Genomic DNA, 894,886 nt, shown 5'->3' with positions numbered 1-894,886 from the left:
CGCATCGCCATGCGTGCCGCGATCTCGAACGCCAGCACGCTGGAGTCCACGTCGTGGAACGCGCCGTCGATCAGCGCCACCTTGAAGTCGATCACCGGGAAGCCGGCGAGCGGGCCGCTGTCCATCACGGACTCGATGCCCTTCTCGACGCCGGGGATGTATTCCTTCGGAACGGCACCGCCGACGATCTTCGACTCGAAGGAGTAGCCTTCGCCCGGCTCGGTCGGCGTGATGACGAGCTTCACGCGGCCGAACTGACCCGAACCACCCGACTGCTTCTTGTGAGTGTAGTCGATCTCGGCCTCGTGGGAGATCGTCTCCCGATAGGCCACCTGCGGCGCACCGATATTCGCCTCGACCTTGAACTCCCGCTTGAGGCGGTCGACGAGGATGTCGAGGTGAAGTTCGCCCATGCCCTTCATGATGGTCTGACCGGACTCAAGGTCGGTCTCCACGCGGAAGGACGGGTCTTCGGCGGCAAGCCGCGCGAGGCCCTGGGACATCTTCTCCTGGTCGCCCTTCGTCTTGGGCTCGACCGCGATCTCGATCACCGGATCGGGGAAGGACATTGTCTCGAGCACGACCGGCGCATTGACGGCGCAGAGCGTGTCGCCCGTGGTGGTGTCCTTCAGACCGGCGAGCGCGATGATGTCGCCCGCGAAGGCCTCCGTGATCTCGTCCTGCTTGTTGGAGTGCATCATGACCATGCGGCCGACGCGCTCCTTCTTGCCCTTGGTCGAGTTCAGGATCGAGCCGCCCTTCTCCAGCGTGCCGGAGTAGATGCGGGTGAAGGTCAGCGTGCCCATGAACGGATCGTTCATGATCTTGAACGCCAGACCTGCGAACGGCTGCTCGTCATCCGCGGATCGCGGGATGTCGCGCGTCTCGGTCTCGTCGCCCGGCTTGAAGCCCATGTAGGCAGGCACGTCGAGCGGACCCGGCAGGTAGTCGATTACGGCGTTCAGGAGGGGCTGGACGCCCTTGTTCTTGAACGCGGAACCGGCGAGCACCGGAACGAAGGACATGGCGAGCGTGCCCTTGCGGATGAGCTTGCGCAGAGTGGCGATGTCGGGCTCGTTGCCCTCCAGATACGCCTCCATCGCGTCGTCATCCATCTCGACGGCCATCTCGACCATCTCGGCGCGCAGCTCTTCGGCACGGTCCTTCAGCTCGTCGCGGACCGGCTGGCGGGTCCAGGACGCACCGAGGTCCTCGCCCTTCCAGGTCCACTCTTCCATGGTGACCAGGTCGACGATGCCTTCCAGCTCGTTTTCCGCACCGATCGGAATCTGGATCGGCATCGCGCGCGCGCCGGTCCGGTCCTTGATCATCTCGACGCAGTTGAAAAAGTCGGCGCCGATCTTGTCCATCTTGTTGACGAACACGATCCGCGGAACCTTGTAGCGGTCGGCCTGGCGCCACACCGTCTCGGTCTGCGGCTCGACACCGGCGTTCGCGTCGAGCACGGCAACCGCGCCGTCGAGAACGGCGAGCGAGCGCTCGACCTCGATGGTGAAGTCCACGTGGCCGGGCGTGTCGATGATGTTGAAGCGGTGCTTTTCGGTCTGGGCTTCCTGACCGTCCTCGGTCCGCTCCCAGAACGTGGTGGTCGCAGCAGAGGTGATCGTGATGCCACGCTCCTGCTCCTGCTCCATCCAGTCCATGGTTGCAGCGCCGTCGTGCACTTCGCCGATCTTGTGCGACTTGCCGGTGTAGAACAGGATCCGCTCGGTGCAGGTGGTCTTGCCTGCATCGATATGCGCCATGATCCCGAAGTTCCGGTAGCGCTCGAGGGGATATTCGCGTGCCATCTGGGTGGTTCCTCTAGGCTCGAATTACCAGCGGTAGTGGGAGAAGGCCTTGTTGGCCTCAGCCATCTTGTGCGTGTCTTCGCGCTTCTTCACCGCGGTCCCGCGGGAGTTCACGGCGTCGACGAGCTCGCCTGCAAGACGCTCTTCCATGGTGTTCTCGTTGCGCGCGCGACTGGCGGTGATCAGCCAGCGGATCGCCAGCGCCTCACGACGCTCGGGGCGCACCTCGACGGGGACCTGGTAGGTCGCACCACCAACCCGGCGGGAGCGAACCTCGACCGACGGCTTGATGTTGTCGAGCGCCTCGTGGAAGACCTCCACGGGCACGCGCTTCAGGCGCTCCTCGACGCGGGTGAGCGCGCCGTAGACGATGCTTTCGGCGGCGGATTTCTTGCCGTCGTACATCAGGTTGTTCATGAACTTGGTCAGCACGCGGTCGCCGTACTTTGCGTCCGGCAGGACTTCGCGTTTCTCGGCGCGATGGCGTCGGGACATCTCGCTCTCTCCTCTTACTTCGGACGCTTGGCGCCGTATTTCGACCGGCGCTGGCGGCGATCCTTGACGCCCTGCGTGTCGAGCACGCCGCGCAGGATGTGGTAGCGCACGCCCGGAAGGTCTTTCACCCGGCCGCCCCGGATCAGGACAACGGAGTGTTCCTGAAGGTTGTGGCTCTCACCGGGAATGTAGGAAATCACCTCGTAGCCGTTGGTCAGCCGCACCTTGGCGACCTTCCGCATTGCGGAGTTCGGCTTCTTCGGGGTCGTCGTGTAGACGCGCGTGCAGACGCCGCGCTTCTGGGGGCAACCCTCCAGATGCAGCGACTTCGAGCGCTTGACTTTCGGCTGCCGCGGCTTGCGGATCAGCTGTTGGATCGTCGGCATTCCATCTCGCCCTATCGTTCGTTCAACGCCCAAATGCGCGCCCCATGGCACGCACGAGCCACCGCGAACCGTTCGCTTGGTTCGCAATGGCGGAAAATCAGAGGATCGGGGCGTTGTCGGCCCGGATCATGGCTCGCCAGTATCAGGCTATGTCATCTGCCAAGCAGGTTTACCTGCCCGGAAAGTGCGCGGAACCTACGCGCGAGTCGTCCGAGTGTCAACCGCAGGTTTGGGCCTGCACGCGGTGGCGTCCGGCGACTGTTCAGACATGGTGAAACCGGGCCGCCCGCGCAACCGCGCGCGACCGGATTCTTAGATGTCCTCGGCTCGAAGAGCGGTGCCCAGCAGGGTGCCGAAGCGGCGGATCTCGCCCACGATCTCGACCTCCAGCGCGCGGTTCACCGCGGCGTAAAGCTTTCGCCCCGCATCGGTTTCCAGCAGGGCGGCATAGCGCGCGACCTCGTCATCGCTGAGATCCTGGTAGACGAAGGCGTAGCGATAGATGCTCTCCCGCTCCAGCTCCGACACCAGGTCGTCGTGGTCGCGCATGACGAAGGAGAGGAGATCCCCCTCCGGCATCGCGCCCTGCCCCTCGGCGGCGAGGCTCGACAGGAGCGCATAGCGGATATTCAGCATCACGGCCGCATTCGCCTCTTCGGAGCCGAAGGCGCTGCCGAGCCGCTCCAGCACTTCGCGCCGTGCCTCAGCGTTCTCCATCTCCTCAAGGAGCCGCTCACCGAGGGCAACCTTGTCGACCTCCTCCATCTCGGGTGCCTGGCTCGCCACCTCGAGCTCGGTCACCCGCGCGCCCAGCTCGGTGGAGAAGAAATCGGCGAGCATCTGCAACTCGTCCGCGCTCGCCGTCTCCGCCAGATGCTCCACGGCGGAATCGAACAGCGGCTCCGGCGCGAAGAAGCGCGGGCCGATCCGCGCCCAGGCCGCCGCCATCTCCGGGTTCTCGCGCCGCAACTGGTCGGAGGGATTCTGCAGCCCCCGCGACACATCCTCGGTCAGCGTGTCGAAGCCGTTGAGCAGCAGCATCTCCCGCGCCAGCGCCTCACGCTCGCTCTCCTGCGCGAAGAGCGACGTGGCCGCGATCAGGAAAACGGCGAGAAAGGAAGCGAACGGGCGCATGGCAAGAACTCCGACGTGATGTTTGCCAGAGCCTAATCACCACCGCGGCGCCGTCAAAGGGGACCGGCGGTCACATCCGGGCGATGTCGTTCCCGCGCCACGCCCTTTCCACCTTGTTCAAATATCCCCCCGCCGGAGGCGTCGTCCGCAGGACGAAAAAGGGCCCCGGTGCGCACCGGGGCCCTTCCTCAACTCTCATGTGGCGCCGATCACTCCTCGGCGGCAGCCGCCTCGGCCGGTTCGCCGGCAGCTTCGAGTGCGGCCTGCGCCTCCTCCTGCCGCTGGGCAATGACCTTGTTGTCGCGCTCCTGCGCCACGCGCTTGATCTTGTGGGTAGCACCACCGGTGCCCGCCGGGATCAGGCGGCCGACGATGACGTTCTCCTTCAGACCGACCAGACGGTCGCGCTTGCCCTGGGTCGATGCCTCGGTCAGCACGCGCGTGGTCTCCTGGAACGAGGCCGCGGAGATGAACGAGCGTGTCTGCAGCGACGCCTTGGTGATCCCCAAGAGGATCGGCGCGCCCTTCGCCGGCTCGCGGCCCTCGGCCACGGCCTTCTCGTTCGCCTCGTCGAACTCGATCTTGTCGACCTGCTCGCCCTTCAGGAGCGTCGTGCCACCGGACTCGGAGATCTCCCACTTCTGCAGCATCTGGCGAACGATCACCTCGATGTGCTTGTCGTTGATCTTCACGCCCTGCAGTCGGTAGACGTCCTGCACCTCGTTGATGAGGTAGTCGGCCAGCGCCTCGATCCCCATGATGGCGAGGATGTCATGCGGCGCCGGGTTGCCGTCCATGATGTACTCGCCCTTCTGAATGAAGTCGCCCTCATTCACCGGGATGTGCTTGCCCTTGGGCACGAGGTACTCGACCGGCTCCATCGACTCGTCGGCGGGTTCCAGCGTGATCCGGCGCTTGTTCTTGTAGTCCTTGCCGAACCGCACGTAGCCGTCGATTTCCGCGATGATGGCGTGGTCCTTGGGACGGCGTGCCTCGAAGAGTTCGGCCACACGCGGCAGACCGCCGGTGATGTCCTTCGTCTTCGCACCTTCCCGCGGAATACGCGCCAGCACGTCGCCCGCCTTCATCTCCTGCCCGTCCTCGACCGAGAGGATCGCGTCCACCGACATGGTGTAGGTGGCCGGGTTCCCGTTATCGAGGCGCACCGGATCGCCGTTGCCGTCGGCCAGGATGATCTCCGGCTTCAGCTCGTTGCCCTTCGGCGCTGCACGCCAGTCGGACACGATCTTCTGGGAGATGCCGGTGGCGTCGTCGGTTTCCTCGCGCACGGAGATCCCCGCCGTGAGGTCCACGAACTTCGCCGTGCCGTCCTTCTCCGCGATGATCGGCAGGGTGTAGGGATCCCACTCGGCGAGCTTGTCACCGCGCGCGATCTCCTGCCCTTCCGTCACCAGAAGCGTCGAGCCGTAGGCCAGCTTGTACTCGGCCCGCGCCACGCCGTTCTCGTCCATGATCGCGACGACCATGTTCCGGCCCAGCACGATGACATCACCGGAGGAGTTGGTGATGACGTTCGAGTTGCGCAGCTCCACCTTGCCCGGCTGCGTCGCCTCCAGGAAGGATTGCGAGCCACCCTGCGCGATGCCGCCGATGTGGAAGGTCCGCATCGTCAGCTGCGTGCCCGGCTCCCCGATCGACTGCGCGGCGATGATGCCGACAGCCTCGCCCGGGTTCACCTTGGTCCCGCGCGCCAGGTCGCGACCGTAGCACTGGGCGCAGATCCCGTCCTCGGCCTCGCAGGTCAGCGGCGAGCGGATCTTCATCGACTGCACCGCGGCACCTTCGATGATGTCCGCCATGCGCTCGTCGATGAGCTCGCCGCGCTTGCACAGCACCTTGGAGTCGTCCGCCGGATCCAGCACGTCCTCCGCCGCGACGCGGCCGAGGATACGCTCGCCGAGGCTCGCCACCACGTCACCGTCGGTGATGACCGCCGATGCGGTGATCGCGAGGTCGGTGCCGCAATCGTCGATCTTGACGATGCAGTCCTGTGCGACGTCCACCAGACGGCGGGTCAGGTAGCCAGAGTTCGCCGTCTTCAGCGCGGTGTCGGCCAGACCCTTCCGGGCGCCGTGGGTCGAGTTGAAGTACTCGGCCACGGTCAGGCCTTCCTTGAAGTTCGACACGATCGGCGTCTCGATGATCGAGCCGTCGGGCTTGGCCATCAGGCCGCGCATCCCGCCGAGCTGCTTCATCTGCGCAGGCGAGCCCCGCGCACCGGAGTGCGACATCATGTAGACCGAGTTCGGCTCCATCTCCGCCCCGGCATCGTCGCGCCGCATGGCCGAGATCTCGCCCATCATCGCGTCGGCCACCGTGTCGGAGCACTGGGACCAGGCGTCGACCACCTTGTTGTACTTCTCGCCCTGAGTGATCAGGCCGTCCATGTACTGGCGCTCGAACTCCTTCACCTGGTCGCGCACGCCTTCCACGATCTCCCACTTGTTGTCGGGGATGACCATGTCGTCCTTGCCGAACGAGATGCCGGCGCGGAACGCCTCGGTGAAGCCGAGGGTCATGATCTGATCGCAGAAGATGACCGACTCCTTCTGGCCGCAGTGGCGGTAGACGGTGTCGATGACCTCGCCGACCTCCTTCTTGCGGAGGAGGCGGTTGACGATGTCGAACGGGGCCTTCGCGTTCTTCGGCAGGAGCGCACCAAGCCGCACGCGGCCCGGCGTCGTCTCGTAGCGCTTGTGGACCGTGTTGCCGTCCTCGTCGATCTGCTCGATCCGGGCGACGATCTTGGAGTGCAGGTGCACGAGACCGGCGTTCAGCGCGTGCTCCACCTCCTCGATCGAGCCGAAGACCATGCCCTCGCCCTTCTGCCCGTCACGCTCCAGCGTGATGTAGTAGAGGCCGAGGATCATGTCCTGCGACGGCACGATGATCGGCTTGCCGTTGGCCGGCGACAGCACGTTGTTCGTGGACATCATCAGGACGCGCGCTTCGAGCTGCGCTTCCAGCGACAGCGGCACGTGGACCGCCATCTGGTCGCCGTCGAAATCCGCGTTGAACGCCGAGCAGACCAGCGGATGCAGCTGGATCGCCTTGCCTTCGATCAGCACCGGCTCGAACGCCTGAATGCCGAGGCGGTGCAGCGTCGGGGCGCGGTTCAGCAGCACCGGGTGCTCGCGGATCACCTCTTCGAGGATGTCCCAGACCTCCGGCCGCTCCTTTTCCACCAGCTTCTTCGCCTGCTTGACGGTCGAGCTCAGGCCCTTCGCGTCGAGGCGGCTGTAGATGAACGGCTTGAAGAGCTCGAGCGCCATCTTCTTCGGCAAGCCGCACTGGTGCAGCTTCAGTTCGGGACCGGTCACGATCACCGAGCGGCCGGAGAAGTCGACGCGCTTGCCCAGAAGGTTCTGGCGGAAGCGGCCCTGCTTACCCTTCAGCATGTCCGATAGCGACTTCAGCGGGCGCTTGTTAGCCCCCGTGATGACGCGGCCGCGGCGGCCGTTGTCGAACAGCGCATCGACGGATTCCTGTAGCATCCGCTTCTCGTTGCGGATGATAATGTCCGGCGCGCGCAGCTCGATGAGCCGCTTGAGGCGGTTGTTCCGGTTGATAACCCGGCGGTAGAGATCGTTGAGGTCCGAGGTCGCGAAGCGACCCCCGTCCAGCGGCACCAGCGGGCGCAGCTCGGGCGGGATCACCGGGATCACGGTCAGGACCATCCACTCCGGACGGTTGCCGCTGTCGAGGAAGTTCTCGACCAGCTTCAGCCGCTTGATGATCTTCTTCGGCTTCAGTTCACCGGTCGCCTCTGCGAGGTCGGCGCGCAGTTGCTCGGCCTCGGCCTCGAGGTCGATATCGGCGAGCATCTCGCGGATCGCTTCGGCACCGATACCTGCGCGGAACGCATCCGCACCGTACTGGTCCTCGGCGTCGAGGAACTCCTCCTCGGTCAGAAGCTGGCCCTTGGTCAGCTCCGTGAGGCCCGGCTCGATCACCACGTACTGCTCGAAGTAGAGGATCCGCTCCAGATCGCGCAGCGTCATGTCCAGCATCAGACCGATGCGGGAGGGCAGCGACTTCAGGAACCAGATGTGGGCGACCGGGGCGGCGAGCTCGATATGACCCATCCGCTCGCGACGGACCTTCTGCAGCGTGACCTCCACGCCGCATTTCTCGCAGGTCACACCGCGATACTTCATGCGCTTGTACTTGCCGCACAGGCACTCGTAGTCCTTGATCGGGCCGAAGATCCGGGCACAGAACAGGCCGTCGCGCTCCGGCTTGAAGGTCCGGTAGTTGATCGTCTCGGGCTTCTTGATCTCACCGAACGACCAGCTCAGGATCCGCTCCGGCGACGCGAGCGAGATCTTGATCTCGTCGAACGTCTTGAGCGGCTGAACCGGGTTGAACGGGTTGTTGATGATCTCTTGGTTCATCTCGTGATCCTATAACTCGTGGGCATTGCGCGGCCGGGTGAGGGCCGCGGTCGGGGGCGGCGATCCGCCCCCGGCCTTGCGATCACTCCGTTTCAGAATCCAGCAGCTCGACGTTGAGGCCGAGCGAGCGGATTTCCTTGACCAGAACGTTGAACGATTCCGGCACGCCGGCCTCGAAGTCGTTCTCGCCCTTGACGATGGCCTCGTAGACCTTGGTCCGGCCCGCAACGTCGTCCGACTTCACCGTCAGCATCTCCTGCAGGGTGTAGGCGGCGCCGTAGGCTTCGAGCGCCCAGACCTCCATCTCCCCGAAGCGCTGGCCGCCGAACTGCGCCTTGCCGCCCAGCGGCTGCTGGGTGACGAGCGAGTACGGGCCGGTCGAACGCGCGTGGATCTTGTCGTCCACAAGGTGGTGCAGCTTCAGCAGGTACTTCACACCCACCGTCACCGGGCGCGCGAACTGCTCACCCGTGCGGCCGTCATAGACGACCGACTGACCGCTCTCGTCGAGACCCGCGCGCTTGAGCGCGTCGTTCACGTCGGGCTCCTTCGCGCCGTCGAAGACCGGCGTCGCGATGGGAACACCGGCGGTCACGTTGCCCGCGGCCTCCAGGAACTCCTCGTCCGTCATGTCGGCGGTCGCGTCCGCATAGATGTCGTCGCCATAGGCGAGCTTCATCGCGTCCTTGACCGGCGTCATGTCGCCCGAGCGGCGATACTCGTCCAGCGCCTCGCCGACCATCTGGCCGAGGCCGCGCGCGGCCCAGCCCATGTGCGTCTCGAGGATCTGGCCCACGTTCATGCGCGAGGGCACGCCGAGCGGGTTCAGCACGAAGTCCACCTGCGTCCCGTCGGCGAGGAACGGCATGTCCTCCTCCGGCACCACGCGGGAGATGACGCCCTTGTTGCCGTGACGGCCGGCCATCTTGTCGCCCGGCTGCAGCTTGCGCTTCACCGCGATGAAGACCTTGACCATCTTCATCACGCCCGGCGGCAGGTCGTCGCCGCGGCGGACCTTGTCGACCTTGTCGTCGAACCGGCGGTCGAGGGTGCGCTTCTGGGCCTCGAACTGCGCCTGCAGCGCCTCCACGGCCTTCGCGTCCTCCTCGTCCTCCAGCGCGAGCTGCCACCAGAGGCCCTTGGTCAGGGTATCGTCCAGCATCTCGTCGTCGATGGTCGAGCCGGCCTTCACGCCCTTCGGACCCTTCACCGCCTTCTTGCCGGTGATGAGGTCCCGCAGGCGGGCGTAAATGTTGCGCTCGAGGATGGCGAGCTCGTCATCCTTGTCCCGCTGCAGGCGCTCGACTTCCTCGCGCTCGATCTGCAGCGCACGCTCGTCCTTGTCGACGCCGTGGCGGTTGAAGACGCGGACCTCGACTACGGTACCGTAGTCGCCCGGCGGCAGACGCAGGGAGGTGTCGCGCACATCCGAGGCCTTCTCACCGAAGATGGCGCGGAGCAGTTTCTCCTCCGGCGTCATCGGGCTCTCGCCCTTCGGGGTGATCTTGCCCACGAGGATGTCGCCCGGCCCAACTTCGGCGCCGATATAGACGATGCCCGCCTCGTCGAGGTTGCGCAGCGCCTCCTCGCCGACGTTCGGGATGTCCCGCGTGATCTCCTCCGGCCCGAGCTTGGTGTCGCGCGCGGCGACCTCGAACTCCTCCAGGTGGATCGAGGTGAATACGTCGTCCTTCACGATCCGCTCGGAGATGAGGATGGAGTCCTCGTAGTTGTAGCCGTTCCACGGCATGAACGCGACGAGCACGTTCTTGCCGAGCGCCAGTTCGCCCAGATCGGTGGACGGACCATCGGCCACGACCTCACCCTGACGGACGCGATCGCCCACCTTCACCAGCGGGCGCTGGTTGATACAGGTGTTCTGGTTGGAGCGCTGGAACTTCCGCAGGCGGTAGATGTCCACGCCCGGGTCGCCCGGCAGCAGGTCGCCGGTGGCCCGGATCACGATCCGCATCGCGTCCACCTGGTCGACGATGCCTTCACGCTTCGCGGTGATCGCCGCACCGGAATCCCGGGCCACGACCTCCTCGATGCCCGTGCCGACGAACGGCGCTTCGGCCTTCACCAGCGGCACCGCCTGCCGTTGCATGTTCGAGCCCATCAGCGCGCGGTTCGCGTCGTCGTTCTCCAGGAACGGGATCAGCGAGGCCGCGACGGACACGAGCTGCTTGGGGCTCACGTCGATCAGGTTGATGTTCTCGGGCGGGTTCAGCTCAAATTCACCGGCCTTCCGGGTGGAGACCAGCTCGTTCTCGAACGTGCCGTCGGCGGAGAGCTTGGCGTTCGCCTGGGCGACCGTGTAGCGCATCTCCTCCGTCGCGGACATGTACTGGACCTCGTCCGTGACCTTGCCGTCCTCGACCTTGCGATACGGGGTCTCGATGAAGCCGTACTTGTTCACGCGCGCGAACGAGGCCAGCGAGTTGATCAGGCCGATATTCGGGCCTTCCGGCGTCTCAATCGGGCACATGCGGCCGTAATGCGTCGGGTGCACGTCGCGCACCTCGAAGCCCGCACGCTCGCGGGTCAGACCGCCCGGGCCGAGGGCCGAGAGGCGCCGCTTGTGCGTCACTTCGCTGAGCGGGTTGGTCTGGTCCATGAACTGGCTGAGCTGGGACGAGCCGAAGAACTCGCGCACCGCCGCCGCCGCCGGCTTCGCGTTGATCAGGTCCTGCGGCATCACCGTGTCGATCTCGACGGAGGACATCCGCTCCTTGATCGCACGCTCCATGCGCAGGAGACCCACGCGGTACTGGTTCTCCATCAGCTCGCCGACCGAGCGCACACGACGGTTGCCGAGGTGGTCGATATCGTCGATCTCGCCCTGGCCGTCACGTAGCTCCACCAGCGCCTTGACGACGGCGATGATGTCCTCCTTGCGCAGGGTGCGCATGGTGTCCGGCGCATCGAGGTCGAGGCGCATGTTCATCTTCACCCGGCCCACCGCAGAGAGGTCGTAGCGCTCGCTGTCGAAGAACATGGAGTCGAACATGGTCGAGGCCGCTTCCACGGTCGGCGGCTCGCCCGGGCGCATGACCCGGTAGATGTCGAGCAGCGCGGTGTCGCGGTTCATGTTCTTGTCCGCGGCCATCGTGTTGCGGATGTACGGACCGACATTCACGTGGTCGATGTCGAGGGTCGGGATCTCCTCGTAACCGGCCTCGTGCAGTTCGGAGAGCAGCTCCTCGGTAATCTCGTCGCCGGCCTCGGCATAGATGTGACCGGTCTTCGGGTTCACCATGTCGGAGGCGACGAAGCGGCCGAAGATGCTGTCATAGGGAACCAGGATCTCCTTCACGGAGCCCTCGTCGAGCAGCTTCTTGACCGTGCGCGGCGTCACCTTCTTGCCCGCCTCGGCGATCAGCTCGCCATCGGCGGCGTTCACGATGTCATAGGTCGGCTTGGTGCCGCGGATCCGCTCGGGGAAGAACGGGGTCGCCCAACCCTTGTCCTTCACGGAACGGTACGTGACCGTGTCGTAATACGCGTCCATGATCCCGTCCTGATCGAGGCCGAGCGCATAGAGCAGCGTGGTCACCGGCAACTTCCGGCGACGGTCGATCCGCGCGTGCACGATATCCTTCGCGTCGAACTCGAAATCGAGCCACGAGCCGCGATAGGGAATGATGCGGGAGGCGAAGAGCAGCTTGCCCGAGGCATGGGTCTTGCCCCGGTCATGGTCGAAGAAGACACCGGGGGAGCGGTGCATCTGCGACACGATGACGCGCTCGGTGCCGTTCACGATGAACGTGCCGTTTTCCGTCATCAGCGGCAGGTCGCCCATGTAGACGTCCTGCTCCTTGATGTCCTTGACCGAGCGGGCACCCGTGTCCTCGTCCACCTCGAACACGATCAGGCGCAGGGTGACCTTCAGCGGGGCGGCATAGGTCATGTCGCGCTGCTGGCACTCCTCGACGTCGTATTTCGGGTCCTCCAGCTCGTATTTCACGAATTCCAGGATCGACGTCTCGTTGAAGTCCTTGATCGGAAAGACGGACTGGAACACGCCCATGAGGCCCTCGCCGTCCATCGGCTCGGGACCATCGCCGCTATCCAGGAAGAGATCGTAGGAGGATTTCTGAACCTCGATGAGGTTCGGCATTTTCGCGACTTCACGGATCTTGCCATAAAAGCGCCGGACCCGCTTGTGACCGGAAAACGTCTGTACCATGCGTATAGTGCCTCGTGCTGTCCTCACCGCGCGACCGTCGGGCACCGGTAGCGGTGAAAGCCCGTATCAGGGGGACATCCCATTCCGTCAGTGCGCTCCCACACGCACTGCACCCGGATGTCACGCACCTTCTGCGACCCTCCATCGTGGTGAACTCGGAAGGGTCGGAGAAGAAGCGGTTGAGGCTGGACACGCTCATATGCGCGTCCAGCCCCGAATTTTCAACCCCCGCAGGCGCGGGAGCCTCGCAGTCGAGATTACTTGAGCTCGACTTCGGCGCCAGCTGCTTCCAGCTTGCCCTTGATGTCTTCGGCTTCTTCCTTGGAGACCTGCTCCTTGACAGCCTTGCCGCCCGCCTCGACGAGCTCCTTGGCTTCCTTGAGGCCGAGGCCGGTGATGGCGCGGACTTCCTTGATCACGTTGATCTTCTTGTCGCCAGCGGACTTGAGGATCACGTCGAACTCGGTCTGCTCTTCAGCAGCCGCGCCGGCGTCACCGCCTGCGGGGCCTGCCATCATGACGGCGCCGCCAGCGGCGGGCTCGATGCCGTACTCGTCCTTCAGGATGTTCTTCAGTTCAGCCGCTTCGAGGAGGGTCAGGCCCACGATCTCTTCTGCGAGTTTCTTGAGGTCAGCCATGTGTCTGTTCCTATCAGTTCAGTTCTGTTGGGTCCGGGCGATGCGCTCAGGCGCTGCACCGTCCCCCCGTTTGCCTTTGACTTATGCCGCTTCGCGCTCTTCCAGCGTCGACAGGATCGACGCGATGTTGGAAGCCGGTGCGCCGATGGCGCCCGCGATGTTGCTGGCCGGTGCACCCAGGCACGCCACGACGGAAGCGATGAGCTCCTCGCGGGACGGCATGGCTGCGACGGCTTTCACACCGGCCGGGTCGAGGACCTGATCGCCCATTGCACCGCCAATGACTTCGAGCTTGTCGTTGTCTTTGGCGAAATCCTGAACCGCCTTGGCCGCAGCCACGGGGTCTTCGGAATAGGCGAGGACCGTCATCCCGGTCAGAAGGTCGCCCATGCCGGCGGCAGGGGTCCCTTCCAGGGCGATCTTGGCGAGCCTGTTCTTGGCGACGCGCACTGCACCGCCGGCCTCGCGGACGGCAGTACGGAACGCAGTCATTTCGGCAACCGAGAGGCCGGCGTAGTGCGAGACCACGACGACACCAGAGTCCGAGAAGATCTGGTTGAGCTCTGCCACAACCGCTTCTTTTTGGGCTCTATCCACAGTGTTGCTCCAATTTGTGGCGAGGTTTCCCCCGCCGGCTCATGTTGACGGGCGCGAACGCCCGCCCCTTGGGTTCCCGTCCGGGGTCCCGCCAAGACCTGCACCCGAAGGGCAGAACCTGAACATGTCCCCCGTCTATGGCAGGACTTGCGATCTTGCGATCTGCCCACCGTCTCGGACGGATGGGGCGACGATGCGCCCCGGAACATCCCCGCCTCGCGACGGGGAATCTCATGTTTACTCGGCGACCGCGTCGGCCACATCCACGCGCACGCCCGGACCCATGGTCGAGGTGAGCGAGATGGACTTCAGGTATGTGCCCTTGGCACCCGACGGCTTCGCCTTGTTCACAGCGCCGATGAACGCCTTCACGTTCTCGACCAGCTTCGCCTCGTCGAAGGACGCCTTGCCGACACCTGCGTGCACGACACCGGCCTTCTCCGCCTTGAACTGGACCTCACCGCCCTTGGCCGCTTCCACGGCCTGCTTGACGTCCATGGTCACCGTGCCGACCCGCGGGTTCGGCATCAGGTTGCGCGGGCCGAGGATCTTACCCAGGCGACCCACGATCGGCATCATGTCCGGGGTCGCGATGCAACGATCGAACTCGATCGTGCCGCCCTGGATCGTCTCCATCAGGTCCTCGGCACCGACGATGTCGGCCCCGGCGGCCTGCGCCTCCTCGGCCTTCGGGCCGCGGGCGAAGACGGCGACGCGCACGGTCTTGCCCGTGCCGTTCGGCAGGGAGACGACGCCGCGGACCATCTGGTCGGCGTGGCGCGGATCGACGCCGAGGTTCATCGCGATCTCGACCGTCTCGTCGAACTTCGCCGACGCGTTCGCCTTGATCAGGCTCACGGCCTCGGCCACGGTCACGTTGGTCTTGCCTTCGACGGCCTCGCGGGCCGCGCGGGTGCGCTTTCCAAGCTTTGCCATCACTTCACCTCGATGCCCATCGACCGGGCGGAGCCCAGGATGATCTGCATTGCGCCTTCGACATCGTTGGCGTTGAGATCGGCCATCTTCGCCTCGGCGATCTCGCGGACCTGCTTGACGGTCACGGTGCCGGCGGTCTCCTTGCCGGGGTTGTTCGCGCCACCCTTCAGCTTCGCCGCCTTCTTGAGGTAGTACGACGCCGGCGGGGTCTTGATGTCCATCGTGAACGACTTGTCCACGTAGTAGGTGATCACGGTCGGGCACGGCGCACCGGGCTCCATCTCCTGCGTCTTGGCGTTGAACGCCTTGCAGAATTCCATGATGTTGATGCCGCGCTGGCCGAGCGCCGGACCCACGGGCGGGGACGGGTTCGCCTTGCCGGCAGGGACCTGCAGCTTCAGCTGCCCTGCAACCTTCTTGGCCATGATGGCCTCCTCTTCTCACACCCTCGGGTCGCGACCGTCGGGCTCTCGGTGATGTGGTCCGGCGCCCGGCACGCGTGCCGTCAGCCTCCCACAGAGCGGCGGTCCATCCGGACCGTCCGCATTCGTCACTCAGGCGCCCTTGCGCACCTGGGTGTATTCCAGCTCGACCGGGGTCGCCCGGCCGAAGATCGAGACCGTCACCTTCAGGCGCTGGTTCTCGTCGTCCACTTCCTCGACCATGCCGGCGAAGCTCTCGAACGGTCCGTCGGTGACCGTGATCTGCTCGCCCACGTCGAAGGTGATGAGGGTCCGCGGCTTCTCCACGCCCTCCTGCACCGTCTGCGTCAGGTGATCGACCTCGGACTGGCGCAGCGGCGTCGGCTTGCCCTGCGGCCCGAGGAACCCGGTCACCCGGTTCGTATCGTTGACGAGGTGATAGGCCCGGTCCGTCATCTCCATCTTCACGAGCACGTAGCCCGGCATGAAGCGCTTCTCGGTCTCGACCTTCTTGCCGCGACGGACCTCGACCACCTGCTCGGTCGGGACCAGCACCTCGCCGATCTCATCCTCGAGACCCTGCTGGCCGACCTGCTCCATGATCGACTCGGCCACCTTCTTCTCGAAGTTCGAGAGAACGTGCACCGTGTACCACCGCATCGCCATGTCGCGTCTTCACCTTCGTCAGTCGGGCCGCAAACGGCCCGGAATTCGCCGTTCCCGAAACAAAATCGGGCGCGCCGTCCGAATCGAGCGCGCCGTGCTGTCAGGAAGTTCGCAAGGCTCTAGCGACCTTGCCGGGAGAGATCAACCGCCGAGCTGAAGAATCTGCTCGAGGCCCAGCCGGATCAGCTGGTCGATCAGGAAGAAGAAGATCGCCGCGATCGTCGCCATCACGAAGACCATCGCCGTGGTCAGCGCCACTTCGCGCCGCGTCGGCCAGACGACCTTGGAGGTCTCGCTGCGCACTTCCTGCACGAACTGTGCCGGGTTGCTCTTCGCCATGATCCCACTCCTTCATCCGGTCGGTGTGGCAGGGGCAGCAGGACTCGAACCCGCGACCCTCGGTTTTGGAGACCGATGCTCTACCAACTGAGCTATACCCCTATCGGCCTCACCGACATCTGGCAGATACGGGGTTTGCCCAAGGGGTGCAAGAGCCTGCCGGAGAGCAAGCGGGAATTGCAGCAAACTTGCTTCATTCCGCCGCCCGTCTCGCACCTGCTTCGCGTTAGGGTTGCATTAAGTCCTGTCGTTTAAACCAAGCCCCCAGAAACCGACGCCGCTGCCGTGCGTTGGACCCACCTTGGGGGAGGATCAGACGTCATGGTGCATTCGGCCGACGAGTTCAGATTGACAGTGTCCGTGGTGGCGATCTTCAGCGCCTTTGCGCCGCTGCTCGACTGGCGGGAGGAGCCGCCGGAGGTCGTCGTCGCCGTCCCGCAGCCCGCCCTGCCCGAGGAGCCGCGGCTCACCCACGAACTGCGCGCCGCCGTCGCCCTGATCGACCGGCAGGCGACCAGCTTCGCCCAGGATCGCGACGCGGAAACGGGCGACATCCTGCCCGTCCCGCTCCCCGACTAGAGCCAACGCATCCGCCGCAGCAGCACCAGCAATGCGGCGGCACCCACGGCCAGCGCACCGGTCATCCACCAGAACGCACCCGGCGTCTCCGTCCCCGGCACGCCCGCGACATTCACGCCGAGCAACCCGGTCACGAAACCCAGCGGTAGGAACACCGCCGACAGCACCGCCAGCACGTAGAGGTTCCGGTTCAGCCGGTCGGCGAGCGCATTGGCGAGCTCGTCCTTCACCACCTGCGCCCGCTCCCGCAGCATGTCGAGATCCTCGACATGGCGCTGCATCCGGTCGCCGGTCTCGATCAACAGCCGCCGCTCGTCGGCCCCCAGCGCCTCGAGATCCGCATCGAGCAGCGCCCGCACCGCCTCCCGCTGGGGCGCGATGTAGCGCCGCAGGATGATCGCCCGCCGCCGGGTCTGCGCGATGTCGCGGCGCAGGGCCGGATCGGGCTGCTCGATCACCGCCTCCTCCTGCGCGGCGACCCGGTCGTCCAGCAGATCCAGCACCGGCTCCATCCGCTCCGCCAGCCGCTGGGCGAGGCGCGCGAGCACGCCACCCGGCGCCTGCGGTCCCTTGCCCGAGACCACGGTGGCCCGCACATCATCGGTCGCCCGCAGGTCCCGCTTCCTGAGCGTCACCAGCCGCTCCCCGTCGAGCCAGGCGCGGAGCGAGATCATGTCCTCCGGCACCGCGCCCTCATTGAGATTCACGCCGCGCAGGATCACCATCGCCCCTGCGCCCGCCGGCACCACCCGCGGCCGGGTATCCTCGTCGAGCAGCGCGGTCCGGATCGCGGGCGGCACGTCGCCCAGCAGATCGGCGAGCACCGCGGGCGTCTCCGCATGATCGGCATTCATGTGGATCCAGCGCGCGTCCTGCGCCCCCAGCTCCTGCGTCCACAACACCGCGCCGTCCATCCCGGTCTCCCTCTGCGATCCGGCACACCCTAACGGCCGGGCCGCGGCGCGCCAGCCCGGACTTCTCGGAAGGCAGGCGGCGTGCTACCCGATCGGGCATGAAACCGACGGCGCTCCTGAAAGAGGCTCCCTGGGCGGACCTGCCACCGCGTCGCACCGGTCGGGCGCGCGCCGTGCCCACCATGCTGAGCCTTGATGAGCGGCGCGCATATCTCTGGCTCGCGGAGCACTGGGCGACGGGCGAGGGCGCGATGGTGGATCTCGGCTGCTTCGCCGGCGGCTCCACCGCGCATCTGGCTGAGGGCCAGCGCCGCGCCGGGCGCAGTGGTGCCATCCACGCCTATGACCGCTTCACCATCAGCGAGGCGTTGAAGGAAAAGCACCTCTACCCCGCCGGCATCGCGCCCTACGAGGGCGAGGACCTGCTCGGCCCCGCCCGCCAGCTTCTTGCACCCTGGACGGACAGCATCGCCCTTCACCCCGGCGCGATCGAGGAGCAGGTGTGGGACAGCACCCCCATCGAACTCCTCGTCATGGATGCGTCGAAAACCGCGCGGACCATGGACGCGATGGCGAAGACCTTCTTTCCCGCGCTCATCCCCGGCGGCAGCCTGATCGTGCAGCAGGACCTGCTGCACCTGAAAACGCCGTGGGTCGCCGTGCAGATGGCGCGGATGCGCAAGTGGGTCCGGCCAGTCGGCCACGCGCCGCGCGACACGGTGATCTTCGAGGTGACGCGCCCCCTCGACGAGGTCGCGATCACCGCGGGACGCTGCCGCGACCTGTCGGATCGCGAGATGATCGCGGCGCTGGAGATCATGGCCGACCAGCTCGCGCCCCTCAGCCTGTCGGAGCACGCGGCGGCCCTGATCGCGTCCGTGCGCGCCAATCCCGGGGTGCGCCTCGCGTGGCAAATGCAGCCAGTGTCCCCGAACGCAGAACGGGGCCCCGAAGGGCCCCGCCTGAACAAAGCGCTGACGCTGCTGCGCCGTCTTACTCGATGATGCTCGAGACGACGCCTGCGACGCCCAAGCTTTCCAGCATCATTCGATGATGCTCGAGACGACGCCGGCACCGACGGTGCGGCCGCCTTCGCGGATGGCGAAGCGGAGCTTCTCTTCCATCGCGATCGGGGCGATCAGCTCGACCTCGAACTTCAGGTTGTCGCCCGGCATCACCATCTCGGTGCCCTCGGGCAGCTTCACCGTGCCCGTCACGTCCGTCGTGCGGAAGTAGAACTGCGGGCGGTAGTTCGCGAAGAACGGCGTGTGGCGCCCACCCTCTTCCTTGGTCAGGATGTAGGCCTCGGCCGTGAACTTCGTGTGCGGCTTCACCGAGCCCGGCTTGCAGAGCACCTGGCCCCGCTCCACACCCTCACGGTCGATGCCGCGCAGAAGCGCGCCGATGTTGTCGCCCGCCTCGCCGCGGTCGAGCAGCTTGCGGAACATCTCGACGCCGGTGCAGGTCGTCTTCTGCGTGTCGCGGATGCCGACGATCTCGATCTCGTCGCCCACGTTGATCACGCCGCGCTCCACGCGACCGGTCACGACCGTGCCGCGGCCGGAGATCGAGAACACGTCCTCGATCGGCATCAGGAACGGCTGGTCGACCGGACGGTCGGGCTGCGGGATGTACTCGTCCACGGCCGCCATCAGCTCGGCGATCTTCTCCTTGCCGATGTTGTCGTCGCGGTCTTCCAGAGCCGCCAGCGCGGAGCCCGCGATGATCGGGATGTCGTCGCCCGGGAAGTCGTAGGAGGAGAGCAGCTCGCGCACCTCCATCTCGACGAGCTCCAGCAGCTCCTCGTCATCGACCTGGTCAACCTTGTTGAGGAAGACCACGAGGGCCGGCACGCCGACCTGGCGCGCGAGCAGGATGTGCTCGCGGGTCTGCGGCATCGGGCCGTCGGCCGCGTTCACCACCAGGATCGCACCGTCCATCTGGGCGGCACCGGTGATCATGTTCTTCACGTAGTCCGCGTGGCCCGGGCAGTCGACGTGGGCGTAGTGACGGGCTTCCGTCTCGTACTCCACGTGTGCGGTCGAGATCGTGATGCCGCGCGCCTTCTCCTCGGGCGCACCGTCGATCTCGTCATAGGCCTTGAACTCGCCGAACTGCTTCGTGATCGCCGCCGTCAGCGTCGTCTTCCCATGGTCAACGTGACCAATCGTGCCGATGTTGCAGTGCGGCTTGTTCCGCTCAAACTTTTCCTTCGCCATCGTCATTCCCGTTTGCTGAGGGCCTGAAGTTCTCGGGGCTACTAATGCATTCGCCCGCGCAGGGGCAAGGGGGATTCGTCAACCGCCCAGATAGGTGCGCCGGACCTGCTCCATGAAGTTCCGGCTCAGGCCCCTAAGCTCCAGCTCCCGCTCCTGAATCATCGCAGCACCTAGCAGCCCGCCGAGCTCGTAGCCGCCGCCGTACACCTCGATCGGAAGCCAGTCGGTGAGCGGCTGGCCGGTCGCGGCATCGAGCATCCGGGTGCGCCCCTTCATAAAGCTCGCACCTCCCACCATGATCGCCTGCCCGGCGGAGAGCAGATCCACACGCTCCATCTCGACGACCACAACGCCAGCGCGGCTGCCGACGGTCCAGTGCAAGCTGCGCGCCGCTTCCTCCTCGAGGATGCGGGCCAGCATGTCCTGAGGGACATCGCGGCCCGCGGCCGAGCTCTTCACCCCGCTCACATCGACGTCGGCCCCGACGAAGCGCAGCGCCAGCCGCTCCTGCGGGGAGAAGGGCGAAGTGGTGGAGATCGCACCCCGTGGCTGGGTGCAGGCGGCAAGCATCGCGAGCGCCGCGACGGCAATGAGGATGCGCATGGGGGGAGGATGGCCTGTGGTCGTGTTTTCGTTGGAGCGGGTGATGGGAATCGAACCCACGTCTTCAGCTTGGAAGGCTGCGGCTCTACCATTGAGCTACACCCGCTTCGCGCTCCTCTTACCCGCGCCGCCGGGGCGGAGCAAGCGTCAGGTCATCGGCGGCTGGCCGTTCGAGGCGCCTAATCCACCGTCGACCGGCAGCATCGCGCCGGAGATGAAGCGCGCGTCGTCGCTGGCAAGGAACGCGATCGCCGCCGCCACCTCCTCGGGCTGCGCGGCACGGCCCAGCGGGATGCGCGCCACGAACCGGCCGAGCTTGTCTTCATCGGCGAACACTCCGGAGGCCATCTCGGTCTGCGTCAGCGTCGGGCAGACCGCGTTCGCCCGCACGCCCCGCGGCCCGAGGTCGAGCGCCAGCGCACGGGTGTAGTTCGTCACCGCGCCCTTCGCCGCGTTGTATGCCGACATCGCGTGATCGCCGCCGACGCCGGAGGTCGAGGAGACGTTGACGATCGCGCCGCCCGCGGCTTCCAGATGCGGGATCGCGGCCCGGCAGCAGTGGAACGTCCCGTCGAGGTTGATGCCGAGGATCCGCCGCCACGTCGCGTCGTCGATCTCCTCCGGCGCGCCCATCGCGGCCGCACCCGCATTGTTGACCAGTACGTCGAGGCGACCCATGCGCTCCACCGCTTCGGCCACCATGGCGTTGACGGCATCCGCGTCGCTGACATCCGCCCGGATCGCGATGGCGCCGTCGAGGGTTGCGGCCACCTTCTCGGAGCTCTCGGATGTCGAGTTCACCACGACCCGAGCGCCCTCCGCCGCGAACCGCTCCGCCGTGGCCCGGCCGATGCCGGAGCCGCCGCCTGTCACCAGAACCACTTTGCCGTCGAACCGCGCCATCGCCGCCTCCTCTTTGCGAGGCGAGCTAGGTGGCGGAGGCGGTCAGTCCACCCGAACGACCTGCCGCTGACGGCCGAGGCCCGCGACCTCCAGCTCCATCACGTCGCCATCGCGCAGGAAGCGTTGCGGCGACGCACCCATGCCCACCCCCTCCGGCGTGCCGGTGGCAATGACATCGCCGGGCAGCAGCACCGCATGGCGGCTGAGATGCGCGATGATCTCGGCAACGGTGAAGATCATGTCGGAGGTGTTGGAGGACTGCCGAACCTCCCCGTTCAGGCGCAGCGTGAGATCGAGCTCCTGCGGATCGGCGACCTCATCGACCACCAGCCAGGGCCCGATCGGGCCGAAGCCCGGTCCCGACTTCCCCTTGATCCACTGGCCCGTGCCCTCGATCTGCCAGGCCCGTTCGGAGATGTCGTTGATCGTGCAATACCCGGCCACGTGGTCGAGCGCCTCGGCCTCGTTCACCTGCCAGGTCCGCCGCCCGATGACGACGCCAAGCTCGACCTCCCAATCCGCCTTCTGCGCCGAGGCGGGCAGGACCAGCTCATCTTCAGGCCCCGCCAGCGCCGAGGCCGCCTTGGAAAACACGATGGGCTCCGCAGGCGGCGTCGCGCCGGACTCCGCCGCATGGGCCGCGTAGTTCAGCCCGATGCACCAGAAGGTCGGCACGCCCAGCACGCACGGCCCGACCCGCTCGCCCTCCACCAGCGGCAGGCTCTCCACATCGACACCGCGCACCGCATCCAGGCCCCCGGCCAGAAACGCCGCATCGACCCGCTCCACGATCCCCGACAGGTCGCGCACCCGGCCTGCACTATCCAGTACTGCCGCCCGCTCCGCACCCGGCGCCCCGACATTCATCAGCTTCATGGATGTTCCACCTTGTCGAAATATCCCCGCCGGAGGCCGGCCGGACGCCTGCGATCAGTAGCTGTACTCGGCATAGATGCGCGACAGATCCCCCTGCCACTCGCCGCCATAGCGCGCAATCAGCTCGTCCGCCGGCGTCTCGCCGCGGGCGACGATGTCGTGCAGCGCGTCGAGGAAATGGGTCTCGTCCGGGATCAGCCCGCCCGCCCCCTGCCGCGCGCGCGCGATCAGGCCGGCCCGCGCGATCTCCAGCACCTGCAACGCCAGGTCGCGCACCGTCCCGCCGCGGAAGGCGCCCTTCAGCCCCTCCTGCGCCGCGGCGAGCCGCAGGCCCTCGCGCTCCTCCTCCGTCCAGTCGCGGCAGAGGTCCCACGCGGCGTCGAGCGCCGTCCGGTCGTAGAGCAGCCCGACCCACAGCGCCGGCAGCGCGCAGAGCCGCCGCCAGGAGCCGCCATCGGCGCCCCGCATCTCCATGAACCTTTTGATCCGCGCCTCGGGAAAGATCGTGGTGAGGTGATCGGCCCAGTCGCTGAGCGTCGGCACCTCGCCTGGCAGGCCCGGCAGCTTCCCGTCGAGGAAATCGCGAAAGCTCTGGCCCAGCGCGTCCACGTACTGCCCGTCGCGGTAGACGAAATACATCGGCACATCGAGCGCGTAGTCCACATACCGCTCGAACCCCATCCCGTCCTCGAAGACGAAGGGCAGCCCGCCGGTCCGCGTCGCATCGAGATCCTGCCAGATTCGCTGCCGCCAGCTCTGCCAGCCGTTGAGCTCGCCCTCCCAGAACGGCGAGTTCGCGAACAGTGCCGTCGCGATCGGCTGCAGCGCGATCGCGACGCGGAACTTCTGCACCATGTCGGCTTCGGAGGCGAAGTCGAGGTTCACCTGCACCGTGCAGGTCCGCCGCATCATCCACGTCCCCGTGGTGCCGACCTTGCCCATGTAGCGGTCCATCAGCGCGTACCGCCCCTTGGGCATCAGCGGCATGTCGTCGTGGGTCCAGTCCGGTGCCGCGCCCAGCCCGATGAAGCCCACGCCGATCTCGTCGGCGATGGCCTTCACCTGGGCGAGATGGGTGTTCACCTCATCGCAGGTCTGGTGGATCGTCTCCAGCGGCGCGCCAGAGAGTTCGAGTTGCCCGCCCGGCTCCAAGGAGATGTTGGCCCCGTTCTTCTGCAACCCGATGAGCTTGCCGCCCTCGCGCACCGGCGCCCAGTCGAAGCGGGAGCACAGGCCCGACAGCATCGCGTGGATCGAGCGGTCACCCTCGTAGGGCAGCGGCTTGTGCGTCTCCAGGCAGTATCCGAACTTCTCGTGCTCGGTGCCGATGCGCCAGTCCTCGGCCGGCTTGCAGCCCGCCTCCAGGTAACCGGCGAGCTGGTCGCGATGCTCGATCGGGCCACCGCCCGACTGGGGGATCGACATGGGCGCGGGCTCCTTCGACATCGCATCCGGCCTTCCCGACTAGCGGGCCGTTTCCGGCTTGGCAACAAGAGGTGCTGAAACTGAGCGTTTCTGCCCGTTTGTCCAATGGCGCGTCAGCGGCGCGATTGCTGACGTGGCGGCAGCGCGGATCCGGCGCGCGGCGGACGCCCGTCCGATTCGGGCCAGAGCACATGCGTCCCGCTCGGCGCCTCACCCTCCAGAAGGCGCGTGGCCCGCGCCATGGGAAAGCCCGGAAGGCTCGCGAACACGTCGAAGAGCTGGTCCGCCCCTTCGGCCGCCGCGGGCACGATCAGCTCCTGCCCGCCGCCACGCAGGGTCCAGTGCGCACCGGTGGGGTAGGTCATCAGCTCCACCAGCTCCAGCTCCCCCAGCTCGAAGAAGCCGCCGGTTTCCGGTCCGAAATAGCCGACCCTCCGCTCGTCGAGCAGCACGACGCCGCTGCGATGCGACTGGCGGACGAAGCGCATCCGCAGCATCGCGCCGCGCAGCAGCAGGGCCGCCACGATCATCACGATCCCGCCGAACACGGCCAGCAGCCATCCACCCTGAAGGGAGGTCCAAAGTCCGAACAGGAAGACGCCCAGCATGACAAGCGCTTCGCCGTTGCGGATGATCCAGTCTTTTCCCGACATGTCCTAAGCCCCCGAAGACACGCAGCGGCGCCATAGTCGCCCCCCCGCGGCGCTATCGCAAGTCCCCACCATGTCGTGATCCTGCGTGATGCCGCCCGCTGGTAGCCTGCGCTGCGTCAAATCCCGGTCCGCGGAGGCTTCCCCGATGCTGCGCACGCTCCTCACCATCCTCGCCCTGCTGCCCGGTCTCGCGACCGCACAGGCCCTGACAGAGCGTCCGGGCTGGGCCGTCCACCCGACCGACAAGCCCTACGAGCAGCTCGTCGAAGATACGCGCGCCGCCGTCACCGCGAACGGCTTCGGCGTCGTCACGCAGGCCGGCCCGACCGGAGCGGCCGCGGCCCGCGGCATCACGATCCCCGGCAACCGGGTGATCGGCGTCTTCAACAACGACTACGCGGTCCGCATCCTCGCCCTCTCCACCGCCGCGATGATCGAGGCGCCGATCCGCCTCTACGTGACCGAGAACGCGGACGGCACCGCGACGCTCAGCTACAAGACGCCGAGCCTCGTCTTCGCCCCGTACATGGAGGAGGCGGGCGAAGAGCTCGAAGCCATCGCCGCCGATCTCGACACCCGCTTCGCCACCATCGCCGAGGCTGCGGTCAGTCGCTGACCCGCGCGGCCGCCACGGCGAAGGTGTTCTCATAGAACTGCCCGCCCGCGATGCGCCCGTCCCGCATGTCGAACCGCGCCATCCAGTCGCTGTCCGCGACGTAGCCGGTCTCCCGATGCTTGAACCGAAAGTGCCCCTCCACGAGCACCCGGTCGCCCGCGTCGTGGAACCAGTCGGGGCGGAAGTCGATCACCTCGAACTCGCCGAAAAGCTGACCCGTGAGCTCCATGTACCCCGCCTTCCCGTCGTGCCGATGCCCGGCCCAGGGAATGCCGGTGCGCAGCTCGTCATTGTCGCGCGAGCCCACGACCCAGGTGAAATCCTCCGTCGCGAGCTCGCGAAAGGCGGTGTCGAAATCGCCCGCATATTGCAGCTCGAAGAACCGGGCGACGGTCTCGGTGGGGGAGAGGTCGGGCATGGCGCGCTCCTGTGATTGCTGTCCCATCAGATCGGCACGCCACAGCCTTGCGGCAAGTCAGCGCCAGTCGCCGAGCGCCGCCTGCCAGAGCGTGAGCGCCGCCACCGCCGCCGTATCCGCCCGCAGGATCCGCGGCCCGAGCGTCACGCTCACCGCCTGCGGCATCGCCCGGATCCGCTCCGCCTCCTCCGGCGCGAAGCCGCCCTCCGGCCCGATCAGGATCGCCCAGGGCCCCTGGCCGGCATCGCGCAACGCGGCGAGCCCGGTCTCCGCCACCATGGTCTCGTCACAGAACATCAGCCGCCGGTCCTCGGGCCAGTCGCCCAGCACCCGGTCGAGCGGCGCGGCCGCGTCGAGCTCCGGCACAAAGGTCCCACCGCACTGCTCGGCGGCCTCGATGCAATGGGCGCGCAGCTTGTCGGGCCGCACGCGCTCGGAATTCGTGTAGCGGGTGAAGACCGGCCGGATGCGCCGCACCCCCATCTCCGTCGCCTTCTCCACGATGAAATCGGTGCGGGCCTTCTTGATCGGCGCGAACAGCAGCCAGACATCGGGCGGCATCGCCTGCACCCGCTCCTGCGCCACCACATCCAGCAGCACGGCCCGCTTGCCCGCCTCCACGATCTCCGCCCGCCAGCCGCCGGAGGCTCCGTCGAATAGCTCCACCGCCTCGCCGGCCCCCAGCCGCAGCACGTTGACGAGGTAGTGCGCCTGCGCCCCCTCGATCCGCACCGACTGCCCGGCGGCCAGCGGCCCGTCAACGAAGAGCCTCGTCCGAATGTCGCCCATGCGCACCTCCTGCCCGCCCGTCCTAGAGCGCGGGCCGCACAGCGTCAAAACGCCATCCCTTCCAGCTTTTCCAAATATCCCCGCCGGAGGCATCCGCCGGTGCAAAGTGCGGCCCGATCTGCCATATCAGACGCATGACCGATCCGACGCTCCACACCGACGGCCGCGTGGCCGACGCCACCGACGCCAACTGGGTGGACCGCTACGCCCCGGCGGCGACCCGGCCCTACCTGCGCCTGTCCCGCGCCGACCGCCCGGCGGGCACGTGGCTCCTCCTGCTGCCCTGCTGGTGGGGCCTCGCGCTCGCGGTGGCGACGACCGGCGGCTGGACGCCCTACACGGTCTGGCTCGCCATCGCCTGTGCGCTTGGCGCCTTCCTGATGCGCGGCGCAGGCTGCACGTGGAACGACCTCACCGATCAGGACTTCGACGCGCAGGTCGCGCGCACCCGCTCGCGCCCGCTGCCCTCGGGCCAGGTCACGGCAGGGCAGGCGCGGGCCTGGATGATCGTGCAGGCGCTCGCCGCCTTCGCCATCCTGCTCACATTCCCGCACGCGGCGATCCTGCTCGGCGTGCTCTCGCTCGCCCTCGTCGCGGTCTACCCCTTCGCCAAGCGCTTCACCTGGTGGCCGCAGGTCTTCCTCGGCCTCGCCTTCAACTGGGGGGCGCTGCTCCTCTGGGTCGCCGTGACCGGGTCGCTGAGCCCCGCGCCCATCGCGCTCTACGCCGCTGGGATCGCGTGGACGCTCTTCTACGACACGATCTACGCGCACCAGGACAAGGAGGACGACGCGCTGATCGGCGTCCGCTCCACCGCGCGCCTCTTTGGCGAGCGCACGCCGCGCTGGCTACTCCTGTTTCTCGTCAGCACCGTCACGCTCGCTGCCCTCGCGGTGATCCTCGCGCTGATCTCAGGCCCGCAGGTCCCGCTGCTGGTGGCCCTCGCGGGGGTCTGGGGCATGGGGCTGCACCTCAACTGGCAGATGCGGCGGCTCGACATCGACGATCCGCTCGTGTGCATGCATCTCTTCCGCTCGAACCGCGACGCGGGCCTAATCCTTTCGGTGATGCTGGCCCTCGCGGCCTGGCTGGCGGCCGCATGATCCTAGGTTGGGTTGCAGCCGGAAGGCGTGCCCCATAGACAGGATGCAACCGACCCGACGGAGACCGTCCGCGTGCGCATCGTCGCCTACCTCTTCCTTGCCATCGCCATCGGCCTGAGCGCCTTCGCCGCCTTCAAGACCGCCGGGGTCCTCGCCGATCGGATCGAGGAGCGCAATGCCCGCATCGCCACCGCGGCCCTCGTCGCCGCCGGGCAGAACTGGGCCGAGATCGAGGCCGACGGCACTCGCATCTCGCTCAGCGGCACCGCGCCCGGTGAGGGCGCCCGTTTCCGCGCTATCGACGTCGTGCGCAGCATCTATGACGAAGACAATGTCGAGGAGAGCATCGTCCTCGCCGATGCCGAGGACCTGCCGCCCGAGCCGGTGCGCATCGAGCTCCTGCTCACGCCCGACCAGGTCACCGCCCTCGGCACGCGGCCCGTGATGCTGGAGGGCCGTCTCTCCGAACAGCTCGCCACGCTCGCCCGCCCGACCATGGACCTGACCCGCCCGGTCGACACGGTGGTGGACGTGGACTGGGACAGCGCGCTGCCCTTCCTCGCCACCCTCTCCGACCAGATCACGACAGGCCGCGTGACGCTCGAGGACGGCACCGTGCATGTCGAGGCGGCGCTGCCGGACGACGCGAGCCGCGCCGACCTGCGCAGCTTTGCCCGGAGCGAGGTGCCGCCGGGCCTGGGCCTCGACCTCTCGCTCACCTCGCCCCGCACGATCCTGTCGCCCTATCCCTTCGTGGTGGAGACGGACGCGGAGGGCGGCGTGCTGCGGGATTGCGCCGCCGCCACCGCCGACGATGCCGCGCAGATCGAACGGGCGCTGGCAGAGGTCGGCGTCGCCGATCCCGACTGCGCCATCGCCCTCGGCGCTCCGGATGCCGCCTGGCCCGACGCGGTGCTCGCGGCCCTCGCCACGGCGCTCACCCTGCCCGAGGCCGAGCTCACCGTGCACGACTGGACCGTCGAGCTCCTCGTCAGTGCCAGCCTGCCGGTGGAGGATCGCCTGAACCTCGCCGAGGACCTCGCCGCCGCCTTGCCTGAGGGCTACGAGGCGCGCGTCGTCCAGCCCGCCACGCTCGGCTCCCAGATCACCCCGCGCGCGGCCGTTCCGCCCAGCCCGCTCGTGCTGACGCTGACCACCGAGACGCTCGACCTCTCCGGTGCGGTGGCAAGCACCGGCGGGCCGGAGGCGGTGACCGCCTATGCGCGCACCGCCTTTTCCGACCGTGACCTCACAAGCAATCTGGAATCGGAGCGCATCGGGCAGAGCACCCCGGTCGCCACTGCGATTGCGGCACTCGACTCGCTCTCCCTGCTCAACACCGGCGACGCCCGGATCGTCGGCGACCGCCTGCAGCTCAGCGGCACCGGCCTCGGCGAGGATCTGCCCGAGCGGATCGAGGCGCTGTTGGAGGGGCTGCTCCCCGACATGCTGCTCGACCTTGAGATCGAAGGCCTGCCGATCCCCGAAACCCCGGTTGTGGAGGGCGACACCACCCTTGATGCCGAGACCTGCTTCGACCGCCTGGCCGAGGCCCAGGAGGAGGCGCCCATCGGCTTCTCTCCCGCCAGCGCGACCCTGACCCTCGCCAGTGCGGCGACGATCGACACGATCGCCGGGATCCTGCGCGAATGCCCCGATGTGCGGTTCGAGATCGGCGGCCACACCGACAACCAGGGCGGGGAGGAGCTGAACCGCCAGATATCCGAGGCGCGCGCCAACTCAGTGCTCGACGCCCTGCTCGCCCGCGGCGTCTTCCTCGACCGGATGACCGCCATCGGCTACGGCGAGTCGCTGCCCGTCGCCAGCAACGAGACGGAGGAGGGCCGCGCCCGCAACCGCCGCATCGAGTTCACCGTGCTGGAAATCGCCGATGCCGAAGGGGAGGACGGCACCGACCCCGATGACGTGGCCGAGGGCGAGGCGAACAGCGAAGCCACCGAAGACGAGCCCGCTGCGGAAGCCGAAGGCACTCCGGACGCCGACGTGCAATCCGCCGGAACCCCGACGGAAGACACCGCCGACACCCCGCGCACCGACGAGGCGATCATAGCCGAGGATGCGCAGGCCGAAGGGCCCTTCGTCGCCCCCGACGACGCCTCGCGCCCCCGCAGCCGCCCCGTGATCGAGGCCGCGGCGGAGGAAGAGACGGAAGCGGAGGCCGAAACCGCTCCCGCCGAGGAAGCCGAGCCCGAACCGGCCGACGATACCGAGACGGCGCCGAGCGACACCGCGCCCGAAGACGAGGCCGCGGATGCCCCGGCCGACGATGCTGAAACAGAAGACGCGGCAGCGGACGACGCCGATACCACCCCCGCCGCCGATGACCAGCAGGAGACCTCCCAGTGACCCGAGCCGAACTCGTGACCGTCATCACCCTCGCCCTGCTGGTGGCCGTGCTACTCGGCTGGATCCTCCGCTGGGCCTTCGGCAGCATCCGCCGGGTGCGCGGCGGCGGCGTCGAAACGGTGGAGGAGATGGCCGCCCGCCTCAACGCGGCAGAGGAAGCGCAGGCGACCCTCGCCGCCCAGCTCGCGGCAACCGACCAGTCGCTGCGCAGCCAGCTCCGCGGCAAGGAGGCCGAGCTCGAAGCCGCCATGGACGGCCTGCGCCAGGCACGGCAGCACTCCGCCGAATGGCAGGCCGCCTACGAAGCATTGAAGGAAGGGGAAGCGCGGTAGATCGGCGAAACGGCCCCGCCCGAAGGCAGGGCCGCCCGTTTCAGATCTTTTCCTTGAGCACGCGCACCATCGGGCGCGGCAGGACCGTGTGACCGATGCGCGCGAGGCGGGCGCGCAGCGGCAGAATCTTCAGGGAGGACCGCGTGAAGACGAGCGAGCGGTAGCACTCCAGGATGTCGTCCTGCGGCACGTCGGAGAACTTCGCCGGGTTCTTCTGCCCGATCCAGGTGTTTCCGAAATAGGTCTGTCCCTCGGTGAGCAGGCCGTGCCGTTCGAACAGCTTGTGGAGGTGGTGCGCGATCAGGTGCTTCTGGTCGATGCGCACGTCATGCGCCAGCACACCGCGCCGGCGGATCTTGGCCCGCGTCTCGGCCTTGACGTCATCCAGGATGACGCCGCCACCGTCGACGAGCCGGTCGTAGAAGAGCTTGAAGTCCCGGTCGAGGCGACCGTCCGCATCCAGCAGCATCACGCCGAAACGGATGTCCGCGGGGATCTTTTCGGCGGCCGAAACGGCGTCGCCGACGATAAACTCGACATAATCTTCGAGCCCGAAATGCGCGATGTTGCGCCGGATGATGGTTTCGTTCTGCTCAAGCCCGCCGAAGCGGTCGCGCGAGCCGCCCATGATCCGGTCGATCGTGTAGACCTTGCCGACACGGCCGCTGTCGCGCAGACCCATGGCGAGGCTGATCGCGCCCGCGCCGTGGCCCGTTCCGACCTCTACCATGTGTGGAAGCGGAGAGTCACGTCCGACCCGGTAGATCTCCTCATAGACCTCCGGCTCCATCATTCCGTTGCACAGCCGCTTGACCGTCTTGCCGTCGAAAACCGTAGCCAACACTGCTCTACGTGCCCCCTATTCCAGCTCACCTCACCCCGACGCTTGAATCGGGTATGGAAAGTCATTCAGAAACAGCGGCTTGCGGCCACGCTGGCTCAATCCGCCTTTGCAGTATACTAAAATTTGGCTGGATGGTGGAAACTTTTACGCGCTTTTTTGCACGTGCACACACGCCAAGGTTGAACAATTAGCGAGTGTACCAGCGGGTTTCCGCCTGTTTGTCCGCTTCGCGCGCATCGACCCACTTCGCGCCTGCGGGACCGACCTCGCGCTTCCAGAAGGGGGCGCGGGTCTTGAGGTAGTCCATGATGAACTCCGCCGCCTCGAAGGCCGCGGCCCGGTGGGGCGAGGCGGTGAGCACCAGCACGATCCGCGCGCCGGGTGCCAGCGGCCCGTAGCGATGGATGATCGTCACACCCTGCAGCGGCCAGCGCCCGCGTGCCTCCGCCTCGATCGCCTCCAGCGCCTGCTCGGTGACGCCGGGCCAGTGCTCCAGCTCCATCTCCGTAATCTCGCCGGCGCCGGAGCGGACAAGGCCGGTGAAGCTCGCCACCGCGCCGATATCCGGGTTGCCCGCGGTCAGCGCGTCCATCTCGGCCCCAATGTCGAAATCGGGCTCCTGCACGCGCACCGCCATCTCAGCCCCCCGTCATCGGCGGGAAGAAGGCAACCTCGCGCACGCCCGCCAGCGGCGCATCGAGCGTCGTCATCTCCTGATCGACAGCGACCCGTACCGCGGCGAGGTCGGAGAAGGCGAGCGCATAGCGATCCTCCCGCCCGCGCAGTTCCTCCACCAGTTCGGCGACGGTGGCGGCGGAGGTCTCGACCTCCTCGCGCGGCACGCCGATCCGCTCGCGCAGCCAGGCGAAATAGAGAACCCTCATGCCCGTTCCTCCAGATACGGCATCGCCTTGCGGAAATAGTCCCAGCCGGACAATACAGTGAGCGCCGCCGCGATCCAGAGGAGCAGCAGGCCGAGTGCAAGGGCGGCGTTCTGCAGCACGAAGGCCCGCGCGACACCCACCGTATCCGCCGCATCGCCCCGCAGGATCGCGTCATGCTCCGCCGGGTCGAGCGTGAAGCGCAGCGCCTCGTATTGCGCGGTCAACGCACCGGCCGCCAGCAGCACTGCGACCGCCACCATCTGCACCGTCGTCTTCCACTTCGCGATGCGGGTGACGTCGAGCTTCACGGCGCCGAGATATTCCCGCAGGCCCGACACCAGCACCTCCCGCAACAGGATGAACGCCGCCGGGATCACGAAGAGCACGTTGAGCCCCATCAGCGCGAAGAGCACGCCGAGCGCGATCACTACCATCGCCTTGTCCGCGATCGGGTCGAGCATCTTGCCGAAGGGCGAACCCTGATCGAATTTCCGCGCGATCCACCCGTCGATGAAGTCGGTGAGCGCCGCGCCCACGAACAGCGCCAGCGCCACCCAGTCGGCCAGCGGCCGCGGCAGGATCAGGAAGACGATGGCGATCATCGGGGCCGCGAGAACCCGCAGAACGGTCAGGATGTTGGGGATGGTCCAGCGCATGCCCCTGATCTAACGCGCACACCCGCGGAGCGATAGGGGGCGGAGGAAAAAGCGGTGGATGACACCGTCCCGGCCGAAGAGCCGGGACCGTTAAGTGATGGCGCATGACGTGGCCAAAGACCCCGGATCAAGCCCGGGGTGGTATCGCCTCGATAGAACCTCCCGCCCGGCTGACAAGCCGGGCCGCGCCCGACCTCCCCCCGGAGGGCGCGTTGGTGATGTCTCATGTCAAACGAGCAACATGGATGCTTGAGAGCGCGGGCCTATCAATCCTGCTCCGCGAGCGCCTTCCAGGTCGGGCGCGGCCCTCAGCGCTTCGTATCCCCGTCATGGTCCGGCTCGACCGGACCATCTCGTCGAAGCTAGAGATCCTCGGGTCAAGCCCGAGGATGACGCTCATCAAAGGGCCGTCCAACACGCCCGCTCACCCGGGGCTCCGCCCGTTCGGCGCTGAAAACGCTCCACTGGAGCGTTTTCCGTGCGCGCCTCACCCATCCACATTGAAATAACCGTAGATCTGCTCAGCGAGGCTGTCGGAGATGCCCTCGACCGCCTTGAGGTCCTCCACCCCGGCGCGCGTCACCGCCTTGGCCGAGCCAAAGTGGGCCAGCAGCGCCCGTTTCCGCGACGCGCCCACGCCCGGCACCTCGTCGAGCGGCGTGGCCGTCGTCGCCTTCGCCCGCTTCGCTCGGTGCGTGCCGATTGCAAACCGGTGCGCCTCATCGCGCAGGCGTTGGGTGAAGTAGAGGACCGGATCGCGGAAGGGCAGGGCCTTGGGCGGCATCCCGTCGCGATAGAACACCTCCTTGCCCGCGTCGCGCTCCGTCCCCTTGGCCACGCCGATGATCGTCACGTCCTCCACGCCGAGCTCGGCCAGCGCGCCCTCCGCAGCACTCACCTGACCCGGTCCGCCGTCGATCAGCACGAGGTCCGGCCATTGGTCCGACTGCCGGTCCGGATCCTCCTTCATCAGGCGGGAGAAGCGGCGGTCCAGCACCTCCTTCATCATCCCGAAATCGTCGCCCGGCGTGATCTTGTCGCCCTTGATGTTGAACTTGCGGTAGCTCGACTTCAGCCAGCCCTCCGGCCCCGCCACGATCATCGCGCCGACCGCATGGGCGCCCTGGATATGCGAGTTGTCGTAGACCTCGATCCGCTGCGGCGGCCCGTCGAGGTCGAAGGCATCGGCCAGCCCGTCGAGCAGCTTTGCCTGCGTCGCCGTCTCGCTCATCCGGCGGCCGAGGCTCTCGCGCGCGTTCTTCATCGCCTGATCGACCAGCATCCGCTTCTCGCCCCGCTGCGGCACGCCGATCACCACCTTGCGGCCGAGCTTCGTGCTGAGCGCCTCGCGCATCAGGTCGGCATTCTCGATCTCATGGCTCATCAGGATGAGGCGCGCCGGCTCCTTGTTGCCATAGAACTGGCCCATGAAGCTTTCGAGGATCTCCGCCGCACTCTCCGCCCCACCGGTGCGGGGGAAGTAGGCGCGGTTGCCCCAGTTCTGGTGCGCGCGGAAGAAGAAGACCTGCACGCAGGCCTGCCCGTCCTGCTCATGCAGCGCGATCACGTCGGCCTCGGCCACGGTCTCGGGGTTGATGCCCTGCACCGACTGCACGTTGGTCATGGCGCGGATACGATCGCGCAGCGCCGCGGCCCGCTCGAACTCCATGTTGGCGGACGCCTCGGCCATTTCCTTTGCCAGTTGCCCCTGCACCTTGGTGGAGCGGCCCTGCAGGTACTTCACCGCATCCTCGACCAGCTCCTTGTAGCCCTCCTCACTGATCTTCCCGACGCAGGGCGCGGAGCACCGCTTGATCTGGTAGAGCAGGCAGGGCCGCGTCCGGCTGTCGAACATCGAATCCGAGCAGTTGCGCAGCAGGAAGGCCTTCTGAAGCGTGTTGAGCGTCCGGTTCACCGAGCCGGCACTCGCGAACGGCCCGAAATACCGTCCCTCCCGGTTCTTCGCGCCGCGGTGCTTGGCGATCTGCGGGAAGGCGTGGTCGTCCGTCACCAGGATGTTGGGGAAGCTCTTGTCGTCGCGCAGCAGCACGTTGTAGCGCGGCTTGAGCTGCTTGATGAGGTTCTGCTCCAAGAGCAGCGCCTCGGTCTCCGTCTCCGTCCGCAGGAACATCATCGAGGCGGTGGCGGAGATCATGCGCCCGATCCGCGCCGACTGTCCGCTCAGCTTCGTGTAGTTCGCCACGCGCTTGCGCAGGGAGCGGGCCTTGCCGACGTAGAGCACCTCGCCCTTCGCATCGAGCATGCGGTAGACGCCGGGCGCGTCGGGCAGGGTCTTCACATGGTTGCGGATGACTTCCGCGCCGGTCTGCAGCCGGTCGCGCTCCGCGTCCGCGCGGCCTTCCTCGTCGAAGCTGTGTTGGTTGTTGTGCGCCATGCTCTCGATTCTCGCGATTCCCCCGCTGGCTGCAATGCGGCCCCCTCCCGTTCAACCCAAAACCTGTCCACCATTTCTGTGGATAAGTCTGAGGGAAAGTTTCAGGCGCCCGCGTCGGCCCCTTCTATACAAGGCCTGTGTTCGGTTTGCCTATTTTTTAGGCAATATGTCAACCATTTGATATTGCAAGGAATTTTTCTTCACGTTTATTAATTTGTTGGAATCCCAACGAGATTCTTAACAGAGCCGTGACGGATTCGTGTCGCGTGGACAATTCGCGCTGTGCGAATCGCAACGACCCTATTCCACGCCCAGAACATCGGGCGTTTCCCAGGCGAGATGCTGCCCGCCATCCATACACATGAGTTGCCCCGTAAAACCATCGATCGACAGGATGAAGCGCAGCGCCGCGACGATCTCGCCGGGGTCGGAGCCGCGTTCAAGGATCGTCGCCGCGCGCTGCGCGGACCAGTGCGCGTCGCTCTGCCGCGCGCCCTGCATCGTCGGCCCGGGACCGATCCCGTTCACCCGGATATGCGGCGCGAGACCCTGCGCCGCGGTCTGGGTCAGCGTCCACAGCGCCGACTTCGCCAGCGTGTAGGTCATGAACTGCGGCGTCAGCTTGCGCACCCGCATGTCCACCATGTTGACCACGGCGGCCTGCGCCACCGGCTCGCCTTTCCCGTCGCGCTTCGCCCGCGGCGCCTGTGCGGCGAAAGCCTGGATCAGTTGGAAGGGCGCGCGCAGGTTGGAACCGACATGCCGGTCCCAGCTCTCCATCGTAGCGCTCTCGATCGTGTCGTGCTCGAAGATCGAGGCGTTGTTGATCAGCAGCGTCAGCGGCCCGCCCAGCGCCTCTGCCGCCCGGTCGACGAGCCCCCCCGTCGCCTCCCGCGACAGCAGGTCCGCGCCGACCGCCACGCCGCCGACCTTCTCAGCCAGTTCGTCGGCCGCATCGGCGCTGGAGTTGTAGTGGACCGCGACCTGCCAGCCATCCTCAGCCAGCGCCTCGACCATGGCGCGGCCCAGCCGCTGCGCCCCGCCGGTGACCAGAGCCCGTCCCGCCTCCATCTCACATCCCTCCGTTCGTCACGAGGTGGTAGATATAGCCCACGTAGAGGAAGACGAAGAACACGCCCCAGGCCCGCGTCACGTTGAGCCAGCGCAGCACGAAGGGCAGCAGGATCAGCGCCGTGGCCAGCATCACCCACAGGTCGTAGGTCAGGAACCCCTCGGGCACCGGCAGCGGGCCGAAGAAGCTCGCCACGCCCATGATGGCCAGCAGGTTGAAGAGGTTGGAGCCGATCACGTTGCCCAGCACCACGTCCGCCTGCCGCCGCAGCGTCGCCATGATCGTGGTCGCAAGCTCCGGCAGCGAGGTGCCCACGGCGACAAGCGTCAGGCCGATCACCGCATCCGACACGCCGAGCGTCACGGCGATGTTGCGCGCGCCCTCGATCAGCAGGTTCGCGCCCAGCGGAAGACCGGCGAGGCCGATCAGCAGGAACACCGTCACCTTCAGCCCCGGCATGTCGGGATCGGCATCCTCGAGCTCGGCGAGCTCGTCCTCCGGCTCCACCCCCGCCACACGCGCGGCCTGGGCGGAGCGGTAGGCGTCGATCAGCACACCGGCCAGCAGCGCCAGCATGATCAGCCCGTCGATCGGCCCCAGCGGCCCCATGGCGCACAGCGCGATGAAGACCAGGGAGGCCACGATCATCTGCGTGAAGCTGCGCCGCGTATCGCAGCTCTTGGTGTGGATCGTCGCCAGCAGCGCCGGCACCCCGATCACCAGGAGCACGTTCGCGATGTTGGAGCCGACGACATTGCCGTAGGCGATGCCCGGCGCGTTGTCCAAGGCCGCCTTGATCGCGATCAGCAGTTCCGGCGCCGAGGTGCCGAAGGCGACGATAGTCAGGCTCACCACCAGCGCGGGCACGCCGATCTTCAGCGACAGCGCCACGGCACCGCGCACCAGAAGGTCACCGGCGATGACCAGCAACACGAGCCCACCGGCCGCCATGAGAAGGTTCATGCGGTTTCCTCTGCCCAGCGCGGCCTCGCGCGGTTGCTCGGATATAGGGTGCGGGGGAGGGGCAGCAAAGTGGCGCTCATCGCGTCACTCCGCACGGGCAGCTTCCGCCGATCACGTGGCCGCCGCACTTGCGGCATCGCCGCTTGCGGCCGCCTGCGCGCAGCTTGCCGAACATGCCCATCACCGCCATGAAGACGAGGAAGAGAAAGATGATCTTGAGGATCATTCAGAGCCCCCACCGGGCCCAGAGCGCACGCTCCTCCAGCGCCGCCGCGATGTCGCCGACACCGGGCGCGCCGAGGCGGGCGAGCAGCGGGCGGCGCGGGGCCGCGACGCGGAACCGGACCTTGTCGCCGAAGATCTCCTTCATCTTCGGCACCAGGTGGCCGATGCCGTCGATCAGCCCGACCTCCTGCGCCCGGCGGCCGACCCAGATCTCCCCGGTGAACAGGTCCTTGTCCGCGAGCTTCGCACCGCGGCGGCTCGTCACCTGCTCCTTGAAGTTCTCGTGGATGTCCGATTGCAGCGCCTTGAGGCGAACGACGTCCTCCTCCCGCTCCGGCCGGAAGGGGTCGAGCATCGACTTGTCCTCGCCCGCCGTGTGCACCCGCCGCTCCACGCCGTAGCGGGATAGCAGCTCGTGAAAGCCGAAGCTGGCGGAGATCACCCCGATCGAGCCAAGGATGGAGTTCGCATCGGCGAAGATCTCGTCGCCCGCGGTGGCCAGCCAGTAGCCGCCCGACGCCGCCACGTCCTCGCAAAAGGCGTAGACCGGCACCTCCTTCTCCTCCGCCAGCCGTCGGATGCGCGCGGCGATCAGCGCGGACTGCGCGGGCGAGCCGCCCGGCGAGTTGATGGAGAGGGCGACCGCCGCCAACCCCTTGGTGGCGAAGGCCCGTTCGATCAGCGGCGCCGTCGCGCTGTCCGACAGCGCGGAGCGGCCCAACCCGCCGGAGGCCGCGATGACCCCATGCAGGCGGATGACGGCGACAACGGGTTTCCGGCTGCGGCCGGGCAGGAGGCGCGAAATATCCATGCGCCCGCATCTAGGCGTCGCCGCGCGGAAGGGCAACCGGCGGAAGATGAGGGCTATTTCCCCCGTGCCAATTTTGCAAAGATGTCGCACAGGAGGGCCGGACATGGACGACATCGGCAAGCTCGACCATACCGAAGTGCTCCGGGTGAAGCTCGAGGGCCTGATGCGCGAGCACCGCGATCTGGACGAGGCGATCACGGCGCTGGACGAGAAGGGCCGCGCCGACGTTCTGACGATCCGGCGGCTGAAAAAGCAGAAACTGGCGCTCAAGGACCAGATCGCGCGGATCGAGGACGAGCTCTACCCCGACATCATCGCTTGAGTTCGCCGCCGCCCTGACTAGGGTGCGGCCTCAACTTGAGCGGAGGGTCGCATGGCGCCACGGGTCGGGATCATCATGGGCAGCCAGTCCGACTGGCCGACGATGAAACATGCGGCGGACGTCCTGGACGAGCTCGACGTGGCCTACGAGGCGAAGATCGTCTCCGCCCACCGCACGCCGGACCGGCTCTGGGACTACGGGCGCACCGCGTTGGAGCGCGGCCTGCACGTCATCATCGCGGGCGCCGGCGGGGCCGCGCATCTGCCCGGCATGATGGCCTCCAAGACCCGCGTGCCGGTGATCGGCGTCCCGGTGCAGACCAAGGCGCTGAGCGGCGTCGACAGCCTCTATTCCATCGTGCAGATGCCCAGGGGCTTCCCGGTCGCGACCATGGCGATCGGCGCGGCGGGTGCCGCGAATGCCGGGCTGATGGCCGCCGGGATTTTGGCCGTGTCGGACGAGGTGCTCGGCGCGCGCCTTGACGCCTGGCGCGCGGCGCTTTCCGCCTCCATCCCCGACGAGCCCTCCGATGCCTGAGCCCCTCGCGCCGGGCGCGGTGATCGGCATCCTCGGCGGTGGACAGCTCGGCCGGATGCTGGCCCTCGCGGCTGCGCCGCTCGGGTACCGAGTACACGTCTACGAACCGGGGGCCGAATGCCCCGCCAGGGAGGTCGCGGCGCGCTGCTGGACCGCCCCCTATGATGACGAGGACATGTTACAGGAATTCGCACGGAGCTGCGATGTTGTAACATATGAATTCGAGAACGTGCCGACCGCCGCCCTCGACCTGATCGAGGCGATCGTCCCGATCCGCCCGGGCCGCCGCGCCCTCGCCGTGAGCCAGGACCGTCTCGAAGAGAAACGCTTTCTCGAAGGGCTCGGACTGCGCGTCGCCCCCTTTGCCGAGGTGAATGACGCCGCCGATCTGGAGGTCGCCGTCGCCCGCCTCGGCACCCCCTCGATCCTGAAGACCCGCCGCTTCGGCTATGACGGCAAGGGGCAGGTGCGCATCACAGGCGACCTGCCGCCCGTCGAGGCGCCGAGCGTGCTGGAGGGCTTCGTCGAGTTCTCCGCCGAGGTCTCGGTGATCGGCGCGCGCGGGCTCGACAGCCAGGTGGTCTGCTTCGATCCGGGCGAGAACGTGCACGAGGGCGGGATCCTCGCGACGACCACCGTCCCTGCCCGACTGCCGCGCAGCCTGCAGACCGACGCGGTGCTGATCGCGGGCAAGATCCTGAACGCGCTCGATTATGTCGGCGTGATGGGGGTCGAGCTCTTCGTCACGCGCGACGGGCTGGTGGTCAACGAGGTCGCGCCGCGGGTCCATAATTCCGGCCACTGGACGCAGGATGCCTGCCTCACCGACCAGTTCGCGCAGCATATCCGGGCGGTGGCGGGCCTGCCGCTCGGCGACGGGCAGCGGCACTCGGATGCGGTGATGGAGAACCTGATCGGCACCATCGGCGAACCGCGGGCGGTGCTCGCCGAGCCCAACGCGGCGTTGCACCTCTACGGCAAGGCCGAGGCGCGACCGGGTCGGAAGATGGGGCACATCAACCGGATCAGGCAACGCGGATGAGCGGCCCGCGCCTCGCGGTGCGCGCGGTGATCGTGCGCGAGGGGCGGCTGCTCCTGGTCAACGCCTATCCCGGCAACCGCTCCCGCCTGTGTTGCGCCCCCGGCGGCGGCGTCGAGAAGCATCAGAGCGTGCACGACAATCTCATCCGCGAGGTGCGTGAGGAGACGGGGCTGGAGATCGTGCCGGGGCGGTTGCTGGCGGTCTCCGAATTCCACGATCCGCCCCGCGGGTTCCACCAGGTCGAGCTGTTCTACCGGGCCGAGGCGGTCGGCGAGGTGACGCTCGACGATCCGGAGGGCGTGGTGAACCGGCATGTCTGGGCGACGGAGGCGGAGATGGCCGGGCTCCACGTGAAGCCCGATGTGCTGCGCCGGATCGCGTTTGCGGAGGGCGAGGTGCTGCACGACCCGTTGGAGACGATCGTGGAGTGATGCGGTCGACTTGAGGTGCGAACGGGTGGTGCGCCTTGTGGGCTTACTGGCGGGCGGCCCGCAAATGGCGTCATCCCCGGGCTTGACCCGAGGATCTCCGGTTTCGAGGAGATGGTCCGGTCGAGCCGGACCATGACGCTCTTCGAATTGACGAGGGCCGCGACCGGTCTGGAGGGCGCTTGCGAGGGGGTTTTGATGGGTCCAAGCCCTCAATCATCTAGCTCGGCCATTCGATGAGCGACATCGCCAACGCGTCCTACGGGGGGGAGGGTGAACGCCGTCTCGGAAACACTCCAGCGGAGCGTTTGAGGCGTGAACGGGCGGAGCCCGGGGCGGGCGCGGCCCGGCTTATCAGCCGTGCAGAGGGGCGTCTTCGGAGCGCTGTTGTTCCTGGTCTCAGGTGGAATAGCAGACCGGACGGCCCCGGCTCGGGGGCCGGGGCGGTAGCACGAGGCGGGGTCGTCCCGGGTGTGATCTAGGACCGTTCGCCTTGAAACGCAAAGGGGCCCGACGCTTCGGCCGGGCCCCTCAATAACGAACCGGGTGGGTCAGGCGAAAACGCCTTCCTTCCCGAGTTGCTTGGTGATGATGTAGTAGAGCACCGCGCGGTACTTGTTGCGGTTGGAGCGGCCGTAGGTCTCGATGGCCTTCTGCACGGCGCCCATGGCGCTGTCCGCGTCGGTCACGCCGAGTTTCTTCATCACGAAGTTCTTCTGCACCGTCTCCAGCTCACCGGTGGAGGAGGCGGAGACCGTGCTGGCATCCGCGTCGTAGATCGACGGGCCGCAGGCGATCGTCACGGCCTTCAGCAGATCCATGTCGGCGGTCATGCCGGCCTTCTCCTTGAGGTCGGCGGCGTATTTCTCGATCAGGTCGTCGCGCTTGGACATCGGCTTACTCCTTGTAACCCTGGCGGGCGGCGTTTTCCTTGGCATAGGCGGCGGAGGAATAGCCCTCGGTCGAGGCGCCCACGACGTTGCCGTTGCTCGCCGTGCGGCGCCAGCGATGCTCGCCCGCCTTGTCGGTGTAGAATTCCCACTTGTCGGTCGCGACGTAGCCGCGGTGCATGTTCTCTTCGCAGGCCTTCTTCGAAGAATATCCCTCGCTCGACGCGCCGACGATGTTGCCGTTGCTCGCCGTACGGCGCCAGCGATACTCGCCCTTCTTGTCCTGATACACTTCGAACGTGTCGTTCTCGCCTGCCATTTGGCCACCTCCCTTTGGTTTTGTTGGGCGCAAGCCTGCCAGCGAAGGTCTGGCCGAGCAACGGTTTTTCACCGGCGGATGAGGCCGAGCCCGACGCCGCCGAGGATCAGGAAGGCGGCGAGTGCGAAGCGCCAGGTCGCGGGCTCGGCGAGAAAGAGCATCCCGCCGCCCAGCGCGATCAGCGGCACGGTGAGCTGGGCGAGCCCCGCGACGGCAGCGTCGAGCCGGGGCAGGATCGCGTACCAGAGCGCGTAGCCCAGCGCCGAGGTGATCCCGCCGGAGACGAGCGCGAGCACCACGCCCTGCCAAGCGGGCCAGTCGCCGGGGGCCACGATCCAGGTGAGCAGGCCCAGCGGCGCGGCAAGCACGAAGTTGCCAGCGGTGGCCACCGTCGGATCGCCACCACGCGCGCCGATCAGGGAGTAGAGACCCCACGCGACGCCGGAGATCCCCATGACGAGAGCGGCCCACGGCACCGGTGCATCCGCCCCCGGCGCGCCCAGCACCGCGAGGCCAGCGAGCGCGAGGGCGGAGCCGATCCAGCGCAGCGGGCTCATCGCCTGCCCGCGGACGAGGCCACCGATGATCATGGTGACCTGTACCGCGCCGAACAGGATGAGCGCGCCGAGCCCGGTCGGGATCGCGATGTAGGAGAAGGAGAGGGCGACGGCGTAGACGTAGAGCGTCAACGCGCCCGAGAGGCTGCCTCCGACCCAGGGTAGCACCCCGCGGCGCGCCATCAGGAGCGCCAGCACCGCGGCGCCCGAGATCAGGCGGATCGCGGTGAACGCCCCCGGCCCGATGCCGCCCGCCACCAGCCCGGCGCGGGTGAGGACCGAGTTCGAGGCAAAGGCGATGAGGACGAGGAGGGTCAAGAGGACGAGGCGCATGGCGCTTGGTGGCACGTCGCGCGGGCCCTGTCACGCGGCAGGAGCCTCGCGGGTGTTCAGAAAACCTTGTGCTGGCGCATCACCTTGATCATCGCGTTGGAATCCGCCTGGTCGCGGATCTTCTCCTTGGCGGGCTCGATCTTGCGGATCTTCTTGTAGGCGATGCGGATCAGGATCTTGTCCTGGGCGAGGCAGGCTTGCGCGAATTCGGTGACGGCCTCCTGCAGCTTCGTATCGGCCGCCTTCTCGAACCCGCATTTGCGCAGCTTCGGCGCCGTGACCTCGACCTTGTCGGGGGCGAGACCGTCGGCGGGGATCTTGCCACGGCGCAGGGCGGCGAGCAGCTTCTTGCGGTCGATGTTCAGCCGCTCCGACTGGATGAGCTTGCGGGCGAGCTGGTCCGCCTCCCGATCACGGCCGAGATTGACGGCGATCATCAGCTCCTCGACCGCCGCGGTGCTGCGGACGCCGAGCGTATCGGCGACCTTCCGCGGGGCGAGCGTGGTCTTCTTCGCCTTGGCGCGGGCCTTGCCGTTATGGTGGTCGAGGAAGCGCCGGCTCTTGAAGAAGGCGGGGATGTGCGTGTCGTCGAACGCCCGCTCGACCTGGGTGGTGACGGTGCGCAGGAGGCTAACCCACTGGCCCGGCTCGCCCCCCTCCGCCAGATCTCGGACCTGCGTCGCGATGGAGCGGCTGAGGTCGATCCGGTGGCTCGCGTTGGGGCCGAGGTAGAGATCATAGGCGTCGCCCGGTTTCGGCGGGCTGGTGAGGAAGCGGAGCATGTTGGCGACACCGCGCGTGTCCTTCGTCTCGGCCTTCAGCAGGTCGAGCAGGACGCGATCGTCGAGGATGTCGGCGATCCGGTCGGGATAGGTGATGCCTTCGATCCTGTAGGCCATGCGCCTCTCTCCGCCTCCGATGCTCCGCACTGGTTTCGTTTGTGAGTGCCCGCGGAGGCGGTTTCGGTTCATCGGGGGCGGTTGTTCCGGGCGTTTGCCTCGCCACATCTGCGGGGGGCATCGGGCGGGGAGCGGGCCATGATCATTCGGGACTACACGCCGGCGGATCGGGAGGCAGTGATCGCGCTACACGAAGAGCTGCAATCCTATGAGCGGGACATCCGCCCGACCCGTGCTGCGGGGCGGCAGATCAGCGTGCAGCAGGTCGACGAGTACGAGGCGACGATGGCCGATGTCGAGGACGCGCGGCTGCTGATCGCCGAGCGGGAGGGCGTGCCAGTCGGCTTTACCTTCTTCCTCGCCGAGGCGGAGATGCTGGAGGATCCGCAGGCGCAGATCTACGTGCAGGACTTCATGGTCACCGCCTCGGCGCGGCGCAGCGGGATCGGCCGGGCGCTGATGGTCGAGATCCGGCGCTTCATGGCGGAGCGGGGCATCGGGCTGATCGACCTGCAGGTGCTCACCGGGAACAACGCGGCGCTGGCCTTCTACCGCGCCGAGGGGTTCGACGTGGCTTACATGGGCCTGCAGGCGACGACGCGCCAGCCCGACTGACCCGTCGCGCAAAAAGTGCACGCTCCCGCGAACCTTTACCTACCCGTCCGGCACTCACCATCGAGCAGGCAGGGCGGCGTGACGTCGTGCAGCCTCGTCAACAACGATGGACCGCGCGGCACCGCACGCGCTCAGGAAGGGACCCGGCACCGTGAGCATGATCAACAACAAGGAGGGTTATGGCGCCCTCACCAAGCTGTTCCACTGGCTGATCGTGATCCTCTTCGCGCTTCAGTATATCGGCGCGAACATCATGACCCGCATCGAGTGGGAGGACACGTTCGCGGGGCTCTCGCAGGCGTTCTACTACAACTGGCACAAGTCGCTGGGGCTGGTGGCGCTGGGGATCGCGGTGTTCCGGCTGGCCAACCGCTACATGGGTCGCCTGCCCGACTGGGCCCCGACGCTGACGAACGGCGAGCAGCGGTTCATCCACCGCTCGGAGCAGGTGCTCTACTTCGCGATGTTCTTCATGCCGATCACCGGCTACCTCTACGTGATGTCGGGCGGCTACGGCGTGATGCTGTTCGGGATCTGGCAGCTCGACAACCCGATCGGCAAATGGCCGGAGATGGAGTTCGTCACCAAGTGGATGCACATCGTCTGCGCCTGGGTCCTGCTGGCGGGCATCCTCGGCCACCTCGGCGTGGTCCTGCGCCACCAGTTCATCGTGAAGGACGGCCTGATCAAGCGCATGCTGCCGGGTCGGGGATGAGGTTCGGTCTGGGGGAGGCGGCGTTCAGGGAATAGACGCTTTCCCTTTCTTCACGGAGCACATTCGGGCCAAGCGTAGCCCTTGCGCTACGTCGCCCGTAGCATTGCTGCGCCACGTTAACACTTTATTGACGTGAGCCCGAGACAACATGGACAAGAGTCACATCTCGGCTACTATCGCTAGAAAAAACGGAGGTGCCAAAGTGGCCGAGAGCATACAGGCGGAAGAGCCAATATTCACAATAGGTTACGAGAAGTCCACCATTGACGATTTCGTTAACCGCTTGGCAGATGCAGAAATCGAGGTGCTGGTAGATGTTCGGGAATTGCCCCTGTCGCGCAAAAAAGGCTTCTCAAAGAATGGCCTTAATGCCGCCGTCAGAGAGGCGGGCATAGAATACCTGCACGTTAAGGCACTTGGTGACCCGAAGCCGGGCAGAGAAGCTGCACGTGCTGGCAACCATGACCTTTTTGTAGAGATTTTCACGAAACACTTGGAAGGCGAAGACGCACAGACAGCGCTTACCGAACTTGCCAATAGCGTGAAGGGCAAACGGGTCTGCCTCACGTGCTTTGAACGCCACCATGAAGGCTGTCACCGCAAGATCGTGGCAGAGCGCCTGTCAGCCCTTGTTGGCGCGCGTATTGAACATATCGCAGTGAACTAGTCTTTGAGCGACTGGCAAGACCCGGTTGAAGTCTGCGTAGTCGTGAAGGCTGCCCCGGAAACCGGGCAGACCCACGGTGAAACCGTCTGCGTTGCAGGTATCGACATTTACGGGAATTGGCACCGGCTCTACCCTATGCCGTTCAAGCTTCTGAACAATGCACAGCGCTTCAGCCGCTGGGATATCATTAGCACCAGATGGCGCAGTGCAAAGCCCAAGGATCTGCGCCCCGAGAGCAAGCGCGTAGATCACGAGTCCCTCGTGAAAGTCCGCGAGGTCAAGAAATCGGAACGGCATGAGTTCGCACGGCGCGCTATCGTGGAAAGCCTGACTGAGGAAAAAGAGAAGGGCCGCTCCTTTGCGCTAATACGCCCTGAAAATCCGGAATTCATCATTCGCCCGCTCAGCGATGCCGCGAAGACGAAGCACCAAAGACGCCGAGATACGCTTCTGAGCCAAACAGATATGTTCTCAGGCGATAGCACGGTTCTGACACCGGACGTTGCCCCGTATTCATTCCACTATCGCTTTGAGCATGAAGGCAAGACCCTGACACATACCTGTATCGACTGGGAAACTGAGCGCACATTCTTCAAGTGGCGTGAGCAGTATGGCGAGGAAGCCACCCTACGCGCGATGCGCAAAAAGTGGGGGCAGGACATGCCCGAACGTGGTGTCGCCTTCGCTATGGGCACGCACCGCGTGACCAAGTTCAACAAGTGGCTTCTGTCTGGCGTGATCCGGGTAGACCGTTCAGCGCAGGCCAGCCTGATCTGATGCCGTTTCGGAAATTTGGATGGTCGCGGTCTCTTCTGTCGTGTGCGGGCTGCGCTCCAAAGAACGTACGTTGGTCTACAGCGCAGCACCGGTCGCTTTGAGCTCAGAGCCGCCATCCGAGCTCCCCACTAAAAACAAAAAAGGGCCGTCCCTAAGGACGGCCCCTGTCTGCCGAAGGGCAGGCGGTGATTACATCATGCCGCCCATGCCGCCCATGTCGGGCATGCCTGCGCCGGCGCCGCCTGCGCCCGGCTTCTCGGGCTTGTCGGCCACCATGGCTTCGGTGGTGATCAGCAGGCCCGCGACGGAGGCTGCGTCCTCCAGAGCGGTCCGCACCACCTTGGCCGGGTCGATCACGCCGAAGGAGAACAGGTCGCCGTACTCCTCGGTCTGCGCGTTGAAGCCGAACGCGGTGTCCGAGCTCTCGCGCACCTTGCCGGCCACGACGGCGCCGTCGACGCCTGCGTTCTCGGCGATCTGGCGCAGCGGAGCCTCGAGCGCGCGGCGCACGATGGCGATGCCGGCGTTCTGGTCGGCGTTCACACCGGTCAGACCTTCGAGCGACTTGCCCGCCTGGACCAGAGCCACGCCGCCACCGACGACCACGCCTTCCTGCACGGCCGCGCGGGTCGCGTTGAGCGCGTCATCGACGCGGTCCTTGCGCTCCTTCACCTCGACCTCGGTCGCGCCGCCGACGCGGATCACCGCGACGCCGCCTGCGAGCTTGGCCAGACGCTCCTGCAGCTTCTCGCGATCGTAGTCGGAGGAGGTCTCCTCGATCTGCTGCTTGATCTGGGCGACGCGCGCCTCGATCTCGGCCTTCTCACCGGCGCCGTCGACGATGGTGGTCTCGTCCTTGGTGATGGAGACGCGCTTGGCGGTGCCCAGCATGTCCATCGTGACGTTCTCGAGCTTCATGCCGAGATCCTCGGAGATCACCTGGCCGCCGGTCAGGACGGCGATGTCCTGCAGCATGGCCTTGCGGCGGTCGCCGAAGCCCGGTGCCTTGACGGCTGCGATCTTCAGGCCGCCGCGCAGCTTGTTGACCACGAGGGTCGCCAGAGCCTCACCGTCCACGTCCTCGGCGATGATGAGGAGCGGCTTGCCGGACTGGATCACGGACTCAAGGAGCGGAACCATCGGCTGCAGCGAGGAGAGCTTCTTCTCGTGCAGGAGGATGATCGCGTCCTCGAGCTCGGTCACCATCTTGTCGGGGTTGGTGATGAAGTAGGGGGAGAGGTAGCCGCGGTCGAACTGCATGCCCTCGACGACCTCGGTCTCGGTCTCCAGGCCCTTGTTCTCCTCGACGGTGATGACACCCTCGTTGCCGACCTTCTGCATCGCGTCGGCGATCTGGCGGCCGATCTCGGCCTCGCCGTTGGCGGAGATTGTGCCGACCTGCGCGACCTCGTCGGAGTCGGTCACGTCACGCGCCATGGCACGGATCTGCTCGACGACCTTGGCGGTGGCCAGATCGATGCCGCGCTTGAGGTCCATCGGGTTCATGCCGGCGGCGACGGACTTGGCGCCTTCCTTGACGATGGCCTGGGCCAGGACGGTCGCGGTGGTGGTGCCGTCGCCCGCCTCGTCGTTGGTGCGGGAGGCGACCTCCTTGACCATCTGCGCGCCCATGTTCTCGAACTTGTCCTCAAGCTCGATTTCCTTGGCGACGGAGACACCGTCCTTCGTGATGCGCGGCGCGCCGAAGGACTTGTCGAGGACCACGTTGCGGCCTTTCGGGCCGAGGGTCACCTTCACGGCGTCTGCCAGGGTGTTCACACCCTTGAGCATGCGGTTGCGGGCGTCGGTATCGAACTTGACGTCTTTAGCAGCCATTTCGCTATTCCTTTGGTGAGAAGTTCAGGAGAGAGGGATCGCTCAGGCGAGGATGCCGAGGATGTCGCTCTCCTTCATGATCAGCAGCTCTTCGCCGTCGATCTTGATCTCGGTGCCGGACCACTTGCCGAACAGGATCTTGTCGCCGGCTTTCACGTCCATCGCGATGCGGTCGCCGTCATCGTCCTTGGCACCTGCGCCGACTGCGATGACCTCGCCCTCGGCGGGCTTTTCCTTGGCGCTGTCGGGGATGATGAGGCCGCCTGCGGTCTTCTCGTCGCTCTCAAGGCGACGTACCAGGACACGGTCGTGCAGCGGGGTGAAGTTCATGAGTCTCTCCTACAAAAGGCTCAATTGCGTTTTGGGCGGTCGGGCTTTGGCACTCACCGCCGGGGAGTGCTAACGGCGATCTAGAGAGAGGCCCCGACTGTGTCAACAGGCCCACAGGAGCGGAGCCCATGAATTTTTTATGCTGGCCAGGATGGGGGTGACGGGGTCAGGCTCGTCCGAGCCATGATCCAGATTTCGAACTCTTGCCGGCGCCTTGCGGCGGGCGCTGCCGCTATACTTGTGCTTGCCGCGGCCGGTCCGGGCCTTGCCTCCTGCGGGGGCGAGAACCTGATGGAGACGCTGCCCGAGCCGGTGCGCGCCGAGCTGGGCGCGCGGGCCGACGACACGCCCTTCGGCGACGGGATCGCGTGGGAGGTGGCGGGGCCGGAGGGCGCGAGCTCGCTGATCTTCGGCACGCTGCACCTGCCGGGCCTCGACGTGCCGGAGCCGGTGGCCGAGCGGATCGCCGAGGCGCGCCATGTCTTCGTCGAGATCACGGGGGAGGAGCGGGCGCGGATGCAGGCCGCTCTGAGCGCCGACCCGCACCTGCTGATCGGCCCGGCGGGGGAGAACCTGGGCTCGACGCTGGAGGGGCCGGAGCTCGCCCACATGGTCAGCCTGATCGTGCCGCGGGGGATCGCGCCGCAGGTCGTCCCGCATCTGCGGCCGTGGTTCGCGGCTATGCTGCTGGGCCTGCCGGCCTGCGCGCAGGCCCTGCCCGGGCCGACGCTCGACACGGCGCTGGAGACGCTGGCGCGCGGCAATGGTGTCGCCGTCGCGGGCCTCGAAGGGTGGGAGGCGGCGCTGAGTGCGCTTGCGGAAACGCCGCTCGACATGCAGGTGCGCAGCCTGCGGACCAGCCTGCGGCTGCAGCCGCTGACGGTGGATGTCGCGACCACGATGCAGGCGCTCTATGCCGAGGAGGAGGTCGCCTCGATCGCGGTGCTGTCCGATGCTTTGGGCGGCGCCTTCGCCGAGGGCGGCCCGCCGGATCGGGAGGCGCTGCTGGACGCGCGCACCGCCGCCTGGCTGCCGCGGATCGAGGCGGAGCTGGCGCAAGGTGACGCCGTGATCGCGGTGGGCGCGCTGCACCTGATCGGCGAGGCGGGGCTCTTGTATGCTCTGCACGAGAGCGGCTACGCCGTGCGCAGGGTGCCGCTGGGCGAGGCCGAGCTGCACCTCGCCGCCGACTGATCCCCCCTTGTCGGCGCCCTGTCCTCGTCCGGGCCGGGCGCTACCTGCCGATCACCAATAACCCTCGAAGAGGCCCCCATGCTCCGCCATCTGACGTCCCTTGCCCTGATCCTGGGGCTCGCCCCCGCCGTGGCGGAGGCCCGCTGCACCGGGCCCGGCCTGCTCGAGCAGCTTCCCGCCGGGACCGAGGCCGAGTTGACGGAGCGCGCGGCCGAGATGCCCTTCGGCACCGGCCGGGTCTGGCGCGTCTCGGGCGCGGGCGGGGACAGCCTGCTTTACGGCACGATCCACAGCGCCGATCCGGAGATCCGCATTCCCGCCGAGGTGCGCGCGGCGGTGGCCGGGGCGACCACCGTGCTCGTCGAGGTCACGACCGAGGAGCAGGCGCGCGCCGAGGCGCTGATGCAGACCGATCCGACGGCGATCATGGACATGACCGGCCCCGGCCTGCAGTCGCGTCTGTCGACCAAGGAGTGGGAGGCGTTTACCCGCAACCTGCAACCCTTCGGCATCCCGCCGCAGATCGCCGACCGGCTGAAGCCGTGGTTCGCGATGACGCTGGTCGCGCTGCCGCCTTGTGAACTGGCCATGGCCGCGGGTGGGGCGCCTGCGATCGACCTGCGGGTGGAGGACCTCGCCCTCGACAACGGCGTCGCCGTGAAGGGGCTGGAGGAAGCGGCGGAGGTGATCGGCATCCTCGACGGCCTGCCGCCGGAAGATACGCTCGACATGCTGCGCCTCGCGCTGGTGACGGTGGACCTCGCCGATCCGACCTTCATCACGCTGGTGGAGTTCTACGAGGAGGGCCGCATCGCGGAGATCTGGGCGATGTCGCAGTGGATGGCCGAGCGGGAGGTCGGTGTCGCCGACGCCCGGCGCATGGCCGACATCACCGAGGAGGCGCTGCTGGTCCGCCGCAACCGCAACTGGATGCCCGCCATCGAGGCGGCGGTCGACGCGGGCAATGCGGTGGTGGCCGTCGGCGCGCTGCACCTCGGCGGCGAAGAGGGGCTGTTGCAGCTCCTGACCGAGGCGGGCTACAGCGTTGAGCGTCTGCCCGTCGACGGAGAAGCCCGCCCATGACCCCTCGCATCATCGAGAGCCTGACCGAGATCTCGGGCACCTACGATGCCGTGTTCTGCGACCTCTGGGGCTGCCTGCATAACGGCGTGACGGCCTTCCCGGAAGCGGTCGCGGCGATGGAGGCGTTCCGCGATACGGGCGGGACGGTGGTGCTGGTGACGAACTCGCCCCGCCCCTCCCCGGCCGTGGTCACGCAGCTCGACGGGCTGAACGTGCCGCGGGAGATCTACCACGCCGTCGCCTCCTCCGGCGATGCGGCGGTGGACGCGCTCGCCTCCGGCATGTTCGGCAAGCGGATCTACCATATCGGGCCGCAGCGCGATGAGAGCTTCTTCCAGGCGGTCTCGACCGAGGATTTCTACCGCGGCACCGATATCGAGCGCGTGCCGCTGGAGGAGGCGGAGGGGATCGTGTGCACCGGTCTCTTCGACGACGAAACGGAGACGCCCGACGATTACCGCGCGACGATCCTCTGCGGCGTGAACAAGGGGCTGAAGATGCTGTGCGCGAACCCCGACATCTTCGTCGACCGCGGCGACAAGCGGATCTGGTGCGCGGGCGGGATCGCACAGGCCTACGAGGCGGCGGGCGGCGACGCGCGCTCCTTCGGCAAGCCGCACGCTCCGATCTACCAGCTCGCCCGGCGGCGGATGGAGGAGGCGCGGGGCGAGAGCGTGGCGGACGACAGGATCCTGTGCATCGGCGACGGGATCGCGACGGACATCGCGGGCGGCATGGGCGAGGGGCTCGACACGCTCTTCATCACCGGCGGTCTCGCGGCGGAGGAGACGGGGACGGACCGCCAGCCGGATCCGGAGAAGCTGGCGGCGTTTCTCAACCGCCATGACCTGACCCCGACGGCGAGCATGGGCTTTCTGCGCTAGCCGCTCCCGCCCGTCGTCGGCCCTTCGGGACCTCCTCCCGTTGGGCCGGGCGCGGGCTGGCGCCCGCGATGCCTCCGGCGGGGATACTTCCGGACAGATGAAGTCGGGCCTGCGCTTTCATCTTTCCCCAAATACGCGAATCCGACCGTGCGGCGGGCGCGCCGCTCTGGACGGCGGCGCGGGCCTGGCCGATGCTGCGCCGAAGCAGTGAAGGAGGCCCCCATGTTCCCCACCTGGCAGGATGTCGCCGCAGAGCTCGTCGCCGTGGCGGCGGGCCGTGCGCCCGCTGACCTGGTGATCCGCAAGGGGACCTGGGTGAACGTGCATACGCGGGAGCTGTTGGAGAACCACGACCTCGCGATCAAGGCCGGGCGCTTCGCCTATTGCGGGCCGGATGCGTCGCACTGCATCGGCGAGGGCACCGAGGTGATCGAGGCGGACGGGCGGTTCATGCTGCCGGGGCTCTGCGACGGGCACATGCATGTGGAGAGCGGGATGCTCACCGTCAGCGAGTTCGCCCGCGCGGTGATCCCGCACGGGACGACCTCGATGTTCATTGATCCGCACGAGGTGGCGAACGTGCTGGGCCTGCCCGGCGTGCGGCTGATGCATGACGAGGCGCTGGCGCAGCCGGTCAACGTGTTCACGCAGATGCCCTCCTGTGCGCCGTCCGCGCCGGGGCTGGAGACGACGGGGGCGGAGCTCGGCCCCGCGGAGGTCGAGGAGGCGATGGCGTGGCCCGGGATCATCGGGCTGGGCGAGATGATGAACTTCCCCGGCGTGATCGGCGGCTCCCAGGCGATGCTGGGCGAGATCGCGGCGACGCAGGCGGCGGGCAAGACGGTGGGCGGGCATTATGCCTCGCCCGACCTCGGGCCGGCCTTTCACGCCTACGCTGCGGGCGGACCGGCGGACGATCACGAGGGCACGTCGGAGGCCGACGCCATCGCGCGGGTGCGGCAGGGCATGCGGGCGATGATGCGCCTCGGCTCCGCCTGGTACGACGTGGAGGCGCAGGTGACGGCGGTGACGGAGAAGGGGCTCGATCCGCGCAATTTCATCCTGTGCACGGACGATTGCCACTCCGGCACGCTGGTCAATGACGGGCACATGAACCGGGTGGTGCGGCATGCGATCGCCTGCGGGCTCGACCCGGTCATGGCGCTGCAGATGGCGACGATCAACACGGCGACGCATTTCGGGCTGGAGCGGGAGTTGGGGAGTATTGCGCCGGGGCGGCGGGCCGACGTGATCCTGAGCTCGGACCTGCGGGCCCTGCCGATCGAGATGGTGATCGGGCGCGGCGTCGTGCTGGCGGAGGAGGGGCGGTTGCTCGCGCCGCAGGTCGACTTCCGCTGGCCCGACAGCGCGCGGGCGACGGTCAACATGAAGCGGGACCTGGAGGCGTCGGATTTCGATATCCCCGCGGAGGGTGAGAGGGTGCGTGCGCGGGTGATCGGCGTCGTGGAGAACCAGGCGCCGACGCGGGCGCTGGAGGCAGAGCTTCCCGTGGCCGATGGGCTGGTGCAGATGGATCGGGCGGGCGACATCTGCCAGATCGCGCTGGTGGAGCGGCACCGGGCGACGGGGGGTGTGACGAACGGGCTCGTGTCAGGCTTCGGCTATGACGTGGACTGCGCCATGGCCTCCACGGTTGCCCATGACAGCCACCACATGATTGTCGTGGGCACCTCGAAGGCGGACATGGCGCTGGCCGCCAATCGGCTGCGGGAGGTTGGCGGCGGGATCTGCGTCTTCAAGGACGGTGTGGAAATCGCGATGGTGGAGCTGCCGATCGCGGGGCTCATGTCAGACCGGCCGGCGGAGGACGTCGCGGCGGCGGCGGATCAGATGATGGCGGCGATGCGGGCCTGCGGGTGCGGGCTGAACAACGCCTACATGCAGCACTCCCTGCTGGCGCTGGTGGTGATCCCGGAGCTGCGGATCTCGGATATCGGGCTGGTGGATGTGACGGCGTTCCGGAAGACGGAGCTGCTGGTGGAGTGATGCGGGGAGGACCGATCACGGGCGGAGCCCTAGCCCGGCGGGGCTGCCGGGCGGGAGGGTGCTTCTCCTTGATACCACCCCGGACGTGATCCGGGGTCTTTGGCCTAGGTGCGCCTCGTTGGATGACGGTCCCGGCTCTGCGGCCGGGACGGTTGGCTGGGCTGTCGGCGGTCCCGGCGCTGCGGCCGGGATGGTGGTGCATTGCACCCAAACCGCGCTTTCCCCTGCGTCTCTTGGATGATAAGGCACAACCGTATCCCGGGCGGCCTGTCGTCAGGCCGTCACGACAATCGTCCATGTCGGCGCCAAGACCGACCTACCGGAGATACATGATGCGCGTACCCGACGCCCCTGCCGAGCTTCCCGTCCTGACCCCTGCGCCGCGCGGCGCCAAGATCTGTTCCGATGCAGGCGAGGCGGTGGAGCACATCATGGCGCTCTACGACGAGGCGACGACCTTCCTGCGCGAGCGGTTCAAGGCGATCATGGGCGGGGCGGAGCCCGAGGGGCGTTACCGCGCCTACTACCCGCGGCTGGAGATGACGACGACCTCGTTCGCATGGGTCGACAGCCGGTTGAGCTTCGGCCATGTCTCAGAGCCCGGCACCTATGCGGCAACGCTGACGCGGCCCGATCTCTTTCGGCATTACCTCATCCAGCAGATCGGCCTCCTGATGAGAAACCACAACGTGCCGGTGCAGGTGAGCGTCAGCGAGACGCCGATCCCGCTGCACTTCGCCCTGCCCGAGGGCGCGCATGTGGAGGGCTCGATCGAGGATCGGCTCGGCCGGCCCCTGCGCGATCATTTCGACGTGCCGGATCTGGAGACCACGAACGATGACATCGTCAACGGAACCGCCGGTAAGGACGAGTTCGGCCACCGGGCGCTCGCGGCCTTCACCGCGCAGCGGGTGGACTACTCGCTGGCGCGCCTCGCCCACTACACGGCGACGAGCCCGAAGCATTTCCAGAACCACGTGCTCTTTACCAACTACCAGTTCTACATGGACGAGTTCGTGACCTGGGCGCAGGGGCAACTGAAGGAGGACAACGACTACGTCGCCTTCATCGAGCCCGGCGGGCGGATGACGACGCGGGAGGGCACGACGGGCGAGCTGGTGAAGAAGCTGCCGCAGATGCCGACCTATCACCTGACGCGGGCCGATGGGAACGGGATCACGATGGTCAATATCGGGGTCGGTCCCTCGAATGCGAAGACCATCACCGACCACATTGCCGTTTTGCGACCGCATGCGTGGCTTATGCTGGGTCACTGCGCGGGTCTTCGCCATTCGCAAAGCCTCGGCGATTACGTGCTCGCCCACGCCTATGTGCGGGAGGACCACGTCCTCGACGACGATCTGCCGGTCTGGGTGCCGATCCCGGCGCTGGCCGAAATCCAGGTGGCACTGGAACAGGCCGTGGAAAAGGTCACGGGGCTGGGGGGTTACGAGCTCAAGCGGATCATGCGCACGGGCACCGTGGTCACGATCGACAATCGCAACTGGGAGTTGCGCGATCAGTCCGGTCCGGTGCAGCGGCTGAGCCAGTCGCGGGCCATCGCGCTCGACATGGAAAGTGCGACGATCGCAGCGAATGGATTCCGCTTTCGTGTCCCATATGGCACACTGCTGTGTGTTTCGGACAAGCCTTTGCACGGAGAACTCAAACTTCCGGGCATGGCGACCGAGTTCTATAAGCGACAAGTCGCTCAACACCTTGAAATCGGTATAAATGCGATGGAGGCACTTCGCGAAATGCCGCTCGAACGGTTACACTCGCGGAAGTTGCGAAGCTTCGATGAAACGGCCTTCCTCTGACCCTTCGGACCGAAGCGTTTTCGTCACAGCGGCCTTAGAAATAAGCAGAAATGCGTTGCGGCTCACGGGTCTTTGAGGTCAAGTGTGGCGGAGCTCGGGCAGACCCCGGCAAACCTTTGAGAAGAAACTTCAGGGATTAAAATGGCACAAAAACCGATGACGAAGACGCAGCTCGTGGCTGCCCTCGCCGAGCAGACCGGCAGCGACAAGAAGTCGGCTACCGAGTTCCTGGACGCCCTGTCCGACGTCGTGACCAAGGAAGTCGCCGCGGGCGGCGCTGTGACGATCCCGAACATCGGCAAGGTGTTCTGCCGCGACCGGCCCGAGCGCATGGTCCGCAACCCCGCCACGGGCGAGCAGATGAAGAAGGAAGCCGATCGCGCCGTGAAGGTCACGATCGCCAAGGCATTGAAGGATCAGGTGAACGCCTGATCCGACACACCGTTTCGGACGGTTCGGGGCCGCTTCGCAAATCGCGAGGCGGCCTCATTCATTCTGATGAGACGAAGATCGCTATCGCCATGTGCAACGGTTTGGTGCATCCTTTCGTGACGTTACGTCGCGCACGGAGGCTCACCCCATGCCGTCCGCAGATTTGCATGAATTCATAGGCCGCGTTCAGATGATCGAACGGATCGCGGACCTCTGGCAGATCACTCTCGATTTCCTGCATAGCTGCGGCATCGCACGCGTCAGCTATCACCATTTCGAGGCGAACGAGGCGCTGGACGTTACGATCAGCGCCGATGGCTTTCCTGATGACTGGGTCTGTCACTACATCGAGGACGAGCTCTACAAGGTCGATCCGATCCCGGCCTTCACCCGGCGCGTGGCACGCCCCTTCATGTGGACGGACACGCCGCAGCTCGCCGAGCTGACCGAGCAGCAGGAGGGCTACCTCAAGGAGCTCAGCAACTGGGGCATCGGCAACGGGCTCGCCATGCGGGTCTACGGCCCGGGGATGCGCGACGGGTATGTGGGCCTCGGCTTCGCCTCCGACGCGCCGATCCCGACGGCGGAGCAGGTGGTGGAGCTGCAGATGGCCTGCCAGCTCTCCCACCAGCGATTCTGCGAAATCACCGAACAGAGGCGACTCGAACCCTTCGATCTGTCGCCGAGAGAGCGTGAAGTGCTGACCTGGGTGGCGCGCGGCAAGAGCAATTCGGTGATCTCACAGATCCTGAACATCTCCAGACACACGGTCGACACGCATTTACGTCACGTCTTTAGTAAACTTGATGTAACTGACCGTACGTCAGCGGCCATTATTGGGGTTGGCAGCAGCCTTATACAGCGAGAAGCGCGACTCATCACGTAAGTGCGCGATGGCTCGAAGCGGTTTGGCTGCGTATCTACCTCGGCACGAAACGACAGAGACTTCTGCAATCAGGGCGAAACGGGATGCCGGCAGCGACCGACATCTATGACACGCTTCGGGAGCACCACCCCGAAGAGGCCGAGCTGCGTGCCTTGCAGCTCGCGTCGGAGCTCGTCGAACGCGCCGCCTACGCGCTGGCACGCTCGTCCGATGCAAACGGCGTCACCAGCCTGATGCTGATCGCAGCCGAGCTCGACCGTTTCGCTTCGCAGAGACTCGCGGCCGAACGCTGAGCCGCGAAACGACGTCGCCGTGATGCGCATCGGGCCGTTCGAGGGGGCCGCCCGGTCGCGCCGGTGGCGGGGGGCCCGTGTCGTCGCATGCTGGGGGGCACTGGCGGCGACACGGGTCCCCACCCCTAGCCGTTCAGGCCGGCAAAGGGGCGTGCGGCCGATCCCAGATCTGACAGGAGCGGGGACACCTGCCAGCTTCCGGGATCGGCCGCCGCTATGCCTTGCATGGTGGCGAGGACCCGGTCGGTGCCGCGGGCGTCGGCCTCCTGCATCGGGCCGCCGCGCCAGCGCGGATAGCCGTAGCCCATCATCTTGACCACATCGATGTCGAGCGGACGCTCCGCGATCTTCTCCGCCAGGATCTTGCAGGCCTCGTTGACCTGCACGGCGTGGAGGGTCGCGACGATCTCCTCATCCGTGAAGCTGCGGGGGGTCATGCCGAGATGCGCGCGCTCCGTGGCGATCAGGGCGTCGGTTTCGGGGGATGGGAGGGCCGCGCGGCTCCCCTCCTCGTAGCGGTAATAGCCCTGGCGGGTCTTCTGTCCGGTCCAGCCCTGCTCCACGATCAGATCGGGGATGCGGGAGTAGCGCTGGTCGGCGGGCCGGGTCGCGGCCTCCCGCTTGCGGTTGGCATAGCCGATCTGGAGGCCCGCCATATCGAACATCTCGAACGGGCCCATGGGCATGCCGAACGCCTTCATCGCGCCGTCGATCTGCTGGGCGGAGGCGCCATCCTCCAGGAGGTAGCCCGCCATCCGGCCATAGGCGCCGAGGATGCGGTTCCCGATGAAGCCGTCGCAGATGCCGGAGAGGACGGCGACCTTGCGCATCTTCTTGGCCATGGCAAAGCCGGTGGCGAGCACGTCCGGATGGGTCGCGGGCGTCTTCACCACCTCGACCAGCCGCATGATGTGCGCGGGGGAGAAGAAGTGGAGGCCCATGATCCGCTCGGGGTTCGGGACTTGCGCGGTGAACTTCGTGGGGTCGATATAGGAGGTGTTGGTGGCGAGGATCGCATCGCGCGGGGCGGCGGCGGCAAGGCGGTCGAAGACGCTGCGCTTCACCTCCGTCTCCTCGAACACCGCTTCGATCACGAGGTCGGCGTCGGAGACGGGGCCGAAATCCGCGGCGGTGGTGAGGCGCGCGAGGGTCGCATCGCGCACCGCCTCGCTGAGCTTGCCGCGCTTGACGGCGGAGGCGAGGTTGCCCGCCACCCGGTCTTGGGCGGCGGTGGCGGCATCGGCGCTCTGCTCCACGATGGCGACGTCGTAGCCTGCGTTGAGCGCGGCCGTGGCGATGCCGGAGCCCATGAGGCCGCCGCCGATGACCGCGATCTTGTCGAGGTCGCGCGGCGTGGCGCCCTTCAGTGCGGCGGGCTTCGCCACCGCGCGCTCGGCGAAGAAGGCGTGGCGGAGGGCCTTCGACTGATCGGTCTCCTTGAGCTCGAGGAAGGTAGCGCGTTCCAATTTCATGCCCTCGTCCAGCGGCAGCTCGAAGGCGGCGCGCACGGCGTCGAAGGCGCGGACGGGTGAGATCTGGCCGCGGGCCTTCTTCTCCACTTCAGTGCGCAGCTCGTCCCAGTCGGCAGGCGTGAGATCGGTCTGGGCGGGGGCCGGATCGAGGCGGGGCACATCGCGGCCCGCCACGTCACGGGCGAAGGCCAGCGCCTCGGCGGCGAGGTCTTCGGCGAGGCGATCGACGAGGCCGATCTTCTCCGCCTCCTGCGCCCCAATCGGCGCGCCGGTCGTCACGAGCTTTACGGCGGCCGCCGCCCCGGTGATCCGCGGCGTGCGCTGCGTGCCGCCCGCGCCGGGCAGGATGCCGAGGGAGACCTCGGGCAGGCCGATCTTGGTCGCGGGATGCGCGATGCGGTAGTGGCAGCCCAGCGCCGTCTCCAGCCCGCCGCCGAGCACGGTGCCGAAGAGGGCCGCGATCCAGGGTTTCTTCGCGGCATGGATACGCTCGACGAGATCGGGCAGCCAGGGCTCCATCGCGCCGCCGTCGAACTCGCGGATGTCGGCACCCGCGATGAAGGTGCGGCCGGCGCAGGCGAGGATGACCGCCTCGACGCCGTCATCCCCGTCGAGCTCCGGCACCGCGTCCCACAGGCCCTGCCGCACCGCCTGCCCGACAGCGTTCACCGGCGGATTGTCGACGGTGACGATGGCGACATTGCCCTCGCGGGTGATGGTGACGACGTCGGACATGGCTTCCCTCCCGTTTTGCCCGCGACGGTGACGGGGGCGGTGGAGAGGGTCAAGGCCTTCGAGTTCGCTCAAATACTCCGGCGGGCCGCGGGCTTGCAGGCGGAGCGTTCGCGTATTTGGGGAAAGATGAAGGTCAGGGCGCCCAGTGGATCCGGGCGCCCGCGTCGAGGGCTATGCGGACCGGAGCCTCGACCGGCGAGGCCGCGGCGCGGGCCTGGTCCAGCGCCTCCGCCTTCTCGTCGCCCTGGATGAGGATGTGGAGATGGCGTGCGGTGGCGAGGACCGGAGCGGTCAGCGTAAGCCGCGGCTCCGGCGCGCCCGGGGCCCGCATGGGCACGAGCGGCGGGGCATCTTCGGCCAGTGCGTCCTGCAGCCGGTCGGCGCCAGGGAAGATCGAGGCGGTGTGCATGTCCGCCCCCATGCCGAGGACGCAGACGTCGAGCGGCAGCGCCTCTGTGATGACCTCCGACAGCGCGCCCAGCACGTCCTCGGGCGCGTCGGCCTCCTTGTAGAAGGGCACGAGGGTGGCCTTGGCCGCGCGTCCGACCAGCAGCGTCTTGCGCAGCAGTCGGGTGTTGGAGCGGTCGGAGCTTTCGGGGACGAAGCGCTCGTCGGTCAGCATCACGCGGATGCGGGCCCAGTCGAGGGGGGCCTCGGACAGGGCCTGCAGGAACGGGCCGGGCGTGGTGCCGCCGGGCACGGCGAGGGTCGCGTGGGGTTTCTGGTCGAGGACCGCGGTCAGCTCGCCCATCACCTGCGCGGCGAGACCGGTCATCAGGTCCTTGCGTGTCTCGTAACGGATCATGCCTCGATCTCCCGCCAGCGGCGTCCGTCGCGGTGCATCAGCTCCAGCGCGTTTTCGGGGCCGGAGCCGCCCGCGTCATAGGGTTTGGGCTTGTCGCGGCTTTCGGACCATTCGGCGAGGATCCTGTCGGTCCACTCCCACGCCGCCTCGACCTCGTCCCCGCGCATGAAGAGGGTCTGGTCGCCGCGCATCACGTCCATGATGAGGCGTTCGTAGGCGTCAGGCATGGATTCCGCGCTCGGGCCCAGCGCCTCGGCAAAGCTCATGTCGAGGGGCACGTCGGCGAGGCGCATGCCGCCCGGTCCCGGCTCCTTGATCGTCATGCGCAGGGTGATCCCCTCGTCGGGCTGCAGCCGGATGATCAGGGCGTTGGTCTGGTGCGCGGGCAGCTTGGGGAAGATCGAGTGGGGCGGCTCCTTGAAGACCACGGCGATCTCGCTGAGGCGGGCGCGCAGGCGCTTGCCGGTGCGCAGGTAGAAGGGCGTGCCCTGCCAGCGCCAGTTGGCGATGTTCACCTTGAGCGCGACGTAGCTTTCGGTAGTGCTGTCGGGGTTCTCCGCATGCTCGGCATAGCTCGGCTCGCCATTGCCCGCGCGGTACTGGCCGCGGACGGTATCCTCGGGTGTGACGGGTTCGAGGGAGCGGATGACCTTGAGCTTCTCGTCGCGGACGCGATCCGCCTCGAACTGGGCGGGGGGCTCCATGGCGGTGAGGCAGAGGAGCTGCATCAGGTGGTTCTGGACCATGTCGCGCATGGCGCCGGACTTGTCATAGTAGCCGCCGCGGCCGCCGACGCCGATGTTCTCGGCCACCGTGATCTGGACGTGGTCGATGAAGCGGGCGTTCCAGAGCGGCTCGAACAGGGCGTTGGCGAAGCGGACGGCCATCAGGTTCTGGACCGTTTCCTTCCCCAGATAGTGGTCGATCCGGTAGATCTGGCTCTCATCGAAGCTCTCGGCGAGCTGGGCGTTGAGCGCCTGGGCAGAGCCGAGATCGTGGCCGAGCGGCTTTTCCACCACGATGCGGCTGGTCTCGGTCGCGATGCCGGAATGGTGGAGGCGTGCTGCGATCGGGCCGAAGAGGCTGGGGCCGACGGAGAGGTAGAAGCCGCGGACGGGGCGTGGATCCTGGCCAAGGATCGCGCCGAGCTCCTTCCAGCCGCCCTCGCCGCCCGCATCGACGGCGACGTAGTGGAGGGCGGCGAGGAAGGTCTTCACGGTGCCCGCGTCCAGCCTCTCCTTGCCGATGAAGGTCTCCAGCGCCTCCTCCACCATCTCGCGGAACGCCTTGGCGGTGAGCTTGGAGCGGGCCGCGCCGATGATGCGCGCCTCGGTCGGCATCTGGCCTGCGAGCATGCGGCGGTAGAGGCCCGGCAGGATCTTGCGGCGGGCGAGATCGCCGGTCGCGCCGAAGATCACGAGGTCGAAGGGCTGAACCGGGATGACGCGGGAGACCATGGGGTGTTTACCCTTCTTGAAGTTCCGGGAGCCGGGGCAGGTCCGCCCCTTGCCGTGTGCAGGTGAGGGCCGCGGCGCGGGCGCAGAATTGCAGCATCGCCTGCAGCGAGGCAACGTCCATCTTCGCAATTGCAGCATGGATGTCATCATGGCGACCCAACTGCATCAGGAGGGCGGCCATGAAGGTGTCGCCAGCCCCGACCGTGTCGACGACGTGCACCTTTGGCGGGGTGGCGGTCGCCTCAATGCCCGCGGCGGTCCAGCCCATCGCGGTTTCGCCTCCGTCGGTGACGACGACGAGCTGCACGCCGGCCCCGAGCATCTTCGTCGCGAAGGCGGGGGCGGCGAGGCCCGGGTAGAGGTGTTCGAGGTCCTCGGTCGAGATCTTGAGGACGTCGACATGGGGCAGCAGCGCCTCGACCCGCGCGCGCCAGATCGTCATGTCGGGCTCGACGGTTGGGCGGATGTTGGGGTCGAGGGAGACGAGGCGCCCTTCCTTGCGGCTCGCCAGTGTCAGCGCGGCGTCGGCGACCGGGGCGACGGCGATGGAGTAGGAGCCGAGGTGGAGGCCACGGACCTCCGCGCCCAGCTCCGGCAGGTCAGCCTCGGTGATGCCGGTATCGGCGGCGTTGTCGCCGTAGAAGGTGTAGGCGGGCACGCCCTCGGGATCCAGGGCCACGACGCTCAACGTGGTCTTGCGGTCTGTGTCGAGGAGGTAGCGGGTGGACACCCCCTCCCCCTCCAGCACGGTGCGGAGCTGGCGGCCCAGCGCGTCGGTGGAGAGCGCGGTGAAGAGGCCCGCGGTCCCCTCGAGCCGCTCGATCCCGATAGCGACGTTGAAGGGCGAGCCGCCCGCGCGGGCATCGAAGCGGGCGGCCGTCGGGTCGTCGCCCGGCGCCATGAAGAGATCGAACAGGGCCTCGCCGCAGATCAGGAACATCGCCCGGCCTCCAAACCGTTCGTGGACAAAGTGAGGGCGCGTGTCTGGCCCACACGCGCCCTTGCGTCAACGGGGTGAGGCCCGCGCCGACGTATGCCGATCACTTGTGAAAGAAGCTGTGCCCGTCCGCGTCGAAGAGGTGCATCTTGGACGGGTCCACGGTGAGCGCGAGCTTGTCGCCCTTGGACACGTCGGCGATGCCGGGGATCTTGGCGATGGCCGCGGCCTCGCCCTCGCGCGCGGCGAAGTAGACGACGGTCACCTCGCCCAGCTTCTCGGTATACTCGGCGGTGCCTTCGTAGACGACGGTGTCGCCGGGGCCCGCGACCACGAAATCCTCGGGCCGCACGCCGAACTGGACCTGGGTGCCGCCGGACATGCCGGCCGAGCCGACCGGCACGGTGCCGGAGCCGCCCGCGGTGATGGTGATGCCGGTGCTCGCGTCACCCGGCTCGCTGATCGTGGCGGGGAAGAGGTTCATCTTGGGCGAGCCGATGAACTGCGCGACGAAGGTGTTTTCGGGCCGCTCGTAGAGCTCCAGCGGGGTTCCGAACTGGGCCACCGTGTGGGTCTTGTTGTTGAGGACCACGATGCGGGTGGCGAGCGTCATCGCCTCCACCTGGTCGTGGGTCACGTAGATCATCGTCGAGTCAGGCATGTTCTCCTTGAGCTGCGCGATCTCGATCCGGGTGTCGACGCGCAAGGCGGCGTCGAGGTTCGAGAGCGGCTCGTCGAAGAGGTAGACGTCCGGATCGCGCACGATGGAGCGGCCGATGGCCACCCGCTGCCGCTGGCCGCCGGACAGCGCCTTCGGCAGACGGTCGAGATACTGGTCGAGCTGCAGAATGCGGCCCGCATTGCGCACCCGCTTGTCGATCTCGCCCTTGTCCATCTTCGCGACCTTCAGTGCGAAGGCCATGTTGTCGTAGACCGTCATGTGCGGGTAGAGCGCGTAGGACTGGAAGACCATGGCGATGCCGCGCTTGGAGGGCGGCACGTCGTTCATCCGCTTTTCGTTGATGAAGAGATCGCCGCCGGTGATCGTCTCGAGCCCCGCGATCATGCGCAGGAGCGTGGACTTGCCGCACCCGGACGGGCCGACGAAGACGATGAGCTCGCCCCTCTCGATGTCGAGGTTGATGTCCTTGAGGACCTCAACGGTCCCGTAGGACTTCTTCACATCCTTCAGCAGCAGCGACGACATCTAGTTCTCCCCGTGTTGTGCGACGCCCGGCCTTATCGGTCTTCTTGGGCGAAGTAAGCTTGGTAGGGCGGCAGCGTGACGCCCTTGTCGTTGACCACCGCCTGGAAGGGCGCGGCCATGTCCTGCCGCCACGCGCCATCGGGCACACGGATCGGCTGGGCGGTGTTGGACAGGTTGAAGGCGCAGAAGACGCGCTCCCCATCCTGTTCGGTGCGGATGAAGGAGACGATGTCGGCCTCGGCCTGCACCATCTCGAACGTGCCTTTCACGAGCGCAGGATGCGCTTTGCGGAAGGCGATCATCTCGCGATAGAAGGCGAGCATCGAGCGGTCGTCGCAGTCCTGGATCGAGACGGCGTTGCCCAGATGCTCCATGGCGACGGGCAGCCAGGGCTTGCCGTCGGTGAAGCCGCCATTGGGCCCGTCGGGCGACCACGGGATCGGCGTGCGGCAGCCGTCGCGGCCCTTGAACTTCGGCCAGAAGCGGATGCCGTAGGGGTCCTGAAGCTCCTCGTAGCTCACATAGGCTTCGGTGAGGCCCAGCTCCTCGCCCTGGTAGAGGCAGACGGAGCCGCGGAGCGACAGGAGGAGGCCCGCATAGACCCGCTGCGCCGCCTCACCCAGATTCCAGCGGCTGGAATGGCGGACGACGTCGTGGTTGGAGAAGGCCCAGCAGGCCCAGCCCTCGCTCACGACCTCGGAGAACTTCTTGAGCACGGCGGAGACCCGGTTGCCCGAGGGCTGATCGGGGGCCAGGAACTCGAAGGCGTAGCACATGTGGACCTTGTCACCGCCCGAGGTGTACTCGGCCTGGATCTGCATCCCGATCTGCGCGTCGCCGACCTCACCGACGGAGGTGATCGCCGGATACTCCTCCATCAGCGCGCGGAAGCGCTTGAGAAACTCCAGGTTCTCCGGCTGGTTCTTGTCGTAGAGGTGTTCCTGCCAGTTGTAGGGGTTCACCGCGGGCGCGATGGAGTCGTTGCGCAGCTCGGGGGCGAGCGGTGGGTTGTCCCGCAGCTCCTTGTCCGCGAAGTAGAAGTTGATCGTGTCGAGGCGGAAGCCGTCGACGCCGCGGTCGAGCCAGAAGCGTGCTACGTCCAGAAGCGCGTCCTGCACATCCATGTTGTGCAGGTTGAGGTCCGGCTGCTCCTTGAGGAAGTTGTGCAGGAAGTACTGCTGCCGCTCCCCGTCCCACTCCCACGCGGAGCCGCCGAAGATCGACAGCCAGTTGTTGGGCGGTGTCCCGTCGGGCTTCGCATCGGCCCAGACGTACCAGTCGGATTTGGGATTGTCGCGGGACGACCGGCTCTCCTGAAACCAGACGTGCTGGTCGGAGGTGTGGGAGAGGACGAGGTCAATCATGACCTTCAGCCCCAGGTCGTGGGCACGCGAGATCAGCGCATCGAAGTCCCCCAGCGTGCCGAAGAGCGGATCGATGTCGCGGTAATCTGAGACGTCGTAGCCGAAATCGAGCATAGGCGAGCGGAAGAAGGGCGAGATCCAGATCGCGTCCACGCCGAGGCTCGCGATATGCGGCAGGCGGTGGATGATCCCCGAAAGGTCCCCCACCCCGTCGCCGTTCGAATCCTGGTAGGAGCGCGGATAGATCTGATAGATCACCGCGCCGCGCCACCAGTCCTTGTCCACTTCCTGCTGTCCCGCAGGTTTCACGGACATCGCCATGTTCATGTCTCAGCCACCCTTGACCGATCCGGCGAGGAGCCCTCGCACGAGATACCGTTGCATCGAAAAGAACACGATCAGCGGAATGATGATCGTGATGAAGGCGGAGGTCGTCAGGATCTCCCAATCGCCACCGCGCGAGCCCAGAAGCTCCACGAGGCGGCCCGTCAGCACCATCTGGTTGTCCGACGAGGTGAGGAAGACCTTGGCGACCAACAGGTCGTTCCAGGTCCACAGGAACTGGAAGATCGCGAAGCTCGCCAGAGCCGGGAAGCTCAGCGGCAGGATGATCTTCATGAAGATCTCGAAATCCGAGGCGCCGTCGACCTTGGCACTCTCGATCACCTCGCGCGGCAAGCCGACCATGTAGTTGCGCAAGAGGTAGATCGCGAGCGGCAGGCCGAAGCCCGTATGGGCGAGCCAGATCCCGGCATAGGTCTTGGCCGGCACGCCGAAGATCTGCCCGACGCCATTGTAGATCTCCAGAAGCGGTATCAGCGACATCTGTAGTGGCACGACGAGCAGGCCGACGACGGCCGCGATCAGGAGCGGCCTTCCCGGAAACTGCATCCAGGCGAGCGCGTAAGCCGCATACGCCGCGATCAGGATCGGGATGACGGTCGCCGGGATCGACACGGTGAGCGAGTTGAGGAAGCTCTGCGCCACGCCTTCGGACGTCATCACCCGATCGTAGTTCTCGGTCGAGAAGCTGGGCGGCACCGCGGAGGTGTAGAAGATCCGGTCGCCGCGACGGCCCTCCGGCTCCTCGGCATAGGTGATGGAGTAGGCGCCGTCGGCCTCGACCTGCATGACGCCGCCGCTGCGCAGCTCCGTCGTCTCGCCTGGTGTGAAGGCGGTGGGCTCCTGCGCGCGGACGCCCCAGGCGTTGAGCGAGCCCTCGGCGTCGCCGAAGACGTTGCCCTCGATCACCCACTGGCCGCCGCGCTGCTCCGCATCGTCCGGGGCCGCGGCGCGGGCGACGAGCGACTGCTCGGACGCGCTCAGCGCCGTCCACCAGCCGGAGGTCGAGATCGCGTCGCGATCGCGGAAGGAGGAGACGAGGATGCCGAAGGTCGGGATCGTCCAGAGCACCACCAGCAGGATGGCGGAGAGGTTGACGACCCAGACCAGGGCCGGGTTCTTGCCGACGCCACCCATCACGTATTCTCCTTCATCGCGTTGCGGATGTTCCACCACATGATCGGGACCACGAGGATCATGATGACGATCGCAATGGCGGAGCCGCGGCCGAAGTCGAGCTGGATGAAGGACTGGCGGTACATGTAGTTGGCCAGCACCTGCGTGCCCCACTCGCCGTTGGTCATAGCGAAGACGATGTCGAAGACCTTGAGCACGAGGATGGTGATCGTGGTCCAGACCACCGCGATGGTGCCCGCGATCTGCGGGATCTTGATCTTGAAGAAGATCTGCAGCGGCGAGGCGCCGTCGAGCACCGCAGCCTCCACCGTCTCCTCCGGAATGCCGCGCAGGGCGGCGGAGAGGATGACCATGGCAAAGCCGGTCTGGATCCAGATAAGGATGATCATCAGGAAGATGTCGTTCCAGAACGGGATGGTGATCCAGGCCTGCGGCGTGCCGCCGAGGCTGGTGACCATGGCGTTGAGGAGCCCGATCTGGTCGTCGCCCTCGCCCGAGTAGTCGTAGATGAAGCGCCAGATGACCGAGGCGCCGACGAAGCTGATCGCCATCGGCATGAAGATCAGCGATTTCGCGATGTTGCCCCACCAGATCCGGTCGGTGAGCCCGGCCGCGATCAGCCCGAAGAAGGTCGCTGCGGCAGGCACGATGATCAGCCACATCGCGTTGTTGAACAGGCTCTCGAGAAACTTCTCGTCCCCGATCATCCAGATGTAGTTGTCGAGGCCGACCCAGTTCTCGCCCCGCTCGTCGTAGAAGGAGAGGATCAGCGAGTTGAAGAGCGGATAGACGAGATAAAGGCCCAGGATCAGCATCGCGGGTGCGAGGAAGAGCCACGGGCGGATCGCGTTGGCCTTGCTGATGTTGCTCGCCGCATTCTCACCGCTGTCGGGGTAGATGCGGTCCAAGAGGGCGTTCGTGCCGTAGAAGTAGCCGGCGCAGGCCGCCACCCCGATCACCATCGTGACGATGGCGTAGACGATGACATCCATCGCGCGTCTTCCTCCCCAAACCGTGTTACGCAATGGCGCGTCTTGCGCGCGCCTTGGTCGGTGGAGCGGGCGCTAGGGCGCGCCCGGTCCGTTGTTGCAACTGTAACAGGTTACAGAACCTATTGCAGCGACTCCCAGGTTTCCTGGATCGAGCCCGCGACGCCTTCGGCATCCGCACCGCCCGCATAGTCGACCATGCCGGTCCAGAACGCGCCCGCGCCGATCGCGCCCGGCATCAGGTCGGAGCCGTCGAAGCGGAAGGTGGTCGCATCCTGGATGATCTGACCCTGCGCGCGCAGCGCGTCGGTGGCGTAGGCCTCCGGGTTGACGCCGGCATGGGCGGTCAGGAACGCGCCTTGCGCCATCCAGACCTCGTGCGCGATCGGCTGCTTGAGGAAGTCGACCAGCGCGCGGGTGCCGTCGCTGTCATTGGTGATGCCGACGACCGTGCCTGCACCCAGGACCGGTGCGCCCAGATCCTCGCTCTCATAGGCCGGGAAGTAGAAGAAGTCGGCGTCGAGGCCGAGCTCCGTCCCTTCCGGGAAGAAGGCGGGGATGAAGGACGCCTGGCGGTGCATGTAGCAGTCCGGCGGGAAGGAGAAGAGGCCCTGCGGGCTGTCGCGGAAGTCGGTCGTGGCGACTGCGCCCGCGCCACCGGCGACATAGTCGTCGTTGCGGGCGAAGTAGCCGAACTCCTCGATCGCGCGGATCACCTGCGGATCGTCGAACGGGATTTCGTTGGCCACCCACTGGTCGTAGACCGAGGGCTCCGCCGTGCGCAGCATCATGTCCTCGACCCAGTCGGTCGCGGGCCAGCCGGTCGCACCACCCGAACCGAGGCCGATGCACCACGGGGTGCCGCCATCCTCGACGATCTGGTCGGTGAGCGCCTTGAGCTCCTCCATCGTGGTGGGGATCTCGTAGCCCGCATCCTCGAAGTTCTCGGGCACGTACCAGACCAGCGACTTCAGATCGACGCGGAAGAAGATGCCGTAGAGGTCCTCGGTCCCGCCCACGTCGAAGGTGGCGAGATCGACCCAGGACTGGCCCGCGGCGTAGTTCTCGGCGATCCAGTCGCGGGTCTCGTCCTCCAGCGGCTCGACGAGGCCGCGCTCGGCCATGACGCGCAGGAGGCCCGGCTGCGGGAAGACGGCGAGGTTGGGGGCGGAGCCCGCCTCGGCGTCGATCACGATCTGCTGCTCGAAGCTGTCGGAGCCGGAATAGTCCACGACGGCGCCGGTGGCGGCCTCGAAATAGTCGAACACGGCGACGACGCTGTCACGCTCCGAGCTCAGCCACGGCCCGGCCACGGTGATCGTCTGGCCGGTGAGGTCGGGGGCGTTCGCCACATACTCCTCATAGGCGTCCCAGCTGAACCGGTCATCCTCGCCCGGCTCGAAGACGAGGTCCTGGGCCTGGGCCGCCGAGGCCGCGAGGGCGAAGAGTGCGACGCCTGCAAGCAGGTTGCGCTTCATGAAGTCTCTCCCGTGTTCTGCCGCACTGCAGGCGGCATTCCTGATATTCTCCGGCTCCGAAAGGCGGCCGCGTTGCTCGCGAAAACCAAACCGCTTTGAAGCCCCGGCACGATGCGAGGCCGCCCGAGCCCTGTCAAGCCTTGCCATCCTGCGCGCTTCCACGTTGCCTTGCCAGAGAGAATTTCGATACTGCAGGGATCAAATCGCTTTGATGAGGACCCCCGGAATGACCCTGAAAGAGCTGGCGGAAATGTTGAGCCTGTCGCCCACGACGGTGTCCCGCGCGCTCAATGGCTATCCGGAAGTGAATGCCGAGACCCGCGCCCGGATCGAGGCCGCGGCGCGCGAGCACGGCTACCAGCCCAACACGATGGCCCGGAAGCTCGCGACCGGGAAGGCGATGGCCGTTGGCCACGTGATTCCGCTGGGCGAACACCAGATGATCAACCCGATCTTCGCGGAGTTCATGACCGGCGCGTCGGAGGTCTACAGCAAGGTCGGTTATGAGACGATCCTGACCGTCGTGCCCGAAAAGGGGGAGGAGGACGCCTATCGCGACCTCGCCCGCCGGCATTCGGTGGACGGGGTGATCGTCCATGCGCCGCGCACCGGCGATCCGCGGATCAAGCTGCTGACGGAGCTCGGCCTGCCCTTCGTCCTGCACGGGCGGCCGGTGGGCGATGACGGGCCGAGCGTCTGCCTCGACATCAAGAACGCCCGCGCCTTCCGGCAGGCGACGCAGTTCCTCATCGATCTGGGCCACCGGCGCATCGCGCTGTTGAACGGGCTGGAGCAGATCAGCTTCGCGCTGCGCCGCCGCGCGGGCTACGAGCAGGCGATGGAGCGGGGGGGGATCGCCACCGACCCCTCCCTCAGCGCCCATCAGGAGATGACGGAGACCAACGGCTACAACACCACGATGGCGTGGATGCAGCGGGCGGAGCGGCCGACGGCGATCCTCACCTCCTCGATCATCTCGGCCATCGGGGTGAGCCGGGCGGTGCGCGATGCGGGGCTGGAGCTCGGCCACGACGTGTCGCTGATCACCCATGACGACGACCTCTCGTTCCTGCGCAACGAGGGCGATCCGCCGCGCTTTACCACCACCTTCTCCTCGATCTCTGCCGCCGGGCATCGCTGTGCGGAGATGGTGCTCGACCTGATCGCCGGCAAGCCGGTGGAGAGCGAGGTGTGGGACTGCCAGCTCGTAGAGGGCCGCTCCACCGGGCCGGCCCCGGCATGAGCGGGCTGGGTTTCGCGCGGGGCGATTTCCCCGAGGGCTTCGTCTTCGGCACCGCGACGTCGGCCTACCAGATCGAGGGCTCGTCCTTCGGTGGCTGTGGTCCGTCGCATTGGGACACCTTCGCCGCGACCGCCGGCAACGTGGTGCGGGCCGAGGACGGCGCCGTCGCCTGCGACCACTACCACCGGTGGGAGGCGGATCTCGACCTGATCCGCGATGCGGGCCTCGACGCCTACCGCTTCTCGATGAACTGGGCGCGGGTGATGCCGGACGGGGTGACGCCGAACGCGGAGGGGCTCGACTTCTACGACCGGCTGGTCGACGGGATGGTGGCGCGCGGCATCCGCCCCTTCGCCACGCTCTACCATTGGGACCTGCCTGCCGCGCTGGCGGACAAGGGCGGGTGGACGAACCGCGACGTGGCCGGGTGGTTCGCGGATTACACCGAGACGATCATGGGTCGGATCGGCGACCGGGTGGAGGCGACGGCGACGATCAACGAGCCGTGGTGCGTCGCCTGGCTCTCCCACTTCTGGGGGGCGCACGCGCCGGGCCTGCGGGACATCCGAGCGGCGGCCCGCGCGATGCACCACGTGCTGCTGGCCCATGGCCGGGCGGTGGAGGCGATGCGGGCGATGGGGCTCGGCAATCTGGGGATCGTCACCAATCTCGAAGGCTCCGACCCTGCCGATGACCGGCCGGAGACGCTGGCCGCCCACGCCTGCAACCACGCGATCTACAACGAGTGGTTCCTGTCCGGCGTCTTCCGCGGCGAATACCCGGCGGCGGCACTTGAGGGGCTGGAGCGGCATCTGCCGGAGGGCTGGCAGGACGATTTCCCGACAATCCAGGCCCCCGTCGAATGGCTCGGCATCAACTACTACACGCGCAAGCGGGTGGTGAATGTCGGCGGGCCGTGGCCGCAGATCGGCTATGTCGAGGGGCCGCTGGAAAAGACCGCCTTCGATTGGGAGATCGACCCGGACCGCCTGCGCCACTTCATCACCTGGGCAGCACGGGAGTTCTCCGGCGATCTGCCAATCCACGTGACCGAGAACGGCATGGCAGGCCACGACTACCTGCTCGACGGCGCCTGCCCCGACCCGCAGCGGGTGAAGTACCTGCGCGACCACTTCGCCGCCGCCAGACAGGCGATTGCCGAGGGCGCGCCGCTGGCCGGCTATTTCATCTGGTCGCTGATGGACAACTACGAGTGGGCCGCGGGCTACGAGAAGCGCTTCGGCATCGTCCACGTCGATTTCGAGACGCTGGAGCGGACGCCCAAGGCGAGCTGGCACGCGCTGAAGAACGCGCTGAGCTAGAAACTCCCGCCCGCTCACCGCACCGCGTTTCGCCGGTTAGGCCGGGCGCGCAGGTTGACGCCCCGTACGACGCCTCCCCGCATCACTCTCGTCCAATACGCCCGCCGGAGGCGGACGCGACGGCTATCGCAGGATCGGCGGCTTCGACGGGTCGCTGCCGGGGGCGGAGATCTCTCGGATCTCCACCGCAGGCTGCGGGATCTCGAAGCCGAGGCCGTGGCGGCGGATCGTCTCCGCCACCTTCGCGCCACGGTCGAAGAAGGCGATGTCGAGCGCGCCCGCGTCGAGCCCCGACAGCCGCAGCGCCTCGGCCATGGCGGTCGCGATCGCCTCCTGCGCCGGGGGCAGCGCGTCGAGCACCGCGAGCAGGTGGCCCTGCTGCCCGTCGCGATAGCTGACGCCGACGAGCCAGGCTTCAGCAGCCAGCCCCTCGAGGCCCGGCAGTTTCTCGTGGATCGCGGTCAGCAGCGCCTCGGGCAGACCCGCGGGCTTGCGGATGTCGCGGAGGGCGCTTTCGCGGACCTCGGTGAGGTCGGCGAGCTGGTCGGCGGCCCAGCGCAGCGCGTCGACCGGCAGGATCGTCTCGGACCCATGGCCTCCGAGATTGAGGGCAAGCCCCACGCCCTGCCCCGCCAGCAGGCCGACCAAACGGCGGCCGGAGAGGGCGGCGAAGGGCGTCATACCTTCCATGAAATCCGCCATCCGACCCTCGCGATCGAAGGCGAGCGCGACGCGGCCGTCCGACGTCTCCAGGATCACGGGGCGCACCGTGGCGCCCTTCGGCTCCTCCTCCAGCACGAGGAACAGCTCGGCATCGAGCAGCCGGTCCCAGAAGCGGGAGCGCAGGCTCTCGTCGGCGTCGGCGGCGAGGTGGGCGCGGTCGAGCGGGGTCTCTTCGGTCATGCCCGCGACATGTCAGCCGCGGGAGCCGAGCGCAAGGGACACCGCGTCGCGCAGGCGGGGCACGACCTCGGCCTCGAACCACGGGTTTCGCTTCAACCAGCCCGTGTTGCGCCACGAGGGATGCGGCAGCGCGAAGGTGCCGTCGGGGTGATCGCGCCAGGCGGCCACGATGTCGGTGACCTTGGCCTTGGTATCGAGGTGCCATTTCTGGGCGTAGCCGCCGATCAGCACGCGGACGCGGACCTGCGGCATCGCCTCCATCGCGTCGCCACGCCACGTCTTGGCGCAGACCGGCGGCGGCGGCAGGTCGGAGCCCTTGGCGTCGTAACCCGGAAAGCAGAAGGCCATGGGTGCGATGGCGAACTTCTCCCGGTCGTAGAACGCCTCCCGATCTACGCCGAGCCAGTCGCGCAGCCGGTCGCCGGACGGATCGTCGAAGGGCAGGCCGGAGGCGTGGACTCGCGCGCCGGGTGCCTGCCCCGCGATGAGCACCGGGGCGGTGTTGGAGAGCCAGACGACCGGTCTGGGTGCATGAGCCGTGTGGGTCGCGGCGAACCGGTCGGCGCAGATGCGGCAGGCGCGGATGCGGGTGATGAGGTCATCCATGCGTCCGGTGTGCGCGTCGGGCGGCGCGGGATCAAGTCCGGGGCGGTCACGGCTTCGCGCGGTATGGGTGGGGCTGGGGCGGTGGTAAGTAGGTGGAACCGTCCCGGACCTGATCCGGGACCGCTTTGTTTTGAGAGTGCCGCGCTGGGAAACTCTCCGACAGCGTCGAAAAGGATGGAGGCGCGGCCTGGGAACAGCCCCGAACACCATGCGGGGTAGAGACGTCGGTTGCACATTCGGTGTGAGCGGCCCCGGCTCGGGGGCCGGGGCGGTGGTGAACAGGCTCTCTAGTCCGCCAGCACCTCGGCGACGCGCTGGCGGAGGGCGGGGAGGAGCTCGGCGTCGAACCACGGGTTGCGCTTCAGCCAGGGGGTGTTGCGCCAGCTCGGATGCGGCAAGGGGACGACACCCGGCGCGTGGTCGCGCCAGTTGCGGACCGTTTCCGTCATCGGGCCGCGCCGCCCGAGGCGCTGGCGCTGGGCGACGGCGCCGATCACCAGCGTCAGGCGGACAGCAGGGAGGGCGGCGAGCACGCGCTCCTGCCACATCTCGGCGCAGATCGCGGGCGGGCGCAGGTCGTTGCCCTCCGCATCCTGCCCGGGAAAGCAGAAGCCCATGGGCACCACCGCCACGACGCCGGGCGCGAAGAACGTCTGCTGATCGAGGCCCATCCAGTCGCGCAGCCGCACGCCGGAGGGATCGCGGAAGGGCACGCCGCTCGCGTGGGCGCGGGCCCCCGGCGCCTGGCTCGCGATGACGATGCGGGCGGCGTGATGCAGGTGGACGATAGGGCGCGGTGCGTGACCTGTTGCCGTCTTGGCAAAGTGTGGCGCGCAATGACGGCACTCGACCAAAGCACTCTCGACGGGACGCAGATCAGATGGCATCAGTTGTAACATAGCGACCGGCTCGCCGATTGCGCCGATTGCGACGAGGGGACGCAGTTGCTAGAGCGTCCAGCCAACCGATCTGCGCAAAGGCCTCTCTATGTATCGCGTCTGGAACTATCTTCAGCAATATTCGTTGCTTCTCATCTTCGGTGCGATCACGGCGCTGATCTGGGCCAATCTCGACTACGAGAGTTACCATCACTTCGTTGAGTTTCCGCTGTGGGACCACGCGCCCATCGGCCACCTGCATGACGGGCACCGGACGCTGACGCTCCACTACCTGGTCAACGATGTGCTGATGGCGCTGTTCTTCGCCATCGCGGGCAAGGAGGTGTGGGAGGCCGTTGCGCTGAAGGACGGGTCCCTACGCGGGAAGAAGGCGCTGACGCCGCTCATCGCCACCTCGGGCGGCATGTTCGGGCCGATCGCGGTCTATCTGGGCCTCGCCCTGCTGATCGGATCGGATACCTTCGATAGCGTGGCGAACGGCTGGGCGATCCCCACGGCGACGGATATCGCGTTTTCCTACCTCGTCGGCCGCCTGATCTTCGGCGCGGGGCACCCGGCGGTGGGCTTCCTGCTGCTGCTCGCCATCGCGGACGATGCGGCGGGGCTGATCATCCTCGCGATCTTCTACCCTTCGGGCGACCTGGCGCCGGAATGGCTGCTGGTGTCCTTCGGTGCGGCAGCCACGGTGTTCCTGCTGTTCAACCACCTGCCGCGGCGGCTGGACCGGCACAAGCAGGACCGGCCGAACTCCACCATGGTGCGTAAGGCGCTGGGCGGCCTGCCCTACATCATCGCGGGCTGCATCTCCTGGTACGGGTTCATGCGGGCGGGGATCCACCCCGCGCTCGGCCTGCTGCCGATCGTGCCGACGATTCCGCATGCGGACCGGGCCTTCGGCATCTTCGCCGCGGCGGAAGCGCATCTGCATGATCTGCTGAACACGCTGGAGCATGCGCTGAAGGCGCCGGTGGAGATCATCCTGTTCTTCTTCGGCCTCGCGAATGCGGGCGTGCTCTTCAACGCGGTGGGCGACGCGACGTGGCTGGTGCTCGCCGGTCTGCTGGTCGGCAAGCCCTTCGGCATCTGGCTGATGGGCTACCTCGCGGCGCGGCCGATGAAGCTGGGCCTGCCGGAGGGCATGAAGACGTCCGACCTGTTCGTGCTGGGCTGCGTGGCGGCGATCGGGTTCACCGTCTCGCTCTTCATCGCGTCGGTGGCCTTCACGCCCGGTCAGGTGCAGGACGCGGCCAAGATGGGCGCGCTCCTCAGCTTCGGCGCAGTCATCATGGCCTTCGTCGCCGCCCGCGTCTTCCGGACGGAGAAGCAGCCGGGCTGAGTTAACGCGGTCTTAGCCTGCCGGTGCTAGCGCTCCGGCAGGGGGCCGCGTAGATAGCGACGGATGATCGAGTTTCGCAATGTCAGCAAGTCCTACTGGACGGGGGTGCGCCGCAAGGTGATCCTCGACCGGGCGACGTTCCGCGTCGACCTCGGGCAGTCGCTGGGGATCCTTGCGCCCAACGGGACAGGCAAGACGACGCTCATCAACATGATGGCGGGGCTCACCCGGCCCGACGAGGGGATCATCCGGCGCGAGAGCCGGATCTCCTTTCCCATGGGCTTCATGGGCGTCGTGGATGCGAAGCTCTCGGGGGCGGAGAACGCACGCTTCGCCGGGCACTTCTACGGCGTCGATCCCGACTATGTGGAGGCGTTCTGCCGCTGGATGTGCGACCTGGAGGAGTATTTCGAGCAGCCGGTCAGCACCTATTCCTCCGGCATGAAGGGGCGGCTGTCGCTCGCCCTCCTCCTGAGCCTCGATTTCGACATATACTTGGTGGATGAAGGCATGCCGACGATGGCGGATGCCGAGTTCGTGCGGAAGGCGGGGGAGGTGTTCCGGGAACGGCTGAAGCACGCGACGCTGGTCATGGTGTCTCACATGCCGCGGCAGCTTGAGGCCTATGCCGAGCGCGCCGCGGTCTTGCAGGATGGAAGGTTGCACTTCTTCGACACGCTCGAAGACGCTAAGCAGATGTATGACTACACCAGACGATAAGGCGGCGAACGACGCGCCCGGCAGCGTCGTCGATCAGGAGGAGGCGGAGCGCAAGGCGCGGCGAGCCCGACGGCGCGCGAAGCGCCTGCTCAACGAGGCCGAGACGTGGGAGGAGCACTCCGCCACCGACGGCCGCGTGCCGCCGCCCGACGGGCTGCGCCCCAAGCAACGCAAGGACGTCATGGCCGTGGTCAACCAGCAGGTCCGGCAGGAGGCCAGGCAGGGCGCGGCCGAAGCCAAGGACACCACCAACCTGCCCGCCGAGCGGGAGCAGCAGGGCGTCGCCCGGGTCGAGCCTGGCGGCCGCACCGGCGGGCGCGGCGGTGGCGGGCGGGGCGGCGACGACGATGGCGGCAAGACGCTCGACCCCCGCGATGCCGAGATCGAGGCGATCCAGCGCGAGCTGGTCCAGCGCCGGCGGCGCCGCTTCGTCCTGCTGTGGCTGCGCCTCGCCTTCTTCGTCGTGCTGCCGACCTTCCTGGTCGGCAACTACTACTACAACCACGCGACGCCCTTCTATTCGAGCGAGGCGGTCTTCCAGATCAAGCCGGCCAATGCCTCGATGATGGAGGCGTCGGGGGGCGGGCTGTTGTCCTCCTCCCCGCTCGGGCTGATCTCCGACAGCATCGCTGTGCAGGACTTCCTGACCTCGCGTGAGGCGATGCGGGTGCTGGATGCGGAGCTCGACCTGCTCGCCCACTACTCCGACCCGGACATCGACCCGATCCAGCGGCTGCCCGCGGATGCGAGCGAGAACGACGCCTTCGCGCTCTACAAGGATCGCGTGCTGGTCGGGTTCGACACGACCGAGGGCGTGATGCGGATGGAGGTGATCACCGCCGACCCGGCCATGTCCGCCTCCGTCGCCCGGCGTCTGATCGAGCTCGCCGAGGAGCGGGTCGACGAGATGTCGGACCGGAACGAGGGCGATGCGGTGGACTCCGCGCAGGAGGTGCTCACGGATGCGGAAGCGCAGCTCGACGAGGCCTATGACCGCGTGCTGGAGCTGCAGGAGCGGCGCGGCATCTTCTCCGCCGATGTGGAGGTGGGGCTCGTCCAGGGCCAGATCGCGGCGCTGACCAGCGCGCTGGAGGAACGGCGGCTGAGCCTTGCGGCGCTGCTCGACAACGCGCGCCCCAATCAGGCACAGGTCCGCGTCCTGAACGCGGAGATTGCGCGGCTGGAGCAGGCGATCGAGGAGCAGCGCGCCCTCGTCGTCAACAGCCAGCCCGACGCGCGCTCCCTCGCCCGGATCTCCGCCGAGCTGGAGCGGGCGCAGCAGGAGCTGGAGATCCGGCAGGTGATGGTGACGACCGCGGTCGAGAGCCTTGAGATTGCGCGGCGCGCGACGGCACAGCAGAACGCGTTCCTCGAGCGGGCGGTGAACCCGGTGCAACCGGTCGTGCCGAGCTACCCGCGCGCGTTCGAATACACGGTGCTCGCCTTCGTGATCTTCTTTGCCACCTACATGATGGTGAGCCTGACGATCTCGATCCTGCGCGAGCAGATGAGCTACGGAGAAGGACGTACATGAAAACCGTCGAGATCGGCGCCCTGAAGGTTGGCAACGACCAGCCGCTGACCCTGCTGTCCGGGCCCTGCCAGCTCGAAAGCCGAGACCACGCGCTGATGCTGGCCGAGCATCTGGCGAAGGTCTGTGCCGATGCCGGCGCGCAATACGTCTTCAAGGCGAGCTACGACAAGGCCAACCGCACCTCGCTGACCGGCAAACGCGGGCTGGGGATCGAGGAAGGGCTGCGCGTGCTGCAAGACGTGCGGTCCGAGATCGGGTGCCCCGTGATTACCGACGTGCATACCGAGGAGCAGTGCGCGGTGGCGGGCGAGGTCGTGGACATCCTGCAGATCCCCGCCTTCCTGTCGCGGCAGACGGACCTCTTGCTGGCCGCGGGGAAGACCGGCCGCGCGATCAACGTGAAGAAGGGGCAGTTCCTCGCACCGTGGGACATGCCGAACGTCGCCGCGAAGATCGCGAGCACGGGCAACGAGCGCATCCTGCTCTGCGAGCGCGGCACCTCCTTCGGCTACAACACGCTGGTGGCGGACATGCGAGGGCTGCCGCAGATGGCGCGCACGGGCTATCCGGTAGTGATGGACGCGACCCATTCGGTGCAGCAGCCGGGCGGGCAGGGCGGCTCCTCGGGCGGCCAGCGGGAGTTCGCACCGGTCATGGCGCGGTGCGCCGTGTCGCTGGGCGTCGCGGCGGTGTTCATCGAGAGCCACGAGGATCCGGACAAGGCGCCTTCGGACGGGCCGAACATGATCCCGCTCGATCGGATGGGAGCGTTGATGACCTCCCTCATGGCCTTCGACCGGCTGGCCAAGGAAGACCCGCTGCACGTCTGAAGCAGGCCCCTCCCGCCCGTCTCACCCGCCTTTGCAATGTAAAGCCCGGCTCGCCCGTTGGGCCCGGCGCCGCGCTTCCGCGCTGCGGGGCGCTTGAGTTTTGAATCGGGCGCGCCGTCTATGTGCTGTAGAAACGCACCGCATGTTGGGTGATCCAGACTGTCTAGCGAGCAATCTAGCTGCGGTTCGATCTGTCGGCCGGTTCGCTCTACGTGCGGTCTGCGCATTGCCACGGCGAGGCAGATCCGGAACGCGCATCCACTGAGAGTTGGACCCTCACACTGAACCGGGAGGACAATGGCCATCCTAACTTGGTGCGGGCCGCTCCGCATACTTGAGGGGTTCAAGCTCTGGGTTTTCGAGACCAGGCGCACTGCCTCCGCTCTTTTCCAACGGCACCTCCTAGTGCACCCACGTCGCCGCGCATCGGTGCGGCGCCCGGCCCAACAGGAGGAGATGCCGAAGGCGTCGACGACGGGCGGGAGGGGCTCGGTCAGATTGCCTGCGCGGCGGCCCAGCCGGAGGACCAGGCCCATTGGAAGTTGTAGCCGCCGAGCCAGCCGGTCACGTCCACGACCTCGCCGATGAAGTAGAGGCCCGGCACGGCCTTCACCGCCATCGTCCGACTGTCGAGCGCATCGGTGTCCACGCCGCCGAGGGTCACCTCCGCCGTGCGGTAGCCCTCGCTGCCCGCGGGGCGCAGGCGCCAATTTGAGAGCTGTTCGGCCAGCGGGCGCAGGGCCGCGTCGGACATGTCGGCGAGGTTGCCGCCGTAGCCCTCCCCCAACTGCTCGCCGAGGCGGCGGGGCAGAACCTGCGCCAGCGCCCCGCGCACGGACTGGCGGCCGGCCGATTGGCGCAAGTCGCGCAGGCGGGCGAAGGCATCCTCGCCGGGCATCAGGTCCACCGCGATCTCCTCCCCCTCGCGCCAGTAGGACGAGATCTGGAGGATCGAGGGGCCGGAGAGGCCGCGATGGGTGAAGAGCATGCCTTCGCGAAACTGCGTGTCGTTGCAGGAGACCTGCGCATCGACCGAGAGGCCCGAGAGCGCACCGATCCACGCCTTCTCCGCATCGGTGAAGGTGAGCGGGACGAGCGCGGGCCGGATCTCGGTCACCGGCACGCCGTATTGGCGCGCGACGTCGTAGCCGAAGCCCGTCGCGCCCATCTTCGGGATCGACTTGCCGCCGGTGGCGATCACCAGCGCGTCGGATGTCACCGACCGATCCTCGAAGCGGATGTCGAAAGGACCGTCGCCTGCAATCTCCCGCACCGGGGCGGACAGGGCGAGCTCAGCGCCGGCCTCGGTCGCTCCGCGCACCAGCATGTCAACGATCTGGGTGGAGCGGCCGTCGCAGAAGAGCTGGCCGAGGGTCTTTTCATGCCACGCGATGCCCTCGGCCTCGACCATCTCCAGGAAGTCGTACTGGGTGTAGCGGGCGAGGGCCGAGACGGCAAAGCGCGGGTTGGCGGAGAGGAAGTTCTCCGGGCTCGCATGGAGGTTGGTGAAGTTGCAGCGCCCGCCGCCGGAGATCCGGATCTTCTCCCCCGGGGCGCGGGCATGGTCCGCGATCAGGACCCTCCGACCGCGCCGGGCGGCGTTCAACGCGCAGAAGAGGCCGGCGGCGCCGGCCCCCAGGATGACGGCATCGTAGTGCAAGGCGGGCGCGGCGGATCCGGTCAGGCGGGCACGGCCCGGGCGGAGAAGAAGAGCGCGTGGCTGATCGTCGCGCGGATCTGCTCCTCGGTGAACGGCTTGGTGATCAGGAAGGCGGGCTCGGCCCGCTGGCCCGTCAGCAGCCGCTCAGGATAGGCGGTGATGAAGATGATCGGCTGGTCCGGGATGTCCGTCAGGATGTCCGCCGCCGCATCGGCGCCGCTGGAGCCGTCGGCGAGGTGCACGTCCATGAGCACGAGCTCGGGCTTCTCGCTCGCATACATGCTCACGGCCTCGGCACGGGTGCGCGGATTACCGATCACGGTATGGCCTAGGTCGCTGACGATCGCCTCGAGATCCATCGCGATCAGCGGCTCGTCCTCGACGATCATGACGCGGGAGGACATGCCGCCCTCGATCTCCTGCGCGCCGATGCGCACGAGTTCGGACGCCTCGTCCTCCGCGATGCCCATGATGTTGGCGACGCCGCCCATCGGGAACTGCTCCATCACGCGGAGGAGCAGTGCCTCGCGGGCGCGGGGCGTGAGCTTCGCAAGGCGGGCCTGCGCGATGCGCTCCCCCTCGCCGAGGGGGGCCGGGGTCTCACCCGGCTCGCCTTCGGCCGCGATCCAGATGCCGTGGAAGACCTTGAAGAGGCGTTCGGCGGCGGGCGCCTCCCCCTCCATCAACGAGAGGTCGCCGATGATGTTCTGGAGGGTGCGGGCCGCGAAATCGTCACCACGCTCCTGGGATCCGGTGAGCGCGCGGGCGTAGCGCCGCAGGTAGGGCAGGTGCATCTCGATCTCGCTGACGAGGGCGGCGCGATCCGGTGCTGTTCCCATTGGGTCCTCCTCGAAATTCCGTCCCGTATCGGACGGAACTTTCGCTGTCTGTGAACGCTTATGTATTCAGGTTTAGGAGCTTGACCATGGTTGGCGTGCAAACTTTGTCCAGAAAATCCGACGCGTTGGAAGACGCGCTAGGCGGCAAGATGCGCGTGGCCTTCGACACGTCGAAGAGCGATGAGAAGTTCTCCGACCTGCTTGCTCAACTTCGGGATGTAGCGAAGAAACCTGTCTCGCCCGAGACATCTTCGGAAAGCTGATCGAGAGTTTTTCTTTGCAGGCCGGGAACCTGTGGGGCGCGGGCGCGTTTCCGTGACTCGACCGGCGTGAGTCGGGCAGTGCCGCTGCCCGTCTCGGCCGCCACTTGAAAAGACGTACCGGGACCGCAGAGCTTCACCCGAGTGCGCGACGGCAGGCGAAGTGGCAACGACGGATGATCGGAAGATTTGCAGATCGTTTGAGAAACCTGTCGCTCGCCTGGCAGATCGTTCTTCTACTGTCCCTCGCACTGTTGCCCATCGGCGGCTTCGCGGTGTTCGAGGCGGTGCGTACCAGCGGGCGGAACGAGACGTTGCTGGCTGCGGAGCTGTTGCGCGTCGCAAACCGCGCGGCGGAGGTCGAGCGGCTGGAGATCGCCGAAGGGTTCGGGTCGGCCAAGGCGCTGGCCCGCAGTGCGGCGGTCGCGTCCGGCGACCGGGCGCAGTGCTCGGCGGAGCTGACGGACTTCATCAACGCATCCACCCGCTATGTCTTCGCCGGCTTTATCGAGGCAGACGGTTTCCTGCGCTGCTCCTCGGTCGGCGATGTCATTCGGGATTTCCGCGAGGACGAAGGTTTTCGCCTGCAGATCGAGAACCCCACCCGCACCGTGACGGTCGTTGAATCCGGTGCGGTCAGCCGGCAGGCGGTACTGATCGTCTCCCACCCCGTGATCGTCGACGGGGCGTGGCGCGGGACGCTCAGCCTCTCGGTCCCGCGCGACGTGGTCCGGCTGTTCGATGCGGTGGATGACAGCGTCGGCGAGCTTCAGGTCGCGCTGGTTGACGATAGCGGGCAGTTCCTCGCCCGCTCCGACTATGCGATCGAACAGTCGTGGTGGCTGCCCGTCGGTCTCGCCGACCGCGCGACGGAGCCCGAGACAGGTCCATATGTATTCCGGGAGAATGACACCCGCGGAACCTCCCGGCTCTATGCCTATGTGCCGATCGTGGAGGGGGAGCTGGCCGGCATCTTTTCCCTGCCCAACACGCCCGGCAATGCAACGGGGCTGGCGACTGTGGCGACGGCGATCGCGCTGCCGGTCTCGATCTGGATCCTGTGCATCATGCTCGCCTATTTCGCGATGCGGCGCCTCGTGGTGGACCCGGTGCGACGGATCAACCGCTCGATCCTTGCGTTCAAGGGCGGCAACCGGGGCTTTGCCATCCGCCCGCTGCCGCCGGCGCCGGGCGAGCTTGGTGACTTGGGCGAGAGCTTCACCGAGATGGCGCGCACCGTGAACGAAGGCGAGCGCGAGTTGTCGAACCTGGTGGAGGAGAAAACGGTTCTGCTGCTCGAGGTTTATCACCGGGTGAAGAACAACCTGCAGCTCATCATCTCGATCATGAATATCCAGCTCCGCTCCACGACGTCGGAGCGGGAGCGGGCGACGATCCTGCGGCTACGCGAGCGGATCATGGGCCTCGCGCTCGTGCATCAGCGGCTCTACGAGACGCCGAGCCTGACGGCGGTTCCGGCCGACGGTCTGGTGTCGGAGATCATCCAGAACCTCACCGAGGGGGGCGATGATGAGACCGGCCAAGCGGCGATCCTGACGGAGCTCGACAGCTTCCCGATGAACCCGGATCAGGCGGTGCCGTTCTCGCTGCTGGTGACGGAGGCGCTGCTGAACGCGCTGAAATACACCTGCCATCAGAAGGACGACGCGCGGATCACCGTGCAGCTTCGGCTGGAGGATGGAACGGTGCATCTGTTGGTGGAGAACACCATCGATCCCGACGTGATCGACAGCGACAGCCTGTCGAGCTCCGGGATCGGGCACCGTCTGATCGGAGCCTTCGTGCTGCAACTCGCCGGGCGGATCGAGCGGGAGCGGACGGAGAGCCTCTACCGCCTCGACCTGCGCTTCGATCACGTAACGCCCAGCGACGCGCCGGAGCGGATCGGCGCGCCGGGGCGTCAGGGATTGCGGCGGGTCAGTTGACCAGAAGCCGGGTGAGGGCGAGGCCCGCGACGGCGGAGCCAGCGGTCAGCACACCGCCCCACGCGGTATCCATCGACACCATCGTCCAGTCCCAGCCCTTCATCACCGACATGTTGGTGAACTCGTAGGTGCCGTAGGCGAGCAGGCCGATGATCGCCGCCTGCAGCGCCACCGATCCCATGGAGACGTCTGCCGCCATCGCCGGGCCGCTCACCAGGTAGACGATGCCCGCAACATAGGCCGCGTAGAACGCCGCCGCGACGCCCAGCAGGGGCTGGTCGCGCATCATGCCACCGATCCGCGCCTCGAACACATCGAGGACGACCAGCTTGAGCCACACGACGTCGACAATGAGAAACACCGCCAGCGTCAGGGCATAGAGGATCAGGTAATCGGTCACGGTCGGCTCCTTCGGTCGTCTCCCACGAATGCACGACCGGAGAGCTCCGCCGTGCGGTCAGGCCAGAACCGTGCGTTCGATGAACCACCACAGACCAACCAGTCCTATTACGACGGAGGCCGGGATGACGATCACCTGCCGGTACCAGGTCCTGTTCCGGAACCAGATCCCGACGGCGAGAAAGCAGATGGTGATGACGGCGAGCTGACCGAGCTCGACGCCCACATTGAAAGCGATGAGCGAGGCGACGAAGTGCTGCGTCGAAAGGCCGACCTCGCCCAGCACACCCGCAAAACCGAGGCCGTGCAGCAGTCCGAAGAGGAAGACCACGACCGGCCGCCAGGGCGTCATCCGGTTGGTCAGGACGTTCTCCACGCAGACATAGGTGATGGAGAGCGCGATCAGCGGCTCCACGATCGCGGCGGGTAGGGAGATCACGTCGAGCGTCGCAAGCGCGAGCGTCACAGTGTGCGCGAGGGTGAAGGCAGTAATCTGCCAGATCAGCGGCCCGGCGCGCGCCGCCAGCAGGAACAGCCCGACGACGAAGAGGATGTGGTCCCAGCCCTTCGGGATGATGTGCTCGAACCCGATGACGATGTAGCTGGACACGACGGAGGCGAGGCTCTGCGGCGCGGCGCCGGCGAGGTCGAACGGCTGGCTCGCGCTCATCGAGAGGAGAAATTCCTGGTGGATCGCCTCACCTGCCGCGTCGTCGATCCGAATGATGACCTCAACCTGCCCGTTCCAGATGAGCCGCCCCGTCTCTCCATCGGGCAGGACCCCGCTGAGGCTGACGACGCTCTGCCGCGGCAGCTCGAGGTTGTCCTCCCGCGGCACCGTGATGTTGTCGACCTCGAAGGACGCCACCACGCCGTCGACCTCCACCTGCGCGAGTTCGGTGAGGTCGAACCCGCTCTGGCGCACCAGCTGGACGAGCTGATCCGGCGGCATCGCGCGGTAGCCGTCGTAGATCGCGGCCTCCGGCGCCGTATCGGTATCGTCGTGATTGCCCCCGATCCCGGCGAGCTCCGCCTCGAGATTGACGTCGACGAAGAGCTGCGCACCGTCGCCGAGGGAGAGCGTGACGATCGCGGGGCGCAATTCGTGCCCCATCGCCGCCGCCGGAAGAAGAAACAGAACGAGGGCGAGCAACAGGCGCATGCGGTCGTCTCCAGTCAGGTGCGGGCGACGCTAGAGAAAACCGCGACGAGATTGAATTGAATTATCGATGACGACCCCGGATCGGTAACCAAGCGGTAAGGCGTAGCTGTCATGTCTCCCCTCTGAACGCCCTTGAGGAGGATCCACATGTCCGCACCCCACGAGTTCGTCATGCCCGGCCGCTCCGACGCCACGGCGGCCTTCGAACTGCTGGAAAAGCTGCGGGCGGACGCCGTCCGCTCGATCAATGCCTCAGGGGTGGAGGAGATGAGCACGCCGATGATCTCGGTCATCGTCGCGGGCGGCGAGGCGCTGCGCAAGAAGGGCGAGCAACTGCTGATCAAGAGCCCCTCGGACGGCTTCGTGAACGCCTTTTCCGACCTCGGTCTCTTCTCCGAAATGATGAAGCTGGAGTTCACGAAATGAAGCGCATTCTCGCCGTGGACGACACCCGCGCCATGCTCGGCATGCTCGTCGATTGTCTCGAGGATGCGGGCCACACGGTCTATGTCGCGAAGGACGGGGTCGAGGCGATGGAACAGCTCGACCGCCACCAGCCCGACATGGTCATCACCGATCTCAACATGCCGCGCATGAACGGGCTGGAGCTGATCGCCGCCGCGCGGGAGACGCCGCAGGGCCGGACGCTGCCGATGCTGCTGCTGACCACCGAAACCGCGCAAGAGCTGAAGGACGAGGCGCGCCGCATCCGCGCCACCGGCTGGCTCTGCAAACCCTTCGACCCCGACCAGATCCTCGGCCTGGTCGATCAGTTGGCATAGGCGCGCCATGGCGGGCGATGACGAGAAATACCGGGACCTGTTCTTTGCGGAGGCGGACGAGCTCGTCTCCGAACTGCAGGAGATGCTCGCGAAACTGCGGGGCGGCGCGCGGGACGACGAGGTGGTGCACGCGGCCTTCCGCGCCGTCCACTCGGTGAAAGGCGGGGCCGCGGCCTTCGGCCTCCACGAGTTGATCGAGTTCGCCCATCTCTTCGAAAGCGTGATGGATGCGTGTCGCAAGGATGCCGCGGCCTTGCAGGACAGGACGATCGACGTGCTGATCCGCGCGACGGACGTGATGCAGGACCTGCTCGAATGCGCGCAGAGCGGGCGTGCGCCCGCCGCCGAAGCCCGCCAAAGGGTCGAGGAGGATCTGCGCGCCTGCATCGATGCTCCGGCTCCGAAATCCGAACCAGCGCAGCCCGCACCAGAAGTGCAGGCAACCGATGCCACCGGCAAAGCCACGGAAATGGCGATAACATTCGCGCCTGCCGACGACTTCATCCTGTGCGGCCACGACCCGCTGCGCGTCGTCCGCGCGGCACGCAATATCGGGCTCAGTGATGTCAGCGTCGAGGGGACGGTCGCGTCCCTCGACGAGCTGGACCCGATGGTCTGCCCTTTCCGCTGGACGCTCACCTTCAAGGGCGCCGATCCGGCGACGCTGCGCGACTTCTTCGCGGTCTACGACCTCTCGGCCAAGGTGGACGGCCTGCCGCCGCCCCAGGTCGACCCCACGCCAAAGCCGAAGCTGCGCCCGTCCGATGGTGATGGGGAGCCGGCGGGCATGGGCCGCGGCACCGGCTTCGCCAAGTCCCTCCGCGTGGAACTGCCCCGCATCGACCGGCTGGTGAACCTCGTCGGAGAGGTCGTTATTCTGCAGGCAGCCCTTGCCCAGGACCTGCGCGGGATCGACGCGCAGGGCGGCACTACCGAAAGCCGAATCTCCCGCTCGCTGGAAACGCTCTCCCGTCAGGTGCGGGAGATGCAGGACAGCGTGATGGCGATCCGCGCGCAGCCCATCAAGTCGGTGTTCAGCCGGATGCCCCGCGTCGTCCGCGACCTCGCCGACATGCTGGGCCGAGAGGTGCGCCTCGACGTCTCAGGCGAGCAGACCGAGGTCGACACGACGGTGATCGAAGAGCTGGTCGAGCCGCTGACCCACATGCTGCGCAACGCCATGGACCACGGCATCGAAACGCCTGAGGATAGGGAGGCCGCGGGCAAGTCGCGCCAGGGCCACATCCACCTCGCCGCCGAACATCGAGGGGAGCGTGTCGTGATAACGGTCTCCGACGATGGCCGCGGCATCGACCGCTCCCGCGTTGCCGCGATTGCGCTCGAGCGAGGACTGATCGGTTCCACCGAGGGGCTGTCTCCGGACGACATCGACAACCTGATCTTCCTCCCCGGCTTCTCGACAGCCTCCAAGGTCTCCGAGGTGTCGGGCCGCGGCGTCGGGATGGACGTGGTGAAGCGCAAGATCCAGGCGTTGGGCGGCCGATGCAGCCTGCGCTCGACCCCCGGCCAGGGCACGGAAATCCAGATCACCCTGCCCCTGACCCTCGCCGTGCTCGACGGCATGGTTGTCGAGACGAGCGGCGAACAGTACGTGCTCCCCCTCTCCGTCGTGGTCGAAACTGTCCGCTTGTCGGAGCTCAAGGTCGAGGAACTGCCCGGCGGCGCACAGGTTATCGGACGCCGCGGCGAATACCTCGCACGCCACGACCTCTCGCACCTGCTGGGCCTGCCGCGGAGTGCGGAGCCCGACATGATCCTGATCATCGAGGCCGAGGACGAAGGTCGCATCGGGCTCGCCGTCGATGGCGTGATCGGCCAGCGGCAGGTGGTCCTCAAGAGCCTTGAGGCGAACTACCGCAGCATCGAGGGCGTCTCCGGCGCGACCATCCTCGGCGACGGCCGCGTCGCGCTGATCATCGACCCGACTGCGCTGCTGGCCCTCGAACGACGATCCGGAGCCGCCATCGCCAACACCGCCATGCCCGCTGCTCGACAGGAGACGATACATTGACCGTCGAACTGACCACCGCCCCGACGCCCAAGACACGCGCCGCCCCCGCGGATGAAGCGCACCGCCAGTTCGTCACGTTCGAGGTCGACGGCCGGTCCTACGGCGTCGATATCAGGCAGGTGCGCGAGATCCGGCAGTGGACCCGCACAACGCTTTTGCCGAACCAGCCGGCGCATACCCGCGGCGTGCTCAATCTGCGCGGCACCATCATTCCGGTGTTCGACCTTCGGGTGCGGCTCGGCGGCCCGGCGCTCGATCCCACGCCGACCAACGTCATCGTCATCGTGCAGCTCAACGACCAGATGATCGGGGTGGTCGTCGATGCGGTCTCCGACATCCTGCGCGTGGCCGATGACGAAGTGCTGGACATCCCGGGCGGCGCGGAAAGTGCAGCGTCCGAGGCGCTTCAGGGTCTGGTAACAGTGAAGGACGAACTGATCGGACTGCTCGACCTGTCCCTGATCTTCGGGCACGAGAGCGCGGAAAGCGTCGCAGGCTGACCGGGTTGGAAGGGGCGCGTGCACAACGGGAACCATCAAGCGGCGAACTGGCCCGCCTGACGGAACGCGTGTCTCATGAGCTTGGCATCGTATTGCGGCCCCACAAGCAGGCGACGGTTGCAGCGCGGCTGATGCGGCGAGGGGAGCTCCTCGGTCTCACGACGCTCAACGACTATCTGGAGCATCTGGAAAGTCCGGCGGGATCCGGCGAGCGCGGCAAGTTCATCGAGACCGTCACGACGAACATGACGTCGTTCTACCGCGAGCCGCACCATTTCGACCTCCTCGCGGACCATCTCCGGCAAGACCGCCTGCGCGACACCCCGCTCCGCCTCTGGTCGGCCGGGTCGGCCAATGGTGCGGAGGCCTGGAGCATGGGGCTGACCGCGCTCGATACCCTGCCGACGATCCGATCGACAGCGATGCGGCTCCTCGCGACGGACGTGGATCGCGCGCAAGTCGCGATGGTGGCTCGACCGAGCTATCCGCTCGGCCAGATCGGGCAGATCCCCGCCCACCTCCACCGGCATCTCGAACGGGATCACGCGATGTTCCGGCCCGGCGCGGCGTTGCGCGCCCTCGTCCGGCCGCGCTGTCTCAACCTCATGGATCCGTTCCCGTTCAAGGGCCCGTTCCAGGTGATCTTTTGCCGAAACACGCTGATGTATTTCTCACCCGCCACCAAGGAGGGCGTGCTCCACCGATTGATCGAGGTTCTGGACGACGGTGGCCTGCTGTGCCTCGGCCATTCGGAAGCGCTGATGACCGTCCCGCGCGCGCTCAAGGCCATCGGCACCACCGCATATCGGAAACGCGGATGAGCCTCGTCGATCCGGATCAGCTGTCCTCGGGGCCGCTTGCGGTTACCGATGTCGGACCGGGCGATGTCGCGGTGAACGGCGGGGCCGACACCGTTCTGACCACGCTGCTCGGATCCTGCGTCTCCGTCTGTCTGCTGGATCGCCCCCGTCGCATCGGCGGCCTCAACCACTTCCTGCTGCCGCGTCGCCATGATCCCTCCGACCACTCGGCACGGTATGGCGATACGGCGATGGCGCGCCTGATGGCGGAGATGACCCGCGCCGGAGCCGAAGAGAGCGACCTGATCGCCAAGATCTTCGGGGGCGCCGATATCCTCAAGCCGCCGCGGTCGGGCTCCATCGGTCAGGCCAACATCGCCTTTGCGCGGCAGATCCTGAACGAGTGGAACATCCCGATCCATGCGGAGGATACGGGGGGCACCCGCGCGCGGCGGATCTTCCTGGTGCCGCGGACCGGATCCGTCTCCGTCCATCTCATCCGGACGACTACCGACCCTCATGCCTCGGTACGGGGCGCTGCTGTAAGAGAGCGCCCGTCATGAACATAAAGCCGATCCGCATCGCCGTCGTAGATGACAGCCGCTTCATGCGCACGCTGATCACGGAAACACTGTCCACCCTGCCCGAGGTCGAGATCGTGGCTACCGCCGGAACCGCCGCGGAGGCGCGAGAGGTGATCCGAACTCACGCGCCCGACGTGATCACGCTCGATGTCGAGTTGCCGGACATGAACGGCATCGCATTGCTCGAGCGAATCATGGCCTTGCGGCCCACCGCGACCGTGATGGTGTCCGCCTTCACCGCGGCGGGCACGGATGCCACGCTCGCGGCCCTCGAACTCGGCGCGGTCGACGTGGTGGCGAAGCCGGACGGATCGTTCGGCCTCATGGGCTTCCGCGCGAAGTTGCGGGAGAAGGTGCTGGCGGCGGCAGCGGCACATGTGGGCTATCAACCGGTCCCTCGCGCGCACGCAACACACTACGGCTCGACAACTGGAACCCGCCCCGAGCTGATCGGCATCGCGTCATCGACTGGTGGTGTGGCGGCACTGAGCCGGATCCTCGAAGGGCTTGCCGAGGACACGCCGCCGATCGTGATCAGCCAGCACATGCCGGCGAACTTCGTGCTGCGCTTCGCCGAACGGATGCAGACCCGCTGTCGCCCCGATGTTGCCGTCGCGACCGACGGGGAACAGTTGGACGTCGGCATGATCCGGCTTGCCCCGGGCGACCTGCATGTCGTGCCAAAGATGAGACCGCACGGTCTGGTCAGCACCCTCAGCAACGCGCCGCCGCCCTGCGGACACCGGCCCTCCGGCGATGTCATGTTCGATGCGATGGCGGAACTGGATATGGTCCGGTGCGGCGTGATCCTCACCGGCATGGGCCGCGACGGCGCCAATGGTCTGTTGGCACTGCGGCGCTCTGGCGGTCTTTGCATCGCGCAAGACGAGGCTTCGGCCGTCGTGTTCGGAATGCCGCGTGTGGCCTGCGAAATCAACGCGGTTGACGAAGTGCTGTCGCTCGACGCCATCGCTGCACGCTTGTCCACCTTTTCTCAACCTTCTGGGCGCAAAGTCCGCATATCGAACTGAGGAGAATCCCATGCCGTCGCCTCGATCCCTGAAGATCCTGGTCGTGGACGATCAACAGTCCATGCGCGGTCTCGCGCGCCAATGTCTAGCACGCCTTGGCGTGCAGGAGGTCGCGCTGGCCGCGACCGGGGAGGCGGCGCTCGACATGATGGCGGAGACGCGCTTCGACATCGTCATTTCCGACCTCAACATGCCCGGGCTCAGCGGCGTGGACCTCGCCCGCCGGATCAAGGAGCATCCGGTCTTCGCCCGCATTCCGGTTTTTCTCGCCACGTCGGATGCCTACCGCGAGCAGGCGGAGGACGAGACGGTCGACCACTTCGTCGCGAAGCCGTTCTCGGTCGCCGACATGCGCGGCGCGCTGGAGGCGCATCTGGGCCCACTTGAATGAGGCATGATTTTACCAATTGATAAAAAAATGGCCGGTTGTAAGCTTTCCCTCAACAGGGAAGGAGCACAGCCATGCCGAACGGACCGCAGGTCTCCGGAATAGCCGCGAACCGCCTGAGCGCGGCGGAGTACGAACGCAACTTCGCGGACCTCTATCCGCCTCTCGACCGACACGAGGCACAGGTTGCGGCCGATCGCTGCTACTTCTGTCATGATGCGCCCTGCATCACGGCCTGTCCGACCGACATAGACATCCCGCTCTTCATCCGCCAGATCGCGACCGATACGCCGGAGGCCGCAGCCAAGACGATCTTCGAGCAGAACATCCTCGGCGGGATGTGCGCGCGGGTCTGCCCGACCGAGCAGCTTTGCGAGGAAGCCTGCGTGCGCGAGGCCGCCGAGGGCAAGCCGGTGCAGATCGGCCGGCTGCAACGCTTCGCCACCGACACGCTGATGGAGCGCGACGTTCACCCGTTCGAGCGGGCAGCGAAGACCGGCAAGCGCGTTGCAGTGGTTGGCGCCGGTCCGGCGGGGCTTTCCTGCGCTCACCGGCTGGCGCTGCACGGACACGACGTCACCATCTACGATGCGAAGCCGAAGCCCGGCGGTCTCAACGAATACGGCATCGCCGCCTACAAGACGCCCGACAGCTTCGCGCAGCGCGAGGTCGAATGGCTGATGAAGATCGGCGGGATCACGCTGGAGGCCGGGAAGGCTCTGGGCCGCGACATTGACCTCGACGGCCTCGCCACCGAGTACGACGCGGTGTTTTTGGGCATGGGTCTCTCGGGCGTCAATGCGTTGGGCACGGACGGAGCCGACAAGCAGAACGTGACCGACGCGGTGCGCTTCATCGACTACCTGCGGCAGACCGAGGACAAGTCGTCGGTTCCGGTCGGGCGCCGCGTCGTCGTGATCGGCGGCGGCATGACGGCGGTCGACGCCGCGGTCCAGTCCCGCCTGCTGGGTGCCGAGGACGTCACGATCGTCTACCGCCGCGGCCAGGATCGCATGAGCGCCAGCGGCAAAGAGCAGGATCATGCGACGCATGAGGGCGTCCGCATCATCTGCAACGCGCAACCCGTCGCGGTGCATGGGAACGGCGCGGCTCGCGAGGTCGAGTTCGAGTACACCACCGACAGTGGCGGGGGGCTCACCGGCACGGGCGAAACCTTCCGCCTCGCCGCGGATCAGGTGCTGGTGGCGATCGGGCAGGCGCTCGGCGACGTGCCGCTGGACCTTGATGGGCGTAAGATCGCGGTTAACGGAGCCGGTCGCACCTCGCGGGCCGGCGTCTGGGCCGGTGGTGACTGCGCGGCGGGCGGCGACGACCTGACCGTCACCGCAGTGGCCGAGGGTCGCGACGCGGCGGAAGACATCCACGCAGAACTGATGAAGGGAGCCTGATCATGGCCGATCTGTCGATCGATTTCGTGGGCATCAAGAGCCCGAATCCGTTCTGGCTGGCCTCCGCCCCGCCGACGGACAAGGAATACAACGTCCGCCGCGCCTTCGAGGCGGGATGGGGCGGTGTGGTCTGGAAGACGCTGGGCCTCGATCCGCACGTGGTGAACGTGAACGGGCCGCGCTACGGCGCGATCTGGGGCGCGGACCGGCGGCTGCTGGGCCTCAACAACATCGAGCTGATCACCGACCGGCCGCTCGAGGTGAACCTGCGCGAGATCAAGCAGGTCAAGCGCGACTACCCGGACCGCGCGATGGTCGTATCGCTCATGGTGCCGTGCGATGAGGAGAGCTGGAAAACGATACTGCCGCTGGTCGAGGAGACCGGCGCGGACGGGGTCGAGCTCAACTTCGGTTGCCCGCACGGGATGAGCGAGCGGGGCATGGGCTCCGCCGTCGGGCAGGTTCCGGAATACATCGAGATGGTCACCCGCTGGGTGAAGCAGAACACGCGCATGCCCTGCATCGTGAAGCTGACGCCGAACATCACCGACGTGCGCCGCCCGGCGGAGGCGGCGCATCGTGGCGGTGCGGATGCGGTGAGCCTGATCAACACGATCAACTCGATCACGTCGGTCGATCTGGACCTCTTCGCGCCGGAGCCGACGATCGACGGCAAGGGCGCACATGGCGGCTATTGCGGGCCGGCGGTGAAACCCATCGCGCTCAACATGGTGGCCGAGATCGCCCGCAATCCGGAGACGGCGGACCTGCCGATCTCGGGCATCGGCGGGATCACGACCTGGCGCGATGCGGCGGAGTTCATCGCGCTCGGCGCCGGTTCGGTACAGGTCTGCACGGCGGCCATGACCTATGGCTTCAAGATCGTGCAGGAGATGATCTCAGGCCTCGAGCAGTGGATGGACGAGAAGGGTCACGAGAGTATCGCAGCGGTGACCGGGCGCGCCGTGCCGAACTGCAGTGACTGGCAGAACCTCAACCTGAATTACGTTGCGAAAGCTCGGATCAACCAGGACTTGTGCATCAAGTGCGGGCGCTGCTACGCGGCCTGCGAAGACACCTCGCACCAGGCGATCTCGATGAGTGCGGATCGGACGTTCGAGGTGATCGATGCGGAATGCGTCGCCTGCAATCTGTGCGTGAATGTCTGCCCGGTCGAGCAGTGCATCACGATGGAGCCGATGGCCGCGGGCACGGTCGATCCGCGGACCGGGCGCACGGTCGAGGCCGAGCCTGCCGATTGGACGACGCATCCCAACAATCCGGCGCGGGTCGCGGCGGAGTAGAATAGGGCCACCGGAGGGGGGTCCTATGGCACGTCGCCCGGTCGGGGGGCCGGGCGGCGTGTTCCACTTGCCGCGTGGCCGACGTCAGCTTTCACCCACGTCGATCCGACCGCTGGACGTCGAGGTCAGGGTATCCCCCTCACCGGAGAGTCGTTCGGCCAGCGCCTCCCGCTCCGCCGCAACGGTCGGCGGGATCAGGAGCGACAGCGCTCCGGCCTCGGGCGCTTCGCTGATCCGCTCGATCATCGCGTTCAGGCTCCTCTCCCGTGCGACCTGTTCGGCCAGGCGCACGGCATCGCTTTCCGACAGCTCGGCCAGAGATTCGAGCAGCGAGCGCGCGGCCGCCTCGGTCAGCGGCGGACGCAGGGGCGCCGATTGAACGGCCGGCGTCTGGGAGGGCTGGCTAACCGGCGTGGCCGTCGTGCTGCCGCCCCCTTCTGCAGGAGCGGTTCCGCCGCCGCCCGTCGTACCGCCGGTCGAGCCCGTGCCGCCGGTGGATCCGGTGCCGCCCGTGCTGCCGTCATCGGGGGGAGTTGTGGTCCCGTCGCCATCCCCCGCAGGGGGCGAGCCCGAGCCGGACCCGTTGCCCAGGACATTGATCGGTAGCAGTGCCATTGACGCCTCCTCACTTGAAAGAGGGGCCTTCTGCCACCTGTTGAGTCGCTGTTCTCGCCGATTCCCCTGAACGAGGTGTTAACGCGGCAGCAGCCCGCGGAAGAACAGCATCTCGATCGCCGCGGCGGCATCGTGGAACCGCGCCTCGTCGTCGGAGCCGAGTACCGCGCGCACCTGCACGTCGAAATCGGCGTAGTGCTGCGTGATCGCCCAGATCGCGAAGATCAGGTGGTGCGGGTCCATCCGCGCCAGCCGCCCCTGGGCCATCCAGCGCCGCAGGATCGCGGATTTCTCATCCACCAGCTCGCGCAGCGGCCCCTGCAGCTCGTCGGCGATGCGGGGCGCGCCCTGAATGATCTCGTTGGCGAAGAGGCGGCTTTCGCGGGGATAGTCGCGCGCCGCCTCCAGCTTCCGCTGGATGTAGCCGCGGATCTCTCGGACCGGATCGCCGCCGCCGTCAAGCTCCCGCAACGGATCGAGCCAGGTGTCGAGCAGCCGCTCCAGCAGGTCACGGTGGATCGCATCCTTGCTCTCGAAATAGTAGAGCAGGTTGGGCTTGGAGAGCCCCGCCGCCTCCGCGATCTGGTCGAGGGTCGAGCCCCGAAAGCCGTGGCGGGAGAAAACGTCGAGCGCCGCCTCCCGGATCAGCTCACGCTTCTCGGCCTGGATGCGCGTCTCCTTGCGCGGAGCTCCATCTGCCATCTTCCCTCCCGACGCGGCGCTTGACTGGGTTAGGCGCTCTGATAGCGTTCTGACCAATTGGTCAAAAGACCATAGCCGCACCGCCGGACGGCGCAAAGCCGAAACCGCCGGGCCTGACAGGAGGGTCCCGATGTCCGACCGGACGACCGCCGTTCCGAACGATCTCAACGCGTTCTGGATGCCCTTCACCGCGAACCGCCAGTTCAAGAAGAACCCGCGCATGTTCGTCGCAGCGAAGGACATGCACTACACCACCGCCAACGGGCGGCAGGTGCTCGACGGCACCGCGGGGCTGTGGTGCTGCAACGCGGGCCACGCGCGGCCGAAGATCACGGAGGCTGTGTCGAAGCAGGTCGGCGAGCTCGACTACGCGCCCGCCTTCCAGATGGGCCACCCGAAGGCCTTCGAGCTCGCCAACCGCCTGATCGACATCGCGCCGGAGGGGATGGAGCACGTCTTCTACACCAATTCCGGGTCGGAGAGCGTGGAGACGGCGCTGAAGCTCGCGCTCGCCTATCACCGCGCACGGGGCGAGGGCTCGCGCACCCGGCTCATCGGGCGCGAGCGGGGCTATCACGGGGTGAACTTCGGCGGCATCTCGGTCGGCGGGATCGTGAAGAACCGCATGCATTTCGGCAGCCTGCTGACCGGCGTCGATCACCTGCCCCACACCCACGACCTGGAGCACAACGCCTTCACCCGCGGGCGGCCCACCTATGGCGCGCATCTGGCGGATGAGCTGGAGCGGATCTGCGCGCTGCACGATCCCTCCACCATCGCCGCGGTGATCGTGGAGCCGCTGGCGGGCTCCACCGGCGTGCTGATCCCGCCGATCGACTACCTCGCCCGGCTGCGCAAGATCTGCGACAAGCACGGGATCCTGCTGATTTTCGACGAGGTCATCACCGGCTTCGGCCGGCTCGGCAAACCCTTCGCCGCCCAGCGCTTCGACGTTCTGCCGGACATGATCACCACGGCCAAGGGCCTGACGAACGGCGTGATCCCGATGGGTGCGGTGCTGACCACCGGCGCGATCCATGACGCGTTCATGGACGGGCCGGAGAACATGATCGAGCTCTTCCACGGTTACACCTACTCAGGCAACCCGGTGGCGAGCGCCGCGGGCCTCGCCACGCTGGAGACCTACCGCGAGGAGGGCCTGCTGGAGCGCGCGGCCGAGATGGCGAGCTATTGGGAGGATGCGGCGCATTCGCTCAAGGGCCTGCCCCACGTCATCGACATCCGGAACCTCGGCCTGATCGCCGGCATCGAGCTGGAGCCGATCGAGGGCCACCCGACCAAGCGCGCGTTCGAGGCGTTCCTGCGCTGCTATGACAAGGGCGTCCTGATCCGCACCACGGGCGACATCATCGCCCTCTCCCCGCCGCTGATCATCGAGAAGCACCATATCGACGAGCTCTTCGGCACCCTCGCCGACGTGCTGAAGGACCTGCCATGACCGAGGCCCTCCCGCCCGTCGTCGACGCTACCGCGCCTTCGGCGCGACACCCCGCCTTCCACCTTGTCGAAATATCCCCGCCGGAGGCGCGCGCCGCCTCCCCGCGATCCCGCTGCGGAGCCAAGCCATGACCTACACCATCCGCAACGCGCTGAACGGCCAGCTTGTCGAGAGCGCGTCCGACCGCTCCCAGCCCGTCTTCAACCCCGCGACCGGGGAGGCGATCGGCACTCTCCCCCTTTCCACCACCGATGAGGTGGATGCCGCCGTCGCCTCGGCCAAGGCCGCCTTCCCAGCGTGGTCCCGCACGCCGCCGCTAAAGCGGGCCCGCGTGATGTTCCGTTTCCTCGAACTGCTCAACGCCAACACAGACAAGCTGGCGAAGGAGCTCTCCCGCGAGCACGGCAAGACCCATGACGACGCGCTCGGCGAGGTCGCCCGCGGCATTGAGGTGGTGGAGTTTGCCTGCGGTATCCCGCAGCTTCTCAAGGGCGAGTTCAGCCGCAACACCGGCCCCGGCATAGACAGCTACGGCGACCGACAGCCGCTGGGCGTCGTCGCGGGCATCACGCCCTTCAACTTCCCCGCCATGGTGCCGATGTGGATGTATCCCATCGCGATCGCCTGCGGGAACACCTTCGTCCTAAAGCCCTCCGAACGCGACCCGTCCGCGCCGATGTTCGCCTGGGAGTTGCTGAAGGAAGCCGGCCTGCCCGACGGCGTGATGAACATCGTGCACGGTGACAAGGGCGCCGTGGACCGGCTGCTCGACCATCCGGACGTGAAGGCGATCAGCTTCGTCGGCTCGACCCCGATCGCGGAATACGTCTATGCCCGCGGCACCGCGGCCGGCAAACGGGTGCAGGCGCTCGGCGGGGCCAAGAACCACATGATCGTCATGCCGGACGCCGACATGGACCAGGCGGCGGACGCGCTGATGGGCGCGGGCTTCGGCTCGGCCGGCGAGCGCTGCATGGCGATCTCGGTCGCCGTCCCAATCGGCGCGGAGACGGGTGAAAAGCTCGTCAGCGCCCTCAAGCCGAAGGTCGAGGCGCTGAAGGTCGGCCCTTCCACCGATCCGGATGCGGAGATGGGTCCGGTCATCACGGCGGAGGCGAAGGAGCGCATCTCCGGCCTCATCGACCGCGGGGTCGAGCAGGGTGCGGACCTGGTCGTCGATGGCCGCGGCTTCACCCTGCAGGGCTACGAGAACGGCTATTTCCTCGGCGGCACGCTCTTCGACAAGGTCGAGCCGGAGATGGACATCTACCGGACTGAGATCTTCGGCCCCGTGCTCTCCGTCCTTAGCCCGCAGACCTATGAGAGTGCGGTCGACCTCATCAACGCCCACGAATACGGCAATGGCACAGCCATATTTACCCGCGACGGGGACGCCGCGCGCGACTTCGCGGATCGGATCGAGGTCGGCATGGTCGGCGTCAACGTCCCGATCCCGGTGCCGGTCGCCTATCACTCGTTCGGCGGCTGGAAGCGCTCCGCCTTCGGCGACCACGCGATCTACGGACCCGAGGGCGTCCGCTTCTACACCCGCCTGAAGACCGTCACCACCCGCTGGCCCGACGGCATCGCCAAGGGTGCGACGTTCAGCTTCCCGAGTTGAGGACGACCGCCCCGGACCCGCTCCGGGGCCTTTTTCAGACGGTCCCGGCACTGCGGCCGGGACGGTTCCAGGAAGGAGACACGCCATGGCCGCCAACGCCCCCGGTGAAAACCTGAAGATCAACGGCGACCGGCTGTGGGACAGCCTGATGGAGATGGCAAAGATCGGCCCCGGCGTCGCGGGCGGCAACAACCGCCAGACCCTGACGGACGCCGACGGCGAGGGCCGCGCCCTCTTCCAGAAATGGTGTGAGAATGCGGGCTGCGAGATGGGGCTCGACCAGATCGGCAACATGTTCGCCCGGCGCGAGGGCACAGACCCAGATGCGCTCCCCGTCTATGTGGGCTCCCACCTGGATACGCAGCCGACCGGCGGAAAGTATGACGGCGTTCTCGGCGTCCTCGGCGGGCTGGAGATCATCCGCTCGATGAACGACCTCGGCATCAAGACCAAGCACCCTATCGTCGTCACCAACTGGACCAACGAGGAGGGCACCCGCTTCGCCCCCGCCATGCTTGCCTCCGGCGTCTTCGCGGGCATCCACACGCAGGACTGGGCGGAGGATCGGACGGATGCGGAGGGCAAGCGCTTCGGCGACGAGCTCGACCGGATCGGCTGGCGCGGTGAGGAAGAGGTCGGCGCCCGCAAGATGCACGCCTTCTTCGAACTCCATATCGAGCAAGGCCCGATCCTCGAGGCCGAGGACAAGGAGATCGGCGTCGTCACCCACGGCCAGGGGTTGAGCTGGACGCAGGTGACGGTGACGGGGAAGGACGCCCACACCGGCTCCACCCCCATGCCGATGCGCAAGAACGCGGGCCTCGGCATGGCACGCATCCTCGACCTGGTGGATGAAATCGCCTGGTCACACAAGCCGCACGCCGTGGGCGCAGCAGGCCATATCGACGTCCACCCTAACTCGCGGAACGTGATCCCGGGCAAGGTCGTCTTCACCGTCGACTTCCGCTCACCGGAGCTGAGCGTGATCGAGGATATGGAGAGCCGCCTGCGCGCCGGCGCAAAGGCGATCTGCGACGAGATGGGGCTGGAGGTCGAATTCGAGAAGGTCGGCGGCTTCGACCCCGTCGCCTTTGACGAGGGCTGCGTGGGTGCGGTGCGCGCGGCGGCTGAGCGGCTGGGCTACTCCCACCGCGACCTGATCTCGGGCGCGGGCCACGACGCCTGCTGGATCAACCGCGTGGCCCCCACGGCCATGGTCATGTGCCCCTGCGTGGACGGCCTGAGCCACAACGAAGCCGAGGAAATCTCGCCGGAGTGGGCCGAAAAGGGGGCCAACGTCCTGTTCCACGCCGTGGTGGAGACGGCGGAGGTGGTGGGGTGAAGAAAATACATGTCCGGTCTGGCACGGATGTGAAATCTAGCGATAGCTATCTCTGGATTAATAGCGATCGGATCAAAAAGCCTAAATACAACGTTGGCATTGATGCGGACGAGCTATCTCTATCTTGGAAGTACAGAAGCTCGGCTTCGGGCGGAGACTATGGCGAGTACGGCGTTACGCGTATCGGCGCCCTATCGCTACCGATCAGCGTACTAATCGAACTTTGTACTCAAGCTTTGCTCGAGAGCGGCTACAACCTCTCTGACAGCGAATTGAAACGGCTCCTACTAGCAATCTCGGAGTCCATACCGACCGAGGAGACAAACCCATGACCAAAGTCATCAAGGGCGGCACCGTCGTCACCGCGGATCGTCAGTTCACCGCAGATATCCTGATCGAGGGGGAGAAGATCGCGCAGATCGGGGAGAACCTGACCGGCGACGAGGTCATCGATGCCACGGGCGCCTATGTCATCCCCGGCGGGATCGACCCGCATACGCATCTGGAGATGCCCTTCATGGGCACCACCGCGGCCGAGACCTTCGAGAGCGGCACCTTCGCCGCCGCGGCCGGGGGCACCACGATGCTGGTGGACTTCTGCCTGCCGGGCGAGGACGGCTCGCTGCTCAACGCCATCGACGACTGGGACCGCAAGTCGAAGGACCAGATCTGCTGCGACATCTCCTATCACATGGCGATCACCGGCTGGAACGAGACCATCTTCGACGAGATGGAGGCCGTGGTGAAGGAGCGCGGCATCAACACCTTCAAGCACTTCATGGCCTACAAAGGCGCGCTGATGGTGGAGGACGACGAGATGTTCGCCTCCTTCAAGCGGTGCGCAGAACTCGGCGCCCTGCCCCTCGTCCATGCGGAGAACGGCGACATCGTGGCCGAGCTCCAGCAGAAATACCTCGCAGAAGGCATCACCGGCCCCGAGGGCCACGCCTATTCCCGCCCGCCGGAGGTCGAGGGCGAGGCCGCGAACCGCGCCATCATGATCGCGGATGCCGCGGGCACCCCGCTCTACATCGTCCATGTCTCCTGCGAGCAGGCGCACGAGGCGATCCGGCGCGCGCGGCAGAAGGGGATGCGGGTCTATGGCGAGCCACTGATCCAGCACCTGACCCTCGACGAGGGCGAGTATTTCAACAAGGACTGGCAGTACGCCGCGCGCCGGGTGATGAGCCCGCCCTTCCGCTCGAAGGACCACCAGGCCTCGCTCTGGGCCGGTCTCGCGGCGGGGTCCCTGCAGGTGGTGGCGACGGACCACGCCGCCTTCACCGACGAGCAGAAGCGGATGGGCCTCGACAACTTCACCACCATTCCCAACGGCACCGGCGGGCTGGAGGAGCGGATGGCGATGCTCTGGACCACGGGTGTCGAGACCGGGCGCCTGACGCCGGAGGAGTTCGTGGCCGTCACCTCCACCAACATCGCCAAGATCCTCAACATCTACCCGCTGAAGGGCGGGATCACGGTGGGCGGCGATGCGGACGTGGTGGTCTGGGATCCGAAGCTGAGCCGCACGGTCCACCAATCCACGCAGAAATCGATCATCGATTACAACGTGTTCGAGGGGATGGAGGTGACGGCCTCACCACGCTACACCCTGTCGCGCGGTGACGTGATCTGGGCCCACGGCCAGAACTCCCAACCGCAGCCGGGCCGCGGCAAGTTCGTCCGCCGCGCGCCCTTCGCATCCGCCAGCAAGGCCCTGTCGAAATGGAAGAGCCTCAATTCTCCGCGCAAGATCGAACGCAACCCGCTCAACATCCCGAGCGGCGTGTGAGCGGCTGAGACAGGCTTTCGACCGGCGCCGACCGCGATGATCGTGCTCCATATCGCTTTTGCGATCGGCCTCGCGCTCGCAACCTGGTTGATACGAGGACGCCGACGCGACGCTGCTCCGGCATCTGTGAACGGGCAGTTCATGGAGGTCGTGACATGGGGGCTCGTCGTCCTGCTCCTGGCCGAGCCAGCAACGAAGGCGGCACAAGTGCTCGTCACGGATGGTGGCGCGTTTGCTGCCTTCGTGGGACTGGAGTTTATGTTTGTACTCAAGCTCGCCATGCTCCTGTTCTCGCCTGTCACACTGCTGGTGTTCCTTGCGACCGGCTACGGACTTTGGCGGTTGATGGACCGTGTCATGACCGGGCAGATAACGGCAGCGCTTCGCGGAGCAGTGCCCATCGCGGCAGCATCGATCGCGATGGAGGGCGCCGGCGCCGCGCTCTCCGACAGTCGTATCCCCCTAGCACCGCCGTGGGGTATCGCGATCGCGTGTTTGGCGACCGGGATGCTTTCGCTGTACTGGTGGCGCCAGCAACGCCAGCTGGAGAATGCCGCTCCAGCGCACACCACAGAAAGGCCGCGAGAGGCCCCATGATCCAGAAAACGCCCTTCCGCGCCCCTCTCGGTACGAGAGCGTGATGCGGACCCGGATCATCGGGTTGATCTGCGGCGCTTTGCTCGCCGGCCTCGTCGCCTCCGCCTGGCTCGTCCTGAAGGACGGTGACGCCGGGGGCGCGATCGATGCGACACGTTTGCTCGGCCTCGCCGGGCTCTGGCTGACCATGAGCGGCGGGGCACTGGTCCTCGCCGTCCCCGTCGATATCCTGGCCCGCCGGGTCATCCCGGAGAGTCCGGCGCGCGCCGCGGCAACATGGGCGATCGTCGGCTTCGTCGGCGGTCTCTTCGGCGCGAGCGGAGGCCAGTTCAGCGTCGCCACCATCGCGATCGCGGTCGAGGTCTTCGCCCTGCCAGGCGGCCTGATCGGCCTCGCCGTCTGGTATATCGAGCGGTCACTCACCCGATCGCGACGGAGCGACTCCGTCTAGCCATGTCGTCGCCTGCCCCCGCTTCACCCGTCAGGATCCGGCCGCTCCGGGCCATTCTCGCCTACGTCCTGACCTGTCTGGCCGCGACGCACATCCTCACGTTCTGGATGATTGTGTTTGGTGTGGTCGACGCGCCCGATGCACCGGCGAGTTCCGTCAGACTCTTCGAAGCGCTGTTGTATTATTTAAGCTCAACCCTACTGTTCGGCCTTCTCGCCGCTATCTTCACATTCATACCCGCGCTCATCGTGCGGTTCATTCTGCTGGCGTTCGGCCTCACCAGCCGGTGGGCGGCCGCGATCGGTGGCCTTGCTGTCGGCTTTCTTGTTGCGGTCGTTGTAGGGGGCCTTGGTGCGGACAACCTGCGAGAGGTTTTCGAGGCCCTGACGGCCTCCGAGGGTCTAGTGATATCCTTCACCCTGACAGGGGTCTGCTGCGGGTTGATCTGGCATCTCGTCGAGTTCGGACGCCGCCGGAGCTGATGCGGGAGAAGCACCTGCGCCCAAGCTTTGGGCACAGCCGAGCACCATGGGCGGAAAGTGGGCGATCGGACTTGACCGAACGGTCAGGATTTGTGCCAATTCGGGTCAGACCAACGAAGGGACCTCACACGTGTCACCCACGTCCGTCGCCATGCCCGAACCGGCGCACGCAACCACCGCGCCCGATGCGGCCACCGCCCCCGCCGTGATCGAGGCGCGGGACCTGTCCCTGACTTTCGAGACCAATGACGGCCCGGTCCACGCCCTGCGCGACGTGAACCTGACGATCCGCAAGGGCGATTTCGTGAGCTTCATTGGCCCCTCGGGGTGCGGCAAGACCACCTTCCTGCGCGTCGCCGCCGACCTCGAACACCCGACCGGCGGCACCATCACCGTCAACGGCATGAGCCCCGAGGAGGCCCGCAAGTCACGCGCCTATGGCTACGTCTTCCAGGCCGCGGGCCTCTACCCCTGGCGGACCATCGGAGGCAATATCCGTCTGCCGCTGGAGATCATGGGCTACCCGAAGCCCGAACAGGCTGGGCGGGTACGCCGCACGCTGGAGCTCGTGGACCTCGCGGGCTTCGAGAACAAGTACCCCTGGCAACTCTCGGGCGGGATGCAGCAGCGCGCCTCCATCGCGCGCGCGCTCGCCTTCGATGCGGATATCCTGCTGATGGATGAGCCCTTCGGTGCGCTGGACGAGATCGTGCGGGACCATCTCAACGAACAACTCCTCGCACTATGGGCGCGCACGGAGAAGACCATCGCCTTCGTCACCCACTCGATCCCGGAGGCGGTCTACCTCTCCACCAAGATCGTGGTGATGAGCCCCCGCCCCGGCCGCGTGACCGACGTGATCGAGAGCCCGCTGCCGAAGGAGCGCCCGCTCGACATCCGCGACACCCCGGAGTTCATCGAGATCGCGCACCGCGTCCGTGAGGGGCTGCGCGCCGGGCACGTTGAGGACTAGGATGCTTTCATCTTTCCCCAAATACGCGATGGCGCTCCGCCCGCAGCCGGCGGGACGGGCGTATTTCTGGAAAGATGAAGGAGCGGGCGCGTGATGCGCAGCCTGATCCCGATCCTCACCATTCTCGCAGCGATCGTCGCGATCTGGTACGCGGGTGCGGTCGCCCTGAACGCCGACTGGGCGCGGCAGCAGGCGGAGCGGCAGGAGCGTGTGCTCACCTTCTCCGAGCTGGTCGCGGAGACCTGGAGCCAGGACCGCCCGCGCCTGCCTGCGCCGCATCAGGTGGCGGTGGAGCTGTGGGACACGACCGTGGAGCAGCGGATCACGTCGCGGCGCAGCCTGATCCATCACGGCTGGATCACCTTGTCGGTCACCTTGGCGGGCTTTGCCTTCGGTGCGGCGCTCGGCATCGCGCTGGCTATCGGCATCGTCTACAACCGAGCGATGGACATGAGCGTGATGCCGTGGGTCATCGCCTCGCAGACCATTCCGATCCTGGCGATCGCGCCGATGATCATCGTGGTGCTGAACTCCGTGGGGATGCAGGGCTTTATCCCCAAAGCGATCATCGCGACCTACCTGAGCTTCTTCCCCGTCACGGTCGGCATGGTGAAGGGGCTCAGGGCGCCGACGCAGATGCAACTCGACCAGATGAAGACGTGGAACGCGAGCGGGCTGCAGGGCTTCCTGCGGCTGCGGCTGCCGTCCTCGATGCCGTATCTCTTCACATCGCTGAAGATCGCCATCGCCGCGAGCCTCGTCGGCACCATCGTCGGTGAGCTGCCCACGGGCGCCGTGGCGGGGCTCGGCGCGCGTCTGCTTGCGGGCAGCTATTACGGGCAGACCGTGCAGATCTGGTCCGCGCTGTTCGCGGCAGCGGCGCTGGCCGCAGTCCTGATCCTGGCGGTCGGCGCGGTGGAGAAGTTCACGATGCGGCGCATGGGGTTCACGCGATGAGCGGCGGTCTCGTCCTCGCAGCACTTGTCGTCTGGGCAGGCGGCTGGTGGATGAATGCGCGGCTCGCGCGGATGCGGGCACGGCCGGGCCTCGGGCTCGCCGCACCGGTGGTCTTCGGCGTCACGGTGCTCCTGATGTGGGAGCTGGTCGTGCGCGGGCTCAACGTGCCCGGAGCGATCCTGCCACCACCCTCGGCCATCGGCAGCGCCTTCGTCGTGAATGGCGGGACGCTGTGGGAGGACTTCGTCCAGACGTTCCTGAAGGGCGCCCTGTCGGGCTATGCCATCGGTTGCGGGCTGGCGTTCCTCGTTGCATTGGCGGTGGATCGGTCGGGGTTCCTGAAGCGGGGCCTCCTGCCCATCGGCAACTTCGTGGCGGCCCTGCCGATCATCGGCATGGCGCCGATCTTCGTGATGTGGTTCGGCTTCGGCTGGCAGTCGAAGGCGGCGGTCGTCGCTGTCATGTGCTTCTTTCCCATGCTGGTGAACACGGTCCAGGGCCTCGCCGCAGCGGACCGGATGCAAGCGGACCTGATGCGGACCTACGCGGCCTCGCCGTGGCAGACGCTCGCGAAGCTCAAGCTGCCCGCCGCCGGACCCTTCATCTTCAACGGTCTGAAGATCTGCACGACGCTCGCCCTGATCGGCGCCATCGTGGCGGAGTTCTTCGGCTCGCCCACGCTCGGCATGGGCTTTCGCATCTCCACCCAGGTCGGGCGGCTCGCGCTCGATGTCGTCTGGGCGGTGATTCTGGTCGCGGCCCTCGCGGGCTCGGCCTTCTACGGGCTGGTAACGCTCCTGGAGAGAGCGGCCACCTTCTGGCACCCGTCGCAACGGGGACGTTGACGGGAAGCCTCCAACACGGAGAGAGACATGAAACTGCTGAAGACACTGGCCGCCGCGAGCTTGCTCGCCACTCCGGCGCTTGCCCAGGATGATGACGTCACGCTGCAGCTGCAATGGGTCACGCAGGCCCAGTTCGCGGGCTATTACGTGGCGCTGGAGAACGGCTACTACGAGGAAGAGGGCCTCGACGTGACCATCCAGCCCGGCGGGCCGGATATCGCGCCGCCGCAGGTGCTCGCAGGGGGCGGGGCCGACGTGATGCTCAACTGGATGCCGTCCGCACTCGCCGCGCGGGAGCGGGGCGTGCCGGTGGTCAACATCGCACAGCCCTTCAAGTCCTCGGGCCTCATGCTCACCTGCTGGGCCGACAGCGGCATCGAAAGCCCGGAGGATTTCCGCGGCAAGACGATCGGTGTCTGGTTCTTCGGAAACGAGTATCCGTTCCTGAGCTGGATGAGCCAGCTCGGCATTCCGACCGATGGCGGCGACGACGGCGTGACCGTGCTGCGCCAGGCCTTCAACGTCGACCCACTGCTGCAGCGGCAGGCCGACTGCATCTCCACCATGACCTACAACGAGTACGGTCAGGTTCTGGATGCCGGCGTGGGTGAGGACGAGCTCGTGACCTTCCTCTACGAGGAGCAGGGTGTCTCCACCCTGGAGGACGGCATCTACGTGCTGGAGGAGAACCTCGAGGATCCCGCCTTCGTCGACAAGATGGTCCGCTTCGTGCGCGCCTCGATGCGTGGCTGGAAGTGGGCGGAGGAGAACCCGACCGACGCGGCGATCATCGTGCTCGACAACGACGCGACAGGCGCGCAGACCGAGGCGCACCAGATCCGCATGATGGGCGAGATCGCGAAGCTGACCGCAGGGTCCGACGGCACGCTCGATCCGGCCGACTACCAGCGGACGGTGGACACGCTGCTCGCAGGCGGCTCAGACCCGGTCATCACGGCCGAGCCGGAGGGGGCCTGGACGCACGCGATCACCGATCTGGCGCTCCAGTAAGACAATGTGGTGCCGTCCCGCGCGGGGCGGCACCTTTCCACCTCAGTGGTGGGCGGAGACCGCGCGGGTCAGCTCCCCGGTCAACTCATGAGACACGGCGTGGCTGACATCGCCGAGGCTCAGCATCCCGACCATCCGCTTCTTGTCGTTGATGACCGGCAGCCGGCGCACACCCTTCGATTCCATCAGGTGAACCGCATCCTCGATCTGCTCCTCGGTGGTGCAGTAGACGATGCCCTCGTGCATGACGTCGCGGGCCGTCAGCTTCGCCGGATCGCGCCCGTTGCCGAACGCCTTCAGGCAGATATCGCGATCCGTCACCATGCCGACGAGGCGATCATCCTCGCCGATCGGAACGGAGCCGATATCCTCCTGCGCCATGAGCTTGCTGATTTCCGCAAGCGGCGTGTCCGGGGCGCACCACTGGACGCCCTCGTGCATCGCGTCTTTGACCTTCATCACATCCTCCCTCGGTAAGCCTACACAGGCACCCAGTATACACGAGGGCGGGCGGAGCGCGCCGTGACGGACGTCAAAACCGGGATCAGGCCGACGGCTTCACGCTCGCGGTGACATAGTTCACGCTCAGATCGGTCGAGGACAGACCCCAGTCCCATTTCACGAAGTCGAACTTGAAGCCGGTACGGTCCACCGGATCCAGCCCCGCGCCGCGAATGAGGTCGAAGAGCTCGTCGGGTGTGATGAACTTCGAATGCTCGTGGGTACCCTTGGGCAGCCAGCGCATCACGTATTCCGCGCCGATGATGGCGAAGAGGAAGCTCTTGGGGTTGCGGTTGAGCGTGGAGCAGACCATCAGCCCACCGGGTTTCAGCAGGTCCGCGCAGGACTTGAGGTAGAGCGCCGGGTCCTCCACATGCTCGACCACCTCCATGTTGAGCACGACGTCGAACTGCTCGCCATCGGCGGCAAGCGCCTCCGCGGTGGTGTGGCGGTAGTCGATGTCGAGGCCGGACTGCTCCGCGTGGATGCGCGCGACGGGGATGTTCCGCTCGGCCGCATCCGCGCCCACCACCTCGGCCCCAAGCCGCGCCATCGGCTCGCTGAGCAGCCCGCCGCCGCAGCCGATATCGAGCAGGCGCAGGCCGTCGAAGGGCTTGTCCGCCGCGAGGTCCCGCCCGAATTCCCCGGCGATCTGCCTGGTGATGTAGTCGAGCCGCGTGGGGTTCAGCATGTGGAGCGGCTTGAACTTTCCCTCCTCATCCCACCACTCCTCGGCCATCGCCTGGAACTTCGCGATTTCGCCGTCATTAACGGTGGTCTGCACGGTCATGCCGTTCTCCATGGATTCCATCTCGATTTGCATTAGGACATAGTGCCGAGATGCGCGAACACGGAAGCCGAAACGCCGCGCCCTATAGGCGCAGTTTGTACCCGCCTCGGGAACCCTCCGCACAGATGGTGTTGGAGGTACCAGGCGGTCATCGCCTTTATGTCGAGCAATCGGGCAAGAGCGACGGCATCCCGGTCGTCGTCCTGCATGGCGGGCCGGGGGGCGGATGCAGCCCGGCGATGCGGCGCTTCTTCGACCCCAACCACTATCGCGCGGTCCTGTTCGATCAGCGGGGCTGCGGCCGTTCGACACCGCATGCGAGCGTCGACAACAACACCACACATGACCTGATCGCGGATATCGAGCGCATCCGCACGCGCCTCGGCATCGACCGCTGGTATGTCTTCGGCGGTAGCTGGGGTGCCACGCTGGCGCTGCTCTACGCGCAGGCGCATCCGGAGCGGGTGCGCGGCCTCATCCTGCGCGGCGTCTTCCTGATGACCAAGGGCGAGCTCGACTGGTTCTACAATGGCGGCGCCGCCCGCTTCTGGCCCGAGGAGTGGGAGCGGTTCACCGGCCTCATCCCGCCGCGGGAGCGGGGCGACATGATCGGCGCCTACCGCAAGCGGCTCTTCGGCCCCGACAGGGCGGAGCAGGTCCGCTACGCCCGCGCCTGGGCCGCCTGGGAGTCGAACCTTGCGGCACTCGAGACGCACGGCCGGTCCTCGGGTGGCTCCGGCGAGTACGCCCGGGCCTTCAGCCGGATCGAGAACCATTATTTCAGCCACAACGGCTGGATCGACGAGGGGCAGATCCTGCGCGACGTCGCCCGCCTCACTGGCGTGCCCGGCTACATCGTGCAGGGCCGCTACGACATGATCTGTCCGCCTGCACGCGCGCACGAGCTCAACCGCGCCTGGCCCGACAGCGAGCTGCGGATGATCCGCACCGCCGGTCACGCCCTCTCCGAACCCGGCATCACCGCCGAACTCGTCGCGGTGATGGAAGAATTGAAGGATATCCAGCACACATCGGCGTGATCCCGCCCACCAACCTTTGGTATGATGAACCGAAGTTGATGTGCGTTTCCGCAGCGCTACGCCATACCCCACGGAACGGATCACTCCGTCCATGCGTTTCGGCGCGACATAGTAAACAGTTTGGGGAACCGGACATATGAAACTCAAGTCGAGCACCATCGGCGGCCTTGCGGTCGCGGCCATCCTGCTCAGTGCCTGCGCGCAGGCCCCGCTGGGCCAAGGCCCGAATGCAAACCGCAACCAGGGCGCCGTTCTCGGCGGTCTCGGCGGCGCGGCACTCGGCCAGGCCATCGGCGGCAACACCGAAGGCACGCTGATCGGTGCCGCCATCGGTGCAGGCGCGGGCGCGCTCATCGGCTCCGACCTCGACCGTCAGGAGGCCGAGCTGCGGCGCGACCTCGCAGGCTCCGGCGTCGACATCCAGAACACCGGCCAGGAACTGCTCGTCACGCTGCCCGAGAACATCACTTTCGCCACCGACAGCGCGACCGTGATGCCGTCGTTCCAGAACCAGCTCGCAGCACTTGCCAACAACCTGCGCCAGTTCCCGAACTCCCGCGTGTCGATCACGGGTCACACCGACTCGACCGGCTCGACCTCCTACAACCAGGGCCTGTCCGAGCGTCGGGCGAGCTCGGTTGCGAACGTGCTGATCCAGAACGGCGTGGCGTCCAACCGCCTGTTCGTCAGCGGCGCGGGCGAGACGCAGCCGGTGGCCTCCAACGACACCTCCTTCGGCCGTCAGCAGAACCGCCGGGTGGAGATCGTGATCACGCCGACCGGCTGATCGCGACTACGGACAACGGAAAAGGGCGCCTCGTCGGGGCGCCCTTTTTTATGAAGCGGCTGCGCGCTCCGTCTACCTTGTTCAGATATCCCGAGCGGGCAGCGCCCGGCGCTCAGACCGAGGTCTCGGCCTTGCCCCCATGCGCCGCGGACCATTCCAGCGGCGAGTTCAGGAACGCTTCGACCGCATCCAGCGTCGCGGCATCAAACGCTTCCTGCGCCCGCGCCTCGGCCAGCACGTCCCACCAGGTCGCGAGCCAGTGCAGCTCCAGCCCGTGGCCACGGAGCTTCTCCGGCGCATCTTTGAAGATGTCGTAGTAGAAGATCACCACCGCGTGGTCGCAGGACGCCCCGGCGGTGCGGATCGCATCGGCGAACTTCACCTTGGAGCCGCCGTCGGTCGTCAGATCCTCGACGAGAAGCACGCGCTGCCCCTCCTCGATCAACCCCTCGATCTGCGCGTCGCGGCCGAACCCCTTGGGCTTCTTGCGGACGTACTGCATCGGCAGACCAAGCCGCTCCGCGATCCAGGCGGAGAAGGGGATGCCCGCGGTCTCGCCACCCGCTACCGCATCGAACGCCTCGAACCCCACATCGCGGGTCAGCTTCGCACAGGCGAAGTCCATCAGCGCCGACCGCACGCGGGGAAAGGAGATCAGCCGGCGGCAGTCGATATAGACCGGTGCCGCGATGCCGGAGGTGAAGATGTAGGGTTCGTCCGCGCGGAAATTCACCGCCCCCACCTCCAGCAGCATCCGCGCGGTCAGCCGCGCCATTTCCTCGTCGGACGGGTAGGTGTTGGCGAACATCGGCATCGGCTCCCTGCGCGGTTTCGGCTCCCCTAGCATCGCAGGTGCAGCGCAGGCAACGGCGCGCCGCGATGCGTGCGCGAACACCATTCGCAGTTGCGCAATAAAAGATCTATAAACTTGTAGATCTCGCAACGTCATTTCGCTGCGCTTATTGATTGGAGCCCCCGTTCCTCTGCGTACTTTCCGGACAAAACACACCAACGGGAGGGAAACATGGGACTTTTCGACTGGTTCCGCCGGGATGCGGAGCCCGCGGTCGGCATGGCCGTCACACAGGGCTCGGGCATCGGCGCGACCGATGACATCCGGGAAGAGAGCACCGACATCTCCGGCCCGCTCGCCATCCTAAACGGCCTCACGGACTTCTCGATCGGCGCGGTGCAGGCCGCGTTCGACGCCTATTTCTGGACCCGCAACGCGACGGAGAAGACGCTCGATTTCCTCGGCATCATCGATCAGGACGAGAAATACGCCCGGTTCGAGGCCGTGGGCCAGACCCAGCAACAGGACACCATCACCCAGGACGAGTTGACCGGTGACGATATCGAGTTCCTCAAGGACAGCATCAGCGCCGCGCGCCATGGCTATCTCGACGAAAGCCAGCTCAAGCGGAAGGGTCTCGTCGACAAGGACGGTTACGTTCTCGACTCCAAGGCCATCTACCAGCTCAACCCCGGCGGCTGGGAGGACACCGAGCTCACCTGGGCCGAGCGCGAGTTCGACCTGATCCGGGTGCGGGAGAAGGAAGGCTTCGTCTTCGGTGAGGGACCCTACCAAGCCAATGTCGCACTCCTGAAGAACGTGGAGACCGGGGAGTACGCGATCAGCGTCGGCGGCACCAACAGCCTCGCGGACGTGAACACCGACATCTGGGGTCTCGTCTTCGCGGGCAACACGCTGGGGCACGGCCGCGCCGTCACCTCGATCATCGACGCGTTCTTTGCGGAGGACATTCCCGAGGGCGCCAGCGTCGACATCTTCGGCCACTCGCTGGGCGGCGGGGAGGCGCTGCTCCAATACCGCCAGACGCCCGAGCGCTTCGACGACGTGGTGGTGCTGCAGACGGTCGGCATCGGCGGGCAGGACGGGACCTACTACGACCACTTCGTCTTCGACGGGCAGGGCGACGAGAATATCATCGAGATCTTTGGCGACGACCCCGACAACGACTTCAACGACGCGGTGACCTATTGGGGCCATGTAGGCGCGGGCACCGTCTACGACCTGACGAAGGTCGGCGGTGATGGTGGGATCGAGCTGATCGACAGCCACCTGCTGGACGGCGTGTGGAACGCGCTGCCGCAGGAGGAGGACCAGATTCTGATTGCTTGAGTGGCGGGGTACGCGGCGATTGCAGCGCTCTTCGCGGAAAGGTCCCGGCTCTTCGGCCGGGACGGTTGTAAAGAGAACGACCGCCCCGGACTTGATCCGGGGCCTTTCCCAGTAGCCCCCGCCTCAGACCACCCGCCAGCGCACCTCGAAACCGGGATCGAACAGCGTCACCGGCCCAGCGCCCGTGTCGATCTTGCCCGGGAACGGCACTGTAGCGTCACCCTTTTCCAGCACGAGCTCGCCCGCGTTCAGGGATACGCCGTACCACGCGGCCCCGTTCAGCGAGACAAAGCCCTCCAGCCGGTCCAAAGCGCCCTCCTCCTCGAAGACGTGGGCGAGCAGGGGCATCGTGTTGGTGGCCGAGAACACGCCGGCGCAGCCGCACGCATTCTCCTTCGCGTCGTCGGAATGGGGAGCGCTGTCGGTGCCGAGGAACACCCGCGGATGGCCGGAGACTGCAGCGGCGCGCAGCGCCAGCCGGTGCTCCTCGCGCTTGGCCACCGGCAGGCAGTAGTAGTGCGGTCGGATGCCGCCCACCAGCATGTGGTTGCGATTGATGATCAGGTGGTGCGTCGTGATCGTGCAGGCGATCCCCTCGCCGCCCATCACGTAGTCCACCCCGTCCTTCGTCGTCACATGCTCCATCGTCACGCGCAGCTCCGGTAGGCGGCAGCGCAGCGGGTCGAGGACGGTCTCGATGAACACCGCTTCCCGGTCGAAGATGTCGACCTCGTGCGTCGTGACCTCGCCGTGCACGCAAAGCGTCAGGCCGATCTCGGCCATCCGCTCCAGCACCGGGATCACCTTGTCGAAGTCCCGCACGCCGGAGGCGGAGTTCGTGGTGGCCCCCGCCGGGTAGAGCTTCACGGCCCGGATGATGCCCGACCGGAACGCCTGCTCCACGTCGTCGGGATCCGTATCCTCGGTCAGGTAGAGCGTCATCTGCGGATCGAACGCGGCGCGCTCGGGCAACGCCGCGAGGATGCGCTCGCGATAAGCGGCCGCCTGCGCCCCCGTCACCACCGGCGGCACGAGGTTCGGCATGATAAGCGCCCGTGCGAAGTCCCGCGCGCTCTCGGGCGCCACGCCCTCCAGCATCGCGCCGTCGCGCAGGTGGAGGTGCCAGTCATCGGGGCGGCGCAGGGTCAGGCGCATGGTCGGTCTCCGCTCTCGGGGTCGCTGCGCAGTTAGCACCGCCACGCCATGCCGCGCAATCGGCCCCGGCGCTGCGACAAAAAAACAGCGGAGAAAATGAGGAACCACCGCCAGCGGCTCACGTTAGTACCCCGTTAACGCTTTGACGTATCAACTGGGAGTTCAAGATGCGCACCCTTATTGTGACTGCTGTCGCCTTTACTGCTTTCGCCGGCGCCGCTTCTGCCGAAAATCCTCAGAATGTCTACAGCTATACTGAGCGCGTGGAAAACCTCGCCCAGGCCTGCGCCGCCCTTCCGCGGGACCGCGAGCAGGAATCCTGCCTCAACAACTACAACCTCGTCGTGATCGATCCCGACATCGACAACGTGGGCCGCGATTACGGCCTGAACAACGACGTGAGCCGCCGCGCGGACTACGAAGACGACTGATCCGCGCCGCCACCGGCCTTTCGAACCGCCCGCTGCACCCCGCAGCGGGCGGTTTCGCTTGATGCAACATGACGTGCCGTGACGTCGGCCCTTTTCCGGGTGCGAGGTTGACCTTCGCGTCATATTCTCCGGCAAAACACTCCGGAGGTTGCCCATGTCGTCCTATCCGCACCTGCTCGCCCCGCTCGACCTCGGCTTCACCACGCTGAAGAACCGCGCGATCATGGGCTCGATGCATACCGGGCTGGAGGAGCTCGGCGACTACCACCGCATCGCCGCCTACTTCGCGGAGCGGGCCGAGGGCGGGGCCGCCCTGATGGTTACCGGCGGCATGGCCCCGAACGAGGAGGGCGGCGTGTTGCCGGGTGCCGCGGGCCTCTTTACCGATCAGGACATCGCCAACCACCGGATCGTGACGGACGCGGTTCATGCGAAGGACGGCAAGATCGCGATGCAGATCCTGCACGCGGGCCGCTACGCCTACTCCCCGAAATGCGTCGCACCCTCCCCCGTGAAGTCGCCGATCAGCCCGTTCCCGCCTGCCGAGCTCGACGAAGACGGGATCGAGAAGCAGATCGCCGACATCGTCACCGCCGCCGTCCGCGCGCAGGAGGCGGGCTATGACGGGGTCGAGGTCATGGGCTCCGAGGGATACTTCATCAACCAGTTCCTCGTCACCCACACCAACAAGCGCACCGACCGCTGGGGCGGCTCCTACGAGAACCGGATGCGCCTGCCGATCGAGATCGTGCGCCGCACGCGGGAGGCCGTGGGGACCGACTTCATCATCATCTACCGCCTGTCGATGATCGACCTCGTGCCGAACGGCTCGACCTGGGAGGAGGTCGTGCTCCTCGCCAAGGAGATCGAGAAGGCGGGGGCCACCATCATCAACACCGGCATCGGCTGGCACGAGGCGCGGGTGCCGACCATCGCGACCTCCGTGCCCCGCGGCGCCTTCACCTGGGTGACGAAGAAGCTGATGGGCGAGGTTTCGATCCCGCTCATCACCTCGAACCGGATCAACAATCCGCAGACCGCCGAGGACATCCTGGCCGATGGCTGCGCCGACATGGTGAGCATGGCGCGGCCCTGGCTCGCCGACGGGCATTTCATGCGGAAGACGGCCGAGGGGAAGGCCGAGCAGATCAACATCTGCATCGCGTGCAATCAGGCCTGCCTCGACCACACCTTCTCGATGAAGCTTACCTCCTGCCTCGTGAACCCGCGTGCCTGCCATGAAACGGTGCTGAACTACGAACCGGTGGCGGCCGCGAAGACCGTCGCCGTGGTCGGCGCGGGGCCTGCGGGCCTGTCCACCGCACTGGTGGCGGCGGAGCGAGGCCACAAGGTCACGCTCTTCGACAAGGACAGCGAGGTCGGCGGGCAGCTCAACATGGCAAAGAAGATCCCCGGCAAGGAGGAGTTCTGGCACATGGTCGACTACTTCCGCACCATGCTGGACGTGCATGGCGTGCAGCAGCGGCTGAACACCGAAGTCACCGCCGACATGCTGGGCGATTTCGACGAGGTGGTCATCGCCACCGGCGTGCTGCCACGGGATCCCGGGATCGCAGGGCAGGATGGCGCCAATGTGGTGAGCTATGTCGACGTGCTGCGCGGTGGCGCTGAGGTGGGCGAGAAGGTCGCCGTGATCGGCGCGGGTGGCATCGGCTTCGACATCTCCGAATATCTCGTGCACGAGGGCGAGAGCCCGACCGAGAACCTCGATGCCTGGCTCGCGGAATGGGGCGTTGGTGATCCCTCGAACGTCGCCGGTGGCCTGCGCCCCGAGGGTCCGCAGCCCGAGGCCCCGGCCCGCGCCGTCACCATGATGCAGCGCAAGGCCAAGAAGCCCGGCGCGGGCCTCGGCAAAACCACCGGCTGGATCCACCGCGCCTCCCTCAAGATGAAGGATGTGGAGATGCTGGCGGGTGTGAACTACGAACGCATCACGGACGCGGGCGTCGAGGTCTCCACCGGCGAAGCGCGGGAGAACCCCCGTCTGATCGAGGCCGACACCGTGGTCCTCTGCGCCGGTCAGGTGCCGCTGCGCGCCCTGGCCGACGACCTGGAGGCACAAGGCCGCTCGGTCCACGTCATCGGCGGCGCGGACGTCGCCGCCGAGCTCGATGCGAAGCGGGCGATCAAACAGGGGTCGGAGCTCGCTGCGCGATTATAGGGACGGGGGGCCATCTGCACCCCTTGGCCTCACGGCCAATTCCCCCCGAGGATATTTCTGGACAGATGAGGGTCAGTGCGTGACCTCCACGGCGAAGGCTCGCGCGTCAATGCCGGCGCCATAGAGGCGCAGGTCGTTGTGGTCGCCGTCTTCATAGGTGAGGAACCGCTTCGGCTGAGGCGCAGCGGCGAAAACCGCCTCGCCCATGTGGTAGGGCACCAGGCTGTCGGCCGTTCCGTGCTGGACGAGGAGCGGCATGTCGAGCGCACCGATCCGCTCGACGGTGGCGAAGCGGTTACGGGGGGCGAGCAGGCAGTAGGGCAGGCCGGGGACATGCGCCGATGGTACGTCGCAGAGCCGGGTGAAAGGTGTCTCGACGATCAGGCCCGCAGCCTCCACCTCCAGCGCCACAGCGGTCGCGATACCCGAGCCGAGGGACACGCCGTGGATCACGAGGCGCTCGGGCGGCACCGGGGCGCCCATGATTTCCTCCAGCGAGCGGGCAACGTGGAGGGCGTCGGAGATCAGCTGCTCTTCGGACGCGCTCTCCTGACGATAACGCAGGGTGACGAGGCCGAAGCCGTTCACCGTATACTCCTGCAGCAGCGGAGCCTGCCGGGCCGGGTTCCCCGTGTTGCCGATGAAGTAGAGGATCACCGGCAGGTCGCGGTCAGGCGGCCGGAACCAGACCTGCAGCCCGTCGAGGTCCCGAATGCGCACGCCCGGCCCGGCAACGCTCGCCGGGTAGTCGGCGGTGTCGAACGGGTAGAAGAGATCGCGCTGCGAGACCGTGAACCATCCGGCGGCGGCGAGCCAGATCACGGCAAGCGCGGCCAGCAGCCACTTCACCGTTTCACCGCGGTCACGAGGTACTCCACGTTGCCATCACCGCCGGTGATCGGACTTTTAGTGCGTACCTCGACCGTCCAGCCGGAGGCGGCGAGGAAGGCTTCGATGCGGGTCGCAGCGGCCTCACGGATCGCGGCGTCCTTCACGATGCCGCCTTTGCCCACATGAGCCGCGCCGACCTCAAACTGCGGTTTGATGAGCGCGATGAGGCGGGCGCGGGGCTTGGCGAGCGCAAGCGCCGGCGGCAGTGCCTTTTCCAGCGAGATGAAGCTGACATCGGTCACGATCCAGTCGAGGGGCGGGAGCAGGTCGAGGCCGAGATCCTTCGCATTCACCGCGTCCATGCGCACGACGCGCGGATCGGCCGCCACGTCCGGATGCAACTGATCACGCCCCACATCCACGGCGAAGACCCGCGCCGCGCCGCGCGCCAGCAGCACTTGCGTGAAGCCACCCGTCGAGGCGCCGAGATCGAGACAGTCACCCGCAGGCTCCAGCCCGAACGCATCCAGCGCGTGGACCAGCTTCAGCGCCGCGCGGCTGACCCAAGGGATCGGGTCCTCGGTCAGCGCAAGCGTCCCGCTCACCTTTGCTGACGCTTTGCGCACCACGACGCCGTCCACCGTCACCACGCCCGCCGCGATGAGCTGAGCCGCCCGCGCCCGGCTCGGCGCCAGCCCCTCGGCCACCAGCGCCTGGTCGAGCCTCACAGCCCCGGCTTGCCCGCCATGTGCGGGTTCGCCTCGACATAGGCCCGCTTGATGTCGTCGGAGGTGTCGCGGGAGCCGTCATGGCTCCACCCCGGCGGCTTCTGCACGTAGTTCCAGCGGTCGCGCCAGGTGATCCCGGGCTGGGTCACGTCGCGCCAGATGCCGGCATATTCGTGGAACGCCACCCGCAGCGGGTTGAAGGTGCCGAGGTTGTGCACGAGCCCGTAATCCGGTGTCTCCCCCTCCGGCACGAAGGTTCCGAACACGCGGTCCCAGATGATCAGCGTGCCCGCGTAGTTCGCATCGAGGTACTGCGCGTTCCGACCATGGTGCACCCGGTGGTGGGAGGGCGTGTTGAACACCGCCTCGAACCAGCGGGGCAGCTTGCCGATCGCCTCGGTATGGATCCAAAATTGGTAGACGAGGTTGATCCCCGCCACGAAAAACACCATCAGCGGGTGGAAGCCCAAGAGCACCAGCGGTGCCTGCAGCACCATCATCCCCGTCAGCTCCCCGGTCCAGGTCTGCCGCAGGGCGGTGGAGAGGTTGTAGTGCTGGCTCGAATGATGGTTCACGTGGCTCGCCCAGACCCATCGCGAGGTGTGCCCGATCCGGTGCACCCAGTAGTAGCGCAGGTCGTCGAGCAGGAAGCAGATCACCACGACATACCATGCGGTGCCGAGGTCGAAGAGCCGGAACTCCCACAGCCAGAAGAAGAGGTGCCAGGTGATGAAGCCCAGCAGGAGGCCCGAGGCGACGTTGCCTGCCCCCATCAGCAGGCTCGTCAGCGTGTCCCGCGTCTCGTAGCGGCCCGTGCCGCGGGCGCGGATCACCAGCACCTCGATCACCATCAGCACGATGAAGGCCGGAATGGCGAGCATGACGATGTCGGGAAAGGAGGGCGTGCTCTCCATGATCAGGCTCCTTCGGGGGCAAGCGTGTCGGGCCGAACCTCGGCGAACCGGGCGAGGCGGACGGTCCAGAGGGCAACCGAGGCGGCGTCGAGCGTGACGGTCAGGCTCGGCGTCTCGAACCGGTTCAGACGGATCGACAGGCCGCCGGGATGCAGGCGGATGTCGTGGATATCGCCCGCGGCCAGGCGGATGGAGACGGTATCGGCGCCGAAGACCCAGATCAGACCGGTCTCACCCTTCGCAAGCTCCACGATCGCCGCGCGTCCGTCCGAGGACAGGTCCACGCCACGCGGCGGGTCCTGCGGCCAGTCCTCCAGCCACGCATCGTGCACCTCGCCGCCATCGGCGAAGCTGCGCCGGGCGGAGCCGCCCGTGAAATGGACGAGCGCCACGATCCCGGCGATGCCGAGCACCACGAGCGCGATCAGAATGTCGAGGGGCATGGCGGCACCCTCCTCCCCGCTTTTTTCTCAAGTCTGCCGGGGCGGCGGCGGCTTGGGCAACCTTATCCTTACGTAAGGTCCGGTGACCCGGCGTGACGCTTGCGCGCATGCCCGGCGCCCGCCACGCTTCGCGGCAAAACGGGAGGATCGCATGAACCCTTACGAGATGATCCGCGCCCATATGGGCCAGACCATCCCCTTCGCGCGCCATACCGGCGTCGAGATCACGGAGATCGCGGACGGCACCGCCACCGCCGTTCTGCCGTCTTCGAAGGAGACGCAGAACCATATCGGAACGCCGCACGCCGGCGCCGTCTTCACCCTGGGGGAGACGGCAAGTGGGGCGGCCATGGCCGGTGCACTGGCCCCCGTGATCCTGGAGGCGCGGCCCGTCGCGGCGGATGCGAAGATCACCTACCTCGCCATCGCCAAGGGCGCGCTGACCGCGACGGCGAAGACATCGATCCCGGGCAGCGAGGCGCTTGCCACGCTCAAGGCCGAGGGCCGCGTGAAGTTCGACGTGCACGTCACCGTGACGGACGAGGACGGCACGACGGTCAACGAGATGACCGTCGCCTGGCACGTGAAGACCGGCTGAGGCTCAGCCGAACACCACCTCCTGCAGCGCGCGGGCGAGCTCATGCGCGTCATAGGGCTTCTGGATGATCGGCGCGCCCTCCACCTGCTTCACGAGGTCGGGCATGTCGCCATAGCCGGTAGCGAAGATCACCGGCGTGTTCCGTCCGCGCAGCAGGTTCGCCGTCGGCACGCTGGTCTGGTCGCCCAAGTTGAAGTCGAGCACCGCGAAATCGAAGCTCTCGGCCTTGATCATCGCAGCCGCCTCCTCGTTGGTGGCGACGATGCGCACGTCTTCGACCCCGAGTTCGTAGAGCAGCTCCTCCGCGTCGAGGGCGATGATCATGTTGTCTTCCAGCACGAGGGCCTTGCCCGACAGGCGCATCTCCCGCACCGGAGCCTGCGGCGCGACCGGCGTCGGCGCCGCCTCCTCCTCGCTCACCTCGACGGTGGCGAGGTGCCTTTCGGGCACGTGGAGCCGGACCTGCACGCCGCCCGGGTCGAAGAGCAGTTCGGCCGTGCCGCGCAACTCGTGCACCACCGCGCGTTCGATCACGGTGCTGCCGAAGCCGCGGCGCAGGGGCTCGGCCACCGCAGGGCCGCCGATTTCGACCCACTCAAGGTCGATGCCGCCCTCCTCGCCCTGCTTGATCGAGATCAGCACACGGCCGTTCCGGCTCGACAGCGCACCGTACTTCGTAGCGTTCGTGACCAGCTCATGCAGCACCAGCGCCATGGTGGAATAGGCATCGGCCTCGAGCTTTGCATCCGTGCCGCTGATGATGATCCGGTCGAACGCGTCGGTCGAGAATGCCTCGGCCTCCGCCTGCAGAAGCTTGCGCAGCGAGGCCGGCTCCCAGCTCTTGCGGTTGACCTGATCGTGGGCGCGGGCCAGCGCATGGATCCGCCCGCCGAGCACCGCGGTGAATTCAGAGACGTCGCGCTCGCCATCCGCGCTCTGCGAGACGAGGCCGCTGATGAGGTTGAGGATGTTGCGCACCCGGTGGTTGAGCTCGCCGATCAGCAGGTCCTGCCGCTCCTGCAACCGCTCCTGCACCTCGCGCGACGCGTCGGAGATCCGAAGGATCGTCTCCACGATCGTTTCGCGCAGCGTGTCGGCGATGCGCTGCTCACTCTCGGTCCAGGGAGAGCAGCGGCCGCGCACCTCCTCGGTCCAGGCGGCGAAGCTTTCCCGCGGCATCAGACGGGTGCCGTTGGGGCCGACCTCGACCGGTTTTTCGGGGTTGCCGGCCCAGCGCACGCTCTGCGCCTCCTCCTTGCGGAAGAAAACGACGTAGTCGTTGGGGCTGCGCCGCACGGGCAGGGCGATGGCGCCAGCCACGCGGTCCACATAGGCAGCACCGTCCGGATAGGCCTCCGCCAGGCTGTCCGCCACAAAGGACCTGCGCTGCGGCTGTTCGTCGAGGAAATCGGCGAGCGCATCGAACTCCTCCTGCGCCAGTCCGTTGCCATAGCTGGCAAATGTCCCGTCGATCCGGCACGCCGCCCCGTCAAAGGGCAGCAAGGTGCGAACCGCCTCCGAGATCCGCTCGAACTGCCCCGCGATGTCGGAGGCGTCCATGAACTCGCCCATGATCTGGTCATGCAGGATGCGGACGCGCGCCGCCTCGTCCCGCTCGGCCCGGCTCTCCGTCTGTTCGAGGAGCAGCGAGAAGACCTGCCCGAACATCTCGGCCGCGCTGCGCACGTCGTAGGACAGCGTCTTCGCGGTCATGTGATGGCAGGCAAACAGGCCCCAGAGCCGCCCGTTGCGCAGGATCGACACCGACATGGACGCGCCGACCCCCATGTTGCTCAGGTACTCCAGATGGATCGGCGATACCGCGCGCAGGCCCGACAGCGACATGTCGAGGGGCTCGGCCGCAGCCTCCGCCGTCGCGCGGACCGGGATCGTCTCCCCCTTCACATCCGCGATGATCCGCAGCAGCGAGCGGGTATAGAGCGCGCGCGCCTGCTTCGGGATGTCGGAGGCCGGGTAGCGGAGGCCGAGATAGGGCTCCAGATCCTGGCGGCGCGACTCGCTGATGACCTCGCCGCTGTCGTCGGCGGCGAACCGGTAGACCATGACGCGGTCAAAGCCGGTCAGCGCCCGCATCTGCCGCCCCGCCTGCTCGCAGAGCGTGTGGGTGTCCTCGCAGCGCTTCAGCCGTTCGACCATGGAGCGAACGAGCCCCGCCTGGTCGAGGTAGCGCCGCTGGTCGTGCGGCTCGAGCTCCAGAATGATGGTGCGGCCGGCCATGTGCATGCCGATGTCGAACGTCTCCCCACCCTCGGTCAACTCAACGCCGTACAGGCGCTCGGTCATGTCCGGCGTCGCGATGGTCTGCATCCGGCCGCGCAGGTCGTGGATCGCGTCGGAGCGGGCGAACTGGCGAAGCGGCCGTCCGATCAGCTCATCGACCGAGGGCAGGCCGAGCACCTCCGCCGCATTCTCGGAGACGTGGCTGACGATCCAGTCGGGGTCGAGCGCGATGAGGCAGCCGAAGGGCTGGATGCGGCCGGGGATGTGGATCTGCTCGCGGTCGCAACTGGTCAGGTCGACCTCGCCGAACGGCTCCATCTTGGGCTGAGGATCAGGCATGTTCCGGCACCTCCTCCAGCACGGCGGCCAAGGCCCGCTCATAGAGCGCGAAGGTCGCCTCGGCCCCTTCTACGATCGCGTCGGCATTTTCGGTCACGGCTTCGGACGCGGCAAGCCAGGCGCGCCATGCGTCGAGTGCGCGACGGTCCGCAAGATAGCGGGTCGCCGCGCGCACGGTCTTGTCCCCGGACTCCGCCACGCGACGCGCCAGCACCTGTGCGCCGAGCCGCGAACCGGCCACCACGTAGTAGGCCCCCATGGGATGCAGGCCCACGGGCGCATCGAGCCGTGGGGCAGGCGCCGCCCCGATCGTCGCCATGTCGAGCGTGAGAAGCGGACGCAGCCGCGAAAGCGACGGGAGCTCCGTAAGGCGCGCGCAGGTCGGCGCAATCGCGTCGAGCGCCCCCGCCTGTGCGCGCAGAAACGCGCGATATCCGCTCCGGCTCGTCAAATCGAGCGCGCTCACTGCTCCGTCCACGCGATCGTGAGTTGATGCGGTATGGTGCTTCAGCAACGTTCGGAGCGTCTGTAATATCACGAGAAAAGTCCCAATTAAAAATTCCTGAAGGTCATATGCATGGAATCAATGAACGGTAACGTAAGCTCCGGAAATGCGACATAAATTCCTTTAATTGATCCTAATTTCGGACTTCCTGATTAACCGTACGCACACTACGAAAGCATCTACTGCAACTCCGTTGACGCGGCCGCAACCATAGGTTCAGTTGCGACAACCACAGAGCGAGTTCTCATGCTGATTCCCATATTGTCCCTCGGCAACTTCGCCATCGGCATGGGCGTATTCGTCGCAATCGGCCTCATCGGACCACTTTCCGACGCTTTTTCGCTCGACGACGGGACCGCGGGACTGATCCTCACGATCTACGCGGTCAGCTACGCGATCGGCTCGCCGCTGCTCGTCGCGCTGACCGGCCACCTCGCACGCCGGACCGTGATGATAACAGGTTTGGGCATCTTTGGCGTGTCCGCCGCCGTCATCGCCATGGCTCCGTCGGCCGAGATCCTGCTGGCGGCCCGGGCGATGTCCGCCTTCGGCGCGGGCCTCTTCACCCCGATCACCGCTGGCGTCGCCGCCAGCATCAGCGCCCGCGGGAAGGAGGGGAAAGCCCTCGCCACGGTCTTTGCCGGTCTCACCTTCGCGCAGGTGCTCGGCGTGCCGGCGGGCACCTGGATCGGCTACCAGTTCGGGTGGGAGACGTCGTTCTGGGTCGTCGCGATCCTGTCGGCGATCTGCCTGCTCGGCATCATCCGCTACGTTCCGCGGGACCTGCCGTTCCAGGCGTCGAACTTCTCGACGCTGGCGGGCGTGCTGCGGGACTGGCGGGCGCTGATGGTGATCCTATTCACCGCGACGTTCCTCGCGGGCATCTACGTCGTCTACACCTATCTCGGCCTCTTGCTGGAAAGCCGGATGGGCTACAGCCGCGACGGCGTCACCAGCATCTTCGCCCTGTTCGGGGCGGGCGCGGTCGCGGGCAACTTCCTCGGCGGTTGGCTCGCGGACCGGGCGGGGCCTGTGCCGACGCTCACCATGCTTTGCATCGCGCAGGCGGTGCTGATGCCCGGCTTTGCGCTCCTGCCGATGGACGCCATGGCGCTCTTCGCACTGATGCTGCTCTGGGCGATCTTCGGCTGGTCCTTCGTGGCCGGGCAGCAGATCCGCGTCGTCCGTGCCAATCCGGAGCGGGCGACCGTAGCCCTCGCGCTCAACGCGGCGGCGATCTACATCGGCGCGGCCCTCGGCTCGACGATCGGGGGGCACATCATCACGCTGCAGGGTCTCGATGCGCTCGGCATCGGCGGTGCTCTGGTGGCGGTGCTCGCCCTCGTCCACCTCTTGGGGTCGGAGCGGCTGGCCCGTGGCTGAGAAGGCGAGGTTCCTCTCCGGGAACCTCATGCGCCATGTCTCCGTAATGAGCTTCACCGCATCGCTCGGCCTGATGGCGGTGTTCCTCGTCGACTTCATCGACATGCTCTTCATCTCGATGCTGGGCAATGCGGCACTGGCCGCGGCGATCGGCTATGCGGGCTCGATCCTGTTCTTCACAACCTCGATCTCCATCGCCTTCGCCATCGCGACCGGAGCGCTGGCGGCCCGCGCCATCGGGCGGGGAGATCTCGATCACGCGCGCTGCGTCGCCTCCCACGCCGTGACCTTCGGCGTGGTGATCTCGGCGATATTGGCCCTCATCGTGTGGTTGAACCTCGGGGCGCTCGTAGCTCTGCTCGGTGCGCAGGGCGAGGTGGCCGAGCTTGCCGTCGACTACCTCGCCATCATCGTGCCGTCGCTGCCGATCCTCGTGGTCGCCATGGCGGGCGGCGCGATCCTGCGGGCGCATGGCGCCGCACAACCGGCCATGTGGTCGACCATCGGTGGAGCCGCCGTGAACGCGGTGCTCGATCCGATCTTCATCTTTGCAATGGGAATGGAGCTGCAGGGCGCCGCCCTCGCCTCCGTCTTCGCACGGACGGCGATGGCGGCGATCGCGCTGCGCCCGATCTTCACCCAATATGGCGGGCTACCCCGGCCTGAGATCGGCCCGATGATCGCCGACTTCCGCCCCATCGCGGCCCTCGCCTTCCCGGCACTGCTCACCAACATCGCAACTCCGGTGGGCCAAGCTTGGGTCGTGCGCGAGATGGCCCGTTTCGGAGAGGATGCCGTCGCCGGCATGGCCATCGTCGGGCGGATCACGCCGCTCGCCTTCGCCGTGATCTTCGCCCTGTCCGGCGCCATCGGCCCTATCATCGGCCAGAACGCCGGGGCGGGAGATCAGCCGCGGGTGCGCCGCGCCTTCCTCGACGGCCTGATCTTCGTGGGCGTCTACGTCCTGTTTGCGGCGCTCGTGCTCTTCTTCCTGCGCGGTCTGATCGCCGCCCTCTTCGATGCGGAGGGGATTACCCGGGAGCTCATCTTTCTGTTCTGCGGGCCATTGGCGCTGGCCTGGGCCTTCAACGGCTGGATCTTCGTGGGCAATGCGAGCTTCAACAACCTCGGCCACCCGTTCTATTCCACGACGATCAACTGGGGGCGCAATACGCTCGGTACGATCCCCTTCGTGTCGCTCGGCGCGTGGTGGCTCGGCGCGCCGGGCGTGCTGATCGGGCAGGCGGCGGGCGGGGTCGCCTTCGGCCTCCTCGCTATCTGGCTCGGCCTGCGCGTGGTGGAGGAGGCCAAGCCCGGTGCCGCCCCGGCCCTGCCCCCGATGCAGACCCGCTTCCTGCAGCTCTTCGCCCGGCACCGCTGAGGGCGACACCCTTTTATCGCCTGTCGCAAGCATCCTCGGCTGACGGCGAAACCGCATCTCAGCGCGCCGACGTCCGCCGCACCTCGACCGCACCGCCCCTCAGAGCCGCCGGCATCGTCGCCGCCAGCGACTCGGCCACCGCCGGGTCCTCCGTCGCGATCACGACATAGCCTGCGAGATACAACGGCGCCCCATCGGCCGCCTCCACTCCACCGATCCGCCACGAGGCACGCGGGTCGAGCTCTGTGCTCCGCCGCAGCAGACCCAGCGTGTCGAGCATCTCCGAATAGGCCTGCCAGTGAGAGGGGGCCGCGCCCTCGGCCCGGGCGGCGAGATCCGCCTCGGTCTCGTAGCTCAGCAATGTGTATTCCTCGCCCAGCGCCGGCATGGCAAGCGCCACGCTCAGGGCCGTCAGCATCAGGTATCGCATCCGCATCGTCTCGCTCCTCATGTCAGCGACGGGGATCCCGTCTCTGCCCTCATGAGGCGCGAGCCCGCCGCCGATCGACAGCGGCCGCGAAAAAATCAGGTGTTGAAGAGGAAGTGCAGCACGTCGCCGTCGAGCACGGTGTAACCCTTGCCCTCGGCGCGCATCTTGCCCGCCTCCTTCGCCTTCAGCTCGGAGCCCGCGGCGATGAAGTCGTCATAGGCGATGGTCTCGGCCCGGATGAAGCCGCGCTCGAAATCACCATGGATTACTCCCGCGGCCTGCGGCGCCCTCGTTCCCCTGCGAATCGTCCAGGCGCGCGCCTCCTTCGGGCCAACGGTGAAGTAGGTCTGCAGGTCCAGCAGCTCGTAGCCCGCGCGGATGAGCCGGTCCAGGCCCGCTTCCTCCAGCTCCAGTTCGGAGAGGAACTCGTCACGTTCGTCATCCTCGAGCTGCGCGACCTCCTCCTCGATCGCGGCCGAGATCACGACGGAAGCCGCCCCCTGCTCCGCCGCCATCTGCGCGACGCGCTCCGAATGCGCGTTGCCCGTGGCCGCGTTCTCCTCCTCGACATTGCAGACATAGAGGACCGGCTTGGCTGAGAGGAGTTGCAGCATCTTCCATGCCTTCTCATCGTCCTCGGCCACTTCGACGGTGCGAGCGGGCTTGCCGTCCTCGATGGCTTCCTTGGCGGCGATCAGCAGTCGCTCCTGCTCTTTCGCCTCCTTGTCACCGCCGCGCACCTTGCGCTGGAGGTTCACCAGCCGCTTCTCGATGCTTTCGAGATCGGCGAGCATCAGCTCGGTCTCGATCACCTCCGCATCGGCGAGCGGGTCGACGCGGCCGTCCACATGGGTCACGTCGTCATCCTCGAAGCAGCGGAGAACGTGGGCGATCGCATCAGTCTCACGGATGTTGGCGAGAAACTGATTGCCGAGCCCCTCCCCCTTGCTCGCACCCTTCACCAGGCCTGCGATGTCGACGAAGGTCAGCCGCGCCGGGATCACTTGCTTGGATTGCGCGAGATCCGCGAGCTTCGCCAGCCGCGCATCCGGCACGCTGACCTCGCCCACATTGGGCTCGATCGTGCAGAAGGGAAAGTTCGCCGCCTGCGCAGCGGCGGTGCGCGTCAGCGCGTTGAACAGCGTGGACTTGCCCACGTTCGGCAGGCCGACGATGCCGCAACGAAATCCCATGACGCGCTCCTTCCCGGAAAAAGACCGGCTTCACTAAGGCGCAGGGCCGGACGGGGTCAAGCGCCCGCGCCGTCTTCCGTGCACCAAATATGTCCGCCGGAGGCGCGCAAGGCGGCTGACGGCTGCCTCCGGCGGGGATATTTTGGGAGAGTGGAACGGAAGGGGAGTGCCATGAGCCGCGCGACGATCCTGGTGGTGCTGCTCCTGCTGGGCGCCTGCTCCGCCTATCGCGACCGGTCGGTGGCGGTGCTCCCTGCAGAGGTCCCCGTGGCGGCGCTGGCCGGGACCTGGGTCGAGATCGCGCGCTTTCCCAACGTCTTCCAGCGCGGCTGCGGACAGTCCACCGCGACCTATGTGCCGCGACCCGATGGCGATATCTCCGTGATCAACGCCTGCATCGAGCCGGGCGGCACCGTCCGCCGGGCCGAGGGGATCGCCCGCGTCGCCGGCCCGGGGCTGCTGGAGGTGAGCTTCGCCCCCGCCCTGCCCTTCGCCTGGTCCGACTACCTGATCCTGTCGCTCGACGGCGAGGTCGCGGTGACCGCCAGCCCCGGCGGCGGCCTCGCCTGGATCCTCGCCCGCCGTATCTGCCCCACGCCGGAGGCCATCGCGGAGGCGCTCGCGCTCCTGGAGGCGAACGGCTACCGCACCGAGCGGATGGAGCGCTTCGACACCCCTTCCCTTCGCCCCTGATCCGCGCCACCTTCGCGTCGAAGGAGACGCCCATGGCCCCGAAGGACAACCACTACCCGACCGCCGAGTTGCAGGCGCTCGACGCCGCGCACCACATCCACCCGTTCTCCGACAGTGCCGCGATGCGGGCGCGCGGCGCGCGGGTGATCACGCAGGCTGACGGCGTCTGGCTGACCGACAGTGAGGGCAATCGCATCCTCGACGGGATGGCGGGCCTGTGGTGCGTCAATATCGGCTACGGGCGAGAGGAGCTGGCAGAGGCCGCCGCGCGCCAGATGCGCCAACTTCCCTTCTACAATACCTTCTTCATGACCACCCATCCGCCTGCTGTGGCGCTCTCCGCCAAGCTGGCCGAGATCGCGCCGGGGGACCTGAACCGCGTGTTCTACGCAGGCTCCGGGTCCGAGGCGAACGACACCAACATCCGCCTCGTCCGCCACTATTGGCACGCCATGGGAAAGCCCGAGAAGCGGACGATCATCGCGCGGAAGAACGCCTATCACGGCTCGACCATGGGCGGCGCGAGCCTCGGCGGGATGGGCGCGATGCACGCCCAAGGGGGCCTGCCGATCCCCGACATAGTCCATATCGATCAACCCCACTGGTGGGCGGAGGGGGACGATCTCTCGCCCGAGGAGTTCGGTCGCGCCCGCGCCCGCCAGCTCGAAGAGATGATCGACCGGTTGGGCGAGGGCACCGTCGCGGCCTTCATAGCCGAGCCGATCCAGGGCGCAGGCGGCGTCATCATCCCGCCGGAGAGCTACTGGCCAGAGATTTCCCGCATCTGCCGGGAACGCGAGATCCTGCTGATCGCCGACGAGGTGATCTGCGGTTTCGGGCGCACCGGCCACTGGTTCGGCTCGCAGCATTTCGGGATCGATCCCGACATCATGACCATCGCCAAGGGCCTTTCGTCGGGCTACCAGCCCATCGGCGGCTCGATCATCCGGGAGAGTGTGGCGGAGGTCATCGAAGCCTCCGGCGAGTTCTTCCACGGCTACACCTACTCCTCGCACCCCGTCGCCGCGGCCGTGGCGCTGGAGAACATTCGCATCCTGGGCGAGGAAGGTATCATCGACCGCGTCCGCGAGGACACCGCTCCCTACATGGCGCAGAAATGGGCGACGCTGGCCGAGCACCCGATGGTCGGCGAGGCCCGCATGGTCGGCCTCATGGGCGCGCTGGAGCTGACCCCCGACAAGGCCGCCCGCGCCGCCTTCGCCAACGAGGGCACTGTCGGCCTGATGACCCGCGAGCGCTGCTTCGCCAACGGCCTCGTCATGCGCCATGTCGGCGACAAGATGATCATCTCGCCGCCGCTCGTGATCACGCACGAGGAGATCGACCGCCTGATCGAACTCGCCTGGCAGAGCCTCGACGAGGGCATGGCGCAAGCGAAGGCGGAGGGAGCGTTCACCGCGTGAACCTGCTCTACGCCAACGACCGGCCGGGGGAGTATCCGGCGAGCTGGTATGCGGACACAGCGACGCCGCTGCCCCCCGCCCCGGCGCTCGACGGCGACATTCGGGCTGAGGTTTGCATCGTCGGGGCGGGCTATACCGGCCTTTCCGCCGCACTGCACCTCGCCCGCGCGGGTCGCAACGTGGTGCTGATCGACGCCCACCGCGCAGGCTGGGGCGCCTCTGGGCGCAACGGCGGACAGGTCGGCTCCGGTCAGCGGGTCGAGGCGCCGGAGATGGAGGAGATGTTCGGCCGCGACACCGCCCGAACCCTCTGGCAGATCGGCGAGGACGCCAAGCAGCTCGTCAAGGACCTGATCGCGGAGCTCGCCATCGAGTGTGAGCTCGCGCCCGGCATCCTCTACACCGATCACAAGCCCGCCCATACCGCCGAGATGCGCCGCCACGCCCGGCACATGAACGAGCAGTACGGCCAGCCCCTCGAGTTCCTCGACCACGACGCGCTGCGCGACCACCTCGGCACCGACGCCTATGCCAGCGGCGTGCTCGACCCGACTGCCGCACATCTGCACCCGCTGAACTACGCTCTGGGCCTCGCCCGCGCGGTCCGGGCCGCAGGCGTCCGCCTCCACGAAAACACTCCGGCGCTGGCCCGTGAGGGCACCACCATCGTCACCCGCCGAGGCCGGATCCGAGCGGACCACGTGATCCTCGCCTGCAACGGCTATCTCGGCGATCTCGACCGCGGCATCGCGCGGCGGGTCATGCCGATCAACAACTACATCCTCGCGACTGAACCGCTAGGCGAGGAGCGCGCCCGAGCCCTCATCCGCCACAACCACGCAGTCGCCGACGCGAAGTTCGTGGTGAACTACTTCCGCCTGACCCGCGATCACCGCCTGCTCTTTGGCGGGGGGGAGAGCTACTCTTACCGCTTCCCCGACGACATCGCCGCCAAGGCCCGCAAGCCGATGCTCGAGATCTTTCCACAACTCCGGGACGTGAAGATCACCCACGCTTGGGGCGGCACGCTCGGCATCACCATGAACCGCCTGCCCTACCTGACGCGTCCCGCGCCTGGCGTCCTGTCGGCCTCCGGCTACTCTGGGCACGGCGTCGCCCTCGCGACGCTCTGCGGTGCCCTCGTGGCCGAGGCGATCACCGGCGATAGCCCCCGGTTCGAGACCATGGCCCGCCTCGCCCACCGTACCTTCCCGGGCCCCTCCAGCTGGCGCACGCCGCTTCTGGCCTTCGCCATGAGCTGGTACGCCCTGCGCGACCGCCTTTGATCCCTCACCTTTCTCCAAATACGCATGGCGCGCCCTCGGCCAGCGGCGCGACGGGCGTATTTCGGGAAAGATGAAAGCCAAGCTTGACCTTGCGGCGTCGTCCAGCTTGGCTCATCCGCAAAAAAGGGAGGGCGGCCGTGGAGTTCGACCGGCGCGGCGTATTCATCGACGGAGTGTGGCAGGGCGTCAGCGCCCATCTGCCGCTCGAGGATCCGTCCACCGGACAGCAGATCGGTGAGATCGCCCGCGGTGGAGCGGCCGAGATCGACGCCGCCGTGCACGCCGCCGAGGCTGCTCTTTCCGGCGATTGGGGCCGGGCCACGGCGGCGGAGCGCGGCCGGGTGCTCGCCTGCATGGGTCGGATCGTGGCCGAACGGGTCGAGGAGCTGGCGGCACTTGAAGCGCAGGACGTCGGCAAGCCACTCACCCAGGCGCGGGCCGACGCGGTGGCGCTCGCCCGCTACCTCGAATTCTACGGCGGTGCTGCGGATAAGCTGCATGGTGCGACGATCCCGTATCTCGACGGCTACACCGTCTACACCCTGCGCGAACCGCACGGCGTCACCGGTCATATCATCCCCTGGAATTACCCGATGCAGATCATCGGACGCTCGGTCGGTGCCGCGCTGGCCACCGGCAACGCCTGCGTGCTGAAACCTGCCGAGCAGGCCTGCCTGACCGCGCTCGCCTTCGCCGCCATCGCTGCCGAGGCCGGTCTGCCCGCAGGAGCGCTCAACGTCGTGCCGGGGCTGGGGGCCGAGGCCGGCGCGGCGCTCGCCGCCCATCCCGGCATCCGGCATGTCAGCTTTACCGGCTCTGTCGGCGTCGGGCGGGCGGTGCAGTGCGCGGCGGCCGAGCACATCGTGCCCGTGACGCTGGAGCTCGGCGGTAAATCCCCCCAGGTCGTCTTTGCCGACGCCGATTTGGAGTCGGCGCTGACGTTCCTCGTCAACGCGGGCATCCAGAACGCAGGCCAGACCTGCTCGGCCTCCTCTCGCATCCTCGTGGAGCGGTCGCGCCATGACGAGGTGCTGGCGCGGATGGCAGAGCGCTACGCCGCCCTGCGTGTCGGGCGCGCGGTGGACGATCTGGAGGTGGGGCCGCTCATCTCGGCGAAACAGAAGGCGGCGGTCGAGGGCTTTCTCGCCCAAGGCGGCGAGGTCGCAGCCGAGGGGCGGATCGTTGACGATGCCCCCACCCAAGGCCACTACGTCGCACCGCGCCTGCTCACCGGGATTGGCCCGGACCACCCGCTCGCCCGCGACGAGATCTTCGGCCCCGTACAGGTCGTCCTTCCCTTCGATGACGAAGAGGAGGCCGTCGCCATCGCGAACGGCACGGACTATGGCCTCGTCGCGAGCATCTGGTCGGAGAACGGCGCGCGGCAGATGCGGCTCGCCAAGCGGCTGCGCGCCGGGCAGGTCTTCATCAACAACTACGGCGCGGGCGGGGGCGTGGAGCTGCCCTTTGGCGGCACCGGTCTCTCCGGCCATGGCCGCGAGAAGGGGTTCGAGGCGCTCTACGGCTTTACCACGCTCAAGACGGTGGCGGCGCGTCATGGATGAGATCACCTATGTGCGCTTCAATGCGGAGCGGGATTTCGGCCGGGTCCGCGACCTCTTCGATCGCGCCGGGGACTACGTGCGGCTCGAAACCGGCAAGGAGCCCGGCGACGAATATGTCCGCGAGTGCCTGAGCGGCGCCCCGCCGCAGATTGGTCCCGATGGCTACCACAACTACGGGCTGGAGCGGCCGGACGGGACGCTCGCTGGCTTCGCCGGATCGATCCAGGGCTATTACGCGCCGAAGGACTGGTACATGGGCCTGCTCGTCCTTGACCCGGCGGAGCGGGGGAAGGGCCTCGGCACCGCGGCCTTCGCCTTCATCCGGGAGCGGGCCGAGGCGTTGGGCGCGCCGGTGATCCGCATCGCGGTGCTCGACGCCAACAAGGCCGGGCGGCGGTTCTGGGAGCGGCAGGGCTTCACGCTGGAACGCACCGTGCCGGGCGATCCGGAGGGCGACGGGCACATGCGTCACGTGCGGAGACTGGAACTGGACGGAGGCGCGCCATGAGGCTCGATGGAAAGACCGCGATCGTGACCGGCGGAGCTTCCGGCTTCGGCGCGGGGATCGTGCGCAAGTTCGTGGCGGAGGGCGCGCGGGTCATCGTCGCCGATATCGATGGCGACGCCGCGCGGGCCATGGCGACCGAGGTCGGGGCCGAGGCGGTGCAGGTCGATGTGGGCGAGGGTGACAGCGTGAATCGTCTGGCGGCCGAGGCCCGCTCGATCTTCGGCGTGCCCGACATCCTCGTGAACAATGCCGGGATCACGCACCTGCCGAAACCCATGGAGGACGTGACCGAGGACGAGTTCGACCGGGTGCTGCGGGTCAACGCGAAGTCGGTCTACCTCACCGCCCGTGCCTTCGTACCGGAGATGAAGGCGCGCGGCTCCGGCTGCATCCTAAACGTCGCCTCCACCGCCGGGGTCAGCCCGCGACCGCGGCTCAACTGGTACAATGCCTCCAAGGGCTGGATGATTACGGCGACGAAGGCGATGGCGGTGGAGCTGGCGCCCGACGGCATCCGGGTGAACGCGCTCAACCCCGTGGCGGGGGAGACGCCGCTCCTCAAGAGCTTCATGGGCGAGGACACGCCGGAGATGCGAGCGAAGTTCCTCTCGACGATCCCGCTGGGCCGCTTCTCGACGCCCGCGGACATGGGCAACGCGGCCTGCTTCCTGTGCTCCGACGAGGCCGCAATGATTACCGGCGTCGCTATGGAGGTCGATGGCGGGCGCTGCATCTGAGCGCGCTTTTGCGTATTTGAAGAGAGTGATGGGCATGAAGACGATCAATCTGGCTGAGAAGCTGGCGCAGTTCGACGGGCACTGGGACCCGCATGTGGTCGCCGACTACAACGGCAATGACGTGATGGTGGTGAAGTTCGCGGGCGAGTTTCCGTTCCACGTCCACCCGGACACGGACGATTTCTTCCTGGTGCTGGATGGGGAGATCACCATGGATATCGAGGGTAGGGAGAGCCACCGGATCCGGGCAGGAGAGCTCTTCGTCGTGCCCGCCGGTGTTACGCATCGCCCGCGGGCGGAGGCCGAGGCGAAGGTGCTGCTGATCGAGCCGAAGGGCGAGCCGAACACCGGCGACCCGGCCACCGCCGCCGCAAAGCCGCGCATCTGATGGGCTTCTGCGCTCCATCCGCAACCCGCGTCCCCTCCCCCGCAGACGGGGGAGGGTCAGGGAGGGGGCGGTCGCAATGAAACCCGGACAGCGAAACCTCATCACCGACGTTTCCGGCCTGCGCGTCGGAAATGCCGAGGACCGCGCGATCAAGACCGGCTCCACGGTGCTCATCGGAGAGGAGCCCTTCACCTGCGGCGTCAGCGTCATGGGCGGCGCGCCCGGCACGCGGGAAACCGACCTGCTCGCCCCCGACAAGTCGGTGCAGCAGGTCGACGCATTGGTCCTCTCCGGCGGCTCGGCCTTCGGGCTGGATGCGGCGGCGGGCGTGATGGATGCGCTGCGAGAAGACGGGCGTGGCTTCGCGGTGGGGCCGGTGCGGGTGCCGATCGTCCCGGCGGCGATCCTGTTCGACCTGATCAATGGTGGCGATAAGGACTGGGCGCAGAACCCGTATCGTGAGCTCGGCGCAGCGGCCTATCGCACCGCCGCCGAGGACTTCGCTCTCGGTACCGCAGGCGCCGGAATGGGGGCGATTGCAGGCGGTCTCAAGGGCGGGCTCGGCTCGGCCTCTCTCGTCCTGCCCTCGGGCCATACGGTCGGGGCGCTCGTCGCCGCGAACCCGCTCGGCAATGTCTGTTACGGACGGCGGTTCTGGGCCGCGCCCTTCGAGATCGACGATGAGTTCGGTGGCCTCGGCATGCCCAGTCCAACCCTTGCCGCGACCTTCGAGACGAAGCGTGAGGCGATGGAGCGCGCCAACACCACCATCGCAATCGTCGCGACCGACGCCACGCTCGACAAGGCGGGTTGCACGCGGCTCGCCACCGCTGCGCATGACGGCATGGCGCGGGCCATCGTTCCCTCGCACACGCCGATGGACGGCGATCTGATCTTCGCCGCCGCGACCGGAGCCGCCGGCCCCGCCGATCCGCTGGCCCTTGGCCATGCCGCAGCCATCTGCCTCGCTCGCGCCATCGCCCGCGCCGTCTTCGAAGCCACACCCGCGCCGGGAGATCGCTTGCCCGCCTGGCGCGACCTGCCCCAGGACGCATAGCTGCTTGACAGATACGCCCTGTTCCGCTTCCTGAACCGAACGGTTCAATTGCGCCGCCGGGTCAGGGAGGATCACGTGGCCGCCATCGCTCCTCGGGCCGAGGCCCGGACAGGCGCCATTCTCGGCGCGCTCGCTCGCTATCTTGCGCTGTTCGGCGGGGTGATCCTCGCCGCGATCGCCGGAATGACCGTCGCCTCCATCATCGGACGGGCCATGGTGCCGCTCGGCCTTGGCCCGGTGCCCGGCGACTTCGAACTGGTGCAGGTCGGTTGCGCCATCGCCGTCTTCAGCTTCCTGCCCTGGTGTCAGCTCAACCGCGGCCACGTCACGGTCGACATCCTGGTCGAGCGCTTTCCTCGCGCCACGCAACGCGGCTTCCTGCTGCTGGGTGATATTGCGCTGACCGCCGTCGCGTTCGTAGCGATGTGGCAGCTCTATCTCGGCATGCTCGACAAGTTCTGCCCCAGCCCGACCGACCCCATCGTCGGCTGGCTGTGGACCACGCTCGGCAACGCCGATCAGTTCTGCTGGGTCGAGGCGACCTACGAGCTCAACATGCCGGTCTGGTGGGGCTACGCGCTGGGCCTCGTGGGGGCGGCCGCGTTCTTCGTCACCGGGCTCTACACCATCTGGCGCGCACTGAACGAGGTGCTGTCATGACCGGGATCGAGCTCACCGCCATCGGCTTTGCCGCCATGCTCGGCATGATCGCGATCCGCATTCCCATCGGGGCGGCCATGGCGATCACGGGCTTCGTGGGCATCTGGGTGGTGCGCGGCACGCCTGCCCCTGCGCTGGCGCAGCTCAAGGGGCTGACCTGGGACACGTTCTCCTCCTACTCGCTGTCCATCGTGCCGCTCTTCCTGCTGATGGGGCAGTTCGCGTCGAAATCGGGGATGAGCGAGCGGCTGTTCCGCGCCGCCGCCGTCTGGCTGGGGCACAAGCGTGGTGGCATCGCCATGGCCGCGGTGGGGGCCTGCGCGGGCTTCGGCGCGGTCTCGGGCTCCTCGCTCGCCACCGCCTCCACCATGGGGCAGGTCGCGCTGCCGGAGATGAAGCGCTACGGCTATTCCGATAGCCTTGCTACGGGCGTGCTGGCCGCCGGCGGCACGCTTGGCATCCTGATCCCGCCCTCGATCATCCTGGTGATCTACGCGATCCTGACCGAGCAGAACATCGAGAAGATGTTTGCCGCCGCCATCATCCCCGGCATCCTCGCCGCCCTCGGCTATGTCGCGGTGGTGCTCGGCTACGTGACGCTGAAGCCTGACGCGGCCCAGCGCACGCCGCGCAAGCCGTGGAGCGAGCGGTTCGGCACGCTCTGGCAGGTCTGGCCGGTGGTCGCCGTCTTCATCCTCGTCATTGGCGGGATCGCGGCGGACTGGAACTGGTTCCAGCCGGGTCGCCAGGCGCTCTTCACCCCGATCGAGGGTGCTGCGGTGGGCGCGGTTCTCACGGGCCTCTACGGTCTCATCACCGGCGGGCTCAACCGTGCGAGCTTCACCGACAGCGTGCTGCAGACCGCGCAGGCCACCGCGATGATCTACTTCATCCTCTTCGGAGCCGCGGTCTTCAACGCGTTCCTTGCGCTCACGCAGACGCCGCAGGCGCTGGCCGACTGGGTTGTCGCGTCCGGCTATGCGCCGATCATGGTGCTGACGCTGATGCTGATGGCCTACCTCTTGTTCGGCTGCGTGATGGACTCGCTGTCGATGATCCTGCTGACGATCCCGATCTTCTTCCCGATCATCCAGAGCCTCGATTTCGGACTGACGCCGGATGAGACGGCGATCTGGTTCGGGATCCTGGTGCTGATCGTGGTGGAGGTCGGTCTCATCACGCCACCGGTTGGCATGAACCTCTTCATCATCAACTCGATCGCCGTCGGCGTGCCGATGCGGCGGACCTATGCGGGCGTGACGCCGTTCGTTCTGTCCGACCTGATCCGGGTGGTGGTCCTGGTGTCCGCACCCTGGCTCAGTCTGGTGCTGGTGCGCGCCATGTAGGGCGCTACCGCCCATCTTCGGCCCGCCGCGGTGCGGCAGACCTCATCCCGTTGGGCCGGGCCGCGCCTGCGGCGCGGGCTCCCCTTCCCTAGCCCTCCCCCGGATCGGGGGAGGGGACATGTCCCGCTTCTTCTTTGTCCAAATACGCAAGCACCACCGGCCGGAGGCGCAACGCTCAGATCGGCTGCCCTGCCGGCGTGGTCGCGGCCAGCTCGTCCACGGCCTCGAACTGGGAGCGGCTGTCGCGGAACGCCCGCGCGGCCTCCACCAGGGCGCGGAAGATTGCCCGCTGCCGCCGCGCGTACCAGAGATGCTCCGGATGCCACTGGCAGCCGAGGAAGAAGCTGCCCTCCGCCCGCTCCACCGCCTGCACGATGCCCGACGCCTCGCAGGCCGCCACGCGCAGGCCCCGGCCGAGCCGGTCGACGGACTGGGTGTGCAGCGCGTTCACCTTCATCGGATCGGCCCCCGCGATCTCCGACAAACGGGTGCCGTCCTGCACCTCGACCCGCTTCTTCGGCAGCACCGTCCAGATCCGCTTCGCATCCTTGTAGGTTTCGTAGATGTCCTGGTGCAGCGTGCCGCCGAGCGCGATGTTCATCATCTGCGAGCCGCGGCAGATGCCAAGTGCGGGCCGCCCCGTCGCGTCCGCCTCCACCAGCAGGCGATACTCCAGCGCGTCGCGCTCCGGGTCGATCCGGGCCTCGGCCATCAGCTTGCCGCCGTAGAGATCGGCGGAGATGTCGTCGCCGCCGCCCACGATCAGCCCGTCGACCTCGTGGATGTCCGCAGGCGCGCCGACGCGCCACCAGATGGGCCGCCCGCCCGCGAGCCGCACGTTGAGCGCGATCAGCGGAAAGATGCGCCAGCCCGACCGTGCCGAGGTCGTCACGCCGATCACCGGTCGCGTCATGCCGCCATCATCTCCTTCAGCTCCGCGTAGCCGCCCTCGCGCAGGATCGCGTCGATGCGCGGCGGCCAGTCGGTGCGCAATGTGGTCCAGCGCGCGCGATGGGCCAGCCATCCCTGGGCGAGTGCGTCGATCAGCGCGGCGTCGGACGCGATGCGCTCCACGGTGGTCCAGACGTTCCACTCCACCGCCGGGGACCAGCCGGGCTCGTCGATGCGGCAGTCGGGCAGGCGGTAGTGGAAGGTCGGCCGCGTGCCCCCCTTCTCCCCGGCCGGGAGGCGCGCCTGCACGCGCTCTGCATCGATCGCGCGCAGGATCGGCAGCATGTCGAGGCCCCGGTTCCGCGTCGCGTTATGCTGTGTGTAGACGTCGATGAGATCGTCCGGGTTGTTCCGCCCCTCCCCCCGCGCCATCGCGTCGATGAAACCGCGCGGATAGGGATCGACGAAGGGCAGCATCCAACGGCCGAGGTCGATGGGGTGGCTGTCGCGGATCCCGTCCTCGATCAGCGCGAAGGCGCGGAGCACCGGGTAGATGTCGGCGATCTCGAGCGAGACGACCTCGGTGTTGATGTGCATCCCGAAGGCGTAGAGTGCTGCGCCGCTGGTCCCCTGCGCTCCGGCTGCGCGCAGAGCCTCGAGCGCCGGATCGATCTGGTCGAGCTCGTCATGGGGCAGGGGCGGCAGCACGATCTCGACCGGGACGAGCACGCCCCCGATCTCACCAACCACCCGTTGCAGGTCGGGATCCGGCCCCTCGCGCTGGACGAAGCCCATGTCGAGCAGGACCTTGATGTCGCCGATCGAGCTGTCGCGGAGATACTGGCTGTGGGGACCGCCCTCCGCCTCGCCGCCCAATGCCTCACGAAGGGCGGAGACGGTGCGGCCGACATCGGGACCGATGAATTCGAATTCGAGCCCTACGCCCCGGATGGATCCGTCCGCGGTGCGGGCGACCGGCAGCGAAGCGTAGGGCACGTGTCTTACTGGGCGGCGTCTTCGGCCGTCCCGGTGATGGCTTCGCCACCGGCTTCGATATCACGGCCGACACCGGCCACGGTGTTGCAGGCCGCGAGGAACAGACCGACGAGGGTCAGGGCCGTGACGGCACGGATCGAACGGGACATGACAGAACTCCTTTTTTGGTTTTCCCGTGACGTCAGTTGGAGTTCTCGACCATCGCGGCAAGGGTGCGGCTGTCTGTTGCGCCGACTTCGTCCTCTTTCAGACCCAGGATCTCGGTCAGGCGGGAGCGGGCGCGGTTCACCCGGCTTTTCACCGTGCCGATGGCGCATTCGCAGATGACGGAGGCTTCCTCGTAGGACATGCCGGCGGCACCCACCAGCATAAGCGCCTCGCGCTGATCGGGCGGCAGCGTGTCGAACGCGCGGCGGAAATCGCTGAGATCCATGATGCCGTCCTGCTGCGGTTTCTGCCGCAGGCCCTCGGTATAAGCACCGTCGACGTCCTCGACCTCCCACTTCTGCTTGCGCTTGGAGGAGTAGAACGTGTTGCGCAGGATGGTGAAGAGCCAGGCCCGCATGTTCGAGCCCTCCTGGAACTTGTCGCGGTTCGACAGGGCCTTCACGATCGTGTCCTGGACGAGGTCATCGGCGCGGGCGTGGTCCCGCGTCAGCGACCGGCCGAATGCGCGAAGGTCCGGGACCAGCCCGACCACCAGTTCCTCGAATGTGGGATCAGCCATCGGCCTTGGCACCCTCTTTGCGAAGTTGCGCCACGAGCTCGGCAAGCTTGTCCGACATCGGCTCCTGCATGCTCTGCTCGTAGACCTGCTTGAGGTGGCTCTCGATCCGCTTTTCGGATGTCGATGTCACCTTTTCCTTTTCGTCTTCGCTCATCGCTTATCCATGATGTGGTCCCACGTGCACGGCCAGCCGGTCCGATTGACCCGGTCCGGCCCTGCTCTAACTCAGATGCCAATGACCTAGACCGGTTTGTTTCAAAGAAAACCGGAAACAATGAACGGGACCTGAACGAATGCAAGAAAACTCCTCCGCCGCCGACCGGTTGGGAGATGTCCTCCCCGAACTTCGGCGGTTCGCTCGCGCGCTGTGCGGATCACAGGCGGCCGGCGATGCCTATGCCGCGGCAACCCTGGAGGCCATTCTCGCGGATCCCGATGAATTCGGTGCCACGCCCGATCCCAAGCGGACCCTGTTCGAGATCTTCGGCAGCATCTGGCGCTCCTCCGGCCGCTCGATCGACGGTATCGGAGAGGAGGGCTCCGCGCGCGAGGCCGTGATGCAGGAGCGTCTGTCCGCTCTCACTCCGCAGGCGCGCGAGGCCGTGATGCAGGAGCGCCTGTCCGCCCTCACCCCCCAGGCGCGCGAGGCGGTTCTGCTGCGCCTCCTGGAGGATTTCAGCTTCGGCGACATCGCCCGCATCATGAAGATCTCCACCGTCGAGGCTGAGGAACTCGTCGATATCGGCATGACCGAACTCGAGAGCGAGCAGCGCTCCCGCGTGCTGATCATCGAGGACGAGCCGCTGATCGCGCTGGACCTGTCCAATATCGTCGAGGGGCTGGGCCACGACGTGATCTCGATCGCGCGCACCCGGAACGAGGCCGTGGAAGCGGTGAAGGATCTGCGCCCCGACCTGATTCTCGCCGACGTGCGGCTGGCCGACGGCTCCTCGGGGATCGACGCGGTGGACGACATTCTCGGCGCCGCGCAGGACGACATTCCCGTCATCTTCATCACCGCTTATCCGCAGCGCCTTCTGACCGGCGAGCGGCGCGAGCCGGCCTTCGTCATTACCAAGCCCTTCGACGAGCGGAAGCTGCGGGTGCTGATCGATCAGGCGCTCTTCTTCCGCATGCTCCCGGCGCCGAGCGCCTGACGCGGTCCGATCGGCGCATTTTCGCCGATCGCACTTCACGCTTCCATGCGGGGCGCGGAAGAGTTGATGCGGCGGGTATGGTTCCGCGCTGTTCCTTCACGCTAGGGTGCGAAGCGAACACGCTGCGGCCGGCGGGCGGCAGGAGCAAAAAGGCCTGATGTGAAACTCCTTTTCCTTACGTTGTCCATCGGTGCCGGCCTCGCCCTCCTCTCCGGTTGCAACCGGGACGACGTGGGCTTTGCCGTGCCCGACGCGGCGGAGCGGGTGGAGTACGAGGTGCGCCTCACGGGCTTTCCCGACGAGGAGAGCGAGGCGCTGGCCGAGGACACGCTGGAGCTTTATCGCAGGCAGGATGATGGCGCCGCCTCCCCCGCCTTCCTGCGCCGCCGCGCCGACAACGATCTGCCGACGGTCGAGACCATCCTGCAGGCCGAGGGCTACTACACCGCCGAGGTCCGGCGCGAGGTGAGCGGCGGCAATGGCGAGCCGCTGGTCGTCGAAGTCATCGTCGAGCCCGGCGAGCCCTTCACCCTCACCGATCACACCTTCGAGCTGCGCAACCTCAGCGGCACCCCGCCCCGCCTCGATCCTGAAGAACTCGGCAGCCCCATTGGTGCGCGGTCCGAGGCCGTTCCGATCATCGAGGCAGAGGACGCCGCCATCGCCGCCCTGCGCCGCGCCGGCTACGCCTATGCCCGGTTCGAGGATCGTGAGGCCGTCGCCGACCCGCGCGACAACACGATCGAGGTGACCTCCATCATCGACGCGGGCCGCCCCTACACTTTCGGCGAGGTCACCTTCGAGGGGCTGCGCCGCGTCGATGAGGAGTACCTGCGCACCTATATCGAGTGGGAGGAGAACGAGACCTTCAACCTCGCCACCCTGCGCGATTTCCAGCAGGACCTCGTGCGCACCCGTCTCTTCGACACCGTCATCGCCGAACCGCCCGAGGAAGCGCCGGAGAACGGCAACGCCCTGCCCATCATGGTCGAGGTGACGGAGCGCAAGCGGCGCACCCTCTCCGTCGGCCTGCGCTTCGATACGGAGATCGGGCCGACCACCGAGGCCTCCATCGAGAACCGCAACCTCTTCGGCCGGAACGAGACCGTGCGCTTCGAGGTCCGCCTCGGTGCCGAGGAGCGGGCCGTGGCCCTGAACTTCCGCGTGCCGCAGGTGGGCCGCGACGGGCAGAACCTCGTCTTCGGGACCGAGTACCAGGACCGCGACGAGGAGGCGTTCGAGGGGGAGACCTTCACCGCCAATATCGGCCTCGAGCGCGAGCTCAACGACGAGTGGCGCGCGGGCCTCGGCCTCGCCTACGAGCTCTCGGACGTGACCGAGAGCGACGAGGATCAGGACATTGAGATCTACGGCATCCCTGCCTTCGTCGACTACGACAACACCGAGGACCTGCTCGACCCCCGCTCCGGCTTCCGCGCCCGGCTGGAGGCGGCCCCTTTCTACGGCACGGTGAACGGCGAGGGGACGAGCTTCCTGCGGGTGGACAGCCGCGCCTCGGCCTATTTTCCGCTGACCGAGGATCAGCGCTTCGTGCTCGCCACCCGCGCCCGCGTCGCCTCGATCGGGTCGGACGACGTGTTCGATGTGCCGGTCACCCGCCGGATCTTCGCGGGCGGCGGCGGCTCGGTCCGCGCCTTCGGCACCGATACGCTGGGGCCGGAGGACGATGACGGCGACGCGCGCGGCGGCCTCTCGGCCATCGAGCTCGGCGCGGAGGTTCGCTTCCCGATCCGCGGCAATGTCGGTGGCGTCGCGTTCATCGAGGCGGGCGAGGTCACCGACGAGGTGCTGCCCAAGCTCAGCGACGGCCTGCGCTACGGCGTGGGCACCGGCATTCGCTACTTCTCCCCCATCGGGCCTGTCCGCGCCGATATCGCCTTCCCGCTGGATCGGGAGGACAACGAGGACGCCTTCCAGTTCTACCTCGCGATCGGGCAGGCCTTCTGATGCGGATCCTCCTTGCCCTTCTCCTCTGGCTTTGCACCGCCACCGCCACGATGGCGCAGACCTCGATCTTCGACATCGACAACCGGCTGGTGCAGTTCGCCCTGCGCCAGATCTCCTCCCCCGGCTCCTTCGAGATCACGGCCGAGCTGGTGGAGGATGCCGAGGGCGCGACCCGCCTCAACGGCGTCGCGATCTCCGACGGCGTCGGTGTGTGGATGACTATCGACCAGCTCGTGGTCGACTGGAATTCCTCCCGCATCCTGCGCGGCGAGCTGGAGCTCAACAACATCATCGTGCGCGGCCTCGACATGACCCGCGCGCCCTCGCCCAATGCAGAGGCCCCGACGGTGGAGGTCGAGGCGACGCAGGGCACCCCCTCCCCCTTCGACTGGCCGCGCGCGCCGATCCCGGTGCGGGTGGAGAACATGGAGCTCACCGACATCCGCATCGGCCCTGCCGTGCTGGGGCAGGAGATCACCTTCGACGGGCAGGGCGACGCGGCGGACGAGGGCGACACGCAGCGCGTGGAGCTCACCATCACCCGCACCGACGAGGTCGACGGCCGGATCGCGCTCAGCTACCTGCGTGACTTCGCGGCCCGCACCCTCGCTCTCAACCTCGATGCGCAGGAGGATGCGGGCGGGATCGTCGCCCAGCTCGCCGGTTTCCCGGAGGACAGCGCATCCTCCCTCACCCTCTCCGGCGAGGGTCCGCGCGACGACTGGCGCCTGACCTTTGATGCGGAGACCGACGACGTGTTCGAGGCGGAGGGCCGCGCCACCGTCTCCTACGCCGAGCCGCTCGGCGTCACCGCCGATTTCAGCCTGGAGCCGGGGCCGGAGCTCGACCCGACCATCCGTGCCGTTGTGGGCGAGCGCGCAGACCTCGCCGTGCGCATCCAGCAGGGCAATGACGGCATCATCCGCGTCGACGAGCTGGAGCTCGACAGCCCCGCGCTGCAGCTTACCGGCGACGGCACCTTCGACACCGCGACACAGGCGAGCGACCTCAGCGTGGCGCTCACCGGAACCGGCCAGCTTTCGGCGCTGGTGGCCGGGATCAGTTTCGAGAGTTTCGGCTTCGAGGGCCGTGTCACCGGCCCGCCGGAGGATCTGACCGCGACCGGCGATGCGGAGCTGAACGCCTTCCGTTCCGCCGCCTTCGACGCCACGCAGCTCGCCCTCGACATAGATCTGCGCCGGATCGGGGAGCGGCTGACCCTCGATGCGGCGGGCACCGGCCGCGGCCTCAGGATCGACCAGGTGGAGGAGGATACCCTCGGCACCGCCCAGCTCGCCATTCAGATGGTGCAGGAGGGCGACCGGATCGACCTCGCCACCGCCCGCCTCGACAGCCCGCTCCTGAGCCTCGATGCCGAGGGCTTCCTCGAGACCGATTTCGAGAATGCGGACCTGCGCTTCGACGTGAACGCCCGCGATCTCTCGCAGATCGGCAATGCCTACGGGCAGGAGGTTCAGGGCGCGGTGCAGGCCTCCGGCTTCGTCCGGCGGCAGGAGGGCGTGACCGACGGCCTGATCAGCGCCGCCGTGCGGGATGTTCGCAGCGCGCCGGTGGACCTCGACGCGCTGTCGCTGACCGTGGAACTCGGCCAGCAGGGTGAGGATGTGGGTGCGACCCTCGCCGGGCAGGCGACCGGCCTGCGCCTTGACCGGCTGGGGCCGGAGATCCTCGGTCAGGCCGGGATCGGCGCCGATATCGTGATCGGGGCGGAGGAGATCACGGCCCGCGACATCCGCCTCGACAGCGACCTCCTCGATGTCCTGGCCGAGGTCGTGCAGGAACGCGCCAACGGCGGCCTGCGCTTCTCCTACGCGGTTGAGACCGCGGATGCCGGGCCGGTCGCCGCGGCCTACGGCCTTGATGCCGAGGGCCGGGTGCAGGCGTCGGGCGAGGGCTCGCTCACCGACGGCGTCATCGCCACCACCCTCGACCTCGTGGCGCAGGAGCTGCGCTATAACGATCTCGCTGCGGCGGAACGGCTGGAGCTCGCCGCGAACCTCGTCGGCGGCGATACGATCGATCTGACGGCGCGGGCGACCGCCACGGGAGTTCAGGCCGACCAGCTCGGCCCGCAGGAGCTCGGCCGCGTCACTCTCACCGCCGACGCACAGCTCGACGGGCAGACACTGGCGCTCTCCCCCCTGACGCTGGAGACCGGACTCGGCACGGTCCGGCTCAGCGGCACGGCGACGACCGATACGTCCAACGCCGACCTCTCCCTGCAACTCGACCTGCCGCAGGTCGCCCCCATCGCGGCGGCCTATGGTCAGCAGGCGCGCGGCTCCGCGGATCTCGACGGCACGCTGATCCGTACCGACGGCGACACGCTCATCACCCTCGACGGGACCGTGGCGGACGCGGCTTACGGGGAGCTTGTGGACCTCGGCCGCCTCACCCTCGATGCCGAGGTGGCGCAGGACACCGAGGAGACCCGCCTCGACCTCGACGGCCGCGCCACGGGCCTCCGCATCGACCGCCTTACGCCCGACCTGCTCGGCCCCACCACGCTGGGCGCGACCATCCGCCTCGCCGATGTCATCGAGGTTCAGCGTGCCGAGATCGACAACCGCCTGCTGACGGGGAACGCCAGCGGCACCCTCTCCGAAACCTCGTCCATCGACTACCGCCTCGCCGTCCCCACCCTCGCCCCCATCGCGGAGCTCTACGACCAGGCAGCGAGCGGCGCCCTCGTCGCAGACGGCGTGGTGACGCTCGCCGACGCACCCCAGATCCAGGGCCGCCTCTCGCTGGAGGACTTCACCTTCACCGGCCAGCGCTTCGGCGATGTGGTGCTCGGCCATGACGTGACCCTCGGCGATCCGATCACGGCGGAGGCGAACCTGCGCGCGGTCGCAGGCCCCCTCGCCGGCACCGATCTCGACCTCGTCGCCCGCTATGGTGGCGAGACGCTGAACATCAGTCGCCTGTCCGGCAGCCTCGCCGGGCAGCGCATCGACGGGCGCGCCGATGTGAACCTCGCGGCGCCCAGCGTCGATGGTCGCCTCGATATCACCGTCACCAGCCTCTCCCGGATCGAGGCGCTGGCGGGCACGAACCTCGGCCTCTCCGGCCGCGCCAATGCCCGGCTCGACCTCTCGGCCCCTGGCGAGCGGCAGGACGTGGCGCTCACCGCCAACTTCACCGGCACCGCCTCAGGGGCGGAGATCGACGGCGCGCGCCTCACGGCCAACATCCGTGATGCGCTCGGCGCCCCCCGGATCAATGCCGCCTTCGCCACCGAAGCCATCCGGCGCGACACGCTCGAGATCGGCTTCGTCGATATCCAGGCCAACGGCCCGCTCGACGGTCTCACGCTCGCCGCCGACATCTCCGGCACGCTGGGCGAGCGCATCGTCACGCTCGACACCCGCGCCCTGATCGCTGCACAGCCGGGGCGCACCCGGATCGATATCGACCAGCTCGCCGCTACCCTCGGCACCACGGCCATCGCGCTCGCGGGCCCTATGGACGTGACCATCGCGAATGGCGTGACCTCGGTCGACAACATCTCCATCCTCGTGCCCGGCGGCGGCAACCTCTCGGGCAATGTCGACCTGCGCGGCGGCGGCCTCGTTGGTCGGCTCTTCGCTGCGGATGTCGACCTAGGCGGTTTTGCGGAGCTCACCGGCGCGCCCTTCGTCGCGGGCGATCTGAATGCCGAGCTCATCTTCGACACCCGCGCGGCCAGCGCCTCCGCCAGCCTCGACGGCGCGCTCACCGACTTCATTGCCTCCGACGTGCTGGAGGAGGGGATCTCCGTCAACGCCGCGCTGGCCGCCGAGTGGGACGGCCGCATCGTGGATGCCGACATCACCGTCGTCGGCGGCTTCGGCGAGCCCTTCCTGCTCGCCGCCGACGTGCCACTGACGGCCCGCACCCCGGGGCCGATCCCGACCCTCGTGCGCGACGCGCCGCTGGAGGCGAGTATCCGCTGGGCTGGCGAGGTCCGCCCCCTGTGGGCCTTCGTCCCCCTGCGCAGCCAGGTCCTGTCGGGCCGCTCCACAATCGACCTCGACGTGACCGGCACCATCGACGAGCCCCAGATCGGTGGCGTCATCTCGCTCTCCGACGGGCGCTATGAGAACCTGCGCGCCGGCGTGATCCTGACCGAGGTCACGATCACCTCCGACATCACCGACCTCGGCAATCTGGAGGTCCTGCTCCAGGCCAGCGACGGCGGCGACGGGCGGATCTACGGGGAGATCGACCTCAACAACACCACCGGTCCATTCATCGTCGACGGCCTGATCGAGGCGGAGGAGGCCGTGATCGTCCGCCGCGATGACGTCACCGCCCAGATCACCGCGCAGATCGACATCGACGGTCCGTTCAACGACTTGCTCATCAGCGGCGAGGCCGAGGTCGACCGGGCCGAGATCCGCCTCGTCAACGCCAGCCCACCGGAGATCATCACCCTTGGCGAGGTCGAGATCATCGGCCGCCGTCCGCCGCCGGAGCGCACGCCCGCTGCGCGCAACATCGACCTCGACATCGACGTGACGGCAAACAACGGCATCTTCGTCCGCGGGCGGGGTCTCGAGTCCGAATGGCAGATGAACCTCAACGTCTTCGGCACCGCCGACCGCACCCGTGTGCGCGGCACGGTCGAGCGTCTGCGCGGCTCGTTCTCCCTCATCGGGCGGGATTTCGACCTCACGACCGGCGAGATCACCTTCAACGGCGCCCACCCGATCGATCCGCAGCTCGAGATCATCCTGACGCGCGAGGATGATGAGCTCACCGGCCAGATCCTGATCACCGGCCCCGCCTCCGACCCGCAGATCAACTTCGCCTCGGTTCCGGCTCTGCCTGAGGAGGAGGTGCTGCCGCAGCTCCTCTTCGGCCAGAGCCAGGCGAGCCTGAATGCCGGCCAGGCCCTGCAGCTCGCCTCGGGCGTCGCAACGCTCGCCTCGGGGAATGCCGGGCCGCTCGACGTGGCGCGGGGTGCGCTCGGCGTGGACGTTCTGCAGGTCGATGCGGGCGAGGGCGGCGAGGGCTCCTCACTGACCGTGGGCCGCACCGTCGGCGATGGCGTGTTCGTGGGGGCGGAGACGGCGCTCGACGGATCGGGGCAGAACAACATCGTGGTCGAGCTCGAAGTGATCCGGAACATCACTCTAGATGCGGAGGTCGCCGCGGGCGAAGGCTCCTCCTCCATCGGCATCACCTACAGCCGCGATTTCTGAGCACGCCGCCACCCCCTCCCCCCACGGGGGCGAGGGCCGGGGAGGGGGAAACTTGGGTGGACAACTGTCATACGCAAGTCATACCCACCCGATTTCCACTGGAGCCCAATCCCAAACCCTAGCCAAGCAACCGCGTCGTCTGAATCCAATATATCGGATTGACGCGCGCCCCTCCCCGCGCTCAAATCCGGCCATGACGACACCACCTCGCCTCGGCCAGATCGTCCGCGCAGCCCGGGCCGCTCAGAGCCTCACCCTCGCCCAAGTCAGCGAGCGCTCCGGCGTCTCCCGCTCCATGCTCTCGGCCATCGAGCGCGACGTGGTGAACCCCACCTTCTCCGTCGTGTGGGCGCTCTGCCAGGCGCTCGACATCGACCTCGCCTCGCTCGAGCCGCGCCCGCCCGAAGCAGGCATCACCCACCAGCGCGCGTTCGAGACGCCGGCACGCACCAGCGAGGATGGGCTCTGCGAGATCCGCATGCTCTCGCCCCGCCGCTCCACCCTCTCGGTCGAATGGCACGAGCTGCGCTTCGCACCGGGTGGAGCGCTCGTGTCGGCGGCTCACGCAGCCGGCACCGTCGAGCACCTGACCTGCCTCGACGGCACGCTATCTGTCGAGACAGCCGCCGGGGTCGCGACCGCGGGGCCGGGCGACACGCTGCGCTATGCCGCCGATACCGACCATGCGATCCGCGCCGATCACGAAGGCGCGCGCGCCCTGCTCCTGGTCATGCTTCCCGCGTGACTCTCGCGACAAGTACAATATACTGTACTTTGTTTCAGATATCGTATTGGAGCCTGCCCATGTCCACCGCCCTCGCTGAGGCCGCCCAGACCGAACTTGATGCAATTGAAGCAGAGGGTTTGACGAAATCCGAGCGTCGGATCACCTCGCCCCAGTCAGCGCACATCACCGCCAATGGCCGCCCGCTCCTCAACCTATGCGCCAACAACTATCTGGGGCTCGCCGACCATCCGAAACTGCTCGACGCGGCACGCGAAGCACTGGAAACGCACGGCTTCGGCATGGCCTCCGTCCGCTTCATCTGCGGCACGCAGGACCTTCACAAGCAATTGGAAGCGCGGCTCGCTTCGTTCCTGGGAATGGAGGACTGCATCCTCTTCCCGTCCTGCTTCGATGCCAATGGCGGCCTCTTCGAACCCCTTCTGGGCCCGGAGGACGCAATCATTTCCGACGCCCTTAATCATGCGTCAATCATTGACGGGGTACGTTTGTGCAAGGCGCAGCGGTTCCGCTACGCCAGCAACGACATGGCCGCGCTGGAGGAGCAGCTCATCGCCGCGAAGGATGCGCGGCTCAAGGTGATCGTGACGGACGGCGTGTTCTCAATGGACGGCATCATCGCGGACCTGCCGGGCATCTGCGATCTGGCGGAGAAGTACGGCGCTACGGTCGTTGTCGACGACTGCCACGCCACGGGTTTCCTGGGGCAACGTGGTGCGGGCACGCCGGAGGCGACGGGCACCGAGGGCCGCGTCCACATCCTGACCGGCACGCTCGGCAAGGCCCTCGGCGGCGCTTCGGGCGGTTACGTCGCTGGCCCGAAACCGATCGTGGAACTACTGCGCCAGCGCGCGCGGCCTTACCTCTTCTCCAATGCCGTCGCTCCGGCGATCTGTGCCGCCTCGCTCGCCGCACTCGATCTGGTGGAGAACGCCCACGACCTGCGCGCGCAACTGGAGCGCAACGCCCAACGCTTCCGCGCCGGAATGACCGATGCCGGGTTCGAGCTGATCCCCGGCCACCATCCGATCATCCCGGTCATGCTGCACGATGCGCCCCTCGCCGCCCGTTTCGCCGAGGCGCTGTTGGACGAAGGGCTCTACGTCATCGCCTTCTCCTACCCCGTCGTGCCGAAGGGGCAGGCCCGCATCCGCACGCAGATGTCCGCGGCCCACAGCGACGCCGACATCAACACCGCCATCGCTGCCTTCACCAAGGTCGGCCGTGACCTCGGTGTGATCTGATGCGCGCGCTCGTCAAGACCAACGCCGCCCCTGGCCTCACCCTGCGCGACGAGCCGCGCCCGACACCCGGACCCGGCGAGGTGCTGATCCGTCCGCACAAGGTCTCGATCTGCGGCACGGACCTCCACATTCATAACTGGGACGCCTGGGCCGCGAAGACCGTGCCGGTGCCCAACATCATCGGCCACGAATTCGTCGGCCGCGTGGAGCAGGTCGGCGAGGGCGTAACGCTCGTCAAACCCGGCGACCGCGTCTCCGGCGAGGGGCACGTGGTCTGCGGCGTCTGCCGCAACTGCCGTGCGGGGCGGGAGCATCTGTGCATTGACACCAAGGGCGTCGGCGTGAACCGAGCGGGCTGCTTTGCCGATGCGCTCGTGATCCCGGAGCACAACGTCTACCCCCTGCCCGACAACCTGCCAGACGAGATCGCGAGCATCCTCGACCCGCTCGGCAATGCGGTCCACACGGCGCTGAGCTTCGATCTGGCCGGCGAGGACGTGCTCATCACCGGTGCGGGTCCCATCGGTCTGATGTCCGCCGCCATCTGCCGCCATGTCGGCGCGCGCCACGTCGTCGTCACCGACCTCAACGAAGGCCGCCTGAAGCTGGCCGAGACGATGGGCGCGAGCCGGGGTGTCCGCGCCGACGCCGACCTGCGCGCCGTCATGGGCGAGCTCGGCATGCGCGAGGGCTTCGATGTGGGGCTCGAGATGTCGGGCGCGCCCGCGGCTCTCGACGCCATGATCGGTACCATGAACCATGGCGGGCATATCGGGCTCCTCGGCATCTTCGCGAGGGACGTGACGCTCGACCTGAACCGCGCGATCTTCAAGGGCCTGCAGATCAAGGGGATCTACGGGCGCGAGATGTTCGACACCTGGCACAAGGCGGTCGCGATGCTGCAATCGGGCCTCGACGTCTCGCCGGTGATCACCCACCGCCTGCCCTTCGAGAAGTTCCAGTCCGGCTTCGACGCGCTGAACGCCGGCGACGCCTGCAAGGTCATCCTGGAGATGTAGCGCTCGGCTGCTCGGGTAGCATCTTGCGTATTTGAAGAGAGTGATGCAGCAGGGTGCCCCCCCTCATCACTCTCGCTAAATACGCCCGCCGGAGGCGAAGACTCAGCGCGCGCGGGCGCCGCCGAAGCGGACGGGGCTGACGCGGCGCTCCCATTCCGCTTCGGCGGCGAAGCGGTATTCCGAAGCCGGGCGGCCGCCGCGGCGGGCCGTCTGGGCGCCGGTGGGCTCGATGAGGCCCGACTGCGTCATCATCCGGCGGAAGTTCTGTTTATGCAGCGTCTGGCCGGAGACCGCCTCCGCCACCGATTGCAGTTCGAAGAGGGTGAACGTCTCCCGCATCAGTTCGAAGAGCACGGGGCGGTATTTCAGTTTCGCGCGCAGCCGCCCGATGCCGGTGGCGAGGATGCGGCGGTGGTCGCGGGGCAGGGGGCGACCCGTCGCGGGCAGGTCCGGCGGGACGTCGCGGCCCCGGTCGCGGGGGTATTCGGGGACCAGCCGCGCTTCGTAGAGCAGCTCATAACGCTCCAGCACCAGTTCGTCGCGCCAGGGCTGACCGTCGAGGCCCCAGCTCAGGCGCGCGCGGTCCTGGCGGCGGGGCGTGTCGGCCCAGCTTCGCAGCGCCTCCTCAATTGGGGTCGTGACCGGGGGCGAGCCGGCGCGGCGGTCTTCCCACGGGAAGAACTGCGACCAGGGGCGCCAGTCCTGCCCCTCAAGCCGTTCTCGGCCGGGCACCAGAGCGAGATAGCCGATGGAGACGGTGTGCTCCCGCTCGCCCTCCGCATCCCGCGCACGGTCGCCGAAGGTGTAGAGCTGTTCGACATGGGCGAGCGGGTGACCGGTGTCGCTCTCCACCCAGTCGCGCAAGCTAAGCTCCAGCGTACGGTGCCGGTCCGGATCGAAGGGGCGTGACGGCAGGTCGGGACCCGGCAACGTCAAAACATGCGGCACGGCGCGGCCCTCCGCCTCGATCACGCCGACCAGCACCGCGGTCAGCTCGACGCGGATCGGGCGGGTCACAACTGCTCCATATGGGCGGCGAAGCGGGCGAGGAATTGCGCCTTGACCTCCATCGGCGGACGGGGTGCGATCTCGATCCCGGCGATACCCTTGTGGCGGGGCGCGCCGAAGAAGCGGTTGGCCTCCTCCGGCGTGAAGCCCGCGATCTGCACCGCCTCGGCCCAGGCGGAGATCCGGTCGGCGCGCTTGATCTGCTTCTTCACCGTTGCGGGCAGCTCCGGCGGCAGGCCGAAGCGGATGTGGATCGCCTCGGTCAGCCGCACGTCCATCGCCTTGTAGCCCGGCCCCACCGCCGATTTCACCGGAGAGATCATGTCGCCGATGACGTACTCCGGGGCGTCATGCAACAGGGCCGCCAAGCGCCATTTCACCGGTGCCTTCGGGCAGATCGCGGCGTGGATGTCGTCGACCAACAGCGAGTGCTCGGCCACCGAATAGGGCCATTCGCCTTGCGTCTGCCCGTTCCAGCGCGCGACGAAGGCGAGGCCATGGGCGATGTCCTCGATCTCCACGTCGAGCGGCGACGGGTCGAGCAGGTCGAGCCGCCGGCCCGAGAGCATCCTTTGCCATGCGCGTGGCGCTTGCGACATCCCGTTCTCCGCCCGTTGAAACGCGGGCGGAGGATAGGAGCAGTGCGGCGATTGTCCAGCGGCTCAGCGGTCGAAGACGAGGTCGAAATTGACTGGGACGGCCGGGGAGATCGCCTCGAGCCCCGCAATCTCCCGCAACTGCGCGACGCCGTCGCCATAGCCGAAGTCGCGCGCGTCGGTGAGCACGGGCCGCGCGGTCGACACGGCAACGCGATCCGCTCCAATGCGCGTCACGTTGACGGTCGCATCATAGGTCGCCTCGTGATCGTTCGTGGCCACGGTGATGGTGATGTCGTCCTGCGTCCGCTCGCCTTCTCCGAGGCTTTCGTAGGCAGCCAGGTCGATCTCGGCGCTCACGGTGGCTTCGGGGAAGTTCGCGACGTCGAACAGGATCTCCCGCATCCGCTCGTTCCGGATATCGATCAGCGTCTCGACGGAGGCCAGCGGGATGCTGACGGTCGCCTCGCCACCCTCCGCCACGGTGCCGGTGAGGTCGTCGAAACTGTGCGCCTCGGCAATCTCGCCCTCCTTCACCGTGACGAAACCGACGGTGGAGGCCTCCGAATCGAGGGTCCAGTCGGCGGCGGACAGGGCAAGCGGCGCGGTGGTGAGGGCCGCGGCAGTGATCAAAGCCTTGAGCATTTTATCCTCCCTAGCTGGAGCCTGATCGTATCATGACCGGGCGATGAACCGGGGCGCACAAGCGCCGCACGCGGCATGACGCCTGCGTGATGCTCCCCATGTGGTTGTGAAACAAAATCGGAACCCAAGCCATGCGGCGGTCCTGCTTTTTGCGATGCGGGCCGTAGCACCACGCGAGCAAAGGGCGGCCGTCCACGGGCGCGCCAGATACAGAGCGGCAAGATGACCGGTAAGTGACGTTGTTCGGCGCGAGACGGGGTGCTATCTGCGCTAGCGATACCGCTCAATGGGGGACCACATGGCCAAGGATTACGTCGTCAAGGACATCGAGCTTGCGGATTACGGCCGCAAGGAGCTGGACATCGCCGAGACCGAAATGCCGGGCCTGATGGCGCTGCGGGCAGAGTATGGCGAGAGCAAACCTCTCAAGGGCGCGCGCATCGTCGGATCGCTGCACATGACGATCCAGACCGCCGTGCTGATCGAGACGCTGGTGGAGCTGGGTGCGGATGTGCGCTGGGCCTCCTGCAACATCTTCTCGACCCAGGATCATGCGGCGGCGGCGATCGCGGCGGGCAACGTTCCGGTCTTTGCCGTGAAGGGCCAGTCGCTGGAGGAGCACTGGGACTACCTCGACCGCTCCTTCCAGTTCCCCGAAGGCGCAAACATGATCCTCGACGACGGGGGCGACGCGACCCTCTACGTCCTGCTCGGCGCACGGGCCGAGGCTGGTGAGGATTTGGGTATCCCGACCTCTGAGGAGGAGGAAGTGATCCACGCACAGATCAAAAAGCGGATGGAGCAGTCCCCGGGCTGGTTCACCAAAACGCGCGACGCGATCAAGGGTGTCTCGGAGGAGACCACGACCGGCGTGCACCGCCTCTATGATCTCGTGAAGAAGGGCCAGCTCCCCTTCCCGGCGATCAACGTGAACGACAGCGTCACCAAGTCGAAGTTCGACAACAAGTACGGCTGCAAGGAGTCGCTGGTCGACGGCATCCGCCGCGCGACCGACACGATGATGGCCGGCAAGGTCGCGGTCGTGATGGGCTATGGCGACGTGGGCAAAGGCTCCGCCGCCTCGCTGCGCGGCGCTGGTGCACGGGTCAAGGTGACGGAAGTCGATCCGATCTGCGCGCTTCAAGCCGCCATGGACGGCTTCGAGGTCGTTCTTCTGGAGGACGCGCTGGAGACGGCCGACATCTTCATCACCACCACCGGCAACAAGGACGTGATCCGCATCGAGCACATGCGCGCGATGAAGGACATGGCGATCGTTGGCAACATCGGCCACTTCGACAACGAGATCCAGGTCGCCGCCCTCAAGAACCACAAGTGGACCAAGATCAAGGATCAGGTGGACATGATCGAGATGCCCTCGGGCAACCGGATCATCCTGCTGTCCGAAGGCCGCCTGCTGAACCTAGGCAACGCGACCGGCCACCCGTCCTTCGTGATGTCCGCGTCCTTCACCAACCAGGTGCTGGCGCAGATCGAGCTGTGGACCAAGGGCGACGAGTACGAGAACAAGGTCTACATCCTGCCCAAGCACCTCGATGAGAAGGTGGCGCGCCTGCATCTCGACCGAATCGGGGTGAAGCTCACCCGGCTCGACAAGGAGCAGGCGGACTATATCGGCGTGACGCCGGAGGGGCCGTTCAAGCCCGAGCACTACCGCTACTAGGATGCGCTGGCTGCGCCGCATCGCGGCGCTCGGCTTGCTGGTCCTGGCAGGCTTCGGCGGGTGGACCCTTGTGGTTCATCCGCAGACGCCATTGCCACGCTGGTGGAACCCGATCGAGCCGCTGGTGCTGACCGATCCGGTCACGCCCGTCACCTCGTGGAAGATCGGGCGGGCGGTGCGCGATGGCGCGACCTGCAGGGCGACGCTGCGGCCCGGTGCGGCGTTCGAGGCGTTGTCCGACATCGAGGTCTCCGACGTCTGCCATATCCGCGACCGGGTGCGGCTCACCCGCGTGGGCGATGCGGAGCTGCGCCCGGTGGAGACGACCTGCGAGACCGCGCTGCGGCTGGCGATGTGGGAGCGGCACACGCTCCAGCCCCTCGTCGAGGCGGAGTTCGGGGAGCGGGTGACGACGATCCGCCACCAGTCGAGCTACAACTGCCGCACGATCCGCGGCAGCTCCACCCGCATGAGCACCCATGCAACGGCGGACGCGATCGACGTCGCAGGCTTCACGCTGGAGGATGGCCGCCAGATCGAGCTGATCGAGGACTGGGAGGATACGTCCTTCTGGCAGGGTCTGCGCAATGGCGGCTGCCGGTGGTTCGGAACGGTGCTCGGCCCCGATTACAACGCGCTGCATGCCGACCATTTCCACATGCAGAACCGCGGCGGATTCTGCCGCTAGGCCTCAGACCGAGGCGCCGTAGCGGTCCTTGAAGCGCCGCTTCAGCCGCCGGTGCCACGCGGGTTCGTGCTCGGGCACGAACCCTTCGGCCGCAAGTACCGCCTCGGCGAACGTGTCCGCGTAGAGCGGCTCCGGCCGGTTCAGCAGCGCGGCAGCCCCCAGTTCGTTGCAGAAGCCCCATTGCACGCAGAGCTGATCGAGGAGCACCTCGAGATCCCGTTCGAGGTCGTCGGTCACGTTCAGAACAGCTCCAGCACCGCGCCTCCGGCGGCCACGCCGATCACCGCATAGGTCCCGTCGATCAGCGTCAGCACCCAGGGGCGGCCGCTATACATGTTGTTCACCGCCATCCACGGAACCCCGAGGAACGCGCCGACGCCTGCCCCCATCATCAGGCCCTCCGCCGCACCCTGTACGTCGGCGAGGTACCAGATCCACTGCAAGAAGCCGCAAAGCAGCACAAAGCAGGCATAGCTGAGGCCGAAGACCGCGCGGCTCATGCCACTCTCTTCCGACGGCGCGATGCCGGCCGCGTCGCGCCACGGGCCGGACATCAGGCCGTACCACGCGGCCCCGATGGCCCAGATCGCGGCGGCGGCGACCAGAACGGCGACGATCTCCATGGCGGCTCCTCCGCGTTCGGGCGCGTTTGGGTGCCGCCCAGCCTGCGCCAGCCGCGTCCGCGCGGCAAGCTCAGCCGCCGACGCAGCGCACGGGGACGATCGCGTTGGCGGTGGAGGCGGTGAGGCGCGCGCCTGCCCCCTCGCCGGGTTCGGAGGGTTGGAGGTCGTAGGCGATCCGCGCGGTGTCGAGGACTGCCGCCAGTGCCCCTGCGCCGATGACCACACCGTCGCGGGCGCCGGTCCCGCTGGTGGCAAGCCCTGCGACAGCATCGCCGGCGTCGAGCGCCGGTGCGCCGTCCATGCCGGCGAAGACGGGCACGCGCACGGCAACGGTGCCGTTCTGCGGCTCCGCCCCTGCACCGCGCTCCGCCGTGCTCGCGCTCAGCCCGCCGCCATCCTGGTATCCGATGACCCGGGCGCGGTCGCCGGGATCGGGCAGCGCAGCATCGGACAGGGCGAGCCACGTCGTCGAACGCTCACCCGGCGCCGTGATGACCGCGACCTCACCCGCCCCGTCGAGATGCAGGACCTCGGCCGCGATGCCGTCCCGGATCTCCACCCGCGGGCACTGATCGACGAGCGCGAAGGCCGTCAGAATGTCGGTGTTGTTGACGTAGAAGCCGGTGCCCGCGGCCTGCTGCACACGCTCGGCCTGCACAAGCACCGGCTCGGCCTCCGCTGTGTCGCTCGCCGGAGTCCCTGTCGAGATCTCGGGGATCTGTCCGACGAAGATGCTCGCCACCGTGGCGTTGAAGAGCGGGCGCCGCTCGGTCGGGGCGAGGACACGGATGTTGATCCAGCCCTCCTCCAGCGGTTCGGAGCGGAGATAGGCGATGCGCGCATCCTCGATCTCGGCCGACGTGACCTGACGCGCGCCGGTGCGCAGCGTGTAGAGATCGCCGGTCGCCAGCGCCTCCTCGATCCGGCCATGGGCCTCCTGCATGCCCGCGGCGTCGCTGCGCCAGACCAGCGTGTCGAGGCCGGTGGGGTCGAGATAGCGGGTCGCACCACCCTCGACCGGTTCCAGCGTCACGCTCTCCCACGGCAGGCCGAGTGCGACGGCCTCGTCCTCGGACGGGCGGATGTCCCAGCCGAGTTCCGCCTGCAGCGCGGCCCAGTCGGCGAGAAGGCCGGTGGCCTGCTCCGCGCTGACCGACTCCTGATCCAGGAGTTGTGCGGCCGCGGCGGCCGTCCGCTCCCCCCAGCTTCCGTCGACCAGCCCGTCGTAGACCTCGGCATGGGCGAGCAACGTCTGGATGCCGCGGATCTGCGCTGGAACAAGCTCCTCCTGCGCCAGTGCAGGCAGGGGAAACACCGCCGCGAGAACAGCGGCGATGCGGATGAGGGCTAGCATTGGTATTCTCCCGTCCCGGATATCGGCGGGCATCATACATCAGGGAAACGCATCGGCGAAGATCAGCCTATGGTTGTATTTTTGCCGCCCACCGAGAGGCAGGCATCAGCCCTTGTAGCCCCCCATTTCACAGACGATCTTCCACTCCGCCTCGGTGACAGGCTGCACCGACAGGCGCGAGTTGTTGACAAGGATCATCTCGGCGAGCCGCGGCTCCGCCTTGCAATCATCGAGGGTCACCGGCGTCTCGAACGGACCGATGGCCTTGATGTCCACGCATTCCCAGCGCGGGTCGTCGGTCTTCGAATCGGGGTGCGCCTCGGCGATGACCTCGACCACGCCGACGATCTGCTTCTCGTTGACGGAGTGATAGAAGAAGCCGCGGTCGCCCAGCTTCATCTCCCGCATGTTGTTGCGGGCCTGGTAGTTGCGGACCCCGTCCCACTCCTCCCCCGCGTCGCCCTTTGCCACCTGATCGTCCCAGGACCAGGTGTTGGGCTCGGACTTGAACAGCCAGTAGCGCATGTCAGCCTCCGATCACGCGGTTCCAGGGGTGGATGTCGACGGTGCGAAAGAGGCTGGCCTTCGCATAGGGATCGGCGGCGGCCCGATCGGCCGTGCGCAGCCCAAGACCGGCTCTTTTTGCACATTTGGGCAGTCTTGACATTGATCCACCAGGCATAACCTCTCCAAGTTGCGGTATCGTCGTTATGTGACATCAGTGCCGGTCGTCCAACACTTCAACGGGGATCGCCTGCCACTCCGGCACCCCGAGCTTGTTGAGTGCATCAACAACAGGTTGCGTGCAGAGCACATCCCGCATGAACGCATCACGCCATATCAAGCGGCCCGCAATCTTGCTGGCGCGGACGACCCGCCGGGCGCCACGGGAGGAATACGCTCCGCGGTACTTTTCCACGACACGATCCATCGGGCCAATTTTGCTAAGTTCGAGATCGTAGCTTTCGAACATTGGCAGAAGCGTGGCAAAGAAGAACGGACCGTCCCAGGGCGGGCAGGCTCGAACCGGATCCCAGACCTTGTCATGAGGCGTGAAATCGAACGCCGTGTCGTCCAACGCAGTCATGATCTGGAAGAAGGCTTCATCCACGATCACTTCTTCGGTGACGCGCGCAATGTAGTCACCCAGAACATGACTGTTCCGGTAAGGCTTCTTGCCTCCACGGACTATCGCCCAAAGCTTTGAAAGCTGCTCCTTGCTTTCAGATTCTAGCGGCCCCTGCGCTGCCCACGTATTGCCCCCGGTGGCGTAGTGCAGATCTTCCAACGGATGCCATTGAGCACCTTCCCGACTGTACTGTGGGCCATCCCTCTCAAGGGCCCACGTCACATGGCTGGACGTCGGGCAAGCGAAGTCCCGTGCGAGTTGATAGCACTTGAGCTCATTCATTTGCAGCACCGGCAATGAGAGACCGAGACTGCCCCTCGACATGCTCTTTCTTAACAACGGGTAAGGTGAGTCCCACGATCACGATATCTCCGTTCATCCGCCGCCCGGCACCTGCCCCTACTTTCGAAACGAGCCTTTGCCGTATCGGACAAACGCGCCGGGACTGTCGTGGGCGATGATGACGTGAAGCATGGGCTCTCCTTCTCAGGCCTTGGCGCCTTTGCGCCCCGATCCGAGCATCGGGGCAGCGGTGGTGTCGAGCGGCCAGCGGGGGCGGGCCGCGAGGGTCATATCGTCAGTCTGGCCGAGACGATAGCGCTCCCACCCCGCCCAGGCGATCATCGCGCCGTTATCGGTGCAGAGCGCGAGCGGCGGGGCGGTGAAGGCGAAGCCGGCCTCAGTGGCGGCGGCCTCCAGCCCGGCGCGGAGCGTGCGGTTGGCGGCGACCCCGCCGGCGACGGCGATGGTGGTGGCGCCGTGGCTCTCGGTAAAGGCCGTCATGGCGCGGCGGGTCTTGCCGGTCAGCACGTCGGCGACCGCCGCCTGGAACGAGGCGCAGAGATCGGCGCGATCCTGCAGGGTCAGCCCGCCCTTCTCCGTGATGATCTGATCGCGGGCCCGGCGCAGCGCTGTCTTCAGCCCCGAAAAGCTCATATCGCAGCCGGGCCGGTCTATCAGCGGGCGGGGAAAGTCGAAGCGGGTGGGGTCGCCCTGCGTTGCCTCCTGCTCGACCGCCGGGCCGCCTGGCTGCGGCAGGCCAAGGAGTTTTGCCGTCTTGTCGAAGGCCTCGCCCGGCGCATCGTCGATGGTGCCGCCGAGCCGGGTGAACTCCTCCGGCCCCGCAACGGCGAGGAACTGGCAGTGCCCACCGGAGACGAGCAGCATGAGGTAGGGAAACTCCAACCCATCGGTCAGGCGGGGCGTGAGTGCATGGCCTGCAAGATGGTTCACTCCGATCAGCGGCTTGCCTGCGCCCGCCGCCAGCCCTTTGGCGAACATCACGCCGGACAGGACGCCGCCGATCAGGCCAGGCCCGGCGGTCACCGCGACGGCCTCGATCTCGGCCAGCGTCACGCCCGCCTCCGCAAGCGCCTGCTCCACCACGATGTCCAGCCGCTCCGCGTGCGCGCGCGCCGCGATCTCCGGCACCACGCCGCCGAAATCGGCATGGAGGTCAGCTTGGGAGAAGACACGTGAGGACAGGACCTCCCGCTCTGCGCTCACGACGGCGGCGGCAGTGTCGTCACAGCTCGATTCGAGGCCGAGGATGAGGGGCGCGCGGGTCATCGGCCCCGCGTACCCTTCGCCTCTCTCTTCGTCAAATATCCCCGCCGGAGGCGCCTGCCCGCACCGTCGCTTGCGTATTTGGGGAAAGATGAAGGATCAGGCGGGCTCCACCAGTCCCGCGACACCCGTCATGGCGCCCGGCTCCAGTTCGAGGGCAAGCAGGCGTTCTGGATTGGTGGGCGGCGGGTACTCGAGGCCGAGCGCGAGGTCGCGCCGGAAGCCAAAGCGGCCATAGTACGGCGCGTCACCGACGAGGATCACACGAGACCAGCCGAGGCCGGACGCCAGCTCCAGCGTATGACGGATCAGGAGCGCACCCAGCCCCTCCCCCTGCCGCACCGGGTGCACCGCGATGGGGCCGAGCAGTAGGGCCGCGGCCTCGCCAACCCTCACCGGCCAATAACGGATCGCAGCGGCCAGCACGTCGTATTCGTCGCGCACCATCCAGCTCAGACCCTCGACCGGCGGACCGCTGCGCAGGCGGTAGCTCGACAGCGCCGTGCGGCCCGGCGCGAAGGCCAGGTCGTAGAGCAGTTCCACCTCGTAGGTGTCGTCGGCGCGTTCGAGAAGCAGGCGGGTCATGGGGACTCCGAGGGCAGGGACGGGAAAGGGCTCTCTCGTCTCAGCCTCGTCGCATCATCTGGTCCCGTGCCCCTTTTCGGTTACATTCCGCCGGGCTAGCACGCCGCGATCCGCCCGCCAAGACCGAGGAGCCTCATGTTCTACCGCCCCGAAGACGGCCACGGCCTGCCGCACAACCCGTTCAACGCCGTCGTTACGCCGCGCCCCATTGGCTGGATCTCGACGAGATGCAAGGACGGGCGGGAGAATCTGGCGCCCTATTCCTTCTTCAACGCCGTCGCCTACGTGCCGCCGCAGGTGATGTTCGCGAGCACGTCGGCCAAGGACGACCGGCACATGGGCAAGGACTCGGTTGCCAATATCGACGAGACGGGCGTCTTCTGCGTCAACATCGTCAGCTACGAGATGCGCGACGTGATGAACCTGACCTCGGGCAACTACCATGGCGACGAGGACGAGTTCGCCATGGCGGGCCTCGAGCGGGCGGAGTGCGAGACCATCGCCTGCTCCCGCGTCGCGGGCGCGCCGGCGTCGCTCGAATGCAAGCTCACGCAGATCGTGAAGCTGCCGGGCGAGGCGAACTACACCGTCTTCGGCGAGGTCACGGGCGTGCATCTGCGCGACGATTGCCTGGTTGACGGCATCTTCGACGTACTCACCTTCAACCCGCTGGCCCGGATGGGCTATCGCGACTACACCGTTGTGCGGGAGAAGTTCAGCCTGAAGCGGCCAGGCGAATAGCCGCCTTCCAGCTTGTTCCAAGTATCCTCGCGCGGAAGCGCGAAACCGCGTCCTGAGGAGGCCCCGAATGACCCAGACGACCATCGGCATCATCGGCGGCTCCGGCCTCTACGCGATCGAGGGGCTGGAGAGCGCGGAGTGGGTCTCCGTCGAGACGCCGTGGGGCGCGCCGTCCGACCAGCTCTTCACCGGCATGCTCGACGGGGTGCGCATGGTCTTCCTGCCGCGGCACGGACGGGGGCATGTGCACACGCCTTCCACCGTGCCTTATCGCGCCAACATCCACGCGCTCAAGGCACTCGGGGTCACGGATGTCTTCAGCCTGTCGGCCACCGGCAGCTTCCGGGAGGAGATGGCGCCCGGCGATTTCGTCATCGTCGATCAGTTTATCGACCGGACTTTCGCGCGGGAGAAGTCGTTCTTCGGCCCCGGCCTCGTCGCACATGTCAGCCTCGCCCATCCCACTTGCCCGCGCCTGTCGGACGTGGCGGAGGAGGCGGCGAAGGCCGAGGGCATCAACGTGCACCGCGGCGGCACGTATCTCGCCATGGAAGGCCCGCAATTCTCCACGCTCGCGGAGTCGAAGCTCTATCGCGAGGTCTGGAACTGCGACGTGATCGGCATGACCAACATGCCCGAGGCGAAACTCGCGCGGGAGGCGGAGCTTTGCTACGCCTCGGTCGCGATGGTCACGGACTATGATTGCTGGCACCCGGATCACGACAATGTCGAGGTCTCGACCATCGTGCAGACGCTGCTGGGCAATGCTGATAAGGCACGCGGCCTTGTGCGGCGTCTGCCCGGCCTGCTCGGAGCGGAGCGGGCGCCCTGTCCGCATGGCTGCGACCGCGCGCTGGAGGCAGCGATCATCACCGGGACCGAGCATCGGGATGCGGAGATGGTCCGGAAGCTCGGCGTCGTCGCAGGGCGGATGCTGTCGGGCGCTGGCTGACGGGCAATAGCAGCGGACATTGCCCGCTCGCGGAGCGCCCGGTACCCTCCCTCATCCGCGGCCAAGCGCCGTTCGACCGTATGGAGAGCGGCCATTCCATCCTCGAACGACCCCAGCGTGAAAATCGTCTACGGCGTGGTCGCGTTCGGCCTGCTGGGCTTCTTCCTGTTCGCGCTGTTCATCGCGCATGACGCGGTGACGGGCCTGATCGAGGGGCGTCCCGACACCATTCGGCGCGGGGGAAGCGCGTCGTCCACACTCCGCGATCGGGTCTTCGATGGCGAGGACATCTTCACCTACGTCGTGGAGCTTCTGTTCGCCGGGATGATCATCGCCGTGCTCGTGGTCATGGTCCTGCGCGCCTTGCGGAAGGGGTCGGACGGGGCGGATCGATAGCGAAAATCCCGCCAACCCACCGTTTTCACGCACAATTCACGCGTTAATACTGCGATCCGATTTGACGTGGGGTCATTTCCCGGGCACGCTATGTGACAGTTTGATGACGTTTCGATGAAGGAGTGTCCGATGCATGTCCAGATCGCCCGCGCCCTGCTCCCGCTGGAGCATCGGCAGAACCGGGCCGACGATCGCCTGACCTACCTGCCGCGCACGGTCTATACCAAGCGCGACAGTTGGCGCGCCCGCCTCATGAAGCGCCTGCGCGCCGGGATGGGCCGTTGAACCAGCCGCTCCGGCGCAGGGACTGGACCAGCGCCGGAATGAGACACAGGGCGGAGACGACGGCAGCGGTCGCGAGGCCAAAGCCCTCGTAGATCGGGCGAAAGCCGCTCACGCCCACTGCCACGCACAGATACGTCGTCGCCGAGTAGAGCCCCATGATCGCCCCGCGCCGTGCTGGATCAAGCTGGGTAAGCCCGCCCACGATCAGCGTCATCGCGACATGGTTGACGAGGCCCCAGACGAGGCAGAGCGCGACCAGCACCCAGAACGCGCCCATGCCCAGCGCCAGGGCCACATAGACGCCGACGAGGATCGCGAGCACGATGGGCCGCATCCGCGCGGAGCCCCAGCGGTCCACCATCCGGTCGAGCGGGACGGCCAGGCCGAAGCCGATGCCATAAGCCAGCGGCAGCAGCCCCGTCAGCGCGGTGGAGCGGCCGAGCACCTGCTGCACATGCGGCCCCAGCCACGTGTAGACCCCGTAGAACGCGATCATGAACCCTGCAACGCCGACGAGCCCGGCGCCGATCCCCGGCACACGCAGCGCGGCAAGTGGCGAGGTCCGGTGCCCCGGCGCACCGCTCCCGCGCTCCAGCCGCAAGGCGAGCGCTGTGGCGATCAGGGCGGCGAAGCCGGCGAGCAGGCCAAACACGGCCCGCCAGTGCACGAAATCGGAGATCGGGGCGGCGAGGCTGACCCCCGCGACCAGCGCTAGGGTCCAGCCGGTGAGCACGATGCCGAGAGTCTCCGCCTCCCGCCCCTTCAGCGCGACCTCCGCCGTGAGGGAGTAGATCGCGGGCAGCGCAGCCCCGGCGGCCAGACCCGCTAGGACCTGAGCGCCGATCAGCATTCCAACGCCGATCGCGAGCATCGCACCCGCCAACGCCACGGCAAGGGTCGCCAGCGCCAGCAGGACGACGCGGCCCGCGCCGATCCGGTCGACCTGCGGCGCGAGGCCAAGTGCGCTCAGCGCCGTGGCGAGGCCGTAGGCCGATGCGGCCTGCAGGACGCGCGCCGCGTCGGCGCCCGGAAAGCTCTCGGCCACCGTGGTCGCGATGGGGCCTAGCATCAGCGAATTGGCGCCGACCACGCCCACCGCGGAGGTCAGCAACAGGATCGTGGGGGTCAGGATGCGCATGGTTCACTCCTCCAGCTTGAGCGAAGGAGTTGCATCGAAGCGGCGACCTCTCAATATGAAGTTCGGAGTAGATCGTCAGAAACGAATGGCATTCGGAAGGAATGCGAAGGAGCCTCACCGATGGACGAAATCGACCGAAGGATATTAGCCGCCCTCGTGACCGATGCCGGGCAGAGCTACGCCAAACTTTCCGAGCAGGTCGGCCTGTCGCCGCCCGCGGTGCATGACCGGGTGAAGAAGCTGCGCGCCTCGGGCGCCATCAAGGGCGTCGAGGCGCGGATCGACCCGGCGCAGGTCGGCAAGGCCCTGCTCGCCTTCGTGCATGTCGACACGATCGGCTGGGGCAAGACGCCAGTGATGCTGGCCCTCGGCGACCTGCCGGAGGTGGAGGAGATCCACTCCGTCACCGGGGACACCTGCATGTTGCTTAAGGTCCGGGTCACTGACAGCCCGGCACTGGAGGGGCTGCTCGCGCGGATCTACGATATCAAAGGCGTGCAGGCGACGCGCAGCTACGTGGCGCTGTCGACGTATCTGGAGCGTCCGCCGCAGGCCGGGGTCACCGCAGACCTGCACGTGGTGCAGCATCCCGAGGAGCTCGCCTAGCCGTTCTTATGCTCGTCGACGAAACGACGCATGAAGTGGCGAATCTCCCGCGCGGCTGATGTGTCGAGCTCATCGCACAACTGTACGAATGCATCCCGCTCCGACTTCTCAACCCTGATGACAAGTTGGCTGCTTTTCTTGGCCGACTTCTTTCCGCTTTTTTCAGATTTTTTGTTCACGGTGCGACTCGGCTCTTGAACGTGCAGCAGATGTATATACATTCGATAGCGTAACGAACGACAGAATGCCCCAAAAGGGGCTCGTGGGAAAGAGGTGAGTACACATGAATATCGTGACGGCACAAGCGCTTGTCATCCGGGATCGCTACGACTGGAACAAGCCGCACCTGACGTGGCTGCCCGAGCGGCTCTACCGGGCGTTCTCGGAGATCCGCCGCCGCTGAGGCTTGCGCATCGGGGCTGGCCTGCGCCACAAGGGCGAGGTTCGTCCAGCCGCAGAGGCCCCGATGGTGAATTCGAAATCCATCCAAGACTACATCCGCACGATCCCGGACTTCCCCCACGAGGGGATCATGTTCCGGGACGTGACGACGCTGTTCAACGACGCGCGGGGCTTTCGCATGGCGGTGGACATGCTGCTGCACCCCTTCGCCGGTCAGCCGATCGACCGGGTTGCGGGGCTGGAGGCGCGTGGCTTCATCCTGGGCGGCGCGGTCGCGCACCAGCTCGGCATCGGGTTCATCCCGATCCGCAAGGCGGGCAAGCTGCCCCATGACCGGATCGCGCAGGACTATCAGCTCGAGTACGGGCAGGCGACGGTCGAGATCCACACCGATTCGATCCAGGCCGGCGAGAGCGTGCTGATCGTGGACGACCTGCTGGCCACCGGGGGGACGGCCGAGGCCGGGATCAAGCTGATCGAACGCCTGGGCGGGAAGGTCGCGGGCTGCGCCTTCGTCGTGGACCTTCCGGAGCTCGGCGGGCGCCAGCGGCTCGAGGCGATGGGCGTGGACGTGCATGCCCTAACGGCATTTGAAGGCGCCTAACCGGCGTTAACCCTCTCTTTACGATCAGGGTCTACTCCGAGGCCTGTCGGGGACATGGAGATCCGACAGCTGCTTGCCGGACCAATGGTCCTGACGGCGCCCCCAGCCACCCCACTTGGGGGCGCCGTTTCAGCTTTGCGTCAGGATGACACCGGGGTTCAGGATACCGCGCGGGTCGAGCGCCGCCTTGATCGCGCGCATCGCCGCGAGGCGACCCGGGTCGCCGTAGCGCTCCAGATCCGCGGTTTTAAGCCGGCCGACGCCGTGCTCCGCGCTCACCGAACCGCCGAGTGAGACGACGAGGTCGTGCACGGCACGCTGCACCGCGTCCCGCTGGTTCGCGTAGTCCCGTTTGTCACGGCCCGCCGCCGGGAAGGCGTTGTAGTGCAGGTTGCCGTCGCCGACATGGCCGAAGCAGTTGATCCGGGCGTCCGGCGCGACCTCGGCCACCGCAACCCGCCCCCGCTCGATGAACTCCGGCAGCCGCGACAGCGGGACGGAGATGTCGTGAGAGCTGATCGAGCCCGTCAGCCGGTTTGCCTCCGGTATCGTCTCCCGCACGGCCCAGAGCGCATCGCGCTGGCCTTCGTTCTGGGCGATCACAGCGTCGCTGACTGCGCCGCGCTCGAAGGCGTCAGCGAGCCCCGTCTCCAGCGCCTTGGCCGTCCCGTAGGCCCCGCCGACCTCGACCAGCACCATCCAGTCGGGCCGCGTCTCCAGCGGGTGGGTCATGTCCGGGAAGTGCTCGGCGAGGAAATCGAGCCCCTGCCGGTGCACCAGCTCGAAGGCGGAGATCACCTCGCCAAGCTGCCCCTGCAGATCCTGCAGCAGGTCGAGCGCACCCGCCGGGCTCTCCACCGCAAGGAAGGCCGTCGCGACCTCCGCCGGGCGGGGCAGCAGGCGCAGGCTCGCCGCGGTGATGACTCCCAGCGTCCCTTCGGAGCCGATCAGCAGGTGCCGCAGGTCGTAGCCGCTATTGTCCTTCCGCAAGCGTTTCAGGTCGCGGATCACGGTACCGTCGGCGAGCACCGCCTCGATGCCCAGTACCAGATCGCGGGCGTTGCCGTAGCGCAGGACGTTGACGCCGCCCGCGTTCGTGGCGAGCACACCGCCGATCCGCGCGGTGCCTTCCGAAGCGATGGAGAGGGGAAAGAGACAGCCTGCCTCCTCCGCCGCCTGCTGGACCTCGGCGAGCGTGACGCCGGCCTCGACGATCAGGGCGCCGTCAGCGGCCGCCACCTCGCGCACCTCGTTCAGGCGCTCCAGCGACAGGAGCACGGCGCCGCCCGCCTCGTGGATCTGCCCGCCGACGAGGCCCGTGCCGCCGCCATAGGGCACGACGGGCACGCCCGCCTCGTTGCAGGCGGCCAGCAGCGCTGAGACGCCCTCGACATCCCGCGGCCTGGCGAGCGGGGCGGCGGCGCCGTGCCAACGGCCGCGCGGCTCCTCCAGATAGGCGGGGGCAGCCTCGGTCAGGCCGAGATCCAGCGCGCGGAGGCGGTCGAGAAAGGCGTCATCGAGCGGCATGGCCTCCACATAACGTCGGAGGCCGGGCCTGTCATGCGAACTCGGGCACCATGCGCGGCCAGGCCGCGGCGGAGCGGCGGGCGAACCCGGCGATATGCCCGATCCCCTTCAGCCCCACGGCGCGCGGCGCGATCGAGCGGAAGCTGACCTCGGCGAGCGGATAGAATGCAGCGAGCGCCTGCACCTGGTAGGGCGGGATCATCACGTCATCCTCGAAGGCGACGAGCTCCACCGGGCAGCGCACGCGGCTCGGCTGCGGCTCCGGCATCACGCCGCCCCAGTCGATCCGATGGAACTCCCGGCTGGTGCACCAGCGCCGCCATTGCCAGAACACCCCGGCGGGCAGGTTGGCCTTCAGCCCCATCGCCGCACCCGGCAGGTAGCCGCGCAGGCGAGTGGCCAGCGGCCCGATCAGGAACCAGAAGGCCAGCACCTGTGGCATGAAGTGCCATGGGTGCCGCGTCCAGTGCGCGGGGCCGGAGGCGATGGCGATGTGCCGCTCGACCCGATCGGCGTTCTCATGGAAAGCGAGGCACATGCCGCCCAGCGAGTGCCCGATGGTCCAGACCGGCAGGTCCGGGAAGGTGGCAAGCGCGTGGTCGAGTGCCGCCGACTGGTCCGCGACGCCCCAATCCGACATGCGCGCGCGAGAGCGGCGCACCGGCCCATCGGCCGACCAGCCGGTGTCGCGGTAGTCGTAGATCAGAACGTGTACCCGGCGCTCCGCCGCCATCCAGTCCGCGAAGGGGCCGTAGTAGCCCGCCGGGACACCCGTTGCGCCATGCAGCACCGCGACGGCGCGCGGCGCCTCGGCGAAACGCCACTCGCCGGCCAGCCGGGCTCCGTCATTGCTCTGGAAGGTGGTCCGCATGGCACGCTCCTATGGTGATCGCCATAGAACGAGTCGTAGCACTAGACCAATCACCATACAACAATTAAGAAGAGCCATGCCGCGCCCATCCGATGCCAAGTCCCGACTGATCGACACCGCCATCCGCCTGTTCCGCTGCCGCGGCTACCACGGCGTCGGGCTGACGGAGTTGCTGGAGGTCTCGGGCGCGCCGAAGGGCAGCTTCTACCACCACTTCCCAGGCGGGAAGGAGGAGCTCGGCGCCGTCGCGGTCCGCACCGCCGGACACAGGATCGCCCAACTGATGGAGACAGCCTTCGCCGACGCGACCAGCATGGACGAGGGCGCAGAGCGGCTGACGCAGATGATTGCGGAGGGCTTCGCCGCCTCAGACTACACCGCCGGATGCCCGGTGACGACGGTTCTGCTCGATACCGTTCCGCAATCGGAGATGCTCAGCAAGGCGGGCCGCGCGGCCTTTGCCGAATGGCGCGCGGTGCTGGTCCGCCATGCCGAACGCCTCGGCGACGATCGGGATATCGACGCGATGGGCACGGCCCTGCTGACCGCGATCGAGGGCGGCTGGATGCTCGCCCGCATCCAGCGCAGCCCGGAGCCGATCCTGATGGCGGGCCGCGCCTTCCGCATGGCCTGAGGCTTTCGGCTTCGCCCAAATATCCATGTCGGTCGCACGGCAACTGTGGCGACATGGATATTTGGACGAATCCGAATGTATCCGTGACGCTTTCCGACTTTCACGCCCGCCCGGCCCCGGCTATTCAGGGCGCCGCCAGCCGGGAGGGACCGATGCGCTACATTTCCACGCGGGGGGAGGCCCCGGTTCTGAGCTTCGAAGAGGCGATGCTGACCGGGCTCGCCCGCGACGGCGGCCTCTATGTGCCGGAGAGCTGGCCGACGCTGAGCGAGGCGGAAATCGCCGACATGGCCGGGCAGTCCTACGAGGAGGTCGCCTTCCGCGTCATGAAACCCTTCATCGGCGATGCGTTCACCGATGAGGAGTTCCGCGGGATCATCGCGCGCGCCTATCAGGGCTTCAGCCATATCGCGCGCGTGCCGCTGGTCCAGACCGGCGCCAACGACTGGCTGATGGAGCTGCACCACGGGCCGACGCTTGCCTTCAAGGACGTGGCGATGCAGCTCATCGGCCAGATGTTCGAGCTGGCGCTGAAGCGGCGCGGCGAGCGGGTGACCATCGTGGGCGCGACCTCCGGCGACACCGGCTCCGCGGCGATCGAGGCGTTCCGGGGGCTCGACGCGGTCGACGTCTTCATCCTCTACCCCCACGGCCGGGTCAGCGAGGTGCAGCGCAGGCAGATGACGACGCCCTCCGAGGCAAATGTCCACGCGCTTGCCATCGACGGCGATTTCGACACCTGCCAGCAGCTCGTGAAGGACATGTTCAACGACCTCACCTTCCGCGACCGGGTGGGACTGGCCGGGGTGAACTCGATCAACTGGGCGCGGGTGCTGGCGCAGGCGGTATACTACTTCACCGCTGCAACCGCGCTCGGCGCGCCTGCGCGGACCGTCGATTTCACCGTGCCGACGGGGAACTTCGGCGACATCTTCGCGGGCTACGTGGCCAAGCGCATGGGCCTGCCCATCGGTAAGCTGATCATCGCCACCAACCAGAACGACATCCTGCACCGCACGCTGGAATCGGGCGCGCATGAGAAGCATGGCGTGACGCCCTCGATCAGCCCGTCCATGGACATCCAGGTCAGCTCCAACTTCGAGCGCCTGCTCTTCGACCTCTACGACCGGGAGGGGGATGCCGTGGCGCAGCTCATGACCGAGCTGAAGGAGAACGGGCGCTTCGACCTTTCCCAAGGCGCGCTCGACCGGCTGCGCGAGGAGTTCGCCTCGGGCCGTGTGGGCGAGGACGAAACGTTGGCTGAGATCACCACCATGGCGAAGCTGACGGGCCATATCCTCTGCCCCCACACCGCCATCGGCACCCGCGTCGCGCGGGAGCATCTGGGGACCAACCCCATGGTCACGCTCGCCACCGCCCATGCCGCGAAATTCCCCGATGCGGTCGAGGCCGCGACCGGCCATCGCCCCGCCCTGCCGCCGCGCATGGCCGACCTCTACGACCGGTCCGAGCGGGTGACGCGGCTGCCCGGAGAGCTCGCCGCGCTGGAGCGGCATATTGAACAAAACCGCTGAGTGTTTATTGAAGGGGCTTCGCTCAAGCAGTACCGAGTCCCCATGACCGTCCAGATCCACCGCCTTCCCAACGGCGTCCGCATCGTGACCGAGAACATGCCCGGCCTGAAGAGCGCCTCGCTCGGCGTCTGGGTGACGGCCGGCGGGCGACACGAGGCGGCGGAGCAGAACGGGATCGCGCATTTCCTGGAGCACATGGCGTTCAAGGGCACGGCGCGGCGCAACGCGCTGGAGATTGCGGAGGCCATCGAGGATGTGGGCGGCTACATCAACGCATACACCTCCCGCGAGATGACGGCCTACTACGCGCGGGTGCTGGCGGAGGACGTGGACCTCGCCTTCGACGTGATCTCCGACATCGTGCTGAACTCGACCTTCGATCCGAAGGAGATCGAGGTGGAGCGCGGCGTGATCCTGCAGGAGATCGGGCAGGCGCTCGACACACCCGACGACATCATCTTCGACTGGCTGCAGGAGACGGCCTATCCCGGACAGCCCTTCGGCCGCACGATCCTGGGTCCGGCGGAGCGGGTGCAGAGCTTCACCCGCGCGGACTTCCAGCGCTTCGTCGCCGATCAGTACGGGCCGGAGAACCTGATCGTGTCGGCCGCCGGCGGAGTGGACCATGACCGGATCGTGAAGCTGGCCGAGGCGACGTTCGGCCACCTCACCCGCCGCCCGCGGCCTGCGCAGGCACCCGCCACCTTTACCGGCGGCGAGCTTCGGCAGGTGAAGGATCTGGAGCAAGCGCACTTCACCTTCGCACTCGAAAGCTCCGGCTACCGGGCCGACGACATCTACGACAGCCAGGTCTTCGCTACGGCGATGGGCGGCGGCATGTCCTCCCGCCTGTTCCAGGAGGCCCGGGAGAAGCGGGGCCTGTGCTACACGATCTTCGCGCAGCCCGGCTCCTATGCCGATACTGGGATGCTGACGATCTATGCCGGGACGAGCGGTGACGATGTGGCGGGCCTTGCCGAGCTGACCGTGGACGAGCTGCGCCGCGCCGCCGACGATATGAGCCCGGCGGAGATCGCGCGGGCCAAGGCGCAGATGAAGGCGGGGCTGCTCATGGGCCTCGAAAGCCCGTCGAGCCGGGCCGAGCGGCTGGCGCGTTTGCTCGCCATCTGGGACCGCGTGCCCGATCTCGACGAGACCATCGCGCGGATCGAGGCGGTCACCCCGCGCAGCGTCATGGATCACGCCGGGCGGCTCGCCACATCCGGCCGCGTCGCGATGGCGGTCTACGGTCCGGTTGAGAGCACGCCGCCGCTTCAGGCGCTGACCACGCGGCTCGCCGCCTGAGCGCCATGCGCCTGATCCGTCGACCCACACCGGTGCTGATGACGGACCGGCTCTATCTGCGGCCCCCGATCCTCGACGACCACGTGCAGTGGGCGCGGCTGCGGCGCGAGGGATGGGATTTCCTCTCGCCGTGGGAGCCGGTGCGCGCGCCGGACCACCTCAGCCGCTCATCCTTCCGCGGTCGCGTGCACTGGTCAAGGCAAGCGATCCGCGGCGACCGTGCGGTGCCGCTGTTCCTGTTCCGGCGCGAGGATGACAAGCTCCTCGGCGCCATCACGCTCGACAACATCCAGCGCGGCCCGGCGCAGTACTGCACGGTGGGCTACTGGATCGGGGCGAACCACGCGCGCAAGGGCTACATGCGCGAGGCGCTGACACGGACGGTCGAGCATGCCTTCAAGGAGCTCGACCTCAGCCGCGTGCAGGCCGCCTGCCTGCCAGAGAATGCCGCCTCCCGCGGGCTTCTGGAGCAATGCGGTTTTCACTACGAGGGCATCGCGCAGAGCTATCTGAACATCGCGGGCCGCTGGCGGAACCACGTGATCTACGCCGCACTGCGCGAGGATCGGCTGAGTTCGGAGTGACCTCAGGCGCGCCCGGCGGCGGCGTGCAGCATGCCCGGCTCGATGCCGAGGCGGGAGAGGCAGGCGGACCACATCAGCTCCGGCTGGGTGGCAAAGACGATTTCGCGCGAGGCCTCCGTCGTCAGCCAGGCGCAGTCCTTGAGCTCCTGCTCCAACTGCCCCGGCCCCCAGCTCGAATGCCCGAGGGCGAGCATCGCGCGGCGCGGGCCGCGGCCGCGGGCGAGGTCGCGCAGCACGTCCACGTTCCCGGTCATCGCGAAGTCGTCGTTGACCCGCAGCGTCGCCCGGTCGAGCGCGTAGTCGGAGCTGTGGAGCACGAAGCCGCGGCTCGGCTCCACCGGGCCGCCGATCAGCACCGGTACCTCGGGGTTGCGGACGATGCGCGGCAGCTTGAGCTGCTCGGCGAGATCCGGGAACTCGATGCCCTGAGCGGTCCGGTTGAGGACCAGGCCCATCGCACCCTGATCGGAATGGGTACACAGGAAGATCACCGACCCCTCGAAGCGCGGATCGCCGATGGCAGGCGACGCGATCAGAAGCGCGCCATCCAGAAAGGGTGAACTGGGATCGGTTTCGAACATGAACGACTAGCTGTCTTGACGCGCCGGGGAATCAAGCGCGGCGACATCTCGCCGATGTGATTTTCCATCCCGCGGCAGGCCAGTATGTTTTTGGGATCGAAATGTGTCCGAACGCCCGGAGTTCTCAACCGTGAAGCGCCTCGCCTGCCTCGCTCTCGCCCTATCGGCGACCCTGCCCGCCGCGGCTCAGGATCATAGCCGCGTCGCGATCCTGCCGGGCTGGCAGATGGCGGACGGCCGCTACCTCGCAGGGGTCGAGATCACGCTGGGCCCGGGGTGGAAGACGTACTGGCGACAGCCTGGCGAGGGCGGCATTCCGCCGATCTTCGACTGGTCGGCCTCGGACAACGTGGCTTCCGTCGAGGCGGTGTGGCCGACGCCCGACATCTTCGACACCTACGGGATGCGCACGCTCGGCTACAGCGACCGGGTGGTGTTCCCGATGATGCTGACGCCGGTGGACGCGACCGAGCCGGTGCGCGCGACGCTCGCCATGTCCTATGGCGTGTGCTCCGACATCTGCATCCCGGCGCAGGCGGAGGCTGCGAACACGCTCACCCGCGGTGAGCCGGTCAACGTGTCGGTGCTGAGCGCCGCGCTCGATGCGCGGGCGATCGGGCCGGAATCGGCGGGCGTCACGGGGACGAGCTGCAACGTCGCGCCGCAAGGCGAGTACGCCTATTCGATCGAGGCGAGCATCGGATTTTCCGAGGCTGCGCCCGGCAACCTCGTGGCCGTCTTCGAGGTGCCGGAGCCCGATCTGTGGATCGGCACGCCGCAGGCCGCCCCTCGGGGCGATACGCTGACGGCGCAGGCGCGGATGGACTGGTTCGGTGACGGGCCGCTGGCGCTGGTGCGCGACGACATCCGCATCACCCTGATCGAACCGGGCGTGCGCAGCATCGAGATCAGCGGCTGCTGAGATCGCCGGCCTGCCTCCGGCGTGGATATTTCGCGAAGAGAGAGGATCAGGTCCGCAGCGCGGGCCGTGCGCGCAGGATCGCGAGGCCTGCGGCAAGAGTGTAGCCGATCAGGAAGATGGCGATGGCGCCGACCGCGCCCTCCGGCACGACCGGCAGCAGGCCGGGCCGGACCATATGGGCAACCGCGAGCGCCGTGGACACTGCCGTCAGCCCCGCCGCCATCTTCAGCGGGCCGCGCACACCGCGCCGGGCGCTGCGCAACAGCCGCCCGACATCGGTCTGGATGCCGACGATGGCAGGCACGACGACCAGCACGAGGATCATCCCGAAGCCGAGGCCGTAGCAGAGCGTGATCACGGTGGGCTTCAGGAACTCCGCCTGGATCGAGGTCTCGTAGAGCAGCGGGGCGAGGCCCAGCACCGTGGTGAGGGTCGTCAGCAGCACCGGCCGGAGGCGATCAGCGACCGCATCGACCATGGCCGGGATGATCGCGCGGTCCTTGGCGTATTCGTCGATCGTGGTGATTAGCACGATGGAATCGTTGATGATGATCCCCGTCATGCCGATGAGGCCAACGACGGTGAACATGCTCAGCGGCACGTCCCAGAGGTAGTGCCCCCAGATCGTGCCGATCAGGCCGAAGGGGATGATCGCCATCACGACGAAGGGCCGTACCCAGCTCGAGAAGATCCAGCAGAGCGTGAGGTAGATCCCCAAGAGGCACAGGCCGAAGCCGATCAGCGCTTCGCTCAGGAACTCGCGCTCCTGCTCGGCGAGGCCGCTCTGGCGGTACTCGACCCCGAAGCGGTCGGCGATGGCGGGCACGATCTCGTCGGCGAGCCGCTGCGAGAACTCGGCAGCCGCGGCCGGGTCGTCCTCGGACACCTGGCCGGTCACGGTGATGATCCTCAGCCCGTTCTCCCGCAGCACGGTGGAGAAGCCGAGGCGGGTTTCCACGGTCACGATCTCGCTGAGCGGAACCCAGCTTCCGGCCGGGGTGCGCAGACGCATCCGTTCGATGAAATCAGCGGTCAGGTCGCTGTCGGGCAGGGCCACGTCGACGGTGCCGGAGCGGGTGCCGGCGGGGAAGGTCACCGCCTCGATCCCACCGAGGCGGCGGCTGAGCTCCCGCCCCACGGCCTCGATGGTGAAGCCCAGAGCAGCACCACGGGGCGTTAGGTCGAGGATGTACTCCGTCTTGTCGTAGGGCAGGTCATCCTCGACACCGGAGATCACGGGCTCGCCCACCAGCTCCGCCTGCAGCGCGTTCGAGGCGTCCTTCAGGGTCTGCGCATCGGCGTTGAAGAACTGCACGGCGAGCGAGTCGCCCCCGGGCCCGGAACCCCAGCGGCGGAAGCTCAGGGTTTCGAGCTTGGGCAGGCGGCGGATCTCCTCCTCGATCGACTGCTGCAGCTCGCGTGAGGAATAGGGCCGCAGGTCCGCGTCGATGATCTCGATGGCGATGGCGCCAAGCTGGTCGGGCGTCTTGCGGTCGGAGCCGGAGATGCCGCGCCCAGCACTCCCGCCGATCTGCGCGAGCGCGAAGACGATGGGGTTGGTGCCGTACTCCTCCTCATAGCGCAGGCCGACGGCGTCCACCGCGCGCTGGAGCTCGCGCACCATCTCCATCGTCTCCTCCCGCGTGGTGCCGGAGACCATGGTGACGTTGCCCGTGAGCTCCGACCGCTCGGGCGCGTTGAAGAAGCGCCAGACGACGTCACCGCTGAAGAACATCGAGACCATGAAGAGAAGCAACGCGATCGTGCCGCCCAGCACCGGATAGCGCAGCAGGTGCACCAGTTTCACGAAGGGGATGAAGACGCGGTCACGGACGATGCGGAAGCCCTTGTTGAACCAGTGGGACGGCAGGTCGTACCACGCGACCTTGTCGCCCTGCGCCTCCAGCGCGTGGCGCATGTGGGCGGGCAGGATCAGGAAGCATTCGATAAGGCTCGCCGCCAGCACGACAGAGACGGTGAAGGGGATGTCGGCGATCAGCTCCCCGAACCGCCCGCCGATCACCACGAGGGCGGAGAAGGCGATGATCGTGGTGATGGTCGATGAGAGAACCGGCAGGCTCATGCGCCGGGCGGCGTTGGTTGCTGCGTCCGTGGGGCTTTCGCGCAGGACGCGGCGCCGGAAATCGGCGTGCTCGCCCACCACGATCGCGTCGTCCACCACGATGCCGAGGCAGATGATGAGCGCGAAGAGCGAGATCATGTTGAGCGTGATGCCGAAGGCGTACATCAGCGCAATGGCCGCCAGCATCGCCACCGGGATCCCAGCCGCGACCCAGAATGCGGTGCGGGCGGAAAGGAACAAGAAGAGCAACCCGACCACGAAGGCGAGGCCGACGATGCCGTTGTCGAGCAGGATGTCGAGGCGCCCGCTGATCGCGTCGGAGCGGGTGTTCATCATCTCGATGCGTACGCCCTCGGGAAGGGCGGGCTCCATCTCGGCGATCACGCGTTCGACGATGGCCTGCATCTCGATCGCATCACCGTCCGAGGAGCGGTCAACGCGGATCGACACGGCGGGGTCGTCGCCGACGAAATAGGCGCGCTCGCGGTTCGGCCCCTCCTCGACCACCGCGGCAACATCGCTGACGCGCAGCGTGGTGCCGTCGGCCTCGGTGCGGATGGCGATGGCGCCGATCTCCTCCGCCGTGCGCCGCTCGACACCGGTGCGCACCCGGGCGGCACCACTGGCGAGCTCGCCCGCCGGGTCGGTTTCGGCACTCTCGGTGATGGCCTGCGCGATCTCCGACAGGGTGATGTCATTGCGGATCAGGCTCGCCTCCGGAACGGTGACGGAGATCTCGGGCGCCTCGATGCCGGAGACGGTGGTGCGGGTCACGCCCTCGCGGAAGAGGCGGGCGACGAACTCGTCGCCGTAGCGGGCGAGCTGCTCGATCCCGACGGGGCCGGTGATGGCGACATCCGTTACCAGATCGCGCCAGGCGCCCTGCCGCACCTCCGGCTCCTCGGCCTCCTCCGGCAGGGTCGTCACGCCGTTCACCGCGGTTTCCACGTCGGCGACGGCGCGGGTCATGTCCCAGTTGGGTTCGAATTCGAGCTGGATGCGGGCGGAGCCTTCGGTCGCCGTCGCCTCGCTCTCGATCACGCCGTCGACGGCGAGGAGCGCGGGTTCCAACGGCGCGACGATGGCGTTGTCCACATCCTCCGGCCCCGCGCCCTCCCACGTGACGGAGACGGTGACGTTGTCCACCACCACGTCCGGGAAGAACTGCGCCCGGATCTGCGTCATGGAGGCGAGGCCCAACGCAACCATGACCACGAGGATCAGGTTGGCGGCGGTCCGGTGGCGGACGAAATAGGCCAGCATCGCCTCAGCCCCCCATCCGGCGTTCGAGGCGTTCGACGACCTGCCGCGGCACCTCGTCCTCCTCCAACGCGCCGAGCATCCGGCTGCGCGCATCGGGCGGCATGCTGGAGTCGCCCTCGACGAAGGCGCGCAGGCGGGCGCGACGATCGGGGGCGAGGGCGATCATCTCGGGCACGGTCGCGCTGACCTGCACGGCGTCGGCGACCTCCGGCCGCTCGACCGGCTCGATGCGGATGCCGGGGCCGAGTTGAGGGCGGACCTCGCGGACGTAGCGCGCACCCTCGGGCGCATCCGCGACGATCACGTCGTCGCCCTGGCGCCGCAGCAAGCGGACGGGTACGACGCTCAGCCGGTTGTCCTCATCCGCGATCAACAGTTCGGAGCGGGAGGTGAGCGCGCTGGCAGGCAGCACGGCGACGTTCTCGAGCGGCGGCTCAGCAATGCGGACACTGACGAAATCGCCGGGGCGCAGGACCGCGGTGCCCTGATCGACGATGCGGGCGTAGATCAGCCGCCCGGTCTGCCCCTCGGCCACCTGCGCGCCCGCCCGTTCGATCAGGCCCGGCACCTCGAACGGCACACCATCGAGATCGAGGGAGACGATGACGGCAAGCTCCGCCAGCCGGCCCGCATCGTCGAGCAGCCGGGCAAACTGGGCGTTCGTGACCTGAAAGGCGACGTCGAGTGCTGCCGGGTCGATCAGCTCGCCGACCTGCTCGTTCTGGCTGACGCGCCGGCCAAGCACGGCCGTGACCTCATCCAGCAGGCCCGGAAAGGGTGCGGTGACGCGGGTGTCCGACAGCGTGCGCTCGGCATCGGCCAGCGCGATCTCGGAGCGGGCGACGGAGATCTCGGCGCGCGCAATCGCGCTTTCCTGCACGAGCACCGCCTGGCGGCGGGAGACGACGGTCTGCTCGGACTGGCTGAGAGAGAGCTCCGCCTCCTCGGTCGTAGCAGCGGTGCCGACGCCGCGCCCTTCGAGGTTGCGCTGGCGGGCGAGTGCGGCGCGGCGCAGGTCGCGTTGCAGCTCGGCCGCAACCAGTTCATCCTCAGCGAGCTCGAGCGCAGCGCGTGCCTCGGTCAGCGTGGCCTGCGCCTCTCGCAGCTCGGTTTCGGCGCGGTCACGGGCCGTTCGCGCCTCGGCCGGGTCGATCTGGTAGAGGAGCTCGCCCTCCTCCACGGCGCTGCCGTTGGTGAACTGTTCGGCAAGCTCGGTGATGGTGCCGGTGGCCGGCGCGCGCAGCTCGAGGATCCGGGCGCCCTCGACCTCGCCATAGGACTGGATGACAGGCTCCGCGCGGCCGTTCTCGACCACCCCGAGCGCGACGGAGTAGGAGCGCTCGCCCCCGCCGCGGCCGAAGCGCGGCCCCTCGTCCTCCGCCTGCCGGGCGTCCCGCAGGGTGATGGCTCCGATCGCGATCAGGCCGACCGTAGCGAACACCAGAAACAGGCCGAGCAGGCCGCGCAGCAGAAACCGCATCTCTCAACTCCCCCGAGCCCCACGCGCGGGCCGTGACAGAGAATATACGCGCAAGCGCACAGCTTCCGTCACTTTCCAGCGATAAAAATCACTTGCGCCGCTTGTGCTCCTCCAACCGCGGCATGATCTCGACGAAGTTGCAGGGCATGTGGCGGTAGTCGAGCTGGTGGGCGAGGATCTCGTCCCAGCCGTCCTTGCAGGCGCCGGGGGAGCCCGGCAGGGCAAACATGTAGGTGCCCTGGGCGACGCCACCGCAGGCGCGGGATTGCACGGCGGAAGTCCCGATCTTGCCGATGGAGACCTGGGTGAATAGCGTGGAGAAGGCGTCGATCTCCTTCTCGTAGACATCGCGATGCGCCTCGACCGTCACGTCCCGCCCGGTGAGGCCGGTGCCACCGGTGGAGATCACGACGTCTATTTCGGGATCGCCCGCCCAGCTTCGCAGCTTGTCCGAAATGGCGGCGCGGTTGTCCTTCACGATGTCGCGGGCGGCCAGATGATGGCCCGCCTCCGTCAATCGCTTGGCGAGGACATCGCCGGAGCGGTCATCCTCCGGCGTGCGCGTGTCGCTCACGGTCAGCACCGCAATGCGGACAGGGATGAATTCGCGTGTCGTCATGAACCTTCCTTACCGGCGAGCCGGGCTTTCACGTCAAGCAGATCCTGCCAGGCGGCCCGCTTCTGCTCGCCCCGGCGCAACAGGGCGGCGGGGTGGAAGGTCGCGATGGCCGGGATGCCCGCAACCTCCCGCCACTGGCCGCGCATGGCGGTGATGCCGCGCTCGACCTCGAAGAGCGTCTTCATCGCGGAGTTGCCCATGAGGAGCAGGACCTCGGGCGCGGCGAGCTCGATATGCCGGCGCAGGAACGCCTTCATCATCGCCATCTCCTCCACCGTTGGATCGCGGTTCTGGGGTGGGCGCCAGGGCAAGACGTTGGTGATGTAGACGCCCTGCTCCGGGGGTTCGGAGGTCCGGTCATGGCCGATCGCCGCCAGCATGCGGTCGAGGAGCTGACCGGCGCGGCCGACGAAGGGGCGACCCAGCCGGTCCTCATCCCGGCCCGGCGCCTCGCCCACGATCATGAGATGGGCCCCCGGGTCGCCGTCCGCGAAGACGAAGTTGCGGGCGCCGAGCTTGAGCTCGCAGCCGTCGAACTGCTCCATCGCGATGGCGAGGCTCTTGAGGTCGGTAGCTGTCGCGGCGAGGCGCTGCGCTTCGACGACGTGGGAGGCGGTGTCGGCCGGCTTGGGCTGGGGCTTCGGAGCGGCCGGGGTCAGGCTCGGAGTGGGCGCGGGCGCCGCAGCAAGGGCGTAGCGATCGATCGGAGCGTCCGCAATGGGTTCGTCGATGCCGAGATCGAACTGCCAGGCGAGGGCGGCGAGCAGCTCCGCGGTGTCAGGGGATGTATGGCGATTCTCGGCGTTCATGCTGGGTGGAGACTATCTCCGCCGGGGTCGGGACCTCAACTCGGGGGTTTGTGTTTGGCCGCTGGCGGTCCCGGTTCGATGGTGTCCACAAATCGTGTTGGTGGACGGAGGTGGGCAGCGTGCGCTTGCCGTCACGGAGTGCATGCCAAGCTGCGTAGAGATGCAGGTATCGCGTCGCGGGACCACAGAACGGAGCGAGAAACGTCCGCAGCGTGTCAGATGCCCCGCAGATCAGAGATCTGAAGCGCGTCGCATTCGGCCGCGTCAACGAACGCTGAGCCGATCGACCCGCAGCAAGACGGATCGATCCACCATCGCGATCCGTCATGATCCAAACGAGCCAGTCGCTCTCCATGTAGAGCTTCGGCCTGTCCGCCCATCTGGATCGCGGTGGACACGGCCATCGTCCGGGATCCCGTTCGTGCCGAACCCATTCACGCGAACCTTTCCGGCTTTCGCGTATGACGAGCCCGTCCAGCGCCGACTGTTCGAGGTGCCGCGGCATGCTGTGCCTCAGCAAGTGCAAACGCCACCGCCACACGGACGTTCGATGGAGACCGTATCGGGCCGCGAAAGCACGGACGGAACTCGGAGAACGAGACAGCATGTCCCTAAGAAGCCATTGCAGCACGTCGGACCGATGCATCCGCTTCAGAACAGGCGGCCGTTCGACGTGGGTTCGATTGCAGTCACGGCAGCGCCGGCGGCGATGACCTGCCGCACTTCGTCCCCATCCCATCGTCGCGCCGGCGCAATGCGAACAACGAGGCGGAGAATCCGATGTCTCTCGAGCTTCCACGCAACGTTTGTCGCGTCAAGACATGAACAAACTGCAAACACTTTGCACGACCAACACGTTTTGCGGACACCAGCACATCGGCCGGATGCCGCCTAGCCCACCATGGTCCCGCGCCCTTCACAACGCTCCATCCAAGCCAACGTTGCAGCATGCTCTGTCGGGACCGACACGCGGATCAGCCTCATGAAGCCGACAGTGCAGATCGCTGTGATGTCCGCGAGCGAGAACCGGTCGCCCGCCAGCCACTCCCGCTCCGCAAGGCTGCGCTCCAACCATGCCAGACCACTCACCACGCGATCGCGGTTGAATTCGGCCCATTCCGGACACTGCTCGCCCTCCAGCACCTTCATTGCCGGAATGCCGTGCCGCGAGACTGCCGCGATGGGGAGCATCAGCTGAAACTCTACACGCCGCGACCACATCTCGATCCGCGCGGCCTCCAGCGGATCGCGCCCCAGCAGGTTTGGCTCCGGGTACAACGCCTCTAGGTAGCGGCAGACTGCCACCGTTTCCGTCAGGATCGTCCCGTCGGAGAGCTCCAGCGCAGGTACATTGTGGGAGCCCATCTTCGCCAGATACTCCTCGCCGAACTGCTGACCCGCCATGATGTCGACGGAGGTCGTGGGCAACTCGATCCCCTTCTCGGCCAGAAAGATCCGGACGCGGCGCGGGTTCGGCGCGCGCGGGGTGTCGTAGAGCATGACGGGATGGGGCAGGGTCACGGACGGTCCTCCTTTTTGGGCTCAGCCTGCCGCCGATGGCCCGCGGAGGGAAGAAGGCCGCGCCGGGCGACACGGCCTTCCGTTAGGTCAGGCGCAGCCGATCACTCGGCGGGCGCCTCGTATTCGGGCATGGCTTCGAGCTCTTCCTCGGTCGCCTGCACGTAGACGCGCAGCTCGCCGCCCTCTTCGGACATCATCAGGCTGAGCTGGTCCATCGGCACCGCGACATCCCGTTGGCCGAGGCCGAGGAAACCGCCGAAGGAGATAATCGCTTCGGAGACCGTCTCTCCCTCCATCACTAGATCCCCAATCTCGCCGATATTCTCGTCCTGCTCGGTGAAGACGCTGGCGCCGTTGAGCTCCTCGACCGTGATGTCCTGCGCAGTGACCGCGACGAACGTCTCGGCATCGGCTTCAGCCGACATCTCGGCCGTCGTCTCGGTCACCGCATCGGAGGTGGCGTCGGCAGCTTGCTGCGTCTCCTCCATCACCTCCTGACCTGCAGCTTCGGTCTCTGCGGCGAGTTCCTGGCTCTCCTGCGCGATCGCTTCGCCAGTTGCGTCGGCCGTCTGCTCGATCTCCTGCAGGGCGGCCTCGCCGGTGGCCTCGGCGTCCGCGGCAAGCTGGGCTGCGCCGGCCGCGATGTCATCGCCGGTCTGCTCGATCGCATCGGCGGCCTGCTGGGTCTCCTGCTCGATCTCGGCGCTCGCGTCGACCTCGGCCGTGGTTTCGGCCTGCATCTCGGTGCTGCTGGCGTCGGCCTGCTGCTCGTTACCGTCCATAGTGAAGGCCGGTGCCTGCTCCAGAGTCTCGGCCGTCGCGTTCACCACGATGAAAGGCGTTTCGCGGTCCTCGCCCTCTACGAAGCGCAGCTGGTCCATCGGCAGCGCGACGGACTTCTCGCCCATGCCGAGGAAGCCGCCGACGCCCAGCACGACACCTGCCACCTGACCGTTCGGCGCGATGATCACGTCGTTGATCTCGCCGATATTGTCCCACTCGCTTTCCATGCCGGCCGAGTAGGTGATCTCACCCTCGACTTCGGTCGCATGCACGGTCGCGCCGAGCAGATCGCTCGCCATCAGCTCGCTCTCGGACGCGGTGGTGATGTAGCCGTCCGCACCTTGCGCGATCGCGGCACCGCCGAGCGTCAGAGCCAATGCGGTCGTGGTCAAAAAGGTCTTCATATCAATGATCCTCCGATGGGTGCGCGGGTCATCCGCAGCACCTTGGGCAGCCGAAAAAGAGCCGCCTTCACATGCGGTTAACTCTGATCTGACATCAGAGTTCCGGAGGATCGTGGGGATTTTCCACAGGCTGGATACGAAAACCCCGCCCTGGGGCAGCAGGGCGGGGTGAGGCCAGTACGCGCAAGGGGAGAGGTGGGGTTCAGCCCTTTGCCGCGTCCAGCGTGTCTTCGAAGGTGCGCAGGCCGGTTTTCGAGGCATTGACCAGCACAGCCATGTTTCCGGGCTTGTGCTGGTTGCGCATCATCTTGGTATGCGCCGTCGGCAGCTCGTTCCATTCGAAGACTTCGGACAGGCACGGATCCAGCCGACGCTCGATCATGAGCTGGTTGGCGGCCATCGCCTGCTTGAGATGGGCGAAGTGGGAACCCTGCACCCGCTTCTGGTGCATCCAGAGATACCGCACGTCGAAGGTGAGGTTGTAGCCGGTGGTCCCGGCACAGATCACCACCATGCCGCCGCGCTTCACGACGAAGACGGAGACGGGGAAGGTGCTCTCGCCCGGATGCTCGAACACCATGTCGACATTGTTGCCCTTGCCGGTGATCTCCCAGATCGCCTTGCCGAACTTGCGCGCCTCGGCGAACCACGTCTTGTACTCGTCCGTGCCGACCGTGGGCATCTGGCCCCAGCAGTCGAAATCCTTACGGTTGATGACGCCCTTGGCACCGAGATCCATCACGAACTGGCGCTTCGATTCGTCGGAGATCACGCCGATCGCGTTCGCACCTGCCGTGTTGATGAGCTGGATCGCGTAGGAGCCGAGGCCGCCGGACGCGCCCCAGACCAGGACGTTCTGGCCGGGCTTCAGGTCATGCGGCTCGTGCCCGAACAGCATGCGGTAGGCGGTGGCGAGCGTCAGCGTGTAGCACGCGCTCTCCTCCCAGGTCAGGTGCTGGGGCCGCGGCATGAGCTGCTGCGCCTGCACATTGGTGAACTGCGCGAAGGAGCCGTCGGGCGTCTCGTAGCCCCAGATCCGCTGGGTCGGCGACATCATCGGGTCGCCGCCATTGCAGTGCTCGTCGTCGCCGTCGTCCTGGTTGCAGTGGATGACGACCTCGTCGCCGACCTTCCAGCGCTTCACCTTGTCACCCACGGCCCAGATGATGCCCGAGGCGTCGGAGCCCGCAATGTGGTAGGGCGCACCGTGCCCGTCGAAGGGCGAGATCGGCTGGCCGAGACCGGCCCAGACGCCATTGTAGTTGATGCCCGCGGCCATGACGAAAACCAGCACCTCATGGCTGTCGAGCTTCGGGACGTCCACGACCTCGAGCTGCATCGCCTTTTCTGGCTCGCCATGGCGCTCGCGCCGAATCGCCCAAGCGTACATCTTCTCCGGCACGTGACCGAGGGGCGGGATCTCGCCCATCTCGTACAGGTCCTTCATTGGCCGGTCGGCGGTGGTATTTGCGTCGAGCGCCATCATGCGATCCTCCGCGCAATTTAATTGCGCAACAAAAATTCAAGACTGACTACGCATATGGAATGAGATTGCGTGCATGGCAAGCAGAATCTTTGTGCGGCGCAGCGTAAATTTCGCGGTGCGGCCTCAGCGCGGCAGGTGCGCGATGGAGCGGCAGTAGTAGGCGAGGAGATCCCGGCCCTCGGGCGCGACGGCGAAATCGTCGCCCTCACAGCGCAGGATGTGCCGGCGGACGAGACCACGCAGCCCGACCTCGACCGCGTAGTCGAAATCGCCCCGCGGCAGGTGGAAATGCGCGCCCTTCTCGACCAAGGCATCGCGCAGCACCCCCGCCCGCGCCGTGATCTCGGCCCGTGACAGCGCGCCTGCTGCCCGCAGCATCACGTCGGCGACCAGCGGCACCGGCAGAACCGGGACCACCGCGCCGACCCGCTCCATCAACGCATCGCCCAGCGCCTCCGGCTGATCGGTGCCGAAGTCGCGCAGGGAGAGCGGCGCGCCGAAGCTGACCGAGGCATAGCCGAAGCGATTCCACTTGCCGCGCAGCCGCAGCCAGACGTGGCGCAGAGCGAAGCCGAGCCCGGTCCAGACGCTCGCGCGGAAGCGTGGACGGCCATCGGCGTCCACCTCCGCCTCGGTCAGGATCCGATCCTCCAGCACCCGGTCGTAGTTCAGACCGACGGGGACGAAGATCACGTCGCGCGGTCCCTCGGGGTCGAAATCCTGCAGGATGTAGCTCAGCAAGCCCAGCTTCGGTGGCCGCAAGCTGCCGTCGCGGCTGAGCCCACCTTCCGGAAACACCGCCTGGGTCACACCATCCGCCGTGGCCATCTGGACATAGCGGGCGAGCACCCGGCGATAGAGCGGGTTATCCGAGCGGCGGCGGATAAAGAACGCGCCCATCGCCTTCGCGATCTGCTGCAGAGGCCAGACCCGCGCCCACTCGCCCGCGGCATAGCTCAGCGAGGTGCGCTCGCTGGCGAGATACGTGACGAGCAGGTAGTCCATGTTGGAGCGGTGGTTCATCACGAAGACCACCGTCGCGTCCGGGTCGATATCGCCCAGCGCCTCGGCCCCCAGCCGCACGCGGTAGAGGCCCTGCGCGATCCAGCGGCTCGCCCGCACGCCGAACAGGAAGTAGGTGGCGGCCGAGAAGCCCGGCACGATCTCACGAGCATAGCGGGCGGCGCGCTCGGCCACGACCTCCCGCGGCTCGCCGAATTCCGCCGCCTCCTCCCGCACGGCCTGCATGACCTGCGGATCGTAGGTGAGCCGATCCACCAGGACCTGCCGTTTGGTCAGCGTCAGCGGCTGGATGGAGAGGCGCAGGCTTTCATTCGCCCGCTTCAGCACCCGGTTCACCCGCGCCCGCAGCACCCAGCGCACCGAGGGCACCAGCACGCGGTTCAGCGTCAGCGAGGCCAGCGCCAGGCCACCCAATATGACAAGCCAGAGGGGGAGTTCGACGGTCTGCAGCATCCGGCTCACCCTGACGGGCGCGGCGGCACAGGTCCAGATTTACCGAAACGGCGGGCCCGGCCTCCCCCCACGGGGACCGGGCCCGCCTGCGATCTTCGACGGCAGCTCAGGCCGCGATGCCGAGATCGGTCTTGCGCAGCGCAACCCGCGCCATGGCGAGGTTGGACTGCTCGCGGTCCAACGCGAGGTAGAGGAACACGCTCGGATCGTCCGAGAGCGGACGGATCAGGTGGTACTGCTTGCCGAGCGAGATGAGGATGTCCTCGATATTGTCGTCGAGGTCGAGGCTGCTGATGGCGCGCAGCTTGGCCTTCACCACATCGGTGTTGGCTGCACCGGCGACGTCCATGTCGAGCTTTCCGCCACCATCCTTGGCCAGCACCATGCCGGAGTCGGAATCGACGAGGCACGCCCCGATGAAGCCGGACAGGCCGTGCAGCCCGCTGAGATCCTGATTTTGCATTCTATCTTTCCCCACAAAAGAACGGGCGGCGTCGGCCACCGGTTCAACCGTGCCGATCCTGAATTCCGGCTCCCGATGGACCGCTTCGCAGGGCTCGACGTGCTCCGTCCGCTTCTTCGAAAACAGGCTGATCATGTTTTGCCTTCTGCTCACGCAGTCGCCGGACGGCGTCAGATTTTTCTGACGCCCTGTCACGATAGTCGTCGTAAACATAAACTGTCACTTTGAATTGTATTTTGAGATTAATTTCGAAGCCGGATTTTAGGTCTTTTCTCCCTGCGGTTGTCGGAGCGGCTCCGGCGATCCGTATTTATTATGAGGATGCGCGTTTTTGAACTTTTTGCGACAGGTCCCGGCATGGTTGCCGCGGCCCCGGCGCAACGGAAATGACGCGGTCACGATGTTCCGTAGTGATGCGGACTTGTGAAACAATCTGTCTCGCGCTACGTCCTTTCGCAGTGCAGCAGAGGAATCGCGTCATGGCCGAAGTTCAGAAGGATCGCCCCTGGCTTTTCCGGACCTATGCCGGGCATTCGACCGCTTCGGCCTCCAACGCGCTCTACCGCGCGAACCTCGCGAAGGGGCAGACGGGCCTCTCCGTCGCCTTCGATCTGCCGACGCAGACCGGTTACGACAGCGACCACGTGCTGAGCCGTGGCGAGGTGGGCAAGGTCGGCGTGCCGGTCAGCCATCTGGGCGACATGCGCACCCTGTTCGACCAGATCCCGCTCGACCAGATGAACACCTCGATGACGATCAACGCGACGGCCGCATGGCTGCTGTCGCTCTACATCGCCGTGGCCGAGGAGCAGGGCGCGGACATCTCCGCTCTCAAGGGCACGGTGCAGAACGACATCATCAAGGAGTACCTGTCGCGCGGCACCTACGTCTTCCCGCCCGCGCCCAGCCTGCGCCTGATCGGCGACGTGGCCGAGTACTGCTACCGCAACGTGCCGAAGTGGAACCCGATGAACGTGTGCTCCTACCACCTGCAGGAGGCCGGAGCGACGCCGGAGCAGGAGCTCGCCTTCGCGCTCGCCACCGCGCAGGCCGTGCTGGACGAGGTGCGGCCGCGGGTCAGCGCGGAGGACTTCCCGGGCCTCGTCGCCCGCATCTCCTTCTTCGTGAACGCGGGCATCCGCTTCGTCACCGAGATGTGCAAGATGCGCGCGTTCGTGGACCTTTGGGACGAGATCTGCCGGGAGCGTTACGGCGTCGAGGATCCGAAGCTCCGCCGCTTCCGCTATGGTGTGCAGGTCAACTCCCTGGGCCTCACCGAGCAGCAACCGGAGAACAACGTCTACCGCATCCTGATCGAGATGCTGGCCGTGACGCTCTCGAAAAAGGCCCGCGCCCGCGCCGTGCAACTCCCCGCCTGGAACGAGGCGCTCGGCCTGCCCCGCCCCTGGGACCAGCAGTGGTCGCTGCGCATGCAGCAGATCATGGCGTTCGAGACGGACCTCCTGGAATATGACGACCTCTTCGACGGCAACCCGGCGGTCGATGCCAAGGTCGAAACGCTGAAGGAGGGCGCCCGCGAGGAGCTGAAGCGCATCGACGAGATGGGCGGCGCGGTCGCCGCCATCGACTACATGAAATCCCGGCTGGTGGAGAGCAATTCGGAGCGTCTCGGCCGCATCGAGCGCGGCGAGACCACCGTCGTCGGCGTCAACAAGTACGAACAGGGCGAGCCCTCGCCACTTGTCGATGAGCAGGGCGGCATCATGGTCGTGGACCCCGCCGTCGAGGAAGAGCAGATCGCCCGGCTCGAGGAATGGCGCGCGGGCCGCGACGACCTCGCCGTGCGCCGGGCGTTGACCGAGCTGCGCAGCGCCGCGCGCGAGGGCCGCAACATCATACCCGCCTCAATCGCCTGCGCGAAGGCGGGGGTGACCACCGGCGAATGGGGCACGGCGATGCGCGCCGAGTTCGGCGAGTACCGCGCGCCGACCGGCGTTTCCAAGGCCATCTCGAACACCGCGACCGGCCTCGACGACATTCGCGACGCCGTGGCCGACGCTTCCGCTCGATTGGGCCGCCCGCTCACCTTCCTCGTCGGCAAGCCGGGGCTGGACGGCCACTCCAACGGCGCTGAGCAGATCGCCTGCCGCGCCCGCGATGCGGGGATGGAGGTGATCTACGAGGGCATCCGCCTAACGCCCGAACAGATCGTCGCCGCCGCCCGCGAGGGGAAGGCACACGTCATCGGCCTCTCCATCCTTTCCGGCTCCCACATGCCGCTGGTCGAGGAGGTGCAGCGCCGCCTCGCCGAGGAGGGGCTCGACACCCCGCTCATCGTCGGCGGCATCATTCCGGAGGCCGATGCGGAGCGGCTGCGCGCGCAGGGCGTCGCGCGGGTCTACACGCCGAAGGATTTCGAGCTGAACCGGATCATGTTCGATCTGGTGGCTTTGGTGGACCCCGACGGCCGCGTGGCCGCCGAGTGATCAGGCGGGCGGCGCCACGCTCGCCCGCTCGACCAGCTCCACGTCCAGGATCTCCGCCCCCGCTTCCGCTGTCCCCTCGATGGCGGAGATCAGGCGCGTCATCGCCCGCTCCCCGATCGCGAGCCGCGGCTGGCGGATTGTGGTGAGTGCCGGGATCGTCGCCTCGGCGAAGGCGATGTCGTCGAAACCGATGACAGAGATGTCCTGCGGCACGCGCACGCCCTGCGCCGCCAGCCCCGCGATCAGGCCGATCGCCATCTCGTCATTGGCGCAGGCGACCGCGGTGGGCCGCGGATCGAGCGCCAGCACCGCATCCGCCGCGGCGCGGCCGCTCGCGATGGTGAAGGCTCCGGGCAGCACGGGCGCGTCTGGCCCAGCCTCGGCGCGAAAACCCTCGATCCGCTGGCGGGTCAGGATGTTGTTCTGTGGGCCTGAAAGATGCGCGATGCGCCGGTGTCCCGCCGCCTTCAGGTGGCGCACGGCGACGGCCGAAGCGGCCGCGTTGTCGATCCCGACATGGGGTACCTCCTGTGGCTCCAACGCCTCTGAGACGGAGACCACCGCACCCCGTACTCCGGCGGGCAGATGCCCGTTGAGCAGCAGCGCCCCGTCCGCGCGGCCGTTCACGAGATAGCTGAGAAACCGCTCCTCCCGCGTCCGGTCGCCCGCGGTGTCGCCGATCAGGATCGTCTGCCCGCGAGCCGAGGCGACCTTCTCGATCCCCGCCAGGATCTCTGAGAAGAAGGTGTTGCCGATGTCGGGCACCAGCACCAGCACCGCGTTCGCCCGCTGCTGGCGCAGGGTGCGGGCCGCGATGTTGAGTGTGAAGCCCGTCTCGCTGATCGCGCTCTGCACCGCCTCCCGCGTCGATTCGGAGACGACGTCAGGCGTGTGGATCGCGCGGCTCACCGTGGCGGTGGAGACCCCGGCCAGCCGGGCCACATCCCCGATAGTCGCGCGCTTGTTCATCCGTAACCCCTTGATCCGCAGCCCCGATCGCCGCCGGTGGCATCTTCGCAGAAAACGCTTGCCCGACTCGAATGTAAAGGATTACATTCTTATGTAAACGATTACATGAGCGCAAAGCTCGGTCGGCGACCACGCCGGGGAGGAATGATGAACGCACCCGTGGATCGGGAACCGCTTCTGGCGGGGCAGGGACTGCGCAAGTCCTACGGACCTGTCGAGGTGCTGCACGGCGTCGATTTCGACGTCCGCCCGGGCGAGGTTCATGCCCTGCTCGGCGAGAACGGCGCGGGCAAGTCCACGCTGGTCAAGATCCTCTCGGGTTTCGTCGCACCCAGCGCAGGCACCCTCACCTTCGACGGCGCACCCATCACCTTCCCGACCATGCGCGCGGCCGAGGAGGCGGGCATCGTCCTCATTCACCAGGAATTCAACCTCGCCGAACTGCGCACGGTGGAGGAGAACATCTTCCTCGGGCGGGAGCTGCGTCGGGGCCTCTTCCTCGACAAGGCCGCGATGCGGGCCGAGGCGCGCCGCCTGCTCGACGAACTGCACTGCATGGCCCCCGAAACCGCCCGCGTCGCGGACCTGCCGGTCGCCGACAAGCAGATGGTGGAGATCGCGAAGGCGATGTCGCGCAAGGCGCGCATCCTCTTCCTCGACGAGCCCACTGCCGTGCTCACCAAGGCTGAGACCGCCACCCTCTTCACCCTGATCCGCCGGTTGAAGGCGGAGGGCGTTGGCATCGTCTTCATCTCCCACAAGCTCGACGAGGTAGAGGAGATCGCGGACCGCATCACCGTCCTGCGCGACGGCGAGTTGGTGGAGACTGTGCCGGCCCACGGCGTGAGCCCCGACGACATGGCGCGGATGATGGTAGGCCGCGAGCTCACCGACTTCTATCCGCACATCCCGGCGCCCGGACCCGATGCGGAGACGCTGCTCGCGGTCGAGAGCCTCGCCGCCCCTGGCGTCCGCGATGCCAGCTTCACCCTGCGGCGTGGCGAGGTGCTGGGCTTCGCCGGGCTCCAGGGCGCGGGCCGCACCGCGGTGATGGAGGCGCTGATCGGCCTGCATCCCGCCACCGGCGGCCGGATCAGCCTGCGCGGTCAGGACGTGCGCTTCACCGACGTCGCGCAATCGAAGGCCGCGCGCATCGCCTATCTGACCAAGGACCGCAAGGGGAAGGGTCTGCTCCTCGGCAACGACCTCGTGTGGAACTTCTCGCTCTTCTCGCTGGAGAAGTTCGCAAAGCCCCTGATCGACCGTGGCGCCGAGCGCGCCGCCTTCGACGCCGCCGCCGCCCGCGTGGACCTGCGCGCAGCGAGCCCCTCGCTCACCGCTGGCTCCCTCTCCGGCGGCAACCAGCAGAAACTGCTGCTCGCCAAGGTGCTGGAGACCGATCCCGAGATCATCATCATCGACGAACCCACCCGCGGCATCGACGTGGGCGCGAAGTCGCAGATCTACGGCTTCATCGCGGAGCTCGCGTCCCAGGGGCGGGGCGTCATCGTCCTCTCCTCCGAACTGCCGGAGATCATCGGGCTGAGCCATCGCGTCACCGTCATGCAGAGCGGCCGGACCACCGGCTGCCTCGAAGGCGACGCCATCAACGAAGAAGACATCATGCGTCTCGCCTCGGGCCTCGCCGCCCGCAGCGCGGCGTGAGGGGCAGGACCATGACCGACATCACCCAAGCGAAACCGGCGCGGCCGCGCTTCTCCCTCGACTGGAAGCTGCTGGGTCCGCTCGCCGCCCTCGTGCTGCTGCTCGTGATCGGGGCGTTCCTCAACGAGAACTTCCTGTCGAGCGCGAACCTGCTGAACATCCTCACACGCTCCGCCTTCATCGGGATCATCGCGATCGGGGCGACCTTCGTGATCTCCTCGGGCGGGATCGACCTGAGCGTGGGCTCGATGGCGGCGTTCACGGCCGGGGTCATGATCCTCCTGATGAACTGGATGCTGGGCGTGACGGACGTGGTCTGGCTGATCGTGCTGACCGGCATCGCCGCCGGGGCGCTGATCGGCACGGGTGCGGGGCTGCTGAACGGCTTGCTCATCACGCGCGGCGGGATCGAGGCGTTCATCGTGACACTCGGCACCATGGGCATCTACCGCAGCCTCGTCACCTACCTCGCCGATGGCGGCACGCTCTCGCTCGACAGCGATGTGCGGGGGCTCTACCGGCCGGTCTACTACGGCGACATCCTCGGCCTGCCGGTGCCTGTGATCCTGTTCGCGCTGGCCGCCCTCGCAGGCTGGATCGTGCTCAACAACACCGCCTTCGGCCGCCACGTGCAGTCCGTCGGCGCGAACGAGGACGTGGCGCGCTACTCCGCCATCAACACCGACCGGGTAAAGGTCTTCGCTTACATGATCCAGGGCGCGTGCGTGGCGCTGGCCACCATCGTCTACGTCCCGCGCCTCGGCTCCGCCTCCGCCACGACCGGCGTGCTGTGGGAGCTGGAGGCGATCGCCGCCGTCATCATCGGGGGCACGCTCCTGAAAGGCGGCTACGGGCGGATCGGCGGCACCGTGACAGGTGCGCTGATTCTCACCCTGATCGGCAACATCCTCAACCTGACCGACCTGATCTCCAACTACCTCAACGGGGCGGTGCAGGGCGTCATCATCATCGCGGCCGTGTTCCTGCAACGGGGCCTGAGCCGCAAACAGTCCTGAAAACGGGACATCCAAGGGAGGAAGACATGAAGCATCTGCTTTCAACACTCGCGGCCGCCGCACTATGCGCCGGTGTCGCCCAGGCGGAGGACGTGACGATCGGCGTCTCGATTCCCGCCGCGACCCACGGCTGGGCGGGCGGCCTGAACTGGCACGCGCAGGAGGCCGAGCGCCGGCTTGAGGCCGCACATGAGGGCCTCAACATCGTGATCGCCGCCGCGGGTTCGGCCACCGAGCAGGCGAACGCGCTGGAAGACATGGTCGCGGTCCAGCAGGTCGACGCCCTCGTCATCCTGCCCTTCGAGAGCGACCCGCTCACCGATCCGGTGCGTCAGGTGGCCGAGAGCGGCGCCTTCATCACCGTCGTCGACCGCGGCCTGACCGACCCGTCGATCCAGAACATCTACGTCGCCGGGGACAACGTGGGCTTCGGCCGCTCCGCCGGGGAGTACATGGTGGACCGGCTTGAGAGCGGCGCGCAGGTCGTCGCGATGCGCGGCATTCCGACGGTGATCGACGACCAGCGGATGCAGGGCTTTGAGGAGGCGATCGACGGCTCCGGCATCGAACTGCTCGCCGCCGAGCATGCCAACTGGTCCCGCGACGACGCCTTCGAGGTGATGCAGGACTACCTGACCCGCTTCCCCGAGATCGACGCGGTCTGGGCGGCCGATGACGACATGGCACTCGGCGCGCTGGAGGCGATCCGCGAGGCCGGTCGCGAGGACGAGATGTTCCTCGTCGGCGGCGGCGGTGCGGCGGCCGTGATCCGCGGCGTGGCCGAGGGCGACGCGACGATCCCGGCGACGGTGCTCTACCCGCCCTCGATGATCGCAACCGCGATCGACCTGACCGTGGCCCGCTTCATGTCGAACGGCCCGGTGGAGGGGACCTTCAACCTCGCCTCGCCGCTGATCACCGAGGCGAATGCCGAGGCGTTCTACTACGAGGACTCCCCGTACTAAGACGACTGCGCGGCGCCCTCTCCGGAGGGCGCCGCCACCAATGATGGCGCTTCGGCCTGGCCGCGGCGTCCAGAACGTGCCCTCCCTCGGGGGGAGCGGAGGGCGCTGCCCGGCGCACTCGCCGGGCGGGACAGAGGTTCGGGGACACCGAGAAGGAGCATCATGACCAGATCCATCAAGGGCCCCGGCCTCTTCCTCGCCCAATTCGCCGGTGACGACGCCCCGTTCAACAGCCTGGAGGCCATCACCCGTTGGGCGGCGGGCCTCGGCTACAAGGGTGTCCAGATCCCGACCTTCGACGCGCGTCTCTTCGACCTCGACCGTGCGGCCGACAGCCAGACCTATTGCGACGAGGTGAAGGGCATCTGCGCCGATGCGGGCGTGGAGATCACGGAGCTTGCCACCCATCTGCAGGGCCAGCTTGTCGCCGTTCACCCCGCCTACGACCTCGCCTTCGACGCCTTCGCGCCCGAGGCCGTGCACGGCAATCCGGCCGCCCGGCAGGAATGGGCCGTCGACCAGATGAAGAACGCGGCGAAGGCGTCGCGCAACCTCGGCCTCGACGTCTCCGTCAGCTTCACCGGCTCACTCGCCTTCCCGTTCCTCTACCCCTGGCCGCAGAGGCCCGCGGGGCTGGTGGAGGACGCCTTCGCCGAATTGGCCCGCCGCTGGCGCCCGATCCTCGACGTCTATGAGGAGCACGGCGTGGACGTCGCCTACGAGATCCACCCGGGCGAGGACGTGTTCGACGGCGCGACGTGGGAGCTGTTCCTCGACGCCGTGGGCGAGCACCCCCGCGCCGCGATCAACTACGACCCGAGCCACTTCCTGCTCCAGCAGCTCGACTACCTCGCCTTTATCGACCTCTACCACGAGCGCATCCGCGCCTTTCATGTGAAGGATGCGGAGTTCAATCCGACCGGCCGGCAGGGTGTCTACGCCGGCTATGCTGGCTGGACCGACCGCGCCGGACGCTTCCGCTCGCTGGGCGACGGGCAGGTGGATTTCGGCGGCATCTTCTCGAAGCTCACGCAATATGGCTACGACAGTTGGGCGGTGCTCGAATGGGAGTGCTGCCTGAAATCGCCGGAACAGGGGGCCGCCGAAGGCGCGCCCTTCATCGCGCGCCATATCATCGAGCGGACGGACAAGGCGTTCGACGACTTCGCGGGTGCTGCGACCGACCCTGAAAGGAACCGAGCCATGCTGGGACTGAACCGATGACCGCACCGCTCAAGCTCGGCATGGTCGGTGGCGGCATCGGCGGAAACATCGGGGCGGTGCACCGCATCGCGGCGCGCCTCGATGGGCGGTGGGTGCTGGTGGCCGGGGCGTTCTCCTCCCGAGACGACGTGGCCCACGCATCCGCCGCCCGATTGAACGTGGCGCCGGAGCGCAGCTACGCCGACTTCCGCGAGATGGCGAAGGACGAGGCGGCACGCCCAGACGGGATCGACGCGGTCTCCATCGTCACGCCCAACCACATGCACGCGCCGGTCGCGACCGCCTTCCTCGAAGCGGGGATCCCGGTGATCTGCGACAAGCCGCTGACCGCCCAGCTCGACGAGGCCGAAGCACTGGCCGAGGTCGTGCGCCGCACCGGCACGCCCTTCGTGCTGACCCACAACTACACCGGCTACCCGCTGATCCGCGAGGCGCGTCAGATGGTAGCGCGCGGTGAGCTCGGCGCGATCCGCGTGGTGCAGGCGGAGTACGCGCAGGACTGGCTCGCGAAGCCGATCGAGCAGGAGGGGCAGAAGCAGGCAGCTTGGCGCACCGACCCCGCCCGCTCCGGCGCCGGGGGGGCCATTGGTGACATCGGCACCCACGCCTTCAACCTGCTGAGTTTCGTGACCGGCCTCAGGACCGAGGCGCTGAGCGCCCAGCTCACCAGCTTCGTCCCCGGCCGCCGCCTCGACGACGACGCGCAGATGATGCTCCGCTTCGAAGGCGGCGCGCGCGGCATGCTCTGGGCAAGCCAGGTGGCCCCGGGCAACGAGAACGGCCTCGCCCTCCGCATCTACGGTGAGAAGGCCGCGCTGGAATGGCGGCAGGAGGATCCCAACCGCCTGCGCTTCTCCCGTCTCGGCGAGGCGCCGCAATGGCTGACCCGCGCCGGGCACGGGACCTCCGCGGGCGGTACCCGCGTGCCCTCGGGCCATCCGGAGGGCTATCTGGAAGCCTTCGCGACCCTCTACACCGAGGCGGCAGAGTTGATCGGTGGCGGTGACGCCAACCTGCTTCCAGGCATCGAGGATGGCCTCGACGGCATGCGCTTCATCGCGGCCTGCGTCGCCTCGTCGCAGGATAATGGAGCGTGGACGGCCCTTTGAGCCGTCCTGTTCAGGTCTTTTGACGAACCGTTCACGCCCTCCTCACGCTGCGCGAACGGCGAATCCCTAAAACTCTTCCTACGACGACGGCGAACGCCGGGCGGGGACATTTGGCGGACCGGATCCGCCTTCTTTCCCCCATCGCAACGCATTCAGGACGGAGGATCCCGACCTTATTCGACGACGGCGCACCGCCATGCGCAGCCGTCCCTTTGCCACGTTTCGACCGTCGCAAGATCAAGACCGAAGACCCACGACACTGCCCGCCTCCCCCCGAAAAAGGCGGTCCCCCCGCAGATCAGAGTAGAGGTCCAGTACATGTCTTACGATTTCGATATGAACGGTTTCGGTGACGCGCCCGACCCCCGGGGCGCGGCCAAGGATGTCGCCGACCGCCGCCCCCGCCACGCCGGCGGCAACAATGGTGAGAAGAACCAGCCCGGCCCGCGCCCGACCAGCTTTCACAAGGGCCTGCCCCATTGCGTGAACGGCCTGCCCGACGAGCACGCCTTCAAGACGTTCCTGCGTGCGCTGACCGGCTTCGACTACGCGCCGAACGTGAACGCGGAGTTCAACGTGCCGCTGGGGCCGGAGAACGCGGTCGGCGCCTGGCGCGACGGCATGGCCCATCGCCCAGCGGTCAAGGCCGTGGACGTCTTCTTCAGCGAGACCGCGCCGGGCACCCCGCCCAATGTGCGCAACTGGGAGAGCCCGCTCGCCGGCCTGCAGGGCGTGCTCCAGGGCCCGCAGCCGATGGAGATCGCGCAGGCGCCCGCCCCCCGCCTCGGCGGCAGCGAGCTGACCGCCGAGATGGCGGAGGTCTACGCCATGGCCCTCCTGCGCGACGTGAGTTTCGAGGAGATGAAGGATCCCGCCACCCCCGCCGCGGGCGGCATCACCGTGGGTGAGATCGTGGCCGAGCTCGGCGCACTGCCGTGGTTCGACCTCGGCGCCGACGTGGTGGACGAGGGCACGCTGCACGAGTATCGCCGCCGCGACGCGCGCCTCCGCGATCCGGAGACGCCGAACGAGCCCGCGCATCCGGTGCTCGACACCCAGAACCTGTTCCGCGGCTCGGCACCTGGCGCCAAGGACGGCCCTCAGATCTCGCAGTTCATGCTGATCGGCAATGTGGGCCGCGGCAATCCGGCGGACCGCGCACCCGGCGCGGACGGAACCCCGGTCGCGGACAGCCCGGCGGACGGCTTCATCAACTTCGGCGTCCAGCGCGTCGACCAGCGGGTGAACGTGCACCTCGAAGGTCGGGACCACATGACCGACTGGGCGCTGTGGCTCGACGTGCAGAACGGCGCCGATGTGCGCGGTACCGACGCCTACATGAACGAAGGGTCGGGTGCGATCCTGCCCCGCTTCATGGGCACGCCGCGAGACCTCGCGACCTATGTGCATTTCGACCAGCTCTACCAGGCCTACTTCAACGCCTGCCTGCTGATGCTGGAAAGCGGCGTGCCCTTCGACCTCGGCTTCCCGTCCGGGTCCTCCCACGCCACCCGCGGGTCCTTCGCGACCTGGGGCGGACCGCATGTGCTGTCGCTCGTGACCGAGGTCGCGACGCGGGGCCTGAAGGCGGTGCGCTTCCAGAAGTTCCAGGAGCATCTGCGCGGTCGGCCCGAGCAGCTCGCCGCCATGATCACCCTTGCGGCGAACGGCAAGGCGGACCTGCTCGGCACCTCCAGGATGGGCTTCGAGACCATGGTGGCGGAACTCGAGCACAAGGCGCCGAAGATCATGCACGCGATCTCGACCCACAACGGGGCGCAGAACGCGGCGCGCGCGGGCGATGCCTCGATCTTCCCGCGGGTCGGCGGTACCGGGTCCCACACCCTGCCCGACATCTCGGCGAAGAACTATCTGCTGCCCATGGCCTTCCCCGAGGGCTCGCCGATGCACGCGGCCTATGGTGCGGGGCATGCGACGGTAGCGGGTGCCTGTGTGACGGTGCTCAAGGCGTTCTTCGAGATGTCGGACGGCTCGCCGGGCGAGCCCGGCGTCGGTCGTCCGCTCACGCTCGAGCGTGCCAAGACGGACGAAACGCTGTGGACGCGCAAGACCATGGCGGGCTTCGGCCTCGACAACGTCTATGTCGCGGACGACGCCAACCAGCGCCTGTCCCTCAAGCCGTCGGATCACTACACCCCGGCCGATATCACGATGGAGGGCGAGCTTAACAAGCTGGCCGCCAACGTGTCGATCGGGCGCAACTTCGCGGGCGTCCACTTCTACACCGACTACTACGACAGTCTGCGCCTGGGTGAGCGGATCGCGATCGGCATCATGCAGGAGCAGCTCGCGACCTATCGCGACTGTATCACCATGCGGATGACCAGCTTCGACGGCGACCGGATCATCCTGGTCGGCGACGGGCAGGGCGGGGCCGAGATCCATGTGCGGCCCGTCGGCCAGCGCCACTGGATCGCGGTGTCCGATCCCTGGTGGAACCGCCATGCCGGCGGCGAGTTCGGAGTGGCGTGATGGCGACCTACAGCGTTTCGGCAGAAGCCCTGCCGGGGGTCGCCCGGCGCATGGCGGAGAACCCCGCCATCGCACAGGAGGAACCCGAAAAGATCGCACGGGAGCTGGGGATCACCCAACCGATCCCCAACACCTTTATCTACCGAGTCGTGGTGATCGCGCTGAGCGCCGTCACGTTGCTGGCCCTCGCGTGCACCGTGCTGCTGGCTCTCACGGAGACATCGAACGCAAATGGCACGCGGGAGATGTTCCTTCAGCCGATCACGTTCCTCGGCTCCACCGCACTGGGCGCTTTGGCGGGGTTGCTGTCCCCCGGCCCCAACAGCTAGCGCCCACACTTGGCGCGCGGTCGTCCCCTGCGGCCGCGCGTCCTTTTCAGTTTTAGACGGCTCCACCAACACGATTTGTGGACACGAACGCGCGTCAGGCTGCGCGCGCCAGGACCCCCTCCAGCGCCTGCTGGGACAGTGCCACCGGATTGCCTTTCATCGAGGACGCACTGAGCGAGGCTTCGGCAACCTCCGCGTGATCCGCTGCATCGAGCCCCATTGCCCCGAGCCGCGGCAGGCCCTCCGCGTCGATCCAGGCTTCGAGTGTGTCAAAGGCATCCCGATCAGCGCCTCCCAGCACCTCCACGATGATCCGCCGGATCGCGTCGAGGCGCTCAGGATCGCCGCCCGCCTCCGCATTCGCCGCCAGCACCGGCGGCAGCAACCGGCCGCAGATCGCCCCGTGCGCCGCACCCGTCCGCCCGCCGATCACACCGGCAAAGCCATGCACCGCGCCGAGCCCCGCATTGGCGAGCGCCAGTCCGCCCGACAGGCTGGTGAAGGCGAGCGCATCGCGCGCCGCCGCGTCCTCACGCTCCATCAGCGTCACAAGCGCCCGCAGCCCCGACCCGATCGCATCCCGGCAGATCGCGTCGGTCAGCGGGTTGGCCTTGGAGGAGAGCCAAGGCTCGATCACCTGCGTCACCGCGTCGAGACCGGAGGCCAGCGTCACCTCCCGCGGGCACCCATCCGTCAGCACCGGATCGACGAGCGCGAGGTCCGGCAGCATCCGCGCGTGGCGCAGGCTCACCTTCCGCCCATGATCCGGCAGTCCGATGACGGCGTTCTTCGTCGCCTCCGCTCCGGTCCCCGCCGTGCTCGGCAGCGCGATGAACGGCAAGGGATCGACCGTCAGCGGCAGACCCCGCCCCACGACCTCCAGATGATCGAGGGGCGGTGTGGAGGAGCGCGCGAGCGCCGCACCCGCCTTACCAAGGTCGATCGTGGAGCCGCCGCCGACCGCGACGACGAGCTCGACACCAGCGGATCGCGCCGCCTCCGTCGCCGCCTCGACCGCCGCGAGGTCCGGCTCTCCGCGGCTGCGCACGATGGTCACCGTGCAGCCCGCAGCCCCAAGGTCACGCTCCAGCACATCCGCGAACCCGACCGAGCCGCGCACCAGCAGGACGCGCGTGCCAAAGCGAGCAGCCTCCTCAGCGGCCCCGTCCGCCACCCCGCGGCCGAAGCGGATCCGTTTCGGCGCGGCAAACTCGAATGGCGTCATGGCAGCCTCCTCGCTCCGTCACACGGCAGAAGCCGCACCGCGTCCGACGACGCGACCGGCCAGCACCAACACGATTTGTGGACATGAAAAGGCCGGGGCCCCCGCAAGGGCCCCGGCCGAAACGACATTACTGCCAGGACTGGATCAGTTCGTCATAGCTGACGGTGATCGGCTCCTCGTCCTCGTTCTCGAGCGCCGCCTTAGGCGAGCCCGGCTGGTCGAGCCAGAAGGACGCCTCCTGCGGCTCGTTCATCACCGGGCCGAGATCGCCCTGAACGCCTGCACGCTCGAGACGCTCCAGCACGTCCTCCTGCTGCTCGCAGAGGGCATCCAGCGCTTCCTGAGCGGTCTTCGCACCCGAGGACGCATCCCCGATGTTCTGCCACCAGAGCTGGGCGAGACGCGGGTAGTCCGGCACGTTCGTCCCGGTCGGCGACCACGCGACGCGGGCCGGCGAGCGGTAGAACTCGATCAGACCGCCGAGGCGCGGCGCACGCTCGGTGAAGCTCTCGTGATCGATCGTGGACTCCCGGATGAAGGTCAGACCCGCATGAGACTTCTCCACATCCACGGTCAGCGAGGTCACGAACTGCGCATAGAGCCATGCGGCCTGCGCCCGGTCGACCGGCGTGCTCTCCATCAGCGTCCAGGAACCGGCGTCCTGGTAGCCGACCTTCATGCCGTCCTCCCAGTAGACACCGTGCGGGGAGGGTGCCATGCGCCAGCGCGGCGAGCCGTCCTCGTTCAGCACGGCCGCGGCCCCATCGCCCACCATGTCGGCGGTGAAGGCGGTGTACCAGAACATCTGCTGCGCGATGCCGCCCTGGGACGGGATCGGCCCGGACTCCGAGAACGTCATGCCGGCCGCCGCGGGCGGGGCATAGTTCTGCAGCCAGTCGGTATACTTCTCGATCGCGTAGACCGCCGCCGGGGAGTTCGTCGCCCCGCCACGCTCGACGCAGGAGCCCACGGGCTGCGAGTTCTCGTTCACCCGGATGCCCCACTCGTCGACCGGCAGACCGTTGGGCTCACCCACATCGCCCATCCCGGCCATGGACATCCACGCATCGGTGAAGCGCCAGCCGAGCGACGGGTCCTTCTTGCCGTAGTCCATGTGGCCGTAGACGTCGCCGTCCACGCCCATGTGGCTCAGATCCCGGCCGGTGAAGAACGCCGCGATGTCCTCATAGGCCGACCAGTTGACCGGAACGCCCAGCGGATAGCCGTACTCGGCCTCGAAGTCCGCCATGTTCTTCTCATCCGTGAACCAGTCGTAGCGGAACCAGTAGAGGTTCGCGAACTGCTGGGTCGGCATCTGGTAGAGCTTGCCGTCCGGACCCGTGGTGAACTGCGTCCCAATGAAGTCGTCGAGGTTCAGGTTGGGGTTGGTGACGTCCGCGCCCTCGCCCGCCATCCAGTCGGTCAGGTTGCGCACCTGCTGGTAGCGCCAATGAGTGCCGATCAGGTCGCTGTCGTTGACATAGGCGTCGTAGATGTTGCGGCCGGAGTTCATCTGCGTCTGCAGACGCTCGACCACGTCGCCCTCGCCGATCAGGTCGTGGGTGACCTGGATGCCGGTGATCGCGGCGAAGGCCGGGGCGAGCACGTTCGCCTCGTACTCATGCGTCGTGATCGTTTCGGAAACGACGTTGATCTCCATGCCGGCGAAGGGCTGGGCCGCGTCGATGAACCACTGCATCTCCGCTTCCTGCTCCTCGCGGGAGAGGGTCGACCGCTCGATGTGCTCGTCGAGGAAGGCACGCGCGGCGTCCATGTCCGCGAAGGCGGGGGCGGCGAGCCCCAGCGTCAGCGCAAGCGCCGTGGTGGACGTGAGGGTCAGTTTCATGTGGTTCCTCCCATTGTTGAACCTCTTCTTTGGAGGGCTCGGTCGTTCGGCGCCGGCCCCCCTCCCTGACGTGTCGTCAGACCCAGCGGAACACCGCCGCGGCGTAGACGAGACACAAGATGAGCGCGCCCCATTGGGGCAGTCCGCTCAGGCCCAGCCAGGCCAGATTGATGAAGGCCGAGCCCAGAAGCGTGATGAAAAGCCGGTCGCCCCGCGTCGTCTCGATCCTGAGGATGCCGACGCGCGGCGTCTCCGGATACCGGATCGCCAGCACGGTGAAGACGATGAGCAGGAGTGCGATCGTCCCGAAGAAGGCCGCCGTGGGCCACGTCCATGCCATCCAGGCCATTACAGATCACCTCCCTTCAAGCTGGAGCCGTCATCCTCGGACTTGATCCGAGGATCTCCCGAAATCAGACCGTGATATCCGGCCAAAGGTCTCGCCAGGCAGGATTGCTCTGCTCGATCAGATCGACCTTCCACTGCCGCAGCCACTTCTTGAGAGCTTTCTCCCGCCGGATCGCGTTCTCCGGGTCGTCGAACTGTTCGAAATGGACGAGCCGGTCGAGGTTGTACTGCGCTGTGAAGCTCCGCCCCTCGCGCATCCGGTGCTCGTGAACCCGACGAACCAGATCGTTCGTCACGCCGATGTACAGCGTTCCTCGCGGTCGGTTCGTCACCAGGTAGACGTACATGGGCTTCATCGGGCATGTCCCGGAGCGATGTCATCGACCGGCTCGAGCAGTGCCGGGAGATCGCCGGGTCGAGCCCGACGATGACACCTCTTGCAACGTCACCCACGGGCTCGCCCCCACCGTCTCCTACAAACGGCACGCTCGGGTCGGGTCGGAGGATGACCCAGGAAGGGTTAACAAATCCCATCACACCCTCCCCAGGGCGAAGCCCTTGGCGATGTAGTTGCGCACGAACCAGATCACGAGCGCGCCGGGCACGATGGTCAGCACACCCGCCGCCGCCAGCACACCCCAGTCGAGGCCCGAGGCGGACACCGTCCGGGTCATCGTCGCCGCGATGGGCTTTGCATCCACGCTCGTGAGGGTTCGCGACAGGAGCAGCTCCACCCACGAGAACATGAAGCAGAAGAACGCCGCCACGCCGATGCCCGACGAGATCAGCGGCATGAAGATCCGCACGAAGAAGCGCGGGAACGAGTAGCCGTCAATGTAAGCCGTCTCGTCGATCTCCTTCGGCACGCCGCGCATGAAGCCCTCAAGGATCCACACTGCGAGCGGCACGTTGAAGAGGCAGTGCGCCAGCGCCACCGCGATATGCGTGTCGAAGAGCCCGACCGACGAGTAGAGCTGGAAGAACGGCAGCGCAAACACCGCGGGCGGCGCCATCCGGTTCGTCAACAGCCAGAAGAACAGGTGCTTGTCGCCCATGAACGTGTAGCGCGAGAAGGCATAGGCCGCAGGCAGCGCCACCGCGAGGCTGATCACCGTGTTCATCACCACGTAGATCAGCGAGTTCACGTAGCCCATGTACCAGCTCGGATCCGTCAGGATCTTCGTGTAGTTGGCGAAGGTGAGGTTCTGCGGCCAGAGCGAGAAGGTCCCCAGGATCTCCACGTTCGTCTTCAGACTCATGTTGATGAGCCAGTAGATCGGCAGCATGAGGAACAGCAGGTACAGCCCCATCACGATGGCCGAGCCATTGGGACGGAAGCGGCGGACGCGCGCCTTCTCTCCCGTGACCTTGCCGGGGATCGAGGCGGCACCGGGGGCGGAGACGGTCTCGGCCATCAGCGACGCTCCTCTTTGTCGAGATTGGTCATCACGGTGTAGAACACCCACGACACCAGCAGGATGACTAGGAAGTACATCAGCGAGAACGCTGCGGCAGGACCCAGGTCGAACTGACCCAGCGCCATCTTCACGAGGTCGATGGACAGGAACGTGGTTGCGTTGCCCGGACCACCACCCGTCACTACGAAGGGCTCGGTATAGATCATGAAGCTGTCCATGAAGCGCAGCAAGATCGCGATCATCAGCACACCTGCCATCTTCGGCAGTTCGATGTAGCGGAACACCTTCCACCGGCTCGCCTGATCGATCTTCGCCGCTTGGTAGAACGCGTCGGGGATCGACTGCAGCCCGGCATAGGCGAGCAGCGCCACCAGCGAGGTCCAGTGCCACACATCCATCACGATCACCGTGATCCACGCGGCATAGAAGTTCTGCGTGTAGTTATAGTCGATGCCGAGCGCCGCGAGCGTATAGCCCAGCAGGCCGATATCCACCCGGCCGAAGATCTGCCAGATCGTGCCGACCACGTTCCAGGGGATCAGCAGCGGCAGTGACATCACGACGAGGCAGAAGGACGCCCAGAACCCCTTCTTCGGCATGTGGAGCGCCACGAAGATGCCCAGTGGGATCTGGATGCACAGGATGATGGCGGAGAAGGCGAGCTGGCGGCCCAGCGCGTTCCACATGCGCTCACTGGCCAGCATCTCCTCAAACCATTCCAGCCCGATCCAGAAGAAGTCGTTGTTACCAAACGTGTCCTGCACCGAGTAGTTCACGACCGTCATTAGCGGGATGACGGCGGAGAACGCGACCAGCACCAGTACCGGCAGGACGAGGAACCACGCCTTGTTGTTGACGGTCTTGTTCATGCGATCGCTCCTTCCGCGCCGCGGTTCATCAGGGCGTCATCCTCGGGCTCGACCCGGGGATCCCTCGACACGGAGACCCTGCGGTCAGGCCGGAGGGTGACGGCACCATGGAGCACGCTCATGCCGCCACCTCGGGCGCGATGCGCCACTCGTCGACGTAGACGTTGATGCCTTCGGGGGCGAAAACGGCGCGGTCGGCGTCGGCGGGCAGCGGATCGCCCTCGCCCGCAATGGCCGACAGCTCCTGCCCGTCCATGTCGAGGCGGACGACGCGGTGGCGGCCCACATCCTCGACGCGGGTCACGCGCACCGGTACGCCCTCGCCGCCGGAGCGGAGCTGCACGAATTCCGGGCGCACGCCCAGTGCGACGCGCCCGCCGCCGGGCGCGTAGGCCGCGCCCAGGTCGATCTGGGCGCCTGCGACAGACGCCATCCGTCCCGACACCTCCGCAGGGATCACGTTCATGCCCGGCGAGCCGATGAAGTAGCCGACGAAGGTGTGCGCCGGCCGCTCGAACAGCTCCTGCGGCGTGCCGATCTGCACCACGCGGCCGTCATGCATCACCACGACCTTGTCCGCGAAGGTCAGCGCCTCCGTCTGGTCGTGGGTCACGTAGATCATCGTGTGCCCGAACTCTTGGTGGAGTGACTTGAGCTGCGTGCGCAGCTCCCACTTCATGTGTGGGTCGATCACCGTCAGTGGCTCGTCGAAGAGGAGCGCGTTCACGTCCTCCCGCACCATGCCGCGGCCCAGGCTGATCTTCTGCTTCGCATCCGCCGTCAGCCCCCGCGCCTTGCGGTCGAGCTCCGCCTCCATCCCGATCATCTGCGCGATCTGGAGCACGCGGCGCGCCACGTAGTCCGCATCGGCACCGCGGTTGCGCAGCGGGAAGGCGAGGTTATCGCGCACCGTCATCGTGTCGTAGACGACCGGGAACTGGAACACCTGCGCGATGTTGCGCTCCGCCGTCGCGGCGTGGGTCACGTCGTGGTCGTCGAACAGGATCCGCCCGCGGCTCGGCTCCAGCAGGCCCGAGATGATGTTGAGCAACGTGGACTTCCCGCAGCCCGACGCGCCGAGCAGGGCATAGGCCTCGCCATCCGCCCAGACGTGGTCGAGCTGCTTGAGCGCGTAGTCGTCCTCCGACTTCGGGTTCGGCAGGTAGGAGTGCGCGAGGTTGTCGAGGGTGATCTTCGCCATCACGCGGCCTCCGCGTAGGGCGCGGTCGAGACCAGCGCGCCGTCGGGCGCGAACAGGTAGACATGCGCGGGGTCGAGATGGACGGTCAGGTCCTGACCCGGCTGCAGGTTCTGCACGCCGTGGATCAGCCCGACCCACCGCTCGCCGTGATGGTCGAGGTGGACGAAGGTTTCCGACCCCGTGATCTCGGTCACGGTCAGCCGCGTGGCAAAGCTCAGCGCCTCGCCATGCGATGTCAGCGACAGGTGATTGGGGCGGAAGCCCGCGACGTACGGCCCGTCCGCCACGCCAGCCAGCGCAACCGGCACCGGCGCATCCTGCCCGTCGCCATAGGCGAGCCGGTCGCCCGCCTTCTGCACCGTCAGGAAGTTCATCGGCGGGTCGGAGAAGACCCGCGCCGTCGTCGCGTCCACCGGCTTGCGGTAGACCGAGCCCGTGGGGCCGAACTGCGTCACGCGCCCTTCCCACAACGTCGCGGTATTGCCGCCGAGCAGTAGAGCCTCCTCCGGCTCGGTCGTCGCATAGACGAAGATCGCGCCGGAGCGCTCGAAGATCTTCGGGATCTCGGTCCGCAACTCCTCCCGCAGCTTGTAGTCGAGGTTCGCCAGCGGTTCGTCGAGCAGCACCAGCCCCGCATCCTTGACCAGCGCACGGGCCAGCGCACAGCGCTGCTGCTGCCCGCCCGAAAGCTCCAGCGGCTTGCGGTCGAGCATGGCGTCCAGCTTCATCAGCTCCGCCGTCTCCCGCACCCGCCGGTCGAGCTCGTTCGACGACACGCCCTTCAGCCGCATTGGCGAGGCGATGTTCTCGTAGACCGTCATCGAGGGGTAGTTGATGAACTGCTGGTAAACCATGGCCACGTTCCGGTCCTGCACCCGGCGGCCGGTCACGTCCTCCCCGTCCCAATGCACGGAGCCCGTGGTCGGCGCGTCGAGCCCGGCCATGACCCGCATCAGCGTGGTCTTGCCGGCCAGCGTCGGGCCGAGCAGCACGTTCATCGTGCCGCGCTCCAGCACCAGGTCGGTCGCGTGGATATGCGTCGCCGCCCCCACCACGCGGGTCACGTTGCGCAGTTCAAGCGCCATGCGCGCTTTCCTCCCGTTTTCGTTGCCGCCGGAGCCTCGTTGATCGGGCCCGGTCGGGTGAGTTCACCGGTGCGGGGCCGGTCTATTCCGCGGCATGGGCCAGGCTCGCCCGCCGCTCCGCCATCCATTCGTCGAGCCGCGCCACCTGGCCGTCATCCAGCCGCAGGCCCAGCTTGTTGCGCCGCCAGATCACGTCCTCGGCCGTGCGGGCCCATTCGCGATCCATCAGCCACTCGATCTCGCGCGCGGTGAGCGTGGCGCCGAAGCCCTCGCCCAGCGCCGCCTCGTCCTTCGCCTCGCCCAGCACGAGCCACGCATCGGTGCCGTAGGCGCGCACCAGCCGCTTCGCCCAGAACGGGGTCAGGAACGGATACTCCTTGGCCAAACGTGCGACGAGGCGGTCCACTTCGTCCACCCCGAAATCGCCACCCGGCAGCGCTTTTCCGGCCGTCCAAGCCCCTGAAGTTCCGGGAAAATACGGAACGATCTTTTCCAAAGCGCTTTCGGCGAGCCGCCGGTAGGTCGTGATCTTCCCGCCGAAGATGTTGAGGATCGGAGCGCCGCCCGCATCGTCCACCTTCAACGTGTAATCCCGCGTCGCCGCCGTCGCCGAGCTCGCACCGTCGTCGTAGAGCGGGCGGACGCCGGAGTAACTCCAGACCACGTCCTCCTCGCCGATATCCTGTTTGAAGTACTGGTTGGCGAAAGCGATCAGGTAGCGCTTCTCCTCCGGCGTGCAGGACGGTTTCTCGTCGGGGTTCACATGCTCCGCATCGGTCGTACCGATCAGCGTGAAATCCGTCTCATAGGGGATCGCGAAGATGATCCGCCCGTCGGTGCCCTGGAAGAAGTAGCACTTGTCGTGATCGAAGAGCCGCTTCGTCACGATGTGGGAGCCGCGGACCAGTCGCACCCCTTCGGTCGAGTTGATCCGCACCTTCTGCTGGATGATGTCGCCGACCCACGGGCCGCCCGCGTTGACCAGCATCTTGGTGCGATGCGTGCGCTGCTCCCCGCTGTCGCGATCCTCGACGACGATCTCCCAACCGCCCTCAACGCGGGCGGCGGACAGCACCTTCGTTCGCGTTAGAATCTGCGCGCCACGCGCCTCCGCATCGCGGGCGTTGAGCACAACGAGGCGCGAGTCCTCGATCCAGCAGTCGGAGTATTCGTAAGCCTTCTCGAACCGATCCTCGATCGGCGCACCCTCGGGCGCCGTCCGCAGGTCCAGCGTCGAGGTCCCGGGCAGGATCTTCCGCCCGCCGAGGTTGTCGTACATGAAGAGTCCCAGCCGGATCAGCCAGGCGGGCCGCCGCCCCTTCATCCACGGCATCACCGTGTTGAGCAGCTTGGAGGTCGGCGTCTCCCCCTCGAACCGCATGTCCGGGTGGTAGGGCAGCACGAACCGCATGGGCCAGGAGATGTGGGGCATCGCGCGCAGCAGCGTCTCCCGCTCCACCAGCGCCTCCCGCACCAGCCGCACCTCGAAATACTCGAGGTAGCGCAGCCCGCCATGAAACAGCTTGGTGGAGGCCGAGGAGGTTGCGGAGGCGAGGTCGTTCATCTCCGCCAGCGTGACGGTGAGCCCGCGGCCCGCCGCATCACGGGCGATGCCGCATCCGTTGATGCCGCCTCCGATGATGAAGAGATCCGTTTCACTCTGGCTCACGCGCAACACTCCCGACGCTCGATGTTCGTTTCTTGCGCCAATCTAGCGATTTCGCGCTCAAAAAGAAAGGAAAACGAAAATTCAGCATTCACAGGGGGCAAAGCGCTTTGGGAACATCCGTGGCTGCATCGCGCCACCTCTCACCCCGAATCGCTGCGAAACGAACACAAGCTTGATCGTGGGTGCGCGAATCCACACAATACGAACAGAAAGGAACGCGATGTCCCAGACCTTCCGCCACCCGCAGATCCTCGAGATCGCCCGTCAGGAGGGCCGCGTCGCGGTCGAGGATCTGGCCGAACGCTTCGGCGTCACGCTCCAGACCATCCGCCGCGACCTCACCGAACTCGCCGAGAGCGGGCGGCTGGAGCGCGTTCATGGTGGTGCGGTGTTGCCGTCCGGCACCGCCAATATCGAGTACGAGGCCCGGCGCGAGCTGAATGCCGACGCCAAGGCCGCCATCGCCCGCGCCTGTGCCGCGCAGATCCCGCAGGACGCCTCGATCTTCCTCAATATCGGCACGAGCACAGAGGCCGTGGCCCGCGCCCTGCTCCACCACAGCGGGCTGCTGGTCGTGACCAACAACATCAACGTGGCCAACATCCTGGCTGCCAATCCCGATTGCGAGGTGGCGGTCACAGGTGGCACCCTGCGCCGCTCCGATGGCGGGCTGGTGGGCACGCTCGCCTCCGCCGTCATCCGGCAGTTCAAGTTCGACCTCGCCGTGATCGGCTGCTCCGCGCTGGATCAGGACGGCGACCTCCTGGACTTCGACCTCAGCGAGGTGGGCGTCAGCCAGACGATCCTGGAGCAGAGCCGCAAGACCTTCCTCGTCGCGGATCATTCGAAGTTCCGCCGCACGGCACCCGTCCGCATCGGCTCGCTGCGCGCCATCGACACCTTCTTCACCGACGCGCCGCTGGCCCCGGATCTCGCCGCCCTCTGCTCGGACTGGAACACGGGCATCGAGGTCGTGCGGACACCCGCCATGGTGCCCGCCTGAGAAAAACAGTTGCGAAAGCGACCACATCGTCCGATCCTTTCCAAACCGCTTTTGGTTGAACGGTGCGCCTGACGCGCCGAAGAGGGCGGCACAACGCGCAGCCGGGCGGAACGGTCTGACCCGCCTCCCGGCGCAGATGCGCATCAGGGAGGAATGAGAATGACCAAAGCGACGCGCTTCGCGCTCGGCACCGCCATCGCACTCGTGCTGGCCGGTCCGGCGCTGGCCGATATCCGGTTCTGGACCACCGAGGAGCAGCCCGAGCGGCTCGCCAAGCAGCAGGAGATGGCCGCAGCCTTCGAGGCGGAGACCGGCATCGCCGTCGAGGTGATTCCGGTGACGGAGAGCGATCTCGGCACCCGCGCCACCGCCGCCTTCGCCGCGGGCGACCTGCCCGACGTGATCTACCACACGCTGCAGTACGCCCTGCCCTGGGTCGATGCCGGCATCCTCGACGCCGAAGCCGCGACCGAGGTCATCGATGAGCTTGGCACCGGCACCTTTGCCCCCGGCGCGCTGGCGATGGCGGAGACGGAGGACGGTTATGCCTCCGTTCCCGTGGACGGCTGGACGCAGATGATCGTCTACCGCCGCGATCTCTTCGAGGAGAACGGGCTGGAGCCGCCGACCACCTACGAGAACGTCCTCGCCGCCGTCGAGGCGCTGCACAACCCGCCCGAGATGTTCGGCTTCGTCGCCGCCACCAAGGTGGACGAGAACTTCATGTCCCAGGTGCTGGAGCATGTCTTCCTCGCCAATGGTGCCACGCCCGTGGGTCAGGACGGCTTCACCGGCTTCGACGAGGCGCGCACGATCGAGGTGCTCGACTTCTACAAGGCGATCGCCGAAGCCTCCCCGCCCGGTGAGCTCTACTGGGACCAGTCGCGCACGCTCTACTTCGCAGGCCAGGCGGCGATGATCATCTGGTCGCCCTTCATCCTCGACGAGCTTGCTGGCCTGCGTGACAGCGCGCCGCCGACCATCACCGACGATCCGACCTCGGGTGAGCTTGCCTCCCGCACCGGGATCGTCACCAACTTCGCCGGGCCATCGAACCCCGATGGCGCCGCCTGGGCCGATATTCGCTATTTCGGCATCACCGCGGACGCGGATATCGAGGCCGCGCAGGACTTCGTGCGCTACTCGATGGATGAGGGCTACACCCAGACGCTCTCCATCGCGCCGGAGGGCAAGTTCCCCGTCCGCCGCGGCAATGGCGAGAGCGAGACCGCCTTCATCGACGCCTGGTCGCAGCTCGATGTCGGCGTCGACCGCCGTGCGCCGCTGGGCGAACTCTACGAGGCATCGATGATCGACGAGATCGTCGGCGGCCTCGACAGCGCTCAGCGCTGGGGCGTCGCCGACGGCCAGCTCGCGCTCGCCTCCAAGATCGTCAACAGCCAGGCGATCAACCGCATCGTGCGCGAGTATATCGACGGCGAGATCGACGCCGCCGGAGCCGTCGCGAAGATGAACGAAGAGCTCGCTTCCATCGAGTGAGCCCGTCCGGGGCGGCGTCCGCGCCGCCCCACCGACCGGGAGGGACGCCATGACCGCCCTCGAACCACCCAAGGGCACCGGCCCGCTGGCCCGCCGCGAGGCGCGGCTCGCCTGGGGGATGCTGTTTCCCACCATCGCCATCGTCTCGGCCGTGGTGATCCTGCCGCTGCTCGCCATCTTCTGGATCAGCTTCAAGCCGGTGGGCCTCGCCGATCTGCGCGCGCCCGCCCCGGTGGTGCGCGAGGCGATCCGGGGTCGGCCGGAGGCCGCGGGCGACGAAGCGCAGCTTCAGTACCGCCTGCGCAATTCCAGCCAAGACCAGCCCATCATGGGCGTGACCCTCACCGACACGCTGCCCGAGGGGCTGGAGTTCGGCGCACTCGACGAGCGCTGCACCCTCGACGGCCGCACCCTCTTCTGCGATCTCGGCGATTTCGAGGGCGGGCAGCGGGACGAGATCGAGATCCCCGTCATCGTCAGCCAGGCCTTCCTCGACGCCGACCCCGACCTCGATGCCATCCCGGCGGCGCTCACCGGCAGCGCCGAGAACATCCTGACCAATTTCGACTTCACGCTGGAGAACTTCGCCCGCGTCTTCTCCGGCGACGAGTTCGTCGAGGTGCTGTGGGTCACCATCTTCTACACGGTGTTTGGCACCATCGGCGCGCTCGTCATGGGCCTGTTCGCCGCCATGCTGCTCAACAAGTCGTTCCGGGGGCAGGGGGTGCTGCGCGGCCTCTACCTCTTCCCCTACGTCGCGCCGGTGATCGCGGTGGCCTTCACCTGGGTCACGCTGTTCGATCCCTTCGCAGGCTCGGCCAATGCGCTGCTCGTCCAGATGGGCGTCAGCCAGAACCCGATCAATTTCTTCGGGGAGCGGCCTCTGGCGCTGATCATGGTCACGGTCTTCGAGATCTGGCGCTACTTCCCGCTGTCGTTCCTGTTCATCCTTGCGCGGATGCAGTCCATCGACACCGACATGTACGAGGCTGCGGACATGGACGGCGCCTCGCCCTTCCAGAAGTTCTGGTATCTCAGCCTGCCGCAACTGCTGGGCATCCTGAGCGTCCTGTTCCTGCTGCGCTTCATCTGGACCTTCAACAAGTTCGACGACATTTTCCTGCTGACCGGCGGGAACGCAGGTACCCGGACGCTGACGGTGAACGTCTATGAACAGGCCTTCGCCGTCTCCAACATCGGGGCGGGTGCGGCGGTGGCGGTCGTGATCTTCTGCTGCCTCCTCGCCTTCTCGTTCTTCTTCTTCAGATATGTCAGCCGGGAGGAGGGGCTATGAGCGCGCCCGAGACATCCCTGCACGAGCCTGCCGGTGGGGCCGAGCGCCATGGCGGTCTCGCCGCCCCCCTGCAATACGGCTATGTCGCCGGTCCGCTGATCGGCGCGCTCTGGGGCCTGACCATGGCGGTCGTCGCCTGCGTGGTGGTGAGCTTCGCCACGGGGCAGGGGCTTGCACCTTCCGTGATCCCGTCCCTGCTCTTCGGCGCCTGGTTCGGCTTCCTGTGGCTGCCCGATGGCGGGCGGACGCAAGGCGCGCGGATCGGGGTGACGGCGGCGCTGGCGCTGGTGCCGATCCTGTCCTTCATCGTGCTGCGCCCGGCCATCGCGCCTGCGCCGGGCACCGGGCTCGGCACCACGATCCTCGCCTGGGTGATCTTCGCCGTCGCGACCGGCTGGCCGCTGACCCGCATCCTCGCGGGCCTCCCCTACGCCACCGCCACGCGGCACGAGTTCGAGGAGGCAGTGATCCGTTTCCTCACCGGCTTCGGCTACATCTTCTTCACCGCCATCGTCGCGATCCCGTTCTACGTGATGGTGATGACGAGCCTGAAGAACCAGCAGCAGCTCCTCCAGAACCCGCTCGACTTCACCATCGACCTCAGCCAGGGCTGGAGCCTCTTCCGCAGCTATTCCGAGCTCTTCTCCGATTTCAATTTCGGCACGTACCTCATGACCTCGTTCGGCGTGTCGGTGGCTACGGTGATCCTCACCCTGCTCTTCAGCGTGCCGGGCGCCTATGCGGTCGCGCGGCTTCGGTTTGAGGGGCGGGCTGCGTTCTCCCGCTCGATCCTGCTGATCTACATGGTGCCGATGATCGTGCTGGCGCTGCCGATCTACATCGCGTTCTCGATGACGGGGCTGCGCAACTCGCTGATCGGGATCGTCATGATCTACCCGGTCACGACGATCCCGGTGGCGCTCTACATGCTGCAGGGCTACTTCCGCGGCCTCCCGGCGGAGGTCGAGGAAGCGGGGCTGATGGACGGCCTCTCCCGCCTCGCGGTGATCTGGAAGATCACGCTGCCGCTCTCCCTGCCCGCGCTGGCGAGCGTGTCGCTCTACGTCTTCATGATCGCTTGGAACGAGTTCCTGCTCGCCTTCATGCTGCTCGACGACCCGTCGAAGTTCACGCTGACGCGGGGGGTGGCGATGCTGAACTCCTCCGAAGTGCCGCGACAACATCTGATGGCGGGCGCGGTGATCGCGACGGTCCCCGTGATGGTGCTTTTCCTCGGGCTGGAGCGGTTCATGACGAAGGGCCTGACGGCGGGATCGGTCAAAGGATGAGGCGCGGTTCTGCATCGCAGAACGAAAGGCTCCGGTGGAGCCTTTCGAGCGCCGAATGCGGCCCGCCCAAGCGGGTCGCCGGACACCGATGCGCGTGCGAGCCCCGTCCAACCTTCCCGCCCGGCGGCAACGTCGGGCAGCGCCCGCCCCTCCCCACGGGAGGGCGCTTTTGCGACGGATCAAGATGCTCAACGCTCCTGATCGTGGTCAACCGCCAGCCAAGATCCACCGGATCGAAGCGCCCACCCAGGGTCGGGCGCTGCCCTCTGCGCTTCGAGACCACTCCATGACCAGCGACCTCGACGCCACCGCCCGCGACATCCTCCGCGCCAATGACCGCGGCGGTTACACGATCCCGACCGCTGGGCTCTACCCCTACCAGTGGAACTGGGACAGCGCGTTCGCCGCCTGGGGCTTTTCCACCTTCGACATCGACCGCGCATGGACGGAACTGGAGACCCTGTTCTCCGGCCAATGGAGCAACGGGATGGTGCCGCACATCCTGTTCCACAAGCCCGACCCCGGCTACTTCCCGGGCCCCGAGGTCTGGCAGAGCGGCACCACGCCGCCGACCTCCGGCATCTCCCAGCCACCGGTCGCCGCCATCCTCGCGCGCCTGATCCACCAGCGAGACCCGGAGAACAGCCGCCTCGCCGCCCTCTACCCCAAGCTCCTCGCCTGGCACCGGTGGTGGCGGGAGCATCGCTGCACCCACGGCCCCGCCGCCGTGACGCATCCGTGGGAGTCCGGCCGCGACAACTGCCCCGAATGGGACCCCGGCATGGCCAATGTGGACGGCTCCAATGTCGGGCCCTACACCCGGCGCGACACCGGCCACGTCGACCCCTCGATGCGGCCGAAGAAGGAGGATTACGACCGCTACGTCGCCATCCTCCAGTTCGGCCGCGACCACGGCTGGGACCAGAAGGAGATCGTCGCGAACGGCCCCTTCCTGATGGCCGACCCTGCCATGACCTTCATCCTGATCCGCGCCCACCGCGACCTGGCCGAGATCGCTCGTACCCTCGGCGAAGACCCGTCCGAGCCCGAGAGCTGGGCCCGCGACCTCGAAGCCGCCCTGCCCGAGATCTGGAACGCCGATCTCCACTGCTACGACGCGCGCGACCTGCGCACCGGCACCTTCGCCAACACGCTGGGCTCCGGCGCTTTCCTCGCCTGGCTCGCCGGGATCGAGAACGGGGAGATGGAACGCCGCCTCATGGCCTGCTGGGACGCCGTGCCCTACGGCATCCCGTCGAGCGATCCCAAGGGCCCCGCCTTCGACCCCCGCCGCTACTGGCGCGGGCCGACATGGCCCGTGGTGAACGCCCTCATAGCCATGGGCTTCAGGGACGCGGGCCGCACCGCAGAGGAACGCCGCCTCCGCGGCGAAACCGCGGCCCTCATCACCAAGGGCGGCTTCTACGAATACTTCGACCCCACCGACGGCACGCCCTGCGGCGGGGACACGTTCACCTGGACCGCCGCCATCTGGCTCGGCTGGGCCTCCCCCTCGGCAGGAGACGCATGATGGGCGCCATCACCCTCGACAGCGTGGAAAAGTGGTTCGGCGAGGTGCAGGTCATCAAGGGCATCGACCTCGACATCGGCAGCGGAGAATTCGTGGTCTTCGTCGGTCCATCCGGCTGCGGCAAGTCCACGCTCCTGCGCATGATCGGGGGGCTGGAGGAGACGTCGCGCGGCCGCATGCTTATCGACGGGGCCGACATGACCGCCGAGCCGCCGTCGAAGCGCGGGCTGACCATGGTCTTCCAGTCCTACGCCCTCTACCCGCACATGTCCGTGCGGGAGAACATGGGCTTTTCCCTCAAGACCGCAGGCGCCCCGAAGGCCGAGATCGACGCGAAGGTCGACGAGGCCGCCCGCATCCTCAAGCTAGAACCCTTCCTCGAGCGGCGGCCGAAGGCGCTGTCGGGCGGGCAGCGCCAGCGTGTCGCCATCGGCCGCTCCATCGTGCGGGAGCCGACGGCGTTCCTGTTCGACGAGCCGCTCTCCAACCTCGACGCTGCCCTCCGCGTCGAGATGCGCTACGAGATCGCGAAGCTGCACCAGGCGCTCAACGCGACCATGATCTACGTCACCCACGACCAGGTGGAGGCGATGACGCTGGCCGACCGCATCGTGGTGCTGGAGGCCGGGCGCATCTCCCAGGTCGGCAGCCCGCGCCAGCTCTACGAGGCACCCGCCAACCTCTTCGTCGCGCAGTTCATCGGCTCACCGAAGATGAACGTGCTGCCCTGCCGGACCAACGGCACGACCTTCGCGCTGGAGGGCGGGCGCAGCGGTACCTATGCCGGTGACCGCCCCGCTACCCATCTCGGCATCCGGCCGGAGCACATCACCCCAGCGGCCGAGGGTGAGGGCCATTGCGACGCGACCGTCGACGTGCTGGAGTATCTCGGCGCGGACACCTTCATCATCGCCGACGCCGGGCCGCTGGGCCAGATCACCGTCCGCACCGCGGGCGAGGCGACGCTGGAGCCCGGCCAGCGCATCGGCCTCACCTTCGGCGAGGAGCGCACCCACTTCTTCGACGCCGAGGGCCTCGCCGTTTGAAGCACAGTCAGGCGCACCCTACATCCGCTCCACAGAGTGAGAGGAGCGCCCAATGACCGAGATCCAGCTCGACGACATCGCCCGAGAGGAACAGGACAGCAAGGGCCGCTACGTCTGGGCCCTCGACGGGGTGGAGGCGGAACTCTCCTACACCATCACCTCGCCGAGACTGCGCATCGCCGACCACACCGGCGTGCCCGACGCCCTGCGCGGCTCCGGCGTCGGCCTGAAGCTGGTGGAGCGGCTGGTCCAGGACGCCCGCGCCGAGGGCTGGAAGATCATGCCCCTCTGCCCCTTCGTAAACGCCCAACGCAAGAAGAACCCCGACTGGGCGGACGCGTTTTCGGTTTAGGTCCACGATACTGGGATATCTCAACCCCCTACTGGCTACGGATTTGCGTGCTCGTCCAGTCCGACAGCGACTGCAAGTCGGGCATCTCGCTCCTGAGGTGATCGATGTCAGCGGCGAAGCCCTCGCGCTCAAACCAATCCACCATAACCGGGAAATCCTCGGGCAGCTTCCTCACAACCCAGGACGGCAGGCGAAGCGCGAAGGTTGGACGCACCCTTCCGGATCTGAGGGTGGTGACGATCTGATCGACTGTCAGACTGTCACCAGCCAGCTCCAGCTGCGCGCCAATATGAGCATCCGGCCTTTCCAGCGCGCGCACCGCAAACCGCCCGATATCGCGCGTCGCAATCAACTGCAGCTTCGTTGCAGATGACATCCTGGTTCGAAACATCGACAGCAGCGTGATGCGCATCGCAAGCGAAGCGAAGTTGTCCATGAACGACGCCGGCCGCAGGATCGTCGCGGGGACCCCGCTTTCCAACACGTGAAGCTCGATCTGCCTCTTTGCTTCGAAATGAGGGACCCCGCTATGGCGCTCCGCTCCTCCGACGGAGGAATAGATCAGATGGGATACCCCGGCTGACTGCGCGGCCTCGGTGACGTTACGCCCACATCGGACCTCGCGGCCTTCGTCGGTCAGCGCATTCGGCTGCACGCTGAAAACACCGTAAGCGCCGTCAAAGGCCTGCTTGAGCGTGTCCGGGCGGTCCATATCGCCCAAAACCAGATCGACGCCGCGCTCCGCCAGAGCCCGTGCACCTACAGATGCTGGATTCCGGGTCAACGCCTTGATCCTCCAGTTGGACGGCGACTGCATCAAAGCCTCGACGACAGCGCTGCCCTGCTTTCCGGTCGCACCGCACACGACAACAGTTCTGCAGGTGGCTTCATCCATCTTGCGATCCCAGCTTTTCAATATATTTTACCGGTAAGGCATATATTGATTCACCGGTAAAGTAAATGAATGACGAAGACGATTTGTGCGATGGCGTCAGCGCGCTGTTGAAGCGAGTTGCCCATCTGAACCGGGTGGAGGGAGAGCGCATTCTCGGCGAGTGCGGCTTCCGCGGCGGTCAGGAATACGTCATGGGCGCCTTGTGGGAGAAGGACGGCCAGCGCCCCGGCGACATCGCCGGTCGGCTCGGCCTATCGCCCGCCGCCGTTACCAAGCACGTGCACAATCTGGCGAACGCCGGGTACCTTAGAACGGAAGCGGATAAGGAAGACAGGCGCGCCTCCCGCATCTTCCTGACCCAGAAGGGCGTTTCAGTTCGTGACCGGGTGGGGCGGCAGATCCGGACACTGGAAGCGGACCTCCTGAGCCCCCTGAGCGCCGAAGAAGTTGTCACGCTGAAAGGGCTCCTCTCCGCCATTCTCGCATTCCACAAGAAACAGCCGGACTGATCGCAGGCGCTTTCGCAGCGTGCTCAGCCCTGCAACTCACCAACCATGCTCTCGATGAAGGCCCGCTGTTCCGTCGTGTCGGGGACCGAGGTTCCGCGGCAGCGGCAGACGGTCTCCACCGCTTCGTCGGCCGATCCCACGAAGCGGGCGAGCACACAGCAGGCCAGCATGCCCGACCTGCCGATCCCCGCACGGCAATGGACGGCAACGCTCTGCCCGGCCTCGAGCCGCTCGACGACCGCTTCGATGAGATCCCGGAAGCCTGCGCGATCCGGCAGGCCGAAATCCAAGATCGGGAAGTGCAGGAACTCCATCCCCGCGTCACAGCAGCAGCGCGGCTCGTCGCGCAGGGACAGCTCCGCCATTTCGTCCACCTCCAGCATCGAGACGATCGTGCCGATGCCGAGCGAGCGGAAATGCGCCATGTCCTCCATCAACCACTCGGCGGAGGGCCGCGGCATGATGAAGAGCCGGCCGGGCAGATCGGCATCGATGAGGTAGATCGAAGGTTTCATACGCGCACCTCCTTGCCGCCGCGCAAGCACGCCGGCGGCGTCTTCACATCATACGCGAATGAAACGGTTTTCATATACCGGTTTCGGATCCCGCGTGACGTGCGGCGGCCGCCCCGGCCCAGCGCCCGGTCGCGATGCAGGCGGTCAGCAGGTAGCCACCGGTCGGCGCCTCCCAATCCAGCATCTCCCCCGCACAGAACGTGCGTGGCCGGTCGGTCAGCATCAGGTCGCCGTCGAGCCGGTCGAAGGGCACGCCCCCGGCGACCGAGATCGCCTCATCCAGCGGCCGCGGCCGGGTCAGGTGCAGCGGCGTCGCCTTGATGCGCGCGGCCAGCGCTTCGGGGTCGGAGGGCAGGGGGCCGCCTTCGCGCAGCAGCGCGGCCTTCACGCCCTGCAGCCCAGTGGCCTTCCTGAGCCAGTTGGACACGCTGTCCTTCCGTCGGGGCCGCTGGAGCTTCCGGGTCAGCGTCGCGGCGTCGGTGCGGGGCGCGAGATCGAGCTCCAACGCCACCCCCTCCGCCCCCATCGCATCGCGCAGAGGCGCCGACAGCGCATAGATCGCCGAGCCCTCGACGCCGCCCGCCGACACGACAAACTCGCCCTCGACCAGGTGACCGCCACAGTGCAGCGCAACGCCCTTCACCGGAGCGCCCGCCCAGCGTGCCATATACGGCGACCAGTCCGTGTCGAAGCCCATGTTGGCTGGCCGGAAGGGCGCAAGCGGACCGCCCAGCACCCCGGCCCATGCGCCGTCCGACCCCAGCCGCGACCAGCTCGCCCCGCCCACGGCGAGCACCGTGGCCCGCGCCGGGACCTCCTGCACGCCATCGCGCGTCTCGAACCGCTCGCCGCCCAGCCAGCGCCACCGGGTCCTGAACTCAACGCCCTGCGCCTCCAACCGCGCGAGCCACGCGCGCAGCAGCGGGGAGCCCTTCATCGCCACCGGAAAGACCCGGCCGGAGGAGCCGGTGAAGACCTCCTGCCCCAGCCCGCGCGCCCAGTCCTGCACCGCCGCGGCATCGAAGGCGCGGAGCATCGGCGCCAGCTCCGCCCGCCCGCAGGCCGCGATCAGCTCGTCGGGCGAGGCATCCTTGGTCAGGTTCAGCCCCGACTTGCCCGCCATCAGGAACTTGCGCCCGACGCTCGGCTTCTGCTCCGTAACCAGCACTCGTGCGCCCGCCGCACTCGCCACCTCCGCCGCTGCGAGGCCCGCTGGGCCGCCGCCGACCACCAGCACCTCCATCAGAAGGACCGCGTCAGCGTCAGCTCCGCCCCGTAGGCATCGAAGTCGAAGATCGGAACGTTGGAATTCTGCCGGGTGTAGGTCAGGCTCACCCGCGGCGCGATGCCCCGGAACTGCAACCGGCTCGACAGGGCGGAGATGCGCACGCGCGTGATCCGATCCTCCCGCCGGTCGCCGAGGCCCACGAACTCCTCGTCATAGTCGCGCGCCACGTATTCCACCTGCCCGTCCACCACGAGGCCGTTGGCGAACTGCCGCGCCGCGCCAAACACCACGCCGCGCCCGTCGAAGCTGTTGAAGTCGGTATCGGCCCGCGTGTCCTCGACGATCACGCCGCCGCTCACGCTGACATTCGAGGCGAGCGCGTGGCGCAGCGTGAACTCCAGATCGCGCACCAGCCGATCGTCGCTCCGCTCGAACTCCCGATCGGCGAAGGCGAACTCGGCATCGGCGAGCCAGCGGGGCGCCAGCGGGTAGCGCGCGGCCACCCGGCCGCCCTGGCTGGTATCGGACAGCTCGCCGTCCACGTCCCGCCGGTCGGTCACGAGCTCCAGCGTCAGGCGCCGCAGCGGCGGCCCGAACTGGATCCCGCCGCGCAGGGTGAAGATGCGGTTGTCGAAGTCGGAGCCCGGAAACTCGTTGAACTGCGCCCCCGCCGCGAGGAAGAGCTGCCGGTCGGTCCCGATCGGCTGAGCGAAGATCCCCGTTCCGCCATAGCTCAGCCCGACGCCCGACTGCTCGGTGTTCTCGATCTCGAAAGGCAGGCCGAACAGGCGGATCGTGTCGGTCGACGCCCCGTTGGAGAAGTTGGTGGACGGCGCGATCGTCACGAAGCCGGTGAAGCTCAGCCTATTGTCGCGCTCCAACAGGTCGATGGCGCTTTCGAACTGCTCCCGCTCGGCGGCGTTGCTCGCACTCTCCGCCAGGATCTGGAGGTGGTATTCGGCCGCGTCCCGCTGACCGTCGAGCGCCAGCGTCTGCGCCAGCTCGAACCGGGCGGCGCGGATGTCGGGACGCTCGGTGACGATCTGGCGGAGCAGCGCTATCGCATCCTCCAGCCGCCCGCCCTCACGGAAGATGATCGCCTGGTAGAACGCGGCCTCGTAGCCCAGATCTCCCCGGTCGAAACGGGAGGCAGCGAGCAGCGTCTGCGCCGCGTCGTAGTTCTCCTGCACGATGGCCGCACGGATCACGGCCATCTGCTGCTCCTGGCTCAGATCCTCATAGGCCGGCTGCGCAGCGGCCGGCAGGGCCAGCAGGACGAGGAGGGCGAGCGCCCTCAGAACCGCCGACACCCCTCAGAAGAAGGCCTGCAGGCCCGTCTGCGCGCGGCCGAGGATCAGCGCGTGCACGTCATGCGTGCCCTCGTAGGTGTTCACCGTCTCCAGGTTCTGGGCGTGGCGCATCACGTGGTACTCCGCCTGGATCCCGTTGCCGCCATGCATGTCCCGGGCGGTCCGCGCGATGTCGAGCGCCTTGCCGCAATTGTTGCGCTTGACCAGCGAGATCATCTCGGGCGCTGCGCGGCCTTCATCGAGCAGGCGGCCGACGCGAAGCGAGCCCTGCAGCCCCAGCGCGATCTCGGTCTGCATGTCCGCGAGCTTCTTCTGGAAGAGCTGGGTCTGCGCCAGCGGCCGCCCGAACTGGTGCCGGTCGAGGCCGTATTGCCGCGCGCGGTGCCAGCACTCCTCCGCCGCCCCCATCACACCCCAGGAGATGCCGTAGCGTGCGCGGTTGAGGCAGCCGAACGGGCCTTTCAGTCCCTCGACATTCGGCAGAAGCGCATCCTCGCCGACCTCGACCCCGTCCATGACGATCTCGCCGGTGATCGACGCGCGCAAGCTCAGCTTGCCGCCGATCTTCGGGGCGGAGAGGCCGGGTATGCCCTTCTCCAGCACGAAACCACGGATCTTGCCGCCATGCGCCTCGGACTTCGCCCAGACGACAAAGACATCGGCGATCGGCGAGTTCGAGATCCAGATCTTGGCGCCGTTGAGCACGTAGCCGCCATCGGTCTTCTTCGCCGTGGTCTTCATGCCCGCGGGGTCGGAGCCTGCATCGGGCTCGGTCAGCCCGAAGCAGCCGATGAGTGCGCCTGAGGCAAGGCCGGGCAGGTACTTCTTGCGCTGCTCCTCGGAGCCATAGGCGTGGATCGGATACATCACCAGCGAGGACTGCACGGACATCATGGAGCGGTAGCCCGAGTCCACCCGCTCCACCTCCCGCGCGATCAGGCCGTAGCTCACGTAACCCGCGCCGAGGCCCCCGTACTCCTCCGGGATCGTGGCGCCGAGCAGCCCCATCTCACCCATCTCGCGGAAGATCTCGGGATCCGTCGTCTCGTCGAGATAGGCATCCGTGACCCGCGGCATCAGCTTGTCCTGCGCGAAGGTCCGCGCACTCTCGGACAGCATCCGCTCCTCCTCGCCGAGCTGATCGGCGAGCAGGAACGGATCGTCCCACTGGAACGACGCGAGCGAGGGGCCGGTACCTTGGATCTGACCGTCAGGCATGGTGAGTCTCCTTTGTCGTCTTTATCGCGCGGGGCCGCGAGCGGCGCAATGCGCGGGTCGGTCGCGTGGGTCCGAGGCTATGAGGGCGATAGGGCGCCCTAAGCGCCACCGCCCCGGACCCGATCCGGGGCCTTTCACTTGGGAGTGCGCCGGCACGAAACGATCTCGGCGCCGAGACTGGGACGGGGTCGAGGATGACACCCTAACCCGCTCCCTCCGACAGCCACGGCAGGATGGCGGAGAAATCGCGGGCGTCCTCGTCGATCTCCACGAACCGCTCGTAGATCTCGGCTGCCCGCGCGCCCATCGGCGTCTGCGCGCCCGCCGAGACCGCCGCCTGCTGGCTCAGCCGCAGGTCCTTCAGCATCAGCGTCGCCGCGAAGCCGGGCTTGTAGCCGTTGTCCGCCGGGCTCTGCGGCCCGATGCCAGGGGCGGGACAGTAGGCGTTCATGCTCCACGAATAGCCGGAGGAGGTGCTCACCACATCGAACATCGCCTGGCGGTCGAGGCCCAGCTTGTCGGCCAGCGCAAACGCCTCGCAGGTCGCGATCATGGTGACGCCGAGGATCATGTTGTTGCAGATCTTCGCCGCCTGCCCGTTGCCGGAGGCGCCGCAATGCACGGCCTTCTGCCCCATGACCTCGAAGAGCGGCTGCGCCTTGGCGAAGGCCTCCTCCGAACCGCCCGCCATGAAGGTGAGCGTCCCGGCCGCAGCACCGCCGACCCCGCCGGAGACCGGCGCGTCTACCGGCAAAAGCCCGGCCGCCGCCGCCTGCTCCGCCACGGCCCGCGCGCTGTCCACGTCCACGGTGGAGCAGTCAATGAACGCCGCACCCGCGAGGCCTGCCGGGACGATCTCGTCATAGACGCGCCGCAGGATCTCGCCGTTCGGCAGCATGGTAATGACGGCGTCCTTCCCCGTCGCAGCCTCGGCGGCGGTCATGGCCTTCACCACGCCCTCCACCGTCACGCCCGCCACGTCGAAGCCCGTGACCTCGTGCCCCGCCTTCACCAGGTTGGCCGCCATCGGCGCGCCCATGTTGCCGAGACCGATGAACCCGATCTTCATGTCGTTTCCTCCCATCCTGTCGCGACCGCCCCGGACCCGATCCGGGGCCTCCTGCGAAAGGTCCCGGCGCAGCGGCCGGGACGGTCGCTCACAATTTCAACTCGTCCGCGCCGAGCGGCATCAGCATCTGGCTCACCCGGACCTGCGGCAGTGCCTCCAGCGTTGGGACCGCCCATTGCGGGCTGCGGTCCTTGTCGATGACGGCGGCGCGCACGCCCTCCAGGAACTCGCCATGCTCCATGCAGCGGGCGGTGAAGCGGTATTCCAGCCGCAGCGCATCTTCGATCCGACCCAGATTGCGGGCGCGGTGGATCGCCTCGACCGCGCAGGCGACGGAGAGGGGGGCGCTGCGCCGAAGCTTCTTCAGCGTGTCCGCGGCCAAAGGCCCGCCCTCGTGCTCCAGCGAGCGCACGATGTCCATCGCCGTCTCCCCCGCGAAATGCGCGTCGATCTCGGCCTGCTGGCGCTGCAGCTCGCCCTTTTCCGGCGGCTCGGCGAACTCCTCGATCGCATCGACGCCCTGTTCGCAGAGCGCGTCCTTCAGGGCCTCGATCCGGTCGGCGGGCACATAGCTATCGGCGAAGGTCGCGTGGATCGCGTCCCCCGGCCCCATCCGGGCGCCGGTCGTGCCGAGATACTCGCCCAGCCGCCCCGGCGCACAGCCGAGCAGCATAGACCCACCGACATCCGGGATCAGCCCGATCCCGCATTCCGGCATCGCGACCTGCGTCCCGTCGGTCACGATCCGGTGCGAGCCAAGCGCCGAGACGCCCACACCGCCGCCCATGACGAAGCCGTGCATTATCGCGACATAGGGCTTGGGGTAGTTCCAGATCAGCGCATTGAGCCGGTACTCATCCGCCCAGAAACGGCGACCATAGGCGAAGTCGCCCGCCCGCCCGGTCTCATAGAGATGCTGGATGTCGCCGCCCGCACAGAACGCCCGCTCGCCCGCGCCGTCGATCACGACGAGCTCGACCGCCGGGTCCTCGGCCCAGAGGCGCAGGCGCTGCTCGATCTCCAGCACCTGGTCGTGGGTCAATGCGTTGAGCGCATCGGGACGGTTGAGCGTGATACGGCCCGCGCGCCCTTCGATGCGGAAGAGAGTGTCGGTCATCGGCGCACATCCTCGAAACGGAGCGGCATGTCATCCCGCACCAGCCCACCGTCCTGAGGCCGGAGCCCGACCTCGGGTGGGTGCGAATGCGCCCTCCCGGGGGGGAGGTCGGGCGCAGGCCGGGCCTTCTGCCCGGCCGTTTGAACTGATCCGGCCCGCATCAGCATCACCCGTTCCCCCGATCCGCCAGTAGCTTGCGCGCCACGATCAGGCGCATGATCTCGTTCGTCCCTTCCAGGATCTGGTGCACGCGCAAGTCCCTCACGATCTTCTCGATGCCGTAATCCTCCAGGTAGCCATAGCCCCCGTGGAGCTGGAGGCAATCGTTCGCCACGTCGAAAGCCGCATCCGTCACGAAACGCTTCGCCATCGCGCAGGCTTGCGTCGCATCGGGCTCCCCCCGGTCGAGCTTCCAGGCCGCCTGCCGCAGGAAGATCCGCGCGGCCTGCAACGCCGTCTCCGCATCGGCCACCCGGAACTGGAGCGCCTGGAACCGGTCCAGCGTCTCCCCGAACGCCTTGCGCTCGCCCATATAGGTCAGCGTCTTTGTCAGCGCCCCCTGCGCCCCGCCAAGCGAACAGGCCGCGATGTTGAGCCGCCCGCCGTCGAGCCCCTTCATCGCAAAACGGAACCCATCACCCTCGGCGCCGACGCGATAGCGCACCGGCACGCGGCAATCGTCGAACTGGACCTGCGCGGTCGGCTGCGCCTTCCAGCCCATTTTCCGCTCCTGTCCGCCGAAGCTGAGCCCCGGCGCGTCCTTCGGTACCAGCAGCGTGGAGATGCCCTTCGGCCCCGCCTCCCCGGTTCGGCACATCACGACGTACCAGTCGGAAAAGTCTCCGCCCGAGATGAACGCCTTGGTCCCGTTCAGTACGTAATCGTCGCCGTCGCGTTGGGCAGAGGTCTTCAACGCGGCCGCATCCGACCCACTGCCCGGCTCGGTCAGGCAGTAGCTCGCCACCGTCTCGAACGCCGCCAGCCCCGGCACGACTTCTGCCCGCAGTTCATCCGAGGCGAAGGCATCCGCCATCCAGCAGCACATGTTGTGGATCGAGATGAAGGCCGCCACGCTCGGGTCCCCCAGCGAAAGCCCCTCGAAGATCAGCGCGGCGTCGAGCCGGCTGAGCCCCGATCCCCCATGCGCCTCACCCGCATAGATCGCCCCCATGCCGAGCGCCCCGACCTCTGCCAGCACGGCCCGATCAATCCCGGCATGCTCCGCCTCCGCCGCCATCGGACCCAGCCGATCGCGCCCGAAATCCGAGGCCATTTCGAGGATCGCCTGCTGTTCGTCGCTCAACGCGAAATCCATGCTCTACCTCATTGCAATCGAGACACATTCGGATAGCGGAAGCGGCATGTCTCTATACATTTCCTGTATGTGATGCGAGGAGCAGGCCCATCTCATCCACCACTTCGTTTTCTAGAGATCTGTAGATGACCACATCCGCCGACGCCGGATCGAAACCATTCCTCTTCTGGACAAGCGCCATCTTCGCTGCCCTTGTCTCTGTCAGCGCCATCCACGAAGATGCTTTTACGCTTGCCGCGCTCCCCTTCGCGATCCTGCCGATGCTCTGGTACGCGCGCACCACCATCGCTGCGCAGCGCGAGCTTTGGATCGTTCATGCGATGGTTCTGCAATATCTGGCGCTTTACGCGATCAATATGGCCGCGTTTCCAACGCTCTCGCCCGACTATCCGGTCAAAGACGGAGAAGGTGAGTTCATCAGATTTCTGCTCTCCGGCCTCCTGCTCTTGAGCGTTCCCCTTCTTGCACGCGAGACGACACGATGGCCGGTAATACTCGGATGGGGTGTTGTCACATGTTTTGTAGTTCTGGCCGCTTTCTACATCTTTGGCTTCGGCAATCAGGGCTGCCGCGTAGAGGCATTCAACAGAAACCCGCTCTATCCGCCGATCTGGATGACGGCAATCGTACTTGCGCTCTTTGGACGATGGATTGCGGGCGCACGGCGCGAGATCGCATGCCTCTACGGTCTGGTGTTCATCTGCAGTCTGTCGGCAGGTGCTTTCAGTGGCGCGCGAACCATCCTGTTGATCCAGATGCTGATGTTTCCGGCCGCAGCCTTTCTGCTTGGCGGGTCGGATCGCTGGCGGCACTTGGTTGCCATTGGTGCGACGATCGCAGCCGGTGTGACGGCCGCGCTGTTGCTCGACGCTGCGACCGGATGCAACCTGGGAGACCGTATTGGCAAGCTTGTCGAGATCGCCCAGACCGCTGACCTGAGTCAGTCCGGAGAGGCCGAACTGGGCCGCTTCGAAACCTGGACGCAGGCTATCGCATTGATGCCTGAGTACTGGCTGCAGGGCCGTGGCTTCGAGAACGAGCGCTACATCGTTATCGAGGAGTTCGGTTCGAGCATTCACCACCTCCACAACCTCTACCTGAGCTGGCTGATGGGCGGTGGTATCGCGGCGCTGCTTTCGGGTCTGGTTTTCCTGTTCGGACCGCCGCTCGTGCTGCTGCGGCGCTACGGTCTGCGCGCCGCCTGGCCGGTGATCGCTCTTGTTGCCGTAATCGGTCTCAATGGCATGACGACGATCCTGTTTTACCGCGGCTTCATCGTCGCGACCTATATGGTCACCTTCACAGCGCTTCTTGCGATGGTTGTCGCAGACGGGCGCAAGGGGAGAACCGACCCGACTGAGTAGGTCAGTCACTGCCAAACACCGTGCACCCGTCGACGTGTGATCCTCCGCGGCGCTCGCGTTTCTAGCATTACATAACCATTTGAGATTTCTCAAATTTGAAACATTCCCCCGAGTTGTCTCAGAGTTTGGCGTTGCATCGCAGTTGCACCGGATATTGGCTTGAGAAGCTGGAAGTTGATCGATGTATGGGCTTGTCACCTTTAGGTGGTACGCCGTGTTAGCGCCGAGACAGAAGGTCTGAGGGGACGACACCTTGCTGCATGAACGGCCGAGCGCAGGCGCGACGCCTCTTGACCTGCGACGCGCACGAGCCCGCGTCGGAGAAATGCCCGGCGCAAAAGACCGCGCTACATCACGCAAGGCGCAGTCCAGCCTTCGCATTGCGGTCGGCATCATAACCCAGCGGCGCCCGGACATGTTGCGCGTGCTTCTCGCCAGTTTGTCCGAACTGCACAGCATGACGTCACACGACCTCATCTTCGTCGTCGTGGAGAACGACGAGAGGAAGTCTGTTACAGAGATCCTCGAACGCTTTGCGGACAGCGGCGACTGGCATGTTGTGTATGACATCGAACCGCAACTCGGCATCCCTTCTGCGCAAAACAAGGTCGTCGATCTGGCGCTGGGCCTCGACATGGATCTGCTTGCCTTTGTCGACGACGACGAGCGGGTCGAGCCTGACTGGCTCCTGGAACTGACTTCCGCAATGCAGACGCGTGAACCCGATCTTGCAGGTGGGCCGCTGCAACTCGAAGCGACCGGTGATGCGCTGACGCCAATGCAGCGCGCTGTTCTGTTGGATGGGCGAAGGCAGCTTTCCGAGCGAAACGCCACGCGCGCGGCCGCGTCGCGGGATGGCTGGGATGGCAGGCTCGACGCCTACACGAATAACTGGTGTGCACGGCTGTCGAAGGTTCGTGAACGGGGCCTGCGCTTCGATGAAAGCCTGCGAGATGCCGACGGATCTGACACGGTCTTTTCCACGGCGATGCGGGAGCAGGGCGGACGCATTGGGTGGGTGCCGAGTGTCATCGTTCACGACCGGCTCCCTGGCCGAAGACTGTCGCCAGCGTATTACTACCGCCGCAGCAGAGATCAGGCGACCGTCACCGCGCAACGCCTGAACCGAAAGCGCTTCACGAGCATTCGGCGCGCCGTCGAGCGGGGCCTCCGCGGCTGCCTGCAGGTCGTCTCTGCCACCTGGAAAGGACGCCCTGCGCTGGCGGCGGCGATCTATTCGTTCGGCAACGCGTCGGGGCGGCTTCGAGCCGCGTTCGGGATGTCGAGCCGGCATTACTCCACCCGCTCCAAGCGCGATCATATCGGCTGATCCCTGGCTCGCCCGCCGTCTCACTTCATCGTCGGGATGACGAACTCCGCGCCGTCCTTGATGCCGGAGGGCCAGCGGGCGGTGACCGTTTTGGTCTTGGTGTAGAAGCGGAAGGCATCCGGCCCGTGCTGGTTCAGATCACCGAAGGCCGACTTCTTCCAGCCGCCGAACGTATGGTATGCCAGCGGCACCGGGATCGGCACGTTGATCCCGACCATACCCACATTGATCCGCGAGGCGAAGTCTCGCGCCGCGTCGCCGTCTCGCGTGAAGATCGCGACACCGTTGCCGTATTCGTGGTCCATGGCGAGGCCCAGCGCCTCGTCATAGCTCTGCGCCCGCACGGTGGAGAGGACGGGGCCAAAGATCTCCTGCCGGTAGATGTCCATGTCTTTGGTGACATGATCGAAGAGGCATGCGCCGAAGAAGAACCCGTCCTCGTACCCCTGCATGTTGAAGCCGCGCCCATCGACGACCAACTTCGCCCCCTGCTCGACACCGGACTCAACGAGGCCCGCAACCCTCTGCTTTGCCTCTGCCGTCACCAGAGGACCGAAATCCACATCATCGCCGCCCGTGTAGGGCCCGATCTTCAGCGCCTCGACCTTGGGCGCCAGCTTCTCGATCAGCCGGTCGGCGGTCTCATCGCCCACGGGCACGGCGACGGAGATCGCCATGCAGCGCTCGCCCGCAGCACCATAACCTGCACCGACCAGCGCATCGGCGGCCTGGTCCATGTCGGCATCAGGCATGATGATCATGTGGTTCTTCGCGCCACCGAAGCACTGCACCCGCTTCCCGTTCGCACAGCCGCGCTCGTAGATATACGCGGCAATCGGCGTGGAACCGACGAAGCCCACCGCGCCGATCCCTTCGTGATCCAGGATCGCGTCCACGGCTTCCTTGTCGCCGTTCACCACCTGCAGAATGCCGTCAGGCAGCCCCGCCTCCTGCATCAGTTCGGCGAGCATCAGCGGCACGGAGGGATCCCGCTCGGAGGGCTTGAGGATGAAGGCGTTGCCCGCCGCGATCGCCGGGCAGAACTTCCACATCGGGATCATGGCGGGAAAGTTGAACGGGGTGATCCCGGCGGCGACGCCGATGGGCTGGCGCATCGAGTACATGTCGATCCCCGGCCCGGCGCCATCCGTGTACTCGCCCTTCAGCAGATGCGGCGCGCCGAGGCAGAACTCCGCCACCTCCAGCCCCCGGATCACGTCGCCCTTCGCATCGGGGATCGTCTTGCCGTGCTCGCGGGACAGCGCCTCGGCCAGCTTGTCCATGTCCCGATGCAGCAACCGGACGAACTCCATCAGCACCCGCGCGCGACGCTGCGGGTTGGTGGCGCCCCAGGCGATCTGCGCCTTCGCAGCCCCCGCCACCGCCTTGTCCAGCTCCGAGGCGTCCGCGAGAGGCACTTTCGCCTGAACCTCGCCCGTCGCCGGGTTGAACACATCGGCGAAGCGGCCCGACGTGCCCTTTACCCGCTGCCCGTCGATGAAGTGATAAAGCTCGTCCATGTCAGCCTCCCCAGACCTTTGGCTGTGACCCTACCCTTGCGTTTTCGCGGGATCGACCGATAAATCCTCAGACCGATCCGGCAAATCTGCAAAATGGCGCTATGGCCTCTCCGAAACCAAACTGGGACGATCTGCGGGTTTTTCTCGAACTCTCGCGCCACGGGACGCTGCTGGGCGCGGGGAGGGCTCTCGGCCTCGATCCGGCGACGGTGGCGCGGCGGGTGACAGCGCTGGAGACGAAGCTGGCCGCCCGCCTCTTCGACCGCTCCCAGCGCGGCTATGCGCTGACGGAAGCCGGGCGACGGCTGACCGGCCCGGCGGCGGCGATGGAGGCTGCGGCGACCGGCGCCGCCGATCGCGTCGCGGGCCAGTCGGAGCGTCTGTCGGGCAGCGTGCGCATCGGCGCGCCCGAGGGTGTGGCGAGCTTCATCCTGGCCGAGGCCTGCGCGGCACTGGCCGACGCCCATCCCGACCTGCGGGTCGAGCTGGTGGCGCTGCCGCGCGTCTTCTCCCTCAGCCAGCGGGAGGCCGACATCGCGCTCGCCCTGACCCCGCCCACCGCCGGGCGGCTCCGCGTGCGGCGGGTCGCGGATTACGACCTGCATCTTTATGCCGCGAAAACGCTGGCGGAGCGCCACCCGGTAACGACCCGCGACGACCTCAAGGCGCACCGCTTCATCGGCTACATCGCCGACATGATCTTCGACAAGGAGCTCGACTACGCACCCCTGATCGCCCCGGACCTGCGGCCGCAGCTCGCCTCGACCTCGCTGACGATCCAGCTCGAATGGACCGTTGCGGGGCATGGGATCTGCGTCCTGCCCGATTTCGTGGCGGAAAGCCGGTCGGACCTCGTCCGCCTGCTGCCCGAGGAGATCGCCTTCACCCGCAGCTTCCACCTGATCCGGCACGAGGACGACCTGCGCACCGCCCGCATCACCCGCGCCGCCGATGCGCTGACCGAAGCCCTTCGGACCCGGCTCGCCTAGGATGCGGTTTCGCCCTCGCTCCTTCGCCTTTGGCGAAGCCTTCAAGCGAGGATATTTTCGTTCAAGGTGGAAGGGGGCGCGGGCAGCGCATGCTCCAGCCCCCAGTCCCGCATGGCGAGGAGCAGCGGCACTAGCGTGCGCCCCTTCTCGGTCAGCGCATAATCCACATGCGGCGGCACCACAGGATGAACGGTGCGGGAGACCAGCCCAGCCGCCTCCAGCTCACGCAGCGCCTTGGTCAGCACCCGCTGCGTGACGGTCCCCGCGGCCCGATGCAGCTCGTTGAACCGCATGGTGCCGTCGATGAGGTGGTAGAGCACCACGCCCTTCCACTTGCCGCCGATCAGCTCCAGCGTCGCCTCCACCGGGCAGCCGAGCGAGCAGTCGTAGTGATCGAAGCGGGACATGAGACAGTATCCTTTCGGTGGGTATAGGCCGAATTTGTGCATACTTACGCGCGAGACAAGACCCCTCTACACCCCACGACATCGCAATCCATGACAGGAGACACCGATGTCAGACCTCACCATCATCGCCCGGATCGAGGCGGCCCCCGGACACGCCGATCTCATCCGCACCGAGCTGGAGAAACTCGTCGCCCCCACCCGCGCCGAGGCGGGCTGCAAGCAGTACGACCTGCATATCGACCACGACGCCCCGGGCACCTTCCTGTTCTACGAGACGTGGGAGAGCCGGGAGCTCTGGCAGGCCCACATGAACGCACCACACCTCGCCGCCTACATGACGGCGACCGAGGGCAAGGTGGCGAACTTCACGCTGGCCGAGATGGACCGGATCGCCTGATCCTTCTGCCTTGAGGCAAATATCCCCGCCGGAGGCGCCACCCCTCGCCTCCCTCGCGCGCACGCGGGCGTCAGCCCGCCGCGCTTGCGGCCCCCGCGGGCAGGTGGGGAGCGGCGGCCAGAAGCTGGCGCGTATAGTCATGCGCGGGCGCCGCAAACACCGCCTCCGTCTCGCCCTGCTCCACGATCCGGCCCGCCTGCATCACCATCACCCGGTCGCAGATCGCCCGCACCACGTTCAGGTCGTGGGAGATGAAGAGGAAGCTCACCGCGAACCGCTCCGACAGCTCGGCGAGCAGGTCGAGGATCCGAGCCCGTACCCGCACGTCGAGGGCACTCACCGCCTCGTCCAGCACGATCACGTCGGGCCGGATCAGCAGCGCGCGGGCAATCGCGATCCTCTGCCGCTGCCCGCCGGAGAAGGCGTGGATGTGTTTGTCCGCGTCCGAGGCGCGCAGCCCCACACTCTCCAGCACCTCCTCCACCGCCCGGCGCCGCGGCGGCGGCGTGTCGAGCAGGTGGAAGGGTTCGGCGACCAGCCGCTCCACCCGCCAGCGCGGATCGAAGCTGCCGAACGGATCCTGGAAGACCACCCCGATGCGGCGCCGCAGCGATGGCGGCGCATCCACGCCCATCTCGTTGCCGCCGAGGCGGATCGACCCGCCCTGCATCGGCTCCAGCCCCAGGATGGCGCGGGCGAGCGTCGACTTGCCAGACCCGCTCTCCCCCACGAGGCCCAGGTTCTCCCCCCGGCGCAGGGTGAAGCTCACGCCGTCCACCGCCCGATGCCCCGGCGCGCGCCCGATCAGGCGGCGCGGGCCGGGATAGTCGCGCACCACGTTCTCGACCTCCAGAACCGCCTCGCGCTCCCGCCGCTGCGCGCGCTTCGGCTGGTGGGTGGAGGCGGCGAGCAGGTCACGCGTATAGGCATGGGTCGGCGCGGTGAGCACCCGAACCGCGGCACCACTCTCCACCACCCGCCCGTCCTTCATCACCGCGATCCGATCCGCCATGTCGGCGACCACGGCGAGGTCGTGGGTGATCAAGATCAGGCCCATCCCGTCCTCCCGCGCCAGCCGCTTCAAGAGGTCGAGGATCCCCGCCTGCGTCGTCACATCGAGCGCCGTAGTCGGCTCGTCCGCGATCAGCAGCTTCGGGCGCAACGCGATCGCGCAGGCGATCACCACCCGCTGCCGCTGCCCGCCGGAGAGCTCGTGCGGATAGCGCGACAGCGGGATCTGCCCGAGGCCGACGCGCGTCAGCACCTCCGCCGCGCGCGCTCGCGCCTCCCGGACCGAAGCGCGGGAGTGCAGCCGAACCGTCTCCGCCACCTGATCGCCGATCGTGTGCAGCGGATTGAGCGCCGTCATCGGCTCCTGAAACACCATGGAGAGCTCGCGCCCGCGCCGCGCGCACATCTGCCGTTCGGTGAGCGCGGTCAGATCCTCGCCCCCCAGCCGGACGCCGCCCGCCGCCTCCGCCCCCCGCGGCAGCAGGCGCATCAGGGCGAGCGCGGTCATCGACTTGCCCGATCCGCTCTCGCCGACGAGGCCGAGGATCTCACCCTCCGCCATCTGCAGCGAGACATCGTGCAGCAGCTCCGCCGCCCCGATGCGCACCGACAGGCCCTCGACGCTCAGCAGGGTCATGCGCGCACCGTCCTGAGCTTCGGATCGAGCACGTCGCGCAGCCCGTCGCCCATCAGGTTGAGCCCCAGCACGCTCAGCACGATCGCAAGACCCGGGATGACCGCCATGTGCGGCGCCACCCCGATCAGCGTCTGCGCATCCGCCAGCATCCGTCCCCAACTCGGCAAGGGCGGCTGCGCGCCGAGGCCGACATAGCTCAAAGCGGCCTCCACCAGGATCCCGACGGAGAACTGGATGGTCCCCTGCACCACCAGCAGGTTGGCGATGTTGGGCAGGATATGCTCCGCACTGATCCGCGCCGCCCCCTTGCCCGCCACACGGGCGGCCATGATGAACTCCCGTCTCCACAGGCTCAGCGCGGCGCCCCGCGTCAGCCGGGCGAAGACCGGCACGTTGAAGATCCCGATGGCGAGGATCGCGTTCCACACGCTCGGCCCGGCAAGCGCGGTGATGAGGATCGCGATCAGGATCGAGGGGAAGGCGAAGATCAGATCGTTGCCCCGCATGATGAGCTCGTCCACGATCCCGCCCCGCCGCGCGGCGGCCCACAGACCCAGCGGCACGCCCGCGCCCATCCCGATCCCGACGGAGGCGATGGCAACCGCCAGCGAGGTCCGCGCGCCCACCATCAGCATCGACAGGATATCCCGGCCCAGATGATCGGTGCCCAGCAGATGCGCCGCGGACGGCCCCTGCATGCGGCTCGCGATATTCAGCGCCTCCACGTCATGCGGCGTCCAGACGAAGCTCACCAGCGCGAGCAGGGCGAAGAGCGCCGTGACGAGCCCGCCCGCGATCAGGCTGCGTGGCATCATCGCCGCAGCCTCGGATCGACGATGGCATAGGCGAGGTCCACCAGGAACGTCACCGCCACCACGGCAAAGACCAGCAGCATCACCGTACTCTCCACCACGATCAGGTCACGCTGCGTGATCGCCTGGAACAACAGCCGCCCGAGCCCCGGCAGGAAGAAGACGTTCTCGATGATGATCGCGCCCGCGAGCAGGAAGGAGAACTGCAGCCCCAGAATCGTCAGCACCGGGATCAGTGCGTTCCGCAGCGCATGCCGCCAGACGACGGCACGCCGCCCCAGCCCTTTGGCGCGCGCGGTACGGACGTAATCCTCATCCAGCGTCTCGATCAGCGCGGACCGCATGATCCGCGCCAGGATGCTCGCCTGCGGCAGCGCCAGGGCGATCGCAGGGAGGGTGAGCGCCCCAATGGCGGCCAGCGGCGCCTCCCACCCCGGAAAGCCCCCCGCGCCAACCCATCGAAGCTGGATGGCGAAGACGAAGACCAGCAGCATCGCGAACCAGAAATTCGGCACCGCGATCCCCAACTGCGTCGCCCCCATCACCCCGTAATCCGCCGCCCGCCCCCGCTCCATCGCCGCGAGCATCCCGATCGGGAACGCGATGACGGTCGAGAGCAGCAGGGCATAGAGGGCCAGCGGCAGGCTCACCCAAATCCGGTCGGCGATGAGCTCGGCCACCGGAACGCGGTAGGTGTAGGACGTGCCGAAATCCCCCGTCACGAGCCCGCCGACCCAGGTCAGGTACCGCGCCACCAGACCATCATCGAGCCCCATCTGCGCCCGCAGCGCCGCCACCGCCTCGGGCTGCGCATTCAACCCGAGCATGAACGCCGCCGGATCGCCCGGCAGCACCTCGATCACGCCGAACACGACCAGCGAAGCGACGACCAGCGTCGCGCCCAGCGACAGGAGACGGCGGAGCAGGTAGCTTAGCATCGCGAGAAAGACGCCGTTTCGCGCTTCCTGCTTCGCCTTTGGCGAAGGCCTTCGGCGAGGATATTTACAACAAGCTGGAAGGCGCAAATCAGCCTTCCGCCTCTACGGTCATCTCTGTCCCTGGCTGTACCGCCCGCCCAACGCGATCCTAGTGGGTTCAGAAGGCCCTTCCGGTTCCACCTTGTCCAAATATCCCCCCGCCGGAGGCGTCCACCGCCAGCCGCACGCGCGGCCCTATGGACGGCGGGACAGGTCACAGCCCGTAGAGCTCCCCGAACTTCGCCTCGAGGTAGGCGATCAGCGGCGCGGGCGTGACGGGGCCACCAGTCGCGCGCTCCATCAGTTCGGGCGCGGGAATGATCGCGCCGTGAGAGTGGACGTTCTCGCGCAGCCAGGTAACCACCGGGCCGCTCTCGCCTTTCGCCAGCAGCGCATCGAGATCAGGCAACGCTGCGCGCAGCGCCTCATGTAGCGCGGCGGCGTAGATGTTGCCGAGCGCATAGGTCGGAAAATAGCCGAAGAGCCCCGCCGACCAGTGCACGTCCTGCAAAACCCCGCGCGCCGCGTCCGGCACCACCTGCCCGAAATCCGTCTCGAACCGTTCGCTCCAGGCACCCTCGAGGTCGGCCACCTCCAGCTCCCCGTCCAGCAGCGCCCGTTCGAGGTCGAAGCGCATCAGAATGTGGAGGTTGTAGTGGACCTCGTCGGCTTCCGTCCGGATGAAACCGGGCGCGACCCGGTTCACGGCAGCGTAGAAGTCCTCCGCCCCCATCTCGATCCCGAAGCTCTGCACCATCTTCCCGTGCAACCAGCCGCAGAAGGCGCGGGAGCGGCCGAGCTGGTTCTCCATCAACCGGCTTTGGCTCTCGTGCACACCCATCGAGACGTGGCCCCCCGCCGGTGTCAGCGCATGCGCCTCCGGCACGCCCTGTTCGTAGACCGCGTGGCCGACCTCGTGGATCACGGAGTAGAGGCAATCGAAGGGCTGCGCCTCGTCCACCCGCGTCGTGATGCGCACATCGCTCAGCGTACCCACGCAGAACGGGTGGGTGACGAGGTCCATGCGCCCCGCCTGCCAGTCATAGCCGAAGACCGTCGCGAGCTCGCGGGCCAGTGCCATCTGCTTGTCCGGCGCAAACGATCCGGTGAGCTCCGGCACGTCCCGCCCGCTCGCCGCGATCCGGGCGCGCAGGTCGGAGAGCGGCGCGCGCAATCCGCCGAGGACCTCCCGAAGCGGCCCCTCGCGCATCCCCGGCTCGAACCCGTCGAGCAGGGCGTCGTAGCGGGTTTCCCCATCGAGTCGCTGGGCGTCGGCCTGCTGCCTTTTGAGGTTCACGATCTCGGTCAGGGCCGGCTGGAAGGCGGCGAAGTCCGATGCCTCCCGCGCCTGCGCCCACGTCCGATGGCCGAGCGACGTGGCCCTCGCGATCGCCTCCGCCAGATCGCAGGGCATCCGTTCGTTGCGGATGAAGTCGCGGCGGATGCGATCCACATTGGCGCGGCCCGCGGCGTCCAGCGTGCCCTCGTCAACCGCCGCGAGCCAATCGCCGATCCGCGGATCGGTCCGGCGGGCATGCAACACCGCCTCCAAGGCACCCCGCTGCTCGGCGCGCAGGCCGGTGCCGGCGGGAGGCATCATCGCCTCCTGATCCCACTCCAGCAGCATGCCCACCTGATCCAGCGCCTGGGTCTGCTTCACATGGGCGATCAGGGCATCGTAAGCCATCGGCTACCTCTCGGGGATGTGTCCCGCGTAGAGCATATCGCGAAAGGCCCCGGGTCAAGCCCGGGGCCGCGCGTTCCTTGTCGAAGATCAAAAGTGCAAACGTCCCGGGCTCGATCCGGGACCGCTCACCGTAAAGTCACTCCGCCCAGCGCACCCCGGTCAGGTCGTTGGCCTGGGTCGGCGCATTCTCCCACAGCCCGCGCAGGCGCGCATCGGCCACCCCCGTCTTCGCAAGCTGGAAGAGGTAGGCGTTCACGTAATCCTCCGCGATCTTGCGCTGCGCCTCGCCCATCAAGGCGCGACGCTGGCCGTCATCCGTGGTCTGGCCGAGCTCGTCCATCAGCGCCACGAAATCCGGGTCCGCATAGGCGAAGTAGTAGTCGTCCCGCGCGTAGATCCCGATATCCATCGGCTCGGTATGGCTGACAATGGTCAGGCCGTAGTCGCGGCCGCGGAACACCGTCTCCAGCCAGTCGGCCCATTCGACATTCTGGATCTCCGCCTCGATCCCGATGGCGCGGAGCTGCGAGGCGATGATCTCGCCCCCGCGGCGGGCATAGGCGGGGGGCGGCAGCTTCAGCACCGTCTCGAATCCGTCCGGATACCCCGCTTCGGCCAGCAGCGCCCGCGCCGCCTCCGGATCATGGGGCGAGAGGTGGAGCAGGTCCACATAGGCCGGATTATGCGGCGCGAAATGCGTCCCGATCGGCGTGCCGTAACCGAACATCGCACCGTCGATCACCGCTTCGCGGTCCACGGCCTTTGCCACCGCCTCCCGCACCAGCGGGTTGGAGAAGGGCTCGGCCGAGCCGTTCATGGCGAGGATCGTCTCGCCCTCCGTCGAGCCCACGATGACCTCGAACCGCGGATCGGCCTCGAACTGGATCAGGTTCTCGGGTGCGGGGAAGTTGGGGAAGGCATCAAGGTCCCCCGCCATCATCGCCGCGAACGCCGCCGTGGGGTCGGAGATGAAGCGGAACGTCGCCGTCTCCAGCGCCGGGGCCTCGCCCCAGTAGTCCTCGTAGGCCACCAGCTCCACCCGGTCGCCTTGAACCCAGTCGGCGAAGCGGAAGGGGCCGGTGCCGACCGGCTCCGTCGCGTTCGTCTCCGCCGTCTCAGGCGCCACGACCACCGCGTCGCCCCAGGCCATGTTGAAGGGGAAGTTGCCGTCGGGTGCTGACAGCGTCACCCGGACAGAGGTCGGGCTCAGCACCTCCACGCTCTCGATGCCCTCGAAGAGCTGTTTCTGCGCGTTGGTCGAATCCTCCGCCCGCGCGCGGTCCAGCGAGAACTTCACGTCCTCCGCGTCGAAGGCGCTGCCGTCGTGGAAGGTCGCCCCCTCCACCAGCGTGAAGGTGTAGACCGTGCCGTCCTCGCTCACGTCCCAGGCCCGCGCCAGCGCCGGCTGGATCGAGCCATCCGGCCCGAACCGCGTCAGCCCCTCGAAGACATTGGCATAGACCACCTCGTCGATCGCCGCCGCGGCCCCGCCCGTCGGGTCGAGATTGGGGGGCTCCAACTGCATCCCCAGCGTGATCGTCGTGTTCTGCGCGGCGGCTGCACCAGCCCCCAGAACCATGGCGAGCGTCAGTCCAAGCGTCTTCATCGGCTGTCCTCCCGTTCCGGTAGAAAGCCTGTCGCAAGGCGACCGTACTGTCCAGCGCCGCCCTAGCCGGCTTCCACGCCCAACAGTCGCTCCAGCGCCCGACCCATCACCTTCGCCGAGTCCACCATGTCGTCGATGCCCACATACTCGTCGGGCTGGTGCGCGAGGTCGAGGATGCCGGGCCCATAGGCGATGCAGTTGTGCAGCTTGCCGATCCGGTCGATATGCTTCTGGTCGTAGGTGCCCGGCGAGACGACGTAGTCCGCCTCGGTCCCCAGCGTGCTGCGGATCGCCTCGGCCACCGCCTCCACCACCGGCGCATCCCGCTCCGTCATCGTCGGCAGCACCTCGAAGAGATCGCGCAGCTCGTAGGCGAAGGTCTCCCGCCGCGCCGCGACCCGCTCCAGAACGGCGCGGAACTCGTCCTTTACCGCCGCGAGGTCCTCCTCGATCAGAAAGCGGCGGTCGATCACCATGCGCGCCCGGTCGGGGACGCAGGGCGCAGGCAGACCGGTGTAGTCCTCCTCCTGCTCCGGCTCGCCCCCGTGGATCGAGTTGATGTTGAGCGTCGACTGCCGCGCCCCTTCCGGCACCACCGGCATCTCGGTGCGCTTCTCCGCCAGCGCGGGAAACAGGCTCTCCTCCATCTCCGCGATCACGGCGCCCATGTGGCGCACCGCGCAGTCGCCGAGGAACGGCATCGAGCCATGGGCGATCCGCCCCTTCGTCTCCACCTCCGCCCACCACACGCCGCGATGGCCGAGGCAGATCCGGTCCTTGTTCAGCGGCTCGGGGATGATGACGTGCTGCACGCGGGCAGGATCGAAGAACCCCTTCTCCGCGAGATACGCCACCCCGCCATAGCCCCCCGATTCCTCGTCCGCCGTCCCGCTGATCTCGATCGCGCCCGCGAAGTCGGGATGCACCTCCAGAAACGCCTCCGCTGCGATGATCGAAGCGGCGAGCCCGCCCTTCATGTCACAAGCCCCGCGGCCGTAGAGCTTCCCGTCCCGCACCTCCCCGCCGAACGGATCGACCGTCCAACCCTGCCCGACCTCGACCACGTCGATGTGGGAGTTGAAATGCACGCACTCGCCCGGCCGCACCCCCTCGCGCCGCGCCACCACGTTCCAGCGCGGATACTTGTCGCTGTCCCCCGGCGCGCCCTCCGCCCGCACCATCTCCACCGCGAATCCCGATGGTGCGAGCCGGTCGCGAAGGTACTCGCAGATCTCCAGATAGCCGCGCCCCGGCGGGTTCAGCGTCGGCATCCGCACCAGATCCTGCGTCAGCGCGATCAGCTCGTCGCGCCGCCCCTCGATGGCCTCGTCCAGCGTCATGGGCACCTCCTGCGGGCGCAGCCTAGCGCCCTCCCTTCCAGCTTGTCCAAATATCCCCGCCGGAGGCATCCCGCCCCCTCCACGATTGCGAGCGTCGGAAAAACGCGGCACCGTCCGCCGCATGAGCTTTCTGGACCGCATCGGCGCGAATGCCCGCTGGGTGATGGCGGGCGGCTGCATCGCGGCGCTGTTCCTGCCGAGCCTCTCGGCGCTGCTGCGCCCGGTCCTGCCCGCGCTGGTCAGCCTCGTCCTCGCCATGGCAATGGCCCGGATCGACCTCGCCGAAGTCGCCCGCGGCGCGCTCCGCCCCGCCCGCCTCGGCGGCTGGCTCCTCGCCGTTGCCCTGATGATGCCGGTGGCCGGCGGGCTGCTCTGGCTCCTCGGCACCTTGGTCCCGCCCCGCGATCAGGCGCTGCTGGTGCTCTACGCCGCCGCCCCGCCCATCGCCTCGGCCGCCGGGATCTGCTTCCTGATGGGCTACAACGCCCAGCGCGCGGTCGAGGTCACGGTAGCCGCCACGCTGCTCACCCCGCTCATCGGCCCCGCGATGCTGGCGGTCCTCTTGCCCGACCTCGCTCCGATCCCGCCCGCGACGCTCGCGCTGCGCCTCGCCGCGATGATCGCCGGGGGCATCGTTCTGGCCCTTGCCATCAAGGCCCTCGTGGGACCGGAGCGCATCCGCACCCATGCCCGCCGCTTCGACGGGATCGCGGCCTGCGTCATGGTGCTCTTCGTCCTCCCGCTCTTTGATGGCGTCGGCCCGATGATCCTCGCCGAGCCCCTGACGGCCGCCAAGGTCCTCGCGCTCTGCCTCGTCATCAACCTCGGCACCACCATCGCGGTCCTGCACCTCGGCCGCGACCGTTACACCTCCGGCGCCTACGCTGTGATGGCGGGCAACCGGACCGTCGCGCTCTACCTCGCGGCCCTGCCGCCGGATCCCTATTTCGGCCTCTTCGTCGCCCTCTACCAGTTTCCGATGTATCTCACGCCGCTCGCCCTCGATACGCTGGGCCTCCACAACCGGCGGGAGGCAGCGACATGAGGATCCTGATCACTGGGGCGAGCGGCTTTCTCGCCACCGAGCTCATGAAGCAGCTCGGTGGTCACGAGATCGTCCGCACCGACATCGCAGGGCAGGGCGTCGTCCACCACGACCTGACCGCCGGCCCGGGCCTGCTCTTCGACAGACCCTACGACGCGATCATCCACCTCGCCGCCGTCGTCAGTTCGGAGGCCGAGGCCGATCTCGCCAAGGGCCTCGCGGTCAACATCGACGCCACCCGGACCGTCCTGACCGCGGCCGCCGCGCAACCCGAACCGCCCGTCGTCATCTTCGCGAGTTCCGTCGCCGTCTTCTCCGCCCCCGGCAACGGCACGATCGACGAGGGCACCCTGCCGCGCCCCCTGTCGAGCTACGGCGCGCAGAAGGTCATCGGCGAATACCTCGTGCGCGACTTCACCCGACGCGGGCTGATCGCGGGCCGCTCCCTGCGCTTCCCGACCATCGTGGTCCGCCCCGGGCGCCCGAACCGCGCGGCGTCCAGCTTCGCCTCCTCCATCATCCGCGAACCGGTGAACGGGCAGGAGGCCGTGCTGCCCGTCTCCCCCGACCTGCGCCTGCATCTCGCCTCTCCGAGCGCGGCGGTGGCGGCAATGCTCCACGCCCTCGACCTGCCCGCCGAGCGCATCGGCGACGAAACCACGATCACACTGCCCGGCCTCTCCGTCCCCGTCGCGGGAATGCTGGAGGTCCTCGAGCACCGCACGGGCCGCGCGACCCTCGTCCGGCACGAACCGGACGAGGCCATCGAACGCATCGTCTCGACCTGGCCCGGCGGCATCGAGACACCCCGTGCCGAAGAACTGGGCTTCGCCGCCGACCCCGATTTCGAAGCGATCTTCGATGCCTCCCTGCCGCTGATCGCCCCCGCATGAGCACCGCGGCCAACCCATCGCATACGATCCCGCGGCGACGCCTCCGGCGGGGGGATATTTCGACAAGGTGGAACCGGAAGGGTTTTCTTAACTCATGCGGGTCACGTTGGGAGGGCGGTACAGCCGGGGACGGCGATGATCGCCAAGGTGGAAGGCCCTCCGTCTCCCCCGCTCATGCGGCCCGAGGCGGAGGGCTGATCCCCACCTTCCAGCTTGTTCCAAATATCCTCGCCGAAGGCCTTCGCCAAAGGCGAAGCAAGCGACGCGAAACGGCATCTCCATGAACGACCACCAGGCCTTTCGCGCCGGCTTCACGGCCCTGTCCGCAGGCATCCTGCTGAACGCAGCGGGCGGCGCCCCCCTGTCCACCCGCGCCGCATCCGAAGGCGCGCGGTACTTCAGCGAGATGCGGGAGGAGGGCGACGCGCCCTTCGGCCGCTGGCTGGCCGAGGTCGATGCGATCCGCGCGCGCGTTGCCCGGATGATCGGCGCAGACGCCGCCGACATCGCCTTTCTCGGTTCGGCCTCCCACGCCCTGAACCTCGCCGCGGCCTACTCCCGACCGGGTGCGCATGTGGTGAGCCTGGAGGGCGAGTTTCCCTCCGTCGCGCAACCCTTCCTCGCCCGCGGCTGCACCGTTGATTTCGTGCCGCTCGCCCCCGACGCCCGGCCCGATATCGACGCCATGGCAGCCGCGATCCGGCCGGAGACGGCGGCGATCGCCGTCAGCCATGTCCAGTTCCGCACCGGCTGGCGCGTCGATCTCGCGGCCCTCGGCCAGCTTGCAAAGCAGCACGGCCTCGACCTCTTCGTCGATGCCACCCAGTCCCTCGGCGCCGTGCCGGTGGACGTCGAGGGGGTCGCGCTGCTGACGGCCTCGACCTACAAGTGGCTCTGCGCGGGCTACGGCACCGCCATCACCTACCTCTCGCCACAGCTTCGCGCCCGCCCCTCACCCGTCTTCGGCTGGCGCTCGGCGGCGGAGCCCTACGCCCTGCGCCCCGACGACATCACCCCGCACCCCAGCGCCGTGACAGCGGAGGCGGGGCACCCGCCCTTCGCCCCGATCCTCGCCCTCGGCGGCGCGCTGGCGCATGCGGACACGCTCGGCCTCACGGCCATTCATGACCGCATCGCGGAGCTCACCGAACATCTGCACTCGAAACTGGCAGAAGCGGGCCTCACCCCAGTAGCGCCGGCGGGGCAGAGCGGGATCACGGCGATTCGCCACGAACGGGCGGCGGAGCTGAAAGGTGAAATGGCCCGGAAAGGCGTTCACATCACGGCGAGTACGGGTTGCATCCGCCTGTCACCGCACGCCTTCAACACTCTTCACGAGATTGAAACCTCCGTTTCGGAACTTTCAACGCTCGGTGCAGGCAATAAGTCTTGAAACGGCTCTCCAATAACCAATCATTATGACGCAGACAGGCCAACGCCGCGTCACGCTCAGGAGACTTCGCATGCCGATCAAGACCGTCGCGCCGCTCGCTGGCGCACTTGCCGCTTTCGCCGTCCTTGCCACCGTGCCTGCCGCCGCCCAGAACCAGATGGTGACCGGCATCAGCCAGGTCTCGACCCATGTGGGGGAGATGTCGGCGAGCTTCACCGCCGCCGATGCCGTCGACCAGCCGCGCGAGAACCTGATGTTCGAGCCCTGGCAGATGCTCGACGATCTCTTCCGCGACGACATCGTGCTGCTGATGCGGCACGGCCCGACCGACTGGTCCAAGCGTGACATCCGCAACGTGGCGCCCACCGACTGCAACAACCAGCGGATCATGACCTTCCAGGGGACCGCGCAGATGCGCGACCTCGGCGTGCTGCTGGCGGCCAACGACCTGCGCCCGTCCGAGATCATCACCTCCGAATGGTGCCGCAACCGCCAGACCGTGGATGCGCTGATCCAGGGCTTCCGCGACGTGGACCCTGAATATGCCGACATGGTCGAGGCGAATACCGAGGTCTTCTCGGGCGTGAACCTGCTCCTGTCGCTGCAGGGCGCCGCCTCCGGCCGGCCGCTGCGCGAGCGGCTTGGCGAGTGGGAGGGCGCACCCGACGGGCCGCGCCTGATCGTCAGCCACTTCACCAACATCGCCGAAGTGACGGAGTTCAACGTCTATGAAGGCGAGATCCTGGTGATCGATCCCAAGCTCAACAACCGCGTGCTCGGCTATGTCCGCCTGCGCTCGGCCGCCCCCGATGTGGGCCATTTCGACGTGGATGAGAGCCCGGTCTACCGCTGAGGACTGATCATGGAGCGGCCCCGGAGCAAGTCCGGGGCGCTTCCAACAGATGCAACCGTCCCGGCCACCGCGCCGGGACCGTTCGTTTCAGGGCTCAGGCGATCGCTGGAACTGGAACCACCGCGGCCGCAGCCTTCTTCGGCCAGCGGATGAAGATCACCGCCGGGTTCTCCACCTTCTCCTCCGCCACGGTCGCCGCCAGTTGGTCGAGCCGGCAGGTCACCCGCCGCGCATCGGCGCGCCCGGCACGCTCCACCAGCACGCAGTCGAGATCTCCGGGGCAGTTCGCGCGGAACGCCGCCTCAACCTCGGCCACCTTGCCCACACCCATGTAGAGCGCGACCTGCTCGCCCGGCCGCATCCGCGCGGCAGCTGTGCAGGCCTCTCCGTCCGAGGACCGCGCCGTCGCCAGCGTGATCGCGTCGATCCGGTCGCGCTCGGTCAGGCAGCCGCCGAACTGCGCCGTCGCAGCACTCGCCGCGGTGATACCGGGCACGATCTCCACCTCGATCCCCGCCTCCTCGCAGGCATCGATCTCCTCCGTCGCACGGCCGAAGATGCCGGGATCGCCGGATTTCAGGCGGACCACCCGCTTCCCTTCGGAGGCGAGCCGCACGATCAGCCGGTCGATCCGCTCCTGCCGCCAGGCTTCGGGCCGGTTCGCGTCGCCCGGCGCCTTGCCCACGTCGATCCGTTCCGCATCGCGGCGCGCAAGCTCCAGGATCGCAGGATCGGCGAGGCGGTCGTGGAGGATCACGTCCGCCTCCTGCAACCGCTTCAACCCGCGCAGCGTCAGAAGATCGGCCCCGCCCGGACCGGCCCCCACCAGCGAGACCGAGCCGGGGCCGCCCCCGTCCGGCGCACCGCGCTCGACCGCTTGGGCGAGGCGATCCAGCGCCAGCTCCTCGTCATTCGCGTGCGCCGGGCGCAGCACGTCGAAGACCCAGCCCCAGAAGGCGCGCCGCTTGTCCTTGCCGATCCGCTGGGCCACGGCACCGCGCATCGCCCCCGCCGCGGCGACGAAGCGGCCCAGACCGGGCTCCAACGACGCCTCCAGATCCGACTTGATCCTGCGGGCGAGCACCGGGGCCGCGCCCTCCGTCCCGATCGCCACCACCACCGGGTCGCGGTCCACGATCGCCGGGGTGAAGGCGTCGCACAGCTCCGGCGCGTCCACCGCATTGACCAGAACGCCATGCGCCTTGGCGAGCGCCGCATGGGCCGCATCCGCCCCGGCACAGCCCGACGCGGCGAAGGCGAGTGCCGCCCCCGGCAGGTCCGCCACGGTCCCCTCATGCACCCGGCCCGCGGCGACATAGCCCGACAGCTCAGCATTCAGCTCGGGTGAGACCAGCACGATCTGGGCCTCGGTCTTGAGCATCAGACGCGTCTTCTGTGCCGCCTCCTCACTCCCGCCGAGCACGACGACCCGCCGCCCGGCGAGCTTGAGGAACATGGGAAAGGTCTGCATGGCCGCCTCCTATTCCGCCGCCACGGCGCGGGGCGCGATCAGCGCCGCCAGCTCCGGGCGGCACGCGCCGCAATTCGTTCCGGCCTTGAGCGCCGCGCCGATCTCCTCGACGCTCACCAGCCCTTGCTCCGCCACCGCCGTGACGATGGTGTTCACCCCCACACCGAAGCAGGCGCAGACCACCGGCCCCGGATCGGGCATCCCATTGCCCGGCCGCCCGGCCAGCACCTCGGCTCCGCCCTCGCCGAGCGCATCGCGCAGATGTGGCCGGGACAGCGCCACCGGCTCCCGCGCGGCGAAGAGCGCACCGGCCAGCCGCCCGTCGGCGATCAGTGCGACCCGCGCGATCCCCTTGGTGGCGTCCAGCACCGTGACCGCCTCGGCCTCCACACCGCAGAGATCGCGGGCGAAGGCGACCCAGTCCCCGGGTGTCTCGGCCCCGGCCAGTTCCATCTGCCAGCCCGCCGCCGTGCGCGCCCGCGCCCAGTAGAGCGTGTCCGCCGCGGGCCGCGCCGTGCTGACGCAAAAGCCGTACCAGGCGGGCGCGAGGGCCTTGATCTCGACCGCCATGCCCTTCAGCGCCGGCTGGCCGGAGACGGGGTCGACCCGCCCCTCCACCAGTGCATCGACGCGCGCGGTACTCGCCGTCTCCCCGGTCCAGTGGATGGGAGCGAAGAGCTGCCCCCGCGCCACCCGGTCCGTCACCTGCGCCCGCGCGATCATCGCGCCATGGGCCGAGGCGATGCGGACCAGGCCCGCGGGCGCGATCCCAAGCGCCGCCGCATCCGCCGGATGCACCTCCACGAAGGGCTCCGCGATATGCAGCGACAGCTTCGCCGAGCGCCCCGTGCGCGTCATCGTGTGCCAGTGATCGCGCACCCGGCCCGTGTTGAGCGTGAACGGATGCCTGCGGTCCCGCAGCGGCATCTCCCCCATCCGCGGCGCGAGGATCTGACCCTTGCCGCGCGGAAAGGCCCCGTCCGCGAACAGCCGCTCCGGCCCGCCGACCGGCCACATGACCGGCGCCATCGCGTCGTAGTCGCAGCCTTCGAGCGCCGTCAGGTCCAGCACCTTGCCGAAATCGCGGCTCAGCGCCGTCATCCGCGTCCACTCGTCGAAGACCTCCGCGGCGCAGGACCAGCCGAACGCCTCCGCCCAGCCCATCCGCTTGCCCACCTCCGCGATGATCCGCCAGTCGTCCATCGCCTCGCCGGGCGCCGGTAGAAACGCCCGCTGGCGCGAGATCCGGCGCTCGGAGTTCGTGACCGTCCCGTCCTTCTCTCCCCAACCCGTCGCGGGCAGGGCGACATCGGCGAGGCGCACCGTGTCCGTCTCCGCCTCGATATCGCTGACCACCACGAAGGGCACGTTGCGGATCGCCGCGCGCACCGCATCCGCCTCGGGCATCGAGACGGCGGGGTTCGTGCACATGATCCACAGCGCCTTCACCCGCCCGTCGGCGCAGGCGCGGAACAGGTCCACCGCCTTCAGCCCCTGCTTGTCAGCGATCGCGGGCGAGGCCCAGAAGCCCTGCACGGCCTCCCGATGCGCTGCGTTTTCCAGGTCGAGATGGGCGGCGAGCATGTTGGCGAGCCCCCCGACCTCGCGCCCGCCCATCGCGTTGGGCTGCCCGGTGACGGAGAACGGACCGCAGCCCGACTTCCCGATCCGCCCGGTCGCGAGGTGGCAATCGAGGATTGCGTTCACCCGGTCCGTCCCGTCCGCGGCCTGGTTCACGCCCTGCGAATAGACGCTCACCACCTTCTCGGTCCGGGTCCAGAGCGCGTAGAACGCCCGGAGCTCCTGCTTGGTCAGCCCCGTCGCCGCGGCCACCTGCGCCAGCGTCGGCGCCGAGGCAGCGCCCGCCATCCCCTCCACATGCGCCGCGAAGTCGAGGTCGATGCACCCCTCCCCGAAGAGGTGGCCGAGCAGCCCGGACCACAGCGCCACGTCGGAGCCGGGCCGCAGGGCGAGATGCATATCCGCCCCGTCTGCCGTCACCGTGCGGCGCGGGTCGATCACCACGACCTTCGCCCCACCCGCCTGCACCCGCTGGTGCAGTACCGGGTGGCACCAGGCGAGGTTGGAGCCGGTGAGCACGATCAGCTCGGCCTCCTCCAGATCCGCATAGGTGCCGGGCACCACGTCCTCGCCGAAGGCCCGCTTGTGCCCCGCGACGCTGGAGGCCATACAAAGCCTTGAATTCGTGTCGATATTGGCCGAGCCGATGAACCCCTTCATCAGCTTGTTGGCGACGTAGTAGTCCTCGGTGAGAAACTGGCCGGAGACGTAGAAGGCGACGCTGTCCGGCCCGTGCTCGGCAATCGTCTCCCTGAACCGGTCCGCGACGAGATCGAGCGCCGCGTCCCACGACGCCTCCACACCACCGACCTGCGGGGTGAGCAACCGGCCGTCGAGGCCCAACGTCTCACCAAGTGCCGATCCCTTGGAGCAGAGCCGTCCGAAATTGGCCGGGTGGTCCGGGTCGCCCGCGATCGTTGCGCCGCCCTGTCCGTCGGGGCTCGCGATCACGCCGCAGCCGACGCCGCAATAGGCGCAGGTGGTTCGGGTTGCGCCCCCGTGGCTCGGGGTCAGCCCCCCTCCCCGACCCTCCCCCCGGCGGGGGGAGGGGGAATCACCGCTCGATCCGAACCCTCCCGGCTCAGGCGTCGCCCCGCTCACCGCAAAGCGCCCCCCTCCCCCCGCAAGCGGGGGGAGGGATGGGGAGGGGGGCCCTCCCGCATCCAATGAAGGGGGCTTGCGCGAAGAGCTCATTCCGCCGCCACCGCCCGGGAGAACCGCGACCGATCCAGCAGGATCCGCCCGCCCTCGACCTTCACCGCCCAGGTCGCGACGGAGCCCTCATCAGCCCCCTCCGCCTGTCCGGTCTCCAGCGAGATCACCCAGTTATGCAGCGGGCAGGTCACCGATCGCCCGTGCTGGATCCCGTTCGAGAGCGGCCCGCCCTTGTGCGGGCACCGATCGTCGAGTGCGAAGACTTCATCCTCCGACGTCCGAAACACCGCTATGCAGCCGAGCGGCGTCTTCACCACCCGCGCGCCCTCCGGCGGAATGTCGTCGAGATGCCCGATATCCACGAAATCACTCATTCCGCCGCCACCCGTGTCAGATCCGCCATCGGCATGAATTCATGCGCGTCCTTGCCATTCGCCCGCTCGGCCCAGGGATCGTGCTGGAAGAATGTCTGCGAGTGGAAGAAGCGCGCGGCGAGCGCCTCGCGGCTCTCCGCATCCTCCACCACCTTCTCCTTCACGTGGTCGAGGCCCACCCGGTCGATCCACTTCCACGGCCGGTCGAGATAGCGCGCGCCCTCGCGGTAGAGCTGGTAGAACGCAGCGCAGTACTCCACCGCCTCATCCTCCGTGGCGACGGTGCACAGAAGCTGCGTCGGCTTCACCTCCATCCCCGCGGCCCCGCCGACATGGAGCTGGTAGCCCTCCGACACGCAGACCACGCCGAAATCCTTGCAGGTTGCCTCCGCACAGTTCCGCGGACAGCCCGACACGGCGAGCTTGAACTTGTGCGGGCTCCACGCCCCCCATAGCGCCTTCTCGATCCGAATGCCGAGGCCTGTGGAATCCTGCGTCCCGAACCGGCAATGGTCGGTCCCGACACAGGTCTTCACAGTCCTCAGCCCCTTGGCATAGGCGTGGCCCGAGACCATGCCCGCCGCGTTCAGATCCGCCCAGATCGCCGGCAGATCCTCCTTCTGCACACCGAGCAGGTCGATCCGCTGCCCGCCCGTGACCTTCACCGTTGGCACCGCGTACTTGTCCGCCGCATCCGCGATGGCGCGCAGCTCGTCGGGCGTGGTGATCCCGCCCCACATGCGCGGCACCACGGAATAGGTCCCGTCCTTCTGGATGTTCGCATGCACCCGCTCGTTGATGAAGCGGGACTGCGCGTGATCCGCGTATTCCTCCGGCCAGGCGCAAAGCAGGTAGTAGTTGAGCGCCGGGCGGCATTTCGCGCAGCCGCCGGAGCTCTTCCAATGCAGCTTCTGCATCACCTCCGGGATCGCCTTCATCCCGTCCGCCACGATCAGCCTGCGCACGTCCTCATGGGTATGGTCGGTGCAGCCGCACATCCCCGCCTCCGCCGGAATGACGAAGCCGTCGCCGAGGCCCAGCGCCACGACCTGCGCCGTCAGCCCCGCGCAGGAGCCACACGAGGTCGACGCCTTGGTCAGCGCCGTCACCTCCGCCAGCGAGCCCGCGCCCCCGGCGATGGCGGCCATGATCGTGCCCTTGGAAACGCCGTTGCAGCCGCAGATCTCCGCATCATCCGGCAAGGCTGCAACGGCCGCCATAGGGTCCACGGGGGCGCCCCCCGCGAAGTTCGGGCCGAAGATCAGCGTGTCGCGGCCGTCCGAGATATCCTCGCGGCTGCGCAGCTTGTCGAGGAACCAGGCCCCGTCCGCCGTCTCACCGTACATGACGACACCGACGATGCGGTCCTCCTCCAGCACCAGCCGCTTGTAGACCCCGCGCGCGGCGTCGCGGAACACGATCTCCTCCCGGTCCTCGCCCTCGGCGAAATCCCCGGCGGAGAAGAGGTCCACCCCCGTCACCTTCAGCTTGGTGGAGACCTGCGGCGGGTCGAAGGCCGCGGCCTCGCCCGCCAGCGTCGCCGCCGCCACCTTCGCCTGATCGTAGAGCGGAGCGACCAGCCCAAAGAGCTGCCCGCGATGCTCGACGCATTCGCCGAGCGCCAGCACGTCCGGATCGCTCGTCACCATCGCGTCGTCCACGACGATCCCGCGATTGACGGCGAGTCCCGCCTCCCGACCCAGCGCACAGGCCGGGCGGATGCCGACGGCCATGCAGACCATGTCGGTCTCGATGATCCGCCCGTCCTTCAGGAGCACCGCCTCGACGTGATCGGTGCCGCGTAGCTCCGCGGTATTCGCCTCGGTCAGCACCTCGATGCCCCGGCTGCGCAACTCCCGCTCCAAAAGATACCCCGCCGCCGGATCGAGCTGCCGCTCCATCAGGTGCCCGGCCAGATGCACGACGGTGACGTCCATGCCCCGCGCCTTCAGCCCCGCCGCGGCCTCCAGCCCCAGCAGACCGCCGCCGATCACCACGGCCCGGCCGCCCTTCGCGGCATAGCCCTGCATGCGCTCCACGTCGTCGAGATCGCGGTAAGCCATCACGCCCGGCAGGTCCGCGCCCGGCACCGGGATGATGAACGGGTCCGAGCCCGTGGCGATCACCAGCTTGTCGTAGGCCGTCTCGCCCGAAGCCGTCACCACCACCTTGCGGTCGGGATCCACCCCCTCGACCCGCTCGCCGAAGCGGCAGGTCACGCCGTTGCCGGCGTACCAGTCGGCATCATGGGTGACGATCTCGTCATAGCTCTTCTCGCCCGACAAAACGGGGGAGAGCATGATGCGGTTGTAGTTGCCCCGCGGCTCCGCCCCGAAGAGCGTCACCTCGTAGCCCGCCTCCCGCTCGAACAGATGCTCCAGCATCCGGCCCGAGGCCATCCCGGCCCCGATCACGACCAGCCGCTTCATCGCACGCCCCTTTCGAATTCGCTCAAATACTCCCGCCGGAGGCGGTCCCGCCCCTTCATGCCGCGTCCGCCTTCTTCTGGTGGCCGTGCTCGTAGTCCTCCAGGAACTGCAGCACCTCGCCGCGATAGGTGTAGTAGTCGGGGTGATCGAGCAGCGCCTTGCGCGTCCGCGGCCGCGGCAGGTCCACGTCCATGATCTTGCCGATCGTCGCCCGCGGCCCGTTGGTCATCATCACCACCCGGTCGCTCAAGAGAACCGCCTCGTCCACGTCATGCGTGACGCAGATCGTCGTGACCTGCGTGCGGCTCCACACCTCCATCAGCACTTCCTGCAACTCCCAGCGCGTGAGGCTGTCGAGCATCCCAAAGGGCTCATCAAGCAACAGCAGCTTGGGGCTGAGCGCAAAGGCCCGCGCGATCCCCACCCGCTGCTTCATCCCGTTGGACAGTTCGGAGGCCTGCTTGTGCATCGCATCCGCCAGCCCGACCCGTTCGAGGTAGTATTCCACCACCTCCTGCCGCTCGGCCTGGCTCGCCTTCGGGTAGACCCGGTCCACACCGATCGCCACGTTCTCCCGCGCCGTTAGCCACGGGAACAGCGAAGGCGCCTGGAACACCACCGCCCGCTCCGGATCCGCGCCCTCCACGTGCTTGCCGTCGAGGATGATCGCACCCTTGGAGATCTCGTTGAGCCCCGCCGCCATGGTCAGCGCCGTGGACTTGCCGCAGCCCGAATGCCCGATGACCGAGACGAACTCGCCCTTCTTCAGCGTCAGCTCGAAATCCTCGACCACGGTCAGCGGCCCCTTGGGCGTCGGATAGACCTTGTGGACCTGAGAGAACTGGAGATAGCGGTCATCGGTCAGTGAGATCGCGGCCTCCCGGTACGCCTTCGGCGCCATGTGGTGGATCGCGGTGACGTCTGGCAGCGTGCGCGTCCCTTCGGCCTTCGCATCGATCCCGACCTGCATCAGGTACTGCGTGACCTTGCCCCGCAGGCTCTTGAACACCGGGTCGGCATTCATCGCCGTGCGCTCGCGCGGATGCGGGATGTTGACCTCGAACGCCTCGCCCAGCGTGCCGTCGGGGTTCAGCGGCACGATGCGGTCGGCGAGCAGGATCGCCTCGTCCACGTCGTTGGTGATCAGAACGATGGTCTTCTTCTCGATCCGGCTGATCGCCTCGATCTCGTCCTGCAGGTTGGCCCGCGTCAGCGCATCGAGCGCGGAGAGAGGCTCGTCGAGCAGCAGGACCTCGGGCTGCATCGCCAGCGCGCGCGCCACCGCGACGCGCTGGCGCATGCCCCCCGAAAGCTCCGCCGGACGCCGATCGACCGCGTGGGAGAGGCCCACCATATCGATATATCTGGTGACCAGTTCCGCCTTCTCGCCCTTGGGCTTCTTGGCGTGCACCGCGTCCACGGCCAGTGCGACGTTGCCCTTCACCGTCAGCCACGGCATCAGCGAGTAGGACTGGAAGACCAGGCCCCGCTCCGGCCCCGGCCCCTCGACCGGCGCGTCGCGGAAGGTCACCGCCCCCGCATCCGGCAGTTCCAGCCCGGCGAGCAGGTTCATCAGCGTGGTCTTGCCCGTGCCGGAGAAACCCAGCACCGCCACGAACTCGCCCTCGGCCACGTCGAGGCTGATGTCCTTCAGGACCGGCGTCCCGCCATAGCCCTTGGAGACATTCTGAAGCGTCAGGATCCCCATGCCGCTCACCGCGTCGCCGAGAAGGTGAACATGGACTGTATCGCGTACATCAGCCGGTCGAGCAGGTAGCCGATGATCCCAATGGTGAGCACCGCCACCATGATCCGCGCCAGACTGTCGGAGGAGCCGTTCTGGAACTCGTCCCACACGAATTTGCCCAGGCCCGGGTTCTGCGCCAGCATCTCGGCCGCGATCAGCACCATCCAGCCGACGCCGAGGCTCAGCCGCAGCCCGGTGAAGATCAGCGGCAGCGCCGACGGCAGCACCAGCTTCAGGATCCGCGTCTTGGTGTCGAGCTTCAGCACCCGGCCCACGTTCACGAGGTCCTTGTCGATGCTCGCCACACCCAGCGCGGTGTTGATAAGCGTCGGCCACAGCGAACACAGCGTCACCGTGATGGCCGAGGTCAGGAACGCCTTCTCGAACCAGCCGTCCTGCGTGGTGTAGAGCGCGGAGACCACCATGGTCACGATCGGCAGCCAGGCGAGCGGGCTAACCGGCTTGAAGATCTGGATGATCGGGTTCATCGCGGCGTTGAAGCTCGCCGACAGCCCGCAGGCGATCCCGATGGGCACGGCCACCGCCGTCGCGATCAGGAAGCCGAAGAAGACGGTCTGGAGCGACGTCCAGATCTGCGAGTAATACGTCGGTGCGCCGGTATAGGTCCGCTCCCGGATCCGGTCGGCCTGCCCGGCCTCGCGCAGCGCCTCGTTGCGCGCCTCAAGCCGCTCGTAGAACTGCGCCTCCCGCGCCCATTCACGCTGTGCGTCGGAATGCAGGACGCCGACCTGCTCCCACACCTGCTGCGGCCCCGGAATGGCGCCCAGCGAGGTCTGCACGCGCGGCGCCAGCGTCGCCCACAGAGCCAGAAAGCACAGGATGGCGATCAGCGGCACGGCCAGCATCCGCCAGATGTCCTTGAGGTGCGCGCCGGGCCGGTCGCCCGCCATGATCTTCAGAAGCGGCGTGATCCAGCTCAGCCCCAGCACGCGGAACGTGCCATCGGCCTTGTTGATCCGGGTGAAGAGGCGCTCGCGGCGCGCTTCCTTCTCCACTGCCAGCGTGTCGGGGTCGGTCATGGCGGTCATTGCTACGCTCCGGCCTGCAAAACTTGGGGAAAGGCGGGGCGACCCAACCGAGGCCGCCCCAGTCAGGGAGGTCTCAGCCGCCCACGCTCTCGTCACCCTTCAGCCCGATGGTGAGGCTGTCGAGGTAGGCGTTGGGCTGGCGGCCGTCATACATGACGCCGTCGAGGAACGCGTCGGTCGGGTCCTTGTAGCCGTCCGTGCCGAACGGGAAGTCCGCTTCCGTTGCATAGCCCTCGTCGATCACCATCTGCGCGGCCTGCATGTAGATGTCCGGGCGGTAGACCGAGCGGGCGACCTCGTCGAACCAGCTGTCGGGCTGCGGCTCGGCGATCTGGCCCCAGCGGCGCATCTGGGTGAGGTACCAGACGGCGTCGGAGTAGAACGGATAGGTCGCGTAGTAGCGGAAGAAGACGTTGAAGTCCGGGATGTCGCGCACGTCACCCTCTTCGAACTCGAAGGTGCCGGTCATCGACGCCGCGATCACCTCGGCATCCGCGCCGACGTAGTTGGGACGGCTCAGGATCTCGACCGCCTCGGGCCGGTTCGCGTTGTCGTTCTCGTCCAGCCAGATGGCCGCGCGGATCAGCGCCTTGGTCACGAGGAGCGCCGTGTTCGGGTTCTCCTCCACGAACTCGGCCGTCATGCCGAAGACCTTCTCGGGGTTGTTCTCCCAAATCTGGTAGTCGGTGATGACCGGCACGCCGATCCCCTTGAACACCGCCTGCTGGTTCCACGGCTCACCCACGCAGTAGCCGTGGATCGTGCCCGCCTCCAGCGTCGCCGGCATCTGCGGCGGCGGCGTCACGGACAGGAGCACGTCGGCGTCGATCTGACCCGTGGTGTTGTCCGGGGAGTAGTAACCCGGATGCAGGCCACCGGCGGCCAGCCAGTAGCGCAGCTCGTAATTGTGGGTGGAGACGGGGAAGACCATCCCCATGTTGAAGCTCTCGCCCCGGTCGTTGAACGCCTCGACCACCGGCGCCAGCGCCTCGGCCGAAATCGGATGGATCGGCAGGCCCGCGTCGTCATGCGGAACGTGCTCCTCCATCATCGCCCAGACCTCGTTCGACACGGTGATGCCGTTGCCGTTCAGGTCCATGGAGAACGGGGTGACGATATGCGCCTCGGTCCCGTAGCCAATCGTGGCGGCCAGCGGCTGACCGGCCAGCATGTGTGCGCCGTCGAGCTGCCCGTCGATCACGCCGTCGAGCAGAACCTTCCAGTTCGCCTGCGGCTCCAGCGTGACGTAGAGGCCCTCCTCCTCGAAATAGCCGAGCTCGTAGGCCACCGCGAGCGGCGCCATGTCGGTGAGCTTGATGAAGCCGAAGGTCAGCTCGTCCTTCTCGGGAAAGATGAACTCGGCATGGGCCGCGCCGGTGCCGAGCACCGTGGCGAGCATCAGTGAAGCTGTCAGTCGCATGTCTGTCTCCTCGAAGGACTGGCCAGAACGAAAAAAGCCGCGCATCCGGTGGCCGGGGGGTGAACCCGACAACGGAATGAGCGGCTCTGCTCTTTGCGGAAGACCCCTACGCCGGGGCCGGTCGCGGGCGTCGTTGCCCGTTAACGAGAAGGTGCATGAGTCGCCCCGGCGGCGTCAAACGCAAATGCACAAAAAACGGCTCTCGCTTCGCATCTGCACAAATTTACCGACCTGAGGGGCCTGTTTGCCGATTTTCTGTGCAGAAAATCTAGTCAGCGGGCTCGAAAACCGATCCGTCGAAGAAGAGATCGGGGCCGGCGAGCACCGGACCACGGGTGCCGGGCACTGCATCTCCCGCCGCCAGCCGCCCTTCTACCTTGGCCATCGGGCGGGGCAAGGCCCCCTCCAGCGGGGCCAGAGCGGCATGCAGCAGGTCGGGTCGGAAGGTCGCGCGGGCCGCCGCCTGCGCCTCCACCCGCCCGATGCCCCAGCCGGGTGCCGCGCGATCCGCGATCCACTCCGCCCCGCTGATCCAGGGATAGAGCGCACCGGGCGCATCCAGCCGCAACAGCCCCGGCGCCTCGACGGGCACTCCACCGGATTGCGCCAGGACCTGTCCGCGCAGCGCCCGCTCGATCACCTCCGCCGAGGTGTCGAGGTAACGGGGCAGCGCCAGGATCTCCGCGATCGACGCCGCACTCTCCCGCCCCGCGGCCCAGAGCGCCGCGCGATAGAGCGCCCGGACCAGTGCCAGCGCGCCATCCTCCTGCGCCTCGACCCAGCCAGCGTCGAAGGCCAGCACCTTCTCCGGCGCGCCGGCCCAGATCTGCGCCCCGGTCAGCAGCACCTCGCCCGCCCCCCGGTCGACGGAGGTCGAGCCCCAGGGCTCACCGACCATGAAGGCATCGACCTCATCAGCCGCCAGCACCTCCGGCAGGATCCGCGGCGGCGCGGTCAGGAAGCTCACGCGATCCGCATCGCCACCCGACCGCTCGATCAGGAACCGCACCAGCTCGCGATGCATCGAATGAGGAAAGGGGACGCCGACGCGCAGATCCTCCACCTGCGCCAGCGCCGCCCCGGTCGAGGCCGCATCGCCGAAGACCGCCCCCTTCGCGCGCAACCGCTCCGCCAGCGCAGGCGTCGCCGTCAGCGTGTTGCCGTTGGTGCCCAGCAGCATGGGAGCCACCACCGGTGCATGATGCGGCCCCACCCCTGCGGTCAGAGCGATCGCCAGCGGGCTGAGCATGTGGGCGGCCGGATAGACCCCCATCGCCACCTTGTCGCGAATGTTGGACCAGCTCGGCTCCCGCACCAGCGTGAGCTCCACACCCTCCTCGGCGGCGAAGCCCAGCTCCAGCGCAAGGATCGGCAGCGCCGCGTCCGTCAGCGGAATGTAGCCCAGCGTGATCTCGACCCGGCTCATCCGAGCAGCCCCGCTGCGGAGACGAGGCTCTCGGCCACCTCCGCCACCCGGCGGCCCTGATCCATCGCGGTCTTGCGCAGGAGCGCGTAGGCCTCGTCCTCGCTGAGGCCCCGCGCCTTCATCAGGATGCCCTTGGCCCGGTCGATGGTCTTCCGCTCGGCCAATGCGGCCCGCGTCGCCTCCAGCTCCGCCCTGAGCCGCCCGACCGAGTGGAAGCGCGCGATAGCCATGTCGAGCACCGGTTTCACCCGGTCGGCCCTGAGCCCGTCGACCACGTAGGCCGACACGCCCGCATCGATCGCCGCCTGCATCAGCGCCCGGTCCGAGCGGTCCACGAACATCGCCACGGGCCGCGCCGTGGGCTCCGTCGCGAGCGTCAGCGCATCGAGCATGTCGCGGCTCGGATGCTCCAGATCGACGAGCACGATGTCGGGGGCCACCTCCGCCAGCCGCCGGTCGAGGCCCGCCGTCGCCTCGACCCGGGTCACGCGGCCCGCACCGGCCTCGCGCAGGGCGGAGACGATCTCCTCCCCCCGCTCCGGGTCCATGTCCACGACAAGGATGTTGAGCCCGTCCAACGGCGCCTCCGCTTCATGCTGCGGTGCAGCGTAGCGGAGGCGACGGGCGGCGCAAGCCCCCTTCAGTAGTAGGTGAGCGCCTGCGCCTTGCCGCGGAACACGGTGTAGGCCAGCACCGTGTAGCCCAGGATCATCGGCAGCACGAAGAGCGCGCCGAAGAGGATAATGATCAGGCTCTCCGGCGCACTCGCCGCCTCATAGATCGTGAGCTGGTCGAGCACGACGTAAGGATAGAACGAGTAGGCGAGCCCGAAGAAGGCGAGGGTGAACAGCACAATGGCCGCCGCGAACGGGAACCAGTTCCACCGGTCGTCCGGCGTCGGCAGCGCCCGCAGCGCCATCCACAGCAGCACGATCAACGCCCCGCACATCAACGGCAGCGGGGCGAGCAGCATCAGCTCGGGGAAGGAGAACCACTTCTCCGCCACCCGCGCGCTGACCAGCGGCGTCACGATCGACACGGCGCCGAGGCCCACCACCACACCCACCAGCGCCCGCTGCGCCCAGCGCACGGCCCGCCGCTGGAAATCATCGGCCATCTTGTGGATCAGCCAGGCCGACCCGATGAACGCGTAGGCGAGCGTCAGACACGCCGCCGTCAGCACCGCAAAGGCCACCGATGTCGCGGTGTATTCCAGTCCCATGATGTAGATGCCCAGCATGAAACCCTGGCTCAACGTCGTCATCAGCGATCCGACGAAGAAGGACCGGTTCCAGAAGCGCCGCCACTCCTCCGGCGCCTTCACCCGGAACTCGAAGGCCACGCCGCGCAGGATCAGGCCGATCAGCATGATCGCGACGGGCAGGTAGAGCGCCGTCAGGATCGCGCCGTGCGCCGTCGGAAACGCGACGAGCAAGAGGCCGATCGCCAGCACCAGCCACGTCTCGTTCGCATCCCAGAACGGCCCGATCGAGGCGATCATGATGTCCTTCTCATTCTCCCGCGCCATGGGGAACAGGACACCGACGCCGAGGTCGAAGCCATCGAGGATCACGTAGATCAGGATCGAGAGGCCCATCAGCCCGGCAAAGACGATGGGCAGCCAGATGGCGGGATCTCCGAACAGGGTCATCATGCGGGGTCACTCCGGAATGCGGTTTCGCGCTGCCTGCTTCGCCTTTGGCGAAGGCCTTCGGCGAGGATATTTCGACAAGCTGGAAAGAGGGGGCAGGCGACCCGCCCCCTCGGTTGCACGTTGATGTCTCACTCGGCCGGGATCACGGCGGCGCCGGAGCGCGGGCGCTCGAAGTTGCGCATCCGCTCCCCTTTCGACGCACGGCGGGCGAGGAAGAAGAGGACCAGCACGTAGGTCACCGTCAGCACCGCGTAGACCGCGAGGTAGGCGATCAGCGTCGACAGCACCATGCCGCTGGGCACCTGCGCCACCGCGTCCTTGGTCTGCAGCACGCCCTGCACCAGCCACGGCTGCCGCCCGATCTCGGTCACGTACCAGCCCGCGAGCGTCGCCAGCCAGCCCGAGAAGGTCATCGCGACGAAGGCGTAGAGCATCGGCCTGCCGATCCCGTCCGCCCCGCGGCACACGCGCGTCCCATCCTCGGCCGTGCGCTTCCTCGCCATCATCGCCACCGCGGCCCAGCTCAGGAGCAGCATGGCCATGCCGGTGCCGACCATCACCCGGAAGCCGTAGAAGACCGGGGCGACGCGGGGGTGCAGGATCTCACCCTCCTCCGTCACGAAGTCGTTCAGGCCCGGCACCTCGCCGTCGAGCTCATGGGTCAGGATCAGCGACGCGCCGTAGGGAATGGCGATCTCCATCCGGTTCTCCCGCGCCTCCTGATCTGGGATGGCGAAGAGGAGGAGCGGCACGCCCTCGTCCGTCTCCCAGTTGCCCTCCATCGCCGCGACCTTGGCCGGCTGGTGCTCCAGCGTGTTGAGGCCGTGCATGTCGCCCGCGAGGATCTGCACCGGGATCAGCAGGGCACCCATCATGGCACCGACCTTGAGCTGGTTCTTCACCGCCTCCGACCGATCGCCGATCAGCATCCGGAAGGCGGAGAGACCCGCGATCAGGAAGGCCACCGTCAGACCGCTCGCCAGCAGCATATGCGTCAGGCGGTACGGCATCGACGGGTTGAAGATGATCGCAGCCCAGTCGGTGGCGTGCACCACCCCGTCGATGACCTCATAGCCCGCGGGCGTGTGCATCCAGGAGTTCAGCACGATGATCCAGAACGCCGACATCGTGGTGCCGAACGCCACCAGGAACGTGGCCAGCGTGTGCAGCCAGCCCGGCACCCGGTTCCAGCCGAACAGCATGATGCCGAGGAACACCGCCTCCAGGAAGAAGGCCGTCAGCACCTCGTAGGCGAGGAGCGGCCCGGCGACATTGCCCACCGTCTCCATGAAGCCCGGCCAGTTGGTGCCGAACTGGAAGCTCATCGTGATGCCCGAGACGACGCCCATGGCGAACGACAGCGCGAAAACCTTCACCCAGAAGCGGTAGGCGTCCATCCACTTCATGTTGCCGGTGGCGTTGAAGCGGAGCTTGAAGAACAACAGCACCCAGCCCAGCGCGATGGTGATCGTCGGGAACAGGATGTGGAACGAGATGTTGGCCCCGAACTGGATCCGGGACAGCAAAAGGGTGTCCATCATGGTCTTACGCTTTCTTCATTCTCAACACGTTGGCGCTGCTCACGAATTTCCCGAGCTTGCGCCCCATCTTCATCAGCGCGACGAGGCGCTCGGTCTCCAGCCGCGCCATGTCGTCGTAGAAACCGGTTAGCATTTCGATAAGCTCCCGCAGCTCGGCGATCCGGGCATGCGCATGCGCGTCCGAGGCGCAAGGCGTCGCCATCTCCAGCTCGCGCAGTTTGGTGAGCGTGGGGTCGATCTCGCGCCTTTTGCGCTCCTCCACGAGGATGCGGACGATCTCCCACAGATCGTCGGGGGTGGTGAACCAGTCGCGCCGGTCCCCCGGCTTGTGGGAGAGACGGACGAGCCGCCAGGCCTGCAACTCCTTTAGGCCCATGGAGACGTTGGAGCGGGAGACGCCGAGCGCCTCCTGGATCTCATCGGCGCACATCGGCTCGTCGGCGAGGAACAGCACGGCATAGATCTGCCCCACGGTCCGGTTGATCCCCCACCGCGAGCCCATCTCGCCGAAATGCAGCACGAAGTCCTGCCGGAGATTTGAGAGCATCGTCATGTACATCCGTCGTTTCAGAAATTTCTGAAACAGATGTAGGCGACGTGCACGTCAGTTGGGAGGGGACCGGGGTGCGGCGTGCCGTCGCGATCGGCACTTGCGACAATGCATATCGCGGATAAAATATATCCACGAATCATGAGGTGAGAAATGAAGCTGGGAGATGGCGTCGAACAGGCCGTGCACTCCGTCACGATGCTGGCGGTGCTGCCCGAGGGCGGCCTCCTCTCCGCCGCCGCACTCGCGGAGTTTCACGGCGTCTCGCCCAGCTATCTGCTGAAGCACCTGCAGGCCCTGTCGGCGGCAAACCTGCTCGCAACGGTGCCGGGACCGAAAGGCGGCTACCGGCTCGCCCGACCGGCGGAGGACATCACCCTCCTCGACATCGTACTCGCGGTCGAGGGGCCCGAGCCTGCCTTTCGCTGCAAGGAGATCCGGCAAAAGGGCCCGAACCCGCTTCCGAAGAGCGCGTTCCAGCGACCCTGCCAGATCAACGCCGCCATGTTGCGTGCCGAACGCGCCTACCGTGCCGAGCTTCGCGCCGTGACCGTGGCCCAACTCGTCCGCGAGGTCGAAGAGGCCGACCACGATGGCGCCATCGCCCGCCGGGGCTGCGCCTTCCTCGACGCGAACATCCGCCACACCCCGACGTCCCGATGAAGGAGGACACGACCATGCAGGCCCGTCTCGACTACATGAAAGCCGCCCCCGATGCCGTTCAGGCGGTCTACGCGCTCGAGCGTTACACTGCCGACAGATCCGGGCTCGAGCCGCGCATCCTGCATCTTCTGAAGCTGCGGGCCTCCCAGATGAACGGATGCGCGTTCTGCGTCGACATGCACACGCGCGAGGCCCGCAGCGACGGCCTGCCGGAACAGTGGATCGCCCTCATCTGCGTGTGGCGCGAGGCGACGATCTTCGATGCGCGCGAGCGTGCGGTCCTCGCCTGGACCGAGGCCGTCACCGACATCGCCGGGAGCGGAGCGCCCGACGACGCCTACGACGCGATCCGTGCCCATTTCTCCGAAGCGGAGGTGGTCCGCCTCACGGTCGCCATCTCGACGATCAACGTGTGGAACCGTCTCGCCGTCAGCTTCCGGACGCCGCACGCGGTGGAAGTAGCCGCCTGACGGCGATACCTGACCCTCGGGGCGGGCGTGACGTCCGCCCCCATCAAACCCGAGACTCCCCGCCCCCGCGCCCTACAACACACCACTTGTGAGGTGCGTATGGTCTTCGTTCTGGCGGTCGTGGCGACGATAACGGTGGTCTGTTCGATCCAAGTGGTCGGGCACCGGGTGCTGCGCCATCGCTTCACGGAGGACACGCCGGACTTCGCGGCCTCGATCGCGTTTCGCATTGCGGCCCTTCACGGTCTGATCGTCGCCCTCATCTTCGCGCAGGAGATGTTCGAGTATCAGCAACTCGAGATCGGCCTCGTGCAAGAGGCGACCGCCATCGGTGACCTGCATTACGACATCGCCCGCTATGGCGGCGCGGATGTGGAGGCGGTGCGGACCGCCCTTCTCGACTACACCCGCATTGCGATGGGTCCCGAATGGGTGGCGCTCAGCGAGGACGCGACCCTCCTCGGTGCCGCCTGGCACGAGCGGGAGGCCGTCTACGAGATCGTCCTGAACCTCGAACCCGAAACCGCCCGGCAGGAGACGCTGCGCACCCACATGATCGCGGATCTCCAGCTCATCGCCGAACTGCGGGAGGTGCGCGAGGGCATCGCGCTCACCGCCTTCACCGGCCTCTTCTGGCTGGCGGCGACGGCGGGGATCGTGCTGACCACGCTCTGCCTCGTCTGTTACACGCCGGGGGTGATGAACCTGATGCTGCTCTCGATCTTCGGCGGGTTCAACGGGCTGGTGCTGGCGCTGGTCTACGGCCTCTCCAACCCCTTCGCGGCGCCGGGCGCGCTGGAGCCCGTCGCCTTCGCGCGGGTGCTGGAGGCCGATCTGCTTGCGGCGGACTGAGGTCCCGGGCCAGGCTGACCGGGGCGGTGGGATCGATTTCGACACATCAGGAGTATTTCGATGACCCGTGCCTTTCTTCTCGCCGCAGCGATGCTCGTGGCCGGCTGCGAACTGCCGCCGCCCTCCGAGACCATGATCTCGCCCACCGCGAACGTCTCCACCGCCTACCGGCAGGGCTTCGACGATGGCTGCCACTCCGGGCGGCAGGCCGCGGGCGATCTCTTCGAGCAGTTCCGCAAGGATCAGGCCCGGTTCGACACCGACCGCGACTACGCTCAGGGCTGGTCCGACGCCTTCCGCCAGTGCGAGACGCAAACGGAGGCGCAGCAGCGCGCCATCCGCTCCGCCGCGACCATCCAGGCGATCCAGTCGAGCAACGACAATCGCTTCGACAACGTGCTCGACGGGATCGACACGTCCGGGTTGGAGAACCTCGGCCGCTGAGCCTCAGCTCGCGTCGAAGTCGAGCACCAGCGGACCGTCCTTCACCCGCGCCTGGCAGGCGAGGGTGAAGCCCGCCTCCAGCTCCCACGGTTCCAGCGAGTAGTTGGCGTCCATCTCCGCCGTGCCCTCGACCACCTTGGCGCGGCAGGTGCAGCACATGCCGCCCGCGCAGGAATAGGGCAGCTCCAGCCCGGCACGGGCCGCGGCCTCCAGCACCGTCTCGCTGTCGCCCCTGGCCGAGAAGCGCCGCCGCGTGCCGTCGAGCATCACCTCCACCGGCACCCCCTCGGTCGTCGTGGGCTTGCGGGTCTTGGGCAGCACGAAGCCGCCCTCCGGCGTGAAGAGCTCGTGGTGGATCCGCTCCCGCGCCACGCCGAGTTCCGCCAGCGCGCCCTCCACCGACTTGATCATCCCGCCGGGGCCGCAGAGGTAGACCTCCGCCTCCATGTCGATCAGGCCGCGTTCGGCCAGCAGCCGCACCTTTTCCCCGTCGATCCGCCCGTTGGCGAGGTCGATCTCCTGCGGCTCCCGGCTCAGCACATGGATCACCGACAGCCGCCCGAGGAAGCGGTCCTTCAGCGCGTCCAGCTCCTCGCGGAACATGATGTGGGTGAGGTCGCGGTTGCCGTAGACCAGCGTCACCTCGCCGGTCGACGTGCTCTCCAGCACCGCCTTCGCGATCGACATCATCGGCGTGATGCCGGAGCCCGCGGCGATCAGCAGCACCTTGGCCCCCTCCTCCACGGCACAGGTGAAGCGGCCCTGCGGCGGCATCACCTCGATCTCCGCGCCCTCGCTCAGCTCCCGCAGAATCCCGTCGGAGAACGCGCCGTCCTCCACCCGCCGGATGCCCACCGACAGCGGCTCACCGGGCCCCGAACAGATCGAGTAGGAACGGCGCACGTCGCCCCTCTTCAGCGTCAGGTACTGCCCAGGCACGAAGTCGAAGCTTCGGTCGAAGGTCAGCACGGTCGCGTCAGGCGTCAGCTCACGGCGGGCGGCGATTTTCAGGGTCTCGAAGGCCATCAGATGCACTTGAAATAGTCGAAGGGCTCGGCGCAGGACGTGCAGCGGTAAAGCGCCTTGCACGCCGTCGAGCCGAATTCGGAGATGCGCTCGGTCTCGGTCGAGCCGCAGCGCGGACAGGCCACGACCGTCTCACCAAACAACGCGCGGACGGAGTTCGACGCCTTCACAGGCGGTGCGATCCCGTAGGCCTGCAGCTTCTCCCGCCCCTCCTCGGTGATCCAGTCCGTGGTCCAGGCGGGCCGCGTGACCCGCTCCACCCGCGCTTCGAACCCCGCATCGCGCAGCGCCGCCTCCACCGCCAGCTCAATGGCGAGCACGGCGGGGCAGCCGGAATAGGTCGGGGTCACGCGGGCGACGGCCACCCCGTCCTCCATCTCGACCGAGCGCAGGATGCCGAGGTCCTCGACGGTGACGCAGGGCACCTCCGGGTCGGGGACGGCGGCTGCGGCCTCCCAGGCGCGCCGTGTCTCCAGCGCGATCACCATGTCGCCCCCGGATAGGCGCGCTGCATGTATTGCAGTTCGGCGAGCAGGTGGCCCAGCACCTCGCCATGCCGCCCGGCCCGGCCGCCGGTCTGCGGATAGGGCACCTCGGGCAACTCCAGCTTCGCCTCGTGGAAGACATGGGCAATGGTCGCATCCCACTCGCCCCGCATCTCCGCCGGATCGGGCAGGCCCGGCGTGTCGTCGGGCTCGAAAAGCTCGGGCGTGTAGCGCGTCAGCTCCGCCACCGCCTCGGCCATGCGCGCCGCACTCTCCTCCGTCCCGTCGCCGAGGCGGATCACCCACTCGCCCGCGTGGCGGATGTGATAGCGCGCCTCCTTCACCGCCTTGCCGGCGATGCCCGCGACAGTGTCGTCCTCGCTCTCCTGCGCCGCGTGCCAGTAAGGCGCCATGAAGGCGGAGAAATAGAGCTGCCGCAGCACCACATGGGCGAAGTCCTGATTGGGGCGCTCCACGAGCAGGCAGTGGCGATAGGCCCGCTCGGGGCGCAGATAGGCGAGGTCGTCCTCCGACCGCCCCTTGCCCTCGACGATCCCTGCATGTTCATAAAGCGCCCGCGCCTGCCCGATGAGGTCGAGCGCGATGTTGGGCAGCGCCAGCTCCTCTTCCAGCGTCGGAGCATGGCCGGTCAGCTCCGACAGCCGATGGCCGAGGATCAGGTGGTCGTCCGCAATCTCCAGAAGCCGCTCGAACATCACATATGCCCCACGTCGTCGGGGATGTCGTAGAAGGTCGGGTGGCGATAGACCTTCCCCTCCGCCGGATCGAAATTCTCGTCCGCCGCCGCGGGGTCCGACGCGCTGATCGCGGAGGACGGCACCACCCAGATCGACGTCCCCTCGCCGCGCCGCGTGTAGACGTCCCGCGCCGCGTTCAGCGCCATGGTCGCATCGGCGGCGTGGAGCGAGCCCACATGCTTGTGGCTCAGCCCGTTGCGGGGCCGGATGAACACTTCCCAGAGCGGCGTGGCTTCGGTCATCTCGCGTCGTCCTTCAGGATGTGGTTTCGTGCTGCCTTACTTCGCCTCCGGCGAAGACGTCAGACGAGGATATTTCTGTTCAAGGTGGAAAGGCTCAGGCGCGCCGCCCTCTTTCCACCTTGATCCAAATATCCCCGCCGGAGGCACCCTCACTCGGCCGCGAGCGCCGCAGGCTGGCGTTTCGCGGCATGGGCGCGGGCCGCCTCGCGGACCCAGGCGCCGTCGTCCCAGGCCTTCTGCCGCGCCCGGATGCGGTCGCGGTTCATCGGGCCTTCGCCCTTGAGCACCCGCTTGAACTCGCTCCAGTCGATGGGCCCGTGATCGTAGCCGCCCTTCGCCTCGTTCCAGGTCAGATCGGGGTCGGGCACGGTGAGACCGATCTTCTCGGCCTGCGGCACGGTCGCGTCGATGAACTTCTGGCGCAGCTCGTCATTGGTGAAGCGCTTGATCTTCCACTTCATCGACTGATCGGAGTTGACGCTGTCTTTGTCCGACGGTCCGAACATCATCAGCGACGGCCACCACCAGCGGTTCAGCGCGTCCTGCGCCATCTCCCGCTGGTCCTCGGTGCCCTGGGCCAGCGTCATCATGATCTCGTAACCCTGCCGCTGGTGGAAGCTCTCCTCCTTGCAGACCCGGATCATCGCGCGGGCATAAGGACCGTAGGAGCAGCGGCAGAGCGGGATTTGGTTCATGATCGCCGCGCCGTCCACCAGCCAGCCGATGGCACCGATATCGGCCCAGGTCTGGGTGGGATAGTTAAAGATGGAGGAGTATTTCGCCCGGCCATCCAGCAGTTGCTCGGTCATCTCCTCCCGGCTTACGCCCAGCGTTTCGGCAGCCGCATAGAGATACAGCCCGTGCCCGCCCTCGTCCTGGACCTTGGCGAGCAGCGCCACCTTACGCCGCAGCGAGGGCGCGCGGGTGACCCAGTTGCCCTCGGGCAGCATGCCGACGATCTCCGAATGGGCGTGCTGGCCGATCTGGCGGACGAGCGTGCGGCGATAGCCTTCGGGCATCGGATCGTTGGGCTCGATCTTCTCTTCCGCGTCGATGCGCGCCTGGAAGGCGGCGAGGAACGCGTCGGTTTCCTCGGTCTTGCCGTCCGCTCCGATCAGGCCCTGGGCATACATGCGCGCACTCCTCCGCTGCTTGAGTAATATGTTACAGCTTTCGCGCCGCTTTTCAATTCCTGTAACATATCAAAATCGCCGCACCGGACCGGAGGCCATCGGCAGCCCGACGCTGTTCAGCCACGCCTCGCTCGGCTCCCACAGCTTCCAGTAGAGCTCCCGCACCGCATGTCGCGCGCGATTGCCGGGCCAACCGGCGGGTTGCAGGTCGGAGGGCAGGTCGGGCGCGTGCCGCAGCACAAGCCGCCGCCAGCGATGGATCAGGAGGAGCCGGCACGCCACCGCATCCGCCCCCTCGACGTCCACCTCTCGCAGCGCCAAAACGTCGTCGAGCAGCGCCTGGTAGGCGGACGCGATCTCGGGCGGGCCGAGGCGGGCGAGATGCGCGGTCGAGGGCTGGATCGAACCCATCATCAGCGAGGCGCCGGGCGGCACCAGCTCATGCGGCGTCGGATAGGCGGGTGGCCACAGGAAGACATCGTCGGCGAGCTGGTAGAAGCCCGCCTCCCGCAGCGCTGCGGGATCCGGCGCCGAACCCATCACCGCGAGCCAGCGTCCGTCGCTGCCGCGCGCGCCGGTGGCGTAGATCCGGGCAGTCGCGGCCTCCACCGCCGCCCGCTGCTCGGGCGCGAGACGATAGAACGAGGCGCGCCCGTCCTTCCGCCGCTCCAGCCAGCCGTCGCGCGCGAGGCGCGAGGCCGCAGTGCGCAGCGCGCCGCTTTCCACGCCGATCGTCCCCGCGATCTCATGCAGCACGGCCATCGCCGCCTCGCCGCCGCGATGCTCGACCATGTCGCCGAAGATGGTGACGATCAGCGACCAGACGCGCAGCTCTTCCGGCCCGCGCAGACGGTCCGCCGCCTTCATCTTTCCCGAAATACGCACTGTCGATACGCCCGCCATCAGGAGCGCCGGTCGAGAATGCGCACGGCCTTGCCCTGCGAGCGGGGAACCGAGCCCGGCGCGCCGACCTTCACCGCGCAGGTCACACCGATCCGCTCCTTGATCCGCTCGGCGAGCACGACGCCCACCGCGTCGTCGGCACCCTCGACATGCACGACCATCGCGTCCATCCGCCCCTCGCGGCTCAGCTCGACCTGGAAATGCGGGGCGAGCCCTTCGAGCGCGAGGATCTGCTCCTCGATCTGGGTGGGGAAGACGTTGACGCCGCGCACGATCATCATGTCGTCGGAGCGGCCGGTGACCTTCTCCATCCGCCGCATCGCGCGGGCGGTGCCGGGCAGCAGGCGCGTCAGATCTCGTGTGCGGTAGCGGATGATCGGGAACGCCTCCTTGGTCAGCGAGGTGAAGACCAGCTCGCCGAGCTCGCCGTCGGGCAGGACCTCGCCGGTCTCGGGGTCGATGATCTCGGGGTAGAAATGATCCTCCCAGATATGGAGCCCGTCCTTCGTTTCCACGCATTCCTGCGCAACGCCCGGGCCGATGACCTCGCTGAGCCCGTAGATGTCGACCGCGTGCATGTCGAAGGCGGCCTCGATCTCCGCCCGCATGGCGTTGGTCCAGGGCTCCGCGCCGAAGATGCCGACATTGAGCGGCGAGGCCGCGGGATCCAGCCCCGCCTCGCGATAGCAGTCGAGGATCGACAGCATATAGGAGGGCGTGACCATGATCGTCGAGGGCCGGAAATCCTCGATCAGCTGCACCTGCCGGGCCGTCATTCCGCCGGAGACGGGGACCACCGTGCAGCCCAGCCGCTCCGCCCCGTAATGGGCGCCGAGGCCGCCGGTGAAGAGGCCGTAGCCATAGGAGATGTGCACGATGTCCCCGGCCCGCGTGCCCGCCGCCCGCATCGAGCGCGCGACCACATCCGCCCATGTCTTCAGATCGTTACGGGTATAGCCGACCACGGTCGGCTGCCCCGTCGTGCCGGAGGACGCATGGACCCGCACCACCTCCTCCCGCGGGACGGCGAACATGCCGAACGGGTAGTTGTCGCGCAGGTCCTGCTTCACGGTGAAGGGGAACTTCGCGAGGTCCGCGAGGTCGGTCAGGTCCTCCGGTTGCACGCCCGCCGCGTCGAAGGCGGCGCGGTAATGCGGCACGTTCTCGTAGGCATGGCCCAGCGACCATTGCAGGCGCTTGAGCTGGAGCGCCGCGATCTCGTCCCGGCTCGCCGTCTCGATCGGGTCGAGGCTGTCGGGATCGGGGGTCAGGTCCTTCATGGCGTCTCCTCGAAATGCTGGCCAGGCACCTCGCGGGAGGCGCCGCGGAAGCTGGCGATCAGGGTGTCCCCGACGCGCACGGCCACGTCGTAGAGGCCGGAGCGGCCGGGGCGCGCGACCTCCGTCGCCTCGGCCACCAGCACGTCGCCCGCGCGGCCCGGCGCGTGGTAGGTGATGGTGTTGTGCTGCGCCACGGTCTGCCGGTTGTAGCTGTTGCAGGCAAAGGCGAAGGCGCTGTCGGCCAGCGCGAAGATCACGCCGCCATGGGCCGTGCCGTGGCCGTTGCAGTGATGCGCGGCGACGGTCATGCGCAGGGTGGCGCAGCCCGGCCCGATCGCGACGAGCTCCATGCCGAACCACCTGCTCGCCGCGTCGGCCTGCCACATGGCGGCGGCCGAGCGATCCGCCCGCTCCTGATCTGTTACAGAAATCGCGCGTCCTCCCGATTTTTGTTGCAGATACTCTGGGGGCCGGGTGAACCTCGCGTCAACAGGGAGGTTCGCTGATGCTCGACGTGATGAGTTTCGCCGCCGGTCAGTGGGTGGCACCCGACGGCTCCGCCCGGCTGATCGAGAGCGCCGTGACCGGGGAGCCGGTGGCGCGCGCCGGAGGGCCGCTGGACACCGAGGCGATGCTGCGGCACGCGGCGCTCGGCGGGGCCGCGCTGCGGGAGATGGGGTTCCACGACCGCGCGCGGATGCTCAAGGCGCTTGCGCTCTATCTCAAGGAGCGGGCCGAGGAGCTCCACCAACTCAGTTACATGACCGGAGCGACCCGCACGGACGGGCAGATCGACATCGAGGGCGGGATCACCACGATGCTGGTCATCGCGTCGAAGGGCCGGCGGGAGATGCCGGACGCCAAGGTCATGCTCGACGGCGCGCCGGAGATGCTGTCGCGGCAGGGCACCTTTCGCGGGCAGCATATCTGGGTGCCACGCACGGGCGTGGCGGTGCATATCAACGCCTTCAACTTCCCGGTCTGGGGGATGCTGGAGAAGCTGGCACCGACGCTGCTCGCCGGCATGCCCGCGATCGTGAAGCCGGCGACGGCGACGAGCTATGTCACCCATGCGGCGATGCGGATGATGGTCGACAGCGGGCTGCTGCCCGAGGGTGCCGTGCAGATGATCGCGGGCGGGACGGGCGACCTGCTCGACCGGCTGGGCGCGCAGGACGTGGTGAGCTTCACCGGCTCGGCGGAGACGGCACTGAAGTTGCAAGGGCCGCTGGTGCGCCGCGGCGTGCGCTTCATCGCGGAGCAGGACAGCCTGAACGCCTCGCTACTCGGGCCCGATGCAGGGCCGGGGAGCCCGGAATGGGACATCTTCGTGCGCGAGGTCCGGCGGGAGATCACGGCGAAGGCGGGCCAGAAATGCACTGCGATCCGGCGGATCATGGTGCCGGAGGTGCGGGTCGCGGACGTTATCGGCGCGCTGGAGGCCGCCTTGCAGGTCCGCATCGGCGCGCCCGATCTGGAGGCGACGCAAATGGGCGCGCTCGTCAGTCGCGCGCAGCGGACCGACGTGCTGGAGAAGGCCGCGGCCATCGGGCAGCACGCGGGCCGGGTCGTCGGCGATCCGGAGCATTTCGAGGTGGAGGGAGCCGATGCGCAGCGCGGCGCCTTCCTGCCGCCGATGCTCTATCATGCGGCGGACCCCGATGCCTCGACCGTGATCCATGAGACGGAGGCGTTCGGCCCGGTCTCGACCGTCATGGGCTATCGCGACCTGGGCCATGCGGTGGAGCTGATGAACCGCGGCGGCGGGGCGCTTGTGGCCTCGCTCATCACCCATGATCCGGAGGTAGCCACCGAGGTCGCACTCGGCATCGCGCCGTGGCACGGGCGGATTTACGTCAACGACCGGTGCAGTGCGAAGGAGGCGACGGGCCACGGCTCCCCCCTGCCGCACATGGTCCATGGCGGGCCGGGGCGCGCGGGCGGGGGCGAGGAACTCGGCGGCATCCGCGGGGCGCTCCACTACATGCAGCGGACCGCCTTGCAGGGCAGCCCCGACATGCTTTCGGCCATCGCGGGCACGTGGATGGAGGGCGCGGCGGAGAGCCCGGCCCCCGATCACCCCTTCCAGCGCCGCTTCGGCGAACTGGAGGTGGGCGAGACGCTGCATACTCCGGCACGCGAGGTGACGCTGGAGGATATCGAGCATTTCGCGGAATTCACCGGCGACACGTTCTACGCCCATATGGACGAGGAGGCGGCGGCCGCGAACCCGTTCTTCCCGGGGCGGGTGGCGCATGGCTACCTGCTCTTGAGCTTCGCCGCGGGGCTGTTCGTGCAGCCCGATCCGGGGCCGGTGCTGGCGAATACGGGGCTCGACGGGCTGCGGTTCCTGAAGCCGGTCTCGCCGGGGGACAGCATCTCGGTGCGGCTGACGGTGCTGAAGAAGACCCGGCGGACGGAGGAATATGGCGAGGTCCGCTGGTCCGTGGGGCTGAGCAATCAGGACGGTGAGCCGGTGGCGGAGTATGAGCTGCTGACGATGGTGGCTTATTGAGGGGTCTGGGGCCTCGCACTCGCCGTCATGGTCGGGCTTGACCCGGCCATCTTCGGGATCGGGAGATCCTCGGGTCGAGCCCGAGGATGACGGCTTTTTACTAGGTCAGTGATACGCGACTAGCGTTGCGCCCGACCCGAGGGGCGCGCGGTCGTGCCCGATTGGGGGGGTGAGGCCCGTCTCGGAAACGCACCAGCGGAGCGTTTCAGGGCTGAACGGGCGGAGCCCCGGAACGGGGCGGGCGCGACGCGGGCTGACGCCCGCGTGGGACATTGGTGCGGTGTGCCAAGTAGGAAGAGATGCTTTCGGACACTACCTCACTCGCCGGGACACATGAGGGAGGCAAAGACATGGGGCGCCATGCACTTGTGACCGGCGGCAATCGCGGGATCGGGAAGGCCATCGCGGAAGGGCTCGTCGCTCTGGGACACGACGTGACGGTGGCCGTCCGCGATCCGGCTGCCGTCGAGGGGATGCGGGCCGTTCACATCGACCTCACCGATCCGCGGACGATCCAGCCGGCGCTCGACGGCATCCCGCCGGTGGATATCCTCGTCAACAATGCGGGCGTGCTGCACGAAGGCTCGCTGCTGACCGATGCGGGCGGGTTCGAGGACTCGATGGCCGTCATGGTCCACGGCCCCTACCACCTGATCCGCGCCACGGCGCCCGGCATGATCGCGGGCGGCTGGGGCCGGATCGTCAACGTCTCCTCGGGCTGGGGCAGCTTTGCCGAGGGGCTGGGCGGCCCCGGCGCCTATGGCATCGCGAAGGCGGCGCTCAACGCGATGAGCAAGGCGATGGTCCGCGACCTGCCGCGGCACGTGAAGATCAACGCGATGTGCCCGGGCTGGGTGCGCACGCGCATGGGCGGCGCCTCGGCCACCAAGTCGCCGGAGGAGGGGGCTGACACGGCGATCTGGCTCGCGACGTTGGACGCGGAAGGGCCGACCGGCGGCTTCTTCCGCAACCGCCGGCCCATCGAATGGTAGGTCACCGCCCGGTGATGCCGGGGAAGGCGATCAGCATCGCCACGGCCAGGATCTGCAGGCAGATGAAGGGGAGGAGCGAGCGGAAGATCTCGCCCAGCGATATGTCCGGTGGCGCCACGGACTTCAGGTAGAAGGCCGCCGGGCCGAAGGGCGGGCTGAGGAAGCTCACCTGCATGTTCATCGCGAACAGCACCCCGAACCAGATCGGGTCGTAGCCGAGCTGGGTCACGATCGGCACGAAGATCGGCATCGTCAGGAGCGCGATCCCCACCCAGTCGAGGAACATGCCGAGCACGAACAGGATGCCCATCATGGCGAGGATGATGATCGTCGGGTTGTCCGAGATGCCGGTGATCAGCGCCTGCACGAAGCGGATGCCGCCCATCAGGTTGAAGACGCCGACGAGGGCGGACGCGCCGATGCCGATCCAGACGATCATGCCGACGGTGGCGAGGGTTTGCTTGGCCGCACCGAAGATCAGCTCGCCCGTGAACTCCCGCCGGATGATGGTCGAGAGGGTGACGCCGAGCACGCCGATGGCGGAGGCCTCGGTGACGCTCGCGATGCCGCCGTAGATCGAGCCGAGCACGAAGACGACGACGAGGATCGGCAGGAAGAGGCCCTTGAGCAGGCGGATCTTCTCGGCCCGCGTGATCTCGCCCTCATCGGGGATGGGCGCGATCTCGGGGTTCAGGTAGGCGCGGATCAGGACGTAGGTGACGTAGAAGCCGGCCAGCATCAGGCCCGGGAAGAACGCGGCGGTGAAGAGGTCGCCGATCGAGACGCTGGCGGTCAGGCCGTAGATGATGAGCACGATCGAGGGCGGGACCATCGTGCCGAGCGCCCCGCCCGCGCAGCACACGCCGATGGCGAGCCTGCGGTCGTAGCCGAGGCGGAGCATCTGCGGCAGGGCGATGACGCCCAGCAGCACGACCTCGCCCCCGATGATGCCGGACATGGCGGCGAGGATGACGGCGACCAGCAGCGTCTGGATCGCGACGCCGCCCCTCAGCCGCCCGCCCACCATGCGCATCGCGTCGAAGAGGTCCCGCGCGATGCCCGATCGGTCGAGGATCGCGGCCATCAGCACGAACATCGGCACCGAGACGAAGACGAAGGAGTTCACGAAGGAGAAGATGCGGCTGACGATCAGCGGCACCGCCGTCGGCCCGAACCAGCCCAGCGCGAAGATCAGCGCGACGAGCAGCGTGACGAAGGCGAGCGGCATGCCGGTGAGCAACAGCCCCAGCAGCATGGCGAACATCAAGAGCGTCGCGGTCTCGATACCCAGCGCCTGCAGGTCGAAGGAGAGGAATTCCATGGCTTACCGCTTCCGCGCGTAGTTGATCGCGAGCACGAGGAACTGCACCGCCATCACGCACAGGATGAAGAAGAGGAAGAGTTTGAGGAGCCCCGGCGTCGGCGGGTTCCAGGCGGAGCCCGACGTCTCCAGCCGGAAATCACCCGCGGGCGTCCAGATCGCACGCTCGACCACCAACCATGCGGCCCAGGCGAACATGGCCGAGGCCGCGGCGTTGGCGAGACTGATGACGACGTTGAAGATCCGCCGCAGACCCGGCGACAGCGCGTCGTAGATCAGGACGACGCGGATGTGCCGGTCGCGCGCGGCGACGTAGAGCCCGCCGAAGGTGAAGGTGATCGCGGTGAGGAAGATCACCGTCTCATGCGCCCAGATCGTCGGCGCGTTGAGCCCGTAGCGCAGCACCACTTCCAGAACGAGGATCGCAGCGGAGGCGACGATGGCGATGGCGAAGAGCCCGCCCAGCGCGTTGATCGCGCGGCCGAGCAGCCCGGCCTCGGGGGCCGCGCCGGGATCGGTGCGGTGGGTCAGGTCGGGCTCGTCGCTCATCGGGAAGCCTCCGAAGAAAAGGAGGGGCGGACCCTGGCCCGGTCCGCCCCCACGATGGCCTTACTCGGCCACCAGGCCCTGCTCACGCAGGTAGGTCGTCAGCGTGTCATAGACTCGCTGGGCGTTGTCGGACTGGCCGGCGACTTCCTCCCACTGGCCCACGGCGATTTCGCGGAAGCGGGCACGCTCGGCATCGGACCAGTTGTGGACCGTGATCTCCGGATTGGCGTTCGCCTCGGCCACGGCGACCTGGTCGCGCATGGCGAGCTGGCTAGTCATGTCGCGGGCGAAGTCGCGGACCGAGACCTCCATGATCGACTGCAGGTCGGCGGGCATGGACTCCCAGGTGTTGAGGTTCATCGAGACCTCGACCAGCGGCATGGAGTGGAAGCCGGGATAGACCGGGTGGCCCGCCACGTCATGCATGCCCTGCTGGTGGTTGGTGGAGAACACGGTGTAGTCCGCGGCATCGATCACGCCCTTGTCGAGGGAGGTGAAGACCTCGGAGCCCGGCAGGTTCACCGGGGCCGCACCCGCCGCGGCGAAGACCCGCTGCACCAGACCCTCCGGCGCGCGCATCTTCAGGCCCTCCAGATCGTCGACGCCCGTCAGCGGCACAGAGGAGACGAAAGCCTCCAGCCCCGGCGTCGTCGCCCCGATGAACTGCAGGCCGTAGGGGTTGAGGAGCTCGTTCATCAGCTCCTTGCCGCCGCCATACTCGATGAACTGCAGCATCTGGTCTGGCGAGGACCACGCGCCCACCGGGTTGGCGATCAGGCCAAAGGCCGGATCCTTGCCCGAGAAGTAGGACGTGTCGGTGATGTGCCCGTCGATGATGCCGGCCGCCACGGCGTCCTGTGTCTCGGTATGCTGGACGATGGAGCCCACGGGCAGCATCTCCACCGCGATGCGGCCGCCGGACATCTCGCCCACGCGGGCCGCCCAGGCCTGCTTCAGCTCGAAGTTGGGGTTGCCCGCCGGGTCCGAGGACTGGAAGCGCAGGTTGAAGTCCTGCGCCGCGGCCGCCGAGCCGAGCGTCAGGGCCGCGGCCAGTGTCAGGATGGTCATTTTCATCGTTGTTTCCTCCCAGATATCACGATGTCAGTGGGTCGAGAGCCGCGGCAGCCGCGCTTCGGCGGCGTTGACCACGGCGGTGAAAGGCTGCTGCACGTCGATGAAGAGCGGGCGCTCGTCCGCGCCGGGCTCCTCCAGATCGGCGAGCTGGCTGTCGAGGAGCGTGACCGGCATGAAGTGATCGGGCCGCGCGGCCATGCGCTCGGCGATGACCTCGCGCGTTCCGGTCAGGTGAACGATCTGTAGGCGGCCGATCCGGGCGCGCAATAGGTCGCGGTAGGAGCGTTTGAGCGCCGAGCAGGCGAAGACCACGGGGCCGCTGTGGCGCGCCGCCTCCACCGCGTCGGCCAGCGCGCTCAGCCAGGGCGCGCGCATCGCGTCGGTCAGCGGCTGGCCCGCGCGCATCGCCTCGACATTCTGCGGCGGGTGGAAGTCGTCAGCGTCGAGGTAGCGGGCCGACAGCCGCTCGGCCAGCGCGCGGCCGACCGAGGTCTTCCCCGATCCGCACACGCCCATGACGAGCACGGCCCCGTAAGGGCCTTTTGCTGCGCGCGCATCCACCGGCGCCGCCTCCCCGATTTCTGTTCTCATTGGCTGGGACGCTAGATGATAGCGCTAACATCTGTCAAGCGGACTTGTGTCACGCGGATGCGCGGCTACGATGCGCCCATGCGAAAGCGCGGAAATACAGGGGCAAAGCGGCCCACCCTGGCGGATGTGGCGGCCCTCGCCGGTGTCAGCGCAATCACGGTGTCACGCGCGCTGCGCGATCCGCAGAAGGTCTCGCCCCAGTTGCAGGAGCAGATCGCCCACGCGGTGCAGAAGCTGGGCTACGCGCCGGATCCGGCGGCGTCCGCGTTGGCCTCGGGACGGTCGAACACGATCGGGCTGGTGATCCCGTCGCTGACCAACAGCGTGTTCTCCGAAGTGCTGCGCGGGGTCTACGACGCGCTGGAGGAGACGGCCTATTCCGCGCAGATCGGCAACTTCCGATATGCGCCGCTGGGGGAGGAGAAGCTGCTCCTCACCTTCCGCAGCCAGCGCCCGGCGGGGCTGATCGTGGCGGGCACCGACCAGACCGCGGGCTCGCGGCGGTTGCTGGAGGAGATGGCCTGTCCGGTCGTACAGATCATGGATATCGACCCCGACCCGATCGACATGATCGTCGGCTTCTCGCATCACGATGCGGGGGCCGCGGCGGCGCGGCACCTGGTGGAAGCGGGCTACCGGCGGATCGGCCTCCTTGCCGCCCGCATGGACCCGCGCACGCAGAAGCGCGCCGCGGGTTTTCGGACGGCGGCGGGGGCTGCCACCGGGCCGGAGCGGGAGGTGATGACGCCCGAAGCCTCCACCACCGTGCTCGGCGGGCACATGATGGCGGAGCTGCTGGCGAAGGCGCCGGACACCGACGCGATCTTCTGCATCAATGACGATCTCGCGGCCGGCGCACTCTTCGAATGCCAGCGGCGAGGGATCGCGGTGCCGGAGCGGATGGGGATCTGTGGGTTCAACGACCTCGACATCGCCTCGGCCGTGAACCCGCCGCTGACCTCCGTCTTCACCCCGCGCTACGAGATGGGGCGGCGGGCGGTGGAGCTGCTCCTCGCCCGGATCGGCGGCGCGGCGGAGGGGCCGGTGGTCGAGGATATCGGCTTCCAACTCCGCCCCCGTGGCTCCACCGCCACGAAGGGCTGACGCGCCCCTTCATCTGTCTCGAAGTATCCCGGGGGCGAAGGCCGTCTCGGAAACGCTCCGGCGGAGCGTTTCAGGCCGGAGCGGGCGGAGCCCAGGACCGGGGCAGAGCCCCGGGGCTCACAACACGTAGCGGCTTAGGTCGGTGGAGCGGCTGAGTTCGCCGAGGTGTTTCTCCACGAAATCCGCGTCGACCTGCACCGTCTCGCCTGCGCGGTCGGGGGCGGTGAAGCTCAGCTCCTCGAAGACGCGCTCCAGCACCGTGTAGAGGCGGCGGGCGCCGATGTTCTCGACATTGGTGTTCACCTCCGCGGCGATGCGGGCGAGGGCCGCGATGCCGTCCTCGGTGAAGGTGACCTCGACGCCCTCGGTCCCGAGCAGCGCGGTGTACTGCCGGGTGAGGGCGTTGTCGGTCTCCGTCAGGATGCGCACGAAGTCCTCGACCGTCAGCGCGCGCAGCTCGACGCGGATCGGCAGGCGGCCCTGGAGCTCGGGCAGGAGGTCCGAGGGCTTGGCGACATGGAACGCGCCCGACGCGATGAAGAGGATGTGGTCGGTTTTCACCGGGCCGTGCTTGGTGGAGACGGTGGTGCCCTCGATCAGGGGGAGGAGGTCGCGCTGCACGCCCTCGCGGCTCACCTCGCCACCGCGGCTCTCGGTCCGGGTGGCGACCTTGTCGATTTCGTCGAGGAAGACGATGCCGGAGCTTTCGACCGCCGCGACCGCCTCGCGGGTCAGCGCCTCTTCATCGAGGAGCTTGTCGGCTTCTTCCGCGATCAGGACCTCGTAGCTGTCGGCGACGCGCAGGCGCTTGCGGGTCATGCGGCCGCCCATCGCCTTTCCGAAGATATCGCCGAGATTCATCATCTGGCCCGGCGGCATGCCGGGGATCTCCATCGCGCCCATGGGGTTGGAGGTGTCGCGGACCTCGATCTCGATCTCCGTATCGTCGAGCAGGCCGTCGCGCAGCTTCTTGCGGAACATCTCGCGGGTCTGCTCGCGCGCGCCTTCGCCAGCGAGGGCGGCGATCACGCGGGCTTCAGCGGCGTCGTGGGCCTTGGCCTTCACCTGCTCCCGCCGGTATTCGCGGGTGAGCACGAGGGAGGCGTCGACGAGGTCGCGCACGATCTGCTCCACGTCGCGGCCGACATAGCCGACCTCGGTAAACTTCGTCGCCTCGACCTTGATGAAGGGGGCGCGGGCGAGTTTCGCCAGGCGGCGGCTGATCTCCGTCTTGCCGACGCCGGTGGGGCCGATCATCAGGATGTTCTTGGGATAGACCTCCTCGGCCATGTCGCTGTCGAGCTGCCGGCGGCGCCAGCGGTTGCGCAGCGCCACGGCGACGGCGCGCTTGGCGTCCTTCTGCCCGATGATGAAGCGGTCGAGTTCGGAGACGATCTCCCGCGGGGTGAGGTCGGTCATGTGCTGTCCTTCAATCGTTCGGGGGGACAGATAAGCGGCCCGGCGGCAGGCACAAGCCGGTCGCGCGCCGTCACGAGGATGCGACGGCGGACTCCACAATAGCGCCAAGCGACCCAGATTGTCGCAGGGGCCGGGACGCCCCCTCACAACAGGGATCTTGTCATGACTTACAGACTGCCGCTTGCCGCGCTGGCCACCACGCTGGCACTCGCCCTTCCTGCCGCCGCACAGGACGTGCGGGAGGGCTCCTTCGTCGGGGACAGCGATCACGAAACCACGGGCACCGCGTCCGTAGTCTATGACATGGTGATGCTGGGCGCCGATTTCTCCCTCGACGGGGCGCCGGATCCGCGGGTCGCCCTCGGCAAGCAGGACAGCGACGAGCGGCTGCTGCTGGGTGAGCTCGCGAAGCTCGAGGGCGCGCAGGCTTATTCGATCCCCGAAGGCACCACGATCGAGGAGTGGGACCGCGTCTGGATCTGGTGCGAGCAGTTCAGCGTGCCGCTGGGCCACGCGGACCTTCCGACGGCGGAGTAACGCCACTTTCCTTGCGGAGCTGATGCGCCGGGCGGCCAGGCGAGATGGCTGCCCGCGGCCGGTGCTGCGCGGCGTGTCGCACCGCAGATAGACATTTCAAGCTTTTTTGATGGTTTTCAGGGGCCTTCGCCCCGGGCAGGTTGCGGAATTCCGCGGGAAGGGACTTGAACCAGACCGCAGGTTGCAGATTTTCTCTCGATACACGTTGAGGGAGATTCAGCAATGTCACTACACAACCTAAGGTTGTGCGTCCGGAGGCTGTGCATCCCGTTGGCGGGTGCCCTCCTGACCGCCACGTCCGCCGCCGCCCAGACCGTCGAGAGCCTCGAAGCCGCGGTGGAGAGCTACCTGGAGGCGCGCAGCTACGACGCGCTGCCGATAGACCTCGCCCCGATGCGCGCGCTGCTCGCCGACGGGGATATCGCGACGATCGAGACGGTCGGGGGCGAGACCGTGACGGCCAACAGCGCCAATGCCTACATCACCATCTGGGAGCCGCTGCTGGCGGAGCGGGCGCAGAGCCAGACGGTGACGATGGACAGTCCGCTGACGCTGCATGCAGCCGCGAATATCGGCATCACGGGCTTCACCGCGCGGATCGAGGGGACGGCGGCGGATGGCAGCGCGATCGACGAGCGACAGAACGTGAAGCTCTTCTGGCGGCCCGACGATGCGGGCAACTGGCGGATCTTTCGCGAGCATCTGCGGCCGGAGGGCGAGCTGACCGTGATCGAGCCGCTGGAGGGCGAGGCGGTCGAGGGGCAGTGACCGCGGCCTGCGATCAGCCGATGACCTCCACCGTCGCGTTGCCGTTGGTGTAGACGCAGATATCCGCCGCGATGGAGAGCGCGCGGCGGGCGATCGCTTCTGCATCCATGTCCTGGTCCATCAGCGCGCGGGCGGCGGCGAGGGCGAAGTTGCCGCCGGAGCCCACGGCGGCGATGTCGTGCTCGGGCTCCAGCACGTCACCGGCGCCGGTCACGATGTAGAGGTCGCTGCCGTCGGTGACGATCAGCATGGCCTCCAGATTGCGCAGGTACTTGTCGGTGCGCCAGTCCTTGGCGAGATCGACGCAGGCGCGCTGGAGCTGACCCGGCCGCCCCTCCAGCTTCGCCTCCAGCCGTTCGAGGAGAGTGAAGGCATCGGCGGTAGAGCCCGCGAAGCCCGCGACGACCTCCGCCCCACCCGGATTGAGGCGGCGGACCTTGCGGGCCGTGCCCTTCATCACCGTCTGCCCGACACTGACTTGCCCGTCGCCGACAACGGCGACGCGGCCGCCCTTACGCACCGCGACGATGGTGGTGCCGTGCCAGCCGGGGAAGCGGTTCGTCTCGCTCATGATGGTTCTCCTGCCATTGCGGCGGCGATGTAGGGGATCAGAAGCGTCCTGCATAGGGGCGGCTGAGAAATGGCGCGACGAGCCAGCCGGCCATGGCGCCGCCCAGATGCGCCTCCCACGCGAGCATGCCGCCCATGGCGAAGTGCAGGACGACGTTGAGTGCCGTGAGACCGCCGACAAAGGTGGCAACCGGCCGGATTGAGCGTCCGGTGGCGCGGAGGAAATCGAACTCCCACCGCTTCCACGCCGCGATGAAGCCGAAAGCGGCGCCGGACGCGCCGACCATCGGGATCGGCTCCTGCGGACCGAGGAGAGCGAAGGCCCCGCCCCCCGCGATCGCCGTTATGATGAAGAGGAGGATGGTGCGGGCCGGGCCGGAGAGGTCCGTGACCAGCTTGCCAATGGACAGGATCACCGTCGCGTTCATCGCGACATGGAACAGCCCGCCATGGAGCAGCGCATGGGTCAGGAACATCGTGACCGGCTGCAGGTCGAAGAGCGGGTTGGTCCCGTTCAGCAGCGGGTTCCAAAACGCCCCGTGCAGGAACACCCAGCGGCGCGACAGACCGCCATAGCCGCTGTCGCCCAGTTGCAGCAGCAGTTCGATGCCCACCAGCAGGGCGACCAGCGCCCAGAGCGCGGCCATCGGCGTTTGCCGGACATAGGGATCGGGGGTCGGGGGTGTCTCCGTCATGACCCGGACACATAGCGTTCCCGGCGCCGGATTGCGACGGGGGGATGCAGCGCTAGCTCGTCGCGCGGGAGGAACGCGCGATGTGGAAGCTTGACGAGACGGTACAGACCTCGGCCGGGCAGGTGGCCGCGGGGCGGGCGGGCGAGGGGCCGCCGCTGGTGCTCGCCCATGGCTGGCCGTGGTCTTCGCTGTCGTGGCACCGGGTGATCCCGGATCTCGCGGAGCACTTCACCGTGCACTGGTACGACATGCCGGGCTATGGCCGCTCCGAGATGCGGGCGGACCAGCGCACCTCGCTCGACGTGCAGGGCGAGGTCTTCGCGGAGATGATGCGGCACTGGGGGCTGGAGCGGCCGCGGGTCGTCGCGCACGATTTCGGTGGGGCGACGACGCTGCGGGCGCATCTGTTGCACGGGCAGGAGTTCGAGCGCTACGTGCTGATGAACGTGGTGGCGATGCGGCCCTGGGGCTCCGAGTTCTTCGACCATGTGGGCCGACATGTGGATGCGTTCACCGGCCTGCCGCCGCATATCCACGCCGCGGTGGTCCGCGCCTACGTCGAGGGCGCGATGGCCGTTCCGGTGGCGGAGGAGGACGTGGAGGCGCTGGTGAAACCCTGGCTCAGCGAGGCGGGGCGCGGCAGCTTCTACCGCCAGTTTGCCCAGGCCGATGAGCGCTATACGGCCGAGGTCGAACCGATGTTCGGTGACGTGCGCTGCCCGGTGCGCATCCTTTGGGGCGAGGCGGATCCGTGGATCCCGCTGGCGCGGGGCGAGGCGCTGCACGGGCTGGTGACGGACTCCGAGTTCGAGCGGATGGTGGGGCTGGGGCACCTGCCGCAACTGGAGGATCCGGACGCGGTGCTGGCGAAGGTGGTGCCGTTCTTGAAGGAGGGCTGAGCGGGTGGGACGCAAGCCGGGCGGGCGCCTGCCCGTGGGGTGGCGCTCCTGCGGTTCGGACGATGCGCTTTATCCCTGAAAGGTCATTGCTCCGGCGGAACCGAGGCTCGCCATCACAAAGCGCCAGCCCGCCGGGACGGGCAGGCGCTCGCCCGGCGCCTTCGGCTTGATTCCGGGCGATGGGGCGCGACTTGGAACCATTTGCCTTCGCAGCACCGGTTGGTGCCACCCTACGGGCAGGCGCGCACCCGGCTTCTGTTGCGACACATCTGTTCAAATCGGCTTGCCGGGCTAACACGTTTTTCAGACTTGGATTATTCTTTTCACGCCATGACCTTGCTCGCCTGTCCTGCCTGCGACCTGCTGCACGAGGTGCCGGATCTCGATCCGGGCTGCCGGGCGCGGTGTGCGCGGTGCGGGCAGGTCATCGTCTCGGGGCGCGGCGGATCCGTGGACAGGATGCTGGCAGGCGGGGCGGCGGTAGCGGTGCTGATCGTCTTCGCCCTTTTCTTCCCGTTCCTGTCGATCGAGGAGCTGGGGCTGTCCAACACCACGACGCTGATCGACATCACCATGGCGTTTCTCGAGGGCTGGATCGCGCCGCTGGCGCTCGCGACGGCCGCGGCGATCGTGGGGCTGCCGCTCTTGCGGGTCGGTCTCCTCTTCTACGCACTGATGCCGCTGCGGCTGGGCCGCCCGCGCCTGCGCCATGCCGCGGCGGCGTTCCGCACGGCTGAGAGCCTGCGGCCCTGGTCGATGGCGGAGATCTTCATCCTCGGCACGGCGGTGGCGTTGGTGAAGGTGGTGGACATCGCGCAGGTGGGCTTCGGCCCGGCGTTCTGGGCGTTCTGCGCAGCCGTCCTCATCATCGCGCTGGAGCGGACGGTGACGGACACCGCCGCCATCTGGTCGATCCTGGACGACCGCTCATGACCCGGATGGTGAGCGCGCGGGAGGCGGGGCTTGTCGCCTGCAACCGGTGCGAGCTGGTGCATGAGGCCAGCATCTCCCATTGCGAGCGCTGCGGCGCGCGGCTGCATTCGCGCAAGCCCTTCAGCCTGCAGCGGGTCTGGGCGTGGTGGGTCGCGGGGCTGATCGCCTACATCCCCGCCAATCTCTACCCGATGCTGACGACGCAACAGCTCGGCACCGTGCATTCGGAGACGATCGTGGGCGGGGTGATCACGCTGATCGAACTGGGGTCGATCGGGATCGCGGCGATCATCTTCTTCGCCTCGGTCGTGGTGCCGATCTCGAAGTTCCTGATCATCGCCTTTCTCGCGATCTCCGTCCTGCGGCCGAGCGGGATGAGCGCGCATTCACGACTGCATCTGCACCATGTCATCGAGTTCATCGGGCGGTGGTCGATGATCGATGTCTTCGTCGTCGCCCTGCTCGCGGCCCTCGTGCAACTGGGGGCCGCGGCGAGCGTGGAGCCCGGTCCGGCGGCGGCTTGCTTTGCGCTTTCGGTGGCCTTTACGATGCTGAGCGCGCAGGCGTTCGACCCGCGCCTGATCTGGGACGCCCCCGTGCGGAAGGAGCCCGCCACGTGACCGACGCCGCCGCGCCCGAGATCGATACGACCCCTCCGCCGATCTGGAAGCGCATCTCCGTCGTGTGGCTGGTGCCGCTGGTCGCGCTGATCGTGGCGCTGGCCGTGACGTGGCAGACGCTGGCCAATCAGGGGCCGCTCATCACCGTGTCGTTCGAGAATGCGTCCGGAATCACGGCGGGGCAGACGCCGCTGCGCTTTCGCGACGTGACGATCGGCACGGTGGAGGAGGTCGGCTTCGACGACGATCTGAGCCAGGTGCTGGTGGCGATCCGGGTGGAGCCGGAGATGGCGCAGCACATCACCGAGGATGCGGTGATGTGGATCGTGCGGCCGGAGATCAGTGCGCAGGGCATCACCGGCCTCTCCACCGTCTTTGGCGGGACGTACATTGCGGCCGAACTGCCCTCTGAGACGGGCGACATGGTGCGGCGGATCCGGGGGCAGCCGCGGGCGCCGCTCACCCCGCTCGATCAGCCGGGGCTGCGGGTGCGGCTGCTGACGAACAACAGCGGCTCGGTCTCGATCGGCTCACCGGTGCTCTACAAAGGGATCGAGGTCGGCCGAGTCGAGGATTTGGAGCTGACGAGCGACGGGCGCACGATCATCTTCACCACCTTCATCAACGCGCCCTACGACAACCTGATCACCGAAGGGACGCGGTTCTGGAATGCCTCCGGCTTTTCCTTCTCGCTCGACGCGCGGGGGGCGAGCCTGAACGTGGAGAGTCTGGTGACGCTGGTGCGCGGCGGTGTGACCTTCGACACGGTGTTCTCCGACGGGGCGCTGGTTCGGGATGAGCGGACGTTCCGGCTCTACCGCGATCCGCAATCGGCGCGGGCCTCGCTGTTCGACGCGGTGCGCCGCTCGCCGGTCACGGTCTCGGCGATCTTTCCGGGCTCGGTCAGCGGGCTGACGATCGGGGCGCCGGTCTCCTATCGCGGGGTGCCGGTGGGCGAGGTGACGTCGCTGTCCACCCGGCTGGTCGGCGATCCGGGGGAGCGGGAGGTGGAGCTGGCGGCCGCCTTCTCCGTCGAGCCGGGGCGGCTGGGGCTGCCGCCCGATGCGCCTGCGAGCACGACGCTGAACCTGCTGTCGGAGCTGGTGTCGCAGTCGGGTCTGCGGGCGCAGCTCAGCGCCGCCTCGATCCTGACCGGGGCGCAGCGCATCGACCTGTCGGAGATCCCGGACGAGCCGCCGGCGGAGCTGGACCTGTCGAACCAGCCCTTCCCGCTGATGCCTTCAGTCGCGGCGTCGGGCACGGGCTTGGCGGAGACGGCGGAGGGGCTGATCACGCGGATCGACGAGCTGCCGGTGGAGGCGGTGCTGAGCTCGGCGAGTCGTGCGCTGGATGCGCTGGCCGTCCTCCTGTCCGACCCGTCGCTGCAGAACATCCCGACCGAAGCCGAGGGGGCGCTGACGGATTTACGCACCTTGCTGGCGAGCGACGGGCTGACCCAGGCGCCGGACGAGTTGCTGCGTGGGCTGACGGCCCTGCGCGGGCTCTTGGAGGACGCGCAGGAGGCGGCGTTGACCGAGGCGCTGGCCGCCACGTTGGATGAGACGGCGCGGGCTGCCGCGGCGGTCGCGGATGGCGCGCAGACGCTGTCGCCGGAGCTGGTCTCCGCCCTCGGCTCGGCGGAGGAGCTGATCGCGGCGGCGCAGATCGTGGTGGCCGACCCGCAAACCGCGGCCCTGCCGGGTGTGGCCGCCAGCCTGCTGGAGGATCTGCGGCAGGTGACGGCGGACCCGGCATTGCAGGGCGCGCCGGAGCAGCTTGGCACATCCCTTGCCCGGCTCGACGCGATCCTGGCGGAGATCGAGGCGGCGGGGCTGTCCTCGCAGCTCAGCCAGGCGTTCACGGACAGCAGTGTGGCGGCGCGGGAGATCTCGGTGATTGCGGAGAGCTCACGGACGATCCCGGCGGAGCTTGCGGCGCTGATCGCGCAGACCGAGGCGCTGCTGGCCTCCGCCGATGCGATCCTGACCGATCCGGCGTTGCAGGCCGCTCCGGGTGAGTTGAACGCGACGCTGGGTGCGGCGCGGGCGCTGCTGGAGGATCCGGCGACCCGGGCGCTGCCGCAGGCGACGCTCGATGCGCTGGCGCGGGCCGGGCGGCTGCTCGGCGCGTTGGAGGAGGCGGACCTGCCCGGGACGCTGGCGCGGACCATGGCGGAGACGGAGCGGGCGACGCGCGCGGTGGCTCAGTTCACCGAGGATGCGGCCCCCCTGCCCGGCCAGGCCGAGGCGCTGCTCGCCGATCCGGCGCTGCGGGAGATCCCGGCGCAGACGCAGGCGACGCTGGTCGCGTTCCGTGCGCTGCTGACCGATCCGGCGACGACGGCGCTGCCGGGACAACTCTCCGAAGGGCTCGGCAGCGCGCAGACGCTGCTCGCCGCACTGGAGCAGGCGCAGGTGGCCGAGCAACTGGCCGCGACCCTGCAGAATGCCAGCGTGGCGGCCGAGGCGATTGCCGAGGGGGCCGAGGGCGTGCCGGAGATCGTGGCGCAGTTGGAAGCATTGGCGGAGGAGGCATCCTCCCTGCCGCTCGACGCGCTGGCCGCGCAGGTGGAGCGGGTGCTGCTGAGCGCGGAGGCGCTGTTGCAGGCGCCGGGTGCGCGGGAGCTGCCGGGCACGCTGAACGCGACGCTCGACGAGGTGCGGGTGCTGCTGGAGGAGTTGCGGGAGGCCGGCGCCTCCGAAAGCCTGGTGGCCACGCTGTCGGCGAGCGAGCAGGCAGCGCTTGCGATCGCCGACACGTCCTCGCGCCTGCCGACGCTGATCGCGCGGCTCGACGCGCTCGCCGGGCGGGCCGACGTGACGCTGGCGGGCTACGGCGAGGGCTCGGACCTCAACGACGAGGCGATCCGCGCGATCCGGGAGTTCCGCGACACGGCGCGGGCCATCACCTCTCTGGTGCGCCAGATCGAGCGCGACCCGAATTCCCTGATCCTCGGCCGATAAGAGGAGCCTGCCCATGCGCCCCCTTCTGATGACGCTCGCCCTGTTGGCCGGTTGCGGCGGTGCGCCCGACACGCTGCTGCTGCTGGAGCCCGCGGGCGCGGTGACGCCGCTGTCGAGCCCGGTGCGCTCGATCGAGGTGCGGGAGATGTCGCTGCCCTACTATGCCGAGCGGGAGGAGGTCGCGATCCGCGCGGGCGACGGCAGCGTGGTGGTGAGCGATCAGGTGCTGTGGGCCGATCTGCCGTCGCGGGCACTGACCCTGCGGGTGGTCGAGACGCTGGGCCGCGTGCTGCCGGAGGCGGACGTCGCGGCAGAGCCCTGGCCCCTGCTGTCACCCCCCGACCTGCGGGTGGAAGTGCAGGTGGCGTCGCTGATCGGAACACCGGGTGGCGCTTTGGAACTGGCAGGACAGTATTTCATCGTCTCGGACGGTCGGGGGAGCGTCGAGGAGGCCGTAACCTTTGCAATTTCGGAAGAGGTTCGGGGCGACTCACTTGCCGATGTTGCAGCTGCTCAAACACGAGCGTCGGAAAAGCTTGCTCTCCTTATAGGCGAGTCAGTCGCAGCACTGCCTGAACGGGCTCTGGGACGGCGTTGAGGGTTGCTCAGCCCTTCTTTTATTGGCGATGCGCGATCGATTGACCGTTGAGGGAATCGGTGCGGCCAATTTCGACCAATAGGTCAACGATTTTGAGCATTCAGGCGAAATTCGTTCGAAACGGGAACGCGATCTGTGACAGGAGCGCAACTTTGGGTTGTTTCGCGTAACGCAATTTTTTCGAATTTCACCTTGAAATCATGACGTTGCTCTGTGGGCACATTTGCCATTTCTTCGCACTCGCAGCACGAATGCAACTTTCTCCGTGCTGCATAGGCAAACTCTTGCTCATCGCGTAAAACTGTAAATACTCACCCTTGAGTTGAATGGCACTCAGCTTGCGATTGCTTAGCCGGTTGACGGGTCCCCGCCTATCAGTCGGACGTTCACGTCATGGAGAGATCATATGCAGATGACCGAGAAGCGTTCCCGCCCCCCGAAGCGTCTTCTTTTGCTCGGTTGCGGTGGCTTTGTTGGTAGCCACCTCGTCGACCGGCTGCTTGCGGAGACCGAAGACTTCGTCGTGGGTTTCGACCCGTGCACGACGAAGGTGGCGACCCACCTCCAGAACCCGCGTTTCCAGATGCACGCGAAGTACCTCCAGCAGGGCTGGGATGACGGCACCCTCGAGAAAGCCATCGAGGAAGCGGACGTCGTCATCAACCTCGCTGCGATCTGCAACCCGTCCGACTACAACACCCGCCCGCGCGTGGTGATCCAGTCGAACTTCACGGACGTGCTTCCGGTGCTCGACCGCTGCGCCGAGCTCGGCAAGTGGCTGATCCAGTACTCCACCTCCGAGGTCTACGGCCGGACGCTGTCCAGCTACGTCAAGGGCGACCAGTACAAGGATCCCGACCTCTACGTGCAGGAGGAAGAGGACACGCCCATGCTGATGGGCCCGATCCAGAACCAGCGCTGGTCCTACGCGACGGCCAAGCAGCTTCTGGAGCGCTACACCTACGCGCTGCATGACGAATTCGACATGCCGTACACGATCATCCGGCCCTACAACTTCTTCGGCCCGCGGATGGACTACATCCCCGGCCGTGACGGCGAAGGTGTGCCGCGGGTTCTCGCCTGCTTCATGGCAGCCCTGCTCGATGGCAAGCCGCTGGAGCTGGTGGACGGTGGCGAGGCGCTGCGCGTCATCACCTCGATCCACGATGCGATCGACTCCGTCATGCTGATGCTGGACAAGCCGGAAGGCGCGAAGAACCAGATCTTCAACATCGGCAACTCCGGCAACGAGCTGCACATCTACGAGCTCGCCGAGAAGATGCGGAAGGTCTATGCCGAGGTTTCCGGCGACGATCGCTTCCTGGAGCACCCGATCAACACGGTGACGGCCGAAGCCTTCTACGGGCCGGGCTACGAGGACTGCGACCGCCGCGTGCCGGACATCTCCCGCGCGTGGCGTCAGCTTGGCTGGGCGCCCTCCCGCTCGATCGACGAGATCCTGCGCGAGACCGTGTCCTACTACTACAATCTCTACGGTCCGGGCGGCTCCGCCACGAACCGCTACGAGACGTCCTACGCCGTCGCCGGAGAGTGACCCATGTCGCGGCCCGATGTGTGCATCTTCATTCCGTCCTACAACGCGGAAAAGACGTTGGCGGCCGTGATCGCGCGCATCCCGGACGAGGTCCGGGAGCGCACCGATCGCATCGTCGTCGTCAATGACGGAAGCACGGATCGGACCGCGGAGGTCGCCACGGAGATTGCGAAGGAAGATCCGCTTGTAGACCTGGTTTCGCTTCCGCAGAACCAGGGCTACGGGGGCGCCGTGCAGGCCGGCATCGAAGCATGCCGGCCGCGCGATCCCGCCTTCACGATCTGCCTGCACTCGGACGGGCAATACCCGCCCGAGAGCATCCCCGAGTTCCTCGACTACATGACGAAAAACGAGATCGCGCTTCTCCAGGGCTCCCGCCATGCGAAAGGGACCAAGCCGCTGGAAGGAGGCATGCCGGTCTACAAGTGGATCGCGGGCAAGTGCCTGACGTTCCTGACCAACACGATCTTTCCGGGTCGGATGACCGACTACTTCTCGGGCTATCTGATCTATGACCGCCGGGCGCTGCACCAGCTTCCCATCGAGAAGTTGAGCCGGTCCTTCGATTTCGATTTCGAAGTGATCGCCTGCTGCCACGCCGCCGGACTTCCGGTGGCCGAGCAGGGTATCCCGACCCGTTATGCCGACGAGGAATCCCATCTGGAGCCGATCGCATACGGCTTCAGGGTGCTCGGTGTGCTGCGCCGCTACCTGGGCGGGCACTACCACGGACTGGTCCGGGAGACCTCTCGAGCGTGACTATTCTCACTGAGCGCGGTCTGGATGTGGCCGCGCCGGCGCGGAGCGGCTTGCTGTGGGGCGGGTCGCTGGTTGTCGCGCTGTTCGCCTTCATCCTCGGCACGCTAGATGCTGAAGCGATCTACACCGGCGGCGATGCCGTCCGGAAATGGCTGATGGCCCAGCTCGTCATCGAGGGTGATGCGAGCGGCGTCCCCTTCGATCACCATACGATGCGATGGGCGATCAACGGCCCGGCCATCGGGGTCATCGCGCTGTTCGGCGCGAGTGCGTTCACCTACCTCGTCGCCGTCTCCGCCGTCTTTGCCGGTGTGGTCGCACTGGTCTGGTCGCTGAGCATGCGCCTTGCCGGGCCGCTTGCGGCCGCGATGGCGGTCTTCCTCGTCTTCGTCGATCCGCTGATGCTCAACACCTCGGCGCAGTTGCAGCCGACGATCTTCGGCCTCACGGGGCTTTTGATCGCGGTGGCCGCACTGTGGAGCTGGCAGCGGGAGGAGGCGGACATCTGGCTCGTCGTTACGGCGCTGGCGCTGTTTTTCGCCTACGGGGCCAAGATCACCAACCTCTTCTTCTTCCCCGGGCCGCTCTTGCTACTGATGGTCATGGGCAAGTGGCGGGCGATCGCCATCATCGGCGCGATCTTCATCGCACTCTTCGCCGTGGAGACGGTCGCGATCCGGGCACTGTCGGGCGGTGAGCTCGCGCTCGGCCGGATCGAGGGACTGACCAGCGGGCGGCATGTGGACCTGATGAGCACGCATGAGGAGCTGGTCACATTCACCTGGGGCGATCTCTTCCTGCGCTGGTGGCCGATGTATATCCGCGAGGTGCCGATGAAGTCGGTAATCTTCGCCTTCTTCATCGTGGCGGCCCTGCATCCGTTCCTGCGCCGCCGGGTCTTCACCAACGAGACCAACCTCTTCCGCGCCGACGTGCTGGTGGCGATGGGGGTGAGCTTCGCCTTCTTCACCACCTTCTTCATCATCTCGATCGACCCGCTGCTGCTGGGCCAGGATCTGCGCGTCCGCTACCTCTACGTGCTGCAGCCCTTCGCGGCGCTGATGGTCACGGCCTATATCGCGGCGCTGCTCACCCGCTTGCGGTTCCTGGAGCGCTGGCCGGTCGCGCTCGGCTCCGCCGCGGTGCTGGTGGCGAGCCTCGGCCTCGTGGGCTGGAAGTTCGTACGGGCCGAGGTCGAGCGCGACGGCGTCGACGGGATCTACGCGGTCTGGCAGGCCAACGGGTATTTCGAGGAGATGCGCACGCATCTGGAGCGTGGCTGCACGATCTACGTCAACAACGAGCGGGCGGCGACCACGCTGCTGATGTTCGCCTTCCCGCCGGCCACGATCACGCCGAACGACGCGCTCTACTTCTTCCGCCCCGACGGATCGCCGGTGGCCGGAACGGACGCGACCGTGAGCCTGGAGCTGGTGCCGGCGGAGGCGTTGGAGCTCGACCACTGGCGCCGCTCGCGCCAGCCACTTTATCGTCTGTCGCTGAGCGGAGGGGAAACGCAATGCGAGGACACGCTCTATGTCGGGGACACCGACGTGCGTGTGATGCTCTGATCGGCGGGGACACGCCAATGACCTGCGCCATCAACGAAAACTCTCGTGACTTTTTTGCTGCGGCCCCGCTTTCAGTTTGTGCAGGTGCAACATGACCTTCTATTGTCGCGCCGAGGGCAAAGCGATGAGGAGCGGGGACATCGCCATGACACATCTCGTCACCGGGACCGCGGGATTCATCGGATTCCACGTGGCGCGCCGGTTGCTGGAGCGCGGCCATGCGGTCGTCGGCTTCGACGTGGTGAACGACTACTACGACCCGGCCCTGAAGGAGGGCCGGCTGGCCGAGCTGGAGCGTGTGGCCGAGGAGACGGGGTCCGAATGGACGTTCGTCCGCGCGGACCTCGCCGACCAGACGGCGGTCAACGAGACGTTCGAGAAAGCGGGGGGATTCGAGCGGGTTATCCATCTGGCCGCGCAGGCCGGGGTGCGGCATTCGATCAAGAACCCGCATGACTACGTGAATTCCAACCTGATTGGCTTCACCAATATCCTGGAGGCCTGCCGGCACGCGAAGGTGGCGCATCTGACCTACGCCTCGACCTCCTCGGTCTACGGCGCGAACACCGCGATGCCCTTTGCCGAGGAGCACGGCGTCGATCATCCGCTGCAGTTCTACGCGGCGACCAAGCGGGCGAACGAGCTGATGGCGCATGCCTACAGCCACCTCTTCCGCATCCCGACGACGGGCCTGCGCTTCTTCACGGTCTACGGACCCTGGGGGCGGCCCGACATGGCGCTGTTCCGCTTTACCCGCGCGATCCTCGCCGAGGAGCCAATCCAGCTTTTCAACAACGGCGATCACAGCCGCGACTTCACCTATATCGACGATATCGTGGAGGGGGTGGTCCGCGTCTCCGACCATCCGGCGGAGCCCGATCCGGACTGGGATCCGGCGGAGCCGCGGCCCGACCGTTCGGACGCGCCGTTCCGCATCTACAATATCGGGAACAACACGCCGGTGAACCTGACCGAGTATGTCAGCGCACTGGAACGCTCGCTGAACCGCAAGGCGCAGGTGGAGCTCTTGCCGATGCAGCCCGGCGATGTGCCCGACACCTATGCAGACAGTTCCGCTTTGAGCGATGCCGTGGGATACTGTCCCAGTACGCCGGTCGGTGAGGGGGTCCGGCATTTCGTGGACTGGTACAGGAGGTACTACGGTGTCTAAGGGGCAAGTCCTGATCAGGAGCGCGGTTTCCGCGCTCTTCTTCGTTCTGGCCCTGCCCGTTCTGGCGCAGGAAATCGCGGGGGTGGACCTGTCGATCTTCAACCGCGGGCCGGGCACGGTGCTGGTGGTGGATTCACTCGACGATGACGGCGAGGTCGGCACGCTCCGCTGGGCCGTGAACACGTGGGAGACGCGGGACGGCCAGCCGGTGGAGGGGATGCGCTACGTCGTCTTCGCCGTCTCGGGCGAGATCGCGCTGGAGCGGCGGCTGGAGATCCTGCGCGACGACGTGCGCGTGGCCGGGCAGACCGCGCCGCGCAGCAGGCGGGGGCCCGCGGGCGTCACGCTGAGCGGTGCGCCGCTGAAGATCCGCGGCAACCGGGTGATGGTCGAGCATATCCGCGTGCGCCCCGGAGGCGTGCGCGAGGGCGGCCTGCCCGCCGACGACATCGACGCGATCCAGATCGGCCCGGCGCTCAACGAGGGCGATCTGGAGGATATCGTGCTGCGCAACGTCTCCGCCTCCTGGTCGGTGGACGAGCTCGTCAGCGTCTACCCGGATTTCGGCAAGCGCGTGCGGCGCGTCTCGATCCTGTCATCCCTTCTGGCGGAGCCGCTGACGGAGGCGGGGCATCCGCGCGGGCAGCACAACTACGGGCTGCTGCTGCGGCGCGGGGCGCGGGGTGTGCTGGTCGCGGACACGCTGATGGCCGGTGCCACGCGGCGAAATCCGACGCTGGAGCAGGGCAGTTCGGCGGCCGTCGTGAACACTCTGATCGCGAACTGGGGGGAGAAGTCACCGCTCCACTTCATCCTGCGCGACGATATCGAGGGCGAGGAGGCGGAGATCAGCATCACCGCCATCGGCAATGTCGCGCGCGCGGGGGCCAACACCCCCTCCAGCACGCGAAACCGCTACATCACGGTGGAGCCGAGCCAGATGGACGAGTTGCAGGAGGAGGCGCCGGTGGTGCTGTTCGCCCGCGACAACTTCGTGAACGGGCGGCGGGACCGGCCGCCGAGCGGGCAATGGGTGCAGCGGGTCGACACGCCGCCGGTGATCGCGCGGCACGAGCTGCTGCCCGCGAGCGAGGTGGCCGAGCGGGTCTTTGCCCATGCGGGTGCCTGGCCCGCGGCGCGGGATGCCACGGATGCGCGGATCGTGCGGGAGATCGAGACGGGCGCCCATCGCTGGATCGCGATGCCGCCCGATGATCCGGCGACGCCGCGGGCGCAAGGTATGCCCGCGGTGCCCGAAGAGCCCTTCACCCAGGCCGGGGTGCGGATGAGCCGGATCGGCGTCTGGCTCGAAACGCTGCACCGCGCGGCGGGCGGGATCTGAGGCCTACGCCTCCGCCGGCAGGTCGGAGCCGCGGGGCTGGTCGAGCAGTGCCTCGAACAGCGCCTCGGTCCGGCGGGCGACGTCGTCCCAGCTCGCGAAGATCGACTTGTCGATGCGGAAGCGGTCGATCTCCCCATCGGCGGCGAGGACCATCTTCGCCGTCAGCTCCTCGACATTGCCGACGCGGAAGAACTGCTCGGCGCTCAGCGGCAGGTCGGAGTTCTCATCGATATCGCTGACCACCAGCGGCGCGTCGTGGCTGATCGCCTCGAGGATGGCGTTCGACAGGCCCTCGTGGCGGGAGCTGTTCACGTACATCAGGCAGGAGCCGTAGAGCGCGCCGATCTGGTCGCGCGGCAGGCGACCGGTGAAGACGACATCCTCACCCGCGATGGCCTGCAGCTTCTGCAACTCGCCTGACCCGTCATCGCCGCCGACGAGCACGAGCTTGCCCATGTCGGGCCGCTGCTCCTTCGCCTTCTGGAAGGCGGTGATGAGCGTGGTGAAATCCTTCTGCCAGGTGATCCGGCCGACGGAGAGGAAGAAGCGGTCCTTTTCCAGTCCCCACGGCGCGAGATCCTCGGGCGTCACGTCCACATGCACCGGGTCGATGGCGTTCGGGATCACCACGACCTTGTCGGTGACGTTCCGGTCCACGAGGCGGTTCTTCAGGCTGTCGGTGACGGAGATCACGGCGTCGGCATAGCGGAGCTGCCACTCGCAGAAGCGGAAGGCGGTGCGCCCGATCGGGCCCCACTTGCCGTTGAGATAGTCGGCCGAGCCGTAGCGGACGGTGACGCGCTTGGCGAAGATCTTGTAGACCATCAGGAAGAACGCCGCGTTCAGGCCCTGGCAGTGCACGATGTCGGGCCGCATCCGCGCGATATGCCAGATGGAGGCCATGTACATGTAGAGCTTGTCGGTGCCGAGGATGCGGACGGAGGGCAGGCGGATGATGTTCACGCCACGGTATTCCGTCGCCTCGGTGAACTCCGCGAGACACAGCATCGTCACATCGTGACGACGGGCGATCACCGGGAAGATCATCTCCGCGCTCTTCTCGGCACCCCCCTCGACGTTCGGTATGCCACGGGCCCCGGGAGAAACGATTTTCATGTGATAGCTCCGATTGACGTTCGCACCTGCACAATCAACTATGAGTTGTACCACAACCAAAAGACTTCGCCATCTTTTCTGAGGGTTGCCCCCCATGAACGCGACACCGCTGCGGATCACGTATCTGCTGATGAGCTGGCCGATGCCCAGCCAGCCCTTCGCCATCTCCGACGTGCTTGCACTGCAAAATCTGGGGCATTCGGTGACGGTTCGGGCGCTTCGCCCCGCCCAGCCGGAGCATCTGGCGGCGGCGCGGGAATACGGCCTGACCCTCGATGAGCGGAGCCATCCGACGTGGAAAGGCACAGGGAGCGTTGCCGTTCAGCCACGCAACCTCGGCCTCGCAGCGCGGCTCGCCGGGGTGATCGCGCGGCATGTGGGGAGGAGCGGCGGACAGCTCGTCCGGGCGACGGCGCTGATTCCCCGGCTGGTCGATATCGCGGACGAGATGCGGGACGATCCGCCCGATGTGGTGCACGCGTTCTGGGGGCATTACCCGGCGCTTGCCCTGCCCCTCGTGGAGCAGATCGCACCCAAGGCCGTGCGCTCGATGTTCCTGGGCGCGTATGATCTGACCACGCATTTCCTGCCGGCCGCGCCGCATCTAGCGGGCACCTCTCACACGGTGTTCACCCATGCCGCCGAGAACCTGGAGCTGCTGGCCGAGCGCGGCGTCGATCCGGCGCGGGTCACGGTTGTGCCGCGAGGCATTCCGCTGGACCTCGCCAACACGCCCGCGGCGGAGAAGGAGCCGGGGCTGATCCTGACGGCCGCGAACTTCCAGAAGGCGAAGAACATCGACCGGATCATCGACGCGATGCCCATGGTGCTCGCCAAGCATCCGGGCGCGCGGCTGGAGATCGCGGGTGACGGGGCGGAGCGCGAGGCGCTCAAGGCGCAGGTGGAGCGGCTGGACCTGGCGGAGAAGGTGACCTTTCTCGGCATGCTGCCGCGCGAGGCGCTGTTCGCCCGGATGCGCGCCGCCACGATCTTTGCCTTTGCGTCTACCAAACCCTCCGAACGGCTGCCCAACGTGGTGAAGGAGGCGATGCTGGCGCGCTGCCACATCATCACCTCGCACACGCCGGGGATCGAGGCGCTGGTGGAGGACGGTGTGACCGGGGAGATCGCGCGGGACATCGCGCCCGAGGCGCTGGCCCAGCGGATCGGTGCGGCGCTGGTGGAGAAAAAGCAGGAAACGTCCGGTCCGCTGAGCGAGAAGCACATCCGCGACAACTTCTCGGCCGAGGCCGCGATGGAGCGCTACGTGGACCGGTGGCGGGGTGGCGCGGGGGTCTGAGCCCCGCGCCCTCCGGTATCAGACGAAGAGGAAGTCCTCGACGCCGAGATTGGCACTCTCGAAGTTCGCGAGCCGGATCTCGTCGCCCCGGTCGCCATAGCGGATCAGGGTATCGATGCCGCTGTCGAAGATGCCGAGATCGCCGAAGCCGAGGCCCGTGGGCCGCAGGTCGAGCCGGTCGAGGCCGTCCTCGAAATCGGTGATCGTGTCGGTGTCGTCGCCGAGGCGGAAGACGAAGGTGTCGCGCCCGCCGTTGCCGGTCAGGATATCGTCGTCGTTGTCGCCCTCGATCACGTTGTCGCCGTCATCGCCGATCAGGACGTTCTCGCCCCGCGTGCCGATCAGGTTCTCGATATTAGCGAAGGTCTCGACCACGCCGTTGGCGAAGGTCACCTCACCGGTGTTGAGGTCGATATCGGCATCGGCGCGGGTGTAGCTGAAGTCGAGCGTGTCGCTGCCCGCCCCGCCGTCGAAGGTGTCGATGCCGAGACCGCCGATCAGGATGTCGTTACCGCCGGCCCCGTTGAGCACGTTGTCCGCGTCGCTGCCGGTGATGATGTTGTCGCCGTCGGTGCCGATCACGTTCTCGACGTTGCGCACGGTCTCGGTCACGCGGCCGAGGAAGATCGCCTCCTCCCGGTCGAGATTGATATCCGCGTCCGCCGTCGTGTAGCTGAAATCGACCGTGTCCACGCCGGAGCCGCCGTCGAAGAAGTCGATGCCGGTATTGCCGATCATCAGGTCATCGCCGGCGCCGCCGAGCAGGATCTCCTCCCCGTCCTTCTCGCCATCCGAATCGGTGCCGATGAGGGTGTCGTTGCCTTCGCCGCCACGCAGCTCGGCCGCGAACTTCTGGGAGATGATGAGGTCGTCGCCCTCGTTCCCCTCAGCGAGACCGCCGCGGATGAAGATGGTGTCGTTGCCCTCGCGGCCGTAGATCTCGCCGTTGCCGGTGAGGATGTTGTCGACGGAGGAGCCGAAGATGATGCTCTCCCCGCGCGGGCCGATCAGGTTCTCGACGTTCACGATGGTCTCGACCACCTGCTGGCCGCGGGGGCCGAGCACCTGGGTGAAGTCGAAGATGATGGTCCCCGCTTCTAGGTCGATGGTCGCGCCGATCGGCTTGTCGCTGTCGTTCAGCGTGACGGTGTCGATGCCGTCGCCGCCGTCGAACGAATCGATGCCCTTGCGGCCGTCGAAGAAATCGTTGCCGCCGCCGCCGATGAAGGTGTCGTCGGGATCGTCGCCGAAGCCGCCGATGAAGACGTTGTCGTTGTCATCCCCGATGAACGTGGTGCCCGCGCCGGACGCACCGATCGCGTTCTCGACGTTCACGATGGTCTCTACCGTGCCGCCGGGAAAGCGGATCTCGCCCGCGGGCAGGTCGATGACGACGGTCCCCGACTTATAGGTGAAATCGACCGTGTCGGTGCCGTCGCCCCCGTCGAAGCTGTCGACGCCCAGCCCGCCGCTGAGCGTGTCGTCTCCCTCAAGGCCGATCAGGTTTTCGTCGCGATCGTCCCCAGCCAGCGAGTCGTCACCCGCCGTCCCAATGATATCAATAGCCATATTTTCATGCCCCCTAGCGTGACCCGGCCCACCGTCCGACGGACCGGTACCTACACGTATAAGTTGCACATATGACGGTGCCACTCACCTAAACGCTTAAAAGTGTGACCAAACGTTGGAGTGCGGTTTCGAGGGCACAACTGCTCCGCAGACAGGCAATCAACCGCCGATGGGACCGGTCCGAAGCTCCAGCCCGCGACGCACCGAGGGGCGCAGGACGCGGGACCAGACGGCCCCCATACGGCTGGCCGACAGCAGGGCGGAGGCGACCCGCACGATGGGCAGGTTGGGGTGCTCGTTGCGCGCGGCGGCAATGAGCTTCTCCGCGTTCTGCGTCTCTTCGATGGCGAGCATCTTGATGCCGACGCGGGCGAAACGGCCGGCGAGGCTGGCCGAACGGGTGCGCAGAAGGCCCGCGGAGGGGCCGGTGCGCTCCAGCGGATCAGGGCGGCCTGCGGCCACCTCGCGCCCGCAATGGACGGCGAATTCGGAGAGCATGCCCTGGAGAATCAGCTTCTCCGCCGTGGTGGAGACGCCGCCGGCCAGACGCTTGCGACGGTAGAGCACCTCGGGCACCACGGCGTGGTCGGTGTGGCGGCTCATCCGGACCCACAGGTCGCGGTCCTGGGCGAAGCGGAAGAACTCGCGGTAGCCGCCGACCTTGTCGAAGAGGTCGCGGCGATACATGACCTCGCCGTGGGTGAAGGGATTACGCTTCAGGATCTCCTCCCGGAGCGGCATGTCGTCGGTGGGTTTCTTGAGCTCCAAGGCCTGACCCACAAGATCCTCGTTCTCGATCCAGCAGCCGACGAGGCCGATCTCGGGCCGGGCCTCAAGGATCGCGGCCTGCTTCGCGAGGCGCTGGGGCTGGGAGATGTCGCCGGAGCCGTGGATCGCGACGTACTTGCCGCGGCTCGACCGAATCGCGGCGTTCACCGCGGCGACGAAGCCCATGTTCTCATGCCGCCGCACGATGAGGCGGGGGTCGTCCAGCGCCTCCAGCGCCGCACCGGTTCCGTCGGTGGAACCGTCATCGGCGGCGATGATCTCGATGTTCTTTTCGGTCTGGTCGAAGAGGCTCTGCATCGCCTCCCGCACGTGGCCGACGCGGTTGTAATAGACCGTGACGACGGAAACGAGCGGCTGATCGGTCATGGGCGGGCCCCCGGGCGTAAGACCCGCAGGGCGGGCACCTTCTGAATCAGAAAATCGAGATCGGACATACGCGGCGTCACGAAGTCTACCAACGGTGTTTTGGTAACGCGACAGTAGAGAACCGTGAAGGCGGCTGCCGTCCCGAGATAGCTGATGGAGCACGCGATCGCCGCCCCTTCCGCCCCGTAGGCGGGGATGAGGAAGGAGGCCGCGGCGGCGTTCAGCCCCAGCGCCGGAATGATGACGAGCATGGAGACCCAGGGCCGCCCCTTGCCCGCGAGATCCACGTTCAGGATCTTGAAGATCACGAAGGCGACGATGCCGGGCAGGAGCAGGATCAGCACCTGCGCGCTGTCCGCGAACTCAGCGCCGAAGACCAGCGGGATCAGCACCGGGCTGACGATCCCGAGGCCCGTGGCCCCAATGATGCCGATGATAACCGAGAGGCGCAGCAGGATGCCGATCCGCTCGGTAAACTGGGCGTCGTTCTTGGCGTTGGCGCTGCGCGACAGGATCACGGCGGACATGGTGCCGGGCACCTGCCAGATGAGCTCCGCAATGCTCTCACCGAGCGCGTAGATCCCCACCTGCTCCAGATCCGACCAGTACTGCAGGAGGAAGATGTTGATCTTGTAGTTAAGCGAGATGAGGAACAGCGCCACGGCGAAGATCCCGCCGAGGCGCAGCATCGCGATGATGCAGTCCTTGTCGAAGATCGGGGTGAGCCGCACCTCCCGCGCCACGAGCCGGGCCGCGTAGGCGGCGACCACGATCACGCCGATCAGCGCCGCCCAGACCGCACCGGTGATCGAGATCACGCCGATCAGCGCCAGGATGCCGAGCACGATGAGTTGCGTGACCCCCGGCATCCAGTTCACACGGCTGAAGACGGCGACCTTCTCCATCCCCAGGAAGATGCCGGTCGTGTAGTTCCGCATCAGGCCGAACGGGATGAAGAGCGTCGCCGCGATCACGGCGGCGACCGTGAATTGCGGCTGCCAGGCGATGTTGAAGTAGATCAGGCAGATCAGCACCCCGATCACGCTGGAGGCGAGGTACAGCAGGATCAGCGTGCTCACCACCGTCTGCGCGTCGAAGGTCTTGCGCCCGATATGGTAGGTCGTGGCTTGGCGCAGCCCGAGCTCCGCCAGCGTGATGATGAGGAAGGGCACCACGGTCAGCGCCGTGATCGCACCCTTGCCTTCCGGGCCGAGCGTGCGCGCGATGATGACATTGGCGCCGAGCGTGGCGAGCAGCACGATGACGCGCGCCGCGCCGACATCCATGACATCGCGCAGGAAGCTCCGACGTTTCGGGGCGTGACCGGTCATAGACCTCTCCGAACGGCGGGGCGTGTCAGAGGTTGTCCGGCCGCGGCTCGGGCCTCGGCGACACGCGCACCGGCAATGGCGTCAGTATGTTCGCCCGTGCGCCGACAATAACATCCCCGTACTCGGTCGCGTCGGAGGCGCGGTCGTCCTCGTTGGCGGAGGCCGGCAGCACGTCGAGCGGCGTGTCGAGGCCGGGTTCGGAGATCAGGCCGTCGCCATCGGCGGGCTGCTCCTCGGCGACGCGAGGCTCGGTTTCCTCACCGGCGGCCTGCTGTTCGACGGGGGCGGGCGCGGGCTCGTCCTCGACGATCTCGACCGGGGCGGGGGCGGTTGCGTCCTCCTCCACGATGTCGACCGGGGTCGGGGCGGGCTCCTCGACCACCTCCACCGGAGTGGCGGCCGGTTCCTCGACGACCTCCACCGGGGTGGCCGCGGGCTCCTGGGTGCTCTCGACCGGGGCTGCGGCGGTTTCGCCGTCATCCGGGCCGGTCGGGATCGGGGTGTTCAGGCGCTCCAGCGGCGTGGGCTGTGCGGACAGGACCGCGTCACCGGTCTGGGCCGCTTCGTCAGGCGCCGCGCCGACAAGGGTCGGCTCGGGCATGACGGAGCGGATCTCGACCACGTCGCCGGGCAGAACCTCACTGTCGAGGGTCACGTCCGGCATCTCCTCCCCGTCGCGGAAGAGGGTGATGACGGTCTCGGGCGGCTCGGAGCTGGGCGTGGCGATCACGCCGAGGCTCGCCATCTCCTCCTGCGTCGCCTGGAGCGAGATGCCGATCTCGCGCAGGTTTGCGCGGGTCTCGGAGAGCTCGGCCAGGAGAGCGCCGTCGCGGACGGTGTCGAGGCGGGAGAGCTCGTCGAGCAGCCGGGTACGGTCGAGTGCGACACGCGCGAGCTCGCTCTCGGTCTGCAGCACGCGGGTGGAGGAGGCGAGCTGCGCTCGGCGGAAGTCGACGAGGCGGCCGGCCTGCGTCAGACCCTGGTCGAGCAGGCTCTGGAGGCGCGCGGCCTCCTCGGCATCGGCTTCGACCTGCTCGCGCTGCGCGCCAACCTGCTGTTCGAGCACGCGGATACGATGCTCCGCCTGCCGGATCGCGGCTTCGAGGAAGGCGCGGGCAGCCTCGTCATTCTCGCGGGAGAATTCGAGGCGACGGCTTTCCAGATCGCGAATCGCCTGGACATCTGTTGCATCCGCGCCACTCGGGACGGGCACGGGCGGCATGGCTTGCTCGCCCGACAGCTCCGCTTCGATGCGAAGCGCGATGGCTTCAGCCTGTGCCATCTGCAGCGACAGCCGCCGATTCGCAGCTTGCAAATCGGGGAGGCGTTCGAGAGCGCGTGGGTCGCCATTCAGGATACCGCCGGGCAGCAGCCCACCCGATTCGGCCATGATCATCCGCACGGTTTTGCCCGCGCGGTAGGGGATCGCGCCGGAGCGGGCGACGTCGCCCTGGACGAAAACCGGGCGCCATTCGGCGACGGTCAGGAACACGTCCTCGGGCGCGAGCGCTATGAAATAAACGGTGCCGGTGGCGTCGTAGCGCCGGTAGACCTCGTTCTCCATCGCGGCGCGCACGGAGCTCTCCAACGATTCGATGGTTTCGCCATCAGCATCCACCGGGCCGACGAGCGGCAGGCGCGCGCGCCCGTCCGATCCGATGGGCGCCTGCACGGCGAGTTCGGGCAGGCCGATAACCTGCATAGAAAGGACGTCGCCCGGCTGCAGCGTGGCTTGAGCCGCCGCGGGGAGCGCTCCCGTCATGATGGCGAGTGTGCTCACGGCACACTTCATGATTGTATGAAACACGGGACCTGCACCTTATGCGTTTACGTGGCACAACCTATCAGTGTATTTTGCAGTTGCGAACGGAAAAATTGTGGCGCGCGCCGAACACGCCTGCGCGTGACCCAAGTTCACGGAGACTTTGATGCCTGACGATCACGCCCTCGACAGGACATGGCTCAGCGAAGAACTGCTCACACGGCCCGGCGGCCTGACCGCCACCGTGCGGGGCGGTCAGGTGCCCACGGGATCGGTGCGGGTCAGCGGAGCGAAGAACTCCGCCACGCGCCTGATTGCTGCGGCCCTGCTGACGGATGAGCCTGTCGTGCTCGGCAATGCGCCGACCGAACTCGTCGATCTGAACCACAAGCTGCGGTTCCTGCGCGGCATGGGGGCCGTTGCAGAACGCGATTCGGAGCGGGAGACGGTCACCATCGACGCCTCCGGCATGGAGACCTCGCCCTTCACCGAGGAGCAGGACTATCCGATTCGGACGACCTACCTGCTGGTGGCCGGTCAGCTTCGGAAGACCGGTTTTGCCCGCATCCCCTATCCGGGCGGCTGCAAGATCGGCAGCCGGGGCTACGACCTGCACGTGATGGTGTGGCGCGCGCTCGGCTGTGAGGTCGAGGAAAAGCCCGACGCGATCGAAGTGCGCGGCAACGGCTTCAAGGCCGGACGCATCGCCTTCCCGATCTCGACGGTCGGTGGAACGGAGAACGCGCTGATCTGCGCCTCCGTCGCCAACGGCACGACCGAGATCGTCAACGCCTACATCACGCCGGAGATCGAGGACCTGATCGAGCTGCTGACCCGTATGGGTGCGCGGATCGAGGTCTTCGGCAACAGCCTGGTGAAGGTCGAGGGCGTGCCGGAGCTGTCCGGCGCCCGCATGGACGTGATGCCCGACCGGATCGAGGCGATCACCTGGGTGGTCGTGGCCCTGATGCTGGGCGGCACGATCCAGATCGACAACGTGCCCTTCTCCGAGATGGAAGTGCCGCTCTTGCACATCGAGAAGATGGGTGTGGACCTCTTCCGCAACTCCAACTCGTTGTGGGTGCATCCGGGCTGCATCACGGGCCGCGCGGTGCAGCCCTTCGAACTCGCCTGCGGAACGCATCCGGGCATCATCTCGGACATGCAATCGTTCTACACGCTGATGGGCCTGATCGCGGACGGCACCAGCCGGATCTTCGACTACCGCTACCCTGAGCGCATCGCCTATGCTCGCGAGCTGACGAAGCTCACCGGCATCGACGCGATCGAGGCAGAGCCGGGGCGTATCGTGACCCATGGGCGCGCACCGATGAAGGCGGCGGAGCTGACCTCCACCGATCTTCGAGGCTCCATGTCCCTGCTGATCGGGGCGCTGGCGGCCGAGGGCACCTCGACCATCGGGGCGTTCCAGATGGCGCTGCGGGGCTATGACGGCCTGCCGCGCAAGCTCGCGAAACTGGGCGTGGAGATCGACATCCGCGAGACGGCGGACTGATGCGCGCCCCCTCGCCCGAGATCCTGGCGGAGCTGGAGCGGCACGCGCCGGGCCGGCTTCGCACCGGGGTCGACATGTCGACGCTGGGCCGATGGCAGATCGGCGGCATCGCCGATGCCGTCTTCACGCCCGAGACGCCCGAGGAAGTCTCCGCCGGGCTGGGCCTGCTGCATGAGAGCGGCACGCGCCACGTCGTGATCGGCGAGGGGTCCAACCTGCTCTTCGACGACAACGGCTATCGCGGCGTGCTCGTGGTGGTCGGTCCTGCGATGTCGGCGTTCCGCGCGGACCCGGAGACGGGTCTGGTGGAGGCCGAGGCCGGGCTCTGGGTTCCATACTTCGTGCTCAAGACGATCCGGGCAGGCCTGCAGGGCAACGTGCATGCTGCAGGAATTCCCGGCACGCTGGGCGGGCTCGTCGTGATGAACGGCGGCAGCCAGCGCAAGGGCATCGGCGACCAGCTCGTCGATGTGAAGGTGGTGGAGAAGGACGGGCGGATGAGCACGCTCACCCGCGACGACTGCGCCTTTTCCTACCGCCGCTCGGCCCTTCAGGACCGGGGCGCGACCGTCGTGTCCGCCCGCTTCCGCTACGAGAAGGGCGATACACAGGAGATGCGGCGCGAAGCGATCGCGATCCTGGCCGAACGGCGCGGGAAGTTCCCGCGCACCCAACCCAACTGCGGGTCGGTGTTCCTGTCGAACCCGGCCCTTTACGCCACGCTCGGCCCTCCGGGTCGGGCGATCGAGGAAACGGGGCTGAAGGGGACGGGCCGGGGGGGCGCCCGGATCTCTCCACGCCATGCCAACTTCATCGTCAATGAAGGCGGCGCCCGTTCCGAAGACGTGCTGCACCTGATCGCGCTGGCCCGGGCCCGCGTGGCGGAGCGCACGGGTATCGCCATGGACTGTGAGGTGCGCCACCTGCCGCCGGAAGGGACTCTCCGGCCTGCGCATCTCTCCGCCATTGATCTCAGTTCCCCCCGCGCCCGTTCCGCTTGAGGAGCGGGCATCGCGCCCGACAGAAGGCCACGCCATGACCGGATACAATCCCATTCAGGACCCCCGTCGGTCCCGCTCAGGCTATCAGGACGCCGTTCCAGGCCAGGATGAAGTCGTCGACACCGGGGGCTTCTTCGCCTCCATCATGCGCAACAAGATCCTAATCGGCGCCGTCGCGTTCTTCTCGGCCGTGATCGCCGCGGCGATCCTCGTGCGGCTGGAGCCGATCTACGTCGCGCGCGCCGAACTGCTGCTGGAAACCGGCGGCAACCGGGTCATCGCGATCGAGAACGTGGTGGACGACCCGACGCTGGGCACCGGCACCATCCTGTCGGAGATCGCGATCCTGCGCTCCCGCGGTGTGCTGGAGGAGGTCGCGCGGCGGCTGCAGCTCCACCGGTATGCGGAGTTCAATCCGGACCTGCAGGAAAAGAGCACGATGAGCGTCGTGACCGGGGCGGCCCGGCAGGCGGTGCGCGACATCCTCGGCGACGGGGACGAGGGCGGCTCGGCACGGGCCCGCACGGACAGCGCGCCGGTGATCCGGACCCATGAGGAGGTCGCGGCGAACATCCTGCGGTCCAAGACGCGGGCGGCTCAGCAGGGCCTGTCCCACGTGATCGACATCCGCGTGACCTCGTCGAACTCCCGCCGTGCGGCGCGGATCGCGAACACGATCGTGGAGGTCTATCTGGAGCGTCAGCTCGACGACAAGTTCGCGGCGAGCGAGACGGCCATCGCCTGGCTGTCGACCCGCGTGGAGGATCTGAGCCGGCAGCTAGAGGAAGCCGAGCAGTCGGTGGAGGATTACCGCGCCGACCAGCTCCTCGACGATCGGTCGAGCCCCGAGGTGATCGACCGGCAGCTCGCCGAGCTCGCGGTCCTTCTGGTGCGCGCCCGGGATCAGCTGGCCGAGGAGCGGGCGCAGGCCCAGCGCTTCGTCGAACTGGTGGACAGCGGGAACTACGCCTCGGCCCTCGATATCGGGGAATCGCAGGTCCTCGCGACGCTGGAGCAGCGCCGGGCGAACCTGCGCCGCCAGATCTCGACGGTCGTGTCGCAGAGCGGCGGCGGGTCCGTGGGTGGCCTGCAGAACCAGCTCTCTGCCATCGATGCGGAGATCGACGCGGAGACGGCGGAGGTCGCCACGGCGCTCAACGCCCGCGTGGACATCGCGCGGGAGCGGGTGGATCAGCTTCGCGCCGAGATTACCGGGATGGAGCGCCTCCAGTCCGAGAAGCGCCGCGCCCTGATCGGCCTGCGCGAGCTGGAGCGGGAGGCCGAGGCGCTGCGTCTCGTGTACGGACAGTTCCTGACCCGCCTGCGTGAGACGAGCGAGCGGGGTGGCTTCCAGCAGGCGAACGCCCGCCTCGTGACGCCGGCGCAGCCGCCGGTCGATCCGGCGGGGCCGCAGAAGGTGCCGCTCCTGATCCTCGCGATGCTCGCCGGTGGCCTCGTCGCTTCGGCCAGCGTGGTGCTGCGCGATCTGCAGCGGCCGCTGGTGCGCGGTACGGCGGACGTGCGCTCGGCCACCAACCGGTCGCTGCTCGCCACCATGCCGAAGCTGCGGGATGCCACGCCGCGTGCGCTGTTCAACCGGCTCGACGCCGGGGACACGGCCGCCACGGAAGCGGAGGTCGCGCGGCGTCTGCGCGCTCTGCTGATGCGGCCGGGCGCCAAGGGCTCCGTCCGTTCGATGCAGCGGGACCGGGGGGCGATGCCGCTCTCCATCCTCGTCACGAGCGCGGGCAACGGCCACGACACCGAGCAGCTCGCGCTGCTGCTGGCCCGTGCCGGCGCGGAAGCCGGGCGGAACGTGCTGCTCGCCGAAGCGGATCCGGAGAACGGGATGCTGGTCGAGACGCTGGCGCCGGAGCTGGCCCCGATCGGGCCCGGCTGCGTGTCGGAAATCTCCGACGGTCTGGCCGTCGGACGGCTGATGAGCGCGCCGGACGACAACCCGATCCGGGAGCTCGACGCGGCCCTCGACGACGGGCAGGAGCCGTTCGACATGGTGGTGATCCATGCGGCACCGGTGCTGACGCTGTCCGCCGCACTCGACATCGCGGCGCGCAGCGACCGGGTGGTGCTGACCGCCCGTCAGTCCTGGACCACGATGGCGGATCTGAAGCTGTCGTCCGAGGAGCTGGCCCGCGTCGACGCACCGCTCGCCGGTGTCGTGCTGACGGGTGTGCCCGAGCCGCGCCGCTGGTCGCTCCTGCGCCGTCGCAAGCGGCGTCTGGGTGTGGTGACGGCCATGCGCGCGCGTCGCGTCTAGAACGGAGCGCGCGCCATGTGGCCCGCCATCGCCGCAGGGGTCTCGGTCTTCACCTTCTTCGCCACGTTGCGAATGGTGAAGGACTTCGACCGGCCGACGCAGTTCCTGGTCATGGCCATCTGGCTGCGGCTTGTGCTGTCGGCGTTCCACGAATGGACCTTCACGCCGATGGCGGCGGGCCTGTCGATCAACGCGCTGGCGTCGGTCGCGGTGGCCGGGATCGGGCTGCTGCTGGCGGGGCCGCGGCTGCTCCGCCTCAACATGCTGGTGACGGCGTGGCTGATCGTGCTGATCGTGACCGTGTCGGCCGTGATCAACGGCGAATTCGGCGGGATGATCAACGACCTGATCAAGTGGGCCTACTTCTTCGCGCTCGCGATGCTGAGCTGGCGGGCCTTCCGCATCTACGGCAAGGACGACGTGCTGAAGGCGGTGGTCGTGGCCATGCTCACGCCGGTGATCCTGCAAATGCTGTCGGTGGCGCTCGGCGTGTCCAAGGCGACGGAGAATGACGGCTCGATCAGCTATATCGGCGGCTACTACCACGAGGCCGCGTTCTCGGTGATGCTGTTCGGCTTCCTGTGCACGGCGGCGCTGGTGCGCTGGCGCTGGCCGGTGGTGGGGCCCGCGATCGTGGCCTTCGGCATCGTCTGCGTGATGCTGACGAACTACCGCACCACGATCCTCGGCACGCTGCCGGTGATGTTCGCCCTGTCCGCCGCAGTGGCCCTCGGCGGCTTCGCCCGGCAGCTCAGGCCCATCGTGGTCCTCACGATCCTGATCGCGGTGCCTGCGCTGCTGTTCGGCGCGCGGGAGATGCTGCCCGACCGCTTCATCGACGTGCTGGTGGTGGCCCAGACCGGGGCGGACCTGGTAAAGGATCCGCTGCGGTTCACGGAGGCGGAGCAGGATCTCTTCTCCGGCCGGGTCTACCTCTGGTCGCTCTACATCAACCAGTGGCTCGGCGGACAGACGCATGTGCACATCATCGGCTTCGGGCCGGAGGTGTGGGACCGGCGGTTACCGCTCTACGCGCACAACACCTTCGTGTCCTACATCCACGAGTTCGGGATCGTGGGGGTGACGGCGCTCTGCATCTTCTTCCTGACCAACATCATCCGCGGGATGCTGATCGCCGACCGGCATCTGGCGCTGCGGTCGGTGTCGATCCAGGTGGGTTTCGTGATCCTCAACCTCTCGACGATGCCGCTCTGGCAGATCGAGGGGAACATCCTCTACGCCCTGGTGATCGGAGCGACATGGAGCTCTCCACCTCTCACAATGAAAAAACGCACGTCACGGCAGTCTTTCCCGGCGAGTGTAGCGCACGGGTGATTGCGATTCGCGAATTATTGTGCAACGCAAAACAACTGTAAGTTGTATCCACGAAAGGGATATCCCATGCGAATTACAATGATCGGAACAGGCTATGTCGGGCTGGTTTCCGGCGTCTGCTTCGCGGATTTCGGCCATGACGTCATCTGCGTCGACAAGTCCGCGAGCAAGATCGAAGCGCTGGAGCGGGGGGAAATCCCGATCTACGAGCCGGGTCTCGACGCGCTTCTGGCCCGCAACGTGGCCGCCAACCGCCTGGGCTTCACCATGAACACCGCCGAAGCGGTGAAGGGTGCCGATGCCGTCTTCATCGCCGTGGGTACGCCAACCCGGCGCGGTGACGGGCACGCCGATCTCTCCTACGTCTACGCCGCGGCGGAGGAACTGGCAGAGCTCATCGACGAGGATACCGTGGTGGTCGTGAAGTCCACCGTGCCCGTGGGGACCAACGCCGCCGTCCGTGACCGGATCGCAGCCAAGCTCAAGGAGATCGGCCGCGACATCCGCTTCCACGTCGCGTCGAACCCGGAGTTCCTGCGCGAAGGTGCCGCCATCGAGGATTTCATGCGCCCCGACCGCGTCGTCGTGGGTGTCGAGACCGACCACGCGCGCGACGTGATGGCCGAGGTCTACCGCCCGCTCAAGCTGCGTGACAGCCCGGTGATGTTCACCACGCTCGCGTCGGCCGAGATGATCAAGTACGCCGCCAACGCGTTCCTGGCCACGAAGATCACCTTCATCAACGAGGTCGCGGACCTCTGCGAGAAGGTGAACGCGGATGTGCAGGAAGTGGCGCGGGGCGTCGGCCTCGACGGTCGGATCGGGCCGAAGTTCCTGCATGCAGGCCCCGGCTACGGCGGCTCCTGCTTCCCGAAGGACACGCTGGCGCTCGCCCGCATCGGTCAGGACTACGCGAGCCCGATGCGGATCGTGGAGACGGTGATCGACGTGAACGACCGCCGCAAGCGCTCGATGGTCGACAAGGTGCTCGACCTCTGCGACGGCAATGTCAGCGGCAAGACGATCACCGTGCTCGGCGTGACCTTCAAGCCGAACACCGACGACATGCGCGAGAGCCCGTCGCTGACCATCGTGCCGGCCCTCGTGGGTGCAGGCGCCAAGGTCCGCGTGGTGGACCCTGAGGGCCGCAAGGAAGGCGAGGCGCTGCTGCCGGGCGTCGAGTGGGTCGAGGACGCCTACGAGGCCGCTGAGGGCGCCACCGCGCTCGTCCTGCTGACCGAGTGGAACGAGTTCCGCGCGCTCGACCTGGAGCGGATGGCGACCGCGATGGAGACGCCGCGCATGGCCGACCTGCGCAACGTCTACTCGCCGGACGCACTGCAGGCCGCGGGCTTCTCCGCCGTGCTGGTGGGCCGCGACCCGGTCTCCGCCCCGGCCGCCCGGCTGATCAAGAGCGCCTGACGCTTCTCAAGACACTGACGAAGGGGGCGTGCTGCGGCGCGCCCCTTTTGTTTGGGCTGTTGGTTCGATGTGAGGAGGGCCGCCCCCGACCTGGAGGGCGCTTGCGAGACGGGATTTAGAAGTCCGCGTCCTCAAGCATCCATCTCACTTATTCGACTAAAGACACCGCCAACGCGCCCTCCGGGAGAGAGTGAACGCCGTCTCGCAAACGCTCCGGTGGAGCGTTTGAGGCGTGAACGGGCGGGGCACGGGGCGGGCGCGACCCGGCCTGTCGGCCGGGCGGGGCGTCCATTCGAGGCGGTACCGCCCCGGACGTGATCCGGGGCCTTTTGCTGCTCAGAGCCCCACTACAGAAGATCCCGCCCATCCGGCACAGGACCTTCCGAACGTAAAAAGGGCGCATCGATGATCTCGATGCGCCCCTTCCGACAGTACGCGGGGGTCCTTGGAGGGGATCGTGTCAGCTGCCTGTGCGGCGGATGACGGCGCGTACCGTCCGTGCAAGGATCACGAAGTCGAGCCACAGCGACCAGTTGCGCGTGTACCAGCCGTCCAGCCGGACGCGCTCGGAGTGGCTCGTCTTCGCCCGGCCCGACACCTGCCAGAGCCCGGTGATGCCCGGGTTGCAGCAGGTGTAGTCGCCGAATTCCGGAGCCTCGTAGTACTGCGCGTCGCCGTCATAGCCGGGGATCTCCGGTGCGATGATCGGACGGGGACCGACGAGGCTCATGTCGCCCTTCACCACGTTGATGAGCTGCGGCAGCTCGTCGAGCGAGGTGGCCCGCAGGAAGTGGCCGAAGGGCGTGATGCGCGGATCGTTCTCCAGCTTCTGGTGCGTCTCCCACTCGCGGCGCGCCTCGGGATCGGTTCGCAGCAGCTCCTCCAGCCGGTCCTGCGCGTCGGGGCGCATGGAGCGGAACTTGAGGCACATGAAGCGCCGACCGTTCCGGCCGACCCGCGGCTGGGCGAAGAACACCGGACCCTTCTCCATCGACAGAATCGCTGCGAAGACGATGAAGATCGGCGCGAGCGCGATCAGGCCGAGGCCCGCCGCCGTCATGTCGAACAGCCGCTTGATGAGCGAGCTGCCGGGCACGTCGTTGCGCTCGACCGACCAGACAAGGCTGTCCGCGCCCGTGGCGACGATGCCGCGGGTCCGGCCGCCGACGAGGCCCTTCATCGGAAGGACGACCGCGTAGGGCTGGCGCAGGCGGCGCAGGCTCTCGATGACGCGCTCCGCCATTCGGATTTCATCGGCCTTGGGCGCGATCACGACCCGCAGGTCGCAGGGCGCGAGGCCAGCGGAATCCGCGGTGGTGTCGATCACGTAGGAGAGGGCCGCGTCGGATGCGGCCGCCATCTGCGAAAGATCGATCCGGCGGGCGACGTGGCGCTCGCTCTGCTCATCGACTTCGGCGCCGAGCAGCAGAACCGGGCGGCTGCCCGCGATCTGGCCGAGCAGCGGCGGCGTGGGCGTCAGAAGGCGGCGACCGGCGATGCCGACCGCGGCGATCAGCCAGGCGGGCAGCGTCCAGGTCAGGCCGACCGTCATGCTGTCGGCGGGCCACACGGCGGCGAGTGCCGTGACCGCGAGGGCCGACATCGCGATGCAGCGCAGAGCGCGGGCGTCGAGCTCGGCCCGGTCGTAGAGACCCGAGGCAAGCTGCAGCCAGATCTGCAGGGCAGCAAGGCCCGCAACCGTTTCCCACGGGATCACGAGGAGCGATCCGTCGATGCCGGCGACCGCGGCGCAAACGAAAAGCGCCGCCCCCACAATCAGGAAGTCGGCGACCGAGGAAACGATGGTGCGCCCGAAGGGCGTAAATTGCGAAGACCTGCGTTGCGACGTATCAGAAGTCTGAGCAATCGAGGATGCTGTCTTCTGCGTGTAGCTGGCGTGATCGTGCTGCACGACGAGACCTTTCTGGCGCGAGGCATACACAAAGGTACACCCGAGGGCTCCGCGCTCAACCTTAAGTTGCGGTTTCTTGTCAAAATTTGGAGCAAGCTGGCGTACTTACTGCACCGCATCATGGCACAGATTTCTGATTCGGCAACCTAAGGTTGTATGTCAGGAGGATGGTGCGTTCTGGGCGCAACGATGGCGGCTTGAAAACCGATGGCTTTCGTGGCTCAACCTGTAGTTGCTTAGCACATGCGGTATGATTCCGCATCCCGGAAAGTGTCGGAGATACGGGAAAAATGAGCGCCCATCCTACCGTCACCGCGGTCATAACGACCTATGACAGAACGGAATTTCTGGGTGACGCCGTGCGGAGCGTGCTCATGCAGTCGATTCGCACGACCGAGGTCATCGTCGTCGACGATGCCTCGCCCACCGATCCGGCGCCGGTGCTCACCGAGTTCGAGGACCGTGTCCGTCTGATCCGACTCGATGCCAACAGTGGCGCAAATGCGGCACGGAATGCCGGCGTTCGCGCGGCCTCCGGCGAGTGGGTCGCGTTCCTTGACGACGACGACATCTGGCGGCCGGACAAGACCGAGGAACAGTTCGCCGCGATGTCCGACGGGGACGAGGCGGCCCTTTGTGGCTTGGAGCAGATCGACGGGAAATCGCCCCAGATCTGCCCCGTGGCCCGCGTGACCGAGGCGCATCTGCGCGGCGGCAACCCGTTCTGCGGCATGTCGGGCCTTATCGCGCGGCGCGACGTGCTGCTGCAGGAGCCGCTCGACGAGACGCTGCCGAACGGCCAGGATTGGGACATCTACATCCGCCTCGCCCGCCGCCGCCCGCTCGCCTATGCCGCAGCACCGCTCTTTGCCCGGCGGTATGGGAGCCACTCTGGCATCACGCTCAGCGCACAATCAGAGAGTGTGGAAGCGCTCGAGAAGCGGACCCGGGTGATCGAGAAGCACCGCGACTGGCTGGGCGAGACGCATTACCGCCGCCGGCTGGCGAGCTACCTGCTGAAATACATCGGCAAGCGGAAGAACCCGGTGCGCTTCGTGCTCCACGCGATGCGCCGGGCGGGTGCCTCGGCGACCGTGCGGCATCTTGCGCGGAAGGCCCTGCGGCGGCCGGAGTTCACCTGGCCGCAGGGCCACAACCCCCTCTGAACACGGAAGAACCCCGGCACCGCGAGGGCGCCGGGGCTCGTGTCAGCCGCGTGGAACAGCGGGTATCAGGCGGCGGCGGGAACCGCCTTCGGCCGCGCGACCCAGCCCCGGATCAGGGCGTAGAAGATCGGCGTGTAGATCAGGCCGAAGAAGGTCACGCCCGACATCCCGAAGAAGACGGCGATGCCGATCGCCTGCCGCAGCTCGGCGCCCGCGCCTTCGGCGATGGCCAGAGGGACGGTGCCGAGGATGAAGGCGAAGGACGTCATCAGGATCGGGCGCAGCCGCAGCCGGGCAGCCTCGACCGCGGCGTCCACCGCGCTCCGCCCCTCGGCTTCGAGCTGGCGGGCGAATTCCACGATCAGGATCGCGTTCTTCGACGCCAGACCGACAAGGACGATCAGGGCGACCTGCGTGAGCAGGTTGTTGTCCATCCCCATCCAGACCACACCGCCCAGTGCGGACAGGATCACCGTGGGCACGATCAGGATGACCGCGAGCGGCAGGGTCCAGCTTTCGTACTGGGAGGCCAGCACCAGGAAGACGAAGACGATGGCGAGCAGGAACAGAACCGTCCCGTCCTCCGTCAGCCGCTCCTGGTAGCTGAGATCCGTCCACTCGATGCCGTAGCCCTGCGGCAGGACCTCGGCGGCGATCTCCTCGACGAGGTCGAGTGCTTCGCCCGAGCTGATGCTGGCGCCCTGGCCGAAGATCTCGGCCGTGGGGAAGAGGTTGTAGCGCGGAACACGCTCCGCCCCCGTCCGGGTCTCCACCGTGGCGACGGCGCCCAGCGGCACCATCTGGCCCTCGGCCGTCCGGGTCCGCAGGCTGGCGAGTTGCTCGGCATCCAGCCGGAACTCGGGTGCTGCCTGTGCGCGGACCTGGTAGGTCCGGCCCAGGAGGTTGATGTCGTTGACGTAACGGGAGCCCAGATAGACCTCCAGCATCTCCGACAGTTCATCGACCGGCAGGCCGATCTGCTCCGCCCTTGCGTGATCGACGTCGAGATAGACCTGCGGCGCGTCCACGGTGAAGGGGGAGAAGGCGAAGGCCACCCGCGGGTCGGCGTTGAGCGCGGCCAGCAGGTCACCGGTCACCGCCGAGAGGTCTTCGGAGCCGCGGGCATCGTAGTCCTGCACGCGCAGGGCGAAGCCGCCACCCGTCCCGATCCCGCGGATCGTCGGAGGTGCGATGACGTTGATCTGCGCACCGGCGATCTCGGCCATTGCGGCCTCGAGCTCCGGCTGGATCACGTCGAGCGACCGGCCCGTCTCACCCCGCTCCTCGAACGATGAGAGCTGGGCGAAGACCACGCCGGAGGCGCTGGAGGTCGTGTTGGTCAGCGGCGCGAGGCCGGTGAACTCATGCACGAACTCCACGCCCTCGACCTCCAGCGCGGCCTCGGCCACGTCGCGGACGGCCGCGTCGGTGCGGGACAGGGCGGAGCCGGCGGGCATCTGAACCGTGACGATCAGGTAGCCCTGGTCGGAGGCCGGGACGAAGCCGCGGGGCGTCGTCATCAGCAAACCGACCGCACCGGCCACCAATACGCCGTAGATCGGCAGCATCACCCAGCGCGCCGCGATCAGGCGACGAATGAGTGCGGCATACCGGTCGGCGAGCCGGTCGAAGCCGCGGTTGAACCGCCGGGCCGCGGCCGAGCCCAGACGGGCCGGCAGGCTCTGCTTGCGCTCCGTTTTCTCATGGCGCAGCAGCAGGGCGGCGAGCGCCGGGCTGAGCGTCAGCGAGTTGAAGGCGGAGATCAGCGTGGCGACCGCGATGGCGACCGCGAACTGGCGGAAGAACTCGCCCGAGATGCCATCGAGCAGCATCGTCGGCACGAAGACCGCACTCAGCACCAGCGCGATGGAGATCAGCGCGCCGGAGATCTCGGCCATGGTCCGCTTCGTCGCCTCGACGGGCGAGAGGCCCTTGGCGAGATAGCGTTCCACGTTCTCCACCACCACGATGGCGTCATCGACCACGATCCCGACCGCGAGCACCAGGCCGAACAGCGTGAGCGTGTTGATCGAGTAGCCGAGTGCGGACATCACGATGAACGTCCCGATCAGGCTGACCGGGATCGCGGCCACCGGGATCAGCGTCGCGCGGCCCGATTGCAGGAAGACGATCACGACGAGAACCACCAGCAGGATGGCCTCGATGATCGTGTGCTCCAGCGCCAGGATCGACTCGATGGTGAAGAAGTCCGTCGGGTTGTAGGTCGAGCGGTATTCGACGCCCGAGGGGAAGTCGGCGGAGAGCTCCTCCATGACCTCCTTGACGGCCTCGGAGGTCTCGATCGCGTTCTCGCCGGGTTGCTGGAAGATCAGCAGGGCGGCGATCGACTGCCCGTTCATGCGGGCGTTGGTGGTGTAGGTCTGGGCGCCGAGCTCCACGCGGGAGACGTCGGAGAGCCGCACGACGCGGCCATCATCGCCGCGCTTGACCACGATGTCCTCGAATTCGGAGACCTCGTCGAGGCGACCGCGCAGGGTCACCGCGGGCTGGTAGCTCCGGTCCGTGGCGACCGGGGGCTGGGCGAGTTGGCCGCCCGCGACGGCGGCGTTCTGGGCCCGGATCGCGTCGACGACCTCACCGGGGGTGAGGGACAGGTTGGCGATCCGCTCCGGGTCGAGCCAGACGCGCATCGCGTAGTCGCGCGCGCCGATCGAGTTGATCGAGCCGACACCGGGCAGCCGGCGCAGCACCGGTTCGACCCGCTGGGTGGCGTAGTTCGACAGGAAGAGCTGGTCGCGGCTGCCGTCGGGCGACACGAGCTGGACGACCAGCAGCATGTCGGGCGAGTCCTTCTGGACCGCGACCCCGGTGCGCCGCACCTCCTCCGGCAACCGCGGCTCGGCGAGCGCGACTCGGTTCTGCACGAGCACGAGCGCCTCGTCGATATCGGTGCCGAGGGCGAAGGTGACCGTCAGGCGCATCTCGCCGTCATTGGTGGCGTTCGACTGCATGTAGAGCATGCCGTCCACGCCGTTCACCTCCTGCTCGATGGGGGTGGCGACCGTCTCCGCGATGGTAGCGGCGTCGGCCCCGGGGTACTGCGCGACGACCACGACGGTGGGCGGCACGACCTCGGGGAACTGGCTGATGGGAAGGCGCATCATGGCCACAAGGCCCATGATGAGCACGATGACCGACATCGAGATCGCGAAGATCGGCCTTTCGATGAAGAACTGTCCGAGTTTCATGGTCTTACCTCCCTTACTCGGCGCTGGCGACGTTGAGGCCAGCGTCTTCTACGGTTTCGGCGGCGACGGTGGCGCCGGGACGCGCGCGGTGGCGGCCCTCGACGATGACCTGCTCACCGGGCTCCAGGCCGTGACGCACGACGCGCAGGCCTTCGTGGAGCGGTCCGGTCTCGATTACACGGCTCTCCACGGTGCCTTCGGCATCGACGACGAGAACCGTGCGGCTGGTCTGCTCGATGGCGATGGCCTGATCGGGGATCAGCACCGTGGGCGCGTCGGGGCGGGCCAGCAGGTCGACCCGGGCGAACATGCCGGGCGTCAGCAGGAAGTCGGTATTGGGGACGAGGGCGCGGGCGCGGATGGTGCCGGTGCCCTCATCGATCTGGTTGGCGACGAAGTCCATCTGACCGGTGATCGTCGCGTCGCTGCCGTCGGGCAGCGTCACCCGCACCGGGTTCGGCGTGGTGCGCGAGGAGCCGCGGACGCCTTCGAGCGCCAGGCGGTTGTAGCGCAGCAGCGCGTTCTGATCGACGTCGAAGACGACGTGGATCGGGTCGAGGGCGACGATGCTGGTCAGCGTCTCCGCCCCCACGCCGATGCCGCGGACGAGGCTGCCGGGGTCGAGCCGGGTCTCGTCGATGCGGCCCGAGATGGGCGAGCGGACGATGGTGTAGTCGAGGTCGAGCGCGGCCTGCTCGGCCCGCGCCTCTGCCGCCGCGAGGCTTGCAGCGGCACTCGCCATCTCGGCCTCGGCCACGTCACCCTGCGACTGGCTGGAGTGACCGTTGGCCACGAGCTGGCTGACCCGGTCTAGCTCGACCTGGGCGAGGCCGACGCGGGCGCGGGCCTCGGCCACCTCGGCCTCGGCGAGGCGCAGGGCGGCCTCAAACGGGCGCTGGTCGATGGTGAAGAGCGGCTGGCCCTGCTCGACGATCTGGCCTTCCTCGAAATGGACGGCGACGAGGTGACCGCTCACGCGAGCGCTTACCTCGACGGCTTCCGTTGCCGAGAAGCGGGCCGGGTAGCGGTCCCATTCGGTGACCGGTTGCTCGACGGCCGCGGCCACGACGACGCGGGGCAGCGGGGCTTCCTCGGGTGCCGGGGCCGCGGTCGCGGCACCGAGCTGGCTTTGATAGACGTGGTAGCCGCCGGCGAGGGATGTTCCCAACAGCAGTGCGGCAAGAAGAGGTTTCTTCGACATGTGCCATCTCCATGGGCTGTGTGTATTCGTTGGGTGGTGAAGTGCTTCGGACGCGCGGGTTTCTGTAGGCGGCTGACGAGACTGACCATCTTTCGTTCTGCGAATGGCCGGGGGCTCAGCTCTTCCGCCCGCCGATGATCCCGCTGGCGAGGAACAGCCCCGCGGTGGCGACGGCGATGCCGACGACCTGTGCCGCGGTCGGCCATTCGCCGAGGAAGGGGATGCCCAGCACGACGGCGAGGACCGGCACCAGCGAGGGGAAGATCCCGGCCCGTCCGGCGCCGAGCAGGGCCACGGCCTTGCTGAAGGCGAGGATCGCCACCACGGCCGCCACGACGCCCTGCATCAGCGCGTGGAACGCCAGCGCGCCCGGATCGGCGAAGAGGCGGCCGTAGTCCGCTGTCAGCAGATAGGCGGGCGCGATCGCGATCATCGAGACGACGGCGACGGCGGCCGTGGCGGCGATCGGGTCGAGCTGCCAGCGGCGCAGCAGCACCGTGTAGCCGGCCCAGAGCAGCCCGGACCCGACGAAGAGCAGGTCATATGGCGTGAAGTCACCCTCCGCACCGAACAGCGCCTCGCCCCCGGCGACAAGGACCAGCCCCGCGACGACCGCCGCCGTGCCGATCAGGCGCCACGGGCCCGGGCGCTCGCCCAGCACGAGGGCGGCAAGGCCAAGGGCGCCCAGCGTGACGACCGAGGGGCTGATGACCGGCCCGTGCGCGTAGGGCGTCACGCCAAGCCCGTAGGTGTAGAGCCCACTGAAGAGCGGCCCGGCGCCCAGTGCCAGCAAGATCCCGCGCCGCCAGCCGATCCCCGCGAGGGTCGCAAGACCGCGGCGAAGCACGAAGGGCAGCATGACGAGGCCCGCCACGATGAACCGCAGCGCCGTGAGGTCCGTCGCCGAGAAGCCCGACATCACCCCGGCGCGCGAGGCGATCGTGTAGCCCGACCAGGCGATGGCCGCGATCAGGCCGAAACCGATCCCCGCAACCAGTCGTGTATCGACGGTCGGCGCGGCGACCGGGCGGGTAAGGGTGACATGGGCCATGACGGTTCTCCGCAAAAAGGGGAAAGCCGGTGCCGGGGATCGGCACCGGCACGCGCTCAGGAAATGCTCCAGCCGCTGTCGACCGCGAGGTTCGCGCCGTTCACGAAGGACGCCTTCTCGGAGGCGAGGAAGAGCACCGCCTCCGCCTGCTCCTCGGGCTGGGAGATCCGGCCCATCGGGTGGAAGTTGGTGAAGAACTGGCGGCCTTCGGAGTTCTGCTCCAGCGGACCGGCGGCCCGCTCGAACATCTCGGTCTCCACCCCGCCGGGGCTGACCGCGTTGATGCGGATGCCGTCCTTCGCATACTCGATGGAGGCCGCGCGGGTCAGGCCCAGCACCGCATGCTTGGAGGCGGTGTAGAGCGCCATGCCCGGCATCCCGATCTGGCTGAAGATCGAAGCGGTGTTGACGATGGACCCGCCGCCATGGGCGAGCATCGCGCGGATCTCGTGCTTCATCGCCCAGAAGACGCCGCCGATGTTGACGCCGATATTCTCGTCGTAATCGGCTTGGGTCTGGTCGGCGGTCCGATCGCCCATCTTCCCCTCGACGCCCGCATTGTTGAAGGCGATGTCGAGGCGGCCGTACTTCGCCACCACGATGTCGACGATCCCGGCGATGGTGCCCTCGTCGGAGACGTCGCCCTGCAGGAACTCCGCCTTGCCGCCGGCCGCTTGGATCGCGGCGACGACGGCAGCGCCCTTCTCGGCCCGGCGGCCGTTGACGATGACGGTGGCGCCTTCGCGGGCGAAGGCATGGGCGGCGGCCTCACCGATGCCGGAGGTGGCGCCGGTGATCAGGACGATCTTGTCGTTGAAGGTGGTCATGTCGTGCATCCTCTGCTGTCCGGGGTGGTCCGGTTGCCTGGGAAGATGCCGATGAGTGCTTTCATTCGGTAGTCAGATATAATCTCTGATAGATATCCATTTTGCGGATTACGGAGGGGCTAGTCGCGGCTCGGTTCAAGTCAGGTTGCGATACATCCTTGCCGCTCGACGGCGACCGGGGCCGGAACAGCTTTCGCAATGAGCCGCACTGGCCTATCGTGGTCATCCGCCTTCCGGATGACGGACCCCTTTCATGGCCAAGACACTCGACCGGTTCGACCTGATGCGCCTCTATGTGCGCATCGCTGAGACGGGCTCTCTGAGCGCCGCGGGCCGCTCTCTCGGGCTGTCGCAGCCCTCGGCCAGCCGGCAGTTGCGGGAGTTGGAGACGGAGCTCGGCACGCAGCTCATCATGCGCACGACGCATGAGCTCTCCTTCACCGACGCGGGACAGGAGTTCCTGAGCGACGCGCGCCAGCTCCTCGGCGAGTGGGAGGCGGTGGCCGAGCGGTTCCGCCTGCAGAAGGACGACGTGCGGGGCAAGATCCGCGTGGCGGCGCCCAGCGGCCTGGGTCAGACGATCATGGCGGACATCGCGGGCTCCTTCGTCGAGCGGTTTCCGGGGGTTTCGATCGAGTGGCAGCTCAACGACGCGCCGCGCGACCTGATCGGCGAGGGGATCGACCTGTGGATCCGCGTGGGACCGATCACGGATGAAAGCCTGATCGTGCGCGGGCTCTGGCAGATCGAGCGGGCGGTCATTGCCGCGCCGTCGAGCGGGATCACGGCGGCGCATCCGGGCGAGCTCGCCGATGCGCCGGCGGTGGTGCTCGGCCCGTATGTCGGGACGGAGATCGAGCTGACGGGGCCTGACGGGAAAGCGGTGACGCTGGTGCCGAAGGTCACGATCTGCACCAATAACATCTTCGCCGCGGAGCGTCTGACGCTGGGCGGGCGCGGCTACTCGATCCTGCCCCTCTGGCTGATGCAGCCCGCGATCGATGCGAATCAGGCGCGGATCGTGTGCCAAGGCTGGCTCCCACCGCCTCTGAAGCTGTCGGTGGCGTATCCGCAGACACGCTACCGCCCCGCGCGGCTGAGCCTCTTCATCGAGCATCTGAAGCAGGAGCTGCCCGCGACCGGCGCGGGGATCGTCATGATCAAGGGGTGAGCAGCGCCTTGCCGTCGTGGGTGTCGAGCCACGCATGCGCCGCGGCCGCCTGGTCGAGGGGGAATGTCTCGGTTGGGGGCTGTAGCAGGATGCCCTCCGCCAGCGCTTTGAACACGGCATCCGCCGCTTGCTGACGCAGTTCGGGGGTGTCGAGATAGTCGCCGAGGCTCGCCCACTGCATGCGGAGCGACCCGGCCAGATCTGTGTCGAAGAAACCGGACAGTGCGGCGACGGACAGGTCTGGTGAGGGGCCTGCCGCAAGGCCGTAACTAATGTAGTGGCCCTTGGCCGCCAGCGTGCCGAGTGCGGGGCGGCAGAACGGGCCGCCGAGGCTGTCGAAGGCGACGTGCACGCCGTTCCGGGTGCCGAGCTCACCAGCCACCAGATCCGTCAGGTCGTCCGCATGCTCCACCAGCAGAGCGTGCGCGATTCCGTCCTCGCGCATCCGGGCAACGCCGGCGGCGCGGCGGCTCGTACCGATCACGGTGGCGCTCTTCGCCGTGAGCCAGCGCGCGAGGTGGCGGCCGACGCCGGTCGCCGCGGCGAGGACAAGGACGCGGTCGGACGGGCCGCACTCTGTGACGAGGTGGGAAAGATACCAGGCCGTCATCCCCTGCATCAGCACCGACGCCGCACGCTCGGCCGGAAGGTCGTCGGGGATCCGGACGAGGTCATCCGCCGCGATCACGGTGTGGGAGGCATAGGCGCCCGGCATCGGGCCTGCATAGCCCACGGTCGCGCCCTCCCATCCCGGGTCGACGCCATCGCCCAGCGCGATCACGTGGCCGATCGCCTCGATCCCCGGGACGAAGGGCAGGGTCATCGGGTAGGGCGTGCCTGCGCGGTGGTTCAGGTCCACGAAGTTGATGCCGATGGCGGCTTGCTCGATGAGGACATGTCCGAGCCTGGGGCGCGGCATGGGTCGATCCACGGGCGTCAGGACCTCGGGGCCGCCGAAGGCCTCAACCACGACGGCGCGCATATGGCTGGGCACGCTCATGCGGTCACCACGCGAACCGGTTTGGGGTGAAGTCGGCAAAGGCATCGTCGAGGTAGTAGGGCACCTTCACACCGCCGAAGGGGACGACCTCGTCGATGGCCTCCAGGATTTCGTCCGCCAACTCGACGGAGGTCGCCGCAAGCTGTTGCTCCAGTTGCGCAACGGTGCGGGCGCCCAGCACGATCGAACTGACGCCCGGCTGGCGGAGGGTCCAGGCGAGGGACATCTCGGTGAGGCTGTGGCCGGCCTCCCGCGCGATCCGGTCGAGCGCGCCAACCGCCCGGGTCGCCGCATCCGAGAAGTGCTTCGCACCCCACGCCGCATCGTCGGCCTTGAGCCGGTCCTCCCCGGCGCCGTCGCGCAGGTACTTCCCGGTCAGGAGGCCCCCGGCGAGCGGCGACCAGATCGTGAGACCGACGCCGTGGCTGCGGGCGGCGGGCACCAGCTCGCGCTCCACCCGGCGGTCGAGGAGGTGGTAGGGCGTCTGCTCCACCGTCGCGCGGGCGAGGTTGCGCAGGTCGGCGCACCATTGCGCCTCGACCAGTTGCCAGCTCGCGAAGCTCGACGTGCCGATGGCGCGGACCTTCCCGGCGCGCACGAGGTCGTCGAGCGCGCGCAGCGTCTCCTCGATCGGGGTGCCGGGATGGGGGCGATGGATGTAGTAGATGTCGACGTAGTCGGTGCCGAGCCGCCGCAGGCTCGCCTCGCAGCTCTCGACCACCGCCTTGCGGCTGGTGCCGCCGGAATGGGGTAGCTCTGGGTCGAGCGGGACGGAGAACTTGGTGGCGAGCAGCAGGCGCTCCCGATGCGGCGCGATGAGCCGGCCCACGATCTCCTCGCTGCAGCCATTGGTGTAGCAGTTGGCGGTATCGATGACGCGGACACCATGGTCGAGGGCGCAGGCGAAGATGTCGGCGGCCTCCGGTTCCGCCACCTTGCCGCCGAACTCCATGGAGCCGAGCGTGAAGGCGGAGACCTTCAGGCCCGATCGCCCCAGTTGTCGCATCTCCATCCCGACCTCCCCGGTGCTCTCGCGTTTTTCGCGATCTAGGCGCAGTAGGGCGGGCGGGGGACGCTCCAAATCCGAAAGGGAGTTTTCACGGGTGAAATGCGGAGCCGCCGTCCGGCTGCCGCCGGGGTGAGATGGCAACGAGGCGCAGAATCGCGACGCCATCTGACATCGCCGTCTTCCGACGACCGGCACCTGCCGACGGGTGCCGCGACCAGGGCGTCACACATTCAACCCGAGGTGGATCAATTGCGACACGGGCCTGTCGCGTTTGGACATAAAACCGGACCTCCGAAGCGGTGACGCTATGTCACATCACACAGACAACTGAATTTGCGGAGTGATATGCGCCCCGCGGACCAGTCCAGTCACCACCCGGGGGAGCGAACATGTCCGAGAATGCCGACAGCGCAGAGACGGAACGCCCGCCTCTGTTCAACGCCGTCTTCGTCATTTCACTGGTCTGTGTCGCGGGCATCGGCGGATGGGGTCTCGTCGACCCGGATGGGATGACGAATGTCTTCCTCGGCTTCACGAATTACATGCTGACGGGGATCAGCTGGTACTGGCTACTGATCACCACCGGGTTCCTGATCCTAAGCGGCTACCTCGCCTTCGGGCCTTATGGCTCCGTCCGGCTGGGTGCGGATGACGAGCGGCCCGAGTTCTCAACCGGGTCGTGGATCGCGATGCTGTTCGCGGGCGGCATGGGCGCGGGCCTCCTCTTCTGGGGCGTTGCCGAACCGATTTACCATTTCGAAGGACCGCCGGGAATGGAGGGCGGCACGCCGCAGGCCGCGCGGGAGGCGATGGTGATCACCAACCTCCACTGGGGCCTGCATGCCTGGGCCATCTACGGCGTCTGCGCGCTGGTCATCGCCTATTTCACCTTTCGCCGCCGCGACACGTCGGAGATCTCGACCCCCCTCAAGTCGGTCTTCAACGGGCCGGAGGGCAAGCCGATCGGGACGCTGGCGAACGTGCTTGGCGTGCTGGCGGTCGTCTTCGGCCTCGCGGGGTCGCTCACGATGGGTACGCTGCAGGTGCGCGGCGGGTTGAGCGAGGTCTTCGGTCTCGACGCCAATACCACACTGTCGCTGATTATCATGGCGGTGCTCTTCGTCTGCTACATGCTGTCGGCGACGACCGGCGTGGACAAGGGCATCAAGATCCTGTCGAACCTCAACATGCTGATCGCCATCGCCCTTTTGCTCGTGGTGATCGTGTTCGGTCCGTCGCGCTTCATCCTGGAGACCTTCGTCAACTCGATCGGAGAGTACTTCGCACGGCTGCCCGCGATGGCGTTCCGCATGTTCCCCTACGAAGACCTCGTTGGCTGGACCAGCGGCTGGACGCTCACCTATCTGATCTGGTGGCTCGCCTGGGGGCCATTCGTCGGCATCTTCGTCGCGCGGATCAGCCGCGGCCGCACGATCCGGGAGTTCTGCATGGGCGTGATCTTCGTGCCAACGATGTTCTCGATCCTCTGGTTCGCGGCCTTCGGCGGAACCGGCATCTATATCGAGCTCTTCGGCGGCGGCGGGTTGAGCGAGCTGGTCTTCGCGGACGTGACCTCGGCCCTCTTCGCCTTCCTCGACTACTTCCCGGCGGGGGCGCTGCTGGGCGGGATCGCCTGCCTGCTGATCTTCATCTTCCTCGTGACCTCGGCGGACTCGGGCACCTTCGTGCTGTCGATGATGACCACGGACGGGAACCTGAACCCGCCTGTGTTTCACAAGATGGTCTGGGGTGTGCTGATCGCGGTGCTGACCTCCGGCACGCTGCTGACCGGCTCGATCACCGTGGCCAAGGCGATGGCGATCACGGGGGCGCTGCCGTTTTCGGTCATCCTGCTGCTCCAGATCGTCGGCTTCATGCGCGCGATCCGCAGCGAACGGCCCGATCGGACCCGTCCGCGGGAGGCGCGCGGCCATGTCGACAAGATGGCGGCGGAGTGAGCGCGATGAGACTTGCCATAGCCCTCCTCACGCTGCTGGGCCTCACGGCCTGCGACCAGAACTCCGACAGCCTGATCGTCGGCGGCAAGGATTTCAGCGAGAGCTCGATCCTGTCGGAGATGATGGCCGCCCTCGCCGAGGACGCCGGGATCCCCGTGACGCGCCGCACCTTTCTGGGCGACACCATGGTCAACCTGGAGAGCCTGCGCAGTGGCGAGATCGACGTCTATGCGGAGTATAACGGCACGGGTCTCCTCATGCTGGGCCAGCCCGCCATGGCGGACGGCGATGCGGCGATGGAGCGGGTGCGCTCGCTCTACCAGCCGCTGGGAATCGTCTGGGGCAACCGCTTTGGCTTCGCCAACAACTACGGCCTCGCCATGCGGCCCGGACGGGCGGAGGAGCTGGGGGTCACCTCGATCTCCGACCTTGTGGCAGAGGCCGGTGGCCTGACCATCGGGATCGAGGAGAATTTCGAGACCCGCCCCCTCGACGGCTTCGGCCCGATGACGGCGCGCTATGGCATGGAGTTCGGATCGGTGAGCACGGTCTCGTCCGAGGAGCGGCCGACGCTCTACGACGATCTGCTCGCCGGATCGGTGGACGTGATCGAGGTCTTCACCACCGACGGGCAGATCGCAGATCTGGGGCTGGTGCTGCTGGAGGACGATCTGAACTTCTTTCCGGTCTACGAGGCAGCACCGCTCGTCCGATCCGATGCGCTGGTGCGGTTTCCGGAGCTTCAGGGCGCGCTCGACCGGCTGTCGGGCCAGCTCGACGCGCAGATGATGCAGGAGCTCAACAGCCGCGTCGATCAGGACGCGCTCTCCCCGCGGGAGGTCGCGCGGGCGGCGCTGTCGGAGTTGGGTCTGATCGATACCGACGATGCGCTGGAGGTGACGGAGCCGGTCGTCGTCGCCCACTCGCCGCTGATCGGCGCAGATGCGGAGACGGGCACGGCCCTGCGCGCGGTGCGCCAGGCCTATCCCGGCCGCCGCGTGCTGCTGCAGTCCGAGGCAGACCCGCTGGGCGTGGTCGGCACGGGCGGTGCGCCGCTGGCGCTCGCCGCCGCGGTCGAATTCACGGAGCTGGAGGAGGATGGCGACCTCGCCACCCGGCCCTTCGAGGCCTTCGGCGTCGTGGGCCAGTCCTATGTCCACCTGATCGGCCTCGGCGATACCCGCCGGCTCGCCGATGTCGGGACGCTGGCGACGGGGCCGGAGGGCTCGGCCTCCCACCGCACGGGTCAGATCATGACGGCGGTGCTCGACGGGATCACGCTGTCGCCGACGGCCGACGGCGCGCCGGGCGATGCGGATGCGGCACTCGTCGTCGCGCCCATTGGCTCGGCGGTCGTGGAGGATCTGCTGGAGGACGGACGTCTGCTGGCGCTGGAGGGCTGGGACAGCGGCAACACGCTGGTCCGCTTCCCCCAGCTGCGGCAGGCGCGCATACCGGCGGGCAGCTATGACGGTCAGCTCCGCGCGATCGAAACACTATCCTCGCAGCTCGTGCTCGCCGGGCCGATCGTCGTGAATACCGATGCGGTAGGGCCGCAGGGCCCCGGCGCCTCGATCCCGACCGAGGTCGCGGCGCTGCCCGACAACACCGTGCTGGCGATCAACGGCGCGCTCGGCACGCTGATCGGGCTCGACCCCGCGATCCGGGCGGCACCGGCGCTCGCGCCGACGCTCCCGTCGCCGCCCGCGGCGGTCAATCCATCCTCGGCCATCTCGTTCATGACGGCGCTGGTGCTCCTCATGTTCGGCTGGCTCATCTGGCTCTATGCGCGCCCGGAGCGGAGGTAGCACCATGGCGGACAAACTGCTGATCCCGATCGATCTGTCGCACAAGTCGTCCTGGCTCAAGGCGCTGCCGCAGGCCTTCGCGCTGGCCGAGGCGACGGGGGCCGAGGTCACCATCATGACCGTGGTGCCGGAGGTCGTGGGCGGCCTTGACTGGCGCTATTCCATCCGGGGCGAGACCGGCGGATCCGAGGAGTTGAAGGTCGACGACCTGCTACAGGACGCCCGCAAGCGGCTGGAGCAGATCGGCAACGAGCATGCGGCGGACGGCACCGGCTTCGACGTGATCGCCCGCTACGGCACGGTCTACGAGGAGATCCTGAACGTCGCCGACGAACTGCCCGCCGCGCAGATCGTCATGGCCGCGCACCGGCCGTCGCTCGCCGACTACCTGATCGGCCCGAACACGGCGCGCGTCGTGCGGCACGCCAAGTGCTCGGTTCAGGTGGTGCGGGACTGAGCGGGGATATTTAGGCGCGCTGGAGGAGACATCTTCCCGCGAGCCTCATCGCCAGGTTAGAACCTCATCTCAAAGCCGACGCCAACCCCGTAGCCTTCGAATGCGCCGGCTCCGATGCCATCATAGAAGGCATCGACCGCTACCGCTGCATCACCTGTGAAGCTGTAACCGACGCCAAGATCGAGCCGGCCCCGGGCACCGTTGAAAGCGGGATCAATGCTTTGCGCGAAGCCGCTGTTATCCGTGAAGGACTGAATGGCCTCAAAACCTCCCCTCAGCATCAGGTCGCCTTCCAATATGTCGAGCAAGGGCCGTGTTTCGACATCGAAGCCCAGAGCGGCCTGCCCCAGACCGACCCGTTGTGAGGGGATCGGATTGCCGAGCGCATCGACGTAGCTCTCCTGATCCTCACGGGCATAGGAGGCGCGCACAGCGGGTCGCCAAGTGGTGCGCCCACGGTTGACCGCGCCGGAGACCTCGATCTGTGCCAGCAGCCGCTCGGTGTCGAAACTGTCCGTGTACGTCCCGAAGGGAGACACATCGTTCGCGGAGCCGCCGTAGAGCAGCCGGCCCTCTACGAAAAGCGGGTGATCGGGCGCGCGCGCAACAATGTAGGGGCCGATCAGCCAACCGGACCCCTCGACCGTGGCACCACCTTCCGTCTGCTCGATATCATCGAGTTGGAGCATCAGCCCGATGAGCGCGTTCTCGCTCACCTCGCTATGCACGCCGAGAGTGCCGAGGGCGTATTGAGCCTCGCTATCGCCTTCACTGCTCCAACTGCTCGATAGACGCACCCAGAAGTTTTCGCTCGCCACATCGTTGGCCGCAAACTGCAGCAGACCCGCAACCTCGCCGATATCGAAACCCAGCCCGGACTCCGGATCACCGCTGAGGAAAGACCTGAGCTGAGGCTGGTTCGTCAGCAGTTGATTGGTGCGCGACTGCATGAACTGGGCGATCAGGCGCTGAGTTACCTCGACCGTCACATTGCGGATCGAAAGCGTCTCGGAGGCGACGTTGGGATTGCCCCGAAGATCGGCGACCGCGTCTGCCGGTAGCGATATGGTTACGTCTCCCCCGTTTGCCGCGGTCAGCGCGACCGAGTAGAACGCACCGCTTCCGGTGAGCGTCACAAGCGTCGCATTCGAAAGGATGAAATCCTCTGCTGTCAGACCGGTGACCTCCTCGGAAAAGGTGACTGTGACGATCAGGTCGGGACGGCTCGTGATCTCGGTCGTTTCCGTTTCCAGGGCTACGGTCGGGCGGCTCACATCGACCTGAACCGTCACCTCGCCCGAGGCGGTATTGAGGTTGCCGGCTGCATCCGAAAAGACGCCTTCGGCCACTGACAGCGACACAAGCCCGTCCGCCACTGGCGTCAGCGTGGCTGTGTAGTCGGCGCCGGAACCGGTGAGCGTGGCCGTCGCGTTGACAAGGGTCAGATCCTCCAACGCGAAATCCGAACTCGGCTCGGACAGCGTGATCGCAGCCGTCTGCACTCCATTCGCGGGGCCAGCGAGCGGCGCGATGGTCACGGAGGGCGCAATCAGGTCGACGCTGCCGTCCACTACATTCGAGGCGGTGTTGAGGTTGCCGGCCGCATCCGTGAACACCCCGGATGTAATCGTAAGCGACAGCGGTCCGTCGGCCAGCGGCGTGAGCGTCGCGACGTAGTCGACGCCCGATCCGGTCAGCGTGGCGGTCGCATTGACGAGGGTCAGATCCTCGACCGTGAAATCGTCACTGGGCTCCGACAGCGTCATTTCCGCTGTCTGCACCCCGTTGGCCGGTCCGGTAAACGGTGCGATCGCGACGAAGGGCGGGGACAGATCAATGTTCCGCTCGATGGTGTCGGACGCGGTGTTCGGGTTGCCAGCCGCATCGGTGAACACCCCCTCCAACACCGCGACAGATACGGCTCCGTCTGCCAGGGGTGTCAGGGTAACAGTGTAGTCGGTCCCCGAGCCCGCGAGTGTAGCCGTGGCGTTGACGAGGGTCAGATCCTCCACCGTGAAATCGTTACTGGGCTCGGACAGAATGATCGTGGCCGTCTGCACGCCGTTGGCAGGTCCCGTCAGTGCTGAGATGGACACGGAAGGGGCGCTCAGGTCCACCATGGTGGAGATCTGGTTCGAGGCCGGGTTCGGATTGTCGAGCAGGTCCTCCACGCTGTTTGCAGGAACGATGACCGTAACCTCGCCATCTGCATCCGGGATAACGCGCCCATTTACAGCCGCGAGCGCCCCTGGCGTACCCACAGCAATGGTCTCGAACGTGGTAACGAAGCGGCCATTCGTCACCGAGACGTCGCTGGCTTGAAATCCGAAGACCGGCTCTGAAAAGTCGATGGTGATGTTGAATGGTCCTGCCGCCGTCGCAGGATTGCCCGAAAGAGTCACATCCGGGTCGGATACGTCAAACACAAATGAAGCTATGGATGCGGTTGGATTTCCGTTACCGGCCTCATCGAACACGCTGTTTGGCCGAAGCTGCAACGTGACTTCGCCATCTCGTATGGGTTCCACGCTGATCAGGTGGACATCACGAAAGCCCGTCGACGGGACGGGAAGCGTCACAGTTGCACCAGATGCAATGATATCCTCGGCCTGGAAGTCCCGCACGGGTTCGGAGAAGAAGATGCGGGTTATGAGTTCGCGTCTCGCGACATCGGGAATACCATCCGTTCTCTGAAAAAGCGGCTGCCGGTTGTCGATGACGAAGTCCGGTATCGTCAGATCGTCGGAGAAGTCACCCGTCGAACTTCTGAACGTGATCCTGCATCCGGTCACGGTCCGTTCCGTACCCGGCGGCACTGCAGGACCAATGCTGACGGGCCCACGCACATCGACCTGGTTCACGCCTGCGATCGCGGTCCCGGAACTTGGAGAAATATCGCACTCCGGGCCGGCTGAGAAAGTTCCCGGTCGGTCAGAGCGGAATCGAAACGGTCGCGCCGCGTCGACGGTGGTGGGCGAAGGGACCGCTTGGACAATCGAGAGGCCAGACGGCGGCGTTACGACAGCGACACCGCGAACGGTAACCGTCGCCGGATTTTCATCGGGATCGTTGTTGGGTACGTTGATACGAAAGCTAAATGGACCTGTATTGGGAGCCCTGAACTCTACCCGCGCAGCAAGGTCGGACTCGCCTCCCGCAAGAGTTCTGTTTCTGAAGGCGATGGACTCGAAATCGAAATTCGACTCGTTGGATAGAGACGGCGTGCCGCGTGTAAGTCCTAGAATGCCGTCATTTCGCGCATCCAGAACGAACGACTGCACTCGGCCACGTTCCACCGTTCCAATGTCGATCGTTCCGTTGTTGGCGATAACGCTGCCCTGAGACAGGAGAGTGATATCCGGATCGCCGTTGATGGAGACGACGCTGGCCGATGCCTGAGTATTTGACTGGCCTCGTAAAGCGGCATTTGCTCTATAAAATTCACCATCTTGCCCTCTGTAACGAATTTTCATCTCCAGAAGGGATGCGTTTCTCAAATTATCTGCAGTTTCATCCAGAGAAAGATCTGTATTAATCGATATTTGAACATTTTCAACATTACATATATTCTGAAACTGAGATTCGCTCGCAGATAAATCTAATGTAACCTCATCGCTCCCTAAAACTGCAGAAACAGATGTAACAAAATCCAAGCCAATACCCACTCGGATTCTGTATTCCGTAGAAACATCAAAGGGGCCACTGGCCGTTATGGCTCGGGCTGTCAACCTACATTGAAAAAGACCGCCCGTCGCAGGCAAATCAATTGCCGCCGAGTCGTTTCCGCCAAACGCCTGGGTCGGCTGCGTCGGCGCAATCAGGAGCGCGATGGCGATACCGAGATGACATGCAAGCCGGATAAACGCTGCCACCCGATCTCTCATGGCTGATTGCAGCTTCAGAACAGAATGCAAATCGATCATCATCGCCCCACCCGCACCCGATTGGTGCTTTCCAGATCCGAGACGACCGCATCCATGCCTAACGGCATGGCCCCAAAGACCACCTCCTCTTCCTGTCGGGCGACGATCCGGCTTACTGTGTCGGACGCGATTTCACGTCAATTCCACACGACGCCTTAGGCTGATCTTCGCTCTGTCCGCCGCCGCGCCGAGAACGCAGCGCAACCTCGAACAAAGCGGCATTGATCGCGTCCGGTCGCCGCCCCACAGCGAAACCGTTAACAAGCTGTTTATCGTGCGAGTAATCCCCAAATGGGGACTGGCATTACTGTTTGAGCCAGCAACAGAACAACTGCTGCATATAGAAACAGTCAGGATCAGAGGACGTTAACCGATCCCCGTCCAGCGTCTTGCGCCTCTCGATCCACATGAAACCTCGACTGCGAAGGCTCGCGTCCGAACGGCGCCGCAGGAGATGCACCGCCAACATGTCGGCGCGTATCATCACATGGGAGGTGGCAAGCACCCTAAGGCATGCTCCGCCGGCGACGCAGGTAGAAGTCGAGGGAGGCGCGGCCTTCCTCGTCGAGGGAACCATAAAGGGCGTAGCAGGCCTTCGCCTTCATGTAGGAGCGGGCCTGGAGCCGATCGCTCTGCCGTGCCCCGGCCGTCGTGTCCGCTGGGTCGAGCCGGTCGAGCTCGCGCAGTTCTTCGAGCACGTCGGCATAGCGCTCCTGCTGGAAGAGGACCACGGCCTTGGCGAAGCGGAGATCAGCGCCGTCCTCGCCGAGCGCCTCCAGTGCCGCGACGAGTTTTTCGGCCGCGTCGAACTGCAGATGTTGGGCCCGCACGAAGATCGCGAGCATCATGTAGGCCCGCTCTCGGGCCGTGAGGCGCGGCGCGGATCGTGTGCCGCGCCGCCGCCGAGCGGGCCTCCCGCCGCCACTGGCAGGGATCACATCGTGGTCCTTGGGCACGGGTAGGCTCCGGCTGAGGTATCAGGCACCGCGCCAAGCGGCGCGGTGCGATTGGTCACGCGACGTTGCGGACGATGGTCTTCAGCGTGTCGGCCACGGACTTCATGATGTTGGTCCGCAGGTTGGTCACCGCCGACCACGTGTTCATCGCCATCTGCATAGAGTACATCTTCTCCGTGTCGGAGAGGTTGGCGTTCTGCTCGATGGCGCGGATATCGTCCTCGATCTCGGCGATCTGGGTCTGCAGGTATTCCTGCCGCCAGATCAGGTCGAAACCGTCACGCTCGGTGAAGGTGGCGCTGCTGAACTGCGCCGGGCTGCCGGACGCCGTCGTCTCGACGTTACCCGTCAGGCCAAAGTAGCTGTAGGTGCCGGTATCGGTGGAGGCCATGGTCTATCCCTTTCTCAGTGGACGTGTCTTCAGGATCGTCTGAGCGGCCTCGAACGCATCGAGCTGGCGGGCGAGCTTGCCATGCATCTCGGCATCCACCCCCTTCTCCAGCTCACCCCGCAACCGGTCGCGCTGCGCGGTGACCCAGTCGAGCCGTTCGAGCACCTTTTCGCCGGCCCCCTCGCCGTAGAGGTCCTCTTCGAGGCTGCTGAAACCGAACGGAGCGTCGGTCTGCGTGGTCTGGGTCATGCTGTTCTCGTCCATACTCGACAATCCCTTCATCCTCTCGCTACGTCAGATTCCCGCGGCGCGGCGTGACAAACAGTACTCGCGCCTAGTAGGAGCCGGCGCGCATGCTGCCCGCCCAGCGGATCTGCTCGGTCAGGCCGCTCAGCGCATTGCTGTTGCGCACCACCCGCGGGGTGATCATCACCAGGAGTTCACTGCGGTTCTGCGTGTTCGACGTCTGGCGGAACAGACTGCCGACGATGTCCTTCCCCCCTAGAACTGGGCCATTACATTGGCCGCGAGAGGGGGATTGGGCATGGCGAGGAAGCGACATTCAGACGAAGACATCTTGAAGCTGCTGCGTGAGATCGAGCTGAAGCTGACGGCGGGCGATGACGTGGCCACTGCATGCCGCGGCGTCGGGATCAGCGACGCGACATACTACAACTGGCGGAAACGGTTTGGCGGGATGGGCCGGTCGCAGCTGTCGGAGATGAAGAGTTTGGAGAAAGAGAACGCCCGACTGAAGAAGATCGTCGCCGAGCTCGAACTGGACAAGCTCATACTCAAGGAAAGCCTGAACCACCTAAAGCCCAGGGCCTGACCACAGAGGAGCTTCGTCAGGCCGTCCTTCACACACGCCAGAAGCTTGCCACGTCTGAGCGGCGGACCTGCCGGGTGATTGGCCTGGCGCGGAGCTCCCTGCAATATCAGCCAACACAGAGAGACGATGATGCGCTACGGTTGGCTCTGATCCGGTTGGCGAAGCAGTACGGGCGATATGGCTACCGCAAGATCACGGAGCTGCTTCACATGGAAGGCTGGCGGGTCAATCACAAGAAGGTCGAGCGGCTCTGGCGTGAGGAAGGATTGCAGCTTCCGCAGCGGCACAAAAAGCGCAAGCGGCTCTACCACAAGGGCAGCTCGATCATCCGGCTTCGGCCCACGCACCCGAACCATGTTTGGGCAATAGACTTCGTGCATGACAAGCTCAGCAATGGGCGCAGTTACAAGATGCTGACGGTTCTCGACGAGTTCACGCGGCAGGCCTTGGCTGTTGTGGTCCGCTGTCTAGCCCCCTGTGTCTGGGCCACTGATCAGGGGTTTCTCTAATATTGTTTCAGGAACGGGTGGGCGCATGTTGAGTGCCTGATGCGGGCAGGTGTGATTGTACTGCCTGAGCCAGTGATTGATGACGATCTGAGCTTGCTTGGTCGTCGTGAACCACTCCGCATTGAGAACCTCTCGCCGTAATGTCCCATTGAAGCGCTCGTTGTATCCGTTCTCCCAGGGTGATCCTGGGTAGATGCGGATGGGCTTGATCCCAACACGCCGAAGCCAGCCCTGCATCGCCTCTGCTGCGAACTCGGGTCCGTTATCGGACCGGATATACTCCGGGGAACCGTGGCGCAGCAGGAGCGGATAGAGTGCTTCGAGAACTTCGTCGGCACCCATCTTGGTGCGGACCACAACAGCCAAGGCCTGCCGCGTGAACTCGTCGAGAACCGTCAGCATCTTGTAACTGCGCCCATTGCTGAGCTTGTCATGCACGAAGTCTATTGCCCAAACATGGTTCGGGTGCGTGGGCCGAAGCCGGATGATCGAGCTGCCCTTGTGGTAGAGCCGCTTGCGCTTTTTGTGCCGCTGCGGAAGCTGCAATCCTTCCTCACGCCAGAGCCGCTCGACCTTCTTGTGATTGACCCGCCAGCCTTCCATGTGAAGCAGCTCCGTGATCTTGCGGTAGCCATATCGCCCGTACTGCTTCGCCAACCGGATCAGAGCCAACCGTAGCGCATCATCGTCTCTCTGTGTTGGCTGATATTGCAGGGAGCTCCGCGCCAGGCCAATCACCCGGCAGGTCCGCCGCTCAGACGTGGCAAGCTTCTGGCGTGTGTGAAGGACGGCCTGACGAAGCTCCTCTGTGGTCAGGCCCTGGGCTTTAGGTGGTTCAGGCTTTCCTTGAGTATGAGCTTGTCCAGTTCGAGCTCGGCGACGATCTTCTTCAGTCGGGCGTTCTCTTTCTCCAAACTCTTCATCTCCGACAGCTGCGACCGGCCCATCCCGCCAAACCGTTTCCGCCAGTTGTAGTATGTCGCGTCGCTGATCCCGACGCCGCGGCATGCAGTGGCCACGTCATCGCCCGCCGTCAGCTTCAGCTCGATCTCACGCAGCAGCTTCAAGATGTCTTCGTCTGAATGTCGCTTCCTCGCCATGCCCAATCCCCCTCTCGCGGCCAATGTAATGGCCCAGTTCTAGGGGGGAAGGACACCGCACCAAGATGGGTGCCGACGAAGTTCTCGAAGCACTCTATCCGCTCCTGCTGCGCCACGATTCCCCGGAGTATATCCGGTCCGATAACGGACCCGAGTTCGCAGCAGAGGCGATGCAGGGCTGGCTTCGGCGTGTTGGGATCAAGCCCATCCGCATCTACCCAGGATCACCCTGGGAGAACGGATACAACGAGCGCTTCAATGGGACATTACGGCGAGAGGTTCTCAATGCGGAGTGGTTCACGACGACCAAGCAAGCTCAGATCGTCATCAATCACTGGCTCAGGCAGTACAATCACACCCGACCGCATCAGGCACTCAACATGCGCCCACCCGTTCCTGAAACAATATTAGAGAAACCTCTGATCAGTGGCCCAGACACAGGGGGCTAGACACTTGCTGAAAAGCAAGGAGAACGGACATGGCCCACACAGAGCTGGATTTGCGTGAACGACGCGCGATCGAAGACATGCTGAACGCAAAAGTACCTGTGAGCAAGATCGCAACTGAGATCGGCAGGCATCGTTCAACGGTTTATCGCGAGATCAGCCGTAACAGTTTTTGAAACGGCGAGCTGCCGAAATTGAAGGGCTACTACTTTGTGACGTCTCAAAGAATGCGCGCGCCTCCTCGCTCGCCCTAGTCAACGCACAGTTGCTAGGGCAACGGGTACATAGGCAGCATGACGTCTGCGCACCATGCGTCCCTGCCCTCCACATCAGCAAGATCGAGACAACAGGCCTGCTGCCGAGGGGTCGCTGTCACAAGCACCACGCGCGCGCCCCGTACCGCAATATCACTTCCGGTCTGCGTCCAAATGGGATCCTCTTGAGAAACTGTGATCAACGCAGCCCGCCCAAAGCCGACTGAGAAGAATCCAGACGCAGTTTTCAGGGCTGCGACAACGCCTGATGGACCGTCGCCGCATACCAGCGCAAAGGCCTTCGCACCCAGCGCTTGCGCCAAGCTTGATGGCACGCCACTGTTTAATGTATGCGGAAAATCAAGCGGGTTGATGAGATCAGGTTGGCCGCGGCGAGCTCGTGTCAAGAACACCTGAGTGTGATTGACATTCAAATCCGCACCCACCGAGATCACACCTATTTCTTTACCGGCGAGCGAGACTTGCGCCATGGCCTCCCTAGCACCCAACAGCAATGGCACGGTTACATGGCTGCAGCGTTTCCAGCGGCTCAGATCTGCGCGACGTGCCATATCTCGGTAGGCGTCCGATGCGCTAATCGCCTCCAGATCGTGCACCGCCTCATGGATGGACAGATAGACGATCTCACTCATCAGCTTGCCCGATCCAACCGTGCCAGAACCAAAGCTGCATTCAAGCCCCCAAATCCGGAACTCACCGCCAGACCGACCCGTGGCGCTACCAAGTCTTGAGCAGCACCGGTAGCCACAGGCAGCATAAGATTGCGTTCTGACTTCGCCAATGTGGGTGGCACTCGAGCTTCCTGCAAGGCTGACCCCGTGGCAAGTGTGTTGAGTACGCCAGCGCTGCCCATAGTGTGCCCCAACGCAGATTTCATTGAGGCAACGGCCGGAAGCGACTCAGGCCACATGCGTCGGCAGACTTTGGTTTCAACTGCGTCGTTCGCTCGTGTGCCCGTGCCATGCAAATAAACTAGGTCTACGTCTTCGGAACGGAGACCCGCAACTGTCAGCGCATGGCACCAGGCGCGTTCAATGTCATGCCCGTCCGGATCGGGGTCGGTTGGGTGGTATGCATCGCAAGAAACACCAAAGCCAAGCAGAGCTATAACTGTGCAATCCGGTTTAGAACTCGGGTACGCAGATGCCGGGTGCCAAGCGACTTTGATCACCATCCCTGCCTCACCAATGGTCAACCCATCCACCTGCGTCGAGAACGGCCGCGCGCGTTCCGGCGCCAGAGCTTTTGCCGCCCGGAACCCTAGGATCTCAACATCCGCCAAAGTATCGAGCGACACAACGTAGCTCGGCATGCCTTGCGCCCTCGCCGATATGGCCGCGCTGATCAGTGCGGTCATGCCAGAGGAACAGGCGGATTGGATGAGCGTAGGCACCGCAACAGCCTCCAAGTCCGGGCCACGATGCAGCCGCGACATCATCGGTAAAGTCTCCGGCATATCCCGCACGGCGACATCGGCATCGCCGTGATTTGTCGCGAGAAAAACCGTGGAGGCCGGGAGATACGACGGATCCTGCACCACGGCCGCCATATAGGCGCGGTATAGACGCGGGAAGAGGGCAACGTGGGACATTCCCTCCTGATGAGAGGTCCGCCAGTGCGGAACTGCAATCACACTACTGACTGGTACAAGACCCTCCCCTGCGTAAGGCATTAATGCAGCGCTTTGACCCGCGCAAAGCGCCTCCCAACAGGCCGGCCAGTCTTCCCCCAGCGCGGTGTCACATCGCACCACTGTGAGGGACCAATGACCCGCCTCAGCTTTCGGGTTCATGGTCTTTGACCAACGCAACAACGCCGCGCACAATAGCAGCGCAGCCCAAGGCCTGTTCAAACCGGGCAACGAAACTATACATACGCGCGCCCACGGGTTTGGCCCGGACATCGACACGGATCGGAAGACCCAGAGGTACCGGAAGATGCCATTCTGCACGAGTATTAACCAAACGCGGCGTCCAATCCACCACATCCTCAGACAAGCGTAGTAGCGCAAGCGCCGACTGCGCCGCTTGTTCAATCAGAAAAACGCCAGGAACTACGGGGCCTGCGGCCTGCGTATGCGCTACAATCATTGGCGCATCTGAAGCGTACACATATTCAGTGGAAATCTGGCCTTCGTCGCCATCAAACTGAACGACACGGCCCACCAAGTCCATAGCCGCGCCGTAAGGCGAAAGGTAAAGCAGGTCCGAATCAGGCACGATGTGCCGCTTTCCATTGCTCGAGTGCAAATTGAAAAATTTTCTCCGGCGTGTTGTAGACCGACCAATCTTCATCGCGCTCGGGTTCGGCCACGTCGAAATCGTAGGCCAAATCAATAAACACACCAACGATTCCTATGCTATCGAGACCTAAGTCATCGACCAGAGTATCGTCCCAGCCGACGGCATCTTCCTCAAGATCCGCAGCCTCGGCCACGAGAGCCCGCACCGCGGCACGCAGTTCCTCGATATTTTTGTGGTCGCCTGCTCCGTCCATTACGAAATTTTCACATCAACGGTTTTCATTGTTTCCCAAACCCCCGATTTATTGCCTGAAGTGATTGGAATTTTAAGCTTTTCCAACTCAAGCGTTGGCGTTTCTTCATGGCTACGAACAGGGCGTTCTACCTTCGCACCGCTGACGCCGCTTAACGCAAATTGCTGGACGTAAATATCATAGTCGAGTTCCGGCACATCGTCTTCAAACTGGCGCTCAATATTTGTATCGATAAGTTCTGCGAAATCGGTTGAAGTGGTTGGATTGAACTCGATCGGGCGCCCCACCTCCCGGGCATTTACGATAACTAGGCTACCCTCTTCGCTAGGTGCCACACTGGAGACCCGCCGCCGTACAACTATCCGATATTTCCAGTCCAGTTCGAGCGTTTTAGGGTTTTTGTCTCCCGCAAGACGACGCACGACTTGGCTTTTGACATCGAGCGAGAACCGGAACCGCACTGCCGGAGCCACACGGCGTATAGCCTCATCGCGCTCGGCGGAGATAACGGCTTGGATTGGCGGAGCTTCTGGCACCATCCATTCCGTCCACGCCGTTGCAGGAGAGTAGAGCGCGGGTGTTCCGTTTGCAGGCGGCACCGCAAAGCGCAGTTGATAGCGGTAACGTAAATTACCGCTCATCGCGTTGACCGGATCGCCAAGCGATTGGCGGTAGTCGATGAACCCGGCAGCATCGGCGGGCCAGATGGTCTGATTGTTTGAGTCTTTGACGCTCAGACCTTCCTGTGCATTCAAAGCACTGGCAAGCCCCACAAGTGGATCTTGCTCCGGCATGTCATCCACGGGCGGAGGGTTGCCCAGTAACCAGCCCTTCTCCTCGTCCATCAAAGGCTCAATGAGACCAGCCTCGAGAATACCATTCGAAGGCAAGGTCCGAATCTCTTCAATACTATTCAGTTGTAGCGCCAGATCGCGTTCGAGAGATTGCGCGCGTCGGTCTTCCTGATCCACCGCCTCCTCTTGTCGGTCGATGACGACCAAGAGCCCATCGGCGCGAGGCTTGGCCCATGCAAGAACAAGCCGAGGGTTGCTACGGGTGTCCTCAGGTGATGAGGGGTCAAATATCTTCGGTAAAAAATCAGCGTGTTGCGGATTATTCGGATCTAGCGCCTCAAGCTTCCGATCAAGTGCGGGGCCAAGTGTCACACGTGTAGGCGTTTCTGGCTCGACCGTATCCGGCAAGACCGCGAAATGCGACAGACTGTCAGAGATATTCCCGCGACGGTTTGCCCCAGAGCGAGAAACGATCCACCAAAAGCCATATTCGCCTGCCCCTCCCCGGACCGGAAGCATGACGTTATGGGGTACAGGCCCGGGAGTTGCCGCATCGCCATCGAGGTGCTTCGTACGCATCTGCGCGACCGTGTCGCCATAAAAGAGACAAACCGTTCCGAGCCCTGTGCCCAGACCGTTTTCCGTAAGGGCCTGCGCATTGAGACGCAGCTTGTCGCCAGCGAGGAGTTCCCCAGCGCTAACTAAGAACGGATGACCGGGCGCGTCTATACCCTCAGGAACAAAGACCCCGCACAGCGGTTGTTTGCGCGATACAAGCTGTTCGAGCAATAAATCGCTTTCGCTCTGTGCGTCTTCAAAGGACTCCTGGTCGTCAAAGTCGCCCGCGGATAGTTTTGTTATGGATATGTCATAGCCATTCCCCCGCGCCACGGCGCTACCTTGTGCTGCGATGCTGTTGGGCAAAAGGCCTCGACCTTGCGCCTTATCGAGGTCCGACCCATCAGGTACAATAGCCTGGAAGACATCAAACGCCGTTGCCTCAGCATCATTTGAGCCTGGCGGACGCTGGATGTGCGGCGTATACGTCCAGCCGAGCAAAAGAATACCCCGGAACCCGACGCTGGGATGCAATCCAACCTCAGGTGATAAATTGGGGTCAACATCGCTGTTTTGCGCAAATTCCGCAAAACGCAGAAAGCTCTCTGCCAAGATGCGTCGTGCATGTTTCAGCGCGGGCGCACCGATGTCAAAGTCAGGGTCCCGCAAAAGATCGCGCAATGCGGGCCGCGCGCGCAACAACGCAGCATCGGCGCTCGCCGCCTGTCCTTCGTTTAGGATCAAACCGGTGTCACGCCAAGGCACGCGCGGCGGTTCGCTGTGCATACGCTTTGTCGGCGGAGCAAAAGGGGGTAGTTCCTCGGCGCGATTTGGCATCATAGCAATCCGTGCAAGGATTGGGTCGCGCTGCATGCCCGGGATGGGAATAACAGGGCGCGCCTGCGCTTCTGCAACCCGCAGCGAGCCAAAGTCTGGCGCGCGAGGCTGGTCGGGATTTGCCGCAGAAACCACCTCTTCCGAAACACCTACGGTGCTGGCAGAGGGCGCATCGATCGTTTCAGTGGTGTCTTCCACGCGCCGATCTCCAGTCTCTTCATCGACGAGGTATTGCAGCATGCGCCGTGTGTCGGTAGGTGCGCTCCAGAAGGGCTTAGCCGCATCTGGGACGCTCAAAAGAACCGCAGCGACGTATTCAAAACCGAGATCTTTATACTCTAGCTCAAACTCGGTCCTAAGTACCCGCGCGCTGGCCCCAGCATCAAAGTGCGCCGACTCGTGCAGTGTCCAGCCCCGCTCGCCCAGGCGCGCCATCGTCGAGCGCCATTGTACATCGCTTCCCGTTGAAAGCCTGCGCAGCGAGATCACGTCATCTTCGAGATCACTTGAAATGACGCGGCGGCGGAAGATGCGCAACTCACCGACGACCGGATGACCACGGTCCTCAAACCGTTTCAGCATCGCGCTAAGACCGTAGTCGGAGGGCTGATCCGGCACTGCCACATTAACCACCAGTTTCGGTGCTTTCTCGAGATCCTCCACTGCCACCGTGATCTGGTCGACGGGCCTAATTTGACTGCGATAGGTTGGAAAAAACAAGTAGCGTTCTTGCTCCACAGCAACGTCCGGGTCTGCCGCTAGAACTGGGAGTGGAGCGCTCTCTGTGTCGAAGCTGTCGACCGAAGTCACAAACAAGCGATAGGCCAGTGGCCGGTCCATTACGGGTTCCCCCGCCGCATCAAGATCCGGTGCCCAATCATAGTTGCGTTCGGCGCGAGCATCCCATCCGCGCGGCAATCCCGCAGGCGGTCGGAACTGCGCATTGCCACCCATGCGAAGATCAAACGAATAGATCGTTGGCCCATCGGGCCCGCCATACAGTTGTTCGGGAATCTCCTCTGCCTCATCTTCAACACGCGCCTCCGGCGACACGATTACCGCGTCAGAGGCTTGGTGGTCACTGAAATCGCGCACACGCCGGGGCCGAACAGGGACAGCTTCCCATGGCGGGGTCTCAAGGATTGATTTGAGTTTGGGATGCACAGCGCCGCCCAAGTCAGGAAAAGCACCGTGCAAATCGCGCTGATAGGAATAGCGTCGGGTCACGAGATAGGGCCGCAATCGTTTCAGCAGTCCCGGGCTGACGGCGGCGTCCGGGGCGCTAAACAGATCCTCCATGCCCTGCGAACCTTCAGGAACTGCATAAATGTTGAACGCCGTCTCTGTGGCGACCTTATCAGCGTCGCTGAGTTGCTTTCCAGCTTTGTCCCGCGGAACGTGATTTGGCATACGCGGCGTGATGTGAACCTCGACAGCACCATTGCCGGTCTTGAAAGCTGGTTCGTCCGCGTCGAACTGGCGATCCTTGCCGTTAGGGTGTTGCGTGAGTTTGGGATCCGCTCGATTTAGATCGAAATTGAGTCTAGCAGCCTTGGGTGGACGCGGCGCAAAGGCGATGCCCTCATCGCGCGCGCGTTGTAGGTCGTCCGGGTGTAGGATCGATTTTGCCGGCGTGTAGCGCCCGTTGGCGTCACTTGCAGAGATTAACAGAGTAGGATTTGCTCCGCTTGCCCACAAATCTTCGATGACACTTTGCGCGACTCCGTGAATGTCGATACCTAAGCCAAGGATACGGCTCGCGCTGTAAATCTCACCGCGCAAACTGTCGTCGGCTACTGGATCTCCGGATTGCGCCCAGAAGTCGATCATTCGCCCGCCCTGCAGTGCCTTTAGCTTGAGTTGGCGCCGTACTTGTTCGGGGTCGAAAGCTTCCCTCTTGAGTGCACGGCAGAAAACTTCATCCGAGAAGGCGACCTGCAGCATGGCCGCCATGGAAAAGAGCTCGGGGATGCTAGTGGCATCGCGTAAGCCCAAACGCTCCATCAAGGGCGCCTCGGCATTCGCTTCGTCAAAAAAGGCGTCAAATGCCTTGTTGGACAGCAATTCACGATCTTGGGCCTGCTGCGCGAGCGTCCGGTGCAACTGTGCGAATTGATCCGCCAACTCGAAGGGATTGACTGCGGATGAAACGAGAAATTCGGCAACGCGTCCGGCTACACGTTCCGTAAAGCCAACATCGAACCGGAGCGCCGCCCCTCGCGTGGTCCCTTTAAGATCTTGCGCGATCGTGGTGAGGCCATCCCGGGTTAGCCCTCTAACCACCCGGTAATTCGCCTGCCTGTCGGTATTCTCGAGAAGGTGACGGACCCCGAACCCTTCGCCATCTTTGATCTGTCGTTTCATCTCGCCGGGCATTTCGCCCGGTTGCCAATCGACGGCGCCTGGATCAACAGCTTTGGTGGGCTTTTGTGCCTCACGTCGATACGCAGGCTCTCCAAGACCCCGGACCTCCTCAACTCTCCTTGGCGGATCGAGCATAACATCCAGCATGGGCGATGTTTCGAACTCGTACTTCGCAGCGCCCCATGTCAGATCCCTTTGCAGGAAGGTCTTGTCACGCTGCTGAATGCTAGTAAGGAACACATCATCGATTAAAGGCAGCGTCGCTTCGGAGGCACCGCCAGGCTTTTCGTTCTGTCCGAGAACCCAGCGCAGTCGGAACGAATAGGTCGCGTCATCGGATTTGTACAAATTCGCGACAACTGTCATCTCGCTCATTTCTGAACCTCCTCGAGAAACCGTAGTGGGGCTGGAAGCGACACAGGCTCAAAGCCCACCCGCTCCCCTGCCTGGAAGCTGCAGTCTTCATCCTTCAAAACGATCTCGAATCGCGCCGTTGTGGTATAGGTCACACACAAGATGGTGACCGAGAACTCAAACCCAGCCGCCCCCTTTAGTTTGCGCACGCCTGTTCGAATTGAGCCGCAGGCAAGGAAACGCACGTACGCGCGCAGGGAGGCAGATACAATCGTGACACCGAGGAACTCAACCGAGCCGCTGCCCCAAACATCAGCGTAAATGCTCGCGCTCAAGCGCGCCTCAATCTTCGTACTGCGGAGGCCCGCTTCGGCCATGATCTGCAAGCAGTAATCAATACACTCCGCGTGTTCTGCCAGCGATGGGTCCGCTTTAACAGAACGCAAACTGGCTTGTGTCGCCTCGAGCATGAGGCTTGCATCATTATGCAGAACGGCGTGCCGGGGCGTCGCCATACCTTCGATGGATTGAAGGGAGGCACTGCTGCGTTGCGAGAGGCTGAACTCAAACTCGAATACACCGCCTAGGGCAACGCCAAGTTCTGCGCGAGCGTCGGCGAGCTTGCTTCCTGTCAACTCGAAGGTTTCCGTCCATCCTAGACGCACCGCAAAGCCTTGATAGAACACCAATGGATTGAGCCGGACCTCGGTCTGCACACCACCCCAGAAGGTATTAATCGGCCACATGCCTGTGATCTTGACCCTCGATGCGCGCGTCCAATCGCGTTCGTAGTCATCCTCGCCGGTGAGCACAGGCCAACCCATGGATTGCTTGAGCTTGAACGGCCCGCCATACGAGGCGCCCAAAGCAAAATATCCCGGACTGACAATATATTGCGGATTCGGCGCAGGGTGCGGGGCGATTTTGATTTCAGGAAAGCTAAAGCCTGCCTCGATATATTTGCGCTTTGTGTTGATTGTCAGAGAAAAGCGTTGTGGGTCCTTGAGGCCAAAGAGGTTGGCGTACGCATCGACCCTGAAGTACCCTAGATCGGAATAGGCCACCGTCGTCCGATAGCGTTTCTCGTCTACCGGTTTGGCCAACGCGCTCTTCGTGTTAAGATAGCCCGACACGGCGACAAGGGTGCCCATATCGTCATTGGGTTTCCAGTTTGTCAGCCAAGTCCGGCGGTTGAGTTTCTGATCGTCCCACTCATCGGGTCTGAGTTGTTTGATTACGTCGTTATTGCCTTCGGCAAAAGCTTCGGAAAGCTTGAACGTCTTGTGCTCGAAATCCGCATCGTGGGCCAGCAACAGCCCGGGTTGCTGAATCTCCATGCTGCCCAGGGAAATGTCGAAGTCGCCCTGCAACAGAGAAGCGAAATAGGTTTTTCCGCCTTGGTGCCCCGACTTAGCGAGTAGTTCCCAACCCTCGCCAAACACCCCGCCCTTTGCGCTGAGGGCCCCGTAAATCTCGCGGTCGCGCCCGGCCTTGAGGATTTCGGGTTGCGATACCGCACCGTCTTCCGGCGGTTTCGTCCCATCTTTTGGCAACCGGACCCATTCAAGATTCCCTGCTATGCGCGTGTCGCCAATTTCCAACTCGATATCGATGCCTTGAAAGGTCACATCGACCTCCCAGTCGGTGGCCCCCGGTCGGCGGCGGATCGTGATCTCGGCAACGATGGCGCGCAACCCCGGCAGTCGCAGATCAATGCGCCCCTGGAACCGAAGGAAAATATCGTTGCCTTGCGTGCCATCCTCAAAAACAAAGGCGGCATGGGTCACCGACAAGTTCCATCGACCAAAGAGCTTGGTCTCGATCTCCGTCGGAAGGAGCAAATTAATATTGCTGTTGGCCGCGTCCTGCTCGTTGCTCAGGTTAATGTAGACGGACGCGCTAAGCGGCTTGTCCTTGGTAAGGAACGGCAGGACGGATTTCAACTTGTCATCGGGGAAGACATCAATCGCAAGCGTCGCGCTCTTGAGATCGCAATCGAGGTCTGAGAGAACGATCCGGTCGATTCCGGGAATGTCTGCGGGGCCGTTAAAGTCGCGGTTAACCCTGATACGCAAAGATTGCAGCACGTCTTTTTTGTTGGTGAGATCGAGTTGGAAGGTGCCCGTAACCTCCATGGCCTCGTCGTCACCGGCGCCTTCGGCCTTCCACCATGGCAAAGTCAGGATGACACTACCCCCGGCCTGGACGATCGCACTGGACGAGCCGTTGAGTGGCGCGCCCTTTACACCCATCTGATCCACTTCCAGCACCGCAATCCGTTCGATCACCTCGGGCGAAATTCGGCGCCGTTCCGTAATGCTGGCGACAAACGTTGCCCCGTTCGGATCGCGCCAGCCATACCGGATCAGGAGTTTGTTTTGCAGCGTTTCCAGCAGGCCTGCGATCGCTGGGAACTTTGCGGTGAGCGTCTCGTCTACAAAGGGCGGAATGAGTACAGATGCAGGCGCATTCCTGAAGAAAATGCCGCGCCACTTCGGGTCAGATGGGTCGAGCAGGGGCCCCTTTTTGTCTTTCTTGGCAGCACCAGGCGCAGGTTGTTTTTTCGCCCGTGCTTTAGGCCAAAGCACCTCCTCGTCTTTTGGGATATCATCCCAGGATGTCCAGGGGGTGCCATCGGGTTTGCGCCCAATATCGCCAGGCGCGAGGCCAGCCTGCGTGCTGAAATCAAGCGCCAGCATCGTGTCCGGATGGACTGGCGGTTCGCCATCTGGGCTGAGCATGCGCTGGACCAGTTGATCCATCCAGCGCACCTGACCGTCTTTATCCTTGTCCCATAGGACAAGACCCACGGTCTTTGAGATCGGAAGCAGGAGACGGTCATGCTCTTTCGTAGGGCGGTTGCGCTCGATCAGGCGTTTGAACTCTTGGCGCCCGAAGGTCTCACTGCCATCAGGCATGTTGTAGGTGACCAGAAGATCATCCAACCCGTTCCGGCGTACAAAGTCCTCAGGCTTGCCGGGGTCAACGGGCTTGTCGAGATCCTTAAGACCGATCTTAAGCTCTTCTGATCCAATCGCTTCCCATTTGCGACCGACGCCAAAGGCAATCAACTCGACAAGAGCATAGCCGAGTGTCACAAAGAACGCGGTGTAGGCAAGCCTTTCTTTCCCGGATGGGTCTTTAACCGTCTTGACGGTTGTTACCTCTCCCGGCGTAGTACCACGTCCCACGGGTTGGTCATCAATCTTGACGAGCAGATTACGATCTTCTGCAGAGGCATAGGCAACACCGGGCTCCTGCGTACGGAATTTATCGACCCATTGTGGGGCTGCCGCGTCCACAGCCTTCTCCGCATCCGCTACTAAGGCCTCAACAAGCGGCGCGGGGGTCGGAACAACTGCAGGCGCGGCGCGCGGTTTGCCGAGCCCCTCATCAGTCAAATCAAATGTGAGCCCTGCGTAATTTGGGTCGAGCGCCAAAGCCCATTCCGCGTATTCTGAGGCCTCACCTTGGACAGACGCAATCCCGACTGGGTTCGACACCAAGAGCGGCGCGCCCATCTGCAACAAGTTGCCACGCTCATCCACTGTCATGGGCGACTCGTTCGCTCTGGCCTTCTCGACCCGCAACACCGCAGTCGCAACCGGAATATCGAGGTGACGTGCACCAGAAGAGATGTTGAGCTTAGGCGTCAGTACCGCTGTGCTGCCCGAAATCTGCGGCATCTCAATCAAAGGCGCTTGGGTGGCCTCGCGCGGGTTTATGGCGGCACCCGCCAGAAGGTGAAACCGATCCTCCCCAGAAGCCAAATCAAGAATTGCGCAGTCGGCGTCAAACCTTGCTTGTAAACCTCGGTCATCTCCCACACCGCGTACTCGCACACCATTAAACCGTTCACCGAAAGCTGCCTCGAACTCTGTGATCTGCGGGGCTTCACTGCCGTATAGAACCTGCACCCGACCCGAACTAAGATCAGCCCGTTTTGGGATTTCCATAGCGAAGGTTATCCTATCCTGCGGACCCTCGATGGAAGAGCGCCCCAAGGGATCCTCAAAAGCGGGATCACCAGCATCGGCGCGCACTTCGAGCCGGCTCATCGGCTTGCGCCCCGTGCGATCAAGGAAGTTTCGAAGGCGCAACGCCTGACCCGTAACCACACAAGACGCGGCAAGCGCAATATTCATTCCCGGCTCATTATGAGCGCTGGCAAACCGCAGCCCGGTGTCCTTGCCCGCCGCTCCGAACGTACGCAGCAGCACACGCTGAAAGCCACTACGAGTAGCCTCAAGCTTCAGCGAAAAAGCACCCGCTTCAGGACCGCTATTCTCCCGGAGGAACAGCAGTTCCATCAAGACGGACACTGCTACCGAAAGATCGTCGCGCGTGCTGACGTTGATGCCGTTCTTGAGGACTCCCAAGCTCGCCTGAACTACACCATCAGCCCCCGGTTTGAGATAAAACCCGGTGCGTTCATTTAACTCTGGCCAACTTCGCCCTACAAGTTCTTCGCGGGTTTCGACACCTGTGTCTGCATAGAAGAATGTATTCGCGCGATCAGGCGCCCGATCCGGAATGATCGAAGCGCTAATATCTGGCAACGCGACTACGGCTGTAGTATTGTTTTTATTTGCATTTTTAAGCTCAGCGGTCGCAAATCCTAAAGTCACCGCAGCATCGGCTGAATCTGTGATGTAGCAACGCGTCGCCCAGCGGAAGGTTACACGCGATGACAGGTCTGTTAACTCCCATCTCCCATCCGTGGTTTGAATTGCCTCTGCTTGATGCAGGGCTTGAGGCCCAAAGCCCACCGAACGAGACGCGTGACCGAAGAGGACCATAGCGAAATTGCCTAACATCTCCCCACTAGCCGTGACTGTCGCAGCGGCATCACCTTCCAGATAGGCCGTAGCACCCATAGCTTTGAGGGAAACGATCAAGGACATGCTCTGGCCTCCGATTTGATGCCAATGCCCGCGGCAGAACTAGTCAGGGGATATCGGCCGTTGGCTGGAAACGATGATGGTGTCTCCTCGGCGGATCAAAACGGGCCCAAAGTCTGGCCCGGACGCTTGATCCGCATAGAAGTAGAAGGGTCTTGCTTCGGCCATACAACTGGCCTCGGCAGGGATCACGGTGAAGAAAGCGCCTATGCCGAATTGAGACTGTGGATAGAATAACTCGGTCCCAGTCAATTCGGGCATCAGGCGGGCAAGCGTGGCTACAACCGGCTGGCCACTTTCAAACGGGACGACATGGCGCGTGCCATCTTGAGATAGAACTGTGAACTCTGGATCACGCAGTGCCACCCGAAACACATTGAGCAAAGCACTTTCCGGACTGTCGCCACTATTGAACAGGCTTGGGTCAATCCCCATCGCACGACATTGGCCAATGGCATATCGCGCGTAGGCCCCGTTTCCGGCATATCCAACCGTCGGCAGAATATTCAGACACGCCGTTAACGAGCTGACGGTTGGTTGGTGCGCCCTGCATTCTCCAGGTCGGTGAGCCTGAACCGCCATAGTGCCCACGCTCAACAGATTGAGATGCATGGGGTATTCAGGGATCTCGGATTGCGCGTGCGGTGCGCGGGAAACTACAGGTACATCCAAAGCTCCATGGGCTGCAACGCTACCCATCATATCGCGATAAAATGGTCCCATTACCTGTAGCGACAGAGGCTCCAACCGAGTGAAGTCATACGCGATGGTAACTCTGTCCCTCGGCAAAAAGGCGAAATCCTCGGATCGCTGCAAAGTGATTTCGAACGGAGCGGGCACTTGCTCTTGAAGACCCGCCCAGGTCATCGTCCCAATTGGAGCGGGGCACTGAGATGATCCTCCAGTACAGAGCCGAACAGTAGTGCGCGCGCCGTCAGAGCAAGTAAATTCCGTGGTCTGAAGCCCCGCCAATAGCGCTAAGGGCAAGCGCGGCTCAGGATGATTTCTGAGAAGATCAGCCAGGTCAGACGCAACGGATACAAGCTCCCCTTCGCCACAGGTCAGCACTACCATATCAGAGGTATTCAGACCGTAGTTCCGTGGTGTGGGCTCGGAAGGCCTTGGCAGAACAGAAAAGTTCATTCTATGTGCAAATCCGGAAGAGCCGGCGTTTTGGGAATTGAGCTCAATCACATCGGGAATGCGGGGAACCGCACAACTCGTAAGGGCAAATGCAAAAGCAAAAAGAGAAATTATCCTTAGGACGCAAGAGAAAGCGCCATGCGTTAAGTGCAGCATAAATCATCCACCCTGTCTTCTGGTAACATGCGTGACAGCATTGGATTCGGGCAAGACCCTTTCTTAGGAAAACGGGCTTTGATCCAACCTTTCAGAAGCGTCGCGCTACCTGACGCGATAGCTGCCGTGACTTAGCCGAGCTACAAGCATGGCAAGCAGGGTCAACGCTGTCATGTTTGTTCTGGTGGAAGACATCAACCAAGTATTCATTTTCCACCCGATCACTAACTTTGCCTCATGATTGATCGTTCATTACCGGAACCCAGCACTACACATGACTTGTTTTCGAGATCTATAAAGTAATTCAATCTCAGAAGTTTGACACATGATCGCAGTACTGATCAAAACCATCAGCCCCAAGTTTCCGCTAGTAGAAAACGTGAGCTCAGCATCGCGTTCGGTCGCCGGGCTGCAAGCGCTTGGGAAATCATCAGCGGTGGGACCAAGACTATGGCTTCTGGGTTTCCCGACGAAATCCCATCCAACGACGGCCCCGCAAAAGTCCAACCGGATTCAGTTTTGTTCCTACAGATCAACACACGAAGACGCTTGTATCATGTGTGACTTCACTCAAGACACCGGTAAGTCTACCCGTCACTTATCAACGATCAGAGACTTCAAAAAAGCACTTGGAGCAACGCAATCGGCAACCTAGCCTCGGCGCGATTGCCCAAAAGGAGACTGATAATGACAAGATTCGTCGTGCCTCGACCGCCAGCTGGGACTATGACCAGCGACTCCGAAACAGACCAATTCCGTGATCGGCTGCTCAAGTATATTCCCGCAGAACTGGTAAGCACCTTTACAGCTTGCGTAGCTGCATGTGCAGCTATGGGGTTTTCCGAAGATGTTGTTCTTTATATACTGCTCGGCGTCGCATTAACTTTCTGCCTTCTAATTATTTTTTTCACAAAGCGGCTTTTCGGTGATCAAATTCCCAACGAGTCCCAAAGGGCTCATCGCATAGCGTCGAACATCGCATTTCTTGCGTGGGGCTACAGCGTATCAGGCGCTGCGCTTCCAAGTTACTATAACGGAGGTGTCGCGCTTTTGGGTATGGCATTATCGGCACTGGCTGCTTGGCTGATTTGGCCGGTTGCCAGCAGCGAAGGAGATTAACTGATGGAAATTCTACGTCGAAGATTAGAGGAAGACAGGCGCATCTATCAATTCTGGGAGCAAATCTCGAGTTTCAAATCTTGGCACGGAATTAACGCACGGATCGATCCAATATTCTGGATAGGTCACGACAGTCCAGTTTCTGACATTTTGAATAGGCTTTTGCGGGACTATGAAGATGATCGGCGATTGTTGTCCATTTTCTCGAATCTGACAATGATGTCCTTTCCCGGCCACTCTTCCGATTTCCGCCTAATGCCCGACTTGGATGATCTCGCAAGTGCCATGTTTACATTCAATGCTCCGGTGCTTGATAGACTGCCGGAGTTTCTTGATGCGAGATTCCGCTATTACTGGCAATCGAGATTTTTTGATGACTACTATGATCGCGCAAGACTACGCAAAGAAGAAGAGATCGATGCCGTCCAATTTGATTTGAACCTCGCTCTTGGAGCGTCAAAAGAGTTTCAAGATGAGATCGCAAACATGTACTCTTTGGCATCCGAATTAAGGCTCAACATTAGATTTCGAGAGGTTGGCATCCCCCAACTCAGGCTTTCGGAGGGCGATAGTGTCAGTGGCGGCGGCGGTGGGCGAGGAACCATTGGTGGTTTTTTGCAAGATGGAATGAGCGGGAATTTATTTGGTGTAACTTGTGGGCACGTGGCAGGGCGAAAAGGCTCTATCCTTGCTGACAACTCGGGAAATCGATTTAACGTTATCGATTCCGTTGAGCCGTCTGCTAGCCCGCCGGGTGTCATCTGTGCACCGGGACACACAAATGAGTTGGATGTTGCTCTGGTGGACGTGAACTCCGCAGCCCCCTGTTTGAATGCGGCTAGCGGCATAACTAGCGTTCCACATCCACTGGTCTCCTTGCAATATAATGGCGCCTCAACTGCAAGCAGTTCTTCCATAGCCTCTGCGACGAAAGCTCTCTCTGTAGTTCAAAAATTTCACTCAGGAACGAATTACTTCTGTTTCGAGGACACAATTGTATTCAAGCCAAAGCTTAGCCCAATCTTGAATCCGTCGATCTCTCGTGCCGTTGTCAGAGGCCCACTGCCCGGAGATTCTGGGGCTTGGCTACTTACAGCCGGGTCGTCCGGAACCGAATGGTGCGGACTGATTATAGGGTCCGATACCAATTGGTCGGAGGGGTATGCAATCGAAGCGCAGAAAATCATAGACTGGCAGGCGCCCAATCTTTCGCTGATAGTCGTTTGATTAACGCAAGGAACTAATCTCAAACAAGCCTCCCAAGACTCATCTTGACCGGGAGAGCGCGCACGTCCACCCAAACCACCACCGAATTACGAATACTAGATTGGTGAGTTCTAGAGAGCCTCTGGAAGCTTGATGGCTGTTGCTTCTTCAAATCCGCTGAAGCTCGATTTCAGCGTTCTCAGCACTACCAAAAACTCGATTACATCGAGCCTCCGCTCGTAGGTTTCGTACTTGCCTACAAACGATGGCGGCTTCGACAAACGCTTCGCAAGGTCAGCCTGCGAAAGCCCCTCACGCGCGCGAAGCTCACCTAAGAACCGCACGGCCGCTCGATAAGCTTCTGTATGAAGGGTCCCCGCCAATTGTCCTGTCCATCCTCTCGACAGGACCAGCTGCTCCCGATATAGGATTAACCCCAAAATGGGAGTATCGTCGGATGTGTTGCATATCGCTGAGCCACGCGGCTTGGCTCAATGAATTGAGTTCAACGTCCAGGCAAAGCGCAACCAACGGAGTGGTCGAAGCCTCAGTCGCCAGTGACCGCCAAGAACCTTCCGTATTCCTCGGACACTTCACGCGCCTCCTCAAAGGCACGAGCACGCTCCGCCTCCAAGCAGAGGAAGTAACTCTGGATATCGCGAATATAGAGATCGAAGTCTTGCCGGATGAAATCGGCATATTCGCGTGCGGCTTCGGGGTCGCTTGGAACAAACGGCCTGGGCGGCGCAAGGCACGTGCCAGACGCGGCCATGCCAGCAAAAGCACCGGCCAATACTATACCCGCCCCTGCCCTGAACCAATGCGACCGCCGGTTGAGCAAACCCCTTATCCCCTTGATAGAATCCATGCGCCATGCCTAATGAGTGCGTGACCGTCATACAGCCGCAGCATCAAAGATATAGCTTGCGGCCATTTGTATAGCATCGTATGTCTAGGTATCAACTCCTGATGCCTGGTCATTCGCCTTATTGGAGAACGAGACCAAGGTGACGGACCTAGAAAAAGAAGCACCGAATGTGGTCACGGAACCCAGATTCCGCGACCTCGTTGCGAGCGGCTATCGCGTCGAGGTTGTATGTAAGGAAGAGGCCTACAAGAAAGGCCCCAACTGGCACGGCATGTGGATCGTCCGCGCTGTCAGTGACGAAGGGCTGGAGAAGCTCCTCGTCACCGCAAGAACGCGCACGTCCCGGAACGACATCAAGATCCGCGAAATCCGCACCGTCACCGGTGTCATCTCCTTCCTGCAAGGTATCGGCTTCTCCCACGCAGACATTCCTCTCCAGGCCGACAAGCGGACCGTCCTCAAGCTCTCTGACGACGAGTTGGCGTCTCTGCAGGACTAGCGCCGCACTCGCGGCACTTCTGTTGCCTGGCCTAGCTTCTGCACAGATGGTGCTGGTGATGGAGGGCGACGGCTCCCTCTCCCCGTCGCGGTCTCAATCTGACTTCGCCCGAAACTACAATGATGGTGTTGGACAAAGCTCTGGTGCCGCTGAGATGCCGCTTTTTGGGCAGCCAAGCAGCGAAGAAGAGGTTCTGGCGGCTGTTGTCGTGCCGCAGCGCGTGGTCCCGCATCCAGACATTCTGAACGGCATGGAAGAGATCGCTCTCCGATATGCGGGTCACCGTGGACTGCGCACGGCCGATATTACCGTGACGGACTGGCTCAATCTCTTCCGTGCCAATATCGAGATCGAGAGTGCCTACCGCATTGATGCGGTCTCCCATGCCGGCGCGATCGGTCTCGGACAACTCATGCCAGACACCGCGCGCATGCTTGCCGTCGATCCGCACGACTGGCGTGAGAATCTCGATGGCTCTGCCCGTTACCTCGCGATGATGCTCGCCGAGTTCGGCGACGTGCGGCTCGCGCTCGCAGCCTACAACGCCGGTCCGGAGGCGGTCCGTGAACACGACGGCATTCCCCCTTATCGCGAGACTCAAAATCATGTCAGCCGCGTGCTGACCGTATTCAACCGGCTGGAAGGAGCGACCCCATGAAGCCGCAGACACATTTTCTTTTGGCCATTTCGTCAGTCCTTTTGCTCATCGCCGAACCGGCGCTCGCGCAGAGCATCGACCTCTCCCCAATCCAGAACCTCCTGCAGGGCATTGTCGACGCGCTCACAGGCCCGCTTGGCGTAGTCATCGCCACTCTCGCCGTCCTTGGTGTCTTCCTGAGTTGGTTCTTCAACATCATCGATCTGCGACAGGCGCTATGGGTGCTCGTCAGCATCGCGGGCGTGGCAGCAGCCCCGACGATCGTCGCAGCCGTGTTTGGCGGGTGAGCGGAGGCGGGCGTGGCAGAACGGTCTCCCCTCTTCCTGGGCCTTGTCCGCCCGCCGAAGCTTCTGGGCCTGCCGATCATGTATGCCATGGTCTGGCTCTTTGGCTCAGTTCTGCTCTTCGTCTGGATTCAGCACCTTCTCGTACTCGGCATCGCCGCCATCATGTATCCGCTGCTGTGGAAAGCCGCCGATTGGGACCCGCGGTTCATCGATGTGATTATGACAGCGCTGCAGGAAACGCCGCCCACGCGGAACCGCCAAATTCACGGAGGCGACAGCTATGCCCCGTGACGAGACCATCGACGAACGCACGCTGATGCCGGACTGGTACGCCCGCGAAAAACGCCTCGCGCACATGCTGCCCTATGTCAGCCTCGTCGACGATCAGACGGTGCGCACGCGGGTCAATGAGCTCTTCCAATGTATCCGTCTGAGCGGCGTGAATAGCTACACGACCGACGATGCTTATCTCGACAAGGTCACCGCGCTCTTTGCGCGGATCGTCGCGCAGCTCGGGCCGGAGTTCAGCTACTACGTCCACAAAGTGTCCAAAGCCATCACTCCGGACCTCCTCCCCGTCGAAGGTGATGGTTTCGCGGCGGCGGTCGATGCGACCTGGCGCGAGAAGCTTGGGAGCGCGGGTCTCCGGGACAAGACCCTGACGCTCACCATCCTCCATCGACCGCCGCCAAAGAGTTTTCTTGGGTTCATGGGCCGCAGCGCGCCGGAGCGCTTCAAAGAAGAGACTGCCAAACGCGTGCGCCGCCTAAAGGAGGCGGTTGGCGTCTTCACCTCGGGTCTCGCGGACCTCAAACCAAGGGTGCTCGATGCATCCTCCGGGGAGCTTATCGGTTTTCTCGGGGCTTTGAACACGGGCCAGGAGATGCCCCTCTACCCGGCCAATCGCTACGGGTTCCTAGCCGCGAATGTCGCCAATACCCGTGTGACCTTTTTCGACGAACACTTCGAACTGTCCGAAGGGGTCGTCGGGCATCGCTACGGCAAGAGCTTCACCATCGGCGAATACGCCGAAGGCACGACCTGCACGATGTTCGACATGCTGAACCTGCCGGTCGACATGATCGTCACCCACTCCTTCACGCCGATCAATTCAAACCTGATGGCCGGGCGGATCAAACGCCAGAAACGGCAAATGCAGGCCTCGCAGGACGCGGCGCTTTCGCTGCTGGAAGCGCTCGACATCGCTCACGACGATCTCGAGGCGAAGCGGCAAAGCTTTGGCGAGCACCACATGGTGGTCACTGTCTTCTGTGACAGTCTTGACGAGCTTCAGACCCTCGGCGCGGAGATCGTGAACGACGCCGCAGCCGAGGGCGTAAAGATGATCGGCGAGCGGATGGCGGCGAAGACCCATTACTTCAGCCAGCATCCGGGCAATCAGCCAAAGCGCGTCCGCGCCAGCGCGATCACCAACCGCAACTTTGCGGATTTCGCGGCACTGCACCGGACACAGCTCGGAAAAGAGAAGCACCAACTGCCCTGGGGCGAGGAGATCACGCTCTTTCCGACGCCGGAGCAGAGTGCATACCGCTTCTCCTACCACGAGCAGGGCGCGCCTGAGAAAGAACCGACCAGCGGGCACACGTTGATCCTCGGTCGCCCCGGCTCGGGCAAGTCGGTCCTCTCAGCCTTCCTGATGACCCAGGCGCGGCGCTGTGGGGCGCGCATTTTTGTCTTCGACTACCGCCTCGGCATGGAGATGGCTGTGCGCGCGAATGGTGGGCGCTACGCGTCCATCAAGGCCGGACAACCCACGGGTCTCAACCCGCTTTGGACGGAGATCGACAACCGCGGTACCGCGTGGCTCTCAGACTGGCTAGCCTCCCTGCTCTACCGCGCGGACAAACCGCTGACGCCGGCCCAAACAAACCGCATTCAGGAGGTCGTTCGTCAGAACGCGGGTGCCGCCAATCCGCAGCTGCGGAACTGGAAAGATTTCGCATCGCTGTTTGTTTCGACGGATGATGACGGCGATCTGCACCTGCGCCTGCTCGAATGGACCGAAAACGGCCGCTACGGCTGGATTTTCGGCCAGAGCCTGGAAGACACCTTCTCGCTTGAAGGCGATGTGGTCGGGTTCGATCTGACCGGCATTCTCGACAGCGAGAGTGAGAAGGAGCGCATGGCCGTGCTGTCCTATCTCTTCCGCCGCATCGAGCGGGAGATCGAAGACCGGCGTCCGACCATCATTGTCATCGACGAGGCCTGGAAGGCGCTCGACAACGCATACTTCGCAGAGCGGCTCTCGAACTGGCTCGTGACAGCCCGAAAGCAAAACACGGTCGCGGTCATGGTGACCCAGTATGCCAGCCAGCTGGAACGAACGCGAACCGGCAAAACCATTGTCGAGGCGGTCCCAACCCAAATCCTACTCCCGAATATCCTGTCTAGCCCCCTGTGTCTGGGCCACTGATCAGGGGTTTCTCTAATATTGTTTCAGGAACGGGTGGGCGCATGTTGAGTGCCTGATGCGGGCAGGTGTGATTGTACTGCCTGAGCCAGTGATTGATGACGATCTGAGCTTGCTTGGTCGTCGTGAACCACTCCGCATTGAGAACCTCTCGCCGTAATGTCCCATTGAAGCGCTCGTTGTATCCGTTCTCCCAGGGTGATCCTGGGTAGATGCGGATGGGCTTGATCCCAACACGCCGAAGCCAGCCCTGCATCGCCTCTGCTGCGAACTCGGGTCCGTTATCGGACCGGATATACTCCGGGGAACCGTGGCGCAGCAGGAGCGGATAGAGTGCTTCGAGAACTTCGTCGGCACCCATCTTGGTGCGGACCACAACAGCCAAGGCCTGCCGCGTGAACTCGTCGAGAACCGTCAGCATCTTGTAACTGCGCCCATTGCTGAGCTTGTCATGCACGAAGTCTATTGCCCAAACATGGTTCGGGTGCGTGGGCCGAAGCCGGATGATCGAGCTGCCCTTGTGGTAGAGCCGCTTGCGCTTTTTGTGCCGCTGCGGAAGCTGCAATCCTTCCTCACGCCAGAGCCGCTCGACCTTCTTGTGATTGACCCGCCAGCCTTCCATGTGAAGCAGCTCCGTGATCTTGCGGTAGCCATATCGCCCGTACTGCTTCGCCAACCGGATCAGAGCCAACCGTAGCGCATCATCGTCTCTCTGTGTTGGCTGATATTGCAGGGAGCTCCGCGCCAGGCCAATCACCCGGCAGGTCCGCCGCTCAGACGTGGCAAGCTTCTGGCGTGTGTGAAGGACGGCCTGACGAAGCTCCTCTGTGGTCAGGCCCTGGGCTTTAGGTGGTTCAGGCTTTCCTTGAGTATGAGCTTGTCCAGTTCGAGCTCGGCGACGATCTTCTTCAGTCGGGCGTTCTCTTTCTCCAAACTCTTCATCTCCGACAGCTGCGACCGGCCCATCCCGCCAAACCGTTTCCGCCAGTTGTAGTATGTCGCGTCGCTGATCCCGACGCCGCGGCATGCAGTGGCCACGTCATCGCCCGCCGTCAGCTTCAGCTCGATCTCACGCAGCAGCTTCAAGATGTCTTCGTCTGAATGTCGCTTCCTCGCCATGCCCAATCCCCCTCTCGCGGCCAATGTAATGGCCCAGTTCTAGGGGGGAAGGACACGCTTTGATGAACGCTTCGGCTCAGCCGCGCTCATCTCCATCATCTCTGCCGCACCGTCTGTTGCAGCCGGCGAAGTCGAAGACGAAACGGCGGCGGACGTTCTCGAGGATGTCGGCGACGATCTGGCCGACGCCACTGACAGCGTGATCGGCGAGTACCTCTCCATCGGTCCCGTCATCTATGTCGATCAGGGCGCGCGCGTCACCGTGATGGTCGACCGCGATTTGGAGATCTTCTGAGCATGACGCTGAGCTATCTCCAAGCCTCTCTCGACAAGCTGGCCGATGCCGCCCGGGACGATGTGATCGAGATCTGTATCAATCCCGATGGCTCTTGTTGGGGTGAATTCCAGGGGGATCACTTCATGCGCAGACTCGGTCAGACACTCAGCGCGACCGAACTTCGTGATCTCGGCAATCAGATTGCCTCGGGAGCGAACACGACGCTCAGCAAGGACAAACCCATCGTCTCGGTCTCGATCACCTACCGCCAACGTCCGATCCGCGCCCAGGTCATCACGCCGCCTGCGGTCAGTAATGGCATGTCGATCTCGCTGCGGTTCTTCTCCAGTCTCCCGCTTGATGAGATTGAACTGCAGTACCTCTATGGCGAAGAGCGCAAACTGGAATCCCTCCGCCAGGATAAGAACCGGGCGTTGCGCGAGGTTGTTGCAGCGGGCGATATCTACACCGCCATCCGCTTCTGCGTTGAGAATAAGCTGAACATGATCGTCTCGGGCGGCACCTCGACCGGCAAAACCGTCGCCGCCCGGAAAATCCTCTCCTATGTCGCGGATGACGAACGCATCGTCACGATCGAAGAGGCGGCGGAGCTTCTGCCAACGCAACCGAACGCGGTAACCTTGATTGCCAATCGGGACATGGAGTTCCAATCAGCCAATGTGCTCCTGACAGCCACGCTCCGCATGCGCCCAGATCGGATCATTCTCGGCGAGGTCCGCGGCAAGGAAGCGATGACCTTCCTCGAAGCGATCAACACCGGCCATGGCGGCTCGATGACGACGCTCCACGCCGAAACGCCGCAACTCGCGGTCCAGCGCCTCGCCATCGCCGCCCTCAAGACGGAGATCCCGATGACCTACCAGGACATGGTCACTTACATCGAAAGCTCAATCGACGTGATCATCCAGGCGGGCCGGGAGAGCGGCAAGCGCGGGATCACCGAGTTCTATCTGCCGGGAACCGAACTGACGACGGAGGCCGCCGCATGAAACGCTTTGAGTATCAGATCGCGACCTTCCCAATGGATCGCAAAACCAGCCTCATCGAGATGCAGGAGGATTTGAACCTACGCGGAAGCCAAGGCTGGGAAGTGGTGTCCGTCAGCACGTCGGAGTTCGCGAATGTCGGGCTTACGGCCTTCCTGAAGCGCGAGATCGGCCTCGATCAAGCAGAGGCGGCCACCTGATGAGTAAGCGTAGTGTCCTACTGGCCACTCTGGCTGCCTTCCTCGCACTCCCCGCCCTCACCGAACGCGATCTGGTTCCAAGCCTAGAGAACGCGCCCAATGTCTGCGCTGACCGACCCGCCGAACCGGATTGGATGCAAAACATCGCCCTCCGCGAGGCGTACAAGCGTGTTCTGGTGCAAGACATCTACAGCGCGCAGAACCTCGAGCGCGTCGTTGAGGAAAGCAACTGCGATTGTGACACGCGTTTCCCCTCTTGGGACGCCGCAGAGGCTGTATTCTTTGAACGGTTCGCCGATGCCGAACGATGGGAAATGCTTGAGGCCTCAGACGAGTTCAATCGTCGTTCCAGCGCGGCCCGGCCAGAGGCGATGGCGATCTGCGAAGATGCTGGTAACTGGTGAGGTAGTTCATGAGCGTCGTCACCTACTTCGTCGAAACCTCCCAGAGCTATCTGGACTCAGCCGCTGAGACGCAGTTCGGCGCAGTCGCGGCAACAGTCGGGACCATCCTCGCGCTAGGGGCCACTCTCGTCTTCGCGCTCGTCTGCATCAACATGATCTACCAATATCGCGCGATGGACGGACGAACGGCCTTCTGGCTGGCGGTGAAAGTTGGGCTGATCGGGATATTCGCGACCAATTGGGTGCAGTTCAACGCGCTCTCCTCGGCCATCCTAAACGGCATCGACAGCATTGCCGGATCGCTGGTGGCATCTGTGGGTGGCGGCACGCCTGGTCCCTCCGGAACCTTTGCGGAAGAGTTCGACCGACTGATCGCCGAACTTGGAGACTATCTCAACGCAGCAGGCTCAGAGCTTCAATGGATGGCGGGGGCTCTTCTTGATGTGCTTGGTGTGTTGCTGCTGTCGATCCTTGGCGGTCTTGCCGCGTTCATCCTCGTTGCTTCCCGGCTCATGATCGCGTTGCTGATCGGCATAGCTCCGGTGATGATCTTTCTGACGCTCTTCGAGGTGACGAAGGATTACTTCGCGCGTTGGCTATCTGCGCTCGTCTCATTTGCGATCTACCCGATCGTCGTGGCAGGGGTCTTCGCGACGATCACGGACGTCTCCACCGCGCTCATCGGTGAACTGGGTGATCCGGTAGGGGCGTCCAACATCGGCGCTCTCATTCCGTTCTTCATGATGGTCCTCATGGCCAAGGGTTTCATCATCGCGACCCCGTTCATTGTGCGGGCAATCTCCGGAAACATCATGATGCCCGCTCTGTCAGGTGGTCTTGGAGGGGCGTACAGCTTTGGCCGGGCGCTTGGTGGAAGCCAACAAGCTTACAATCGCTACCTAATTGGAGGGGCTACCGGGGCCGAATATGCAGCGCTGCGGGCGCGGCAGTTCTTTGGCGTACAGCAGATGCCACAGCGGCGAGGTTTGAATGAGAATACGCCGGTAAGTCCGGGCGGCGCCTCGACTGGGACAGGTGCTCAAATGCTCGCGCAGTTGGCACGGCTTGGGCGGCTGGGAAGACGATAGAATTTCGCTGAAGCTGACTTGGATCCTTTCACGGGGACTGGCGGCTTGACGGGCAAAGCCGCTGTCGGCGTTACCCTGCCCAACTTCAGCTTTCGGCCTGACGAATGCGGCTAAGGATTATTTTGTTGGCATCGCCTTGAATTCCGTATTGCGAAGCTGAGCCTATGCCGGATCTTCAAAGATAAGCTCTTGGATCTCGTTATCGATCTCAAAGTCTCTTGGAAGCGCACACACCTTTGACTCGCGCAACCCAGTAGAGAGATATCGAAAGAGAAGATACTTTGAGAGTTCTAACAATGGATCGACGAATACCGTCTCAGGAAACTTCTTGTGCGCTCGCTTAACGTTCTCTCGATAAACGAGAGATACTTCAGTAAGAGCTAATATGATCGTTCTGACTGAATCAAATTGCTTACTTACCAGCTTTTCGAAGGACTGGTATGGCTGATTGAATTTTCTGATGTTGTCGCCTCTATTTTTCACTTCCCAGGCGAGTGCTTCACCATTGCACGGCAGTATCCTGTAACCCTTAGGTGACAATTCCGTGTCGTATCCACTAAAGCCGCGATCAAAATCTACTACGGGTGCGATTCCGATCAGGCCAACTTCTGTATCACCAACGCGCTCAAGTACGGGCAGACATGCCTCTGCGATGGAAACAAACTCTGCATCGTAGCTCGAACAAAGCGATCTAATCTTATCCGAAAAATAGATAGTTGTATTGCATGGTATCGTAAGAATTTTACAGCCTGCTTCTAGTAGCTGTCTTAGGTCCTGTTCGATGAGGGTCCAGACTCTCTCCTCCCTTTCAATCAACTCCATCGTAAGGCCCATTGACGGTGCCGAGTGCATGTGTATCTCAGGCATCGTTACATCCGTAGCATTGGCCTCGAATATCTTGCGAAACTCTTGAAAAAACTCATTCACGAGGGTGATTCCAGACTCAGGCGAATTTCCTGTAAGTACTCCAATTTTTGGCGCTTTGGGTGGAGGAAAGTTAAGCCACTCCTTCTTTACAAAATTCCCACTTTTCCCAAGCCAAATAGGGTCGAAGTCCGAAAATGATCCCCTTTTTGTTCTAGGAAAGTACTTAGTTAGGCTTCGGAACAGCCCAGATGAGAACATCTCCAGAGCCATGTCTCTTCTACCACAATTGGTAACAAGTGTGTTCGGATATCCTTCTTCCCAAAACACAGAATCATCTATGAGCTGCCATATCTCATCAGTAGTACAATCAAGCCCAACTATTTTCATAATCTGATCAACGTTAAGTGGATTGACCAATCCAAAGAAGTCTATTTCGTCCTTATCATCACCGTCTTCGTCGATGATCCTGCTGAAACTACAATTCTGTGGATCTAACTCTAGCGCTTCAGCCAACCGCTCTCGATTCAAAATGGTATTTGCTCGCGTATGGCATGCATAGTATCGGCGAGTTCCAGATACCTCGCATTCGGCAACGCCTACTTCGGACTTCAACTCGGACCACAAGGGGACCCCTCCGGTCTCGCCAGATCCGAGCCGATCGCGCACTTTCACTGCTTGTCTACAACTCCGAGCCTCCATAGGCTCGCCATTCTTTTTCAGCTTGTTTTTCCTAACCACATACCATGCGCCTGTCTGCTCAAGGCGCGAAGTAGTAACCTCGTTCAGTGTTTCCAACACTAAATCAGCTCACCAATATCTTCTTCGTGGATGACTTGAATTTCACCACGGTAATCGCGCATCATCTCCTTAGGAAGCTGTTCGAATTGAATATCGCCTCGCTTAACACGAGGTAGAAGCCAAGAGAGCTTCGCGACCTGAGACTCATGGCTCATGTCATATGCTGGAATCACAAGCTTGTGTTCGGCCAGATACTGACCCGGCTCATTGACTTGTAGCGTAGCATTGCCATTCGGCGCCTGCGTAGTAACAACCACGGGCACTCGGCTGGTCTTCAAAAAGTTCAGAGTTTCGATAAAGGTCTCGCTAAGGTCTCCTGCTCCAAAAGCACGGATAATGAAGCCAGAAACCTGATGTCGCTCAACGAGCGTCCGCATGATCGCAGGGTCCATCCCTGGAAACTCTGTAAGAGAGATAATGTTGGTGTCGAACTCATTAGTTATCTGGAGCGATTTGCTGCTCCTCGCCAGTCTGAGATCGAACTGATCTTCCTTGTATCGGTTGTGCCTGTCAAGGTTCGGTTTATTGATATCAATGATCCGCCCGATACGACCCAGACTCCCCGCGTTAAATGTCTTAAATGCATCGTAATCAAATTCTGTATCCTTTTTTACCCGTGTGCCCGTGATAATGTGGCTTCCAAAGACAGCGACGACCCCATAAATAGGATCCCTCGTCCAAGTAGCTACGCGAAAGGCGTTTTCCAAATTGCTTTTTGCGTCCGAACCTGGTTGACCCATTGGAACCTGGGAGCCGGTTAGAACAATAGGTTTTCCTGGGTTTTCAATTGCAAAGGAGAGAGCTGCGCAAGTGTATCCAAGAGTATTTGTGCCATGAGTGATAACGAAGGAATCGTACTCGTCATACTTTTCCTTCACGATATCTACGAGTTGTTGCCAGTGGGCGGGATTGATATTGGAACTGTCCACTTCGATTGGTGCGACAGCGTCAATCGTGAGATCAATCTTGGCGGTTTCCTCTAGGTAAGTTATCGTGTCACTGAGAATCTCTTGAAATTCGCCGGCTCTCTTAACTTGAAAGCCTTCCATTTTCTTGGAGCTTGCAACTTCTCCAGCGATCGTGCCCCCAGTGGAGATGAGAAGAGTTTTATGTTCAGCCATTTTGTTACCCTATCGACGTTCTTGCTATCCTAAAACCGGTATTGCTCTCAGACGACAAAGGAGAAACCACACCGCGTGCGGATCTGCTTACCTGCCCCCCGAAGCTTGTCCACGCAGCTCCTTTAGTAACCCTTTGGCTGCCAGATGTAGTGAGGTGGCTCCCTATACCGTCATTTCCATTGTCGTATTTGGGGCTCGAGTTTGTCCACTCCCAAACGTTGCCCAAGAGATCATGAACTCCCTCGTTGGTTGGCCTGAGGCTGGCCAACCTCTGTGTCGATGCTGCTGCGTTGTCGATGTACCATGCAATCTCATGAAGATGGTCGGAGAGATCTTCGTCTGTGTAAGTGCAGGCTTTCAGCCACTCACCTTCCGTTGGAAGACGGAAACCAACGCCCCCCTCAGAAAAGATCACCTCTTTGGGTCGACCAGATTCTAGATTATCGTAGAACGGCTCCACACCAAGAAGTATAGATAGTTTGTTGCAGAACTCGACTGCTTCGATCCATGTAATATTCTCAACCGGCTTTTCCGGATCGACAAACTTGGACGGGTTAAATCCGATTACCCGCTCGTACAGTGCTTGAGAAACAGGCTCATCGAAGAGTTCATAGTCGTCCTCAATTTCCATGGTCAAAGATGTCTTGTCGACTGGAACGTCTACTTGTCCAGACACAAACCTGACAAAGGAGTCTTCGATAAACCTCTTCAAAGAACGCTCGTCTTTCAAAACTCGTGTATTCCCCTCCTTCGCTTGGATTTGATGCGGACCAGTCGCATCGATTGCATCTAGCGCCAACGCCACGTAGTCCTCTACCTGCGAAACACTGTTGAAGACAGTCTTTCCGTTTCCCCGACGCAAGATCTGATGCAATTTTACGGCGATTTCATTATCGATAAGCCTACTGATCGCACCATTCCTCGTATAAACAATGTCAGAAGCATCTTGCGCATCTGCATCATGTTCTGCAGAAATCGAGGCGGAAACTTCCACCAATGCGATTGGAAACTTTTGGAATTCTCGAAATAGATTTGGAAGGCTATGAGCCAATAACGATGAGCGGACCAGTGATTCGAAGTCAAGCTCCTCGTCGCCTTTTCGCTGAAGGAAGAGCAGCTTGGAGAAATGAAGAGTGTTCAAAAACCTCTTCAGTGATCTAGGGTTCACGCCGACCGATTGTATGATGATATCAAGAAGTTCATTGATGTTGTCCGCGCCCTTTAGGTGCGGGGCAACTATGTTCTCTTTCACTTTCCGCACGTCAGGCCTTGGAAGGTGGAACGAGAACTGGATAATCTTATCTAGGTAATTCTGCTGTTCTGATCTATTATCGATGCTTTGCTCGGTAGCCGAGTCCAGATTCAGTGATCTTTTCACGGCAGCTTCTACTATTCGATTTGCCATACCGAGAACAAAGACGAATTTCGGCAAATCCAATAGTGTCTTAAGCCCTTCGAGAAGGCGCATCGTTTGCTGTTCTGAGCACCTGTCCAAGTCGTCAATAAACACTATTATGCGTTTCTCTGTTGCTTCGCATGCGCGCTCGAGGTGGCGGACTAAATCGAAATAAGTATCAGCGATCCTGTCCTCAAAAACGGTCGCGAGTTCATTAAGTGACTTTTCGTCGAATGAGGCGCTCTTGCGGGATAAGTCAAACTCGGCTTTGCCGACAAGAGGTATGTCGAGCTTTACTTTTGGTTTGTACTGAATGGCACGTGCTGCAACTTTGAGTTTTTCGGCAACGCCTTCGAAACTCTCAGGCTGAGCGCCAGACTCCTGAACTGTGTCGGCTAGCTGTGCAAAGCGTCTAGAGATGGTGTACAGTAATGCTGACATGATCTCGTCATCTTGGTTGAATTGCCACGGATTGAACCACACCGTTATAAAGGACTTGTTCGCGTCAAGAATGCGCTGAGTTTGTCTTAGGATCGTTGTTTTTCCCGTTCCCCAATCTCCATAAACGGCCAACGTAAGGGAGGAACTTCCGATACTATCTGACTTTGAAATGAGATCGGCGAGTGCGTCTCGAGCGTAGGAATGTCCTATGAGGTCATCTTCAGCATAGTCATCATAGACCAGAACCATTTTAGCTCCAAAAATCAATTACTTCAGGTATGCTTTCTTTTTTTCTTAACTGCTCGAAAACCGTGCCGGTATCGGTTTTGTAATAGCCAAAGATTTTGGGGAACTGCCTACTATTATATCGTGACCACATACTAAAGGTATAGGCTCCAGCATCTTTGATGACTAGGAGGTCGCCTTCGACTAGCCTCGGTAATTTCCGATCGTAGCCCACTATGTCCCCAGCAAAACACAAAGGGCCTGCAATATTATAAACGTCTCCAGAAGAATGATCTTTTTCGGATCCATAAGAATCCAATGCAATAATGTCGTGATACCAATCGTCCGGTCGGTAACACTCACGCAAGAACATGTCTGCTCCGACATGAATAATAGCGGTTTTGGGGCTCGTTGCGGACTTTACATACTCAACTCGAGAAACCATCCACCCAGCGTTTGTGTGGACATGTCTTCCAAATTCTGTAATGAGTCTTCGGCCATTAGTTAACAAGTTGGCAACATTAACTTCGAGTGCATTTGCGTAGTCCGAAAACGACGCAGTGGAGTTTGAAGACTTATATTGAGCAGGCAGTCCACCGCCAATATCAATGTGGATCAACTTTCTGTTCGTAGACTCTTCGATATCAAAAACGAGTTTCGATATGACCTGGGCACCTTCGACTAACATCTCCAGTGAACACCCTTGTGAGCCAATATGACAGTGGATTCCAGTTAGCCACTCGTAGTTGGTAAAAAGTTGTACTATTCTCTCAGTACCTATCCCAACCGGCACCGCAAATTTTGAGTATTGGTCTGCTACACTCGTGCTTGCAATTGAACCAGCGCCAACTTGTGGGTTCAGTCGAAGCCCAAAAGTGGCGCCGCCGTTATTCCCATTGGCTCTAATAATTCTATCAACGCGGTCTAACTCTTCTATTGAGTCACAGTTGATGTGACATCCCAAATCCAAGGCATATTCGATGTCCCGCGACGTTTTTGCAGGTGAGTCGAAAACAATCTTCTTTGGTTCGCAACCAGCTGAAACCGCTAAGTGGAGCTCTGGCAAGGTGGCTGCTTCCAGACCAAAACCTCTTGAAACAATTCTTTTGAGAACGCCCAGCAGTGGATTTGCCTTTATTGCAATTGCATGGTTAGTTCCACTTGGGAAAGCGCTCTTTAGACTGGACAGTCGCTCATCTAGCCAATCTAGGTCGAAAAACAATGCAGTCTCATCGCACTCCGGGTCAAACTCACCGGTCGAGATCGCCTGTATCAAAGTTGATGAGATGCTACGATCTGGTAACTGCATTACTAGTCAAAAAATCCTAATGTGTTCAATTCCTTCCCGAAGTTCCACATGGATTGTCTATGCCTGTCAAGTGCATCCTGTTCATAGCTGACTAGCAAGGTTGCGCATCTTCAGTGTACGCCGCATGACCAGCAATTCTTGCAGCGCTGGTCACATATCAAAGCGGAGTAGTCTAACGCAGCCCAGTTCGTTTGGACTAGGTGACCCTTTCTGACCAACCAATGACTGGCTGCTTCAACCCAAGGACCATGTCGCAGCTTAACCTGCTTGCGCTGGCCTGATATGATCCAAAAGCCTTGTCCTACAAACCTGTGGCTTCAAGCGATTTGATTCCGGCTCATTGTTGGTTGCCCTCCGACAAACGCACATTGGTGCACGTTGCAGTATCCGGTTTTTTGGGCTCATTCCAGACCCTCGCCGCAATCGTTCCGAGCGACCGTTTACGAAGTAACAACTTTTTCGCGAATCGTTCCCACGTCCGAAATCTCCCCCTCGAACCGCTCGAGATCGCCAAGCGCATTTTCAACGAGCGCCACATCATCCGCACCGACAGCTTCGACGCTCAATTCGGCTTGCGCATTAAAATCCATCTCGAATTGACGCTGATCCTCTGCTAGAACAGCCGCCCGCGCCCTTCTCCTGCCAGGTCTTTGGCCGGCATCTAAAGGCAAGACTGCATCCCTTTTGCCAATCCCCATTCGCGCCTCAAGATCCTGCTCGGTCAGACCGGGCCCGCGAGGCGCGGTTGGCATCGCCCTTACACTCAACGGCAGCTCTCCCATCGGCGGCACGGGCCCCTCAGGAAACGGAAGCTCGCCTTCCTGCGCGGCATGGATCGACTTGAAGAACGGATCCTCGAAATACACCACCCGCTTCGCGCGCACCGGCATCTGCGCATCCACCACGACGATGATTTCATCCAGCGGCAACCGGCGTGCCTCGTCTTCCGGCAGAAGCGACACCTCTTCGGTCCGCTCAGACTGGCTCCGCCCTTCGAACGGGTTTTTTCCAACGGCGCGAGAGTGTCTAGCCCCCTGTGTCTGGGCCACTGATCAGGGGTTTCTCTAATATTGTTTCAGGAACGGGTGGGCGCATGTTGAGTGCCTGATGCGGTCGGGTGTGATTGTACTGCCTGAGCCAGTGATTGATGACGATCTGAGCTTGCTTGGTCGTCGTGAACCACTCCGCATTGAGAACCTCTCGCCGTAATGTCCCATTGAAGCGCTCGTTGTATCCGTTCTCCCAGGGTGATCCTGGGTAGATGCGGATGGGCTTGATCCCAACACGCCGAAGCCAGCCCTGCATCGCCTCTGCTGCGAACTCGGGTCCGTTATCGGACCGGATATACTCCGGGGAACCGTGGCGCAGCAGGAGCGGATAGAGTGCTTCGAGAACTTCGTCGGCACCCATCTTGGTGCGGACCACAACAGCCAAGGCCTGCCGCGTGAACTCGTCGAGAACCGTCAGCATCTTGTAACTGCGCCCATTGCTGAGCTTGTCATGCACGAAGTCTATTGCCCAAACATGGTTCGGGTGCGTGGGCCGAAGCCGGATGATCGAGCTGCCCTTGTGGTAGAGCCGCTTGCGCTTTTTGTGCCGCTGCGGAAGCTGCAATCCTTCCTCACGCCAGAGCCGCTCGACCTTCTTGTGATTGACCCGCCAGCCTTCCATGTGAAGCAGCTCCGTGATCTTGCGGTAGCCATATCGCCCGTACTGCTTCGCCAACCGGATCAGAGCCAACCGTAGCGCATCATCGTCTCTCTGTGTTGGCTGATATTGCAGGGAGCTCCGCGCCAGGCCAATCACCCGGCAGGTCCGCCGCTCAGACGTGGCAAGCTTCTGGCGTGTGTGAAGGACGGCCTGACGAAGCTCCTCTGTGGTCAGGCCCTGGGCTTTAGGTGGTTCAGGCTTTCCTTGAGTATGAGCTTGTCCAGTTCGAGCTCGGCGACGATCTTCTTCAGTCGGGCGTTCTCTTTCTCCAAACTCTTCATCTCCGACAGCTGCGACCGGCCCATCCCGCCAAACCGTTTCCGCCAGTTGTAGTATGTCGCGTCGCTGATCCCGACGCCGCGGCATGCAGTGGCCACGTCATCGCCCGCCGTCAGCTTCAGCTCGATCTCACGCAGCAGCTTCAAGATGTCTTCGTCTGAATGTCGCTTCCTCGCCATGCCCAATCCCCCTCTCGCGGCCAATGTAATGGCCCAGTTCTAGGGGGGAAGGACACAACCGCCGCGGCCTGCATCATGTCGTAGGCCATGCGCCAATCCCAGGCACCACTTGCATCGCTGCCCCCGAAGGTGTCTCGCATGATGCGGGCAAGGGTGGAGCTCTTCAGCGGGCCGTGTTGGATTTCCTCGCCGATACGGGCAAGCGCCTCCTTCAAAACCGTCTTCGTGGGAAATGGATGTTTAGTGCGTACAGCAGTGCCAGCCATCAGTTTGTCCTCTCATGTCAGATTGCAGGTCTGACGGGACAAAAGCCCATTCTCCACTTTGTGGGAGCGTGGGCTAAGAAGCTTTAACTGCGATCCGGTTCGAAGGTCCGTGATCAGGGCCAGAGCTGTGCCGCGTGAAGAACACGTAGGATGGTCACGACCTCTGGGGTCTCCGAATACACGACAATGTAGTTCGGACGGACCACCATCTCTCGCGTGCCGTCGACACGACCGACGCGATAGAGGTGTGGGTTCGTGGGAAGTCTGGAGACTTTCTCTTCGATCTCGTTCTTGAGCGCCTGCGCGGCATCCGGATTGTCGTCTGAGATGTAGTCGATGATTGCTAAGAGGTCAGAGACGGCGGCAATCTTCCATTCAAGTCTTGGCACGTCGCTTTCCGTCAATCAGCGCCTGGGCTTCGGCCATGATTTGCGCATGTGGTGCGGGAGGGCGCGGATCGTCAATCGCTTCCTGGACCTTGGCCCGGAACCAAGCGTCGTAGGCATCGGGATCAGCAGTCAGTCCAGCGGGCAACCCCCCCTCGGCAGCAACGCGCGTCAGCAATATACGAACAGCGTCGGAGACCGTCAGACCGACACCTGCAAGGGCTTCGGACGCATCGGTCTTCAGCTGATCATCGACACGCACGTGGATCATGGAGGTCTGGGCGGGCATGTTAAGTCTCCTTCCGTCTGGCATAAGTTGTATCTCATTTGAGATACGCGAGCAAGTTTTGAATGGTTCACCTTTTCGTCGGCCCGCAAAAGAACTCGGCGAGCACCGGGCTTGCCTCCGCCTTACTCGAACTGAGCAATGTCGAACCTGCGAGTGAGGCTTTGAACAACCGGACGAGGCCACCGGTTTCCTCGATCCGATAGCAGCGCCGGTTCTGCCGCCCGCGGCGATAATGCGTCGCGGTCACGATCTGGCAGGTGCTGCCGTCCGTGAGCGTCACCGGCTTTGCGAGCCTGATCTTGTCGCCCTCCTCATATTCCGGGATGTCGGCCCAGTCGCGGCAGCGCTGGCGCCAAGCACGGGCGTAGCTGTCGGGATCCTTGATCTCTGAAAGCAGGCTCAGGATGCTTAGTGGCGCGCGGGATTCCACCGGGCCCGCGCTTTCCTCCATGTCCTTGTAGCCCCAGCAGCCGTCGTCGTAGTGTCCTTCCCCCCTAGAACTGGGCCATTACATTGGCCGCGAGAGGGGGATTGGGCATGGCGAGGAAGCGACATTCAGACGAAGACATCTTGAAGCTGCTGCGTGAGATCGAGCTGAAGCTGACGGCGGGCGATGACGTGGCCACTGCATGCCGCGGCGTCGGGATCAGCGACGCGACATACTACAACTGGCGGAAACGGTTTGGCGGGATGGGCCGGTCGCAGCTGTCGGAGATGAAGAGTTTGGAGAAAGAGAACGCCCGACTGAAGAAGATCGTCGCCGAGCTCGAACTGGACAAGCTCATACTCAAGGAAAGCCTGAACCACCTAAAGCCCAGGGCCTGACCACAGAGGAGCTTCGTCAGGCCGTCCTTCACACACGCCAGAAGCTTGCCACGTCTGAGCGGCGGACCTGCCGGGTGATTGGCCTGGCGCGGAGCTCCCTGCAATATCAGCCAACACAGAGAGACGATGATGCGCTACGGTTGGCTCTGATCCGGTTGGCGAAGCAGTACGGGCGATATGGCTACCGCAAGATCACGGAGCTGCTTCACATGGAAGGCTGGCGGGTCAATCACAAGAAGGTCGAGCGGCTCTGGCGTGAGGAAGGATTGCAGCTTCCGCAGCGGCACAAAAAGCGCAAGCGGCTCTACCACAAGGGCAGCTCGATCATCCGGCTTCGGCCCACGCACCCGAACCATGTTTGGGCAATAGACTTCGTGCATGACAAGCTCAGCAATGGGCGCAGTTACAAGATGCTGACGGTTCTCGACGAGTTCACGCGGCAGGCCTTGGCTGTTGTGGTCCGCACCAAGATGGGTGCCGACGAAGTTCTCGAAGCACTCTATCCGCTCCTGCTGCGCCACGGTTCCCCGGAGTATATCCGGTCCGATAACGGACCCGAGTTCGCAGCAGAGGCGATGCAGGGCTGGCTTCGGCGTGTTGGGATCAAGCCCATCCGCATCTACCCAGGATCACCCTGGGAGAACGGATACAACGAGCGCTTCAATGGGACATTACGGCGAGAGGTTCTCAATGCGGAGTGGTTCACGACGACCAAGCAAGCTCAGATCGTCATCAATCACTGGCTCAGGCAGTACAATCACACCCGACCGCATCAGGCACTCAACATGCGCCCACCCGTTCCTGAAACAATATTAGAGAAACCCCTGATCAGTGGCCCAGACACAGGGGGCTAGACACGTTTCTCAGCACCCTGGCTCGCGCTACAGGCCTTCAATGTGTGAGCTCAAAGGCTTTCCAACTCACCTCTGGACGGCCAAGCAGGTCTGCGAAATCGCCTCTCGGTTGAACACTGAAGCCAGCAGCTTCCGCGTCAGCGACAAAATCCGGCGCTGAAATGTGATAGGTCCCGCGTCCTTCATTGACTGGTCCCAATCGTAGCGTAACGAACGCGGAACCATCGGGGCGCAGCAAGGCCTTAATGCGCGCCAGAGAAGCGGCGCGGTCTGCTGGCTCAACATGCATCCAAACGGCGTTCAGAAGTATCATGTCGAATGTCGCGTCTGCGAACTCTTGGGATGCAAGCTGGGGAAGCCGATCTTCGATCCAGGTGACATCGCTTTCAGAGTGCAAGTTTTGCGCAACCGTCAACATCGATGTCGAAGGCTCGACAGCCACCATATTGTGTCCGCGATTTGCGATCCACGATGCATCACGACCCGTGCCGGCACCAATGTCGAGAACGTCAAGCGGCTGGGCGGCGGCTCTTATTTTATCTGCCAGGTAGGGATAAGCGCTCTCGAAGGAAACGGACTCGTAGCCGTCGGCTAGCGCCGTCGCGTGCGCGTCATAATAGCTGATGGATGTGTCGCTCGATCCCAATTCAATGATTCCCAGTTTGTTGTTCCAGTAGCCCAAGAATACGATGAGGCTACATGCGGCGGCCCACCATAACATCGACGAGAACAAAGTACGAACAGTTTTGTCGCGGTTGCAGAAGCGCTCGACCCAATGTCCTGAATCTGTCCCCGCGCTGGCATCTACAAAGCCTTCAGGGTCTGCTTGTTCAAGCCAATCGAGGTAGCACCCCATTACGTGACGAAATCGGAGCAATACGCCCGACAAGACGACATTTCCAAACGTCGCTGTGAGGAGAAGGACGGACACGAGAAGCGGGTTGTCTTCGATTGTTGAAACGCCGAACCAAAGTCCGCCCGTCAGCGTCATGGCTAGGACCGGTATCTGCCACATGATCTGGTTGAGAGACCGAAACTGCTGATAGTTCTGCTCGTAGGCTTCTTTAGAGACGGTCATCACTATGTTCCCCTACTGCGGATCCGACGGACAAGAGGCGTTAGTCTGAACGACGGCTGCGATGCGCCGCAGCGCCCCGCGGAAGCTCAGTTTCGTCGAATATCGCAGGCTGATCGTGACTTTTCATCCAAGCATTTAGGGCTTGGCAGATAGCGACCTGCATGGTCATTTTTCGCTTCAGGCAAAACATCCGAAATTCGTACCGACACTCATCGCTTACGCGCGCCGAGATCGTAGAAGAGCGTGCAGGGGCCGGTTTTTTCGCCATTCTCAACCAAGTCGCTTCCAGGCGTCAGACAACGCAATACACTGAAAAGGCGAGGATTCTCCTTATTTGTCAACTATTTAATTAGATAGAAAATACTGTTTGCAGGCATTTCTATATTGTTTGTGCAAACAGTGATCGTATGTTTGCAAACACAGGATTTGTTTGCTCGAAGCGTGAAAGGATCTGCCGTGTTGCCATCTCCCTCCCTCAACAATGCTTGGCGTTCGCCCCGCGACCGCCGCGCGGCGTTCCTCTCTCATTCTGGTGAAATCGATGTGGATGGAACAGTGCTGTTCCGGGGCATCCAAAGACAGCTCGTTCCTGATGAGGAAGGTGTTTATCTCATCCACGATCTTCGCGGCGTCTTGTATGTAGGCCAGTCCAATGACCTGCAGCGCCGCTTCGATGAACACCGGCTTCGCCAGTCGAACCCGTACCTCATCGTGGCGCTGAACCAACCGTTCGGCGAGATGCGGTTCTCTTGGATCCGCACCACGACCCCCGAAGAAACCCAGCAGCTCGAAACCTGGCTCATCTCCTGGCTTCAGCCTGCCTGCAACCGTCTGATCCCCACAAGCTAAACTGAAAGGACATTCATCATGGCAACTCTTATCCCAGCCATCAAAGGCAAACTCGGAAACACGACCTTCTACGAAGCCACGATGCGCGTCAGCGATCTCCTGAGCTCCGTAACGCCCCCCAGCGATCTCGACGAGTGGGCAAATATGGGGCTTGAAGAAAAGATGCAGCGCGAACCCGACATGAACCGCATCCGTGACAAGCTTGTCCCCTACCTGGCGAACAACGGCGACCGGTTTTTCGGATCGATTGTCGTCCTGATCTGGCAAGGCAGTGTCGACTTTGAACCAGTAACCGAGTTCGCGACCAAGATTCCGGCCGCCTATAAGGGAGCGGCTCCCAAAATGGGTTTCGTATCAATTGACGGCGGCAAGCTCGTCGTCCTCGATGGCCAGCACCGTTACTTGGCCCTGCGCGACATTCGAGACGGCAAGCATGTTGGCGACGGTGCCAACAACATCGTAAACGACGAGGTGTGCGTGATTCTGATCGAACATGAATCTGATATGAAGACGCGCCGCATATTCAACACTGTGAATCGCTACGCCAAAGTGACCAGCAGAGGCGACAACATCATCACGTCGGAGGATGATGGCGCGGCGATCGTAGCACGGCGGATGCTGTCGGCTGATCAGCCGCTCGCAGATCGCGCTGTAAACGGAAAGCCGGTCAGTCTAGTCAACTGGAAGTCGAACACGCTGACGAAACGCTCGACCCAGCTGACGACCTTGAGCACGGTCTATGACAGTGTCGAGCTGATCCTCGACGCCAACGGCATCAAGCTCGATCCAGCGACCCGCCCCACAGACAACGAAATCGAGACCCATCAGGAGATGGTCAAGACTGTTTGGGAGCCAATTCTGGAAGGAATGCCCGCATTTGGTGGTGCCTTGGCTGACCCCAGCACGATCCCAGGTCTGCGCGAAGATACTGCGCCGACGTCGTTGCTCTTCAAACCGGCATCACAGCTCGCCCTAATCGACGCGCTGCTTCGGACTGGAACGTCCGAGCAAGGTAAACTCAAGATCAAGGAGGCCGTTGTGCGCGCCGCAAAGATCCCGACTTGGTCGATGGATGCGGATATGTGGCGGGGGATCATTATCAAGCAAAACGGCACGATTGACGCCGGACGGGATGCCAAGCGCCGTATGGCGGATCTACTTGTCTATCTGATTGCCTCCGACAGACTGTCGCCCGCTCTAAAGTTTGGCATCTGGAAGCGTTTCAATATCGCCCGTGGTCATGATGTTGATGAATGGCTTGAAAGCGATGGCGAAGACGGTTTGGTCGAGGACCTGCCGACACCGGTTGAAGGCGACACATTCACAAAAGAGGACGCATTGGCCAATAACGCCTGAGTTCGAAAGCTACTTATGACAGACGAGGCACGACCCATCTGCCTCATCAACACCGTAGGCCTCATCGATGTGCGCATCGGTGAGGCGTGCGCGTAGGGCATTGACGGGTTTGCGCGCTTTTAGGCGGGCAACCCTAGCCTCGTAGTCTTTTTCGATCTGTGCGACTCGCTCGGGCCGGGACAACTCCTCCAACGACTCTCGTTCGGTCCAGGTGAACGGAGAACCGTGCTCGAGTGCAGTCTTCTCGTAGCTCTTGGCCTCTTCAAACGCTTCTGGGTGCTCCCGCATTAATCTCACCCATTCGATCTTTTGCTGGTAGAAACAAAACGTGCACCCGCTGCGCGACCGCCAACGATAGTAGGCGGGCAATCCTAGCCCTGAACTTTCCAGAAGCCCTATCACCGCAGCTTTGTTCAAACCGACTTCGCGCAGCGGAAAATGGACAGACATATTCGGGTGCGTCGCGATCATTCCCGATCGCTCGGGTTCGTCTGCTCTGATTGCAACATAGCTATGGACACGTGTTCCCGCCACGAGTTCCGGTCGCAACCACTGCTCGAAGGGGTGGATCTTGAGTTTGCGCGTACACCAGCGAGTGCGCGGCGAAGGTAGGAAATTGCCATACTCTTTCAACCAGAAATCGAAATCCCGCCCGGGGTTAAGGTATGTGATTGGCTTACCCAAGAATCCCTCTAACCGGCCGAGATAGTCGTAGACCTCGTCCAACTCCTTGCCGGTGTCCGTAAAGAAGTAGTTGATGTCGAGATCGGGTCTGTTCTCCCGCATCCAAACTGCAAGCGCAGCACTGTCACGGCCTCCCGAGAGACCAAGAACATGGATTTCTTTTGTCACTGTTCTGCTCTTTCCTCGGAGACGAGCGGCACGCTGATGTCAGTTTCCCCGTCGCTTTCGAGATTGCGTTGTGCGACCTCCGCCAAGACCGCCAACAAGAGATCCTGATCGAGCTGCGCCGCATCGAGAATTTGCCCGACTTGCTCAATCACAGGCTCCAACGCGACCTTCGCATCGACAGACACCTGTGCCCTTCGAATAACGCTCCGTTCGGTTTCTCCAACCCCAGCCATCACCATGACGGCGGTTTGCGTTGGCTCCTCGAGGCCAGTTCCGAAGAGTTCGACCCGGCGGAACCGGTATGCATAGTCTGAGAGCTGCAGCCCGGCACGGCTTGGCTCAAGATCGTGCCAAGTCGAGACAGGCGAGCTGGTCACCAAGCCACAGATGTCGGCCATTTTCTCTGTGGACCCATCAAACTCCGCCAGCCGGCTGATAAAGCCGTTCAATTTAAGGTCGTCACCAGCCATACCCTTGATTGCTGCGGCTCGATTGCGAAGTGGACCCAAATCCGTTCCCGTGTGCTTGAGGCTCGTCAGCATAATGTGCATCAACTCGCCAATCATTTTCGGATAAGCGTTCCCAAGCTCGTCCAGCGCGGCTGATATCTTTTCGGCTGCAGCAGTTCCGGTTGCCCCGACGGCTTTTGGCAGATCGACGAAGAACAATTGATGCGGATCGTCCGCATCAATCAGAATGCGCCGTACGTCCAAAGTCTGCTTGGATATGGCGGCTTGGGCTTTCTTGGACCAGTTCGGCAGGGTGAAGACAAACTCGACTAGAGCCTGCGCAACGGGAAGCGGTTCGGCAGGTGGTGCCCAACCGACCAGTTCTTCTGCACGCTTAGCCAGCATCTCCAGCGCTTTTCCGCTAGACTTGTCCCGGCGCACCCCCCGCATAGAAACCTGCTTCGGATCCTGCAGCAGGATGTCCATCACCAGATCGGTCACATTAGGTTGAAAGACGCCCTCGACATAAATTGCCGTTCGATCCCGACGCGACTTGAAATAGGCAATGGCAAGAAGCGGCATGACACCGCGACGGAGTCCATAAGGTGGCCGCTCCCAAGCATCGTAGAGCTCCTGGAAAGACACTTGCGCGTCTTGTTCAACAAGACGGTCAGCCTCTTGCCACAGCGGCGCAAAGGTACTGAATGGCGCTTTGTGCCGCTTGGTCGGCACAACAAATCGCCACTTTCCATCGACTTCCTGGTAGAGGCTCGTTGCCTCGAGCACTGTCGATGCCAGACCGCGCTCCGCAGGGTAGCCTTCTATCCCAAAGCTGGGCTCGCCGTCCGAGCCAGCAATCGCATGAAGAAGCGCGCGAAGAGCTGCATTGGTGTTACTCGAAGGTCTCTGCCGGTTGATGAGTTCTGACCGTATGGTTGGCGCCTCACCAAAGGTCGTCTCCGCGAGCTCGCTGGCCAGGCGCGAGAGACCTGACATGTCCCCGGCCGATGGAAGCGTTTTGCCATCCAGAAACCACTCCGCACTCGCAAATGCGATCCGGAGTTCCTCCTCCAGATTAGCATGCAGTGCACTGAGCCGGGCTTGCATTTCACGACGCGCGGCTGCATCACCCTCGAGCTCCGAACTATCGCGTTGAACATCCGCGGTTGCAGCAAGCTCACGGCCAAGCGCGCGGATCGTTTCGTAATTCTTCGGGAAGCCGACCACGACGGGCAGATCGGTCGAGCGCGCATCACCTTCTCGTGCCAGCTCGGCCCTAACCTCGTCGACCGTCAAATCGAGAGATGGCAAGACCAGAACAAACTTTCCGGCAGATCCTGCACTCGGTGCGAGAGCCTTAGCCGGTATGCCCTCCTGCGTCAGCTCAACCAGTTCTGCATCATACCAACGGGGCGTTCCAGTATCGAAGTAATGCTTCTTGGCAAGGATGGGACGCAAATCCGCAAGGCGGCTCAAAGTGGCGACGTTGAGAGTCTCCGTACTTTCGAGTCGAGCTGCAACTTCCTTGTCGATATCGAAGTCGCTACCTGCAAAAATCGCATAGGCATCAAGATGGCGGCGGAATACCAGGCAAGAGCTTTGGCTTAGGTGCTCAAGGGCATCACGGATATCATTCTTGCTCGCGCCCGAAATCGAAGCTGCAATCGCTGACAGCTCTGCAGCAACCCCCGAACCGTTGTGAAACAGGTCAATGATTGCGACCGTTTTCGCGACCCGTTCATGAAGAGGGTTACCACTCCGGCGTGATCGCTCGATGACATCGATCGCCTGCGCCCACCTATGTCCGTCACTTGAGGCTAGGATGGCCGCTTCTAAATTGAGATGAAGGTAGTCCCAAAGATCCGATGGTTCATACATGCGCTCTTCGTTCACGTCGGCGCGCTGCAGGAACTCTGAAAATCCACCCGGCTCTGCCGACGCCAGAAACCCGAAGAGACTCCGCTCGTTCTGTCCAAATCTGCGACGCGTGATCGGCCCCAAGAGTGCAGCAGTCACAGGGTGAAGGGGCCAGCATCGATCTAGGCGCTCAGCAAGGTCATCTGGCGCGCCCGGTCTTCGAACAGTTACGACCTTCGCAATTGCTTTGGCCGTTTTGAGGCTTTTCTTATGATCGGCACCGCTTGAGATCGCTTTGCCCAACAAATCGATCACCTCGTCAATAGCGGTAATGACGGGGATATCGACGTAACGGCCTTGAATCTTCGCCCACTCGTCCTGAACGCGCGACCCAAGTCGTTCAGCGTACCGTTCGAATGCTTGGTGAAGAATACCGATGACAATCAGCCGTCCGTCACTGCGGTTGGCCGCTTCTGCCAAATCCTGGAAGAAGTGAATGTCGACAGCACGATCGGCAGCGCCTTCGAGATACTTACCCATCTCGTCGATGACGACTAGGACACCGCCATCGATGCGCGCATCGGCCTCTCTCGTCAGCCGCTCGATTACATCGCGCCCCGACGGATCTTCAGACCGCGACCGTTTCGTTCGCGCTTTACCCGGCGCATCCGCAACGGCTTTCGACAATTGATCCCGCAAATCGGCAACAGGATCACCTCGTCGGCCCGTGATGGCTACCGTAAGCCAGTCTTCGGATGCCTCCTTGAAAAAGGATTTAGCGCCCTGAACGTCCTTGAGCGTATCGCGTGCGAGCTTGCGAATGTCCTTTTGGGCATGCAGGCACGATGCGAACATCAGCGCGAGGCTGGACTTGCCTCCACCGTAAGGGCCGGTCCAAGTGAAAGCTCCCTGTCGATTGGCGACGAGTTTCAGCGTCGTGGCGAGTGTCGTTTTCGACGTTTCGTGAGCGACATAGCCCAAGAGCGGCTCCGGCTGGCCGAGATCCGCGTCAAGCCGGATAGACCGCTGAAAGCGCCGCTCGACAGAAACGACATCACTAAGTGAAGCTGTATCGCTCATGCTGCCTCCTGAGACGTCTCAGCGTCGAAAGCGGCCGGCAAAAAGTCGAGGGGGTCCACATCGTCTCTCCGACGGGCGACGTTACGAACACCCGCCGTGTCAGACCAAGCATAAGCACCCTTTGAGGCAGTATCTATGGCTACAAGGCGATCGACCACAGCATGCTCGTCGAGCTTAAAGACCCTGCCCGGCGATCCGGGCTCATAGACAATCGCTTCAACCGACAAGGTGGATTGCTGAGGCGCCCAGTTTTGCCAGAACTCCTCCAAAGCGAAAAGGAAGATGCCATCATGCAGCGTGGGCTTGGCCCCCCGGCGAAACTCGAATGAGCGTGACGACACCTCCTTGATCAGGCCCAATTCACCGAGCACCGTTTCGATCTGATCGTCGATCGCTCCTGCTCCAGCTTTCGCAACATAGGACCGCACAAAGCACTCCACGTCTCGCTTCAATGTCGCCGTCGAAGATCGCGCGCGCTCAAGGCGCTTGCACAAAAGACCCAAAGACTCGGTAAGGCTGTCGCGATCAAAGGTCTGCGCATTGAGATGATTGAAGGCATAGAACCAAGTAGTTGCCCGCTCAAAATCGCTGGCAACGAACCAGTGCAGCAACCAAATCGTTGAAATGCTCTCCATGTAGGGGTCAAGGCCGGTCTCATCGTCAAATATAAGCTGCCCTAACCGGCTCACACGGTAGGTGCCGCTTTCGCCATCCTCTTCGATGACGCGAAATATCTGGGCCCAATGGCGGATCGCCGCGACCATATTCTTGCCGACGCCGAATCTAACAATGCCGAAGTCTTTATCGAAAGTATTGTTTTGACTGGATTTTTCATCTTCCCGCACAGCTTCATAGGCCTTGCGCAGCCAAAGGCGTCGAAGGGGGAAGGTCTCGTGGCCGGCAAATCGGGTTTTGACGGCGGGGTCATTCAATGGTCCTCGAAGCATATTTCTACCCTACTGGGGATTTCCTCCAGTTGGAAGTGGCAACTGAAGACCACTTTCCGAAATCACACCGGGGCTTTCACCACGGTCACGAATTCTCCTGATGCCGGCGGCGAGCGCATCGGCAGCTTCAAGGATGTCCTCCTTAGTGGTCGTTCGCCCGAAACTGATCCGCACGCTCTCGTTGGCGTGAGAGCTTGGGATGCCCATGGCCTGCAGGACATACGATGGCTCAATCGATCCCGCATTGCAGGCCGAACCCATTGATATAGATAGGTTTTTCTGGACGGTCAAAACCAATTCAGCAGCATCAACACCGGAAAATCGGAGACTCATGATACCTGGTACGATCTCGGCATCCGCATTCAACTCGGGCACGCATTCGCGTTCCCGCAGCAAGTGCACGAACTTTGTACGAATATCGCTGAGGTATGTATTGTCTTCGTTTCGCCGCTCTCTTGCGAGTTCCGCAGCTCTCCCCAAGCCAACACACAAAGCGGTCGGGATTGTTCCGCTACGAATACCGCCCTGCTGACCTCCGCCGTGGAAAAGCGGCACCATCTGGCGCTGGATTTGCCGCGGAGCGATCAAAGCTCCGATGCCCTGTGGCCCGTAGATCTTGTGGGCGGAGAGGCTCATAAGAGTGTTGGGCAGAACGTCAAAGTCCAATTCGATTCGTCCAACCGCCTGCGCCGCATCGGTGTGAAAAAAGACGCCTCGGGCCTCACAAAGCCTGGCGAGTTCTCGGACAGGCTGGATGACCCCGGTCTCGTTGTTAACGGCCATGATCGAGACAAGCGCAGTGTCGTCGCGGAGCGCAGCCGAGACGTCAGAAATTCTGATCTGCCCGTCAGCAGCTGGCGGAATGATGGTAAGATCAAAACCAGAGTCTTCGAGATGACCAGCGGCCTCCAAGATGCATTTGTGCTCAATCGCGCTCACAATCAAATGCCGGCCTGGAATACTGTTGGACAGGAGCACGCCCTTCAGTGCCAAGTTGTTCGCCTCGGTCGCTCCTGACGTGAGGATGATATCCTCGGGGCTGCAGCTCAACAGCGATGAAACCTGATCCTTGGCCCGCTCAATTGCGTTAGCAGCTGCAAATCCGGTCAGGTGGTCCGAATGTGGGTTGCCGTAAAGCCCGCTTAGCCAAGGCGCCATAGCATCGGCAACTTCCGGAGCGAGCGGGGTTGATGCGGCGAAATCGAAGTAGAGCGGACTCATGGTTCAGCCCGCCGCATGAATTCGTCGAAGAGCGGAACGGTAAACGCGGCGTATCCATACTTTGGGCTGTAGATCATCCCATTCGTGATTAGAGCATCCCTCGTAGGACCAAGCTGCGAGGAGGTCTTGCCCAAGACATCGGCGATATCGCCAGTTTTGTGCGGGCCTGGCCCCAACTGCGCCATTGCACGCAGATAGGTCTTCTGAGGGTCGGACAGTCGTTCGTAGCGCGAGCGGAAGAAGTTCTTATCGAGCCGTTCTACTGCCCGCACTTCGGCTTTTTCGACATCGTCGGCGCTGATCGGCGACCCGTCAGCACAGTTCCAAGCTTGGTAACCCCATTCCTGAAGAAAATACGGATAGCCTTGAGTGCGTTCTATGATGTGGCTGACCGCAGCATCATCGAATTCCACCGCGGCCTCATTGGCTGGAGCGACCAGAGCGCGGCGCGCTTCTGTTGCGTCTAGAGGGCCGATATCTGGATAGTCAAAAAGGCGCTCGGAGTAAGACTTCGCGTCTCCCGTGAGCTTGATAAGGAGCGGGAGGCCGGCCCCCACAACCATCAAAGGCAGCTGCTTTTGATCAATTCGGTGGATAGCCATGATGAGGGCTTCGAAGTCTTCGTCCGACAGGTTCTGGAACTCATCGACTAGGATGACGATCGAAGTTTCGCGGGCCTTTGCAGCCTCCCCTGCGGCAATAAAGAGATCAGCTAGATCACGAGACAGCTTGCCGCTGTCTGCGATGCCAGTCTCAGCATCGACATCGACTGAGAATTCGACGTTCTCGTACTTGATCTTGATGGCACCGACGTAGCTCTTGAGGACCCGGAGGCCCTTCTTGACCTTCTCGCTGACACCTTTGGCGCGGTCGAGCTTCAAGAGGGTCGAGCGAAGAGTGCCTATGATACTGATCGAGAGTGGCTCGTTGGCACTGACCTCAAGGAAGTCAGTCAGAGCGCCGTCTTCCTCTGCGATGGCTTGAACCTCGTTGAGCAGCACAGTCTTGCCGACACCCCGAAGACCCACGAAAATGAAGCTTCGCGCAGCTTTTCCCAACCTGTTGCGCTGAATTGCTGTGCGAGCTTCGTTCAAGATGACATCGCGGCCGGCCAACTCAGGCGGAGGGGTTCCCGCGCCAGGGGCATACGGATTTGTCTGTGGATCCAACGTTAGAGCCTGTAGCTAGTTTATTGTCTGCTTCGCTAAACTAGCTATAGATGATTCCAGAAAGGTTGTAACCAGTTTATCTCAGTCCGCCCTAAACTAGGTAGACATCCGCACTGCACAGATGATCATGCGAGGCCAAAGCCGCAGCACACCGACAGTGTCGCAAGATATGACCGACCTTAGTCATCAAGCCACGGGCGCAGTGTCTCCCACGCCCGCATGGCTAGGCGAGACGATCTACTCAAGAGAAAATCAAGATCCCAGTCGCCCTGAAGCGACGAAATGGGAACATTGAAAGGCGAATAGGTTGCGGATGCTAGGATTGCCTCGCCCTGAGCAGGCAATTCCAAACCAAGCTCACGCGCTTCTTGCCGAAGAGCCTCAAAATCTTCTGGTGTGCGTGCCGCCAGTGCTTTCAGACCCGCGCGTTTCATTGGCCAAGGATGATCCGACATCACTATATTTTGCAGCTTCGGAAGCAAGGTCAGGTTTCCCAGCGAGTGTAGGATGTCCCGGTCCTCATAAATGCGCTGATCCCAAGTTGACCCCACGCCAGATTGCGGCGCTACATGCTCGATTTCCTTCGCAGATAAATCTGACCACGCTACCGGCTCAAGGGTCGGATGAACTCCGACACGGCCTCTAACGGTTAAGCCAGACGCATCCCTGTCAGCTTCCGCGTCATGAGCGGCTGCGATAAGGAGGAACTGCGCCGTTGGTTTCGAGCCTGTATAAATCGGGCACCTTTCAGCTCTTGCAGTCCATCGCTCGACTGTATCGATCTCCTTGTCTTCTAACGCGCTACGAAGCAGCGACTTCAGAAGCCTTATATCAACAGTGCCCACTCGTCCTTTCGGATCTGCCGAAAGCGCGGAAGTACCATCCCCTTCCGCCATCACCTTCCGATAAACTGCATCAATGTTTGCTGTTCCGCCAAATGCCCCACGCCAAAGTGCACTGAAGGACGCACAAGCTTTCATAGCCTTGGACAAATCCGCCACTGCTCGGCGGCGCGCTTCCGGTTCGTTTGCGGCTAGAGCGTGGCCAAAGAACCGAGAAAGCGGGGCTACTGTCACTGTGTGATTCAGGTTTCTAAGGTACTCAAGGCTCACAATGGATTGAGCGTCGGACACTGACAAGTCACCGAACCCGGCCAAACCATCTGCTGTCCAGGCAACGGCCATGAAGTCAGCAACGTCTCCTAGACGTTCAATGAAAGCTGCCCGAAAGCCTTCGCCGCCATCCGGATCATCGAAACGCTTTCTCAGATATCGACGTTGCTCATTCAATTTCGCGCCGAGCTTCTCACCAGTATCTGCAAGTGCGAAAGAAACGAGCATACTCGAAGTAGCTTTTTGAACTTTGTCAGTCTGTTCGATGAATTGATCGAGATAGGTCTTGACCCGCTTCATCTGCCTATGTGCCTCGGAGGCTTCATAAGCTTCTAGACCCTCTGCTTCGATAACTCTTGGCTCAAATGTTTCGAATGCTGTGAGCGGTTCGCCTGTCGTATTCAGCGCTTCGAACATATCGAATGCATCATCTTCGCTACCGGTTTGCACCACCGTAAAGGCCATCCGCTGTTGCGCATAGTGGCCAAATATAAGGCCACAAAATGCGTCTCGGAAACGTCTATCCGCAGGATTATCCTCGAGCGATTGAAGTCGTGATACGACGCTTTCATCAATTTCGTAGCCCAACAATTGCATTCCGAATCCAGGCTTAACTGCATAGTCGAGTAACTCCGGTTGGTCTTCTGACTGCCGGCCCAAACGCTTAAGCCTATTCACAATGTGCGAATACACCCGCAGCACGTTAGCAGAAGGTCCGTCGTCATCGCCAAGGTTACTAGGCCGAAATTCTCGCTGCGATTGCTCTTCTCCGAGAACGTGTGAGATGTATTGCCATATCATGCTCGCGATCGCGCCATCATATTTTGCAGTATCCGGTTGCGACGACCAGACATCCACGAACGACCTGATGATCCGCGGGTAGTACCGATTGAGACCACTGCCGGTCCTTCTATCGAGAATGACGCAGTCTTGGAGCTCGGGTGATAGTTTGTCGATCTCGGTTTTGAGCCAGGTTTCGGCTTCACCTTCGATGCGATCGAAGGTTCGTCTGTGTCGACAAAGTTGATCGTGGAGAGCTATGAAAATCAAAATAAATGTCGAAAGTCTTTGCTGCCCATCAATGATTGTCATGACCGAACGAGGCATTTCGTTTCGATGAACTGGCTTAACTGTCGCATAAGTCGTGTCGTGGATGGCGATCACCGTACCAAGAAAGCTGATCGTCTTGGCTCGGTCGGGAAGTTGACACAGCCCCATCACGACATCTTCGAATAACCGATCAACGTTTCCCTTATCCCACCGATACTCGCGCTGATACGCTGGGATGTAGCAGCCTTGCCCTGGCTCAAGTAAAAATTCTCGAACACTACGCGGATTCGCCCGAAAAGAATCCTTAACATCGATGGTCATTGCTAGAATGCCTCATTCATTTGTTGTGCTTCCAATTGCCCAAACCGGTAGCATTGAAACAGCCGCCCGTTGAAGCAGCGATTTTCATTTCTTCTTCAAGTGATTGTTTTGACCAAACAGGTACATCAAAAGGATACTTATATGTTGCCAAGGACTACTTCTTGAGACCAAGTGCTTTTGATAAATATCTGCTGTGTCGCTCGTAGGTTTCCCTATCTACTCCGGAGAGGCCGGTTTCACTGGAGGCCTCCCTGATTAACCTCGGGATGCTATTCATCCTGCTTTCCAGACCTGTCTTCAGTTCATCTGCCCATTTTGCAACTTGCTCTGCTTCGGCAGGATCAACTTCGTGTGCAAAACGGCGGTATGTCTCGTTCAAGACTGCTGAAGGGCTATCCTCTCGGAGGCGACAGTCAGGACATGCCAAGTGACCTAGAAACGGGAAGCGCTGCTCTCCTGCCAGCAAGCCCGTAAGGTACAGTTCGTCGGGTAGGAAAAAGCCGGAGTTCGGCACCCACTCTGACCTTGCATATCTGACGAGGTCATCTGGTGTAGCACTGCGTTGGAAAACCGCGCAAAAGGCCTCGACACCACGGGCAAGATAGCAGTCGAAATGCCAATCACTGCAGCAGCGTGGATAGCCAAGGGTCAGCTCTTCACTTTGGGAGTGAAGCTGCCCAGACTTGTAGGAATGCGCGATACTTTCAACGCATGTGAGCCAGAAAATTGGCTGAGGAAAGCACATACGATCTGTGAAAGCTTTTTTGACACGAGGGTCATCGATCTTTAGCTCACGTCCGACGAAGTATACTGGAAGCTCTCCTGCACCATAGAAGCAGTTTTGATCACTAATCTCCTTTGCAAGGTCATCGTACATCTCTCGGCGCGCGGGTTGATGTGTCATCGCAAAGAAAGACGGTTTTTCTCCGGACAGGGCGCGAATGAGCTGCAACTTTTCAGCAAGTTGAGACTGCTGATCAACATGGGCTTCTGGATACTTTGAGAACACGCGTTTGAGAAGCACGTAGAGTGGTTCGGCGTCAAACAATCAAAATCATCCCTGAAAAATCCAAACTCCTGAAACAGTGAACATTCTTTCGACCAACAATACCCTCGAAAGCTGTAAGCTTCCACTACAACAAGCTGTACACGAGCTACTCAGATGTATCGCCCGAGCACGCCGCTGTATCACTGGTCAACTCCGGCAGGTCTCGCAGGCTCTGCAGATCGAACGTCACGAGAAACGTCTCCGTCGTCACGAAGGTATGCGGCGCACCGGGCCGCGGTGAGCGCGGACCACTGGCAATCAGATCCTTGTACCGCAGCCGGGCCAATAGATCGCGGCTCACGTCCTTGCCGAAGATGTCCTTGAGACCCGCCCGGTCGATCGGCTGGTGGTAGGCGATTGCGCAGAGTACCCTCATCTCCATCTCGGTGAAGGCGAGCGACGGGTCGCCTAGGTCGGCCGCGGCCTTGATGGCATCGGCAAACTGAGTCTTCGTCCGGAACATCCAGCCACCGGCGACCTGGGCCAACTCATAGGGACGGCCGGCCAGCTCGGTCTGGATGTCTTCGATCAGCATCTCGACCGACGCCCCCTGCCCCACCACGCGGGCCAGGTCCTCCCGGCTCACCGGCGAGGCACTGGCAAAGAGCACCGCCTCGATCCGCCCCATCCATTCGCGCCAACGCAGTTCCTGTGGCAGGTCCTCGAGTTCCTGGTCAAAAACGGCTTCACTATCATCCGCCGGTTTCCGTTTCCGTGTCGCAGTCGTCATGGCGTGACCCCATACAGCCGGAAAGTCGGCCGCCCGGTCAGTTCCCGCGCGACACCGAGTTCGACTAAGCGGTCACAAAACCGCCGCGCAGCGCGCGGCGACATGGGAATCGACGTGCCGCGGACTCTCGGCGAGAGCATTGAGGCCGGCGCCACGGCATCCTCGGTCAGGAACAGCTCGACCGCAGCGTCCGACCCTTTGGCCCGCAGCTTCGGCGCAACGGCGCGAAGGGCCTCGGCGCGTCGGGTCAGATCCCGCGCCACCCGGACCGACTCTTCGATGGCCTCGAGGATCCGCACCTCGGCTGGCAGATCGGCCCCCTGCCCTCCTGCGGTCAGGTCGCGCAGAACCGTCTTTGTCAGACGCTGCGCAGTCACGGGCAGCACCCGCTTCCAATTCAGCGTCCGTGCCATGACGATATCAGACAACAGGCAGGCGACCCGCTCCGCCCGGTCGTCGGCGTCGAGCACGGCGCGCAGGATGGCCAGACAACCCGACAGCGGTCCATGGGCCCTTGCCTCCTCCAAACCCGCATCGAGCCAGACGCCCACCTCGTCTGCAAACTCCGCTCCGACCAAGTCGGCGATCTCGCCGGGTCCGTTCAGCCGAAGCCGCACAGTCTCGCGCCACAAGGCAAGCAGATCACCGTCCGGGCCTCGGGCCTCGCCGGGTGGCGTCAGGTACCAGGCGTCGCGGATATCTGCCCCTCGTGCCATGCGGCCTTCCAGTTTCGAGGTCGCCGTCGCCGCGCTCAGCGCCAGCCGGTTGGCCAGCAGTTTCACCGGCACGCCATACCTGGGATCGCTGACGAGCTGGTCGAGCACCGTTAGGGCTACCCCGGACCGAAAGGCCACAGTTTCAAGCGTTTGCAATCGCCCGGAGGTGACCCAACGGGGTAGGTGCGGTAGCTTGCTCAAGTCGTCGGAAATGGTGGCGGGCTGGTATGTCATAGCACAACACTATCCCTTTACGGCGCTTTCGTCCACAATATGATGTGCAAACCGCCCTACTCTGCAGCTCTATTTGACGTCCAATAAGCTTGCCTTATCGGACATGTATCAGATAGACTAGCAAACGTGGCCGAAACACCCAAAAACCTGCCTCCCGAAGCCGAGAAATCGACCTCAGAGTTGTCTAGCCCCCTGTGTCTGGGCCACTGATCAGGGGTTTCTCTAATATTGTTTCAGGAACGGGTGGGCGCATGTTGAGTGCCTGATGCGGTCGGGTGTGATTGTACTGCCTGAGCCAGTGATTGATGACGATCTGAGCTTGCTTGGTCGTCGTGAACCACTCCGCATTGAGAACCTCTCGCCGTAATGTCCCATTGAAGCGCTCGTTGTATCCGTTCTCCCAGGGTGATCCTGGGTAGATGCGGATGGGCTTGATCCCAACACGCCGAAGCCAGCCCTGCATCGCCTCTGCTGCGAACTCGGGTCCGTTATCGGACCGGATATACTCCGGGGAACCGTGGCGCAGCAGGAGCGGATAGAGTGCTTCGAGAACTTCGTCGGCACCCATCTTGGTGCGGACCACAACAGCCAAGGCCTGCCGCGTGAACTCGTCGAGAACCGTCAGCATCTTGTAACTGCGCCCATTGCTGAGCTTGTCATGCACGAAGTCTATTGCCCAAACATGGTTCGGGTGCGTGGGCCGAAGCCGGATGATCGAGCTGCCCTTGTGGTAGAGCCGCTTGCGCTTTTTGTGCCGCTGCGGAAGCTGCAATCCTTCCTCACGCCAGAGCCGCTCGACCTTCTTGTGATTGACCCGCCAGCCTTCCATGTGAAGCAGCTCCGTGATCTTGCGGTAGCCATATCGCCCGTACTGCTTCGCCAACCGGATCAGAGCCAACCGTAGCGCATCATCGTCTCTCTGTGTTGGCTGATATTGCAGGGAGCTCCGCGCCAGGCCAATCACCCGGCAGGTCCGCCGCTCAGACGTGGCAAGCTTCTGGCGTGTGTGAAGGACGGCCTGACGAAGCTCCTCTGTGGTCAGGCCCTGGGCTTTAGGTGGTTCAGGCTTTCCTTGAGTATGAGCTTGTCCAGTTCGAGCTCGGCGACGATCTTCTTCAGTCGGGCGTTCTCTTTCTCCAAACTCTTCATCTCCGACAGCTGCGACCGGCCCATCCCGCCAAACCGTTTCCGCCAGTTGTAGTATGTCGCGTCGCTGATCCCGACGCCGCGGCATGCAGTGGCCACGTCATCGCCCGCCGTCAGCTTCAGCTCGATCTCACGCAGCAGCTTCAAGATGTCTTCGTCTGAATGTCGCTTCCTCGCCATGCCCAATCCCCCTCTCGCGGCCAATGTAATGGCCCAGTTCTAGGGGGGAAGGACAAGGACGCATGTAGGATTGAGCACCTGTCCTGCGCTATTGATAAGTTACGCGAACCGAAAATCTCGGGCGCGCAGGCAGCGATCTTGCCGCCAATCAGCATCGGCGGTTGGCCTCCGAGCTAGGCTAGCAGGCGCGTCAAAGTTGCGCCCCGAAGGTTTTGTCACACAACTGTAACGGTCGCTTTTCAGGATGCGCTCGCGCACCGGCGCACAGCCGGTCCCCCCAAGCCAGATGAAGTAGCGAGGAAGTCATGTCCCGAAGAGAGATCATTGCGAGCCCCGAGCACGGCAACAAGGCCGAAGCATTCGAGGCGTTCGACGATATCCCGACCAACCCGAATCTGGGGAATACGATCGGGGATGTGATCGCGCGCCGCTATGGTCGCCGGGACTTCCTGCGCGGCTCGCTCGGCGTCACCGCGACCACTGCACTGTTCGGTGCGACGGCCCTGACCGCGCCGCGCCAGGCGGCTGCACAGACCGCCGCCGACAGCCGGTACGTGTTCAACGAGCTTGCCTGGGGCAACGACGTCAACCACCACATCGCGGAGGGCTACAACGCCGACATCCTGGTTCGCTGGGGTGATCCGATCACCGCGGACGCGCCCGAGTTCGACGTCATGAACCAGACGGCCGAGGCACAGTCCCAGCAGTTCGGCTACAACAACGACTATGTGGGCTTTGCCGAGATCGAGCCGGGCCGCGGCATGCTCTGCGTCAACCACGAATACACCAACGAGGAGGTCATGTTCCCGGGTCTCGGCCGTCAGGACCGCGCCGGGTTCGAGGGCATGACCGAGGAGCTGGTGAACATCGAGATGGCGGCCCATGGCGGCTCCGTCTTCGAGATCGTGAAGGGCGACGACGGCCGCTGGTCGGTCAACCGCAACAACCCGGCCAACCGCCGGATCACCGCGAACACCCCGATCACCTTCGACGGCCCTGCCGCCGGTCACCCGCGCCTGCGCACCTCCGCCGATCCCGCGGGCATGACGGTGCTGGGCACCATCAACAACTGTGCCGGCGGCATGACGCCCTGGGGCACCTACCTGATGGCCGAGGAGAACTTCCACGGCTACTTCTGGACCGACGTGCTCGATGGCGAGGGCGATCCGGACGTCTCCGCCCAGCCCGAGGCCGCGTCGATGGAGCGCTACGGCGTGCCCGGCCGCTGGTATGCCTGGGGCCAGTACCATGACCGCTTCAACATCGACCGCGAGCCGAACGAGCCCAACCGCTTCGGCTACATCGTCGAGGTCGATCCGCTGAACCCCGACGCGATGCCGATCAAGCACACCGCGCTTGGCCGCTTCCGCCACGAGGGCGCGGAGACCACCATCGCCTCCGACGGGCGGCTGGTGATCTACTCGGGCGACGACAACCGCTTCGACTATCAGTACAAGTGGGTCTCCGCCGAGCCAGTGACGGAGGAGAACAGCCATTTCGGCTCGACGCTGCTGTCGGAGGGCACGCTCTATGTCGCGCGGTTCGACGACAACGGCACGGTGCACTGGCTGCCGCTGGTCCACGGCCAGGGCCCGCTGACCGCGGAGAACGGGTTCGAGAGCCAGGCCGATATCGCCATCGACACGCGCCTCGCCGCCGACCTCTTGGGTGCGACGCCGATGGACCGGCCCGAGGACGCGCAGCCGCGCGGCGACGGCACGGCCTACATCATGCTCACCAACAACTCCCGCCGGGCGCCGGAGCAGGTGGATGCCGCCAACCCGCGGCCCGAGAGCAATTTCGGCCACATCATCGAGATCAAGGAAGAAGGCGGCAACCACTCCGCCGAGTTTGGCACCTGGTCGATCCTCGTCCTCTGCGGTGATCCCGAGATCGAGGAGGTGGGCGCCCAGTGGAACCCCGAAACCTCGGAGAACGGCTGGTTCGGCTCGCCGGACAACTGCGCGATCGACAATGCGGGTCGGCTCTGGATCTCGACCGATCAGGGCGGCAACTGGGGCAGGACGGGCAAGTCCGACGGCCTCTACTCGCTGGAGACCGAAGGTGAGCTGCGCGGCCACTCCAAGCTCTTCTTCCGCTGCCCGGTCGGCGGTGAGCTCTGCGGGCCGTACTTCGCGGATGAGAGCCGGACGCTGTTCCTCGCGGTCCAGCACCCGGGCACGGACGGCACGTCGGACTTCGCGGGCTTCGAGCGGGACTCCACGTTTGAGGACCCGGCGACCCGCTGGCCCGACTTCGACGACAACATGCCGCCGCGCCCGTCGGTTGTGGTCGTCACCAAGGAAGACGGCGAGCCCATCGCGGTCTGACCCTATCGGCTGATCCAAAGGGAGGCCCGGCATTGCGCCGGGCCTTTCTCTTTAGAAGCCGTTGTTGTGGCGTAAAGCGCCACCTCGTCGTCAGAGCGAAAGGCTGAGCGTCACCATGCTGATCCAGGCGATGGCAGCACCGGCTGCGATCTGAAGCGCTGGCACCGCGAGTGACATGCCCCTGCCGCCGGCCGAGGCGAATGTGAGGCCCCGGGCGGCGGTGCTCGACACCGCCACGATGCTCGTCAGGGCGGCGGTGCCCATGCCCATGACCACGACGGCGGCGGCGCCGGCCAGGCGGATGTCCATCTGCCAGGCGATCACGAGGAGGAAGATCGCGCCGGTGCAGGGGCGGATCGCGATGCTCGCGACCAGAACGGCAGCCTCGCGCCACGATGCGAGGCGGGCGACCTGGTCCGGGGACGGCCCGTGCGAATGGCAGCCGCAATCGTGTTCCGCGTGGTGGTGGCTCGGCTCAGGCGCATTGCGCCGAATGAGAGCCCGCCCGCCGCGCCAGACGAGGATCAGGCCGACGGCGGCGATGGCAAGGTAGCTGGCCGGGGCGAGGATGTCCTCCGCCAGCGTGGTCATCTGGCGGGCCGAGACCTCCAGCAGCAGAAAGCCGCCATAGACCAGCGCGATGGCCCAGAGCGCCTGCATCAGGCTCGACACGAGCGCGATGCCCAACAGGCGGGTGGCGGAGACTGAGGTCCCGAGGCCGACGCCGCCGATCAGGTACTTGCCGTGCCCGGGCCCCACGGCGTGGACGAAGCCATAGGCCCCTGCCGCCGCGAGAAGTGCCGCGACAGCGCCCGCATCCCCGGATCGCAGGGCGCGGATCGCAGTCGCCATGTGGTTCTGGAAGCTGCGCTGCTGTTCGGCCGCCCACCGCGCGACGCTGTCGAAATCGACGCTGAGGGACACGGCGAGGATCGCGGCCGCAACCAGAATGAAGGGGAGGATTAGTCGCATCGCAGGGCAATCCTGTCGGCGAAGAGGGCGCCGACATTCTCGATCGCGGGGGTTTCCTCGCGGCCGAGCTCGAAGAGGGTCATCTCCAACGCCGCGAGCTGCGTGTCGGGCTCGAAGGGGACCACCTGCGCCGCGCAGCCGCCGGGCTCGCCAAGCAGTTGCGGCGCATTGGCGATCGACAGAGCGTAGAAATAGGTCGCCTCGTAGAAGGCGAGTTCGACGTCCTTCTGCTCCAGCGCGATGGGCCTCTCGAGTTGCCGGGTGAAGGTCAATTCCAGACGACCCTCGACGAGGCGGGCGCCGAGCGCGCTCGGCCGCTCAAGGGCGATGTCTTCGCCCTCCACCGTGAGGTGCGCGGTGCCCTCGAAATCCTCCGGCCATTCGCGTTGCTGCCCCACCAACTGCTGTCGATCCGCCTCATCGAGCCCCCCCTCGTCGTTCAGGCTGATATCGTAGGATGACAGAATGTAGAGCGTTTCGAACTCGTCGTAGAGCCAGGTCACCTCGAGCGCTTCGAGAACCGCCCCCTCGCGCAGCACGAAGTCGACACCGCCGTCGATGAAGACGTGGGGATGGGCGAAGGCGGGCGCCGCCGCGAGGGCGCCAAGCGCCAGGCCGATATTCCTGAGGGAAGGCATCATGCGGGTGCGGCGACCGGCTCGGCGGCAAGGCGGTCGAACGGGCGGAGCTCGGGCAGGAACCGTCCGAGCATCTCGGGCAGGGCCGCGCGGCCATCGCCACTGACGATCACCACGATGCGCGTTGCGTCGATCCCCTCCGGCCACCCGTCGATGAGCCGCGGTGGGCTGGCGATATGGCCCACGACATGGAGCACGCGGGGTCTGGAGGGCTGGCCGGTGATCTCCACCAAGCCCTTGATGCGCAACAGGTCGCGGCCGAAGCTCGCCTGAAGGGCCGCGATCGCATCCTCCAGCGCCCACGGATCGATCGGTCCTGTGGCGGAGAAGCAGAAGGCCGACGCCGTGTCGCCGTGGGCATTGATGTCGTGGTGGTGATGGTGGTCGTGCCCGTGGTGATCATGGCCGTGACCGTGATGATGGCCGGATCCAGCATGGTCGTCGTGGCCGAAGCGCAGCCAGCCTTGCACGTCCGGCGCTTTCCCCGACGGATCGAAGGCGGCGAGGGAGAAGACCGTCTCCGCGGACACCTGATCGGCGTCGAGCACACGTGCGTTCGGGTTCAACCGGCTGAGGGTCTGGCGCAGCTCCGCCAGTTCCCGTTGCGACGCCGGGTCCCGCGCGAGGTCGCCCTTCGTCACGATCATGAGGTCCGCGACCGCGGCCTGCCGCTGCGCCTCATCGAAGCGCTCGATGGCGTCCGCACCGCCCACGGCGTCGACCAGCGTCACGACGCCGTTCAGCGTGAAGCGGCTGAGCATGTAGTCGTTCGTCATGAAGGTCTGCAGCACGGGCGCCGGATCGGCGAGACCCGTCGTCTCGATAACCACACGCGAGAAGCTGGGGCCGACGCCGCGCTCGGCCTCATCCAGCAGGCGCAGCAGGGTCAGCCGGACGTCGCCCGTCACTGTGCAGCACAGGCATCCCGTCGACATGGCGAAGGCGCGGTCATCGGCCTGCGCGATAAGACCGCCGTCGACGCCCGCCTCACCGAATTCGTTCACGATCACCGCCGTGTCACCGAAACCCGGTTCCGTCATCAGGCGGTTGAGCAACGTCGTCTTCCCGGCTCCCAGAAAGCCGGTCAGGATCGTGACCGGAATACGCGTCATGTCTCGAACTCCCCCATCGCGAGGGGATGCCCTCGCCCCCAGATCTTACCAGCATCCTTTGCCAGAAGTCTGCTCTGAAGGCGATCGAGTTCGCGCAGGGCGCTCGCTTCGTCCCGCGTGCGAGCGTAAGCGGCCTCGAACGCGCGCCGCACCGAGCGGGGGCGCCACGGTAGGGCTGCGGAGGCGAGCCACGCCCGCAGCTCCGTCGGCAGGCGGTCGTATTCGCGCATCGGGTCTTCGGATCGGCGGCGGCACTTGAGGCTCGTCCGGCCGCGGTTTCCTGACATCAGGATTCTTCCTCCGGATCGGAGATCGGATCGAGCACGAGGACCAGCCGCGTCTCACCCGTTCCCTCGATCGGCGGGGAACGGTGCAGGAGGCCGGAGCGGGGATGCTCCGGCCAGAGCGTGCCGCGCAGGACGATTGGCGCACCGGTCTGTGTGGTGAAGACGCGGCGCGGCTCGGCCCCGTCGGGGGAGATCCCGTATTGCGTCCCGGTGCCGCGATAGGTGCAGACGAGCCGCGACGTGACCGCGTCGATGTGAAACCGCTCGCAGGCATTCGTGGTCACGACGTCGAACCGCAGTCGGAGGTGGCGCGCCTTCACCAGCCCCGTGAACATGTCGGCGAGGTCCACGGCGTCGTCGATCAGCCAGTTCCGCTCCGCCCCCTCCGGCAGTCCGGCGAGATCACAGGTCTTCACCACCGCATCGCGTACATCTTCCGCATGCAGGATCATGCGGCCGCGCGGCAGTTGCTGGGGCTTCAGCGTGTCGAGCCAGTGCTGAACGTGCGGCGGGGTCTGACGCCGCCAGATCACGGCGGCGCATCCCGGCTGGTGCAGCGCCGACAGACCTTCCGCCGTGTCGGCAACTCCAACGCCGATCGCGGCGTCTTCGACGACTTCCCGAACCAGCGTCATGCCGCAGCCTCCGCCCGGCGCCAGGCCGGGAACGGATCGGGAAGGTCGGGCAGCTCATCGAGACCGCCCGCGACGACCGCCGGCAGCAGTGCTGCATCGAGCCGCGCCTTCAGCGCCGGCCAATCGATGCCGCTGCCGATGAAGACGATCTCCTGCCGGCGGTCGCCCCACGGCTCCTGCCAGTGCTGCGTCATGTACTCACGCGCGCCGTCGTGATCGGGCCAGCGGTCCTTGGGCACCGCGGCCCACCACGTGCCGAGCGGGGTGACGGAGGACAGGGCCCCGGCGAGCGAGAACTCGGCGACCCAGTCCGGCCGCGTCGCGATCCAGAAGTGTCCCTTCGCACGGATCACACCCGGCATGTCGTTGTTCAGCACCTCCATGATCTTTTCCGGCACGAAGGGCTGGCGTGCGCGGTAGACGAAGCTGGTCACGCCGTATTCCTCGGTCTCCGGCACATGATCCGCGAAGCCGTAGAGCTCCTTGGCCCACATCGGATGTTCATGCGCCTTCTGGAAGTCGAAGAGCCCGGTGTCGAGGATCGTGTCGGCCGGTACGTCCGAGTGGTTGGTCTCGATGATCCGGGTGTCGGCATTGAGGCTGCGGATGATCTTGCGCGCCGCGTCGACCTGCTCGGGCGTCGCGTCGGCCACCTTGTTGAGGATCACCACGTCGGCGAACTCGATCTGGTCGGTGAGGAGGTGGACGAGCGTGCGCTCATCCTCCTCACCCAGCGTCTCGCCCCGGTCGCGCAGGAAGTCGTGGCTGGAGTAGTCCTTGAGCAGGTTCACGGCGTCCACGACCGTGACCATCGTGTCGAGGCGTGCGACATCGGACAGGCTGTCGCCCGCCTCATCGCGGAAGTCGAAGGTGGCCGCGACCGGCAGCGGCTCGGAGATGCCGGTGGACTCGATCAGCAGGTAATCGAACCGCCCCTCCGCCGCGAGGCGCCGCACCTCGGCCAGCAGGTCGTCGCGCAGGGTGCAGCAGATGCAGCCGTTCGACATCTCCACCAACGTCTCGTCGGTGCGGGAGAGTTCCGTGTCGGCGCGCACCAGATCGGCGTCGATATTCACCTCGGACATGTCGTTGACGATGACCGCGACGCGGCGGCCGTCCCGGTTGTTCAGGACGCGGTTCAGGAGCGTCGTCTTGCCCGCGCCGAGAAAGCCGGAGAGGACGGTGACGGGCAGGCGGGGATCGTGAACGTTCATGGGGTTTCCTCTCCTCAGGAGCTCAGCGCCCGCGCGAGCGTCGTCGCGTTGTGGCGCATCATGTCTGGATCAGCGGGCGCGGGGTCGGACAGCGCGCTTGTGTTGGTGAAGATCTGCTTGGACAGGCCAACGGCACGCTTAGGCGCCACCTGTGAGAGCCGCTGTTGCGTGACCACAGGCCTGCTCATCAACCACCTCTTCGAGTTCGATAGACGCTTAGTATGTTATAACATAACATGTATCAAGCGTGCGATCCGAAGGAAGCGGCATTCTTTCCGGTCTGCGGAGGTCGTAAGGCATCGGATCTCGCGGCGTACTGCAGCCATCGCTCCACCAAGTGCGATGACCGGCAGACGATCGATCGCCCCTCAGGAACCCCAAGCAAGCGACAACATCTGGACCGCATCACGAAAGTGCCGACTGGCCTGCGGTGGACGGATTATTCAGCGGATCAATTCAAGGAATTGGTGGCGCACCCATCAGGATTCGAACCTGAGACCTCTGCCTTCGGAGGGCAGCGCTCTATCCAGCTGAGCTATGGGTGCGTCGCCGCGGGTCTTACTGTAGAAGAGCCGGCAGCGCAAACGGTTCTTCGGGCGGGGTATGTGCTTCAACATCCTGATGGTAGTGCAGCGCGGGCGGCTCGCCTACGAGGCCGTTCTGGCGCTCGCATCGCTGCCGAAGAGCACGCGGGTTCTGCTGGCGGAGCCGCAGCCCGGGCCGCTCTGGCCGGAGGATCCGCGGGTCGGGGATGATGATCTCTATGAGTTTTATCGCGCGCGGGGTGCCGAGGTTGTTCCCCTGCGCAACCGGGTGTTCGGGGCGGCCTACCCGCACGGCAACAAGATCGAGGCGCTGGGTCTCCTGCCCGAGGGCGAGCCGTTCCTGTTCCTCGACACCGACACACTTTTTCTGCGGGAGCCGGACCTGCCGGATCAGCTCTTCGAGCGGCCCGCAGCCAGCCTACGGCGCGTGGCGAGTTGGCCGAAGGTGAGCTCCGAAGAGCAGCGCGCTGAGATATGGCAGGCGCTCTATAACCGGTTCGGCATCGCGTTGCAGGAGGACGAACGGTGGCCCGTCGGCGATTGGCGGCGCTTTCCCTACTTCAATGCAGGCTGGGTTCTGGGGCCCTGCCCGCACAGGTTCGGTGCGCAGTGGCACGAGATCGCGGAGGCGATCTGGCGGGAGCCGGGACCTGTGCTGGAGGAGCAGGCGCTGACGCCGTGGCTCGACCAGATCGCGCTACCGCTGACCATCGCGGCGGAAGGTGGGGTGCAGCGGGACGTTCCAGGGCTGGACGGCGACATTACCTGTCACTGGCGCACTCTGCCGCTCGCCTATGCGCGGGAGAGTGATGCGGTGATCGCGCGGCTGGAGGAGGTCGCGCAGGTGCCGCGGATCAAGAAGCTGCTAAAGCGGTATCCACCGTTTCACCAGATGCTCTATCGCGGTGGCGGCGCCGAGGTGCGCGCCATGTTTGCCGATGGGGTGGCGGAAGACGAGGCCGTTATCCGGCGGCGTTTGAAGGATGCGCGGCTGTGGGTGCGATAGGGTTTGCAATCTGAGTACTCAGCCTGCCTGCCCGCCGGGCCGCGCCCGACCTCCCCACGGAGGGCGCGTTGGCAATGTCGGACGCCGAGAGCGCGACGTGGATGCTTTAGGGTGCTGGCCCCTCAAATCCGTTTCAAAAGCGCCCTCCAGGTCGGGCGCGGACCTCCATGCGTCGAGGGTTCTTCAATTCAACGCTGCTTCGGCACGTCGATCATCCGCCCCAGGAACGCCCCGGCGAAGATGTGGACGTGGAGGTGCGGCACCTCCTGGTGGGCGTCCGGCCCTGCGTTGGTGAGCATGCGGTAGCCGCTGGCCATGTCCGGCGTCACGCCGAGCTTGCGGGCGACCTCCCCGACCGTGCGGACGTAGTCCGAGATCTCCGCGTCACTCGCCTCCGCCGCGAAGTGGTCGAAGGTGACATAGGCACCCTTCGGGATCACCAGAACGTGTTGCGGTGCCTGCGGGTTGATGTCCTCGAAGGCGAGCGAGTGCTCCGTCTCCATCACCGTCTTGTTCGGGATCTCGCCCCGCAGGATCTTCGCGAAGATGTTCTGATCGTCGTAATCGTAGGCCATGCGGGCTCTCCTCACGGGTCAGTCGAAGGGGATTTCCTGGGCCGCCATCTCGCGCGCGGCGGCCAGCGGCAGGTCGAGGAAGCGGGCGATCTCCTCGGCCGCGCGATCTGCGCCATCGGAGGGTGCGAGGCTGTGGAAGCGGCTCAGTTCCATGTCGCGGATCGCCTCGCTCTCATCCTTGAACTGGCGGTCGAGCGTGCCGATCAGGGAGCCCGCCTCGGCAAGCGCGGCGCCTTCAGGCACCAGGTGGTTCCGCTTGGCGTGGCCCAGCAGGTAGTCATCATCGATACTGGTGCGCAGCTCCATCACGCGCAGGCTGCACTGGTCCGAGCGGATGTCGCGCAGCGCGTCGATGTTGGCGGGGTCGAGGCAGATCATCAGCCGGTCGGTCTCGTGATACTCGAAGAGCATCCGCAGGACCGCGCGCCGGTGGCGGCCACGCTTGGCCTTCGACGTCTCGATCCCGCCAAGCGGGGGCAACGCGCCCGCATCCTCATCGAACACGTAGCCCAGCGCGGGTGGGCCGCCGGCGCGGCGGGCGGCCGCGACAAAGCGCTTGGCGACGTGATACTTCTTGCAGACGACGACCAGCATCTCCTGCCCGCGGCCGATCTGGCCGCCGCGCTCCCAGAACCGCCGCGCATGCCGCCGCCCGATGCGCCCGCGGCCGGTGACGTAGGAGTAGAGCTGCGGTGCGGTGTCGGAGGTCGCCACCTCCTCCGCCGGATCTGCATAGAGCTCCGTCAACCGCTGGCGCAGATCATCCGCATTGGGCGAGATCTTGCGGGCGAAGAGGTAGCCCTGCGTCCGGATCAGATCGAAATGGTCATCATGCAGCACCAGCGGCAGACCGTAGTCGGAGAAGGCGAGGAAGGTCAGCGTCCGGTTCCGAACCTCCTTCCTCGGCGTGACGTGCATTACGAGGCTCTGGAAGAAGGTCTCGTCCGGGATCCACGTCGTGCGGAAGAAGCGGACGATGTCGGGCCGCTCCTCGATCAGCTTCAGGATCCGCTCCAGCGTCACCCGGCGCAGGACGCACCATTGCGAGCCGATGTGGATCTGCAGGCCCTCGGGCAGCGTGCGGGAGAGGCCCAGCGTCTTCTGCACCGCGAGGCTGCCGTAGAACAGCGGCTTGCGCGTGCGCTCGTTGAAGAAGTGGCGATAGATCAGCCGCTCCTCCCGGATGCCGGTCTTGATCCACTCGCTCTCGAAGAAGTCGTGATGCTCCACGAAATCGGCGTCGTGGTCGGCGAGGAAGCGGGCGATGTGGGCGCGCGGCTTGATCGGCAGGCAGTCGCCGGAGAGGAAGTAGAAATGCGTCGCCTCCGAAAACGCCTCCCGGGCCGCGCGCAATGCGTTGAGGGTCGCGGCCACGAGGCTCCACTCGCCCCAGCCGCATTTCACCCGCTCGGCGAAGGTGACGCGATCGTCGTCCTTCAGCGCATCGCGTATCCTCTCGAAGACCTCCGGCGCGCTCTTGTCCACGTGGATCGCGATGCGGTCACCGTGGCTGACGAGCAACCGTGCCTGCTCGATCACGCGCTCCGGGTCGCGGTGGCACAGAAGGATATAGGCGATCTGGACCATGCGGCTCCCGTCCGGTGACCCCGCTTTCTTGACTCCCGTCCGGCGCTGAGGTCAAGGAAGGGTTCTCCGTCGAACGAGGATGCTTCATGCCCTTCCCAGGCACCTGGATGACCGAAAGCCGCTCGGTGGTGTACCGCGTGGTGCCCAAATGCGCCTGCTCCACCATCGGGCAGATCATGTACTACACCGATCACGGGCGGTACTTCGACGGCGATATCCACGACGCGCAGGACGGCATCCACAAATGGGCGATCGAGGAGAGCAAGCCGCTCCTCGAAAGGGCGGTGACGGAGCGGGAGATCTACGCCTTCACCGCCGTGCGGAACCCCTACAGCCGCATCCTGTCGAGCTTCTTCGACAAGATCGCGGGCATCCAGCGCAACGGAAAGCGGTATCGCGGCAACCTCGTGCCGATGCTCACCAAGCGCTACGGCGTAGAGGTCGAGGGCGACTTCGACCAGATCAAGTCGTTCCGCCGCTTCCTGCTCTTCGTGCGCGACACCATCCGCTTTCACAAGCCGATGGACCCGGACATTCACTGGTCGGCCTGCTCCGGCCACGTTTCGACGATGATCCGCAACGGCGGGCGCTACAACCACATCTTCCCGACGGAGCAATTCGCGGACGGGATGAAGCATGTGCTCGGCCAGATCGAGACGGCGCACGAGATCGATGTCGACACCATGCCCCGCTTCAACGAGAGCGCGGATCATGGCCCGCGGCAGGCGCATCCGATCGAGGACTATTTCGACGACCTGTCAAACTTCATCATGCTCGATATCTACCGGCGCGACTTCAACCTCTTCAAGTACGCGAAAGAGCCGAACCGGAACCCGCCCGCGAAGGAGATCGACCTCGATGAGGTTCATGCGAAGCTCGCGAAATAGGGACGGGCTGCCCGACCTCGCCGAGATCGATGCGACGTGGAAACGGCTGCGGGGCCGGGTTGCGCGCACGCCGCTGATGGACCTGACGGGCTCCCGTCTGGAGCCGGACCTTCCCGAGGGCGCGCGGGTCTGGATGAAGATGGAGCTGTTCCAGAAGGCCGGCAGCTTCAAGGCGCGCGGCGTAACGCTCGCCGTCGATGCGCTGCCGGACGGGGCGGAGGTGATCGCGGCCTCGGGCGGCAACCATGCCCTCGCGATGGCGAGTGCGGCGGGGACACGCGCGCATCTCATCATGCCCGAGGCTGCCGATCCCGGCACCGTCGCCGCGTGCGAGGCGCTGGGCGCCACCATCGAGCGGACGCCGGGCACCAAGACGGATCTGGCCCTGCTGGCCGCGCGGGCGGAGGAGACGGGCCGTGTCCCGCTCCACCCTTTCGAGTCGCGCCACATGATCCTGGGCGCCGCGACCTGCGGCTATGAGATCGTGAAAACGCAGCCCGAGCTCGACGCGGTGATCGTACCGGTGGGCGGCGGCGGGCTGATCGCGGGCGTGGCGTTGGCGGTGAAGCTGTTCTCCCCGGCCTGCGAGGTCATCGGGGTGGAGCCCGAGGGCGCCGACAGCATCTCCCGCTCGCTGACCGCCGGGGAGCCGGTCGTTCTGGATCAGGTGGAGACGATGGCCGTCAGCCTCGCGGCGCCTCGCGCGGAGCCCCTGACCTTTGGCGCGATCCAAAAGCACGTGGACGAGGTCGTCCGCCTGCCGGACGCGGCCTTTCCCCCGGCCATGCGCCGGATGCGGGAGGCTCTCTCGCTGATGGTCGAGCCTGCTTGCGCGGCCGCACTTGCAGCACTCACCGGCCCGTTGCGCGACAGGCTGGCGGGCAAGCGTGTGGCCATTATCGCCTGCGGCTCCAACATCTCGGACGCGAACTGGGATCGGCTAGCGGCAGCCCAACCGTCCCGGCCCTGAGCCGGGACCTTTCGCAACTGATCGGAACGGCCCCGGATCAAGTCCGGGGCGGTATCGCTAGAGACCCGCCTGTGCGAACAGCGCCTTCAGATCCGCTTCCGGCCGTGCGCCCATGTGGGAAATGACCTCCGCCGCCGCGATGCAGCCCATCCGTCCCGAAACCTCCAGCGACCGCCCCGTGGCAAGCCCGTTCAGGAAGCCCGCCGCGAACTGATCGCCGGCGCCCGTTGCGTCCACTGGCGTGACCCGCTCGACCGGCACCGTCACACGCTCCTCCCCCCGGATCAGCACCACGTCGTCGCCGGAGCGGGTGCAGACCACCAAGGGGCAGGCGAAGGAGGCGGCGGCAAGCGCCTCCTCCAGATCGTTCGCCTCGTAGAGCGTCGTGAACTCCGCCTCGTTGCCGATCACGTAGTCGAGCTCCTCGGCCACCAGCCGCTGGAAGTCGGCCCGGTGCCGATCGACACAGAACGGGTCGGACAGGGCGATCCCTGCCATGCCGCCGCCCTTTCGGATCGCGCGGGCCGCGGCGTGGAACGCCTCCTTCCCCTGATCCTTGTCGTAAAGGTAGCCCTCCAGAAACAGGATCTCGGCATCGGCCACGACATCCTCGTCCACGTCAGATGGTCCGACCTCAGACGAAATGCCGAGATAGGTGTTCATCGACCGCTCCCCGTCCGGGGTGACGAAGATCATCGAGCGCGACGTCGGCAGCTCACCCGCACCGACCGGCCCGTTGGGGAAATCCGTGCCATCGCCGGTCATCGCCTCGGCATAGAACCGGCCCAGCGCATCGTCGCGCACGCGGCCGATGAACGCCGTCTTGCGCCCCATGTTCCCGAGGCCCGCCAGCGTGTTCGCCACGGAACCGCCCGCCGCCTGCACCCGGTCGTCCATCGCGGCGTAGAGCGTCTCGCCCCGCTCGCGTTCGACGAGCTGCATGATCCCCTTGTGGATGCCCATATGCTCCAGAAAGCTCTCATCCGTCTGGGCGATCACGTCGACGATGGCGTTGCCGATGCCGACGACCTGGTAGCGTTTGCTCATATGGTCTTCTCCTCGAAGGCACAGAGATCGTTGATAAGACAGTGGGCGCAATCGGGCTTGCGCGCCTTGCAGACATAGCGCCCGTGCAGGATCAGCCAGTGGTGGGCGTGCAGCGCGAACTCCACCGGCACCCGGTCCTCGATGGCACGCTCGACGGCGACCACGTCCTTGCCGGGCGCGATGCCGGTGCGGTTGCCGACGCGAAAGATGTGGGTGTCGACCGCCTGCGCCGGGTGCTTGAACCACATGTTGAGCACCACGTTGGCGGTCTTGCGCCCCACGCCCGGCAGGCTCTCGAGCGCTGCACGGGAGGAGGGGACCTCACCCCCGTAGTCCTCGACCAGGATGCGGGACAGCTTGATGACGTTCTTGGCCTTGTTGCGATAGAGGCCGATCGTCTTGATGTAACCGATCACGCCCTCTTCGCCGAGCGCCAGCATCTTCTGGGGCGTATCGGCAATGGCGAAGAGATCGCGGGTCGCGCGGTTCACCCCCTTGTCGGTCGCTTGGGCGGACAGGGCCACGGCAACGACGAGGGTAAAGGCGTTGAGGTGTTCGAGTTCCCCCTCCGGCTCCGCGCAGTCGTCGCGGAATCGGGTGAAGATCTCTCGGATCGTGGAGTATGGCAGCGGTGCGGTCATCCGCGCCCTCATGGCACGGTCGGCACGGGTCGGGCAAGCGTTCGTCCCGACGCAGGAAACGGGTGGGTGCGACGCGCGCCAACGCCTATTCTCGGGTCCAAGCAAACGAGGAGCGGATCCATGACCCGTCAGGACGATCAGAGCAGTTTCCAGTACGAACTGATGGCCGCGGCCCTGCGCGTGATCGAGGAGCGCGGCGGCGACCAACCGACGTTGGAGGAGCTGGCAGCGGCCATCGGCCTCAGCCCCTCCCACTTCCAGCGGGTGTTCAGCCAGTGGGTGGGGGTGAGCCCGAAGCGCTACCTCCAGTACCTCACGCTGGACCATGCCCGGCGGCTCTTGCAGGACCGGCACACGGTGCTCGACACCACCTATGCGACGGGACTGTCGAGCCCGGGGCGGCTCCACGACCTCTTCATCCGGTGGGAGGCGATGAGCCCCGGCGACTATGCCCGGGGCGGCGCGGGGCTGACGATCCGCTACGGCTGGTTCGACAGCCCGTTCGGGGAGGTGCTGGCGATGGCCACCGACCGGGGCCTCTGCGGCATGGCGTTCTCGGCTGAGACCGGGCAGGCGGAGGCGATGGAGGATCTGCGCGGCCGCTGGCCCAACGCAGAGTTGGTCGAGGATCGGGCGGCCGTGGCACCCTTCGTCGAGGGCGTCTTCGGCGGCTCCGGCGAGCTGATGCTGCATCTCATCGGCGCGCCGTTCCAGATCAAGGTTTGGGAGGCTCTGCTGCGCATCCCCTCGGGCCACGTCACGACCTATTCCGACATCGCGGAAGCCATCGGCAACCCGAAGGCCGTGCGTGCCGTCGGCACCGCCGTCGGTCGGAACCCGGTGAGCTGGCTGATCCCGTGCCACCGCGCGATGCGGAAATCCGGCGGGCTCGGCGGCTACCACTGGGGCCTGCCGGTCAAGCGGGCAATGCTGGCCTGGGAAGCCGCCCGGCTGGAGGCGGAACCCGAATTGGCCGAGGCGACAGCGGGCTGATCAAATAGGCGGGCGCGATTATCGACGCCCGCCTTCTTTTCCCATCAGAAGCGCCGCCGCCTTGGGCTCTCCAGCCCGTTGCGTTCCAGAAGCCTTTGCCTGCGGGCCAAGGGCAGTTTAGGCCGCCCGCGCAATCAGCTGATACTCGCGCGGGCGCAGGGTCGGGCGGGCGGGGCGCATGGGTCGCGCTTCCAGCTCCGGAAAGAGGGCGCGAATCTCCTTCGCCGTATCGTCGTCGGTCCCGAATAGCATCGATCCGGGGTTCAGGCTCTCGGTCGGCGCGCCTTCGGCGAAGATGATCTCGTGGCGGTCGAAGAGGATGTGGTGGTAGCTCACCAGCTCCTCCCCCTCCTCGCGCCGGATGTTTCGGCCCCCGATCAGGCCCTTCGCCGGGACGAAAACCTCGGCTGAGCCAAACATCAGCTCCGCTTCCGGATCGCGGACCAGAACCTTGTGCTGGGGCGAGAGGTAGAGCGGGCGGCGGTTGCCGATCATTCCGGCGGAGAAGCGGATCGGGGCGAAGCGCCCCATCGCCGGCACGTCGCGGGACCCCGCCCAGCGGATCGGTTGCAAGCCGTGATCCAGCGTCGCGACCAGATCGCCGGGGGCAAGATCCTCGACCGGAACCGGACCGCGATCGGTCTCGATCCGCGTGCCGGCGACGAAGCAGACGACGGCCTCCATTTCGGAGAAGCTGCTGCGCCCCGTCTCCCGCCGCTCCGGATCGTCGGCGGCGCGGTCGTAGAAGACGACCTCGCCGCTCAGGTTGCCGGGTTCGGAGGCGGCGTCGTAGATGATCTCGCGAAAGCGGGTCTCGTCGCTGTCCTCGATCCGCAGCACGTCGAAATCGTTCGGGTTCTCGCCGCCGATTGCGGTGTCGCCGACGCCGATCGTGATGTCGTCGTCGCCCTCCCCGCCGCTCAGCGTATCCGCGCCGGAGCCCCCGACCAGCGTATCCGCGCCACCACCGGCCTCGACACTCCGGCCCTCGCGGCTGGCGCTGCCGTCGAACGTGTCGGCCTGCTCGGTGAGGGTGAACGCCTCGATCTCGACGAACTCGGCCCGGTTGGCGCCTGCGGTCGCCGTGCCCGCCTCGTCGCCGCTCAGGACGACGTCGATCCCGCTTTCCGTGATGGCGGAGGCGTCGAGTCGGTCGACATCTTCGCCGTCGGCATCCTCCCCGCCCGCGATCGTGTCCTGCCCGAAGCCGTCCGTCAGCCGGATCACATCGCTTTCGAGGCCTCCGGCGATGTCGTCGTCGCCCTCTCCACCCGTCAGCGTGTCGGAGCCGGTGGCGGGCAGGGTGTCGAAATAGACATCCGTGACGTTGATCGCCTGACCGCCTGCATCCTCGTTGTCGTAGTCGACGACGATGCGCTGTACGGGGCCGTCGATCTCGACCAGCAGGGAGGAGGCCGGGTTGTCGGCGGTCGAATTGGTGCCGACATTGGCCCGCACCGTGTTGCCGTCGACGGTCATGTTGGCGCCGCCAGTCAGGCGGACCGTGACCTCGTTCCCGTCGGCGTCGAAACCGCGGATCGTGAGAATGTCACGGAAGCCGTTGGCATCGATGTCGTTGATGCGGAAGGCGACGTTCGACACCTCGTCGCTCACCCCCGGATCGGTGGCGTTGAAGTCGAACTCGAGCGTGGAGGTATCGGTGCGCGTGCCCGCCTCGCCGCCGGAGCCGCGCAGGAAGGCCGAGGAATTCGGGTTCGTCGTGCCCGCCGTCCCGGCGATGTCGCTCGCGACCACGGTGCGGTTGTCGTAGTCGAACCCCTGCGTCGGATCCGCGTCACCCTGATCGGTGAAGCTGACGTCGACGCGGACGCCTCCGGTATCCTGGCTCACTCCGTCGTTCAGGTCGTCGCCATCGTCGATGGCATCGTTGGGCTCGGCATTGATCGAGGCGCGGTTCGGGTCCTCGAGCTCGGACCAGCGGAAGGCGAGCCGTTCGGAGGTGAAGCCCTCCCCGTCGCCGCGGAGCACGTCGTTGCCGCCGCCGCCGCTCACCACATCGTCGCCGTCACCGCCGAGGATCGTGTCCGCACCCGTGCCGCCGGTGAGCGTATCCGCGCCGCCGAGGCCGGAGATGTCGAGCGGATCAACGCTCGATGCTGCTTCGACCACATCGGCCTGGGAGGTAAGGATGAGACGCTCGACCCCCTCCACACTGCCGGTCTCGCCCGCCCCGTCGGAGAGGGTGGCCGTGCCGTCACCCGCATAGTCGAGGGTGATGCCGTGGCTGGTGATCTGCGTGCCGTCGAGCACGTCCGTCCCGGTGCCGCCGACGATGCTGTCCGCCCCGAAATCGTCGGTCAGCGCGATGGTATCATCGCCAGAACCGCCGGAGATCGTGTCGTCGCCCGCGCCCCCGACCAGGCTGTCCGCGCCGCCGAGGCCGCTGAGCACGTCGTCGCCTTCACCACCGACCAGCGTGTCCGCGCCGTCCGCCTCGACCAGTTCGGGCGTGAAGTAGACGTCGGTGACAGTGACGTGCTGGGACGAGCCGCCGAGATTGTCGTAGTCGATCTCGATCCGCGAGACAGGCCCGTCGATCTGGACGAGGATCGAGCCCGTTGCGTCGTTCTCACCCCCGTCGGCGCGCCCGGTGGCACGCTCCTGACCCGCGACACCGTCCGCATCGGCAAGCGTCGGCCCGGTGGTGCCGCCGACGCCGGAGGTCAGGTTCACCTCGACCGGCTGGCCGTCCGCGTCGAAGGCCCGGATGGTGACACGGTCGATATGGCCGTTGGAGCTGGAGGAAAGATCGATGTCGTTGACGCGGAACTGCACGTTCTCGACCGCGCCGGAATAGGTCTCGTCCGTGCTGTCGAAGGACAACTCCAACGTCGCGGTGTTCTGCCCCTGCCCGTCTGCGCGCGAGCCGCGGATGGCGGCGGCGGAGTTGTTCTCGACCGGGCGGCCGTCCCCCTCGATCCCGTCGATGACCTGGGCGTTGTTCTCGTATTCGAAGACGGTGCCGCCGGATTGACGGTCGTAGCCGACCGTGACCCGGATGCCGCCGACATCGGTGGAAACCGCAGTCGCGTCGTCGCTATTGGCGAAGTCGTCGCCATCGTCGATCGGGCCGCCGGATTGCGGGTCGGGCAGTTCCGACCACTTCAGGCCGAGGCGCGGTGGTGTGCCGCCATCGCCGATCAGGGTGTCGGCGCCGACGCCGCCCTCGATATAATCGTCGCCCGCGCCACCATAGATGCTGTCGTCGCCCGCCTGGCCGACGATGGTGTCCCGGCCCGCGCCGCCGTCGAGCGTGTCGGCCGCGCCCGTCTCCCCGAAGCCGTCGCCGGTGAGGTAGTCGGCACCGCCTTCGCCGCGCACGACGTCGCTGCCGGTCTCGCCGACCAATGTGTCCGCGTCGGTGCCGCCGCTGAGCGTGTCGTTGCCGCTGCCGCCGAAGACGAGATCCGCGCCGCTGCCGCCCGAAACCCGGTCGGCGCCCGCCTCCGCGTCGATCTGGTCCGCGCCCTCGCCCCCGAAGATGTCATCCGCCTGATCGGAGCCGATGACGGTGTCCGCGCCGCCACCCGCGTCGAAGCGCTGACCCTCGTCCGCGTCGAACTGCGCGCTGTCCCGGCCCTCGCCCGAGAAGTCACCGTATCGGACGCTTTCGACGGTCCGGTCCTGCTCGCTGTAGCTGTCGCCGGTGGAGAAGTTTGCATTCGGGTCATCGGGGATGAAGACGCGGTAGTCCGCCCCGGAGTTGGGCAGATTGACGAAGATATACGTCCCCGTGATCTCGTTCCCGTTGGCGTCGATGAAGGTCGTGCGCCCGGTCTGCCCGTCCTGCGTGCTGGACCCGCTGCGATTGCCGCCCGCACCGAAAACCTCGATCCGCTGATTGGTGTCGCTGTCCGAATAATTGCCGCCACCGGTGCCGGAGCCCGAATAGGCGTCGTCGTCATCCGTGATCCGGATCGTGATGCCGGTATCAAGAACAGTGTTATTCGTGCGATTAAGAATAATCGCATTGCGATAGATATACGTGGCCATCCCGTCCTCTTGTCAGGCTGGCCCCCGAATGCACGATGAGGGATGAAAACGACGTTAAGCCGGTAACACTCAATCACTTGAACATTCGGCCCCAAAGGGCACGATGCTAGAAACGAGTGGGACAGATAAAAGTTTCATGACCATCGACTCCGACGCCACGTTAACGCTCCAGACCATCGCGATGCCGGCCGATACGAACGCCAATGGCGACATCTTCGGCGGCTGGCTGATGGCGCAGATGGACCTTGGTTCATCGGTGCTGGCCCGGACCCGGGCGCGCGGGCGTGTCGCCACGGTCGCAGTGGACGCGATGACGTTCCACAAACCTGTACATGTCGGCGACGTGGTCTCAATTTACGCCAGCATGCTGAAAGAGGGGACGACCTCCATGCGGATCGGTGTGGAGGCGTGGGTAAGCCGCCAGCCCACGGGCGAGCATCTGAAGGTGACGCAAGCCGTCTTCACCTTCGTGGCCGTGGATGAGGGCGGACAGAAAAGGGCCTTGCCATGAAACTGCTTCTGACCGTTCTGATCCTGCTTCTGCCGACCGCCGTCACGGCGCAGGACACGCTGCCCGCATTGTTCCGGGTCGTGGATGTGGAGCCGGACGACGTGCTCAACATCCGGGCCGAGCCGACGATCGAGGCGGACATCATCGGGCGCCTCGCCCATGACGCGGTCGCGATCGAGGTGACGGTGGAGGATGCGGAAGGTTGGGGCCGCATCAACCATCGCGACGGGATCGGCTGGGTAAGCCTGCGCTTCATGGAGCGGCAACCCGCCCCGGCGAACGGCCCCCGCTGCTTCGGGGTGGAGCCGTTCTGGGAGCTGAGCCACGACGACGAACAGGCCGTGTGGAAGACGCCCGAGGAGCGGCGGCGCAGCGGCCTGATGACGGTGCTGCCCGATCCGCTTCCCGACGCGCTGGGCGAGACGGTGATCGTCGAGCTCTCAGACCGCCGCATGACGCTGATGTCGACGGCGATGGAGTGCAGCGACGGCGCGTCGGACCGCCTCTACGGCCTCACGAGCCGACTTTTAATAGAGAAGGACGGCACGCCGCCGCAGCTCCTGGCCGGATGCTGCACGATGGCGCCCTAGGCCACCACCCGCAGTGTCAGGTTGATCCGCCCGCCATCGGGCAGCAGCGTCGAGCTGCCGAAGCGGATGCGGTCGATCCCGTGATAGGCAAGGCGCGCGGGCCCACCCATCACCACCACGTCGCCGCTTTCGAGCAGCAAGCTCTGCGTCGGGTCGGCCCGCTCGGTCCCGCCGATGCGGAACGTGGCGCTGTCCCCGAGTGAGATCGACACGACGGGGTAGGAGAAATCCCCCTCGTCCTTGTCCTGGTGCAGCCCCATCTTCGCGCCCTCGCCGTAGAAGTTGACGAGACAGCAGTCCGGTTGCCGCGCGTCCTCGGCCACCGCGTCCCAGATCGCGAGCACCTCCTGCGGGATCGGCGGCCAGGGCGTGCCGCTCGGATGGGTCGGCTCGTAGCGGTAGCCGCGCCGGTCGGTGATCCAGCCGACACGCCCGGCGGAGGTCATGCGCACCCGCATCGGCTTGCCCCACGGCGTGACGGGCGCAAAGAAGGGAGCGGCCCGCGCCACCCCGCGGATCGCCTCCACGAGCGCAGCCTGCGCGGCTCGGTCGAGGAAGCCCTTGTGGATCTCGAACCCGGCGATGTTCAGTGGGGGGAGGCGATCTGTCATCTGCAACCTATATGTCCCGCAACCACACCACGACGAGAGCGGATGATCCCCCGATGAGCCTCAGCCCCATCACCCGAAATGCCGAGATCAAGGACGAACTCAGCGCGCTCGTGCGCGAGGATGCCTTCCGGTCCCTCACCCCCGACCAGATCGAGTACTTCAAGGGCGTCGGCACGGTCGAGAAGGTGCCCGCGGGCACCATGCTCTACACCGCCGGTGGGGACGAATACGACTTCTTCGTTATCCTGTCGGGCCTCGTCCACTTCATCGACCCGACCGAGGACGGCGACGGGCTGATCGGGAAGGCGGACGAGAATGCTTTCATCGGGGAGCTGGGGCTCCTGAGCGGGCAGAAGCCCTTCATCACCTGCAAGGTCATGGAGGATGCGGAGGTGGTTCGCGTCACCTGTCCCCAGCTGCGCGAGACCATCGACCAGAACCCCGAGATCGCCGATGTCGTCGTCTCCGCCTTCTCCGCCCGGCGCGAGGTGCTGATGAAGACGGCGACGGCGAACCTCACCATCCTGGGGCCGGAGACCGATCCCGGCGTGATGCGCGCCCTCGAATTCGTGGGCCGAAACCGGATCCCGCACCGCTGGCTCGACCCCGAGAGCGAGAGCGGCAAGCGCATGGTGAAGCGGCTGGAGCTCGACCCGAACACGGTGAACGTGGTGCTGCGCGGCGATCACGTGGTGCAGACGCCGGACAATCCCGGCATCGCCTGGGCGATCGGCATGAATCTGGAGGTCGATGACGGCACCAATGCCGACCTCGCAGTGATCGGCGCGGGACCTGGGGGCCTTGCCGCGGCGGTCTACGGCGCTTCCGAAGGGCTGTCGACGATCACGATCGAGAACACGGCGATCGGCGGGCAGGCCGGCACGTCGAGCCGGATCGAGAACTACATGGGCTTTCCCACCGGCATCTCCGGCTCCGACCTCGCCTATCGCGGCCAGATCCAGTCGATCAAGTTCGGTGCGCTCTTCGCCGCGCCCCGCACGGCCCGAGCACTGGAGCCGACGGAAAAGGGCTGGCGCATCAAGCTCTGCAACGGCGCCGACATCTGCGCGAAGTCGGTGGTGGTGGCGACGGGCGTGCAGTACCGCCGCCTGCCGCTGACCCGTCTGGAGGAGTTCGAGGGGGCGGGCGTCTACTACGCCGCCACCGACCTCGAAGCGCGGTTCTGCAAGAACACCGAGGCGATCATCGTGGGCGGCGGCAACTCCGCCGGGCAGGCTGCAATGTTCATGTCGCGGCATGCGAAGCACGTGCACGTCCTGATCCGCGGCGCGGGGCTCAAATCGACCATGTCGAGCTACCTCGTGCAGCGGCTGGAGAACCATCCGCGCATCACCATCCGCCCGCATACCGAGATCTGCCAGCTCCACGGTGAGCGCAGCCTCGAGCAGGTGACGATCAAGAACAACCAGAGCGGCGAGACGCAGGACATTTCGACGCGCGCCCTCTTCATCATGATCGGGGCCGCGCCGCACACCAACTGGCTCGACGGGCGCTGCATGCTGGACGAGAAGGGCTTCATCGTGACCGGAGAAAAGGCCGGCGGACGCTCGCAGTTCGAAACCTCCTGCCCAGGTATCTTCGCGGTGGGCGACGTGCGCTCCGGCTCCGTCAAGCGGGTGGCAAGTGCTGTGGGCGAGGGCTCCGTCGTCGTCTCCGCCGTGCACCAGTACATCGACGAGCTGAACGCGAGGGGCTGAGGGCCGCTAGGGCGGCTTCAGCAGGAGCGGTGGCGCTGCATTCTCACGGCGTGCACTGCGCTGCAGCCACCGCTTCCAGCCCCCCAAACGCGCTCCCGAAAGCGGTTTGCCCCTCCGATTTCCGCCCCGTCCGGAGCGGATCGGAAAGCTTGCGGCCCGCCAGCCGCCCCCCTATATCCCTGCCAGATGTTCGCCGGTCGCGTTCGCGTGATTGGCATGGGATGGGGCGCGGGGGCCTCCGAGCAGGACCCGGACCCCGGTATCGCCAGTAAGAAGGGACTTTTGTGAATGTCTAAAGTCATCGGTATCGACCTCGGCACCACGAATAGCTGCGTTGCAATCATGGACGGCAGCCAGGCCAAGGTCATCGAGAACTCCGAAGGTGCGCGCACGACCCCGTCGATGGTCGGCTTCACCGAGGAAGAGCGGCTCGTCGGCCAGCCGGCCAAGCGCCAGGCCGTCACCAACCCCACCAACACCCTGTTCGCCGTCAAGCGCCTGATCGGCCGCCGGATCAACGATCCGATGGTAGAAAAGGACAAGGGCATGGTCCCCTACGAGATCGTCGAGGGTCAGAACGGCGATGCGTGGGTCCGCGTGCGGGATGAGAACTTTTCGCCCTCCCAGATCTCCGCATTCATCCTCCAGAAGATGAAGGAAACCGCCGAGCAGTATCTGGGTGAGAAGGTCGAGAAGGCCGTCATCACCGTTCCGGCCTACTTCAATGATGCCCAGCGCCAAGCAACGAAGGACGCGGGCAAGATCGCGGGCCTCGAAGTGCTTCGCATCATCAACGAGCCGACGGCGGCCGCACTCGCCTACGGTCTCGACAAGGAAGGCTCCAAGACGATCGCGGTCTATGACCTCGGCGGCGGCACCTTCGACATCTCGATCCTCGAGATCGACGAAGGTCTCTTCGAGGTGAAGTCCACCAATGGCGACACGTTCCTCGGCGGTGAAGACTTCGACATGCGGATCGTCGAGTACCTCGCCAACGAGTTCAAGAAAGAGCACGGCATCGACCTGCGCGACGACAAGCTCGCCCTGCAGCGTCTCAAGGAAGCTGCCGAGAAGGCGAAGATCGAGCTGTCGTCCTCCTCCCAGACCGAGATCAACCAGCCGTTCATCTCGATGGACCCGAACACCCGCCAGCCGGTGCACCTGGTGATGAAGCTGACACGTGCGAAGCTGGAAAGCCTCGTCTCCGACCTCATCGCACGCTCGATGAAGCCGGTGAAGGCGGCGCTGAAGGATGCGGGCCTGTCCACCTCCGACATCGACGAGGTCGTGATGGTCGGCGGCATGACCCGCATGCCGAAGGTCTACGAGGAAGTGTCGAAATTCTTCGGCAAGGAGCCGCACAAGGGCGTGAACCCGGACGAGGTCGTCGCCATGGGTGCGGCCATCCAGGCCGGCGTTCTGCAGGGCGATGTGAAGGACGTGGTCCTGCTCGACGTGACCCCGCTCTCCCTCGGCATCGAGACGCTGGGCGGCGTATTTACCCGTCTGATCGACCGCAATACCACGATCCCGACGAAGAAGTCGCAGATCTTTTCCACGGCCGAGGACAACCAGAACGCCGTGACGATCCGCGTCTTCCAGGGTGAGCGCGAGATGGCGGCCGACAACAAGATGCTCGGCCAGTTCAACCTCGAGGACATCCCGCCGGCCCCGCGTGGCCTGCCGCAGATCGAGGTGACCTTCGACATCGACGCCAACGGCATCGTGTCCGTCTCCGCCAAGGACAAGGGCACGAACAAGGAGCAGAAGATCACCATCCAGGCGTCCGGTGGTCTCAGCGACGACGACATCGAGGCAATGGTCAAGGAAGCCGAGGAGAACGCCGAGGCCGACAAGGCCCGCCGCGAGCTCGTGGAGGCGAAGAACCAGGCCGAGAGCCTGCTGCACTCCACCGAGAAGTCGCTGGAGGAGCACAAGGACAAGGTCAGCTCCACCACGGTCGAGGCCATCGAGCTTGCCTCCGCACAGCTCAAGGAAGCGACCGAGGGCGACGACGCCGGTAAGATCAAGGCGTCCATGCAGAACCTGACCGAAGCCGCCATGAAGCTCGGCGAGGCGATCTACCAGGCGCAGCAGGCCGAGGAGGCCGGCGAGACCGAGGACGAGCCGCAGGCGGCCGACGAGGCGATGCGTGGTGACGATGACGTGGTCGACGCCGACTACACCGACGTCGACGACGACAAGAAAGCGTCCTGATCGCCACAGCGACCGGATGATTGTGACCGGCCTCCCGCACTGCCGGGGGGCCGTTTCACGTTCGGTCTGGGAAAGCCGCGCGCCGCCGCCTATCTTCCGGGCATCCCGGTAGGCTGTGCGCTCCGGCTCAGAAACACGGAAACCGTATGTCGAAACGCGACTACTACGAAGTGCTCGGCGTCTCGAAGGGCGCGTCCGAAGCCGAGATCAAGAAGGCCTTCAAGAAGAAGGTGATGGAGTACCATCCCGACCGCAATCCGGACAATCCGGAGGCGGAGGCGAAGTTCAAGGAAGCCAACGAGGCGCACGACGTCCTGAAAGACGCCGAGAAACGCGCGGCCTATGACCGCTTCGGCCACGCGGCCTTCGAAGGCGGCATGGGCGGTGGCGGCGGAGCGCGCTATCGCCAGCAGGGCGGCGGGGATTTCCAGTCCGCCTTCTCCGACGTGTTCGACGATCTCTTCGGCGACTTCATGGGCGGGGCCCGCGGCGGCCGCGGGCGGCAGCGCGCTACGCGCGGCTCCGACCTGCGCTACAACATGCGGATCACGCTGGAGGAGGCCTTCAACGGCAAGCAGGCCCAGATCACCGTGCCCGGCTCCGCAACCTGCGAGGTCTGCGACGGGACGGGCGCCGAGGGCGGTGCGGAGCCCGTGACCTGCCCCACCTGCTCGGGCATGGGCAAGGTGCGCGCGCAGCAGGGCTTCTTCACCATCGAGCGGACCTGTCCCACCTGCGACGGCCGCGGCCAGATCATCAAGAACCCCTGCAGCAATTGTGGCGGCGCGGGCCGGGTCGAGAAGGAGCGCACGCTCAACGTCACGATCCCCGCGGGTGTCGAGACCGGCACGCGCATCCGGCTGGCCGGTGAGGGCGAGGCCGGGGTTCAGGGTGGCCCGTCGGGCGACCTCTACATCTTCATCGACGTCGCCGCTCATCCGATCTTCGAGCGGGAGGGCGTGAACCTCTTCTGCCGCATCCCGGTGCCCATGGCGACGGCCGCACTGGGCGGTGAGATCGAGGCCCCGAACCTCGACGGCGGCCGCTCCCGCGTGAAGGTCCCGTCGGGCGTCCAATCCGGCAAGCAGCTCCGCCTGCGCGGCAAGGGGATGCCGCAGCTCCGCGGACAGGGCACGGGCGATCTCTACATCGAGCTCGCGGTGGAGACGCCAGTGAACCTGACGGCTCGGCAGAAGGAGCTCCTCAAGGAGTTCGAGGCCGAGAGCAAGGAAAACCACCCGGAGAGCGAGGACTTCTTCACCAAGGTGAAGGGCTTCTGGGACGGCATGCGCGGCACCGGTTAAGGCGCACATCTCCCTCCCCCCTCGGGGGGAGGGTTGGGAAGGGGGGAACCCCAACCTCGCAACCCTTTGCAGTGCACGTGAACGGCACACGCGCCATCCTCGGAACAGTCGTCCCGAGGAGCCCCGCCCATGCGTTTCACCCGCCGCCAGTTCTCCGCCATCGGCCTCGCCGCCGCGGCAACCCCGCTTTCCGCCCAGACCCGTGATCCGATCACCGGCGCGCTGTGGGAGGTCACGATGGGCCGCCCGGATGGCTTTCGCGACGGCCTCGCCGACATCGCCGCCGTCGGCACGCCCGACATGGCCGCAGGCCTCATCACCGCCCTGCGCTTCACGCGCGGCCCACGCGACGAAGTCGCCCGCGTCCTGCGTGACATCACCGGTGAGCCGACCGGACCCGACTGGTTCGAGTGGATGCTCTGGCAGGAGGCCAATCCGCAGGTCGTGCCGCATGCCAGCTACATGCCCTACAAGCGACGGCTCTTCCTGTCGATCGACCCGAATTTCGACGTGTTCCTGCAGCCCGAGCACCTCGCCCGCGACCGCATGCGCATCCGGCTGGAGGAGATCACTTGGGGTGGTGTGCGCAAGGACGGCATCCCGTCCCTGGACAACCCGCGCCTGATCTCAGCGGACGAGGCCGACTACCTGCGCGGCGATGATCTCGTCTTCGGGGTGGAGATCAACGGCGACGTGCGCGCCTATCCGCTGCGGATCATGGGCTGGCACGAGATGTTCAACGAGTTGATCGGCGGTGTGCCCGTCGCGCTGGCCTACTGCACGCTCTGCGGCTCCGGCATCCTGTTCGAGACGGCGGTGGAGGGGCGGGCGGAGCCCCTCGTCTTCGGCTCATCCGGTTTCCTCTACCGCTCCAACAAGCTGATGTTCGACCGGGCGACGCATTCGCTCTGGAACCAGTTCACCGGGGAGCCGGTCAGCGGGCCGCTCGTGGACAGCGGCATCCGGCTGGAGCAGCGGCCCGTCGTCATCGACACCTGGGCCAACTGGAAGCGGGCGAACCCGGCCACGCAGGTCCTGTCGCTGAGCACCGGGCACAACCGGAACTACGGATCGGGCGTGGTCTATCGCGAGTACTTCGCCTCGCCGGATCTGATGTTCCCGACGCTCGTCGATCAGCGGCAGCATGCGCAGAAGGACTACGTCTTCGGCATCCGGCAGTTCGGCGGCGCGAAGGCCTGGCCGCTCGACGCCTTCGCCGGAGGGCGGGTGCTGAACGACGGGATGCTGGATCAGGCGCTGGTGCTGATCGGCGACGAGGGCACCCGCAGCGTGCGCGCCTTTGAACGCGGTCCGCACCACTTCACGGCCGTCGCGGGGGGCGTCGCCGACGAGGGCGGCGCGGTCTGGTCGGTAAGTGAGGAGGCGCTGACCGCACCCGACGGACGCGCCCTGCCGCGAGTCGCGGGCCACATCGCCTACTGGTTCGCGTGGGACGGATACCTTGGCACGCGCAGCGAGTTGTTTTCGGAGTGACGAGGGCCGCGCCCGACCTGGAGGGCGCTATTGGCACCGGGTTGATGGGTCCGCGCTCTCAAGTATCCATGCCGCTCAATCTGGGAGCGACATCACCAACGCGCCCTCCGGGGGGGAGGTCGGGCGCGGCCCGGCGGTGCCGCCGGGCGAGGCGTCAAAAGCCCCCCCCCCTCAGCTCATGGAAGGCTGATCGCTCTCCGCCTCCAGCACCAGGGTGGATGGCTCGGGCTTTCGCAGATCCTCGATCCCCAGAGGTTCCGCGGGGCGGGCGAGGCGGTACTTCGTCACCCAGTGCATGCGGTGCTCCGCCCGGGTGATCGCGACATAGGCGAGGCGCTTCCATAGCGGGATGCCCGCCTCGCTGCGCCCCATCCGGGCCGCACCATACAAATCAGGGGCGAAGACCTGCACCTCGGGCCACTGGCTCCCCTGCGCCTTGTGGATCGTGCAGGCCGCGCCGTGGACGAAGGCCGCGCCCATGCGGGCCGCCGAGGGGATGAAGGGTTCCTCCTCGTCCGGCTTCTCGATCTTGATGATGGTGGCGGCGTTCACCTGCGGCTCCTCCGCGCCCATCACGAAGAGCCGCGAGAAGCCAGGCTTCCGCCCCTCGCCCATGAAGACGCATTGCGCGCCCTTAATGAGCCCGCGGGCCTCCAGGTCGATCCGCTTCTTGCGGTGCTTGAGCGGCAGCTCCACCCCGTCGCAGATCAGCGGCTCGCCGGGCAGCAGCGCCATCTCGGGCGCCTGATGTGCAGCCCGGAAGGCGGTGATCAGGCGGACCCGCGTCGCGTTGCGCCAGACCAGAACGGGGGAGCGGGCCATCAGCGCCGCATCGACCCGCGGGGCGATCACGACGCGGTCATCGTTCGCGGCCGCCTCCTCAATCATCCGCTCGAAGTCGTGGAACTCCAGTTCCGGATCGGCCAGCGCGTGGGCGAGGTCGAGGATCGGGCTGTCCGCCTCCTGCCGGTGCACGCGGGAGAGGTTCAGCTTCCGCCCCTCGGGCAGCGCATCGAAGACCATCGAGCCGGACTGACCGACGGGAGCGAGCTGCGCCGGGTCGCCGAACAGCACGAGGGTCGAGAAGATCTCCTTCAGGTCCTCCATCTGCTTGTCGTCGAGCATGGAGCTTTCGTCGACGAACCCGATGTCCAGCGGGTCGTCCCGCCGCTTCCAGCCGGTGATGAAATCCGAGCCGCGCAGCCCCGCGGCAGCGAGCGCTCCCGGCACGCTGGGCTGCTGGGCATAGAATGCAGCGGCGCGGTCCAGCGCCTCCTCCGTCAGGCCCTCGATCGTGGGACGGTCACCGTCGCCGGCTAGCCATTCCGCGATCTTCTCGTATTCCGGGTCGTAGACCGGCGTGTAGATGATCCGGTGGATCGTCGTCGCGGGCACGCCACGGTTGCGCAGCACGCTCGCCGCCTTGTTGGTGGGGGCGAGGATCGCGAGGGTGCGCTTGTCGCCACGCTTGCGGCTCTCCCAATCGCCGGAGACGGTTTCGAGGCCCGCCGCTTGCAGCGCCTTCACCAGCTCGGCGAGCAGCAGCGTCTTGCCCGAGCCCGCCTTACCGAGGACCGCCATCACGCTCGTCTTGCCCTCGACCGGGGGCAGCGTCGTGCTCTCGGTCAGGTCGACACCGGCGGCGAGCAGCGCCTCCGCGATGCTGTCCCACGCCTCGGCCTGGTCGTCGGAATAGATGATGGGGGTCGACATGGCGCGACCCTATCCGGGCGCGCCGGGGGCTGCCAGCGCGAACGACGGCGGCGGAGCGAAAGCTTCAGGCGATGCGGCGCGCGACGAGGCCACCGGGGTGACGCTCGATCTGCCCGGCGAGTTCCATGTCCATCAGCGCGGCGAGGACCTGACCCGCGGGCACGCCGAGATTGCGGATGAGCTCGTCCTCCGCCACCGGTGCTGGCGAGATGAGGCCGACCAGCATCTGCCGCGTCTCGTCGGGCAGGGGCCGGTCGCCGAGCCACTCACCGGTATCCTCGTGAAAGCCGGTGACGGGCCGCACGGGCAGGGCGAGGGCGTCGAGCACATCCTCCGCACTTCGCACCAGCCCGGCACCCTCTCGGATCAGGCGGTTGCATCCCGCTGCGCGTGCGTCGAGCGGGTGGCCCGGCACGGCCATCACCTCCCGCCCTTGCTCCAGCGCCATCCGGGCGGTGATGAGGGAGCCCGAACGCTCCGCCGCCTCCACCAGCACAACGGTGGTGGCGAGGCCTGCGATGATGCGGTTGCGCTTGGGGAAGTGGCGGGCCATCGGCTGCAGGCCCGGCGGGGCTTCGCTCAACAGCAGACCGGTGTCGGCGATCTGCCTGGCGAGCTCCTGGTTCGAGGCCGGGTAGATCACGTCGATCCCGCCGGCCATCACGGCGACGGTCCCGGTCTCGAGGCTCGCCGTATGCGCCGCCGTGTCGATGCCGCGGGCGAGGCCGGAGGCTACCACGTGGCCCACCGCCCCCAGGTCCAGCGCGAGTTGCCGCGCCATGCGCAGGCCCAGCGCCGAGGCGTTGCGGGCGCCGACCAGCGCGGTGACCGGCCTTTCCACCAGCGCGACATCGCCGCGGGCCCACAAGACCAGCGGGCCGTCATTGAGCTCCATCAGCCGCTCGGGATACCCGTGGCCACCCATGACGAGCAGACGCGCTCCACTGTCCTGACCCCGCGCGAGTTCCTCTCGCACCCGGTCCATCGGCGCGGGGCGGTAGCTGCGCATCCCGCCCCGCGCGGCGTGCTGCGGCAACGCCTCCAACGCGCAGACGGCATCGCCATAGGTCTCGATCAACCGGCGAAAGGTGACCGGCCCGACACGCGGTGAGCGGGCAAGCGCGAGATGCGCCTCCACCTGATCGGAAGAGAGTCGGGACACGGGCAGAAACCTCCACCCACCTCCTTACGGCGAGAGATATTAACCGGGCGTTAATGCTGGGAGCCGGAGGACTGCCCGATCTTCGGCTCGGTGCCCTTCACCAGCCGCGCGATGTTGCTCCAGTGCTTGATGCAGATCATCACCATCATGATGAGCGCGACCCAGATCACGGGCTCCTTGCCCGTGAACACCAGGTAGATCGGCGTCAGCAGTGCCGCGACCAGCGCCGCCAGCGAGGAGATGCGGAACACCGCCGCCGTCGCGAGCCAGGTCAGGCAGGTCAGGATCCCCGCCGGCCAGTGCAGGGCAAGCATCACGCCGAGGAAGGTCGCCACGCCCTTCCCGCCCCGGAACTTCAGCCAGATCGGATAGAGATGGCCCGCGAAGGCGCCCAGCGCCGAGGTCTTCGCCGCGAGCTCGCCGTAACTGTAGTAGGCGATGAAGACCACCGCGGCCCCCTTCCCACCGTCGAGCAGCAGGGTGAGGAACGCCGCGAGCTTGTTCCCCGTCCGCAGTACGTTCGTCGCCCCGATATTGCCGGAGCCGATCTTGCGCACATCGCCGAGCCCGAAGAGGTGCGAGATGATCACGCCGAACGGGATCGAGCCGATCAGGTAGCCGCAGAACACGAAGAATGCGAGCCACGGTCCCGCCCGGTGCCAACCGAGAATATCCGGAAGCCAGGCCGTCATGCGGCGCCTCCGTGGACCCGGCGGCCACCGACCCAGGTGCCCAGCACCTTGCCCTGCATCCGGCGCAGGTCATAGGGCGTGTTCTTCGACTTCGACGCCAGCGACCAGCGATCGAGCACGTAGGGCGCGTCCGGGTCGAACAGCACGAGGTCCGCGGGCGCACCCGGCGACAGACGGCCCTGCGGCAGGCCGAGCAGGCGCGCCGGGTTCAGGGACAGTTTCTCGAACAGCTCCGGCAGCGTCATCGCCTCCCCATGCACCAGTTGCAGGGCGGCGGGGAGCAGCGTCTCGAGCGCGACCGCACCGCTTGCGGCCTCCTCGAAGGGGAGACGCTTGCTCTCCTCGTCCTGCGGGGTGTGCATGGATGAGATAAGGTCGATTTCCCCGTCAACCAAGGCGGTTACGATGGCCTGCCGGTCTTCTTCGGAGCGCAGCGGCGGCTTCACCTTGAAGAACGTGCGGTAGTCCGCGACGTCGAGAAGGTTGAGCGTCAGATGGTGGATCGAGGTGCCCGCCGTCACTGGCAATCCGGCGGCCCGGGCCCGGCGCAGGGCGGGCAGGGCGGCTGCAGTGGTGATCTGGTCGGCGTGGTAGCGCACGCCCGTCGCCTCGACGAGGGCGAGATCCCGCTCCAGCCCCATCCGCTCGGCGAGTGGAGACACGGCGGGCAGGCCGAGTTGCGAGGCGTACTGGCCGGAGGTCATGCAGGCGCCCGCACTCAGCCGCGGTTCCTGCGGGTGCGCGATGACCAAGGCGCCGAGGCCCGCCGCGTAGGTCAGCGCGCGGCTCAGAACCTTGGTATCGGCGACGACCGCATCGCAGTCGGTGAAGGCGACCGCACCCGCGTCGAGCAGGAAGCCGATCTCCGTCATCTCGGCGCCCGCACGGCCCTTGGTCAGCGCCGCCATCGGAAGGACGCGCACGGCCGCGTCATCCTCCGCCCGCTCGATCTGGAAGCGGAGCATCTCGGGCGTATCGATCACGGGGTGCGTGTCGGGGCGCGTCACGATAGTGGTCACGCCACCGCGCGCCGCGGCCCGGCCGCCCGTGGCGAAGCTCTCCTTGTGGCGCTCACCCGGCTCGCAGATCTTCACGCCGATATCGACGATGCCGGGCGCGAGGCAGACACCGTTGCAGTCGATCACCTCGCCGGGTTCGGAGAGGCCAGCGCCGGTTTCGACGATCTCTCCAGCTTCGATGCGCAGGTCACCGATGCGCTCCGCGCGGGTCTCGGGGTCGATCAGGCGGGCGTTGCGGAACAGGGTCATGTGCAGCCTCCGCTCCTATGGCGGCCCCCCTCCTGTCCTCCCCCCGCCAGGGGGAGGAACGCAGGATGATGGCTTTGGATGTCATCCGAACGGGGGCGCTCCGCCCGCGCGGACTGGTGCCATACCGGAGACGGAACCCCACGGCCCGCCTGCTGCGTCCCCTCTCTCGCCTGCGGGGGAGGGACAGGGAGGGGGCCGCCGCGCAAAGAAAGGAAGGGGCGCCCGCTCATGCCGCCCTCCGCGACAGCAGTTCCAGCACCGCCATGCGGACGGCCACACCCATCTCCACCTGCTCCTGAATGGCGGAGCGGGTGAGGTCGTCGGCCAGCTCGCCGTCGATCTCTACCCCGCGGTTCATCGGGCCGGGGTGCATCACGATCGCGTCGTCCTTCGCGTTGGCAAGCCGCGCCGCGTCGAGGCCGAAGCGATGGAAGTACTCCCGCTCCGACGGAATGAAGCCGCCGTCCATCCGCTCGCGCTGCAGCCGGAGCATCATCACCACGTCGGCGTCGCGCAGACCTTCGGCCATGTCGTGGACGACCTCCACGCCAAAGCGCTCGATCCCCGCGGGCATCAGCGTCTTCGGCCCGACGAGGCGGACGCGGTTTTCCATCTTTCCCAACAGGATGATGTTCGAGCGCGCCACCCGGCTGTGCGCGATATCGCCGCAGATGGCGACGGTGAGTCGCTGCAGCCGCCCCTTCCGCCGCCGGATGGTCAGCGCGTCGAGCAGGGCCTGCGTCGGATGCTCGTGCCGCCCGTCACCCGCGTTGATCACGGCGCAGTTCACCTTCTGACTGAGCAGCGCCACGGCCCCGGAATTGGGGTGCCGCACTACCAGCAGATCGGGGTGCATGGCGTTCAGCGTCAGCGCCGTGTCGATCAGCGTCTCGCCCTTTTTGATGGAGCTCGCCTGCATCGCCATGTTCATCACATTCGCGCCCAGACGCTGGCCCGCGATCTCAAAACTCGCCTGCGTGCGCGTGGAGTTTTCGAAGAACATGTTGATCTGCGTGCGCCCGGACAGTCGCGTGCGCCAATCGGGATCTGGAGCGCCGGCGTAACGCTCCGACCGGTCGAGAACCGCTACGATATCGGCCGGGGAAAGGGCTTCGATCCCCAGAAGGTGACGGTGCTCAAACATGCTATGCCTTGTCCCTGCGGCAGGTGTTATGGCAGGAGACCCGGCACGGAGCAACGGTCGTGCCGCAATTCCACTCTAAGTATAAGAAAGTGGGTGCGCATACTCTCGCGGGAGGCACGGCCATCCGGACCATGAACAAGACACTGGAGGGGGTTCCAATCGTGTCACGCCAAGCTCTTGCGGGGCTCTGCCTCGGTTTCATTGCGTTATCCACGCCAGTTTTCGCACAGTGCGATCCGGGCGAGATCCTCATCCGCTTCAGCCACGTGACGGCCGAGACGGGTCACCCGAAGGGCGAGGCGGCGCTGCTGCTCCAGACCCGCGTGAACGAGGAGATGGACGGCCGCGCCTGCATGGAGGTCTATCCGCGCTCGCAGCTCTTCAACGACGACGACGTGCTGCCCGCCATGCTGCGCGGCGAGGTCGAGATGGCCGCGCCCTCGCTCTCGAAATTCGGGGCGTACACGCCGCAGCTCCAGGTGTTCGACCTTCCGTTCCTGTTCGAGGACATCCTCGCCGTGGAGGAGTTCCAGAACTCCGACGCCGGGCAGGAGCTCAAGGAATCGATGGTCGATGACGGGCTTCTGGGCCTCGAGTTCTGGCACAACGGCATGAAGCAGCTCTCGGCCAACGTGCCGCTGGTCGATCCGGCAGATGCCGACGGGCTGAAGTTCCGGGTGCAGCGCTCCGCCGTGCTGATGGCGCAGATCGAGGCGTTGGGCGGCGAGCCCTTCCCGATGGCCTTCTCCGCCGTGTTCGACGCGCTGCAAAGCGGTGACGTCGACGGGCAGGCGAACACCTGGTCGAACATCTACACCCAGGGCTTCCACACCGTGCAGGACGGCGTGACCGAGACCAATCACGGCATCGTGGACTACCTCGTCGTCACCTCTGTCGAGTGGTGGGAGGGGCTGCAGCCCGACATCCGCGAGGACCTCGCGCAGATCCTGCTGGAAGTCACCCACGAGCGGAACCGCTTCGCCTTCGAGCTCGGCGAGCTCAACAAGATCCGCGTGCGGCAGGAAGGGGCGACCATCCGAATCCTCGATGACAACGAGCGCGAGGCGTGGGTGTCCGCACTGGCGCCGGTCTACGACCAGTTTCGTGACGAGATCGGGGCCGACCTGATTCAAGCAGCACAGGCCGCCGAGGGCGGCATCTGACATTTGTACCGAAGTGTTGCAGAAAAATTTGCAACGAAATGAACCGGATAAGGCCCCTGCGTTGCGGCGGGGCCTTGTTTCCTTAAGCATGGTGCCGCGTCGGCCTTCTGTTCGACATATTTTTCTGGAAACTGGCGCCGAGGTTTTTGATTTCGCTGGAGAGAGACGTGCGTCTAATTGGAAAAACCGTTCTACTGGCCACCGCGATGTCGGCGGCATCCGTTTCGGCTCAATCTAATCCCGCGTGCGATCCCGGTGAGCTGGAGATGGTGTTCTCCCACGTGACCGCGGCGGTGGGTCACCCGAAGGGCGAGGCGGCGACCGCGCTGGCCGACCGGATCAATGCCGATCTGAACGGTCAGGCCTGCATGACCGTCTACCCGAACTCCGAGCTCTACGCAGACGACGATGAGCTCTTCCAGGCGATGCTGGATGGCGAAGTGCACTTTGCAGCACCATCGCTGGCCAAGATGAGCCCGATCGTGCCGCAGGCGCAGCTGTTCGATCTTCCCTTCCTGTTCGACAACATGGAAGAGCTGATCGACTTCACCTACACGCCCGAGGGTGAGAGCATTCTCGAAGCGGCGTCCCTCAACGGTTACCTCGGCCTCGGCTACTGGCTGAACGGGATGCGTGAGATGTCGGCCACGGTTCCGATCCGCCGGCCCGAGGATGTCCAGGGGCTGACCTTCCGTCTGTCCGGCTCCCCTGTGGGCGAAGTTTACTACGACATGCTTGGGGTTGAGACCATCACCATGTCGTTCTCCAAGGTCTACGACGCCCTCGCCACCGGCGAGGTCGACGGGCAGGAGAACAGCTGGTCCAACATCTACACGAAGTCCTTCTACACCGTGCAGGACGGCGTGACCGAGACCAACCACGGGGTGCTGGCCTACATGCTGTTCACCTCCGAGGCGTTCATGGACTCCTTGGATCCCGGCCTGCGCGCCGAGCTCGAGCAGATCATCCTCGAGGTCACGCATGAGCGGAATGGCTTCGCCTACCAGCTCGCCGACGTGAACCGCAATCTCATCCTGCAGGATGGCGGTGTCATCCGCACGCTGAACGACGAAGAGCGTCAGGCGTGGGTCGATGCGCTCCTGCCCGTGTGGGACCAGTTTGAAGATGCGATCGGGGCGGACCTGATCCAGGCGGCCTCCGGCCGCGCTGCGGGCCTCTAAGACGTCCGGTAGATCCTCTTTTCCACATCTTTCGGAGGGCCGACGGTACAAGTGACCGTCGGCCCTTCCATATTTAGACATGGACCGGGCGACACGATCGGCTGAGCCGCATCTGCGGCAACCGTTGACAGTCCAGAGACCCGTCCCCATTTTCCCGCGTCAACGCGGGGTCGACCCGCATCGAGGGAGCGTCCATGCCAGTCGTCGTTGTCGAGAGCCCGGCCAAGGCCAAGACGATCAACAAGTATCTCGGAAAGGACTTCACGGTCCTCGCGTCCTACGGCCATGTGCGCGACCTGCCACCCAAGGACGGCTCCGTCGACCCCGACAACGGGTTCGAGATGACGTGGGAGGTGGCCTCCCAATCGCAGAAGCATGTCCGCGCCATCGCGGACGCGTTGAAGGATGACGACAAGCTGATCCTCGCGACCGACCCCGACCGGGAAGGCGAGGCGATCTCCTGGCACTTGACGGAGGCGCTGACCAAGCGCCGCGCGATCAAGAAGTCCACGGCGGTGGAGCGGGTGGTCTTCAACGCCATCACCAAGTCCGCCGTGACCGAGGCGATGAAGAACCCGCGCCAGGTCGACATGGAGCTGGTGGAGGCATATCTCGCCCGCCGCGCGCTCGACTACCTCGTCGGGTTCAAGCTCTCACCGGTGCTGTGGCGCCGCCTGCCCGGCGCGAAATCCGCGGGCCGCGTGCAGTCCGTCGCCCTGCGGCTCATCGTCGAGCGGGAGATGGAGATCGAGGCGTTCCGTCCACGCGAGTACTGGTCCGTCCGCGCCGTTCTGGAAACGCCCCGCAGCCAGAGCTTCGAAGCGCGCCTGACGGTGCTCGGCGGCAAGAAGCTCGACCGCTACGACCTGGAAACGGCGGAGGCCGCGGAGCTCGCCGTGACCGCCGTCGCCTCCCGCGACCTCAAGGTGCTGAGCGTCGAGGCGAAACCGGCGACCCGCAACCCCTCGCCGCCCTTCATGACCTCCACGCTGCAGCAGGAGGCGTCGCGCAAGTTCTCCTGGGGTGCGCGGCAGACCATGCAGGTGGCTCAGCGCCTCTACGAGGCGGGCTACATTACCTACATGCGGACCGACGGTATCGACATGGCGCCCGAGGCCGTGACCGGCGCGCGTGAGGCGATCACCGCCCGCTACGGCACGAACTACGTTCCCGAGAAGCCGCGCCTCTACAAGAACAAGGCGAAGAACGCGCAGGAAGCGCACGAGTGCATCCGCCCGACCGAGATGAACCGCGGTCCGGACGAGATCGACGTCGAGGCGGACCAGCGCAAGCTCTACGACCTGATCTGGAAGCGCTCCATCGCCTCCCAGATGGCGAGTGCGAAGCTGGAGCGGACGACGGTGGATGTCGGCTCGACGGATGGCGAGGTCGTGCTGCGCGCCACCGGCCAGGTCGTGACCTTCGACGGCTTCCTCAAGGTCTATGAGGAAGGGCGCGACGATGCGGAGGACGAGGATTCGAAGCGGCTGCCCCAGATCATGGAGGGCGAGGCGCTGAAGCGGCTCGCCGACGGGCTCGCCGCGGATCACAAGAAGCTCTCCGAAGGCGACACGAAGGCGATCCTCGCAGGCGAGGGCGCGGTGCTCGGCCAACAGCACTTCACCCAGCCGCCGCCGCGCTACACCGAGGCGACGCTCGTCAAGCGGATGGAGGAGCTCGGCATCGGGCGGCCCTCCACCTACGCCTCGATCGTCACGACGATCCAGGACCGGGACTACGTGCGGAAGGACAAGAACCGCCTGATTCCACAGGACAAGGGCCGGCTGGTCACGGCCTTCCTCGAGAACTTCTTCCGCCGCTATGTGAGCTACGACTTCACCGCGAAGCTGGAGGAGGACCTCGACCACGTCTCCGCCGGGGATGCGGATTGGCAGGAGCTGCTCGACCGGTTCTGGCGCGACTTCCACGCCGCGCTCGACGAGGCGATGGAGCACTCGATCACCGACGTGCTCGAGAAGATCAACGAGGTGCTGGAGCCGCACCTTTTCCCGCCGAAGGAGGACGGCTCCGACCCGCGCCTCTGCCCGAATTGCGGGATCGGCCGGCTGTCGATGAAGACGGCCCGCTCGGGCGGCGCGTTCATCGGCTGCTCGAACTACCCCGAGTGCCGCTACACCCGGCCGCTCGCGGGTGAGCTAGAAGGCGGTGATGTCGCAGGCCCGGACGGCAAGCTGCTCGGCCAGGATGAGCACGGCACGCCAGTGACGCTACGCGCCGGGCGATTCGGCCCCTACGTTCAGCTCGGCGAACCCACCGAGGAAGTGCCGAAGCCTAAGCGCGCCTCGGTCCCTAAGGGTCAGGAGCTGGAGAACGTCACACTGGAAATGGCGCTCGACTGGCTGCAGCTGCCTCGCTTCATCGGCGACCATCCGGAGGGTGGCCCGATCGAGGCCAATATCGGTCGCTTCGGTCCCTACGTAATGCACACCGCCCCGACCGAGGGGAAGGAGAAACCGAAGAAGATCTACGCCAACCTCTCCGACCCCGAGGAGGTGCTGACCATCGGCCTGAACCGGGCCGTCGACCTGATCGAGCAGAAGAAGCTCAACCCGGGTCGGCGAGGGCAGGCGGCCGAGCCGCTGAAGGCGCTCGGTGACCACCCCGACGGCGGGCCGGTCAACGTCATGAAGGGACGCTACGGCCCCTACGTGAAGTGGGAGAAGGTGAACGCCACGTTGCCCAAGGACGTGAAGCCCGAGGACGTGACGATGGAACAGGCCCTCGCCTTGATCGAGGAGAAGGCGGGCGCCAAGGCCAAAAAGAAGCCGACGAAGAAGAAAACGGGGCCCAAGAAGGCCGCCGCCAAGAAACCCGCGGCGAAGAAGAAGGCCGCGACCGGCGAGGCGGCGGAGTAACCCGCCTCAGCCGCGCGGATCCATCGGCGGCCCGGTCCAGATGTTCTCGACGGCGGCGCGGTAGGCGTCGTCGCCGAGATCCCGCTTCAGGTAGCAGTGACCGTGCAGCGGCAGGATCGCGTCGGGCTGGGCGTAGGCCCAGATCTCCTGCCACTCCGCGATGAACCGATCCTCGGCGGCGCCGGGCATCACCGGACGCTCCAGCCGGGGCGGCTCGGCGTCCTGCTCCGGGCCGGGCGCGACGGCGCTGTCGCCTGCGAGCAGGATCCCGCCTTCGTCCTCGACATGCAGCATGATCGACCCGTCCGTGTGGCCGGGCATGTGGATCATCCGGACGCCCGCCTCCTCCAGCGCCGGGTCCCCGACCGGATCGGCGTAGGGCCCGGCATCGCGCGCCTCCTCGTGCCTCTGATCGTCAGGGTGGAGCAGAACGGGGATGTCGAACTCCGAGCGGAGCTCGGCGAACGCGTCGCCCGATCCGGCCGTGTTGCGATGGGACAGGACCAGCGCCTGCGGTGGATGACCCTCCTCGGCCAGCCGCCGGATCCCGGCGAGGCACCACGAATAGGCCGCGTCGAGCAGGATCGAATAGCCCGGCCGCAGGATGGCGAAGGAGTTGAGCGGCCGGTTCGTGCCACCGCTCGCCGAGCCCTCTTGCGGCAGCATGACCACCGGCCCGACAATCCGCTGCGTGTTGGGGGCATAGAACTCCATCGCATCCTCCTGCGGTACACCACGCCCAACCAATGCGACGGCCTCGCCGGACGTTCCGCCGCATTGCCCGCCACGGATCGCCGCCGCATGTCTCGCCTCATGATCGAGATTGCATCCAGCCTCACCCTCGCCACGCTGTTCGGCGGCATGGTCGGGTTTTCCTTCCTGTTCTCGCCGCTCGTCTTCATCCGCCTGCCGATCGAGGTGGCGGGGCCGTTCATCCGCCAGGTCTTTCCGGCCTACTTCGCCGCGGTCGCCGCCCTCTTTGCCCTTGGCGCGGTGCTGAGCCTGTCGCAGCCGCTGATCGCCGTCGTCCTGCTGGCGATGTCGCTGCTGGGCGCACTCAACCTCTTCGGCCTGATGCCGGCCATCAATCGGCTGCGGGATCGCGAACTAGCAGGCGACGCCACAGCCAAGAAACGGTTCGATCTGCTCCACCGCCTCTCGGTCGCGATCAATTTCATCCAGATCCTCGCCGCAGGCTGGGCCATCGCGGCGCTCTGACCCTCGTTCTCGCGCAGGGCCCGTGCTACATGCGGCCCATGAGAGACTTTCCCACCAAGGACGAGATCCTGGAGTTCATCCGCGCCCATCCCGGCGCGAGCGGCAAGCGTGAGATCGGCCGCGCCTTCGGCATCAAGGGCAACGCCCGGGTCGAGCTCAAGCGCGTGCTGCGCGAGATGGCCGCCGAGGGCCTGATCGAGAAAGGCCGCAAGCAGTTCCGCAAGTCCGGCGAGCTGCCGCCTGTTACCGTGCTCCGCGTTCTGCCGCCGGACGCGGACGGCGACATGTGGGCCGAGCCGCAGAATTGGGAGGGCGAGGACGCGGTCCCGCGTGTTGCCCTACGCCTGAAGAAGGGCGATCCCACGATCGGCGCCGGCGACCGCATCCTGACCAAGATCGAGCGGGGCGAGGACGGCTATTCCGGCCGGATCATGCGCAAGATCGGCTCGGGCCCCGCCAAGGTGCTCGGCATCTTCCGCCAGCACGAGTTCGGCGGCCGCATCGTGCCGGTCGACAAGAAGTCCGACCGCGAGTGGGTCGTCGCCCCCGGCGACCGCAACGGCGCCCGCGATGGCGAGCTGGTGGAGGGGGAGCACGTTGGCCGCGGTGATCGCATGGGTCTGCCGAAGGCGAAGGTTATCGAGCGGCTGGGCGACCCCGCCGCTCCCAGATCCGTGAGCCTGATCGCGATCCACGAGCACGGGATCCCCGACAGCTTCCCCGACGAAGTCGTCAAGCAGGCGATCAAGGCGAAGCCCGTCGCCCTCGGCAAGCGCGAGGACCTGCGCCACCTGCCGCTTATCACCATCGACCCGTCGGATGCGCGCGACCACGATGACGCCGTCGCCGCCGAGCCCGACACCGATCCGAAGAACCCGGGCGGTCACATCCTCTGGGTCGCCATCGCGGACGTCGCCCACTACGTCACACCCGGCTCGCCGCTGGATCGGGAGGCGCGGAAGCGCGGCAACTCCACCTACTTCCCCGACCGCGTCGTACCGATGCTGCCCGAGGAGTTGTCGGGCGATCTCTGTTCCCTGCACGAGGGGGTGGAGCGGCCGTGCATCGCACTTCGCATGGTGCTCGACGCCGATGGGCGGAAGCTCGGCCACCGCTTCACCCGCGCGCTCATGCGCTCCCCCGCCGCGCTCAGCTACGAGGAGGCGCAGGCGGCCATCGACGGTGAGGTGACGGACCGCACCGAGCCGCTGCTCGACTGGGTTCTCCGCCCGCTCTGGGCAGCCTACGACGCGCTGCGCCACGCCCGCACCCACCGCGCGCCGCTGGAGCTGGACCTGCCGGAGCGCAAGATCGTGCTGAGTGACAGCGGCGAGGTGCTCTCCGTCGCCTTCCTCGACCGCTTCGACGCGCACAAGCTGATCGAGGAGTTCATGGTGCTGGCAAATGTCTGCGCCGCCGAAACGCTGGAGGCGAAGGGCCGACCGCTCCTCTACCGTGTCCACGAGGAGCCGAGCGCGGAGAAGCTCGACCAGCTTCGCGACGTGGTGGAAAGCGTGGGGCTGACACTGGCAAAGGGGCAGGTGCTCAAGACCCGGCATCTCAACACGCTGCTCAACGACAGTGCGGGCCATGACCATGCGGAGATGATCAACCTCTCCGTCCTGCGCTCGATGATGCAGGCCTACTACGCGCCGGAGAATTTCGGGCATTTCGGCCTGAACCTCGCCCGCTACGCCCACTTCACCTCGCCGATCCGCCGCTATGCCGATCTGATCGTGCACCGCGCCCTGATCTCGGCGCACAAGTGGGGCGATGACGGTCTCGACCCGGACGAGGTCGACCGCCTGCCCGACACGGCGGAACACATCTCCCAGACCGAGCGCCGCTCGATGCTCGCTGAGCGCGACACGACCGACCGCTACCTTGCCGCTTACCTGTCCGAGCGCGTGGGCAATGAGTTCGAGGGAAAGGTCAGCGGCATCGCCCGCTTCGGCCTCTTCGTGAAGCTCGACGAGACGGGGGCGGACGGCCTGATCCCGATCTCCCGCCTCGGGCGCGAGTACTGGCACCACGACCCCGACACCCAGACCCTGACAGCGGAAAAATCCCGACGCGTCATCGGCCTCGGCATGAAGGTCACAGTGCGGCTTGCCGAGGCTGTGCCCGTCACCGGCGGTCTGCTGCTGGAGCTCCTCTCCATCGAGGATCGCGCGATGCCGCAGACCCGCACGCCGCGGAAGGGCGCGCCGAAGCGCAAGCTCGCCCGCTCCCGCATCAAGCGGAACAAGACCGGCCGCCGTCGCTGATCTTTTCTCTTACTTGATGTCCTAGGGGGTGAGCGGGTCCGGGGACCCGGAGGGGGCATCGCCCCCTAGTCCACCGCCCGGATTAGCTTGCGCTCCAGCACCCGGAGCACGGTCTTCAGATCGTGCCCGCGCTTCAGTATGTGCCCGTCCATCCCGATCACGGAGTACATCCCCTGCGCCCGCGCGAGCTTCGGCCGTTTCTCGATGCGATAGATCGGATGCTCCGCCGTCCGCCGGAAGATCGAGAACACCGCGACATCCCGCAGCGCCGAGATCCCGTAGTCCCGCCACTCCCCGGCTGCGACCATCCGGCCATAGAGCGACAGGATGACCGCAAGCTCGGTGCGGTGAAAATGGACCGACGATGGCACGGGCCGGACAGGCCCCGCCGGGGGTGGCACGATTTTCATGTCAAAGAGATTACGGCCTTTTTCCGGGTCGGCAAGCGATTGTGGCGCCGCTGCCCCAATCGATCTGCAAAGAGTCGAAATCCGGGCCGAATGCTGCCGCACTGGTAGAGTGTAAAGAGGATGCAGCGTGCGGGGCAGCTCAATTTCATGCCCCCAAACTGATTTCGGGTTGGTCCGTGCGTTGCACCTCCCTCAAGCTTGCAATCCGGCGCGCGGTGGCTACCCCTTCTGGGACGCTCAACCGTGGGGACCGTTTCATGCGCGACTTTCATCTGCCCGGCCGCTCGGCGGTCTATGCCACGAACGGGATGTGCGCGACGTCGCACCCCCTCGCTGCCGGGATCGCAATCGACACGCTGAAGCGGGGCGGTAACGCGGTAGATGCCGCGATCGCAGGCGCCATCCTGCTCGGCGTGTGCGAGCCGCAGATGACGGGCCTGGGCGGCGACATGTTCGCGCTGATCGCGGAGGGCGGAGAGGTCTCGGGCCTGAATGCCTCCGGCCGCGCGCCGGCGGGCCTTGATGCCGAGGCCCTGCGCGCGGAGGGCCACGATGCCGTGCCGCCCTACTCGGTTCATGCCGTCAGCGTTCCGGGCGCCGTGGATGGTTTCTGCCGCTTGGCGGAGGAGCGGGGGCGACTCGGCCTCGCCGACATCCTCGGCCCGGTGATCCCCTACTTCGAGAATGGCGTTCCGGTCGCCCCACGCGTTGCCGACGACTGGTCGAAGGCGACGCATCTGTCAGGCGATGGGCGGCGGCACTTCCTCGTCGATGGTCAGGCACCAGCCGCCGGCACGCGCTTTGCGCTGCCGGGCCAGGCGGACGTGCTGCGCCGGATCGCTCGCAACTGCCGCGCCGGTTTCTATGAGGGCGAAGTGGCCGAGGACCTCGTAACCTCCCTGCGCGCCCTCGGCGGAACGCACAGCCAGAACGATCTGGACGCCCAGTCCTGCGAGTGGGTCACACCGATCAGCGGGCCCTATCGCGGTGCCGAGCTGATCGAGCTGCCGCCCAATGGTTCGGGTGCGACGGCGCTGCTCATGGCGCGGATGCTGGAGCGGTTCGATCTTTCAAGCCTGGATCCCTTTGGCGCCGAGCGCGCGCATCTGGAGGCGGAGGCGGCGAAGCTCGCTTACGACGCCCGCAACCGCTTCATCGCCGATCCCGATCACGTCACACGCCTCGATCACATGCTGTCGGAGGAGACCGCGGCGCGGCTCGCCGATCTGATCGATCCGGAGCGCGCGATGCCCGCACCGCCGCCGCTGGCCGAGGCCGTGCACAGGGACACGATCTACATCACCGTCGTGGATCGGGACGGGATGATGGTCAGCCTCATCTATTCCGTGTTCCACAGCTTTGGCTCTGGGCTGGCCTCCGCGAAGTTTGGGATCGGGTTCCAGAACCGGGCCGCGGGCTTCAACCTAACACCCGGCCATCCGAACGAGGCGGGCGGGGGCAAACGACCGATGCACACCATCATTCCGGCGCTCCTCCACCGCGAGGGCCGGATCGAGATGTCGTTCGGCGTGATGGGCGGGGCCTATCAGCCGAACGGGCACGTGCGCCTCATCTCGAATCTGCTGGACCACGGGCTAGACCTTCAGGCTGCCATCGACGGCCCCCGCTGCTTCGGGGCGCTCGGCCCGTTGGACATCGAGAACGGCTACGGAGCCGAGGTCCGGGCAGCGCTGGAAGCCAAGGGCCACGTCCTTCGCCAGCCGGAGACCGCCATCGGCGGCGCTCAGGCGATCCGTTTGACGGAAGATGGCGTCATGATTGGCGCCAGCGATCCACGGAAGGACGGCTGCGCGCTCGGCTACTGAGCCTCAGCTCGGGCTCGCGTCCTCTTCCTCATCGGCGTCGTCGCGGTCTTCGGACACGTTCGCGTCTGCGATCTCGACCGCGCGGTCGCGGGCGATGTCCTGCGGCGTTCGCGGGTCGTCGGCAGCCGGTGCGTCAGCCGTCTCATCACCACCAGCTCCGATGTCGGTACCCGCATTGGATGCAGCCACGTCGGATCGGAGCTGCCCAAGTTCCTCGGTCGAGATGTTCGGGTTCTGCGCCGCGATATCCAGACCGTACTGCACGAGGCCCGGGTTGTTCGGCGGCGCCGTTGCCAGCACTGCGGCGCAGGACGACGCGCTCGCGCCGCAGCTCTGCTCGACCAAGGCATCGTAACTCAGATCAAGGTCGAGACCCTGGAACACATCGTCGGACGCATTCTGAGCCGAAGCGGCGGAGGACAAGGCGAGGGCAGCAGCGCTCAGAACAAGGGAAGGAAGGCGATACATGTCGAAGGGCTCCTCAACAAATCAGGGACATTCAAGATATCACTACTGGTGTCAGCGGAGCTTTAACGGATGCTGAACGCGTCATACACATCATAGAAAACGCGCCCCTGAAATATTTAAAATGAAGCGCTTTGAGGATCTATAAAGCGGAACACGGCATAGAAGCACTGAACAAACGACTAGCTGTAACCGCCACCTTTTTGGTGCCAGGCGATCGCCGACGAGATCATCTGGGGCAATGTCGACCGCTCCGCCCGCCAGCCGAGCTCCTTCAGCGCGAGGTCGGAGCCCGAGACCAGCGCCGTCGCGTCGCCGATCCGCCGTGGTGCCTCGACATGCGGCACGGCAGTGCCCAGCACCTCGCCCACTTCGCAGATCACCTCGCGGACCGAGAAGCCGCGTCCTGTGCCGAGGTTGAACGTCGTCTCCGCACCATCAGCGCCGAGATAGTCGAGGCCGCGCAGGTGCGCGTCCACCAGATCCTCGACATGGACGTAGTCGCGAATGCAGGTCCCGTCGGGCGTGTCGTAGTCGGTGCCGAACACGCTGAGCGCGTCGCGACGGCCGGTAGCGGCCTGGATGGCGAGCGGGATCAGGTGTGTCTCCGGATCGTGGGCCTCGCCGATCTCCGCCTCCGCATCGGCTCCGGCCACGTTGAAGTAGCGGAACGAGACGCTGCGCAGGCCATGCGCGGCGCGGAAATCGGCGAGCATGCGCTCCACTGCCGCCTTGGATCCGCCGTAGGCGTTGAGGGGGGAGAAGGTCGTGGTCTCCGCAGGACGGTCACACTCGCCATAAACGGCGCAGGTGGAGGAGAAGACAATTTTTGCGATACCTGCGGCCGTCATCGCCTCGAGCAACGTCAGAGAGCCGCCGACATTGTTGCGCCAGTAGAGGCCGGGCTTCCGCGTTGCCTCGCCCACATTCGACAGGGCCGCGAAGTGGAGCACGGCATCGGGTTTCCACTCCGCCAGCACCTGATCGAGGCGGCTGCGGTCGGTGAGGTCCCCCTCCTCCAGCGGGCCGAAGCGAACGGCGTCCCGCCAACCGGTCGACACGTTGTCATAGGTCACGGGTAGGTGGCCGGCCTTTTTCAAGGCCTTGCACGCGTGGGAGCCGATGTAGCCAGCCCCCCCTGTCACCAGAATTGTCGCCATCTTACCTCCCGCGGAGACCACGCCACCACCACGCAGAAAAAGCTCAATCCGTGGCCGCGAGATCTACGATTACCGCCCATGCCCAGCAATGACGACCCGGACTGTGGCGAGGCAGATGCGAAGATCAAGAAGAGCGTCCATGCGATTGCAGTACTCAACATCCAGAACGACCCGTTGTGCATAGCTCAAGGCGTTGCGCCCGCTTACCTGCCAGAGCCCTGTCAAACCTGGTCGCACCGAAAGGTAAAGGGTGGCGGCGCGGCCGTAGCGCGGCAGTTCGTCCAAGCAGACCGGCCGCGGGCCGATCAGACTCATATCACCGCGCAGAACGTTCCAGAATTGCGGAAGTTCGTCGAGCGAGTACTTCCGCATGATGCGACCGATAGGCGTTATCCTGGGATCATATGCCAGCTTTCGCACATTTCGCCACTCGGCAGCGGCAGCCGGGTTCCCCTTCAGATGCTTTTGGAGCGCGTCATTGGCGTCCACGCGCATGGACCGGAACTTCCAGCATTTGAAGACCTTACCATCCCGACCCACCCGGTCGTGTCCGAAGAGTCCGCGGCCGCCATCGAGCCGCGCGAGCGCCCAAAGGAGCAGCATGATGGGGCTCAGGATCAGGAGAGCCGCGGAGGCGCCTGCGATATCCAGCAGGCGTTTGCCGAGGCGAGGATAGGAGAGCAGGGAAGACGACGCGCGACTTGGACGCTTTGGTCTTCGCAGAGACCGGCCCGGAGTCGCCGGAGCATATGATGCAGGAGTTGGCGAAACATGTAGACCCATATTCTTATCCAGCTGTGGAGCATCGCCGGTTGACGCCGAGGCGCGGGCTCACATCGATCCCGACGGCTTGAAGCGCGGACCCAGCGTGCCGGCCCAAAGACTGGCAGCAGAAAGATCATGTCACTCTAAATAACGGGTGAAGATATCGGCTTGATATGCTTAATGATTCCCTAAGTCCCGCCGGCGCGTTTAGAGGTTTCGTTAACGATACCTATACCCTGTCATACACGTCCTCATACCGGATGATATCGTCCTCACCGAGATAGGCGCCCGTCTGAACCTCGATCAGGACCATCGGCACGCGGCCCGGGTTCTCGAGCCGATGGACCGTCCCGAGCGGGACGAAGACCGACTGATTTTCTGTGAGCAGATGCTCGTCGTCGCCCACACGCACCTTCGCCGTGCCTGAGACGACCACCCAGTGCTCGGCGCGGTGGACATGCGACTGCAGGCTCAACGTCGCCCCCGGCCGTACCACGATGCGCTTCACCTGGAAACGGTCGCTCATCACCAGCGTCTCGAACCAGCCCCAGGGGCGGTGATGCTTCGGATGCTGGGTCGCCTGAGCGGCTCCCTTCGTCTTCAGCGCATCCACCGCACGTCGCACCTCCTGCGCACGATCGGCGTCGGCGACGAGCACGGCGTCGGAGGTGGCGACCACCAGCATGTTCTTGAGCCCGAGGCCGACGACCTCCTGCGTGGGATCCTCGGCGCGCAGCAACGTGTCGGAGCAATCGATCGCGGTTGCCGCACCCGAGGTGACGACACCCGTCTCATCGGGTCCCGCCTCGCGCCACACCGCATCCCAACCGCCGAGGTCGGACCAGTGCCCGGCCCAGGGCTGCACATAGAGCCGCTCGGCCTTCTCCATGACCGCGTAGTCGATCGAGATATCCTCCGCCTTCGCCCACGCCTCCGCATCGAGGCGGTGGAAGTCGAGGTCGGGCTGGACGTGGCCCACCGCATCGCGCACCGGCGGCATCAACTGAGGCGCGTGTTTCTCGAAAGCCGCGATGATCGCGCGGACGGAGAACAGGAACACGCCGGCGTTCCACAGATACCCACCGTCGGCGAGCATTCGCTCCGCCGTCTCGAGGTCAGGCTTCTCCACGAAGCGGCGCAGGGGGGCGGGGCCCTTCGCATCGGATGCGGCCTCGGGTTCCAGCCAGCCATAACCGGTCTCAGGCCGCGTGGGCACGATGCCGAAGGTGACGATGCCATCCTCCTGCGCCGCGGGCACGGCGGACAGGACGGTCTGGCGGAACCCCTCGGGATCGCGGATCTCGTGATCCGAGGGTGCGACCAACATCAGGCCATCGGGATCGGTCCGCTCCAGCCACAGCGCCGCGGCCAGCACCGCAGGCGCCGTGTTGCGCGCGGCGGGCTCGATCAGGATCGTCCCGCCCTCGATCCCGATCGCGCGGAGCTGCTCACCGACGATGAACCGGAACTCCTCCCCGGTGACGGCCAGCGGCGGCGCGAAACCGGGGGCGGAGAGGCGGCGGGCCGACGACTGGAACAGGCTTTCGGGTCCGGTCAGCGGCGCGAACTGCTTTGGATAGGATCGCCGCGACAAGGGCCAGAGCCGGGTGCCCGAGCCACCGCAGAGCAGGACGGGTGTGATCGTCGGCGTCGTCATGAAGCATCCCTCCTGGCCGCGCGGCACAGACACCGCGTCTGCCGGAGGTACGCCGGGCGCCGCCTCAGGCGCAAGCACTCGATAGGTAGAAGGCTTTCGTTAACCAGTGGGGACCCAAAAAAGCGCCCCGCTGCGTGTGTTCCGCGAGCGGGGCGAGGGAGTGGCCGGCCCCAGGACAGGAAGGCCGGCTCTGGAGATCGGTTGCGACGCTCAGGGCCGCTGGCCCGCGTCGCGCCCCTGGGGCCAGGTCACCAGGTCGCCGGGGTTGCCCCCGAAGCTCGCGAGGCGCACCTCGACGCCGTCCTGGGCGGAGGCGAACAGCGAGGCGGGGGTGCTCTGCGCCCCGGCGGCGGTGGCGATCCCGGCCAGCGCCAGGGTCAGTACGGTCAGAAAACGCGTGGTTCGGGTCATGTCATCCTCCTTCGGCTCGCCGGAGAGGCGCGTCGCGCCACCCGGCATCGGCCCCGGAGGGTCCGCCGGGCCGGAGCATTCTCCGGCCGGGCGGGCCTTGGGGTCAGGATCAGTTGGCGTTGCGCTCGTGGTAGGAGTTGCGCACGCCCTCGTTGTCGAGGCGGCTGGCCGCGATGGCGAGCTCACCGAGGGTCATGGTCTCGGCCACGGCCGGGTCGATGCCGAGCGAGCGGGCATAGCCGGCCTTGTCGGCGAGCACCGGGGTGGCGAGCAGGGCAGCGACGGTGGCGGCGAGTGCGATGGTACGGGTCATGGTCTTGGTCCTTTGTCTGGGGCGGCGCGCGTTTCGCCGCCGATGCACCCGAGATGGGCAGGGGGACGTGGCGTCAGTAGGGGCGGAAGCGGAGGCACAGTGTTCTGCGAACGTGAACAGTCACGCAGAAATCACATCTATTGAACGAACCCGTGACCAACGGTCTCGTAAACTCCCGCTTGTCGGCCCCAAGACCCTTGCCGTATCAGAGGCCTTTATTCGCAAGGGAGCATCCGTATGCGCATCGCCGTGATCGGCACCGGCTATGTCGGCCTCGTCTCCGGCATCTGTTTCTCGGATTTCGGCCACGAGGTCGTCTGCGTCGACCGCGATGCGGGCAAGATCGAGAAACTGCGCGCCGGCGACGTGCCGATCTACGAGCCCGGCCTCGATGCGCTGATGGAAAAGAACGTGGCGGGCGGCCGCCTAAGCTTCACCACCGATCTCGGCAGCGCAGTGGCCGCAGCCGACGCCGTCTTCATCGCGGTCGGCACGCCGACGCGGCGCGGCGACGGCCACGCGGATCTCACCTTCGTCAATGCCGCTGCCAAGGAGATCGCGGAGCACCTGTCCGGCTACACGGTCGTCGTGACCAAATCGACGGTCCCCGTCGGCACCAACCGCGCCGTCGCCCAGATCATCCGCAAGGCCAACCCGCAAGCCGAGTTCGACATTGCCTCCAACCCCGAGTTCCTGCGCGAAGGGGCGGCGATCGAAGATTTCATGCGCCCCGACCGCGTCGTCGTGGGGGCGGAGACCGAGCAGGCGCGCGAGGTCATGGCCGCGATCTACAGTCCGCTGTCCCTCCGCGACGCGCCGGTGATCTACACCGATCTCGAATCGGCGGAGATGATCAAGTACGCCGCCAACGCCTTCCTCGCGACCAAGATCACCTTCATCAACGAGATCGCGGGCCTCTGCGAGCGCACGGGTGCCAACGCGAAGTCCGTGGCGCGCGGCATGGGCCTCGACAGCCGGATCGGGCCGAAGTTCCTCAACGCGGGGCCGGGCTATGGCGGCTCCTGCTTTCCGAAGGATACCCGCGCACTCGCCCGGATCGGGCAGGAGCACGCCCACCCGATGCGCATCGTGGAGACCGTGATCGACGTCAACGAGGCGGTGAAGCGCCGGATGATCGACAAGGTGCTCGACCTCGTTGACTACGAGGCGACGGGCAAGCGCATCGCCGTTCTCGGCGTGACGTTCAAGCCCGACACCGACGACATGCGCGAGGCGCCGTCGCTCGCCGTCGTCCCCGCCCTGATCGGCGCCGGTGCCGAAGTGCACGTGGTCGATCCCGAGGGGCGCAGCGAGGGCGAGCGGCTGCTGCCGGGCGTGACGTGGCATGAGGATGCCTATTCCGCAGCTAAAGGCGCCGACGCCGTCGTCATCCTCACCGAGTGGAACCAGTTCCGCGCCCTCGACCTGCGCAAGCTCAAGGAGATCATGCGCACACCAAAGCTCGCCGACCTGCGCAACATCTACGGCCCCGACCAGGCCGCAGCCGCCGAGTTCGACTATGTTGGAATCGGCTTCGGCAACAGCTAGGGGCCGCACCGCGGTCCCGCCACGGGCGGTGGCCGTCGTAACCCCTCCTTAAGGATACCGCCGCTATCACGGGCTGCACAGTGAGTGTGTCAGCCTGGGGTGTTTCGACGTGTCCTCTCTCGTCCTGCCGGACCTTATCATCGCCGGGGCCCCGAAATCGGGCAGCACGTCGCTCTTCCGATGGCTGAGCGATCATCCCGATGTGGTGGGCTCGCTGGAGAAAGAGACCTACTTCCTCGTCGATCCCGGCTCGCATATGCATCGCCCGGATCGGCATGTCTCCCGAGGCCTGGAAGGCTATGCCAACCTGTTCCCGACGGACGCCAATGACGGACGCGTGCGGGTGGAGGCGACGCCGGCCTACATGGTTCACGAGACCGCCCGGGCGGCGGTCCAGGACATGCCCTCGAAGCCCCTCGTGCTTTTCATCCTTCGTGAGCCGGTAGCGCAGATCAAATCCAGCTACGACTATTTCCGGAACAATTGGCACTGGATTCCGCCAGGGATGCGGTTCGACGAGTGGGTTGGGACCACGTCGGGGCCAGCCGCCTTCCGCGGAAACGAGCTGGCAGGCGATCCGATGGGAACCGCCAACTACGTTCACCACCTGCGCGCCTGGCGCGATGCTGTCGGTGCCGAGCGCATGATCGTCTGCCTGTTCGAAGACATGCGCACCAACCCGAAGGCCTTCATGAGGTCGCTCGCCGAACGCCTCGGTATCTCACCAAGTCACTACGACAGTTATCATTTTCCTATCGAGAACGAAAGTTATGCGGTCCGCAGCCACGCTCTTCAGCGCGTGAATATTGCCCTGCGCCAGCGACTGCCAAAGGGCGCGGTCTACAATGCGATCCGCACCGTCTACCGCGCGTTTAACACGACGCCCGCCACACGGCTGGGCTCTGAGGCGGCGGCTAGGACGCTGAAGGAGAGGTTCGCGGCTGAGAACGCCGCACTCGCACAGGAGTTCGACCTCGACCTGTCGCCCTGGAGGGAAGCAAATGCCTCCTGACGGCGCCAACCTCGATCAGCTTCGCGCTGTCGATCTGGACAGTGCGGTAGAGGGAAACCAAGCCAGCACGAAAACCTCCCCGCATGGGGATTCGCGTCCCCTTCTCAAGATTGGAGGGGAGGTCATCTCCACGGTCGGCGCGAATATCGCGTTCGTCCTGTCTCAGTTCATCGTGCTCTGGCTGATCGCGCGATTCTCCGATCTGGAAACGGTGGGGCAGTTCGGCCTCGCAATGGCGATTCTTCAACCCGTGTTCGTACTTGGCCGCATGGGATTACGTTGCGGCCACGCGACGGAAATCGAACAGACCTACGCGCTTTCGACCTATCTGCGGCTCTCCTTGATGCTGGCCGTCGCCTCGTCAGTGCTGTGTTTGGCAGCTCTGGCGAGTTTCCGGCCAGACATCGTGGCACTGGCCTTCCCACTCGCAGTCGCGAAGGCTGTGGAGCTCGTCAGTCTCACGCTATACGGCGCCTTCCAACGGAGCGGTGCATTGGGCCACATGGCCCGATCCCTGGTCCTACGATCGGTCGCAGGAACAGGTCTGTTCGCCATCCTCCTTCTCTACGGGACAGACGTCGAGGCCGCTCTCTGGGCTCAGCCACTGATCTGGCTGCTCGTCTTTCTGCTCCATGACATGCCCGCGCGCCCGCGAGAGGGGTCACTACGGCCATCGCTGCGGGCGCATGGTGTCCTGAGGCTGCTGCGCACAAACAGTTCTCTCGGCCTCGGCCAGTTCCTGAGCGTGCTGCAGATGAGCGTGCCCCGCATTCTGATCGAAGTAATGATCGGTAGCGCAGCACTCGGGCTCTTCACTGTCATCGCCTACCTGCAGCAAGCAGCGATGACAGTGTTCGACGCAGTCGGGCAGGTTATCACGCCCCGGCTCGCCCGATATTGGTATGCGGGTCAACGCGCCGCGTTCGGTCAAATGCTGCGCAGCCTGATGGCCCTCGCGGCGGCGTGCTCTCTACTCGGAGGCGCTCTGGGATTGGCTCTGGGCCCGACCATGCTGGAGATCGCGTTCGGCCCGGACTTCGCAGACGCAGGTGCCCTGCTGAAATGGGTGCTGCTCACCATTGGCCTCCGACTTCTATCGGCCATTGCGCAATCCGGCCTCCTGTCCCGGCGTGCCTTCCAAACTTTCGGCACGCTGCAAGCGACGCTCTTCACCCTGTCTATCCCGTGCACACTGACCCTCATCCACGTCGGAGGACTAGCCGGCGCAGGCATTTCGCTCGCCCTGATGGCCGCGATCCGGCTCCTGCTCCTGCTCTTCCTGCTGCGCCAGACGGATCGTATCGATGCGTGACCGCGAACTCCTGCTCGTTACCGGAGCACCGCGCAGCGGAACGACGCCCGTCGGCAACACGCTCGCGCTCACCCGTGGATCCGGCTCATTCTACGAACCACTCGGCCCAACGGGACTCAGGCGCATCCGAAACCGTTTCCCGATGCGAACCACGGGCGACCTCGATGATGCAGAGCTGACTATGGCACTTGAGGACATCAGTACTCTCCGCGGTGCACTCAAGACCCAGACCCGGGAGGGCCAGCGGCCAACCGCACGTAGCGTCATCATCGGCAGCCGAACGCTTCACAGCCGCCGCATGGCGGCGCTGACGCCGGGGCTGCGCCGGATCATCTGGAAGGATCCACACGCTATAATGCTGGTGCCTGATCTTCTTGCTCGCCGCATTCCTTGCGTCGTAACGGTCCGCAGCGCCCCCGCACACGCGGCGAGCTACAAACGGCTCGGCTGGATCTCCCGTGCCGCCGAGATCTACCCACGCTGGTCCGCGCGCTTCGGCCGCGATCCCGTCATCGAACTGGCGCTGAAGACTGCAGCGACGGATATCGTCACATCCGCCGCCGTCCTCTGGCGCATGTGCTACCGGGCCGTGCTCTCAACTGCACCGGCGCCGAGACTGCACATAGTCCACGCGACCGAGCTAGAGCAGGACGAGGTCGGCACCTATCGACGCCTGCTACAGGAGCTGGGTCTCGACTGGTCACCGAGGCTGACACGCCATTTCGCTGAGCGGAACAAGGCAAACGGGGCCCCTCTGCCCTCTCCACGGCGAACGCATGACTGGTCCCGTTCCGTAGCGGCGGCAAACACCTATTGGCAGGATGTTCTGACCGAGGAGGAGATCATCCGAGTCCTTGAGTTGACCTATGACGTGGACACCGCCTTGACGGCGCGCATACCGGCGGCTGCCTGATGACAACCGACTTCGATACCGTTGTCATCGTGAACGATCATGCCGCCGTTACGGGTGGGCAGGCGCGCGTGGCCATCGACGCGGCCTGTGGCCTCGCGCAAGCCGGTAAGCGCGTCCACTACTTCGCCGGTGCGGGACCCGTGGACCGCGACCTGCAGGCGGCCGGTGTAGAGGTCACGTGTCTGAACCGCCCCGGCATGCTGGACAATCCGTCGCTACTCGATGCGATGACGTCAAACCTCTGGAGCCGAGGCGTCGCCCGTGCGCTCACTAGCCTGCTTGAAAGATGCGAGCCGAAACGCACGATCGTACACACTCATGGTTGGGCGAAGTCGCTGACACCGTCGATCGCGCCTGTGATCGCGCAGTCCGGCCATCGGCATATCTACACCATGCACGAGTACTTCCTGGCCTGTCCCAATGGCGGCTTCTTCGACTTCCAAGCTGGCGAGATCTGTCAGCGCCGCGCGCTCAGCCGAAGCTGTTTGGCCACGCACTGCGACGCGCGCGCCCGCAGCCACAAGGCGTGGCGCGCGACCCGGACGGCAGCGCTGCGCCATGTCGCGAGATGGCCTCGGGCCTTGCGCGATGTCATCTGCATTAGTGAGACGCAGCGGCGCGTGATGGCGCCCTATCTCAGACCAGATGTCCGGTTGCACCACGTTCCCAACCCCATCGCGCTACCACAGGCTCCGCGGGCAGAAGCGGAACACAGCGATGTCCTCCTCTTCGTCGGTCGTCTGTCCCCGGAGAAGGGTGCCGTTCTCTTCGCCAAAGCGGCGCGGCAGGCAGGCATCCATGCCAGGTTCGTCGGTGACGGTCCCGAGGCGGAGATTGTCTGTCAGATCCTCCCGGAGGCCGAGTTCACTGGCTGGCGCGATGCCGCCGGCGTAGCTGAACAAATGCGCATCGCCCGCGCGCTCGTGTTCCCGTCGCTCTGGCACGAATGTCAGCCCCTCGTACCGATGGAGGCTCTGGCCCACGGCCTTCCCGTCATCTGCGGCGCCTGGAATGCAGCCTGCGAGGCCATACCCGATGGCGCCGGCCTCATCCTGCAGGACCGTTCGCCAGCCGCATGGGCCAACGCACTTGCCTCACTCGCGCGCGACGATGCCGCCGTGACCGATATGAGCATGAGGGCACACGCCAACAGAAACCAGTTTGCAACATCATTGTCGGATCACGTTGGCGAGCTGTGCCACATCTACGGAAATCTCCCAAGCTGATGGAGACGCGGCGTCCCCACACCTTCGTACTGGCCATGCTGGCGACAATGGGTGTCGCGTGGATCGGCGTGGCACGCGTGGCGGGCATCGATATCGAACTGCCGGCAATCGGTGCCGCGCTGACGACCTTCGCAGGCGGTCTCCACATCTTAAGAACGGAGCGCCTTCACTTCACACCGTATTACGTAGTTTACCTCGCGCTGACATTCCTGATCTGCGTAGCCTTGGCCGTGCGCGGCGACTCGGGAATGGCGATCGTCGCGGTCAGAAACCTCGTCTACATCCTGGCCACGCTCTGCCTCTACAACATGCTCGACACCGCTCAGCTTCGCAGCCCACGCATGTTCTTAGCCATCGTAGGCGGAATCGCGATTTGCGTGCTCTATTCTGCCATCGCGGCGGAGATCGATATCCTCGACGGGATCATTGGTGCGATCTCGGGTCAGTACGCGTTCCAGTACGTGAACTTCAACTTCTGGCGGCCCCTGTTCAATTTCCACTCGAACTCGCTGGACACCCTTGGCTACGCGGTATCCTCAGTGAACCAGATCAGCCGCGCAGTGAGCGTTGCAGTAGCACTTCTGCTGATCTCCCGCGCCCCCTTGTCGCCATCGGGGACTGCCGTCGTGGCCGTCGCCGTCGCGACGCTCGCGATCAACTCGACAGCCTACCTCCTCTTCCTCCTGACGCTGGCGTTCTGCCTCTTCGCCATTTTTGTCTATCGAAGCGCAGCATGGGCTTTGACCGCCGGGTTGGTTGGGCTCATCGTCGCTCTGACGGTCGTCGATAGCGGCTTCGTCGATCGGATCCTGGCGGGAGACATCTACTCGAGGTCATCGCGCATCGCGCAGTATCTCGGCTCCCTTTCTGACATCGATAGCAGCATCCTGCTTGGCTCAAGCCTCACGACCTACGGCGGACATGTTGTCCACAACTTCTTCCTCTTCAGCGGGCTGACGTTGGGGCTGCCAGGGCTGGTGCTGGCGAGCGCGCTCTACATCTTGGTTCTGAGGCTCGCCATCCTGCACTGTATGCAACTGATGAAGACGGGTGATCGCATGTCCGCGTTTGTGGTGCTCTGCTGCACGATCTTCCTTATTCGGATCACCTTCGGCGGGGCAGGCGGCTTTGCCGATCTGCCCTCACATGCTGCCATGGCCTTTGCCATGATTGCACACCGTGAGATGCGGACCGCTACCGATCCCGTGCCCGCAAAAGACGCACGTAAAGCGCGTCGAGGTCGGCGTTCATTCTCTGCGACGTGAAGCGCTCTTCGTAGCTGGCGCGCGCGCGTCGCCCCTGCGCCCTCCAGTCCTCGACCGACTGCGACAGGAGGGTCGCGCGAAACGCCTCCGCCGAGAGGTCCGCGACGATCCGCCCCTCGACCCCGTCGCGCACCAGTTCTGGCGAGTTCGCGGCGTCGGAAATCAGAACGGCGGTGCCGGCCCGGAATGCCTCCAGCGCCGACATGGGGAGGCCCTCCCACCGCGACGGCAGGACAAGGATATCGGCAGCAGCAAGGCACGCGTGCACTCCCTCCCGCGAGATCCAGCCGAGGCAACTTACATTCGGCGTATCCGAAAGGATCGAGCCATCGGGTGCCGCGCCGATAAGCGTGAGATGCGCACGGTCCGGTGGAAGAGAGCGCATCATCTCGAGCGCAATTTCCGGGGCCTTCTGCCGCACGAGACGGCCAACGAAAACGATTTCGAGCCGATCGGACAGGCGCGGCGGAGCAAGTTTCACGGGCCGGTCCGCAATCGAGTTCAGGATCACGGTGTCGGACCGACTGCGGATCCCGCGGGCGCGAGCCGCGTCGCGTTCGGAGGTCGAGACGAGCACCATCGCGTCGGTCGAAGGGGCAAGATGGCGCTCCAGCCAAACGGCGGCGCGCACAGCGGAACGCCCGCTCCACCCTTGGACATCACGGCTGAAGGCCCAGCCGTGCGGGCAGTACACACGCGCTGCGTCGCAGCGCCCACCGAGGCGGCCGAGAATACCGGCAAATGTCGAATGCAGGTGCTCGATATCCGGTCGAAAAACGGCCCGGGCTCCCTGAAGAGTGCGCCAGGCGCGCAGAAGGCTGGTTGCAGACCGATCGCTGCTTGGAAAGGTGAAAAGGCGCGCCGCGCGTAGCGGCGAAGCCTTCGCGAGCTGGTCTTCGGGCACAACCAGCGCGACGTTCTCTGCACCCCAGCGCGCGATCTGATGCGGAACAATCTCCTCGATGACACTGCCTACGCCAGCGTGCAGCACTTGTGACATGTGGAGCGCTTTCACGTCAGCCCTCACCAACGGACTGGCGCGAAACAGATGTATCAGCCTTTCTCAGCGACCTAATAACCAAAGCTGACCTGCGAGGAATTTCTCAAACACTACAAATCAGTATGATGCAGAGGTTAATGAATAACTAAATCAAGAATATAAATTCTGAGACTGGGAATCTGATATTTACAGTTATTTAACGATAACACCTCAGAAGAGCTTCAAGATATGAACGCAACGGGAGACATTCAAATATGCTTGCCGGGTTGAAGTTTCATGCGTCTTTCGGCCTTTACGCTCTCTGCATTACCGCGCTGACGGCGTGCAACTCGTTGCCTGATCGGCCGTTTTTCGAGGCAAGCCTGTCGGTTGGCGATGCCAATCGCATCCTGCGCAGTTCGGACAACGAACCGCAGCGCGCTTACGCCGTAAGGCAGCTGGATCAAGCCGCGCAGCAAGGTGATGAGCGCGCAGCGCGCATCCTTGCACGCCACTTCCGGCGTGGGCCCGACATCAACCAAGATCTCGCGCGTGCGGCAGAGTACCAGGAAATGCTCTTGGCGGCCGGGCACGAGGACGTTCGGTCGTCTCTGGCGCGTCTGTACCTGACGGAAGCATCGCCCGCCTACAATCCGATCCGGGGACGCGAGCTGCTTGACGCCGCAGCGCAGGATGGAGATGCCGCGGCCGCACTCCAACTCGCTCGTCTCCTCGACGCTTCCGATCCAAATCGGGCCATTGGGATCCGGGAGGACCTTGCAACGCGGGGAGACGCCGAGGCCCAGCTCGAGCTCGCCACGCTTCTAGTGGATCCGAGCAGCGTGGCTTTCGATCCGGAGCGAGGCCTCGCGCTCTACGAACAGCTCGCACGATCCGGCAATGGCCGGGCGCTCTTTGCCCTCGGCACGATCTACCGCAAGGGTGAGATCGTCGACCGGGACCTCCGTCGGTCACTCTCCTATTTCGAGCGTGGCGTCGTTGCCGGAGATCGGCGATCGACGCTCCAATTTGCCCTCGCACTCTTCAATGGTCGGGGGATCGAGACGTCCGAAGCGCGCGGCCTCGCGATGATCGAAGACCTGGCGGAACAGGGCTCCGGCGCCGCGCTTTGGCATCTGGGCCGATTGGCACCGCGTCGCTACACCATTCTGGTGCAGGACACGCTCTTCTCTGAGCAGTTCTACGCTGGTGACGTTCACGGTGTCTTCGACACCAACACGTTGATTGCCTTCGAGAGCTTCTGCGCTGCCCGCTCTGTGAACGCGACCTGCGCGATCGAGCCATTTGCGAGGGAGGCGGCGAATGCCGTCGCCGCTGCGCGCCGCTGATCTGCTCAACGCCTGCGGCGCCATCAACGAAATCAAAGCGGGTCGATTAAAGCCGCGTCCACAGCCTCCACCGTCGTGCCCAGAAAAATCATCTGGTCACTCCCGGCAGTGACCTCAACGTCGTCGCCGTTCTGGAGCAGTGAGACGCTATCCCGCGCCATGCCGAGCTGAACGATGTCGAGCCCCATTTCGAAGTCGGTCACGGTGTCTTGCCCGGTCCCGATCTCAAAAACAAATGTGTCGGTACCACTACCACCGGTGAGCATATCGAAGCCGCTGCCGCCGATCAGAGTATCCAGCCCATTGCCGCCGAGCAGAACGTCGTCGCCGTCCCCACCGTCCAACAGATCTGCGCCGTTCATGCCCTCCAACCGGTCGAAGCCGCCGGATCCGAAAAGCGAGTCATCGCCGAGACCACCTCTCAGCGTATCGTTGTCCGCGCCGCCATCCAGCGTATCGCCATCGTCGCCACCAAGGAGGAGATCATCTCCCGCGCCACCGTGCAGCGTGTCGAAACCGCCCTCCCCGCGCAGCGTGTCATTGCCATCGCCACCGTCGGCGAAATCGTTGCCGAGCTGACCGTTGAGCGTATCCGTACCACCCTCGCCGAACAGCATGTCGTCGTCATCGACACCTTTCAGCGTGTCGGCGCCTTCACCGCCGAACAGGCTGTCATTGCCTTCGCCGCCAAGCAGGAAGTCATCGTCTTCCTCGCCATAGAGCGTGTCGGCGCCCGCATTCCCGAACATCCGGTCGTTGCCGAAGCCGCCAAAGCCCGTGTCATCACCGTCCTGGCCCTGGATCCGATCGTCGCCGAGCCCCCCGATCATCTGATCGTCGCCCAAGCCGCCGGAGATCGTGTCGCGTCCCTCGCCGGCGTCCAGGACGTCGTTCCCGTCGCCACCCGCGAGACTGTCGACGTCGTCACCGCCGTACAGAGTGTCGGCCCCGTTGTCGCCAAACAGTGTGTCGTTGCCCGCATCGCCATAGAGCACGTCGCCGTCCTCGCCACCGCGCAGCTCGTCACCCTGGTTGCCACCGCGAAGCGTGTCCTGCCCCGCATTGCCGATGAGCGTGTCGAAGCCGGAAGCGCCTTCGATGGAGTCGTTGCCCTCGCCCCCAAGAGCGTAATCGCTCTGCAAACCGCCTTTGATGGTATCGTCACCATCATTCCCGCGGAGATCGTCGTCGCCCTCGCCGCCGATCAGCAGGTCCGCGTCATTGCCACCGCGCAGGGCGTCGTTACCGCTCCCCCCATCGAGGACGTCGTTGCCTGCCCCGCCTTCGAGCAGGTCTGGGTCGGCACCGCCGTTCAGCGTATCATCCTCAGTGCCACCGCGGAGGGTATCGGCGCTGCCGCTGCCTTCCAGCATGTCGTCGCCCGTGCCGCCATCCAACACGTCCGATCCGGCGCCACCCTGCAACGTGTCGTCTCCGGCAATGCCGCTCAACGTGTCGCCTGCATCGGAAGCTGTGAGGGTATTGGCACCGCCATTGCCGGTCAGCGTAATGGCCACTTCGGCCATCGACACAACGTTCTCTACCTCATCAGGCAGGATGAAGTCGATCGAGGTCTGGACAGTGTCAGTGCCACCACCCGCCGCCTCGTCAATGATCTCACCTGCCTCGCCGATGACGTAGGTGTCATTATCTGCGCCACCATTGAGCGTGTCTACGGCACCATCGACACCACCAATCAGGCTGTCATTCCCGCCGTCACCGAAGACTTCATCGGCTCCAAAGCCGCCTTCGAGCGTATCATTGCCTTCGCCCCCCACAAGCGAGTCATCCTGACCTCCCGCGGCGAAACGATCGGCGCCATTGGAACCCACATAATCGAAGCGCATCTCGTCGAAGAGCAGGGCCAGCGGCGCCTCGTTGCCTTGCGCCGCACTGCTGAGCGCCGCTCTCAGCTCACCCCGGCTGACCCAAAGTCCCTGCATAGATAGAACGGTTTGCTCGGCTCCAATACTGCCCCGCAGAAAGGTGAGACTGGTCACGGTTCCCTGCGTCAGATCCGTGCTGTCGAAGCCCGTTCCAGTGACGAGTGCCGCCAGACCGGAGTCGTCCGTTGCGTCGTAGCGCACAGTGCCGCCGTCGATCTCAGTCTGGCTCGCGGTGTAGAGCGCCGAGACGAACAGCGTATCGATGTCCTCAGGCAGCGACTGCCGGGCCGTCACATGGAACGGCGCCTGCGGCTCGACATAACTATCATTGTTGAATGTGATCACCGGGCTCACGGACGGCGCATAAACCTTGGAGTTGTCAGACTGCACAAGCTCGCCGTCTGGGTCGATCACGTAGAAGATCGTGTAGTCCCCGGGCGGCACATCCGTGGGCGGCGCGAAGGTAAGAGGCGCGTCCTGCGACTCCGACGGCTCGATCTCGCCCAGCACGAGACGCCCGATCTCGTAATCGCCCGAGTCCCAGCGGCTGTCCGGCGACAGGAACAGCACCACCGCGGTACCCGCCGGCGCGACGCCACCACCGAAGTTCCCCACGCCGATCGTGACAGTGGTCTCCTCACCCGCCGTCAGGTCGTCCACGCGGGACAGGCTCGTCAGTCCGAGATCCGGCAGGAAGGATTGCCGCAGCTCCGCGATACTCATCGCACCGTCGCTGAAGACAACGGTGTCGATGCCGGAGAAGACGACCTCGCCCTCCACGGCGCCACCGCCCTGCCCGGTGAGGATCAGGCCATCGCGTCCCGTGCCGACCGCGGCCAGGTAATCGCTCCGCGCGCCCGTCAGCATCAGGATGTCATCGCCCGTGCCGCCGTCGACAGTCGCATCGCCAGCACCCGGATCGAAGTAGTCGTTCCCGTCCCGTCCGTGGAGCCCGTCATGGCCGAGGCCGCCAGTCAGCACGCTGTCGCTGTCGATGGCGATCAGGATGTCGTCGCCGGAGGTCCCATCGATCTCGAAACCGTTGTTGGGATTGAAACCGAACTGGATCCCGTCGAACCCGCTCGCCGGGCCATAGATCTGCTCCAGCGCGGCGATGTCCATCGGGGCAAGCGTCGTCCGCGCCGGTCCCGAATGGTTGTAGCTCATGATGGTCGTGTCGGTGTCGAAGTCCGGGTTGGAGCCGCTGCCCTCCGGATGCTCGAGGCCCAGCGCGTGGCCCAGCTCGTGCAGCAGCGTCTGGAAGTTCTGCGTGCCTGGGCTGTAGTCCTGACCGAACCCGACCGTCATCGCGAGCACACCATTGGACGAGATCTCGCGGTAGATCAGCTCGCTTTCATCCACGACCCGCGGCAGGTTGGCGAGGCCCGTCGTCGGCGACAGGTCGTTCGTGTTCATCACCCGGATCATCGCATCGTCAGGGTCGTCCACCTCGACAAACCGCACACCGGCAACAGCCTCGAACACCGCCAACGCCGATCTGAAATCGTCCCGCTGTTCCGCCGTAAACGCGCCGAAGCTCGTCACCTCCTGCGGCGCGCTCGGGAAGTAGGTGGCAAAGTCGCTCGCAACAAAGCTGTAGGACACGAAGACCGGCGCACCGTCGCCGACCATGGCGTTCCAGCGCTCATCGAAGCCTGCAAGAATAGGGGACGGATCGATCGTCTGTGGCATCGGCGGGTCTCGTCTTCGTTCGGCATCGGAAAGCTGCGCGCGGAACGTTGACCGAGAAAGCTCAACAACCCGTTGAGATCAGAGCCGCAAGTCTATTCAAACGATCCCCATCGGCCTCTTGACTTGACCACCCGTGCGCGAGACCCAAGGGCAGCGAGGGGGCAGAGCATGTCGAACGATCCGGCCATTCAACCCGTGGGCTCCTTTGGAGAGGGCGGGCCGCTTCTGCTCCGCCCGACCCGCCATGGCGATGCGCGCGGCTGGTTCGTCGAGCGGTTTTCGGACGCGCGCTTTCGGGCTGAGGTCTTCGACACTGTCTTTGCCCAGGACAACCGCTCCTTCTCCGCCCGTATCGGAACCGTGCGCGGACTGCACTTCCAGCGCTCGCCCTTCGCGCAAGGTAAGCTCATCGACATCGCCGCCGGTGCGATATTCGACGCCATGGTGGACCTGCGCGAAGGCTCGCCAACCTATGGGCATAGCGCTCATGTCACGATCGACGCGGCCTCCGGCGCGCAAGTCTGGGTCCCGGCTGGCTTCGCCCACGGCTTCTGCACGCTCCAGCCCGACACCATCGTCGACTACAAGGTCACCGCCCGCTACGCGCCGGAGACGGAGGGCGGCCTGCGTTGGGACGATCCGGCACTCAGCATCCCGTGGCCCGACTGCGCGGACCCCGAAACGCTGACCGAGAAGGACCGCCGGTGGCCCGGTCTCGCCGACGTCGCACCGATGACGGCCACCGCATGAAGCGCGCGCTCGTCACCGGCGCCGCCGGCTTCATCGGCTCGGCTCTCGTCCGCCGCCTCCTCGCTGACGGCATCGCCGTGCTCAGCTTCGACGCGCTCACCTATGCCGGACGCCGCGCGTGGCTGGAGGGGCTCGACGGAGACCACACGTTCCGACATGCGGACATCCGGGATGCAGCGGCAGTCAGCGAGGCTTTGGACGAGTTCCGCCCCGACACCCTGTTCCACCTCGCGGCCGAAAGCCACGTCGACCGCTCTATCAGCGGCCCCGCGGCGTTCCTCGACACGAACGTGACCGGCACGCTGACCCTGCTCGAAGCCGTCCGGGCGCGCGGGAACGAGATCACCTTCGTGCACGTCTCCACCGACGAGGTTTTCGGCGACCTTGCGCCCGATGCGCGGCCGAGCCTTGGCAGCGCGCCCTACGCGCCGTCCTCGCCCTATGCGGCGTCGAAGGCCGCGTCCGACCACCTCGCGCGAGCGTGGCGGCGGACCTACGACACGCCGACGATCGTCACCAACTGCACCAACAATTACGGCCCGCGCCAGTATCCGGAGAAGCTGATCCCCGCGACAATCGCGCGGGCACTCGCCGGTCAGCCGCTCGCCATCTACGGCGCCGGCGATCAGATCCGCGACTGGCTGCATGTCGAGGACCACGCGAACGCGCTAGCGACCATCGGCTCGCAAGGTGCGCTGGGCGAGACCTACCTGATCGGCGCGCGGGCCGAGCGGCGCAACATCGACGTGGTCCAGCAGCTCTGCGCCATTCTCGACCGCCTGCGCCCGGGCGCAAAGCCCTACGCGAACCTGATCGAGCACGTCACCGACCGGCCCGGCCACGACAAGCGCTACGCCCTCGACCCAAGCCACCTCGAAGACGCCCTCGGCTGGCGCCCCCGCCACAGTTTCGAGGACGGGCTGGAGGCGACGGTGCGCTGGTATCTCGACCACCCGGAGGCGCTGAGCACATGAGCGGCCTCGCGATCGTGGTCATCGGGCGGTCAGGCCAGCTTGCCTTGGCCCTACAAGCCAATCCCGGCCCGCATCGCCTCATCCCGCTCAGCCGCCCACAGGTGGACCTCGCCGATCCCGGCAACCTGGAACCCGCCCTCCGCGCCGCGCAGCCAGACGTCATCATCAACGCCGCTGCCTACACCGATGTCGATGGCGCCGAGACCCACTCCGAACTCAACGCGGCCATCAACGCGGGCGGACCCGTCGCGCTCTCCACCATCGCGGCGGAGCTCGGCACACCGCTCATCCACATCTCCACCGACTACGTGTTCGACGGCACGCTCGGCCGCCCGCTGACCGAGGCGGACACGCCCAACCCGCTCTCCGCCTATGGCGAAGCGAAGCTGGCGGGGGAGGCACTGCTCGACGTCCACCCCAACGCCGCCGTCCTCCGCACCGCCGGGCTCGTCTCGCCCGCAGGCCGCAACTTCCTGACCACCATTCTGCGCCTCGCCCGGGATCGCGACAGCCTCAACATCGTGGCCAACCAGACCCTCACCCCGACGAGCGCCGACGACCTCGCCACCGCCGTGCTGAAGGTCGCGGAGAACCTTACCGCGCGCCCCGATCCGGACCTGCGCGGCATCTTCCATGCCGCGGGCGCAGGACCACTAAGCTGGGCTGACTTCGCTCGCGCCATCTTCGACGCCTCTGCCCGAGCAGGCGGGCCGACCGCCAACTGCCACGACATCCCCGCAGCCGACTGGCCGAGCCCGGCACAGCGCCCCGCCGACAGCCGCCTCGACAGCAGCCGCCTTGCGACGCACCATGGCGCCCGCCTCGCCGATATCCGGACGCGCCTCGATGACCTCGTGAGGCGTGCCCTGGTTGCCGAAAGGAAGACGACCCGATGAAAGGCATCATCCTCGCCGGGGGCACCGGCTCGCGCCTCTGGCCGATCACGCTGTCGGTCAGCAAGCAGCTTCTGCCGGTCTACGACAAGCCGATGATCTACTACCCACTAAGCGTTCTGATGCTGGCGGGCATCCGCGAGATCCTGGTCATCACCACGCCCGACGACCGCCCGGCCTTCGCCTCCCTCCTCGGCAACGGGCGTCGCTTCGGCATCTCCATCGAGTATGCGGAGCAGGCGACGCCGGCCGGGATCGCGGAGGCCTGCCTGATCGGCGCCGACTTCACTGCCGGCGAGCCCTTCGCCTTGATCCTCGGCGACAACCTCTTCTTCGGCCACGGCCTGCCGGAGCATCTGGACGCCGCGCGCCAGCAGGTCGAGACCCGGGGCGGTGCCGTCATCTTCGCCCACCGCGTCGCAGACCCCGAACGATATGGCGTGGTGACCTTCGATGAGACCGGGCGCGTGCTCACCATCCTCGAAAAGCCCGACCGGCCTCCGTCGTCGTTCGCCGTCACTGGCCTCTACTTCTACGATGGGGAGGCCGCCGCCCTGGCCGAGCGCCTGACGCCGTCCGCCCGCGGTGAGCTCGAAATCACCGACCTCAACCGCGCCTACCGCGACCGCGAGGCCCTGCATGTCCGCCAGCTCGGCCGCGGCTTCGCGTGGCTCGACACCGGCACGCCCGACAGTCTGCTGGAGGCGGGCGAGTTCGTCGCCACCCTCGAACGCCGCCAGGGCATCCGCATCTCCAGCCCCGAGGAAATCGCCTGGCGCCAGCGCTGGATCAGCGACGACGAGCTGCTGGCCACCGCCCGCGCCCTCGGCAAGGGCGGCTATGCGCAGTACCTCGCCGCGCTTCCAGACCAGTTGTGAGCCCATCGCCCAAAACCGCTGCCGAGGTGTGCGCTCAACCGCCGAGCGCCTCCTTGGGCAAGTGGTCAGTGAACCCAGCATCGACCAGAAGGTCCGCAGCAGCGGCCACCTCATCCGGCACAGCCACCGCGGTCTGAAACCCAAGCTCGGCATACGGACGGAAGCGCCGCAGATCGCCGACCATCTCGCAGATCAGCGCACGCTCGTCGTGATGCGGTAAAGGCTGATCCTCGTAAGCCGTCAGCGGCGCCGTGATCGCGGCTCGCACCTCCGGCCACTGCCGATCCATGGTCGCTCGACACCGCCGCTGCGTCTGCGGCTTCGTCACCAGGATCACATCGCGGGCACCGGGCGCGAGATCCCGGCTGAAGCGAATGTTCTCACCGATATTCGTCGCCTCAGCCTCCACGGCGATCGCGCCGGCCGGAACGCCCGCCCGCTCCGCCGCCTCGCGAAAGGCGTCGGCCTCGCGGCCCGGAAATAGGCCCCGCGTCCAGTTGCCAGAAGCACCGGTGAAGACGATCCGTGGCGCGTGACCTGCGTGAAACAGCTCGGCACAGCGCAGCGCGACGCGAATGTCGTAGGAGCCGAGCCCAATGATCACGTCGGCGGGCCCAAGAGCGTCATAGATGCAATGAAAATCCCAAAGCTTCCGCGCCGCCCTCCGCACGTCCTCGTTCAGCACGGCATCCCCCAAAGGTTATCCTCGCGGGCGGAGTCTCCGCGCGAGAGCAACCATTCCGCAAGCACGGCCTAAACAAAAAAGCGCCCCGCTGCGTGTTCGCGAGCGGGGCGAGGGAGTGGCCGGCCCCGGGACAGGAAGGCCGGCTCTGGAGATCGGTGGCGCTTAGGGCCGTTGGCCCGCGTCGCGCCCCTGGGGCCAGGTCACCAGGTCGCCGGGGTTGCCCCCGAAGCTCGCGAGGCGCACCTCGACGCCGTCCTGGGCGGAGGCGAACAGCGAGGCGGGGGTGCTCTGCGCCCCGGCGGCGGTGGCGATCCCGGCCAGCGCCAGGGTCAGTACGGTCAGAAAACGCGTGGTTCGGGTCATGTCATCCTCCTTCGGCTCGCCGGAGAGGCGCGTCGCGCCGCCCGGCATCGGCCCCGGAGGGTCCGCCGGGCCGGAGCGTTCTCCGGCCGGGCGGGCCTTGGGGTCAGGATCAGTTGGCGTTGCGCTCGTGGTAGGAGTTGCGCACGCCCTCGTTGTCGAGGCGGCTGGCCGCGATGGCGAGCTCGCCGAGGGTCATGGTCTCGGCCACGGCCGGATCGATGCCGAGCGAGCGGGCATAGCCGGCCTTGTCGGCGAGCACCGGGGTGGCGAGCAGGGCAGCGACGGTGGCGGCGAGTGCGATGGTACGGGTCATGGTCTTGGTCCTTTGTCTGGGGCGGCGCGAGTTGTCGCCGCCGATGCACCCGAGATGGGCAGGGGGACGTGGCGTCAGTAGGGGCGGAAGCGGGGGCACAGTGTTCTGCGATCGTGAACAGTCACGCAGAAATCACATCCATTGAATGATCGCGTGACCAACGGTCTCGTAAGAGAATCGCCTGAAAAGGTTCCCGCCCCGAGCGTAAAGAATTCTCTTTGGTTAAGGACGCTCCGCCGCCCCACGCGGATTGTCGAGGCGACTCAATCCCTTCCTTGGTTAACCCACTAATTCTAAATCATTTTTAGGTACTGAAGCCCTGCTCCGAGAGGATCGCAACCGCCTGCCACTCGTTGGACTGACATGGGTGGGACGGACCACAGCGCCGAGGGGTCGGCGCAGATCACGGTCCGTTCTTTAGGTGGTCGCTGGGCGGCGCATCGGTTCGAGGGGTCGGATCGAAACAGCGCCGTCCGGCCGGGAGAACGGGGTTTCTCATGCAGCCGGGTGTTACGGTCGTCGCTTCCGTGTTCGACACGGAGGACAGCCTTCTTGCGGGTCTCAGCGGGTTTCAGGTCACCGAGGCCGGTGTCGGCTGGACGATCACCGCCACCGTCGCCGGTGAGGATGCGCTCGCGACTTTCTCGCTCTCGACCGCCGGTCTTCTGACCTCCGGTCTCAGCGTCGAGCGGGGTCAGCACGAGGGCCTGTCAGGTCTCGTGTCCCTCGACGACGGCACCGCCATCGCGATGACCCGCCAGGGCGACGACCTGATCCGCATCGGCCTCGACAGCCTCACCACCGACGTGATGGTGGCGAGCAGCGTGACCGGCGGCCGGATCGAGGCGCTCGACGCAGCCACCACCGGCGGCGAGACCGTCATCGCGTGGGCCAACATTGGCAGCGAGGGCTTCTCCGTCGCCACGCTCGACGCAACCGGTGCCGCCACCGACGTGGTTGCCGTCGCCGATGACGACGCGCTGCCCATCGACGATGTCCGCGCCCTCGCCATCCACGACACGGGCACCGAGACGCTGGTCTTCGCCGGTGGCGGCCGGGACAGCGGCCTCGCCGTCTTCCGCCTCGATGAGGGCGGCGCGCCCGTCGCCGTCGAGCATCACCTACCGGGCGGCGATTTCGGTCACTACCAGGTTTCCGCTCTGGAGATCGTGGAGACGCCGGATCAGGACTACCTCGTCGTCGGGGCCTCCGCCTCCTCCTCCCTCACCGTCTTCGCCATCGGGGCCGACGGCACGCTGAGCATCACGGACCACATCTTCGACAACATGATGACCCGTTTCGGCGGCGTGGATACCATCGCCTCGGCCACCATCGACGGCGTCACGCTGATCGCCGCCGGTGGCGCGGACCGCGGCGCCACCATCTTCGCCCTCGATCAGGAGGGCACGCTGAACGAGATCGCGACCGTGGAGGACAGCGCGGAGGTAGCGCTCCACGACGTCTCCGGCCTCGAACTGCTGGCCGGTGAGACCGCGGGCGAGGCGCTGCTCGTCACCGCTGGCCAGGCCGACAGTGGTCTCTCGGTCGTGAAGCTGGACCTCGACACGCTGGGCGCCGACGAGTTCCGCTTCAACGAGGGCCCGCAGATGGACACCCCGGTTCTCGTGGCGGAGGAGGTTCTCATGCTGGAGCTGCCGGAGGCACGCCTCGCCCTCTCCCAGGACCTGACGCCGCATCACGTGGATGAGCCGGTCGCAGAGTTCGTCGACGCAGACGCCTTCCTGCTCTGAGCGCTAAAGCTCCAGCGCTCCGTAGTCGGCGACCACGTCGGCCGGGATCCCGGCCGACCGCAGGTCCTCCAGCGCCTGCTCCGCCGACGCATCCCGCCGCGCCACCGTCCCCCGCAGGATGACGCGCTGCACGCGGCCCGGACGCCGCTTCATCGCGGCCGCATAGACCTCCGCATCATGCTGGCCCGTATCGCCGATCAGCACGAAGCCCAGCTCCGGGTTCGCCGCCATGATCCGGTCGATCGCCGCCCCCTTGTGGCTGCCATGGGTGCCCGTCACGAACTGCGTCTCGGACAGGCCGTAATCGCGCAGGAAGACCGGCCCGGCCACTAGCCCAGCTCGCTGGAACAGCACCTCGTCGAGGAAGCCGTGCAGGTTCCACGGGCTCGACGAGACGTAGAAGACCGGGTTGCGCCCGTCATGCAGCCGCTCCATCAGCGCCACCGCATCCGGAAAGACCTCCCGCGTCGCGGCATTCCCGGTCAGCGAGGTCCAGAGGTTGCGGGCGCCGTTCCACGCCCCCGTCCGCATCATCGTGTCGTCGATGTCGGAGATCACGCCGAACGCCGCCTCCGCCGACGGGATCAGCACCGGCGCCCCGACCGTCACATCCACCGCGTCGGGCAGGCTCACGGAGACATGCTGCCAACCGGGCGGAGCGTTGCCCCGCGGCAGCTCCAGCGTCACGTAGCCTTCCTCGTCGCTCCGAACGCTCCGGCCCTGGGCCACGACCTCCACGCCCGCGACCTCGTCGGTCAGGAACAGTGCGAGCATCTGCCGGAAATTGGTGAAGGTCGATTGCTGCTCCCGCGGCGTCCCGCGGCGCAGGCCCGTCAGCACCCGCCCCCGCACCACCAGCGTCTCGGGCTTCGCATAGCCGCGATAGGCCTCGAAGAGCGGCGGGCGGCTGCGACGCAGCAGCACGCGCTCGAACAGCTTTTCGACGCGCAGGGCAACACGGTGGATCGAACGCAGGATGGGCATCGCGGACCTCCTGCGCGCCACATAGCCCGGCACGCGCCGCGATCAGCCCTCGATCAACGCCGTCAGCGTCTGCACCTGCCGGTCGAGCAGCGCCGCGTCGCCCCGCGTCTCCACGTTCAGGCGCAACAGCGGCTCCGTATTCGAGCGCCGCAGGTTGAAGCGCCAGTCGGCGAATTCGAGGCTGACCCCATCGGTATCGTCGCGCCGCGCCGCCTCCGGCGCGAAACGGTCGAGCACGCGGGCCGTCGCCGCATCCGCATCCTCGACCCGGAAGTTGATCTCACCCGACGACGGAAATGCCGCACGCCGCGACGCCACCAGATCGGCCAGCGAGCGGCCGGTGGCCGAGACATGGGCAATCACCAGCAGCGCCGGGATCATCCCGCTGTCGCAATACATGAAGTCGCGGAAGTAGTGATGCGCCGACATCTCGCCGCCATAGACCGCGTCCGCCTCGCGCATTGCGGCCTTCAGGAAGGCATGCCCCGTCCGCGCCTGCACAGGCTCCCCGCCGAGCTCCTTCACGAGGTCGATCGTGTTCCACGTCACCCGCGGGTCATGCACGATCTTCGCCCCCGGATGATCGGCGAGGAAGGCGGCAGCGAGCAGCCCCACCATATACTCGCCCGGAATGAACCGCCCCTCGTGATCGAAGAAGAAGCAGCGGTCGAAATCCCCGTCCCAGGCAAGGCCCAGATCGCACCCTTCCCGTACGACCGCATCGCCCGTGACCGGCTGGTTCTCCGGCAGCAGGGGGTTGGGTATCCCGTTCGGGAAAGTCGGATCGGGCGCATGGTGCATCCGCACGAACTCCGCAGGAGCCCCCGCACGGCCCAGCACCTCGGCAATCGCGTCAAAGGTCGGGCCGGCCGCGCCGTTTCCGGCGTTCACCAGCACCCGCAGCGGCCGCAGCGCCGCGGGATCGACGAAGCTCACTACCCGCTCCACGTAAGCGGGTCGGGCGTCGACCGGCGTGGCGACCACATCCGCGGCGGGCGGTTCATCAAGCGCCCCCTCCGCTGCAACCCGCACGGCGTCGAGCTCCTCCGGCGACAGCGGCCGCGCCCCGGTCTTCACCAGCTTCACCCCGTTATAGTCGATTGGGTTGTGGGAGGCGGTGACGCACAGCCCGCCATCCACGCCCAGATGATCGGTGGCGAAATAGACCTCCTCAGTCCCGCAAAGTCCGAGGTCCATCACCTCGCACCCCTCGGCGATCAGGCCGCGAGCGAGTGCCGCGCACAGCTCCTCCGACGAGGCGCGCACGTCCCGGCCGACCACCACGCGCTTCGCACCCCGCGCCCGCGCGAACCCCCGCCCCACGGCCTCCACGATCCGCGCATCGAGCGTGTCGCCCAGCCGTCCGCGGATGTCATAAGCCTTGAAGCAGGTCAGGGTCGTCATCACGCTGGTCCATATGTTGGGGATCTATACGTCCCGCGAGGGCAGCATGTTTGCCTGCGGAGGACAAGAGCATCACACCTTTGGTAGCCACCGCCGGCCGCCCGCTTGACCACGCCAAGGCGGCATGATCAGTCTCTGCGTCACGATACGAGGAGACACACGGCTTCATGGGCATCGATCTACAGTTCGGGCGCGCATTGATCGAGAATTCGGATCTGCTCACCGGCCGGACACGGGGTCTGATGCTCGGCCGCCAGTCGCTCGCGATCCGTGAGGGGCGCCCGTCCCGATTGCTCCGCTATGCACTTCGGGCAAAGCGGCTGCCGACCAGCGTCGCCGCGATGCGCCGGCCCGATGGCTACGCCGACGGATTTCTTGAGGCAATCGGCGCGCCCCCGATGCGGGTGATGGACTACTCCGACTTCGAGGGGGCGGACATCACCCACGACCTGAACGACCCGGTGCCTGAGAAGCTGCGCGGCGCGTTCGACTTCATCCTCGACGGCGGCACCATCGAGCACGTCTTCAACACCCCTCAAGCGCTCGACAACGTGTTCCACATGCTGGCCGAGGGCGGGCTCTTCATCTCGATCAACGGGATGACCGGCTGGCCGGGGCACGGTTTCTATCAGTTCAGTCCAGAGCTCGTCTGGCGCTACTGGAAGGACGCGCGCGGCTGCACCGTTCATCGCTGCGCCGCGATACCGGTCGGCCCCGGCCTGCCGATGCGCGAGGTCACCGACACGGGCAAGGGCGGCAGCCGTTTCCGCGGTCGCGGGATGGCGGGGCGGTGGTATCTCTACTACGCCGTGAGCCGCACGGCCGACGCCGTATCGGTCGAACGCATCACCAACACGTCCCAGGGCGACTACGCGCACCGCTGGACCCGTCACGAAGGAGCCAAGGCGTGAGCGATCTTTCACACGGCCCGAACCTCACCGACCTCGCCGACCAGTACGGCTCCGACAAGGGTTCGCGAAAGCACCGCTATACCGAGCTCTACCACATGCTCTTCTCGCCCTTCCGCGGGCAGGAGATCACGTTTCTCGAAATGGGCCTGCTCATCGGCGGGCCCGAACATGGCAAGCCGGCCAGCCGCGAGACGACGGACCTTCCCTCCATCCGCATGTGGCTCGACTACTTCCCGAAGGCACAGATCGTCGGCCTCGATATCTCCGACTTCTCGTGGTTCGAGCATGAGCGGTTCCGCTTTGTGCAATGCGACATGGACGAGCGGGTCAACATCGCCGCGGCAGCACAGCAGATCGGCGCGCCCGACATCATCGTGGACGATGCGTCCCACGCCTCCCACCACCAGCAGAACGCCTTTCTCGAACTGTTCCCGCGTCTGCCATCCGGCGGCCTCTACATTATCGAGGATCTGCGCTGGCAGCCCGCGCCCTATGAGAAGCCGGGGATCACCAAGACCGCAGCCCTGTTCCAGAGCTGGCTGCACAAACGGACGTTCGAGCATTCCGATCCGGCCGTTGCCGATGCCTTCAACGCTCTGATACCGGACATCTCCGGCTGTTTCGTCTTCCAGGCACGATATCAGAAGGCCCGGCGCGACCAGGTGGCGGTCATTCACAAGCGCTGAGCACTAGAGCTCGGCCAGCACCCTCCGCCCCTGTGCCTCGATCGACGCAGCACGGGCGTGGAAGGAATGCTCCCGCCGCACCACCTCGGCAAAGGCGCGACGCTCCGCCCGCCGCTCCGGCCCCTCCGCCAGCGCCGCCTTCGCCCCTTCCCGAAAGCTCGCCTCGTCGTCGAAGGTGTAGATCCACTCCGCCAGGTCAGCGGGCAGGCCGCGCACCTTGTCCGACAGCAGCGGCGCGCCGCAGGCCAGCACGTCGAATACACGGTTCGAGATCAGACCGTTCAGTCGCATGTCGCGCCAGTGGTCGTTCAGAACCACCCCTGCCGCGGAGTAGTAAGCTCCCAGCTCCTCGTTCGGGATGAAGCTGCCCCGTGCGAAGCGCGAAAAGTTGGGATGCTCCTCCCAGCCGTTGCCCCAGAGCGCCACCTCGTAGCCGCAGCGCTCCGCCATCGCGAGTGCCGGCCGCCCGCCCCGCCGGTTGATGCCCACGAACAGCATGCTGCCATCGACCGGCACGTCGCGCGGCCGCATGATCTGGGGATCCGTCGCCTGAAAGAGGTGGGAGATACGGCCACGGCCCAGCGCGATCCGCAATCGCCGCAGACCACCGCCCGCCGCCGTGAAGACGTGGTGATAGGCCTTCATTTCCTCAAGCTGGACATTGCCGGGGTGCGAGATCATCCACATCAGCGCCGCACGGCCCGGGATCGGCTCGAACCCGCCGAAGCCGCGCAGCACCAGATCGACGCCGCCGGGTGTCCGATCCGCATACCACTGGTCCCGCGCATCGATCTCGACCGAATGACCGCGGGCCTTCAGCGCCTCGCCGAGGGAGCGCGCAAAGAAGAAATCGCCCCATCGCTGCGCCCTGGCCATGTTGGTCGGCGCAATCTTGAGGCGGATGGATAGCGGTTCATCAGCCATCCACCGCGCCTTCGGCGACGGCGCCGATATATGCCGCACTGTCGGCATAGTCGAAGAGATCGTAGAACCGTTCCGGCCCAAACGATGCGATATGCAGCTCCATGAACTCGGCCATCAGGTCGTCATATGCCGCGTCGAGCGTCCGGCTCTCCGGATCGAGCCCGGTGATGGAGACGATGCCGGTCGGCGCCGCATCGTAGACCGCGATCTCCAGGTCCGGCCGGTGCCGCAGCAGGATCACGAGCACCTTCCACACATCGCCGGTCCACGCGCGGCCGCGGACATTGGCTCTGTCCCGCTCGGTCATGTTCGCATTGAACGGACAGCAATCATGCAGCGTCACCGTCGCACCCGGCGCCGCGCGCTTCTCGGTGTTCATGAAGTCGCGCAGCAGGAATTCGAAGTGATGCATCCCGTCGAGAAAGGCGAAGTCCACCTTCCGCCCCATCCCCTCCAGAAACTCGGTCTCGAAGAAATCGTCGGACGGCATCTGGAACAGGTGCCCCTGCCGACCCGGAAAGGTCGCGAACCGCTTCAATACGAAGGTCGGATCAACCGCGATGAAATCACCTTGCGCCAGCGCCAACGAGTTGCCCGTGCGCGACCCGACCTCAAGGTAGAGGTCGGGTTTCAGCGTCAGATGCATGGCTTTCAACAGCCTGAAATAGTCAGGCCCAGCAGCGCGGCGAAAAGTCTGTTCGGACATGATCAGGCGTTCGTCTGTATCGGCATCTGGGAGGCTTGGTACTGCCTCCGCGCACGGTTGGAAATGACCGGCCATCGGAAAAACCGGTTGTCGGTCAACTGACCTTCAAAGAGATACGGTTTTACATTCATGAGCCAGCTCAGGAAGGCAAGGCCGAGCTGGTCCCGCTCCGAATGCAGCAGGAACTCCTCGTACCATCGAAGGGCAAATGCAGCGGCCCGCGCGTCGGCGCGCGGTCGCACAAGGAACGTACCGGCATAAAGCCCCACATCGGCTGGCATTCCCGCCGAACGATATACCGCCACCTGCTCGTCCAGACGCTTCTTGTTCACAGGCTTTTTGCGCCGGACGACCCGCGCTTCCTCATACACACAGGTCCGCTCCGGATGCGCGAAAAGGCCGAGAAAGGCACCGCCACCACGCTCCTGCATATCCGCGACGATCTCATGCGGATTCGCCGACAGCTTCGCGCGGTTGTCGAGGTAGATGGTCCAGTCGTAGTCATCGAGCGCCAAATGCGGCGCGAGCTTGTAGCGACGCGACAACCGCCCCGGCGGCAGGCCGTTCGCCTCCACCCGCACTGATCGCACGCCGTCGGGCACCTCCAGATCCGCCGCATCCGTGAATACGATGCGCTCGACATCTGGATGTACGGGGCCAAGGCACCCCGGATTGAAGGGCTCATGCGCACCGAAATAGCAGCTATAAACGGCAATCGACGGCAGCTTCGGGCCCTCCTGAGTAAAACTGGAGCCTCCACGCCGCTCCGACTGCTCCTCGATACACGCCTGGCAGCCCGATCGAAAGCACCAGGAAACCGGTCCCCGACCGCATCAGCCGTCGCCCAGCTCCTCCAGAGCCTCAGCCACATAGACCGCGTCCTTGAGATCCGGATCGGTTATCGCTTCATACAGCGTCGCGTAGTCGGACAGGCTGCGCAGATGCGCGATCCGGGTCTTGTGCCAGGCGACGGCCTCGTCATGCAGCCGTCCCAGCACCGGGTCGCCCTTCAGCTTCGCAAGCTCCGGCGCCACACAGCGGCGCATGAACTCCGCCGCCCGCGTATCGGTCTCCGTTGCGTAGTTGCGGAACCGCCAGTAATCGAGGCCCTGATCCTGATCGACATGATTGATGCGACCCCGCTCCCGCTTCACCAGAAAGCTCTCGGCCGAGCGGAGCATATAGTGGTTGAGCGTCACCATATCGTAGCCGATGGACGCCTTGCGCGAGAACCAGGTCGAGTTGCCCATGGATTTCTCCGGCATCCTGCGGCCGGAGCCGTTGACCCAGCGCAGCTCCGCATCCGGATCGAGGTCGAGCGGCCGGTGCACGCCGATCTTGTTCGACGGCGCCGACGGTCGGGTCATCGACTTGAACCCCCAGCCGAGCCGCGGGCGGGGCAGGTACTGCGGCGCGCAGCGCACGAATTGCTCCGTGACGGGCCGATCCTCGTAAGCGGCGATCCCGTGGTTGCCAAAGAGCCGCCAGGTCATGGAGACGATGTCCGGGTGGTTCATCGCGGCGATCAGACCCTGAAGCGTGTTGTCGCCGACATGGACATTCACGAACTCGTCGCAGTCCACGACGAGATACCAGTCACTCTCCTGAACCACCGGCTGCGTCCATGCATCGTTGAGCGCACCACGTTGCGGCTTCTGTCCGCTCGCGCGATTGAACGGGTTTTCGAGATGCGTGACGAGACCCAGCTCGGCAAGCCGATCCAAAATCTGCGGCGTCGGGTCGGTGCAGTCGTTGGAGTAGACGAGAAAATGGCGGACACCGGCAACGAGGTGCCAGGCGATCCACTCCAGTATGAACGGCGCCTCGTTCCGCATCGCAGTGACGACCACGATATTGTCGGAGGGCAGAGGACTGGCAACGGGTGCAAGAGGAGGATAGCGCGGCTGCGTCCGGGCCAGAAGGCTGGCGAAAGCTCGGTCATCCGCCTCACCGAGCCAGATCGGATCACCTGACGGCGCGCGGCCCGCAGGCTGCGGCTCGGGCTCCGGCTCCTCCTCAACCGTCTGCTGCTCCTCGGGAACAACCGGGGCTTGCACGGGACGCTCGCGTGGCATCTCCGGGAACCGCAGGTCGGATCCCTTCGGCAGCAACCGGTCCGCATCGGCCTCCTCGGGCGGCAGCGGAACCGGATCGCTCAGCTCTCCCGGCAATGGCTCGGTGCCGTCCCAAGCATCGACCCAGTCGAGCACGTCCTGCGGCAGCGCCTGCGGCCCCGCATCGAAGACCCGATTGCCGAAATGCGGTGTCAGACGCGACAGCTTTTCCATCAGCGGGGCCGTGATCGCCGCATAGAGGGCGGCCATATCGGTCCGGCCATGCAACTCCGCGATCTTCGCCTTGTGCGCCGCGACGCAGGCCTCGTGCTGCGCCGCGATCTCCGGATCGGACAGCAGGCGATCGTACTCCGCCCGCGTCGCAGGCAGCCGGGCGTCAATCGCGCGATCCTCGACGAGGTTGTGGTTCATGCGCAGCCAGTACGCGAGGCCCTGGTCCTGATCGATGTGATTGACGCGCCCCCGCTCCCGTTTGACGAGGTAGCTCTCCGCGTCCCGCACGGCGTAGTGGTTGAGGCTCGCCAGCGCATAGCCCGCCTGATCCCGCAACGCGCGCCACCCGCTCTTGAAGTAGTCGGGCGGCATCCGCGCGCCGGAGCCGGAGATCCAGACGAGGCTCTCGCTGCGCTCCTCCGCGATGTTGCGGGGGCGATGCACCGAGAACTTGCCCCACGCGCCATCATTGCGGAACAGCGTCTTGAAGCCCCACGCCTGAAACGGCTTCTTGCAGTTCTCAGGGGCGGCCCGGCGCATGCGCTCCGTCACGAAGCCATCCTCAAAGCAGCGCTGCCCGTCATTGCCGAAGAGACGCCAGAGGACCGACACCATATCCGCGTCGGGCCGCGCGGCCCGCAGATCCGCCAGAAGCCCCTCGCCGACATGGATCGTAAGGTACTCGTCCACGTCCATCGGCATGATCCAGTCGATGTCCTGCATCACCGGCAGCGTCTGCGCGTGCCAGAGCGCCGCGCGCTGCGGGTCGCCCGCCTTGTTGTCCGTCGAGTTGCGCCACGGATTGTCGTAGCGCGCGGTGATGATCCCTTTCTCGGCCAGCAGATCGAGCATTTCGACCGTGCCGTCGGTGCAATCGTTCGTATAGACGATGAAGTCCGTCACGCCGATGGCGCGATGGTGCGCCACCCATTCGAGGATGAACGGACCTTCGTTCTTCATGCACGTGATGATGGTCGTGCGTGGCTCCTCGGCCTCCACAGCAGGGGCGGCTTCCGCAACGCTCACCGGCGCCACGGGTTTCAGCGGAGCATCGGCGGGCTCCCACCGATCGTCCTTGGGATGCAGGCGCACACCCCGCGGCAGCCGGTCGCGCGGGTTCACATCCATTTTCCGCAACGCTTCACCTAGCGGGCACCAGTAGCGCGGCAGCCCGGCGAGGCCGGCGTTCACCGCCCGCAGCGTCTCAGCGCGGAAGAGGGGCAGGGCCACGCTCTGATCTGTCGTCAGCTCTGCGATCTTGCGCCGACGCTCCAGCAGCTTGCTCCGCTCCGCATAGGGTAGGGGATGGAACGTCTCTGCCGGTCGCGTTCGCGCGATTGCCCCGCTGTCTTGAAGGACCCGCGTCAGCGCGGTGGCACCGAACATCCCCCAAGGCAACTGCCCCGCTGGCACGGCATCCCCCTCCGCAGCCGCCGCCTCCAGAACGGTTCGCAACTCGTCGGGAGCCCAGGGCGGGATCGGGGTCGGATCCGCCGCAGCACGGCGCAAGGTCTCCAACTCCGCACTGTCTGCCGCTAGAGCAACCACGTCGACGCCCACGTGATCAGGGCCTTCCCACCCAAAGAGGTACCCGTCGGCATCAGGCTCCAGCGGATGAAGCAGCAGCTCGGTTGGCGTCATGAACACGGCGCCTGGAAAGGCTGACAGCAGCTCCCAACGCATGCGGCTCGCAACAACGCTCCGGTTCGCGCGCGCAGTCCCGCTCCAGTCCACGACGCGGTTCGCGTCGGCAAGCGTCACGCCCTCGGGCACCTCCGGCACCGGGAAGTGGGCCCACAACGTCACCCGATGCCCCGCACGAACAGCCGAGACGAGGCTCGCCCACGCGATGTAGTCGAGCGGTCCCCCCGTCCAGTAGCTGACGATCGGAGCGGTCATGCGTTCAGGTCGTCTCGTCCACAGCATCCGCGGCAGCGCCATAGTCGAACTTGCCGTGGCTGGTGATCGGCGCCGCCATCGGATCGATCCCATGTTGCCTCAGCTTCTGATCGAGCCAGCACCGCTCCGGCACGCCACCGGCATAGCGCTTCGCCGCGATGCGCTTGATCCGGCCCCAGATATGCACGGTCAAAGTCTCGGGCGTGACCTGCCGCTCGACCAGCATCGGCCGCTTGAAGAATTGCGTGCGATCCGCGAAGTGAACGGGGTAGAGGACCGGCCGCGCGGCGGCGTGCTCGACCTCCCCGGTTTCCTTCACCGCCCAAGTGATTGCGACCGGCCCCCAGACACCCCAGACCATCTCCCCGGCATGAACGGGTTTGCCCGCAGCCGCGGCGGCTTCGAGCTCCTTGCGCGCCTCACCGCCATAGAACGGCGGGATACGATAGGGATCGGAGGTCAGATCGAGCAGCAGCGCCAGTGCCTCACTCTCCGGCGGCAGGGCCAGCACCGCGCCGTTCAGCCGCCCCTTGTCATTCTCGTAGCCGAACAGATGCGGTCCGGTCGGCAGCGGACGGACGCAGTAGATATCCGTGTCGACCCAGATCGTGCCGGGCGCCTGCACCATGAGGTGAAACCGGAAAATGTCGGAGAACAGCGCGACCGAGCCCGACCGCTCATGGGTATGGACCTCCGGATCGGGCATGATCTCATTGCCGTCCCGCACCTCGACCCCCGCCGGAACACCGCCGACCTCGCCATAGGTGTAAAGCACGGTGGGATGCCCGATCTCGACGAAGGATGTCAGGCAAAGCTGTTCGAGCCACGTGAGCGAGCCGCCGATCCAGAGGGCGGCAACGCGAGGCAGATCAGACATAGTCCAGGGTTCCTTTCTTCGCGTCATCCGTTGTGACGCGCCTGCCGGGGCATTTCAATCGCTACACTTGGCCCTTTCGAACATGCAAAGGCCATGGCCCATCCTGCCCGCTACAGTCTAGGATCGCGCAACGACCGAAGCGACGGACCAGCGACATGACATCGACGACGGCACGCGGCCCCCTCGTCATCTCCACCATGAAGAACGAGGCGCCCTACATCCTCGAATGGGTCGCCTATCACCGCGTCATCGGCTTCACGGATTTCCTGATCTACACCAACGATTGCGAGGATGGCACGACCGAGCTGCTCGACCGCCTGACTGAGCTTGGCATCGTGCAGCATGAGCGCAACAAGGTGCTGCGCCGCGGGCCGCACAAAAGCGCGCTTAAGTATGCACAGTCGCATCCGCTGACCCTGTCGGCCGAGTGGATCCTGATCTCCGACGTGGACGAATTTCTCGACATCCGCGTGGGCGACGGTAGCGTCGGCGCTCTGATCGACAGCATGTCGGACGACACTGACGCGATTTCCATCACGTGGCGCCTCTTCTCGCATGACGGCCAAGTAGCCTTTGTCGATCGGCCGGTGATAGCGCAATTCACTGACGCGGAGCGTGATCTGGAGGATGGCGGCTTTCCCGACCGCTTCGTGAAGACCCTGTTCCGGGCCTCGGACCGTATCGAGCGGTTCGGCCTGCACCGGCCCATCGTCACAGCAGACGAGGTGGACGACTTCGTCAGCCGCCATCCCGACGGGACGATCTTCGACGGGGATGCACGCGATGCGAAGGCCAAGACCCACTTCGCCTACACCGCTGCCCAGATGAACCACTACGCCGTCCGATCCGTCGATAGCTACCTCGTCAAACGGGACCGCGGTCGGGCCAACCATACCAAGCAGATCCTGGGCGCCGATTACTGGCAAAAGATGTGCCGCGGCGGCCAGCGCGATACCTCCATCCAGCGACACCTCCCCGCCATCGAGGCCGAGATCACGGCCCTGCGCGCGGACGATGAGGTCGCCCGCCTGCACGACGCCGCCGTCGAGTGGCACAGATCGAAGATCGAGGAGCTCGAACAGCACCCCGAATTCGCCGCGCTCAAGCGCGAAATCCTCGCCCTGTCCGAGGGCGGCGACCATTTGCGGACGCGAGATACCGCCCCAATGACCATCAGAACGGCAACCGTGGCCGCGGACGGACCCGCGGACCCGCCGCAGCGCACGCATCCCGATCCAGCCAAGCGCCTCCGGCGCCTCGCCGCTGAAATGCGCAGTCTGATCGACCACGTCCAGCCCTCCGAAGCCGCCCAGGCCGCCCACGCCAACCTCGACGTCATCGAGCGCGGCCTTTTCGGCAAGACCAGTCGCTAGGCCGCGACGGACCACCCCGATGCTTGCCACCGACTTCGCGGAGACGAACAAGGTCCGGGTCACGGACTGCTTCCGCTACCAGTACGCGATCTCCGACGGCCCCCTGAACCTGCCGGGCTTCGCGCAGAAATCTTTTGCGGGTCGCGCGATCACCCACTGCCCGGACCTCGGTGTCGCGGAGTTGATGGATACCCAAGGCCGTCCGGTCGCCCTCTGCATCGGAACCGCAATCGACGCAAAGGGCGAGGTCGTGCGACCCGGCCACATCATGGCCGGAGTAGACCAGCCAGACTGGCACGCCATCGAGCGGTTCGTCAGCGGCCTCGCCGGGCGCTACGTAGTTCTCGCCCGGAACGGAATCGGCCTGCGGCTCTTCGGCGATGTGACGATGTCCATGCCCTGCGTCTACGATCCGGTGGACGGCATCGTGGCATCCTCCCTCCTAATGTGCCTGCGCCGGCCAATCGAAGAAAGCGACATTCAGGACTACCGCCGCGCAATCGCGGGGGAGGAACGTTTCTGCTTCGGCAACACGCGCGACCGACATGTCCGAAGCCTGCCCTGCAACCACTGGCTCGAGCTTGGCACCTGGCAGCAGGGCCGCTTCTGGCCCCGGGCCGGCGATCTCGAAGAACTTCCGGAGACCGAGGTCGAGGACGCCATCGAGCAGATCGGCGATCGGCTCGGAACGACCTTCGGCGCTTTGGTCCGCCATGCGCCCAGCGCCGTCCCGCTGACGGGCGGCAACGATTCCCGCGTTCTGGTGGCCTGCGGAAAACCGCACCTGCAACACGTCAAAGAGTTCTATACCCACGTGCAGAACCGCGTTGGCCGCATGGATAGCGAGTCGGCAGAGTACGTCGCCAAGACGCTCGGCCTCACCCACAACAAGCACATGAAGTCCGATCTCGCGCCGCTTCGGCCCCGCGCTATCCGGAGGAGAGAAAGCTGGGCCCACGCCGCGACCGGCTACACCGTTCCAGCCATCGGTGAGCTGACCTCCGGTTTGCTCAGCCTTCCGCCCGAAGGTGCGCAGATCCTGCGCGGCAACGTCATCGAACTGATGCGCGCCTCGAACTGGAAACGCGGCGACCGATCATCCAAACACGATCCGGTCTTCGGGTTGCGCCGATGCCTCTTCGTGGGTGGCACCAACTTTACCGATACCTTCGTGGACCGATGGCTGGACAGCTACGTGTGCTGGCGCGACGGACTGCCGGAAGATGCGCAGTCAAACCCCTTCGACCTGTCCTTCGTCGAGCATCACCTGCCGAACTTCGGGCGTCTGTGCCTGTCGTTCACCGACAACTTCTATCTCAGCCCATTCAACGATCGGCTTCTGGTTGGCCTCGCCGCTCGGCTGCCCATCAGTTTCCGCCACGCGAACACAGCGAACCGGAGACTGATCCGGCTCAAGGCGCCCGAAATCGCCGACGTTCCCTACGCGCGCGAGCTCATGGCCAAGTGACACACGACCGGAGCGCGAGCCGGGCCGCCTCTATTCCCCCTCGCACCCGTCAAGCGGACCGCCTATCCTGTCCAAGTATCGTTGCCGCATGTAAGGACCGCCCATGGCCAGCAGACCTCGTAAGGCCGCAAAGCTGCAGTTTCAGACGACTTCGCGTCAGGGTCCCGAATATCGCACCTGGTTCCGGGGGGAGCATACCAACGTGCTCCCGCACAACCGGCACTTCTACAAACCGGGCGCGATCGAAAAATACGTGCTCAAGGGCTGGCAACCGGAAAAGCCGGTCATCGACGTGAACACCCAGGTGACGGCCTTCGGCTCCTGCTTTGCAGCCAATATCTCCAACTGGCTGTCGAAGCGGAACTACAACGTCCTCAACAAGGCCGAGGATGCGGGCCGCGCCTATGTGGTTGCATGCGGCGAGGGTATGGTGAACTCCTTCGTCATCCTCCAGCAATTCGAATGGGCCTGGGAAGATAAGGTCTTCGACCAAGAGCTCTGGCACGGCTACGACACCCAATCCTATGGCTACGATCCGGAGGTGCAGGCCCAGACGCGCAAGATGTTCGATGAGACCGACGTCTTCATCCTGACCTTCGGCCTCAGCGAGATCTGGTATGACGAGCCTACGGGCAACGTTTTCTGGCGCACCATCCCGAAGGACGCCTACGACCCTGAGCGCCACAAGTTCCGCGTCTCCACCGTCGAGGAAAACAAGGCGAACATGCGCCGGATCTACGATCTGATCCGCAAGCATCGCCCCGACGCGAAGATCATCTACACTCTGTCACCCATCCCGCTTCAGGCGACGTTCCGCGACAACTCCTGCATCACCTCGAACGCGGTGTCGAAGGGCGTTCTGCGCGTTGCCATCGATGAACTCTACCGCGAGCTGCGTGACGAGGGCGTGCTACACTATTGGCCGTCCTACGAGCTCGTCACCGATGCCTTCGCCCAGCCCTACAAGGACGACCGGCGGCATCCGCGTGACGAGGTGCTCGACTTCATCATGATGCTTTTCGAGCGGACCTGGTGCGTGGACAGCCAGATCGACGATGTTGAACAGCTTCGCGGGTTCGTCATCGCAGGGTCGGCGGCAGGTCTCTTCCCGGGCGTGCTTCAGCGCATTTGCGAGACGAAGCGCTCCTTCCGACTTCAGCGCGTGCTCGAGCGCGATCAGCTCATGGAAGATCCCGGAACGGACAAGGCTCTGCGCGGCCTCCTCGGTGTCCTGCTCGAAGCCTGGCAGCGCGATGAGAAGGACGCCGAACTGGCCGCTGACGAAGCGCCCTGAGTCAGTCCGGGCGCCACTCGCTGCGCCCGCCCAACCCCAGGGGCGCGCCTTCATCTTTCCGGAAATACGCAAGTGACCGCGGCAGCGCCCCGGGCGCCTCAGCTCAGCTCGGCGTCGATCAGCCGGGTGAAGTCGTCGTAGCTCATGTTGGAGTGCATACGCCCGTTAATCACGAAGGCAGGCGTGCCCGAGATCGCGTGCTCTTCCATGTGCTCCTGGTACTTTGCGACCAGCGCCTCGGCGAGCTCCGCATCGGCGAGACATTCGTCCATCTGCGCCTCGGTCAGGCCCGCCTGCGCGCCGATCCGGCGCAGCTCCGCGACCGCATCGGTCGGGGAGGCCGCGCGCGACCACGCCGGCTGGTTCTTCAGCAGCAGATCGACGATCCCGAAATAGCGCATCCCGCCACCGCAGCGCGCCAGCATCCCGCCCCAGAGGCCGAGGCGGTCGAAATAGACCTCCCGGAACTCGAAACGCACCTGGCCGCCATCCACGTATTCCTCGCGCAGCCGCGGGAAGACGCTGGTGTGGAAGGTCGCGCAATGCGGGCAGGTCAGCGACGCATACTCGATGATGTGCACCGGCGCGTCATCCTCCCCGATGGAGAAGGTGCGCGTCAGCGGGCCCTCGCCCTCCTGCGCGAAGGCCGCGCCCGGCATCAGGCCCAGTGCGGCCAGGGCAGCGGCGGTCTTCAGGCTGTCGCGGCGGGAAATCGTCATCGAATGGTCCTCGTCTCAGCGCTTCGCGGAAGCTTTCACATTCGTACCTAAAGAGAGCAGCGCGGCACGCAACCCTTCGTCCCCGACCTCACCGACTTCTGATCGCAGGGCCGAGAGCTCCGCGTCATCGAGCCGCTTGGCCGTCTTGTGCTGGAACGGCGTGCGCCCCTCGGCAAAGCCCGTCGGTGCAGTCTGCGTCAGCGTGACGCGGCTGATGGCGGAGTAGCCGTAGCAGGCGTTCACCCGCTCGATAATCGTGGGGATCATCATCTGCACTTGAGGGGCCGCAGCCCCCTCCACCAGCACGCTCAGCGTCGCGCCGAAGCCCTGCCGCGCGTAGCTCACGTTGAGCGGACGTGCCAGGGCGGCGATGTCCTCGCCCACCACCTCGGCCCAGTCGGTCAGCAGGCGAGAGTGGGCGAACCCCTTCTTCTCGGACGCCTTGCGCAGTTGCGGCGCGATCAGGCCACCGGCATGGGTGAACCCCCGCCGCGTCCGCTTGCCCTGTTTGCGCATCACCGACTCCCCCGCTACTCAGGCAGCCACGCTATCACCGGCCGGGGGCAGGGGAAACATGGACGCAGACACGCTGCTCGACTGGTATGACGTGCATGCGCGGGAGATGCCGTGGCGCGTCCCGCCGGGAGAGGCCCGCCGCCCGGATCCCTACCACGTCTGGCTCAGCGAGGTGATGCTGCAGCAGACGACGGTGGCCGCCGTGCGCGACTACTTCGTCAAGTTCACCAGCCGCTGGCCGACGGTCGACGATCTTGCCGCGGCCGAGGATGCTGATGTCATGGCGGCCTGGGCAGGCCTCGGCTACTACGCTCGCGCCCGGAACCTGCTGAAATGCGCCCGCGAGGTCGCGGCCCGCGGTGGCTTCCCCGATACCGAGGCCGACCTCCTCGACCTGCCCGGCATCGGCCCCTACACCGCCGCCGCCGTCGCCGCGATCGCCTTCGACCGCCCCGCCGTGGTGCTCGACGGCAACGTGGAGCGAGTCATGGCCCGCCGCCACGCCATCGAGGAGCCGCTGCCCGACAGCAAGGAGACGTTGCGCACCCTCGCCGCCCGCCACACGCCCCAGCATCGTCCGGGCGACTATGCCCAGGCCGTCATGGACCTCGGCGCCACGATCTGCACACCGAAGAGCCCAGCCTGCGGCATCTGCCCGTGGATGGAGGAATGCACGGGCCGCCTTGCCGGTATCGCTGCGGAGCTCCCCCGCAAGCGCCCGAAGAAGGCGAAACCCACCCGCCACGGCACCGTCTACTTCGCCCGCCGCCCCGACGGCGCCGTGCTGATGGAGACGCGCCCGCCCAAGGGCCTGCTCGGCGGTATGCTGGCGCTGCCCACCACCGACTGGTCCGATGCTCCCGCGCCCGCACCGCCCCTGACCACCGAATGGCGCGACGTCGGCGAGGTCCGCCACACCTTCACCCACTTCCACCTCATCCTCGACGTCGCCGTGGCCGAAAGCTTCGCCAACCCCGACCGTGGCATGTGGGTGGAGCGCCACGCTCTCGATCCCGACGCACTGCCGACGCTGTTCCGGAAAGCCTTCAAGCTCGGCCAATCGGCACTCGGCCCGATTTAACCTTGGGTCAATCCCGCGCGAGCCATCCTCCGGACGCTTGCCGAGACCGCCGGTCTCTTACAAGATCGAGGGAAAAAGACCGGAGGAAAACAATGCTCGCGCCTGCCCTGCCGTTCTGGCTGTCCCTGTCCATCGTCCCGGTTATCGCGCTCGGGGCCTATCTCGGCGGCTGGTGGCTGCTGCTGGTGACGGCCTACAACATCGTCATCTTCACCCTGCTCGACAGCCTCACCCCGCACGAAACAACGAACGCGGATCCCAACGACGACAGCAGCCTCTTCTGGCACAAGCTCGTCACCTGGGTCTGGCCGCCGATGCAGTTCGTACTGGTCTTCGGCGGGCTCTGGTGGGCCGTGACCCACGCAGGCTCCACTGCGGAGGCCATCGGCCTGATGGCGGCGATCGGCGTTGCGACCGGTGCGGTCGGCATCAACTTCAGCCATGAGCTCATCCACCAGCGCAACCGGTGGGAGCCGCGGCTGGGCGAGTTCCTGTTGACCATGGTGCTCTACGGCCATTTCCGCTCCGAGCATATCCTCGTCCATCACCGCTACGTCGCCACGCCCCGGGACCCGGTAACCGCCCGCTATAACGAGGGCTTCCACCGCTTCTTCCCCCGCGTGCTGTGGCAACAGGTGGTGAGCGGCTTCCGCGCCGAGGCGGACCTTCTGAAGCGCAAGAACCTGCCCGCCTGGTCGCTGAAGAACCCCTACTGGCGCTACGCGGTGCAAAGCGGCGCCTTCCTCCTGCTCGCGGCTCTTATCGGAGGCTGGTGGGGCGTCGCCCTCTTCGCCGTGCAGGCCTTCATCGCGATCCTGCATCTGGAGATGACCAACTATATCGAGCACTACGGCCTCACCCGCCGCCATCTCGGCGAGGGGAAGTACGAGCATGTGCGGCCGCACCATTCCTGGAACGCCAATCACCGCTTCTCGAACTGGTTCCTCATCAACCTGCAGCGCCACTCGGACCACCACTACAAGCCCGACCGCCGCTTCCCGCTACTGCAATCCTATGATGAGAGCGACGCGCCGCAGCTCCCCTTCGGCTACCCACTGATGACGATCGCGGCGCTCTGTCCGCCGGTCTTCCGCCGGATGATGAACCCGAGGGTGAAGGAGTGGCGCCAGCGCTTCTACCCCGACATCGAGGACTGGAGCAGCTACAAGACCGCCTCCAACCCGCTGCCGCGCTGATCTAGAGCCGAGGGCGGCCAGGCAAGACGGTGATTTAAAGTGATACCGCCCCGGACCCCGATCCGGGGCCGTTCACCAGCGGTGCACCTAGATCACAAAAGGTCCCGGCTCTGCGGCCGGGACGGTCACACCTCGCACAAAACCGCGCTCATCCGAACCCCCGACCGGCCGACGCAGGACGCAACCGTATCAGGCGCGACGTCTCCACCGCAGCCGTCCGGTGCCGCACCGCCTGCTTGTACTCGGGATCCCGCACCATCTCGATGAAGGCCGCCGCGTTCGGATAGCGCGCGATGAACACCAGATCCCACCGCTCGTCCTCCGGCCCGATCAGCACCGCCTCGAACCCGCCGGACCACGCCACTTGGCCGCCGACACGGGCGAGCACCGGCGCGCTCAGCTCCGAATACCGCCGGTAGGCCGCGCGCCCGTCCACCTCCTCATCCTCATACGCCGCCCGCGCCCGCAGCCGGACGAGGTTGAGCATCGCAATCGGGGTGTCCTGCGGCAGCTTGGCGAAGGCACCAAACTGCTCGCGCGTGGGGTCGATGTAGGGATCGGTCATCCATCCACGCTATCCCCCTCATCCAACGGCTGAAAGGGGTTTGCACTCCGTTCACGATCCCCTTACCGTTTCGATCCGTTTCACCCCTTACGGAGACGACCGCGATGAAAGTGAGCATCGAACGCAGCGCCCTGCTGAAGGCCATGAGCCGCGCTCAGTCGGTCGTGGAGCGTCGAAACACCATCCCGATCCTCTCCAACGTGCTGATCGAGGCGGAGGGCGACGCGATCTCCTTCCGCGCCACCGACCTCGACATCGAGGTCGTGGACAAGGCCCCGGCCATGGTCGAGCAGGCAGGCTCCACCACCGTCGGCGCCCATACCCTGCATGAGATCGTGCGCAAGCTGCCCGACGGCTCCACCGTCCAGCTTACCGAGGACACTGCCGCGGGCCGGATCGAGGTGCGCGCCGGCCGCTCCCACTTCTCGCTCGCCACGCTGCCGCGGGAGGATTTCCCGGTGATGGCAAGCTCCGAATACGACTGCAATTTCGGGGCCAAGGCCGGGGTGCTGCGCCGCCTCTTCGACAAGGCGAAGTTCGCGATCTCCACCGAGGAGACGCGCTACTACCTCAACGGCATTTACCTGCATTCCGCGACGGAGGAGGGCACCCAGATGCTCCGCGCCGTCGCCACCGACGGCCACCGCCTCGCCCGGATCGATGGTGAGCTTCCGGACGGCGCCGACACGATCCCCGGCGTCATCGTGCCGCGCAAGACGGTCAACGAGCTCCTCAAGCTCCTCTCCGAAGACGACGCCGACATCGCGGTCAGCGTGTCGGAGACCAAGATCCGCTTCGCCACGCCCGAGATCACGCTGACGTCCAAGGTCATCGACGGCTCCTTCCCCGACTATTCCCGCGTCATCCCGCAGTCGAACCAGAAGCGCCTTGAGGTCGATGCGGCCGAGTTCGCGCAGGCCGTCGACCGCGTCTCCACCGTCTCCTCCGAACGCTCCCGCGCGGTGAAGATGGCGCTGGACGAGGATCGCCTCGTCCTCTCCGTCAACGCCCCCGACAGCGGCGCGGCGGACGAGGAACTCGCGGTGGCCTATGGCGACGAGCGGCTGGAGATCGGGTTCAACGCGAAGTACCTGCTGGAGATCGCGAGCCAGGTGGACCGGGAAAACGCGGTCTTCCTCTTCAACTCCTCCGGCGATCCGACACTGATGCAGGAAGCGGGCGACACCAGCGCCGTCTACGTCGTGATGCCGATGCGCGTCTAAGACCCACCCTTGTCTCGACGCACACCCAATCCCCTCACCCCGAGGGGGGAGGGCTAGGGAGGGGGGCCAGCCGAGACCCCTCAAGCTTGCCTCCAAGCCCCGGATAACGAACTGTGCGGGGGCCATGTCCCACCTCACGTCCCTTCGCCTTTCCCAGTTTCGCAGCCACGTCCGCGCCGTCCTCGAGCCGACGCCGGGGCGCATCGCGATCTACGGGCCGAATGGGGCGGGCAAGACCAATATCCTCGAAGCGATCTCGCTCCTCTCCCCCGGCCGCGGCCTGCGCCGCGCCGCCCCGGCCGAGCTCGCCCGAGCGCCAAAGCGCCTCGGCTGGCGGGTCCGCGCCGCCGTCGACGGGCACGAGATCGAGACGGGGGCAGAGGGCGAACAGCCCCGCACCGTCCGCATCGACGACAAAGCCGCCCCGCAGGTCGCACTCGGCCGCATCCTCCGCGTCCTGTGGCTGATCCCGTCCATGGACCGGCTCTGGCTCGACGGAGCGGCCGAGCGTCGCCGCTTCCTCGACCGTATCGCGCTCAGCCTAGAGCCCACCCACGGCGAAACCGTCCTCACCTACGAAAAGGCAATGCGGGAGCGGAACCGGCTCCTGCGCGACCAAGTCCGCGACCCGTCCTGGTACGCCGCGCTCGAAGCCCAGATGGCAACCTCCGGCGAAACGCTCGCCGCGACCCGCCAGCGCACGCTCGACGCACTTGCCGAGGCACAGGAGGGCGCGGCGACCACCTTCCCCGTCGCCGATCTCGCACTGACGGATCCGGACGGCGCGCCCTTCGCGCTGGACGACTTCGCCACGCGGCTGGCCGAGGGCCGACCTCGCGACCTCGCCGCTGGGCGCACCCTCGCCGGGCCGCATCGCGCCGATCTCGACGCGCGTTACGGGGCGAAGGACATACCCGCGCGGCTCTGCTCCACCGGGGAGCAGAAGGCCCTGCTGATCTCTCTCATCCTCGCCAATGCCCGCGCCGTCATGCAGCGCATCGGCACGCCGCCGATCCTCCTGCTCGACGAGGTCGCGGCCCATCTCGACCCCGACCGGCGGCAGGCGCTCTACGGTGAGATCGATGCGCTGGGCTGCCAGGCCTGGATGACCGGGACGGACCGCGAACTCTTCGCATTTCGGGACGCCCCCGGAGTGATTCTCCACGTCACAGAGCAGGATGGCGTGAGCAATTTGGAAGAGATTCGCTCTGTCAAGTAATAAGCGGTCTCTTTCGAGCACTTCGGGCGTTGCAACCCGCTAAACCTCCACAATGCAAAGCTTAACCTAGAGTTAAGATTTTAATAAAAAATGTAATAAATTGAGGGGTTTACGAATGAAAACTTCGTCGCAATTCTCTCCTCATCAACTTAGAGGAGAGCGACATGCCAAGCTTTAAACAAAAACTTGCAGACCCCACGATCCGCATGAGTATGCACGTCAACGTGATTCCTTCAGCCGTCACGACTCAGGCCATCGCAGCGTCCGGCGCCGACGTCGTGGTCATTGATCGCGAGCACGGCGCAGTAGACTATGGAACGTGTCACGCGATGATCGCTGCGACACAAGGCAGCGACTGCGCGCCGGTGATCCGGGTCTCCGACATCAATGACGCTGAGGTGAAGCGCGTTCTCGATCTGGGGGCCGAGGGCATCATCTTCCCGCTGGTGCGCTCGGCCGAGGATGTGCGCCGCGCCGTGGCCTCCATGCGTTACCCGGGATCGATGGGGACCCGCGGTTTTGGCCCGTTCATCGCGCATTCGCGCTGGCCGAACGACATGATGAGCTACGCGGCCAGCATCGAGGATCGCCTGACCTGCGGCATCCTGGTCGAGACCGTCGAGGCGGTCGCCAACATCGACGAGATCGTCGCCGAAGAGGGGATCGACTACATCATCCTCGCGGCCTTCGACCTCTCGGCGACCATGGGCATCCCGGGCCAATTCGACCATCCGCAGTTCGTGAAGGCCTGCGCCAAGGTCGAGCAGGCAGTGCACGCGGCGAAGATCCCGCTCGGCGGTATCGCGATGACCGAGGAAGACGCAGCCGAGCGCTTCGCCCACGGCTACCGCATCATCTCCGGCTTCGACGTCCTGCACCTGAAGGCCAAGGTCGCGCAGACCGCCGCCTGGGCGCGCCGCGCCGACCCGGTCCACGCCTTCGTCAAGGAGAACGGCAAGGCGGCGCAGCACTCCCTCACGGTGCCGCATTAAGGAAGCGCTATCGACGCGCCAAGGCTTCGGCGGGCATCCGGCTCAACTGCACGGCCAGGATGCCCGCCATGATGACAGCGACCCCGAGGATATCCCGCAGGCTCAACGCCTCGCCCAGGATAATCGCGGCGATCGCCACCCCCAGGAACGGATTGAGGAAGTGGAACGTCGCCGCCCGCGTCGGCCCGACCCGTTTCACCAGCAGGAACCACGTCACGGTCGCGAGCAATCCCGGCACCAGCGTGGTGTAGGTAAAGGCGGCGATCAGCGGCCACTGCCAGTCGATTACCCAGGTCTCCGTCAGAAGGCTCAGCGGAAACAGCGCGGCCGAGCCCACCAGCATCTGCAGGCCCACGATCATGATGACGTTGCCCTGCGGCGCGGCTCCCTGCACCAGCAGGGTTGCCACCGTCAGCGCCAGCACACCGACGACCACGACGAAGACCCCGAACGAATCCGCCCCGCCGCTCAGCCGGTCGCCCATGATGACGAGCACCCCGGCAAGTCCCGCGAGCAGCCCCATTAGCGCCACCGCACCCAACCGCTCGCCGCGCAGCGCATTCGCCCCGGCCACCAGCAGCGGTAATAGGCTTGCCACGATCACCGCGAGCGACGCCTCGATATACTGCGCTGCAAAGAAGTTCGCGCCCAGGTAGACCACGTTCTGGCACAGTCCGAACAGCACCACCGCCACCCACTGCCGCCGGGTGAGCGCCGCCCGCTGGCCCAGCGCGTAGGCGATCCCCACCGCGATGAGGCCGGAGATCAGGAACCGCACCGACAGGATCGCGAAGGGCGGCGCATAGACCACCGCGATCTTGGCGGAGGTGAAGGCAGAGGACCACATCAGCGCGAAGGCCACTCCCATCCCCAATGCGCGGAAATCCATCTCATACCCCTTCGCGGATGCAGGCCCTTGGCTTATCACGGGCAACGCGCGCCCGTCGCGCGCCAATTCGTCGGGGTACAATGCAGGTCAGCGAAGCCGTCGCCGCGCGCAGATCCACGCGCGCCTTCCTCGATCGTCCGATCGAGACCGCGTTGCTGCGCGACATCCTGGAGCGCGCCGCCCGCGCCCCCTCTGGCGGCAATCTCCAGCCTTGGCATATCCACCTGCTGGGCGGCGCGGGCATGGAGCGGTTTCGCGCGGTGATGGAGCCGAAACTCGAGGCCGGCCATGCCGACACGCCCGAATACCCGATCTATCCCAGCCCGCTCGCCGCCCCCTACCGCGACCGCCGCTTCGCCGTCGGTGAGGAGATGTATACCCGCCTCGGCATCCCGCGCGAGGACAAGCCCGCTCGCCTGCGCTGGTTCCAGAACAACTGGCGCTTCTTCGAGGCGCCCGCGGGCCTCTTTCTCTTCGTTGACCGCGAGATGGGCGCCGCGCAATGGTCCGACCTCGGCGGCTACCTGCAGACTGTAATGCTGCTCCTTGTCGAGGCCGGTCTCGCCTCATGCCCGCAAGAAGCCTGGGCCGTCCATCACAAAACCGTCGCGTCCTTCTGCGATGTGCCGGAAAACCTGATGCTCTTCTGCGGTTTGGCCATCGGCCACCCGGACCCCGATGCCTCCGTCAATGCGCTGGCCACCTCCCGCGCGCCCTCGAACGAATGGTTGACCATCCATGACTGAGACCCCCCGCGCCGTCATCTTCGACATCGGCAACGTGCTCATCACCTGGAACCCGGAGCGGCTCTATCGCGAGCTCATGGGCGAGGAGAAGATGCAGCACTTCTTCGCCACCGTGGACCCGCACGAGATGAACGAGCTCGTCGACCAGGGCCACCCCTTCCGCGAGACGATCTACGCCCATGCGGAGAAGCACCCGGAGTATCGCGACGAGATCCGCCTGTGGCACGACCGCTGGATCGAGATGGCGAGCCCCACCATCGACGACAGCGTCGCGATGCTGCGCAGTCTGCGCGCGAGCGGCGTGCCCTGCCACGCGCTCAGCAATTTCGGGATCGAGAGTTTCGCTTACGCGCTCACCCACTACCCGTTCCTCGACGAGTTCGACACCCGCTTCATCTCTGGCCACCTGAAGGTCACCAAGCCCTCGGCCCGGATCTACGAGATCGTGGAGGAGGAGACGGCCCTGACCGGCGCCGAGCTCTTCTTCACCGACGACCGCGCGGACAACATCGATGCCGCTGTAGCGCGCGGCTGGCAGACCCATCTCTTCGAAGGCCCCGCCGGTCTGCGCGAGGCACTGAAGAGCCGGGGACTGCCAGTCTAAGGGAGCAGAAGGCCCCGGATCAGGTCCGGGTCGGTAGTAATCCGAACCGTCCCGGCCGCAGAGCCGGGACCTTTCGCACCAGTTGCGACGTCTCGATAATCAACAAAGCACCAAGGGCTGCGCTCGACCTGGAGGGCGCTCGTGACCGCGTGTTGCTGAGCGCGCGCCCGAAAGCATTGAAGTTATGCATTCTGTGAATGACATCGCCAACGCGCCCTCCGTGGGGAGGTCGGGCGCGGCCCGGCCTATCAGCCGGGCGGGAAGTGCTTCTGACTGACACCACCCCCGAACCAGCTCCGGGAACGGCACTCAGCAAAAACCAACCTCAGAACCCGAAGCCGTAGCTCACCAGAACCGAGTCCACGCCCGGGTTCTCGTCGTAGATCCCCGCGTTGGACTTGTGCTGATAGGCAATCGAGATTTCGTTGCCGCTCACGAACCGGTAGGCGAGCCCGATCTGGGAGCGGATCTCGAAGGGCCCGCCCAGATCCTGCCCGTCGCCCTCGTTGTAGTAGCCCGGCGCCACGCTCAGCGTCACCGTCACCGGATTGCCGATCGGCGCCCGCGCCAGCAGCCCCGCCCCGACGAAAACATCGCCTTCCGCATCGACCTCGCCGGTCACGATCGGCTCGAAGCCCACCCGGCCCAGTGCGAAGATCGGGATCGCGCGGTACTCCAGCGAGAGCAACAGTTCGGCGTCGTCATCGTCCCCCTCACCGATGCTGTCCGCCCCGACACCGACGAACAGCGACTGGGAAAAGGCAGGCGAGGCAAGCAGGAGGCAGGCAAGAAGGGTGAGTAGGGGGCGCATGGCATCCTCTTATTCTATGGGTGGCGGAACCATAGACCGGGAGCGCTGCGAACCAATACACGATCTGCTACTTGCGTTGAAAATTGATCTCGGGTAGTGCCCGCCAGTCCGCAATGGTGCGGCCAGAGGTCTTCCGCGACCCTCTATAAAAAACGGAAAGGTTACTTTCATGTCTCGTGGTTTTCTCATCGGCGTCGCGGCCATGGCCGCCGTCGTGGTGGCCTCCAACATCCTCGTCCAGCATCTCTTCGGCGACTGGCTGACCTGGGGTGCGTTCACCTATCCCATCGCCTTCCTGGTGACGGACCTGACCAACCGCTTCCTGGGCCGCGATGCCGCGCGCCGGGTCGTGGTCGCAGGGTTCGCCGTCGGGGTGCTTTGCTCGCTGATCGCAAGCCAGATCCATGGCGAGTACGGGCCGCTCACGACGCTGCGCATCGCGATGGGCTCCGGCATCGCGTTCCTCGTGGCCCAGCTGGTCGACGTGGTGATCTTCGACCGTCTGCGCGCGGGCCGCTGGTGGCGCGCACCGCTCGCCTCCACGCTGGTCGGCTCGTCGCTCGACACGGCGCTGTTCTTCTTCATCGCGTTCTCGGGCGCGCTCACTTTCCTCGACCCCGCCGAGCCCAACGGATGGGCGCGGGAGATCGTGCCGCTTCTGGGTATGGGGCCGGAGCTACCGCTCTGGGTCAGCCTCGCCGTCGCCGATTTCGGCGTGAAGCTCGCGCTTGCCGCCGTCGCCCTCATCCCATTCGGATTTGCGGTGCGGCATCGCACGGCTTGAATTTCGCCGCCGTTCTGCCAACCTATGCGGTGAACGCAACAGCAGAAAGGAGGTGATCTGATGTCGAGTGAGACGTTGGAGCAGGTGGTCGGGTTCAAGCGCGAGGTCACCATCTGAGAGGCAGCCCTCTCACATGATCCTTTCGCTCAGGCGATGGCCTGCCGGTCATCCGCCCCAGCTCACGAACAACACCGGAAGGGGCCCTCGCGGCCCCTTCCTCCATTTGAGAACACCCATGCCGATCCGCATCAACGACCGCATCACGCTCGAGGACTGGGAGCTGACCGAGCAGTTCACCCGCGCCTCCGGCCCCGGCGGTCAGAACGTCAACAAGGTCTCCACCGCCGTGGAACTGCGCTTCGAGGCGCAGCGCTCGCCCAACCTGCCGGGCGACGTGAAGGCCCGCCTGCGCCGCATCGCGGGCCGCAAGTGGACCAAGGACGGCGCGCTGATCATCACCTCCGAAAAGCACCGCTCCCAAGCGATGAACCGGGAGGAGGCGGAGAAGAAGCTCACCGACATGATCCGTGCCGCCCTCGTGCGTCCCAAGCGTCGCATTCCCACCAAGCCCACCAAGGCGAGCCAGCGCCGCCGCGTCGAAGCCAAGAAGCAGGTGGGGGAGAAGAAGGCGCTGCGCGGCCGCGTCACTCCCGACTGAGCGCGCCCCGCTCGACGAAAAGCGGTATCACGAGGGTCAGCCACAACAGCCGGAACACGTGATGCGCGGCGACGAAGGCCGGGTCGGCATCCAGCGCCACCGCCATTGCCGCCATCGTCTCCACCCCGCCGGGGGCGAAGGCGATCAGCAGCGTGACCAGTGGCAGGCCCGTGAGCGTCGCCACGATCCATGCCCCGACCGCCGCGAGCCCCACGGCGAGACCGGTCAGCACCGTCGCCGCCCCCGCCGCCGAGCGCAAAGCCGCCCGGTCCATCCCGTCGAACCGCGTCCCGATCAGCGTGCCGAGCACCACGAACCCCGGCAGCGCCAGCCAGTTCGGCAGCACGCCGGGCGTCCAGTCCCCAGCATGGCCGACTGCCGAGACGATCATTCCGCCGATCAGCAGTGCCGCGGGCACTCGCAGCTTCATCAGCACGAGGCCCAGCACGACCGCGCCCGCGATCAAACACGCGAGGTGATGCACCGCCAATGTCTCCCCCTGCGCCATCCCCACCGCGGTGCCGGAGCCCACGACCAGCGGCACCACTAGCGTCAGCGCCAGCAGACGCAGGCTCTGCACCACCGTCACGAAGCCCACATCGGCCCGCGTCTCCAGACTGAGGCCGAGCACGTAGCTCAGATGCCCCGGTGAAGCGGCGAGCACCGACGTGTTGCGCTCGCGCGCGGTCAGCCCGTGCACGGCGAGCGCACCAAAAACGAGGATCGCCGTGACCGCGGCGGCCAGCACGGCGAAGCTCACCGGCCAGGCCACTACCGCTTCAACCGAGGCCGGCGTCACGCCCGTCCCCATCCCGACGCCCAGCACGACGAAGGCAACGTCGCGCAGCGACGCAGGCAGGGCGAGGCGCACGCCCGCGAAGGCCGCCAGCGACACCGCGAGCGCCGGTCCGGTCAGCAACGCCGCGGGTGCTCCGATGACATGCGCCACTGCTGCTCCGGCCGCGCCTATGCCCAGCGCGGTGAGCGTCCTGATCCAGATGTCCGTCATGAACCGCAACCTAGGCCCGTAGGTGCGGCTCGACCAAGGCATAGCAGGGTTGCGCGGCGCGCAGCTTTGCCCCAGCGTCGGCCAAAACGGGAGGACGCAACCATGAAGAGCCGTGCCGCGCTGGCGATCGAAGCCGGAAAGCCCCTCGAAGTGACCGAAGTCAATCTCGACGGCCCGCGTGAGGGCGAGGTGCTGGTCGAGATCATGGCCACCGGCATCTGCCACACCGACGAGTTCACCCGCTCCGGCGCCGATCCCGAAGGCATCTTCCCCGCCATCCTCGGCCATGAGGGCGCAGGCATCGTGCGGGAGATCGGGCCGGGCGTAACCTCACTGAAACCGGGCGATCACGTGATCCCGCTCTACACCCCCGAATGTCGGGAGTGCGAGTACTGCCTGCACCCCAAGACGAACCTCTGCCAGGCGATCCGCACCACGCAGGGGCAGGGCGTGATGCCCGACGGCACCTCACGCTTCACCACGCTCGATGGCGATCCGGTGTTCCACTACATGGGCACGTCGACCTTCTCGAACTTCACCGTGATGCCGGAGATTGCGGCGGCGAAGATCCGGGAGGACGCGCCCTTCGACATGGTCTGCTATATCGGCTGCGGCGTGACCACGGGCATCGGCGCGGTCATCAACACCGCGAAGGTCGAGCAGGGCAGCCGCGCCATCGTCTTCGGCCTTGGCGGGATCGGGCTCAACGTGATTCAGGGGCTGCGCCTCGCCGGGGCCGACCAGATCGTCGGCGTCGATATCAATCCCGGCAAGGTCGAGATGGCGACCCGCTTCGGCATGACCGATTTTGTGAACCCGGCCGAGGTGGAGGAGGACCTGGTGCCCTACCTCGTGAACCTGACGAAGGGTGGCGCGGACTATACCTTCGACGCCACCGGCAACGTGCAGGTGATGCGCGCGGCGCTGGAATCGGCGCACAAGGGCTGGGGTGAGAGCATCATCATCGGCGTCGCGCCCGCGGGCGCCGAGATCTCCACCCGCCCCTTCCAGCTCGTCACCGGGCGCAGCTGGCGCGGCACGGCCTTCGGCGGCGCGCGGGGCCGAACCGACGTGCCGAAGATCGTGGACTGGTACATGGACGGGAAGATCGAGATCGACCCGATGATCACCCACAAGCTGAGCCTCGACCGGATCAACGAAGGGTTCGACCTGATGCACGAGGGCAAGTCGATCCGCGCCGTCATCGAGTACTGAGAGGGTAGATGCCTCCGGCGGGGATATTTCGCGACAGATGAGGGCGCGAGCGTTAACGACTGGCGGCGTGCACCGGATCGGTGCACGGATGTCATACGCAAATCATACGCATGTCATACGTCGATTTCAGCGTTAACAAAGGTGACCGCGGCAGCGAGGTTTCTTCATCTTTGAGGGTGCTGCGTTAACCCTCAGCTCGGCGGCAGCAGGCTCTGATCCCCGATGAACTCGTCCACCGGCCCATCCTCGGATCGCTGATGCAGCGGCTCGGACGCGATCAGCGCCTGCTGCTCGATCTCCCGGTTCAAAAGCGCGCCGAGCAGGATGACGAAGCTTGAAACGAAGAACCACATCATGAGCGCGGCAACCGCACCAATGGACCCGTAGATCTCGTTGTAGTTCCCGAAGTTCTTGAGGTAGTAGGAGAAAAGCGTCGAGGCGGCCATCCAGAGCAGCCCCGCCACCAACCCTCCGAAGGACAGGAGCGGCGCGCGGTTCCCCCGCCGGTTCGGCCCATAGCGGTAGATCACCCCGATGGCGAGCAGCATGGCGCCGAAGCCGGTGAGCCACGTCACGGCAGTAATCACCGTCTCCGCCGATCGGGCGAGCGGCAGGTATTGCAGCGCCACTGGAACCGCCACCACGACCAGCAACGCAAAGATCGCCACACCGACCAGCGTTAACGTTAAGGCAACGGCTGTCATGGTATGCCTCAGAAACCCCCGAAGCGACGTATCAGGGTAAACAAGGTCTAAACCCTGCAGCAAAGCATTCGATCCGGCCCGCGCGGCCCAGAGGGTGAAGGCGATGGAAATGGCCCCGGTCAGCCCGTGTCCCGACCGATCCGTCGTGAGCACCGACATGAGCTGCCCCTCGATCAGATCGTAGGCAGCCGGGGGCACGAACGCCTCCAGCCGGTCGATATGCAGCAGGATGATCGTCGGGTCGGCGATATAGCCGTAGAGCGAGATGAGGAAGGCCAGGAACGGAAAAATCGACAGCGTGGCGAAGAACGCCATGCCGCCCGATGCGAGGAAAAGGTTGCGCTCCGTTATACCCCGCGTGACGCGGCCCAAGGTTTCCATCCAGTCGCGTAGGGCGAAGAGGAAGAAGGGCCGCAGTCCATATGCGGTGCGCGCTGGCACAGCCTCAGGCGCTAAGACCGTAATAGGTCAGAAGCGTGCCAGTGCCGCGGGTCTCGATCTGGTCGTTCTTGAACACGTCCGGTGCCTTGCTGACCTCCTCTTGTGTCACGGTTACACGGGCGGAGCGCTTCGACCAGTCGATTTCGGCGATCTTCTCCATCGGCAGCAGCACCTGCCGTTCCGGCAGCCACGAGCCCGTCTCGACCACGGCGAAGGGGGCGGCCCAGGTTTCGGTATCGATGACGAGGTCGAGGACTCGGCCCATCGGCCCCTCATTCATGTCGAGGCTGATGCCTGCGAAGGCTCCGGCCCGCTGCAGATCGCCATGCGTATCCGGCAGGTTTCCGGTGAGACGGCGCAGCGGTTCGTCCTCCACCGCCGGCTCGGCGGACCCGGCATCCGGCTTTGCAGGCCAGCTCATATCGTCGAGAGACGGTGCGCCGAGTGCTGCGATCGGGACCAGCCGCGGATCGCGGTCGATCAGCCCTCCGAACTCCACGGCGACGCGCGCGACCTGACGATCCTTGGTCAGATAGAGGTCGGAGACCTTACCCTCCGCATTGTCGCCGTCGAGGGTCAACCCTTTGAGATCACGGTATTTCACGAGCATGTCGCGCTGTCTCCCTTGTTTCCTTGCAATAAACGAACACGCGAGATCTGCCCGAAGTTCACGAAGCGCAAAGGTGTCGCAGGTGATTTGTCGCCGATCGAGCGCCCGGATCGGCGGTTCGCTGCCGGTCTGCACCGGCCAGACACGACCCGAGAGTTGCAGCATCAGACCCTCTCTCTCCCACTAGTCGCGAAATGCATCTTTCGTGATGCGAAGTCCCGCCTCCCTGCGGGATTTGGGGGTAGGCGGACCCCGATCCCTTTGCGATAAGCGTTGAAAATGCTCTGGGGAGGGGTTCATGAGCAAGCAGATGATCATCTACGAACGCGCGGTGCCGGTCACGCCGGAGCAGCATGGCAGCCTGTCGGTCGATACGAAGGCGGGCTACAGCTTCGCATCGACCGTCAACTCGGTCCCGCTGGCGGCGGCGGAGTTCGCAGCGGCAGCGAGCGAGCACGTGATCGTCTTCGTCGGCAGCGGCGACGACCTGATGCCCACGGTGATCCTCGGGCGGAAGGAAGGCGACAACGCCTTCATTAATGGTGAGGGCAAGTGGATCGGCGGCTATATCCCCGCCTTCCTGCGCCGCTATCCCTTCGTCTTCGCCGCCGGGCAGAAAGAAGGCAGCTTCACGCTCTGCATCGACGAGGCATACGAGGGGTTGAAGACGGACGGCTCCGGCGAGCGGCTGTTCGATACGGACGGCAACCGGACCGAATATCTCGAGCGGATGCTGAAGTTCTCCACCGACTACCAGGCACAGTTCAATCGAACCCGGGCCTACATGAGGCGCCTCGTGGACCTCGATCTGCTGGAGGACGCGCGCGCCGAGTTCGGGGCCTCCAACGGCGGCGCGACCCGCATCGCGGGATTCCGCACGATCAACCGGGACAAGCTCAAGGCGCTGCCCGGTGACACCCTGCACGCGATGGCGCAGACGGACGAGCTGGAGCTCTGCTATCTCCACCTCCACTCCCTGCGGAACATCGCGACGATGGAACGGCGGCTGAAGCGGCAGGCCGCTTTGTGAACACCTAGCCTCTTGGCGCGATGGCGCGGCGAACCATGTCCTGCCGCGCAACATCTCGCAGAGGAGGCTCCCATGATCGTTCCCGCACAGGTTCCCCCGCCGCTCACCCTGCCGTTGGTCGGAGGCGGGACATGGGACCTCGCCCAACAATCGCCCGAGAACTTCACCATCATCGTTTTCTACCGCGGCAAGCATTGCCCGATCTGCGGCGGCTACCTGCCGAAGGTCGAGGCGGCGATGGAGGAGTTCGCTGAGGTCGGCGCCGACGTCGTCGCCGTCTCGATGGATGTGGAGGAGCGGGCGACGGCCTCCTATTCCGACTGGGGTCTCACGACACTGCCGGTCGCCTTCGGCATGACGGCAGAGGTGGCGAAGGCCTGGGGTCTGTGGCTCTCCTCAAAGCGGGAGGGGTCGAGCGAGCCGAACGTCTTCGCCGAGCCAGGGCTGGTGGTGCTCGACAAGACAGGCAAGGTCTTCTTCGTGGAGGTGCAGAACGCGCCCTTCACCCGGCCTCCGCTCGATCAGCTCGTGAAGGGGCTGAAATACGTGCTCGACAACGACTACCCGACGCGGGGCACCTATACGGGCTGATCGCTCACGGGGTCCATCAGCGCGGTGTTGAAGTCGCGCACCTGCCGCAGCAGGCCGATGAAACCGTCGGCCTGGTGCTGGGCCACCGCGCGCCCCTTCTCCGCCGTCGCGAGGGAGGCATTGCCGACGGTACCTTCGGTGTTGAGGTCGGAGGCGATCCAACCATAAGCCACCGGACCGATGGGCTGCAGCGCGATTTCCTGGGCGGTAGAGCGGAAATCCTGCGCATGGGCCATGTCCACGAGCTCCGGCCGGAAATGGAGCATCAGCGAGGTCTCCACATCGCCACCATGGATGCCGAAGGAGAGCTCCTCCGCCGGGAACATCCCCTCCGGATGCCCGAAGCTGCCCCACTGGCAGCGCACGGCGAGCATCCCGGCACGCACCCGCAGCTCCCGCGCGAGGATACCGATCATGTCGAGATTGCCGCCATGGGAATTGGCGATCACCAGCTTCGTCAGCCCGGCCCGCGCGACGGAGAGCCCGATCTCGGTCCACGCGGGCAGCGCAAGGTCGTAGGGCAGCGTAAGCGTGCCCGGCGCATGCAGATGCTCGTTCGACTTGCCCACTGCCTGCGTCGGCAGGATCAGGATGTCGAGGTCATCAGGCAGCCTCTCTCGCACCGTCGCCAGCATTCCGTCGGCGATCATCGTGTCGGTGCCGGTGGGCAGATGCGGCCCGTGCTGCTCGACCGCCGCGGTGGGCAGGATCACGACGGTATGGTCGGGATCCATCCCCTCGAACTCGGTCGTGCGATACTCGCTCCAGAACATCCTGCGCATCGGCCCGCCCTTCATCTTTCCCCAAATACGCCGACCACCTCAACCATAGGTCGCCTCCAGCCGGGAGCGGAGGTAGTCGGCCCCGCTCACCGGCGGCCATTGCGGCGCGCCGGTGCCGGGCAGTGCCGCGATCATGGCATCCGGGTTCGGGTCGAGGAAGAAGGCGACGGAGTAGCGCTCCCGCGGCGGGGGCAGCACGCGATGCGGGGTGGAGGCGTAGATCCCGTTGGTCCAGCGCATGAGGCAGTCACCGATGTTGACAACGAAGGCTCCTTCGGCGGGGGGCACATCGATCCAGTCGCCGTCGCGCGGCTTCACCTGCAGCCCGGCGGTGCCGTCGGTCATCAGCAGAGTGAGCGCGCCGTAATCCGTGTGCGCCCCAGCGCCGATCCCGCCCGCGCCATCCTCAGCGGGGTAGCGGAGCAGGCGCAGCGTCGCCAGCGGCGCGTCGAAGTCGGGGGAGAAGCGCTCGGCCTCCAACCCCAGATCCACCGCCACCGCCCGCATCAGGTCCACACCCAGCGCCCAGGCCGAGTTGTACCAGCCGAGCGTTGCCGTCCGGAAACCGGGCAGGTCGGGCCAGAGGTTGGTGCCGCGGAACGGCTCGCAGGACACGACCCGCGGATCGTCGGGCGCGAGGTCGAGGCCGACATTGAACGCCTCCTTCTGGTCGGGCGCGCCGGTCGTGTCGTCCAGCCGCTCCTCGCCGAGCGTGACGTAGCCTCTGTTGTGGGCGGAATGGCGGATGGAGACGGCGTCCTTCGCCTCCTGCGGCTGAGCGAAGAAAGCCTCGGCCGCCGCAAAGACGGGCGCCGGGTCGAGCCCGTGCCCGTCGAGCAAGAAGAAACCCGGCCCGCGTGCCGCTTCCCCCAGCGCCTGCGCGAAGCCCTGCTGACGGATGTCGAGCCGGGGGATCATGCGATCAGCCGGTCGGTCTTGCGCGCGACGCGGTCGAGGTGTCGCTTCCGGCTCTCCGGCGTCGAGCTGTCCATCAGGTAATGCGTGGCAAAGGCCGTGCGGCACCGTTTCGCACAGAGCAGCCGCACCCCGCGCAGGATCGTCCGCCGCCCCGGCGCACCGATGAAGCGGGTCAGCCACCAGCTCGCGCCGTAGGTCGTGAACACCGCCAGCCGCTCGATATGGGTCAGCCCCGGCCGTATGTTTGTGTTCACCGCATCGGGCATCAGGAACGCCACCTCGGGCAGCATCACCCGGTCGAGCCAGCCCTTGATCATCGCGGGCAGGCCGTACCACCAGGTCGGATAGATCAGGATCAGCGTGTCGCACCATTTCAGGTCCTCGACATGATCCTTCACCGGCTCGACATTGCTCGGGTCGTAGTGGTTGGCGAGCTCCTCACGGGTCAGCAGCGGCTGGAAGTCCTCGGCATAGAGGTCGCGCACCCGCACCTCGGCCTTGTTGCCGATCCGGGCGAGCACGGTATCGCGCACGGCGGCCGTGAAGCTCTCCGGATTGGGGTGGCAATAGATCACGAGGACCTTCATCAGAACTCTCTCATCTCTTCCATTACGCGCTTGTGGAAGCCGCGCCGCCTCTCATCCGTCGCGCGGTTCATATCGTAAAGCGCGAGGTACTTCGTCTTCACCCGCGGGTGGCAGACATAGCGCAGCGAGCGGGTGACGATCCTGCGCGGCGGATCACCGGCAAGGAACGCGCGCGTCCGGTTGCCGCCATAGGTGGTGACGGCGGCGAGCTTCTCGATGTGGGTGAGGTTCGGGCGCACCTTGCCGTTGACCAGCTTGAAGGAGACGCCGGGCAGGAACACCCGGTCGAAGAAGCCCTTGAGGATCGCCGGGTAGCCGAAATTCCAGACCGGGAAGCAGAGGACCAGCGCCTGCGCGGCGCGCAGCCGTTCGACATATTCGCGGACCGGTTCGATATTTGCAGGCTCAGTGTGGTAGCCGCGCCGCTCGGCTTCGGTGAGCACGGGGGAGAAGCCCTCGGCGTTCAGGTCGCAATCGTCCACGTCCCAGCCGCGGTCACGCAGCGTGCGCACGGTGCGGGCGTGCAGGACGGAGCCGAAGCTGTCGGGCACGGGGTGGGCGTAGAGGACTAGGGCGCGCATGACTTTCTCTTCGGGCGCGCCGTTGCGAGCGGGATGGCCCCCTCCCTAACCCTCCCCCTTGGGAGGGGGAGGGGACGTGCGTTGAGGCGAGCGATGCGTTCTCCCTCAACCGTCCACGGTAGAGGGCCGGGGAGGGGGTACATCATTCGGCCGCCTGCATCTTCGGGTAGGCGTACATCCGGTCGAACGCCCAGTTCGGATCGTCCCACGCGATCATCTTACCGGGGTTGAGCAGGCCCTTCGGATCTGCCTCCCGCTTGAAGGCAAGTTGCCGGTCGTCCACGGTCTGCCGCCCGCCTTCCTCTAGGGTGTAGCGGTGCGGGTTGAAGATCATGGCGCCCGCCTCCTCGTGCATCCGGATGATCTCGTCGAGCCGTTCCTCGGTGGTAAACTTCACCAGTGACAGACCTGCGAACATCACCTTGCCCTGCTCGCGCAGCACTTCGAGATGCTGGAGCACCTCGGGGCTGAACTCGGCCCGCATCTTCCCGATCAGCTCCTTGTGCTGCGGATAGCCGTAGCGGACCTGAAGATAGGTGATCGACGGCTCGACCTTAAGCGCCCGCAGAGTCGTATGGTTCCAGCCGTATTCGAAGACCGGCCCCGGCGTCCGCTCCCAGTCGTTGTCGTCGGAGCGGTAGATCAGCGTGCCGCCCATCCGGGCGAGCAGCGTGAGGAACCCGTCCATCGAGTGCGGCGCCACCATGAGGCCGACCATATGGGTGCCTTCCTCCACATGCGGCTTCACTCTCTGGAAATACGCATGCGCGATCGGGGCCTCGAACACCGTCGCGAGCTTGATGAGGATGCCGTCCTCGTTCGCCACCGCCTCGGCGAGCTCCATGGCCGGGGTGAAGTCGTCATAGGCTACGAACATCTCGACCCAGTCATAGGCGGGGGCCAGCGGCATCTCGATCTCGGTGATGATCCCGTTCGTGCCGTAGGCGTGGGAGACGCGGGCCAGCGCCTCGCCGGTGAATTCGAGGATGCGCGGCTCCTCCTCCATCGTCACGACGCGTAGGCGGATGATGTTGCCGAGGTCACGCAAGCTGCCCCAGGTGCAGGATCCGACACCGCCGGAGCCGCCCGCGATGAACCCGCCGATGGTCGCGGTGGCCCATGTGGAGGAGTACATGCGGATTTCCTGGCCGGACTGCTCGATGCAGGCCGCATCTAGGTCCTTCAGCAGGCAGCCCGGTTCCACGATGACGCGACCGGGGTGAATTTCCTTGACCGCCGCCATGTTCTTGAGGTGGAGGATGCAGCCGCCTTCTAATGGCATCGCCTGCCCGTAGTTGCCCGTTCCCGCACCTCGGGTCGTGACCGGCACATCGTGGGCGTAGCAGGTCTTGAGGACCTCGATCACCTCCGCCTCGGTCTTCGGCGCGACGACGAAATCACCGACCACATGGTCCAGCCGCTCCTTCAGCACCGGCGAGTACCAGAAGAAATCGCGGCTCTTGGAGCGGACGGAGACCTCCTTGTCGTCGATCTCGAGATGGGAGAGCGCGTCGCGGGCGGCGGCAACATTCGGTTTCATGCGGGCTCCATCAGGTGGTCGAGTTCGCGGTAATCGGGCAGCGTCCGGTCGATCCGCTGGCCGCCCCGGATCACGATGCGGTCGGATTGCGGGCGGGCGAAGAGCTCGGTCCAGCTGCGCGCATTGCAGATCACGAGGTCGGCGGGCTGGCGCGGCGCGAGGGTGGCGGGGGTAAAGCCGCAGGCCTCGGCCGGCGTGGTCGTCACGGCGCAGGGCCAGTCGGCGCGGGAATGGTCGAGATGGGCGATGCGGGTCGCCTGGCGCAGCACCTCCATCATGTCGAGATCGCCATAGGCATAGAACGGATCGCGTGTGTTGTCGGAGGCGAAGGCGGCAGGGATGCCGCGGTCGGCCATCTCGTGCACCAGCGTTACGCCGCGCGAGCGAGGCGTGCGCCCGGCGTGGCGATCCTGAAGGTAAAGGTTGCAGAGCGGCAGGGAGACGATGTTGAGCCCCGCCTCCGCCACCAGATCGAGCGTTCGCTCCGCCTCATCATCAGACTGCCGGGCGAGAGAGCAGCAATGGCCGACGACGACCCGGCCGTCGAAGGAGTGGCGCAGCTTCGCCTCGGCAATGGCGCGGAGGCAGGCGCTGTCCGGGTCCTGTGTCTCATCGGCGTGGAAATCGACGTCGAGGCCGCGTTCGGCGGCGATCCGGAACACGATGTCGAGCTTCTCGTCCAGATCCGGGACCGGATACGCGACGGCGCCGAGCACGCCGTTGTAGCGGCTCACGAACTCCGCCGTGTGTAGGTAGGCGCCGTCGGCGGTCACATTCTCGATCCCAACGAGGCAGGCGGCTTGCAGCTCGATCCGCCCGGCCCACTCCGCCCGGATCTCGTCGAAGACCGGCCATGAGATGTCGTCCTGCGGTGGGATCGAGTCGAGATGGGTGCGGATCGCGCGCGTGCCATGGGCGTAGGCGCAGCGCAGGGCGAAATCCATGCGGGCGCGCACGTCCTCGGCGCTCCAGTTCGCCGCGCGGTCCTCTCCCACCGTGGTCAGCGCACCCATGAAGGTGCCGTCCGGGTTGGCGGCACGCGGCCAGATATGCCCCTTGTCGAGATGGGTGTGCATGTCGACGAAGGCCGGGAAGACCATGGCGCCGTCCATGTCGACCTCCGGCACGCGCGCGTCGCTCAGCGTCGGGCCGTCGAGCGTCAGCTCAATGCGCACCAGATCACCCTCCTGCCCCGCGAGGCAGGCAGGCGCGTGCAGGTTCACGAGCCGAAGCGGCCCGTCGGGCAGCGTGCGGAAATCCCTCATCTCTCTCTCGCCAACGCGCTTTCGTGCCACTTGCGCAGGGCAAGGTGGGAGATGGTGCTCATGATGCCGAAGATCACCACGCCAAGCGCAGAGATCAGGAAGAGACACGCGAAGAGCCGTCCGAAGTTGAAGCGGTAGGAGGCTTCCAGCAGCGTGGATGCGAGGCCGAGGCCCGTGCCAGCGCGGCCGATCACAAACTCCGCCACCACGGCGCCGATCAGCGCGAGACCGCCCGCGATCTTCAGCCCGCCGAGGAAGAAGGGTAGCGCCGAGGGGGCCGCGAGCAGGTAGAGCCGCTGCCACCGGCTCGCCCCGTAGATGGTGAAAAGGTCGTCGAGGTTTGGGTCGGTGCTCTTCAGCCCGATGGTGGTGTTGGACAGGATCGGGAAGAACGCGACGATCCAGGCGCAGGTGAGGGCCGCGGCAAAGGCGCTCTCCATGTAGACCTGCAACAGCGGCGCGATGGCGATGACCGGCGTGACCTGGAGGATCACGGCGTAGGGGAAGAACGACATCTCCGCCCATTTCGACTGGGTGAAGGCGACGGCGAGGGAGACGCCACCGATGATCGCCATAATGAGGGCGAGCAGGGTCAGGCGGCTCGTCACGATGGTCGCGTCCCACAGCATCGCCCAGTCGGTCACCAGGGTCTGCGCGATCAGCACCGGGCCGGGCAGCACGTAATGCGGCACCTCCCACAAGGTGACGTAGAAGTGCCAGGCGAGCAGGCTGCACGCCATCACGCCCACCGGCAGGGTCCACCTCGCGATGCCGTGGATACGGGCGCGGCGCGCGCGGGCGGCCTCCTCGCTGTCGAAGGTTTGCGGGGCGTCGAGCACGGCCATCAGGCAGCTCCTATGGCTCGGTTGAGGGCGTCGGAGGCACCGCGGCACCACGCGGCGTACTCGGCGGAGGTGCGGAACTCCTCCGTCCGCGGGTAAGGAGCCGTAACCGGCAGTTCCTCGATCACGCGGCCAGGCCGTGCGGCCATTACCACGATGCGGTCAGAGAGAAACACGCTCTCGAACACCGAATGGGTCACGAAGATCACGGTGCAGCCCAGCTTCGCCTGCATCGCGAGCAGGTCGTTGTTGAGCTTGAACCGCGTGATCTCGTCGAGGGCCGCGAAGGGCTCGTCCATCAGGATAAGCTTCGGATGGGTCACCATGGCCCGCGCGATGGAGACGCGCATCTTCATCCCGCCGGAAAGCTCCCGCGGGTAGGCATTCTGGAACTTCTCCAGCCCCACCAGCTTGAGCGCATCCATGATCTCGCCCCGTACGGCGGCGAAGCCCTGGCCCTTGAGCCGCATCGGCAGCCAGACGTTCTGCGCCACGGTGGCCCAGGGCATCAGCGTCGGTTCCTGGAAGACGACGGAGAGGGACTGCTCCCCCGCCTCCCACGCGATGCGGCCGCTGGTGGGATGGGACAGGCCCGCGATCAGGCGCAGGGCCGTCGACTTGCCGCAACCTGACGGGCCGAGCAGCGAGATGAAGTCGCCTTCGAATACGTCGAGGTCGAGGCCGCGAAGGGCCACGACCTCGCCGCCGAAGACCTTGTCGACGCCCGTGAGGGTCAGCAGGCGCTGCCGTGTGGGCGATCCATCCATGCTTTACTCGGGTACCAGATCCATGCCGAGGCCGTTGCCGACGAAATCGGTGGTGTAGGCCGATTGCCAGTCGAGCCCGTCGGAGACGACACCCGCCTCGACCATCGCCTCGTAGAAGCCGCCGACCTGCTCATCGGTGATGACGCCGATTCCGACCTCCTCCGCATCGCCGGAGATGACGATGCCGTTCTCCAGCATCTTCTCGATCGCGTAGTTGATCTTGTCCTGCGTCATCTCCGGATTGGCTTCCATGATGAGCGCGTTGGCGGCGGCGTTGTCGCCATAGAGATAGTTGTACCAGCCGAGGATCGAGCCCTCGACGAAGCAGGTCACGATCTCCGGCCGCTCCGCGATCGTGTCGGCCATGGTCTCGATCGTCGTGGCGTAGGTCGAGTAGCCCGCGTCCGCGATCAGAAAGACCTCCGGCACGAAGCCGCCCTCCTGCTCCACCAGGTAGGGTTCGGAGCTGAGATAGCCCTGCATGCCGATGCCGGTATCGGCGAGGAACGGCGCGGGGTTGAAGGTGTAGGGCTGGCGCTGCTCGGGCGTGAAGCCGTGGGCCGCGATCATCCACTGGTAATAGGACTGAAAGCCGTTGTCGCCGATCAGCAGCGTCAGGTCCTTCAGATCCTCCCAGCTCTCCGCTGCACCCGGGTGGGCGAGGATCACCTGCGGGTGCTTCTGGAAGATCGCGGCGACGGACACGACCGGAATGCCCTGCTCTACGGCGGAGAACGCTTGGAGCAGGTCGCCGCCCATATGGAAATCCATCCGCCCCGCGAGCATCAGCGCGCGGTTGTTCACCTGCGGACCGCCCGGCACGATGGTGACGTCGAGACCGCACTCCGCGTAGGTGCCGTCCGCGACGGACTGATAGAAGCCACCATGCTCCGCCTGTGCGACCCAATTGGTGCCGAAGGTCACTTCCTCCTGCGCGAGTGCCGCGGTTCCGGTGGCGGCGAGTGCCCCTGCGGCGAGGATCTGGATTTTCCGTTTCATTCGCCTGTCTCCCTGCATACCCTGTCAGCTTGACGCTAGGTCGGCTTTCCGGCCACGGCCAAGCACTAAAAAGTGCCATCTGCCCCTTCTGCGGGCAGGCGCACCCATTTTGAGCAGAATTTTATGTATCTGCCGAAAGACTGAGCGGTTTACTCGCCGGGGACGGGACATGACGGACGCGCTTCGACCACAGACCATCCATCCGCCCTTCGCGCGCTACGTGCACGGGGTCGCGGTTCCGGCCGGGCACCGGCTGATCGCGACGTCGGGCCAGCTCGGCATCCGCGCGGACGGAACGATCCCGGAGGGGGTGGAGGCGCAGACGGAGCTGTGCTTCGTCGCCATCGACGCGATCCTGGCGGAGGGCGGGATGGGCCGTGAGGATGTGGTGCGGGTCAACGCCTTCGTCACCGGGCGCGAGCATTTGCCGGGCTACATGGCAGCCCGCGACACGTGGCTGGAAAAAGTCGATCCGCCGCCCGCCTCGACCCTGATGATCGTCAGCGGCTTCGCCCGGTCTGAGTTCGTCGTGGAGGTCGAGGTTCTGGCCGCCGCACCCTAGCGGCTGCGCCGAAGGTAGACGTAATAGGCCCCTTCACCCCCGTGCCTGCGATGCGCCGGTGCGATCTGCAGCACGAGTGGACCGAGTGGCGGCAGGCGCAGCCAGTGCGGCACCTGGTGGCGGAGCACGCCGTGACGCTCCGGTATGATCGCGTCCTCGGCCCCTCTTCGGCCCTTTCCGGTGATCACAAGGACGAGGCGCAAGCCCTCGGAATGCGCGCGCAGGATGAAGCCACGCAGGCGCAGATGCGCATCCGCAGTGGTCATCCCATGCAGGTCGAGGCGAGCCTGCGGGGTGAGCCGCCCGCGCGTCATCCGCTCGAAGGCACGACGGTCCATGTTGACGGGCTCCGCACCGGGTGCCGGCGCCGGGTCGAAGCGCGTGGGCGGCGCCGGGCGGCCCTGCGGCCGCAGGATCATGCCGCGGGAGGCGGGTGAGGTGGGGGCAAGCTCGACCGGTCGCTGCTCGTGGTCTGGCTCGGGCGCGGCGGACTGTTCATGCAAGGGAACGGCGCTCTCGGCCACCTTGGACCACAGCGCCTTTTCCTCCTCGCTCAGCGTCCGCCTGCGGCGCGCCACGTCAGCGCCCGGCAAGCGCCGCGCGCGGCATCAGGACGACCATGCGGCCGCCCGCCCGCTGACGGCTCGCCACGGCAAAGGCCGCCTCGCCGGAGCCGAAGAAGATGTCGGCGCGCTGGGCGCCTTTGACCGCGGCGCCGACGTCCTGCGCCACCATAAGACGCTTAAAGGGACCGTTCGCCGTCTCCGTTTCCACCCAGACCGGTAGGCCGAGCGGGACCGCGTCGCGGTCGACGGCGATGGAGCGGCGGGCAGTGACCGGCAGGCTCATCGCACCGACCGGGCCGTCATCGGGGGACAGCCCCTCGACCTCGTGAAAGAAGATGTAGGAGGGGTTCACATTCAGCACGTCGAGGCCACGCTGCCCATTCTCCCGCACCCAGGTCTGGATCGCGGCGGCGGAGAGGTTGTGGCTGGGCAGCAGCCCCGCCTCCCCCATGTACCGCCCGACAGAGCGATAGGGGTGGCCGTTCCGCCCGGCATAACCGACGCGCATCGTAGAGCCATCCGCGAGCGACAGGCGGCCGGAGCCCTGAACGTGGAGGAAGAACGCCTCCACCGGATCCTCGAGCCAGGCGAGCTCCAACCCACGACCGGAGAGGCCGCCGCGCTCGATCTCCTCCCGCGTTAGCCAAGGGCTGTTCCGCCCCTCGATCTCCGGCGGGCGCTTGTAGAGCGGGAAGCGGAAGCGCTCGGTGCGGAAGCGGCTGGCGGGCAGTTCGGGCTCGTAATATCCGGTGAAGAGCGGATCGTTACCATCTGTCACCAGGACAGGCGTGAACGCCGCCTCAAAGAACGCGCGGGCATCCGTCGCACTTTCGGCCGCGCGACAGAGCGCGGCCCATTCCTCGGCACTGATCCGATCGCCCGTCGCAGTGCTCGCACAGCTGCGAGAGAAGGTGCGCAGCGCCGCCGCATGATCATCCTGCGCCCAACCGTCGAGCGCATCGTAGCTTAGCGGCTGCATGGAGGTCTGGCCGAGCGCAGGCAAAGCAAGAGAGAGCGCGGCGACCGCCGCGAGAACGACACGGCGGTGCAGCATGTCACGCGCCAGTTGCGACGAGCAGCCAGTTCGGGTTTTCGGAGCCCATCACGCGGGAGAAGGTCCAGACATCGGCCTGGCGCTTGATCTCCTGCGGATCGCCCTCGACGATCTCACCGGTGGCGTTTTTGACCACGGACGTCAGCTCCCCGACGAAGCGGATGGTGATGTCGGCGACATTGTCCATCTCATCGAACTTCGCATCCTTGAGCTTGAGCTCCCGCACGCCGACGAAACGAGCGTCCACCGTGAGGCCCGCCTCGGCCCGGCTTTCGACCGCCTGCTCGAAGCCCTTGAAGACGTCGGGTGCCAGGAACTGCTCCAGCGTCTTCAGATCGCCGTTCTCGTAGGCCATCAAGATCATCTCGTAGGCCTGACGCGCGCCGCCGAGGAATTCGCCCAGGCTGAAATCGGGCTCGACCTTCTTCATGTTGGCGATGGCCTGGCCGGCATCGCTTTCGGGATCGACGTGGTCGGCGATGTCCTGATCGGTGCCGCCGCCCTCGATCACTTCGAACGGATGGTCCTGGCGATCATTCTCCGGCCCGGGGACACGCGACGTCTTGGGCGGACCTTCAAAGCCCGTGCGCGTGCCGAGCACGCTGCGCAGTCGGAGGATCAGAAAGACCGCAACCGCGGCCAGTACGATAAGTTGGATCATAGGTTCGATGTCTTTCTCCGATCGGCATCGGAACCGCCAGGCGGTTTGGTTCGTCCTCGTTCTTGCATATCTAGGAGGGCGAAGGGAACGAGTCCATGCGACCGCATGGATGGAGAAAGGAACGCCATGTGGATTTTTCTGGCATTGTTGCTGGTGCCGCTGATCGAAATCGCACTGTTCATCCAGGTCGGCGACCTGATCGGGCTGTGGCCGACGCTTGCGACGGTCATCCTGACCGCCATCGCGGGGACGTGGCTGTTGCGTTTGCAGGGGGGCGACGCGCTGCGGCGCGTGCAGCACATCCTGCGCGAGGGCGGTGATCCACGGGGGCCTCTGGCGCACGGCGCGCTGATCCTGATCGCGGGCGTCGTGCTTTTGACGCCGGGCTTCTTTACCGACGCGATCGGATTCCTCCTCCTCATCCCGGCGGTGCGCAACATCGTGATCGCGGAGCTTGCCCGCCGCGTGGTCGTGCGCACCATGAGCCAGCCGCGCGAGGCGGGACGGGGCGGCCCAGGCGACGTGATCGACGCGGAATATGATGTCGAGCCGCCGCAGGGGCAGGACATCCCCGGCAACTCGGGCTGGACCCGGCGGGACTGACGTTGTGATGCAGCAAGCGCTCTGCTAGGTCCGTGCCATCTGTCAGACACGACAAGGCACGAGGACGGCATGGCCGACGAGAACCAGACCCCAGAGACCGACGCCGCGGCAGCGCAGGCACAGCAGTCGCAGCCCCAGATCCGCATCCGCAACCAGTATGTGAAGGACGTCTCCTTCGAGAATCTGGCCGCGCAGAAGGGCATCGTGCCCCAGACCGCACCGCAGGTCCGGGTGGGCGTGAACCTCGATGCGAAGAAGGTTGAGGGCGCGGATGGCGTCTACGAGGTCGTGATGACGCTGAAGGTCAACGCGGATGCAGGCGAGCAGAAGGTCTTCCTGATGGAGCTCGACTATGCCGGGATCTTCGAGGTGTCGAACGTGCCGGAGAACCAGATCCATCCGTTCCTGCTGATCCAGTGCCCGACGATGATCTTCCCGTTCGCACGGCGGATCGTCAGCGACATGACGCGCGACGGCGGCTTCCCGCCGGTCAACGTCGATCCGATCGACTTCCTGGCGCTCTACCGCAACGAGCTGTTGCGGCGGCAGCAGGCCCAGGCGGCCAGCGCCGGATCGCCGACCGGAACGGCATGATCGAGGGGCCTTCGGGCCCCTTTTTCATGGGCGTTGTTGGTAAGTGAGAGCGCTGCGGATCAGGAGGCGGAGCTTCTCCTGACCTGGCGTTTCGCCGGTGGCGAACAGGACGCCACGGTTGCCGTCATACCGGAAGTCATCGGGAAACAGGCTGCGGAAATCCGAGATAATCGTGGTCTGGCAATGCGCATAGATCGCGTATCCGCCACTCTTCGGCAGGCCCAGCCGTAGAGTGGAGCCTTTCGGCGTGCGATAGGCGGGTTGGCCCCATTTCAGGCTCTCCTCGATAGGACCGATGGTTTTGGCCGTGTCGAGGATGAGCTGTCTGAGGGTAAGCAGGGCATCGCGTTCGGACTCAGGGAACGACGCGAACGCCGCTTCGAGGTTCGGGCTCTCGAACGGAATATCAGCTTTGACCGCGGTCTTATGCATCTGGAGATGCTAACGCGAAACGGCGCGTTCCGGCACCGCTGAAAGTCAGGATGAGAAGCGCTTCCAGAGGGCATCGTCGCCCAGCTTGGAGACGAAACCCTCGAAGGCCGCCTGCTCGTCCGGCGTCATCCGGTCGCGCAGCGGGCGCGGGCGGGGCGGCGGCGTCCAGTCGCCGGCCTCCACCTTCGGCCCGGTATTGGAGACGACCGAAAGGCTGAAATCGGGCTGCCGGCCGCCGACGAGCTCCAGGTAGACCTCCGCCAGGATCTCGGAGTCGAGCAGCGCACCGTGCTTCGTCCGCGCCGAGTTGTCGATGCCGAAGCGGCGGCAGAGCGCGTCGAGGGAGTTCTGCGCGCCCGGAAACTTCGAGCGGGCAATGGCGAGGGTGTCGACCGCCTGCGCATTCGGCAGGGTCGGCAGGCCCATCCATTTCAGCTCCGCATTCAGGAACTTCATGTCGAAGGCGGCATTGTGGATGACGAGCTTCGCATCGCCCACGAAGTCGAGGAACTCCTGCCCGATCTGCTTGAAGACCGGCTTGTCGGCGAGGAAGTCGTTGCCGAGGCCGTGCACCTGGAACGCCTCGGTCGGCATGTCGCGTTCGGGATTGATGTACTGGTGATAGGTGCGGCCGGTCGGCATGTGACCGTTGAGTTCGACCCCGCCGATCTCGACGATGCGGTGGCCTTCGAGCGGGTCGAGGCCGGTGGTTTCGGTGTCGAGGACGATCTCACGCATCGTGACGCTCCCTTATGCTCGCCAGAACGGCGTGGACCTGTTCGCGGGCGTTGTCCAGTCCGCGCGAGGTGTCGACGACGAAATCGGCGGCGGCGCGTTTTTCGGCGTCGGGCACCTGGCGGGAGAGGATGGCGGCGAAGCTTTCCTCCGTCATGCCGGGACGGGCTAAGACGCGCTGGCGCTGGACATCCGCGGGGGCGGAGACCACGACGAGGGTGTCGACGCCGCGCTGCTGACCGATTTCGAAGAGGAGGGGGATGTCGAGGAGGACTTCACCGGTCGAGTGGCGCTCTAGAAAAGCCTTGCGGTGCGCGGCGACCAGCGGGTGCACGATAGCCTCGATCTTCGGGAGTAGCGTGTCGTCGGCGAGGATTGCGGTGCGGAGGCGATCCCGGTTGACCGCTCTGTTTTCGATAGCTTCGGGGATGAGGTCGGCGAGCGGGGCTACTGCCGCGCCGCCGGGCGCATAAAGCTCGTGGACGGCAGCGTCGGCGTCCCAGACCGGAACGCCCGCGTCGGCAAACATCTGCGCCGTGGTCGACTTGCCCATGCCGATGGAGCCCGTCAGCCCGATGACATGCGCCGTCATTCGGCGAGCACCGCGCGGCGGAGTTCGTCGTCCACCTCCGGCGCCTGATCGAACCATTGGCGGAAGCCGGGTGCAGCCTGATGGAGCAGCATGCCGAGACCGTCCACCGTACGGAGGCCGATAGAGGCGGCTTCCTGCAGGAAAGGCGTACGGAGCGGCGCGTAGACTATGTCGGTGGCGAGCGCCGCACCGTGGGCGCGGGTAAAACTGATGTTGAGTTCGGGCTGGCCGGTCATACCGAGGGACGTCGTGTTGACAATTGTCATGGCTCCCTCCATCGCGTCGGCGCCGCGGTTCCAGTCGACAACGGTGATCCGGGCACCGTAGGCCTCCTTGAGGGCCACGGCGCGTTGACGGGTACGGTTCGCGATGCGGACCTCGGGCGCGCCGTCGCTCAGGAGGGCGGAGATGATGGCGCGGGCCGCACCTCCGGCACCGAGGACAAGGCACGGACCGGACTTCGCGGACCAGTCGGGGGCGTACTGGCGCAGGTTCTCGATGAAGCCGTAGCCGTCCGTGTTGTCGGCGTAGATCCCACCATTCTCACGAAATATCAATGTGTTGGCGGATCCGATCAGCGCAGCGCGATCGCTGATGTTGTCCGCGACCTGCAGGACACGCTGTTTGTAGGGGATGGTGATGTTCACGCCGCGAAAGCCGAGCTTCGGCAGGGTCCGGATCGCCTCGTCGAAGTCGTTTGGGGCAACCGCGAGGGGCACGTAGTGGCCCGGGATGCCGTATCGGCGCAGCCAGTGACCGTGCAACTTGGGCGAGAGCGAGTGGCCGATGGGCCAGCCGACGACACCGGCGAGAGGGGGGGACGACTCCGTCATTCGATGCAGACCTCGCGCGCACGCAGAAAACCCAGAACCTCGAGCAGCGGCAGGCCGAGGACGCTGAAATAGTCACCCTGAACCCTGGAGAAGAGCTGCGCGCCGCGCCCCTCGAGCCTGTAGCCGCCGACGCATTGGAGCAACACTTCGCCCTCCTCCTCAAGGTATTGTGTGAGAAAGGCGTCGGAAAAGGACCGCATGATGAGTTGCGCGCGGCCTATATGACGCCAGACGGGCTTTCCGCCTTCGCAGATCACCGCGGCGGAGAGAAGTTCGTGGGCTTGGCCGCGGAGGTTGAGGAGTTGGGTGCGCAACGTCTCCATGTCCGGGGACTTGTCGAAGAGTTGTCCGTTGCAGACGAGGACCTGATCGGCGGACAGCACGAGCGCATCGCTGTTGCGGGCGGAAACGCGCAGACCTTTCAGCTCGGCGAGCTTGTCGGCGATGTCGCGGGGTGGGGCGCCCTCGGCGAGCATGGCCTGCTTGACGCTCTGCTCATCGACGCGGGAGACATCGATGCGATGGGCGATGCCGGCCGCACTGAGCATGGCGGAGCGGGCGGATGAGCCCGAGGCGAGGACGATTTCAGTCACGCGCTGCGCTTTCTGAGATGGGCGAGGATGGCGGCCGCGATCTCCTCGATGGAACGGCGGGTGACGTCGACGACAGGGATGTCGTGACGCTCAAAGAAGAGGCGCGCGTCGGCGACCTCCTCCCGGATGCTGTCGAGATCGGCGTAGCCGGGGGCGTCACCACGATCGAGCACTTCGAGGCGGTGGGCGCGGACTTGGGCGAGGCGGTTCGGGGTGACGACGAGACCGATGGCGGGGATGCCCGCGGCGAGGGCTTGGAGGAGCGGTTCGAGGGCCTTGGGGTTTCCTGTAAGCGGGACGTTGGCCGCCCGGATGCCTTGGTAGGCGAGGTAGATGCTTGTCGGTGTCTTGGAGGTGCGGCTGACACCCACGAGGATCACGTCGGCGGCGAGCAGACGGGCGGGACTTTGTCCGTCGTCCTGGGTGATGGCGTAGTCGATCGCGGCAATCCGGCGCTGATCGTCGAGACCGGTCTGGTATTGTTGGCCCGGACGGGCGCGCGGTGCTTCGTCGAGGAACTCTGCGATTCTGTCGACGAGAGGATCGAGTAGAGGCTGCGCATCGAGCCCCAGATCCGCGATGCGCCGCTCGAGATGGGCGCGCAATGTTTCATCGACAACAGTGTGCAGGATCAGGGACGGCGGCGTGATGGTTTCCAGGATCGCATCGAGCTGTGCCGGGGCGCGGACGAACACGTGCGGGTGCTGGATGATGGACTTCGGATCGAATCGAATGACGACGGCACGGGCCGCGGCCGCCAGCGTCATGCCGGTCGAATCCGAGATCAGGTGAAGATTGAGTGGGCTGGCACCTGTCAAGATCAACAATCCTGGGGATGGTTCCGTGGACAGCCCTGTGTAGCGCTGCGATGCGGTGTTGTGGAGAGTGCAGTGAGGCGCAGTTCATCCTCGACCCGCGGTTCGTCTCACACTGAGTTGTTCGGCGGGGATCGGTTCCGAGACGCAATGTGGAAAACCGCGTTTTGGCGACTCGTTCACGGCGGAAATGAGGCGCTCAAAAATTCGCAAGATCTTGCGTCCGGATTTTTGCGAGAAAAATGTGCGGTGCAGCAAAGGCTTACAGTGTTTGCAGATTCGTTACATTTTTAAGGAATACGAAAGGTAGTTGGCGGCAGCACTTGGATAACTCTGTGGATGAACCGGCGAGGTGCGGTAATCCCCGCTTTGCCCACAGACCCTCTTCAACCACAGCCTTTTCAGATTCTTTCTTTGAGAGAGAGATAAGGATCGACCGAGAAACCGTCTGGTCAATTCAGTTCGCGCCGGCATAGCGTGACAGCGGTTCTGGAGGACGAAAATGATCGAAGATCTGCTGATCGGCAGCTACCTGTGGGTGAAGGCAGCGCACATCGTGGCGGTGGTGTCCTGGATGGCGGGTTTGCTCTATCTGCCGCGGCTCTTCGTCTACCATGTGGAGCGGGGGACACCGGGGTCGGAGGTCAGCGAGACCTTCAAGGTGATGGAGATGAAGCTTTATCGCTTCATCATGAACCCGGCGATGATGGTGAGCTGGGTGCTCGGTCTCTGGCTGGCGGCGATACCGGGTGTGATCGGCGGATGGTTTCTGGGCAAGCTCGCTGCCGTGATCGCGATGACCTGGTTTCATATCTGGCTGGGGAAGCGGAGGAAGGAATTCCTGGCCGATGAGAATGTGCGGAGCGGGCGGACCTATCGGCTGATGAACGAGGTGCCGACGGTACTACTGATCGCAATTGCCGTTCTCGTGATCGTCAAGCCCTTCTGACGCGGCCAAGGTTGACAGGGGCGGACACAACGCCATATTTGCGGTAATCGGGTTTCTGGCCCGCTCCCCCTCTTTCCCCCGTTCGATGACGCAATTGGCGCTTGGAACGTCCAGTCGGAACAGAATTTATGGATATTGAACGACTCTCGCTCGCCGAGCTGAAGGCGAAGAGCCCTGCTGATCTCCTGCACATGGCCGAAGAGCTGGAAATCGAGAACGCGTCGACGATGCGCAAGGGCGACATGATGTTCTCGATCCTGAAGGAGATGGCTGAGGATGGGGTCGAGATCTCGGGCGACGGGGTGCTGGAGGTGCTGCAGGACGGCTTCGGTTTCCTGCGCTCTCCGGAAGCGAACTACCTGCCGGGTCCTGACGACATCTATGTCTCGCCGTCACAGATCCGGAAGTTCTCCCTGCGCACGGGTGACACGGTTGATGGGGTGATCCGGGCGCCGAAGGACGGGGAGCGGTACTTCGGGCTGGTGAAGGTCTCCCAGATTAATTTCGAGGAGCCGGAGAAGGCGCGGCACAAGGTGCATTTCGATAACCTGACGCCGCTCTATCCCGATGAGCGGCTGACTATGGAGATCGACGATCCGACCATCAAGGACAAGTCGGCGCGGGTGATCGACCTGGTGGCACCAATCGGGAAGGGACAGCGATCACTGATCGTGGCGCCGCCGCGGACGGGTAAGACGGTGATCCTCCAGAACATTGCGAACTCGATCGAGAAGAACCATCCGGAGTGCTACCTCATCGTGCTGCTGATCGATGAGCGGCCCGAGGAAGTCACGGACATGCAGCGGTCGGTGAAGGGCGAGGTCGTGTCCTCGACATTTGACGAGCCGGCGACGCGGCACGTGGCAGTGTCCGAGATGGTGATCGAGAAGGCAAAGCGGCTGGTGGAGCACAAGCGGGATGTGGTTATCCTGCTCGACTCGATCACGCGCCTAGGTCGTGCTTTCAACACGGTGGTTCCGTCCTCGGGTAAGGTTCTGACCGGAGGTGTGGATGCAAATGCGTTGCAGCGTCCGAAGCGGTTCTTCGGTGCGGCGCGAAATATCGAGGAGGGCGGCTCGCTCACCATCATCGCGACGGCGCTGATAGATACGGGCAGCCGGATGGACGAGGTGATCTTCGAGGAGTTCAAGGGGACCGGTAACTCCGAGATCGTTCTGGATCGGAAGATCGCCGACAAGCGCGTCTTCCCGGCGATCGACATCATGAAGTCGGGCACGCGGAAAGAGGATCTGTTGGTCGAAAAGGCGGATCTAACGAAGATGTTTGTGCTGCGCCGGATCCTCAATCCTATGGGTACGACTGATGCGATCGAGTTCCTGCTCGGCAAGCTCAAACAGACGAAGAACAACTCGGAATTCTTCGACTCAATGAATACGTGAGTTGAGCGCGACAGGTTAGTGGAGGGGCCCGTTCGCGGGCCCTTTTTCGTTGCAGGGAGATGTGGTGATGACGGACACGATCTTCGCTTTGGCGTCGGCTCAAGGCCGGGCGGGTGTAGCGGTGGTGCGGGTGTCCGGACCGCTATCCTGGAACGCTGCAGAGGCTTTGTGTGGATCCTTGCCGGAGCCGCGGCGGGCGGGTGTGCGGACGGTCGCTAATCCGGCAACGGGCGCGATGATCGACGAGGCATTGGTGCTGGCGTTCGAGAAGGGATCGAGCTTTACGGGGGAGGCTCTGGTCGAGTTTCAAACCCACGGATCGGTGGCGGTAGTTTCTTCTCTGTTGGATGCGCTTGGCTCGATGGAGGGGGTTCGCATGGCGGAGCCCGGGGAGTTCACGCGCCGCGCGATGGATGCCGGTCGGTTGGATTTGGCTCAGGTGGAGGGACTCGCAGATCTCATCGATGCAGAGACTGATGCGCAGCGAAATCAAGCGCTCCTGGTTATGCGTGGCGGTTTGTCTGCGCAGACGGAGAGCTGGCGGAACCATCTATTGCACGCGCTCGCGTTGATCGAGGCGACGATCGATTTTGCAGATGAGGACGTGCCGGTGGACGTCGTGCCGGATGTTGTTGCCGAGCTTACCAGCGTGCGGAACGAATTGGCTGGTCAGCTCGCTGGAGCTGATGCGGCGGAGCGTGTGCGATCCGGGTTCGAGGTTGCCATCGTGGGTCGACCGAATGCGGGGAAGTCGAGTCTGCTGAACCGTCTGGCTGGTCGCAAAGCTGCAATCACTTCCGACGTTGCAGGTACGACGCGCGACGTAATCGAGGTTCGCATGGATCTCGGCGGTCTGGCGGTGACGTTGCTGGATACGGCTGGTCTTCGGGACAGTGAGGATCAGATTGAGGCGATCGGGGTCGCGCTGGCCCAAGAGCGTGCGGCGGCTGCCGACATGCGGATCTATCTTCTGGAGCCGGGGCAGGATGCGCCGGATGGAGGCGTTGCTGTGGATGAGGCGGATCTTGTCGTCCGAGGCAAGTCGGATTTGGGTTCGGGTGATTTGTCTTCGCTGACGGGTGAGGGGATCGATGCTCTGATCGCGGAAGTGACCTCGCGCTTGACGTTCCGATCGCAAGGGGCCTCGCTAGTCATTCGTGCGCGGCAGCGGGATGCGTTGGTTCGTGGAAGTGCGGCGGTTGATGCTGCGTTGGGGGCTCTGGAGATTTCCGGCGCTGATTTGGAGTTGGTGTCGGAGGATGTTCGTGCCGCAGTGACGGTTCTTGACTCGCTGGTCGGACGGGTCGATGTGGAGGACGTCCTCGGCGAGATCTTTGGTCGGTTCTGTATCGGTAAGTGAGATGTTTCACGTGAAACACTATGATGTCGTTGTCATCGGCGGCGGGCATGCGGGCACGGAAGCGGCGCTCGCTTCCGCGCGTATGGGCGTACGTACAGCCCTCATCACCCATAGTTCCGATCGCATCGGTGAGATGTCGTGCAACCCTGCCATCGGGGGCCTAGGAAAGGGCCACCTGGTTCGTGAAATCGACGCTCTTGATGGTGCCATGGGTCGGGTGGCTGACCGCGCAGGCATCCAGTTTCGGCTTCTGAATCGGCGGAAGGGGCCGGCTGTTCAGGGACCTCGCGCACAGGCTGATCGGGCGTTGTACCGCACTGCGATGCAGGAAGTGGTTCAGCATCAATCGAACCTTGATGTTATCGAGGGCGAGGTTACTGATCTGCGAACTGAGGGCGGTCGCGCGTCGGGCGTTGAATTGGCGACTGGTGATATCGTTGGTTGCGGGGCGTGTGTGGTAACCACTGGCACGTTCCTGAATGGCGTAATCCACATCGGTGATAAGTGTCAGACGGGCGGCCGGATGGGGGATGCGGCAGCGACACGGCTCGCTGAACGGCTCTTGGCTCTAGAGCTTCCTCTGGGCCGCTTGAAGACCGGGACCCCGCCGCGTCTGGATACACATACGATTGACTGGTCGCAGCTTGAGCTCCAGCCCGGTGATGAGGAGCCGGAGCTCTTCTCCTTCATGTCGACCTCGGTTTCCGCTCGGCAGGTCAGTTGTGGCATCACCTACACGAACGAGCGTACGCACGAGGTAATTCGGGACAACCTGGATCGATCTGCCATGTATGGCGGACATATCGATGGCGTCGGCCCGCGGTACTGCCCGTCCATCGAAGACAAGGTGGTCCGCTTCGCGAACAAGACGGCGCACCAAGTCTTCTTGGAACCGGAAGGCCTCGACAGCGATCTCGTCTATCCGAATGGTATCTCGACCTCGCTGCCCGTCGATGTGCAGGAGGACTATGTCCGCTCGATCGCAGGCCTCGAACAGGTGCGTATCGTTCAGCCGGGCTATGCCATCGAGTACGACTATGTCGATCCGCGTGCGTTGAGCCATACGCTGGAGCTACAGCGTCTGTCGGGTCTCTACCTTGCGGGTCAAATCAATGGAACAACGGGCTATGAGGAGGCGGCTGCGCAGGGCTTGGTTGCCGGCCTTAACGCGGCAGCGGCAACCCTGGATCGTGATCCATTCATCCTCGATCGGGCAGATGCTTACATTGGCGTGATGATTGATGATCTCGTCACGCGCGGCGTCGCCGAGCCGTATCGTATGTTCACCTCACGCGCGGAGTATCGCCTCGCGCTCCGCGCCGACAACGCCGATCAACGCCTGACCGAGAAGGGGTGGGTATTCGGCTGCGTCGGCGAAGAGCGGGCAGCTGTGTTCGCGCGCAAGCAGGAGGCATTGAACACCGCGCGCGATCTGCTGGAGAAACACAGCCTGACGCCGCAGGAGGCGGGCACCCACGGGATCAAGGTAAACCGCGACGGGGTACGGCGGAGCGGCATGGAGCTCTTGTCCTACAAGGACGTCGAGTTCTCTGAGCTTGCATCGATCTGGCCGGAGCTCCAGGAGACGGAGCCCCCGATCGTGCAGCAACTCGAGCGGGACGCGCTCTACAGCAGCTATATTGAGCGCCAACGGCGAGATATCGACGCGATGCGCCGGGATGAGATGGTCGCGCTTCCGTCTGATCTCGACTATGGCTCTGTCCATGGTTTGTCGTCGGAGCTGAAGTTGAAGCTTTCAAATGTCCGGCCATCGACGCTCGCGCAGGCATCGCGGATCGACGGCATGACGCCGGCTGCACTGACGCTCATCTTGGCCGTCGTACGTCGCGAGAACCGGATCTCTGCATGAGTGACGCGCTGCGCGATGTTTCACGTGAAACAGCGGATCAGCTCAAGATCTACGCAGAGCTTCTCCGCAAGTGGAATCCGCGGATCAACCTCGTCAGTCGCACGACGCTTGATGATCTAAAGCGCCGACACTTCGAGGATTCGCTGCAGCTCGTGAAGCTCGCACCCGCCAGCGGACACTGGGTCGATCTCGGCAGCGGCGGTGGCTTCCCGGGCCTTGTCATCGCCATCGCAGCACCCGAATACCAAATCACACTCGTTGAGAGTGACCAGCGAAAGTGCCTCTTTCTGCGTGAGGTCGCCCGCACCCTGTCGCTGAACGTCGACGTCCTGAACGAACGCATTGAGGCCGCCCAACCGCTCCAAGCGGACATTCTCAGCGCCCGCGCGCTCGCGAGCCTGCCCGACCTGCTCGCCTTCGCCGAACGTCACGCGTATTCAAAGGCAACGCTTCTCTTTCCAAAGGGCCGAACCGCGGATCAGGAATTGACCGTTGCGCGTGAAAGCTGGACATTCGATGTAGATCGGATCCCGAGCCAGACGGACCCGGCGAGCAGTATTCTCAAGATCACGGGGGCCCGACGTGTCGGTCATCAGCCAGAAACCTGACGTCATCGCGCTCGCCAATCAGAAGGGCGGCGTGGGCAAGACGACCACCGCCATCAACATGGGCACGGCGCTGGCGGCGTCCGATCGGAGCGTGCTTCTGATCGACCTTGATCCGCAGGGAAACGCGTCGACGGGTCTCGGTATCGCCCGGGACCAGCGGAAACTGTCGACCTACGACGTTTTGATCGAGGACAAGCCACTCTCCGACATTGTGCTCGAAACCATCGTGCCGAACCTTCACATCGCCCCGGCGCAGCCCGATCTGAGCTCTGCGGATATGGAACTCATGGGCCGAACAGGTCGCGCGAGTCGACTCAAGCAGGCACTGCGCGGGCTGGATCAAAGTTACGACTATGTCCTGATCGACTGCCCACCGTCTTTAAACCTGCTGACGGTAAACGCCCTAACCGCCGCGAACGCGGTCATGGTCCCGCTCCAATGCGAGTTCTTTGCACTCGAAGGGCTCTCGCAGCTTATGAACACGATCCGCGAGGTCCGCTCTGCGTTGAATCCGAATCTCGAGATCCAGGGCATCGTCCTGACTATGTACGACCGACGAAACAATCTATCCCACCAGGTCGCCGCCGACGCCCGTGCAACGCTCGGTGATGTGGTGTATGAGACGGTCATCCCGCGCAACGTCCGCCTCTCGGAAGCGCCATCACATGCTGTCCCTGCCTTGCTCTACGACGAGACGAGCGCAGGAAGCCTCGCCTACCAACGCCTTGCCGCGGAGCTCCTGCGCCGTCGGCAGGACGTCGCGGCTGTAGGTTAAGGGAGGCGCAACATGGCATCGAAAACCGAACGCAAGGGTCTTGGCCGGGGTCTCTCCGCGCTCCTCGCCGACATCGATACGACCGAGACTGCCGCAGAGCCTGCCGGTATCCAGACCGTTCCGATCGAGCATCTGCAGCCCAATCCCGACCAACCCCGCCGTATCTTCACGGAGGTGGATCTGGAGGATCTGACTCGTTCGGTCCGGGAGAAGGGCGTCATTCAACCCCTCATTGTGCGCCCTGCACCAGACGGCTCCGACGGCTTCCAGATTGTCGCGGGCGAGCGTCGCTGGCGCGCGGCACAGCGCGCGAAGCTGCACGACATCCCTGTCGTAATCCGCCCACTCGACGACAGCGAAGTCCTCGAAGTCGCGATCATCGAGAACATCCAGCGCGCCGACCTTAACCCGGTCGAAGAAGCACAAGGCTACCGCCAGCTCATGGATCGCTTCGGCCATACGCAGGAAAAGCTGGCCGAGGCCCTCGGGAAGAGCCGCTCGCACATCGCCAATCTTCTGCGCCTCCTGACACTCCCGGATGAGATCCTCCTGATGCTCTCCGAGGGCAAACTTTCCGCCGGCCATGCCCGGGCGCTCGTACCGCTCGCCGATCCCATCCCGCTGGCGCGCCAGATTGTCGAGAAAGGCCTCTCCGTCCGCCAAGCCGAGCAGCTCGCAAAGACACCAAGAGCACCTTCGACCGCGACCCCACGGGCGGCCGCAAAAGACGCCGATACGCGTGTTCTTGAAGGCGACCTCTCGGCGGCTCTCGGCCTGAAAGTGTCGATCAATCATCGCCGCGATGGCACCGGCGGTCAGGTTCTGCTTGCCTACAGTGATCTCGATCAACTCGACAAAATCTGTCAGATTTTGTCTTCAGATCAATAGCTTAACAGTTCTCTAAGAATCGCATTCGTAACCGGTCGCCCCACGGCAGGAATGCGAAGCCGATCGCCACTGACATCAACGAGTCCCTGCTCGATCAACGCAGCAACTCCCGAGAGATCGAGCGCATGCCCCGCGATCTTCTTATGCCGGGCCAGACTCACCCCTTCAGTGAGCCGCAGCCCCATGAGAAGATGCTCCACGGCCTGCTCCTCGCGTGATACCACCTCGACCGATTTCACAGCGTTCGATTGCTCCGCGACCGCAGCCAGATAGGCCTCCGGCTGGCGGACCGTCTCCGTAGCCGAACGCGTACCCTCGAGTTCAACCCGCCCATGCGCTCCAGGCCCGACGCCCACGTAGTCGCCGCACCGCCAGTAAATCATGTTGTGCGCCGACACCGCTCCCGCCCGCGCGTGGTTGGAGATCTCGTAGGCGCCCATGCCGGCCGCCTCTGTCATCTCTTGCGTTGCCATGTACATGTCCGCCGACAGCCCATCATCCGGCAAATCCCGCAAACGTCCCGCCCGGTGCAGGTCGCCAAACGCCGTGCCCGGCTCGATCGTCAGTTGATATAGCGATAGGTGATCGACCGCCATCGACAAGGCCTCACGCAACTCACGCTGCCACTCCTCAAGCGTTTGCCCCTGCCGCGCATAGATCAGGTCAAAGCTCACCCGCTCGAACGCACCTCGGGCGATGTCAAAGGCAGCTCGCGCCTCCGCCACACTATGGAGCCGCCCAAGCCGTTTCAGATCATCGTCGCGCAGTGCCTGGATTCCCATCGATACCCGATTGATCCCGGCCTGCCGAAAATCACGAAAACGACCAGCCTCGACGGATGTCGGGTTTGCCTCCAGCGTCACCTCGGCCCTAGGGCGCAAACCCCAGATCGCATCGATCTCCTGCAACAGATCGTGCACCGTCTCCGGCGCCATCAGGCTCGGCGTACCACCCCCGAAGAACACAGTATCCACCGGCCGACCGGGAACACGCTCCGCATACCAGCGCAGTTCCTGCCGCAGTGCCGCGCGCCAAGCCGCGTGATCGACCTCCCGCCGCACATGCGAGTTGAAGTCGCAGTAGGGGCACTTCGCGGCGCAGAATGGCCAGTGCACATAGATGCCGAATCCTGCCTCAGTCAAAGCAGGCGCTCACCAGCTTCCGGAACGCATCCGCCCGATGGCTCAGCGGTTCCTTGTCGGCATAGGGCATTTCGCCGAAAGTCCGATCCTGACCATCCGGGAGGAACATCGGATCATAGCCGAAGCCCTGTGTCCCCCGCGGTGGCCACACGAGTTGCCCCGGCGCCTCCCCGCGAAAGACCTCGTCATGGCCGTCGGGCCAGGCGAGGCACAGCGTGCACACGAACCGCGCCGTGTGCGGCTCAGCCGCACCGCTCTCCTGAACCTCGCGCCACGTCCGCGTCATTGCCTGCATGAAGTCGCGACCCGATTCCGTTTCCGCCCAGTCGGCGGTGTAGACACCAGGAGCGCCATCCAGCGCATCCACTTCGATCCCGCTATCGTCGCTCAGCGCCACAAGGCCTGCGGCCTTCGCCGCGAAATGCGCCTTGAGCCGCGCGTTGCCAGCAAAGCTGTCCTCGGTCTCCTCCGGCTCCTCCAGATCGAGTTCACCGGCCGAGGTCACATCGATCCCGAAAGGCTCTAGGAGCGCGGCGATCTCCCGCAGCTTCCCCGCGTTGTGGGAGGCGAGAACCAGCCGCCGCTCCGTCAGGCGCCGCGTCATTCCACGGCGTCCTTCTGTGCTGCGACGAGGTCCCGCACGCCGATCTCCGCGAGGTTCATCAGCTGGTCGAACTCGGCCCGGCTGAAGGTCGCGCCCTCCGCCGACCCCTGGATTTCCACCAGCCCTCCGGAGCCCGTCATCACGAAGTTCGCATCGGTCCCCGCATTCGAGTCCTCCGTGTAGTCGAGATCGAGCACCGGCGTCCCCGTGACGATCCCGCAGCTCACCGCGGCGACGTGATCCGTCAGCGGATCCGACTTGATCTCGCCCGCCTTCAGCAGCGTGTTCACTGCCAGCCGCAGCGCGACCCAGCCACCGGTGATCGAGGCGCAGCGCGTCCCGCCATCCGCCTGGATCACGTCGCAATCCACCGTGATCTGCCGCTCCCCGAGTGCCACACGATCGACCGAGGCCCGCAGGCTGCGCCCGATCAGCCGCTGGATCTCCTGCGTCCGACCCGACTGCTTCCCGGCCTGTGCCTCCCGCCGGTTCCGCGTGGTCGTCGCGCGCGGCAGCATGCCGTACTCCGCCGTGACCCATCCGAGCCCCGTATTGCGCAGGAAAGGCGGCACGCGTTCCTCGACCGACGCCGTGCACAGAACATGCGTATCACCGCAGCGGATGAGGCAGGAACCCTCGGCGTGCTTGGTGACTCCGGTTTCGATGAAGACGGGGCGAAGGGCATCTGCGGCACGGCCGGAGGGACGCATGAGGATCTCCTTTGAAGTGTGCCGCTTCTGTACCGGCTCGCCCCCCCAACGTCCAGCGAGCGGACCACCGCGATTGACGGGTCCCGCACATCTGCCTACCTCGGATCGAAGGAGGAAACGCCGGCGATGTCCGACCGCACCGCACCGATCACCGAGCTGAGCGATCGCGCGCGATCCGTCTTCCGCTCCCTTGTCGAGACCTATCTCGAAACGGGTGAGCCGGTGGGCTCGCGGACCCTGTCGCGCGCACTCCCCGATGGTGGCTCCCCAGCGACGATCCGCAACGTGATGCAGGACCTCGAATTGCTCGGCCTCCTCGACAGCCCCCATGTCAGCGCCGGCCGCGTGCCCACCCACAAGGGCCTACGCCTCTTCGTCGACGGCTTCATCGAAGGGGCGGAGATCGACGCGATGGACCGGGCCGAGATCGAGCGCGCCATGGGCCAGGATGACGCCGACATCGCCGCCGCTCTCGACCGCGCCAGCGGCGTTCTGTCCGGGCTTACTCGCGGCGCGTCCCTCGTTCTCGCCCCGCAAGTCGAAGCGCCCATCCGCCATATCGAGTTCGTGTCGCTAGCCGAGGACCGCGCCCTCGTCGTCCTCGTCACTGCCGATGGGCAGGTGGAGAACCGCCTCTTCACCCCGCCCGCCGGCCTGCCACCCTCTGCCATGCGGGAGGCCGCGAACTTCCTCAACGCCGTCCTCGAAGGCCGCACCGTCAGCGAGGCTCGCGGCGTCGTCACCGAGCAGATCGCCGCTCGCCGCCGCGAACTCGACGCGCTCGCCGCTGGGCTCGTCGAATCCGGAGTTGCCCTCTGGTCCGATCGCGAAGGCACCGACCGCGACCGCCTCATCGTCCGAGGCACCTCGCACCTGATCGACAGCAGTCAGGCGGAGGAGGATCTCGACCGCATCCGCCAGCTCTTCGACGATATCGAGCGCAAGCGCGACCTCGCGCAGCTCCTCTCCCTGACCGAAGAAGGTGACGGCGTGCGTGTCTTCATCGGTGCGGAGAACAAGCTCTTTTCACTTTCTGGTTCCTCTCTGGTGGTATCTCCCTATATGAACGCGGACCGGAAGATCATCGGAGCGATCGGCGTGATCGGGCCCACCCGGCTCAATTACGGTCGCATCGTTCCCATCGTGGATTACACCGCCCAGCTCGTGAGCCGTCTCATCAAGGACGGCCGCTGAGCAGGCACCGAGTGGGGAAGACGAAGGGCCGCGCATGTCCGACGAAAAACAGATCGAAGAGCAGATCGACGAGATCCTGGCCGATGCCGAGGACGTCACGACCGAGACCGATATCGGTTACGCCGACCCGGATGCCGAGATCGACGCCCTGCGCACCGAGCGGGACGATTTGCAGGACAAGCTCCTGCGCGCCTATGCGGAGATGGAGAACCTCCGCAAGCGCGCCGAGCGTGACCGCAAGGACGCCGAGACCTATGGCGGCACCCGCCTCGCGCGTGAACTGCTGCCCGTGCACGACAATCTCAAGCGCGCCGTAGAGGCCGTGACCGATGAGCAGCGCGAGGTCGCGGCAGCGGTAATCGAGGGGATCGAGCTCACGCAGCGCGAACTGGTCGCCGCCTTCGAGAAGCACAAGATCACCCGCATCGATCCGGAGATGGGCGACAAGTTCGATCCCAAGCTCCACCAGGCGATGTTCGAGGCGCCGATGCCCGGCATCGAGGCCGGCTGCGTCATCCAGGTCATGACCGAAGGCTTCATGATCGGCGACCGGCTCCTGCGCCCCGCGCAGGTAGGCGTCTCGTCCGGCAGCCCGGACGCATGAGCCGCATCACCGACGAGGCTAGCCTGCGCGCCCTCTACGGGCCCAAGCTCGGCCGGTCGGTGGACAAGGAACTGACGGCGCTGGACGCGCATTGCCGCGCGTTCATCGCCGCCTCGCCCTATCTCGTGATGAGCACGTCCGGAACCGAGGGTCTCGACCTCACGCCCCGCGGCGACGAGGCAGGGTTCGTGGTTGTCGACGATGACACCACACTGCTCCTGCCCGATCGGCCGGGCAACAACCGGCTCGATGCACTCACCAACCTGCTCACCAATCCCGAGATCGGCCTGATCTTCCTGATCCCAACGGTTCGGGAAACGCTACGCATCCGCGGTACGGCGGAGATCCGCGACGACCAGGCATTGCGCGAGCGGACCGCGCACAAGGGCCACTTGCCGGCCACGGTGCTCCGCATCTCGATCACGCGCGCCTACATGCACTGCGCCAAATCGGCCCTTCGCTCCGGCCTCTGGCAGCCCGACACCTGGCCGCAGGACCGCCCCGTCGGCACGATGGCCGAGATGATGCGGGACCACGCGCAGCGGACCGAACCGCTGGAAAGCGATGAGGACATGGTCGCGCGCTACCGCCAGAACTTGTACTGAAGCGCGCACACTGTTCCCCGAGTGCACTGATTTGATTTGCTAATGCGAACGTGGGATCGACGCACGCGCCAATTGATGTCATGTCATGTGGTGTCCCACAGAGTTGTAGGGTGGGCGAACCGACAACGGATCGACCGCGCCGAGCCGTCGATCCAGATCTCGCGGCTGGCGTGTCCGCCTCCTCATGACGGGGCGGTGCCGCGGGGGGTTCGGGTCGTGTCGGGGGGCTCTGACACGACCCGGCTCGGCAATCGCAAGAAACGGGCTGAGGCGGGCGGTAGCGCGTCCTAGGATTGAGCCGATCCGGGAGGACTGCCCATGCCTTTTGAAACGACCTCGCCCGACTGGAACGCCGTACGCGACGATCTTGACGCGTTCGGCTATGCCGATCTCGGCCGCCTCATCGAAGATGCCGACGCGGACCGGCTGATCGCGGACTACAACCGCGAGGATCTTTACCGCAGTCACATCCAGATGAAACGGCACGGTTTCGGGCAGGGCGAGTACAAGTACTTCGCCGACCCGCTGCCCGACCTGATCGCCAATCTCCGTCAGGCGCTCTACCCGGCGCTTGCCCGCATCGCCAATGAGTGGGAGGAGCAGCTTGGCACCGACCGGCGCTGGCCTGACACCCACGCGGAGCTCGTTGAACGCTGTGCTGCTGCCGGGCAGCATCGGCCCACGCCACTGATCCTTCGCTACGGACCCGGGGACTACAACTGCCTGCATCAGGACATCTACGGCGACCTGACCTTCCCGCTGCAGGTCGTTATCCTGCTCGATGAGCCCACCGCCTTCGAGGGTGGTGAGTTTGTCCTGACGGAGCAGCGCCCCCGGATGCAATCCCGCGCCGAGGTAGTACCGCTGAAGCGGGGCCACGGCGTCGTCTTCCCGGTCAACGAGCGGCCGCGGCAGGGCACCCGAGGCTCCTACCGGGTAAAGCAGCGGCACGGCGTCAGCCGCGTCCGGGCAGGGCAGCGGCACACGCTGGGGATCATCTTTCACAACGCGACCTGAAGTCTTATAAAAGACTCATCAATCGCCGCGGACGAGGTCCTTCAACTCATATATAAGATCAAGCGCTGCTCGCGGCGTAAGCGTATCCGGCAGGACATCGCGCAGTTTCTTCTCGAGCTCGGACGCTTCCGCCCGCGCCGCCGGGGCAGGGGTCGCCGGGACCGAGAAGAGCGGCAGATCGTCGATCAGCGTCTGTGCCTTGCCCCCGCGATCCCGCTCGCCTTCCTCTAGAGCGTCGAGCACCACGCGGGCGCGCTCCACCACGGCCGCCGGCAGCCCGGCGAGCTTCGCCACCTGCACCCCGTAGGATCGGTCGGCTGCCCCGGCTCGGACCTCGTGCAGGAAGATCACATCGCCCTCCCATTCCCGCACGGCCACGGTTGCGTTCGATACGCCGTCGAGCTTGCCTGCAAGGGCCGTCATCTCGTGGTAATGCGTGGCGAAGAGCGCGCGGCAGCGGTTGCCGTCATGCAGATGCTCCAGCGTTGCCCAGGCGATCGAGAGACCGTCATAGGTCGCTGTGCCCCGTCCGATCTCATCAAGGATAACGAGCGCCCGCTCCCCCGCTTGGTTCAGGATTGCGGCCGTCTCGACCATCTCGACCATGAAGGTCGAGCGACCGCGCGCCAGATCGTCCGCCGCGCCCACGCGGGAGAATAGCTGATCGACCACGCCGACATGCGCGGCTTCTGCCGGGACATAGGCGCCGATCTGGGCGAGCAGGGCGATGATCGCGTTCTGCCGCAGCCAGGTCGATTTACCGGCCATGTTGGGGCCGGTCAGCAGCACGATCCGCGCGGCATCACCCTCGGCCGACAGCTCGCAGTCATTGGGGATGAAGGTCTCGGCGCCCTGCCGCCGCAACGCCTGCTCCACCACCGGGTGCCTGCCAGCGGTAATTGCGAAGGCGCGGGAGGCGTCCAGCTTGGGCCGGGTCCAATCCCCCTCCACCGCGATCTCGGCGAGACCCGCTCCGACGTCGAGCTCCGCCAGCGCGCGGGCCGCGTCATTGATCGACGTCGCGGCCTCCAGCACCGCGTCGCGCAGTCGGGCGAAGATCGCGAGTTCCAGCTCCACCGCCCGCGCCCCGGCGTTGAGGATCTTCGTCTCTATCTCCGACAGCTCGACCGTGGTGAAACGCACGGCGTTCGCCGTCGTCTGGCGATGGATGAAGGTCTCCGACAGCGGCTCGGACATCATCTTGTCGGCATGGGTCGCCGTCGTTTCGATGAAGTAGCCGAGCACGTTGTTGTGCTTCACCTTGAGCGCCGAGATGCCGGAGAGCTCCGCATAGCGCGCCTGCATCGCGGCGATGACCGAGCGGCCCTCGTCGCGCAGGGTCCGCGCCTCGTCGAGATCGACGTCGATGCCTTCGGCGACAAAGCCACCGTCACGGGCGAGCAGGGGCGGTTCCGCGACCAGCGAGCTGTCGAGCAGCCCCAACACTTCGTCATGCCCCCGAAGCCGCGCGGCCGCCGTTTCAACCAGTTCCGGCGTTTCGGCCGCGCGGTCCAGCAGCGTCGCACTTCCCTCGGCTTGCGTGAGACCGTCGCGCAGAGCGGCGAGGTCGCGCGGACCGCCGCGGTCGAGCGCGAGCCGGTTCAGCGCGCGATCCATGTCTGGAGCACGGCGTAATGCCTCCCGCAGGTCGCAGGCCAGTCGCCGATCCTCGACGAAGAGCGACACCGCATCGAGCCTCGCTGTGATCGTGCCGAGATCGGTTGAGGGCGCGCAGAGCCGCGTTTCGAGGAGCCGCGCGCCCGGCCCCGTCACCGTCCGGTCGATCGCCGCAAGCAGACCACCGTCCCGCCCGCCCGAAAGCGCATGGGTCAGCTCCAGGTTCCGCCGGGTCGCCGCGTCGATTTGCATCGCGGCGCCCTGCACCTCCTGCATTGGGCGGCGCACCAGCGGCATTTGGCCCTTCTGCGTGATCTCCACGTAGTCGATCAGCGCGCCCATTGCCGACAGCTCGGCGCGGGTGAAGGTGCCGAAGCCCTCCAGCGACTTCACCCCATAGAGCTCCGCGAGCCGCCCCTCCGCCGCCTGACTGTCGAAGCTCGCGGGGGCGAGTGGGGTGACGGTGGCCCCACTTTCCTCCACCGCCTCCCGCGCATCCTCATCGGCGAGCAGGACCTCGCGGGGCGCCGTCCGCGCCAGCATCGGCCCGAGCATGACACGCGGGCAGAGGGCCACATGGAACTCCCCGGTGGACATGTCGAGCCAGGCATAACCGCCCGCGCCCCGCACCTCGGCAAAGGCGGCGAGGAAGTTGTTGCGCCGCGCGTCGAGCAGCGTGTCCTCGGTCAGCGTGCCGGGCGTGACGAGGCGGACGACCTCGCGCCTCACCACGGCCTTGTAGCCGCGCTTCTTCGCCTCCGCGGGGCTTTCCATCTGCTCGCACACCGCGACGCGGAAGCCCTTGCGGATCAGCGTCAGCAGATAGCCCTCGGCCGCATGATGCGGCACGCCGCACATGGCGATGTCCTCGCCCGCATGCTTTCCGCGCTTGGTCAGCGCGATGTCGAGTGCCGCACTCGCCGCCTTCGCATCGTCGAAGAACAGCTCGTAGAAATCGCCCATCCGGTAGAACAGGAGCGCGTCGGGATACTGCGTCTTGATCTCCAGATACTGCGCCATCATCGGCGTCGCGCCGTCGGCCATGTCTGCCCCTCGTCCCGAACCCGGAGCCCTGTCTACCGCCCCGCCATCGCGGGGAAAAGGGCACGCCTGCGTTGTGCCGCGCGCCGCGGCCCCGTAACAGGGACAAAACACGAGGGAGGAGATGGGCCATGTCGCAGAAGACCCGCACGACCGATGAAGAGGCGCTGGCCTACCACCTGAACCCGGTGCCCGGAAAGCTGGAGGTGCGGGCCTCCACCGTCATGACCACGCAGCGGGATCTGAGCCTTGCCTACTCCCCCGGGGTTGCCGTGCCGGTGAAGGCGATCGCGGAGGATCCGTCACTTGCCTACGACTACACGACCAAGGGGAACATGGTCGCCGTGATCTCCAACGGCTCCGCGATCCTGGGTCTCGGCAATCTCGGTGCGCTGGCCTCCAAGCCGGTGATGGAGGGCAAGGCGGTGCTCTTCAAACGCTTCGCCGACGTGAACTCCATCGACCTCGAACTCGATACGGAGGATCCGGAGGCGTTCATCAACGCGGTCAAGCTGATGGGTCCATCCTTCGGCGGGATCAACCTCGAAGATATCAAGGCGCCCGAGTGCTTCATCATCGAGGATCGGTTGAAGGAGGAGATGGACATCCCCGTCTTCCACGACGATCAGCACGGGACGGCGGTGATCTGTGCGGCGGGGCTCATCAACGCGCTGCACCTCTCCGGCAAGAAGCTCGCCGATTGCAAGATCGTGCTGAACGGCGCCGGGGCCGCCGGGATCGCCTGTATCGAGTTGATCAAGGCGATGGGCGCGCGGCACGACAACTGCATCGCCTGCGACACGAAGGGCGTGATCTACAAGGGCCGGCAGGAGGGCATGAACCAGTGGAAGTCAGCCCATGCCGCCGACACCGAGGACCGGACGCTAGAGGAGGCGATGAAGGGCGCCGACGTCTTCCTCGGCGTCTCGGTCAAGGGCGCGGTGACGGCGGAGATGGTGGCGAGCATGGCGGACAACCCCGTCATCTTCGCCATGGCCAACCCGGATCCGGAAATCACGCCGGAGGATGCCCACGCCGTGCGCAAGGACGCAATCGTCGCGACGGGCCGGTCGGACTATCCCAACCAGGTCAACAACGTGCTCGGCTTCCCCTATCTCTTCCGCGGGGCGCTCGACATCCAGGCGCGCAAGATCAACGACGAGATGAAGATTGCTTGTGCCCGCGCGCTGGCCGAGCTGGCACGGGAGGATGTGCCCGACGAGGTCGGCATGGCCTATGGGCGCAAGCTGCAGTTCGGGCCGGACTACATCATCCCGACCCCCTTCGACCCGCGGCTGATCCACACGATCCCGCCCGCGGTGGCGAAGGCCGGGATGGATACCGGCGTCGCCCGCCGTCCGATCATCGACATGGAGGCCTACGAGCTGACGCTGAAATCGCGGCTCGATCCCACGGCCTCCATCCTCGAAGGGCTGTTCAACCGCGCGAAAGAGAGCCAGGCGCGGATGATCTTTGCCGAGGGCGATGACGAACGGGTGGTGCGTGCGGCGCTGGCCTATGCCCGCTCCGGCCTGGGCGAGCCCATCGTCATCGGGCGGCCGGATGAGGTGCAGCAGATCCTCGACCAGGCGGGGCAGGGCGACGCGATCAGCGAGCTGCGGATCGTGAACGCGGGCACCGTCGACAACCTGCAGGAGATGACGGAGTTCCTCTACCGCCGCCTCCAGCGCCGGGGATATGACCAGCGGGATTGCTATCGCCTCGCGAGCCGCGATCGGCATGTGTTTTCGGCCCTGCTGCTCGCCCATGACTATGCCGACGGGATGGTGACAGGCGCGACGCGGAAAGGGGCGCAGGTGCTCGCGCAGATCGGGCTCGTCTTCGATGCGACAGCGGCGGATGGGGCTGTCGGCATCTCCGCCATCCTGCACGAGGGGCGGCTGGTGCTGATCGCCGATACGCTTGTCCACGAATGGCCGGACCGCGAGGATCTCGCCAACATCGCGGAGCGTGCGGCGGAGGTCGCCCGCTCTCTGGGGCTGGAGCCGCGAGTGGCGTTCTGCTCCTTCTCCAACTTCGGCTACCCCGTGTCCGAACGCGCCGAGAAGATGCACCACGCGGTCGAGGCGCTCGACGCGCGCCATGTGGACTTCGAATACGATGGCGAGATGACGGTGGACGTGGCGCTGAACGCCGACGTGATGAACCAGTACCCGTTCTGCCGCCTCTCCGGCCCCGCCAACATCCTGGTGGTCCCGGCGCGGCACTCGGCGTCGATCTCGGTCAAGATGATGCAGGAGCTTGCGGGTGCGACCGTGATCGGCCCGATCCTGACCGGCATCGACCGGCAGGTGAAGCTCACGACGACGACGGCGACGGTGAATGACATCCTCCATATGGCTGTGATGGCGGCCTGCCGGGTCGGCTGACCGGACCCCTCCATCCCTGACGACAGTGCAGCCCGCGCCCGGTCCTCCGGCGCGGGCTCTTGTCGTTCCTCAACCCTCTGCGGCCCGAATCTGGCACACTCCACTTCGGTGCGGCCCGCCGCCTGAAACATTTCGGACGGGTCACGACCGCATCTGCCCAAGGGCTGTGCACATCCCGGGGGTCATTGAAACATAGCCGGCCCGATCCTCACGGATCCGCTCACGCCGGTTCACCAAAACCGAAACCGGAGAGCCGAAGCCGGCCCGCGGCCCCACCTCGACTGTAGCCAAGGGCGCTGCTGCACCACGGTCACCGGACTGCGAATGGAGGACACATCATGGCAAAGGGACAGGGCCGCGGGCCCCAGCACACCAAGTCCATCAACCTCGCATTGCAGGGCGGCGGCGCACACGGGGCCTTCACCTGGGGCGTGCTCGACCGGATGTTCGAGGAGGACCCGCTGTGGATCGAGGCGATCTCGGGCACCAGCGCCGGTGCGATGAACGCGGTCGTCGCAGCCCAAGGCATGTACGACAACGGGGCGGCGGGCGCGCGTGAGGCGCTGCATGACTTCTGGTCCGAGGTCTCCCGCGCCGGGCGTGGCAGCCCGATCCAGCGCACGCCCTTCGATGTCGCCTGGGGGAACTGGTCGCTCGACAATGCGCCGGGCTACCTGATGCTCGACATGATGAGCCGGCTGGCCTCGCCCTACGACATGAACCCGTTCGGGCTGAACCCGCTGCGCGATGTGGTGAAGAACTTCGTCGATTTCGAGAAGGTTTCGGGGGAAGACGATATGGGCGTCTTTCTCTCGGCCACCAACGTGGAGACCGGGCAGCCCCGCGTCTTTCACCGGCATGAGATCACGCTCGATGTCGTGATGGCCTCGGCCTGCCTGCCCTTCATGTTCCAGGCGGTGGAGATCGACGGCGTGCCCTACTGGGACGGCGGCTACGTCGGCAACCCGGTGCTCTTCCCCTTCATCGACCACTCGCCCTGCGCTGACATCCTGATCGTGCAGATCAACCCGATGGAGCGGAAGGGCACGCCGCGCGCTGCGCGCGACATCCTGAACCGTGTGAACGAGATCACGTTCAACGCCTCGCTGCTGAGCGACCTCAGGACCATCGATTTCGTCGACCAGATGATCGAGCAGGGGCACCTGTCGACCGATGACTACCGCCAGATGCGGGTGCACATGATCGATGGCGCGGTGGAGATGCTGAACCTCACCGCCTCCTCGAAGCTCAATGCGGAGTGGGCCTTCTTGACCCATCTGCGCGACATCGGGCGCGGCGCCGCCGACCGATGGCTGAAGACGCATTTCGACGACATCGACAACCGTTCGACCCTCGACCTGAGAAGCGTGCTGCCCGTGATGGGCAGCCCGCGGAACCGCGTGCCGGAGGCACCAAAGACCCAGACCTGACCCCACATTCCGATCAGAAGGATCAAGACGATGCTGAAGACGTTGCCCCTTGCGGCGGCACTCGCTGCCACCGCCCTGCCTCTTGCGGCCTTCGACCTCACTGAGGTCGAGACGCGGACCCTCTACGACCTCGAAGGGCCCGTGGCCGGAAACCGGATCTCCAACGAGGTGCTCGCCCGGACGCCGCTCGCCGCCGAGGGAATCGAGAGCCTGAAGGGCCGGACGCTCCGCACCCGCTTCTGGACTATCGAGGGCGGTGGCGGCGTGGTGCCGATCCACGACCATGCCAACCGCCCCGCCGTCTTCACCGTCCTGAGCGGCGAGATCTATGAGTACGTGTCCGGTGAGGAGGAACGCGTGCAGCACGAGGCGGGCGGTCTCGCGCTGGAGGAAGGCGAGCTTGCCCACTGGTGGCTGACCGAGGGCGACGAGACCGTCCACCTGATCGCCTTCGACGTCTACCAGCAGGTGCGCGAGCTGGAGGCTGTCGACGTCGCGCCGACGCCCGACCCGGTCGCCTTCGATCTGCCTCAGGCCGTGGGCGTGGAGCACGAACTGCTCGGCGTCGTGAACATCGGCGCGCATTTCGACGGTGCGTTCGGGGAAGGCTATGGCCTCACCACCTACCGCACCACGATTGCCCCCGGCGGTACGTTCTCCGCCTTCACCGCCGCGGGTGAGCCGCTGCAGAGCTTCGTCTGGGAGGGCGAGGTGACGGAGCATCGGGCCGGCGTCGATCCCTCGGTTCTGGGAGAGCACGAGGGCTCCAGCCTCTCCGGCGGCGCGACCGCGTGGTGGCAGAATACGAGTGACGCGCCCGCCGTGCTCTATTTCGGCGCCGTCGAGCCGCTCTCCGAAACCGAGGGTCTGGCGCGCACCGGCACCCTCGCCCACGGCGAACACCGCAGCTAGGGGGACGCTCCGATGGCCATGACCTCACCCGAAGCCGACGATCTGCGCATTGCGATGACGGGCATGGCCGCGGAGCTCGAGGATGCGCCGCCTGAGACCCGGATGACGGTGCTGCGCCGTAGCGCTATCATCGCCACGGTCGCGTTCCTCACGTTGATCGACCTTTTCGGCTCACAGGCGCTTCTGCCGACCCTGACCGAGGCCTATGGCGTCAGCTCCGCCGCCATGGGTGTCGCCGTGAACGCCAGCACCATCGGGATGGCGGCGGCGAGCCTGCTGGTCGCGCTCTTCTCCCGCCGGATCAACCGGAAGCGCGGGATCTGGATCTGCCTCGCCTGCCTGTCGGTGCCGACGGCGCTCTTGGGAGTTACCGAGGATCTGACGACCTTTACGCTGCTGCGGATCGCGCAGGGCGTCTTCATGTCGACGGCCTTCGCGCTGACGCTCACCTACCTGTCGGAGGAGTGTCATATCAGCGCCATCGGCGGGGCGATGGCGGCCTACATCACGGGCAACGTCGCCTCGAACCTGCTGGGGCGGATGCTCGCCTCGGGCGTTGCGGACAATATCGGGCTGTCGGAGAGCTTCTTCACCTTCTCCGCGCTGAATCTCGCCGGTGCCATCATCGCCTACCGCTTCATCGGCGCGGCGTCGCCGCCGCGGGAGGATCAGGGCGGTGGCGCCGGTATCGGGACCATGCTGGCGCTCGCTCGCGACCGTGCCTTGCGGGGCATCTTCGCGATCGGGTTCATCGTGCTCTTCGTTTTCGTGGCGGTGTTCACCTATGTGAACTTCGTGATCTCGGCGCCGCCCTTCGAGCTGCCGCAGATCGCCATCGGGTTCGTTTACCTTGTCTTCGCGCCGTCGATCCTGACCACGCCGCTGGCGGCCGTCGCCTTCCGCCGCTATGGCGCGCGGCGGAGCTTCCTTGCTTCCATGGCCGTCACGCTGGTGGGGCTGGGGCTCGTGGCCACGCCGATGCTGATCACCGTGCTCGCGGGACTGACGCTGATCGGGGCGGGGCTGTTCTTCGGCCAGTCGATTGCAACGGCTTACATCGGGCGGATGCCCGGGCATGACCACGCGGTGACCAACGGGGTCTACCTCGCCTTCTACTATGTCGGCGGGATCGTAGGGGCCTTTGTCGTGGGCCAGATCTTCGAGGCGGTGGGTTGGACGGCGGCGATTGCCCTGCTCGCCGTGCTCATCCTGATCGCGGCCTGGCTCGGACGCGCGATGGAGCGGTGAGGCCGGAGCGCGATCCCCGGCCCGGCCTCAGAAGTCGAGGTTCTCCACGCTCAGGGCGTTGTCCTGGATGAACTGGCGCCGCGGCTCGACCACGTCGCCCATCAGCTTGGTGAAGATTTCATCCGCCTCGTCGATCTGATCGATCTTGACTTGAAGCAGCGTTCGCGCCTCCGGATCCAGCGTCGTCTCCCACAGCTGATCGGGGTTCATCTCGCCCAGACCCTTGTAGCGCTGCAGGCTGAGGCCCCGCTCGCCCTCGGCTATGATGAGGTCGAGCAGTTCGGTCGGGGCGAAGATCGCGACATGCTTGTCCTTGCGATGCAGCCTCGCAGGTGCACCGTAGACCTCCTGCAGGTGCTCGGTCATCTGCGCGAGCCGCCGCCCCTCGCCCGAGCGGAAGACGCCGCCGTCGAGGGTTCGGACCTCCTCCACCCCCCGCACGGTGCGGAAGAAGCGGAGGCCGCCATCCTGAGTAGGCCGACCCTGCCAGCCCTTCTCCGTCTCCGGCGCGATCAGGTTGAGGCGCGCAGCGACACGGTCCGCAGCCTCCTGCGGGGCGCCCTGGATGCTTTCGGGCAGCAAGGCGCCGGCGATGGCCGCCTGCTCCAGCACCACGCGCGGCACGTGGGTCGGGAACGCGCCAAGGATGCCGCGCAGGGAGCGCGCCTGCCGCACGACCTCGGCCAGATCCGCCCCGGTCCGCTGCTCGCCGGAGCCGAGCTCCAGCACCGCGTCGTTCAGGCCCTGGTCGATCAGGTAGTCGTCGAGGGCGGCCTGATCCTTCAGGTAGACTTCCGACTTGCCGCGCGCGACCTTGTAGAGCGGCGGCTGCGCGATGTAGAGGTGCCCGTTCTCGATCAGCTCCGGCATCTGCCGGTAGAAGAAGGTGAGCAGCAGCGTCCGGATATGCGCGCCGTCCACATCCGCATCGGTCATGATGATGATCTTGTGGTAGCGCAGCTTGTCGATGTTGAACTCGTCGCGCCCGATCCCGGTGCCGAGCGCCATGACGAGGTTGCCGATTTCCTGCGAACCGAGCATCCGGTCGAAGCGCGCCCGCTCCACGTTCAGGATCTTGCCCCGGAGCGGCAGGACGGCCTGCGTGCCCCGGTCGCGGCCCTGCGTGGCGGAGCCGCCCGCGCTGTCACCCTCGACCAGCAGCAGTTCGGTCTTGGACGGGTCCTTCTCCGAGCAGTCCTTCAGCTTGCCCGCCAGATAGGTCACGTCCATCGGGTTCTTGCGGCGGGTGAGCTCTCGGGCCTTGCGCGCCGCCTCGCGGGCCTGCGCCGCCTCGACGATCTTGGAAACCACCTGCCGCGCCTCGTTCGGGTTCTCCTCGAACCACTCGGCGAGCTTTTCGTTCATCAAGCTTTCCACCGCCGGGCGGACCTCCGATGAGACCAGCTTGTCCTTGGTCTGGGAACTGAATTTCGGGTCCGGCACCTTGACGGAGAGCACGCAGGTCAGCCCCTCGCGCGCGTCGTCGCCGGTCAGCGTCACCTTCTCTTTCTTCGCGATGCCGGAGGAGGCGACATAGTTGTTGATCGTCCGCGTCAGTGCTCCGCGGAAGCCCGCCATATGCGTGCCGCCGTCGCGCTGCGGGATGTTGTTGGTGAAGGCCAGCACGTTCTCGTGGTAGCTGTCGTTCCACCACATCGCGACCTCGACGCCGATCTCGTCCCGCTCACCGGTCACGAAGATCGGGTCGGGAATGAGCGGCGTCTTGGAGCGGTCGAGATAGCGGACGAACTCGCGCACGCCGCCCTCGTACTCCATGGTGACTTCAAGCGGTTCGGCCTCCCGCTCATCGCGCAGGGTGATGCGGACGCCGGAGTTGAGGAACGCGAGCTCGCGCAGCCGGTGCTCCAGCGTCGCGTACTTGTAGTTCACGTCGGAGAAGGTGTCGGTGGAGGCAAGGAAGCGGACCTCGGTGCCCGTGTGCTCCGTATCGCCAACGACCTCCAGGTGCTTAACCGTGTCGCCATGCTCGAAGCGGGCGACATGCTCCTTGCCCTCGCGCCAGATGCGCAGCTCCAGCCAGTCGGACAGTGCGTTCACCACCGAGACGCCGACGCCATGCAGGCCGCCGGAGACCTTGTAGGAGTTGCTGTCGAACTTCCCGCCGGCGTGGAGCTGGGTCATGATGACCTCGGCCGCCGACACGCCCTCTTCCTCATGAATTCCCACCGGAATCCCGCGGCCGTTATCGCTCACGGAGACGGAGCCGTCGTCGTGGAGCGTGACCTTCACCTCGTCGGCGTGCCCGGCCAGCGCCTCATCGATGCCGTTGTCCACGACCTCATACACCATGTGGTGGAGGCCGGAGCCGTCATCCGTGTCGCCGATATACATGCCGGGCCGCTTGCGGACGGCCTCCAAACCCTTGAGAACCTTGATCGAATCTGCGCCGTACTCGGGCTGGTTCCCGTCGGTCTCTGCCATGTCGGATTTCCCTTATCTTGTGGGATCCGTTCTAGCCATTCTGCGGGGGGATGTCACGTCGTGGAGGGTGTTTTCGGCCTGTCGTGATCAGGAGCTTGCGGCCTCGGCCAGCGGACGCCCCGCGGGCTCCGGATCGGTGCCCAGATCGAGGGTCCGCGACACGCCGTCCTCCTCGAACACCCAGTCGGCCGACCAGGCGTGGCCGGACCGCGTCAGCCGCAGGTAGTTGCGCTGCGAGACGTAGCGGTGCTTCTGGCCGGAGGGCGGATGGATCGTGATCGGATAGCCCGATAGCGGGTCCTCCCCGAAGTATGCAAGCGTGCCCAGCATCCGAGCGTAACCGCCGCCCGGCGCGTTGTGGCTGATGCCAGAGGAGACTAGCTGGTGCAGCCGCTGCCCGTCCTTCAGCCGCATCTCCGCGCGCGTCGCGACGTGGATCTCGCCGGAGAGGAGCGTGCAGGGTTGGCGGTGCTCCTCCATCTCCGTCGCGATGGTGCGTAGGAAGCGTTGCCACTCCTTGCGGTGCGCACGGCTCTGCCACTGGTCGCGCAGGTCGTCCTCGTACTTGTTCACGCCGGGCCAGAAGGTGTCGATGACGAACTCCACCCAGCTCAGCCGCGGGCCGAGCGCGGGGACGGAGGACATGATGAAGCAGCGCTTGCCGTCGCGGTTCGCTTCCAGCCGCTCCTCGAACCAGCACCAGCCGACCTCCTGCATGACAGTGTCGCGTGTCCGGTGGCTCCTGAGATCCGGCGCGAGGACGGAGAAGCCGGGACCGGTGAAGCACACCCCTGCGCCCTCCGGCTCCAAGGCCTCGCCGCGGCCCTGCTGGAACAGGTCGAACATCCGGCGGGAGATGGCGAAAAGCCCCTGGCCCACAGCGCTTTCCTGCTTCGGGGCGGGATGGCTGCCCCACCCGTCGAAGATGTCGTGGTCGTCCCACATCATCACTGAGGGGACGCGCGCGAGCATGTAGGCGATCGTCGGCTGGCTGTAGAGGTCGATGTAACGGTCGAGGAGATGCTCTTCCGCCGCCTGCCGCATCTCCTCCGTCCAGTCGAAACTGTGCTTGTCGTCGGGATCCGCCTCCTCCCAGCGCTCGATCTCGGGGTGGGAGTAGAGGATGTCGTCCGCGTAGATCTGGTCGCCGCCCTGCATCAGCAGAGCGAAGGGGGCGGCGTCATGATCCTCACACAGCCGCTGCCACATCACGTTGCGGCTCTCCAAAGGCCAGTCGGTGCTCTCGTCCTCCTCCCCATTGCAGGAGACGTAGGCGAGGCGCAGATCGCCAGTGAGATCGGCCATGACCGGGTAGCGGTCGTCGCCCACCAGGTAGGCAGCATCGGCCCGCGGCGGCAGCACGAGATCGGCGCCATGGGCCCGGCGGCCGAACCCTTCATAGAGGACCTGCGGCTCGACCGTCTCGCCGCCGTCCACCGCGATGGGCGGACAGGGTTGATCGTCCGCCACGATCACGACGACCCGGACGGACACCCCTTGGTCCGTGGCCTCCCGTGCGATCAGGAGCGGTCCGGCAATGAGGGTCGTCTTCGTCATTCAGCAGTCCTGTTGCGGCATCGCGGAGAGGTAACGCCGCGGCGGTGCGGATCAAGCGGGAGGCGTCGGCGACGCGGCGGCGGGCCGCAGGCGTCAGGGGTCGAGGCGCCGGGCGGGGTCGGTGATCAGGATGCCATCCAGATGATCCATCTCGTGCTGGAAGGCCCTTGCGGCGAAGCCCGACAGTGCCCCGCCGATCGGCTCGCCGCCGGGCGACAGGCCCTCCCATGTGATCGAGACGGGGCGCATGACTTCGATCCGCCCCTCCGGTAGCAGGGTCGAGGGGATGGAGAGGCAGCCCTCCGCACCCCGCTCGATATCGTCGCCGGTGCGGGTGATCCGCGGGTTCACGACGACCATTGGCTCGATCCCCGCGTGATGCTCCGCCACGGTGCCGTCGGCCCGGCGGGCGTCGAGCAAGAAGACCCGGAGGCTTTCCCCGACCTGCGGTGCCGCGATCCCGGCGCCGCCCATCTCGCGCCGGATGCGGGCCATGTCCGCGATCAGCGCGTCGAGCCAAGGGTTAAAGCGGACCACGGGCGCCGCGACCCGGGACAGGATCGGGTCAGGCACCTCGACAATGGTTCTCACAGGCGTTCCCCCGCTGGGATCGGCACGTCCAGGCTGTTCTCTGGCGGAGAGAGTGGGCAGGTATAGGCCGGGTTGAGCGCGCAGGACGGGTGATAGGCGAAGTTGAAATCGAGGATCAGCCGGCCGTCGGGATCGAGCCCCAGATCCGCGCCTTTGATCGCGTCCACCAGGTAGCGCCCACCGCCATAGGTGCTGTCGCCGTTCGTCGCATCGCGGAACGGCAGGAACAGTCCACCGCCATACCCCCCGATCCAGAAGAGCGTCAGCTCCCGGCCGAGAGGCTGCGCGAGACCGATCGTCTCCGCTACGGGCCGGTAAGCGAGTTGGCCGTCAGTCCCGAGATCGACTTTCACGGCCGATCCGTCCACTGGGCGGAGTTCGACAGAGAACCGCAGGTCCGGGTCATAGGCTTGAACCGGAATCTCCCCCTTCCGATCGCCCTCCGGCAGCGGCGACATCGGGTGGTCGCGAAACAGCGCCGAGCGCGTCGCGTGCCAGTGCCGCCAGCCGGCCTCCGGCGCCATCCCGCGCACCTCGGCATAGAGCGTGGAGATCCGCAGCCGCCAGTCGGCGAGCGCGTAGGGGTGATCCGGGGACATCGTCATGGGCCGGACCCTAGACGCCTCGCCGCGACGGGCCAACCGAAAGCCGAGTTTCGCCTTTCGCTTCACCCCGCGATACGGTCTGATCGCGTCGAGACCGGAGGACCGATGAGCGACCGCACCTATTTCTCCACCCCCGGCGGGCATCCGCCCCAGACCGACCTTCTGACCGGGCGGGCGGCCTTCACCACTGCCTATGCCGTCATCCCGCGCGGGACGCAGCGCGATATCGTGACGAGCTACCTGCCGTTCTGGGAGGACGCGCGGTTCTGGGTCCTCGCCCGCCCGCTGTCTGGCTTCGCCGAGACGTTCTCGCATTACCTCGCCGAGGTCGCGCCGGGGGGCGGTTCCGACCGGCCCGAGACCGATGGGTGCGCCGAGGCGGTGCTGTTTGTCGTCGGCGGGCAGGGGACGCTGGTGCTTGCCGGTGAGGAGCTTTCGCTGACGGCAGGCATCTATGCGTATATCCCGCCCGGTACGGACTGGAGCCTGCGTGCTACCGAAACACTCACGTTTCACTGGATCCGGAAGGCCTATGAGGCGGTGGAGGGGCTCGATACCCCACCGCCATTCGTCACCTCCGATGCCATGGTCGAGCCCATCGCGATGCCTGGCACCGAGGGGCGCTGGGCGACCACCCGCTTTGTCGATCCGACCGACCTGCGCCACGACATGCACGTCAACATCGTCACCTTCCAGCCGGGCGCTGTCATCCCCTTCGCCGAGACCCACGTGATGGAGCACGGGCTCTACGTGCTGGAGGGCAAGGCCGTCTACCGTCTCAACACCGACTGGGTGGAGGTCGAGGCCGGGGACTACATGTGGCTGCGCGCTTTCTGCCCGCAGGCCTGCTACGCGGGCGGGCCGGGGCCGTTTCGCTACCTGCTCTACAAGGACGTCAATCGGCACATGAAGCTATGATCGTCGGTCTCGATGTGCCTGCTGAGATCGGGATGGCGGAGGCGGAGGTACAGACGCCCGCGCTGCTGATCGACCTCGACGCCTTCGATGCGAACCTCGCCGCCATGCGCCGGATCGCGGAGGAGGCGGGCATCGCCCTGCGCCCCCACGCCAAGACCCACAAGTCGGTAGACGTCGCGAAGGCCCAGATCGAGCGCGGCGGTGCGCGCGGCATCTGTTGCCAGAAGGTGAGCGAGGCGGAGGTCTTCGTAGCTGGCGGCATCGCGGACGTCTTCGTCACCAACGAGGTCCGCGACCCGGCCAAGATCGCCCGGCTGAAGGCGCTCGCAGAGCATGCCCGGATCGGCGTGTGCGTCGATGACCCGGCGGCGGTGGCGGAGCTCGCAGGCGCGCCGCTCCATGTCTATGTCGAGATCGACGTCGGCCAGGGCCGCTGCGGATGCGCGCCGGAGGACGCCGCCGATATCGCCCGCCGGATCGTGGAGACACCGGGCCTCACCCTCGCCGGTCTGCAGGCCTATCAGGGTGCTGCCCAGCATCTGCCGGATCGCGACGCCGCTATGGCGCGGGTGATGGACGGCGTCCGAACCGCGCTCGCCGGATTGGACGGGGAGGGGATCGCTTGCCCGGAGGTCACGGGCGCAGGCACCGGCAGCTATGCGCACGAGATTGCGTCGGGTCTCTACACCGAGCTGCAATGCGGCTCCTACATCTTCATGGACGCGGATTACCGGGCGCGCGGGGGTGACGGTGTCTCACCGTTTCGCCATGCGCTTTTCGTGCTCGCCGGGATCATGAGCCGCGCGCCGGGTCGCGCGATCTGCGATGCGGGGCTGAAGGCGATGAGCATGGAGAGTGGGCTGCCGCTGGTCTCGGGTATTGAAGGGGTCGCTTACGTTGGGCCGTCTGACGAACATGGCACTATCGACGATCCCGTGGGACGGCTGGCGATCAACGACCGCGTGCGGCTGATCCCCGGTCACTGCGACCCGACCTGCAATCTGCACGACTGGTATGTCGGCGTGCGCGGCGGCGTGGTCGAGACGCTGTGGCCGGTGTCGGCGCGCGGCAAGGTGTGGTGAGCGGTCCCGGATCAAGTCCGGGACGTTTGTAGTGGGTGGCCACCGCCCCGGCCCCGAGCCGGGGCCTTCGGCAGCCAGCGTGAACATCGAACGTAACGCTTACAGCTTGCAGATTTCGAGTGTTACTCTGTCTCAGGGTCCACCGTACGTGCGCTAAGCTGCGGTTTTGAGGCGAACGGTCCCGGATCAAGTCCGGGACGGTACCGACCCTTGCCACCACCCCGGCCCAGAGCCGGGGTCGTCCAACCTCACGCAACCACCTCGTAAGACGCCTCGAACCAGTGCTCCTCCAGGTTTGCTCCTTCGCCGATCCGGTCCACCACCGCGAATAGCCCTGGCGCATGGAGCGGCGTCAGCACGCCGTGCCACGTCCCGCGGTGGTAGTTCACCGCCTGTCCCGGTGCCGTCAGGAACGCCCGCGGCGCGCCAGGCTTCCCGCCCTCGTCCGGCGCCACGATCACTAGGAACGGATGCTCGGTCATCGGCACGAAGGCCTGCGAGCCCTCCGGATGCCGCTCCACCATCTCCAGCCGATAGGGCAGGGACCGCGGCTCCGCATCGAAGAGGCTGATCCCCGCCCGCCCGTCTCCGAAATCGACCAGGGCTTGATCGTGATGCCGCCCACAGAGCCCCTGGTTGATGAGCTTGTCCGGCGCGCCCGCGACCTCCAGCACATCGCCGAAGGGCGCGAAGGCCTCCTCCGTCAGCGGTTCCGCCGTGATGCGCCTCATGGCAGCAGGGCCTGCAGGCGCAGCTCCGCGATCCGTTCGACCTGGCGGCAGGCCTCGACGAACTCCGTCTCTCGATCGTGCTCGATCCGGCGGTTGAAGGCCTCGAGGATCCCCGCCTTGTCATGATCCCGCACGGCGATGATGAAGGGGAAGCCGTGCTTCTCGGTATAGGCGATGTTGAGCCTAGTGAACTCCTCCCGCTCGTCGTCTGTCAGTGCGTCGAGACCGGCGCTCGCCTGCTCCGCCGTGCTTTCCACCGTCAGCCGCTCCGCCGCTGCGAGCTTGCCGGCGAGATCCGGGTGGGCGTTCAGCACGCCGAGCTGCCGCTTCTGACCCGAAGACCGGAATACCCGTGCCAGCACCGAGTGCAGGCCCACCGCCGTGTCATGCGCCGGGCCGAGCTCCATCGCGTAGGCCCGCTCGGCGATCCAGGCCGAGTGCTCGAAGATCCCGCCGAAGGCCGAGACGAAGGCGTCGCGCCCCATCCGGCTTGGCCGCAGCCGCTTCACGTAAGGGTGCCGCTCGGCCCAGTGCCGGGCGATGTCGATGCGACGGGCGAACCAGACACCCTCGTGACCCTGTGCATACTCGATGAAGCGCCGCAGCGCCTCCGCCCGGCCGGGACGGCCCGCGAGGCGGCAGTGGAGCCCGATGCTCATCATCCGCCCGCCCTCGCGGTAGAGGCAGTCGAAGCCGTCCTTCAAGTAGGCGTAGAACTGGTCGCCAGAGTTGAAGCCCTGCGGTGTCGCGAACCGCATGTCGTTGGCGTCGAGCGTGTAGGGCACCATGAGCTGCACCGCATCGCCCGCCTCCTGCCAGTAGGGCAGGTCGTCGGAATAGCTGTCGGCCACGTAGGCGAACCCGCCCTCGTCCGCCGCAAGCCGCACCGTGTTCATCGAGCAGCGGCCGGTGTACCAGCCGAGCGGCCGCTCGCCGGTGACCTCCTCATGCAGGCGGATGGCCTCGCGCATCTGGGCGGCCTCCTCGCCCTCGCCCATGTCCTTATGCTCGATCCATTTCAGCCCGTGCGACGCGATCTCCCACCCCGCGTCCTGCATCGCGCGCACCTGGGCCGGGGATCGGGCCAGCGCGCTTGCGACCCCGTAGACGGTGATCGGCAGGTCGCCGAGCAGGCGGTGCAGCCGCCAGAAGCCTGCCCGTGCGCCGTACTCGTAGATCGACTCCATGTTCCAGTGCCGCTGACCGGGCCAGGCCGCGGCGCCCACGATCTCCGACAGGAACGCCTCCGAGGCCGGATCGCCGTGCAGGAGGTTGTTCTCGCCCCCTTCCTCGTAGTTGAGGACGATCTGCACCGCGATCCGCGCACCGTCGGGCCAGTCGGCCTCGGGCGGCTCGGCGCCGTGGCCGTGCAGGTCGCGGGGATAGCGGGGCGGTGTCATGGTCGGCTCCTGCGATTGCTCTGTGGGGCAGAAGAGTTTACCGGTTGGTCAAAGGTCAAGGAGATCTGCATGGCCGAAGGTTACCTCACCACCCACGTTCTCGACACCGCGCAGGGCCGCCCGGCGGAGGGGCTGGCCATCTGGCTCTACCGCGTGTCCGGCAACAGCCACCGCAAGATCGCGGAGACGGTGACCAACGCGGACGGCCGCACCGACGCGCCGATCCTGCCCGCCGAGAAGTTCAAGCCCGGCCAGTACGAGCTGATCTTCCACGCGGGCGACTACCTGCGCGCGCAGGGGCTGGAGGGTGAGACGCTGTTCCTCGACCAGATCCCCATCCGCTTCGGGCTGGCGGAGGATGCGCATTACCACGTGCCGCTCCTGCTCAGCCCCTACGGCTATTCCACTTATCGCGGAAGCTGACATGTACGATCTCGCCGTCATGTGGGACTGGCTGGCCTTTTCCGTGCGCTGGCTCCACGTCATCACCGCCATCGCCTGGATCGGCTCGTCCTTCTACTTCATCGCGCTCGACCTCGGGCTGAACCGCGACATCGACGGGCCCGCGGATGGCGAGGAGTGGCAGGTCCATGGCGGCGGCTTCTACCACATCCAGAAATACCTCGTCGCGCCCGAGCGGATGCCGGAACACCTGACCTGGTTCAAATGGGAGAGCTACGCGACCTGGCTGTCGGGGGCTGCCCTGCTCGCCATCGTCTACTGGGCGGGGGCGGAGCTCTATCTGATCGATCCGAACAAGGCCGACCTCGCGCTATGGCAGGCGATCGGCATCTCTGCCGGCTCGCTGGCGCTGGGCTGGGTGATCTATGATGCGCTCTGCAAGTCGCCGCTGGGCGAACGGCCCACGGTGCTGATGCTGCTTCTCTTCGTGCTGCTGACGGCGATGGCCTGGGGCTACGACCAGGTCTTCACGGGCCGGGCGGCGCTGCTGCACCTGGGCGCGTTTACCGCGACGATCATGACGGCGAACGTCTTCCTGATCATCATGCCGAACCAGCGCATCGTGGTCGCCGATCTCAAGGCAGGGCGAAAGCCCGACGCGAAATACGGCAAGATCGCGAAGCTGCGCTCGACCCACAACAACTACCTGACGCTGCCGGTCATCTTCCTGATGTTGTCCAACCACTACCCGCTCGCCTTCGCGACGCAGTGGAACTGGCTGATCGCGTCGCTTGTGTTCCTGACCGGCGTCACCATCCGCCACTGGTTCAACACCCGCCACGCACGCGGCGGCTCGCCCTACTGGACCTGGCCGGTGACAATCATCCTTGTTCTGCTCATGGCGTGGCTCTCCACCGAACCCGATCTCGACCCGGCGGCCGAGGCTGCGGTGCCTGCCGGCGCGACCCGGTTCATGGAGCATGACGCCTTCCCGCAGGTCGCCGACAGCGTCATCGGCCGCTGCTCCATGTGCCACGCCGCGGAGCCCGTCTGGCCCGGCATTCGCTGGGCGCCGAAAGGCGTGATGCTGGAGACAGAGGCGCAGATCGCCCGCCACGCGCGGGAGATCTACCTGCAATCCGGCGTCTCCCACGCCATGCCGCCCGCGAACCTCACCTGGATGGAACAGTCCGAGCGCGATGCGATCGCCGCCTGGTTCGAAGAGGCCCGCTGACCGCTTCTTCTTGCCCGAAATATCCCCGCCGGAGGCAACCAGCCTTGCCGCGAGGCGTTGAGTTCGCCGCGGCGAGCCGTTATCCGGGCGCAATCCGCGGCAAGGAGGGGGACATGGCGAACCATCTGCACAAGGGCGACCTGCCCGACGGGCTCGACCTCGGCCCGGTGGTGGCCATCGACAGCGAGACGATGGGCCTCAACCCGCACCGCGACCGGCTCTGCGTCGTGCAGCTTTCCTCCGGCGACGGCGACGCGCATCTCGTGCAGATCGCGCAGGACCAGACCGAGGCGCCGAACCTCGTCCGTATGCTCGCCGATCCGAACGTGCTGAAGCTCTTCCACTACGGCCGGTTCGACATCGCCGTCCTGCTCCACCGCTTCGGCGTAACCACCGCTCCGGTCTGGTGCACCAAGATCGCCTCGAAGCTGGTGCGCACCTATACCGACCGGCACGGGCTGAAGAACCTGCTCTCCGAACTGCTGGCCGTCGACATCTCGAAGCAGCAGCAGTCGAGCGATTGGGGTGCCGCGGAGCTTACCGAGGCGCAGATGGCCTATGCCGCCTCCGACGTGCTCTACCTCCACCAGCTCAAGGAGGCGCTGGAGCTGCGGCTCGCCCGCGAGGGGCGGATGGAGGTGGCGAAGGCCTGCTTCGACTTCCTGCCGACGCGCGCGGCGCTCGACCTCGCCGGGTGGCCTGAAGAGGACATCTTCTCGCACTGAGCGACGGATCACGCCTGCGAGACCGTTTCAAACCTGACGGCCGCCCCGCTTTGATTGGATGCCGCCGCTGCCTAGATGGGACGCCATGAGCGAAGACGAAAGACTGCTGGAGGCCGGGCGCACCGTGCTGCGGATCGAGGGCGATGCGCTGACCGGCTTCGCGGACAGCCTCGGGTCCAGCTTTGCCGCCGCGGTCCGCACGCTCCTCGCCACCCAGGGGCGTATCGTAATCTCCGGCATGGGCAAGTCCGGCCACATCGCGCGCAAGATGGCGGCGACTTTCGCCTCCACCGGCGCGCCGGCGCAGTTCGTGCATCCGGGCGAGGCGAGCCACGGCGATCTCGGCATGGTCACCGCGCAGGACAGCCTGATCGTGCTGTCGAACTCCGGTGAGACGCCTGAGCTTGCCGATATCGTCGCACACGCGAAACGCTTCTCGATCCCGCTCATTGGCGTCGCCTCCAGGGCGAACTCTACCCTGCTGCGTCAGTCCGACGTTGCGCTGAAGCTGCCCGAAGCGCCGGAGGCCTGCCCGAACGGCCTCGCGCCCACCACCTCCACGACGCTGACCCTCGCGCTGGGGGATGCGCTCGCTGTGGCGCTGATGAAGGAGCGGGACTTCAGCCCGGAAAACTTCCGCACGTTCCATCCCGGTGGCAAGCTCGGCGCGCGCCTGACCCGGGTCGGCGACCTCATGCATTCCGGGGAGGAGATGCCGCTGGTCGCCAGCGACATCCGCATGGACGACGCGCTCCTCGTCATGACGCAGAAGGGTTTCGGCACCGCAGGCGTTACCAATGGCGACGGCCGTTTGATCGGGGTCATTACCGACGGCGACCTGCGGCGCAACATGGAGGGGCTGCTGACACGCACTGCGGGTGACGTCATGACCTCTGACCCCAAGACCATCGGCCCCGACGAGCTGGCCGAGGCCGCGCTGTCCACCATGTCGGGCCGCATCACCACGCTGTTCGTCACGGCCCCGGACGGCACGCCGCAGGGGATCGTGCACGTGCACGACCTGCTGCGCGCCGGGATCGCCTGAGGCGGATGCGGCGCGGACCGGGATATACGCGGTTCGTCCGGCGCGCGAAGATCGTGCTGCCGATCATCGCCGTCATGCTGCTGAGCTCGATCTTCCTGATCGACCAGGACCGGATCGACCTGCGCCCCGACATCCTCGACAACCTGCCCGAGGGGCTGGATCTGGAGGAGGGGCTGGTCAGCCCCCGCTTCTCCGGCACCACCGAGGCGGGCGATCCGTTCACGGTCGCCGCGGACTACGCGCTGCCCGGCCTCGACGGTTACCGCCTGCGCAATATCGAGGGGCGGCTGGAGCGACCCGGCGATCCGCTCGACCTGACGGCGACGCGGGGTACTTATGACAGTGAGGGCGAGATCCTGATTCTCGATCAGGGCGTCGATCTGGCCACCGAGAGCGGCTATAGGATGATAAGTGAAGTTGCCGTTCTCGCATTAGTTGAAAGTACGGTCGAAGTACCAGTCCCCGTCGAGATTACGGGACCCGGTATAGAGCTGAATGCAAATGCACTAAGAACAGAACCCGGGTCGGATATGATTTGGTTCGAGGGCGATGTTCGGCTAAAGCTCACACCGACCGAGAGCGAGGAGAGCGAGCCGTGAGCCTGACGAGAGCGATTTTGACGATCACGGCCCTTGGTCTCGCCACGCCTCTCGCGGCCCAGCAGGAACAGCCCTTCTCCACCTTCCAGCACAATCCCGAGCAGCCGCTCGAGATCGTGTCGGACCGGCTCGGCGTCAGCCAGGTCGCGCAGACGGCCGAGTTCATCGGCAATGTCGAGGCGCAGCAGGGCCGCCTGACGCTGCGCGCCGATCGGATGCTCGTGACCTATGACGGAGACAACGGGGAGATCGAGCGGGTGCAGGCCACCGGCAACGTCTTCCTGACCAGCGGGACTGAGGCAGCCGAGGGGGCCGAGGCCGACTACAACGTCTCCACCGGGTTTCTGACTATGCGTGGCGATGTGCTGCTCACCCAGGGCCAGAATGCGCTGAGCTCCGAGGAGATGCGCATCGACCTGTCCACCGGCACCGGCGAGTTCACGGGCCGCGTTCGTACCGTCTTCGTCCCGACGGAGCAGCAATAGGCGTTCTGAATGGCTCATCTTTCCGTCACCGAGGGCAGTCAGGGCCTGACCGTCCGCTCCGTGGGCAAGTCCTATAAGCGCCGTCCGGTGCTGCGCGACGTGAGCCTCGACCTGCATCGTGGGGAGGTCATCGGCCTGCTGGGCCCAAACGGTGCGGGCAAGACGACCTGCTTCTACGCGGTGACCGGGCTGGTGACGCCCGACGCGGGCACCATCACAATCGACGGCGAGGACGTGACGGCGCTCCCGATGTACCGCCGCGCCCGGCTCGGCCTCGGCTACCTGCCGCAGGAGGCGTCGATCTTCCGAGGGCTGTCGGTCGAGGACAACATCCGCGCCGTCCTCGAACTCAGCGAGAAGAAGCCGGATCGGCGCGAGCAGCAGCTCGACGAACTGCTCGCCGAGTTCTCCATAACCCACCTGCGCCGCACGCCCGCCATCGCCCTGTCCGGCGGTGAGCGGCGGCGAGTGGAGATCGCGCGCTGCCTTGCGGCGCGACCCTCCTACGTCCTGCTCGACGAACCCTTCGCCGGGGTCGATCCCATCGCGGTGGGTGAGATCCGGGAGCTGGTTCACCAGCTCAAGGATCGCGGCCTCGGCGTGCTGATCACCGACCACAACGTGCGCGAGACGCTGGAGATCATCGACCGCGCCTACATCCTGCACGACGGCACCGTCCTGATGTCCGGCGCCCCCGAGGATGTGGTGGCCGATGCCAATGTGCGCCGGGTCTACCTGGGCGACAGCTTCCGCCTTTGAGGGGCGCCTGCTAGCGTTCCGCCCATGGCGCTTTCACCCCGGCTCAACCTTACCCAGACCCAGAACCTCCGCCTGACCGCGCAGCTCACGCAGGCGATCGGGCTCCTGCAGCTGTCCCATGCGGAGCTTGCCGCACGCGTGGCCGAGGAGGTGGAGAAGAACCCGATCCTCGAGTTGGAGCGGCCCCGCTCTGTACCCTCCGGTCTCGCGAGCAGCGGCGGTGAGGATTTCGACAAGGCCGCGAGCGTGGCCGACACGGTCAGCCTGCGCGCGCACCTCCTCTCCCAGATCTCCAGCATGCGGGCCACGCCGCGCCGCCGTGCGCTGGCCGAGGCGCTGGTGGACGAGCTGACCGACGAGGGGCGGCTGGATGCGCCGCTCTTCGAGATCGCCGACCGCTACGGTGTCGTGACGGAGGAGGTGGAGGGTGCCCTCGCCCTGCTGCAAAGCTGCGATCCGCCGGGGATCGGCGCGCGCAATCTCGGCGAGTGCTTTGCGCTCCAGCTCCACGAACGCGAGTTGCTGGACCCCGCGATGATGGCGATCTGCCAGAATCTGACCGATCTCGCCGGGCCGCGGCGTGCGGATCTGCGGCGCAGGACCGGCCTCGATGAGGAGGAGTTCGACGCGCGGCTCGCCCTCCTGCGGACGCTCGACCCGCGGCCCGGTCTCGCCTATGCCGAGCGGGAGGCGACGCCGGTCGTCCCCGACGTCTTCGTCCGCCGCAGCAGCGAGGCGTGGCAGGTCGAGCTCAACTCCGACGCGCTGCCCCGCGTTCTGGTCAACGACAGCTATGCCAGCGAGATGTCGGCGGCAGGCGGCGAGGCCGAACGCTTTATCATGCAGTGCCGCGCCCGCGCCGGATGGCTGACCAAGGCGCTGGAGAGCCGGGCGCAGAATCTCCTCAAGGTCTCCGAGAGCATCGTGAAGCGGCAGACCGCGTTTTTCGAGGAGGGCGACGTCGCCCTGCGTCCCCTGATGATGAAGGAGATCGCGGCCGAGGTCGGTGTCCACGAATCCACCGTCAGCCGCATCGCTGCCAACAAGTACATCGCCAGCGAGCAGGGTTTGCGCGAATTGCGCGCATTTTTCTCGCAAGGGGTCCCGGGTGCCGACGGCACCCCCGGTCACGCGCCCGCCGCCGTCCAGTCCCGCCTGCGCAGGCTGATCGATGGGGAGGATCCGGCCCGGCCCCTGTCCGACGACCGCCTAGTGGGAAAGCTGCGCGAGGACGGGGTCGATATTGCGCGGCGCACGGTTGCCAAATATCGTGAGGCCATGGGCATCCCGTCTTCGGTACAGCGACGTCGACTCAAGGCCACCTCTCTCCGGCCGTGAGCGCATGTCTCGGGCCGGCGCCGGACCATCCGCCCGCCCGCAATCCATCCGAACGCAGATGCCCGCCAACAGCGCGCCGCCCGCGGCTGCGCTCAAGAGAAGGATGAGCCGATGCGACTTCAGGTCAGTGGGAAACAGATGGATTTGGGCGATGCCATGCGAACCCATGTGTCGGATCGGCTCGATGACGTGGTCAGCAAATATGCCGGGCGTCCGGTCGAAGCGGTCGTCACGTTCTCCAAGGATGCGCACGAATACAAATGCGACGCCTCGGTCCATCTCTCGACCGGTCTGACGACCCAGGCGAGCGCGCGCTCCACCGAAATCTATGCCGCATTCGATTCGGCGGCGGAGAAGATGGACAAGCAGCTCCGCCGCTACAAGCGCCGGCTGAAGGATCATCACAAGGACCGCCAGGACCCGGTCGAGGCCATCGGCGAGCCGTCCTACGTGCTCGCGAATCCCGACCATTCGGAAGAAGAAGAGCCCGACAGCCTCCAGCCGGTCATCATTGCCGAGATGGAAACGCCGGTCCTGACACTTTCTGTCGGCGAGGCCGTCATGCAGATGGAGTTGGCACAGAAGCAGTTTCTCGTGTTCCGCAACTCTTCACATGGCGGTGTGAATGTGGTTTACACCCGCGACGACGGGAATGTCGGTTGGATCGACCCCCGCAGAATGTCCTGAGGACGTAAACCTTTTTTCGAGACAGAGTGTGTAAGGCAGGCCCGGATGGAGCTTTCGGATATCATTCGCAGTGACGCGGTTCGGGCCGGCCTCAAGGTGACGAGCAAGAAGCGCCTGCTTCAGGAGCTCGCCGAGCTTGCCGCCGATCTCGATGCCGAAGTGAAGGCCGGGCCCTGCCTCGACGCCCTGCAGGAGCGGGAGACGCTGGGCCCGACCGGCATGGGCGCTGGCGTTGCGATCCCGCATGCGCGCCTGCCGGAGCTCGACCGCGTGATCGGCTACTTCGCGCGGCTGGAAAAGCCGGTGGAGTTCGAGGCGGTCGATGGCCGCCCGGTCGATCTCGTCTTCATGCTGCTGGCGCCTGAAGAGGCTGGGGCGGAGCATCTGCGCGCGCTCGCCCGCGTCTCGCGCACCCTGCGTGACCCGGCGGTGTGTGAGAAGATCCGGTCCACCGACGATGCGACTGCGATCTACACGATCCTGACCGAGCCCGCGGCCTCTCAGGCCGCCTGACCGGCAGGACCGAAGCCGAACTGGGCGAAGTCGCGTGGGTAGATCGCGCGCGCCGCGTCCTCCAGCTCCTGCGTCCAGATTTCGCTAAGATCGAACAGTCCGCTCGGCGCTTCCTTCAGCGCCGCGTTCCGCACGCGGTCGAGGCCGAAGCGCCGCTTGATGTAGGCGGCCCCTGACAACAAGTCGTCCTCCCGCAGGATCAGGCCGAGCGTGACCGCGGTCCCGAACCCCTCAACGAAATCGTGCTGTGGCGCCCAGAGCCCGTCGATCCGCATCGGCGTGCGCCCCGCGAGGTTCGCCCGCACGAAGTCGAGGAACGCGGCGAAGGCGCGGCGGTGTGCCTCCACGTCGTAGCCCATCGCCGTCAGCCGCGCGCGGTCCGCGCCCGCGATGGACTCCGCGTCCGGGACATGCATGCCGTACTCGCTTTCAGCATGGCTGCGGATCCGCGGATAGCCCTCGTCCTGAGTGTCGAGGATCCGAGAGAGGAACGCGTCATGCGCCCGCGCCAGCGGATGCGCGACGGTGGTAAAGCACAACGTGTCTGCATGGACGCCCAGCCAGTCCTGCAGTGCGCGGCGGTTTTGCGGCTGACCAAAAAGCGCGCCGTCGCGAATATCGGCCCGCGTATCGTCACCGCCGTCGATGCCGTGTATCCAGCGCAGCACCTTGTCGGAGCGCGTTCCCGGAATGGCGGCGTAGAGCAGCGGCAGCGTTTTCGACTGGCGCATGAAGCGCAGGTTCGCCGCCCGTTGGCCCGAGCTGCCGCCCGTCTGGTGGACGCCGCCGTCGGAGCGCAGCGCGTCCTCCATCTCCTCGAAATTCAGCACCTTCTCCTCGATCGGACCGGGGTTCTGGCGCTGGATCGTCTCCTCGATCGAGTCGAGCTGGTGGGCGGAGCCGAGCCATTTCGCCAGCCCGTTCACCACCTCGAGGTCCGTGACGTCGTCGAAGCGAACCCGGAACGCCGCCTCGCCGGAGAGCTGGAGCGTCCGCTCCACCCGCGCGTAGTAGTCCGCGGTCCGGCTGCGATAGTCGCGAAACTCGTCCATGTCGAAGCGGACGCGCGCGCTGCGCCGGGCGCGGGTCTTGCCCAGCATCCACTGGTCCGTTTCCCGTGCGATCTTCAGCGAGATGTAGCTGTCGAGCGGGTCGCGGGTGAGAATGATCTTGCCCGCGTCGGGACGCGCCAGAACGCCTTGCTCCACCCGCGGATCATGACCGTCGAACAGGCGAAAGCCCACGAGGGTCTCGGGGCTGTCGGCGACGACCGCGTCGATCAGGCCGTCCGGATCGGCATCCCGCCGCGCGATGGTGAACCCGAACGCCTCGTCATCCTTCACGCGCCCGATGAAGGCGGGATTGAAGAGCTCACCATGGCAAAGAAGGTCGGGAAACTGGTCGAGGGTGCGTTGCAGCAGGTTGGAGCCCGTCCGCATGACCCCGAAGATCGTGAAGAAGCGGAAGCGATCCGGCCGCGGCATCAGGCCCCTTCAGACGGACCCGGCCGCGCGTCCATGGCGCTGCGCAACCGTCTCAGCGGGAAGCGCGCGACGCTGGACCGCTCCTCCCGCGCCGTCTCGGCATGAAGGCGGTGGACGAGCTGATCCATCCCGTGCTCGCTGCGCATTGTGGGCAGGCCGGAGAGTTCCGCGGCGGGACGTCCCTCAATCGCATCCGCAACCGCACGCAGCGGGGCTGCCGGGTTCGCCAACACGTCCGCCAGCTCCCACACATGGACCCGCGCCTGCGTGGTTTGCTGCTCCAGCTCGGCGATGTGCTTCTGCTCCAGAAGTTTCAGGCGCAGCGCGCGGCGGCGGAACTGTCGCGGATCCTCGCCCGCCGACGGGGTCAGGTTGAAGACCCACGCGCCCTTGATGAAGAAGATTTGGGCATTCGGATCGCGCAGCAGGAACGAGGCCATCGGCGTGCTGTCCGACACGTGGAACAGGAAGGATTGCTGCCGCTCCTGATCGCTCCAGATCAGGTTGGTGAGGAACTGCTGCTCGTTCCAGTCGCGGATCTTGGCATTGCTGACGACGGCACCCGGCGCGATGCCGCTGTCCTGTTCCAGCTCGACCCGTTCGGGGTGGAACAGCCGGCCGTGGGCGGTATCTGCGCCTTGGGCACGCAGCCACTCCGGCATGTCCTTGAAGAGGAAGTCGTAGCCGTCGAGCACAAGGTAGGAGCGCGCCGTCTGCGGCTGCCGCGTGAAGCCCTGGGCCGGGAAGCGGCTCTGGCTCAGCAGGCCGGTGCGACCCCGGCAGCGGCGATCGCGCCCCGCGGCGACGACATCCGGCAGCGCCTCACGCTTCGGCCGGCGGGCCGCGGTGATCGGTTCGACGCCGCTCAGGTATTTGTTGTAGAGGCCCGTCGCCCCATGCCAGATCTTCCGCGCGAAGAAGTGGTCGGTGCTCTGCAGCAGGTGCGCGTGATCGTCGTAGAAGGTGAACGGCTTGCCCTGCGGATCGAACTCCGTCAGGCAGAGCGAGCGCGTGACCAGCTTCTTCGAATGCCGCCGCACCAGCGTCTGGACATAGGCCTCGTCCACGATCCAGCAGTGGCGGAAGAAGCGGTCCGTCTCGCCCTTCAGCGGATCGTCGAGGATCGCGCGCAGCGTCTGGCGGCTCAGCGTCCACCATTGCGAGCCGAGCGCGAGCGTCAGGTGCTTCGGCGCCGCGCGCTTCACCCCCATGCGACGCTGCAGATCCACGAACTTGTCGAAGAGCCAGCGGTTGGAGCGCCAGCCGAACGGGAAGTAGAGGCTGAACCGCTCCTCAGCGAGCCCGTCCTGCACCCACTGCTCCTGGCCCAGAACGCGGCTTTCCACGAAATCGGTATCGGGGTTCTGCGCCAAATGCTCGATCAGCTCGGCCACCGGGCGGATCGGCAGGCAAGAGCCGCTGACGAGGCAGACATGCTCCACATCCTGGAAGCTCTCGATCAGCAGGCGGGACGCTTCGAGCGCCGCTTCATGCAGAGCGTAGGTGCCCCATTCGCAGCGGTGCCGCTTCGCAAAGACAATGTCGCGGTCGGAGAGGTCCTGGACGAGCTTATCGTATTCGCGGTCGGAGGTCGCGGAATCCACATGGATCACGACGCGACAGCCGTGGTCGTGCAGATGACTGGCCAACTCCACCACCCGATACAGGTGATGGTGTGCCAAAATGCACATCCCGACACTCACCCCGAACGCTCCCCCTAAATCCACCCGCCCGATGACATCAGGCCGAGTTCTTCTAATTGGCGCCACCCCCTGTAGCGCTCGGAGAACTCCGTCCAGAAGCTCTCCTGTCCCTCAAGGCGCTGCCGATATGCCAGGAACTCCCGCCCCCCGGCATAGTGCTCGCGCCGCTCGAATTCTTCATTAACCTTTTCCTCCAGTAAATGCAGGAATTTGGCGTGAAGAAGGCATCCGGACGGCTTTTCCCCGCCCCATTCGTCGTAAACCCGGTTCAAGCCGCGCGGCAGCAGGCTGTGCGTGGAACTGACGTATACGTAACCCTTTTGCCATTTGACCAGAGGAATCTTGTTGAGCGCCGGCGCCTGCGAGGGATCATCCGCGAACATGGCCCGCATACGCGGACCGCCCTGGATCCAGAGGTTTCCGTGCAGCCGGTCGCGGCGGATAAGGTAGTTGCCGGGATCGAACCACGCGAGCTGATCGAACGGGTTCTGGCCCGGCTCATAGATCGTGTCGCGGATCGGGTTCTCGGAATACATGTCGAGCAGCATTGCACTGAATGACTTGACGGATGATGAATCGAGCCAGTCCGTCAGGGCATTCAGCGGCCGCGTGTCCGCGTGTGGGTAGACGAGGAACTCGTCGACATCGACCACCAGCGTCCAGTGCCCGGCGGCGTGGCGCGTCAGGAGCGCATTCACCCAGTCGCATCCGAAGCGCGAGGCCTTGTAGCTTGCGGTCGTGTGCCAGACCGCCACGTCGTCCTGCTCCAGCAGGTATTCCAGCGTCCCGTCCGTCGAGCCGTTGTCGATCATGATGAACTGGTTGACGCCGATGTCGCGGTAGTAGCGCAGGAAATAGGGCAGCCGCGCCAACTCGTTACGCATCGTGGACACGAGCAGGATGGCCTCGGGGTCGAGATCCGCGGGCAGAGCGCGCAGGCAGGTGAGCTCCCGGCCCTTCAGCAGACTGCGAAGTTGCAGCCGCCGCCGCCGCGCCCGCAGGGCGAGACGGTAGATGGTCTCCCGGATCTTCATGACCTCGCTCGGTCCCCGCTCGTCGAACGCTCACATGATGGCGCGGACCTGCAGGGCCACCTCGTCCCAGGACGGCAGATCCGGGGCGCCACCCCCCGCGACAAGCCTGTCACAAAGGAAAGGTGAAATTGCAAGCATCCAGGCCTCGCGGTCGCTCACAGTCACGTATCTTACCCGCTCACCGTGTATTTCGCGAAGCTCCGGCAAGTCAGAGGCGATAACGGGCAGGTTTGCGGTCAGTGCCTCGGCGACCGGAAGGCCGTAGCCCTCGGCCACCGACGGGAAGAGCAGGGCGCGGCACCGCGCCATCAGCGCCCGGACACCGGCGTCGTCGAGGTCGGGGTGTTCGATCACCGCACCACTCGCGACAGCGGCATCGAGCCTGCGAAAGAACGCTGCGTCATGCCAGCCCCGCCGCCCGACGAGGTGAAGGCGCGGGGGCTCTGGAAACTGCTCCCAGAGATCGAGCAGCAGGTCATGCCCCTTCCGCGGCTCAATGGTGGAGAGGGCGAGGAACTCTGGCCGCTCCGACGGGGCGCGGGTCAGGGGCGGAGCACCGGTCGGGCCGAGCTTCAGCACATCATGCATCTGACCGGGTGGCGGCGGTCCGAAAGCCGTCCGCCATTTCTCCCGCCCGACGTCGGAGAGGTGGAGGATCACGTCAGCATGCCGCGCCACCCCTGTCATCCGCTCCTGAAATCGGGCGGCCGGCGCTGTGCGGGAGAGCTTCGGGTGGGTCAATGGAATGATATCGTGGACGAGGATGGCGAGGCGCACGCTTGCCTCGCGCAGCACCGCCATCTCTCTGTACGTTGGCAGGTTGTGACCGGCGGCGAAGTATGTGGCGCCGCGCTCGAACCCATCCGCGAGGCGCCCGCCGCGACCAAACCGTTGCCGCAGCGCCGTCTCCCGCCGCCGCCGCGTCGCATCGCGCCACGGGGTCGCGAGTGCAGCGAGGTCCAGCACGTCGGCGCTGTCGACAACTTCGAACAGCTCGTCCACCGGCCCATGCCAAACGCGCCCACCGCTGCGGACCAGTCCCGTGACACTACTGGTGGATGCAAGCGCTTGTGCCAGGTGGCGTTCGACGCGGTCGATGCCCGTCGGGCGCATGTCCCGCGCGCGTGCAAACGCGCGGGACTGGTCGATATGGAGCATTCAGTCCGTCAGGCCGATCACTCGGCCGCGGCGGCCGCGTTGCTGGCCAGCTGCACGGTCTGGAGGAAGTCGGACAGCTCGTCGCGCAGGTCCTCGCGGTCGAGGCCGAAAGCCACCGTCGCCTGCAGGTACCCCGCCTTGGAGCCGCAGTCGAAGCGCTGACCCTCGAAGCGCAGGCCGTAGACGCCGCTCTCGCTGCCGATCTCCTTGGCGATCGCGTCGGTGAGCTGGATCTCGTTGCCCGCGCCGCGCTCCTTCTTGTTGAGGTTCTGGAGCACCGACGGCGTCAGGATGTAGCGGCCGATGACGGCGAGGTTGGAGGGCGCGTCCTCCATCGCCGGCTTCTCGACCATGCTGCTGACCTTGGCCCGCACCCCGTTGTCTTCGGAAACACCGAGGATGCCGTAGGACGAGACCTTCTCGTTCGGCACCTCCATGGCAGCGACGATGTTGCCGCCGGTCTCTGCGTGCGCCTCGACCATGTCTGCCAGACAAGCACGCTCGCCCTGGATCACGTCATCGGGCAGAAGCACCGCGAAGGGCTCGTTGCCGATCAGGCGGCGTGCGCACCATACGGCGTGTCCGAGGCCGAGCGCCTCGCGCTGGCGGACATAGGCGATGGCGCCCGATTCCATGTCCGTCCGCTTGAGCTGATCCAGAAGGTCGGTCTTGCCCTTCTGGCGCAGCGTCTTTTCGAGTTCCGGCGCGCTGTCGAAGTAGTCTTCGAGGCTCTGCTTGCCGCGAGCCGTGACGAAGATGAACTCCTTGATGCCCGCTTCACGAGCCTCGTCGATGGCGTATTGGATCAGCGGCCGGTCAACCAGCGTCATGATTTCCTTGGGGATCGACTTGGTTGCCGGAAGAAAGCGTGTTCCCATTCCCGCCACGGGGAAAACGGCTTTCGTGACCTTGCGTTTCATATTGGGAATCCCTGTTGTGCTATGCAGCAAAGGTAGCCTGCGAAGGTGTATTTTCAAAGACAACTTAGGGTTGTAACTGCGACCGCAATACAACATCGGCCCATGAAATGCGGCGGGCTGACGCGGTCTCGGGAGGTCGGTCCTCGCCGGTTTCGACCCATTTTGCATCTCCCCCTGTCGTGCCCCAGATCACAGAATCGAGCGGCTTCAGACGGTTCAGCTCATTCTGTGCCGCATTGGTGAAACGAGGATAGCGATATCCGGTTCCGAAGAGGCCCCGCCGGACCCACCAGTATCCCGGCGTGCGGAATGTCGTCCGGGGTGGCAGGCGGAGCCAGCGAAGCTCGATGAGGAAGACCTCGGCCCCTGAGTCGGCGAGTCGGGCCGCAGCGCGCCGGGCCGCCCGCCGACCGAGCAACCGGGGGATGAGCGCGATGCGTCTGGGGCGGGCGCTTGGGTGCCCTGCTGCTTTCGCGTCCTCGCTGATGGTGGCGAGTTTCGGCGCGGCGACGGGCTCCGCGAGCCCCTCGATCAGCGCCGTCTGTCGCGCCGACACGCCCTTGCCGCTGAGGCGGCCGAACTGATGCGCGTTGAGGAGGCGCCTGCGCTGCTCCTGCGCGAAGTCGGCATGTGCCTGCACCTGTGCTGCCTGATCAGTCAGATGCGTCGCGCAGAAGGTGGCCTTGCTGCGCCCCAGCACCCGGAATCCCTCCGCCGTCGACATCCGGCCGCGCACGGCGTTCGTCGCCGTGTGGTGATGGACGACCGCATCGGTACACCACGCTGCCCGCCCGTTCTGACGGTAAACACGCAGAAGAAGATCGGTCTCATCGAGGAAGTAGGCATAGCGCTCATCGAACCCGCCAAGGCGCGCGAGCGTCGATCGGCGCACCGCCATGTTGGTGCCGTTGAGCTTGAGGTGGGGGTGGTCGGCACCATCCTCGCCCGCTTCATTGAAACCGGTCCGGTCCCACTGCACCGTTTCGCCATCGGGGCCGAGCACCGGACCACCGGCCGCCTCCACCGCCGGGTCTTCGAACGCAGCCAGAAGCGCCTCGAGCCAGCCCGGCGCGGGCACTGCATCGTCGTCGAGGAAGGCGATGATCGCGCCATGCGCGGCATTGATCCCGGCATTTCGGGCGCGCGCGACATTGGGCTCCGGCTGGTGCACCCAGATGTCGGCGAGCGGGTGTGGCTCCGCGCGATCGGAGACCACGACGATCTCCGGCACCACTGGCCATTGCCGCCGCAGCCCGATCAGCGCTCGGTCCAGTAGCTCCGCCCGGCCACGGTTGGGGATGACGACGCTGACGCTGGGCGCGGCGCGCACGGGGTCAGTCGATGCCCTGTTCGGCGAGGATCGCCTCGATCCGCGAGACGTCGACGGGGTTGTTGAGCTCCCAGAAGGCGCGCCCCCGCGCCTCGACCTCGACACAGCGGATCGCGGCGCCGTTTTCGAGGAAGCGGAGCTGCTCCAACCCCTCCCACCGCTCCAGCGGACCGGTCGGCCAGTCGCGGTAGCGCCCGAGCGCCGCTGGCCGGTAGGCGTAGACGCCCACATGGTGGAAGACGGGGTTATCCTCGCCCGGCGCGAAATCGCGGCCGGTATACGGGATCACCTCCTTCGAGAAGTAGAGCGCGCGTCCCTGCCGATCGAACACGGCGGTGGTCCCGCCGACGCGGCCGTTCAGCCGATCCTCGCGAAACCCAGCGAGCGCTTCGGAGTCCGTGCGCAGCACCGGTGTCGCCACATCGACGCTGTCATCCGCGCGCAGGGCGGCGATCAGGTCCTCGACGAACCAGGCGGGGGTCAGCGGGGCGTCGCCCTGCAGGTTCACCACGATTCCGGGCGTCAGGCCCGTCCGCTCCAGCACGTCGGCGCAACGCTCGGTCCCGTTGGCGCAGCTCTCGGAGGTCATCACGACCTCGGCGCCGAAGCCCCGCGCATGCTCCGCGATCCGATCGTCATCGGTGGCGACGACGACCTGCGCGCCACCCGCCACGGCACAGGCTGCATCCCAGCTCCGCCGGATCAGGCTGCGCCGCTCGCCTGAGGCGCCGCGCAGCTCGACCAGCGGCTTGCCGGGATAGCGGGTGGAGGCGTAGCGGGCCGGGATCGCGATCAGGACGTCGCTCACGCCTTCAGCTCCACGCCACGGCCGCAGGCGATGAAGTGGCCGTTCTCGAACCTCGGCTTGCCATAGGCGAAGGTTGCGTGATCCTCGAAGCGGACCATCCGGCCGCCCGCGCCGCGCAGCACGGCGTCACCAGCAGCGGTATCCCATTCCATCGTTCGGCCGAGGCGGGGGTATAGGTCGGCCTCCCCTGCGGCGACGAGGCAGAACTTGAGAGACGACCCGGCGCTCACCAGCTCGGCCACGTCGTACTTGCCGATATAGTCGTCAGTGGCCTGATCCCGGTGGGACTTGGAGGCGACGACGCGCAGCGGGCCGTTCGCCTCTGCCACCGATAGCGGCGTGGTCGCGCCCGGCGCGGGCCCGAACGGCGCCGCCTCCTCCACCGTCTGCCCGGTGGCGTCGGTGTAAAAGAGTCGCCCGATCGCCGGTGCATAGACCACGCCGCGGGCCGGCACACCGTCCTCGACCAGCGCAATGTTCACCGTGAACTCGCCGCGACGCTGCACGAACTCCTTCGTGCCGTCGAGCGGGTCGACGATCAGGAAGGTCGCGGCACTCTGCTCATGTGTCGCCGCCTGCTCCTCGGTCACGAACGCCATCTCCGGAAACGCCGCGCGCAGCCCGGCGGAGATTAGCGCGTCCGCCGCCTCGTCTGCCGCCGTCACCGGGCTGTCGTCGCCCTTCGCGCGCACCTCGAAATCGTCGCTGCCGTAGATCTCCATGATCTTCGCGCCCGCCTCCAGTGCGAGGCGTCGGAAGGTCTCGGTAACGGCGTCGTAATCCATATGGTGCGATCCTTGCGGCATAAGGCGGGGCGACAGGGCCCGTCTGAACGGTGTATGGGATAGAGCCACCAAACTGACAAGCGCCGAGGGGACAGACGCGGGGATGCCCGAGTTTCAGCGATACCACCGCAACACGACGATGTGGGAATCGTCGCTCGCCTTCATGGACACCATGTACGTGTCCATTGTGCGCGAGTTCCGGTCGGAGACGGGCGGCAGCATGCTGGGCTTCGTCTCCGCCCTCATCCGGCCGCTGTTCCTGTTCGCGATCTTCTGGGTGCTCTACGAGTTCATCGGCCGCTCCGCCCTGATCCGCGGCGACTTCCTACTCTTCATGATGACGGGGATCTTCCTCTATCTCGCTCACATTCAGGCGGTGACGACGCTGAAGGGGGCGGGGCACGGCAGTTCGGGCATGATCTTCTACGCGAAGACGTCAACGCTGTTGAACATCCTGACCTCGGCCATCAACCAGCTCTACATTCTGATCCTGTCGGTGATCGTGATCATGGGCTGTGCCTATCTGTTCCGCGGTCACCTTGAGGTCTACGACCCGGGACGAATGCTCCTGCCCTTCTTCATCGCGTTTGCGAGCGGGCTGGCAGTCGGCCTTCTGTTCCTGTCGATCACGCCGCTCGCGCCCGGCGTCATTCCGATGCTCTACCAGTTCTATCGGCGGGCGCAGATGATCACGAGCGGCAAGATGTTTCTGGCGAACATGCTGCCGGCCGATCTGCTGCCGTTTTTTTCCTGGAACCCGCTGTTCCACTCTATCGACCAGGCGCGGGGGCATGCCTTCATCAACTACACCCCGCGCAACACCAGCATCGAGTACGCGATCTACTTCACGCTAGCAGCCTTCGCGATTGGCTTCGTCATCGAGTTCGCCATGCGCGCGCGGGAGAGCCGAGGGCTCGAGTAGCGCCTACCAGATGATCTCGCCCTGCTTCTTGAAGTGGGAGGCCATGTACTCGACGAAGGCGCGCAGCTTGGGCTGCGGGAACCGACCCGGCGGGTATACGGCGTAGATGCCGAGGCGCGGTTTCTGGAGCTTCGGCAGGATCTCGACCGTGCGGCCCGCCTCCACCGAGTCGCGCAGGATGAAGGTCGGAACCATGGAGATGCCGAGCCCCGCTTCCACAGCACGCAGCAGCGCTTCGCCATTGTTCGCCGTCAGCTTCCCTCCAGCGCGCACCTGCTTCTCCACCCCGTTCTCCGTCAGCAGCCGCCAGAAGTTGCCAGTGGCGAGGTTGGAGTAGTGCAGCAGGTCGTGGTCGTTCAGATCCTCCACGCAGGTCGGCGTCCCGGCCCGCTGCAGATAGTTGGGCGAGGCCACCAGCAGGCTGGTCGCCTCGCCCAGCTTCCGCGCGCGCAGCGAACTGTCGGGCAGGTTGCCGATGCGGATGGCCAGGTCGAACCCTTCGGAGACCAGCTCCACGAACCGGTCGTCCATCACCATGTGCACGCTGACATCGGGGTACTGGCAGAGGAAATCGGCCACGGCGGCTGAGACATGCGTCGTCCCGAAGCCCACCGGAACCGACAGGCGCAGCTCACCGCGCGGCTCCGACTGCATCGAGGTGACCATCGCGTCCGCGTCGCTCGCCTCCGATATCACGCGGGTCGCCTTGTCATAATAGGCAAGCCCGATCTCCGTCGGGCTCACGCGGCGGGTCGTCCGGTTCAGCAGCCGTGCGCCCAGCCGGGCCTCCAGCGAGGAGACATGCTTGGAGATCGCGCTCTTCGAAATGCTCAGCTTGCGCGCCGCATCGGTGAAGCCGCCCTGATCGACGACCGCGATGAAGGCCTCCATTTCCGCCAACCGATCCATGCCTGCCTCCGTTTCCGCCTCCGCATCAGAAAGGAATGCGGAGGCCGATTGTCAACGGATCAGGTATAGGCACCCGGACATGCCGCGAGCTGGGTGCGGTAGACCATGGTCATGGTCTGGACCTCCTGCGCGGCATTGAGCAGGAACTCCTTTTCCCAATAAGATCCCTTGGCAAACCCGCTGTGCCCCTCGTGATAGGCGAGGTACTGCGCGAAGCTGTCGGCCGGTGAGAGCCCGTTCTTGCGGGAGGTGAGCTGCGTGTACCAGCCCACGAAATCGGCGGCGTCCGCGAAGTTGTCCCGCCGTGCCCAGTGCCGCCCGGTGTCCTGGCGATACCAGTCCCACGTCCCGTTGATCGCCTGCGCGTAGCCGTAGGCCGAGGACGTGCCGGGCGAGGCGTGCTGGCGGAACCGGCTCTCGCGCCACATGATGCCCATCATGACCTCGACCGGGGTGCCCCAGCGGGCGGAGGCCTCTTCCATATGCGTGCGCCAATGCGGCTTGTCCGCGAAGATGGCGCAGATGTTCATGGTGTTGGGCGGTGCGTCGTCCGGTGGCACCGAAGCGACTTCCTCACGCCCACCCCCACAGGCGCTCAGCAGGAGGGCGCCGCCCAGCGCGGCGGCCCGCAGCACATGCGTTCTCAACATCGAATTAACCTGTCTACTGTCCAAACTGCTCGATCGGGCCCGTTGATCGGGCCTCTGTAGCTAGACATAGCATGTTGCACGCTTGCAGGCAGGTAAAATCGGACCGCGGGTCGGTGACTGGACTCCGCCCGGACCCTCTTCTAGAGACGGTTGAATGAGCCGGGGGGCGCGTGGGATGACTGAAGTACGGGCTAAGTTTGCGATCGGGCAGGTGGTGCGGCACCGCATCCACCCCTTTCGCGGTGTGATTTTCGACGTGGACCCGGAGTTCGCGAATACCGACGAGTGGTGGGAGGCGATCCCGAAGGATCATCGTCCGCGCAAGGATCAGCCCTTCTACCATCTCTTCGCCGAGAACGAGACGAGCTACTACGTCGCCTATGTCTCCGAGCAGAATCTCCTGCCCGACGAGACCGGCGAACCGGTGGAGCATCCTGATATCGGCGAGATGTTCGACGTGCTGGAGAACGGCCGCTACCGGCTGGCCGGATCGCCGCACTGACGGGATCGTGGTAACTCCTTCTTCATCATATTCGGGACAATATCCTTCGCGACGCACGGACGCAGAAGGCTCCCGCAGTGAAGAGACCACCGCTTTTTCCATTGGTGCTGAGTGTTGCGCTCATGCTTGCGGCACTGCCTGCGCTGCACCTGGAGCTGCGCCCGGTCTTTAGCATCGGGCATTCGCAGCCGACCCGCATGGATGCGATCCTGTCCGGTTCCTTGCCGGTCGGCTTGTCCTTAGATGCCCGAAAGCGGATCCTGAACCTCTGCGAGACGACGCTCGCCCACGACGGCTCCTGGAGCCGCGGCCCCGATGCACGCCTTGCCCTGCTGCGGGAGTGCGATCGCACCGCGCGCCGGATCCTCGTGCGGAACCCCATGGACGGCTTTGCCTGGCTCGCGATCGGTGATGTCGCATTTCAGAGCGGCCGCGCCGATGCGATGTTCGCCGCCCTCGGCCAATCGCGCGCGGTCGCGCCGGGCGAGCTGTGGATCGCGTCGCGCCGGGTCAGAATCGGAGAGCAGATGCTTGGCTGGATGGACGGTGAAGCCCGCGCAGGTCATGAAGCAGATCTGCTGGTCGTGGCGCAAACCCCCCGCGGTGCTTGGTCACTCGCCCACCGCTATGTGAGCGAGCCAGAGTTTCGCGAGCGTCTCGTCGCTCTTGTCGAGACACTGCCGCAGGACGATCAGATCCGCTTTCTACGCAATGTTCAGCGGCAAAGCCGCGCCGCGCGGGGCCGCTCATGACGGTCGCAACCTCTGTCGTCGGAGCACGCAGATCCCGCCCCAACCGCACCCTCGCCGTCGCGTTGATGGCGCTGGTGATCCTGGCGCCGCTGCCGCTCGGCTCCAACCGTCCGGTGTTCTGGGCGCTGGGCGCGCTACTGATCGGCCTGGTCGGCGCGGTCTATTTCGGTGCGCTGGCCGCGCGCGGCAGCGCCCTGCGCAACCCGGTGGGGTCGTTCCGCATTCCCGCGGCGTTGGGCCTCGCCTATCTCGGCTGGCTCGTGCTCCAGATCGTTCCGCTGGGTGCGGTCTTCGGATCGTTCGAGACCACGCTGCCCTCCGGCATCACGGTCGCGCACGACACGATCAGCATCGCACCGGGTGCGACGATGCTCGCGGCGATGCGGGTTGCGGGCTACGGTCTCCTGTTCTTCCTGTTACTGCAGGCCGCCGCCCATCAGGAGCGGGCGCGCGTGATGGCGACGGCCTTGTTCCTCGCCATCGTAGCGTGGGCTGCCTATGGCGCCGTCGCCCTTGTCCAGCTCGGCGACAGCGTGCTGTTGTTCGAGAAATGGGCCTACGAGGGCTCAATGACCGGGCCGTTCGTCAACCGCAACTCTTTCGCCACGTTCCTCGCCATGGGCTTCGTCGCGGGGGTCGGCCTGTCGTTGGAGCGTCTGCTCGGCGGGGGCGGGGGCAAGCGGCCGGACCTCCTGAGCGCGGAGATGCTGAGGAGTTACCTCGTCGCTCTGGCGACCGTGCTGCTGCTGGCGGCGCTCTTTGCCACAAACTCGCGGATGGGTGTCTTCGCCGGCCTCGCCGGGGGCACCGTCACCGTGGGGCTCTTCGCCTTGACCCGGCCCCAAGTCAGCCGCAAGGCCGTTGTCGTCGCAGCACTCGGCGGGCTATTGGCGCTAGCCATGCTGCTCCGGCTCTACGGCGGAGGAGTGGTCGAGCGAATGGACAACGTCGACGAATCCGCTGACATCCGCCTCGCACTCTACGAGCAAATCCTGGGCCTGATCGCAGCTCGACCGTGGACCGGTTGGGGCGGTGATACGTTCGAGCTCGCCTTTCGCGCCTTTCGCGACGTGCCGGTGAGCCTCGACAAGAACTGGGAGCGGGCGCACTCCACCTACCTCGCCCACTGGTCGGAGACGGGGTTGATCTTCGGCTCGATCCCGCTCCTGCTCGTCGCGCTCGCCCTTTACGGCTGCATCAAGGCATTGCGCCGGGACGAGGTGAAGGTGCTGCCCGCGATCGGCATCGGTGTGATCGTGACCGGCGCCCTGCATTCGATCGTCGATTTCAGCCTGGAGATGCAGGCAAATGCCTGGCTCTTCATCGCCTTCCTCGGCATTGCACTCGCGCGCCGGCCTCGGCGGAGGCGCACATGATCCGCCGCTTCTTCCGTCGCCCGATGCCTCAAGGAGAGCCGACGCCATACGAGGATCTCGGCCCCGGGCCGGTCTACGCCATCGGCGATGTTCACGGGCATGTCGGTCTGCTGCGCGCGCTCGAACAGAAGATCCACGAGGACATGACTGCGCGGGGCGAAGAGACGGCTCGTATCGTCCTCATCGGAGATCTCGTGGACCGCGGGGCCGACAGTTCCGCCGTTCTGGACCATGTACTCACGCCGCAATCCTGGATGATGCGCACCTGTCTGACCGGCAATCACGAGGCGATGTTCGTGCGCTTCCTCGCCAATCCCTCGAGCCGTGATGGCTGGCTGAGCGTCGGCGGAATGGAAACGCTCGCCTCCTACGGCATCTACACCCATGCACTCGACGGCCCGCCCCATCGCCTGCGCGCCGCGGTCGAAACGCTGATCCCCGACGCGCACCGCGCCTTTTTGAAGGCGATGCCGCTGGGCGCGACGACCCCCGGATACCTGTTCGTGCATGCGGGGATCGATCCGGCGGTTCCCGTCGAGAGGCAGGATCGGGAAACGCTGCTCTGGATCAGGGATGGTTTCCTCGATCACGACGGCCCGCTGTCCCGCGTGGTGGTGCATGGACACACCCCCGCGGCGGAGCCGGAGCTGCGCGCCAATCGGATCGGGATCGACACGGGCGCCGGATATGGCGGCCCGCTGACTGCCGTTCGGGTCGAGGAGGGGATGCCCCCCGCCATCCTGCAGGTCGCCGCGGCGACGGGTGTGTAGTGAAGACGAAGGACGCTTGAGGTCGGATATGGGCGAAAACGGGTTGGACATCTCGGCGGTGATCGGAATCCTGCGCCGTCAGAGCCGGATCGTGATCTACACGACGCTCTTGGTGCTCGGCCTCACGGCGCTCTGGCTCTTCTCGCTGACACCCCGCTACACCGCGTCGAGCCTGCTGGTGATCGATCCCGCGGGCACCAACCTTCTCGAACCGACCGAGGCGCGGACTTCGCCTGCCAGCGACAATGCCCGCATCGCGTCGGAGCTGGAGATCCTGCGCTCGAACGCCACCGCGCTCGCCGTGGTTGAGGCGGCGGACCTGATCGGCTCCAGCGACTTCGGCGTCCGGCTGTCGACCTGGCAGCGGCTCGAGGCGTTCCTCGGCTTTGCGGAGACCAGCGAGCCATCTGGCGCTGACGTTCTGAACGGCGTCCTCAACCGCTTCCGCAATGGTCTGCAGGTCAGCCGCCGCGGCGCGACCTACCTACTGCAGGTCTCTTATACCTCCACCGATCCGGTTCGCGCGGCGGAGCTCGCCAACCTCACCGTCGACACGTATATCGCGGGACAGGTGCAGGCGAAGGTCGGCACGGCCCTCGCCGCGCGTGACGTCATTCAAGCGCGGATCGCCGCTGCGGACGCCGAACTGGTCGAGGCGGAGCTCGCCTTCGACGCCTTCATCGACACGAACTTCGACCGGATTGCGGAGGAGACGGGGCGGAGCGATCTCGCCGACCTGCGCCGTCAGCTCGAAGCGGTCGAGACCGAGTCCACCCGCACCCGCGTCCTCGCCAACGAGGCGAGCCGCACGCGGGAGCTCGGCAACTGGGCGGCCCTCGCCGACCGGCTCCAGAACGAAACTCTCGTCCAGCTCGCGGCCCAGCGGGCGGAACTGAACGAGGATCTGGCCGAGGCCACCACCGAGCAGTCGGTGAACCTGCGCGCTGAGCTGGAGGCACTGGAGAACCGTCTGGCCCGCGAGGCCGACACCGCGATCGAGGATCTGCGCGGTGAGCTCGCCCAGCTCGAAACCCAGGCAGGCGCCTACCAGAGCGAACTGCGCCAGAACGTGCTGACCGCCGACCTGCCGCCGGAGCTGCTGACCCAGATCTTCTCGATCCAGCAGCGGGGCACGCTGGCGCGCACCCAATATCAGACGCTCCTCTCGCGCCTGCGCGATTTCGAGACCCAGGCCGATCTGCAGGTCGCAGATGCGCGCGTCGTCTCCCCGGCGCTGCCGCCCTCGCGGCCCTCCTATCCCAACACGCAGCTCGCCCTCGCACTGGCGCTGATCGGCGGGCTGAGCGTCGGCGTTGGCCTCGCCCTGCTGCGCGAGTTCTACATCGGCGGCTTCGTCAGCGACACGCAGGCGGAGGAGGGGCTTGGCGTTCCGGTCCCCGCCACCATCCCGCGGCTGGCCGAGGATCTGAACCCGGCCGATCAGATCGTGTCCGCGCCCCTCTCCCGCTATGCGGAGGCGTTCCGCCGGGTCCGTGCCTCGATCGACCAGACGCTGGCGCGTCAGGCGGCCGATGATCTGCCGGTGAACGCGCCGATCGCCACGCCGGCCAAGGGTCCGCTGACCATCATGGTCGCCTCGACCCTGCCGGCGGAGGGCAAGACGACCACGTCGCTCGCGCTCGCCCGCACCTACGCCCTGTCCGGCAAGCGCACAGTGCTGATCGACTGCGACCTGCGCAAACCCTCGGTGGCCGAGCGGTTGCAGCTCGAGCAGCAGGCGGGTCTTTTGGACTTCCTGACCGCGAAGCCCGGCGAGGTCGTCGATCTGGAAGGGATCATGGGCCTCGACCCGCGCTCCGATCTCGAGGTCATCCCGTCCCTCGGCCGGTCGAGCCGACCGACGGATCAGCTCCTGATGTCGCAGCGCTTCACCGACCTGATGGAGGCGGTGCGCAGCCACTACGACGTGGTCGTCCTCGACACCCCGCCGATGTTGCCTGTGGTCGATGGCCGCTATCTTGCCCACCGCGCGAACGCCATCGTGCTCGTGGTGAAGTGGGCCGAGACGCGTCAGCAGGACGTGCGCCAGACGCTCTCGATGCTCGACGACGTGCGCAACCCGCTGACGCCCGTCTTCACCGTGCTCAACAGCATCGACGACGGGAAGCGGCCGGGCGCCTACAAGGGCTATGCGAGCGCTTACTACGTAGAGTGAGGGGCGGGGCCGACGGGCCCGCGCCCCATCCGGTGATTACGCCGCGCGCTCGCCCTTCGGCTGCCATGCGAACTTCTCGAACGCCGCATCCGTGGGCGTGTCGAAGATCGAATTCACGTAGTTCGACATCACCTTCTGCGCGACGATCAGGATCACGTCGAGCACCGCGCGCTCGCCATAGCCCGCGGCCTCGAACGCTGCGACCTGCTCCGCCGACGGACGGCCACGGCTGTCCGCCACGGCGAGGGTGAAGTCGCGCAGCGCCTCCAGCTTCGCATCCACGAGCGGCGTCTCATCCCTCAGCGCATCAATGATCGCGGGATCCACCTTCTCCCGATGGGCAATGGCGGTATGGGCAGGCACGCAGTAGTGGCACTGATGCCTGACATTGACCGTCATCCAGACCACCGTCCGCTCCTCTTTGGTGAAGGCCGTGCCGTTGATCGCGAGCGCGTGCAGCCGCTGGTAACCCTCCAGCAGCCCCGGACTCTCCGCCATCACGCCATGCAGGCTGGGCGGCCGCCCGAACGTCTTCATGGAGTTTTCGAGGAGCGGCTTGGAGTCTTCGGGGGCGCTGTCGAGCGTGTGCACGGTCGTTTTCACGGGCTTCGTCCTTTGCTGTGGCGACGCGCGGTCCTGCGCGACCGGCCACAGGTGGTCGGAGCACCGCCCAATGGAACGGCAGTTCACGAAATCGCGCTTGAGCGAGGCGGAAAACGGGGATTGGAGCCGCAGCGGCGACAGTCTGTTCAGAGCGACCGCATGTAGATGTCGAACTCCACGTCCGTCACCCGGGTGCGCAGGCTGTCCATCTCCTGCGCTTTCATCAGCCCGTAGACGCGCGCGAATTCCGGACCGAGTGCACGGGCGACGAATTCTGACTCCTGGAATGCCGCGAGCGCCCGGCCCCAACCGAGCGGCAGCTCCGGCCCGTGCTCCGCCGTGGCCTCACCGACCACCGGGGTGCCGGGATCGGCCGGATGCTCCATCCCCTCCAGCACCGCCTGCAACACGATGGCGAGCGAGATGTAGGGATTGGCGTCGGCCCCGGCGACGCGATGCTCCAGCCGGGCCGCCTTGCCGGTGGTCGCGGGCACCCGCACCGCCACGCCCCGATTGTCGAGGCCCCAGGCCGCGATGATCGGCGCATAGCTCCCGGGTGCGAGCCGCCGGTAGGAGTTCAGATGCGGCGCGAAGACGAGTGTGGACGCCGGCATCTCGTCCACCAGCTTCGCCACTGCGCCGCCCAGCGCCGCGTTCGGCATCTCGCAATCGCCGGCGAAGATGTTGCGCCCCGCCTCGTCCAGCATCGAGATGTGGAAATGGAGCCCCGAGCCCGAATGCTCGCCATAAGGCTTGGCCATGAAGCACGCCTCCAGCCCATGCTTCCGCGCCACGCCGCGGATCGCGAGCTTGAGCATCATGGCCTGGTCGGCGGCGGAGAGCGCGTCGGCCGTATGCGCGAGGTTGATCTCGAACTGTCCCGGCCCAAACTCCGCGAGCGCCACGTCCGCCTGCGCGCCAAGCGCCAGCGCCGCCTCCCTGATCTCGTTGAGGATCGGCAGGAACGGCTCCTGCACGCTGAGCCGGTAGATCTGCGGGTCCTCCAGCCGGTCACCGGTAAGCGGGCTGACGGGCGGCTGGCCCCGTCCACCCGGATCGCGGGCGGCGTCCATCAGGTAGAACTCCAGCTCCGGCGCGACGACCGGCGTCAGCCCCTTCTCGGTAAAGCGCCGGACCACCGCGGCCAGCGCCTGCCGCGGGTCGTAGACATTGGGCCGCCCATCCGCATGCGTCATGGTCATCAGCGCCACGCCATGGTCGGACCACAGGGCCGGGCCGAAAGCGACGCAGTGCCCGCACCCGTCCGGGTCGCCCCGGTCGATGGCGATGCCGGCCGCCTCCACATCCGCCGACAGGATGTCGAGGTTGTAGGTCGACAGCGGCAGCTTCACCGCGCCGAAGAGCTTGTCGACCTGGTCCGGCGGCAGGTGCTTGCCCCGGAACACGCCGTTCATGTCGGGAAAGACCAGCTCAATGGAGCGTAGGTCGCCAGTCTCGACCGCCTGCCGGATCGCGGGGCGCATGTCGCTCATGACGCGCTCGCGTAGATACAAAGGAGCTCCAGTGCGATGGTCGCCCCGGCCAGCGCCGTGATCTCGCCGACGTCGTAGGCGGGCGAGACCTCGACCACGTCGCCGCCCACGATGTTGAGGCCGTGCAGGCCGCGCAAGATCGCCATCGCCTGATGTGTCGTCAGCCCGCCCACTACGGGCGTGCCGGTGCCCGGCGCGCAGGACGGATCGAGCGCGTCGATGTCGAAGGTCAGATAGCAGGGCCCGTCGCCGACCCGCTCGCGGACCGCGGTCACGGTCTCGGCAGTCGGGGTCTCATGTACCTTGATCGCATTACGCACCTCAATCCCAAGCGGATCGTCGTTGGTGGTGCGGATGCCGACCTGGATCGAGCGGTCCGGGTCGATCAGCCCCTCCTCGACCGCGTGGTAGAACATGGTGCCATGGTCGATCCGCGTCCCGTCATCCTTCCACGTGTCGGTATGGGCATCGAACTGGATCAGGCCCAGCGGGCCGTGCTTGGCCACATGCGCCTTCAGCGACGGGTAAGTGGTGAAGTGATCGCCGCCGATCAGCAGCACCTTGTCCACTTGCCCGAGCACATGGGCAATCGCCGCCTCGATATGCGCGGGCGTCTGCTCCGGATGGCCGGGGTCGATATGGATGTCGCCCCAGTCGCCCACCGCCAGCCGCTCGAACGGGTCGAAGCTCGACGGCCAGGCGCGCGCCCAGGCGAGGTTGGTGGAGGCCGCGCGTACCGCTCGCGGGCCGAAGCGGCTGCCCGGCCGGTTGGTGACGGAGGTGTCGAAGGGCACGCCCATCACCGCCACATCAACCCCGCTCAAATCGCGCACATATTTCCGGCGGCAGAAGCTCAGCGCGCCGGAATAGAACATCTCGTCATGGGTGTTGTCCTTCAGCCCGTCGGCGGTGAAGGCATAATCCTTGCGGTGGTCCATCACGCCCCCGCCATCTTGGCCGCCGCACCCACGAGCAAGCCGCCCGCGATCGCCTCGATCCGCCGCCGGACCGCGTCGCGCAGGGCCTTCCCGGCGGAGCGGGCGGCCGCCAGCCCCACTACGCAGTAGATCAGCCCGCAGAGCCCGATGAACACCGCCGACAGGAGCAGCGTCTGCGGCGCCACCGCCTGCGTCGGGTCCACGAATTGCGGGAGCACCGCGACGTACATCAGGATGCCCTTGGGGTTCAGGAAGCTCGTGAAGAACCCCCGCCACAGAGAGACCGGCGGCGTCGCCACCACCTCCAGATCGCCCCGCCGCTCCCACGCCGAGCGCAGCATCCGGTAGGCGAGCCACGAGATATAGGCGACCCCCAGCCATTTCACGACGGTGAAGAGCATGGGCGAGGCCGCCACCAGCGCCGCGATCCCGACGGCGGCCAGCAGCGCATGCGCCGAGTAGCCGATCAGCACGCCCGCCACCGCGCGCAGCGCCCCGCGCCGCCCGGCAGCGAGCCCCTGGCTGATCGCGAACAGGATGTCCGGCCCCGGCGTACAGATCAGCGGCACGACGGCAAGCACGAAGAGGATGAGGGTCTGGGCGTCCATGGCGCGCTCCCGCGTAACTGCCTCACCAGAAACCACCATCGCCCCCGCCTGTCCAGATGGCGGCGCTTGACCGTCCCGTGGCGGAGGGGGAGTGTAGCGCCCATGAATGCGCGCGACAGGATCGAGGGGCAGGGCCCGGCCCATGAACGGGTCTACCGCCACCTGCGCACCGCCATCCTACAAGGGGAGATGGAGCCGGGGCAGAGCCTGACCCTGCGCGGCATCGCCGGCGATCTCGGCGTGTCCATGACCCCGGTGCGGGAGGCGCTGCGGCGGCTGGTGGCCGAGGGGGCGCTCACCCTCTCCAAATCCGGCCGCATCGCGACGCCCGAGCTCACGCCCGAGCGGATCGAGGAGCTCGCTGCGATCCGCGCCCTCCTGGAGCCGGAGCTTGCCGCCCGCGCCCTGCCGCGCGCCCACATGGCGCTGATCGAGCGGATGGAGGCGCTGAATGCCGAGATCGCGCGCCTCGTCGCCGATGGCGCGCGCACCGGCTATGTCCGCGCCAATCTGGAGTTCCACCGCACGCTCTACCTCCGCGCTCAGGCCCCCGCGATGCTGGCGCTCACCGAAACCGTATGGTTGCAATCCGGTCCCACCTTGCGCGCGATGTACGCGCGTCAGCAGCAAACCCGCGCCGTCGACACACATTCCAAGATCATCGCGGCGCTGAAGGCCGGTGATGAGCCCGGCCTGCGCCTCGCCGTGCGGGCCGACGTGACTGGGGGACTGAGGATGCTCGCGCGATGAAGACGACAACCCTCGCGGCGCTCGCCGCGTTCACCGTTCTGCTGGCCTGCGGCGAGGACGAACCCGAGCGGCAGAGCGCCCGCATCACCGGCGGCGGCCTGTGCGGCGACCCGCGCCTCCAAGGCCAGGCCATCGGCTTCGTCGACGGGCCGGGCCAGTGCGGCATCGGCAACGCGGTGGAGCTCTGGTCCATCGGCGGCGTCAGCCTCGGCGGCGGCGCGACCGTGGACTGCAAGGCGGCACGTGCGATGGCGAACTGGATGGACAGCGGCATGGCCCGCGCCGCGGCGGAGGATGGCCGCCGCGTCACCGAAGTCGAGGTCGCCGTGACCTATGCCTGCCGCAACCGCTATGGCCGCGCGGGCGGACGGCTCAGCGAGCACGCGCTGGGCAACGCCGTCGACATCACCGGTTTCCGCTTCGCCGATGGCGGCCGGATCAGCGTGCTGGACGACTGGGCCTCCAGCCGCTTCCTGCGGAAGGTCCATTCGAGCGCGTGCGGCCCGTTCTCCACCGTGCTCGGGCCGGAGTACAACGCCGCGCATCGCGACCACTTCCACTTCGACGTCGCCTCCGGCTACAGCTCCGGGCCGTTTTGTCGCTAGCGCGAACCGCAGGATGTGGTAAGAGAACCTTACCAATTCGGAGAGCCTGATGCCCCGCGTCGCCCTGTTCGTCACCTGCCTCGTCGACATGTTCCGCCCCACGGTGGGGTTTGCCACCGTCAAACTGCTGGAGGACGCGGGCTGCACCGTCGAGGTGCCCGAGGCGCAGACCTGCTGCGGCCAGCCCGCCTGGAACTCCGGCGACCGCGCGACGGCGGCCGAGATCGCGAAACAGGTGATTTTTGCTTTCGAGGGCTATGACTATGTCGTGGCCCCCTCCGGCTCCTGCGCCGGGACCATCGTGAAGGACTATCCGCAGATGCTCGACGGCGCCTGGCGCAAGCGGGCCGAGGCGCTGGCGGCGAAAACCCACGAGGTGACGTCGTTCCTGGTCGATGTGCTGGGGGTGGAGGGCGTGGAGGCCGACGTTCCGCGGCTCGCCACCTATCACGACTCCTGCTCCGGCCTGCGCGGGCTCGGCGTGAAGGCGCAGCCGAGGAAGCTGCTGGCCTCCGCCGGGACCACCCTGCGCGAGATGGAGGAGGCCGAGGTCTGCTGCGGCTTCGGCGGCACCTTCTGCGTGAAGTATCCCGAAATTTCCGACAGCATGGTCGGTGACAAGACCCGCAACGCCGCCGACACGGGGGCCGAGATGCTCTTGGCCGGCGATCTCGGCTGCCTGATGAACATGGCGGGCAAGGCGCAGCGTGATGGCCGCGGGCTGGAGGTCCGCCACGTGGTCGAGGTGCTCGCCGGCATGACCGACACGCCGGCGATCGGGGAGGGCTCGAAATGATCGACATGTGGCGAAAGGTCCCGGCGCTTCGGCCGGGACGGTTGGAACTCTTTGAAACCGCCCCGGACCTGATCCGGGGCCGCTCGGATTTCAGCACGCTTCGGAACACCCTCTGCCGGGCGAGCAGCCCGGCCAGCGCCCGCACCGCCCCCCCGGGGCGGGCGCTTCCACGCCCACCTCGCGGCGCGGGCGCTGACCTATCGGCGCGCGTCGATCACGAGGACGTCGCTCCATGACCCTCCACGAGCCCACCACGCCGCAGTTCAAGCAGAATGCCCACGAGGCGCTGCGCGACGAGAACCTGCAATCCGCCCTGCGCGGCGCCCGCAACGGCTTCGTCGGCAAGCGCGCCGCGGCCCGCGCCAAGCTGGGCGAGGACGAATTCGACGGCCTGCGCGATGCCGCGCGCGACCTGAAAAACCACGTCCTCGCCAACCTCGCCGACTACCTCGAAGCCTACGAGGGCAAGGTCACCGCAGCGGGCGGCCACGTCCACTGGGCCGAAACGGCGGAGGACGCGCAGAACATCGTCCTCGACATCTGCCGCAAGGCGGGGGCCAAGACGGTCAACAAGGGCAAGACGATGATCTCGGAGGAATGCGGGATCAACGACCACCTCGCCGCCAACGGGATCAAGCCGGTGGAGACGGATCTGGGCGAGTACATCATCCAGCTCCGCGGCGAGACGCCCTCCCACATCATTGCACCCGCGGTGCACGTCACCGTCCCGCAGGTGCGCGAGGAGTTTCAGAAGGCCCACACCCACCTGCCCGAAAGCCGCGACCTTTCCGGCCTCGACACGCTTCTGAGCGAGGCGCGTGGCGTCCTGCGGGAGAAGTACTTCCAGGCCGAGGTTGGCATCACTGGCGCCAACATGCTGATCGCCGAGACGGGGCAGAGCGTCATCGTCACCAATGAGGGCAATGGCGATCTCAGCCAGTCGCTGCCGCGGGTCCACATCGTCATGGCCTCGATCGAGAAGATCGTCCCGACGCTGGAGGACTCGTCCACCATCCTGCGCGTCCTCGGCCGCTCCGCCACCGGGCAGGACATGAGCGTCTACACGACCTATTCCAGCGGCCCGCGCCGGGCGGAAGATCCGGACGGACCCGAGGAGTACCACGTCGTCCTGCTCGACAACGGGCGGACCAACATGCTCGGCACCGAGTTCGAGGAGATGCTGCGCTGCATCCGCTGCGGCGCCTGCATGAACCACTGCCCGGTCTACCAGACGGTCGGCGGCCACGCCTATGGCTGGGTCTATCCCGGGCCGATGGGTGCGGTGCTCACGCCCTCGCTGATCGGGGTGGAGGAGGGCGGGCACCTGCCCAACGCCTCCACCTTCTGCGGGCGGTGTGAGGATGTCTGCCCGATGCGCATCCCGCTGCCGAAGATGATGCGGCATTGGCGCGAACGCGAATTCGAGAAGAAGCTGACGCCGGGCGCGGCGCGCTACGGGCTCGGCCTCTGGGCCTTCTTCGCCAAGCGGCCGGGGCTCTATCGTGCAGGCACGCGGCTCGGCATGGCGGCGCTGCGGCTGCTGGGGCGCGGGAGGGGGCGGGTGTCGTCCCTGCCGCTCGCCGGGGGCTGGACCGCGACGCGGGACATGCCGGTGCCTTCGGGCGACACGTTCATGGCGCAGTGGAAGGCGAAGCGATGAGTGCCCGCGACCGTATCCTCACCCGGATCCGCCGGGCACAGGGGCGCGATGGCGGCCCCGCCGCCATCGGGGCGGAGATCCGCCCCGGCGCGGTTCCCGCGCCGCGCCCCACCATCGCCTCGCTCGACGGGCCCGAGCGCCTCGACCGTTTCATCGCCCAGGCCGAGGCGGCGGATGCCACCGTCTCCCGCATCGAGAGCATCGCGGACCTGCCCGCAGCGCTTGCTACCGAGCTGCGCGACCGCAACCTGCCCGCGGCTATCCGCATGGGCGCAGACCCCGCCTTCGACGGCCTCGACTGGGGCACGGTCGAGACCAGCCAAGGCCCCGGCCGGATCGAGGAGCCCGCGACGCTTTCCAAGGCGCGCTACGGCATGGCCGAGACCGGGACGCTCGTCCTCGCTTCCGGCCCCGACAACCCGGTCACGCTCACCTTCCTGGGTGAGACCCATTTCGTGGCCATCGACGCCGGCGACGTGAAGGCGGGGTTCGAGGATATGTGGGCTGCCTTCCGCGCCTCCGGCCTCGACCCGCGCACGGTGAACATGGTCACCGGCCCCTCCCGCTCCGCCGATATCGGGCAGACGCTGCAACTCGGCGCGCACGGTCCCGTGGCACTCCACATCTTCCTCGTCGGATGAGCCAGGCGCTGGAGGATCATGCTGGCGCGCTGCCCGGCGCGTGGATGGTGGTCCAGTGGATGGGCGCGCATGTCTTCAAGGTCGGCCCCGGCGACAAGGCCAAGGTCTTCGCCATCTTCGCGGACAAGACCGAGCGCGTGACCCTCAAATGCAAGGATGCCGAGACCGCATCCTTCCTCATCGAGATCGGCGCGGCCGAAAAGGCCCCCCACCTGCCGCGTGGCGGCTGGGTGGCCTTCTCGCTCAACGATACGGATGAGGATGACCTCAGGGAGCGGATCGAGACGTCCTACGACGTCGTCCGCGCCACGCTCACGAAGGCGCAGCAGGCGGACCTGCCGCCCCGCTAGAACGTGCAGGCGGTGATGTCGCGCCCGACGAAATCCGCCGCCGGGCGGAAGCTCAGGCTCTCCCCGATGAAATCGATGATCACGGCATCCGGGGAGAACGCCCATTTCCCCTCGCCCAGCCGGTCGCTCAGCACATCGCAGGAGATGCCGAGATAGATGACATCCCGGTTCCCGCCCAGCAGTTGAGTGGAGCGCAGGACGACACCATTGGGGTTTCGGGTCTGTTCGTAGGTGGTGCCGTCGGGCAGGGACATGGACACGGCCCAGGCGGGGACGGCGATCAGGAGAAGGGCGAGGCAGAGGCTACGCAGCAGCACGGGGTGGAATCTTTCGCTTTAACTTGGTGGGTGAATCGACTATGGCACGGCTTCGCGCGGCGCTTACACCCCTGGAGGATCGCCGCATGGTCACAATTTCTGAAGGAGACGGCCAATGGCTGAGAACCTGGTTCTCGACGCTGCGGCGCGTGAAGGTACGGGCAAAGGGGCTGCCCGGGCTGCACGCCGCGAGGGGATGGTCCCCGGTGTCATCTACGGTGGCGGGCAGGACCCGGTCACCATCTCGGTGAAGTTCAACGAGCTTCTCAAGCTCCTCAAGCGTGGCAAGTTTCTGTCCACGCTGATGACCGTCAAGGTCGGCAATGACGAGCACAAGGTGATCTGCCGTGCCGTCCAGCGCGACGTGGTCAAGGATCTTCCGACGCATGTCGACTTCCTGCGCCTGTCGGACCGCAGCCGGATCAACCTCTACATTCCCGTGGAGTTCGAGAACGAAGCGGCGGCTCCCGGCCTCAAGAAGGGCGGCGTGCTGACCGTTGTCCGCTCCGAGGTCGAGCTCAAGGTGACGGCGAACGCCATCCCCGAGAAGCTGGTGGTGGACCTGACCGGCCGCGAGATCGGCGACACGATCCACATCTCCGACATCACGCTGCCACAGGGCACGCGCCCGATGATCACCGACCGCGACTTCGTCATCGCGAACATCCAGGCGCCGAGCGGCCTGGCCTCGCAGAAGGACGACGAGGACGGTGAGGGCGAAGAGGCCGAGACCGAGGCGGCCGCCGAGGAGTGATCCTCTTCCCGCTGGACCGCTTTGCGCGCACCGCTTACATGAGCGGTGCGCGTTTTCGTTTCTGAACTCGGGAGGGACGGCATGAAACTCTTCGTCGGTCTCGGCAATCCCGGCGCGAAATACGCGCGCAACCGGCACAACATCGGCTTCATGGCTCTGGATCGGATCGCCTCCGATCACGGCTTCTCCCCCTGGCGGGCGAAGTTCCAGGGCGAGGTGGCCGAGGGGCGGCTGGGCACCGCGAAGGTGGTGCTGCTGAAGCCCACGACCTTCATGAACAATTCCGGCCAGTCCGTGGGCGAGGCCCTGCGCTTCTGGAAGCTGGGCGCGGAGGATCTCACCGTCTTCCATGACGAGCTCGACCTCGCGCCCGGCAAGGTGCGGGTCAAGCGCGGCGGCGGGCATGCCGGGCATAACGGCCTGCGCTCGATCCACGCCCATGTCAGTCCCGACTACGCGCGGGTGAGGCTTGGAATCGGACATCCCGGCCACAAGGACCGGGTGTCTGGATACGTTCTTTCGGATTTTGCCAAGGCCGAGGAAGGCTGGCTCGACGACGTCATGCGCGGTGTGTCGGATGGCGCGGTCGAGCTTGCCGCCGGCGATGATGGGCGGTTTCTGAACGCGGTGGCCCTGCGTGTCGCGCCGCCGCGCAGCGGTACCGGAAAAAAGGCGGGGGAAGGCGACCCCACACCTTCCCCCGCACCCCCTATCCAACCCGATCCCCCGTCCGGGCCGTTCGCGAAACTCGCCGACCGGTTTCGCCGCGGATGACCGCACTAGGGAGCTCCGCAGGGCGGGACGGTGTCCGATTCCGCCAGCCCTGTCAGTTCGTTCTGAAGCAGCGTCACAGCCCCCTGTGCCTGCACCAGAAGCCGTGAGCTCGCATCGCGCAGAAGTGCGAGCTCCGGCTGGGTCGGCCGTGCCCCGCTGACGGCCGACATTATGGCGGGCCGGATGGCCTCCACGTCACGGCGCATGCAGGCCAGCACCGGCTCCACCGCGCGGCTCGGCGGCAGCATCCGCTCGTCCACATTGCCGTTCTCCATGTCGCGCAGCGCGGTGTCGAAGCGCTCGAAGCTCCCGGCGAGCCGCTGGCGTGCGGCGTCCGAGTTAACTTCGAGGGCAACGAGGCAGTGCTGGTTGGCGACTCGCTGTGAGAGCATCCGCTGCGCGGCATAGACGTTGAGCGTTCGCGACTCCTCAGGCCCCAGCGTGTTGCCGCGCGCGTACTTCTCCTCGTAGTGGGAGACCGTCATGTCGAGGTCGTCGAGGATGCTCTGCCCCCGTTCGGCCATGTCGTGGAGCTCCGTCCCCTCCGCGTAGCCCCGCGCTGCGATGTAGACCGCCGACGTCTCGAAGGTTTGCCACGGGACCAGCACCCGGTCCTCGTAGTCGCTGCGGATGATCGGAGAGCGCTCCGGATCCAGCCCGATCCCGTCATCCCCGTCGAGGATCAGGCTGGTCCGTCGCTTGAACTCCGCGATGTCTGCATTCAGGCGCATCGACATGGCCGGGTCGCCCAGGCCTGCAGCGGTGTAGCACGCCCCGCGCAGGGCTCTCTGCGACAGCATCCGCTGCGACCCCGCGAGGTCGATGCGCAGCAGACCCTGGTCTTCCCGGCTAAGTGTCTGGGCGGGCGAGATGGACGTAAACGCCACCAAGAACACACTCGTAAATCCTGCTAGAAGTCTCATACCTTACCTCGTTCCACTCGCCCCTCCAGATAGTAGAAGCACAGCTAGAATTTTTGTCAATTTTTAGGCAAATTGCCAGAGCATTCTATCTTTACTATCGCTCGTGGAGCTGAGTCGCGGCCTGGCAACCGGACCGCGTATTCGCGAAAGATCATTGCAGTTGCAATCGGCGTGGAACGCTGTAGTTCTCGCGCCGCGACTGCTATGCGGCGCTCAAATCCATCAGCATAGGTGACTTAATGATTCTCGCTCCGGCGCTTCAGCGGCATTTTCAGCAGTTGCTCAGCATGTCCGCGCCCCAAGCGCGAATCGAAGTCCTGTCCGGTCTGACCGTCGCCCTCGCCCTCGTACCCGAGGCTGTCGCTTTCGCCTTCGTCGCGGGCGTCGATCCTCTCGTGGGTCTCTACGCGGCCTTCATGGTAGGGCTCATCACCTCCGTCATGGGCGGACGGCCCGGCATGATCTCCGGCGCGACCGGGGCGCTCGCGGTCGTCATGGTCAGCCTCGTGGCGGAGCATGGCGTGCAATACCTCTTCGCCACCGTGGTTCTGATGGGGATCATCCAGATCGGCTTCGGCACCCTGCGCTGGGGTAAGTTCATCCGGCTGGTGCCGCAGCCCGTCATGATGGGCTTCGTCAACGGGCTCGCCATCGTGATCTTCCTCGCCCAGCTCGAGCAGTTCCAGATCGCGACGCCCACGGGGGAGGAATGGCTGTCGGGCCCCGCGCTCTACACCATGCTTGCACTCGTCGCTCTCGCCATGGCGATCATCTGGCTGCTGCCACGCTTTACCAAGGCCGTGCCCGCACCCCTCGTCGCCATCGTAGGCGTCTGGGCGGTGGTGCAACTCCTTGGCATCGACACGCGCAACGTGGGCGACATGGCGAGCATCGAGGGCGGCTTCCCCGCCTTCGCCATCCCCACGGTCCCGCTGACGCTGGAGACGCTGGAGATCATCCTGCCCTACGCGATCATCCTCGCGGGCATCGGTCTGATCGAGAGCCTGCTCACTCTCAACCTGATCGACGAGATTACGGAGACGCAGGGCCGCAACTCGCGTGAGTGCATCGCGCAGGGCTGCGCCAACGTCGTCACCGGCTTCTTCGGCGGGATGGGCGGCTGCGCGATGATTGGCCAGTCGATGATCAACATCTCCTCCGGCGCACGCCACCGGCTGTCGGGGATCATCGCGGCGCTGGCGCTGCTCTCCTTCATCCTCTTCGGCTCTGCGCTCATCGAGCAGATCCCGCTCGCCGCCCTGACCGGCGTGATGTTCATGGTCGTCATCGGCACTTTTGCCTGGCGGACGTTCCAGGTGATGCGCCGCGTGCCGCGCTCCGACGCGTTCCTGATCGTCGTGGTGACCGGCGTGACCGTGATCGCCGACCTCGCCATCGCCGTGGTCGTCGGCATCATTCTCGCGAGCCTCGTCCACTCCTGGCGCGTCAGCCGCCTCGTCAGCGCGCGCACCTGGCGGTCGGAGGATGACCGGGTGAAGACCTATCACCTCAACGGCCCGGTGATGTTCGCCTCCACCGACAAGTTCAAGGAGCTCTTCACGCCGAAGACCGATCCGGACCGCGTGATCGCCGACTTCACCGACAGCCGCGTCTGGGACATGTCCGGCGTCGATGCGCTCAAGAGCGTGGCGCAGCGCTACGTGCGCGAGGGCAAGACGCTGGAGTTCCATGGGCTCTCCCCCGACTGCGCCCGGCGCCTCGGCGACTACACGGACCTCGTGGTGCGGGACGAGGCGCACGACCCGAAATACGAGCTCGCCGTCGACCGCGACAATCCGCCGGGGGCGCCGGCCGCGCATTGAGGAAGGGCGCCTCAGAGGTGTAACAGGCTCGTCACACACGGCCCCTACGACGTTGGAGCAAAGGACTAACCCTTTGTAATAGTATAACGTTACAGGGTCACCTCATGAAAACGCTCTCCACGCTGATGCTGTCCGCAGCATTCATCGCGTCCGCCGCCGCCGCCCAGGACACCCCCGCGCAGGCCGAGAACCGGTGGTTTACCGACGGCCAGGCCCGCCTGCAGGAGGCACTCGCCCAGCAGCCGATCGAGGGCCGCGCGCGCAACGTCATCCTGATGATCGCGGACGGCAACGGTGTCGGTACCAACTACGCCACACGCCTGTTCCACGGCCAGCAGAACGGCAATTTCGGGGACGAGAACGTTCTGCCCTACGAGACGATGCCGAACCTCGGCCTCGTGAAGACCTATAACGTGAACGCGCAGACGCCGGACTCCGCCGGCACGGGCACCGCGATGCATGCGGGTGTGAAGACCGATGCGGGCGTGATCGGTGTCGATGAGGACGTGGTGCGCGGCGACTGCTCCACCGTTCCGGGCAACGAGGTCACATCGATTGCCGCCATGATGACCGATGTCGGCCGCTCGGTCGGCGTCGTCTCCACAGCGCGGATCACCCACGCGACCCCGGCGTCCTCCTATGCCGTGTCCGCCGACCGCAACTTCGAGGACTCCGTGCCCGAGGGTTGCGCCCACACCGACATCGCCACCCAGCTCATCGACGCGATGGAGGCGGGCACCATCGACCTCGCCATGGGCGGCGGCCGCCGTCACTTCCTGCCCGAGGACGTGACCGACGCCGAGGGGTCCAACGGCCGCCGCGCTGACGGCACCAACCTTGTCGAGCGGGCCGAGAGCATCGGCGCCACCGTCGTCTTTGATCAGGAGGGGTTCGACGCCCTCGACCTGACCGCGGGCACCCCGGTGCTGGGCCTCTTCGAGAGCTCCCACATGCAGTACGAGGCCGACCGTGACGGCGAGCCCTCGCTGGCCGAGATGACGACCGCCGCCATCGAGGCGCTGAGCCAGAACGAGGAGGGCTTCTTCCTCTCCGTCGAGGCGGGCCGCGTCGATCACGCCAACCACGGCGGCAACCTCGCCCGCGTGGTGCGCGATGGCGTCGCCTTCGCCGAGGCCGTGCAGGCCGCGATGGACGCGACCGACCCGTCCGAGACGCTGATCATCGTCACCGCCGACCACGAGCATGCCATCGCCTTCAACGGCTATTGCGGCCGCGGCACCGACATCCTCGGCCTCTGTATGGGTGTGAACGACGGCGACGGGATCGAGCATACTGGCGAGCCGGAGCTCGCGGATGACGGCAAGCCCTACAGCGTCGTCGGCTACCTCAACGGCCCGGGCTCTGTGCTGATCGAGCAGACCGACGGCAGCTTCTTTGGCACGCGTCCGAACCCCGATCAGGGCGAGGCGACGGATCTGGAGTATCTGCAGCAGGCGCTGATCCCCAAGGGGTCCGAAACCCACTCGGGCGAGGACGTGGCCGTCTACGCGATGGGGCCGTGGGCGCACCTGCTCAACGGCACCATCGAGCAGAACTTCATCTTCCACGTGATGCACTACGCGGCCTTCGAGGCCGAGTGATCGAGCGTACCGTCACGTGAGATTGAGCGGGGTCCGGTTCGACCGGGCTCCGCACCCTGTTATAACATGGCAAAGACGTTGGACGTCATGGAGTACCCGATGGACCGCCGCCTGTTCCTCGCCACCAGCCTCGCCGCGCCCTACCTCGCCGCCGCACCGCTGCGCGCGCAGGAGGAGGGCAGCGCCGAGGGCGACGCGCTGCGCATGCGCGACCTCTACAACCGCGACAGAAGCTTCTCCGACCTCGCGCGCGACCTTCAGGGACAGCGTATCGAGGTCGAGGGCTTCATGGCGCCGCCGCTCCTCGCCAACTCCGTCTTCTTCGTGCTGACGAAGCGGCCGATGTCGGTGTGCCCGTTCTGCGAGACGGCCGCCGAGTGGCCCGACGATATCCTCGCCGTCTATTCCAAGCGCGTGGTGCGCCCGACCCCATTCAACGTTCGGATCGAGACGCGCGGCGTGCTGGAGATCGGCGACTACCGCGATCCCGAGACCGGCTTCCTGAGCCGCGTTCGCCTCTCCGACGCGACCTTCGGCCGGGCCTGATGGGCCTGCCGCTTGAGGTTCGCGGCCTGGTCCTGACCGGCGACGAGGGCGAGCGCATCCTGCATGTCCCCGCCCTCGACATCGCGACAGGAACGGCGGTGGCGCTGCGCGGACCGTCGGGTGCGGGCAAGTCCACCTTCCTCCACGCCGTCAGCGGCCTGCGCGAGGTGGCGGAGGGCACCGTGACCTGGGACGGGGCCGACGTCGCGGCCCTCGCGCCGGAGCGCCGCGCCGCCTTCCGGCGGGACGCGCTCGGCATCGTCTTCCAGGACCACCTGCTCTTCGAGGAACTCGACGCGCTCGGCAATGCCTCCATCGCCACCGGTTTTGCCCGCCGCCGGGATCGCGCCGTGATCCGCGAGCGGGCGCGCACCGCGCTCGGCCGCCTCGGCATCGCGCAGGCCGAGGGCCGCCGCGTCGCCAGCTTCTCCGGCGGGGAACGCCAGCGCGTCGCCGTCGCCCGTGCCCTCGCCGCCGGGCCCAGGGTGCTGCTCGCCGATGAGCCCACGGCCAATCTCGATCGGGAGACGGCGGACCGGCTGATCGAGGATGTCGTGGCGCTGGTGCGCGAGCAGGGCCTCACGCTCCTCGTCGCCAGCCACGATCCGCACCTGATCGCCCGCATGGACCGGGTGCTGGAGGTTCGCGACGGCACCATCGTCGAACCAGGGCGGGAGGCCGCCGTTGCCTGATGCCCTCCTCGACATCTGGTACGGGCTGCCGGCGATCGCGCAGGACATCCTGCTGCTCGTCGCCCTCCTGCTGCCCGTCGTCCTGATCGCGCTCGTCGTGCTCCGTGGCTTCGCGCCTGCGCCGCTGCTGCGCGCCCTCGTCACGCGCCACCTTGGCATCAACGCGGTCTTCGTCGCGCTGATCGCGTGCGCTGTCGGTGTGGGGGCCGCGCTGATCGTCCAGGAACGCGCCCTGCGCGCCGCCAGTGCGGACGCCGCCAATCCCTTCCCGCTGGTCATCGGCACACCGGGCAGCGAGACGACGCTGCTCTTCTCCTCCGTTTACTTGCAGCCCAACGATGTCGGCCTGATCGATGGCCCCGCCTTCGCCGAGATCTCGGAGCATCCGCGCGTCGCCATGGCCGCCCCCCTCGCCTTCGGCGACAGCTGGCAAGGCGCGCCGGTCGTCGGCACCATTGCCCCGTTCATCGAACACCTCGCCGGAGCGTCCGTGGAAGGCCGCCTCTTCGAATCCTACTCCGAAGCCGTGGCGGGCGCCGACGTGCCCCTCACCCTCGGCGACACCTTCGAGCCCGCCCACGGGATCGGGGAAGAGGTCGAGCACGGCGCGCATGAGGGTGTGGAGATTACCGTCGTCGGTCGCATGGCCCGTACCGGCACCCCCTGGGACCGCGCGATCCTCGTCCCCGCCGAACAGGTGTGGGAGACGCATGGCCTCGGCAACGGCCACGCCTTCGACCAGCCCGACGCGCTCGGCCCGCCCTATGAGCCGCAGTGGTTTCCCGGCACGCCCGCGGCCCTCGTGGTGCCGACGGAGCTCTACGCCGCCTATTCCCTGCGCGAGCAGTTCACCCGTGACGACCTGATGGCGATCCTGCCCGCCGCGGTGCTGACCGAGTTGCACCTGCTGATGGGCGACATCCGCGCCGCGGCCTCCGTCATGACGGTGGCGAGCCAGGTGCTGGTGGCCGTCGCGGTGCTGGCCGGGCTGGCACTGCTCACCCGCCTTTTCGCCCGGCAACTCGCGTTGCTCCGCGCGCTGGGCGCGCCCCGCCGCTTCATCGCAGCGACGCTCTGGAGCTACGCAGCCCTGCTGATCGGCCTCGGCGCGGCGCTGGGCCTCGGCCTTGCGCTCGCACTGACCGGCGTGCTTTCCGCGATCATCTCGGAACGGACGGGCCTCGCGGTCTCTGGCCGGTTGGGCTGGGCGGAGATCCACCTCGTCGCCGCCTTCGTCAGCGCATCAGCCCTCGCCGCCCTCCTGCCCGTGCGCGCCGCCTTCAGCCGCAACGCCGTTGAGGCGCTCCGCGGATAGGCTTGGATATCTTGCGTCCGCAGGATTGCGCGTATTTATGCAAAGAAGAAATCTGCAGTGTCTTCTTCTTTGTCCAAATACGCGATAACCCGACGGTGATCGTCGGGCGCCGCCCCTAGAAGCGCTCCACCCACGGCCGCACCGTCAGCTCGTTCGACCAGGTCGAGCGGTCCTGCCGCACCAGCCCCAGATATTCCCGCGCGATCGCGTCGGGGTCGAGCATCGAGCCCGCCACCTCCTCCGTCCGGCCAGGATTGCGGATCGCGCCGTCGATGTTGATCCAGGCGACATGGATGCCCTTCGGATGCAGCTCCCGGCTCAGCGATTGGGCAAGGCCCCGTTGCGCGAACTTGCCCATGGCAAAGCTCGACGAGTTGGGGAAGCCCTTCACCCCCGCCGACGCCCCCGTCATTAGGATCGTGCCCGAGCCGCGCTCGACCATCCCCGGCACAACAGCCCGCGCCACGAGGAACGCGCCGAAGGCCGTGACCTCCAGCGCTTTGCGCACCGCTTCGGGCTCCAGCTCTTGCACGGGGCCGCGGACGCGGGCCGACGGATTGTAGATCACGACGTCGGGGACAGCGGGCACGGCGGCAAACAGCGCCTCGACCGACGACGGGTCGGAGGCGTCGCACATGTGCTGCGACGCCCCCGTCTCCGCTACCAGTCCCGTCAGTTTGTCGGTGTTGCGCGCCGCGAGGGCGAGGTCATAGCCCTCCGCCGCGAAGAGACGGGCGAGGGAGGCGGATAGTCCGTCCCCCACGCCCACGATTAAAGCCAGGTCCGCCATTGCGCTCCTCCCACACCATACCCCTCACCACGTGTGGCGCGGGAGGAGCGCGTCCAGCGGTCTGGACCTCAGAGAGCGGCCGTCCGGTCGAGGTCGTCGCAGGTGATCGGATCGGCGGGTTCGCCGGCCGCGATCTCCCCTTCAAAGAGCTCCATGGCCGCGTGGCTGCGATGCTCCAGCGTGTGGGCGTGGCCGTTCACCTCGCGCAGCTCCTCCAGCGTCGGGCTGGTTTCACCCGACACATAAGGCGACAGCATGCCCGACACGATCTCGAACTCCGAGCGGATGCAGCGCAGCGCGCCGGCAAGCGCGGGGCTCGGCGGCAGGATCTTCTCGTCCATGCTGCCCGCCTCGGCGAGCGTCAGGCGCCGGTCGAAATCGGCGAGCGTCGCCGCCATCTCGTCCCGCACGCCGTTGGTGCCGGTCAGGACCATGCAGTACTCCGCATCGAGCAAGTCGGACTCGGCGCGCAGGTGGCCGAGATTGTCGAGCGTGCTCGTCTCCAGCAGGCTCATGCGCCCGTGCATGAAGGCGCGGCCGATCTCCTCGACCAGCCCTTCGGCGGCGTAGACCACCTTGTCGTGCTCGTCATGCATGGCGTTGAGATAGGCGGGCCCGAACTCGCCATTGCTGGCATAGCGGGCATAGTTGATGACGAAGGGAGAGACCTCCTCCAACCAGCTCAGGGCCTCCACCGCCGCGGGGGCGCGCAGTGCGGGGATGTCCGCGACGTTGTCTCCCTCGCGCAGGGCACGGATCGAGCTTTCGTAAGCCTCCACCTCGCTCAGCAGTTTCTGCGTGGGGTTGTCATCCTCCAGACCGGCTGTGACGTGACAGGCATACATGCCCATCCGTTCGATGGCGGTCAGGATCCGTTCCGCGGTGTCGATGGTCCGCAGACCTTGGAGCTTCAGGGTATCGGCCTCTTCGGCATGCGCCGAAGGAGCAAGGCCGCACACCACAGCAAACGCGATGGCCTTCTTCATTCTATACCTCCCGAACTGTCGAACAATAAGTGCCGACGACGAGGCTATAGAATGGATAAAATTTGAGATAATTGTGGAGCTAAATCAGGACTGATTGTCGCACCCGAACCGGTTCGAGTCCAAGAAAGAAAGGGCGGCCCGCGGGCCGCCCTCTCGGGGTCAGGTGATTTTGGACAGAAGTGTGTCCAGCGATGCCTTCGCGTCTCCATACAACATCCGGCTGTTCTCCTTGAAGAACAACGGATTCTCGATTCCGGAGTAGCCCGTGCCCTGGCCGCGCTTGGAGATGAAGACTTGCTTCGACTTCCAGACCTCCAGAACCGGCATCCCCGCGATTGGGGAGTTCGGATCCTCCTGCGCGGCCGGGTTCACGATGTCGTTCGCGCCGATGACGATGACGACGTCGGTATCGGGGAAGTCGTCGTTGATCTCCTCCATCTCCAGCACGATGTCGTAGGGCACCTTCGCCTCGGCCAGCAGCACGTTCATGTGCCCTGGCAGACGGCCCGCGACGGGGTGGATGGCGAAGCGCACCTCCTTGCCCTTCGCCCGCAGGCGCCGCGTCAGCTCGCTGACCGAGCTCTGCGCCTGTGCGACCGCGAGCCCGTAGCCCGGCACGATGATGATACTGTCCGCCTCGTCTATCGCTGTGGCCACGGAGTCGGCGTCGGTCGCCACCATCTCGCCCTCGACCTCCATCGCCGGGCCACCGTCGCCGCCGAACCCGCCGAGGATGACCGAGATGAAGGAGCGGTTCATCGCCTTGCACATGATGTAGCTGAGGATCGCACCGGAGGAGCCGACCAGCGCCCCCACCACGATCAGCAGATCGTTGCCAAGGCTGAAGCCGATCGCCGCCGCCGCCCAGCCTGAGTAGCTGTTGAGCATCGAGACCACGACCGGCATGTCCGCCCCGCCGATCCCCATGATGAGGTGGTATCCGATGAAGAGGGCGAGCAGCGTCAGCAGGATCAGCGTCCACGTCCCCGCACCGCCCAGATAGAGGATGGCGAAGAGCAGAGAGAGCCCTGCAGCGCCCGCGTTCAGCAAGTGCCCGCCCGGCAGCTTCTTCGCCGCGCTGTCCACCTTGCCCGCCAGCTTGCCATAGGCGATGACCGAACCGGTGAAGGTCACTGCCCCGATCCAGATGCCCAGCACCAGCTCGACCCGCAGGATGTTAATCTCAACGTTCGTCTTCTTCGCGATGAGCTGGCCGAAGGACGATAGGCCCTCATAGGCGGCGAGTGCGGTATAGGCGGCGGCGTCACCCGCCGTGCCGCCGAGCACCAGACCTTCCTCGGCAAAGACGCCCTGCAGCACGCCGATCATGATATGCGCGTTGAAGCCGACGAAGACCGCGGCGAGGCCGACCAGCGAGTGCATGGCCGCCACCAGCTCCGGCATCTGGGTCATCTGGACCCTGTTTGCGAGCTGCCAGCCGATCACCCCGCCGATGCCGACCAGCACGACCGTCAACGGCCACAGGCCCGCGCCCGGCCCGACCAGCGTTGCGAACACGGCCAGCGCCATGCCCGCGATGCCGTACCAGATCGCGCGTTTCGCGCTTTCCTGCCCGGACAGGCCACCGAGCGACAGGATGATTAGGATCGCCGCGACCACATAGGCCGCAATCAGAAGTGCGTTATCCATTGAAGCCGCCCCTGCTTACGATTTCTGGAACATCGCGAGCATGCGCCGCGTGACCATGAAGCCGCCGAAGATGTTGATGCCGCACATGAAGAGCGCGAGCGCGGCCAGCACCGCCACGAGGCCGCTCGACGACCCGATCTGCACCAGCGCGCCGAGGATGATGATCGAGGAGATGGCGTTGGTGATCGCCATCAGCGGCGTGTGCAGCGAGTGGCTGACATTCCAGATCACCTGGAACCCGATGAAGACCGACAGTACGAAGACGATGAAGTGCTGCATGAAGCTCGCGGGCATCCCGGGGATCGAGCCGATCAGCAGCAACAGCGCCGCACCGCCGACCAGAAGGCCGACCTGCGTCTTGGTCTGCTGCTTGAAGGCGGCGACCTCCGCCGCGGCCTTCTCTTCCGCCGTCGGCTCCTTGGGCTTCGGCTTCTGCACCGCGATCGCCTGTTTCTTGGGCGGCGGCGGCGGGAAGGTGATCTCGCCCGCATGGGTCACGGTGGCCCCGCGGATCACGTCATCCTCCATGTTGTGGACGATCACGCCGTCATTCTCCGGCGTCAGGTCGTCCATCAGGTGGCGAATGTTTGTGGCGTAGAGCGTGGAGGACTGCGTCGCCATCCGGCTCGGCAGGTCGGTGTAGCCGATGATGACGACACCGTTCTCCGTCTCGATCCGCTCGTCCTTCACGGTCAGTTCGCAGTTGCCGCCGCGCTCGGCGGCGAGGTCCACGATGACGGAGCCGGGCTTCATCGCCTCGACCATATCCTTGGTCCACAACACCGGTGCGTCCCGGTTCGGGATCAGCGCGGTGGTGATGACGATGTCCACCTCGGGTGCGAGCTCGCGGAACTTCTCGAGCTGCTTTTCCCGGAATTCGGGCGAGGAGGGGGCGGCGTAGCCACCCGTCTCGGCCCCGTCCGCCTGCTCCTCCTCGAAGTCGAGGAAGACGAACTCGGCGCCCATCGACTCGATCTGCTCGGCCACTTCGGGCCTTACGTCGAATGCATAGGTGATCGCACCCATCGAGGTCGCGGCCCCGATCGCCGCCAGCCCTGCGACGCCCGCGCCGACCACCAGCACCTTCGCCGGGGGCACCTTGCCCGCCGCGGTGATCTGCCCGGTGAAGAAGCGCCCGAAATTGTTGGAGGCCTCCACAACCGCGCGGTAGCCGCCAATGTTGGCCATGGAGCTCAGCGCATCCATCTTCTGCGCGCGGGAGATCCGCGGCACCATGTCCATCGCGACGGTGGTGGCCCCCTTGCCCTTCAGCGTCTCCAGAAGCGCCTCGTTCTGCGCCGGCCAGATGAAGGAGATCAGCGTCTGCCCGTCCCGCACGTGGTCGAGCTCATCGCCCTCAGGCGCGCGCACCCGTGTGACCACATCGGCGGCGGCATAGACGGCGGCAGCATCGGCCAGCACCTCGGCCCCGGCGGCTTCGTAATCGGCATCGTTGAAACGGGCGGCCTCGCCGGCGCCCGCCTGGATCACGCAGTCATGACCCAGTTTCTTGAGCCGGCCGACGCTCTCCGGCGTCATCGCGACGCGAGCCTCCCCCGGCCATGTCTCCTTCAACGCTCCGATCTTCATGGGGCTCCTCCCTTGGAAAGGCATGGTCGTCGTCGTGCATGACACGTGGTCCTGCGACTGGGAAGTCAAGAAATGCTGCGCCGCAGCGTCAAGGCGAAATATTCTTATCAGTTACGCTGGGGCAGATATTCCGGTTCTTTCGCGCAGCTTTCGGGTGGGCGACTCGCTGCCGAGATGCTATCCCTAGTGGCATGACGCATCTCGACCGCAACATAAGCTCCGAACGCCGTGCGATCCGCCAGCTTGACGCCCGCGCATCGAACCGGATCGCCGCCGGGGAGGTCGTCGAACGGCCGGCGAGCGCGGTGAAGGAGCTGGTGGAGAACGCGCTCGACGCCGGTGCCACGCGCATCGAGATCGCGGTGGCCGAGGGCGGCAAGACCCTGATCCGCGTCACCGACGATGGCCACGGCATTCCGAAGGACGAACTGGCGCTGGCGCTTAGCCGCCATGCCACGTCGAAGCTCGACGGCGACGACCTCATCAACATCCGCTCCTTCGGTTTCCGGGGCGAGGCGCTGCCCTCCATCGGCGCGGTTGCCCGCCTGCGCATCGCGAGCCGCACGGCAGATGCGGAGGCGTGGGAGATCCGCGTGAGCGGTGGCACGATGGAGCCCGTCGCCCCCTGCACCCTGCGCTCCGGCACCGTGGTCGAGGTTCGCGACCTCTTCCATGCCACGCCCGCCCGGCTGAAGTTCCTGCGCACGGACCGGGCAGAGATGCAGGCGATCTCCGAGGTCATCAAACGCCTGTCACTCGCCGCCCCCGCCGTCTCCTTCACCCTGCGCGACGTGTCTGGCGGCGGCGAAGGGCGCGTCACCTTCTCCGCCGAGCGGGGCGATGCGGCGAGTCGGATGGAGGCCGTGCTCGGCCGCGACTTCCGCGCCAACGCGCTGGAGATCGAGGCGGAGCGCGAGGGCATCCGCCTCACAGGCTTCGCGGCTCTGCCGACTTACTCACGCGGCGCGGCTGTTACCCAGTTCCTCTTCGTCAACGGCCGTCCGGTCCGGGACAAGGTGCTGGTCGGCGCCCTCCGCGCCGCCTATGCCGACGTGCTCTCCCGCGACCGCCACCCCGCCGCCGTCCTCTTCCTCACCTGCCCACCGGAACGTGTGGATGTGAACGTGCACCCCGCCAAGACCGAGGTCCGCTTCCGCGAGCCGGGCCTTGCCCGCGGCCTCATCGTCTCCGCGCTGAAACACGCGCTGGCCGGGGCAGGGCACCGCGCCTCCTCCACCGTCTCCGACGCGACCCTCGGTGCGATCCGCCCAGGCCCGACGGCGCCGGTCTACCAGATGGATCGCCCCTCCCTCGGCGCCCGCACCGCGTCCTACCAGGCGCAGGCGCCGGAAGGCTTCGCCGAAGCGGCCCCGGGCTGGTCCAGCGCCCGCGTCGAACCGGAGGTCATCGACGAAACGCCCGAGGCCCCCGCCGAGCATCCCCTCGGCGTCGCCCGCGCGCACCTGCACGAGAACTGGATCGTCGCCCAGACTGCCGACGGCATGGTCCTCGTCGATGCCCACGCGGCGCACGAACGCCTCGTCTACGAGCGGCTCAAGACCCAGTACGCCGAACGCGGCGTGGCGTCGCAGGCGCTGCTGATCCCCGACATCGTGGAGCTCTCCACCTCCGACCGCGACCGCCTGCTCGCCGTGGCCGAGGGCCTAGCCGCCCTTGGCCTCGCCATCGAGCCCTTCGGCCCCTCCGCCATCGCGGTCCAGTCGATCCCCGCGCTGCTCGGCCAGGCCGACGGGGCCGCCATCCTGCGCGACGTGCTCGACGAGCTTGTGGACAAGGGTGAAACCCGCGCCATCGCCGAGCGGATCGACGCCATCCTGTCCCGCGTCGCCTGTCACGGCTCGGTCCGCACCGGCCGCCGGATGCAGGCCGAGGAGATGAACGCGCTGTTGCGGGAGATGGAGGCCACCCCCTTCTCCGGCCAGTGCAACCACGGTCGGCCCACCTACGTGGAGCTGAAGCTCTCCGACATCGAGCGTCTGTTCGGGCGCTGAGCCGCCGCACTTGAGTTTCGCGCGCTCTGCGCAACCATTGTGCGCAACCGCCACAACGGGACGCGCCGATGAGCCTCACCGCCCTGACCGACCATCCCGACCGCGTAGCGCTCTCAAATGAGCTGCACGCGCGCCCGTTCCCGAGCCTGCGCGCGCCCGCCCGCGCCGCGCATGTCGCCGTCATGTCCGAGGGTGGGGCGGAGCGGGACCCCGAGGCCGACCGCGCCCATCTGCGCGCGCTCCTCGACCGCTTCGGCGCGCAGCATCCCGCGCCCGGTGCCAATCACTGGTCCGGCCCCGTCGGTCGCGCGTTCCTGAAATGGGAGCGGCACACGGAGTTCATGACCTACACCCTCTTCACCGACGGCCTCGGCGACCGGCCCTATTCCGGGGAACTCTTCGCGATGTTCCCGGAGGATTGGCTGGCGAGCGCGCCGGGTACGCTGCTCACGTCCGCCCTCGTGCGGGTCGAGCAGGTCGCCGACATGGCCGAGGCCGAGGCGCGCCTCGCCGACGGCCTCTCTGATCATTTCTCCAACGAGAGCCTGTCGGTCAGCCGCGTCGTCGACGATGCCGCGATGATCGTCAGCGATTTCCGGATGCAGGAGAGCGGCCATATCCGCATGGCCGTCCTGCTTGCCAAGGGGATCGGGGCGCAGCGCACGGGCCGCATCGTCCAGCGCCTCTTGGAGATCGAGACCTACAAGACCGCCGCGCTCCTCGCCCTGCCCACGGGCCGCGAGGTGGCCGCCAAGGTCATCGAGCTCGACAAGGATCTCTCCAGCCTCGTCGCCGAGATGTCCGGCCATGACGGCGAGGATGCCGAGACGCTCGACCGCCTCCTCGCCATGTCGGCGGAGATCGAGCGCATCGGTGCCGACACCGCCTTCCGCTTCGGCGCCCGCGGCGCCTACGCCGCCATCGTCAACCAGCGCATCAAGGTCATGCGGGAGGAGCGCGTCTCCGGTCGCCAGACCTTCGGCGAGTTCATGATGCGCCGCTTCGAGCCTGCGATGCGCACCTGTGAAAGCGCCGAGCGCCGCCTCGTCGGCCTCGCCCAGCGGACGGAGCGTGCGGCGAACCTCCTGCGCACCCGCGTCGACGTGGGCCTCGCCCGGCAGAACGCCGACCTGCTGCTGAGCATGAACAACCGCGCGGCGATGCAACTCCGCCTCCAGCAGACGGTCGAGGGCCTGTCGGTCGTCGCGATCAGCTACTACGCGGTCGGGCTGGTGGCCTATGTCGTCGAACCCCTGGGCGCGTCGGTGGGCTTGGGCGAAGGCACCGTCCTCGCCCTCATCACACCCCCCGTCGTCATCCTCGTCTGGACCCTCCTGCGCCGCATGCGCAAACGCCTGGAGCGTGGAACGGACGCAGGATAGCGATACCCACCGTCCCGGCCGAAGTGCCGGGACCGTTCAGAACGAAGCGCTCGGTAGCAAAAGACCCCGGATCAGGTCCGGGGTGGTGGTGCATCACACTACCCTCGCGCCCAGCTGACAGGCCGGGCCGCGCCCGACCCCCCCCCCGAGGGCGCGTTGGCGATGTCGTTCATCGTTTAAGCGCCGTCGATGCTTGAGGTCCCGGACCTTTCAGCACCCGACTGCAAGCGCCCCCCAGGTCGGGCGCGGCTCTCTGCGCTCAGAAGTTGTCCTTCCGCTTGCGGACCTCGGTGAAAACCGCTGCTGCATCTGCGCCTACCATCCCGACCGCCTCCTTCACGCTGTCCACATGGGCGCGCAGGAACGGATTGGTCGCCTTCTCCTCGGCCAGCGAGGAGGGCACCGTCGGCTGGCCGTTCGCCCGTGCCGCGTCGATCCGCTCGGCCCGCGCCTTCAGATCCGCATTCCCGCTCTCGATGCTCAGCGCGAACTTCGCGTTCGACTGCGTGTACTCGTGTCCGGAATAGACAATGGTGGAGTCGGGCAAGGCGATGAACTTCTCCATGCTTTTCCACATCATCGGCCCGTCCCCCTCGAACAGCCGCCCGCAGCCCAAAGCCATCAGGCTGTCGGCGGAGAACACCGCGTCGCTGTCCGCGAAGTGGTAGGCGATGTGCCCCACCGTGTGGCCTGACACGTCCATCACCCGGCCCGCGCTGCCGCCGACCTCGACCGTGTCGCCCTCTTCCACTGCCACGTCGAGCCGGGGCAGGCGGTGCGCGTCGGCCTTCGCCCCCACGACCTTCGCGCCATACTTCGAGCGCAGCTCATCGACCCCCGCGATGTGGTCGTCGTGGTGATGGGTGATCAGGATCAGGTCGAGACCCAGCCCCCGCGTCTCCAGCACCTCGATCAGCGGCGCGGCCTCCGGCACGTCGACCACGGCGACCGTCCCCGTTCCCGCATCCCGCAGCACGTAGGCGTAGTTATCCGAAAGGCAGGGCACGGTCTGGATGTCGAGGGCCATGGTGCGGGGCTCCGTCCTGAATTAGGGTCGCGTGTGACGTTGGTTCATCGGGCGATCTAAGGCAATGCATCTCGATGTCGTGGACCTGAAGGCCTTCTACTACCGCACGCGGCTGGGTCGCGGTGCGCAGTCGGCCCTCCAGCGCAGCCTGCGCACCCTCTGGCCCGATGTGAGCGGGCAGAGCGTCGTGGGCTTCGGCTTCGCCGCCCCGTTCCTGCGCCCGTTCCTCGGCGAGGCGGAGCGGGTGATGAGCTTCATGCCCGCACCGCAGGGCGTCATGGCCTGGCCCGCCGGGCAGCCCAACCTCTCCGCCCTGGTGGAGGAGACGCACTGGCCCATGCAGGCCGCCTCTATCGACCGGATCATTGTCGCCCACGGGCTCGAGACCTGCGAGCGACCCGGCGCGCTGTTGGAGGAGATCTGGCGGGTCCTCGCCCCCGGCGGCCGTGTCGTCTTCATCGTGCCGAACCGCACCGGTATCTGGGCGCAGCGCGACGTCACACCGTTCGGCCACGGACGCCCCTACAGCTTCGGCCAGCTCGACGCGCAACTGCGCACTCATCGCTTCGAGCCGGAGGAGCACACGGCCGCGCTCTACATGCCGCCCTCCCACCGCCGCTTCCTCATCCGGATGCAGGGCGGGGCGGAGCGGCTGGGCCGGCGGCTCAAGGCCTACCGCCTCGGCGGCGCGCTGATCGTGGAGGCGGTCAAGCAGGTCCACGCCCTGCCGCGCGGCCCGAAGAAGGAGGCCCGCAGCCCCATCGCGCTCCTCGGCGGACTGGCCGCACCGCAGCCCAAGCCGTCGCCCGGGCGGGCCGGTCTGGTCAGCCCCGCGCAGGAACGCGGGATTCGCCCTCATCCCGTCCGGTGAAATACCGCGTTTCGCCCCGCGACTTTCTGCCTATATGTCGCAGGAGCATAGCTAACCATCTGAAAAAGAACAATTTCATCCGTCGGCGACTTCCCGCCCGGGCATATTGCGTGGTCGCAACACCTCTGCTATCACCCGCGCAGTTTCATCCGCAGGCCGCCGTTCCGGCCGGTCATGAACCACTGCGGGCCTTTTGCCATGTCCGGCGGTCCGCCTAAGGAAGGGGTGCCCCTTGGCCTCTACATCCGCTCACGTTTCCGGAATTTCAGGACGCTACGCCACCGCCCTGTTCGAGCTGGCCCAGGAAGAGAATGCACTGACCGAGGTCGAGAATGACCTGAACGCCCTCGAAGCCGCCATCGGTGAAAGCGCCGATCTGCGCGAACTGCTCACCTCGCCCATCTACAGCCGCGAGGATCAGCAGAGCGCCATGCGCGCACTGGGCGAGGCCATGAACCTCGGCAACACCGTTCGCAACACGCTGGCCCTGATGGCCGCCAACCGCCGGCTCTTCGTCCTCAAGGACGTGATCACCGCGGTGAAGGCGCTGGCCGCCGAGGCGCGCGGCGAGATCACGGCCTTGGTCACCTCCGCCAAGCCGCTGACCAAGGCCCAGACCGAGGCGCTGGCGAAGGCGCTGAAGGACAGCGTCGGCCGGGACGTCGCACTGAACACGACCGTTGATGAGGGCATCATCGGCGGTCTCATCGTCAAGGTGGGCTCGCGCATGATCGACAGCTCGATCCGCACGAAGCTCGCCGCACTGCAAAACACCATGAAAGAGGTCGGATAATGGCAATCCAAGCCGCGGAAATTTCTGCGATCCTCAAGGAGCAGATCAAGAATTTCGGTCAGGAGGCCGAAGTCGCCGAGGTGGGCCGCGTCCTCTCGGTGGGTGACGGCATCGCCCGCGCCCACGGCCTCGACAACGTGCAGGCCGGTGAAATGGTCGAGTTCCCGGGCGGTGTCCGGGGCATGGCCCTCAACCTCGAGATCGACAATGTCGGCATCGTGATCTTCGGCTCGGACGCCGAGATCAAGGAAGGCGACACCGTCAAGCGCACCGGCTCCATCGTGGACGTGCCCGTAGGCAAGGGCCTGCTGGGCCGCGTCGTTGACGCGCTGGGCAACCCGCTCGACGGCAAGGGCCCGATCGAGGAGGCCGAGCGCCGCGTTGCCGACGTGAAGGCGCCGGGCATCATCCCGCGGAAGTCCGTGCACGAGCCGATGGCGACCGGCCTCAAGGCGATCGACGCCCTGATCCCGATCGGCCGCGGCCAGCGCGAGCTGATCATCGGCGACCGCCAGACCGGCAAGTCCGCCGTGGCCCTCGACGCGATCCTGAACCAGAAGTCCTACAACGACGCCGCGGGCGATGATGAGAGCAAGAAGCTCTACTGCATCTACAACGCCGTCGGTCAGAAGCGGTCCACCGTCGCCCAGCTCGTGAAGAAGCTGGAGGAGACGGGCGCGATGGAGTACTCCATCGTCGTCGCAGCGACCGCGTCCGAGCCTGCCCCGCTGCAGTATCTCGCACCATACTCCGCGACCGCGATGGCCGAGTATTTCCGCGACAACGGCATGCACGCCGTGATCGTGTATGACGACCTGTCCAAGCAGGCCGTCTCCTACCGCCAGATGTCCCTACTGCTCCGCCGTCCGCCGGGCCGCGAAGCCTACCCGGGCGACGTCTTCTATCTGCACTCCCGCCTGCTGGAGCGTTCGGCGAAGCTGAACGAGGATCACGGCGCGGGTTCCCTGACCGCACTGCCGATCATCGAGACGCAGGGCGGCGACGTGTCGGCCTACATCCCGACCAACGTGATCTCGATCACCGACGGCCAGATCTTCCTCGAGAGCGAGCTGTTCTACCAGGGCATCCGCCCGGCGGTGAACACCGGCCTCTCGGTGAGCCGCGTGGGCTCCTCCGCCCAGACCAAGGCGATGAAGTCGGTCGCAGGCTCGATCAAGCTGGAGCTGGCGCAGTACCGCGAGATGGCGGCCTTTGCACAGTTCGGCTCCGACCTCGACGCCTCGACGCAGAAGCTGCTGAACCGCGGCGCGCGCCTGACCGAGCTCCTCAAGCAGCAGCAGTATTCGCCGCTGACCAACGCGGAGCAGGTCATTGTGATCTACGCGGGCACCAAGGGTTACCTCGACGATCTGAAGGTCAGCCAGGTCAAGCCCTTCGAGCAGGGCCTGCTCAACGACCTGCGCAACAACCATCAGGACCTTCTGGACGACATCCGCGACAACGACCGCAAGGTCGCAGGCGAGCTCGAGGACAAGATCAAGTCCGTCATCGACGGTTTCGCCAAGACGTTCGCCTGATCCGGAATAGGGGGGAGCAAGGCATATGCCGAGCCTCAAGGACCTGAAAAACCGGATCGACTCCGTCAAGTCGACCCGGAAGATCACGAAGGCGATGCAGATGGTCGCCGCGGCGAAGCTGCGCCGCGCGCAGGAAGCAGCCGAAATGGCCCGACCCTATGCCGAGCGCATGGAGGCGGTGCTGGGCAACCTTGCCGCGGGCGCCAAGGACAGCGCCACCGCGCCGCTCCTGCTGCGCGGAACCGGCAAGGAGGAGGTCCACCTGCTGATTGTCGCGACGGCGGAGCGGGGGCTGTGCGGCGGCTTCAACTCCAACATCGTGAAGCTTGCCCGCCAGCACATCCAGCGGCTGCTGGGCGAGGGCAAGACGGTCAAGATCGTCACCGTCGGCAAGAAAGGGCGCGAACAGCTCCGCCGGGACCGGCGCGATCTGTTGATCGATCACATCGACCTCAGCGACGTGAAGCGCGTCGGCTACGACAACGCGGCCGAGATCGCGGACAACGTGCTGTCCCGCTTCAACGCGGGCGAGTTTGACGTGGCCACCGTGTTCTACGGTGCGTTCGAGAACGTGATCACGCAGCGCCCCACCGCGCAGCAGATCATCCCCGCGCAGGTCGAGGGCGAGGTCGATCCGGCCAGCGCGCTCTACGACTACGAGCCGGAGGAAGAGGCGATCCTCGCCGACCTGCTGCCGCGCTCGGTCGCAACGCAGATATTCCGGGCGCTCCTGGAAAACGCCGCCTCCGAGCAGGGCGCGCGGATGACCGCCATGGACAACGCGACGCGCAACGCGGGCGAGATGATCGACAAGCTGACAATCGAGTACAACCGTTCGCGCCAGGCCGCGATCACGACGGAACTCATCGAAATCATTGCGGGCGCCGAGGCGCTCTAAGGACGACTGGAGAAACGAGACATGGCTGAAGCTGCCGGAAAGATTACCCAGGTGATCGGTGCAGTCGTCGACGTGCAATTCGACGACCACCTGCCTGCGATCCTGAGCGCACTGAAGACCGACAACAACGGCAACGAGCTGGTGCTCGAGGTCGCGCAGCACCTGGGCGAGAACACCGTACGCACCATCGCGATGGACTCCACCGAGGGTCTCGTGCGCGGTCAGGCCGCAACCGACACCGGTGAGCCCATCAAGGTGCCTGTCGGCGACGCGACGCTGGGCCGGATCATGAACGTGGTCGGCGCCCCCGTGGACGAGAAGGGCCCGGTCGAGGCGTCCGAGTATCGCTCGATCCACGGCGAAGCACCGACCTTCGAACAGCAGTCCACCTCGTCGGAGATCCTCGTCACCGGCATCAAGGTGATCGACCTGCTCGCCCCCTACTCCAAGGGCGGCAAGATCGGCCTCTTCGGCGGTGCGGGCGTGGGCAAGACGGTTCTCATCCAGGAGCTCATCAACAACATCGCAAAGGTGCACTCGGGCTATTCCGTGTTCGCCGGCGTGGGTGAGCGGACCCGTGAGGGCAACGATCTCTACTACGAATTCATCGAATCCGGCGTCATCAACGCCGAGGACCTGACGAAGTCCAAGGTGGCCCTCGTCTACGGCCAGATGAACGAGCCGCCGGGTGCGCGTGCCCGCGTCGCCCTGTCCGGCCTGACCATGGCAGAGCAGTTCCGCGACCAGTCCGGGACCGACGTTCTGTTCTTCGTCGACAACATCTTCCGCTTCACCCAGGCCGGGTCCGAGGTGTCCGCACTTCTCGGCCGCATTCCGTCCGCAGTGGGCTACCAGCCGACGCTGGCCACCGACATGGGCCAGATGCAGGAGCGGATCACCTCGACGCAGGCCGGTTCGATCACCTCGGTGCAGGCGATCTACGTGCCCGCGGACGACCTGACCGACCCCGCGCCGGCAACGTCCTTCGCCCACCTCGACGCGACCACGGTTCTCAGCCGTGCGATCTCCGAGCTCGGGATCTATCCGGCGGTGGATCCGCTCGACTCCACCTCCCGGATCCTCGATCCGCAGGTCGTGGGTGAGGAGCACTACCAGGTCGCGCGCGACGTGCAGGGGATCCTTCAGCGCTACAAGTCGCTGCAGGACATCATCGCGATCCTCGGCATGGACGAACTCTCCGAGGAGGACAAGCTGACGGTGAGCCGGGCGCGCAAGATCCAGCGCTTCCTCTCCCAGCCCTTCGATGTGGCCGAGGTCTTCACCGGTTCGCCGGGCATCCAGGTGCCGCTGGAGGACACGATCGCGTCCTTCAAGGCCGTGGTCGCCGGTGAGCACGACGATCTGCCCGAGGCCGCCTTCTACATGGTCGGCGGCATCAAGGACGTGATCGCGAAGGCCGAGAAACTCGCCGCCGACGCGGCATAAGGGGGCATCATGGCCGACACCATGCAGTTCGACCTCGTCAGCCCTGAGCGGAGCCTGCACTCCGCCCAGGTCGAGAAGGTCCAGATCCACGGTGAGGAGGGGGAGATGACGGTGATGCCGAACCATGCCCCGGTGCTCACCCTGCTGCGGCCGGGCTTCCTCACCGTGACCGAGAACGGGCAGTCGCACGATTACGTCGTGAGCAACGGCTTCGCCGAGATCGGGCCGGAGGGTGTGTCGGTGCTGGTCGAGCAGGCGACCTCCCGCGACGGCTGCACCACCGACTGGATCGACCGCGTGATCGACGAGGCCGAGAAGGCCGCGCTCGACTGCGCCGACGATCAGAAGATCACGCTGAACCAGCGCGTGAACCACGCGCGCTTCCTCAAGCAGCAGCTCGGTCTCTGATCCGGCGTTTCTTTGTGCGAAGGGGCCCGTGCCGAAAGGTGCGGGCCCTTTTCCTGTGTGCGCCCCGTCACTCGACCTCGGGGGTGCCTTCTGCAAGGCTCGCCCCATGAAACGGTTCAGCAGCACCCCGATCGGCGTCGAGGACGGCTTCGTACTTCTCTTCGATCACTTCGAGGCGGAGACGGAGATGTGGAGCGGCACCGGAGAGCGGACTGTCGAGAAGAAGGTCTTCTTCTCCGAGAGCTTCGAGGACGCTCCTTCCGTCACCGTCTCCCCCACCCTGATCGACGCCCACAACGCCGCCTATCTGCGCCTGAACCTGCGTGTGGAGGCCGTAGCAGCGGACGGCTTCACGATCGCCGCCGACATCTGGGAAGACACCCGCATCGCCCGCCTCGGCCTCCGCTGGCAAGCCATCGGCACCCTGGGCGATCCGGAAGAAACGTGGGACGTGTGAGGCCCTGCCTCTGACCAGCAGCGAACAAGCCTAAGCCGCCGTTCATCTCCGTTAACGAAACGTAAGCCGGGCGCGCGCCTGCCCGTGGGATGGCGCTGTGACCTTCGAGCGACGCACTTTATCTCAGCAAAGTCAGTGCTGGCTGCGATCAAGGCGCCCCACTGCAAAGTGCCAGCCCGCCGGGACGGGCAGGCGCTCGCCCGGCGCCTTCGGCTTAATTCCGGGCGGTATGACACCCCTCACGACCCACTGTGCCAAACCGTCATGCTCCGGCTCGACCGGAGCATCTCCACGCCCGAAGATAGCGCCACACGTCACCCCAGCGGATAGAACGCCTCGTAGATCGGACCCAGCGTCTCTTCCTTGAACAGCGAGCTTACGCTCGTCCCGTTCGAGATGTTGAGGATCGCCTGCGCGAACATCGGCCCGATCGGCACCACGCGGATATTCGCGGCCTCCCGCACCGGCGCCGGCTGCTCGATCGAGTCCGTCACCACCAGTGACTTGAGCACCGACGACCCGATCCGGCCCACCGCGGGCCCCGACAGCACCCCGTGGGAGATATAGGCGTGCACCTCCTTCGCGCCGCCTTCCTTCTGCAACAGCTCCGCCGCCTTGCAGAGCGTGCCGGCCGTGTCGCAGATGTCGTCGACGATGATACAGGTCCGGTCCTTCACGTCCCCGATGATCATCATCTCCTCGATCTCGCCGGGCTTGGAGCGGCGTTTGTCCACGATGGCGAGGCCCGCCCCGATCCGCTTGGCAAGTTCCCGCGCCCGCGCCACGCCGCCCACATCCGGGGAGACCACCGTCACCTCGCCGAGATCCGGGAAGTTCGCCTTGATGTCGAGCGCGAAGACCGGCGCGGCATAGAGGTTGTCCACCGGAATGTCGAAGAAGCCCTGGATCTGCCCCGCATGCAGGTCCATCGTCAGTACCCGGTCGACGCCCGCCTGGTGGATCAGGTTCGCCACCAGCTTGGCCGAGATCGGCGTGCGCGCCGCCGTCCGCCGGTCCTGCCGCGCATAGCCGAAATACGGCATCACCGCCGTCACCCGCTGGGCCGAGGAGCGGCGCAGCGCGTCCGCCATGATGAGCAGCTCCATCAGGTTGTCGTTCGCCGGGTTCGACGTCGACTGGATGATGAACATGTCCTCGTCGCGGACATTATCGAAGACCTCGACGAAGATCTCCTTGTCGTTGAACCGTTCCACCCGCGCATTGGCGAGCGTCACCGGCGCGCCGCGATAGACGCTCATGCGGCGGGCCACAATTTCGGCCAGGGTCCGGTTGGCATTGCCGGAGATCAGTTTGAGGTTGATGTCGGCTTTCATGGGAGCGGTCCTCTTGGGCGGCATGGCGGGTCCTCGACCGGGCGGCTGTTGCGCCGCGCAATAGCACTGTGCGACACCACTGCAAAGCCTATGTGGCCAGACAATGACACCAAGGACAGGGAGGCCTTCGCCGTGGCCGTGATCGACTACTACCTTTTCCCCCTTTCGCCCTTCACCTACCTCGCCGGACTGCGGCTGGAGGAGGTCGCCGCGCGCCACAACGCGAAGATCAACTACAAGCCCTTCGATCTGATGCGCGTCTTTGCCGCGCACGGCACGCCACCGGTGCCCAAGCGCCACGAGTCGCGCCAGGCCTACCGCCTGCAGGAGCTTGCGCGGATCGCCAAGATGAACGGCATGCCCATCAACCCCCGCCCCGCCCACTGGCCCACCGACCCGAAACCGGCTGTGGCCGCCGTGATCTACGCGCAGGAGTTCTCCCACGAGCATCCCGGCGGCGATGTCGGCAAGCTCAGCTTCAATCTGCTCAAGGCCTGCTGGGCGGAGGAGAAGGACATCTCCCACGAAAGCGTCGTGGAGAAGTGCCTGGAGGATGCGGGTTTTGACGGCGGCATCGCGCAGCGCGATCTGCAGAGCGCCTTCGACATCTTCGAGCGGAACACGGATGAGGCGCTGGCTTCCAACGTCTTCGGCGCGCCCACCTATATCGTGGATCACGAGGTCTACTGGGGCCAGGACCGCCTCGCCTATCTCGATGCGCACCTGACGCGGGGCGAGGCGTGAGGGCACTGCTCCCGCTGCTCGCCGTAGCCGCCTGCGGCCCGGTTCAGGGAGGTTTCGAGAGCGGCGTCGCGTTCCTCTCCCCGGGCATGAGCGCGTCGGACGTGACCGCGGTGCTGGGCGAGGCGGCCCCGCAGGTCGCGCGCGGCACCGACCCGGCGGTCGAATGCCGCTCCTATCGCTACGACGTGGGCTCCGGCGCCCACGCCCACTACGCCCATGTGATCTTCCGCGACGGGCAGGTGGTGGAGGCGAGCGACGACCACCACGACCTCTGCGAGCTCGACGCATGACGATGCTCGGTCGGATCGAGACGGCGGTGCTGCGTCAGGGCGAGCGCGGCCCCCGCGTCCTCTTCTCCCACTGCTCCCTCGCCCATTCGGGGGGATGGAAGCCACTGCTTGCGGAGCTCGGTGAGGTCCGGGCCGAGGCGCTGGACCTGCCCGGTCACGGCGGCACGCAGGCAGACCCCAACCGCAGCCCGCAACGCCAGGCCGCCGACGCCGTGCTCGACCTGCTCGGGGACGGCCCCGCGCACCTCGTCGGCCACTCCTTCGGCGGTCGCGTCATGCTGCGCTCCGCCCTCGACCGGCCAGAGGCTGTGGCGAGCCTCACGCTGATCGAGCCCATGATGTTCCATCTGCTCGAGACCGCGAGCGACCCGCTCTACGCCGTCGAGGTCGCGGCCTCGCAGACCTATGCCGGCGCGCTCGAGGGTGGTGACAACGCCGAAGCCGCCCGCCTCTTCACCGCGCTCTGGGGCAACGGCGCGAAGTGGGAGGACACGCCCGAGCGCCAGCGCCGCTATGCCGAGCGCCTGATGCCCTTCATCACTGCCTCCGCCGAGGATGTGATGCGCCACCCGCCCCACCAGATCACGCTCGACGACATCGCGGGCCTGCCGATGCCGGTCACCCTGATCGCGGGCGCCGCCACCCGCCCCTCCGCCATCGCGATCTGCCGCCTGATCGGTGAGCGCATCGGCGTCGAGCCATACCTGGTCGACGGCGCCGGCCATATGGTCCCGATTACCCACGCGGCGGAGGTCGCGGAGATCCTAAAGGGTTTTCTGGCCGCCTGACGTCATCCTCCGACCTGATCCGAGGATCTCTTTCCTCCGGAGATGGCCGGGTCAAGCCCAACCATGACAACCCTTTAAACCGTCCCGGCCAAAGCGCCGGGACCTTTCAGCAACCGAAGCGCTCCGCAACCAAAGGCCCCGGATCAGGTCCGGGGCGGTACCGCCTCGAAGTACCCTCCTACCGAAACCGCCCGTTCACCCCAGGCGCAGCCTCAAGCCGCCCGCACCGTCGCGACCGCGCCCAGCAGCGCATCGATTTCGGCATCTTCCGTCGCCCAGTTGCAGACCATGCGGCAGCCCAGCATCTCGCCTGGATCGCCGTCCACCGGCGCGTCCGGCCACAGGTAGTATGACGCCCCCGCCGCCATCAGCTCCGCATGCAGCCTGCGCGGCATCCGGGCAAAGATCTGGTTGCCGTCCACCTGCTCCGTGATCTCCACCCCCGCCGCGCGCAGCCCCTCGGCCAGTCGTGCCGCGGCTGCATTCGCTGCCCGCGCATTCGCAAGCCACAGGTCGTCATCTAGATACGCCGTCACCTGCGCCGCCAGGTACCGATGCTTCGACACCAGATGCCCCGCCCGCTTCCTCCGGAACTCCAGCTCCTCCTGCAAGCCGCCGTCCCGCAGGATCACCGCCTCGACCCCCGGCAGGCCGTTCTTTGTGCCGCCGAAGCAAAGCGCATCGAGCCCCGCCGCGAACATCTCCGCCGCCGAGCAGCCTACGGCTGCCACCCCGTTCGAAAACCGCGCCCCGTCCATGTGAAGCGCCAGTCCCGCACCATGCGCGACCTCGGCAAGCGCCCCGACCTCGTCCGGCGTCCACGCCCGCCCCATCTCGCTGAGGTTGGAGATCGTGACGGCGGCGAGCTTGCCGTAATGCACGCCGTGAGGCGCCGCCGCGATGGCTGCGCGCAGGTCATCGGGCGTGATCTTGCCCCCGCGGCTCGGCACCAGCACCAGCTTGCCCCCGCCGATGAAGGCCTCGGGCGCGCCGCATTCGTCCCACTCCACATGCGCCACGTCGGGGCACAGGGTCCGGCCCCAGGGCGGGCACAGGCACGCGAGCGCCAGCGCGTTCGCAGCCGTGCCCACGCTCACCAGCGCTACCGCCGCGTCCGGTACTCCGAAGAGCTCTTGCAGCCGTCCCACGACCTCCTGCGTCAGCGGATCGGCGCCGTAGGGCGCGGCCACGCCGCGGTCCGCCTCCGCCATCGCGGCCCAGACCGCGGGATGCGCGGGGCCTGCATTGTCGGATGCGAAGTTCATGGAGCCTCCGTCACATGATCGAACCAGTCGTCTTCGTCGACCTCGTATTCCGGGGTCACGCGCCCGCCCATGGAATGCCCGGCCTCCGCCACGCTCTCTGCCCGTCCGGTGAGCAGCGGGTGCCAGTCGGGTAGGGTGCGGCCCTCCGACAAGCGGCGATAAGCGCAGGTCTCGGGCATCCAGTGCGCGATCTCGGGCAGCGTCTCCGGCGTCAGAACCACGCAGCCGGGCACGAGCATCTTCCTCATCGCGTAGTTCCCGCAGCGGCAGGTCGACGGATCGAAGAGGCGGCAGGAGATCGAGGTCCATTCGATCTCACCCGTCTCTTCATCCTCCAACTTCAAGAGGCAGCACTTCCCGCAGCCATCGCACAGCGCCTCCCATTCCGGCTTGGTCAACCGGTCGAGGGGCAGGGTCCAGAAGTCGGGGCGCAGGGTCATCCGCCTGCCATATCAGCGCCTTCGCACCCGGACAATGCGACGTCGGCCCGGCCTTTTGAACCAAAGCTGATGTACCTCTCGCGACACAACCAGAGGTTGCATCGCCCAGTTGCCTTGCCTGAGCCGCGCGCGGCCCACTTATCCGAAGCGCCGACCACGCGTCGGCTGTTGCCACAAGACTAAAAGGGGGCAAAATCATGAGGGTAATCGCAGCACTGTGCGCAGCGACGGTTCTGGTTCCGGGGGCGGTCCAGGCCAATCAGTACCTCAACTCGACCTACATCGGAGGTGGGTTCACCACGGTCGATCGGGACGGACCGGAATTCGATGGCATCCGCATCGACGGCCGGTTCGTGCTCGATCCGCAGAACAGCATCTTCGGTGATGTCAGCTTCACCGAGGACGACAACATCCCGGGCGTCGATGTCGAGCTGACCTTCGGCAGCGTGGGCTACCGCTACGTGTTCGCGCGCGGCGCGTCTTTCGTGGTCGGCGCGACGGGTGCCTTGACCTTCGTCGACGTGGACGCGGGCTTCATTGAGGACGACGACTCCGATGTGGAGATCGGCGTCGACGGTGAGCTGGCGCTCGGCGCATCCGGCGTGCTGTCGGGCGGGCTGGCCTACGCGATCGATCAGGAGGAGGTCGTGACCACCATCGGCTACACCCAGTACATCACGCCGCAACTGGGGATCTCCGGCGAGGCCGAGTTCATCGACGATTCCGATCAGCTGACGATCGGCGCGGTTTACCGCTTCTGAGCCATCGGCGGGTCCGGGATCGCCCCGGACCCGCCTTTCGTATCGGGCACAATCGCGCTCTTGCCGCAGGGACGGCGCCCCGCCTCTATGGCGGCATGACCCACGATCCGCCCCTCGGCGCGCCGGTCCCCGGCTGGACGCCGCCGCCCCGACCCGCCTGCACGCCCTTGACCGGCCGCTACTGCACCCTCGCGCCGCTCGATCCGATGCGTGATGCGGCGGACCTGTGGCAGGCGTTCTCCACCGACGACCGCATGTGGTCCTATCTCACCGTCGGGCCCTTTGCGTCGGAGGACGAGCTGCGCGCCTATCTCGAACAGATCGCGCCGGGCGAAGACCCCCTCTTCTTCACCATCCGGGTCGAGGGGCGCGCACTGGGCTTCGCCAGCTACCTGCGGATCAACCCGGAGGCTGGCAGCATCGAGATCGGCCATATTACGTTGTCCCCCGCGCTCCAGCGCACGCGGGCGACGACGGAGATGCAATGGCTGATGATGCGCGAGGCCTTCCGCCTCGGCTATCGCCGCTACGAGTGGAAGTGCAACGCCCTGAACGCCCCGTCGAGGCGGGCGGCGGAGCGGCTCGGCTTCACCTATGAAGGCACCCACCGACAGGCGCTGGTGACGAAGGGCCGAAACCGCGACACGGCGTGGTTCTCGGTGCTCAATAGCGAGTGGCCGGTGTTGGAGCAGGCGTTCGAGGCCTGGCTGGCACCGGAAAACTTCGACGCGGAGGGGCGACAGAAGCAGCGACTGGAAGAGCTGCGGTAGGAAACCGCCCCATCAAGCAGTTCATCCCTTGGTGATCTTGCGCGTCCCTTCCAACGCCCCGCCCAGGTGACAGGCCGGGCAGCGCCCGCTCCTCCCCACGGGAGGGCGCTTTTCCGACGGCTCAAGCAGTGGAGCCGTCAGCTTCTTTTCGAAGGCAGTGCATAACGGAGCCGATGCAAGGCGCCAACCCAGGGCCGGGCGCTGCCCTCGTTTCTCCGCTCAAGCCTGAGAAACAGACGTCATCCTCGGGCTCGACCCGAGGATCTCCCCGATCAGACAGACAGCCGGATCAGGCCCGACCACAACGCCCGGACCTCACAACCCGTGCAGATGCGCCAGCGGCCCCGACAGCGCCTCATGCACCATCTCGTCGGAGAACTGGCCTTGCACATGCGGCAACATGCCCGAAGCCAGCACCTTGCCGAGCTCCACGCCCCACTGGTCGAAGCTGTTCACGCCCCAGAACACGCCCTCGGTGAAACACCGTGCCTCCGCCAGCGCAATGATCCGGCCCATCGTGCGGGGCGTCAGCTCCCGATACATCAGAAGCGTCGAGGGCCGGTTCCCCGGGAAGGTCCGGTGGGGCGCAAGCTCCGCCGCCTTCGCCTCGTCCATCCCCTCCTCGAGCATCAGCCGCTTCGCCTCCGCCTCGGACCGGCCGAAGGCGAGGGCCTGCGATTGTGCCAGGCAGTTGGAGATCAGGATGTCCTGCAGGTGATCGAGCCCCTCGGCTACGGGCTCCGCCGCCACCATGAACTCCACCGGCTGCGGCGTCGTGGTCTGGTGGAGCATCTGGAAATAGGCGTGCTGCGCGTTGGTCCCGGCGGAGCCCCAGACCACCGGCGAGGTCGCCGTCGCCACATCGTCGCCCGCCAGCGTCACGCGCTTGCCGTTGCTCTCCATATCGAGCTGTTGGAGGTATTGCGGCAGCGTCGACAGCCGCTGATCATAGGGCACCACCACGCGGCTCGGATAGCCGCAGGCGTTGCGGTGCCAGACGCCGACGCAAGCCATCAGGACCGGCAGGTTCTCCGCCATCGGCGCCTCGCGAAAATGCGTGTCCGCGTCGTGGGCTCCGGCGAGGAACTCCCCGAACCGCTCCGGCCCCAGTCCGATCATCAGCGGCAGGCCGATCGGCGACCAGACGGAGAAGCGGCCGCCCACCCAGTCGGCAAAGCCGAAGCAGCGCTCGGGCGGGATGCCGAACTGCTCCGCCGCCTTCTCCGGCTTGGTGGTGAGTGCCGCGAAGTGGCGCGCGGGCTCTGCGACCTCCTCCTTCATCCGGGCGAGCGCGACCTTCGCCGTCTCCATCGTCTCGATGGTCGAGAACGACTTGGAGGCAATGATGAAGAGCGTCCGCGTAAGGTCACATTGGGCAAACACCCGGACCAGCGCCGCCCCATCCACGTTCGACACGAAATGCATCCGCGGCCCGTCGGCGAGGTGCCCCAGCGCCTCAGCCACCAGCACGGGGCCCAGATCCGAGCCTCCGATCCCGATGTTCACCACATCGGTGAACGCACCTGCCTCCGCCACATACGCGCCTGAACGGACCTCCTCGGCAAAGGCGAAGCACGCGCGACGGCTCGCCAGCACCTGGCCCGCGATATCCTCGCCATCGACGGCAAGCTGCGCCCCCTCCGGCAGCCGCAGCGCGGTGTGGAGCACCCGGCGATCCTCGGTCACGTTGATCTTCGCCCCGTCGAACATCGCGTCGCGCTTGGCCGCGAAATCCGCCGTCTCCAGCCGGGCGAACAGCGCATCGCGCGCCGCCTCCGTCATCTGCGTGCGGGAGAAGTCGTAGAGCATGTCCTCCCACACCGCCGAGAATCCGGCGAAGCGGTGGTCGTCGTAGAGCTCCGCGATCAACCGGCCCGTTTCGGCCTGCAGCTTGTCCCAGCCCATGGCTCACTCCGTGATGTCGATGTCGAGACCGATGTCCAGCGTACCCGCCGACATCGTGATCTTCGAGGTGGAGATGTAGTTGACGCCCGTCTCCGCGATCGCCCGCGCGGTGTCGATGTCGACGCCGCCCGATGCCTCCAGCACTGCGCCGGTGTTCATCGCGACGGCCTTGCGCAGGTCGTCGAGGCTCATGTTGTCGAGCAGCACGATGCGGGCTCCCGCGCCCAGCGCTTCGGAGAACTGGTCGAGATTGTCGACCTCGATCTCCACGCCGACGAGATGCCCCACATAGGCGTAAGCGTGCTCCAGCGCCTCGCGCACGCCGCCGCAGACCGCGATATGGTTGTCCTTGATGAGCACCGCATCGTCGAGCCCGTACCGGTGCGAGGCTCCGCCGCCGCAGCGCACCGCATACTTCTCGAACGCCCGCAGGCCCGGCGTCGTCTTGCGCGTGCAGGTGATCCGCGCGTCGGTCCCTTCGACCTCCGCCACGAAGCGGGCGGTGTGCGTCGCGATGCCGGAGAGGTGCATCAGGTAGTTCAGCGCCACCCGCTCCGCGCTCATCACCGCGCGCGCCGGCCCCTCGATCACGGCGAGGTCCTGACCCGCCTTCACCTTGGCGCCGTCCTCGACCAGCGCCTCGTAGGTGCAGCCCGCATCCATCGCCGCGAAGGCCGCGCGGGCGAGCGTCTGGCCCGCGATCGTGCCGGCCTCCCGCGCATTGATGACGGCCCGTGCGTGCATGTGCGGCGCGATGGTGGCGAGCGAGGTCAGGTCGCCCGCCTGGCCCATATCCTCCAGCAGTGCGGCCTCCACGGCGTGGCTCACCAGGGGCGGCGGCAGGACGGGGATGTAGGGCTTGCGCATCGGTGGACCTCGTGCTTCGTGGCGGGAAAAGGAGACGCCGGATGCACCCCCGATACAGCGATGTTCATGCCGCAATCCTGTCCTTGTGTGAAGGGGAGGATGACGCCGTCGCCCTGATGGCGACCGTCGCCGGAGAGCTGCACCACGCCTTCGATCACTTCGACTGGACAGGGTTTTACAGGGTCGTCGGGCCCGAGCTTCTGAAGATCGGACCCTACCAGGGCGGCCACGGGTGCCTCGTCATCCCCTTCGCCCGCGGCGTCTGCGGGGCCGCGGCGCGGGAGGAGCGGACCCAGCTCGTGCCCGACGTCGACGCCTTCCCCGGCCACATCGCCTGCGCCAGCTCCACCCGGTCGGAGATCGTGGTGCCGGTCTTCTCCAAATCCGGCCTGATCGCCGTGCTCGACGTCGACAGCGACACGCCGGACGCCTTCGACACCGACGATCAGGAAGCGCTGGAGCGCATCGTCGCCGACGTTTTCGGTCGCCTCAATTGAGACCATCCCGGCCGCAGCGCCGGGACCGCCTGCTCCACGTACCGCGGTCATCCTCGGGCCCGACCCGAGGATCTCCCGACACGGGAAGGTGCCCGGATCGGGCCCAGATTATAACAACCCCAACCGTCCCGGCCGCAGAGCCGGGACCGCTCCGCAACGGCGCGCCGGGTTCCCAAAGGCCCCGGATCCAGTCCGGGGCGGTGTGGCGTCGTATCCAACCGTTCCCGCCTCCCCGCTCGCGCCCTACATCTCCCGACGTGCCCGATGACGGAGAACCGCCATGACCCGATCTCTCCTCGCCGGAGCCCTCGCCCTTCTCCTCCCCACCACCCTCGGCGCCCAATCCGAAGCGCAACTGCCGGACGCGGCAGCACTTGACGCCGCCCTCACCGCCTTCGACGTGCCCGGCGTCGCGATGGCGAGCCTCGCGTCCTGCGCCATGGACGAGGTGGTCGTCGCCGGCACTGCGGACCTGAGCACCAGCACACCGGTACGCCCCGACACGGCCTTCGAAGCCGCTTCCCTCTCCAAACCCGTCTTCGCCTATCTCGTGCTGAAGCTGGCCGACGAGGGCATCATCGACCTCGATGCGCCGCTGGCCGCAACCTTCTACTACCCGCGGATCCCGGATACGGACGCCTACGCCCGGATCACCCCGCGTATGATCCTCACCCATCGCACCGGCCTGCCGAACTGGGTGGACGAAGGGACCGATTTCCACGCGGGCACCGCGCCGATCCCGTTCGAGGCGGAGCCAGGCGTGGCCTTCACCTATTCCGGCGAGGGGTTCCAGCTCCTCCAAGCCTTTGTCGAGCATCAGACCGGCCGGACGCTGCAGCAGCTCTTCCGCGACCGGCTCGGGACGGTCATGCCCAACTCCACCTTCGCGCTGCCGCTGCCCGAGACGGTGACGCCGTCCCGCGGTTACCGCGACGCGCAGGACGAGGGCCGGGGGCTCACCAATCTTAAGACCCGCGGCATGGCAGCCAGCTCGCTGGTCACCACCGCGGGCGACTATGCCCGGTTCCTGTCCCATGTCTGTCGCGGCGAGGGTCTGACCCCCGCCACCCAGACCGACATGCTCACCCCCCAGTCCCCCGCATCCGGCGAGGCGCCGTTTCCGACCTCCTGGGGGCTCGGCTGGATGATCGGGGATCTCGGTGGACTGACCCTCGTCGGACATGGCGGGAACAACGATGAGTACCGCGCCTTCGCCGGCTACATGCGGGAGACGGGCGACGGCATCGTGATCCTGACCAACGGCGCGAACGGTCAGGCCCTGATCGAGGTGCTGCTCCTACCCCCGGCGCAGTGAGCGGCCCCCGCTTGGCCGGGCAGCAGCTCGACGCACAGCGTCAACCTTTCGCGCCCCGGCACCACACCGGTGCACGGATGTCATACGCAAACCATACGCATGTCATACCGCCCCATCCGGCGTTAATACTTTGGTGTGTCGCAAAAGAGTTTCACCGCGGGCGCCTCTCAAGAATTTTTCTTGCGCAACGAAATTCCAGCCCTATACCATTTCGCATGTGCAGCAAAGGAGCACGCGCCATGCTCGACACCGGTCACAACCTGCCCAAGGGCACCATCGTCATCGAGGAACTAGAGGTCGGCATGTCCCGTTCGGTCGGCAAGACCATCGGGATGGAGGAGATCGAAGCCTTCGCCGAGCTCTCCACCGACCACAACCCGGTCCACCTCGACGAGGACTATGCACAGGACACGATCTTCGGCGGCCGCATCGCCCATGGCATGCTCACCGCGGGCCTGATCTCCGCCGTCATCGGTGAGCAGTTGCCGGGCCACGGCACCGTCTATCTGGGCCAGAGCCTCAAGTTCCTGGCGCCTGTCCGCCCCGGCGATCATGTCGAGGCGACGGTGACGGTCGCCTCCATCGACTATGCCAAGCGCCGGGTCACGCTTGATTGCAAGGCGTGCGTGGGCGATACGGTCGTTCTGAAGGGCGAGGCACTGGTGCTCGCGCCCTCCGCCAAGTTCGACTGACGAGGGCCGGCCCCGGCCCCGCCGGGGAGGTCCATGCAGGTCCATCGCTCTCTCAGCGTTCCCGCCGACGCGCGCGGTGCCTCGGTTGCCATGGGCAATTTCGACGGGTTGCACCGGGGCCACCAGTCGGTCATCAACCTCGCCCGGCGGGCCAACATGCCGCTGGGCGTCGTCACCTTCGAGCCGCATCCGCGCGAGGTCTTCGCCCCCGACGCACCGCCCTTTCGCCTGATGAACGCCACCGCCCGCGCCAGCCGGTTGGAGAAGCTGGGCGTCGATCACCTCTACGAGATCCCATTCGATAGGCAGCTCGCGAGCCTCACGCCGAAACAGTTCATCGCGGACGTGCTGAGCGACGGCCTCGGCATCGCGCATCTCGTCGTCGGTGCCGATTTCAAGTTCGGCAAGGGCCGCGCGGGGGATGTGGAGACGCTCGCCGGCGGCCCCTTCGAGCTCACCGTAGCGCCGCTCCTAACCCGCGACGAGCGCGCCGTCTCTTCCACCGCGATCCGCACTGCGCTGTCCGAAGGACGGCCTCGCGATGCTGCTGAGATGCTCGGCCACTGGCACCGGATCGAGGGCGTGGTGGAGCACGGCTTCAAGCGCGGGCGGGAGATGGGCTTTCCCACCGCCAACATCTCCATGGCCGGGCTGCACCTGCCAGCGTTCGGCATCTATGCCTGCCGCGCCGACGTGCGGACCGGACCACACAGGGGCACCTATGACGCCGTCGCCTCCCTCGGCTCCCGCCCCACCTTCGGGGACCATCCGCCCAATCTGGAGGTCATGCTCCTCGACTTCTCCGGCGACCTCTACGGGGCGGAGATGTCGGTCGCGCTGATGGACTTCCAGCGGCCGGAGCTGAAGTACGAGGGGATGGAGGCGCTGATCGTCCAGATGCACAAGGACGTGGAGGAGACGCGGCGCATCCTCGCCACGCTCTGAATGCGCTCGCTCGCCTTCAACATCTGGTTCTACGGGATGATGGCCGTTCTGGCGGTCATCGCCTGGCTCAGCACCTTCGCGACGCGCACCGGGATCGTCCGGCGGCTGGTGGCGGTGTGGAGCCGTGCGGCGCTCTGGGGCGTCCGGGTGATCCTGCGCGGACGGGTCGAGATCCGCGGGCTCGAGCATCTGCCGCCCGAGGGCCCGAAGCTGATCGTCTCGAAGCACCAGTCGGAGCTCGATGTGGTCGTGGCCCTGCGCCTCTTCCCGGAGTTCACCGCCGTCGCGATGAAGGAGCTGGAGCGCTATCCGTTCTTCGGCCGCATCCTCGCCGCGCTGGACCTCGTGCTGGTGCGGATGGAGGGGCAGCGCGACCAGCGCACGAAGGCGACGATCGAGGGCGCGCTGGCGGCGGCCGAAGCGGGCCGGCCGATGCTGATCTACCCCGAGGGCATCCTGATGAACCTCGGCGCGAAGGAGCGCTACCGCAACGGCGCCTGGCACATCTACAACGCGCTGGGCTGTGAAGCCTATCCGGTGGCCATGAGCCTCGGCACGATCTGGCCGCGGCGCGACTGGCGCAAGAACCCGGGCCAGACCGGCGCCTACGAGATTCTGCCGCCGATCCCGCCCGGCCTCGACCAGCCGACATTCATGGCGCGACTGGAAGAGGCGATCGAGACGCGGACCATGGAGCTGATCCGCGAGCACGCGATGGGTGAGATGCTGGAACAGGCCGAGCGGCGGTACCGCGAAGGGGTAGGGCAAGAGCCATAAGCACAACCGTCCCGGACCCGATCCGGGACCGCTTTGCGCGTGGTCGCCCAGTGGCGAAAGGCCCCGGATCAAGTCCGGGGCGGTATCAAATCGAAGCACCCTCCTGCCCGGCGGCACCGCCGGACAGCGCCCGACCCTCCCCACGGGAGGGCGCTTTTGCAACGGCTCAATGATCGGCTGGGTTAGGCCGAATTGCAGCGTCCCAATCTGCTTCGGTGTCTCGCAGCGCCCACCCAGGGTCGGGCGCTGCCCTCCATGCAAAGGATCACGCCACCTCCGGCACGATCAGCTCCGCCAGCAGCCGGTTCAACGTCCCGCCATAGCCCGCCGAGCGTGCGGGCCGCGTGGGATCGGACGTGATCACCACCGTCAGCTCCAGCTCCGGCACCACGTAGACCATCTGCCCGCCATAGCCGCGGGCGTAGTTCACGCGGAAGCCGCTGGTCTCGGCGAGGAACCAGCCGTAGCCGTAGTTGTGCCGGGAGAACGGGGAGCGGGTGCGCGGCGTCCACGAGGCCTCGACCCACTCCGCGCTCAGCACGCGCGTGCCGTCGAGCGCGCCACCCTGCCGATACATCTCGCCGAAGCGCACCAGGTCGAGCGGTGCCACCGCCATCTCGTTCCCGCCGAGGTAGTAGCCTTGCGGATCGCGCGTCCACGCCGGGATCTCAACGCCCAGTGGCGCGCCGATCCAGTCGCGGGCGAGCGCAAGAAGGCTCTGGTCCGCCGCCTCCGCCAGCGCGACGCCCAAAAGGTGCGTGCTGCCGGTCGAGTAGAGGAACCGCGCGCCGGGCTCGGCCACCATCGGACGGCTTAGTGCGTAGGAAATCCAGTTGCTGCTCGCCACCCACGGCCCATAGCCGGAGCCGGAGGTCCGCTCGAGCCCGCCGCGCAGGGTCACGAGGTCGGCAAGCGTGATGTCCGGCACGCCGGGGTCGGCGGCCGCCGGGATCAGGCGGGGCATCACCTCGCCCAGCGTGGTGTCCACCTCCACGATCTCGCGGTCCACGGCCGCGCCGAGCACGGACGAGACGATAGTCTTCGACACCGACTTCACGTTCACCGGCCGATCCGGCCCGGGCCCGCGAAATGCCTCGGCCCGCACGATCTCCCCGCCCTGCGCGATCACGAGGCAGCGAAGCTGGTCGAGCTCCTGCGCCCGGTCGAGGGCGGCGGCGAAGCGCGTGCTCTCCTGCGCCACCACCGGGCGCAGTGCGAGGCCCGCGGCTCCGGTCGCGAGCAATGTGCGGCGTGTCATTCTGGTCATGCGGTACTCCCCCTCCGGCCGGCCACACCGCCACATAGGCAGGCCGACGCCTCCTCCCAAGTAAAAAGACCCGGAGCCGAAGCTCCGGGTGCAGTTGAATGAGCCGACTTCTGGCCCACTCCGGGGAAATCCGGCTCCGGCGGCGGGAGGATGCCGCCGGAACCCTGCCGAGGGATCAACCCTTGGCGAACTCGGGATAGGCCTCCATGCCGAGCTCGGTGGAGTCGAGGCCGTTGACCTCCTCCTCCTCGCCGACCCGGATGCCCATGGTGGCCTTCAGGATGAGCCAGACGACGAGGCTCACGATGAAGACGAAGGCGCCGATCGAGACGATGCCCACGATCTGCGGCACCCAGCCACCGGTGTAGAAGGCGACGGCCAGCGTGCCCCAGACACCTGCAATCAGGTGGACCGGGATCGCGCCGACGACGTCGTCGATCTTGAACTTGTCGAGCATCGGAACGGTGAAGACCACGATCACGCCGCCCACGGCACCGGTCAGCAGCGCGCCGAAGAGCGACGGGGCCAGCGGCTCGGCCGTGATGGACACGAGGCCCGCCAGCGCGCCGTTCAGCACCATGGTGAGGTCCACCTTGCCGTAGACGACCTGCGTCAGGATCAGCGCGGCAACTGCGCCGGCGGCTGCAGCCATGTTGGTGTTGGCGAAGATGCGGGACACGTCGGTCACGTCACCCACGGTGCCCATGGCAAGCTGCGAGCCGCCGTTGAAGCCGAACCAGCCGAGCCACAGGATGAACGTACCCAGCGTGGCGAGCGGCATGTTGGAGCCGAGGATCGGGTTCACCTTGCCGTCCGCGCCGTACTTGCCGATCCGCGGGCCGAGCACGATGGCACCGGCCAATGCCGCGAAGCCGCCTGCCGCGTGCACCAGCGTGGAGCCTGCGAAGTCGGAGAAGCCGAACTCGGACAGCCAGCCACCGCCCCACTGCCAGGACGCCTCGATCGGGTAGATGAAGCCCGTGAGCACGACGACGAAGATCAGGAACGGCCACAGCTTGATGCGCTCGGCCAGGGTGCCCGACACGATCGACGCGGTGGTTGCGCAGAACATCAGCTGGAAGAAGAAGTCCGACCCGACGGAGGCATAGTCGAGCGATGCATCAGCGGCGGCGAGGCCCACCGGCTCCAACGAGGTGATGGAGAAGAACGGACCCATCCAGCCTGCGATCCACCAGCCATCGCCGGGATACATCAGGTTGAAGCCAACCAACCAGTACATGATCGCGGCGATACCGAAGAGCGAGATGTTCTTGGTGAGCTGCATCGTCACGTTCTTGGAGCGGACGAGGCCCGCCTCCAGCATTGCGAAGCCCGCGGCCATCCAGAACACGAGGAAGCCACCCATCAGGAAGAGCAGCGTGGTGAAGATATACGGGCTCGGATCGGCCGCAGCGTCGGGGGCCGCGGCGGCATCCTGGGCCAAGGCGGGCATGGCGGCGAGCAGCGTCAGCGCGCCAGCACCCGTCACTTTGAGAAGCTTGTTCATTGTCAGACTATCCCTGATTTCGTTTTCGTTAGAGCGCGTCGACGCCGGTTTCACCGGTGCGCACCCGCACCGCCTGCTCGACATCGACCACGAAGATCTTCCCGTCGCCGATCTTGCCGGTCTTGGCCGTGGTCGAGAGCGTCTCGACCGCCTTCTCGACGACGGCGTCGTCCACGACCATCTCCAGCTTCACCTTCGGCACGAAGTTCACGACGTACTCGGCGCCGCGATAGATCTCCGTGTGGCCGGCCTGCCGGCCGTATCCCTTGACCTCCGAGACCATGAGACCCTGCACGCCGACGGTGGTGAGCGCCTCGCGCACCTCCTCCAGCTTGAAGGGCTTGATGACGGCGATGATGAGTTTCATTCGGGTCCCTCGTTTCGCGTGTGGTTATCTGGGCTGGATATGCAATTTTCGTGCCAACATCCGAGGCAGATGCCTATGGCCCTGTTTCGCAAGGAGAGTTGAACGCATTTTTCGAAGCACCGCAGACCCCGACCGCCGTTCTGCACAAAAAAGCGCCAGCGATAACCTGCCGATCAAATTTTGCGCAAAGTGAGTCTTCACATCACGAGCGCGTCGCGGCCCTTCGCATTGGCCGCCGGAGACCGTAGATTGGGAACCGACAAGACCCGCAAGAGGTTTCGAGCAGATGAGTGACAAGCGGAAGCGTACACGCCGCGCCCCCCGCCGCCGTTTCCCCGCCCGCATGGCGCGGTGGCTGGCGCGGGCGACGCTGTGGCTGGGCATCAGGGTCGGTGGAGTGACGGTTGCGGTCGTAGGTGCAGCGACCGTGTTCTACCTCATGCAACTGCCCGAGGCGGACGAGCTGTTGGACGGGCGCGAGCGCGGCTCGGTCACGATGCTCGATCGCAACGGCGACGTCTTCGCCTGGCGGGGCGAGCAGGGCGGCGTGGTCTCCGCCGCAGACATGAGCCTGCATCTGCGCAACGCCGTCGTCGCCACCGAGGACAAGCGGTTCTGGAATCACTACGGCATCAGCCCCCGCGGTATCGCAGGCGCCATCCGCATTAACCTGCGTGAGGGGCGCTCGGCACTGTCGGGCCATGGCGGCTCCACCATCACGCAGCAGGTCGCGAAGCTTGTCTTCCTGCAGGATGAGAGCACCTGGATGCGCAAGCTCAAGGAAGTGCCTTACGCCTTCGCCATGGAGCTCGCCTACACCAAGGAAGAGATCCTCTCGATCTACATGAACCGTGCCTATCTGGGCGCGTCCGCCAACGGGTTCGAGGCTGCCGCGCAGCGCTATTTCGCCATCAGCGCGCGGGAGGTCGACATCCCGCAATCGGCGATGCTGGCCGGGCTCCTGACCGCGCCCAGCCGCTTCGCGCCGACCCGGGATTTGTCCCGCGCGCAGAACCGCTCCCGCGTGATCCTGCGGCTGATGCATGAGCAGGGCTACATCTCCGACACCGAATACGTCGACGCCCGCACCAGCCCGGCCGTGCTGTCGGCAGAGGCGCAGCGCCGCTCGGGTGGCTACTTCGCCGACTGGATCATGGAGGACGGGCCGGAGTTCCTGACCTCGGAGACGAGCGAGGACATCCGCATCGCCACCACCTACGACCCGGCGTTGCAACGGGCGGCCGAACAGGGCCTGACCGGCGTGTTCGAGGAGCTGGTGCGCGAGGGCTCGCAGGCGCAGGCCGCCGTTGTCGTACTCAGCCGCGACGGTGCGGTGCGCGCCATGGTCGGCGGCCGCGCGATCGGCGGGGCAGGGACGTTCAACCGTGCGACGCAGGCGCTGCGCCAGCCCGGCTCCGCCTTCAAACCCTTCGTCTATGCGGCGGGGCTGGAGGGGGGCATGAACCCGACCGACTATCTCGTTGATCGGCCGATCACGCTGAACATCCCCGGCTCCGGCCCGTGGACCCCGCAGAACTACACGCGCACCCATATCGGCCCGGTCTCGATGCACGAGGCCTTCGCCCGTTCCATCAACACCACCGCCGTGCAGGTGAGTGAGGAAACGGGCCGTGGCCGCGTGATCGCCACTGCCCGCGCCCTCGGCCTCGACAGCGCGCTGCAGGACACCCCGTCGCTCGCACTGGGCGTCAGCGAGACCACGCTGCTCGACCTCACGGGCGCCTACGCGGCCTTCCTCAACCGCGGTCTGCGCGCCGAGCCCTTCGGCCTGTTGGAGGTGCGGTTGCGCGACGGCGGCGAACTGCTTCTCAACCGCGAAACGCCGGAGCCGGTGCGCGCCGTCTCCGAACGCACAGCGGGCTACATGACGTGGATGATGGGGCAGGTGACCGCCTCGCCCTATGGTACCGGCCGCCGCGCCGCGCTCGAGGATCGCCCCGTCGCGGGCAAGACCGGGACGACGCAGGCCGCCCGCGATGCCTGGTTCATCGGCTTTTCCGGCGACTATGTCACCGGCGTCTGGATGGGTTACGATGACAACACTCCGCTCACCGGCGTGACCGGCGGCGGACTTCCGGCGGAGATCTGGAAGCGCGTGATGCGCGGCGTACATCAGGGGCAGGGCGTTACCCCGCTCCCGGCCCTCGTGCCCATCGCGCCGCAGACCCCGCCTCAGGTCGCGACGGCGAATTCCGGCAACAACGGCCGCGTCGTCATCCGGCGTGAGCGGGTGGAGCAACGGACCGAGGACGCGATCCGCAACGTCGTCGAGGGCGTGCTGCGCGGCCTGTTGGGCAACTGAGTGAATGGCGTAGGAGGAATGGCGCGTGAGATCACAGGGCTTCGGATGGGCGGTCGCCGTACTGGCGGCAGCGCTTGCGGGATGCGGTTCGATGGGTGACGAGGCGCGGGCGCAGGAGGGGGCGGTGGCCACCTCCGCTCCGCCGCAACCGCGCGAACCCCATGCTGACCGTCAGGCCCGCGCGCTCGCCTTCTCCGAATGGCAGGCGGGGTTCCGCACCCGCGCGCTGGGCGAGGGGATCCGGCCCGAGATCTTCGACAGCGTCATGACCGGTGTGACGCCCTCCTCCCGCGTGCGGGAGCTTGACGGTGCGCAGCCCGAATTCGTTCGGCCCGTCTGGCAGTATCTCGACAGCGCCGTGTCCGAGACCCGCGTCGCCAACGGGCGCAGCGCCTATTCCCGCCTCCGCCCCACCCTGACGGCGATCGAGGAGCGCTATGGCACCGACGCGCAGATCGTGACGGCGGTCTGGGGGCTGGAGACGGCCTACGGCTCCGTCCGCGGCGACTTCCCGGTTGCACAATCCCTCGCGACCCTCGCCCATGACGGTCGCCGCCGTGACTGGGCGGAGCGGGAGCTGATCGGTGCCATGCGCATCGTGCAGGACGGCGACGTGCGTGCCGGCAGCCTCGTCGGCTCCTGGGCCGGAGCTATGGGCCACACGCAGTTCATGCCGACGAGCTATCACCGCTTCGCGCAGGATTTCGACGGCGACGGGCAACGCAACATCTGGTCGGAGGATCCGACCGACGCGCTCGCCTCCACCGCCCATTACCTGGCGGAGAACGGCTGGACGCCGGGCCAGCCCTGGGGGATCGAGGTGCGCCTGCCCGACAGCTTCGACTGGCTGCTGTCGGACCGGTCCCAGACCCATCCGGCCTCGTTCTGGACCCAGGCCGGGGTGACGACCTTCGACGGTGGGCAGTTGCCGGACCACGGCCCCGCGCGGCTGCTGGCGCCGGTGGGCGCCGGGGGCCCGGCCTTCCTTACCTACGAGAACTTCGAGGTCATCAAGACCTACAACAACTCCACCTCCTACGCGCTTGCCATCGGCCTGCTCGGCGACCGGATCGAGGGGCGGACTGGCGTGCGCGCTACCTGGCCTCGCGACCGCCTGCCGCTCAGCCGCAGCGACAGCCGCGAGCTGCAGGAGCGGCTGACGGCAATGGGCTACGACACGCAGGGCGCGGACGGCCGCATCGGCCCCAACACCGAGCGTGCCATCCGCCAGTTCCAGGTCGACCGCGGCCTGACCCCGGACGGCACCGCGACGGACCGCCTGCTGGCGCTGGTGCGGCAGGGCTAGGCGACGGGCTGCAACGCGTCCGCTAGCCAAGCCACAGGCGATAAGCACACGTGCCCAGCAGAGCGATGTTCGGATAGAAAGTACCGACGAAGCCGAAAGTGCGGAAATGCGGCCGGATCGCGTAGCCGATCCAGAAGCACAGGCGGAAGACGACGAACATCACCGCCAGCGCCGGGATCGCGCCGAGCTCCCCGGGCCGGGCCAGCGTCGCGAACACCAGCAGGCCCACGATCAGCAGCATCCCCTGCTCCAGCGTGTTGCGCTGGATCCGGATATGCACCGCGAGCCGGTCCGCCCGGTCGTTGCCGTCGATCACATCGGCGAACAGGGGACGGGTCCCCGCGATCGCGAGGATCATGGCCAGCAGCACCAGAACCGGCACGAGGCTCCATTGCACGCCGAAGGCGAGACGGGCGGCAAGCTCCGTCTCGACCGGTCCGGGGAAGCGCCCCGACAGCCACAGGAACAGGACGACTTGGCAGAGGACCGACGCCACGATCTGCCCGCCGATCCAGAGCTGCTGCGTCCGCAACGGCGCGGCTTCCGTCATCCCCGCCTCCATGCCGATCCCTCAGTCCGGCAGGCGGACGATGAGCTCCATCTCGATCTGAAGATCGGGAGCCGCGAGCGCAGCCACGCCGATACCGGTCACGCTCGGCTGCGCCCCCTCGAAGACGGCGAGGAGGTGGGGAATCATCTCCTCCTGTCGCTCCGGCGTCAGGTCGACCATGTAGATGCGCGCCATGATGACGTCCGTGGGTGCGGCCCCGACCGCATCCAGCGCCGCCCTGGCATTCGCCGCCACGATCTTCGTCTGCTCGACCAGGCTGTCCGGCGTCGGCTGGCCGTCCGGACGCCGGGCCACCTGGCCGGAGATGAAGGCGAGCCGCCCCGGCTCCACCGTCGTGATCTGGGAATATCCCAGCTCTGCGGCATTCGGCAGGGTTGGCGGGTTCAGGCGGGTCAACGGATGTGTCATTTCTGGCCCATTCGACTGGTGTGATCGCTACCGACGTGTAGCATGACACTACAAGTGTAGAGGTTTCACGAATGACGGCGCAAGACCGCAAGACACAGATTCTCGACGCGACGATCCTGCTGCTCGCCGAGCAGGGGCTCGACGGCGTCACGCACCGTGCGGTGGACCAGCGCGCCGGGCTGCCGCAGGGCTCCACCTCCTACTACTTCTCCAAGAAACTGCCGCTGCTCCTCGCCGCATCGGAGCATCTGGCCGGCATCCTCGAAAAGGACTGTGACGAGCTGCAGGTGGCGTTCTCCGACCTCGTCGCGAAGGAAGGGATGGACGCAGCGGTCCGCTTCGTCGCGGAGGAGCTGGTGTCCTTCACCGACACCTCGCGGCATCTCTTTCTGGCGCGGGTGGAGCTGACCCTCGCCTCCGCAAGGCGGGAGGATATGGCGGAGGTCGCCGCGCGCCTTACCTCGGCCGCCCGCCGGCCGCTCATCTTCTTCCTCGAGCTGATCTCAGATCAGAAGTCCGAGGGCGCGGTCGAGACCTGCGCGGGCCTGATCGACGGGATCAGCCTGATGTACGCAACCGGGCAGGGGCCGAAGCCCACGGTGGACCAGATCTCCACCGTCGTCAGATCCGTACTCTGACGCCTACCGCGCCTACGGTGACAGCCCGAACGCCGCGCGATGCGCGGTGGGCGTCACGCCGTGGATGCGCTCGAACGACAGGCGGAGCTGATTTGCGCTGGAAAAGCCGCAGGACGCCGCGATGGTCTTGAGATCGGTGGCAGTCGTCTCCAGCAACTGCCGGGCCTGCGCCACGCGGATGCGCTCGACCATCCGGGCCGGGGTCTCGCCCATGGCCGCCGCGTAGTGGCGGGCGAAGCTGCGGGGGGACATGCCGCAACGCTCGGCCAGCCGCTCGACCCGGCAATCGCCGCTTGCGTTCTCGTGGATCCAGGCGTTGAGTTCGTCGAAACTGCCGGTGCGGTCGGCCGCCTGCAGATGCAGAAGCGTGCTGTACTGCCGCTGCCCGCCCGCGCGCACCATCGGCACCACGAGCTCCCGCGCGATATCGAGTGCCAGCGGCCGCCCCCAGAACCGCGCGACGAGGGCCAGCAACATGTCGATGCCCGAGGACACCCCGGCGGAGGTCCAGACCGGGCCGTCCTGAACGAAGATCGCGTCGTCGTTCACCTCCACCTCCGCATCTTGCGCGCGCAACAGGTCGGTGAAGCGCCAATGGGTCGCCGCCCGCCGCCGCGTGAGGAGCCCCGCCCGCGCGAGCAGCACGCTGCCGGTGCAGACGGACGCCACGATGCCGGCGCGTGCGGCCTCCCGACGGATGGCGCCGATGAGCTCGGCATCGTCGAGATGCTGCGAAATCTCGGTGCCGCCGGGGACGAGGACGATATCGGGTGCGTCCTCCATCGCGCTGATCGGCTCCGAGGACAGCGCAACCGCCGCATCCGACATCACGGTGCCGCCGCGGACCGAGCAGGTCTGGAACGTCACCTCGACGTCCGCGCCCAACTGCTCCGCCGCGGCGAAGACCTGCGCCGGGCCTGCAACGTCCAGCAGGTTGACGCGGTCGAATACCAAGCACCGAACGATCATCGCAGATCTCCTTTGGCAGAAATCTACGCCAGATTGTCATTTCCGCCAAACAACCTCTCTCTATGCTTCGTGGCAGTGAATGGAGAGACCCATGGCCCTTCTCGACCTGCGCCCGAACTGCGAATGCTGCGATGCCGACCTGCCGCCGGAAGCGGCGGATGCCTTCATTTGCAGCTACGAATGCACCTTCTGCCGCCGCTGTGCCGAAGGGGTGCTGCAGGGGCATTGCCCGAACTGCCTCGGCAACCTGGTGCCGCGCCCGATCCGCCCGCCGGCCGGTCCTGTCGGCGGCCTGGCGAAGCACCCCGCCTCAAAGAAGCGCGTGAACGCCGCCGGGCCCTGCACGAGACCGGATCCCACGAATGCAACGCTCGTTTTCGAGGGCTAGCCGAGCGCGCCGCGACCACCACGCAATTGCAGGAGATGCAGACCATGAGAACGCAAGCCGAGAAGGCGCGGATCTTCCGCGACCTGCACGAGGCGGGAACCTTCGTCCTGCCCAATGCATGGGACGCGGGCTCCGCAAGGCTGTTGGCAGAGGCTGGCGCCGTGGCGCTCGGCACCACGAGTGCCGGGCTCGCCTGGGCGCATGGCCGCCGCGACGGCTCCCAGACACGCGACACAGTCATTGCGAATGCGGCCGCGATTGCCGAGGCGACGGACCTGCCCGTCACGGCCGACCTGCTCGACGGTTTCGGGCCCCAGCCGGAGGACGTGGGGGAGGCCGTCCGGCTCGCCTATCAGGCCGGCTGCGTCGGTTGCTCGATCGAGGACACGACCGGCGACCCGGACCAGCCGCTCTACGACGCGGCCCTTGCAGCAGAGCGGATCGCCGCCGCGGTAGAGGCGGCCGCTGCGCTCTCCGATCCCTTCGTCCTGTGCGCCCGCGCCGACGCGCTCTTCGCCGGAGCTGGCGATCTGGACAGCGTGATCGCGCGGCTCCAGTCCTTCGAGAAGGTCGGCGCGCCGCTGCTCTACGCCCCCGTCCTCATGACGCGGGAGGCGGTGCAGCAGGTGCTCGACGCGGTGGCGACGCCCATCAACGTGCTCGTCGGAATCGGGCAGGATTACGATGTCGCCGACCTGCGTGAGATGGGCGTGCGGCGCGTGAGCCTCGGCTCGTCGCTCTACAGCGCCGCGATGGGCGCGCTTCATCAGGCGACGGGCGAACTGCTCGGCCCCGGCACGTTCGGCTGGTCGGATGGTGCGCTCGGCTATCCCACGCTGCAGGGGATGATGCGTGACACCTGACGAACTCGCCGCAAGGCATCCGCGGCTTTACCATGTGACCGAGCCCGGCGCCTGGCCCTCCATCGCCCGGCACGGGCTCCTGTCGACCAACGCCGCGCTCGTGCGATTCGAGGCTGTGCCGGAGATGGTGGCTGAGATCGCGGGTTATCGCCGCCCGGCCGCGGTGCCGCTGACCCATCCGGAGCACGGAACGCTGATCCTGAACGATCAGCTTCCGCTTCGCGAGAGTGCCTTGGCCACTTGCCTTGACGACGGTCTCACCCCGGCGGACTGGCTGCGGATGCTGAACGACCGCGTCTTCTTCTGGCCCGATGAGAGCAGTCTGGAGCGATTGCTGGGCGCCCGCATCAATCGCGACCGACCGCGCGATGTCCTCGTCTTCGACACGCTGTCGGTGGCGCAGGCGCATCTTGAGCAGATGGAGCTCTGCCCGATCAATTCCGGCGCTACCATCCGCCGCCCCGCGCGGCGGGGGCTCCACACCTTCACGCCTGTCGCGGCCCTCTCCTACACCCAATGGCAGCGCCGCCGCGGCAGGCGCGATGCGGTGCGCGAGGTCACTATACGGCATGCGCTGCCGCATCCATCGGCCCACCTCATCGAGATTCGCTCGCACTGACCACGGGTCCGACCCCCAAACGAAAAGGGCCGCCCCGAAGGACGGCCCCTGATCATTTCGGAGCGCCGGTTTAGTCGGTCGTGTCGACGCCCGCGGCGGCGGCCTCTTCCTCGGTCGCCTGCTCGCCCTCGACCCAGTAGCCGTCATAAACCTCGCCGGAGGCATAGGTCATCAGGCCGCGGCCCTGGCGCTGGCCGGCCACGAAGAAGCCCTCGTAGACGTCGCCGTTCGGGTACTTCGCCGTGCCCTCGCCGTCGATCTCGCCCGCGGCCCAGCCGCCGACATACTCAAAGCCGTCGGGCATCGTGATCGTGCCCTCGCCCTCTCGCTGACCGTTCACGAAGGTGCCGGTGTAGATCGTGCCGTCCGCGTAGGTCGCCACGCCGTCACCGTGGCGCAGACCATCGCGCCACTCGCCGGCGTACTGGTAGCCGTCATCGTAGGTCATGACGCCGTAGCCGTGGTTGCGCGCGTCGCGGAACTCGCCCTCGTAGACGAGACCGTTGTCGTAGCGGGCGACGCCCTCGCCCTCGATCACGCCCTCGACCCACTGACCGTCATAGGAGGATCCGTCGGGGTAGGTGATCTTGCCCGCGCCGTGGCTGAGGTCGTTGAGGAACTCGCCCTCGTAGACTGAGCCATCGGGATAGCGGACGAGGCCGACGCCTTCGATCCGGCCCTCGACCCAGGAGCCCTCGTAGACGTAGCCATCCGTGCCCTGGAAGGTGCCCTGGCCGTCGCGCAGATCGCCTGCGAACTCGCCCTCGTAGATGTCGCCGTTCGCGTAGGTGGCGATGCCGGTCCCCTCGCGCTGGCCATCGACAAGGGTGCCTTCGTAGACGTCGCCGTTGGGCTGCGTCAGCTTGCCTTCGCCGTTGATCTGGTTGTCGGCCCACTGACCCTCGTAGGTCAGGCCATCGGGCAGCACGAGCGTGCCGTCACCCTCGCGGATGCCGCGCACCACGTCGCCCTCGTAGACCGCGCCGTCGGGGTAGGTGATCTTGCCGGTGCCGTCCTTGGTCCCGTCGACCCAGGTGCCCTCGTAGCGGTAGCCGTTGGGCGAGATCATCGTGCCCTGGCCGTGGTGGACCGAGTTCTGGAACTCGCCCTCGTAGCGCACGCCGTTGGCGTAGACCGCGACCCCGGTGCCGGAGATCACGCTGTCCACCCACTCACCCTCGTAGGTGCCGCCGTCGGAGAACTCGATGGAGCCCTGGCCGTGCGGCTGACCGTTCAGGAACTGACCGGTATAGACCGAGCCGTTCGGGAACTTGGCGACGCCCTCACCCTCGATCCGGCCCTCGACCCAGGTGCCCGTGTACTCATAGCCGTTGGGCAGGCGATAGGTGCCCTGGCCATGCTGCAGGCCATCCTTGAACTCGCCCTCGTAGACGCCGCCGGTGTCGTACTGGCGAGTCTGCACGGCTCCTTCGGATTGGGCATGTGCGGCGATGTTGCCGAAGGCCACCGCGCTCACCCCGATCGCAGCAACCGTCAGGTACGAAAAACGTGTCTTCATCCGTCCAACGCGCCGGAGTTGGTGTCCCCGGCTCCCCTCATAAGTGATACCGCGTCCGGGCGGTTCTTCATCCCTCGCCGACACTATTTGCATCGGTCAATTGTGACAACTCCGGATTGAGACCCGCGACGTCTCGTCGATCACGATTCTAAGGCAATCCGCTTGCACCGTCCCATGTGCCCACGATATGCGGCCACATTGAGGCGGCACGTTGCGAGAAAGGCACGGCATGATGGACCGGTTCCGGCTGACGATGGCGCAACTTAACCCCGTGGTGGGGGATTTCGCGGCCAATCTCGACAAGGCGCGCGCCGCGCACGCCGCCGGGCGTGAGGCGGGCGCCGATCTCGTGACGCTGCCGGAGATGTTCCTGACCGGCTACCAGACCGTCGATCTGGGGCGGAAGCCTGCCTTTGTCGCCGATGCGATCGAACGCGTGCAGGCGCTGGCGCGGGAGCTTGCCGACGGCCCCGCGCTTGGCATTGGGGCGCCGTTCCTCGAAGGCACCGATCTCTACAATGCCTACTGGCTGCTGGATGGCGGTGAGGTTCTCGCCGTCATCAAGAAGCAGATGCTGCCCAATGACAGCGTCTTTGACGAAAAGCGGGTCTATGTTCCCGCCGCACCGCAGGGTCCGGTGAGCCTCCGCGGCTGGCGTGTCGGCATCCCGATCTGCGAGGATTCATGGCACCCCGGTCCGGTGGAGACGCTGGAGGAGACGGGCGCCGAGTTCCTGTTCGTGCCCAACGGCTCGCCCTACCACCGCGCCAAGCACGACCGGCGGATGAATCACATGGTCGCCCGCGTGGTCGAGAGCGGGCTGCCGCTCGCCTACCTCAACATGGTAGGCGGCCAGGACGACCAGATCTTCGATGGCTGCTCCTTCGCGCTGAACCCGCATGGACAACTTGCCGCACTCTTCCCCAGCTTCGACGAGGCGATCCGCACGCTGGAGGTCGAGCGCACGCCCGACGGCGCCCGCATCGTCCCGGCGGAGGAGACGCGGTTGCCCGACGACACCGCCCTCGATTACCGCGCGATGGTCGAGAGCGTGCGGGACTACTGGGCCAAGACCGGGTTCGAGAAGGCGCTGCTGGGCCTCTCCGGCGGGATCGATTCGGCCCTGACCGCGGCCGTCGCCGCCGATGCGCTGGGGCCGGAGAACGTCCGCTGCGTGATGCTTCCCTCCGAATACACCTCGCCCCATTCGCTGGAGGATGCCGAGGTATGCGCCAAGGCGCTCGGCTGCCGTTACGACTACGTGCCGATCGATGCGCCCCGTGAGGCGGTGACCCAGACGCTCGCCCCGCTTTTCAACGGCACGTCGCCCGGCATTGCGGAGGAGAACATCCAGTCGCGCCTGCGCGGTCTCCTCCTGATGGCGCTGTCCAACAAGTACGGGGAGATGCTGCTGACCACCGGCAACAAGTCGGAGGTCGCGGTGGGCTACGCCACGATCTACGGCGACATGTCGGGCGCCTACAACCCGCTGAAGGATCTCTACAAGACGCGGGTCTTCGCCACCTCCGCCTGGCGCAACGCGAATCACGATCCCGCCTGGATGCGCGCGCCCGCCGGCGAGGTCATCCCCCAGCGCATCATAGACAAGCCACCCTCGGCCGAGCTCCGCCCCGATCAGAAGGACGAGGACAGCCTGCCGCCCTACGACGTGCTCGACGGTATCCTCGAGATGCTGATCGAAGGCGAGCGCTCGGTGGAGGATTGCGTCGCCGCGGGCTACGACCGGGATATAGCGGCGAAGGTGGAGCACCTACTCTACATCGCCGAGTACAAGCGCTTCCAGTCCGCGCCGGGCACCCGGCTGACCACGCGCGCCTTCTGGCTCGACCGCCGCTATCCCATCGTCAACCGCTGGCGGTCCGCTGGAAATCAGTAGGCGCCGCGCGCGTCCGCTCCATATCGTCTCTCGAGCATCACGTTGGGGGACGGTCCGATGCGCCGCGTTTTTCTGATCTGCCTGATCCTCGCCCTGCCGCTCGTCGCGCAGGAGCCCGGCCCGCCGCCGGAAACCTCGATGCGACCCGAGCCGCGCCCGGCGGCTGAGGAGGCCGATGTTGCGGTCGCGCCGGACGATCCCGTAGAAGTGGCGAAGGATACTCCGCCGATCACCCCGACCGACCGCGCCGCGACGCCAAGCGAGCATGCCGCCTGCCTCGCCGACCTAGATGCGCTCGGCACCTCCTACGAACTCGCCGACCGGGCGGAGGATCCCGACGATCCGGCTTGCGGCATTCTGACCCCCGTCACCGTCAGCGAGGTGGTACCCGGCATCGCCCTCGACCCGCCCGCCACGATCCGGTGCGAGACTGCCCGCGCGCTCGCCGACTGGACGTCCACGCACCTCGCCCCCTCCGCGGAGCTGCTGGAGCGGGGCGAACTCACCGGTCTCGTCAACGCCAGCGGCTATGTCTGCCGCCGCCGCAACAACCTGCCGACCGGGCCGCTGTCCGAGCACGCCTTCGGCAATGCCATCGACATCTCCGAATTCCGCTTCGCCGAGGGCGACCCGCTGCCCGTCGCGCCTCGCGATGGCGGTTCGATCGAGGCGGCGTTCCAGCGCGCCATCCGCGCCGCGGCCTGCCTCCACTTCACCACCGTCATCGGCCCCGGCACAGATGCCGCGCACGCCAATCACCTGCATTTTGATCGCGCCGCGCGCCGTGAGGGCTGGCGCTACTGCCGCTAGGCGCGCAAACAGTCAGACGAACACGCCTCACCGGATTCCATTGATGCGCCTGATCCGCTTCCTCCTCCGCTGGACGCTCTACCTGCTCGCGCTCGCGGTGCTGTTCGTGGCGGCGGGGCGCTGGGTGGTGCCGCCGATCACGCACACGCAATGGGTGGAGCGGCAGCGGCTCGGCGCGCTGCAGCGCGAGTGGGTGCCGTTCGAGGCCGCGGGCCCGCTGCCCGCCGCCGTGATCGCAGCGGAGGATGCGAATTTCTGCGCCCACTGGGGCTTCGACTTCGACGCGATCCGCGCGGCGTTGCAGGAGGAGCGGCGGCGCGGCGCCTCCACCATCTCCCAGCAGGTCGCCAAGAACGTCTACCTCTGGCAGGAGTCGACATGGCTGCGAAAGGGGATCGAGGCTGCCGTGACTCTCGTGATCGAGGCGACCTGGCCCAAGCGCCGCATCGTCGAGGTTTACGTGAACGTGGCCGAGATGGGGAACGGCGTCTTCGGGGCGGAGGCCGCGGCGCGCCACTGGTTCGGCACCTCCGCCGCCTCGCTTACTCCGGCGCAGGCCGCCCGCATCGCCGCGATCCTGCCCGCCCCGCATGTCCGCTCCGCCAGTGCACCCGGCGACTTCACCGCGGGTCGCGCCCGCTCCATCGCCGAAGGTGCCCGGAGCCTGCGGCAGAGCGACCGCCTCGCCTGCCTGTCGCCGGGTTAGAGCCCGCTGCTCTGCGCGCGCCCGTCCAGCGCGTGGCCGTAGATGCGCACGTTCTCGATGCCTGCGATCTCGCTCGCCATGAACCAGTCGATGGCGGCCAGCGTGCCGTTGTTGCAGTAGGTGATGACGTCGCTCATCCAGTCGACATGCTGCGCGTTCTTGATGCGCTCGAAGATCGACATCTCGTCGCCCGCGCGCCCGTCCTCATGCTCCAAGAGCGTGATGCCGTTGAGCAGCGTCGAGCCCGGCAGCGATTCCCGCCGTGCGATCTGCCAGAGCGGCCGTGCGTCGAGCAGCACCGCCTCGCTCTCGCCCCGCAGCACGGCATTCACGTCCGCATGGGTGGCGAGCCAGGTTCGGTCGAGGGTCAGGTCGAGGTCGATGGGCACGATCCGCCCCGGCCGCTCGGACATTGCGTAGCCCTGATCGCGCCACGCCCGGATCCCGCCATCGAGGATCGCGATGTCCTCGAACCCCGCGGATTTCAGCATCCAGTAGGCCCATGCCGCGGAGCCGAAGTTCCGCCGCGCGGCACTAGAGTGCACGATCACGACGGGACGCTCCGGCACGAGGCCCGCGCCGCCGATCAGCGCGCTCAGCGCCGCATCGCTCGGCAAGTCCAGCGGATCGGCCCACACCGCGCGCCACTCGCCGAAGGGCACGTTGATCGAGGTCGGGATATGGCCGGTACCGTAGCTGAACAGGCTCAGCTCCGCCTCGGGCTCGCGAATATCCACCACCTGCGGCCACGGAGCCGTCGACAGACGATCCGCCAGCTCGGTGGGCGTGATGAGCGGCGCCATGCGGGCAGGGGCCTCCGCACTCGCCGTAGAGGCGAGCGACAGCACAACCATGAGGAGAATCTGCAACATCCAGCGAATATTCATCCCGGCCCTCCATCTTTCCCTTGTGAGCCTGACCGGACCTCATACAGCTGATTCGTGTCCATTGCGAGGCAAGGTGTCGCAACCCCGTGCCCACGCCGGTTGAATTGCCCCCGCCGGACAGGCATACCGAACGGAAAGTCAGGTATCGGACGATTATGCGGCGCCTTCATCACCTCCCCCTCTCCCCGTTCTCGCGCAAGGTGCGCCTTGTCCTCGCCGAGAAGCGGATCGAGGTCGAACTGGTCGAGGAAAAGCCGTGGGAACGCCGGATGGAGTTCCTGCTAATGAACCCCGCCGCCCGCGTCCCCGTGCTCCAGATCGACGGTCTGACGCTCAGCGACTCCACTGCCATTTGCGAGTATCTGGAGGAGACGGTGCCCGACCCCGCCCTCCTGCCCAAGCGCGCCGCGGACCGGGCCGAGGCCCGCCGCCTCGCCCACTGGTTCGATGACAAGTTCCACCACGAGGTCACCGTCAACCTGCTCTACGAGCGCGTGACGAAGAAGCTGAAGAAGACCGGCTACCCAGAGAGCGCGCGCATCCGCGAGGGCACCTCGAACATCAAGTACCACCTCGACTATCTCGACTGGCTCTGCGATCAGCGCAGGTGGCTCGCGGGCGATCACATGACCATCGCCGACTTTGCCGCGGCCGCGCATCTGAGCTGCCTTGATTACGTGGACGACGTGGACTGGAACCGGTCGGACAACGTGAAGGACTGGTATGCGCGCATCAAGTCGCGCCCCGCCTTCCGCCCGATCCTAGCCGACATGGTGCCGGGGATGCCGCCGCCGGTGCACTACGCCGACCTCGATTTCTGATGGACGCCGGACGGGTGAAGGCCGAGGCGCAGCACCTCGGCTTCGCCAGCGCCGGGATCTGCAGGCCGGACGCGATCCCACAGGCAGCAGACCGCCTCGCCCGGTTCCTCGCCGACGACATGCACGGCCAGATGGGCTGGCTCGCCGACCGCTCCGAATGGCGCGGCAACCCTGCCGCCCTCTGGCCCGAGGCCCGCTCCGTCATCATGCTGGCCGAGCCCTACACCCCCGACCGCGATCCGCTGGAGCTGCTTGAGGAGCCCGAGATTGGCGCGATCTCCGTCTACGCCCGCAACAAGGACTACCACGACCTCGTCAAGAAGCGGCTGAAGCGCCTCGGCCGTTGGCTGGTCGATGAGACAGGCTGCGAGATCAGGGTCTTCGTCGACACCGCCCCCGTCATGGAGAAACCGTTGGCCGAGGCTGCCGGTCTCGGCTGGCAGGGCAAGCACACGAACCTGCTGTCCCGCGACCTCGGCAACTGGTTCTTCCTCGGCGCGGTCTTCACGACGCTGGAGCTCACCCCCGATCCGCCGGAGGTCGAGCATTGCGGTTCCTGCACCGCCTGCCTCGACATCTGTCCAACCGACGCCTTTCCCGCGCCCTTCCGCCTCGATGCGCGGCGCTGCATCTCGTACCTGACCATCGAGCACAAGGGCCCGGTGGACGAGGAGCTGCGCGCGAAGATGGGCAACCGCATCTATGGCTGTGACGACTGCCTTGCCGTCTGCCCCTGGAACAAGTTCGCGGTGGAGGCGCGGGAGGCCGGCTACTGGGCCCGTGTCGAGCTCGCCGCCCCGCGGCTCGACGACCTCGCGAAACTTACCGACAAAACCTTCCGCGAGGTCTTCGCGGGTAGCCCCATCAAGCGTATCGGCCGCGACCGCTTCGTGCGCAACGTGCTCTATGCTATCGGCAACTCCGCCACGCCGCACCTGGCCGAGGCCGCCCGCCCGCTGAGCGAAGATCCCGACCCGGCGGTCGCCGATGCCGCGCGCTGGGCGCTGGCCCGCCTCGCCGACACACAACCACCCCGGCCCTGAGCCGGGGCCGCCCGCCATTGTTCCGGGTCGAGCCCGGCCCAACGACGTGATAGCGACACAAGCATGAAAACCCTGCTCTCCATCGGCCATGGCTACTCCGCCCGCGCGCTCGCCGCGCGGCTGGAGGGTTTCCGCATCATCGGCACCACCCGGTCGGAGGAGAAGGCGGACGCCCTGCACGCCGCGGGCGTCGAGCCGCTGATCTGGCCCGGCACCGACCTCGCCCCCGCCATTTCCGAGGCGACACATATCCTCACCTCCGTCTCCCCGGGAGACGCGGGAGACCCGGTGCTGAACACCCATGCCGACGCCCTGCGCGCCGCGACGCCCGAATGGGTGGGCTACCTGTCGACCACCGGTGTCTACGGCGACCGCGATGGGGGCTGGGTGGACGAGGGCTCCGAACTCAAGCCCGCCACCCGCCGCGGCAAGGCCCGCGTCACGGCCGAGCTGGGCTGGCAGGCGCTGGGCCTGCCGCTCCACATCTTCCGGATCGCCGGCATCTACGGCCCCGGCCGCGGGCCCTTCGTCAAGGTCCGGGCAGGCACCGCGCGGCGGATCATCAAGCCGAACCAGGTCTTTTCCCGCATCCATGTCGAGGACATCGCACAGGTTCTCGCCGCCTCTATCGCGCGGCCCAATCCGGGGGCGATCTATAACCTGTGCGACGACGACCCGGCCCCGCCGCAGGACGTGATCGCCCACGCCGCCGAACTGCTGGGCCTGCCGCTGCCGCCCGCCATCCCGATCGAGGAGGCGGACATGAGCCCCATGGCCCGCAGCTTCTACGCCGAGTCCAAGCGCGTCTCGAACGACCGCATCAAACACGAACTCGGAGTGCACCTGGAGTACCCGACCTACCGCGAGGGCCTCGCCGCGCTGCTCGAAGCCGAGCAGTAGAATCCTCTCGCCCGGCGGCCCTCAGCGCGCACAAACGAAAAAGGCGGAGCACCACGCCCCGCCTTCATCTTTCCTCAAATACGCAAGATCACTCCGCCGGCACAGCCTCGGCCGTGTCGGACAAGGGCGCGGGCAGGCGGCTGAGCATCTCCTTTGGGCAGACCTGCCGGAACTTCGGCAGCTCCAGCGCCCAGTCGCGCAGGATTGTCTCGGCCCGGCGGGAGCCGGTCTCCTCCAGATGCCGCTCGACCAGTGACTTCAGCACCCCCTCCCAATGGGCGCTGTCCACGCCCACCGAGACGATGCTCTCGTCGTTCATGCGGATGTCGAAATCGCCCGCCTCGTCGTAGACGAAGGCCATACCGCCCGTCATCCCGGCGCCGAAATTGTCGCCGACCGCACCCAGGATCACCGCGACCCCACCGGTCATGTACTCGCACCCGTTGGAGCCGCAGCCCTCCACCACGACCTCGGCGCCGGAGTTGCGGACGCAGAACCGCTCCCCGGCCCGGCCCGCGGCGAAGAGCGCACCGCCCGTCGCACCGTAGAGCACGGTGTTGCCTATGATCGTGTTCTGCGCAGCGTCGAGCGGCGAGCCCAGCACCGGTTTCACCACGATCTCGCCGCCCGACAGGCCCTTGCCGACATAGTCGTTGGCATCGCCCGACACCTCGATCTTCAGCCCCGGTGCGGCGAAGGCGCCAAGCGACTGCCCGGCCGAGCCCTCCAGCTTCACCGTCAGGTGATCCGACTGCAGCCCGTTCCGCATGCCGAAGCGCCGCACGATATGCGAGGACACCCGCGTCCCCACCGTCCGGTAGGTGTTCGCGACCGAGTAGGAAAGCTGCATCTTCTCCCCGTCCTTGAAGAAGGGCTGGGCGTCGCGAATGATCTGCGCGTCGAGCGTTTCCAGCACCTCCTGCCGCGGGCGGCTGCGATCGTAGACCGTGCGCAGTTCCTCATCGACCGCAATCAGCATCGGGTTGAGGTCGAGATCATCGAGATGCGCCGCACCGCGCGACACCTGCGCAAGCAGGTCCGCCCGCCCGATCACCTCGTCGAGCGACCGCACGCCGATGCTCGCCAGCACTTCGCGCACCTCCTGCGCGTAGAAGGTGATGAGGTTCACGACCTTGTCCGCGGTGCCCGTGAACTTGTCGCGCAGCTCCTTGTCCTGCGTGCAGACGCCGACGGGGCAGGTGTTGGACTGGCACTGCCGCACCATGATGCAGCCCATGGCGATCAGGGCCGCGGTGCCGATGCCGTACTCCTCGGCCCCCATCATGGCCGCGATCACGATGTCGCGGCCCGTGCGCAGACCGCCATCGGTCCGCAGGGTCACGCGGTCGCGCAGGTTGTTGAGCGACAGCACCTGGTGCGCCTCGCTCAGCCCCATCTCCCACGGCAGACCCGCATGCTTGATAGAGGTCTGGGGCGACGCACCCGTCCCGCCATTGTGGCCGGAGATCAGGATGACGTCTGCCTTCGCCTTCGCCACACCGGCGGCGATGGTGCCGACGCCGGTCTGGGCCACCAGCTTCACGCAGACTTTCGCATCCGGGTTGATCTGCTTGAGGTCGTAGATGAGCTGCGCGAGATCCTCGATCGAGTAGATGTCGTGGTGCGGCGGCGGGGAGATCAGGGTCACCCCCGGCGTCGAGTGCCGCAGCTTTGCGATCATCTCCGTCACCTTGAAGCCGGGCAGCTGTCCGCCCTCGCCGGGCTTCGCACCCTGGGCGACCTTGATCTCCAGTTCCTGGCAGTTGTTGAGGTATTCCGCCGTCACGCCGAAGCGCCCCGACGCGACCTGCTTGATCTTCGCCGACGGGTTGTCGCCGTTGGGCTCGGGGTGGAAGTGCTTCGGATCCTCCCCGCCCTCACCGCTGTCCGACTTTGCGCCGATCCGGTTCATCGCGACGTTGAGCGTCTTGTGCGCCTCGGGGGAGAGTGCGCCCAGCGACATGCCCGGCGTCACGAACCGCTTGCGGATCGAGGTGATGGATTCCACCTCATCCACCGGGATCGGCTTGCGGTCGGGCTTGAAGCCCAGAAGGTCGCGCAGGTGGATCGGCGCCCGCGCCTGCATGCCGCGCGAATACTCCTGCCAGATCTTGTAGCTGCCCCGGTCGCAGGCCGCCTGCATCATGTGCATGAGCTGCGCTTCCCACGCGTGGCTCTCACCCGAGCGGCGCGCCTTGTAGAAGCCGCCGACCGGCAGCACGTCGGTGCCGCTGGCATAGGCGCGCGCATGCACGGCCTTCGCCGCGGCCTGCACGCCGCTGATCCCGATGCCCGAGATGCGGGAGGGCATGCCGGGGAAGAACTCGTTGACCATCGCGCGGCTGAGGCCCACGGCCTCGAAGTTCAAACCGCCGCGATAGGAGGAGATGACGCTGATCCCCATCTTCGACATGATCTTCAACAGGCCCTGGTTCACGGCCTCCGCGAACTTGTCCATCGCGACCGAGAGCGGGCCGTCGAGCAGGCCGCGGTCAATCCGGTCGGCAATGGAGTCCTGCGCGAGCCACGCATTGACCGTGGTCGCACCTGCACCGATCAGCACGGCGAAGTAATGCGGGTCCACACACTCGGCCGAGCGCACGTTGATCGAGCAGAAGGTCCGCAGCCCCTTGCCGGTCAGCCACGAATGCACGGCAGAGGTGGCGAGGATCATCGGCAGGCCCACGCGATCCGGCCCGACATGCTCGTCGGTCAGGATGACGTGGTTCGCACCTGCGCGCACCGCCTGCTCGGCCTCCGCCCGCACCCGCTCCAGCGCCGGGCGCATCTCGTCGCCAGAGAAGGTGCAGTCGATCACCGCGGCACTGTCGCCGAAATAGTCGAGCATCTTGGCCCAGCGGGCGTTCGTCACCACCGGGCTGTCGAGGGTCAGGATCTCCGTCTGCGCGCCGGTCTCGTCCAGCACGTTCTTGAGGTTGCCGAACCGCGTCTTGAGGCTCATCACCCGATGCTCGCGCAAGGAGTCGATCGGCGGGTTCGTCACCTGGCTGAAGTTCTGGCGGAAGTAGTGGCTGAGCGGCCGGTACTTCTCGCTCAGCACCGCCTGGGGCGTGTCATCGCCCATGGAGCCGATCGCCTCCTTCGCGTCCTCCACCATCGGGTGCAGGATCTGCTCGAGGATCTCGATGTCGTACCCGGCGGAGATCTGGCGCTTGCGCAGGGCCTCGCCCTCCAGAACCGTCGTCTCGCCCGTCACGTCGGTGACGTCGGCGAGGTCGGTGATCCGCCCGACCCACTCGCCGAAGGGCTGTGAGGTCGCCAGCTCGTCCTTGATCTCCGCATCGTGGAACAGTGCGCCGCGCTGCATGTCCACGGCCAGCATCTGGCCCGGCCCCAGCGCGCCCTTCTCCACCACGCTCATCTCGTCGGTCGGGACCATGCCCACCTCGGAGCCCGCGATCACCATCCCGTCGCCGGTCACCACATAGCGCATGGGCCGCAGCCCGTTCCGGTCGAGCCCGGCACAGACCCACCGCCCGTCCGTCATCGCCAGAGCGGCAGGACCGTCCCACGGCTCCATGACGGAGTTGGAGTAGGAGTACATGTCCTCCCATTCCTGCGGCATCTTGGTGGCCGTCTTCGACCACGCCTCGGGTACCAGCATGGTCTTGGCCATCGGCGCGTTGCGGCCCGCACGGACCAGCACCTCGAACACGGAATCGAGGGCGGCGGAGTCCGAAGCCCCGTTCGCCACGATCGGCTTGATGTCCTCGGCCAGCTCCCCGAAATAGCTCGACGCCATCCGGATCTCGTGGCTCTTCAGCCAGTTCAGGTTGCCCTTCAGCGTGTTGATCTCGCCATTATGGGCCAGCATCCGGAACGGCTGCGCCAGCCACCACTGCGGGAAGGTGTTGGTCGAATAGCGCTGGTGATAGATCGCGAACGCGCTCTCGAACCGCTCGTCCTTGAGGTCGGGATAGAACTCCGCCACCTGCTCGGCCAGCATCATCCCCTTGTAGATGATCGAGCGGCAGGACAGCGAGCAGATGTAGAGCTGCGGCACCTGTGCCGCCAGCGCCGCCTTCTCGATCCGGCGCCGGATGACGTAGAGCTCGCGCTCGAACTCCTCCTCATCCACGCCCTTCGCGTTCGAGATCAGGATCTGCTCGATCTCCGGCCGCGTCGCGTTCGCCTTGTCGCCGAGCACCGAGATGTCCACCGGCACGTGCCGCCAGCCATAGATCGTGTAACCCATGCGGAGCACTTCGGTCTCCACGATCGTGCGGCAGGTCTCCTGCGCGCCGAAATCGGTGCGGGGCAGGAAGACCTGGCCGACCGCGATCAGCTCACCCTGATGGGTGTGACCCGTCCGCTCGATCTGATCCTGGAAGAAGGGGACGGGGATCTGCACATGGATGCCCGCGCCGTCGCCCGTCTTGCCGTCCGCGTCCACAGCGCCCCGGTGCCAGATCGCCTTGAGCGCATCGATGCCGTTCTGCACGACCTTGCGCGAGCGCCGCCCGTCGATGGAGACCACGAGCCCCACACCGCAATTCGCCTTCTCCTCTTCAGGCAGGTACATGCCGTGCTCGGCCAGATGCGCGGCCTGCGCCTCATAGCCCTTCACCCAGGCGTCGTCATACTTGGTCATGGCTGGTCTCCTTCCACGAAGGGATACTTGCGTTCGTATTCGGTGGCGCTGACGCGCGTGTGCTCCCCGGCGAGGGCGGCCCAGGCGAAGGTCCGGTCGGCATAGACCTCGCGGGTCAGCGGAATGCTTTTCGAGCCGGGGAAAAGCCCCGGCATCAGCTCGTAAGGCCCGTCATCGTCGCGGAGCCACAGTTGCGTGCCGCAGGTCGGGCAGAACGCCCGCTCGGCAAAGCTGGAGGAGCGGTAGGAACGCGGCGTTCCCTCCACCGTCACGGCGTCGGGCGCGGCCTCCAGCCCCATCCAGATCGTGCCCGACCACGTCCGGCAGAGCGAGCAATGGCAGGCGGAGACGGCGTCCGCATGGGCGCGCACACTGATCCGGATCTCTCCACAAAGGCACTGCCCCACCATCATTCTGCGGCCTCCAGCGTAGGCTGCGACCGCGCGCGGCGCAGGCGACCGCCAGCCTCCACGATCAGGCGCTCGGCATGGATGTTCTCGCCGTCGAGCAGGGCGGTGACGATTGGGCGGAGTTGCCCCTTCGCCTTCAGCCCCTCGGCCAGCGCATGGAAGGCGCCGGGAAACAGGAAGTGGCGCACATTCGCCGCCAGCGGGATCGCCTCGGCCTGCCGCCGCTCCAGCCCGCGCGCACCCTGCAGGATCGTGTAGCGGGTGGCCGGACGGATGCAGTCGGCGAGGTGCGGCGCGCGGAAGGTCCGCACGGGGCGGGCATAGCGCGCCCACCGCCGGTCCTCGACCAGCCGTTGATCGAGCGTCGCCTGAGGGCAGATCGCGATCACCCCGTCCATGTCGAACCGGCTGGAAAAGACGCAGGCCCCGTAGGCGCCCATGGAATTGCCGATGGCGAAGACCTGCCGCGGCGCGACCGCGTCCAGCACCGCCCGGATATGTGCCTCGATCCGGCGCATCATCCCGCGGGTGTTGTACCAGCCGTTGGTGCGGTCGGCGATGAAGAGCATGTGGTTGCGCCCGCCTTGCGAAACGGTGCCCCAGAACTCCTCCGCTCGGCCCTCGCCGTCGTGCGCCCCGATGCCGCGGAACGACAGCACGAGCCGCGCGCCGGCGCCGGGCACGTAGCGCACCGCCAGCGTATCGGACATTTCGCGCAGCTCGGGTTCCATCGGGTCCTTTCGATCCGGTTAAGAAAACAGCGTCAGCGCCGCTGTCCTGTATGATCTCGGTGACGGTGGGGGAGGCGGCCTGCGTGGCATACGTTTGTCATACGCAAATCATACGCCGGTTTTCCGCTGTCTCCCCCTCCGTTCGGTTCAGAATTTCTTACTCGGCAGCCACGGCAGCGGCGGCGTTGAAGCGGGCCAGCATGGCCTCCGCCGCCTCACGCCCGTCGCGGATCGCCCAGACGACCAGCGAGGCGCCGCGCACGATGTCGCCCACCGCATAGACGCCGTCCATCGGGGTCTCGTGCGTGCGGAAGTCGGCCTTCACCGTGCCCCAGCGCGTGACCTCCAGCGCCGGCTCGTTCCAGAGCGCGGGCAGATCCTCCGGCTCGAAGCCGAGCGCCTTGATGACCAGATCCGCCTCCTCGACATAGTCGCCGCCCTCGATGGGCTCGGGCGCTTGCCGGCCGGTCGCGTCGGGCGCGCCGAGGCGCATCTTCTGCACCTGGACGCCGTTCACCGACCCCTCGCCGTGGAAGGCGGTGGGAGCGGAGAGCCAGACGAACTCCACGCCCTCCTCGATCGCGTTCTCCACCTCGCGGGCGGAGCCGGGCATGTTCGCGCGGTCGCGGCGGTAGAGGCATTTCACGCTCTTCGCACCCTGCCGGATCGCCGTGCGCACGCAGTCCATCGTGGTATCGCCGCCGCCGATGACGACCACGTTGCGACCCTCGGCGTTCAGCTCGCCGCTCTCGAACTCGGGCACCGTGTCGCCGAAGCCCACCTTGTTGGAGGCGGTCAGGTAGTCGATCGCGCGCACGATCCCGTCGAGCCCGGCACCCGGCCCGCCCAGATCGCGGCTCTTGTAGACGCCGGTCGCGATCAGCACCGCATCGTGCTTCGCCCGTATATCCTGGAAGGAGATGTCCTCGCCCACATTGCAGTTGAGCACGAACTCCACGCCGCCCTCTTCGAGCTGCCGGTTCCGCCGCTCGGTCACGTGCTTTTCCAGCTTGAAGCCGGGGATGCCGTAGACCATCAGCCCGCCTGCGCGGTCGTAGCGGTCATAGACCGTGACCTGCACACCGGCGCGGCGCAGCATGTCGGCCGCCGCGAGGCCCCCCGGACCGGCACCGATGATGCCCACGCTCTCCGACCGCTCCTGCGCGGGCTGGATCGGTTTCACCCAGCCGTTCTCCCACGCGGTGTCGGTGATGTACTTCTCGACCGACCCGATGGTCACCGTGCCGTGGCCCGACTGCTCGATGACGCAGTTGCCTTCGCAGAGCCGATCCTGCGGGCAGATGCGGCCGCAGATCTCGGGGAAAGTGTTGGTGGCCTGACTGATCTCGTAGGCCTCCTGCAGGCGGCCCTCCGCCGTCAGCTTCAGCCAGTCGGGGATGTTGTTGTGCAGCGGGCAGTGCGACTGGCAGAAGGGCACGCCGCATTGGGAGCAGCGCGAGGCCTGCTCGGCGGCCTTCGCCTCGGCATACTCGCGGTAGATCTCGTCGAAGTCCTCGGTGCGGTCGTCCGCCGCGCGCTTCTCCGGCATCAGCCGCGGCACGTCGGTGAATTTCAGCATCGTTTGCTTCGCCATAATCTTTTTCCCCTAGTACTGTCGTGCTAGGCATCAGCCTTCGACACGACCGGCGCCGCTGGGCTTGTCCGACCCGCCGCGCTCTTGGCAAGAGTCCACGGCATCACCGCAGCTTGCGCACCTCATACAAGAGCCGCGGGCGGCAATAAAGTCAAATATACTGACCTAAATCGGAGAAATCGGCAGCTCTGGCGGTTTTTTCGTCGCAGAGGGCGGCAAAATAGGACCGATCCGGACTTATCGCCGGCATTTGAACTCGCCTTATGGTGGAGTAGCTTAGCGCGACGTTCGATTCGAACCCACGGGGACCTTCCAATGCCATTGCTGGATCTCGCGATCCTGGCCCTGATTCAGGGCATTACCGAATTCTTGCCGATTTCCTCCTCCGGACACCTCATTCTCCTCCCCGCGCTGACGGGGAACGAGGATCAGGGCGTCACCTTGGATGTCGCGGTGCATGTCGGCACGCTGGTGGCCGTCATCCTCTATTTCTGGAAGGATGTGGCCATCGCGTTTCGCGGCGGCCTCTCCCTGCTGACGGGCCGTCTCTCGGCCCCCGGCGCGCATCTCGCGCTCGCGCTGATCATCGCAACGATCCCGGCGGTGGTCTTCGGCCTGTTCCTCGCGGTTACCGACCTCAACGACGCCATGCGCTCAATTACCGTCATCGGATGGACGATGCTGATCTTCGGCGTCGTGCTCTACTGGGCCGATCAGGTCGGGGTGGAGGAGCGTACGGCGGAGCAGTGGACCCTGCGCCACGCCGTCATAATGGGCCTCTGGCAGGCGCTGGCACTGATCCCAGGCACCTCCCGCTCGGGCATCACGATCACCGGAGCGCGCCTTCTGGGCTACGAGCGGAAGGAGGCGGCGCGGGTCGCGATGCTCATGTCGATCCCGGTCATCATCGCGTCGGGCGTGGTCATCGCGCTCGATATTCCGCCCGGCAATGCGCAGGTCTGGCGCGACGCGGCGATCGCGGCGTTCCTCGCCTGCATCTCTGCCCTGATCGCGGTCGCGCTGATGATGAAGTTCCTAGAGCGCGTCAGCTACACGCCCTACGTCATCTACCGCGTCATACTGGGACTGATCCTGCTGGGGATCGCCTACACCTAGCGCAGGTTCTTCGCGGACTCGATGATCTCGGAATACTGCCCGTTCGGGCGGAAGCGCCAGAGGTAGCTGTCGAGGATGCCGTCCATGTCACGCGGCTCGATGCCGAGATCCGCGAAGCCGCGCGCGTCTTCGGCGACCACGTTGTCCCGCGCCAGCAGCTTCACCTGGTCCGGCGTGAGGATCGAGTTCGGCACCGCACCCAGCGTCAGGATCGGCAGGAGGTTCAGCACGTAGCCCTGCAACTTCGCGATCCCCATCGGCACCGGCATCAGCACGCGGCGACGGCGGATCACGCGCAGGAGACGCTCCATCAGCTCGCGGAAGGTCTCGATATCCGGGCCGCCGAGCTCATAGATCCCGGGCTCCGCCTTGCCGTCGATGGCGAGCAGAGCGGCTTTCGCGACGTCATCGACATAGACCGGCTGGAACCGGGTCTTGCCGCCGACCAGCGGCAGCATCGGAACGCCCTTGGCCATCCCGCCGAAGCGGTTGAAGAACTCGTCCTCCGGCCCGAAGACGATGGACGGGCGCAGGATCACGGCGCCCGGAAACGCCTCTTTCACCTGCTGCTCGCCAACGCCCTTGGTCCGGGCGTAGTCGCTGTCGCTATCGGCATCCGCGCCGATCGCGGAGAGGTGGACGAGGCGCTCGACCCCTTCCTCCTTCACGATGCGGGCGATGCGGCCCGCGCCCTCCGCCTGCACAGCGTCGAACTTCTGCTTGCCGTCGGGAAAGAGGATGCCGACGCAGTTCACCACGGCGACCGTCCCGGCGATGGCCGCGCGGGTCGAGGCATCGTCCCGGATATTCGCCTGCACCGGCTGGACCTGCCCGACCGTGCCATAGGTCATGGTGAACGTCGCCTCGTTCGGGCGGCGCACCGCGACCCGCACCCGATAGCCCGCATGTGCCAGCGCCTGCACGATATAGCGGCCGACGAAACCGGACCCGCCGAAAACGGTGACGATGGGCGACTGCAGGGTCATGGCACAGCTCTCCTGGCTGGTGTGATGCGCCTTTCCTATGCGGCGGGTGCGCGGGCGGCAAGCCCGCGGATCGTCTCACCCGCCGAACGCAAGCTGCGCCGCGATGGTCCACATGATGCAGCCGACCAGAACCTCGAGCACCTGCCAGGCGCGCGGCCGGGCAAAGAGCGGCCGTAACAGTCGCGCCCCGAATCCCAGCGCGAAGAAGAAGGAGAAGGACGCAGCCACCGCCCCGGCGCCGAAGGCCAGCCGCTCCCCCTCGAACTGGGTGGAGACCGAGCCGATCAGGAACACCGTGTCGAGATAGACATGCGGGTTGAGCCACGTCAGCGCGAGGCATGTGACGAGCGTCGCCCCCAGCGGCCGCCCCGCGCCTTGCGCCGGGTCGAGCCGCCCGCCACCCTTCAGGGCCGCCCGGAAGCTCAGCGTCCCATATGCGAGCAGGAAGAGCACCCCGCCCCAGCGGAACGCCGGCTCGATCCACGGGGCCGCCGCAATCAGCGCGCCGAGGCCCAGGATGCCCGCGATGATCAGGATCGCGTCCGACGTCGCACAAGTGAAGCAGACCGCCAGTACATGCTCCCCCCGCAGCCCCTGCCGCAGCACGAAGGCGTTCTGCGCCCCGATCACGAGGATCAGCCCAAGCCCCAGTCCGTATCCCGACAATGCCGCGTCCATGCGCCCCTCCTCTTTGGTGCGGCAGGACTAGACGGCAGCGCTTTTGAAGTGAAATTAAAGATATGCGCAGTGATGAAGAGAAATTCAGGATGCTCGACTACCGCGGTCTCTCCGCGGTGTCGGCGGTGCTTGCGACCGGCAGTTTCGAGCGGGCGGCCGACGCGCTGGGCCTGACGGCCTCGGCCGTGTCCCAGCGGGTTCGCCAGCTCGAGGCGCGGATGGGCACGACGCTGATCGTACGGGGCCAGCCTTGCACGGCGACCGAGGCGGGCGCCCGGCTGCGCCGCCATGCGGAGGAGGTTCGGCTCCTCGAGCAGCGCCTCCGGGTCGATTTCGGTGAGGTAGCCCCGGCGACGCTGCGGCTCGCGGTGAATGCGGACAGCCTTATCACTTGGTTCATCCCCGTGATGGCCGACTGCGCGCCGCTACTCTTCGACATCATCATCGACGATCAGGACCACACCGCTGACCGGCTGTTACGCGGTGAGGTCTCCGGCGCGATCACAGCCTCCGAACGGCCCGTGCAGGGCTGCGACATCCGCCCGCTCGGCGCGCTGCGCTACCGCGCGGTGGCGAGCCCCGACTTCATGGCACACTGGTTCCCGAACGGTGTCGACGTGGCGGGTCTCTCGCGCGCTCCGGCCCTGACTTACGACGCGAAGGATCGGCTCCAGACCCGCTGGGCCGAGGCGGCGACCGGGGCGAAGCCGGCGATGCCCACGCACTGGCTGCCCTCCACCCGCGGCTTCACCGATGCGGCCCTCGCAGGCGTGGGCTGGGGGCTCAATCCGGAAGCGCTGGTCCGCCACCACATCGAGGCCGGGCGCCTCGTCGAACTGATCGAGGAAACACCCCTCGACGTGCCCCTCTTCTGGCAATGGCCGCGCCGCCTGACGACCGCACTCGCGCCAGTGACGGAGGCCATCCGCGCCGCCGCCAAGGAGCACCTGTCCCGCCCCCCGCGAAATCCGCAAGCGACCCGTTGACACCCCCCGCCCACCGGCGTAGAGGACGCTCCACGACACCTGCCCAGGTGGCGGAATTGGTAGACGCGCCAGCTTCAGGTGCTGGTGTCCGTATGGACGTGGAGGTTCGAGTCCTCTCCTGGGCACCACTCCCTTACAATTGTCCGATTTGGTTTAGCCCTGAGCTTTTCCGCGGCTGGAACTCCGTTTCGACTGCATGCACCCACGCCGCCCCGATGACACGAAATCGTCGTGCAAGCGTTGCAAGAGGGGCGGCGCGGATCGGAGGCCGCATCGCATGAGTATCCGCCTTGCAGGGGTCACCAAGCGCTTCGGCGCCCGCGCCGCGGTCGACGATGTCAGCGTCGAGCTCTCCACCGGCGAGTTCTTCGCCATCGTCGGCGCGTCGGGCTGCGGGAAGTCCACGCTGCTCCGACTGATCGCGGGGCTGGAGGTGGCCGATGCAGGCGAGATCGCGCTGGCAGGTCGCACGGTCAGCGGACCGGGGCTGCATGTGGCGCCCGAGGACCGCAATGTCGGCTTCGTCTTCCAGTCCTACGCGCTGTGGCCCCATCTCGACGTGCGCGGCAACGTGGCCTTCCCGGCCGAGGCGGCGGGCGTCAAGCGGGCGGAGGCGGCGCGCAACGCAGACCGCCACCTCGCCACCGTGGCGCTCACCGACTATGCCGCGCGCAAACCGGCGGACCTGTCCGGCGGCCAGCGGCAGCGGGTGGCGCTCGCGCGGTGCCTCGCGCAGGAGGCGGGGACGATCCTGATGGACGAGCCGCTCGCCAATCTCGATCCGCACCTGCGCAGCACCATGGAGGAGGAGCTCGTCGGCTTTCACCGCACCGCGGGCGCGACGACCGTCTACATCACCCATGACCAGCGGGAGGCGATGGCCGTGGCCGACCGCATGGCGGTGATGGCGGAGGGGCGGTTCCTCCAGGTCGGCACCCCGACGGAGATCTACGACCGCCCCGCCAACGCCGCCGTCGCCCGCTTCATCGGTCACGGCGCGGTGCAGCCGGTTTCCGTCGAGGGCGGTGCCGTGAGACTCGCCGGACATCCGGTGAAGCTGCGCGGGAACGGGGGCACGCACGCGCTCTTCCGCCCCGCCGACCTCTCCGTCACCGATCCCGACGCCACCACGCTGTCCGCCACCGTGGAAAGCGTCCTCTACCGTGGTGGCCACTGGGAGGGGACAGCGCGGGTGGAGGGGCTGTCGGAGCCCTTTCAGCTCCACCTCGACCGCCCCGTGGAGGTCGGCGAGCGGCTGGGCCTCATGATCAATGGCGGCTGGATCCTGCCCGGCTAGAGCCGCCAGGGCACCACGCCCGCGGGCAGCCGCCGCCCCATCACGTGCAGCATCGCCATCAGCGCCACCGTCGCGATCACCGTCACCGCGGACATCGCGGCGGCCAGCGTGGTGTAGCCGCCATCCTCGTAGTTGTAGATCGCGGTCCCGATCGTTTCCGTCCCCGTGGACCACAACAGGGCGGACACGGTGACCTCGTTATACGCCGTCAGGAACACCAGGATCGCGCCGGAGGCCGCGGCGGGCGCGATCAGTGGCAGGAAGATCCGCCGCATCCGGTAGCCATAGCCCGCCCCCGCCACCCGCGCAGCGGCATCGAGGGCGGGGTCGAGCTGCATCGCCGCGGCCGCGATGGGTTTCAGCGCCACGGCGAAGAAGGCGCAGAGGTATGCGAGGAAGATGATCCCCAGCGTGTTGTAGAGTGAGACGCCCACCACCGGCAGCGGCCGGATGAAGGCGAGGATGAACGCGATGGAGATCACGAGCCCCGGAATCGCATAGGTCATCTCCGCCAGCGTTGAGAGCCCCAGCCCTACCCGCCGCGGCCCCCGCGCCGTCCCGGCCAGAAACCGGGCGAGCACCATACCGCCGAGCGCGATGATCAGCGCCGCCGCTCCGGCGGTGAGCGTGGAATTGAGGAAGGCGCGCGCCGTCACGCTCTGCTCGAACAGGATCTCCCGGAAATTGGCGAGGGTCATCGTCTCCGCCGTCAGGGGCAGGCCGTAGGTCACAACCAGCGCCGTGCCGAAGAGCGCCGCGACGGGCAGCAGCAGCGTGACGAGCACCAGCAGCACCATCGCCCCCTCGACTACCGGCCTCCAGCGCCCCAGCGTCAGCCGCAGCGGCGCCTGCGGCGGGCCGATCAGGGCCGCGCGGCTGCGCCCAAGCAGGGTCATCTGCACGATCACGATCAGGATGGCGAGCCCCGCCAGCAGGGCGGAGATCGCGGCGACATCTGCCAGCATCGACGGCCCGAAGCTCGACAGCCGCTGCCAAATCAGCACCGGTAGCGTGGTGTAGCGCGCGGGAATGCCCAGGAGCGCCGGGATCCCGAAGTTCCCCAGCGCGGAGACGAAGGCGAGCGCATAGGCCGCGATCAGCGTTGGTGCCAGCAGCGGCAGCACGATCCGCCGCATCAGCCGCCCGGCGCCGGCGCCCGCAACCCGCGCGGCCTCCGACATCTCACGGGGCAGGGCGCGCAGGGCGGCGAGCACCACGAGGAACACCAGCGGCGTGTGCTGCACGGCCAGCAGCGCGATCACCCCCTCCCGGCTGTAGAGCGGATGGGGCGAGCCCGGCGGCGGCGCGAGGCCCACGGTGTTCAGGATCGGTGAGGACGGCCCCATCGCCTGCACCCAGGCGATCGCGGTCACATGCGGCGGGATCATCATCGGGATGAGCAGCAGGAAGGTGAACACCGCCTTGCCCCGCGCATCCGTCAGCCCGACGACCAGCGCGACCGTCGTTCCCGCGACGAGTGAGAGCGCGGCAGACACTCCGGCGCTGTCGATGGAGTTCCACAGGGCTCGCGGCACCGAGCGGCTGTCGAGCGCGTTCATGAGTGGCGCCAGCGACAGGCTCCCGTCGTCCACCAGCCCGACGCGCGCGAGCAGTGCCAGCGGCAGCACGAAGAGTGCCCCGGCAAACAGAAGCAGGGCGGCAAGGGTCAGTCCCTCGCCGCCCCGCAGGTATCGCAGCGTCGCCTGCAGGGCTCAGCCGCCGAAGATGTCCACGAAGCGCAGGCGGTTGTCCTCGGCATTGTCCAGCGCCTCGGCCGGATCGAACTCGATCAGCTCGATCTCGTCACGCGACGGGAAGCCCGCGGGCGGCGTGATGTCCGGATGCGCGGGCAGATAGCCCTGATCGGCGGCGAGCTGCTGACCCTCGGGCGAGAGCAGGAAGTCGACGAAGGCCTGCGCGGCCGGCACGTTCTGCGCTGTGGACAGGATCGCCACCGGCTCGGTCACGGCGGACACGCCCTCCTCGGGGAAGACGAACTCGACCGGGGCGCCGTTCGCCTTCTCCCGGATCGGGAGGAAGTCGACGACGAAGCCGAACATCTGCTCGCCGCCCGCCACGGCACGGTAGGTGCCGCCATTGCCGCCCTGCGGGTTCGCACCCTGCTCGGCGAGGCCTTCGTAGAGCTCCCAGCCCAGATCCGGATGGCCGGTCAGCGCGGCCATGTGGATCGTCGCGGCCCCGGAGGTCAGCGGCGAAGGCATCGCGATCTGCCCCTCCGCCTCGGGCCGCAGAAGGTCCATGTAGGAGGTCGGCTGGAAGGGTGCTGCCGTGTTGTAGACGATGCCCGTCGTGATAAGCTTGGTGGAGAAGTAGTGCCCCTCGTCATCCATGATCGCCGGGTCGTAGGCGGAGGTGTCGGCCTCGGCATAAGGCATCAGCCGCCCCTCGGCCTCCAGCCCCTCCATCGTCACCATGTCGGCGATCAGCAGCACGTCGGGCTGGGGGTTGCCCGCTTCGAACTCCGCCTCCAGCCGAGCCATGATGCGGGTGGTGCCGTCGCGCACCCACTCCACCTCCACGTTCGGATAGGCGGCGGTGAAAGCGTCAACGGTCGCCTGTGCATCCTCGTTCGGCTGCGAGGTGTAGAGCACGAGGGGACCGGACACGTCAGTGTTCTGCGCGTGGGCCACGCCGGTCAGGGCGAGGCCGGCCAGCAGGGCCGGGATCATCTTTTTCATCGGACATTCAACTCCATGTCGGGCCGAGCCGGGGGGATCGGCATTCCACGGAGCCTCCACCTAAATGCGAAAGGTGACAGTCCTGTTGCACCCGGTCTTAGCCGGGATCCGGCGCGAGGTTGCGGGCGACCCGCTCCCGGAACTGGGCCGACGTGTTGCCGGAGGGATAGGGCTGGTCCGGCACCGGGACGCCGAGGAAGGCGCAGAGCGGCGCCCACCCCGCACCGACCGGCAGTTCCAGAAGGCGTTCCGGCGGGATCGCGGCCCGCACGGCGGCGTTGTGCGCCTCGAAGGCGGACAGAGCGGCAGCGCGGTCCGTGAGATCCGGGCCGATGAGCCGTTGCAGGATGGTCTCGGTGAGCTCCGCGATGGCGTTCCGATGCGGCGGGGTGTGGCGGCCTTTCAGGGCGACGAAGGGCAGGATGGTCTGCTCCAGGCTCGCCCACCATGCCTCCGCCTCGCGCAGGGTCAGGATCACCTTCGCCTCGGGAAAATGCCGCGTCGTCTCCCGCCAGTAGGCCGCCCCCGGCCAGTCCACCTGTGCTTCGAACCCGGCGAAGAGCGCATCCCAGTCCGGCGCTGCACCCCCACACACCACGTCATGCCAAGGCGGCACCAGCACGGGGTCGTCGCGCAGCGCGTACATGTGGTGGCAAGGTGCGAAGCCCAGCTCGATGAGCGCGTTGCGCAGGCTCTCCGTCCCCGTGCGGCCGAGGCCCGCGCCGATGATCTGCAATGCCATGCCGAGGCTCCCTTCCCGTCCCGCGATCCGTCTTACACCGCTCGCGCCCGGTCACGAAGCCGTCAGCTTGCGGTTGAACCCGGCGGCGCGCAGATTTTTTCAACCCGCGGACCCCTTCTTTTTCTCGGCTTTCCGGCCCTTGCGGCCCGAAATCACCCTGCGGTTGCCGTTCCACGGCGCGGAAGCACTGGCACAGTTGCGAAGGTTCGCCTACTTCACATCTGTCCGCAACGCCTGGCGCAACCGTGAGGGGCGGTGGCAGGCGATCATTCAAGGCCCGAAAGTGGCCGAACGTGACAACTGGAGGTATTACCAATGAAATCAGCAGCGATCCTCGTGACGAGTGCCCTCGCGGCGACGGCGTCCTTTGCTCAGGACCGCAGCGACTGGCCGGGCAGCTTTACCGTGGCCACGGCTTCGCAGGGCGGCACCTACTTTGCCTACGGCTCCGGCTGGGCGAACCTGGTGGCTGACGAGCTCGGCCTGTCCGGCGGGGCGGAGATCACCGGCGGCCCGGGTCAGAACATGGCGCTGGTCCACACCGGCGAGGCGGCCTTCGGCATGACCACGATGGGCCCGGCGGCCGAGGCCGTGGCGGGTGAGAGCCCGATCGCGCCCGGTCTGCAGATGACCAATGCCTGCGCGATGTTCCCGATGTACCAGACGCCGTTCTCCGTGACGGCGCTGACGTCCTCGGGCATCAGCTCGATCGCCGATATCCCGGCCGGCGCACGCATCGGCTTCGGCCCGGCGGGCTCCACCTCCGACACTTACTTCCCCCGGATGATGGAGACGCTGGGCGTCGACTTCGAGCGGCGCAACGGCTCCTGGACCGACCTCGGCGGCCAGCTCCAGGACGGCCTGATCGACGTGATCGCGTTCGCCGCGGGCGTTCCGGTCCCGGCGGTCAGCCAGCTCGAGGTACAGACCGACGTGAACATCATCGAGTTCACCGAGGAAGAGCAGGCGACGATCCTGGAGGCCTTCCCGGTCTCCGAGTTCGCGATCACCGCCGACACCTACACCACGCTGGAGGCGGATGCCCGCTCGGTGTCCATGTGGAACTTCGCGATCGCCAACTGCGATCTGCCCGCCAGCATGGTCAACGCCGTGGTCGACGTGATCATGAGCGACAACGAGCGGATGGTGAACATCCACCGCGCCGCGGCCTCCACCGTGCCGGAGAACTGGGACAAGAATGCCGGCGTCCTGCCCTGGCACCCGGGTGCGGCCCAGTGGTTCATCGACAATGCGGGCGCGGAGATCCCCGAGGATCAGATCCACGCCCAGTAAGCCCCGACGCTCCTGAACGGGAGGCCGCGCAACACACGCGGCCTCCCACTCACATTTGATGACCAGACCCTTGCCGGACGCTCCGGAATGGGGGAGACCGGCTTATGGCTACGCACACCGAACCGCAGGACGACCAGACCGACGGCCCCGTGATCGCGGAGGGCGTCGACGACGAACCGGTCGAACGCAATCGTCGCGTCTTCACCGGCCCGACCTACCTGGTCATCGCCGTGATGTCCGCGGTCTACGCGCTGTTCCACATGGCGGCCCTGAACGGCTGGTCGATCCGGGAGTGGACGGGCGTGACCGTGCCGCTCCTGCCCGTCTTCCCGCTGGAGACCTGGAACTTCCGTATCGTCCACATCGCGGGTGCGGTGCTGCTGGGCTTCATTCTCTACGCGCCCCGCGAGTTTCCCGATGACGACCGCGGCGGGCGCCATCCGCTCGATCTGCTTGCCTGGGCAGGCATGCTGCCCGCGCTCTTCGCCTGCTGGACGGCGCTGGGCTTCGCCGCGCAGATCCGCGACGGGGTGATGTGGAACGGGGTCGATACCGGGATCCGAAGCGAGGAGATCTGGCAATACGGTGTGCCGCTGATCGCGGCCACCGCGCTGGGCATCGTGATCGGCTGGCTGCGCCCGCGGGTGCGCGGGGCCATCGCGCCGGCGGACCTGCTGCTGGGCGTCTGCGGGATCGGCGTCGCGATCTATCTCATCACGATCTACGGCACGCTGATGCGCAGCTCGACCGGGACGCCCTTCGCGCCGATCGGGATCAGCCTCGCCGCCGTGGCGGGCACCGCGCTGATCATGGAGCTCACGCGCCGCGTCGCGGGCCTCGCCCTGATCGTTATCGCCGCCGTCTTCCTGATCTACGTCTTCGTCGGGCACCTGCTGCCGGGCTTCCTGAACGCGCCAGCCATCGCGTGGGAGCGGTTCTTCAGCCAAGTCTACACCGATGCCGGGATCCTGGGCCCGACCACGGCGGTGTCGTCCACCTACATCATCCTCTTCATCATCTTCGCGGCGTTCCTGCAGGCCTCCAAGGTCGGGGACTACTTCGTCAACTTCGCCTTCGCGGTCGCCGGCCGGGCGCGCGGTGGCCCGGCGAAGGTCGCGATCTTCGCTTCCGGCCTCATGGGCATGATCAACGGGACGAGTGCCGGCAATGTGGTCGCCACCGGCTCGCTCACCATCCCGCTGATGAAGAAGGTCGGCTACCGCCCCACCACCTCCGGCGCGGTCGAGGCGGCCGCGTCCACCGGCGGGCAGATCATGCCGCCGATCATGGGGGCGGGCGCCTTCATCATGGCGGAGATCACGGGCATTCCCTACACCGAGATCGCGATCGCCGCGATCATCCCCGCGATCCTCTACTTCGTCTCGATCTACTTCATGGTGGACTTCGAGGCGGCCAAGCTCGGCATGCGCGGGATGCGCGACGACGAGCTGCCGAAGTTCCGCGACATGGCGCGGCGCGTCTTCCTGTTCCTGCCGATCCTGATCCTGATCGTGGCGCTGTTCCTCGGCTACTCCGTGATCCGGGCGGGCACGCTCGCCACGATGGCCGCGGCGGTGGTGAGCTGGCTGACGCCCTACCGCATGGGGCCGCGCTCGATCTCCAAGGCGTTCGAGATTGCGGGCTACATGTCCATCCAGATCATCGCGGTCTGTGCCTGCGCGGGCATCATCGTCGGCGTGATCTCCCTGACCGGGGTCGGCGCGCGCTTCTCCTCGATGCTCCTCAACATCGCGGAGGCGAACCAGCTCATCGCCCTCTTCTTCGCCATGTGCATCGCGATCCTGCTGGGCATGGGGATGCCCACGACGGCGGCCTATGCGGTGGCGGCGTCGGTGGTGGCACCGGGCCTCGTGCAGCTCGGCATCCCGATGCTGACGGCGCATTTCTTCGTCTTCTACTTCGCCGTCGTCTCGGCGATTACGCCACCAGTGGCACTGGCGAGTTACGCGGCGGCTGGCATATCCGGATCGAACCCGATGGCAACGTCGGTCGCGTCCTTCAAGATCGGGATCTCGGCCTTCATCGTGCCGTTCATGTTCTTCTACAACTCCGCGATCCTGATGGACGGAAGCTGGTTCGAGGTGATCCGTGCAGGCACCACGGCCGTGATCGGCGTGTTTCTCCTCTCCTCCGGCGTGCAGGGCTGGTGGGTCGGGGACCGGGCGAACGCTTTGTTCCGGATCGGCCTGATCGTCGTGGCGCTCTTCATGATCGAGGGCGGCTTGATCTCCGACCTCATCGGGATCGGCGGCGCCGTCGGCCTGTTCCTGCTGGCGCGGATGGTGCGCGGAACGGCGCAGGCCTGAGCCTCTTGCCGGGGGCGGGAGCCTCCGGCGGGCGTATTTTGCGGAAAGATGAAAGTCTAGCGCGGGGCGGCGGCTCGGCGCAGGCGGTCGTTGATGGCACGGCCGAGCCCCGTGTCCGGGATCGGCGCGACGGCGATCCGGTCAGAGGCGGCATCGGCGGCGCGCAGCAGGGCGAAGAGCCGGGCCGCGGCCTCATGCAGATCTCCTGTGGGCGACAGCGACCAGTCCGACGGTCCGTCGCCGAAGCGCAGCCAGAGCTCATCCGCCTCCGGCACCTCCACGTTCAGCCGCAGTCGCGCCTCCGGTGCGTAGTGTGAGCTGAGCTGGCCCGGTGCGTTAACCCCACCCGCATGCTGCGCCAGCGGACGGCCAAGGGCGCCCTCCAGCGCCTCCACCGCCACGCCGCCAGGGCGTAGCAAGACCGGCGTTTCGCCATCCCAGCCCACGATCGTCGACTCCAGCCCGACTTCGCACGCCCCGCCATCCAGCACCGCCGCGATCCGTCCGTCGAGACCGTCGAGCACGTGCTCCGCCGTTGTCGGGCTGATCCGACCGGAGGGGTTGGCGCTGGGTGCCGCCACAGGACGGCCCACGGCGCTAAGCAAGTCGCGCGCCACTGGATGCGCGGGCACTCGTACCGCAAGCGTGTCGAGCCCGGCGCTCGCGAGCTCCGACACCGCGTCGCTCCGGCGGGGCAGGACCAGTGTCAGTGGGCCGGGCCAGAAGGCCGATGCCAGGGCATGGGCTTGAGGTGTGAAGCTGACCAGCCCCTCCGCCATCGCGAGGTCCGCAACGTGCGCAATCAAGGGGTTGAAGGCCGGCCGCCCCTTCGCGGCAAAGACCCCGGCCACCGCGCGGCCGTTCGTCGCATCGGCGCCGAGGCCGTAGACCGTCTCGGTCGGAAACGCGACCAGCGCGCCCCGTTGGAGCAGGCGCGCGGCCTCCGAAATCCCTTCCCGATCGGCCGAAAGACGCTGCGTTGCAGCATTTTCGGTGCCGCCGCGTTCTTCTTGTCTGCCTTCGGCGCTCACCCTAGCCTCTGCCACAACTTCGGGAATTCGATGGGTAGTGCCATGACTTATGCTCCGCCGCTGCGCGACATGCAATTCACGCTCGACCAGGTGATCGGCGCGAAACGTCTGGCCGAGACGGAGCTCTACGCCGAGGCAACCGCCGAAACGACCGAGGCGATCCTGACCGAAGCGGGCAAGCTCGCCGCCGAGATCCTCTATCCCGTCAACCGCAGCGGCGACCTCAACCCCGCCCGGCTGGAGAACGGTGTCGTGCGCACCTCCCCCGGTTTCGCGGAAGCCTACAAGGCGATTGCCGAGGGGGGCTGGGTCGGCATCAACGCCGATCCGGAGTTCGGTGGCATGGGCCTGCCGATGACGCTGACCACCGCGGTGGGCGAGATGATGAACTCCGCCTGCCTGTCGCTCGCCCTCAATCCGCTGATGACCCAGGGCCAGATCGAGGCGCTGGAGCATCACGCCTCCGCCGCGATCAAGGAACTCTACCTGCCGAAGCTCATCGCGGGCGAGTGGACAGGCACGATGAACCTGACTGAGCCGCAGGCGGGCTCCGACGTCGGTGCGCTGCGCTCGAAGGCGGAGCCGAATGGCGACGGGACCTACGCCATCACGGGTCAGAAGATCTACATCTCCTGGGGCGATCACGACGTGGCGGAGAACATCTGTCACCTCGTCCTCGCCCGCCTGCCGGACGGCGTGCCCGGGACGAAGGGCATCTCCCTCTTCCTCGTGCCGAAGTTCATCCCGAACGAGGACGGCTCGCTCGGTGTCGCCAACTCCCTCAAGCCGATCAGCCTGGAGCACAAGCTGGGCCTCCACGGCTCGCCCACCGCGGTGATGGAGTTCGACGGCGCCACCGGCTGGATGGTCGGGCCGGAGCATGGCGGCATGGCCGCGATGTTCACCATGATGAACAACGCCCGCCTCGGCGTCGGTGTACAGGGCGTCGGCATCGCAGAGGCCGCCTATCAGAAGGCGCTCGCCTACGCGCTCGACCGCAAGCAGGGCAAGAGCCCCACGGGCGACACCGGCTCCATCATCGACCACGCCAACGTGCGGCGGAAGCTGATGCACATGAAGTCGCTGACGCAAGCGTCCCGCGCGATCTGCCTCGACTGTGCCTTCTCGCTCGACATGGGTCGCGCGACGGAGGGCGAGGAGGCCGCGAAGTGGAAGGCGCGCGGCGCGTTCCTCACGCCCATCGCGAAGGCCTTCGGCACCGATACCGGCTCCGAGGTCTCCGATATCGGCATCCAGATCCACGGCGGCATGGGCTTCGTGGAGGAGACGGGCGCCGCCCAGTACGCCCGCGACGTGCGCGTCACCCGGATCTACGAGGGCACCAACGGCATCCAGGCCATGGACCTTGTCGGCCGCAAGCTGATGGACGGCGGTGCGGCGGCCGAGGCGCTGCTGGGCGAAGTCGAAGCGACGGCGAAGGCCGCGCAGACCGCCCACCCCGATCTCGCGGATGCGCTGCAGGACGCGGGTGAGACCGTGTGCGACGCGCTCGACTGGATGCTGAAGTCGGGCATGAACGACCGGTTTGCGGGCTCGCTGCCCTTCCTGCGGGCCTTCGCGCTGGTCCTCGGCGGTCATTACCTGTTGCGCGCGGCACTGGCGGGCGGCGACAGTCATCTTGCGGTCGCACGTTTCCATATCCTCCAGCTCATGCCACAAGCGGCGGCGTTCTGCACCGCGGCCACGCAAGGTGCCGCCCCGCTCTACACCCTCGACGCGGAGGCGCTGGCCTCCTGACCGGCGGCGGGGGCAACCCGGAAGGACTGCCGATGCTCCGCCTCACCGCCATCGCCCTGTGCCTCGCCACTCCAGCCCTCGCCGATCTGCGGCAGACGGGGCTGGAGGTGGTCACCGGATGGGTCTCCATCATCTCCTCCGCCGATGAGGAGAAGATCGCGCGGACCCTGGCGCCCGAGTACCAGATCCAGCGCGCCGGCGGCGTCGGCTACGACCGCGACGCCTATCTCGCTTACGGCCTGCCCACGATCAGCACCGATACGCCCCCGCGCGTCGAGATCGTGGAGGTCACCGGCGATGAAGACCTGATGGTCGTCCGCTGGGCACTGACGATTGACGCCACCGTCGAGGGAGGTCACATCACCCGGCAGGCGCCGCGCCTCACCGTCTTCCGCCGGGAGAACGAGAAATGGATGGCGGTCGCCCACGCGAATTTCGCCGTGCCGGAGTAGAGACTTGCCCGAAGACGCCGCCAGCCTGATCCGCTTTCCGATCGCCGAACCGCCGGGGGAGGGCGAGATGATCGAGGTGGCGGACGGCATCCTGTGGGGCCGCATCCCGCTGCCGATGGTGCTCAACCACATGAACGTCTACGCGCTCGACGACGGCGACGGCTGGACGATCGTGGATACCGGCGTCGACACCTCGAAGACCCGCGCCGTGTGGGAGGCGCTGCTCGCAGGCCCCCTCGCAGGCAAGCCGGTGCGCCGCGTGCTGCTCACCCACCACCACCCCGACCATGTGGGCCTCGTCGGCTGGTTCCAGGCGCGCGGGGCGGAGCTGGTGACGACGCGCACCGCCTGGCTCTTCGCACGGATGCTGACGCTCGATGTGCAGGAGGCCGCGACGGAGGAGGCGCTGACCTTCTACCGCCGCGCCGGGATGGATGCGGAGCGGATCGCCATCCGCGCCGCACAGCGCCCCTTCAACTTCGCCGATATCGTCCACCCCATGCCCGTCGGCTACACCCGCATCGCGCAGGGCGACACGCTGCGCGTCGGCGGGCGCGACTGGACGGTCCATGTCGGCAACGGCCACGCGCCGGAGCATGCGACGCTCTGGTCCGGCGACCTGATCCTGGCGGGCGACCAGATCATCCCCGGCATCTCCTCCAATATCGGGGTCTATCCGACGGAGCCGGAGGCCGATCCGCTCGGCGACTGGATCGAGAGTTGCCATCGCCTCGCAGCGCTGGCCGGTCCGCACCACCTCGCGCTGCCGGGCCACAAGCTGCCCTTCACCGGCGTGCCCGCCCGCCTGCGCCAGCTCATCGAGAACCACGAGAACGCACTGCCGCGGCTGCTGGAGTTCCTCTCGGAGCCCCGCCGCGCGCCCGACTGCTTCCCGCTCCTCTTCAAGCGCACCATCGACGACGGCACCTACGGCCTCGCCCTGGCCGAGACGGTGGCCCATCTCAACCATGTCTGGCACGAAGGACTGGTGACACGAACACTGGCGGAGGACGGGGCATGGCTGTGGAGAACGGCATAGAGACGACGGCGGAAGCGGCGGAGGCCTCGGTCCTCTCCCGCGCGGTGCATACCGGCGGACAGGACTGTGCGGAGAACGCAAAGAAGCCCGCGAAGCTCGGCACCGGCAAGGGCAAGTCGCCCGCCCAGTGGGCCTATGAGCGCATCGCCCTCTACATCCGCAAGTTCGAGGAGACGCTGGACAGCGAGCACGAGGTCGGCATGGGCTTCGTCGGCACCGAAATGGGCGTGATGCACGTCCAGGGCATGGGCTGGTTCGCGCCCGACATCGTCACCTTCTACGGCGTCGATGCGCGCGGCGGAAAGATGCAGCTCATCCAGCACGTCACCCAGCTCAACGTCGCCCTGCGCGCCGCCCCCCGCCAGCAGGAGACAGCACGCCGCATCGGCTTCGAGCTGGCTCAGGCGCTGGAAGAGCCCGCCTGACTTGCACCACGCGGCCCATCGTGTAAGACGGCATCGGTCCCGAATTGGAGAGCAGCATGGCCGACGATAACAACAAGGAGCACGAGCACGGCTCCATGGACATCACGGATCAGGAGAAGACGTTCGGCGGCTTCGTGACCTTCTGCATCCGGTCCATCATCGTGATCCTGATCGTCCTGATCTTCCTCGCGATCTTCCGCACCTGATACCTGCGCCACCCCGGACCTGCTCCGGGGCCGCGATGACACGACCCAACCGCCCCGGACCCGATCCGGGGCCCTTTGGAGCGTCGTGACTGAACGGTCCCGGCGCTGCGGCCGGGACGGTTGCGCCTAGGGCCGCCGCGGCGCCCCGTCGCGCATTGGCAGCGCCCGTACGTTGTGGGCGGTCAGCGTCCCGACCTCCTCCCCGTCCAGCACGATGCAGCTCAGCTCCCCGCCGAAGACCGCGCCGGTATCGACGGCGATCCGCTGGGGGTAGCGCTCCACCTGGTCATAGACCGTGTGGCCATGCACCACGGTGAAGGGCAGGGGGCCCGCATAGTCGAGCCAGCCCTCGCGGATCCACATCAGGTCGTCATCCTCCTGATCCTCCAGCCGCCGGTCCGGCCGCACGCCCGCGTGGGTGAAGACGTAGTCGCCGATCCGCCGCCAGCGCGCGAGCCCGTCGATGAAGTCCACATGCGCGCCCGGCACCGCCTCCGCTGCCGCGTCGTGCCAGAGGTCGGAGCGGTCGAGCGTCACCTCACCGCCGATCTCGATCCCGTAGCTCGCCAGCGTCTCCACCCCGCCCAGCTTCTCATGCAGCCAGTGATAGCCCTTGTGCCGCCACAGGCGCGGGTCCTGCCAGCCGGGTTGGGTGACGTAGCGCATGAACATCCTGTCGTGGTTGCCGCGCAGGTTGATCCATTCGGGATTGTCCCCGGCGATCAGCCAGTCGACCACGCCGCGGCTGTCCGGTCCCCGGTCCACGTAGTCGCCCAGATGGACGATCCGCACCTCGCGCCCTGCATGCTCCGCCCGGTCGCGGGCGATCCAGCCGTGGACCTCGCGCAGCTTGTCGAGCTCCCCGTGGATATCGCCGATCGCGTAGATGCGGATGCCGTCCGTCGCCATGTCGTCCCCTTCAAAACGAAGCCCCCGCTCCAAGATGGGGCGGGGGCTCGAAAGACAACGGCCGGATCGCTCCGGCCGGGTCGCTCCATGTCGATCTGCTTAAAGGAGACCTTCGCGCTGTGCCTTTTTACGAGCCAGCTTGCGCGCGCGGCGAACGGCCTCGGCCTTCTCGCGGGCACGCTTGACGGAGGGCTTCTCGTAATGCTGCCGGAGCTTCATCTCACGGAACACGCCCTCGCGCTGCAACTTCTTCTTCAGGGCGCGGAGCGCCTGATCGACATTGTTGTCGCGAACCTGTACCTGCACTTGTCTTCACCACCTTTCAGGTAAAATTGCGGAATTGCAGGAGTGCGCTAGATAGGCGGATAATCCGCACATGTCCACCCCGTAGCCGAGAGTTGCCATGATCGATCAGCCGGAAATCGTTGAGACATCGGGTGAAAACCCGCGGGACAAGGTGCTGGATGCCGCATTGATGCACGTGCCCTTCGACGGCTGGTCCGAGGCGACGCTGAAACGCGCCATCGCCGATTCGGAGCTGGAGCCGGGTTTGGCGCGCAGTCTCTTCCCTCGCGGCGCCGTCGATCTGGCGCTCGCCTTCCACATGCGCGGGGACGAGGAGCTCGCCGCCTGGCTCGCCACAGCCGACATGACCGGCATGGGCATGACGGCAAAGATCACGCGGGCGGTCCGCAAACGCCTCGAACTTATCGAGGGCGAGCGCGAGGCGGTGCGCCGGGGTGCCACGCTCTTTGCCCTGCCGATGCACGCCGCCGACGGGGCGAAGGCGATCTGGAACACCGCCGACACGATCTGGTCCGGCCTCGGCGACGGCTCGCGCGACATCAACTGGTATACCAAGCGCGCGACGCTCTCGGGCGTCTACTCCTCCACGGTGCTCTATTGGCTGGGCGATGACAGCCTCGGCAGCGAGAAGACCTGGGCCTTCCTCGACCGCCGCATCGCCGACGTGATGCGGATCGAGAAAGCGAAGGCCTGGGCGAAGGACACCCCGATGGCCCGCGCCTGGGCCGCGGGACCGGGCCGCGTCCTCGACCGAGTGACCGCGCCCAACGTCCGCATGCCGGGCCGCTGGCGCCGCCCCTGACGTGCCGTCCCGGCCGCAGCGCCGGGACCTTTCGGTACGACGTGCTGCGGGAGACCCCGGATCAAGTCCGGGGTGGTATCACTCGAAGTGCCCTCCAAGTCGGGCGCGGCCCTCATCACATAAAGGCGAAAGGCCCCGGATCTGGTCCGGGGCGGTTGCTCTTCACATTGAGGATCCTTGAGCCACGCCCGAGGGTCACCACAGAACGCTGTCAGGCCTCCAGCATCCGGCGCAGCAGCTCCACGTCCTCGGCGATCTGGCTGTCGGTGAGCTTGAGCTCCTCGACCTTCTTCACCGCGTGGATCACCGTGGTGTGGTCGCGGCCGCCGAACTTGCGCCCGATCTCCGGCAGGCTCTTCGAGGTCAGAGTCTTCGCGAGGAACATCGCCACCTGACGCGGGCGGGCGATGGCGCGGGCGCGCCGCGCAGACAGAAGGTCGTTCATGCGCAGATTGTAGTGGTCCGCGACCTTCCGGATGATCTCCTCGATGGTCACCTTGCGCTCGGAGGCGCGCAGCAGGTCGGCGAGGCATTCCTGCGTCATGTCCATGTCGATCTCGCGCCCCACCAGCGAGGCGAAAGCGAAGAGGCGGGTGAGCGCCCCCTCCAGCACGCGCACGTTGGTGGAGATCCGGTGCGCAAGGAACTCGATCACGCCGTGATTGATCTTAACGCTCGGATGCTGGAGGAGCTGCGCCTCCAGCTTCGACTGCAGGATGCCGAGGCGCAGCTCGTAGTCGGTCGGGTGCAGGTCGGCAACGAGGCCCCATTGCAGCCGCGACTTGATCCGCTCCTCGATCCCCTCGATCTCCCCCGGTGCGCGGTCGGCGGAGATGATGACCTGCTTGTTCTGGTCGATCAACGCATTGAATGTGTGAAAGAATTCCTCCTGCGTCGAATCCTTGCCCGCGATGAACTGCACGTCGTCGACCATCAGCACGTCGACCGAGCGGAACATCTGCTTGAAGCTGATCGTGTCGCGGAAGCGCAGCGCCTGCACGAAGCGGTACATGAACTGCTCGGCGGAGAGATACAGCACACGGAAGCCCGGATTCTCCTCCTGCAGCTTCCACGCGATCGCGTGCATTAGGTGCGTCTTGCCGAGGCCGACGCCACCGTAGAGGAAGAGGGGGTTGAACGTGACCTCGCCCCCCTCGCCGACCCGTCGCGCCGCCGCATGGGCGAGCTCGTTTGGCTTGCCGACCACGAAGCTGTCGAAGGTGAAGCGCGGGTCGAGCGGGGAGCCCGGAAGCTCCTCCTCACCCGTGGTGACGGCCGCCGGTTTCGGCGCGCCGTTCTCCTGCTCCACCGCGGCCTTCTGCGGGGTGGCAGGGGCCACGGTGAAGTTCAGCCGCGTGACCTCGTAGCCTTCGCGCACGAAGGATGAGCGGATGCGCTCACCGTAGTTCCGCTCGACCCAGCGGCCGATGAAGGTGGTGGGTGCCGCGAAATGCGCAGTGCCCGAATCGATGCGGTCGAGCGAGAGCGGGTCGATCCAGCTCTGATAGGCCTCCTGGCCGATCGCCGACTTCATATCCGTGCAAATGCGCCCCCAGGCCTCGATATCAGACATTGTCCGTCCCATTGTCACAATTCGACGTTGGCCGGACCCGGGCGGGCGGAGCCGGCAGGCTTTTTGTCCCTCGGGGGCGTTGATGGCCCCCCCTTGGGTCAGGTTTGTCGCCAGGGCAATGAATGGGCCTTCCACCCGTTCATCGACCCCCTGTGCGCGTCGCTGTCCAGGTCTCCCTCAAAACCCTCGGCGACATTGATGCAGCGAACGGAGATGCCTGCCTGCTCCGCCGTCTGCGATACCGCACGGGCCGCGTCGTCAGATCGCGCGCCCGAACGGCAGATGAAGAGAATCGTGTCGGGAAGCGTGCCGCCCAGTTCGGCGGTGACGTCCTCGACGAAGGTGGGATTGACGGACATGTCGGGGTAGCTGCGCCATTCGGCCAGCGCCATCCGGTTGCCGGTGCTCCTCAGATCGGGGATGCCGACGAAGGACCATTCCGGCTTCGTCCTGACATCTACGAGCGCGGCCGTCGCATCGCCCCTGAGCGCCTCATACGCTTCTGGTGGGGTCATCTGCTCGATCTGCGACACGCCTTGCTCCTCCCGGTCGTTGCGACTCTCGTTCTTGGTCCGCAGAACCTACGCCGAGTCGGAAGTGCAACACAAGAGGAAGTGGAGCGCCCGGTGGGGCGTTTCCATTTTATAGTTCAGATGCTTAAGTTGTGCACAAGTATTGGTTGCATCTGCTGATGCGATATAAAAAGCCGATACTAAAGGTGCGAATGCGGCGGGGCTCACCGACTTCCAAGATTACGTCCGGGTCACGATTCGAACAACGGGACCGAAGAGTGAACGCCTGTTGTGCGCCGGAGCGTGGCCGAAAAGCCATTGAATGCACTGCAAAAAGAAAGGGCGCATCAGCGGATGCGCCCGACATGCAGCGATACGGGCCCGATGGGCCCGCGGGATCATGCCATCGACTTCACGCGGTGCGCGAGGCGGGAGATCTTCCGCGAGGCGGTGTTCTTGTGCAGCACGCCCTTGGTGACGCCACGCATCACTTCCGGCTGGGCCGCTTGCAGCGCCTGCTGAGCCGCGGTCTGGTCGCCACCTGCGATGGCTTCCTCGACCTTGCGCAGGAAGGTGCGGATGCGCGAGCGGCGCGCTTTGTTGACGTCGGTGCGGCGCTCGATCTGGCGCACGCGCTTCTTTGCGGACGGCGAATTTGCCATGTCTGATTCCGGTCTCTTTTTACAAGATGAGCCGCGCTCTTACTCCCGCGGCCCACGGGTGTCAACGTTCCGTCTTACTGGTCGCGGAACTTCGCGGTGCGCTTTTCAACGAAGGCCGACATGCCCTCGGCCTGATCCTCCGTCGCGAAGAGCGAGTGGAAGACGCGGCGCTCGTAGAGCAGCCCCTCGCGCTGGGTCGTCTCATAGGCGCGGTTCACCGATTCCTTGACCGCCATGACGGCGAGCTGGGATTTCTCCGCGATCTTGCCCGCGGTCTTCAGCGCCTCGTCCACGAGGTCCTTGGCCGGCACGATGCGGGAGACGAGGCCGGCGCGCTCGGCCTCCTCGGCCTCCATGAAGCGACCGGTGAGGTTCATCTCCATCGCCTTCGACTTGCCCACGATGCGGGTGAGCCGCTGGGTGCCGCCGATCCCCGCCATGACGCCGAGATTGATCTCCGGCTGGCCGAACTTCGCGGTGTCGGACGCGATGATGAAGTCGCACATCATCGCAAGCTCACACCCCCCGCCGAGCGCGAAGCCCGACACGGCCGCGATGATCGGCTTGCGCGTCCGGGTGATCGCCTCGGTCTGCGGTGTGAAGTAGTCCGTGCCGAACATGTCGACGAAGGACTTCTCCGCCATCTCCTTCACATCGGCCCCGGCAGCGAACGCCTTCTCCGAGCCGGTGATGACGATGGCCCGCACGTCGTCGTCCTTGTCCCAGGCGGCGAGCACGTCGGCGAGTTCGGTGAGGAGCTGCCCGTTCAGGGCGTTCAGCGCGTCGGGGCGGTTGAGCCGGATGAGCCCCACGTCATCCGTCACCTCGACGATCAGCATCTCGTAGGCCATGCGAATGTCCCTTTTCGGTTGCCTGCGGCGCGTTGTCCCGGGATTTGAAGGCCTCACGGGGTGATTGCAAGGTGTTTCAGTTCCTATCGCTGACATGCGGGACAGTGTAAGGAGGACCGGCCCGACTGCACGTCGCGCACGACCGTGCCGCCACAGCCCGGCGTCCGGCACGCCTCGCCCTCCCGCCCGTAGACCGCGAAAGAGTGTTGAAAATAGCCCAGTTCCCCGTCGGCCTGCCGGTAATCCCTGAGCGAGGATCCGCCGGCGGCGATGGCATCCTCCAGCGTTTCGCGGATATGCCCCGCGAGGTCGGAAATCTGACGTTTCGTCAGGTCCCGCGCGAGCCGGAGGGGGCTGATCCCCGACCGCCACAGCGCCTCGCACACGTAGATATTGCCGAGCCCCGCCACGATTCGCTGGTCGAGCAGGGCGGATTTGATCGGCGTCCAACGCCCCTCCAGCTTCTCCGCCAGGTACGCCGCGGAAAAGGCGTTGTCGAAGGGTTCGGGCCCCAGCACCGCGATCAGCTTGTGCGCCTCCACCGCATCCGTCGCGACCAGATCCATCGCGCCGAAACGCCGGGCGTCGTTGAAGGTCACACGGGTCCCGTCCTCGATGTCGAAGACGACGTGATCGTGCTTCTCTGGCGCCGGGTGATGGTGGTGGAACGCGCCCGGCACGCTCGTCCCCGACGGCCCCGCGATCAGCATCCGACCCGACATGCCCAGATGCACGATCAGTGTCTCCGCCCGGTCAAGCTCCGCCAGGATGTATTTCGCCCGCCGCCTCAGCCGCGTGACCCGCGCGCCGGTCAGCCGCTCCGCCATGCCGTCCGGAAACGGCCAGCGCAGGTCGGGGCGGCGCACGTCGGCGCGCGTGATTACGCGCCCCTCCATCACGGGGACCAGACCCCGGCGCACGGTCTCCACCTCGGGCAGTTCTGGCATCGATCGGGCTCGCTCAATCTCGGAAGAGCCCTGATCTAAGCCCCTCGCGCGGCAGGCGCAATCGACGCGACCCCACACCGCGCTTTCCAATCCCGCGCCAATCGCTAGGTTGCGGGGCGAAGCGACCGCAGGAGCCCCCCATGGCCGAGACCGAGAAGACCACCCATTTCGGCTATCAGGATGTGCCGGAAGGGGAAAAGGCCGAGCGGGTCCACGGCGTCTTCACATCCGTCGCCTCGAAATACGACATCATGAACGACGTGATGAGCGTCGGCATCCACCGCCTGTGGAAGGATGCGATGATGGACTGGCTGGCGCCGCGCCCGCACCAGCACCTCCTCGACGTGGCGGGTGGCACCGGCGACATCGCGTTCCGCTTCCTCAAGCGCGGCGGCGGGCAGGCCACCGTCTGCGACATGACGGAATCGATGCTGGAGGCCGGCAAGCAGAGGCCCGAGGCGCAGGGCGCCCCGATGGAATGGGTCGTGGGCGACGCCATGGCGCTGCCCTTCGCCGACAACAGCTTCGACGTCTACACGATCAGCTTCGGCATCCGGAACGTGACCCGGCCCGAGGATGCGCTGGCCGAGGCGTTCCGCGTCCTTAAGCCCGGCGGCCGCTTCCTGTGCCTGGAGTTCAGCCAGATCCCCAACGACCTGCTGCAGCGGCTCTACGACGCCTACTCCTTCAACGTCATCCCGGCGATGGGCCAGGCGATCGCGCAGGACCGCGAGAGCTACCAGTACCTCGTCGAGTCGATCCGCAAGTTCCCCGATCAGGAGAGCTTCGCCACCCTGATCCGGCAGGCGGGCTTCGAGAACGTACGCTACCGCAACCTCTCCATGGGGATCGCCTGCCTGCACAGCGGGTGGAAGATTTGAACCCTGTCTCCAACCTCTGGCGACTGATCCGGACCGGCGCGACCTTCCAGCGGACCGGTGCGCTCGACTATGCCATGCGTCAGTTCGGGGCGCCCGGCAGCCTGCGGATCACGGCGAAGGTGCTGATGTGGCCGGTGCAGTGGCTGGGCGAGCGGGGCGACCCGGCGCAGCCGCCCGTCGTGCGCGCGATCACAGCGCTCGGCCCGTCCTACATCAAGTTCGGGCAGATCCTCTCCACCCGCCCCGATGTGACCGGGCCGGAGCTGAGCCGCGAGCTCAAGATCCTGCAGGACAAGCTCCCGCCCTTCCCTATGGATGCCGCCCGGCGCGAGGTAGAGCGGGAGCTTGGCGCGCCGGTGGAGGCGCTCTTCATCGAGTTCTCCCAACCCGTCGCCGCCGCCTCCATCGCGCAGGTCCACCGCGCCCGCCGCGCCGACACGGGGGAGGAGGTGGCGGTGAAGATCCGCCGCCCCGGCATCGCCCGCGCCTTCGACCGCGACATCCAGGCGTTCTACTTCGTCGCCCGTACCATCGAGCTGCTCGCACCCAAGGCCCGCAGGCTGAAGCCGACGCAGGTCATCGCCCACTTCCACGGCGTCGTGAAGCAGGAGCTCGACTTCCGCCTCGAAGCCTCCGCCGCCGCCGAGTTCGGCGCGAATGTGGAGAAGGACGAGGGCTTCCGCATCCCGCAGGTCATCTGGCCCCTGTCATCCGAGACGGTGCTGACCTCGCAATGGGTAAGCGGCACGCAGATGGGCGATCTGGAGGGCCTGCGCGCCAGCGGCATCGACATGAAGGCCATGGGCGCGCGCGTCGTCCAGGTCTTCCTCAACCACGCCCTGCGCGACGGCTATTTCCACGCCGACATGCACCAGGGCAACCTCAAGGTCGGGCCCGATGGCGATCTGATCGCCCTCGATTTCGGCATTATGGGCCGGATCGACGCCTATACCCGCCGCGTCTTCGCCGAGATCGTCTACGGCTTCCTCCGCCAGAACTACCGCCGCGTGGCCGAGGTGCATTTCGAGGCGGGCTATGTCCCGCCCGACCGCGACATCGACGAGTTCGCCCAGGCGCTGCGCACCGTGGCCGAGCCGATCTTCGGGCAGGACGCCTCCCGCATCTCGATGGCGAAGCTGCTCGCCCATCTCTTCGATGTGACCGAGCGCTTCGGGATGGAGACGCAGACCCAGCTCATCCTGCTGCAGCGAACCATGGTGGTGGTGGAGGGCGTGGGCCGCTCGCTCGACCCGCACATGAACATGTGGCAGGTCGCGCGCCCCGTCGTCGAGCGCTACATCCGCGACAATCTCGGCCCCCGCGCCGTGGCTCGCGATCTGGCGGAGACGGTGCGCATCCTCTCCCGCTTCGGGCCGTTGCTGCCGCGGATGGCCGAGGCCGCACTCATCCGCACCAACAACCCGGTGGAGGATGAGGACGACCCGCAGGCGCGCCGCCGCTCCCGCCGCCGGGGGCGTGCTGCCTGGGCGCTGGCCGGGATGGCGATGGGGGCCGCGATCGCGCTTACCTCCGTCTGGCTCGCGCAAGCGCTCTGAGCTCGGCCTCCAGCGCCGGTCGATAAGCCGCATCCCCCCGCTCGATCCGCCATTGGCAGTGGCACGCCATCCGCCAATGCATCGCCGCCCGGACCGGGGGCGGGGGCAGGGGACCGTAGGCTGCAGCGAAGGCTTGCCGCTCCGCCCCGGTCAGCGCCCGCTCGCGCCCGAGGATCTGCATCGCGGGCGACAGGAACAGCATCACGTCGTGCGCGGTGGGCCCTGCCGCCGGGCACTGCCAGTCAATCAGGGCGAGGCCCTCCGGCCCCTCGATCAGGTTCCCCGGCACCGGATCGCTATGCAGCAGCGCCCGGCCCGCGAGCTTCACACGCGGCGGCGCCAGCGCCGCCAGCCCACGGTCCCGACACTGCGCGAGGATCGCGAACCCCTCACCCACCGGATCACACCCGCGCACCGGCAACCCCACCGGCGCCGCGCGCCCGTGCAGCCGCCGCAACAGCCGCCCCACCGCGGCGGCATCGCCGCCCCAGGGCCGCCCCTCGACATACGATGTCAGGATCGCACCGCCCGCCAGCCCGGGCTCCCAGCCCGCGAGCTCTGGCGCGAGGCCCGTCCTGGCCAGCGCCACCAGCGCCCGCCGCTCCGCCGCCGGATCCCGCGGAAACAGCAGCGCCGGATCGCCCGACGGATGGCGCAGCGTCAGCGCTCGCTCGCCGCTGCGAACCCGCCACGCGCAATTCGTCCGCCCGCGCGGCAGGCGCTCCACGGCCTCCACGGGCCAGCCGCGGGACCGCAAGGCGGAAAGCAGTGCCTCCGGTGTCACTCGACGATCAGCTTGACCTGCATGCCCGGCGCCAGGACCTGCCCGGGGCCGAGCCGGTTGATGAGGCGGAAATACTGCTCCGCCGCCCCCTCGACCTTCATTCGCTGCGCAAGCGAGGGCACGTTCTCGCCCGCGCGCACCGTATGCACCTCGATCCGCCGCGGGGCGAGGTCGGCCTGCTGCGCCGCCGGGATCGGGGAGAGGCTGCGCACCGCCGCCCGCAGCCGGTCGAGCGCGCCCGGATCCTGCCGCGGCGCGCCGATGACGAAGCGCGCGACGAGGTCGTCCAGCACGATGGAATAGAGCTGCTGATCCACCAGCGTGCCCTCGAAATCGAGCGTCATGTCGATCACCGCCGCCCGCGCTTCTCCGATCGTGGTCGTCTGCGGCCGCTCCGGCAGCGCGGTCAGCAGCTTCGGATCGATCTCCGCCAGCAGGTCGATGACGTAGGGCTGGGGCGCGCGCCCCCGGTCCCGCGGCACCACGTCGAACAGGACGAAGGCGCCGGTCTCGCTCTCCGCCAGCACCGCGCCGGGGCCGAGATAGGGCAGGAAGCCGCTCGGCAGCAGGAAGGACAGGTCGAGCGACGGATGGATCCACCGCCCGCCGCGCACGAAGCCGTTCTCCCCGGTCTCCCCCCAGACCACGCCGTCGATGGCCGCGAGGTGATCGCCCCGCTCCTGCGCGCCGTTCCCCGCGGCGGACGCGAGCCGCCGCGCCTCCTCCTGCCGCGTACCGGTCCCCGGATGGCTGGCGAGGAAATCCACCTGCTCCATCATCTGGCTGGTGCCGAAGGACAGCGCGCGTGTGCTCGCAAAATCGCTCATGGCGGTCAGCAGCCGCTCCTGCCCTCGCGGGTCGTAGCCCGAGCGCACCATGAGGTCGAAACCGATCCGGTCCGCCTCAAGCTCCTGCTGGCGGGAATAGGCCGCCAGTCCGCCGAGTGCGTTCTCCAGCGTGTCCTGCGCCGTCGCCGCCGCCCGATCGGGGTCGGAGATCCGGCCGGCGGCCACCCAGCCGTTCTCGATATCGCGCGCGGCCTGCTGCCGGCGCGCGCTGAAGCTCTCGCTATGACCGGCGGCGAGATGCGCGATCTCGTGCCCGATCACCGCGGCCAGCTCCGCCTCGTCATTGGCGAGCGTCGCAATCCCGCGGGTGACGTAGACCGTCCCGCCCGGCACGGCGAAGGCATTGAGCTCCCCGCTGTTGAGCAGGCGAAAGCGCCACTGATCCGCCTCCGCATCCCGGGTCTGTGCCGCGATCCGCGTCCCGATCTCCCGCACATGGGCGGCGAGCGGCCCCGTCTCGATCACGCCGCCATATTGCGCGATCAGGAACTCTTCCTCGCTCGACAGTCCGGCGAAGCGATCCTGCTCCCAGGCGGTGCCGGAGGCACAGGCCCCGAGCACGAGCAGTGCGAGCGCGGCAAAGAGCCGGTGGACCATCAGTCAACTCCTGCGGGAGGTTTCAGCCCCTAAATACGTAAAGCGTTGCGCCGCGCTGCAAAAGGGCGCATTTGAACACAGGGTGGAGTACCGGCCCGGCCCCGTGGCTCAACTGGATAGAGCAGCCCCCTCCTAAGGGGCAGGTTGCAGGTTCGAATCCTGCCGGGGTCACCACCGATCCGTGCGGAGAACACCATGACCGAGCTGGAAAAGATGCTCGCCGGTCAGCCCTACCGGCCCGGCGATGCGCAACTTGCCGAGATGCGGGCGGCCGCCCAGCGGCTGATGAAGCGCTACAACGCCACGACGCTCGACGATGCCACGCTGCGGCGGGAGATCCTAGACGAGCTCTTGGGCTCCCTCGGCGAGCGCGGGGCGATCCGCACGCCGTTTTCGGTGGATTACGGCGCACATATCCATCTCGGTGACGACGTGTTCATGAACTATGGCTGCGTGCTGCTCGACGTCTGCGAGATCCGCATCGGCGATGGCACCCAGATCGGGCCCGGTGTGCAGATCTATGCCGCCGACCACCCGCGCGAGCCCGAGATCCGGGCGCAGGGCCTCGAATGCGGCAAGCCCGTCATCATCGGGCGAAACGTCTGGATCGGCGGGCACGCGATCATCGTGCCGGGCGTCACCGTGGGCGATGACGCGATCATCGGGGCGGGCAGCGCGGTGACGCGCGACGTGCCTGCCGGCGCCACCGTCGCCGGCAACCCAGCCCGCCCGATCTGAGCGTTCGTTGCAATCCGGGGGCGACGCCGCGTCACTGGCCGGCGCGCCCGCCCGGCACACCTTCCGAAGCAGCCAATCGCCACATTCGGGAGACGCCCATGCTGTCCGGTTTCATCGCAATCAACGCCACGCTCGCGGGTGTGACCCTCGGCCTTGCTGCCGGAACGGCCCTCGCGGTCGGGGCGCACGGCGCAATGCTGCTCGATCCGCGGAGCGGGAAGTGATGGTCAATCCGGTCCGTCTCGCCGCCAACGCAGCGGCACATACGGCCGCGGGCGCTGTCTTCGGCGTCGTCCTCGTTCTGGCCGCCTGCACGGTGGCGCAGACCGCGAAGGTCGCGCTCACCGGTCCGTTCGGGGGTAGCCGCCGGCCGGAGCCGCCGACACACCCGACACCACCCGAGGGTTAAAGCCCCTCGGGCTGGCCCACCACGACGAAGGTCAGCGCTTCGGGATCCAGGATGCGCTCGGCCACCCGATCGAGGTCCTCCAGCGTCACCGCCTCGATCAGGTCGTTGCGCGTGAGCGTGTAATCGATCGGCAGCCCGGCATCCTGCAGCCCCACGAGGATCCGCGCGATGCTCGCATTGCTGTCGAAGCGCAGCGGGTAGGCGCCGGTCAGGAAGCGCTTGGCCGCGTCCAGCTCCTCCTCGGTCACGCCGTCTGCGCGCATCCGCTCCCACTCGGCCCGAACGATGTCGATCGCCTCGGCCACCGTCCCGTTCGCCGAGGCGACGGAGCCGAGATAGAGCGGCCCGTCCTCCAGCGTCGCAAGGAACGTCGAGATGCCATAGGTCAGCCCGCGCTCGACCCGCACCTCCTCGGTCAGGCGCGAGCTGAACCCGCCGCCGCCCAGGATGTGGTTGAGCACGAAGGCCGGGACGAAGTCGGGATCGTCGCGCGCGATGCCGCCATGGCCGAACAGCGTCTGGCTCTGCGGGCTCGGCAGCGGCACGACCACCGTGTCGCCGGTAAAGCGCAGGTCGACCGGCTCGGGCGCGCGCCCGCCGCCCTCCGGCAGACCGTCGAGCATGGTGTCGACAAGCTCCGACGCCTCCTCCGGCGTCACGTCGCCGACCACGGCGATCATGGCTGCGTCGCGCGTGATCACGCGCTCATGCGTCTCGCGCAGCACCTCCACGGTCATGCCCGCGATGCTCGCCGGCGTCCCATCGGTCGGGCGGCTGTAGGGATGCCCCGGGAAGGCGAGGTCGAAGAAGGTGCGCGAGGCGATCTCGTCCGGATCCGTCTCGTTCGACCGCACGATGGAGCTCATCTGCGCCCGCAGCCGCTCCACCGCATCCGCATCGAAGCGCGGCTCGGTCAGCGCTAGGTTCACCAGCTCGGCCACCTCGATCCGGTTCTCCCGCAGCATGGTGGCGGAGACGGAGAACCGCTCCCGCGAGGTGTCGAAGCCCATCCGCGCGGCCAGCTCCTCCGACGCGCGGGCAAAGCCGCTGGCATCGTAGGGCCCCGCGCCCTCGTTCAGGAGGCCCGCGACCATCATCGCGGCCCCTTCGAAGCCATCCGGGTCGAGCGCCGCGCCGCCTTCGATGATGACCTCGACGCTGACGATCGGGATCGTGTCCTCCTGCTGCAGCCAGAAGGTCAGCCCGCCGGGCGTCGTAACCTCCTCGATCTCGATCTGCGCGGTGGCAGCGACCGGGGCGAGGAGGGCTGCGGCGGTCAGAAGCGCGCGGATCATTCCGTCACCTCCGGCTCACCGATGCGCAGCTCCGCGGTGACGGAGGAGGTTTCGTTGAACACCTCGCGCGCCACGCGGGTGATGTCGTCTGCCGTCACCTCGGCCAGCACATCGGGCCAGGCGAGCACATCCTCCACCGTCAGGCCCGAGGTCAGCGCCGTGCCGAAGGCCCGCGCCAGCCCCTGCTGATCGTCCCGCGCATAGATCTCGGAGGCCGCGATTTGCGTCTTGATCCGGGCGAGGTGCTCCAGGTCCGGCCCATCCTCCAGGAACCCGAGGATGGCCGTGTCCATCGCCGCCTCGGCCTCCTCCAGCGATACACCGGCGGTCGGCACCACGTAGACGCCGAAACTGGCGCTATCGAGCGCGGTGCCGTTGTAGAACGCCCCGCTGCTCACCGCGATCTGCTGTTCCAGCTCCAGCGACTGGGAGAGGACGGAGGTGATGCCCCCGCCCAACAGTTCCGCGAGGATCGTGAGCGCCGCCGCATCCTCCTGCGCACCGGCGTCCCGCTCGGGTGCGAGGTAGTTGCGCAGCACATAAGGCTGGCGCACCCGCGGATCCTCCACGACGACACGCCGGGCGGCAGCCTGCACGGGCTCGCGCGGGCGCACCCGCTCGGGCAGATCGTCGGAGGGCTCGAGCGGGCCGTAATGCTCCTCGGCCAGCGCCACGACCTCATCCAGCGTCACGTCGCCCGCCACGATCAGGATCGCGTTGTTAGGCGCGTAGTAGCGGGCGTAGAACTCCAGCGCGTCCTCGCGCGTCAGCTCGCGGATCTCGTGCTCCCACCCGATGATCGGGATGCCGTAGGGGTGGTTCTGGTAGAGCGCAGCATTCCGCTGCTCCCCCAGGATCGCGCCGGGATTGCTGTCCACGCGGCTCTTGCGCTCCTCAAGGATCACGGCGCGTTCGGGCCGCCAGACCTCCTCGGAGATCACGAGGTCGCGCATCCGATCGGCCTCCATGTCCATCACGAGGTCGAGCCGGTCCGCGGCGATCCGCTGGAAATAGCCGGTATAGTCCCAGGAGGTGAAGGCGTTGTCCCGCCCCCCATTGGCCGCGATGATCTGGGAGAACTGCCCCTCCGGGATCTCGTCCGTGCCCTTGAACATCAGGTGTTCGAGGTAATGCGCGATGCCGGACTTGCCCGGCGGCTCGTCGGCGGCACCGACGCGATACCACACCATGTGCGTGACCACCGGCGCGCGGTGGTCCGGAATGACGACGATCTCCATCCCGTTGTCGAGGGTGTGGGTGGACACCTCGGCCTCCTCCGCAGCCCAGAGGGCACCGGGAAGAAGCGCGAACGCGGCAAGCAGGCGGGACATGCGGGTCAAGGGCAGGCTCCGTTCGGATAAACGCAAGATCGAGAAATGGCCTCTCCGCCCGGCCGGACAAGCCCGCGGGCTATTGCGTCGCGGTCTCTTGATCGAGTGGGGCGACCGGGGTCACGGCTTCGGGATAGACCTCCCGCAGGCGCAGAACCTCGGCCACGGGGTCGAGTTGCTGGTCGCGGTAGGGGTTCGTGAAACTGGCGAGCGCCCGGCCCACGGGGCCGTCGCTGCGCCCGTCGATGAGCTGCTGGTGCTCGGCCTCCACCTGCGCGCGGATGTCATCGGGCACGTCCGTGGCACCGGCCGCGGCCAGGAACGCCTGCTCGCCCGCGCTGGCGGATGCGCCACCGCTTGCGGGCGCGGCACCCAGCGCCTGGGCCACCAGGGTGTCGACCTGCGGTTCCACGCGGCTCGGCGCGCCGGGAGTGGGAGCGGGCAGGGCGCGGATGTCCGGCGGCACCTCCAGCGGCGCGCGCTCGATTACCAGGAACTCGTCCGGGCCGCCTGCGCGCACGTTGAGCCGTTCGAAAAGGCTCCGCTCCTCGTCCACATCATCGCCGCAGGCCGTGAGCGTCAGGGCCGCCGTCGCCAGCAGTCCCGCACGCAGAAGTATCGTCATCCGTCCCATGCCCGATCCATACGTTGTTCGCCCCGGCCCGTCACGCCTTATCCTGCGTCCGTCCGCTGACCACGATCAGCAGCGCCGCGCCGGCGAAGATGAATACGTCCGCCACGTTGAAGGTGTACGGATTGCGGATGCCGCAGCAGCTCATGTTGAGGTAGTCCGCCACCGCGCCGTATTGCAGGCGGTCCCACACGTTGCCGATCGCCCCGCCGATGACGAGGCCGCAGCCCACCGCCATCCACAGCCCCGCCTGCTGACGCCCCCACCACAGAAGCCAGCCGCAGATGCCGACCGCGATGGCGATCAGGATCCAGCGCGCCGCGTCGTCGTTTCCGGCGAAGAGCCCGAAATTGATCCCCCGGTTCCAGCCCATTGCGAAGTTGAGGTAGGGGTCCACCACCTCGATGAAGCCCCGCTCCCGCAGGTTCAGCCAGTGCACGATCCACACCTTCGACAGGCGATCGAGCGCGAAGGCGATGAGTGCCACGATCAGGATGCGCTTCAGGGCCAAGGCGTCCTCCGGTTTGCGAGCCCGCAGATTGCCCGCCGACCGGCCGGGGTCAAGGGGAGCGCTGCGGCGGGTCCGCCTCCGGCGGGCGTATTTGACGGAAAGATGAAGATCAGTGCCGGAAATGGCGCATGCCGGTGAGGACCATGGCGAGCCCCGCCTCGTCGGCCGCCGCGATGACCTCCTCGTCGCGCATCGAGCCGCCGGGCTGGATTACCGCCGTCGCCCCGGCCGCCGCTGCGGCGAGTAACCCGTCCGCGAAGGGGAAGAAGGCGTCGGAGGCGACGACGGCGCCCTTCGCGAGCGGCGTGTCGAGGCCCAGCACCTCAGCCATATCCTCCGACTTGCGGGCTGCGATGCGGGAGGAATCCACCCGGCTCATCTGCCCGGCCCCGATACCGACCGTCGCGCCGTCCTTCGCATAGACGATGGCGTTCGACTTCACGTGCTTCGCCACCCGCCAGGCGAAGAGCAGGTCGGCGAGCTCCGCTTCCGACGGCTGCCGCTTCGTGACCACTTTCAGGTCCGCCGCCGCGATCCGCCCCGCATCCCGGTCCTGCACCAGATAGCCGCCCGCCACCTGCTTCCACATCCGCCCCGGCGCCGCCGGATCGGGCAGACCGTCGGTGAGGAGCAGCCTGAGGTTCTTCTTCTTGCTGAAAATATCCACGGCACCGTCGTCCGCGCCGGGCGCGATCACCACTTCCGTGAAGATCCCGGTGATCGCCTCCGCCGTTTCCGCATCCAGCGGCCGGTTCAGCGCGATGATCCCGCCGAAGGCCGAGGTGCGGTCGCAGTCGAAGGCGCGCGCGTAAGCCTCCGCGAGCGTCGCACCGGTCGCCACGCCGCAGGGATTGGCGTGCTTGATGATCGCACAGGCGGGTGCCTCGCCCCCGAACTCGGCCACCAGTTCCACCGCCGCATCGGTGTCGTTGATGTTGTTGTAGCTCAGCTCCTTGCCCTGCACCTGCCGCGCGGTCGCCACGCCGGGCCGGGCGGAGCCGTCGGTGTAAAAGGCCGCCCGCTGGTGCGGGTTTTCGCCGTAGCGCAGGGTCTGCGCGAGCCGCCCGGCCGCCGACCGCCGCTCCGGCACATCGACACCCACGGCCTCCGCCATCCAGCCGGAGACCGCGGCGTCATAGGCCGCCGTCCGCGCATAGGCGCGCTGGGCCATCGCCTTGCGAAAGCCGATGCCGGTCTGGCCGTCCTTGGTCCCCAACTCTTTCAGCAGCGCCGGATAGCTCTCGGGGTCCACGATTACGGTCACGTCGCCATGGTTCTTCGCCGCTGCTCGGATCATCGCGGGGCCGCCGATATCGATGTTCTCGATGCAGGTGTCGTAGTCGGCCCCGGCGGCCACCGTCTCCTCGAACGGGTAGAGATTGACCACCAGCAGATCGATCGCCGCGATCCCGTGCGCCTCCATCGCCGCCACATGCCCCGCGTCGTCCCGCAGGGCGAGGAGCCCGCCATGGACCATCGGGTGCAGCGTCTTCACCCGCCCGTCCATCATCTCGGGAAAGCCCGTCAGGTCGCTGACGTCGCGCACCTCCAGCCCCGCCTCGCGCAGCGCCTTCGCCGTGCCGCCGGTGGAGACCAGCTCCACCCCCCGTGCCGCCAGCGCCTGCCCCAGCTCCACCAGCCCCGTCTTGTCGGACACGGAAATCAGGGCGCGGCGCAGCGGCGCGAGGTCTTTGGTCATGGGAAGGTCCTTCAGTCAGCCAGGTCGCGGCGCGCCGGCCCGTCCTCCTCGACCCGCCGGAACGCCCAGTTGATGCGGCTCGCATAATCCATCGCCTCGGCGGTGACCACGATTTGTTGCGTCAGCCGCGGGTTCAGGCGCCGTCGGTCGAGATAGGTGGACGGCTCGAGGCTCAGCTCACCGCCCGATTGGCGGAACACCCAGATTTCGCCCGAGGGCAGGGTGAGGCTCACCGCTTCCCCGCCGAGGTCGAGAGACGTCTCCACGTCGGGGTGAATGTGGAAGCGCGCGCGCCAGGGCAGCGTGCCCTGCTCCCGCCGGCGGGCGAAGCGCGCCCGCTCCCGGCTCGACTGGGCAGACAGCGTGTCCTCCCCGCGCAGATCGCCGCCATCGGGGCTCATGAAGAGCCGCCGCTCGTGGTGCAAACCGAAGCTCGCGGAATAGCCGTCATGGGTGCCGAGCGCCCAGAAGCCGGAGCGATCCACCGCCCGCTCCACCGCCACCACCTGCGGTCCGTCGATGAGCGTCGCGCCCTCCGCCCGGCCGAAGACGTTGAGCGGCGTGAACTGCGCCATCGGGGTCGCATCGATCTCCACCGTCGAATGGGCCGCCGTCTCCCGCGCCCGCTCGCGCCAGTCCGCGCCGAACGCATCGCCGGGGCCCTGGTTCACGATCAGCGGACGACGGCCTGAGGTCATCTCGAAGGACAGCGTCCCGGCATGGGAGCGCAGCCCGTCCGGGCCGCTCGGCGGGGCCGCCGCATCCATCACCACCACCGTCCGACCGGAGGCGAGGCGCGCATAACCCATCATGGTCTTGGCCCGCTCGGCGGAGCGCACGCCGCTCTCGGCCAGGCTCAGATCCAGAAGCCCCTCCGTTCCGCGGCCGCCGCCGTTGAACCGCGCAAGCGCCCCGTCGCCCAGCCGCAGGCCGCGCAGCGTCGGCGCGATCCGCTCGATCGCGTCGAGATGGGCCTGATCGGGCGCGTGCCCGGCCTCGCGCTGGGCATGGGCGGCCCAGATCAGCGCGGTGAAGACCTCCAGCAGCTCCTCCGGGTTGCGGGAGCGGACGCCGCCATCGGGCCCCAGGCTCGCGCAGGCCTTCGACAGCCCGCGGCGCGCGCCCTTCAGCAGCCCCTCCGCCCCCTCCAGCGAGATCGCGGCGTAGATCAGCCCGGTCAGCGCCTCGATCCGCGGCAGGCCCTGCGCGGCGTCCGGCCAGGCATGGGCGAGGTAGGCCACCTGCCGCCCGAGGCTCTTGAAGAACTTGTGGCTCTCTGCCCGCTCCTGCCCCTTCAGCACGAAGGGCGCGTGGCTGATCCAGCGGATCAGGCGGCGGCCCGTCAGATGCGGATACCAGCCCGGTCCGCGGGCCGCGCCGTAGCGGTCGATCCACAGCCACAGCCACTCCTGCGCCAGCGCGCGCGCCTTCGGATCGGTGGCCGCGGCGAAATCGTCGAGCCATTCGAAGCCATGCACGGCGAAGGTGAAATGGATCGAGGGTTGCGGCACGTCCCAGATGGTGAGGCCCGGCGCCTCCACCAGTTCGCCGTTGAACAGGAAGTTCCCGGCCTCCATCTGCCGCGCCCGGGCGGCGGAGCCGATGGCCCGCGGCTCGGGCTGCGTCGTGATCGCCTTGATCCGCCCGGCGAGCGCCGACCGCCACGCCTGCAGCTTGTTGTCCGCGGCGCGTGCGCGCGTGCCAAGGGAGGATCGGGCCATGTCCGGTGCCGTCAATCTGAGCGATAGGCGCACCCAATCGCGGCACGCGCTCCTGTCATGCCTCGTTTCGCGGCAAGGGCGCAAGCGCGCGGGCGGCTGCGAGGCCGCCGATGCCCCCAAGGCTTATGTCCTCAAATCGTGTTGGTGCAGAAGTGTCGCGATTTGTTGCGCAAAGGCGACAGGGCGCGGTCAGCCCGCCCGCCGCAACCGTGCGATGTAGAACCCGTCCATGCCGCCGCGTTCGGCCCAGTAATCGGGCCGCAGCTGCAGGGCGCCTTCCACGGACCAGTGTGCCTCACCGCCCAGGGCCTCCGCATCGATCGGGTCGAGCGACCACTCCGGATGCCCCTCCAGGAACCGCGCTACGGGTACTTCGCCCTCGGAGGGGAGCAGCGAGCAGGTGCAGAACACCAGCCGCCCTCCGGGCCGGACCCACTCCGCCGCCCGCTTCAGCAGGTCACGTTGCAGCGCGGTCAGCGCCTTGTTCTCCTCCCCCGTCTTGACGAAGGGCAGGTCGGGATGCCGCCGGATCGTCCCCGTGGCCGTGCAGGGCGCATCGAGCAGCACCGCGTCGAAGGGTGCGTCAGGCTGCCATGTCAGCGCATCGGCCTCCACGATCTCCGCCGTCAGCCCGGTGCGCGCCAGGTTCTCCCGCACCCGCTTCAGCCGTGCGCCGCTCACGTCGAGTGCCGTGACCTCGGCCCCCGCGGCGGCGAGCTGCATCGTCTTGCCGCCGGGAGCGGCGCACAGATCGAGCACGTGTTCGCCGGCCTCCGCCCCGAGCACCCGGGCGGGCAAGGCGGCGGCGGCGTCCTGCACCCACCACGCGCCCTCGGCATAGCCGGGCAGGGCGCTCACCTGTCCGCCGTCGATCCGCCGCGAGCCCGTCGGCAGGTCCACGCCCGGCAGCCCTTCCACCGGTGTGCGCAGCGTCAGGTCCAGAGCGGCCCCGGCCGCATGCGCCGCCTCCATCGCCGCAACGCCCTCTTCGCCATAGGCCCGGACGAGCGGCTTTCGCAGCCAATGCGGCAGGCGCTGCGGCTCCATCTCGGCCCAGATCTCCGCCCCTTCCCGGCTCACGTTCCGGGCGACGGCGTTCACGAGCCCCTTCAGATGCTGCGTCTTCCGGTTCGCCCGCACCGCGTTCACCGCCGCATCCACGGCGGCATGGGGCGCGACACCTTCCACCAGCATCTCCGCCGCCGCGATGCGCAGCGCGTGCATCGCCCGCGCCGGCGGCCGCTTGCCGAGGAACTGGTCGAGCAGGACATCCAGCGGCTCCAGATGCCGCAGCACGGTCAACGCAAGCGCCTGCGCCCGCGCCCGCTCCCCCGGCTCCAGCCGTTCAAGCCGCGGCAGCAGGTCCGACAGCATCCGCCGCTCCCGCAGCACGCCGTCCAGCAGATCCGCTGCCGCCAGCCGCGCCGCGAGCCCCGGCGCCAGCTTCGGCGCCGCCTTCGCGCCGCTCACCGCGTGCGCCGGACGGTGGGGATAGAGCTCTGGCGGGGCACCGCGCCGGTAAAGGCGGGGTCGTCGGCGAGTTTCATGAGGGCGTCGATCCGGTTGTTCACGTTGGGATGGGTGGAGAACAGATTGTCCGCCCCACGTCCAGACAGCGGATTGATGATGAACATGTGCGCGGTCGCCGGATTGGCCTCCGCCGTCTCCATCTCCTGCCGCTGGGCGCCGCCCGCGATCTTGCGCAGCGCATTGGCCAGCCCCATCGGATCCCGCGCGATGATCGCGCCCTGCTTGTCCGCCGAGTATTCCCGCGTCCGGCTGATGAGCATCTGGATCAGCATCGCGGCCACCGGCGCAAACAGCGCCGCGATCAGCACGCCCACCACGCCGAGCGGCCCGCGGTCGCGCCCGCCGCCGAAAAACAGTCCGAACTGCGCCAGCATCGACACCGCACCGCCGACCGTCGCGGCCACCGTCATGATCAGCGTGTCGCGGTTCTTGATGTGGGCAAGCTCATGCGCCATCACGCCCCGCAGCTCGTCCTGGGTCAGCAGCCGCAGGATGCCGGTGGTCGCGGCCACCGCCGCATTCTCCGGATTTCGCCCCGTGGCGAAGGCGTTCGGCTGCTCCTCCCGGATCAGGTAGATCGCGGGCATCGGCATGTCGGCGTTACGCGCCAGTTCCTCGACCATGTCGTAGAGCTCGGGGATCGATTGCCGCGTCACCGGCTCCGCATGATGCATCTTCAGCATCGCCTTGTCGGAGTTCCAGTAGGCGAACGCGTTCGTGCCCAGCGCGAACAGGAAGGCGATCGCCATCCCGCCCGTTCCGCCCAGCAGGTACCCCACCCCCATGAAGAGGGCCGTCATCGCGGCCAGCAGCATCCCGGTCTTGACGTAGTTCATCGCTCTCACCCTTGCGGGGCGTCGCCCGCGGAACATATGCAGGTCAAACCCACCTGCCTTCGGGGGAGATATATGATGACCGACGATCCCGAAAAGAAGCGCCGCCTGTCCGAGGCCGCCGCGCGCGCCCTCGCCGAAGCCGAGGAGCGCAGGAAGAAGGCGAAGCCCCTCGACCTGCCCGAAGAGCTCGGCGGCCGAGACGGGCCCGAGCCGATCCGCTTCGGCGATTGGGAGAAGAAGGGGCTGACGTCCGACTTCTAACTCATCTACAAGAGTTCAAAATTCATACATAAGACCGGGGAGGGTCCGATGAACGCCCACGTCAAGCTCGCGAACCAGCAGCTCTACACCACCAAGTCCTACATCAACGGGGAGTGGGTGGACGGCGACGGGGGCAAGACCTTCGACGTGACCAACCCCGCCAACGGCGAGGTGATCGCGCAGGTCGCCGATCTCGGTCGACCCGAGGTGGCGCGCGCCATCGATGCTGCCGATGCCGCCCAGGCCGGCTGGGCCGCCATGCTCGCCGCCGACCGCGCCAAGCTCCTGATGAAGTGGTACGATCTCATCATGGCCGCGCAGGAGGATCTCGCCACCCTCATCACCGCCGAGATGGGCAAGCCGATCAAGGAGGCTCGCGGCGAGGTCGCCTACGGCGCCTCCTTCATCCAGTGGTTCGCCGAGGAGGCGAAGCGCATCTACGGCGACACCGTGCCCCAGCACCAGGCTGACAAGCGCATCGTCGTCATCAAGCAGCCCGTGGGCGTCGTCGGCTCGATCACCCCATGGAACTTCCCGCTTGCCATGATCACCCGCAAGCTCGCCCCCGGCCTCGCCGCCGGATGCTGCTGCGTCGCGCGCCCGGCGGAGCTCACCCCGCTCACCGCACTGGCCCTCGCCGAACTCGCGGACAAGGCGGGCTTCCCCAAGGGTGTGCTGAACGTCGTCACCGGCTCCGACAGCTCGGCCATCGGCAAGGAGCTCTGCGAGAACGAGAAGGTGAAGAAGATCACCTTCACCGGCTCCACCCGCGTCGGCCGCATCCTGATCGAGCAATGCGCCCCGACGGTGAAGAAGATGAGTATGGAGCTCGGCGGCAACGCCCCCTTCCTCGTCTTCGACGACGCGGATGTGGACGCCGCGGTCGAGGGCGCCATCGCCTGCAAGTTCCGCAACGCCGGTCAGACCTGCGTCTGCGCCAACCGCATCTACGTCCAGTCCGGCGTATACGACGAGTTCGCCGAGAAGCTGGCGAAGGCGGTGGCCAAGCTCAAGGTCGGCGACGGTATGGATGAGAGCACCGATATCGGCCCCCTCATCCACGACGCGGGGCTCCAGAAGGTGCAGGACCACCTCGACGACGCCACCTCCAAGGGTGCGACGATCATCCAGGGCGGTGAGAAATCCGACAAGGGCGGCACCTTCTTCACCCCCACCGTCGTCAAGGACATGACCCAGGACATGCAGATCGCGCAGGAGGAAACCTTCGGCCCCGTCGCCCCCTTGTGGAAGTTCGAGACGGAGGAGGAGGGCATTCGCCTCGCCAACGACACGATCTTCGGCCTCGCTTCCTACTACTACACCCGCGACATTGGCCGCGCCTGGCGCGTGGGCGAGGCGCTGGAATACGGCATCGTCGGCCTGAACACCGGCATCATCTCCACCGAGGTCGCCCCCTTCGGCGGCGTCAAGCAGTCGGGCCTCGGCCGCGAGGGCTCCAAGTACGGCATCGATGAGTACCTGGAGATGAAATACATGTGCATGGGCGGGGTGTGAGGCTCGACCACCTGCAACTCGCGATCCCGGCAGGCAGCGAACCCGCCTGCCGGACCTTCTGGACCGACTTGATCGGCCTCCCCGAGATCGAGAAACCGGAACCGCTGCGCGACCGCGGCGGACTTTGGCTACGTCTCGGCGACATCGAACTCCACCTCGGCGTCGATCCCGACTTCACCCCGGCCACCAAGGCGCACCCCGCACTTGCAATGGACGACATCGACCGGATCGCTGCGCGCCTGACCGCGGCCGGTCACGCGGTAACGTGGGACGACGCGCTCCCCGATCGCCGCCGCTTCTTCACTGCCGACCCGGTCGGCAACCGCATCGAGGTCCTGAGCTTCCGCTGAGCCCAGCCCTTTCTTCTTTGCTCAAATACGCAAATCCCCCCAACAGCAAAAAGCCCCGCCGGTTCGATCCGGCGGGGCAGTGGGGTTCCGCAGGCGGTGCGGAAACCGGAAAACTCGCGATCGCGCCACTCAGGCGGGCGACATCTCTGCGCGCACCTGCTGGCGCAGCACGTCGATGGGCACCCAGTCGCCTCCCTTGCGGAAGGTCCAGTAGGTCCACCCATTGCAGGACGGTGCGCCCTCCAAAACCGCACCGACCTGGTGAATGGACCCCTTGGTGTCATGGGCGATCAGCGTGCCGTCGGCCCGCACCTTCGCCCGATGACGCCCGTTGAGCGAACGCAGCTCGGCCCCCACCGGCAGCAATCCCCGCTCCACGAGCGTTCCGAAGGCGACGCGCGGCTCGGCCCGCTTCGATTGCGTCACCTGTAATGCATCGCGGTCGTAGCGCCGGATCGCCTCGATCCGGGCCTCGGCCACCGCGCGGTACTCCTCCTCGCGCTCGATCCCGATGAAGTGCCGGCCCAGCCGCTTGGCCACCGCACCCGTCGTCCCGGTCCCGAAGAACGGGTCGAGCACCACGTCGCCGGGCTTCGTCGAGGCGACGAGCACCCGGTGCAGCAGACTCTCGGGCTTCTGCGTCGGATGCGCCTTGTTGCCTGCGGCATCCTTCAGCCGCTCCCCGCCCGAGCAGATCGGCAGCACCCAGTCGGAGCGCATCTGCACGCCCTCGTTCAGCGCCTTCAGCGCTTCGTAGTTGAAGGTGTACTTGCCGCTGTCGGATTTCGCCGCCCAGATCATCGTCTCATGCGCGTTGGTCAGCCGCTTGCCGCGGAAGTTCGGCATCGGGTTCGACTTGCGCCAGACCACGTCGTTGAGGATCCAGTAGCCCGCATCCTGCAGGGCAGCCCCGACGCGGAAGATGTTGTGGTAGGAGCCGATCACCCAGATCGCGCCGTCCGGCTTCAGGATGCGCCGCGCGGCGGCCAGCCACTCCCGGCTGAAGCGGTCATAGGCGGCGAAGCTGTTGAACTGGTCCCAATGGTCATCGACTGCATCGACCTTGGAGTTGTCGGGGCGGTGCAATTCCCCTTTGAGCTGAAGGTTGTAGGGCGGATCCGCGAAGATCAGATCGACCGAGTTCTCGGGCAGCTCTTGCATCCGTGCAACGCAATCGCCCGCCAGGATCGTGTCCAGCGGCAACTCGGTTTCGGTCTTCTTCTGCTGAATGGCCATTCCCACGCCTCATCATGCTCTTGTTATTCACAAGATGCCGAGCGGGTGATTCGCTGTCAATTTATGAAACGAATCAAGGGCTTAAAAAATCTTCTTGAACCAATATCTTGTGTATGGGCGCAAATGACCGCCGATGATGTGGTGTCACCCCATAGGCGGCGAGCCCATCCAGGTGCGCCTTGGTGCCGTAGCCCATATTGGTTTCCCACGCGTAGTGCGGATGCTGTTGCGCAAGCGCCACCATCTCCCGATCGCGTGTGACCTTCGCGACGATCGAGGCCGCGGCGATCGCCCGGCTCCTGGCATCCCCCTTCACCACCGTCTCGCCCCGGCAGGGCAGCGCCTTCGGCAGCCGGTTCCCGTCGATCAGCGCCAGCGCCGGGCGGACCGGCAAGGCCGCCACCGCCCGCTCCATCGCGACGAGGCTCGCCTGCAGGATGTTGATCTCGTCGATCTCCGCCACCTCCGCCCGTCCGATCCCCACGGCACAGGTCGCGAGGATCGCGTCGAACAGCCGCTCGCGCGCCGCAAGGCTCAGCTTCTTGGAATCCCGCAACCCCTCCGGCGCCTCCGGCCCCAGCACCACGGCAGCCGTCACCACCGGCCCGGCGAGCGGCCCGCGGCCGACCTCGTCCACGCCGCAGACCGGACCATCCGCGCCGAAGCGCGCCTCGAAATCGGGATCGGGAAGCTCTGTCATCCCGCAGCCATCGCCCGGCCACCCGCGCCGCGCAACCCGTCTTCTTCTTGCCGGAAATATCCCCGCCGGAGGCGCCGCGCCCTCAAAACAGCGCGTACTGATCCCCCGGCCGCACAGGTGGCGCAAAGCGGGAGCAATCGAGCGGCGCGATCCGCCGCCGCAGCCCGTGCCGCTTCATCGCCGCCTCGTAGCGCCGCGCGATCAGGTTGGCGTAGACACCCTCGCCGGTCATCCGCTTGCCCCATTGCGCGTCGTAATCCTTGCCGCCATGCATCTCGCGCACCTGCGCCATGATCCGGTGCGCGCGGTCGGGGTAGTGCTCGTCGAGCCAGTCGCGGAACAGCGGCGAGACCTCCGCGGGCAGCCGCAGCGTCACGTAGCCCGTCCAGGTCGCGCCGGCGCGCGCACCGGCGTCGACCACCTTCTCGATCTCGTGGTCGTTCAGCGCCGGGATGATCGGACCCATCATGAAGCCCGTCGGCACCCCCGCCCGCGCCAGCGCGCCGATCGCGCGCAGCCTTACGTTCGGCGCACTCGCACGCGGCTCCATTCGCCGCGCAAGCTTCGCGTCGAGCGTCGTCAGCGAGACCGCGACCTTCGCCAGCCCCCGCGCCGCCATCCGCCCGAGGATGTCGGTGTCGCGCATCACCAGCCCGCCCTTGGTGACGATGGAGACCGGATGGTTGAACGCGTCCAGCACCTCGAGGATGCCACGCATGATCCGCCGTTCCTTCTCGATGGGCTGGTAGGGATCGGTGTTCGTCCCGATGGCGATCACGTCGGGGATGTAGCCCGGGCGGCGCAGCTCCTTTTCCAGCAGCGTCGCGGCCTCGGGTTTGGCAAAGATCCGGCTTTCGAAATCAAGCCCCGCCGAGAGCCCCAGGAATGTGTGCGTCGGCCGCGCGAAGCAGTAGACGCAGCCATGCTCGCACCCCTTGTAGGGATTGATCGAGCGGTCGAAGGGTACGTCGGGCGACTGGTTCTTCGTGATGATCTTGCGCGGGTGATCGTCGAGCACCTGCGTCTTCAGCGGATCCTGCCCCTGCACCTCCCACCCGTCGAAGGTCCGGTGCCGCGTATGCGGCTCGAACCGTCCCGTGAGATTGCGCGTGGCGCCGCGCCCGCGCCGGGCCTCCGCATCGATATCGTCGGAAAAGAAGTCGTCCATAATGCCCTCCGCAAATGAGAACAAAGTATGAACATATGGGTGATTCGAGAAGAGGGCTCGTAGTCCAAGGCCCTACCGTCCCGGCCGTAGCGCCGGGACCGTTCAGACCGGAGCACACCGGAACGAAAGACCCCGGACCAAGTCCGGGGTGGTACTGCTCAAAACAACGGAACCACCCGGCGGCACGGCCGGACAGCGCTCGAACCGCCGAAACAGGATCTCAGACCGCCTCGGCCATCGTGCGCCCCGCGGCGCGGCCCGAGAACAGGCAGCCGCCGAGGAACGTTCCCTCCAGCGACCGGTATCCGTGCACCCCGCCGCCGCCGAAGCCCGCGGCTTCCCCGGCCGCGAACAACCCCGGCACCGGCTCGCCCGATTGCCCCAGCGCCCGCGAGCCAAGATCCGTCTCGATCCCGCCCAGGCTCTTGCGGGTCAGCACGTTCAGCCGCACCGCGATCAGCGGCCCGTTGGCGGGATCCAGGATCCGGTGCGGCTTCGCCGTGCGGATCAGCCGATCGCCGCGGTAGTTCCGCGCCGCATGCACCGCCGCCATCTGCGCATCCTTGGTGAACGGATTGTCGACATTTCGGTCCCGCGCCTCGATCTGCTCGCGCAACCGGTCGAGCGGCACCGGAACCTCGCCGACCCTGTTCATGCCCGCGACCAGCTCCTCCAGCGTATCGGCAACCGCGAAATCCGCGCCGTGCTCCTTGAACGCCTCCACCGGACCCATCGCCTTCTTGCCGATCGCGCGGCCCAGCACCTGCCGCCAACTCTTGCCGGTCAGGTCCGGGTTCTGCTCGGAGCCTGACAGCGCGAACTCCTTCTTGATGATGCCCTGCGTGAGCACGAACCAGGTGTAGGGCTGACCCGTGCGCCCGATATGCTCCAGCGCCGTCAGGCTGTCGAAGCCGGGGAAGTTCGGCACCGGCATCCGCTCGCCGCTCGCATCGAACCACATCGAGGACGGCCCCGGCAGGATGCGGATGCCGTGGGCGGGCCAGATCGGATCCCAGTTCCGCACCCCCTCCACGTAGTGCCACATCCGGTCCTGGTTGATGACGGAGACGCCGTGCCCCTCCGCGATCCCCAGCATCCGGCCGTCCACGTGTTCCGGCACGCCGGAGACCATGAATTCCGGCGCCTTGCCCAGCCGCTCCGGCCAGTTCTTGCGCACCAGGTCGTGGTTGCCCCCGATCCCGCCGGAGGAGACGAGCACCGTCTGCGCCCGCAGCTCGAACGCGCCCACCTCCTCACGATTGGTCTTGCCGCCGCGCACCGCGTCGTCGGGCGCGAGGGTCATGCCATGCACCCCCTCGACCACGCCATTGGTGACGATCAGCCCGTCCACCCGGTGGCGAAAGGCAAAGCGCAGCTTGCCGGCCTTGGCCGCGTCCTGCACCCGCTCCACGAAGGGTTCGATGATGCCCGGCCCGGTGCCCCACGTGATGTGGAAGCGCGGGACGGAGTTGCCGGGCCCGTCCGCCGTCACGCCGCCGCGCTCGGCCCAGCCCACGATGGGGAAGAAGCGGATGCCCCGCTCCCGCAGCCAGTCCCGCTTGCCGCCCGCCGCCCACTCCACATAGGCGTCCGCCCAGCGCCGCGCCCAGCCGTCGGAGTTGCGGTCGAAGCCCGCCGATCCGGCCCAGTCCTGTTTGGCGAGCTCCAGCGAGTCCCGGATGCCCATCCGCCGCTGCTCCGGACTGTCGACGAGGAAGATGCCGCCCAGCGACCAGAAGGCCTGCCCGCCCAGATGCTGCTCCGGCTCCTGATCCACGATCAGCACCGACTTGCCGGCGTCGATCAGCTCGCACGCCGCGACGAGCCCGGCGAGCCCCCCGCCGACGATGATGGCATCCGCGTCCATCCGCTCCTCCCCTTTATCTCGTTGGGGCAAAGCGTAGCTCAGCGTCGCGCGGCGCGTCACCCTGACCCGGCGTCACTCACCCGCGAGCGGCAGCCGCCCGGCGGCGGCCTCGCGCTCGGCCAGCACGGTCTCGGCCGCGGCGATGTAGTCGCGGGTGACCGGCACCGCGTCCTGCCGGTGCGCGAGCTGTAGCTGGAAGACGACCTGCTCGCGCCAGCGGAACGATGCTTCACTGGCGGCGAGATAGAACTCCCACATCCGGCAGAACCGCTCGTCATAGAGCTGTTCCGCCTCCGCCCGATGCGCCGCGAAGCGCTCGCGCCAGGCCTTCAGCGTCTCGGCATAATGCAGCCGCAGGATCTCGACATCCGTCACGACGAGGCCCGCTCGCTCGATATGGGGCAGCATCTCGCTCATCGACGGGATGTAGCCGCCGGGGAAGATGTACTTGCGGATGAACGGGTTGGTCGCGGTGGGCGATCCCGTCTGCCCGATCGTGTGCAGCAGCATCACGCCATCGGGCCGCAGCATCTCGGCCACCTTGCCGAAGAATGTCGTGTACCCGGCCGCGCCCACATGCTCGAACATGCCGACCGACACGATCCGGTCGAAGCTCATGTTGAGCTTGCGGTAATCCTGCAGCCGGTAGTCCGTCCGGCCTGCTAGCCCTCTGTCTGCACTCACCGCCGTCGCATAGGCGTGCTGCTCTTCCGAAAGCGTGACCCCCGTGACCTGCGCCCCGCCGATCTCCGCCAGGTAGCGGCCCATCCCGCCCCAGCCGCAGCCGATGTCGAGCACCTCCAGATCCGGCCGGTCGAGGCACAGCTTCGCCGCGATGTGCCGCTTCTTGAGCTGCTGCGCCGTCTCCAGCCCGATATCGGGCGTCGGGAAATAGGCGCAGGAATACTGCCGGTCGCGATCGAGGAAGAGCTCGTAGAGGTCCGATGACAGGTCGTAGTGATGGGCCACGTTGGCCCGCGCCCGCAGCAGCCCGTTCCGGTCGGCAAAGCGGTAGAGCACGCCCCTCATGCGTAACAGCGCCTTCAGCCGCGGGTGCAGATCGCCGATCCGCCCCGCATCGCGCAGCACCACCCGCAACAGGTCGAAGATCGTGCCCGAGGTCATCTCGACCCCGCCATCCATGTATGCTTCGCCTAGTGCCAGGGCCGGGTCGCGCGTCAGCGCGCGCTCAACCTCCGGTCGACGGATCCGGAGATGCGGGACCGTCCTGCCATCCCGTGGCGCCGGTCCAAATCGGTGCGTCTCGCCCCTCGCATCCGTTATCCACAACGGCTCCGACTGCACCATGCCGGAGACGAGCCTGTGGAGAAAGCCGTTCATCCCTCTGACCTCCCTCGACAAAACAAGGTGTGGTCAAAGGTCGCAGTGGTCAAGTAAGGGTGATTCCCAGCCTAGATCCGCTCGCCCGCATCCAGTTTGGCGAGGATCGCGGCCGCGCTCTCCTCGCTCGCCTTCCGCTTGTCCTCGGCCATCCGGTCCCAGGTCCGGTACATCTGCGCCATCCGCGGATTGCCCTGGAACCGCTCCCTATGCCGGTTGAGGAAGTCCCAGTAGAGCGGGTTGAACGGGCACGCACCCTCACCCGACTTCTTGCTGACCGAATAGTGGCAGCCCTTGCAGTGGTCCGACATCCGGTTGATGTAGGCGCCGGACGCGGCATAGGGCTTGGAGGCGACCATTCCCCCGTCCGCGAACAGGATCATGCCGACCACGTTGGGGCTCTCAACCCACTCGAAGGCATCGGCATAGACCGCGAGATACCACTCGCCCACCTCTTGCGGCGACAGCCCCGCGATCAGCGCGAAGTTCCCCGTCACCATCAGCCGCTGGATGTGGTGGGCATAGGCCTCCTCGATGGTCTGGGTCACGGCCGCTCGCACGCAGGCCATGTCGGTGTCGCCGGTCCAGTAGAAGTCCGGCAGCTTGCGCGTCGCCTCCAGCCCGTTGCGCTGCGGATAGTCGGGTCCTTCCAGGAAGTAGATCCCGCGAATGAACTCCCGCCAGCCGATGATCTGCCGGATATAGCCTTCCACTGCGTTGAGCGGTGCATTGCCCGCGCGGTACTCGTCCTCCGCCGCCCGGCAGAGCGCGATGGGATCGAGCAGCCCGACATTGAGGTAGAAGCTCAGCAGCGAGTGGTAGAGGAACCGCTCCCCCTCCAGCATCGCGTCCTGGTAGTCGCCGAAGCGGGGCAGGGCCTCGCTCATGAACCACTCGGCGGCGGCCTCCGCCCCCTCCCGCGTGGTGGCGAACCAGAAGGGGCGGAGCTGGCCGAAAGTCTCGGGAAACTCCCGCTCGACGAGCTCCAGCACCTCCCGCGTGATGTCGTCGGTCTGGTGGTGGAGCGGCTGCGGCATGAAGAGATCCGCCTCGGCCGGCTTGCGGTTGTCGTGGTCGTAGTTCCACTTCCCGCCCTCGGGCTGGTCCCCGTCCATCAACAGGCCGGTCTTCCGCCGCATCTCGCGGTAGAAATACTCCATCCGCAGGCTCTTGCGCCCCTCGGCCCAGGCCGCGAACTCCTCCTCGGAGCTGACGAAGCGATCGTCCGCGAGTTGCCGGATCTTCAGCGGCGTGTGGTCGAGCAGGGACCGCAGCCGCCACTCTCCGGGCGCCGTGGCGATGACCTCCTCGGCCCCGTACTCCTCCGCCCGCCGCATCAGCTCCTTGGAGATCGCGTGCCGGTTTTCCGGATCGTCGAGGCGGGTATAGGCGACGCGCCACCCATGATCGACAAGCTCCGCCGCGAAATGGCGCATGGCCGCGAGGATCAGCGCGATCTTCTTGGCGTGGTGGGGCACGTAGGTGCCCTCGTCCCGCACCTCGGCCATCACCACCACGTCGCGGCCGGGATCGGCCGCGCGCAGGGCGGCAATATCGGGGGAGAGCTGGTCGCCGAGGATCAGGATCAGCCGCGGCGCGTCGCTCATGCATCAGCTCCGGTTGGACGTGTGGGACGCCTCCGGCGGGGGCGTACTTGGGGAAAGATGAAGGCGCGGCCTACCACTCCACCCGCTCCCCGGCCCAGTCGAAGAAGCCGCCGGTCTGCTCCGGTGTCAGGCGGCCCATGACGGTGACGAGGTTCTCCGCCGCCTCCGCCGGGGTCACCGACTTGTGGCGGGCGAGGTACTTGCGCGTCAGGTCGCTCTCCACCGTGCCGGGGTGGAGGGCCACGACGACCGCCTCCTTCCGCTTCCGCCCGATCTCGATGGCGGCGGTGTGCATCACCTGGTTCAACGCCGCCTTCGCCGCGCGATAGGAAATCCACCCGCCGATCTTGTTGTCGCCGATCGACCCCACCCGCGCCGACAGGGAGGCGAACAGCACCGGGCCATCCTCCGCCAGCAGCGGCACGAAATGCTTGAGGAGCAGCGCCGGGCCCAGCGCGTTCAAGGCGAACTGCGCCGCCATCCCCTCCGGCTCGATGGCGGCGATGCTCTTCTCCGGCGCATAGCCGTCGATCTCCAGCGCGCCGGTCGCGTCGAAAATCACGCTGTAGCCCGGCGTCAGCTTACCCGCCCAGTTCGCCACGCTCTCCTCGACCGTCACGTCGAGCCCGTTATGCGAGCGGCTCAGCGTCTCCACCGCCATGCAACGGTTCAGCCGATCCACCAGCGCCCCGCCGATCCCGCCGGAGCCGCCGAAGACGAGCGCGCGCCCACCGCCATATCTCTCTTCAAAAGTCATGTCGGCGGAAATGGCCCGCGCGCCGGGGGCGTCCAGCGTCACGCGGTCGCGCCGCCTTTCTTCTTTGTCCAAATACGCAAATCCGACGGTCCGCTCAGGCGCACACCCTCGGGCAGGTTCACCGCCGCAAGCCCGCTGCCGAGCATCCCCGCACCGCCCTTCAGCCGGAACGACACCTCGTCGACGACCGCGCCGAGCGGCTCCAGCTCCGCCAAGAGCTCCGCATGCCGCCCAGCCCGCAGCACCGGATACCAGACCAGAACCACGACCTCCGGCCACCGCGCCACCAGCGCGCGGACGAAGGCGCCGGCCTCCGCATATTCCGTCTTCACCTCGTAGGACGGATCGACCAGCACCAGCCCGCGGCCCCCGGTATGGGCAAGCACGCCCTCGTAGCCGTCCCGCCGCTCCACCCCGCCACCCGGCAGCAGCTCGGCGAGCGCCGCATGCTCCGCCGGGTGCAGCTCCATCAGCCGCATCTCGTCGCGATCCCGCAGCATGTGCGCCGCGATCACCGGGGAGCCGGGATAGGCGTCAGGCCCGAAGCCCGCCCGCACCTCGGCGAGCACCCCCTCCAGCACCTCGCCGGAGAGATCGGCGACAGCAATCCCCTCCGCCGCCTCCCGCGTCTTCGCCGTCTCCGGCCCCGCGAGGTCGTAGAGCCCGCGCCCCGCATGCGTCTCCATGTACCGCAGCGGCGCGGGGGCCGCCGTCATCGCGGCGAGCAGCCGGGCCAGCGCCACATGCTTGTGCACATCTGCAGGACCGCCCGCGTGGTAGGCGTGCTGGTAGCTCAGCATCTACTCCCGCCACGCCTCCGCGATCCAGGGCGAGGGGCGGATATAGCGGCGGATATGGGCGAAGGCCGAGCCCCGCCGCCCCGGCCGGAACGTCCCCTTCAGGTGATCCCACGGCCCCTCGTAGAGCTGCATCCGGCTGCGATACCGCCCCTCGATCGCGTTCGGCACATCCTGCGCCCCGGGGAACAGCACCACCTTCGCATTCGCCGTCGGCCGCGGCGTGCGGAAGTAGTTGGTGGGAAACATCGGAATGCAGTGCCACTTGAACACGTTGACCCAGCCCTTCGGCCAGAACTGCACCCCGCCCGGCGCATTGTAGCTGACGAAGCGCTGCTCGAACCGGTATTCGTCCGCCACGCCCTGCGGATCGGCGAGGAACCTCTCCTTGAGCGGCGCCAGCTTGCCCACCGGAAAACGGTAGATCGAGCTCTGCCCCACCCGCCGCAGCGGCTGGTTGGGATTGCGCGCCATGTAGACGCCCTCGGGATCCCCATGCTCGAAGAACCCGTCCATGCTCCCCACGATCACCAGGTCCAGATCGAGAAACAGCACCGGCCCCGTCAGATCGCCCAGGGGATCGGACCACAGCCGCGACTTCCCCCAGATCCCGAAGGTGTTGACCGGCATCGTAGCATCCAGCTCCGGCAGGGGCAGGCAGCGCACCTCCTCCCGCACGCCCTCGCTGGAATCGGTGAAGCAGGTGAAGGTGAAAGGCGGCGTGATGTGACGCGCCACCATGCCGTAGAGCCGGTTCACGTATTCGGGCCCGTATTTCGTGCCCCACCGGATGCAGATGACCTGCTTCTTCACCGCATGATCCTTCGGTTGACTCCGCTTCGCCCATCCCTATAACGCGGCCATTCCGGCGGGGCGAGGCCCCGTCCCTTGGTGTTTGTGGCCCCCGCGAGGGGAAGCCTGTCGTCCTTCGGGAAGAGGAAAGCACCTTTCAACCGCGCGCCCGCCGCGCACACAGAAAGGATCCAGCCGTGACCAAACGCACGTCTGCCAAGTACAAGATCGACCGCCGCATGGGCGAAAACATCTGGGGCCGTCCGAAGTCCCCGGTGAACCGCCGCGAGTACGGCCCCGGCCAGCACGGCCAGCGCCGCAAGGGCAAGCTGTCCGATTTCGGCATCCAGCTGCGCGCCAAGCAGAAGCTCAAGGGCTACTACGGCGACCTGACCGAAAAGCAGTTCCGCCGCATCTATGCCGAGGCCGAGCGTCTGCGCGGCGACACCGGTGAGAACCTCATCGGCCTGCTGGAGCGTCGCCTCGACGCCGTTGTCTACCGCGCGAAGTGGGTGCCGACGATCTTTGCCGCCCGCCAGTTCGTGAACCACGGCCACGTGACCGTGAACGGCAAGCGCGTGAACATCCCCTCCTACCGCGTGAAGGAAGGCGACGTGATCGCGATCCGCGAGAAGTCCCGCCAGCTCGCCCTGGTGCTGGAGGCCGTGGCCCTGCCCGAGCGCGACCAGCCCGACTATCTTGACTGCGACAACTCCAAAATGACCGCCACCTTCGTGCGCACCCCGTCGCTGGGCGACGTGCCGTACCCGGTCATGATGGAACCCAACCTCGTGGTCGAATTCTACGCGAAGAACTGATCTCGCTTCGATTGGCTTCTCGGGGTCATCCTTTGTAGGGTGACCCCCTCAATTTGAGTAATTGAATCCCGTTAGTTGGCGCGTAATTCTCTCGTCTTGAGGAGAGATGTATGCCCAACGTTCTTCAAAGACTGACCGACGCCGCCAGTCGCCTCGCCGCTTCGCCCGCTGATGAAATCTGGTGGGTCGCGGATGCCCTCGTGCGGGAGCGCGGCGCAAACGCTATCAACGCCTGCGATATCGATGTTGAGCTTGAGAGCCCGCTCTGGGTCCGCAGCTCGATGCACGACACGTGGCTGATGGACTACCTCGCTCAGGGGTTCATGGCGATCGATCCGCTGATTCTGGGGGCGGCGCAGTCCACGGGGTCGAACTGGCTCGATGCCGGGCACATGACGCGGGAGATGACGTTCAGCCCCCTTGCCTACGAGTTGAACCACCAGGTCAAGGATGCAGGCTACGCCGTCATCCAGGCCGAGACCTTCGCCGCCCCGGGGCCTGGCGTCCGCCGCCTCGTCACCGTCGCCTTCGGCAAGAACGCAGAGCAGAGCGGTCGGGCGAACCGGGACGAGATGCGGCTCCTCATGGCGCTGATCTCTTCGCACCTCGCGCCGCCGGCCGCGCCGGATGAGCCGGGCATGTTCACTGCGTTCCGCTCGACACTCACGGTCCGTGAGCATGACGTGCTCTGCATGTTGGCAAATGGAATGCGCAACGATGCCGTGGCGCACAGGCTCGGCATTGCAGAGGTCACAGTCCGCAAGCACGTCCTCTCCGCACGGGCCAAGCTCGGTGCCGCAACGCGCGAGCAGGCCATCGCCCTCGCGCTGCGGTCGGGCCAACTGGCGCTGTGACCGCCGGCTGATCCCGAAGGCGGCTCAAGCGGTGCCGGAGATGGCGGCCTTCAGTGCCGCCTCCGTCGCATCGTCCGCCGGAAACAGGGTTTCGACCCTCAGTTCCTGCGCCAGCGCGCCGGTGGGCGTCGCGATGGCCGCGATGACGGAGAAGAAGTTGAGGCGCCGCCCGTCCGCCTCCATCTCGATCGGGAAGACCGGGTCGTGGGCATAGCGGACGTCGAGCGCCCACCAGTCCTTGGGCAGCTCCGGATAGGCGGCGATCCGGTCCAGGGCACCGCGCAGGTCGTCGGGCGACAAGGCCTCGCGGTGCAGCCGCTGGATGGCCTGGCGCGCATAGTCGGTCCAGTTCCGGATATAGGGCCGGATGCCGTCCGGGCTGAACGTCATGTCGAGCATGTTGGCCGTCACATGCGGCGGATCGAAGGGGAAGGCCTCGGCGATCCGGCCCAGTAGCCGGCGGCCGGAGGCATTCGCGTCGTGAACCTCCCAGAACCTGTCGATCACGAAGGCCGGACAGGGATCGTGCGCCGTCATCATGCGCAGGACGGCGTTGCGCAGCATGTCCGCCTCGGCATCCGACAGCGTCGCCTCCGCGTAGAGATCGGCGAAGCCCGCGGCGCGCAGCAACAGGTTGCGGTCGCGCAGCGGCACCTGCAGCGCGGTGGAGAGCCGCGTCACCATCTCGCGCGAGGGCTGGGCGCGGCCGGTCTCCAGAAAGCTCACATGCCGTGAGGGGGTTTCGATGGCGTTGGCGAGCGCGCCTTGCGACAGGCGCCGCTCATGGCGCCAGGATCGCAGCAGGTCGCCGAATTCGGACGGGGCGGAGACGGTGTTCATGTGTCCGTGATACCGCCCGCGGCACGGCACCTCCATTCCCTGCGAGGGAATTGAAGCCGTACCGGGCGCCCGTCATGTCTCGCACACCAGTCACCGAACGGGGCCTGACATGACATTCTGGATACTCGCCGCCCTCGCCCTCTACTTCGTGCAGACGCTGCTGCCGCCCCTCTTCCGCTACGTGCTGCGCGCCGATCCGCAGATCCTCGCGACGCTGGGGCCGCGGGACGCACCGCCCGAGACGAGCCGTCTTGGCGAGCGGTCCGAGCGGGCACTGCGCAACTCCGGCGAGGCGCTGCTGATCTTCCTGCCGCTGGCGCTGCTTGGGCAGGCGGCACCGGAGGCCGTGACGGGCGCGCAGATCTTCGTGCTCGCGCGCCTCGCCTATGTGCCGCTCTACGTCTTCGGCGTGCCCGTGGTGCGCTCGCTGGTCTGGACGGTGGGCGTGGTCGGCCTCGGGCTGATGGCGCTGGCGGTCGCGGGGTGAGCGCGATGGGACAGGCGCTGTTTCGCTGGACGGGCGTGGTTCTGGTGGTGCTGGGCGCGGCGCTGTTCTCGCTGCTGGGGCTCCATGTCGGCGGGATCGAGGTCGCGCCGCTTCAGGCCGCGGGCGTGAACGGTGTCGGCTCCTACCTCGCGGCGACCTGCGGGGCGGTGATGATCGGCTGGGGCAGCATCCTGATCGCGGCGGCGCACCGGGCGGAGCTGTGGTTTCCGGCTGGTCTCGGCACAGGGCTGGGCTTCATCGGCCTCGCGCTAGTGCGGCTCTGGGCGTCCCTGTCGGCGGATCCGGCCTTCGCCTTCTTCGCGATGCTGTTGCCGGGCGAAGTGGTGCTGTTCCTCGCGCTGGCGATCGCGTTCTTGCAGGTCTCGGTCGGGGTGTGGGGGCGGCTGAAGGACGCCTTCTTCTCGCTGCGGGCCGCACCGGGATGGGTGCAGCTCTGGGTCTGGCTGTTCCTGCTGCCGGCCAATATGGGCGGCGTGGTGCTCTACGGGCTGACGCAGCATCCGCTGGCGGGCTGGGTGGCGCTCGGCTTCCTGTTCGTCGTGCTCGCGAACATGGCGCTGGTGCTCTACGAGCGCGGGATCTCGCGGCTCACCTCCCTCCCCCACCTGATCCCGTGGGTGCCGCTGCAGATCTACACCGGCTTCTGGCTGTTCGCCTGGGGCGGGCTGAGCCCGACGATGACGCTGTTTGCGTGGTTCTACTTCGGGGTCATCGGGATCTCGAACGCGTTCGACGCCTACGACACCTGGCGCTGGTTCCGCGGGGAGCGCGCGGTTCTGGGCGTGTCGGCCGAGGTCGCGTGATCCGGCGGGCCCAGCTTCGCGTCGGCCAGGGAGAGTCCGAAAAGCGCGCGACACGCCATGGATGAGACTCGTGGGATATCAATCTGGACGCTTAAAAACCGAATAAAATCAAAGAGAAGTCGGCGTTCGAACTGTGTCTATCCGCACGGTTCGCGCCTCTGATCACGGCGTATCCCATCCTCGTTCCACACCTGATCAAGAGGATATGCTCAATGCCTGATGGACAGCTTTCGACCGCCGCCGACAGCCTGCTGACGCTTGGCAACTCGGTCACTCTCCACCCCGCCGGCGAGCCCGGTGTCGCGCTGCAAGCCGATGTGCCCTCGGGCATTCACCAAGGGTACGGTCCGGGTTACGGTAGCATTCCGGTTACGGCCGCCGGCACCGCCTTCACCATGAGCTACGTGTTCGATCCGGCCGGGGGTTACGCCATGTTCGGCCTGCCGTCCAACACCGGCCAGTTCTTCATCCGCATGACCGAGGCGAAGCCTGGCCAGGACGGCGTCGCGAACTTCCAGTACTACGCCAGCGGAACGCGCCCCGACCGCTCCTTGTGGGAGTCGTTCAAGGTCCACAGCCTCGATGGACCGACCTATGCGTTGGAGTCGATCGTCTTCCCGAACACCTTCCTGCAGGTCAGCGGAACCAGCGTCTCGTCGATCTATGTCGAGGGCACCGACATTCCGGCATCGTGCCACTTCGTCCTGTCGTGATCTCTTCGGGGCCGCTCGCGAGGGCGGCCCTTTCGACTGCCACGACGGTTAACGGCTCAATCCTGAGTCATTTGCCTGGCATACGGATGTCATATGGGTTGTGCACGCCCTGTGCACAGCGCGGAACAGAGTTAGCGCGCGCCGCTCACCCGCATTTCGAGTAGCCGCAGTTCCCGCAGGTCAGGCACCCTTCCTGCATCCGCATCTCAAACGCACCGCAGTTCGGACAGGCCGGACCGGGGGCCGCATCATTGACGCGCAGCGCTGCCGGATCCTCCTTCAGGCCGAGGCCTTCCCCATCGAGAAAACCGATATTTATCAAGTGCTTCTCGATCACTCCGCCGATGGCCGCGAGGATGGACGGAATGTACTTTCCCTCCATCCACGCCCCGCCGCGGGGGTCGAAGACGGCCTTCAGTTCCTCCACGACGAAGCTCACATCCCCGCCGCGGCGGAACACGGCCGAGATCATGCGAGTCAACGCCACGGTCCAAGCGAAGTGCTCCATGTTCTTGGAGTTGATGAACACTTCAAACGGCCTGCGCCGCCCGCCAACGACAATATCGTTGATGGTGATGTAGATCGCGTGCTCCGAGTTCGGCCACTTTATCTTGTAGGTCTGGCCCTCAACGACTTCCGGTCTGTCAATCGGTTCTGCGATGTAGACGACTTCACCGGGATCGCTCTTCGGCGTTTCCTTCTCCTCTACCGACAGGACGGACCCTGTCACCGGGTTCGGGCGGTAGGTCGTGCAGCCCTTGCAGCCCGTGTTCCACGCTTCGAGATAGACGTCCTTGAAGTCCTCGAAGCTGATGTCCTCCGGGCAGTTGATCGTCTTCGAGATGGAGGAATCCACCCATTTCTGCGCCGCCGCCTGCATCCGCACATGCTCCAGTGGATGCAGCTCCTGCGCGTTCACGAAGTGGTCGGGTAGCGGTCCCTCACCATGCATTTTCCGATAGAGATCATAGGCATAGTCGCTGACCTCCTCCTCGGTCCGCGTCCCGTCCTTCTGCAGCACCTTGCGGGTGTACGAGTAGGCGAAGACCGGCTCGATCCCGCTCGAGACGTTGCCGGCAAACAGCGAGATCGTCCCCGTCGGCGCGATCGAGGTCAGCAGCGCGTTGCGGATCCCGTGTTTCGAGACCGCGCGCCGCACCTCGTCATCCATGTCCTGCATGGTCTCCGAGGCCAGGAACGCCTCCGCATCGAACAGCGGAAACGGTCCCTTCTCGGCGGCCAGTTGCGCCGAGGCCAGGTATGCCGCGCGGGCGATCCGGCGCAGCCAGTCCTCGGTTTGCCGCGCGGCCTCCTCCGACCCGTAGCGCAGGCCGAGCATCAGCAGCGCGTCCGCCAGCCCTGTCACTCCCAGCCCGATCCGCCGCTTCGCCTGCGCCTCATCCCGTTGTTCCGGAAGCGGAAATTTCGAGGCATCGACCACGTTATCCATCATCCGCACGGCCGTCGCGACCAGGTCGTCGAGCTCCGCCTCGTCGATCTCGGCCGCCGCCTCGAAGGGCTCGCGCACCAGTCGGGCGAGGTTGATGGAGCCCAGAAGGCACGCGCCATAGGGCGGCAGCGGCTGCTCCCCGCAGGGGTTCGTCGCGCTGATCTCCTCGGCGTAGTAGAGGTTGTTGCGCTGGTTGATGCGGTCGATGAAGATCACGCCCGGCTCGGCATAATCGTAGGTCGAGCGCATGATGAGGTCCCACAGCGCGCGGGCCTTAACCGTCCGGTAAACCTTTCCGTCGAAGGTCAGCTCCCAGTCGCCATCGGCGCCGACCGCCTCCATGAAGGCGTCCGTGACCAGCACCGAGAGGTTGAAGTTCCGCAGCCGCGCGGGGTCCCGCTTCGCCGTGATGAACTCCTCGATGTCGGGGTGATCGCAGCGCAGCGTCGCCATCATCGCGCCGCGCCGCGCGCCCGCGGACATGATGGTCCGGCACATCGCGTCCCACACGTCCATGAAGCTCAGCGGGCCGGACGCATCCGCGCCGACCCCGGCCACCGCCGCGCCCTTCGGCCGGATGGTGGAGAAGTCGTACCCGATCCCGCCGCCCTGCTGCATGGTCAGCGCCGCCTCGCGCAACATGTCGAAGATCCCGCCGAGCGAATCAGGGATGGTCCCCATCACGAAGCAGTTGAACAAGGTCACGCTTCGTTCCGTGCCTGCACCTGCCACGATCCGGCCCGCGGGCAGGTAGCGGAAGTCTTTGAGTGCGTTATAAAAACGGTCTTCCCACGCAACCGGATCGTCTTCGACCTCCGCCAGAGAACGCGCGATCCGCCGCCAGGTCTCGGTCACGTCACGGTCCACCGGTTCGCCCTCGGCCGTCTTGAAACGGTACTTCATGTCCCAGATCTGTTGGGCGATGGGCGCGGCAAAATCGGACATGGCTCGGCCTTCGGTTTCGGTCTACGACACGGTCCCTAGAGTATGATCGCGCCGCCCCACTGTCGACTTGCTGGTTGCGAAACATGCCTCTACCAATTTTAAAACCGTTTAAAATGAGGGTGTTCCGAACGGAGCATCCCCGGGCGTGAACAGGAGTGAGGGGAATGGCGGCGGACAAGGTGCACCTGCTCAAGCTCTGCGTGGGTGCGGACGAGGTCTCCGATCTCGTGGCCTGGCAGGCGCGGCAGCGGAACCTGCAGCGCGCTCAGGGGTTGAAGCTTCAACATGTCCACGTGACCCGCATGTGGCCCAAGCGGGAGAAAGAGCTTCTTAACGGCGGCTCGCTCTACTGGGTGTTCCGGGGTCTCGTGCTGGCACGCCAGCGCATTCGCGCGCTGGAGGAAGTGACGGGTGAAGACGGGATTCGGCGCTGCGCTATAGTCCTGGCCGACGATGTGATAAGAACGGAGCCGATGGCCCGCCGACCATTTCAGGGCTGGCGCTATCTGGCAGACGCGGATGCCCCGCGTGACCTGGCGGACGATCGGCCAACGGAAGCGGAGCTTCCACACGACTTGATGACAGCGCTCGACGATCTCGGAGTGAGATAGGAGTTTGCGTGACGCGCACCGGAGATCATCTGACGGACGTTCTGCAGCCTGTGCGCGACCTCAACCTCGCGCGCATACTGGAGGAGATCGCCCTCGCCACCGGTCAGAACTACGACTGTGAGGCCGATGTCGCGATGCGCGAGGCCGACGGCTCCCTGTTCCGGACCGGCACGATGCGCCTGCCGCGCCGCCGCGATATCCAGGCGAAGAAGGGGGCGCGCGTTTTCTTCTTCGACGTGACCGACCGGCACGCCGTCAACTTCGAGCCCTTCAACTACGACCTTCCGGGCGGGCCGAGCGTCCATATCAAGCCCTTCCAGTGGAACGATGTCAGCATCCGCTTCGTGATGCAGGACGACGAGCCGAGCTGGGATCCGATCCGCCGCTGGTATCTGGAGGCGTTCCAGACCCGCTTTGACGAGGATACGCCGGAGTTTCACGGCACCGTCCATTCGCTCGTCGGGCCGGAGCGGATCCGCGGCTTCTGGCATATCGGCCTCGACCTCGGTTCGGCGCCGGTGGAGAGCTTGCGCGAACTCCTCGAGGTTCTGGGCGGGATGGGGGCCGCGAAGCTGCAGCTCACCTCGATGGGTCCCGACATCACCGTCGATCAGGACGCGCCGCAGGACTAAAGCGGCGCTGGCGTTCCGATGCGGGCGCAGAGCGTTTGCAGCGCTGCGCGGTCCTCCGCGGTCCACTCCGCCCGGCGGCTCGCGAACAGCGTCGCCTGCGATTTCAGGATCAGCCCATCCCCCAGGATCTTCAGGTGGTTCGCCTCCAGCGTGGCCCCGCTCGACGTGATGTCGGCCACGGCCTCCGCCGTCTCGTTCTTCACCGTGCCCTCGGTCGCGCCCTGGCTGTCCACCAGCAGGTAGTCGGCGATGCCGTGCTCGCGAAAGAAGCCGCGGACCAGGTTGTGATACTTCGTCGCCACCCGCAGCCGGTGGCCGTGCCGCGCGCGCAGCAGGGAGGCCACCTCGTCGAGGTCGTCCATCGTCTCCACATCCGCCCACAGCTTTGGCACCGCGACGATCAGGTCCGCATGGCCGAAGCCCATCGGCGCGATCTCCGCCACGGTCGCGGCGCGGTCCGGCAGCTTCTCATGGATCAGATCGGTGCCGGTGACGCCGAGATGGATGCGCCCGGCGGCCAGCTCCCGCGGAACTTCCCCGGCGGAGAGGAGCACCAGCTCCACCCCGTCGAGCCCCGCGACCGTGCCCGCATATTCCCGCCCGCCATCGCTGCGCGTGATCGTCAGGCCCCACTGCGCGAACCAGTCGATGGCGTCGGCCTGCAGCCGGCCCTTGGAGGGGAGGCCGAGCTTCATGACCGCGCCGCCAGCAGCGCCTCGGGCCGCACGATGCCGCCCACCGCGGGGATCGCGGGGCCAAGCTCCGCGGTCAGCGCATCGTAGCGCCCGCCCTGGGCCAGTGGCGGCAGGTCCGGGCGGCCCGGCGCGGTGAAGGCGAAGACGAAGCCGTCGTAGTATTCCATCGCGGTGCGCCCGAAGTTGGTGGCGAAGGGGAGGGCGGCCGCGTCGATCCCCCGTCGCCCGAGCGCCTCGACCCGCTTGCCGAGCCGCTCCACCGCGGCGGCGAGGGGTGGACGGCTCTCGGCCAGCGGGCGCAGGCGGCCCAGCACCTCACCCATCGGCCCGTCGAGCGTCAGCAGCGCGTCGAGCAGCGCGACGTCGGCATCGGGCAGCGGTGCGGCTTCCGCTTCCTCCCGCAGGGCGTGGAGGCGGTCGGTGATCTCGTCGACGCTCCGCACCCCGATCTCCGGCGACAGGCTGCGCACATGCTCCGCGACCGCCGTGTCCGGAAGTGCTGCGAGCCGGTCGGCCAGCCGACCCGGTGCGCGGAACCGCTCGATCAGGCGGCGGAAGCGGGCGGGGCGCCAGACGTGGTGGCGCAGCATCGCCCGCCGCCGCTCATCGAGCGACAGCGCGTCGATCGCGGCGAGCAGCAGGCCGATATCCCCGGTCTCGACCGTCGCCTCGTCACCCACCGCATCGGCGAGCAGGGCGAAGACCTCGGCATCCGCATCCGCCGCGGCCGCAGTGTCGAAGAGCTCGAAGCCCACCTGAAGGTATTCCGTCGGCCGCCCGGCCCCCGGCACCTGCTGGCGCCAGACGGGCCCCGCATAAGTGTAGCGCGCAGGCGTCGCCCCGTGGCTCGCATGCATCTCCACCACCGGGACGGTGAAGTCGGGGCGCAGCATCCGCTCCCCCTCCACCGGGTCGTCGGTGACATAGGCGCGCGCCCGGATGTCCTCGCCATAGAGGTCGAGCAGCGTGTCCGCGGGCAACAGCGCCGGAGGCTCCACCCGCTCCGCCCCCGCCTGCGCGAAGCGGGTGAGCAGGCGCGCGACCTCCGTCTCGACGCTCGCAAGCCCAGTGCCGAGCCGCGCGCCCGGCAGATATGCGCGGTCGGCGGCCATCAGGCGTTGGCGCGCTGGATCATGGCGCGGACCTGGGCGACGAGGTCGGCCCGCTCGATTTCCATCTGCGCGGGCTGCGCCTTCCACTCCTCGTTGGTCTGGATGTCGGCGGCGAGGCGCGCGCCGAGGGCGAGGTCCTTGATCTGCACCTTGCCCGCGGCGAGCTCGTCCCCGCCCTGGATCACGGCCACGGGCGCGTTGCGCTGGTCGGCATATTTGAGTTGCCGGCCCATGTCCTTCGGATTGCCGAGGTAGAGCTCCGCCCGGACGCCTGCGGCGCGCAGCTCGCCGACCATCTGCTGGTAATCGGCGACCCGGTCGCGGTCCATGACGGTGACGACGACAGGCCCCTGCGCCTCCGCCGAGGTCCGCCCCTTCGCCTCGAGGGCCGCGAGCAGCCGGTCCACGCCGATCGAGACCCCGGTCGCCGGCACCTCCTGCCCGGTGAAGCGCTTGACGAGGTCGTCGTAGCGCCCCCCACCCGCGACCGAGCCGAACTGCCGCGGCCGCCCCTTCTCATCGGTGATCTCGAAGGTCAGCTCCGCCTCGTAGACCGGCCCGGTGTAGTAGCCGAGGCCCCGCACCACGGAGGGATCGATGACGATCCGGTCGGGACCGTAGCCTTGCGCCTCGGCCATCTCCGCGATCTGCTCCAGCTCGCTGACACCGTCCGCGCCGATCCCAGAGGTGCCCACGACTTCGCGCAGGTTGGAGATCGTGGCGGCGTTGCTCTCGCCGCGGGCCAGAAGGAAGCTGATGATCACGTCGGCCTGGTGGGAGGACAGGCCAAGCCCGTCGATGAAGGCGCCGGAGGCATCCTTGCGCCCCGGCCCGAGCAGGTCGCGCACGCCCTGCTCACCCACCTTGTCGAACTTGTCGACGGTGCGCAGGACGCCGTCGCGCAGTCCCTCACCCGCTTCGCTGCCGAAGAGGTTGTCGAGCAGGCCGTTCAGAACCTTCCGGTTGTTCACCCGCACGATGTAGTCACCGCGGGCGATGCCCACGGCCTCCAGCACGTCGGCGAGCATGGCGCAGATCTCGGCGTCGGCGGCCACGGTGGGTGTGCCGACGGTGTCCGCGTCGCATTGGTAGAACTGGCGGAAGCGGCCCGGGCCCGGCTTCTCGTTGCGCCAGACCGGCCCGACGGCATAGCGGCGGTAGGGCGTGGGCAGGTCGTTGCGGTGCTGGGCGTAGACCCGGGCGAGCGGCGCCGTCAGGTCGTAGCGCAGCGCCATCCAGCTCTCGTCCTCGTCCTGCCAGGCGAAGACGCCCTCGTTGGGCCGGTCCACGTCGGGAAGGAACTTGCCGAGCGCCTCAACCGTCTCCACCGCCGAGCTCTCCAGCGGGTCGAAGCCGTACTGATGGTAAATCCCGGTGATCGTGCGGAGCATGTCGGCGCGCCGGGTAACCTCCGCACCGAAATAGTCGCGGAAGCCGCGCGGGGTGGCCGCGCGCGGGCGCTGCGGTTTCTTCTGCTTCGTCTTGGCCATTAAGTAAGCCCTTACTAACCCCGAGTGGCCGGGCGGATGTAGCCGATGGGTCGGGACGGGGCAAGCGGAGGGGCTTTCGACGAGGTGGCTGGAGGTTCTGTCCCGTTTGGCGGCAACCCGATGACTAGGCTCGCTCCGCGCATGAAGGCAGCCCGGCGATAACGAGTTGCCCCGCCCGGACGCCCCGCGTCCGGGCCGCGCCCGACCCGCCCGTCGCGCGGAACGCGCGCCTACGGCACGACGGCGGGCGCGCCGTTGGCGCACCCGCTGCTGCCGCACCCTCCGGCCTAAATCGCTCCACTGGAGTGATTTCAGAGACAGCCTCCGGCCCCGGGTCGGGCGCGGCGCTTCGGTTTGACACTGTTGATTGATCGTCCCGCCCGGCGGCACCGCCGGGCCGCGCCCGACCTCCCCCCGGAGGGCGCGTTAGCGATGTCCTTCATGGAATAAAAGACATCGATGCTTGCGGGCGCGCACATCGCAATCCCGTCCCGCTTGCGCCCTCCAGGTCGGGCGCGGCCCTCAGTGCTTGCATGCAGCCGATTGAGCCGGATCAAGGACCAACACGATTTGTGGACATAACCGGGTGGCACCACAGGAGCCTGCGCCATGCCCGCCGCCACCACGAAAGCCGACCTGCTCGCCATCACCCGGCGCGACTACGCCAAGCTGGAGAAGTTGCTCGCCTCCATTCCCGAAGACGTCGCGCTCGCCAAGGACGCAGACGGCATCTCGATCAAGGATATCGTCGGGCACCGGGCGCACTGGATCGACCTCTATCTCGGCTGGTACGCCGACGGGCAGGCGGGGCGGGAGGTGCATATCCCGGCCAAGGGCTACAACTGGGCGCAGCTCAAGCCCTACAACGCCAAGGTGCGTGCGGAGCAGGCGGGTCTCGGCTGGGCGGCGGCGCAGGCGATGCTCGCCAACAACCACGCCGCGCTCCTCGGTCATCTCGAAGCGCTGCCGGACGAGGCGCTCTACGGCGCGCCGATGATCGGGTCGGAGAAGTGGACGGCGGGACGCTTCGCGGAATCGGCGGGGCCGAGCCACTACCGCTCCGCCATCCGGGCGATCCGGGCCAGCCTCAAGGCGCTTCAGGCGAGCCGGGGATAGAGCCCCGCGTGGAAGACCAGCGGGTGCGCGTCGGGGTCGTGGTCCACGCTCTCGACCTGGCCCACCACGATCGCATGATCGCCGCCTGGATGCGTCGCGTGCCGGGTGCAGCGCAGGACCGCGGCACAGCCGTCGAACTCGGGCACGCCGCCAGGCCCCTCGGTCCACGGCAGCTCGGCGAACGGCGCGTCGCCGGAGCGGGCGAAGCCGGTGGCGAGCGGCAGCTGCTCCGCGTTAAGGATGTGTATGGTGAAGCGTTCGGCCTCCGTAAACGCCTCGAACCGGGCCGAGCGGCGCGCGGGCGCCCACATCACCAGCGGCGGGTCGAGCGACAGCGAGGAGAAGCTGTTCGCCGTGAAGCCCAGCGGCCCCGCCACGGTGACGACCGTGACGCCGGTGGCGAAGGACCCGCAGGCATCGCGCAACTCTCGAGAGGTGAAATCGGTCATGGGGGCTCCGGACACGTGGCGCCTCACATATCCTGTTTCCCTGCCGATGCAATGCGCGACGTTCCGGGCGGGTCGGTCTAGGGTGGCTGGACGAGGCGGATCAGTCGAGGCGGGATGCGGGAAAGCGAGCTGTACGGGCCGGTGAAGGCGCTGCTCGAAGGGCAGGGCTACGAGGTGAAGGGTGAGATCGGGGCGTGCGACCTCGTGGCGGTCCGAGGCGAGGAGCCGCCGGTGATCGTGGAGCTCAAGACCGGGCTGACGCTGGCGCTGCTGATGCAGGGCGTGGATAGGCTCGCGATGAGCGACGCGGTCTACCTCGCCGTGCCCCGCCTGCCGGGCCGTGGGCGGCGCGATACCGTGCGGATCAAGGCGCTGCTGCGCCGCATCGGCTTGGGCCTGATCGTGGTGAAGGGGGGCGTGGCGGAGGTGCATTGCGACCCCGGCCACTACGCGCCCCGCGGCAATCCGCGGAGGAAGGACCGGCTCTTGCGCGAATGGCAGAAGCGGGTGGGCGATCCGGAGGAAGGCGGGCGGCCCGGTGGTGCGGTGATGACGGCGTACCGGCAGGGCTGCCTGCGCCTTGCCGCCTATCTCGTTGAAAATGGGCCGAGCCGGGCGGCCGTGGTGGGGGCTGCGGTCGAGGTGGAGAAGGCCGCCAACAAGATGCGGGACAATCACTATGGCTGGTTCGAGCGCGTCTCGACCGGCGTCTATGACGTGACCGAGAAGGGGCGGGCGGCGGTGGCGCCGGAGGTGGACGAGCCCCACTCGGTCATGTGACGCGATTGAGCATGAGCCAAATACATTGACACGAATCGATATAGATGGCTGTCTATGTGTATGGAGCACCTCAACAGAACCCTCTCGGCCCTCGCCGACCCCACCCGCCGGGCCATCGTCGCCCGGCTGGCGGAGGGCGAGGCGACTGTCTCGCAGCTCGTCGACCGCTTCGCGCTGACGCAGCCCACCATCTCCTCCCACCTCAAGGTGCTGGAGGCGGCGGGGCTGATCAGCCGGTCGCGGGTCGGGCAGACGCGGCCCTGCCGGCTGGATCCGGCGGGGCTGAAGATGCTCGCCGACTGGCTGGCCGATTACGAGAGGTTCTGGACCGATACGCTCGACCGGTTCGTCGAGCAGGCCGAGGGCGCTTCGCCAACCCCCACCGCAGGAGACGCAGATGAAGACGCTTGAGATCGAACGCTACGTGGCCCGCCCGCCGGAGGTCTGCTTCGCGCTGTGGACCGATCCGGAGAAACTGGCGCTCTGGTGGGGACCGCGGGATGAGCAAGGCCGGCCGTTCCGCACCGGCAGCGTGGACTGGACCGCGGAGGTCGGGTCGCCCTGGCGGATCGAGATGTTCTCACCCAGCGGAACGCGGTTCGAACAGGCGGGCGAGATGCTGGAGGTCTCGGCCCCTGATCTGCTCCGCTTCAGCTTCCGCTGGGTCGAGGGCGGCGTGCCGGGGCCGGAGATGGAGATCCGGATCCGCTTCGTTGCCGAGGAGGGCGGGACGCGGATGTATTTCCAGCAGACCGGTCTGGTCACCGAGCATGCGCGGGCCGAGCATCACACCGGCTGGCAGGAATGCTTCGACCGGTGGACGGACGCTGCGCAGGACATGGCGGCGTGAGTACGCGACGCGTGGGCGGCGGCTGCCATTGCGGCGCGGTCGCCTACGTGGCGGAGATCGACCTCGCCGCCCCCACGATCCGGTGCAACTGCTCGATCTGCCTGAAGTCGCGGGGCTGGATCGCCCCGATCCCCGCGACAGCGTTCCGGCTAATCCGGGGTGCGGAGCACCTGGCGCGCTACAGCTTCGCGGGCGGGGACGTCGTGCACCGGTTCTGCCCCACCTGCGGAGTGAAGACCCATGGAGAGATCGCGGGGCCGGGCGGTTGGATCGCCGTCTGCGTCGCGACGCTCGACCTGGCGGAGGAGGACCTCGCCCGCATCCCCGTCAGTTTCGCCGACGGCCGGGCCGACATGCCGGAGCGGGCGCCGGAGGTTGCGTCCTACCTTTGAGCCCTGTCCTCGGGCACGCCCTCGAACCCGTCGATGGCGTGCGCCATCCACCCGTCCGGCGGGCGGTGGCCGCCGGGATGCAGGCAGAAGCTCAGATCGCCGTCCGCCCAACTCTTGCAGAGCATGTCACCGATGCGCGAGGTCGTCTGGGCGAGATGGGTCTGGAGCCCCGCCGTCTCCCGCAAGATCCGCAGACCGGCATAGACGTCGCCCTGGCCGATCAGGTCGCCGCGCCCGAAATGACGGCCTTCGAGCGGGACGGTCGCATCCTCCCACCCGTGGTAGTGGCTGAGGCGTACGGGCTCCGCGCACGCCTCGGGCAGCGGATCCCAGAACGCACCCGCGACGGTGGAGAACCCCGCGAAGCCCGCTGGATCATGGCAGGCGATGTCCCAGATCGCCGACGCCCCGCGGGAGAAGCCGGTGAGATAGACCCGCTCGGGGTCGAGCGGCACGTATTGGCCGAGATGCGCGACGGCGGCGCGGGCGAAGGCGGCCTCGTCCCGCATCGGGCGCCGGCCGTCCCGCACGCTCCAGTTCGTGAAGTTGCGCCCGGGTTGCACGAGGCCCTGCAAAGCGATGAAGGCGTAGCCGCGATCGAGGGCGGGATCGACGATGGAGCGGGTGCGCAGCACGGCGGCGGCGGAGTTCGCGGCCCCGTGGAAATGCACGATCACCGGCATCGCGCCGCCGCCGTTGCGCGGCAGCTCGAAGCGGTACTCGCCTTCGGCGATTTCGCAGGGCTGGCCGGGCGGGCATCCCTGCGCCTGCGACGGCCCTGCAAGGGCCAGCGTGGCGAGGATCAGGCTGAGGAGGGCGGCGAGATGGGATCGCGTCATGGGCTGGCCTTTCCGCTCGGGTCGCTCGGACCGCCATAGCGCATCCGGGCGGCACGGGCGCTTCACATGCCCGTCAGGCGATTGATGCCGGTCAACCGGCGGGCGCGGGGCGCCGCCTAGCCTGAGGGGATCAGAACCAGATCGGAGAACCGTCATGACCCGCCTTGCCGCCCTGCCGCTGATCGCCGTCCTTCTGACCGGCTGCGCTGCCGAACAAGCCCTGGTCGACCGTGTCGGCGAATGCGAGCCGGGGCTGGAGAGTGCGAGCGGCGTCATCACCGCGGTGCCGATCTGCAATTGAGCGGCGCTGGTCTCTTTTAACTTCAACGTCGGGAATTCCGGGCTATACTGCGCGGCATGAGCAAGACACCGATCCTTCGCGGCCTCCTCCTTCTTAGCAGCCTCTGAGCGTGCCGGGAGCCTGGCGCGTGCGCTCAGGGGACGTCGAAGCCGCGCCGGATCGAACATAGCTCAAGAGGATTTCCGACATGACCGACCAGAAACAGGACCACGTCCTGATTTTCGACACCACGCTGCGGGACGGCGAGCAGTCGCCCGGCGCTTCCATGACTCATGACGAGAAGGTGGAGATTGCGACGCTTCTCGACGAGATGGGCGTGGACATCATCGAGGCGGGCTTTCCCATCGCCTCCCCGGGCGATTTCGAGGCCGTCAGCGACATCGCGAAGGTGGTGAAGGAGGCGCAGGTCTGTGGCCTGTCGCGCGCGGCCACCGGCGACATCGATCGGGCGTGGGAGGCGGTTCGCCATGCGAAGCGTCCCCGCATCCACACGTTTATCGGCACGTCGCCCAGCCACCGGGGCATCACCGGGCTCGACATGGACGGGATGGCCGAGCGCATCCACGACATGGTCACGCACGCCCGCAATCTCTGCGACAACGTGCAATGGTCCTCGATGGACGCGACGCGGACGGAGCCGGAGTTCTTGAAACGCACCATCGACATCGCGATCAAGGCGGGGGCGACCACGATCAACATCCCCGACACGGTGGGCTACACCGCGCCGCGGGAGAGTGCGGAGATCATCCGGATGCTGATCGAGGAGGTGCCGGGGGCCGACGAGGTGATCTTCGCCACGCATTGCCACAACGATCTGGGGATGGCGACGGCGAACTCCCTGGCGGCGGTCGAGGCGGGTGCGCGGCAGATCGAGTGCACGATCAATGGCCTCGGCGAGCGGGCGGGCAACACCGCGCTGGAAGAGGTCGTGATGGCCATGAAGGTCCGCAACGACATCATGCCCTACGCCACCCGGATCGATACGCAGAAGATCATGCATATCAGCCGCATGGTCGCCTCCGTCTCCGGCTTTCCGGTGCAGTACAACAAGGCGATCGTCGGCAAGAACGCCTTCGCGCATGAAAGCGGCATCCATCAGGATGGGATGCTCAAGGATGCGAGCACGTTCGAGATCATGCGGCCCGAGGATGTGGGCCTGACCGAGACCTCCTTGGTCATGGGCAAGCATTCGGGCCGTGCGGCCCTGCGCTCCAAGCTGGAAAATCTCGGCTACACGCTGGCGGACAATCAGCTCAAGGACGTGTTCGTGCGGTTCAAGGAGCTCGCCGACCGCAAGAAGGAGGTTTATGACGAGGACCTCATCGCGCTGATGTCGGACCAGACGACCTCCGCCGGGCACGACAAGGTGCGGCTGATGGAGATGGAGGTGCGTTGCGGCACCACGGGGCCGCAGACCTGCACCATGGTCCTGACCGTCGATGGCGAAGCCCGCCGGGCGGAGACCACGGGCGACGGGCCGGTGGACGCGACGTTCAATGCGCTCAAGGAACTGGTGCCGCACGAAGCGCGGCTCGCGCTCTACCAGGTGCAGGCTGTGACAGAGGGCACAGACGCGCAGGCGACCGTGAGCGTACGGCTGGAGGAGGACGGCAAGATCGTCGCCGGCCAGTCGAGCGATACGGACACTGTCGTCGCCTCGGCCAAGGCCTACATCAATGCGCTGAACAAGCTGTTCGTGCGGCGGGAGAAGAGCGCACCGGAGGAGCTCGCGAGCTGACCTCCGTCAACATGGAGCGTGGGGCGTGTCGGAGAGAGAGTTCAATTGCATGTCCGGTCGCTGGTCGGGTGCCTACGAGTACTTCGACCCGGAGCGACCGCCCGCCCCCTTCTGCGCCACGCTGGTGGAGGAGGGTGGCGTCGTCGCGGGCCGGGTGGAGGAGCCCAACGGCTTCTATCTCGGCGGACCGGACCAGCTCCACGCCCGCCTGCATGGCGAGCGGGACGGCAACGTCATCTGCTTCAGCAAGACCTACGAGGTCGACGGCCTGATCTTCCGCCTCGTCCACTACCGGGGCGAGGCGGATGCGACGCTGTCGCGCATCGAGGGCCGGTGGTGGATCCTCGGGCCCGGCGGGTCGTCGGGAACGTTCGAGATGGCGCGGGTGGCAGACACGCTCGACACCTCGTCCTCCCGCTCGGCCGGGGCCACCTGAGCTTCAGGACATCGCGTCCTTCGCAGCGTTCGCCAGCGCCTTCATCGCGTTGCGCCACGGGAAGGGGCCGTGGCTGATCCGCGCGACGCCAAGCTCTGCCATGTCGGAGCGCGGCGGCGTCGTGGGCATCGCCATGATGTTGACCGGCAGCGGGCTGTGGGCGCAGGCGTGCCTGATCAGGTCCGGATCGGCGAGGCCGGGCAGGAAGAGGCTGGAGGCGCCAGCGCCCGCATAGGCGCGGCCCCGCTCAAGCGCCTCGTCGAGCAGGGCGCGGTCGTGGCTGTCGGGCGCGGCCTTCAGGAACAGGTCGGTGCGGGCGTTGATCCAGAACGTGTCGCCGGTGGCCTGCCGGATCGCCTGGATCCGCTTGCCCTGCATGTCCGCCGGGTGCAGCCCCTCGCCGCCGACCACCTGATCCTCGAAGTTGATGCCCACCGCCCCGGCGTCGCGGGCGCGCTGGGCGTTCGCCGCCACCTGGTCGGCATCGACGGCATAGCCGCCCTCGAAATCGAGGGTGACGGGCAGGTCGGTAAGGTGGGTGATCCGCTCCAGATTGGCGAAGACGAGGTCGAGGGGCACGTCCTCCCCGTCCGCGAAGCCCTGCGCCCCCGCGACGGAGGCGGAGCCGGTGGCGAGCGCCTTCGCCCCGGCCTTGCCCACGGCGGCGGCGCTGCCCGCGTCCCAGATGTTGAAGAGCACCACCGGGTCGCCGGGGATGTGGAGTGCGGCGAAGGCGGTTTCGCGTGCGGTCTGGGTCATGGGGGTCCTCCGTATTGTGCTTCGTGGGCGATGAGCCAGCGCTTGCGCCAGAGCCCGCCGCCATATCCTGTCAGCGATCCGTCCGCGCCGATCACCCGGTGGCAGGGCACGACGACGCCGATGCGGTTGGCTCCGTTGGCCTGGGCCACCGCGCGGGCGGCGGTCGGGCGGCCGAGGCGGTCGGCCAGCGCGCCATATGTGGTGGTCGTGCCCGCCGGGATCGAGCGGAGGGTCTCGCGCACCCGCCGCGCGAAGGGGCTGCCGCCCTGGTGGACGGGCAGGTCGAGGGCGAGGTCGCGACCGGTGAAGTAGTCCTCCAGCACCCGCGCGGTGCGGTCGAGGAGGGGGGATGGCACCTCACCCGCCACGCGGCCGGTCTCGCGATGCAGGGTCTTGAGCTCCGCGGCGAGGATCGGGCGCTCCAGGAATTCGAGGAGGAGGAGTGCCGCCTCGTCCACGATGGCGATCATCGGGCCGATGGGCGTTTCGATCAGGCGGGAGGGGAGGACGGGCCGGCCGCGGGCGGCCACCGGTGCCTCGCCGGTCATCCGCGCATAGGCGTCGCGGAAGCCGCTGGCCGAGGCGTAGCCCGCGTCGAGCTGTGCGCCGATCACCGCGTCCCCGGCAGCGAGGGCCGAGGCCGCGCGGCGCAGCCGCCGCTCCCGCGCCATCTGGACGAAGGTCATGCCGTAGCGGCGGCGGAAGGCGCGGCGCACGGTGGAGGGGTCGAGGCCGAGGGCCGCGATGTCCCGCTCGCTCCACCGCCGGTCGGGCTCCGCCTCCAGCCGCGTGATGAGGTCGGCGACCAGGGGCTCGACCGGGCCGAGCGCTGCCTCGGGATGGCAGCGGAGGCAGGGGCGGAAGCCTGCCGCGCGTGCAGCCCCGGCATCGGCGTAGAAGCGCACGTTCTCCCGCTTCGGCTTTCGCGCGGGGCAGGTGAGGCGGCAGAAGATGCCGGTGGAGGTCACGCCGACGACTGCGCGCCCGTCCCAGGCCGGATCGCGGGCGAGAAGGGCCGCGTAGAGCGTGTCGTCATCGGCGCGCGCGAAGAGGTCGTCCTGTTTCATGGCGGCCATCCTGCACGGATTCGCACGGGCCGGGGCCGGAAATCGGGCGCCTATTCAGATCTGGTGGTGCAACAGCCGCACGGGACGCCGCGATCATGGGCGGATGGCCGCGCGGAGCCCTTTACGTGCGGTTGTGCGCGGTCGTATAAGGCTCGCATTTCAGAACGTGCCGCCGGGAGAAACGCCCTCCTCGAACGGTACGCATCCGGGTAAGGGGCAGTGCGTCTATGTTGAGTGCTATTTCGGGCATGTTCTCGTCGGACATGGCCATCGATCTGGGAACGGCGAACACGCTGGTCTACGTCAAGGGACGTGGCATCGTGCTGAACGAGCCGTCGGTGGTGGCCTATCACGTGCGCGACGGGAAGAAGCAGGTGCTCGAGGTCGGCGAGGACGCCAAGCTGATGCTCGGCCGCACCCCCGGCTCGATCGAGGCGATCCGGCCCATGCGCGACGGCGTGATCGCCGATTTCGACGTGGCCGAAGCCATGATCAAGCACTTCATCCGCAAGGTGAACAAGCGCGGCAAGCCGAAGATCATAGTATGCGTGCCCCATGGCGCCACGCCCGTCGAGAAGAAGGCGATCCGCGAGAGCGTGCTGAGCGCCGGGGCCCGCAAGGCGGGGCTGATCGCGGAGCCGATTGCGGCGGCCATCGGTGCGGGCCTGCCGATCACGGATCCGACGGGCTCGATGGTCGTGGATATCGGTGGCGGGACGACGGAAGTCGCGGTGCTCTCGCTCGGTGATATCGTCTATGCGCGCTCCGTGCGCGTCGGCGGCGACCGGATGGACGAGGCGATCATCTCCTATCTGCGGCGCCAGCATAACCTGCTGGTGGGCGAGGCGACGGCGGAGCGGATCAAGACCTCCATCGGTTCGGCCCGGATGCCCGAGGATGGCCGCGGCCAGGCGATGGAGATCCGGGGTCGTGATCTCCTGAACGGTGTGCCGAAGGAGACCGAGGTCACGCAGGCCCAGGTGGCCGAGGCGCTGGCCGAGCCCGTGCAGTCGATCTGCGAAGCTGTGATGACCGCTCTGGAAGCGACGCCGCCGGATCTGGCCGCGGATATCGTGGATCGCGGCGTGATGCTGACGGGCGGCGGCGCGCTGCTCGGGGATCTGGACCTTGCCCTGCGAGAGCAGACGGGCCTTGCGATCACGGTGGCGGACGATGCGCTGAACTGTGTTGCACTGGGCACGGGCAAGAGCCTGGAGTTCGAGCGCCGGTTGCAGCACGTCATCGACTACGGCAATCAAAACTGAGTAGAGTGGGACCGCGGGGCTTCACCCACCCCGTGCAAGTGTGAACCACCGACGCCCGAGGGGGGCCGAACGTGGCTTATGTGAGTGGACAGGATCACGCTGGTCTGTGGCGCGTGACCCGGCAGATGCTGCTGGGGCTGATCGCGCTCGTCTGCCTTTTGCTCTTCATCCTCTGGCGCATCGACAGCCCGCGCGTGGACCGCATGCGCATGGCGTTGGCCGACGCGATGATGCCGACGCTGGAATGGACCGCGCAGCCGCTCGCGCGGGTGACGACGATGGTCCAGGACTTCCAGTCCTATGTCCGGGTCTACGAGCAGAACGAGGAGCTGCGGCGCGAGTTGCAGGCCATGCAGGGCTGGCGCGAGACCGCGCAGCAGCTCGAACAGCGCAACGCGCGGCTGCGGGCGCTCAACAACGTCCGGCTGTCACCGCAGTCCACCTATATCACCGGTGAGATCATGGCGGATGCGGGGGGGCCGTTCTCCCGCTCCGGTCTGCTCAATATCGGTTCGCGCAACGGCGTGACCGACGGGTCGGCGGCGCTGGACGGGCTGGGGCTGGTCGGGCGCGTGTCCGGCGTGGGCGACGCGACGAGCCGGGTAATCTTTCTCACCGACATCAACAGCCGGGTGCCGGTGACGCTGCAGCCCTCGGGCCAGCGGGCGATCGTGACCGGGGACAATACCGGCACGCCGCGCATCGACTTCGTGGAGGCGCCGGAGCGGGTGCAGCCCGGTGACCGGGTCATTACCAGCGGCGACGGGCTGGTGCTGCCGCCGGATATCCTCGTGGGACAGGTGATCGTGGCCGCGAACGGGCAGATGCGCCTGCGGCTGGCGGCGGACTATCAGCGGCTGCGCTTCGTCCGGGTGCTGAACTACCGTCCGCCCGAAGTGATCTCCCGCCCCGGCGGGCTGATCGTGGAAGAGCCCTACTACTTCGACGAGGAGCCCGAATGATGGCGCTCCTCGTCCGCCTTGGCCTGTTGCCGCTCGTTGGTCTGATCTGCGTCCTGATCGTCGCGGTTCCGGCGAGCCCGGTGAACCCGGCCTGGCCCATGCCGGACCTCTTGATTTGCCTTTGCGCCTACTGGGTGCTGCGCCGGCCTGCCGCCGCGCCGATGCTGGTGATGTTCGGGCTGGGTCTGGTCGCGGACCTGATGCTGATGCGGCCCGTGGGGATCGGGGCGCTGAGCCTGGTGCTGGTGACCGAGGTGTTGCGCGGCCAGCGCAAGGTACTGCGTGACATGCCCTTCGTGCTGGAATGGGTCGTCGTCTCGGTCCTGATCGCGCTGTCGGTGCTGGCGCAGGCGCTCGCGGTCTGGATCAGCCTCGGCCCGATCCCTGGCCTTACGCTGTTGTTCTGGCACGTGCTGATCACCATCGCGGCCTATCCGGTGGTGGCACTCACCTGCCGCGTCGCGCTGAACATGGGCCACCGGGACCGGCCCGGCGCATCCTATTCCGGCTATCTGGGGGGCTGAGATGGCACGGGACAAGAAGGACACGAGCGGCGCGATCACCCGGCGGGGGCTGGTCCTGATGGGCGCGCAGCTCGCGCTGGTCGGCACGCTCGCCTGGCGGATGCGGCACCTGCAGATCGACGAGGCGGAGCGCTATCGCCTGCTGGCCGAGGAGAACCGGGTCAACATCCGCCTCCTGCCGCCTGCCCGCGGGCTGATCTACGACCGGGACGGCACGCCGGTGGCGGTGAACCGGCAGAACTACCGCATCGTGATGATCCGGGAGCAGGCGGGCAATCCGGAGCTGGTCCTCGCCCGCCTCGCCCGGCTGATCGACATCAGCCCTGAGCGGCGGGAGCGGGTGCTGCGCGACATGTATTCCCGCTCCGCCTTCGTGCCGGTGACGGTGGCCGAGCACATGGAGTGGGAGAGCTTCGCCCGCGTCGCCTCCAACGCGCCGGCGCTGCCCGGTGTGCTGCCGGAGGTGGGGTTGTCGCGCCATTATCCGGCGAACGAGGTCTTCGCCCATGTGGTCGGCTATGTCGGCCCGGTCTCGGATTACGACCTCAGCCAGATCGAGGATCCGGACCCGCTGTTGCAGATCCCCGACTTCCAGATCGGCAAGAACGGGATCGAGAAGCGGGCCGAGCCCGAGCTGCGCGGCTCCGCCGGGACCTCGCGGATCGAGGTGAATGCCGCCGGGCGCGTGATCCGGGAGCTCGACCGGACCGAGGGACGCTCCGGCGAGGATCTGCAGCTCACCATCGACAGCGGGTTGCAGGACTACACCCTGCGGCGGATGGAGGGGGAGAGCTCGGCCACCGTCGTGATGGACGTGCAGACGGGCGAGCTGGTGGCGCTGGCCTCCGCCCCGTCCTTCGACCCGAACAACTTCGTCTTCGGTATCTCGACGGGCGACTGGCGGGCGCTGAACGAGGACGAGTACCGCCCGCTCTACAACAAGGCGGTGTCGGGGGTGTATCCGCCGGGCTCGACCTTCAAGATGGTGGTGGCCCTCGCCGCGCTGGAGGAGGGCCTCGTCGATCCCGGCGAAACCGTGTTCTGCGGCGGCTCCATCCAGATCGGCAACCGGCGCGCGCACTGCTGGCGGCGCGGCGGGCACGGCTGGATGGACCTCAACGACAGCCTCAAGCATTCCTGCGACATCTACTATTACGACATCGCGCAGCGCGTCGGCATCGACCGGATCAGCGCGATGGCCAACCGGCTCGGCATCGGCTTGCGCCATGACATTCCGCTGCCGGCGGTGCGCGCGGGCCTGACGCCGACGCGGGAGTGGAAGCAGCAGGTCCACGGGCAGAGCTGGCTGGTCGGCGACACGGTCAATTCGGGGATCGGGCAGGGCTTCATGCTCGCCTCCCCGCTGGAGCTCTGCGTGATGACCGCGCGGCTCGCCACCGGGCGGGCGGTGATCCCGAAGCTCATCCGCTCGGTCAACGGTGTGCCGCAGTTCGCGCAGGAGGCCGAGCCGATCGGGCTGGCCGAGAACAACCTCGCGCATATACGTCGCGCCATGTTCGACGTCTCCAACAACCGGCGGGGCACGGCCTACCGCTCCCGCATCGCGGATCCGGCGATGGCCATCGCGGGCAAGACCGGCACCAGCCAGGTGCGCCGGATCACCGAGGCAGAGCGGCGCACCGGCGTCTTCCGCAACGAGGATCTGCCCTGGAACCGGCGCGACCACGCGCTCTTCGTCGCCTATGCGCCTTACGAGGCGCCGCGCTATGCCATCGCGACCATCGTGGAGCATGGCGGCGGTGGCTCGAAGGCCGCGGCCCCGATCGCGCGCGACGTGATGATCCGCGCGCTCTACGGCCCCAACCCGCCGCTCGACGCCTGGCCCACGGCCATGCATGACGAGATCCGGGAACGGCGGCGCCTCGGCGTCGACAGCGCCTCCGTCCAGCGGAGCCGCGCATGACGGCCCGGCTTTCATCTTTCCCTAAAAACGCCCGCCGGAGGCGCACGGTCCTGCCGGGAGGTTCCGCATGATCTACTGGGAGCAGATGAACGCGAAGCCGGTGCCGACGGGGCCCGCGAAGCTCTTGCACCTGCACTGGCCGCTGATCCTGCTGATCTGCGCGGTCTGTGCGACGGGCTTTTTGATGCTCTATTCGGTGGCGGGCGGCACACTCGATACCTGGGCGAAGCCGCAGATGATGCGCTTCGGCCTCGGGCTCGCCGTGCTGTTCATCGTCGCGATGATCCATATCGATTTCTGGAAGAAGATCGCGCCGCTCGCCTATCTCGGCGGGCTCGGGCTGCTGGTCGCCGTGGAGTTCGTCGGCGTCGTCGGCATGGGCGCGCAGCGCTGGATCGATATCGGGCCGCTGCGCCTGCAGCCGTCCGAGGTCATGAAGGTCACGCTGGTGATGATGCTCGCGGCCTACTACGCGTGGCTGCCGCCCGAAAAGGTGTCGCGCCCGCTCTGGGTCGCGGTGCCGCTGATCCTGACGGCGATGCCGGTGGCGCTGGTCTTGAAGCAGCCGGATCTCGGCACGTCGATCCTGCTGTTGGCGGGCGCCGGCGTCGTGATGTTCCTCGCGGGCGTGAGCTGGTGGTATTTCAGCAGTGCCACGGCGGTGGTCGGCGGCACGGTCTGGGCGGTGTTCCAGTCACGCGGGACGGACTGGCAGCTGCTCAACGACTACCAGTACCGGCGCATCGACGTCTTCCTCGACCCCACGCTCGACTCGATGGGGGCGGGCTATCACATCACGCAGGCGACGATCGCGATGGGGGCGGGCGGCATCTCCGGCCGCGGGTTCATGCAAGGCACGCAGTCGCGGCTCAACTTCCTGCCGGAAAAGCACACCGACTTCATCTTCACGTCGCTGGCCGAGCAGTTCGGGCTGATCGGGGGGCTGACGCTTTTGGGGCTTTATACGGCGATCATCCTCTTCTGCCTGCTGTCGGCCTTCGCCAACAAGGACCGGTTCGGGGCGCTGATGACGGGGGGTCTGGCGGCCACGTTCTTCTTCTTCTTCGCGGTCAACATGGCGATGGTGATGGGGCTCGCCCCGGTGGTCGGCGTGCCCTTGCCCCTTGTCAGCTACGGCGGCAGCGCCATGCTGGTGCTTCTCGGCGCGTTCGGCCTGGTGCAGAGCGCGCACGTCCACCGACCACGAGGCGCCTACGGATGATCACGGTTCTCTTCTCCGCCCGCGAGGACATCTGGCCCAACTACGAGACACGGTTGCCGGAGGCCCTCGCGGAGGAGGGGCTGGCGGCCCGGGTCGTGCGGGAGGCGGATCCGGCGGAGGTCGACTGGATCGTCTATGCGCCGAACGGGGGCCTCACGGACTTCTCGCCGTTCACCAAGCTGAAAGGCGTGCAGAGCCTCTGGGCCGGGGTCGAGCAGATCGTCGGCAATCCCACGCTGAAGGTGCCGCTGGCCCGGATGGTCGATCCGGGGATGACGGAAGGGATGGTCGAGTGGGTGACGGGCCACGTGCTTCGTCACCACCTCGGCATGGATGCCGACATCAAGCGCACGGACGGGCAATGGGTGCGCCACGTCGCCCCGCTGGCGCGGGAGCGGACGGTGGCGATGCTGGGGCTCGGCGCTCTGGGCACGGCCTGTGCCAGGGCGCTCGCCGGGCTGAATTTCGACGTGCGGGGCTGGAGCCGGTCGGAAAAGCGGATCGACGGGATCACCTGCGCCCATGGCGACGAGGGGCTGGCCGAGGTGCTGCGCGAGGCCGAGATCGCGGTGCTGCTGCTGCCCGACACGCCCGCGACGACCAACCTGCTCGATGCCGTGCGGCTGGCGCTGATGCCCAACGGGGCGGTCATCATCAATCCCGGCCGCGGGCCGCTGATCGATGACGATGCGCTGCTGGAGGCGCTCGACGAAGGGCGGATCGGGCATGCGACGCTCGATGTGTTTCGGGAGGAGCCGCTGCCCGCCGGTCATCCGTTCTGGCACCACCCGCGGGTGACGGTGACGCCGCATATCGCGTCTGAGACCCGGCCGGTGACCGCCGTGCGCAGCGCCGCCGCGAATATCGCGCGGGCCGAGCGAGGCGAGGGCCTGCTGCACACCGTCGATTTCGGGCTGGGTTATTGAGCGAGGAGGAGATCGCGGCGGCGATCCTCGACCTTGCCGCGCGGCGGGAGAAGACGTTCTGCCCCTCCGAGGTCGCGCGCAACCTTTCCGACGACTGGCGGCCGCTGATGCCGGAGGTGCGGGCGGTCGCGGCCCGGCTCGCGGAGCAGGGGCAGATCGCGGTGACGCAGAAGGGTGCTCCGGTCGATGCGGAGCAGGCGCGCGGCCCAATCCGGCTCGCGCGGCCTCAGAACCGGGGGCGCGAGTAGGACCCGTCCGGGTTCAGCACCAGCGAGGGATCGGGCGGCAGGTCGAACTCCACCTGCGGCGTGGTGATCTGCGTCGAGGGGCGGGCGAGCGGGTCGGCCTCGTCCTCGGGCAGCTCCTCCAGTGCGGCCTCGATCTCGGCCACGAAATCGTCGGCGGGCTCCTCGGCGACCTCGGGCCGGGGGCCGTCGTTGAACATGTCGGGCCGCTTGCAGGGGTTCCACTGGACGGTGCCGGTGACGGGCTCGGCCCGCGTCTCCCACTCCACGTTGCAGAAGATCTGGATCCACTCGGGCGGGATGGCGTTGATGTCGGCACCCTCGGTCAGGTCGAAGGGCAGGTTGTCGTCGGTGAAGTCGCGCCGCGGCTCCGGTGGCGGGGGCGGGGCGGGCACGGTGACGATGCGCGGGGGCGGCGGCTCGCAGGCGGCGAGCGCGAGGATCGCAAGAAGGGCGAAACGCTTCACGAGGCACCTCCGATCGGGCCGCGGATGCCGCCGGTCTGCGCGCGGTCGAGCAGCAGGTGGTCGAGGATCACGCAGGCCATCATCGCCTCGCCCACCGGCACGGCGCGGATGCCGACGCAGGGGTCGTGGCGGCCCTTTGTGACGACTTCGGTGGGGGTGCCGTCCTTGCGGATGGACCGACGTGGCGTGAGGATCGAGCTGGTCGGTTTCACGGCGAAGCGCACCACGATGTCCTGCCCGGTGGAGATACCGCCGAGGATCCCGCCCGCGTGGTTCGAGGAATAGACCGGGCCATCGGAGCCCATGTCGATCTCGTCGGCGTTGGCCTCACCGGTGAGGGCGGCGGCCGCCATCCCCTCGCCGATCTCGACACCCTTCACGGCATTGATGCTCATCATCGCGGCGGCGAGGTCGGTGTCGAGCTTGGCATAGACGGGGGCGCCGAGGCCGACGGGCACGCCCCTGGCCACCACCTCGATCGCGGCGCCGACGGAGGAATGCGCCTTGCGGATGCCGTCGAGATAGTCGGCGTAGAGGGCCGCGGCCTCCGCGTCCGGGGTCCAGAACGGGTTGTTCTCCACCTCGTCCCAGTCGCGGCGCTGCGCCTTGTGCGGCCCCATCTGGACGAGGCCGCCGGTGATGGAGAGGCCGGGGGCGAGGGCTTTCAGCACCTCGCGGGCGACGCCGCCTGCCGCGACGCGGGCTGCGGTTTCGCGGGCCGACGAGCGGCCGCCGCCGCGGTAGTCGCGGATCCCGTACTTCTGCCAGTAGGTGATGTCGGCGTGGCCGGGGCGGAAGGTCTCCGCGATGTCGCCGTAATCCTTCGAGCGCTGGTCGGTGTTCTCGATCATCAGCTGGATCGGGGTGCCGGTGGTCTTCCCCTCGAACACGCCGGAGAGGATGCGGACGGCGTCGGGCTCCCGCCGCTGAGTCTCGAACTTCGTCTTCCCGGGCTTGCGCTTGTTGAGCCAGTGCTGGAGCTGCGCCTCCTCCACCGCCACGCCGGGTGGACAGCCGTCCACCGTGCAGCCGAGGGCGGGGCCGTGGCTCTCCCCCCAGGTAGTGACGCGGAAGATGTGGCCGAAGCTGTTGAACATGCGCGCTCTCCGTTGGCGTCCCGCGTCTTAGCGCGGCGGGCGGGGCAGTTCCAGTGCGGGGTGGGGGCGCAGTTGGAGCGCTGAGGGCCGCGCCCGACCTGGAGGGCGCTTGCCGGACCGGATTGCTGAGCGTGCGCCATCAAGCATCCACGTCGCGCCTTCTACTTCCGACATCGCCAACGCGCCCTCTGGGGGGAGGTCGGGCGCGGCCCGGCTTATCAGCCGGGCGGTACGAATGAGCAGCGCGCCGCGTCGCCTGCCTCCATTTCGAGCAAGCCGCCCTCCAGGTCGGGCGCGGCCCTCAGTGCATTGGGGCCTCACTCACCCCACAGCCGTTCGCAGCAGGCGAGCCAGTTGGCGTGACAGATCTTCTCGATCAGCCGGTCGCCGTAGCCGTGCTGCTCCATCGCCTGCCGCAGCGCGTCGAGCCCGGCGGTGGAGCCGATCTCGGCCGGTATCACCGCGCCGTCGAAGTCGGAGCCGAGCCCGACATGGTCCTCGCCCGCCATCGCCAGCATGTGATCGAGGTGGCGGACCATCCATTCGAGCGCGCCTTCCGCCCGCATCTGACCGTCCGGCCGCAGGAAGGCGCCGGCGAAGTTGAGGCCGACCATGCCGCCGGTCTCGCCGATCGCGCGGAGTTGCGCGTCGCTGACATTGCGGGCCTGGGGGCAGATGGCGTGGGCGTTGGAGTGGGTGGCGATCAGCGGCACGCCGGCCTCCGCGATGTCCCAGAAGCCGCGCTCGGTCAGGTGGCTCGTGTCCACCATGATCCGCATATCGGCGCAGCGTGCGACGAGGCGCTGGCCCGCTTCGGTCAGCCCCGGCCCGGTGTCGGCGGTCGAGGGATAGCGGAAGGGCACGCCGTGGCCGAAGATCGTCTCCCGGCTCCAGACGGGCCCGAGCGACCGCAGGCCCGCCGCGTGCAGCACGTCGAGCGCGTCGAGGTCGGGGCCGATCGCCTCTGCCCCCTCCATGTGCATGACGGCGGCGAGCTGGCCGTCGGCCATGGCGGCGCGGATTTCGGCGGCGCTGCGGCAGAGGCGCAGGTCGCCGCGCCGGTCGAGCTCTAGCAGCAACCCGGCCTGGTGGAGAGCGATGGGCAGCGCGTCCGCCTCCGCCACCATCTCGGCCAGCGGCAGGTCGTATTCGGGGCGGAGCATTTCCTCCATGTAGAAGGGGCCCGTGTCGGGGACGAAGATCGCGAAGAAGCCGCCGGCGAACCCTCCCTCCCGCGCTTTCGGCAGGTCGACATGACCCGGTCCGCCCTCGCGGAACTGGCCGAGCGCGGGCCGTCCTCCGGCGCGCATCAGACGCAGCAGGCAGTCGTTGTGACCATCGAAAATCGGGGGGCGCGGCATGGCAGGTCTCCTTCCAGCGTCGGACGATAGCGTCGCAGGGGCGGAACGGCCACGCCGCCGTGCCGGTTGTTCGTGAAAGGAGGATCCGATGGCCGACGCGAAGAAGACCGATCCCGAGCTGTGGGAGACCGTCAAGGACGAGTACATGGAGAGCGACAAGGGCGGCGAGCCCGGCCAGTGGTCGGCACGCAAGGCCCAGCTCGCCGTGCAGGAGTACAAGCGCCGCGGCGGCGGTTACGAGGATGATGGCCCGGATCAGGAGGAGACGGACCTTCACAAGTGGACCGAGGAGGACTGGGGCACCAAGTCCGGCAACCAGTCGAACGAAACCGGCGAGCGCTACCTACCGAAGAAGGTGCGGATGCTGTTGACCGAGGACGAGTATGCCCGCTCCACCCAGAAGAAGAAGGGCGGTGAGCAGCAATTCGTCGATCAGCCGGACGACGTGAAGGAGAAGGTCGCGCATATCAAGGCTCATGGCCCGACCAAGGAGATTTTGATGGAGCGGGCGCAGGACCTCGACATCACGGGCCGCTCCGACATGACGAAGGATGAGCTGCTCGACGCGATCGAGGACGCGACCGATGAGAACGGCCGCGGCAAGGGCTCGAAGGTCGCGCTGGAGCAGAAGAGCAAGGACGACCTCTACTACATGGCGCAGCAGCGCGAGATCGACGGCCGCTCCGACATGAGCAAGGACGAGCTGGTGAAGGCGCTGGCCGATGACTGAGCTGGAGGACCTGACCGTCGATGCGCTCAAGGATCTCGGCCGGGTGCAGAAGGTCGAGGGGCATAACGACATGACCCGCGACGAGCTGCTGGAGGCGCTCAAGGGACCGGTGGATTACTCCATCGCCGAATGGCTCGGCCGTCCGCGCAAGGAGCTTTACGACGCCGCGGGCGAGCGCGGCATCGAGGGGCGCAAGGACATGCAGAAATGGGAGCTGATCAAGGCGCTGGCCGGCCGCTGATGCGGCACTTTCGCCATTGCATTGGTTAATGCGATGATGAGAACATAAAGCGAACATCTGGTGAGTCGGAGGCGGGAGGTTCGCATGGGCAGACGGGACGATGCAGGAGGCTCGGCGATCCTGACCCAGGCCGAGGAATATGCCGCGGCACTCGCGCGCGACCCGCTGGCCGATCCGCGGCACGTCACGCTCGCCGCGCCGAAACCGGCCCGCTCGCGGCGCGGACTGGGCCTGGTCGCCGCCGGTGCGATCGCGATTATCGTTGGAATCGTGCTCTGGCAGGCGTAACGGAGGGCCATGAAGACGCTCTCCCTCCAGCAGGCGCAATCGCTTCCGATCTGGCGCCAGCCGATCGCGCTGCTCGTCGTGATGGCGGCGGCGATGCCGCTGGCGTTCTCCACCTGGAACGCCCTGCTGAACAACTTCGTCATCGAGGCGGCTGCGTTCGACGGCTCCGATATCGGCTGGCTGCAGAGCGTGCGGGAGATCCCGGGCTTTCTCGCCGTCGGGGTGATCGCGATCATCATCTTCATGCGGGAGCAGGTGCTGGGCCTCGTCAGCCTCATCATGCTGGGCGTGGCGGTGGCGGTGACGGCGTACTTCCCGACCTTCCAGGGGCTGCTCGCGACCACGCTGATCTCCTCCATCGGGTTTCACTATTACGAGACGGTGAACCAGTCGCTGCAGCTGCAGTGGATCGACAAGGCGAAGGCGCCGCAGGTGCTGGGCTGGATCGTTGCCGTGGGTTCCGGCGCGTCGCTGCTCGCCTACGGCATACTCGTCATGGGGTGGGAGCGGTTCGGCTGGTCCTACGAGGTGGTCTATCTCGCGGGCGGCGGGGCGACGGTGCTGCTCGCCATCATCTGCTTCCTGCTCTATCCGCAGTTCGAGAGCCCGAACCCACAGACCAAGAAAATGGTGCTGCGCCGCCGCTACTGGCTCTACTACGCGCTGCAGTTCATGTCGGGCGCGCGGCGGCAGATCTTCGTCGTGTTCGCGGCCTTCATGATGGTGGAGCGCTTCGGGTTCGAGGTGCACGAGGTCACGGCGCTGTTCCTCGCCAACTACCTCGCCAATATGGTGTTTGCGCCGCTCATGGGCCGGTTCGTGCAGACCTACGGCGAGCGGCGGGCGCTGACGGTGGAGTATACCGGACTGATCTGCATCTTCGTCGCCTACGGGGCGCTCTACTTCGCGGATTGGGGGGCGCTGGCCTGGGGCGTGGCGATCGCGGCGGGGCTCTACATCCTCGACCACCTGTTCTTTGCGCTGGCCTTCGCGCTGAAGACGTACTTCCAGAAGATCGCGGATCCGGCGGATATCGCGCCGACGGCTGCGGTGGCGTTCACGATCAACCACATCGCGGCGGTGTTCCTGCCCGCCGCACTTGGCTACCTGTGGCTGACCTCGCCCGCGGGGGTGTTCCTGCTGGCGGCGGGCTTTGCGAGCATCTCGCTGGTGCTGGCCCTCCTGATCCCGCGGCATCCCGCGCCAGGGCGGGAGACGATCTTTGCCCTGCGGTTCACCGCCGCCCCGGCGGAGTGAACCTTTCCGCGGGGCGCCCGCATCCCTATCTCAGAACGAACTGAGGAGGAGTTCCATGTTCTTCACCCGCAAGAAGTCCGAGATGGTCGCCGTGACCGAGGCCCTTCCGGGTCGGGCCGAGACGATCCCGACCGCCGAGCATCACTTCGTGAACGGCCGCCCGCTAAAGGGGCCGTTTCCGGAGCATCTGGAGGTCGCGATGTTCGGCATGGGCTGCTTCTGGGGTGTGGAGCGGATGTTCTGGACGCTCGACGGCGTGTGGATGACGGCCGTGGGCTATGCGGCGGGCTACACTCCTAACCCCACCTATCGCGAGGTCTGCACCGGGCAAACCGGCCACAACGAGGTGGTGCTGGTGCACTACGACCCCTCGGTGGTGTCCTTCGAGGACCTTCTGAAGGTCTTCTGGGAGGGGCACGATCCGACGCAGGGCATGCGGCAGGGCAATGACGTGGGCACGCAGTACCGTTCCGGCATCTATGTCTATGACGAGGAGCAGCGGGCCGCGGCCGAGCGGACGCGCGGCGAGTTCGCCGAGCGGCTGAAGGCGGCGGGCTTCGGTGCCGTGACGACGGAGATCCGGGACGCGCCGGAGTTTTTCTACGGTGAGGACTACCACCAGCAGTACCTCGCGAAGAACCCGGGCGGCTATTGCGGCATCGGCGGCACGGGCGTGACCTGCCCGATCGGCACGGGCGCCTGACGCCCCTCAGGGCAGCGCGCGGTGAAGCGCGAGCTGCCCGACGGTCCTTTTCCCACCGAGCGCATCGACGAAGGCGCGGAAGCCCGCGTCCCTCGCATCGGCGTTAATAATGCGGAGCGGCGTTTGTGCGCGGGCAGTCAGGGCCGCGACGAGGCGCCGGGCGTGACCGCGTCTGCGGTGGTCTTGGTGGACGGCGATCTGGGCGATCGTGGCGTTGGGCTTAAGCAGCGTTGCGAAGGCGATGGGCGCGCCGTCTTGGCGGATGACGAGGGTGATCGTCTGGGGCTCGATGCGGCGGACGGCGTGGCGGTCGTTCTGCCAGGTTGGGTGCCAGTCCATGAGCTCGTCGGTCGGGAGGTCGGCGAACCGAACCTCCTCGATCCCTTCGCCAGTGCCCTCCATCATCGGCAGGGCGAAGCAGTCGACGGCGTGGGTCTCCTCGAAACCGAGCGCGCGGTAGAGGCGGCGCGCGCCGTGGTTCGTCTCGATCACCTCGCTGACCATGTGGCGGTAGCCTTGGGCGGCGAGGTTGCCCAGCACCTCTATGCCTATGGCGCGGGAGAGGCCGCGACCGCGCGCGTCGGGCACTGTTCCGGTCGAGAGGAGGTAGGCGGTGTCGGGCCGCTCGGCCTCCGTGCCGACCAGCCAGAAGGCGACGATCCGGCCATCCTCCTCGATCGCGTGGGAGCGTTCGGCGTCGTAGCCCCGCTGGCGCAGCAGGAACGCGAACGCCGCTGCGTCGAGCTGCATCGGCACGACGTAGTCGGAGAAGGCGGCGTTCATCGCGATGCGCAGGTCTTCGGTGGATAGCCCCGCGCAGGATCGGATCGGTGTCATGGCGGTGAGGCTAGCGGGCAAGCGACGGCCCGCCAACGCTTGACCGCTCTCGCGCCGCACCCCATACCCCGCGCAACCTGACCGGAGGCTTGCGCATGACCACCTGGACCGCCCTGACGACCCTGCCCGGCGAGGCGCCGGGGCTGGCGCTCGCCGAAGCGTTGGAGGGCCTCGACCCCGCGCCCACCGGTGTCGGCGTGTTCGAGGTCGAGGACGGGTCGGGCCTGTGGGAGGTCGGCGGTTACTTCACCGAGAAGCCGAATGGGGTCGCGCTGGCGCTGCTGGCCGCGGCGCATGGTGCGCAGGACTTCGCGGTCTCCAAGCTCGACGACCGGGACTGGGTTGCGCAGGTCCGCCGGGAGCTGGCACCGGTGGAGGCGGGGCGCTTCGTCGTCCATGGCTCGCACGATCGGGGGGCGGCGGGGCCGCATAGGATCGCGCTGGAGATCGACGCCGCCATGGCCTTCGGCACGGGGCACCACCAGACGACGCTCGGCTGCCTCTTGTCGCTCGACGCGCTTATACGCGAGGGCTGGCGCGCGACGAACGTGGCGGATGTGGGCGCGGGGACCGGCGTGCTCGCCATGGCGGCGGCGAAGGTGTTTCCGGCGCGGGTCATCGCCTCCGACATCGATACGGTGGCGACGGAGACGGCGCGGGCGAACATGCGCTGGAACGGGCTGGGCGACCGGGTGGCCTGCGTGACTGCCCCCGGCTTCCGCCATGGTCGGTTGCGTGCGGGCGCGCCCTACGACCTGGTGTTCGCCAACATTCTCGCCGGACCGCTGCGGCGGCTCGCACCGCAGATGACGGCGCACACGGCGCCGGGCAGCGTCATCATCCTGTCGGGGATCCTCAACCGGCAGGCCACGGGCGTCGAGCGGACCTATGCCGGTTGGGGCTTTCGGCGGATGCAGCGCCGGGTGATCGGCGAGTGGACCACCCTGACGCTGCGCCGGTGAGGCTCAGCGGCGGGCGAGCGCCTGGGCCACCGACGGGATGTCGCCGCGGATCAGGCCGATATCGGCGAGCTCGCGGTCGGTGAGCTTGTGGAGACCGTCCTCCGTCCGCACTTCGCGCGTCCACGTCGAGACGGCCGCGATCATGCGGGAAAAGAGGGAAGCGCCCCGGGGCGCGGCGAAGCTGGGATCCATCATTGCCATGGCAGGTCTCCGTTTCTCGACAATGCCGGGTTCGACCGTCGAACCCTGAGCGGCCATCTGGCCTGAGTCGCATGGCCACACAAGGGCGCGTCCGGGTTAACGGACATGATATTTCTGCATGTCTGACAGGGTGTTATGCCATGGGCGCGCAGCTTGGTCGAAAACGGAAAAGTGGGTGTCGCAAACGGCCGATGCCGTGAGGGGCTTGGAGGGCGTTCACGCTTCGTGCTAGTTCTTGGAAAAGACAACGAGACGGGCAGGCGAGCATGAGAATTCTGGGCATCGATCCCGGCCTGCGCCGGATGGGCTGGGGCGTGATCGACGTGGCGGGCAGCCGGATCTCCCACGTCGCCAATGGCGTGTGCGAGGGGCGGGGCGAAGCGCTGGCGGGCCGGCTGCTGGCGCTCTTCGATCAGCTCTCGGGCGTGCTGGCGGAGCAGCGGCCTGACTGTGCTGCGGTGGAGCATACCTTCGTGAACAAGGACGCGGCGGGGACGCTGAAGCTCGGGCAGGCGCGGGCGATCGCGCTGCTGGTCCCTGCGCGGGCCGGGCTGGAGGTTGCGGAGTATGCGCCCAACCAGGTGAAGAAGGTAGTTGTCGGCGTGGGTCACGCGGCGAAGGATCAGGTGGATCACATGGTGAAGCTCCAGTTCCCGGGGGTGAAGACGGCTGGGCCAGACGCGACCGATGCGCTGGCCATTGCGCTCTGCCACGCGCACAACGCGCGCTTCGCCGGGCGGCTGGATGCGGCGATCGCGCGGGCGGAAGCGCAATGATCGGTAAAGTCAGCGGGCGGCTCGACTACCGCATGGCCGATCACGTGCTGATCGAGGCGGCGGGCGTGGGATACGTCGTCTACTGCTCCGAACGGACGCTCGCGCAGATGCCCGCCGAGGGGGCACATGTGGCGCTCTATACCGAGATGGTGGTGCGCGAGGATCTGATGCAGCTCTATGGCTTCCTGACCTTGGCGGAGAAGGAATGGCACCGGCTGCTCACTTCGGTGCAGGGGGTTGGGGCGAAGGCGGCGCTCGCGATCCTCGGCACGCTGGGGCCGGAGGGGACGAGCCGGGCGATTGCGCTCGGTGACGTCTCGGCGGTGCGGGCCGCACCGGGCATCGGGCCGAAGATCGCGGCGCGGGTGGTAAACGAATTGCAGGACAAGGCGCCCGCGGTGATGGCGCTGGGTGCGAGTGGCGCGCGACAGGCCATGGCCGCCGACCCGGCGGCCGCTCCGGCGGTGCCGGAGCCAGCGGCTGCGCCGCAGATGGTCCCTCCCCCCGCATCGGACGGGATCGCGAGGGCCGATGCGCTCTCCGCCCTCGTCAATCTCGGCTACGCCCATGGCGAGGCCGCCGCCGCGGTCGCCGCCGCCGAGGGCGAAGACGCCTCCACCCTGATCAAGGCCGCGCTGAAGGCGCTGGCCCCGGCGGGCTGAGATGAGCGATCCCATTCCCATGACACCGGCCGAGCAGCCCGAGGATCAGGATCGGGCGCTGCGGCCGCAGAGCCTCGACGACTTCACCGGGCAGGCGGAGGCGCGGGCGAACCTGCGGGTGTTCATCGAGAGTGCACGGCGGCGGGGTGAGGCGATGGACCACACGCTCTTTTACGGGCCGCCGGGGCTGGGGAAGACGACGCTGGCGCAGATCGTCTCCCGCGAGTTGGGGGTGAACTTCCGCATGACGTCCGGCCCCGTGCTGGCGAAGGCGGGGGATCTCGCGGCGATCCTGACCAATCTGGATGCGCGCGACGTGCTTTTCATCGACGAGATCCACCGGCTGAACCCGGCGGTGGAGGAGGTGCTCTACCCCGCGATGGAGGATTTCGAGCTTGACCTCGTGATCGGGGAGGGGCCGGCGGCGCGGACGGTCCGGATCGACCTCCAGCCCTTCACGCTGGTCGGGGCGACAACGCGGCTGGGGCTGCTGACGACGCCGCTGCGCGACCGGTTCGGCATCCCGACGCGGCTGGAGTTCTACACGGTGGACGAGCTTGTCAGCATCGTGGAGCGCGGGGCGCGGCTGATGGGCGCCGCGCCCACGCCCGATGGCGCGCGGGAGATTGCGCGGCGGGCGCGGGGCACGCCACGGATCGCCGGGCGGCTGTTGCGCCGGGTCGTGGATTTCGCGGTGGTCGAGGGCGACGGGACGGTGACGCGGGAGCTCGCGGACCGGGCGCTGACCAGGCTCGGTGTGGATGATCTGGGCCTCGACGGCGCGGACCGGCGCTACCTGCGGCTGCTGGCGGAGAACTACGGCGGCGGACCGGTGGGGGTGGAGACGATCGCGGCGGCGTTGAGCGAGGCGCGGGACGCGATCGAGGAGGTCATCGAGCCGTTCCTGCTGCAACAGGGCCTGATCGCGCGCACCCCGCGGGGACGGATGCTCGCGCACAAGGCGTGGACGCATCTCGGCCTTGCGCCGCCGCGCGCGCCGGGCCAGACGGATCTCTTCGACGACTGAAGAGCCCGAAGGGCGTATTTGACGAGAGTGATGATGCAGGTCGAGAAGCTGTTCACCCGCTCCGATGGCTCCTACGTGTTCGCGCGCTGGAACCGGCCGCTCGCGCCCGTGGTCTTCGGCGTCGAGGACGAGACCATCGCGACGGTGAAGGGCGCGATGGAGGCGGTCGTCGCCCTGGCCGGCCACCGGATGGCGGAGACCGATCCGGAGCTCGGCGCCAACTTCATGTGGTTCTTCATCCGCGACTGGGCGGAGCTGACGGCGACGCCGCATCTCGACCGGCTGATCCCGGATCTCGCCGAACTGGTCGGGCGGCTGGAGGCGGCAGAGGCGAACCAGTACCGAATCTTCCGCTTCGATCCCGAAGGCGGGATCCGCGCGTGCTTCGTTTTCCTCAGGATGGATTCGCATCTCGCGGACGTGGCGGCGGATACGCTGGCGCTGGGGCAGGTGGTGCAGTCGATGCTCCTGTGGTCGGACGAGGCGTTTCTGGGCACATCTCCCCTCGCCGTGATGAGCGATGGCGGCGCGCCGGTCCTGCGGCCGGAGATCGCCGATGTGATCCGTGCCGCCTACGACCCGGTGATGCCCGCGGCGGCCACCGATCCGAGCCATGCGCTGCGGCTCGCGGCGCGGATGAATGCGGGTCCGTTGCACTCCTGAGAGCGATGGCCCATCGTCGCGCACGGGCAAAGAGGAGCAGGCATGGCCTACACCACCACGATCCGGGTCTATTATGAGGACACCGACATGGCCGGTGTCGTCTACTATGCCAACTATCTGAAATTCCTGGAGCGGGGGCGCTCGGACGCCGTGCGGGACGCGGGGATCAGCCAGCTCGACATGCGCAATGCGGGGCTTGTCTTCGTCGTGCGGCGGGTGGAGGCGGATTATCACAGGCCCGCGCGCTTCGACGATGTGCTGACGGTGGAGACGGGGCTGGAGGACATGCGTGGCGCACGGTTCACGATGCCGCAGAGAGTGCTGCGCGGTGACGATCTGATCTTGACCGCGCGCATCGACTGCGCCGTCATGTCGATGGATGGTAGGGTGGCGCGTCTTCCGGCGGAGATCCGCCACAAACTTGCCGAACTCCTGCTGTAGCGCAGACACGCGATATTTACGTCTCGTACCGGTCAACCTGCACTTGCAAATCTGGTACGATACCGGAAAAACCAATGACAAAGACGCGCTGGACCCAACCGGTGCTGTTTTATGAGGCGGCAGACATGGAAGCAGAAGTACTCGGCGCGGCGAGCCAGGTGGATTTTTCGCTGTACGCGTTGTTCATGCGGGCGACGATCACCGTGAAGATCGTGATGATCATGCTGGTGCTCGCATCGGTGTGGTCCTGGGCGATCATCGTGGACCGGATGCTGACGTACCGGAAGGTGCGCGGCGCGGACGCCCAATTCGAAAACACGTTCTGGTCGGGCCAGATGCTCGACGACATCCACCGCAATGTGGGTGAGAACCCGACGGTGCCGACCGAGGCGATCTTCGCCGCCGGCATGTCGGAGTGGGAGAAGGCGCAGGAAGGTCCCAGCGCCATCGGCGGCGCGCAGCAGCGTATCGACCGGGCGATGAACGTTGTCATTGCGCGGGAGAGCGAGCGGCTGAACTCCGGCCTCGGCTGGCTGGCCTCGATCGGGGCAGTGTCGCCCTTCATCGGTCTCTTCGGCACGGTCTGGGGCATCAAGCACGCGTTCGAGGAGATCGCGATCCAGGGTTCGACGGACCTCGCGGTCGTCGCACCGGGTATTGCGGAGGCGCTGCTCGCCACGGCACTCGGCCTGCTGGCGGCGATCCCGGCAGTGGTCTTCTACAACAAGCTGAGCCAGGACAGCGACCGGATCGCGGGCACGTTCGAGAACTTCGCCGACGAGTTTGCGATGATCCTGTCGCGGCAGCTCGAGCGGAAGGCGGCCTGAACCGATGGGCGCACAGACCATCCAGCGCTCCGGCGGCGGAGGACGGCGGCGCAGGCGCGGCCGCGCCGCGGCGATGAGCGAGATCAACGTGACGCCGTTCGTGGACGTCATGCTCGTGCTCCTGATCATCTTCATGGTGGCGGCACCACTTCTGTCCTCCGGCGTGCCGGTGGAGCTGCCCGAGACGGCGGCCGGTGCCCTGCCGCAGGATGACGAGCGGCCGCTGACGCTGAGCATCACCGAGGATGGCAGCGTCGTGCTGCTCGACACGCCGATCACGCGGGAGGAGCTGATCCCGCGGATGCGCGCCATCGCGGCGGAGCGGACGTCGAACGCCGTGTTCCTCAGGGCCGACGGCTCGATCCCCTATCAGGACGTGGCCCAGGTCATGGGTGCGCTGAACGGCGCGGGCTTCAATCAGATCAACCTCGTCACCAGTGCGGGTGGCCCGACGCTCGACGGTGCGTCGGCGCCGGCGGAGTGATCCGCGATGCGGCGCGCCTTTGCGATCTCGGCAGGGCTGCATGCGCTGTTCATTGCGCTTTCCTTCGGGCAGTTCGAGCTGTGGGAGAGCGAGGAGGAGCCCATTGTCATCACCGCCGAGGTGACGTTGATGAGCGAGGCGGAGTTCGATGCCGCCACCTCCGTCGCGCCGGAATTCGTGCCGTCGGAGATCGGGCTGATCGCGGCGCCGACCGCGCTCGACCTCGACGCGCTGCGGCCCGATGACGAGATGGAAGTCACGATCAACGACGTCGAAGGTCCCGACGATCCGTCCGAGGCGGATGCGGAGGCGGATCTGAGCGCGGTCCTGGTGCAGAACCAGGTGAGTGCGAATACCCAGACGGCGGCGCTGGCGCCGAACCTGCCGCAGAGCTTCGACCTCGGGATCTCCACGCCCAACACGCAGCCGACCGAGCGGCGGCCGCAGCAGGCGCTGCGCCCGGCCTCGATGACGCGGCCCACGCCGCAGCGCCCGTCGCTGCGCATCGACACTACGCCCGCCGCACCGCCGCCCGAGGATGCGGAGGAGGCTGACGAGCGGCAGGAGGAGATCGCCACCGGCGAGGAGGCCAACACCGAGGAGGAGGCGCAGGAGGCGACCGCCCCCGAGGAGGCCGCGACCGAGATCGTGCCCGAGATCGCCGAGGACCTGCCGGAGCCGGAGGAGACCCCGGCGCCGCTGGAGGACGACCTGCCCGAGACCGACGTGGCCGAGCAGGAGCCGCCCGCACCGCTGACCTCCGCCCCGCCGCGCGCGCGTCCGCGGCCCGAGCCGGAAGAGGTCGAGGTTGCCGAAGCCGAGGAAGAGACCCCGGTCGAGGAAGCCCCCGTCGAGGTGGCCGAGGAGCCGGAGCCCGAGCCTGCGGAAGAGCCCGCCGAGGAACCGGCGGCCGAGGAGCCCGTCGAGACGGTTGCCACGGCGGAGGCCACCGCCGACGTGCCGACCGGCCCGCCGCTGACGCCGGGCGAGATCGGCGGCTTTACCAACGCGATTTCCAGCAAGTGGAATATCGGCCGCGTGCTCGGCATGGAGAACGGCGAGTCGCTGATCGTGACCGTCGCCTTCTCCCTCGACCGCAGCGGTCAGGTGGTGAACGACGATGTGCGGCTCATCCGCCCGGGTTCGGCCGACGGGCCCTATTCCATCGCATTCCAAGCGGCCCGCAGCGCGGTCCTCCAGGCAAGCAGGCAGGGGGCGTTCCAGCTTCCGCCGGACAAATACGGGCAATGGCAGGATGTCGAGGTCACATTCGACCCCAGCCGCGGTGCGGAAGGAGTTGGCCTCTAACCGCACAATCTTCTGTTTTGGGGCATGAGCAGGTAGGATTTCGAAGATGTTGAGACGAGCCGTTCTCTCTCTCGCGCTGGCTCTCCTGGCGGCGGGACAGGCGTTTGCACAAGGCACGCAGGAACCTCTGCGTGTCACCATCGACCGCGGGATCGTGGAGCCGGTGCCGCTGGCCGCACCCGACTTCGCCGCGCGCGACGCCCGTGCGGGGCAGTTCGCGAGCCAGATCACCGACGTGGTCATGGCCGATCTGGTCAATACGGGGCTGTTCCGCGAGATCTCCTCGGAGGCGTTCATCAGCCGCAATCTCGGCGTCGACACGCAGCCGATCTTCGCGGACTGGCAGGTGATCAACGCGCAAGGTCTGATCGCGGGCGCGGTGTCGATCGCGCCGGACGGGCGTCTGGCCGTGGAGATGCGGCTCTGGGACGTGTTCGGCGCGTCGGAGATCGGCGACGGCGTGGTCTTCACCACCGATCCGGACAACTGGCGGCGCGCGGCGCACAAGGTGGCGGACGTGGTCTACTCCCGCCTGACCGGCGAGGCGCCGTATTTCGACAGCGAGGTCGTCTTCGTCGACGAGACCGGGCCGAAGGGCCAGCGCGTGAAGCGCATCGGCGTCATGGATCAGGACGGTGCGAACGTGCGCTACCTGACCAGCGGGTCGGACCTGGTGCTCGCCCCCCGCTTCTCGCCCAATGGCGATGCGGTGATCTACACCAGCTATGCGACCGGCTTTCCGCAGGTCTACCTCATCAACCTCGTGACCGGCACGCGGACAGAACTGGGCGCGGTGGACGGGATGACCTTCGCACCGCGCTTCTCGCCCGATGGCAGCCGGGTGATCCTGAGCCAGACCTCGGGGGCCAACACCGACATCTACACCATCGACCTCGCCACGCGCTCGCGGCAACGGCTGACGCGGAGCCCGGCGATCGAGACCGCGCCCTCGTATTCGCCCGATGGCAGCCAGGTGGTGTTCGAGAGCGATCAGGGCGGCAGCCAGCAGCTCTACATCATGAGCGCGTCGGGCGGGCCAGGGCAGCGGATCAGCTTCGGCCGCGGCACCTACGGCACCCCGGTCTGGAGCCCGCGCGGCGACAAGATCGCGTTCACCAAGCAGGTGGACGGCCGCTTCCATGTCGGCGTCATGAACGTGGACGGGTCGGGCGAGCAGCTCCTGACCGCCTCCTATCTCGACGAAGGGCCGACCTGGTCGCCGAACGGGCGCGTCCTGATGTTCTTCCGCGAGACGCCGGGGCCGTTGGGGGCGGCCTCGCTGGTGTCGGTCGACGTGACCGGCCGCAACCTGAGATACGTTCCCACCCCCGGCGGGGCGTCCGACCCGAGCTGGTCGCCGCTGCGCGACGACTGAGGAACGAAGACCTTCCGCCCCGGCCCCCCGGGGCGGCAACGACCGAACCAGAGGACCGAAAAGGGACAGAAACCATGGCTCCGATGAAGTATCTCCTCGCCGCAGCACTTGCCGCATCGCTGGCCGCGTGCACCACCACCGCCGATCAGGGCGCAGGCTCCGCCGCCACGGGCGCGGGCGGGCTCGGCGCGGGCGGTGCCGGTGCGGTCGATCAGGGCTCGCTCGCCTACTTCACCACGACGGTGGGCGACCGGGTGTTCTTCCAGACCGATTCCAGCTCGCTCGACAGCGCGGCGCAGCAGACGCTGACCCGTCAGGCGCAGTGGTTGCAGCAGTATCCGGACCGCACGCTGGTCATCGAGGGCCACGCGGATGAGCGCGGCACCCGCGAGTACAACCTCGCCCTCGGTGCGCGCCGGGCGCAGGCCGCCTACGACTTCCTGGTGACCCAGGGCATCGACGCGGGCCGCATGAGCACCGTCAGCTACGGCAAGGAGCGTCCGGCCGAGCTCTGCTCCGACCCGACCTGCTGGCAGCAGAACCGCCGCGCCGTGACGGTGGTGGCGGGCGGCCTGACGGGCTAAGTCCCGTATTGCGGGGGCGGCAGCGCCCCCGCCCAACAAGACTGGCGGAGGCGCAACTCATGCTGAGACATCTGGTTCTGATCCTGACCCTCGGCCTTGCGCCCCTGACCGCCACCGCCCAGGACACGACGACCCCACCGCCCGCGGCGGGCACCGGCGATCCGCTCGCTGACGTGCTGTCTGGGCAGGAGACGCCGCCCACGACGCTGGAGGATCTGCGGCTGACGCTGCAGCGCCTCGACGAGGATCTGCAGGGCATCCGCCAGCAGCTCGTCAGCACCGGGCAGGTCGAGCCGGGCGTGCCCTTCGACACGACGACGCTCAACCGGCTCGACCTGATCGAGACGCGGATCCGGGAGCTGACGGGCCGTGTGGAGGAGCTGCAGTTCGACGTGCGCCGCATTGCCGAGGATGGCGGACGGCGCGTCGCAGATCTCGACTTCCGCCTGACGGAGCTGGAGGGCGGCGACACGAGTTATGTCGCCCCGGCCTCCGATCTGGGGGGCGGTACGTCGGGTGGCAGCGGGGCCGGTAGCGCGCCCGAGCCGCAGGTGGCGCTGACCGAGCGGGCGGCGTTCGATGCCGCGAAGGCGCGGTACGATGCGGGTGATACGGAGCTCGCCGTGTCCGGTTTCGAGAGCTTTCTGGAGACGTTCCCCGGTGGTCCGCTGACCTCCGAAGCGCGGTTCTGGCTCGGCGAGGCGCATGTGCAGCAGGGCGACAATCGCGAGGCGGCGCTGAATTTCCTCAACGCGTTTTCGGGCTCGCCGACCTCCGAGATCGCGCCCGAGGCGCTGCGGCGGCTGGCCGACACGCTCGGCAGCATAGGTCAGGTGACGGAGGCGTGCCTGACCTATGACGAGGCGCTGACGCGGTTCAGCGGCCAGGGTGAGGACTACACGACCTCCGTTCTCAACGCGAAACAGTCGCTCGCCTGCCCCTGAGCGCGATGCTCGATCCGGAGGTGATGGCCGCGGCGGCGCCGGGGCCGCTCGGCGTTGCGGTGTCGGGCGGCGGCGACAGCATGGCGCTGCTGGTGCTGGTGCAGGAGTGGGCGGCGGCGCGGGGCATGGCTGTGCGGGCGGCCACGGTGGATCACGGGTTGCGGGCGGAGAGTGCGGGGGAGGCGGCGCGGGTCGCGGCGTTCTGCGCAGGATTGGGCATTCCTAACGCGACTTTGACCTGGGAAGAGGATGGGGCAGGCGGCAACCTGCAGGCGCGGGCGCGCTCCGCGCGGCGGACGCTGCTGGCAGAGTGGGCGGCGGCGCACGGGGTCGGCTCCGTGCTGCTGGGCCATACGCGAGATGATGTGGCCGAGACGTTCCTGATGCGCCTCGCCCGCGGGTCCGGCGTCGATGGCCTCGCCGCCATGACGGATCGGTGGGAGGAAGCGGGCGTGACGTGGCTCCGCCCGCTTCTGAAGGTCGGTCGGGGTGAGTTGCGGGCGCTTCTGACGGCGCGGGGCGTCGGCTGGGTAGAGGATCCGAGCAACGAGGATCCCCGCTTTGATCGGGCTCGGATGCGGGCCGCACTGCCGGGTCTCGCCAAGCTGGGGCTGGATGCGGAGCGGCTGGCGGAGACGGCGGAGGCGCTGACGCGCGCACGGCGGGCGCTGGAGCGTGACGTCGCCGAGGCCGCGCAGGCCTGTATCAGTGAGCGTCCGACGGGGGAGATCCTGATCTCGCGTCCGGCGCTGGAGACCCTGCCGGAGGAGATCCGGCTGCGGCTGATGTCGGCCCTGCTGCTCCACGTCGGTGGAGAGGCGTATCCGCCGCGGCTCGACGGCCTTAACCGGCTTCTGGACCGTGCCACGGCCGGGGAGACGGGCACGCTCGCCGGTTGCGTACTGCGGCCTCGCGGGCCTGTGTGGCATCTGCGGCGGGAGCCGAATGCCGTGGCGCCGCCAACAACGCTCACCGAAACCACAGTCTGGGACGGCCGCTGGCGCGTCACGACCCATCTCGAAGGGGCGACCGTCGGCGCCCTCGGTCCCTTCCCGGACCGCGGCGATGTCCCGGACGAGGTTGCCCGCACCCTCCCGGCTGTTCGCATCGGTGGGCGGATTGTCGCCTCGCCGCTGCATCCCGTGCAACAGGACGTGAGCATCCGGTTGAGACACTTCGCCCCGCGGGGCACGCCGCATTGAACGCACGGCCCGCGGGGCCTATGTTGCAGCGAAAGCATTCAAGGGACGTGACGGCCTCATTCCGCGTCCGACATGGGAGCATCTTAAGTGGGCAACAGCAAAAATCTGGCGTTCTGGCTGGTCCTCTTCGTTCTGGTACTTGCGCTGTTCCAGCTCTTCGAGAGCGGCTCTTCGACCGCGCGGTCGACGACGCAGAGCTATTCGGACTTCGTGGAAGCGGTCGAAGCGGGACAGGTGCAGAGCGTCACCATCGACGGCGAGCGCGTGACCTACACGACCGGCGCCGCGCAGTACCGCACCATCCGTCCGATCGACGACAGCGAGGTCTACACCCTGCTGCGCGAGAACGATGTCGAGGTGCAGGCGGAGCCGCAGCAGCAGACCGGCCTTCTCGCCGCGATCCTGCCGTTCCTGCCGTTCCTGCTGCTGATCGGCGTCTGGATCTTCTTCATGAACCGGATGCAGGGCGGTGGCCGCGGCGGTGCCATGGGCTTCGGCAAGTCGAAGGCGAAGCTGCTGACCGAGAAATCCGGCCGCGTGACCTTCGACGATGTGGCGGGCATCGACGAGGCGAAGGAGGAGCTCGAGGAGATTGTCGAGTTCCTGCGCGATCCTCAGAAGTTCTCCCGCTTGGGCGGCAAGATCCCGAAGGGCGCGCTGCTCGTCGGCCCGCCGGGCACCGGTAAGACGCTGCTCGCGCGTGCGATCGCGGGCGAGGCGGGCGTGCCGTTCTTCACCATCTCCGGCTCCGACTTCGTGGAGATGTTCGTCGGTGTCGGTGCGTCCCGCGTGCGCGACATGTTCGAGCAGGCGAAGAAGAACGCGCCCTGCATCGTCTTCATCGACGAGATCGACGCGGTTGGTCGCCACCGTGGTGCTGGATATGGCGGCGGTAATGACGAGCGGGAACAGACGCTCAACCAGCTCCTCGTGGAGATGGACGGGTTCGAGGCAAATGAGGGCGTGATCCTGATCGCGGCCACCAACCGGCCCGACGTGCTCGACCCCGCGCTGCTGCGCCCCGGCCGCTTCGACCGGCAGGTGCAGGTTCCGAACCCCGACATCAAAGGGCGTCAGCGGATCCTCGAAGTGCATGCTCGCAAGGTGCCGCTCGGCCCCGACGTGGACCTGCGGGTGATCGCGCGCGGTACGCCCGGCTTCTCTGGCGCGGACCTTGCCAACCTCGTGAACGAGAGCGCGCTGATGGCGGCGCGGACCGGCAAGCGGTTCGTCACGATGGAGGACTTCGAGAACGCGAAGGACAAGGTGATGATGGGTGCGGAGCGGCGCTCCATGGTCATGTCCGACGATGAGAAAAAGCTGACGGCCTACCATGAGGCGGGCCACGCCATCGTCGGCCTGAACGTTCCGCAGCACGACCCGATCCACAAGGCGACGATCATTCCGCGCGGCCGCGCGCTCGGCCTCGTGCTCAGCTTGCCGGAGCGTGACCAGCTCTCCGTCACGCAGACGAAGTACAAGTCGAAGATCGCGATGGCGATGGGTGGCAAGGTGGCCGAGGAGCTGATCTTCGGGCCAGAGAACGTGACCTCCGGCGCGACCTCCGACATCCAGCAGGTGACGCGCATTGCGCGGGCCATGGTCACGCAGTTCGGCATGTCGCCGGAGCTCGGCAACATCAACTACTCGAACGAGCAGGAGACATATCTGGGCACCCAGGGCAACGGCATGTCCGCCTCGCCCGAGATGCAGCGCATCATCGATGAGGAGGTGCGCAAGCTGGTGGACGAGGGTTATGACACCGCTAAGCGCATCCTGACCGAGAAGGCCGACGATTTGGAGCGGCTGGCGCAGGGTCTGTTGGAGTACGAAACACTAACCGGCAACGAGATCACCAAGGTGATCAACGGCGAGCCGCTCAACCGCGGCAGCGACGACGATACGCCGGACACGGGCGGCAAGCCCTCGATCACCGCGATCCCGAAGGTCGGCAAGAACCGGCCCGAGGGCGACGGCGCGGGGGATCCGGAGCCGCAGCCGACCTGATGGCGCTTGCCGATATCGAACACGACTGGGACGCCGGGACCTATGACAGGTTCCGGCGTCTTCGTCTGCGCCCGGTTATTCATCTGCTGAGCGATGTGCCCGATGCCCTGCCGCCGGGGCCGGTCGTGGACCTCGGCTGTGGGACCGGGGCAGCCGGGCCGCTGTTGCGGGAGCGGTTTCCGGGACGGCGGCTGATCGGGCTCGACGGGTCGGCGGCGATGCTGGCCGGAGTGGAGAGCGGCATCTATGACGACTTGGACGATGCGGATATCGCGGCGTGGGTTCCCGAGGAGGCACCCGCCCTCATCTTATCCAACGCGGTGCTGCACTGGTTGCCGGATCATGCGGCGCTCTTCCCGCGGCTGGCGGGGTTCCTGGCGCCCGGCGGCTTGCTTGCCGTGCAGATGCCGCGGCAGTTCGGGGCGCCGTCCCACCGCTTGATCGAGGAGACCGCGGCGCGGCTCTTCCCCGACCGGTTCGCGCCGCGGCGGGAGCCGCCGGTCGCTCCGCCCGAAATGCTGCAGGCGATCCTCGCGCCGCTCGGGGACGTGTCCGTTTGGGAAAGCGAGTACCTGCATGTGCTGGACGCGACGGAGGATGGCAGCCACCCGGTGCGCGCCTTCACCCGCTCCACCGCCGCGCTGCCCGTGCTGGCGCAGCTCGATGCGGGCGAGCGGGCGCGCTTTTTCGACGCCTATGATGCGGCCCTGTCGGAGGTGTATTCTCCGGCTTCCGATGGACGCGTCATGATGCCCTTCCGCCGGCAGTTTGCCGTCCTGACTGTCTGAGGTTCCTTACTTGCCTGTCCTGCAATCCACCGAAATCACCGGCCGCGTGACCTGGCTGGGCCTCGTCACCGACCGCAACGAGAGCCTGTGCTCCGCCCCGGTCGACCGGGTCGAGGCGACCTTCAACGGGCTGGAGGGAGAGTATCATTCCGGCCTGATCCGGGAGAGCTGCGCGCGGGTGCGGACGCAATACGCCGTCGGCACGCCGATTCGGAACACGCGGCAGGTCTCGCTGCTGTCGGCGGAGGAGCTGGCGGCGACCGGCGCGGCGCTGGAGCTCGACGAGCTGCCGCCGGAATGGGTCGGGACCAACATTCTGATCGAGGGGATCCCCGATTTCACGCAACTCCCGCCGTCCTCCCGCCTGATCTTCGAGCGGGGGGCGAGCCTCGTCGTCGATATGGAGAACGCGCCCTGCCAGTGGCCCGCGAAGGAGATCGAGCGTCGCCGCCCGGGCCATGGCACCGGTTACAAGCCCGCCGCGAAGGGCCGCCGGGGCCTCACGGGTTGGGTGGAGGCGGAGGGGATGATCCTGCTCGGCGACGAGGTCCGGCTGCACGTCCCGCCGCAGCGCCTTTATCCCCACATCTGACCGCGGCTTTCCGATCGGAGACGTCATGTGCGCCATTCGGTCGCGCGTGGCGCGGATTTCGTCGCAAATCCACGCTCCTGCACCTTGCACGTCCGCTTCAGTGCGCGGGACAACGGCGCACGCCCCGCACGAGGACAGGACCCATCATGGCGCACAAGACCGATATCGAGATCGCCCGCGAAGCCCAGAAGAAGCCGATTCAGCAGATCGGCGACGGTCTCGGCATCCCGTCGGAGCACCTGCTGCCCTTCGGCCATGACAAGGCGAAGGTCTCCGCCGAGTTCATTGCGGGGCTGAACGGGCGCGAGAACGGCAAGCTGATCCTCGTGACCGCGATCAACCCGACGCCCGCGGGCGAGGGGAAGACGACGACGACAGTGGGCCTCGGCGACGGGCTGAACGCGATCGGGAAGAAGGCGGCGATCTGCATTCGGGAGGCGTCGCTCGGCCCGTGCTTCGGCATGAAGGGTGGCGCCGCGGGCGGTGGTTATGCGCAGGTGGTGCCGATGGAGGAGATGAACCTCCACTTCACCGGCGATTTCCACGCGATCACCAGTGCGCACAACCTGCTGAGCGCGATGATCGACAACCACATCTACTGGGGCAACGCGTTGGAGATCGACCAGCGGCGCGTCGTCTGGCGCCGGGTGATGGACATGAACGACCGGGCGCTGCGCGACGTGGTGACCTCGCTGGGCGGCGTGGCCAACGGCTTTCCCCGGCAGGCGGGCTTCGACATCACTGTGGCCTCCGAGGTCATGGCGATCCTGTGTCTGGCGACCGACCTCGAGGATCTGCAGAAGCGGCTGGGCGACATCATCGTGGCCTATCGCCGCGACAAGACGCCGATCTACTGTCGGGACCTGAAGGCGGACGGGGCGATGACGGTGCTGCTGCAGCAGGCGATGCAGCCCAATCTCGTGCAGACGCTGGAGAACAACCCCGCCTTCGTGCATGGCGGGCCGTTCGCGAACATCGCCCATGGCTGCAACTCGGTGGTCGCGACGACGACGGCGCTGAAGCTCGCGGATTACGTTGTGACGGAGGCCGGGTTCGGCGCGGATCTGGGTGCCGAGAAGTTCATGAACATCAAGTGCCGCAAGGCGGGCCTCGCGCCCTCCTGCGTCGTGGTCGTCGCCACTGTGCGGGCGATGAAGATGAACGGCGGCGTGGCGAAGGCCGATTTGGGGCAGGAGAACGTGGAGGCCGTGGAGGCGGGCTGTGCGAACCTCGGTCGCCATATCGGCAACGTGAAGAGCTTCGGTGTGCCGGTCGTCGTCGCCATCAACCACTTCATCTCCGACACCGATGCGGAGGTGCAGGCGGTGAAGGATTATGTGGAAACGCAAGGCTCCGAAGCGATCCTTTGCAAGCACTGGGCGAAGGGGTCGGAGGGGATCAAGGAACTCGCGACCCGTGTCGCCGAGATCGCCGATGCGGACGTGTCGAACTTCGCCCCGCTCTACCGCGACGATCTGCCCCTCTTCGAGAAGATCGAGACTATCGCCAAGCGCATCTACCGCGCCGACGAGGTGCTCGCCGACAAGAAGATCCGTGATCAGCTTCGCGAGTGGGAGGCGGCGGGCTATGGTGACCTGCCGATCTGCATGGCGAAGACGCAGTACTCCTTCTCCACCGATCCGAACCTGCGCGGCGCGCCCACGGGCCATTCGGTTCCGGTGCGCGAGGTGCGGCTGAGCGCGGGCGCGGGCTTCATCGTGGTGATCTGCGGGGAGATCATGACGATGCCCGGCCTGCCGCGGGTCCCCTCGGCCGAGCAGATCATGCTCAACGAGGCTGGACAGATCGAGGGGCTGTTCTAGAAGGGGGCTCCGCCCCCGCGCCTGTGGCGCTCCCCCGGGATGTTTGGATAAAGAAGAAGGGCGCCATGGCTGCTGAGATCATCGACGGGAAGGCCTTCGCGGCCGATGTGCGGGCGCGCGTGGCCGGGCATGTTGCGCAGTTGAAGGGGCAGGGGATCACGCCGGGGCTCGCCGTGGTTCTGGTGGGCGAGGATCCGGCAAGCGAGGTCTATGTCGCGCACAAGCATCGCGCGACGGTGGAGGTCGGCATGGCCTCTTTCGAGCACAAGCTGCCTGCCGATACGTCCGAGGCGGATCTGTTCGCGCTGATCGACCGGCTGAATGCGGATCCGAATGTGCATGGCATCCTGTGTCAGTTCCCGGTGCCGGAGCACCTGAGCGAGCGGCGGACGGTCGCGCGCATCGATCCGGCCAAGGATGTGGACGGGCTCAGCGTGACCAATGCCGGACTGCTGGCTACGGGGGAGCGGGCGCTCGTCAGTTGCACGCCGCTCGGCTGCCTGATGCTGCTGCGCGACCGGCTCGGGGATCTTTCGGGGAAGGAAGCCGTGGTCGTTGGCCGCTCCAACCTCTTCGGCAAGCCGATGGCGCAGTTGCTGCTGCAGGAGAACTGTACGGTGACGATGGCGCATTCGCGGACGCAGGACCTGCCAGAGGTGTGCCGCCGGGCCGATATCCTGGTTGCGGCCGTGGGGCGGGCGGAGATGGTGCGGGGCGATTGGGTGAAGCCGGGTGCCACCGTGATCGACGTGGGCATCACCCGCGAGCCGCATCCCGACAAGCCGGGCAAGACGCGCCTGATCGGCGACGTGCATTTCGAGAGTGCGGCGGAGGCCGCGGCGGCGATCACGCCGGTGCCGGGCGGCGTCGGGCCGATGACCATCGCCTGCCTGCTCGCCAACACGCTGACCGCCTGCTGCCGGGCGCATGGCATGCCGGAGCCGGAGGGGCTGACGGCCTGAGGCTCTGGTCGGGCCTGACCCGGCCATCTGCTGCGTCGGGAGATCCTCGGGTCGCGCCCGAGGAGGACGCCCCGATCAGCCGTCCACGATCATCATGGTGCCGAGCAGGGTTGCGACGGCGCGACCCGCCTCATTCTCCACATCCGCGCGGACGACGGAGATGCGGCGGCCGGGTTTCTCGACCTGCCCGGTGGCGATCAGGCGCTCGCCCTGCGCGGGGTTGAGCAGGTTGATCTTCATCTCGATGGTCAGCACGCCCTTGCCGGGTTCGAGCAGGGTCTGCGCCGCGAACCCTCCGGCACTGTCGCCGAGGGCGAAGCTCAGGCCCGCGTGACCGTAGCCGTGCTGCTGCGACGTCGCCTCCGTGATCGGGGCCGCGATCACCACGCGGCCCGGCGCCATGTCGAGCACTTCGGCACCGAAGGAGCGCAGGAGGCCCTGCCGCTCAAACCCGGCCAGGGCGGCCGTGCGCCAGTCGGGATCGCGGGGTGTCACGCGCAGAGGTCCAGCGGGATGTCGTGTTGCGGCGCGCGGGTCAGGCGCACGGTGGCATCGGCGGCGACGAGGCCGCGGATGGCGGGGGAGGAGACCTTGAGCCCGCCGGTATAGGCGCCGAAGGCCGGCAGGATCAGCCGTTGGGCATCGCGCACGAAGCAGGCCGACGTCATGCGCTTGCCGCGCAAGGTCAGGCTCGCCTTCGGGTGGTAGTGGCCCGAGACCTCGCCCGCCGTCTCCCCCCGTTGCGCGATGTGGCGGAAGGTGAGCGGCCCCTCGCGCAGCTCGTCGAGATGGGTGCCGCCGAGGCCGAGCGGGCCGGGGTCGTGGTTGCCCTCGATCCAGATCCAGCGGCGGCCGGCCATCAGGGTCTGGAGCCGGGTGCGGTCCTCCTCCGCCAGGCTGTCGCAGGCCGCGAGATCGTCGAAGCTGTCGCCGAGGCAAACGACGGTGGCGGGCGCGAGGGCCAGGATCTCCCGCGCCAGTCGGTCCACCGTCTCCCGCGTCTCGTAGGGGGGCAGGAGGGCGCCGCCGCGGCGGGCGATCCGCTCGGACTTGCCGAGATGCAGGTCGGAGACGCAGAGCAGCCGCGCCTCCGCCCACCAGAGCGCGCCGGTCTCGCGGGCGGTCAGCGTGGCGCCGTTCAAGGTCAGGTCACAGGAACTCATGGCGAATACAAAACAGGAACGCCTGCGAGTCGTAAAGATCGGACGGTGCGTTCACAGCCGCCGGATGCGCGTGACGGGGCCGTCGCCCTGCGCGTCGATCCGGTCGCGGGCAAGCTCGATATCCTCGTAGACCGCAGCCATGGCGAAGGCGTTGGCGTGGAACAGGCGTTTGGGGCTGGTCATGACGCCGACATGGCCGTTCCAAAAGACGATGTCGCCGCGCTTGAGCTTGGCGTCGAGCTTGAGCTCGCGGCCCAGCGCCTCCTCCTGCTGGTCGCTGTCGCGTGGGCAGTCGAGGCCCGCGCCGTGCAGGCCGGACTGGATGAGGGCGGAGCAGTCGAGGCCGAGGGAGGATTTGCCGCCCCAGAGATACGGCACGCCGAGGAAGCGCTCGCAGATCCCCACCCAGTCGCCGCCCGGCCGCTCTTCGGAGACGTGGCGGCCGTAGATCCAGCCGCCGGTGTCGAGTTCGAGCCAGCGACCCTCCTGCCCGGTGATGCGCAGCTGGGCGAGGAAGGGGACGGCATCGAAAGGGCGCGTCTTGAGGTTCGGCTCCGGGTAGATATGGGCGAGTTGGGCGACGACCCAGTGCGTCGGCGCGCCTGGCCCGCTTTCCAGCGCGAAGCGGGGCACCCAGCCGACATAGCCGTCGCGCGCCGCCTGTCCCCAGGCAAGGCCCGTGGCGTCGTCCACGTCATAGACGGTGAAGCGCTCGCCCATCAGGAGTTGCGAGCTGAAGCCCGCCTCCGGATCCGGGTGGGAGGTCATGGGCAGGACCGGGACGGCGACGTGCATCTCCCGCCCCTCGGCATAGCGCGGCGCCTCGATCTCACCCTTCAGATGGACGGCGGCGAGGTCGCGGCGGGCGGGGGTCATGCGGGGGTCGAAGGTCATGCGATGCGCTCCTCGATGACGCGGAGCATGGCGCGGATGCCCTGATGCGCGCCGCCCTTCGGCCGGGCGGGCTTCGCGGCGGGCGTCCAGCCGTAGAGGTCGAAATGGGCGAAGCTGGCGGCGTTTTCCACGAACCGGCGGAGGAAGAGGGCGGCGGTGATCGCGCCCGCCATGCCGCCGGAGGGCGCGTTGTCGAGATCGGCGATGCCGGGCTCGATCTGGCCCTCGTATCCCGGCCAGAACGGCATGCGCCAGAGCGGGTCGGCCTCCGTGGTCGCGGCGGTGGAGAGTGCGCCGGCAAGCGCCTCGTCATCGGTGAAGAAGGGCGGCAGTTCGGGGCCGAGGGCGACGCGGGCAGCGCCGGTCAGCGTGGCCATGCAGAGCATCAGGTCCGGCGTTTCCTCATCGGCGAGGGCGAGGGCATCGGCCAGCACCAGCCGCCCTTCCGCATCGGTGTTGTTGATCTCCACCGTCAGGCCCTTGCGGCTCGTGAAGATGTCGCCGGGGCGAAAGGCGCCGCCTGAGACGGCGTTCTCCACCGCAGGGATCAGCAGGCGCAGGCGGACGGGCAGTTTCAGCGCCATCACCATGCTGGCGAGGCCGATGGCGTTGGCGGCGCCGCCCATATCCTTCTTCATCAGGCCCATGGAGGCGCCGGGCTTGAGGTTGAGGCCGCCGGTGTCGAAGCACACGCCCTTGCCGACAAGAGTGACCTTAAGGTGCGCCGCGTCCCCCCACGTGAGATCCAGCAGGCGTGGCGGGCGGGTCGAGGCGCGGCCGACGGTGTGGATCAGGGGGAAGTTCTGCTCCAAGAGCGCGTCGCCGCGGGTGACGTCGAGCGTCGCGCCGTGGGCGGAGGCCAGCTCGGTGACGGCGTCCTCCAGCTCCTGCGGCCCCATGTCGTTGGCGGGGGTGTCGATGAGGCGCTGGGTGGTCAGGGCCCCGACGGCGATCGCCTCGATCCGACCGAGGTCCGCGCCCTCGGGCACCACCAGGCGCGCGGTCGTCCCTTTCCGCTTCGCATAGCGGTCGAAGGCGTAGCCGGAGAGTTGCCAGCCGAGCGCCTCCTGCGCCGGGTTGCAGGAGGCAGGCGCCGTGGCGATGCGGTAATCGCCCTCCGCCAGCCGACCGGCAAGGGCGGCGAGGTGGAAGCGGTCGCGCGCCCGCACCTTCTCCGTCCCCCAGCCGAAAAGGACGCAGGACATGTCGCCATCCGGCCCCGGCAGCGCCAGCGACTTGCCCAGATCGCCCGAGAAGCCGTTGGCGTCGATCCACGCCTGCTCCGCCGCGCTGCGGCCGGCGCGGAACGCGTCGACGGCGTCCGGCTCCAGGATGTGGATATCCGTCGCGTGATCGCTGTCGGAGATGAGGAGAGAGATCATGCCGGGCGGCCCCCTTTCGATGCAGGGCGCAGCCTAGCGAGCGCCGGGGGCCCTGTCACGGGCGCCCGGGGCAGCGCGGCTCAGATGCCGTCGCCGCCCAGCCGGACCAGCGAGAAGAGCGATTCTTCGCCCAGGCGCACGAGGCGTGCGGCCACGGCCTGGGCCGCGATGTCGTCACCGGTGCTCACGACCTCGACGAGGTCGGAGGCCACGACGCTCATGCGCAGGAGGCCGAGGCGGTTGGTCAGCCCGATCAGCGACCGGGCGATATCGAGGGCCTCACCGTGGTTCGGCTCGCGCATCGTCCGCTCCAGCCGCGAGAGACGCTCCGTGATCTCGTAGATCGCGTCCTCTACGAGCTCCTGGCACCGTGCCGTACCGACACTGCGTTGAAGGCCGATAACGGCCGTCGTATCCACCAGCGCGGAATCCCGCGCCGTGATACGGATCACTGGATCCGACATCACACACTCCCATTCACCCAATGATGTCTTCGCATATTTCTGTCCAAAGGGACAGTTGCGTCACATCCACCCGACTGACAAACGTGTCAGGCCGTTGAAACGTTGCATGCCGCCCGGTAATCCTGAAGCCTATACTGAACAGAAGGTTAAGCATGCACCGCGTCCGCGTCCTTCCCAAATACCTCTCCAAGCGACTCGATCGGTGGCGCTCCACGACCTTCTCGGAAAATCGTGAATGGTTTTCCCACCTCGCCTCGCATGGCCAGCATCCGCGGGCGATGTTCATCTCCTGCTGCGACAGCCGGGTGGATCCGGTGGCGATGTTCGAGGGCGAGCCGGGCGACTTCTTCCTCGTGCGCAACGTCGCCAACCTGGTCCCGCCTTGCGCGGTGAACCGGGAGCTTCACGGCACCTCGGCGGCGATCGAGTACGCGGTCCTCGTGCTCGGCGTCAGTCACATCGTCATCATGGGCCACTCGGGCTGCGGCGGGGTCGCGGCCTGCTATGACAAGTGCGAGGGCGTGAATGCGGAGTGGGAGAAGAACACGAGCTTCATCAGCCAGTGGATCGAGGTGCTTGCCCCGGGCTACGAGCGCATCAAGGACATGGACGGCGACCGCTCCGAACGGTTGAGCGCGTTCGAGAAGGAGGGCGTGAAGGTGAGCCTCGAAAACCTGCTGACCTTCCCCTTCGTGCGCGCGGCCGTCGAGGAGGGGCGCCTCGTCCTGCATGGCGTGTGGGCCGATATCGGCTCCGGTGCGCTCTTTGCCTATGATGGCAGCACGGAGAGCTTCGTCGAGGTCTAGCGGTACTCGCTGCCGTCGAAGCGCAGGACGCGGCCGCCCGCATCGGTCCAGGAGATGAGGTCGCGCATGCCGTTCTGCATGCTGGCCGCGACCTCGATCTGGCCCTGGGAGATGACGTCGGCGACGATCCGCGGCTTGTCACCGATCTGCACGACCCAGCTGCGGCAGCCGTCCGGGCCGCAGAAATCGGGGCCGACACCCTCCACCACCACCTCTGGCGTGTCGTCGCCGTCGAGATCGGTGAGCCCGGCGGTGAGACCCGCGCGGACGCCGCCCACCTTTTCCGCCACCGTGTCGAGGGCGATGACGCCTTCGCCGCCCGGGCCGGGTTGGCCCATGGCGATGCCGGCGAAGCCCGCCTCGTCGGCGCGCCAGTCGGTGGCGTCGGGCAGGGCGAAGACCTCTCCGTAGATCATGCCCTCCAGCTCGTCGCGGTACTGCACGCCGTCGAACTTGTGGGCGACGGCGGGTTCGTTGGGCACTTCGGCGATGAGATCGGGGCGGCCCATGGAGACGGAGCCGGCGAGGCGCAGGCGCCCCTCCGCCGCAAGCATCATCGACCAGCTTTCCTCGTCATCGGGCTCGATCCCCCAGATGCCGCAGAGCCCCTCGCAGAACGGCGCGCCGGTGGCGAAGATCAGGAGGGTCGGGCCCTCCTCGTGCCCCAGCGGGCAGCGGGCGAAGGAGAAGGCGTCGTCCACCGTCGTGCCGTCATTGTCGAGGATGTTGAGCTCTTCGGCGAAGACCGCCTCGAAGCCCGCGCGCTCCTTCGGGAGGAGATCGGCGAGCTGGAGGCTCGGCCGCATCTCCCCGGTCAGGCTGCTCGATGCTTCGATGCACGCCGCCGCCCCGGTCGGGGCGACAGCGAGAATTGCGCAGATCCATCGGATCATGATGCCCCCCTGCCGTCATGGTCTCGCGATCATGGGCGGCGCGGGGCTCCGGGGCAAGTCAGCGGCGGCGGTCGCGCCGGTTCTCCCGTCGATCGATGCGATCCTCGACCAGGTCGAGGCGGCCGGTGACGACGCGGGCATCCCGCCTGTCCTCGCGCCAGTCGATCCGGTCTTCGATGCGATCGGCGCGCTCATAGCGGTCGCGGCGGTCCACCCGATCCTCGATCCGGTCGAGCGGCCCGTAGGTCACGGAGCGGTCGATCCTGTCCTCGATGCGGTCGGGAAGCCCTTGGGCGGCGACGGGAAGCGCGAAGAGCGCGGCGAAGGCGGCGGTGTAGGTGAAACGGATCATCTCGGGTCCTCTGGCCTGTTGCGTGCCCCTGATACGGGGCGGGCCGGGACCTTCCGTCGCTTCGCTCACGACATCGCGATATGGAGCGGGGCGAGGGTCCGGACGGCGGAGAAGCCGCGCAGCTCGGGCGGCGGGCCGATGAGGCGCGCGGCGGGTGCGAGGCGGGCGAGGACGGCCAGCGCCTCCTCCAGCTCGGCGCGGGCGAGCGCCTCGCCGAGGCAGCGATGCGGCCCGGCGCCGAAGATCGGATGCAGCTTCGGATGGTCGGTCCGGGCGATGTCGAAGCGTTCGGGCTCGGCATAGACCTCCGGATCGCGCAGGGCGCTGATGAGGACGGTCATCACGAGCTCGCCCTCCCGGATGCGGCGGCCATGCAGCTCGAAGGGCGTGGTGACGACGCGGGGCAGAGAGGCGACGACCGGGTCGTAGCGCAGCCCCTCGGCGGCGGCCCCGGCCTTCATCCCCTCGGGATCGGCCACGAGGGCCGCCCACTGCGCCGGATTGCGCAGCAGCCGCGCGAACGTGGCGGCGAGGGCGAGGCGCGTCGTGTCGGCCCCGGCGAGGATCAGCGTCACGATCTGGATCCGTACCTCCAGCGCATCCAGCGGCCCGTCGGCAGTGCGCTCGATATAGGCGCTGAGGACATCGTCCTGCGGTCGCGCCCGGCGCTCCGCCAGCAGCCCCTCCACATAGCGGCCGAGCTCGCCCATATCGCGCGACGCCTCGGCCGTCACCGCGTCGGAACGGACAGATAGGCCGCGCATCGCGGAATAGACCAGTTGCGAGAAATGCGGCACGTCGCCGTCCGGTACGCCAAGGATCCGGGCGATCAGCCGGGCGGGCAGGGGGCCGGAGACACCTTCGGCGAAGTCGATCTCATGGTTCAGCGTGGGGCGGACGAGATCCTCCGCGATCTCCCGGATCTCGCCACGCATCGCGTTCATCAGGCTGTAGGCGAAGGTCCGGGCGACCGGCGTGCGCCGCCGCCGATGCGCGTCCCCGTTCGACATCAGCAGGGAGTGGGAGAAGAACTCGTGGAGCGGGCCGGAGGTGATGCCCCGCATGGCGAGCAGCTCCGTCTCCATCTGCCGGGTTCGGGCGTCATCGACGATGTAGAGGAGATCGGCGTGGCTGAAGGTCATCAGCATGCCGAGGCCGTTGCGCAGGAGGGGGCCCATGGCCTGCAGCCGGGCGAGATAGGCAATGTCGCCCTCACCCTCGGCACGCGGCGGCGCCTTCGGTATCGCGTCGGCGACGGTGGTCATGGCCGGTCCCTTCGCTTCGTGCCCTTCAGGACCGAAGCGTGGCCGATTTCCGCGCGGGCAGGCAAACCTGCCGCAGCGTCACCGGGACAGGACGAAGATGAAGGACTGGCCCGAGACGGTCCGCCCCCGGTCCCGATCCGTCCGCACGATGCTGATCGGCGGCGCGGTCTGGGTCACGCGGCGGGCGCGGGGCAGGGCGGTAGGCGTGCCGGATGTCGCCGTGGATCGTACCGACACACGGTTCGTGCTTAGCGAGCGACCCCGCCGGACATCGACGATGCGATCCCGGTCCGGAGCCACGATGATCGTGCTGTCATTCGCGATGATGATCGTGTCGCCGCCCCTGGCGCGGTGGGACCGGTGATAGCGATCCTGGAACGCGGCATGTTGCCGGCGGAGCTGGACGCCATTCACATCCAATGTGAACCGCGACGCCGAACCGACGGGCGGGCCGGGAATGTACCGATCGGCAAATGCCGAACCAGGTATCAGCAGGGCGGCGATCAACAGGGCCAGACGCATGGCGACGCTCCTCTTCCTCTCACAAAGGATGGAGCGCCGCCCTGCAACCGGCAAGTCACCCCTTCTTGAGCACCCGGCGGCCGAGAAGCTCCGCGATCTGCACCGCGTTCAGCGCGGCACCCTTGCGGAGGTTGTCGGACACGCACCAGAGGTTCAGCCCGTTCTCCACGGTCGAATCCTGGCGGATGCGGCTGATGAAGGTGGCGAAGTCGCCCACGCACTCGACCGGCGTGACGTAGCCACCGTCCTCGCGCTTGTCGACGACCATGATGCCCGGCGCCTCGCGCAAGATGTCGCGTGCCTCATCCTCGTCGAGGAAGTCCTCGAACTCGATGTTGATGGCCTCCGAATGACCGACGAAGACCGGGACGCGGACGCAGGTGGCCGTGACCTTGATCGACGGATCGACGATCTTCTTGGTCTCGGCGACCATCTTCCACTCTTCCTTGGTCGAGCCGTCCTCCATGAAGACGTCGATCTGCGGGATGAGGTTGAAGGCGATCTGCTTCTGGAACTTCGCCGGGTCCTTTTCCTGGCCCGGGACGTACATCCCCTTGGTCTGCTCCCAGAGCTCATCCATCCCCTCGTTCCCGGCGCCCGAGACCGACTGGTAGGTGGAGACGACGACGCGCTTGATCTTCGCGCGGTCATGCAGCGGCTTGAGCGCCACGACCATCTGCGCGGTGGAGCAGTTGGGGTTCGCGATGATGTTCTTCTTCGCATAGCCCTCGATCGCGTCGGGGTTCACCTCCGGCACGATCAGCGGCACGTCGGCGTCGTAGCGGTAGAGCGAGGAGTTGTCGATCACGATGCAGCCGGCCTTCGCGGCCTTGGGCGCGTACTCCTTCGCGGGGCCGGAGCCCGCGGCGAAGAGCGCGATGTCCCAGCCGGTGAAGTCGAATGTGTCGAGGTCCTGGGTGGTGAGTGTCTTGTCCCCATAGCTCACTTCGGTGCCGAGGCTACGGCGGCTGGCCAGTGCCGCGACCTCGTCGGCAGGGAACTGCCGCTCTGCGAGAATGTTGAGCATTTCGCGGCCCACGGCACCCGTGGCCCCCGCGACGACGACTCGATAACCCATCTCCCTCTTCTCCTGTCGAGAGTTTGCAAACGCGCGCGTCTTAGACCATCGCGTGGCAAAGGGAAATGGCACGAAGCGCTAAAGTGTGCGCGTCATCGTCGTGGCGGAGCGGAAACCGAAGATGTGACGCAGGACCCCGAGCTCCTGCGTGCCGGTCACGTCGTAGCCGTGCCGCTCATAAAGGGCACGGGCGCGGATGTTGCGGTCGATCACGTCGAGGCGCACGCCGCGCTTGCCGCGGGCGCGGGCCTCCTCGTCCAGCGCGTAGAGGAGCGCCGTGCCGACACCGCGTCCGCGCATGTCCGGCGCGACGGCGATCCCGTCCGCTAGCAGGTTGTCGGCGCGCTCCTCCCGCTCCAGCAGCGACAGCACCATGGCGCGCCATGTGGCACCGAAACGGGAATAGTGCCGCGCCAGCCCACCGTCGAAGCCACCGGTCATCGAGCCCTGTTCGGTCTTGAAGCCCGCCACACCCGCGATGCGCCCGTCGTCGTCCAGCCGGGCGACGAGTGCGAAGTCCGGATCGAAGCAGTCGGCGAGCACCTTCTTTGCCTGTTCCGGCCGGCCCAGCACGCCGCCGAGCTTGTCCTCGAAGGCCGACCAGTAGATGTCGGCTACACGCTGCGCCTCCGAGCGGATGAAGCCCCGCGCGACGCGGACCCTTGGCTTGATTGTATCCATCCCACGAACACTCAATGGCAAACACGGCCCCGTGTTTCGCGGCCTTGTGAGAAGACTGTAACACAGCTTGCGTGTAGGGTGATGGCATAGAGTTGAGGAGGATGTTCCATGATCCGTCGTCGTATCAGCATTACCCGCCTGGCCGAGATCTTCCTGTTCGGGGCCTGCCCGCAGGACGGCCCGCAGCTCCGTCTTTCCTGCCTCGTGGCAACGCGCCCCTGCTCGTGCTGAGAGTTCTTTTCGGCGCGACGCTGCTGGCCGCACCTGCGCTCGCGGACATGCCGCGCGTGGTGGGGGTCGAGGCGCGGCCCGGCGGCTCCGGCTGGTCGTTCAGCGTGACCGTGGTGCACGCGGATACCGGTTGGGATCACTATGCCGACGGCTGGGAAGTGGCCGACATGTCGGGCAACCGGCTGGGCTTTCGCGAGCTGCTGCATCCGCATGTGAACGAACAGCCCTTCACGCGCTCGCTGTCGGGCGTTGAGATCCCGGACGGCACGACGACCGTGCAGGTCCGCGCCCACGACAACGTCGACGGCTGGGGCGAGTTCGTGACGGTCGAGCTGCCCTGACACATCCGACATCGCCGCATGAAAAAAGGGGGGCTCGATGGCCCCCCTTTCGCTGTCGAACTGTCGTCGATCAGAACACCAAGGCGTCGTCACTCAAATCGTTTACCTCGACGAACAGCAGTTCGACCTGACCGCCCTCACCGTCGCGGATCACGACCGAGTCGCCATCCTGGGAGATGTTGAGGTCCTTTCGGGACGACACGCCCGAATGGTCGGAGAAGTTCAGCACGTCCCGCGTCGGATCGAAGTCGAGAACCGTGTCGGAGCCCATGTCGGCGCTGAAGAGGAACGTGTCGTCGCCCGCGCCGCCGAGGATGCGATCGTCGCCCTCGCCGCCGTTGATGATGTCGTTCCCGGCTCCGCCCGTCAGGATGTCGTTGCCGTCATTGCCGAAGATCTCCTCGGCCGCGTCGCCACCGTCGATCACGTCGGCCCGATCGCTGCCGATCATCCGGCCGCCGGTCTCCACCGTCACCTCACCGGTCGCCATCGGCGCATCGGCGCGGGACACGACGGAGAAGGATACCTCGGTCTCGTCCTCGACCCGGCCTTCGCCACGGCTCTTGGAGTGCTCGGTGATGGTCACTTCGTGCGAGCCGGTGTCGAGGTCGAGACCGCCGTTGAAGTTGCCGTCCTTGTCACCGAAGAGCGCGTAGGGCTCCAGGTTCTCGGTCCACTCGTGCACATCGTCGAGGTCGAGCGTGACGCTGCCCGGATTGTCCCCGTCGGTGAAGCGCACGACCATGTTGAGGTCGTCGCTCAGCCCGTCGATGTTGACCTCGGCCCCGTCGCGCACCTCGGCTACGATCCGGTCGGTCTTCGCATCGACCAGGAACAGCTCCATCCCGTCGATCGCGGAGCCCGCATCGGGCGCGTCCACGTCGATGGTCTTGGCCGAGCTGCCGCCGGTGCTCGCCTTCACGCCGCCGTCGACGACGGAGAAGGAGATGTCGAGCTCCTCGACCTTCTTGCCGGTGCCGCGCTTGCCCGAGTACTGGTCGATGCTCAGCTCGTGCGAGCCGACATCGAGGTCGAGACCGCCGTTGAAGTTGCCGTTCTTGTCACCGAACAGGGCGAAGGGCTCGTAGCTCTCGACCGCGCGCTTCTCACCGTCGTTGAGGTTGAAGACCACGCTGTCCACGTCGCGCTTGGAGTCGAGCGAGCGGACCTCGATGTTGAGCGACTTGCCCTTGATGTCGGCCGCGTCGATCTCGATGCCATCCTTGAGTTCCAGGATGATCTTGTCGGTCTTCGCGTCGATCAGGTAGACGCCCGTCTTCGAGCTACTGCTGTTCTGCGACGAGGAGCTGCCGGAGCCGCCCGAGGGCTTCGCATCGCTGTCGACGACGGAGAAGAACACGTCCGTCTCGCCGAGCTTGTCGCCCTTGGCGCGCTGGTCCGTGTAGCCGCTGACCGTCAGCTTGTGCGAGCCGACATCGAGGTCGAGACCGCCGTTGAAGTTGCCGTTCTTGTCGCCGAAAAGGGCAAACGGCTCGTAGTTCTCGACGATGCGGGCTTCACCGTTGTTGAGGTCCATCACGACGCTGTCGGCATCGGCACCCTTGTCGAGGTAGCGGACCTCGATGTTGAGCGACTTGCCCTCGATGTCGTCGATGTCGACCGTGGTGCCGTCGCTGAGCTGCGTGATGACCTTGTCGGTCTTCGCGTCGATCAGGTAGACGGTGGCCTCGTACTCTTCACCACTGTCGTTCTTGTCGGCGTCCTTCTCGACCGTCTGCTTGGAAGCGGAGGACGACTTCGTGCCCTCCGGCTTCGTCGGCGTGACGGAGCTGTCGCCGGGTTTGAAGTCGGCCAGGTCGACCGTCTGCTTGCCGGACTTCTTCATGTCCATGGCGCCGGTGGTGCTGTAGCGACCGTCGGTCAGCAGCACGTTGGCGCGGATGTCCACGTTGGAGCCCTTGGGGATGTTCAGGTCGAAATGCACGTCGCCGCGCAGCGCCTTGCCTTCTTCCCCGAAAGTGCCGCCCTTGAGCTTTTCCCACGTCTTGCCGCCATCGCGGGAGACGTCGAAGCTGACGGTCGAGATCTCGTCGTCGAAGAAGGAGGACTTCTTCGGCAGCGGGTTCGAGCTGAGCTTCTGGATCTGCTTCATGGACGAGCCGCCATCGAGGTCGACCATGTCCGGATCGGGGTCGGATTTCCCGTTCCAGGTGGTGTTGTAGTACTTGACCTTCGAGCCCTTGCCGCCGAGCCAGATCAGCGTCTCGTCCTTGGGCACGTTGATCTCGGAGTTGACGATGATGATCTCTTCGCCGTCCCACACGCGCAGGGCGCGGAAGGCGCTGTCGAAGGTCACGTTCATCAGGTAGACGGTCGACTTGCCGTCCACCATCGCGTCCGAGAAGTTCGAGGCCGTGGCATACTTCACATACGTGTCGCCATTCTGCCGACCCGTCTTCAGGAAGTCGGTGTTCGACTGGCTGTAGCTGTTCAGAGGCTTCTTGCCGCCGTCGGCTTCCACATTCTTGATGTAGGTGGTGCCGCGGGTCGGATCGCCGGTCTCGCCGATGGCAAAGGCGGAGCCATACTTGTCGTTCGAGTAGATACCGTCGAACTTGACGTCGTAGATGTAGACTTCGTCGGTTTCTCGGACGCGAACACCAGTCTTGATGTCTTCGAACTCGGCATCGAGGACGTAGACGTCGAGGTCTTTCGTCTTCGTCTCGCGCACGGCGGAGAGCTTTTTATTGTCACTCCGCTCGTAGCTCACGTACGCCTTGTCGTGACCTTTTGCGAGTTCCGGATCGAAGTCGAAGAACCACTCCCCCGAATGGTCTCCCTTCAGTCCGTAGTCGGGTGCCTTCCCTCCGAGCGCACCAAAACTCACGGCTTTGCTAGCCATACTCTGTCCCCCAATTCGTTTTACGCGTAAGCGCGTTCCCCGCCTCGTCTAATAGGCGAATTCCCCGGAAGGTCAAACCGTTTCGGCTTAAGGTTTGTGGCCGGTTTGTGGCGAATAGAGGAGCTAAAGCGACTTTTCAAATTTGCAAAAACGTGCTTTTCAAGCTGTTATTATCGTTTTCGTTTTGAAAATTACTTCGTTCCGCCACGCTGCGCTACGAGTAAACCTCCTGTCCGTCCGCAATCGACTGCCAAAGCCAACTTTCCCCCGAGGTCGGCGACAGCCCTACCCTCACCGTTCAACGCTAGCGTGTAGGAGTTGAAAAACAAGATTGATGGTTGAGTAGTCGCATTTCCTACACAACCGCCGGTCGGCGTGGCAGGGCCGTGGACCGCATGTGTTCGGTTTTTCGGCCTCCAGGTGCGACATCCTGGCTCAACTGGCTGGTTTTCGCCCGCGCACACACGGCTTTGTGTGTCCCCGGAGTCCTACCAGAATTGATGAGAGCCGGCGTTTCACCCTGCCTCGGGACCCGCGCGGGGCTCTGTATCATTTCACACAGAGACGAAACTCCGCCGGAAGGCGCGCCGGGCGCCGCTTTCGGGCGGATTGATTCTCCGGGGCCATCACCAGCCTATCCGTCTGCGACACCGGGGTTTCGCCAATTGGGCAGGGTTTCGGCGGCATAGAGCGCCAGCGCGGTCGCCTCACCGCCCCGATTTGCAACAGATGAGCTCCCCGGCCGCCGATGGCACGCGACCCGATACCGGAGCCGGTCGGTGCAGCCCGAATCCAACGGCGCTCACCGCGCACCCGGAGACGTCGAAAAGATCTGAGAAAGAAGAAGATCTGGTCGGAGTGAGAGGATTCGAACCTCCGGCCCCTGCCTCCCGAAGACAGTGCGATCAGAGATGCACGAGGAAAATATGGAGTTTCGAGGTATCTCCAGCGAGGATTCCGATGTTTCGGCGCGGGATAGTTGGGGCCAGCCCCAGAAACAGTGTGGCCGCCTCCGACACATATGCGCCAACCCAATACAGATGAGGGCAATGAATAGCGCGTCACGAGATCGTCGGAGGCTGCCGACGATCCGACATGCGCGCTTTGGGTGACGCGCATGTCGGATCGCTGGCGCAATGTGAGGCCCGAGGGCCGGGATGCGTTGTCGCCGAAGCGCCGTTCGGCATTCCCGATCATGTCGCCCAACCTCTACTGCTCTTCGAAGGACCGTCGCCCATGCTCCTCTTCATCGACTTCGAGGCGTCGAGCCTCTCTGACCGCTCGTGGCCGATCGAGATCGGCTTCGCCTGGATCGGCGTGGACGAAGCCGTTCATTCGACGGGACGTTTGATCCGGCCGGATCCGTCGTGGGACGAGGCCGACTGGTCGCCCGCCAGTGCCGCGGTCCATGGCATCCCGCGCCCCGCACTCGCCATCGCGATGCCGGCTGCGGAGGTCGCAGACTGGGCGCGGGAGATGATCGGCGAGGCTGTTCTGCTGTCCGATGCGCCTACCTTCGACCAGCGGTGGCTCGACCGGCTGCTCGCGGCGGGCGGGATCAGCGAGGGGCCGAAGATCCACGATCTCGATGCGGCGGCCGCAGACACCTTTTCGGCCCGCAGTCTCGATGAAGAAGGCGCGATCCTGGCGTTCTACAAGGCCCTCGACCGCACGCCGCATCCGCATCGCGCCGAAGCCGATGCCCGCGGGCTCGCAGAGGCCTGGGCGGCGGCCGAGACGGTGAAGCGTCGGCAGGCGGAGAACGGATCGCGGCGCCCGGACTGAGCGCGACGGATCTTTCGAGAGGCTTGGACGGGGGGGCGGACGGCCTCCGCTGCGATGCGCACTCGGGGTGACGCGCATCGCAGCAGAGCCGACCTGGTAGCCGAGTGAAGCGCGTCACATCCAGCAACACTTTCTGAAGGACCACCTCATGCTGCACAGCACTCCGATCCCCGATCCAAAGATGACGGCGGACTGGCGCGACCATCTCGAACCCGGCGATGTCGTCTCGTTCCGCTTTCCGCTCGCCGAAGAAGATGATGTTGGCCATCCGAAGGCCCGACCCTGTCTCGTGCTCGATGTCGAGCGGAGCGGTGACGACCGCCGCGTCGTCCTCGCTTACGGCACGACCTCCCGGCGGAAGACGAATATCGGCTACGAGACCCATGTCCGCACCCGCGGCGATCGTCTCGCGGCGGGGCTCGACCGGTCGACGCGCTTCGTCGGCAAGCGGCGGTTGAGCGTGTCGCTGCAGAATGGCGGCTTCGCGATCTGCGGGGCGACGGGGTCGCCGGTGCTCGGACGGCTGATCGGTGGGCCACTGGCGCGTATGCAGGCTGTGCGGGCGCGCATCCAAGCGGAGAAGGACATCGCCGTCGCGCGGCGGTGCGTCGAGCTGGCCGAAGCCGACTGTGCCAGTGGCAACGGCCAGCAGCCGCTGGTCACGCTCGGAGGTGTCGCATGAGGACGATGGCTGATCCGTGCAGCGGCGACCGCCTCACCACGCTCATCGAGGCTGCTCTTCTGGCCGCGCGTGAGGCACGCATCGCACTCCAGGACCGTGTCCTGCCGCATCTGCCGCCGGCGCGTCGGCTGGCCGGCGCACGTGTGCTGCGCATGATCGAGAGGCGCGAGCTGTTCACCGACCGGTTCCGCGACGACCTCGACCATCTGCTCGGGCAGATCGATGGCCGGATCGCGGCTGGCTCGTTCAGATGCTGGGAGCCGAAGCCCGATGACCTGCCGGGCGGATCCTGGCAGATCATCCGCTCGCCCGAAGCCGAGATGCTCGTCGCTGCCAGCGTGCCGATCCGTGCCCTCGATGCAGCACTCTGCGCTGTCCGCGCAGCGCGTGAGGCACAAAGCGTGGCGTTCGATCTCATCCAACCCAACTAATCTTCCTCCGCGGTGCGCCCCGGCGCGCCGCCTCTTGACGCTTCGGCAGTTCCCATTGCCTGCCGAAGCCTCCCGCCGGGCCTGCAAGCCCGGCACCGGCGCGCCGGTGACATCCTGCTGCTACCAGATACCGGCGCGCCGATCCCCCAAGCCGATGCGCCAATCTCGGCCCTACGCGGACCCCATTATGATCCCGCGGCAATCGGTCCGACCTCCTTCTGGCCAACTACATTGGCCGAGTTGTTGCCGATTTGAAGGCTATCTCTGCGCAGTTAGATGTCCTGCCAGAATACTCGGTCACACGAAGATCAAATAGGATATCGCAGGCAGGTAAGGTCGCGAGATCGGCGTCGAGTAAACCAAGCTGTGCGGGAGATCGGATCGCTGTGGCGGATAGAGGAACGGAAGACGTGGGGTGCGGGCCGCAAAGGATGCGGGCCGAGCTGCAAGTCTCGCGGGATCGTCCCGCATCCGATGGCGATCCACCCGCATCGGCGACCCCCAAACCCGCGTGCCGGTGCGATCCCGGCTTTCAGGCCTTTGAACAGCCTGAAAAATCTCCGCCTAAAACCCCTTAGAACCTAAGAACCCCCTGGAAACAGTCGGATCAGGCCGCCGGAAGGATGGGTTCGGCAGTGCGTCGCGCTCGTCCCAGGGAGAGAACTGAGCGTTCCCTCCGCTCCCTGTCAGCGCGCCGCATGAGACATCTCCGCTTCGCCTCAACCCTGCGGGGCCTCCCTATCTCGACCGTCAGAGTTGATGACGTCGGGATATAATGGCGTCGTTCCGAGATCTGATTATCGACAGCGACAGGCCGCCAGAGGACGGGCTATGAAAAAAAATCGCCATCGAATGCATTTTTTTTGACCTTGGCGTTTCCGTCCAGCCGCTCATGGAACCAACTCTTGTTCACAAGGGGGCATGATGCAGCATCGGCTCTCGTGTGAGCCGCCGAACAGGCGGTGGAGGCCAGGTTCGAACAAGCCGCCGTTCTGGTGGCGAGCGTGGTCTCGATGAGCCGCCGGATAGGCGGCTGAAAAGAAACGGCGACAGGCGTTCGCGCCTTCCCGGGAGTTGTCGAGAGGCAACTGCGCATGATGAGCCGCCGAACAGGCGGCTGAGAAAACAAAGGGTCCGGACAAGCGTCCAAGCCCATGCGGTCGCCGGTGCGCCGGCCGCGCCCCTGAGCCGCCGAACAGGCGGTGGAGGCCAGGTTCGAACAAGCCGCCGTTCTGGTGGCGAGCGTGGTCTCGATGAGCCGCCGGATAGGCGGCTGAAAAGAAACGGCGACAGGCGTTCGCGCCTTCCCGGGAGTTGTCCGAGAGGCAACTGCGCATGATGAGCCGCCGAACAGGCGGCTGAGAAAACAAAGGGTCCGGACAAGCGTCCAAGCCCATGCGGTCGCCGGTGCGCCGGCCGCGCCCCTGAGCCGCCGAACAGGCGGTGGAGGCCAGGTTCGAACAAGCCGCCGTTCTGGTGGCGAGCGTGGTCTCGATGAGCCGCCGGATAGGCGGCTGAAAAGAAACGGCGACAGGCGTTCGCGCCTTCCCGGGAGTTGTCCGAGAGGCAACTGCGCATGATGAGCCGCCGAACAGGCGGCTGAGAAAACAAAGGGTCCGGACAAGCGTCCAAGCCCATGCGGTCGCCGGTGCGCCGGCCGCGCCCCTGAGCCGCCGAACAGGCGGTGGAGGCCAGGTTCGAACAAGCCGCCGTTCTGGTGGCGAGCGTGGTCTCGATGAGCCGCCGGATAGGCGGCTGAAAAGAAACGGCGACAGGCGTTCGCGCCTTCCCGGGAGTTGTCCGAGAGGCAACTGCGCATGATGAGCCGCCGAACAGGCGGCTGAGAAAACAAAGGGTCCGGACAAGCGTCCAAGCCCATGCGGTCGCCGGTGCGCCGGCCGTGCCCCTGAGCCGCCGAACAGGCGGTAAGTGCGATCCACCACCTTGCGGGGTGGCGGCGCCAGTGTCGGGACCATCCTCAGGATGATCCTGGGATCGCACTCTTACCTCGATAAAGAGGCACTCCGCCCGCGCTCTGCGCGGGCGGAACTTGTTCGCCATCGATGACGTGCAGACGCATAACGCATCTGCTAACGGCACCAAGTCATCACGCAACATCACCTCGACACCCCAAGGAAGCGTCCTCACCAGGCAACGCCCATCGCTGGAGAGAACTCTCGCATGGAGAGATGGAGGCCGCCTCCAGGATCGCTCGAAAACGCAGCCTGAAATGCGGCGTAAAGCTCAGATCAAATACAGGGCGAAGTCCAATCCGGCAGACAAGTCCGGCCTCCAGTCATATGGCTCTTGAAGCAGAGCGCCGTCTATAAATAGAGGGCGAGCGGCCATTTGTGATCCAGTATTTGAGATCTCCCTGTCGGCCAAACAATGCTCAATATATGACTTCATGTGCCTGTCCAGGCCAGGCAGGAAGAGCCTCGTCTAGTCGGTTGTCGAAGGGGTGGCGAGCACTCGAGGCAACTTCGCGTCGCTTTTCGGTCAAGGGTGCCGTGTAGCAGCGCCGAGACCATGGTTCAGGCCAGGACCGGGGGCATCACCAGCCGTGGCTCCGTGAACAGGAACATGCGGTATTGGTGGATCATAGCGCCCCACTACGGCCGCCCCGTATTGGCTAAAGGCCCGATGAAACCCAGCGATGCGATAACGATGACGGCGCGTCCAGCGTCCACCCCGGCGAGCGCTCCAAGCCCGGGCTTCAAATGTGACATGATGCTGGAGCGCCCCAACATGCAAGGCGAGGCGCTGATCATAGGCAGCGCGGGCGTGATGATCGACCAGACCCTCAACCTCGAGCGGGCCATCGTCTTCGAGGACTCCGACAGCCTCGACAATCCGGAGGCGGTGTTCAAATGATCAAAACTGAAGCATCCCGGCAAAGCGGGTCTGCACGACACCTGGATGCCACAAGCAGGAGCTTCAATCTCCGTGCACGTCCGCAAGCCGGTCTTACCGGCTCGTCATAACACGGCGAACCCGCATGTGTTTGGCGGAAGAGCGCTGCTCCGGCGCGCAGGCTGGTATCGTCCCAGCTTCGTGACCGCGCGCCTGGTAGAGCCGCCCGAGACAAGCTCGCAGGTTATCTCATACGACACTTGCACGTTGCTGTGCGATAGGGGTCGAAAACTGTAGATGGGCGCACGGAGAGTCGGACGTCGGTTTCGACCCTGCGCATGGCGGCGCCCAAGGTTAGGAGATCAACCAGGGTGATGAAGGGCAATACCTTCGGACCTCGCAACGGAAGTGCCCGCTCGCTGCGTGAGGCGGTCATGCGGCAGAGTAACAAGGCAAAAATGCGTGGCATTATGCTTCCGCAAACGACGCGACGGCACTGCGTTGAGCTAACCCCTTATGTGGAGGACCTGTGATGCGCTTTGTCGCTCCCGCCTTACTTCTGCCGCTTGCCGTCGCGGCCCAGGAACCTGCGGATATCGTCGAAAAACAGGTTGCAGAATTCATCCGACCCGGCTTTGCAGCGTTCAACGCAGCTGCCGACGCGCTCGCAGCCATGCCTTGCAACGATATGGGGACGGCCTATCACGACGCATTTGATGCCTGGATGCGAATGAGCCATCTGCGCTTCGGTCCAACGGAGGACGGTGACCGTGGGTTCGCGCTGGCATTCTGGCCCGACGAGCGCGGCGCCACGCCCAGGACACTGGCGGGCCTGATTGCCGCCGAAGATCCGGTCGTGGATGACCCGACCGCCTTCGCTGAGATCTCAGTCGCCGGCCGGGGGTTCTTGGCCCTTGACTGGCTACTCTTTGATCCCGAACGAACACCGCCTGCGATCGGAAGCTACGAATGCAGGTTAGCCCAGGCCATCGCGGAAGATATCGACCGGATTGCAGAGGAACTCGACCTGGCATGGCGGGCTGAGACGAGCCTGATGCGCGGTGCAGGTGCCGAAGGTAACTTCGATTACCTCGTGCCCGAGGAGGCTGTGCGCGCCCTCTATGGCGCGCTAATCACAGGCCTCGAAGTCACTATCGATCAACGCCTCGCCCGCCCGCTCGGCACCTTCGAGCGCCCGCGTCCACGACGGGCTGAGGCGTGGCGGTCGGAACGGTCGGCGCGCAACGTGGCCCTGTCAGTCGCGGCCCTTTCCGACTACACCGACCCGTTCCTGACCGCTGTCGAGTCAGAGGTCGCAGAAGAGCTGCGCGATGAGTTCGATCGCTTGAAAGATCGCCTCGAGGCGCTCGATGACCCGGCATTCGCAGGTGTCTCGACGCCGCAGGGTCGCCTTCGGATCGAAGCCATCCAAAGCGCCCTGCGGGAGATACGGGGGACACTGGCAACGCAGGTTGCGCCAAGACTTGGAGTGTCACAAAGCTTCAACGCGCTGGACGGCGACTGATGCGGCGGCGCGCATTTCTCGGCGCCATCGGGGCTTCGGCCGCACTTCCAGCACAAGGCTGGGCAGCTGCCGGTAATCCCCGATATCTCGCTGCGGCCCGGCACGGTTCAGATCGCCACGTGCTCCATGGCCTCAGATCAGACGCAAGCTCCGCGTTTTCCATCGACTTGCCGGAACGGGGACACGCCGCGGCGGCGCATCCATACCGCGCAGAAGCGGTCGCCATCGCGCGGCGTCCAGGCACCTTTGCCTTCGTCGTCGATTGCCTGACAGGATCTCTGCGCGTGCGACTTGCCGCACCCGAGGGTCGGCATTTCTACGGTCACGGCGTATACACTGCAGATGGATCTCTACTGCTGTTGACCGAGAACCAATTTGAGGATGGCGATGGCCGTATTAGCCTGTGGGACGTTGAGAATGGCTATGAACGCCGCGGCGATATCCCCTCTGGCGGCATAGGCCCACACGAAATCCTCCGGCGGCCTGACGGCGGTTTCGCAATTGCCAATGGCGGCATCCGCACGCATCCCGACACGGGTCGTGAGAAGCTGAACCTCGACACGATGGCTCCGAACCTGACCCTGATGAGCGCGGACCTCGCCACGACGGGTCAAATACGCCTTCCGACATGGCTGAAGCAGAATTCGATCCGACACCTTGCCGTTCGATCCGATGGTCTTCTTGCTCTCGCGATGCAGTGGAACGGTCTGACCGATCACACCGTTCCGCCGATCGCCCTCGTAACACAGGATGCATCGCCAATCCTCTGCACGATCCCGGAGAGCCTCGTGCAAAGGATCGAAGGCTATGTGGGTAGCGTTGCATTTTCCGGTGATGGGCGCTTGGTAGCTGCGACAGCACCAAGAGGCGATTGCTTGATGCTGTTCGACGCCGAGACAGGCAGCCTGAGCAATGTTTTAGCAGCGACCGATATCTGCGGCGTTGCGCGGCATGGCGATGGTCTTTTGGCGACACAGGGCACCGGGGACATCATCATGCTGGGCAACGAGCACGATTTACCAAAAGCGCATCCGGTGGCTTGGGACAATCACCTTGTGGCTCTCTACTAATCGCAAGGCGAGCTACCTTACGTTTGTTCAAGGATCTCGCGGAAAGTGTCAGTTTCACGTGTTATCGGACTTGGGCGGACGTTCTTAGACTTTCACTCGCCTATTGCGGGCTGCGCCGACTTGGATGCGCTGAAGCAGAAAATGGAGGCGAAGACGCCAACGCCGACGATCATGATCCATATGCTTCCGGAGGGCGCCAGTATCAAAGCACCGGCGAGACAAAGGGCCGCACGGCTCCATGAATGAAGCGGCCCTCTCAACCAGCCGACGGCCGCGGCCGATATTGCGTAAACTCCAAGGACGGCCATTAACACATCAAAGGCGACCTCGAGTGGTGGTCCGCGCAGGATTAAAGTCGGTGACATGACGAAGAGAAACGGGATCACATAGGCCGTCCAACCGTAGCGCATCGCGGTGACTGCCGTCTTCATTGGCGGCGCTTTGGCGATGGAGGCTGCGAAGAAGGCGCCGATTGCGACGGGCGGGGTCACCATCGACATCATGCCGAGGTAGAAGATGAAGAGGTGTGCCGCGATCGGATCGACGCCGCTTTGCACCAGGCTCGGCGCGATGAGGACAGCGAGCAGCAGGTAAACTCCGACAGTGGGCATCCCCATGCCCAGCACGATACAGATGACTGCTGAGATCAGGAGCAGCAGAAACAGGCTGCCACTGCCCAGATCGACGAGCACCCAAGTCAGACCGAAGCCCAATCCAGTCACATTCAATACACCGATGATGAAACCGGCGGCGGCGGCGATCATGATGATGTCAGTGACGGACCGACCGGTCTCAATCAGCGCCAACCAGACCTCCGCAAGCCTCATGCGCTGGCCGTAGCCGACGAGAAGCCCGATCGCGAGCGCGGTGCCGCCCCCCCACAGCGCCGCTGTCTCGGGCCTTTGGCCAAAGGTGAAGAGGGCAAGGACGATCGCTGCGAATGGCACTGCGAATACCCAGCCTTTCCGCAGCACGCTTCGGGCGGACGGGATCTCAGATGGATCAACCAGGGCGATGTCGTCCTTGGCCGCCTGCAGGTCGGCCTGCGCGAAGACCGCGACATAGTAGAGAAGCGCCGGCACGATCGCGGCGACTACGATCTCCGCATAGGGACGTTGCAGGATATCCGCCATGAGGAAGGCGACCGCGCCCATGACAGGCGGCACGATCTGCCCGCCGGTGGACGCCACAGCCTCGATCGCGGCGGCCTGGTGAGGGCGATAGCCCGACCGGGTCATCATGCGGATCGTCACCACGCCAGTCGCTACGATGTTGGAGACGACAACGCCGGAGATCGAGCCGAAGAGCCCCGATGCGACCACAGCGATCTTGGCCGAACCGCCGCGACGCCGACCCATCGTCGCGATGGCGATGTCGTTGAAGAAGTCGGCGCCACCGGATTTCAAGAGGAGCTGGCCGAACAGGACAAAGGAGATGACCACGGCGGCCGCGACCATGAGCACCTTGCCGAAGAGACCGTTCGCGTCGAAGCCGACATAGAGGAGGAGGCGCTCCGGCGCGACCTCGCGGGTCTGCAAGGCACCTGGGATGTGGTGCCCCAGAAGACCGATAACGACGATGGTCACCACCACCAGCACGAGGGCCCAGCCGACGGTGCGGCGCAGGCCCTCCAGCACCAGCAGAACGAGGATGCCACCCAGAACCAGCCCATCGAGAGGCACCGACATCTGACGCGCAATCAGACTTGGGTAGGCCGCCATGACCCACAGCGCGGCCCCTCCACCAATGGCCGCCAGTGCGTAGTCCAACCTTGGCTCAGCGGAGGGTTTCTGGAGGAACACCAATACCAGCGACAGACCCAGCACGAGGGCGAGGAACTGCTCGGAGTAAGGTGCAAAGCCGAGCCGGGACGGGAGGTCAGCCGCCCAGGCGATGGCGGCCAAGGTGAGCAGCGCCGCGACGGCACCGCCGATCCGTCCGGCCCACCTTGTCATCGCTCAGAGATCCTGCTGGGCGATACCCCGACCCTCAAAGAAGGCGACGGCACCCGGATGCCAGGTGGCACCGGGATAGTTCACGTAGGCCTGCTCGATCGAAAAGGCGCGGAGCGGAGGGTAGGCCTCGCCCATCTCTGCACTGCGCGCGGCCAGTGCTTCGAGCATCGCAGTGACCGTTTCATCTGAGACATGCGCGCCGGCGAGCAGGACGTTGTCCCATGTCACCATCATCATTGGCTCTTCGACGCCGACGCGAAACGGCGCCGGCTGCACTTCAGAGAAGTAGAACGCCGGGCGGATCGCCTGTATCCGCTCCAGCGCGGCCTCGTCAGATGCGCCCGCCAGAAAGCGAACGCCATCGACCGTTGCGGCGACCTCTGCCACCTTCGGCCCACCAACCGCGAAGAATGCGGCATCGGTCCGCCCCGACGCGAGATCATCTGAGCCGCGGATCAGACCGGGCACAGGTACTCCGGTGACATCATCGTAGCTTAGCCCACCGGTCGAAAGAATTGCGGCGACGTGTGAGTTGGCCAGCGGGAATGCGTCCCAGCCGGAGGAGACGCGCTTGCCTTCAAGTTCGCTCATGTCCGTCATGCCGCTGTCGGTCCGCACGTAGAGCCCGATCGGCAGCGGGTTGAGCTTGGCGACGACCCGCAGGTCGTTCAGCGCCTGACCGTCATAGTGGTCGATGCCCTGTGCAGCGGCGATCACGTCATTGATGTCGTTGATGGAGAACTCCGCGAGATCCTGCTCCAGAGCCTGCATCATGGCGAGGTTACCGCCATAGGGCTGGACGACCATGCGGACGCCATCGTCGCGCACTGCCCCGGCTATGACGTTGCCCATGGTGTTCCAGACCGAGCCTTGCGGCAGTGTCGCGATCGAGACGGTTTGCGCGTTCACAGGCACGGCGAGCGACAGGAGCGCTGCGGTCAGAAGCTGTTTCATGGTGTCCTCCCTATGGACGGTTTCGAGCTGGCGCCGCTTAGGCGGCGTCCGGTTGGTTTTCGGGTGCGGCTTCCGCAAAAGGAGGCAGCGCCATGCAGGCAGCGTGGATCCGGGCGATCGTTGGATAAGGCGACATGTCGACGTCGAACCGGCGGTTGTTCAGGCATTGTCCCACCAGGCACAGATCAGCGAGGCCGGGCACCTCGCCATGGCAGAACGACCCGGTCTCGGACTCCTGCGCGAGGCGCGCCTCGATGGCAGTGAAGCCCTCGGCGACCCAGTGGCGGAACCAGTCTGCCTGCGCGGCCTCATCGGCGCCAAAACGGTCCCGTAGGGCGAAAAGGATCCGGAGATTGTTTACGGGATGGATGTCGAGGGCGACCGCGTGCGCGAGGCTCCGCACACGCGCACGGCCCCACGCATCATCCGGAAGCAGCGGTGGCTCGGGGCTGGTCTCATCCAGCCATTCGAGGATAGCGAGAGACTGCGTCAGCGACCCACGAGGCGTTTCCAGTGTAGGCACCAAGCCTTGCGGGTTCAGCGCAAGGTAGCCTGGAGCACGCGCCTCCCCCTTGCGGAGGGCATAGGATACGTAGTCATAGGACAGCCCTTTCATGTTGAGCGCGGCGCGCACCCGGAACGAGGTCGACGAGCGAAAGAAGTTGTGGAGGACCAGGGTCACGCCCGGGCTCCTATCGAAATCTCGATCTCGGCAAGTCCATCCACCGCGCCTGTGATTCGGTCGCCGGGACCGACCGGACCAACGCCCGCGGGCGTCCCTGTCATCACCAGATCACCAGGTGCCAGCGCCATGGAGCGGGACAGGATCGAGACGTGCTCGCGTACCGACCAGATGAGATCGGAGAGATCCGCGTCCTGTTTCACCTCACCGTCAACGGCAAGCCAGATGTGCCCCTGTTCGACGCTCGGAACGCCTGCGATCGGCACCAAAGGCGCCATGGGCGCAGAGCGATCGAAGGCCTTGCCCCAGTCCCATGGGCGCCCTTGCTCCCGGGCCTGAAGTTGGAGGTCCCGGCGTGTCAGATCGATCCCCACCGTCGCGCCCCACAGATGGTCCATAACGGCTTCTTCGGGAATGTCCGTGCCCGCCCGGCCAATGGCGACCACGAGCTCGATCTCGTAGTGCAGGTTGTCCGTTTCCGGCGGATAGGGAATGGTCGCGGGCGTATCGACGACCGCGTCGGCGGGCTTGGTGAAGAAGAAGGGCGGTTCGCGGTCCGGGTCGCGGCCCATCTCACGGGCATGGGCCGCGTAGTTCCTCCCGACGCAGAAGATCCGGCGGACCGGAAAGCGGTCAGCGGTGCCGCGCACCGCAACGCTCGCCTGGGGCGGAGGCGGGAAGACGTAGCTCATGCGTTGCCCCTCCGCTCGCGAAAGAGGCCCAGCTTCTCCTGGATCGGACGGTCGGAATACGAGAAAAGGACGGCGTCTTCGTGCGCCTCATGCACGACCTCGTGCCAGGAGGGCACGACGAACACGTCGCGCGGCGCCCACTCGATGACCTGATCACCAATCCGGGCGCGCCCGGCACCTTCCACACCGACGTAGACCGTCGCGTCGGTCGAGCGGTATGGCGTGGTGGCGAAGCCTTTCGGGAGAAGCTGCAGGAAGGTGCCGATGGTGGGCATGGCCCAGCCCCCGTCGACCGGATTCGCGTAGCGCATCTTCAGCCCGTGGCACGGATCCCATTCCTCGGCCTTGCGCATCTGCTCCAGTGCCTCGCGCGACCGCTCATAGGGATAGTTGAAGATCGGCGAGGTCGGAGTCGCTTTCTCGTAGCCCAGCGGCAGCATGTTGGCGCCGTAGCGGGCGATACTGTCCCCCGTTGGCTGCGTGATCGCCTGCTGGTCCTCGCCCAGTCCCTCTGCGAAGCTGGCATCGAGGAACTGAACCACTGGAATGTCGAGCCCGTCGAGCCAGAAGATCGGCGCGTCCGTGTCGTTGCCGTGGTCGTGCCACTCCCAGTTGGGCGTGATGACGAAATCGCCGAACGACATCTCGGTCTTTTCCCCACCCACGGCGGTAAAGCCGCCCGCGCTCTCCAACACGAACCGCAGCGCGGACTGAGTGTGCCGGTGGGCCGGGGCGACCTCGCCCGGCATGACGCACTGGATGCCGCAATAGAGAGATGTCGTGACCTTCGACGACCCCTTGAGCCCGGGGTTCTCCAGGATCAGAACCCGCCGCTCGGCCTCTTTCGCGGTAATTAGGTCCGCCGCCTCCAGTAGCCTGGCGCGGACGCTGTCGTAAGACCATTTGACCGGCACGCAGTCGGACCTTGGTTCCGGCGTGATGATCCCCGCCATGACCGACCACAGAGCGCGCATCGACTCGGGCTCGATCGCGTCGTAGAAGGCCTGTCGCTCCGCAGTCGTGGCTGGCGGCGTCTCGAGGCTCATGTCAGTTCTCCTGTCTGTGCGGGCGGGTTTTCGGAGGCGTTCATGCGCAGCAGCGCCTGCCGATCGATCTTGTCGGTCCCGGTCTTCGGCAGATGATCGAGGAAGACGATCTCGCGCGGGTACTTGTGGGGAAGCAGGCGGGACTTCGCATAGGCACGCAGATCGCGGGCGAGCGCGTCGCTGCCGGTGTCCACGGGCGTGATCCAGGCCTTGATGGTCAAACGGCGGTCAGGGAGCTCGACCGCCTGAACGCAAGCCTCCCGAACATCGGGGTGGTCGTTCAGCACCCACTCGATTTCCAGCGGATGGACCCATTGCCCGGACACCTTGACGAGATCGTCTGCCCGACCCCGGAAGAAGTAGAAACCGTCGGCATCCCGGATGAAACGGTCGCCCGTGTCGAGCCAGCCATCCTTCATCGTCTCGGCGGTTTTGTCGGGGCGGTTCCAGTAGAATTCCGCGCCTGACAGGCCCATGACCTGCATGACACCTTCCTCGCCCGGTTCTGCGGTGCGCCCTTCAGGTGTCACGAGCCGGACGTCATAGCCCGGCACGACGCGCCCGGCAGACCCCGCGCGCTGCTCGTCCGCATCGTTCGACAGGTAGATGTGCAGCATCTCTGTGGAGCCGAGCCCCTCGATGATCGGGCGGTCGAACCGGCCTTTCCAGTCCCGGGCGAGCTCTGAGGACAGGACTTCAGCAGCCGAGATGAAGAGCCGGACGCTGGACATGTCCGCCGTCTCGATCCCGGGATCCGCGGCGAGTGCGGTGTAGAGCGTCGGCAACCCGAAAAGCAGCGTCGGACGCCCATTGCGTATGGCGGCAAAGCACCGCTCCGGCGTCGGGCGGCCGGAGAGCAGAACAGCCGCCGCCCCGACGCTCATAGGGAAGGTCACCGAGTTGCCAAAGCCATAGGCGAAGAAGATCTTGGGGATGGAAAAACAGACATCTCCAGCACCGATGCGCAGGATGCGCCGCGCATAGGTGTGCGCCGTATAGGCGGCATCCTCATGCTTGTGGACCACGCCTTTCGGACGTCCGGTCGAACCGGAGGAATACATCCAGAACGCCATATCGCGGCGACCGGTAGGATATTCCTCAAGAACAGTGGGCGCCTCCGCCCAAGGCCGATCGGCTGCAGAGAGCACATACCTGCACTGGGTTCCCTCCATGGCTCCCGAGGAAAAGAGCCCCACGAACGGCTCGGACACGAGAGCAGCGACCGCTTCACTATCCTCCAGAAAGAAGCGGATGAGGTCGGCGGGCGAGAGGGTGTTGATGAGCATCGGCACCAGCCCGGCGCGCATCGCCCCCATGATCGCCGCCGGATAGGCGAGCTCGTCATCCAGAAAGAGAAGGACACGCTCGCCGGGTCTGCATCCAAGGCTGAGCAGATGGTTGCCGATCCGCGCCGCCTCGGCCGCCAGCTCGGCATATGTCAGCCGGTCCCCCTCGTGGATAACCGCGGTGCGGTCCCCGCGCTCCGGCAGGTTATCCCAGAGCAGACGCGACGCGTTGTAGCGCTCGGGCAGCACGAATTCCGTCGCATCGGCGAGGGCTTCGGGTGTCATCACGCGGCCTCCAAGTTGATGCCACGGGCTTCCAGCGCCGCGCTGAAATCCGGGGCCAGCTGGCGGAGGCGGGCGCTGTCGAGACGGCCTGCCCGGCGGATGTAGCTCAGTGCGAACGGCCAGGGGTCGAGCGCCATATGGTCGCCGAAATCCTCGTACCAAGCGGCGGAGCGGCGGGCCGCCGAAGTGATCTTGGCAAGCACCGGAGCCCGCGCCGCCTGATAGGCCGGCAGCGCGGCGGATATGTTCCAATCGGCGTCCTCAAGTGCACGCGCCAGCGCGATCACGTCCTCCAGCGCGAGCCGCGTGCCGGAGCCAATGGAGAAGTGTGCGGTGTGCAAAGCGTCCCCGATCAGGACCTGGTTACCGTGATGCCAGGTCTCGCATGAGAGGTTCGGGAAGCGGCGCCAGACCGAATTGTTCGGGATCAAGCACGCGCCCTCCAAATGCTCCGCAAAGAGGACCTCACAAGCGACCCGGTAGTCCGGTTCGGGCATGTTCGCGAAGCCTGATGAGGCGAATGTGTCAGGCCCCATCTCGATGATGAAGGTCGAGCGCCCGGGCGCGTAGCTGTAGTGGTGCGCATTCATCGGCCCATGTGGCGTTTCGATGAAGGTCTGCGTGAGCGCATCGTATTCGCGGTCGGCGCCATACCAGACAAACCGATTGTCCAGCTCTTCCATCCGTGCGCCGAACGCGGCCGGTGCGGCCTCCCGGATGATGCTGTTCAGCCCGTCGGCGCCGATGACGAGATCAGCGTCGGGCAGCGCGTCAACACCGATCCGCGCGCCGTATTCGGGATGAATGCCGAGTTCCGCTGCCCGCTGACGCAGGAGTTGCAGCAGTTCGAGGCGCCCGATCCCGGCAAAGCCGACGCCGTCGATGGTGATCCGGGTCCTTTGATGGTTGAGGACGATGTCGGACCAGCGCTGCATATGCGGCTCGATCAGATCCGCCGTGTCGGCGTCATCAGCCCTCAGGAAATCGAGCGCCTGATCCGAGAAGACCACCCCGAAGCCGAAGGTCGCATCCGGCGGGTTCTGCTCGTAGACGCGGAGTTCCAGATCAGCCCGCATCCGCTTGAGCAGAATGGCGGCGTAGAGCCCGGCTGGGCCTGCGCCGATCACGGCGATCCTCATGGCTTCCTCCTCGCGACACTCTCTGGCATCTTCCTATACGTAATCAGTTACATTATACGTAAGTCAAGAGATCCGAGAGGGAGCGGCGATTTGCCTTTTGAAACGAAGCGCTTGGTGGACTGGGGGGACTGCGATCCGGCCGGCATCGTGTTCTATCCAACGTTCTTTCGCTGGATGGATTCGGCTTTTCACGAGATGACGACAGCGCTTGGGTTCGATCAGGCGGCGCTTCCAGCGCATGGAGTCTTCGCAACGCCTTTGCGCGACGCCGGCGCAACGTTCCATGCGCCAGCGCGCCCCAATGCTCACCTCGACCTGTCCGTACGCATCACTCGGATGGGCACGTCCAGCTTTTCGCTCGGTTACGCCTTCACCGATACAGGTCGCGCGATTGCCGAGGGACGCGAAGATCGGGTATGCGTCCGCCAAGAGGCTGACGGTGGCATCACCAAGGCACCTCTTCCACCGAAGATCCGAGCTTTGCTGGAGACCTATCGTGACTGATCAGAGCCCGACCCGCGGCCGCGGCGTGCAATCGGTGGAGGTCTCCGTCAACCTGCTGACGGCTCTTGCGCGCCACCCTGGTCCTATGGCGCTCTCACAACTCGCAGCCGAGGTCGGGATGGCACCCGCCAAGGTGCATCGCTATCTGGCGAGCTTCGTCGAGACAGGCATGGTTCAGCATCGCCGAAGCGGTAGCTATGACCTCGGTCCGCGCGCGGCGGAGATCGGAACCGCCGCGATTGCACGGATCGATCCGGTGAACCGGGCCGCCGATGCGCTGCCCGAACTGGTGGAGGCCACAGGATTCACGGCCCTGCTCGCCGTCTGGGGCAATCTCGGCCCGACGATCGTGCGCTGGGAAAAGGCAGCCGTACCGCTCGTCACGATGCTCGGGCTCGGCTCCGTTCTGCCGGTTACACGGTCGGCAACAGGGCATGCCTTCATGGCTCATATGCCGGACCGGCTGCTGACAGACGTTGTTGCAGCCGAAGCACCCGAGCGCACCCTCGAAGACTTCGGTGATCTGCGTATGAGCGTTCGCGAAGCTGGCCTCGCGATGGCCGATCAGGACTTCATCCCTGGCCTCTTCGCGCTTGCCGCGCCGATCCTCGATCTCCAGTCGCGCCCGGCGGCCGTCGTCACATTGATCTCGACCACCCGCGATCTTCTGGATGAAGAGCATCCGGCCAGGATGAGGCTGGTGGCGTTCGCCGCGTCCTGACGATCACTGCTCGGGCAGATCATAGATCCGCGCGATGTCGTCGAGCATCAGGTTGGCCGCGAGGATGCCGCCTGCGGTGTTCCAGACCGCGTCATTCACAGGAACGACATCACCGCGCTGAACGGCGGGCAGCGCCTGCCAGAGCGGGTCGGACAGCGCATCCTCGGCATTCGCGAGACCCTCGCCGTCGCCTGCGTCATAGGTGAAGTGGAAGATGCGGTCGCCACCCATCTGCGGAATGCTCTCCTTGCCCACGCGCATCGCGAATTCGTCCACGTCCTGCAATTCGGGCCGGGCGAAGCCGATCTCCTGAAGAATGAAACCTGAGAAACTGTCCTTCTGGTAGATCCGGATGTGCCCGGGCATGAAGCGGATGACGGAGACCTCCTCATCGAGACGGGGGCCGAGCGCGTCGGTGAGATCCTGCACCCGCTCATCGAACGCGGCAAGGAGGCGCGCACCCGTCTGCGCCTCGCCCACGGCCTCCGCATAGAGCTCGAAATTCGCGCGCCAGTCGCCGCGTAGACGCTCCGACACCACAGTCGGGGCGATGGTGGAGAGCTGAGGGTAGATCTCCTCGTGTCGCTGCTTGTTGGCGAGGATCAGATCGGGTTCAAGCGCGGCCAGCAGTTCGAGATTGACCTGGTTCTCTTTGCCTAGAGGAGCGGCATCGCTCATCTGCGCATCAATGTGGTCGTACCACGGATCGCCGGTCCAGGACTGTGCCGCTCCCACTGGCGTGATGCCGAGGGCGAGCAGCGCCTCCGTCCCCTCGTTCGTCAGCACGACGACGCGTCGTGGATCCTCGGGCACCTCCGTCGTTCCCATCGCGTGTTCGACAGGTTGGGCGATGGCCGCGACAGCGCAGAGGAGGGACGAAAAGGTGAAGGCGATCAACCGCATGATATGCTCCGACCGGCCCGGAACGGGCGCTGGATTGCATGGTGGAGACGTGGGTTGCGCAGGCTGCCTTGCGTCTGGGTTTACCGGATTTCTTGACGGCTCGCGGAAATCGAGTCAATACCAAGTGAAACAGTCGGGTATCAGCCAGTGGCAGCGCGCTTGCTCATTCTGGGAGCTTTCTTGGCGCTGGCAGCGATCGCGAGCCTGCATCTTGGCTTGAACATGTACGGCCCCCGAGACGTCGCTACGGCGCTGTTTTCTCCGTCGAATGAGACGACCGATATCGTGATCCGCAACCTGCGCGTGCCGCGCACGGTGCTTGCCTGTCTCGTCGGCGCATCGCTGGGCATTGCGGGGGCGGTCATGCAGAGTTGCACGCGCAATCCGCTGGCCGAGCCGGGATTGATGGGGGTGAATGCAGGTGCTGCCTTCGCACTGGTCGCGGCCCTCAGCCTCTTCGGTGTCGAGACCTTTCTGCTGCTCAGCGCCATTGCGGCGGCAGGTGCGGTGCTGGCAAGCCTTCTGGTCTTCGGTCTCGCCCTCTCGGCACGCGCGGTGGGGCCCGGACAGGTGCTTCTTGCCGGTGTCACCGTGGCAGCACTGCTCGCCTCGCTGACGCAAATGCTGCTGGTGACGGATGAGCAGGCATTGGAGGCGCTGCTGTTCTGGCTCGCAGGGAGTTTTGCCGATCGACCTGTGGAGGTGCTCCTGCCAGGCGCGTCCCTCCTGCTTCTGACCACCGTCGCGCTGGTGCCGATGATCCGTGCGTTGGATGCGCTCGCGCTGTCGGACGAGGCCGCACAGGCCATAGGCGTCTCGGTGACGCGGACGCGGTTGGTGGGTCTTGGGCTCGCCGCGCTGATGGCCGGTCTTTGCGTCGCGCTGGCAGGACCGGTCGCGTTTGCGGGCCTTCTCGCACCGCATCTGGCCCGTCTGATGGGCGCGCGCGGTCATGCGCAGCTGCTGCCCATAGCAGCTCTGCTCGGCGCGCTGACCTGTCTTCTTGCCGATGTCGCGGCGCGCATGGTGATCATGCCTGGCGAAGCGCCGGTGGGTGTCCTGCTTGCTCTGCTCGGGGCGCCGACGTTGATTGTGCTCCTCGATCGCCGCCGCGCCGGACGGGCCGAAGCATGAGCCGGTCCGCTGCCATCCCCGCGCTCGGCCTCGGGCTGCTCATGGCCCTCACTGCCGCCATCGGGCTAGGGAGCTCGTGGATCGGGCCCGAGAGGATCCTCGCGGTGCTGATCGGGGAAGGGAGCCGCACCGATGCGATCATCGTCAGCACGCTTCGGGCGCCCCGTGCCCTTTTGGCTTTGCTGGCTGGCGCTGCCCTCGCCTTGGCGGGAGCGCTCCTCCAGCGCGCCACGCGCAATCCCCTCGCGTCGCCGGCGGTGCTCGGGCTGGTCGATGGAGGGGCGGTCGGCGTGCTTGTCTTCCTGCTGGTGTTCTCCGATGAGGCAAATGCGCTGACGGTGTCCATCGCATGGCAGCCGGTGGCCGCGGCCCTCGGTGCCTTCGCCGCCGCGGCCGTGATCGGCATTCTGGCGCAGCGACGCGGCTGGCAGGCGCGGGAGCTGATCCTCTACGGCGTCGCCGTCGCTGCATTCTGCGCTGCGATCGCGACCCTCCTGATGATTGCGGGACCTGTCTATCGGGCTGGACAGGCTCTCATCTGGCTGGCGGGCTCGGTGCATCAGGCGCACTGGGCGGACGTGGCCGTGCTGGCCGGGGTGCTGGCCATCGCTGCGCCCGCGCTTGTCCTGATGCTGCGTCCGCTCGATCAGATGCTGCTTGATGGTGGGAGCGCGATGGCAACGGGGCTGAGGCCCATTGCAACCCGGATCGTGGCGCTCGCGATGGCGGCGGTGCTGACCGCGGCGGCGGTGTCCTTCGCTGGCGGGATCGCCTTTGTTGGGCTCATCGCGCCGCACGCGGCCCACCGGCTTGTGGGGCCACGCGCCGCCTTGCACCTGCCGGCGACGGCGCTGCTTGGTGCGACGATCGTGCTGTGCGCCGACATCGTGGCTCGGCTGGCCTTTGCCCCGATCGAGCTTCCGACCGGGCTGGTGACGGCCTTGATCGGAGCACCCTACTTCCTCTACTTGCTGCTGAGACGTCCTGCCCATGTCTGACCCCTTCGCCCGGTTCGAGCGCACCGATATCGGCTACGGCCGAACGCCGGTCATCGCCGATTTGTCGCTGAGACTGCCGCAGGGTCGGATCAACGCGTTTTGTGGCCCGAATGGCAGCGGAAAGTCGACGGCGCTGAAGGCGCTCCGCCGCCTGGTCGGGCTGAGCAACGGGGCGATCGAGGTTGCGGGCAAACCGCTCGCCGCGTGGCCCGCGAAAGCGCTGGCGCGCGAGATGGCGATGCTCGGTCAGGCCCCCTCCGCGCCGGAAGAGCTCACGGTTCGGGAGCTTGCCATGCTCGGCCGCTTCGCCCACCGTGCCCGCTTTGGCGGACCCTCGGCGGCGGATATCGAGGCTGTGGATCGGGCGCTGGCCCTTTGCGACCTGAGCCGACGTGCCGACGAAGCGCTCGGGGCACTGTCCGGCGGCCAGCTTCAGCGGGCTTGGATCGCGATGGTCATCGCACAGGACGCCCCGGCGATCCTGCTCGACGAGCCGACCAATCACCTTGACGTCGCCCATGCCCACAACCTTCTGAGCCTCGTTGCACGCCTGAACCGGGAGGACGGGCGGACGATCGTGATGGTCCTGCACGACCTCAACCTCGCCGCTCGCCACGCAGACAACATCGTGCTCTGGAAAGAGGGGCGGGTGGTGGCGGAGGGCGACGCCGAGACCCTCTTCCATCCGGAACTGATCGGGTCGGTCTTCGACGTGGATTGCACGATCATGAGAGACCCAAGGACCGGCCGCCCGCTGTGCCTTACCTATCCACGCGAGGGCGCATGCTAGAGGTGCGGGATCTCCGGTGGCCCGGCGGGTCCGGCTTCACCTTTCGGCTGGACCCCGGCGAGATCCTCTGCATCTCCGGCCCGTCCGGCAGCGGAAAGAGTCGCCTGCTGCGCGCCCTCGCCGATCTCGATGCCGCCGAAGGCGACGCTGTTTTGAGCGGGCGGAGGCGCGGGGACATGCCGGGACCGGACTGGCGGGCGCGTGTCCGTTACTGTGCTGCCGAACCCGCCTGGTGGGCGCCGCGCGTCGGCGACCATTTCGAAGAGCCGCCCGATCGCGACGAACTGGATATATTGGGCCTCGACGTCAGTCTTCTGGAGCATTCCGTCACCGAAACATCGACCGGGGAGCGGCAGCGGCTGGCCCTGCTCAGAGCACTTCAACCCATGCCGGATGTGCTCCTGCTCGATGAGCCGACATCAGCATTGGACCCGGAGGCGACCGCACGTGTCGAAGGCTGGTTGGCATCCCAAGTGGGGACCACGCGTTGTGCCGTTGTCGTGTCTCATGACCCGCAACAGGCCGAGCGGCTTGGCGCCCGGCGGGTGTCGCTGGAGGCGTTGACCGGATGATCCCTTCCATCGGGACCTCAGGGCTGGTTTTCATCGCGGCCCTGATTGCCGCGACGGCTCTTGTCGTTGCGATCGACCGGCGGCTCCCACGGCAGCTCATCACCGCCTTCGCTCGTATGGCGCTGCAGCTCGCGATCCTTGCTGCAATTCTCGGCTGGCTTCTGGCCCGCAACGATCCGTTCACGACGGTGCTGGCGCTGGCCGCGATCGCATTGCTGGGCGGGCTAGAGACGGCCTACCGAGTCGGCGGCCTGCGGAAGAGGCAAGTGATCCTGAGATCTGTCGCGATTCTCATGGCGGCTGGCGCCTTGGTCGCCTTGCCGAGCGTGCTGCTCACCGTATCCCCGGATCCGTGGTACGAGGCGCGGCTCGTGGTGCCGATCTTCGGCATGGCCGTCGGCTCCTCGATCACCGGTAGCGCCGTGGCCGTCACGACCCTGCATCGCATGTTGCGAGACGGTCGCGCCGAGGTCGAAGCACAACTCGCGCTCGGCCGTCGATTTACCGAGGCGACGCGCGACATCGCACGACAGGCCGTTATCGCTGGAATGCTGCCTGTGGTAACCGCGACGGCGGCAACCGGCATGGTGACGATCCCCGGTATGATGTCGGGCCAGATCATCGCAGGTGCCGACCCAGCGGAGGCCATCCGCTACCAGATCCTGATCATGGCGCTGATCGCCGCGGTCACGGCGATCAGCATCCGCGCGAACATCGCCCTCGAACTGCGCCGCTGGACCGATGAGCGGGAGCGGTTTCGGATGAGATGACCCGTGTAATCTCCGCAGAGGGTTTCGCATCATCGACCTCCTCGCAGGATATCAACGCCGGGCTGGCGGGCATCCTCCAACCGGCCCGGCAGATGGTGCGTAGCTCAGACTAGTGTCCGCTCTGTTTGAGCTCACTGAAACGCAACCTGTTTCCGAACGGATCGAGCGCGTGCATGACGCGCGCGTTCCAAGGTGCATCCTCGATCCCAGGGCGATTGTAGGCGTAGTTCTTCGAGATCAGCTCAGCGTGATAGGCCTCGATCCCTTCCATCCATACGAAGACTGTTCCACCAGGGGAGGCATCGCCGTGATGCTCGCTGAGATGCAGCACCGTCTGCCCCCGGGAAATCTGCATGTAGAGCGGCGCATTCTTTGAAAAACGGTGCTCCCAATCGACGCCGAAACCCAGGAAATCAACGTAGAACTCGGTGGCCTTGGCCGGCGAAAAGATGCGCAGGATGGGGATCGGCACCTTCAGATCGACCGCCGGCCGTGCGGCTTGGGCGACATCAATTTTTGCAGAGAGAACGTTCCAGTCGTTCAGCCCGAATTGCCGGGACACCAGTTCGAGGCATTCGCTGTGGGTCAGGTCGATTTGCCGCTCAGCCATGGATGTACGTAGCGATTTGGCCATCGCCTTCGCATCAAGATACGTCCGCATGGATATGATCCTTTGCTTTCAGTGCGAACGGAGATGATCGGTGCTTGCATTACCGACCCGTTCGCCGAAAAGCCGAAGGATCGTGAGGAACAGGCGATGCATTCACCAAACCCGGTGGGCGCAAGCGGCTGGCTACATCGAAGCCAAGCGTAGGGTAATGCTTTTCACATGCTGCGTAAATCAGGCGCTGGGATATGTGGAGCGAACCGTCTTGCCGGACCTCCGCTCAATCCAACGCTCCCTTGAGTGTGACGCCCATGAGCGCACCGATGGCGGGGTGAAGAGGGATTGAGGGGTCGGTATAGGTCGCGAGCGGCGCGCCCGGCACGTGAGGTTTCAGCATGTGCGTCATGCCCTCGATCAGTTGGAGATCGGCCTGCGGCATGGCGCCGTTCAGAAGGGTTGCGTCGAGGGGGCGGACCTGCTGATCAGCGCGTCCCTGGATGATGAGAGCCGGGCCGCTCCATGTTCTCGCGAGCTCGAGCGGATCGTGGCTGAAAAGATCGATCATGAAGCGCTGGAGGCTCGGCGAGAACAGCGCGCGAAGTGCCTCGGGGATTTGGTCCAGCGGGCGCGTGCGCCCAATCTGCAGATCCGCCATGATGGCTTCCAGATCCGGCATCAAGGCCGCGTTTGCAGGGTTGGCATGCATCTGCTCCAGCATGAGCTGCCCGATTGGCCGTCCGGCCGTCGCCAGAAGCACCAGCCCGCAGATCGCCTCCGGCTCCCGCTCCGCGGCCGTGAGGGCCACGAGGCCGCCTTCAGAGTGACCAGCGACCCAGACGCAGGGCGCGATTTCGCGCGCTGTCTCCACCCACGCAAGGACGTCGTCCGCGTACTCAGCGATGGTCACGTCGTTTGGATCCGTGACGGCGTCAGCACTTCCAAAAAGCCCACGCTTGTCGATGCGGATCGACGAGATGCCTTGATCGGCCAAAGCCTCTGCCAGCAGTCGATACGTGTCGGAGTGCAGCCCGACCTGCGCTCCGTTCCCATCGCGGTCGATCGGCCCGGAGCCGGGGACGATCACGACGACCTGCGCGGCGCCCTCGACGAGAACGCGCTCGCCCGCAAGCGCACCGCCCGGACCCGGGATCTCGATGATATCGGCTTGAACTATATGGCAGTGTAAGCTCGCAACGACACCAAGAGCGAGCACGTTCCAGTTCGGGAATGGAGAAGCGAGCATAGGTGCCACCTGTTCCCGCCCTTGTCGACTTTGCGGGGGGCTGATCGGTTTCCGGCTGGCAGTGCAGGTGCTTGCTCAGCCGGAAGCTTAATGCCCACGGTCTCGGTGGACAACGTTTCGCAAGAAGCCTTTGTCGCATTCCCGTTTGCCGACGGATTGATGCCGCTCAACCCGGCTGCAGCAGGCTGTGCCAGCATCTCGCCACCCGTTCAGAAAGGAAGAGTGATGTCCGAAGAGTTCATGCACATTGGGAAGTTCGTTGTCGCGCCGGAGAACCGAAACGCATTCATTGACCTCATGAAAGGCTACGAAACCTCGGTGAAGCCAAAAGGGCTCACCCACTCCAACGTCATCGAGGAGGAGAAGACGCCCGGAACGTTCATGCATGTCACCTTCTGGGAATCGAGGGATGACTGGGTCGCGATCGAACAGAACGCGGTTCACAAGGACATGCACGCGAAGCGTAACGTGCTCCTCGCCGAGCCGATGGAGCACGACTTCATCTGTGGGAGAATCGAGATCTGAGTGGTCCAGATCCAGCGACCGGGCCTTGGGAAGCAAGACCCGGTCACAAGTGCTCAAACGAAGTCGAACGCATCTGCGTCGAGGTGAGCGAGTCGGACATCGCGGAGTGTCAGGCTGTCCTCTTCGCTCACGTCGAAGATAACGTCGCGGCCCGCTTGCGATGCCGTGTCCATCAGCGCCTCGAAGCTGTCGAGGCCGTCGATGTCGACGATGACGGTCTCGGACGGGCGCGAGAAGAACCAGAACTCAAACCCGGTATCGAAATCGTGGATCGTGTCGTGACCGCCATCGAAGACAAAGGCATCCGCTCCCAAGCCGCCCCGCAGATCGTCATCGCCTGCACCACCAGAGAGGGTATCCTCGCCCCAGCCTCCTTTCAGCTCGTCATCGCCGCGTCCTCCGCGCAGATCGTCATCGCCCAGGCTGCCGGACAGTCGGTCGTTTCCGTCGCCTCCGAGCACGAAGTCGTCGCCCCAGCCCGCGAAGATGCGGTCGTCGCCCTCGCCACCCGACAGGATGTCGTCACCGAAGCGGCCGCTGATGTGATCATCCTCCGCTCCGCCCCGGATCAGGTCGTCGCCGAAGCCGCCTCTGAGATCATCGGGGGACGTAGCCTCGATCTCGGAGGTCGAGAAGTTGAAGGTCGAAACGTCGCCCTCGGCGATGCCCGCATAGGCGTTTCCATCGGCATCGACGAACGCACCTTCATCGATCTCCACCGCGTAGCGTGCATCGGCGTCCAGGTGCTCCGGCGGCGTCACACTGACTGTGGAGCCATCGAAGGTGACGAGACGCTCGTCGGTCATATCGATCTCGGTCCGCTGTCCGGTATCCCGGTTCACGAGGGTAAGCATACCGGTGCCCGCGAAGACGTCTTCCGTGAACTCCAGCTTCAGTCGAGCATCGTTTGACACATCGCGATCGTTGTCACCGGGCGTTGCGGAAACGAGGAACGGGTCTGCCGGCCCGCCGAGCTCGACCTGCTGCGGAGTGTAGACCGATCCATCGGTGGCGAAGCCGAGCCGCCCGTCCGGATTGGAGCCCCACGTGAAGACCTCGCCCGTGTCGCTTACGGCGATGATGGAGTTCGGGCCGGTCTGAAGCTCCACGACGTTCACATCGTCGAGCTCCGCGATCAGCGTCGGGAAAAAGATCGCATCGCTTTCCGCCGCCGGGTCACCGTCGAGACCACCGGTCGGCCCCACATCATTCGGCCCCCAGCCGTAAACGTCACCGTCAGCCGTCAGGGCCATCACCCAGCGCGCGCCGGCCTTCACATCGACGACATGGCCCGGAATACCGGTCAGCTCGACAGGCGACAGCACGTCCGCCGGGTCCGCGGTGAAGGTGCCGTCACCGTTATCAGTGCCCTGTAGAAGCTGGCCCGTCCGGGACTCGCCCCAGCCGAAAAGACGCCCGTCCGCGGTTACGGCGAATGAAGTCAGGGTATCCGCGGTAACCGAGACCACGTTGTCCGGCAGTCCTTCGACCAAGATCGGGCTCTCGACCCGACGAAGCGGCGTGCCGTCGGCATCCAGCCCCTCCGGCGCGCCGAGCTGGCCGTCCCGGTTGCTCCCGAAGGCATAGATTTGGCCATCTGCGGTCAGAACGAGCGTGTGCGAAGTGCCTGCCGAGACATCGACCACGGTCTCTTCCGACAGGGCCTCAACGACGGTCGGTGTGAGGCGCTCCTCCCGATCTCCGAGCCCGAGTTGCCCGTTCGAATTCGAGCCCCAGGCATAGAGCGTGCCGTCGGCGGCGATGGCGTAGGACGTGCCATTCCCGTTCACGATGCCGACCACATCGACATCGTCCAGCGCCTCGACGAGCACCGCCTCTGTCCGTGTCTCCTCATCGCCGAGACCCAAGGCCCCGTTGTTGTTGAAGCCGAAGGCGTAGACGTCGCCGTCATCCGTGAGAAACGTGGTGTGGAGCAGACCGGCGGAGACCGAAACGATCTTGGCATCGAACGCCTCGGGCAGGTCGACCTCCACCGTTGTCTTCACGTCGAAACCGGTGGCGCCGATGCCGAGCTGGCCGACGACATTCTCCCCGCTCGTGTAGAGCGTGTTCGTCGCCCGGTCGAGGAAGACGGAGAAGTGGTTACCCCCACCCACGGTTGTCGCCGCGGGACTGGACGCGCCCTCATAGAACTCCACCGCGCGGGGGCGATCGAGCTGACCGTCGAAGCTGCTGGAGGCGAAGACAGCCGTCTCGCCCGCATCCAGATAGTCCCCGTCTCCGTTCAGGTCGGTCAGCTCCACGACGTTGCCGTCGCCCGCGAAGGTGTTCGCAGTCAGCGCCAGGCGGTCATCTTCGTCGGCGGTAACCGAGAAACCGATATCGATGGCGAAGCCGTCCGGCATTGCATCGCCGTTCCAAACCTCCACCGCTTCCGCTGCGTCGTCGATCTGGCCCGAACCGTCGAGATCGGCGAGGCGATAGAGCCGCACGATGTCGCCCGCATCCGGAAACCAGGTCAGCGTGTAAAGCGCACCGTCCACGCCGACAGCGTTCGCGATGTCGACCGGCGCGCCGAAGCTCATGTCGTCGGTGACATAGGCCGCGACCTCGTCCTCCTGGATCGCGCCATCACCATCCACGTCCTCGATCCGGTAGATCACGTCCGTCGCAGTGCCTGCGAGATCGCTGAGATACGCGACATCTCCATCGAAGCTGAGATCGAAGGGAACAGCCGTGTCGACGACCGTCTGGACGTCGAGCCAGACCGTCGCCTCGTCCATGTCATTGGCATCGCCGTCGCCGTTGAGATCGACGGTGCGATAGATGGCGTCCTGCGGGGCGGAGGCTGTGCCGGCATTCGCGACGTAGATCGCCCCATCAGCGCCCTCGTGCACGCCATTCGGCGTCACCGTCGAAAGTCCCGCTGCATTGGCCGCAGAGAGCCAAACCATGGCCTCATCCGCGTCCTGCGCATCTCCATCTCCGTTCAGATCGCGCAGGCGGTAGACGGCGTCACTGCCGCCGTCTCCGAAATAGACCGACTTGTCACTGCTCTGATGGAGGGTAAAGACGTTGGTCGTCGGGCTTTCGAGCCCTGAGGCATTCTCACCATCGAAGAAGACGGTGGTCTCACCACCTCCCGCTCCGGCTCCATCACCGTCGATGTCCTGAACCAGCAGGATCTGATCCCTGCGCTGGTCGCCGATCAGAATTCCACTCGGCACGCGGCCCACGTCATTCGCCATTGGCGAGCTCCCCCAAAAGAGTCGTTTCGAGATCGCCTGGCATTGGGGCTGGGTCCGAAGGGCTGCTACATCATCACAGCGTTATTGTCGATAAAATCTATCGGGATATGATGAGGATGGATCACGCCCGATGGCCCGGTCTGGGAACAGACAGTGGCCGGTTAACAGGAGTATGAGACCTGCCGGGCTTGCTTATTTGACTGAATTTGTCAGATTAGAGGGACCCAGGCTAGTCCAAGGCATGTTTGCACCCTCTCCGATGGAGATCATGCATGCCGTCGACGGACAGCCCGGGCTTTCGCTTCATGCCAACCCTACCCCTCGCTGCCTCGGCGGGAGGACTGCCTCTCTGCAACGGGCTCCGCGCCGCTGTGGATGCGAGAGCCATGCAGACGGCCCATCCTGCTGAGCCGGCGGGTGCCCCCGAAAACAGAACTTCAAGACGAGTGGAGACCCCTATGCGGAACACGCTGATCCGGACTGCAGTGCTTGCCTTGGGCCTTGGCTCGGGCACCACCGCAGCGGCCGACTACCGGCTCACCCTGACGGACACGGGCCTGCGGGAATACTACTGCACGATCACGGTGACGCTGACCAATGAGACCGACGCGCCCCTGACCGAGGTGAACGGCTTCTTTCTGTCTTTCGTGGAGGACGAGCAGGTGGGGCGCAGCAAGGGCAGTTCCTTTATGAACGTGCCGCCCGGTGGCGCAGTGAGCGCGACCTTCGAGACACCGAATGCCCCCTGCGATGAGGTGACCCGCTACGACTTCGTCATCGGGGCCTGCCGTTTGGGAAGCGGGTTCGAGGATCACTCCGTCTGCGCAGGACGGATGGCGATGGAACCACCTTTCGGCTCCGCTGCCGGGTTGTGAGCCATGCCGCACACTCCATGAAGGCGGATGGTTCGAGAAAGCCGGCCCGACCCGCTGTCTGTCGCGCAGCGCTCAAAGCCTGAGAGACCCCGCGATGCCCGGTGCCATACTGGTCGTTGGAGCCGCGCTGGTAAGCTGGTCAATCCTGCTTGTCGTCAGTCGGATCATCCTGGTCAATCTCGCGCTCGATCCCTGGCTCTTCACCTTCATCCAGATGATGGCGGGTGGACTGTTCCTGATGCTGGCCTCGGGTCGGACGCGTGGGGTCTGGCGCACCTTGGGCGAACCCATCACATGGCTCTACGGCTTCCTCCGTGTTGCAACGGCGGCCTTTTTTACGGCGGCGCTGCTCCACACCACGACTGCGAATGCGGCGTTCCTCGCCATCGTCTCGGTTCCCACCAGCGTGCTCGTCGTCTGGCTGGTGATGTCGCGAACGCCGCGGAGAGCGGAGTTGCCTGGACATCTCATCATCCTCGCGGGTCTCCTGCTGCTGGCCGCCTCGTTGGAGGGCGGGTTCCGTAATCCGGCTCTCATCCTGATGTTGCTTTCGGAACTGTGCGTGGTGCTCTCGACGCTGATTGCGGAGCTTCATCCCCAAAACCAAACCGACGATCGGCGGCAGCGCGCGGCGCTTACGGGAGCCATGCTTCTCGCAAGCGCAGGGGCGATGCTGGCCGCCGTGTTCGCGTTGGGAATGCTATCCCAGGCCTTCCCGGGCCTGACATGGCTGCTGCCGAACGATCTGGCCTGGATCGCTGATCCAACAGTTCTGCTGGATCCGGCGTTGTGGGTAGCCGCGATCCTGGTCGGCACACTCTTGCGCGGGCCGTCGATGTTTCTCGCGCTCATGGCCATCCACCGAGTGAAGACGACGAACTACCTCGCCGGGATGGCAGCCTTGCCGTTGACCAGCATGCTCTTTGAAGCCGTCGCAGCCGAAGCGGGGTGGCTCCCATTCGTCTCGATCATCACATGGAGCACCGGGTTCGGCGCCCTGATGATCCTTGGATCGCTCGCGGTATCCGCAGCACACAGTCAGCGTCCTGCTCCAGCGCGCGCTCACGTGGTTGGGACGGATCAGCGGCAACCCCGTTAGGTGAGAGGAGTTCTGCAACCACCTCGTCTCGTGTTCCATGCGGCCATCGGCGAGCAAGGTGGATTGAAAACCGGGCCTTTATCCGACTGATATACTCAGATATAGTGCACTGCAGAACGGCAAGCCGAACGCCAGCCGCAACAAGCAAGGCTTGAGGGCGCGCCGTTGGATCTCCGCCTACAGAATGCCGTTGTGCCAAAGCCGCGGGCTCCTGCGGGGCCTGTGGTCGATCTCAAGGCGGACTTGCGGGTCGAGAACCTGTCGGCGGGATATGGCGGCACCCCGGTGATCCACGAGATTTCGCTCGCGATCCCGAACGGCGCGCTGACGGCAATCGTCGGGCCGAATGGCTGCGGCAAGAGCACGGTGCTGAAGACGATGGCGCGGGTTCTCAAGCCGTCCATCGGCCGTGTGACGCTTTGCGAAGATGATATCCATTCCCTGCCCACACGGGCTGTCGCCCAGCGTCTCGCCCTGCTGCCGCAGGGGCCGATCGCGCCTGAAGGACTGCGCGTGCGTGAACTGGTGGCTCAAGGCCGGTTCCCGCACCAGTCGCTTCTGCGGCAATGGTCGCGTGACGACGCGCGGGCCGTGGATGCTGCCATGGCAGCGGCCGATGTCTCCGACATGGCCGACCGGCCCATCGAGTCCCTGTCCGGCGGCCAGAGACAGCGCTGCTGGATCGCGATGGTCCTGGCGCAAGAGACGCCTATTCTGCTTCTCGACGAGCCGACGACATTCCTCGATCTCAAGGTGCAGGTCGAGCTGATGACGCTTCTGCGCCGTATCGCGCATCACGAGGGTCGAACCCTCGTCATCGTCATGCACGAGTTGAACGTCGCCGCAGCGTTCGCCGACCGCCTTGTCATGATGCGCGGCGGGCGGATCGAAGTGGAGGGCGGCGTTGCCGACGTCTTCACCGAGCTTACGCTCAGAAGGGTTTTCGGTCTCGACGCGACGGTGCTCACCGATCCCGGCAGCGGGCGGCCTGTCTGCATTCCGAAGGTTGCGACATGATTGCCGTTCGCACCCTTCCCTGGATCGCTGCACTTGCGGCGCTGGCCTTCGCCTTTGGCTGGCACATCGCAGTGGGCGCGAAGACCATCCCGCTCGGCACAGTGTTGGACGCATTGGTCGCCTATGATGCGGGGACCTTCGATCATGTGGTCGTTCGCGACCTGCGGATGCCGCGCGCGCTGGTTGCGATCGGAGTAGGTGCAGCACTCGCGGTGGCCGGCGCGTTGATGCAGGGCGTCACCCGTAATCCACTGGCCGATCCGGGGCTGCTCGGCCTGCTGGTCGGGGCCTCCTTCGCGGTCGTTTTGTTTCATGGCTTCCTGGGATTGGGGGGTGCGGCTTCGATCCCGGTTTTCGCGGCCCTTGGTGCGCTTGGCGGCGCTTTGGTGGTGTGGGGCGTTGCCTCGGCCGCACCGGGCGGCGCGACACCGCTCACGCTGGTGCTGTCGGGGGCGGCGCTGACCGGGTTTCTGGGCGCGCTGATTTCCGTCCTGCACCTGATCGACGAGGAAAGCTTCGAGCAGCTTCGCGTCTGGCTCACCGGAACGCTGGCAGGACGTCGGATCGAGACCGCGCTCTGGGCCCTGCCATGGGCGCTTGCGGGACTGGGGGTCGCTCTTCTCTGCGCCCGCCAGGTCACGGCGCTCGCCATGGGGGAGGAGACGGCAACGGGCCTTGGCGTGGACGTCGGCAAACTGCAAGTCGCGGTCCTTTTCGCGGTCGTCGCCCTGACCGCAGCGGCGGTTGCCGTGGCAGGGCCGATGGGCTTCGTCGGGCTCGTCATCCCGCATGTCGTCCGGCTGTTCATCGGTCAGGACTACCGCCGCATCGTGCCGTGGAGCGCCTTTGCCGGCGCGCTCTACATGCTGATTGCCGATATCGCGGCGCGCCTGGTGCTGGCGCCGATCGAGATCTCGACAGGCCTTGTCACCGCCTTTCTCGGTGCACCGTTCTTCGTTTGGCTCGTGAGGGCGCGGCTATGACCGCCGAGGTTGTGGAGCGGCTGGAGGGCCCCCTCACCTTTCGCGTGCCAGCGAGGGCGCTGTCGGTGGTGGCGCTGTTGCTGTCCTCCAGCCTCGGTGTGCTGGTCGTGGCCCTGATGTCGGGCAGCTTCCCCCTGACAGCGGTTCAATCCATCGCCACCCTCTTCGGGGTCGCGCCGTCGGACACAGCGACGACGGTGGTCTGGGAGTTCCGCTTCCCACGCGCACTGGTTGCGGCGATGGCTGGCGCGTTGTTGGCGCTGTCCGGCGCGATCCTGCAAACGGTCACGCGGAATGCCCTTGCCGATCCGAGCCTCGTTGGCGTCAGTCAGGGCGCAGGGCTGGCCGTCGTCGCGACATTGATCGCCTTCCCTGAGACGCCGCCGGCGCTGCGCCCACTGCTGGCGTTCGGAGGTGCGCTGACGGTCGCCGTCGTGATCCTGTCGATCTCCGCCAGACGGGCGGGCGGCGCCACGATGCGCTTCATCCTCACCGGCATCGGTGTCGCTGCTTTCATATCAGCCTGTACGCAGGCGCTGCTGACCTATGGCGAGATCGACCGGGCGCTGGCGGCCCTTGGGTGGCTTGCCGGCTCCGTGCACGCGGCAGGCTGGGGCGAGGTGCGCAGTCTCGCCCTCGGCCTCGCCCTTCTTTCGCCGATCCTCATCTGGTCTGCGCGGCCCATGACTGCGCTTCGTATGGGCCCGGACGTAGCGGTCGGGCTCGGCGCATCCGTCCGGCGCGACCGGAACCTGCTGGTGATCGTATCGGTCGCGCTCGCGGCCCTGGCCGTCGCGGCAGTCGGACCTCTTGGGTTCGTCGGCCTCGTCGCACCTCATATCGCGCGGCGGCTTGCCCGGTCCGGGCCGGGGCTGCACCTCGTGCTCTCCGCATCTGCCGGGGCGCTGATGGTGAGCACGGCCGACCTTCTGGGTCGGTTGCTCTTTGCCCCGGTGCAACTTCCCGCAGGATTGGTCACAGCGGTGATCGGAGCGCCGGTCTTCGTCTGGCTCATCCTGCGATCTCAGGCGCGGAGCCAGCTATGACCAAGCCCGATCCCATTGCACCGGCCACGTTGGGCGGCGCAGATCCGAACCGGTTCTGCGCCGCCTATGCCCAGGCGGCAGGCACGCCGCTCGCGGGGATCGGCGCTCATCAGGAGCGAACGCTCTGGTTGCGCTGGCCCAAGGGGCGCTGGCGCCATTCACTGCGGATTGCCGATGGGATGGAAGGGGCCGTAGCAGACGGGCTGGAGGCCGTTTTCGCGGGCGGTCGGCGGGTCAACCTTATCGATCGCAAAGATGGTGCGGAGAACACGGTTCGCGCACTCCTCTTTCCGGAGAACGTCGGTATCGACGTCGTGCCCAAGGATCTGCCTGACGTCCTCGCCGCGATCGCTGCCGGTGACGAGCTTGGACGCTTCGGCCCGACACCGCTCCGGACACCGACGGTTTTTGTGTGCACCCATGGTGTTCACGATCGGTGTTGCGCCAAATGGGGTTTCGCTGCCTACAAGGCGCTGGCTGCCGCGGCCGGGGATCGTTTCGACGTCTGGGAGTGCACTCATCTGGGCGGCTGCCGCATTGCTGCAGGCGCGCTCGTCCTGCCGGTGCGGCGGAAATACGGGCGGATCACGCCCATCCATGCAGCCCCTCTGCTCGCTGCGGAGGCGGAGGATCGCCCCTACCTCCCCTGCTATCGCGGTGCATCATCACTGGACCCGATCGCGCAGGTGGCCGAGGTTGCCGGGCTGCGCGCCCTTGCCGAGGTCGGCATCTGGGGAACGGCCGATGTCGCCATTCTTGCAAGTCCGGAAGGCACGCCTCGCTTCAACGTCGAGGTGGCGGGGCGATGTGCGGAGGTCACGTTGGCTCGTGGCGAGGTAGCGGATCACGGTGCCTGCGTGGATCTGCATTCGGGCCAGGCTCCGGAGACACGCACCGTCTGGCGCGCGACCGAAGTCATCCTCCGGTCCCAGCCGTCGCCAGCGTCTACCACCTGAACCCAGCTAGCTCCGGAAAGACACGAAAGAACAAGCCATGCGCGCTCTCGCACCGCTTCTCGTTTCACTGCTTCCCTTCGCGGCCGCTGCGCAGGACTGCATCGACGGGCAACGAAGCTTCGATCATGCAGCCGGGACAAGTTGTGTTCCAGTAGACCCACAGCGGATCGTTTCACTGCACGACCAGAACGCCCTCTTGCCCTTGATGGAACTCGGGGTCGTTCCCGTCGCGAGCCTCGGGCACGTTCAGGCGGATGGGACGCGCGTTTTCCGGCGCATGGACGGCTATGATACGTCCGAGGTGGAATGGGTCGGATCCTACCGTGGCCCGATCGATCCCGAAGCAATCGCGGCGATGGAGCCGGACCTGATCGTCGCCTCGCCCTGGCCGCCCGAAGCACCCGAAATGCTTGGTGGCATTGCGCCGGTCGTTGTCATCGACATGTTCGAACAGCCCCTCGACGTCGCCTTGATGCAGTTCGCCGATCTCGTAAACCGAACGGAGCAGGCCGAAGCGTTGCAGGCTGATTTCGCGGCGAAGGCCGAGGCCGTCCGCATCGATCTCGGCGCTGCGCTGCAGACGACCACCACGTCGTTCCTGACTTACGCCGAGGAGGATGATCAATTCTATCCGGCCAACCCAACGCAGGCGCTCGGCATGGTGCTGCGCGCCCTTCAGCCCGTGCGCCCCGAGCCGGAACAGAACCTCGGCACGCAACGCGAATATCGCGCTATGGAGACGATCGGCGCGCATGAGGCGGACGTGATGTTCCAACTCGTCTTCGATGCGGATGACGGAGGCACCTCCGACGCGCATCAGGCCTTCACGAGCCACCCGCTCGTCGAAGTGCTGCCCGTGGCGCAGGCGGATCAGATCATCGCGCTCAACGGCATCGCGATGGTCGGATCGGCTTGGGGCAAGGCGATGAATGGCCTCGATCAGGTCGCCGCCGCGCTGACCGATCCGACGCTGAACCGGGAGCTTGTTGTCGAATGAACCCTCGTGGAACCGGAGCCACCACATGATCCGCATCGCAGCCATCGCAGTCATCGCGATACTTACCGGTCCTGCCGCCGCACAGGACTGTCCTCAGGACTTTCGTGCGTTCGAGCACGCGTTGGGATCTATCTGCATCCCACAGGTACCGCAGCGCATCGCGTCCCTGCGCGACGACTCGATCACGACCGCGCTGATGGATATCGATGCTCCCATCATCGCCACCGTCATGCGCGACGATCCGGAAGACGGGCATCGCTACGTGCGCGGCGCCTCAGACATCTTTGGCGAGGACGTCGTTGCAGCGGCGGATCTCATCGATCTGGGCAGTCACAATCCGCCGGATGTAGAGGCGGTGGCCACGGCGCGCCCCGATCTGATCATCGCACGGACATACCAGTCGGAGGCGGCGGACCAGTTGAACGCGATCGCTCCAACCGTCTTCATGCCCGATGTGCTCGATTTCTTCGGGAACCTGGAGTTCCTGGCCGATGCCGCAGGCGTCGCCGACGATTTTGAGGCGGAGCGCGCCCGATACGAGGCCCGGATCGCGGAGGCGCGAGACATCATAGGCAACCCCGGCGACATCACCGTCTCGCGCTTCGACATTTGGGAGGATGGGCTGTGGTACTACCCCGGCTGGGGCGCCATCGCGCAGGTCATTGAGGATATCGGCTTCGCAAAGCCGTCTGTGCAAGCTGACGCCACCGACAACATGAACGGTATCAGCGTCGAGCGGATGGCGGAGTTCGACGGCGACGTGCTGGTTGCCAGCCACGCTCCACGCTTCGGCCAGACGATCCCGAGGCTCACGACGCTCTGGGACGAGACCGCTCCCTTCTGGCGCAGCCTCGACGGTGAGGTCTACTGGTATAAGCGCGACATCCTCGTGGGCTACACCTTCGCGTCGCTCGACCGGTCCATCGACTTCCTAACCGCGCTCACAGCCGGGCGCGACTTCGACTGATCTCAACGGCGAGCCAGGGCGCACGCGCCTCAGCCAGCCTCCAAACCCGGAGGCCTTCATGACGTCGCTAGCTTGCACAATCGCGATCGCAGCGCTGCTGGCCCTACCTGCCGTCGCACAGGAGATGCGCAGCTATGAGGACGCGCTCGGCCGCATTGTCGACATTCCTGTCGATCCGCAGCGCATACAGTCGATGTATTCCGGCTCGGTTACTCCGCCACTCATCGAACTCGGCGCGCCTCTAGTCGGCAGCCAGGGGACCCTGGCCGAGGACGGCACGCCCTACCTGCGCATGGTCAGTACGGTCATGAAGATCGATTTCGACAATTCAGACATCGCCTTCACCCACGAAAGCGCTCCCGACTTCGAGGCGATCGCCGCGCTGGCACCGGACCTCATCATCGGTCTGGTTAGCAACGACGCAGATCACGTCGACCGGCTTCAGCAGATCGCCCCCACGGTCATGCTGGACGACAGCCAGAGCGGCCTGGAACTCTATCGCGACATCGCCGACGCCACGGGGCGGATCGACGAGTTCGAAGACCTGCTCGTCGACTATCACGCCCTTGTGGAGGATGCGCGTGGCTGGCTTGGCGATCATAGCTACACATACAGCAAGCTCGCCGCGTATGGCGGCGATCTGCATGTCTACGGCAACTTCGGTGCGCTCACGATCGCGCTCAACGACCTCGGCTTCGAACTGATCGGCGATGGCGTGGCCATGCGGGCGCGCGGCTCGACCTGGGATGGCGAAGTAATAAGCGCCGAAACGCTTCCCGACCAGGATGCCGATTTCGTATTCACCACCTTCCGGATCGATCAGGGACCTCAAGTGGGCCCCGTCTCGACGCTCGACGCCTTCGAAGAAGTGCTCCCGGGCTTTTGCGACCTGATGACGGCTTGTGCCGAAGGCCGCTTGATCGTCCTTCCGCTGGAACACGTGGCGCTGTCGTTCCGAACGTTGGATGCCAACATCTACTACATCGTCACCAATGTGGCCGGCCGGCCAGGGCTGGCGCCACCCGGATGAACACACCCCCCCGCCTTTCGGCTTCGTCCAACATCCGGAGATGACCAAGATGACCCGACTGATCCTTGCTTGCGCTATGCTTCTGGCCCTCCCCGCGTGGGCTCAGACGCGCGTCTTCACAGACCACCTCGAACGCACTGTCGAGATCCCTGTTGATCCACAGCGTGTTGTCTCGCTCGGCTCCAAGAATGTCACTGTGCCGATGATCGAGCTCGGCGTGATGCCCGTTGGCAGCCAGGGCACCATGCCGGAGAGTGGCGAACCCACGATCCGTGCGTCCGGCATTGCCACCGGCGTCGACTTCCACAACTCGGATATCGTTTATATCGGCGACTTTCCCGTCGATCTGGAGCTGATCGCCAGCCTCGCGCCCGATCTCATCGTCTGGCCCGATTGGCAGGACGAAGTCAGCCTTGACCAGCTTTCGCTGATCGCGCCCACCGTCGCTTACGAGACCGACGCCACGCTGCACGACGCGCAGGCCTTCTTTGCCGAGCTCTTCGGTCGGCATGAACGGCTGGCCGCAAACCGCGCCCGGTACGACGCACAGATCGCGCAGCTCTCCGGACTGATCCCCGCGGGCACGACCTACAGCGTGCTACATGGCCGAGAGGGCGAGTTCTGGACCTGCAAGCCCTATGGCAACCTCGAGCTCATCCTGCAGGACGCGGGCCTCGATCCGTCGTCCATCATTGCCGAGGCTGAGAGTGGCGCCTGCCCGCGCTTTTCCGCCGAGCGGCTGCAGGACTTCGACGCGGACTGGATCTTCACCACTTACCGGACGGACCGGGGCGAGACACCGCAGGACGCGCTTGCCGGGCTTGAGGATGTGTTTCCAGGTTTCTGCAACGCTTTGACCGCTTGCCGCGAGGGGCGTCACATCGTTCTGCCGCGGGAGGAGCTGACGACACCGTCCTATGACGCCGTGGGCGCCGCGATCTTCGCACTGACCACACTCCTCTCGAACCCCTATGCGCAGCCCGACATGGGTTCAGCCGGAGGGACAAGACCATGATGCGGGCTGCTCTCTTCGTTGCCTCCGTTTTCCTGATCGCCACTCCGGCGCAAGCACAGGACTGCGCTGATGGCGAGCGTGCGTTCTCGCATCTCGGCGGAACCGCCTGCATTCCAGCGAGCCCGCAGCGGATCGTCGGACTGCATGATCAGCAGGTCACACTCACCCTCGTAGAGATCGGAGCGCCGGTTGTCGGCAGCCACGGGCGGTTGGGCGATAACGGGCCCTTCATGCGCGGCGTGCGCCTTGTCCACGGGCTGGACTTCGAGAACTCCGGCATCGGATATATCGGGACCTTCGATGCCATGGACTTCGAGGCGATCGCAGCTCTCGAGCCCGATCTGATTATCGGCCGCGAGTGGGAGTTGGAGACGCGGGACAAGTTCGAGGCGATCGCCCCCACCGTCTTCATCCCCAACGACGTCGAGGACCCGCTCGCCTTTCCCCGCGGTGTCGCGGATGCCGCCGGACGCCTGGCAACATGGGAGCGGATGAACGCCGCCTTCGAGGCAACGTTGGAGCGGGCGCGGATGGCCCTCCCCGATGTGAGCGGCGCAACCTACGCCAAGATCCAGGGTTGGGAGGGCGAGCTCAACGTCTTTGCAGGCTATGGTGGCCTGACGCATATCCTCGGACAACTCGGTCTGGAGCGCGTTCCCCTAGCGCAGGAGATGGCTGATCGCGGTGTGGTCTGGGGCGAAATCGTCAGCCCGGAAGTGCTCTCCGATCTCGACGCCGACTTCCTGTTCGACACCTACACCATCGCCTACGGCGACACGCTGGCCGATCCTGCGGCTCGAATGGCTGAGGTGTTTCCGGCATGGTGCGAGATGCTGAGCGCCTGCGTAGAGGGCCGCTACATCGTGCTGCCGCGCGAATATGCCGGCGGCTTCTCTTTTGCTGAGCTCAATACCACCGTGCATCTCGCGACAACGCATATGGCGAGGAACCTTCCAGACTAACTGCTCGTGGTCGGTCTGGAAGAGTTGCCTTGAAAGCCCTTCATGAACCCTGCGATGCACAACTGCGCCTCTCGAAGCCAGCGTAAATTCCTGCAGAACCCACTGCCTTCAGCTACTATTCGCGACGGCACCCGAATGCTTCGACTACACTCCAGCCTGCAGTCCTTCTTGGAAAATGCAGAAGTGCTGACGCGCACTGATCGAGAGAAACTCGCCATTCTTCGATGACGATTTCAACATTGGCCAGAACTCTACTGGCTTCGGCCGCACAAGATGATCTGCGACAATTCAGCTTCCTCTATAAGTTAAGCTACTATCTCCGTGGCCGCCCATCAGAAAGAAAGAAATATTATGCGTGCGGCATCTCATCAATGCGAGTGCGGCAGCACATGCAGATGCGACAGGCCGGACCAGATGATCAGCATGCCGATGGCAGCGATCAAGGCGGCAGAGATCCAGGGAGCTGCCTGAAACAGGCCTTCGAAGCGCGACGTCCGAGCTGAGACGACACGCAGGCCGACTGCGGCCACGATGCCGATGGCGACCAGCGTGATCGCAAGGCCGATCGAGAATGCACTGACCAGAGTGATCCCCAGGGCCAGTTGTCCCAGGTGAAGGCACAGGATGAAGACCGTTATCGCTGCGGGACATGGGATGAGCCCGCCCGAGAGCCCGAAGAGGATCGTTTGCCAGGTCCCCGTTCGCCCGTCAGCGAGCCGCGCGCGGATTTCGGAGGCGTGGGCGCGCGCGTGGGCATCCATCTTCGGATCGTCGAGTTCCGCCGCTACGCTCTGGGCTGCCGTATGCTCGTGGTGGCCATGAGGATGTGTGCCGCGATCGTGGGCGTGGTGATGGTCGTGTGCCTGGTGGTGATGGTGACCTTCACGGTCATGCTCGTGTTCGTGTTCATGATGATGGTGCCCGCTTTTCGGGCGCATCACCTGCCACAACATCCAACCGGCGATACCCAGGACGAGAAGGCCCGAGACGATCATGAACCAGGGCTCAAGCTCTTCGCCGATCATCTCGTTTCCGACGGTCAGCGCGATAAGCGCCAGAACCCACACGATGATCGAGTGGCTGAACGCGGCCGAGATACCGAGCAGGATGGCTTGTTTCACCGTTCCATGGACCGCAATGATGTAGGCCGCCATCATGGTCTTCGAATGCCCCGGCTCCAGCCCATGGAGCGCCCCGAGAATGAGCGCGAACGCGAACAACAAAATGGGGTTGGCGCTCCCGGCCTCGATCATGTCGGTCAAGCTCATGGCGGCGCTCCTTCTTGAAAATCAGGCAACTTGAGCCGGCGGCAGCGTTCGTCCGACATTCATGATGACGACATGATCGGCGACGCGCTCCAGAAAAGTGCTGTCGTGGCTCACGACCAGGACCGCCGTTCCGCGTTCGGCCGCGTCGCGCAGAAGCTTGCCGACCAGCCATGTCGAAGGGCTGTCGAGCGCACTGGTCGGCTCGTCCGCCACGATCATCGCGGGGTCAGCGATGGTGGCGCGCGCAAGGGCCACGCGCTGGCACTGGCCTACCGAAAGTTCCGAAGGGCGCGCCTCAGGATCGATATTCTCGAGCCCGACACCAGCGAGGGCCGCTCGCGCGTCCTGTCGTCGGAGCCTCGCGGGCTTGCGCGGGCGTCTGGGCGCGGTAAGCGGCTCGGCAACCGACCGCCAAATCGGCCAGTGCGGCACAAGGCTTCCGACAGGGTCTTGGAAGACCGGCAGGATCGCGCCGGGTCTCGCCAGCGTCTCCGACCGCCAGATGTGGCCCCCGGTCGGGCGTTCGATCCCCATGGCCAGCCGGAGCAAGGTGGACTTGCCGCAGCCGGACGGGCCCTGGACACCGACGATCTGGCCTGCGCCGATCTCCAGATCGGTTTCGGCCAAGGCGTTTACCCGCCCGCTGTCGTAGCGCGCCGAGACCTTTGTCATGCGCAGGAGCGATGTTGGGGCGGCCCGGGTCGTGCGCGGCGGCAAGGGGGTCAATGCCGCGAGCAGGCGCTGCGTCTCGGGGTGCTTGGGGGCTGTTCCCAGTGATCCGGGCGTGCCCTCTTCCACCAAACGGCCCTCGTTCAGGACCCCCACCCGGTCGGCGTTGCGCAGGACCAGCCCGATGTCGTGGCTGATCAGCACGACCGCGGAGCCCAGCGACTTGAGCGCCGTCAGGACCGACTGGGCGCGGTCCGCGTCCAGCGCGCTGGTCGGTTCGTCGGCGATCAGAAGCGGCGGGATCAGGGCTCCGGCCGCCGCGATCGAGGCGCGTTGCAGCATGCCACCGCTCCAGGTGTGCGGGTGTTGCGCGATGCGGTCCTCTGCACCTACGACCCCGAGCCCCGCCAGCCGGGCTGCGATCTCGTCCCAGGAGACAGAGAGGCCGTGGCAGCGCCATGCCTCGGCAACATGGTCCTGCACCGGGCGCAGGGGATCGCAACTGGCCCATGGGTTCTGAGCGATGAAGCCCACCTGTCGGCCACGAACATCTCTCCACTGACTGCGGGTCGCCCCGACCATGTCCCACCCGTTGATCTGCATCCCACCTGCAATGGCGGTGCCCGAGCGATGCAGCCCGACGAGCGCCTTCGCTATGGTGGACTTGCCTGCGCCCGAAGCTCCAACGAGGGCAAAACACTCGCCTGCTTTCACGCGGAAGGATATCTCCCGCACCGGCGTGGCGCCGCCCGGATAGCTCACCGTCAGACCTTGGCAGGCCAGCACATGATCCATTCAGGCCTCCTCCGGACTGGCAACGTCTCGCAGTGCATTGCCGAGTAGATTGGCTGACAGCACCGAAAGGAAGATAGCCCCCGCCGGCGCGATGAGGAGCCAAGGTGCGATCGAAAAGAACAGCCGTGACTCCGCCAGAAGAGCGCCCCATTCAGCCGCGGGCGGCTGGACCCCGAGGCCCAGAAAGGAGAACCCCGAGATCGCGCCGATCATGCCGCCAAGCGCGAGCGTCGCGACAACGCCAACCTGAAGTGCGACCCCCGGCAGGATATGTCCCAGAACGATCCGCCACTGCGGGATCCCAGCCATCCGCGCCGCGATCACATGGGGCCTTCGCCGCGCATCGAGAGACAGCGACCGCGATAGCCGCGCATACCAGGCCCAGTCGGCAATGATGAGCGCGATCAGCAGGTTCAGGAAGCCGGGGCCAAGCAGACCAAGCACCGCAAAGGCGAGAACAAGGCCCGGAAGCGTCATGGCCACATCCGCGATGCGCATCAGCACTGTATCGGTCAAACCGCCTGTGAGCCCAGCCAGCGTGCCGACGACGAGGCCGATTGCGAACACCGCCCCGAGGACCATCAGAGCCGCGCCAATGGACCGGTGCGCGCCCTCCATGATCCGGCTGAACATGTCGCGACCGCTCGCATCGGTACCGAAGGGATGCGCAGCACTCGGACTCTGGAGGGCGTCGGCATAATCCGGCACATCGGGTGCGTGCGGTGTCCAGAACGCGCCCACCGTTGCAAAGAGCAGCAGCGCGAGCCCAATGAGCGCGCCCCAGCGTCCGGACCGGTGCCGCCAGAGCCGACGCAGGAGGCTCCGGTCCATGCTGTGCGGCAAGACCTCCGGCCGGGTGATGTCGAGCACGCTCATCCGGTCTGCCCCCTCAGCCGGGGATCGAGCACCAAAGCCACCAGATCCACTAGAAGCGCGGCGGTCACATAAGAGAGCGCGGCGATTAGCACATAGGCCTGGATCACCGGATAGTTGCGGGCCGTCAGCGCCTCCAACAGGTAAGCGCCAAGGCCCGGCCAGGTGAAGATCGCTTCGATCAGGGGCGCGCCTCCGATCAGCGCGCCGACGCTGACACCGATCGCGGTCAGGAAGGGCAGCAGCGCGTTAGGCAGCGCATGGCGCAGCAGGATCCGCCGCTCGGACGCACCGCGGGCGCGGGCCACCTCGGCATAGCCGCTCGCCATCGCCTCCAGCAGGCCCGCGCGCAACAGCTGGGTCCAGCTCGCGGCGCGGTCCAGCCCGATGATGAAGGCGGGGATCAACGCGGCGGACCAAGATGGCTCGGCAAGGACCCGGCCCATCTGGAAACCGACAACGACGAAGGTCAGCGCCAGCAGCGCGAAGACGAAGGTCGGCAGCGCCGCACCGATCTGTGTGTAGAGCCGGATGGCTTGGTCCGGCCAGCGGTCCCGATAGGCCGCCGCGATCAGGGCCAGCGCCAGCGAGAAGAGGATCGACACCACCAGCGCCAGTCCCAACAGCATCAGGGTGGCCGGCAATCGCTCCATGATCTCCTGCATGACCGGTGCCTGGCTGGTGAAGCTTTGTCCCAGATCGCCCCGAAAGACGCCGCCGAGCCAGTTCAGAAACTGGATAACAAGCGGGTCGTTCAGACCCAACTGTTCCCGCGCGGCGTCAATTTCCGCGGTCGTGAGGTCCTGCATCCCGCGCGCCAGCAGGACCCGTTCAGCCACATCACCCGGCGCGAGCGGCAGCAGTGCCCAGACGAGCACGCTGGCGGCGAGCGCCGTCAGGATCGCCTGGCCGATCCGTTTCGACGCGGCGACAAAGAGGCCGCCGTGCCGAATGGGTCGTGTGCGCGCCGTCACGGGTTCGGCGCCGTGTCCCACTTGATGTGGTTCCACGCAACAGCTGGGACATAGTCCGACCAGGCATCGCTCACGAGAGCACGCTCGATCAGGATCGTCGCGTTGAAGACGTAGGGATCGTCTTCGACGAGGATGGCCTGGATCTCGCGCAGCATCTCATAGCGGCTCTCCTCATTGACGGTGACATCAAGCGTTTCGATCAGCTCCTGAACGCGGTCGTTGCAATAGCCGCCGTAGTTCCGGTCCCCTTCGCAGGCGACGTAGCGGTTGAGAAACCCGCTGACCGACCCGACGGTGGCGGTACCCGTCGCGACCATGGCGAGATCCCACGCGACCAGATCGTTCATCGCCGCCTCGTTCACGTTGTCGACGGACATGATCTCGGAGGCGATGCCGATCTCGCGCAGGTAGGACTGCATCGCATTCGAAAGGGGCACCAGATCGGGCTGTTGGGGATAGATCATCAGTGTCACCGACAGCGTCTCGCCGTCCCGCGTCCGCGTGTCGCCGTCGCGGACCCAGCCGGCCGCGTCGAGGATCGCGTTCGCCTCCTCCGGATCGTGCCGATAGTTCTCTACCGCGAAGGGAAAGCGCGGATTGTAGAGGCCCGTCGCCGGGATCTTGGCGCCATGGAACACGTCGTTGGCGAGTTCCTCGTAGTTCACGGCGAGCATCACGGCCCGGCGCACGGCAACCTCTTCAAAGGCACCGTTGGTCACATCCATCACCGACAGGAAGCCACCCGTAGAGGGCGCGCCGAGGGCCAGATTGACGTTCGGTGTGGCAGCAAAGACCGGTGCCGCGGAAATCGGCGGGTAAAGCGCGATATCCACCTCGCCGTTCTGCACCGCGAGGATGCGGGCATTGGCGTCCGAGACAAAGCGCAGTTCGACCCCCTCCATCGCCGGCATACCGCGCCAGTAGCCGTCGTATCGCTCCGCGATCATGCGCTGATCGTCGAGATCGACGAGGCGATAGGGCCCGGTGTGGATGCCCGCCCCTTCGAGTGCCTCGAAGTCCTCGCCTGCCTCCAGCACCGGATCCACGTCGATGATCATCAGGCGGCTCTCATGGGCGAGGATGCTCGGAAGTTCGGGAACCGGCACCCCCGTCTCCACGGTGATCTCGCGCTCGCCGGTCTGGGTGAATGTCGCCTCCGCGGGAAGCACGGCCTGCGTCCCGCTGTTGCGCTCGCGGTGATAGGCGATGGCCTCGAGCACCGCGGGCACGTCCATCGCCGAGCCGTTCTGGAAGGTCACGCCGTCCCGGATCGTGATCACCCAAGTGGTGTCGTCCGTCCGTTCGAGGCTTTCGGCAAGCCAAGGCGTGATCGTGCCATCCGGCTGGAACTGCATGAGCAACTCGCCCTGCCCAAACTCCTGCATCCAGAAGCCCTGCTCGACCGGATCCATGGAGCGGATCTGAAAGCTCGTCGCCATGTTGATGATGTCGTCCGCAGCGGCCGGCAGGGCCGTCAGGGCGATCGCACCGCCGAGCAAGATAGGTTTGAGGATCATTGAGCTGCCTCCTGTTTGGGCGTGTGGGAGTCTCGAACCGCGCGGGCGGTGTGGAAGCGAAGGTCCTCGGCGGTGCCACCTTCGACCAGAACCTCGCGCACGAACCGGCGCGTCGCCTCCTGATCGGGTAAGCGATACCAGTGGCCATGCGGGTAAAGCGCGAGCACGGGTCCGCGATTGCAGGGATAGATGCAGCCGGTCCGGGTGGTCAGGCAGCGGTCGAAAACACCGGCGGCCTTGAGTTCGTCCTTCAGCATGTGGGTGAAGGGGGCCGCGCCGTGGATCGCGCAGCGGGGGCCGGTGCAGACCAGCAAGTGGAATTCGAAATCCGGCGGGTCGGTCCAGCCGGGCTTGCCAAGGCGCGGCGCGACATCCGCGATCGGCTGTGCGGGGTCGGGATGCGCCAATGTCGCAGAGGCAAAGGCCAGCAGCGCCTCGGCATCGGTTGCCGGGTCCGGACCCAGTTCCAGCCAAGTGTCGGCATTCTGCCCGCGCGTCCGCCAGTCCGCCATCACGCCGGGCAGCCAGGACATCAGGCTTTCGGGGAACGGGACGCCGAGCGGTTGCACTCTGATCCGCCGATGCCCCTCGGCCCGCATCTCGTCCAGCGCATCGATCAGGCTGGGTCCAGTCTCCTCCAGCCGGATCAGACGGGCGAGGCCCGTGGCCGCGCCCGCAGCGGCGGTTTCGAGACGGTCGAGCGCTCGCTTGCTCAGCGTGTAGGCAGAGACGACGAACAGCACCGCATCAGCACGTGCTGAGCCATGCATATTGCCTAAGTGGTCATTGAGTGGCCCCATCCCGCCCTCCGCAGCGATGCGCGGGGCCAGGGAAGTCCGGTCATGTAACGGGCCAGGGCCTTCGTATCCATCTCGGTTCTCCTTCCGGGACACCCCGCCCGGGTCGAGTTGCATTGCGGCGTCACCGACGCCCGAGATGGCAGGTCTCCTGACTCGCGGGTCAAAGCTCTCCCGAACCTTCCCAAGCCCCTTCAATCCGGGGCCCAGTGGCCTTTTTCGGGTCGCTCACCGCCTACAGTTGCGGGGGCAGTCACGGAGTTGGCGCATGATGGCTGCACCGCACCGTGTTCCCATTTAATCTCACCGACTTAACGCCGCCGAGAACCATCGCGGACAGCTAATTCCAGCACCGTGAAAAGGTCAAGGATGTTCAGTCCGGCGGTATGGTGTGGGGCCGTTATCGGAGAAGGAGCGAAAACCGAACCTATGCAGCAAACGGCGACTTCCGCGTCGATCGGCTTCGCCTGCCGCGATCTGTCTCCACTGCTCCAACCTCCCGCGTCCAGTTTTTCGAAGTAGCACGGTGAGCCTGCGGATCGTGTTGGAAACACAAGGGTGCCTCTCGCACCGTCGCGGAGGCGTCCGAGCGTCAGCAGACGTGCGAACGTAGTGAGGCCAATCTCGACGAAAACAGTCTGGCTAAATGTTATAAAGTAACATACGCAGTGACCCACGAGGCTCGCAGACCAGGATCGGGGACCCACAACATGCTTATTCACTCCACTCCCACTTCGGCGAGGACACGCAGCCTCCTGGGGGCCGGGCTCGCGGCAGCACTGGTTCTGTCAGCCGGTGCGGTCGGCGCCGAAGGCCGTGAGATGATCATCGCCTCACCCTTCGGCCCTGCCAGCGACGTGCCGGATCCGCGCGCGCGCCAAAACGGTTGGCTCGCAAACCGGGCGGGCGTCTCCGAGACGCTGATCGGCCTCGACTACGAAATGAACATGATCCCGCGTCTGGCCGCGGCGTTCGAGAACGTTTCGGAGACGGAATGGCGCATCACGCTTCGCGACGACGTGCTCTTTCACGACGGCACGCCGATGACAGCCGATGCGGTGCGCGACAGCCTCTCGAAGTTGAGTGAGGAAGGGCATCCGGGCCACAATCCGCGCCTCGCCTCGTTGCTGGGCATATCCGAGATAGAGGTTGTGGACGACCTGACGTTGATCTTCCGTACCGAGACGCCGAACTCGGCCTTCCTCTGGTCGCTGACCGAGCCCTCGGCCGCGGTGCTGCGGGAAGGCACGGAAGCGATGCCGATCATCGGCACGGGCCCCTTCGTGTTCGACATGGCCGAGACCGACAAGACCTACCAAGTGACCGGCTTCGCCGATTACTGGGGCGGCGCGCCCAAGCTGGATCGGCTCGTGATCGACGCCATCGTAGATCCGTCGGTGGCCGCCCTCGCCCTCCAGGCGGGTGATGTGGATCTCGTGACAAACTATCCCGAGCCGGACTTCGCCGCCCTTAAGGAAGAAGGCGGTGCGCAGCTTTTCTCGACAGCGACGGGGCGGCTCTTTTTCATTCAGGCCCGCGTCAACGACGGCCCGCTGGCGAACGACACGCTGCGCGAGGCGGTCTCTCTGGCGCTCGACCGCGACACGATCGTGGCGGCGGCGCTGGTCGGCGTCGGCGGTCAGGTCGCGCACGGCATCTTCCCGGATACGATGGCGTCCTGGGCAAATACAGACCTCAGCCTGGCCTACGACCCGACGGCGGCCATGGCGATGCTGGACGAGGCGGGCATCGTCGACACCGACGGCAACGGGATCCGAGAGCTCGACGGTGAGGACATCGTCCTCCAGATGCGGAGCTATGAGGGACGTCCTGCCCTGCGCCCGACGCTGGAGATCAGTCAGGCAATGCTGACCCAGATCGGTCTGGGCGTCGAGATCGCCATGGGCGAGTGGGGCGCCAACAATGACGCGCTTCAGGCGGGCGAGATTGACATGCATCTTCAGGCTTGGGGCACCGCACCGCAGGGAGACCCGGACTACTTTCCCTCCACGCTGGTCGCAACCGGGGGCAGCTACAACGTCGGTGGTTACTCGAACCCGGCGCTCGACGCGCTGCTGGAAGAGGGGCGCAGCCTGTTCGAGACGGAGGCGCGGCAGCCGATTTACGCGGAGGTGCAGGCCATCCTGAACGACGACCTGCCGCTGATCCCCCTCTTTCACAAGACGCAGGTCTCGGTCGGCAACGGGCGCGTCGAAGGCTACCGCATCCACCCGGCCGAAACCTACCTCGCAACACCGGACCTGACGGTTGTCGAGTAAGGCGCATCCGCTTCTGAAGATCGATGCCCTGTCCGCCGAGATCGGCGGGCGGGGCGTCCTGTATGACATCAATCTGGAGGTCGGACCCGACGACTGGCTCGCCATCGTCGGCGGGTCGGGTGCGGGCAAGTCGACCCTGCTACGCGCGATGATCGGGCTGCGGCGCCCGGCTGTGCCGACTGCCGGGACGATCGACTTTGACGGGACCCCCTATACCGTCACAGGGCGCGGCGCTGCGCGGCCGGGCGGCATGGCTTTCGTACCGCAGAGCCCTGCCCACGGCTTCGACCCGCTGCGTCGGCTCCGCTGGCAACTCGCGCAACTGCAACGCCGGCTTGGCGCACGGAGCGACGTCGCCGCGCTGCTCGACACGCTTGCCTTGCCCGATCCTGGTCCGCGCTATCCCCACCAGTGGAGCCGCGGGATGCAGCAGCGGCTGCTGCTCGCCATGGCCCTGATGGGCGACCCCAGGCTTCTGCTCCTGGACGAACCGACCTCGGCGCTCGACCCCGTCGTCGCGGCCCGCGTCCTGCAGGAGGTCGGGCGCTTGGCCGAGCAACGGGGCTTCGCGGTGGTGATGGTGACGCACGACCTCGCCTTGGCCGCGCGCTATGCGACGCGGATCGCCATCATGGAGGGCGGGCGCATCGTCGAGGCGGGACCGGCCGCGGCCGTGCTGACCCGCCCTGCCACCCCGTATGCGCGTGAACTGGTGACGCATCGACATTGGCATACGGCGGAGACGCAGCATGTCGCCGTCTGAGCCGATCCTTTCGGTCGAGGGTCTGACTGTCCGGGTCGGCACCGCGACCTTGCTGCACGACGTCTCCTTTGACGTTGCACGGGGCGAGATGCTTTGCGTCATCGGTGAAAGCGGAGCGGGCAAGTCGACGCTGCTAAAGGCGATGCAGGGGCTGATGCCGGCAGACTGCCGCCGCTTCCGCTTCGCGCCCGGGGGCATCGACGTCTCTGGCGCGATGCCCGATCAGATCGGCCTGCCGCGGACCCGCTGGGTGATGCAGGACCCGCTCGCCGCTCTGAACCCGCGCCAGACCCTTGGCCGCTCCATCGCCGAAAGCCTGCACCGCCATGCCATGACGGCCGAGCAGAGACGGGCCGCCACGCTGGACGCGTTGGCCGAGGCCGAGCTGTCGCCCGAATTCCACGACCTACTGCCTGGTCAGGTCTCGCTGGGCCAGGCGCAGCGAGCCTGCCTCGCACGGGCCCTAGTCGCGAAACTGGAGCTGATTTTCTTCGACGAGCCGCTCAGCACGCTCGACGCGCTGGTACAGAAGAAGATCGCGTATCGCATGGACGCGCTGCGCCGTCAGAGTGGGGCCGCCTTCGTCTTCGTCACCCACGACATTGGGTTCGCCGAGGCCTATGCTGACCGCGTCCTCGTCCTGAAGGACGGGCGTGTCGAGGCCAGCCAGACACGCTCAGCCTTTTTCGCCGCCCCGGCCAGCGCCTATGCGCGCGCGCTGATCGACGCCGCGGAGACCTTGGGCGCACTGCGCACGCAGGAGGCGGCAGAATGAAGGCGGCCGCGTCGCGCATCGCGGGGCTGGTGGCGGTCCTGGTCAGCATCAGCGTGATCACATTCACGCTCAACTACTTCGCACCTGGCGACAAGGCGATGATCATCGCCGCCGCTTTCTACCCCGATGCGACCGGCTTTCCTGACGCGCTGCTTCAGCAAATCCGCGAGGAGCACCGCCTCGGCGACCCGTTCCTTGCGCAATACGGCCAATGGGTCGCCAACCTGCTGCGGGGTGACTTCGGCACCTCATACACCTCCGGCGCTCCCGTTTGGGACGTCTTCCTCGGCAGCCTCGGGGAGACCGTCGCACTGACCCTCTCGGCGCTCGGCCTCGGCTTGACGGGCGCTGTCCTGCTGGCGGGCCTCGCCGTGCGCAACCCCGGCACGCTGATCGATCGCTTCGCCATTTTCGTCGCCTCCATCGGGGCGGCGATACCGGGCTATTGGCTGGCGCTCCTGTTGATCATGGGCGTATCGGTCCATCTCGGCTGGCTGCCCGCCTACGGCACCGGCACGCCCGCACATCTGGTGCTGCCGGCCTGCACGCTTGCGCTCTGGGTGATGGCGTCGCAAACGCGGCTTCTGCGCAGCTTCCTGCTCGACGCCTATGCCCAGCCTTTCATCGAGACGCTGCGCCTGCGCGGCATCTCGGAACGCGAGATCTTCCTGTCCCATGTCATCCCGCATGCTCGCATCCCGGCGCTGACGATGATCGGATTGGACCTCGCCTCACTCCTTGAAGGCGCGGTGATCGTGGAGCTGGTCTTCTCACGCGCGGGTCTCGGCTCGCTGCTGGCGGCGTCGGTGCTATCGCGCGACCTGCCGATGACGATGTTCCTCGTGATGTTCTTCGCCACGACCTACGTGGTCATCAACACGGCCATCGACGCGGTGCAGGCCCTCGCCGATCCACGGACGCGCCCTGCGGAGGTGGCACGGTGACGGTGCTCAGGCTACCCGCCGCGGCGCCGCGCGCGCCGATCAGCCTATTCGCCCGCCGCACGGCCTTGGCGATGGCCGTCCTTGCGACGCTCGTCGCGTTGGCGCTGTGGCTGACGCCCTACGCGCCGGGGGATGTGGACTTCCTCGACCGCCTGTCTTCCCCGAACGCCGACCACTGGTTCGGCACGGACCATCTGGGACGGGACATAGGCACGCGGCTGCTGCACGGCGCGGTCTGGTCGCTGGGCCTGTCGCTCGCCATCGCTACAGTCGGGCTGCTGGTCGGCACCGCCGTGGGACTGGTCGCCGCTCGCGCAGGCCGCGCGGGCGACTTCGCCCTGATGCGCGTCACCGACAGCTTCTTCGCCTTCCCTGAACTGATCGCCGCCGTCGCCTTCGCCGGGCTCTTCGGCCCATCGACGACGAACCTCGTCATCGCGCTCTCCGTCGTCAGCTGGATGAAGTTCGCTCGGCTCGCGCGGAGCCTCGCGCACGGCCTGAATGAGCGGGACTTCGTGATCCAAGCGCGCCTCAACGGCCTGCCAGCAACGTTGATCATATGGCGGCACGTCCTGCCGAACGTGATCCCCTCGCTACTGGTTCTCTGGACGAACACCTGGTCGCGCACGATCCTGGCCGTGTCAGGGCTCAGCTTCCTGGGCTTCGGCGTGCAACCGCCCACGGCGGAGTGGGGCGCGATGCTGCTCGACGGCAAGCCTTATATGCAGACGGCGCCACACGTGATGATCTTTCCGGGGCTTGCCGTCCTCCTCTCAGTGCTGGTGATCAACCTCGTCGGAGATCGCCTCCGCGACATCGTCGCTGCGCAGGAGGCGCGCTAGCACATGGAGCTGACCGGCATCCTTCTTCGTATCGGCGCGACCCTCTTCTTCACGGTGATGGTTGTCTTCGTGAAGCTGCTGGCCGGCGAGGTCCCGCTGGGCCAGGTTGTGTTCTTCCGCAGCGCCGTCGCCCTCATCCCGCTGGTCCTCTACTTGATGTGGACGCGCGACTTCCCCGGCGGGCTGCGCACGACACGCCCGCTGGGCCACGTCCTGCGCTGCGCGATGGGCTGCATCGCGCTTTTCGCCTCCTTCGCCTCGTTGGCATACCTGCCGCTCGCCCATGCCTCGATCATCGGCTACCTCGCACCGGTTATGGCTGTCGTCTTGGCCCGATGGATCCTGGGAGAGACCGTCACCGGCCTGCGCTGGTTCGCTGTCGTCCTGGGTTTCCTCGGAATGCTGGTCCTCGTGGTGCCACAGCTGACAGCGACGGAACTGGACGAGAGCTACCTGACCGGCGTCGCGTTGGCCCTGACGATGGCGGTCTTCACGGCGGGCGCCAAGATCCAGATCCGCAGCCTCGCTCTCACCGAGAATGCTGGAGCCATCGCCTTCTACTTCGCGCTGACCTGCGCGCTGGCAGGGCTCGCGACGGTCTTCTGGGGCTGGGAGCGCCCCACGCCCGTGCAGCTTGCCTACCTCTGCGGTGCCGGTGTTGCCGGTGGCGTGGCGCATATCATGATGACACTCGCGCTTCAGCACAGCGAGGTCTCCAAGCTCGCGCCCTTCGAGTATCTCTCGCTGATTTTCGCCGTTGTCGCAGATGCGGCGCTGTTCGCCATCGTTCCCGGCGCGGCCTTCTACCTGTCCGCGGCGATGATCATCGCCGCGATGTGGGCCATCGCCGCAAAGGACCGCAGCCGGATCCCCGAGCCGAGCGCTCATCTGATTGACGGTCAAACACCGAAACGAACGTGAGCCGCTGCATTGGGCGCCTGATCGCTCGATTGCCGAGGATGTTCGCATTGGATCGGAGTGCGACTTTGCTGACCAAAGCCGCCGTTCGACCATCAAGCGCACTGCTGCAGTGCGGCCCACCAAAGCTGCCATTGCCCGCGCCTGCGACCGAAGAGAGCCGTCCAACGTCGGACGTGCGGGACGAAGCCGAAATCTCCTGCGTTGCTGCGGACGTCTGCTTCTACGTGCTGGCTCAGAGTTCGATAAGTCGCTCTTCGACCGGTGAAGATTGAACGATCGACGAGTTTGTCGCGCCGAAGGGCACTATCCGGTCGATCACAGCTTCCATCTCGGCCACGTCGCGGACGTGGGCGCGAGCGACGAAGCAATCCTCACCAGAAACGCGGTCGCACGCCACGATCTGAGGCGTTTCTCGGATAGCTTCGATCATGTTCTTCATTTCGCCCGGCAGCGGGCGTGCGCGGATCAGGATCGTGAGGCTGTAGCCAAGGCGAGTCGGGTCAATGCGAGCGCCGTATCCGGTGATAATGCCCACGTCTTCAAGACGTCGCACACGGTCCGCCACGCTTGGGGCGGACAGGCCCACCCGCCGGGATAGCTCGGCACGGGGGATACGTGCGTCCGTGCAAAGCTCGCGAAGAATGGCAGCATCGATGCTGTCAAGACCGGTTTCTTCGGATCGAAGGTCAGAACGCCCTCCTTCCTTCATTCTTGCGTTCAAACCAGCCTTGAGCATAGTCGATCTCCATGTCCAAATCCGCATATACCTTGCATCATAGATACATGACAGATCAAGCTCCTGCAGATCCCGCCGTCGCCGACGCCCCCGGAGCCATGTCGCGCATGTCCGAGGCCGTTCCCCCTCACGCATGGTTCGGCGTCTCCGCTGTTTTTCACTACCTCGGCCCGGCTTTCGCCGTTCTGCTCTTTCCGGTCGTCGGCGTACTTGGCGTTGCCTGGTTCCGCATCGCATCAGCCGCTCTAGTCTTCGCTCCCATCACGAAGCCTTGGCGCACCTTCAAGAAATCGTCGCCCCGCGAACGTCTTCTGCTTCTCGCGCTTGGCGGTTGCCTCGCCGTGATGAACAGCTCCTTCTACCTGGCCCTCGACCGGTTGCCGATCTCACTGGTCGCTGCAATCGAATTCGTCGGCACCATCGGGATCGCCCTCTGGGGTCTCCGGACGGGGCGCAATTATCTTGCTTTCGCCTTCGCCATCACCGGCGTGGCCCTCCTGATCGACGTGCCATCGCTCTTGGCGGCGGATGGACCTGCCCTTACATCTGACCTACTGGGCCTATTCTGGGCGGTTCTTAACGGGTCGCTGTTCGTCCTCTACATCATCCTTGGCCACAAGATTTCCGAAGGTGGTGCTTCAGGTGGCGTGGAGCGTCTCGGCGCAGCCATGACAGCGGCCTTCATCTTTGTGATGCCTATCGGGTTCCTACAGGCTCTCGAAGCCTTCGGGGCACCGCTTCTGGTTCTGGCCGGGATTGGCGTCGGTATCTGTTCGTCCGTCATCCCCTATGTCTGCGATCAGCTCGCGATGGCCCGCCTGCCACGCGCGAGCTTCGCGTTCCTGCTCGCGCTTCTGCCTGCAACCGCCACGATCATCGGCGTGATCGTCCTACGCCAGATACCGAGCGCCGTGGATGTCCTCGGCGTTGCCCTCGTCATGATCGGCGTGGCCGTTCACAAACCCGCGCCGATGCCGGCTCCAACAGACCGCGAGCTCCAATAGCGGCCCGATTCTGCCGTTTGACCATCAAGCGCGCCGCTGCAGTGCGCCGACCAAAGCCGCCATCTGCCGCGCCTGCGAACGAAGAGAACCGTCCAAGGTCGGAAGGCGGACAGAGCGACTACGCCTTATTCCACGCGAACGAACTTGCGCATGGTTAACCCTTCTACAGTTTTGAAATGTGTCGGACGAGGTTCACCCTCATCCGCAGCGATGAAGCGGAAAGTCTGATCGGTTAGCTCATAGATTGCCGGAAGTTCTTTCCCTGCGTCTTCACCGATTGAATCAACCCATGTGATCGCTTTCGGTGTCGTTGTCGCATCCAGCTCAAAAGTTCCCTTGAGCAACAGCCTGTCGTCGGGCGCAATGACCCTAAATTCATTGCCCTCGAAGACACACACTGCCCCAGGTGCTGTGTGCTCGTCATTTGGCGGCTCGATAAGACCATCCGCCTCAAGATAGGTCTGCGACCACACACCTTGGAGTTGATCAAAGTCAACTTGGCTAATCGGATCCATGGAAGCTCTATCGGGATATTAACTACTCCGGAGAGGGATAGCCTATTGCAGGTTGAATGTCGTTGATGTGATCTGTGTGAACCTCAGACGCACCGAGGCATCTTCCGCCGCTTGGCTCGAACGCACGTCGAGGACCGGCCCATATAAGAGACATTCGGCGGCATCCGGCTACGCTGCGCTTGCAGTCCGCTTTCCAGCCATTCGCTGCGAGCGCGAACCTTGAGGTAGGACTGGTGCACGACAATGTGGGCTTTTCGACCTTCGCTCGGCTCCGGCACAGGAGCCGCCTCGAGCAATGGCTTGATCTTAGATTTGACAAGATCTGGTGCAAACAACCGAGGGCTTGAGCGGTGTTGGACCACATACCTGCCCGCTCAATGCCGGCAAACCGGATAGTGTTGAGCAAAGGGCACATGATTACAGTCACGAACTTCAGCAAGCAGTACAAAGGCTTCACTGCTGTGAAGAATCTCAGTTTTTCGGTCGAACCGGGCCAAATTCTTGGATTGCTCGGGCCGAACGGGGCCGGCAAAACAACGACCCTGCGGACTTTGTGCGGGATTATCCCGCCAAGCTCCGGGAGCCTGCTGGTTGCTGGCCATGACGTTGCCCGTGCGCCCATCGAAGCAAAAAAGAACCTCGGCTACATCCCTGATGATCCAAGACTTTTTGATACCATGACGGTTTGGGAACACCTGGTGTTTACGGCGGCCGCTTACAAACTTACAGACTTCGAAGAGGATGCCGAAGCGCTACTGGCGTCCTTCGAACTCACACACAAGCGGGACACGCTCGTGCACAACCTGTCGCGCGGTATGCGCCAAAAGGTGGCGATCGCTTGTGCCTTTTTGCACGACCCCAAAGTGATCCTGTTCGATGAACCCCTGACCGGCCTGGACCCCCAAGGCATCCGGGGGATTCAACAAGCAATTCGCGACCGCGCGCGGGATGGCGCGGCCATTATCATAAGCTCGCACCTTTTGAGCCTGTTCGAGAACTTGTGCACCCATATCATGGTGCTGAACCTTGGCGAATGCCGCCGGTTTGGCACGATGCAAGACCTGCTAGCCGAGGTCGGCCATACGGACAGCACGTCCGCCCTCGAGGAAGTGTATTTCTCAATCACGCAAGCGTCAGAGCAAAGCTCAGAGACAGCGGTGGTCTAAGAGATGGACGCTGCACTTGGCCAACTTCTCATGTTGCGACTGCGTGGCGGTCTGCGCCAACGCTTGATTCAGCTAGCAAGCGTGCGTGGCCTTCTGTTTTCTCTCGCGTTCGTGGGGATCATTTGGTTCCTGATCGTTTCAAACAGTTCATCGGGCGCAGGCCTGTTCGGAACCGCGGTTCTGGACCGGCAAGCGTTTGGCGAGCAGGTCCTTACTTTCATGCCGCTCAGCATGCTTGGGCTGTCGCTCCTCACCGTAGTGATGACGACCGGTCCGACGTTTCATTTTTCGCCGAATGAGATCAACTTTCTCTTTACCGGGCCGTTCCGCCGACAGGATCTGATCGTCTACAAGTTCGTGGCCTATGTCGCTGGTGTGACCTTGAGTAGCGTGTTCGTCACGATCCTTGTACAGCCGGACGCAAGGTCGATCCTGCCTGTGTTTACCGCCACGCTCCTGACGCTTGTGTTCGTTCAGTTGAACAGTGCCGTTATCAGCATGGCTGGGCATGCGCTCGACAGCAGTAAGTTCGCAAGGCTACGATGGCCCACTATTGGGTTGCTTTGCGCAATTGCCGTGGCAACCCTGGTTTACGCATGGGCCACGCCCGACATTGGGGTATTCGACCTTCTGTCCGAGTTTCGACACTCGTGGGTTGGGACCATCATCTTGATCCCATACATCGTGTTTGCTGAACTTTTCGTGGCATCTTCGGTTTCAGATATGGCGCTTTGGGCTTTTGTCGCAATGTTCATCAATGCGGCGCTGTTGCGGGCTGTGATCGTGCTTGATGCGCGTACGACTGACCGCTCCCTCGCGGAAAACGCGCGGCTCAGCAACAGATGGGAGCGCATCAAACAAGGGGGATCCTTCTGGGCGACGGAACGGACGGAGGTGCGCTCGGTCCGTCGTGCACCCGTTTTAGACGGCTTAGGGCCTATTGCCATGCGGCAGGCCCTCAACGCATTGCGGAATTCGCTCAAACTAATCATCGTTTTTGCCGGTCTCGCCGCGTGTATTGCGCCGGTGTCATCGGCGCTCGGTGCGCCGGTGACGCAAGCCCAGACTTTGATGATTATCTATGTCTTCATCGCATTCATCCTGCCACGTAACATGATCTGCGATTTTCGTGGTGACCTCAGTCGGATGGAAATCTACAAGACGCTGCCGATTGCGCCCTGGCGTATCTGCGCAGGACAACTTGTGGTTCAAACCTTGTTGGCCTATGGCATTACTCTTGTGGTTATAGCCAGCGCTCTTGTCGTTGAGGAGAGCATCACTCCGCAAGTGGCGCTGGTATTAGTGGCATTTGCGCTTCCTTTGACGTTTCTTATTTATACAGTCGAAAACACAGTGCATCTTCTGTTCCCGACTAAGCTTGTTGCGATGGGACGGGCAGACTTCGAATTTCTTGGTCGCTCAATTGTCGAGTTTATCGCAAAAACGATCTTCGTTTTCGCCGCCATCACCGCATCGATTGCCGTCGGGCTGGCCGCGCTCAAGATCATGGGAACGACGTTGGTGCTGCCTGGATTGGCGAGCTGGCTCACACTGACGTTGATCGGACTTCTGACATTTGTCGCGCTACAATATGCATTCCGGCGCTTCGCAGTCGCAGAAACCATCGATTAAGCCAAAGAATGAGGAACTCCAGCCGAGACGACAAGGCCGCGTTATGAGGTCAAACCTATCCATCAGAAAGGGCGAACGTTGGCCTAAGATCGGGAAGGACGCTGCAGAGACATGGAAACAAGCTCTATCCAGATTTGCTGCCCGATTTGGGGCCGTTCATACACAACACCGGAATAGTGCTGGCGGCCCAAACTTGCCCTTCAGAAGAGGCTTCATATTTTGAAGCTGCGATCCGCATTCCCCACGTTCTTCGCACCTGCTCAATTTCGGTGGTTGGCAAGGTCTGGAGTGTGTGCATTGAAGTCTCTCTGCTCATCCCGTCGAGAGTACCATTGCTCGCCGCTCGAGCTGTTACTCCATGCTTCGCACCGATCCCGCCATGCAGTTTGCCTAAGCGACGGTTCGCTGCGATGGCGCTGAAGCCGCATGTATCTTTAAAACTAGGCTGTTTGAATGAGTTTCGAAAAGGCTGCCATGTCTTCATGAGTTAATTATTGAGACTATTGCGAAAATCAATGCGTTCTGCGCACTACAATTGGAAAAATCCTCCTATATTTGAACTGTATATGAGTAATGCTTTGTATCTACGTAAGCACATGTAAAGATTGAAATTTCTGATAGGGCAAAACTCTCGTTGCTTATTTGACTAAATTTATCAAGATAGTGCTACCCAGGCTTACCCGAGGCGAGTTTGCAGTTCTCCATTGAAGGAGCCAAAACGCATGCGCGAAGCCACTCTGATCCTTCTCACTATGCTTGTTGGAGCCGTGCCCATGGCGGCTGCGGGCGACGACATCTCGTTTGTCGACCAGTTCGATCGTGAGATCGAGCTTGAAGGCCCCGTCGAGCGTTTGGCCACGATCCCGATCCCCGCGGCGTCGATGGCTGTGGCAGTGCACGGCTCTCCCGATCTGCTCGTTGCAATGCACCGTCTTTCGAAGACTGCAATCACGGAAGGTATCCTGGGTGATTTCTTTCCTGCGACGCGCGATATACCGAGCGATATCGTCGGCGATGGCTTCATGCCGAATGTGGAGGCTTTGCTCAGCACGGAGCCAGACCTCGTTCTGCAGTGGGGCACCCGGGGTGTCGAGATCGTCGCTCCAATTGAAGCAGCTGGAATGACCGTAGCAACGCTACGCTACGGTACCGAGGACGACGCTTCAGCATGGATAGACATGATGGGGTTGATCGTTGGTGAGCAGGCGCGTGCAAATGCCATACTCGACTGGCGCCAGAAAGCCCTCAGCGACATCCGAGCGTCTACAGACGCGATCGCTGAGGATGCGCGCCCCCGCACGCTTTACTTCCTGCGATATCTGTCGAGCCTCCGGGTCGCGGGGGAAGGCACATACAACGATTTCTGGATTGAACTTGGCGGCGGCACCAACGTGGCGGATGAACTGCAGGGCTTCACTGACGTGAACGCGGAGCAGATCATGACCTGGGATCCAGAAGTCATCTTCCTCAATGGTTTTGAGGAGGAGCTTTCTCCGGAGGACGTCTACTCCAATCCCGTGTTCGCAGATGTTTCGGCCGTCCGTGATCGGCGGGTCTACAAGTTACCCATCGGTGGGTACCGCTGGGACCCGCCCAATCAGGAGAGCCCGCTCACGTGGACTTGGGTCACTCAGTTGCTGCAGCCCGGTCTGATCGAGACCGATCTCAGGACTGAAATCGTCGAAAACTACACAATGCTGTACGGCCAGACGCCCAGTCAGGATGACATCGACAGCATCCTACGGATCGAGAAGAACGGCGGCAGCGAAGGCTATGACCAGTTCCTTCGTTGACGCTCTTCCGGTCCTGAAGACGAAGTCAGGCACAGCAGCATTCTGGTGGCTCGCCGTGGCGGCGGTGCCCGCAGCTGCCCTGCTGGCACTTGGTGTGGGACGCTATGAGGTGCCGCCTGTCCAGGTGCTTCGCATCCTCGCAGGCAACGCGTTGCCGATCGTCCCTGACTGGCCACCAGCGGCCGAACGCGTGGTAGAACTGGTGCGGTTGCCAAGAGTGCTTGCTGCTCTTGTTGCAGGTGCCGCACTTGGCCTGACCGGAGCGGCACTGCAGGGCATGTTCCGGAATCCTTTGGTAGGACCCCAGATCATCGGGGTGACATCAGGGGCCGCATTTGGTGGCGCGCTGGCGATACTACTTTTTGGAACTGTTTTTGCGCTGGTTGGCCTTGCCTTTGTTTTTGGCCTGCTGGCGGTGGCGGTCGTCTACCTGTTGGCACGAGTAGAGGGTCAGGCGCCGACACTCACGCTCGTGCTTGCGGGCGTTGTAGTGTCGGCGGCTTTCAGCTCACTGGTAAGCCTGCTCACGTACCTCGCAGATCCCAACGACACTCTCGCAGCGATCGTCTACTGGCTTATGGGCTCCTTTGCCATGATGAGTTACGGCACGCTCGGCGTTCTCACTGCATCAGCCGCAGCCGGGGCTTCGATTTTGTGGCTGCTCCGGTTTCGCATCAACGTCCTTTCTCTAGGCGACGAAGACGCGGCGGCACTTGGCATTTCAGTGGAGCGATCGCGCTGGTTGGTTCTGGGCGCTGTTGCTCTGGCTGTCGCGGGAATCGTCGCTGTTGCCGGTATCGTGGGCTGGGTCGGGCTCGTCGTACCCCATATTGCCCGCATGATCGTAGGCCCCGATCATCGTGTTCTCATGCCGGCTGCCGCGATACTGGGCGCTCTGTACCTCCTCGCCATCGATACAGTCGCCCGCACGGCGACTGCGGCCGAAATCCCGCTTGGCATTCTCACGGCTCTGATCGGAGCGCCCGTTTTCGCGGTTCTGCTGCGGCGGCTTCATCTGCGAGGCTGGAGTGGTGGATAGGACACGTTTGCGGATCCAGCAGGGAGAGTTACGCGTCGCTGGGAGATGCATCGCCCGGGCGCTCGATCTCGATGTCAATTCCGGCGAAGTACTCGCGATACTTGGTCCAAACGGCCGCGGCAAAACTACCCTGATCCGCGCGATGGTCGGAACGCTGCCTCTGTCACGGGGCAGACGCATAGTTAGAGGAGCGATCGGCTATGTGCCACAATCGACCGGCGTCAGCTTCGACTATCGTGTCCGAGACTTGGTGGTCATGGGGCGCGCTCGGAACATCGGCCTTTTCGGAAGTCCGGGCGCTGAAGACTACGCTGCAGCCGACGCGGCACTCGATCGCATGGGACAGCATGCTCTTGCCGACCGGCGGGTCAGCACGCTGTCGGGCGGTGAGCGACAGCTTGTGCTCATTGCCCGCGCTTTGGCTGGTGACTGCGATGTTCTGATGCTCGACGAACCAGCATCCGCACTGGATCTCAGAAATCAGAGACACCTTTTCGACCTCCTCGGAATGCTCGCGGGAGATAATGGGCTGGCGGTGGTGTTCTCGACTCACGTTCCAGGTCATGCATTCGATGCTGCCGACAGGGTATTGCTGTTGCATGGACCCAACCATTGCGACACGGGTCCTGTGCCGCAGGCTTTGAGCGAAGAGGCTCTTTCTGCGCTCTACGACACGCCGATACGTGTTCTCGCCGACAGCTTCGGTTCAGGTCGCGTTTTGCGCGCAGCCGTTGCAACACCGGAGCAGGCTTGATGGCGCAATTCTTGTACCTGCAGAACACTGTCGACGTTCCACCCGCGATTGCTGCCCCGCCGGACGGTCATGACATCGAGGTGATCGATCAGTACGAGTTGCATGAAGGAAGCCTCGTGACGGCAGATGGTCTCTTGTTGTGCCAGCATCTTGACGAGGCGCATCTGCAAAGCCAACGTGACGTCCTTGACGCTTTCTTGGGTTTGGGTGGCGCAATTGCCGTGAACGGGCCGATTGCGCGACCATTTCTATCCATTCTGTCGAGCTACGAGCCTGTAGGAGAGGGTCACGCGGCAGACTGGATCCTGGAACTCGGTGCATCTCATTCCATTACGGCGGGGATCGAAGCCGATCATCTAACACGCCGCCGCGGTGTCATCGGCTTCTGGGCGCGTGGAACGGTGATGCCGCCGCCAGGAGCAATCGTTCTGAGCTATTTCAAGCAGTCCAGGCTGCCCGCAGACTGGGTCTGGACCTCAGACGGAGGCGGTCGGCTGTTCTTTCATCCTGGAAACAACTTCTGGGGTTATGCAGCCGACACAACGAGTGCGGCAAAGCTTTATCCACAACTCTTGGACTGGATGACGAGCAAATGACTGGTATCTCGGCGATTGACGGCGGGTTATCTTATCACACCAGAACACTGCGGCAGGGCCCCCTTGCCGACCATTTCCAGCAGCTTTTTCCGCTGCGGACTCTTCACGAAGTCGACTTCGCTACCATTCCATGCCTGCTTGTTCCCTGCCGCACTAATGGAGCAAGACTGGCCGCGCATCGGGCCCGGCTGATGCATTACGTTGAAAAGGGTGGCTTTCTTGTGGTCATGGGTGAGACGCGCCCGGACCTATTCCTCGATGATGTGGGCTTCCGAACTATCGCGACGAACTATTGGTGGTGGCTCGAACCGGATGCAGACCTTGGTGTTCGTATCTCCGCCCCAGATCATCCGCTATTCGATCGATTGAGCGAGGCGGATCTGGCTTGGCATGTCCACGGCACCTTGGCGCTCGGGTCGATGTGGGTGACGGAGACCCTTGCGCGCTACGACGGAGAAGATGGCGGCCCCATCGTCGTCGATGCTCGTCTTGGTTCGGGCCGGGCACTGCTCACGACGCTGGATCCGATTTACCACCACGGATCCGGCTTCATGCCTGCGACGACACGATTTCTGGAAGGATTTCTGCCGTGGCTCGCACAGACCGTCGACGATCGATTGAGCGGATGCATCAACCTCGACAACGGCCAAGCCACTCCCAAATCGCGCCCTAAGGGGAATTGAATATGCTACCTGCTATCGCTCGACGCATGATGTTGAGAGTCATTCCCCTCGTTCTCGTTGTAGTTGTATCCGCCCCAGCCCTCGCACAGGCTCATGCGGGTCTCCCGCCGAGGGATCTTGTCGCTTTCATACGCGAGGGAGGGTACATCATCTTCATCCGACATGCGCAGACTGAGCGGGACTATGCCGATCAGGTCGACGCTGTCATGGGTGACTGCTCAACCCAACGCACGCTCAGTGAAGCCGGGTGGCGTAGAGCGATCCTAATCGGGAGCGCATTCGATCGGTTGGGCATACCGGTGGGTGATGTCATCAGCAGTGAGTACTGTCGAAGCTGGCAGACAGCGGCGCTCGCTTTTGGCCGATACCAGACGAATTCCAACCTCAACTTTGAGCCAGCCGAAGACTACACGCCGGTACAGCTAGAAGCCATGCGTTCCAGAATGTCATTTCTTCTTTCGCACAATCCAGGGGCAGGCTTGAATACTATCTTGATCGGCCATGACGACCCATTCGAAGCGGCCACCGGGATCTATCCTGAGCCTATGGGGGTAGCGTTCGTGATCCGGCCAACAATGGCCGGAGAGTTCGAGGTCCTCGGGAGCATTCCACCAGACGGCTGGAACGATATCGACGACTGAAGCACAAGTTTGCTCTCGACTATCGACGATTTCCCAGCGCCGTAATCCGCCCCAAGTCTGCAGTTCCAGCACCGCTTGCTGTCGCCTACACGGATACCCGAAGCGGAAAACAGCTTGCAATTCCTTAGTGTTTTTGTCAGCTTTGATGTGTTCAGCCACCATTCCTCGTGAAGGCAGCCGGAAGATGCAGACAGCTTCGGTGCTTCAGCAAGAGGATGGAAATGCGGCAGTCTTATCTTGAATACTTGGCGTACGTCGAAGCTGGCCTAAGGCCTGCCATTCCACTCTGGAGTGTCGTGGCATGAGCCATGAGCCAGATCACACATGCGGCCGCAAGGTTGGGCGAAACGAAATTCCCCTTGGCCACGCTGGCTTCGACCGCGTCGAAATCACTCTGCTTCGGGTTACCCGCTTTTTTCTGCAGAGCTTCGCGATACCACAGAGCCAGTCCTGGCTGATGGCGTTCAACGTGGCAGAGCATGAGCTCCCCAAAGGTGCGAGCTCGGAGGTCGTGCTTGAGCTTCTCGCCATGATCCAGGCGATGCGTTGCAGTCGCAGATCAACTTTCCACTTCAACAATCCGTCGTGTCGCGGTTGTGCCTCTGTGCTGACCGAACATGAGAGGCAATTCATGACAGCATTCACTGCGATGCGCCGTGGCGAAGCAAGTGTAGCGATGACATCTGCCTTGCTGCTGTGCGAGGGCAACGACGCAAATCCAATGCTCGAGCGAGCGGCGCGGTTGATACGCTTCATGGACGCGCCCTCAGAGATGGCACCGGCACTCGCGTCTGAAACGCCATGATGCCTGCCGCAATGCGAAACTCCACGAGGGCCAAATGACTCCGTTCCGTATCGTCACAGTGCATGGCATCCGTGATATGGGGCCGTGGATGCGTCGTGTGACGTTCGGAGGTCCCGACCTTGTCGACTTTCCGACGGGCTTCGAAGGTGGGCATTGCAAACTCTTCTTTCCCAGGGGTGGCGAAAGCGCCGCTGCGCTGACCGATGCAGTCGAGGCCGACATAAATGCGCGTCCACGGCGCACTTACACGATCCGCTATCACAACCGGAACGCGGCAACGATAGACATGGACTTCGCGCTTCACGGCTCGGCTGGTGTAGCAGGCGCTTGGGCTGCATCCGCGCAACGCGGAGACCTGTTGGGCTTGCGCGGGCCAGGCCGGCGCAAGCTGACGGACATGACGGCACCATTCTATGTTCTTTGCGCAGACGACACGGGGCTCCCGGCGCTCGCGGCGACGGCGGAGGCTTTGCCACGCGCGACCGAAGGCGTCGCGCTCGTTTCGGGTTCCGCGATCGATGACTACCCTCCGATCGAGCTGCCACCTCGGATGACACTCCATCGCACGGGTCGCGCAGCGGATGGATTTGTTCAATGGCTGCGCCGGTCGCCTCCACCTGCCGGAACGATCGCGCTGGTCCTATCCGAAGCGATAGAGATGCGTCTGACGCGCCGATGGCTTATGGACGAGCTCGGCCTGCCTAAGCAGGCGCTCCTCACCTCCGGCTACTGGAAGCGGGGTCTGACGGAGGATGAGTTGCCGTATGCGAAGCAGAGCCCGAAATGGTTCGGAGATCCAACGGAAACCGCGGCTTAGTGACTTTTTCAGGCCCCCGGTCGTGCTGATTTTGGGAGCAGATACAGGTCTGCTCCCATGTAACGGCGCAGCGACCGCGTCGCCCCATGTTGGTGCGCGCGGATGACATCCCTTACTGTATTCCTTGGTGCACTGCTCGCTGCATCTTTGGAAGCCATTGAAGCTTTAACGGTGCTGCTCGCACTTGCACTCGCAAGGAGCTGGCGGCCTGTGTTTTGGGGCGCCGGCATCGCATTGGTCACTCTCGCGCTGGCGGGTGTGGGCATGGGCGCTGCACTTCTTCAGATCCCGAAGTCGCTTCTCCAGCTTGGTGTTGGGGGCCTCTTGGCATTGGTAGCAGCATCGTGGCTCGTAAAATCATCACAAAGGCTAGCCCGAAAGCGCCGAGGTCGGGATCAGGAACAGCGCTTCAGGCGGCATCAGGCAAAGCTAGCGAATATGGGCACCGCGAGCCGCATCAAAACGGACGCTGCAGCCGATTGGATCGCCGGAATCGCTGCCTGCAAGGCTGTGCTGCTCGACGGGCTGGAGGTCACCCTCATTGTTCTGAGCCTCGGTGGAGCTGAAGAGCCACATGCGGCCGTTGCCGGCGCTTTAGTTGGTACGTCGACCGTGTTCTTTGCAGGTATCCTGCTTCGCAGACCGCTGACACGCCTCCCTGAGGATGCAGTCATGTTCTGGACAGCCGCGTTGCTTCTGGCGTTTGCAGCACGGTGGACCGCGGCGGGATTGGGCCTGTCATGGCCAGGTGATGAAGTGCTTGTTGTTGCATCTACTTTGTTCTTCGCACTGGCGGCGCGGTCGGGAGCAACCTTGCGCAAGGACGCGTTAGCTGATCAGGAGGCGCATGGGCACACAGAGCCGAATGACAAACTCGAAACGCGCCACGGCGGCAGTGGTGTACGAGAGCTGGCGCAGGCGGTTGCGGGCAAGCTCCTGCGTCTTGTCTGGAGCGACCGCCTGCTTGCCCTCAGCCTTCTGAGCGTCCTGGCACTGGTGACTGTGCTGCAAAGCATTACTCCGGATACGAGTTGGCTCCGCGACACATTTTTCTTGGGCTTGATTTTAGTGGGGTGGGCGCTGGTGGTTCTGGAAAGAGCCAAACACTGATGACCCGCAGCCTGCTCGGGCACAGCGCAGACGACAAGCAGACGCAATTCCCGACAAAAACGGTTGTGCATTCGGTTGCAGCGTGATTAGTGAATGGGCCAGCACATGCCAGCCGTCCCCCTTTGAAGACCTGAGACAATGCTGGCCTTTCCGACCTCACGCCTTTCAGCGGCCCTTTTCGGGCTGTACCTTGCACAAGCTGTTCCGCTTTATCTCGTTGCAGCTGCGCTGCCACCTATCCTGCGCGCTAATGGCGTTGGTCTCGATACGATCGGCGGGCTAGGCGTCTTGCTGGCGCCATGGGTGTTCAAGGCGCTATGGGCGCCTTGGATAGACCGACTTTGTCACGCCAAGCGTGTTGGCACCCGGACAGTAGTCGCAACATGTCTGACGATCACTGTTGCAGGCATCTTGGTGCTTTCGAATCTCGATCCCGTGTCGGATGCCACGATCTTTTTTCCAATACTGATGACGATGTCGATCTCATCGGCAACACAGGACATTGCGTCGGACGGCTGGGCGGTCGAGCACTTGCCACCTGCGCAGCAACCCGGTGGAAATGCGCTTCAAGGTGCAGCTGTCGCACTCGGTGTTTTGAGCGGCGGCGCTGGAACACTGTTTCTCTACGACGCCGTAGGTTGGCAGTTCGCGCTCTGGCTGATGTCGGCTGCGACGATCCTCTTCGTTGTTCCGTTCTTACTACTGCCCGGACGGTATGGCCGTCGTCCACTTCCATCAGACCGCGGACAACCAAGCTTGCGCCGTTTCTTTGCAATTCGGAATGCCGGAACGATGCTGGCCTTTGCACTGATCATCCGTCTGCCAGAGGGCCTCGTCAAAGCGCTTGAACAACCCTTTCTAGTTGATCAGGGTTTCACTCTATCAGAAATCGGAGCGATATCCGGCGGCGCAACGGCGGCTGTAGGTCTGTTTGGTGCAGCGGCTGGTGCTTTGCTGATCCGCAAAGCTGGCTTGATCGCGTTCTTTATCTTTCTGATCGTGGGACGGACTGCGGCTTTCACGTTCTTCTTCATTGCAGCGACGCAGGGATTAGGCGCTTGGGCCATCGTTGCCCTGTCGGTATTCGACACGTTCTTCCGCTATATCGAGATCGTGGGACTGTACACAGCGTTCATGCGCTTTTCCTCGCTTCAGCAGGCCGGGACAGACTTCACGGTTCTGACGAGCGCGACCCTCTTCATGTACATGGTCGGTGGCGTTGTTGCCGGCATGTTCGCGGAAGCGATGGGCTACGGCCCGGTCTTCCTCACTGCGGCGCTTCTATCCGGCCTGACCGGCTGGATCGCTGTTGTGCTGCTGCCGTCCACTGTTCGCAGCGGCACACAACACAGAACTATGGAGATTTCCTAATGACGCGATTTCAGGGGCTGCCCGCGACGGCACTCGCTGTGCTGTGGGGCACGACATCGGTTGTGGCTCAGGGCGCCGAAGAGCCGGTTCTCCTAGACGAGGTCGTTATTCAGGCCTTGCGCACCGGAGGGACAGAGAGTTCGATCCCGGGCGCAGTGCAGGTGATTGAGGGCGAGCAGGTCCGCCAACGCATCCGCCAGGGACGAGACCTGGCCGATGTGCTCGGTGATCTCGTTCCAGGTCTTGCACCCTCTAACGGAACAATTGGTGGGGCGAGCCAGACCCTCCGCGGCCGCAATACACAGATTCTCATCGACGGCGTCGCGCGCACATCCGAGCTGCGAGGCTTCGATCGCGAGTTCTCGACCATCGATCCGAACTCCATCGAACGAATTGAAGTCGTGAAGGGCTCGACGGCGCGCTTTGGCAACGGAGCGACGGGCGGCATTGTCAACATCGTCACGTCAAGTCCAGACGCCGGTTTCCGCACAACGATTGAGGGCCGACTAAGCACCCAGTCGGAGAGCGATAGCCGCGCTGCGGATCTTTTCGTCGCTCAAGACGCGCAGTTCGGCGACTTCGGCGTCCGTGTTGAGGCATCAGGTCGGGATGTCGACAATCGCTTCGATGGAGATGGCGATCGGATCCCGCCCGATCCCATCATCGGCCAGGGCAACGCCGACAATCTCGAGCGATACACGTTGGGCAGCACGTTGACCTGGCAACGCGGGGCAAGCGATTTGCGTCTTAGGCTCGATGCCTACGAGCTGGAGCAGGATATTGATTTCTTCACAGACTACGGAACGGATCCCGTCAGCCTGACGGACCGACCCTATGACGGCGAGCCTGTCCGGGACGAAGGGCAAAGCGCCAGCGTGCGTTACAGCTATTCCGATACGCCCATTGGCGAAGTTGAGCTCTCTGCTTTCGTGACAGATGTCGACCGACGCGCTGCTTTTGCCGAACCCGGACCGCAGAACACGCTCTACTATACGACAGGACCCGGCAGCATCACGCAGAGTGACGATGCACAAACCGAGCTGTTCACCACGACTTACGGGGCCTCCGTCACGGTTCGAACTCCATTGGATGGTGTGATCTCGGGTGCGGGTCTGACATGGGGGCTCGACTACGCGCGCGATGACGTGGAACAGGAGCTCATTGACGGCACACCGATCATTGCTCCGATGGAGCAAGACAGCTTTGCAGCCTTCGTCCAGCTCGAGGCCCCGATTGGCAGTAGACTTACGTTCAGCGGCGGCGTTCGGGCAGAACGGTTCGACCTGACTGTTGAAGACTTTGTACGTCCTGATGCCGCGCAGCTTGGTACTACAGGCGCCACGGCTCTACCTGCGTTGAATGTGGAGGGCGGTGAGTTCGACTATGATGCCGTTGTCGGCAACGCTGGTCTTGTCTTTGAAGCCACTGATGAGATTGATCTTTATGCTGGCTTCTCTCAAGGCTTCTCCGTACCCGATGTGGGGGCGTTCACGCGCCGCGCCGTCCTGCCCGGCGCTTTGGCGCTAGCACCGGGGCAGACGATCTCGTTCGAGGATATCGAGCCCGATGCTCAGATCGTCGATACATACCAGATCGGGGTGCGCTTCGATCAGGATGCTATCTCGGTAGATGCATCCGCGTTTTTCTCGACGTCTGACGAAGGCGTCACGTTCGACTCCGCAACGAACGAGCTCAGCCAACAAAAGGAAGAGATCTACGGCGCGGAGATCAGCTTGAGCTACGCAGTTCGTCCGGCGTGGCTCCTCGGTGCTGAGCTTGCATATATCGAGGGCGAGTTCGATGACGATGATGACGGCTCGGTCGAAACGCCATTGCCCAATAACCGGATCCCTGCACCGTTTACGGCAACGCTGTCGACGGACTACCTATTCGCAAATGGTGCAAGCCTGTTGGGCGAACTTGTCTATGCGTCCGGCCGAGACGAGGGTGACGAGCCTGAACTCGATGACATGGTGACAGTGAACTTCGGGGGAGCCTATCCGGTGGGCACAGGCGATATCACCTTCGGTATCTCGAACCTGTTCGACCGGCAACAAGACAACAACACAGCATCGAGCGTGCGAACGGACCCTCTGACCGGCGGTGGTGTCTACGTAGCCGATGAGGGGCGACGCTTTTCGTTGGGCTACAGCGCTACTTTCTGAACCAGACAGTTTCGCTGAGCTGATTGGGGCCGGTGCGAATAGCGCGCCGGCCCCCAACGTTTCATGCATGACGCCTGACTTCGCCCGCTTCCAGCCGTGGAAGCCAGTCTACAAGTCCCGGCTGCGGCCGCCGTAGCGCGTCGAAAATCGGTCGACCTGTCAGGTCCTCCAGGATTACCGCGCTCCGCCATGCAGTCAGACTCAACTGGGGGTCCACGATGCCATGTGAGTGGCGGCCGTGATTGAGGGCATAGATCGGGGTCTCCATGGGCCCATCCCAAGCTACACGGTACGCCGGACCAAGGGACAAAGCACCTGTAGGCTCAATCGACAACCGATCACGAAGGGAGCCGAGGCACTCTGGCACGGCGGGTCTGAAGCCTGTGGCAAGGACGACTATATCGGCCTCGCAGGCTTCTTGTTGATCATCCGGCCCGTCCGCAACGACTTGAAAACTCCCGAACCGTTTGTCAATTGCGGTGACGGTGCGTGCCGGGCGCAAGGACACGTCCATACCGTTTTCAAGGTGCCGCTGCCGGTAAAGCGCGCTGTAGACATCATTCGCTGTCTCCGGCGTCAGCCCATCGCTGCTGTACTTCTGCTCAGCGACGGCTTGTGTCTGGACGTGATTTGGGAGGGCGCGGTACGCCTCTGCGTAGCCTGGTGTGAAGATCTGATCGACGAGGCTGCCTTCTTGCAGGTGCCAGAATGCATTTCGGCGACTCATCCATGTCAGCTGCCGAGGCGCGTCGTGCCGCGTTAGCAAATCCAGAACGATCTCGGCGCCAGTTTGGCCGCCGCCTACAACGACGACACGCTTGCCTCGGGCTTGAGGCATCTTCTGAAGGTAGTCGATACCATGGAAACAGTCGGGAGTATCGGGTGCAAAGTCCGGCACATACTTTCGGGGACCGGTTCCAATGGACAGAGCTTTTGCCTTTACATGCGTGCCGTCGGCCTTCTGCAAAACGAAGCCACCCTCAACCATTTGGACGTCCTCGACCGGGCATGCGAAATGGCAGTGCTGCAGTCTGGACGCCACCCAGGCCATGTATTCCGTGAACTCCAGCCGCGTCACGGTGCCGAAGCGCCCCGCCATGAAGTCGTAGAATCGGTCCTTCGAAACAAGGAAGTTGAGAAAGCTCCATCGGCTGGTTGGCAAAACGGGTGTGACAAGATCCTTGAGAAACGAGGTCTGCATCACGCTTGAGCTGAGGCTAAGCCCAGGGTGCCAATCGAATGCTGGTTTGCGCTCCAAAAAGAGGGTGTCGAGACCCGTAACGTGATCAGCAAGGGCTGCAACGCTAAGGTTGAACGGGCCGATACCAATTCCGGCGAGATGTGTTGAAATGGAAATTCGAGACATTTTTGGTCCTTCAGGATTTCGATGGTGAGACAGCCAGCGCGACACCTGAAAGGGCCGCGAGGGCGAAGGGAGCCGCAGGCGATACCGCAACAAACGCGGCGCCAAAGGCGACTCCAGCGGCTAGTGATGCAATCTGGATTGCACCGTTCCAGCCGGTGACCTGAAGCTGGGCGTAATCCTCGCGGGTCATGAGATCGGAAAGGGAGAGGGTGAACAGCAAGGCAGTGCTGCCGCCGATAAGCAGGCTGAGACTTGCGAACACGATCAAGCTGTCGGCGAACGGCACTGCCCCGGCAGCCAACGCAAGACAAAGCGCACCGTATCGAGCATGGGAGCGTCTCGCTCGTGGTGCGATCAATCGGAGTGCGAGCAAGAGACCCAGATTAGCGCTGGCAAGGCAGATACCAGCCAACGCCGTTGCTCCGATGGCGCCGTCTGCCAATCGCGCGCTTAAAAGAGGGGCCAGGCCGATTTGCGAGGCACCGACGGCCATCTGAGTGAGGATCGTCGCTCGAAACGCGAGGAGACGCGGAGGCCGAAAGGACGTTCGAAGTGATGGAAGTCCCGCTCTGCGGACGAGGGCGAGGCTGATGATCGTGCCGATTGCCGCCGGAAATAGCGGGAGTAGCGGAGATATGGCGGCAAGCGGACCCAGAAGCAGCGCGCCCAAGATCCGACCGATGCCGCCCATCGACTGAACTTTTCCAAGAATCCTGGCTGTTCCTGTGGGACGGACACTTGCCTGCTGGGCAAGCATCAGCAGTCCTGCAGCAGACAGGCCTTGCACCGATCGGATTGCAATAAGCGAAGTTAATGCCAGCGAAGGCGCCATGATTCCACCTGGTGCGCCAACCAGAGCGATGAGCGCGATATTTGCTGACAGAAGTCCGATAAGGCCTCCGAAAAGCACAACTTGTCCACCCAATCGCCCGAGAAACGGCAGCGCGAGAGCCGCCGTTGCCATACCTGCGGCAACCGCCCAGCCAATCTGAGGCTGAGATAGCCCAAGCTCTTGAGATAAAACAGGAAGCATCCCGATCAGAGCGGTCTGTTGAAAGGCATGCCCAGCCAGCGCCGGTAGGAAGAATGAAACCTTCATGGGGCTGTGTTGCAATTCCTGAGCAAATTAGTCAATATCACTTGTATAGCGAGAGTCGATGTCGACTGATAGCCGCTATGGTTGAAGGATACTCCATTATGACCCTACGTTCGGCCGCCGGGGATCTCCCCGCGCTCGACGCATTTTTGAACTCTGCTTTGCGCGAGGGTTGGCTTCGCAAAACATCTCAAGATCAAGGACAGCTCGCGTTTCGCGATCCGTCGGGCCGCGAGGTTCGAGCAGGCCTGCGGGCAGCGAGCCGTCTACGCTATCTTTTCGACGGAACCCTTTGTCGGCGAACGCCCAACGGCTGGGAAGCAGTCGAGGCAGAGACCCTGCTTGCTGATCTCGCGGGTCAGGTGGGGGACACGTTTCAGGATCGTGTCTTGGATAGCCTCGCAGCCATTCGCCGTGCTCCCCCGCAGCGTGGGGATGTCAACAGCTGGACTTTCATCGCAGCGGAGCAGGCCCTGAAGGCTGGTCATCCCTTCCATCCCAATCCGCGCAGTCGGGATGAGATGTCGGCAGAAGATGCTGCACGCTTCGCACCAGAGCAGGAGGGGCAATTTGCCTTGCGATGGATCGCGGCGCGGCCGGAATTGCTCACACTCAGTTCGGGTGCAGCACCACTTCTGCGCCTGCTGGCAAAAGCGGATCTCGGCTCAGTGCCGTCGGATGCGGTTCCACTGCCCTGGCATCCATGGCAGGCGCAACGTCTACGTCAACGGCCCGAGGTCGCACGGATGGTGGAGCAGAGTGTGCTATGGGATTTGGGACCTGGGCGCTCCGATTGGGCGGCGACATCCTCTATGCGGAGCCTGCACGCTTGGCACGCGCCCTACATGGTCAAGACGTCGCTAAGCTTGAAGCTCACAAACTCCGTAAGGGATTTGTCGCTCCGCGAGGTCCGGCGTGGAGTTCATGTCTCGGATCTTCTGCAATCCGATATCGGAGCCGAGATCGAACAAGCATTCCCCGATCTCCACATTCTGGGTGAACCGGCATACGTCGCCCTACGAGGCACCAACGGTATCGTTGATGCGAGCATGGTGGTGTTGCGCGACAATCCGTTTCGCGACGCAGGTACCACAGGACCCGTCCTGCTTGCGGCGCTGTGCGAAGCAAAGCCGAACGGGTCCTCACCGCTTGGCACAATGGTCGCCAGAATCGGACAAGGAGCCGCGCGCCATTGGTTCGAGCGCTTCCTTGAAGTCGCCATCAGACCCGTGCTGGAGCTCCGCGCTCGTTACGGTTTGCTGTTTGGCGCTCACCAACAGAACCTGATGATCGAGCTATCGAACGGCTGGCCGTCTGCTGTCTGGATTCGCGATTGCCAGGGCACAGGTCACCTCGAGAGCTTCCACGACAAACTAACAGCTGCTTGTCCCGGGATCGGCGAGGGCACTGAAAATGTTGTCAATGCCGAGCTCGGCGATGGTCTGCTCATCTACTATGTCGTGGTGAATAGCGTCTTCAACACGCTGTCTACCCTCGTACTGGATGGCTTGGCGCAAGAGGACGACCTGCTGTCTACCTGGCGTCAGTTTCTGGAACGTGAGCGCGAACGGACCCCCGGTGATCCGAGTCTTTACGGACGGCTACTGACGCGTCCGACACTGACCTGCAAAGGCAATTTTTCTACGAGCATGAGCGGCGTGAATGAAGCGGACGGCGATGCACGCGGTCAGCTTGCCGCCTTTTTCGAACTCCCAAATCCTATTCTGGAGACTGTTGACGCATGATCGCGACCGCTTCCAATCTCACCCCGCCGCTTTCACTGCATGAACCGCGCGCTTTGGCCGAGTGGATCGAGACGCAGCTGAGCGCTGATCCCACTCTTCAGACTCTCGCGCTACCCATCGACCCCGCGGAGGTTCAAGAGAGCCCACGCCGCCCCGGCTACGTGCACCTCGCAGATGACTGTCCGATCGTGCACCGGTCGGGCTTCTATCAACACGCGGATCTTTGGCTGAGACATCCGCCCGCGCAGAGGCAGGCGACGACATCGGTCGATGGTCCCGATGGCCGCGATCATCCGCTTCGTCCCCCCAATCCGACCGGGACAGTCTATGAAAAGCGGTTTGCCGATGCGGCCGTTACCGTGTCCTTCCGCGTCGTCGACATCGAGCGCGATCTCGACATCTTCCATCGATGGCAAAACGATCCCCGCGTCGCCTACTTCTGGGAGGAGGACAAGTCGAAGGATGATCTCCGGGCCTTCCTCGAGAAACGCCTGTCCGATCCTCACAATTTGTCAGTGATTGGGTGTTATGACGACCAGCCCGTCGGCTACTTCGAAATCTACTGGGCACGCGAGGATCGACTGGGTGCATACTACGATGCGGGCCCTTGGGATCGCGGGTGGCATGGGCTGATTGGAGAGGCAAAGCACCTCGGTCGACGTAAGACATCGGCCTGGATCCGTGCACTGACCCATTACCTCTTCCTTGATTGCCCGATGACGGACCTAGTCGTCGGTGAACCGCGCGTCGATAACGTTAAGTTGCTGCGCTATGCCGATGCGATGGCCTACACAAAAATCAAGGAGTTCGACTTCCCCCACAAGAGATCCGCCCTCATGCATTGTCCCCGGGATGCCTTCTTCGCGCGGGTGCCATTGTGAACGCGTTCGATAGAGCGCGTCGACGCTTGCTCGCGAAAATGGTCAGTGAGATGACTTGGGAAGAGTTGCTGCATCCTGTCGGCGACAGGCACTACGAGCTGCAGCTCGCCTCGGGGGCGCACTACCGGTTTCAAGCTGAACGACGGATCTGGGACAATCTGGACATCGTGCCAGACAGCCTCGAGACCGATAACACGTCTCCCTGTCCCTTGCGCTTCGTCGTCGATGCGCGCGCCGAGTTTGGGATGTCACCTGCGACGGAGGCAACGTTCCTTCGGGAGCTGTCGAACACGTTGCGGCAGGATCTCGAGTTAGAACGTCTTTATGGCGACCTCGACGCCAAGGCATTGATAAACCTGCCGCCGGCACGCCTTCATGCCATCTTGAACGGCCACCCCAAAGCCATCGCGAACAAGGGTCGTCTTGGTTGGGGCGAGTCCGACCTAGCTGCTTATGCTCCGGAATATGGCGAACCGCTTCAGCTCTTCTGGGTCGCCGCGCGACGGGACGCTTTGCGAAGCGGTCGGACGGCAGGCACAGTACCGGAGGACGTGCTTACCGCTGTCTTGGGCCCTGATGCAGAAGCCCTCCACACCGCAGCGGGCGAGGCGGGTGCAACGCGCGACCACGTGCTTCTACCGGTGCATCCGTGGCAGTGGGACAACGTGATCTCTCAAGCCTTTCTTGCGGAAATCTCCGAAGGTCGCGTGGTGCCGCTTGGACGGTTCGGACCTCAATTTGTGGCTACACCAAGCATCCGGACACTGACGCCGGCCGAGGGGGGGCCTTATGACGTCAAGCTGTCGCTGGGGATTCTCAACACGTCGGCCTGGCGCGGTATGCCTGGTAAGTACATCGAACACGGCGGAGCGATCTCGGACTGGCTTACAGGCCTGGTTGCCGACGATCCTGTTCTTGCGGGTCGCGTCACCGTACTGCGTGAAGCGCTGGGGTATTGGTACGAACATCCCGTTTATGCGGACTGCCCGGAGGCTCCGTACCGGCACCACGAGATGCTAGGAGCGATTTGGCGGGATGCCGCGGAGCATAGGACCGGGTCGGATCGTCGCGCAGTCCTCGCAGCCGCGCTCTTTCACGAGGGAGCGTGCAGGACACCGCTGGCCGCTGCCTACGCCGAGGCGGCTGGCATGCCGATCGAGAATTGGCTCGCCCATCTCTTCGATGCCACCGTGGTGCCCCTTTGGCATATCCTTTGCCGCTACGGTGCGGCTTTCATAGCGCATGGGCAGAACGTGACGGTGATTTTGGACGGTCATGTCCCGGTGGGGATGGCGATCAAGGATTTTCAGGGCGATCTCGATCTGGTGGATCAGGACTTTTCGGAAATGGAAGGGCTGGACCCGGACATCCGAGCTCTGCTGCCGCGCAAACCACCTGCGTACATCGTTCATGACATACAGACAGCGCATTTCGTAACGGTTCTGCGTTTCCTGTCTGCAGGCTTGGCGCGCAGTGCTGCTCTAAATGAAAGGGCCTTCTACGACATTCTGTCAGCCCGGTTGATGCGCTACGCGGCGGAGCACCCGGAGTTGAAAAGCCGCTTTGAGATGTTTGCCCTTTTCGAGGATGTCATGCCCAAGGTCTGCATCAACCGCGTCCGCTTCGCGATCGGCTATGAGGACAGTGCTGAACGCCCGCTGCCCGCGCGCGGCACAGATTTGGTCAACCCATTGCGTCGGAAACAGAAAGAGGCAGCGGCATAGCTTTCGCCGATATGGAGGTAGGGCTCTCTGCTTCGCATTGGCTTCTCCATTGCGCTTTTAGCTTTGTTTGCGTTGGCGAAGCTTGCCGTACTGCGGTGCGTTCATGACGACGGGGGCTGTTGGCGTTCCTTGCGCTGAGCAGATCCACGCACTATAAATCCGACGGAATTCGTCAGAATTGGTCGCCAGCATTCGCCAGCCTCACCAGACGCCGAACATGCTCGCTGCCAACGACGGACTAATGACCTTGTCGCGCCCTTCGAAAGAATACTGCTCGAGACATCTGTTTCGTGGCGAGACGCAGGCGTCCACCCCATCACGCTCGCAGCCTTCGCTTGGGCATCTCATAAACGAAGGGCCCAAAGTTGACTGACCTATCCCAACTCTTCGATCAAGGCTCTGGCTTGATGGCGTTTCTGGAGCAAGGCGGGATCACGATCTGGGTGATTGCCGCGCTTTCTGTTCTGACAACGGCGCTCATTCTGTGGAAAATCCTACGGTTGGTGAGTATGGGCGCGTGGTCGGGCGCCGCAACAGAGGAAGCGGTAACGCTTTGGGTCGCAGGCGATCCCGAAGCTGCGCGCCGACGGCTCGAACGGCGAAAGTCGCTGCGCGCGCGCCTTGCATCCGCTGCCATTGCAGCGCGGATGAGCGAAAGTTACTCCAAAGACGATGCGCGAGAGGAAACAGAACGCGTTGCGCGCATCGAGCTGGCACGCGCACGGGCGGGTCTCCGCGCGCTGGAACTGATTGCTACTATCGCGCCGCTTCTCGGACTGCTCGGCACCGTGCTGGGTATGATCGCTGCTTTCCAGGCTCTTCAGGAGGCGGGAGCCAGAGCGGATCCAGCCGCGCTCGCCGGCGGGATCTGGGAGGCGCTCTTGACGACAGCCGCAGGAATGGCTGTCGCGATCCCTGCATCCATGGCGCTTACGTGGTTCGAGAGTGTCGTCGACAGCGTCCAATCGGACATGGAGAATGCTGCAACGCGCATCTTCACGCACACACCACCTCGTGCGATAGCCGTACGAGCGGCAGAGTAGTGTTCACCGTTACGCAACGACGAATACGGCGAAAGCCGAGCCTCACGCCCATGATCGACGTGGTCTTCCTTCTGCTCGTTTTTTTCATGCTGGCCGCTCGCTTCGGCATCGACTCGTCATTTCCACTTCAGCTTGCCGGATCGGGTGGCGGCGCCTATTCGGGCCCACCGCGCCTCGTCGACGTGTTGCCCGAAGGTCAGCGGTTGAACGGTCAGCAGATCGAGAGCGTCGCTCTGATCACGCGATTGGGGGAACTCACCGAAACACCGACCGACGCCATCGTGCTGCGACCGCGCGATGACGCCGAACTTCAGCGTGTGGTCGACGTATTGGAGCTTCTGACCGACGCAGGCTTCGAAACGGTAGTGCTGGTGGAGTAGCGATGCAGTTCTCCAGCAAACCGACGAGACCACGGACCGAAAGCGTTGTTCCCATGATCAACGTCGTGTTCCTGTTACTGATCTTCTTTCTGATGACCGCACAGATCGCCCCTTCCGACCCATTCGAAGTCGAGCTACCGGCTTCGGAGGGACAGCAGCCTGCGGAAGGCCGCGATGTCCTGTATGTCAGTGCTCAGGGTGAGCTCGCATTTGACGGCGCTCGAGGCGAAGCGGTGTTCAACGCAGTTGCATCAGAAGAGCTGCGTGGTCCGCTGCTCATTCGCGCCGACGCGAGGGTCTCCGCCGTAGAGATAGCAACCCTGCTGCCCCGCTTGTCGGCCATCGGCATCTCCGAAACAGTCCTGGTAACAACCCAATGATCCGGTACGTCGAGGCCGCGTTTTGTTTGGTACTCGCACTCCTCATTCACCTGGCTTTTTGGATCGGTCAACCCGAGGAAGGTGCTCTCGGTGGCGCGGGAAATGGCGGCACGGAGGCCCTGTCGATGCAAGCCTCGTCGGAGAGCTTTGCGGCAATGGTGGAGCATTGGGATAGGCCGGTCGAGGTCGGTCAGACGATAGAAATGCGGCAACCTGAAACGCCGCAGGCCCCCTTGGCGGACCTTCCCTCCATAGCAGCTGCGCCAACCGAGATGAGGCCGCTCGAAACGATGGAGCGGCAAGAGATCGACGTAGCACCGGAGACGCCGAGAACAGCAGCACCAGCGGAGCTTTCGGTTGATCCGCCACGAACCGAGGGCATCACGCTACCAACGGACACGATCGATCGACCGCAGCAAGATCGCCGCCAAGCGTTAGCGTCACCTCGACCGATGTCGGATGCAGCAGCTGTCGCGACCCCAGAAGTCGATACGACACCTGCCGAGCCCGCCGCGACCGAAGCCGCCATTTCGCGTTCGAGCCCGCCCCGGGCCCGACCACGTGAAATCGAGCCGGCACCCCCCGCGCCACAGCAACCTGCGGTCGCCAGCACGGAACCCAATAGGTCGAACGAGCCCGTGTCCGAAGCGCGTCCAGATACGACGGCGGCTGGAACGGGTGGTGCTGAAGTGGCCGGGAATGCTGGCCCATCATCGGCACCATCAATGTCTCCAGCAGACCGCAGCTCTCTTGTCGCGGAATGGGGCGCTCAGATCGTGGCAGATCTCAATAGGCGCTCAGTCCGCGCAAGGGGACGTCGCGGAACGGTTCTGCTGGACCTGACGATTGCGCGCGACGGCACAGTGCTGGCGGCACGAGTGAGCCAGTCCTCCGGAAACGCTCGCCTGGACGAAGCGAGCCTTGCTGTTATCCAGCAAGGCGCAGTACCGCCCGCGCCCTCAAGCCTGCAGTTGGCACAGCAGCGTTTTTCGGTACCGCTTCGCATTCAGTAGGGAGGTATATCTTGTTCACGGCACTGCGTTCCGGCATCCAAATACAAAATCGCTTCTATTTATTTTTTCTTAATGAATTGGATCTGGTAAATGCCACTTATTAAAGCTGAAACTATTGTTCCAACTGGCAAAGCATCTGGCATGCTGTCGGCCTTCGTCAGTCACTTGGAAGACGATCACGATCTCGAGTTCACGAAACGTAAGGACGGAACACACTTCATTCATCGTGATGAATTCTGCATCTCGTTTCGTGTCCAGTCTGATGGTTTGCAGGTTGCGATCGGCGCGCCAAGCGAAAGTGCCCTTCTCTTCTTCAAGGATGAGGTTGCGCGTCATGTCGAGGAACTGGATGCAGAAGCAGCCTCCAAGATGCGTTGGTCAGGTGAGGCCAGCCGCGAGGGCGATCTTCCACCAAACTTTCGGATCTTGGAGGTCGTAAAGTCGCAGCGGATCTTTCAGAACATGCAGCGCATCACATTGCATATGCCGGATCTGGCAAAGCGTAAGGAGGCAGGCTTTCATCTGAAACTGATGCTTCCATCACGGCCCGGTCGAAAACCTCTCTGGCCTAGCATGGCTGCGAATGGTGCTCCGATCTGGCCGCGAGGAGATGACGCGCTTCATGCTCGCTACATGACAATTATGGCGACCCGTCCAAGCGTTGAGGAAATCGACATCGACGTCGTATGTCATGGGGAGGGTATGATCTCGCTTTGGGCACAGACCGCACGTCCCGGCGATGAGATTGGCGCAATGGGACCAGCCGGAATGTCGGGGCTACCAGTGGCCTCACGCTATCTGCTGGTCGCCGACATGACAGGCTTGTCTTCGGTAGCGCGTATCTTGAGATGCCTGCCCCTCGACGCCACCGGTCACGTTGTTGTCGCCGCACCCGACGATTGTGACATCTCAACCTATCTGCCGATGACCACGCTCGACATACATCGCTTACTTCCAGACGCATTCCAAGCCGAAGCTCTGGAGATGATGGAACAAATCACAGAGGGCACGCAGCCGGAGCAAGCTTGGTTTGCCGGGGAGTTCGATGGCGCTCAGGCTGCGCGGAAGCTTTTCAGGGGCAAATGTGGGCTGGGCAAGGGCACGCAACTGGCTGTTGCCTACTGGCGGCGGGACCACCCAGGCTTCTCGGCCTGACCCAATAACCTTGCCCGATCGCCTCTCGACACTGCTGGCGAAAGGGATCCTCCAACGGATCAATAGCGATCTCCAGGTTGCGTTCGACTAGGGCCCTCCAGTTCTCGGCCGCTGATGTGCGAGAGCAGGACGCTCGGACCCGGACTTCGACTCATGCGAGCCGATATAGCAGGATAACCGCCACTGCTTGCCAAGCTCGCCATCGAGGTGTGCTTGGGTCGGGAGGGATCGTCGCTCGGCATCGTTCTGGCTGCAGGATCCATCGGAGCCATTGTTGGCGCCATCCTCACAGAGTTCGTGACACTGCCCCTGATCGGATCGACAGCAACCTTCGCTGCCGGCGGCGCCGTGGCATTGCTCTGCTTGCTGTTCTTTAGGGACAGGACACCGATCAAGCTTCGAGTAACCGTACCAGCCGTGGTGTTCGCCGGGTTCGCAGGCTTTGCTGGCCCACCGGTGTAGCAGCATGAGTCTGCCCATAACTGCCGTTAGCCGACGGACAAGAAGGCGGTTCGACGTCGGTAAACGCCAAGCCGAAGGCCGAAGTCTGTTTTGAAGCGATGGTGCGCAACGGCGTCTACCATTGAAGCTATAAGTACCTTTATCGTGCAGAAGCGCGTCATCGTTTCGCTTTCGGGATCAGACCGAAGGCTTTTGGGATACCGTTGTAGCAGGTCTATCGTCTCAGATCGCCGTCCCCACTACCGATCCGTCTCGTTGATGCGCGTCAAAAGCCTGCTGCAAACGACATCAGCGGTGACATAGAGAAAAGTCGACAAAATTGCTTGGAAATTTCCTCGTGCAGATTCAGCCTGGATACCTTAGCAATCTAGTCAGGAATCAAGTAGACGATGGATAGAGAGAGTGTTCGGACAAGACCTACGAATGCGCGATGCTCTTTCTCCAATGGCCGTGCCCGTCGCGGCCACAGAGGATCAAGTCCTTGGTCTTTTTTGTAAAGCTATGTCAGTATGCCCAGTCCATCATCGCTACGTGATGTCAGATATCCTTACGATGGCACTTCCGCCAATACGGTTGAAACAGTACCGCTTTTTCAACGATGGCCCTTCTTTCGGTGTCTTAACGTGGGCGTTTCTGGATGAAACGGCAGCCCAACAGCACATCGAAAACAGAGTGCCGCTGAGCATCGAGCAATGGCGAAGTGGGAATCAGACTTGGATCATCAGTTTGATTGGGCGCCGCATAAATCCACGGCACATAGTTGAGGTCGCTCAAAATAAGCTCAAAATGAAGTCTGCAAAATATCTTCGAAGAGATTGTAGCATGACTGTCCTCAAAACAGTCCACGTCTTTGATCTAGAGGGCAGGCTTCAGGTCCGCTCAAGCTATGTTCGCAAGTGAAGTACACCGGAATTATTTGGGATAAAGGTTGCGCCATCATGATTGATCCATTCTACAGATCTTTTCATAACTCCATCGCTTGGGGAGCGTCATCAGACGGAGGTAGCTCCAGCGGTGGTAGTGCCGGCGACCCGACGCCTCTCGCTCCACTTGTCTTCCGCAGCGCCCCCGGTCCCCAAGATGACGAGGACGAGCCCGGCAACGCTGGATCTCAATCAGGTGAGCCCACCATTTCTCGAAATGGCAATGAGATAGAAGTTCAACTCGCCGCGAGCGCTACTGTCCTCACTGTCGATGATCTATTCCAGAACCCTCAGAATCCGACCGTCGTCATGTCGGTCGCTCAATACATTGATGATTATAGAGCTGAGCTCGAAGCAGAATATAGAGCAGAAGATGCCAATGTGCAGATTTTTCTCGGTGGTTCATATGGAGATGGAATGAATGCTCCAGAAAATCCAACAGTTGAACAAATAAAATACTACAGGAGGCATCATGAGCACTTTGATGATTTCCTTTTTAAGGAAACCGATATGTGGCCTGGACACCGAGCAGAACACGATGCGCGTGAGGCTATCTCAGAGGATCACCTTCAACACCGACTAGTGGTCGAGCAGGGTTACTCTATCGCGGAAGCTGTGATGATACGGAACGGCTACGACCTAGATGGGCATGTCATCATAAATGCCGCCGCCCAGACAGCAGAGTACGCATCAATCAACAGTGGCGATGTGCTGGTCAGCGACGGCGTCGATATCAGTGAAGGGATTATGATGATTGATCCCAAACTCGAGGGCATGCCGGAAGTCGCTATCCCTGTATACGAGGGTATGGACGGGTTCCACGATAGCGACCGCTTTTTTCATGAGTACATCTTATCACTGGAGGCGCCTGATCACATCAATGGTCAGGATGGTCTTTTGGCTATACAGCAAGCGCTTATCGCCAATCCGACGCCATATGAATTTGATATAGCTACCGCCGATGGTCAGCTCAACAATGCCGGTCCAAGCCCGCTCAACGATGCGAACCTGGTTAGGTCCTACGTGGTAAAGAACCCTAATCCCAACCAGACTGATATCATCATCAATTACACGGTAGATGGCGCGCATGTGCTCGAAGAGGGATACGTTCTTCGCTATGGAGAATTGAATGATGATGGAGGTATCACTTTACACACATACGGCGAAGGCGACTCGGTTATTCAGGCTACAGGCAACTTGATTAAGGGTGATGATGAATTCGTTCTGCAGCCATCTAATCCAGTATCTGTGGTCGTAGAAGCATTTAGGGAATTGGGCGACCTCCTGCTTGAGGAGTTTGAAGAGCAGATCGAAAACACAACTGATCAGCTGTGGTTGGAAAATGGATCAGAGATATTTCAGGAAGCGTCGCAGATATTAGAGGATTTCTAAGTGTCCGGTTTGCTGAAGATTGTAGTTTTTTTGACGCTATCTAGCGCACTGGTGGCATTTTGGTTTTTTGCAATGTTTCCTATTGTATTATACGATTATCCTTATCTGACATGGGGATTGTTGGTTGCGCTCATTTTGTCAATTGCAATTATTGTTATTTTTCAGAGTTATAGACTATACGTATTAACCGCCGTGCTTTGCTGTATTTATTTCATTTATAAAATGCATCAGCGCTCTGGGATTTCTTTTTTAATGGAAGAATGGCTTTATATAGTTTTTATTGTACTCCTGCCGCTGTTCTATGGCGTATTCTATGTTGGTCGCACACTCCCAAAACCCCCACCCAGACACTGATTCATTTTAGTCTTTTGGCCAGCCTGACCACGGCAACTATCTCCTGCTGCGGATCTCTAGACGATATACGTAGTGCAGATATGCTCGACGGAGCGCGACTTCTGGCCTCTGCAAATCTCCCCCCCCGCGATCGGTTCGATGAGGCCAGAAGGATGTGCCTCGACACGACACCCCTGGGTTCAGGTGCTCCTCAGAGCTTGGACGAGATCTGCCGGGATCTAAGCGACTCTCTGGGTCTCCTGGCCGAGTTACACGATCGTGTTGCTGGCCGGTGGATCACGTGCGGAGGCTGTCCGTCGAGGGTGGTGTGAGGTCGCCGGTGGTCGTAGATATTGAGTTAGGTTTGCGAGCCTCGTCGAGCGCCTCGGTGCAAGACTCGGCCTCCTCCAACATGTTCGACAGCCGCTATGCTAGCACCTTGCGCCTGTGCCAGACCATGATCGCCACGAGATAAAGAAAGCTTCGTTAAATCGTGAGATAAGTGCTATCGGAGCACCAGACCTGACTTGGCCGGTCGATCGTCAGCGCGTGGAGCAGGTATAGGAACGGCCGGCGGTCCTTGTTCGGCTTGCCCGTATTCTGTTGTCAGTAGATCTGCATGAGGCCTATCAACTGTATGAGCCGCCGCACGCGCTTCGGGTTCACGGCGTGGCCCTCGTTGCGCAGGTGCCAGGTCATCTGGCGGACACCGAAGAACGGTGTCTCCATAAATTGCCGCTTGATGATCTGTATCAGAGTTAGGTTCTCTACCGTCTCGCCTGTCGCCCGGTGGTAGTAGCTCGAGCGCGGGGTCAACAGCAGCCAGCATTGCGCGGAAATCGATAGCCATGGGTGCGCCTTTTTGGGGCATACCGCGCCTCACGTCCCGACCCAGGGCTTGAGTTTTTGCGACAAAAAATCGCTCGCTACAGCGAGCTACCCGATCTTCGCCTTGAACGCGGCCGCGTGCTGCTTGCTCTTCGCCATCTCGTCCGTCTCATTATCGATGGCCAGGGTGAGCTCAAATCGTAGCTTCCGTTAGTGCTCAGTCTCCGGGGAATACCTTAGCCTTGACACATAGAGCATTAGCTCTGCCCAACATGGTCAAAAGCACTGATCGCGACATCACAGCCGCGCATGCATATGTTTTCGTAATGAAGTACGAGGAAGTATTTGAAGCTTTCCAGTTAAGCTACGCTCATCTCGCCCTAGAGGCTCTGGAAACCGCAAAGTAGCTATGGCGAAGATACGGATCTATGCCAAAGGTCAGATTGAATTCAGAGGGAGCTGGGACGCTGAGGTATTGCCGCGAGGCCGTCTGATCAAGTCAGTCGGATCTACTGACAATAAGTCATCTAACGGCCCAAAGCTGCCGTACAACTTTCGATCCCAATGCTGCAGTCGCAGCCCGCTTTCCCGACATTCGCTGCGAGCGCGAAATCTGAGATCATTCGAACTTACAGATCCCGGACCCACACGCCATTCGCTTCGCACCGGCCAATGACTGCTTACGAATTTGGATATGGATTGGCATCCCGCGAGAAAAGCTTATCAAACAGATTTCTGAAGATATCTTCTTGCCTTGAGCAATGTCCGGCAGCCGGAACAATTAACAAGAACAGCCTAAGATCTTTGAGCTCTTGTTTCCGAGAAATGTTTTTTGATAATCTTCGCTCGGGTCAAAGCCGCGCCATACGACCAACCAGAAGGTTGGCCTGCAGAGAGCGTGTCTTCCTGTACTGCCCGTTTCAATCGTTCGAACCGCTCGATTTTTTGGACAAGCCCGGTGTCCGGAAAGCCCTCTGGGCGTTGATCTGGAGATACGGCAAGAGCCTCTAAGGCCTTTTGATGATCCGAAAGGGCGTGCGCCTGGATAGCAGGGTCCAGCATTGCGGTAACTTGGACTGACGGTGGAAAGGCGGAAAGCAATTGCGCAAAACTCTTGCAAAGTTGCGAGAGTGCTTCGTGCGGAGGCGAAACGCCTGGAGGCTGCGCGGCCATTGCTTCGATCTCTGCCTTGAGATTATTCACTTCGATGCCGTACGAGTTTCCAATTGCTCGTTTGATTTGTGCGGGCGGCCAAAGCCCGCCCTTTTGCCCTTCTACATCGTCCAGAAAGATCGATCCGATGAAAGCCGCGATCGTGCCATAAATTGCAGAAGCGATCGACTCCTGCGCTTTCGCACGCGTGGCGTCCACGGGCAAATTGAACCAATCCTTATCGGCAACAAAAGCCATTATCCAATCGCTTAATTCGGCCATGGCAAAGGTCATTAATGCGATCACTGCTATTGGAACAAGAACTTGAAATTGCCAAATTCTTACGGCGGGTACCGGGAATGATCCGATCAGAAGCCGACCACCTGCATATGCGGCGGCACCGAGCCCGCCAATAAAAATTGAGATACCAAGAATTGGCCCCCAAGTGAGATGAGTGTGCACAAACAGAACACCGAGGAGCGCTCCAATGAGCAGCGGAAATGCCGATATTAGGTTCGCTTTCACGTACTATACCAAGTCTATGTGCATCGTGCTATGATCGCAGACCCAGTATTGAACACCTTGAAGCACCACTTTACGCATAGGTACAGCAGGCTCATTACCTCTATTGCACACTACCGCTCCGACACCAAAGTCTAAACGCTCGGTGCCTATTGAAGTGAATGCGTGATAGGCAATCCTAAGAAACGCGACGGGATTCTCTGCGTCTTCGAGCTGTTTCGTGAATTTCTTCAGTGCCTGCGGGGTCATGCCTCCGGTATTCGGCAGCATCGCACTTTCAGATCCGGTCATGTTGCATCCCCCGCATTTGGCAATGTTTCCATAACGATATTGTTTTGTGCACCCTTGTAAAACGATTCGGGCTTATACCGACACATTTCTAGTATCTTGGTTCAGTATCTAACGCCGAAGGGGGAAGGGCTTTTTCTTTGAGTCTTCACCGGCGCCTCTGCTCCGTTAGCGGACAGTCGCACCGAGTGCGGCATTGGTCAGTTTGGGCTCGGTGCCGACGTTGAAGCAAGCGCGGCATAGGCACATCGGCCCAGCTCTTTCTAGCAAGGACGGCCCATTCCCGATCTTGGACAGGCGGTCGGAATGCTGCAGTCGCAGCCCGCTTAGCGGCCATTCGCTGCGATCGTCACGAACGTCCGTTATGATTGGCTACACTCACGGAACGCTTACCGTCTGGACCACTTGCGACCCGACATGAAAGGCTGTGACCATGCCCTCGGCTCTCCTTCTCGGCGGCACGGGCCAGATCGGCCTCGCGGTCGCCGCACGTCTTGCACGCGAGGGCTGGGAGATCCGGCTTGCCAGCCGCACCGCGCCCGAGTTCGACGGCCCGTGGCAGCACGCGCCCTGGGACCGGGAGGACCCGGCCGCGCTTGCACGGGCACTCGGCGAGGGCGCGGACCTGCTGCTCGACTGTGTGGCCTTCGATGCAGCGCATGCCGAAGCCCTTCTCGCCGTTCAGGAATCGGCGGGCCACCTCATGGCCATCTCCAGCGCGAGCGTCTATCGCGACGAGGGCGGTCGCACCATCGATGAGGCGAAGGAGACCGGTTTTCCCCACTTTCCCGAGCCCATCCCGGAGGACCACACGACGGTCGAGCCGGGGCCGGAGACCTACTCTACGAGCAAGGTCGCGATGGAGCGGCGGCTCCTGGAGGGCGCGCACGTGCCGGCGACGCTGCTGCGGCCCTGCGCGATCCACGGCCCCCACAGCAAGCACGCCCGCGAGTGGTGGTTCGTGAGGCGCCTGCTCGACGGACGGACGCGCATTCCGCTGGCCTATGGCGGGCGGAGCCGGTTCCAGACCACCTCCACCGCGGCGATCGCCGAGGCGGTGCTGCACGCATTCGGAGGCGGCGCACCGGCCGTGCTGAACGTCACGGACGCGTATGCGCCGACGGTGGCCGAGATAGGCCGCACCGTGATGGAAGCGATGGGGGAGCACGCCGACCTCGTCGGCCTGCCCGACGAGATCTACCCGCCCAAGGGTGGGGCCACGCCCTGGTCGGCCGAGCGGCCGATGGTGCTCGCGTCCTCCGCGCCGACAGCCGGCACCTATGCCGAGACGGCGCCGGCGGCGGTCGCCTGGCTCACACGAGCGACGCGCGGCCGCGACTGGCGCGCGGTGCTGCCGCAGCTCGCCGCGTATCCGAAGGAGCACTTCGACTACGCAGCCGACGACGAGGCGCTGGAGCGAGAGGGGGCAGCCCCCCTCAACCATTAGACGTTTCTTGGGTACAGCGGAGAGAAACCCCGGCCGGGAACAGTTCGTTCGTTTCAATTCCGTTTTTCCCATATTTCGAAAGGCTTCCACCGACAGGTCGAGGACCACGCGAAACGCGAGGGCGCCACTGAAGCTTATCCTCGGAAGTCGCTATTCGTGTGCTGCGCAGCATCGGTCAAAATGGAGCTCAAAGCTGAACTCAAGGGCAGCGCAGCATCAGATTGCCAAGCCCACCATGCTTGGATGATAACGGCCCATAGCCGACACAAGACATCCTCAAGGGCAACGTCCGCTTCGCGTCAATCACGTCCCCGCGACCGCCGGTTTCGCTTGTATGCGCGGGCAATTGTTCGCACCTTGGGGGCATGGCGCAAGCGCGGACCAGCACCGACACCGAGCGCGGCTCGAGCCCGGCATCGCGCGGCGCGGCAGGGGCCTATAAAGAGGGAGAGCTCGGGGCGCTCTATCTGCTCGCGCTCCTGACCGGCAACCGGGCGCCGGGGCTGCCGGCCGCGCGCGTCACGAGCGTCCGATTCCAGGGCGTCGAGCAAGGGTTCAAGCTCGACGACCTAATTATCAAGGGCGTCGGCGCCAGCGGTGATGTGCTCCTCGAAATCCAGTCGAAGCGCGATATCCAGTTCTCGCCGAAGGACACGGTCTACAAGGATGTAGCACTGCAGATCGCCAGGAGCACGATCGGCGACGTGCCGGCGGAGCGCCATCTTTTCGGGATCGCCACACAGCGGACCAGCCGCAAGATCTCGGGTGCCTATCAGGACGTGCTGGGCTGGGCGCGCAGCGCGACTAAAGCGGGCGAGTTCTTCACCCGTCTGGCGGCCAAGGGCGTGGCGAACGATGACATGCGCGCGTTCGTAGCGACGACGCGCGCAAATCTTGCTGCAGGCGGCATCGCCGATGAGGATGAGACGATCTGGCGGCTGCTGCGTCGGATACTGATCCTCGAATTCGATTTCGAGGCCAGCGCGCCGATCGCTCGCACCTATGGCCTAGCGCTCGCGCGAATGGCGCTGGCAGACGAGCAGGTCCCGAGCGCCGAGGCACTGTGGAGCCGTCTCGTCGATCTCTCGATCCAGACCGGCACGCGGGGCGGCGAGATCGATACTGCTGCACTCAAGGCCAACCTCGCCGAGGCCGATTTCAAGCTTGCCGGCGAACGCGAATTCGGCCCGGCTCGTGCGCGGCTCGCCGAACTCGCGCAGAACACGCTCTCGCCTATCGGGACGAGCGTCGCGGGCGTGACGCTACCGCGGCTGGCGGCGGTCGCGGCGCTCGACGACGCGGCCGAGACGCAGCGCTTCATCGTCGTGCGCGGCGATACCGGTGTCGGCAAATCTTGGGTACTGCGCCACTATGCCGAGCGCGTCGCCGCGCGTGCCCCTATCATCGTTCTCGACCGTGAGGCGACGCCGCCGGGCGGATGGCTGTACTTGGCGAACGCGCTCGGCATTCCCGGATCGGCGGACGCCTTCCTGACCGATCTGGCGGCGAGCGGCGGCGCGTACCTCTTCATCGACGGCATCGACATGATTGACGATGCGGGTCGGCAGCGCACGATCAGTGAGCTGCTGCGGGCAGCCAGCGCCATTCCCGGCTTCACGGTGATCGCGACCGCGAGGCGGACTGGCGCCAGCGAAGTGATTCCATGGCTCGACGACCGAATCTCTGCCGCGCTGGACGGGATGCACGCGGTCGAGGTCGGGGCCATGTCGGACGAGGAAGTCGCGATACTGGTCGACCAAGCGCCAGAGCTGCGGATGCTGCTCGATGCCAGCCATCCCGCAGCGCAACTCGCGCGCAACCTCTATCGTTTGTCGCGACTGCTGCGCGAAACGAGCGCCGCATCGGTGCGAACTGAGGCCGGACTCGCGCAGCTTTGGTGGATCAGCGCTGATGCCGCGCCGACGGCCGAGGTGCGGGCGGCGCAGCGGATCCTCAAGGCACTGGCGACCGCCACGCTCAAAGGCGACGCCGGAATCGATCTCGACGAGGATTCGTCCGCGCGAAACCATCTGCTCGGTGCTCAGTCGCTCCGCGAGGTCAGGCCCGACCGGCTCGATTTCAATCACGACGTGATGCGCGACTGGGCGATCGGAAACTACCTCGCCGAAGACCCGTCCCGCCTGGGGGGGGGTCGACCTGGGCGGACCCGTGTCGCCGCGCGTCGCCCGCGGTATCGAGATCGCCGCGCGGCTCGTGCTCGAGACGGACAAGGATGCAAGCGCCTGGCTCGACCTGCTCGCGCACCTGTCGCCTCCGAGCGCGCACGGTTCGTGGCGCCGACAGGCGATACTCGCGCTGGTCAGGTCCGAAGTCGCGATCGATCTGCTCGAAAAGTCGAGCGCCTCGCTCCTCGCCGAGGGCGGCGCGCTATTGACCGAACTATCGACGACGCTCGTCGCAGTCGAGACGCAGGCGGCTGCTGACATTATCACCCTGCCTGATGGATCGAAGGTCGACCTTCCGCGCTCGTATCGGACCGACGTGACGGGATCGTCGGTTCTGGTGCTGCGCTGGGTGTTTGACCACGCCGCCGAGGTACCAATGTCGGCAATCGGCTCCGTGGTCGAGCTGGTCGAGATTCAGATCATCTTTCTCAAGGTGCTCTCCTCGCTCGCCGAGCGAACGGCCCGGCTGCTGTTCGACTGGCTGTGCCAGCTCGATCTGCGCGACATGCCGGTCAGGATACCCGGGATTGAGGGTCGTGCGCGCTGGGCGAGCGACGCGCGGCGGCAGACGGTAGCCAAGCTCCGGCTGATGGCGATGCTGCTCGGGTCGTTCGCACCCGATGCGCTCAAGGCCTATCTCACCGCGATCACGGGCGACGGCGACCATCACAAGATGGAGGACCTGCGCCAGTTCTCGAGTGTGATCACTCCCGTCGCTCCGGCCGAGCTGGCGGCGATGGTCCAAGCGAGCCTTATCGAGAAAAAGCAAGAGCGGCGGCGGGAGCGGGTGATGGAGAACGCGTTCAGCTTTGCGGATAGCGATTATCTGCCGCCATCGCCCGCGCAGCCGCCGTTTCTCGACCTGCTGAACGCGGCGCCGGCCGAAGGACTGGCGCTGATCCGGAGGCTGGTTGAGGAGGCAATCGCCTTTCGCACCGACTGGCGCGAGCCTGGCGAAGACGGCATCACGATCGACTTTGGCGAGGGGCCGCGCTTCTTCCCCTGGGGCTGGACCTTTGGCTGGTCGCGGGGCCGCGGCGATGATTATGCGGCTGCTTCGGGGCTGCTCGCGCTTGAGGCGTGGAGCCAGAAGCGGCTCGATGACGGCGATCCGGTCGAGGCGGTGCTCGCCGACATATTGGGCCCCGAGGGCAGCGCCGCTGCCTATCTTCTCATCGCGATCGACGTGCTGCTGTCGCACGGCACTGTCGCGCGCGTACCGCTCGCGCCGTTTCTCGCGAGCCCACAGCTACTTGCCGACGATCGCACCCGGTAGATCCATGACCAGATGGGGTCGGGGCTGGACAGGCTGGGGCTGAAGGAAGAGCCGAAGGGTCCGGTGCGCATGGCCGATCTGAGAGCACGACCTTCGCGCGGCTATTCGCTAATCGACACCCTGCAGAACTTTCTGGCCGACGAGCCGGTCGGCAATGCGTTGCGGACAGCGCTCGCGGCGGCGGTCGAGACGCTCGAACCTTATGCCGCGCACGCGACGTTGAGCGACCCTGAGTTCGCCGGCCGCTATGCGCTCAACGTCCTCACCCTGGCGAACTGGTTTGAGCGGGAGGACGGCAACCTCGAATACCGGTCGCCGCCGGATGAGGCCGCGCATATCGCGGCGCTCGAAGCCAAGCGCGATGTGTCGGTTCAGGCGAGCGGAATGGAAGCGCGCATTTCGATGGCAGTCGACGGCGGCGAGTATGCGACGGCCGACACCGCGCGCGACGCGGTAGCCTATGCCAAGGGCGGCGTGCCCGATGGCAGCGATACCGACGCGCTCCAATCACGCGCCGCGCGGCTGATTACGACGGCGCTGCTCGTCGCGCGCGACGGCGACGACGCGCTGCTGGCAGCACACGAAGCCTGGGTGCGGGACGTGATCGGGGTCGCGCTCGAGGAGAAGTCCGATCGCGGCGGCGGATCGCGCGATTTGCTGCGCTACAACCGCCCGGCGATCGCGATCCTCGCGCTGATCCATCTCTGGGCGCGGCTGGGGAAAACCGCCGATCGCGATGCGCTGGTCGCGCTCGCGACACGCCAGGACCGGGCGGCAACCCCCGCGGTAGCGGCGGCTGTCCCACGCATCTTGGAGATCGAGCCCCGTCTCTTCAAGGCGATGATGCGGGCGGCCTTTTCCGGCCTGACGCGGCGTTGGAAGAGCTACCAACCGGAAGATGAGGCGCTGCAAGCGGCGTTCGAAGCGGAGCAAGCGGCCCGGACCGATGCGGTGGTGGCTGCCGAACTGGCCTGGCTTGATGGCGGCGCGGAACCGAACTGGCCCGCTTGGCCCGAGGAGCGACCGAATCTGCGCCGGGCCAGCCGGATGCAGGTGCCGGGATCAGTAACGGCAAAAGAGTTCGATGCCGATGAAGCGCCTGAGACGGATACCGACCCTTCGTCGCCGATCCTTTACACCAATCATAAGGCGGCGGCCTGCTGGCTAGCGATAGTCCGGTCGGCGCCTGCAGAAGCGATCGGCTGGCGGCAGGAGATCGTCTCGGCTTATATTGACTGGACGGGGCGAATGAATGGGCTGGGCTATGCGGCCGATGCCGAGTTGAGCCGCGAACTGACCGACTGGAATCTGCAGTATTACGCGTTCTATGCCGAGCGGCTGCTCGACGGAGACGATGCGTCGTTTACGGCCGATCTGCCGTTCGTGACCCACCTGCCGGACGCGCCGTTCACCGAGGTCGCAGGGACTGTGCAGCATGCCGCTGACGTGCTCTATTTCAATCACACCAGTCGTGCGCCGGCGCGGCCGGTGGCGCTGCGCGAAAAGCTTGTCGCGCGGCTGATGATGCTCAACCGGTGGCAGAGCGCTCGCGACCCGGCCGAAGCTCGGATCGATCTGAAGAGCGGTGGCGTCATCGCGAAGATGCTGTTCAACACCTATGGGATGATCAACGGGACGCACAGCTATCTGCCGCCGGCCTTGTTCGACCGGGTCGATCCGTTCCTTCCCGTGCTCCGCCCGATGTTGCCCGGAGGTCAAACGGTGTTCGTGGCGCGCTGCACGATGAACCTGCTTCTGGTCGCGCCGCGCTCGCGCCATGTCGGTTTCCTGCTGGACGCTGTCGAGGCCTGGTTCGGCCGCACGACGTCACCGGAGCTGTGGATCGCGTCGGGCGTCGGCAGCCAGGTCGTGCAATGGTTCGAGGCGTGCGTTGTCGAAGACCCGGGATTGCTCGCGCCAGAACATCCGGCGCGCGCGCGGATCGATCGGGCGCTGGGCCAATTGGTGGCGGTCGGTGTCGCCGAGGCGCATGATCTGGAGCAGCTCGTCACAGCGGCGGCCGAAGCCCCGCCCGTCCCGCCCGTCCGTCGCAGGCCCGACTGAGGCTCAGGGCGGGGCGCTCCCCGCAGCCAGTCTCCTCTCGGCCCCAAAGCGGCCGTCCGTGGGTTCCGCAGCGAGTGACCGCTCTCCGCCCATAGACATGGATCTGTCTCTGCGGTCACTTTCAGGCTGGCCGATGCAGCTTGTGAAGAACCTCGGGCCTATCTGGCCAGCACACTGCACGTTGCCACCGCTTGATCGCGAGCTTACCGATGGCAGAGTGCCCGAAGTTCGTAGCGGGGGGCTCGCCCTGGAGCTTCTCGGCGTTCAAGCCAGAGGCGGCGATCGGCTTCGCCGTGGGCAACCCGATGAACCTCGCGATGGTGATCGGTGTCTATGCCGCCATCTACCGCGAACTCGACGTGGCCTTCGACTTCTCCGGCCTGCAGGGCGCCTACGACGCGCTCTATCAGGTCACGGACGCAAACGTGCTCGGCGCTGCCTTCGAATGAGCGGCGACGGCGCCTGAAGCGGCGGGAGAGGCGTTCAACGTCACCAACGGTGGGCTCTTCCGCTGGCGCAACCTCTGGCCCCGGTTGGCTGAGCGGTTCGGCCTAAGGTCGGGCGCGGTCCGGCCGTTCTGCCTGGCCGACAAGGGCCCGGTCTGGGACCGCATCATCGCGCGCGGGAGCCTCGCCCCCCCCCCCCCTCCCTTTTGACCAGGCGGCCGCGTGGCCCTTCAGCGACTTCATCTTCCGCTGCGACTGAGACATCGTCTCGGACGTCCAGAAGGCGCGGCGGGTGGGCTTCGGCGCGATGAGAATTGACACCGAAGAGCACGTCCTCGCCGTCTTCGACGAGTTGGCAGACCGTCGCATACTCCCAAGACCGGTCGAAGCCATGCCCGGCCGGACTTGTCTGCCGGATTGGACTTCGCCCTGTATTTGATCTGAGCTTTACGCCGCATTTCAGGCTGCGTTTTCGAGCGATCCTGGAGGCGGCCTCCATCTCTCCATGCGAGAGTTCTCTCCAGCGATGGGCGTTGCCTGGTGAGGACGCTTCCTTGGGGTGTCGAGGTGATGTTGCGTGATGACTTGGTGCCGTTAGCAGATGCGTTATGCGTCTGCACGTCATCGATGGCGAACAAGTTCCGCCCGCGCAGAGCGCGGGCGGAGTGCCTCTTTATCGAGGTAAGAGTGCGATCCCAGGATCATCCTGAGGATGGTCCCGACACTGGCGCCGCCACCCCGCAAGGTGGTGGATCGCACTTACCGCCTGTTCGGCGGCTCAGGGGCACGGCCGGCGCACCGGCGACCGCATGGGCTTGGACGCTTGTCCGGACCCTTTGTTTTCTCAGCCGCCTGTTCGGCGGCTCATCATGCGCAGTTGCCTCTCGGACAACTCCCGGGAAGGCGCGAACGCCTGTCGCCGTTTCTTTTCAGCCGCCTATCCGGCGGCTCATCGAGACCACGCTCGCCACCAGAACGGCGGCTTGTTCGAACCTGGCCTCCACCGCCTGTTCGGCGGCTCAGGGGCGCGGCCGGCGCACCGGCGACCGCATGGGCTTGGACGCTTGTCCGGACCCTTTGTTTTCTCAGCCGCCTGTTCGGCGGCTCATCATGCGCAGTTGCCTCTCGGACAACTCCCGGGAAGGCGCGAACGCCTGTCGCCGTTTCTTTTCAGCCGCCTATCCGGCGGCTCATCGAGACCACGCTCGCCACCAGAACGGCGGCTTGTTCGAACCTGGCCTCCACCGCCTGTTCGGCGGCTCAGGGGCGCGGCCGGCGCACCGGCGACCGCATGGGCTTGGACGCTTGTCCGGACCCTTTGTTTTCTCAGCCGCCTGTTCGGCGGCTCATCATGCGCAGTTGCCTCTCGGACAACTCCCGGGAAGGCGCGAACGCCTGTCGCCGTTTCTTTTCAGCCGCCTATCCGGCGGCTCATCGAGACCACGCTCGCCACCAGAACGGCGGCTTGTTCGAACCTGGCCTCCACCGCCTGTTCGGCGGCTCACACGAGAGCCGATGCTGCATCATGCCCCCTTGTGAACAAGAGTTGGTTCCATGAGCGGCTGGACGGAAACGCCAAGGTCAAAAAAAATGCATTCGATGGCGATTTTTTTTCATAGCCCGTCCTCTGGCGGCCTGTCGCTGTCGATAATCAGATCTCGGAACGACGCCATTATATCCCGACGTCATCAACTCTGACGGTCGAGATAGGGAGGCCCCGCAGGGTTGAGGCGAAGCGGAGATGTCTCATGCGGCGCGCTGACAGGGAGCGGAGGGAACGCTCAGTTCTCTCCCTGGGACGAGCGCGACGCACTGCCGAACCCATCCTTCCGGCGGCCTGATCCGACTGTTTCCAGGGGGTTCTTAGGTTCTAAGGGGTTTTAGGCGGAGATTTTTCAGGCTGTTCAAAGGCCTGAAAGCCGGGATCGCACCGGCACGCGGGTTTGGGGGTCGCCGATGCGGGTGGATCGCCATCGGATGCGGGACGATCCCGCGAGACTTGCAGCTCGGCCCGCATCCTTTGCGGCCCGCACCCCACGTCTTCCGTTCCTCTATCCGCCACAGCGATCCGATCTCCCGCGGGGGGGCATTTCCGCTCTCGTCAAACGGAGATCAAGACTATGAACCACACCGACCTGACCCTTCAGATAGATCGCCCGAACCGTTACCGGATGAGCGGGCAGTTCGTGGGGAGGGTGCATGACGCAGGTCTCGGGTTGCACGGCATGCGCCTTGCGCTTGCCCTGGCACATCGAACCTGCCGGGAAACCGACGACTGGGACTGCATGTTTGCTCCGCGACCCCAGCACGCGAGCCGTGCCTTGTGCAGCGAACTGGCCGTTTCGCTCGGTCTGGCCGCGTCGAAGTCGTCGCGCGCGATCGACGCGGGATATCGTGCTCTCATAGACTCCTGTCTGTTCGACATCATCGGCTTCGACGAACGATCGGGGCGATGGCTCGTTTGGAAGTGGCGGGAGGACGTCTATAGCGATCTCTTCTGGCCTTCGCCGTACGGAACGTTCGATATCAGCTGGTTCCACGGTTTGCGGACCGAAGCCGATCTTAAGATGCACATGCGCATCGGCATTGTCAGAGCATGTCGGACGCCGCGTCTGACCCATCACTTCTCCCTTCTGGCCGGTGAGGCCGGCCGACCCTGGCACCGGGAAGCGCGACGCTTGTTGCCGTCACTAGAGCGGATCGCGAGGGCGATGCGCATTCGGATCGCCGCGGTCGCCTATGACGATTGGTGCGGCGAAACCGGCGCGGACACAGTCGAGCTTCGGATCGCACATGCGGACACGCGGTGGTGCCCGAGGCGGGCGGGCGCGGTGCCGACCGCTACGACATCGGTCACGCTCGTCGCGCCTGACTTGGGTGCGCAACATGTCCGACGCGCCGACGCGAGCCGTGCACTCACGCAGTTCCTGCACGGCTGAGAGATCGTCCGTGATGTTGAAAAATATCAAATCTGAACAGAGACTTGCGAGAAAAATCAACCTCACCGCGAAAAAATACGCCCTCGGCGTTTCCGTCGCGCGGCAAACGAACGGACCTCCTGAACACGATGATGAACAGGAGTTCAAAATGCACCAACCTATGCCTACCCACGCCGCGACGCCGTCCCTCTCGGCTGACCGCCACTACACTCATCCGGATCTTGCACGCACGTGCCTCGACGTCCTGCTGCGGCAGGTTGATCCGGCGGCCTACGATCTGCTGATCGAGCCGTCTGCCGGTGGCGGGGCCTTTCTCGATATCCTGCCCGCGCCGCGCATCGGGATCGATCTCTATCCGGCCGCGCCGGAGGTGATCCAAGCAGATTATCTGACCTGGACCCCACCGAAGGGGCGCCATCTCGTCGTCGGCAATCCGCCCTTTGGCCGCAGCGGCGCAGGAGCCCTGGGCTTTCTCAGCCGCGCCGCCGAGCATGCCGACATTGTCGCGATGCTGCTGCCTGCCTCGTTTGGCTCGGACGCGATGCGCCGACGGGTCGATCGCCGCCTAGAGCTGGTAGATGAGCTGATGCTGGGTGAGCAGCGGTTCGAGGGGCCCGATGGCAATGTGCGCATCCGCTGCGTCTTCCAGATCTGGCGCCGGCTGCCCGTCGGCAGCACACGGTGCGACGGCCCGGCGCGCACCACGACGCATCCGGACTGGGAGTGGGTCGATGATCTGAAGGACGCCCACTTCGCCGTGCGCCGGGTCGGCGCCCGCGCCGGCGCCGTCGTCGACATTCCGGGCGCGGGGGAGCCGGTCCGCGGCCTGTCGCGTGAGAGCAACCTCTACGTTCGCGCCTGTCATATGAGCCCTGCGACGCTGCACAGTCGGTTCGTCGCACTGGATCACGCCCGGGCCCTGGCCACGAGCGGCGCCATCCCTTCGGTCTCGAAAGCCGATTACGTCGACGCCTATGCTGCGCAATGGGGCGCGCGACCCAGCACAGCCGCTGTGCTCGATACGGCACGCCGGCAACGTCCGACCGCTCACAAGGCTCCGGTTCCACGGGCGCCCGCGGCTCGACGCGTCGCTGCGGGGTCCAGCCAAGAGGGCTGAGCAGGTCCGATGGCCTGTCCGGGATCGTCGGTCCCCCTCGAGCCGAGAGGACCGACGATCCCGACACGCCACGGAAGAGAAGATGAAGCATCACACATCCCGCCCGACACTGGCCGATGTCCTGCACTGGGCGGAGACAACCGGCAAGCCCCAGGATCCGATCCGCGAGCTGCGCCGCATCCCCGCGCGGCTCGGGCTGCTCGACGCCGATCTCGCGACCCTCCCCGCCGATCCCGTCGCATTCAACCGCAACATCGCAGGACGTCCGGGGGCGGCCTTTCCGCGCGCGCGCGATGTCGGTGCAGCTTGTGCCCGCGCGGACAGTCGCGTGCGCGGTCTGCTCCGGCAGTATCTCGACGTTGGGGGACTGACCGTTGCTGCCGATCCTCGCGACCGCGCAGCATGGACTGCGCTCGCGGATATCATCGCGGCCAATGAGGGTCCGCCCCAGACCGGCCGCCGCTGGAATACCGGACGGCACCGGACCCTGTCGGTCCTGCGTGCGCGGTGCCGTTGCGCGCCCGGAGACGTGACGCAGAAGGAGATTGATCGTATCAGCGGCGAAGCGACGGTAAAGGACCGCAGATCCCTCCGAAAGGCGGTGCAGTTCCTGAACGGCCTGCGCGATGACCTCCTCGAGATTCCGGAGCTCGCGGCTCACCTTCCGGCGGAGAGGCTTCATGTGCCGGCCGGCTCGTCGCGCGCCCGTCGTATCGACTGGTCCACGCTGCCCGCATCCTTCCGCGCCGCCTTCGACGCCGCCGCCTCTGCGGCCGTTGCCGGCGAGGATGACCATGGCGAGGCGCTCCTGGCGCGTCTCGAAGCCGGAGAGGACCCGGAATACGTCATGGCCGAGGCCGATCGTTCTGCCGCGAAGATGCGAAGCCTGCGCAAGCCGGACGCCGCCCGCACGCGCTATCGCGAGACGGTCTCCTGGTTGCTGCGCGCCTGGGAGGATGAGGGCGGGGATCCGGCCGAGTTGCGCGATCTCGGCGAGCTGACGACCCGGACGGTCATCGAGGCGGCGATCCGATCGCAGATTGCCCGCTCGGATGCGGCGCCCGATCTCAAGAACGCTCTCGACAGCGACACGCTGAAACTGCGGCTTGCGAACCTGTCGGCCTTTGCCCGTCATGGGCTGAACGACAGGAGTGTTCCGGCGATCGTGGAGCTGCTCAAGTCTAAGCATCTGGACAAGCCGCGGGCGAGGCGCAGGGTCGCGCGGGAGACCGGTGTCGTGGCCGAGGTCGATGCGATCGCGGCGCTGTTGCACGGCAGTCCCGCGGTCGCCGCACGATGGGTGCGCGCGCCCGAACTGATCGCCCGCTCCGCCGAGGATGCGATCCGGATGGCCCGTGCGGCCGGGTCCCCGTCGCGCGAGGTAACGGCCTTGCGCCAGTATGGCGCGGCCGTTGCTGCGGCCATGCAGCTGTCGCGGCCGCTGCGGCCCTCGTGCCTGCGGTTGACCCGGATCGCGTCGAGGGAGGAGGTTCCTGCGAACCTCATCCGGACCCCTGCGCCCCGCAAGGCGCCCCGCTTCGAATTCCGATATGAGAGCTGGGAGACGAAAACCGAACGGGCCGTCACGCTCGACGTTGCGAGCCGTGACGCGCAGATCCTCAAGACCTGGCTCGAGCTCCATCGACCGCGCTTCATCGAGCTGACCGGCCGGGGTCATGACAACGTCTATCTCTTCCCGGGGGAGGGGTGTCCCAGGCGCGATTCCGGCGATCCGGTGCGCCTGCCGAGCGGGGTCTATGCGCCGTCGTCTTTCCTCGCGCTCTGGCGCGCGGGGGCGTCTGTGGTCGGCCTCGATGTCACGCCGCATCGCATGCGCCATGTGGTGGCCATTCTTGTTTTGGCGCTTCGCCCGGGCGCCTATGGACTGGTCTCGACCATCCTGTGCAATACCGAGGAGGTGGCGCGCCGGCATTACGGTCGCGACGACGGCAAGGCGGTCTCGCAGGCGCTGCGGGACGCGCTGCTGGCGCACCATCCTGATCTCCTGCGCCGCCATCGGTGGACGGCCTCATGAAATCCGAGATCGCTGAAAGCAGGCTGAGTTCGCTCCCCCGGGAGCTGAAGGATAGGCTTGTGTCGGTTCGCGCTGACCTGCCGCCGGGTGCCATCTCGGTCGTGGGCAGACTGTTCGACAGTCTAGCCGATCGAGAGGAGCACCACGGCGCGCCATCCCGGGCGGCCTTCGAGGCGGCTTACGGATCGGAATCGACCCTCGCGCTCCTCCTGCGCGTCTGCGCGACGCACGTGCCGGAGGTCGGGCTCGCCGAGGCGCGCCTGCTCCGCTGCGAATACTACACCGCGCGGCCTCGGGCGGCGGGCCATGGTCGAACCGCGCAACCGGCGACTGCACCCGAGGCGCTCGCCCCCTGGGCCACCAAGAAGTCACAGGCATGGCCGCGGTCCTGGCAAGAGCTCCTCCCCGGACTGCTCGACGCGCCCGTGCGCGAGGGCACGATCCGTCGACATGTCGCCTCGGTCGATCGGTGTGCCGCGCTCGTGCCGGCCCTGCGCTGCCCGCCTCGTCTGGGCTGGCTCTTCGGTTGGGAACTGGGGCGGCTGCTGCAGGATGGGTACGCCGGGAAGGGGATCGCTTCCGTCGCGCCACGGACGATCTCGAACTATCTCGGCGGGCTGGTTGCCCTTGGCCTTCATGGGGAACTGGATGCGGACGAGCTAAATGGTCTGCGTGCGGTGCGTCAGTCCTGGCTCCGCAAGGGGCGTGTATCGCGCAAGGGCAAGCAGGATCGTCTCGATGTGCTCTATGCCGCGGGCGGCTACGACCTGATCGTGCAGGCACTCGCAGCGGAAGTGGAGCGCGCGCGGCGCTTGCCGGCCTGGACCGCGGAGCATGAGCGCGCCCGGTCCACGAGCGCCATTCTGGCTGTCATGATCAACTGGCCTGCGCGCACGGGGGATGTCGCCGGATGGCGTCTGGGGGACGAGCTCGTGCGCACGCCCTGGGGCGAGTGGACCCTGCGCTACCGACAGGAGAAGACCGGCCGGATGGCGAATGCCGGACCGCTCTGGCCTGAAACCGGTGAGATCCTCGACCTGCATCTGCTCGCCGGTCGCCCCGGGCGGCTCGCACAGACCCGCTTCGCGCAATTGCGGGGCGCGAACTGGCTCACGCAGGGTCCGGCGGCGCGTCCGAGCAGATGGCCGTCCGAGCAGGTCAAGCGTGTGACCGGCCTTCCCGCGCACGACCTGCGCACCGTGGCTGCGGACTACCTGCGGTGTCACGCAGCAGAGACCGCCGCCGACCGCGTCGCCGCTCTGCTCGGCCATGCCTCGCGGCAGGCAGGCGCCGAATACCGCTCGGACTGCGCCGCCACCGCGGGACAATCGGAATGGCAGGCGATCCGCGCCCGGATCGCGGAGAGCTGATCGAACAGGCGGAGGGCGTTTGGGACGCCCTCCGCCGGGGACCATGTCCCTGTCATGAGATCGGACGGCACCCATGACTACACGCTCTCCCTCGACCAAGTCGCAAGGCACTGGCGGCTTGGCCGGCGGACCGTGCGCGAGATGATCCGCGACGGCCGCCTGCCGGCCGTCCGGGTCGGCGGGCAGTTGCGCCTTTGCTGGCGCGACGTCTGGCGCTGCGAGGCGGGCGCAATGCCCGCGCGTCGGGCCGAGGACGACTATCGGCGCCCCTTGCTGACGAAGAAGGATGTCGCGGCAAGTCTTGCTGTCTCGACCCGCTCCGTCGAGCGCCTGATCGCGCAGGGTCTGCCAAGCCGAAAAGTCGGACAGAACACCCGCATCGCGCCGCGTGACCTCGAAGACTGGCTCGACCGGCAGCGTGAGACCTGACCGCTGGTAACGCGCGCGCGACGTCCCGTGGCCGAGGATTAGACCCGCGTCGGGGCGGTCGAAGCACCACACCTCCGAGAGACAAGAAAATGAAAGCGGGCCCGCTCCAGTGCCGCGCGCAGTTCGATGACGCGCACGGCACCGGAGCCGACCCCACAAAGAGAAGGGAGAGCGTCGAAGTGTGAAACCATCGGAAGGAGGATTGATTATGCTCGACAGAACCGACTTTGCAGAAACACCCGAATGGCGGTGCCATCTCGGTCCCGGCCATGTCATCGCCTTCGCGTTCCCCCATGCCGACGCAGATGAGGACGAGGACTGCCAAGCGCCGAAGACCCGGCCTTGTCTCGTGCTCGATGTCGAGGCCCGTGACGATGAGCGTCTCGCCCTCATCGCCTACGGCACCTCGGCGCGCACGGCTGCGAACAAGGGTTTGGAGATCCATGTCCGCCGCATCGAAGACCGCCTCGCCGCAGGGCTAACGAAGCGAACCCGCTTTGTCTGTGCGCGGCGCCAGCTCGTGCCGCTCCGTCACCCCGGCTTCCGCCTGTCCGCCGCCACAGGGTCGCCGGTGCTCGGACGGCTCGCAGGCAATCCGATGTCGGTCATGAACGCCCTCCGAGAAAGGCTCCGTGCTCAAGGCGAGGTTGCCGCCGCCTTCCGTTCGAGAGAGCCCAAGCACGTGGCGGCGGCCCGGAGTCGCGACCTCATCCTGCAGTAGCGCGACCCATCAGGTTCGAGGCGATGCATCAGCGGCCAGTCGCAGCAACCGAACCCTCGGTACCTGTAAAACCCACGACAGCTTCGGAAACCGCCCGCCAAACGCACAGGCGTCCCCCGACATTCATCGGCGAAATGTTCGCGGACCTTCCTGCGACAAACCGCAAGAGCACGACAAAACGTGCAGTTCGGGACTGCACCCAAAATGCCGAAGCAAGCAGGATCAAGCCCCTCTTCGATCAATCCAATCTGCCGCCTTGGATCGCAGCGCGGTCGACCGATCCGTGAGACCAACTCTGCGAGGTCTCACCTCACGATCATCTCGCCAAGCCATCAGCTTAAAAAACAAACGATATCGAAGATCTGAATCGTGTGGGCTGAGATTTTGGAGATCCGCTACTTCACTCCACCAAACGGAGCAATATCCCGAGCATCCCAAGAGGGTGTCATCACAAAACGAACTGATCCAATAGCCGAGTTGAACACACACGATGCAGAAACTCCTGAAATTTGACGACCTCGCAAAGCAGTTGGGAGTGCCTCGATCGGGCCTCGAGGAGGTGGCAGATCTTCATGGGTTTACCGTGGTGATCGGGTCCGCTCGGCGCATCGATCCCGATAGCGTAAAGGAATTAATACATCTATGCCGCGTCGCTCCAAAGGTCCCCGGCTCTATTGGCGAAAGTCCAAAGGCAACAAAAAAGCTGTCTACGTCATCAGGGACGGCCAACACGAATACTCGACCGGCACGGTCGATCGCGAACAAGCTGAAGCAGAGCTCCGCCTCTACCTGATTCGGAAAGTTCAGGGGCCGCAATCAGCTGTTCACACGGACGTGACAGTGTCACAGGTGCTTACTATTTATGGCGAAGGCCCAGCCTTGGAGGCTGCAGATCCAGCGCGGATTGGATACGCCATCGATGCGCTGGACGCCTGGTGGGGCGACCTGCCGGTCAAGGAAGTGTCGATTGATCGGTGTAAGGCCTATGCAACGCAGCGAGATCGAGCTCCAGGGACAGTCCGGCGCGAACTTGGTTGCCTGATCGCAGCAATCAATTACGCCATGCCCGCGGGCATGGCGAGACCGAAGACCTGGATGCCACCGCGACCGGCCGCACGCGACAGATGGCTGACGAGAGATGAGGCCGCTCGGCTGATCAGAACGGCTCGACAGAACGCGGACACCAGACATCTCGTGCCGTTCATCCTCATTGGCCTCTACACGGGGAGTAGAAAGACAGACATTCTCAGTCTGAAATTTCATGAGCATGCTGCTGGCGGCTATGTCGATGTGGAGCGCGGCATCCTTTATCGGAAGAAAAAGGATGCTCGAAGAACACGCAAAAGTGCCCCAACTGTGCGTATTCCATCGAGGCTTCTTGCGCATTTACGACGCTGGCACAGGCAGAATTCGAGTGGCTGGGTCGTCGAGTTTAGGGGGCAGGGCATTGCGGACATCAAGACAGCCTGGGGTCGGCTGAGGAAGGAGGCAGCTCTGCCTGACGTGACGCGTCATACACTTCGCCATACTGCAATCACTTGGGCAATGCATGCAGCGATGCCCATGTGGGAAGCCTCGGGCTTTTTCGGGGTTAGCCTGGAGACAATGGAACGAGATTATGCGCATCAGCATCCCGAGTATCAGGCTGGTGCTCTCGATGCTGCGAATCGTGGCGGACGCCCACCCCAGTGAGCCTAAGAAATTGTTTGTGTTCTCGGCCCATCGCTCATGAGCGGTGGGCCTTCTTCTTTGGAGCGGAACGCGTTGCGAGTTATGCGAAGGACGCTGGCTCGAGATGGGCTGCTGCCAAATGAGCATTTCTGGGGCTCGCCCCAGAAACCCGGCAGTTGAGAAAATCAAATGATCCTTGAATTATTGGTCGGAGTGAGAGGATTCGAACCTCCGGCCCCTGCCTCCCGAAGACAGTGCTCTACCAGGCTGAGCTACACTCCGACCGTGGCGGTGGCTTTGCCCTATTCCTCTTCGGAGTTCAAGGGGGCATCGCGTTTGCCCTGCAGGCGCAGGACATCGCCAGTGCGCACACCCGCCACCGTGTCGCCCCGCAGGGTCCGGCCGGTCGTCACCGGGCGGGCGACGGTGCGGCCGCCGCGCTCCTCCCGCAGGACGATGTAGATGCCGCTCGCCACGATGATCGCCGCACCCAGCGCCGTGGTCCAGGTCGGCAGCTCGTCGAAGAGGAGGGTGCCGAAGATAACCGCCCACAGGATCTGCGAGTACTGCATCGGGGCGACGATCGCCGCGGGGCTCGTGCGGTAGGCGCGGATCAGCATCAGCATCCCGCCGAAGCCGAGCAGAGAGATCACGGCGAAGAGGCCCAGATGCTCCACCGGCGGTGCCACGTAGACGAAGGGCATCACCATCGCCATGCACACGAGGTTGGCGAGCATCGGATAGAGGATCAGCACCACGCTCCGCTCCTCCCCACCTATGCGCCGCAGGATGATGGAGACGAAGGCGCCGCAGGTCGCCGCGGTGAGAGCCGCCAGATGGCCGAGGCTGAGGGTCGAGACACCGGGTTGCATCACCACCACCACGCCCAAGAGCCCCACCGCGACCGCGATCCAGCGGCGAAGGCCCACGGCCTCCCCCAGCAGCGGCACGCTGAGGATCGTGATGAGCAACGGTTGCGCGAAGATGATCGCGTAGGTCTCCGCCAGCGGCAGGGTGGTGAAGGCGTAGAAGGCGCAGAGCCCCGTCACCACGCCCAGCCCGGTCCGCACACCGACCAGCACCGGATGCTTCGGCGTCAGCGTACCGGGCGCCTGGTCCCGGATCAGCATGATCATCACGGTCGGAAAGCCGAAGAGGACGGAGAAGAAGACGATCTGGAAGACCGGGTAGGTCCCGCCCAGCGACTTCACGATCACGTCGTGGGTCGCGAAGAAGGCGAAGCCCAACAGTGCCGATGCCGCGCCCCGCGCCGCCGATGTCATGCCGTTCCTCCGCCGTGCCCGCCGCGCAAGCTGACCGAGCGGCGGCGGCGCGTCAATCGCTTCCGCGTGTCCGCCAGAACTGCCAGATGCCGAGGATGGGCAGGAGCAGCACGATCCAGAACTTCTGCAGCATCAGGATGGCCGCGTTCACCACGCCGGTCCGGCGAATGATCTTGCCCGCGACGAGACCCGCGAGACCCATTTCGGAGACGGTGTCGGTGCTCGCATCGAAATCGGCGTAGCGATTGCCCTCGGTAAAGCTCTGCATCGCGATCAGGTCCGGCAGCGCCTGGCTCACCTGGTCGAGCTGATCCATCGTAGCGATGAAGTTCGCCTGCAGCACGCCGTTCCGCCCCAGCCGACGCAGGCGGTAGTTCAGCGTGTTGGCGTCCGCCTCGTCGAAATGCAGCTCTTCGGCCCAGTAGAGCGCCTGCCGGTCCGCATCGTATTCGGGGGCAGCGGCCCAGCCGACGAGCTCCAGCCCGCCATAGCCGGCCGCACGCCGCTCCTCGGACTCGATGGCGGTGTCGCCCTGCATGTCCTCGAGCAGGTCGTCGAAATCGATCCGGCCCGCATTGCGGTCGGAGACGTAGCCGATCGGATCCCAGTTCAGCATCGCGCCCCAGGCCGCCCAGTCCATCGGGGTGTGCGGCGCGGGGAAGATCATGCCGAGCTGATCGCTGGGCGGATTGCCCCACAGGTCCGACAGGATCCGGTTCGCGTCCGCCGGGCCCAGATAGTAGTAGCCGGTCGGCACCTCCAGCTTCGCCTGCCCGCCGGGCAGCACCACCTCACCCTGCTGGTACTCGATGGACTCCAGGATCTCCTGCGTGCGCACGTCGTCATAGCCGGGATGGGCCGGAAACATCTCGGCAAAGCTCATGGCGGAGAGCGATGTGGTGACGAGGGCCGCAAGGCTGGCGGCGAACATCAGGCGAAGCATTTCAGGGTCCTTCGGGAGAGCATTCATCTCGACGCTAATGCCGGACCGGGTGCGAAGTGTGGCAAGGATCGCGATGCGGAGCCATGCAGGTTTGATCGTTGCGGAATTACAACCTCGCGAGTCCGCTGTCGAGGGCCGTCGGCAATGTCAGTCCGACGCGCAGGCTCCGGTGAACTGGATCTGCCGCCAGGGATCGAAGCTCCGGAACCTCTCCAGCGACTCCGGGCGGCGCATGAACCGGCAAGTGGCAGCGTCGACCGGCTCGTCCTGACCGGCGATGGACAGGGTCACGGTCGTCGCGATCTCGGCGTGCTCGGGAGGGTTTTCCTCCTGCATTATCCAGTCGAGCAGCTCCGACCATGCGGCCTGCTCGTCTCCCGGCAGGTCCTGCACCAGCCAAACCTCCTGGGTCACGCTGGCGCCCGGGGGGAGCCGCGTCACCGACCACGACTCGCGAAGATTGGTCTCACGAAGCCCGTCGATCGTGTGGGTCACCAGCCACGACTGTGCGAAGACCGGCGCAACCGCCGGCGAACCGGGCGGAAGGTCGAGCCGGGCTGATATCGCCGTCAGCGTCCGTGCGATGCTGTCGCCGTTCGTGATGACCGCTTCGAAGCTGACGGCGAGGGGCGCTGCGCGGCAGTACCTCGTTAGCACGCTCTGATCGCCGTCCACATATGCGACGTAGTCTGCCTGACTGGTGATGCGGTAGAAGCACCGCAAGGTCATGTTGCGGATATCGACGGTGATGTCGGGGGCCGTCACAGTGTCCCGAATCTCGCTTCCGAAGGTCCATGCGCCGAACATTGCCGCGGGAAAGCCGACGAGAGCGGTCACTACGCCGACCGCCTTTCCGGCCTGCTCGGCCCGACGGACAGCCGCGCGAAACACGCTCGTCTATCTCCGGAGATCTACTGCAGCAGGAACGTCGACCGTCTCCCCTAACGCGCCGAGGCGGTCGATCTCCTGCTCGGGCATCGTGGGGCTGCAATCGCAGACCGGACCGACGCCGGTCTCCGGTTCGTTGACGATATCAGAGACATCGACGGCAACGACGTCGTCTTCGTCGATCTCCGGCTCTCGCCTGTTGGTGTCGTCCCGGTTGATCGACCGATCCGAGTTCGTCGAGGAAGACTGCCTGTCGTCGGTTGGCCGTTCGGCAGTCTCGCTCGGCTGCCTGGCCTCGCTGTCGCTGACTGCCGGCACTTCGACGTCCGGACCGGGGGGGCTCGTAGCGTCCGATCTCTGCTGAGTGGATCTGGAGTCGCCACTGCGTTCGAACGACAGCAGGTTGCTGCTACAGGCAGCACATGAAAGGCAAGCAAGAATAAGTGCAGTACTGGCAGTACGCATGGCAACTCTCACTGGAACTCGTGATACACAAAATCAAAACTTACTGTATCACGAAAGTTGCGGCGCGCGTACCGCCTCTGTTCAAATATTTCTTGTCTACAGCGTTTCGTCGAGCGCCTTGAGGATCGCGTCGCCCATGCCGGAGGTGGAGAGCGGCGTGCCGCCGTCCGGTCCCATCAGGTCGCCGGTGCGGGCGCCGTCGGCGAGGGCGTTCTCCACCGCCTTTTCCAGCCGGTCGGCCTCTTCGCCCTGGTCGAAGGAGTAGCGCAGCGCCATCGCGAAGGAGAGGATGCAGGCGATCGGGTTCGCCTTCCCCTGGCCCGCGATGTCCGGCGCAGAGCCGTGGACTGGCTCGTAGAGCGCCTTGGGCATCCCGTTCTCCATCGGCGCGCCGAGGGAGGCGGAGGGCAGCATACCGAGCGAGCCGGTCAGCATTGCCGCCGCGTCCGACAAGAGGTCGCCGAAGAGGTTGTCGGTCACGATCACGTCGAACTGTTTGGGCCAGCGAACGAGCTGCATGGCGCCGGCGTCGGCGTACATGTGGCTGAGCTCGATATCCGGGTACTCCTCGTCACGAAGCTTCTGCACCTCCTCGCGCCAGAGGATCCCGCTCTCCATCACGTTGGCCTTCTCCATCGAGCAGACCTTGCCGTCGCGACGGCGGGCAAGCTCGAAGGCGGAGCGGGCGACGCGCACGATCTCGGAGGTGGTGTAGCGTTGCGTGTTGATGCCGACACGCTCGTTGCCCTCCTCGATGATCCCGCGGGGCTCGCCGAAATAGATGCCGGAGGTCAGCTCGCGCACGATCATGATGTCGAGGCCCGCGACCACGTCGCGCTTGAGCGAAGAGAAATCGGCGAGCGCGTCGAAGCACTGCGCTGGGCGCAGGTTGGAGAAGAGGTCCATCTCCTTGCGCAGGCGCAGGAGGCCCCGCTCCGGCTTCACCGAGAAGTCAAGATCGTCGTATTTTGGCCCGCCGACGGCACCGAGCAGGACGGCGTCGACCGCTTGCGCCTTCGCCATCGTGTCGTCGGTCAGCGGGGTGCCGTGTTCGTCATAGGCGGCACCGCCCACCAGATCCTCGATCACCTCGAAGTTCAGCGAGCGGTTCGCGCCGAACCAGTCGATGACACGCCGCACCTCCGCCATGACTTCCGGACCGATCCCGTCGCCGGGCAGGATAAGGATGGAGGGAGGGGTCATCGGCGCGTCCTTTCGGGCTTGGCGTGGTTGCCCCGTCGATAGCCCGCGGGCGGTTGCAATTCAAGGAAGCCGCCGCGTTGGAATCGCGCTGTGGCGCAGGCGGTTGCGGGTGTCCAAAGGCGGTCCTGTGGTCGGGAGTGTTCGGGACGTCAGTCGACCTCGATATCGACCCAGACGAGGCGGTGGTCGGAACTGATGGCCTCGCCGAAGCCGACATGCTCCGCGCCCGGTTTGTCGGGGGCGGGCCACCAGACGCCGCTGCCGCTGACCTCGAGATCCGCGGAGGGCAGTACGTAGTCCACGCGCAGGTTGCCGGGGCCGCGCTCGTCGTTCCAGTCGGAGGTATCCTGTGCGGCGGGGCCGGCGTGGGCTGCGTTGAGGCCGCCCTGCATCTCCGCCGCGGCGATGGCGCCCGCGCTTTCCTGTCCCGGGTCCTGCAACCGCGGGTGTGCGAGGAGCGCCGCAAGAGCCTCCCGCCGGGCATCGCCATCGAACGGGTCCGCGTTGAGATCGCCCGCGACGATCACCGGTGCGTCGCCGAGCGCGGCGGTCACGCCCGCATCATCGGTGAAGGGCGTGCCGTCGAGATAGCGCACCCAGAACATCACCTCGTCATGGTTGCGCCGGCCGTTCGTGTCCTCCGGCCCGTCGAAAACCGGCGGCGTCGGGTGGCTGGCGAGCAGGTGCACCGGCCCGCCCGGCAGCTCGACGGGTACATCCCAATGGGACTTCGAGGAGAGGCGAAGCACGCTGCGCGCGGGCTCCTGAACCTCCTCGGGCATCAGGTTGCCCTCGAACTCGGCCCAGCGGAGCAGGCGGAAGCTGCGCGCCTCGCCCAGCGGATAGCGGCTGAGCACGGCCATCCCGAAATGGCCCGGCCAGCGGCCCCAGCCATAGGCGTCGTTCGGCCCGGTGGTGCTGCCGTCCCCGTCGAGGTCGAGCCCCGTCAGCTCCCCGGTATTCACCGGCGCGGTAAAGCTGTGCTCGTAGACGAGCCCCCGCTCCGCCAGCAGCGCAATGAAGGCATCCAGCGACCGCGACTGCGGGTCGTGGTCGATCTCGTTGAGGAGCAGGACGTCCGGCGCGACGGCGAGGATCACTTCGGCTGCGGCAAGGACCTGCGCGTCGCGATCCTCGATGTCCTGAAGCAGGGCTCCCGCCGTATCGCGGGAGAGGGAGGCGTTGAAGGTGGCGACCCGAACGGTGTCAGCCAGAGCGGGCGCTGCCAGAAACAGCGCGCCCGCAAGCGCGATCAGTCCGTACGGGCGCGGTCGATCAGCCATGCGATCTTCAGCATCGCCATGCCGCGGTTGAAGAGCGCGACCGGCAGGAAGGCCCAGAACACGCAGCCCCAGACCAGCGCCTGGTTGTTGCCGAGTGCCGACGGATCGAACCACCCGCCCCCGCGCGAGGCGATGGGAATGGTGGTGTAGGGCAGGGCGACCGCGACGATCACGTTGACGAGGCCCGCCCGGCGCAGCCGCCAGGAGATGTCCTTGCCCAGCGTCGGATCGAAGGTCGGCAGGTTGACCCAGAGGTTGAAGCTCTCCCGCTCGGCCGGCCAACGGAAGATCCAGACGAAGAGCGTGAAGAAGGAGATCGAGACGACGGCGATCGCGAAGCTCAGCGCCGCGGCCCGCTCCACCAGCGGGTTGAGCCCGGTCGGATCGTCGGTGATCAGGCCGCTCGCCAGCACCACGGGACTGAGCGGCACGCTGAGATAATCAACGAGGTCATCGGTCAGGGTCAGAAGATCGGCGGAAAATGCGTCGGCTCCTGCATCGGCGCGGCACAGGAAGACCAGCGCCATCACCATTACCGCGAAGGAGAAGAAGCGGAAGCGGTTGTAGGGCGGTGCGAAGCGGAAATCGATCAGCCCCGGATGCGACGAGGCGTATTCGAACATCGTGAACACGGCGAGCAGGGCGCCGATGATCAGGGAGATCTCCTGCCCGGTCCGCGAGGTCTCGGGCAGAAGGAATGCCGGTGCGGCAATGAAGACGAGCACGAGAAACGCGCGCGAGATAGCGGAGGTCAGTCGGCCAAGGGTGTTCACGAACCCCGCTTGTCCATGCGCGGAATATCCTCTTACAGCCAAGGTGCCTCCCCTCGATACCTGGCCTCGAAAGCGTCAATTGCGTCCGCTTTCTGAAGCGTCAGTCCGATATCATCGAGACCGTTGAGCAGGCAGTGCTTTCGGAAGGGTTCCACATCGAAATGGATGGTCCCCCCGTCCGGACCGGTAATCGTCTGGCTCTCCAGATCGACGGTCATGACCGCATTCGCCCCACGCTCTGCGTCATCCATCAACTTGTCTACCTCGGACTGTGGCAGAACGATGGGGAGGATTCCATTCTTGAAGCAGTTATTGAAAAAGATATCGGCGAAAGATGTGCTGATCACGCAACGGATTCCGAAATCCGCGAGGGCCCAGGGGGCATGTTCACGGCTTGATCCGCATCCGAAGTTGTCTCCTGCGACGAGTATTTTCGCATTTCGGTAAGAGGGCTGGTTCAGCACGAAGTCCGCGATCTCGTTTCCGTCGGAATCATAGCGCATCTCGTCAAAGAGATTCTTGCCCAGCCCCGTCCGCTTGATCGTCTTCAGGAACTGCTTGGGGATGATCATGTCCGTGTCGATGTTGACGAGCGGCATGGGCGCCGCAACGCCGGTAAGGGTGGTGAACTTTTCCATTCTAGCATTCTCCGGTTTGCTCGTTCGCTTCCGTGGAGATGAACCGCATCATCATGGCGGCCCATTCCTGATCGCCGTCTGCTCGGAAACGATCGAATATGTCTTCTTGAATGATCGTGAGTTGATCGGAGCCGGCGGTTACCGCACCCCCATGCCATCGCGCGATTTTTTCTGCGATTTCGTTCGCGGACGCATCCTCGGTGAGATCGAGACAGCGACAAGCCGCAGTAAGCAAAGGCAGCAGGGTTTCCGCCTCATATTGCTTCGCCAACTCGATGATCCGGACGAAGATCTGAGGCTGGAAGCTCAGGAGGTCGATAACTCCCATCACGCTGAGGTAGTTCTGGGCGATATGCAGCGCGAGATAGTCTTTCTCAAAGCTGGTGAGCTGCCGATGTTTAACCGCTTCGGACAGCTCGTCCCCATAGCTTTGTGCTGCCTCACACGCTCCTTCGACGGAGGCGCGCCGCAGGCATTCCTGCGGCGTCATTCCCGCCGATGCCGTCGACACCTATCCCAACTCCCGCACGTCCGTCAGGCGGCCGGTGATCGCTGCCGCCGCCGCCATCGCCGGGGAGGCGAGGTGGGTGCGGCCGCCGCGGCCCTGGCGTCCCTCGAAGTTGCGGTTGGAGGTGGAGATGCACCGCTCCTCGGGGCTCAACTGGTCGGGGTTCATCGCGAGGCACATGGAGCAGCCGGCCATGCGCCATTCGAAGCCTGCTTCCTTGAGCTGGTCGGCGATGCCCTCTTCTTCGGCCTGTGCGCGGACGAGGCCGGAGCCGGGCACGATCATCGCGCGCAGGCCGTCCTTCACCTTGTGGCCCTTCATGACCTTCGCCACTTCACGAAGATCCTCGATCCGGCCGTTGGTGCAGGAGCCGATGAAGACCGTGTCGATCGCGATGTCCGACAGCTTCTGACCCGGCTCCAGACCCATATAGGCGAGGGAGCGGCGGGCGGCCTCGACCTTGCCGCCCTCAAAGTCCTCGGGTGCGGGGACGGTGCCGGTGATCGGCAGGACGTCCTCGGGCGATGTGCCCCAGGTCACGACCGGGGCGATGTCCTCGGCGCGCAGGGTCACGACCTTGTCGAAATGCGCGCCCTCATCGGTGTGGAGCGTCTTCCAGTAGGCCAGCGCGGCCTCCCACGCGGCCCCTTTCGGCGCCTTCGGGCGGCCCATGACGTACTCAAACGTCTTCTCGTCCGGTGCGATCAGGCCCGCACGTGCCCCGCCCTCGATCGCCATGTTGCAGACGGTCATGCGGCCTTCCATCGACAGCTCGCGGATCGCCTGACCGCAATACTCGATGACGTAGCCGGTGCCGCCCGCGGTGCCGGTCTTGCCAATGATCGACAGCGTGATGTCCTTCGCCGTCACGCCGGGGGGGAGGGAGCCCGTGACCTCCACCTTCATGTTCTTCGACTTCTTCTGGATCAGGGTCTGGGTGGCGAGCACGTGCTCCACCTCCGAGGTCCCGATCCCATGGGCGAGCGCGCCGAAGGCGCCGTGGGTCGCCGTGTGGCTGTCGCCGCAGACGATGGTCATGCCCGGCAGGGTCCAGCCCTGCTCCGGCCCGATGATGTGCACGATACCCTGGCGGATATCGTTCACGCCGTAATACTCGATGCCGAAATCCTTGGCGTTCTTCTCCAGCGCCTCGACCTGGATCCGGCTCTCGGCATTCTCGATGCCCTTCGCGCGGTCGGTCGTCGTGGGCACGTTGTGGTCTGGCACGGCCACGGTCTTTTCGGGTGCGCGCGGCGTGCGGCCCGCCATGCGCAGCCCTTCGAAGGCCTGCGGGCTGGTCACCTCGTGGACGAGGTGGCGGTCGATATAGAGCAGCGAAGTGCCGTCGGTGTCTTCATGGACGACATGCGCGTCCCAGATCTTGTCATAGAGCGTCTTGGGCATGGGTCGGGTCCCTCTTGGGCCGTGATGAGAAGTGCGGGAACGAAAACGGCCCGCGCGGCAAGCCGGCGCGGGCTGACGGGCTCAGAGCTGAGCTTCGAGGGCCTTCGTCTCACCGTGAAAGCGCCAGGGCAGGCGCTCCCGGTCGGCGAGGATTGGCATGGTCTGCAATCGTGTTCCCATGCCACCCGTTTACGCCGGGCCGCGGCCCGGCGCAAGGCGGGCTTACTGGATGGCGGCGGCGGAGCGGATGTCCTCACGCGTGCACTGGCTGATGACGAGGTTGCCCGAGACCGAGCTCTCGCCGATCGAACCCATCCAGCGGCGGAGCTGGCCGACGGCGCGGGGCGAGCCTGCGAACTCCGCGTGCGGGATCAGGCGCTCCAGCGGGGTGTCATGCAGGCGGATGTTGTCGGCACCGCCGACCTCCGAGATCACTTCAAGCGCGCAGTAGCCACGCTCCGCCGGGCAGGTCGCATCGCAATAGGCGGCGACCGTGGCAAGGTTCGGATCGACGTCGAGCTGGCCCGACATGACCTCGGCCGCCTGACCGAGCCGTTGGGAGTTGGCGAGCTGCTGGGGGAAACCGCGCTGGGCGAGCGCGTAGTTGCGCAGCTCCTCCTGCGGGCGCAGATGCGGCGCGAGAACGGGGGCGACGAGCGTCATCATCATGATGCCGCCCGAACGGCCCTCGGCAGGCGACGCGCTCAGCCAGTCCCACGGATTGCCTTGCGGCGGCTGGGCGAAGTAGCTGCGCATCCAGGCGACGAAGTCGAGCTCGGCCATGGTCGGATCGTCGGCAGGCAGGGCGAAGATCTCGTTCCAGCGGCCGCGGTCGAAGATCTCCCATGCAAGGCGGGCCGCCGCCTCGATCTCACCGGCTTCGGCGAGGGTCGCGGCGACGTCCATCCCCGCATCGGGCAAGCGGGAGGCGAGCAGCGCCGTGGCTACCTCGTCACCGGCCTCGGCCCGCACGCGCAGCCACGAGGTGCCGGAAAGCCCACCCTCGGAGCGGAAGAGGTCGATGCGATCCCGCCGCGGCAGGGAGGAGACGTAGGCCGTGCTCGCGCCCGGCGGCGTCACCGCCTCGATCTGTCCCAGCAGCATCTGCGCGTCCGTGTCCCCCGACTTCGCGAGCTCCGACAGGATCGGCAGCGCGGTCGCGTCGTCATCGGCCAGCCAGGCGTCGATGCCGTCCTGAAGCGTCTGGGCCGAGAGAGGGGAAACAAGCAGAAATGCGGCAGCCGCAAGGGCGCCGAGCGTGCGTGTAGGGGACATGTCGAGATCCATTTGACGTGTAAGACTCAGAAACGGCGCCCCCTGCCGACAGCGGGGTTTTAACGGCACCGCCCGAATGTGCAAGGTGTGTCGTCGCGGCGCGGGCTCAACCGTTTTCGAACCAGTCGAGCATCAGGTTGACCCAGCCGCGGGGGATGGAGTGCCCGCCATCGTGTAGCGCCATGACCAGATCGCCCTCGGCGCAGTTGGTCCAGCGATCGATGCGGTAGATCCCTTCGGTACGCTGGGCGTTGTTGCCGGTGCAGCCGTGGAGCGCGCGCTGCATCTCCATCACGTCGAAGACGTCACCTTGCGTGATGCCGGAGCCAACGGTGCGCCCCTCCAGCGGGACGACGTCGTCATCCGTGCCGTGGGTGTGGTGCAGGCGCACGGGCTCGGCGCAGTCTTCGGGGATCGGCCGCCAGAACGTGCCCGCAATGGGCGCGTAGGCGGCGAAGGCACCGGGTGCGTCGCAGGCCACGCGCCATGTCATCATGCCACCGCCGGAGAAGCCGCCGAGTACGAAGGTCTCCCGCGGCAGGCCGAACCGCTCGGCCGCGTCATTCGCCGCGGCATCGATGAAACCGACATCGTCGCGCCGCGGTGAAGGCATCGCGCGGCTGTTCCATGCGCCGCCGCTGTCCCCTTCCCGCCGGGGCATGCCCTGCACGGCGACGGCGGCGTAGCCCCTTTCGGTCAGCGCGCGCATCAGTCCGGTGTTGCGCATGATCCCGTCGGCCCGGCCGCCCCAGCCGTGGAGGAAAACGACGGCCCCGCGCGGCTCCGCCTCCGGCATCGTGACGTGGTAATAGCCGCCGTCGATCCGGCATGGGCTGTCGGGCGGGCCGCAATCCTGTGCGGCGAGCGGCAGCGGCAAAAGGGCGAGGATCAGGGCAGCGAGGCGCATCGGCGGTCTCCGGTCTGACGGTCGGAGGAGACGTTAGGCGACACGCGCCGGATGGCCACTCACGTTCCCGCCAGCCCGGGTGCGCGGCCCGAGATATGTCGGGCGGGAACTCCCGGCCTCAGCGGAACTGGTTCGCCCGCTCGCCCTTGGCCGCGAGCGTCGCCGTCTCGGCGATGCGCTTCGCCCGGGTCTCCGCCCGCTTCGCCGTCTTGATCCATTCGAGGATGCCGCGCTTGGCCGAGCGCGGAAACGCCTCCCATTCCTCTGCCGCCGGGGGATGTGCTGTAAAGGCGGCGGCGAGGTCTTCGGGCACCTCCAGCCGCTCCACGTCGTCGAGGAAGTTCCACATCCCGTTCGCCTTCGCCGCTTCGATGAGCGCGCGTCCGGGGGGCTGCATCCGGCCTGCCGCCTCGGCTCGCGCGACATGGGCCTTGTTGACGGCGGACCAGGCGGAGGTCGGCTTGCGTGGGGAGAGCAGGAGCAGCGAGCGGTCGTCGTCCTTCTTCCGGACGGCGCTGTCGATCCAGCCCCAGCACAGCGCCTCCTCCACGATCTCGTCATGCTCGACATGGTGGGCGGTGTGCTTCTTCCACCGCACCAGCCAGATGGATTCGGTCTGCTGATGATGCGCCAAGAGCCAGTCCCGCCAGTCCGCGCGGGAGCGGATATCGACTTCCTTCAGATCGGCGGCGCGGGGCATCGAACGCTCCTCTTGAAGTGCGAATCAATTCCTGATTCAATAAAGGGGAGGCCCACCGGCGCTTCGGCTAATCGTCCAGGATCAGCAGCCCTGCTTGGGCTTGGAGCGGCGGTGCGGCTTCACCGGAACTGTTTTCGGTCCCGGCTTCTTGCCTGGTCGCACGACCCGTTTAACGGGCTTGCATTTTGCCATCGGCATCACCTCCTTTCCGGGGTAGCGAACCCCAAGATGTGGTGCCGGTGGGCCTCACGGATAGACTAGCGCCACTAGACTCAGTGTGGAAGAAGTTTTCCACAGGCGAGCACACTCTTTTTGCTTACTAATGCGCCTCCGCCCAGTTGGTGCCCGTCCCCCCATCGACGACAAGCGGGACGTCGAGGTGGACGGCGGGGTTGGCGGCGGCCTCCATGACGTCCTTCACCGTGCCGATCAGGTCGTCGGCGGCATCGGCGGGCACCTCGAAGAGGAGTTCGTCGTGGACCTGCAGCAGCATGCGCCCCGGCAGCTTCGCCTTCTCCATCGCCGGGGGCACGCGGATCATGGCGCGGCGGATGATGTCGGCGGCCGTCCCCTGGATCGGCGCGTTGATCGCGGCGCGGTAGGCAAAACCCGCGCGCGGGCCCGAGGAGCCGATTTCCGGCGTGTGGATCTTGCGGCCGAACAGGGTCTCGACGTAGCCGTGCTCCTTTGCGAAGGCCTTGGTCTCGTCCATGTACTTCCGGATGCCGGGGAAGCGTTCGAAATAGCGGTCGATGAAGGCCTTCGCGTCCTCGCGCGGGATGCGCAGGTTGTTGGAGAGGCCGAAGGCGGAGATCCCGTAGATCACCCCGAAATTGATCGCCTTGGCCTGCCGCCGCACCTCCGGCGTCATCTCGTCGAGCGGCACGTCGAACATCTCGCTCGCCGTCATCGCGTGGATGTCGAGCCCGTCGCGGAAGGCCTGCTTCAGCGCATCGATCCCCGCGATATGCGCGAGGATCCGCAACTCGATCTGGGAGTAGTCGAGGGAGACGAGGACGTTGCCCTCCTCCGCCACGAAGGCCTCGCGGATGCGGCGCCCTTCCTCCGTCCGTACCGGGATGTTCTGAAGGTTCGGGTCGGTGGAGGCGAGGCGGCCGGTGTTCGCCCCCGCGATGGAATAAGAGGTGTGCACCCGCCCCGTATCGGGGTGGATATGCTCCTGCAGCGCATCGGTGTAGGTCGATTTCAGCTTGGAGATCTGCCGCCAGTCGAGCACGCGGGCCGGCAGGTCATGGCCTTGCGCGGCCAGTTCCTCCAGCACGTCGGCGCCGGTGGAATAGGCGCCGGTCTTGCCCTTCTTCCCGCCGGGCAGGGACATCTCGTCGAACAGGATCTCGCCAAGTTGCTTGGGCGAGCCAACGTTGAACTTGCGGCCCGCGAGTCCCTGGATCTCGTCCTCCAGCCCCGCCATCTTCTGCGCGAAGGTGTTGGACATGCGGGAGAGGTGGTCGCGATCCACTTTGATCCCGTGCATCTCCATCTGCGCGAGCACCGGGACGAGCGGGCGCTCCATCGTCTCGTAGACGGTCGTCACCCGCTCCTTGACCAGCCCCGGCTTCAGCAGCGTCCAGAGGCGCAGGGTGACGTCCGCATCCTCGGCGGCGTAGGGCGCGGCCTCCTCGATCTTCACCTGGTCGAAGGTGATCTGCTTCTTGCCGGTGCCGAGCAGTGTCTTGATCGCGATGGGCTTGTGGTCGAGATAGCGCTCGCTGAGCATGTCCATCCCGTGTCCGTGCAGACCGGCGTGCTGGGCGTAGGAGATGAGCATCGTGTCGTCGATCGGCGCGAGGGTGATCCCCTCGCGGGCGAAGATCTTCAGGTCGTATTTCGCGTTCTGAAGGATCTTGAGGATCGACGGATCCTCCAGCATCGGCTTCAGCATCTCCAACGCCTGGGCGAAGTCCATCTGACCCTCGGAGCGCTCGGCCCCACCGAGCAGGTCGCCGGTGCCGTTCACATGGGCGAGCGGGATGTAGCACGCCTCGCCCGGCTCGACGGAAAGACAGACGCCGACGAGGCCCGCCAGCATCTCGTCGAGGCCCGTGGTCTCGGTATCCACGGCGACGTAGCCGCGCTCGTAGATCCGGTCGAGCCAGGTTTGCAGCGCCGCCTCGTCCCGCACGATCTCGTAGGCATCGGCCTTGATCTCCGGAAACTCCGGCGCGGCCGGACCGGGGGCATGGGCCTCACCGGCCGGGGCCGCGGCGGGGGCGGAGATGGTCGGGGCCTCGACGCCCAGCTTCTCCGCAATGCGGTTGGTGATGGTGCGGAACTCCATCTCCGCGAGGAAGGGCAGCACCTTGTCGGCGTCGAGCGGCTGGACCTCCATCGCGTCGAGCGCGACCTCCACCGGCACGTTGCGCTCCAGCGTCACGAGCTGCTTGGAGACGCGCACCTGATCGGCGTGGTCGATCAGGGTCTGGCGGCGCTTGGGCTGTTTGATCTCCTCGGCGCGCTCTAGGAGCGTCTCGACATCGCCGTATTCGTTGATGAGAAGGGCGGCGGTTTTGATGCCGATCCCCGGCGCGCCCGGCACGTTGTCGACGCTGTCGCCGGCGAGGGCCTGCACGTCGACCACCTTGTCGGGGCCGACGCCGAACTTCTCCTCCACCTCCTCGGGGCCGATGCGGACGTTCTTCATTCCATCGACCATTTCCACCCCGCCGCCGACGAGCTGCATCAGGTCCTTGTCGGAGGAGACGATGGTGACGCGCGCGCCCGCCGCCTTCGCCTGCTCGGCGAAGGTCGCGATCAGGTCATCGGCCTCCCACCCCTCCTGCTCGATGCAGGCGATGCCGAAGGCGCGCGTCGCCTCGCGGGTCAGCGGGATCTGGGGGGCGAGCTCCTCGGGCAGAGGCGGGCGCTGGGCCTTGTACTCCGGGTAGATCTCGTTGCGGAAGGTCTTGGACGAATGGTCGAAGATCACGGCGAGGTGGGTCGGCGCATCGTCCCCCGTGTTCCCCTCGATCATCTTGAAGAGCATGTTGCAGAAGCCCGAGACGGCGCCGATCGGCAGCCCGTCGGACTTGCGCGTCAGTGGTGGCAGGGCGTGGAAAGCGCGGAAGATGTAGCCCGACCCGTCGATCAGATGCAGGTGATGTCCCTTGCCGATGGCCATGCGCGCGTCCTCCTCATGCTGCGGCGGACCATAGGGCGCGGCGCGCGGGATGGCGAGGGGGCTCCCTCACTCGGACGGTGCGCGGCGGGCGTTTGCCGGGCCGCGCATCAGCCGCTCGATGGCGGCGAAGAGAAAGGCAGTGCTGATCCCGAAGGTGAGCAGGCCCGTCGCCGAGGCAAACGCGCCGAAGACGCGCAGATCCGGCCCCAGCGTCACGTCGCCATAGCCCAGCGTCGTGTAGGTCGCGATCGAGAAATAGAAGCTGGTCGAGAACTCCTCGAACACCTCCATCACGAAGAAGACGAGCGCCCACAGCCAGATCTGGATCGTGTGTGCCGCGACGATGAAGACGAGGCTGAAGGACAGGAGCGCCATCGCCTTGATCCGCGGGCCGAGCCTGCGGACGGCGCGAACAGGTCGGATGAGGCCGGGAAGGCTGAGCGCCACCGCTCCGGCATGGATCAGGGCGCACAGGCACAGTAGCAGGCTGCCCAGCAGGATCTGAAGCATCAGGGACATATCGCGGCCTCGTCGGTGCATCCGGCGCTTCTGACTAGGGACCGCTGCGCCGCCTTTGCAAGCGGATCAGGGCGGGGTGGCCTGCTGTCCGCGCAGGTCGAGTGCCGCCTCCCGCACGATCTCCGACACGGTGCGGAGCTGCTGTTCCAGCGGATTGGTCTTGCGCCAGGTCATCCCGATGGTGCGCATCGGCTCGGGATCGCGGAACCGTGCGACGGAGACGGGGGCGGAGCGCGTCTCGACCCGGATCGCCATCTCCGGGATCAGGGTCACGCCGATGCCCGCGCCCACCATCTGCACGAGGGTCGAGAGCGAACTGCCGTCCATCAGGTCCCGCGTCTGCGGCGCGTCGATGTTGCAGAAGGAGAGGGCCTGGTCGCGGAAGCAGTGCCCCTCCTCCAGCAGGAGCAGCTTCATCTTCTGGAGCGCCTGACCATCGGGCACGGGCTTATCCGCATCCTCCAGCGGGCGGACGAACATGAAGCTTTCGGACAGGAGCTCCACCTCGACGAAGGAGGGTTCGGAGAGGGGGAGTGCCAGGATCGCGGCGTCGAGCCGTCCGCTCCGGATCTCGTCGGCGAGGCGGGGCGTCACCGTCTCCCGCACATGGATGTCGAGGCGGGGGAAACGCTCGGTCAGCCGCTTCAGGATGTCTGGCAGCAGATAGGGCGCGATGGTCGGGATAATGCCGAGGCGGAAAGGCCCCGACAGGTCGTCACGCGAGCCGCGGGCGAGGTCGCCGACCTCCTCCACCGCGCGCAGGATCTCGCCCGCACGCTCGGCCAGCACGTCGCCGAGCCCGGTCAGCCGGACCTGCCGCCGGTCCCGCTCGACCAGCGGCGCGCCCAGCATTTCCTCCAGTTCCTTGATCTGGAGCGACAGCGCGGGCTGGGAGATTGCGCAGGCCTCCGCCGCCCGGCCGAAGTGGCGATGCTGCGCCAGGGCCGCGAAGTACCGGAAATGCTTGAGGGTCAGACCTTTCATAAGCTCCACTCATCGAGATCATTTGGCTTTCAAAATTCAGCTAATCGATTCCACGCGCTAAAACCAGAGGTGGAACAGGGTGGAGGCCGACTCGGTCCGGGCTTCGCCGCGATGCCTTCACCAGCCATTCGATGCGCCTATGTCAGGTGCATCCAAGCGAGGAGACGATCATGGACGGTAACTTCACGGGGGGCGGTGGTTGCCCCGTCGCGCACGGCAAGGGCACCAGCAACCGCGACTGGTGGCCGAATGCGCTCAATCTCAGCGTCCTGCATCAGCACTCCGCCCTGTCGAACCCGATGCAGCCGGATTTCGACTATGTCGAGGCGTTCGAGAAGCTGGATCTGAAGGCGCTCAAGCAGGACATCTACGACCTGATGAAGACGAGCCAGGACTGGTGGCCCGCGGATTACGGCCATTACGGCCCGCTCTTCATCCGGATGGCGTGGCACTCCGCCGGGACCTACCGGACCGCTGACGGTCGCGGCGGCGGTGGCACGGGCACCCAACGGTTTGCCCCGCTCAACAGCTGGCCGGACAACGCGAACCTCGACAAGGCGCGCATGCTGCTGTGGCCGATCAAGCAGAAATACGGCAAGTCGATCTCCTGGGCCGACCTGATGATCCTCGCGGGCAACTGCGCGCTGGAGGACATGGGCCTGAAGACCTTCGGCTTCGCCGGTGGCCGGACCGACATCTGGGAGCCGGAGGAGGACGTCTACTGGGGTCAGGAGGTCGAGTGGCTCGGAGATGTCCGCTACAAGGGCGAGCGCGAGCTCGACCTGCCGCTGGCCGCCGTGCAGATGGGTCTGATCTACGTGAACCCGCAGGGGCCGAACGGTGAGCCGGACCCGATCGCCTCGGGCCGCGACATCCGCGAGACCTTCGCCCGGATGGCGATGAACGACGAGGAGACCGTCGCGCTGGCCGCCGGCGGTCACACCTTCGGCAAGGCGCACGGCGCGGCCGCCGAAGACCATCTCGACCGGGAGCCCGAGGGCGCCGGGATCCACATGATGGGTCAGGGCTGGTACAACAGCTACGAGAGCGGCAAGGGCGTCCACACCATCACCAGCGGCATCGAGGGGCCGTGGACTCCGACGCCGACGAAGTGGGACATGTCCTATTTCGATGTCCTCTTCGGTTATGACTGGGAGCTGACGAAGAGCCCGGCAGGCGCCTGGCAGTGGCAGGCGAAGGGCCTCAAGGACGAGGATCACGCGCCGCAGGTCGACGGCTCCGGCAAGGTGCCGCTCATGATGACCACTGCGGACATGGCGATGAAGATGGACCCGATCTACGGCCCCATCTCCAAGCGCTTCCACGAGAACCCCGACCAGTTCGCCGATGCCTTCGCCCGCGCATGGTTCAAGCTGACCCACCGCGACATGGGTCCCCGCGCACTCTACAAGGGTGCCGAGGTTCCGGAGGAGGTTTTGCTGTGGCAGGACCCGATCCCCGAGGCGGACTACGCACAGATCGACGCGGCCGACGTGGCGGCGCTCAAGGAGAAGATCCTGGCGACCGATCTGGCCACCAGCGAGCTGGTGAAGACCGCCTGGGCCTCCGCCTCCACCTTCCGCGGCTCCGACAAGCGCGGCGGGGCCAATGGCGGCCGCATACGGCTCGCCCCGATGAAGGACTGGGAGGTCAATGAGCCTGCCACGCTCCAGCGGGTGCTGACGGCGCTCGAAGGCGTGCAGGCCGACTTCAACGGCTCGGCGTCGGGCGGCAAGCAGGTCTCCATGGCCGATCTCATCGTGCTGGGCGGCGTGGCAGCGGTCGAGGCCGCGGCAAAGGCCGCCGGTCACGAGATCGAGGTGCCCTTCACACCCGGCCGCACCGATGCGTCGCAGGAGCAGACGGATATCGAGAGCTTCGGGATGCTGGAGCCCTTCGCCGACGGCTTCCGCAACTACTCCAAGCCGAGCGATCTCGTCTCCGGTGAGGAGCTGCTGGTCGACCGGGCGCAGCTCATGACGCTCACCGCACCCGAGATGACGGTGCTGATGGGCGGCCTGCGGGCGCTGGGCGCGAACTGGGACGGCTCTTCGCATGGTGTCTTCACCGACCGGCCGGGGCAGCTGACGAACGACTACTTCGTCAACCTGCTCGACCTCGGCATCAAGTGGGAGGCGACGGACGACAGCGAGCAGAGCTTCGAGGGCCGCGACCGCAAGACCGGTGAGGTGAAGTGGACCGGGACGCGCGTCGACCTGGTGTTCGGCTCCAACTCGCAGCTTCGGGCACTGTCCGAGGTCTATGCCTGCGCCGACAGCACCGAGGATTTCCTGCGCGACTTCGTCGCCGCGTGGACCAAGGTGATGGAGCTCGACCGGTTCGACCTGACGGCCTGATGCTCCATCGGTCCGGGCGTAGCGAACGGCGCCCGGACCATTACACCATCAGGGGCGCCGGAGCGCTGCGCCGAATCCCGGGATACCTCTCCAGAGAAGAAGATCAGTGGAGGCTGTGGCCGCGATAGCCCTGCTGGCGTGTGTAGAACGTGGCCAGCGACTTGTCGCGTTCGTCCGGGAAGACCTCGCCCTCTACCAGCTCTCCCATCCGATCAATGCGGAACATGCGGAAGTCCTCCCGCAGTTCGCACCAGGCCACCAATGTCCAGGTCTGACCCCAGAACCAGAGGCCCAGCGGGCGGACGGTGCGCCGCGTGGCGCGGTTCTCGGCATCGGAATAGGCGAAGCTGATCCGCAGGCGGGCGTCGCAGGCCTTTTCCAGCGCATCGATCCGGGCCCGGCACTCGTCGTCGAGCCGCCAGGAGGGGAAGGCGTGGATCGGCACGCGGTCGGTATCGGCGCGCTTCGCCTCGGGCAGCACCGCGTCGATCTTCGTCAGCGCCTCCTCGGCGGCGAGCGCCATCTCGGCCCCGCCCCAGGCTCGGATCAGGCGGATGCCTGCGACCAGCGCCGTCAGCTCCTGCTGGCTGAACATCAGTGGCGGCAGGTCGTAGCCCGCGCGCATGATGTAGCCGACCCCGGCCTCGCCCTCGATGGGCACGCCGGAGCCGATGAGGTCGGCGACGTCGCGATAGACCGTCCGCTCCGACACCTCCAGCCGCTCGGACAGCATGCGCGCGGTCAGAAGCCGCCCGCCGCGCAGGTACTGGACGATCTGGAACAGCCGGTCCGCCCGCCGCATGTCAGGCCGCCTGGAAGAGGCCGATGGAGTTCCCGTCGGGATCCACCGCGTAGACGAAGCGCCCGGCCGGGATCGCGATCGGCGCCGACAGTACGGCACCGCCTGCCTCCTTGCACCGGCCGGCGGCGGCTTCGAGGGTGTCGGGCACGGCGAGGTGAACGGTCGGGCCGTTGCCCTCCTCCGCCGGGTTGCCGGGGTAGAGGTGGCCCGCGATCGAGTTCTTGTCGGCACCCGGCAGCATCGCCATCGGGTTCGGGCCGTTGTTGTCGATGCTCATGTCGTAGCCGAAGACGCGGTTGTAGAACGTGACGCTCTTCTCCAGGTCCGTGCAGGGCAGCTCGGTCCAGACGACGGGATGTTCGGGGGCGAAGCTCATGGCGGCTCTCCGTTGGGCTGTTGGTGTGCCCAAGGTTTACCCTACCGCTCCTGACAGGGTTCTGTCAGGAGCCCGCATCGCCGAACACATCGCGGAGCCGGCGGATCAGCCAGTCGATCGCGGGGCCCGTCGCCCGGTCGGTGCGAGTGAAGGCGAGGAGGGGGACGCGCAGCGTCTCCTCCGACCGCGCTTCGAGCTGGAGGGGGACGAGGGTGCCGCGCGCCAGATCCTCCGCGATTTCCGCGACCGGGGCGGTGCCCCAGCCCAGGCCCCGGCGCAGCATCCGGCAGCGCAGCGTCAAGTCACCGACTTCCCACGTGTCGTGGACCAGCCTGTTGGTGAAGTCGCCGCGCGTAACCGGCACGAGCTGCCGATGGTCCTGTACATCCGCATCGGTGAGCGGACGCCCGAGTTGAGCGAGCGGATGGTCGGGTGCGGCCACGATGGCGATGTCCGCGCTTCCAACCGCATGGCGGTCGAACGCATCCTCGTCATAGCCGGTGAGGCTGATCGCCCCCGCGATCCCGAGATCGGCCTGTCCGCTGCTGACAAGATCCGGCGCGCCACCGATATCGACGCGCAGTACCCGCAGGCTCACGCCCGGAAAGGCGTCACGGAAGGTGTCGAGCACCTCGACCATCGGATCGACCGGCACGACGATGCCGATGGCGATCGTCAGATGGCCGGGCGCGCCACCGGCCAGCGCATTCGCCGTCGCGCGCAGCCGCGCCGCGCGGACGATCACCATGCGCGCCTCGGCGACGATGACCTCCCCCGCCTCCGTCAGGCGCGGCTTGCGGGTGCTGCGGTCGAAAAGCGTGACGCCGAGCTGATCCTCCAGCGTCGCGATCGACTGGCTGACGGCCGACTGCGCGCGCTGCACATGTTTCGACGCGGCGGTGAAGCTGCCGGTATCCGCGATCGCGATCAGCATGCGGAGCTGGTCGAGTGTCACGCCGTCGAGCATTCGCGCCTCAATCCATCGGTTTGACCGATAGCTTGCAGCAGAATTTTCGCACTGCAAGAGCGGGCCCGGAAAACCGATCTCTCTGGCATGGGCGCAGCAAGGCGCCGCAACGCAGATCAGAGGAGACCGCGAGATGACCGATTTCAACGAGACCGCCCCGACCCGCCGCGCCGCTCTGCGGGGCCTCGGCCTGTCCGGCCTGGGGCTCGCCGCGATGGCAGGAGCCGGTGCCGCCGCAGCTCAAGAGGCCACCGCCTCCAGCCGCCCGCTGGCCGGAAAAACCGCCATCGTGACCGGCGCGCGCGCCAATATGGGCCGCGCCTTCTCCGTCGCGCTGGCGGAGATGGGCGCCGATGTCGTCGTCCACTACCACCGGGCCGAAACCGTCGGCGAGGCCGAGGAAACCGCCCGCTTCGTCCGCGCTGCGGGCAGCCGCGCCGTGCTCAGCGTCGGCGATCTGGGCCAGCCGGAGACGGCGCGCGCGATGTTCGACGCGGCAGAGCGGGAGTTCGGCGGCGCCGACATCCTCGTCAACAATGCCGGCGCGATCATCAAGAAGCCGGTCGCCGAGTTCACCGATGAGGAGTTCGATCGGCTCGACTCCGCCAACGGCCGCGGCCTGTTCTTCGCCCTGCGCGAGGGCGCGCGCCGCCTGCGCGACGGCGGCCGCATCATCAACAACGCCACGTCGCTGCTGGCCGGCGCGGCCCCCGGCTACGCGATCTACGCCGGCACCAAGGCGCCGGTGGAGGAATACACCCGGATGATGGCCAAGGAGCTGGGTGACCGGATGATCACCGTGAACGCCATCGCCCCGGGCCCGGTCGACACGCCCTTCTTCCACGGGGCAGAGACGCCGCAATCAGTGGCCTATGCCGCCGGGCTCTCCGTCGAGGGACGCCTTGGCAAGGTCGACGATATCGTGCCGCTGGTCCGCTTCCTCGCCTCGCCGGACAGCCAGTGGGTCAACGGGCAGACGATGTGGGTGAACGGCGGCTATCTCACCCGCTGATCGAACGGGCAGGGTGGCTCAGCGCTGATCCGCCGGGCCGCCCTCCAGCACGAAGCGCTTGTCGCAGTAGCCGCACTCGACGAAGCCTTCCTCCGGGTCGATGGAGTACCAGACGCGCGGGTGGCCGAGGCCGCCTGTGCCGCCGTCACAGGCGATGCGGGTCTTGGTGACATACTCGATCTCTGGTGCGGGTCGGGTCATGGGCGGCCTTGTCGAGAGTTGGCGTTTCGCGAAGCGCGGCATAGATCGCTCTCAGCAACCCGCCGGTCGCGGCGGAATATGATCCAAGCGGCGCGGCCCGGCAAGGGCGCCCGCACGAGGGGAGGGGCCATGCCCGACAACGCCATCGAACTCCACGGCCTGAAGAAGGTCTATCGCGGGCAGGGCGGCGAGCCCGACAAGGTGGCGCTCCATGGCCTCGACCTCGGCATTCCCGCGGGTTCGATCTTCGGCCTGTTGGGGCCGAACGGGGCGGGCAAGTCGACCACGATCAACATCATGGCCGGTCTGGTGAACAAGACCGAAGGCAAGGTGCGGATCTGGGGCTTCGACCAGGACGAGAACCCGCGGATGTCCCGCGCCTCGATCGGCGTGGTGCCTCAGGAGCTCAACATCGACCCCTTCTTCACGCCCCGCGCGGCGCTGGAGGTGCAGGCGGGTCTCTACGGTGTTCCGGCGGCGCGGCGGCGGACCGATGCGATCCTCGAGAAGGTGGGCCTCGCCGACAAGGCGGAGGCCTATGCCCGCACGCTGTCGGGCGGGATGCGGCGGCGGCTGCTGGTGGCCAAGGCGCTGGTGCACGCGCCGCAGGTCCTCGTCCTCGACGAACCCACGGCCGGGGTGGACATCGAGCTGCGCCAGATGCTGTGGGACTACGTGCGGGAGCTCAATGCGGCTGGCACCACGATCATCCTCACCACCCATTACCTGGAGGAGGCGGAGGAGATGTGCGACCGCATCGGCATCATCTCCCAGGGCAATCTCGTGGCCTGCGACGAAACGTCCGCCCTGCTCGCCCGGCTCGACGCAAAGGCGCTCGTCGTGACGCCTGAAGGCGATGCCGACCTGCCCGGTCTGCCCGATGGCGTTCGGGGCGAGACACGCGAGGATGGCGCACTGGTACTGCATTATCGCAAGTCCCAGCACTCCGCGATGGACCTGCTCGACCACCTGCGCGGGCAGGGCATCACCATCCGCGACATGGCCACCGAGGAGCCTCATCTGGAGGACGTCTTCCGCGAACTGACCCGGGCCGCGTGATTTGACGGTGAACCATTTCTCTCACGCCGCGTAACCGTTTCGAGAGCCTATGTTTGGAGGAAGAAAATGGCTGCCGTCGACAGACCTTACCGCTGGGTACCCGTACTTGGTTGGATGCTACGGGACCTTGATGAGGGGCGGGAGGATGCGCCGCTCTGGTTCGGCCTCGTCGTCGCGATGCTCGGCGGCCTCGCCGGCATCTTCTTCGGTGTCTGGGGCTTCCTGCTCTACTTCCTCGCGCTGACGCCGGTAGCGCTGATCGGCTACGGCATCGCGGTGTTTTCGGCCATCGCGCCGGATTTGAAGAGCTCCCAGGAGGAGCGGCAGGAGATGCAGCGCATCATCGCCGAGAACCGCGAGAAGGCGGACCTCTGAGCGCATACGTCGCTTACGGAGACTGAACCGCCCCGGCCTCAGCGCCGGGGCCTTTCGTTTCCGGGTGGGAGGGGTGCCAGCTTGAGCGAGCGGTCCCGGCTCTACGGCCGGGACGGTCCGGTCCGCAGGCAGGCGTCACTAAAATCCAACCACCCCGGCCTCGCGCCGGGGCCTTCTGCTGCGGCTTCCGTCGAACGGTCCCGGCGCTTCGGCCGGGACGATGGCGCGAATTAGCCCCGTGACGCCTTCTCCGCGATCCCGGAGGTCCCCTCGCGCCGCTCCAGCTCGGCCAGCACGTCGGACCAGGCCACACCACGCGCCGTCAGCATCACCATGAGGTGGTAGAGCACGTCCGCCGCCTCGTAGGTCAGCTTGTCGGTGTCGCCCTTCGCAGCCTCGATGATCGCCTCGATGGCCTCCTCACCGAACTTCTCCGCGCACTTCTCCGGCCCTTTGGCCAGCATCCGCGCCGTGTGGGAGCTTTCGGGGTCGGCACCGGCGCGCCCCGCGATGGTCTCCGCCAGGCGGTCGAGCACGTTCATTGCAGCCTCATGGGAATGCCGGCGGCGGCCATGTGGGCCTTCGCCTCGCCGATGGAATAGGTTCCGAAGTGGAAGATCGAGGCGGCGAGCACCGCGCTCGCCCCGCCTTCCGTCACGCCCTCGACGAGGTGATCCAGCGTGCCGACCCCGCCCGAGGCGATGACAGGGACGCTCACCGCATCCGAGATCGCCTTGGTCAGCGGCAGGTTGTAGCCCGACTTGGTGCCGTCCTTGTCCATTGAGGTCAGCAGGATCTCCCCCGTGCCGCGCGCGGCCATGTCCTTCGCGAACTCGACCGCGTCGATGCCCGTGGGCTTCGTGCCGCCATGGGTGAAGATCTCCCAGCGGCCGGGCTCCACCGTCTTCGCGTCCACCGCCACCACGATGCACTGCGCGCCGAACTTGTTGGCGGCGGCGTTGATCACATCCGGGTTGGCCACGGCAGCGGAGTTGAAGCTCACCTTGTCGGCCCCGGCGAGCAGCAGCGCCCGCACGTCCTCGACCGTGCGCACGCCGCCGCCGATGGTCAGCGGCATGAAGCAGGCCTCTGCCGTCCGGCTGGCGAGGTCGTACATCGTGCCGCGGTTCTCCAGCGTCGCGGCGATGTCGAGAAAGCAGAGCTCGTCCGCCCCCGCCGCATCATAGGCGATGGCCGCCTCCACCGGGTCGCCCGCGTCCACGAGGCCCTTGAAGTTGACGCCCTTCACGACGCGGCCGTCCTTCACGTCGAGGCAGGGGATGATGCGGGTCTTGAGCATGGCGGGTCTCCGGTTCCGGCCTTTCCTACAGCGGGCCCCGATCCATATCAAATCGAACCGATCGGGTTCGACAGGAGCTTCCCATGATCCGCCGTATTGCCGCCGTTTTCGCCTTTCTCATCGCTGGCCCCGCCGCCGCCCAGATGCCGGATGAGCCCATGGTGACGCGGGAAAGCCCCTATTCGGTGCTCGTCACCATCGACCGCCTGTCGCAGGTCGTGACGGAGGCCGGCGGCCGGGTCTTCGCCCGGATCGATCATGCGCAGGGGGCGCGTGCGGTCTCGATGGACCTGCGGCCGACCGAGCTTCTGATCTTCGGCAACCCGCAGCTCGGCACGCCGGTCATGCAGATGTCGCAGACCGTGGGCCTCGACCTGCCGCTCCGCGCGCTGGCTTGGGAGGATGAGGACGGCACGGTCTATCTCAGCCATCCGCGAGCGGAGGCCATCGTCTTCATCCACGGGATCGATCCGGAGTCCGAGGACGTGCAGCGGATCAACACTGTGGTGGACAACCTGATCAGCCAGGCGCTGGCCGAGGAATGAGGCCCGTCGCGCAACTGTGATGGCCTCGGGCGATCCGCGCGGTAGGGCATGACCCGTTCCGGTCGTAGCCTTCGCGGCCAATGACCGGAGCACCGCCATGCCGAACCGCTTGCTGATCGCCGCCCTCTGCTGCCTCGCCACCACGGCGCATGCGGAGGAGGAACCGCTCTGGGAGTTCGGCGTGGGCGCCTTCGGCCTCTACGCCCCCGACTATCCGGCCTCGGGCGAATCCTCCTTCAACGGGCTACCGTTTCCCTACGTGATCTATCGGGGCGATTTCTTCCGGCTCGACGACGAGGACGGCGCGCGCATCGTCCCGCTGGAGACCGCGCGCTTTCGCTTCGACATCTCCGCCGATGCGGCCTTCGGCGTGAACAGCGACGACAACGATGCGCGCGAGGGGCTGGAGGATCTCGATCCGCTCGTCCAGATCGGCCCGCAGGTGGTGGTCGAGGGGCCGCGTTTTGCCGGGGGCCAGCTGGAATTCGCGCTCGCCGCCCGCGCGGTCTACTCCGTCGATTTCGACGATATCGAGTATCAGGGCGCGGTGCTGGAGCCTCGGATCCGCTATGAACGCGAGCTGGGGACGGAGCGGGAGATCGGGCTCTTCGCCTCCGTCCAGCCGATCTGGGCGACGGAGGAGCTGCACGACTACTTCTACGAGGTGGACGCGCCCTTCGCGACACCCTCCCGCCCGGCCTTCGATGCCGGAGGCGGGTATCTTGGGGCCGAGGTGAGCCTCGGCGTCTCGGCTGAGATCACGGACCGGCTGCAGCTCTTCGCGGGCACCGGTCTGGGTTTCTACGAAGGGGCGGAGAACGAGGACAGCCCGCTCTTCGAGGAGGACGTGACGGCCGCCGCCTTCCTCGGCTTCGCCTACACCCTGCGGCGCAGCGAACGGATGGTGCGGCGCGACTAGCCCGCCAGCACCTTCATCGCTTCGGGCACTGAGATGCGGCCATCATAAAGCGCCCGGCCCGAGATCGCGCCGTCGAGCGGTGCCCCGCTGGCCTTCAGCGCCCGCAGGTCGTCGAGCGAGGAGACGCCGCCCGACGCGATGACGGGGATGGAGACGGCATGGGCGAGTGCCGCGGTCGCCTCAATATTCGGACCCTGCATCGCGCCGTCGCGGTCGATATCGGTGTAGATGATGGCCGCCACTCCCGCATCCTCGAACCGGCGGGCGAGGTCGGTGGCGGTGATGTCCGTCGTTTCCGCCCACCCCTCAACGGCCACCATCCCGTCGCGTGCGTCGATGCCCACAGCGACCTTCCCGGGGAAGAGCCGCGCGGCCTCGCGCACCAGCTCCGGATCGCGCACGGCGACGGTGCCGAGGATCACGCGGGCGAGGCCCTTCTCCAGCCACGTCTCGATCGTCGCGAGGTCCCGGATCCCGCCGCCAAGCTGGGCCGGCACGTCGGTCGCGGCCAGGATCGCCTCCACCGCGCCCGCGTTGACCGGAGCACCGGCAAAGGCGCCGTTGAGGTCCACGAGGTGCAGCCACTCGCAGCCCGCCTCGACGAAGGCTCGCGCCTGCGCGGCGGGATCGTCGTTGAACACCGTCGCCTGGTCCATCTCTCCCTTGTAGAGCCGCACGCAGGCGCCGTCCTTCAGGTCGATGGCGGGGTAGAGGATCATGGGCTCGGTCTCCGGCAGGTTTGGCGTCCCGCTCCTATCGCCAAGATCGCTCGAATGCAAAGCATCGGGACCGCGACGTCACCATTGACCCCGCGCGGCCCTCGGCCAACTGTCGCTCAACTGACATAAAATTTGGGGAGACGACCATGAAGCGCATGATCCTTGCGGCGGCCCTCGCCGCGGCGCCGCTGTCCGTTCAGGCGCAGGACGCGCAGGGCCTCTGGCAGTCGCAGCCGGGGGAGGAGGGCAACTACATCCACGTGCAGATCGCCCCTTGCCAGGGCGCCACGGACCAGCGCTGCGGTGTCATCCGCGGTGCCTTCCAGGCGGACGGGACGCCCACCAATGCGGACATCGTCGGCAAGCCGATCATCTGGGGAATGGAGCCCAACGGCTCCGCAAGCTGGAACAACGGCACGATCTGGGCCCCGGATCAGGACAAGGAATACCGCTCGACGATGCAACTGCAGGGCGCCGACGCGCTCGAGGTTTCGGGCTGCGTGCTGTTTATCTGCCGCTCGCAGACCTGGACCCGCATCAACTGACAGCATCGGTCTCAGGCGGAGATATCCGGACAAAGAAGAAGGCGGGGCCGCGTACTCCGCCTTCGCCGTTTCAGGGCGTCCAGTTGAGGAAGTTGCCGATTGCGGTCAGGCCCGTCTTCTGGCTCTTCTCCGGGTGGAACTGCGTGCCGAAGAGGTTGTCGCGCCCGATGGCCGCTGTGACCGGGCCGCCATAATTCACGGTGGCAAGCAGGTGCTCGGGATCATCAAGCGACATGTGGAAGGAGTGCACGAAATAGGCGTGCGCCCCTTCCTCGATTCCGGCGAGAACCGGGTGGCGCTGCGCGATCCGGAGCTCATTCCAGCCCATATGCGGCACCTTTAGCGCCGGGGTCGAGGGCTCCAGATGGGTGATCGCCCCGCCGATCCAGTCGAAGCCGGGCGTATCGCCGAACTCCCGCCCGACGGTGGCCAGAAGCTGCATGCCGACGCAGATGCCCATGAAGGGCGTGCCCGCCTGCACCCGCTCCTCGATCACCTCGTACATGCCCGCGACCGCCAGAAGCCCGCGGCGGCAATCGGCGAAGGCGCCGACGCCGGGCAGGACGATGCGGTCCGCCTTCCGCACCACCTCGGGGTCGGAGGTCACGACGACCTCCGGCCCGCCGACCTCGCGCCGCATCCGCTCGAACGCCTTCTGGGCGGAGTGCAGATTGCCGCTGTCATAGTCGATGATGGCGCAGGTCACAGCGTTCCCTTCGTCGATGGGATCGCGTCGGCCTTGCGCGGGTCGGTCTCCAGCGCGTCGCGTAGGGCGCGGGCCACCGCCTTGAACGCGGCCTCCGCGATGTGGTGGGAGTTGATGCCGTCGAGCTTCTCGACATGCAGCGTGATCCCGCCATGGGTACTGAACGCCTGGAAGAACTCGCGCACCAACTCGGTGTCGAAGCTCTTGATCTGCGGTGCGGTGAAGTCGACCTTCCACACCAGATAGGGCCGGCCCGAGAGGTCCAGCGCCGCGCGCACCAGCGTGTCATCCATCGGCAGAAGGCAGGAGCCGTAGCGTACGATCCCGCGCTTGTCGCCCATCGCCTCGCTCAGTGCCTGGCCGAGCGCGATGCCCACATCCTCCACCGTGTGATGGTCGTCGATGTGCAGATCACCCTCGCAGCGGACCTTCATGTCGATCAGCGCGTGGCGCGCGAGCTGGTCGAGCATGTGGTCGAAGAAGCCCACGCCCGTCTGGTTGTCATAGGCCCCGGTGCCGTCGAGATCGATCTCGACCGTGATGTCCGTCTCCGCCGTCTTGCGGGTGATGGTCGCAGTGCGCATCGCTTTCTTCCCTTCGTGACGCGCCCTTATAAGGGCAAGGCGGAGCCAGTGGGAAGGGAGCGTGCGATGCTGAAATGGACGGGCCGGGTGCTGCTCGCGCTGGTGGTTCTGCTGACGGGGGCGGTGTTCCTTTTGCGCACGCCGGACACGGATCCGGTGGAGATGCTGGCGAAGTATGGCGGGGCGCAGGCGCGTTTTGCCGAGGGTGCGGGTGGCCTGCGGGTGCACTACCGCAGCTCCGGCGATCCGGCGGACCCGGCGGTGGTCATGCTCCACGGTTCCAACTCCTCCCTGCACACGTGGGAGCCGCTGGCGGCGCGGCTGGGCGGCTACCACGTGATCTCCCTCGACCTGCCGGGGCACGGGCTGACCGGGCCGCATCCGCAGGACGACTATTCGGCGGAGGGGAATGCGCAGGCGGTGGATGCCGTTCTCGACGACCTCGGGGTGGAGCAGGCTGTTCTCATCGGCAACTCCTTCGGCGGCTGGGTCTCCTGGCGCTACGCCCTGTCGCGGTCGGAGCGGGTGGCGGGGCTGGTGCTGATCGCCTCCTCCGGCATGCCGCGGCGCGACGACGATCCGGAGCCGCCGTCGAGCTTCGTTTTCGAACTGCTCGACACGCGCGTCGGTGGCTGGCTGCTGACCAACATCACCCCGCGCCCGCTGGTGGAGAGCTCGCTGGAGGCGAGCGTCTCCGTCACCTCGATCATCGATGACGCCATGGTGGACCGCTACTGGGAGCTGATCCGCTACCCCGGCAACCGCCGCGCCGCCATCGTCTCCGCCAACGCGGAGCGGGAGCCGGAGATGGCCGACCGGATCGGGGAGATCGAGGCGCCGGTCCTGGTGATCTGGGGTGCCGAGGATCAGTTCGTGCTGCCCTCGGCCGCCCGGACTTTCGCGGAGCGGCTGCCGCAGGCGGAGGTCGTGATCTTCGACGGGATCGGCCATCTGCCGATGGAGGAGGCGCCGGACCGGACAGCGGAGGCGATCCGCGACTTTCTCAATTGAATTTCGCGGCCTCTTAATATAACAATATAGTTAATTAAGGAATCGGTTATGCCGCTCGATGCCACCTTCGCTGCCCTCGCCGACCCGACCCGTCGCGCGATCCTGGAGCGGCTGGCGGAGGGGGAGGCGACGGCCGGTGAGTTGGCCGCGCCCTTCGCGATCAGCCAGCCCGCGGTCTCCCGGCACCTGAAGGTGCTTGAGGAGGCGGGGCTGATTTCTCGCCGGGTGGATGCACAGCGCCGCCCGGCCCGGCTGGAGCCGCAGGCGCTGGCCGAGCTTGACGCCTGGCTCGAGCGCTACAGACAGGTGCTCGCGCAGAACTTCCAGCGCCTCGACGCGATCCTGGCGGAGCCTCGAGAGGAGGACTGACATGCTCGACACCCTGACGGCCAACGCGGTCGGCGACCGCGAGATCCACGTCGCCCGCCATTTCAAGGCCTCACCCGAGCGCGTGTTCGAGGCGTTCACCACCCCTGCCATCGTGGAGACATGGCTGACGGGTCCCGATGGCTGGACCATGACGATCTGCGAGATCGCGCCAGAGATCGGCGCGCCCGTCCGCTATCGCTGGGAGAATCAGGACGGCGAAGGCTTCGGCCTCGAAGGCACCGTGACCGAGTGCGACCCACCGCACCGGATGGTCCATACCGAGCTTTTCGACATTCCCGGCGCAACCGACACGGGCGTGGTGACGACTTTCACGGCCGAGGGGGCAGGGACCCGCGTCGAGATGGTCATCACCTACCAGTCGCAGGAGGCACGGGACATGATGCTCCAGCAGATGCCCAGCGGTCTTGAGATGAGCTATTCCCGCCTCGACGCCGTTCTGCGCTGACGCGCCGCGCTTGCCTCGAAACTGAACATATGTTCATATCCTCCCGAAGCGGCAATGACCGCACGGGAGGATATGATGTTCCACGCATCCATGAACTTCGCGCTGGGCGAGGAGGTCGAGGCCCTGCGCGAGATGGTCCACCGCTGGGCGCAGGACCGCGTCGCGCCGATGGCCGCGAAGATCGACGCCGACAACCTTTTCCCCAACGAGCTCTGGACCGAGATGGGCGAGCTCGGCCTGCACGGCATCACCGTGCCGGAGGAGGATGGCGGCGCGGGCATGGGCTACCTCGCCCATTCCGTGGCGGTCGAGGAGATCGCACGGGCCAGTGCCTCCGTCTCCCTCAGCTACGGCGCGCACTCGAACCTCTGCGTCAACCAGATCTCGCTGAACGGCAATGCGGAGCAGAAGGCGAAGTACCTGCCGAAGCTGATCTCCGGCGAGCATGTCGGCTCCCTTGCTATGTCCGAGGCGGGCGCGGGCTCCGATGTCGTGTCGATGAGCCTGAAGGCCGAGAAGCGCAACGACCGCTTCATCCTGAACGGCAACAAGTACTGGATCACTAACTCCCCCGACGCCTCGACGCTGGTCGTCTATGCCAAGACCGATCCGGAGGCCGGGCCCAAGGGCATCACCGCCTTCCTGATCGAGAAGGAAATGACGGGTTTTTCCGTCGGTCCCCATTTCGACAAGCTCGGCATGCGCGGCTCCAACACCGCCGAACTGATCTTCGAGGATGTGGAGGTCCCGTTCGAGAACATCCTCGGCGAGGAAGGGAAGGGCGTGAACGTCCTGATGTCCGGCCTCGACTACGAGCGGGTGGTGCTGTCGGGCATCGGCGTCGGGATCATGCACGCCATTCTCGATCACATCATGCCCTACATGCATGAAAGGAAGCAGTTCGGGCAGCCGATCGGGGACTTCCAACTGATGCAGGCGAAGATCGCCGACCTCTACACGTCGATGAACACCGCGCGCGCCTATCTCTACGCCGTCGCGGCGGCTTGCGACCGGGGTGAGGTCACGCGGCAGGATGCGGCCGCCTGCGTGCTCTATTGTTCCGAACAGGCGATGCTCGCCGCGATCCAAGGCGTGCAGGCGATGGGCGGCGCGGGCTTCCTGAACGACTCGCCGCTCAGCCGCATCATGCGCGACGCCAAGCTGATGGAGATCGGTGCGGGCACCTCCGAGATCCGCCGCATGCTCTGCGGCCGCGAACTGATGAAGGCCACGGCCTGAGCCGATGGAGGGCCTCGCCACCCAGTCCCCGAGCGTGCTGCATAGCGAGCTGCATTGGCTCGGCGCGGGGCTCGATTGGGTTGCGGCCGGGATCGAGGTGATCGCCATCGCGGTCATGCTGATCGGGGCAGGGCGCTTTGTCGTCGGCTTCCTGCGCGCGGAACTGTCCGGCCAGCCGACGACGCGGATCAGCGGCATCAATTACGAGCGGCAGGAACTGGGGCGCTACATCCTCGCCGGATTGGAGCTGTTCATCGTCTCCGACATCATCCACACGGTGCTGAGCCTTCGGCTCGACGATCTGGTGTTTCTCGGCCTCCTCGTCCTGATCCGGGCCGCCATGAGCTATTTCCTCGACCGCGAGATCCGTCAGATCCGGGCGGAGGAGGCGACGCGGTGAGGCGGGAGATGCGTCAAAACTTCGCGGATCGGCGCGGAAGACCTATCTTGAAGGGAGGCCGGATTGCTACCGCCGGTCGTTCTTCGGGAGGTACCCCCATGACTTCTCTTGGCCCCTGTGCCCTTGCCGCGAGCCTCGTCGCGCTGCCCGCGGCCGCTCAATTCCAGATCACCGATGCCCGTCCCGACCTCGCCGCGCGCGACACCTGTATCCAGCAGGTCGACGGGGACGGCGCGTGGACCTGCTACAACGACCTCATCGAGCAATGCGACGAGGAGAGCACCGCCGATGCCTGCCGCACGCGGGAAAGCGTGATGTGGCAGGGCCTGCTCGTGAACGAGATGTCAGGCAGCATCGGCCTCGCGCCCCGCGTCGCCCGCGGCCAGGTCCGCGGCACGCTCAACGAGGTGTGCGGTGACCTGACGGGCAGCGCCCGCCGCTCCTGCGAGGTGTCGATCCTGACGCGCAGCACCGCCGATCTACGGTCCCGGTCCTTGCGTGCGGGGGCGGCGCAGTGACGCTCAACGCCCGGCAAACCGCGCTCTGCGACAGCAACACGACCGACTTCTCTGGGCTCTCCGCCATGCTCTTCAACACCACGCTGAAGCGGGTGGAGGAGGAGAGCCACACCAAGCTCCTCCTCAACGTCGTGGCCGAGATGATGGAGAAGAACGGCGTCGCCGTGGAGCATGTCCACATGGCCTCCAAAACCATCCCGCCGGGCGTCTATCCCGACATGACCGAGCATGGCCACCCGGTCGACGAGTGGCCCGCGATCTGGGAGCGGGTGCTGGAGGCCGACATCCTCGTCATCGGCACGCCGCTCTGGCTGGGCGAGGAAAGCTCCATCTGCCGCATCCTGATCGAACGGCTCTACGGCATGTCGGGCCTGCTCAACGACCGCGGGCAGAGCATCTTCTACAACAAGGTCGGCGGCTGCGTGGTCACCGGCAATGAGGACGGGATCAAGCACGCGGCGATGACCATCGCCTTCGCGCTCAACCACCTCGGCCTCACGATCCCGCCGCAGGCCGATTGCGGCTGGATCGGCGAGGCGGGGCCGGGGCCGTCCTATGGTGACGCGCTCGACGACGGCTCCCGCGCGGGCTTCGGTAATGACTTCACCCAGCGCAACACCACGATCATGACGTGGAACCTGATGCACATGGCGAAGATGCTGAAGGACGTGGGCGGTATCCCCAACCACGGCAACGACCGTGAGGCGTGGAAGGCCGGCTGCCGCTTCGACTACGAGAACCCGGAGCACCGCGCATGAGGTGGCTCCTGATCTGCCTGCTGGCGTTTCCGGCTGCCGCCCAGGACGTCGTCTTCGATCCGGAGATGACGGAGCAGTGCCTCGGCATCGTGGCGGAGGATGAGCAGCGAAGCTGCATCGGCCGCTCCGCCAGCGACTGCATGAAGGAGACCGAGGGTGGCGAAAGTACCGTCGGCATGGGCGGCTGCCTTGAGGCCGAGCTCACCTACTGGGACGACCGCCTGAACGCCGAATATGCCCGCCTGCAGGCAGAGACCGAGCGGCGCGATGCCGAATTGGCGGAGCTGGAGAACACCGGCCCTCGCATCGCGCCGACCCTGCGCGAGATGCAGCGCCAATGGATCGCCTTTCGCGACGCGACCTGCGATTTCGAGCGCGCGCAGTGGGGCGGCGGCACCGGTGGAGGGCCTGCGACACTCGCATGCCTGATGCGGCTGACCGGGGAGCAGGCGCTGTATCTTTCGACCCAGAGGCTCGGCAATGAGTGATGATCGCAACCTTCCACAGGCGCTCGACCGCGTGCTCGACGAGCAGCGCGCCTTCGAGGCGCACCGTGCCACCCGCCTCGGCCGTGGGGCCGAGGCCGTAACGGCTCCCATCGGCTCCGTCCTCTCCCGCCTCGTGCCGCCGGCGCTGGTGCGCGCGGCGCTCGACGGGGCGGACCGGGCCGCGGGCCTGACCCTGCCGCGGGAGCTGACGGAGCATGACGCGGACGACATCGCCTCGTGCGACGCGGCGGCCCTGCGGGCGCAGGGCTGGGCAATGGGGCTCAACGCAGCCTCCGGCGCGGGGGCCGGTTGGTGGGGGGGCGCGGGCCTGACGCTCGACATCCCCGCTTCGCTGGGGATCGCGGCGCGCAATGTCCGCGCGACGGGTCTCGCCTACGGTTTCGACGGGACCGGACCGGACGAGCGAGCCTTCCGTCTCGCCGTGCTGGAGCTTGCCGCGACCGGCGGCCTTGCGGCGCGGGCGGATGCGATCGGGCGGGTCAACCGCATGGCGCGCGTTCTGGGCGGCGGCGCGGCCTCCGAAGCAGCGCGGGAAGGGGCCGACTGGCTGGTGGACCGGGTGGTCGAGCGCGTGGCGCGCGAGCTTGGCGTCAGCCTCGCCCGCCGCAAGGCCGCGCAGATCGTCCCGCTCGCCGGGGCCGTGGTCGCGGCCACCGTCAACGCGAGCTTCCAGACCGACGTCGCCCGTTCCGCCCGCTACGCCTACCGCCAGCGTTGGCTGGCGCACCGCCGGATGCTTCCCGCACCTGAGGTGGCCGAATGAGCCTCGTGGCGCGCTTCGGTCTGCTGGCCGCCGTGCTCTGCGCGCCTGCAATGGCGGCCAACGAGCGCTATCCGGAGGGCCAGGCGCAGGAGATCCTCGACACCTGCCTCACCGCTGAAGGCCGGGCGGAGCGCGAGCACTGCATGGGCCGGATCGCGACCGCCTGCATGGACGCCGATCCCGGGCAGAACCAGACCACGGTCGGGATGATGGACTGTTACCTGCTGGAGAGCCGAATCTGGGACACGCGTCTGAATGCCGAATACGCCGCCGTGATCGACGTATTCGCGGAAATGGACACCTATGATGCGGAGTTCAACGTCCCATTGACACGGGTCGACACCCTGCGCGACGCCCAACGCGCCTGGATCGCGTTCCGGGACGCCGAATGCTCCAACCGCTACGCGCTCTGGGGCTCTGGCAGCATGCGGCTGATCGAGGGCGCGATCTGCCGATCCGAGCTGACCGCCCTGCGCACCCTCGACCTTATCGACAAACGGGAGTGGCCGAATTGACCCTTCTTCCCACCCAGGCCATGCCCGGCAGCGAGGGCTTTGCCGCCAACAAGTCGGCCCATGCCGCGGCCCTCGCCCAGATCGCCGAAGCCGCCCGCGCCGCCACCGATGGCGGGGGCGAGAAGGCGCGGGAGCGGCATGTGAGCCGCGGCAAGATGCTGCCGCGCGAGCGGGTGGCGAACCTCCTCGACCCCGGTGCGCCGTTCCTAGAAGTCGGGGCGACCGCAGCCCACGGCATGTATGACGGCGCCGCCCCCTGCGCCGGCGTGATCGCCGGGATCGGGCGGGTCGCGGGCCGCCTCTGCATGATCGTCTGCAACGACGCCACAGTGAAGGGCGGCACCTACTACCCGATGACGGTCAAGAAGCACCTCAGGGCGCAGGAGATCGCGGAGCAGAACCGCCTGCCCTGCATCTACCTCGTCGACTCGGGCGGGGCGAACCTGCCCAACCAGGATGAGGTCTTCCCTGACCGCGACCATTTCGGCCGCATCTTCTTTAACCAGGCGAACATGAGTGCAGCGGGCATTCCGCAGATCGCCGTGGTCATGGGCTCCTGCACCGCCGGGGGCGCCTACGTCCCCGCCATGTCGGATGTGACCATCATCGTGAAGGAGCAGGGCACGATCTTCCTCGCCGGTCCGCCGCTGGTGAAGGCCGCGACAGGCGAGGTGGTCTCGGCCGAGGATCTGGGCGGCGGCGACGTCCACACGCGCCTGTCCGGCGTGGCCGACTACCTCGCTGAGGACGACGCTCACGCCCTCGCCCTCGCGCGCCAGGCCGTCGCCAACCTCAACCTCACGCCGCCCTCAAGCGTCGAGTGGCAGGCCCCCGAGCCCCCCGCCTACGACCCGGAGGAGATCACGGGCATCGTCCCCGCAGACCTGCGCACGCCCTACGACATCCGCGAGGTCATCGCCCGCATCGTCGACGGCTCCCGCTTCGACGAATTTAAGGCCCGCTTCGGCACCACGCTGGTCTGCGGCTTCGCCCATATCGAGGGCTGCCCGGCCGGGATCATCGCCAATAACGGCGTCCTGTTCTCCGAGGCCGCGCAGAAGGGCGCGCATTTCGTGGAGCTCTGCTCGCAAAGGCGCGTCCCCCTGATCTTCCTCCAGAACATCACCGGCTTCATGGTCGGCAAGAAATACGAGAACGAGGGGATCGCCCGCCATGGCGCCAAGCTCGTGACCGCCGTGGCGACCACGAAGGTACCGAAGATCACCGTGCTTGTCGGCGGCAGTTTCGGCGCGGGCAACTACGGCATGGCGGGCCGGGCCTACTCGCCGCGCTTCCTGTGGACCTGGCCGAATTCCCGCATCTCGGTGATGGGCGGCGAGCAGGCCGCGGGCGTCCTCGCCACCGTCCGCCGCGACGGGATCGAGCGCAAGGGCGGCACCTGGTCGGCGGAGGACGAGGCCGAGTTCAAGCGCCCCACCGTCGAGATGTTCGAGGAACAGTCCCACCCCCTCTACGCCTCCGCCCGCCTCTGGGACGACGGCGTGATCCCGCCCGCACGGACGCGAGAGGTGCTGGCCCTCTCCCTGCGCGCCTGCCTCTGCGCCCCCATCGAGGAGACACGCTTCGGCGTGTTCCGGATGTGATGAAAGCAATCCAATGTGCATGAAGGTTTATCTCGGGACCGACGCGGTTCTGACCGGTTTCGACAAAGGTCCTATCGGTGAACTTGGTACTGCCCCCGTCGATAAAGGGCCTGCCGCGCTCCAGCACAAAAAGAACGTCGTTTCTCTGGGTGACCGTGTTGAGAGCGGGCTGAACTGCTCATGCTGCCTGATAGATCCCACGCCGGCCGAACCGTTCTACGACAGCGCCGAAGAAGATCTCTGGAAGCGGGCATATGGGGGCCTTCAAGCCATTTCGGAAGCCGCGCTGAAGATCGATCCGGAGCCCCTGCTCTTTTCATGTTGGGATGGCGATCAACAGATGGAGGTCTTTTTCGAGCGCTCTTTGAAGGTAGGCGAGCTCGTGCGTGGAAGATGGATCTTTCACGATCCCGATACGAAACAACGCTTTGATATCTCGCCGACTCTTATTCGCGTGATGAGCTCTGAGGCATAAGATGTTCCACAAGATCCTCATCGCCAACCGGGGCGAGATTGCCTGCCGTGTCATCGAGACCTGCCGCCGCCTCGGCGTGCGCACCGTCGCGGTTCACTCGGATGCCGATACGCGGGCCAAGCACGCGCAGATGGCCGACGAGGCCGTCCGTCTTGGCCCGGCTCCGGTCTCCGAGAGCTACCTCAGGGGCGACGCCATCATCCAGGCGGCCCTCGACACCGGCGCGCAGGCCATCCACCCCGGCTACGGCTTCCTCTCCGAAAACCCGGATTTCGTCGAGGCGGTGGAGCAGGCAGGCCTCACCTTCATCGGCCCTTCCGCGAAGGCCATCCGCGCCATGGGCCTCAAGGATGCTGCCAAGAAACTGATGGAGGAGGCCGGCGTTCCTGTCGTTCCCGGCTATCACGGGGACGAGCAGTCCGCAGACTTCCTGAGCCAACAGGCCGACCAGATCGGCTACCCGGTCCTCATCAAGGCCCGCGCCGGCGGCGGCGGCAAGGGCATGCGCAAGGTCGACCGGCCCAAGGACTTCCGCACCGCCCTCGAAGGGGCGAGCCGGGAAGGCCAGTCCTCCTTCGGCGACCCGCGCGTACTGATCGAGAAGTGGATCACCACGCCCCGCCACATCGAGGTTCAGGTCTTCGGCGACGGCACCCGTGCGATCCATCTGGGCGAGCGCGACTGCTCCCTGCAACGCCGCCACCAGAAGGTTATCGAGGAGGCCCCCGCCCCCGGCATGACCGAGGAGATGCGCGCGGCCATGGGTGCGGCCGCCGTCCGAGCCGCCGAGGCCATCGGCTATGCTGGCGCGGGCACGGTCGAGTTCATCGTGGATGCCTCCGACGGCCTCTCCCCCGACCGCTTCTTCTTCATGGAGATGAACACCCGCCTGCAGGTCGAGCATCCGGTGACGGAGGCGATCACCGGCACCGACCTCGTCGAATGGCAGCTCCGCGTCGCGGCGGGGGAGCCGCTGACCTCAACGCAGGATGACATCACCCTCACGGGCCACGCTTTCGAAGCACGCCTCTATGCCGAGGATGCCGCGAAGGACTTCCTGCCCGCCACCGGGACCCTGACCGCGCTCGCCTTCCCGGAGGCCATCCGCGCCGATTCAGGTGTCCGCGCGGGGGATGAGATCACGCCCTTCTACGACCCGATGATCGCCAAGATCATCGTCCACGGCCCCACGCGGGAGGCGGCTCTGGCGCAGCTCCGCGCCGCACTTGAGGACACGCTCGTCGCGGGCTCCGTCACCAACCTCGCCTTCCTCGCGGCCCTCACCCGCCATGAAGGGTTCGCGAGGGGCGAGGTCGACACCGGCCTCATCGCCCGCGACTACGACACTCTGACCGCCCGCCCCGAGCCCTCCGAGGACATGACCGCTGCCGCGGCGCTCGCCGTCGGCGGTTTCCTTGAGGCCCAGCCGCATCAGGGCTTCACCCTGTGGACCCCGCTCCTCCAGACCGTCCCGCTCGACACCGGCGCCGTGAAGGTGGAGGTGCTGGGTCCCGGCCACTACCGCGTCGACGGACGGGACGTCACCGCCCACCGCAACGGCACCACCGTCACCGCGAACGGCCGCCGCTACCTCTTCGATGTCAGCGGCAACACAGTCACGATTCTCGACCGCGCCACGTCCCACGTCTTCCACCGCATCGACCCGCTCGACCAGGCGGCGGAGGCCGGGGCAGGCGGTGACAGCCTCACCGCGCCCATGCCTGGCCTCGTCAAGCTGGTCCATACCGAGCCCGGCGCCGCCGTCACCAAGGGCAGTCCGCTGATCGTGATGGAGGCGATGAAGATGGAGCACACCCTCACCGCCCCGCGCGACGGCACCGTGGCCGAGCTTGCCACCACCCCCGGCGCCCAGGTCTCCGACGGCGACATCCTCCTGACGCTGGAGCCCGAGGCATGACCCGCCCCTTCATCTTTCCCCAAATACGCATGGCGGATCGGCGGCCATGAGCGATCCCGTCACCATCTTCGAGGTCGGCCCGCGCGACGGGCTCCAGAACGAGCAGCGGCAAATCCCGACTGCCGACAAGATCCGCCTCACGGACATGCTGTCGGAGACGGGGCTCAGGAAGATCGAGGTCACGAGCTTCGTCAGCCCCAAATGGGTCCCCCAGATGGGCGACGCGGCGGAGGTCATGGCGGGCATCGCGCGGCGCCCCGGCATCTCCTACGCCGTGCTCACACCCAACATGAAGGGGCTCGACGGGGCCTTGGCCGCGAAGGCGGATGAGGTCGCCGTTTTCGTCTCCGCCTCGGAAGGGTTCTCCAAGGCGAACATCAACGCGACCATGGCCGAGAGCCTGGAGCGCATCCGCCCCGTCGCCGCCCGCGCAGCCGAAGAGAACGTGCCGGTCCGCGGCTATGTCTCCTGCGTCACCGACTGCCCCTTCGACGGGCCGACGCCACCCCACAACGTGGCGCTGATGGCCGAGGCGCTGCTGGAGATGGGGTGTTACGAGGTCAGCCTCGGCGACACGATCGGGCAGGCCACGCCGCGCGCGGTAAACTACATGCTCGACGCCGTCCTCGCCGTCGCGGGGGCGGAGAAGTTTGCGGGCCATTTCCACGATACGGCCGGGCGCGCGCTGGAGAACATCGACGCGAGCCTCGCCCACGGCCTACGCACCTTCGACGCCGCGGTCGGGGGCCTCGGCGGCTGCCCTTACGCTCCCGGTGCGGCGGGCAACGTCGCGACGGAGGCGGTGGTGGCCCACCTCCACTCAAAAGGGCACGACACCGGCGTGGACCCTGCGAAACTGGCCGAGGCCGGCGCCTTTGCCCGGTCCCTGAGGAGTGTCCCCGCATGATCCTGCGCGCCCTTCTTCTGCTACTGAGCGGCGCTGCCGCAGCCCAGCCCGTGCCGGGCGCCGACGCGCCACCCTTCGAGGCGGCGCTGGAACTTTG

At 66.0% G+C, this 894,886-nt stretch carries 854 protein-coding genes, 6 tRNA genes, 7 pseudogenes and 1 riboswitch (2 of these 868 only partly in view); of the genes and pseudogenes, 446 read left to right on the top strand and 421 right to left on the bottom strand.

The genetic code is table 11. The annotated features are described in order from the left end of the window. The 13 genes from fusA to I0K15_RS11570 all read right to left on the bottom strand — a co-directional run. Nucleotides 1-1,811, bottom strand: the 5' portion of a protein-coding gene (fusA, locus tag I0K15_RS11630) for an elongation factor G (protein ID WP_196101688.1). The gene continues 307 nt to the left of window position 1, outside the view; only the first 1,811 of its 2,118 coding nucleotides appear in the window; it begins with the start codon at nucleotides 1,809-1,811; its stop codon lies beyond the left edge, outside the window. Nucleotides 1,812-1,835: 24 nt separating this feature from the next. Further along, on the bottom strand, nucleotides 1,836-2,306 hold the full coding sequence (rpsG, locus tag I0K15_RS11625) for a 30S ribosomal protein S7 (RefSeq protein WP_196101687.1): 471 nt from the start codon (nucleotides 2,304-2,306) through the stop codon (nucleotides 1,836-1,838). A 14-nt stretch (nucleotides 2,307-2,320) separates the two neighbouring features. After that, entirely contained in the window at nucleotides 2,321-2,692 is a 372-nt protein-coding gene (rpsL, locus tag I0K15_RS11620; RefSeq protein WP_116086934.1) for a 30S ribosomal protein S12, read from the bottom strand. 312 nt (nucleotides 2,693-3,004) lie between these two features. After that, a complete protein-coding gene (locus I0K15_RS11615) occupies nucleotides 3,005-3,826 on the bottom strand; it encodes a DUF2059 domain-containing protein (protein WP_196101686.1) in 822 nt (273 codons plus the stop codon). A 209-nt stretch (nucleotides 3,827-4,035) separates the two neighbouring features. After that, the gene (gene rpoC, locus I0K15_RS11610) at nucleotides 4,036-8,241 is read right to left on the bottom strand and encodes a DNA-directed RNA polymerase subunit beta' (protein ID WP_196101685.1); all 4,206 of its coding nucleotides are present in this window, start codon (nucleotides 8,239-8,241) and stop codon (nucleotides 4,036-4,038) included. Between the two features lie 82 nt (nucleotides 8,242-8,323). Next, nucleotides 8,324-12,430 carry a DNA-directed RNA polymerase subunit beta gene (gene rpoB / locus I0K15_RS11605; protein ID WP_196101684.1) on the bottom strand — a complete coding sequence of 1,369 codons (4,107 nt, stop codon included), beginning with the start codon at nucleotides 12,428-12,430 and terminating at the stop codon, nucleotides 8,324-8,326. Between the two features lie 257 nt (nucleotides 12,431-12,687). Further along, the gene (gene rplL, locus I0K15_RS11600; RefSeq protein WP_196101683.1) at nucleotides 12,688-13,068 is read right to left on the bottom strand and encodes a 50S ribosomal protein L7/L12; all 381 of its coding nucleotides are present in this window, start codon (nucleotides 13,066-13,068) and stop codon (nucleotides 12,688-12,690) included. A gap of 81 nt (nucleotides 13,069-13,149) precedes the next feature. Further along, a complete protein-coding gene (gene rplJ, locus I0K15_RS11595; RefSeq protein WP_196101682.1) occupies nucleotides 13,150-13,665 on the bottom strand; it encodes a 50S ribosomal protein L10 in 516 nt (171 codons plus the stop codon). 237 nt (nucleotides 13,666-13,902) lie between these two features. After that, the gene (rplA, locus tag I0K15_RS11590; RefSeq protein WP_196101681.1) at nucleotides 13,903-14,601 is read right to left on the bottom strand and encodes a 50S ribosomal protein L1; all 699 of its coding nucleotides are present in this window, start codon (nucleotides 14,599-14,601) and stop codon (nucleotides 13,903-13,905) included. After that, nucleotides 14,601-15,026: a 50S ribosomal protein L11 gene (rplK, locus tag I0K15_RS11585; RefSeq protein ID WP_196101680.1), complete on the bottom strand. Its 426-nt coding sequence runs from the start codon at nucleotides 15,024-15,026 to the stop codon at nucleotides 14,601-14,603. Before rplK ends, rplA begins: the two co-directional genes overlap by 1 nt. A 129-nt stretch (nucleotides 15,027-15,155) precedes the next feature. Then, nucleotides 15,156-15,689: a transcription termination/antitermination protein NusG gene (nusG, locus tag I0K15_RS11580; protein WP_196101679.1), complete on the bottom strand. Its 534-nt coding sequence runs from the start codon at nucleotides 15,687-15,689 to the stop codon at nucleotides 15,156-15,158. A 141-nt stretch (nucleotides 15,690-15,830) separates the two neighbouring features. Then, on the bottom strand, nucleotides 15,831-16,028 hold the full coding sequence (gene secE / locus I0K15_RS11575; RefSeq protein ID WP_196101678.1) for a preprotein translocase subunit SecE: 198 nt from the start codon (nucleotides 16,026-16,028) through the stop codon (nucleotides 15,831-15,833). Between the two features lie 26 nt (nucleotides 16,029-16,054). Further along, nucleotides 16,055-16,130 (bottom strand) — tRNA-Trp (locus I0K15_RS11570). Between the two features lie 219 nt (nucleotides 16,131-16,349). Between I0K15_RS11570 and I0K15_RS11565 the strand changes: the two genes are divergently transcribed. Next, nucleotides 16,350-16,607 (top strand): hypothetical protein, encoded by a 258-nt coding sequence (locus I0K15_RS11565; protein WP_196101677.1) that lies wholly within the window; start codon nucleotides 16,350-16,352, stop codon nucleotides 16,605-16,607. Here I0K15_RS11565 and I0K15_RS11560 read toward each other — a convergent pair. Beyond that, nucleotides 16,604-17,521 (bottom strand): zinc transporter ZntB, encoded by a 918-nt coding sequence (locus I0K15_RS11560; RefSeq protein WP_196101676.1) that lies wholly within the window; start codon nucleotides 17,519-17,521, stop codon nucleotides 16,604-16,606. The two genes, I0K15_RS11565 and I0K15_RS11560, sit on opposite strands and share 4 nt — an antisense overlap. 98 nt (nucleotides 17,522-17,619) lie before the next feature. Here I0K15_RS11560 and I0K15_RS11555 point away from each other — a divergent pair, with 98 nt between their 5' ends. Continuing rightward, nucleotides 17,620-18,525: a class I SAM-dependent methyltransferase gene (locus I0K15_RS11555; RefSeq protein WP_196101675.1), complete on the top strand. Its 906-nt coding sequence runs from the start codon at nucleotides 17,620-17,622 to the stop codon at nucleotides 18,523-18,525. 39 nt (nucleotides 18,526-18,564) lie between these two features. Here I0K15_RS11555 and tuf read toward each other — a convergent pair whose 3' ends face one another. The 7 genes from tuf to I0K15_RS11520 form a co-directional block, all read right to left on the bottom strand. Then, a complete protein-coding gene (gene tuf / locus I0K15_RS11550) occupies nucleotides 18,565-19,740 on the bottom strand; it encodes an elongation factor Tu (protein WP_196101674.1) in 1,176 nt (391 codons plus the stop codon). 78 nt (nucleotides 19,741-19,818) lie between these two features. Next, nucleotides 19,819-20,343 (bottom strand): hypothetical protein, encoded by a 525-nt coding sequence (locus tag I0K15_RS11545; RefSeq protein WP_196101673.1) that lies wholly within the window; start codon nucleotides 20,341-20,343, stop codon nucleotides 19,819-19,821. Between the two features lie 32 nt (nucleotides 20,344-20,375). Further along, nucleotides 20,376-20,449 (bottom strand) — tRNA-Gly (locus I0K15_RS11540). Nucleotides 20,450-20,490: 41 nt separating this feature from the next. Continuing rightward, nucleotides 20,491-21,246, bottom strand: a complete 756-nt coding sequence (budC, locus tag I0K15_RS11535) for a meso-2,3-butanediol dehydrogenase (protein WP_196101672.1) — start codon at nucleotides 21,244-21,246, stop codon at nucleotides 20,491-20,493. A gap of 42 nt (nucleotides 21,247-21,288) precedes the next feature. Beyond that, nucleotides 21,289-22,122 (bottom strand): fumarylacetoacetate hydrolase family protein, encoded by an 834-nt coding sequence (locus tag I0K15_RS11530; RefSeq protein WP_196101671.1) that lies wholly within the window; start codon nucleotides 22,120-22,122, stop codon nucleotides 21,289-21,291. Between the two features lie 54 nt (nucleotides 22,123-22,176). Next, nucleotides 22,177-23,547: a glutamate--cysteine ligase gene (locus I0K15_RS11525; protein WP_196101670.1), complete on the bottom strand. Its 1,371-nt coding sequence runs from the start codon at nucleotides 23,545-23,547 to the stop codon at nucleotides 22,177-22,179. A gap of 113 nt (nucleotides 23,548-23,660) precedes the next feature. Continuing rightward, complete coding sequence (locus I0K15_RS11520) at nucleotides 23,661-24,200, bottom strand: hypothetical protein (protein ID WP_196101669.1); 540 nt, start codon at nucleotides 24,198-24,200, stop codon at nucleotides 23,661-23,663. Between the two features lie 145 nt (nucleotides 24,201-24,345). Between I0K15_RS11520 and I0K15_RS11515 the strand changes: the two genes are divergently transcribed. Then, nucleotides 24,346-24,816, top strand: a complete 471-nt coding sequence (locus tag I0K15_RS11515; RefSeq protein ID WP_196101668.1) for a DUF302 domain-containing protein — start codon at nucleotides 24,346-24,348, stop codon at nucleotides 24,814-24,816. Here the strand turns inward: I0K15_RS11515 and I0K15_RS11510 are convergent. Further along, nucleotides 24,806-25,234, bottom strand: coding sequence for a nuclear transport factor 2 family protein (locus I0K15_RS11510; RefSeq protein ID WP_196101667.1), 429 nt, complete (start codon nucleotides 25,232-25,234; stop codon nucleotides 24,806-24,808). The two genes, I0K15_RS11515 and I0K15_RS11510, sit on opposite strands and share 11 nt — an antisense overlap. Nucleotides 25,235-25,291: 57 nt before the next feature. Continuing rightward, on the bottom strand, nucleotides 25,292-26,023 hold the full coding sequence (locus I0K15_RS11505; protein WP_196101666.1) for a 16S rRNA (uracil(1498)-N(3))-methyltransferase: 732 nt from the start codon (nucleotides 26,021-26,023) through the stop codon (nucleotides 25,292-25,294). A 134-nt stretch (nucleotides 26,024-26,157) separates the two neighbouring features. On the opposite strand from I0K15_RS11505, the gene ubiA reads away from it, so the two are divergent. The 3 genes from ubiA to I0K15_RS11490 are packed head-to-tail and all read left to right on the top strand — an operon-like array spanning nucleotide 26,158 to nucleotide 29,825. Next, a complete protein-coding gene (gene ubiA / locus I0K15_RS11500; RefSeq protein WP_196101665.1) occupies nucleotides 26,158-27,126 on the top strand; it encodes a 4-hydroxybenzoate octaprenyltransferase in 969 nt (322 codons plus the stop codon). Nucleotides 27,127-27,153: 27 nt separating this feature from the next. Continuing rightward, nucleotides 27,154-29,493 carry an OmpA family protein gene (locus I0K15_RS11495; protein ID WP_230374095.1) on the top strand — a complete coding sequence of 780 codons (2,340 nt, stop codon included), beginning with the start codon at nucleotides 27,154-27,156 and terminating at the stop codon, nucleotides 29,491-29,493. Next, complete coding sequence (locus tag I0K15_RS11490; RefSeq protein ID WP_196101663.1) at nucleotides 29,490-29,825, top strand: hypothetical protein; 336 nt, start codon at nucleotides 29,490-29,492, stop codon at nucleotides 29,823-29,825. The genes I0K15_RS11495 and I0K15_RS11490 overlap by 4 nt, the downstream gene beginning before the upstream one ends. 40 nt (nucleotides 29,826-29,865) lie before the next feature. Here the strand turns inward: I0K15_RS11490 and I0K15_RS11485 are convergent, their stop codons facing one another. The 9 genes from I0K15_RS11485 to I0K15_RS11445 form a co-directional block, all read right to left on the bottom strand. Further along, on the bottom strand, nucleotides 29,866-30,666 hold the full coding sequence (locus I0K15_RS11485; protein WP_196101662.1) for an O-methyltransferase: 801 nt from the start codon (nucleotides 30,664-30,666) through the stop codon (nucleotides 29,866-29,868). A 190-nt stretch (nucleotides 30,667-30,856) separates the two neighbouring features. Next, nucleotides 30,857-31,306, bottom strand: coding sequence for a molybdenum cofactor biosynthesis protein MoaE (locus I0K15_RS11480; protein WP_196101661.1), 450 nt, complete (start codon nucleotides 31,304-31,306; stop codon nucleotides 30,857-30,859). Nucleotide 31,307: 1 nt separating this feature from the next. Further along, nucleotides 31,308-31,553, bottom strand: a complete 246-nt coding sequence (gene moaD, locus I0K15_RS11475) for a molybdopterin converting factor subunit 1 (protein WP_196101660.1) — start codon at nucleotides 31,551-31,553, stop codon at nucleotides 31,308-31,310. Beyond that, nucleotides 31,550-32,209, bottom strand: a complete 660-nt coding sequence (gene pgsA, locus I0K15_RS11470) for a CDP-diacylglycerol--glycerol-3-phosphate 3-phosphatidyltransferase (RefSeq protein ID WP_196101659.1) — start codon at nucleotides 32,207-32,209, stop codon at nucleotides 31,550-31,552. Before pgsA ends, moaD begins: the two co-directional genes overlap by 4 nt. A 487-nt stretch (nucleotides 32,210-32,696) precedes the next feature. Then, nucleotides 32,697-34,604, bottom strand: coding sequence for an excinuclease ABC subunit UvrC (uvrC, locus tag I0K15_RS11465; RefSeq protein ID WP_196101658.1), 1,908 nt, complete (start codon nucleotides 34,602-34,604; stop codon nucleotides 32,697-32,699). 300 nt (nucleotides 34,605-34,904) lie between these two features. Beyond that, nucleotides 34,905-35,675: an SDR family oxidoreductase gene (locus I0K15_RS11460; protein WP_196101657.1), complete on the bottom strand. Its 771-nt coding sequence runs from the start codon at nucleotides 35,673-35,675 to the stop codon at nucleotides 34,905-34,907. Nucleotide 35,676: 1 nt separating this feature from the next. Next, nucleotides 35,677-36,639: a calcium/sodium antiporter gene (locus tag I0K15_RS11455; RefSeq protein ID WP_196101656.1), complete on the bottom strand. Its 963-nt coding sequence runs from the start codon at nucleotides 36,637-36,639 to the stop codon at nucleotides 35,677-35,679. Nucleotides 36,640-36,715: 76 nt separating this feature from the next. Further along, nucleotides 36,716-36,865 (bottom strand): hypothetical protein, encoded by a 150-nt coding sequence (locus I0K15_RS11450; protein WP_196101655.1) that lies wholly within the window; start codon nucleotides 36,863-36,865, stop codon nucleotides 36,716-36,718. Then, nucleotides 36,866-37,669: a S49 family peptidase gene (locus I0K15_RS11445; protein WP_422394014.1), complete on the bottom strand. Its 804-nt coding sequence runs from the start codon at nucleotides 37,667-37,669 to the stop codon at nucleotides 36,866-36,868. Nucleotides 37,670-37,778: 109 nt separating this feature from the next. Here I0K15_RS11445 and I0K15_RS11440 point away from each other — a divergent pair, with 109 nt between their 5' ends. From I0K15_RS11440 to I0K15_RS11425, 4 genes are read left to right on the top strand one after another with little or no spacing between them, the layout of a single operon-like run. Beyond that, the gene (locus I0K15_RS11440) at nucleotides 37,779-37,997 is read left to right on the top strand and encodes a YdcH family protein (RefSeq protein WP_196101653.1); all 219 of its coding nucleotides are present in this window, start codon (nucleotides 37,779-37,781) and stop codon (nucleotides 37,995-37,997) included. Between the two features lie 51 nt (nucleotides 37,998-38,048). After that, on the top strand, nucleotides 38,049-38,534 hold the full coding sequence (purE, locus tag I0K15_RS11435; protein WP_196101652.1) for a 5-(carboxyamino)imidazole ribonucleotide mutase: 486 nt from the start codon (nucleotides 38,049-38,051) through the stop codon (nucleotides 38,532-38,534). Further along, nucleotides 38,527-39,576, top strand: a complete 1,050-nt coding sequence (locus I0K15_RS11430) for a 5-(carboxyamino)imidazole ribonucleotide synthase (RefSeq protein WP_196101651.1) — start codon at nucleotides 38,527-38,529, stop codon at nucleotides 39,574-39,576. The genes purE and I0K15_RS11430 overlap by 8 nt, the downstream gene beginning before the upstream one ends. After that, a complete protein-coding gene (locus I0K15_RS11425) occupies nucleotides 39,573-40,007 on the top strand; it encodes an NUDIX domain-containing protein (protein WP_196101650.1) in 435 nt (144 codons plus the stop codon). Before I0K15_RS11430 ends, I0K15_RS11425 begins: the two co-directional genes overlap by 4 nt. Before the next feature lie 548 nt (nucleotides 40,008-40,555). Here I0K15_RS11425 and I0K15_RS11420 read toward each other — a convergent pair. The 4 genes from I0K15_RS11420 to I0K15_RS11405 all read right to left on the bottom strand — a co-directional run bounded on the left by I0K15_RS11420 (nucleotide 40,556) and on the right by I0K15_RS11405 (nucleotide 43,002). Beyond that, nucleotides 40,556-40,897 (bottom strand): DUF2853 family protein, encoded by a 342-nt coding sequence (locus I0K15_RS11420; protein ID WP_196101649.1) that lies wholly within the window; start codon nucleotides 40,895-40,897, stop codon nucleotides 40,556-40,558. 4 nt (nucleotides 40,898-40,901) lie between these two features. Further along, nucleotides 40,902-41,213: a YegP family protein gene (locus I0K15_RS11415; protein ID WP_196101648.1), complete on the bottom strand. Its 312-nt coding sequence runs from the start codon at nucleotides 41,211-41,213 to the stop codon at nucleotides 40,902-40,904. Nucleotides 41,214-41,281: 68 nt separating this feature from the next. Continuing rightward, nucleotides 41,282-42,103 (bottom strand): DMT family transporter, encoded by an 822-nt coding sequence (locus tag I0K15_RS11410; protein WP_196101647.1) that lies wholly within the window; start codon nucleotides 42,101-42,103, stop codon nucleotides 41,282-41,284. Between the two features lie 56 nt (nucleotides 42,104-42,159). Continuing rightward, the gene (locus I0K15_RS11405; protein ID WP_196101646.1) at nucleotides 42,160-43,002 is read right to left on the bottom strand and encodes a hypothetical protein; all 843 of its coding nucleotides are present in this window, start codon (nucleotides 43,000-43,002) and stop codon (nucleotides 42,160-42,162) included. Nucleotides 43,003-43,140: 138 nt separating this feature from the next. On the opposite strand from I0K15_RS11405, the gene I0K15_RS11400 reads away from it, so the two are divergent. From I0K15_RS11400 to I0K15_RS11385, 4 genes are all read left to right on the top strand, one after another. Then, nucleotides 43,141-43,617 carry a GNAT family N-acetyltransferase gene (locus I0K15_RS11400; protein WP_196101645.1) on the top strand — a complete coding sequence of 159 codons (477 nt, stop codon included), beginning with the start codon at nucleotides 43,141-43,143 and terminating at the stop codon, nucleotides 43,615-43,617. A gap of 157 nt (nucleotides 43,618-43,774) precedes the next feature. Further along, nucleotides 43,775-44,332: a cytochrome b gene (locus I0K15_RS11395; protein WP_230374401.1), complete on the top strand. Its 558-nt coding sequence runs from the start codon at nucleotides 43,775-43,777 to the stop codon at nucleotides 44,330-44,332. 202 nt (nucleotides 44,333-44,534) lie between these two features. Continuing rightward, nucleotides 44,535-44,999, top strand: a complete 465-nt coding sequence (locus tag I0K15_RS11390; RefSeq protein WP_230374094.1) for a DUF488 domain-containing protein — start codon at nucleotides 44,535-44,537, stop codon at nucleotides 44,997-44,999. A gap of 3 nt (nucleotides 45,000-45,002) precedes the next feature. Then, nucleotides 45,003-45,776, top strand: coding sequence for a hypothetical protein (locus I0K15_RS11385; protein ID WP_196101642.1), 774 nt, complete (start codon nucleotides 45,003-45,005; stop codon nucleotides 45,774-45,776). Nucleotides 45,777-45,965: 189 nt separating this feature from the next. On the opposite strand, the gene groL is transcribed toward I0K15_RS11385, so the two are convergent. Together groL and groES are read right to left on the bottom strand one after the other, a co-directional pair. After that, nucleotides 45,966-47,612 (bottom strand): chaperonin GroEL, encoded by a 1,647-nt coding sequence (gene groL / locus I0K15_RS11380; protein WP_196101641.1) that lies wholly within the window; start codon nucleotides 47,610-47,612, stop codon nucleotides 45,966-45,968. 42 nt (nucleotides 47,613-47,654) lie between these two features. Beyond that, on the bottom strand, nucleotides 47,655-47,942 hold the full coding sequence (groES, locus tag I0K15_RS11375; RefSeq protein WP_196101640.1) for a co-chaperone GroES: 288 nt from the start codon (nucleotides 47,940-47,942) through the stop codon (nucleotides 47,655-47,657). A 240-nt stretch (nucleotides 47,943-48,182) separates the two neighbouring features. Between groES and I0K15_RS11370 the strand changes: the two genes are divergently transcribed. The 8 genes from I0K15_RS11370 to I0K15_RS11335 all read left to right on the top strand — a co-directional run bounded on the left by I0K15_RS11370 (nucleotide 48,183) and on the right by I0K15_RS11335 (nucleotide 56,541). After that, the gene (locus I0K15_RS11370) at nucleotides 48,183-49,136 is read left to right on the top strand and encodes a TraB/GumN family protein (RefSeq protein ID WP_196101639.1); all 954 of its coding nucleotides are present in this window, start codon (nucleotides 48,183-48,185) and stop codon (nucleotides 49,134-49,136) included. Between the two features lie 78 nt (nucleotides 49,137-49,214). After that, the gene (locus tag I0K15_RS11365; protein ID WP_196101638.1) at nucleotides 49,215-50,219 is read left to right on the top strand and encodes a TraB/GumN family protein; all 1,005 of its coding nucleotides are present in this window, start codon (nucleotides 49,215-49,217) and stop codon (nucleotides 50,217-50,219) included. After that, on the top strand, nucleotides 50,216-51,103 hold the full coding sequence (locus tag I0K15_RS11360) for a TIGR01459 family HAD-type hydrolase (protein ID WP_196101637.1): 888 nt from the start codon (nucleotides 50,216-50,218) through the stop codon (nucleotides 51,101-51,103). Before I0K15_RS11365 ends, I0K15_RS11360 begins: the two co-directional genes overlap by 4 nt. 222 nt (nucleotides 51,104-51,325) lie before the next feature. Then, nucleotides 51,326-53,110, top strand: coding sequence for an adenine deaminase (ade, locus tag I0K15_RS11355; RefSeq protein ID WP_196101636.1), 1,785 nt, complete (start codon nucleotides 51,326-51,328; stop codon nucleotides 53,108-53,110). Nucleotides 53,111-53,442: 332 nt separating this feature from the next. Then, the gene (locus I0K15_RS11350) at nucleotides 53,443-54,930 is read left to right on the top strand and encodes an AMP nucleosidase (RefSeq protein ID WP_422393981.1); all 1,488 of its coding nucleotides are present in this window, start codon (nucleotides 53,443-53,445) and stop codon (nucleotides 54,928-54,930) included. A gap of 141 nt (nucleotides 54,931-55,071) precedes the next feature. Next, complete coding sequence (locus I0K15_RS11345; protein ID WP_196101634.1) at nucleotides 55,072-55,362, top strand: HU family DNA-binding protein; 291 nt, start codon at nucleotides 55,072-55,074, stop codon at nucleotides 55,360-55,362. Between the two features lie 190 nt (nucleotides 55,363-55,552). Continuing rightward, nucleotides 55,553-56,248, top strand: coding sequence for a LuxR family transcriptional regulator (locus I0K15_RS11340; RefSeq protein ID WP_196101633.1), 696 nt, complete (start codon nucleotides 55,553-55,555; stop codon nucleotides 56,246-56,248). A gap of 83 nt (nucleotides 56,249-56,331) precedes the next feature. Next, on the top strand, nucleotides 56,332-56,541 hold the full coding sequence (locus tag I0K15_RS11335; protein WP_196101632.1) for a hypothetical protein: 210 nt from the start codon (nucleotides 56,332-56,334) through the stop codon (nucleotides 56,539-56,541). Nucleotides 56,542-56,666: 125 nt separating this feature from the next. Here the strand turns inward: I0K15_RS11335 and I0K15_RS11330 are convergent, their stop codons facing one another. The 9 genes from I0K15_RS11330 to I0K15_RS11290 form a co-directional block, all read right to left on the bottom strand. Next, a complete protein-coding gene (locus I0K15_RS11330) occupies nucleotides 56,667-58,748 on the bottom strand; it encodes an FAD-dependent oxidoreductase (protein WP_196101631.1) in 2,082 nt (693 codons plus the stop codon). Between the two features lie 133 nt (nucleotides 58,749-58,881). Next, on the bottom strand, nucleotides 58,882-59,553 hold the full coding sequence (gene pgl / locus I0K15_RS11325) for a 6-phosphogluconolactonase (protein ID WP_196101630.1): 672 nt from the start codon (nucleotides 59,551-59,553) through the stop codon (nucleotides 58,882-58,884). Beyond that, nucleotides 59,550-61,010: a glucose-6-phosphate dehydrogenase gene (zwf, locus tag I0K15_RS11320; protein ID WP_196101629.1), complete on the bottom strand. Its 1,461-nt coding sequence runs from the start codon at nucleotides 61,008-61,010 to the stop codon at nucleotides 59,550-59,552. The genes pgl and zwf overlap by 4 nt, the downstream gene beginning before the upstream one ends. 7 nt (nucleotides 61,011-61,017) lie before the next feature. After that, nucleotides 61,018-61,950 carry a carbohydrate kinase family protein gene (locus tag I0K15_RS11315; RefSeq protein WP_196101628.1) on the bottom strand — a complete coding sequence of 311 codons (933 nt, stop codon included), beginning with the start codon at nucleotides 61,948-61,950 and terminating at the stop codon, nucleotides 61,018-61,020. 100 nt (nucleotides 61,951-62,050) lie between these two features. Further along, the gene (locus I0K15_RS11310; protein ID WP_196101627.1) at nucleotides 62,051-63,154 is read right to left on the bottom strand and encodes an ABC transporter ATP-binding protein; all 1,104 of its coding nucleotides are present in this window, start codon (nucleotides 63,152-63,154) and stop codon (nucleotides 62,051-62,053) included. Between the two features lie 32 nt (nucleotides 63,155-63,186). After that, the gene (gene bglA / locus I0K15_RS11305; RefSeq protein ID WP_196101626.1) at nucleotides 63,187-64,845 is read right to left on the bottom strand and encodes a beta-galactosidase BglA; all 1,659 of its coding nucleotides are present in this window, start codon (nucleotides 64,843-64,845) and stop codon (nucleotides 63,187-63,189) included. A 3-nt stretch (nucleotides 64,846-64,848) separates the two neighbouring features. Continuing rightward, nucleotides 64,849-65,997: a carbohydrate ABC transporter permease gene (locus I0K15_RS11300; RefSeq protein ID WP_196101625.1), complete on the bottom strand. Its 1,149-nt coding sequence runs from the start codon at nucleotides 65,995-65,997 to the stop codon at nucleotides 64,849-64,851. Further along, entirely contained in the window at nucleotides 65,997-66,989 is a 993-nt protein-coding gene (locus I0K15_RS11295; protein ID WP_196101624.1) for a carbohydrate ABC transporter permease, read from the bottom strand. The genes I0K15_RS11300 and I0K15_RS11295 overlap by 1 nt, the downstream gene beginning before the upstream one ends. A gap of 119 nt (nucleotides 66,990-67,108) precedes the next feature. Next, on the bottom strand, nucleotides 67,109-68,464 hold the full coding sequence (locus I0K15_RS11290; RefSeq protein WP_196101623.1) for an ABC transporter substrate-binding protein: 1,356 nt from the start codon (nucleotides 68,462-68,464) through the stop codon (nucleotides 67,109-67,111). Nucleotides 68,465-68,690: 226 nt separating this feature from the next. Here I0K15_RS11290 and I0K15_RS11285 point away from each other — a divergent pair, with 226 nt between their 5' ends. Together I0K15_RS11285 and I0K15_RS11280 are read left to right on the top strand one after the other, a co-directional pair. Further along, a complete protein-coding gene (locus tag I0K15_RS11285) occupies nucleotides 68,691-69,707 on the top strand; it encodes a LacI family DNA-binding transcriptional regulator (protein WP_230374093.1) in 1,017 nt (338 codons plus the stop codon). Continuing rightward, nucleotides 69,704-71,029 carry a GH1 family beta-glucosidase gene (locus tag I0K15_RS11280; protein WP_196101621.1) on the top strand — a complete coding sequence of 442 codons (1,326 nt, stop codon included), beginning with the start codon at nucleotides 69,704-69,706 and terminating at the stop codon, nucleotides 71,027-71,029. Before I0K15_RS11285 ends, I0K15_RS11280 begins: the two co-directional genes overlap by 4 nt. 123 nt (nucleotides 71,030-71,152) lie before the next feature. Here the strand turns inward: I0K15_RS11280 and I0K15_RS11275 are convergent, their stop codons facing one another. The 3 genes from I0K15_RS11275 to I0K15_RS11265 form a co-directional block, all read right to left on the bottom strand. Next, nucleotides 71,153-71,932, bottom strand: a complete 780-nt coding sequence (locus I0K15_RS11275; protein WP_196101620.1) for an SseB family protein — start codon at nucleotides 71,930-71,932, stop codon at nucleotides 71,153-71,155. Between the two features lie 12 nt (nucleotides 71,933-71,944). Next, complete coding sequence (locus I0K15_RS11270) at nucleotides 71,945-72,538, bottom strand: uracil-DNA glycosylase family protein (RefSeq protein ID WP_196101619.1); 594 nt, start codon at nucleotides 72,536-72,538, stop codon at nucleotides 71,945-71,947. A 287-nt stretch (nucleotides 72,539-72,825) separates the two neighbouring features. Continuing rightward, complete coding sequence (locus I0K15_RS11265) at nucleotides 72,826-73,425, bottom strand: uracil-DNA glycosylase family protein (RefSeq protein ID WP_196101618.1); 600 nt, start codon at nucleotides 73,423-73,425, stop codon at nucleotides 72,826-72,828. Nucleotides 73,426-73,525: 100 nt separating this feature from the next. Between I0K15_RS11265 and I0K15_RS11260 the strand changes: the two genes are divergently transcribed. The 4 genes from I0K15_RS11260 to kdsA all read left to right on the top strand — a co-directional run bounded on the left by I0K15_RS11260 (nucleotide 73,526) and on the right by kdsA (nucleotide 77,857). Continuing rightward, entirely contained in the window at nucleotides 73,526-74,773 is a 1,248-nt protein-coding gene (locus I0K15_RS11260) for a Na+/H+ antiporter NhaA (protein WP_196101617.1), read from the top strand. Nucleotides 74,774-74,836: 63 nt separating this feature from the next. Then, nucleotides 74,837-75,493, top strand: a complete 657-nt coding sequence (locus I0K15_RS11255) for an ABC transporter ATP-binding protein (RefSeq protein ID WP_196101616.1) — start codon at nucleotides 74,837-74,839, stop codon at nucleotides 75,491-75,493. Beyond that, nucleotides 75,474-77,027 (top strand): KpsE/RkpR family capsule polysaccharide export protein, encoded by a 1,554-nt coding sequence (locus I0K15_RS11250; RefSeq protein WP_196101615.1) that lies wholly within the window; start codon nucleotides 75,474-75,476, stop codon nucleotides 77,025-77,027. The genes I0K15_RS11255 and I0K15_RS11250 overlap by 20 nt, the downstream gene beginning before the upstream one ends. After that, nucleotides 77,024-77,857, top strand: coding sequence for a 3-deoxy-8-phosphooctulonate synthase (gene kdsA / locus I0K15_RS11245; RefSeq protein WP_196101614.1), 834 nt, complete (start codon nucleotides 77,024-77,026; stop codon nucleotides 77,855-77,857). The genes I0K15_RS11250 and kdsA overlap by 4 nt, the downstream gene beginning before the upstream one ends. Nucleotides 77,858-78,350: 493 nt before the next feature. Here kdsA and I0K15_RS11240 read toward each other — a convergent pair whose 3' ends face one another. Further along, a complete protein-coding gene (locus I0K15_RS11240) occupies nucleotides 78,351-79,517 on the bottom strand; it encodes a BaiN/RdsA family NAD(P)/FAD-dependent oxidoreductase (RefSeq protein WP_230374092.1) in 1,167 nt (388 codons plus the stop codon). Nucleotides 79,518-79,537: 20 nt separating this feature from the next. Further along, nucleotides 79,538-80,356: a response regulator gene (locus I0K15_RS11235; RefSeq protein WP_196101613.1), complete on the bottom strand. Its 819-nt coding sequence runs from the start codon at nucleotides 80,354-80,356 to the stop codon at nucleotides 79,538-79,540. Nucleotides 80,357-80,442: 86 nt separating this feature from the next. Between I0K15_RS11235 and I0K15_RS11230 the strand changes: the two genes are divergently transcribed. Together I0K15_RS11230 and I0K15_RS11225 are read left to right on the top strand one after the other, a co-directional pair. Continuing rightward, on the top strand, nucleotides 80,443-80,619 hold the full coding sequence (locus tag I0K15_RS11230; protein ID WP_196101612.1) for a hypothetical protein: 177 nt from the start codon (nucleotides 80,443-80,445) through the stop codon (nucleotides 80,617-80,619). A gap of 197 nt (nucleotides 80,620-80,816) precedes the next feature. Beyond that, nucleotides 80,817-82,562, top strand: a complete 1,746-nt coding sequence (locus tag I0K15_RS11225; protein WP_196101611.1) for a sensor histidine kinase — start codon at nucleotides 80,817-80,819, stop codon at nucleotides 82,560-82,562. Here the strand turns inward: I0K15_RS11225 and I0K15_RS11220 are convergent. Together I0K15_RS11220 and I0K15_RS11215 are read right to left on the bottom strand one after the other, a co-directional pair. Further along, nucleotides 82,555-82,962 (bottom strand): DUF2177 family protein, encoded by a 408-nt coding sequence (locus I0K15_RS11220; RefSeq protein WP_230374091.1) that lies wholly within the window; start codon nucleotides 82,960-82,962, stop codon nucleotides 82,555-82,557. The genes I0K15_RS11225 and I0K15_RS11220 overlap by 8 nt on opposite strands. Nucleotides 82,963-83,019: 57 nt before the next feature. Beyond that, a complete protein-coding gene (locus I0K15_RS11215; protein ID WP_196101610.1) occupies nucleotides 83,020-84,123 on the bottom strand; it encodes a HupE/UreJ family protein in 1,104 nt (367 codons plus the stop codon). A gap of 147 nt (nucleotides 84,124-84,270) precedes the next feature. Between I0K15_RS11215 and I0K15_RS11210 the strand changes: the two genes are divergently transcribed. The 10 genes from I0K15_RS11210 (at nucleotide 84,271) to preA (ending at nucleotide 92,953) form a co-directional block, all read left to right on the top strand. Beyond that, nucleotides 84,271-84,549: a hypothetical protein gene (locus I0K15_RS11210; RefSeq protein ID WP_196101609.1), complete on the top strand. Its 279-nt coding sequence runs from the start codon at nucleotides 84,271-84,273 to the stop codon at nucleotides 84,547-84,549. Beyond that, a complete protein-coding gene (locus I0K15_RS11205; RefSeq protein WP_196101608.1) occupies nucleotides 84,546-84,905 on the top strand; it encodes a response regulator in 360 nt (119 codons plus the stop codon). Before I0K15_RS11210 ends, I0K15_RS11205 begins: the two co-directional genes overlap by 4 nt. Before the next feature lie 7 nt (nucleotides 84,906-84,912). Continuing rightward, nucleotides 84,913-86,937: a chemotaxis protein CheA gene (locus I0K15_RS11200; protein ID WP_196101607.1), complete on the top strand. Its 2,025-nt coding sequence runs from the start codon at nucleotides 84,913-84,915 to the stop codon at nucleotides 86,935-86,937. Continuing rightward, entirely contained in the window at nucleotides 86,934-87,437 is a 504-nt protein-coding gene (locus I0K15_RS11195; RefSeq protein WP_196101606.1) for a chemotaxis protein CheW, read from the top strand. The genes I0K15_RS11200 and I0K15_RS11195 overlap by 4 nt, the downstream gene beginning before the upstream one ends. Nucleotides 87,438-87,505: 68 nt before the next feature. Next, nucleotides 87,506-88,258 carry a CheR family methyltransferase gene (locus tag I0K15_RS11190; protein WP_196101605.1) on the top strand — a complete coding sequence of 251 codons (753 nt, stop codon included), beginning with the start codon at nucleotides 87,506-87,508 and terminating at the stop codon, nucleotides 88,256-88,258. Then, complete coding sequence (locus I0K15_RS11185; RefSeq protein WP_196101604.1) at nucleotides 88,255-88,800, top strand: chemotaxis protein CheD; 546 nt, start codon at nucleotides 88,255-88,257, stop codon at nucleotides 88,798-88,800. The genes I0K15_RS11190 and I0K15_RS11185 overlap by 4 nt, the downstream gene beginning before the upstream one ends. Continuing rightward, nucleotides 88,797-89,852 (top strand): chemotaxis-specific protein-glutamate methyltransferase CheB, encoded by a 1,056-nt coding sequence (gene cheB / locus I0K15_RS11180; protein ID WP_196101603.1) that lies wholly within the window; start codon nucleotides 88,797-88,799, stop codon nucleotides 89,850-89,852. The genes I0K15_RS11185 and cheB overlap by 4 nt, the downstream gene beginning before the upstream one ends. 10 nt (nucleotides 89,853-89,862) lie before the next feature. Then, the gene (locus I0K15_RS11175) at nucleotides 89,863-90,243 is read left to right on the top strand and encodes a response regulator (RefSeq protein WP_196101602.1); all 381 of its coding nucleotides are present in this window, start codon (nucleotides 89,863-89,865) and stop codon (nucleotides 90,241-90,243) included. Nucleotides 90,244-90,314: 71 nt separating this feature from the next. After that, on the top strand, nucleotides 90,315-91,649 hold the full coding sequence (locus I0K15_RS11170; protein ID WP_196101601.1) for an NAD(P)-dependent oxidoreductase: 1,335 nt from the start codon (nucleotides 90,315-90,317) through the stop codon (nucleotides 91,647-91,649). A gap of 2 nt (nucleotides 91,650-91,651) precedes the next feature. Beyond that, complete coding sequence (gene preA, locus I0K15_RS11165; RefSeq protein ID WP_196101600.1) at nucleotides 91,652-92,953, top strand: NAD-dependent dihydropyrimidine dehydrogenase subunit PreA; 1,302 nt, start codon at nucleotides 91,652-91,654, stop codon at nucleotides 92,951-92,953. Nucleotides 92,954-93,037: 84 nt separating this feature from the next. Here preA and I0K15_RS11160 read toward each other — a convergent pair whose 3' ends face one another. Together I0K15_RS11160 and I0K15_RS11155 are read right to left on the bottom strand one after the other, a co-directional pair. After that, nucleotides 93,038-93,568 carry a hypothetical protein gene (locus I0K15_RS11160; RefSeq protein WP_196101599.1) on the bottom strand — a complete coding sequence of 177 codons (531 nt, stop codon included), beginning with the start codon at nucleotides 93,566-93,568 and terminating at the stop codon, nucleotides 93,038-93,040. 78 nt (nucleotides 93,569-93,646) lie between these two features. Continuing rightward, the gene (locus I0K15_RS11155; RefSeq protein ID WP_196101598.1) at nucleotides 93,647-94,270 is read right to left on the bottom strand and encodes a TetR family transcriptional regulator C-terminal domain-containing protein; all 624 of its coding nucleotides are present in this window, start codon (nucleotides 94,268-94,270) and stop codon (nucleotides 93,647-93,649) included. A gap of 130 nt (nucleotides 94,271-94,400) precedes the next feature. Here I0K15_RS11155 and aptA point away from each other — a divergent pair, with 130 nt between their 5' ends. The 11 genes from aptA (at nucleotide 94,401) to I0K15_RS11100 (ending at nucleotide 105,800) form a co-directional block, all read left to right on the top strand. Next, nucleotides 94,401-95,729, top strand: a complete 1,329-nt coding sequence (gene aptA / locus I0K15_RS11150) for an omega-aminotransferase AptA (RefSeq protein ID WP_196101597.1) — start codon at nucleotides 94,401-94,403, stop codon at nucleotides 95,727-95,729. A gap of 127 nt (nucleotides 95,730-95,856) precedes the next feature. After that, nucleotides 95,857-97,350, top strand: coding sequence for a CoA-acylating methylmalonate-semialdehyde dehydrogenase (locus tag I0K15_RS11145; protein ID WP_196101596.1), 1,494 nt, complete (start codon nucleotides 95,857-95,859; stop codon nucleotides 97,348-97,350). A gap of 85 nt (nucleotides 97,351-97,435) precedes the next feature. Then, on the top strand, nucleotides 97,436-98,692 hold the full coding sequence (locus I0K15_RS11140) for a Zn-dependent hydrolase (RefSeq protein ID WP_196101595.1): 1,257 nt from the start codon (nucleotides 97,436-97,438) through the stop codon (nucleotides 98,690-98,692). A 328-nt stretch (nucleotides 98,693-99,020) separates the two neighbouring features. Further along, nucleotides 99,021-100,484, top strand: a complete 1,464-nt coding sequence (gene hydA, locus I0K15_RS11135; RefSeq protein WP_196101594.1) for a dihydropyrimidinase — start codon at nucleotides 99,021-99,023, stop codon at nucleotides 100,482-100,484. 36 nt (nucleotides 100,485-100,520) lie between these two features. After that, nucleotides 100,521-101,081: a hypothetical protein gene (locus I0K15_RS11130; RefSeq protein ID WP_196101593.1), complete on the top strand. Its 561-nt coding sequence runs from the start codon at nucleotides 100,521-100,523 to the stop codon at nucleotides 101,079-101,081. A 43-nt stretch (nucleotides 101,082-101,124) separates the two neighbouring features. Further along, nucleotides 101,125-101,532 carry a hypothetical protein gene (locus I0K15_RS11125; RefSeq protein WP_196101592.1) on the top strand — a complete coding sequence of 136 codons (408 nt, stop codon included), beginning with the start codon at nucleotides 101,125-101,127 and terminating at the stop codon, nucleotides 101,530-101,532. A gap of 2 nt (nucleotides 101,533-101,534) precedes the next feature. Next, nucleotides 101,535-102,014 carry a hypothetical protein gene (locus I0K15_RS11120; RefSeq protein ID WP_196101591.1) on the top strand — a complete coding sequence of 160 codons (480 nt, stop codon included), beginning with the start codon at nucleotides 101,535-101,537 and terminating at the stop codon, nucleotides 102,012-102,014. Nucleotides 102,015-102,165: 151 nt separating this feature from the next. Then, nucleotides 102,166-102,987 (top strand): ABC transporter ATP-binding protein, encoded by an 822-nt coding sequence (locus I0K15_RS11115; RefSeq protein WP_196105454.1) that lies wholly within the window; start codon nucleotides 102,166-102,168, stop codon nucleotides 102,985-102,987. Nucleotides 102,988-103,080: 93 nt separating this feature from the next. Continuing rightward, on the top strand, nucleotides 103,081-103,944 hold the full coding sequence (locus I0K15_RS11110) for an ABC transporter permease (protein ID WP_196101590.1): 864 nt from the start codon (nucleotides 103,081-103,083) through the stop codon (nucleotides 103,942-103,944). Continuing rightward, nucleotides 103,941-104,789: an ABC transporter permease gene (locus I0K15_RS11105; protein ID WP_196101589.1), complete on the top strand. Its 849-nt coding sequence runs from the start codon at nucleotides 103,941-103,943 to the stop codon at nucleotides 104,787-104,789. The genes I0K15_RS11110 and I0K15_RS11105 overlap by 4 nt, the downstream gene beginning before the upstream one ends. A 27-nt stretch (nucleotides 104,790-104,816) precedes the next feature. Next, entirely contained in the window at nucleotides 104,817-105,800 is a 984-nt protein-coding gene (locus tag I0K15_RS11100; RefSeq protein WP_196101588.1) for an ABC transporter substrate-binding protein, read from the top strand. Between the two features lie 42 nt (nucleotides 105,801-105,842). Here I0K15_RS11100 and I0K15_RS11095 read toward each other — a convergent pair whose 3' ends face one another. After that, nucleotides 105,843-106,259 carry a CBS domain-containing protein gene (locus I0K15_RS11095; protein WP_196101587.1) on the bottom strand — a complete coding sequence of 139 codons (417 nt, stop codon included), beginning with the start codon at nucleotides 106,257-106,259 and terminating at the stop codon, nucleotides 105,843-105,845. Nucleotides 106,260-106,344: 85 nt separating this feature from the next. Continuing rightward, nucleotides 106,345-107,091 (bottom strand): bifunctional 2-polyprenyl-6-hydroxyphenol methylase/3-demethylubiquinol 3-O-methyltransferase UbiG, encoded by a 747-nt coding sequence (ubiG, locus tag I0K15_RS11090; protein ID WP_196101586.1) that lies wholly within the window; start codon nucleotides 107,089-107,091, stop codon nucleotides 106,345-106,347. A gap of 125 nt (nucleotides 107,092-107,216) precedes the next feature. Here ubiG and pip point away from each other — a divergent pair, with 125 nt between their 5' ends. Both pip and I0K15_RS11080 read left to right on the top strand, forming a co-directional pair. Next, nucleotides 107,217-108,131 (top strand): prolyl aminopeptidase, encoded by a 915-nt coding sequence (pip, locus tag I0K15_RS11085; protein WP_422393980.1) that lies wholly within the window; start codon nucleotides 107,217-107,219, stop codon nucleotides 108,129-108,131. A gap of 136 nt (nucleotides 108,132-108,267) precedes the next feature. After that, nucleotides 108,268-108,918, top strand: coding sequence for a YiaD family glycine zipper/OmpA-like lipoprotein (locus I0K15_RS11080; protein ID WP_196101584.1), 651 nt, complete (start codon nucleotides 108,268-108,270; stop codon nucleotides 108,916-108,918). 112 nt (nucleotides 108,919-109,030) lie between these two features. Here the strand turns inward: I0K15_RS11080 and I0K15_RS11075 are convergent, their stop codons facing one another. Then, a complete protein-coding gene (locus tag I0K15_RS11075) occupies nucleotides 109,031-109,726 on the bottom strand; it encodes an orotate phosphoribosyltransferase (protein ID WP_196101583.1) in 696 nt (231 codons plus the stop codon). Nucleotides 109,727-109,942: 216 nt separating this feature from the next. Between I0K15_RS11075 and I0K15_RS11070 the strand changes: the two genes are divergently transcribed. After that, on the top strand, nucleotides 109,943-111,061 hold the full coding sequence (locus I0K15_RS11070; protein WP_196101582.1) for a hypothetical protein: 1,119 nt from the start codon (nucleotides 109,943-109,945) through the stop codon (nucleotides 111,059-111,061). Between the two features lie 123 nt (nucleotides 111,062-111,184). Here the strand turns inward: I0K15_RS11070 and pyrC (I0K15_RS11065) are convergent, their stop codons facing one another. Continuing rightward, the gene (gene pyrC / locus I0K15_RS11065) at nucleotides 111,185-112,216 is read right to left on the bottom strand and encodes a dihydroorotase (protein WP_196101581.1); all 1,032 of its coding nucleotides are present in this window, start codon (nucleotides 112,214-112,216) and stop codon (nucleotides 111,185-111,187) included. A 167-nt stretch (nucleotides 112,217-112,383) separates the two neighbouring features. Between pyrC (I0K15_RS11065) and I0K15_RS11060 the strand changes: the two genes are divergently transcribed. Then, a complete protein-coding gene (locus tag I0K15_RS11060) occupies nucleotides 112,384-112,647 on the top strand; it encodes a hypothetical protein (protein ID WP_196101580.1) in 264 nt (87 codons plus the stop codon). Between the two features lie 154 nt (nucleotides 112,648-112,801). After that, nucleotides 112,802-114,829 (top strand): NADPH-dependent 2,4-dienoyl-CoA reductase, encoded by a 2,028-nt coding sequence (locus I0K15_RS11055; RefSeq protein ID WP_196101579.1) that lies wholly within the window; start codon nucleotides 112,802-112,804, stop codon nucleotides 114,827-114,829. Nucleotides 114,830-114,901: 72 nt separating this feature from the next. Here the strand turns inward: I0K15_RS11055 and I0K15_RS11050 are convergent, their stop codons facing one another. From I0K15_RS11050 to I0K15_RS11035, 4 genes are read right to left on the bottom strand one after another with little or no spacing between them, the layout of a single operon-like run. Beyond that, entirely contained in the window at nucleotides 114,902-115,678 is a 777-nt protein-coding gene (locus tag I0K15_RS11050) for an alpha/beta hydrolase (protein ID WP_196101578.1), read from the bottom strand. Beyond that, nucleotides 115,675-116,388, bottom strand: coding sequence for a TlyA family RNA methyltransferase (locus I0K15_RS11045; RefSeq protein WP_196101577.1), 714 nt, complete (start codon nucleotides 116,386-116,388; stop codon nucleotides 115,675-115,677). The genes I0K15_RS11050 and I0K15_RS11045 overlap by 4 nt, the downstream gene beginning before the upstream one ends. Beyond that, nucleotides 116,385-117,302 carry a sterol desaturase family protein gene (locus tag I0K15_RS11040; protein WP_196101576.1) on the bottom strand — a complete coding sequence of 306 codons (918 nt, stop codon included), beginning with the start codon at nucleotides 117,300-117,302 and terminating at the stop codon, nucleotides 116,385-116,387. Before I0K15_RS11040 ends, I0K15_RS11045 begins: the two co-directional genes overlap by 4 nt. 2 nt (nucleotides 117,303-117,304) lie before the next feature. Further along, on the bottom strand, nucleotides 117,305-117,745 hold the full coding sequence (locus I0K15_RS11035) for a hypothetical protein (protein WP_196101575.1): 441 nt from the start codon (nucleotides 117,743-117,745) through the stop codon (nucleotides 117,305-117,307). A 151-nt stretch (nucleotides 117,746-117,896) separates the two neighbouring features. Here I0K15_RS11035 and I0K15_RS11030 point away from each other — a divergent pair, with 151 nt between their 5' ends. Beyond that, nucleotides 117,897-118,343 (top strand): PaaI family thioesterase, encoded by a 447-nt coding sequence (locus I0K15_RS11030; RefSeq protein ID WP_196101574.1) that lies wholly within the window; start codon nucleotides 117,897-117,899, stop codon nucleotides 118,341-118,343. A gap of 3 nt (nucleotides 118,344-118,346) precedes the next feature. On the opposite strand, the gene I0K15_RS11025 is transcribed toward I0K15_RS11030, so the two are convergent. Then, on the bottom strand, nucleotides 118,347-120,923 hold the full coding sequence (locus I0K15_RS11025) for an HWE histidine kinase domain-containing protein (protein WP_196101573.1): 2,577 nt from the start codon (nucleotides 120,921-120,923) through the stop codon (nucleotides 118,347-118,349). Beyond that, a complete protein-coding gene (locus I0K15_RS11020; RefSeq protein ID WP_196101572.1) occupies nucleotides 120,916-121,401 on the bottom strand; it encodes a biliverdin-producing heme oxygenase in 486 nt (161 codons plus the stop codon). Before I0K15_RS11020 ends, I0K15_RS11025 begins: the two co-directional genes overlap by 8 nt. Before the next feature lie 273 nt (nucleotides 121,402-121,674). On the opposite strand from I0K15_RS11020, the gene I0K15_RS11015 reads away from it, so the two are divergent. Continuing rightward, complete coding sequence (locus I0K15_RS11015; RefSeq protein ID WP_196101571.1) at nucleotides 121,675-122,811, top strand: MFS transporter; 1,137 nt, start codon at nucleotides 121,675-121,677, stop codon at nucleotides 122,809-122,811. Between the two features lie 28 nt (nucleotides 122,812-122,839). Next, complete coding sequence (locus I0K15_RS11010; protein WP_196101570.1) at nucleotides 122,840-124,192, top strand: MATE family efflux transporter; 1,353 nt, start codon at nucleotides 122,840-122,842, stop codon at nucleotides 124,190-124,192. Nucleotides 124,193-124,250: 58 nt separating this feature from the next. Here I0K15_RS11010 and I0K15_RS11005 read toward each other — a convergent pair whose 3' ends face one another. Then, complete coding sequence (locus I0K15_RS11005) at nucleotides 124,251-124,628, bottom strand: YciI family protein (protein WP_196101569.1); 378 nt, start codon at nucleotides 124,626-124,628, stop codon at nucleotides 124,251-124,253. A gap of 89 nt (nucleotides 124,629-124,717) precedes the next feature. Continuing rightward, the gene (ychF, locus tag I0K15_RS11000; protein WP_196101568.1) at nucleotides 124,718-125,815 is read right to left on the bottom strand and encodes a redox-regulated ATPase YchF; all 1,098 of its coding nucleotides are present in this window, start codon (nucleotides 125,813-125,815) and stop codon (nucleotides 124,718-124,720) included. A gap of 171 nt (nucleotides 125,816-125,986) precedes the next feature. Between ychF and I0K15_RS10995 the strand changes: the two genes are divergently transcribed. From I0K15_RS10995 to I0K15_RS10950, 10 genes are all read left to right on the top strand, one after another. Next, nucleotides 125,987-126,508, top strand: a complete 522-nt coding sequence (locus I0K15_RS10995; RefSeq protein WP_196101567.1) for a lipocalin family protein — start codon at nucleotides 125,987-125,989, stop codon at nucleotides 126,506-126,508. Nucleotides 126,509-126,540: 32 nt separating this feature from the next. Next, entirely contained in the window at nucleotides 126,541-127,932 is a 1,392-nt protein-coding gene (locus tag I0K15_RS10990) for an aspartate aminotransferase family protein (RefSeq protein WP_196101566.1), read from the top strand. Next, nucleotides 127,929-129,218 (top strand): NAD(P)/FAD-dependent oxidoreductase, encoded by a 1,290-nt coding sequence (locus I0K15_RS10985; RefSeq protein WP_196101565.1) that lies wholly within the window; start codon nucleotides 127,929-127,931, stop codon nucleotides 129,216-129,218. Before I0K15_RS10990 ends, I0K15_RS10985 begins: the two co-directional genes overlap by 4 nt. Nucleotides 129,219-129,355: 137 nt before the next feature. Continuing rightward, the gene (locus I0K15_RS10980) at nucleotides 129,356-130,783 is read left to right on the top strand and encodes an aldehyde dehydrogenase family protein (protein WP_196101564.1); all 1,428 of its coding nucleotides are present in this window, start codon (nucleotides 129,356-129,358) and stop codon (nucleotides 130,781-130,783) included. Then, nucleotides 130,776-131,291: a GNAT family N-acetyltransferase gene (locus tag I0K15_RS10975; RefSeq protein ID WP_196101563.1), complete on the top strand. Its 516-nt coding sequence runs from the start codon at nucleotides 130,776-130,778 to the stop codon at nucleotides 131,289-131,291. Before I0K15_RS10980 ends, I0K15_RS10975 begins: the two co-directional genes overlap by 8 nt. Beyond that, nucleotides 131,288-132,028: an SDR family oxidoreductase gene (locus tag I0K15_RS10970; protein ID WP_196101562.1), complete on the top strand. Its 741-nt coding sequence runs from the start codon at nucleotides 131,288-131,290 to the stop codon at nucleotides 132,026-132,028. Before I0K15_RS10975 ends, I0K15_RS10970 begins: the two co-directional genes overlap by 4 nt. A 34-nt stretch (nucleotides 132,029-132,062) precedes the next feature. After that, entirely contained in the window at nucleotides 132,063-132,416 is a 354-nt protein-coding gene (locus I0K15_RS10965) for a cupin domain-containing protein (protein ID WP_196101561.1), read from the top strand. Between the two features lie 76 nt (nucleotides 132,417-132,492). After that, on the top strand, nucleotides 132,493-133,473 hold the full coding sequence (locus I0K15_RS10960) for a P1 family peptidase (RefSeq protein WP_196101560.1): 981 nt from the start codon (nucleotides 132,493-132,495) through the stop codon (nucleotides 133,471-133,473). A 75-nt stretch (nucleotides 133,474-133,548) separates the two neighbouring features. Beyond that, nucleotides 133,549-134,133: a TRAP transporter small permease gene (locus I0K15_RS10955; protein ID WP_196101559.1), complete on the top strand. Its 585-nt coding sequence runs from the start codon at nucleotides 133,549-133,551 to the stop codon at nucleotides 134,131-134,133. After that, entirely contained in the window at nucleotides 134,130-135,479 is a 1,350-nt protein-coding gene (locus I0K15_RS10950) for a TRAP transporter large permease (protein WP_196101558.1), read from the top strand. Before I0K15_RS10955 ends, I0K15_RS10950 begins: the two co-directional genes overlap by 4 nt. 175 nt (nucleotides 135,480-135,654) lie before the next feature. On the opposite strand, the gene I0K15_RS10945 is transcribed toward I0K15_RS10950, so the two are convergent. Genes I0K15_RS10945 through I0K15_RS10925 form a run of 5 tightly spaced genes read right to left on the bottom strand, consistent with a single transcriptional unit; the run spans nucleotide 135,655 to nucleotide 138,247 of the window. Beyond that, nucleotides 135,655-136,392: a gamma-glutamyl-gamma-aminobutyrate hydrolase family protein gene (locus tag I0K15_RS10945; protein WP_196101557.1), complete on the bottom strand. Its 738-nt coding sequence runs from the start codon at nucleotides 136,390-136,392 to the stop codon at nucleotides 135,655-135,657. Further along, nucleotides 136,389-137,366 (bottom strand): amidoligase family protein, encoded by a 978-nt coding sequence (locus tag I0K15_RS10940; RefSeq protein ID WP_196101556.1) that lies wholly within the window; start codon nucleotides 137,364-137,366, stop codon nucleotides 136,389-136,391. Before I0K15_RS10940 ends, I0K15_RS10945 begins: the two co-directional genes overlap by 4 nt. Before the next feature lie 5 nt (nucleotides 137,367-137,371). Continuing rightward, a complete protein-coding gene (locus I0K15_RS10935) occupies nucleotides 137,372-137,515 on the bottom strand; it encodes an entericidin A/B family lipoprotein (protein ID WP_196101555.1) in 144 nt (47 codons plus the stop codon). A 32-nt stretch (nucleotides 137,516-137,547) separates the two neighbouring features. Next, entirely contained in the window at nucleotides 137,548-138,093 is a 546-nt protein-coding gene (locus I0K15_RS10930) for a sigma-70 family RNA polymerase sigma factor (RefSeq protein ID WP_196101554.1), read from the bottom strand. Further along, nucleotides 138,086-138,247, bottom strand: coding sequence for a NepR family anti-sigma factor (locus tag I0K15_RS10925; protein ID WP_196101553.1), 162 nt, complete (start codon nucleotides 138,245-138,247; stop codon nucleotides 138,086-138,088). The genes I0K15_RS10930 and I0K15_RS10925 overlap by 8 nt, the downstream gene beginning before the upstream one ends. A 169-nt stretch (nucleotides 138,248-138,416) precedes the next feature. Between I0K15_RS10925 and I0K15_RS10920 the strand changes: the two genes are divergently transcribed. From I0K15_RS10920 to tdh, 6 genes are all read left to right on the top strand, one after another. Then, a complete protein-coding gene (locus I0K15_RS10920; protein WP_277882901.1) occupies nucleotides 138,417-139,250 on the top strand; it encodes a response regulator in 834 nt (277 codons plus the stop codon). A gap of 159 nt (nucleotides 139,251-139,409) precedes the next feature. Continuing rightward, nucleotides 139,410-141,218 (top strand): autotransporter assembly complex protein TamA, encoded by a 1,809-nt coding sequence (locus I0K15_RS10915; protein ID WP_196101551.1) that lies wholly within the window; start codon nucleotides 139,410-139,412, stop codon nucleotides 141,216-141,218. Further along, nucleotides 141,218-146,425, top strand: a complete 5,208-nt coding sequence (locus I0K15_RS10910) for a translocation/assembly module TamB domain-containing protein (RefSeq protein WP_196101550.1) — start codon at nucleotides 141,218-141,220, stop codon at nucleotides 146,423-146,425. The genes I0K15_RS10915 and I0K15_RS10910 overlap by 1 nt, the downstream gene beginning before the upstream one ends. Nucleotides 146,426-146,618: 193 nt before the next feature. Next, nucleotides 146,619-147,170, top strand: a complete 552-nt coding sequence (locus I0K15_RS10905; RefSeq protein WP_196101549.1) for a helix-turn-helix domain-containing protein — start codon at nucleotides 146,619-146,621, stop codon at nucleotides 147,168-147,170. Between the two features lie 59 nt (nucleotides 147,171-147,229). Next, nucleotides 147,230-148,414: a glycine C-acetyltransferase gene (locus I0K15_RS10900; protein ID WP_196101548.1), complete on the top strand. Its 1,185-nt coding sequence runs from the start codon at nucleotides 147,230-147,232 to the stop codon at nucleotides 148,412-148,414. Beyond that, complete coding sequence (gene tdh / locus I0K15_RS10895) at nucleotides 148,414-149,433, top strand: L-threonine 3-dehydrogenase (protein ID WP_196101547.1); 1,020 nt, start codon at nucleotides 148,414-148,416, stop codon at nucleotides 149,431-149,433. The genes I0K15_RS10900 and tdh overlap by 1 nt, the downstream gene beginning before the upstream one ends. Nucleotides 149,434-149,535: 102 nt before the next feature. Here tdh and I0K15_RS10890 read toward each other — a convergent pair whose 3' ends face one another. The 3 genes from I0K15_RS10890 to I0K15_RS10880 form a co-directional block, all read right to left on the bottom strand. Further along, the gene (locus I0K15_RS10890; protein ID WP_196101546.1) at nucleotides 149,536-150,450 is read right to left on the bottom strand and encodes an NUDIX hydrolase; all 915 of its coding nucleotides are present in this window, start codon (nucleotides 150,448-150,450) and stop codon (nucleotides 149,536-149,538) included. Continuing rightward, on the bottom strand, nucleotides 150,447-151,040 hold the full coding sequence (locus I0K15_RS10885; protein ID WP_196101545.1) for an HD domain-containing protein: 594 nt from the start codon (nucleotides 151,038-151,040) through the stop codon (nucleotides 150,447-150,449). Before I0K15_RS10885 ends, I0K15_RS10890 begins: the two co-directional genes overlap by 4 nt. Before the next feature lie 63 nt (nucleotides 151,041-151,103). Continuing rightward, nucleotides 151,104-151,682: a YceI family protein gene (locus I0K15_RS10880; RefSeq protein WP_196101544.1), complete on the bottom strand. Its 579-nt coding sequence runs from the start codon at nucleotides 151,680-151,682 to the stop codon at nucleotides 151,104-151,106. 298 nt (nucleotides 151,683-151,980) lie between these two features. On the opposite strand from I0K15_RS10880, the gene ahcY reads away from it, so the two are divergent. Beyond that, nucleotides 151,981-153,366: an adenosylhomocysteinase gene (ahcY, locus tag I0K15_RS10875; protein ID WP_196101543.1), complete on the top strand. Its 1,386-nt coding sequence runs from the start codon at nucleotides 151,981-151,983 to the stop codon at nucleotides 153,364-153,366. A gap of 1 nt (nucleotide 153,367) precedes the next feature. Then, a complete protein-coding gene (locus I0K15_RS10870; protein WP_196101542.1) occupies nucleotides 153,368-154,054 on the top strand; it encodes an extensin-like domain-containing protein in 687 nt (228 codons plus the stop codon). Between the two features lie 3 nt (nucleotides 154,055-154,057). Here the strand turns inward: I0K15_RS10870 and I0K15_RS10865 are convergent, their stop codons facing one another. From I0K15_RS10865 to I0K15_RS10835, 7 genes are all read right to left on the bottom strand, one after another. Next, entirely contained in the window at nucleotides 154,058-154,291 is a 234-nt protein-coding gene (locus tag I0K15_RS10865) for a hypothetical protein (RefSeq protein WP_196101541.1), read from the bottom strand. 2 nt (nucleotides 154,292-154,293) lie between these two features. Next, entirely contained in the window at nucleotides 154,294-154,677 is a 384-nt protein-coding gene (locus I0K15_RS10860; protein ID WP_196101540.1) for a DUF1761 domain-containing protein, read from the bottom strand. A 70-nt stretch (nucleotides 154,678-154,747) separates the two neighbouring features. After that, the gene (locus I0K15_RS10855; protein ID WP_196101539.1) at nucleotides 154,748-156,031 is read right to left on the bottom strand and encodes a trypsin-like peptidase domain-containing protein; all 1,284 of its coding nucleotides are present in this window, start codon (nucleotides 156,029-156,031) and stop codon (nucleotides 154,748-154,750) included. A gap of 105 nt (nucleotides 156,032-156,136) precedes the next feature. Next, entirely contained in the window at nucleotides 156,137-156,556 is a 420-nt protein-coding gene (locus tag I0K15_RS10850; RefSeq protein WP_196101538.1) for an EVE domain-containing protein, read from the bottom strand. A 193-nt stretch (nucleotides 156,557-156,749) separates the two neighbouring features. Next, a complete protein-coding gene (locus I0K15_RS10845; protein ID WP_196101537.1) occupies nucleotides 156,750-157,442 on the bottom strand; it encodes a hypothetical protein in 693 nt (230 codons plus the stop codon). 204 nt (nucleotides 157,443-157,646) lie between these two features. After that, the gene (tsaD, locus tag I0K15_RS10840; RefSeq protein ID WP_196101536.1) at nucleotides 157,647-158,729 is read right to left on the bottom strand and encodes a tRNA (adenosine(37)-N6)-threonylcarbamoyltransferase complex transferase subunit TsaD; all 1,083 of its coding nucleotides are present in this window, start codon (nucleotides 158,727-158,729) and stop codon (nucleotides 157,647-157,649) included. Nucleotides 158,730-158,825: 96 nt separating this feature from the next. Then, the gene (locus tag I0K15_RS10835) at nucleotides 158,826-159,311 is read right to left on the bottom strand and encodes a GNAT family N-acetyltransferase (protein WP_196101535.1); all 486 of its coding nucleotides are present in this window, start codon (nucleotides 159,309-159,311) and stop codon (nucleotides 158,826-158,828) included. Between the two features lie 135 nt (nucleotides 159,312-159,446). Here I0K15_RS10835 and I0K15_RS10830 point away from each other — a divergent pair, with 135 nt between their 5' ends. The 4 genes from I0K15_RS10830 to I0K15_RS10815 all read left to right on the top strand — a co-directional run bounded on the left by I0K15_RS10830 (nucleotide 159,447) and on the right by I0K15_RS10815 (nucleotide 161,685). Next, nucleotides 159,447-160,052, top strand: coding sequence for a flavin reductase family protein (locus tag I0K15_RS10830; protein ID WP_196101534.1), 606 nt, complete (start codon nucleotides 159,447-159,449; stop codon nucleotides 160,050-160,052). A 67-nt stretch (nucleotides 160,053-160,119) separates the two neighbouring features. Beyond that, nucleotides 160,120-161,004 (top strand): S-methyl-5'-thioadenosine phosphorylase, encoded by an 885-nt coding sequence (locus I0K15_RS10825; protein ID WP_196101533.1) that lies wholly within the window; start codon nucleotides 160,120-160,122, stop codon nucleotides 161,002-161,004. Between the two features lie 117 nt (nucleotides 161,005-161,121). Next, a complete protein-coding gene (locus tag I0K15_RS10820; RefSeq protein ID WP_196101532.1) occupies nucleotides 161,122-161,400 on the top strand; it encodes a globin family protein in 279 nt (92 codons plus the stop codon). 129 nt (nucleotides 161,401-161,529) lie between these two features. Further along, nucleotides 161,530-161,685, top strand: a complete 156-nt coding sequence (locus I0K15_RS10815; RefSeq protein ID WP_196101531.1) for a hypothetical protein — start codon at nucleotides 161,530-161,532, stop codon at nucleotides 161,683-161,685. Here the strand turns inward: I0K15_RS10815 and I0K15_RS10810 are convergent. Further along, complete coding sequence (locus I0K15_RS10810; RefSeq protein ID WP_230374090.1) at nucleotides 161,651-162,823, bottom strand: MFS transporter; 1,173 nt, start codon at nucleotides 162,821-162,823, stop codon at nucleotides 161,651-161,653. The genes I0K15_RS10815 and I0K15_RS10810 overlap by 35 nt on opposite strands. A 120-nt stretch (nucleotides 162,824-162,943) precedes the next feature. On the opposite strand from I0K15_RS10810, the gene I0K15_RS10805 reads away from it, so the two are divergent. Next, complete coding sequence (locus I0K15_RS10805; RefSeq protein ID WP_196101530.1) at nucleotides 162,944-163,429, top strand: Lrp/AsnC family transcriptional regulator; 486 nt, start codon at nucleotides 162,944-162,946, stop codon at nucleotides 163,427-163,429. On the opposite strand, the gene I0K15_RS10800 is transcribed toward I0K15_RS10805, so the two are convergent. Next, nucleotides 163,426-163,650, bottom strand: a complete 225-nt coding sequence (locus I0K15_RS10800) for a hypothetical protein (RefSeq protein ID WP_230374089.1) — start codon at nucleotides 163,648-163,650, stop codon at nucleotides 163,426-163,428. The two genes, I0K15_RS10805 and I0K15_RS10800, sit on opposite strands and share 4 nt — an antisense overlap. Before the next feature lie 245 nt (nucleotides 163,651-163,895). On the opposite strand from I0K15_RS10800, the gene I0K15_RS10795 reads away from it, so the two are divergent. Then, a complete protein-coding gene (locus I0K15_RS10795) occupies nucleotides 163,896-164,435 on the top strand; it encodes an adenine phosphoribosyltransferase (protein WP_196101529.1) in 540 nt (179 codons plus the stop codon). 129 nt (nucleotides 164,436-164,564) lie between these two features. Here the strand turns inward: I0K15_RS10795 and I0K15_RS10790 are convergent, their stop codons facing one another. After that, the gene (locus I0K15_RS10790; protein ID WP_196101528.1) at nucleotides 164,565-165,971 is read right to left on the bottom strand and encodes an FAD-binding oxidoreductase; all 1,407 of its coding nucleotides are present in this window, start codon (nucleotides 165,969-165,971) and stop codon (nucleotides 164,565-164,567) included. Nucleotides 165,972-165,993: 22 nt separating this feature from the next. Then, nucleotides 165,994-166,833 (bottom strand): alpha/beta hydrolase family protein, encoded by an 840-nt coding sequence (locus tag I0K15_RS10785; protein WP_196101527.1) that lies wholly within the window; start codon nucleotides 166,831-166,833, stop codon nucleotides 165,994-165,996. A 76-nt stretch (nucleotides 166,834-166,909) separates the two neighbouring features. Here I0K15_RS10785 and I0K15_RS10780 point away from each other — a divergent pair, with 76 nt between their 5' ends. The 4 genes from I0K15_RS10780 (at nucleotide 166,910) to I0K15_RS10765 (ending at nucleotide 170,891) form a co-directional block, all read left to right on the top strand. Further along, the gene (locus tag I0K15_RS10780) at nucleotides 166,910-167,467 is read left to right on the top strand and encodes a TetR/AcrR family transcriptional regulator (RefSeq protein WP_196101526.1); all 558 of its coding nucleotides are present in this window, start codon (nucleotides 166,910-166,912) and stop codon (nucleotides 167,465-167,467) included. A 152-nt stretch (nucleotides 167,468-167,619) separates the two neighbouring features. Then, nucleotides 167,620-169,002 carry a threonine synthase gene (gene thrC, locus I0K15_RS10775; protein ID WP_196101525.1) on the top strand — a complete coding sequence of 461 codons (1,383 nt, stop codon included), beginning with the start codon at nucleotides 167,620-167,622 and terminating at the stop codon, nucleotides 169,000-169,002. A 42-nt stretch (nucleotides 169,003-169,044) separates the two neighbouring features. Beyond that, entirely contained in the window at nucleotides 169,045-170,307 is a 1,263-nt protein-coding gene (locus tag I0K15_RS10770; protein ID WP_196101524.1) for a M16 family metallopeptidase, read from the top strand. 5 nt (nucleotides 170,308-170,312) lie between these two features. Next, nucleotides 170,313-170,891, top strand: a complete 579-nt coding sequence (locus tag I0K15_RS10765; protein WP_196101523.1) for a GNAT family N-acetyltransferase — start codon at nucleotides 170,313-170,315, stop codon at nucleotides 170,889-170,891. A 2-nt stretch (nucleotides 170,892-170,893) separates the two neighbouring features. On the opposite strand, the gene I0K15_RS10760 is transcribed toward I0K15_RS10765, so the two are convergent. Next, nucleotides 170,894-171,472, bottom strand: coding sequence for a YqgE/AlgH family protein (locus I0K15_RS10760; protein ID WP_196101522.1), 579 nt, complete (start codon nucleotides 171,470-171,472; stop codon nucleotides 170,894-170,896). Between the two features lie 103 nt (nucleotides 171,473-171,575). On the opposite strand from I0K15_RS10760, the gene I0K15_RS10755 reads away from it, so the two are divergent. Next, nucleotides 171,576-172,394, top strand: coding sequence for a protein-disulfide reductase DsbD domain-containing protein (locus tag I0K15_RS10755; RefSeq protein WP_196101521.1), 819 nt, complete (start codon nucleotides 171,576-171,578; stop codon nucleotides 172,392-172,394). A gap of 46 nt (nucleotides 172,395-172,440) precedes the next feature. Here the strand turns inward: I0K15_RS10755 and I0K15_RS10750 are convergent, their stop codons facing one another. The 9 genes from I0K15_RS10750 to I0K15_RS10710 form a co-directional block, all read right to left on the bottom strand. Further along, entirely contained in the window at nucleotides 172,441-175,740 is a 3,300-nt protein-coding gene (locus tag I0K15_RS10750) for an efflux RND transporter permease subunit (protein WP_196101520.1), read from the bottom strand. A 4-nt stretch (nucleotides 175,741-175,744) separates the two neighbouring features. After that, a complete protein-coding gene (locus tag I0K15_RS10745) occupies nucleotides 175,745-177,220 on the bottom strand; it encodes an efflux RND transporter periplasmic adaptor subunit (protein WP_196101519.1) in 1,476 nt (491 codons plus the stop codon). An 88-nt stretch (nucleotides 177,221-177,308) separates the two neighbouring features. Then, nucleotides 177,309-177,839 carry a molybdenum cofactor biosynthesis protein B gene (gene moaB / locus I0K15_RS10740; protein WP_196101518.1) on the bottom strand — a complete coding sequence of 177 codons (531 nt, stop codon included), beginning with the start codon at nucleotides 177,837-177,839 and terminating at the stop codon, nucleotides 177,309-177,311. Further along, the gene (locus I0K15_RS10735) at nucleotides 177,836-178,648 is read right to left on the bottom strand and encodes a uracil-DNA glycosylase (protein WP_196101517.1); all 813 of its coding nucleotides are present in this window, start codon (nucleotides 178,646-178,648) and stop codon (nucleotides 177,836-177,838) included. Before I0K15_RS10735 ends, moaB begins: the two co-directional genes overlap by 4 nt. Before the next feature lie 891 nt (nucleotides 178,649-179,539). Then, entirely contained in the window at nucleotides 179,540-180,169 is a 630-nt protein-coding gene (locus I0K15_RS10730) for a glutathione S-transferase family protein (RefSeq protein WP_230374088.1), read from the bottom strand. Between the two features lie 101 nt (nucleotides 180,170-180,270). Then, the gene (locus I0K15_RS10725; RefSeq protein WP_196101516.1) at nucleotides 180,271-181,356 is read right to left on the bottom strand and encodes a PRC-barrel domain-containing protein; all 1,086 of its coding nucleotides are present in this window, start codon (nucleotides 181,354-181,356) and stop codon (nucleotides 180,271-180,273) included. 202 nt (nucleotides 181,357-181,558) lie between these two features. Further along, nucleotides 181,559-182,839 (bottom strand): crotonyl-CoA carboxylase/reductase, encoded by a 1,281-nt coding sequence (gene ccrA, locus I0K15_RS10720; protein WP_196105450.1) that lies wholly within the window; start codon nucleotides 182,837-182,839, stop codon nucleotides 181,559-181,561. A gap of 126 nt (nucleotides 182,840-182,965) precedes the next feature. Then, nucleotides 182,966-184,318 (bottom strand): 1-acyl-sn-glycerol-3-phosphate acyltransferase, encoded by a 1,353-nt coding sequence (locus tag I0K15_RS10715; protein WP_196101515.1) that lies wholly within the window; start codon nucleotides 184,316-184,318, stop codon nucleotides 182,966-182,968. A 106-nt stretch (nucleotides 184,319-184,424) separates the two neighbouring features. After that, the gene (locus I0K15_RS10710; RefSeq protein ID WP_230374087.1) at nucleotides 184,425-184,916 is read right to left on the bottom strand and encodes a roadblock/LC7 domain-containing protein; all 492 of its coding nucleotides are present in this window, start codon (nucleotides 184,914-184,916) and stop codon (nucleotides 184,425-184,427) included. A gap of 344 nt (nucleotides 184,917-185,260) precedes the next feature. On the opposite strand from I0K15_RS10710, the gene I0K15_RS10705 reads away from it, so the two are divergent. Continuing rightward, on the top strand, nucleotides 185,261-187,228 hold the full coding sequence (locus I0K15_RS10705) for a protein meaA (protein WP_196101514.1): 1,968 nt from the start codon (nucleotides 185,261-185,263) through the stop codon (nucleotides 187,226-187,228). Here I0K15_RS10705 and I0K15_RS10700 read toward each other — a convergent pair whose 3' ends face one another. After that, complete coding sequence (locus I0K15_RS10700; protein WP_196101513.1) at nucleotides 187,229-188,197, bottom strand: LacI family DNA-binding transcriptional regulator; 969 nt, start codon at nucleotides 188,195-188,197, stop codon at nucleotides 187,229-187,231. Between the two features lie 147 nt (nucleotides 188,198-188,344). On the opposite strand from I0K15_RS10700, the gene I0K15_RS10695 reads away from it, so the two are divergent. The 7 genes from I0K15_RS10695 to I0K15_RS10665 all read left to right on the top strand — a co-directional run bounded on the left by I0K15_RS10695 (nucleotide 188,345) and on the right by I0K15_RS10665 (nucleotide 196,998). Further along, on the top strand, nucleotides 188,345-189,862 hold the full coding sequence (locus I0K15_RS10695) for a sugar ABC transporter ATP-binding protein (protein WP_196101512.1): 1,518 nt from the start codon (nucleotides 188,345-188,347) through the stop codon (nucleotides 189,860-189,862). 11 nt (nucleotides 189,863-189,873) lie between these two features. After that, the gene (locus I0K15_RS10690) at nucleotides 189,874-190,878 is read left to right on the top strand and encodes an ABC transporter permease (protein WP_196101511.1); all 1,005 of its coding nucleotides are present in this window, start codon (nucleotides 189,874-189,876) and stop codon (nucleotides 190,876-190,878) included. A gap of 26 nt (nucleotides 190,879-190,904) precedes the next feature. Next, nucleotides 190,905-191,843, top strand: coding sequence for a substrate-binding domain-containing protein (locus I0K15_RS10685; protein ID WP_196101510.1), 939 nt, complete (start codon nucleotides 190,905-190,907; stop codon nucleotides 191,841-191,843). Between the two features lie 162 nt (nucleotides 191,844-192,005). Continuing rightward, on the top strand, nucleotides 192,006-193,067 hold the full coding sequence (locus tag I0K15_RS10680; protein ID WP_196101509.1) for a sugar phosphate isomerase/epimerase family protein: 1,062 nt from the start codon (nucleotides 192,006-192,008) through the stop codon (nucleotides 193,065-193,067). After that, complete coding sequence (locus tag I0K15_RS10675; protein ID WP_230374086.1) at nucleotides 193,064-194,176, top strand: Gfo/Idh/MocA family protein; 1,113 nt, start codon at nucleotides 193,064-193,066, stop codon at nucleotides 194,174-194,176. Before I0K15_RS10680 ends, I0K15_RS10675 begins: the two co-directional genes overlap by 4 nt. A 318-nt stretch (nucleotides 194,177-194,494) precedes the next feature. Next, nucleotides 194,495-196,669 (top strand): phosphatase PAP2 family protein, encoded by a 2,175-nt coding sequence (locus tag I0K15_RS10670; protein ID WP_196101508.1) that lies wholly within the window; start codon nucleotides 194,495-194,497, stop codon nucleotides 196,667-196,669. Continuing rightward, nucleotides 196,669-196,998 carry a hypothetical protein gene (locus tag I0K15_RS10665; protein WP_196101507.1) on the top strand — a complete coding sequence of 110 codons (330 nt, stop codon included), beginning with the start codon at nucleotides 196,669-196,671 and terminating at the stop codon, nucleotides 196,996-196,998. The genes I0K15_RS10670 and I0K15_RS10665 overlap by 1 nt, the downstream gene beginning before the upstream one ends. A 94-nt stretch (nucleotides 196,999-197,092) precedes the next feature. Here I0K15_RS10665 and I0K15_RS10660 read toward each other — a convergent pair whose 3' ends face one another. The 9 genes from I0K15_RS10660 to glpD form a co-directional block, all read right to left on the bottom strand. After that, complete coding sequence (locus tag I0K15_RS10660; RefSeq protein WP_196101506.1) at nucleotides 197,093-198,223, bottom strand: iron-containing alcohol dehydrogenase; 1,131 nt, start codon at nucleotides 198,221-198,223, stop codon at nucleotides 197,093-197,095. Nucleotides 198,224-198,350: 127 nt separating this feature from the next. Beyond that, a complete protein-coding gene (locus I0K15_RS10655) occupies nucleotides 198,351-200,069 on the bottom strand; it encodes an ABC transporter substrate-binding protein (RefSeq protein WP_196101505.1) in 1,719 nt (572 codons plus the stop codon). 76 nt (nucleotides 200,070-200,145) lie between these two features. Next, nucleotides 200,146-200,418 (bottom strand): DUF2160 domain-containing protein, encoded by a 273-nt coding sequence (locus I0K15_RS10650; RefSeq protein WP_196101504.1) that lies wholly within the window; start codon nucleotides 200,416-200,418, stop codon nucleotides 200,146-200,148. 64 nt (nucleotides 200,419-200,482) lie between these two features. Beyond that, nucleotides 200,483-200,773 carry a GIY-YIG nuclease family protein gene (locus tag I0K15_RS10645; protein WP_196101503.1) on the bottom strand — a complete coding sequence of 97 codons (291 nt, stop codon included), beginning with the start codon at nucleotides 200,771-200,773 and terminating at the stop codon, nucleotides 200,483-200,485. Between the two features lie 177 nt (nucleotides 200,774-200,950). Further along, on the bottom strand, nucleotides 200,951-201,832 hold the full coding sequence (locus I0K15_RS10640) for a carbohydrate ABC transporter permease (RefSeq protein WP_196101502.1): 882 nt from the start codon (nucleotides 201,830-201,832) through the stop codon (nucleotides 200,951-200,953). Beyond that, nucleotides 201,832-202,704 (bottom strand): carbohydrate ABC transporter permease, encoded by an 873-nt coding sequence (locus I0K15_RS10635; protein WP_196101501.1) that lies wholly within the window; start codon nucleotides 202,702-202,704, stop codon nucleotides 201,832-201,834. The genes I0K15_RS10640 and I0K15_RS10635 overlap by 1 nt, the downstream gene beginning before the upstream one ends. A 118-nt stretch (nucleotides 202,705-202,822) precedes the next feature. Then, nucleotides 202,823-203,905, bottom strand: coding sequence for an ABC transporter ATP-binding protein (locus tag I0K15_RS10630; RefSeq protein ID WP_196101500.1), 1,083 nt, complete (start codon nucleotides 203,903-203,905; stop codon nucleotides 202,823-202,825). Continuing rightward, a complete protein-coding gene (locus tag I0K15_RS10625) occupies nucleotides 203,905-204,990 on the bottom strand; it encodes an ABC transporter ATP-binding protein (protein ID WP_196101499.1) in 1,086 nt (361 codons plus the stop codon). The genes I0K15_RS10630 and I0K15_RS10625 overlap by 1 nt, the downstream gene beginning before the upstream one ends. Before the next feature lie 82 nt (nucleotides 204,991-205,072). Further along, entirely contained in the window at nucleotides 205,073-206,659 is a 1,587-nt protein-coding gene (glpD, locus tag I0K15_RS10620) for a glycerol-3-phosphate dehydrogenase (RefSeq protein WP_196101498.1), read from the bottom strand. 220 nt (nucleotides 206,660-206,879) lie between these two features. Between glpD and I0K15_RS10615 the strand changes: the two genes are divergently transcribed. The 7 genes from I0K15_RS10615 to I0K15_RS10585 all read left to right on the top strand — a co-directional run bounded on the left by I0K15_RS10615 (nucleotide 206,880) and on the right by I0K15_RS10585 (nucleotide 214,674). Then, nucleotides 206,880-207,662, top strand: coding sequence for a DeoR/GlpR family DNA-binding transcription regulator (locus tag I0K15_RS10615; RefSeq protein ID WP_196101497.1), 783 nt, complete (start codon nucleotides 206,880-206,882; stop codon nucleotides 207,660-207,662). A 153-nt stretch (nucleotides 207,663-207,815) separates the two neighbouring features. Continuing rightward, complete coding sequence (locus I0K15_RS10610; protein WP_196101496.1) at nucleotides 207,816-209,162, top strand: ABC transporter substrate-binding protein; 1,347 nt, start codon at nucleotides 207,816-207,818, stop codon at nucleotides 209,160-209,162. 49 nt (nucleotides 209,163-209,211) lie between these two features. Next, a complete protein-coding gene (locus tag I0K15_RS10605; RefSeq protein ID WP_196101495.1) occupies nucleotides 209,212-210,456 on the top strand; it encodes a carbohydrate ABC transporter permease in 1,245 nt (414 codons plus the stop codon). Beyond that, nucleotides 210,453-211,745 (top strand): carbohydrate ABC transporter permease, encoded by a 1,293-nt coding sequence (locus tag I0K15_RS10600; RefSeq protein ID WP_196101494.1) that lies wholly within the window; start codon nucleotides 210,453-210,455, stop codon nucleotides 211,743-211,745. Before I0K15_RS10605 ends, I0K15_RS10600 begins: the two co-directional genes overlap by 4 nt. A gap of 286 nt (nucleotides 211,746-212,031) precedes the next feature. Continuing rightward, nucleotides 212,032-213,276 carry an MGH1-like glycoside hydrolase domain-containing protein gene (locus I0K15_RS10595; RefSeq protein WP_196101493.1) on the top strand — a complete coding sequence of 415 codons (1,245 nt, stop codon included), beginning with the start codon at nucleotides 212,032-212,034 and terminating at the stop codon, nucleotides 213,274-213,276. Continuing rightward, nucleotides 213,276-214,322, top strand: coding sequence for an ABC transporter ATP-binding protein (locus I0K15_RS10590; protein WP_196101492.1), 1,047 nt, complete (start codon nucleotides 213,276-213,278; stop codon nucleotides 214,320-214,322). Before I0K15_RS10595 ends, I0K15_RS10590 begins: the two co-directional genes overlap by 1 nt. A 52-nt stretch (nucleotides 214,323-214,374) precedes the next feature. Beyond that, nucleotides 214,375-214,674: a GNAT family N-acetyltransferase gene (locus tag I0K15_RS10585; protein WP_196101491.1), complete on the top strand. Its 300-nt coding sequence runs from the start codon at nucleotides 214,375-214,377 to the stop codon at nucleotides 214,672-214,674. A 28-nt stretch (nucleotides 214,675-214,702) separates the two neighbouring features. Here I0K15_RS10585 and I0K15_RS10580 read toward each other — a convergent pair whose 3' ends face one another. Further along, nucleotides 214,703-215,569: an NmrA/HSCARG family protein gene (locus I0K15_RS10580; protein WP_196101490.1), complete on the bottom strand. Its 867-nt coding sequence runs from the start codon at nucleotides 215,567-215,569 to the stop codon at nucleotides 214,703-214,705. 65 nt (nucleotides 215,570-215,634) lie between these two features. On the opposite strand from I0K15_RS10580, the gene I0K15_RS10575 reads away from it, so the two are divergent. Beyond that, nucleotides 215,635-216,078: a MarR family winged helix-turn-helix transcriptional regulator gene (locus tag I0K15_RS10575; RefSeq protein ID WP_196101489.1), complete on the top strand. Its 444-nt coding sequence runs from the start codon at nucleotides 215,635-215,637 to the stop codon at nucleotides 216,076-216,078. A gap of 23 nt (nucleotides 216,079-216,101) precedes the next feature. Here the strand turns inward: I0K15_RS10575 and I0K15_RS10570 are convergent, their stop codons facing one another. From I0K15_RS10570 to I0K15_RS10540, 7 genes are all read right to left on the bottom strand, one after another. Continuing rightward, complete coding sequence (locus tag I0K15_RS10570) at nucleotides 216,102-216,593, bottom strand: protein-tyrosine phosphatase family protein (protein ID WP_196101488.1); 492 nt, start codon at nucleotides 216,591-216,593, stop codon at nucleotides 216,102-216,104. A gap of 70 nt (nucleotides 216,594-216,663) precedes the next feature. Continuing rightward, nucleotides 216,664-217,836 (bottom strand): TIGR03862 family flavoprotein, encoded by a 1,173-nt coding sequence (locus I0K15_RS10565; protein ID WP_196101487.1) that lies wholly within the window; start codon nucleotides 217,834-217,836, stop codon nucleotides 216,664-216,666. Further along, on the bottom strand, nucleotides 217,836-219,131 hold the full coding sequence (locus tag I0K15_RS10560; protein ID WP_196101486.1) for a surface lipoprotein assembly modifier: 1,296 nt from the start codon (nucleotides 219,129-219,131) through the stop codon (nucleotides 217,836-217,838). Before I0K15_RS10560 ends, I0K15_RS10565 begins: the two co-directional genes overlap by 1 nt. Before the next feature lie 3 nt (nucleotides 219,132-219,134). Continuing rightward, nucleotides 219,135-220,349, bottom strand: coding sequence for an acyl-CoA dehydrogenase (locus I0K15_RS10555; protein ID WP_196101485.1), 1,215 nt, complete (start codon nucleotides 220,347-220,349; stop codon nucleotides 219,135-219,137). Between the two features lie 202 nt (nucleotides 220,350-220,551). Beyond that, nucleotides 220,552-221,418 carry a 3-hydroxyisobutyrate dehydrogenase gene (gene mmsB, locus I0K15_RS10550; RefSeq protein WP_196101484.1) on the bottom strand — a complete coding sequence of 289 codons (867 nt, stop codon included), beginning with the start codon at nucleotides 221,416-221,418 and terminating at the stop codon, nucleotides 220,552-220,554. Nucleotides 221,419-221,506: 88 nt separating this feature from the next. Further along, nucleotides 221,507-222,535, bottom strand: a complete 1,029-nt coding sequence (locus tag I0K15_RS10545; protein WP_196101483.1) for an enoyl-CoA hydratase/isomerase family protein — start codon at nucleotides 222,533-222,535, stop codon at nucleotides 221,507-221,509. A gap of 166 nt (nucleotides 222,536-222,701) precedes the next feature. Further along, nucleotides 222,702-223,850, bottom strand: a complete 1,149-nt coding sequence (locus I0K15_RS10540; RefSeq protein ID WP_196101482.1) for an acyl-CoA dehydrogenase family protein — start codon at nucleotides 223,848-223,850, stop codon at nucleotides 222,702-222,704. Nucleotides 223,851-223,975: 125 nt separating this feature from the next. Here I0K15_RS10540 and I0K15_RS10535 point away from each other — a divergent pair, with 125 nt between their 5' ends. Both I0K15_RS10535 and I0K15_RS10530 read left to right on the top strand, forming a co-directional pair. After that, nucleotides 223,976-225,214, top strand: a complete 1,239-nt coding sequence (locus tag I0K15_RS10535) for an O-antigen ligase family protein (protein ID WP_196101481.1) — start codon at nucleotides 223,976-223,978, stop codon at nucleotides 225,212-225,214. A 253-nt stretch (nucleotides 225,215-225,467) separates the two neighbouring features. Beyond that, nucleotides 225,468-226,544 carry a glycosyltransferase family 2 protein gene (locus I0K15_RS10530; RefSeq protein ID WP_196101480.1) on the top strand — a complete coding sequence of 359 codons (1,077 nt, stop codon included), beginning with the start codon at nucleotides 225,468-225,470 and terminating at the stop codon, nucleotides 226,542-226,544. A gap of 20 nt (nucleotides 226,545-226,564) precedes the next feature. Here I0K15_RS10530 and I0K15_RS10525 read toward each other — a convergent pair whose 3' ends face one another. After that, nucleotides 226,565-228,064, bottom strand: coding sequence for a CoA-acylating methylmalonate-semialdehyde dehydrogenase (locus I0K15_RS10525; RefSeq protein WP_196101479.1), 1,500 nt, complete (start codon nucleotides 228,062-228,064; stop codon nucleotides 226,565-226,567). Between the two features lie 101 nt (nucleotides 228,065-228,165). Between I0K15_RS10525 and I0K15_RS10520 the strand changes: the two genes are divergently transcribed. Beyond that, nucleotides 228,166-229,053 (top strand): LysR family transcriptional regulator, encoded by an 888-nt coding sequence (locus I0K15_RS10520; RefSeq protein ID WP_196101478.1) that lies wholly within the window; start codon nucleotides 228,166-228,168, stop codon nucleotides 229,051-229,053. A gap of 41 nt (nucleotides 229,054-229,094) precedes the next feature. On the opposite strand, the gene I0K15_RS10515 is transcribed toward I0K15_RS10520, so the two are convergent. After that, the gene (locus I0K15_RS10515) at nucleotides 229,095-229,460 is read right to left on the bottom strand and encodes a winged helix-turn-helix transcriptional regulator (protein ID WP_196101477.1); all 366 of its coding nucleotides are present in this window, start codon (nucleotides 229,458-229,460) and stop codon (nucleotides 229,095-229,097) included. A gap of 106 nt (nucleotides 229,461-229,566) precedes the next feature. On the opposite strand from I0K15_RS10515, the gene I0K15_RS10510 reads away from it, so the two are divergent. Continuing rightward, nucleotides 229,567-229,857, top strand: a complete 291-nt coding sequence (locus I0K15_RS10510; RefSeq protein ID WP_196101476.1) for a putative quinol monooxygenase — start codon at nucleotides 229,567-229,569, stop codon at nucleotides 229,855-229,857. A gap of 70 nt (nucleotides 229,858-229,927) precedes the next feature. Here I0K15_RS10510 and I0K15_RS10505 read toward each other — a convergent pair whose 3' ends face one another. The 6 genes from I0K15_RS10505 to I0K15_RS10480 all read right to left on the bottom strand — a co-directional run bounded on the left by I0K15_RS10505 (nucleotide 229,928) and on the right by I0K15_RS10480 (nucleotide 237,927). Next, a complete protein-coding gene (locus I0K15_RS10505) occupies nucleotides 229,928-231,505 on the bottom strand; it encodes an ABC transporter ATP-binding protein (RefSeq protein WP_196101475.1) in 1,578 nt (525 codons plus the stop codon). Next, entirely contained in the window at nucleotides 231,502-232,317 is an 816-nt protein-coding gene (locus I0K15_RS10500; protein ID WP_196105447.1) for an ABC transporter permease, read from the bottom strand. The genes I0K15_RS10505 and I0K15_RS10500 overlap by 4 nt, the downstream gene beginning before the upstream one ends. Continuing rightward, a complete protein-coding gene (locus I0K15_RS10495; protein WP_196101474.1) occupies nucleotides 232,317-233,255 on the bottom strand; it encodes an ABC transporter permease in 939 nt (312 codons plus the stop codon). The genes I0K15_RS10500 and I0K15_RS10495 overlap by 1 nt, the downstream gene beginning before the upstream one ends. Nucleotides 233,256-233,508: 253 nt before the next feature. After that, nucleotides 233,509-234,981: a carboxypeptidase M32 gene (locus tag I0K15_RS10490; protein ID WP_196101473.1), complete on the bottom strand. Its 1,473-nt coding sequence runs from the start codon at nucleotides 234,979-234,981 to the stop codon at nucleotides 233,509-233,511. A 136-nt stretch (nucleotides 234,982-235,117) separates the two neighbouring features. Next, nucleotides 235,118-236,587 carry an ABC transporter substrate-binding protein gene (locus tag I0K15_RS10485; protein ID WP_196101472.1) on the bottom strand — a complete coding sequence of 490 codons (1,470 nt, stop codon included), beginning with the start codon at nucleotides 236,585-236,587 and terminating at the stop codon, nucleotides 235,118-235,120. Nucleotides 236,588-236,649: 62 nt separating this feature from the next. After that, complete coding sequence (locus I0K15_RS10480; protein WP_196101471.1) at nucleotides 236,650-237,927, bottom strand: acetylornithine deacetylase/succinyl-diaminopimelate desuccinylase family protein; 1,278 nt, start codon at nucleotides 237,925-237,927, stop codon at nucleotides 236,650-236,652. A gap of 121 nt (nucleotides 237,928-238,048) precedes the next feature. Between I0K15_RS10480 and I0K15_RS10475 the strand changes: the two genes are divergently transcribed. The 4 genes from I0K15_RS10475 to I0K15_RS10460 all read left to right on the top strand — a co-directional run bounded on the left by I0K15_RS10475 (nucleotide 238,049) and on the right by I0K15_RS10460 (nucleotide 242,111). Further along, complete coding sequence (locus tag I0K15_RS10475; RefSeq protein ID WP_196101470.1) at nucleotides 238,049-238,972, top strand: hypothetical protein; 924 nt, start codon at nucleotides 238,049-238,051, stop codon at nucleotides 238,970-238,972. Next, a complete protein-coding gene (locus tag I0K15_RS10470) occupies nucleotides 238,969-239,865 on the top strand; it encodes an NAD-dependent epimerase/dehydratase family protein (protein ID WP_196101469.1) in 897 nt (298 codons plus the stop codon). The genes I0K15_RS10475 and I0K15_RS10470 overlap by 4 nt, the downstream gene beginning before the upstream one ends. Nucleotides 239,866-240,145: 280 nt before the next feature. After that, complete coding sequence (locus I0K15_RS10465; protein ID WP_196101468.1) at nucleotides 240,146-241,258, top strand: aminotransferase class V-fold PLP-dependent enzyme; 1,113 nt, start codon at nucleotides 240,146-240,148, stop codon at nucleotides 241,256-241,258. Between the two features lie 70 nt (nucleotides 241,259-241,328). Then, the gene (locus I0K15_RS10460; RefSeq protein WP_196101467.1) at nucleotides 241,329-242,111 is read left to right on the top strand and encodes a histidine phosphatase family protein; all 783 of its coding nucleotides are present in this window, start codon (nucleotides 241,329-241,331) and stop codon (nucleotides 242,109-242,111) included. Nucleotides 242,112-242,205: 94 nt separating this feature from the next. Here I0K15_RS10460 and cysG read toward each other — a convergent pair whose 3' ends face one another. The 12 genes from cysG to I0K15_RS10400 all read right to left on the bottom strand — a co-directional run bounded on the left by cysG (nucleotide 242,206) and on the right by I0K15_RS10400 (nucleotide 258,505). Further along, a complete protein-coding gene (cysG, locus tag I0K15_RS10455) occupies nucleotides 242,206-243,582 on the bottom strand; it encodes a siroheme synthase CysG (RefSeq protein WP_196101466.1) in 1,377 nt (458 codons plus the stop codon). Between the two features lie 9 nt (nucleotides 243,583-243,591). Next, the gene (locus I0K15_RS10450) at nucleotides 243,592-246,114 is read right to left on the bottom strand and encodes a nitrate reductase (protein WP_230374085.1); all 2,523 of its coding nucleotides are present in this window, start codon (nucleotides 246,112-246,114) and stop codon (nucleotides 243,592-243,594) included. Between the two features lie 239 nt (nucleotides 246,115-246,353). Continuing rightward, a complete protein-coding gene (gene nirD / locus I0K15_RS10445) occupies nucleotides 246,354-246,692 on the bottom strand; it encodes a nitrite reductase small subunit NirD (protein ID WP_196101464.1) in 339 nt (112 codons plus the stop codon). Continuing rightward, entirely contained in the window at nucleotides 246,689-249,121 is a 2,433-nt protein-coding gene (gene nirB / locus I0K15_RS10440; RefSeq protein WP_196101463.1) for a nitrite reductase large subunit NirB, read from the bottom strand. The genes nirD and nirB overlap by 4 nt, the downstream gene beginning before the upstream one ends. 55 nt (nucleotides 249,122-249,176) lie before the next feature. Continuing rightward, nucleotides 249,177-250,829 carry an ABC transporter ATP-binding protein gene (locus I0K15_RS10435; protein ID WP_196101462.1) on the bottom strand — a complete coding sequence of 551 codons (1,653 nt, stop codon included), beginning with the start codon at nucleotides 250,827-250,829 and terminating at the stop codon, nucleotides 249,177-249,179. Nucleotides 250,830-250,834: 5 nt separating this feature from the next. Further along, nucleotides 250,835-251,917: an ABC transporter permease gene (locus I0K15_RS10430; protein WP_422393979.1), complete on the bottom strand. Its 1,083-nt coding sequence runs from the start codon at nucleotides 251,915-251,917 to the stop codon at nucleotides 250,835-250,837. Between the two features lie 73 nt (nucleotides 251,918-251,990). Then, nucleotides 251,991-253,316, bottom strand: coding sequence for a CmpA/NrtA family ABC transporter substrate-binding protein (locus tag I0K15_RS10425; protein WP_230374397.1), 1,326 nt, complete (start codon nucleotides 253,314-253,316; stop codon nucleotides 251,991-251,993). Between the two features lie 289 nt (nucleotides 253,317-253,605). Further along, nucleotides 253,606-254,763 carry an ABC transporter substrate-binding protein gene (locus tag I0K15_RS10420; protein WP_196101460.1) on the bottom strand — a complete coding sequence of 386 codons (1,158 nt, stop codon included), beginning with the start codon at nucleotides 254,761-254,763 and terminating at the stop codon, nucleotides 253,606-253,608. Next, nucleotides 254,760-255,311 carry an ANTAR domain-containing response regulator gene (locus tag I0K15_RS10415; protein ID WP_196105445.1) on the bottom strand — a complete coding sequence of 184 codons (552 nt, stop codon included), beginning with the start codon at nucleotides 255,309-255,311 and terminating at the stop codon, nucleotides 254,760-254,762. Before I0K15_RS10415 ends, I0K15_RS10420 begins: the two co-directional genes overlap by 4 nt. A 92-nt stretch (nucleotides 255,312-255,403) precedes the next feature. After that, the gene (locus tag I0K15_RS10410; protein WP_338420741.1) at nucleotides 255,404-256,417 is read right to left on the bottom strand and encodes a cytochrome d ubiquinol oxidase subunit II; all 1,014 of its coding nucleotides are present in this window, start codon (nucleotides 256,415-256,417) and stop codon (nucleotides 255,404-255,406) included. A 128-nt stretch (nucleotides 256,418-256,545) separates the two neighbouring features. Then, nucleotides 256,546-257,958 carry a cytochrome ubiquinol oxidase subunit I gene (locus tag I0K15_RS10405; RefSeq protein WP_230374084.1) on the bottom strand — a complete coding sequence of 471 codons (1,413 nt, stop codon included), beginning with the start codon at nucleotides 257,956-257,958 and terminating at the stop codon, nucleotides 256,546-256,548. A 4-nt stretch (nucleotides 257,959-257,962) separates the two neighbouring features. Then, complete coding sequence (locus I0K15_RS10400) at nucleotides 257,963-258,505, bottom strand: GbsR/MarR family transcriptional regulator (protein ID WP_196101459.1); 543 nt, start codon at nucleotides 258,503-258,505, stop codon at nucleotides 257,963-257,965. 156 nt (nucleotides 258,506-258,661) lie between these two features. Between I0K15_RS10400 and I0K15_RS10395 the strand changes: the two genes are divergently transcribed. From I0K15_RS10395 to I0K15_RS10380, 4 genes are all read left to right on the top strand, one after another. After that, nucleotides 258,662-259,171 (top strand): RrF2 family transcriptional regulator, encoded by a 510-nt coding sequence (locus I0K15_RS10395; RefSeq protein WP_196101458.1) that lies wholly within the window; start codon nucleotides 258,662-258,664, stop codon nucleotides 259,169-259,171. Beyond that, nucleotides 259,168-259,641 (top strand): carboxymuconolactone decarboxylase family protein, encoded by a 474-nt coding sequence (locus I0K15_RS10390; RefSeq protein WP_230374083.1) that lies wholly within the window; start codon nucleotides 259,168-259,170, stop codon nucleotides 259,639-259,641. Before I0K15_RS10395 ends, I0K15_RS10390 begins: the two co-directional genes overlap by 4 nt. 99 nt (nucleotides 259,642-259,740) lie before the next feature. Continuing rightward, nucleotides 259,741-260,493, top strand: a complete 753-nt coding sequence (locus I0K15_RS10385) for a bestrophin-like domain (protein WP_196101457.1) — start codon at nucleotides 259,741-259,743, stop codon at nucleotides 260,491-260,493. A gap of 60 nt (nucleotides 260,494-260,553) precedes the next feature. Continuing rightward, nucleotides 260,554-260,937, top strand: a complete 384-nt coding sequence (locus I0K15_RS10380; protein WP_196101456.1) for a hypothetical protein — start codon at nucleotides 260,554-260,556, stop codon at nucleotides 260,935-260,937. Between the two features lie 3 nt (nucleotides 260,938-260,940). On the opposite strand, the gene I0K15_RS10375 is transcribed toward I0K15_RS10380, so the two are convergent. The 8 genes from I0K15_RS10375 to paaI form a co-directional block, all read right to left on the bottom strand. Next, nucleotides 260,941-261,963 (bottom strand): 2Fe-2S iron-sulfur cluster-binding protein, encoded by a 1,023-nt coding sequence (locus tag I0K15_RS10375; protein ID WP_196101455.1) that lies wholly within the window; start codon nucleotides 261,961-261,963, stop codon nucleotides 260,941-260,943. Beyond that, nucleotides 261,963-262,451, bottom strand: a complete 489-nt coding sequence (gene paaD, locus I0K15_RS10370; protein ID WP_196101454.1) for a 1,2-phenylacetyl-CoA epoxidase subunit PaaD — start codon at nucleotides 262,449-262,451, stop codon at nucleotides 261,963-261,965. The genes I0K15_RS10375 and paaD overlap by 1 nt, the downstream gene beginning before the upstream one ends. Beyond that, entirely contained in the window at nucleotides 262,445-263,164 is a 720-nt protein-coding gene (gene paaC / locus I0K15_RS10365; protein WP_196101453.1) for a 1,2-phenylacetyl-CoA epoxidase subunit PaaC, read from the bottom strand. The genes paaD and paaC overlap by 7 nt, the downstream gene beginning before the upstream one ends. Further along, a complete protein-coding gene (gene paaB, locus I0K15_RS10360; protein WP_196101452.1) occupies nucleotides 263,164-263,448 on the bottom strand; it encodes a 1,2-phenylacetyl-CoA epoxidase subunit PaaB in 285 nt (94 codons plus the stop codon). Before paaB ends, paaC begins: the two co-directional genes overlap by 1 nt. A 149-nt stretch (nucleotides 263,449-263,597) precedes the next feature. Then, nucleotides 263,598-264,581 carry a 1,2-phenylacetyl-CoA epoxidase subunit PaaA gene (paaA, locus tag I0K15_RS10355; protein WP_196101451.1) on the bottom strand — a complete coding sequence of 328 codons (984 nt, stop codon included), beginning with the start codon at nucleotides 264,579-264,581 and terminating at the stop codon, nucleotides 263,598-263,600. A 69-nt stretch (nucleotides 264,582-264,650) separates the two neighbouring features. Next, nucleotides 264,651-265,448 (bottom strand): PaaX family transcriptional regulator, encoded by a 798-nt coding sequence (locus I0K15_RS10350; RefSeq protein ID WP_196101450.1) that lies wholly within the window; start codon nucleotides 265,446-265,448, stop codon nucleotides 264,651-264,653. A gap of 35 nt (nucleotides 265,449-265,483) precedes the next feature. Next, nucleotides 265,484-266,764, bottom strand: coding sequence for a phenylacetate--CoA ligase PaaK (gene paaK / locus I0K15_RS10345; RefSeq protein WP_196101449.1), 1,281 nt, complete (start codon nucleotides 266,762-266,764; stop codon nucleotides 265,484-265,486). After that, nucleotides 266,761-267,150, bottom strand: a complete 390-nt coding sequence (gene paaI, locus I0K15_RS10340; protein ID WP_230374082.1) for a hydroxyphenylacetyl-CoA thioesterase PaaI — start codon at nucleotides 267,148-267,150, stop codon at nucleotides 266,761-266,763. Before paaI ends, paaK begins: the two co-directional genes overlap by 4 nt. Nucleotides 267,151-267,269: 119 nt before the next feature. Between paaI and paaZ the strand changes: the two genes are divergently transcribed. Both paaZ and I0K15_RS10330 read left to right on the top strand, forming a co-directional pair. Then, nucleotides 267,270-269,279 carry a phenylacetic acid degradation bifunctional protein PaaZ gene (gene paaZ, locus I0K15_RS10335; protein ID WP_196101448.1) on the top strand — a complete coding sequence of 670 codons (2,010 nt, stop codon included), beginning with the start codon at nucleotides 267,270-267,272 and terminating at the stop codon, nucleotides 269,277-269,279. Nucleotides 269,280-269,629: 350 nt separating this feature from the next. Next, nucleotides 269,630-270,271 (top strand): SDR family NAD(P)-dependent oxidoreductase, encoded by a 642-nt coding sequence (locus tag I0K15_RS10330; RefSeq protein WP_196101447.1) that lies wholly within the window; start codon nucleotides 269,630-269,632, stop codon nucleotides 270,269-270,271. Between the two features lies 1 nt (nucleotide 270,272). On the opposite strand, the gene I0K15_RS10325 is transcribed toward I0K15_RS10330, so the two are convergent. From I0K15_RS10325 to I0K15_RS10310, 4 genes are read right to left on the bottom strand one after another with little or no spacing between them, the layout of a single operon-like run. Beyond that, entirely contained in the window at nucleotides 270,273-271,592 is a 1,320-nt protein-coding gene (locus tag I0K15_RS10325) for a TRAP transporter large permease (RefSeq protein ID WP_196101446.1), read from the bottom strand. Between the two features lie 3 nt (nucleotides 271,593-271,595). Next, nucleotides 271,596-272,141, bottom strand: a complete 546-nt coding sequence (locus I0K15_RS10320) for a TRAP transporter small permease subunit (protein WP_196101445.1) — start codon at nucleotides 272,139-272,141, stop codon at nucleotides 271,596-271,598. Nucleotides 272,142-272,201: 60 nt separating this feature from the next. After that, nucleotides 272,202-273,215, bottom strand: a complete 1,014-nt coding sequence (locus tag I0K15_RS10315; RefSeq protein WP_230374081.1) for a TRAP transporter substrate-binding protein — start codon at nucleotides 273,213-273,215, stop codon at nucleotides 272,202-272,204. A 27-nt stretch (nucleotides 273,216-273,242) separates the two neighbouring features. Continuing rightward, on the bottom strand, nucleotides 273,243-273,806 hold the full coding sequence (locus I0K15_RS10310; RefSeq protein WP_230374080.1) for a gluconokinase: 564 nt from the start codon (nucleotides 273,804-273,806) through the stop codon (nucleotides 273,243-273,245). 78 nt (nucleotides 273,807-273,884) lie between these two features. Between I0K15_RS10310 and gntR the strand changes: the two genes are divergently transcribed. After that, the gene (gene gntR, locus I0K15_RS10305; RefSeq protein ID WP_196101444.1) at nucleotides 273,885-274,910 is read left to right on the top strand and encodes an HTH-type transcriptional regulator GntR; all 1,026 of its coding nucleotides are present in this window, start codon (nucleotides 273,885-273,887) and stop codon (nucleotides 274,908-274,910) included. A 117-nt stretch (nucleotides 274,911-275,027) separates the two neighbouring features. On the opposite strand, the gene hslU is transcribed toward gntR, so the two are convergent. Beyond that, nucleotides 275,028-276,329, bottom strand: coding sequence for an ATP-dependent protease ATPase subunit HslU (hslU, locus tag I0K15_RS10300; protein ID WP_196101443.1), 1,302 nt, complete (start codon nucleotides 276,327-276,329; stop codon nucleotides 275,028-275,030). A 162-nt stretch (nucleotides 276,330-276,491) separates the two neighbouring features. Between hslU and I0K15_RS10295 the strand changes: the two genes are divergently transcribed. Further along, nucleotides 276,492-276,866 carry a DM13 domain-containing protein gene (locus I0K15_RS10295; RefSeq protein WP_196101442.1) on the top strand — a complete coding sequence of 125 codons (375 nt, stop codon included), beginning with the start codon at nucleotides 276,492-276,494 and terminating at the stop codon, nucleotides 276,864-276,866. Between the two features lie 270 nt (nucleotides 276,867-277,136). Then, entirely contained in the window at nucleotides 277,137-277,634 is a 498-nt protein-coding gene (locus I0K15_RS10290; RefSeq protein WP_196101441.1) for a Cif family virulence factor, read from the top strand. Between the two features lie 13 nt (nucleotides 277,635-277,647). Here I0K15_RS10290 and hslV read toward each other — a convergent pair whose 3' ends face one another. Continuing rightward, entirely contained in the window at nucleotides 277,648-278,205 is a 558-nt protein-coding gene (gene hslV, locus I0K15_RS10285; protein WP_196101440.1) for an ATP-dependent protease subunit HslV, read from the bottom strand. Between the two features lie 37 nt (nucleotides 278,206-278,242). Further along, complete coding sequence (locus tag I0K15_RS10280) at nucleotides 278,243-278,899, bottom strand: rhomboid family intramembrane serine protease (RefSeq protein ID WP_196101439.1); 657 nt, start codon at nucleotides 278,897-278,899, stop codon at nucleotides 278,243-278,245. Nucleotides 278,900-278,979: 80 nt separating this feature from the next. Between I0K15_RS10280 and I0K15_RS10275 the strand changes: the two genes are divergently transcribed. The 10 genes from I0K15_RS10275 (at nucleotide 278,980) to I0K15_RS10230 (ending at nucleotide 291,310) form a co-directional block, all read left to right on the top strand. After that, a complete protein-coding gene (locus I0K15_RS10275) occupies nucleotides 278,980-279,798 on the top strand; it encodes an alpha/beta fold hydrolase (RefSeq protein WP_196101438.1) in 819 nt (272 codons plus the stop codon). Nucleotides 279,799-280,128: 330 nt separating this feature from the next. Then, nucleotides 280,129-280,731, top strand: a complete 603-nt coding sequence (locus I0K15_RS10270; RefSeq protein ID WP_196101437.1) for a paraquat-inducible protein A — start codon at nucleotides 280,129-280,131, stop codon at nucleotides 280,729-280,731. Then, nucleotides 280,728-281,351: a paraquat-inducible protein A gene (locus tag I0K15_RS10265; RefSeq protein ID WP_196101436.1), complete on the top strand. Its 624-nt coding sequence runs from the start codon at nucleotides 280,728-280,730 to the stop codon at nucleotides 281,349-281,351. The genes I0K15_RS10270 and I0K15_RS10265 overlap by 4 nt, the downstream gene beginning before the upstream one ends. After that, nucleotides 281,348-284,314, top strand: coding sequence for an MlaD family protein (locus I0K15_RS10260; protein WP_196101435.1), 2,967 nt, complete (start codon nucleotides 281,348-281,350; stop codon nucleotides 284,312-284,314). The genes I0K15_RS10265 and I0K15_RS10260 overlap by 4 nt, the downstream gene beginning before the upstream one ends. 13 nt (nucleotides 284,315-284,327) lie before the next feature. Beyond that, entirely contained in the window at nucleotides 284,328-284,912 is a 585-nt protein-coding gene (locus I0K15_RS10255) for a PqiC family protein (protein ID WP_196101434.1), read from the top strand. Between the two features lie 412 nt (nucleotides 284,913-285,324). Further along, on the top strand, nucleotides 285,325-286,467 hold the full coding sequence (locus I0K15_RS10250) for an NAD-dependent epimerase/dehydratase family protein (protein ID WP_196101433.1): 1,143 nt from the start codon (nucleotides 285,325-285,327) through the stop codon (nucleotides 286,465-286,467). 3 nt (nucleotides 286,468-286,470) lie between these two features. Further along, nucleotides 286,471-287,226 carry a glycosyltransferase family 2 protein gene (locus I0K15_RS10245; protein WP_196101432.1) on the top strand — a complete coding sequence of 252 codons (756 nt, stop codon included), beginning with the start codon at nucleotides 286,471-286,473 and terminating at the stop codon, nucleotides 287,224-287,226. Next, complete coding sequence (locus I0K15_RS10240) at nucleotides 287,223-288,797, top strand: hypothetical protein (protein ID WP_196101431.1); 1,575 nt, start codon at nucleotides 287,223-287,225, stop codon at nucleotides 288,795-288,797. The genes I0K15_RS10245 and I0K15_RS10240 overlap by 4 nt, the downstream gene beginning before the upstream one ends. Nucleotides 288,798-288,942: 145 nt before the next feature. After that, nucleotides 288,943-289,968, top strand: coding sequence for an NAD-dependent epimerase (locus I0K15_RS10235; protein ID WP_196101430.1), 1,026 nt, complete (start codon nucleotides 288,943-288,945; stop codon nucleotides 289,966-289,968). Beyond that, a complete protein-coding gene (locus I0K15_RS10230) occupies nucleotides 289,961-291,310 on the top strand; it encodes a hypothetical protein (protein ID WP_196101429.1) in 1,350 nt (449 codons plus the stop codon). The genes I0K15_RS10235 and I0K15_RS10230 overlap by 8 nt, the downstream gene beginning before the upstream one ends. Before the next feature lie 3 nt (nucleotides 291,311-291,313). Here I0K15_RS10230 and I0K15_RS10225 read toward each other — a convergent pair whose 3' ends face one another. Then, nucleotides 291,314-292,426, bottom strand: coding sequence for a glycosyltransferase family 4 protein (locus I0K15_RS10225; RefSeq protein ID WP_196101428.1), 1,113 nt, complete (start codon nucleotides 292,424-292,426; stop codon nucleotides 291,314-291,316). 94 nt (nucleotides 292,427-292,520) lie between these two features. Here I0K15_RS10225 and I0K15_RS10220 point away from each other — a divergent pair, with 94 nt between their 5' ends. Continuing rightward, nucleotides 292,521-293,726: a glycosyltransferase gene (locus tag I0K15_RS10220; protein WP_196101427.1), complete on the top strand. Its 1,206-nt coding sequence runs from the start codon at nucleotides 292,521-292,523 to the stop codon at nucleotides 293,724-293,726. An 18-nt stretch (nucleotides 293,727-293,744) separates the two neighbouring features. On the opposite strand, the gene I0K15_RS10215 is transcribed toward I0K15_RS10220, so the two are convergent. From I0K15_RS10215 to I0K15_RS10200, 4 genes are all read right to left on the bottom strand, one after another. Beyond that, nucleotides 293,745-295,295, bottom strand: a complete 1,551-nt coding sequence (locus I0K15_RS10215) for a calcium-binding protein (RefSeq protein ID WP_196101426.1) — start codon at nucleotides 295,293-295,295, stop codon at nucleotides 293,745-293,747. A 159-nt stretch (nucleotides 295,296-295,454) separates the two neighbouring features. Further along, nucleotides 295,455-296,450, bottom strand: coding sequence for a glycosyltransferase family 2 protein (locus I0K15_RS10210; protein WP_196101425.1), 996 nt, complete (start codon nucleotides 296,448-296,450; stop codon nucleotides 295,455-295,457). Further along, nucleotides 296,447-297,781, bottom strand: a complete 1,335-nt coding sequence (locus I0K15_RS10205; protein WP_196101424.1) for an oligosaccharide flippase family protein — start codon at nucleotides 297,779-297,781, stop codon at nucleotides 296,447-296,449. Before I0K15_RS10205 ends, I0K15_RS10210 begins: the two co-directional genes overlap by 4 nt. A 25-nt stretch (nucleotides 297,782-297,806) precedes the next feature. Continuing rightward, nucleotides 297,807-299,561, bottom strand: coding sequence for a polysaccharide biosynthesis/export family protein (locus I0K15_RS10200; RefSeq protein ID WP_230374383.1), 1,755 nt, complete (start codon nucleotides 299,559-299,561; stop codon nucleotides 297,807-297,809). Nucleotides 299,562-299,709: 148 nt separating this feature from the next. Here I0K15_RS10200 and I0K15_RS10195 point away from each other — a divergent pair, with 148 nt between their 5' ends. From I0K15_RS10195 to I0K15_RS10175, 5 genes are all read left to right on the top strand, one after another. Beyond that, on the top strand, nucleotides 299,710-301,059 hold the full coding sequence (locus tag I0K15_RS10195) for a UDP-N-acetylglucosamine 1-carboxyvinyltransferase (RefSeq protein ID WP_230374382.1): 1,350 nt from the start codon (nucleotides 299,710-299,712) through the stop codon (nucleotides 301,057-301,059). Continuing rightward, a complete protein-coding gene (murB, locus tag I0K15_RS10190) occupies nucleotides 301,059-302,060 on the top strand; it encodes a UDP-N-acetylmuramate dehydrogenase (RefSeq protein WP_196105315.1) in 1,002 nt (333 codons plus the stop codon). Before I0K15_RS10195 ends, murB begins: the two co-directional genes overlap by 1 nt. Nucleotides 302,061-302,094: 34 nt before the next feature. Then, nucleotides 302,095-304,338, top strand: coding sequence for a GumC family protein (locus tag I0K15_RS10185; RefSeq protein WP_196105314.1), 2,244 nt, complete (start codon nucleotides 302,095-302,097; stop codon nucleotides 304,336-304,338). A 15-nt stretch (nucleotides 304,339-304,353) separates the two neighbouring features. After that, nucleotides 304,354-305,673 (top strand): O-antigen ligase family protein, encoded by a 1,320-nt coding sequence (locus I0K15_RS10180; protein ID WP_196105313.1) that lies wholly within the window; start codon nucleotides 304,354-304,356, stop codon nucleotides 305,671-305,673. 66 nt (nucleotides 305,674-305,739) lie between these two features. Continuing rightward, a complete protein-coding gene (locus I0K15_RS10175) occupies nucleotides 305,740-307,095 on the top strand; it encodes a UDP-glucose dehydrogenase family protein (protein ID WP_196105312.1) in 1,356 nt (451 codons plus the stop codon). Between the two features lie 460 nt (nucleotides 307,096-307,555). Here the strand turns inward: I0K15_RS10175 and I0K15_RS10170 are convergent, their stop codons facing one another. After that, nucleotides 307,556-309,007, bottom strand: a complete 1,452-nt coding sequence (locus I0K15_RS10170; protein WP_230374381.1) for a sugar transferase — start codon at nucleotides 309,005-309,007, stop codon at nucleotides 307,556-307,558. A gap of 290 nt (nucleotides 309,008-309,297) precedes the next feature. Between I0K15_RS10170 and I0K15_RS10165 the strand changes: the two genes are divergently transcribed. Further along, nucleotides 309,298-310,173: a glycosyltransferase family 2 protein gene (locus I0K15_RS10165; RefSeq protein ID WP_196105311.1), complete on the top strand. Its 876-nt coding sequence runs from the start codon at nucleotides 309,298-309,300 to the stop codon at nucleotides 310,171-310,173. A 65-nt stretch (nucleotides 310,174-310,238) separates the two neighbouring features. On the opposite strand, the gene I0K15_RS10160 is transcribed toward I0K15_RS10165, so the two are convergent. From I0K15_RS10160 to I0K15_RS10145, 4 genes are all read right to left on the bottom strand, one after another. Next, nucleotides 310,239-313,382 (bottom strand): efflux RND transporter permease subunit, encoded by a 3,144-nt coding sequence (locus I0K15_RS10160; RefSeq protein WP_196105310.1) that lies wholly within the window; start codon nucleotides 313,380-313,382, stop codon nucleotides 310,239-310,241. A gap of 13 nt (nucleotides 313,383-313,395) precedes the next feature. After that, the gene (locus tag I0K15_RS10155) at nucleotides 313,396-314,583 is read right to left on the bottom strand and encodes an efflux RND transporter periplasmic adaptor subunit (protein ID WP_196105309.1); all 1,188 of its coding nucleotides are present in this window, start codon (nucleotides 314,581-314,583) and stop codon (nucleotides 313,396-313,398) included. 115 nt (nucleotides 314,584-314,698) lie between these two features. After that, nucleotides 314,699-315,634 carry a DMT family transporter gene (locus I0K15_RS10150; protein ID WP_196105308.1) on the bottom strand — a complete coding sequence of 312 codons (936 nt, stop codon included), beginning with the start codon at nucleotides 315,632-315,634 and terminating at the stop codon, nucleotides 314,699-314,701. A 56-nt stretch (nucleotides 315,635-315,690) separates the two neighbouring features. After that, a complete protein-coding gene (locus I0K15_RS10145; RefSeq protein WP_196105307.1) occupies nucleotides 315,691-316,461 on the bottom strand; it encodes a glucose 1-dehydrogenase in 771 nt (256 codons plus the stop codon). A 253-nt stretch (nucleotides 316,462-316,714) separates the two neighbouring features. On the opposite strand from I0K15_RS10145, the gene I0K15_RS10140 reads away from it, so the two are divergent. Next, a complete protein-coding gene (locus I0K15_RS10140) occupies nucleotides 316,715-317,632 on the top strand; it encodes a LysR family transcriptional regulator (RefSeq protein WP_196105306.1) in 918 nt (305 codons plus the stop codon). On the opposite strand, the gene I0K15_RS10135 is transcribed toward I0K15_RS10140, so the two are convergent. Both I0K15_RS10135 and I0K15_RS10130 read right to left on the bottom strand, forming a co-directional pair. Beyond that, the gene (locus I0K15_RS10135) at nucleotides 317,622-318,632 is read right to left on the bottom strand and encodes an alcohol dehydrogenase catalytic domain-containing protein (protein WP_196105305.1); all 1,011 of its coding nucleotides are present in this window, start codon (nucleotides 318,630-318,632) and stop codon (nucleotides 317,622-317,624) included. The two genes, I0K15_RS10140 and I0K15_RS10135, sit on opposite strands and share 11 nt — an antisense overlap. A 4-nt stretch (nucleotides 318,633-318,636) precedes the next feature. Next, nucleotides 318,637-319,644, bottom strand: a complete 1,008-nt coding sequence (locus I0K15_RS10130) for an aldo/keto reductase (RefSeq protein WP_196105304.1) — start codon at nucleotides 319,642-319,644, stop codon at nucleotides 318,637-318,639. Nucleotides 319,645-320,030: 386 nt separating this feature from the next. Between I0K15_RS10130 and I0K15_RS10125 the strand changes: the two genes are divergently transcribed. The 3 genes from I0K15_RS10125 to I0K15_RS10115 are packed head-to-tail and all read left to right on the top strand — an operon-like array spanning nucleotide 320,031 to nucleotide 323,864. After that, a complete protein-coding gene (locus I0K15_RS10125; RefSeq protein WP_196105303.1) occupies nucleotides 320,031-321,599 on the top strand; it encodes a BCCT family transporter in 1,569 nt (522 codons plus the stop codon). A 5-nt stretch (nucleotides 321,600-321,604) separates the two neighbouring features. Further along, nucleotides 321,605-323,407, top strand: coding sequence for a glycine betaine ABC transporter substrate-binding protein (locus I0K15_RS10120; RefSeq protein WP_196105302.1), 1,803 nt, complete (start codon nucleotides 321,605-321,607; stop codon nucleotides 323,405-323,407). A 4-nt stretch (nucleotides 323,408-323,411) separates the two neighbouring features. Continuing rightward, nucleotides 323,412-323,864 carry a universal stress protein gene (locus I0K15_RS10115; protein WP_196105301.1) on the top strand — a complete coding sequence of 151 codons (453 nt, stop codon included), beginning with the start codon at nucleotides 323,412-323,414 and terminating at the stop codon, nucleotides 323,862-323,864. Nucleotides 323,865-323,920: 56 nt separating this feature from the next. On the opposite strand, the gene I0K15_RS10110 is transcribed toward I0K15_RS10115, so the two are convergent. The 5 genes and pseudogenes from I0K15_RS10110 to I0K15_RS21275 all read right to left on the bottom strand — a co-directional run. Beyond that, nucleotides 323,921-327,790, bottom strand: a complete 3,870-nt coding sequence (locus I0K15_RS10110; protein ID WP_230374380.1) for an Ig-like domain-containing protein — start codon at nucleotides 327,788-327,790, stop codon at nucleotides 323,921-323,923. 503 nt (nucleotides 327,791-328,293) lie between these two features. Beyond that, nucleotides 328,294-328,635, bottom strand: a complete 342-nt coding sequence (locus tag I0K15_RS10105) for a hypothetical protein (protein WP_196105299.1) — start codon at nucleotides 328,633-328,635, stop codon at nucleotides 328,294-328,296. A 163-nt stretch (nucleotides 328,636-328,798) separates the two neighbouring features. Continuing rightward, on the bottom strand, nucleotides 328,799-329,134 hold the full coding sequence (locus tag I0K15_RS10100) for an EscF/YscF/HrpA family type III secretion system needle major subunit (RefSeq protein ID WP_196105298.1): 336 nt from the start codon (nucleotides 329,132-329,134) through the stop codon (nucleotides 328,799-328,801). 3 nt (nucleotides 329,135-329,137) lie between these two features. Then, the gene (locus tag I0K15_RS10095) at nucleotides 329,138-329,383 is read right to left on the bottom strand and encodes an EscE/YscE/SsaE family type III secretion system needle protein co-chaperone (protein ID WP_196105297.1); all 246 of its coding nucleotides are present in this window, start codon (nucleotides 329,381-329,383) and stop codon (nucleotides 329,138-329,140) included. A gap of 208 nt (nucleotides 329,384-329,591) precedes the next feature. Beyond that, nucleotides 329,592-329,696: pseudogene (locus I0K15_RS21275) on the bottom strand (hypothetical protein); the annotation flags it as partial. Between the two features lie 15 nt (nucleotides 329,697-329,711). Here I0K15_RS21275 and I0K15_RS10085 point away from each other — a divergent pair. Both I0K15_RS10085 and I0K15_RS10080 read left to right on the top strand, forming a co-directional pair. Then, nucleotides 329,712-329,966 (top strand): transposase, encoded by a 255-nt coding sequence (locus I0K15_RS10085; RefSeq protein ID WP_196103179.1) that lies wholly within the window; start codon nucleotides 329,712-329,714, stop codon nucleotides 329,964-329,966. 74 nt (nucleotides 329,967-330,040) lie between these two features. Continuing rightward, nucleotides 330,041-330,475 carry an IS3 family transposase gene (locus I0K15_RS10080; RefSeq protein ID WP_196105295.1) on the top strand — a complete coding sequence of 145 codons (435 nt, stop codon included), beginning with the start codon at nucleotides 330,041-330,043 and terminating at the stop codon, nucleotides 330,473-330,475. On the opposite strand, the gene I0K15_RS10075 is transcribed toward I0K15_RS10080, so the two are convergent. Then, nucleotides 330,434-331,575, bottom strand: a protein-coding gene (locus I0K15_RS10075) for an IS3 family transposase (protein ID WP_422394002.1) whose coding sequence is annotated in 2 segments (ribosomal slippage) — nucleotides 330,434-331,312 and nucleotides 331,315-331,575 — 1,140 coding nt in all. Because the reading frame shifts where the segments join, the coding sequence is not laid out codon by codon here. The genes I0K15_RS10080 and I0K15_RS10075 overlap by 42 nt on opposite strands. Nucleotides 331,576-331,697: 122 nt before the next feature. Between I0K15_RS10075 and I0K15_RS10065 the strand changes: the two are divergent. Then, nucleotides 331,698-332,024, top strand: a pseudogene (locus I0K15_RS10065) (integrase core domain-containing protein); the annotation flags it as partial. A 29-nt stretch (nucleotides 332,025-332,053) separates the two neighbouring features. Continuing rightward, a pseudogene (locus I0K15_RS10060) lies at nucleotides 332,054-332,194 on the top strand (helix-turn-helix domain-containing protein); the annotation flags it as partial. A 95-nt stretch (nucleotides 332,195-332,289) separates the two neighbouring features. On the opposite strand, the gene I0K15_RS10055 reads toward I0K15_RS10060, so the two are convergent. The 7 genes from I0K15_RS10055 to I0K15_RS10025 all read right to left on the bottom strand — a co-directional run bounded on the left by I0K15_RS10055 (nucleotide 332,290) and on the right by I0K15_RS10025 (nucleotide 345,467). Next, on the bottom strand, nucleotides 332,290-332,928 hold the full coding sequence (locus tag I0K15_RS10055; RefSeq protein WP_196105293.1) for a hypothetical protein: 639 nt from the start codon (nucleotides 332,926-332,928) through the stop codon (nucleotides 332,290-332,292). After that, nucleotides 332,928-333,887: a beta-ketoacyl synthase N-terminal-like domain-containing protein gene (locus tag I0K15_RS10050; RefSeq protein ID WP_196105292.1), complete on the bottom strand. Its 960-nt coding sequence runs from the start codon at nucleotides 333,885-333,887 to the stop codon at nucleotides 332,928-332,930. The genes I0K15_RS10055 and I0K15_RS10050 overlap by 1 nt, the downstream gene beginning before the upstream one ends. 184 nt (nucleotides 333,888-334,071) lie before the next feature. Beyond that, nucleotides 334,072-334,515, bottom strand: coding sequence for a hotdog family protein (locus tag I0K15_RS10045; RefSeq protein WP_196105291.1), 444 nt, complete (start codon nucleotides 334,513-334,515; stop codon nucleotides 334,072-334,074). Beyond that, a complete protein-coding gene (locus I0K15_RS10040) occupies nucleotides 334,508-334,792 on the bottom strand; it encodes an acyl carrier protein (RefSeq protein WP_196105290.1) in 285 nt (94 codons plus the stop codon). The genes I0K15_RS10045 and I0K15_RS10040 overlap by 8 nt, the downstream gene beginning before the upstream one ends. Then, nucleotides 334,792-339,720 (bottom strand): hypothetical protein, encoded by a 4,929-nt coding sequence (locus tag I0K15_RS10035; protein ID WP_196105289.1) that lies wholly within the window; start codon nucleotides 339,718-339,720, stop codon nucleotides 334,792-334,794. Before I0K15_RS10035 ends, I0K15_RS10040 begins: the two co-directional genes overlap by 1 nt. After that, nucleotides 339,717-344,603 carry a hypothetical protein gene (locus I0K15_RS10030; RefSeq protein WP_196105288.1) on the bottom strand — a complete coding sequence of 1,629 codons (4,887 nt, stop codon included), beginning with the start codon at nucleotides 344,601-344,603 and terminating at the stop codon, nucleotides 339,717-339,719. Before I0K15_RS10030 ends, I0K15_RS10035 begins: the two co-directional genes overlap by 4 nt. Nucleotides 344,604-344,642: 39 nt before the next feature. Beyond that, on the bottom strand, nucleotides 344,643-345,467 hold the full coding sequence (locus I0K15_RS10025) for a hypothetical protein (protein ID WP_196105287.1): 825 nt from the start codon (nucleotides 345,465-345,467) through the stop codon (nucleotides 344,643-344,645). A gap of 1,119 nt (nucleotides 345,468-346,586) precedes the next feature. Here I0K15_RS10025 and I0K15_RS10020 point away from each other — a divergent pair. Further along, complete coding sequence (locus I0K15_RS10020) at nucleotides 346,587-347,018, top strand: hypothetical protein (protein ID WP_196105286.1); 432 nt, start codon at nucleotides 346,587-346,589, stop codon at nucleotides 347,016-347,018. 3 nt (nucleotides 347,019-347,021) lie between these two features. Next, nucleotides 347,022-348,245 carry a hypothetical protein gene (locus I0K15_RS10015; RefSeq protein ID WP_196105285.1) on the top strand — a complete coding sequence of 408 codons (1,224 nt, stop codon included), beginning with the start codon at nucleotides 347,022-347,024 and terminating at the stop codon, nucleotides 348,243-348,245. Between the two features lie 110 nt (nucleotides 348,246-348,355). Here the strand turns inward: I0K15_RS10015 and I0K15_RS10010 are convergent, their stop codons facing one another. Beyond that, nucleotides 348,356-348,568, bottom strand: a complete 213-nt coding sequence (locus I0K15_RS10010) for a helix-turn-helix domain-containing protein (protein ID WP_196105436.1) — start codon at nucleotides 348,566-348,568, stop codon at nucleotides 348,356-348,358. Nucleotides 348,569-348,771: 203 nt separating this feature from the next. After that, entirely contained in the window at nucleotides 348,772-348,996 is a 225-nt protein-coding gene (locus I0K15_RS10005) for a hypothetical protein (RefSeq protein WP_196105435.1), read from the bottom strand. Between the two features lie 217 nt (nucleotides 348,997-349,213). Between I0K15_RS10005 and I0K15_RS10000 the strand changes: the two genes are divergently transcribed. The 5 genes and pseudogenes from I0K15_RS10000 to I0K15_RS09980 all read left to right on the top strand — a co-directional run. Next, entirely contained in the window at nucleotides 349,214-349,591 is a 378-nt protein-coding gene (locus I0K15_RS10000) for a hypothetical protein (RefSeq protein ID WP_230374378.1), read from the top strand. A 46-nt stretch (nucleotides 349,592-349,637) separates the two neighbouring features. Then, on the top strand, nucleotides 349,638-350,249 hold the full coding sequence (locus I0K15_RS09995; RefSeq protein ID WP_196105284.1) for a lytic transglycosylase domain-containing protein: 612 nt from the start codon (nucleotides 349,638-349,640) through the stop codon (nucleotides 350,247-350,249). Next, nucleotides 350,246-350,536: a TrbC/VirB2 family type IV secretion system protein gene (locus tag I0K15_RS09990; protein ID WP_196105283.1), complete on the top strand. Its 291-nt coding sequence runs from the start codon at nucleotides 350,246-350,248 to the stop codon at nucleotides 350,534-350,536. Before I0K15_RS09995 ends, I0K15_RS09990 begins: the two co-directional genes overlap by 4 nt. A gap of 12 nt (nucleotides 350,537-350,548) precedes the next feature. Next, nucleotides 350,549-350,827: a VirB3 family type IV secretion system protein gene (locus I0K15_RS09985; RefSeq protein WP_196105282.1), complete on the top strand. Its 279-nt coding sequence runs from the start codon at nucleotides 350,549-350,551 to the stop codon at nucleotides 350,825-350,827. Further along, a pseudogene (locus I0K15_RS09980) lies at nucleotides 350,817-352,949 on the top strand (VirB4 family type IV secretion/conjugal transfer ATPase); the annotation flags it as partial. The gene I0K15_RS09985 and the pseudogene I0K15_RS09980, both read left to right, overlap by 11 nt. Here the strand turns inward: I0K15_RS09980 and I0K15_RS09975 are convergent. Further along, nucleotides 352,945-354,086, bottom strand: a protein-coding gene (locus I0K15_RS09975) for an IS3 family transposase (RefSeq protein WP_422394002.1) whose coding sequence is annotated in 2 segments (ribosomal slippage) — nucleotides 352,945-353,823 and nucleotides 353,826-354,086 — 1,140 coding nt in all. Because the reading frame shifts where the segments join, the coding sequence is not laid out codon by codon here. The pseudogene I0K15_RS09980 and the gene I0K15_RS09975 sit on opposite strands and share 5 nt — an antisense overlap. A 52-nt stretch (nucleotides 354,087-354,138) precedes the next feature. On the opposite strand from I0K15_RS09975, the pseudogene I0K15_RS09965 reads away from it, so the two are divergent. From I0K15_RS09965 to I0K15_RS09945, 5 genes and pseudogenes are all read left to right on the top strand, one after another. Then, nucleotides 354,139-354,381, top strand: a pseudogene (locus I0K15_RS09965) (TrbI/VirB10 family protein); the annotation flags it as partial. A gap of 2 nt (nucleotides 354,382-354,383) precedes the next feature. Next, nucleotides 354,384-355,373: an ATPase, T2SS/T4P/T4SS family gene (locus tag I0K15_RS09960; RefSeq protein WP_196105281.1), complete on the top strand. Its 990-nt coding sequence runs from the start codon at nucleotides 354,384-354,386 to the stop codon at nucleotides 355,371-355,373. Next, the gene (locus I0K15_RS09955; RefSeq protein ID WP_196105280.1) at nucleotides 355,370-355,570 is read left to right on the top strand and encodes a hypothetical protein; all 201 of its coding nucleotides are present in this window, start codon (nucleotides 355,370-355,372) and stop codon (nucleotides 355,568-355,570) included. Before I0K15_RS09960 ends, I0K15_RS09955 begins: the two co-directional genes overlap by 4 nt. Then, the gene (locus I0K15_RS09950; RefSeq protein ID WP_196105279.1) at nucleotides 355,570-355,974 is read left to right on the top strand and encodes a hypothetical protein; all 405 of its coding nucleotides are present in this window, start codon (nucleotides 355,570-355,572) and stop codon (nucleotides 355,972-355,974) included. The genes I0K15_RS09955 and I0K15_RS09950 overlap by 1 nt, the downstream gene beginning before the upstream one ends. Before the next feature lie 8 nt (nucleotides 355,975-355,982). Next, entirely contained in the window at nucleotides 355,983-357,062 is a 1,080-nt protein-coding gene (locus I0K15_RS09945) for a TrbL/VirB6 family protein (protein WP_196105278.1), read from the top strand. A gap of 162 nt (nucleotides 357,063-357,224) precedes the next feature. On the opposite strand, the gene I0K15_RS09940 is transcribed toward I0K15_RS09945, so the two are convergent. The 10 genes and pseudogenes from I0K15_RS09940 to I0K15_RS09900 all read right to left on the bottom strand — a co-directional run. Further along, on the bottom strand, nucleotides 357,225-358,724 hold the full coding sequence (locus tag I0K15_RS09940) for an aspartate/glutamate racemase family protein (protein ID WP_196105277.1): 1,500 nt from the start codon (nucleotides 358,722-358,724) through the stop codon (nucleotides 357,225-357,227). A gap of 2 nt (nucleotides 358,725-358,726) precedes the next feature. Then, nucleotides 358,727-359,848: an asparaginase gene (locus I0K15_RS09935; RefSeq protein WP_196105276.1), complete on the bottom strand. Its 1,122-nt coding sequence runs from the start codon at nucleotides 359,846-359,848 to the stop codon at nucleotides 358,727-358,729. A 4-nt stretch (nucleotides 359,849-359,852) separates the two neighbouring features. Continuing rightward, the gene (locus I0K15_RS09930; RefSeq protein ID WP_196105275.1) at nucleotides 359,853-361,934 is read right to left on the bottom strand and encodes a P-loop NTPase fold protein; all 2,082 of its coding nucleotides are present in this window, start codon (nucleotides 361,932-361,934) and stop codon (nucleotides 359,853-359,855) included. 1 nt (nucleotide 361,935) lies between these two features. Further along, nucleotides 361,936-363,219 (bottom strand): type III PLP-dependent enzyme domain-containing protein, encoded by a 1,284-nt coding sequence (locus I0K15_RS09925; protein WP_196105274.1) that lies wholly within the window; start codon nucleotides 363,217-363,219, stop codon nucleotides 361,936-361,938. Nucleotides 363,220-363,659: 440 nt separating this feature from the next. Next, nucleotides 363,660-364,181, bottom strand: a complete 522-nt coding sequence (locus tag I0K15_RS09920; protein ID WP_230374376.1) for a type IV secretory system conjugative DNA transfer family protein — start codon at nucleotides 364,179-364,181, stop codon at nucleotides 363,660-363,662. Between the two features lie 64 nt (nucleotides 364,182-364,245). Next, a protein-coding gene (locus I0K15_RS09915) for an IS3 family transposase (protein WP_422393987.1) occupies nucleotides 364,246-365,387 on the bottom strand; the annotation gives its coding sequence in 2 pieces (ribosomal slippage) (nucleotides 364,246-365,124 and nucleotides 365,127-365,387; 1,140 coding nt in all). Nucleotides 365,388-365,443: 56 nt separating this feature from the next. After that, a pseudogene (locus tag I0K15_RS21270) lies at nucleotides 365,444-365,653 on the bottom strand (hypothetical protein); the annotation flags it as partial. Nucleotides 365,654-365,766: 113 nt separating this feature from the next. Next, nucleotides 365,767-366,042 (bottom strand): type II toxin-antitoxin system RelE/ParE family toxin, encoded by a 276-nt coding sequence (locus tag I0K15_RS09910; protein WP_196105272.1) that lies wholly within the window; start codon nucleotides 366,040-366,042, stop codon nucleotides 365,767-365,769. Beyond that, complete coding sequence (relB, locus tag I0K15_RS09905) at nucleotides 366,029-366,328, bottom strand: type II toxin-antitoxin system RelB family antitoxin (RefSeq protein ID WP_196105271.1); 300 nt, start codon at nucleotides 366,326-366,328, stop codon at nucleotides 366,029-366,031. The genes I0K15_RS09910 and relB overlap by 14 nt, the downstream gene beginning before the upstream one ends. A 67-nt stretch (nucleotides 366,329-366,395) precedes the next feature. Next, a pseudogene (locus tag I0K15_RS09900) lies at nucleotides 366,396-366,809 on the bottom strand (DUF6927 domain-containing protein); the annotation flags it as partial. Nucleotides 366,810-366,865: 56 nt separating this feature from the next. Here I0K15_RS09900 and I0K15_RS09895 point away from each other — a divergent pair. Further along, a protein-coding gene (locus tag I0K15_RS09895; protein ID WP_422393987.1) for an IS3 family transposase occupies nucleotides 366,866-368,007 on the top strand; the annotation gives its coding sequence in 2 pieces (ribosomal slippage) (nucleotides 366,866-367,126 and nucleotides 367,129-368,007; 1,140 coding nt in all). A 37-nt stretch (nucleotides 368,008-368,044) separates the two neighbouring features. Here the strand turns inward: I0K15_RS09895 and I0K15_RS09890 are convergent. Further along, entirely contained in the window at nucleotides 368,045-369,085 is a 1,041-nt protein-coding gene (locus I0K15_RS09890; RefSeq protein ID WP_196105270.1) for a class I SAM-dependent methyltransferase, read from the bottom strand. Nucleotides 369,086-369,526: 441 nt separating this feature from the next. Between I0K15_RS09890 and I0K15_RS09885 the strand changes: the two genes are divergently transcribed. After that, nucleotides 369,527-369,934, top strand: coding sequence for a GIY-YIG nuclease family protein (locus tag I0K15_RS09885; protein WP_230374375.1), 408 nt, complete (start codon nucleotides 369,527-369,529; stop codon nucleotides 369,932-369,934). Nucleotides 369,935-369,952: 18 nt separating this feature from the next. After that, on the top strand, nucleotides 369,953-371,290 hold the full coding sequence (locus tag I0K15_RS09880; RefSeq protein ID WP_196105268.1) for a DGQHR domain-containing protein: 1,338 nt from the start codon (nucleotides 369,953-369,955) through the stop codon (nucleotides 371,288-371,290). Between the two features lie 9 nt (nucleotides 371,291-371,299). Here the strand turns inward: I0K15_RS09880 and I0K15_RS09875 are convergent, their stop codons facing one another. The 10 genes from I0K15_RS09875 to I0K15_RS09830 form a co-directional block, all read right to left on the bottom strand. After that, on the bottom strand, nucleotides 371,300-372,142 hold the full coding sequence (locus tag I0K15_RS09875) for a phosphoadenosine phosphosulfate reductase domain-containing protein (RefSeq protein ID WP_196105267.1): 843 nt from the start codon (nucleotides 372,140-372,142) through the stop codon (nucleotides 371,300-371,302). Further along, nucleotides 372,139-375,528 carry an ATP-binding protein gene (locus tag I0K15_RS09870; protein ID WP_196105266.1) on the bottom strand — a complete coding sequence of 1,130 codons (3,390 nt, stop codon included), beginning with the start codon at nucleotides 375,526-375,528 and terminating at the stop codon, nucleotides 372,139-372,141. The genes I0K15_RS09875 and I0K15_RS09870 overlap by 4 nt, the downstream gene beginning before the upstream one ends. Continuing rightward, a complete protein-coding gene (locus I0K15_RS09865; protein ID WP_230374374.1) occupies nucleotides 375,525-376,460 on the bottom strand; it encodes a DUF4007 family protein in 936 nt (311 codons plus the stop codon). The genes I0K15_RS09870 and I0K15_RS09865 overlap by 4 nt, the downstream gene beginning before the upstream one ends. Before the next feature lie 24 nt (nucleotides 376,461-376,484). Further along, a complete protein-coding gene (locus tag I0K15_RS09860; protein ID WP_196105264.1) occupies nucleotides 376,485-377,696 on the bottom strand; it encodes a cysteine desulfurase family protein in 1,212 nt (403 codons plus the stop codon). Beyond that, nucleotides 377,693-378,811: an AAA family ATPase gene (locus I0K15_RS09855; protein ID WP_230374373.1), complete on the bottom strand. Its 1,119-nt coding sequence runs from the start codon at nucleotides 378,809-378,811 to the stop codon at nucleotides 377,693-377,695. Before I0K15_RS09855 ends, I0K15_RS09860 begins: the two co-directional genes overlap by 4 nt. 233 nt (nucleotides 378,812-379,044) lie before the next feature. Further along, entirely contained in the window at nucleotides 379,045-381,348 is a 2,304-nt protein-coding gene (locus I0K15_RS09850; RefSeq protein WP_196105262.1) for a DUF262 domain-containing protein, read from the bottom strand. Nucleotides 381,349-381,502: 154 nt separating this feature from the next. Continuing rightward, on the bottom strand, nucleotides 381,503-382,396 hold the full coding sequence (locus I0K15_RS09845) for a hypothetical protein (RefSeq protein ID WP_196105261.1): 894 nt from the start codon (nucleotides 382,394-382,396) through the stop codon (nucleotides 381,503-381,505). Nucleotides 382,397-382,502: 106 nt separating this feature from the next. After that, the gene (gene scpB, locus I0K15_RS09840; protein ID WP_196105260.1) at nucleotides 382,503-383,126 is read right to left on the bottom strand and encodes an SMC-Scp complex subunit ScpB; all 624 of its coding nucleotides are present in this window, start codon (nucleotides 383,124-383,126) and stop codon (nucleotides 382,503-382,505) included. After that, the gene (locus tag I0K15_RS09835; RefSeq protein WP_196105259.1) at nucleotides 383,123-384,076 is read right to left on the bottom strand and encodes a DUF1403 family protein; all 954 of its coding nucleotides are present in this window, start codon (nucleotides 384,074-384,076) and stop codon (nucleotides 383,123-383,125) included. The genes scpB and I0K15_RS09835 overlap by 4 nt, the downstream gene beginning before the upstream one ends. Nucleotides 384,077-384,260: 184 nt before the next feature. After that, nucleotides 384,261-385,402, bottom strand: a protein-coding gene (locus I0K15_RS09830; protein WP_422393987.1) for an IS3 family transposase whose coding sequence is annotated in 2 segments (ribosomal slippage) — nucleotides 384,261-385,139 and nucleotides 385,142-385,402 — 1,140 coding nt in all. Because the reading frame shifts where the segments join, the coding sequence is not laid out codon by codon here. Nucleotides 385,403-385,707: 305 nt separating this feature from the next. Here I0K15_RS09830 and I0K15_RS09825 point away from each other — a divergent pair. Further along, complete coding sequence (locus I0K15_RS09825) at nucleotides 385,708-387,732, top strand: PhoX family protein (protein WP_196105258.1); 2,025 nt, start codon at nucleotides 385,708-385,710, stop codon at nucleotides 387,730-387,732. A gap of 90 nt (nucleotides 387,733-387,822) precedes the next feature. Here the strand turns inward: I0K15_RS09825 and I0K15_RS09820 are convergent, their stop codons facing one another. The 8 genes from I0K15_RS09820 to I0K15_RS09785 form a co-directional block, all read right to left on the bottom strand. After that, entirely contained in the window at nucleotides 387,823-388,704 is an 882-nt protein-coding gene (locus I0K15_RS09820) for a nickel/cobalt transporter (protein ID WP_196105257.1), read from the bottom strand. Then, a complete protein-coding gene (locus I0K15_RS09815) occupies nucleotides 388,695-389,345 on the bottom strand; it encodes a DUF1007 family protein (protein ID WP_230374372.1) in 651 nt (216 codons plus the stop codon). The genes I0K15_RS09820 and I0K15_RS09815 overlap by 10 nt, the downstream gene beginning before the upstream one ends. Continuing rightward, nucleotides 389,342-390,454, bottom strand: coding sequence for a CobW family GTP-binding protein (locus I0K15_RS09810; RefSeq protein WP_196105255.1), 1,113 nt, complete (start codon nucleotides 390,452-390,454; stop codon nucleotides 389,342-389,344). Before I0K15_RS09810 ends, I0K15_RS09815 begins: the two co-directional genes overlap by 4 nt. Further along, nucleotides 390,451-390,741 (bottom strand): DUF6525 family protein, encoded by a 291-nt coding sequence (locus tag I0K15_RS09805; RefSeq protein WP_196105254.1) that lies wholly within the window; start codon nucleotides 390,739-390,741, stop codon nucleotides 390,451-390,453. Before I0K15_RS09805 ends, I0K15_RS09810 begins: the two co-directional genes overlap by 4 nt. Next, a complete protein-coding gene (locus tag I0K15_RS09800; protein WP_196105253.1) occupies nucleotides 390,741-391,376 on the bottom strand; it encodes a DUF1826 domain-containing protein in 636 nt (211 codons plus the stop codon). The genes I0K15_RS09805 and I0K15_RS09800 overlap by 1 nt, the downstream gene beginning before the upstream one ends. Beyond that, nucleotides 391,373-392,590: a GTP-binding protein gene (locus I0K15_RS09795; RefSeq protein ID WP_196105252.1), complete on the bottom strand. Its 1,218-nt coding sequence runs from the start codon at nucleotides 392,588-392,590 to the stop codon at nucleotides 391,373-391,375. Before I0K15_RS09795 ends, I0K15_RS09800 begins: the two co-directional genes overlap by 4 nt. A gap of 14 nt (nucleotides 392,591-392,604) precedes the next feature. Continuing rightward, nucleotides 392,605-392,778 (bottom strand): hypothetical protein, encoded by a 174-nt coding sequence (locus tag I0K15_RS09790; RefSeq protein ID WP_196105251.1) that lies wholly within the window; start codon nucleotides 392,776-392,778, stop codon nucleotides 392,605-392,607. 280 nt (nucleotides 392,779-393,058) lie between these two features. Beyond that, a tRNA-Arg gene (locus tag I0K15_RS09785) sits at nucleotides 393,059-393,135 on the bottom strand. A 58-nt stretch (nucleotides 393,136-393,193) separates the two neighbouring features. On the opposite strand from I0K15_RS09785, the gene I0K15_RS09780 reads away from it, so the two are divergent. After that, nucleotides 393,194-394,141 (top strand): hypothetical protein, encoded by a 948-nt coding sequence (locus I0K15_RS09780; RefSeq protein ID WP_196105250.1) that lies wholly within the window; start codon nucleotides 393,194-393,196, stop codon nucleotides 394,139-394,141. 188 nt (nucleotides 394,142-394,329) lie between these two features. On the opposite strand, the gene I0K15_RS09775 is transcribed toward I0K15_RS09780, so the two are convergent. Together I0K15_RS09775 and I0K15_RS09770 are read right to left on the bottom strand one after the other, a co-directional pair. Beyond that, nucleotides 394,330-394,716, bottom strand: a complete 387-nt coding sequence (locus tag I0K15_RS09775; protein ID WP_196105249.1) for a histidine triad nucleotide-binding protein — start codon at nucleotides 394,714-394,716, stop codon at nucleotides 394,330-394,332. 18 nt (nucleotides 394,717-394,734) lie between these two features. Then, on the bottom strand, nucleotides 394,735-396,303 hold the full coding sequence (locus I0K15_RS09770; RefSeq protein ID WP_196105248.1) for a DUF5928 domain-containing protein: 1,569 nt from the start codon (nucleotides 396,301-396,303) through the stop codon (nucleotides 394,735-394,737). 86 nt (nucleotides 396,304-396,389) lie between these two features. Here I0K15_RS09770 and I0K15_RS09765 point away from each other — a divergent pair, with 86 nt between their 5' ends. Further along, nucleotides 396,390-397,190: a sulfotransferase family protein gene (locus tag I0K15_RS09765; protein WP_196105247.1), complete on the top strand. Its 801-nt coding sequence runs from the start codon at nucleotides 396,390-396,392 to the stop codon at nucleotides 397,188-397,190. Continuing rightward, nucleotides 397,162-398,160: a threonine ammonia-lyase gene (locus I0K15_RS09760; RefSeq protein ID WP_230374371.1), complete on the top strand. Its 999-nt coding sequence runs from the start codon at nucleotides 397,162-397,164 to the stop codon at nucleotides 398,158-398,160. Before I0K15_RS09765 ends, I0K15_RS09760 begins: the two co-directional genes overlap by 29 nt. Before the next feature lie 57 nt (nucleotides 398,161-398,217). Here the strand turns inward: I0K15_RS09760 and I0K15_RS09755 are convergent, their stop codons facing one another. After that, nucleotides 398,218-399,207, bottom strand: coding sequence for an adenosine kinase (locus I0K15_RS09755; protein ID WP_196105246.1), 990 nt, complete (start codon nucleotides 399,205-399,207; stop codon nucleotides 398,218-398,220). Continuing rightward, complete coding sequence (gene nth, locus I0K15_RS09750) at nucleotides 399,204-399,848, bottom strand: endonuclease III (protein ID WP_196105245.1); 645 nt, start codon at nucleotides 399,846-399,848, stop codon at nucleotides 399,204-399,206. The genes I0K15_RS09755 and nth overlap by 4 nt, the downstream gene beginning before the upstream one ends. A gap of 120 nt (nucleotides 399,849-399,968) precedes the next feature. On the opposite strand from nth, the gene I0K15_RS09745 reads away from it, so the two are divergent. After that, nucleotides 399,969-400,841 carry a methylated-DNA--[protein]-cysteine S-methyltransferase gene (locus I0K15_RS09745; protein WP_196105244.1) on the top strand — a complete coding sequence of 291 codons (873 nt, stop codon included), beginning with the start codon at nucleotides 399,969-399,971 and terminating at the stop codon, nucleotides 400,839-400,841. A gap of 117 nt (nucleotides 400,842-400,958) precedes the next feature. Here the strand turns inward: I0K15_RS09745 and I0K15_RS09740 are convergent, their stop codons facing one another. Next, nucleotides 400,959-404,855 carry a Hint domain-containing protein gene (locus tag I0K15_RS09740; RefSeq protein ID WP_196105243.1) on the bottom strand — a complete coding sequence of 1,299 codons (3,897 nt, stop codon included), beginning with the start codon at nucleotides 404,853-404,855 and terminating at the stop codon, nucleotides 400,959-400,961. A 136-nt stretch (nucleotides 404,856-404,991) separates the two neighbouring features. On the opposite strand from I0K15_RS09740, the gene I0K15_RS09735 reads away from it, so the two are divergent. Further along, complete coding sequence (locus tag I0K15_RS09735; protein ID WP_196105242.1) at nucleotides 404,992-405,366, top strand: acyl-CoA thioesterase; 375 nt, start codon at nucleotides 404,992-404,994, stop codon at nucleotides 405,364-405,366. Next, a complete protein-coding gene (locus I0K15_RS09730) occupies nucleotides 405,363-405,956 on the top strand; it encodes an SH3 domain-containing protein (protein WP_196105241.1) in 594 nt (197 codons plus the stop codon). The genes I0K15_RS09735 and I0K15_RS09730 overlap by 4 nt, the downstream gene beginning before the upstream one ends. Here the strand turns inward: I0K15_RS09730 and I0K15_RS09725 are convergent. Continuing rightward, nucleotides 405,953-406,567, bottom strand: a complete 615-nt coding sequence (locus I0K15_RS09725; RefSeq protein ID WP_196105240.1) for an alpha-ketoglutarate-dependent dioxygenase AlkB family protein — start codon at nucleotides 406,565-406,567, stop codon at nucleotides 405,953-405,955. The two genes, I0K15_RS09730 and I0K15_RS09725, sit on opposite strands and share 4 nt — an antisense overlap. Before the next feature lie 53 nt (nucleotides 406,568-406,620). Between I0K15_RS09725 and I0K15_RS09720 the strand changes: the two genes are divergently transcribed. From I0K15_RS09720 to I0K15_RS09705, 4 genes are all read left to right on the top strand, one after another. Further along, a complete protein-coding gene (locus I0K15_RS09720) occupies nucleotides 406,621-408,285 on the top strand; it encodes an FAD-dependent oxidoreductase (RefSeq protein WP_196105239.1) in 1,665 nt (554 codons plus the stop codon). A gap of 288 nt (nucleotides 408,286-408,573) precedes the next feature. Continuing rightward, nucleotides 408,574-410,502, top strand: a complete 1,929-nt coding sequence (gene dnaK, locus I0K15_RS09715) for a molecular chaperone DnaK (RefSeq protein ID WP_196105238.1) — start codon at nucleotides 408,574-408,576, stop codon at nucleotides 410,500-410,502. A gap of 146 nt (nucleotides 410,503-410,648) precedes the next feature. Beyond that, entirely contained in the window at nucleotides 410,649-411,806 is a 1,158-nt protein-coding gene (gene dnaJ, locus I0K15_RS09710) for a molecular chaperone DnaJ (protein ID WP_196105237.1), read from the top strand. A gap of 129 nt (nucleotides 411,807-411,935) precedes the next feature. Further along, nucleotides 411,936-413,300, top strand: a complete 1,365-nt coding sequence (locus tag I0K15_RS09705; RefSeq protein WP_196105236.1) for a DUF3179 domain-containing protein — start codon at nucleotides 411,936-411,938, stop codon at nucleotides 413,298-413,300. A gap of 171 nt (nucleotides 413,301-413,471) precedes the next feature. Here the strand turns inward: I0K15_RS09705 and I0K15_RS09700 are convergent, their stop codons facing one another. The 5 genes from I0K15_RS09700 to I0K15_RS09680 all read right to left on the bottom strand — a co-directional run bounded on the left by I0K15_RS09700 (nucleotide 413,472) and on the right by I0K15_RS09680 (nucleotide 419,279). Further along, on the bottom strand, nucleotides 413,472-415,013 hold the full coding sequence (locus I0K15_RS09700; RefSeq protein WP_196105235.1) for an ATP-dependent DNA helicase: 1,542 nt from the start codon (nucleotides 415,011-415,013) through the stop codon (nucleotides 413,472-413,474). Nucleotides 415,014-415,077: 64 nt separating this feature from the next. Further along, nucleotides 415,078-416,175, bottom strand: coding sequence for a DNA-processing protein DprA (gene dprA / locus I0K15_RS09695; protein ID WP_196105234.1), 1,098 nt, complete (start codon nucleotides 416,173-416,175; stop codon nucleotides 415,078-415,080). Nucleotides 416,176-416,225: 50 nt separating this feature from the next. Continuing rightward, nucleotides 416,226-416,867: a glycerol-3-phosphate 1-O-acyltransferase PlsY gene (gene plsY / locus I0K15_RS09690; RefSeq protein WP_196105233.1), complete on the bottom strand. Its 642-nt coding sequence runs from the start codon at nucleotides 416,865-416,867 to the stop codon at nucleotides 416,226-416,228. After that, the gene (gene pyrC, locus I0K15_RS09685) at nucleotides 416,864-418,135 is read right to left on the bottom strand and encodes a dihydroorotase (protein ID WP_196105232.1); all 1,272 of its coding nucleotides are present in this window, start codon (nucleotides 418,133-418,135) and stop codon (nucleotides 416,864-416,866) included. The genes plsY and pyrC (I0K15_RS09685) overlap by 4 nt, the downstream gene beginning before the upstream one ends. Before the next feature lie 226 nt (nucleotides 418,136-418,361). After that, nucleotides 418,362-419,279, bottom strand: a complete 918-nt coding sequence (locus I0K15_RS09680) for an aspartate carbamoyltransferase catalytic subunit (protein WP_196105231.1) — start codon at nucleotides 419,277-419,279, stop codon at nucleotides 418,362-418,364. Nucleotides 419,280-419,410: 131 nt separating this feature from the next. Between I0K15_RS09680 and I0K15_RS09675 the strand changes: the two genes are divergently transcribed. The 3 genes from I0K15_RS09675 to topA all read left to right on the top strand — a co-directional run bounded on the left by I0K15_RS09675 (nucleotide 419,411) and on the right by topA (nucleotide 424,499). Then, the gene (locus tag I0K15_RS09675; protein WP_196105230.1) at nucleotides 419,411-420,442 is read left to right on the top strand and encodes a DctP family TRAP transporter solute-binding subunit; all 1,032 of its coding nucleotides are present in this window, start codon (nucleotides 419,411-419,413) and stop codon (nucleotides 420,440-420,442) included. A 206-nt stretch (nucleotides 420,443-420,648) separates the two neighbouring features. After that, nucleotides 420,649-421,623, top strand: a complete 975-nt coding sequence (locus I0K15_RS09670) for a DctP family TRAP transporter solute-binding subunit (RefSeq protein ID WP_196105229.1) — start codon at nucleotides 420,649-420,651, stop codon at nucleotides 421,621-421,623. A 194-nt stretch (nucleotides 421,624-421,817) separates the two neighbouring features. Next, on the top strand, nucleotides 421,818-424,499 hold the full coding sequence (topA, locus tag I0K15_RS09665; RefSeq protein WP_196105228.1) for a type I DNA topoisomerase: 2,682 nt from the start codon (nucleotides 421,818-421,820) through the stop codon (nucleotides 424,497-424,499). 6 nt (nucleotides 424,500-424,505) lie between these two features. Here the strand turns inward: topA and I0K15_RS09660 are convergent, their stop codons facing one another. After that, nucleotides 424,506-425,213: an MBL fold metallo-hydrolase gene (locus tag I0K15_RS09660; RefSeq protein ID WP_196105227.1), complete on the bottom strand. Its 708-nt coding sequence runs from the start codon at nucleotides 425,211-425,213 to the stop codon at nucleotides 424,506-424,508. A 99-nt stretch (nucleotides 425,214-425,312) separates the two neighbouring features. On the opposite strand from I0K15_RS09660, the gene I0K15_RS09655 reads away from it, so the two are divergent. Then, the gene (locus I0K15_RS09655; protein ID WP_196105226.1) at nucleotides 425,313-425,717 is read left to right on the top strand and encodes a DUF4149 domain-containing protein; all 405 of its coding nucleotides are present in this window, start codon (nucleotides 425,313-425,315) and stop codon (nucleotides 425,715-425,717) included. Between the two features lie 38 nt (nucleotides 425,718-425,755). Further along, nucleotides 425,756-427,984: a ribonuclease R gene (gene rnr / locus I0K15_RS09650; RefSeq protein ID WP_196105225.1), complete on the top strand. Its 2,229-nt coding sequence runs from the start codon at nucleotides 425,756-425,758 to the stop codon at nucleotides 427,982-427,984. A 65-nt stretch (nucleotides 427,985-428,049) separates the two neighbouring features. Here rnr and I0K15_RS09645 read toward each other — a convergent pair whose 3' ends face one another. After that, complete coding sequence (locus I0K15_RS09645; protein WP_196105224.1) at nucleotides 428,050-428,394, bottom strand: DUF2794 domain-containing protein; 345 nt, start codon at nucleotides 428,392-428,394, stop codon at nucleotides 428,050-428,052. A gap of 257 nt (nucleotides 428,395-428,651) precedes the next feature. Between I0K15_RS09645 and I0K15_RS09640 the strand changes: the two genes are divergently transcribed. Beyond that, complete coding sequence (locus I0K15_RS09640; RefSeq protein WP_196105223.1) at nucleotides 428,652-430,220, top strand: gamma-glutamyltransferase family protein; 1,569 nt, start codon at nucleotides 428,652-428,654, stop codon at nucleotides 430,218-430,220. Nucleotides 430,221-430,223: 3 nt separating this feature from the next. Here I0K15_RS09640 and I0K15_RS09635 read toward each other — a convergent pair whose 3' ends face one another. From I0K15_RS09635 to I0K15_RS09610, 6 genes are all read right to left on the bottom strand, one after another. Continuing rightward, on the bottom strand, nucleotides 430,224-430,688 hold the full coding sequence (locus I0K15_RS09635; RefSeq protein WP_196105222.1) for a hypothetical protein: 465 nt from the start codon (nucleotides 430,686-430,688) through the stop codon (nucleotides 430,224-430,226). Nucleotides 430,689-430,867: 179 nt separating this feature from the next. Continuing rightward, nucleotides 430,868-431,845: a UDP-glucose 4-epimerase GalE gene (galE, locus tag I0K15_RS09630; protein ID WP_196105221.1), complete on the bottom strand. Its 978-nt coding sequence runs from the start codon at nucleotides 431,843-431,845 to the stop codon at nucleotides 430,868-430,870. Between the two features lie 69 nt (nucleotides 431,846-431,914). Further along, nucleotides 431,915-432,448: a sugar transferase gene (locus I0K15_RS09625; protein WP_230374369.1), complete on the bottom strand. Its 534-nt coding sequence runs from the start codon at nucleotides 432,446-432,448 to the stop codon at nucleotides 431,915-431,917. A gap of 391 nt (nucleotides 432,449-432,839) precedes the next feature. Further along, on the bottom strand, nucleotides 432,840-434,267 hold the full coding sequence (locus I0K15_RS09620; RefSeq protein ID WP_196105219.1) for a mannose-1-phosphate guanylyltransferase/mannose-6-phosphate isomerase: 1,428 nt from the start codon (nucleotides 434,265-434,267) through the stop codon (nucleotides 432,840-432,842). 210 nt (nucleotides 434,268-434,477) lie between these two features. Continuing rightward, on the bottom strand, nucleotides 434,478-434,678 hold the full coding sequence (locus I0K15_RS09615; RefSeq protein WP_196105205.1) for a hypothetical protein: 201 nt from the start codon (nucleotides 434,676-434,678) through the stop codon (nucleotides 434,478-434,480). Nucleotides 434,679-434,787: 109 nt separating this feature from the next. Further along, entirely contained in the window at nucleotides 434,788-434,991 is a 204-nt protein-coding gene (locus I0K15_RS09610; RefSeq protein ID WP_196105204.1) for a hypothetical protein, read from the bottom strand. Between the two features lie 237 nt (nucleotides 434,992-435,228). Between I0K15_RS09610 and I0K15_RS09605 the strand changes: the two genes are divergently transcribed. The 6 genes from I0K15_RS09605 to I0K15_RS09580 all read left to right on the top strand — a co-directional run bounded on the left by I0K15_RS09605 (nucleotide 435,229) and on the right by I0K15_RS09580 (nucleotide 442,267). Next, nucleotides 435,229-436,539: a UDP-glucose dehydrogenase family protein gene (locus tag I0K15_RS09605; RefSeq protein WP_196105218.1), complete on the top strand. Its 1,311-nt coding sequence runs from the start codon at nucleotides 435,229-435,231 to the stop codon at nucleotides 436,537-436,539. Between the two features lie 109 nt (nucleotides 436,540-436,648). Further along, a complete protein-coding gene (locus I0K15_RS09600; RefSeq protein WP_196105217.1) occupies nucleotides 436,649-437,551 on the top strand; it encodes a sulfotransferase in 903 nt (300 codons plus the stop codon). Next, a complete protein-coding gene (locus I0K15_RS09595; RefSeq protein ID WP_196105216.1) occupies nucleotides 437,541-438,863 on the top strand; it encodes a lipopolysaccharide biosynthesis protein in 1,323 nt (440 codons plus the stop codon). The genes I0K15_RS09600 and I0K15_RS09595 overlap by 11 nt, the downstream gene beginning before the upstream one ends. After that, nucleotides 438,856-439,776 carry a sulfotransferase gene (locus tag I0K15_RS09590; protein ID WP_196105215.1) on the top strand — a complete coding sequence of 307 codons (921 nt, stop codon included), beginning with the start codon at nucleotides 438,856-438,858 and terminating at the stop codon, nucleotides 439,774-439,776. Before I0K15_RS09595 ends, I0K15_RS09590 begins: the two co-directional genes overlap by 8 nt. Next, the gene (locus tag I0K15_RS09585; RefSeq protein ID WP_196105214.1) at nucleotides 439,776-441,002 is read left to right on the top strand and encodes a glycosyltransferase family 4 protein; all 1,227 of its coding nucleotides are present in this window, start codon (nucleotides 439,776-439,778) and stop codon (nucleotides 441,000-441,002) included. The genes I0K15_RS09590 and I0K15_RS09585 overlap by 1 nt, the downstream gene beginning before the upstream one ends. Nucleotides 441,003-441,037: 35 nt before the next feature. After that, on the top strand, nucleotides 441,038-442,267 hold the full coding sequence (locus tag I0K15_RS09580) for a hypothetical protein (RefSeq protein ID WP_196105213.1): 1,230 nt from the start codon (nucleotides 441,038-441,040) through the stop codon (nucleotides 442,265-442,267). On the opposite strand, the gene I0K15_RS09575 is transcribed toward I0K15_RS09580, so the two are convergent. Next, nucleotides 442,197-443,267 carry a glycosyltransferase gene (locus tag I0K15_RS09575; RefSeq protein WP_196105212.1) on the bottom strand — a complete coding sequence of 357 codons (1,071 nt, stop codon included), beginning with the start codon at nucleotides 443,265-443,267 and terminating at the stop codon, nucleotides 442,197-442,199. The two genes, I0K15_RS09580 and I0K15_RS09575, sit on opposite strands and share 71 nt — an antisense overlap. Before the next feature lie 254 nt (nucleotides 443,268-443,521). Between I0K15_RS09575 and I0K15_RS09570 the strand changes: the two genes are divergently transcribed. Further along, nucleotides 443,522-444,595, top strand: a complete 1,074-nt coding sequence (locus tag I0K15_RS09570) for a tetratricopeptide repeat protein (protein WP_196105211.1) — start codon at nucleotides 443,522-443,524, stop codon at nucleotides 444,593-444,595. A gap of 32 nt (nucleotides 444,596-444,627) precedes the next feature. Here I0K15_RS09570 and I0K15_RS09565 read toward each other — a convergent pair whose 3' ends face one another. Next, nucleotides 444,628-448,173 (bottom strand): CARDB domain-containing protein, encoded by a 3,546-nt coding sequence (locus tag I0K15_RS09565; protein WP_196105210.1) that lies wholly within the window; start codon nucleotides 448,171-448,173, stop codon nucleotides 444,628-444,630. 168 nt (nucleotides 448,174-448,341) lie between these two features. On the opposite strand from I0K15_RS09565, the gene rfbC reads away from it, so the two are divergent. The 4 genes from rfbC to rfbA are packed head-to-tail and all read left to right on the top strand — an operon-like array spanning nucleotide 448,342 to nucleotide 451,668. Continuing rightward, complete coding sequence (rfbC, locus tag I0K15_RS09560; protein ID WP_196105209.1) at nucleotides 448,342-448,923, top strand: dTDP-4-dehydrorhamnose 3,5-epimerase; 582 nt, start codon at nucleotides 448,342-448,344, stop codon at nucleotides 448,921-448,923. After that, a complete protein-coding gene (gene rfbB, locus I0K15_RS09555; RefSeq protein WP_196105208.1) occupies nucleotides 448,920-449,897 on the top strand; it encodes a dTDP-glucose 4,6-dehydratase in 978 nt (325 codons plus the stop codon). The genes rfbC and rfbB overlap by 4 nt, the downstream gene beginning before the upstream one ends. Further along, nucleotides 449,894-450,793: a dTDP-4-dehydrorhamnose reductase gene (gene rfbD, locus I0K15_RS09550; protein ID WP_196105207.1), complete on the top strand. Its 900-nt coding sequence runs from the start codon at nucleotides 449,894-449,896 to the stop codon at nucleotides 450,791-450,793. Before rfbB ends, rfbD begins: the two co-directional genes overlap by 4 nt. Further along, nucleotides 450,790-451,668, top strand: coding sequence for a glucose-1-phosphate thymidylyltransferase RfbA (rfbA, locus tag I0K15_RS09545; protein WP_196105206.1), 879 nt, complete (start codon nucleotides 450,790-450,792; stop codon nucleotides 451,666-451,668). The genes rfbD and rfbA overlap by 4 nt, the downstream gene beginning before the upstream one ends. A 34-nt stretch (nucleotides 451,669-451,702) precedes the next feature. Here the strand turns inward: rfbA and I0K15_RS09540 are convergent, their stop codons facing one another. The 3 genes from I0K15_RS09540 to I0K15_RS09530 form a co-directional block, all read right to left on the bottom strand. Next, nucleotides 451,703-452,353 carry a YdcF family protein gene (locus I0K15_RS09540; RefSeq protein ID WP_230374368.1) on the bottom strand — a complete coding sequence of 217 codons (651 nt, stop codon included), beginning with the start codon at nucleotides 452,351-452,353 and terminating at the stop codon, nucleotides 451,703-451,705. Between the two features lie 162 nt (nucleotides 452,354-452,515). Further along, nucleotides 452,516-452,716 (bottom strand): hypothetical protein, encoded by a 201-nt coding sequence (locus tag I0K15_RS09535; RefSeq protein ID WP_196105205.1) that lies wholly within the window; start codon nucleotides 452,714-452,716, stop codon nucleotides 452,516-452,518. A 109-nt stretch (nucleotides 452,717-452,825) separates the two neighbouring features. Next, nucleotides 452,826-453,029, bottom strand: a complete 204-nt coding sequence (locus I0K15_RS09530; protein WP_196105204.1) for a hypothetical protein — start codon at nucleotides 453,027-453,029, stop codon at nucleotides 452,826-452,828. Nucleotides 453,030-453,556: 527 nt separating this feature from the next. Here I0K15_RS09530 and I0K15_RS09525 point away from each other — a divergent pair. Beyond that, nucleotides 453,557-454,780: a lactonase family protein gene (locus I0K15_RS09525; protein WP_196105203.1), complete on the top strand. Its 1,224-nt coding sequence runs from the start codon at nucleotides 453,557-453,559 to the stop codon at nucleotides 454,778-454,780. A 3-nt stretch (nucleotides 454,781-454,783) separates the two neighbouring features. Here I0K15_RS09525 and I0K15_RS09520 read toward each other — a convergent pair whose 3' ends face one another. Together I0K15_RS09520 and I0K15_RS09515 are read right to left on the bottom strand one after the other, a co-directional pair. Further along, complete coding sequence (locus I0K15_RS09520; RefSeq protein WP_196105202.1) at nucleotides 454,784-455,764, bottom strand: App1 family protein; 981 nt, start codon at nucleotides 455,762-455,764, stop codon at nucleotides 454,784-454,786. Between the two features lie 42 nt (nucleotides 455,765-455,806). Then, nucleotides 455,807-457,168 (bottom strand): phosphohexomutase domain-containing protein, encoded by a 1,362-nt coding sequence (locus I0K15_RS09515; protein ID WP_196105201.1) that lies wholly within the window; start codon nucleotides 457,166-457,168, stop codon nucleotides 455,807-455,809. A gap of 167 nt (nucleotides 457,169-457,335) precedes the next feature. On the opposite strand from I0K15_RS09515, the gene I0K15_RS09510 reads away from it, so the two are divergent. Beyond that, nucleotides 457,336-458,079 carry a class I SAM-dependent methyltransferase gene (locus tag I0K15_RS09510; protein ID WP_196105200.1) on the top strand — a complete coding sequence of 248 codons (744 nt, stop codon included), beginning with the start codon at nucleotides 457,336-457,338 and terminating at the stop codon, nucleotides 458,077-458,079. After that, nucleotides 458,076-458,765, top strand: a complete 690-nt coding sequence (locus tag I0K15_RS09505) for a hypothetical protein (protein ID WP_196105199.1) — start codon at nucleotides 458,076-458,078, stop codon at nucleotides 458,763-458,765. Before I0K15_RS09510 ends, I0K15_RS09505 begins: the two co-directional genes overlap by 4 nt. A 3-nt stretch (nucleotides 458,766-458,768) precedes the next feature. Here the strand turns inward: I0K15_RS09505 and I0K15_RS09500 are convergent, their stop codons facing one another. The 5 genes from I0K15_RS09500 to I0K15_RS09480 form a co-directional block, all read right to left on the bottom strand. After that, complete coding sequence (locus tag I0K15_RS09500; protein ID WP_196105198.1) at nucleotides 458,769-459,689, bottom strand: CgeB family protein; 921 nt, start codon at nucleotides 459,687-459,689, stop codon at nucleotides 458,769-458,771. Next, a complete protein-coding gene (locus tag I0K15_RS09495) occupies nucleotides 459,682-460,335 on the bottom strand; it encodes a class I SAM-dependent methyltransferase (protein ID WP_338420769.1) in 654 nt (217 codons plus the stop codon). The genes I0K15_RS09500 and I0K15_RS09495 overlap by 8 nt, the downstream gene beginning before the upstream one ends. Before the next feature lie 62 nt (nucleotides 460,336-460,397). Next, nucleotides 460,398-460,997 (bottom strand): glycosyltransferase domain-containing protein, encoded by a 600-nt coding sequence (locus I0K15_RS09490; protein WP_196105196.1) that lies wholly within the window; start codon nucleotides 460,995-460,997, stop codon nucleotides 460,398-460,400. 231 nt (nucleotides 460,998-461,228) lie between these two features. Next, nucleotides 461,229-464,582: a glycosyltransferase family 2 protein gene (locus I0K15_RS09485; RefSeq protein WP_196105195.1), complete on the bottom strand. Its 3,354-nt coding sequence runs from the start codon at nucleotides 464,580-464,582 to the stop codon at nucleotides 461,229-461,231. Nucleotides 464,583-464,586: 4 nt separating this feature from the next. After that, the gene (locus tag I0K15_RS09480) at nucleotides 464,587-465,459 is read right to left on the bottom strand and encodes a hypothetical protein (RefSeq protein WP_196105194.1); all 873 of its coding nucleotides are present in this window, start codon (nucleotides 465,457-465,459) and stop codon (nucleotides 464,587-464,589) included. Nucleotides 465,460-465,614: 155 nt separating this feature from the next. On the opposite strand from I0K15_RS09480, the gene I0K15_RS09475 reads away from it, so the two are divergent. The 3 genes from I0K15_RS09475 to I0K15_RS09465 all read left to right on the top strand — a co-directional run bounded on the left by I0K15_RS09475 (nucleotide 465,615) and on the right by I0K15_RS09465 (nucleotide 469,594). Further along, entirely contained in the window at nucleotides 465,615-466,832 is a 1,218-nt protein-coding gene (locus I0K15_RS09475; protein ID WP_196105193.1) for a glycosyltransferase family 2 protein, read from the top strand. 19 nt (nucleotides 466,833-466,851) lie between these two features. Beyond that, the gene (locus I0K15_RS09470) at nucleotides 466,852-468,300 is read left to right on the top strand and encodes a hypothetical protein (protein ID WP_196105192.1); all 1,449 of its coding nucleotides are present in this window, start codon (nucleotides 466,852-466,854) and stop codon (nucleotides 468,298-468,300) included. 202 nt (nucleotides 468,301-468,502) lie between these two features. Continuing rightward, nucleotides 468,503-469,594, top strand: coding sequence for a GSCFA domain-containing protein (locus tag I0K15_RS09465; RefSeq protein ID WP_196105191.1), 1,092 nt, complete (start codon nucleotides 468,503-468,505; stop codon nucleotides 469,592-469,594). A gap of 98 nt (nucleotides 469,595-469,692) precedes the next feature. Here I0K15_RS09465 and I0K15_RS09460 read toward each other — a convergent pair whose 3' ends face one another. Both I0K15_RS09460 and I0K15_RS09455 read right to left on the bottom strand, forming a co-directional pair. Further along, nucleotides 469,693-470,313 (bottom strand): DsbA family protein, encoded by a 621-nt coding sequence (locus I0K15_RS09460; protein WP_230374367.1) that lies wholly within the window; start codon nucleotides 470,311-470,313, stop codon nucleotides 469,693-469,695. Between the two features lie 15 nt (nucleotides 470,314-470,328). Further along, entirely contained in the window at nucleotides 470,329-470,829 is a 501-nt protein-coding gene (locus I0K15_RS09455) for a DUF721 domain-containing protein (protein ID WP_196105190.1), read from the bottom strand. Nucleotides 470,830-470,887: 58 nt separating this feature from the next. On the opposite strand from I0K15_RS09455, the gene mutY reads away from it, so the two are divergent. Both mutY and I0K15_RS09445 read left to right on the top strand, forming a co-directional pair. After that, on the top strand, nucleotides 470,888-471,910 hold the full coding sequence (gene mutY, locus I0K15_RS09450) for an A/G-specific adenine glycosylase (RefSeq protein WP_196105189.1): 1,023 nt from the start codon (nucleotides 470,888-470,890) through the stop codon (nucleotides 471,908-471,910). 92 nt (nucleotides 471,911-472,002) lie between these two features. After that, nucleotides 472,003-473,106 (top strand): alkane 1-monooxygenase, encoded by a 1,104-nt coding sequence (locus I0K15_RS09445; protein WP_196105188.1) that lies wholly within the window; start codon nucleotides 472,003-472,005, stop codon nucleotides 473,104-473,106. Between the two features lie 148 nt (nucleotides 473,107-473,254). Here I0K15_RS09445 and I0K15_RS09440 read toward each other — a convergent pair whose 3' ends face one another. Further along, nucleotides 473,255-473,671 carry a DUF1330 domain-containing protein gene (locus I0K15_RS09440; RefSeq protein WP_196105187.1) on the bottom strand — a complete coding sequence of 139 codons (417 nt, stop codon included), beginning with the start codon at nucleotides 473,669-473,671 and terminating at the stop codon, nucleotides 473,255-473,257. A 104-nt stretch (nucleotides 473,672-473,775) separates the two neighbouring features. Here I0K15_RS09440 and dnaN point away from each other — a divergent pair, with 104 nt between their 5' ends. The 3 genes from dnaN (at nucleotide 473,776) to I0K15_RS09425 (ending at nucleotide 477,105) form a co-directional block, all read left to right on the top strand. Next, on the top strand, nucleotides 473,776-474,894 hold the full coding sequence (dnaN, locus tag I0K15_RS09435) for a DNA polymerase III subunit beta (protein ID WP_196105186.1): 1,119 nt from the start codon (nucleotides 473,776-473,778) through the stop codon (nucleotides 474,892-474,894). 124 nt (nucleotides 474,895-475,018) lie between these two features. Beyond that, the gene (gene recF / locus I0K15_RS09430) at nucleotides 475,019-476,113 is read left to right on the top strand and encodes a DNA replication/repair protein RecF (protein WP_196105185.1); all 1,095 of its coding nucleotides are present in this window, start codon (nucleotides 475,019-475,021) and stop codon (nucleotides 476,111-476,113) included. A 206-nt stretch (nucleotides 476,114-476,319) separates the two neighbouring features. After that, nucleotides 476,320-477,105: an HpcH/HpaI aldolase family protein gene (locus I0K15_RS09425; protein ID WP_230374366.1), complete on the top strand. Its 786-nt coding sequence runs from the start codon at nucleotides 476,320-476,322 to the stop codon at nucleotides 477,103-477,105. A 7-nt stretch (nucleotides 477,106-477,112) separates the two neighbouring features. Here the strand turns inward: I0K15_RS09425 and I0K15_RS09420 are convergent, their stop codons facing one another. Next, nucleotides 477,113-477,994 (bottom strand): DMT family transporter, encoded by an 882-nt coding sequence (locus I0K15_RS09420; protein WP_196105183.1) that lies wholly within the window; start codon nucleotides 477,992-477,994, stop codon nucleotides 477,113-477,115. 80 nt (nucleotides 477,995-478,074) lie between these two features. On the opposite strand from I0K15_RS09420, the gene I0K15_RS09415 reads away from it, so the two are divergent. Both I0K15_RS09415 and I0K15_RS09410 read left to right on the top strand, forming a co-directional pair. Then, nucleotides 478,075-478,740 (top strand): nitroreductase, encoded by a 666-nt coding sequence (locus I0K15_RS09415; RefSeq protein ID WP_196105182.1) that lies wholly within the window; start codon nucleotides 478,075-478,077, stop codon nucleotides 478,738-478,740. Next, a complete protein-coding gene (locus I0K15_RS09410; protein ID WP_196105181.1) occupies nucleotides 478,733-479,344 on the top strand; it encodes an HAD family hydrolase in 612 nt (203 codons plus the stop codon). The genes I0K15_RS09415 and I0K15_RS09410 overlap by 8 nt, the downstream gene beginning before the upstream one ends. Before the next feature lie 325 nt (nucleotides 479,345-479,669). On the opposite strand, the gene I0K15_RS09405 is transcribed toward I0K15_RS09410, so the two are convergent. Next, entirely contained in the window at nucleotides 479,670-480,155 is a 486-nt protein-coding gene (locus tag I0K15_RS09405) for an acyloxyacyl hydrolase (protein ID WP_196105180.1), read from the bottom strand. A 169-nt stretch (nucleotides 480,156-480,324) separates the two neighbouring features. On the opposite strand from I0K15_RS09405, the gene I0K15_RS09400 reads away from it, so the two are divergent. Together I0K15_RS09400 and arfB are read left to right on the top strand one after the other, a co-directional pair. Then, a complete protein-coding gene (locus tag I0K15_RS09400) occupies nucleotides 480,325-480,939 on the top strand; it encodes a queuosine precursor transporter (RefSeq protein WP_196105179.1) in 615 nt (204 codons plus the stop codon). A gap of 235 nt (nucleotides 480,940-481,174) precedes the next feature. Continuing rightward, a complete protein-coding gene (arfB, locus tag I0K15_RS09395; protein ID WP_196105178.1) occupies nucleotides 481,175-481,597 on the top strand; it encodes an alternative ribosome rescue aminoacyl-tRNA hydrolase ArfB in 423 nt (140 codons plus the stop codon). Here arfB and I0K15_RS09390 read toward each other — a convergent pair. Further along, nucleotides 481,584-482,606 (bottom strand): AbrB family transcriptional regulator, encoded by a 1,023-nt coding sequence (locus I0K15_RS09390; RefSeq protein ID WP_196105177.1) that lies wholly within the window; start codon nucleotides 482,604-482,606, stop codon nucleotides 481,584-481,586. The genes arfB and I0K15_RS09390 overlap by 14 nt on opposite strands. 102 nt (nucleotides 482,607-482,708) lie before the next feature. Between I0K15_RS09390 and I0K15_RS09385 the strand changes: the two genes are divergently transcribed. Further along, nucleotides 482,709-483,821 (top strand): S-(hydroxymethyl)glutathione dehydrogenase/class III alcohol dehydrogenase, encoded by a 1,113-nt coding sequence (locus I0K15_RS09385; RefSeq protein ID WP_196105176.1) that lies wholly within the window; start codon nucleotides 482,709-482,711, stop codon nucleotides 483,819-483,821. 191 nt (nucleotides 483,822-484,012) lie between these two features. Here the strand turns inward: I0K15_RS09385 and I0K15_RS09380 are convergent, their stop codons facing one another. Together I0K15_RS09380 and I0K15_RS09375 are read right to left on the bottom strand one after the other, a co-directional pair. Beyond that, nucleotides 484,013-484,966: a YihY/virulence factor BrkB family protein gene (locus I0K15_RS09380; RefSeq protein ID WP_196105175.1), complete on the bottom strand. Its 954-nt coding sequence runs from the start codon at nucleotides 484,964-484,966 to the stop codon at nucleotides 484,013-484,015. Nucleotides 484,967-484,970: 4 nt separating this feature from the next. Next, complete coding sequence (locus I0K15_RS09375; protein WP_196105174.1) at nucleotides 484,971-485,741, bottom strand: PRC-barrel domain-containing protein; 771 nt, start codon at nucleotides 485,739-485,741, stop codon at nucleotides 484,971-484,973. 133 nt (nucleotides 485,742-485,874) lie between these two features. Here I0K15_RS09375 and I0K15_RS09370 point away from each other — a divergent pair, with 133 nt between their 5' ends. Both I0K15_RS09370 and I0K15_RS09365 read left to right on the top strand, forming a co-directional pair. Continuing rightward, nucleotides 485,875-486,606 (top strand): SapC family protein, encoded by a 732-nt coding sequence (locus I0K15_RS09370; RefSeq protein ID WP_196105173.1) that lies wholly within the window; start codon nucleotides 485,875-485,877, stop codon nucleotides 486,604-486,606. A 72-nt stretch (nucleotides 486,607-486,678) separates the two neighbouring features. After that, nucleotides 486,679-487,197 carry a redoxin domain-containing protein gene (locus I0K15_RS09365; RefSeq protein WP_196105172.1) on the top strand — a complete coding sequence of 173 codons (519 nt, stop codon included), beginning with the start codon at nucleotides 486,679-486,681 and terminating at the stop codon, nucleotides 487,195-487,197. Here the strand turns inward: I0K15_RS09365 and I0K15_RS09360 are convergent. The 9 genes from I0K15_RS09360 to I0K15_RS09320 all read right to left on the bottom strand — a co-directional run bounded on the left by I0K15_RS09360 (nucleotide 487,185) and on the right by I0K15_RS09320 (nucleotide 495,478). Next, on the bottom strand, nucleotides 487,185-487,970 hold the full coding sequence (locus tag I0K15_RS09360; protein WP_338420768.1) for a creatininase family protein: 786 nt from the start codon (nucleotides 487,968-487,970) through the stop codon (nucleotides 487,185-487,187). The two genes, I0K15_RS09365 and I0K15_RS09360, sit on opposite strands and share 13 nt — an antisense overlap. A 48-nt stretch (nucleotides 487,971-488,018) precedes the next feature. Continuing rightward, nucleotides 488,019-488,897, bottom strand: a complete 879-nt coding sequence (locus I0K15_RS09355) for an isopenicillin N synthase family dioxygenase (protein WP_196105170.1) — start codon at nucleotides 488,895-488,897, stop codon at nucleotides 488,019-488,021. Next, entirely contained in the window at nucleotides 488,894-489,484 is a 591-nt protein-coding gene (locus I0K15_RS09350; RefSeq protein ID WP_196105169.1) for an NAD(P)H-dependent oxidoreductase, read from the bottom strand. Before I0K15_RS09350 ends, I0K15_RS09355 begins: the two co-directional genes overlap by 4 nt. After that, nucleotides 489,484-490,065 carry an NAD(P)H-dependent oxidoreductase gene (locus tag I0K15_RS09345; protein WP_196105168.1) on the bottom strand — a complete coding sequence of 194 codons (582 nt, stop codon included), beginning with the start codon at nucleotides 490,063-490,065 and terminating at the stop codon, nucleotides 489,484-489,486. Before I0K15_RS09345 ends, I0K15_RS09350 begins: the two co-directional genes overlap by 1 nt. A gap of 142 nt (nucleotides 490,066-490,207) precedes the next feature. Further along, complete coding sequence (locus tag I0K15_RS09340) at nucleotides 490,208-491,605, bottom strand: FAD-binding oxidoreductase (protein ID WP_196105167.1); 1,398 nt, start codon at nucleotides 491,603-491,605, stop codon at nucleotides 490,208-490,210. Beyond that, nucleotides 491,602-492,870: a cytosine deaminase gene (locus I0K15_RS09335; protein ID WP_196105166.1), complete on the bottom strand. Its 1,269-nt coding sequence runs from the start codon at nucleotides 492,868-492,870 to the stop codon at nucleotides 491,602-491,604. The genes I0K15_RS09340 and I0K15_RS09335 overlap by 4 nt, the downstream gene beginning before the upstream one ends. After that, entirely contained in the window at nucleotides 492,867-493,715 is an 849-nt protein-coding gene (locus tag I0K15_RS09330; RefSeq protein ID WP_196105165.1) for an ABC transporter permease, read from the bottom strand. The genes I0K15_RS09335 and I0K15_RS09330 overlap by 4 nt, the downstream gene beginning before the upstream one ends. Beyond that, nucleotides 493,715-494,479: an ABC transporter ATP-binding protein gene (locus I0K15_RS09325; RefSeq protein WP_196105164.1), complete on the bottom strand. Its 765-nt coding sequence runs from the start codon at nucleotides 494,477-494,479 to the stop codon at nucleotides 493,715-493,717. The genes I0K15_RS09330 and I0K15_RS09325 overlap by 1 nt, the downstream gene beginning before the upstream one ends. A gap of 3 nt (nucleotides 494,480-494,482) precedes the next feature. Further along, a complete protein-coding gene (locus I0K15_RS09320; protein WP_196105163.1) occupies nucleotides 494,483-495,478 on the bottom strand; it encodes an ABC transporter substrate-binding protein in 996 nt (331 codons plus the stop codon). A 169-nt stretch (nucleotides 495,479-495,647) separates the two neighbouring features. Here I0K15_RS09320 and I0K15_RS09315 point away from each other — a divergent pair, with 169 nt between their 5' ends. Next, complete coding sequence (locus tag I0K15_RS09315; RefSeq protein WP_196105162.1) at nucleotides 495,648-496,040, top strand: RidA family protein; 393 nt, start codon at nucleotides 495,648-495,650, stop codon at nucleotides 496,038-496,040. On the opposite strand, the gene I0K15_RS09310 is transcribed toward I0K15_RS09315, so the two are convergent. The 3 genes from I0K15_RS09310 to I0K15_RS09300 are packed head-to-tail and all read right to left on the bottom strand — an operon-like array spanning nucleotide 496,037 to nucleotide 498,321. Then, on the bottom strand, nucleotides 496,037-496,618 hold the full coding sequence (locus I0K15_RS09310; protein WP_196105161.1) for a Smr/MutS family protein: 582 nt from the start codon (nucleotides 496,616-496,618) through the stop codon (nucleotides 496,037-496,039). The two genes, I0K15_RS09315 and I0K15_RS09310, sit on opposite strands and share 4 nt — an antisense overlap. Nucleotide 496,619: 1 nt before the next feature. Then, complete coding sequence (gene mltA / locus I0K15_RS09305; protein ID WP_196105160.1) at nucleotides 496,620-497,660, bottom strand: murein transglycosylase A; 1,041 nt, start codon at nucleotides 497,658-497,660, stop codon at nucleotides 496,620-496,622. 1 nt (nucleotide 497,661) lies between these two features. Beyond that, nucleotides 497,662-498,321, bottom strand: a complete 660-nt coding sequence (locus tag I0K15_RS09300) for a Tim44/TimA family putative adaptor protein (protein ID WP_196105159.1) — start codon at nucleotides 498,319-498,321, stop codon at nucleotides 497,662-497,664. 126 nt (nucleotides 498,322-498,447) lie between these two features. On the opposite strand from I0K15_RS09300, the gene I0K15_RS09295 reads away from it, so the two are divergent. Next, nucleotides 498,448-498,924 carry an FxsA family protein gene (locus tag I0K15_RS09295; RefSeq protein WP_196105158.1) on the top strand — a complete coding sequence of 159 codons (477 nt, stop codon included), beginning with the start codon at nucleotides 498,448-498,450 and terminating at the stop codon, nucleotides 498,922-498,924. A gap of 69 nt (nucleotides 498,925-498,993) precedes the next feature. Then, a complete protein-coding gene (gene secB / locus I0K15_RS09290; RefSeq protein WP_196105157.1) occupies nucleotides 498,994-499,518 on the top strand; it encodes a protein-export chaperone SecB in 525 nt (174 codons plus the stop codon). 24 nt (nucleotides 499,519-499,542) lie between these two features. Here the strand turns inward: secB and I0K15_RS09285 are convergent, their stop codons facing one another. Genes I0K15_RS09285 through I0K15_RS09260 form a run of 6 tightly spaced genes read right to left on the bottom strand, consistent with a single transcriptional unit; the run spans nucleotide 499,543 to nucleotide 503,470 of the window. Continuing rightward, nucleotides 499,543-499,950 carry a DUF1801 domain-containing protein gene (locus I0K15_RS09285; protein ID WP_196105156.1) on the bottom strand — a complete coding sequence of 136 codons (408 nt, stop codon included), beginning with the start codon at nucleotides 499,948-499,950 and terminating at the stop codon, nucleotides 499,543-499,545. Nucleotides 499,951-499,995: 45 nt separating this feature from the next. Beyond that, complete coding sequence (gene dnaQ / locus I0K15_RS09280) at nucleotides 499,996-500,688, bottom strand: DNA polymerase III subunit epsilon (RefSeq protein ID WP_196105155.1); 693 nt, start codon at nucleotides 500,686-500,688, stop codon at nucleotides 499,996-499,998. Next, nucleotides 500,681-501,277 carry a dephospho-CoA kinase gene (gene coaE / locus I0K15_RS09275; RefSeq protein WP_196105154.1) on the bottom strand — a complete coding sequence of 199 codons (597 nt, stop codon included), beginning with the start codon at nucleotides 501,275-501,277 and terminating at the stop codon, nucleotides 500,681-500,683. Before coaE ends, dnaQ begins: the two co-directional genes overlap by 8 nt. Next, nucleotides 501,274-502,110, bottom strand: a complete 837-nt coding sequence (locus I0K15_RS09270) for a shikimate dehydrogenase (RefSeq protein ID WP_196105153.1) — start codon at nucleotides 502,108-502,110, stop codon at nucleotides 501,274-501,276. Before I0K15_RS09270 ends, coaE begins: the two co-directional genes overlap by 4 nt. Continuing rightward, nucleotides 502,107-502,703, bottom strand: coding sequence for a Maf family protein (locus I0K15_RS09265; protein WP_196105152.1), 597 nt, complete (start codon nucleotides 502,701-502,703; stop codon nucleotides 502,107-502,109). Before I0K15_RS09265 ends, I0K15_RS09270 begins: the two co-directional genes overlap by 4 nt. Next, the gene (locus I0K15_RS09260; protein WP_196105151.1) at nucleotides 502,700-503,470 is read right to left on the bottom strand and encodes a pyruvate, water dikinase regulatory protein; all 771 of its coding nucleotides are present in this window, start codon (nucleotides 503,468-503,470) and stop codon (nucleotides 502,700-502,702) included. Before I0K15_RS09260 ends, I0K15_RS09265 begins: the two co-directional genes overlap by 4 nt. Before the next feature lie 550 nt (nucleotides 503,471-504,020). Between I0K15_RS09260 and hemJ the strand changes: the two genes are divergently transcribed. The 7 genes from hemJ to I0K15_RS09225 all read left to right on the top strand — a co-directional run bounded on the left by hemJ (nucleotide 504,021) and on the right by I0K15_RS09225 (nucleotide 511,368). Beyond that, nucleotides 504,021-504,467: a protoporphyrinogen oxidase HemJ gene (gene hemJ, locus I0K15_RS09255; RefSeq protein ID WP_196105150.1), complete on the top strand. Its 447-nt coding sequence runs from the start codon at nucleotides 504,021-504,023 to the stop codon at nucleotides 504,465-504,467. A 128-nt stretch (nucleotides 504,468-504,595) separates the two neighbouring features. Then, complete coding sequence (gene rho, locus I0K15_RS09250; protein ID WP_196105149.1) at nucleotides 504,596-505,867, top strand: transcription termination factor Rho; 1,272 nt, start codon at nucleotides 504,596-504,598, stop codon at nucleotides 505,865-505,867. Between the two features lie 67 nt (nucleotides 505,868-505,934). Then, entirely contained in the window at nucleotides 505,935-507,227 is a 1,293-nt protein-coding gene (mnmE, locus tag I0K15_RS09245) for a tRNA uridine-5-carboxymethylaminomethyl(34) synthesis GTPase MnmE (RefSeq protein WP_196105148.1), read from the top strand. Nucleotide 507,228: 1 nt separating this feature from the next. Then, nucleotides 507,229-509,097, top strand: a complete 1,869-nt coding sequence (gene mnmG, locus I0K15_RS09240) for a tRNA uridine-5-carboxymethylaminomethyl(34) synthesis enzyme MnmG (RefSeq protein WP_196105147.1) — start codon at nucleotides 507,229-507,231, stop codon at nucleotides 509,095-509,097. Next, the gene (gene rsmG, locus I0K15_RS09235) at nucleotides 509,094-509,705 is read left to right on the top strand and encodes a 16S rRNA (guanine(527)-N(7))-methyltransferase RsmG (protein WP_196105146.1); all 612 of its coding nucleotides are present in this window, start codon (nucleotides 509,094-509,096) and stop codon (nucleotides 509,703-509,705) included. Before mnmG ends, rsmG begins: the two co-directional genes overlap by 4 nt. After that, nucleotides 509,680-510,480, top strand: coding sequence for a ParA family protein (locus tag I0K15_RS09230; RefSeq protein WP_196105145.1), 801 nt, complete (start codon nucleotides 509,680-509,682; stop codon nucleotides 510,478-510,480). Before rsmG ends, I0K15_RS09230 begins: the two co-directional genes overlap by 26 nt. A 12-nt stretch (nucleotides 510,481-510,492) precedes the next feature. Next, a complete protein-coding gene (locus tag I0K15_RS09225) occupies nucleotides 510,493-511,368 on the top strand; it encodes a ParB/RepB/Spo0J family partition protein (protein WP_196105144.1) in 876 nt (291 codons plus the stop codon). Here the strand turns inward: I0K15_RS09225 and hemW are convergent. Genes hemW through rph form a run of 3 tightly spaced genes read right to left on the bottom strand, consistent with a single transcriptional unit; the run spans nucleotide 511,362 to nucleotide 513,824 of the window. Continuing rightward, nucleotides 511,362-512,510, bottom strand: coding sequence for a radical SAM family heme chaperone HemW (gene hemW / locus I0K15_RS09220; protein ID WP_196105143.1), 1,149 nt, complete (start codon nucleotides 512,508-512,510; stop codon nucleotides 511,362-511,364). The two genes, I0K15_RS09225 and hemW, sit on opposite strands and share 7 nt — an antisense overlap. Beyond that, nucleotides 512,503-513,114: an RdgB/HAM1 family non-canonical purine NTP pyrophosphatase gene (gene rdgB / locus I0K15_RS09215; RefSeq protein WP_196105142.1), complete on the bottom strand. Its 612-nt coding sequence runs from the start codon at nucleotides 513,112-513,114 to the stop codon at nucleotides 512,503-512,505. The genes hemW and rdgB overlap by 8 nt, the downstream gene beginning before the upstream one ends. After that, on the bottom strand, nucleotides 513,111-513,824 hold the full coding sequence (gene rph, locus I0K15_RS09210) for a ribonuclease PH (RefSeq protein ID WP_196105141.1): 714 nt from the start codon (nucleotides 513,822-513,824) through the stop codon (nucleotides 513,111-513,113). Before rph ends, rdgB begins: the two co-directional genes overlap by 4 nt. A gap of 126 nt (nucleotides 513,825-513,950) precedes the next feature. Here rph and hrcA point away from each other — a divergent pair, with 126 nt between their 5' ends. The 4 genes from hrcA to I0K15_RS09190 all read left to right on the top strand — a co-directional run bounded on the left by hrcA (nucleotide 513,951) and on the right by I0K15_RS09190 (nucleotide 517,244). Beyond that, entirely contained in the window at nucleotides 513,951-515,018 is a 1,068-nt protein-coding gene (gene hrcA / locus I0K15_RS09205) for a heat-inducible transcriptional repressor HrcA (protein WP_196105140.1), read from the top strand. Between the two features lie 34 nt (nucleotides 515,019-515,052). After that, nucleotides 515,053-515,622: a nucleotide exchange factor GrpE gene (gene grpE, locus I0K15_RS09200; protein ID WP_196105139.1), complete on the top strand. Its 570-nt coding sequence runs from the start codon at nucleotides 515,053-515,055 to the stop codon at nucleotides 515,620-515,622. Continuing rightward, on the top strand, nucleotides 515,619-516,227 hold the full coding sequence (locus tag I0K15_RS09195; protein ID WP_196105138.1) for an MSMEG_1061 family FMN-dependent PPOX-type flavoprotein: 609 nt from the start codon (nucleotides 515,619-515,621) through the stop codon (nucleotides 516,225-516,227). Before grpE ends, I0K15_RS09195 begins: the two co-directional genes overlap by 4 nt. Before the next feature lie 318 nt (nucleotides 516,228-516,545). After that, on the top strand, nucleotides 516,546-517,244 hold the full coding sequence (locus I0K15_RS09190; RefSeq protein ID WP_196105137.1) for a 2OG-Fe(II) oxygenase: 699 nt from the start codon (nucleotides 516,546-516,548) through the stop codon (nucleotides 517,242-517,244). 18 nt (nucleotides 517,245-517,262) lie between these two features. Here the strand turns inward: I0K15_RS09190 and mutS are convergent, their stop codons facing one another. Further along, nucleotides 517,263-519,905, bottom strand: a complete 2,643-nt coding sequence (mutS, locus tag I0K15_RS09185; protein WP_196105136.1) for a DNA mismatch repair protein MutS — start codon at nucleotides 519,903-519,905, stop codon at nucleotides 517,263-517,265. A 128-nt stretch (nucleotides 519,906-520,033) separates the two neighbouring features. On the opposite strand from mutS, the gene I0K15_RS09180 reads away from it, so the two are divergent. The 4 genes from I0K15_RS09180 to I0K15_RS09165 all read left to right on the top strand — a co-directional run bounded on the left by I0K15_RS09180 (nucleotide 520,034) and on the right by I0K15_RS09165 (nucleotide 525,882). Then, entirely contained in the window at nucleotides 520,034-522,292 is a 2,259-nt protein-coding gene (locus I0K15_RS09180; RefSeq protein ID WP_196105135.1) for an NADP-dependent malic enzyme, read from the top strand. Between the two features lie 338 nt (nucleotides 522,293-522,630). Beyond that, complete coding sequence (locus I0K15_RS09175) at nucleotides 522,631-523,722, top strand: patatin-like phospholipase family protein (protein ID WP_196105134.1); 1,092 nt, start codon at nucleotides 522,631-522,633, stop codon at nucleotides 523,720-523,722. A 30-nt stretch (nucleotides 523,723-523,752) separates the two neighbouring features. Continuing rightward, nucleotides 523,753-524,634 (top strand): cupin domain-containing protein, encoded by an 882-nt coding sequence (locus I0K15_RS09170; RefSeq protein ID WP_196105133.1) that lies wholly within the window; start codon nucleotides 523,753-523,755, stop codon nucleotides 524,632-524,634. A gap of 12 nt (nucleotides 524,635-524,646) precedes the next feature. Beyond that, nucleotides 524,647-525,882 (top strand): MFS transporter, encoded by a 1,236-nt coding sequence (locus I0K15_RS09165; protein WP_230374364.1) that lies wholly within the window; start codon nucleotides 524,647-524,649, stop codon nucleotides 525,880-525,882. A 27-nt stretch (nucleotides 525,883-525,909) separates the two neighbouring features. Here the strand turns inward: I0K15_RS09165 and gyrB are convergent, their stop codons facing one another. The 4 genes from gyrB to I0K15_RS09145 all read right to left on the bottom strand — a co-directional run bounded on the left by gyrB (nucleotide 525,910) and on the right by I0K15_RS09145 (nucleotide 531,077). After that, entirely contained in the window at nucleotides 525,910-528,324 is a 2,415-nt protein-coding gene (gyrB, locus tag I0K15_RS09160) for a DNA topoisomerase (ATP-hydrolyzing) subunit B (RefSeq protein WP_196105132.1), read from the bottom strand. Between the two features lie 87 nt (nucleotides 528,325-528,411). Beyond that, entirely contained in the window at nucleotides 528,412-529,881 is a 1,470-nt protein-coding gene (locus I0K15_RS09155) for an alkaline phosphatase D family protein (protein ID WP_196105131.1), read from the bottom strand. A gap of 93 nt (nucleotides 529,882-529,974) precedes the next feature. After that, a complete protein-coding gene (locus tag I0K15_RS09150) occupies nucleotides 529,975-530,472 on the bottom strand; it encodes a peptide deformylase (RefSeq protein ID WP_196105130.1) in 498 nt (165 codons plus the stop codon). Further along, nucleotides 530,469-531,077, bottom strand: coding sequence for a DUF1684 domain-containing protein (locus I0K15_RS09145; RefSeq protein WP_196105129.1), 609 nt, complete (start codon nucleotides 531,075-531,077; stop codon nucleotides 530,469-530,471). Before I0K15_RS09145 ends, I0K15_RS09150 begins: the two co-directional genes overlap by 4 nt. A gap of 105 nt (nucleotides 531,078-531,182) precedes the next feature. On the opposite strand from I0K15_RS09145, the gene I0K15_RS09140 reads away from it, so the two are divergent. Then, nucleotides 531,183-531,995 (top strand): bifunctional allantoicase/(S)-ureidoglycine aminohydrolase, encoded by an 813-nt coding sequence (locus I0K15_RS09140; RefSeq protein WP_196105128.1) that lies wholly within the window; start codon nucleotides 531,183-531,185, stop codon nucleotides 531,993-531,995. Further along, nucleotides 531,992-533,077 carry a DSD1 family PLP-dependent enzyme gene (locus tag I0K15_RS09135; RefSeq protein WP_196105127.1) on the top strand — a complete coding sequence of 362 codons (1,086 nt, stop codon included), beginning with the start codon at nucleotides 531,992-531,994 and terminating at the stop codon, nucleotides 533,075-533,077. Before I0K15_RS09140 ends, I0K15_RS09135 begins: the two co-directional genes overlap by 4 nt. A gap of 248 nt (nucleotides 533,078-533,325) precedes the next feature. Here I0K15_RS09135 and I0K15_RS09130 read toward each other — a convergent pair whose 3' ends face one another. Next, the gene (locus tag I0K15_RS09130) at nucleotides 533,326-533,808 is read right to left on the bottom strand and encodes an ureidoglycolate lyase (RefSeq protein ID WP_196105126.1); all 483 of its coding nucleotides are present in this window, start codon (nucleotides 533,806-533,808) and stop codon (nucleotides 533,326-533,328) included. Next, nucleotides 533,805-535,208, bottom strand: a complete 1,404-nt coding sequence (gene puuE, locus I0K15_RS09125) for an allantoinase PuuE (RefSeq protein WP_196105125.1) — start codon at nucleotides 535,206-535,208, stop codon at nucleotides 533,805-533,807. The genes I0K15_RS09130 and puuE overlap by 4 nt, the downstream gene beginning before the upstream one ends. Nucleotides 535,209-535,277: 69 nt before the next feature. Here puuE and uraH point away from each other — a divergent pair, with 69 nt between their 5' ends. From uraH to ptsN, 10 genes are all read left to right on the top strand, one after another. Further along, nucleotides 535,278-535,631, top strand: a complete 354-nt coding sequence (gene uraH, locus I0K15_RS09120; protein WP_196105124.1) for a hydroxyisourate hydrolase — start codon at nucleotides 535,278-535,280, stop codon at nucleotides 535,629-535,631. 1 nt (nucleotide 535,632) lies between these two features. After that, a complete protein-coding gene (locus I0K15_RS09115; protein ID WP_196105123.1) occupies nucleotides 535,633-536,844 on the top strand; it encodes a urate hydroxylase PuuD in 1,212 nt (403 codons plus the stop codon). Between the two features lie 113 nt (nucleotides 536,845-536,957). Beyond that, nucleotides 536,958-537,569, top strand: coding sequence for a ribonuclease D (locus tag I0K15_RS09110; RefSeq protein WP_196105122.1), 612 nt, complete (start codon nucleotides 536,958-536,960; stop codon nucleotides 537,567-537,569). Nucleotides 537,570-537,654: 85 nt separating this feature from the next. Next, entirely contained in the window at nucleotides 537,655-538,614 is a 960-nt protein-coding gene (locus I0K15_RS09105; protein WP_196105121.1) for a KpsF/GutQ family sugar-phosphate isomerase, read from the top strand. 5 nt (nucleotides 538,615-538,619) lie between these two features. Further along, nucleotides 538,620-539,213 carry a hypothetical protein gene (locus I0K15_RS09100; RefSeq protein ID WP_196105120.1) on the top strand — a complete coding sequence of 198 codons (594 nt, stop codon included), beginning with the start codon at nucleotides 538,620-538,622 and terminating at the stop codon, nucleotides 539,211-539,213. After that, nucleotides 539,210-539,698, top strand: a complete 489-nt coding sequence (lptA, locus tag I0K15_RS09095) for a lipopolysaccharide transport periplasmic protein LptA (protein ID WP_196105119.1) — start codon at nucleotides 539,210-539,212, stop codon at nucleotides 539,696-539,698. The genes I0K15_RS09100 and lptA overlap by 4 nt, the downstream gene beginning before the upstream one ends. Nucleotides 539,699-539,707: 9 nt before the next feature. Continuing rightward, the gene (gene lptB / locus I0K15_RS09090) at nucleotides 539,708-540,457 is read left to right on the top strand and encodes an LPS export ABC transporter ATP-binding protein (protein WP_196105118.1); all 750 of its coding nucleotides are present in this window, start codon (nucleotides 539,708-539,710) and stop codon (nucleotides 540,455-540,457) included. A 24-nt stretch (nucleotides 540,458-540,481) separates the two neighbouring features. Beyond that, nucleotides 540,482-541,795: an RNA polymerase factor sigma-54 gene (gene rpoN / locus I0K15_RS09085; RefSeq protein ID WP_196105117.1), complete on the top strand. Its 1,314-nt coding sequence runs from the start codon at nucleotides 540,482-540,484 to the stop codon at nucleotides 541,793-541,795. A gap of 111 nt (nucleotides 541,796-541,906) precedes the next feature. Next, nucleotides 541,907-542,482, top strand: coding sequence for a ribosome hibernation-promoting factor, HPF/YfiA family (gene hpf, locus I0K15_RS09080; RefSeq protein ID WP_196105116.1), 576 nt, complete (start codon nucleotides 541,907-541,909; stop codon nucleotides 542,480-542,482). Between the two features lie 45 nt (nucleotides 542,483-542,527). Next, nucleotides 542,528-542,995, top strand: coding sequence for a PTS IIA-like nitrogen regulatory protein PtsN (gene ptsN / locus I0K15_RS09075; RefSeq protein ID WP_196105115.1), 468 nt, complete (start codon nucleotides 542,528-542,530; stop codon nucleotides 542,993-542,995). Here ptsN and I0K15_RS09070 read toward each other — a convergent pair. The 8 genes from I0K15_RS09070 to cysQ all read right to left on the bottom strand — a co-directional run bounded on the left by I0K15_RS09070 (nucleotide 542,983) and on the right by cysQ (nucleotide 552,217). Then, nucleotides 542,983-544,479, bottom strand: coding sequence for a nodulation protein NodH (locus I0K15_RS09070; RefSeq protein WP_196105114.1), 1,497 nt, complete (start codon nucleotides 544,477-544,479; stop codon nucleotides 542,983-542,985). The genes ptsN and I0K15_RS09070 overlap by 13 nt on opposite strands. Further along, nucleotides 544,479-546,128: a DUF5927 domain-containing protein gene (locus I0K15_RS09065; RefSeq protein ID WP_196105113.1), complete on the bottom strand. Its 1,650-nt coding sequence runs from the start codon at nucleotides 546,126-546,128 to the stop codon at nucleotides 544,479-544,481. Before I0K15_RS09065 ends, I0K15_RS09070 begins: the two co-directional genes overlap by 1 nt. A gap of 68 nt (nucleotides 546,129-546,196) precedes the next feature. After that, complete coding sequence (locus tag I0K15_RS09060; protein ID WP_196105112.1) at nucleotides 546,197-547,216, bottom strand: glycosyltransferase family 2 protein; 1,020 nt, start codon at nucleotides 547,214-547,216, stop codon at nucleotides 546,197-546,199. Nucleotides 547,217-547,246: 30 nt separating this feature from the next. Further along, a complete protein-coding gene (locus I0K15_RS09055) occupies nucleotides 547,247-548,374 on the bottom strand; it encodes a glycosyltransferase (protein WP_196105111.1) in 1,128 nt (375 codons plus the stop codon). 17 nt (nucleotides 548,375-548,391) lie between these two features. Beyond that, on the bottom strand, nucleotides 548,392-549,294 hold the full coding sequence (gene galU / locus I0K15_RS09050; RefSeq protein WP_196105110.1) for a UTP--glucose-1-phosphate uridylyltransferase GalU: 903 nt from the start codon (nucleotides 549,292-549,294) through the stop codon (nucleotides 548,392-548,394). Nucleotides 549,295-549,358: 64 nt separating this feature from the next. After that, entirely contained in the window at nucleotides 549,359-550,624 is a 1,266-nt protein-coding gene (locus I0K15_RS09045) for a glycosyltransferase family 2 protein (protein ID WP_196105109.1), read from the bottom strand. 4 nt (nucleotides 550,625-550,628) lie between these two features. Next, the gene (locus I0K15_RS09040; protein WP_196105108.1) at nucleotides 550,629-551,432 is read right to left on the bottom strand and encodes a 3-deoxy-manno-octulosonate cytidylyltransferase; all 804 of its coding nucleotides are present in this window, start codon (nucleotides 551,430-551,432) and stop codon (nucleotides 550,629-550,631) included. Then, on the bottom strand, nucleotides 551,429-552,217 hold the full coding sequence (gene cysQ / locus I0K15_RS09035; protein WP_196105107.1) for a 3'(2'),5'-bisphosphate nucleotidase CysQ: 789 nt from the start codon (nucleotides 552,215-552,217) through the stop codon (nucleotides 551,429-551,431). The genes I0K15_RS09040 and cysQ overlap by 4 nt, the downstream gene beginning before the upstream one ends. A gap of 103 nt (nucleotides 552,218-552,320) precedes the next feature. Between cysQ and I0K15_RS09030 the strand changes: the two genes are divergently transcribed. Continuing rightward, entirely contained in the window at nucleotides 552,321-553,139 is an 819-nt protein-coding gene (locus I0K15_RS09030; RefSeq protein WP_196105106.1) for an ABC transporter permease, read from the top strand. A gap of 3 nt (nucleotides 553,140-553,142) precedes the next feature. Here the strand turns inward: I0K15_RS09030 and I0K15_RS09025 are convergent, their stop codons facing one another. Then, nucleotides 553,143-554,048, bottom strand: coding sequence for a LysR family transcriptional regulator (locus I0K15_RS09025; protein WP_196105105.1), 906 nt, complete (start codon nucleotides 554,046-554,048; stop codon nucleotides 553,143-553,145). Nucleotides 554,049-554,107: 59 nt separating this feature from the next. After that, a complete protein-coding gene (locus I0K15_RS09020; protein ID WP_196105104.1) occupies nucleotides 554,108-554,698 on the bottom strand; it encodes a transglycosylase SLT domain-containing protein in 591 nt (196 codons plus the stop codon). Between the two features lie 175 nt (nucleotides 554,699-554,873). On the opposite strand from I0K15_RS09020, the gene hspQ reads away from it, so the two are divergent. The 5 genes from hspQ to I0K15_RS08995 all read left to right on the top strand — a co-directional run bounded on the left by hspQ (nucleotide 554,874) and on the right by I0K15_RS08995 (nucleotide 560,274). Then, nucleotides 554,874-555,200, top strand: coding sequence for a heat shock protein HspQ (gene hspQ / locus I0K15_RS09015; RefSeq protein ID WP_196105103.1), 327 nt, complete (start codon nucleotides 554,874-554,876; stop codon nucleotides 555,198-555,200). A gap of 122 nt (nucleotides 555,201-555,322) precedes the next feature. Beyond that, entirely contained in the window at nucleotides 555,323-555,952 is a 630-nt protein-coding gene (locus tag I0K15_RS09010) for a hypothetical protein (protein WP_196105102.1), read from the top strand. Continuing rightward, nucleotides 555,949-557,328, top strand: coding sequence for an O-antigen ligase family protein (locus I0K15_RS09005; RefSeq protein ID WP_196105101.1), 1,380 nt, complete (start codon nucleotides 555,949-555,951; stop codon nucleotides 557,326-557,328). Before I0K15_RS09010 ends, I0K15_RS09005 begins: the two co-directional genes overlap by 4 nt. After that, nucleotides 557,325-558,098 (top strand): metallophosphoesterase family protein, encoded by a 774-nt coding sequence (locus tag I0K15_RS09000; RefSeq protein WP_196105100.1) that lies wholly within the window; start codon nucleotides 557,325-557,327, stop codon nucleotides 558,096-558,098. The genes I0K15_RS09005 and I0K15_RS09000 overlap by 4 nt, the downstream gene beginning before the upstream one ends. A gap of 58 nt (nucleotides 558,099-558,156) precedes the next feature. Beyond that, on the top strand, nucleotides 558,157-560,274 hold the full coding sequence (locus tag I0K15_RS08995; protein WP_196105099.1) for a GumC family protein: 2,118 nt from the start codon (nucleotides 558,157-558,159) through the stop codon (nucleotides 560,272-560,274). Between the two features lie 36 nt (nucleotides 560,275-560,310). Here I0K15_RS08995 and I0K15_RS08990 read toward each other — a convergent pair whose 3' ends face one another. The 4 genes from I0K15_RS08990 to I0K15_RS08975 form a co-directional block, all read right to left on the bottom strand. Further along, nucleotides 560,311-560,877: a carboxymuconolactone decarboxylase family protein gene (locus I0K15_RS08990; protein ID WP_230374363.1), complete on the bottom strand. Its 567-nt coding sequence runs from the start codon at nucleotides 560,875-560,877 to the stop codon at nucleotides 560,311-560,313. 146 nt (nucleotides 560,878-561,023) lie between these two features. Beyond that, nucleotides 561,024-562,370 (bottom strand): glutamine synthetase family protein, encoded by a 1,347-nt coding sequence (locus I0K15_RS08985; protein ID WP_196105098.1) that lies wholly within the window; start codon nucleotides 562,368-562,370, stop codon nucleotides 561,024-561,026. Beyond that, entirely contained in the window at nucleotides 562,367-563,308 is a 942-nt protein-coding gene (gene speB, locus I0K15_RS08980; protein ID WP_196105097.1) for an agmatinase, read from the bottom strand. The genes I0K15_RS08985 and speB overlap by 4 nt, the downstream gene beginning before the upstream one ends. Then, entirely contained in the window at nucleotides 563,308-563,916 is a 609-nt protein-coding gene (locus I0K15_RS08975) for a LysE family translocator (protein ID WP_196105096.1), read from the bottom strand. The genes speB and I0K15_RS08975 overlap by 1 nt, the downstream gene beginning before the upstream one ends. Nucleotides 563,917-564,018: 102 nt before the next feature. Here I0K15_RS08975 and I0K15_RS08970 point away from each other — a divergent pair, with 102 nt between their 5' ends. The 6 genes from I0K15_RS08970 (at nucleotide 564,019) to I0K15_RS08945 (ending at nucleotide 568,718) form a co-directional block, all read left to right on the top strand. Then, complete coding sequence (locus tag I0K15_RS08970) at nucleotides 564,019-564,666, top strand: GntR family transcriptional regulator (RefSeq protein WP_196105095.1); 648 nt, start codon at nucleotides 564,019-564,021, stop codon at nucleotides 564,664-564,666. Beyond that, nucleotides 564,663-565,271: an extensin-like domain-containing protein gene (locus I0K15_RS08965; RefSeq protein WP_196105094.1), complete on the top strand. Its 609-nt coding sequence runs from the start codon at nucleotides 564,663-564,665 to the stop codon at nucleotides 565,269-565,271. The genes I0K15_RS08970 and I0K15_RS08965 overlap by 4 nt, the downstream gene beginning before the upstream one ends. Nucleotides 565,272-565,320: 49 nt before the next feature. Beyond that, nucleotides 565,321-566,067: a (Fe-S)-binding protein gene (locus tag I0K15_RS08960; protein ID WP_196105093.1), complete on the top strand. Its 747-nt coding sequence runs from the start codon at nucleotides 565,321-565,323 to the stop codon at nucleotides 566,065-566,067. A gap of 232 nt (nucleotides 566,068-566,299) precedes the next feature. Beyond that, nucleotides 566,300-567,727 (top strand): lactate utilization protein B, encoded by a 1,428-nt coding sequence (locus I0K15_RS08955; protein ID WP_196105092.1) that lies wholly within the window; start codon nucleotides 566,300-566,302, stop codon nucleotides 567,725-567,727. Next, on the top strand, nucleotides 567,724-568,368 hold the full coding sequence (locus I0K15_RS08950; protein ID WP_196105091.1) for a LutC/YkgG family protein: 645 nt from the start codon (nucleotides 567,724-567,726) through the stop codon (nucleotides 568,366-568,368). Before I0K15_RS08955 ends, I0K15_RS08950 begins: the two co-directional genes overlap by 4 nt. Next, nucleotides 568,365-568,718: an MmcQ/YjbR family DNA-binding protein gene (locus tag I0K15_RS08945; RefSeq protein WP_196105090.1), complete on the top strand. Its 354-nt coding sequence runs from the start codon at nucleotides 568,365-568,367 to the stop codon at nucleotides 568,716-568,718. Before I0K15_RS08950 ends, I0K15_RS08945 begins: the two co-directional genes overlap by 4 nt. Here I0K15_RS08945 and I0K15_RS08940 read toward each other — a convergent pair. After that, nucleotides 568,715-569,035: a hypothetical protein gene (locus tag I0K15_RS08940; protein ID WP_196105089.1), complete on the bottom strand. Its 321-nt coding sequence runs from the start codon at nucleotides 569,033-569,035 to the stop codon at nucleotides 568,715-568,717. The two genes, I0K15_RS08945 and I0K15_RS08940, sit on opposite strands and share 4 nt — an antisense overlap. A 115-nt stretch (nucleotides 569,036-569,150) precedes the next feature. On the opposite strand from I0K15_RS08940, the gene I0K15_RS08935 reads away from it, so the two are divergent. Together I0K15_RS08935 and pth are read left to right on the top strand one after the other, a co-directional pair. Further along, nucleotides 569,151-569,789, top strand: coding sequence for a 50S ribosomal protein L25/general stress protein Ctc (locus tag I0K15_RS08935; protein ID WP_196105088.1), 639 nt, complete (start codon nucleotides 569,151-569,153; stop codon nucleotides 569,787-569,789). An 81-nt stretch (nucleotides 569,790-569,870) separates the two neighbouring features. Continuing rightward, nucleotides 569,871-570,563 carry an aminoacyl-tRNA hydrolase gene (pth, locus tag I0K15_RS08930; RefSeq protein ID WP_196105087.1) on the top strand — a complete coding sequence of 231 codons (693 nt, stop codon included), beginning with the start codon at nucleotides 569,871-569,873 and terminating at the stop codon, nucleotides 570,561-570,563. A 5-nt stretch (nucleotides 570,564-570,568) separates the two neighbouring features. Here the strand turns inward: pth and I0K15_RS08925 are convergent, their stop codons facing one another. Beyond that, the gene (locus I0K15_RS08925) at nucleotides 570,569-571,450 is read right to left on the bottom strand and encodes a type IV pili methyl-accepting chemotaxis transducer N-terminal domain-containing protein (protein WP_230374362.1); all 882 of its coding nucleotides are present in this window, start codon (nucleotides 571,448-571,450) and stop codon (nucleotides 570,569-570,571) included. A 323-nt stretch (nucleotides 571,451-571,773) separates the two neighbouring features. On the opposite strand from I0K15_RS08925, the gene I0K15_RS08920 reads away from it, so the two are divergent. From I0K15_RS08920 to I0K15_RS08900, 5 genes are all read left to right on the top strand, one after another. Next, nucleotides 571,774-573,309: a SulP family inorganic anion transporter gene (locus tag I0K15_RS08920; protein ID WP_230374361.1), complete on the top strand. Its 1,536-nt coding sequence runs from the start codon at nucleotides 571,774-571,776 to the stop codon at nucleotides 573,307-573,309. Nucleotides 573,310-573,413: 104 nt separating this feature from the next. Further along, nucleotides 573,414-574,910: an alkaline phosphatase gene (locus I0K15_RS08915; RefSeq protein WP_196105084.1), complete on the top strand. Its 1,497-nt coding sequence runs from the start codon at nucleotides 573,414-573,416 to the stop codon at nucleotides 574,908-574,910. A gap of 66 nt (nucleotides 574,911-574,976) precedes the next feature. Next, nucleotides 574,977-575,456, top strand: a complete 480-nt coding sequence (locus I0K15_RS08910; protein WP_230374360.1) for a hypothetical protein — start codon at nucleotides 574,977-574,979, stop codon at nucleotides 575,454-575,456. Beyond that, on the top strand, nucleotides 575,456-576,148 hold the full coding sequence (locus I0K15_RS08905) for an ABC transporter ATP-binding protein (RefSeq protein ID WP_196105083.1): 693 nt from the start codon (nucleotides 575,456-575,458) through the stop codon (nucleotides 576,146-576,148). The genes I0K15_RS08910 and I0K15_RS08905 overlap by 1 nt, the downstream gene beginning before the upstream one ends. Next, complete coding sequence (locus I0K15_RS08900) at nucleotides 576,141-577,463, top strand: ABC transporter permease (RefSeq protein WP_196105082.1); 1,323 nt, start codon at nucleotides 576,141-576,143, stop codon at nucleotides 577,461-577,463. Before I0K15_RS08905 ends, I0K15_RS08900 begins: the two co-directional genes overlap by 8 nt. 115 nt (nucleotides 577,464-577,578) lie before the next feature. Here I0K15_RS08900 and I0K15_RS08895 read toward each other — a convergent pair whose 3' ends face one another. The 4 genes from I0K15_RS08895 to I0K15_RS08880 all read right to left on the bottom strand — a co-directional run bounded on the left by I0K15_RS08895 (nucleotide 577,579) and on the right by I0K15_RS08880 (nucleotide 582,479). After that, a complete protein-coding gene (locus tag I0K15_RS08895; RefSeq protein ID WP_196105081.1) occupies nucleotides 577,579-578,253 on the bottom strand; it encodes an SDR family NAD(P)-dependent oxidoreductase in 675 nt (224 codons plus the stop codon). A gap of 68 nt (nucleotides 578,254-578,321) precedes the next feature. Continuing rightward, the gene (locus I0K15_RS08890) at nucleotides 578,322-579,239 is read right to left on the bottom strand and encodes a hypothetical protein (RefSeq protein WP_196105080.1); all 918 of its coding nucleotides are present in this window, start codon (nucleotides 579,237-579,239) and stop codon (nucleotides 578,322-578,324) included. A 159-nt stretch (nucleotides 579,240-579,398) separates the two neighbouring features. Next, nucleotides 579,399-580,889: an NAD(P)(+) transhydrogenase (Re/Si-specific) subunit beta gene (locus I0K15_RS08885; protein ID WP_196105079.1), complete on the bottom strand. Its 1,491-nt coding sequence runs from the start codon at nucleotides 580,887-580,889 to the stop codon at nucleotides 579,399-579,401. A gap of 15 nt (nucleotides 580,890-580,904) precedes the next feature. Then, the gene (locus I0K15_RS08880; RefSeq protein WP_196105078.1) at nucleotides 580,905-582,479 is read right to left on the bottom strand and encodes a Re/Si-specific NAD(P)(+) transhydrogenase subunit alpha; all 1,575 of its coding nucleotides are present in this window, start codon (nucleotides 582,477-582,479) and stop codon (nucleotides 580,905-580,907) included. A gap of 191 nt (nucleotides 582,480-582,670) precedes the next feature. On the opposite strand from I0K15_RS08880, the gene mutL reads away from it, so the two are divergent. Beyond that, the gene (gene mutL, locus I0K15_RS08875; protein ID WP_196105077.1) at nucleotides 582,671-584,491 is read left to right on the top strand and encodes a DNA mismatch repair endonuclease MutL; all 1,821 of its coding nucleotides are present in this window, start codon (nucleotides 582,671-582,673) and stop codon (nucleotides 584,489-584,491) included. 68 nt (nucleotides 584,492-584,559) lie between these two features. Continuing rightward, the gene (locus tag I0K15_RS08870) at nucleotides 584,560-585,873 is read left to right on the top strand and encodes a DUF3422 family protein (protein ID WP_196105076.1); all 1,314 of its coding nucleotides are present in this window, start codon (nucleotides 584,560-584,562) and stop codon (nucleotides 585,871-585,873) included. A gap of 259 nt (nucleotides 585,874-586,132) precedes the next feature. Here I0K15_RS08870 and gloB read toward each other — a convergent pair whose 3' ends face one another. Further along, complete coding sequence (gloB, locus tag I0K15_RS08865; RefSeq protein ID WP_196105075.1) at nucleotides 586,133-586,900, bottom strand: hydroxyacylglutathione hydrolase; 768 nt, start codon at nucleotides 586,898-586,900, stop codon at nucleotides 586,133-586,135. Nucleotides 586,901-586,964: 64 nt separating this feature from the next. Between gloB and I0K15_RS08860 the strand changes: the two genes are divergently transcribed. From I0K15_RS08860 to I0K15_RS08830, 7 genes are all read left to right on the top strand, one after another. Continuing rightward, nucleotides 586,965-587,771, top strand: a complete 807-nt coding sequence (locus I0K15_RS08860) for a class I SAM-dependent methyltransferase (RefSeq protein ID WP_196105074.1) — start codon at nucleotides 586,965-586,967, stop codon at nucleotides 587,769-587,771. Nucleotides 587,772-588,003: 232 nt separating this feature from the next. Then, the gene (locus I0K15_RS08855; protein ID WP_196105073.1) at nucleotides 588,004-588,564 is read left to right on the top strand and encodes a F0F1 ATP synthase subunit delta; all 561 of its coding nucleotides are present in this window, start codon (nucleotides 588,004-588,006) and stop codon (nucleotides 588,562-588,564) included. Next, the gene (gene atpA / locus I0K15_RS08850) at nucleotides 588,564-590,102 is read left to right on the top strand and encodes a F0F1 ATP synthase subunit alpha (RefSeq protein ID WP_196105072.1); all 1,539 of its coding nucleotides are present in this window, start codon (nucleotides 588,564-588,566) and stop codon (nucleotides 590,100-590,102) included. Before I0K15_RS08855 ends, atpA begins: the two co-directional genes overlap by 1 nt. Before the next feature lie 25 nt (nucleotides 590,103-590,127). Beyond that, entirely contained in the window at nucleotides 590,128-591,000 is an 873-nt protein-coding gene (locus tag I0K15_RS08845) for a F0F1 ATP synthase subunit gamma (RefSeq protein ID WP_196105071.1), read from the top strand. Between the two features lie 21 nt (nucleotides 591,001-591,021). Next, nucleotides 591,022-592,446 (top strand): F0F1 ATP synthase subunit beta, encoded by a 1,425-nt coding sequence (gene atpD / locus I0K15_RS08840; protein WP_196105070.1) that lies wholly within the window; start codon nucleotides 591,022-591,024, stop codon nucleotides 592,444-592,446. 9 nt (nucleotides 592,447-592,455) lie between these two features. Next, nucleotides 592,456-592,854, top strand: coding sequence for an ATP synthase F1 subunit epsilon (gene atpC, locus I0K15_RS08835; RefSeq protein ID WP_196105069.1), 399 nt, complete (start codon nucleotides 592,456-592,458; stop codon nucleotides 592,852-592,854). 106 nt (nucleotides 592,855-592,960) lie between these two features. Then, nucleotides 592,961-593,311, top strand: coding sequence for an H-type lectin domain-containing protein (locus I0K15_RS08830; RefSeq protein ID WP_196105068.1), 351 nt, complete (start codon nucleotides 592,961-592,963; stop codon nucleotides 593,309-593,311). A gap of 314 nt (nucleotides 593,312-593,625) precedes the next feature. On the opposite strand, the gene I0K15_RS08825 is transcribed toward I0K15_RS08830, so the two are convergent. Next, the gene (locus I0K15_RS08825; RefSeq protein ID WP_196105067.1) at nucleotides 593,626-594,645 is read right to left on the bottom strand and encodes a ribose-phosphate pyrophosphokinase; all 1,020 of its coding nucleotides are present in this window, start codon (nucleotides 594,643-594,645) and stop codon (nucleotides 593,626-593,628) included. A 90-nt stretch (nucleotides 594,646-594,735) separates the two neighbouring features. On the opposite strand from I0K15_RS08825, the gene I0K15_RS08820 reads away from it, so the two are divergent. Genes I0K15_RS08820 through I0K15_RS08810 form a run of 3 tightly spaced genes read left to right on the top strand, consistent with a single transcriptional unit; the run spans nucleotide 594,736 to nucleotide 596,467 of the window. Then, nucleotides 594,736-595,389 carry a 2-hydroxychromene-2-carboxylate isomerase gene (locus tag I0K15_RS08820; protein ID WP_230374359.1) on the top strand — a complete coding sequence of 218 codons (654 nt, stop codon included), beginning with the start codon at nucleotides 594,736-594,738 and terminating at the stop codon, nucleotides 595,387-595,389. Then, nucleotides 595,386-595,679, top strand: a complete 294-nt coding sequence (locus I0K15_RS08815; protein ID WP_196105066.1) for a hypothetical protein — start codon at nucleotides 595,386-595,388, stop codon at nucleotides 595,677-595,679. Before I0K15_RS08820 ends, I0K15_RS08815 begins: the two co-directional genes overlap by 4 nt. Then, complete coding sequence (locus I0K15_RS08810; protein ID WP_196105065.1) at nucleotides 595,676-596,467, top strand: alpha/beta fold hydrolase; 792 nt, start codon at nucleotides 595,676-595,678, stop codon at nucleotides 596,465-596,467. Before I0K15_RS08815 ends, I0K15_RS08810 begins: the two co-directional genes overlap by 4 nt. A 212-nt stretch (nucleotides 596,468-596,679) precedes the next feature. Here the strand turns inward: I0K15_RS08810 and I0K15_RS08805 are convergent, their stop codons facing one another. Both I0K15_RS08805 and I0K15_RS08800 read right to left on the bottom strand, forming a co-directional pair. Next, nucleotides 596,680-597,732, bottom strand: a complete 1,053-nt coding sequence (locus I0K15_RS08805; protein ID WP_196105064.1) for a threonine aldolase family protein — start codon at nucleotides 597,730-597,732, stop codon at nucleotides 596,680-596,682. Then, entirely contained in the window at nucleotides 597,729-598,172 is a 444-nt protein-coding gene (locus I0K15_RS08800) for a YcgN family cysteine cluster protein (protein WP_196105063.1), read from the bottom strand. Before I0K15_RS08800 ends, I0K15_RS08805 begins: the two co-directional genes overlap by 4 nt. 197 nt (nucleotides 598,173-598,369) lie before the next feature. On the opposite strand from I0K15_RS08800, the gene I0K15_RS08795 reads away from it, so the two are divergent. Further along, complete coding sequence (locus tag I0K15_RS08795) at nucleotides 598,370-598,933, top strand: hypothetical protein (RefSeq protein WP_196105062.1); 564 nt, start codon at nucleotides 598,370-598,372, stop codon at nucleotides 598,931-598,933. 95 nt (nucleotides 598,934-599,028) lie between these two features. Further along, a complete protein-coding gene (locus I0K15_RS08790; protein WP_196105061.1) occupies nucleotides 599,029-599,703 on the top strand; it encodes a GNAT family N-acetyltransferase in 675 nt (224 codons plus the stop codon). Between the two features lie 315 nt (nucleotides 599,704-600,018). On the opposite strand, the gene pgi is transcribed toward I0K15_RS08790, so the two are convergent. Next, nucleotides 600,019-601,608, bottom strand: a complete 1,590-nt coding sequence (gene pgi, locus I0K15_RS08785) for a glucose-6-phosphate isomerase (protein WP_196105060.1) — start codon at nucleotides 601,606-601,608, stop codon at nucleotides 600,019-600,021. A 3-nt stretch (nucleotides 601,609-601,611) separates the two neighbouring features. Beyond that, nucleotides 601,612-602,475, bottom strand: coding sequence for a carboxylating nicotinate-nucleotide diphosphorylase (gene nadC, locus I0K15_RS08780; protein WP_196105059.1), 864 nt, complete (start codon nucleotides 602,473-602,475; stop codon nucleotides 601,612-601,614). A gap of 41 nt (nucleotides 602,476-602,516) precedes the next feature. On the opposite strand from nadC, the gene I0K15_RS08775 reads away from it, so the two are divergent. The 5 genes from I0K15_RS08775 to I0K15_RS08755 all read left to right on the top strand — a co-directional run bounded on the left by I0K15_RS08775 (nucleotide 602,517) and on the right by I0K15_RS08755 (nucleotide 606,701). Then, nucleotides 602,517-602,972, top strand: a complete 456-nt coding sequence (locus I0K15_RS08775) for a GAF domain-containing protein (protein ID WP_196105058.1) — start codon at nucleotides 602,517-602,519, stop codon at nucleotides 602,970-602,972. A 280-nt stretch (nucleotides 602,973-603,252) separates the two neighbouring features. Then, nucleotides 603,253-604,287 carry a serine hydrolase domain-containing protein gene (locus I0K15_RS08770; RefSeq protein ID WP_196105057.1) on the top strand — a complete coding sequence of 345 codons (1,035 nt, stop codon included), beginning with the start codon at nucleotides 603,253-603,255 and terminating at the stop codon, nucleotides 604,285-604,287. A gap of 239 nt (nucleotides 604,288-604,526) precedes the next feature. After that, on the top strand, nucleotides 604,527-604,979 hold the full coding sequence (locus tag I0K15_RS08765; protein ID WP_196105056.1) for a MaoC family dehydratase: 453 nt from the start codon (nucleotides 604,527-604,529) through the stop codon (nucleotides 604,977-604,979). A 33-nt stretch (nucleotides 604,980-605,012) separates the two neighbouring features. Then, on the top strand, nucleotides 605,013-605,924 hold the full coding sequence (locus I0K15_RS08760) for a bifunctional riboflavin kinase/FAD synthetase (RefSeq protein ID WP_196105055.1): 912 nt from the start codon (nucleotides 605,013-605,015) through the stop codon (nucleotides 605,922-605,924). After that, the gene (locus I0K15_RS08755; protein ID WP_196105054.1) at nucleotides 605,925-606,701 is read left to right on the top strand and encodes a lysophospholipid acyltransferase family protein; all 777 of its coding nucleotides are present in this window, start codon (nucleotides 605,925-605,927) and stop codon (nucleotides 606,699-606,701) included. A 265-nt stretch (nucleotides 606,702-606,966) separates the two neighbouring features. Here I0K15_RS08755 and I0K15_RS08750 read toward each other — a convergent pair whose 3' ends face one another. From I0K15_RS08750 to I0K15_RS08740, 3 genes are all read right to left on the bottom strand, one after another. Beyond that, on the bottom strand, nucleotides 606,967-607,968 hold the full coding sequence (locus I0K15_RS08750; protein WP_196105053.1) for a serine hydrolase domain-containing protein: 1,002 nt from the start codon (nucleotides 607,966-607,968) through the stop codon (nucleotides 606,967-606,969). A gap of 175 nt (nucleotides 607,969-608,143) precedes the next feature. Then, nucleotides 608,144-609,475, bottom strand: a complete 1,332-nt coding sequence (locus tag I0K15_RS08745; RefSeq protein ID WP_196105052.1) for an ammonium transporter — start codon at nucleotides 609,473-609,475, stop codon at nucleotides 608,144-608,146. A 28-nt stretch (nucleotides 609,476-609,503) separates the two neighbouring features. Then, complete coding sequence (locus tag I0K15_RS08740) at nucleotides 609,504-609,842, bottom strand: P-II family nitrogen regulator (RefSeq protein ID WP_196105051.1); 339 nt, start codon at nucleotides 609,840-609,842, stop codon at nucleotides 609,504-609,506. Nucleotides 609,843-610,128: 286 nt separating this feature from the next. Here I0K15_RS08740 and I0K15_RS08735 point away from each other — a divergent pair, with 286 nt between their 5' ends. Both I0K15_RS08735 and I0K15_RS08730 read left to right on the top strand, forming a co-directional pair. Continuing rightward, the gene (locus I0K15_RS08735) at nucleotides 610,129-612,165 is read left to right on the top strand and encodes a transglycosylase domain-containing protein (RefSeq protein ID WP_196105050.1); all 2,037 of its coding nucleotides are present in this window, start codon (nucleotides 610,129-610,131) and stop codon (nucleotides 612,163-612,165) included. 25 nt (nucleotides 612,166-612,190) lie between these two features. Further along, nucleotides 612,191-613,471, top strand: coding sequence for a lytic murein transglycosylase (locus I0K15_RS08730; RefSeq protein WP_230374358.1), 1,281 nt, complete (start codon nucleotides 612,191-612,193; stop codon nucleotides 613,469-613,471). A gap of 22 nt (nucleotides 613,472-613,493) precedes the next feature. Here the strand turns inward: I0K15_RS08730 and I0K15_RS08725 are convergent, their stop codons facing one another. Both I0K15_RS08725 and I0K15_RS08720 read right to left on the bottom strand, forming a co-directional pair. Next, nucleotides 613,494-614,021 carry an MAPEG family protein gene (locus tag I0K15_RS08725; protein ID WP_196105049.1) on the bottom strand — a complete coding sequence of 176 codons (528 nt, stop codon included), beginning with the start codon at nucleotides 614,019-614,021 and terminating at the stop codon, nucleotides 613,494-613,496. A gap of 21 nt (nucleotides 614,022-614,042) precedes the next feature. Next, a complete protein-coding gene (locus I0K15_RS08720; protein WP_196105048.1) occupies nucleotides 614,043-614,450 on the bottom strand; it encodes a RidA family protein in 408 nt (135 codons plus the stop codon). A gap of 71 nt (nucleotides 614,451-614,521) precedes the next feature. Between I0K15_RS08720 and I0K15_RS08715 the strand changes: the two genes are divergently transcribed. Beyond that, on the top strand, nucleotides 614,522-615,088 hold the full coding sequence (locus tag I0K15_RS08715; RefSeq protein ID WP_196105047.1) for a TetR/AcrR family transcriptional regulator: 567 nt from the start codon (nucleotides 614,522-614,524) through the stop codon (nucleotides 615,086-615,088). A 12-nt stretch (nucleotides 615,089-615,100) separates the two neighbouring features. Here the strand turns inward: I0K15_RS08715 and I0K15_RS08710 are convergent, their stop codons facing one another. After that, nucleotides 615,101-616,057, bottom strand: coding sequence for a GlxA family transcriptional regulator (locus I0K15_RS08710; RefSeq protein ID WP_196105046.1), 957 nt, complete (start codon nucleotides 616,055-616,057; stop codon nucleotides 615,101-615,103). Between the two features lie 91 nt (nucleotides 616,058-616,148). On the opposite strand from I0K15_RS08710, the gene I0K15_RS08705 reads away from it, so the two are divergent. Genes I0K15_RS08705 through I0K15_RS08695 form a run of 3 tightly spaced genes read left to right on the top strand, consistent with a single transcriptional unit; the run spans nucleotide 616,149 to nucleotide 617,927 of the window. Then, entirely contained in the window at nucleotides 616,149-616,445 is a 297-nt protein-coding gene (locus tag I0K15_RS08705) for a DUF1272 domain-containing protein (protein ID WP_196105045.1), read from the top strand. Nucleotides 616,446-616,489: 44 nt separating this feature from the next. Then, complete coding sequence (locus I0K15_RS08700; RefSeq protein ID WP_196105044.1) at nucleotides 616,490-617,308, top strand: isocitrate lyase/PEP mutase family protein; 819 nt, start codon at nucleotides 616,490-616,492, stop codon at nucleotides 617,306-617,308. Beyond that, nucleotides 617,298-617,927, top strand: coding sequence for a DUF7002 family protein (locus tag I0K15_RS08695; RefSeq protein ID WP_196105043.1), 630 nt, complete (start codon nucleotides 617,298-617,300; stop codon nucleotides 617,925-617,927). The genes I0K15_RS08700 and I0K15_RS08695 overlap by 11 nt, the downstream gene beginning before the upstream one ends. A 70-nt stretch (nucleotides 617,928-617,997) precedes the next feature. On the opposite strand, the gene I0K15_RS08690 is transcribed toward I0K15_RS08695, so the two are convergent. Then, nucleotides 617,998-619,446 (bottom strand): MORN repeat-containing protein, encoded by a 1,449-nt coding sequence (locus tag I0K15_RS08690; protein ID WP_196105042.1) that lies wholly within the window; start codon nucleotides 619,444-619,446, stop codon nucleotides 617,998-618,000. Nucleotides 619,447-619,675: 229 nt separating this feature from the next. Here I0K15_RS08690 and I0K15_RS08685 point away from each other — a divergent pair, with 229 nt between their 5' ends. Genes I0K15_RS08685 through mtgA form a run of 3 tightly spaced genes read left to right on the top strand, consistent with a single transcriptional unit; the run spans nucleotide 619,676 to nucleotide 622,859 of the window. Beyond that, a complete protein-coding gene (locus tag I0K15_RS08685) occupies nucleotides 619,676-621,343 on the top strand; it encodes an NAD+ synthase (RefSeq protein ID WP_196105041.1) in 1,668 nt (555 codons plus the stop codon). A gap of 57 nt (nucleotides 621,344-621,400) precedes the next feature. After that, on the top strand, nucleotides 621,401-622,153 hold the full coding sequence (locus tag I0K15_RS08680) for an extensin-like domain-containing protein (RefSeq protein WP_196105040.1): 753 nt from the start codon (nucleotides 621,401-621,403) through the stop codon (nucleotides 622,151-622,153). Between the two features lie 43 nt (nucleotides 622,154-622,196). Next, a complete protein-coding gene (gene mtgA / locus I0K15_RS08675; RefSeq protein WP_196105039.1) occupies nucleotides 622,197-622,859 on the top strand; it encodes a monofunctional biosynthetic peptidoglycan transglycosylase in 663 nt (220 codons plus the stop codon). Here the strand turns inward: mtgA and I0K15_RS08670 are convergent. Beyond that, complete coding sequence (locus tag I0K15_RS08670) at nucleotides 622,856-623,731, bottom strand: sulfurtransferase (protein WP_196105038.1); 876 nt, start codon at nucleotides 623,729-623,731, stop codon at nucleotides 622,856-622,858. The two genes, mtgA and I0K15_RS08670, sit on opposite strands and share 4 nt — an antisense overlap. A 170-nt stretch (nucleotides 623,732-623,901) precedes the next feature. On the opposite strand from I0K15_RS08670, the gene fzlA reads away from it, so the two are divergent. The 3 genes from fzlA to I0K15_RS08655 all read left to right on the top strand — a co-directional run bounded on the left by fzlA (nucleotide 623,902) and on the right by I0K15_RS08655 (nucleotide 626,510). Further along, the gene (gene fzlA / locus I0K15_RS08665) at nucleotides 623,902-624,567 is read left to right on the top strand and encodes an FtsZ-binding protein FzlA (RefSeq protein WP_196105037.1); all 666 of its coding nucleotides are present in this window, start codon (nucleotides 623,902-623,904) and stop codon (nucleotides 624,565-624,567) included. Then, nucleotides 624,567-625,610: a tRNA epoxyqueuosine(34) reductase QueG gene (queG, locus tag I0K15_RS08660; protein ID WP_196105036.1), complete on the top strand. Its 1,044-nt coding sequence runs from the start codon at nucleotides 624,567-624,569 to the stop codon at nucleotides 625,608-625,610. The genes fzlA and queG overlap by 1 nt, the downstream gene beginning before the upstream one ends. 63 nt (nucleotides 625,611-625,673) lie before the next feature. Continuing rightward, on the top strand, nucleotides 625,674-626,510 hold the full coding sequence (locus I0K15_RS08655; protein WP_196105035.1) for an SDR family oxidoreductase: 837 nt from the start codon (nucleotides 625,674-625,676) through the stop codon (nucleotides 626,508-626,510). Nucleotides 626,511-626,598: 88 nt separating this feature from the next. On the opposite strand, the gene gltB is transcribed toward I0K15_RS08655, so the two are convergent. The 4 genes from gltB to I0K15_RS08635 all read right to left on the bottom strand — a co-directional run bounded on the left by gltB (nucleotide 626,599) and on the right by I0K15_RS08635 (nucleotide 633,857). Then, complete coding sequence (gene gltB / locus I0K15_RS08650; RefSeq protein WP_196105034.1) at nucleotides 626,599-631,122, bottom strand: glutamate synthase large subunit; 4,524 nt, start codon at nucleotides 631,120-631,122, stop codon at nucleotides 626,599-626,601. After that, entirely contained in the window at nucleotides 631,119-631,535 is a 417-nt protein-coding gene (locus I0K15_RS08645) for a GFA family protein (RefSeq protein WP_196105033.1), read from the bottom strand. Before I0K15_RS08645 ends, gltB begins: the two co-directional genes overlap by 4 nt. After that, nucleotides 631,532-632,242, bottom strand: a complete 711-nt coding sequence (locus I0K15_RS08640; RefSeq protein ID WP_196105032.1) for a hypothetical protein — start codon at nucleotides 632,240-632,242, stop codon at nucleotides 631,532-631,534. Before I0K15_RS08640 ends, I0K15_RS08645 begins: the two co-directional genes overlap by 4 nt. A gap of 178 nt (nucleotides 632,243-632,420) precedes the next feature. Continuing rightward, the gene (locus I0K15_RS08635; protein ID WP_196105031.1) at nucleotides 632,421-633,857 is read right to left on the bottom strand and encodes an NAD(P)-dependent oxidoreductase; all 1,437 of its coding nucleotides are present in this window, start codon (nucleotides 633,855-633,857) and stop codon (nucleotides 632,421-632,423) included. Nucleotides 633,858-634,172: 315 nt separating this feature from the next. On the opposite strand from I0K15_RS08635, the gene I0K15_RS08630 reads away from it, so the two are divergent. Further along, on the top strand, nucleotides 634,173-634,973 hold the full coding sequence (locus I0K15_RS08630; RefSeq protein ID WP_196105030.1) for an undecaprenyl-diphosphate phosphatase: 801 nt from the start codon (nucleotides 634,173-634,175) through the stop codon (nucleotides 634,971-634,973). Here I0K15_RS08630 and I0K15_RS08625 read toward each other — a convergent pair. Together I0K15_RS08625 and I0K15_RS08620 are read right to left on the bottom strand one after the other, a co-directional pair. Beyond that, entirely contained in the window at nucleotides 634,970-635,959 is a 990-nt protein-coding gene (locus I0K15_RS08625) for a complex I NDUFA9 subunit family protein (RefSeq protein WP_196105029.1), read from the bottom strand. The two genes, I0K15_RS08630 and I0K15_RS08625, sit on opposite strands and share 4 nt — an antisense overlap. Nucleotides 635,960-636,034: 75 nt before the next feature. Further along, nucleotides 636,035-636,637: a LysE/ArgO family amino acid transporter gene (locus tag I0K15_RS08620; RefSeq protein WP_196105028.1), complete on the bottom strand. Its 603-nt coding sequence runs from the start codon at nucleotides 636,635-636,637 to the stop codon at nucleotides 636,035-636,037. An 89-nt stretch (nucleotides 636,638-636,726) separates the two neighbouring features. Between I0K15_RS08620 and I0K15_RS08615 the strand changes: the two genes are divergently transcribed. The 3 genes from I0K15_RS08615 to I0K15_RS08605 all read left to right on the top strand — a co-directional run bounded on the left by I0K15_RS08615 (nucleotide 636,727) and on the right by I0K15_RS08605 (nucleotide 638,920). Continuing rightward, entirely contained in the window at nucleotides 636,727-637,623 is an 897-nt protein-coding gene (locus tag I0K15_RS08615; protein WP_196105027.1) for a LysR family transcriptional regulator ArgP, read from the top strand. Between the two features lie 41 nt (nucleotides 637,624-637,664). Further along, a tRNA-Leu gene (locus I0K15_RS08610) sits at nucleotides 637,665-637,751 on the top strand. A gap of 149 nt (nucleotides 637,752-637,900) precedes the next feature. Beyond that, nucleotides 637,901-638,920: an ABC transporter ATP-binding protein gene (locus tag I0K15_RS08605; protein WP_196105026.1), complete on the top strand. Its 1,020-nt coding sequence runs from the start codon at nucleotides 637,901-637,903 to the stop codon at nucleotides 638,918-638,920. Here the strand turns inward: I0K15_RS08605 and I0K15_RS08600 are convergent. The 3 genes from I0K15_RS08600 to I0K15_RS08590 all read right to left on the bottom strand — a co-directional run bounded on the left by I0K15_RS08600 (nucleotide 638,917) and on the right by I0K15_RS08590 (nucleotide 642,361). Further along, nucleotides 638,917-640,548 carry an ABC transporter permease gene (locus tag I0K15_RS08600; protein ID WP_230374357.1) on the bottom strand — a complete coding sequence of 544 codons (1,632 nt, stop codon included), beginning with the start codon at nucleotides 640,546-640,548 and terminating at the stop codon, nucleotides 638,917-638,919. The genes I0K15_RS08605 and I0K15_RS08600 overlap by 4 nt on opposite strands. 84 nt (nucleotides 640,549-640,632) lie before the next feature. Next, nucleotides 640,633-641,619, bottom strand: coding sequence for an ABC transporter substrate-binding protein (locus I0K15_RS08595; RefSeq protein WP_196105025.1), 987 nt, complete (start codon nucleotides 641,617-641,619; stop codon nucleotides 640,633-640,635). A gap of 97 nt (nucleotides 641,620-641,716) precedes the next feature. Then, a complete protein-coding gene (locus I0K15_RS08590; RefSeq protein WP_196105024.1) occupies nucleotides 641,717-642,361 on the bottom strand; it encodes a sulfotransferase family protein in 645 nt (214 codons plus the stop codon). A 315-nt stretch (nucleotides 642,362-642,676) separates the two neighbouring features. Here I0K15_RS08590 and I0K15_RS08580 point away from each other — a divergent pair, with 315 nt between their 5' ends. After that, entirely contained in the window at nucleotides 642,677-643,654 is a 978-nt protein-coding gene (locus I0K15_RS08580) for a TAXI family TRAP transporter solute-binding subunit (protein WP_196105022.1), read from the top strand. 104 nt (nucleotides 643,655-643,758) lie between these two features. Then, nucleotides 643,759-645,981, top strand: a complete 2,223-nt coding sequence (locus tag I0K15_RS08575) for a TRAP transporter permease (RefSeq protein WP_196105021.1) — start codon at nucleotides 643,759-643,761, stop codon at nucleotides 645,979-645,981. Nucleotides 645,982-646,037: 56 nt separating this feature from the next. On the opposite strand, the gene I0K15_RS08570 is transcribed toward I0K15_RS08575, so the two are convergent. After that, the gene (locus tag I0K15_RS08570) at nucleotides 646,038-647,012 is read right to left on the bottom strand and encodes an L-threonylcarbamoyladenylate synthase (RefSeq protein ID WP_196105020.1); all 975 of its coding nucleotides are present in this window, start codon (nucleotides 647,010-647,012) and stop codon (nucleotides 646,038-646,040) included. A gap of 42 nt (nucleotides 647,013-647,054) precedes the next feature. Here I0K15_RS08570 and I0K15_RS08565 point away from each other — a divergent pair, with 42 nt between their 5' ends. The 5 genes from I0K15_RS08565 to I0K15_RS08545 all read left to right on the top strand — a co-directional run bounded on the left by I0K15_RS08565 (nucleotide 647,055) and on the right by I0K15_RS08545 (nucleotide 650,892). After that, nucleotides 647,055-648,770 carry an acyl-CoA dehydrogenase gene (locus I0K15_RS08565; RefSeq protein ID WP_196105019.1) on the top strand — a complete coding sequence of 572 codons (1,716 nt, stop codon included), beginning with the start codon at nucleotides 647,055-647,057 and terminating at the stop codon, nucleotides 648,768-648,770. Nucleotides 648,771-648,802: 32 nt separating this feature from the next. Continuing rightward, nucleotides 648,803-649,222 carry a nuclear transport factor 2 family protein gene (locus tag I0K15_RS08560; RefSeq protein ID WP_196105018.1) on the top strand — a complete coding sequence of 140 codons (420 nt, stop codon included), beginning with the start codon at nucleotides 648,803-648,805 and terminating at the stop codon, nucleotides 649,220-649,222. Between the two features lie 67 nt (nucleotides 649,223-649,289). Beyond that, on the top strand, nucleotides 649,290-650,261 hold the full coding sequence (locus I0K15_RS08555; RefSeq protein WP_196105423.1) for an MBL fold metallo-hydrolase: 972 nt from the start codon (nucleotides 649,290-649,292) through the stop codon (nucleotides 650,259-650,261). Beyond that, on the top strand, nucleotides 650,240-650,686 hold the full coding sequence (locus I0K15_RS08550) for a hypothetical protein (RefSeq protein WP_338420766.1): 447 nt from the start codon (nucleotides 650,240-650,242) through the stop codon (nucleotides 650,684-650,686). The genes I0K15_RS08555 and I0K15_RS08550 overlap by 22 nt, the downstream gene beginning before the upstream one ends. Before the next feature lie 56 nt (nucleotides 650,687-650,742). Next, the gene (locus I0K15_RS08545) at nucleotides 650,743-650,892 is read left to right on the top strand and encodes an aa3-type cytochrome c oxidase subunit IV (RefSeq protein WP_196105017.1); all 150 of its coding nucleotides are present in this window, start codon (nucleotides 650,743-650,745) and stop codon (nucleotides 650,890-650,892) included. 126 nt (nucleotides 650,893-651,018) lie between these two features. Here the strand turns inward: I0K15_RS08545 and I0K15_RS08540 are convergent, their stop codons facing one another. Both I0K15_RS08540 and rpsU read right to left on the bottom strand, forming a co-directional pair. Further along, nucleotides 651,019-651,801: a metallophosphoesterase gene (locus I0K15_RS08540; protein WP_230374356.1), complete on the bottom strand. Its 783-nt coding sequence runs from the start codon at nucleotides 651,799-651,801 to the stop codon at nucleotides 651,019-651,021. A 99-nt stretch (nucleotides 651,802-651,900) separates the two neighbouring features. Beyond that, entirely contained in the window at nucleotides 651,901-652,107 is a 207-nt protein-coding gene (gene rpsU / locus I0K15_RS08535; protein WP_196105016.1) for a 30S ribosomal protein S21, read from the bottom strand. A gap of 97 nt (nucleotides 652,108-652,204) precedes the next feature. Here rpsU and I0K15_RS08530 point away from each other — a divergent pair, with 97 nt between their 5' ends. Then, a complete protein-coding gene (locus I0K15_RS08530) occupies nucleotides 652,205-652,909 on the top strand; it encodes a COQ9 family protein (RefSeq protein ID WP_196105015.1) in 705 nt (234 codons plus the stop codon). 211 nt (nucleotides 652,910-653,120) lie between these two features. Here the strand turns inward: I0K15_RS08530 and dnaA are convergent, their stop codons facing one another. The 5 genes from dnaA to mutM all read right to left on the bottom strand — a co-directional run bounded on the left by dnaA (nucleotide 653,121) and on the right by mutM (nucleotide 657,454). Continuing rightward, complete coding sequence (gene dnaA / locus I0K15_RS08525; RefSeq protein WP_196105014.1) at nucleotides 653,121-654,482, bottom strand: chromosomal replication initiator protein DnaA; 1,362 nt, start codon at nucleotides 654,480-654,482, stop codon at nucleotides 653,121-653,123. Nucleotides 654,483-654,580: 98 nt separating this feature from the next. After that, entirely contained in the window at nucleotides 654,581-655,015 is a 435-nt protein-coding gene (locus I0K15_RS08520; RefSeq protein WP_230374355.1) for a rhodanese-like domain-containing protein, read from the bottom strand. A 377-nt stretch (nucleotides 655,016-655,392) separates the two neighbouring features. Further along, nucleotides 655,393-655,656: a 30S ribosomal protein S20 gene (rpsT, locus tag I0K15_RS08515; protein WP_196105013.1), complete on the bottom strand. Its 264-nt coding sequence runs from the start codon at nucleotides 655,654-655,656 to the stop codon at nucleotides 655,393-655,395. Between the two features lie 74 nt (nucleotides 655,657-655,730). Then, the gene (locus I0K15_RS08510) at nucleotides 655,731-656,507 is read right to left on the bottom strand and encodes an enoyl-CoA hydratase (RefSeq protein WP_196105012.1); all 777 of its coding nucleotides are present in this window, start codon (nucleotides 656,505-656,507) and stop codon (nucleotides 655,731-655,733) included. Between the two features lie 83 nt (nucleotides 656,508-656,590). After that, nucleotides 656,591-657,454: a bifunctional DNA-formamidopyrimidine glycosylase/DNA-(apurinic or apyrimidinic site) lyase gene (gene mutM / locus I0K15_RS08505; RefSeq protein ID WP_196105011.1), complete on the bottom strand. Its 864-nt coding sequence runs from the start codon at nucleotides 657,452-657,454 to the stop codon at nucleotides 656,591-656,593. Nucleotides 657,455-657,594: 140 nt separating this feature from the next. Between mutM and ubiE the strand changes: the two genes are divergently transcribed. Continuing rightward, entirely contained in the window at nucleotides 657,595-658,335 is a 741-nt protein-coding gene (gene ubiE / locus I0K15_RS08500) for a bifunctional demethylmenaquinone methyltransferase/2-methoxy-6-polyprenyl-1,4-benzoquinol methylase UbiE (RefSeq protein WP_196105010.1), read from the top strand. Next, a complete protein-coding gene (gene ubiB, locus I0K15_RS08495) occupies nucleotides 658,332-659,891 on the top strand; it encodes a 2-polyprenylphenol 6-hydroxylase (RefSeq protein ID WP_196105009.1) in 1,560 nt (519 codons plus the stop codon). The genes ubiE and ubiB overlap by 4 nt, the downstream gene beginning before the upstream one ends. Here ubiB and I0K15_RS08490 read toward each other — a convergent pair. Both I0K15_RS08490 and I0K15_RS08485 read right to left on the bottom strand, forming a co-directional pair. Beyond that, the gene (locus I0K15_RS08490; protein WP_196105008.1) at nucleotides 659,860-660,675 is read right to left on the bottom strand and encodes a phosphotransferase; all 816 of its coding nucleotides are present in this window, start codon (nucleotides 660,673-660,675) and stop codon (nucleotides 659,860-659,862) included. The two genes, ubiB and I0K15_RS08490, sit on opposite strands and share 32 nt — an antisense overlap. Then, nucleotides 660,672-662,120 (bottom strand): M48 family metalloprotease, encoded by a 1,449-nt coding sequence (locus I0K15_RS08485; protein WP_196105007.1) that lies wholly within the window; start codon nucleotides 662,118-662,120, stop codon nucleotides 660,672-660,674. Before I0K15_RS08485 ends, I0K15_RS08490 begins: the two co-directional genes overlap by 4 nt. Before the next feature lie 97 nt (nucleotides 662,121-662,217). Between I0K15_RS08485 and I0K15_RS08480 the strand changes: the two genes are divergently transcribed. The 4 genes from I0K15_RS08480 to I0K15_RS08470 all read left to right on the top strand — a co-directional run bounded on the left by I0K15_RS08480 (nucleotide 662,218) and on the right by I0K15_RS08470 (nucleotide 663,267). Then, nucleotides 662,218-662,294, top strand: a tRNA-Arg gene (locus I0K15_RS08480). 21 nt (nucleotides 662,295-662,315) lie between these two features. Then, complete coding sequence (locus I0K15_RS08475) at nucleotides 662,316-662,858, top strand: sugar O-acetyltransferase (protein ID WP_196105006.1); 543 nt, start codon at nucleotides 662,316-662,318, stop codon at nucleotides 662,856-662,858. A gap of 98 nt (nucleotides 662,859-662,956) precedes the next feature. Further along, the gene (locus I0K15_RS21175; protein WP_277882914.1) at nucleotides 662,957-663,082 is read left to right on the top strand and encodes a hypothetical protein; all 126 of its coding nucleotides are present in this window, start codon (nucleotides 662,957-662,959) and stop codon (nucleotides 663,080-663,082) included. Next, nucleotides 663,082-663,267: a hypothetical protein gene (locus I0K15_RS08470; protein ID WP_196105005.1), complete on the top strand. Its 186-nt coding sequence runs from the start codon at nucleotides 663,082-663,084 to the stop codon at nucleotides 663,265-663,267. Before I0K15_RS21175 ends, I0K15_RS08470 begins: the two co-directional genes overlap by 1 nt. On the opposite strand, the gene I0K15_RS08465 is transcribed toward I0K15_RS08470, so the two are convergent. The 8 genes from I0K15_RS08465 to htpX form a co-directional block, all read right to left on the bottom strand. Further along, a complete protein-coding gene (locus tag I0K15_RS08465) occupies nucleotides 663,264-664,562 on the bottom strand; it encodes a M16 family metallopeptidase (protein WP_196105004.1) in 1,299 nt (432 codons plus the stop codon). The genes I0K15_RS08470 and I0K15_RS08465 overlap by 4 nt on opposite strands. Further along, on the bottom strand, nucleotides 664,559-665,893 hold the full coding sequence (locus tag I0K15_RS08460) for a M16 family metallopeptidase (protein ID WP_196105420.1): 1,335 nt from the start codon (nucleotides 665,891-665,893) through the stop codon (nucleotides 664,559-664,561). The genes I0K15_RS08465 and I0K15_RS08460 overlap by 4 nt, the downstream gene beginning before the upstream one ends. Before the next feature lie 79 nt (nucleotides 665,894-665,972). After that, complete coding sequence (locus I0K15_RS08455) at nucleotides 665,973-666,518, bottom strand: DUF3035 domain-containing protein (protein WP_196105003.1); 546 nt, start codon at nucleotides 666,516-666,518, stop codon at nucleotides 665,973-665,975. Between the two features lie 40 nt (nucleotides 666,519-666,558). Beyond that, nucleotides 666,559-667,035 (bottom strand): signal peptidase II, encoded by a 477-nt coding sequence (gene lspA / locus I0K15_RS08450; RefSeq protein ID WP_230374354.1) that lies wholly within the window; start codon nucleotides 667,033-667,035, stop codon nucleotides 666,559-666,561. A 109-nt stretch (nucleotides 667,036-667,144) separates the two neighbouring features. Beyond that, entirely contained in the window at nucleotides 667,145-668,734 is a 1,590-nt protein-coding gene (gene purH / locus I0K15_RS08445) for a bifunctional phosphoribosylaminoimidazolecarboxamide formyltransferase/IMP cyclohydrolase (RefSeq protein WP_196105002.1), read from the bottom strand. Between the two features lie 11 nt (nucleotides 668,735-668,745). After that, nucleotides 668,746-670,455 carry a heparinase II/III family protein gene (locus I0K15_RS08440; RefSeq protein WP_196105001.1) on the bottom strand — a complete coding sequence of 570 codons (1,710 nt, stop codon included), beginning with the start codon at nucleotides 670,453-670,455 and terminating at the stop codon, nucleotides 668,746-668,748. Between the two features lie 189 nt (nucleotides 670,456-670,644). After that, nucleotides 670,645-671,925 (bottom strand): RsmB/NOP family class I SAM-dependent RNA methyltransferase, encoded by a 1,281-nt coding sequence (locus I0K15_RS08435; RefSeq protein ID WP_422394009.1) that lies wholly within the window; start codon nucleotides 671,923-671,925, stop codon nucleotides 670,645-670,647. Further along, the gene (htpX, locus tag I0K15_RS08430) at nucleotides 671,922-672,821 is read right to left on the bottom strand and encodes a zinc metalloprotease HtpX (RefSeq protein ID WP_196105000.1); all 900 of its coding nucleotides are present in this window, start codon (nucleotides 672,819-672,821) and stop codon (nucleotides 671,922-671,924) included. Before htpX ends, I0K15_RS08435 begins: the two co-directional genes overlap by 4 nt. Before the next feature lie 75 nt (nucleotides 672,822-672,896). On the opposite strand from htpX, the gene I0K15_RS08425 reads away from it, so the two are divergent. From I0K15_RS08425 to I0K15_RS08415, 3 genes are read left to right on the top strand one after another with little or no spacing between them, the layout of a single operon-like run. Further along, complete coding sequence (locus I0K15_RS08425) at nucleotides 672,897-673,082, top strand: DUF1674 domain-containing protein (RefSeq protein ID WP_196104999.1); 186 nt, start codon at nucleotides 672,897-672,899, stop codon at nucleotides 673,080-673,082. A gap of 48 nt (nucleotides 673,083-673,130) precedes the next feature. Continuing rightward, nucleotides 673,131-674,597, top strand: coding sequence for an NAD-dependent succinate-semialdehyde dehydrogenase (locus I0K15_RS08420; protein WP_196104998.1), 1,467 nt, complete (start codon nucleotides 673,131-673,133; stop codon nucleotides 674,595-674,597). Beyond that, nucleotides 674,594-674,947, top strand: coding sequence for a VOC family protein (locus tag I0K15_RS08415; RefSeq protein ID WP_196104997.1), 354 nt, complete (start codon nucleotides 674,594-674,596; stop codon nucleotides 674,945-674,947). Before I0K15_RS08420 ends, I0K15_RS08415 begins: the two co-directional genes overlap by 4 nt. A gap of 129 nt (nucleotides 674,948-675,076) precedes the next feature. Here I0K15_RS08415 and I0K15_RS08410 read toward each other — a convergent pair whose 3' ends face one another. The 9 genes from I0K15_RS08410 to I0K15_RS08370 form a co-directional block, all read right to left on the bottom strand. Next, the gene (locus I0K15_RS08410; protein WP_196104996.1) at nucleotides 675,077-676,183 is read right to left on the bottom strand and encodes a site-specific DNA-methyltransferase; all 1,107 of its coding nucleotides are present in this window, start codon (nucleotides 676,181-676,183) and stop codon (nucleotides 675,077-675,079) included. A gap of 73 nt (nucleotides 676,184-676,256) precedes the next feature. Then, nucleotides 676,257-676,883 (bottom strand): ribonuclease HII, encoded by a 627-nt coding sequence (locus I0K15_RS08405; protein ID WP_196104995.1) that lies wholly within the window; start codon nucleotides 676,881-676,883, stop codon nucleotides 676,257-676,259. 82 nt (nucleotides 676,884-676,965) lie between these two features. Then, nucleotides 676,966-678,051 carry a PA0069 family radical SAM protein gene (locus I0K15_RS08400; RefSeq protein ID WP_196104994.1) on the bottom strand — a complete coding sequence of 362 codons (1,086 nt, stop codon included), beginning with the start codon at nucleotides 678,049-678,051 and terminating at the stop codon, nucleotides 676,966-676,968. 220 nt (nucleotides 678,052-678,271) lie between these two features. After that, the gene (locus I0K15_RS08395) at nucleotides 678,272-679,918 is read right to left on the bottom strand and encodes an FAD-binding dehydrogenase (protein ID WP_196104993.1); all 1,647 of its coding nucleotides are present in this window, start codon (nucleotides 679,916-679,918) and stop codon (nucleotides 678,272-678,274) included. Between the two features lie 72 nt (nucleotides 679,919-679,990). Next, entirely contained in the window at nucleotides 679,991-681,061 is a 1,071-nt protein-coding gene (locus tag I0K15_RS08390) for an SAM-dependent methyltransferase (RefSeq protein ID WP_230374353.1), read from the bottom strand. Nucleotides 681,062-681,330: 269 nt separating this feature from the next. Beyond that, complete coding sequence (locus I0K15_RS08385) at nucleotides 681,331-682,866, bottom strand: cryptochrome/photolyase family protein (protein ID WP_196104991.1); 1,536 nt, start codon at nucleotides 682,864-682,866, stop codon at nucleotides 681,331-681,333. A 70-nt stretch (nucleotides 682,867-682,936) separates the two neighbouring features. Beyond that, on the bottom strand, nucleotides 682,937-683,665 hold the full coding sequence (locus tag I0K15_RS08380) for an SDR family oxidoreductase (protein WP_230374352.1): 729 nt from the start codon (nucleotides 683,663-683,665) through the stop codon (nucleotides 682,937-682,939). Beyond that, entirely contained in the window at nucleotides 683,662-684,423 is a 762-nt protein-coding gene (gene rlmJ, locus I0K15_RS08375; protein WP_196104990.1) for a 23S rRNA (adenine(2030)-N(6))-methyltransferase RlmJ, read from the bottom strand. Before rlmJ ends, I0K15_RS08380 begins: the two co-directional genes overlap by 4 nt. Next, nucleotides 684,424-685,233: a glycosyl transferase gene (locus tag I0K15_RS08370; RefSeq protein WP_196104989.1), complete on the bottom strand. Its 810-nt coding sequence runs from the start codon at nucleotides 685,231-685,233 to the stop codon at nucleotides 684,424-684,426. Between the two features lie 176 nt (nucleotides 685,234-685,409). On the opposite strand from I0K15_RS08370, the gene rpsD reads away from it, so the two are divergent. Both rpsD and I0K15_RS08360 read left to right on the top strand, forming a co-directional pair. Beyond that, entirely contained in the window at nucleotides 685,410-686,030 is a 621-nt protein-coding gene (gene rpsD, locus I0K15_RS08365) for a 30S ribosomal protein S4 (protein ID WP_196104988.1), read from the top strand. Nucleotides 686,031-686,140: 110 nt separating this feature from the next. After that, on the top strand, nucleotides 686,141-686,884 hold the full coding sequence (locus tag I0K15_RS08360; RefSeq protein ID WP_196104987.1) for a helix-turn-helix transcriptional regulator: 744 nt from the start codon (nucleotides 686,141-686,143) through the stop codon (nucleotides 686,882-686,884). A gap of 24 nt (nucleotides 686,885-686,908) precedes the next feature. Here the strand turns inward: I0K15_RS08360 and I0K15_RS08355 are convergent, their stop codons facing one another. Continuing rightward, a complete protein-coding gene (locus I0K15_RS08355; RefSeq protein ID WP_196104986.1) occupies nucleotides 686,909-687,724 on the bottom strand; it encodes a helix-turn-helix domain-containing protein in 816 nt (271 codons plus the stop codon). 109 nt (nucleotides 687,725-687,833) lie between these two features. Here I0K15_RS08355 and I0K15_RS08350 point away from each other — a divergent pair, with 109 nt between their 5' ends. From I0K15_RS08350 to I0K15_RS08340, 3 genes are all read left to right on the top strand, one after another. Then, entirely contained in the window at nucleotides 687,834-688,211 is a 378-nt protein-coding gene (locus I0K15_RS08350) for an MAPEG family protein (RefSeq protein WP_196104985.1), read from the top strand. Between the two features lie 5 nt (nucleotides 688,212-688,216). Further along, complete coding sequence (locus tag I0K15_RS08345) at nucleotides 688,217-689,035, top strand: APC family permease (RefSeq protein ID WP_196104984.1); 819 nt, start codon at nucleotides 688,217-688,219, stop codon at nucleotides 689,033-689,035. A gap of 212 nt (nucleotides 689,036-689,247) precedes the next feature. Continuing rightward, nucleotides 689,248-689,748: a hypothetical protein gene (locus tag I0K15_RS08340; protein ID WP_196104983.1), complete on the top strand. Its 501-nt coding sequence runs from the start codon at nucleotides 689,248-689,250 to the stop codon at nucleotides 689,746-689,748. 145 nt (nucleotides 689,749-689,893) lie between these two features. Here the strand turns inward: I0K15_RS08340 and I0K15_RS08335 are convergent, their stop codons facing one another. After that, entirely contained in the window at nucleotides 689,894-692,143 is a 2,250-nt protein-coding gene (locus tag I0K15_RS08335) for an adenosylcobalamin-dependent ribonucleoside-diphosphate reductase (protein WP_196104982.1), read from the bottom strand. Between the two features lie 164 nt (nucleotides 692,144-692,307). Between I0K15_RS08335 and I0K15_RS08330 the strand changes: the two genes are divergently transcribed. Beyond that, the gene (locus tag I0K15_RS08330; RefSeq protein ID WP_196104981.1) at nucleotides 692,308-692,754 is read left to right on the top strand and encodes a DUF1489 family protein; all 447 of its coding nucleotides are present in this window, start codon (nucleotides 692,308-692,310) and stop codon (nucleotides 692,752-692,754) included. Nucleotides 692,755-692,762: 8 nt separating this feature from the next. Then, a complete protein-coding gene (locus I0K15_RS08325) occupies nucleotides 692,763-693,386 on the top strand; it encodes a hypothetical protein (protein ID WP_196104980.1) in 624 nt (207 codons plus the stop codon). Here the strand turns inward: I0K15_RS08325 and hisG are convergent. From hisG to hisS, 3 genes are read right to left on the bottom strand one after another with little or no spacing between them, the layout of a single operon-like run. Beyond that, complete coding sequence (gene hisG, locus I0K15_RS08320; RefSeq protein WP_196104979.1) at nucleotides 693,383-694,081, bottom strand: ATP phosphoribosyltransferase; 699 nt, start codon at nucleotides 694,079-694,081, stop codon at nucleotides 693,383-693,385. The genes I0K15_RS08325 and hisG overlap by 4 nt on opposite strands. Beyond that, a complete protein-coding gene (locus tag I0K15_RS08315; protein ID WP_196104978.1) occupies nucleotides 694,078-695,193 on the bottom strand; it encodes an ATP phosphoribosyltransferase regulatory subunit in 1,116 nt (371 codons plus the stop codon). Before I0K15_RS08315 ends, hisG begins: the two co-directional genes overlap by 4 nt. After that, nucleotides 695,193-696,683, bottom strand: coding sequence for a histidine--tRNA ligase (hisS, locus tag I0K15_RS08310; RefSeq protein ID WP_196104977.1), 1,491 nt, complete (start codon nucleotides 696,681-696,683; stop codon nucleotides 695,193-695,195). Before hisS ends, I0K15_RS08315 begins: the two co-directional genes overlap by 1 nt. 609 nt (nucleotides 696,684-697,292) lie before the next feature. Here hisS and I0K15_RS08305 point away from each other — a divergent pair. Continuing rightward, the gene (locus I0K15_RS08305) at nucleotides 697,293-697,799 is read left to right on the top strand and encodes a ClbS/DfsB family four-helix bundle protein (protein ID WP_196104976.1); all 507 of its coding nucleotides are present in this window, start codon (nucleotides 697,293-697,295) and stop codon (nucleotides 697,797-697,799) included. Here the strand turns inward: I0K15_RS08305 and I0K15_RS08300 are convergent. Beyond that, the gene (locus I0K15_RS08300; RefSeq protein WP_196104975.1) at nucleotides 697,781-698,248 is read right to left on the bottom strand and encodes a flavin reductase family protein; all 468 of its coding nucleotides are present in this window, start codon (nucleotides 698,246-698,248) and stop codon (nucleotides 697,781-697,783) included. The genes I0K15_RS08305 and I0K15_RS08300 overlap by 19 nt on opposite strands. Before the next feature lie 114 nt (nucleotides 698,249-698,362). Here I0K15_RS08300 and I0K15_RS08295 point away from each other — a divergent pair, with 114 nt between their 5' ends. Genes I0K15_RS08295 through I0K15_RS08280 form a run of 4 tightly spaced genes read left to right on the top strand, consistent with a single transcriptional unit; the run spans nucleotide 698,363 to nucleotide 700,270 of the window. Next, complete coding sequence (locus tag I0K15_RS08295) at nucleotides 698,363-699,028, top strand: DUF2161 domain-containing phosphodiesterase (protein ID WP_196104974.1); 666 nt, start codon at nucleotides 698,363-698,365, stop codon at nucleotides 699,026-699,028. 60 nt (nucleotides 699,029-699,088) lie between these two features. Then, a complete protein-coding gene (locus I0K15_RS08290; protein ID WP_196104973.1) occupies nucleotides 699,089-699,439 on the top strand; it encodes an ArsR/SmtB family transcription factor in 351 nt (116 codons plus the stop codon). After that, entirely contained in the window at nucleotides 699,426-699,878 is a 453-nt protein-coding gene (locus I0K15_RS08285) for an SRPBCC family protein (RefSeq protein WP_196104972.1), read from the top strand. The genes I0K15_RS08290 and I0K15_RS08285 overlap by 14 nt, the downstream gene beginning before the upstream one ends. Beyond that, nucleotides 699,875-700,270 (top strand): GFA family protein, encoded by a 396-nt coding sequence (locus tag I0K15_RS08280; protein ID WP_230374351.1) that lies wholly within the window; start codon nucleotides 699,875-699,877, stop codon nucleotides 700,268-700,270. Before I0K15_RS08285 ends, I0K15_RS08280 begins: the two co-directional genes overlap by 4 nt. On the opposite strand, the gene I0K15_RS08275 is transcribed toward I0K15_RS08280, so the two are convergent. Next, nucleotides 700,261-701,109 (bottom strand): CE1 family esterase, encoded by an 849-nt coding sequence (locus I0K15_RS08275; RefSeq protein ID WP_196104970.1) that lies wholly within the window; start codon nucleotides 701,107-701,109, stop codon nucleotides 700,261-700,263. The two genes, I0K15_RS08280 and I0K15_RS08275, sit on opposite strands and share 10 nt — an antisense overlap. A gap of 154 nt (nucleotides 701,110-701,263) precedes the next feature. Between I0K15_RS08275 and I0K15_RS08270 the strand changes: the two genes are divergently transcribed. From I0K15_RS08270 to I0K15_RS08260, 3 genes are all read left to right on the top strand, one after another. Then, complete coding sequence (locus I0K15_RS08270) at nucleotides 701,264-701,410, top strand: hypothetical protein (protein WP_196104969.1); 147 nt, start codon at nucleotides 701,264-701,266, stop codon at nucleotides 701,408-701,410. A 187-nt stretch (nucleotides 701,411-701,597) separates the two neighbouring features. Then, nucleotides 701,598-703,148 (top strand): 2-isopropylmalate synthase, encoded by a 1,551-nt coding sequence (locus I0K15_RS08265; RefSeq protein ID WP_196104968.1) that lies wholly within the window; start codon nucleotides 701,598-701,600, stop codon nucleotides 703,146-703,148. A 49-nt stretch (nucleotides 703,149-703,197) separates the two neighbouring features. After that, on the top strand, nucleotides 703,198-703,584 hold the full coding sequence (locus tag I0K15_RS08260; protein ID WP_196104967.1) for a hypothetical protein: 387 nt from the start codon (nucleotides 703,198-703,200) through the stop codon (nucleotides 703,582-703,584). Between the two features lie 3 nt (nucleotides 703,585-703,587). Here I0K15_RS08260 and I0K15_RS08255 read toward each other — a convergent pair whose 3' ends face one another. Both I0K15_RS08255 and I0K15_RS08250 read right to left on the bottom strand, forming a co-directional pair. After that, nucleotides 703,588-704,343, bottom strand: a complete 756-nt coding sequence (locus I0K15_RS08255) for an isocitrate lyase/PEP mutase family protein (RefSeq protein ID WP_196104966.1) — start codon at nucleotides 704,341-704,343, stop codon at nucleotides 703,588-703,590. After that, complete coding sequence (locus tag I0K15_RS08250; protein WP_196104965.1) at nucleotides 704,340-705,410, bottom strand: bifunctional transcriptional activator/DNA repair enzyme AdaA; 1,071 nt, start codon at nucleotides 705,408-705,410, stop codon at nucleotides 704,340-704,342. The genes I0K15_RS08255 and I0K15_RS08250 overlap by 4 nt, the downstream gene beginning before the upstream one ends. A gap of 227 nt (nucleotides 705,411-705,637) precedes the next feature. Here I0K15_RS08250 and I0K15_RS08245 point away from each other — a divergent pair, with 227 nt between their 5' ends. From I0K15_RS08245 to I0K15_RS08215, 7 genes are all read left to right on the top strand, one after another. Further along, on the top strand, nucleotides 705,638-706,675 hold the full coding sequence (locus I0K15_RS08245; RefSeq protein ID WP_196104964.1) for a rod shape-determining protein: 1,038 nt from the start codon (nucleotides 705,638-705,640) through the stop codon (nucleotides 706,673-706,675). A gap of 125 nt (nucleotides 706,676-706,800) precedes the next feature. Continuing rightward, a complete protein-coding gene (gene mreC, locus I0K15_RS08240; RefSeq protein WP_196105417.1) occupies nucleotides 706,801-707,637 on the top strand; it encodes a rod shape-determining protein MreC in 837 nt (278 codons plus the stop codon). After that, entirely contained in the window at nucleotides 707,637-708,161 is a 525-nt protein-coding gene (mreD, locus tag I0K15_RS08235; protein ID WP_196104963.1) for a rod shape-determining protein MreD, read from the top strand. Before mreC ends, mreD begins: the two co-directional genes overlap by 1 nt. Before the next feature lies 1 nt (nucleotide 708,162). Continuing rightward, nucleotides 708,163-710,085, top strand: coding sequence for a penicillin-binding protein 2 (gene mrdA, locus I0K15_RS08230; RefSeq protein WP_196104962.1), 1,923 nt, complete (start codon nucleotides 708,163-708,165; stop codon nucleotides 710,083-710,085). 67 nt (nucleotides 710,086-710,152) lie between these two features. Beyond that, on the top strand, nucleotides 710,153-711,307 hold the full coding sequence (rodA, locus tag I0K15_RS08225; protein WP_196104961.1) for a rod shape-determining protein RodA: 1,155 nt from the start codon (nucleotides 710,153-710,155) through the stop codon (nucleotides 711,305-711,307). Beyond that, nucleotides 711,304-712,233 (top strand): 2-hydroxyacid dehydrogenase, encoded by a 930-nt coding sequence (locus I0K15_RS08220; protein ID WP_196104960.1) that lies wholly within the window; start codon nucleotides 711,304-711,306, stop codon nucleotides 712,231-712,233. The genes rodA and I0K15_RS08220 overlap by 4 nt, the downstream gene beginning before the upstream one ends. After that, entirely contained in the window at nucleotides 712,230-712,481 is a 252-nt protein-coding gene (locus I0K15_RS08215) for a DUF3253 domain-containing protein (RefSeq protein WP_196104959.1), read from the top strand. Before I0K15_RS08220 ends, I0K15_RS08215 begins: the two co-directional genes overlap by 4 nt. Here the strand turns inward: I0K15_RS08215 and I0K15_RS08210 are convergent. The 3 genes from I0K15_RS08210 to I0K15_RS08200 form a co-directional block, all read right to left on the bottom strand. Further along, a complete protein-coding gene (locus I0K15_RS08210) occupies nucleotides 712,460-712,945 on the bottom strand; it encodes a hypothetical protein (protein WP_196104958.1) in 486 nt (161 codons plus the stop codon). The genes I0K15_RS08215 and I0K15_RS08210 overlap by 22 nt on opposite strands. Next, entirely contained in the window at nucleotides 712,942-714,042 is a 1,101-nt protein-coding gene (aroC, locus tag I0K15_RS08205; protein ID WP_196104957.1) for a chorismate synthase, read from the bottom strand. The genes I0K15_RS08210 and aroC overlap by 4 nt, the downstream gene beginning before the upstream one ends. Nucleotides 714,043-714,359: 317 nt before the next feature. Further along, the gene (locus tag I0K15_RS08200) at nucleotides 714,360-715,403 is read right to left on the bottom strand and encodes a dipeptidase (RefSeq protein ID WP_196104956.1); all 1,044 of its coding nucleotides are present in this window, start codon (nucleotides 715,401-715,403) and stop codon (nucleotides 714,360-714,362) included. Between the two features lie 88 nt (nucleotides 715,404-715,491). Here I0K15_RS08200 and I0K15_RS08195 point away from each other — a divergent pair, with 88 nt between their 5' ends. From I0K15_RS08195 to msrA, 5 genes are all read left to right on the top strand, one after another. Continuing rightward, nucleotides 715,492-716,133 carry an aspartate-semialdehyde dehydrogenase gene (locus I0K15_RS08195; protein WP_196104955.1) on the top strand — a complete coding sequence of 214 codons (642 nt, stop codon included), beginning with the start codon at nucleotides 715,492-715,494 and terminating at the stop codon, nucleotides 716,131-716,133. Then, nucleotides 716,126-716,374: a Rho termination factor gene (locus I0K15_RS08190; RefSeq protein WP_196104954.1), complete on the top strand. Its 249-nt coding sequence runs from the start codon at nucleotides 716,126-716,128 to the stop codon at nucleotides 716,372-716,374. Before I0K15_RS08195 ends, I0K15_RS08190 begins: the two co-directional genes overlap by 8 nt. Before the next feature lie 84 nt (nucleotides 716,375-716,458). Next, nucleotides 716,459-716,662, top strand: a complete 204-nt coding sequence (locus I0K15_RS08185) for a hypothetical protein (RefSeq protein WP_196104953.1) — start codon at nucleotides 716,459-716,461, stop codon at nucleotides 716,660-716,662. Nucleotides 716,663-716,671: 9 nt separating this feature from the next. Then, nucleotides 716,672-717,919 (top strand): MFS transporter, encoded by a 1,248-nt coding sequence (locus I0K15_RS08180; RefSeq protein ID WP_196104952.1) that lies wholly within the window; start codon nucleotides 716,672-716,674, stop codon nucleotides 717,917-717,919. Between the two features lie 55 nt (nucleotides 717,920-717,974). After that, nucleotides 717,975-718,622, top strand: coding sequence for a peptide-methionine (S)-S-oxide reductase MsrA (msrA, locus tag I0K15_RS08175; RefSeq protein WP_196104951.1), 648 nt, complete (start codon nucleotides 717,975-717,977; stop codon nucleotides 718,620-718,622). A gap of 6 nt (nucleotides 718,623-718,628) precedes the next feature. Here the strand turns inward: msrA and I0K15_RS08170 are convergent, their stop codons facing one another. Continuing rightward, nucleotides 718,629-719,459 (bottom strand): GNAT family N-acetyltransferase, encoded by an 831-nt coding sequence (locus tag I0K15_RS08170; protein WP_196104950.1) that lies wholly within the window; start codon nucleotides 719,457-719,459, stop codon nucleotides 718,629-718,631. 95 nt (nucleotides 719,460-719,554) lie between these two features. Between I0K15_RS08170 and I0K15_RS08165 the strand changes: the two genes are divergently transcribed. Then, the gene (locus I0K15_RS08165) at nucleotides 719,555-720,421 is read left to right on the top strand and encodes a 50S ribosomal protein L11 methyltransferase (RefSeq protein ID WP_196104949.1); all 867 of its coding nucleotides are present in this window, start codon (nucleotides 719,555-719,557) and stop codon (nucleotides 720,419-720,421) included. A 3-nt stretch (nucleotides 720,422-720,424) separates the two neighbouring features. Here I0K15_RS08165 and I0K15_RS08160 read toward each other — a convergent pair whose 3' ends face one another. Then, a complete protein-coding gene (locus I0K15_RS08160; RefSeq protein ID WP_196104948.1) occupies nucleotides 720,425-720,622 on the bottom strand; it encodes a DUF1127 domain-containing protein in 198 nt (65 codons plus the stop codon). 266 nt (nucleotides 720,623-720,888) lie between these two features. Here I0K15_RS08160 and ruvC point away from each other — a divergent pair, with 266 nt between their 5' ends. The 17 genes from ruvC (at nucleotide 720,889) to folD (ending at nucleotide 737,087) form a co-directional block, all read left to right on the top strand. After that, complete coding sequence (gene ruvC, locus I0K15_RS08155) at nucleotides 720,889-721,398, top strand: crossover junction endodeoxyribonuclease RuvC (RefSeq protein ID WP_196104947.1); 510 nt, start codon at nucleotides 720,889-720,891, stop codon at nucleotides 721,396-721,398. Further along, nucleotides 721,395-722,060 (top strand): Holliday junction branch migration protein RuvA, encoded by a 666-nt coding sequence (gene ruvA / locus I0K15_RS08150; RefSeq protein ID WP_196104946.1) that lies wholly within the window; start codon nucleotides 721,395-721,397, stop codon nucleotides 722,058-722,060. The genes ruvC and ruvA overlap by 4 nt, the downstream gene beginning before the upstream one ends. A gap of 1 nt (nucleotide 722,061) precedes the next feature. Next, nucleotides 722,062-723,087 (top strand): Holliday junction branch migration DNA helicase RuvB, encoded by a 1,026-nt coding sequence (ruvB, locus tag I0K15_RS08145; RefSeq protein ID WP_196104945.1) that lies wholly within the window; start codon nucleotides 722,062-722,064, stop codon nucleotides 723,085-723,087. Between the two features lie 33 nt (nucleotides 723,088-723,120). Beyond that, nucleotides 723,121-723,750, top strand: coding sequence for a hypothetical protein (locus I0K15_RS08140; RefSeq protein WP_196105416.1), 630 nt, complete (start codon nucleotides 723,121-723,123; stop codon nucleotides 723,748-723,750). 42 nt (nucleotides 723,751-723,792) lie between these two features. Further along, complete coding sequence (ybgC, locus tag I0K15_RS08135; RefSeq protein WP_196104944.1) at nucleotides 723,793-724,191, top strand: tol-pal system-associated acyl-CoA thioesterase; 399 nt, start codon at nucleotides 723,793-723,795, stop codon at nucleotides 724,189-724,191. A gap of 125 nt (nucleotides 724,192-724,316) precedes the next feature. After that, complete coding sequence (gene tolQ, locus I0K15_RS08130; RefSeq protein WP_196104943.1) at nucleotides 724,317-725,018, top strand: protein TolQ; 702 nt, start codon at nucleotides 724,317-724,319, stop codon at nucleotides 725,016-725,018. 4 nt (nucleotides 725,019-725,022) lie between these two features. Then, nucleotides 725,023-725,502, top strand: a complete 480-nt coding sequence (locus I0K15_RS08125; RefSeq protein WP_196104942.1) for an ExbD/TolR family protein — start codon at nucleotides 725,023-725,025, stop codon at nucleotides 725,500-725,502. Nucleotides 725,503-725,508: 6 nt separating this feature from the next. Beyond that, complete coding sequence (locus tag I0K15_RS08120) at nucleotides 725,509-726,810, top strand: hypothetical protein (RefSeq protein WP_196104941.1); 1,302 nt, start codon at nucleotides 725,509-725,511, stop codon at nucleotides 726,808-726,810. 46 nt (nucleotides 726,811-726,856) lie between these two features. Then, nucleotides 726,857-728,185, top strand: coding sequence for a Tol-Pal system beta propeller repeat protein TolB (gene tolB, locus I0K15_RS08115; protein WP_196104940.1), 1,329 nt, complete (start codon nucleotides 726,857-726,859; stop codon nucleotides 728,183-728,185). 74 nt (nucleotides 728,186-728,259) lie between these two features. After that, entirely contained in the window at nucleotides 728,260-728,769 is a 510-nt protein-coding gene (gene pal, locus I0K15_RS08110; protein ID WP_230374349.1) for a peptidoglycan-associated lipoprotein Pal, read from the top strand. Nucleotides 728,770-728,828: 59 nt separating this feature from the next. Beyond that, nucleotides 728,829-729,713, top strand: coding sequence for a tetratricopeptide repeat protein (locus tag I0K15_RS08105; RefSeq protein ID WP_196104939.1), 885 nt, complete (start codon nucleotides 728,829-728,831; stop codon nucleotides 729,711-729,713). A 5-nt stretch (nucleotides 729,714-729,718) separates the two neighbouring features. Next, nucleotides 729,719-730,915 (top strand): tRNA lysidine(34) synthetase TilS, encoded by a 1,197-nt coding sequence (gene tilS / locus I0K15_RS08100; RefSeq protein WP_196104938.1) that lies wholly within the window; start codon nucleotides 729,719-729,721, stop codon nucleotides 730,913-730,915. 87 nt (nucleotides 730,916-731,002) lie between these two features. Next, nucleotides 731,003-732,922: an ATP-dependent zinc metalloprotease FtsH gene (gene ftsH / locus I0K15_RS08095; RefSeq protein ID WP_196104937.1), complete on the top strand. Its 1,920-nt coding sequence runs from the start codon at nucleotides 731,003-731,005 to the stop codon at nucleotides 732,920-732,922. Next, nucleotides 732,922-733,710 (top strand): methyltransferase domain-containing protein, encoded by a 789-nt coding sequence (locus I0K15_RS08090; RefSeq protein WP_196104936.1) that lies wholly within the window; start codon nucleotides 732,922-732,924, stop codon nucleotides 733,708-733,710. Before ftsH ends, I0K15_RS08090 begins: the two co-directional genes overlap by 1 nt. 10 nt (nucleotides 733,711-733,720) lie before the next feature. Continuing rightward, nucleotides 733,721-734,302: an MOSC domain-containing protein gene (locus tag I0K15_RS08085; protein WP_196104935.1), complete on the top strand. Its 582-nt coding sequence runs from the start codon at nucleotides 733,721-733,723 to the stop codon at nucleotides 734,300-734,302. A 146-nt stretch (nucleotides 734,303-734,448) separates the two neighbouring features. Then, nucleotides 734,449-736,125 (top strand): formate--tetrahydrofolate ligase, encoded by a 1,677-nt coding sequence (locus tag I0K15_RS08080; RefSeq protein ID WP_196104934.1) that lies wholly within the window; start codon nucleotides 734,449-734,451, stop codon nucleotides 736,123-736,125. 65 nt (nucleotides 736,126-736,190) lie between these two features. After that, on the top strand, nucleotides 736,191-737,087 hold the full coding sequence (gene folD / locus I0K15_RS08075) for a bifunctional methylenetetrahydrofolate dehydrogenase/methenyltetrahydrofolate cyclohydrolase FolD (protein WP_196104933.1): 897 nt from the start codon (nucleotides 736,191-736,193) through the stop codon (nucleotides 737,085-737,087). Between the two features lie 75 nt (nucleotides 737,088-737,162). On the opposite strand, the gene I0K15_RS08070 is transcribed toward folD, so the two are convergent. The 5 genes from I0K15_RS08070 to I0K15_RS08050 form a co-directional block, all read right to left on the bottom strand. Next, entirely contained in the window at nucleotides 737,163-737,582 is a 420-nt protein-coding gene (locus I0K15_RS08070) for a PaaI family thioesterase (RefSeq protein ID WP_230374348.1), read from the bottom strand. Then, the gene (gene pdeM, locus I0K15_RS08065; RefSeq protein WP_196104932.1) at nucleotides 737,579-738,250 is read right to left on the bottom strand and encodes a ligase-associated DNA damage response endonuclease PdeM; all 672 of its coding nucleotides are present in this window, start codon (nucleotides 738,248-738,250) and stop codon (nucleotides 737,579-737,581) included. Before pdeM ends, I0K15_RS08070 begins: the two co-directional genes overlap by 4 nt. A 51-nt stretch (nucleotides 738,251-738,301) precedes the next feature. Then, nucleotides 738,302-739,144 carry a C40 family peptidase gene (locus I0K15_RS08060; RefSeq protein WP_196104931.1) on the bottom strand — a complete coding sequence of 281 codons (843 nt, stop codon included), beginning with the start codon at nucleotides 739,142-739,144 and terminating at the stop codon, nucleotides 738,302-738,304. Next, nucleotides 739,141-740,526, bottom strand: a complete 1,386-nt coding sequence (locus I0K15_RS08055; RefSeq protein WP_196104930.1) for a leucyl aminopeptidase family protein — start codon at nucleotides 740,524-740,526, stop codon at nucleotides 739,141-739,143. The genes I0K15_RS08060 and I0K15_RS08055 overlap by 4 nt, the downstream gene beginning before the upstream one ends. Before the next feature lie 80 nt (nucleotides 740,527-740,606). Continuing rightward, nucleotides 740,607-740,990 (bottom strand): hypothetical protein, encoded by a 384-nt coding sequence (locus tag I0K15_RS08050; RefSeq protein ID WP_196104929.1) that lies wholly within the window; start codon nucleotides 740,988-740,990, stop codon nucleotides 740,607-740,609. Nucleotides 740,991-741,142: 152 nt separating this feature from the next. On the opposite strand from I0K15_RS08050, the gene I0K15_RS08045 reads away from it, so the two are divergent. Continuing rightward, nucleotides 741,143-741,796: a carbonic anhydrase gene (locus I0K15_RS08045; protein ID WP_196104928.1), complete on the top strand. Its 654-nt coding sequence runs from the start codon at nucleotides 741,143-741,145 to the stop codon at nucleotides 741,794-741,796. Here I0K15_RS08045 and I0K15_RS08040 read toward each other — a convergent pair. From I0K15_RS08040 to I0K15_RS08015, 6 genes are all read right to left on the bottom strand, one after another. Continuing rightward, a complete protein-coding gene (locus I0K15_RS08040; RefSeq protein WP_196104927.1) occupies nucleotides 741,793-742,689 on the bottom strand; it encodes a hypothetical protein in 897 nt (298 codons plus the stop codon). The two genes, I0K15_RS08045 and I0K15_RS08040, sit on opposite strands and share 4 nt — an antisense overlap. A 58-nt stretch (nucleotides 742,690-742,747) precedes the next feature. Beyond that, on the bottom strand, nucleotides 742,748-743,041 hold the full coding sequence (locus I0K15_RS08035) for a hypothetical protein (RefSeq protein WP_196104926.1): 294 nt from the start codon (nucleotides 743,039-743,041) through the stop codon (nucleotides 742,748-742,750). Nucleotides 743,042-743,106: 65 nt separating this feature from the next. After that, nucleotides 743,107-744,306: a cytochrome P450 gene (locus I0K15_RS08030; protein WP_196104925.1), complete on the bottom strand. Its 1,200-nt coding sequence runs from the start codon at nucleotides 744,304-744,306 to the stop codon at nucleotides 743,107-743,109. A gap of 78 nt (nucleotides 744,307-744,384) precedes the next feature. After that, complete coding sequence (locus I0K15_RS08025; protein WP_196104924.1) at nucleotides 744,385-744,828, bottom strand: hypothetical protein; 444 nt, start codon at nucleotides 744,826-744,828, stop codon at nucleotides 744,385-744,387. A gap of 55 nt (nucleotides 744,829-744,883) precedes the next feature. After that, nucleotides 744,884-745,906: an aspartate-semialdehyde dehydrogenase gene (locus I0K15_RS08020; RefSeq protein ID WP_196104923.1), complete on the bottom strand. Its 1,023-nt coding sequence runs from the start codon at nucleotides 745,904-745,906 to the stop codon at nucleotides 744,884-744,886. Between the two features lie 78 nt (nucleotides 745,907-745,984). Then, the gene (locus I0K15_RS08015; protein WP_196104922.1) at nucleotides 745,985-746,587 is read right to left on the bottom strand and encodes a GNAT family N-acetyltransferase; all 603 of its coding nucleotides are present in this window, start codon (nucleotides 746,585-746,587) and stop codon (nucleotides 745,985-745,987) included. A 108-nt stretch (nucleotides 746,588-746,695) separates the two neighbouring features. On the opposite strand from I0K15_RS08015, the gene I0K15_RS21170 reads away from it, so the two are divergent. Together I0K15_RS21170 and I0K15_RS08010 are read left to right on the top strand one after the other, a co-directional pair. Continuing rightward, complete coding sequence (locus I0K15_RS21170; RefSeq protein WP_277882913.1) at nucleotides 746,696-746,818, top strand: hypothetical protein; 123 nt, start codon at nucleotides 746,696-746,698, stop codon at nucleotides 746,816-746,818. Continuing rightward, nucleotides 746,815-747,159 carry a hypothetical protein gene (locus I0K15_RS08010; RefSeq protein WP_422394013.1) on the top strand — a complete coding sequence of 115 codons (345 nt, stop codon included), beginning with the start codon at nucleotides 746,815-746,817 and terminating at the stop codon, nucleotides 747,157-747,159. Before I0K15_RS21170 ends, I0K15_RS08010 begins: the two co-directional genes overlap by 4 nt. Before the next feature lie 70 nt (nucleotides 747,160-747,229). On the opposite strand, the gene I0K15_RS08005 is transcribed toward I0K15_RS08010, so the two are convergent. Continuing rightward, a complete protein-coding gene (locus I0K15_RS08005; RefSeq protein WP_196104921.1) occupies nucleotides 747,230-750,022 on the bottom strand; it encodes a calcium-binding protein in 2,793 nt (930 codons plus the stop codon). A gap of 1,236 nt (nucleotides 750,023-751,258) precedes the next feature. On the opposite strand from I0K15_RS08005, the gene I0K15_RS08000 reads away from it, so the two are divergent. The 6 genes from I0K15_RS08000 to I0K15_RS07975 all read left to right on the top strand — a co-directional run bounded on the left by I0K15_RS08000 (nucleotide 751,259) and on the right by I0K15_RS07975 (nucleotide 758,368). Continuing rightward, complete coding sequence (locus I0K15_RS08000) at nucleotides 751,259-751,807, top strand: 3'-5' exonuclease (protein WP_196104920.1); 549 nt, start codon at nucleotides 751,259-751,261, stop codon at nucleotides 751,805-751,807. A gap of 148 nt (nucleotides 751,808-751,955) precedes the next feature. Beyond that, a complete protein-coding gene (locus I0K15_RS07995; protein WP_196104919.1) occupies nucleotides 751,956-752,489 on the top strand; it encodes a hypothetical protein in 534 nt (177 codons plus the stop codon). Next, nucleotides 752,486-752,920, top strand: a complete 435-nt coding sequence (locus tag I0K15_RS07990; RefSeq protein ID WP_196104918.1) for a hypothetical protein — start codon at nucleotides 752,486-752,488, stop codon at nucleotides 752,918-752,920. The genes I0K15_RS07995 and I0K15_RS07990 overlap by 4 nt, the downstream gene beginning before the upstream one ends. Nucleotides 752,921-755,587: 2,667 nt before the next feature. After that, nucleotides 755,588-755,794, top strand: a complete 207-nt coding sequence (locus tag I0K15_RS07985) for a hypothetical protein (protein WP_338420764.1) — start codon at nucleotides 755,588-755,590, stop codon at nucleotides 755,792-755,794. A 511-nt stretch (nucleotides 755,795-756,305) separates the two neighbouring features. Next, nucleotides 756,306-757,298: an imelysin family protein gene (locus I0K15_RS07980; protein ID WP_196104916.1), complete on the top strand. Its 993-nt coding sequence runs from the start codon at nucleotides 756,306-756,308 to the stop codon at nucleotides 757,296-757,298. Then, nucleotides 757,298-758,368 carry a DUF1513 domain-containing protein gene (locus I0K15_RS07975; protein ID WP_196104915.1) on the top strand — a complete coding sequence of 357 codons (1,071 nt, stop codon included), beginning with the start codon at nucleotides 757,298-757,300 and terminating at the stop codon, nucleotides 758,366-758,368. The genes I0K15_RS07980 and I0K15_RS07975 overlap by 1 nt, the downstream gene beginning before the upstream one ends. A gap of 92 nt (nucleotides 758,369-758,460) precedes the next feature. On the opposite strand, the gene I0K15_RS07970 is transcribed toward I0K15_RS07975, so the two are convergent. From I0K15_RS07970 to I0K15_RS07940, 7 genes are read right to left on the bottom strand one after another with little or no spacing between them, the layout of a single operon-like run. Next, a complete protein-coding gene (locus tag I0K15_RS07970) occupies nucleotides 758,461-760,272 on the bottom strand; it encodes a TRAP transporter permease (protein ID WP_230374347.1) in 1,812 nt (603 codons plus the stop codon). A 54-nt stretch (nucleotides 760,273-760,326) separates the two neighbouring features. Next, nucleotides 760,327-761,277, bottom strand: coding sequence for a TAXI family TRAP transporter solute-binding subunit (locus tag I0K15_RS07965; RefSeq protein ID WP_196104913.1), 951 nt, complete (start codon nucleotides 761,275-761,277; stop codon nucleotides 760,327-760,329). A 37-nt stretch (nucleotides 761,278-761,314) separates the two neighbouring features. Further along, nucleotides 761,315-761,959 carry a maleylacetoacetate isomerase gene (gene maiA / locus I0K15_RS07960; protein ID WP_196104912.1) on the bottom strand — a complete coding sequence of 215 codons (645 nt, stop codon included), beginning with the start codon at nucleotides 761,957-761,959 and terminating at the stop codon, nucleotides 761,315-761,317. Beyond that, complete coding sequence (locus I0K15_RS07955; protein WP_196104911.1) at nucleotides 761,956-762,651, bottom strand: fumarylacetoacetate hydrolase family protein; 696 nt, start codon at nucleotides 762,649-762,651, stop codon at nucleotides 761,956-761,958. Before I0K15_RS07955 ends, maiA begins: the two co-directional genes overlap by 4 nt. After that, entirely contained in the window at nucleotides 762,648-763,697 is a 1,050-nt protein-coding gene (gene gtdA, locus I0K15_RS07950) for a gentisate 1,2-dioxygenase (protein WP_196104910.1), read from the bottom strand. Before gtdA ends, I0K15_RS07955 begins: the two co-directional genes overlap by 4 nt. Then, nucleotides 763,694-765,268, bottom strand: a complete 1,575-nt coding sequence (locus I0K15_RS07945; RefSeq protein WP_196104909.1) for a benzoate-CoA ligase family protein — start codon at nucleotides 765,266-765,268, stop codon at nucleotides 763,694-763,696. The genes gtdA and I0K15_RS07945 overlap by 4 nt, the downstream gene beginning before the upstream one ends. Then, nucleotides 765,268-766,407 carry an FAD-dependent monooxygenase gene (locus tag I0K15_RS07940; protein ID WP_196104908.1) on the bottom strand — a complete coding sequence of 380 codons (1,140 nt, stop codon included), beginning with the start codon at nucleotides 766,405-766,407 and terminating at the stop codon, nucleotides 765,268-765,270. The genes I0K15_RS07945 and I0K15_RS07940 overlap by 1 nt, the downstream gene beginning before the upstream one ends. A gap of 174 nt (nucleotides 766,408-766,581) precedes the next feature. On the opposite strand from I0K15_RS07940, the gene I0K15_RS07935 reads away from it, so the two are divergent. Together I0K15_RS07935 and I0K15_RS07930 are read left to right on the top strand one after the other, a co-directional pair. After that, a complete protein-coding gene (locus I0K15_RS07935; RefSeq protein WP_230374392.1) occupies nucleotides 766,582-766,911 on the top strand; it encodes an acyl-CoA thioesterase in 330 nt (109 codons plus the stop codon). Next, a complete protein-coding gene (locus I0K15_RS07930) occupies nucleotides 766,904-767,632 on the top strand; it encodes an IclR family transcriptional regulator (RefSeq protein WP_196104906.1) in 729 nt (242 codons plus the stop codon). The genes I0K15_RS07935 and I0K15_RS07930 overlap by 8 nt, the downstream gene beginning before the upstream one ends. A 3-nt stretch (nucleotides 767,633-767,635) precedes the next feature. Here the strand turns inward: I0K15_RS07930 and I0K15_RS07925 are convergent, their stop codons facing one another. Further along, on the bottom strand, nucleotides 767,636-768,535 hold the full coding sequence (locus I0K15_RS07925; protein WP_196104905.1) for an ABC transporter substrate-binding protein: 900 nt from the start codon (nucleotides 768,533-768,535) through the stop codon (nucleotides 767,636-767,638). A gap of 180 nt (nucleotides 768,536-768,715) precedes the next feature. Between I0K15_RS07925 and I0K15_RS07920 the strand changes: the two genes are divergently transcribed. From I0K15_RS07920 to I0K15_RS07900, 5 genes are read left to right on the top strand one after another with little or no spacing between them, the layout of a single operon-like run. Next, nucleotides 768,716-769,669 carry a FecCD family ABC transporter permease gene (locus tag I0K15_RS07920; protein ID WP_230374346.1) on the top strand — a complete coding sequence of 318 codons (954 nt, stop codon included), beginning with the start codon at nucleotides 768,716-768,718 and terminating at the stop codon, nucleotides 769,667-769,669. Continuing rightward, the gene (locus tag I0K15_RS07915) at nucleotides 769,666-770,667 is read left to right on the top strand and encodes a FecCD family ABC transporter permease (RefSeq protein ID WP_196104903.1); all 1,002 of its coding nucleotides are present in this window, start codon (nucleotides 769,666-769,668) and stop codon (nucleotides 770,665-770,667) included. Before I0K15_RS07920 ends, I0K15_RS07915 begins: the two co-directional genes overlap by 4 nt. After that, complete coding sequence (locus I0K15_RS07910) at nucleotides 770,660-771,457, top strand: ABC transporter ATP-binding protein (protein WP_196104902.1); 798 nt, start codon at nucleotides 770,660-770,662, stop codon at nucleotides 771,455-771,457. Before I0K15_RS07915 ends, I0K15_RS07910 begins: the two co-directional genes overlap by 8 nt. Continuing rightward, nucleotides 771,451-772,029, top strand: a complete 579-nt coding sequence (locus I0K15_RS07905) for an ABC transporter ATP-binding protein (protein WP_196104901.1) — start codon at nucleotides 771,451-771,453, stop codon at nucleotides 772,027-772,029. The genes I0K15_RS07910 and I0K15_RS07905 overlap by 7 nt, the downstream gene beginning before the upstream one ends. Then, nucleotides 772,026-772,799 carry an ABC transporter permease gene (locus tag I0K15_RS07900; protein WP_196104900.1) on the top strand — a complete coding sequence of 258 codons (774 nt, stop codon included), beginning with the start codon at nucleotides 772,026-772,028 and terminating at the stop codon, nucleotides 772,797-772,799. The genes I0K15_RS07905 and I0K15_RS07900 overlap by 4 nt, the downstream gene beginning before the upstream one ends. A 109-nt stretch (nucleotides 772,800-772,908) precedes the next feature. On the opposite strand, the gene I0K15_RS07895 is transcribed toward I0K15_RS07900, so the two are convergent. After that, the gene (locus I0K15_RS07895; protein WP_196104899.1) at nucleotides 772,909-773,460 is read right to left on the bottom strand and encodes a glyoxalase superfamily protein; all 552 of its coding nucleotides are present in this window, start codon (nucleotides 773,458-773,460) and stop codon (nucleotides 772,909-772,911) included. Nucleotides 773,461-773,686: 226 nt separating this feature from the next. Beyond that, nucleotides 773,687-774,649 (bottom strand): alpha/beta hydrolase, encoded by a 963-nt coding sequence (locus I0K15_RS07890; protein WP_196105412.1) that lies wholly within the window; start codon nucleotides 774,647-774,649, stop codon nucleotides 773,687-773,689. A 90-nt stretch (nucleotides 774,650-774,739) separates the two neighbouring features. On the opposite strand from I0K15_RS07890, the gene I0K15_RS07885 reads away from it, so the two are divergent. Beyond that, nucleotides 774,740-775,174: an antibiotic biosynthesis monooxygenase family protein gene (locus tag I0K15_RS07885; protein ID WP_196104898.1), complete on the top strand. Its 435-nt coding sequence runs from the start codon at nucleotides 774,740-774,742 to the stop codon at nucleotides 775,172-775,174. Nucleotides 775,175-775,227: 53 nt separating this feature from the next. Here I0K15_RS07885 and I0K15_RS07880 read toward each other — a convergent pair whose 3' ends face one another. Continuing rightward, a complete protein-coding gene (locus I0K15_RS07880; RefSeq protein WP_196104897.1) occupies nucleotides 775,228-778,383 on the bottom strand; it encodes an RCC1 domain-containing protein in 3,156 nt (1,051 codons plus the stop codon). A gap of 458 nt (nucleotides 778,384-778,841) precedes the next feature. Here I0K15_RS07880 and I0K15_RS07875 point away from each other — a divergent pair, with 458 nt between their 5' ends. The 11 genes from I0K15_RS07875 to I0K15_RS07825 all read left to right on the top strand — a co-directional run bounded on the left by I0K15_RS07875 (nucleotide 778,842) and on the right by I0K15_RS07825 (nucleotide 789,330). Further along, a complete protein-coding gene (locus I0K15_RS07875; RefSeq protein WP_196104896.1) occupies nucleotides 778,842-779,258 on the top strand; it encodes a hypothetical protein in 417 nt (138 codons plus the stop codon). 94 nt (nucleotides 779,259-779,352) lie between these two features. Further along, the gene (locus tag I0K15_RS07870; RefSeq protein WP_196104895.1) at nucleotides 779,353-780,357 is read left to right on the top strand and encodes a translation-associated GTPase; all 1,005 of its coding nucleotides are present in this window, start codon (nucleotides 779,353-779,355) and stop codon (nucleotides 780,355-780,357) included. A gap of 222 nt (nucleotides 780,358-780,579) precedes the next feature. After that, complete coding sequence (locus tag I0K15_RS07865) at nucleotides 780,580-781,374, top strand: ABC transporter ATP-binding protein (RefSeq protein ID WP_230374345.1); 795 nt, start codon at nucleotides 780,580-780,582, stop codon at nucleotides 781,372-781,374. Next, entirely contained in the window at nucleotides 781,371-782,357 is a 987-nt protein-coding gene (locus I0K15_RS07860; RefSeq protein WP_196104894.1) for a FecCD family ABC transporter permease, read from the top strand. Before I0K15_RS07865 ends, I0K15_RS07860 begins: the two co-directional genes overlap by 4 nt. Continuing rightward, nucleotides 782,354-783,403, top strand: coding sequence for a FecCD family ABC transporter permease (locus tag I0K15_RS07855; protein ID WP_196104893.1), 1,050 nt, complete (start codon nucleotides 782,354-782,356; stop codon nucleotides 783,401-783,403). The genes I0K15_RS07860 and I0K15_RS07855 overlap by 4 nt, the downstream gene beginning before the upstream one ends. Beyond that, nucleotides 783,400-784,359: a sucrase ferredoxin gene (locus I0K15_RS07850; RefSeq protein ID WP_196104892.1), complete on the top strand. Its 960-nt coding sequence runs from the start codon at nucleotides 783,400-783,402 to the stop codon at nucleotides 784,357-784,359. Before I0K15_RS07855 ends, I0K15_RS07850 begins: the two co-directional genes overlap by 4 nt. 37 nt (nucleotides 784,360-784,396) lie before the next feature. Then, nucleotides 784,397-785,356: an ABC transporter substrate-binding protein gene (locus tag I0K15_RS07845; RefSeq protein ID WP_230374344.1), complete on the top strand. Its 960-nt coding sequence runs from the start codon at nucleotides 784,397-784,399 to the stop codon at nucleotides 785,354-785,356. A 25-nt stretch (nucleotides 785,357-785,381) separates the two neighbouring features. Further along, a complete protein-coding gene (locus I0K15_RS07840; RefSeq protein ID WP_196104890.1) occupies nucleotides 785,382-786,323 on the top strand; it encodes an ABC transporter substrate-binding protein in 942 nt (313 codons plus the stop codon). 58 nt (nucleotides 786,324-786,381) lie between these two features. Then, a complete protein-coding gene (locus tag I0K15_RS07835; protein ID WP_196104889.1) occupies nucleotides 786,382-787,353 on the top strand; it encodes an ABC transporter substrate-binding protein in 972 nt (323 codons plus the stop codon). A gap of 76 nt (nucleotides 787,354-787,429) precedes the next feature. After that, nucleotides 787,430-788,368, top strand: a complete 939-nt coding sequence (locus tag I0K15_RS07830; RefSeq protein WP_230374343.1) for an ABC transporter substrate-binding protein — start codon at nucleotides 787,430-787,432, stop codon at nucleotides 788,366-788,368. After that, the gene (locus I0K15_RS07825; RefSeq protein ID WP_196104887.1) at nucleotides 788,365-789,330 is read left to right on the top strand and encodes an ABC transporter substrate-binding protein; all 966 of its coding nucleotides are present in this window, start codon (nucleotides 788,365-788,367) and stop codon (nucleotides 789,328-789,330) included. Before I0K15_RS07830 ends, I0K15_RS07825 begins: the two co-directional genes overlap by 4 nt. Before the next feature lie 368 nt (nucleotides 789,331-789,698). Here I0K15_RS07825 and I0K15_RS07820 read toward each other — a convergent pair whose 3' ends face one another. The 6 genes from I0K15_RS07820 to I0K15_RS07795 are packed head-to-tail and all read right to left on the bottom strand — an operon-like array spanning nucleotide 789,699 to nucleotide 796,196. Then, the gene (locus I0K15_RS07820; protein ID WP_230374342.1) at nucleotides 789,699-790,598 is read right to left on the bottom strand and encodes a nickel/cobalt efflux transporter; all 900 of its coding nucleotides are present in this window, start codon (nucleotides 790,596-790,598) and stop codon (nucleotides 789,699-789,701) included. 21 nt (nucleotides 790,599-790,619) lie between these two features. Beyond that, nucleotides 790,620-792,062, bottom strand: coding sequence for an ABC transporter ATP-binding protein (locus tag I0K15_RS07815; RefSeq protein ID WP_196104886.1), 1,443 nt, complete (start codon nucleotides 792,060-792,062; stop codon nucleotides 790,620-790,622). After that, nucleotides 792,063-792,938, bottom strand: coding sequence for an ABC transporter permease (locus tag I0K15_RS07810; RefSeq protein ID WP_230374341.1), 876 nt, complete (start codon nucleotides 792,936-792,938; stop codon nucleotides 792,063-792,065). Then, nucleotides 792,935-793,909: an ABC transporter permease gene (locus tag I0K15_RS07805; protein ID WP_230374340.1), complete on the bottom strand. Its 975-nt coding sequence runs from the start codon at nucleotides 793,907-793,909 to the stop codon at nucleotides 792,935-792,937. The genes I0K15_RS07810 and I0K15_RS07805 overlap by 4 nt, the downstream gene beginning before the upstream one ends. Beyond that, nucleotides 793,906-795,426: an ABC transporter substrate-binding protein gene (locus I0K15_RS07800; RefSeq protein WP_196104885.1), complete on the bottom strand. Its 1,521-nt coding sequence runs from the start codon at nucleotides 795,424-795,426 to the stop codon at nucleotides 793,906-793,908. The genes I0K15_RS07805 and I0K15_RS07800 overlap by 4 nt, the downstream gene beginning before the upstream one ends. Then, nucleotides 795,423-796,196 (bottom strand): (2Fe-2S) ferredoxin domain-containing protein, encoded by a 774-nt coding sequence (locus I0K15_RS07795; RefSeq protein WP_196104884.1) that lies wholly within the window; start codon nucleotides 796,194-796,196, stop codon nucleotides 795,423-795,425. Before I0K15_RS07795 ends, I0K15_RS07800 begins: the two co-directional genes overlap by 4 nt. A gap of 151 nt (nucleotides 796,197-796,347) precedes the next feature. Then, nucleotides 796,348-796,570, bottom strand: a riboswitch (cobalamin riboswitch). Between the two features lie 474 nt (nucleotides 796,571-797,044). Between I0K15_RS07795 and I0K15_RS07790 the strand changes: the two genes are divergently transcribed. From I0K15_RS07790 to I0K15_RS07765, 6 genes are read left to right on the top strand one after another with little or no spacing between them, the layout of a single operon-like run. Further along, nucleotides 797,045-798,502, top strand: coding sequence for an ABC transporter substrate-binding protein (locus I0K15_RS07790; protein WP_230374339.1), 1,458 nt, complete (start codon nucleotides 797,045-797,047; stop codon nucleotides 798,500-798,502). Then, entirely contained in the window at nucleotides 798,492-799,265 is a 774-nt protein-coding gene (locus I0K15_RS07785; RefSeq protein WP_230374338.1) for an ABC transporter ATP-binding protein, read from the top strand. Before I0K15_RS07790 ends, I0K15_RS07785 begins: the two co-directional genes overlap by 11 nt. Next, the gene (locus I0K15_RS07780) at nucleotides 799,252-800,040 is read left to right on the top strand and encodes an ABC transporter ATP-binding protein (RefSeq protein ID WP_196104882.1); all 789 of its coding nucleotides are present in this window, start codon (nucleotides 799,252-799,254) and stop codon (nucleotides 800,038-800,040) included. Before I0K15_RS07785 ends, I0K15_RS07780 begins: the two co-directional genes overlap by 14 nt. Continuing rightward, a complete protein-coding gene (locus tag I0K15_RS07775; RefSeq protein WP_196104881.1) occupies nucleotides 800,037-800,984 on the top strand; it encodes an ABC transporter permease in 948 nt (315 codons plus the stop codon). Before I0K15_RS07780 ends, I0K15_RS07775 begins: the two co-directional genes overlap by 4 nt. Next, nucleotides 800,981-801,826: an ABC transporter permease gene (locus tag I0K15_RS07770; RefSeq protein ID WP_230374337.1), complete on the top strand. Its 846-nt coding sequence runs from the start codon at nucleotides 800,981-800,983 to the stop codon at nucleotides 801,824-801,826. Before I0K15_RS07775 ends, I0K15_RS07770 begins: the two co-directional genes overlap by 4 nt. A 3-nt stretch (nucleotides 801,827-801,829) precedes the next feature. Beyond that, on the top strand, nucleotides 801,830-802,747 hold the full coding sequence (locus I0K15_RS07765) for a DMT family transporter (RefSeq protein WP_196104880.1): 918 nt from the start codon (nucleotides 801,830-801,832) through the stop codon (nucleotides 802,745-802,747). A gap of 232 nt (nucleotides 802,748-802,979) precedes the next feature. Here the strand turns inward: I0K15_RS07765 and I0K15_RS07760 are convergent, their stop codons facing one another. Then, on the bottom strand, nucleotides 802,980-803,483 hold the full coding sequence (locus tag I0K15_RS07760; protein WP_230374336.1) for an Lrp/AsnC family transcriptional regulator: 504 nt from the start codon (nucleotides 803,481-803,483) through the stop codon (nucleotides 802,980-802,982). Between the two features lie 47 nt (nucleotides 803,484-803,530). Here I0K15_RS07760 and I0K15_RS07755 point away from each other — a divergent pair, with 47 nt between their 5' ends. Then, a complete protein-coding gene (locus I0K15_RS07755) occupies nucleotides 803,531-804,487 on the top strand; it encodes an EamA family transporter (protein WP_196104879.1) in 957 nt (318 codons plus the stop codon). Between the two features lie 125 nt (nucleotides 804,488-804,612). Here I0K15_RS07755 and I0K15_RS07750 read toward each other — a convergent pair whose 3' ends face one another. Then, the gene (locus tag I0K15_RS07750) at nucleotides 804,613-805,002 is read right to left on the bottom strand and encodes a TIGR03067 domain-containing protein (RefSeq protein ID WP_196104878.1); all 390 of its coding nucleotides are present in this window, start codon (nucleotides 805,000-805,002) and stop codon (nucleotides 804,613-804,615) included. A 413-nt stretch (nucleotides 805,003-805,415) separates the two neighbouring features. On the opposite strand from I0K15_RS07750, the gene I0K15_RS07745 reads away from it, so the two are divergent. Together I0K15_RS07745 and I0K15_RS07740 are read left to right on the top strand one after the other, a co-directional pair. Beyond that, nucleotides 805,416-806,168 carry an ABC transporter ATP-binding protein gene (locus tag I0K15_RS07745; RefSeq protein ID WP_196104877.1) on the top strand — a complete coding sequence of 251 codons (753 nt, stop codon included), beginning with the start codon at nucleotides 805,416-805,418 and terminating at the stop codon, nucleotides 806,166-806,168. 30 nt (nucleotides 806,169-806,198) lie between these two features. Further along, on the top strand, nucleotides 806,199-807,800 hold the full coding sequence (locus I0K15_RS07740) for a putative ABC exporter domain-containing protein (protein ID WP_196104876.1): 1,602 nt from the start codon (nucleotides 806,199-806,201) through the stop codon (nucleotides 807,798-807,800). 124 nt (nucleotides 807,801-807,924) lie between these two features. Here I0K15_RS07740 and I0K15_RS07735 read toward each other — a convergent pair whose 3' ends face one another. Beyond that, a complete protein-coding gene (locus I0K15_RS07735) occupies nucleotides 807,925-808,284 on the bottom strand; it encodes a hypothetical protein (RefSeq protein ID WP_196104875.1) in 360 nt (119 codons plus the stop codon). 238 nt (nucleotides 808,285-808,522) lie between these two features. On the opposite strand from I0K15_RS07735, the gene I0K15_RS07730 reads away from it, so the two are divergent. The 11 genes from I0K15_RS07730 to I0K15_RS07680 all read left to right on the top strand — a co-directional run bounded on the left by I0K15_RS07730 (nucleotide 808,523) and on the right by I0K15_RS07680 (nucleotide 819,574). Beyond that, nucleotides 808,523-809,593, top strand: coding sequence for an ABC transporter substrate-binding protein (locus I0K15_RS07730; protein WP_196104874.1), 1,071 nt, complete (start codon nucleotides 808,523-808,525; stop codon nucleotides 809,591-809,593). Further along, complete coding sequence (locus tag I0K15_RS07725) at nucleotides 809,574-810,632, top strand: FecCD family ABC transporter permease (RefSeq protein ID WP_196104873.1); 1,059 nt, start codon at nucleotides 809,574-809,576, stop codon at nucleotides 810,630-810,632. Before I0K15_RS07730 ends, I0K15_RS07725 begins: the two co-directional genes overlap by 20 nt. Next, nucleotides 810,622-811,386, top strand: a complete 765-nt coding sequence (locus I0K15_RS07720) for an ABC transporter ATP-binding protein (RefSeq protein ID WP_338420763.1) — start codon at nucleotides 810,622-810,624, stop codon at nucleotides 811,384-811,386. Before I0K15_RS07725 ends, I0K15_RS07720 begins: the two co-directional genes overlap by 11 nt. Further along, complete coding sequence (locus I0K15_RS07715) at nucleotides 811,386-811,982, top strand: hypothetical protein (RefSeq protein WP_196104871.1); 597 nt, start codon at nucleotides 811,386-811,388, stop codon at nucleotides 811,980-811,982. Before I0K15_RS07720 ends, I0K15_RS07715 begins: the two co-directional genes overlap by 1 nt. Further along, nucleotides 811,979-812,665 carry a hypothetical protein gene (locus I0K15_RS07710; protein WP_230374334.1) on the top strand — a complete coding sequence of 229 codons (687 nt, stop codon included), beginning with the start codon at nucleotides 811,979-811,981 and terminating at the stop codon, nucleotides 812,663-812,665. The genes I0K15_RS07715 and I0K15_RS07710 overlap by 4 nt, the downstream gene beginning before the upstream one ends. A 2-nt stretch (nucleotides 812,666-812,667) precedes the next feature. Continuing rightward, the gene (locus I0K15_RS07705; RefSeq protein ID WP_196104869.1) at nucleotides 812,668-813,306 is read left to right on the top strand and encodes a histidine phosphatase family protein; all 639 of its coding nucleotides are present in this window, start codon (nucleotides 812,668-812,670) and stop codon (nucleotides 813,304-813,306) included. 301 nt (nucleotides 813,307-813,607) lie between these two features. Then, nucleotides 813,608-814,111, top strand: a complete 504-nt coding sequence (locus I0K15_RS07700) for a hypothetical protein (RefSeq protein ID WP_196104868.1) — start codon at nucleotides 813,608-813,610, stop codon at nucleotides 814,109-814,111. 34 nt (nucleotides 814,112-814,145) lie between these two features. Next, nucleotides 814,146-814,928, top strand: a complete 783-nt coding sequence (locus I0K15_RS07695; protein WP_196104867.1) for a siderophore-interacting protein — start codon at nucleotides 814,146-814,148, stop codon at nucleotides 814,926-814,928. Between the two features lie 102 nt (nucleotides 814,929-815,030). After that, complete coding sequence (locus I0K15_RS07690) at nucleotides 815,031-816,038, top strand: hypothetical protein (RefSeq protein ID WP_196104866.1); 1,008 nt, start codon at nucleotides 815,031-815,033, stop codon at nucleotides 816,036-816,038. Nucleotides 816,039-816,176: 138 nt separating this feature from the next. Next, complete coding sequence (locus tag I0K15_RS07685; protein ID WP_196104865.1) at nucleotides 816,177-817,409, top strand: MFS transporter; 1,233 nt, start codon at nucleotides 816,177-816,179, stop codon at nucleotides 817,407-817,409. Beyond that, nucleotides 817,409-819,574 carry a TonB-dependent receptor gene (locus I0K15_RS07680; RefSeq protein ID WP_196104864.1) on the top strand — a complete coding sequence of 722 codons (2,166 nt, stop codon included), beginning with the start codon at nucleotides 817,409-817,411 and terminating at the stop codon, nucleotides 819,572-819,574. The genes I0K15_RS07685 and I0K15_RS07680 overlap by 1 nt, the downstream gene beginning before the upstream one ends. 61 nt (nucleotides 819,575-819,635) lie before the next feature. Here the strand turns inward: I0K15_RS07680 and I0K15_RS07675 are convergent, their stop codons facing one another. Both I0K15_RS07675 and I0K15_RS07670 read right to left on the bottom strand, forming a co-directional pair. Next, nucleotides 819,636-820,940, bottom strand: coding sequence for a lysine N(6)-hydroxylase/L-ornithine N(5)-oxygenase family protein (locus tag I0K15_RS07675; protein ID WP_196104863.1), 1,305 nt, complete (start codon nucleotides 820,938-820,940; stop codon nucleotides 819,636-819,638). Nucleotides 820,941-820,950: 10 nt separating this feature from the next. Beyond that, the gene (locus tag I0K15_RS07670; RefSeq protein ID WP_196104862.1) at nucleotides 820,951-822,039 is read right to left on the bottom strand and encodes a hypothetical protein; all 1,089 of its coding nucleotides are present in this window, start codon (nucleotides 822,037-822,039) and stop codon (nucleotides 820,951-820,953) included. 98 nt (nucleotides 822,040-822,137) lie between these two features. Between I0K15_RS07670 and I0K15_RS07665 the strand changes: the two genes are divergently transcribed. The 11 genes from I0K15_RS07665 to I0K15_RS07615 all read left to right on the top strand — a co-directional run bounded on the left by I0K15_RS07665 (nucleotide 822,138) and on the right by I0K15_RS07615 (nucleotide 833,488). Next, on the top strand, nucleotides 822,138-823,781 hold the full coding sequence (locus I0K15_RS07665) for an IucA/IucC family protein (RefSeq protein ID WP_196104861.1): 1,644 nt from the start codon (nucleotides 822,138-822,140) through the stop codon (nucleotides 823,779-823,781). Further along, nucleotides 823,778-824,662: a GNAT family N-acetyltransferase gene (locus I0K15_RS07660; RefSeq protein WP_196104860.1), complete on the top strand. Its 885-nt coding sequence runs from the start codon at nucleotides 823,778-823,780 to the stop codon at nucleotides 824,660-824,662. The genes I0K15_RS07665 and I0K15_RS07660 overlap by 4 nt, the downstream gene beginning before the upstream one ends. 38 nt (nucleotides 824,663-824,700) lie before the next feature. Further along, nucleotides 824,701-826,386: an IucA/IucC family protein gene (locus I0K15_RS07655; protein WP_230374333.1), complete on the top strand. Its 1,686-nt coding sequence runs from the start codon at nucleotides 824,701-824,703 to the stop codon at nucleotides 826,384-826,386. 407 nt (nucleotides 826,387-826,793) lie between these two features. After that, the gene (locus I0K15_RS07650; RefSeq protein WP_196105404.1) at nucleotides 826,794-827,429 is read left to right on the top strand and encodes a MotA/TolQ/ExbB proton channel family protein; all 636 of its coding nucleotides are present in this window, start codon (nucleotides 826,794-826,796) and stop codon (nucleotides 827,427-827,429) included. A gap of 50 nt (nucleotides 827,430-827,479) precedes the next feature. Beyond that, nucleotides 827,480-827,809 (top strand): ExbD/TolR family protein, encoded by a 330-nt coding sequence (locus tag I0K15_RS07645; protein ID WP_196104858.1) that lies wholly within the window; start codon nucleotides 827,480-827,482, stop codon nucleotides 827,807-827,809. Nucleotides 827,810-827,862: 53 nt separating this feature from the next. After that, nucleotides 827,863-828,189: an ExbD/TolR family protein gene (locus tag I0K15_RS07640; RefSeq protein WP_230374332.1), complete on the top strand. Its 327-nt coding sequence runs from the start codon at nucleotides 827,863-827,865 to the stop codon at nucleotides 828,187-828,189. Next, a complete protein-coding gene (locus tag I0K15_RS21265) occupies nucleotides 828,186-829,202 on the top strand; it encodes a TonB family protein (RefSeq protein ID WP_196104856.1) in 1,017 nt (338 codons plus the stop codon). The genes I0K15_RS07640 and I0K15_RS21265 overlap by 4 nt, the downstream gene beginning before the upstream one ends. Before the next feature lie 141 nt (nucleotides 829,203-829,343). Then, nucleotides 829,344-830,357 (top strand): siderophore-interacting protein, encoded by a 1,014-nt coding sequence (locus I0K15_RS07630; protein WP_196104855.1) that lies wholly within the window; start codon nucleotides 829,344-829,346, stop codon nucleotides 830,355-830,357. 885 nt (nucleotides 830,358-831,242) lie between these two features. Then, entirely contained in the window at nucleotides 831,243-831,719 is a 477-nt protein-coding gene (locus tag I0K15_RS07625) for a toxin-activating lysine-acyltransferase (protein WP_196104854.1), read from the top strand. Then, entirely contained in the window at nucleotides 831,716-833,134 is a 1,419-nt protein-coding gene (locus tag I0K15_RS07620) for a hypothetical protein (RefSeq protein ID WP_196104853.1), read from the top strand. The genes I0K15_RS07625 and I0K15_RS07620 overlap by 4 nt, the downstream gene beginning before the upstream one ends. Then, a complete protein-coding gene (locus tag I0K15_RS07615; protein WP_196104852.1) occupies nucleotides 833,135-833,488 on the top strand; it encodes a hypothetical protein in 354 nt (117 codons plus the stop codon). A gap of 585 nt (nucleotides 833,489-834,073) precedes the next feature. Here I0K15_RS07615 and I0K15_RS07610 read toward each other — a convergent pair. From I0K15_RS07610 to I0K15_RS07595, 3 genes are all read right to left on the bottom strand, one after another. After that, nucleotides 834,074-834,196: an IS3 family transposase gene (locus I0K15_RS07610; RefSeq protein ID WP_196104851.1), complete on the bottom strand. Its 123-nt coding sequence runs from the start codon at nucleotides 834,194-834,196 to the stop codon at nucleotides 834,074-834,076. 894 nt (nucleotides 834,197-835,090) lie between these two features. Then, complete coding sequence (locus I0K15_RS07600; RefSeq protein WP_196104850.1) at nucleotides 835,091-835,972, bottom strand: hypothetical protein; 882 nt, start codon at nucleotides 835,970-835,972, stop codon at nucleotides 835,091-835,093. A gap of 3 nt (nucleotides 835,973-835,975) precedes the next feature. Next, nucleotides 835,976-836,260, bottom strand: a complete 285-nt coding sequence (locus I0K15_RS07595) for a hypothetical protein (protein WP_196104849.1) — start codon at nucleotides 836,258-836,260, stop codon at nucleotides 835,976-835,978. Nucleotides 836,261-836,690: 430 nt separating this feature from the next. On the opposite strand from I0K15_RS07595, the gene I0K15_RS07590 reads away from it, so the two are divergent. The 12 genes from I0K15_RS07590 to I0K15_RS07535 all read left to right on the top strand — a co-directional run bounded on the left by I0K15_RS07590 (nucleotide 836,691) and on the right by I0K15_RS07535 (nucleotide 853,979). Beyond that, nucleotides 836,691-837,704: an NAD-dependent epimerase/dehydratase family protein gene (locus I0K15_RS07590; RefSeq protein WP_196104848.1), complete on the top strand. Its 1,014-nt coding sequence runs from the start codon at nucleotides 836,691-836,693 to the stop codon at nucleotides 837,702-837,704. Nucleotides 837,705-838,069: 365 nt separating this feature from the next. Further along, entirely contained in the window at nucleotides 838,070-840,148 is a 2,079-nt protein-coding gene (locus tag I0K15_RS07585) for an NACHT domain-containing protein (protein WP_196104847.1), read from the top strand. Next, nucleotides 840,096-841,166 (top strand): hypothetical protein, encoded by a 1,071-nt coding sequence (locus tag I0K15_RS07580; RefSeq protein WP_196104846.1) that lies wholly within the window; start codon nucleotides 840,096-840,098, stop codon nucleotides 841,164-841,166. Before I0K15_RS07585 ends, I0K15_RS07580 begins: the two co-directional genes overlap by 53 nt. A 12-nt stretch (nucleotides 841,167-841,178) precedes the next feature. Beyond that, nucleotides 841,179-843,230, top strand: coding sequence for a hypothetical protein (locus I0K15_RS07575; RefSeq protein ID WP_196104845.1), 2,052 nt, complete (start codon nucleotides 841,179-841,181; stop codon nucleotides 843,228-843,230). Nucleotides 843,231-843,439: 209 nt separating this feature from the next. Then, nucleotides 843,440-843,679, top strand: a complete 240-nt coding sequence (locus I0K15_RS07570; RefSeq protein WP_196104844.1) for a Rossmann-fold NAD(P)-binding domain-containing protein — start codon at nucleotides 843,440-843,442, stop codon at nucleotides 843,677-843,679. A 2,117-nt stretch (nucleotides 843,680-845,796) separates the two neighbouring features. Continuing rightward, complete coding sequence (locus I0K15_RS07565) at nucleotides 845,797-846,615, top strand: hypothetical protein (RefSeq protein ID WP_196104843.1); 819 nt, start codon at nucleotides 845,797-845,799, stop codon at nucleotides 846,613-846,615. A gap of 13 nt (nucleotides 846,616-846,628) precedes the next feature. Next, on the top strand, nucleotides 846,629-847,732 hold the full coding sequence (locus I0K15_RS07560; RefSeq protein ID WP_196104842.1) for a hypothetical protein: 1,104 nt from the start codon (nucleotides 846,629-846,631) through the stop codon (nucleotides 847,730-847,732). Nucleotides 847,733-848,060: 328 nt separating this feature from the next. Further along, nucleotides 848,061-849,767 carry a hypothetical protein gene (locus I0K15_RS07555; RefSeq protein ID WP_230374331.1) on the top strand — a complete coding sequence of 569 codons (1,707 nt, stop codon included), beginning with the start codon at nucleotides 848,061-848,063 and terminating at the stop codon, nucleotides 849,765-849,767. Nucleotides 849,768-849,826: 59 nt separating this feature from the next. Next, nucleotides 849,827-851,137: a hypothetical protein gene (locus I0K15_RS07550; protein ID WP_196104840.1), complete on the top strand. Its 1,311-nt coding sequence runs from the start codon at nucleotides 849,827-849,829 to the stop codon at nucleotides 851,135-851,137. A 54-nt stretch (nucleotides 851,138-851,191) separates the two neighbouring features. Beyond that, entirely contained in the window at nucleotides 851,192-851,566 is a 375-nt protein-coding gene (locus I0K15_RS07545) for a helix-turn-helix domain-containing protein (RefSeq protein WP_196104839.1), read from the top strand. Between the two features lie 208 nt (nucleotides 851,567-851,774). Then, nucleotides 851,775-852,287 carry a hypothetical protein gene (locus I0K15_RS07540; protein ID WP_196104838.1) on the top strand — a complete coding sequence of 171 codons (513 nt, stop codon included), beginning with the start codon at nucleotides 851,775-851,777 and terminating at the stop codon, nucleotides 852,285-852,287. A 642-nt stretch (nucleotides 852,288-852,929) separates the two neighbouring features. Then, nucleotides 852,930-853,979 carry a site-specific integrase gene (locus I0K15_RS07535; protein ID WP_196104837.1) on the top strand — a complete coding sequence of 350 codons (1,050 nt, stop codon included), beginning with the start codon at nucleotides 852,930-852,932 and terminating at the stop codon, nucleotides 853,977-853,979. Nucleotides 853,980-854,163: 184 nt separating this feature from the next. On the opposite strand, the gene I0K15_RS07530 is transcribed toward I0K15_RS07535, so the two are convergent. The 17 genes from I0K15_RS07530 to I0K15_RS07450 form a co-directional block, all read right to left on the bottom strand. Continuing rightward, nucleotides 854,164-854,240: transfer RNA gene (locus tag I0K15_RS07530), tRNA-Pro, on the bottom strand. A gap of 20 nt (nucleotides 854,241-854,260) precedes the next feature. Beyond that, the gene (locus I0K15_RS07525; RefSeq protein WP_196104836.1) at nucleotides 854,261-855,241 is read right to left on the bottom strand and encodes a DMT family transporter; all 981 of its coding nucleotides are present in this window, start codon (nucleotides 855,239-855,241) and stop codon (nucleotides 854,261-854,263) included. Between the two features lie 52 nt (nucleotides 855,242-855,293). Beyond that, entirely contained in the window at nucleotides 855,294-856,184 is an 891-nt protein-coding gene (locus I0K15_RS07520) for a DUF2167 domain-containing protein (RefSeq protein ID WP_196104835.1), read from the bottom strand. 147 nt (nucleotides 856,185-856,331) lie between these two features. Further along, nucleotides 856,332-857,075, bottom strand: coding sequence for a hypothetical protein (locus tag I0K15_RS07515; protein WP_196104834.1), 744 nt, complete (start codon nucleotides 857,073-857,075; stop codon nucleotides 856,332-856,334). A 6-nt stretch (nucleotides 857,076-857,081) separates the two neighbouring features. Further along, entirely contained in the window at nucleotides 857,082-857,390 is a 309-nt protein-coding gene (locus tag I0K15_RS07510; RefSeq protein WP_196104833.1) for a hypothetical protein, read from the bottom strand. 243 nt (nucleotides 857,391-857,633) lie between these two features. Beyond that, nucleotides 857,634-858,740 (bottom strand): 3-isopropylmalate dehydrogenase, encoded by a 1,107-nt coding sequence (gene leuB, locus I0K15_RS07505; protein ID WP_196104831.1) that lies wholly within the window; start codon nucleotides 858,738-858,740, stop codon nucleotides 857,634-857,636. A gap of 149 nt (nucleotides 858,741-858,889) precedes the next feature. After that, a complete protein-coding gene (locus I0K15_RS07500; RefSeq protein ID WP_196104829.1) occupies nucleotides 858,890-860,023 on the bottom strand; it encodes an endonuclease/exonuclease/phosphatase family protein in 1,134 nt (377 codons plus the stop codon). After that, a complete protein-coding gene (locus I0K15_RS07495; RefSeq protein ID WP_196104828.1) occupies nucleotides 859,993-860,796 on the bottom strand; it encodes a hypothetical protein in 804 nt (267 codons plus the stop codon). Before I0K15_RS07495 ends, I0K15_RS07500 begins: the two co-directional genes overlap by 31 nt. Before the next feature lie 32 nt (nucleotides 860,797-860,828). Then, nucleotides 860,829-861,434 carry a 3-isopropylmalate dehydratase small subunit gene (leuD, locus tag I0K15_RS07490; protein WP_196104826.1) on the bottom strand — a complete coding sequence of 202 codons (606 nt, stop codon included), beginning with the start codon at nucleotides 861,432-861,434 and terminating at the stop codon, nucleotides 860,829-860,831. Nucleotide 861,435: 1 nt separating this feature from the next. Beyond that, nucleotides 861,436-861,945 carry a hypothetical protein gene (locus I0K15_RS07485; protein WP_196104824.1) on the bottom strand — a complete coding sequence of 170 codons (510 nt, stop codon included), beginning with the start codon at nucleotides 861,943-861,945 and terminating at the stop codon, nucleotides 861,436-861,438. Beyond that, nucleotides 861,946-863,346: a 3-isopropylmalate dehydratase large subunit gene (gene leuC / locus I0K15_RS07480; RefSeq protein WP_196104823.1), complete on the bottom strand. Its 1,401-nt coding sequence runs from the start codon at nucleotides 863,344-863,346 to the stop codon at nucleotides 861,946-861,948. A 222-nt stretch (nucleotides 863,347-863,568) separates the two neighbouring features. Further along, entirely contained in the window at nucleotides 863,569-864,621 is a 1,053-nt protein-coding gene (locus I0K15_RS07475; protein ID WP_196104821.1) for a hypothetical protein, read from the bottom strand. A 106-nt stretch (nucleotides 864,622-864,727) separates the two neighbouring features. Then, a complete protein-coding gene (locus tag I0K15_RS07470; RefSeq protein ID WP_196104819.1) occupies nucleotides 864,728-865,528 on the bottom strand; it encodes a CE1 family esterase in 801 nt (266 codons plus the stop codon). Between the two features lie 118 nt (nucleotides 865,529-865,646). Then, nucleotides 865,647-866,228 (bottom strand): YdeI/OmpD-associated family protein, encoded by a 582-nt coding sequence (locus I0K15_RS07465; RefSeq protein ID WP_196104818.1) that lies wholly within the window; start codon nucleotides 866,226-866,228, stop codon nucleotides 865,647-865,649. A gap of 319 nt (nucleotides 866,229-866,547) precedes the next feature. Beyond that, nucleotides 866,548-869,367, bottom strand: coding sequence for a DNA polymerase I (gene polA / locus I0K15_RS07460; RefSeq protein ID WP_196104816.1), 2,820 nt, complete (start codon nucleotides 869,365-869,367; stop codon nucleotides 866,548-866,550). A gap of 66 nt (nucleotides 869,368-869,433) precedes the next feature. Beyond that, on the bottom strand, nucleotides 869,434-869,886 hold the full coding sequence (locus I0K15_RS07455) for a potassium channel family protein (RefSeq protein ID WP_196104814.1): 453 nt from the start codon (nucleotides 869,884-869,886) through the stop codon (nucleotides 869,434-869,436). A 66-nt stretch (nucleotides 869,887-869,952) separates the two neighbouring features. After that, entirely contained in the window at nucleotides 869,953-870,870 is a 918-nt protein-coding gene (locus tag I0K15_RS07450; RefSeq protein WP_196104812.1) for a hydrogen peroxide-inducible genes activator, read from the bottom strand. Nucleotides 870,871-871,040: 170 nt separating this feature from the next. Here I0K15_RS07450 and katG point away from each other — a divergent pair, with 170 nt between their 5' ends. After that, nucleotides 871,041-873,227 carry a catalase/peroxidase HPI gene (gene katG, locus I0K15_RS07445; protein ID WP_196104811.1) on the top strand — a complete coding sequence of 729 codons (2,187 nt, stop codon included), beginning with the start codon at nucleotides 871,041-871,043 and terminating at the stop codon, nucleotides 873,225-873,227. A 103-nt stretch (nucleotides 873,228-873,330) separates the two neighbouring features. On the opposite strand, the gene I0K15_RS07440 is transcribed toward katG, so the two are convergent. The 3 genes from I0K15_RS07440 to I0K15_RS07430 all read right to left on the bottom strand — a co-directional run bounded on the left by I0K15_RS07440 (nucleotide 873,331) and on the right by I0K15_RS07430 (nucleotide 875,372). After that, on the bottom strand, nucleotides 873,331-874,029 hold the full coding sequence (locus I0K15_RS07440) for a helix-turn-helix transcriptional regulator (protein WP_196104809.1): 699 nt from the start codon (nucleotides 874,027-874,029) through the stop codon (nucleotides 873,331-873,333). 1 nt (nucleotide 874,030) lies between these two features. Next, nucleotides 874,031-874,405, bottom strand: coding sequence for a VOC family protein (locus I0K15_RS07435; RefSeq protein ID WP_196104807.1), 375 nt, complete (start codon nucleotides 874,403-874,405; stop codon nucleotides 874,031-874,033). Nucleotides 874,406-874,469: 64 nt separating this feature from the next. After that, nucleotides 874,470-875,372: a LysR family transcriptional regulator gene (locus I0K15_RS07430; RefSeq protein WP_196104806.1), complete on the bottom strand. Its 903-nt coding sequence runs from the start codon at nucleotides 875,370-875,372 to the stop codon at nucleotides 874,470-874,472. Between the two features lie 133 nt (nucleotides 875,373-875,505). Between I0K15_RS07430 and I0K15_RS07425 the strand changes: the two genes are divergently transcribed. Continuing rightward, nucleotides 875,506-876,384 carry an SDR family oxidoreductase gene (locus tag I0K15_RS07425; protein WP_230374330.1) on the top strand — a complete coding sequence of 293 codons (879 nt, stop codon included), beginning with the start codon at nucleotides 875,506-875,508 and terminating at the stop codon, nucleotides 876,382-876,384. An 18-nt stretch (nucleotides 876,385-876,402) separates the two neighbouring features. Here I0K15_RS07425 and I0K15_RS07420 read toward each other — a convergent pair whose 3' ends face one another. Further along, a complete protein-coding gene (locus tag I0K15_RS07420; RefSeq protein WP_196104804.1) occupies nucleotides 876,403-876,585 on the bottom strand; it encodes a zinc-finger domain-containing protein in 183 nt (60 codons plus the stop codon). Nucleotides 876,586-876,714: 129 nt separating this feature from the next. On the opposite strand from I0K15_RS07420, the gene I0K15_RS07415 reads away from it, so the two are divergent. Both I0K15_RS07415 and I0K15_RS07410 read left to right on the top strand, forming a co-directional pair. Beyond that, on the top strand, nucleotides 876,715-877,644 hold the full coding sequence (locus I0K15_RS07415) for an ABC transporter ATP-binding protein (RefSeq protein ID WP_196104802.1): 930 nt from the start codon (nucleotides 876,715-876,717) through the stop codon (nucleotides 877,642-877,644). Between the two features lie 66 nt (nucleotides 877,645-877,710). After that, nucleotides 877,711-878,019, top strand: a complete 309-nt coding sequence (locus I0K15_RS07410) for a hypothetical protein (RefSeq protein ID WP_196104800.1) — start codon at nucleotides 877,711-877,713, stop codon at nucleotides 878,017-878,019. Nucleotides 878,020-878,249: 230 nt separating this feature from the next. Here the strand turns inward: I0K15_RS07410 and I0K15_RS07405 are convergent, their stop codons facing one another. Together I0K15_RS07405 and hisF are read right to left on the bottom strand one after the other, a co-directional pair. Next, nucleotides 878,250-878,561, bottom strand: coding sequence for a phosphoribosyl-ATP diphosphatase (locus I0K15_RS07405; RefSeq protein ID WP_196104799.1), 312 nt, complete (start codon nucleotides 878,559-878,561; stop codon nucleotides 878,250-878,252). Next, on the bottom strand, nucleotides 878,558-879,319 hold the full coding sequence (gene hisF, locus I0K15_RS07400; RefSeq protein ID WP_196104797.1) for an imidazole glycerol phosphate synthase subunit HisF: 762 nt from the start codon (nucleotides 879,317-879,319) through the stop codon (nucleotides 878,558-878,560). The genes I0K15_RS07405 and hisF overlap by 4 nt, the downstream gene beginning before the upstream one ends. Nucleotides 879,320-879,402: 83 nt before the next feature. Here hisF and I0K15_RS07395 point away from each other — a divergent pair, with 83 nt between their 5' ends. Next, complete coding sequence (locus I0K15_RS07395; protein ID WP_230374329.1) at nucleotides 879,403-879,864, top strand: DUF302 domain-containing protein; 462 nt, start codon at nucleotides 879,403-879,405, stop codon at nucleotides 879,862-879,864. Between the two features lie 97 nt (nucleotides 879,865-879,961). After that, a complete protein-coding gene (locus I0K15_RS07390; RefSeq protein WP_196104796.1) occupies nucleotides 879,962-880,783 on the top strand; it encodes a MipA/OmpV family protein in 822 nt (273 codons plus the stop codon). Here I0K15_RS07390 and hisA read toward each other — a convergent pair. Beyond that, on the bottom strand, nucleotides 880,780-881,502 hold the full coding sequence (gene hisA, locus I0K15_RS07385; RefSeq protein ID WP_196104794.1) for a 1-(5-phosphoribosyl)-5-[(5-phosphoribosylamino)methylideneamino]imidazole-4-carboxamide isomerase: 723 nt from the start codon (nucleotides 881,500-881,502) through the stop codon (nucleotides 880,780-880,782). The genes I0K15_RS07390 and hisA overlap by 4 nt on opposite strands. A gap of 146 nt (nucleotides 881,503-881,648) precedes the next feature. Here hisA and I0K15_RS07380 point away from each other — a divergent pair, with 146 nt between their 5' ends. Next, nucleotides 881,649-882,047 carry a DUF2147 domain-containing protein gene (locus tag I0K15_RS07380; RefSeq protein ID WP_196104792.1) on the top strand — a complete coding sequence of 133 codons (399 nt, stop codon included), beginning with the start codon at nucleotides 881,649-881,651 and terminating at the stop codon, nucleotides 882,045-882,047. Between the two features lie 70 nt (nucleotides 882,048-882,117). Here the strand turns inward: I0K15_RS07380 and hisH are convergent, their stop codons facing one another. Both hisH and hisB read right to left on the bottom strand, forming a co-directional pair. Continuing rightward, entirely contained in the window at nucleotides 882,118-882,753 is a 636-nt protein-coding gene (gene hisH / locus I0K15_RS07375; RefSeq protein ID WP_196104790.1) for an imidazole glycerol phosphate synthase subunit HisH, read from the bottom strand. Beyond that, nucleotides 882,750-883,337, bottom strand: a complete 588-nt coding sequence (gene hisB / locus I0K15_RS07370; protein WP_196104788.1) for an imidazoleglycerol-phosphate dehydratase HisB — start codon at nucleotides 883,335-883,337, stop codon at nucleotides 882,750-882,752. The genes hisH and hisB overlap by 4 nt, the downstream gene beginning before the upstream one ends. 66 nt (nucleotides 883,338-883,403) lie before the next feature. Here hisB and I0K15_RS07365 point away from each other — a divergent pair, with 66 nt between their 5' ends. From I0K15_RS07365 to I0K15_RS07295, 15 genes are all read left to right on the top strand, one after another. After that, the gene (locus I0K15_RS07365; RefSeq protein ID WP_196104786.1) at nucleotides 883,404-884,348 is read left to right on the top strand and encodes an alpha/beta fold hydrolase; all 945 of its coding nucleotides are present in this window, start codon (nucleotides 883,404-883,406) and stop codon (nucleotides 884,346-884,348) included. Nucleotides 884,349-884,396: 48 nt separating this feature from the next. Further along, nucleotides 884,397-884,717 carry an ArsR/SmtB family transcription factor gene (locus tag I0K15_RS07360; RefSeq protein ID WP_196104784.1) on the top strand — a complete coding sequence of 107 codons (321 nt, stop codon included), beginning with the start codon at nucleotides 884,397-884,399 and terminating at the stop codon, nucleotides 884,715-884,717. Between the two features lies 1 nt (nucleotide 884,718). Continuing rightward, nucleotides 884,719-885,183, top strand: a complete 465-nt coding sequence (locus I0K15_RS07355; RefSeq protein WP_196104782.1) for an SRPBCC domain-containing protein — start codon at nucleotides 884,719-884,721, stop codon at nucleotides 885,181-885,183. A gap of 75 nt (nucleotides 885,184-885,258) precedes the next feature. Continuing rightward, nucleotides 885,259-886,422 (top strand): isovaleryl-CoA dehydrogenase, encoded by a 1,164-nt coding sequence (locus I0K15_RS07350; protein WP_196104774.1) that lies wholly within the window; start codon nucleotides 885,259-885,261, stop codon nucleotides 886,420-886,422. A gap of 4 nt (nucleotides 886,423-886,426) precedes the next feature. Continuing rightward, nucleotides 886,427-886,822: a DUF1622 domain-containing protein gene (locus I0K15_RS07345; protein ID WP_196104772.1), complete on the top strand. Its 396-nt coding sequence runs from the start codon at nucleotides 886,427-886,429 to the stop codon at nucleotides 886,820-886,822. A 98-nt stretch (nucleotides 886,823-886,920) separates the two neighbouring features. Beyond that, nucleotides 886,921-887,340, top strand: a complete 420-nt coding sequence (locus tag I0K15_RS07340) for a hypothetical protein (RefSeq protein WP_196104770.1) — start codon at nucleotides 886,921-886,923, stop codon at nucleotides 887,338-887,340. Between the two features lie 65 nt (nucleotides 887,341-887,405). Further along, a complete protein-coding gene (locus I0K15_RS07335; protein WP_196105401.1) occupies nucleotides 887,406-888,098 on the top strand; it encodes a flavodoxin family protein in 693 nt (230 codons plus the stop codon). Then, a complete protein-coding gene (locus I0K15_RS07330; protein WP_196104768.1) occupies nucleotides 888,095-888,586 on the top strand; it encodes a lysozyme inhibitor LprI family protein in 492 nt (163 codons plus the stop codon). Before I0K15_RS07335 ends, I0K15_RS07330 begins: the two co-directional genes overlap by 4 nt. Continuing rightward, nucleotides 888,579-889,370, top strand: coding sequence for an EcsC family protein (locus I0K15_RS07325; RefSeq protein ID WP_196104766.1), 792 nt, complete (start codon nucleotides 888,579-888,581; stop codon nucleotides 889,368-889,370). The genes I0K15_RS07330 and I0K15_RS07325 overlap by 8 nt, the downstream gene beginning before the upstream one ends. Continuing rightward, complete coding sequence (locus I0K15_RS07320) at nucleotides 889,367-889,885, top strand: lysozyme inhibitor LprI family protein (RefSeq protein WP_196104764.1); 519 nt, start codon at nucleotides 889,367-889,369, stop codon at nucleotides 889,883-889,885. The genes I0K15_RS07325 and I0K15_RS07320 overlap by 4 nt, the downstream gene beginning before the upstream one ends. 20 nt (nucleotides 889,886-889,905) lie before the next feature. Further along, on the top strand, nucleotides 889,906-891,489 hold the full coding sequence (locus tag I0K15_RS07315) for a carboxyl transferase domain-containing protein (protein ID WP_277882915.1): 1,584 nt from the start codon (nucleotides 889,906-889,908) through the stop codon (nucleotides 891,487-891,489). A gap of 19 nt (nucleotides 891,490-891,508) precedes the next feature. Continuing rightward, nucleotides 891,509-891,964 (top strand): hypothetical protein, encoded by a 456-nt coding sequence (locus I0K15_RS07310; RefSeq protein ID WP_196104761.1) that lies wholly within the window; start codon nucleotides 891,509-891,511, stop codon nucleotides 891,962-891,964. Nucleotide 891,965: 1 nt separating this feature from the next. Beyond that, nucleotides 891,966-893,882, top strand: coding sequence for an acetyl-CoA carboxylase biotin carboxylase subunit (locus I0K15_RS07305; protein ID WP_196104759.1), 1,917 nt, complete (start codon nucleotides 891,966-891,968; stop codon nucleotides 893,880-893,882). Between the two features lie 46 nt (nucleotides 893,883-893,928). Further along, on the top strand, nucleotides 893,929-894,789 hold the full coding sequence (locus tag I0K15_RS07300; RefSeq protein ID WP_196104757.1) for a hydroxymethylglutaryl-CoA lyase: 861 nt from the start codon (nucleotides 893,929-893,931) through the stop codon (nucleotides 894,787-894,789). Continuing rightward, nucleotides 894,786-894,886 carry the start of a hypothetical protein gene (locus tag I0K15_RS07295; RefSeq protein ID WP_196104756.1) on the top strand. The gene runs 664 nt beyond the window's last position, so 101 of the gene's 765 nt are visible here — the first part of the coding sequence; it begins with the start codon at nucleotides 894,786-894,788; the stop codon falls past the right edge of the window. Before I0K15_RS07300 ends, I0K15_RS07295 begins: the two co-directional genes overlap by 4 nt.

It is taken from the genome of Pontivivens ytuae, from assembly GCF_015679265.1.
GTDB classification, from domain to species: domain Bacteria; phylum Pseudomonadota; class Alphaproteobacteria; order Rhodobacterales; family Rhodobacteraceae; genus Pontivivens; species Pontivivens ytuae.
This window is presented reverse-complemented; position numbering and strand designations above follow the sequence as displayed.

What these genes read in the sequence shown, in the direction of transcription:
- rplA (WP_196101681.1), bottom strand. Translation starts at nt 14,601, where the DNA reads ATGGCAAAGCTTGGAAAGCGCACCCGCGCGGCCCGCGAGGCCGTCGAA.
- I0K15_RS11310 (WP_196101627.1), bottom strand. Translation starts at nt 63,154, where the DNA reads ATGTCGTCGCTGCTGCTGAAGGATGTGAAGAAGTCCTACGGGACCGTT.
- I0K15_RS10095 (WP_196105297.1), bottom strand. Translation starts at nt 329,383, where the DNA reads ATGACCCAGACCACGCAGACCGACGCTCCGTTCGGTTTCAGCAGCCTC.
- I0K15_RS07725 (WP_196104873.1), top strand. Translation starts at nt 809,574, where the DNA reads ATGACCAGTTCCTTCGTTGACGCTCTTCCGGTCCTGAAGACGAAGTCA.
- I0K15_RS07625 (WP_196104854.1), top strand. Translation starts at nt 831,243, where the DNA reads ATGCGCGATGCTCTTTCTCCAATGGCCGTGCCCGTCGCGGCCACAGAG.
- rfbA (WP_196105206.1), top strand. Translation starts at nt 450,790, where the DNA reads ATGAAAGGCATCATCCTCGCCGGGGGCACCGGCTCGCGCCTCTGGCCG.
- I0K15_RS09260 (WP_196105151.1), bottom strand. Translation starts at nt 503,470, where the DNA reads ATGACGCTGGCGGCCGCGGCCCGTGCCGTCGTCATTCGATTCGATCCG.
- I0K15_RS11280 (WP_196101621.1), top strand. Translation starts at nt 69,704, where the DNA reads ATGAGCGGGCTGGGTTTCGCGCGGGGCGATTTCCCCGAGGGCTTCGTC.
- I0K15_RS10265 (WP_196101436.1), top strand. Translation starts at nt 280,728, where the DNA reads ATGACCCGGATGGTGAGCGCGCGGGAGGCGGGGCTTGTCGCCTGCAAC.
- I0K15_RS11100 (WP_196101588.1), top strand. Translation starts at nt 104,817, where the DNA reads ATGAAACTGCTGAAGACACTGGCCGCCGCGAGCTTGCTCGCCACTCCG.
- I0K15_RS10405 (WP_230374084.1), bottom strand. Translation starts at nt 257,958, where the DNA reads ATGATGGACACCCTTTTGCTGTCCCGGATCCAGTTCGGGGCCAACATC.
- I0K15_RS09595 (WP_196105216.1), top strand. Translation starts at nt 437,541, where the DNA reads ATGCCTCCTGACGGCGCCAACCTCGATCAGCTTCGCGCTGTCGATCTG.
- rplL (WP_196101683.1), bottom strand. Translation starts at nt 13,068, where the DNA reads ATGGCTGACCTCAAGAAACTCGCAGAAGAGATCGTGGGCCTGACCCTC.
- I0K15_RS08765 (WP_196105056.1), top strand. Translation starts at nt 604,527, where the DNA reads ATGCTCGACACCGGTCACAACCTGCCCAAGGGCACCATCGTCATCGAG.
- I0K15_RS07365 (WP_196104786.1), top strand. Translation starts at nt 883,404, where the DNA reads ATGCTGAAATGGACGGGCCGGGTGCTGCTCGCGCTGGTGGTTCTGCTG.
- I0K15_RS09100 (WP_196105120.1), top strand. Translation starts at nt 538,620, where the DNA reads ATGCGGCGCGGACCGGGATATACGCGGTTCGTCCGGCGCGCGAAGATC.
- I0K15_RS10150 (WP_196105308.1), bottom strand. Translation starts at nt 315,634, where the DNA reads ATGGCCCATGTCACCCTTACCCGCCCGGTCGCCGCGCCGACCGTCGAT.
- nirD (WP_196101464.1), bottom strand. Translation starts at nt 246,692, where the DNA reads ATGAGTGATTTCGTGGATATCGGGCATCTCGACGACATTCCGCCGGAG.
- I0K15_RS09195 (WP_196105138.1), top strand. Translation starts at nt 515,619, where the DNA reads ATGAGCCGCATCACCGACGAGGCTAGCCTGCGCGCCCTCTACGGGCCC.
- I0K15_RS07340 (WP_196104770.1), top strand. Translation starts at nt 886,921, where the DNA reads ATGACTTCTCTTGGCCCCTGTGCCCTTGCCGCGAGCCTCGTCGCGCTG.
- I0K15_RS10860 (WP_196101540.1), bottom strand. Translation starts at nt 154,677, where the DNA reads ATGGAGATCGTCGCCGTTCTGGTCGCCGCCGCCGCGATCTGGGCCATC.
- I0K15_RS10435 (WP_196101462.1), bottom strand. Translation starts at nt 250,829, where the DNA reads ATGGGGATCCTGACGCTTCAGAATGTCTCCAAGGGCTATGGCGGGACG.
- rlmJ (WP_196104990.1), bottom strand. Translation starts at nt 684,423, where the DNA reads ATGCTGAGCTACCAGCACGCCTACCACGCGGGCGGTCCTGCAGATGTG.
- I0K15_RS08920 (WP_230374361.1), top strand. Translation starts at nt 571,774, where the DNA reads ATGTCCGCGCCCCAAGCGCGAATCGAAGTCCTGTCCGGTCTGACCGTC.
- I0K15_RS10280 (WP_196101439.1), bottom strand. Translation starts at nt 278,899, where the DNA reads ATGACGGAGACACCCCCGACCCCCGATCCCTATGTCCGGCAAACGCCG.
- I0K15_RS08870 (WP_196105076.1), top strand. Translation starts at nt 584,560, where the DNA reads ATGAGCCTCACCGCCCTGACCGACCATCCCGACCGCGTAGCGCTCTCA.
- I0K15_RS09825 (WP_196105258.1), top strand. Translation starts at nt 385,708, where the DNA reads ATGTCCCGAAGAGAGATCATTGCGAGCCCCGAGCACGGCAACAAGGCC.
- I0K15_RS11480 (WP_196101661.1), bottom strand. Translation starts at nt 31,306, where the DNA reads ATGGCGGTGCGCGTGCAGGAGCCCGATTTCGACATTGGGGCCGAGATG.
- ade (WP_196101636.1), top strand. Translation starts at nt 51,326, where the DNA reads ATGTTCCCCACCTGGCAGGATGTCGCCGCAGAGCTCGTCGCCGTGGCG.
- I0K15_RS10390 (WP_230374083.1), top strand. Translation starts at nt 259,168, where the DNA reads ATGAAGGAGGACACGACCATGCAGGCCCGTCTCGACTACATGAAAGCC.
- aptA (WP_196101597.1), top strand. Translation starts at nt 94,401, where the DNA reads ATGTCCGACCGGACGACCGCCGTTCCGAACGATCTCAACGCGTTCTGG.
- tilS (WP_196104938.1), top strand. Translation starts at nt 729,719, where the DNA reads ATGCTCGATCCGGAGGTGATGGCCGCGGCGGCGCCGGGGCCGCTCGGC.
- secB (WP_196105157.1), top strand. Translation starts at nt 498,994, where the DNA reads ATGGCCGACGAGAACCAGACCCCAGAGACCGACGCCGCGGCAGCGCAG.
- I0K15_RS09325 (WP_196105164.1), bottom strand. Translation starts at nt 494,479, where the DNA reads ATGGATGGATCGCCCACACGGCAGCGCCTGCTGACCCTCACGGGCGTC.
- I0K15_RS10635 (WP_196101501.1), bottom strand. Translation starts at nt 202,704, where the DNA reads ATGAACAAGACCGTCAACAACAAGGCGTGGTTCCTCGTCCTGCCGGTA.
- I0K15_RS08245 (WP_196104964.1), top strand. Translation starts at nt 705,638, where the DNA reads ATGTTGAGTGCTATTTCGGGCATGTTCTCGTCGGACATGGCCATCGAT.
- I0K15_RS11410 (WP_196101647.1), bottom strand. Translation starts at nt 42,103, where the DNA reads ATGCGCCTCGTCCTCTTGACCCTCCTCGTCCTCATCGCCTTTGCCTCG.
- I0K15_RS11285 (WP_230374093.1), top strand. Translation starts at nt 68,691, where the DNA reads ATGACCCTGAAAGAGCTGGCGGAAATGTTGAGCCTGTCGCCCACGACG.
- I0K15_RS10770 (WP_196101524.1), top strand. Translation starts at nt 169,045, where the DNA reads ATGACCGTCCAGATCCACCGCCTTCCCAACGGCGTCCGCATCGTGACC.
- I0K15_RS08355 (WP_196104986.1), bottom strand. Translation starts at nt 687,724, where the DNA reads ATGAACACCGTCTCCGCCCCGTCCGAATTCGGCGACCTGCTGCGATCC.
- rfbC (WP_196105209.1), top strand. Translation starts at nt 448,342, where the DNA reads ATGTCGAACGATCCGGCCATTCAACCCGTGGGCTCCTTTGGAGAGGGC.
- rpsL (WP_116086934.1), bottom strand. Translation starts at nt 2,692, where the DNA reads ATGCCGACGATCCAACAGCTGATCCGCAAGCCGCGGCAGCCGAAAGTC.
- purE (WP_196101652.1), top strand. Translation starts at nt 38,049, where the DNA reads ATGGCGCCACGGGTCGGGATCATCATGGGCAGCCAGTCCGACTGGCCG.
- I0K15_RS09590 (WP_196105215.1), top strand. Translation starts at nt 438,856, where the DNA reads ATGCGTGACCGCGAACTCCTGCTCGTTACCGGAGCACCGCGCAGCGGA.
- I0K15_RS08385 (WP_196104991.1), bottom strand. Translation starts at nt 682,866, where the DNA reads ATGAGCGACGCGCCGCGGCTGATCCTGATCCTCGGCGACCAGCTCTCC.
- I0K15_RS10415 (WP_196105445.1), bottom strand. Translation starts at nt 255,311, where the DNA reads ATGGACCCGGAGCGGGGGGAGGAGATCGTCTCCGCCCTGCGCGAGGCC.
- I0K15_RS07450 (WP_196104812.1), bottom strand. Translation starts at nt 870,870, where the DNA reads ATGAAAGGTCTGACCCTCAAGCATTTCCGGTACTTCGCGGCCCTGGCG.
- I0K15_RS10685 (WP_196101510.1), top strand. Translation starts at nt 190,905, where the DNA reads ATGAAGCATCTGCTTTCAACACTCGCGGCCGCCGCACTATGCGCCGGT.
- I0K15_RS11070 (WP_196101582.1), top strand. Translation starts at nt 109,943, where the DNA reads ATGGGACTTTTCGACTGGTTCCGCCGGGATGCGGAGCCCGCGGTCGGC.
- I0K15_RS09070 (WP_196105114.1), bottom strand. Translation starts at nt 544,479, where the DNA reads ATGCCGCGGCCGGATCGCTTCCGCTTCTTCACGATCTTCGGGGTCATG.
- rdgB (WP_196105142.1), bottom strand. Translation starts at nt 513,114, where the DNA reads ATGACGCGGCGCCTGACGGAGCGGCGGCTGGTTCTCGCCTCCCACAAC.
- rfbD (WP_196105207.1), top strand. Translation starts at nt 449,894, where the DNA reads ATGAGCGGCCTCGCGATCGTGGTCATCGGGCGGTCAGGCCAGCTTGCC.
- I0K15_RS11055 (WP_196101579.1), top strand. Translation starts at nt 112,802, where the DNA reads ATGTCGTCCTATCCGCACCTGCTCGCCCCGCTCGACCTCGGCTTCACC.
- I0K15_RS09475 (WP_196105193.1), top strand. Translation starts at nt 465,615, where the DNA reads ATGACATCGACGACGGCACGCGGCCCCCTCGTCATCTCCACCATGAAG.
- I0K15_RS09000 (WP_196105100.1), top strand. Translation starts at nt 557,325, where the DNA reads ATGATCCGCCGCTTCTTCCGTCGCCCGATGCCTCAAGGAGAGCCGACG.
- I0K15_RS10270 (WP_196101437.1), top strand. Translation starts at nt 280,129, where the DNA reads ATGACCTTGCTCGCCTGTCCTGCCTGCGACCTGCTGCACGAGGTGCCG.
- cysQ (WP_196105107.1), bottom strand. Translation starts at nt 552,217, where the DNA reads ATGGATTACGACGCCGTTACCGAGACCTTCCGACGCCTCGCACTGGAG.
- I0K15_RS09640 (WP_196105223.1), top strand. Translation starts at nt 428,652, where the DNA reads ATGCGCGACTTTCATCTGCCCGGCCGCTCGGCGGTCTATGCCACGAAC.
- cheB (WP_196101603.1), top strand. Translation starts at nt 88,797, where the DNA reads ATGAACATAAAGCCGATCCGCATCGCCGTCGTAGATGACAGCCGCTTC.
- I0K15_RS08690 (WP_196105042.1), bottom strand. Translation starts at nt 619,446, where the DNA reads ATGAAGACACGTTTTTCGTACCTGACGGTTGCTGCGATCGGGGTGAGC.
- I0K15_RS09955 (WP_196105280.1), top strand. Translation starts at nt 355,370, where the DNA reads ATGAAACGCTTTGAGTATCAGATCGCGACCTTCCCAATGGATCGCAAA.
- I0K15_RS10250 (WP_196101433.1), top strand. Translation starts at nt 285,325, where the DNA reads ATGACCGAGAAGCGTTCCCGCCCCCCGAAGCGTCTTCTTTTGCTCGGT.
- I0K15_RS10040 (WP_196105290.1), bottom strand. Translation starts at nt 334,792, where the DNA reads ATGGACGGAGCAGGCGACCACAAAAATATCGAGGAACTGCGTGCCGCG.
- I0K15_RS08035 (WP_196104926.1), bottom strand. Translation starts at nt 743,041, where the DNA reads ATGATCCGTTTCACCTACACCGCCGCCTTCGCCGCGCTCTTCGCGCTT.
- I0K15_RS08290 (WP_196104973.1), top strand. Translation starts at nt 699,089, where the DNA reads ATGGAGCACCTCAACAGAACCCTCTCGGCCCTCGCCGACCCCACCCGC.
- I0K15_RS10870 (WP_196101542.1), top strand. Translation starts at nt 153,368, where the DNA reads ATGCGCTGGCTGCGCCGCATCGCGGCGCTCGGCTTGCTGGTCCTGGCA.
- I0K15_RS10385 (WP_196101457.1), top strand. Translation starts at nt 259,741, where the DNA reads ATGGTCTTCGTTCTGGCGGTCGTGGCGACGATAACGGTGGTCTGTTCG.
- I0K15_RS07905 (WP_196104901.1), top strand. Translation starts at nt 771,451, where the DNA reads ATGCTAGAGGTGCGGGATCTCCGGTGGCCCGGCGGGTCCGGCTTCACC.
- mreD (WP_196104963.1), top strand. Translation starts at nt 707,637, where the DNA reads ATGGCGCTCCTCGTCCGCCTTGGCCTGTTGCCGCTCGTTGGTCTGATC.
- I0K15_RS10055 (WP_196105293.1), bottom strand. Translation starts at nt 332,928, where the DNA reads ATGAGTGAGATCGTCTATCTGTCCATCCATGAGGCGGTGCACGATCTG.
- murB (WP_196105315.1), top strand. Translation starts at nt 301,059, where the DNA reads ATGCGCGCCCCCTCGCCCGAGATCCTGGCGGAGCTGGAGCGGCACGCG.
- zwf (WP_196101629.1), bottom strand. Translation starts at nt 61,010, where the DNA reads ATGGTCTCCCGCGTCATCCCGGTTCAGCCCTTCGACCTCGTGATCTTC.
- I0K15_RS11515 (WP_196101668.1), top strand. Translation starts at nt 24,346, where the DNA reads ATGCTGCGCACGCTCCTCACCATCCTCGCCCTGCTGCCCGGTCTCGCG.
- atpC (WP_196105069.1), top strand. Translation starts at nt 592,456, where the DNA reads ATGGCCGACACCATGCAGTTCGACCTCGTCAGCCCTGAGCGGAGCCTG.
- I0K15_RS09130 (WP_196105126.1), bottom strand. Translation starts at nt 533,808, where the DNA reads ATGAGGCGCATCACGGCGGAACCGCTGACGGAGGAGGCCTTCGCGCCC.
- I0K15_RS09495 (WP_338420769.1), bottom strand. Translation starts at nt 460,335, where the DNA reads ATGCATCTGACGCTGAAACCCGACCTCTACCTTGAGGTCGGGTCGCGC.
- I0K15_RS09225 (WP_196105144.1), top strand. Translation starts at nt 510,493, where the DNA reads ATGGCATCGAAAACCGAACGCAAGGGTCTTGGCCGGGGTCTCTCCGCG.
- I0K15_RS09520 (WP_196105202.1), bottom strand. Translation starts at nt 455,764, where the DNA reads ATGCCCATCCTGCGTTCGATCCACCGTGTTGCCCTGCGCGTCGAAAAG.
- I0K15_RS10825 (WP_196101533.1), top strand. Translation starts at nt 160,120, where the DNA reads ATGACCCAGACGACCATCGGCATCATCGGCGGCTCCGGCCTCTACGCG.
- I0K15_RS08425 (WP_196104999.1), top strand. Translation starts at nt 672,897, where the DNA reads ATGACCGACGATCCCGAAAAGAAGCGCCGCCTGTCCGAGGCCGCCGCG.
- I0K15_RS11505 (WP_196101666.1), bottom strand. Translation starts at nt 26,023, where the DNA reads ATGGGCGACATTCGGACGAGGCTCTTCGTTGACGGGCCGCTGGCCGCC.
- I0K15_RS11350 (WP_422393981.1), top strand. Translation starts at nt 53,443, where the DNA reads ATGCGCGTACCCGACGCCCCTGCCGAGCTTCCCGTCCTGACCCCTGCG.
- I0K15_RS10965 (WP_196101561.1), top strand. Translation starts at nt 132,063, where the DNA reads ATGAAGACGATCAATCTGGCTGAGAAGCTGGCGCAGTTCGACGGGCAC.
- I0K15_RS08700 (WP_196105044.1), top strand. Translation starts at nt 616,490, where the DNA reads ATGAGAACGCAAGCCGAGAAGGCGCGGATCTTCCGCGACCTGCACGAG.
- I0K15_RS09835 (WP_196105259.1), bottom strand. Translation starts at nt 384,076, where the DNA reads ATGACATACCAGCCCGCCACCATTTCCGACGACTTGAGCAAGCTACCG.
- hisG (WP_196104979.1), bottom strand. Translation starts at nt 694,081, where the DNA reads ATGAAGCTCGGCCTCCCCTCCAAGGGCCGGCTGCAGGCCGACGCCATC.
- I0K15_RS07670 (WP_196104862.1), bottom strand. Translation starts at nt 822,039, where the DNA reads ATGAAGGTTTCATTCTTCCTACCGGCGCTGGCTGGGCATGCCTTTCAA.
- I0K15_RS07640 (WP_230374332.1), top strand. Translation starts at nt 827,863, where the DNA reads ATGATCAACGTCGTGTTCCTGTTACTGATCTTCTTTCTGATGACCGCA.
- I0K15_RS08315 (WP_196104978.1), bottom strand. Translation starts at nt 695,193, where the DNA reads ATGGCCGCCGACCGCGCATATCTGCCGGGCGCGCGGCTCGGCACTGGG.
- I0K15_RS08755 (WP_196105054.1), top strand. Translation starts at nt 605,925, where the DNA reads ATGCGCTCGCTCGCCTTCAACATCTGGTTCTACGGGATGATGGCCGTT.
- leuD (WP_196104826.1), bottom strand. Translation starts at nt 861,434, where the DNA reads ATGGAAAAGTTCACCACCCTTACCGGCGTTGCGGCGCCCATGCCGCTC.
- I0K15_RS09025 (WP_196105105.1), bottom strand. Translation starts at nt 554,048, where the DNA reads ATGGATCGGTTGGCGGAAATGGAGGCCTTCATCGCGGTCGTCGATCAG.
- I0K15_RS07760 (WP_230374336.1), bottom strand. Translation starts at nt 803,483, where the DNA reads ATGCTCAAGGCTGGTTTGAACGCAAGAATGAAGGAAGGAGGGCGTTCT.
- I0K15_RS09460 (WP_230374367.1), bottom strand. Translation starts at nt 470,313, where the DNA reads ATGACGATTTCCCGCCGCGACAGCCTGAAGACCGCCGCTGCCCTGGCC.
- I0K15_RS07730 (WP_196104874.1), top strand. Translation starts at nt 808,523, where the DNA reads ATGCGCGAAGCCACTCTGATCCTTCTCACTATGCTTGTTGGAGCCGTG.
- I0K15_RS07405 (WP_196104799.1), bottom strand. Translation starts at nt 878,561, where the DNA reads ATGAACGTGCTCGACCGCCTGGCGGAGACCATCGCGGGGCGCGCCGGT.
- paaC (WP_196101453.1), bottom strand. Translation starts at nt 263,164, where the DNA reads ATGTTCGAGCGGCTTCTGGAGATTGCGGACGACCACCTGATCCTCGGC.
- I0K15_RS08120 (WP_196104941.1), top strand. Translation starts at nt 725,509, where the DNA reads ATGCGGCGCGCCTTTGCGATCTCGGCAGGGCTGCATGCGCTGTTCATT.
- I0K15_RS08335 (WP_196104982.1), bottom strand. Translation starts at nt 692,143, where the DNA reads ATGTCCGATTTTGCCGCGCCCATCGCCCAACAGATCTGGGACATGAAG.
- I0K15_RS08270 (WP_196104969.1), top strand. Translation starts at nt 701,264, where the DNA reads ATGACCCGCCTTGCCGCCCTGCCGCTGATCGCCGTCCTTCTGACCGGC.
- I0K15_RS08975 (WP_196105096.1), bottom strand. Translation starts at nt 563,916, where the DNA reads ATGGACGCCCAGACCCTCATCCTCTTCGTGCTTGCCGTCGTGCCGCTG.
- I0K15_RS11345 (WP_196101634.1), top strand. Translation starts at nt 55,072, where the DNA reads ATGGCACAAAAACCGATGACGAAGACGCAGCTCGTGGCTGCCCTCGCC.
- nirB (WP_196101463.1), bottom strand. Translation starts at nt 249,121, where the DNA reads ATGAAGCGGCTGGTCGTGATCGGGGCCGGGATGGCCTCGGGCCGGATG.
- I0K15_RS09455 (WP_196105190.1), bottom strand. Translation starts at nt 470,829, where the DNA reads ATGCGCAAACAGGGCAAGCGGACGCGGCGGGGGTTCACCCATGCCGGT.
- I0K15_RS07430 (WP_196104806.1), bottom strand. Translation starts at nt 875,372, where the DNA reads ATGCTCGACGGCGTGACACTCGACCAGCTCCGCATGCTGATCGCGATC.
- dnaQ (WP_196105155.1), bottom strand. Translation starts at nt 500,688, where the DNA reads ATGCGTGAGATCGTCCTCGACACCGAAACCACCGGCCTCGACCCGCTC.
- I0K15_RS09740 (WP_196105243.1), bottom strand. Translation starts at nt 404,855, where the DNA reads ATGGCCACGTATATCTATCGCAATGCGATTATTCTTAATCGCACGAAT.
- I0K15_RS09350 (WP_196105169.1), bottom strand. Translation starts at nt 489,484, where the DNA reads ATGAAGGTCCTCGTGATCTATTGCCACCCCAATCCGGAGAGCTTCACG.
- I0K15_RS07680 (WP_196104864.1), top strand. Translation starts at nt 817,409, where the DNA reads ATGACGCGATTTCAGGGGCTGCCCGCGACGGCACTCGCTGTGCTGTGG.
- I0K15_RS08710 (WP_196105046.1), bottom strand. Translation starts at nt 616,057, where the DNA reads ATGATCGTTCGGTGCTTGGTATTCGACCGCGTCAACCTGCTGGACGTT.
- I0K15_RS10695 (WP_196101512.1), top strand. Translation starts at nt 188,345, where the DNA reads ATGAACGCACCCGTGGATCGGGAACCGCTTCTGGCGGGGCAGGGACTG.
- I0K15_RS08195 (WP_196104955.1), top strand. Translation starts at nt 715,492, where the DNA reads ATGGCCGACGCGAAGAAGACCGATCCCGAGCTGTGGGAGACCGTCAAG.
- I0K15_RS07835 (WP_196104889.1), top strand. Translation starts at nt 786,382, where the DNA reads ATGACGTCGCTAGCTTGCACAATCGCGATCGCAGCGCTGCTGGCCCTA.
- I0K15_RS08795 (WP_196105062.1), top strand. Translation starts at nt 598,370, where the DNA reads ATGAGGGTAATCGCAGCACTGTGCGCAGCGACGGTTCTGGTTCCGGGG.
- I0K15_RS08630 (WP_196105030.1), top strand. Translation starts at nt 634,173, where the DNA reads ATGCCATTGCTGGATCTCGCGATCCTGGCCCTGATTCAGGGCATTACC.
- I0K15_RS07775 (WP_196104881.1), top strand. Translation starts at nt 800,037, where the DNA reads ATGAAGGCGGCCGCGTCGCGCATCGCGGGGCTGGTGGCGGTCCTGGTC.
- groES (WP_196101640.1), bottom strand. Translation starts at nt 47,942, where the DNA reads ATGAACTTCACCCCGCTGCACGACCGTGTCCTGGTACGTCGCCTTGAG.
- I0K15_RS08510 (WP_196105012.1), bottom strand. Translation starts at nt 656,507, where the DNA reads ATGGCCTACGAGATGCTGATCGTCGAGGTGACGGATGACGTGGGGCTC.
- I0K15_RS07335 (WP_196105401.1), top strand. Translation starts at nt 887,406, where the DNA reads ATGCTCTTCAACACCACGCTGAAGCGGGTGGAGGAGGAGAGCCACACC.
- I0K15_RS09575 (WP_196105212.1), bottom strand. Translation starts at nt 443,267, where the DNA reads ATGTCACAAGTGCTGCACGCTGGCGTAGGCAGTGTCATCGAGGAGATT.
- I0K15_RS09890 (WP_196105270.1), bottom strand. Translation starts at nt 369,085, where the DNA reads ATGACCGTCTCTAAAGAAGCCTACGAGCAGAACTATCAGCAGTTTCGG.
- I0K15_RS08590 (WP_196105024.1), bottom strand. Translation starts at nt 642,361, where the DNA reads ATGGCATTGCAGATCATCGGCGCGGGCCTCGGCCGCACGGGGACGGAG.
- I0K15_RS07330 (WP_196104768.1), top strand. Translation starts at nt 888,095, where the DNA reads ATGAGGTGGCTCCTGATCTGCCTGCTGGCGTTTCCGGCTGCCGCCCAG.
- I0K15_RS08545 (WP_196105017.1), top strand. Translation starts at nt 650,743, where the DNA reads ATGGCCGACGATAACAACAAGGAGCACGAGCACGGCTCCATGGACATC.
- I0K15_RS07390 (WP_196104796.1), top strand. Translation starts at nt 879,962, where the DNA reads ATGCCGAACCGCTTGCTGATCGCCGCCCTCTGCTGCCTCGCCACCACG.
- I0K15_RS08030 (WP_196104925.1), bottom strand. Translation starts at nt 744,306, where the DNA reads ATGACCACCGTCGCCGACGCGATACCGAAGGCGCCGCCGCGTGCCGAG.
- I0K15_RS10565 (WP_196101487.1), bottom strand. Translation starts at nt 217,836, where the DNA reads ATGGAGGTGCTGGTGGTCGGCGGCGGCCCAGCGGGCCTCGCAGCGGCG.
- I0K15_RS11110 (WP_196101590.1), top strand. Translation starts at nt 103,081, where the DNA reads ATGCGCAGCCTGATCCCGATCCTCACCATTCTCGCAGCGATCGTCGCG.
- I0K15_RS07935 (WP_230374392.1), top strand. Translation starts at nt 766,582, where the DNA reads ATGGATTCGGCTTTTCACGAGATGACGACAGCGCTTGGGTTCGATCAG.
- dnaN (WP_196105186.1), top strand. Translation starts at nt 473,776, where the DNA reads ATGAAAGTGAGCATCGAACGCAGCGCCCTGCTGAAGGCCATGAGCCGC.
- rplK (WP_196101680.1), bottom strand. Translation starts at nt 15,026, where the DNA reads ATGGCCAAGAAGGTTGCAGGGCAGCTGAAGCTGCAGGTCCCTGCCGGC.
- I0K15_RS10480 (WP_196101471.1), bottom strand. Translation starts at nt 237,927, where the DNA reads ATGACGCTGGACGAGGCCATCGAGGGGCGGCGCGACGAGCTGATCGCG.
- ubiG (WP_196101586.1), bottom strand. Translation starts at nt 107,091, where the DNA reads ATGACCGTGCAGACCACCGTTAATGACGGCGAAATCGCGAAGTTCCAG.
- I0K15_RS07320 (WP_196104764.1), top strand. Translation starts at nt 889,367, where the DNA reads ATGAGCCTCGTGGCGCGCTTCGGTCTGCTGGCCGCCGTGCTCTGCGCG.
- pgsA (WP_196101659.1), bottom strand. Translation starts at nt 32,209, where the DNA reads ATGCGCTGGACCATCCCCAACATCCTGACCGTTCTGCGGGTTCTCGCG.
- I0K15_RS09300 (WP_196105159.1), bottom strand. Translation starts at nt 498,321, where the DNA reads ATGATCCAACTTATCGTACTGGCCGCGGTTGCGGTCTTTCTGATCCTC.
- I0K15_RS10495 (WP_196101474.1), bottom strand. Translation starts at nt 233,255, where the DNA reads ATGCTAAGCTACCTGCTCCGCCGTCTCCTGTCGCTGGGCGCGACGCTG.
- I0K15_RS10845 (WP_196101537.1), bottom strand. Translation starts at nt 157,442, where the DNA reads ATGAATGAGCTCAAGTGCTATCAACTCGCACGGGACTTCGCTTGCCCG.
- ruvA (WP_196104946.1), top strand. Translation starts at nt 721,395, where the DNA reads ATGATCGGTAAAGTCAGCGGGCGGCTCGACTACCGCATGGCCGATCAC.
- I0K15_RS07675 (WP_196104863.1), bottom strand. Translation starts at nt 820,940, where the DNA reads ATGTCTCGAATTTCCATTTCAACACATCTCGCCGGAATTGGTATCGGC.
- I0K15_RS11440 (WP_196101653.1), top strand. Translation starts at nt 37,779, where the DNA reads ATGGACGACATCGGCAAGCTCGACCATACCGAAGTGCTCCGGGTGAAG.
- I0K15_RS10905 (WP_196101549.1), top strand. Translation starts at nt 146,619, where the DNA reads ATGACGACACCACCTCGCCTCGGCCAGATCGTCCGCGCAGCCCGGGCC.
- mmsB (WP_196101484.1), bottom strand. Translation starts at nt 221,418, where the DNA reads ATGAAGATCGGGTTCATCGGTCTCGGCAACATGGGCGCGCCGATGGCG.
- nusG (WP_196101679.1), bottom strand. Translation starts at nt 15,689, where the DNA reads ATGGCGATGCGGTGGTACACGGTGCACGTTCTCTCGAACTTCGAGAAG.
- paaA (WP_196101451.1), bottom strand. Translation starts at nt 264,581, where the DNA reads ATGTATGCCCAGGGCCTGATCGGAGCGGACGGCAAGACCGAGGAAACC.
- tuf (WP_196101674.1), bottom strand. Translation starts at nt 19,740, where the DNA reads ATGGCGAAGGAAAAGTTTGAGCGGAACAAGCCGCACTGCAACATCGGC.
- pth (WP_196105087.1), top strand. Translation starts at nt 569,871, where the DNA reads ATGAAACTCTTCGTCGGTCTCGGCAATCCCGGCGCGAAATACGCGCGC.
- I0K15_RS09060 (WP_196105112.1), bottom strand. Translation starts at nt 547,216, where the DNA reads ATGAAGATCCGGGAGACCATCTACCGTCTCGCCCTGCGGGCGCGGCGG.
- I0K15_RS10725 (WP_196101516.1), bottom strand. Translation starts at nt 181,356, where the DNA reads ATGAAGACCTTTTTGACCACGACCGCATTGGCTCTGACGCTCGGCGGT.
- gyrB (WP_196105132.1), bottom strand. Translation starts at nt 528,324, where the DNA reads ATGGCAGAGACCGACGGGAACCAGCCCGAGTACGGCGCAGATTCGATC.
- aroC (WP_196104957.1), bottom strand. Translation starts at nt 714,042, where the DNA reads ATGTTCAACAGCTTCGGCCACATCTTCCGCGTCACTACCTGGGGGGAG.
- I0K15_RS07740 (WP_196104876.1), top strand. Translation starts at nt 806,199, where the DNA reads ATGTTGCGACTGCGTGGCGGTCTGCGCCAACGCTTGATTCAGCTAGCA.
- I0K15_RS07440 (WP_196104809.1), bottom strand. Translation starts at nt 874,029, where the DNA reads ATGCGGCGGGCGGACCGGCTGTTCCAGATCGTCCAGTACCTGCGCGGC.
- I0K15_RS08625 (WP_196105029.1), bottom strand. Translation starts at nt 635,959, where the DNA reads ATGACCCTGCAGTCGCCCATCGTCACCGTTTTCGGCGGGTCCGGTTTC.
- I0K15_RS10485 (WP_196101472.1), bottom strand. Translation starts at nt 236,587, where the DNA reads ATGAAGACGCTTGGACTGACGCTCGCCATGGTTCTGGGGGCTGGTGCA.
- tolQ (WP_196104943.1), top strand. Translation starts at nt 724,317, where the DNA reads ATGGAAGCAGAAGTACTCGGCGCGGCGAGCCAGGTGGATTTTTCGCTG.
- I0K15_RS10950 (WP_196101558.1), top strand. Translation starts at nt 134,130, where the DNA reads ATGACCGGGATCGAGCTCACCGCCATCGGCTTTGCCGCCATGCTCGGC.
- I0K15_RS08285 (WP_196104972.1), top strand. Translation starts at nt 699,426, where the DNA reads ATGAAGACGCTTGAGATCGAACGCTACGTGGCCCGCCCGCCGGAGGTC.
- I0K15_RS08025 (WP_196104924.1), bottom strand. Translation starts at nt 744,828, where the DNA reads ATGCGTCTGGCCCTGTTGATCGCCGCCCTGCTGATACCTGGTTCGGCA.
- pgl (WP_196101630.1), bottom strand. Translation starts at nt 59,553, where the DNA reads ATGATCCGTTACGAGACACGCAAGGACCTGATGACCGGTCTCGCCGCG.
- I0K15_RS10615 (WP_196101497.1), top strand. Translation starts at nt 206,880, where the DNA reads ATGTCCCAGACCTTCCGCCACCCGCAGATCCTCGAGATCGCCCGTCAG.
- gloB (WP_196105075.1), bottom strand. Translation starts at nt 586,900, where the DNA reads ATGGCCCTCGACATCCAGACCGTGCCCTGCCTTTCGGATAACTACGCC.
- I0K15_RS08735 (WP_196105050.1), top strand. Translation starts at nt 610,129, where the DNA reads ATGAGTGACAAGCGGAAGCGTACACGCCGCGCCCCCCGCCGCCGTTTC.
- I0K15_RS07310 (WP_196104761.1), top strand. Translation starts at nt 891,509, where the DNA reads ATGAAGGTTTATCTCGGGACCGACGCGGTTCTGACCGGTTTCGACAAA.
- I0K15_RS09010 (WP_196105102.1), top strand. Translation starts at nt 555,323, where the DNA reads ATGCTTGCGGCACTGCCTGCGCTGCACCTGGAGCTGCGCCCGGTCTTT.
- I0K15_RS10580 (WP_196101490.1), bottom strand. Translation starts at nt 215,569, where the DNA reads ATGGATGAAGCCACCTGCAGAACTGTTGTCGTGTGCGGTGCGACCGGA.
- I0K15_RS07890 (WP_196105412.1), bottom strand. Translation starts at nt 774,649, where the DNA reads ATGCTCGCTTCTCCATTCCCGAACTGGAACGTGCTCGCTCTTGGTGTC.
- I0K15_RS07380 (WP_196104792.1), top strand. Translation starts at nt 881,649, where the DNA reads ATGAAGCGCATGATCCTTGCGGCGGCCCTCGCCGCGGCGCCGCTGTCC.
- I0K15_RS08015 (WP_196104922.1), bottom strand. Translation starts at nt 746,587, where the DNA reads ATGGATACAATCAAGCCAAGGGTCCGCGTCGCGCGGGGCTTCATCCGC.
- rfbB (WP_196105208.1), top strand. Translation starts at nt 448,920, where the DNA reads ATGAAGCGCGCGCTCGTCACCGGCGCCGCCGGCTTCATCGGCTCGGCT.
- I0K15_RS09680 (WP_196105231.1), bottom strand. Translation starts at nt 419,279, where the DNA reads ATGTTTGAGCACCGTCACCTTCTGGGGATCGAAGCCCTTTCCCCGGCC.
- I0K15_RS07980 (WP_196104916.1), top strand. Translation starts at nt 756,306, where the DNA reads ATGCGCTTTGTCGCTCCCGCCTTACTTCTGCCGCTTGCCGTCGCGGCC.
- I0K15_RS11120 (WP_196101591.1), top strand. Translation starts at nt 101,535, where the DNA reads ATGTCGTCGCCTGCCCCCGCTTCACCCGTCAGGATCCGGCCGCTCCGG.
- uraH (WP_196105124.1), top strand. Translation starts at nt 535,278, where the DNA reads ATGGCCGAAGGTTACCTCACCACCCACGTTCTCGACACCGCGCAGGGC.
- I0K15_RS07665 (WP_196104861.1), top strand. Translation starts at nt 822,138, where the DNA reads ATGACCCTACGTTCGGCCGCCGGGGATCTCCCCGCGCTCGACGCATTT.
- I0K15_RS07715 (WP_196104871.1), top strand. Translation starts at nt 811,386, where the DNA reads ATGGCGCAATTCTTGTACCTGCAGAACACTGTCGACGTTCCACCCGCG.
- I0K15_RS09670 (WP_196105229.1), top strand. Translation starts at nt 420,649, where the DNA reads ATGTCGGCGGCATCCGTTTCGGCTCAATCTAATCCCGCGTGCGATCCC.
- topA (WP_196105228.1), top strand. Translation starts at nt 421,818, where the DNA reads ATGCCAGTCGTCGTTGTCGAGAGCCCGGCCAAGGCCAAGACGATCAAC.
- I0K15_RS10105 (WP_196105299.1), bottom strand. Translation starts at nt 328,635, where the DNA reads ATGATGCTCGCGATCTTCGTGCGGGCCCAACATCTGCAGTTCGACGCG.
- I0K15_RS10850 (WP_196101538.1), bottom strand. Translation starts at nt 156,556, where the DNA reads ATGCGCTACTGGCTGTTCAAGTCCGAGCCCAACACCTGGTCCTGGGAC.
- I0K15_RS08705 (WP_196105045.1), top strand. Translation starts at nt 616,149, where the DNA reads ATGGCCCTTCTCGACCTGCGCCCGAACTGCGAATGCTGCGATGCCGAC.
- galU (WP_196105110.1), bottom strand. Translation starts at nt 549,294, where the DNA reads ATGAAACGCAAGGTCACGAAAGCCGTTTTCCCCGTGGCGGGAATGGGA.
- I0K15_RS09705 (WP_196105236.1), top strand. Translation starts at nt 411,936, where the DNA reads ATGCGTTTCACCCGCCGCCAGTTCTCCGCCATCGGCCTCGCCGCCGCG.
- I0K15_RS08330 (WP_196104981.1), top strand. Translation starts at nt 692,308, where the DNA reads ATGGCGGCGGACAAGGTGCACCTGCTCAAGCTCTGCGTGGGTGCGGAC.
- paaZ (WP_196101448.1), top strand. Translation starts at nt 267,270, where the DNA reads ATGCTCGACGTGATGAGTTTCGCCGCCGGTCAGTGGGTGGCACCCGAC.
- I0K15_RS09565 (WP_196105210.1), bottom strand. Translation starts at nt 448,173, where the DNA reads ATGCCACAGACGATCGATCCGTCCCCTATTCTTGCAGGCTTCGATGAG.
- scpB (WP_196105260.1), bottom strand. Translation starts at nt 383,126, where the DNA reads ATGACGACTGCGACACGGAAACGGAAACCGGCGGATGATAGTGAAGCC.
- I0K15_RS07750 (WP_196104878.1), bottom strand. Translation starts at nt 805,002, where the DNA reads ATGGATCCGATTAGCCAAGTTGACTTTGATCAACTCCAAGGTGTGTGG.
- I0K15_RS07545 (WP_196104839.1), top strand. Translation starts at nt 851,192, where the DNA reads ATGAGATCGGACGGCACCCATGACTACACGCTCTCCCTCGACCAAGTC.
- I0K15_RS09780 (WP_196105250.1), top strand. Translation starts at nt 393,194, where the DNA reads ATGTGCTTCAACATCCTGATGGTAGTGCAGCGCGGGCGGCTCGCCTAC.
- bglA (WP_196101626.1), bottom strand. Translation starts at nt 64,845, where the DNA reads ATGAACATGGCGATGTCCGTGAAACCTGCGGGACAGCAGGAAGTGGAC.
- I0K15_RS09055 (WP_196105111.1), bottom strand. Translation starts at nt 548,374, where the DNA reads ATGCTCCATATCGACCAGTCCCGCGCGTTTGCACGCGCGCGGGACATG.
- I0K15_RS09470 (WP_196105192.1), top strand. Translation starts at nt 466,852, where the DNA reads ATGCTTGCCACCGACTTCGCGGAGACGAACAAGGTCCGGGTCACGGAC.
- I0K15_RS10750 (WP_196101520.1), bottom strand. Translation starts at nt 175,740, where the DNA reads ATGCTGGCCTATTTCGTCCGCCACCGGACCGCCGCCAACCTGATCCTC.
- I0K15_RS07305 (WP_196104759.1), top strand. Translation starts at nt 891,966, where the DNA reads ATGTTCCACAAGATCCTCATCGCCAACCGGGGCGAGATTGCCTGCCGT.
- I0K15_RS09510 (WP_196105200.1), top strand. Translation starts at nt 457,336, where the DNA reads ATGGGCATCGATCTACAGTTCGGGCGCGCATTGATCGAGAATTCGGAT.
- rho (WP_196105149.1), top strand. Translation starts at nt 504,596, where the DNA reads ATGGATATTGAACGACTCTCGCTCGCCGAGCTGAAGGCGAAGAGCCCT.
- I0K15_RS08575 (WP_196105021.1), top strand. Translation starts at nt 643,759, where the DNA reads ATGGCTACGCACACCGAACCGCAGGACGACCAGACCGACGGCCCCGTG.
- I0K15_RS10990 (WP_196101566.1), top strand. Translation starts at nt 126,541, where the DNA reads ATGGCCCCGAAGGACAACCACTACCCGACCGCCGAGTTGCAGGCGCTC.
- dnaA (WP_196105014.1), bottom strand. Translation starts at nt 654,482, where the DNA reads ATGTCTGATATCGAGGCCTGGGGGCGCATTTGCACGGATATGAAGTCG.
- I0K15_RS11030 (WP_196101574.1), top strand. Translation starts at nt 117,897, where the DNA reads ATGAACCCTTACGAGATGATCCGCGCCCATATGGGCCAGACCATCCCC.
- I0K15_RS11335 (WP_196101632.1), top strand. Translation starts at nt 56,332, where the DNA reads ATGCCGGCAGCGACCGACATCTATGACACGCTTCGGGAGCACCACCCC.
- I0K15_RS09995 (WP_196105284.1), top strand. Translation starts at nt 349,638, where the DNA reads ATGGTGCTGGTGATGGAGGGCGACGGCTCCCTCTCCCCGTCGCGGTCT.
- I0K15_RS08170 (WP_196104950.1), bottom strand. Translation starts at nt 719,459, where the DNA reads ATGACACCGATCCGATCCTGCGCGGGGCTATCCACCGAAGACCTGCGC.
- groL (WP_196101641.1), bottom strand. Translation starts at nt 47,612, where the DNA reads ATGGCTGCTAAAGACGTCAAGTTCGATACCGACGCCCGCAACCGCATG.
- I0K15_RS09365 (WP_196105172.1), top strand. Translation starts at nt 486,679, where the DNA reads ATGATCGTTCCCGCACAGGTTCCCCCGCCGCTCACCCTGCCGTTGGTC.
- I0K15_RS08540 (WP_230374356.1), bottom strand. Translation starts at nt 651,801, where the DNA reads ATGGCGACGGACGGCATCCGCATCTACGCGATCGGCGATATCCACGGG.
- I0K15_RS11330 (WP_196101631.1), bottom strand. Translation starts at nt 58,748, where the DNA reads ATGTCCGACGTCGTCACCATCACCCGCGAGGGCAATGTCGCCATCGTC.
- galE (WP_196105221.1), bottom strand. Translation starts at nt 431,845, where the DNA reads ATGGCGACAATTCTGGTGACAGGGGGGGCTGGCTACATCGGCTCCCAC.
- I0K15_RS09005 (WP_196105101.1), top strand. Translation starts at nt 555,949, where the DNA reads ATGACGGTCGCAACCTCTGTCGTCGGAGCACGCAGATCCCGCCCCAAC.
- pgi (WP_196105060.1), bottom strand. Translation starts at nt 601,608, where the DNA reads ATGGGCTGGGACAAGCTGCAGGCCGAAACGGGCCGGTTGATCGCGGAG.
- I0K15_RS08390 (WP_230374353.1), bottom strand. Translation starts at nt 681,061, where the DNA reads ATGGATGGCGGGGTCGAGATGACCTCGGGCACGATCTTCGACCTGTTG.
- I0K15_RS10460 (WP_196101467.1), top strand. Translation starts at nt 241,329, where the DNA reads ATGCCGATCAAGACCGTCGCGCCGCTCGCTGGCGCACTTGCCGCTTTC.
- I0K15_RS08550 (WP_338420766.1), top strand. Translation starts at nt 650,240, where the DNA reads ATGGCTGTGGAGAACGGCATAGAGACGACGGCGGAAGCGGCGGAGGCC.
- hydA (WP_196101594.1), top strand. Translation starts at nt 99,021, where the DNA reads ATGACCAAAGTCATCAAGGGCGGCACCGTCGTCACCGCGGATCGTCAG.
- I0K15_RS08040 (WP_196104927.1), bottom strand. Translation starts at nt 742,689, where the DNA reads ATGATCCGATGGATCTGCGCAATTCTCGCTGTCGCCCCGACCGGGGCG.
- I0K15_RS10925 (WP_196101553.1), bottom strand. Translation starts at nt 138,247, where the DNA reads ATGAGCGAAGACGAAAAGGAAAAGGTGACATCGACATCCGAAAAGCGG.
- I0K15_RS09730 (WP_196105241.1), top strand. Translation starts at nt 405,363, where the DNA reads ATGAAACTGCTTCTGACCGTTCTGATCCTGCTTCTGCCGACCGCCGTC.
- I0K15_RS09805 (WP_196105254.1), bottom strand. Translation starts at nt 390,741, where the DNA reads ATGTCAGGAAACCGCGGCCGGACGAGCCTCAAGTGCCGCCGCCGATCC.
- I0K15_RS11525 (WP_196101670.1), bottom strand. Translation starts at nt 23,547, where the DNA reads ATGTCGATCCCCCAGTCGGGCGGTGGCCCGATCGAGCATCGCGACCAG.
- I0K15_RS09190 (WP_196105137.1), top strand. Translation starts at nt 516,546, where the DNA reads ATGCCTTTTGAAACGACCTCGCCCGACTGGAACGCCGTACGCGACGAT.
- I0K15_RS08295 (WP_196104974.1), top strand. Translation starts at nt 698,363, where the DNA reads ATGCGGGAAAGCGAGCTGTACGGGCCGGTGAAGGCGCTGCTCGAAGGG.
- I0K15_RS10910 (WP_196101550.1), top strand. Translation starts at nt 141,218, where the DNA reads ATGCGGATCCTCCTTGCCCTTCTCCTCTGGCTTTGCACCGCCACCGCC.
- I0K15_RS09535 (WP_196105205.1), bottom strand. Translation starts at nt 452,716, where the DNA reads ATGACCCGAACCACGCGTTTTCTGACCGTACTGACCCTGGCGCTGGCC.
- I0K15_RS10465 (WP_196101468.1), top strand. Translation starts at nt 240,146, where the DNA reads ATGAACGACCACCAGGCCTTTCGCGCCGGCTTCACGGCCCTGTCCGCA.
- I0K15_RS10780 (WP_196101526.1), top strand. Translation starts at nt 166,910, where the DNA reads ATGCCGCGCCCATCCGATGCCAAGTCCCGACTGATCGACACCGCCATC.
- mrdA (WP_196104962.1), top strand. Translation starts at nt 708,163, where the DNA reads ATGGCACGGGACAAGAAGGACACGAGCGGCGCGATCACCCGGCGGGGG.
- I0K15_RS09635 (WP_196105222.1), bottom strand. Translation starts at nt 430,688, where the DNA reads ATGTATCGCCTTCCTTCCCTTGTTCTGAGCGCTGCTGCCCTCGCCTTG.
- mnmG (WP_196105147.1), top strand. Translation starts at nt 507,229, where the DNA reads ATGTTTCACGTGAAACACTATGATGTCGTTGTCATCGGCGGCGGGCAT.
- I0K15_RS08350 (WP_196104985.1), top strand. Translation starts at nt 687,834, where the DNA reads ATGACATTCTGGATACTCGCCGCCCTCGCCCTCTACTTCGTGCAGACG.
- I0K15_RS10130 (WP_196105304.1), bottom strand. Translation starts at nt 319,644, where the DNA reads ATGGAGATGCGACAACTGGGGCGATCGGGCCTGAAGGTCTCCGCCTTC.
- I0K15_RS09330 (WP_196105165.1), bottom strand. Translation starts at nt 493,715, where the DNA reads ATGGCCGTGCTCGACGCCCCGCAAACCTTCGACAGCGAGGAGGCCGCC.
- I0K15_RS10115 (WP_196105301.1), top strand. Translation starts at nt 323,412, where the DNA reads ATGGCGGACAAACTGCTGATCCCGATCGATCTGTCGCACAAGTCGTCC.
- I0K15_RS08345 (WP_196104984.1), top strand. Translation starts at nt 688,217, where the DNA reads ATGGGACAGGCGCTGTTTCGCTGGACGGGCGTGGTTCTGGTGGTGCTG.
- I0K15_RS07630 (WP_196104855.1), top strand. Translation starts at nt 829,344, where the DNA reads ATGCTGTCGGCCTTCGTCAGTCACTTGGAAGACGATCACGATCTCGAG.
- I0K15_RS09110 (WP_196105122.1), top strand. Translation starts at nt 536,958, where the DNA reads ATGGCGAACCATCTGCACAAGGGCGACCTGCCCGACGGGCTCGACCTC.
- I0K15_RS09755 (WP_196105246.1), bottom strand. Translation starts at nt 399,207, where the DNA reads ATGAGCAAACGCTACCAGGTCGTCGGCATCGGCAACGCCATCGTCGAC.
- I0K15_RS08560 (WP_196105018.1), top strand. Translation starts at nt 648,803, where the DNA reads ATGCTCCGCCTCACCGCCATCGCCCTGTGCCTCGCCACTCCAGCCCTC.
- queG (WP_196105036.1), top strand. Translation starts at nt 624,567, where the DNA reads ATGGACGCCGGACGGGTGAAGGCCGAGGCGCAGCACCTCGGCTTCGCC.
- I0K15_RS07945 (WP_196104909.1), bottom strand. Translation starts at nt 765,268, where the DNA reads ATGACACCCGAAGCCCTCGCCGATGCGACGGAATTCGTGCTGCCCGAG.
- I0K15_RS09515 (WP_196105201.1), bottom strand. Translation starts at nt 457,168, where the DNA reads ATGACGACCCTGACCTGCTTCAAGGCTTATGACATCCGCGGACGGCTG.
- I0K15_RS08265 (WP_196104968.1), top strand. Translation starts at nt 701,598, where the DNA reads ATGACCGACCAGAAACAGGACCACGTCCTGATTTTCGACACCACGCTG.
- I0K15_RS09620 (WP_196105219.1), bottom strand. Translation starts at nt 434,267, where the DNA reads ATGACGACGCCGACGATCACACCCGTCCTGCTCTGCGGTGGCTCGGGC.
- I0K15_RS10515 (WP_196101477.1), bottom strand. Translation starts at nt 229,460, where the DNA reads ATGTCCCGCTTCGATCACTACGACTGCTCGCTCGGCTGCCCGGTGGAG.
- I0K15_RS07435 (WP_196104807.1), bottom strand. Translation starts at nt 874,405, where the DNA reads ATGAGCTTCGCCCCCGAACATCCCGTCGTCTGGACCGAGCTGCCCTGC.
- I0K15_RS07915 (WP_196104903.1), top strand. Translation starts at nt 769,666, where the DNA reads ATGAGCCGGTCCGCTGCCATCCCCGCGCTCGGCCTCGGGCTGCTCATG.
- I0K15_RS10655 (WP_196101505.1), bottom strand. Translation starts at nt 200,069, where the DNA reads ATGAAACTGACCCTCACGTCCACCACGGCGCTTGCGCTGACGCTGGGG.
- I0K15_RS08360 (WP_196104987.1), top strand. Translation starts at nt 686,141, where the DNA reads ATGCCCAACGTTCTTCAAAGACTGACCGACGCCGCCAGTCGCCTCGCC.
- I0K15_RS08405 (WP_196104995.1), bottom strand. Translation starts at nt 676,883, where the DNA reads ATGACAGAGCTTCCCGATCCCGATTTCGAGGCGCGCTTCGGCGCGGAT.
- I0K15_RS07825 (WP_196104887.1), top strand. Translation starts at nt 788,365, where the DNA reads ATGATGCGGGCTGCTCTCTTCGTTGCCTCCGTTTTCCTGATCGCCACT.
- hslU (WP_196101443.1), bottom strand. Translation starts at nt 276,329, where the DNA reads ATGACCGACCTCACCCCGCGGGAGATCGTCTCCGAACTCGACCGCTTC.
- I0K15_RS07685 (WP_196104865.1), top strand. Translation starts at nt 816,177, where the DNA reads ATGCTGGCCTTTCCGACCTCACGCCTTTCAGCGGCCCTTTTCGGGCTG.
- I0K15_RS11555 (WP_196101675.1), top strand. Translation starts at nt 17,620, where the DNA reads ATGAAACCGACGGCGCTCCTGAAAGAGGCTCCCTGGGCGGACCTGCCA.
- I0K15_RS09370 (WP_196105173.1), top strand. Translation starts at nt 485,875, where the DNA reads ATGAGCAAGCAGATGATCATCTACGAACGCGCGGTGCCGGTCACGCCG.
- I0K15_RS09420 (WP_196105183.1), bottom strand. Translation starts at nt 477,994, where the DNA reads ATGGATTTCCGCGCATTGGGGATGGGAGTGGCCTTCGCGCTGATGTGG.
- I0K15_RS09745 (WP_196105244.1), top strand. Translation starts at nt 399,969, where the DNA reads ATGACCCGTCAGGACGATCAGAGCAGTTTCCAGTACGAACTGATGGCC.
- I0K15_RS10330 (WP_196101447.1), top strand. Translation starts at nt 269,630, where the DNA reads ATGGGGCGCCATGCACTTGTGACCGGCGGCAATCGCGGGATCGGGAAG.
- I0K15_RS08020 (WP_196104923.1), bottom strand. Translation starts at nt 745,906, where the DNA reads ATGGGTTATCGAGTCGTCGTCGCGGGGGCCACGGGTGCCGTGGGCCGC.
- I0K15_RS09870 (WP_196105266.1), bottom strand. Translation starts at nt 375,528, where the DNA reads ATGAGCGATACAGCTTCACTTAGTGATGTCGTTTCTGTCGAGCGGCGC.
- I0K15_RS08655 (WP_196105035.1), top strand. Translation starts at nt 625,674, where the DNA reads ATGAAAACCCTGCTCTCCATCGGCCATGGCTACTCCGCCCGCGCGCTC.
- I0K15_RS08820 (WP_230374359.1), top strand. Translation starts at nt 594,736, where the DNA reads ATGTGGCCAGACAATGACACCAAGGACAGGGAGGCCTTCGCCGTGGCC.
- I0K15_RS07870 (WP_196104895.1), top strand. Translation starts at nt 779,353, where the DNA reads ATGCCCGGTGCCATACTGGTCGTTGGAGCCGCGCTGGTAAGCTGGTCA.
- I0K15_RS10235 (WP_196101430.1), top strand. Translation starts at nt 288,943, where the DNA reads ATGACACATCTCGTCACCGGGACCGCGGGATTCATCGGATTCCACGTG.
- I0K15_RS11400 (WP_196101645.1), top strand. Translation starts at nt 43,141, where the DNA reads ATGATCATTCGGGACTACACGCCGGCGGATCGGGAGGCAGTGATCGCG.
- I0K15_RS10100 (WP_196105298.1), bottom strand. Translation starts at nt 329,134, where the DNA reads ATGGCCTCCACCGATACCGGCACCTACAGCTACTTTGGCCTGACGGGT.
- I0K15_RS10610 (WP_196101496.1), top strand. Translation starts at nt 207,816, where the DNA reads ATGAGAATGACCAAAGCGACGCGCTTCGCGCTCGGCACCGCCATCGCA.
- I0K15_RS11175 (WP_196101602.1), top strand. Translation starts at nt 89,863, where the DNA reads ATGCCGTCGCCTCGATCCCTGAAGATCCTGGTCGTGGACGATCAACAG.
- hemJ (WP_196105150.1), top strand. Translation starts at nt 504,021, where the DNA reads ATGATCGAAGATCTGCTGATCGGCAGCTACCTGTGGGTGAAGGCAGCG.
- I0K15_RS11340 (WP_196101633.1), top strand. Translation starts at nt 55,553, where the DNA reads ATGATCGAACGGATCGCGGACCTCTGGCAGATCACTCTCGATTTCCTG.
- I0K15_RS11455 (WP_196101656.1), bottom strand. Translation starts at nt 36,639, where the DNA reads ATGAACCTTCTCATGGCGGCCGGTGGGCTCGTGTTGCTGGTCATCGCC.
- I0K15_RS07995 (WP_196104919.1), top strand. Translation starts at nt 751,956, where the DNA reads ATGCTGCACAGCACTCCGATCCCCGATCCAAAGATGACGGCGGACTGG.
- I0K15_RS08090 (WP_196104936.1), top strand. Translation starts at nt 732,922, where the DNA reads ATGGCGCTTGCCGATATCGAACACGACTGGGACGCCGGGACCTATGAC.
- I0K15_RS10700 (WP_196101513.1), bottom strand. Translation starts at nt 188,197, where the DNA reads ATGAACAAGCGCGCGACTATCGGGGATGTGGCCCGGCTGGCCGGGGTC.
- mutL (WP_196105077.1), top strand. Translation starts at nt 582,671, where the DNA reads ATGACGCATCTCGACCGCAACATAAGCTCCGAACGCCGTGCGATCCGC.
- ybgC (WP_196104944.1), top strand. Translation starts at nt 723,793, where the DNA reads ATGGCCTACACCACCACGATCCGGGTCTATTATGAGGACACCGACATG.
- I0K15_RS11315 (WP_196101628.1), bottom strand. Translation starts at nt 61,950, where the DNA reads ATGTTCCTGATCTGCGGCGAGGCCCTGTTCGATCTCTTCATGGCGCCG.
- I0K15_RS07755 (WP_196104879.1), top strand. Translation starts at nt 803,531, where the DNA reads ATGACAGATCAAGCTCCTGCAGATCCCGCCGTCGCCGACGCCCCCGGA.
- I0K15_RS10660 (WP_196101506.1), bottom strand. Translation starts at nt 198,223, where the DNA reads ATGACGCCATTCGAGTTTGCCGCGCCGAAACGGATCCGCTTCGGCCGC.
- I0K15_RS09925 (WP_196105274.1), bottom strand. Translation starts at nt 363,219, where the DNA reads ATGCAGTTACCAGATCGTAGCATCTCATCAACTTTGATACAGGCGATC.
- I0K15_RS08105 (WP_196104939.1), top strand. Translation starts at nt 728,829, where the DNA reads ATGCTGAGACATCTGGTTCTGATCCTGACCCTCGGCCTTGCGCCCCTG.
- I0K15_RS07900 (WP_196104900.1), top strand. Translation starts at nt 772,026, where the DNA reads ATGATCCCTTCCATCGGGACCTCAGGGCTGGTTTTCATCGCGGCCCTG.
- I0K15_RS11235 (WP_196101613.1), bottom strand. Translation starts at nt 80,356, where the DNA reads ATGGGAACAGCACCGGATCGCGCCGCCCTCGTCAGCGAGATCGAGATG.
- I0K15_RS09675 (WP_196105230.1), top strand. Translation starts at nt 419,411, where the DNA reads ATGAACAAGACACTGGAGGGGGTTCCAATCGTGTCACGCCAAGCTCTT.
- I0K15_RS08050 (WP_196104929.1), bottom strand. Translation starts at nt 740,990, where the DNA reads ATGTCGGATCCAGTGATCCGTATCACGGCGCGGGATTCCGCGCTGGTG.
- I0K15_RS10880 (WP_196101544.1), bottom strand. Translation starts at nt 151,682, where the DNA reads ATGCTCAAGGCTTTGATCACTGCCGCGGCCCTCACCACCGCGCCGCTT.
- I0K15_RS10400 (WP_196101459.1), bottom strand. Translation starts at nt 258,505, where the DNA reads ATGCTCTCAAATCTCCGGCAGGACTTCGTGCTGCATTTCGGCGAGATG.
- I0K15_RS21265 (WP_196104856.1), top strand. Translation starts at nt 828,186, where the DNA reads ATGATCCGGTACGTCGAGGCCGCGTTTTGTTTGGTACTCGCACTCCTC.
- paaI (WP_230374082.1), bottom strand. Translation starts at nt 267,150, where the DNA reads ATGTGGCAGGCCGACGCGGCGAGCAGGTGGTTCGGCATGGAGCTCGTC.
- I0K15_RS08180 (WP_196104952.1), top strand. Translation starts at nt 716,672, where the DNA reads ATGAAGACGCTCTCCCTCCAGCAGGCGCAATCGCTTCCGATCTGGCGC.
- I0K15_RS07790 (WP_230374339.1), top strand. Translation starts at nt 797,045, where the DNA reads ATGATCATCGCCTCACCCTTCGGCCCTGCCAGCGACGTGCCGGATCCG.
- I0K15_RS07940 (WP_196104908.1), bottom strand. Translation starts at nt 766,407, where the DNA reads ATGAGGATCGCCGTGATCGGCGCAGGCCCAGCCGGGCTCTACGCCGCC.
- I0K15_RS07540 (WP_196104838.1), top strand. Translation starts at nt 851,775, where the DNA reads ATGCTCGACAGAACCGACTTTGCAGAAACACCCGAATGGCGGTGCCAT.
- I0K15_RS07355 (WP_196104782.1), top strand. Translation starts at nt 884,719, where the DNA reads ATGCTCGACACCCTGACGGCCAACGCGGTCGGCGACCGCGAGATCCAC.
- moaD (WP_196101660.1), bottom strand. Translation starts at nt 31,553, where the DNA reads ATGAGGGTTCTCTATTTCGCCTGGCTGCGCGAGCGGATCGGCGTGCCG.
- I0K15_RS08715 (WP_196105047.1), top strand. Translation starts at nt 614,522, where the DNA reads ATGACGGCGCAAGACCGCAAGACACAGATTCTCGACGCGACGATCCTG.
- ubiA (WP_196101665.1), top strand. Translation starts at nt 26,158, where the DNA reads ATGACCGATCCGACGCTCCACACCGACGGCCGCGTGGCCGACGCCACC.
- I0K15_RS11295 (WP_196101624.1), bottom strand. Translation starts at nt 66,989, where the DNA reads ATGGATGTCATCGTCTACGCCATCGTCACGATGGTGATCGGGGTGGCG.
- I0K15_RS08620 (WP_196105028.1), bottom strand. Translation starts at nt 636,637, where the DNA reads ATGGACGCGGCATTGTCGGGATACGGACTGGGGCTTGGGCTGATCCTC.
- I0K15_RS07315 (WP_277882915.1), top strand. Translation starts at nt 889,906, where the DNA reads ATGCCCGGCAGCGAGGGCTTTGCCGCCAACAAGTCGGCCCATGCCGCG.
- I0K15_RS10510 (WP_196101476.1), top strand. Translation starts at nt 229,567, where the DNA reads ATGTCAGACCTCACCATCATCGCCCGGATCGAGGCGGCCCCCGGACAC.
- I0K15_RS09270 (WP_196105153.1), bottom strand. Translation starts at nt 502,110, where the DNA reads ATGACGGAGTCGTCCCCCCCTCTCGCCGGTGTCGTCGGCTGGCCCATC.
- I0K15_RS10180 (WP_196105313.1), top strand. Translation starts at nt 304,354, where the DNA reads ATGTGGCCCGCCATCGCCGCAGGGGTCTCGGTCTTCACCTTCTTCGCC.
- rodA (WP_196104961.1), top strand. Translation starts at nt 710,153, where the DNA reads ATGATCTACTGGGAGCAGATGAACGCGAAGCCGGTGCCGACGGGGCCC.
- I0K15_RS11290 (WP_196101623.1), bottom strand. Translation starts at nt 68,464, where the DNA reads ATGAAGCGCAACCTGCTTGCAGGCGTCGCACTCTTCGCCCTCGCGGCC.
- I0K15_RS07575 (WP_196104845.1), top strand. Translation starts at nt 841,179, where the DNA reads ATGGGGTCGGGGCTGGACAGGCTGGGGCTGAAGGAAGAGCCGAAGGGT.
- I0K15_RS09815 (WP_230374372.1), bottom strand. Translation starts at nt 389,345, where the DNA reads ATGATGCCTTCCCTCAGGAATATCGGCCTGGCGCTTGGCGCCCTCGCG.
- I0K15_RS07650 (WP_196105404.1), top strand. Translation starts at nt 826,794, where the DNA reads ATGGCGTTTCTGGAGCAAGGCGGGATCACGATCTGGGTGATTGCCGCG.
- I0K15_RS08910 (WP_230374360.1), top strand. Translation starts at nt 574,977, where the DNA reads ATGGCAAAGACGTTGGACGTCATGGAGTACCCGATGGACCGCCGCCTG.
- I0K15_RS09390 (WP_196105177.1), bottom strand. Translation starts at nt 482,606, where the DNA reads ATGACGGACATCTGGATCAGGACGCTCACCGCGCTGGGCATAGGCGCG.
- I0K15_RS10670 (WP_196101508.1), top strand. Translation starts at nt 194,495, where the DNA reads ATGTCTTACGATTTCGATATGAACGGTTTCGGTGACGCGCCCGACCCC.
- I0K15_RS09320 (WP_196105163.1), bottom strand. Translation starts at nt 495,478, where the DNA reads ATGAAACGGAAAATCCAGATCCTCGCCGCAGGGGCACTCGCCGCCACC.
- ruvB (WP_196104945.1), top strand. Translation starts at nt 722,062, where the DNA reads ATGAGCGATCCCATTCCCATGACACCGGCCGAGCAGCCCGAGGATCAG.
- I0K15_RS11450 (WP_196101655.1), bottom strand. Translation starts at nt 36,865, where the DNA reads ATGATCCTCAAGATCATCTTTCTCTTCCTCGTCTTCATGGCGGTGATG.
- tsaD (WP_196101536.1), bottom strand. Translation starts at nt 158,729, where the DNA reads ATGACCCGCGCGCCCCTCATCCTCGGCCTCGAATCGAGCTGTGACGAC.
- I0K15_RS07860 (WP_196104894.1), top strand. Translation starts at nt 781,371, where the DNA reads ATGATTGCCGTTCGCACCCTTCCCTGGATCGCTGCACTTGCGGCGCTG.
- I0K15_RS09345 (WP_196105168.1), bottom strand. Translation starts at nt 490,065, where the DNA reads ATGCGCGCCCTAGTCCTCTACGCCCACCCCGTGCCCGACAGCTTCGGC.
- I0K15_RS10590 (WP_196101492.1), top strand. Translation starts at nt 213,276, where the DNA reads ATGGGCGCCATCACCCTCGACAGCGTGGAAAAGTGGTTCGGCGAGGTG.
- I0K15_RS11395 (WP_230374401.1), top strand. Translation starts at nt 43,775, where the DNA reads ATGATCAACAACAAGGAGGGTTATGGCGCCCTCACCAAGCTGTTCCAC.
- I0K15_RS09820 (WP_196105257.1), bottom strand. Translation starts at nt 388,704, where the DNA reads ATGCGACTAATCCTCCCCTTCATTCTGGTTGCGGCCGCGATCCTCGCC.
- I0K15_RS10645 (WP_196101503.1), bottom strand. Translation starts at nt 200,773, where the DNA reads ATGAAGCCCATGTACGTCTACCTGGTGACGAACCGACCGCGAGGAACG.
- I0K15_RS10855 (WP_196101539.1), bottom strand. Translation starts at nt 156,031, where the DNA reads ATGCTAGCCCTCATCCGCATCGCCGCTGTTCTCGCGGCGGTGTTTCCC.
- rpoN (WP_196105117.1), top strand. Translation starts at nt 540,482, where the DNA reads ATGGCGCTTTCACCCCGGCTCAACCTTACCCAGACCCAGAACCTCCGC.
- I0K15_RS11300 (WP_196101625.1), bottom strand. Translation starts at nt 65,997, where the DNA reads ATGGGTGGCGTCGGCAAGAACCCGGCCCTGGTCTGGGTCGTCAACCTC.
- rnr (WP_196105225.1), top strand. Translation starts at nt 425,756, where the DNA reads ATGAGAGACTTTCCCACCAAGGACGAGATCCTGGAGTTCATCCGCGCC.
- I0K15_RS07695 (WP_196104867.1), top strand. Translation starts at nt 814,146, where the DNA reads ATGACTCCGTTCCGTATCGTCACAGTGCATGGCATCCGTGATATGGGG.
- ahcY (WP_196101543.1), top strand. Translation starts at nt 151,981, where the DNA reads ATGGCCAAGGATTACGTCGTCAAGGACATCGAGCTTGCGGATTACGGC.
- atpD (WP_196105070.1), top strand. Translation starts at nt 591,022, where the DNA reads ATGGCTGAAGCTGCCGGAAAGATTACCCAGGTGATCGGTGCAGTCGTC.
- I0K15_RS10935 (WP_196101555.1), bottom strand. Translation starts at nt 137,515, where the DNA reads ATGTCCCGTTCGATCCGTGCCGTCACGGCCCTGACCCTCGTCGGTCTG.
- I0K15_RS09355 (WP_196105170.1), bottom strand. Translation starts at nt 488,897, where the DNA reads ATGATCCCCCGGCTCGACATCCGTCAGCAGGGCTTCGCGCAGGCGCTG.
- rpoC (WP_196101685.1), bottom strand. Translation starts at nt 8,241, where the DNA reads ATGAACCAAGAGATCATCAACAACCCGTTCAACCCGGTTCAGCCGCTC.
- I0K15_RS07590 (WP_196104848.1), top strand. Translation starts at nt 836,691, where the DNA reads ATGCCCTCGGCTCTCCTTCTCGGCGGCACGGGCCAGATCGGCCTCGCG.
- I0K15_RS07885 (WP_196104898.1), top strand. Translation starts at nt 774,740, where the DNA reads ATGCCCACGGTCTCGGTGGACAACGTTTCGCAAGAAGCCTTTGTCGCA.
- I0K15_RS10970 (WP_196101562.1), top strand. Translation starts at nt 131,288, where the DNA reads ATGAGGCTCGATGGAAAGACCGCGATCGTGACCGGCGGAGCTTCCGGC.
- I0K15_RS07475 (WP_196104821.1), bottom strand. Translation starts at nt 864,621, where the DNA reads ATGTCCCCTACACGCACGCTCGGCGCCCTTGCGGCTGCCGCATTTCTG.
- I0K15_RS09415 (WP_196105182.1), top strand. Translation starts at nt 478,075, where the DNA reads ATGCAGGTCAGCGAAGCCGTCGCCGCGCGCAGATCCACGCGCGCCTTC.
- I0K15_RS08420 (WP_196104998.1), top strand. Translation starts at nt 673,131, where the DNA reads ATGAACGCCCACGTCAAGCTCGCGAACCAGCAGCTCTACACCACCAAG.
- hisF (WP_196104797.1), bottom strand. Translation starts at nt 879,319, where the DNA reads ATGCTCAAGACCCGCATCATCCCCTGCCTCGACGTGAAGGACGGCCGC.
- I0K15_RS09360 (WP_338420768.1), bottom strand. Translation starts at nt 487,970, where the DNA reads ATGTTCTGGAGCGAGTATCGCACGACCGAGTTCGAGGGGATGGATCCC.
- I0K15_RS08005 (WP_196104921.1), bottom strand. Translation starts at nt 750,022, where the DNA reads ATGGCTAGCAAAGCCGTGAGTTTTGGTGCGCTCGGAGGGAAGGCACCC.
- I0K15_RS09105 (WP_196105121.1), top strand. Translation starts at nt 537,655, where the DNA reads ATGAGCGAAGACGAAAGACTGCTGGAGGCCGGGCGCACCGTGCTGCGG.
- pip (WP_422393980.1), top strand. Translation starts at nt 107,217, where the DNA reads ATGGTGTTGGAGGTACCAGGCGGTCATCGCCTTTATGTCGAGCAATCG.
- I0K15_RS10025 (WP_196105287.1), bottom strand. Translation starts at nt 345,467, where the DNA reads ATGACCTGGGCGGGTCTTCAAGAGCAAGTGCCCGCTCCGTTCGAAATC.
- pal (WP_230374349.1), top strand. Translation starts at nt 728,260, where the DNA reads ATGGCTCCGATGAAGTATCTCCTCGCCGCAGCACTTGCCGCATCGCTG.
- leuC (WP_196104823.1), bottom strand. Translation starts at nt 863,346, where the DNA reads ATGCCCAAGACGCTCTATGACAAGATCTGGGACGCGCATGTCGTCCAT.
- I0K15_RS08790 (WP_196105061.1), top strand. Translation starts at nt 599,029, where the DNA reads ATGACCCACGATCCGCCCCTCGGCGCGCCGGTCCCCGGCTGGACGCCG.
- I0K15_RS08605 (WP_196105026.1), top strand. Translation starts at nt 637,901, where the DNA reads ATGAGTATCCGCCTTGCAGGGGTCACCAAGCGCTTCGGCGCCCGCGCC.
- I0K15_RS07425 (WP_230374330.1), top strand. Translation starts at nt 875,506, where the DNA reads ATGACCGATTTCAACGAGACCGCCCCGACCCGCCGCGCCGCTCTGCGG.
- I0K15_RS07735 (WP_196104875.1), bottom strand. Translation starts at nt 808,284, where the DNA reads ATGAAGACATGGCAGCCTTTTCGAAACTCATTCAAACAGCCTAGTTTT.
- I0K15_RS10015 (WP_196105285.1), top strand. Translation starts at nt 347,022, where the DNA reads ATGGAAATTCTACGTCGAAGATTAGAGGAAGACAGGCGCATCTATCAA.
- I0K15_RS11215 (WP_196101610.1), bottom strand. Translation starts at nt 84,123, where the DNA reads ATGCGCCTGTTGCTCGCCCTCGTTCTGTTTCTTCTTCCGGCGGCGGCG.
- I0K15_RS10185 (WP_196105314.1), top strand. Translation starts at nt 302,095, where the DNA reads ATGACCGGATACAATCCCATTCAGGACCCCCGTCGGTCCCGCTCAGGC.
- I0K15_RS10490 (WP_196101473.1), bottom strand. Translation starts at nt 234,981, where the DNA reads ATGGCTTACGATGCCCTGATCGCCCATGTGAAGCAGACCCAGGCGCTG.
- tolB (WP_196104940.1), top strand. Translation starts at nt 726,857, where the DNA reads ATGTTGAGACGAGCCGTTCTCTCTCTCGCGCTGGCTCTCCTGGCGGCG.
- I0K15_RS10690 (WP_196101511.1), top strand. Translation starts at nt 189,874, where the DNA reads ATGACCGACATCACCCAAGCGAAACCGGCGCGGCCGCGCTTCTCCCTC.
- I0K15_RS07955 (WP_196104911.1), bottom strand. Translation starts at nt 762,651, where the DNA reads ATGAGCTACGTCTTCCCGCCTCCGCCCCAGGCGAGCGTTGCGGTGCGC.
- tdh (WP_196101547.1), top strand. Translation starts at nt 148,414, where the DNA reads ATGCGCGCGCTCGTCAAGACCAACGCCGCCCCTGGCCTCACCCTGCGC.
- I0K15_RS10555 (WP_196101485.1), bottom strand. Translation starts at nt 220,349, where the DNA reads ATGCCTGACGGTCAGATCCAAGGTACCGGCCCCTCGCTCGCGTCGTTC.
- I0K15_RS08890 (WP_196105080.1), bottom strand. Translation starts at nt 579,239, where the DNA reads ATGAAGAAGGCCATCGCGTTTGCTGTGGTGTGCGGCCTTGCTCCTTCG.
- I0K15_RS10815 (WP_196101531.1), top strand. Translation starts at nt 161,530, where the DNA reads ATGCATGTCCAGATCGCCCGCGCCCTGCTCCCGCTGGAGCATCGGCAG.
- I0K15_RS11415 (WP_196101648.1), bottom strand. Translation starts at nt 41,213, where the DNA reads ATGGCAGGCGAGAACGACACGTTCGAAGTGTATCAGGACAAGAAGGGC.
- I0K15_RS11080 (WP_196101584.1), top strand. Translation starts at nt 108,268, where the DNA reads ATGAAACTCAAGTCGAGCACCATCGGCGGCCTTGCGGTCGCGGCCATC.
- I0K15_RS08400 (WP_196104994.1), bottom strand. Translation starts at nt 678,051, where the DNA reads ATGGACGACTTCTTTTCCGACGATATCGATGCGGAGGCCCGGCGCGGG.
- gtdA (WP_196104910.1), bottom strand. Translation starts at nt 763,697, where the DNA reads ATGAGCCTCGAGACGCCGCCAGCCACGACTGCGGAGCGACAGGCCTTC.
- I0K15_RS07765 (WP_196104880.1), top strand. Translation starts at nt 801,830, where the DNA reads ATGGAGCTGACCGGCATCCTTCTTCGTATCGGCGCGACCCTCTTCTTC.
- I0K15_RS09735 (WP_196105242.1), top strand. Translation starts at nt 404,992, where the DNA reads ATGACCATCGACTCCGACGCCACGTTAACGCTCCAGACCATCGCGATG.
- rpoB (WP_196101684.1), bottom strand. Translation starts at nt 12,430, where the DNA reads ATGGTACAGACGTTTTCCGGTCACAAGCGGGTCCGGCGCTTTTATGGC.
- I0K15_RS09285 (WP_196105156.1), bottom strand. Translation starts at nt 499,950, where the DNA reads ATGCATAAGACCGCGGTCAAAGCTGATATTCCGTTCGAGAGCCCGAAC.
- atpA (WP_196105072.1), top strand. Translation starts at nt 588,564, where the DNA reads ATGGCAATCCAAGCCGCGGAAATTTCTGCGATCCTCAAGGAGCAGATC.
- I0K15_RS08470 (WP_196105005.1), top strand. Translation starts at nt 663,082, where the DNA reads ATGGTCAATCCGGTCCGTCTCGCCGCCAACGCAGCGGCACATACGGCC.
- I0K15_RS09405 (WP_196105180.1), bottom strand. Translation starts at nt 480,155, where the DNA reads ATGCGCCCCCTACTCACCCTTCTTGCCTGCCTCCTGCTTGCCTCGCCT.
- I0K15_RS10540 (WP_196101482.1), bottom strand. Translation starts at nt 223,850, where the DNA reads ATGGATTTCGCGTTGAGCGACGAACAGCAGGCGATCCTCGAAATGGCC.
- I0K15_RS10205 (WP_196101424.1), bottom strand. Translation starts at nt 297,781, where the DNA reads ATGACCGGTCACGCCCCGAAACGTCGGAGCTTCCTGCGCGATGTCATG.
- I0K15_RS11210 (WP_196101609.1), top strand. Translation starts at nt 84,271, where the DNA reads ATGTCCGCACCCCACGAGTTCGTCATGCCCGGCCGCTCCGACGCCACG.
- I0K15_RS08485 (WP_196105007.1), bottom strand. Translation starts at nt 662,120, where the DNA reads ATGGTCCACCGGCTCTTTGCCGCGCTCGCACTGCTCGTGCTCGGGGCC.
- I0K15_RS07560 (WP_196104842.1), top strand. Translation starts at nt 846,629, where the DNA reads ATGTTGAAAAATATCAAATCTGAACAGAGACTTGCGAGAAAAATCAAC.
- I0K15_RS09020 (WP_196105104.1), bottom strand. Translation starts at nt 554,698, where the DNA reads ATGTTGAGAACGCATGTGCTGCGGGCCGCCGCGCTGGGCGGCGCCCTC.
- I0K15_RS09720 (WP_196105239.1), top strand. Translation starts at nt 406,621, where the DNA reads ATGAGCCTCAGCCCCATCACCCGAAATGCCGAGATCAAGGACGAACTC.
- I0K15_RS07700 (WP_196104868.1), top strand. Translation starts at nt 813,608, where the DNA reads ATGAGCCATGAGCCAGATCACACATGCGGCCGCAAGGTTGGGCGAAAC.
- I0K15_RS08410 (WP_196104996.1), bottom strand. Translation starts at nt 676,183, where the DNA reads ATGGCCATTCAGCAGAAGAAGACCGAAACCGAGTTGCCGCTGGACACG.
- rpsG (WP_196101687.1), bottom strand. Translation starts at nt 2,306, where the DNA reads ATGTCCCGACGCCATCGCGCCGAGAAACGCGAAGTCCTGCCGGACGCA.
- I0K15_RS10225 (WP_196101428.1), bottom strand. Translation starts at nt 292,426, where the DNA reads ATGAAAATCGTTTCTCCCGGGGCCCGTGGCATACCGAACGTCGAGGGG.
- I0K15_RS08685 (WP_196105041.1), top strand. Translation starts at nt 619,676, where the DNA reads ATGATGGACCGGTTCCGGCTGACGATGGCGCAACTTAACCCCGTGGTG.
- I0K15_RS07325 (WP_196104766.1), top strand. Translation starts at nt 888,579, where the DNA reads ATGAGTGATGATCGCAACCTTCCACAGGCGCTCGACCGCGTGCTCGAC.
- I0K15_RS08125 (WP_196104942.1), top strand. Translation starts at nt 725,023, where the DNA reads ATGGGCGCACAGACCATCCAGCGCTCCGGCGGCGGAGGACGGCGGCGC.
- I0K15_RS11115 (WP_196105454.1), top strand. Translation starts at nt 102,166, where the DNA reads ATGCCCGAACCGGCGCACGCAACCACCGCGCCCGATGCGGCCACCGCC.
- I0K15_RS08615 (WP_196105027.1), top strand. Translation starts at nt 636,727, where the DNA reads ATGCTCGACTACCGCGGTCTCTCCGCGGTGTCGGCGGTGCTTGCGACC.
- I0K15_RS10835 (WP_196101535.1), bottom strand. Translation starts at nt 159,311, where the DNA reads ATGACCCGCCTGCTTCTCGAACGCGCCGACGACACCTACGAGGTGGAA.
- ccrA (WP_196105450.1), bottom strand. Translation starts at nt 182,839, where the DNA reads ATGGCGCTCGACGCAAATACCACCGCCGACCGGCCAATGAAGGACCTG.
- I0K15_RS11205 (WP_196101608.1), top strand. Translation starts at nt 84,546, where the DNA reads ATGAAGCGCATTCTCGCCGTGGACGACACCCGCGCCATGCTCGGCATG.
- I0K15_RS07610 (WP_196104851.1), bottom strand. Translation starts at nt 834,196, where the DNA reads ATGGAGACACCGTTCTTCGGTGTCCGCCAGATGACCTGGCACCTGCGC.
- I0K15_RS09410 (WP_196105181.1), top strand. Translation starts at nt 478,733, where the DNA reads ATGACTGAGACCCCCCGCGCCGTCATCTTCGACATCGGCAACGTGCTC.
- I0K15_RS08250 (WP_196104965.1), bottom strand. Translation starts at nt 705,410, where the DNA reads ATGAAACAGGACGACCTCTTCGCGCGCGCCGATGACGACACGCTCTAC.
- I0K15_RS08915 (WP_196105084.1), top strand. Translation starts at nt 573,414, where the DNA reads ATGAAAACGCTCTCCACGCTGATGCTGTCCGCAGCATTCATCGCGTCC.
- I0K15_RS08165 (WP_196104949.1), top strand. Translation starts at nt 719,555, where the DNA reads ATGACCACCTGGACCGCCCTGACGACCCTGCCCGGCGAGGCGCCGGGG.
- ptsN (WP_196105115.1), top strand. Translation starts at nt 542,528, where the DNA reads ATGGAGCTTTCGGATATCATTCGCAGTGACGCGGTTCGGGCCGGCCTC.
- hrcA (WP_196105140.1), top strand. Translation starts at nt 513,951, where the DNA reads ATGTCCGACCGCACCGCACCGATCACCGAGCTGAGCGATCGCGCGCGA.
- I0K15_RS11460 (WP_196101657.1), bottom strand. Translation starts at nt 35,675, where the DNA reads ATGGAGGCGGGACGGGCTCTGGTCACCGGCGGGGCGCAGCGGCTGGGC.
- I0K15_RS08760 (WP_196105055.1), top strand. Translation starts at nt 605,013, where the DNA reads ATGCAGGTCCATCGCTCTCTCAGCGTTCCCGCCGACGCGCGCGGTGCC.
- I0K15_RS11060 (WP_196101580.1), top strand. Translation starts at nt 112,384, where the DNA reads ATGCGCACCCTTATTGTGACTGCTGTCGCCTTTACTGCTTTCGCCGGC.
- I0K15_RS11015 (WP_196101571.1), top strand. Translation starts at nt 121,675, where the DNA reads ATGCTGATTCCCATATTGTCCCTCGGCAACTTCGCCATCGGCATGGGC.
- lptB (WP_196105118.1), top strand. Translation starts at nt 539,708, where the DNA reads ATGGCTCATCTTTCCGTCACCGAGGGCAGTCAGGGCCTGACCGTCCGC.
- I0K15_RS07895 (WP_196104899.1), bottom strand. Translation starts at nt 773,460, where the DNA reads ATGCGGACGTATCTTGATGCGAAGGCGATGGCCAAATCGCTACGTACA.
- I0K15_RS07795 (WP_196104884.1), bottom strand. Translation starts at nt 796,196, where the DNA reads ATGCATGGCTCAGCACGTGCTGATGCGGTGCTGTTCGTCGTCTCTGCC.
- I0K15_RS10760 (WP_196101522.1), bottom strand. Translation starts at nt 171,472, where the DNA reads ATGTTCGAAACCGATCCCAGTTCACCCTTTCTGGATGGCGCGCTTCTG.
- I0K15_RS07395 (WP_230374329.1), top strand. Translation starts at nt 879,403, where the DNA reads ATGATCCGCCGTATTGCCGCCGTTTTCGCCTTTCTCATCGCTGGCCCC.
- I0K15_RS11230 (WP_196101612.1), top strand. Translation starts at nt 80,443, where the DNA reads ATGGTTGGCGTGCAAACTTTGTCCAGAAAATCCGACGCGTTGGAAGAC.
- I0K15_RS09615 (WP_196105205.1), bottom strand. Translation starts at nt 434,678, where the DNA reads ATGACCCGAACCACGCGTTTTCTGACCGTACTGACCCTGGCGCTGGCC.
- I0K15_RS10680 (WP_196101509.1), top strand. Translation starts at nt 192,006, where the DNA reads ATGACCAGATCCATCAAGGGCCCCGGCCTCTTCCTCGCCCAATTCGCC.
- rph (WP_196105141.1), bottom strand. Translation starts at nt 513,824, where the DNA reads ATGCGTCCCTCCGGCCGTGCCGCAGATGCCCTTCGCCCCGTCTTCATC.
- I0K15_RS09295 (WP_196105158.1), top strand. Translation starts at nt 498,448, where the DNA reads ATGTGGATTTTTCTGGCATTGTTGCTGGTGCCGCTGATCGAAATCGCA.
- I0K15_RS07455 (WP_196104814.1), bottom strand. Translation starts at nt 869,886, where the DNA reads ATGTCCCTGATGCTTCAGATCCTGCTGGGCAGCCTGCTACTGTGCCTG.
- secE (WP_196101678.1), bottom strand. Translation starts at nt 16,028, where the DNA reads ATGGCGAAGAGCAACCCGGCACAGTTCGTGCAGGAAGTGCGCAGCGAG.
- I0K15_RS09440 (WP_196105187.1), bottom strand. Translation starts at nt 473,671, where the DNA reads ATGACCGATCCCTACATCGACCCCACGCGCGAGCAGTTTGGTGCCTTC.
- I0K15_RS07595 (WP_196104849.1), bottom strand. Translation starts at nt 836,260, where the DNA reads ATGACCGGATCTGAAAGTGCGATGCTGCCGAATACCGGAGGCATGACC.
- I0K15_RS10705 (WP_196101514.1), top strand. Translation starts at nt 185,261, where the DNA reads ATGGCCGAAGTTCAGAAGGATCGCCCCTGGCTTTTCCGGACCTATGCC.
- plsY (WP_196105233.1), bottom strand. Translation starts at nt 416,867, where the DNA reads ATGACGGCCTGGCTTCCGGATATTCTCGGTTGGCACCGGGCGGGACCG.
- I0K15_RS11075 (WP_196101583.1), bottom strand. Translation starts at nt 109,726, where the DNA reads ATGTTCGCCAACACCTACCCGTCCGACGAGGAAATGGCGCGGCTGACC.
- I0K15_RS08255 (WP_196104966.1), bottom strand. Translation starts at nt 704,343, where the DNA reads ATGACCCAGACCGCACGCGAAACCGCCTTCGCCGCACTCCACATCCCC.
- I0K15_RS10375 (WP_196101455.1), bottom strand. Translation starts at nt 261,963, where the DNA reads ATGGCCTTCGAGACCCTGAAAATCGCCGCCCGCCGTGAGCTGACGCCT.
- I0K15_RS10960 (WP_196101560.1), top strand. Translation starts at nt 132,493, where the DNA reads ATGAAACCCGGACAGCGAAACCTCATCACCGACGTTTCCGGCCTGCGC.
- I0K15_RS09605 (WP_196105218.1), top strand. Translation starts at nt 435,229, where the DNA reads ATGCGCATCGCCGTGATCGGCACCGGCTATGTCGGCCTCGTCTCCGGC.
- I0K15_RS10575 (WP_196101489.1), top strand. Translation starts at nt 215,635, where the DNA reads ATGAATGACGAAGACGATTTGTGCGATGGCGTCAGCGCGCTGTTGAAG.
- I0K15_RS10600 (WP_196101494.1), top strand. Translation starts at nt 210,453, where the DNA reads ATGAGCGCGCCCGAGACATCCCTGCACGAGCCTGCCGGTGGGGCCGAG.
- I0K15_RS07660 (WP_196104860.1), top strand. Translation starts at nt 823,778, where the DNA reads ATGATCGCGACCGCTTCCAATCTCACCCCGCCGCTTTCACTGCATGAA.
- I0K15_RS07535 (WP_196104837.1), top strand. Translation starts at nt 852,930, where the DNA reads ATGCCGCGTCGCTCCAAAGGTCCCCGGCTCTATTGGCGAAAGTCCAAA.
- pyrC (WP_196101581.1), bottom strand. Translation starts at nt 112,216, where the DNA reads ATGCGCCTGACCCTGCGCCGCCCCGATGACTGGCACCTCCACCTGCGC.
- I0K15_RS09500 (WP_196105198.1), bottom strand. Translation starts at nt 459,689, where the DNA reads ATGGCTGATGAACCGCTATCCATCCGCCTCAAGATTGCGCCGACCAAC.
- nadC (WP_196105059.1), bottom strand. Translation starts at nt 602,475, where the DNA reads ATGCGCAAGCCCTACATCCCCGTCCTGCCGCCGCCCCTGGTGAGCCAC.
- I0K15_RS10410 (WP_338420741.1), bottom strand. Translation starts at nt 256,417, where the DNA reads ATGATGACCCTGTTCGGAGATCCCGCCATCTGGCTGCCCATCGTCTTT.
- I0K15_RS10505 (WP_196101475.1), bottom strand. Translation starts at nt 231,505, where the DNA reads ATGACCCTGCTGAGCGTCGAGGGCCTGTCGGTGCGCATCGGGGCGGCG.
- mutM (WP_196105011.1), bottom strand. Translation starts at nt 657,454, where the DNA reads ATGCCAGAACTGCCCGAGGTGGAGACCGTGCGCCGGGGTCTGGTCCCC.
- I0K15_RS10585 (WP_196101491.1), top strand. Translation starts at nt 214,375, where the DNA reads ATGACCGAGATCCAGCTCGACGACATCGCCCGAGAGGAACAGGACAGC.
- I0K15_RS08810 (WP_196105065.1), top strand. Translation starts at nt 595,676, where the DNA reads ATGACGATGCTCGGTCGGATCGAGACGGCGGTGCTGCGTCAGGGCGAG.
- I0K15_RS08530 (WP_196105015.1), top strand. Translation starts at nt 652,205, where the DNA reads ATGATCGATCAGCCGGAAATCGTTGAGACATCGGGTGAAAACCCGCGG.
- I0K15_RS08905 (WP_196105083.1), top strand. Translation starts at nt 575,456, where the DNA reads ATGGGCCTGCCGCTTGAGGTTCGCGGCCTGGTCCTGACCGGCGACGAG.
- I0K15_RS08640 (WP_196105032.1), bottom strand. Translation starts at nt 632,242, where the DNA reads ATGTCCGATACGCTGGCGGTGCGCTACGTGCCCGGCGCCGGCGCGCGG.
- hisS (WP_196104977.1), bottom strand. Translation starts at nt 696,683, where the DNA reads ATGGCCAAGACGAAGCAGAAGAAACCGCAGCGCCCGCGCGCGGCCACC.
- hslV (WP_196101440.1), bottom strand. Translation starts at nt 278,205, where the DNA reads ATGAGCGAGACGAACCGCTTCCCCGGCTGGCACGGCACCACCATCGTC.
- I0K15_RS09935 (WP_196105276.1), bottom strand. Translation starts at nt 359,848, where the DNA reads ATGGCTGAACATAAAACTCTTCTCATCTCCACTGGGGGCACGATCGCT.
- I0K15_RS10520 (WP_196101478.1), top strand. Translation starts at nt 228,166, where the DNA reads ATGGCCTCTCCGAAACCAAACTGGGACGATCTGCGGGTTTTTCTCGAA.
- I0K15_RS10125 (WP_196105303.1), top strand. Translation starts at nt 320,031, where the DNA reads ATGTCCGAGAATGCCGACAGCGCAGAGACGGAACGCCCGCCTCTGTTC.
- I0K15_RS09645 (WP_196105224.1), bottom strand. Translation starts at nt 428,394, where the DNA reads ATGAAAATCGTGCCACCCCCGGCGGGGCCTGTCCGGCCCGTGCCATCG.
- preA (WP_196101600.1), top strand. Translation starts at nt 91,652, where the DNA reads ATGGCCGATCTGTCGATCGATTTCGTGGGCATCAAGAGCCCGAATCCG.
- I0K15_RS10715 (WP_196101515.1), bottom strand. Translation starts at nt 184,318, where the DNA reads ATGCTGCAGACCGTCGAACTCCCCCTCTGGCTTGTCATATTGGGTGGC.
- I0K15_RS10710 (WP_230374087.1), bottom strand. Translation starts at nt 184,916, where the DNA reads ATGATCAGCCTGTTTTCGAAGAAGCGGACGGAGCACGTCGAGCCCTGC.
- I0K15_RS07520 (WP_196104835.1), bottom strand. Translation starts at nt 856,184, where the DNA reads ATGCTTCGCCTGATGTTCGCCGCCAGCCTTGCGGCCCTCGTCACCACA.
- I0K15_RS11270 (WP_196101619.1), bottom strand. Translation starts at nt 72,538, where the DNA reads ATGGATGACCTCATCACCCGCATCCGCGCCTGCCGCATCTGCGCCGAC.
- I0K15_RS08555 (WP_196105423.1), top strand. Translation starts at nt 649,290, where the DNA reads ATGATCGAGGTGGCGGACGGCATCCTGTGGGGCCGCATCCCGCTGCCG.
- I0K15_RS07985 (WP_338420764.1), top strand. Translation starts at nt 755,588, where the DNA reads ATGACGGCGCGTCCAGCGTCCACCCCGGCGAGCGCTCCAAGCCCGGGC.
- I0K15_RS09810 (WP_196105255.1), bottom strand. Translation starts at nt 390,454, where the DNA reads ATGACGCGTATTCCGGTCACGATCCTGACCGGCTTTCTGGGAGCCGGG.
- I0K15_RS10570 (WP_196101488.1), bottom strand. Translation starts at nt 216,593, where the DNA reads ATGAAACCTTCGATCTACCTCATCGATGCCGATCTGCCCGGCCGGCTC.
- I0K15_RS09530 (WP_196105204.1), bottom strand. Translation starts at nt 453,029, where the DNA reads ATGACCCGTACCATCGCACTCGCCGCCACCGTCGCTGCCCTGCTCGCC.
- I0K15_RS09700 (WP_196105235.1), bottom strand. Translation starts at nt 415,013, where the DNA reads ATGTCGACCCCCATCATCTATTCCGACGACCAGGCCGAGGCGTGGGAC.
- uvrC (WP_196101658.1), bottom strand. Translation starts at nt 34,604, where the DNA reads ATGGCGCACAACAACCAACACAGCTTCGACGAGGAAGGCCGCGCGGAC.
- I0K15_RS10155 (WP_196105309.1), bottom strand. Translation starts at nt 314,583, where the DNA reads ATGTCGAAGAAACCTCTTCTTGCCGCACTGCTGTTGGGAACATCCCTC.
- coaE (WP_196105154.1), bottom strand. Translation starts at nt 501,277, where the DNA reads ATGACGGCGCATGTCATCGGGCTGACGGGCTCCATCGGCATGGGCAAG.
- I0K15_RS09880 (WP_196105268.1), top strand. Translation starts at nt 369,953, where the DNA reads ATGGCAACTCTTATCCCAGCCATCAAAGGCAAACTCGGAAACACGACC.
- I0K15_RS10220 (WP_196101427.1), top strand. Translation starts at nt 292,521, where the DNA reads ATGAACGCGACACCGCTGCGGATCACGTATCTGCTGATGAGCTGGCCG.
- I0K15_RS09725 (WP_196105240.1), bottom strand. Translation starts at nt 406,567, where the DNA reads ATGACAGATCGCCTCCCCCCACTGAACATCGCCGGGTTCGAGATCCAC.
- I0K15_RS07345 (WP_196104772.1), top strand. Translation starts at nt 886,427, where the DNA reads ATGGAGGGCCTCGCCACCCAGTCCCCGAGCGTGCTGCATAGCGAGCTG.
- gntR (WP_196101444.1), top strand. Translation starts at nt 273,885, where the DNA reads ATGCGAAAGCGCGGAAATACAGGGGCAAAGCGGCCCACCCTGGCGGAT.
- htpX (WP_196105000.1), bottom strand. Translation starts at nt 672,821, where the DNA reads ATGAACTACGTCAAGACCGGGATGCTGCTGGCCGCGATGACGGCCCTC.
- I0K15_RS11265 (WP_196101618.1), bottom strand. Translation starts at nt 73,425, where the DNA reads ATGCCATCTGATCTGCGTCCCGTCGAGAGTGCTTTGGTCGAGTGCCGT.
- I0K15_RS10395 (WP_196101458.1), top strand. Translation starts at nt 258,662, where the DNA reads ATGAAGCTGGGAGATGGCGTCGAACAGGCCGTGCACTCCGTCACGATG.
- I0K15_RS10625 (WP_196101499.1), bottom strand. Translation starts at nt 204,990, where the DNA reads ATGGCGCTTGAACTGCGCAACGTGACCCGCGTGGTGGGGGCGGCGACG.
- I0K15_RS11040 (WP_196101576.1), bottom strand. Translation starts at nt 117,302, where the DNA reads ATGGAGAGCACGCCCTCCTTTCCCGACATCGTCATGCTCGCCATTCCG.
- I0K15_RS07800 (WP_196104885.1), bottom strand. Translation starts at nt 795,426, where the DNA reads ATGATCCTCAAACCTATCTTGCTCGGCGGTGCGATCGCCCTGACGGCC.
- I0K15_RS08160 (WP_196104948.1), bottom strand. Translation starts at nt 720,622, where the DNA reads ATGGCAATGATGGATCCCAGCTTCGCCGCGCCCCGGGGCGCTTCCCTC.
- I0K15_RS08965 (WP_196105094.1), top strand. Translation starts at nt 564,663, where the DNA reads ATGAAGACGACAACCCTCGCGGCGCTCGCCGCGTTCACCGTTCTGCTG.
- I0K15_RS10595 (WP_196101493.1), top strand. Translation starts at nt 212,032, where the DNA reads ATGACCAGCGACCTCGACGCCACCGCCCGCGACATCCTCCGCGCCAAT.
- I0K15_RS11430 (WP_196101651.1), top strand. Translation starts at nt 38,527, where the DNA reads ATGCCTGAGCCCCTCGCGCCGGGCGCGGTGATCGGCATCCTCGGCGGT.
- I0K15_RS09760 (WP_230374371.1), top strand. Translation starts at nt 397,162, where the DNA reads ATGAGGTTCATGCGAAGCTCGCGAAATAGGGACGGGCTGCCCGACCTC.
- I0K15_RS11565 (WP_196101677.1), top strand. Translation starts at nt 16,350, where the DNA reads ATGGTGCATTCGGCCGACGAGTTCAGATTGACAGTGTCCGTGGTGGCG.
- I0K15_RS08955 (WP_196105092.1), top strand. Translation starts at nt 566,300, where the DNA reads ATGACCCTCCACGAGCCCACCACGCCGCAGTTCAAGCAGAATGCCCAC.
- I0K15_RS09115 (WP_196105123.1), top strand. Translation starts at nt 535,633, where the DNA reads ATGTACGATCTCGCCGTCATGTGGGACTGGCTGGCCTTTTCCGTGCGC.
- mutY (WP_196105189.1), top strand. Translation starts at nt 470,888, where the DNA reads ATGGACGCAGACACGCTGCTCGACTGGTATGACGTGCATGCGCGGGAG.
- grpE (WP_196105139.1), top strand. Translation starts at nt 515,053, where the DNA reads ATGTCCGACGAAAAACAGATCGAAGAGCAGATCGACGAGATCCTGGCC.
- I0K15_RS09570 (WP_196105211.1), top strand. Translation starts at nt 443,522, where the DNA reads ATGCTTGCCGGGTTGAAGTTTCATGCGTCTTTCGGCCTTTACGCTCTC.
- I0K15_RS09655 (WP_196105226.1), top strand. Translation starts at nt 425,313, where the DNA reads ATGATCGAGATTGCATCCAGCCTCACCCTCGCCACGCTGTTCGGCGGC.
- I0K15_RS08060 (WP_196104931.1), bottom strand. Translation starts at nt 739,144, where the DNA reads ATGACCTTCGACCCCCGCATGACCCCCGCCCGCCGCGACCTCGCCGCC.
- I0K15_RS10475 (WP_196101470.1), top strand. Translation starts at nt 238,049, where the DNA reads ATGAGCTTTCTGGACCGCATCGGCGCGAATGCCCGCTGGGTGATGGCG.
- kdsA (WP_196101614.1), top strand. Translation starts at nt 77,024, where the DNA reads ATGAAAACCGTCGAGATCGGCGCCCTGAAGGTTGGCAACGACCAGCCG.
- I0K15_RS10005 (WP_196105435.1), bottom strand. Translation starts at nt 348,996, where the DNA reads ATGGCCGCGTCTGGCACGTGCCTTGCGCCGCCCAGGCCGTTTGTTCCA.
- I0K15_RS09180 (WP_196105135.1), top strand. Translation starts at nt 520,034, where the DNA reads ATGTCGCAGAAGACCCGCACGACCGATGAAGAGGCGCTGGCCTACCAC.
- I0K15_RS08580 (WP_196105022.1), top strand. Translation starts at nt 642,677, where the DNA reads ATGAAATCAGCAGCGATCCTCGTGACGAGTGCCCTCGCGGCGACGGCG.
- I0K15_RS09145 (WP_196105129.1), bottom strand. Translation starts at nt 531,077, where the DNA reads ATGACGATGTCCCCGGATCACCCCTACGCGCTCGCCGACTGGCGGCTG.
- I0K15_RS08935 (WP_196105088.1), top strand. Translation starts at nt 569,151, where the DNA reads ATGGCTGAGAACCTGGTTCTCGACGCTGCGGCGCGTGAAGGTACGGGC.
- rpsT (WP_196105013.1), bottom strand. Translation starts at nt 655,656, where the DNA reads ATGGCAAATTCGCCGTCCGCAAAGAAGCGCGTGCGCCAGATCGAGCGC.
- I0K15_RS07570 (WP_196104844.1), top strand. Translation starts at nt 843,440, where the DNA reads ATGGCAGAGTGCCCGAAGTTCGTAGCGGGGGGCTCGCCCTGGAGCTTC.
- I0K15_RS09625 (WP_230374369.1), bottom strand. Translation starts at nt 432,448, where the DNA reads ATGCTGCTCCTTTGGGCGCTCGCGCGGCTCGATGGCGGCCGCGGACTC.
- I0K15_RS10160 (WP_196105310.1), bottom strand. Translation starts at nt 313,382, where the DNA reads ATGAAACTCGGACAGTTCTTCATCGAAAGGCCGATCTTCGCGATCTCG.
- I0K15_RS10145 (WP_196105307.1), bottom strand. Translation starts at nt 316,461, where the DNA reads ATGACCACCTTCAACGACAAGATCGTCCTGATCACCGGCGCCACCTCC.
- I0K15_RS07745 (WP_196104877.1), top strand. Translation starts at nt 805,416, where the DNA reads ATGATTACAGTCACGAACTTCAGCAAGCAGTACAAAGGCTTCACTGCT.
- I0K15_RS10900 (WP_196101548.1), top strand. Translation starts at nt 147,230, where the DNA reads ATGTCCACCGCCCTCGCTGAGGCCGCCCAGACCGAACTTGATGCAATT.
- pdeM (WP_196104932.1), bottom strand. Translation starts at nt 738,250, where the DNA reads ATGAGTTCCTGTGACCTGACCTTGAACGGCGCCACGCTGACCGCCCGC.
- I0K15_RS08260 (WP_196104967.1), top strand. Translation starts at nt 703,198, where the DNA reads ATGTCCGGTCGCTGGTCGGGTGCCTACGAGTACTTCGACCCGGAGCGA.
- I0K15_RS08680 (WP_196105040.1), top strand. Translation starts at nt 621,401, where the DNA reads ATGCGCCGCGTTTTTCTGATCTGCCTGATCCTCGCCCTGCCGCTCGTC.
- I0K15_RS09580 (WP_196105213.1), top strand. Translation starts at nt 441,038, where the DNA reads ATGCTGGCGACAATGGGTGTCGCGTGGATCGGCGTGGCACGCGTGGCG.
- folD (WP_196104933.1), top strand. Translation starts at nt 736,191, where the DNA reads ATGGCTGCTGAGATCATCGACGGGAAGGCCTTCGCGGCCGATGTGCGG.
- I0K15_RS10665 (WP_196101507.1), top strand. Translation starts at nt 196,669, where the DNA reads ATGGCGACCTACAGCGTTTCGGCAGAAGCCCTGCCGGGGGTCGCCCGG.
- I0K15_RS11125 (WP_196101592.1), top strand. Translation starts at nt 101,125, where the DNA reads ATGCGGACCCGGATCATCGGGTTGATCTGCGGCGCTTTGCTCGCCGGC.
- I0K15_RS09485 (WP_196105195.1), bottom strand. Translation starts at nt 464,582, where the DNA reads ATGACCGCTCCGATCGTCAGCTACTGGACGGGGGGACCGCTCGACTAC.
- paaD (WP_196101454.1), bottom strand. Translation starts at nt 262,451, where the DNA reads ATGGTGATCGCGCTGGAGACACGGCGCGCCTGGGAGGCCGCAGCCGCC.
- I0K15_RS10930 (WP_196101554.1), bottom strand. Translation starts at nt 138,093, where the DNA reads ATGGCTGATCCCACATTCGAGGAACTGGTGGTCGGGCTGGTCCCGGAC.
- mnmE (WP_196105148.1), top strand. Translation starts at nt 505,935, where the DNA reads ATGACGGACACGATCTTCGCTTTGGCGTCGGCTCAAGGCCGGGCGGGT.
- polA (WP_196104816.1), bottom strand. Translation starts at nt 869,367, where the DNA reads ATGGCCATCGGCAAGGGACATCACCTGCATCTGATCGACGGGTCGGGC.
- I0K15_RS09800 (WP_196105253.1), bottom strand. Translation starts at nt 391,376, where the DNA reads ATGACGCTGGTTCGGGAAGTCGTCGAAGACGCCGCGATCGGCGTTGGA.
- leuB (WP_196104831.1), bottom strand. Translation starts at nt 858,740, where the DNA reads ATGACCCCTCCCTCCATCCTTATCCTGCCCGGCGACGGGATCGGTCCG.
- I0K15_RS07845 (WP_230374344.1), top strand. Translation starts at nt 784,397, where the DNA reads ATGCGCGCTCTCGCACCGCTTCTCGTTTCACTGCTTCCCTTCGCGGCC.
- paaB (WP_196101452.1), bottom strand. Translation starts at nt 263,448, where the DNA reads ATGACCGAAGCCACGCCGCTCTGGGAAGTGTTCATCCGGCCCCGCAAC.
- I0K15_RS10800 (WP_230374089.1), bottom strand. Translation starts at nt 163,650, where the DNA reads ATGTATATACATCTGCTGCACGTTCAAGAGCCGAGTCGCACCGTGAAC.
- I0K15_RS10140 (WP_196105306.1), top strand. Translation starts at nt 316,715, where the DNA reads ATGGCCAAGACACTCGACCGGTTCGACCTGATGCGCCTCTATGTGCGC.
- purH (WP_196105002.1), bottom strand. Translation starts at nt 668,734, where the DNA reads ATGACCAAAGACCTCGCGCCGCTGCGCCGCGCCCTGATTTCCGTGTCC.
- I0K15_RS10945 (WP_196101557.1), bottom strand. Translation starts at nt 136,392, where the DNA reads ATGACGCGACCGGTGATCGGCGTGACGACCTCGGCACGGTCGGGCTGG.
- dnaJ (WP_196105237.1), top strand. Translation starts at nt 410,649, where the DNA reads ATGTCGAAACGCGACTACTACGAAGTGCTCGGCGTCTCGAAGGGCGCG.
- I0K15_RS10195 (WP_230374382.1), top strand. Translation starts at nt 299,710, where the DNA reads ATGCCTGACGATCACGCCCTCGACAGGACATGGCTCAGCGAAGAACTG.
- I0K15_RS09950 (WP_196105279.1), top strand. Translation starts at nt 355,570, where the DNA reads ATGAGTAAGCGTAGTGTCCTACTGGCCACTCTGGCTGCCTTCCTCGCA.
- I0K15_RS08805 (WP_196105064.1), bottom strand. Translation starts at nt 597,732, where the DNA reads ATGAACTTCGCATCCGACAATGCAGGCCCCGCGCATCCCGCGGTCTGG.
- I0K15_RS07585 (WP_196104847.1), top strand. Translation starts at nt 838,070, where the DNA reads ATGGCGCAAGCGCGGACCAGCACCGACACCGAGCGCGGCTCGAGCCCG.
- I0K15_RS08200 (WP_196104956.1), bottom strand. Translation starts at nt 715,403, where the DNA reads ATGCCGCGCCCCCCGATTTTCGATGGTCACAACGACTGCCTGCTGCGT.
- I0K15_RS07990 (WP_196104918.1), top strand. Translation starts at nt 752,486, where the DNA reads ATGAGGACGATGGCTGATCCGTGCAGCGGCGACCGCCTCACCACGCTC.
- I0K15_RS09610 (WP_196105204.1), bottom strand. Translation starts at nt 434,991, where the DNA reads ATGACCCGTACCATCGCACTCGCCGCCACCGTCGCTGCCCTGCTCGCC.
- I0K15_RS10735 (WP_196101517.1), bottom strand. Translation starts at nt 178,648, where the DNA reads ATGAACGCCGAGAATCGCCATACATCCCCTGACACCGCGGAGCTGCTC.
- puuE (WP_196105125.1), bottom strand. Translation starts at nt 535,208, where the DNA reads ATGACACCGCCCCGCTATCCCCGCGACCTGCACGGCCACGGCGCCGAG.
- I0K15_RS09660 (WP_196105227.1), bottom strand. Translation starts at nt 425,213, where the DNA reads ATGGAGTTCTATGCCCCCAACACGCAGCGGATTGTCGGGCCGGTGGTC.
- I0K15_RS10165 (WP_196105311.1), top strand. Translation starts at nt 309,298, where the DNA reads ATGAGCGCCCATCCTACCGTCACCGCGGTCATAACGACCTATGACAGA.
- recF (WP_196105185.1), top strand. Translation starts at nt 475,019, where the DNA reads ATGTCCCACCTCACGTCCCTTCGCCTTTCCCAGTTTCGCAGCCACGTC.
- I0K15_RS08885 (WP_196105079.1), bottom strand. Translation starts at nt 580,889, where the DNA reads ATGGATAACGCACTTCTGATTGCGGCCTATGTGGTCGCGGCGATCCTA.
- I0K15_RS08825 (WP_196105067.1), bottom strand. Translation starts at nt 594,645, where the DNA reads ATGAAAGCCGACATCAACCTCAAACTGATCTCCGGCAATGCCAACCGG.
- I0K15_RS09140 (WP_196105128.1), top strand. Translation starts at nt 531,183, where the DNA reads ATGAGCGACCGCACCTATTTCTCCACCCCCGGCGGGCATCCGCCCCAG.
- I0K15_RS10785 (WP_196101527.1), bottom strand. Translation starts at nt 166,833, where the DNA reads ATGCGGACCACCTTCCAGAGCAATGACGGAGCCCGGCTGGCCGGCGAG.
- I0K15_RS08080 (WP_196104934.1), top strand. Translation starts at nt 734,449, where the DNA reads ATGGCGCACAAGACCGATATCGAGATCGCCCGCGAAGCCCAGAAGAAG.
- katG (WP_196104811.1), top strand. Translation starts at nt 871,041, where the DNA reads ATGGACGGTAACTTCACGGGGGGCGGTGGTTGCCCCGTCGCGCACGGC.
- I0K15_RS11095 (WP_196101587.1), bottom strand. Translation starts at nt 106,259, where the DNA reads ATGAAGGTCAAAGACGCGATGCACGAGGGCGTCCAGTGGTGCGCCCCG.
- I0K15_RS08880 (WP_196105078.1), bottom strand. Translation starts at nt 582,479, where the DNA reads ATGAAGATCGGAGCGTTGAAGGAGACATGGCCGGGGGAGGCTCGCGTC.
- I0K15_RS10805 (WP_196101530.1), top strand. Translation starts at nt 162,944, where the DNA reads ATGGACGAAATCGACCGAAGGATATTAGCCGCCCTCGTGACCGATGCC.
- speB (WP_196105097.1), bottom strand. Translation starts at nt 563,308, where the DNA reads ATGGACCACCGCAAGGATTATGCCTTCACCGCCGACGGGCTGAAGGAC.
- I0K15_RS09165 (WP_230374364.1), top strand. Translation starts at nt 524,647, where the DNA reads ATGGCCATGACCTCACCCGAAGCCGACGATCTGCGCATTGCGATGACG.
- I0K15_RS10020 (WP_196105286.1), top strand. Translation starts at nt 346,587, where the DNA reads ATGACAAGATTCGTCGTGCCTCGACCGCCAGCTGGGACTATGACCAGC.
- I0K15_RS07525 (WP_196104836.1), bottom strand. Translation starts at nt 855,241, where the DNA reads ATGACATCGGCGGCGCGGGGCGCGGCATCGGCACTGTTGGGCTTCGCC.
- I0K15_RS10380 (WP_196101456.1), top strand. Translation starts at nt 260,554, where the DNA reads ATGACCCGTGCCTTTCTTCTCGCCGCAGCGATGCTCGTGGCCGGCTGC.
- I0K15_RS08000 (WP_196104920.1), top strand. Translation starts at nt 751,259, where the DNA reads ATGCTCCTCTTCATCGACTTCGAGGCGTCGAGCCTCTCTGACCGCTCG.
- I0K15_RS08860 (WP_196105074.1), top strand. Translation starts at nt 586,965, where the DNA reads ATGCATCTCGATGTCGTGGACCTGAAGGCCTTCTACTACCGCACGCGG.
- msrA (WP_196104951.1), top strand. Translation starts at nt 717,975, where the DNA reads ATGTTCTTCACCCGCAAGAAGTCCGAGATGGTCGCCGTGACCGAGGCC.
- I0K15_RS11035 (WP_196101575.1), bottom strand. Translation starts at nt 117,745, where the DNA reads ATGCCCCTCGACATTCTGATCGCGCTCGTGGTGCTCGGCATCGCCGGG.
- I0K15_RS08475 (WP_196105006.1), top strand. Translation starts at nt 662,316, where the DNA reads ATGACCGAGCTGGAAAAGATGCTCGCCGGTCAGCCCTACCGGCCCGGC.
- I0K15_RS07655 (WP_230374333.1), top strand. Translation starts at nt 824,701, where the DNA reads ATGGTCAGTGAGATGACTTGGGAAGAGTTGCTGCATCCTGTCGGCGAC.
- I0K15_RS08945 (WP_196105090.1), top strand. Translation starts at nt 568,365, where the DNA reads ATGAGCCAGGCGCTGGAGGATCATGCTGGCGCGCTGCCCGGCGCGTGG.
- I0K15_RS07965 (WP_196104913.1), bottom strand. Translation starts at nt 761,277, where the DNA reads ATGAAACAGCTTCTGACCGCAGCGCTCCTGTCGCTCGCCGTGCCTGTG.
- I0K15_RS09315 (WP_196105162.1), top strand. Translation starts at nt 495,648, where the DNA reads ATGACGGACGCGCTTCGACCACAGACCATCCATCCGCCCTTCGCGCGC.
- I0K15_RS10765 (WP_196101523.1), top strand. Translation starts at nt 170,313, where the DNA reads ATGCGCCTGATCCGTCGACCCACACCGGTGCTGATGACGGACCGGCTC.
- I0K15_RS10975 (WP_196101563.1), top strand. Translation starts at nt 130,776, where the DNA reads ATGGATGAGATCACCTATGTGCGCTTCAATGCGGAGCGGGATTTCGGC.
- dnaK (WP_196105238.1), top strand. Translation starts at nt 408,574, where the DNA reads ATGTCTAAAGTCATCGGTATCGACCTCGGCACCACGAATAGCTGCGTT.
- I0K15_RS11510 (WP_196101667.1), bottom strand. Translation starts at nt 25,234, where the DNA reads ATGCCCGACCTCTCCCCCACCGAGACCGTCGCCCGGTTCTTCGAGCTG.
- I0K15_RS08565 (WP_196105019.1), top strand. Translation starts at nt 647,055, where the DNA reads ATGACTTATGCTCCGCCGCTGCGCGACATGCAATTCACGCTCGACCAG.
- I0K15_RS08725 (WP_196105049.1), bottom strand. Translation starts at nt 614,021, where the DNA reads ATGACGGAAGCCGCGCCGTTGCGGACGCAGCAGCTCTGGATCGGCGGG.
- I0K15_RS08970 (WP_196105095.1), top strand. Translation starts at nt 564,019, where the DNA reads ATGAATGCGCGCGACAGGATCGAGGGGCAGGGCCCGGCCCATGAACGG.
- I0K15_RS09480 (WP_196105194.1), bottom strand. Translation starts at nt 465,459, where the DNA reads ATGTCTGATCTGCCTCGCGTTGCCGCCCTCTGGATCGGCGGCTCGCTC.
- I0K15_RS07710 (WP_230374334.1), top strand. Translation starts at nt 811,979, where the DNA reads ATGACTGGTATCTCGGCGATTGACGGCGGGTTATCTTATCACACCAGA.
- I0K15_RS11105 (WP_196101589.1), top strand. Translation starts at nt 103,941, where the DNA reads ATGAGCGGCGGTCTCGTCCTCGCAGCACTTGTCGTCTGGGCAGGCGGC.
- I0K15_RS10310 (WP_230374080.1), bottom strand. Translation starts at nt 273,806, where the DNA reads ATGAGAACAGAAATCGGGGAGGCGGCGCCGGTGGATGCGCGCGCAGCA.
- I0K15_RS08465 (WP_196105004.1), bottom strand. Translation starts at nt 664,562, where the DNA reads ATGATCCGCGCGCTTCTGACCGCCGCAGCCCTCCTCGCCCCGGTCGCT.
- I0K15_RS09860 (WP_196105264.1), bottom strand. Translation starts at nt 377,696, where the DNA reads ATGAGTCCGCTCTACTTCGATTTCGCCGCATCAACCCCGCTCGCTCCG.
- I0K15_RS09945 (WP_196105278.1), top strand. Translation starts at nt 355,983, where the DNA reads ATGAGCGTCGTCACCTACTTCGTCGAAACCTCCCAGAGCTATCTGGAC.
- I0K15_RS07855 (WP_196104893.1), top strand. Translation starts at nt 782,354, where the DNA reads ATGACCGCCGAGGTTGTGGAGCGGCTGGAGGGCCCCCTCACCTTTCGC.
- I0K15_RS09030 (WP_196105106.1), top strand. Translation starts at nt 552,321, where the DNA reads ATGCCCGAGTTTCAGCGATACCACCGCAACACGACGATGTGGGAATCG.
- hpf (WP_196105116.1), top strand. Translation starts at nt 541,907, where the DNA reads ATGCGACTTCAGGTCAGTGGGAAACAGATGGATTTGGGCGATGCCATG.
- I0K15_RS11530 (WP_196101671.1), bottom strand. Translation starts at nt 22,122, where the DNA reads ATGAAGCTGATGAATGTCGGGGCGCCGGGTGCGGAGCGGGCGGCAGTA.
- I0K15_RS09790 (WP_196105251.1), bottom strand. Translation starts at nt 392,778, where the DNA reads ATGAGCAGGCCTGTGGTCACGCAACAGCGGCTCTCACAGGTGGCGCCT.
- I0K15_RS08190 (WP_196104954.1), top strand. Translation starts at nt 716,126, where the DNA reads ATGACTGAGCTGGAGGACCTGACCGTCGATGCGCTCAAGGATCTCGGC.
- I0K15_RS10470 (WP_196101469.1), top strand. Translation starts at nt 238,969, where the DNA reads ATGAGGATCCTGATCACTGGGGCGAGCGGCTTTCTCGCCACCGAGCTC.
- I0K15_RS09445 (WP_196105188.1), top strand. Translation starts at nt 472,003, where the DNA reads ATGCTCGCGCCTGCCCTGCCGTTCTGGCTGTCCCTGTCCATCGTCCCG.
- I0K15_RS09155 (WP_196105131.1), bottom strand. Translation starts at nt 529,881, where the DNA reads ATGACGAAGACGACCCTCATTGCCGGACCGCTCCTGATCGCACGGGAG.
- I0K15_RS10420 (WP_196101460.1), bottom strand. Translation starts at nt 254,763, where the DNA reads ATGAGCCGGGTCGAGATCACGCTGGGCTACATTCCGCTGACGGACGCG.
- I0K15_RS11185 (WP_196101604.1), top strand. Translation starts at nt 88,255, where the DNA reads ATGAGCCTCGTCGATCCGGATCAGCTGTCCTCGGGGCCGCTTGCGGTT.
- hisA (WP_196104794.1), bottom strand. Translation starts at nt 881,502, where the DNA reads ATGATCCTCTACCCCGCCATCGACCTGAAGGACGGCGCCTGCGTGCGG.
- I0K15_RS10535 (WP_196101481.1), top strand. Translation starts at nt 223,976, where the DNA reads ATGACCACATCCGCCGACGCCGGATCGAAACCATTCCTCTTCTGGACA.
- mutS (WP_196105136.1), bottom strand. Translation starts at nt 519,905, where the DNA reads ATGGCCGACGGCGCGACGCCGATGATGGCGCAGTATCTGGAGATCAAG.
- mreC (WP_196105417.1), top strand. Translation starts at nt 706,801, where the DNA reads ATGCTGCTGGGGCTGATCGCGCTCGTCTGCCTTTTGCTCTTCATCCTC.
- I0K15_RS07780 (WP_196104882.1), top strand. Translation starts at nt 799,252, where the DNA reads ATGTCGCCGTCTGAGCCGATCCTTTCGGTCGAGGGTCTGACTGTCCGG.
- I0K15_RS10350 (WP_196101450.1), bottom strand. Translation starts at nt 265,448, where the DNA reads ATGAAGGCGGCGGACCGTCTGCGCGGGCCGGAAGAGCTGCGCGTCTGG.
- I0K15_RS08800 (WP_196105063.1), bottom strand. Translation starts at nt 598,172, where the DNA reads ATGACCCTGCGCCCCGACTTCTGGACCCTGCCCCTCGACCGGTTGACC.
- I0K15_RS08340 (WP_196104983.1), top strand. Translation starts at nt 689,248, where the DNA reads ATGCCTGATGGACAGCTTTCGACCGCCGCCGACAGCCTGCTGACGCTT.
- I0K15_RS10175 (WP_196105312.1), top strand. Translation starts at nt 305,740, where the DNA reads ATGCGAATTACAATGATCGGAACAGGCTATGTCGGGCTGGTTTCCGGC.
- I0K15_RS07300 (WP_196104757.1), top strand. Translation starts at nt 893,929, where the DNA reads ATGAGCGATCCCGTCACCATCTTCGAGGTCGGCCCGCGCGACGGGCTC.
- ychF (WP_196101568.1), bottom strand. Translation starts at nt 125,815, where the DNA reads ATGGGATTTCGTTGCGGCATCGTCGGCCTGCCGAACGTGGGCAAGTCC.
- I0K15_RS09765 (WP_196105247.1), top strand. Translation starts at nt 396,390, where the DNA reads ATGCCCTTCCCAGGCACCTGGATGACCGAAAGCCGCTCGGTGGTGTAC.
- I0K15_RS08745 (WP_196105052.1), bottom strand. Translation starts at nt 609,475, where the DNA reads ATGAACAAGCTTCTCAAAGTGACGGGTGCTGGCGCGCTGACGCTGCTC.
- I0K15_RS10650 (WP_196101504.1), bottom strand. Translation starts at nt 200,418, where the DNA reads ATGGCCTGGATGGCATGGACGTGGCCCACGGCGGCCTTCTTCGGGACG.
- I0K15_RS11420 (WP_196101649.1), bottom strand. Translation starts at nt 40,897, where the DNA reads ATGTCCAAGCGCGACGACCTGATCGAGAAATACGCCGCCGACCTCAAG.
- I0K15_RS10245 (WP_196101432.1), top strand. Translation starts at nt 286,471, where the DNA reads ATGTCGCGGCCCGATGTGTGCATCTTCATTCCGTCCTACAACGCGGAA.
- I0K15_RS09385 (WP_196105176.1), top strand. Translation starts at nt 482,709, where the DNA reads ATGAAGAGCCGTGCCGCGCTGGCGATCGAAGCCGGAAAGCCCCTCGAA.
- I0K15_RS11260 (WP_196101617.1), top strand. Translation starts at nt 73,526, where the DNA reads ATGTATCGCGTCTGGAACTATCTTCAGCAATATTCGTTGCTTCTCATC.
- I0K15_RS10325 (WP_196101446.1), bottom strand. Translation starts at nt 271,592, where the DNA reads ATGGAATTCCTCTCCTTCGACCTGCAGGCGCTGGGTATCGAGACCGCG.
- mtgA (WP_196105039.1), top strand. Translation starts at nt 622,197, where the DNA reads ATGCGCCTGATCCGCTTCCTCCTCCGCTGGACGCTCTACCTGCTCGCG.
- I0K15_RS11365 (WP_196101638.1), top strand. Translation starts at nt 49,215, where the DNA reads ATGCTCCGCCATCTGACGTCCCTTGCCCTGATCCTGGGGCTCGCCCCC.
- I0K15_RS10120 (WP_196105302.1), top strand. Translation starts at nt 321,605, where the DNA reads ATGAGACTTGCCATAGCCCTCCTCACGCTGCTGGGCCTCACGGCCTGC.
- I0K15_RS07420 (WP_196104804.1), bottom strand. Translation starts at nt 876,585, where the DNA reads ATGACCCGACCCGCACCAGAGATCGAGTATGTCACCAAGACCCGCATC.
- I0K15_RS10545 (WP_196101483.1), bottom strand. Translation starts at nt 222,535, where the DNA reads ATGACCGACACTCTCTTCCGCATCGAAGGGCGCGCGGGCCGTATCACG.
- I0K15_RS07645 (WP_196104858.1), top strand. Translation starts at nt 827,480, where the DNA reads ATGATCGACGTGGTCTTCCTTCTGCTCGTTTTTTTCATGCTGGCCGCT.
- I0K15_RS08960 (WP_196105093.1), top strand. Translation starts at nt 565,321, where the DNA reads ATGCCCCGCGTCGCCCTGTTCGTCACCTGCCTCGTCGACATGTTCCGC.
- pyrC (WP_196105232.1), bottom strand. Translation starts at nt 418,135, where the DNA reads ATGACCCTGTTCCGCAACGCCCGCCTGATCGACCCCGAGACCCGCGCG.
- relB (WP_196105271.1), bottom strand. Translation starts at nt 366,328, where the DNA reads ATGCCCGCCCAGACCTCCATGATCCACGTGCGTGTCGATGATCAGCTG.
- mltA (WP_196105160.1), bottom strand. Translation starts at nt 497,660, where the DNA reads ATGCTGCACCGCCGTGTCGTTCTCGCGGCGGTCGCCGCGCTCTCTCTT.
- I0K15_RS08720 (WP_196105048.1), bottom strand. Translation starts at nt 614,450, where the DNA reads ATGACACATCCGTTGACCCGCCTGAACCCGCCAACCCTGCCGAATGCC.
- I0K15_RS10425 (WP_230374397.1), bottom strand. Translation starts at nt 253,316, where the DNA reads ATGCTCGCCACGGTGCTCGGCACCGGCGCGGCCCATGCCGAGTTCATC.
- I0K15_RS10995 (WP_196101567.1), top strand. Translation starts at nt 125,987, where the DNA reads ATGAGCCGCGCGACGATCCTGGTGGTGCTGCTCCTGCTGGGCGCCTGC.
- I0K15_RS10430 (WP_422393979.1), bottom strand. Translation starts at nt 251,917, where the DNA reads ATGACCGCCATGACCGACCCCGACACGCTGGCAGTGGAGAAGGAAGCG.
- I0K15_RS11360 (WP_196101637.1), top strand. Translation starts at nt 50,216, where the DNA reads ATGACCCCTCGCATCATCGAGAGCCTGACCGAGATCTCGGGCACCTAC.
- I0K15_RS09850 (WP_196105262.1), bottom strand. Translation starts at nt 381,348, where the DNA reads ATGACCATCGATGTTAAGGATTCTTTTCGGGCGAATCCGCGTAGTGTT.
- I0K15_RS10810 (WP_230374090.1), bottom strand. Translation starts at nt 162,823, where the DNA reads ATGCGCATCCTGACCCCCACGATCCTGTTGCTGACCTCCGCGGTGGGC.
- I0K15_RS11520 (WP_196101669.1), bottom strand. Translation starts at nt 24,200, where the DNA reads ATGTCGGGAAAAGACTGGATCATCCGCAACGGCGAAGCGCTTGTCATG.
- I0K15_RS10320 (WP_196101445.1), bottom strand. Translation starts at nt 272,141, where the DNA reads ATGAGCGACGAGCCCGACCTGACCCACCGCACCGATCCCGGCGCGGCC.
- fzlA (WP_196105037.1), top strand. Translation starts at nt 623,902, where the DNA reads ATGCGGCGCCTTCATCACCTCCCCCTCTCCCCGTTCTCGCGCAAGGTG.
- I0K15_RS10315 (WP_230374081.1), bottom strand. Translation starts at nt 273,215, where the DNA reads ATGAAAATGACCATCCTGACACTGGCCGCGGCCCTGACGCTCGGCTCG.
- I0K15_RS11250 (WP_196101615.1), top strand. Translation starts at nt 75,474, where the DNA reads ATGACTACACCAGACGATAAGGCGGCGAACGACGCGCCCGGCAGCGTC.
- I0K15_RS08300 (WP_196104975.1), bottom strand. Translation starts at nt 698,248, where the DNA reads ATGACCGATTTCACCTCTCGAGAGTTGCGCGATGCCTGCGGGTCCTTC.
- I0K15_RS11560 (WP_196101676.1), bottom strand. Translation starts at nt 17,521, where the DNA reads ATGGACGGCGCGGTGTTGTGGACGCAGGAGCTGGGGGCGCAGGACGCG.
- I0K15_RS08985 (WP_196105098.1), bottom strand. Translation starts at nt 562,370, where the DNA reads ATGAGCGACATGCGCCCCGCGATCCGGCAGGCGGTCGAGACTGGCGAC.
- I0K15_RS08895 (WP_196105081.1), bottom strand. Translation starts at nt 578,253, where the DNA reads ATGGCGGACCTGGCTTTAATCGTGGGCGTGGGGGACGGACTATCCGCC.
- I0K15_RS09175 (WP_196105134.1), top strand. Translation starts at nt 522,631, where the DNA reads ATGGCAAAGGGACAGGGCCGCGGGCCCCAGCACACCAAGTCCATCAAC.
- I0K15_RS07820 (WP_230374342.1), bottom strand. Translation starts at nt 790,598, where the DNA reads ATGAGCTTGACCGACATGATCGAGGCCGGGAGCGCCAACCCCATTTTG.
- hspQ (WP_196105103.1), top strand. Translation starts at nt 554,874, where the DNA reads ATGACTGAAGTACGGGCTAAGTTTGCGATCGGGCAGGTGGTGCGGCAC.
- I0K15_RS10830 (WP_196101534.1), top strand. Translation starts at nt 159,447, where the DNA reads ATGTTCTACCGCCCCGAAGACGGCCACGGCCTGCCGCACAACCCGTTC.
- I0K15_RS07875 (WP_196104896.1), top strand. Translation starts at nt 778,842, where the DNA reads ATGCGGAACACGCTGATCCGGACTGCAGTGCTTGCCTTGGGCCTTGGC.
- I0K15_RS09930 (WP_196105275.1), bottom strand. Translation starts at nt 361,934, where the DNA reads ATGGTTCTGGTCTATGATGACTATGCTGAAGATGACCTCATAGGACAT.
- I0K15_RS11275 (WP_196101620.1), bottom strand. Translation starts at nt 71,932, where the DNA reads ATGACCGAAGAGACCCCGCTCGACCGCGCCCACCTCGCCGCCGACGCC.
- I0K15_RS10030 (WP_196105288.1), bottom strand. Translation starts at nt 344,603, where the DNA reads ATGTCCTTGATCGTTTCCCTCAAAGCTATGGGTGCTACGGCCTATCTG.
- I0K15_RS08595 (WP_196105025.1), bottom strand. Translation starts at nt 641,619, where the DNA reads ATGAAAAAGATGATCCCGGCCCTGCTGGCCGGCCTCGCCCTGACCGGC.
- I0K15_RS10035 (WP_196105289.1), bottom strand. Translation starts at nt 339,720, where the DNA reads ATGAGCGAGATGACAGTTGTCGCGAATTTGTACAAATCCGATGACGCG.
- I0K15_RS08055 (WP_196104930.1), bottom strand. Translation starts at nt 740,526, where the DNA reads ATGATCTCTCTCCTCATCTCCGACAGCGATCACGCGACGGATATCCAC.
- ruvC (WP_196104947.1), top strand. Translation starts at nt 720,889, where the DNA reads ATGAGAATTCTGGGCATCGATCCCGGCCTGCGCCGGATGGGCTGGGGC.
- I0K15_RS09170 (WP_196105133.1), top strand. Translation starts at nt 523,753, where the DNA reads ATGCTGAAGACGTTGCCCCTTGCGGCGGCACTCGCTGCCACCGCCCTG.
- I0K15_RS08185 (WP_196104953.1), top strand. Translation starts at nt 716,459, where the DNA reads ATGGGCAGACGGGACGATGCAGGAGGCTCGGCGATCCTGACCCAGGCC.
- I0K15_RS10215 (WP_196101426.1), bottom strand. Translation starts at nt 295,295, where the DNA reads ATGGCTATTGATATCATTGGGACGGCGGGTGACGACTCGCTGGCTGGG.
- I0K15_RS09375 (WP_196105174.1), bottom strand. Translation starts at nt 485,741, where the DNA reads ATGCTGCAACTCTCGGGTCGTGTCTGGCCGGTGCAGACCGGCAGCGAA.
- I0K15_RS08750 (WP_196105053.1), bottom strand. Translation starts at nt 607,968, where the DNA reads ATGACCAGAATGACACGCCGCACATTGCTCGCGACCGGAGCCGCGGGC.
- I0K15_RS11545 (WP_196101673.1), bottom strand. Translation starts at nt 20,343, where the DNA reads ATGCGCATCCTCATTGCCGTCGCGGCGCTCGCGATGCTTGCCGCCTGC.
- I0K15_RS08645 (WP_196105033.1), bottom strand. Translation starts at nt 631,535, where the DNA reads ATGATGGTGGGGCAGTGCCTTTGTGGAGAGATCCGGATCAGTGTGCGC.
- I0K15_RS11170 (WP_196101601.1), top strand. Translation starts at nt 90,315, where the DNA reads ATGCCGAACGGACCGCAGGTCTCCGGAATAGCCGCGAACCGCCTGAGC.
- gltB (WP_196105034.1), bottom strand. Translation starts at nt 631,122, where the DNA reads ATGACCAAGTATGACGACGCCTGGGTGAAGGGCTATGAGGCGCAGGCC.
- I0K15_RS08275 (WP_196104970.1), bottom strand. Translation starts at nt 701,109, where the DNA reads ATGACGCGATCCCATCTCGCCGCCCTCCTCAGCCTGATCCTCGCCACG.
- I0K15_RS07565 (WP_196104843.1), top strand. Translation starts at nt 845,797, where the DNA reads ATGAACCACACCGACCTGACCCTTCAGATAGATCGCCCGAACCGTTAC.
- I0K15_RS08460 (WP_196105420.1), bottom strand. Translation starts at nt 665,893, where the DNA reads ATGTCCCGCCTGCTTGCCGCGTTCGCGCTTCTTCCCGGTGCCCTCTGG.
- I0K15_RS11255 (WP_196101616.1), top strand. Translation starts at nt 74,837, where the DNA reads ATGATCGAGTTTCGCAATGTCAGCAAGTCCTACTGGACGGGGGTGCGC.
- I0K15_RS11405 (WP_196101646.1), bottom strand. Translation starts at nt 43,002, where the DNA reads ATGGCCTACAGGATCGAAGGCATCACCTATCCCGACCGGATCGCCGAC.
- nth (WP_196105245.1), bottom strand. Translation starts at nt 399,848, where the DNA reads ATGACCGCACCGCTGCCATACTCCACGATCCGAGAGATCTTCACCCGA.
- budC (WP_196101672.1), bottom strand. Translation starts at nt 21,246, where the DNA reads ATGGCGCGGTTCGACGGCAAAGTGGTTCTGGTGACAGGCGGCGGCTCC.
- I0K15_RS10275 (WP_196101438.1), top strand. Translation starts at nt 278,980, where the DNA reads ATGTGGAAGCTTGACGAGACGGTACAGACCTCGGCCGGGCAGGTGGCC.
- I0K15_RS07850 (WP_196104892.1), top strand. Translation starts at nt 783,400, where the DNA reads ATGACCAAGCCCGATCCCATTGCACCGGCCACGTTGGGCGGCGCAGAT.
- I0K15_RS08770 (WP_196105057.1), top strand. Translation starts at nt 603,253, where the DNA reads ATGACCCGATCTCTCCTCGCCGGAGCCCTCGCCCTTCTCCTCCCCACC.
- I0K15_RS11140 (WP_196101595.1), top strand. Translation starts at nt 97,436, where the DNA reads ATGGCCGCCAACGCCCCCGGTGAAAACCTGAAGATCAACGGCGACCGG.
- I0K15_RS07410 (WP_196104800.1), top strand. Translation starts at nt 877,711, where the DNA reads ATGGCTGCCGTCGACAGACCTTACCGCTGGGTACCCGTACTTGGTTGG.
- I0K15_RS09340 (WP_196105167.1), bottom strand. Translation starts at nt 491,605, where the DNA reads ATGAAACCGAATGTTGCCGCCGCCCGCGACGCGCTCTCCCATCTCGAG.
- I0K15_RS11005 (WP_196101569.1), bottom strand. Translation starts at nt 124,628, where the DNA reads ATGCGGATGCGATACCTGATGCTGACGGCCCTGAGCGTGGCGCTTGCC.
- I0K15_RS10795 (WP_196101529.1), top strand. Translation starts at nt 163,896, where the DNA reads ATGGTGAATTCGAAATCCATCCAAGACTACATCCGCACGATCCCGGAC.
- I0K15_RS07880 (WP_196104897.1), bottom strand. Translation starts at nt 778,383, where the DNA reads ATGGCGAATGACGTGGGCCGCGTGCCGAGTGGAATTCTGATCGGCGAC.
- I0K15_RS10210 (WP_196101425.1), bottom strand. Translation starts at nt 296,450, where the DNA reads ATGACCGATCAGCCGCTCGTTTCCGTCGTCACGGTCTATTACAACCGC.
- I0K15_RS07925 (WP_196104905.1), bottom strand. Translation starts at nt 768,535, where the DNA reads ATGCGGTTGATCGCCTTCACCTTTTCGTCCCTCCTCTGCGCTGTCGCG.
- I0K15_RS11155 (WP_196101598.1), bottom strand. Translation starts at nt 94,270, where the DNA reads ATGGCAGATGGAGCTCCGCGCAAGGAGACGCGCATCCAGGCCGAGAAG.
- I0K15_RS09775 (WP_196105249.1), bottom strand. Translation starts at nt 394,716, where the DNA reads ATGGCCTACGATTACGACGATCAGAACATCTTCGCGAAGATCCTGCGG.
- I0K15_RS11025 (WP_196101573.1), bottom strand. Translation starts at nt 120,923, where the DNA reads ATGCCTGATCCTCAGCCCAAGATGGAGCCGTTCGGCGAGGTCGACCTG.
- I0K15_RS09425 (WP_230374366.1), top strand. Translation starts at nt 476,320, where the DNA reads ATGAGTATGCACGTCAACGTGATTCCTTCAGCCGTCACGACTCAGGCC.
- I0K15_RS07975 (WP_196104915.1), top strand. Translation starts at nt 757,298, where the DNA reads ATGCGGCGGCGCGCATTTCTCGGCGCCATCGGGGCTTCGGCCGCACTT.
- I0K15_RS07705 (WP_196104869.1), top strand. Translation starts at nt 812,668, where the DNA reads ATGCTACCTGCTATCGCTCGACGCATGATGTTGAGAGTCATTCCCCTC.
- I0K15_RS10630 (WP_196101500.1), bottom strand. Translation starts at nt 203,905, where the DNA reads ATGGCGAAGATCACCCTCGACAACCTCGCGCACTCCTACCTGCCGAAC.
- I0K15_RS11145 (WP_196101596.1), top strand. Translation starts at nt 95,857, where the DNA reads ATGACCTACACCATCCGCAACGCGCTGAACGGCCAGCTTGTCGAGAGC.
- I0K15_RS10050 (WP_196105292.1), bottom strand. Translation starts at nt 333,887, where the DNA reads ATGTCCCACGTTGCCCTCTTCCCGCGTCTATACCGCGCCTATATGGCG.
- I0K15_RS07350 (WP_196104774.1), top strand. Translation starts at nt 885,259, where the DNA reads ATGTTCCACGCATCCATGAACTTCGCGCTGGGCGAGGAGGTCGAGGCC.
- I0K15_RS10605 (WP_196101495.1), top strand. Translation starts at nt 209,212, where the DNA reads ATGACCGCCCTCGAACCACCCAAGGGCACCGGCCCGCTGGCCCGCCGC.
- I0K15_RS10255 (WP_196101434.1), top strand. Translation starts at nt 284,328, where the DNA reads ATGCGCCCCCTTCTGATGACGCTCGCCCTGTTGGCCGGTTGCGGCGGT.
- I0K15_RS11200 (WP_196101607.1), top strand. Translation starts at nt 84,913, where the DNA reads ATGGCGGGCGATGACGAGAAATACCGGGACCTGTTCTTTGCGGAGGCG.
- I0K15_RS08845 (WP_196105071.1), top strand. Translation starts at nt 590,128, where the DNA reads ATGCCGAGCCTCAAGGACCTGAAAAACCGGATCGACTCCGTCAAGTCG.
- I0K15_RS11160 (WP_196101599.1), bottom strand. Translation starts at nt 93,568, where the DNA reads ATGGCACTGCTACCGATCAATGTCCTGGGCAACGGGTCCGGCTCGGGC.
- I0K15_RS07465 (WP_196104818.1), bottom strand. Translation starts at nt 866,228, where the DNA reads ATGCCCCGCGCCGCCGATCTGAAGGAAGTCGATATCCGCTCCCGCGCG.
- I0K15_RS08220 (WP_196104960.1), top strand. Translation starts at nt 711,304, where the DNA reads ATGATCACGGTTCTCTTCTCCGCCCGCGAGGACATCTGGCCCAACTAC.
- I0K15_RS21170 (WP_277882913.1), top strand. Translation starts at nt 746,696, where the DNA reads ATGATCCGTCGTCGTATCAGCATTACCCGCCTGGCCGAGATCTTCCTG.
- I0K15_RS08440 (WP_196105001.1), bottom strand. Translation starts at nt 670,455, where the DNA reads ATGGCCCGATCCTCCCTTGGCACGCGCGCACGCGCCGCGGACAACAAG.
- paaK (WP_196101449.1), bottom strand. Translation starts at nt 266,764, where the DNA reads ATGAAGGACCTGACCCCCGATCCCGACAGCCTCGACCCGATCGAGACG.
- I0K15_RS09770 (WP_196105248.1), bottom strand. Translation starts at nt 396,303, where the DNA reads ATGGTCCAGATCGCCTATATCCTTCTGTGCCACCGCGACCCGGAGCGC.
- I0K15_RS08775 (WP_196105058.1), top strand. Translation starts at nt 602,517, where the DNA reads ATGCACCCCCGATACAGCGATGTTCATGCCGCAATCCTGTCCTTGTGT.
- I0K15_RS07690 (WP_196104866.1), top strand. Translation starts at nt 815,031, where the DNA reads ATGACATCCCTTACTGTATTCCTTGGTGCACTGCTCGCTGCATCTTTG.
- I0K15_RS11010 (WP_196101570.1), top strand. Translation starts at nt 122,840, where the DNA reads ATGCGCCATGTCTCCGTAATGAGCTTCACCGCATCGCTCGGCCTGATG.
- moaB (WP_196101518.1), bottom strand. Translation starts at nt 177,839, where the DNA reads ATGACGACACGCGAATTCATCCCTGTCCGCATTGCGGTGCTGACCGTG.
- I0K15_RS09960 (WP_196105281.1), top strand. Translation starts at nt 354,384, where the DNA reads ATGACGCTGAGCTATCTCCAAGCCTCTCTCGACAAGCTGGCCGATGCC.
- I0K15_RS07815 (WP_196104886.1), bottom strand. Translation starts at nt 792,062, where the DNA reads ATGGATCATGTGCTGGCCTGCCAAGGTCTGACGGTGAGCTATCCGGGC.
- I0K15_RS10675 (WP_230374086.1), top strand. Translation starts at nt 193,064, where the DNA reads ATGACCGCACCGCTCAAGCTCGGCATGGTCGGTGGCGGCATCGGCGGA.
- ubiE (WP_196105010.1), top strand. Translation starts at nt 657,595, where the DNA reads ATGGCCGAGACCGAGAAGACCACCCATTTCGGCTATCAGGATGTGCCG.
- I0K15_RS21175 (WP_277882914.1), top strand. Translation starts at nt 662,957, where the DNA reads ATGCTGTCCGGTTTCATCGCAATCAACGCCACGCTCGCGGGTGTGACC.
- I0K15_RS10525 (WP_196101479.1), bottom strand. Translation starts at nt 228,064, where the DNA reads ATGGACGAGCTTTATCACTTCATCGACGGGCAGCGGGTAAAGGGCACG.
- I0K15_RS09585 (WP_196105214.1), top strand. Translation starts at nt 439,776, where the DNA reads ATGACAACCGACTTCGATACCGTTGTCATCGTGAACGATCATGCCGCC.
- I0K15_RS08670 (WP_196105038.1), bottom strand. Translation starts at nt 623,731, where the DNA reads ATGTTGCAGATTCTCCTCATGGTTGTGCTGTCGCTCGCCTCTACGGCG.
- I0K15_RS09795 (WP_196105252.1), bottom strand. Translation starts at nt 392,590, where the DNA reads ATGAACGTTCACGATCCCCGCCTGCCCGTCACCGTCCTCTCCGGCTTT.
- I0K15_RS08045 (WP_196104928.1), top strand. Translation starts at nt 741,143, where the DNA reads ATGCACCGCGTCCGCGTCCTTCCCAAATACCTCTCCAAGCGACTCGAT.
- hisB (WP_196104788.1), bottom strand. Translation starts at nt 883,337, where the DNA reads ATGCGCACTGCGACCATCACCCGCAAGACGGCGGAGACGGACATCACG.
- I0K15_RS07840 (WP_196104890.1), top strand. Translation starts at nt 785,382, where the DNA reads ATGATCCGCATCGCAGCCATCGCAGTCATCGCGATACTTACCGGTCCT.
- I0K15_RS10745 (WP_196101519.1), bottom strand. Translation starts at nt 177,220, where the DNA reads ATGCGGTTTCTGCTGCGCGGCCTGCTCGGCCTGTTTCTGGTGTTCGCT.
- I0K15_RS08395 (WP_196104993.1), bottom strand. Translation starts at nt 679,918, where the DNA reads ATGGACGCGGATGCCATCATCGTCGGCGGGGGGCTCGCCGGGCTCGTC.
- I0K15_RS08305 (WP_196104976.1), top strand. Translation starts at nt 697,293, where the DNA reads ATGCCCGCCGCCACCACGAAAGCCGACCTGCTCGCCATCACCCGGCGC.
- I0K15_RS07415 (WP_196104802.1), top strand. Translation starts at nt 876,715, where the DNA reads ATGCCCGACAACGCCATCGAACTCCACGGCCTGAAGAAGGTCTATCGC.
- I0K15_RS09135 (WP_196105127.1), top strand. Translation starts at nt 531,992, where the DNA reads ATGATCGTCGGTCTCGATGTGCCTGCTGAGATCGGGATGGCGGAGGCG.
- I0K15_RS08635 (WP_196105031.1), bottom strand. Translation starts at nt 633,857, where the DNA reads ATGGCGAAGCAAACGATGCTGAAATTCACCGACGTGCCGCGGCTGATG.
- I0K15_RS07500 (WP_196104829.1), bottom strand. Translation starts at nt 860,023, where the DNA reads ATGGCTGATCGACCGCGCCCGTACGGACTGATCGCGCTTGCGGGCGCG.
- I0K15_RS08830 (WP_196105068.1), top strand. Translation starts at nt 592,961, where the DNA reads ATGAAACGGTTCAGCAGCACCCCGATCGGCGTCGAGGACGGCTTCGTA.
- I0K15_RS10135 (WP_196105305.1), bottom strand. Translation starts at nt 318,632, where the DNA reads ATGAGCGTGCCCAGCCATATGCGCGCCGTCGTGGTTGAGGCCTTCGGC.
- I0K15_RS07910 (WP_196104902.1), top strand. Translation starts at nt 770,660, where the DNA reads ATGTCTGACCCCTTCGCCCGGTTCGAGCGCACCGATATCGGCTACGGC.
- I0K15_RS11425 (WP_196101650.1), top strand. Translation starts at nt 39,573, where the DNA reads ATGAGCGGCCCGCGCCTCGCGGTGCGCGCGGTGATCGTGCGCGAGGGG.
- I0K15_RS08455 (WP_196105003.1), bottom strand. Translation starts at nt 666,518, where the DNA reads ATGACGATACTTCTGCGTGCGGGACTGCTGGCGACGGCGGCCCTGACG.
- I0K15_RS08740 (WP_196105051.1), bottom strand. Translation starts at nt 609,842, where the DNA reads ATGAAACTCATCATCGCCGTCATCAAGCCCTTCAAGCTGGAGGAGGTG.
- I0K15_RS09335 (WP_196105166.1), bottom strand. Translation starts at nt 492,870, where the DNA reads ATGAGGGATTTCCGCACGCTGCCCGACGGGCCGCTTCGGCTCGTGAAC.
- I0K15_RS08140 (WP_196105416.1), top strand. Translation starts at nt 723,121, where the DNA reads ATGCAGGTCGAGAAGCTGTTCACCCGCTCCGATGGCTCCTACGTGTTC.
- I0K15_RS07360 (WP_196104784.1), top strand. Translation starts at nt 884,397, where the DNA reads ATGCCGCTCGATGCCACCTTCGCTGCCCTCGCCGACCCGACCCGTCGC.
- I0K15_RS07830 (WP_230374343.1), top strand. Translation starts at nt 787,430, where the DNA reads ATGCTTCTGGCCCTCCCCGCGTGGGCTCAGACGCGCGTCTTCACAGAC.
- I0K15_RS10295 (WP_196101442.1), top strand. Translation starts at nt 276,492, where the DNA reads ATGACTTACAGACTGCCGCTTGCCGCGCTGGCCACCACGCTGGCACTC.
- cysG (WP_196101466.1), bottom strand. Translation starts at nt 243,582, where the DNA reads ATGCAGACCTTTCCCATGTTCCTCAAGCTCGCCGGGCGGCGGGTCGTC.
- I0K15_RS11615 (WP_196101686.1), bottom strand. Translation starts at nt 3,826, where the DNA reads ATGCGCCCGTTCGCTTCCTTTCTCGCCGTTTTCCTGATCGCGGCCACG.
- I0K15_RS08950 (WP_196105091.1), top strand. Translation starts at nt 567,724, where the DNA reads ATGAGTGCCCGCGACCGTATCCTCACCCGGATCCGCCGGGCACAGGGG.
- arfB (WP_196105178.1), top strand. Translation starts at nt 481,175, where the DNA reads ATGCCGATCCGCATCAACGACCGCATCACGCTCGAGGACTGGGAGCTG.
- I0K15_RS07810 (WP_230374341.1), bottom strand. Translation starts at nt 792,938, where the DNA reads ATGAGCGTGCTCGACATCACCCGGCCGGAGGTCTTGCCGCACAGCATG.
- thrC (WP_196101525.1), top strand. Translation starts at nt 167,620, where the DNA reads ATGCGCTACATTTCCACGCGGGGGGAGGCCCCGGTTCTGAGCTTCGAA.
- rsmG (WP_196105146.1), top strand. Translation starts at nt 509,094, where the DNA reads ATGAGTGACGCGCTGCGCGATGTTTCACGTGAAACAGCGGATCAGCTC.
- I0K15_RS10110 (WP_230374380.1), bottom strand. Translation starts at nt 327,790, where the DNA reads ATGATGATCGATTTGCATTCTGTTCTGAAGCTGCAATCAGCCATGAGA.
- I0K15_RS10640 (WP_196101502.1), bottom strand. Translation starts at nt 201,832, where the DNA reads ATGGCCGAGACCGTCTCCGCCCCCGGTGCCGCCTCGATCCCCGGCAAG.
- I0K15_RS09400 (WP_196105179.1), top strand. Translation starts at nt 480,325, where the DNA reads ATGTCTCGTGGTTTTCTCATCGGCGTCGCGGCCATGGCCGCCGTCGTG.
- I0K15_RS09990 (WP_196105283.1), top strand. Translation starts at nt 350,246, where the DNA reads ATGAAGCCGCAGACACATTTTCTTTTGGCCATTTCGTCAGTCCTTTTG.
- I0K15_RS11130 (WP_196101593.1), top strand. Translation starts at nt 100,521, where the DNA reads ATGATCGTGCTCCATATCGCTTTTGCGATCGGCCTCGCGCTCGCAACC.
- I0K15_RS07470 (WP_196104819.1), bottom strand. Translation starts at nt 865,528, where the DNA reads ATGCGCCTCGCTGCCCTGATCCTCGCCCTTTTGCCGCTGCCGCTCGCC.
- I0K15_RS10885 (WP_196101545.1), bottom strand. Translation starts at nt 151,040, where the DNA reads ATGTCGCAAGCGCCACGCGCATGGCAAAGGATGCTCTCGGGCCGGCGG.
- I0K15_RS10500 (WP_196105447.1), bottom strand. Translation starts at nt 232,317, where the DNA reads ATGCCACGCAGCCTGATCGCGGGCGGGCTCGTCACGGCGCTCTTCGCC.